This window comes from Paenibacillus sp. FSL M8-0142, assembly GCF_038597315.1.
In the GTDB taxonomy this organism is placed as follows: Bacteria; Bacillota; Bacilli; order Paenibacillales; family Paenibacillaceae; genus Paenibacillus_AQ; species Paenibacillus_AQ lactis.
Genome location: NZ_CP152008.1, coordinates 2,128,849 through 3,051,594, shown reverse-complemented (window position 1 = coordinate 3,051,594; position 922,746 = coordinate 2,128,849). Strand labels below are relative to the sequence as shown.

Annotated in this window: 827 protein-coding genes, 1 tRNA gene, 5 pseudogenes and 8 riboswitches (2 of these 841 cut by a window edge); of the genes and pseudogenes, 187 read left to right on the top strand and 646 right to left on the bottom strand. The window is 52.0% G+C overall.

Features of this window, described 5'->3' with window-relative positions; translation table 11 throughout:
• The 5 genes from NSQ46_RS14255 to NSQ46_RS14235 form a co-directional block, all read right to left on the bottom strand.
• Positions 1 to 107, bottom strand: the 5' end (the start) of a protein-coding gene (locus tag NSQ46_RS14255) for a PLP-dependent aminotransferase family protein (protein WP_342576892.1). 1,321 nt of this gene lie to the left of the window's left edge; 107 of the gene's 1,428 nt are visible here — the first part of the coding sequence; the start codon lies at positions 105 to 107; the stop codon falls past the left edge of the window.
• A 355-nt stretch (positions 108 to 462) separates the two neighbouring features.
• Positions 463 to 633 (bottom strand): hypothetical protein, encoded by a 171-nt coding sequence (locus NSQ46_RS14250; RefSeq protein WP_208604277.1) that lies wholly within the window; start codon positions 631 to 633, stop codon positions 463 to 465.
• Positions 634 to 810: 177 nt separating this feature from the next.
• Positions 811 to 1,233, bottom strand: coding sequence for a VOC family protein (locus NSQ46_RS14245; protein ID WP_342576891.1), 423 nt, complete (start codon positions 1,231 to 1,233; stop codon positions 811 to 813).
• Between the two features lie 112 nt (positions 1,234 to 1,345).
• Complete coding sequence (locus NSQ46_RS14240; RefSeq protein ID WP_342576890.1) at positions 1,346 to 2,176, bottom strand: helix-turn-helix transcriptional regulator; 831 nt, start codon at positions 2,174 to 2,176, stop codon at positions 1,346 to 1,348.
• Positions 2,177 to 2,238: 62 nt separating this feature from the next.
• Positions 2,239 to 2,820: a LysE family transporter gene (locus NSQ46_RS14235; RefSeq protein WP_342576889.1), complete on the bottom strand. Its 582-nt coding sequence runs from the start codon at positions 2,818 to 2,820 to the stop codon at positions 2,239 to 2,241.
• Between the two features lie 130 nt (positions 2,821 to 2,950).
• Between NSQ46_RS14235 and NSQ46_RS14230 the strand changes: the two genes are divergently transcribed.
• Positions 2,951 to 3,505 carry an XRE family transcriptional regulator gene (locus tag NSQ46_RS14230; protein ID WP_007128283.1) on the top strand — a complete coding sequence of 185 codons (555 nt, stop codon included), beginning with the start codon at positions 2,951 to 2,953 and terminating at the stop codon, positions 3,503 to 3,505.
• Positions 3,506 to 3,572: 67 nt separating this feature from the next.
• Here NSQ46_RS14230 and NSQ46_RS14225 read toward each other — a convergent pair whose 3' ends face one another.
• The 6 genes from NSQ46_RS14225 to NSQ46_RS14200 form a co-directional block, all read right to left on the bottom strand.
• Positions 3,573 to 4,349, bottom strand: a complete 777-nt coding sequence (locus tag NSQ46_RS14225) for an ABC transporter permease (RefSeq protein WP_342576888.1) — start codon at positions 4,347 to 4,349, stop codon at positions 3,573 to 3,575.
• A gap of 28 nt (positions 4,350 to 4,377) precedes the next feature.
• Positions 4,378 to 5,154 carry an ABC transporter ATP-binding protein gene (locus NSQ46_RS14220; RefSeq protein WP_341033246.1) on the bottom strand — a complete coding sequence of 259 codons (777 nt, stop codon included), beginning with the start codon at positions 5,152 to 5,154 and terminating at the stop codon, positions 4,378 to 4,380.
• A complete protein-coding gene (locus NSQ46_RS14215; protein ID WP_341033245.1) occupies positions 5,151 to 6,191 on the bottom strand; it encodes an ABC transporter substrate-binding protein in 1,041 nt (346 codons plus the stop codon). Before NSQ46_RS14215 ends, NSQ46_RS14220 begins: the two co-directional genes overlap by 4 nt.
• Positions 6,178 to 7,638, bottom strand: coding sequence for an aryl-sulfate sulfotransferase (locus NSQ46_RS14210; RefSeq protein WP_342576887.1), 1,461 nt, complete (start codon positions 7,636 to 7,638; stop codon positions 6,178 to 6,180). The genes NSQ46_RS14215 and NSQ46_RS14210 overlap by 14 nt, the downstream gene beginning before the upstream one ends.
• A gap of 30 nt (positions 7,639 to 7,668) precedes the next feature.
• Positions 7,669 to 8,208, bottom strand: coding sequence for a MarR family transcriptional regulator (locus NSQ46_RS14205; protein WP_007128288.1), 540 nt, complete (start codon positions 8,206 to 8,208; stop codon positions 7,669 to 7,671).
• Between the two features lie 367 nt (positions 8,209 to 8,575).
• A complete protein-coding gene (locus NSQ46_RS14200) occupies positions 8,576 to 8,995 on the bottom strand; it encodes a cellulase family glycosylhydrolase (protein WP_342576886.1) in 420 nt (139 codons plus the stop codon).
• Positions 8,996 to 9,223: 228 nt separating this feature from the next.
• Between NSQ46_RS14200 and NSQ46_RS14195 the strand changes: the two genes are divergently transcribed.
• Together NSQ46_RS14195 and NSQ46_RS14190 are read left to right on the top strand one after the other, a co-directional pair.
• Positions 9,224 to 10,420: an AGE family epimerase/isomerase gene (locus NSQ46_RS14195; protein ID WP_342576885.1), complete on the top strand. Its 1,197-nt coding sequence runs from the start codon at positions 9,224 to 9,226 to the stop codon at positions 10,418 to 10,420.
• A gap of 159 nt (positions 10,421 to 10,579) precedes the next feature.
• Positions 10,580 to 11,587, top strand: coding sequence for a substrate-binding domain-containing protein (locus tag NSQ46_RS14190; RefSeq protein WP_342576884.1), 1,008 nt, complete (start codon positions 10,580 to 10,582; stop codon positions 11,585 to 11,587).
• Between the two features lie 143 nt (positions 11,588 to 11,730).
• Here NSQ46_RS14190 and NSQ46_RS14185 read toward each other — a convergent pair whose 3' ends face one another.
• The 8 genes from NSQ46_RS14185 to NSQ46_RS14150 all read right to left on the bottom strand — a co-directional run bounded on the left by NSQ46_RS14185 (position 11,731) and on the right by NSQ46_RS14150 (position 21,264).
• Positions 11,731 to 12,894 (bottom strand): MFS transporter, encoded by a 1,164-nt coding sequence (locus tag NSQ46_RS14185; protein ID WP_213615512.1) that lies wholly within the window; start codon positions 12,892 to 12,894, stop codon positions 11,731 to 11,733.
• 70 nt (positions 12,895 to 12,964) lie between these two features.
• Positions 12,965 to 13,065, bottom strand: a riboswitch (purine riboswitch).
• A gap of 117 nt (positions 13,066 to 13,182) precedes the next feature.
• Positions 13,183 to 14,391, bottom strand: a complete 1,209-nt coding sequence (locus tag NSQ46_RS14180) for an aminotransferase class I/II-fold pyridoxal phosphate-dependent enzyme (RefSeq protein WP_007128293.1) — start codon at positions 14,389 to 14,391, stop codon at positions 13,183 to 13,185.
• 600 nt (positions 14,392 to 14,991) lie between these two features.
• A complete protein-coding gene (locus NSQ46_RS14175; protein ID WP_342576883.1) occupies positions 14,992 to 17,235 on the bottom strand; it encodes a stalk domain-containing protein in 2,244 nt (747 codons plus the stop codon).
• 248 nt (positions 17,236 to 17,483) lie between these two features.
• Positions 17,484 to 17,918, bottom strand: a complete 435-nt coding sequence (locus NSQ46_RS14170; RefSeq protein WP_007128295.1) for a hypothetical protein — start codon at positions 17,916 to 17,918, stop codon at positions 17,484 to 17,486.
• 129 nt (positions 17,919 to 18,047) lie between these two features.
• On the bottom strand, positions 18,048 to 18,563 hold the full coding sequence (locus NSQ46_RS14165; protein WP_040738128.1) for a GNAT family N-acetyltransferase: 516 nt from the start codon (positions 18,561 to 18,563) through the stop codon (positions 18,048 to 18,050).
• Between the two features lie 103 nt (positions 18,564 to 18,666).
• The gene (locus NSQ46_RS14160; protein WP_007128298.1) at positions 18,667 to 19,395 is read right to left on the bottom strand and encodes a class I SAM-dependent methyltransferase; all 729 of its coding nucleotides are present in this window, start codon (positions 19,393 to 19,395) and stop codon (positions 18,667 to 18,669) included.
• Positions 19,396 to 19,555: 160 nt separating this feature from the next.
• The gene (locus NSQ46_RS14155) at positions 19,556 to 19,831 is read right to left on the bottom strand and encodes a CD3324 family protein (protein ID WP_007128299.1); all 276 of its coding nucleotides are present in this window, start codon (positions 19,829 to 19,831) and stop codon (positions 19,556 to 19,558) included.
• Between the two features lie 320 nt (positions 19,832 to 20,151).
• Positions 20,152 to 21,264: a beta-eliminating lyase-related protein gene (locus NSQ46_RS14150; RefSeq protein ID WP_007128300.1), complete on the bottom strand. Its 1,113-nt coding sequence runs from the start codon at positions 21,262 to 21,264 to the stop codon at positions 20,152 to 20,154.
• Positions 21,265 to 21,582: 318 nt separating this feature from the next.
• On the opposite strand from NSQ46_RS14150, the gene NSQ46_RS14145 reads away from it, so the two are divergent.
• Positions 21,583 to 21,750, top strand: a complete 168-nt coding sequence (locus NSQ46_RS14145; RefSeq protein WP_007128301.1) for a hypothetical protein — start codon at positions 21,583 to 21,585, stop codon at positions 21,748 to 21,750.
• Between the two features lie 81 nt (positions 21,751 to 21,831).
• Here NSQ46_RS14145 and NSQ46_RS14140 read toward each other — a convergent pair whose 3' ends face one another.
• The 4 genes from NSQ46_RS14140 to NSQ46_RS14125 form a co-directional block, all read right to left on the bottom strand.
• A complete protein-coding gene (locus tag NSQ46_RS14140) occupies positions 21,832 to 23,610 on the bottom strand; it encodes an ABC transporter substrate-binding protein (RefSeq protein WP_342576882.1) in 1,779 nt (592 codons plus the stop codon).
• Positions 23,611 to 23,697: 87 nt separating this feature from the next.
• Complete coding sequence (locus tag NSQ46_RS14135; protein WP_007128303.1) at positions 23,698 to 25,755, bottom strand: catalase; 2,058 nt, start codon at positions 25,753 to 25,755, stop codon at positions 23,698 to 23,700.
• A gap of 332 nt (positions 25,756 to 26,087) precedes the next feature.
• Entirely contained in the window at positions 26,088 to 26,963 is an 876-nt protein-coding gene (locus NSQ46_RS14130; protein WP_028406943.1) for an RNA polymerase sigma-70 factor, read from the bottom strand.
• Positions 26,964 to 27,003: 40 nt separating this feature from the next.
• Positions 27,004 to 28,194, bottom strand: a complete 1,191-nt coding sequence (locus NSQ46_RS14125) for an FAD-dependent oxidoreductase (RefSeq protein WP_007128305.1) — start codon at positions 28,192 to 28,194, stop codon at positions 27,004 to 27,006.
• 318 nt (positions 28,195 to 28,512) lie between these two features.
• On the opposite strand from NSQ46_RS14125, the gene NSQ46_RS14120 reads away from it, so the two are divergent.
• A complete protein-coding gene (locus tag NSQ46_RS14120; RefSeq protein WP_007130072.1) occupies positions 28,513 to 29,064 on the top strand; it encodes a hypothetical protein in 552 nt (183 codons plus the stop codon).
• A gap of 93 nt (positions 29,065 to 29,157) precedes the next feature.
• Here NSQ46_RS14120 and NSQ46_RS14115 read toward each other — a convergent pair whose 3' ends face one another.
• Positions 29,158 to 29,805 (bottom strand): hypothetical protein, encoded by a 648-nt coding sequence (locus NSQ46_RS14115; RefSeq protein ID WP_007130073.1) that lies wholly within the window; start codon positions 29,803 to 29,805, stop codon positions 29,158 to 29,160.
• The gene (locus NSQ46_RS14110; protein ID WP_007130074.1) at positions 29,805 to 31,244 is read right to left on the bottom strand and encodes a PLP-dependent aminotransferase family protein; all 1,440 of its coding nucleotides are present in this window, start codon (positions 31,242 to 31,244) and stop codon (positions 29,805 to 29,807) included. Before NSQ46_RS14110 ends, NSQ46_RS14115 begins: the two co-directional genes overlap by 1 nt.
• A 108-nt stretch (positions 31,245 to 31,352) precedes the next feature.
• On the opposite strand from NSQ46_RS14110, the gene NSQ46_RS14105 reads away from it, so the two are divergent.
• The gene (locus NSQ46_RS14105) at positions 31,353 to 32,270 is read left to right on the top strand and encodes an EamA family transporter (RefSeq protein ID WP_007130075.1); all 918 of its coding nucleotides are present in this window, start codon (positions 31,353 to 31,355) and stop codon (positions 32,268 to 32,270) included.
• A gap of 143 nt (positions 32,271 to 32,413) precedes the next feature.
• Here the strand turns inward: NSQ46_RS14105 and gcvH are convergent, their stop codons facing one another.
• Positions 32,414 to 32,803, bottom strand: coding sequence for a glycine cleavage system protein GcvH (gene gcvH / locus NSQ46_RS14100; RefSeq protein WP_007130076.1), 390 nt, complete (start codon positions 32,801 to 32,803; stop codon positions 32,414 to 32,416).
• A gap of 173 nt (positions 32,804 to 32,976) precedes the next feature.
• Positions 32,977 to 33,099, bottom strand: a riboswitch (glycine riboswitch).
• Positions 33,100 to 33,413: 314 nt separating this feature from the next.
• Positions 33,414 to 33,523: riboswitch (glycine riboswitch) on the top strand.
• A gap of 222 nt (positions 33,524 to 33,745) precedes the next feature.
• Here gcvH and gcvT point away from each other — a divergent pair.
• Genes gcvT through gcvPB form a run of 3 tightly spaced genes read left to right on the top strand, consistent with a single transcriptional unit; the run spans position 33,746 to position 37,664 of the window.
• On the top strand, positions 33,746 to 34,864 hold the full coding sequence (gcvT, locus tag NSQ46_RS14095; protein ID WP_007130077.1) for a glycine cleavage system aminomethyltransferase GcvT: 1,119 nt from the start codon (positions 33,746 to 33,748) through the stop codon (positions 34,862 to 34,864).
• Positions 34,861 to 36,210, top strand: a complete 1,350-nt coding sequence (gcvPA, locus tag NSQ46_RS14090; RefSeq protein WP_007130078.1) for an aminomethyl-transferring glycine dehydrogenase subunit GcvPA — start codon at positions 34,861 to 34,863, stop codon at positions 36,208 to 36,210. The genes gcvT and gcvPA overlap by 4 nt, the downstream gene beginning before the upstream one ends.
• Complete coding sequence (gene gcvPB, locus NSQ46_RS14085; protein WP_007130079.1) at positions 36,207 to 37,664, top strand: aminomethyl-transferring glycine dehydrogenase subunit GcvPB; 1,458 nt, start codon at positions 36,207 to 36,209, stop codon at positions 37,662 to 37,664. Before gcvPA ends, gcvPB begins: the two co-directional genes overlap by 4 nt.
• A 245-nt stretch (positions 37,665 to 37,909) precedes the next feature.
• Here the strand turns inward: gcvPB and NSQ46_RS14080 are convergent, their stop codons facing one another.
• Positions 37,910 to 39,526, bottom strand: a complete 1,617-nt coding sequence (locus NSQ46_RS14080; RefSeq protein WP_342576881.1) for a YcdB/YcdC domain-containing protein — start codon at positions 39,524 to 39,526, stop codon at positions 37,910 to 37,912.
• A 123-nt stretch (positions 39,527 to 39,649) separates the two neighbouring features.
• Here NSQ46_RS14080 and NSQ46_RS14075 point away from each other — a divergent pair, with 123 nt between their 5' ends.
• Positions 39,650 to 40,444: an arylamine N-acetyltransferase gene (locus tag NSQ46_RS14075; RefSeq protein WP_342576880.1), complete on the top strand. Its 795-nt coding sequence runs from the start codon at positions 39,650 to 39,652 to the stop codon at positions 40,442 to 40,444.
• Positions 40,445 to 40,621: 177 nt separating this feature from the next.
• Here the strand turns inward: NSQ46_RS14075 and NSQ46_RS14070 are convergent, their stop codons facing one another.
• Positions 40,622 to 41,101: a nucleoside deaminase gene (locus NSQ46_RS14070; protein WP_028407283.1), complete on the bottom strand. Its 480-nt coding sequence runs from the start codon at positions 41,099 to 41,101 to the stop codon at positions 40,622 to 40,624.
• A gap of 306 nt (positions 41,102 to 41,407) precedes the next feature.
• On the opposite strand from NSQ46_RS14070, the gene NSQ46_RS14065 reads away from it, so the two are divergent.
• The 3 genes from NSQ46_RS14065 to NSQ46_RS14055 all read left to right on the top strand — a co-directional run bounded on the left by NSQ46_RS14065 (position 41,408) and on the right by NSQ46_RS14055 (position 44,555).
• Entirely contained in the window at positions 41,408 to 41,737 is a 330-nt protein-coding gene (locus NSQ46_RS14065; RefSeq protein ID WP_028407282.1) for a hypothetical protein, read from the top strand.
• 80 nt (positions 41,738 to 41,817) lie between these two features.
• Positions 41,818 to 43,524 (top strand): ABC transporter ATP-binding protein, encoded by a 1,707-nt coding sequence (locus NSQ46_RS14060; protein ID WP_028407281.1) that lies wholly within the window; start codon positions 41,818 to 41,820, stop codon positions 43,522 to 43,524.
• A gap of 179 nt (positions 43,525 to 43,703) precedes the next feature.
• Positions 43,704 to 44,555, top strand: coding sequence for a hypothetical protein (locus NSQ46_RS14055; protein WP_007130085.1), 852 nt, complete (start codon positions 43,704 to 43,706; stop codon positions 44,553 to 44,555).
• A 160-nt stretch (positions 44,556 to 44,715) separates the two neighbouring features.
• Here NSQ46_RS14055 and NSQ46_RS14050 read toward each other — a convergent pair whose 3' ends face one another.
• Together NSQ46_RS14050 and NSQ46_RS14045 are read right to left on the bottom strand one after the other, a co-directional pair.
• Positions 44,716 to 46,590 (bottom strand): ABC transporter ATP-binding protein, encoded by a 1,875-nt coding sequence (locus NSQ46_RS14050; RefSeq protein ID WP_007130086.1) that lies wholly within the window; start codon positions 46,588 to 46,590, stop codon positions 44,716 to 44,718.
• Positions 46,587 to 48,374 (bottom strand): ABC transporter ATP-binding protein, encoded by a 1,788-nt coding sequence (locus NSQ46_RS14045; protein WP_342576879.1) that lies wholly within the window; start codon positions 48,372 to 48,374, stop codon positions 46,587 to 46,589. The genes NSQ46_RS14050 and NSQ46_RS14045 overlap by 4 nt, the downstream gene beginning before the upstream one ends.
• Before the next feature lie 272 nt (positions 48,375 to 48,646).
• Between NSQ46_RS14045 and NSQ46_RS14040 the strand changes: the two genes are divergently transcribed.
• Positions 48,647 to 49,063, top strand: a complete 417-nt coding sequence (locus NSQ46_RS14040) for an NUDIX domain-containing protein (protein ID WP_007130088.1) — start codon at positions 48,647 to 48,649, stop codon at positions 49,061 to 49,063.
• Positions 49,064 to 49,184: 121 nt separating this feature from the next.
• Here NSQ46_RS14040 and NSQ46_RS14035 read toward each other — a convergent pair whose 3' ends face one another.
• The 6 genes from NSQ46_RS14035 to NSQ46_RS14010 all read right to left on the bottom strand — a co-directional run bounded on the left by NSQ46_RS14035 (position 49,185) and on the right by NSQ46_RS14010 (position 54,328).
• Positions 49,185 to 49,532 carry a hypothetical protein gene (locus NSQ46_RS14035; RefSeq protein WP_007130089.1) on the bottom strand — a complete coding sequence of 116 codons (348 nt, stop codon included), beginning with the start codon at positions 49,530 to 49,532 and terminating at the stop codon, positions 49,185 to 49,187.
• A gap of 152 nt (positions 49,533 to 49,684) precedes the next feature.
• A complete protein-coding gene (locus NSQ46_RS14030) occupies positions 49,685 to 50,167 on the bottom strand; it encodes a tetratricopeptide repeat protein (protein WP_028407279.1) in 483 nt (160 codons plus the stop codon).
• A gap of 313 nt (positions 50,168 to 50,480) precedes the next feature.
• Positions 50,481 to 51,119, bottom strand: coding sequence for a nitroreductase family protein (locus NSQ46_RS14025; RefSeq protein ID WP_007130091.1), 639 nt, complete (start codon positions 51,117 to 51,119; stop codon positions 50,481 to 50,483).
• A gap of 125 nt (positions 51,120 to 51,244) precedes the next feature.
• Positions 51,245 to 51,700 (bottom strand): Rrf2 family transcriptional regulator, encoded by a 456-nt coding sequence (locus tag NSQ46_RS14020; RefSeq protein WP_028407278.1) that lies wholly within the window; start codon positions 51,698 to 51,700, stop codon positions 51,245 to 51,247.
• 77 nt (positions 51,701 to 51,777) lie between these two features.
• A complete protein-coding gene (locus tag NSQ46_RS14015) occupies positions 51,778 to 53,784 on the bottom strand; it encodes a Na+/H+ antiporter (protein WP_007130093.1) in 2,007 nt (668 codons plus the stop codon).
• Between the two features lie 124 nt (positions 53,785 to 53,908).
• Positions 53,909 to 54,328, bottom strand: a complete 420-nt coding sequence (locus NSQ46_RS14010; protein ID WP_306437002.1) for an Lrp/AsnC family transcriptional regulator — start codon at positions 54,326 to 54,328, stop codon at positions 53,909 to 53,911.
• Between the two features lie 179 nt (positions 54,329 to 54,507).
• On the opposite strand from NSQ46_RS14010, the gene NSQ46_RS14005 reads away from it, so the two are divergent.
• Positions 54,508 to 55,488: an NADH:flavin oxidoreductase gene (locus NSQ46_RS14005; RefSeq protein WP_007130095.1), complete on the top strand. Its 981-nt coding sequence runs from the start codon at positions 54,508 to 54,510 to the stop codon at positions 55,486 to 55,488.
• A 91-nt stretch (positions 55,489 to 55,579) separates the two neighbouring features.
• Here the strand turns inward: NSQ46_RS14005 and NSQ46_RS14000 are convergent, their stop codons facing one another.
• From NSQ46_RS14000 to NSQ46_RS13990, 3 genes are all read right to left on the bottom strand, one after another.
• A complete protein-coding gene (locus NSQ46_RS14000; RefSeq protein ID WP_007130096.1) occupies positions 55,580 to 56,170 on the bottom strand; it encodes a TetR/AcrR family transcriptional regulator in 591 nt (196 codons plus the stop codon).
• A gap of 73 nt (positions 56,171 to 56,243) precedes the next feature.
• Positions 56,244 to 57,923, bottom strand: a complete 1,680-nt coding sequence (locus tag NSQ46_RS13995) for a glycoside hydrolase family 2 TIM barrel-domain containing protein (protein WP_007130097.1) — start codon at positions 57,921 to 57,923, stop codon at positions 56,244 to 56,246.
• Positions 57,924 to 57,946: 23 nt separating this feature from the next.
• Positions 57,947 to 58,987, bottom strand: a complete 1,041-nt coding sequence (locus tag NSQ46_RS13990; RefSeq protein WP_007130098.1) for a Gfo/Idh/MocA family oxidoreductase — start codon at positions 58,985 to 58,987, stop codon at positions 57,947 to 57,949.
• A gap of 233 nt (positions 58,988 to 59,220) precedes the next feature.
• On the opposite strand from NSQ46_RS13990, the gene NSQ46_RS13985 reads away from it, so the two are divergent.
• A complete protein-coding gene (locus NSQ46_RS13985) occupies positions 59,221 to 60,114 on the top strand; it encodes an AraC family transcriptional regulator (RefSeq protein ID WP_028407275.1) in 894 nt (297 codons plus the stop codon).
• Between the two features lie 1,269 nt (positions 60,115 to 61,383).
• Here NSQ46_RS13985 and NSQ46_RS13980 read toward each other — a convergent pair.
• The 9 genes from NSQ46_RS13980 to NSQ46_RS13940 form a co-directional block, all read right to left on the bottom strand.
• Positions 61,384 to 63,837 (bottom strand): DUF4962 domain-containing protein, encoded by a 2,454-nt coding sequence (locus NSQ46_RS13980; protein ID WP_342576878.1) that lies wholly within the window; start codon positions 63,835 to 63,837, stop codon positions 61,384 to 61,386.
• Positions 63,834 to 65,924, bottom strand: a complete 2,091-nt coding sequence (locus NSQ46_RS13975; RefSeq protein ID WP_028407273.1) for a heparinase II/III family protein — start codon at positions 65,922 to 65,924, stop codon at positions 63,834 to 63,836. Before NSQ46_RS13975 ends, NSQ46_RS13980 begins: the two co-directional genes overlap by 4 nt.
• 8 nt (positions 65,925 to 65,932) lie before the next feature.
• The gene (locus tag NSQ46_RS13970; RefSeq protein ID WP_007130104.1) at positions 65,933 to 66,700 is read right to left on the bottom strand and encodes a 3-oxoacyl-ACP reductase family protein; all 768 of its coding nucleotides are present in this window, start codon (positions 66,698 to 66,700) and stop codon (positions 65,933 to 65,935) included.
• 57 nt (positions 66,701 to 66,757) lie between these two features.
• On the bottom strand, positions 66,758 to 68,629 hold the full coding sequence (locus NSQ46_RS13965) for a histidine kinase (RefSeq protein ID WP_028407272.1): 1,872 nt from the start codon (positions 68,627 to 68,629) through the stop codon (positions 66,758 to 66,760).
• The gene (locus tag NSQ46_RS13960) at positions 68,626 to 69,675 is read right to left on the bottom strand and encodes a response regulator (RefSeq protein ID WP_007130106.1); all 1,050 of its coding nucleotides are present in this window, start codon (positions 69,673 to 69,675) and stop codon (positions 68,626 to 68,628) included. Before NSQ46_RS13960 ends, NSQ46_RS13965 begins: the two co-directional genes overlap by 4 nt.
• Positions 69,676 to 69,782: 107 nt before the next feature.
• Positions 69,783 to 71,363 carry an extracellular solute-binding protein gene (locus NSQ46_RS13955; RefSeq protein ID WP_007130107.1) on the bottom strand — a complete coding sequence of 527 codons (1,581 nt, stop codon included), beginning with the start codon at positions 71,361 to 71,363 and terminating at the stop codon, positions 69,783 to 69,785.
• A gap of 126 nt (positions 71,364 to 71,489) precedes the next feature.
• The gene (locus NSQ46_RS13950; protein WP_007130108.1) at positions 71,490 to 72,362 is read right to left on the bottom strand and encodes a carbohydrate ABC transporter permease; all 873 of its coding nucleotides are present in this window, start codon (positions 72,360 to 72,362) and stop codon (positions 71,490 to 71,492) included.
• A gap of 15 nt (positions 72,363 to 72,377) precedes the next feature.
• Entirely contained in the window at positions 72,378 to 73,331 is a 954-nt protein-coding gene (locus tag NSQ46_RS13945; protein WP_007130109.1) for an ABC transporter permease subunit, read from the bottom strand.
• A gap of 6 nt (positions 73,332 to 73,337) precedes the next feature.
• Entirely contained in the window at positions 73,338 to 73,520 is a 183-nt protein-coding gene (locus NSQ46_RS13940; protein ID WP_028407270.1) for a tautomerase family protein, read from the bottom strand.
• Positions 73,521 to 73,892: 372 nt separating this feature from the next.
• Between NSQ46_RS13940 and NSQ46_RS13935 the strand changes: the two genes are divergently transcribed.
• Positions 73,893 to 74,990, top strand: coding sequence for a glycoside hydrolase family 88 protein (locus tag NSQ46_RS13935; RefSeq protein WP_232239450.1), 1,098 nt, complete (start codon positions 73,893 to 73,895; stop codon positions 74,988 to 74,990).
• A 135-nt stretch (positions 74,991 to 75,125) separates the two neighbouring features.
• Here NSQ46_RS13935 and NSQ46_RS13930 read toward each other — a convergent pair whose 3' ends face one another.
• The 4 genes from NSQ46_RS13930 to purT form a co-directional block, all read right to left on the bottom strand.
• A complete protein-coding gene (locus tag NSQ46_RS13930; protein WP_007130112.1) occupies positions 75,126 to 76,229 on the bottom strand; it encodes an ATP-binding protein in 1,104 nt (367 codons plus the stop codon).
• Positions 76,226 to 76,921, bottom strand: coding sequence for a response regulator transcription factor (locus NSQ46_RS13925; protein WP_007130113.1), 696 nt, complete (start codon positions 76,919 to 76,921; stop codon positions 76,226 to 76,228). Before NSQ46_RS13925 ends, NSQ46_RS13930 begins: the two co-directional genes overlap by 4 nt.
• Before the next feature lie 96 nt (positions 76,922 to 77,017).
• A complete protein-coding gene (locus NSQ46_RS13920) occupies positions 77,018 to 78,376 on the bottom strand; it encodes an MATE family efflux transporter (RefSeq protein WP_213615483.1) in 1,359 nt (452 codons plus the stop codon).
• 384 nt (positions 78,377 to 78,760) lie between these two features.
• On the bottom strand, positions 78,761 to 79,921 hold the full coding sequence (gene purT / locus NSQ46_RS13915; protein ID WP_342576877.1) for a formate-dependent phosphoribosylglycinamide formyltransferase: 1,161 nt from the start codon (positions 79,919 to 79,921) through the stop codon (positions 78,761 to 78,763).
• A gap of 64 nt (positions 79,922 to 79,985) precedes the next feature.
• A riboswitch (ZMP/ZTP riboswitch) is annotated at positions 79,986 to 80,067 on the bottom strand.
• Between the two features lie 213 nt (positions 80,068 to 80,280).
• On the opposite strand from purT, the gene NSQ46_RS13910 reads away from it, so the two are divergent.
• Positions 80,281 to 81,726 (top strand): ATP-binding protein, encoded by a 1,446-nt coding sequence (locus tag NSQ46_RS13910; RefSeq protein WP_342576876.1) that lies wholly within the window; start codon positions 80,281 to 80,283, stop codon positions 81,724 to 81,726.
• 3 nt (positions 81,727 to 81,729) lie between these two features.
• Here NSQ46_RS13910 and NSQ46_RS13905 read toward each other — a convergent pair whose 3' ends face one another.
• The 3 genes from NSQ46_RS13905 to NSQ46_RS13895 all read right to left on the bottom strand — a co-directional run bounded on the left by NSQ46_RS13905 (position 81,730) and on the right by NSQ46_RS13895 (position 84,317).
• Entirely contained in the window at positions 81,730 to 82,362 is a 633-nt protein-coding gene (locus NSQ46_RS13905; RefSeq protein WP_341341919.1) for a YdcF family protein, read from the bottom strand.
• A 457-nt stretch (positions 82,363 to 82,819) separates the two neighbouring features.
• Positions 82,820 to 83,293: an IS200/IS605 family transposase gene (tnpA, locus tag NSQ46_RS13900; RefSeq protein ID WP_251535087.1), complete on the bottom strand. Its 474-nt coding sequence runs from the start codon at positions 83,291 to 83,293 to the stop codon at positions 82,820 to 82,822.
• Positions 83,294 to 83,540: 247 nt separating this feature from the next.
• On the bottom strand, positions 83,541 to 84,317 hold the full coding sequence (locus NSQ46_RS13895) for a phytanoyl-CoA dioxygenase family protein (RefSeq protein WP_007130118.1): 777 nt from the start codon (positions 84,315 to 84,317) through the stop codon (positions 83,541 to 83,543).
• Positions 84,318 to 84,440: 123 nt separating this feature from the next.
• Between NSQ46_RS13895 and NSQ46_RS13890 the strand changes: the two genes are divergently transcribed.
• Positions 84,441 to 85,343, top strand: coding sequence for an AraC family transcriptional regulator (locus NSQ46_RS13890; RefSeq protein WP_007130119.1), 903 nt, complete (start codon positions 84,441 to 84,443; stop codon positions 85,341 to 85,343).
• A 32-nt stretch (positions 85,344 to 85,375) separates the two neighbouring features.
• Here the strand turns inward: NSQ46_RS13890 and namA are convergent, their stop codons facing one another.
• Positions 85,376 to 86,398 (bottom strand): NADPH dehydrogenase NamA, encoded by a 1,023-nt coding sequence (namA, locus tag NSQ46_RS13885; RefSeq protein ID WP_144878875.1) that lies wholly within the window; start codon positions 86,396 to 86,398, stop codon positions 85,376 to 85,378.
• A gap of 161 nt (positions 86,399 to 86,559) precedes the next feature.
• On the opposite strand from namA, the gene NSQ46_RS13880 reads away from it, so the two are divergent.
• On the top strand, positions 86,560 to 87,000 hold the full coding sequence (locus NSQ46_RS13880) for an Lrp/AsnC family transcriptional regulator (RefSeq protein WP_342576875.1): 441 nt from the start codon (positions 86,560 to 86,562) through the stop codon (positions 86,998 to 87,000).
• A gap of 170 nt (positions 87,001 to 87,170) precedes the next feature.
• On the opposite strand, the gene tnpA (NSQ46_RS13875) is transcribed toward NSQ46_RS13880, so the two are convergent.
• The 5 genes from tnpA (NSQ46_RS13875) to NSQ46_RS13855 all read right to left on the bottom strand — a co-directional run bounded on the left by tnpA (NSQ46_RS13875) (position 87,171) and on the right by NSQ46_RS13855 (position 91,554).
• Complete coding sequence (gene tnpA / locus NSQ46_RS13875) at positions 87,171 to 87,644, bottom strand: IS200/IS605 family transposase (protein ID WP_251535087.1); 474 nt, start codon at positions 87,642 to 87,644, stop codon at positions 87,171 to 87,173.
• 275 nt (positions 87,645 to 87,919) lie between these two features.
• Positions 87,920 to 88,465 (bottom strand): GNAT family protein, encoded by a 546-nt coding sequence (locus NSQ46_RS13870; protein ID WP_341341916.1) that lies wholly within the window; start codon positions 88,463 to 88,465, stop codon positions 87,920 to 87,922.
• 252 nt (positions 88,466 to 88,717) lie between these two features.
• On the bottom strand, positions 88,718 to 89,188 hold the full coding sequence (locus tag NSQ46_RS13865) for a DinB family protein (protein ID WP_342576874.1): 471 nt from the start codon (positions 89,186 to 89,188) through the stop codon (positions 88,718 to 88,720).
• A 47-nt stretch (positions 89,189 to 89,235) separates the two neighbouring features.
• Positions 89,236 to 90,465, bottom strand: a complete 1,230-nt coding sequence (locus NSQ46_RS13860) for an MFS transporter (protein ID WP_342576873.1) — start codon at positions 90,463 to 90,465, stop codon at positions 89,236 to 89,238.
• Positions 90,466 to 90,639: 174 nt separating this feature from the next.
• Entirely contained in the window at positions 90,640 to 91,554 is a 915-nt protein-coding gene (locus NSQ46_RS13855) for a LysR family transcriptional regulator (protein ID WP_040738675.1), read from the bottom strand.
• Positions 91,555 to 91,841: 287 nt separating this feature from the next.
• Here NSQ46_RS13855 and NSQ46_RS13850 point away from each other — a divergent pair, with 287 nt between their 5' ends.
• Complete coding sequence (locus NSQ46_RS13850; RefSeq protein WP_342576872.1) at positions 91,842 to 93,062, top strand: peptidase; 1,221 nt, start codon at positions 91,842 to 91,844, stop codon at positions 93,060 to 93,062.
• A gap of 9 nt (positions 93,063 to 93,071) precedes the next feature.
• On the opposite strand, the pseudogene NSQ46_RS13845 reads toward NSQ46_RS13850, so the two are convergent.
• The 6 genes and pseudogenes from NSQ46_RS13845 to NSQ46_RS13820 all read right to left on the bottom strand — a co-directional run.
• A pseudogene (locus NSQ46_RS13845) lies at positions 93,072 to 93,424 on the bottom strand (ATP-dependent DNA ligase); the annotation flags it as partial.
• A 74-nt stretch (positions 93,425 to 93,498) separates the two neighbouring features.
• A complete protein-coding gene (locus NSQ46_RS13840; protein WP_210095190.1) occupies positions 93,499 to 94,017 on the bottom strand; it encodes a hypothetical protein in 519 nt (172 codons plus the stop codon).
• Between the two features lie 52 nt (positions 94,018 to 94,069).
• Complete coding sequence (locus tag NSQ46_RS13835; protein WP_341341912.1) at positions 94,070 to 95,071, bottom strand: hypothetical protein; 1,002 nt, start codon at positions 95,069 to 95,071, stop codon at positions 94,070 to 94,072.
• A gap of 259 nt (positions 95,072 to 95,330) precedes the next feature.
• Positions 95,331 to 96,242 (bottom strand): tyrosine-type recombinase/integrase, encoded by a 912-nt coding sequence (locus NSQ46_RS13830; RefSeq protein WP_213615476.1) that lies wholly within the window; start codon positions 96,240 to 96,242, stop codon positions 95,331 to 95,333.
• Between the two features lie 209 nt (positions 96,243 to 96,451).
• Positions 96,452 to 97,171, bottom strand: a complete 720-nt coding sequence (locus NSQ46_RS13825) for a YebC/PmpR family DNA-binding transcriptional regulator (protein WP_028407082.1) — start codon at positions 97,169 to 97,171, stop codon at positions 96,452 to 96,454.
• Between the two features lie 652 nt (positions 97,172 to 97,823).
• A complete protein-coding gene (locus NSQ46_RS13820; protein WP_342576871.1) occupies positions 97,824 to 100,946 on the bottom strand; it encodes a glycoside hydrolase family 2 TIM barrel-domain containing protein in 3,123 nt (1,040 codons plus the stop codon).
• 119 nt (positions 100,947 to 101,065) lie between these two features.
• Between NSQ46_RS13820 and NSQ46_RS13815 the strand changes: the two genes are divergently transcribed.
• A complete protein-coding gene (locus NSQ46_RS13815; protein WP_341033226.1) occupies positions 101,066 to 101,890 on the top strand; it encodes an AraC family transcriptional regulator in 825 nt (274 codons plus the stop codon).
• Between the two features lie 16 nt (positions 101,891 to 101,906).
• Here the strand turns inward: NSQ46_RS13815 and NSQ46_RS13810 are convergent, their stop codons facing one another.
• The 6 genes from NSQ46_RS13810 to NSQ46_RS13785 all read right to left on the bottom strand — a co-directional run bounded on the left by NSQ46_RS13810 (position 101,907) and on the right by NSQ46_RS13785 (position 109,395).
• Positions 101,907 to 102,074, bottom strand: a complete 168-nt coding sequence (locus NSQ46_RS13810) for a DUF3502 domain-containing protein (RefSeq protein ID WP_342576870.1) — start codon at positions 102,072 to 102,074, stop codon at positions 101,907 to 101,909.
• A gap of 56 nt (positions 102,075 to 102,130) precedes the next feature.
• A complete protein-coding gene (locus NSQ46_RS13805) occupies positions 102,131 to 103,489 on the bottom strand; it encodes an extracellular solute-binding protein (RefSeq protein WP_342576869.1) in 1,359 nt (452 codons plus the stop codon).
• Positions 103,490 to 103,547: 58 nt separating this feature from the next.
• Positions 103,548 to 105,305 carry a sensor histidine kinase gene (locus NSQ46_RS13800; protein WP_144865945.1) on the bottom strand — a complete coding sequence of 586 codons (1,758 nt, stop codon included), beginning with the start codon at positions 105,303 to 105,305 and terminating at the stop codon, positions 103,548 to 103,550.
• Positions 105,302 to 106,819 carry a response regulator gene (locus tag NSQ46_RS13795; RefSeq protein WP_342576868.1) on the bottom strand — a complete coding sequence of 506 codons (1,518 nt, stop codon included), beginning with the start codon at positions 106,817 to 106,819 and terminating at the stop codon, positions 105,302 to 105,304. Before NSQ46_RS13795 ends, NSQ46_RS13800 begins: the two co-directional genes overlap by 4 nt.
• A gap of 200 nt (positions 106,820 to 107,019) precedes the next feature.
• Positions 107,020 to 107,931: an NADP-dependent oxidoreductase gene (locus NSQ46_RS13790; protein WP_007130137.1), complete on the bottom strand. Its 912-nt coding sequence runs from the start codon at positions 107,929 to 107,931 to the stop codon at positions 107,020 to 107,022.
• Positions 107,932 to 108,003: 72 nt separating this feature from the next.
• Complete coding sequence (locus tag NSQ46_RS13785; RefSeq protein ID WP_342576867.1) at positions 108,004 to 109,395, bottom strand: MFS transporter; 1,392 nt, start codon at positions 109,393 to 109,395, stop codon at positions 108,004 to 108,006.
• Positions 109,396 to 109,540: 145 nt separating this feature from the next.
• On the opposite strand from NSQ46_RS13785, the gene NSQ46_RS13780 reads away from it, so the two are divergent.
• Positions 109,541 to 110,428 (top strand): LysR family transcriptional regulator, encoded by an 888-nt coding sequence (locus NSQ46_RS13780; RefSeq protein WP_144865957.1) that lies wholly within the window; start codon positions 109,541 to 109,543, stop codon positions 110,426 to 110,428.
• A gap of 324 nt (positions 110,429 to 110,752) precedes the next feature.
• Positions 110,753 to 111,952 carry an MFS transporter gene (locus tag NSQ46_RS13775; RefSeq protein ID WP_028406556.1) on the top strand — a complete coding sequence of 400 codons (1,200 nt, stop codon included), beginning with the start codon at positions 110,753 to 110,755 and terminating at the stop codon, positions 111,950 to 111,952.
• A 73-nt stretch (positions 111,953 to 112,025) separates the two neighbouring features.
• Here the strand turns inward: NSQ46_RS13775 and cysI are convergent, their stop codons facing one another.
• Both cysI and NSQ46_RS13765 read right to left on the bottom strand, forming a co-directional pair.
• A complete protein-coding gene (gene cysI / locus NSQ46_RS13770; protein WP_342576866.1) occupies positions 112,026 to 113,747 on the bottom strand; it encodes an assimilatory sulfite reductase (NADPH) hemoprotein subunit in 1,722 nt (573 codons plus the stop codon).
• Positions 113,748 to 113,790: 43 nt separating this feature from the next.
• Positions 113,791 to 115,629, bottom strand: a complete 1,839-nt coding sequence (locus NSQ46_RS13765) for an assimilatory sulfite reductase (NADPH) flavoprotein subunit (RefSeq protein WP_028406558.1) — start codon at positions 115,627 to 115,629, stop codon at positions 113,791 to 113,793.
• Positions 115,630 to 115,934: 305 nt separating this feature from the next.
• On the opposite strand from NSQ46_RS13765, the gene cdaS reads away from it, so the two are divergent.
• Positions 115,935 to 116,558, top strand: coding sequence for a sporulation-specific diadenylate cyclase CdaS (gene cdaS / locus NSQ46_RS13760; protein WP_007130143.1), 624 nt, complete (start codon positions 115,935 to 115,937; stop codon positions 116,556 to 116,558).
• Positions 116,559 to 116,660: 102 nt separating this feature from the next.
• Here cdaS and bshB2 read toward each other — a convergent pair whose 3' ends face one another.
• From bshB2 to NSQ46_RS13720, 8 genes are all read right to left on the bottom strand, one after another.
• A complete protein-coding gene (gene bshB2, locus NSQ46_RS13755; RefSeq protein ID WP_341341905.1) occupies positions 116,661 to 117,317 on the bottom strand; it encodes a bacillithiol biosynthesis deacetylase BshB2 in 657 nt (218 codons plus the stop codon).
• A gap of 22 nt (positions 117,318 to 117,339) precedes the next feature.
• A complete protein-coding gene (locus NSQ46_RS13750) occupies positions 117,340 to 117,684 on the bottom strand; it encodes a YojF family protein (RefSeq protein ID WP_007130145.1) in 345 nt (114 codons plus the stop codon).
• Between the two features lie 307 nt (positions 117,685 to 117,991).
• Positions 117,992 to 118,786: a helix-turn-helix transcriptional regulator gene (locus NSQ46_RS13745; protein ID WP_341341904.1), complete on the bottom strand. Its 795-nt coding sequence runs from the start codon at positions 118,784 to 118,786 to the stop codon at positions 117,992 to 117,994.
• A gap of 257 nt (positions 118,787 to 119,043) precedes the next feature.
• Positions 119,044 to 120,132 (bottom strand): Gfo/Idh/MocA family oxidoreductase, encoded by a 1,089-nt coding sequence (locus tag NSQ46_RS13740; protein ID WP_028404917.1) that lies wholly within the window; start codon positions 120,130 to 120,132, stop codon positions 119,044 to 119,046.
• Between the two features lie 14 nt (positions 120,133 to 120,146).
• On the bottom strand, positions 120,147 to 121,097 hold the full coding sequence (locus NSQ46_RS13735) for a helix-turn-helix domain-containing protein (protein ID WP_007130148.1): 951 nt from the start codon (positions 121,095 to 121,097) through the stop codon (positions 120,147 to 120,149).
• A 27-nt stretch (positions 121,098 to 121,124) separates the two neighbouring features.
• Entirely contained in the window at positions 121,125 to 122,126 is a 1,002-nt protein-coding gene (locus tag NSQ46_RS13730; RefSeq protein ID WP_040738678.1) for a Gfo/Idh/MocA family oxidoreductase, read from the bottom strand.
• A gap of 155 nt (positions 122,127 to 122,281) precedes the next feature.
• A complete protein-coding gene (locus NSQ46_RS13725) occupies positions 122,282 to 122,806 on the bottom strand; it encodes a YfiT family bacillithiol transferase (protein ID WP_213615455.1) in 525 nt (174 codons plus the stop codon).
• Positions 122,807 to 123,067: 261 nt separating this feature from the next.
• Positions 123,068 to 124,048, bottom strand: a complete 981-nt coding sequence (locus NSQ46_RS13720; protein ID WP_007130151.1) for an aldo/keto reductase — start codon at positions 124,046 to 124,048, stop codon at positions 123,068 to 123,070.
• Positions 124,049 to 124,161: 113 nt separating this feature from the next.
• On the opposite strand from NSQ46_RS13720, the gene NSQ46_RS13715 reads away from it, so the two are divergent.
• Positions 124,162 to 125,583 carry a PLP-dependent aminotransferase family protein gene (locus NSQ46_RS13715; RefSeq protein ID WP_342576865.1) on the top strand — a complete coding sequence of 474 codons (1,422 nt, stop codon included), beginning with the start codon at positions 124,162 to 124,164 and terminating at the stop codon, positions 125,581 to 125,583.
• 139 nt (positions 125,584 to 125,722) lie between these two features.
• Here the strand turns inward: NSQ46_RS13715 and NSQ46_RS13710 are convergent, their stop codons facing one another.
• The 18 genes from NSQ46_RS13710 to NSQ46_RS13625 all read right to left on the bottom strand — a co-directional run bounded on the left by NSQ46_RS13710 (position 125,723) and on the right by NSQ46_RS13625 (position 146,776).
• Positions 125,723 to 126,631: a hypothetical protein gene (locus tag NSQ46_RS13710; RefSeq protein WP_342576864.1), complete on the bottom strand. Its 909-nt coding sequence runs from the start codon at positions 126,629 to 126,631 to the stop codon at positions 125,723 to 125,725.
• The gene (locus NSQ46_RS13705; protein ID WP_007130154.1) at positions 126,628 to 126,993 is read right to left on the bottom strand and encodes a glyoxalase superfamily protein; all 366 of its coding nucleotides are present in this window, start codon (positions 126,991 to 126,993) and stop codon (positions 126,628 to 126,630) included. The genes NSQ46_RS13710 and NSQ46_RS13705 overlap by 4 nt, the downstream gene beginning before the upstream one ends.
• 332 nt (positions 126,994 to 127,325) lie before the next feature.
• Positions 127,326 to 127,982, bottom strand: coding sequence for a DedA family protein (locus NSQ46_RS13700; RefSeq protein ID WP_007130155.1), 657 nt, complete (start codon positions 127,980 to 127,982; stop codon positions 127,326 to 127,328).
• Positions 127,983 to 128,001: 19 nt separating this feature from the next.
• Positions 128,002 to 129,243, bottom strand: coding sequence for a glycosyltransferase (locus NSQ46_RS13695; protein ID WP_007130156.1), 1,242 nt, complete (start codon positions 129,241 to 129,243; stop codon positions 128,002 to 128,004).
• Between the two features lie 22 nt (positions 129,244 to 129,265).
• Positions 129,266 to 129,802 (bottom strand): phosphatase PAP2 family protein, encoded by a 537-nt coding sequence (locus NSQ46_RS13690; protein WP_007130157.1) that lies wholly within the window; start codon positions 129,800 to 129,802, stop codon positions 129,266 to 129,268.
• Between the two features lies 1 nt (position 129,803).
• A complete protein-coding gene (locus NSQ46_RS13685; RefSeq protein ID WP_007130158.1) occupies positions 129,804 to 130,430 on the bottom strand; it encodes a VTT domain-containing protein in 627 nt (208 codons plus the stop codon).
• A gap of 309 nt (positions 130,431 to 130,739) precedes the next feature.
• The gene (locus NSQ46_RS13680) at positions 130,740 to 131,390 is read right to left on the bottom strand and encodes an HAD family phosphatase (RefSeq protein WP_028404910.1); all 651 of its coding nucleotides are present in this window, start codon (positions 131,388 to 131,390) and stop codon (positions 130,740 to 130,742) included.
• A 236-nt stretch (positions 131,391 to 131,626) separates the two neighbouring features.
• The gene (locus tag NSQ46_RS13675) at positions 131,627 to 132,157 is read right to left on the bottom strand and encodes a GNAT family N-acetyltransferase (protein WP_232239293.1); all 531 of its coding nucleotides are present in this window, start codon (positions 132,155 to 132,157) and stop codon (positions 131,627 to 131,629) included.
• 229 nt (positions 132,158 to 132,386) lie between these two features.
• Positions 132,387 to 133,133 carry a GNAT family N-acetyltransferase gene (locus tag NSQ46_RS13670; protein ID WP_007130162.1) on the bottom strand — a complete coding sequence of 249 codons (747 nt, stop codon included), beginning with the start codon at positions 133,131 to 133,133 and terminating at the stop codon, positions 132,387 to 132,389.
• 397 nt (positions 133,134 to 133,530) lie between these two features.
• Positions 133,531 to 134,418: a sugar phosphate isomerase/epimerase gene (locus NSQ46_RS13665; RefSeq protein ID WP_210095192.1), complete on the bottom strand. Its 888-nt coding sequence runs from the start codon at positions 134,416 to 134,418 to the stop codon at positions 133,531 to 133,533.
• A gap of 188 nt (positions 134,419 to 134,606) precedes the next feature.
• Entirely contained in the window at positions 134,607 to 136,883 is a 2,277-nt protein-coding gene (locus NSQ46_RS13660) for a glycoside hydrolase family 95 protein (RefSeq protein WP_342576863.1), read from the bottom strand.
• A 418-nt stretch (positions 136,884 to 137,301) separates the two neighbouring features.
• Entirely contained in the window at positions 137,302 to 137,775 is a 474-nt protein-coding gene (gene tnpA / locus NSQ46_RS13655; protein WP_007128375.1) for an IS200/IS605 family transposase, read from the bottom strand.
• A 347-nt stretch (positions 137,776 to 138,122) separates the two neighbouring features.
• The gene (locus NSQ46_RS13650; RefSeq protein ID WP_007130165.1) at positions 138,123 to 139,781 is read right to left on the bottom strand and encodes an ABC transporter substrate-binding protein; all 1,659 of its coding nucleotides are present in this window, start codon (positions 139,779 to 139,781) and stop codon (positions 138,123 to 138,125) included.
• Between the two features lie 52 nt (positions 139,782 to 139,833).
• The gene (locus tag NSQ46_RS13645) at positions 139,834 to 140,760 is read right to left on the bottom strand and encodes a carbohydrate ABC transporter permease (RefSeq protein WP_007130166.1); all 927 of its coding nucleotides are present in this window, start codon (positions 140,758 to 140,760) and stop codon (positions 139,834 to 139,836) included.
• A gap of 24 nt (positions 140,761 to 140,784) precedes the next feature.
• Positions 140,785 to 141,759, bottom strand: a complete 975-nt coding sequence (locus NSQ46_RS13640) for an ABC transporter permease subunit (RefSeq protein WP_007130167.1) — start codon at positions 141,757 to 141,759, stop codon at positions 140,785 to 140,787.
• A gap of 272 nt (positions 141,760 to 142,031) precedes the next feature.
• Positions 142,032 to 144,335 (bottom strand): helix-turn-helix domain-containing protein, encoded by a 2,304-nt coding sequence (locus NSQ46_RS13635; protein ID WP_342576862.1) that lies wholly within the window; start codon positions 144,333 to 144,335, stop codon positions 142,032 to 142,034.
• A gap of 278 nt (positions 144,336 to 144,613) precedes the next feature.
• Positions 144,614 to 145,882, bottom strand: coding sequence for a glycoside hydrolase family 30 beta sandwich domain-containing protein (locus NSQ46_RS13630; RefSeq protein ID WP_213615431.1), 1,269 nt, complete (start codon positions 145,880 to 145,882; stop codon positions 144,614 to 144,616).
• A gap of 69 nt (positions 145,883 to 145,951) precedes the next feature.
• Positions 145,952 to 146,776, bottom strand: a complete 825-nt coding sequence (locus tag NSQ46_RS13625) for a sugar phosphate isomerase/epimerase family protein (protein WP_341033206.1) — start codon at positions 146,774 to 146,776, stop codon at positions 145,952 to 145,954.
• A gap of 132 nt (positions 146,777 to 146,908) precedes the next feature.
• On the opposite strand from NSQ46_RS13625, the gene NSQ46_RS13620 reads away from it, so the two are divergent.
• Positions 146,909 to 147,691, top strand: coding sequence for an AraC family transcriptional regulator (locus NSQ46_RS13620; protein ID WP_341033204.1), 783 nt, complete (start codon positions 146,909 to 146,911; stop codon positions 147,689 to 147,691).
• Positions 147,692 to 147,780: 89 nt separating this feature from the next.
• Here the strand turns inward: NSQ46_RS13620 and NSQ46_RS13615 are convergent, their stop codons facing one another.
• The 11 genes from NSQ46_RS13615 to NSQ46_RS13565 all read right to left on the bottom strand — a co-directional run bounded on the left by NSQ46_RS13615 (position 147,781) and on the right by NSQ46_RS13565 (position 164,980).
• Positions 147,781 to 149,175 (bottom strand): extracellular solute-binding protein, encoded by a 1,395-nt coding sequence (locus NSQ46_RS13615; protein WP_342576861.1) that lies wholly within the window; start codon positions 149,173 to 149,175, stop codon positions 147,781 to 147,783.
• Between the two features lie 349 nt (positions 149,176 to 149,524).
• Complete coding sequence (locus NSQ46_RS13610; protein WP_342576860.1) at positions 149,525 to 151,336, bottom strand: family 43 glycosylhydrolase; 1,812 nt, start codon at positions 151,334 to 151,336, stop codon at positions 149,525 to 149,527.
• A gap of 114 nt (positions 151,337 to 151,450) precedes the next feature.
• Positions 151,451 to 153,664: an ABC transporter ATP-binding protein gene (locus NSQ46_RS13605; RefSeq protein ID WP_342576859.1), complete on the bottom strand. Its 2,214-nt coding sequence runs from the start codon at positions 153,662 to 153,664 to the stop codon at positions 151,451 to 151,453.
• Between the two features lie 23 nt (positions 153,665 to 153,687).
• Positions 153,688 to 154,215 carry a DUF1854 domain-containing protein gene (locus NSQ46_RS13600; RefSeq protein WP_007130175.1) on the bottom strand — a complete coding sequence of 176 codons (528 nt, stop codon included), beginning with the start codon at positions 154,213 to 154,215 and terminating at the stop codon, positions 153,688 to 153,690.
• A complete protein-coding gene (locus NSQ46_RS13595) occupies positions 154,212 to 156,509 on the bottom strand; it encodes an ABC transporter ATP-binding protein (RefSeq protein WP_342576858.1) in 2,298 nt (765 codons plus the stop codon). Before NSQ46_RS13595 ends, NSQ46_RS13600 begins: the two co-directional genes overlap by 4 nt.
• 69 nt (positions 156,510 to 156,578) lie before the next feature.
• The gene (locus tag NSQ46_RS13590; RefSeq protein WP_007130177.1) at positions 156,579 to 157,349 is read right to left on the bottom strand and encodes an alpha/beta hydrolase-fold protein; all 771 of its coding nucleotides are present in this window, start codon (positions 157,347 to 157,349) and stop codon (positions 156,579 to 156,581) included.
• 87 nt (positions 157,350 to 157,436) lie between these two features.
• Complete coding sequence (locus NSQ46_RS13585; RefSeq protein ID WP_342576857.1) at positions 157,437 to 159,179, bottom strand: SGNH/GDSL hydrolase family protein; 1,743 nt, start codon at positions 159,177 to 159,179, stop codon at positions 157,437 to 157,439.
• Positions 159,180 to 159,226: 47 nt separating this feature from the next.
• Positions 159,227 to 160,930, bottom strand: a complete 1,704-nt coding sequence (locus NSQ46_RS13580; RefSeq protein ID WP_342576856.1) for an RICIN domain-containing protein — start codon at positions 160,928 to 160,930, stop codon at positions 159,227 to 159,229.
• Positions 160,931 to 160,966: 36 nt separating this feature from the next.
• Positions 160,967 to 162,490, bottom strand: a complete 1,524-nt coding sequence (locus NSQ46_RS13575) for a glycoside hydrolase 43 family protein (RefSeq protein WP_251534518.1) — start codon at positions 162,488 to 162,490, stop codon at positions 160,967 to 160,969.
• 45 nt (positions 162,491 to 162,535) lie between these two features.
• The gene (locus NSQ46_RS13570; protein WP_342576855.1) at positions 162,536 to 163,576 is read right to left on the bottom strand and encodes an endo-1,4-beta-xylanase; all 1,041 of its coding nucleotides are present in this window, start codon (positions 163,574 to 163,576) and stop codon (positions 162,536 to 162,538) included.
• A 96-nt stretch (positions 163,577 to 163,672) separates the two neighbouring features.
• Positions 163,673 to 164,980, bottom strand: coding sequence for an endo-1,4-beta-xylanase (locus tag NSQ46_RS13565; RefSeq protein ID WP_342576854.1), 1,308 nt, complete (start codon positions 164,978 to 164,980; stop codon positions 163,673 to 163,675).
• A 310-nt stretch (positions 164,981 to 165,290) separates the two neighbouring features.
• Here NSQ46_RS13565 and NSQ46_RS13560 point away from each other — a divergent pair, with 310 nt between their 5' ends.
• Positions 165,291 to 166,064, top strand: coding sequence for a helix-turn-helix domain-containing protein (locus tag NSQ46_RS13560; RefSeq protein WP_007130183.1), 774 nt, complete (start codon positions 165,291 to 165,293; stop codon positions 166,062 to 166,064).
• 109 nt (positions 166,065 to 166,173) lie between these two features.
• Here NSQ46_RS13560 and NSQ46_RS13555 read toward each other — a convergent pair whose 3' ends face one another.
• The 13 genes from NSQ46_RS13555 to NSQ46_RS13495 all read right to left on the bottom strand — a co-directional run bounded on the left by NSQ46_RS13555 (position 166,174) and on the right by NSQ46_RS13495 (position 186,102).
• Complete coding sequence (locus NSQ46_RS13555; protein WP_244152703.1) at positions 166,174 to 167,706, bottom strand: glycoside hydrolase family 43 protein; 1,533 nt, start codon at positions 167,704 to 167,706, stop codon at positions 166,174 to 166,176.
• Between the two features lie 303 nt (positions 167,707 to 168,009).
• A complete protein-coding gene (locus tag NSQ46_RS13550; protein ID WP_007130185.1) occupies positions 168,010 to 169,632 on the bottom strand; it encodes a response regulator in 1,623 nt (540 codons plus the stop codon).
• Entirely contained in the window at positions 169,625 to 171,376 is a 1,752-nt protein-coding gene (locus NSQ46_RS13545; protein WP_210095194.1) for a histidine kinase, read from the bottom strand. Before NSQ46_RS13545 ends, NSQ46_RS13550 begins: the two co-directional genes overlap by 8 nt.
• Before the next feature lie 85 nt (positions 171,377 to 171,461).
• The gene (locus NSQ46_RS13540) at positions 171,462 to 173,147 is read right to left on the bottom strand and encodes an extracellular solute-binding protein (RefSeq protein ID WP_342576853.1); all 1,686 of its coding nucleotides are present in this window, start codon (positions 173,145 to 173,147) and stop codon (positions 171,462 to 171,464) included.
• A 164-nt stretch (positions 173,148 to 173,311) separates the two neighbouring features.
• Positions 173,312 to 174,256 carry a carbohydrate ABC transporter permease gene (locus tag NSQ46_RS13535; protein WP_210095195.1) on the bottom strand — a complete coding sequence of 315 codons (945 nt, stop codon included), beginning with the start codon at positions 174,254 to 174,256 and terminating at the stop codon, positions 173,312 to 173,314.
• A gap of 15 nt (positions 174,257 to 174,271) precedes the next feature.
• Positions 174,272 to 175,189 carry a sugar ABC transporter permease gene (locus tag NSQ46_RS13530; RefSeq protein ID WP_007130189.1) on the bottom strand — a complete coding sequence of 306 codons (918 nt, stop codon included), beginning with the start codon at positions 175,187 to 175,189 and terminating at the stop codon, positions 174,272 to 174,274.
• Positions 175,186 to 177,744 (bottom strand): DUF5696 domain-containing protein, encoded by a 2,559-nt coding sequence (locus NSQ46_RS13525; protein WP_342576852.1) that lies wholly within the window; start codon positions 177,742 to 177,744, stop codon positions 175,186 to 175,188. Before NSQ46_RS13525 ends, NSQ46_RS13530 begins: the two co-directional genes overlap by 4 nt.
• A gap of 12 nt (positions 177,745 to 177,756) precedes the next feature.
• Complete coding sequence (locus tag NSQ46_RS13520; RefSeq protein WP_007130191.1) at positions 177,757 to 178,383, bottom strand: Yip1 family protein; 627 nt, start codon at positions 178,381 to 178,383, stop codon at positions 177,757 to 177,759.
• Positions 178,380 to 179,837: an NHL repeat-containing protein gene (locus NSQ46_RS13515; RefSeq protein ID WP_232239297.1), complete on the bottom strand. Its 1,458-nt coding sequence runs from the start codon at positions 179,835 to 179,837 to the stop codon at positions 178,380 to 178,382. Before NSQ46_RS13515 ends, NSQ46_RS13520 begins: the two co-directional genes overlap by 4 nt.
• A 20-nt stretch (positions 179,838 to 179,857) precedes the next feature.
• Positions 179,858 to 180,721 (bottom strand): carbohydrate ABC transporter permease, encoded by an 864-nt coding sequence (locus NSQ46_RS13510; protein WP_181469880.1) that lies wholly within the window; start codon positions 180,719 to 180,721, stop codon positions 179,858 to 179,860.
• Positions 180,722 to 180,735: 14 nt separating this feature from the next.
• Complete coding sequence (locus NSQ46_RS13505) at positions 180,736 to 181,695, bottom strand: sugar ABC transporter permease (RefSeq protein WP_007130194.1); 960 nt, start codon at positions 181,693 to 181,695, stop codon at positions 180,736 to 180,738.
• A 20-nt stretch (positions 181,696 to 181,715) separates the two neighbouring features.
• The gene (locus NSQ46_RS13500; protein ID WP_342576851.1) at positions 181,716 to 184,607 is read right to left on the bottom strand and encodes an extracellular solute-binding protein; all 2,892 of its coding nucleotides are present in this window, start codon (positions 184,605 to 184,607) and stop codon (positions 181,716 to 181,718) included.
• 97 nt (positions 184,608 to 184,704) lie between these two features.
• Positions 184,705 to 186,102 (bottom strand): extracellular solute-binding protein, encoded by a 1,398-nt coding sequence (locus NSQ46_RS13495; RefSeq protein WP_342576850.1) that lies wholly within the window; start codon positions 186,100 to 186,102, stop codon positions 184,705 to 184,707.
• 295 nt (positions 186,103 to 186,397) lie between these two features.
• Between NSQ46_RS13495 and NSQ46_RS13490 the strand changes: the two genes are divergently transcribed.
• Entirely contained in the window at positions 186,398 to 187,093 is a 696-nt protein-coding gene (locus tag NSQ46_RS13490) for a helix-turn-helix domain-containing protein (protein WP_007130197.1), read from the top strand.
• 74 nt (positions 187,094 to 187,167) lie between these two features.
• On the opposite strand, the gene NSQ46_RS13485 is transcribed toward NSQ46_RS13490, so the two are convergent.
• The 16 genes from NSQ46_RS13485 to NSQ46_RS13410 all read right to left on the bottom strand — a co-directional run bounded on the left by NSQ46_RS13485 (position 187,168) and on the right by NSQ46_RS13410 (position 204,628).
• Entirely contained in the window at positions 187,168 to 188,811 is a 1,644-nt protein-coding gene (locus NSQ46_RS13485) for a response regulator (RefSeq protein WP_244152710.1), read from the bottom strand.
• A 1-nt stretch (position 188,812) separates the two neighbouring features.
• The gene (locus NSQ46_RS13480; protein ID WP_007130199.1) at positions 188,813 to 190,564 is read right to left on the bottom strand and encodes a histidine kinase; all 1,752 of its coding nucleotides are present in this window, start codon (positions 190,562 to 190,564) and stop codon (positions 188,813 to 188,815) included.
• A 104-nt stretch (positions 190,565 to 190,668) separates the two neighbouring features.
• Positions 190,669 to 191,589 carry a carbohydrate ABC transporter permease gene (locus tag NSQ46_RS13475; protein ID WP_341033192.1) on the bottom strand — a complete coding sequence of 307 codons (921 nt, stop codon included), beginning with the start codon at positions 191,587 to 191,589 and terminating at the stop codon, positions 190,669 to 190,671.
• A 12-nt stretch (positions 191,590 to 191,601) separates the two neighbouring features.
• Positions 191,602 to 192,501, bottom strand: coding sequence for an ABC transporter permease subunit (locus NSQ46_RS13470; protein ID WP_007130201.1), 900 nt, complete (start codon positions 192,499 to 192,501; stop codon positions 191,602 to 191,604).
• Positions 192,502 to 192,570: 69 nt separating this feature from the next.
• Positions 192,571 to 194,280 (bottom strand): extracellular solute-binding protein, encoded by a 1,710-nt coding sequence (locus NSQ46_RS13465; RefSeq protein ID WP_342576849.1) that lies wholly within the window; start codon positions 194,278 to 194,280, stop codon positions 192,571 to 192,573.
• 275 nt (positions 194,281 to 194,555) lie between these two features.
• Positions 194,556 to 195,347, bottom strand: a complete 792-nt coding sequence (locus NSQ46_RS13460) for a TSUP family transporter (protein ID WP_007130203.1) — start codon at positions 195,345 to 195,347, stop codon at positions 194,556 to 194,558.
• Positions 195,348 to 195,364: 17 nt separating this feature from the next.
• Positions 195,365 to 196,114 (bottom strand): fused MFS/spermidine synthase, encoded by a 750-nt coding sequence (locus NSQ46_RS13455; RefSeq protein ID WP_341341870.1) that lies wholly within the window; start codon positions 196,112 to 196,114, stop codon positions 195,365 to 195,367.
• Positions 196,115 to 196,308: 194 nt separating this feature from the next.
• On the bottom strand, positions 196,309 to 196,893 hold the full coding sequence (locus NSQ46_RS13450; protein ID WP_341341869.1) for a GNAT family N-acetyltransferase: 585 nt from the start codon (positions 196,891 to 196,893) through the stop codon (positions 196,309 to 196,311).
• A 201-nt stretch (positions 196,894 to 197,094) separates the two neighbouring features.
• Positions 197,095 to 197,553 (bottom strand): hypothetical protein, encoded by a 459-nt coding sequence (locus NSQ46_RS13445; protein WP_260987210.1) that lies wholly within the window; start codon positions 197,551 to 197,553, stop codon positions 197,095 to 197,097.
• A 25-nt stretch (positions 197,554 to 197,578) separates the two neighbouring features.
• Positions 197,579 to 198,121 (bottom strand): TlpA disulfide reductase family protein, encoded by a 543-nt coding sequence (locus NSQ46_RS13440; RefSeq protein ID WP_244152704.1) that lies wholly within the window; start codon positions 198,119 to 198,121, stop codon positions 197,579 to 197,581.
• Between the two features lie 8 nt (positions 198,122 to 198,129).
• Positions 198,130 to 198,657 (bottom strand): MauE/DoxX family redox-associated membrane protein, encoded by a 528-nt coding sequence (locus NSQ46_RS13435; RefSeq protein WP_341341868.1) that lies wholly within the window; start codon positions 198,655 to 198,657, stop codon positions 198,130 to 198,132.
• A 25-nt stretch (positions 198,658 to 198,682) separates the two neighbouring features.
• Positions 198,683 to 199,327 carry a hypothetical protein gene (locus tag NSQ46_RS13430; protein WP_342576848.1) on the bottom strand — a complete coding sequence of 215 codons (645 nt, stop codon included), beginning with the start codon at positions 199,325 to 199,327 and terminating at the stop codon, positions 198,683 to 198,685.
• 355 nt (positions 199,328 to 199,682) lie between these two features.
• A complete protein-coding gene (locus NSQ46_RS13425) occupies positions 199,683 to 201,134 on the bottom strand; it encodes a carbon starvation CstA family protein (protein WP_341341867.1) in 1,452 nt (483 codons plus the stop codon).
• Positions 201,135 to 201,281: 147 nt separating this feature from the next.
• A complete protein-coding gene (locus tag NSQ46_RS13420) occupies positions 201,282 to 202,019 on the bottom strand; it encodes a LytTR family DNA-binding domain-containing protein (RefSeq protein ID WP_007130211.1) in 738 nt (245 codons plus the stop codon).
• 20 nt (positions 202,020 to 202,039) lie between these two features.
• Positions 202,040 to 203,797, bottom strand: a complete 1,758-nt coding sequence (locus NSQ46_RS13415) for a LytS/YhcK type 5TM receptor domain-containing protein (protein WP_341033188.1) — start codon at positions 203,795 to 203,797, stop codon at positions 202,040 to 202,042.
• Between the two features lie 237 nt (positions 203,798 to 204,034).
• Complete coding sequence (locus NSQ46_RS13410; protein ID WP_341033187.1) at positions 204,035 to 204,628, bottom strand: GNAT family N-acetyltransferase; 594 nt, start codon at positions 204,626 to 204,628, stop codon at positions 204,035 to 204,037.
• Positions 204,629 to 204,920: 292 nt separating this feature from the next.
• Between NSQ46_RS13410 and NSQ46_RS13405 the strand changes: the two genes are divergently transcribed.
• Complete coding sequence (locus NSQ46_RS13405) at positions 204,921 to 207,320, top strand: Ig-like domain-containing protein (RefSeq protein ID WP_341341864.1); 2,400 nt, start codon at positions 204,921 to 204,923, stop codon at positions 207,318 to 207,320.
• A 223-nt stretch (positions 207,321 to 207,543) separates the two neighbouring features.
• On the opposite strand, the gene NSQ46_RS13400 is transcribed toward NSQ46_RS13405, so the two are convergent.
• Complete coding sequence (locus NSQ46_RS13400; RefSeq protein ID WP_007130215.1) at positions 207,544 to 208,254, bottom strand: hypothetical protein; 711 nt, start codon at positions 208,252 to 208,254, stop codon at positions 207,544 to 207,546.
• 304 nt (positions 208,255 to 208,558) lie between these two features.
• On the opposite strand from NSQ46_RS13400, the gene NSQ46_RS13395 reads away from it, so the two are divergent.
• Entirely contained in the window at positions 208,559 to 209,014 is a 456-nt protein-coding gene (locus NSQ46_RS13395) for a GyrI-like domain-containing protein (protein ID WP_144868836.1), read from the top strand.
• A gap of 78 nt (positions 209,015 to 209,092) precedes the next feature.
• Here the strand turns inward: NSQ46_RS13395 and NSQ46_RS13390 are convergent, their stop codons facing one another.
• From NSQ46_RS13390 to NSQ46_RS13360, 7 genes are all read right to left on the bottom strand, one after another.
• Positions 209,093 to 209,683: an HD domain-containing protein gene (locus tag NSQ46_RS13390; protein WP_040738692.1), complete on the bottom strand. Its 591-nt coding sequence runs from the start codon at positions 209,681 to 209,683 to the stop codon at positions 209,093 to 209,095.
• 490 nt (positions 209,684 to 210,173) lie between these two features.
• Complete coding sequence (locus NSQ46_RS13385; RefSeq protein WP_213615327.1) at positions 210,174 to 210,821, bottom strand: FusB/FusC family EF-G-binding protein; 648 nt, start codon at positions 210,819 to 210,821, stop codon at positions 210,174 to 210,176.
• Between the two features lie 256 nt (positions 210,822 to 211,077).
• Entirely contained in the window at positions 211,078 to 211,995 is a 918-nt protein-coding gene (gene hprK, locus NSQ46_RS13380; protein WP_144868740.1) for an HPr(Ser) kinase/phosphatase, read from the bottom strand.
• A 313-nt stretch (positions 211,996 to 212,308) separates the two neighbouring features.
• Positions 212,309 to 213,793 (bottom strand): S-layer homology domain-containing protein, encoded by a 1,485-nt coding sequence (locus tag NSQ46_RS13375; protein WP_342576847.1) that lies wholly within the window; start codon positions 213,791 to 213,793, stop codon positions 212,309 to 212,311.
• A gap of 131 nt (positions 213,794 to 213,924) precedes the next feature.
• Entirely contained in the window at positions 213,925 to 214,620 is a 696-nt protein-coding gene (locus tag NSQ46_RS13370) for a response regulator transcription factor (protein ID WP_342576846.1), read from the bottom strand.
• The gene (locus NSQ46_RS13365; RefSeq protein WP_342576845.1) at positions 214,589 to 216,097 is read right to left on the bottom strand and encodes a HAMP domain-containing sensor histidine kinase; all 1,509 of its coding nucleotides are present in this window, start codon (positions 216,095 to 216,097) and stop codon (positions 214,589 to 214,591) included. The genes NSQ46_RS13370 and NSQ46_RS13365 overlap by 32 nt, the downstream gene beginning before the upstream one ends.
• A 186-nt stretch (positions 216,098 to 216,283) precedes the next feature.
• Positions 216,284 to 216,766: a nucleoside deaminase gene (locus NSQ46_RS13360; RefSeq protein WP_342576994.1), complete on the bottom strand. Its 483-nt coding sequence runs from the start codon at positions 216,764 to 216,766 to the stop codon at positions 216,284 to 216,286.
• Positions 216,767 to 217,052: 286 nt separating this feature from the next.
• Between NSQ46_RS13360 and NSQ46_RS13355 the strand changes: the two genes are divergently transcribed.
• The 4 genes from NSQ46_RS13355 (at position 217,053) to NSQ46_RS13340 (ending at position 221,245) form a co-directional block, all read left to right on the top strand.
• The gene (locus tag NSQ46_RS13355; RefSeq protein ID WP_251537551.1) at positions 217,053 to 217,934 is read left to right on the top strand and encodes a LysR family transcriptional regulator; all 882 of its coding nucleotides are present in this window, start codon (positions 217,053 to 217,055) and stop codon (positions 217,932 to 217,934) included.
• 239 nt (positions 217,935 to 218,173) lie between these two features.
• A complete protein-coding gene (locus NSQ46_RS13350) occupies positions 218,174 to 218,329 on the top strand; it encodes a hypothetical protein (RefSeq protein WP_007130226.1) in 156 nt (51 codons plus the stop codon).
• A gap of 41 nt (positions 218,330 to 218,370) precedes the next feature.
• Complete coding sequence (locus NSQ46_RS13345) at positions 218,371 to 219,714, top strand: arsenic transporter (protein ID WP_007130227.1); 1,344 nt, start codon at positions 218,371 to 218,373, stop codon at positions 219,712 to 219,714.
• A gap of 238 nt (positions 219,715 to 219,952) precedes the next feature.
• Positions 219,953 to 221,245, top strand: coding sequence for a saccharopine dehydrogenase NADP-binding domain-containing protein (locus tag NSQ46_RS13340; RefSeq protein WP_007130228.1), 1,293 nt, complete (start codon positions 219,953 to 219,955; stop codon positions 221,243 to 221,245).
• 101 nt (positions 221,246 to 221,346) lie between these two features.
• Here the strand turns inward: NSQ46_RS13340 and NSQ46_RS13335 are convergent, their stop codons facing one another.
• Entirely contained in the window at positions 221,347 to 222,012 is a 666-nt protein-coding gene (locus NSQ46_RS13335) for a hypothetical protein (protein ID WP_007130229.1), read from the bottom strand.
• A 286-nt stretch (positions 222,013 to 222,298) separates the two neighbouring features.
• Complete coding sequence (locus NSQ46_RS13330) at positions 222,299 to 223,168, bottom strand: hypothetical protein (protein ID WP_007130230.1); 870 nt, start codon at positions 223,166 to 223,168, stop codon at positions 222,299 to 222,301.
• A gap of 208 nt (positions 223,169 to 223,376) precedes the next feature.
• On the opposite strand from NSQ46_RS13330, the gene NSQ46_RS13325 reads away from it, so the two are divergent.
• On the top strand, positions 223,377 to 224,423 hold the full coding sequence (locus NSQ46_RS13325; RefSeq protein ID WP_007130231.1) for a CotH kinase family protein: 1,047 nt from the start codon (positions 223,377 to 223,379) through the stop codon (positions 224,421 to 224,423).
• Between the two features lie 129 nt (positions 224,424 to 224,552).
• On the opposite strand, the gene NSQ46_RS13320 is transcribed toward NSQ46_RS13325, so the two are convergent.
• The 6 genes from NSQ46_RS13320 to NSQ46_RS13295 all read right to left on the bottom strand — a co-directional run bounded on the left by NSQ46_RS13320 (position 224,553) and on the right by NSQ46_RS13295 (position 227,490).
• Positions 224,553 to 224,849 carry a hypothetical protein gene (locus tag NSQ46_RS13320; protein WP_007130232.1) on the bottom strand — a complete coding sequence of 99 codons (297 nt, stop codon included), beginning with the start codon at positions 224,847 to 224,849 and terminating at the stop codon, positions 224,553 to 224,555.
• Positions 224,850 to 224,915: 66 nt separating this feature from the next.
• The gene (locus tag NSQ46_RS13315; protein WP_007130233.1) at positions 224,916 to 225,242 is read right to left on the bottom strand and encodes a class I SAM-dependent methyltransferase; all 327 of its coding nucleotides are present in this window, start codon (positions 225,240 to 225,242) and stop codon (positions 224,916 to 224,918) included.
• Positions 225,243 to 225,263: 21 nt separating this feature from the next.
• Positions 225,264 to 225,632, bottom strand: a complete 369-nt coding sequence (locus tag NSQ46_RS13310) for a histidine phosphatase family protein (protein WP_007130234.1) — start codon at positions 225,630 to 225,632, stop codon at positions 225,264 to 225,266.
• A gap of 16 nt (positions 225,633 to 225,648) precedes the next feature.
• A complete protein-coding gene (locus tag NSQ46_RS13305) occupies positions 225,649 to 225,903 on the bottom strand; it encodes a phosphoglycerate mutase family protein (RefSeq protein WP_007130235.1) in 255 nt (84 codons plus the stop codon).
• A gap of 93 nt (positions 225,904 to 225,996) precedes the next feature.
• On the bottom strand, positions 225,997 to 226,347 hold the full coding sequence (locus tag NSQ46_RS13300) for a hypothetical protein (RefSeq protein ID WP_007130236.1): 351 nt from the start codon (positions 226,345 to 226,347) through the stop codon (positions 225,997 to 225,999).
• Positions 226,348 to 226,671: 324 nt separating this feature from the next.
• A complete protein-coding gene (locus NSQ46_RS13295; RefSeq protein WP_007130237.1) occupies positions 226,672 to 227,490 on the bottom strand; it encodes a radical SAM protein in 819 nt (272 codons plus the stop codon).
• A gap of 398 nt (positions 227,491 to 227,888) precedes the next feature.
• Here NSQ46_RS13295 and NSQ46_RS13290 point away from each other — a divergent pair, with 398 nt between their 5' ends.
• A complete protein-coding gene (locus NSQ46_RS13290) occupies positions 227,889 to 228,992 on the top strand; it encodes an oxalate decarboxylase family bicupin (protein ID WP_232239294.1) in 1,104 nt (367 codons plus the stop codon).
• A 54-nt stretch (positions 228,993 to 229,046) separates the two neighbouring features.
• Here the strand turns inward: NSQ46_RS13290 and NSQ46_RS13285 are convergent.
• From NSQ46_RS13285 to NSQ46_RS13275, 3 genes and pseudogenes are all read right to left on the bottom strand, one after another.
• A pseudogene (locus NSQ46_RS13285) lies at positions 229,047 to 229,760 on the bottom strand (2OG-Fe(II) oxygenase).
• A complete protein-coding gene (locus tag NSQ46_RS13280; protein WP_342576993.1) occupies positions 229,753 to 230,304 on the bottom strand; it encodes a methylated-DNA--[protein]-cysteine S-methyltransferase in 552 nt (183 codons plus the stop codon). The pseudogene NSQ46_RS13285 and the gene NSQ46_RS13280 overlap by 8 nt, the downstream one beginning before the upstream one ends.
• Positions 230,288 to 230,890 (bottom strand): bifunctional transcriptional activator/DNA repair enzyme AdaA, encoded by a 603-nt coding sequence (locus NSQ46_RS13275; RefSeq protein WP_342576844.1) that lies wholly within the window; start codon positions 230,888 to 230,890, stop codon positions 230,288 to 230,290. The genes NSQ46_RS13280 and NSQ46_RS13275 overlap by 17 nt, the downstream gene beginning before the upstream one ends.
• Positions 230,891 to 231,039: 149 nt before the next feature.
• Between NSQ46_RS13275 and NSQ46_RS13270 the strand changes: the two genes are divergently transcribed.
• Positions 231,040 to 232,113, top strand: coding sequence for a DNA-3-methyladenine glycosylase (locus NSQ46_RS13270; RefSeq protein WP_341341860.1), 1,074 nt, complete (start codon positions 231,040 to 231,042; stop codon positions 232,111 to 232,113).
• 145 nt (positions 232,114 to 232,258) lie between these two features.
• Here the strand turns inward: NSQ46_RS13270 and NSQ46_RS13265 are convergent, their stop codons facing one another.
• The 12 genes from NSQ46_RS13265 to NSQ46_RS13210 all read right to left on the bottom strand — a co-directional run bounded on the left by NSQ46_RS13265 (position 232,259) and on the right by NSQ46_RS13210 (position 245,990).
• Positions 232,259 to 232,732, bottom strand: coding sequence for a DUF3574 domain-containing protein (locus NSQ46_RS13265; protein WP_007130243.1), 474 nt, complete (start codon positions 232,730 to 232,732; stop codon positions 232,259 to 232,261).
• A gap of 229 nt (positions 232,733 to 232,961) precedes the next feature.
• On the bottom strand, positions 232,962 to 234,008 hold the full coding sequence (locus tag NSQ46_RS13260; RefSeq protein WP_342576843.1) for a hypothetical protein: 1,047 nt from the start codon (positions 234,006 to 234,008) through the stop codon (positions 232,962 to 232,964).
• 46 nt (positions 234,009 to 234,054) lie between these two features.
• Positions 234,055 to 234,786, bottom strand: a complete 732-nt coding sequence (locus NSQ46_RS13255; protein WP_007130245.1) for an alpha/beta hydrolase — start codon at positions 234,784 to 234,786, stop codon at positions 234,055 to 234,057.
• Between the two features lie 114 nt (positions 234,787 to 234,900).
• Positions 234,901 to 235,857 carry an acetamidase/formamidase family protein gene (locus NSQ46_RS13250; RefSeq protein WP_007130246.1) on the bottom strand — a complete coding sequence of 319 codons (957 nt, stop codon included), beginning with the start codon at positions 235,855 to 235,857 and terminating at the stop codon, positions 234,901 to 234,903.
• 252 nt (positions 235,858 to 236,109) lie between these two features.
• Positions 236,110 to 236,277, bottom strand: coding sequence for a hypothetical protein (locus tag NSQ46_RS13245; RefSeq protein WP_157462167.1), 168 nt, complete (start codon positions 236,275 to 236,277; stop codon positions 236,110 to 236,112).
• 455 nt (positions 236,278 to 236,732) lie between these two features.
• Positions 236,733 to 237,404, bottom strand: coding sequence for a DUF6320 domain-containing protein (locus NSQ46_RS13240; RefSeq protein ID WP_341341859.1), 672 nt, complete (start codon positions 237,402 to 237,404; stop codon positions 236,733 to 236,735).
• Positions 237,401 to 238,678 carry a hypothetical protein gene (locus NSQ46_RS13235; protein WP_007130248.1) on the bottom strand — a complete coding sequence of 426 codons (1,278 nt, stop codon included), beginning with the start codon at positions 238,676 to 238,678 and terminating at the stop codon, positions 237,401 to 237,403. The genes NSQ46_RS13240 and NSQ46_RS13235 overlap by 4 nt, the downstream gene beginning before the upstream one ends.
• A 123-nt stretch (positions 238,679 to 238,801) precedes the next feature.
• Positions 238,802 to 239,455 carry a polysaccharide deacetylase gene (locus NSQ46_RS13230; protein WP_083832624.1) on the bottom strand — a complete coding sequence of 218 codons (654 nt, stop codon included), beginning with the start codon at positions 239,453 to 239,455 and terminating at the stop codon, positions 238,802 to 238,804.
• Positions 239,456 to 239,827: 372 nt separating this feature from the next.
• The gene (locus tag NSQ46_RS13225) at positions 239,828 to 241,507 is read right to left on the bottom strand and encodes a ribulokinase (RefSeq protein ID WP_007130250.1); all 1,680 of its coding nucleotides are present in this window, start codon (positions 241,505 to 241,507) and stop codon (positions 239,828 to 239,830) included.
• 24 nt (positions 241,508 to 241,531) lie between these two features.
• On the bottom strand, positions 241,532 to 242,539 hold the full coding sequence (locus NSQ46_RS13220) for a LacI family DNA-binding transcriptional regulator (protein WP_007130251.1): 1,008 nt from the start codon (positions 242,537 to 242,539) through the stop codon (positions 241,532 to 241,534).
• A 464-nt stretch (positions 242,540 to 243,003) separates the two neighbouring features.
• The gene (locus tag NSQ46_RS13215) at positions 243,004 to 243,858 is read right to left on the bottom strand and encodes an aminoglycoside phosphotransferase family protein (RefSeq protein ID WP_007130252.1); all 855 of its coding nucleotides are present in this window, start codon (positions 243,856 to 243,858) and stop codon (positions 243,004 to 243,006) included.
• A gap of 251 nt (positions 243,859 to 244,109) precedes the next feature.
• Positions 244,110 to 245,990: a beta-L-arabinofuranosidase domain-containing protein gene (locus NSQ46_RS13210; RefSeq protein ID WP_007130253.1), complete on the bottom strand. Its 1,881-nt coding sequence runs from the start codon at positions 245,988 to 245,990 to the stop codon at positions 244,110 to 244,112.
• Between the two features lie 190 nt (positions 245,991 to 246,180).
• Here NSQ46_RS13210 and NSQ46_RS13205 point away from each other — a divergent pair, with 190 nt between their 5' ends.
• Positions 246,181 to 247,041 carry an AraC family transcriptional regulator gene (locus tag NSQ46_RS13205; protein ID WP_007130254.1) on the top strand — a complete coding sequence of 287 codons (861 nt, stop codon included), beginning with the start codon at positions 246,181 to 246,183 and terminating at the stop codon, positions 247,039 to 247,041.
• 27 nt (positions 247,042 to 247,068) lie between these two features.
• Here NSQ46_RS13205 and NSQ46_RS13200 read toward each other — a convergent pair whose 3' ends face one another.
• The 3 genes from NSQ46_RS13200 to NSQ46_RS13190 form a co-directional block, all read right to left on the bottom strand.
• The gene (locus NSQ46_RS13200) at positions 247,069 to 247,863 is read right to left on the bottom strand and encodes an SDR family oxidoreductase (protein ID WP_007130255.1); all 795 of its coding nucleotides are present in this window, start codon (positions 247,861 to 247,863) and stop codon (positions 247,069 to 247,071) included.
• A 120-nt stretch (positions 247,864 to 247,983) separates the two neighbouring features.
• On the bottom strand, positions 247,984 to 248,829 hold the full coding sequence (locus NSQ46_RS13195) for an aldo/keto reductase (protein ID WP_007130256.1): 846 nt from the start codon (positions 248,827 to 248,829) through the stop codon (positions 247,984 to 247,986).
• Positions 248,830 to 248,935: 106 nt separating this feature from the next.
• On the bottom strand, positions 248,936 to 250,150 hold the full coding sequence (locus NSQ46_RS13190) for an MFS transporter (protein WP_007130257.1): 1,215 nt from the start codon (positions 250,148 to 250,150) through the stop codon (positions 248,936 to 248,938).
• Between the two features lie 189 nt (positions 250,151 to 250,339).
• Here NSQ46_RS13190 and NSQ46_RS13185 point away from each other — a divergent pair, with 189 nt between their 5' ends.
• Positions 250,340 to 250,750, top strand: coding sequence for a winged helix-turn-helix transcriptional regulator (locus NSQ46_RS13185; RefSeq protein ID WP_251537556.1), 411 nt, complete (start codon positions 250,340 to 250,342; stop codon positions 250,748 to 250,750).
• A gap of 121 nt (positions 250,751 to 250,871) precedes the next feature.
• Entirely contained in the window at positions 250,872 to 251,231 is a 360-nt protein-coding gene (locus tag NSQ46_RS13180) for a DUF3221 domain-containing protein (protein WP_007130259.1), read from the top strand.
• A gap of 271 nt (positions 251,232 to 251,502) precedes the next feature.
• Here the strand turns inward: NSQ46_RS13180 and NSQ46_RS13175 are convergent, their stop codons facing one another.
• The 4 genes from NSQ46_RS13175 to NSQ46_RS13160 form a co-directional block, all read right to left on the bottom strand.
• The gene (locus tag NSQ46_RS13175) at positions 251,503 to 252,969 is read right to left on the bottom strand and encodes a glycosyl hydrolase family 18 protein (RefSeq protein WP_186332885.1); all 1,467 of its coding nucleotides are present in this window, start codon (positions 252,967 to 252,969) and stop codon (positions 251,503 to 251,505) included.
• Between the two features lie 403 nt (positions 252,970 to 253,372).
• Positions 253,373 to 254,368 (bottom strand): ABC transporter substrate-binding protein, encoded by a 996-nt coding sequence (locus tag NSQ46_RS13170; protein ID WP_007130261.1) that lies wholly within the window; start codon positions 254,366 to 254,368, stop codon positions 253,373 to 253,375.
• A 155-nt stretch (positions 254,369 to 254,523) separates the two neighbouring features.
• Positions 254,524 to 255,558, bottom strand: a complete 1,035-nt coding sequence (locus tag NSQ46_RS13165) for an iron ABC transporter permease (RefSeq protein ID WP_007130262.1) — start codon at positions 255,556 to 255,558, stop codon at positions 254,524 to 254,526.
• Positions 255,559 to 256,614 (bottom strand): iron ABC transporter permease, encoded by a 1,056-nt coding sequence (locus NSQ46_RS13160; protein WP_342576992.1) that lies wholly within the window; start codon positions 256,612 to 256,614, stop codon positions 255,559 to 255,561.
• 227 nt (positions 256,615 to 256,841) lie between these two features.
• Positions 256,842 to 256,903: riboswitch (Fluoride riboswitch) on the top strand.
• A gap of 76 nt (positions 256,904 to 256,979) precedes the next feature.
• Here NSQ46_RS13160 and NSQ46_RS13155 point away from each other — a divergent pair.
• A complete protein-coding gene (locus NSQ46_RS13155) occupies positions 256,980 to 258,305 on the top strand; it encodes a voltage-gated chloride channel family protein (protein ID WP_007130264.1) in 1,326 nt (441 codons plus the stop codon).
• Between the two features lie 207 nt (positions 258,306 to 258,512).
• Here the strand turns inward: NSQ46_RS13155 and NSQ46_RS13150 are convergent, their stop codons facing one another.
• The 3 genes from NSQ46_RS13150 to NSQ46_RS13140 are packed head-to-tail and all read right to left on the bottom strand — an operon-like array spanning position 258,513 to position 260,451.
• Positions 258,513 to 259,196: a hypothetical protein gene (locus tag NSQ46_RS13150; RefSeq protein ID WP_007130265.1), complete on the bottom strand. Its 684-nt coding sequence runs from the start codon at positions 259,194 to 259,196 to the stop codon at positions 258,513 to 258,515.
• Positions 259,196 to 260,083 carry an ABC transporter ATP-binding protein gene (locus NSQ46_RS13145; RefSeq protein ID WP_007130266.1) on the bottom strand — a complete coding sequence of 296 codons (888 nt, stop codon included), beginning with the start codon at positions 260,081 to 260,083 and terminating at the stop codon, positions 259,196 to 259,198. Before NSQ46_RS13145 ends, NSQ46_RS13150 begins: the two co-directional genes overlap by 1 nt.
• Positions 260,083 to 260,451: a GntR family transcriptional regulator gene (locus NSQ46_RS13140; RefSeq protein ID WP_028407145.1), complete on the bottom strand. Its 369-nt coding sequence runs from the start codon at positions 260,449 to 260,451 to the stop codon at positions 260,083 to 260,085. The genes NSQ46_RS13145 and NSQ46_RS13140 overlap by 1 nt, the downstream gene beginning before the upstream one ends.
• Positions 260,452 to 260,697: 246 nt before the next feature.
• On the opposite strand from NSQ46_RS13140, the gene NSQ46_RS13135 reads away from it, so the two are divergent.
• Both NSQ46_RS13135 and NSQ46_RS13130 read left to right on the top strand, forming a co-directional pair.
• Complete coding sequence (locus NSQ46_RS13135) at positions 260,698 to 261,837, top strand: phosphodiester glycosidase family protein (RefSeq protein WP_007130268.1); 1,140 nt, start codon at positions 260,698 to 260,700, stop codon at positions 261,835 to 261,837.
• Positions 261,838 to 262,098: 261 nt separating this feature from the next.
• On the top strand, positions 262,099 to 262,500 hold the full coding sequence (locus tag NSQ46_RS13130) for an Imm7 family immunity protein (protein ID WP_028407147.1): 402 nt from the start codon (positions 262,099 to 262,101) through the stop codon (positions 262,498 to 262,500).
• A 196-nt stretch (positions 262,501 to 262,696) separates the two neighbouring features.
• Here NSQ46_RS13130 and NSQ46_RS13125 read toward each other — a convergent pair whose 3' ends face one another.
• The 5 genes from NSQ46_RS13125 to pxpB all read right to left on the bottom strand — a co-directional run bounded on the left by NSQ46_RS13125 (position 262,697) and on the right by pxpB (position 266,384).
• Positions 262,697 to 263,059, bottom strand: coding sequence for an NIPSNAP family protein (locus NSQ46_RS13125; protein WP_342576842.1), 363 nt, complete (start codon positions 263,057 to 263,059; stop codon positions 262,697 to 262,699).
• Between the two features lie 106 nt (positions 263,060 to 263,165).
• Positions 263,166 to 263,798, bottom strand: a complete 633-nt coding sequence (gene pcp, locus NSQ46_RS13120; RefSeq protein ID WP_007130271.1) for a pyroglutamyl-peptidase I — start codon at positions 263,796 to 263,798, stop codon at positions 263,166 to 263,168.
• 107 nt (positions 263,799 to 263,905) lie between these two features.
• Entirely contained in the window at positions 263,906 to 264,664 is a 759-nt protein-coding gene (locus tag NSQ46_RS13115; RefSeq protein WP_007130272.1) for a 5-oxoprolinase subunit PxpA, read from the bottom strand.
• Positions 264,661 to 265,665 carry a biotin-dependent carboxyltransferase family protein gene (locus tag NSQ46_RS13110; RefSeq protein ID WP_341342038.1) on the bottom strand — a complete coding sequence of 335 codons (1,005 nt, stop codon included), beginning with the start codon at positions 265,663 to 265,665 and terminating at the stop codon, positions 264,661 to 264,663. The genes NSQ46_RS13115 and NSQ46_RS13110 overlap by 4 nt, the downstream gene beginning before the upstream one ends.
• Positions 265,656 to 266,384 carry a 5-oxoprolinase subunit PxpB gene (gene pxpB, locus NSQ46_RS13105; protein ID WP_007130274.1) on the bottom strand — a complete coding sequence of 243 codons (729 nt, stop codon included), beginning with the start codon at positions 266,382 to 266,384 and terminating at the stop codon, positions 265,656 to 265,658. The genes NSQ46_RS13110 and pxpB overlap by 10 nt, the downstream gene beginning before the upstream one ends.
• 318 nt (positions 266,385 to 266,702) lie before the next feature.
• Here pxpB and NSQ46_RS13100 point away from each other — a divergent pair, with 318 nt between their 5' ends.
• A complete protein-coding gene (locus NSQ46_RS13100) occupies positions 266,703 to 266,882 on the top strand; it encodes a hypothetical protein (protein ID WP_007130275.1) in 180 nt (59 codons plus the stop codon).
• Between the two features lie 89 nt (positions 266,883 to 266,971).
• Here NSQ46_RS13100 and NSQ46_RS13095 read toward each other — a convergent pair whose 3' ends face one another.
• Positions 266,972 to 267,703, bottom strand: coding sequence for a metallophosphoesterase family protein (locus NSQ46_RS13095; protein WP_007130276.1), 732 nt, complete (start codon positions 267,701 to 267,703; stop codon positions 266,972 to 266,974).
• Between the two features lie 379 nt (positions 267,704 to 268,082).
• Here NSQ46_RS13095 and NSQ46_RS13090 point away from each other — a divergent pair, with 379 nt between their 5' ends.
• The 3 genes from NSQ46_RS13090 (at position 268,083) to NSQ46_RS13080 (ending at position 271,220) form a co-directional block, all read left to right on the top strand.
• Positions 268,083 to 269,339, top strand: coding sequence for an extracellular solute-binding protein (locus NSQ46_RS13090; RefSeq protein ID WP_342576841.1), 1,257 nt, complete (start codon positions 268,083 to 268,085; stop codon positions 269,337 to 269,339).
• A 79-nt stretch (positions 269,340 to 269,418) separates the two neighbouring features.
• On the top strand, positions 269,419 to 270,381 hold the full coding sequence (locus NSQ46_RS13085) for a sugar ABC transporter permease (protein WP_007130278.1): 963 nt from the start codon (positions 269,419 to 269,421) through the stop codon (positions 270,379 to 270,381).
• 17 nt (positions 270,382 to 270,398) lie between these two features.
• Positions 270,399 to 271,220 carry a carbohydrate ABC transporter permease gene (locus NSQ46_RS13080; protein WP_040738704.1) on the top strand — a complete coding sequence of 274 codons (822 nt, stop codon included), beginning with the start codon at positions 270,399 to 270,401 and terminating at the stop codon, positions 271,218 to 271,220.
• 156 nt (positions 271,221 to 271,376) lie between these two features.
• Here NSQ46_RS13080 and NSQ46_RS13075 read toward each other — a convergent pair whose 3' ends face one another.
• Entirely contained in the window at positions 271,377 to 272,915 is a 1,539-nt protein-coding gene (locus NSQ46_RS13075; RefSeq protein WP_342576991.1) for an MDR family MFS transporter, read from the bottom strand.
• A 243-nt stretch (positions 272,916 to 273,158) separates the two neighbouring features.
• On the opposite strand from NSQ46_RS13075, the gene NSQ46_RS13070 reads away from it, so the two are divergent.
• Complete coding sequence (locus tag NSQ46_RS13070) at positions 273,159 to 274,388, top strand: aminopeptidase (RefSeq protein ID WP_251537571.1); 1,230 nt, start codon at positions 273,159 to 273,161, stop codon at positions 274,386 to 274,388.
• Between the two features lie 276 nt (positions 274,389 to 274,664).
• Here the strand turns inward: NSQ46_RS13070 and NSQ46_RS13065 are convergent, their stop codons facing one another.
• Positions 274,665 to 278,588 carry a lamin tail domain-containing protein gene (locus NSQ46_RS13065; protein ID WP_342576840.1) on the bottom strand — a complete coding sequence of 1,308 codons (3,924 nt, stop codon included), beginning with the start codon at positions 278,586 to 278,588 and terminating at the stop codon, positions 274,665 to 274,667.
• 577 nt (positions 278,589 to 279,165) lie between these two features.
• On the opposite strand from NSQ46_RS13065, the gene NSQ46_RS13060 reads away from it, so the two are divergent.
• A complete protein-coding gene (locus NSQ46_RS13060) occupies positions 279,166 to 280,332 on the top strand; it encodes a hypothetical protein (RefSeq protein WP_007128377.1) in 1,167 nt (388 codons plus the stop codon).
• 491 nt (positions 280,333 to 280,823) lie between these two features.
• Here the strand turns inward: NSQ46_RS13060 and NSQ46_RS13055 are convergent, their stop codons facing one another.
• The 16 genes from NSQ46_RS13055 to NSQ46_RS12980 form a co-directional block, all read right to left on the bottom strand.
• A complete protein-coding gene (locus NSQ46_RS13055) occupies positions 280,824 to 281,288 on the bottom strand; it encodes a DUF1697 domain-containing protein (RefSeq protein WP_342576839.1) in 465 nt (154 codons plus the stop codon).
• 344 nt (positions 281,289 to 281,632) lie between these two features.
• Positions 281,633 to 283,033, bottom strand: a complete 1,401-nt coding sequence (locus NSQ46_RS13050) for a protoporphyrinogen oxidase (RefSeq protein WP_007128379.1) — start codon at positions 283,031 to 283,033, stop codon at positions 281,633 to 281,635.
• Between the two features lie 468 nt (positions 283,034 to 283,501).
• Complete coding sequence (locus tag NSQ46_RS13045; protein WP_007128380.1) at positions 283,502 to 284,941, bottom strand: extracellular solute-binding protein; 1,440 nt, start codon at positions 284,939 to 284,941, stop codon at positions 283,502 to 283,504.
• 90 nt (positions 284,942 to 285,031) lie between these two features.
• Positions 285,032 to 286,087: a prolyl oligopeptidase family serine peptidase gene (locus NSQ46_RS13040; RefSeq protein WP_341342045.1), complete on the bottom strand. Its 1,056-nt coding sequence runs from the start codon at positions 286,085 to 286,087 to the stop codon at positions 285,032 to 285,034.
• A gap of 6 nt (positions 286,088 to 286,093) precedes the next feature.
• Complete coding sequence (locus NSQ46_RS13035) at positions 286,094 to 287,995, bottom strand: hypothetical protein (RefSeq protein WP_342576838.1); 1,902 nt, start codon at positions 287,993 to 287,995, stop codon at positions 286,094 to 286,096.
• Positions 287,982 to 289,244 (bottom strand): DegT/DnrJ/EryC1/StrS family aminotransferase, encoded by a 1,263-nt coding sequence (locus tag NSQ46_RS13030; RefSeq protein ID WP_342576837.1) that lies wholly within the window; start codon positions 289,242 to 289,244, stop codon positions 287,982 to 287,984. Before NSQ46_RS13030 ends, NSQ46_RS13035 begins: the two co-directional genes overlap by 14 nt.
• Before the next feature lie 17 nt (positions 289,245 to 289,261).
• Entirely contained in the window at positions 289,262 to 290,980 is a 1,719-nt protein-coding gene (locus tag NSQ46_RS13025) for a hypothetical protein (protein ID WP_342576990.1), read from the bottom strand.
• Positions 290,981 to 291,104: 124 nt separating this feature from the next.
• Positions 291,105 to 292,706 carry an extracellular solute-binding protein gene (locus NSQ46_RS13020; protein ID WP_144879063.1) on the bottom strand — a complete coding sequence of 534 codons (1,602 nt, stop codon included), beginning with the start codon at positions 292,704 to 292,706 and terminating at the stop codon, positions 291,105 to 291,107.
• A 94-nt stretch (positions 292,707 to 292,800) separates the two neighbouring features.
• Complete coding sequence (locus NSQ46_RS13015; protein ID WP_007128386.1) at positions 292,801 to 293,676, bottom strand: carbohydrate ABC transporter permease; 876 nt, start codon at positions 293,674 to 293,676, stop codon at positions 292,801 to 292,803.
• A 34-nt stretch (positions 293,677 to 293,710) separates the two neighbouring features.
• Positions 293,711 to 294,598: an ABC transporter permease subunit gene (locus tag NSQ46_RS13010; protein ID WP_342576989.1), complete on the bottom strand. Its 888-nt coding sequence runs from the start codon at positions 294,596 to 294,598 to the stop codon at positions 293,711 to 293,713.
• A gap of 31 nt (positions 294,599 to 294,629) precedes the next feature.
• Positions 294,630 to 297,263, bottom strand: coding sequence for a heparinase II/III family protein (locus NSQ46_RS13005; protein ID WP_340900326.1), 2,634 nt, complete (start codon positions 297,261 to 297,263; stop codon positions 294,630 to 294,632).
• A 395-nt stretch (positions 297,264 to 297,658) separates the two neighbouring features.
• The gene (locus NSQ46_RS13000; protein ID WP_007128389.1) at positions 297,659 to 298,939 is read right to left on the bottom strand and encodes an MFS transporter; all 1,281 of its coding nucleotides are present in this window, start codon (positions 298,937 to 298,939) and stop codon (positions 297,659 to 297,661) included.
• Between the two features lie 123 nt (positions 298,940 to 299,062).
• Positions 299,063 to 300,196 carry an FAD-binding oxidoreductase gene (locus tag NSQ46_RS12995; protein ID WP_341033149.1) on the bottom strand — a complete coding sequence of 378 codons (1,134 nt, stop codon included), beginning with the start codon at positions 300,194 to 300,196 and terminating at the stop codon, positions 299,063 to 299,065.
• A 97-nt stretch (positions 300,197 to 300,293) separates the two neighbouring features.
• Positions 300,294 to 301,043, bottom strand: coding sequence for a GTP pyrophosphokinase family protein (locus tag NSQ46_RS12990; protein WP_007128391.1), 750 nt, complete (start codon positions 301,041 to 301,043; stop codon positions 300,294 to 300,296).
• 268 nt (positions 301,044 to 301,311) lie between these two features.
• Complete coding sequence (locus tag NSQ46_RS12985) at positions 301,312 to 302,220, bottom strand: EamA family transporter (RefSeq protein ID WP_342576836.1); 909 nt, start codon at positions 302,218 to 302,220, stop codon at positions 301,312 to 301,314.
• Between the two features lie 172 nt (positions 302,221 to 302,392).
• Positions 302,393 to 304,138, bottom strand: a complete 1,746-nt coding sequence (locus NSQ46_RS12980) for an RNA polymerase sigma factor (RefSeq protein WP_341033147.1) — start codon at positions 304,136 to 304,138, stop codon at positions 302,393 to 302,395.
• A 352-nt stretch (positions 304,139 to 304,490) separates the two neighbouring features.
• On the opposite strand from NSQ46_RS12980, the gene NSQ46_RS12975 reads away from it, so the two are divergent.
• The 6 genes from NSQ46_RS12975 (at position 304,491) to NSQ46_RS12950 (ending at position 310,130) form a co-directional block, all read left to right on the top strand.
• A complete protein-coding gene (locus NSQ46_RS12975; RefSeq protein ID WP_341033146.1) occupies positions 304,491 to 306,614 on the top strand; it encodes an MMPL family transporter in 2,124 nt (707 codons plus the stop codon).
• A gap of 22 nt (positions 306,615 to 306,636) precedes the next feature.
• Positions 306,637 to 307,308, top strand: coding sequence for a response regulator transcription factor (locus NSQ46_RS12970; RefSeq protein ID WP_341033145.1), 672 nt, complete (start codon positions 306,637 to 306,639; stop codon positions 307,306 to 307,308).
• Positions 307,305 to 308,693 (top strand): HAMP domain-containing sensor histidine kinase, encoded by a 1,389-nt coding sequence (locus NSQ46_RS12965; protein WP_341033144.1) that lies wholly within the window; start codon positions 307,305 to 307,307, stop codon positions 308,691 to 308,693. Before NSQ46_RS12970 ends, NSQ46_RS12965 begins: the two co-directional genes overlap by 4 nt.
• A 4-nt stretch (positions 308,694 to 308,697) precedes the next feature.
• Positions 308,698 to 309,093, top strand: coding sequence for a hypothetical protein (locus NSQ46_RS12960; protein WP_341033143.1), 396 nt, complete (start codon positions 308,698 to 308,700; stop codon positions 309,091 to 309,093).
• 175 nt (positions 309,094 to 309,268) lie between these two features.
• Positions 309,269 to 309,847: a thymidine kinase gene (locus NSQ46_RS12955; protein WP_341033142.1), complete on the top strand. Its 579-nt coding sequence runs from the start codon at positions 309,269 to 309,271 to the stop codon at positions 309,845 to 309,847.
• Between the two features lie 70 nt (positions 309,848 to 309,917).
• Positions 309,918 to 310,130 (top strand): hypothetical protein, encoded by a 213-nt coding sequence (locus NSQ46_RS12950; RefSeq protein ID WP_028407171.1) that lies wholly within the window; start codon positions 309,918 to 309,920, stop codon positions 310,128 to 310,130.
• Between the two features lie 67 nt (positions 310,131 to 310,197).
• On the opposite strand, the gene NSQ46_RS12945 is transcribed toward NSQ46_RS12950, so the two are convergent.
• Positions 310,198 to 311,064, bottom strand: coding sequence for a YitT family protein (locus NSQ46_RS12945; RefSeq protein WP_341033141.1), 867 nt, complete (start codon positions 311,062 to 311,064; stop codon positions 310,198 to 310,200).
• Positions 311,065 to 311,420: 356 nt separating this feature from the next.
• Between NSQ46_RS12945 and NSQ46_RS12940 the strand changes: the two genes are divergently transcribed.
• Together NSQ46_RS12940 and NSQ46_RS12935 are read left to right on the top strand one after the other, a co-directional pair.
• On the top strand, positions 311,421 to 312,398 hold the full coding sequence (locus NSQ46_RS12940) for a type II CAAX endopeptidase family protein (RefSeq protein ID WP_341033140.1): 978 nt from the start codon (positions 311,421 to 311,423) through the stop codon (positions 312,396 to 312,398).
• Positions 312,399 to 312,733: 335 nt separating this feature from the next.
• Positions 312,734 to 313,351: a TVP38/TMEM64 family protein gene (locus NSQ46_RS12935; protein ID WP_007128402.1), complete on the top strand. Its 618-nt coding sequence runs from the start codon at positions 312,734 to 312,736 to the stop codon at positions 313,349 to 313,351.
• Between the two features lie 203 nt (positions 313,352 to 313,554).
• On the opposite strand, the gene NSQ46_RS12930 is transcribed toward NSQ46_RS12935, so the two are convergent.
• The 8 genes from NSQ46_RS12930 to NSQ46_RS12895 form a co-directional block, all read right to left on the bottom strand.
• Positions 313,555 to 314,082 (bottom strand): DUF402 domain-containing protein, encoded by a 528-nt coding sequence (locus NSQ46_RS12930; protein WP_341033139.1) that lies wholly within the window; start codon positions 314,080 to 314,082, stop codon positions 313,555 to 313,557.
• Between the two features lie 7 nt (positions 314,083 to 314,089).
• Positions 314,090 to 315,049 (bottom strand): GNAT family N-acetyltransferase, encoded by a 960-nt coding sequence (locus tag NSQ46_RS12925; RefSeq protein ID WP_342576835.1) that lies wholly within the window; start codon positions 315,047 to 315,049, stop codon positions 314,090 to 314,092.
• Between the two features lie 268 nt (positions 315,050 to 315,317).
• The gene (mnhG, locus tag NSQ46_RS12920; RefSeq protein WP_341035023.1) at positions 315,318 to 315,719 is read right to left on the bottom strand and encodes a monovalent cation/H(+) antiporter subunit G; all 402 of its coding nucleotides are present in this window, start codon (positions 315,717 to 315,719) and stop codon (positions 315,318 to 315,320) included.
• 4 nt (positions 315,720 to 315,723) lie between these two features.
• Entirely contained in the window at positions 315,724 to 315,996 is a 273-nt protein-coding gene (locus tag NSQ46_RS12915) for a Na(+)/H(+) antiporter subunit F1 (RefSeq protein WP_007128406.1), read from the bottom strand.
• Positions 315,993 to 316,472 carry a Na+/H+ antiporter subunit E gene (locus NSQ46_RS12910; RefSeq protein ID WP_007128407.1) on the bottom strand — a complete coding sequence of 160 codons (480 nt, stop codon included), beginning with the start codon at positions 316,470 to 316,472 and terminating at the stop codon, positions 315,993 to 315,995. The genes NSQ46_RS12915 and NSQ46_RS12910 overlap by 4 nt, the downstream gene beginning before the upstream one ends.
• A 5-nt stretch (positions 316,473 to 316,477) precedes the next feature.
• Entirely contained in the window at positions 316,478 to 317,959 is a 1,482-nt protein-coding gene (locus NSQ46_RS12905) for a Na+/H+ antiporter subunit D (protein WP_342576834.1), read from the bottom strand.
• Positions 317,952 to 318,290, bottom strand: a complete 339-nt coding sequence (locus tag NSQ46_RS12900; RefSeq protein ID WP_007128409.1) for a Na(+)/H(+) antiporter subunit C — start codon at positions 318,288 to 318,290, stop codon at positions 317,952 to 317,954. The genes NSQ46_RS12905 and NSQ46_RS12900 overlap by 8 nt, the downstream gene beginning before the upstream one ends.
• Before the next feature lie 2 nt (positions 318,291 to 318,292).
• Positions 318,293 to 321,154, bottom strand: coding sequence for a Na+/H+ antiporter subunit A (locus NSQ46_RS12895; protein WP_251537583.1), 2,862 nt, complete (start codon positions 321,152 to 321,154; stop codon positions 318,293 to 318,295).
• Positions 321,155 to 321,399: 245 nt separating this feature from the next.
• Between NSQ46_RS12895 and NSQ46_RS12890 the strand changes: the two genes are divergently transcribed.
• Positions 321,400 to 321,645 (top strand): hypothetical protein, encoded by a 246-nt coding sequence (locus NSQ46_RS12890; RefSeq protein WP_213616603.1) that lies wholly within the window; start codon positions 321,400 to 321,402, stop codon positions 321,643 to 321,645.
• 31 nt (positions 321,646 to 321,676) lie between these two features.
• Here the strand turns inward: NSQ46_RS12890 and NSQ46_RS12885 are convergent, their stop codons facing one another.
• The 3 genes from NSQ46_RS12885 to NSQ46_RS12875 form a co-directional block, all read right to left on the bottom strand.
• Positions 321,677 to 322,303 carry a DedA family protein gene (locus NSQ46_RS12885; protein ID WP_028407180.1) on the bottom strand — a complete coding sequence of 209 codons (627 nt, stop codon included), beginning with the start codon at positions 322,301 to 322,303 and terminating at the stop codon, positions 321,677 to 321,679.
• A gap of 125 nt (positions 322,304 to 322,428) precedes the next feature.
• Positions 322,429 to 322,704: a hypothetical protein gene (locus NSQ46_RS12880; RefSeq protein WP_007128413.1), complete on the bottom strand. Its 276-nt coding sequence runs from the start codon at positions 322,702 to 322,704 to the stop codon at positions 322,429 to 322,431.
• A gap of 27 nt (positions 322,705 to 322,731) precedes the next feature.
• The gene (locus NSQ46_RS12875; protein ID WP_007128414.1) at positions 322,732 to 322,938 is read right to left on the bottom strand and encodes a hypothetical protein; all 207 of its coding nucleotides are present in this window, start codon (positions 322,936 to 322,938) and stop codon (positions 322,732 to 322,734) included.
• 310 nt (positions 322,939 to 323,248) lie between these two features.
• Between NSQ46_RS12875 and NSQ46_RS12870 the strand changes: the two genes are divergently transcribed.
• The 4 genes from NSQ46_RS12870 (at position 323,249) to NSQ46_RS12855 (ending at position 326,886) form a co-directional block, all read left to right on the top strand.
• A complete protein-coding gene (locus tag NSQ46_RS12870) occupies positions 323,249 to 323,659 on the top strand; it encodes a VOC family protein (protein ID WP_007128415.1) in 411 nt (136 codons plus the stop codon).
• Between the two features lie 284 nt (positions 323,660 to 323,943).
• Complete coding sequence (locus NSQ46_RS12865) at positions 323,944 to 324,984, top strand: hypothetical protein (RefSeq protein ID WP_213616606.1); 1,041 nt, start codon at positions 323,944 to 323,946, stop codon at positions 324,982 to 324,984.
• Between the two features lie 281 nt (positions 324,985 to 325,265).
• On the top strand, positions 325,266 to 325,841 hold the full coding sequence (locus tag NSQ46_RS12860; protein ID WP_007128417.1) for a sigma-70 family RNA polymerase sigma factor: 576 nt from the start codon (positions 325,266 to 325,268) through the stop codon (positions 325,839 to 325,841).
• Positions 325,831 to 326,886 (top strand): hypothetical protein, encoded by a 1,056-nt coding sequence (locus tag NSQ46_RS12855; protein WP_342576833.1) that lies wholly within the window; start codon positions 325,831 to 325,833, stop codon positions 326,884 to 326,886. The genes NSQ46_RS12860 and NSQ46_RS12855 overlap by 11 nt, the downstream gene beginning before the upstream one ends.
• A 120-nt stretch (positions 326,887 to 327,006) precedes the next feature.
• Here NSQ46_RS12855 and NSQ46_RS12850 read toward each other — a convergent pair whose 3' ends face one another.
• From NSQ46_RS12850 to NSQ46_RS12810, 9 genes are all read right to left on the bottom strand, one after another.
• Positions 327,007 to 327,663 carry a GAP family protein gene (locus NSQ46_RS12850; RefSeq protein WP_342576832.1) on the bottom strand — a complete coding sequence of 219 codons (657 nt, stop codon included), beginning with the start codon at positions 327,661 to 327,663 and terminating at the stop codon, positions 327,007 to 327,009.
• Entirely contained in the window at positions 327,660 to 328,436 is a 777-nt protein-coding gene (locus NSQ46_RS12845; protein WP_341033128.1) for a MerR family transcriptional regulator, read from the bottom strand. Before NSQ46_RS12845 ends, NSQ46_RS12850 begins: the two co-directional genes overlap by 4 nt.
• A gap of 374 nt (positions 328,437 to 328,810) precedes the next feature.
• Positions 328,811 to 329,287 (bottom strand): hypothetical protein, encoded by a 477-nt coding sequence (locus NSQ46_RS12840; RefSeq protein WP_341033127.1) that lies wholly within the window; start codon positions 329,285 to 329,287, stop codon positions 328,811 to 328,813.
• A gap of 247 nt (positions 329,288 to 329,534) precedes the next feature.
• Complete coding sequence (locus tag NSQ46_RS12835) at positions 329,535 to 330,557, bottom strand: hypothetical protein (protein ID WP_341033126.1); 1,023 nt, start codon at positions 330,555 to 330,557, stop codon at positions 329,535 to 329,537.
• Positions 330,554 to 330,910 (bottom strand): helix-turn-helix transcriptional regulator, encoded by a 357-nt coding sequence (locus tag NSQ46_RS12830; RefSeq protein ID WP_341033125.1) that lies wholly within the window; start codon positions 330,908 to 330,910, stop codon positions 330,554 to 330,556. The genes NSQ46_RS12835 and NSQ46_RS12830 overlap by 4 nt, the downstream gene beginning before the upstream one ends.
• Before the next feature lie 278 nt (positions 330,911 to 331,188).
• On the bottom strand, positions 331,189 to 332,226 hold the full coding sequence (locus NSQ46_RS12825) for an NADH:flavin oxidoreductase/NADH oxidase (protein WP_007128425.1): 1,038 nt from the start codon (positions 332,224 to 332,226) through the stop codon (positions 331,189 to 331,191).
• 105 nt (positions 332,227 to 332,331) lie between these two features.
• Positions 332,332 to 332,766, bottom strand: coding sequence for a MarR family transcriptional regulator (locus tag NSQ46_RS12820; protein ID WP_007128426.1), 435 nt, complete (start codon positions 332,764 to 332,766; stop codon positions 332,332 to 332,334).
• A 302-nt stretch (positions 332,767 to 333,068) separates the two neighbouring features.
• Positions 333,069 to 333,869: a Cof-type HAD-IIB family hydrolase gene (locus tag NSQ46_RS12815; RefSeq protein ID WP_213616608.1), complete on the bottom strand. Its 801-nt coding sequence runs from the start codon at positions 333,867 to 333,869 to the stop codon at positions 333,069 to 333,071.
• Positions 333,870 to 334,141: 272 nt separating this feature from the next.
• Positions 334,142 to 334,990: a tetrahydrofolate dehydrogenase/cyclohydrolase catalytic domain-containing protein gene (locus tag NSQ46_RS12810; protein WP_007128428.1), complete on the bottom strand. Its 849-nt coding sequence runs from the start codon at positions 334,988 to 334,990 to the stop codon at positions 334,142 to 334,144.
• A gap of 71 nt (positions 334,991 to 335,061) precedes the next feature.
• A riboswitch (ZMP/ZTP riboswitch) is annotated at positions 335,062 to 335,141 on the bottom strand.
• Positions 335,142 to 335,290: 149 nt separating this feature from the next.
• Between NSQ46_RS12810 and NSQ46_RS12805 the strand changes: the two genes are divergently transcribed.
• From NSQ46_RS12805 to NSQ46_RS12785, 5 genes are all read left to right on the top strand, one after another.
• On the top strand, positions 335,291 to 336,301 hold the full coding sequence (locus NSQ46_RS12805; RefSeq protein ID WP_007128429.1) for a permease: 1,011 nt from the start codon (positions 335,291 to 335,293) through the stop codon (positions 336,299 to 336,301).
• A 31-nt stretch (positions 336,302 to 336,332) separates the two neighbouring features.
• The gene (locus tag NSQ46_RS12800) at positions 336,333 to 337,283 is read left to right on the top strand and encodes a TIGR03943 family protein (protein WP_007128430.1); all 951 of its coding nucleotides are present in this window, start codon (positions 336,333 to 336,335) and stop codon (positions 337,281 to 337,283) included.
• A 15-nt stretch (positions 337,284 to 337,298) separates the two neighbouring features.
• Complete coding sequence (locus NSQ46_RS12795) at positions 337,299 to 338,492, top strand: GTP-binding protein (RefSeq protein WP_342576831.1); 1,194 nt, start codon at positions 337,299 to 337,301, stop codon at positions 338,490 to 338,492.
• Between the two features lie 398 nt (positions 338,493 to 338,890).
• A complete protein-coding gene (locus NSQ46_RS12790; RefSeq protein WP_342576830.1) occupies positions 338,891 to 339,442 on the top strand; it encodes an AAA family ATPase in 552 nt (183 codons plus the stop codon).
• 257 nt (positions 339,443 to 339,699) lie between these two features.
• On the top strand, positions 339,700 to 340,827 hold the full coding sequence (locus tag NSQ46_RS12785) for a hypothetical protein (RefSeq protein WP_342576829.1): 1,128 nt from the start codon (positions 339,700 to 339,702) through the stop codon (positions 340,825 to 340,827).
• Between the two features lie 92 nt (positions 340,828 to 340,919).
• Here NSQ46_RS12785 and NSQ46_RS12780 read toward each other — a convergent pair whose 3' ends face one another.
• The 12 genes from NSQ46_RS12780 to NSQ46_RS12725 form a co-directional block, all read right to left on the bottom strand.
• Entirely contained in the window at positions 340,920 to 341,369 is a 450-nt protein-coding gene (locus NSQ46_RS12780) for a macro domain-containing protein (RefSeq protein ID WP_342576828.1), read from the bottom strand.
• A gap of 328 nt (positions 341,370 to 341,697) precedes the next feature.
• The gene (locus NSQ46_RS12775) at positions 341,698 to 342,714 is read right to left on the bottom strand and encodes an ABC transporter substrate-binding protein (RefSeq protein WP_213616612.1); all 1,017 of its coding nucleotides are present in this window, start codon (positions 342,712 to 342,714) and stop codon (positions 341,698 to 341,700) included.
• Positions 342,715 to 342,860: 146 nt separating this feature from the next.
• Positions 342,861 to 343,829, bottom strand: a complete 969-nt coding sequence (locus NSQ46_RS12770; protein WP_007128436.1) for an ABC transporter permease — start codon at positions 343,827 to 343,829, stop codon at positions 342,861 to 342,863.
• A gap of 43 nt (positions 343,830 to 343,872) precedes the next feature.
• Entirely contained in the window at positions 343,873 to 345,372 is a 1,500-nt protein-coding gene (locus tag NSQ46_RS12765; RefSeq protein WP_213616614.1) for a sugar ABC transporter ATP-binding protein, read from the bottom strand.
• A 144-nt stretch (positions 345,373 to 345,516) separates the two neighbouring features.
• Positions 345,517 to 346,500 carry a substrate-binding domain-containing protein gene (locus NSQ46_RS12760; protein ID WP_213616616.1) on the bottom strand — a complete coding sequence of 328 codons (984 nt, stop codon included), beginning with the start codon at positions 346,498 to 346,500 and terminating at the stop codon, positions 345,517 to 345,519.
• A complete protein-coding gene (locus tag NSQ46_RS12755; protein ID WP_007128439.1) occupies positions 346,497 to 348,293 on the bottom strand; it encodes a sensor histidine kinase in 1,797 nt (598 codons plus the stop codon). The genes NSQ46_RS12760 and NSQ46_RS12755 overlap by 4 nt, the downstream gene beginning before the upstream one ends.
• The gene (locus tag NSQ46_RS12750; RefSeq protein ID WP_213616618.1) at positions 348,290 to 349,909 is read right to left on the bottom strand and encodes a response regulator transcription factor; all 1,620 of its coding nucleotides are present in this window, start codon (positions 349,907 to 349,909) and stop codon (positions 348,290 to 348,292) included. Before NSQ46_RS12750 ends, NSQ46_RS12755 begins: the two co-directional genes overlap by 4 nt.
• Before the next feature lie 118 nt (positions 349,910 to 350,027).
• Positions 350,028 to 350,570: an NAD(P)H-dependent oxidoreductase gene (locus NSQ46_RS12745; RefSeq protein ID WP_007128441.1), complete on the bottom strand. Its 543-nt coding sequence runs from the start codon at positions 350,568 to 350,570 to the stop codon at positions 350,028 to 350,030.
• Between the two features lie 103 nt (positions 350,571 to 350,673).
• Positions 350,674 to 352,386, bottom strand: coding sequence for a hypothetical protein (locus tag NSQ46_RS12740; protein ID WP_007128442.1), 1,713 nt, complete (start codon positions 352,384 to 352,386; stop codon positions 350,674 to 350,676).
• A complete protein-coding gene (locus tag NSQ46_RS12735) occupies positions 352,383 to 352,943 on the bottom strand; it encodes an NADPH-dependent FMN reductase (protein ID WP_007128443.1) in 561 nt (186 codons plus the stop codon). Before NSQ46_RS12735 ends, NSQ46_RS12740 begins: the two co-directional genes overlap by 4 nt.
• A 186-nt stretch (positions 352,944 to 353,129) precedes the next feature.
• Positions 353,130 to 353,798 (bottom strand): response regulator transcription factor, encoded by a 669-nt coding sequence (locus tag NSQ46_RS12730; RefSeq protein ID WP_007128444.1) that lies wholly within the window; start codon positions 353,796 to 353,798, stop codon positions 353,130 to 353,132.
• Positions 353,795 to 355,492, bottom strand: coding sequence for a GAF domain-containing sensor histidine kinase (locus NSQ46_RS12725; RefSeq protein ID WP_342576826.1), 1,698 nt, complete (start codon positions 355,490 to 355,492; stop codon positions 353,795 to 353,797). Before NSQ46_RS12725 ends, NSQ46_RS12730 begins: the two co-directional genes overlap by 4 nt.
• Before the next feature lie 421 nt (positions 355,493 to 355,913).
• On the opposite strand from NSQ46_RS12725, the gene NSQ46_RS12720 reads away from it, so the two are divergent.
• Complete coding sequence (locus tag NSQ46_RS12720) at positions 355,914 to 356,201, top strand: CD3324 family protein (protein ID WP_007128446.1); 288 nt, start codon at positions 355,914 to 355,916, stop codon at positions 356,199 to 356,201.
• Between the two features lie 412 nt (positions 356,202 to 356,613).
• Here NSQ46_RS12720 and NSQ46_RS12715 read toward each other — a convergent pair whose 3' ends face one another.
• From NSQ46_RS12715 to NSQ46_RS12680, 8 genes are all read right to left on the bottom strand, one after another.
• Positions 356,614 to 360,846 carry a glycoside hydrolase family 2 TIM barrel-domain containing protein gene (locus NSQ46_RS12715; RefSeq protein ID WP_341342066.1) on the bottom strand — a complete coding sequence of 1,411 codons (4,233 nt, stop codon included), beginning with the start codon at positions 360,844 to 360,846 and terminating at the stop codon, positions 356,614 to 356,616.
• Positions 360,839 to 361,519 (bottom strand): hypothetical protein, encoded by a 681-nt coding sequence (locus NSQ46_RS12710; protein ID WP_341342067.1) that lies wholly within the window; start codon positions 361,517 to 361,519, stop codon positions 360,839 to 360,841. The genes NSQ46_RS12715 and NSQ46_RS12710 overlap by 8 nt, the downstream gene beginning before the upstream one ends.
• Positions 361,520 to 361,646: 127 nt before the next feature.
• Positions 361,647 to 365,423 carry an Ig-like domain-containing protein gene (locus NSQ46_RS12705; protein ID WP_341342068.1) on the bottom strand — a complete coding sequence of 1,259 codons (3,777 nt, stop codon included), beginning with the start codon at positions 365,421 to 365,423 and terminating at the stop codon, positions 361,647 to 361,649.
• A 126-nt stretch (positions 365,424 to 365,549) separates the two neighbouring features.
• Positions 365,550 to 367,076: an ABC transporter substrate-binding protein gene (locus tag NSQ46_RS12700; RefSeq protein WP_341342069.1), complete on the bottom strand. Its 1,527-nt coding sequence runs from the start codon at positions 367,074 to 367,076 to the stop codon at positions 365,550 to 365,552.
• A 36-nt stretch (positions 367,077 to 367,112) separates the two neighbouring features.
• Complete coding sequence (locus tag NSQ46_RS12695) at positions 367,113 to 367,997, bottom strand: carbohydrate ABC transporter permease (RefSeq protein WP_341342070.1); 885 nt, start codon at positions 367,995 to 367,997, stop codon at positions 367,113 to 367,115.
• An 18-nt stretch (positions 367,998 to 368,015) separates the two neighbouring features.
• Positions 368,016 to 369,035 (bottom strand): ABC transporter permease subunit, encoded by a 1,020-nt coding sequence (locus NSQ46_RS12690; protein WP_341342071.1) that lies wholly within the window; start codon positions 369,033 to 369,035, stop codon positions 368,016 to 368,018.
• A 320-nt stretch (positions 369,036 to 369,355) separates the two neighbouring features.
• Positions 369,356 to 371,665, bottom strand: coding sequence for an AraC family transcriptional regulator (locus tag NSQ46_RS12685; RefSeq protein WP_341342072.1), 2,310 nt, complete (start codon positions 371,663 to 371,665; stop codon positions 369,356 to 369,358).
• Positions 371,666 to 371,700: 35 nt separating this feature from the next.
• Positions 371,701 to 372,633, bottom strand: coding sequence for an AraC family transcriptional regulator (locus tag NSQ46_RS12680; protein WP_007128456.1), 933 nt, complete (start codon positions 372,631 to 372,633; stop codon positions 371,701 to 371,703).
• Positions 372,634 to 372,770: 137 nt separating this feature from the next.
• On the opposite strand from NSQ46_RS12680, the gene NSQ46_RS12675 reads away from it, so the two are divergent.
• Positions 372,771 to 374,756 (top strand): alpha-amylase family protein, encoded by a 1,986-nt coding sequence (locus tag NSQ46_RS12675; RefSeq protein WP_342576825.1) that lies wholly within the window; start codon positions 372,771 to 372,773, stop codon positions 374,754 to 374,756.
• Positions 374,757 to 375,028: 272 nt separating this feature from the next.
• On the opposite strand, the gene NSQ46_RS12670 is transcribed toward NSQ46_RS12675, so the two are convergent.
• The 8 genes from NSQ46_RS12670 to NSQ46_RS12635 form a co-directional block, all read right to left on the bottom strand.
• Entirely contained in the window at positions 375,029 to 377,860 is a 2,832-nt protein-coding gene (locus NSQ46_RS12670) for a beta-galactosidase (RefSeq protein ID WP_341342074.1), read from the bottom strand.
• A gap of 193 nt (positions 377,861 to 378,053) precedes the next feature.
• Positions 378,054 to 378,950, bottom strand: coding sequence for a carbohydrate ABC transporter permease (locus tag NSQ46_RS12665; RefSeq protein WP_051425248.1), 897 nt, complete (start codon positions 378,948 to 378,950; stop codon positions 378,054 to 378,056).
• Complete coding sequence (locus tag NSQ46_RS12660; RefSeq protein ID WP_007128460.1) at positions 378,937 to 379,899, bottom strand: sugar ABC transporter permease; 963 nt, start codon at positions 379,897 to 379,899, stop codon at positions 378,937 to 378,939. Before NSQ46_RS12660 ends, NSQ46_RS12665 begins: the two co-directional genes overlap by 14 nt.
• A gap of 25 nt (positions 379,900 to 379,924) precedes the next feature.
• On the bottom strand, positions 379,925 to 381,214 hold the full coding sequence (locus tag NSQ46_RS12655) for a sugar ABC transporter substrate-binding protein (protein ID WP_341342075.1): 1,290 nt from the start codon (positions 381,212 to 381,214) through the stop codon (positions 379,925 to 379,927).
• Positions 381,215 to 381,437: 223 nt separating this feature from the next.
• On the bottom strand, positions 381,438 to 382,463 hold the full coding sequence (locus tag NSQ46_RS12650; RefSeq protein WP_007128462.1) for a LacI family DNA-binding transcriptional regulator: 1,026 nt from the start codon (positions 382,461 to 382,463) through the stop codon (positions 381,438 to 381,440).
• 349 nt (positions 382,464 to 382,812) lie between these two features.
• Positions 382,813 to 383,346, bottom strand: a complete 534-nt coding sequence (locus NSQ46_RS12645) for a hypothetical protein (RefSeq protein WP_007128463.1) — start codon at positions 383,344 to 383,346, stop codon at positions 382,813 to 382,815.
• 38 nt (positions 383,347 to 383,384) lie between these two features.
• Positions 383,385 to 384,863, bottom strand: a complete 1,479-nt coding sequence (locus NSQ46_RS12640) for an amidase family protein (protein ID WP_341342076.1) — start codon at positions 384,861 to 384,863, stop codon at positions 383,385 to 383,387.
• 383 nt (positions 384,864 to 385,246) lie between these two features.
• Positions 385,247 to 385,660, bottom strand: a complete 414-nt coding sequence (locus tag NSQ46_RS12635; protein WP_007128465.1) for a DUF4183 domain-containing protein — start codon at positions 385,658 to 385,660, stop codon at positions 385,247 to 385,249.
• Between the two features lie 646 nt (positions 385,661 to 386,306).
• Here NSQ46_RS12635 and NSQ46_RS12630 point away from each other — a divergent pair.
• On the top strand, positions 386,307 to 386,672 hold the full coding sequence (locus NSQ46_RS12630; protein WP_341342077.1) for a DUF4183 domain-containing protein: 366 nt from the start codon (positions 386,307 to 386,309) through the stop codon (positions 386,670 to 386,672).
• A gap of 93 nt (positions 386,673 to 386,765) precedes the next feature.
• Here NSQ46_RS12630 and fucU read toward each other — a convergent pair whose 3' ends face one another.
• From fucU to NSQ46_RS12610, 4 genes are all read right to left on the bottom strand, one after another.
• Positions 386,766 to 387,197, bottom strand: a complete 432-nt coding sequence (fucU, locus tag NSQ46_RS12625) for an L-fucose mutarotase (RefSeq protein WP_341342078.1) — start codon at positions 387,195 to 387,197, stop codon at positions 386,766 to 386,768.
• A gap of 74 nt (positions 387,198 to 387,271) precedes the next feature.
• Positions 387,272 to 388,786 (bottom strand): rhamnulokinase family protein, encoded by a 1,515-nt coding sequence (locus NSQ46_RS12620; RefSeq protein ID WP_341342079.1) that lies wholly within the window; start codon positions 388,784 to 388,786, stop codon positions 387,272 to 387,274.
• Between the two features lie 62 nt (positions 388,787 to 388,848).
• Complete coding sequence (locus NSQ46_RS12615) at positions 388,849 to 389,508, bottom strand: class II aldolase/adducin family protein (RefSeq protein WP_341342080.1); 660 nt, start codon at positions 389,506 to 389,508, stop codon at positions 388,849 to 388,851.
• A 29-nt stretch (positions 389,509 to 389,537) separates the two neighbouring features.
• The gene (locus NSQ46_RS12610; protein WP_007128471.1) at positions 389,538 to 391,331 is read right to left on the bottom strand and encodes an L-fucose isomerase; all 1,794 of its coding nucleotides are present in this window, start codon (positions 391,329 to 391,331) and stop codon (positions 389,538 to 389,540) included.
• A gap of 201 nt (positions 391,332 to 391,532) precedes the next feature.
• Here NSQ46_RS12610 and NSQ46_RS12605 point away from each other — a divergent pair, with 201 nt between their 5' ends.
• Entirely contained in the window at positions 391,533 to 392,399 is an 867-nt protein-coding gene (locus tag NSQ46_RS12605) for an AraC family transcriptional regulator (protein ID WP_007128472.1), read from the top strand.
• Between the two features lie 219 nt (positions 392,400 to 392,618).
• Here NSQ46_RS12605 and NSQ46_RS12600 read toward each other — a convergent pair whose 3' ends face one another.
• The gene (locus NSQ46_RS12600; protein ID WP_007128473.1) at positions 392,619 to 393,008 is read right to left on the bottom strand and encodes a 2Fe-2S iron-sulfur cluster-binding protein; all 390 of its coding nucleotides are present in this window, start codon (positions 393,006 to 393,008) and stop codon (positions 392,619 to 392,621) included.
• Positions 393,009 to 393,242: 234 nt separating this feature from the next.
• On the opposite strand from NSQ46_RS12600, the gene NSQ46_RS12595 reads away from it, so the two are divergent.
• Positions 393,243 to 394,502 (top strand): stalk domain-containing protein, encoded by a 1,260-nt coding sequence (locus NSQ46_RS12595; protein WP_251537639.1) that lies wholly within the window; start codon positions 393,243 to 393,245, stop codon positions 394,500 to 394,502.
• A gap of 342 nt (positions 394,503 to 394,844) precedes the next feature.
• Here NSQ46_RS12595 and NSQ46_RS12590 read toward each other — a convergent pair whose 3' ends face one another.
• Entirely contained in the window at positions 394,845 to 395,321 is a 477-nt protein-coding gene (locus tag NSQ46_RS12590; protein WP_007128475.1) for a C40 family peptidase, read from the bottom strand.
• 3 nt (positions 395,322 to 395,324) lie between these two features.
• A riboswitch (cyclic di-AMP (ydaO/yuaA leader) is annotated at positions 395,325 to 395,458 on the bottom strand.
• A 374-nt stretch (positions 395,459 to 395,832) separates the two neighbouring features.
• A complete protein-coding gene (locus NSQ46_RS12585) occupies positions 395,833 to 397,401 on the bottom strand; it encodes a glycoside hydrolase family 28 protein (protein WP_342576824.1) in 1,569 nt (522 codons plus the stop codon).
• Positions 397,402 to 397,643: 242 nt separating this feature from the next.
• Here NSQ46_RS12585 and NSQ46_RS12580 point away from each other — a divergent pair, with 242 nt between their 5' ends.
• Entirely contained in the window at positions 397,644 to 398,486 is an 843-nt protein-coding gene (locus NSQ46_RS12580) for an AraC family transcriptional regulator (RefSeq protein ID WP_342576823.1), read from the top strand.
• A gap of 63 nt (positions 398,487 to 398,549) precedes the next feature.
• Here NSQ46_RS12580 and NSQ46_RS12575 read toward each other — a convergent pair whose 3' ends face one another.
• Positions 398,550 to 400,136 carry a glycoside hydrolase 43 family protein gene (locus NSQ46_RS12575; protein WP_342576822.1) on the bottom strand — a complete coding sequence of 529 codons (1,587 nt, stop codon included), beginning with the start codon at positions 400,134 to 400,136 and terminating at the stop codon, positions 398,550 to 398,552.
• Between the two features lie 13 nt (positions 400,137 to 400,149).
• On the bottom strand, positions 400,150 to 401,262 hold the full coding sequence (locus tag NSQ46_RS12570) for a glycoside hydrolase family 88 protein (RefSeq protein ID WP_341342083.1): 1,113 nt from the start codon (positions 401,260 to 401,262) through the stop codon (positions 400,150 to 400,152).
• Positions 401,263 to 401,571: 309 nt separating this feature from the next.
• On the opposite strand from NSQ46_RS12570, the gene NSQ46_RS12565 reads away from it, so the two are divergent.
• A complete protein-coding gene (locus tag NSQ46_RS12565) occupies positions 401,572 to 402,999 on the top strand; it encodes a serine hydrolase (protein ID WP_341342084.1) in 1,428 nt (475 codons plus the stop codon).
• A gap of 384 nt (positions 403,000 to 403,383) precedes the next feature.
• On the opposite strand, the gene NSQ46_RS12560 is transcribed toward NSQ46_RS12565, so the two are convergent.
• From NSQ46_RS12560 to NSQ46_RS12545, 4 genes are all read right to left on the bottom strand, one after another.
• Positions 403,384 to 404,091, bottom strand: coding sequence for a hypothetical protein (locus tag NSQ46_RS12560; protein ID WP_341342085.1), 708 nt, complete (start codon positions 404,089 to 404,091; stop codon positions 403,384 to 403,386).
• Positions 404,092 to 404,226: 135 nt separating this feature from the next.
• Entirely contained in the window at positions 404,227 to 405,243 is a 1,017-nt protein-coding gene (locus tag NSQ46_RS12555; protein WP_341342086.1) for a zinc-binding alcohol dehydrogenase family protein, read from the bottom strand.
• A gap of 14 nt (positions 405,244 to 405,257) precedes the next feature.
• Complete coding sequence (locus NSQ46_RS12550; RefSeq protein ID WP_342576821.1) at positions 405,258 to 406,202, bottom strand: aldo/keto reductase; 945 nt, start codon at positions 406,200 to 406,202, stop codon at positions 405,258 to 405,260.
• 111 nt (positions 406,203 to 406,313) lie between these two features.
• Positions 406,314 to 407,144 (bottom strand): amidohydrolase family protein, encoded by an 831-nt coding sequence (locus NSQ46_RS12545; protein ID WP_007128485.1) that lies wholly within the window; start codon positions 407,142 to 407,144, stop codon positions 406,314 to 406,316.
• A gap of 139 nt (positions 407,145 to 407,283) precedes the next feature.
• On the opposite strand from NSQ46_RS12545, the gene NSQ46_RS12540 reads away from it, so the two are divergent.
• Positions 407,284 to 408,159, top strand: a complete 876-nt coding sequence (locus NSQ46_RS12540; RefSeq protein ID WP_342576820.1) for an AraC family transcriptional regulator — start codon at positions 407,284 to 407,286, stop codon at positions 408,157 to 408,159.
• Positions 408,160 to 408,409: 250 nt separating this feature from the next.
• A complete protein-coding gene (locus NSQ46_RS12535; protein ID WP_028407236.1) occupies positions 408,410 to 408,937 on the top strand; it encodes a hypothetical protein in 528 nt (175 codons plus the stop codon).
• Positions 408,938 to 409,367: 430 nt separating this feature from the next.
• Here NSQ46_RS12535 and NSQ46_RS12530 read toward each other — a convergent pair whose 3' ends face one another.
• The 11 genes from NSQ46_RS12530 to NSQ46_RS12480 form a co-directional block, all read right to left on the bottom strand.
• Positions 409,368 to 410,321 carry an ROK family protein gene (locus NSQ46_RS12530; protein WP_342576819.1) on the bottom strand — a complete coding sequence of 318 codons (954 nt, stop codon included), beginning with the start codon at positions 410,319 to 410,321 and terminating at the stop codon, positions 409,368 to 409,370.
• 36 nt (positions 410,322 to 410,357) lie between these two features.
• Complete coding sequence (locus tag NSQ46_RS12525) at positions 410,358 to 411,044, bottom strand: copper homeostasis protein CutC (RefSeq protein WP_028407237.1); 687 nt, start codon at positions 411,042 to 411,044, stop codon at positions 410,358 to 410,360.
• A gap of 5 nt (positions 411,045 to 411,049) precedes the next feature.
• Positions 411,050 to 412,528 carry a leucyl aminopeptidase family protein gene (locus tag NSQ46_RS12520; RefSeq protein WP_342576818.1) on the bottom strand — a complete coding sequence of 493 codons (1,479 nt, stop codon included), beginning with the start codon at positions 412,526 to 412,528 and terminating at the stop codon, positions 411,050 to 411,052.
• A gap of 50 nt (positions 412,529 to 412,578) precedes the next feature.
• Positions 412,579 to 413,568 carry a dipeptide ABC transporter ATP-binding protein gene (locus tag NSQ46_RS12515; RefSeq protein WP_341342088.1) on the bottom strand — a complete coding sequence of 330 codons (990 nt, stop codon included), beginning with the start codon at positions 413,566 to 413,568 and terminating at the stop codon, positions 412,579 to 412,581.
• Entirely contained in the window at positions 413,565 to 414,569 is a 1,005-nt protein-coding gene (locus NSQ46_RS12510; RefSeq protein ID WP_341342089.1) for an ABC transporter ATP-binding protein, read from the bottom strand. The genes NSQ46_RS12515 and NSQ46_RS12510 overlap by 4 nt, the downstream gene beginning before the upstream one ends.
• Positions 414,570 to 414,581: 12 nt before the next feature.
• Entirely contained in the window at positions 414,582 to 415,496 is a 915-nt protein-coding gene (locus NSQ46_RS12505; protein WP_007128493.1) for an ABC transporter permease subunit, read from the bottom strand.
• A gap of 12 nt (positions 415,497 to 415,508) precedes the next feature.
• Positions 415,509 to 416,435: an ABC transporter permease subunit gene (locus NSQ46_RS12500; RefSeq protein WP_007128494.1), complete on the bottom strand. Its 927-nt coding sequence runs from the start codon at positions 416,433 to 416,435 to the stop codon at positions 415,509 to 415,511.
• Positions 416,436 to 416,548: 113 nt separating this feature from the next.
• Positions 416,549 to 418,141: a glutathione ABC transporter substrate-binding protein gene (locus NSQ46_RS12495; protein WP_007128495.1), complete on the bottom strand. Its 1,593-nt coding sequence runs from the start codon at positions 418,139 to 418,141 to the stop codon at positions 416,549 to 416,551.
• Positions 418,142 to 418,259: 118 nt separating this feature from the next.
• Entirely contained in the window at positions 418,260 to 419,264 is a 1,005-nt protein-coding gene (locus NSQ46_RS12490) for an asparaginase (RefSeq protein WP_210095457.1), read from the bottom strand.
• Positions 419,265 to 419,291: 27 nt separating this feature from the next.
• Positions 419,292 to 420,449, bottom strand: a complete 1,158-nt coding sequence (locus NSQ46_RS12485; protein ID WP_210095458.1) for an ROK family transcriptional regulator — start codon at positions 420,447 to 420,449, stop codon at positions 419,292 to 419,294.
• Between the two features lie 1,787 nt (positions 420,450 to 422,236).
• On the bottom strand, positions 422,237 to 422,473 hold the full coding sequence (locus NSQ46_RS12480; protein WP_007128499.1) for a 4Fe-4S binding protein: 237 nt from the start codon (positions 422,471 to 422,473) through the stop codon (positions 422,237 to 422,239).
• Positions 422,474 to 422,758: 285 nt separating this feature from the next.
• Between NSQ46_RS12480 and NSQ46_RS12475 the strand changes: the two genes are divergently transcribed.
• Positions 422,759 to 423,406 carry a metalloregulator ArsR/SmtB family transcription factor gene (locus NSQ46_RS12475; RefSeq protein WP_007128500.1) on the top strand — a complete coding sequence of 216 codons (648 nt, stop codon included), beginning with the start codon at positions 422,759 to 422,761 and terminating at the stop codon, positions 423,404 to 423,406.
• 163 nt (positions 423,407 to 423,569) lie between these two features.
• Here the strand turns inward: NSQ46_RS12475 and NSQ46_RS12470 are convergent, their stop codons facing one another.
• Positions 423,570 to 424,670, bottom strand: a complete 1,101-nt coding sequence (locus tag NSQ46_RS12470) for a PQQ-dependent sugar dehydrogenase (protein ID WP_007128501.1) — start codon at positions 424,668 to 424,670, stop codon at positions 423,570 to 423,572.
• Positions 424,671 to 424,688: 18 nt separating this feature from the next.
• Positions 424,689 to 426,200, bottom strand: a complete 1,512-nt coding sequence (locus NSQ46_RS12465) for a UDP-N-acetylmuramoyl-L-alanyl-D-glutamate--2,6-diaminopimelate ligase (protein ID WP_007128502.1) — start codon at positions 426,198 to 426,200, stop codon at positions 424,689 to 424,691.
• A gap of 247 nt (positions 426,201 to 426,447) precedes the next feature.
• On the opposite strand from NSQ46_RS12465, the gene NSQ46_RS12460 reads away from it, so the two are divergent.
• Complete coding sequence (locus NSQ46_RS12460; protein ID WP_040738271.1) at positions 426,448 to 427,296, top strand: SDR family oxidoreductase; 849 nt, start codon at positions 426,448 to 426,450, stop codon at positions 427,294 to 427,296.
• Between the two features lie 210 nt (positions 427,297 to 427,506).
• The gene (locus tag NSQ46_RS12455) at positions 427,507 to 428,307 is read left to right on the top strand and encodes an N-acetylmuramoyl-L-alanine amidase (RefSeq protein ID WP_007128504.1); all 801 of its coding nucleotides are present in this window, start codon (positions 427,507 to 427,509) and stop codon (positions 428,305 to 428,307) included.
• 168 nt (positions 428,308 to 428,475) lie between these two features.
• Here NSQ46_RS12455 and NSQ46_RS12450 read toward each other — a convergent pair whose 3' ends face one another.
• The 10 genes from NSQ46_RS12450 to NSQ46_RS12405 all read right to left on the bottom strand — a co-directional run bounded on the left by NSQ46_RS12450 (position 428,476) and on the right by NSQ46_RS12405 (position 439,231).
• Positions 428,476 to 429,222 (bottom strand): lactate utilization protein C, encoded by a 747-nt coding sequence (locus tag NSQ46_RS12450; RefSeq protein ID WP_007128505.1) that lies wholly within the window; start codon positions 429,220 to 429,222, stop codon positions 428,476 to 428,478.
• Complete coding sequence (locus NSQ46_RS12445) at positions 429,219 to 430,727, bottom strand: LutB/LldF family L-lactate oxidation iron-sulfur protein (protein WP_007128506.1); 1,509 nt, start codon at positions 430,725 to 430,727, stop codon at positions 429,219 to 429,221. Before NSQ46_RS12445 ends, NSQ46_RS12450 begins: the two co-directional genes overlap by 4 nt.
• Positions 430,714 to 431,451 (bottom strand): (Fe-S)-binding protein, encoded by a 738-nt coding sequence (locus tag NSQ46_RS12440; protein ID WP_007128507.1) that lies wholly within the window; start codon positions 431,449 to 431,451, stop codon positions 430,714 to 430,716. The genes NSQ46_RS12445 and NSQ46_RS12440 overlap by 14 nt, the downstream gene beginning before the upstream one ends.
• A gap of 126 nt (positions 431,452 to 431,577) precedes the next feature.
• Positions 431,578 to 432,354: a DeoR/GlpR family DNA-binding transcription regulator gene (locus NSQ46_RS12435; protein WP_007128508.1), complete on the bottom strand. Its 777-nt coding sequence runs from the start codon at positions 432,352 to 432,354 to the stop codon at positions 431,578 to 431,580.
• 19 nt (positions 432,355 to 432,373) lie between these two features.
• Positions 432,374 to 433,855 (bottom strand): rhamnulokinase family protein, encoded by a 1,482-nt coding sequence (locus tag NSQ46_RS12430; RefSeq protein WP_210095460.1) that lies wholly within the window; start codon positions 433,853 to 433,855, stop codon positions 432,374 to 432,376.
• Between the two features lie 113 nt (positions 433,856 to 433,968).
• Positions 433,969 to 435,225: an L-rhamnose isomerase gene (gene rhaA / locus NSQ46_RS12425; RefSeq protein ID WP_007128510.1), complete on the bottom strand. Its 1,257-nt coding sequence runs from the start codon at positions 435,223 to 435,225 to the stop codon at positions 433,969 to 433,971.
• A gap of 125 nt (positions 435,226 to 435,350) precedes the next feature.
• On the bottom strand, positions 435,351 to 437,420 hold the full coding sequence (locus NSQ46_RS12420) for a bifunctional rhamnulose-1-phosphate aldolase/short-chain dehydrogenase (protein ID WP_007128511.1): 2,070 nt from the start codon (positions 437,418 to 437,420) through the stop codon (positions 435,351 to 435,353).
• A gap of 346 nt (positions 437,421 to 437,766) precedes the next feature.
• Entirely contained in the window at positions 437,767 to 438,099 is a 333-nt protein-coding gene (locus tag NSQ46_RS12415) for a DUF4176 domain-containing protein (protein WP_028407249.1), read from the bottom strand.
• Positions 438,100 to 438,128: 29 nt separating this feature from the next.
• Positions 438,129 to 438,329 (bottom strand): hypothetical protein, encoded by a 201-nt coding sequence (locus NSQ46_RS12410; RefSeq protein ID WP_007128513.1) that lies wholly within the window; start codon positions 438,327 to 438,329, stop codon positions 438,129 to 438,131.
• A 17-nt stretch (positions 438,330 to 438,346) separates the two neighbouring features.
• Entirely contained in the window at positions 438,347 to 439,231 is an 885-nt protein-coding gene (locus NSQ46_RS12405) for a WXG100 family type VII secretion target (RefSeq protein ID WP_342576817.1), read from the bottom strand.
• A gap of 530 nt (positions 439,232 to 439,761) precedes the next feature.
• Between NSQ46_RS12405 and NSQ46_RS12400 the strand changes: the two genes are divergently transcribed.
• The gene (locus NSQ46_RS12400; protein WP_007128515.1) at positions 439,762 to 440,652 is read left to right on the top strand and encodes a hypothetical protein; all 891 of its coding nucleotides are present in this window, start codon (positions 439,762 to 439,764) and stop codon (positions 440,650 to 440,652) included.
• Between the two features lie 114 nt (positions 440,653 to 440,766).
• Here the strand turns inward: NSQ46_RS12400 and NSQ46_RS12395 are convergent, their stop codons facing one another.
• The 4 genes from NSQ46_RS12395 to NSQ46_RS12380 all read right to left on the bottom strand — a co-directional run bounded on the left by NSQ46_RS12395 (position 440,767) and on the right by NSQ46_RS12380 (position 444,955).
• Entirely contained in the window at positions 440,767 to 441,096 is a 330-nt protein-coding gene (locus tag NSQ46_RS12395) for a hypothetical protein (RefSeq protein WP_007128516.1), read from the bottom strand.
• A 104-nt stretch (positions 441,097 to 441,200) separates the two neighbouring features.
• Positions 441,201 to 442,286: a redoxin domain-containing protein gene (locus tag NSQ46_RS12390; protein ID WP_007128517.1), complete on the bottom strand. Its 1,086-nt coding sequence runs from the start codon at positions 442,284 to 442,286 to the stop codon at positions 441,201 to 441,203.
• A gap of 430 nt (positions 442,287 to 442,716) precedes the next feature.
• On the bottom strand, positions 442,717 to 443,235 hold the full coding sequence (locus tag NSQ46_RS12385; protein WP_007128518.1) for a GNAT family N-acetyltransferase: 519 nt from the start codon (positions 443,233 to 443,235) through the stop codon (positions 442,717 to 442,719).
• Between the two features lie 1,540 nt (positions 443,236 to 444,775).
• On the bottom strand, positions 444,776 to 444,955 hold the full coding sequence (locus tag NSQ46_RS12380; protein WP_007128519.1) for a small acid-soluble spore protein H: 180 nt from the start codon (positions 444,953 to 444,955) through the stop codon (positions 444,776 to 444,778).
• Positions 444,956 to 445,135: 180 nt separating this feature from the next.
• Between NSQ46_RS12380 and NSQ46_RS12375 the strand changes: the two genes are divergently transcribed.
• Positions 445,136 to 446,980, top strand: coding sequence for a DUF2334 domain-containing protein (locus tag NSQ46_RS12375; protein ID WP_342576816.1), 1,845 nt, complete (start codon positions 445,136 to 445,138; stop codon positions 446,978 to 446,980).
• Between the two features lie 127 nt (positions 446,981 to 447,107).
• Positions 447,108 to 447,767, top strand: coding sequence for a pentapeptide repeat-containing protein (locus NSQ46_RS12370; RefSeq protein ID WP_007128521.1), 660 nt, complete (start codon positions 447,108 to 447,110; stop codon positions 447,765 to 447,767).
• Between the two features lie 257 nt (positions 447,768 to 448,024).
• Here the strand turns inward: NSQ46_RS12370 and NSQ46_RS12365 are convergent, their stop codons facing one another.
• From NSQ46_RS12365 to NSQ46_RS12350, 4 genes are all read right to left on the bottom strand, one after another.
• Positions 448,025 to 449,131, bottom strand: coding sequence for a Gfo/Idh/MocA family oxidoreductase (locus NSQ46_RS12365; protein WP_007128522.1), 1,107 nt, complete (start codon positions 449,129 to 449,131; stop codon positions 448,025 to 448,027).
• Between the two features lie 23 nt (positions 449,132 to 449,154).
• Entirely contained in the window at positions 449,155 to 449,886 is a 732-nt protein-coding gene (locus NSQ46_RS12360) for a ThuA domain-containing protein (protein WP_007128523.1), read from the bottom strand.
• Positions 449,887 to 450,081: 195 nt separating this feature from the next.
• On the bottom strand, positions 450,082 to 451,242 hold the full coding sequence (locus tag NSQ46_RS12355; RefSeq protein WP_007128524.1) for a Gfo/Idh/MocA family oxidoreductase: 1,161 nt from the start codon (positions 451,240 to 451,242) through the stop codon (positions 450,082 to 450,084).
• Positions 451,243 to 451,266: 24 nt separating this feature from the next.
• The gene (locus tag NSQ46_RS12350) at positions 451,267 to 452,313 is read right to left on the bottom strand and encodes a LacI family DNA-binding transcriptional regulator (RefSeq protein ID WP_040738151.1); all 1,047 of its coding nucleotides are present in this window, start codon (positions 452,311 to 452,313) and stop codon (positions 451,267 to 451,269) included.
• Positions 452,314 to 452,628: 315 nt separating this feature from the next.
• Between NSQ46_RS12350 and NSQ46_RS12345 the strand changes: the two genes are divergently transcribed.
• Positions 452,629 to 453,882 carry an MFS transporter gene (locus tag NSQ46_RS12345; RefSeq protein WP_342576815.1) on the top strand — a complete coding sequence of 418 codons (1,254 nt, stop codon included), beginning with the start codon at positions 452,629 to 452,631 and terminating at the stop codon, positions 453,880 to 453,882.
• Between the two features lie 139 nt (positions 453,883 to 454,021).
• Here NSQ46_RS12345 and NSQ46_RS12340 read toward each other — a convergent pair whose 3' ends face one another.
• Entirely contained in the window at positions 454,022 to 455,785 is a 1,764-nt protein-coding gene (locus NSQ46_RS12340) for a beta-galactosidase family protein (protein ID WP_341033081.1), read from the bottom strand.
• A gap of 192 nt (positions 455,786 to 455,977) precedes the next feature.
• Here NSQ46_RS12340 and NSQ46_RS12335 point away from each other — a divergent pair, with 192 nt between their 5' ends.
• Together NSQ46_RS12335 and NSQ46_RS12330 are read left to right on the top strand one after the other, a co-directional pair.
• Positions 455,978 to 456,892, top strand: coding sequence for a response regulator transcription factor (locus NSQ46_RS12335; protein WP_144878758.1), 915 nt, complete (start codon positions 455,978 to 455,980; stop codon positions 456,890 to 456,892).
• A gap of 321 nt (positions 456,893 to 457,213) precedes the next feature.
• Positions 457,214 to 457,600 carry a DoxX family protein gene (locus NSQ46_RS12330; RefSeq protein WP_341033080.1) on the top strand — a complete coding sequence of 129 codons (387 nt, stop codon included), beginning with the start codon at positions 457,214 to 457,216 and terminating at the stop codon, positions 457,598 to 457,600.
• Here NSQ46_RS12330 and NSQ46_RS12325 read toward each other — a convergent pair.
• The 7 genes from NSQ46_RS12325 to NSQ46_RS12295 all read right to left on the bottom strand — a co-directional run bounded on the left by NSQ46_RS12325 (position 457,597) and on the right by NSQ46_RS12295 (position 463,531).
• On the bottom strand, positions 457,597 to 457,797 hold the full coding sequence (locus NSQ46_RS12325) for a hypothetical protein (RefSeq protein WP_341033079.1): 201 nt from the start codon (positions 457,795 to 457,797) through the stop codon (positions 457,597 to 457,599). The genes NSQ46_RS12330 and NSQ46_RS12325 overlap by 4 nt on opposite strands.
• 20 nt (positions 457,798 to 457,817) lie before the next feature.
• Complete coding sequence (locus NSQ46_RS12320) at positions 457,818 to 459,053, bottom strand: MFS transporter (RefSeq protein ID WP_341033078.1); 1,236 nt, start codon at positions 459,051 to 459,053, stop codon at positions 457,818 to 457,820.
• A 167-nt stretch (positions 459,054 to 459,220) separates the two neighbouring features.
• Entirely contained in the window at positions 459,221 to 459,496 is a 276-nt protein-coding gene (locus tag NSQ46_RS12315) for a DUF6171 family protein (RefSeq protein WP_007128531.1), read from the bottom strand.
• Positions 459,497 to 459,501: 5 nt separating this feature from the next.
• Entirely contained in the window at positions 459,502 to 460,995 is a 1,494-nt protein-coding gene (locus NSQ46_RS12310) for an alpha-N-arabinofuranosidase (RefSeq protein ID WP_341033077.1), read from the bottom strand.
• A 204-nt stretch (positions 460,996 to 461,199) separates the two neighbouring features.
• Positions 461,200 to 461,946, bottom strand: coding sequence for an amino acid ABC transporter ATP-binding protein (locus NSQ46_RS12305; protein ID WP_341033076.1), 747 nt, complete (start codon positions 461,944 to 461,946; stop codon positions 461,200 to 461,202).
• A 14-nt stretch (positions 461,947 to 461,960) separates the two neighbouring features.
• Positions 461,961 to 462,620 (bottom strand): amino acid ABC transporter permease, encoded by a 660-nt coding sequence (locus NSQ46_RS12300; RefSeq protein WP_028406256.1) that lies wholly within the window; start codon positions 462,618 to 462,620, stop codon positions 461,961 to 461,963.
• 143 nt (positions 462,621 to 462,763) lie between these two features.
• Positions 462,764 to 463,531: an amino acid ABC transporter substrate-binding protein gene (locus NSQ46_RS12295; protein WP_028406257.1), complete on the bottom strand. Its 768-nt coding sequence runs from the start codon at positions 463,529 to 463,531 to the stop codon at positions 462,764 to 462,766.
• Between the two features lie 281 nt (positions 463,532 to 463,812).
• On the opposite strand from NSQ46_RS12295, the gene NSQ46_RS12290 reads away from it, so the two are divergent.
• Together NSQ46_RS12290 and NSQ46_RS12285 are read left to right on the top strand one after the other, a co-directional pair.
• Positions 463,813 to 464,562, top strand: coding sequence for a hypothetical protein (locus NSQ46_RS12290; protein WP_028406258.1), 750 nt, complete (start codon positions 463,813 to 463,815; stop codon positions 464,560 to 464,562).
• 292 nt (positions 464,563 to 464,854) lie between these two features.
• Complete coding sequence (locus tag NSQ46_RS12285) at positions 464,855 to 465,877, top strand: LCP family protein (protein ID WP_342576814.1); 1,023 nt, start codon at positions 464,855 to 464,857, stop codon at positions 465,875 to 465,877.
• An 84-nt stretch (positions 465,878 to 465,961) separates the two neighbouring features.
• On the opposite strand, the gene NSQ46_RS12280 is transcribed toward NSQ46_RS12285, so the two are convergent.
• The 10 genes and pseudogenes from NSQ46_RS12280 to NSQ46_RS12235 all read right to left on the bottom strand — a co-directional run bounded on the left by NSQ46_RS12280 (position 465,962) and on the right by NSQ46_RS12235 (position 476,147).
• Positions 465,962 to 466,477 (bottom strand): hypothetical protein, encoded by a 516-nt coding sequence (locus NSQ46_RS12280; RefSeq protein ID WP_040738154.1) that lies wholly within the window; start codon positions 466,475 to 466,477, stop codon positions 465,962 to 465,964.
• A gap of 280 nt (positions 466,478 to 466,757) precedes the next feature.
• Positions 466,758 to 467,687 carry a manganese-dependent inorganic pyrophosphatase gene (locus NSQ46_RS12275; protein WP_028406260.1) on the bottom strand — a complete coding sequence of 310 codons (930 nt, stop codon included), beginning with the start codon at positions 467,685 to 467,687 and terminating at the stop codon, positions 466,758 to 466,760.
• A 125-nt stretch (positions 467,688 to 467,812) separates the two neighbouring features.
• Entirely contained in the window at positions 467,813 to 468,835 is a 1,023-nt protein-coding gene (locus NSQ46_RS12270; RefSeq protein WP_342576813.1) for an FAD-binding protein, read from the bottom strand.
• 197 nt (positions 468,836 to 469,032) lie between these two features.
• Positions 469,033 to 469,887, bottom strand: a pseudogene (gene rpoD, locus NSQ46_RS12265) (RNA polymerase sigma factor RpoD); the annotation flags it as partial.
• Between the two features lie 453 nt (positions 469,888 to 470,340).
• Positions 470,341 to 471,705 carry a beta-N-acetylhexosaminidase gene (gene nagZ / locus NSQ46_RS12260; RefSeq protein ID WP_342576812.1) on the bottom strand — a complete coding sequence of 455 codons (1,365 nt, stop codon included), beginning with the start codon at positions 471,703 to 471,705 and terminating at the stop codon, positions 470,341 to 470,343.
• Positions 471,706 to 471,792: 87 nt separating this feature from the next.
• Positions 471,793 to 471,948 (bottom strand): hypothetical protein, encoded by a 156-nt coding sequence (locus NSQ46_RS12255; RefSeq protein ID WP_186311147.1) that lies wholly within the window; start codon positions 471,946 to 471,948, stop codon positions 471,793 to 471,795.
• 320 nt (positions 471,949 to 472,268) lie between these two features.
• A complete protein-coding gene (locus tag NSQ46_RS12250; RefSeq protein ID WP_210095067.1) occupies positions 472,269 to 473,111 on the bottom strand; it encodes a DegV family protein in 843 nt (280 codons plus the stop codon).
• 182 nt (positions 473,112 to 473,293) lie between these two features.
• Positions 473,294 to 473,656 carry a GIY-YIG nuclease family protein gene (locus NSQ46_RS12245; protein WP_342576811.1) on the bottom strand — a complete coding sequence of 121 codons (363 nt, stop codon included), beginning with the start codon at positions 473,654 to 473,656 and terminating at the stop codon, positions 473,294 to 473,296.
• A gap of 144 nt (positions 473,657 to 473,800) precedes the next feature.
• A complete protein-coding gene (locus tag NSQ46_RS12240; protein WP_144869253.1) occupies positions 473,801 to 474,556 on the bottom strand; it encodes a DUF2087 domain-containing protein in 756 nt (251 codons plus the stop codon).
• 271 nt (positions 474,557 to 474,827) lie between these two features.
• Positions 474,828 to 476,147 carry a sulfatase-like hydrolase/transferase gene (locus NSQ46_RS12235; protein WP_342576810.1) on the bottom strand — a complete coding sequence of 440 codons (1,320 nt, stop codon included), beginning with the start codon at positions 476,145 to 476,147 and terminating at the stop codon, positions 474,828 to 474,830.
• Positions 476,148 to 476,303: 156 nt separating this feature from the next.
• On the opposite strand from NSQ46_RS12235, the gene NSQ46_RS12230 reads away from it, so the two are divergent.
• Positions 476,304 to 477,185, top strand: coding sequence for an AraC family transcriptional regulator (locus NSQ46_RS12230; protein ID WP_342576809.1), 882 nt, complete (start codon positions 476,304 to 476,306; stop codon positions 477,183 to 477,185).
• Positions 477,186 to 477,479: 294 nt separating this feature from the next.
• Entirely contained in the window at positions 477,480 to 478,817 is a 1,338-nt protein-coding gene (locus NSQ46_RS12225) for an MFS transporter (RefSeq protein ID WP_342576808.1), read from the top strand.
• On the opposite strand, the gene NSQ46_RS12220 is transcribed toward NSQ46_RS12225, so the two are convergent.
• The 4 genes from NSQ46_RS12220 to NSQ46_RS12205 form a co-directional block, all read right to left on the bottom strand.
• On the bottom strand, positions 478,807 to 479,484 hold the full coding sequence (locus NSQ46_RS12220) for a DUF4166 domain-containing protein (RefSeq protein WP_213616972.1): 678 nt from the start codon (positions 479,482 to 479,484) through the stop codon (positions 478,807 to 478,809). The two genes, NSQ46_RS12225 and NSQ46_RS12220, sit on opposite strands and share 11 nt — an antisense overlap.
• On the bottom strand, positions 479,468 to 480,430 hold the full coding sequence (locus tag NSQ46_RS12215; RefSeq protein WP_251537287.1) for a DoxX-like family protein: 963 nt from the start codon (positions 480,428 to 480,430) through the stop codon (positions 479,468 to 479,470). Before NSQ46_RS12215 ends, NSQ46_RS12220 begins: the two co-directional genes overlap by 17 nt.
• 215 nt (positions 480,431 to 480,645) lie before the next feature.
• Positions 480,646 to 481,278 (bottom strand): response regulator transcription factor, encoded by a 633-nt coding sequence (locus tag NSQ46_RS12210; protein WP_342576807.1) that lies wholly within the window; start codon positions 481,276 to 481,278, stop codon positions 480,646 to 480,648.
• Positions 481,275 to 482,645 carry a sensor histidine kinase gene (locus tag NSQ46_RS12205; RefSeq protein ID WP_251537283.1) on the bottom strand — a complete coding sequence of 457 codons (1,371 nt, stop codon included), beginning with the start codon at positions 482,643 to 482,645 and terminating at the stop codon, positions 481,275 to 481,277. The genes NSQ46_RS12210 and NSQ46_RS12205 overlap by 4 nt, the downstream gene beginning before the upstream one ends.
• Before the next feature lie 161 nt (positions 482,646 to 482,806).
• Here NSQ46_RS12205 and NSQ46_RS12200 point away from each other — a divergent pair, with 161 nt between their 5' ends.
• From NSQ46_RS12200 to NSQ46_RS12190, 3 genes are read left to right on the top strand one after another with little or no spacing between them, the layout of a single operon-like run.
• Positions 482,807 to 483,520 carry a polyphosphate polymerase domain-containing protein gene (locus tag NSQ46_RS12200; protein ID WP_213616974.1) on the top strand — a complete coding sequence of 238 codons (714 nt, stop codon included), beginning with the start codon at positions 482,807 to 482,809 and terminating at the stop codon, positions 483,518 to 483,520.
• Positions 483,521 to 483,523: 3 nt separating this feature from the next.
• Positions 483,524 to 484,222 carry a DUF4956 domain-containing protein gene (locus NSQ46_RS12195; RefSeq protein WP_342576806.1) on the top strand — a complete coding sequence of 233 codons (699 nt, stop codon included), beginning with the start codon at positions 483,524 to 483,526 and terminating at the stop codon, positions 484,220 to 484,222.
• An 18-nt stretch (positions 484,223 to 484,240) separates the two neighbouring features.
• Positions 484,241 to 486,388, top strand: coding sequence for a CotH kinase family protein (locus NSQ46_RS12190; RefSeq protein WP_251537281.1), 2,148 nt, complete (start codon positions 484,241 to 484,243; stop codon positions 486,386 to 486,388).
• A gap of 81 nt (positions 486,389 to 486,469) precedes the next feature.
• On the opposite strand, the gene NSQ46_RS12185 is transcribed toward NSQ46_RS12190, so the two are convergent.
• The 8 genes from NSQ46_RS12185 to NSQ46_RS12150 form a co-directional block, all read right to left on the bottom strand.
• A complete protein-coding gene (locus NSQ46_RS12185; RefSeq protein ID WP_251537280.1) occupies positions 486,470 to 486,793 on the bottom strand; it encodes a hypothetical protein in 324 nt (107 codons plus the stop codon).
• A gap of 175 nt (positions 486,794 to 486,968) precedes the next feature.
• Complete coding sequence (locus NSQ46_RS12180) at positions 486,969 to 487,622, bottom strand: TVP38/TMEM64 family protein (RefSeq protein WP_007128558.1); 654 nt, start codon at positions 487,620 to 487,622, stop codon at positions 486,969 to 486,971.
• Between the two features lie 119 nt (positions 487,623 to 487,741).
• Positions 487,742 to 488,203: a DinB family protein gene (locus NSQ46_RS12175; protein ID WP_210095077.1), complete on the bottom strand. Its 462-nt coding sequence runs from the start codon at positions 488,201 to 488,203 to the stop codon at positions 487,742 to 487,744.
• Entirely contained in the window at positions 488,196 to 488,792 is a 597-nt protein-coding gene (locus NSQ46_RS12170) for a DUF4269 domain-containing protein (protein WP_007128560.1), read from the bottom strand. Before NSQ46_RS12170 ends, NSQ46_RS12175 begins: the two co-directional genes overlap by 8 nt.
• Before the next feature lie 131 nt (positions 488,793 to 488,923).
• On the bottom strand, positions 488,924 to 489,730 hold the full coding sequence (locus NSQ46_RS12165; protein ID WP_007128561.1) for a GNAT family N-acetyltransferase: 807 nt from the start codon (positions 489,728 to 489,730) through the stop codon (positions 488,924 to 488,926).
• Positions 489,731 to 489,825: 95 nt separating this feature from the next.
• Positions 489,826 to 490,539 (bottom strand): DsbA family oxidoreductase, encoded by a 714-nt coding sequence (locus tag NSQ46_RS12160; protein WP_007128562.1) that lies wholly within the window; start codon positions 490,537 to 490,539, stop codon positions 489,826 to 489,828.
• A gap of 143 nt (positions 490,540 to 490,682) precedes the next feature.
• A complete protein-coding gene (locus NSQ46_RS12155) occupies positions 490,683 to 490,943 on the bottom strand; it encodes a YqkE family protein (protein ID WP_007128563.1) in 261 nt (86 codons plus the stop codon).
• A gap of 118 nt (positions 490,944 to 491,061) precedes the next feature.
• Positions 491,062 to 491,134, bottom strand: a tRNA-His gene (locus NSQ46_RS12150).
• Between the two features lie 289 nt (positions 491,135 to 491,423).
• Between NSQ46_RS12150 and NSQ46_RS12145 the strand changes: the two genes are divergently transcribed.
• Positions 491,424 to 492,272, top strand: coding sequence for a prolyl oligopeptidase family serine peptidase (locus tag NSQ46_RS12145; protein ID WP_213616978.1), 849 nt, complete (start codon positions 491,424 to 491,426; stop codon positions 492,270 to 492,272).
• Between the two features lie 52 nt (positions 492,273 to 492,324).
• Here NSQ46_RS12145 and NSQ46_RS12140 read toward each other — a convergent pair whose 3' ends face one another.
• On the bottom strand, positions 492,325 to 492,780 hold the full coding sequence (locus tag NSQ46_RS12140) for a RidA family protein (protein ID WP_007128565.1): 456 nt from the start codon (positions 492,778 to 492,780) through the stop codon (positions 492,325 to 492,327).
• A gap of 247 nt (positions 492,781 to 493,027) precedes the next feature.
• Between NSQ46_RS12140 and NSQ46_RS12135 the strand changes: the two genes are divergently transcribed.
• Positions 493,028 to 494,011, top strand: coding sequence for an iron-hydroxamate ABC transporter substrate-binding protein (locus tag NSQ46_RS12135; RefSeq protein ID WP_007128566.1), 984 nt, complete (start codon positions 493,028 to 493,030; stop codon positions 494,009 to 494,011).
• Between the two features lie 225 nt (positions 494,012 to 494,236).
• Positions 494,237 to 494,473 (top strand): WGxxGxxG family protein, encoded by a 237-nt coding sequence (locus tag NSQ46_RS12130; protein ID WP_007128567.1) that lies wholly within the window; start codon positions 494,237 to 494,239, stop codon positions 494,471 to 494,473.
• A gap of 237 nt (positions 494,474 to 494,710) precedes the next feature.
• Here the strand turns inward: NSQ46_RS12130 and NSQ46_RS12125 are convergent, their stop codons facing one another.
• From NSQ46_RS12125 to NSQ46_RS12100, 6 genes are all read right to left on the bottom strand, one after another.
• Positions 494,711 to 496,318 carry an S-layer homology domain-containing protein gene (locus NSQ46_RS12125; RefSeq protein WP_007128568.1) on the bottom strand — a complete coding sequence of 536 codons (1,608 nt, stop codon included), beginning with the start codon at positions 496,316 to 496,318 and terminating at the stop codon, positions 494,711 to 494,713.
• Positions 496,319 to 496,423: 105 nt separating this feature from the next.
• On the bottom strand, positions 496,424 to 498,376 hold the full coding sequence (gene pulA, locus NSQ46_RS12120; RefSeq protein WP_007128569.1) for a type I pullulanase: 1,953 nt from the start codon (positions 498,374 to 498,376) through the stop codon (positions 496,424 to 496,426).
• A 12-nt stretch (positions 498,377 to 498,388) separates the two neighbouring features.
• On the bottom strand, positions 498,389 to 499,690 hold the full coding sequence (locus NSQ46_RS12115) for a DUF4129 domain-containing protein (protein WP_210095078.1): 1,302 nt from the start codon (positions 499,688 to 499,690) through the stop codon (positions 498,389 to 498,391).
• A complete protein-coding gene (locus NSQ46_RS12110; RefSeq protein ID WP_210095079.1) occupies positions 499,687 to 500,796 on the bottom strand; it encodes a DUF58 domain-containing protein in 1,110 nt (369 codons plus the stop codon). Before NSQ46_RS12110 ends, NSQ46_RS12115 begins: the two co-directional genes overlap by 4 nt.
• Positions 500,797 to 500,808: 12 nt before the next feature.
• A complete protein-coding gene (locus tag NSQ46_RS12105; RefSeq protein ID WP_007128572.1) occupies positions 500,809 to 501,789 on the bottom strand; it encodes a MoxR family ATPase in 981 nt (326 codons plus the stop codon).
• A gap of 113 nt (positions 501,790 to 501,902) precedes the next feature.
• A complete protein-coding gene (locus tag NSQ46_RS12100) occupies positions 501,903 to 502,271 on the bottom strand; it encodes an antibiotic biosynthesis monooxygenase (protein WP_007128573.1) in 369 nt (122 codons plus the stop codon).
• A 150-nt stretch (positions 502,272 to 502,421) separates the two neighbouring features.
• Between NSQ46_RS12100 and NSQ46_RS12095 the strand changes: the two genes are divergently transcribed.
• Positions 502,422 to 502,724 (top strand): hypothetical protein, encoded by a 303-nt coding sequence (locus NSQ46_RS12095; protein WP_028406288.1) that lies wholly within the window; start codon positions 502,422 to 502,424, stop codon positions 502,722 to 502,724.
• Positions 502,725 to 502,824: 100 nt separating this feature from the next.
• Here the strand turns inward: NSQ46_RS12095 and NSQ46_RS12090 are convergent, their stop codons facing one another.
• The 12 genes from NSQ46_RS12090 to NSQ46_RS12035 form a co-directional block, all read right to left on the bottom strand.
• Complete coding sequence (locus tag NSQ46_RS12090) at positions 502,825 to 503,763, bottom strand: NAD(P)/FAD-dependent oxidoreductase (protein WP_210095080.1); 939 nt, start codon at positions 503,761 to 503,763, stop codon at positions 502,825 to 502,827.
• Between the two features lie 275 nt (positions 503,764 to 504,038).
• Complete coding sequence (chrA, locus tag NSQ46_RS12085; protein ID WP_210095081.1) at positions 504,039 to 505,268, bottom strand: chromate efflux transporter; 1,230 nt, start codon at positions 505,266 to 505,268, stop codon at positions 504,039 to 504,041.
• A 378-nt stretch (positions 505,269 to 505,646) separates the two neighbouring features.
• On the bottom strand, positions 505,647 to 506,867 hold the full coding sequence (locus NSQ46_RS12080) for an MFS transporter (RefSeq protein WP_210095082.1): 1,221 nt from the start codon (positions 506,865 to 506,867) through the stop codon (positions 505,647 to 505,649).
• Between the two features lie 164 nt (positions 506,868 to 507,031).
• Entirely contained in the window at positions 507,032 to 508,396 is a 1,365-nt protein-coding gene (locus NSQ46_RS12075) for a helix-turn-helix transcriptional regulator (RefSeq protein WP_342576805.1), read from the bottom strand.
• Between the two features lie 168 nt (positions 508,397 to 508,564).
• Positions 508,565 to 508,897: a hypothetical protein gene (locus tag NSQ46_RS12070; protein ID WP_342576804.1), complete on the bottom strand. Its 333-nt coding sequence runs from the start codon at positions 508,895 to 508,897 to the stop codon at positions 508,565 to 508,567.
• A gap of 95 nt (positions 508,898 to 508,992) precedes the next feature.
• Entirely contained in the window at positions 508,993 to 510,366 is a 1,374-nt protein-coding gene (locus NSQ46_RS12065; RefSeq protein WP_342576803.1) for a helix-turn-helix transcriptional regulator, read from the bottom strand.
• Positions 510,367 to 510,512: 146 nt separating this feature from the next.
• Positions 510,513 to 511,892 carry a helix-turn-helix transcriptional regulator gene (locus NSQ46_RS12060; RefSeq protein ID WP_210095084.1) on the bottom strand — a complete coding sequence of 460 codons (1,380 nt, stop codon included), beginning with the start codon at positions 511,890 to 511,892 and terminating at the stop codon, positions 510,513 to 510,515.
• A gap of 259 nt (positions 511,893 to 512,151) precedes the next feature.
• Complete coding sequence (locus tag NSQ46_RS12055) at positions 512,152 to 513,540, bottom strand: helix-turn-helix transcriptional regulator (RefSeq protein WP_342576802.1); 1,389 nt, start codon at positions 513,538 to 513,540, stop codon at positions 512,152 to 512,154.
• A 272-nt stretch (positions 513,541 to 513,812) separates the two neighbouring features.
• A complete protein-coding gene (locus tag NSQ46_RS12050; protein ID WP_210095086.1) occupies positions 513,813 to 514,607 on the bottom strand; it encodes an ABC transporter ATP-binding protein in 795 nt (264 codons plus the stop codon).
• Entirely contained in the window at positions 514,607 to 515,527 is a 921-nt protein-coding gene (locus NSQ46_RS12045) for an ABC transporter permease (protein WP_007128586.1), read from the bottom strand. Before NSQ46_RS12045 ends, NSQ46_RS12050 begins: the two co-directional genes overlap by 1 nt.
• A 57-nt stretch (positions 515,528 to 515,584) precedes the next feature.
• A complete protein-coding gene (locus NSQ46_RS12040) occupies positions 515,585 to 516,622 on the bottom strand; it encodes an ABC transporter substrate-binding protein (RefSeq protein WP_007128587.1) in 1,038 nt (345 codons plus the stop codon).
• A gap of 298 nt (positions 516,623 to 516,920) precedes the next feature.
• Entirely contained in the window at positions 516,921 to 517,559 is a 639-nt protein-coding gene (locus NSQ46_RS12035; protein ID WP_342576801.1) for an SGNH/GDSL hydrolase family protein, read from the bottom strand.
• A 201-nt stretch (positions 517,560 to 517,760) separates the two neighbouring features.
• Between NSQ46_RS12035 and NSQ46_RS12030 the strand changes: the two genes are divergently transcribed.
• Positions 517,761 to 518,666, top strand: a complete 906-nt coding sequence (locus NSQ46_RS12030; protein ID WP_007128589.1) for a rhodanese-related sulfurtransferase — start codon at positions 517,761 to 517,763, stop codon at positions 518,664 to 518,666.
• Positions 518,667 to 518,760: 94 nt separating this feature from the next.
• On the opposite strand, the gene NSQ46_RS12025 is transcribed toward NSQ46_RS12030, so the two are convergent.
• The 3 genes from NSQ46_RS12025 to NSQ46_RS12015 form a co-directional block, all read right to left on the bottom strand.
• Positions 518,761 to 519,009 carry a DUF1450 domain-containing protein gene (locus NSQ46_RS12025; RefSeq protein WP_028406770.1) on the bottom strand — a complete coding sequence of 83 codons (249 nt, stop codon included), beginning with the start codon at positions 519,007 to 519,009 and terminating at the stop codon, positions 518,761 to 518,763.
• A 228-nt stretch (positions 519,010 to 519,237) separates the two neighbouring features.
• Positions 519,238 to 520,029, bottom strand: coding sequence for an SDR family NAD(P)-dependent oxidoreductase (locus tag NSQ46_RS12020; protein WP_007128591.1), 792 nt, complete (start codon positions 520,027 to 520,029; stop codon positions 519,238 to 519,240).
• A gap of 243 nt (positions 520,030 to 520,272) precedes the next feature.
• On the bottom strand, positions 520,273 to 521,355 hold the full coding sequence (locus NSQ46_RS12015) for a lactonase family protein (protein WP_342576800.1): 1,083 nt from the start codon (positions 521,353 to 521,355) through the stop codon (positions 520,273 to 520,275).
• 163 nt (positions 521,356 to 521,518) lie between these two features.
• Between NSQ46_RS12015 and NSQ46_RS12010 the strand changes: the two genes are divergently transcribed.
• Positions 521,519 to 521,695 (top strand): hypothetical protein, encoded by a 177-nt coding sequence (locus NSQ46_RS12010; RefSeq protein ID WP_210095092.1) that lies wholly within the window; start codon positions 521,519 to 521,521, stop codon positions 521,693 to 521,695.
• Positions 521,696 to 521,900: 205 nt separating this feature from the next.
• Here the strand turns inward: NSQ46_RS12010 and odhB are convergent, their stop codons facing one another.
• From odhB to NSQ46_RS11990, 4 genes are all read right to left on the bottom strand, one after another.
• Positions 521,901 to 523,169, bottom strand: coding sequence for a 2-oxoglutarate dehydrogenase complex dihydrolipoyllysine-residue succinyltransferase (gene odhB / locus NSQ46_RS12005; RefSeq protein WP_342576799.1), 1,269 nt, complete (start codon positions 523,167 to 523,169; stop codon positions 521,901 to 521,903).
• A 5-nt stretch (positions 523,170 to 523,174) separates the two neighbouring features.
• Entirely contained in the window at positions 523,175 to 526,051 is a 2,877-nt protein-coding gene (locus NSQ46_RS12000; protein ID WP_342576798.1) for a 2-oxoglutarate dehydrogenase E1 component, read from the bottom strand.
• A gap of 221 nt (positions 526,052 to 526,272) precedes the next feature.
• Positions 526,273 to 527,175 carry a DUF72 domain-containing protein gene (locus tag NSQ46_RS11995; RefSeq protein WP_342576797.1) on the bottom strand — a complete coding sequence of 301 codons (903 nt, stop codon included), beginning with the start codon at positions 527,173 to 527,175 and terminating at the stop codon, positions 526,273 to 526,275.
• A 120-nt stretch (positions 527,176 to 527,295) separates the two neighbouring features.
• Complete coding sequence (locus NSQ46_RS11990; RefSeq protein WP_210095096.1) at positions 527,296 to 527,805, bottom strand: metallophosphoesterase family protein; 510 nt, start codon at positions 527,803 to 527,805, stop codon at positions 527,296 to 527,298.
• Between the two features lie 264 nt (positions 527,806 to 528,069).
• On the opposite strand from NSQ46_RS11990, the gene NSQ46_RS11985 reads away from it, so the two are divergent.
• Positions 528,070 to 528,705, top strand: coding sequence for a LysE family transporter (locus NSQ46_RS11985; protein WP_007128599.1), 636 nt, complete (start codon positions 528,070 to 528,072; stop codon positions 528,703 to 528,705).
• Here the strand turns inward: NSQ46_RS11985 and NSQ46_RS11980 are convergent.
• On the bottom strand, positions 528,702 to 530,081 hold the full coding sequence (locus NSQ46_RS11980; RefSeq protein WP_342576796.1) for an amino acid permease: 1,380 nt from the start codon (positions 530,079 to 530,081) through the stop codon (positions 528,702 to 528,704). The two genes, NSQ46_RS11985 and NSQ46_RS11980, sit on opposite strands and share 4 nt — an antisense overlap.
• 211 nt (positions 530,082 to 530,292) lie before the next feature.
• Here NSQ46_RS11980 and NSQ46_RS11975 point away from each other — a divergent pair, with 211 nt between their 5' ends.
• From NSQ46_RS11975 to NSQ46_RS11950, 6 genes are all read left to right on the top strand, one after another.
• The gene (locus NSQ46_RS11975) at positions 530,293 to 531,390 is read left to right on the top strand and encodes an endospore germination permease (protein WP_342576795.1); all 1,098 of its coding nucleotides are present in this window, start codon (positions 530,293 to 530,295) and stop codon (positions 531,388 to 531,390) included.
• Positions 531,387 to 532,793, top strand: coding sequence for a spore germination protein (locus tag NSQ46_RS11970; protein ID WP_341033042.1), 1,407 nt, complete (start codon positions 531,387 to 531,389; stop codon positions 532,791 to 532,793). Before NSQ46_RS11975 ends, NSQ46_RS11970 begins: the two co-directional genes overlap by 4 nt.
• Positions 532,790 to 533,929, top strand: coding sequence for a Ger(x)C family spore germination protein (locus NSQ46_RS11965; RefSeq protein ID WP_007128603.1), 1,140 nt, complete (start codon positions 532,790 to 532,792; stop codon positions 533,927 to 533,929). Before NSQ46_RS11970 ends, NSQ46_RS11965 begins: the two co-directional genes overlap by 4 nt.
• Positions 533,930 to 534,195: 266 nt before the next feature.
• Positions 534,196 to 535,644, top strand: coding sequence for a spore germination protein (locus NSQ46_RS11960; protein ID WP_342576794.1), 1,449 nt, complete (start codon positions 534,196 to 534,198; stop codon positions 535,642 to 535,644).
• Positions 535,572 to 536,618, top strand: coding sequence for a GerAB/ArcD/ProY family transporter (locus NSQ46_RS11955; RefSeq protein WP_341342125.1), 1,047 nt, complete (start codon positions 535,572 to 535,574; stop codon positions 536,616 to 536,618). The genes NSQ46_RS11960 and NSQ46_RS11955 overlap by 73 nt, the downstream gene beginning before the upstream one ends.
• A gap of 1 nt (position 536,619) precedes the next feature.
• Positions 536,620 to 537,732, top strand: coding sequence for a Ger(x)C family spore germination protein (locus tag NSQ46_RS11950; protein ID WP_342576793.1), 1,113 nt, complete (start codon positions 536,620 to 536,622; stop codon positions 537,730 to 537,732).
• Between the two features lie 222 nt (positions 537,733 to 537,954).
• On the opposite strand, the gene NSQ46_RS11945 is transcribed toward NSQ46_RS11950, so the two are convergent.
• The 4 genes from NSQ46_RS11945 to NSQ46_RS11930 form a co-directional block, all read right to left on the bottom strand.
• Positions 537,955 to 539,412, bottom strand: coding sequence for a PTS transporter subunit EIIC (locus NSQ46_RS11945; RefSeq protein ID WP_007128607.1), 1,458 nt, complete (start codon positions 539,410 to 539,412; stop codon positions 537,955 to 537,957).
• 330 nt (positions 539,413 to 539,742) lie between these two features.
• Entirely contained in the window at positions 539,743 to 540,240 is a 498-nt protein-coding gene (locus NSQ46_RS11940; protein WP_007128608.1) for a PTS glucose transporter subunit IIA, read from the bottom strand.
• Positions 540,240 to 541,127, bottom strand: a complete 888-nt coding sequence (locus NSQ46_RS11935) for a transcription antiterminator (protein ID WP_007128609.1) — start codon at positions 541,125 to 541,127, stop codon at positions 540,240 to 540,242. Before NSQ46_RS11935 ends, NSQ46_RS11940 begins: the two co-directional genes overlap by 1 nt.
• A 246-nt stretch (positions 541,128 to 541,373) precedes the next feature.
• Entirely contained in the window at positions 541,374 to 544,067 is a 2,694-nt protein-coding gene (locus tag NSQ46_RS11930) for a CHASE3 domain-containing protein (protein WP_341033039.1), read from the bottom strand.
• A 214-nt stretch (positions 544,068 to 544,281) separates the two neighbouring features.
• Here NSQ46_RS11930 and NSQ46_RS11925 point away from each other — a divergent pair, with 214 nt between their 5' ends.
• On the top strand, positions 544,282 to 544,869 hold the full coding sequence (locus NSQ46_RS11925) for a cupin domain-containing protein (RefSeq protein WP_007128611.1): 588 nt from the start codon (positions 544,282 to 544,284) through the stop codon (positions 544,867 to 544,869).
• Positions 544,870 to 544,985: 116 nt separating this feature from the next.
• On the opposite strand, the gene NSQ46_RS11920 is transcribed toward NSQ46_RS11925, so the two are convergent.
• A complete protein-coding gene (locus NSQ46_RS11920; RefSeq protein WP_007128612.1) occupies positions 544,986 to 545,363 on the bottom strand; it encodes a DivIVA domain-containing protein in 378 nt (125 codons plus the stop codon).
• A gap of 224 nt (positions 545,364 to 545,587) precedes the next feature.
• Here NSQ46_RS11920 and NSQ46_RS11915 point away from each other — a divergent pair, with 224 nt between their 5' ends.
• Positions 545,588 to 546,142, top strand: coding sequence for a TraR/DksA C4-type zinc finger protein (locus NSQ46_RS11915; protein WP_007128613.1), 555 nt, complete (start codon positions 545,588 to 545,590; stop codon positions 546,140 to 546,142).
• A gap of 81 nt (positions 546,143 to 546,223) precedes the next feature.
• Here the strand turns inward: NSQ46_RS11915 and NSQ46_RS11910 are convergent, their stop codons facing one another.
• The 10 genes from NSQ46_RS11910 to hrpB all read right to left on the bottom strand — a co-directional run bounded on the left by NSQ46_RS11910 (position 546,224) and on the right by hrpB (position 558,715).
• On the bottom strand, positions 546,224 to 546,763 hold the full coding sequence (locus NSQ46_RS11910) for a helix-turn-helix domain-containing protein (protein ID WP_244152653.1): 540 nt from the start codon (positions 546,761 to 546,763) through the stop codon (positions 546,224 to 546,226).
• Positions 546,764 to 546,869: 106 nt separating this feature from the next.
• Positions 546,870 to 548,147: an MFS transporter gene (locus tag NSQ46_RS11905; protein WP_341033038.1), complete on the bottom strand. Its 1,278-nt coding sequence runs from the start codon at positions 548,145 to 548,147 to the stop codon at positions 546,870 to 546,872.
• A gap of 308 nt (positions 548,148 to 548,455) precedes the next feature.
• The gene (locus NSQ46_RS11900) at positions 548,456 to 549,487 is read right to left on the bottom strand and encodes a Gfo/Idh/MocA family oxidoreductase (RefSeq protein WP_213616994.1); all 1,032 of its coding nucleotides are present in this window, start codon (positions 549,485 to 549,487) and stop codon (positions 548,456 to 548,458) included.
• Positions 549,488 to 549,533: 46 nt separating this feature from the next.
• Positions 549,534 to 549,896, bottom strand: a complete 363-nt coding sequence (locus tag NSQ46_RS11895) for a helix-turn-helix transcriptional regulator (RefSeq protein ID WP_007128617.1) — start codon at positions 549,894 to 549,896, stop codon at positions 549,534 to 549,536.
• Positions 549,897 to 550,849: 953 nt separating this feature from the next.
• Positions 550,850 to 552,058: an IS4 family transposase gene (locus tag NSQ46_RS11890; protein WP_342574451.1), complete on the bottom strand. Its 1,209-nt coding sequence runs from the start codon at positions 552,056 to 552,058 to the stop codon at positions 550,850 to 550,852.
• A gap of 292 nt (positions 552,059 to 552,350) precedes the next feature.
• On the bottom strand, positions 552,351 to 553,211 hold the full coding sequence (locus NSQ46_RS11885) for an IS3 family transposase (protein WP_244152709.1): 861 nt from the start codon (positions 553,209 to 553,211) through the stop codon (positions 552,351 to 552,353).
• Between the two features lie 11 nt (positions 553,212 to 553,222).
• Complete coding sequence (locus NSQ46_RS11880) at positions 553,223 to 553,519, bottom strand: transposase (protein WP_007131733.1); 297 nt, start codon at positions 553,517 to 553,519, stop codon at positions 553,223 to 553,225.
• A 563-nt stretch (positions 553,520 to 554,082) separates the two neighbouring features.
• Entirely contained in the window at positions 554,083 to 555,291 is a 1,209-nt protein-coding gene (locus NSQ46_RS11875) for an acyltransferase (RefSeq protein WP_342576792.1), read from the bottom strand.
• A gap of 267 nt (positions 555,292 to 555,558) precedes the next feature.
• Positions 555,559 to 556,107, bottom strand: a complete 549-nt coding sequence (locus tag NSQ46_RS11870; RefSeq protein ID WP_007128619.1) for a general stress protein — start codon at positions 556,105 to 556,107, stop codon at positions 555,559 to 555,561.
• 94 nt (positions 556,108 to 556,201) lie between these two features.
• Positions 556,202 to 558,715 (bottom strand): ATP-dependent helicase HrpB, encoded by a 2,514-nt coding sequence (gene hrpB, locus NSQ46_RS11865; protein WP_342576791.1) that lies wholly within the window; start codon positions 558,713 to 558,715, stop codon positions 556,202 to 556,204.
• 200 nt (positions 558,716 to 558,915) lie between these two features.
• Here hrpB and gluQRS point away from each other — a divergent pair, with 200 nt between their 5' ends.
• Positions 558,916 to 559,908, top strand: a complete 993-nt coding sequence (gluQRS, locus tag NSQ46_RS11860; RefSeq protein WP_342576988.1) for a tRNA glutamyl-Q(34) synthetase GluQRS — start codon at positions 558,916 to 558,918, stop codon at positions 559,906 to 559,908.
• Between the two features lie 116 nt (positions 559,909 to 560,024).
• Here the strand turns inward: gluQRS and NSQ46_RS11855 are convergent, their stop codons facing one another.
• The 10 genes from NSQ46_RS11855 to NSQ46_RS11810 form a co-directional block, all read right to left on the bottom strand.
• On the bottom strand, positions 560,025 to 560,402 hold the full coding sequence (locus NSQ46_RS11855; RefSeq protein WP_340900191.1) for a DnaJ family domain-containing protein: 378 nt from the start codon (positions 560,400 to 560,402) through the stop codon (positions 560,025 to 560,027).
• Positions 560,403 to 560,546: 144 nt separating this feature from the next.
• Entirely contained in the window at positions 560,547 to 561,350 is an 804-nt protein-coding gene (locus NSQ46_RS11850) for an SDR family NAD(P)-dependent oxidoreductase (protein WP_210095105.1), read from the bottom strand.
• Between the two features lie 377 nt (positions 561,351 to 561,727).
• A complete protein-coding gene (locus NSQ46_RS11845; RefSeq protein ID WP_244152662.1) occupies positions 561,728 to 562,456 on the bottom strand; it encodes a hypothetical protein in 729 nt (242 codons plus the stop codon).
• 116 nt (positions 562,457 to 562,572) lie between these two features.
• Positions 562,573 to 563,325: a vWA domain-containing protein gene (locus tag NSQ46_RS11840; RefSeq protein WP_007128625.1), complete on the bottom strand. Its 753-nt coding sequence runs from the start codon at positions 563,323 to 563,325 to the stop codon at positions 562,573 to 562,575.
• A gap of 41 nt (positions 563,326 to 563,366) precedes the next feature.
• Positions 563,367 to 565,460 (bottom strand): serine/threonine-protein kinase, encoded by a 2,094-nt coding sequence (locus NSQ46_RS11835; protein WP_210095106.1) that lies wholly within the window; start codon positions 565,458 to 565,460, stop codon positions 563,367 to 563,369.
• Between the two features lie 150 nt (positions 565,461 to 565,610).
• The gene (locus tag NSQ46_RS11830) at positions 565,611 to 565,886 is read right to left on the bottom strand and encodes a WXG100 family type VII secretion target (protein WP_007128627.1); all 276 of its coding nucleotides are present in this window, start codon (positions 565,884 to 565,886) and stop codon (positions 565,611 to 565,613) included.
• A gap of 155 nt (positions 565,887 to 566,041) precedes the next feature.
• Positions 566,042 to 566,548, bottom strand: a complete 507-nt coding sequence (locus tag NSQ46_RS11825; protein WP_007128628.1) for a hypothetical protein — start codon at positions 566,546 to 566,548, stop codon at positions 566,042 to 566,044.
• 27 nt (positions 566,549 to 566,575) lie between these two features.
• Complete coding sequence (locus NSQ46_RS11820; RefSeq protein ID WP_007128629.1) at positions 566,576 to 567,382, bottom strand: hypothetical protein; 807 nt, start codon at positions 567,380 to 567,382, stop codon at positions 566,576 to 566,578.
• A 16-nt stretch (positions 567,383 to 567,398) separates the two neighbouring features.
• Positions 567,399 to 571,385 (bottom strand): type VII secretion protein EssC, encoded by a 3,987-nt coding sequence (gene essC / locus NSQ46_RS11815; protein ID WP_342576790.1) that lies wholly within the window; start codon positions 571,383 to 571,385, stop codon positions 567,399 to 567,401.
• Between the two features lie 103 nt (positions 571,386 to 571,488).
• Positions 571,489 to 571,800, bottom strand: a complete 312-nt coding sequence (locus tag NSQ46_RS11810) for a hypothetical protein (RefSeq protein ID WP_007128631.1) — start codon at positions 571,798 to 571,800, stop codon at positions 571,489 to 571,491.
• A gap of 366 nt (positions 571,801 to 572,166) precedes the next feature.
• Here NSQ46_RS11810 and NSQ46_RS11805 point away from each other — a divergent pair, with 366 nt between their 5' ends.
• Positions 572,167 to 572,406: a hypothetical protein gene (locus tag NSQ46_RS11805; protein WP_007128632.1), complete on the top strand. Its 240-nt coding sequence runs from the start codon at positions 572,167 to 572,169 to the stop codon at positions 572,404 to 572,406.
• Between the two features lie 26 nt (positions 572,407 to 572,432).
• On the opposite strand, the gene NSQ46_RS11800 is transcribed toward NSQ46_RS11805, so the two are convergent.
• Positions 572,433 to 572,567 (bottom strand): hypothetical protein, encoded by a 135-nt coding sequence (locus NSQ46_RS11800; protein ID WP_007128633.1) that lies wholly within the window; start codon positions 572,565 to 572,567, stop codon positions 572,433 to 572,435.
• Positions 572,568 to 572,852: 285 nt separating this feature from the next.
• On the opposite strand from NSQ46_RS11800, the gene NSQ46_RS11795 reads away from it, so the two are divergent.
• The 4 genes from NSQ46_RS11795 to NSQ46_RS11780 all read left to right on the top strand — a co-directional run bounded on the left by NSQ46_RS11795 (position 572,853) and on the right by NSQ46_RS11780 (position 575,283).
• Entirely contained in the window at positions 572,853 to 573,173 is a 321-nt protein-coding gene (locus NSQ46_RS11795) for a PadR family transcriptional regulator (RefSeq protein ID WP_007128634.1), read from the top strand.
• Position 573,174: 1 nt separating this feature from the next.
• The gene (locus tag NSQ46_RS11790; RefSeq protein WP_210095107.1) at positions 573,175 to 573,735 is read left to right on the top strand and encodes a DUF1700 domain-containing protein; all 561 of its coding nucleotides are present in this window, start codon (positions 573,175 to 573,177) and stop codon (positions 573,733 to 573,735) included.
• Complete coding sequence (locus NSQ46_RS11785; RefSeq protein WP_007128636.1) at positions 573,732 to 574,580, top strand: DUF4097 family beta strand repeat-containing protein; 849 nt, start codon at positions 573,732 to 573,734, stop codon at positions 574,578 to 574,580. Before NSQ46_RS11790 ends, NSQ46_RS11785 begins: the two co-directional genes overlap by 4 nt.
• 76 nt (positions 574,581 to 574,656) lie before the next feature.
• The gene (locus NSQ46_RS11780) at positions 574,657 to 575,283 is read left to right on the top strand and encodes an FMN-dependent NADH-azoreductase (protein ID WP_342576789.1); all 627 of its coding nucleotides are present in this window, start codon (positions 574,657 to 574,659) and stop codon (positions 575,281 to 575,283) included.
• Positions 575,284 to 575,461: 178 nt separating this feature from the next.
• Here NSQ46_RS11780 and NSQ46_RS11775 read toward each other — a convergent pair whose 3' ends face one another.
• Entirely contained in the window at positions 575,462 to 575,767 is a 306-nt protein-coding gene (locus tag NSQ46_RS11775) for a DUF2087 domain-containing protein (protein WP_007128638.1), read from the bottom strand.
• 261 nt (positions 575,768 to 576,028) lie between these two features.
• Between NSQ46_RS11775 and NSQ46_RS11770 the strand changes: the two genes are divergently transcribed.
• From NSQ46_RS11770 to NSQ46_RS11740, 7 genes are all read left to right on the top strand, one after another.
• Positions 576,029 to 577,012: a YpdA family putative bacillithiol disulfide reductase gene (locus NSQ46_RS11770; RefSeq protein ID WP_007128639.1), complete on the top strand. Its 984-nt coding sequence runs from the start codon at positions 576,029 to 576,031 to the stop codon at positions 577,010 to 577,012.
• A gap of 16 nt (positions 577,013 to 577,028) precedes the next feature.
• The gene (locus NSQ46_RS11765; RefSeq protein WP_007128640.1) at positions 577,029 to 577,472 is read left to right on the top strand and encodes a DUF441 domain-containing protein; all 444 of its coding nucleotides are present in this window, start codon (positions 577,029 to 577,031) and stop codon (positions 577,470 to 577,472) included.
• A gap of 248 nt (positions 577,473 to 577,720) precedes the next feature.
• Positions 577,721 to 578,590, top strand: coding sequence for a decaprenyl-phosphate phosphoribosyltransferase (locus NSQ46_RS11760; protein WP_342576987.1), 870 nt, complete (start codon positions 577,721 to 577,723; stop codon positions 578,588 to 578,590).
• A gap of 33 nt (positions 578,591 to 578,623) precedes the next feature.
• On the top strand, positions 578,624 to 579,256 hold the full coding sequence (locus tag NSQ46_RS11755) for an HAD family hydrolase (protein ID WP_007128642.1): 633 nt from the start codon (positions 578,624 to 578,626) through the stop codon (positions 579,254 to 579,256).
• Positions 579,244 to 579,585 (top strand): EamA family transporter, encoded by a 342-nt coding sequence (locus tag NSQ46_RS11750; protein WP_144866416.1) that lies wholly within the window; start codon positions 579,244 to 579,246, stop codon positions 579,583 to 579,585. The genes NSQ46_RS11755 and NSQ46_RS11750 overlap by 13 nt, the downstream gene beginning before the upstream one ends.
• Complete coding sequence (locus NSQ46_RS11745; protein ID WP_342576788.1) at positions 579,575 to 579,895, top strand: EamA family transporter; 321 nt, start codon at positions 579,575 to 579,577, stop codon at positions 579,893 to 579,895. The genes NSQ46_RS11750 and NSQ46_RS11745 overlap by 11 nt, the downstream gene beginning before the upstream one ends.
• Positions 579,896 to 579,953: 58 nt before the next feature.
• On the top strand, positions 579,954 to 581,246 hold the full coding sequence (locus NSQ46_RS11740; RefSeq protein ID WP_342576787.1) for a DUF6080 domain-containing protein: 1,293 nt from the start codon (positions 579,954 to 579,956) through the stop codon (positions 581,244 to 581,246).
• 116 nt (positions 581,247 to 581,362) lie between these two features.
• Here NSQ46_RS11740 and NSQ46_RS11735 read toward each other — a convergent pair whose 3' ends face one another.
• The gene (locus tag NSQ46_RS11735) at positions 581,363 to 583,108 is read right to left on the bottom strand and encodes an ABC transporter ATP-binding protein (RefSeq protein ID WP_007128646.1); all 1,746 of its coding nucleotides are present in this window, start codon (positions 583,106 to 583,108) and stop codon (positions 581,363 to 581,365) included.
• A gap of 132 nt (positions 583,109 to 583,240) precedes the next feature.
• Here NSQ46_RS11735 and NSQ46_RS11730 point away from each other — a divergent pair, with 132 nt between their 5' ends.
• Positions 583,241 to 583,744, top strand: coding sequence for a hypothetical protein (locus NSQ46_RS11730; protein ID WP_007128647.1), 504 nt, complete (start codon positions 583,241 to 583,243; stop codon positions 583,742 to 583,744).
• A 333-nt stretch (positions 583,745 to 584,077) separates the two neighbouring features.
• Here the strand turns inward: NSQ46_RS11730 and NSQ46_RS11725 are convergent, their stop codons facing one another.
• A complete protein-coding gene (locus tag NSQ46_RS11725) occupies positions 584,078 to 584,977 on the bottom strand; it encodes a LysR family transcriptional regulator (protein ID WP_210095110.1) in 900 nt (299 codons plus the stop codon).
• Between the two features lie 147 nt (positions 584,978 to 585,124).
• Between NSQ46_RS11725 and NSQ46_RS11720 the strand changes: the two genes are divergently transcribed.
• Together NSQ46_RS11720 and NSQ46_RS11715 are read left to right on the top strand one after the other, a co-directional pair.
• Positions 585,125 to 586,594, top strand: a complete 1,470-nt coding sequence (locus NSQ46_RS11720) for a UbiD family decarboxylase (RefSeq protein ID WP_342576786.1) — start codon at positions 585,125 to 585,127, stop codon at positions 586,592 to 586,594.
• 75 nt (positions 586,595 to 586,669) lie between these two features.
• Positions 586,670 to 587,242, top strand: coding sequence for a UbiX family flavin prenyltransferase (locus NSQ46_RS11715; protein ID WP_007128650.1), 573 nt, complete (start codon positions 586,670 to 586,672; stop codon positions 587,240 to 587,242).
• A gap of 241 nt (positions 587,243 to 587,483) precedes the next feature.
• Here NSQ46_RS11715 and NSQ46_RS11710 read toward each other — a convergent pair whose 3' ends face one another.
• Together NSQ46_RS11710 and NSQ46_RS11705 are read right to left on the bottom strand one after the other, a co-directional pair.
• Complete coding sequence (locus tag NSQ46_RS11710; protein WP_007128651.1) at positions 587,484 to 587,942, bottom strand: NUDIX domain-containing protein; 459 nt, start codon at positions 587,940 to 587,942, stop codon at positions 587,484 to 587,486.
• Positions 587,943 to 587,991: 49 nt separating this feature from the next.
• Positions 587,992 to 588,297, bottom strand: coding sequence for a HesB/YadR/YfhF family protein (locus NSQ46_RS11705; RefSeq protein ID WP_007128652.1), 306 nt, complete (start codon positions 588,295 to 588,297; stop codon positions 587,992 to 587,994).
• 587 nt (positions 588,298 to 588,884) lie between these two features.
• Here NSQ46_RS11705 and NSQ46_RS11700 point away from each other — a divergent pair.
• Positions 588,885 to 590,642: an ABC transporter transmembrane domain-containing protein gene (locus tag NSQ46_RS11700; RefSeq protein ID WP_210095113.1), complete on the top strand. Its 1,758-nt coding sequence runs from the start codon at positions 588,885 to 588,887 to the stop codon at positions 590,640 to 590,642.
• Positions 590,643 to 592,748 carry an ABC transporter ATP-binding protein gene (locus NSQ46_RS11695; RefSeq protein WP_342576785.1) on the top strand — a complete coding sequence of 702 codons (2,106 nt, stop codon included), beginning with the start codon at positions 590,643 to 590,645 and terminating at the stop codon, positions 592,746 to 592,748.
• Positions 592,749 to 592,948: 200 nt separating this feature from the next.
• Here the strand turns inward: NSQ46_RS11695 and NSQ46_RS11690 are convergent, their stop codons facing one another.
• The 9 genes from NSQ46_RS11690 to NSQ46_RS11650 form a co-directional block, all read right to left on the bottom strand.
• Complete coding sequence (locus NSQ46_RS11690) at positions 592,949 to 593,878, bottom strand: S-layer homology domain-containing protein (protein ID WP_244152655.1); 930 nt, start codon at positions 593,876 to 593,878, stop codon at positions 592,949 to 592,951.
• Between the two features lie 61 nt (positions 593,879 to 593,939).
• Entirely contained in the window at positions 593,940 to 594,404 is a 465-nt protein-coding gene (locus NSQ46_RS11685) for a hypothetical protein (protein ID WP_342576784.1), read from the bottom strand.
• Positions 594,405 to 594,484: 80 nt separating this feature from the next.
• Positions 594,485 to 595,219 carry a hypothetical protein gene (locus NSQ46_RS11680; protein WP_210095116.1) on the bottom strand — a complete coding sequence of 245 codons (735 nt, stop codon included), beginning with the start codon at positions 595,217 to 595,219 and terminating at the stop codon, positions 594,485 to 594,487.
• 1 nt (position 595,220) lies between these two features.
• A complete protein-coding gene (locus NSQ46_RS11675; protein WP_007128658.1) occupies positions 595,221 to 596,108 on the bottom strand; it encodes an ABC transporter ATP-binding protein in 888 nt (295 codons plus the stop codon).
• A 260-nt stretch (positions 596,109 to 596,368) separates the two neighbouring features.
• Entirely contained in the window at positions 596,369 to 596,737 is a 369-nt protein-coding gene (locus NSQ46_RS11670; protein WP_007128659.1) for a PqqD family protein, read from the bottom strand.
• 7 nt (positions 596,738 to 596,744) lie between these two features.
• A complete protein-coding gene (locus NSQ46_RS11665; RefSeq protein ID WP_341342141.1) occupies positions 596,745 to 598,667 on the bottom strand; it encodes an oligopeptide transporter, OPT family in 1,923 nt (640 codons plus the stop codon).
• 186 nt (positions 598,668 to 598,853) lie between these two features.
• Positions 598,854 to 599,975: a hypothetical protein gene (locus NSQ46_RS11660; protein ID WP_210095119.1), complete on the bottom strand. Its 1,122-nt coding sequence runs from the start codon at positions 599,973 to 599,975 to the stop codon at positions 598,854 to 598,856.
• 227 nt (positions 599,976 to 600,202) lie between these two features.
• Positions 600,203 to 600,541 (bottom strand): four-helix bundle copper-binding protein, encoded by a 339-nt coding sequence (locus NSQ46_RS11655; RefSeq protein ID WP_007128662.1) that lies wholly within the window; start codon positions 600,539 to 600,541, stop codon positions 600,203 to 600,205.
• A gap of 117 nt (positions 600,542 to 600,658) precedes the next feature.
• Positions 600,659 to 601,699, bottom strand: a complete 1,041-nt coding sequence (locus NSQ46_RS11650; protein WP_342576783.1) for a GTP-binding protein — start codon at positions 601,697 to 601,699, stop codon at positions 600,659 to 600,661.
• 113 nt (positions 601,700 to 601,812) lie between these two features.
• Between NSQ46_RS11650 and NSQ46_RS11645 the strand changes: the two genes are divergently transcribed.
• A complete protein-coding gene (locus NSQ46_RS11645) occupies positions 601,813 to 602,337 on the top strand; it encodes a molybdenum cofactor biosynthesis protein B (protein WP_342576782.1) in 525 nt (174 codons plus the stop codon).
• 163 nt (positions 602,338 to 602,500) lie between these two features.
• Here the strand turns inward: NSQ46_RS11645 and NSQ46_RS11640 are convergent, their stop codons facing one another.
• From NSQ46_RS11640 to uxaC, 29 genes are all read right to left on the bottom strand, one after another.
• On the bottom strand, positions 602,501 to 603,028 hold the full coding sequence (locus tag NSQ46_RS11640; RefSeq protein ID WP_028405577.1) for a hypothetical protein: 528 nt from the start codon (positions 603,026 to 603,028) through the stop codon (positions 602,501 to 602,503).
• An 82-nt stretch (positions 603,029 to 603,110) separates the two neighbouring features.
• Complete coding sequence (locus tag NSQ46_RS11635) at positions 603,111 to 604,112, bottom strand: acryloyl-CoA reductase (RefSeq protein ID WP_342576781.1); 1,002 nt, start codon at positions 604,110 to 604,112, stop codon at positions 603,111 to 603,113.
• A 440-nt stretch (positions 604,113 to 604,552) separates the two neighbouring features.
• The gene (locus tag NSQ46_RS11630) at positions 604,553 to 606,004 is read right to left on the bottom strand and encodes a nicotinate phosphoribosyltransferase (RefSeq protein ID WP_007128667.1); all 1,452 of its coding nucleotides are present in this window, start codon (positions 606,002 to 606,004) and stop codon (positions 604,553 to 604,555) included.
• Between the two features lie 58 nt (positions 606,005 to 606,062).
• Positions 606,063 to 606,611, bottom strand: a complete 549-nt coding sequence (locus NSQ46_RS11625; protein WP_007128668.1) for an isochorismatase family cysteine hydrolase — start codon at positions 606,609 to 606,611, stop codon at positions 606,063 to 606,065.
• A 64-nt stretch (positions 606,612 to 606,675) separates the two neighbouring features.
• Positions 606,676 to 607,461 carry an NUDIX domain-containing protein gene (locus NSQ46_RS11620; protein WP_007128669.1) on the bottom strand — a complete coding sequence of 262 codons (786 nt, stop codon included), beginning with the start codon at positions 607,459 to 607,461 and terminating at the stop codon, positions 606,676 to 606,678.
• Between the two features lie 157 nt (positions 607,462 to 607,618).
• A complete protein-coding gene (locus NSQ46_RS11615; RefSeq protein ID WP_007128670.1) occupies positions 607,619 to 608,068 on the bottom strand; it encodes a YlbF family regulator in 450 nt (149 codons plus the stop codon).
• A gap of 90 nt (positions 608,069 to 608,158) precedes the next feature.
• Positions 608,159 to 609,718 (bottom strand): tRNA (N6-isopentenyl adenosine(37)-C2)-methylthiotransferase MiaB, encoded by a 1,560-nt coding sequence (gene miaB, locus NSQ46_RS11610; RefSeq protein WP_007128671.1) that lies wholly within the window; start codon positions 609,716 to 609,718, stop codon positions 608,159 to 608,161.
• A gap of 280 nt (positions 609,719 to 609,998) precedes the next feature.
• On the bottom strand, positions 609,999 to 610,571 hold the full coding sequence (locus NSQ46_RS11605; RefSeq protein ID WP_007128672.1) for a phosphate propanoyltransferase: 573 nt from the start codon (positions 610,569 to 610,571) through the stop codon (positions 609,999 to 610,001).
• Positions 610,572 to 610,750: 179 nt separating this feature from the next.
• Positions 610,751 to 611,713 (bottom strand): dipeptidase, encoded by a 963-nt coding sequence (locus NSQ46_RS11600; protein WP_342576780.1) that lies wholly within the window; start codon positions 611,711 to 611,713, stop codon positions 610,751 to 610,753.
• A gap of 92 nt (positions 611,714 to 611,805) precedes the next feature.
• The gene (locus NSQ46_RS11595) at positions 611,806 to 612,066 is read right to left on the bottom strand and encodes a stage V sporulation protein S (RefSeq protein ID WP_006211249.1); all 261 of its coding nucleotides are present in this window, start codon (positions 612,064 to 612,066) and stop codon (positions 611,806 to 611,808) included.
• A 130-nt stretch (positions 612,067 to 612,196) separates the two neighbouring features.
• On the bottom strand, positions 612,197 to 613,051 hold the full coding sequence (locus NSQ46_RS11590; protein ID WP_341033012.1) for a TIGR00282 family metallophosphoesterase: 855 nt from the start codon (positions 613,049 to 613,051) through the stop codon (positions 612,197 to 612,199).
• A gap of 66 nt (positions 613,052 to 613,117) precedes the next feature.
• Positions 613,118 to 614,659, bottom strand: coding sequence for a ribonuclease Y (gene rny, locus NSQ46_RS11585; protein ID WP_213616434.1), 1,542 nt, complete (start codon positions 614,657 to 614,659; stop codon positions 613,118 to 613,120).
• Positions 614,660 to 615,012: 353 nt separating this feature from the next.
• Positions 615,013 to 615,744, bottom strand: a complete 732-nt coding sequence (locus tag NSQ46_RS11580; protein ID WP_007128676.1) for a RecX family transcriptional regulator — start codon at positions 615,742 to 615,744, stop codon at positions 615,013 to 615,015.
• 145 nt (positions 615,745 to 615,889) lie between these two features.
• Positions 615,890 to 616,951 (bottom strand): recombinase RecA, encoded by a 1,062-nt coding sequence (gene recA, locus NSQ46_RS11575; RefSeq protein ID WP_007128677.1) that lies wholly within the window; start codon positions 616,949 to 616,951, stop codon positions 615,890 to 615,892.
• A 288-nt stretch (positions 616,952 to 617,239) separates the two neighbouring features.
• Positions 617,240 to 618,508 carry a competence/damage-inducible protein A gene (locus NSQ46_RS11570; protein ID WP_007128678.1) on the bottom strand — a complete coding sequence of 423 codons (1,269 nt, stop codon included), beginning with the start codon at positions 618,506 to 618,508 and terminating at the stop codon, positions 617,240 to 617,242.
• A gap of 108 nt (positions 618,509 to 618,616) precedes the next feature.
• Positions 618,617 to 619,204, bottom strand: a complete 588-nt coding sequence (gene pgsA, locus NSQ46_RS11565) for a CDP-diacylglycerol--glycerol-3-phosphate 3-phosphatidyltransferase (RefSeq protein ID WP_007128679.1) — start codon at positions 619,202 to 619,204, stop codon at positions 618,617 to 618,619.
• Positions 619,205 to 619,463: 259 nt separating this feature from the next.
• Positions 619,464 to 619,955: a YajQ family cyclic di-GMP-binding protein gene (locus tag NSQ46_RS11560; protein ID WP_007128680.1), complete on the bottom strand. Its 492-nt coding sequence runs from the start codon at positions 619,953 to 619,955 to the stop codon at positions 619,464 to 619,466.
• A gap of 161 nt (positions 619,956 to 620,116) precedes the next feature.
• Positions 620,117 to 620,290, bottom strand: coding sequence for a hypothetical protein (locus NSQ46_RS11555; protein ID WP_007128681.1), 174 nt, complete (start codon positions 620,288 to 620,290; stop codon positions 620,117 to 620,119).
• Positions 620,291 to 620,375: 85 nt separating this feature from the next.
• Entirely contained in the window at positions 620,376 to 621,365 is a 990-nt protein-coding gene (locus tag NSQ46_RS11550) for a RodZ domain-containing protein (protein WP_342576779.1), read from the bottom strand.
• 44 nt (positions 621,366 to 621,409) lie between these two features.
• A complete protein-coding gene (locus NSQ46_RS11545; RefSeq protein WP_007128683.1) occupies positions 621,410 to 622,177 on the bottom strand; it encodes a DUF3388 domain-containing protein in 768 nt (255 codons plus the stop codon).
• 201 nt (positions 622,178 to 622,378) lie between these two features.
• Positions 622,379 to 622,633, bottom strand: coding sequence for a DUF3243 domain-containing protein (locus NSQ46_RS11540; RefSeq protein WP_007128684.1), 255 nt, complete (start codon positions 622,631 to 622,633; stop codon positions 622,379 to 622,381).
• Between the two features lie 106 nt (positions 622,634 to 622,739).
• Positions 622,740 to 623,507: a 3-oxoacyl-ACP reductase FabG gene (gene fabG / locus NSQ46_RS11535; protein ID WP_007128685.1), complete on the bottom strand. Its 768-nt coding sequence runs from the start codon at positions 623,505 to 623,507 to the stop codon at positions 622,740 to 622,742.
• 3 nt (positions 623,508 to 623,510) lie between these two features.
• The gene (locus NSQ46_RS11530; RefSeq protein WP_007128686.1) at positions 623,511 to 624,791 is read right to left on the bottom strand and encodes a pitrilysin family protein; all 1,281 of its coding nucleotides are present in this window, start codon (positions 624,789 to 624,791) and stop codon (positions 623,511 to 623,513) included.
• A 3-nt stretch (positions 624,792 to 624,794) separates the two neighbouring features.
• A complete protein-coding gene (locus tag NSQ46_RS11525; protein ID WP_007128687.1) occupies positions 624,795 to 626,075 on the bottom strand; it encodes a pitrilysin family protein in 1,281 nt (426 codons plus the stop codon).
• Between the two features lie 125 nt (positions 626,076 to 626,200).
• The gene (gene sleB, locus NSQ46_RS11520) at positions 626,201 to 627,022 is read right to left on the bottom strand and encodes a spore cortex-lytic enzyme (RefSeq protein ID WP_007128688.1); all 822 of its coding nucleotides are present in this window, start codon (positions 627,020 to 627,022) and stop codon (positions 626,201 to 626,203) included.
• Between the two features lie 239 nt (positions 627,023 to 627,261).
• Positions 627,262 to 628,383, bottom strand: coding sequence for a glycoside hydrolase family 88 protein (locus NSQ46_RS11515; protein WP_210095123.1), 1,122 nt, complete (start codon positions 628,381 to 628,383; stop codon positions 627,262 to 627,264).
• Positions 628,384 to 628,564: 181 nt separating this feature from the next.
• Positions 628,565 to 630,088: an altronate dehydratase family protein gene (locus NSQ46_RS11510; protein WP_342576778.1), complete on the bottom strand. Its 1,524-nt coding sequence runs from the start codon at positions 630,086 to 630,088 to the stop codon at positions 628,565 to 628,567.
• On the bottom strand, positions 630,085 to 631,602 hold the full coding sequence (locus tag NSQ46_RS11505) for a tagaturonate reductase (RefSeq protein ID WP_342576777.1): 1,518 nt from the start codon (positions 631,600 to 631,602) through the stop codon (positions 630,085 to 630,087). Before NSQ46_RS11505 ends, NSQ46_RS11510 begins: the two co-directional genes overlap by 4 nt.
• A gap of 2 nt (positions 631,603 to 631,604) precedes the next feature.
• The gene (gene uxaC / locus NSQ46_RS11500) at positions 631,605 to 633,032 is read right to left on the bottom strand and encodes a glucuronate isomerase (protein WP_210095135.1); all 1,428 of its coding nucleotides are present in this window, start codon (positions 633,030 to 633,032) and stop codon (positions 631,605 to 631,607) included.
• 194 nt (positions 633,033 to 633,226) lie between these two features.
• Between uxaC and NSQ46_RS11495 the strand changes: the two genes are divergently transcribed.
• Positions 633,227 to 634,084, top strand: coding sequence for an AraC family transcriptional regulator (locus NSQ46_RS11495; protein ID WP_342576776.1), 858 nt, complete (start codon positions 633,227 to 633,229; stop codon positions 634,082 to 634,084).
• A gap of 186 nt (positions 634,085 to 634,270) precedes the next feature.
• On the opposite strand, the gene NSQ46_RS11490 is transcribed toward NSQ46_RS11495, so the two are convergent.
• The 76 genes from NSQ46_RS11490 to sucC form a co-directional block, all read right to left on the bottom strand.
• Positions 634,271 to 636,910: a DNA translocase FtsK 4TM domain-containing protein gene (locus NSQ46_RS11490; protein ID WP_342576775.1), complete on the bottom strand. Its 2,640-nt coding sequence runs from the start codon at positions 636,908 to 636,910 to the stop codon at positions 634,271 to 634,273.
• 61 nt (positions 636,911 to 636,971) lie between these two features.
• On the bottom strand, positions 636,972 to 637,229 hold the full coding sequence (locus NSQ46_RS11485) for a YlzJ-like family protein (protein ID WP_342576774.1): 258 nt from the start codon (positions 637,227 to 637,229) through the stop codon (positions 636,972 to 636,974).
• Positions 637,226 to 637,999: an ATP-dependent Clp protease proteolytic subunit gene (locus tag NSQ46_RS11480; protein WP_007128696.1), complete on the bottom strand. Its 774-nt coding sequence runs from the start codon at positions 637,997 to 637,999 to the stop codon at positions 637,226 to 637,228. Before NSQ46_RS11480 ends, NSQ46_RS11485 begins: the two co-directional genes overlap by 4 nt.
• Positions 638,000 to 638,391: 392 nt before the next feature.
• Complete coding sequence (locus NSQ46_RS11475) at positions 638,392 to 640,071, bottom strand: ribonuclease J (RefSeq protein ID WP_007128697.1); 1,680 nt, start codon at positions 640,069 to 640,071, stop codon at positions 638,392 to 638,394.
• Between the two features lie 231 nt (positions 640,072 to 640,302).
• Positions 640,303 to 641,184 (bottom strand): 4-hydroxy-tetrahydrodipicolinate synthase, encoded by an 882-nt coding sequence (gene dapA / locus NSQ46_RS11470; protein WP_210095128.1) that lies wholly within the window; start codon positions 641,182 to 641,184, stop codon positions 640,303 to 640,305.
• A 160-nt stretch (positions 641,185 to 641,344) separates the two neighbouring features.
• Positions 641,345 to 642,559, bottom strand: a complete 1,215-nt coding sequence (gene dapG / locus NSQ46_RS11465; RefSeq protein WP_342576773.1) for an aspartate kinase — start codon at positions 642,557 to 642,559, stop codon at positions 641,345 to 641,347.
• A gap of 167 nt (positions 642,560 to 642,726) precedes the next feature.
• Complete coding sequence (locus NSQ46_RS11460) at positions 642,727 to 643,317, bottom strand: dipicolinate synthase subunit B (protein ID WP_007128700.1); 591 nt, start codon at positions 643,315 to 643,317, stop codon at positions 642,727 to 642,729.
• Positions 643,314 to 644,213, bottom strand: coding sequence for a dipicolinate synthase subunit DpsA (gene dpsA / locus NSQ46_RS11455; RefSeq protein ID WP_007128701.1), 900 nt, complete (start codon positions 644,211 to 644,213; stop codon positions 643,314 to 643,316). The genes NSQ46_RS11460 and dpsA overlap by 4 nt, the downstream gene beginning before the upstream one ends.
• Positions 644,214 to 644,470: 257 nt before the next feature.
• Complete coding sequence (gene dut, locus NSQ46_RS11450) at positions 644,471 to 644,917, bottom strand: dUTP diphosphatase (protein WP_208604280.1); 447 nt, start codon at positions 644,915 to 644,917, stop codon at positions 644,471 to 644,473.
• The gene (locus NSQ46_RS11445) at positions 644,892 to 646,160 is read right to left on the bottom strand and encodes a pitrilysin family protein (RefSeq protein WP_007128703.1); all 1,269 of its coding nucleotides are present in this window, start codon (positions 646,158 to 646,160) and stop codon (positions 644,892 to 644,894) included. The genes dut and NSQ46_RS11445 overlap by 26 nt, the downstream gene beginning before the upstream one ends.
• 107 nt (positions 646,161 to 646,267) lie before the next feature.
• On the bottom strand, positions 646,268 to 647,266 hold the full coding sequence (locus tag NSQ46_RS11440) for a polysaccharide deacetylase family protein (RefSeq protein ID WP_028405658.1): 999 nt from the start codon (positions 647,264 to 647,266) through the stop codon (positions 646,268 to 646,270).
• Positions 647,267 to 647,455: 189 nt separating this feature from the next.
• Complete coding sequence (gene pnp, locus NSQ46_RS11435) at positions 647,456 to 649,549, bottom strand: polyribonucleotide nucleotidyltransferase (RefSeq protein WP_007128705.1); 2,094 nt, start codon at positions 649,547 to 649,549, stop codon at positions 647,456 to 647,458.
• Positions 649,550 to 649,963: 414 nt separating this feature from the next.
• Positions 649,964 to 650,233: a 30S ribosomal protein S15 gene (rpsO, locus tag NSQ46_RS11430; RefSeq protein ID WP_006211281.1), complete on the bottom strand. Its 270-nt coding sequence runs from the start codon at positions 650,231 to 650,233 to the stop codon at positions 649,964 to 649,966.
• Between the two features lie 169 nt (positions 650,234 to 650,402).
• Positions 650,403 to 651,356 carry a bifunctional riboflavin kinase/FAD synthetase gene (locus tag NSQ46_RS11425; protein WP_342576772.1) on the bottom strand — a complete coding sequence of 318 codons (954 nt, stop codon included), beginning with the start codon at positions 651,354 to 651,356 and terminating at the stop codon, positions 650,403 to 650,405.
• Between the two features lie 31 nt (positions 651,357 to 651,387).
• Complete coding sequence (gene truB, locus NSQ46_RS11420) at positions 651,388 to 652,302, bottom strand: tRNA pseudouridine(55) synthase TruB (RefSeq protein WP_342576771.1); 915 nt, start codon at positions 652,300 to 652,302, stop codon at positions 651,388 to 651,390.
• Positions 652,299 to 653,276 (bottom strand): bifunctional oligoribonuclease/PAP phosphatase NrnA, encoded by a 978-nt coding sequence (locus NSQ46_RS11415; RefSeq protein ID WP_028405662.1) that lies wholly within the window; start codon positions 653,274 to 653,276, stop codon positions 652,299 to 652,301. The genes truB and NSQ46_RS11415 overlap by 4 nt, the downstream gene beginning before the upstream one ends.
• Before the next feature lie 29 nt (positions 653,277 to 653,305).
• Entirely contained in the window at positions 653,306 to 653,659 is a 354-nt protein-coding gene (rbfA, locus tag NSQ46_RS11410; protein ID WP_007128709.1) for a 30S ribosome-binding factor RbfA, read from the bottom strand.
• 18 nt (positions 653,660 to 653,677) lie between these two features.
• Complete coding sequence (gene infB, locus NSQ46_RS11405) at positions 653,678 to 656,278, bottom strand: translation initiation factor IF-2 (protein ID WP_342576770.1); 2,601 nt, start codon at positions 656,276 to 656,278, stop codon at positions 653,678 to 653,680.
• On the bottom strand, positions 656,271 to 656,594 hold the full coding sequence (locus NSQ46_RS11400; RefSeq protein WP_028405664.1) for a YlxQ family RNA-binding protein: 324 nt from the start codon (positions 656,592 to 656,594) through the stop codon (positions 656,271 to 656,273). The genes infB and NSQ46_RS11400 overlap by 8 nt, the downstream gene beginning before the upstream one ends.
• Entirely contained in the window at positions 656,587 to 656,898 is a 312-nt protein-coding gene (locus tag NSQ46_RS11395; protein WP_342576769.1) for a YlxR family protein, read from the bottom strand. The genes NSQ46_RS11400 and NSQ46_RS11395 overlap by 8 nt, the downstream gene beginning before the upstream one ends.
• A 28-nt stretch (positions 656,899 to 656,926) precedes the next feature.
• On the bottom strand, positions 656,927 to 658,024 hold the full coding sequence (gene nusA / locus NSQ46_RS11390) for a transcription termination factor NusA (RefSeq protein WP_007128713.1): 1,098 nt from the start codon (positions 658,022 to 658,024) through the stop codon (positions 656,927 to 656,929).
• Positions 658,025 to 658,056: 32 nt separating this feature from the next.
• Positions 658,057 to 658,518 (bottom strand): ribosome maturation factor RimP, encoded by a 462-nt coding sequence (gene rimP, locus NSQ46_RS11385; RefSeq protein ID WP_007128714.1) that lies wholly within the window; start codon positions 658,516 to 658,518, stop codon positions 658,057 to 658,059.
• Between the two features lie 197 nt (positions 658,519 to 658,715).
• The gene (locus tag NSQ46_RS11380) at positions 658,716 to 663,032 is read right to left on the bottom strand and encodes a PolC-type DNA polymerase III (RefSeq protein ID WP_341342154.1); all 4,317 of its coding nucleotides are present in this window, start codon (positions 663,030 to 663,032) and stop codon (positions 658,716 to 658,718) included.
• Positions 663,033 to 663,242: 210 nt separating this feature from the next.
• Positions 663,243 to 664,700 (bottom strand): proline--tRNA ligase, encoded by a 1,458-nt coding sequence (proS, locus tag NSQ46_RS11375; protein ID WP_007128716.1) that lies wholly within the window; start codon positions 664,698 to 664,700, stop codon positions 663,243 to 663,245.
• Between the two features lie 259 nt (positions 664,701 to 664,959).
• A complete protein-coding gene (gene rseP / locus NSQ46_RS11370; protein ID WP_007128717.1) occupies positions 664,960 to 666,234 on the bottom strand; it encodes an RIP metalloprotease RseP in 1,275 nt (424 codons plus the stop codon).
• Positions 666,235 to 666,364: 130 nt separating this feature from the next.
• Positions 666,365 to 667,504, bottom strand: a complete 1,140-nt coding sequence (locus NSQ46_RS11365; protein WP_210095132.1) for a 1-deoxy-D-xylulose-5-phosphate reductoisomerase — start codon at positions 667,502 to 667,504, stop codon at positions 666,365 to 666,367.
• Between the two features lie 20 nt (positions 667,505 to 667,524).
• Complete coding sequence (locus NSQ46_RS11360) at positions 667,525 to 668,325, bottom strand: phosphatidate cytidylyltransferase (RefSeq protein ID WP_007128719.1); 801 nt, start codon at positions 668,323 to 668,325, stop codon at positions 667,525 to 667,527.
• Positions 668,326 to 668,345: 20 nt separating this feature from the next.
• Entirely contained in the window at positions 668,346 to 669,113 is a 768-nt protein-coding gene (locus NSQ46_RS11355; RefSeq protein ID WP_007128720.1) for an isoprenyl transferase, read from the bottom strand.
• 71 nt (positions 669,114 to 669,184) lie between these two features.
• Positions 669,185 to 669,739 (bottom strand): ribosome recycling factor, encoded by a 555-nt coding sequence (frr, locus tag NSQ46_RS11350; RefSeq protein ID WP_007128721.1) that lies wholly within the window; start codon positions 669,737 to 669,739, stop codon positions 669,185 to 669,187.
• The gene (pyrH, locus tag NSQ46_RS11345; protein WP_028405670.1) at positions 669,739 to 670,467 is read right to left on the bottom strand and encodes a UMP kinase; all 729 of its coding nucleotides are present in this window, start codon (positions 670,465 to 670,467) and stop codon (positions 669,739 to 669,741) included. The genes frr and pyrH overlap by 1 nt, the downstream gene beginning before the upstream one ends.
• Before the next feature lie 281 nt (positions 670,468 to 670,748).
• A complete protein-coding gene (gene tsf, locus NSQ46_RS11340; protein WP_007128723.1) occupies positions 670,749 to 671,399 on the bottom strand; it encodes a translation elongation factor Ts in 651 nt (216 codons plus the stop codon).
• A gap of 236 nt (positions 671,400 to 671,635) precedes the next feature.
• Complete coding sequence (gene rpsB / locus NSQ46_RS11335; RefSeq protein ID WP_007128724.1) at positions 671,636 to 672,334, bottom strand: 30S ribosomal protein S2; 699 nt, start codon at positions 672,332 to 672,334, stop codon at positions 671,636 to 671,638.
• Between the two features lie 245 nt (positions 672,335 to 672,579).
• Entirely contained in the window at positions 672,580 to 673,224 is a 645-nt protein-coding gene (locus NSQ46_RS11330) for a hypothetical protein (RefSeq protein ID WP_007128725.1), read from the bottom strand.
• On the bottom strand, positions 673,221 to 673,757 hold the full coding sequence (locus tag NSQ46_RS11325) for a hypothetical protein (protein ID WP_007128726.1): 537 nt from the start codon (positions 673,755 to 673,757) through the stop codon (positions 673,221 to 673,223). The genes NSQ46_RS11330 and NSQ46_RS11325 overlap by 4 nt, the downstream gene beginning before the upstream one ends.
• Before the next feature lie 67 nt (positions 673,758 to 673,824).
• On the bottom strand, positions 673,825 to 674,139 hold the full coding sequence (locus NSQ46_RS11320) for a hypothetical protein (protein ID WP_007128727.1): 315 nt from the start codon (positions 674,137 to 674,139) through the stop codon (positions 673,825 to 673,827).
• A gap of 95 nt (positions 674,140 to 674,234) precedes the next feature.
• Positions 674,235 to 675,644 (bottom strand): FapA family protein, encoded by a 1,410-nt coding sequence (locus NSQ46_RS11315; protein WP_007128728.1) that lies wholly within the window; start codon positions 675,642 to 675,644, stop codon positions 674,235 to 674,237.
• Between the two features lie 31 nt (positions 675,645 to 675,675).
• Complete coding sequence (locus tag NSQ46_RS11310) at positions 675,676 to 676,464, bottom strand: FliA/WhiG family RNA polymerase sigma factor (protein ID WP_007128729.1); 789 nt, start codon at positions 676,462 to 676,464, stop codon at positions 675,676 to 675,678.
• Between the two features lie 15 nt (positions 676,465 to 676,479).
• On the bottom strand, positions 676,480 to 676,899 hold the full coding sequence (locus NSQ46_RS11305) for a hypothetical protein (RefSeq protein WP_007128730.1): 420 nt from the start codon (positions 676,897 to 676,899) through the stop codon (positions 676,480 to 676,482).
• Positions 676,900 to 676,901: 2 nt separating this feature from the next.
• The gene (locus NSQ46_RS11300; protein WP_007128731.1) at positions 676,902 to 677,399 is read right to left on the bottom strand and encodes a chemotaxis protein CheD; all 498 of its coding nucleotides are present in this window, start codon (positions 677,397 to 677,399) and stop codon (positions 676,902 to 676,904) included.
• A complete protein-coding gene (locus NSQ46_RS11295; protein ID WP_007128732.1) occupies positions 677,392 to 678,018 on the bottom strand; it encodes a chemotaxis protein CheC in 627 nt (208 codons plus the stop codon). The genes NSQ46_RS11300 and NSQ46_RS11295 overlap by 8 nt, the downstream gene beginning before the upstream one ends.
• A 2-nt stretch (positions 678,019 to 678,020) precedes the next feature.
• Positions 678,021 to 678,482 carry a chemotaxis protein CheW gene (locus NSQ46_RS11290; protein WP_007128733.1) on the bottom strand — a complete coding sequence of 154 codons (462 nt, stop codon included), beginning with the start codon at positions 678,480 to 678,482 and terminating at the stop codon, positions 678,021 to 678,023.
• A gap of 54 nt (positions 678,483 to 678,536) precedes the next feature.
• Complete coding sequence (locus tag NSQ46_RS11285) at positions 678,537 to 680,618, bottom strand: chemotaxis protein CheA (protein WP_007128734.1); 2,082 nt, start codon at positions 680,616 to 680,618, stop codon at positions 678,537 to 678,539.
• A 22-nt stretch (positions 680,619 to 680,640) separates the two neighbouring features.
• On the bottom strand, positions 680,641 to 681,981 hold the full coding sequence (locus NSQ46_RS11280) for a chemotaxis response regulator protein-glutamate methylesterase (RefSeq protein ID WP_007128735.1): 1,341 nt from the start codon (positions 681,979 to 681,981) through the stop codon (positions 680,641 to 680,643).
• A gap of 160 nt (positions 681,982 to 682,141) precedes the next feature.
• Complete coding sequence (locus tag NSQ46_RS11275; protein WP_342576768.1) at positions 682,142 to 683,038, bottom strand: MinD/ParA family protein; 897 nt, start codon at positions 683,036 to 683,038, stop codon at positions 682,142 to 682,144.
• Positions 683,035 to 684,465, bottom strand: coding sequence for a flagellar biosynthesis protein FlhF (gene flhF / locus NSQ46_RS11270; protein ID WP_342576767.1), 1,431 nt, complete (start codon positions 684,463 to 684,465; stop codon positions 683,035 to 683,037). Before flhF ends, NSQ46_RS11275 begins: the two co-directional genes overlap by 4 nt.
• Positions 684,462 to 686,495 carry a flagellar biosynthesis protein FlhA gene (flhA, locus tag NSQ46_RS11265; protein WP_007128738.1) on the bottom strand — a complete coding sequence of 678 codons (2,034 nt, stop codon included), beginning with the start codon at positions 686,493 to 686,495 and terminating at the stop codon, positions 684,462 to 684,464. The genes flhF and flhA overlap by 4 nt, the downstream gene beginning before the upstream one ends.
• 24 nt (positions 686,496 to 686,519) lie before the next feature.
• Positions 686,520 to 687,629, bottom strand: a complete 1,110-nt coding sequence (flhB, locus tag NSQ46_RS11260) for a flagellar biosynthesis protein FlhB (protein ID WP_040738183.1) — start codon at positions 687,627 to 687,629, stop codon at positions 686,520 to 686,522.
• A complete protein-coding gene (fliR, locus tag NSQ46_RS11255) occupies positions 687,626 to 688,423 on the bottom strand; it encodes a flagellar biosynthetic protein FliR (RefSeq protein ID WP_007128740.1) in 798 nt (265 codons plus the stop codon). The genes flhB and fliR overlap by 4 nt, the downstream gene beginning before the upstream one ends.
• An 11-nt stretch (positions 688,424 to 688,434) precedes the next feature.
• Positions 688,435 to 688,704 carry a flagellar biosynthesis protein FliQ gene (gene fliQ, locus NSQ46_RS11250; protein WP_007128741.1) on the bottom strand — a complete coding sequence of 90 codons (270 nt, stop codon included), beginning with the start codon at positions 688,702 to 688,704 and terminating at the stop codon, positions 688,435 to 688,437.
• Between the two features lie 41 nt (positions 688,705 to 688,745).
• On the bottom strand, positions 688,746 to 689,498 hold the full coding sequence (gene fliP / locus NSQ46_RS11245) for a flagellar type III secretion system pore protein FliP (protein ID WP_007128742.1): 753 nt from the start codon (positions 689,496 to 689,498) through the stop codon (positions 688,746 to 688,748).
• A complete protein-coding gene (locus NSQ46_RS11240) occupies positions 689,495 to 690,019 on the bottom strand; it encodes a flagellar biosynthetic protein FliO (protein WP_007128743.1) in 525 nt (174 codons plus the stop codon). Before NSQ46_RS11240 ends, fliP begins: the two co-directional genes overlap by 4 nt.
• A 12-nt stretch (positions 690,020 to 690,031) precedes the next feature.
• Positions 690,032 to 690,397 carry a response regulator gene (locus NSQ46_RS11235; protein ID WP_007128744.1) on the bottom strand — a complete coding sequence of 122 codons (366 nt, stop codon included), beginning with the start codon at positions 690,395 to 690,397 and terminating at the stop codon, positions 690,032 to 690,034.
• Positions 690,398 to 690,425: 28 nt separating this feature from the next.
• The gene (gene fliY / locus NSQ46_RS11230; RefSeq protein WP_007128745.1) at positions 690,426 to 691,694 is read right to left on the bottom strand and encodes a flagellar motor switch phosphatase FliY; all 1,269 of its coding nucleotides are present in this window, start codon (positions 691,692 to 691,694) and stop codon (positions 690,426 to 690,428) included.
• On the bottom strand, positions 691,684 to 692,682 hold the full coding sequence (gene fliM / locus NSQ46_RS11225; protein WP_007128746.1) for a flagellar motor switch protein FliM: 999 nt from the start codon (positions 692,680 to 692,682) through the stop codon (positions 691,684 to 691,686). Before fliM ends, fliY begins: the two co-directional genes overlap by 11 nt.
• A 35-nt stretch (positions 692,683 to 692,717) precedes the next feature.
• A complete protein-coding gene (locus NSQ46_RS11220; RefSeq protein ID WP_007128747.1) occupies positions 692,718 to 693,179 on the bottom strand; it encodes a flagellar basal body-associated FliL family protein in 462 nt (153 codons plus the stop codon).
• Entirely contained in the window at positions 693,176 to 693,400 is a 225-nt protein-coding gene (locus NSQ46_RS11215; protein ID WP_007128748.1) for a flagellar FlbD family protein, read from the bottom strand. The genes NSQ46_RS11220 and NSQ46_RS11215 overlap by 4 nt, the downstream gene beginning before the upstream one ends.
• Positions 693,401 to 693,452: 52 nt before the next feature.
• Entirely contained in the window at positions 693,453 to 694,277 is an 825-nt protein-coding gene (flgG, locus tag NSQ46_RS11210) for a flagellar basal body rod protein FlgG (RefSeq protein WP_007128749.1), read from the bottom strand.
• Positions 694,278 to 694,356: 79 nt separating this feature from the next.
• Positions 694,357 to 694,746, bottom strand: coding sequence for a TIGR02530 family flagellar biosynthesis protein (locus NSQ46_RS11205; protein ID WP_028405677.1), 390 nt, complete (start codon positions 694,744 to 694,746; stop codon positions 694,357 to 694,359).
• A complete protein-coding gene (locus tag NSQ46_RS11200; RefSeq protein ID WP_144878810.1) occupies positions 694,743 to 695,363 on the bottom strand; it encodes a flagellar hook capping FlgD N-terminal domain-containing protein in 621 nt (206 codons plus the stop codon). The genes NSQ46_RS11205 and NSQ46_RS11200 overlap by 4 nt, the downstream gene beginning before the upstream one ends.
• Before the next feature lie 20 nt (positions 695,364 to 695,383).
• Complete coding sequence (locus NSQ46_RS11195; protein ID WP_341032992.1) at positions 695,384 to 696,745, bottom strand: flagellar hook-length control protein FliK; 1,362 nt, start codon at positions 696,743 to 696,745, stop codon at positions 695,384 to 695,386.
• Between the two features lie 62 nt (positions 696,746 to 696,807).
• Complete coding sequence (locus NSQ46_RS11190) at positions 696,808 to 697,743, bottom strand: kinesin (protein WP_100085182.1); 936 nt, start codon at positions 697,741 to 697,743, stop codon at positions 696,808 to 696,810.
• Positions 697,744 to 697,782: 39 nt separating this feature from the next.
• A complete protein-coding gene (gene fliJ, locus NSQ46_RS11185) occupies positions 697,783 to 698,226 on the bottom strand; it encodes a flagellar export protein FliJ (RefSeq protein WP_007128754.1) in 444 nt (147 codons plus the stop codon).
• A 9-nt stretch (positions 698,227 to 698,235) separates the two neighbouring features.
• On the bottom strand, positions 698,236 to 699,555 hold the full coding sequence (gene fliI, locus NSQ46_RS11180) for a flagellar protein export ATPase FliI (RefSeq protein WP_341032990.1): 1,320 nt from the start codon (positions 699,553 to 699,555) through the stop codon (positions 698,236 to 698,238).
• A complete protein-coding gene (locus NSQ46_RS11175) occupies positions 699,539 to 700,393 on the bottom strand; it encodes a FliH/SctL family protein (RefSeq protein WP_341032988.1) in 855 nt (284 codons plus the stop codon). Before NSQ46_RS11175 ends, fliI begins: the two co-directional genes overlap by 17 nt.
• Entirely contained in the window at positions 700,386 to 701,402 is a 1,017-nt protein-coding gene (gene fliG, locus NSQ46_RS11170; protein ID WP_007128757.1) for a flagellar motor switch protein FliG, read from the bottom strand. Before fliG ends, NSQ46_RS11175 begins: the two co-directional genes overlap by 8 nt.
• Before the next feature lie 11 nt (positions 701,403 to 701,413).
• Positions 701,414 to 702,994 carry a flagellar basal-body MS-ring/collar protein FliF gene (fliF, locus tag NSQ46_RS11165; RefSeq protein WP_342576766.1) on the bottom strand — a complete coding sequence of 527 codons (1,581 nt, stop codon included), beginning with the start codon at positions 702,992 to 702,994 and terminating at the stop codon, positions 701,414 to 701,416.
• A gap of 34 nt (positions 702,995 to 703,028) precedes the next feature.
• Entirely contained in the window at positions 703,029 to 703,340 is a 312-nt protein-coding gene (fliE, locus tag NSQ46_RS11160; protein ID WP_007128759.1) for a flagellar hook-basal body complex protein FliE, read from the bottom strand.
• 44 nt (positions 703,341 to 703,384) lie between these two features.
• Entirely contained in the window at positions 703,385 to 703,834 is a 450-nt protein-coding gene (gene flgC / locus NSQ46_RS11155) for a flagellar basal body rod protein FlgC (RefSeq protein WP_007128760.1), read from the bottom strand.
• A 5-nt stretch (positions 703,835 to 703,839) separates the two neighbouring features.
• Positions 703,840 to 704,247: a flagellar basal body rod protein FlgB gene (gene flgB, locus NSQ46_RS11150; RefSeq protein WP_144878808.1), complete on the bottom strand. Its 408-nt coding sequence runs from the start codon at positions 704,245 to 704,247 to the stop codon at positions 703,840 to 703,842.
• Positions 704,248 to 704,681: 434 nt separating this feature from the next.
• The gene (hslU, locus tag NSQ46_RS11145; RefSeq protein WP_007128762.1) at positions 704,682 to 706,085 is read right to left on the bottom strand and encodes an ATP-dependent protease ATPase subunit HslU; all 1,404 of its coding nucleotides are present in this window, start codon (positions 706,083 to 706,085) and stop codon (positions 704,682 to 704,684) included.
• Between the two features lie 49 nt (positions 706,086 to 706,134).
• Positions 706,135 to 706,677 carry an ATP-dependent protease subunit HslV gene (gene hslV / locus NSQ46_RS11140; protein ID WP_007128763.1) on the bottom strand — a complete coding sequence of 181 codons (543 nt, stop codon included), beginning with the start codon at positions 706,675 to 706,677 and terminating at the stop codon, positions 706,135 to 706,137.
• A 28-nt stretch (positions 706,678 to 706,705) separates the two neighbouring features.
• Complete coding sequence (trmFO, locus tag NSQ46_RS11135; RefSeq protein WP_144866318.1) at positions 706,706 to 708,034, bottom strand: FADH(2)-oxidizing methylenetetrahydrofolate--tRNA-(uracil(54)-C(5))-methyltransferase TrmFO; 1,329 nt, start codon at positions 708,032 to 708,034, stop codon at positions 706,706 to 706,708.
• Between the two features lie 20 nt (positions 708,035 to 708,054).
• Positions 708,055 to 710,154 carry a type I DNA topoisomerase gene (topA, locus tag NSQ46_RS11130; RefSeq protein WP_341032986.1) on the bottom strand — a complete coding sequence of 700 codons (2,100 nt, stop codon included), beginning with the start codon at positions 710,152 to 710,154 and terminating at the stop codon, positions 708,055 to 708,057.
• A gap of 35 nt (positions 710,155 to 710,189) precedes the next feature.
• A complete protein-coding gene (dprA, locus tag NSQ46_RS11125) occupies positions 710,190 to 711,365 on the bottom strand; it encodes a DNA-processing protein DprA (RefSeq protein ID WP_007128766.1) in 1,176 nt (391 codons plus the stop codon).
• 134 nt (positions 711,366 to 711,499) lie between these two features.
• On the bottom strand, positions 711,500 to 712,429 hold the full coding sequence (sucD, locus tag NSQ46_RS11120; protein WP_007128767.1) for a succinate--CoA ligase subunit alpha: 930 nt from the start codon (positions 712,427 to 712,429) through the stop codon (positions 711,500 to 711,502).
• 99 nt (positions 712,430 to 712,528) lie between these two features.
• A complete protein-coding gene (gene sucC / locus NSQ46_RS11115; RefSeq protein ID WP_028405690.1) occupies positions 712,529 to 713,689 on the bottom strand; it encodes an ADP-forming succinate--CoA ligase subunit beta in 1,161 nt (386 codons plus the stop codon).
• Between the two features lie 1,284 nt (positions 713,690 to 714,973).
• On the opposite strand from sucC, the gene NSQ46_RS11110 reads away from it, so the two are divergent.
• Positions 714,974 to 717,220: a helix-turn-helix domain-containing protein gene (locus NSQ46_RS11110; protein WP_341032984.1), complete on the top strand. Its 2,247-nt coding sequence runs from the start codon at positions 714,974 to 714,976 to the stop codon at positions 717,218 to 717,220.
• 20 nt (positions 717,221 to 717,240) lie between these two features.
• Here the strand turns inward: NSQ46_RS11110 and NSQ46_RS11105 are convergent, their stop codons facing one another.
• The 3 genes from NSQ46_RS11105 to NSQ46_RS11095 all read right to left on the bottom strand — a co-directional run bounded on the left by NSQ46_RS11105 (position 717,241) and on the right by NSQ46_RS11095 (position 720,730).
• Positions 717,241 to 718,104, bottom strand: coding sequence for a carbohydrate ABC transporter permease (locus tag NSQ46_RS11105; RefSeq protein WP_251537516.1), 864 nt, complete (start codon positions 718,102 to 718,104; stop codon positions 717,241 to 717,243).
• 15 nt (positions 718,105 to 718,119) lie between these two features.
• Complete coding sequence (locus NSQ46_RS11100) at positions 718,120 to 719,043, bottom strand: ABC transporter permease subunit (RefSeq protein WP_341032983.1); 924 nt, start codon at positions 719,041 to 719,043, stop codon at positions 718,120 to 718,122.
• A 154-nt stretch (positions 719,044 to 719,197) separates the two neighbouring features.
• Positions 719,198 to 720,730, bottom strand: a complete 1,533-nt coding sequence (locus NSQ46_RS11095; RefSeq protein WP_341032982.1) for an extracellular solute-binding protein — start codon at positions 720,728 to 720,730, stop codon at positions 719,198 to 719,200.
• A gap of 396 nt (positions 720,731 to 721,126) precedes the next feature.
• On the opposite strand from NSQ46_RS11095, the gene NSQ46_RS11090 reads away from it, so the two are divergent.
• Entirely contained in the window at positions 721,127 to 722,734 is a 1,608-nt protein-coding gene (locus NSQ46_RS11090) for a YifB family Mg chelatase-like AAA ATPase (protein WP_341342163.1), read from the top strand.
• Positions 722,735 to 722,973: 239 nt separating this feature from the next.
• Positions 722,974 to 723,330, top strand: a complete 357-nt coding sequence (locus NSQ46_RS11085) for a hypothetical protein (RefSeq protein WP_341032980.1) — start codon at positions 722,974 to 722,976, stop codon at positions 723,328 to 723,330.
• Positions 723,331 to 723,804: 474 nt separating this feature from the next.
• Here NSQ46_RS11085 and NSQ46_RS11080 read toward each other — a convergent pair whose 3' ends face one another.
• Entirely contained in the window at positions 723,805 to 724,350 is a 546-nt protein-coding gene (locus tag NSQ46_RS11080) for a hypothetical protein (RefSeq protein ID WP_341032978.1), read from the bottom strand.
• A 286-nt stretch (positions 724,351 to 724,636) separates the two neighbouring features.
• Between NSQ46_RS11080 and NSQ46_RS11075 the strand changes: the two genes are divergently transcribed.
• Complete coding sequence (locus tag NSQ46_RS11075; protein WP_341342164.1) at positions 724,637 to 726,781, top strand: LuxR C-terminal-related transcriptional regulator; 2,145 nt, start codon at positions 724,637 to 724,639, stop codon at positions 726,779 to 726,781.
• Between the two features lie 66 nt (positions 726,782 to 726,847).
• Positions 726,848 to 727,504, top strand: a complete 657-nt coding sequence (locus tag NSQ46_RS11070) for a DUF4386 domain-containing protein (RefSeq protein WP_341032976.1) — start codon at positions 726,848 to 726,850, stop codon at positions 727,502 to 727,504.
• A 222-nt stretch (positions 727,505 to 727,726) separates the two neighbouring features.
• Here the strand turns inward: NSQ46_RS11070 and NSQ46_RS11065 are convergent, their stop codons facing one another.
• The 5 genes from NSQ46_RS11065 to NSQ46_RS11045 form a co-directional block, all read right to left on the bottom strand.
• Positions 727,727 to 728,275 (bottom strand): hypothetical protein, encoded by a 549-nt coding sequence (locus tag NSQ46_RS11065; RefSeq protein WP_341032975.1) that lies wholly within the window; start codon positions 728,273 to 728,275, stop codon positions 727,727 to 727,729.
• 395 nt (positions 728,276 to 728,670) lie between these two features.
• Positions 728,671 to 729,048, bottom strand: coding sequence for a YraN family protein (locus NSQ46_RS11060; RefSeq protein WP_213617083.1), 378 nt, complete (start codon positions 729,046 to 729,048; stop codon positions 728,671 to 728,673).
• Positions 729,048 to 729,350 carry an EscU/YscU/HrcU family type III secretion system export apparatus switch protein gene (locus NSQ46_RS11055; protein WP_213617085.1) on the bottom strand — a complete coding sequence of 101 codons (303 nt, stop codon included), beginning with the start codon at positions 729,348 to 729,350 and terminating at the stop codon, positions 729,048 to 729,050. The genes NSQ46_RS11060 and NSQ46_RS11055 overlap by 1 nt, the downstream gene beginning before the upstream one ends.
• Positions 729,347 to 731,374 (bottom strand): hypothetical protein, encoded by a 2,028-nt coding sequence (locus NSQ46_RS11050; protein WP_342576765.1) that lies wholly within the window; start codon positions 731,372 to 731,374, stop codon positions 729,347 to 729,349. Before NSQ46_RS11050 ends, NSQ46_RS11055 begins: the two co-directional genes overlap by 4 nt.
• 84 nt (positions 731,375 to 731,458) lie before the next feature.
• Complete coding sequence (locus tag NSQ46_RS11045; protein ID WP_144866178.1) at positions 731,459 to 732,076, bottom strand: ribonuclease HII; 618 nt, start codon at positions 732,074 to 732,076, stop codon at positions 731,459 to 731,461.
• 333 nt (positions 732,077 to 732,409) lie between these two features.
• On the opposite strand from NSQ46_RS11045, the gene NSQ46_RS11040 reads away from it, so the two are divergent.
• Positions 732,410 to 733,633 carry an RNA polymerase sigma factor gene (locus NSQ46_RS11040; RefSeq protein ID WP_251537509.1) on the top strand — a complete coding sequence of 408 codons (1,224 nt, stop codon included), beginning with the start codon at positions 732,410 to 732,412 and terminating at the stop codon, positions 733,631 to 733,633.
• Between the two features lie 106 nt (positions 733,634 to 733,739).
• On the opposite strand, the gene NSQ46_RS11035 is transcribed toward NSQ46_RS11040, so the two are convergent.
• The 7 genes from NSQ46_RS11035 to NSQ46_RS11005 all read right to left on the bottom strand — a co-directional run bounded on the left by NSQ46_RS11035 (position 733,740) and on the right by NSQ46_RS11005 (position 744,371).
• Positions 733,740 to 734,309: a YdcF family protein gene (locus tag NSQ46_RS11035; protein WP_342576986.1), complete on the bottom strand. Its 570-nt coding sequence runs from the start codon at positions 734,307 to 734,309 to the stop codon at positions 733,740 to 733,742.
• 164 nt (positions 734,310 to 734,473) lie between these two features.
• Positions 734,474 to 738,286, bottom strand: coding sequence for a GH32 C-terminal domain-containing protein (locus NSQ46_RS11030; RefSeq protein ID WP_213617089.1), 3,813 nt, complete (start codon positions 738,284 to 738,286; stop codon positions 734,474 to 734,476).
• A 144-nt stretch (positions 738,287 to 738,430) separates the two neighbouring features.
• On the bottom strand, positions 738,431 to 739,321 hold the full coding sequence (locus NSQ46_RS11025) for an ROK family protein (RefSeq protein WP_007132087.1): 891 nt from the start codon (positions 739,319 to 739,321) through the stop codon (positions 738,431 to 738,433).
• Positions 739,322 to 739,359: 38 nt separating this feature from the next.
• Complete coding sequence (locus tag NSQ46_RS11020; RefSeq protein WP_213617091.1) at positions 739,360 to 740,823, bottom strand: glycoside hydrolase family 32 protein; 1,464 nt, start codon at positions 740,821 to 740,823, stop codon at positions 739,360 to 739,362.
• A gap of 78 nt (positions 740,824 to 740,901) precedes the next feature.
• Complete coding sequence (locus tag NSQ46_RS11015) at positions 740,902 to 742,500, bottom strand: ABC transporter substrate-binding protein (RefSeq protein WP_028406846.1); 1,599 nt, start codon at positions 742,498 to 742,500, stop codon at positions 740,902 to 740,904.
• 43 nt (positions 742,501 to 742,543) lie between these two features.
• Positions 742,544 to 743,425: a carbohydrate ABC transporter permease gene (locus NSQ46_RS11010; RefSeq protein WP_342576764.1), complete on the bottom strand. Its 882-nt coding sequence runs from the start codon at positions 743,423 to 743,425 to the stop codon at positions 742,544 to 742,546.
• A 16-nt stretch (positions 743,426 to 743,441) separates the two neighbouring features.
• Positions 743,442 to 744,371, bottom strand: coding sequence for an ABC transporter permease subunit (locus NSQ46_RS11005; protein ID WP_342576985.1), 930 nt, complete (start codon positions 744,369 to 744,371; stop codon positions 743,442 to 743,444).
• Between the two features lie 488 nt (positions 744,372 to 744,859).
• Between NSQ46_RS11005 and NSQ46_RS11000 the strand changes: the two genes are divergently transcribed.
• Positions 744,860 to 745,894, top strand: coding sequence for a LacI family DNA-binding transcriptional regulator (locus tag NSQ46_RS11000; RefSeq protein WP_007132092.1), 1,035 nt, complete (start codon positions 744,860 to 744,862; stop codon positions 745,892 to 745,894).
• A 129-nt stretch (positions 745,895 to 746,023) separates the two neighbouring features.
• Here NSQ46_RS11000 and ylqF read toward each other — a convergent pair whose 3' ends face one another.
• The 13 genes from ylqF to wecB form a co-directional block, all read right to left on the bottom strand.
• Positions 746,024 to 746,890, bottom strand: a complete 867-nt coding sequence (ylqF, locus tag NSQ46_RS10995; RefSeq protein ID WP_007132093.1) for a ribosome biogenesis GTPase YlqF — start codon at positions 746,888 to 746,890, stop codon at positions 746,024 to 746,026.
• A gap of 58 nt (positions 746,891 to 746,948) precedes the next feature.
• Positions 746,949 to 747,560, bottom strand: a complete 612-nt coding sequence (gene lepB / locus NSQ46_RS10990) for a signal peptidase I (protein WP_007132094.1) — start codon at positions 747,558 to 747,560, stop codon at positions 746,949 to 746,951.
• 101 nt (positions 747,561 to 747,661) lie between these two features.
• On the bottom strand, positions 747,662 to 748,006 hold the full coding sequence (gene rplS / locus NSQ46_RS10985) for a 50S ribosomal protein L19 (protein WP_007132095.1): 345 nt from the start codon (positions 748,004 to 748,006) through the stop codon (positions 747,662 to 747,664).
• Between the two features lie 228 nt (positions 748,007 to 748,234).
• Positions 748,235 to 748,378, bottom strand: coding sequence for a hypothetical protein (locus tag NSQ46_RS10980; RefSeq protein WP_007132096.1), 144 nt, complete (start codon positions 748,376 to 748,378; stop codon positions 748,235 to 748,237).
• Between the two features lie 75 nt (positions 748,379 to 748,453).
• Positions 748,454 to 750,079, bottom strand: coding sequence for a collagen-like repeat preface domain-containing protein (locus tag NSQ46_RS10975; protein WP_007132097.1), 1,626 nt, complete (start codon positions 750,077 to 750,079; stop codon positions 748,454 to 748,456).
• Positions 750,080 to 750,308: 229 nt separating this feature from the next.
• Positions 750,309 to 751,124, bottom strand: a complete 816-nt coding sequence (gene trmD, locus NSQ46_RS10970; protein WP_007132098.1) for a tRNA (guanosine(37)-N1)-methyltransferase TrmD — start codon at positions 751,122 to 751,124, stop codon at positions 750,309 to 750,311.
• A gap of 3 nt (positions 751,125 to 751,127) precedes the next feature.
• Positions 751,128 to 751,649, bottom strand: a complete 522-nt coding sequence (gene rimM / locus NSQ46_RS10965; RefSeq protein ID WP_007132099.1) for a ribosome maturation factor RimM — start codon at positions 751,647 to 751,649, stop codon at positions 751,128 to 751,130.
• A gap of 112 nt (positions 751,650 to 751,761) precedes the next feature.
• Complete coding sequence (locus NSQ46_RS10960) at positions 751,762 to 751,992, bottom strand: KH domain-containing protein (RefSeq protein ID WP_007132100.1); 231 nt, start codon at positions 751,990 to 751,992, stop codon at positions 751,762 to 751,764.
• Between the two features lie 21 nt (positions 751,993 to 752,013).
• Entirely contained in the window at positions 752,014 to 752,286 is a 273-nt protein-coding gene (rpsP, locus tag NSQ46_RS10955; protein WP_007132101.1) for a 30S ribosomal protein S16, read from the bottom strand.
• 45 nt (positions 752,287 to 752,331) lie between these two features.
• A complete protein-coding gene (gene ffh / locus NSQ46_RS10950) occupies positions 752,332 to 753,711 on the bottom strand; it encodes a signal recognition particle protein (RefSeq protein ID WP_007132102.1) in 1,380 nt (459 codons plus the stop codon).
• 21 nt (positions 753,712 to 753,732) lie between these two features.
• Positions 753,733 to 754,089, bottom strand: a complete 357-nt coding sequence (locus tag NSQ46_RS10945) for a putative DNA-binding protein (protein ID WP_007132103.1) — start codon at positions 754,087 to 754,089, stop codon at positions 753,733 to 753,735.
• A gap of 135 nt (positions 754,090 to 754,224) precedes the next feature.
• A complete protein-coding gene (locus NSQ46_RS10940) occupies positions 754,225 to 754,872 on the bottom strand; it encodes a hemolysin III family protein (protein WP_007132104.1) in 648 nt (215 codons plus the stop codon).
• A gap of 82 nt (positions 754,873 to 754,954) precedes the next feature.
• The gene (gene wecB, locus NSQ46_RS10935; protein WP_050954083.1) at positions 754,955 to 756,019 is read right to left on the bottom strand and encodes a UDP-N-acetylglucosamine 2-epimerase (non-hydrolyzing); all 1,065 of its coding nucleotides are present in this window, start codon (positions 756,017 to 756,019) and stop codon (positions 754,955 to 754,957) included.
• A gap of 243 nt (positions 756,020 to 756,262) precedes the next feature.
• Between wecB and NSQ46_RS10930 the strand changes: the two genes are divergently transcribed.
• The 5 genes from NSQ46_RS10930 (at position 756,263) to NSQ46_RS10910 (ending at position 760,163) form a co-directional block, all read left to right on the top strand.
• Positions 756,263 to 757,291, top strand: a complete 1,029-nt coding sequence (locus NSQ46_RS10930; protein ID WP_007132106.1) for a glycosyltransferase — start codon at positions 756,263 to 756,265, stop codon at positions 757,289 to 757,291.
• Entirely contained in the window at positions 757,288 to 758,505 is a 1,218-nt protein-coding gene (locus tag NSQ46_RS10925) for a glycosyltransferase family A protein (RefSeq protein ID WP_007132107.1), read from the top strand. The genes NSQ46_RS10930 and NSQ46_RS10925 overlap by 4 nt, the downstream gene beginning before the upstream one ends.
• Positions 758,506 to 758,547: 42 nt before the next feature.
• Complete coding sequence (locus NSQ46_RS10920) at positions 758,548 to 759,555, top strand: polysaccharide pyruvyl transferase family protein (RefSeq protein ID WP_007132108.1); 1,008 nt, start codon at positions 758,548 to 758,550, stop codon at positions 759,553 to 759,555.
• 18 nt (positions 759,556 to 759,573) lie between these two features.
• On the top strand, positions 759,574 to 759,894 hold the full coding sequence (locus NSQ46_RS10915) for a hypothetical protein (RefSeq protein ID WP_007132109.1): 321 nt from the start codon (positions 759,574 to 759,576) through the stop codon (positions 759,892 to 759,894).
• 65 nt (positions 759,895 to 759,959) lie between these two features.
• Positions 759,960 to 760,163 carry a hypothetical protein gene (locus NSQ46_RS10910; protein ID WP_007132110.1) on the top strand — a complete coding sequence of 68 codons (204 nt, stop codon included), beginning with the start codon at positions 759,960 to 759,962 and terminating at the stop codon, positions 760,161 to 760,163.
• A gap of 157 nt (positions 760,164 to 760,320) precedes the next feature.
• Here NSQ46_RS10910 and ftsY read toward each other — a convergent pair whose 3' ends face one another.
• From ftsY to NSQ46_RS10850, 12 genes and pseudogenes are all read right to left on the bottom strand, one after another.
• Positions 760,321 to 761,319 carry a signal recognition particle-docking protein FtsY gene (gene ftsY, locus NSQ46_RS10905; RefSeq protein ID WP_007132112.1) on the bottom strand — a complete coding sequence of 333 codons (999 nt, stop codon included), beginning with the start codon at positions 761,317 to 761,319 and terminating at the stop codon, positions 760,321 to 760,323.
• Between the two features lie 29 nt (positions 761,320 to 761,348).
• On the bottom strand, positions 761,349 to 764,918 hold the full coding sequence (gene smc, locus NSQ46_RS10900; RefSeq protein ID WP_007132113.1) for a chromosome segregation protein SMC: 3,570 nt from the start codon (positions 764,916 to 764,918) through the stop codon (positions 761,349 to 761,351).
• A 210-nt stretch (positions 764,919 to 765,128) separates the two neighbouring features.
• On the bottom strand, positions 765,129 to 765,827 hold the full coding sequence (gene rnc, locus NSQ46_RS10895) for a ribonuclease III (RefSeq protein WP_028406687.1): 699 nt from the start codon (positions 765,825 to 765,827) through the stop codon (positions 765,129 to 765,131).
• 12 nt (positions 765,828 to 765,839) lie between these two features.
• Positions 765,840 to 767,078, bottom strand: coding sequence for a beta-ketoacyl-ACP synthase II (gene fabF / locus NSQ46_RS10890; RefSeq protein WP_007132115.1), 1,239 nt, complete (start codon positions 767,076 to 767,078; stop codon positions 765,840 to 765,842).
• A gap of 161 nt (positions 767,079 to 767,239) precedes the next feature.
• Positions 767,240 to 767,473 (bottom strand): acyl carrier protein, encoded by a 234-nt coding sequence (gene acpP, locus NSQ46_RS10885; protein ID WP_007132116.1) that lies wholly within the window; start codon positions 767,471 to 767,473, stop codon positions 767,240 to 767,242.
• A gap of 113 nt (positions 767,474 to 767,586) precedes the next feature.
• Positions 767,587 to 768,336 (bottom strand): 3-oxoacyl-[acyl-carrier-protein] reductase, encoded by a 750-nt coding sequence (fabG, locus tag NSQ46_RS10880; protein WP_007132117.1) that lies wholly within the window; start codon positions 768,334 to 768,336, stop codon positions 767,587 to 767,589.
• Positions 768,337 to 768,377: 41 nt separating this feature from the next.
• A complete protein-coding gene (gene fabD, locus NSQ46_RS10875; protein ID WP_007132118.1) occupies positions 768,378 to 769,310 on the bottom strand; it encodes an ACP S-malonyltransferase in 933 nt (310 codons plus the stop codon).
• A 52-nt stretch (positions 769,311 to 769,362) separates the two neighbouring features.
• Complete coding sequence (locus NSQ46_RS10870; protein WP_007132119.1) at positions 769,363 to 770,352, bottom strand: beta-ketoacyl-ACP synthase III; 990 nt, start codon at positions 770,350 to 770,352, stop codon at positions 769,363 to 769,365.
• 8 nt (positions 770,353 to 770,360) lie between these two features.
• Positions 770,361 to 771,347 (bottom strand): phosphate acyltransferase PlsX, encoded by a 987-nt coding sequence (gene plsX / locus NSQ46_RS10865; RefSeq protein ID WP_007132120.1) that lies wholly within the window; start codon positions 771,345 to 771,347, stop codon positions 770,361 to 770,363.
• Positions 771,331 to 771,931: pseudogene (gene fapR, locus NSQ46_RS10860) on the bottom strand (transcription factor FapR). Before fapR ends, plsX begins: the two are co-directional and overlap by 17 nt.
• A 181-nt stretch (positions 771,932 to 772,112) precedes the next feature.
• Complete coding sequence (rpmF, locus tag NSQ46_RS10855) at positions 772,113 to 772,286, bottom strand: 50S ribosomal protein L32 (RefSeq protein ID WP_006211382.1); 174 nt, start codon at positions 772,284 to 772,286, stop codon at positions 772,113 to 772,115.
• A gap of 52 nt (positions 772,287 to 772,338) precedes the next feature.
• On the bottom strand, positions 772,339 to 772,848 hold the full coding sequence (locus tag NSQ46_RS10850; RefSeq protein ID WP_007132122.1) for a DUF177 domain-containing protein: 510 nt from the start codon (positions 772,846 to 772,848) through the stop codon (positions 772,339 to 772,341).
• A gap of 199 nt (positions 772,849 to 773,047) precedes the next feature.
• Here NSQ46_RS10850 and NSQ46_RS10845 point away from each other — a divergent pair, with 199 nt between their 5' ends.
• A complete protein-coding gene (locus tag NSQ46_RS10845; protein WP_007132123.1) occupies positions 773,048 to 774,283 on the top strand; it encodes a nucleotidyltransferase in 1,236 nt (411 codons plus the stop codon).
• Here the strand turns inward: NSQ46_RS10845 and NSQ46_RS10840 are convergent.
• Positions 774,273 to 775,313, bottom strand: a complete 1,041-nt coding sequence (locus NSQ46_RS10840) for a SepM family pheromone-processing serine protease (protein ID WP_007132124.1) — start codon at positions 775,311 to 775,313, stop codon at positions 774,273 to 774,275. The genes NSQ46_RS10845 and NSQ46_RS10840 overlap by 11 nt on opposite strands.
• Before the next feature lie 110 nt (positions 775,314 to 775,423).
• Here NSQ46_RS10840 and NSQ46_RS10835 point away from each other — a divergent pair, with 110 nt between their 5' ends.
• Complete coding sequence (locus NSQ46_RS10835) at positions 775,424 to 776,635, top strand: nucleoside recognition domain-containing protein (protein WP_007132125.1); 1,212 nt, start codon at positions 775,424 to 775,426, stop codon at positions 776,633 to 776,635.
• Here the strand turns inward: NSQ46_RS10835 and coaD are convergent.
• The 3 genes from coaD to NSQ46_RS10820 all read right to left on the bottom strand — a co-directional run bounded on the left by coaD (position 776,613) and on the right by NSQ46_RS10820 (position 778,899).
• Positions 776,613 to 777,128, bottom strand: coding sequence for a pantetheine-phosphate adenylyltransferase (gene coaD, locus NSQ46_RS10830; protein ID WP_007132126.1), 516 nt, complete (start codon positions 777,126 to 777,128; stop codon positions 776,613 to 776,615). The two genes, NSQ46_RS10835 and coaD, sit on opposite strands and share 23 nt — an antisense overlap.
• The gene (gene rsmD / locus NSQ46_RS10825; RefSeq protein ID WP_028406694.1) at positions 777,112 to 777,723 is read right to left on the bottom strand and encodes a 16S rRNA (guanine(966)-N(2))-methyltransferase RsmD; all 612 of its coding nucleotides are present in this window, start codon (positions 777,721 to 777,723) and stop codon (positions 777,112 to 777,114) included. The genes coaD and rsmD overlap by 17 nt, the downstream gene beginning before the upstream one ends.
• 576 nt (positions 777,724 to 778,299) lie before the next feature.
• Positions 778,300 to 778,899: a short chain dehydrogenase gene (locus NSQ46_RS10820; RefSeq protein ID WP_007132128.1), complete on the bottom strand. Its 600-nt coding sequence runs from the start codon at positions 778,897 to 778,899 to the stop codon at positions 778,300 to 778,302.
• Positions 778,900 to 779,076: 177 nt separating this feature from the next.
• On the opposite strand from NSQ46_RS10820, the gene NSQ46_RS10815 reads away from it, so the two are divergent.
• Positions 779,077 to 779,760 carry a stalk domain-containing protein gene (locus NSQ46_RS10815; RefSeq protein WP_007132129.1) on the top strand — a complete coding sequence of 228 codons (684 nt, stop codon included), beginning with the start codon at positions 779,077 to 779,079 and terminating at the stop codon, positions 779,758 to 779,760.
• 92 nt (positions 779,761 to 779,852) lie between these two features.
• On the opposite strand, the gene NSQ46_RS10810 is transcribed toward NSQ46_RS10815, so the two are convergent.
• Complete coding sequence (locus tag NSQ46_RS10810; protein ID WP_077567186.1) at positions 779,853 to 779,984, bottom strand: sporulation protein YjcZ; 132 nt, start codon at positions 779,982 to 779,984, stop codon at positions 779,853 to 779,855.
• A gap of 170 nt (positions 779,985 to 780,154) precedes the next feature.
• Positions 780,155 to 780,397 (bottom strand): helix-turn-helix domain-containing protein, encoded by a 243-nt coding sequence (locus NSQ46_RS10805; protein ID WP_007132130.1) that lies wholly within the window; start codon positions 780,395 to 780,397, stop codon positions 780,155 to 780,157.
• Between the two features lie 177 nt (positions 780,398 to 780,574).
• On the opposite strand from NSQ46_RS10805, the gene NSQ46_RS10800 reads away from it, so the two are divergent.
• Positions 780,575 to 781,246, top strand: a complete 672-nt coding sequence (locus tag NSQ46_RS10800) for a tetratricopeptide repeat protein (RefSeq protein WP_007132131.1) — start codon at positions 780,575 to 780,577, stop codon at positions 781,244 to 781,246.
• Between the two features lie 104 nt (positions 781,247 to 781,350).
• On the opposite strand, the gene NSQ46_RS10795 is transcribed toward NSQ46_RS10800, so the two are convergent.
• The 4 genes from NSQ46_RS10795 to rpiA all read right to left on the bottom strand — a co-directional run bounded on the left by NSQ46_RS10795 (position 781,351) and on the right by rpiA (position 783,809).
• Positions 781,351 to 781,986, bottom strand: coding sequence for a GDSL-type esterase/lipase family protein (locus NSQ46_RS10795; protein WP_210094705.1), 636 nt, complete (start codon positions 781,984 to 781,986; stop codon positions 781,351 to 781,353).
• Between the two features lie 120 nt (positions 781,987 to 782,106).
• Complete coding sequence (locus tag NSQ46_RS10790; protein WP_007132133.1) at positions 782,107 to 782,544, bottom strand: GNAT family N-acetyltransferase; 438 nt, start codon at positions 782,542 to 782,544, stop codon at positions 782,107 to 782,109.
• Positions 782,545 to 782,595: 51 nt separating this feature from the next.
• On the bottom strand, positions 782,596 to 783,045 hold the full coding sequence (locus NSQ46_RS10785) for a MarR family transcriptional regulator (RefSeq protein ID WP_007132134.1): 450 nt from the start codon (positions 783,043 to 783,045) through the stop codon (positions 782,596 to 782,598).
• Positions 783,046 to 783,110: 65 nt separating this feature from the next.
• Positions 783,111 to 783,809, bottom strand: a complete 699-nt coding sequence (rpiA, locus tag NSQ46_RS10780) for a ribose-5-phosphate isomerase RpiA (protein WP_144869081.1) — start codon at positions 783,807 to 783,809, stop codon at positions 783,111 to 783,113.
• A gap of 89 nt (positions 783,810 to 783,898) precedes the next feature.
• Between rpiA and NSQ46_RS10775 the strand changes: the two genes are divergently transcribed.
• Entirely contained in the window at positions 783,899 to 784,096 is a 198-nt protein-coding gene (locus tag NSQ46_RS10775; protein WP_007132136.1) for a hypothetical protein, read from the top strand.
• A 46-nt stretch (positions 784,097 to 784,142) separates the two neighbouring features.
• Here NSQ46_RS10775 and NSQ46_RS10770 read toward each other — a convergent pair whose 3' ends face one another.
• The 5 genes from NSQ46_RS10770 to NSQ46_RS10750 all read right to left on the bottom strand — a co-directional run bounded on the left by NSQ46_RS10770 (position 784,143) and on the right by NSQ46_RS10750 (position 788,159).
• Entirely contained in the window at positions 784,143 to 784,718 is a 576-nt protein-coding gene (locus NSQ46_RS10770) for a macro domain-containing protein (RefSeq protein WP_007132137.1), read from the bottom strand.
• 80 nt (positions 784,719 to 784,798) lie between these two features.
• Positions 784,799 to 785,218 carry a hypothetical protein gene (locus NSQ46_RS10765; RefSeq protein WP_007132138.1) on the bottom strand — a complete coding sequence of 140 codons (420 nt, stop codon included), beginning with the start codon at positions 785,216 to 785,218 and terminating at the stop codon, positions 784,799 to 784,801.
• A gap of 64 nt (positions 785,219 to 785,282) precedes the next feature.
• Positions 785,283 to 785,906 carry a TraX family protein gene (locus NSQ46_RS10760; protein WP_007132139.1) on the bottom strand — a complete coding sequence of 208 codons (624 nt, stop codon included), beginning with the start codon at positions 785,904 to 785,906 and terminating at the stop codon, positions 785,283 to 785,285.
• 302 nt (positions 785,907 to 786,208) lie between these two features.
• Entirely contained in the window at positions 786,209 to 787,417 is a 1,209-nt protein-coding gene (locus NSQ46_RS10755) for an SLC45 family MFS transporter (protein ID WP_007132140.1), read from the bottom strand.
• A 4-nt stretch (positions 787,418 to 787,421) separates the two neighbouring features.
• Entirely contained in the window at positions 787,422 to 788,159 is a 738-nt protein-coding gene (locus NSQ46_RS10750; RefSeq protein WP_028405334.1) for a glycerophosphodiester phosphodiesterase, read from the bottom strand.
• A gap of 222 nt (positions 788,160 to 788,381) precedes the next feature.
• Here NSQ46_RS10750 and NSQ46_RS10745 point away from each other — a divergent pair, with 222 nt between their 5' ends.
• Both NSQ46_RS10745 and NSQ46_RS10740 read left to right on the top strand, forming a co-directional pair.
• Positions 788,382 to 788,852 carry a MarR family transcriptional regulator gene (locus NSQ46_RS10745; protein WP_028405335.1) on the top strand — a complete coding sequence of 157 codons (471 nt, stop codon included), beginning with the start codon at positions 788,382 to 788,384 and terminating at the stop codon, positions 788,850 to 788,852.
• Positions 788,839 to 790,068, top strand: coding sequence for an MFS transporter (locus NSQ46_RS10740; protein WP_213614422.1), 1,230 nt, complete (start codon positions 788,839 to 788,841; stop codon positions 790,066 to 790,068). The genes NSQ46_RS10745 and NSQ46_RS10740 overlap by 14 nt, the downstream gene beginning before the upstream one ends.
• A 51-nt stretch (positions 790,069 to 790,119) precedes the next feature.
• Here the strand turns inward: NSQ46_RS10740 and NSQ46_RS10735 are convergent, their stop codons facing one another.
• From NSQ46_RS10735 to selD, 7 genes are all read right to left on the bottom strand, one after another.
• Positions 790,120 to 791,400 carry an MFS transporter gene (locus NSQ46_RS10735; RefSeq protein WP_210094708.1) on the bottom strand — a complete coding sequence of 427 codons (1,281 nt, stop codon included), beginning with the start codon at positions 791,398 to 791,400 and terminating at the stop codon, positions 790,120 to 790,122.
• Between the two features lie 106 nt (positions 791,401 to 791,506).
• Positions 791,507 to 793,210 (bottom strand): methyl-accepting chemotaxis protein, encoded by a 1,704-nt coding sequence (locus NSQ46_RS10730; protein WP_007132145.1) that lies wholly within the window; start codon positions 793,208 to 793,210, stop codon positions 791,507 to 791,509.
• Positions 793,211 to 793,430: 220 nt separating this feature from the next.
• Positions 793,431 to 795,764, bottom strand: coding sequence for an RNA polymerase recycling motor HelD (gene helD / locus NSQ46_RS10725; protein WP_342576763.1), 2,334 nt, complete (start codon positions 795,762 to 795,764; stop codon positions 793,431 to 793,433).
• Positions 795,765 to 796,009: 245 nt separating this feature from the next.
• On the bottom strand, positions 796,010 to 797,068 hold the full coding sequence (locus NSQ46_RS10720; RefSeq protein WP_007132147.1) for an aromatic acid exporter family protein: 1,059 nt from the start codon (positions 797,066 to 797,068) through the stop codon (positions 796,010 to 796,012).
• A gap of 153 nt (positions 797,069 to 797,221) precedes the next feature.
• Positions 797,222 to 797,908: a phosphatase PAP2 family protein gene (locus tag NSQ46_RS10715; RefSeq protein WP_007132148.1), complete on the bottom strand. Its 687-nt coding sequence runs from the start codon at positions 797,906 to 797,908 to the stop codon at positions 797,222 to 797,224.
• A gap of 377 nt (positions 797,909 to 798,285) precedes the next feature.
• Positions 798,286 to 799,338 (bottom strand): tRNA 2-selenouridine(34) synthase MnmH, encoded by a 1,053-nt coding sequence (mnmH, locus tag NSQ46_RS10710; RefSeq protein WP_007132149.1) that lies wholly within the window; start codon positions 799,336 to 799,338, stop codon positions 798,286 to 798,288.
• Between the two features lie 48 nt (positions 799,339 to 799,386).
• Entirely contained in the window at positions 799,387 to 800,439 is a 1,053-nt protein-coding gene (gene selD / locus NSQ46_RS10705; RefSeq protein WP_210094712.1) for a selenide, water dikinase SelD, read from the bottom strand.
• A gap of 317 nt (positions 800,440 to 800,756) precedes the next feature.
• On the opposite strand from selD, the gene NSQ46_RS10700 reads away from it, so the two are divergent.
• The 3 genes from NSQ46_RS10700 (at position 800,757) to NSQ46_RS10690 (ending at position 803,642) form a co-directional block, all read left to right on the top strand.
• Positions 800,757 to 801,827 carry a permease gene (locus NSQ46_RS10700; RefSeq protein ID WP_251537486.1) on the top strand — a complete coding sequence of 357 codons (1,071 nt, stop codon included), beginning with the start codon at positions 800,757 to 800,759 and terminating at the stop codon, positions 801,825 to 801,827.
• A 129-nt stretch (positions 801,828 to 801,956) separates the two neighbouring features.
• Positions 801,957 to 803,114: a peptidylprolyl isomerase gene (locus NSQ46_RS10695; RefSeq protein ID WP_251537485.1), complete on the top strand. Its 1,158-nt coding sequence runs from the start codon at positions 801,957 to 801,959 to the stop codon at positions 803,112 to 803,114.
• Positions 803,115 to 803,294: 180 nt separating this feature from the next.
• Positions 803,295 to 803,642 carry a hypothetical protein gene (locus NSQ46_RS10690; protein WP_007132153.1) on the top strand — a complete coding sequence of 116 codons (348 nt, stop codon included), beginning with the start codon at positions 803,295 to 803,297 and terminating at the stop codon, positions 803,640 to 803,642.
• Positions 803,643 to 803,738: 96 nt separating this feature from the next.
• Here the strand turns inward: NSQ46_RS10690 and NSQ46_RS10685 are convergent, their stop codons facing one another.
• On the bottom strand, positions 803,739 to 804,674 hold the full coding sequence (locus NSQ46_RS10685; protein WP_245255955.1) for a hypothetical protein: 936 nt from the start codon (positions 804,672 to 804,674) through the stop codon (positions 803,739 to 803,741).
• Between the two features lie 156 nt (positions 804,675 to 804,830).
• Between NSQ46_RS10685 and NSQ46_RS10680 the strand changes: the two genes are divergently transcribed.
• Positions 804,831 to 805,520: a TIGR02206 family membrane protein gene (locus NSQ46_RS10680; RefSeq protein ID WP_244869140.1), complete on the top strand. Its 690-nt coding sequence runs from the start codon at positions 804,831 to 804,833 to the stop codon at positions 805,518 to 805,520.
• Between the two features lie 154 nt (positions 805,521 to 805,674).
• Here NSQ46_RS10680 and NSQ46_RS10675 read toward each other — a convergent pair whose 3' ends face one another.
• The 4 genes from NSQ46_RS10675 to NSQ46_RS10660 form a co-directional block, all read right to left on the bottom strand.
• Positions 805,675 to 806,667, bottom strand: coding sequence for an aldose 1-epimerase (locus NSQ46_RS10675; RefSeq protein WP_007132156.1), 993 nt, complete (start codon positions 806,665 to 806,667; stop codon positions 805,675 to 805,677).
• Positions 806,668 to 806,805: 138 nt separating this feature from the next.
• Positions 806,806 to 808,488, bottom strand: a complete 1,683-nt coding sequence (locus tag NSQ46_RS10670; RefSeq protein WP_342576984.1) for a glycerol-3-phosphate dehydrogenase/oxidase — start codon at positions 808,486 to 808,488, stop codon at positions 806,806 to 806,808.
• A 260-nt stretch (positions 808,489 to 808,748) separates the two neighbouring features.
• Positions 808,749 to 810,239 carry a glycerol kinase GlpK gene (gene glpK / locus NSQ46_RS10665; RefSeq protein ID WP_210094715.1) on the bottom strand — a complete coding sequence of 497 codons (1,491 nt, stop codon included), beginning with the start codon at positions 810,237 to 810,239 and terminating at the stop codon, positions 808,749 to 808,751.
• A 64-nt stretch (positions 810,240 to 810,303) separates the two neighbouring features.
• A complete protein-coding gene (locus tag NSQ46_RS10660; RefSeq protein WP_245255968.1) occupies positions 810,304 to 811,515 on the bottom strand; it encodes an ROK family transcriptional regulator in 1,212 nt (403 codons plus the stop codon).
• Positions 811,516 to 811,955: 440 nt separating this feature from the next.
• On the opposite strand from NSQ46_RS10660, the gene NSQ46_RS10655 reads away from it, so the two are divergent.
• The 6 genes from NSQ46_RS10655 to NSQ46_RS10630 all read left to right on the top strand — a co-directional run bounded on the left by NSQ46_RS10655 (position 811,956) and on the right by NSQ46_RS10630 (position 818,670).
• Complete coding sequence (locus tag NSQ46_RS10655; protein WP_028405352.1) at positions 811,956 to 813,215, top strand: sugar ABC transporter substrate-binding protein; 1,260 nt, start codon at positions 811,956 to 811,958, stop codon at positions 813,213 to 813,215.
• A 100-nt stretch (positions 813,216 to 813,315) separates the two neighbouring features.
• Positions 813,316 to 814,257 carry a sugar ABC transporter permease gene (locus tag NSQ46_RS10650; RefSeq protein WP_210094717.1) on the top strand — a complete coding sequence of 314 codons (942 nt, stop codon included), beginning with the start codon at positions 813,316 to 813,318 and terminating at the stop codon, positions 814,255 to 814,257.
• 20 nt (positions 814,258 to 814,277) lie between these two features.
• Positions 814,278 to 815,114, top strand: coding sequence for a carbohydrate ABC transporter permease (locus tag NSQ46_RS10645; RefSeq protein ID WP_007132162.1), 837 nt, complete (start codon positions 814,278 to 814,280; stop codon positions 815,112 to 815,114).
• 104 nt (positions 815,115 to 815,218) lie between these two features.
• Positions 815,219 to 816,265, top strand: a complete 1,047-nt coding sequence (locus tag NSQ46_RS10640; protein ID WP_007132163.1) for a Gfo/Idh/MocA family oxidoreductase — start codon at positions 815,219 to 815,221, stop codon at positions 816,263 to 816,265.
• Positions 816,262 to 817,248, top strand: a complete 987-nt coding sequence (locus NSQ46_RS10635; RefSeq protein WP_144869130.1) for a Gfo/Idh/MocA family oxidoreductase — start codon at positions 816,262 to 816,264, stop codon at positions 817,246 to 817,248. The genes NSQ46_RS10640 and NSQ46_RS10635 overlap by 4 nt, the downstream gene beginning before the upstream one ends.
• A gap of 453 nt (positions 817,249 to 817,701) precedes the next feature.
• Positions 817,702 to 818,670: a Gfo/Idh/MocA family oxidoreductase gene (locus tag NSQ46_RS10630; protein ID WP_144869142.1), complete on the top strand. Its 969-nt coding sequence runs from the start codon at positions 817,702 to 817,704 to the stop codon at positions 818,668 to 818,670.
• A gap of 127 nt (positions 818,671 to 818,797) precedes the next feature.
• Here the strand turns inward: NSQ46_RS10630 and NSQ46_RS10625 are convergent, their stop codons facing one another.
• The 5 genes from NSQ46_RS10625 to NSQ46_RS10605 form a co-directional block, all read right to left on the bottom strand.
• On the bottom strand, positions 818,798 to 820,222 hold the full coding sequence (locus NSQ46_RS10625) for an NAD-dependent succinate-semialdehyde dehydrogenase (protein WP_144869133.1): 1,425 nt from the start codon (positions 820,220 to 820,222) through the stop codon (positions 818,798 to 818,800).
• Between the two features lie 413 nt (positions 820,223 to 820,635).
• Complete coding sequence (locus tag NSQ46_RS10620) at positions 820,636 to 821,598, bottom strand: siderophore ABC transporter substrate-binding protein (RefSeq protein ID WP_144869136.1); 963 nt, start codon at positions 821,596 to 821,598, stop codon at positions 820,636 to 820,638.
• A gap of 364 nt (positions 821,599 to 821,962) precedes the next feature.
• Entirely contained in the window at positions 821,963 to 822,721 is a 759-nt protein-coding gene (locus NSQ46_RS10615; RefSeq protein WP_028405359.1) for an ABC transporter ATP-binding protein, read from the bottom strand.
• Positions 822,718 to 823,665 carry an iron chelate uptake ABC transporter family permease subunit gene (locus NSQ46_RS10610; protein WP_007132169.1) on the bottom strand — a complete coding sequence of 316 codons (948 nt, stop codon included), beginning with the start codon at positions 823,663 to 823,665 and terminating at the stop codon, positions 822,718 to 822,720. Before NSQ46_RS10610 ends, NSQ46_RS10615 begins: the two co-directional genes overlap by 4 nt.
• The gene (locus NSQ46_RS10605; protein WP_007132170.1) at positions 823,655 to 824,608 is read right to left on the bottom strand and encodes an ABC transporter permease; all 954 of its coding nucleotides are present in this window, start codon (positions 824,606 to 824,608) and stop codon (positions 823,655 to 823,657) included. Before NSQ46_RS10605 ends, NSQ46_RS10610 begins: the two co-directional genes overlap by 11 nt.
• Before the next feature lie 532 nt (positions 824,609 to 825,140).
• On the opposite strand from NSQ46_RS10605, the gene NSQ46_RS10600 reads away from it, so the two are divergent.
• Complete coding sequence (locus tag NSQ46_RS10600; protein ID WP_028405360.1) at positions 825,141 to 825,743, top strand: nitroreductase family protein; 603 nt, start codon at positions 825,141 to 825,143, stop codon at positions 825,741 to 825,743.
• A gap of 174 nt (positions 825,744 to 825,917) precedes the next feature.
• Positions 825,918 to 826,021, top strand: a riboswitch (TPP riboswitch).
• A 99-nt stretch (positions 826,022 to 826,120) separates the two neighbouring features.
• Complete coding sequence (locus NSQ46_RS10595; protein WP_028405361.1) at positions 826,121 to 826,726, top strand: YkoF family thiamine/hydroxymethylpyrimidine-binding protein; 606 nt, start codon at positions 826,121 to 826,123, stop codon at positions 826,724 to 826,726.
• A gap of 74 nt (positions 826,727 to 826,800) precedes the next feature.
• Here the strand turns inward: NSQ46_RS10595 and NSQ46_RS10590 are convergent, their stop codons facing one another.
• Together NSQ46_RS10590 and NSQ46_RS10585 are read right to left on the bottom strand one after the other, a co-directional pair.
• On the bottom strand, positions 826,801 to 826,899 hold the full coding sequence (locus tag NSQ46_RS10590) for a sporulation protein YjcZ (RefSeq protein ID WP_007132173.1): 99 nt from the start codon (positions 826,897 to 826,899) through the stop codon (positions 826,801 to 826,803).
• Positions 826,900 to 827,015: 116 nt separating this feature from the next.
• Positions 827,016 to 827,714 (bottom strand): nucleotidyltransferase domain-containing protein, encoded by a 699-nt coding sequence (locus NSQ46_RS10585; protein WP_028405362.1) that lies wholly within the window; start codon positions 827,712 to 827,714, stop codon positions 827,016 to 827,018.
• 139 nt (positions 827,715 to 827,853) lie between these two features.
• Between NSQ46_RS10585 and NSQ46_RS10580 the strand changes: the two genes are divergently transcribed.
• Positions 827,854 to 828,576, top strand: coding sequence for a class I SAM-dependent methyltransferase (locus NSQ46_RS10580; protein WP_007132175.1), 723 nt, complete (start codon positions 827,854 to 827,856; stop codon positions 828,574 to 828,576).
• Positions 828,577 to 828,799: 223 nt separating this feature from the next.
• Complete coding sequence (locus NSQ46_RS10575) at positions 828,800 to 830,050, top strand: methyl-accepting chemotaxis protein (RefSeq protein WP_007132176.1); 1,251 nt, start codon at positions 828,800 to 828,802, stop codon at positions 830,048 to 830,050.
• A gap of 148 nt (positions 830,051 to 830,198) precedes the next feature.
• On the opposite strand, the gene NSQ46_RS10570 is transcribed toward NSQ46_RS10575, so the two are convergent.
• The 18 genes from NSQ46_RS10570 to NSQ46_RS10485 all read right to left on the bottom strand — a co-directional run bounded on the left by NSQ46_RS10570 (position 830,199) and on the right by NSQ46_RS10485 (position 847,588).
• Positions 830,199 to 830,684, bottom strand: a complete 486-nt coding sequence (locus NSQ46_RS10570; protein ID WP_144870805.1) for an NUDIX hydrolase — start codon at positions 830,682 to 830,684, stop codon at positions 830,199 to 830,201.
• A 2-nt stretch (positions 830,685 to 830,686) separates the two neighbouring features.
• On the bottom strand, positions 830,687 to 831,394 hold the full coding sequence (locus NSQ46_RS10565) for a class I SAM-dependent methyltransferase (RefSeq protein WP_210094718.1): 708 nt from the start codon (positions 831,392 to 831,394) through the stop codon (positions 830,687 to 830,689).
• A gap of 78 nt (positions 831,395 to 831,472) precedes the next feature.
• Positions 831,473 to 832,021, bottom strand: a complete 549-nt coding sequence (locus NSQ46_RS10560; RefSeq protein WP_210094719.1) for a nucleotidyltransferase family protein — start codon at positions 832,019 to 832,021, stop codon at positions 831,473 to 831,475.
• A 371-nt stretch (positions 832,022 to 832,392) separates the two neighbouring features.
• Positions 832,393 to 832,578 (bottom strand): hypothetical protein, encoded by a 186-nt coding sequence (locus NSQ46_RS10555; RefSeq protein ID WP_007132180.1) that lies wholly within the window; start codon positions 832,576 to 832,578, stop codon positions 832,393 to 832,395.
• Positions 832,579 to 832,817: 239 nt separating this feature from the next.
• The gene (rbsK, locus tag NSQ46_RS10550; protein WP_210094720.1) at positions 832,818 to 833,747 is read right to left on the bottom strand and encodes a ribokinase; all 930 of its coding nucleotides are present in this window, start codon (positions 833,745 to 833,747) and stop codon (positions 832,818 to 832,820) included.
• A 27-nt stretch (positions 833,748 to 833,774) separates the two neighbouring features.
• Positions 833,775 to 835,886 carry an ADP-ribosylglycohydrolase family protein gene (locus tag NSQ46_RS10545; protein ID WP_210094721.1) on the bottom strand — a complete coding sequence of 704 codons (2,112 nt, stop codon included), beginning with the start codon at positions 835,884 to 835,886 and terminating at the stop codon, positions 833,775 to 833,777.
• Positions 835,887 to 836,173: 287 nt separating this feature from the next.
• Entirely contained in the window at positions 836,174 to 837,337 is a 1,164-nt protein-coding gene (locus NSQ46_RS10540; protein WP_007132183.1) for an ADP-ribosylglycohydrolase family protein, read from the bottom strand.
• A gap of 14 nt (positions 837,338 to 837,351) precedes the next feature.
• Positions 837,352 to 838,851 (bottom strand): extracellular solute-binding protein, encoded by a 1,500-nt coding sequence (locus tag NSQ46_RS10535; RefSeq protein WP_007132184.1) that lies wholly within the window; start codon positions 838,849 to 838,851, stop codon positions 837,352 to 837,354.
• A 62-nt stretch (positions 838,852 to 838,913) separates the two neighbouring features.
• On the bottom strand, positions 838,914 to 839,789 hold the full coding sequence (locus NSQ46_RS10530; RefSeq protein WP_232239323.1) for a carbohydrate ABC transporter permease: 876 nt from the start codon (positions 839,787 to 839,789) through the stop codon (positions 838,914 to 838,916).
• A gap of 9 nt (positions 839,790 to 839,798) precedes the next feature.
• On the bottom strand, positions 839,799 to 840,692 hold the full coding sequence (locus tag NSQ46_RS10525) for an ABC transporter permease subunit (RefSeq protein ID WP_007132186.1): 894 nt from the start codon (positions 840,690 to 840,692) through the stop codon (positions 839,799 to 839,801).
• 3 nt (positions 840,693 to 840,695) lie between these two features.
• Positions 840,696 to 841,022 carry a DUF4387 domain-containing protein gene (locus tag NSQ46_RS10520; RefSeq protein WP_007132187.1) on the bottom strand — a complete coding sequence of 109 codons (327 nt, stop codon included), beginning with the start codon at positions 841,020 to 841,022 and terminating at the stop codon, positions 840,696 to 840,698.
• Positions 841,006 to 842,385, bottom strand: coding sequence for an acyclic terpene utilization AtuA family protein (locus NSQ46_RS10515; RefSeq protein ID WP_034273300.1), 1,380 nt, complete (start codon positions 842,383 to 842,385; stop codon positions 841,006 to 841,008). The genes NSQ46_RS10520 and NSQ46_RS10515 overlap by 17 nt, the downstream gene beginning before the upstream one ends.
• Before the next feature lie 91 nt (positions 842,386 to 842,476).
• Positions 842,477 to 843,175 (bottom strand): FadR/GntR family transcriptional regulator, encoded by a 699-nt coding sequence (locus NSQ46_RS10510; protein WP_342576762.1) that lies wholly within the window; start codon positions 843,173 to 843,175, stop codon positions 842,477 to 842,479.
• 440 nt (positions 843,176 to 843,615) lie between these two features.
• Positions 843,616 to 843,900 carry a hypothetical protein gene (locus NSQ46_RS10505; protein WP_007132190.1) on the bottom strand — a complete coding sequence of 95 codons (285 nt, stop codon included), beginning with the start codon at positions 843,898 to 843,900 and terminating at the stop codon, positions 843,616 to 843,618.
• Positions 843,901 to 843,954: 54 nt separating this feature from the next.
• Positions 843,955 to 844,746, bottom strand: coding sequence for a lipid II flippase Amj family protein (locus NSQ46_RS10500; RefSeq protein WP_007132191.1), 792 nt, complete (start codon positions 844,744 to 844,746; stop codon positions 843,955 to 843,957).
• Positions 844,743 to 845,456, bottom strand: coding sequence for a GNAT family N-acetyltransferase (locus NSQ46_RS10495; RefSeq protein ID WP_210094722.1), 714 nt, complete (start codon positions 845,454 to 845,456; stop codon positions 844,743 to 844,745). Before NSQ46_RS10495 ends, NSQ46_RS10500 begins: the two co-directional genes overlap by 4 nt.
• A gap of 121 nt (positions 845,457 to 845,577) precedes the next feature.
• On the bottom strand, positions 845,578 to 846,480 hold the full coding sequence (locus NSQ46_RS10490) for a sugar phosphate isomerase/epimerase (RefSeq protein ID WP_342576761.1): 903 nt from the start codon (positions 846,478 to 846,480) through the stop codon (positions 845,578 to 845,580).
• 1 nt (position 846,481) lies between these two features.
• Positions 846,482 to 847,588, bottom strand: a complete 1,107-nt coding sequence (locus tag NSQ46_RS10485) for a Gfo/Idh/MocA family oxidoreductase (RefSeq protein ID WP_342576760.1) — start codon at positions 847,586 to 847,588, stop codon at positions 846,482 to 846,484.
• 687 nt (positions 847,589 to 848,275) lie between these two features.
• Between NSQ46_RS10485 and NSQ46_RS10480 the strand changes: the two genes are divergently transcribed.
• A complete protein-coding gene (locus tag NSQ46_RS10480) occupies positions 848,276 to 848,548 on the top strand; it encodes a hypothetical protein (RefSeq protein ID WP_007132196.1) in 273 nt (90 codons plus the stop codon).
• Between the two features lie 663 nt (positions 848,549 to 849,211).
• On the top strand, positions 849,212 to 850,441 hold the full coding sequence (sstT, locus tag NSQ46_RS10475; protein WP_007132198.1) for a serine/threonine transporter SstT: 1,230 nt from the start codon (positions 849,212 to 849,214) through the stop codon (positions 850,439 to 850,441).
• Between the two features lie 446 nt (positions 850,442 to 850,887).
• Here the strand turns inward: sstT and NSQ46_RS10470 are convergent, their stop codons facing one another.
• The 3 genes from NSQ46_RS10470 to NSQ46_RS10460 form a co-directional block, all read right to left on the bottom strand.
• Positions 850,888 to 851,304 (bottom strand): GNAT family N-acetyltransferase, encoded by a 417-nt coding sequence (locus NSQ46_RS10470; protein WP_007132199.1) that lies wholly within the window; start codon positions 851,302 to 851,304, stop codon positions 850,888 to 850,890.
• Positions 851,301 to 851,681: a sensory rhodopsin transducer gene (locus NSQ46_RS10465; RefSeq protein WP_007132200.1), complete on the bottom strand. Its 381-nt coding sequence runs from the start codon at positions 851,679 to 851,681 to the stop codon at positions 851,301 to 851,303. The genes NSQ46_RS10470 and NSQ46_RS10465 overlap by 4 nt, the downstream gene beginning before the upstream one ends.
• 162 nt (positions 851,682 to 851,843) lie before the next feature.
• A complete protein-coding gene (locus tag NSQ46_RS10460; protein ID WP_244152776.1) occupies positions 851,844 to 852,974 on the bottom strand; it encodes a rhamnogalacturonan acetylesterase in 1,131 nt (376 codons plus the stop codon).
• Positions 852,975 to 853,199: 225 nt separating this feature from the next.
• Between NSQ46_RS10460 and NSQ46_RS10455 the strand changes: the two genes are divergently transcribed.
• From NSQ46_RS10455 to NSQ46_RS10425, 7 genes are all read left to right on the top strand, one after another.
• A complete protein-coding gene (locus tag NSQ46_RS10455; protein ID WP_007132202.1) occupies positions 853,200 to 854,933 on the top strand; it encodes a sensor histidine kinase in 1,734 nt (577 codons plus the stop codon).
• A 13-nt stretch (positions 854,934 to 854,946) separates the two neighbouring features.
• Complete coding sequence (locus NSQ46_RS10450; protein ID WP_210094723.1) at positions 854,947 to 856,491, top strand: response regulator; 1,545 nt, start codon at positions 854,947 to 854,949, stop codon at positions 856,489 to 856,491.
• Between the two features lie 141 nt (positions 856,492 to 856,632).
• On the top strand, positions 856,633 to 857,970 hold the full coding sequence (locus NSQ46_RS10445) for an ABC transporter substrate-binding protein (RefSeq protein WP_028405384.1): 1,338 nt from the start codon (positions 856,633 to 856,635) through the stop codon (positions 857,968 to 857,970).
• 69 nt (positions 857,971 to 858,039) lie between these two features.
• Positions 858,040 to 858,207 (top strand): hypothetical protein, encoded by a 168-nt coding sequence (locus tag NSQ46_RS10440; protein ID WP_186332934.1) that lies wholly within the window; start codon positions 858,040 to 858,042, stop codon positions 858,205 to 858,207.
• Positions 858,200 to 859,099: a sugar ABC transporter permease gene (locus NSQ46_RS10435; protein WP_028405385.1), complete on the top strand. Its 900-nt coding sequence runs from the start codon at positions 858,200 to 858,202 to the stop codon at positions 859,097 to 859,099. The genes NSQ46_RS10440 and NSQ46_RS10435 overlap by 8 nt, the downstream gene beginning before the upstream one ends.
• 5 nt (positions 859,100 to 859,104) lie before the next feature.
• A complete protein-coding gene (locus NSQ46_RS10430; RefSeq protein ID WP_144870845.1) occupies positions 859,105 to 859,938 on the top strand; it encodes a carbohydrate ABC transporter permease in 834 nt (277 codons plus the stop codon).
• Positions 859,939 to 859,989: 51 nt separating this feature from the next.
• A complete protein-coding gene (locus tag NSQ46_RS10425) occupies positions 859,990 to 861,021 on the top strand; it encodes a glycoside hydrolase family 88 protein (protein WP_210094807.1) in 1,032 nt (343 codons plus the stop codon).
• Positions 861,022 to 861,212: 191 nt separating this feature from the next.
• On the opposite strand, the gene NSQ46_RS10420 is transcribed toward NSQ46_RS10425, so the two are convergent.
• The 4 genes from NSQ46_RS10420 to NSQ46_RS10405 all read right to left on the bottom strand — a co-directional run bounded on the left by NSQ46_RS10420 (position 861,213) and on the right by NSQ46_RS10405 (position 867,939).
• Positions 861,213 to 863,288, bottom strand: a complete 2,076-nt coding sequence (locus NSQ46_RS10420) for a penicillin-binding transpeptidase domain-containing protein (protein WP_340900030.1) — start codon at positions 863,286 to 863,288, stop codon at positions 861,213 to 861,215.
• Between the two features lie 27 nt (positions 863,289 to 863,315).
• The gene (locus NSQ46_RS10415) at positions 863,316 to 863,930 is read right to left on the bottom strand and encodes an NUDIX hydrolase (RefSeq protein WP_210094725.1); all 615 of its coding nucleotides are present in this window, start codon (positions 863,928 to 863,930) and stop codon (positions 863,316 to 863,318) included.
• Between the two features lie 230 nt (positions 863,931 to 864,160).
• The gene (locus tag NSQ46_RS10410) at positions 864,161 to 864,496 is read right to left on the bottom strand and encodes a potassium channel family protein (RefSeq protein ID WP_007132211.1); all 336 of its coding nucleotides are present in this window, start codon (positions 864,494 to 864,496) and stop codon (positions 864,161 to 864,163) included.
• 107 nt (positions 864,497 to 864,603) lie between these two features.
• The gene (locus NSQ46_RS10405) at positions 864,604 to 867,939 is read right to left on the bottom strand and encodes a DEAD/DEAH box helicase (protein WP_340900029.1); all 3,336 of its coding nucleotides are present in this window, start codon (positions 867,937 to 867,939) and stop codon (positions 864,604 to 864,606) included.
• A gap of 187 nt (positions 867,940 to 868,126) precedes the next feature.
• On the opposite strand from NSQ46_RS10405, the gene NSQ46_RS10400 reads away from it, so the two are divergent.
• Positions 868,127 to 868,405, top strand: coding sequence for an excalibur calcium-binding domain-containing protein (locus NSQ46_RS10400; RefSeq protein ID WP_007132213.1), 279 nt, complete (start codon positions 868,127 to 868,129; stop codon positions 868,403 to 868,405).
• A 276-nt stretch (positions 868,406 to 868,681) separates the two neighbouring features.
• On the opposite strand, the gene NSQ46_RS10395 is transcribed toward NSQ46_RS10400, so the two are convergent.
• The 7 genes from NSQ46_RS10395 to NSQ46_RS10365 form a co-directional block, all read right to left on the bottom strand.
• Entirely contained in the window at positions 868,682 to 869,614 is a 933-nt protein-coding gene (locus NSQ46_RS10395) for an aminoglycoside phosphotransferase family protein (protein ID WP_007132214.1), read from the bottom strand.
• The gene (locus tag NSQ46_RS10390; RefSeq protein WP_342576759.1) at positions 869,595 to 870,155 is read right to left on the bottom strand and encodes an STM3941 family protein; all 561 of its coding nucleotides are present in this window, start codon (positions 870,153 to 870,155) and stop codon (positions 869,595 to 869,597) included. Before NSQ46_RS10390 ends, NSQ46_RS10395 begins: the two co-directional genes overlap by 20 nt.
• Positions 870,156 to 870,196: 41 nt before the next feature.
• Positions 870,197 to 871,093: a PhzF family phenazine biosynthesis isomerase gene (locus NSQ46_RS10385; RefSeq protein WP_040740083.1), complete on the bottom strand. Its 897-nt coding sequence runs from the start codon at positions 871,091 to 871,093 to the stop codon at positions 870,197 to 870,199.
• Between the two features lie 208 nt (positions 871,094 to 871,301).
• Positions 871,302 to 875,066, bottom strand: coding sequence for a collagen-like protein (locus tag NSQ46_RS10380; protein ID WP_342576758.1), 3,765 nt, complete (start codon positions 875,064 to 875,066; stop codon positions 871,302 to 871,304).
• A 62-nt stretch (positions 875,067 to 875,128) separates the two neighbouring features.
• On the bottom strand, positions 875,129 to 875,434 hold the full coding sequence (locus NSQ46_RS10375) for a hypothetical protein (RefSeq protein WP_007133279.1): 306 nt from the start codon (positions 875,432 to 875,434) through the stop codon (positions 875,129 to 875,131).
• Positions 875,431 to 875,700 (bottom strand): hypothetical protein, encoded by a 270-nt coding sequence (locus NSQ46_RS10370; RefSeq protein ID WP_007133280.1) that lies wholly within the window; start codon positions 875,698 to 875,700, stop codon positions 875,431 to 875,433. The genes NSQ46_RS10375 and NSQ46_RS10370 overlap by 4 nt, the downstream gene beginning before the upstream one ends.
• 3 nt (positions 875,701 to 875,703) lie before the next feature.
• The gene (locus NSQ46_RS10365; protein ID WP_244152812.1) at positions 875,704 to 876,015 is read right to left on the bottom strand and encodes a hypothetical protein; all 312 of its coding nucleotides are present in this window, start codon (positions 876,013 to 876,015) and stop codon (positions 875,704 to 875,706) included.
• Positions 876,016 to 876,235: 220 nt separating this feature from the next.
• On the opposite strand from NSQ46_RS10365, the gene NSQ46_RS10360 reads away from it, so the two are divergent.
• From NSQ46_RS10360 to NSQ46_RS10350, 3 genes are read left to right on the top strand one after another with little or no spacing between them, the layout of a single operon-like run.
• A complete protein-coding gene (locus NSQ46_RS10360) occupies positions 876,236 to 877,330 on the top strand; it encodes a glycosyltransferase family 2 protein (protein ID WP_007133282.1) in 1,095 nt (364 codons plus the stop codon).
• Positions 877,331 to 877,355: 25 nt separating this feature from the next.
• Positions 877,356 to 878,972 carry a glycosyltransferase gene (locus NSQ46_RS10355; protein ID WP_341342198.1) on the top strand — a complete coding sequence of 539 codons (1,617 nt, stop codon included), beginning with the start codon at positions 877,356 to 877,358 and terminating at the stop codon, positions 878,970 to 878,972.
• A gap of 25 nt (positions 878,973 to 878,997) precedes the next feature.
• Positions 878,998 to 880,665: a class I SAM-dependent methyltransferase gene (locus NSQ46_RS10350; protein WP_342576757.1), complete on the top strand. Its 1,668-nt coding sequence runs from the start codon at positions 878,998 to 879,000 to the stop codon at positions 880,663 to 880,665.
• 83 nt (positions 880,666 to 880,748) lie between these two features.
• Here the strand turns inward: NSQ46_RS10350 and NSQ46_RS10345 are convergent, their stop codons facing one another.
• The 6 genes from NSQ46_RS10345 to NSQ46_RS10320 all read right to left on the bottom strand — a co-directional run bounded on the left by NSQ46_RS10345 (position 880,749) and on the right by NSQ46_RS10320 (position 886,498).
• Positions 880,749 to 882,896: an Ig-like domain-containing protein gene (locus tag NSQ46_RS10345; protein ID WP_342576756.1), complete on the bottom strand. Its 2,148-nt coding sequence runs from the start codon at positions 882,894 to 882,896 to the stop codon at positions 880,749 to 880,751.
• Between the two features lie 132 nt (positions 882,897 to 883,028).
• Complete coding sequence (locus NSQ46_RS10340; protein ID WP_342576755.1) at positions 883,029 to 883,904, bottom strand: NAD(P)-dependent oxidoreductase; 876 nt, start codon at positions 883,902 to 883,904, stop codon at positions 883,029 to 883,031.
• Positions 883,905 to 883,945: 41 nt separating this feature from the next.
• The gene (fosB, locus tag NSQ46_RS10335) at positions 883,946 to 884,368 is read right to left on the bottom strand and encodes a metallothiol transferase FosB (protein WP_210094727.1); all 423 of its coding nucleotides are present in this window, start codon (positions 884,366 to 884,368) and stop codon (positions 883,946 to 883,948) included.
• A gap of 22 nt (positions 884,369 to 884,390) precedes the next feature.
• Positions 884,391 to 885,062: an HAD family hydrolase gene (locus NSQ46_RS10330; RefSeq protein ID WP_342576754.1), complete on the bottom strand. Its 672-nt coding sequence runs from the start codon at positions 885,060 to 885,062 to the stop codon at positions 884,391 to 884,393.
• Between the two features lie 16 nt (positions 885,063 to 885,078).
• Positions 885,079 to 885,561: an 8-oxo-dGTP diphosphatase gene (locus NSQ46_RS10325; protein ID WP_050953988.1), complete on the bottom strand. Its 483-nt coding sequence runs from the start codon at positions 885,559 to 885,561 to the stop codon at positions 885,079 to 885,081.
• A gap of 199 nt (positions 885,562 to 885,760) precedes the next feature.
• Positions 885,761 to 886,498: an RNA polymerase sigma factor gene (locus NSQ46_RS10320; RefSeq protein WP_007127989.1), complete on the bottom strand. Its 738-nt coding sequence runs from the start codon at positions 886,496 to 886,498 to the stop codon at positions 885,761 to 885,763.
• Between the two features lie 180 nt (positions 886,499 to 886,678).
• Between NSQ46_RS10320 and clpP the strand changes: the two genes are divergently transcribed.
• Together clpP and NSQ46_RS10310 are read left to right on the top strand one after the other, a co-directional pair.
• The gene (clpP, locus tag NSQ46_RS10315; RefSeq protein ID WP_007127988.1) at positions 886,679 to 887,260 is read left to right on the top strand and encodes an ATP-dependent Clp endopeptidase proteolytic subunit ClpP; all 582 of its coding nucleotides are present in this window, start codon (positions 886,679 to 886,681) and stop codon (positions 887,258 to 887,260) included.
• 87 nt (positions 887,261 to 887,347) lie between these two features.
• Positions 887,348 to 887,560: a hypothetical protein gene (locus NSQ46_RS10310; protein WP_007127987.1), complete on the top strand. Its 213-nt coding sequence runs from the start codon at positions 887,348 to 887,350 to the stop codon at positions 887,558 to 887,560.
• A 99-nt stretch (positions 887,561 to 887,659) separates the two neighbouring features.
• On the opposite strand, the gene NSQ46_RS10305 is transcribed toward NSQ46_RS10310, so the two are convergent.
• From NSQ46_RS10305 to NSQ46_RS10280, 6 genes are all read right to left on the bottom strand, one after another.
• Positions 887,660 to 888,592, bottom strand: a complete 933-nt coding sequence (locus tag NSQ46_RS10305) for an aminoglycoside phosphotransferase family protein (protein ID WP_007127986.1) — start codon at positions 888,590 to 888,592, stop codon at positions 887,660 to 887,662.
• A gap of 53 nt (positions 888,593 to 888,645) precedes the next feature.
• Positions 888,646 to 889,197 (bottom strand): NUDIX domain-containing protein, encoded by a 552-nt coding sequence (locus NSQ46_RS10300; RefSeq protein ID WP_007127985.1) that lies wholly within the window; start codon positions 889,195 to 889,197, stop codon positions 888,646 to 888,648.
• Positions 889,198 to 889,272: 75 nt separating this feature from the next.
• Positions 889,273 to 890,148 (bottom strand): GNAT family N-acetyltransferase, encoded by an 876-nt coding sequence (locus NSQ46_RS10295; protein ID WP_007127984.1) that lies wholly within the window; start codon positions 890,146 to 890,148, stop codon positions 889,273 to 889,275.
• Between the two features lie 131 nt (positions 890,149 to 890,279).
• Complete coding sequence (locus NSQ46_RS10290) at positions 890,280 to 891,974, bottom strand: M3 family oligoendopeptidase (RefSeq protein ID WP_007127983.1); 1,695 nt, start codon at positions 891,972 to 891,974, stop codon at positions 890,280 to 890,282.
• Between the two features lie 165 nt (positions 891,975 to 892,139).
• Positions 892,140 to 892,454 carry a multidrug efflux SMR transporter gene (locus NSQ46_RS10285; RefSeq protein WP_007127982.1) on the bottom strand — a complete coding sequence of 105 codons (315 nt, stop codon included), beginning with the start codon at positions 892,452 to 892,454 and terminating at the stop codon, positions 892,140 to 892,142.
• On the bottom strand, positions 892,454 to 892,801 hold the full coding sequence (locus NSQ46_RS10280; protein WP_007127981.1) for an SMR family transporter: 348 nt from the start codon (positions 892,799 to 892,801) through the stop codon (positions 892,454 to 892,456). The genes NSQ46_RS10285 and NSQ46_RS10280 overlap by 1 nt, the downstream gene beginning before the upstream one ends.
• Before the next feature lie 151 nt (positions 892,802 to 892,952).
• On the opposite strand from NSQ46_RS10280, the gene NSQ46_RS10275 reads away from it, so the two are divergent.
• Positions 892,953 to 893,819 (top strand): LysR family transcriptional regulator, encoded by an 867-nt coding sequence (locus NSQ46_RS10275; protein ID WP_007127980.1) that lies wholly within the window; start codon positions 892,953 to 892,955, stop codon positions 893,817 to 893,819.
• Here the strand turns inward: NSQ46_RS10275 and NSQ46_RS10270 are convergent.
• The 13 genes from NSQ46_RS10270 to NSQ46_RS10210 all read right to left on the bottom strand — a co-directional run bounded on the left by NSQ46_RS10270 (position 893,794) and on the right by NSQ46_RS10210 (position 901,653).
• Positions 893,794 to 894,363 carry a GNAT family N-acetyltransferase gene (locus tag NSQ46_RS10270; RefSeq protein ID WP_341342206.1) on the bottom strand — a complete coding sequence of 190 codons (570 nt, stop codon included), beginning with the start codon at positions 894,361 to 894,363 and terminating at the stop codon, positions 893,794 to 893,796. The two genes, NSQ46_RS10275 and NSQ46_RS10270, sit on opposite strands and share 26 nt — an antisense overlap.
• 26 nt (positions 894,364 to 894,389) lie before the next feature.
• Positions 894,390 to 895,268: an HAD-IIB family hydrolase gene (locus NSQ46_RS10265; RefSeq protein WP_341032919.1), complete on the bottom strand. Its 879-nt coding sequence runs from the start codon at positions 895,266 to 895,268 to the stop codon at positions 894,390 to 894,392.
• Between the two features lie 139 nt (positions 895,269 to 895,407).
• A complete protein-coding gene (locus NSQ46_RS10260; RefSeq protein ID WP_341342207.1) occupies positions 895,408 to 896,058 on the bottom strand; it encodes an HAD family hydrolase in 651 nt (216 codons plus the stop codon).
• Between the two features lie 4 nt (positions 896,059 to 896,062).
• Complete coding sequence (locus NSQ46_RS10255; protein ID WP_051425085.1) at positions 896,063 to 896,608, bottom strand: hypothetical protein; 546 nt, start codon at positions 896,606 to 896,608, stop codon at positions 896,063 to 896,065.
• 2 nt (positions 896,609 to 896,610) lie between these two features.
• Positions 896,611 to 897,009: an RDD family protein gene (locus tag NSQ46_RS10250; protein WP_341342208.1), complete on the bottom strand. Its 399-nt coding sequence runs from the start codon at positions 897,007 to 897,009 to the stop codon at positions 896,611 to 896,613.
• Between the two features lie 33 nt (positions 897,010 to 897,042).
• Positions 897,043 to 897,336: a hypothetical protein gene (locus NSQ46_RS10245; protein WP_007127974.1), complete on the bottom strand. Its 294-nt coding sequence runs from the start codon at positions 897,334 to 897,336 to the stop codon at positions 897,043 to 897,045.
• 335 nt (positions 897,337 to 897,671) lie between these two features.
• Positions 897,672 to 898,025, bottom strand: coding sequence for a VanZ family protein (locus tag NSQ46_RS10240; protein WP_244869148.1), 354 nt, complete (start codon positions 898,023 to 898,025; stop codon positions 897,672 to 897,674).
• A gap of 388 nt (positions 898,026 to 898,413) precedes the next feature.
• Positions 898,414 to 898,569 (bottom strand): NUDIX domain-containing protein, encoded by a 156-nt coding sequence (locus tag NSQ46_RS10235; protein ID WP_341342209.1) that lies wholly within the window; start codon positions 898,567 to 898,569, stop codon positions 898,414 to 898,416.
• A 29-nt stretch (positions 898,570 to 898,598) separates the two neighbouring features.
• On the bottom strand, positions 898,599 to 898,811 hold the full coding sequence (locus NSQ46_RS10230) for a histidine phosphatase family protein (protein ID WP_341342210.1): 213 nt from the start codon (positions 898,809 to 898,811) through the stop codon (positions 898,599 to 898,601).
• A gap of 13 nt (positions 898,812 to 898,824) precedes the next feature.
• The gene (locus NSQ46_RS10225) at positions 898,825 to 899,163 is read right to left on the bottom strand and encodes a YrdB family protein (protein WP_341342211.1); all 339 of its coding nucleotides are present in this window, start codon (positions 899,161 to 899,163) and stop codon (positions 898,825 to 898,827) included.
• Between the two features lie 12 nt (positions 899,164 to 899,175).
• Positions 899,176 to 899,619 (bottom strand): DinB family protein, encoded by a 444-nt coding sequence (locus NSQ46_RS10220; RefSeq protein ID WP_028404621.1) that lies wholly within the window; start codon positions 899,617 to 899,619, stop codon positions 899,176 to 899,178.
• Positions 899,620 to 899,662: 43 nt separating this feature from the next.
• On the bottom strand, positions 899,663 to 900,742 hold the full coding sequence (locus tag NSQ46_RS10215; protein WP_341342212.1) for a winged helix DNA-binding domain-containing protein: 1,080 nt from the start codon (positions 900,740 to 900,742) through the stop codon (positions 899,663 to 899,665).
• Between the two features lie 122 nt (positions 900,743 to 900,864).
• On the bottom strand, positions 900,865 to 901,653 hold the full coding sequence (locus NSQ46_RS10210; protein WP_007127967.1) for an ABC transporter ATP-binding protein: 789 nt from the start codon (positions 901,651 to 901,653) through the stop codon (positions 900,865 to 900,867).
• 429 nt (positions 901,654 to 902,082) lie between these two features.
• On the opposite strand from NSQ46_RS10210, the gene NSQ46_RS10205 reads away from it, so the two are divergent.
• The 5 genes from NSQ46_RS10205 to NSQ46_RS10185 all read left to right on the top strand — a co-directional run bounded on the left by NSQ46_RS10205 (position 902,083) and on the right by NSQ46_RS10185 (position 908,874).
• On the top strand, positions 902,083 to 903,051 hold the full coding sequence (locus NSQ46_RS10205; RefSeq protein WP_028404624.1) for a sugar ABC transporter permease: 969 nt from the start codon (positions 902,083 to 902,085) through the stop codon (positions 903,049 to 903,051).
• Positions 903,048 to 903,884: a carbohydrate ABC transporter permease gene (locus tag NSQ46_RS10200; RefSeq protein ID WP_251537435.1), complete on the top strand. Its 837-nt coding sequence runs from the start codon at positions 903,048 to 903,050 to the stop codon at positions 903,882 to 903,884. The genes NSQ46_RS10205 and NSQ46_RS10200 overlap by 4 nt, the downstream gene beginning before the upstream one ends.
• A gap of 158 nt (positions 903,885 to 904,042) precedes the next feature.
• Entirely contained in the window at positions 904,043 to 905,830 is a 1,788-nt protein-coding gene (locus NSQ46_RS10195) for a sensor histidine kinase (protein ID WP_210094735.1), read from the top strand.
• Positions 905,805 to 907,424: a response regulator transcription factor gene (locus NSQ46_RS10190; RefSeq protein WP_210094736.1), complete on the top strand. Its 1,620-nt coding sequence runs from the start codon at positions 905,805 to 905,807 to the stop codon at positions 907,422 to 907,424. Before NSQ46_RS10195 ends, NSQ46_RS10190 begins: the two co-directional genes overlap by 26 nt.
• 160 nt (positions 907,425 to 907,584) lie before the next feature.
• Positions 907,585 to 908,874, top strand: coding sequence for a sugar ABC transporter substrate-binding protein (locus tag NSQ46_RS10185; protein ID WP_251537434.1), 1,290 nt, complete (start codon positions 907,585 to 907,587; stop codon positions 908,872 to 908,874).
• 333 nt (positions 908,875 to 909,207) lie between these two features.
• Here the strand turns inward: NSQ46_RS10185 and NSQ46_RS10180 are convergent, their stop codons facing one another.
• From NSQ46_RS10180 to NSQ46_RS10165, 4 genes and pseudogenes are all read right to left on the bottom strand, one after another.
• Positions 909,208 to 909,468 carry a 2TM domain-containing protein gene (locus tag NSQ46_RS10180; protein WP_007127960.1) on the bottom strand — a complete coding sequence of 87 codons (261 nt, stop codon included), beginning with the start codon at positions 909,466 to 909,468 and terminating at the stop codon, positions 909,208 to 909,210.
• Positions 909,443 to 910,252: a MerR family transcriptional regulator gene (locus NSQ46_RS10175; protein ID WP_040737896.1), complete on the bottom strand. Its 810-nt coding sequence runs from the start codon at positions 910,250 to 910,252 to the stop codon at positions 909,443 to 909,445. Before NSQ46_RS10175 ends, NSQ46_RS10180 begins: the two co-directional genes overlap by 26 nt.
• Positions 910,253 to 910,278: 26 nt before the next feature.
• The gene (locus NSQ46_RS10170; RefSeq protein ID WP_007127958.1) at positions 910,279 to 910,950 is read right to left on the bottom strand and encodes a GAP family protein; all 672 of its coding nucleotides are present in this window, start codon (positions 910,948 to 910,950) and stop codon (positions 910,279 to 910,281) included.
• 131 nt (positions 910,951 to 911,081) lie between these two features.
• A pseudogene (locus NSQ46_RS10165) lies at positions 911,082 to 911,360 on the bottom strand (GH36 C-terminal domain-containing protein); the annotation flags it as partial.
• A gap of 202 nt (positions 911,361 to 911,562) precedes the next feature.
• On the opposite strand from NSQ46_RS10165, the gene NSQ46_RS10160 reads away from it, so the two are divergent.
• The 4 genes from NSQ46_RS10160 (at position 911,563) to NSQ46_RS10145 (ending at position 913,688) form a co-directional block, all read left to right on the top strand.
• Positions 911,563 to 912,270, top strand: coding sequence for an FAD-dependent oxidoreductase (locus NSQ46_RS10160; RefSeq protein WP_007127956.1), 708 nt, complete (start codon positions 911,563 to 911,565; stop codon positions 912,268 to 912,270).
• A 119-nt stretch (positions 912,271 to 912,389) separates the two neighbouring features.
• A complete protein-coding gene (locus NSQ46_RS10155) occupies positions 912,390 to 912,719 on the top strand; it encodes a metalloregulator ArsR/SmtB family transcription factor (protein ID WP_210094738.1) in 330 nt (109 codons plus the stop codon).
• A complete protein-coding gene (locus NSQ46_RS10150; RefSeq protein WP_210094739.1) occupies positions 912,716 to 913,114 on the top strand; it encodes an SRPBCC domain-containing protein in 399 nt (132 codons plus the stop codon). Before NSQ46_RS10155 ends, NSQ46_RS10150 begins: the two co-directional genes overlap by 4 nt.
• 205 nt (positions 913,115 to 913,319) lie before the next feature.
• Positions 913,320 to 913,688 (top strand): iron chaperone, encoded by a 369-nt coding sequence (locus NSQ46_RS10145; RefSeq protein ID WP_007127953.1) that lies wholly within the window; start codon positions 913,320 to 913,322, stop codon positions 913,686 to 913,688.
• 505 nt (positions 913,689 to 914,193) lie between these two features.
• Here the strand turns inward: NSQ46_RS10145 and NSQ46_RS10140 are convergent.
• The 7 genes from NSQ46_RS10140 to NSQ46_RS10110 all read right to left on the bottom strand — a co-directional run bounded on the left by NSQ46_RS10140 (position 914,194) and on the right by NSQ46_RS10110 (position 919,998).
• Positions 914,194 to 914,712: a DinB family protein gene (locus NSQ46_RS10140; protein ID WP_210094740.1), complete on the bottom strand. Its 519-nt coding sequence runs from the start codon at positions 914,710 to 914,712 to the stop codon at positions 914,194 to 914,196.
• Positions 914,713 to 915,001: 289 nt separating this feature from the next.
• Complete coding sequence (locus NSQ46_RS10135) at positions 915,002 to 915,508, bottom strand: hypothetical protein (protein WP_244152633.1); 507 nt, start codon at positions 915,506 to 915,508, stop codon at positions 915,002 to 915,004.
• 305 nt (positions 915,509 to 915,813) lie between these two features.
• A complete protein-coding gene (locus NSQ46_RS10130) occupies positions 915,814 to 916,404 on the bottom strand; it encodes a hypothetical protein (RefSeq protein ID WP_251537429.1) in 591 nt (196 codons plus the stop codon).
• A gap of 93 nt (positions 916,405 to 916,497) precedes the next feature.
• Positions 916,498 to 916,863 (bottom strand): NUDIX domain-containing protein, encoded by a 366-nt coding sequence (locus NSQ46_RS10125; protein ID WP_342576753.1) that lies wholly within the window; start codon positions 916,861 to 916,863, stop codon positions 916,498 to 916,500.
• Between the two features lie 53 nt (positions 916,864 to 916,916).
• Positions 916,917 to 917,369, bottom strand: coding sequence for an NUDIX hydrolase (locus tag NSQ46_RS10120; RefSeq protein WP_342576752.1), 453 nt, complete (start codon positions 917,367 to 917,369; stop codon positions 916,917 to 916,919).
• A 222-nt stretch (positions 917,370 to 917,591) separates the two neighbouring features.
• A complete protein-coding gene (locus NSQ46_RS10115; RefSeq protein ID WP_342576751.1) occupies positions 917,592 to 918,854 on the bottom strand; it encodes a LamG-like jellyroll fold domain-containing protein in 1,263 nt (420 codons plus the stop codon).
• 160 nt (positions 918,855 to 919,014) lie between these two features.
• Entirely contained in the window at positions 919,015 to 919,998 is a 984-nt protein-coding gene (locus NSQ46_RS10110) for a phosphotransferase (RefSeq protein ID WP_342576750.1), read from the bottom strand.
• A gap of 279 nt (positions 919,999 to 920,277) precedes the next feature.
• On the opposite strand from NSQ46_RS10110, the gene NSQ46_RS10105 reads away from it, so the two are divergent.
• The gene (locus NSQ46_RS10105; protein ID WP_342576749.1) at positions 920,278 to 921,741 is read left to right on the top strand and encodes an endonuclease/exonuclease/phosphatase family protein; all 1,464 of its coding nucleotides are present in this window, start codon (positions 920,278 to 920,280) and stop codon (positions 921,739 to 921,741) included.
• A gap of 234 nt (positions 921,742 to 921,975) precedes the next feature.
• Here the strand turns inward: NSQ46_RS10105 and NSQ46_RS10100 are convergent, their stop codons facing one another.
• Together NSQ46_RS10100 and NSQ46_RS10095 are read right to left on the bottom strand one after the other, a co-directional pair.
• Positions 921,976 to 922,419 carry a GNAT family N-acetyltransferase gene (locus NSQ46_RS10100; RefSeq protein ID WP_251537421.1) on the bottom strand — a complete coding sequence of 148 codons (444 nt, stop codon included), beginning with the start codon at positions 922,417 to 922,419 and terminating at the stop codon, positions 921,976 to 921,978.
• Between the two features lie 54 nt (positions 922,420 to 922,473).
• Positions 922,474 to 922,746: the 3' portion of a GNAT family N-acetyltransferase gene (locus NSQ46_RS10095; protein WP_251537417.1), read on the bottom strand. It continues 183 nt past the right edge of the window; the window shows 273 of its 456 coding nt (coding positions 184-456); the start codon falls outside the window, past its right edge; it ends in the stop codon at positions 922,474 to 922,476.

Genomic DNA, 922,746 nt, shown 5'->3' with positions numbered 1-922,746 from the left:
CGCTGTCCGTTTGCTATAACCCCGCTTCGAATGCTGTCGCGTATGAGGAAATACAATTGCTGGTATAGAGGCTGCTCGCTTTGCTCCGGTAGAATAAGATCGATCATAAGAACGCTGCCCCCAATCTGGTGTTTGAAATGTCGCGTGATATGCAATTTATAATATCTCCGGCCTCTTTAATGTCATGGACAGGTGACCTGCACGATTTATTAAAAACTGACCATTTTATAGTAGTCAGATTTATTTTATTATAGAACTTGCTTACCGACTAGATCCGAATCCGCCTTCATCGGTCTCTCCCTTGCATGATCGAGTCGTGACCGTGAGCATCGGTAGGACCAGCCGCAACAACAACGTTCGCGTCGGGAGGAAGAATAACATGAGCTCATTCATCCATCTAAAAGACAAAATCGGCCAAGGCATAACATTTCGGCAATTCATGGATACGACAATGGAAGGGTCCTAGGTCGATGGGGCGCCCGTCCCGCTTATATTCAAGCGGTCATGGACCAGTTCAAGCGTGAGAACCCGGACAAAGAAGCGCATGAATACCAGACTCGCCTTGACGAGACATACCGACGGATCGGCCAGCTGTACAACGAAGCGACGTTCTATCAAGTCGTAATCGTTCAAGAAGTAAAGGATCTCCTGCAGACGTTCCCAGCACCTGGCCTTGAAATATAAAAATCGCAGGCCTTGGCCTGCGATTGCACTTATGTTATCCTTGATCGCTTACCTTATTCTTCATTACCTACATTATCCCTGTTTATCTCCTATTACAGTACGCTGTTCTCAATCATTCCACGGCGTTTAATCTTCCAGCTCCCAAGCCGGATTCCAGCATATTTCCCACAGATGCCCGTCCGGGTCAAGGAAATGACCCGAGTACCCTCCCCAGAACGTATCTTGAGCGGGGACAGTTACGGTTGCCCCTGCCTTTACGGCTTGCTCCATGACCTCATCGACTTCTTTCTTGCTCCCGACATTATGGCCGATCGTCATTTCCGTCGAGCTTGGTGCATGATGCGGGACATTCGCTTCCACGGCCAAGTCCTTGCGACTCCAAATCGCCAGCTTCACGCCAGCCTGCAGATCGAAAAAGGCAACCGCTCCATGCTCAAACTCGGTTCCGACAATCCCCTCAGTCGGCAAGCCGAGTCCGTCGCAGTAAAATTTCAGCGATCGCTCCAGGTCATCAACGCCAAGCGTTAGTACAGATATACGCGGTTTCATGATACATTCCTCCTAAACGTGTGGCTTTCGCCTTCAGGTTTAACTTCCTGTCACTATTTATTTTCGCTTCCGATAACCCGTAAAGGATTGTAAAAAACGGACATCTTGTACACTAACCCTGGCTGCACGGGGCATGGAACACCTGCTGAGGCGAAGCGCCGTAGAATCGTTTGAAGCTGTGGATAAAGTGCGACTGGTCATAATAGCCGTATTTAGCGGCGATATCCGGAAACCGGAAGGATCGAGCATGAAGCAGCTCCCGCAGCAAATATTGAAACCGGATGATGTCCGTCATTTCTTTGGGACTGATGCCCAGCTCTTTTTGAAAAGCCCGACGTACCGTTCGTTCGCTGTAATGGAGCTTCTCCGAGAGGGATTTGACGCTCAGCATCCCCTTCTCTTCGTATACATATCGGAGCCCATGCAGCAAAATCGGCTCGTCAAGGGAGAAGTCTGCCCGATTTAACCTGTTCCATAAATAAGATTCCATTCGCCCGATCCGCTGGCTCGTCTCGGCAGCTGTCATGATGCTCTCGCTGAACTCGACGGCGTCCCTACCCCAAATCTCATGCAAGAACACTTGCGTATTCCGGAATTCCGAGACGGGAAAGCGAGTGAATAAACGAACCGTCTCCGAATAGAAGCGGACGCCGAACAGGCAGTGATCCTCCGTTATGGAGAACGCGTCCGGTACAGTCATAACCCCTGCCACGAAGGCGCATTCGGAGGCGGAACGGGAATGGAGGTCAAATATAATGTCGACGCATCCGTCGGGCAAAATGCGATGCTGCGGCGGGCGAGCCGATGGCCGCACATCCAGTGTCCAATACGCGGCCACATAAGGACTCAGTCCAGGACTTGGCAGAAATTCGCGATAGCTGTAGGAAGCGTCCGGATGAGAAGTCTCGATCATCGGAGCTTGCAGCGGGTTGAACGATCGCATGGTCTCCCTCCCATTCGTTCTGACGTCGCTTTCATTATACGATATTTGGCCTCTCCCTTGGGCTAGTTCGCGAAAATGGATACCGCACTGTATATGAGCAGCAACCCCATCGCAATATTGAATGCTCGCTCATGGCGGTCAAGGAAACTTTGGAGGAGCCTGCCGCCTAATGCCCAAGTTAAGTTGGCGCTAATCCCAACGGCCGTCAGCAGTAATGAAAACATGATCAATTGAATGCGTGAATCCGCCACAGGGATTACGAAGGACGAAATGGCCGTAAAACCGTATAGAATCACCGTGGGATTGATGAATTGAAAGAAGAATCCGAACCAGAAGGAATTCATGCCTCTGGCAAGGTCTTCGTTTTGCTGCGGCTTGCTTCTCATGATTTTGACGGCTAAATACAGCAAATACAAGCTCCCCAACAAATCCAAAGCGATCTTGACCCTCGGAATCCATTGATTTAACGCAAAATTGAAGTAACCGGACAACAGCATGATGACGAAGCATCCCGCTGCAACCCCGCCGATAAACTTTAGAACGGCCCGGTACCCGTATTTTTGGGCCAGGGTCATCGAGATAATATTGTTCGGTCCCGGCGTAAAGGATGAAACGAGAGCAAACATAAGCAAAGGTATGAGCATGGCCGCCTCCTCCCCTCTTTTTGTATGATATAATTTACGATGTGTGCACTATAACGTATGTACGTTTAATTATACATTACGTGCGTTATAACGCACAATCTAAAATTTGTTCAGCAGGAGGCACTCGAACATGAAGCATATCAACAGCATTCTCGCTCAAAACTTGAAGCGGCTCAGGGAAGAACGCAAGCTTAGCCTGGACAAAGTGGCTGATTTGACCGGAATCAGCAAGACGATGCTCGGCCAAATTGAACGCGGCGAATCCAGCCCCTCGATTGCTACCGTATGGAAAATCGCCAATGGGCTGAAAATCTCATTCACCTCCCTGATCCATGAACCGGCAACGGATACCGTTGTCGTACCTGCCGATGAGGTCCAAGCATTGGTTGAGGATAATGGAAAGGTCCGTATCTATCCGTTGTTTCCGTTTGAGGACGGACGCAGATTTGAAATCTACTCGCTTCAGATGGAGCAAGGGGGATATTTAAGCGCGGAGGCTCACATCGACGGAACGGAGGAATTTATTACGGTGTTCGAAGGAGAACTGACGATTCGGATCAGTACCGAGGAATACACGGTGCGTCGCGGGGATTCGATTCGCTTTAAAGCCGATAAACCTCATGTTTATCACAACTCCGGCGAAACGACTAACCAGTTCAGCATGGTGATTCATTATAGAGAATAATGCTGGGAATCAGACAAATTAAACGCATCCTGTTAATAGGATGCGTTTAACGGGGATGCATTTAATCTTAACGTCGAAGCGCCTGGGTGCTGACCACCCCGTATCGGGATAACAGCTTCCTGCCGAGCAGCGCCACAGCGCGATCCGTCAGAAAGCCCATTAAGCCGAGGCAGAAGAGGCCTACGAATATCCAGTCCGTACGGAAGAACAGCCTGGAATTCCAGATCAAATACCCGACGCCTTCGTTGGATGCAATCATTTCAGCTCCGATAATCGCCATGAACGACGTCCCCATGGCAAGCCTTACCCCCGTGAACATATACGGAACCGTTGCGGGAATGATGACATGAAGAACCGTTTGCCATTCGGATGCGCCCATGCTCCGGGCGGAACGGATTTTGTCCTCTTCCACGGACAACACGCCAGTCAGCGTGTTCAGCACCACGATAAAAAAAGTGGCGTACAAGATAAGTGCGACCTTTGACGTCTCCCCGATCCCGAACCAGACCAGAAATAACGTAATGAAGGCAATCGGCGGAATAAAGCGGATGAAATTCAGGAAAGGCTCTGCAATGGCTCGCACGGCATTCACCTTGCCGATAATGAGCCCTGCGGGAATCGCGATCAGGCTGCCTAGCGTCCAACCGAGCAGAACCCTGTAGGAGCTGATGCCGATGTAGCTTAACAGCGTTCCGTCTTGAAGCAGCTCATACCCGCCTTTTCCCGTATCGATTGGCCCCGGCAGAATTTCCGGTCCGTAGACCCATGCCAGGAGCTGCCACGCCGCCAGTATGACAAACCAGAAGATGAGATGGCGAATGCCTTTGATCATGTTATTGCTCATCGTTCTCCAAACTCCTTTCTTCGCATCGCTAGTCATCAAAATGCTCTTGGATTCGATTATGAAGCCGGTGGAACTCCGGCTCGGACAAATCGCGCGGATAAGGCAAAGGGACGTCGTAAATATCCGTGATCCTGGATGATGGTCCTGCGGACATAATGCCGATCCGTTCTCCTAGGAGCAGCGCCTCCTGGATATCATGGGTAACAAAAATAACGGTTTTATTCGTTTTTCTCCAGATATTGACTAATTCCCTTTGCATCGTGCGTCTCGTCATGGCGTCAAGCGCCCCGAACGGTTCGTCCATAAGCAGAATTGCAGGATCGTTCGAGAGCACTCTGGCCAGTTGAACGCGCTGCTTCATGCCGCCGGACAGCTCCCTCGGGAATTTTTGCTCGTGCCCGGCCAGCCCAACCAAAGAGATATACCGATCCGATATTTCCCTTCGCATCATGGCAGGCAACCGTTTCATCCGCAGGCCGAATTCCACGTTCTCCCGGACGTTCAGCCACGGAAACAAGGAAGAATCAGCCTGCTGAAATACGACAGCGCGGTCCTGACCGGGGCGCTCAACTTCTCGTTCCCCGACCTTCACCTGGCCTGACGTCTTGGATACGAAGCCCGCGATGAGCCCGAGCAGCGTTGATTTGCCGCAGCCGCTCGGCCCGAGCAGTATGAAGAACTCTCCGCCTTTCACCGTCAAATTAACATCCTGAATGATGTAATGCAGTTCCCCTGCTCCCGGCTGCGAGAAGCTTTTGTTCAGCTGCTCAATATATATCCCGTTCGTTTGCGGCGCAGCGCTCATTGATCGCCATCCCCTTTCTTGATATCGATAACGCGTTCGGGAAATGCCTCCCTCACGATATCCAAATCCAATTTCTCGTTCAGGTCAAAGTCTCTCTCGATAATGCCGCTGGACACCATATACTCCTTCTGTCCTTCCAGCCCCTCGTAAGCCTTATCCGAGAATCCGATGCTCCATGGATTGACCGGAAGATCCTTTAGAGTCGCGTCCTTCGGTTGCTTTACTTCCGCGTACATGATTTCCGCCGTTTCCTCCGGATGTTTCTGCGCGTATTCCGAAGCTTCATCAAGCGCCTTGAGGAACTGTACAAACCCTTCACGGTTCTTCTTCAGAAGCTCGGTCGGCGCGATCAGCCCCGTGCCGATCCGCACCGGCGTCTGCGACATATCGGTCAGCTCGCGCGCCTCTGAAAGGGCGCTGAATTTTTCATTCAGAACAGCACCGTATACCCATGCTGCGTCAATCTCCCCTTTTTTCAACGCGACGTAAGCCTCATCGAAGCCTCCCTGGCCGACGAGCTCCACATCGGAAATAGCAATACCGTTCTCGGCCAAGTACACATCCCATAGATAAGGAATAAAGGTCCCTCTTGAGAAGCTCAGCTTCTTGCCTTTCAGATCGGCTGCGCTTTCGATTTCCTTGCGAACGTACAGCTTCCACTCGCTAGCGCTGAGATCCGTTGCCGTACCGGATGAAGCAAAGATGGTGTAATCGCCCTTACCGGCAGCGTTCAGAAGCGGAAAGTCGGCGCCGAATGCAACATCCACCTGTTTGATGAACAGGGAGTTCACGCCTTCGGCAGGCGTTGCGAAATTTACCAGCTCCGCTTCGATTCCGTACTTTTCGAAGATCCCCTTGGATTTCGCAACGCGGAATGTCGTATTTGTGGAAATATCCGCAATTTTAAGTTTTAGCCGGCTTTCCTGCTGCTCCTCACCTGATACGCCGCTGCAGCCGCCAAGCAGACTCGAGATGCTCAATAAGCACAGAAGGAGCAAGACACTTCGTTTTCCACCATTTCGGCTAGTTCTGTTCATGGCGATCCCGGTCCTTTCTGGCCGTTTCATCCGTTCTGGCCACGCAGAGGGCTCCCTCTCCGTAAGAGATCGTCCCTTCAACTTCAACGGTCGTAATGGCCCCACGCGGTGCTGCTCCCGGAAGGCGGTAATCGGCGACATCGATCTTGGGGATCTCCGTTTCGATGGGCTTCTCAAGCTGCGGAACCCAATCGTACGGCACACGATACGCCCGGTAGACCATGTTGGAGTTCCGGTTGTTTTTATACGGCGATATGTACTCCCATACCAGCTCATGCTCCCGTGTCACTTCGAAGATCCGCCCGTCCGCGCCTTCCGTAATCAGCGTGTTGCCGTTAGGGAGGCGCTGCGCCGAGCTGATGTACGGACTGTAGAAACGGTAGGAGTCCAGCGGTGCCTGAAAGCCGGCTTCCGTCGGTGTGTACTGCCATTCGATCTCCAAGGTAACGGGATTGATCTCCAGAACGCGGGAGTGATCCCGGCGAGCAACCTTCAGACCGTCAGGCGACTCCGGATTAGGACTTCCATATCCGCCCCAGCCCCCGTTGTCGAAAATGAGAATGTTTCCTTCGCCCGGAAGCCCCTTGGGGATCAGATGAGCATGGTGCTGACCAATGATCCAGCCAATATGCTTCACTTCCTCCTGATCATAATTCGGGCCCAGCTTCCAGACGATTTCGCCTGTACGTTTGGAGATGATGGCAATGATATTGCTTTCTCTGGCATCCCAGATGATGTTATCCGGATGGAAACGCTGGTCTCCCGCATCATAATGCTTGTTGGGCCCTAATACCGACACCGAATTGATATGCATCCAGTCACCTGCATGGACGCCGAAGCCGCGGGTGTTCGGGTCCCGATACAGAGACTGCTTCGCATCTTCGTCAAACCCAAGCTCGGAGAAATGATCGCTCACGGACCACTCCCATACGATTCGCCCTTCCCAATCGACTTCAATAATCGTGTCATCAAGCAGCTCGATGCTCGCGATCTCGGAACGGGTGACATTTTTGTGCGCAAGGATGATCGTTGTGCCCGAGTCGGTCTTGGGTTCCTGCCCCGGCGCATAGTAGCCTACCGGGTTGCCTTCCCGCTGATAATCATGATGCTGGCGAGCCATCCACTGCGGAGAATGACCCGGATCTTCGATAAATTCATAGCGGTCAAATTTCCATACGATATTGCCTTCCCAATCGACCTGAACGAGATTGCTCTCATCCTGGAAGCCATATTTCGGATCCCGCTCGGAAGTGCTGCCTAGTACAAATCCTCCTGGAAACAGCTTGTTGGGAAAACCACGCAGCCCTTTCCATAGGTGTACCTCTCTGCCATTCATGTCAATCAGGAGCGCGCCGACATCAGCTGCCTGAAATATCGTATAGCCGCTCCAGGCCTTTTCAGGCAAATATACCGTCGCACCCGTAGGATAAATCGTCGGATGTCCCATAGTTCAACCCACTCCTTAATAACGTGATCATTAATATGAGATAAAATCCCGGTTACGCCGGGAAGCTGGAGATCCGCCTTTTCCCGCTGGTCCTTCGGAGATATGGCCGACCAGCTCGTCAATCCGTTCCGAGAAGCCCACCAGCGATTCGTTGAGTCGTTTAAAATAATGGATTTGCTGAATTAACTCCTCTTGCGAAAAAGTGCCGAACAATAAATCGATGATGCAGGTGCCAACCTCCTGATTTCGAAGCAGCATCTTCCGCCCACGCTCCGTAATATTAAGCGCGATTGAGCGCCTGTCGGTCCGGCTTCTCTGCCTGACGGCAAACCCGGCGGCCTCCAGCTTGTCGCACAGGGCGGTAACTGCCCCGGACGTGAAATCCAGAACCTCCGCAAGATCGCCTAATCGCTGTTCGCCGTTTCGCTCAATCGTCTTCAAGATCAGCAAGCCGGGAAGGGATACGCCCTCTACCGAAATCTTGTCGCGTTCTTTCACAAATCTACGAACAAGCTTGCGAAAATGCCAGTCCGCCTCTTCCATCAATATCCAATCCTTGTTTTTCTCCATACCGCTCCTTTCCCGGTTAGCATACCCTCCGTCTGCCGGTCGGTGAATCAGCCTTGCGCTCCTTAAAAGGCGCGGCCTTTCTGCCTTCGTTAAAGCAGAAAGGCTCCTGCCATTCTTACCTCTTACACGAGGTGAGAATGATCAGGAGCCTTTGGTGGACCAATCGGCTGATTATATCTTTCAATACTAAGATAATGAGCGTTCATTTAATGATAAATGAACCACTTGCTTGTGCTTAGATTAAACCCATTAATTCAACCTGTCAAGTGGGAATTAACTAATACTTCTGCTCAGTTAAATATTCCGGCTTTCTTCGAGGTTTGCTTTATCCCATTCGCTCCATTCACCACGGTGTTTCCCCAGCTTGTTAAGCTTCCGGAGGGCCCTGTCGCCAGATCGAGGGAGGGGAAGCCTGATCATCCTTGCCTGTCGCATCGTGCACTTCAAGCACAGCGATCATGCCGTTATCATTGACAAGCGAAATGATGCTCTTCACAGCGTCCACATCGTCTCTTGTCCATTGAGCTCCGTTCGATAATACTATCCGTACCGTATTGGCACCCGTAATGGCGATGGCAGGAATCGCAGTATGGAGTTCGTTTTTATACCAGGTGTGGGCATGGTTCACCCCCCTCATCACAAAAGCCTTTCCGGTTGAGTCATACAACGTGGTTCCGCTTACATAAAAACCGGCAGCAGTCTCTGTTCTCGAAAACCCGCTTCCGACCACAGTGAGCATAAGAGCGACTAACAAATGAGTCCTCCATCCGATCCATAATGACAACACGCTTTTTCCTCCTTTAGGAACGAACGGATATCAACGCGAATTCTTCATCAGCTCGATTTAAGTTATCGTTTAATTTATAAATGGAGTTTATAATGCGGATTTTTAATAATCAATCCGATTTCAACGATCCCTGGTATTTGCGTTGTGTCGAACTTCTGCGTTGACATATATGGTCCTCAACCATTAGATTTATATTTAGTTAATCGATTACTTTATATGGAGGCTCTTATGAATACACATGATCCGATCTTTAATGAGATTCGCAAGGAATGGCTTGAGCATATCCTCCCCTTCTGGACCCGTTTAAAGGATGAATCAAATGGCGGATATTACGGCGAAGTCGATTTCTCACTTACCGTTAAGCCTCGTGCTCCGAAAGGCTGTATTGCGAATTCAAGAATCTTATGGAGCTTTGCCGCAGCCTATCGCGTCACGGGAATTGCGGATTATCTTAAATGCGCGCGACATGCGTTCTCCTTCCTTACCAAGCGGCTGCTGGATTCCGAATTGGGCGGGTTGATCTGGATGGCAGACTATCAAGGAAATCCGCTGGACACCCGTAAGCACATCTATAATCAAGCCTTCGGCGTATACGCTTTAAGCGAATATTTCCGTGCAACCGGTGAACCTGACGCGCTGAAGCTCGCACAGGAGCTGTTTAAAACGATTGAAACGGTCGGTTATGATGAGCAAATCGGGGCCTATCGGGAAGAGTTTGACCGGGAATGGAACGAGCAGCCTAATGTAATGCTGAGCGGCAACGGAGTTGTGGCAGACATTACGATGAACACGCATATCCACGTTCTTGAAGCCTATACCACGCTTTACCGCATTTGGCCGGATCCGCAGGTGAGGCAATCGCTGGATCGGCTGCTGTCTATATTGCATGATCGTATGTTTGATCCGGAGCTTAGAAGGCTTAATGTTTTCTTCGACAAGAACTGGGCATCGCTAACGGATGTGACTTCCTTCGGCCACGACATTGAAGCAAGCTGGCTGATTCAAGACGCGATTGAAGCTGTAGAGCTTTCGAATCCGAAGTATAAGCAAATGGTCCTTGCCCTCGCCCATTCCGTATCCGAGCGTGCCATACAATCGGATGGCTCCGTGATGAACGAGGAGGAAGGCGGCCGGCTGGATACGACCCGCATATGGTGGGTGCAGGCCGAAGCGATGGTCGGCTTTCTGAATGCGTATGAGCTCACGGGCGAAGCACGCTTCCTCGAACTTGTGCGAAAGATATGGAGCTATACCAGCCAGATGCTCATCGATCCGCGTCCGGGCGGTGAATGGTACTGGTCCGTTGACGGGCAAGGAAATCCCGCTGGACGTGAAATTGCCGGTCCCTGGAAATGTCCCTACCATAACAGCCGCTTCTGCATTGAGATGCTGCTTCGGATGGAGCGGATGCACCTAAAGGCTTAATGATAATATTAGCCGCTGGTCTCGTCTTTATTTGTCATTCCCAAGCAGGTATACTTGATTTTGAACCAGGCGAGCATTCTCTCGAATCTAAAGCCTTGCTAATACTTCAGAGAGAAAAAAAGGCTTGCAGCCATTGCTGATAAGGAGAGAGACATTGCGGTGAGCAAACATATTACGATGAAGGATATCGCCGAAAAGCTAGGCGTCAGCACGGTAACGGTATCCAAAGCTTTGAATGATAAGGAGGGCGTTGGCGGCGAGCTGAAGCAGAAGATCAAGGCTGTCGCGGTGGAACTGGGCTACCGTTTGAACACGGCCGCCAAGTCGATGCGCGAAGGATTAACCTACAATATCGGCGTAGTCATTCCCGAGCGGTTTACCGGACCGGATCAGTCGTTTTATTTAAGGGTTTATCAGGAAATAGCGAAGGCGCTTGAATCCTATGGCTATTACGGCATCCTTCATATTCTAAGCAGCTCGGATGAGCAGGAGCTCCAACTGCCGCGCGTGTACTATGACCGGAAGGTTGACGGCATTATTCTGCTCGGTCAGATCAGCAAACCATATATCGAGCTTATGGATTCGACCCGGACGCCGATCGTGTTTCTTGATTTTTATGACGATCATCGCGATATTGACGCCGTGGTCACCGATAATTTTTACGGTGCCTATGAGCTGACGAACTACTTGATCCGTCAGGGACATCGGAACATCGCTTTTGTTGGAAGCATCCATTCCACGAGCAGCATTCAGGACCGCTTCCTCGGATATTACAAGTCGCTTCTTGAACATCGGATTCCGCTTCGCCAAGAGTGGGTTCTTCATGACCGCGATGAGCACGGGAGCTTCGTCGACATCGCCCTTCCTGATGAAATGCCAACGGCCTTTGTATGCAATTGCGATCAGGTAGCCTATCTGGTAGTCCAACAATTGAAGAATGACGGCTGCCGCATACCGGATGATTGCTCCGTCGTCGGCTTTGACAATGATATCTACGCCACATTGACCGACCCGCATCTAACGACGGTGGAGGTCGATATTGAACAGCTGGCGCAATCCTCCATCCAGGCCATGCTGGGCAAAATCGCTTCGCCCGACCTGCGGCACGGCCGCATCGTCGTTCCGGGCAAAATCATTTACCGCGAATCCGTGCGAAAGCTGCTATAGCCTTCTCATGCATAAAAGACGCAAAAAAAGGCAACTGCCCTGTGAACTGCACCCCCTATTGTTATTGTTAGACATAACTTAACAGTGGAGCTGCAGTTCACCTGTAGCAGCTGCCTTTTATTCAATTTTGCTTCGGGTTAACCTCATTTGCTCAATCTTGCTGAAAGAGCGGGCCTAGTCAGGGAATAAATCGCACACACAAGGGAGATAATGACCACCCCGCCTCCAACCCATGCCGTACTGCTGACAGAGCCCCCCTGCTCCAAGACGATACCTCCGATAGCTGAACCAAGGGAAATGCCAAGCTGCAGCGCTGAGTTGTTGAAGCTTTGCTGGATATCGGACGTGTCCGGGTCCACCTGAATCAGGTAGTTTTGCAGCGGCGGAGCCAGGCTCCAGCTTAACGCACCCCAAATGATCATGACTGCCATGAACAAGACCATGGAGAACGTCGTGAACGGCAAGGCAAACAGTACCAGCATAAATGAAGTAATGATCATAATAATGCTCTTAGGGGATCCGAGAGCATCGGCAAGTGCTCCGCCAAAAGCACCTCCACCTACGGCTGATAAGCCGAATATAAAGTAGAAGACACTAATCCAGTACGGGCTCAGCCCCAGCTCCGACTCCAGAAACGGCGTAAAATACGCGTATACGGTATAATGTCCCGCCAGCATAAACAAGCATGCCAGATGAGCCCCGGCAATTTTCGGATTGGCCAGCGCCTTGATCTGCTCACGGAGCGGAGTCACTTGATCCGGCTGGATCCGGTCCAGGAAGAAGTAAATAAGCGCCATCGATCCGATCGACAGGACGCCGATCCCGAGAAACAGAACGCGCCATCCGTAGGCTTCGCTAATCATGATCCCCAGCGGCACCCCCAGCACCAAGGACGAGCTGATGCCCATATAAATGAAGCCAAGAGCCTTAGCCCGGTGCGCAGGCTCCACCACCTTCGCCGCAATGGTCAGCGACAGCACAATAATAAGCGCCGTGCTCATGGCCGTCAGTATTCTTGCAGCCATCAGCATCGTGAAATTCGGACTTACGTATGCTATCACGTTTGCGACAAAGAATACGAACAGGGACAGCATATATAGCCGCTTACGTTCCATTTTTGCCGTCAAAGCAAGAAGAACCGGCCCCGAAAAAGCATAGATCAGGGCGAATACCGTGATCAATTGCCCTGCGGTACCGATTGAAATATTTAAATCTTGAGCAATTTGGGGCAAAATACCGCCGACAATCAATTCCACCAATCCAACGCATATGGTTGAGATTGCAAGGATAAGCACCTTCAAATTCATTTGCTATCGATCTCCTTCCATCATCGCATGTATAACTTCTGCGGCCAAAAAAATAATCCTGACGACGGAAAATGAAAAAGCCATTTTCAGTAGTCAGGATTTTTACGGTTCCTGGTAGAGACCCTCAGACCATATTAATGAGGTTATACTAGCTGTGAATATTCGTTTCTAGCACTGTTGAATAATTTATCACATCGTTTGTTAATGATCAACCCTATGAAACATTTTTTCAGAGATTTTCAAATTATCTTAGCAAAGAATGATCCAACATCTGCCGCATCCGAAAGCTTACGCAAATTCACTTAGGAATGAGCCGATCCGTCTTGCGGCTTCACGCAGCACATGCTCTTCCTGCACTAGCGCAATGCGTACGAATCCTTCCCCTTCGGAGCCGAAAGCATCGCCGGGGATGACGGCGACACCGGTTTTGAGCAACAGCTCCCGAGCGAAAGCTCGCGAGCTCCAAGGCTGATTGCGCTGCAAGAATGCCGGCGGTAGCTTGGCCCACAGGAACATGGTCGCACACGGCTTACGTACCTCCCACCCTGCTTCAGCCAGTGCTTCCACCAATACGTCTCGGCGGGACTCGTACAACGATGCAGCCGCATTTCCGGCTTCGGGGTCCGCCATAGCATCCTTCAATGCAGCAATTGCAGCGGACTGAATCGGTTTAAATACGCCAAAATCGATGTTGTTCTTAAATTCGCGAAGCGAACCGACAGCCTCCGGATTTCCGGTCAGGAATCCAACTCGGCATCCGGCCATATTGAAGCTTTTCGAGAATGAATGGAGTTCCACCGCAACTTCTTTGGCGCCTTTCGCCTGCAAAATGCTGACTGGCCGGTAACCGTCAAATCCCATTTCCGAATAAGCCATATCATGCACAATCAGCACATGATGCCGCTTCGCCTTCTCGACCAAGGATTCGAAGAAGGCTAGATCGGCTTCCGCCGCAATCGGATTGCCGGGAAAATTCAGCAGGATGAAAACCGCCTGCTCCCATACCTCTTCCGGAATTCGATCCAGATCGGGAAGGAAGCCCCGCTCCTCTCTCAAGGGAACATGCCAAGGGGTTACGCCTGCAATGGCCAATGCGCCGGTGTAGATCGGATACCCCGGATCGGGAACGATGGCGATATCTCCAGGATTGCAGATGGCTTGGGCCAGATGGGATAGTCCATCCTGCGAGCCCATTAAGGCCAGCATTTCGGAATCAGGGTTTACCTTGACCCCATAACGGTATGCCATCCAAGCCGCACATTGGCTGCGGAATTCCGGCGTGCCGCTTGTGCCTGGGTAAGAATACTGCTCTTCTTTCATCACTTCCGAGCTTAGCGTTTCGCGTATCGTTAATGAGGGGCCGCGGTCCGGGCTGCCGATGCCCAAATCGATCACTTGTTTACCTGCTTGCAACGCCTCCTGTTTCCACTCCGCGACCTCCGCAAAAATGGAAGAGCCGAGATGTGAGAGCTTATCGGCGCGCCATGAACGGCGCATTCTAGAATTCGTCAATGATTACACCCGCTTTTTTTGCATTTATTATAGCATGAATAAGCTCTACACTGGGCAGGCCCCAAGGCGTTCCCTTCCCTGCATATGAATAACTCCCTGCCTTAACCGCCTCTCATAATCAGTCTATAACCTGTGAGCTCATCGCCTAACCTTCGTTTAAAAATAGTTGTTGTTCTAAGTTCCACATGGGTACTTGCGCACTCAACGCATGCACAGGAGACGTATGATATACCAGTTCATGGGGAGATGTTCGCGGATGGGATGTCCGACTAGGAAAAAGAAACGATGCAAAAAAAACTAAAACTGTGGGATTCAAACCAAAGAAGAGAAAACGCAAGATTAGGATAAAAACGGTTCGAATGTCAGTTCCGTCATCAAGAAGTTGTTGCTCGAAGCAGGGTCGGGCACAATCAGAAAGCCTAACGAAGTGCCCAGAAGGATACGCGTAAAATTCAACAGGTACGTGTTGCGCCAGAAGAAGGGATAATTCTCTTTGTTTTTCCTCACTCCTACAAAAAGACCCCACTCTCAAAGCCGAAGCCGTAAGTGTGGAGTCTTCATGAATCTATAGGGGATACCCATTCATTATTGCTTTAATTCCGGCATCTGAGTAAATAACAGATTCACCGGCAGATTGCTGCCTGGGGCCGCGGTCAGAATAATGTCTACCTGCTGTTCATAATCGCCGGTCCGGTACAGAACCGATTGTTCACCAGGGGATACCTGGCCTAACGAGTAGATCGGCGTAATCGTTCCGTTAACCATTGCATAGCCGGAATACTTTCCGCCGCGCGGGTTAAACGAAATCAGCGTATTCGGCGCAACGCGGTCCAGCGTAATTTTGTACAGGACGCCAAAGTTACCCGTATTCGAGGTAGTATCTCCGACCATCGGGTCCGTTCCCTGAAGGTTCGGATCATCCATGTTATCCCCTAGAACCAACCGCTGGGGATCCGCGCCGACAAGCTCGGAATAACGGATGACACGGGTGGAATCCGGATAGGTGCCGCGGTTATGCACACCGTCTCGGTTCAAGATCGGGAGCTCCGGCAGCACCTTCAGCGGGTCGGCTTTCTCGTCGATCATAATGACATCGAATTGAATCGGCAAATCGCTGTACATATCCGAATATAAAGAGATGACATGCCCTTGCTTCATGCGGACTTCGCTAAGCTCGGTCATCACCAGCTTCTGCTCGCCCGGTGCAAGTGTTACCGACATTTGCTTCGAACCATCCTGCATCGATTGGAAGTAATTCAGCACCGATTTCTTCCCTGCCGCTGTGGCGATCGGAGAAGGTCCGGCAAAACCAAGAAAGTCTTGGCGAAGCGTTACCGGCGTGCTGTTTTTGTTTGTTGCCACGACGTACATCTTAACGTTCTTATTCAAGTTGTTCACATGGTGGATCATAAACCGCATATCCCCGGATGCCGTTTCCCGATAAACAATGCCTTCGCTGTTGACGGTCTCCGGGCTGTTGCTGCGGATCAGCGTGCTCGGCTCGTCATAGAACTCGTAATTGATTTTATCTCTGGATGTCACCGAGCCCGTGAAAGTGAATTTCTCGCCTTCCGGAATAAAGAGCTTGTTGAAGTCTTCTTCTACATACAGGGTTTCGTCTGTGATATGAATCGTATGCTCGTAAGTGGAGCTGAGCCCCTTTCTGTCCGTTACGGTCAGCCGGATCGTATGAACTCCCGGAGTAAAGTATGCATACTGCTTGTTTTCCCATTTGTAGGTCAATTGCTCGTTCTTATCTATGTCGTCATAGCTCTGATCGATGATCGTGACCAGCTCACCCATCTTGTATTCGCCCTTATCGGTATCAAACATGGCGACAGGCGGCTGGTTAGGTTGAACGACGGTAATTTTTACGCTGTAAGGATCACTCCAGGTTCCGGTGGAGTCCTGAACGGCATAGGTAATGGTGTACTCTCCCGGCGTATCGAATATGTCCTGTCTTCCTTCCCAGCGCTCATTGATGATCTCGCCCTGGGCGTTCTCAACCTCTGTGGTGTATGTAACGGTCGTTTGTCCGGCCAAAATCTCTTTCGGACCCACGGTGAATTTGGCTACCGGCTTGGTCTGCAAATTCATGATTACACGCTTGCCCGCGTTATCAACGGAATAAGGAATCTCTAACGCCTGCGTGATGGCAGTCAGTGGAACCATAAAGGTGCCGTTAGTCTGATAGGAAGTGCCCTTCATGTTCTTGGATACGCCGTTCACGGTGTATTTGCTGCTGTTTGTTTTGAATCGGAGCTCGTTGCTGCCTTTTGTGATTACCGTCTCCTTCGTTTTCTTGTCATAAGAGACCTTGAAGCCGACCCGATCTACGAGAGCACGAATGGGAACGTAGGATATGCCCTTCTTCACTTGCATCGGCTGAGGCGCATTGTAGGTTACACCGTCTTGAATCATCTTGGTGCTGTTGAAATAAAGAATAAGTTCTTTGCCGCCAGCGCTTGTCTGGTTATTTGGATTATTTGGGTTATTTGGATCATTCTGATTATCCTGGGCTTCTCCAGGAACGGTTGGCTCTTGTTCGCCGCCCGTGCCTCCTGCTGCCGGATCGGTCGTACCATCTTGCTCTTCAGTAACTTCCCCTGTTACTGTCTCTGTCGAAGCAGCGTCCGTTTGAGAAGTTTGAGAAGTTTGCGAGGTCCCCTTCGTTTCGGCGCTCTTGTTCGTTGCTGTCTGTTCGTACACTTCTTGGGTCACTGTTCCCGACTTGTCGTCCGGGACACTTGCATCCGCACTCGCCGGATATGCCGCAGCAAGTTGAGCTACAGCGAGCACAGCAAGCAGTGATCGTTTCTTCAGTTTCATTCCTAAGCTCCTTCTAATCCTATTTTGTTTATAATGAAAGATGTCCATACTATTAGACGCAAATATTGGTAAAAAAGTTTCTCTCATTCCTCAATTATTCTGATAGAAATTAAAAACAAGTTCTATAAGGTGCCTGTCCTCATGGTTCCAAGGTATCGTTGATCCCAGTTTTAAGCGCAAAAAAGGCTGCCGGCGAGAATACGCTGGCAGCCTGCATACATGACTGATTTATCAAAACTAAGAGAATTTCATCGATAGGATATTCTGCCAATTTTCACTAAAAGCACGGCGTTGATCGAACCGGCCGCCATTAGCATCAGGTGGATCAGAATCGCCCATAGCGCCTCCCCGTTCGCAACAACAGTCAAAACCCCAAACCACAGGAACAACGGAGGCAGCTGGATAATGCTTAAGCATAGCGTCAGGAAGAGGGCTATATTTTCGGGAGCGTCTCCCTCGCGAATACGGGCCATGTTAAGTGCTGTGCCTGCCAGCCCGATGCCAATAACAATGGAAACCCCTGCCCAGAAGGACGTTACCGCCGTTTCAGAACCGACCTCGGGTCCAAGAAACGAAAAGCTGATCCAGCTCGAGCTTAGATACATAATTCCGGCCGTTATGGATAAAAAAGCAGACAAAAAAACCATTCCAATCACGCTTCGATTGATCCATATTTGCTTCATCGCGGCATCATCTCCTGAAAAATCCGTTCCCTATTGATAGATGAGTTACTGCTTGTTGCCAACAGCGATCCAACGCCCATCGATATCCTCAAAGTGCGAGAAACCTTTATTCATTCGTTTATCCCTCTCTCAAATGATTCCCAGTTCCTTCACGAGATACAACACCAAGTCGTCGTCGGCACGAACCATCTCTCCGGGGACCACCGGGACATTGTGGTACATGATGCCGTGTCCATCCGGTATGTAGCCTCTACGGCAGTATATCCGCTGCGCGGCTCCGTAATCCTTGTACAGCCCTACACCGATACCGATGCGATGCGTCGTTTCACGGGCAATATGCTCAAACTCTTCGATGATCCGATTGGCGATGCCTTGCCTCTGGTATTCCGGAAATACGTTCAAATCGTTAATCTCCGGAATCCCATTTTCGCGAAAGAACGGATAATCCGAATCATATTTCAAATGGGAAACGCCGGCCAGCTCTCCGTCCGCATACGCCAGCAGCGTAACGCGCTTTCCGGTCCGGTTCTCCAGATCGCAACGATCGTAATACGCTTCCGGACGATGAATTTGATGCTGCGCGAAGGCTTGCTGCCAGGCAATTTTGAGCTCCATGCCTTCCAATCTCTTCACAGTGATCTCCATTCAGGTCATGACCCCACTTTCTCACTTTCTCACGCTAGGTATAATCACTATAATAACCGCTTTCCTTATGCTGGTAAATGACCTCGCAGCCAGCTTATACTGCTTATCGCGTTCCCGATATCAACAGAAACATCGGCCGATGACTCTCCTCCTCCCATTCCGGATGAACGGCTAGCTGTTCATCCGCTGGCCCCCAATCCTCCACGTGGGTAATCGTAAACCCAACCCGGATCAAAAGATTCAGGTACGTTCCGATCGTCCGATGCTGCTTGATTACGCCTTCGGCCAACCAATTCGTGGTTCGAGGTCCCTCGAATTGATAATGATCGACCGGCCATGTCTTGAAGCCATTCGGATGAGGGATCCATCCAGCCCCCTGCGATGCCGTGTAAATCGGATGTTCGATCGAGCATACCAAACGTCCGCCGGCCTTAAGCGAATCATACGCCTGCTTCAACAGCCGCTCTATATCCTCGATATAATGAAAGGCAAGCGAGCTGTAGACCAGATCATATCTCTCCCGTTCCAGCTCGATCGTCTCCAGGTCTGCCCGAAGGTATGAAATTTGAGGGTCCTTCGTTTCATCCTTGGCCCTTGCAAGCATCTTAGCAGACACGTCGATGCCTACGACGCTTATGGCACCATGCTCCTTAGCCCAGCGGCAGAACCAGCCGAAGCCGCAGCCTAAATCAAGCACATCGATCCCCTTCATGTCGGGCAGCAGCGATTGAAGCGCCGCCCATTCCGGGGCACCGCCTAGTCCGTGGATGGAACGATTCAATTGACTGTAGCCTTGAAAGAAATCCTCGTGATCATAAATATTTTGAGTCATAAAGGTCACTCACTCCCCGTTTCCTTCCGTGTTCTTCTAAACTTATCGCGATTTGCGATGCAACTCAAGTTCAAGAATAATTATGACGCAAAGGGGATCACCGCATAAAAAAAGCGATATTTGAAGGATCCCCATGGACCGCGTCAAATATCGCCTCTCATCATGGTTTCGGCTTTTGTTGCCGGATGATCCGCCGGATGGATTGCTCCGTAAGATAATGCCGCTGCGACAGCTGACGAATGGATTCGCCTCGGCAGTACCTCTCGTAGATCTCGCGGTTCCTACGGGTTATTTCCGCTTTGGCCCCCGTCCGCTCTCCCCAGCTTGTGCGGCGGCCGGCCTTTCTGGGGATATAGATATAACCGCCGTCTATATATTGTTGAATAACCTTAATTACGTCGTCAGGTAAAAGATGCTGTGCATTTTCATATTTCATATTTGCCGCTCCTATCTACAAGAAAAATGAACAGGATTTTGCCAAATCCTCATGTAAATAGCGAGCAAAGCATGCACAAGACATTTACGCCTTAACTGGAAGCAGGCTCCGAACAAACCCCTTTGTCCGTATTCTCCATGCTGTGCTGCTTTGCCCGGAGCCTGATTTAACCGTTTGTACGGTGGTGCTTCTTTGAAAAGCCATGTGTTATTCACCTCGCATTTATGAAAATACGTAAGCCAGTTTTGCACTGCTATTATTTTACCAGCATGAACGCCGTCGATAAATCATAACCGGAAAATCAATCCCCTTGCACGCTCCTATTCAGTTTCAGCGATTTCAGCGTGCTTTATTTTCTCATCAAGCAGCCGGAAAGCTTCCTTCAGCTCTTCTTTCGGCACCCGGCTATAGCGGTCCCCGATATGCACCTCGGTGGAACAGCTCTGATCGCCTGTTTCACGCAAATAACTGATGAGCCCAACCCCAGTTTCGGTAAGCACATCGACCAAAAGCGGCTCCAGCTGCTCCATACTCATCTTAAAATGGACATGAAACATGTTCGATACCGGAATTTCGGGCCGAGTCTGAATCCCTTGGCACTGGTTGAACAGCATGGCCAGTTCCTTAGCCTCCTCATAATATTGCTTCATGCGGCCGATTCTCAGCTTATAATAAAAATCCGAGCTAATGATATACGGATACAAGCTGACCAGGTCACCACCATGCCGCCGTTTCCATATTTTCGATTTGGCCGTGAACTCCGCATTTCCCGCAAGAATCGCCCCGGCAATCCCGCCGATGCCTTTGTAGAACGAAACATATACACTGTCAAAAAGAGCGCAAATTTCAGCAGCGGATTTTCCGTAGTACGGCGTAATTTCAAACAGTCTTGCTCCATCCAAATGCAGCTTGATTCCGTTCGCACGGCAATATGCCGAAATCGCCTCCAGCTCCCCGTAATCAGGCAGCTGTCCGCCGATCTCCCGCTGCGGCAATTCCAACAGCAGACATGATATCCGCTCATCCAGATGCTGAACATCTTCAAGCGTAATCAATCGGTCTTTATCCGCCAGAAGGATCGGTTCAATATGATGGAGCTCCTTAAGACCGTCCTCTTCATGGATCTCCAGATGACACAGAGGATGGTAAGCCACCCGCTTTAATCCGGCTTCATCACACCAAATCCGGAGGGCAATCTGCTGCGCCATCGTCCCGCTCGGGAAGAACACGGCCGACTCCTTGCCAAGCACATCAGCCATCCGACTCTGGAAGTCTTCAATAACCGATCCGCTGCCGTACATATCTGCCGTTTGTCCACCATCGACATCCTTGAATGCCTCCAGCAGAACTTCGGCTGTCCGGGCGCTGTGTCCGATTAACGGATACACCGTTTTGCTATATGTTTCATTTAGCGATTTCTTAAGATGCTCCATATGTAGGGGTCTCCCTTCGGGGTTCGATGCAACGTTTCGCACATCGTCCGTTTATTCCTTGCCTGTTCTTTAGCATACTAGATAATTGGTCTGCGGAATATGCCTTTCCCTAAAAATGAGACGCAAGAAAGGAAAGCCTTGACAACGATGTCGCCATGATGCTGGCGTCAGAAACAGCCGCGTGTGCGAAAAGGGGAAATCCGCTTGACCAGGTTTACACTTTTTACGGATAACGGCGGCCTCCATAATGTACGTAACAAGACATTCCACGTTCATTCATTCAGACGTAATCCAGAATGTCTGACAGGAGGCAAAGTGATGTACGACGGCTACACGCTAGAGAAGCTGCAGGAGTATCGGCAATCGGAATGGGAACGGCTTGAACGCAGAGGCTTATATGTACAGCCTGATCCTTTGGAAAAACATATGCAGGCGGGCAAACGAAGCCTTCTTCATAATCTTTTCGGCTTCTTTCGACAGCGGTAGTCTCGCTCAAGCCAAAAGCTCCTCTAACGCGAAACAGAGCAGGCGCGGTTATTATCGCATCTGCTCTGTTATTTTTTCTCGTCATACCCGCCAGATTTGCTTGAAATCAAGCCAGCCTAGCCGGTTAATGACGATCCCCTTATAGGAAGCATTCAAATGGGCATAGAACTTCGTATGTGCAAGGAACAAAATTTGCGCTTCGCCGCGCAGCCGATCTTCGATTTTCTTTAATTGGCCGAATCTATCCTTAGAATCCGGGCTCGCTAACGCGCCATCGATGCACTCCATGACCCATTCCCTAAGCCCCGGATCCATGAGCTCTTTCACAAAGCTGCTGTCCTGCTCGTAGTTCTCGACCAGACAGACTTCTTCGCCGGGCAGCACCAGCGCATGCACAATGCAATCCATCTCTTTCATCACATCCGGACGGAGAATCGTATCCATCCTCTCTTCGCGGATGATGACCGGTATTCCGATATCGGCGCAGCGTTCCTTGATCCATGCTGCGTCCTTGGCATGATTGGCGATGGTGCCCATGATGATTGGTGTTCCATCATAGCCTGACTGTTCCAGCAAGGATTGCGCAAGCCCCAGGTCGTACTGCTCCTGGTATTCAAGTGTCCTCTTATCCCGGATAAAGCTTCTGGCCGGAAACAGACGGTGTTCTCCGAGCTCCCGGACCATACCTTGGCGATCAAGGACCAGATCCACGGCACGCCGGAACAATACGCATTGATGGGGGCCTGGTTTCGTCATATTCCATGTCATCATGCTCGTGCATCCTTCGGAGGACTCAATGGTCACCACCTCGTCGTTTCCGTTATCGGCTTGCCTTACGTCCGGATCTTGAAGCAGATTCTCCCAGCTGACCTCATAATGGATGGCATGCTCAGGCATGATGACGATGTGCACGGTGTCCAAATGCGGACGACCTTGATAGTAATGCGGATTGGCGTGAAAGACCAATCGCTCTTCGCTCCATGTCTCGAGGATGAATGGCCCTGTGCCCATCGGGCGGGCCCAATACGAAGCTTCGTCCGGCTCGGCAAGGTGCTTAGGAATAATGGACATACAGATCGCGCTCAGGAACCGGATAAAGATCCGATTCGGTTTGTTCAACATAAATCTTACAATGCGGGGAGTGACGACATCGACCCGATTCAGCTCGCGAACGATCCAGCCGTTGCGTTTTCCGCGGCGAAGCCGTTCGACCGTATATTTAACATCATCTGCGGTCAATTCGGTGCCGTCATGAAACACAATCCCTTTTCGCAGATGGAAGGTCCATTCCGTTCCGTCATCATTGCTCTCCCAGTAGTGGGCGATGGCCGGCAGATAGCGGCCGGTTTCGTTATCGTAGTTCACCAGTCTGTCGAAGATTTGCTCAATCATATGGGACTGAACACTGTATACGCAATCGGCCGGATCCAGCGACTCAATGGTCCGGTAGATTGGAAGACGTAAGGAATCCTTTGATTGTTCGCCTTCCTGCTCTTTGCAAAATCCGAAATGACCGTTCATCCATTCCACAAACGACTCATTTGTGCGAATATCGTTTCCATACGTCCGGAGCAGCTCAAACGCCCGCTTATACTCCCCCTTCTCCGCCCATTGCCGCGCCGATTCCTGCAGAAGCTGTTCCCGATTGGCCAGAAACGTCAGCATTGAACGGTTCCCCCGTCCCCGGCCTGCCTTCCACGTTATCCACGCTTTCTCTTGCATTTTGCGCAGGACAAGCTTCGCATTGCGTTCCGTGCAAAACAAGGTGGCCGCGATCACTTCAAGCGTCACTTTCGTCGAAGTGCCCTCCGCCCCTTCAGCCAGCTTCCGATGCAGCATCAAATATTGTTCGCTGAGCAAGGCACCTCACTCCCCCGTAATCCGATATATACCTTGTATTCTACAGGGTGTTCCGGGTTCGCGCGATACCTAATCATCGCTTAAGTTCTAAACGATTCTTGACCAATGCCGGTGAGCTGCAATGGCTTCAATGAAACTGTGCCCGAATGATTTCAGGTCGTCGCCCTCGCGGGCTGTAACGATGCCTTCGCCGCTGGCCGAAGGCAGTAAATTGACGCCCTCGTCGATCGCTGCAATCGGCTTGTAATGCTGATAGGCCTCTCTCACGAAGTCAAGAACCTTCGGCTCGCTCAGAAGCTCGGATACGCTGAGTGTCCCGCCCGAAACGAGCACCGCATCGAATAAGACCGAATCGGCTCCGAGCAGGGAGTGCTTCACTTCAAGCTCGCCGCTGGTTTTGCCGCGAATCATGCCGAGCTTGGCGCTCACGATTTCCGTTATGACGCCTGCCTGCTGCAGCTGGGTGAGCACGAACGGCAGCTCGTCCGAATATCCGTTGCCGGCAAGTACTGCAACTTTACGGGTAAGCGGCAGCTTCACGGTATTCATCATGCTCAAAGCGGGCGAGGCCAAGCTGGAAGCGGAACCGCTCTTCTGCGGCGGAATCGTGCCGATGCCTTCCGATATGCGAGTGGCTAGCTCGCTGTCCACGTTCGCGAACACGTCTACAACCTGCTGACGAATTTCTTTCCGCTGCACCTTGCCGAGCTCGAACTGGAACGCGGAGACGATATGCTGCTTCTCGACTTCGGACATGCTGTTCCAGAACATGGACGCCTGGCTGAAATGATCCTTGAAGCTGTCGCTTCGCTCTCTTACCTTCCGTCCCTCTACCTTCTCGGTATAATGTTCATAACCGCCCTGCTCTCCGGGCACCGGTGCCGGCGTATTGCCGGCGATTCCGTTCTTATGATAGCTGACAGGCCCTTTATTTATCGTCATGCGATGCATGCCGTCACGCTGGTTATTGTGGACCGGCGCAACCGGGCGATTGATCGGTATCTCGTGAAAGTTCGGTCCGCCGAGACGGGACAGCTGCGTATCCGTATAGGAGAACAGCCGGCCTTGCAGCAGCGGGTCGTTGGTGAAATCAATCCCCGGCACGACATGTCCGGGATGGAAGGCGATTTGCTCGGTCTCGGCGAAGAAGTTATCGGTATTGCGGTTCAGCGTCATTTTTCCGATAAGCCGCACCGGGACGAGCTCCTCCGGCCATATTTTCGTAGGATCCAGAATGTCGAAGTCAAAACGGAATTCATCTTCCTCCGGAATCATCTGCACGCCAAGCTCATACTCCGGAAAGTTCCCCGATTCGATCGCTTCCCACAGATCGCGGCGGTTGAAATCCGGATCCTTACCCGCAATCTTCTGCGTTTCATCCCAAACTAAGGAATGGGTGCCAAGCACCGGCTTCCAGTGGAATTTCACAAAATGGGCTCTGCCTTCCTCATTCACAAACCGGAATGTATGTACACCGAAGCCCTCCATCATCCGAAAGCTTCTCGGCAGCGCCCGGTCGGACATTGCCCACATCACCATATGCACGCTCTCGGTATTATTGGCCACGAAATCCCAAAAAGTATCGTGCGCGGACTGGGCCTGCGGAATTTCGTTGTGCGGCTCCGGCTTCACGGCATGAACGAAATCGGGAAACTTCATTGCATCCTGAATGAAGAACACCGGCATGTTGTTGCCGACAAGATCGTAATTGCCTTCCTCCGTGTAAAACTTGGTCGCAAAGCCCCTTACATCCCTGACCGTGTCCGCTGAGCCTCTGGACCCCGCAACCGTGGAGAAACGGACGAACACCGGCGTAACCGTTGATGGGTCCTGCAGAAACTTCGCCCGGGTAAACGCCCTCATGGATTCGTACACCTGGAAAAAGCCGTGAGCTCCGAAGCCCCGGGCGTGGACGATACGTTCAGGAATCCTTTCATGGTCAAAATGGGTCATCTTCTCCCGGAAGTGGAAATCCTCCATAAGGGTCGGCCCGCGAACCCCCGCTTTCAGCGAATGCTCGTCCTCGGATACCCGAAGCCCTTGGTTGGTGGTCAAGCCTTTGCCATCATTATCCACCGTAAATTGAGCCAGCTGCTGGTCCTTGATCGTCTTCTTGCTGCTGTTGTTCGAATTGGAATCCTTCATGCGTCTCGAACCTCCTGGTTTATAGTTGGTACGAATATCTGCCACTATTAAACATGGGTGCGTCAACTAGGTAGCAGAATAACTAGGCATCCGAGAACTATTACCCTGCAATATGGAAAGCGAATCCAGATTCACCCTTCCTTCATGAAACGCTCATCCGATAGCTTTAAGGAAACATCCAGCACGAACCCAATAAAAATGGGTCCTTATCAAGTAAAAAGAACGGATTCATTTATATAGAACCATTTGGTATAGGGAGCACCAAATAAAAAAACAGCCTCTCTCATCAGAGACAGGCTGCTTATGTTAACCCTATTGTAGCAGCGGGTTGATTATAACTTCGGTGGAATCAGTCCTTGAAGCTTATCCGGATTTCGCACAATATAGATTTCTTGAATCAATCCATCCTTCACATTCACAAAAACAACTCCGGTTATGACCCCTTGATGATAGAACACGACGCCGGTTTGACCATTCAGCTCCTTGATCTCGATTAACAGCGAATCGCCATCTTCCAGCTGTGCATTGTGAAGAATCCCCAGCAGGAAGCGGGCGACCTTCTCTCTCGATTCGACCGGGCGGGCAGCGGCGATGACCTTGCCTCCGCCATCCGAGATGAGAACAGCATCTTCCGCAAGCAAGCTTAGTACATGCTCGGCATTCCCGGCCGATAATGCCGCAAAGAAGCCATTCACCCACTCCTCCGCCACAGTTCCCACGCCGATCAGATCATCCTCCGTGATCCCCATCTTGCCACGGGCTCTGCTCATCAGCTTGCGGCAATTCGTTTCACTCTTCTCCACAAGCTCCGCAATTTCAGGATAGTCGAAGCCCAGCGCCTCCCGAAGAACGAAAACAGCTCGTTCAGCGGGTGAGAGCCGTTCCAGCAGAACGAGCATGGCATAGGACAGCAGATCTTGATTCTCAACCGCCTCATAGCTGTCGCCGAACGCACTCGGAACCGGCTCGGGAAGCCACGGACCGAAGTATTCCTCCCGTCGCTGCCTAGCCGATTTCAGATGATCGAGACAGCGGTTCGTTACCATTTTGCACAAATAGGCCTTCGGTTCCTTAATCTGATCCATCGGCAGGCTCTGGACCTTGACGAACACATCTTGAACAGCGTCCTCCGCGTCGGAGACGGTGCCTGTCATTTGGTATGCGAGGTGAAACAACAGGTTTCTATATTGCTTATACAGCTCTCCCACGGGTATCCTCATTCCTTTAGATTGTTATAGTCGCTGTCGGTTAACGAACCATGCTGGCATGATTCCACATGAACGTCTTCACTTTGTAAGCGAGCTTGCCGGTGATCATGATATCGATTCCCCAGCTCCGGCTCCATACCAATCCGTGACCGGGGCCGAGCCCGACCGTGTAGCCTTGCGAAACGCCGCGATGCCTCTCGGCGTTTGCGCCCTGCCCGGATAAATCAGCCTTGATGATTCTGCCTAACCGGGTTGCCTGTGGAATGGCCTCCTTGCATGTCATCCGATCTGCTTCGCCGGTAACGGGATCTACGATATGGGCACAATCGCCAATACTGTACACGCCGGGTGCCCCCTGAACACGGTAGCTTTCATCCACGATGATTCGGCCGTCCCCGGTCAGGGGAAGCCCCAGGCTGCGAGCGATTGGATTCGGAGCAAGCCCAAGCGTCCACACGGTAAATCCGACCGGCAGCGAATCCCCGTCAGATAACCGCAAGCGGCCCTGTTCCTCACTCATCGCTCTTGTCCGGTGATGAAGCATAATCCCTAGGTTTTGCAAATAGCGCTCTAGCCGATGACCCACCTTTGCTGGTCCCTCCATAAACAGTCGTTCCTGGGTATTCAGCAAATGGACGCGGATGTTGTGAGGATCGAGCCGAAGTGCCGCAGCTTCCTTTCTCATGGCGAACGCCAGCTCCGCCGAGGTCTCAATTCCGGTGATTCCGGCTCCCGCTACCGCTGCACTCATCAGACGAAGCTTCTCTGCTCCATCCGCCATCGTGGCGGCAAGCTTCAGGTTGGCCATCCATTGCTCCCGGATGCGCGCTGCTGCATTCGGTCCGGTCAGCGCATATCCTCCTTGCTCCGGATTCGGCATCCGGACAATGCTGCCAACGGATACGACGAGGACATCATAATCGAGTGAATGGCTGATCCCCGCCCGATCCTGATAACGAAGCGATTTATGGTCTTTATCGATGCCCGTCACGGCTCCTTGCAATACCTCCGTTCCCTCAGGGACGATCCGCTCCCACGGCACGTGTATCGGCTCCCCGGTAGCTGCCGGACGGAACAGCAGCACCTTGCGGACATGCGCAGGCGCTTTATCCAGCAAAATGAGTCGGAGCTTCCCTCCGTTTGATAGTTCCGCATGGGCTTTGTGAATCGCTTTGAGTGCGTGAATGCCGGCAAAGCCGCCGCCTACAACGATACAAGTCAGATTTTTCATATACCCCATCTCCCTTATCAGCGCGTATTTGCATATGTAACGAGGAGGGAGCGATTTTTGTGACACCGCTTCGGAACAATCGATGGGACATTTCGGCTACCAAGGTTTTAAAATCTATTGTATTTCAAAGACCATATACTGGTAGTAATTGTGTATAGAAAAATCCTCGTTCAATGTGATACCCTTACATCTGTTGTTTTTAAGAGAGGAATCCTGAACGAAAAAATTCCGCACTGATTAAACAATGAAGAGTATCATCAAGAAGTAATGACTCTTTGACTATAAATAAAGAGTTCAAAAGAAGGAGACCATTTGTAATTGAAGGAGCGCATGTTAGCTTATCGAAGAAAAAAACATTCTAAAATCATCATAATTGTTGCCGTATTCATTATCTTTTTATCTATCGTCCTTCTGATCATCAACAGTAATGCTAAAAAAAGAATCGAAGTGACGTCGAGTTATTATGCCAGTTTCGTATCGAGTGTACAAACGTTAGATAAGATGCTTGCTCAAACTTCTGGCGCTAAAGCAGATGAGATTGCTATTAAGATGTTAGACGTGTATACAACCGTTATTTTTGTGAACGATCGACTTGATTTGTTAGAGGATAACGCTCATAGTTTTTTGGGATTAGAAGTTCTTAAGAACGATTTTTCCGCATTTAAATATACTTTTGCATCCATTGTAAGAAGCTGCATTGAAGATAGAGACGGATTGGAATCAGAAATACATTTGAAAGTGGCGAAACATATCCATTTATTCTCTATTAATTTACCGAGAAATTACGAGAATTCTAATGATTTTTACAACCAGTTTCGTATAGCAGCAGAGCATATTAAGCCGTTACCTAACATTCCATTCGAAAAATAATCCTACCATCTGCCAAGCGAACTTCACTGTATTTTACTACAAACTTAGAAGATAAACTGTCCTTGAAAAGCGGTGGGTCTGCTTTCTTTATCATCATCTTACTTGCGCCCGGGCTTGTTTCAGGAACTTGATCGTTTTCTCGGAATCCCATACTTGATTGTTGTTCATACCGCCCAATATAGCGCTTTTTTCTGCAGGTATGTCCGGAACATTTACTTCTTTCCCGTTGATATGGGCCACAAGAAACCTGACGTTACCGTCTTTAATTAATGCCGGACTCGTGGTTTCGTGATTTACAGAAAGAGAGCCCTTCATGATGTCCAGTGATTTATCCAGTCTCGAAGCATCCCCCCCAGCCATTACCACCCTGAAGCCGGCATTATGCCTCTCGATGCTTAGAAATGATTTTCCAGCACCACCAGAGTATACAATAAATTCATATTGGCCTGTCGGCTTGGAGAGATCCATTAAACTGTCAGTTACACGGTCGAACTTGTTGGCATCAAAAAAATGAACTTCAAATCCAGGCCCAAGCGTTACGGAATTGACCTCTTCTTCATTTTTATAACCATAGCCGGCCGGATCCTCCAGGATCAATCTCCTAAATTCCTCAAGTCCGGCACCTTCTGCATAGTGCTGGATGTCTTCTGGAATACCGGCAACGTCATTATCTGTTGACCACAATCCGAAGCAAATGACTGCACTTAGAAGGGCAAGTACAACATATTTTAAATGCCTCATCACATAACCTCCCGATGAGCAGCGGCGATTAAACGTCCCACTCCTTCCTCCATCCGGTCCTCGGGGATAAACGAATAGCTAAGCCGAATCCACGAGTCCATAGCATCAAGCGGGTCGCAGATGCGGCCGGGCACAAAGGCCACGGACGCTTGCAGGCACCGCTGCAGCAGTGCATCCGCCGATAACGGCTCGGGCAGCTGCACCCACAGATTCAAGCCCCCGCCCGGACTATTCCATTTCCAGCCGGTCGGAGCAAGCAGCGCCTCCATTTTCTCCTTGCGCAGCTCCAGCGCCGTGCGCAGCTTCGCCACATGATTCTGAAGACGGCTGGAGAAGAAGTACTGCTGAAATATTTTTTGTGTCAATAGCGGCGTGCCGTTATCGGACAGCGCTTTGACGGGAACGATCGCCTGCATCATTTCGGGACGTGCGGCAAGCACGGAGATCCGGAGCCCCGGTGCAACATATTTGCTAAAACTGCGAATGTGGATGACGTAGCCTTCGGTATCATAGTAGAACATCGGCGCCGGCGGCATCGCGCCGAAATACATATCATGGTACACCTCGTCCTCCACCAGAATACACGCATATCGCTCGGCCATCTCGACCAACTGCTTCCGCTGAGGCACGGGGACCGTGTAACCCGTAGGGTTCTGGAAGGTAGGGTTCATATAGAACAACGAAGGCTTCTCATCCCGCATAAGCTGGTCGAGCCGGTCAAGGTCATAGCCCATTGGCGTAATCTCAACTGGAACGATCTTCACGTTTTGCTGGACGAACACATCAATCGCCGGACTGTACGTCGGCCGTTCGATCAAGATGGTGTCCCCGCTTTTCACGAATGCACGGGATATCAAGTCTATCGCTTGCTGCGAGCCCGTCGTGATCATCAGCTCCTCGGGATGCAGCGATATGCCTTGCTTTTGCATGAAATACTGCGTTAATTCTTCGCGCAGCTCCGGATCTCCCTTCACCGAGGAATAAGTGCTCAAAACTCTCGGGTACTTATCAAACACTTGCTTCACATGGTTTGACAAAAAGGCGTTCGGCAGCAGATTGGGATTGATCAGCGCCTCCGACATTTGATATTCCACCGGGATGCGATGGATGTCCGACAACCGGCTGCGATGGATATACTGCGATTTGGCACGATATGTCCATGCTTGTTCCTTACGATTGATTCCTGCCGGTCCTTGGCTTGCCGGCGCCACGAAATAACCGGATTTGTACTTGGATACAACAACGCCCTCATCCTGCAGCCGTTGATACGCCTTCAGGACCGTCAATCGGTGCACTTGTATTTCCTCGGCCAACTGCCGGACAGACGGGAGCCGCTCATGCTCCCCCCACTTTCCGGATTGAATCCCCTGAATGATGACGTCATAAACCGACTGATGAAGCGTCCGCTTTCCTGATCCTGCTTCCCAGGACGATTGCACCTGCACCCTCTCCTTCTCCGATCGCAATGTAGTTTGGCAATCTGTTCTATTCCTTGCCGATCTGTTCTATTAGCTTCCTATTATAGTATACAAAAAGGAGGAGGAACCATGATTATTTTCAACTATTTGCTGATGTGCGCCATATTCAGCACAACATTTCTCGTCATCAAGATCGGCGTCGAGGCCGGACTTCCGCCGTTCTTCTCGGCGGGGTTACGATTTTTACTCGCAGGTGCGCTCCTCTTCCTCTGGATGCATTGGAAGCGTAAAGCCAGTCTGCGCCTGCTCCTGCGCAAGGAATTCATCCTGATCGGGATGACCAGCACGTTTACGACCTTCGCCACGCTGTACTGGGCGGAGCAGCATGTCGATTCAGGGCTCGCCGCTATTTTGTCCGCCACGGGACCGATGATGATCCTGATCATCCAAGCCGTATTCTTGGGAAAACGAAGCAGCCGCAGCGACTACATAGGCTGTATCATCGGCTTCATGGGTGTCTGTCTGCTTATCATGCCGAAGCTGGTGCTGGAGCATGAAGGCGTATGGATCTTCAGCTGCATCCTGATTCTTATCGGCGAAGCCGCATACGCTGTCGGCAGCCTGGCAACGCGCAAGCTGACCTTTGATCTGTCTGAGGTTTCGCCGATCACCCTAAATGCAGTGCAGATGCTCTACGGAGGGGCCGCATTGCTCCTGTTATCGTTGTTCACGGAGCAATTGACGATGGAGCAGCTGCAATCCTGGCCGGCTGCCGGTTCGATCTTGTACTTGATGGCCGTCGGCTCCATGCTCGCGCACAGCCTGTATGCCTGGCTGCTAAAAGCAACAAATGCTTACTTTCCATCGACATGGCTCTTCATTTCCCCGATGGTCGCATTGGGGCTCGGGGCACTGTTGTACGGAGAACACGTAACGAGCTCCTCCATTCTGGGCAGTATTCTGGTACTGTTCGGGATTATCCTGATGCAGTGGCGGGGCATCCGCTCCCGCCTGCAGACACGTAAACACGGAACGTCATCGGTATAGGATGAGGGTGTGAAGGCGGCAACTCCACATTTGCGTGACAAAAAAACAGCTGCGTCGCTCGTAAGTCTTGTTACGAACGCGCAGCTGTTTTTTTGAATGTCCTGTCCACCATCTATGTGGACCCTTAGCTTGCATCACTTCATTTAATCGACCTTCGCACGATACGCATCAGCGCTCAGCAGCTTCCCAAGCGCTTCCTCCACATCGCCGTCCACCTCAACCTCGACGAGCCAACCGCCTTCATATGGTTCGCCGTTCACCAGCTCCGGCTGATCCTCCAGCGTCTCGTTGATCTTCGTAATTTTGCCGGAAACCGGACAATACAGCTCCGATACGGTTTTAACCGACTCAATTGTGCCGATGCTGTCCCCTGCGCTCACGATCGTACCCGGCTCAGGCAGCTCTACGAATACGATATCGCCAAGCTGGCACTGCGCATGATCGGAAATGCCGACGCGCACTACATTGCCGTCTACCTTCAAAGCCCATTCATGATCGTCGCTGTACACCAAGTTCTCTCTGATTTCGCTCATTACGGATACACCCTTTACTTTTGGATTCATAATGAAGTGAATATATAAAGAAAAGGACGGAAAAAAAGGCCTTCGCCTTCTCTCTGTCCTCGGTACCTGAGAGTTTATGACGGACCGTCAGATTGATTGTCCCGTCTTTCCCCTTGGGTGGCTTGCGCACTCTCCAGAGCTGCGTCAGATGGCGGTACTTTTACCTGAGAGATTATTCGTTATCCCGGCGGGGTTAACGGGTTGCTCCTTCGGTGCCGCTTAAGGCTGCTTACGCCTGATCTTGCGGTCTCTCCCATCCATCGTCATCCGCTTATTCGGTTGGATGATTCTCCCACAGAATAAATCAGGGCTTATCGTTGTGTCAAGATATCTGACAGAATTTTATTATACTCACGATGATGCAAATTTGAATTCAGCTGCCACCGGAACCATATAGACGAACTAACCTGTTCCCCTCTATATGTTGCAAATTTAGAGTTTCCCTTGGGATTATTGCAAAATCCTCCAAATTTCGCATTCAAAACTTAATTTAATGGTTGACACATTATGGAGAATGCCGTTTATAATAATCAGAAGAACGACACTGGTTAGATAACAACTTCATAACAAGATACGGCGAATGATGGTAGCGGGAGAGATTACCGGTCAGACCCGCTTGACTGGTAACGCCGAAGGAGTAAGCCGCTTGCTTGCGGTGAATCTCTCAGGCAAAAGGACCTTTACCGGACGCACCTCTGGAGAGCATTCTACAATGTAGAATCACCCACGGGGAAACTCACACGAGCTCTACATAATGACGAACATGAGATGTGGGGTAACTCTCAGGTACAAAGGACAGAGCAGAAGATCGAAGAAACGAACGTGCTGGTTTTAGCGCGTTTTGTTAGCTTCCCTTCTGTCTGTCCTTTTTTGATGTTCCACGCGTTTCTACCAATCTGAAGAGGTGAAGAGATGAGTTCATTACTGCGCACACCGCTTTACCCGCTTTACTCCGATTTCCCTTCTGTCCGCTGCATCGATTTCGGCGGCTGGGAGCTGCCCGTGCAATTTACCGGCATCGTTCAAGAGCATGAAGCCGTTCGCAAGCATGCCGGACTGTTCGATGTGTCACATATGGGCGAATTTTTCGTTGCCGGTCCGGATGCCGAGGCTTTTCTCCAGACGCTGACGACAAACGACGTGACCCGGCTATCGGTCGGCCAGGCCCAATATACTTTGCTGTGCAACGACAACGGCGGGGTTGTGGATGATCTTCTCGTCTATAAGCTGGCTGACGAACGCTACATGCTCGTTGTCAATGCATCGAATATCGACAAAGATTTTGCTTGGCTTCATGATCAACGTTTCGGTGACATCGAGCTCCGTAACGCATCCGCGGAGACGGCACTGATCGCGCTGCAGGGGCCTGCAGCCGAAGCGATCATATCGGCAGCCGTACCGGAAGCCGAAACACTCCAATCCCTTCCTTCCTTTCACTTCATTCAGCATGTTAACGTATTTGGTGCCAAGGCCCTCGTCTCCCGGACCGGTTACACCGGAGAGGATGGCTATGAAATATACTGCAGTGCGGAACAAGCACCGGCCATTTGGAGAGGACTGCTTGACGCAGGTCAAGCGCATGGCTTAGTCCCCGCAGGTCTCGGCGCTCGAGACACGCTCCGTTTCGAAGCCAAGCTGCCGCTTTACGGGCAGGAGCTTTCGGCAGATATATCGCCGCTGGAAGCCGGCCTCGGATTTTTCGTCAAGCTGGATAAAGGCGATTTTATTGGACGTGAAGCACTGCTTCGGCAAAAAACAGAGGGTATTCCCCGCAAGCTTGTCGGCATCGAAATGATCGACCGCGGCATCCCTCGTTCTCACTATACCGTTCATGACGGAAACGGTGATCCGATCGGTGAAGTTACGAGCGGAACGCAATCCCCTACGCTGAAACGCAGCCTGGGACTTGCGCTTATCGACAGCGCCCATGCAGCGCTTGAATCCGAGGTGTGGGTTGAAATCCGCGGGAAGAAGCTAAAGGCCAAAGTCGTCAAAACCCCATTCTACAAAAGAGGAGCTGCCTTAACATGAAGCATCGTTATTTGCCTATGACCGATCAGGATCAAGCCGAGATGCTTGCCGTGATCGGCGCGAAGTCGATCGAGGATCTGTTTGCCGACATCCCTGCGGCCATCCGTTATGACGGCGTCCTGCCCATGTCGGAAAGAATGAGCGAACCTGAGCTGCTGAAGCATATGCGCGCCCTTTCGGACCGCAATGCCGACTTTGACCGATACGCCAGCTTTCTGGGCGCCGGCTTGTACGATCACCATATTCCGGTCGTGCTGAACCACGTCATTTCCCGCTCGGAATTCTATACGGCCTACACGCCGTATCAGCCGGAGATCAGCCAAGGCGAGCTGCAGGCCATATTCGAATTTCAATCCTATATCTGCGAGCTGACCGGCATGAAAGTGGCGAATGCCAGCATGTATGACGGCTCCACCGCGCTTGCCGAAGCTGCGGCTCTTGCCAGCGGCGCCACGAAACGAAAAAAAATCATCGTTTCCCGCGCCGTGCATCCGGAGGCCCGCGAGATTCTGCTCACGTCTGCCCATGGCTTGAATCTGGAGGTGATCGAGATCGGGTGCGAGAACGGCGTGACCGACCAAGAGGCGCTTGCTGCCGCAATCACGGACGAAACGGCCGCCGTCCTCCTCCAGTCGCCGAATTTCTTCGGATGCATCGAGGATGTGAAGGCCATCGAGCCTAAGGTTCACCAGCATAAAGCGCTGCTCGTCATGAGCGTGAACCCGCTCTCGCTAGGCTTGCTGGAATCGCCGGGCGTCATCGGGGCCGATATCGTTGTCGGCGATGCCCAGCCGCTCGGCATCCCGGCCTCTCTCGGCGGGCCGACGTGCGGATTCTTCGCGGTCTCCGAGCCGCTCATGCGCCGCATTCCCGGACGGATTGTCGGCCAGACCGTCGACAAGGACGGCAAGCGCGGATTCGTATTGACGCTGCAAGCACGCGAGCAGCATATCCGCCGCGAGAAAGCGACGTCCAATATTTGCTCCAACCAGGCGCTTCTCGCTCTCTGCGCTTCGGTATACATGTCCACGATGGGGAAAGCGGGGATGCAGGAAGCCGCACTCTTGAATGTGCGCAAATCCCACTATGCAGCGGATCGTGCTGCCAAAGGTTCACTCTCCCTTCCGTTCAGCGCGCCGTTCTTCAACGAATTCGTGGTGAAGCTGCCGGAAGGTACGAACATTGACGCCGTTAACCGGAAGCTGCTTGCGGCCGGGTTTATCGGCGGATACGATCTCGGAACCGCCTACCCCGAGCTGCAAGGGTGCATGCTGATCGCCGTTACCGAACGGCGGACGAAGGAAGAAATCGACCGATTTATCGATGAATTGGAGGCGATCGTATGAAACCGGAAAAAGCATTGATATTTGAACTCAGCAAACCGGGCCGTGTCGCCTATTCGCTCCCCGAATGCGACGTACCGGAGACGGATGCAGCCTCATTGATTCCGGAGCATCTGCTTCGCAGCCAGCCTGCCGAGCTGCCGGAGGTCTATGAGGTCGATGTCATCCGTCATTATACCGAGCTGTCGCGAAGAAACTTCGGCATCGATAACGGCTTCTATCCGCTCGGCTCTTGTACGATGAAATACAATCCGAAAATTAATGAGGACGTGGCCCGTTTCGCCGGGTTCGCCAAAATCCATCCCTATCAGCCTGAAGAAAGCATTCAAGGCGCGCTGGAGCTTCTCTATACGCTGCAGCATGATTTGGCCGCGCTGACCGGCATGGATCAGGTTACGCTTCAGCCCGCTGCCGGCGCCCACGGGGAGTGGACGGGTCTGATGCTGATCCGTGCATACCACGAGAGCCGCGGCGAGAAGCGCACAAAAGTCATCGTTCCCGATTCCTCCCACGGCACGAATCCTGCCAGCGCTACCGTTGCCGGCTATGAGACCATTACGATAAAATCCAACGAGCGCGGCATGGTCGATCTTGAGGCGCTGCGCGCAGTCGTAGGCGAAGATACCGCAGCGCTGATGCTGACCAATCCAAGCACCCTCGGCCTGTTCGAGGAGCAGATCGTGGAAATCGCCGAAATCGTGCACGAAGCAGGCGGCCTGCTCTACTATGACGGAGCCAACTCCAACGCGATCATGGGCATTACGCGTCCGGGTGATATGGGCTTTGACGTCGTTCACCTCAATCTGCATAAAACGATGAGCACCCCGCACGGCGGCGGCGGTCCCGGCGCAGGTCCTGTCGGCGTCAAGAGCAAGCTGATTCCGTTCCTGCCGAAGCCGGTCGTCTCCAAACGGGATGACGGCACGTATTATTGGGATTACGACCGTCCGCAATCCATCGGGCGGGTCAAAGCGTTCTACGGCAACTTCGGCATACTTGTTCGCGCTTATACGTATATCCGAACCTATGGTCCGGAAGGATTGCGGCGTGTATCCGAGCTGGCCGTCCTCAATGCGAATTACATGATGCATCGTCTGGCGCCACATTACGAGGTTGCTTACCCGGGCCTCTGCAAGCATGAATTCGTGCTGTCCGGCAGGAAGCTAAAGGAGTATGGCGTTCGGACGCTGGACGTCGCCAAGCGTTTGCTGGATTTCGGCTACCATCCGCCGACCATCTACTTCCCGCTGAACGTTGAGGAGTGCATCATGATCGAGCCGACGGAGACGGAAAGCAAGGAAACGCTTGACGGCTTCATCGATACGATGATCCAAATCGCCAAGGAGGCACAGACCGATCCGGAGCTAGTTAAGAACGCGCCGCACACCACCGTCGTAAAGCGCCTTGACGAAACGACGGCTGCACGCAAACCGGTACTGAATTGTACGTGCGGTTAATTGGGGCTGCATCAGAAAGGAAACGAGCATGAAACGCTTCGGCATCCCGCCGCAGCTTCCATCCTGATTGCGGGAAGGTAGCGACAGGCCAGCCGCAGTTCACAGCCAACCTGTATATGCATGATTAAAGGGATCCCATACGCCGACATTGCGGCGCACGGGATCCCTTATTGGGTAACGTTAGTTTTTTCTTCCATCATATTATGAAGTTCTGTGGCTCAAAGCTCCGGCTCAATGTGCAGACACTAAGATTTCATATCCAGCCTCCAGATCAGCTCTCCTGATACCGCATCGACATACTGCAGTGTGGCCGCCTTTTCTGTTCCGTCCAAGGAGTTGCTCCGCTTCACAGCAGGCTCATAGATCAGCCGATAGCGTCCCGAATTGTCATCTCCGTCTAAGTACCAACGCATCGACACCTCCAGCTGCTCCTCCACTTTCCGCGCTGCCTCTTCTTCACTGATCTTCGCGATAAAGTTGTTCTGAGCAAGCTCCCGAATCTTCTCCATGGACACGCCGCGATACATTAAAACTTCACCGGTGATGCTGCATATGCTGATCGTCACGCTCTCTAGGCGCACACGGTAGGGTCCGATAAACAACGGCAAATGGAAAAACTCCCGTTCCGGGTCCTTCTCTTCTTGCTGATCGAGCTCCAATTGCAAATAATTGATATACTCGGGAAAGCACTGATGAAGGAATTGCTGTGCTTTCTCCCAGCACTCCGCGCGGGTAAACGATGGTTTCTTCCTCTTCATGCGATCCGGTTTCACTCTAGTGTAATAACTAACGAGCTGGCCCGTGGATTTCTCGATTTGGAGCGTATGCGATGCTTTTAACCTGTTAAGAGCCTGCCCCCATCTTCTCGACATATATCCGTCCACGGAGAGCGGATCCTCTTGGGCGCCGCTAGTCCGCTCTTCCGCTGACTCCCGCTCAGTATAGAAGAGATACAATTGTTCACCGTCATCCTTGCGCTCCCCTAAAGCATATAACGAAGAATCAATTCCCAAGACGGTCTCCCAATAACGCAGGGATGCGTTCCAATCATTGAAATCCATGTTGTTTAACGAAACATTCCCACGATATCCCGCAGACTTGTCCGGTTTCATCGCATCATCCTGAACGTTAGGTCCGCTCCTGTTGAACTCGCTGATGGGGCGGGTCGGCGGATACAGAGCATGCAGAAGATCTTGCAAAGGCTCGCCGGACACCGCATCATACTTACGATGAATCGTAACCGGCTCATAAACGAGACGATGCTCCATCGTGTCCGCTGTCGTTTCATTATCGCCCGGATACAATGCAGCAATGACGGGAACCAAGCACAGCTCCTGTATCATTGTTCGTCTTGCCGTATCGGGGCTTATCCTCTCGGCAGGCCATTCCGGCAACCTCATCGCCGAGGACGCTTCCTTCCGGTAACGAACCACCCGCAAGTCCCGGTTTATACGCAGCGTACATCCGGTATCCGGCAATTCCAGTCCGCCCACTTCCATTCTGTATTCGACGGTGTACTCGTTATGGATATCGTCGATGCGGACCCGGGTGAACTGTTCACAGCCCGGCAGATGTTGCTTCACAAAAGCATTAGCCGCAGCTCTTACAGCCTTCGTAGAGACTTCGCTGACATCCGCCTCCTCCTTCTCGGTTCGGATATAGAGACTCATCAAATCTCCGGTTTCAAGAGATAGCGAGACTTCGATATTGCTGTCTTCGCTGTGCGGATCCTCCCATATGTACGTACGCTCCCTCGGTGCTTCGCCCTTTGGTGTATTATCTGCCATGGCGAGCCGATAATGCTCGGGGATATTGACAACCGCCTTGGCTGAAGCCAGCAGTGTCGAGTCGTCAAGAGCCATGGTTAAGCCTCCCTTCGATTCCTTTTTTCCATGGGTCTTCATTTCCATCCTTCAAGAATAGTATATAATGAGAAATATCTTGGATCGATCAAGCTCAAAAATTAATAGAGATGCGGTGATACCTTGAACACAACAACGGAAACCCTCAGCGTTACAAAATATTTGGAACGAATCGGCTATTCCGGTCCGATCGTCGAGAGCGCCTACATGCTAGCCAGGCTGCAGGAGCAGCATGTGCATTCGGTTCCCTATGAGAACCTGGATATCCTGGCAAATATTCCGCTTTCCCTCGAGATCCCGGCGCTCTACGATAAAATCGTGAATCGGCGTCGCGGAGGATTTTGCTTCGAACTCAACGCACTATTCGGGTGGCTGCTGCAAGAGCTTGGGTTTGAAGTAACCTATTATTTCGGACGATTTTGGCAAGGCGAATCGCATACGCCTCCGAAAAGGCGGCATCAGGTTCTGCAGGTAACCATCGGGGAGCAGCGTTTTATCGCTGATGTAGGCGTAGGTGGAGCGGGTCCCCGTCAGCCGCTGGAGCTGGTTGACGGTCTCGAACAGGTGCAGGGCGACGAGACCTATCGCCTTCGGGCAAATACCGATTACGGCTGGATGCTGGAGCAGCAGAAGCATGGTGGCTGGGAGTCCGTCTTCTCCTTCACCGAAGAACCCAATCTGCCGCAAGACTTCATCACTACATCCTATTGGTGCGAGCATGCCCCCGATTCGCCGTTCAACAAATTCGTAAGAATCTCCATGCGGACAGCGGAAGGCCGAAACACCGTAGAAGGCGAGGAGTTCCGGATTTTTACGAGCGGCGGGGTCCACACCTTCAAGCCGAGGTCTGAACAGGAGTTTGAGGATGCGCTGTATACCTATTTTGGAATCAAGGTCCCTGAGCAATTAAAGCAATAAGCCTGCGTATGCAGTAAACTCCATGGTTCAAACTTAGCGTTTATAAACTGCGGTAAGCCACGATAAACCGGGTTCCCATAGGGAGCCCGGTTATTATTGTTATTTAAGGCTGTTGAAAATCGGACATCGAACGGTAAAAAATAGGCTCGCATGGGAGCAGACGCTGCAATCGCAACGTTAATATTCGATTTTTCGCTCGGCAGAAGACCATGCTTGAAAAGGCAGCAAGTAATCAGCCGGTTGAAGCAATCTCATCGGGATGGAACGCTGGTCCATAGGCTTTTCGATTTCTTCGTAGATGAAATGATCGTCAAACCCGATATTGGCAGCGTCCTTCTTCGTGCTTGCATAATAAACCGCATCCGGTCTGGACCAATAAATAGCTCCAAGACACATCGGGCAAGGCTCGCAGCTGGTGTAGATCACGCATCCGGTCAGCTGGAAGCTCTGAAGATGATTACAGGCTTCGCGAATCGCCTGAACTTCAGCATGCGCCGTCGGGTCGTTTAATGTTGTGACGAGATTTCGCCCTTTGCCAATCACCTTGCCTTCCTTGACCACAATCGCTCCGAACGGGCCTCCTTCGGCTTGCTGCACGTTACGAAAGGCTTCGTCAATCGCCATCTTCATCCAATACTCATGGCCGCATAACGTCATCTTAATACCGCTCCCTTCTCGCTTCATGATTTCAACAAGTCTGTTCCATTTTATTTTTCCAAGCATTCTTTCCACTGGACATATGCCACTCAAAATATCATATCACATCCTATTTGAATCACCATAATATTTCCAGATCATGAGACAATCCATGCGGTTAGGGTCAGGGGTACGGCGAAATTTTCAGTTGACGAAGTGTATACATACGTATACAATCATAATTAATAGTATACAAATGTATACATACAGCGAATTGATTTGATTGTTATACATTTGGATAGGAACATTGTGAGAGAGGTGAACGGAATGGGACACGAAGACCCCATCGACAAGATTCCGCATCGAGAAGATTTCGAAGCTAACCAACGACGCGGGGGACGGCATAATCGGCACCGTGATGACCGGAGCCATTCGGGCAGGGAGCACGGCAGGGCCCAGACCTTCCGTCGAGGACGCGCACTGGCATTTCTGGACCAGTTATACGTGAAGCGGGACACGCTAAAGCGGCAGGTAAACGATCCCGATTTTGAAGCGATTCGTCAAGTCGTGAGCGGGGAATTAAAAGCGGTGGATCAGATCATTCAGGAGTATATCCAGGCTTTCGATCTTCATGAGTCGCAAGGAGCGGAGGAATGAAGTTCAGCGGCGTGAAGCAAGCCCTTTCTGTTCGTTAAGAATACCTGCATATTACATATGACTTGGGAGTGTGATTGGATTTGATACGAAGGTTTTTCTCTTATTATCGTCCCTATAAGGGCTTATTCATCCTTGATTTTACGTGCGCGGTTATCGCCGGATTGCTGGAGCTGGCATTTCCGCTCGCCGTCAGCAAGTTTATTGACGACCTGCTGCCCGGGCAGAACTGGCCCCTGATTCTGATCGCTTGTCTGGTGCTGCTGTCCATTTATGCGCTGAATACGGCGCTTCAATATATTGTGACCTATTGGGGGCATATGCTCGGCGTGAATATTGAAACCGATATGCGCGCAAAAATGTTCTCCCATATCCAGAAGCTGTCCTTCCGTTTCTTCGACAACAACAAAACCGGCCATCTGATGGGACGCGTTACGAATGATTTGAATGACATAGGCGAAGTTGCCCATCACGGACCGGAGGATGTATTCATCGCCGTCATGACGCTGCTCGGCTCGTTCTCTCTGATGGCTTACATCAATTTGGAGCTGGCGCTGATCACGTTCATCATCGTCCCCCTAATGGCTTGGCTCATCATTAAATTCGGGGGACGAATGACGACAACCTACCGTCAATTGTTCCGGGATGTAGGGAATTTCAATGCCCGTATCGAAGACAACGTTGGCGGCATCCGCGTCGTTCAGTCCTTTGCCAATGAGGAGCATGAGAAACAGCTGTTCGAGGTGGAGAACAAGCAGTTCCGTGCCACCAAGCTACTTGCCTACAAAACGATGGCAAAGAGCACGTCCGTCAGTTACATGTTAATGCGGTTGATTACCGTGTTTGTCATGATTTGCGGTGCATGGTTCTTTATCCAAGGAAAAATCGAGATGGGTGAATTTATGGCGTTCCTCCTGCTCTCCAATATTTTTTTCCGGCCGATCGAGAAGATCAACGCCGTGATCGAGAGTTATCCGAAAGGGATTGCTGGCTTCAAACGGTATTTGGAGATTATGGATACCGAGCCGGAAATCGCGGATGCGCCTGATGCCATCTCCCTCAAGTCCGTGCGCGGAGATATCCGATTCGAGGGCGTCACCTTCGGCTATGAGCCGAACCGGCCGATCCTGAACAACGTCAGCCTCTCCATCCGTGCGGGAGAAACGGTCGCTTTCGTCGGTCCATCCGGCGCAGGCAAGACGACCATATGCAGCCTATTGCCGCGCTTCTACGAAGTGGACCATGGCCGAATTACCGTCGACGGCATCGATATCCGGAACATTAAGCTGCACAGTCTTCGCAAACATATCGGTATCGTCCAGCAGGACGTGTTCCTGTTCTCGGGCTCGATCCACGAAAATATCGCTTACGGCGATCTATCCGCGACAGACGAGCAGATCTGGGAAGCCGCCCGCCGGGCTTCGCTGGACGATCTGATCCGCAGCCTGCCGGAAGGCATGGACACGATTATCGGCGAACGGGGCGTGAAGCTGTCCGGCGGACAGAAGCAGCGCTTGTCGATTGCCAGAATGTTTTTGAAAAATCCTCCGATCCTCATCCTGGACGAAGCCACCTCCGCCCTGGACACGGAAACGGAAGCCCAAATCCAAAAGTCGCTTTCCGAATTGTCCGTCGGAAGAACGACGCTCGTTATTGCACACCGGCTGACGACGATCCAAAACGCTGACCGCATCATTGTTGTCAATAAAGATGGAATTGCCGAACAAGGCACCCATCAGGAATTGATTCGATCGGGCGGCGCGTACAGCAGGCTGCATCAATTAAACTAGCCGGTACCCTGGTTGCCGGCACGATGAGGACGGATCTCGCTTGGAGCGTGGGATCCGTCCTTTTTTGCGTTATTTTTCCGAAATCTACCCTATCTACCTATTTACTAAGGTCTGCACATCGATTATAAATGATAAAATGATATCAAACGCGTTTATCCGATAAGGGGGCTGCAGTTGCGATGAGACCGAAAATTGCAGTGATTATTGTGCACGGATTGGGTAAGCAGAAGAAAAACTATGCCGATAAGTTCAAGAAGCAAATAAGAGAGGCTTTTGCTAGAGCCTCCGGCCAATCCCCTGATCAGCTGGAGATCGAAGCCGTTCACTGGGCGGATGTATTTGCCGGCAGAGAAGCGGAATTGGAACAGAATATCATCACCCCCTACCGGCTGCGATACCGCCGCCTTCGACGGTATGTGCTTCATAACCTGGCCGATGCCGTTGCCTACCAGCCGGTCGACTCCGAATCCCAAAACTATGACGCCGTTCATATGACCATCAGCCAAGCGCTGCACAGATTAACCGCTTCAGCCGGACCGACCGCCCCGTTATGCGTAATTGCCCACAGCTTGGGCGCCGTTATCGCGAGCAATTTCTTCTATGACCTTCAGCACTCGTCCCGCGGGCATAAGCTTGTAATTGATCCCGCTTCTCCACTGGAAAGAGGGGACACCCTCTCCCTCTTCTATTCTCTTGGCACGACATTACCGCTTTGGAGCCTGCGATACGGTGATTTTGACCGTCCGATCCGCGTCCCCTCCGATCGGCTTAGGGACTATCACGGCAGCCTTGACGGCGAATGGGTCAACTTCTATGACAAGGATGATATCCTTGGGTATCCGCTTAAAGGCGTAGATCCCGCTTACCGGGATGCCGTACGCGAAGATGTCGCCGTTAATGTCGGCGTCTGGTGGAAGAGCTGGAACCCCCTGTGCCACAGCGGATACTTTGCAAGCCGCACCATTCATGAATACATCGCGGATAAGCTGACTTCGGTCATGCGCAGCATGGCACCTTATCCATCAGACTAATTCAACATTGGTTTGTGCTGGACCATCCATAATAAAATCCCCTTTCAAGCTAGAAACCGGATCATGATGTTTGACGCCGGCATCGCTAAAGGGGATTTTTCTTTTTGGGTAATTCCAGGGCCAAAGGGTGCTTGGAAACACTATCGGCCATGATCGGCCATCAAGTGCCGGTTTCTTCGCCATACCACAGCTGCCGGAAGCTTTCGCTCGAGCGCAGCAGCTCTTCGGCTGTTCCTTCCGCCTCGATCACTCCCCCGTTCAGGACGATAATATGATCTGCATGATTCAAGGCCGCCCTTCGATGAGATACAACAAGGCAGGTAGCTCCTCTGCGCTCGCGGAACAGTCGTTCCCACAGCTTGCGCTCCGTCTCGACATCCAGCGCACTGGATAGATCATCGAAGACATAGAGTTCTGCATCGCGGACAAGCATCCGCGCAGCAGCGGTACGCTGTGCCTGCCCGCCGGAAAGCTTTACGCCCCGAGGACCGACCATCGTCTCAAGTCCGTCCTGCAGGTGCTTAATATCCTCCTCCATCACCGCAGCATACAGTGCACGATCCAGACTTCCGGGCTTCTCCTCGATTCCAAGCAGGATATTGTTCCTCAGCTTATCGCTGTACAGCCTAGGAATTTGCGCCGTATAGGCACTTTGCGGCGGAATGAAGAAATCCGCAGGATTATCGATCCGCTCTCCATTCCAGCGGATATCGCCGGCTTCGGCCGGAAGCAGGCCGAGCAGCGTCCGAACGAGCGTGGTTTTGCCGCTACCGATCATACCGGTTACAACCGTAAATGACCCCCGGGTCAGATTAAGGCTGACGTTCTCGATGCCGCGGCCGGTCTCAGGATAACGGTAGGTCAGCCCTCTCGCTTCAAGCTGTTGAAGCGGCGGTGCATAGATCATCGGAGGCTTCGGGTTCAAGCTTGATTCGGTCTCTTCAACTTGTGGGGCGCCGCCTATGGCTCTTTCTTCGGTAAGAGACTGCTCTCCGTCAGGGGCCCCTGCTCGTCTGCGCTCGGGCTGATGCTTGGTCTTGGTCCGACCAATGCCGATATAATTGGCTGCTGTCAGCAAGGTCGCGGGGGCGCCTTGAAGCATCGATACCATTCGCTTGAAGCTGACCCCCATCTGCTTGTAGTAGGTCATAAAGTTGCCGACATTAGAGATGAGCTGAGTGACAAACGTTAAATAATAGACGAATAAGGACAAGTCCCCTACGGTAAATTCGCCGTTGCGCATTTTATAGCTGGCCAGCACAAGAATCAGGCCGGTTCCCAAATTAACGGAATTGGTGAAGACGGAAGACAGTGCCTCTGTCAGCAGCTTATCCTTGACCATCGATTGGCGGCGATTCTCGCTGAGTCTTACAAAACGGTCAACGACGCGCTTCTCCGCCCCTGCCACCTGGATCGCTTGAACGTTCGCGAACATTTCGCTGATGGCGCCGGTAACTTTGGCTGTCGACTCGCGGCTGGCCGCCCTGTATTTCTGGATCCTTGCCGTTGCAATCTGAGCAGCCGTTACGACCAGAATTAAGGGAACGAACACCAATACGGTGAGCTGAAGATCGATCGAGATCAATATCCAGCTGGCGACAATGACAAAGCCGATCAGCCCTAATGTATCAACGGACCAGCTCGTTGCCTCTTCCGCCTGATCAACATCGTCACGGAAATTGCTTATCGCTTCGCCCGGCGAGCAAGGAATCGCCCGTGCGCCCGGCTCCTTCAGCACATGAGCGAGCATATTGCGCCGGATCAAGGTGGCGATCCGGAACCGAAAATGAACGTCAGTCATGAAGCCGCCGAAGATTAGCGCGATCCTCGCCAGCGCCGCTCCTATCAGGAGCACCGCGATGGCCCAGACGCCATACGGAAATTCGTACGTGCCTTCCAAATGATCGAAGAAGGCTTTCGTTAGCAGCCCCGGGAGGAGCGGAGCCATATGGATCAGCGACCATGCAAGTAAATTCAGCAGGTATAAACCCGGACGGTAAAGCAACAGCCGCCAGAAAAAATGCCTCGTTTTCATACCAGTACCTCCTCCGGGCCCACCGCAAGCATTCGGCTGAATCGCGATGTCGGATTCGCGGCAAGCTCTGCCCTTGCCCCGCACTCGATCGTCCGCCCGTTCTCAAGGATGAGAATTCGGTCCGCCCGCTGCACGGTGGCCAGGCGGTGAGCAATGATAATGCAAGTCTTCTCCCGTAGAAGCTTCGTGATTGCCGCCTCGATCCGATGCTCCGTCAACGGGTCAAGCCGAGAAGAAGCTTCGTCAAGAATAACGAGGCCCGGATCGGTCAGGAACACGCGGGCGAACGCCAGCAGCTGGGCTTCGCCCGCGGACAAGCTGCCTCCCCCGGACGCCAGGCTCGTATTAAGCCCTTCCGGTAAGGATGCAAGCCACGCCCCCAGTCCGAGCTCTTCCAACACTGAATGAATGCGCTGATCGGGAATCCGATCATCGAACAGCGTTAAATTATCGCGGACCGTTCCTTCAAGGATCTCGATATTTTGCGTCACCATCGCGACTTTCCGCCTCAGCTCTTGCAGCTTGCAGGCGCGAATGTCCGTTCCCGCCAGCTCGATGCTTCCCTGCTGCGGATCGTAGAACCGGAGCAGCAGCCGGGCGATCGTGGTTTTACCGCTGCCGGTCCGCCCCAGTAATCCAAGCGTTTGCCCCGGCTCCAGTCGCAGGTTCAGCCTTTCGAGCGTAGGCGGGCCATCCGCTTCGTATGAAAACGTCAAATCACGGAATTCAACCGACAACGGACCGGCAGGCAGCGGCGCTCCCGGACCGTCCTTGATAAGCGGCTCCGTCGCCAGCAGCTCCCGTACCCGCATGAGGCTGGCGTCTGCCTTTTGAAGGTCCTCGAGCTGGGTCCGGATTTTCTCGATCGGCTTCGCCAGCAGCTCCGTATAGTAGAACACCAGGTAGATGGAACCGATGGTCAGCCCTCCTTGCCCGTTTTTCCATAGCAAGGCGCAGACGATAAAGGCAGCCGCATTGCCGAGCGCAAACACGAGAATCGTTGTACTCCACATCAGAAAAAATCCGATGAAAGCCCTCACCCGGACCGGCAGCATCCTCCTCGCCAGTTCGATAAAGCGGTTCATGACATAATCCGCCGCCCCGTTGGCCCGGGTATCCTCCGTTCCTTCAAGATGCTCCCCGATGAAGCCGTAGAAATCCGCATTCAGCTCCCGCCAGCGTTTCCAGACAGGTATGGCAAACCTGCGTATGTATTGGATGACATAAATACTGCCGATAACAAACGCTGTCATGACCAGGCCGATCCAGAAGCTCTCCCGGAACAAGAGAACCAGGATGCCGATCATTAACAGCAGGTTGCCGAACAGGTGGATGATAAAGCTGGAGAAAAAATTGGCGAGCGCATTGACATCGCCGTCCACCCGTTCGATCAGCGAGCCGGACGTCTGCGTCTTATGGAAGCTCATGTCCAGCGACAAGCAGTGCTCCGCCAGCTCGGCACGCAGCTTGTTGGTGGTCGTCCAGCCCAAATTCTCGCTGAAATAAGCGGCTGCAACCGATACGCCCTGCTGCAGGAGTGAAAAGCCAATAAAAAAGCCTGCAGCGTAATACAATGCCGTCAGGCTTCCTTCGCCTTGAGCCGTATCAATAAAATAGCGGATGATCTGCGGGTTGATCAGCTGCAGTCCGATCGACAGTACCAGCAGCACGGCAAGGCTCGCAAGCATTTTTTTATGAGGCAGCACATACCTGACCAGCATTTCCTTGTACATCCCGAGACTTGTCGTCCTTCGCTTCGCCCGGAATAACCGGTCCGTTCGCATATGTTCCAATCTCCTTTCCCTTGTTGGATCTTTGAAGCCCCGGATCACCTAGTTCTCCTTGTTAAACCGTAATAACAGCAGCCGCTGACGATTCATATCACCGTTAACTCAGTGTCACTAAGCAATGATATGATAATAATAATGGCTTAGGGAAAATATTACAAGAACATAAGTTCCTGTTCGGTGACGAAATTGACGAGAGAGGAATTTGCAAATTACAGTCGAAAATTATGTGATGGCTTATACCATGATCAAGAGAAGGGGATCCCTTTATGCAAGGATATAATGTGCTTATGATTTTTAGTCCGGATATGAACCGATTGCTCATGTGCAAACGACGTAAGGACCCGTACAAAGGGCTGAGCAGTTTCGTCGGCGGCAAAATCGAGCGTGGCGAGTCGGGATTGGAAGCGGCTTATAGGGAGTTGGCGGAGGAAACCGGCATCGTGCAAGATAATGTGGTGCTGCAGCATGTTATGGACTTTACATATTATTGGCAGAATTGCTATGTTGAAGTTTATGCAGGCAGATTAAAGAACGATGTTAACCTGCAAGGAGACGAACACGAACTATACTGGTCCGATATGGAGCAGAACTTCTTCGATATGTCCCTGTTTGCAGGGGAAGGAAATATCGGCCACATGGTTGAGCAGGTCAAGATGAACAGAAACAGACTTTGGGAAGATTGATCCCGGGGCTTGCCGGTATGACTTGGAGGAAATGCTTAAAGGCCGCCTTCTAGGAAGGCGGCATAAGTATAAGTGTTCATTAAATCGAAAGCAGACCGCTTTCTCTTTCCTGTATGGGGTATTACGTATCGGAGACCATCGTCAGCACCTGGGCAAGCAGTTTATCGGTATTGCCTGGGTCGTTCCCGGTAATGCCGCGTTGGGCTTTATTGGCGGCATCCGCATGATGGACAGACTTGGCGGGAGTGGTATTGCCGGATGTCCCGGTACCGCTGCTTAGTCCGTTTCCGTATCCGTTTGCCCGGCTTTCCTGAACGACTTGCAAGGTATACCCGGAGGCTCCGCTGCGTGCAGAATCCAAGGCGTTTGCTTGTCCGCCTAATGCGTTTTGACTTCCTGCGAGCATGATCATCAGCAGCGTGCTGCCAAGACCGATCGACCATAAGTTCATGTTGTTTGTTTTATTCATTAGTGCTGCTCCTTTCATCACCTATCGTGACATCATTAGTCTAAACGGCCAACCTTAGTGAGAAATGAAGACAACCTTAATTTCCATTTCATATTCATCACTGTTCACAATTGGTTTACATAATATTATTTATGTAGTGTTCATTCAACATGCTATTCCCAAACTTGATCAAGCTTATCCGCATAAAACGAAATCGCCCGTCGATAAGACACAATCCCCTCATCATGACTCGTCTCGGCAAGCTCCGTCAGCAGCAGTTCCATCGCATGCTGATAGCTTCCTAAATTGTATAATGTCATCGCGTAAAATACGTTGAATTCCCTGGCTTCGGGGTATTCCTTCTTCGCAAGCTCAAGGACTTCTTTGGACTTGCCATACCGGCCCAGCGTCCGATACGTGGAGCCCAAGCCGAGCAGCGCTCCGCGCCGGTCCGCCCCCGCCAGCCCGGAGGAAATCGCCTTCTCGTAATAAGGGACGGCGGCGCCTTCGAGCCCGAGCATGTCATGGACCCATGCCAGCTGATAATTCAGATCGGGATCATCCGGCGTTTGGCCGTGAAGCGTCAACAACATTTCCTTCGCTTGCTCCGGCTTCCCTTCTTCTCTTAGCTTGATCGCATCCTGCAGCGTTTCCATCCATTTCACCTCTGATTCTGCGCATTTCATTCGCTTCCTCATCTTACCAATCGGTCATTCCCCATGTCAAAGCAAAACCACCCATGATCTCAAGCCTATGTTTAAAAATCGGGTGGCGCTCTAATTAACTTATTCTCGCATAACCTCTACCCTCTCGATCTCAAGGCTGCTCAAATCGTGGATCTGTTCCTTCATGGCGCGAAGAAGGCTTAATCGTCCGGGAACTGAACGAACACGTCCCATCCATAAAAAACAGAGGTCTACTGAACTGTAAACCTCTGTTTTTTTGCTTCGATGATTTAGTCACGAGCCATTAGTTCATTTCGTTCCAGAAAGCAATATCTTCAAGCGGAAGCCGGACGGTCGGACGAGCCGGCGACGCCGCTTTACCGATCGCGATTAACATAACGCTCCGGTACTGGGAAGGAATTTGGAATGCCTCGACAAATTTTTCTTTGTCATAACCGCCCATCGGCACCGTATCATAACCTCTCGCGCGGGCAACCAGCATGAGCTGCATGGAGATGAGGCCGGCATCGACATCCACAATGCTTTCTTTAACATCCTTATCCATGCCGGCATAAATGTTTTCCGCCGTGTAAATAAAACGCTGCTTGACCTCTTCGGTCATATACCCCGCTTCTTGGGACATCGTATAAATTTTTTCACCCTTCTCATACCATTTCATGTCCCCGAGCACGGCAATGACTGCAGATGCCTGAAGCACATGCGCCTGGTTGTTAGCGATCGGATGCAGCTTCTCCAGCAGCTCCGGCTTATCGATGACGAGGAAGCGCCATGGCTGAAGGTTGCTCGATGACGGTGCCAGCGATGCTTCCTTCAGAATTTCTTCCATTTCTTCTCTTGGGATCTTTACGGTTGGGTCGTAGGCACGAACCGAGTGACGTTCTGCAACAACCGTGTGAAAATCAGGCTTCGTTAGAGTTGACATGGTATTCCCTCCATTTTATATTGTGCAAATTAATGCACAGTTTATACCGCAAGTAAACTGTGATGATTTATGCACAGCATAATTCAGCGATCAATTAATTGTCAACTATTACTTGTGAATGAAAATCATACCGACCGCTCGACGATATCTGCGATCGTGCGGGATCTCAGCACACTCAGCGTGTTCTCTTCAATCTCGGACAGAATATCGGAGAAGGATTCTTTGATCTGATCGGCAAAACAATGCCCTGCCGTTGCGTCCAGCATGCTGTCGCTCAGCGAGCTGTGGACCTGAAGGGCCGTATATACTTCGGCCAGCGTAATCTGCTGGGCGTCCTTCTTCAGCCTATAGCCGCCGTCTCGTCCTTCTCGTGATTCGATCAAATTTTCTTGGGCGAGCGTCTTCAGGATGCGTCTGATTAGCGTGGACTCCAAGTGCAGATAAGATGCAAGGTCGCCGCTCGAGCATTTGCCCGAATGGCGCTCAAGCGCTACCAGAGCCTGTACGGCGAGACTAAAGGTTTTATACGTGGACGGGCAGGCCATTGGCGCTTTTTTGTCCGCTGCTTTTTGTATACTCATGATCCTACCCCTTTCTAGTGCTTTCTCCATATTGTATCGTAATGCCGACAACCCTTCAAGCTGAATAGGCGGGAGCTTCATACGCTCTCGCCCTGATCCATGGCTTGCGTTTCGAACAAATTGGCTTCCCGGTAATTCACGTCCATTCTGAAGTGGCTTGCCAGCGTCCGGTCGATTTCCCCCTCCTCGAACTGCCTTTGAATCTCATTTCGCTCCGCCTGGATGGCCTTCAGCTCCAGCTCTCTTCGCTCATTATTCATCTTGCGCACCGTACGGCTCCACATCCGGTCATTGCACAGGTAGAGCTCCATCGCCCGGTAATCCGCCACGACTGCCTGTAATGCTGCCGGTCTTTCTGTTCGTTCCATGCTTTCGAGCTCATCTATAGCCGCATGGATGGCTGCGAGCTTGAGCGCCTTATACTCATCCCAATCCGGATGATCAGGCGACATGGCAGGATGCTTCGGCCGCTCCCCTCCTTTTAAGAGACGCATGACCTGCCTCCACAGTGATTTTATGGTTAAACGGGGCCTGTAACGGCTCGTAAGAAGCAGCTCGACTTTGTTCAAGGAGGCGATAAATTTCTCAGCAACCCTAGGAGCAATCCGCTTTTCCCCCAACCATTGTTCAGCAACGGCGCGCTCGGCCTCCAGTCCCATTTTTCTTATTGCGATCGTAGCTTTCCAGGCACCTTGGATGTCGCCCGTTCCAGCTAATCTCGTATGCTGAAGCTTCCGGGTGTAGACGAGCATTAATTGAAGGGCTTCCTCCTTATTTTCGTCATTCATCTCTTCACGCACCGTCTGCAAGCCTGCTTCCAGGACCCGGATTCTCGCTTCCCGATCATGGGTTTCCTGCCCGGCGGTCGCCTTGTTCTTCTCCCGCGTAAGCAAAGGAAGCAGGCTGCTGGCAAGGATAAGGGTCATTAAAATAACACCTGCGCAAATAAACAGAATGAGCGCCCGCTCAGGGAACGGACTCCCATCCGCAAGCGTTAACGGGATCGAAAAGGCGGCGGCGAGCGTCAAAGCCCCTCTTACCCCGGACAGTGCGGTCAGCACTGCCGATTTGATATTCCGGTTCGTAGAAAGCCATACCCAAACAAGCCGAAGCAGAATAAGGACGGCTGTAATTAAAACGATATACCCGATAACCTGGCCGTTATTGTAAGCGGGATCACTCCAAATCTGATTAATGACCCCAGGAATTTCATGTCCGAGCAGCAAAAAGACAAGGCCGTTTAGCGTATACAAAATGACGGACCAGGTGCTATCCGATACGACACGGAGCCTCATGGAGGCGGACCGCATCCGGTCTCTCTCCACCGCATGGGTAACCCCTGCCGCAACGACCGCCAGAATGCCGGATAGATGAAGTTCCTCGGCGATCAAATAGATGATGAACGGCGTCAAGATGATAACAAGCATATGCAGCGTTACGTCTTCCATCCCGAGTCTTCTCAGCAGCATCCTGAACCAAATGACGGCCAAACCAAGCGCCGCCCCGACCGCCAAACCACCGACCGCAATGACGAAGAAGCTTAAGGCGGCCTTCGGCAGCGAGAAGTAGCCGGTCACCGTTGCCGCAATTGCAAAATTGAAGGCAACAAGCCCGGAGGCATCGTTCATCAAAGCTTCGCCTTCCAGCAAATGCATGATTTTGGGGGGAAGCTTGGCCCTTCCCGATAATGAGCTGACGGCTACGGCATCCGTGGGTGAAAGAATCGCCGCAAGCGCGAAAGCAGCCGATATTGGAATAGTTGGTATCAGCCAATGGATGAACGGGCCGGCAATAAGAACCGTGGCAAAGACCAAGCCGAGCGCAAGCAGCAATATATAAGAGCGGAGCTTCCAGAGTTCCTTGCGAGGCGTTCGCTTCCCGTCGTTAAATAGCAGCGGGGCGATGAAGAGAACCATGAACAATTCGGGATTCAGCGGGACATGGTGAAATGACCGAACGAATGCTGCGGCAATCCCAAGGGCGATCTGGATCAGAGGCACGGGGACAAATGGGACAAACCGGTGGATCATGTTAGAAATGCCGATAAGCACGAGAAACATTAAAATCATCAGAAAAATTTCCATTATCTATCTGCCTCCATCCCAAACAGTACGATCTTTCTCAGGAGCACAACGCTGCTCGTTTACTGCCGCGCCTAGCCACGGAATAGGTTGTGTAGAATAATGGAAATTTATGAATCCGGTCTTTCTATTCTTTAAATTCGATCGGAGAGGATAATACGGTCATCGTTGAAGTGTGTCCATAAGCGCTGCATGTCATAATGAACGCTTCAAGGGATTGCATGGATTCCGTCATGATCTTCATGAGATAGTTATATTGCCCGCTCACCTGATACAGCTCAACAACCTCGTCTGCCTGCCTGCAAAATTCCAGCAGCTTATCGCATGAACCGGCTTGTATGAGAATAAACGCCGTAACGCCCTTTCCCATCTTATCGTGCGCAAGAATCGTCCGATATGCCTTTATGATGCCTTTCTCTTCCATTCTTCGTACCCGTTCCGTCACCGCCGGCTGGGTCATATTGATATGCCGTCCCAATTCGGAATACGACATTCTCGCATTGTTCGCCAGCAATTTTAATATGTTGTGGTCAATCTGATCCATCATCTCGCTCCTTTGCCAGTTGATTAGAATTTCAAATCAGTGGATGCGAATCAACTTTAATTTTCTAACCATTCCACTCCGGATGCCTTGAATTCCTTATGTAAATATATTCGCTTTAAACGTACAATGAATCCACAAGAACATTATTCAATCCATATCCATACTTAAGGAGGAATACGAATATGAGTACAAATGTACATGATCCCATACAGATTGGAAGCTTAACGCTAAGGAATCGAATCATCATGGCGCCGATGCAGCAAAACCAAGGCACCACTGAAGCCTATGCGACCGATTATCACGTAAAACACTACGCTGCCCGCGCCGAGGATGTCAGCCTCGTCATCATCGAGTCGACCGGCGTATCGCCGAACGGCCGTCTTTTTCCTGACGATATCGGCATCTTCACTGACCGGCACGTTGACCCCCTTCGGCGGATCGTGAACGCGGTTCACCAGAAAGGCACCCCCGTCTTTATTCAATTAACGCATGGCGGCCGGAAGTCCTGGCCATCTCTAACGAATAAGCTGATGGGGCCAAGCGCTATCGCCTATGACGATGAATATGGCATCCCCTTGGCGATGAGCTTGGACGATATTAGGACGGAAATCGAGCGATACCGGCTGGCAGCCCGAAGAAGCTTGGAGGCCGGTTTTGACGGAATCGAGCTTCATGCCGCCCATGGACACCTCCTGCATCAATTCCTTTCCCCGTTATCGAACATGAGAGAGGATCATTACGGAGGCAGTCTGGAGAACAGGCTTCGCCTAATTATCGAGGTGCTGGAGGCGATCCGCGCCGAAGTAGGGTCCGAGTATCCGGTGCAGCTGCGAGTATCCGCATCCGATTTTGCGGAAGGTGGACTCACGCCGGTTGAAGTGGCGACGGCATTGACGTACCTGGAATCCAAAATAGATGCCGTGCATGTTTCCTCGGGAGGGCTGGTGCCGAACGCTCCATTAGCGACGCCGGAAGGTTACCAATTGCCATATGCATCGGTGATTAAGCAGTATGTAAACGTTCCAGTGATTGCAGTCGGGAATATTCGCACGCAAGCTTTCGCCAATTTCATTCTAGTAGATCAATTAGCGGATGTAATCGCTGTCGGGAGGCCGTTAATGGAAGATACCCGTTTTGTTGAGAAAATGCTTGTTCATTCTTAATTGCATATCGATAACAGCACAGGGAACGGCTTTTGAAATCCTGCGATTTCAGCCGCTCCCTGCTTCGCTATATATTGAAAGATTCATACATTTAAAACATGACATCCAGCGTGCTCTCGACGATTTGAAGGGCACGGTCGCGATTCAAGGTGGCGGAGTTAAGGACCCGAAGACCGTAATAGCTGCTTAGAAAAAGCTGTGCCAGCTGAAATGCCGAATGCTTGTGGCTGATTTCACCGGACTGAATGCCATCCTCAATGGCTGCGATGATGTGCTCCTCAAGCGTCTGGAGATATTCGCCGAAGGTCCGCTCGACCATCGGATCCCGGCCGGCCCGCTCCATGCTGACATTGACAGCCAGGCATCCCCGGTGATTCGGATCCGCAAAGTCCATATCGATCGCCCATATGAACAGCGCCCGCAGCCGCTCCTTCACCGGAATGGGACGGCCAAGGATCTCGATGGAGCGATCCAGACCGATTTGACTGTATCGCCGAAGCACCTGCTCGAACAGCTCGTGCTTGCTGCCGAAAGCATTGTAGAGGCTTCCCTTGCCCAGCCCCGTCCGCTCGCACAGCTCTTGGGTGGAGCTCGCTTCGTACCCTTTTTCCCAAAATACCTCCATCGCCGCATCAATCACCGCTTCATCCTTGAATTCGCGGGGTCTTCCGTTCGTGCTCATAACACTCATCCCTCTATAATGAAATCGTTTTGTTGATTCGATTATAGGGTTTGTGTACCACTCAGTCAAATATTTAATTCTCTCTAAGTACCTCCCTTACCGTTTCATATGCAAGCTTCGGGCGACGATACTCGTCGACCAGGCCTTTGCTGTTTCGGGTGCATGAGCGGGATAGCAGCCACCCCAGCCCTTCCGTGACCCGGCAGTCGCTGAATTGCCAGATGAACATACCGGAAATGTAGTCACGTCGTATGTACGCCTCGAGGTTGCTGCGCAAAATATCAGCCTGCCGCTCCTCGGAGCCCTTCTCCCGATTCGGACTTCGAAAGCCATAGAAGCCGTCCGCCCCGAATTCGCTCAGTATCATCGGTTTTCCTCTCCCGCCGAGCGCATCGGCCCAAGCCCTTGCCTGATCCGCCAGTTCGCCGGGATCTTCATCTGTATACCATCCAGGATACAGATTAAATGACACGATATCCGCCAAATCAAAACATAGCTCCCGGTCCCGATGATGAGACGCAAAGGAACGGGGGCGGCTGGAATCCAGCTCTTTTATTAGAGTCAGCTGTTTCTCGTAATGCACCCTGCCTTCCTTGGTATCGCTGGCGCATTCATTCAGGACCGCCCAGATCAGAATGGAAGGATGATTGAAGTGCTGCTCCACCATCTCCCGGGTGACCTGCTCGCTCTGCCAAGCAAAATTCGGATTCATCATCTGCTCCAGGCTTAATCCCCGGGCATGGTTCTCCTCCCACACCGCTATACCTCGTTCATCGCACATATCCAGAAAACGTTCATCATACGGATAATGGCTTGTTCGAACTGCATTGCACCCCAGATCAACGATAAGCTCAAGGTCCTTTGCCATCAGCTGCAGCGGAAACGCTGCTCCTGCCAGCGCATGGTCCTCATGCCGGTTCACGCCTTTGAGCACAAGCTCACGGCCGTTCAGTAGCAGTTTTCCATTACAGGTTGTTATTTCTCTGAACCCGATCCGGTCGATCCAATCGTCGCAGTCGGATTCGTCCACCGTTAGGACAGCTCGAAGCTCGTATAGATTCGGCTGCTCCAGCGACCACTCCTGTACATCCGGGTATGGCAACGTCACAATTAGTTCTCCACGTTCGCCAGGACCGACCACACAGCTGCCCAGCGGCAAATTTGAACCTGCCAGTCTTCCCTGGACATCAGCCTTCTTGGTCACTTGACCGATATTGCGTATGATCACCTTCCATTGCCCTTGCCAGCTGCCTTGCTCTCTGTGAGGAGTGAACATGACGTTCTCGATGTACAGATCACCGATCTCTTCAAGCACGACCGGCCGGATGATTCCTCCGTACGTATAGTAGTCGTTCGGGACGTGAAGCGCGGAGGCCTCGCTGAAAGCATTGTCTGAGTAGACCAGAAGCTCGTGCTCCCCTGGCTCCACATCAGGGATGACTGCATCGAATGCGGTATACGCATTGTAATGACGGGCAACCAGTAGCCCATCAAAGTACACTTGAGCCGTGTGGCTGATTCCTTTAAAAACCAAACGTAAATGGGTCTTCTCTGTTAACTTGATCCGTTTTCTGTAGACCCCCGTCCCCCTGTAGGTTCCGAATTGGGGATGCAATTCCCAGCAGCCGGGAACGGGCAGCTTGTATGGAAATGCTTCAGGGGGTTCCCCTAGAGCGGCTGCAGGCGCGAAATCCCACATCCCCTCCAGCTCCTCGATCTTACGGATTTGATGTGTATTGAATAGCCTGATCAATATGATTCCTCCTCAGCGATTCATTAAGCTCCCAGCACATCCGAAATCATCACTTTACGGCCCGTCTTAGCGCTTTCCAGGGCGGCGAGCACCATAGCCATGCTGTAAATATTATCGCTGCAATCGGTCTCCGGCTTCGTCCCGTTCAGCAGGGAATCGAACATATGCTCAAGGCATCCATGATGACCGATCTTCGCCATGTCCGGGAGCACTCCATTTATGCGCTCATATTTCCGGATAAACTGGCCTGTCTGATCACTAGGGGCGACAACCTCCGCATAAATCTCGTCATGTCCGTCCCAGATGGCGGTGCCCCTCTCTCCCGTCACCCTCCATGCAGCTTCCCATGAGGTCTGAACCCCTTCCGCGCACCATGAGCCGCGGTAGTTGAACACCGAACCATCCGACATCTCATAGATGCACACGGCCATTGCATTGCCGGCATACCAGGACCCCGGCGGGTTAAATTCGTGACAGTATACGGATACCGGGTCCGCTCCGCTGATCAAGCGTGCTTGGTCGAACGTGTGGATCGCCATATCCAGCAGCAGCGGGCTATCCATGACATCCCGAAATCCGCCGAAATGCGGCCCTAGGAAAAAATCGGCTGCCATAAAACCCGGCTTTCCGATGGAACCGCTGTCAATCAGCTCTTTAAATGCCCGTATGCGCGGATCAAAGCGGCGATTTTGCATGACGGCATGCGTCCTCCCGGTTTCTTGAGCTAGACGCACGATTTCCAGACATTCCGGCATGGATTCAGCGAGCGGTTTTTCACTAAAAACATGACATCCATGCTTAAGGGCAGCCGTGCTGATTGCATAGTGGCTGGCAGGGACGGTTACGTCAAATACTACATTGGCTCCGGTCGATTGGATCGCGTCGGTGACATCGGTAAATACGGGACATACCAGGCCGTGGCGGTCTGCCATGGCAACGGCGAATGATTCCTGGATATCCACCAAACCTACGATTTCCGTATCTGCTCTTCCTTTTGCATAGTCCACCCATGTATTCGACATATGGCCGCATCCGGCAACAACGACTTTAAATGGCTTGGTCATGATCTTATGCTCCCCACATCAGATTTTTAGGTGCTCCATTGCATCGCCGGGCAGAGAAGATCGGACAATCTGTCCGCCTTAGTCGACTTCTCATTAAGATAAGCACCCGGTTGAAATCATTCGAATATTGGCTTACTGTAAATGAAGCAACTTCATTATATAAGCAGATTTTTTGTTAATCTCTATATAACCTTGTGCATTACCACTCTGATCTTGCGGTTTGAGGTGAGCCCATGTCCAATCCGAAAGAGCTGCACGAAAACACCAGGCTTGATTATAAGGCCTACCCGGTACAGGTCTTCCGCAACTTTAGTCCGAACGCGCGAAGTAGAGACTGCATCCTGTATCTTCATTGGCACGAGCACTTCGAAATCATTCGCATGCGGGAGGGGCATGCCGTCTTTCATATCGACACGGCGCCGTATGCAATGAAGCCCGGCGATGTCATGATAATTCCTGGCGGTTGCCTCCATGTCGGCTATGCAAGCGAGGATGGGGATGTTCGATTTGATTGTATCGTTGTCAACGGGTCGCTGTTCAACGACTTCATCCATGACCCGCTCCATACCCGCTATGTAGCCCCGTATCTCGAAGGAAAGCTGAGATTCCCTATTAAGCCGTCCGAGGCCAATCCGGTGATCCATGACTACGGTAGACTGATCGAAGAAATCATCGACGAGTTAAGCTCACGTCCTCCCGCGTACCAGTTGATAGCCAAAACCAAGCTTTATACCCTTTTCGTAGAGCTTGCAAGAGCCTTTCTGCCCTCTCATCTGGCGGAGAAGCCAGCGGAGACGTATTTTGCCAATCGTGAGCGTTTCAAGCAGCTGATCAGCCGGATCGAAACCGAAATCGGCGAGAAAATCTCCGTGGAGGAGGCGGCCGCGCAGGTTGGCTTGAATCCCTTCCATTTCTGCAAAATGTTTAAAAGGCTTACCGGCCGGACCTTCGTTGACTTCGTCAACCTCACCCGGATGAACGAGGCTGAGAAGCTGCTTCGCGAGCGCACCTTAACCATCACGGAAATTGCCGGGATTGTCGGCTGCAGCAATCCGAATTATTTTACGAAGCTGTATAAACAGTACAAGGGGATGACCCCCTCTCAGTCCAGGTCTGCAGCGGAATAAGTGGGATGCTGGGCATTTGGAGGGGGACTTTTGGGGGTAACTTTGGAGGGCAATGCTCGGGAGTTACTTTTGGGCGCTCACTAGTCCCTTTTCGGGACTTGCTGCGGGCGCGGAGCTGCTTTTCGCGCTCACCAGTCCCTTTTCGGGACTTGCTGAGGGCGCGGAGCTGCTTTTCGCGCTCACTAGTCCCTTTTCGGGACTTGCTGCGGGCGCGGGGCTGCTTTTCGCGCTCACTAGTCCCTTTTCGGGACTTGCTGCGGGCGCGGAGCTGCTTTTCGCGCTCACTAGTCCCTTTTCGGGACTTGCTGCGGGCGCGGAGCTGCTTTTCGCACTCACTAGTCCCTTTTCGGGACTTGCTGAGGGCGCGGAGCTGCTTTTCGCGCTCACTAGTCCCTTTTCGGGACTTGCTGCGGGCGCGGAGCTGCTTTTCGCGCTCACTAGTCCCTTTTCGGGACTTGCTGCGGGCGCGGAGCTGCTTTTCGCGCTCACTAGTCCCTTTTCGGGACTTGCTGAGGGCGAGGAGCTGCTTTTCGCGCTCACAAGTCCCTTTTCGGGACTTGCTGAGAGCCTGGACTACTTATCGCCTGGACAAGTCCCTTTTCACCACATCGCCGCAAAGTTTCGCCAATAGAGCCTACTCTTTTACACGCACAAAGGCTCGCTGGAACAGCCGCTTCGCTGCCCATCGAGCCTTTGTTACAACATGTACGCTCCATCCATGAATCTCATCCTACTATCGAATGAGGAATTTGTGCAGACCACTCGCACTCCGACACCGAATATTACTGATCCACCAGCCACCAACTAACCGGCTATCAGTCTTCTACCCGCACTGTACACCTGTATCCAAGCACTCGGGTGAACCGATACTTGAACCGCCGAGTCGCCAGATTACTATTGCGTACACTAGCCCTCGTGACAACCGCATTGCCGATCCGCCGGCCCATACCTGCAGGCTGCCAATATCCTGTTCACTTGTACACAACCACCGACTCTCCGCTCACTTATTTCAGTTACCGAATCACCAAACCATCGTGCATGGCTTGTCGTCCGAGCTTCGACGCTGATCATCGTGCAGCAGTCATCATTACACCGCGCGTCGGGAGAGGCACGCGGTAAGAAAACTCATCGCTCACTCGATTCCAATTACCGAATCACCAGAATACTAGTTATCTGTTCAATCTCACTTCAGCCTCGGGTCGACCTTTCAAGATGTCCGCCCAATCTTTGACCACCTCCGAGCCGCCCTACACTTGCCCCGTGGTTAAATCAGTATGCTTTTGGGACCTCTACGCTTCTTGTCTTCCCGTCCCCGTTCGTGAAATAGAGATGAACGCCGTGATCCTGATCATCAAGAAAATAGGAGACGTACTTGTTCTCGTCCTTTTTCATGGGAACGAGCAAAGTTACAATCCGGTGACTCCTCGCCACATTCGTTTCGGCATGCAAATGCCATTGCGGGTCCAGCTCTTTAATCTCCTCCGGATCAACGCCGGTAAATTGATTATGCTGCGACAGTGTTAGATCGCCGGATGAACTGTAAACGAACCGGCCTTCCATTTCCGCCTTGATTCCCGCGACTCTGAAGGTCTGACCCGAAAGCTTCATTCGATGCAGCGTATGGAAGAGCCACTCGACGCGGGCCGGCTTAGCCAAGTCCACCGTATCGACAATGACGAAATAAGATTCGTCATAAAAGAAGATTTCCCGCACATACCTCTCCAGGTAAGGAACATGCTCGAAGTAAGCGTCTGTCGCGTTCATACGCGCATATCCGACTCCTTGTGAGGATTGGACCTCTTCTACCTTGCCGCTCGCCTCGATACAGCGCACCTTATCCTTGCCCGCATACTGGCCATGTCCATCGATCAGGATGTTGTTCGTGGAGCGGGTTTGCCGCCGCCAATTCATATGCATCGTGCTGCCGTAAGCAATGTAATACCCGCTTTCGATCGCCAGCGGCTCGCCGAAGGCATGCAGCAGAAATCCGTTCTGGTCGCCATGGCTGTGACTGATCGAGCCGTACGGACTGCTTTTTGCCAGCAGCATAATATGCTCATCCGGATCATCCATGCGGTGATGCATGGCAACCCATCCGATGTCGCGGAACCATTTGACGGCGCGAATCGTACCCGTGCCGCTGACTGAATCCTCGGTCGTCCACTTTTCAGAATTGTTTCCCTTGCTCCACCTCTCTGGCTCTTCGATAACCTCCGCTTCAGACTGCCTTATAGCCTCACCTTCTGATTCCCACACCGCTATAGCGGGGGCTAACGCCTCGATCTGCGGGTAATCATGCCGATACAGCATATCGTCGAACCGGAAGTCCCACCAGCCATAATTGTAAAATTTCGAATCGGCGTCCTTGTCGGCTTTTGCCACCTGCTCAAAATACCATTGATACAACCCGTTACCTGTAATCCCCGCAAATTGGCGAATGTTAAATGCTGTTTTCAAGCTGACCGGCTCCCCGAGATAGGACTGGTCGCCGAAGCTCGCCCGAATCGTATCCGGACTGCTGCAATACAGCGGAAAATCTCCCGTTCGCGCAAAGAACGGACGTTTATAGAAATCGATCGATATATAATTGCGGATCAAATTCAACGCATCGATAACAAAGGCCATACCGGTCGTCCAATAGAGCGGACCCTCCGCCCAGCCTCCATCCTCTCCTCCCCACGGGGAGTATAAGCAGGCGTAGTATTCCAGCGTGTAATCCAGCCATTGCTGCGCCTTCGGCTCTTCATGCAGCATGGCGATACAGGCGGGTACCAGCACGGACGATAGCGAGCGGACGGCATGGCTGTCGAAGGGAACATGATGAATTTTAGAGCGTTCCATTACATGATAAGCAACCTGCTCCGTACGTCGCAGTAACGCGCTTCGGACAAGCTTGATTTCTTCGGCAGACAGCATGTCATGCAGCCAGTCATAGCCCCATGCGAGCGCACCGACCATTCTAAACGCAGCCTCGTCGTTATAATCCCTCGACGTCGTCCCCTCCTGATCCCAGCCTGCCGCATGAAGCAGCCACTGTTTCGCTTTTGCAAGGATCTGATCATCCTGCAAAATAACGCCGGCCACGCTCAAATGCCGAATCGCGTACAGCGTCTCCTGGCAATCCATGTACATCTGTCTCCATAAACTCGCCACCCGCTTATGATCCGGATACGGCTTCGGCTCCGGAATGAGCGGCTTCTCCAGCCAGGGTACCACCGACTTCTCGTAAAAAGCTTTCCAGCCGCAATCATCATCCTCGCGCTGCAGCCTCTCGCGGAATGCGGTGATTCCGCTGCGATCCAACCACAGACGTGGATGTGACGCCGAAGTGTTCAGATAACGGTCGGCTCTGCCGGGCAGAGGCGTTTCCGGGAGCCCCTCAGGCACCTCAAACCGACGGATTCGGCTCCATGAGGTTCGTCCTCGCAGATCATCGGTCGGAGCTTCCCCTTCACTTTGGTTCATCAGTGCATATCTCCAGTAATACGTACCGGGGGCAAACACATGATCCGGCGTATACAGATTATACGGGATGTCCGTGAACGTCCTCGTCACGCCCGGCTCGAACGATGGCGACATTGATGTTTGCAGAACATAGCAATCGTTGTCCAGCTGCCCCGGCATCCAGGTGAACCTCGGGGGATTTTCGAGCAGCCTGGTCTCTTCGTTCGGCTGATATGGCACAGACAGACGCCCGCTGTGCGGTTCGAATAAGGTCTTCATGATTGCACCATCTCCTTCAGTCCTTGGCTGGTCATACGGAAGCTTCTTATAGATTTGCCATCGGACAGCGTCAGCCGACCGCCTTCCTTTGAAGCCTTCCATTGCAGCTCTACGGGCCTATCTCCGCTTCGGTATACTGCTATAAAACGGGACCTCTCTCCTTTCATGCGCAAGAGAATCCCTTCCATCTTCCGGCTTGGATCATCCGCGGTTCCAGGCGATTCCACCTGCACGCATTCCATGCCCTCAAACGGAACGAAGGACACGGAGGCGCTAAGGCCTGTTTCGCTCGTGATCCCCAAATCAAGCTGTCTCCGCCTAATTCTCAATCTGTGCGTGAGCTTTGCCGAAACGTAACCATAGCCATCTTCCGTTCCGAGTTGACGCGGCCAAACATCGTCTTCCGGCTCCTCGTCCGAGTCGCGAGTTTGATGATCGCCCCCGGCATCGACCAAGTTCCCGCTCCCAATATAATGAAACCACCAATCCACTACCTCCGGCTTCTCCGTCTTCACCTCAAACCAATCCAGAAGCCACCCTTCGGTTAGCAGTAAATGGCGATCCAGCACGGCATGCTCATAGGCTTCTTGCGTGCGGAGCCAAACGTAGGCGCAGCTTTGCGATGATTCATAGCGCACGCATGCGCCTTTGGATGGGAGCTGAGAACGTTCTCCAATGGATACCGTATTATGGCAGGCTGTATGAAGATACCACGCCTTTTTCAGCTTTGAGCCATAGGGTACGGTCCCACGATCCGGCGATAAAGGTGCTCCGTTGATATGAACCATAAGATTTAGTTTGTCAAAATGGCCGTGTGAGCCGCCATGCGGTCCAAAATCGACAAGGGCCTGAATACCGTTCCGAGCCTCCGTTCGTAATAACGCAAATCCGCTGTGCGGAAGGATGATACTAGAGACTACAGGCCCTGCGGAAGCTGCAGACACAGGTCCGCCCATCGTTCCGTTCCAACTGCTTTTACCATAGAGGAGCGCCTCCAGCATGCCGATTCTCCCCTGTTCGCCGTTCATATCGCGATAAGCGGCGGCGAGCAGCCCGCGGTAGCTCCCATTCTCATACACCGTCAGGCCGATCTCCATAATTTCAGCGATTTCTCTGGCATACGGTACCCGCTTATAAGGACCGTCGTGCAAAGCCGGCAATACGCCGTTTCGGTCTGCCAAGCGGACAAGTACAGTCAGCATACCTTCCATGGACTGTCCATCTCCGCCAGTCAACGCATATACATCCTCGCCAAGTCTTGAGCCCATTTCGGCCGCAATGAGATAGGCCCGCAGAACAAAAACGTGATAATACACGCTCCGCTCGAACTCGAGCTGATCCGGCCGGACCGCGATGCTCATATGGTGCTTTAACCCGCCCTCACAGCGGATCAGCTCCCTCATTTTCAGCTTGTCGCCTTGCACCGCGTATATACAAAATAACGCCGCGATAAGCCAAGCGGTGTAATTGTTCTCCGGATTTCCCCGCTCCCGGGTCAACGCTCGATGGTATTCCGTCATGCTGCTCTCCAACATGTGAAGGAACTCGTTAAAGATCCGCGACTCCGCTTTATCGAAGCGCATGCCTTCATCCCGAAGCAGCAGGTAACCTCTTAGAATCGTTGTCGTCCAGATCGCTTCCGTCAGGGCCTGATGGAACGCCCTGCCTTTCAGCATCCAGGGCTGGGCATCCGGATGGACCGGATATAAAGGAAACTGCCTGGCATAACGGAGGAGCAGATGTTTGCCGAATTCGCTGTATCCTCTCTCACCCGTACCCGCGTAAACAGCGGCAGCTTGAAGGATATATCTGGCCATCGCCTGATGCTTAAACACGAACCACGCTCCCCGGTACGGCTCGCCCTCCCATCTGCAGCCATACGGGCAGCCATACACTCGTGCGTTCGCTTCCAGCGGGTCAAAGATCAATTCCGTATGATGAACGGGACACACATATTGATGCCACCAGCCGCCGGGCTCCTCTGGTACCTCCGGATTACTCGCAATGACCTCATCAAGCTCAGCCTTCAGCAGACGGAGGGTCTCCCGGCTCCATTCATACCGCCGCGATTTTTCCTGAATTCCCATAAACTCTCTCATCGCATAAACATGCCGCCGTTGATCTCGATTGTTTCGCCCGTTATGTAGGAGGCCAGATCCGATACGAGAAACAGGATCGATCCCGCCACGTCATCCGGCGTCCCTTCGCGCCCCAGCGGAATGCCTTGAACCGTTGCCTTCCGTGCTTCATCCGAGGTAAACGTGGCATGAAATGCGGTTTGTCCGATAAAGCCCGGGGAGACGGCATTGACGTTAATGCCGCTTGCGGCAAGCTCCTTGGCCAATCCTTTGGTATAGCTGATCACGGCAGCCTTACTGGCTGCATAAATGCTGGCTCCGGGTCCGCCGCCGTTATGGGCCGCCACCGATGTCAGATTTACGATGCGGCCGCCTCCGGCCGATTTCATGCCGGGAATCACCGCTTTACTCACGAACACCGTGCTTTTCATATTGACATTCATCACGTTGTTGTACAGCTCTTCCGTCATTTCGGCATTGGAGAGCCGCTGGACCAAATGACCCGCATTGTTCACCAAGATCGTAATCCTGCCGCCGAATGTGCTCTCCACCTCGCGAACGAGCCCCTCCACTTGCTCGATCTGCGTGACATCCGCACGGAACGCATGCGCCTCGCCGCCGCTGCTCCGAATGTCCATTACCGCCCTTTCTGCCGCTTCCTTGCTGTTCAAGTAATTCAGCGCCACCTTAGCGCCGCTTCGGGCCAGCATGATCGCGGCCGCCCGCCCGATGCCTCCGCTCGAGCCCGTTATTAAGGCAATGTTTCCCGATAAGTTGATTTGCATAAGAATCCCTCCTGATTGGTGTCAAGTTGATCTCCCGTTACCCACTCTGAAGCAGCGTCACGTTTGCAGCTGCTTCAGCCTGCTCTCCTGATCATTAACGCGTTCCATCCGCGGCATCGTCATCACGATCTTGGTTCCCGATCCCGGCTGACTGCGGATCTTGATGCCGTAATCCTCGCCGTACACCATCTGTATCCGCCGATGTACATTCACGATCCCGATCCCGCCTCTGCGGCGGGCATTCCGTCCTTCATCTTCGTCCATGAGACGGTTTTTCTCCAATCGCCGGCGCAGCCGGCCGAGCTTAGCCTCCGGAATGCCGGAACCGTTATCCTCCACGATCACCAGCAGCTGATCCCCTTCGATGCGGGTGTCAATTCGGATATAATGCCACGGCTCAATCCCCTCCGGAAACGCATGCTGAAAAATGTTCTCGACGATCGGCTGCAGGGAGAGCCGGACCATTTTTTCCAGCAGCAGCTCCGGCGGCGTTGCCACCTCGATTTCGAAGTCCCGTCCGATCCGGTGCTTCAGGATGATCATGTAATGGCGGACATGGTTGAGCTCATTCGCAATCGTGATCTCCTCCAAATTTGTCTGAATCGAATATCGGAGCATGAAGGCCATCGACTCCACCATCTCCGAAATTTCATCGGAGTCCTGCACAATCGCATAACAGTTAATCGTTTCGAGCGTGTTATACAGAAAATGCGGATTGATCTGCAGCTGCAGCGCCTGGAACTCCGCCCGCTGCCGCTCCAGCTGAATGTTCTGGAGCTCCAGCTGCGTTTTCTGATTGTGAAGCTCGGTATCGTATACCTGCTCGATCATGTCCGACAGTCGGCTGACCATCAGATTGTAGCTGTGGATCAGCCCTCCGATTTCATCCTCACGCGGCTTGGCGTCCGTAATGTGGGTCCAATTTCCCTTCTCTGTCTGGCGCATGCCGTTCTTTAAGTTCCGTATCGGATCGACGATGGATTTACCGAACCGGTATGCCAGGACAAGCGCTATAATCAATGTGACAAATCCAACAATCATCGTGGTCGATCGGATGCTAGAAATGGGCGCCCTTAGCTCCTCCAGCGGCATCATAATGACCAGGCTCCATCCCGAATAATCCGATTGCCTCGATATGATCATCGTGCGCTCGCCAAGCACCGGTTCAATGAAGCGTTTATCCCCTTCGGCAATAATGCGCTGCGGCAAGCCGCCTGCCGTAATCCCGTTCATATCAACGTGATCCGGTGCATAGACCACCTCACCCTCGCGGTCAAGGATGAAGAAAAAGCCCTGTTCACCCAGATCAACGCCATTCCATAGGCTCGACAGCTGGTTTTCATTAAACTCGATAGCGAGAACGCCCTTTACGTCATACGTGCTCATGCCGCGGATTTTCCGGGCGACCGTAATGACATTGCCGCGATCTTGTTCCAGCAGACTCGTCTTGAGAATGGCGATCTCGCCGTTGTCCGGCGTCTTCTCCATCAGCTCCTGCAGCCGATCCGACGGATCAATCGACATGGCGGAGAAATTTTGATTCTGATCGAAGATCGATCGGCCATGGTACCCCAGGATGTACATCATATGCGTTTGGGTCGGATACTGAATAAAGATTTTCTGAAATACGTCTTTTCGGATCAAATGGGTGAACCGGTAATGCTCGTAGCTGTCGGCCGGGTCCATATCCAGAAATTTTTTTACCGAATCCTGAAGGAGAATGGTATTGCTGATCCGCTCGAACATCTGCAGCTGACTATCCGTCTGGCGTGCGGCATTCGTTATGACAGTCGTCATATATTTCTCCACCTGTTCATCAATGGCTTCGGACGATTTGAGGTAGAAAAACACGCCGACGGTGGTCAGGGAGAATAGTACGACAATTAGGAAATACAGAAAGATTTGGCGGGACAAGCTCCTTCTCATTATTCGATCCCCAACAGCTCCCGGTATTCGGAAGGGGTGTATCCGGTAAATTTCTTGAAGGTTTTCGTAAAATGGGGATGATCCGCATAGCCCACCTCAAACGAGATGTCCGTTATTTTGTAATGCGGGATGGCAAGCAGCTTCTTGGCCATCTCCATCCTTTTCTTAATGCGGTAGTGCACGAAGGTTTCATCCGTCAATTGTTTGAACAGCTGGCTGAAGTAAGACGGATTCAATCCGAGCATATCCGACACCTCGTCTAGCGAAAGATCCTTGGACAAATTGCGCTCGATATAAGCTTTGGCTTCCTCGACGGGCTCTTTGGCATTGCCTTTGCGCTTTGCCCGGATCTGCTGGACGGTCTGCTCCACGGCTTGCCGGAATGCTTGAAACATATTCCCCGGATTGCCGGACTCCGCCTTAAGAAATCCCGCCATTCGCTCAAAAGTGTATACATCCCTGCTGTTTAGCTGCTTGATTAGTTTCGCATACAGCTCACCCAGCAAATCCTGAAGCTGAATCGATTCGAGCTTTCGTTCCTGGCAGTATTCCTCGATTTCTTGAAGCCTTACCTGGATTTCGTTCATTTGCAAATGCCATACGGCGAGCTCCAACTGCTCAAGCCAAGCTTCCAGCTTGGATAATGGAAAATACCCCCGCTGCTTCTCAAGCAGCGCCTTCCGCTCCGTCATGAGCTTGCTGATCGTATGGTGCACCACTGATTTGGTAACCGGCTTCAGCAAATACTCCTTCACTCCATATGACATGCATTTCTGGGCGTACTCGAAATCCCCGTAACCGGAGACGACGACAACCGTGATATCGCCATAGTGCTCATGCAGCTGCCGGCTAAGCTCCAGACCGTCCATTTTCGGCATACGGATATCCGTGAAGATAAAATCCGGCCGGGCTTGTTGGATCGCTTCCAGCGCCTCGATGCCGTTGCCGGCGGTTTCCGTCAGGATCACGGAAGGATCCGCCTGAGTTATCAGTTTGGTAAGGCCCATTCTTATCATAGGTTCATCGTCAACGACCAGAACGCGGTACATTCCCATTCCCCTTTCGGATTAGCGAGTGTGTATAGGGTTAGCAAGATACTCCCCTGCAATGGATAAGCAGAGGAGTATCTTCCACCCTATACTAAAACAAGCTCCACTTATTCGAAAGCGTTTTCTTTTTCGTTAAATCGCTTCGTTGCCTCCTCGATGATCTCGCTGCCGCCCTTTGACAGGTACTCCTCCAGCACCTTGCCGTAATCCTCGATCGGCTCCCGGCCGTATACCATTCGAAGCACATGCTCGAGAATCAGCGGCGGCAGCTCGTCGGATTTCGGAGTCAGCTCCGGATATTTCACCATGGCTTCCAGCCTCGGATCGAATTCAATTCCCCGGCGCCCTTCGCTTGCAAGCATATGATCGAACGCATCGATCAGCGCTTTGCCGGAATCGGACAGCTCGGATACGCGTTTGTTGTAGGTTGTATCCTGAACCATCCACAGCCAATAGTTTAGATACCGCATTTTATCCGCGCCGGCGGCATCCGTTGGAACCTCGAATACCGGCTTGCCGTCCGTTACTTGATAATCCTCGCCTTCAATGCCGAAGCTGAAGTACAGCTCCGCTTCTTCACTGACCATCCAGTTGAAGAACTTGACGATATCCGCTGCCTTGTCCTTGGCTTTTGCGTTGATGAAGAAGGACCGCGTAACCGGGTTATAATGGGCATATCCGCCCTTTCCGTCCGGGCCGACAGGCGACGGGATGAGCGCAACCTCCGCCTCAGGCACATTTTCTTTAAGCTGAGTCCCCCAAATCGGGAGTTCGTTCGCATTCATGGACCACATGCCAGCTTTGCCGCTCGTGACGATGGATTTGAAATCCGCGCTCTCGATCGTTGCGAACTCCTTGCTGATCAATCCCTCTTCATGCATCGTTTTGTAGATTTGGATTGCCTTCTTCATATTCTCCTCATCGAAGAAGCTAGGCTTTACCTTGCCGTCAGGGAATACTTTGAACTGGTTCAGATAACCCAGCACGTCATAAGCGCCGAAGAAGGTATCGGCATATTTAAAGTTCTGCCGGCCGGCATAAGGCTGCTCCACTCCCGCCTCCTTGAATGCACGCAGCACATCCAGCGTCTCTTCAACGGTTGTCGGAACCTCCTTCCCGACCTTCTTCAGCAGATCGGTGCGAATCCATGTCGCGCGCCGGGACGGGTTAGACAGGATCTCCGGAATACCGTATATATTGCCTGTCTTGGAATCGGTCATCCGCTTCCAGGCCTCCTCCGGGATGAATTGAAGCAGGTCCTGACCATGCTCCTCGAGCAGATCATTCAGCGGGAGGAACACGCCGTTCTCTACAGCGCCCGCGAGCTCCGGACCGCTAATCCCGCCGGTACCTTGAACGACATCCGGAATGTCGTTCGTCGCGAACATCTGGACCATTTTATCCTGATACTCGTTATGCGGGATCAGCCGGATGTCCAGGTCCGTGTTCGTCATTTTCTCCAGCTCCAGCACGTATTTGTCCTTGTTGATATCCGGATTCTTCTCCACGTAGGATACGTTCAGCGTTCGCATGGAGATCGAGAATTTCGTCGGCCCTCCATCAGTACCCCCTTGCGTTTCGCCGCCCACTCCGTTGGCTCCGTTACTGCCGCCGTTATTGCCTGAACAGCCTGCCAGCATGGCAAGCACCAGTCCGGCCGTGATCACACGTCTCCAGCGTTTACTCATAAATCCCCCTCTTTTCAAGCTAGAATGTCCGCTATATAATAGCGCTTTCAAACTTAACCTCAGTATAGAGAGCCGTTATGGTAGTCACAAGGAATGTCTTTGGCCCGGTTTGTCGTTTTTTTAGAATCATTCTTTGATCGAACCGATCATCATCCCATGGATGAAGAAGCGCTGCAGGAACGGGTACAGGAGGATAATGGGCAGCGTGGCGACAAGAATGACGGCCATCTGAACGCCCTGCACGGATTGGGAGCTCGCTTCAAATGCCATGTTCCCCGTATCCGTCATCCCCTCGTTAACGAGGAGCTCCCTCAGCTTCACCTGGAGCGGATACTTTGCACGGTCGTTGATATAGTAGAGCGCATCCATATACTTGTTCCAGTTGGTCACCGAGTAGAAGATCCCCACAGTGGCAAGCGCCGGCTTAGATAACGGCAGCACGATGCTCCACAGCGTCCTAGCTTCGCTGCACCCGTCGATACGCGAGGAATCGATCAGTTCATTCGGAATTTGAGCGAAGAAGGTCCGCAGCACGAACAGGTTAAAAGCACTTATCGCCGTCGGCAGCATCAGGGACCAGAGGGTGTTCACCAGGCTCAACTCACGCATCAGAATAAATTGCGGAATGAGTGGAGCCGTAAAGATCATCGTCATCAGAATGAACACCATGATCGTCTTTCTTCCCACGTACTCCGGTCTCGAAAGCGGGTACGCAAGGGATGCGGTCGCCGCCAGATTGATGAATGTCCCCAGCAATGTGATGTAGACGCTGATCCCGAACGCTCGCCAGATCGAAACATCTTGGAACACATGCTCATAATACGCCAGCGTAAATTCTACCGGCCAGAACATCACCACGCCCCGATCGATCGCGCCCGGACTGCTGAACGATTGGGCAATGACGTTAAGAAACGGCAGCAGCATGGTCAGCGCGAGAAGGGTCAGGAACATATAATTGCCTGCGAGAAACAGCTTTCTGCCGGGACTATCGTATTTCACCTTCGTCACCCCCCTCTAATACAGCGACTCGCCGGTCGCTTTCTTGCTGATGGCATTGGCTATCGCGATCAGGAACAAACCCACCACGGATTTGAACAGCCCGATCGCGGTCGCGTAGCTGTACTGAAGCTGCTGCAAACCGGCCTTGTAGATATACGTATCCAGAATTTCGCTGGATTGAATGTTGAGCGGATTCTGAAAAACAAAGACGCGCTCGAACCCGTAATCCAGAAAATCGCCGATCTTCAGCAGGAACAGAATCGTAATTACCGGAAGCAGCGCAGGCAGCGTTATGCTGAGCGTCTGACGCCATCTTCCCGCCCCGTCGATGTTCGAGGCTTCGTACAGGTCGGGGTTGATGCCTGCCAGCGCAGCCAGATAGATGATTGTCCCCCACCCGACATCCCGCCACAAGCCTGAACCGACCAGCACGGTCCGGATATAGGAATCTTCGCCGAGGAAATAAATCGGCTCAACGCCGAACCATCCGAGAATGACGTTCACGATTCCCGAGCTCGGTGATAAAATCCCGACGAAGATACCGCTTACAATTACCCACGACAGAAAATGCGGCGCATAAAAAATCGTCTGAATGATTTTTTTGTACAGCACGAGTCTTACCTCGTTCAACAGCAGCGCCAGTACGATCGGTGCCGTAAAAGCAAACAAGATGTCGTACGTTCCCAGCAAAAGCGTATTGCGCAGGATTTTCAAGAAATCATAATGCGAGAACATCCGTTCAAAATGCTCCAGACCGATCCACGGGCTCTTCGTAACGCCTGCGAACAGATTATAATTCTGGAACGCGATCACGGAGCCGAGAAGCGGCACGTATTTGAACAGGACGAAGAACAAAAGTCCCGGAAGCGAGATCAAGTACAGCGCCTTGTACTTCCACATGAAGCCTAATACGTTCTTGCGTTTATTCTTGAGCGTCCCCAATCCAGCCGCATGATTTCGATCGGCCATCCTTCCTCACCTCTTGTTTCTCAAATTGGCCGGCGCATGCTCATCAATCGGAATCTCGTCAAATCGGATGCTGATGAACTCGGGCTCCCGTTCGATAATTCGGGACAGCTCCCTGGTAAAAACCTCGACGATTTCTTCCTTCTGAGCATCCGACCGCCCTTCGTACATTTTGATCGTAATTTGCGGCAACGGCATTCGCCTCCCTTGCTTATGGTGTGAATATGAATACTCATATCCTAAGAGCCCGGCTAGCCATGCAGCAATGGAAGATCATCGGCTCCTTTGTGTTTTTTTTAGGCGAAACCACCGGGCTTGTGTTTTTATAAGACGCGCTTGTCATTTTACTAGAAGTTCGATCGGAAGTATGGAAAAAGAAGGCTGCTTGTGGAACAATGAAGCAAACCCGAGCGATTATGATCGCATCAATCACGATCCGAACGGAGGTAAATCATGAGCGAAAATCATACAGAGGGCCGCGTAATATCGGAGGCGGGCCGCCTCAGCCCGGGGCATGATGCCCATGCGGGGCTGTGGAGGCTGCTGGAGGATAAGCTGTCGAGAATGGCTGTCCAGCTGGCAAATAAGGTCCCGCACGCAGCAGTGAACGGCAAATACGATTCAACCCGCATTGACTGGTGGACATCGGGTTTCTGGCCGGGCATGCTGTGGATCATGTACGATATGACCAAGGATCCCGCGTATAAGGAACGAGCATGGGAGTGGGACGTCAAGCTGGAGCAGGCTTTCTTTTCACAGAACAACTTCCATCATGATGTTGGCTTTCAATTTCTGCCGACGGCGGTCATTAAGCATAAATTAACCGGTGATCCGGATGCCAGGCGCAGAGGACTACTGGCAGCTACGATGCTAGCAGGAAGGTTCAACCCGGCGGGTCGTTATATCCGGGCCTGGAACACGGTTGATCGGACGGCTTGGAACCACGGCAATGAAGGCTGGTCCATTATTGACTCCACAATGAATCTTTCCCTTCTCTTTTGGGCATCCGAGGAGCTGGGCGATCCGAGATTCGCCCATATCGCCTCCCAGCAGGCCGACACAGTGATCGAGCATTTCATTCGAGCCGACGGCTCTGTCAAGCATATTTGCATCTTCGATCCCGTAACGGGAGACTATATCGGTGCGCTTGGCGGCCAAGGCTTCGGACCGGACTCGGCTTGGAGCAGGGGGGCTGCCTGGGCTTTGCACGGCATGGCAAACACTTGCCGGTATACCGGCGACGCCAAATACCTTGATGCTGCCAAACGGGTTGCGCATTATTTTATCGCCGCGCTCGGTGAGGAGGGAGTTCCTGCCTGGGATTTCCGGACAGAGCTTGTAGAGGCTTCAACATCATCAGATACGGAGCTCGAGCCTCCGGACACCTCCGCTGCCTCCTGCGCCGCCTCGGGATTGCTCGAAATCGCCGCTCTCGTACCGAAGAACGAGGCTTCGCTTTACATACGACATGCCGTAAAAATCATGGACTCATTAACCGAACGATACGCCGAATGGGACGATCCGGAGTACGAAGGCATTCTGAAAGGGGCAACCGGCCATAAGCCCGCGGGTCAAAATATCAATGTGTCGTTGATATACGGCGATTACTACTATCTGGAATCGGCCGCAAAGCTCATGGGCTGGAAGCAACGGATCTTCTGATCCGACCATGGAATTGTAATGCCAATGCTTCGCTTCCAATCGGCTGCTTCCTGCTTTGATCTTAATGCCTGTCCGATACGCACGATCGCGTCAAAACTAAAAACAGCAAGCGCCTTCCCTGGCGCTTGCTGTTCGTTATGTTTGTATCGGGACGGTACCCGTGCGTTCGATCGGCAATCGAATGAAGAAACAGCTGCCGTGATTCGCTCCTCGGCTCTCAGCCCATACCTGGCCGCCGTGGGCGGTTACCAGGCGCTTCACGATGGCAAGCCCCATTCCGCTTCCGCCGCTATTCCGATTCCTTGATTTATCCCCACGATAGAATCTTTCAAAAATAAAGGGCAAATCGTCCGGATTGATGCCTTGGCCGTTATCCTCGATACGCACCAGTACATGCTTATTCTCGGCTATAAGCTCTGCTCGCACACGTCCCCCCATAGGGGTATGTCGAAGGGCATTGCTCAGCATGTTCACCAGGACCTGGTGGATTCGATCGGCATCGACCATCGCAGGCATCGGCGGTCCGCTGGTATACTTCAGCTTCACCTGTTTTTCAAGATACATGGGCTTGACCAGCAGCACCGCCCGCTCCATCAGCTTCGACATATCCTGCCTGGCTAGGCAAAGGCGGAATTCGGGCGATTCCATATCATGCAGATCCTCAAGCTCGGTGACGAGATCGATCAACCGGTCGATCTCGTGCAAGCAAGTGCGAAACCGTTCAGCCGTCGGCTCCCAGATTCCGTCTTCCAATGCACGGGTATGGCTTTTTAACGTGGTTAACGGCGTACGAAGCTCATGCGCGATATCCTGGGTCATGCTTCTGCGAAGCTGCTCCTGCTTCTGAAGCTGCAAAGCCAACTCGTTAAGCGAACCTCCAAGCCCGGCGAGCTCATCTTCGCCATCTACATGAATTCGGGTGGCCAGATCACCTCGCGTCATCCTCTCAGCCGCTTGCTTCATTTGAACCAGCGGCGCGGAGATACGTCTTGCCACGTAAATGCCGGTCACCGTGGCAAGGGCGATCGACAGTATGCAGGTCAGTATGATCGACTGCATCTGAGCCTGTTCCAGATGGTAGTTCAGCTGGTCGATCCCGTGCCCTTCCGCGGTCTGCTGCTGATACATCGCGATATGATAATGGTTGGTCAAAATGCTGATCCCGGTAAACATAATCAAGATCCCGGTCGTGATGCTGATAATGATGGCAGCCAGCCGCAGATCCAGCCTTCGCTTCATGATTCCTCGCCTCCGAACCGGTAGCCAAAGCCGTACACCGTTATAATAAACCTCGGTTGTTTGGGATCCTGCTCGATCTTATGCCTTAGATTTTTGACATGCTGATCTATGGTGCGGATATCGCCGTCATAATCAAAACCAAGAACCCGTTCAACAAGCTCCTCACGGGAGAAATGACGTCCCGGATATTTCGCCAGCAGTACAAGGAGTTTATATTCGTTTGGCGTCAAGCTCACGGCCTGTCCATGGCAGGTCACCTCGTGCTTGCCCGAATGAATGACAAGGGCCCCGTGCCGATACACCGTAACATCTGACAGCAGCTCGGCATCATCGCCGGACCGTCTCAAGATGGCCTTGACTCGTGCAAGAACCTCCCTCGGATCGAACGGCTTCAGGACATAATCATCCGCTCCGGAGGAAAAGCCCTTGAGCCGGCTGCTTGCTGCGGATTTCGCCGTCAGCATCAGGATCGGAACCGGGCTGAATGAACGGATGTGGGCACAGAGCTGCTCGCCGTCCATGTCGGGCAGCATCAAATCCAGGATGATCAGGTCCACCTTTCCGTCCCGCATATGCTCCAATGCTTCCTTAGCATTTGCCGCCTCCAGCGTCCGGTACTGTTCTCTTTGGAGATACGACACAAGAACTTCCCGGATGTTCGGCTCATCATCGATGATTAATATCGTCCTCATTCCCGACTCTCCTTGCTGGAATTAATCTTCATGGCTTGAGTTGTTCTATTTTTATTTAGGGATGCTCCAGGCGTCCCGGATAATCCGAATCATCCGTTACGTCTGAACCGGTATCGAGGCGGGCTGAGCGGGTCTGCTCAGCTTCTTCATGCTTAAATAATACGCTGTTCCAAGCGGAATAAGCGCCCCCAGCCAAGCCAGCGGATTGGCGAGACATGCCCCGGGGAACCCGATCAGAGCCGACAGGAACATAGCGGCAACGACGCGCATGATCAGCTCCATAATGCCGGCGACGGTAGGGATGAAGCTTTGGCCAAGCCCTTGCAGCGAGAACCGGTAAATGAACAGCAAAGATAAGAGCAAATAGGTTGTTCCGTTCGCTAGGAAATACTGGCCGCTGAGATCCAGCAGCTGCTCCTGTCCTTGACCGACAAACAAAGAGACGGCGGCCGGACCTGCAACAATAACAAGCACCCCCACCAGGATGCTAAACGATCCCGAGAGCAAAATGCATTGCTTGACGCCTAGCCGAATCCGGTCGATCCGGTTCGCCCCGAAATTTTGCGCCGCAAAGGTTGCCATCGTAACGCCGAAGGAGTTCATCGGTTGGGTAGCGAGCATATCGATCTTCTGAGCCGCTGTGTAAGCCGCAACTGACAGTGCGCCAAGACCGTTCAGCGTAATCTGAAGAATAATCGCCCCGATGGCGATGATCGATGCCTGAAAGCCCATCGGGAAACCCACCCGCATATGCTGGCCAATAAACGTCCAATCGATCGACCAGTCAGCCGTTTTGAACTGCAGCAACGGAACCTTTTTATGGATATAGATCAGGCAGAGCAGACAGGAGAACAGCTGTGAGATGACAGTTGCTAGCCCGGCACCCGCTACGCCCATCTTAAAGACGAGTATAAACACGAGATCCAGCACAATATTCAGAATACTTGCGATAACCAGAAACAATAGCGGAGTGCGGCTGTCCCCGAGCGCCCGAAGCAGGTTGGCCAGCAGGTTGAATAACACCGCTGCGCCGACGCCAGCATTGATTACGATCAAATACGAATAAGCATCATCCAATATTTCAACCGGCGTATTCATCATGACGAGGGCCGGCTTCGTAAACACGACACTAAGGATGGTCAGGACGATCGTGAAAACGATACTGATCCAAAAGCTCGTGCCGACGCTTTTACGCACACCAGCAATATCCTTTGCCCCGAACCTCTGCGCGGTAATGATGGAGAGGCCTGCCGTCAGGCCTTGCGCAAATCCGATAATAAAAAACATAATGCTTCCGGTCGAACCGACGGCCGCCAGCGCGTTCACGCCGATCGTGCGTCCGACAATGAGCGTGTCGGCCATATTGTAGAATTGCTGAAACAGATTGCCGATTAACAGCGGGATCGTGAACATGATGATCAGTTTAATCGGACTGCCTTGTGTCATATCTTTCATGCGTGCATTCTCCTATGATGTGAAGTTCGCCATTCTAACATCTTGTTCTAATATGTATGGTTTCCTGCTGCACACCGGGTCGCTTATCGGGCGATGGGCCTTCCGGGCAGCACGAATGCTGTTTTCTTGTGTATCTTATCATGAACAACGGCAAAAGTGATGCAGGTTTATATTCAAAATCTAAATAATTTCCATGGCACTGCCTTTCCGATCATCGTATGGCCATTCGCAGATAGGGATCTAACGTACCTCTTATGGAAAAGAGGCCAGCCGTTGGCAATCCGGCTGACCTCTCGCTATTGGGCAGTTTTTGCATTCTTCAAATGGATTTGATCCCAAGCTTAAGCGGACAAGGCACATTCCGGAAGAAGGTGATCACTGCCGTTAAACTTCTTCCACCCCAAGCTTGTCCAATGCCTGTTTGGCACGAGATCGCGCTTCCTCCACCTCGCCTGCGGTCGACAAGGCCACTGCCACTCTTCTGCCAGCCTTTGTCACAGGCTTGCCGAATAGACGAACCTGAGTGTTCGGTACCGCGAGCGCCTGCTCGGCGCCCGTAATCTTATAGTTTTCAAGCTCACCCGGTGCTTTCAACGGACGGCTGGCGCCCGGGGTGATCAGCACGATTTCCGGAATCGGGTAACCGAGGATGGCCCGGACATGAAGCGCGAATTCGGACAGATTTTGCGTGACCAGCGTAACTAATCCGGTATCATGCGGGCGAGGCGATACCTCACTGAAATATACTTGATCCTCGGTCAGAAACAGCTCGACGCCGAACAATCCGAAGCCGCCCAATTCATCGGTAATGGCCCTCGCAATGCGCTCGGCTTCCTTCATCTGCTGCTCGGATATCGGATGAGGCTGCCAGGATTCGATATAGTCACCGCTTTCCTGCACATGTCCGATCGGCGGACAGAAGCTTGTCCCGCTCACCGAACGAACCGTTAACAGTGTGATTTCCGACTGGAAGGTGATGAACTCCTCGATGATCACCCGGCCGTTCTGTACGCGCCCGCCTTCCATTGCAATGTTCCAGCATGATTCAATGTCGCTCTCCGATCGGCAGACGCTCTGCCCTTTCCCTGAAGAGCTCATAAGCGGCTTAATTACGCAAGGAAAGCCCATCTCCCTTACCGCGACCTCGAATTGTTCATAGTTATCCGCAAAGCGGTATCCGGCCGTCGGCAATCCGAGCTTCTCCGAAGCAAGCCTGCGGATGCCCTCCCGGTCCATCGTCAGCTTGGCCGCTCTTGCGGTAGGAATGACGCGGAAGCCCTCCTCCTCCAGCTTCACTAACTCGGATGTGGCCAAGGCCTCAATCTCGGGAACGATCAGATCAGGCTGTTCCCGCTCGATGACTTCCCGCAGCTTGGCGCCGTCGAGCATATCGATGACGTAATGGCGATGCGCGACGTGCATGGCAGGCGCGTCGGCATATCGGTCTACCGCCACGGTCTCCACACCTAACCGCTGCGCTTCGATAATGACTTCCTTTCCGAGTTCTCCGGATCCCAGCAGCAGCATTTTTTTCGTTTTATACATCGTTCTCCAGTCCCCTTTTCAAAATAGAAATATTAAAAAGAGGTAAGGGAAAATAAACTTCCCTTACCTCTGCCCAGGCGTACGGCTGTCGTCATCCATGTGCTCCCTCATGGTTCCCCCATGCAGCGCCAGTCACACATCGACCTACTCATTGTCAGCTAAATCATACTGAATATTGAGCATGAATGCAATATGAATGCAATATGACCGCTCATGACAATCACCGAAAGCGGCCACTGACCAATCCGTTCCATGCGCGCAAGTTACCAAATCTATCGCCCTTTCATTGATGAAAGCGCATCCAGCACATATAATAGGGGGGTGATCAAACCTTACAGTCAATTGAAAGGAGACTTGCCGTGCTCCCCTATTCTGTCCAGCGTCAGGACTTTGCTTTTGAACACGCCATCATCGGAATGGCCATCGTTTCAATCGACGGAGAAGTGCTTCAAGTCAATTCGGCTTTGTGTGAGTTATTGGGCTGCTCCAAACAAGAATTAATGGATGGAGCACTGAAAGGGACGAACATCGGCGGAATTCTGGAAGTGATTAGGCACAAGGCGGGAGATTTCCAGCTCAAGCCTTCTCAGGTGACCGCACTCCAAGTTGGCATGAAATACGAACATCCTGCCGGACGGAATCTGGATTTGAAGCTTCACTTTTCGGCATCCGCTGAAGCGCAATCGCCGTTCCGCCATTGCTTGGTCCAATTTGAGAACCTCACCCCTGTTTACGAGCTGCAGGAACAGCTGACACAGAAGGAAATGAAACTGGTTGAGAAGGAAGAAGGCTTCCTGCAGCTGCTGGAAGAGCTCCCGCTTTCCGCGCTCATTACAAAGTACGGCATGATCCAGTACGCAAATCAAGCGACGCTACGGCTGCTTCACGCCTCGAATGTCTCCGATGTGCTCGGAATTTCAACCGATGTCGTGGTAGATCCCTCTTCGCATCATAAGCTTGCAAGGCGAAGAACGCGTTATGCGGAATATCGGGAAATCGGACCCGTTACATATCTTATCCGCTGTTTCGACGGTCAACAAAAAATCGTCTCCGGTATCACGCTGGTCACCACCTATAGAGGCGAAAAGGCCGCGCTTAGCATATTCAAAGATATCACAGAGCAGAAGATGGAAGAGGATCGCATCATGCAGTCCGAGAAGCTGACGACAGCAGGACAATTGGCAGCAGGAATCGCGCATGAGATCCGTAACCCGCTCACGTCAATTAACGGCTTCATTAAACTCCTTCGTTCGTCGGAGCAAAGCAATAAGCTGTATTTCGATATCATCGAATCGGAACTCAAACGGATCGAGCTGATCGTCAATGAACTGCTGGTGCTATCCAAGCCGGAAACCTCCCATGTCAGCAAGCCATTTGACGTGCTCGGCATCGTCGAACAAATCGTTACCCTGATGAAGGTCCAGGCTGCGCTGAACAATATCGAGATCATCCCGCGTTTCCCAGCCGAGCCCGTGTACGTTCACGGCGAAGCGAATCAACTGAAGCAGGTATTCATCAATTTGCTGAAGAACGCCATGGAGGCGATGGATCAAGGAGGAACGATCACGCTGACCATTCAGCAAAGCGACAGCGATGTCCATATCATCGTCCAGGATGACGGTATCGGCATGACGCCAGAGCAGATCCGGTCGTTGGGACAGCCCTTCTATACAACGAAGGACAGCGGAACCGGGCTCGGATATATGATCACGAAAAACATCATCCACAATCACGGCGGATCGATCCATGTGGAGAGCTCCCCGGAGCAGGGCACCAGCTTTACGATTCAGCTGCCCGCTTTATAGATATTAGCGAAAAGGCGACAGCACGACATAACCGGTGTAATAAAACATCTCCCGAAGCAGGAATGGAACCTTGCTCCGGAAACTTTGATATGCACTTCGATCCGTTGGTGACGGATATGCCTTCATTCCGTAATCGTCCGCCATCGTCATCGCCCGCTTCATATGAAGCGGGTCGCTGACGATCAAATACGTGGACAAACCTTCTTGTTCACCGACCGCTTGGGCATGGGACAGGTTCTCTTCCGTTATCTTTGACACCGTTTCGATCAGAATGTCTGCTTCCGGAACTCCCCGGGCAATCGCGTAATCCCGGGCAACCTCGGATTCCGCCGACTCAAGGTCCGATCCCCGTCCCCCCGTAAAGATCAGCTTATCCACATACTGATGCTTATACAGCCATAAGGCATGATCAATGCGTCCCTGGAATACGGGGGAGGGTTTATCGCCCCACACGGCCGCTCCAAGTACAATGGCGGCATCGGATTTTACAGGCTCGGTCTTTGCTCCGTAAGTCCATATGGCGACGGCCGCATAAACCATATATGCCATGATAACGGCAGCAGCTGAGAGGACGATTCGCCGGATCGTCTTTCTTCGGCTTCCTACGACTTTGCGAGACCGATTTACATTATTCACAAACTCCCCCCCGATCTTCCTCGAAAGCCTTTTCGCAGCAAAGCGTTGATTTTTAAATTGATAGGAGCTGAATCCGTTCAATACGACTCCATTCTACCATACCGGTTCTCTCCCCCGGTATTTTCATTAGGTTATAAGCTCCTTTACCGGCTTAAGTCCACTAGGTGCGAGGATCAAGGACGGGTTAGATGTAAGCGATCGATGCACGAATTAGATATACGGATTAGATGAATGGGGCAGAGGTAAGATCGAGGTGGAGCGGCTCGAAGCCGGAGCAGCGACTAGATCGAGCTAGCCACGACGCTTGCCACGCAAAATCAGAACCACCCGTCAAACGGGTGGTTTGCTCTTGGGGTATAACCCCTTGTTGCCAAACTGCGCCTAAAGACGCTAGCCTGACAATAAAATTGTTCAGGCTCAGTGTAATTTGTCACTTTCACTTACCAGTTAAACTGGTTTACTTCTTCTTGTTACTGTTTTTGCTGAATGGATCTTCATACTCTTTCACACTCAGTTTATCAATTGCTTGGTCGTGTGCTTCTTGCTCACGAATGTATTTTGCTACAGTTGCTTCATTTAAGCCCACTGTGCTGACGTAGTATCCCTCCGCCCAAAATTTTCGATTACCATATTTATACTTCAAGGTAGCATGCTTCTCGAATATCATGAGTGAGCTTTTCCCCTTCAGGTATCCCATAAATGATGATACTGAGATTTTTGGGGGAATTGCTACCAACATATGTACATGATCGGGCATCATGTGGCCTTCGATTATCTCCACTCCCTTGTATTTGCATAATCGTTTGAAAATTTCGATTAAGTCTTTCCTCACTTGATTATAAATCTCTTTCCGTCTATACTTCGGGGTGAACACAATGTGGTACTTGCACATCCACTTCGTGTGAGCTAAACTATAGCTCTTGTTTGCCATCTAAGACCATTCCTTTCATTATTGAGCCTGAACATCTCAATTTTATCGGAATGGTCTTGTTGGTCAAACCCTCGATCCCTCCACCCGCATAGCGGGTGGTTTTTTGTTTCGCACGCTTCGCGAGCTCAACTGGCTAAAGCCATAATGAAAAAACAGGGATTCAAAGCATCCCTGTTTAACCGTCGCCTTTAGCTGAGATTTATCCTTTCTTCTCATCCGAATACAATTCTTTTCAGCCATGACATTGCTAGCCCACGATCTCGTACTTCGGCTTCACGTTATTAAAGTCGGGATTTTCACCGCTAACCATCAGCCCCATCCCCCAATCAAAGTGAACATTGGCCGTCGGCAGATCCGATGCATCCCGATATTGGAACAACACGTTTCGCCTTGTTCGCTCGCTGCGGTTAACGTCCGACCCATGGATGGTCAGATAGTTGAAGAAGAGTACATCTCCCGCCGATGCCGGACAAGGTGTCCCTGACGATATCGGATATTCCTTGTGGTTCAGGTAATACGAGCCTACATGAGGAAGTATTCCTTCTTTGTGGGAACCGGGAACGACACACAAGCATCCGTTCTCCGTATCCGCATCATCCAGGTGAATGCTTGCCGCAAGCATGGTATGATCACGATGAGGGAAGTAAGGATAATCCTGGTGCATCGGAAAGGCTGCCCCGTTTGAGGGAGGCTTCACCAGCATTTTGGAATGATGAAGCTGCACATTCGGTCCGATAATTTGCTGCAGTACGGCGGTCATTCGCGGGTGGATGGCGGCGCGCATGAAAGCGGCATCATGATAGTGTACGTCATGAAACCCTTTCAGCACGAGCTTCTTCAGCTGCTCGGGAGGCAGATAATCGCCCTGCCAAGCGTGGTTCTGATCCGCCTTGGCGCGCGCCGCCCTCCGGATAATCTTCTCAACCGCTTCCCGCATCTCTTCCACTTCCGCCGGATCGAACACGTTCCGGACCAGCAGATACCCATAATCTTTGTAAAATTGGACATCTTGTTCATTAATCATGCCTTAGAAACCCTCCTCAATCTTGTTTTGGTTCTGGTTTCATTATAGGCAGCTCATGCATCGACGTATTTGCACAGCGAGGACCACAATTTGTACAATTACGCCAAGGAGGTGTTCATAACGATGATTCAATGGACCCACAGCGAGGAGCGGCTCAATCGGTATGCCGGGCATCTGCCGGGCGAGCGTCTTTCCTTTCTCGTACATTATTGGGGAAGCGTCCGGAATTTGGCTACCAATGCGATGCATAAGCATTCCTTCCTGGAGATTTGTTACGTTGACAATGGCGAAGGCATCTATACTGAAGCCGGCGTCGATTTTCCCTTGCGACAAGGCACAGCCTTTTGTTCAAGGCCAGATATTTACCATCGGATCCAAAATGTCGATCAACTGGATCTGTTATTCGTTGCTTTTGAAGTCAGAAACCATCCGGCTGAGGATCACGCCATGAACTACTTGCGTGTCCTGGAAGGAGGGCCGGTATGGATTGAGGATGCCCGCGAAGCGCCGTCAATCCATCTGTGGAAATCGCTGCTCATCCATGAACAGCCAGGCCAATCACTGCCGGTTACGCTCTTGCCGCCCCTCGCGCATGCGCTGCTTGAGTCTTTTTCCGTCATGTTCGGCAAAAAGGACACGCTCCCGAAAGGGCCGGAAATCTCCACCGGTTTCTCCCACTCCGCCCAGCTTGTTCAGCGGGCAAAGCTCTACATCAGGGATAACTTGGGCCGTCAGCAGCTGTCTTTAAGCGAGGTTGCACGATTTTTGAATATATCCCCTCGCCAGCTGTCGCGATTGTTCGCAACCTGCATCCATGAGTCATTTTCCAGCTTCGTCCGAACGGAGCGAATTCGAGCCGCTGAGCTTATGCTGACGATTTCTGATGAACCGATTAAGCTGATTGCCGAGCGTACCGGCTTTTCGTCCGTCCATTACTTCACGAGATTGTTTACCATGACGAAGGGCGTACCACCGGCAGCATACCGCGCTAAATTTAAAGCAGTCTTGGCAGCACGTACCGAATAACAGCTCATCGATTCGGCTTGATCGTTCTGCTGTTAACCCTCTGTATATCCGGTGGTGAACCATTGATTACGGTATGGGGCCGGCTCAGGTATGGTTTCTCCCAGCTGCTCGGCTGCCGTCCGTGGCCAGAACGGGTCTTTCAGCAGGGCACGGCCAACCGCGATGAGATCGGCCTGACCTTTGCGGAGGATCTCTTCAGCCTGCTTCCCGCAGGTAATCAACCCGACTGCAGCGGTCGGCATTCCAATCTGACGGCGAATCGCTTCCGCATAGGCAACCTGATAGCCTGGATATACCTCCGGTTTTTGATCGGTTACGCCCCCGCTGCTCGCGTCGATGAGGTCGACCCCTTGCGCTTTCATCCGCTCGGCAAAGTCAAGGTGATCCTCGATATGGTTCCCATGAGGATGGTATTCTTCCGCAGAGATTCTCACGAATAGAGGACCGTTCCAAACCTGCCGCACCTTCTCAAGGGTCCTCCCGAGGAAGCGGTACCGATTCTCCCTTGAACCTCCATACATATCCTCTCTCTGATTGGTCAAAGGGGACAAAAAGTCATTGATGAGGTAACCGTGAGCGCCGTGAAGTTCTATGACGTCAACGCCTGCTCGCCTAGCACGGACAGCCGCGTTCCTGAAGGCCTCGATGACCCTTTCGATCTCCGCAATCGTCATCGGCTTCGTCCTTTTCCCCCGATACGCTGCCCCTGACGAAGAGAAGCCGGTGCCTTGCTCCTTCTTCCTGCCGGCATGACCCAGCTGCATGCCAACAGCCGTCCCTTGCCGGTGCAGCATGCTCACAAGCTCTCGAAGCCGCTGCTCCTGCCCATCATCCCATAATCCCAATCCGCCCGGATCTGCCCCCGTCCTCTCAACGGCCGTTACCTCAATCATGATTAATCCCGCTTGGCCGATCGCCCTCGCGCCGTAATGCAAATACTGCCATTCGGTTAGCTTCCCTTCTTGGTCTGCTGCTAACGTGCCCATCGGCGACATCATGATTCTGTTTTTTAACCGTACGCCGCGGATGGTAATCGGACTGAATAACATGGACATAGCTGCTCTCCTCTCCGTTTTTTATGCTTTGCATCTCATGGCTTAATCCTATATGATAAAGGCGCAAGCGAGAATGGAAAGTTAAAGGTTCATCATTATTTTCACCGCAATTTTCAAGGAAGTTTCGGGATTTAAAATTAATTTTCTAAGGAGGTGCGCATGTGGATCGAACGGATGTCCAAATCCTCGAAATGCTGCAAAATCATGCACGGCTTTCCATGACGGAGCTAGGCAAGCTCATCGGGCTGTCTCAGCCAGCGGTCACCGAGCGAGTCCGGAAGCTGGAAGAGCAAGACGTCATAATCGGATATCGAGCGGTCGTGTCGCCTGAGAAGCTGAACAAGCACTGTATGGCGTATTTATTGTTCCATACGAAGCATTGCGAGAATTTCATTGCTTTCTGCGAGCAATCGAACGAGGTTGTCGAATGCCATCGTATCAGCGGTCAACATAATTATCTTATAAAAGTGGTCTGCGACTCGATGCGGGCACTCGAAGCGTTCATCAACCAAACAGGACAATTCGGCGATTCCACGACATTGATCGTCATGTCGTCCCCGATTGAGAACAGGGTGCTGCTGCCCTCACAGGTTGAAGAGTAGCCGGATTTCGGCAAGCGCCGAATCGGTTAATCAGAACCACCCGTCAAACGGGTGGTTTGCTCTTGGGGTATAACCCCTTGTTGCCAAACTGCGCCTAAAGACGCTAGCCTGACAATAAAATTGTTCAGGCTCAGTGTAATTTGTCACTTTCACTTACCAGTTAAACTGGTTTACTTCTTCTTGTTACTGTTTTTGCTGAATGGATCTTCATACTCTTTCACACTCAGTTTATCAATTGCTTGGTCGTGTGCTTCTTGCTCACGAATGTATTTTGCTACAGTTGCTTCATTTAAGCCCACTGTGCTGACGTAGTATCCCTCCGCCCAAAATTTTCGATTACCATATTTATACTTCAAGGTAGCATGCTTCTCGAATATCATGAGTGAGCTTTTCCCCTTCAGGTATCCCATAAATGATGATACTGAGATTTTTGGGGGAATTGCTACCAACATATGTACATGATCGGGCATCATGTGACCTTCGATTATCTCCACTCCCTTGTATTTGCATAATCGTTTGAAAATTTCGATTAAGTCTTTCCTCACTTGATTATAAATCTCTTTCCGTCTATACTTCGGGGTGAACACAATGTGGTACTTGCACATCCACTTCGTGTGAGCTAAACTATAGCTCTTGTTTGCCATCTAAGACCATTCCTTTCATTATTGAGCCTGAACATCTCAATTTTATCGGAATGGTCTTGTTGGTCAAACCTCGATCCCTCCACCCGCATAGCGGGTGGTTTTTTGTTTCGCACGCTTCGCGAGCTCAACTGGCTAAAGCCGCAACAAAAAAAAGGTCTCCATCCTCTGATAGGACGAAGACCTTTTTCAATTGGCATCGTTTATCGGCTTCAAGCTGGTTCTACCATATCGTTATGTTGCTGCTGCATTTCAATCCCCACGCCTTGTGGAACTTCCTACTTCGCATCCTTGCTGCTCCGGCTTGAACAGAGTACCCACTCCGACTTCAGCACCGCGTAATAGTATTCGTCCCACCAGGTACCGTCTTCCCTTGGGATGCACTGAATAAAATGCCCTTCCCGGCGCATGCCGATCTTCTCCATCACCCTGTAAGAAGCGATGTTATCCGGCTGACAAGTAGCCACCACCCGGTGCAGCCCAAGGTTGGTGAAAGCGTAATTCAACGTGGAAGCAGCGGCTTCCGTTGCGTATCCTTTACGCTGATATCCGGGATGGAATACCCAGCCGATCTCGTACGTGTGCTCGCCGAACCATGGGTGAAACACGATATGACCGATCAGTGCTTGTCCCTCTCGAAGGGTAACCGCATAATTTTTGGCGTTGCCCTGATGGAGCAGCACGAACTGCTTCGCTTTCTCTTCAGTAAATACGCCCTCTGGGATATATTTCATCACAACCGGATCTGCGGTGTATGCCAGTACTTGATCCCAATCATCTTTAACGAATTCCCGTATGATCAATCTTTCTGTCACGATATGCATTTTAAAGCGCTCCTTATTAAAGTTATTTAATGATCTAATAACTTCAATAGAGTCGCAAATGCGTTTCGTCGAATAAAGCGATGTGCTTGAATAACTACGAATCAACCCCTTTTGTTCACCCTGCCATTGTTGGCATAACCATCATATTCGACATGAATATGATCATTCCCTTCGTACGCTTTCGCATGCTCATCTAATTTAAGGTAGAATATGTACAAAAGAGTCCTTTGGAGGACTTCTGCCTTGCCTTTTTTAGTACGTTACCCTATTTAGAATCGTCTTGATTTTGTCAAAATGCATGCCTTCATGGTAGAGACAGAAGCTTAGAAATTCTTCCACGGTCGTAAGCTTCAAGCCTTTGGAGGTCGTATACGGTGATTTCACGGTTTCTTGCAAACGATGGGTGTATCGCTCCTCGATCCGTCGAACCTGACCTTCAAGATGCTGGATGATCTCCTCCATCGACGGCCAAGCTGCCTCAATTTCTTTTGGCTTGGTCCCCGAGCGGAACAGCTTTTGGTAGGCCTCCGGCAGCTCCGCCGATTCACCGTTCACAACGAAAGCAAACGATTCCAGCGTGTAATAAATATGCCCGGCATTCCACTTTATATGGTTGTTGATGCCCTCCGGGATGATCTCGGCGTCCGCGTCGGAAACCTGGTGGAGGACATTCAATGTCTGATTCCGTACGAAATCTAAATGCTCAAATATAAAATCTCTCATGTTTGGCACCCCTTCTAAAGGAAAAATTAGTGTGTACCTAATTTCGCTTACATTTCGTTCCCGGTGTTCATTTCACTTATCGATCGGCTCAATGTGGACCCGGTGGTTCTTGATTCAAAAGCCGGCACGATCCGCATAAAAATGACGATACCGGCCGTTCCGGAGATTGTGATGAGCAGCGTTGTTACAAGATCCGGTACATAGGTGCTGATGAATACCGTGACCGAACAAATAAGCAGCGTTACGTTGTGCTTCAGGCTGCTCACGGCCAAATAGGAGCTGCGGGCATGCTCGGGCGGCAGCGATGCGAAATAGCTTTGTTCAATAGGTACCCGTAACACTTCAGCCAAGGAAGCCACAAGCATCATAAAGACCAGAAGCCATACCTGGGTTGTATACGAGATGACGGCATAACTGCCGACAAACACGATCCAACTCAACCACAGGATGGTCCGCTCGCTTCGCCGTCTCACCGTCTGCGCTGCGAACAAGGCTAGCGCCACCACGAGGAGCGTGTTCTCGGTTCGAAGGATCCCGGTCATTTCTATCCCCCCTACGTTCCACCATAGAAACCGCTGCTCAGGCATGTCCTCGGCAAGCCTCATACCGATATAATGGCTCAAGTGATACTCCATGGATAGAACCAAAGCCGTTGATACCCCAAACAGGATGAAGGTCCGATCGGCGAACACTCCCTTATAACTGACGAGCATACGCCGCATATGTCGGCCAGCGCTGTCTTGCTGTTTCACCGGGGGCATATAAGGATCTTGAATCAGAAATACGATCAACAACCAAATAATGAATGAAGCAACAAATAAAGCAAGCAATAGTTCAAATAAATATTCCCGGAACATAAAAGCCCCAATCAAACTGCCGATGGCAATGGATAGGTTGTTGGTCCAATATACCATCGAATAAATTCCTTTGCGTTGTTCCGGCGTGCTTACATCGATCAGCATGGCTTGATTAGCAGGCGTAACCGCTCCGGAGCACATGGCATGGATGATCAGCATGCCAAACGTGATCTCAGGCATCGTTAGAACAGGAGAGTTGCATACCACCATGACTGCAAATGCCACGCATCTGACACCTTCCGCTGCGGCGATCAATCTTTTCCTGCCGCAACGATCTCCTATATATCCACCGAACAAGCTTGCAGCGATGCCAAGAATGACATTGGCTATGAGCAGAACGCTAACCAGCTTCGGGTTAGCGTGCTCGGAAATGTAAATGGACATGAACGGGAATACCATATTGCCGATGGTTGAGCTCAAGAAAATCTCGAAAAGTCTTATTTTTATGTTGTTATGAATGATCGATATTCTCTCTCCTCCATACTCGTATTGGCGCCCCGGTTATCCCGAGTGTATCGTATGGCATGAAAAAAGAATAATATGGATTTCAAGCGGATTCATAAAAAAAATGGATGAATCATAATTATTCGCATCTCATCCTTCGATGGTCTGGTCTGCCGTCCTTATATCGGATTGGATAAAGGAAATGAACGAGCGAATGACGGGCGATTCGGTCCCGTGCTTGCGCGTGCACACCCGAATTGGATGCGGCAGCTTCACACCTTTGACATGAATCCGCTTAAGCTGACCGGAAGCAAGCTCTTTCTTCACGAACAGCGAAGGCAGAAGCGCGATGCCGAAGCCTGATTGAACGGCCTCTGCCGTTTCTTTCAGGCCTTCGATCAGAATCGCACAACGGGGCTGGTCGTATCCGGTGGATCGAAATAACGTGAGCAGCTGGTCACGCGTGTAGCTCCCCTCCTCTCTCATGACAAAAGGCTCCTTCACCAGCTCATCGAGCGTAACCTCCCTCCCGGCAAGCCGGTGGCTGTCCGGGACGGCAAATATCAACTCATCCTCGAGGATGGTGAAATAATCCACGGCTTCATCCTCAATCGGCCAATTGCCGCAAACGATCGAAATATGTACTTGCTCATCCAGCAAGCGCTGCAATGCAGAGCGGGCTTGGCCCTTAAGAAGCTGGATCGCCACTTCAGGATGCTCAAGCTTATAACCGGTTATCCAGCGATGCAGCAGCGTACGTTCAGGAAGTTCCGTCGCGCAAATTTTCAAGCTTCCTAGAAGGCCTGTTTTCATCGCAGCCATGACGCCCTCGATTTCAGCCTCCATTGCGAATAACCGCTGCGAATGCTGAGCCAGAAGCTCCCCTGCTTCGGTAAGACCGATATTCCTTCCCCTGGCCTCAACGAGCTTCAAACCGAGCTCGCGCTCAAGGTTTCGAATTTGCGCGGTGACGGCCGGCTGGCTTAAGAGCAGGTTCTGTGCTGAACGCGTGATGCTTCCTGTTTTGGATACGTCGTTAAATATTCGAAGAGCATGAAGGTTCATACGAATCCCCCCTTTATAATCCATTAACAGCTCCATAATCAATTAGATATCTTATATCCTATAGCAAGCCGATTTGTAAACCGGAAGTTTTTCAATTGGCATGAGGCCGTCCTAATCACATAAACAAAAAGATGAGGAATTTCGTTTTCCGTTTTTTTAGCGGACTGCAACCTTTGCATTTATTTGCCGTCTATGACTATGAATCCAGCACATTTTACCAAGAAAATCGTGCCTGGTTACTTCCTATCGCGTTAGGACAATCTACATAATAATGGAGGAGACCCGTAATGAACAAAATTTACAAAGTACTAGCAACGACAACACTTCTTGCGATGGCAGCCATGCCGGTTGTTAATGCGCAAGCAGTGTCTCCCGCCCCGATAACTTCCGGTCAAGGAAACGTACAACAGCAAGTGAAGGTTGTGCCCGGAACGATGGGTTATATCACCGATTATGTAAATGACAGCAATGGAAAATGGATTACGGTAACCGGACGCGGGCTCGGACCTACCGATCAGAGCGAGATCCGATTGTCGGTGAACCAAGATACGAAGGTCATCGATGCCAAAGGCAATAAAGTACAACTGCAGTCAATCGTCGACAAGAACAAAGCGATCAAAGCATTTTACAGCCCGAATATCACCAAGAGCCTGCCCGCACAAGGTCAAGCATTGACCATCATCGCGCTGGACAGAGACTTCGCGGCGATTGACGGTACAATCTCTGAAATCAGCAAGGCCGGTATTCTTGTGGAAGGACGCAACCTCTACACATCCGATGAGGAGACCATATTGCTCCATCTGGATCCGAAAGCTAAAATCATTGACCAGAACGGAAATACCCTGAAGGAAAGCGAGCTTAAAGCCGGCATGCAGGTGAAGTCTTTCTATGGCCCGGCCGTTGCCATGAGTCTTCCTCCGCAATCGACAACCAACTATATCCTGGTTAACACCGAAGCTGCAGAACTGCCTGATCTTGACCAGCCTGCGGGAACGACCGGCATCATAACCGACACGACAGATGGCAAAATCACCGTCATTGGTCAGGCTCTTGAAACCGGCGGCGTCAACTACGTCATCTTAACGGTGGATGAAAAGACAGAGATTGTAGACAAGAACGGGGCTGCGCTCAGCCGTGACGTTTTGAAGGAAGGCGTGCGCATTGAGGCATTGTACTCCCAGGTGATGACGCTGATTTATCCTGCCCGGACCCATGCCGACAAGATTGTGGTATCCGATACGAAGGCTCCGAAGATTGAAGGAACCGTCGCCGAATCGGAGCGCAATTCGAAGGAACAGCTCTATATCAATGTGGGATCGGATTCCTCCACCGACAATGACGTGATCCTGAACATTTCGAAGGATACACAGATTATTGCGGGACTTGGCCCGGATGCAGAGCTTGCACCTGGTACCAAAATTACGGCTTATCATTCGCCGGTAATGACGAAATCGCTGCCGCCAATTACGGCTGCCGAAGTGATTATCGTTCATCAGAATCAAGAGTAATCGGCCCCATACGTCAAATATGACGAAAGTGGATGGTAGAGTTGCAGTTAATGCAGCGATTTTATCCGCCTTGTTCGCCTGGAAGCGCGTCATAACGGATTCGAATTCGGAGATGCCTTTGCTGGATCAACGCATGCAACTTCGCCGTCCAAAACTATGTCATGTGGAAACAGAGCATTAATTGAGCCGTTTATTTCGGGATATTGACGCGTACAATCGTTGTTATTTCGAGTGTATAGGCGAACGGTACCGTTCTGCTGCGAGTAGATCAAGCGGTGACCATCTATTTTAGGTTCGAATATATAGTGCAAGTCCGAGAACGGGGTTTTTGCTGTTGCGAGTAACATCGGTTCAATAAACATAAAAACGCCTCCTTATCGAATTATAGCGTTTTGCTAAACGATAAGGAGGTGGTAAATTTTAGAGATTAAACTTTTTACTTTTTTTCGTATATTAGATCACCATTAGCTGAAAAGGCCTCGAGTTTACTGTCCGCAGAGTAGGGTTCTTCTAATATGAGGTACCAGAAAGTTAGACCATCACTTAAGGTAATTTTATTTGTTACTTCTCCATTTACCTTAATCTGTTCTATATCTCCTTGATTAATTGATCCATAAACAATCCTAAACGGTACTGTTTCTGAATAGTCCCAAACGTAAGAAATTGGAATATCTTTATCAACTAAAGAGGCACTTCCACTACTATTAACCAATTTCCATTTCCCTGAGTTATATTCAATATAGCTCTCATTAAGACTGTCATCATGAGTGTAAAAAACAACAATTCCATTATCTACTACTTCGTAATGCAATATTTTGTCAAAGCTAATACTTGCTTTCTCTAGTACACTTTTTAACTGATTCTCTAGAGCAGGGCTATCTGGTGCTTTTGTGCAACCAGAAAGGATCGAGATTAACAGACACACCAGTAAAGTGAATTTAAGTTGAATTTTCATTTGATGTCAATCTCCTTGATGAAAAGGCGCATATATAGACGCCCGATTCCTTTTAATATGCTCTGCCTGTGCTAGTACGAGGGTAACGATTATTAACCGATTTATATGTGACAGTAAGTTGAGTATCTTTTAAACCTGTTCCTGAGATTGTTGCAGAAGCATCAAGTTTATGAGTTTTCCAGTTGTGTTCGAAGTCGAGAAAAACTTTGTTTGTAGAAGCTGAGCCTATTTTAGTAAAGTATAGCGTTGCTCTACCATGATCCGTATCATAACTTCTAATTAATATCGACTTGTCTGCAGCACTTCCACAAGACCAAGGAATACTAGATGAGTAAGCATTAGTATCATCAATTGTCCAGATAACTCCATTCGCAGTTTCTTTTTGCTTAGTTACTTTAGAATTGGCAATAGGAACTCCATTGTTATCGTATCCAGATTGACTCTCTTTATATGATATCCTATTTGCCGCAGTAACGCTACCACAATAACGCGCTTCAACTTTAGTAGTAGTTGCGTATGATTTCACTATGCCAATCTGATTATTGCTTCTAATGGCTAAAACATCGTAAGTATCAGCATAATTATCCCATCCAGTGAGGTCCGTGAAGTTAAACTCTCCTGAAAATTGATATTGTTTTGTACTGGAGTTATACAAGATAGTTTCGTCCGTCATTGCCAACTGAGAAGGAGTTGAGAGCGGAGTAACAACATTTTCAGTTTCCGATACTTCGCTCCATCCATTCTCTAAAAGAAACTTTTTGTTCTCCTCTTTAGCTGCTTCCCGATACTTATCATAAATTGCCTTTTCATCTATGACTGCATTGTCTATATTCAAACTAATGCTTTTTCTCGTTTTTTCTTTCTCAATCTCTTCTTCTGCTTTTTTATAAGCATTCTCGTAAATTTGGTCTGTTATTTTTTGCGTTTCCTCAGCTTGTTGAATCTGCTCTTGTGTCGGGAGTTGCTCATTTCCTGCATCTGCAAAAGATATTGCACTTCCGCCGATAGAGAAAGCTAAAAGTAAAGATGTCAAAGTGACTGCTATTTTCTTCATTTGAAACCTCCAGTTGTTAGTATGTACATCAATTTACAATTTTTGAGACAAACATACAATAGGAGTATTTAACTGTTTATTCCAATATAAAACCAAAAAATGGGACTTTCGTATCTAATTTGGATGTTTTGGAACTTCTCTATCTTTCACACGCTACTCAATAACCATCGCTATCATAGCGCCTCCATTTTGTAACGAAAATTTTAATTGATTCTCTTCTTAAACATTCAATTATTTCAATGAGAATATAATGCAAACTCTATAAGTTCATTAACGGGCTTGTTGTTTTTGCCAACTCAATTATCTGTTCATCTTGAATTGACTGTAGATAACGATTAGTGATTACAGTCGACTCATGTCCTAATAATCTGCTAAGACTGTAAACATCTAACCCTAATCTTAATTGTTTTTGAGCATAGTAATGTCTCAGTGTATGAGGACTGCAACGAATGTGTTCTCGAACCTTAGCCTCCACTCCAGCTTTTTTGACTATTACCTCAATTGCAACTACAGTAAGAGTTTTACCATTTTGGGATAGAAAAAAATTGGAATCAGTCATGATTTTATCTTTAAAATATGCCTCTTTTACTCTCTCGTATTTAATAATGTACTTTTTCAAAAGAGGTGAAATGTATAAATGTCTTTCCTTATTCCCTTTTCCATGAATCTTTATAACACTATCTCTTACATCAAGAGAACTAAGCGTACATAATTCCAAATTTCTGATTCCTAAGTCCACAAAGAACATCAGAATTAGCTTATTTCGTAAACTTAAATAGTAATCCCCTTTAAAAACGTTAAGCATCCTTTTCACTTCATCATCATTGAAAGTCTGAATTAGAACCTTTGGTTCCTTCATCCACTTCAAACCTAGAACAGGATTTCTTTTTTCAGCAACATATCCTTCTTCTACATTGAAACGGAAAAACGAACGAATGTTTTTTTGTATTCCATTGATATAGGTTTCAGATAAACCTTTGTCTTTTAAGTTCCTAAGATAGGCTTTGATATGGGAAGTATTAACTTCTTCCACTTCAGTCACTTCAAATTCATTAATCAAAAAATTTAAGAATGCTCTGTTATTATTTCTATATCCTTTTATAGTTCGGATACTATAATTCTTGATCTCCAAATCAAATAGAAACTCTTTGTAAACATCCTCTAATAACATAAAAAACTCACTCCTTGTATAGTTATTTCATACAAAAAGTGAGTTAAAATAATGAGTACTTCTAGAAAAACGTTCATCATCATAAATTTCTTCAATCAACATAATGTATACCATCGCTGATTGAGGAAAACAGTGAAATTCGGATATCTACCCATATTTGAATCAGCAGTAGGAGCTTCTAAACACTGAATTTAAAGGATTCTTGTATCCTAATCTTCAAACTCCACGTTATGATACACCTGCTGCACGTCCTCGAGGTCTTCCAACGCATCGATCAGCTTCTCGAACTGGGCAACTCCGTCCTCCGGCAGGGTGACGAAATTTTGCGCCAGCATTGTCAGCTCGGCGACGGTAAACTCGGTTACTCCTGCATTCTTGAACGCTTCCTGAACCGCATGGAATTGATCCGGCTCTGCATAAACGATAACAGCCTGATCCTCTTCGATAATGTCACGGACATCCAGGTCCGCTTCGAGCAGAAGATCCATAACCTCCTCGGAAGTTTTGCCCTCTACGCCGAATACGGCTGTCTCATCGAACATATACGTAACCGATCCGCTGACACCCATATTGCCGCCGTTTTTATTAAACGCTGCCCGTACAGCGGAAGCTGTACGATTCACATTGTTCGTCAGCGCATCGACAATAATCATGGAGCCATTCGGCCCGAAGCCTTCATAACGAAGCTCTTCATAGTTCTCATCGCCGCTGCCTTTGGCTTTCTCGAGCGCACGGTCAATGATGGCTTTCGGCACGTTATATGTTTTGGCACGCTCCAGAACGACCTTCAGTGCACGGTTGGATTCCGGATCCGGCTCACCCTTCTTCGCGGCGACATAAATTTCAACGCCGAACTTCGCATACACGCGACTTGTATTCGCATCCTTGGATGCTTTTTTCTCTTTAATATTATTCCATTTACGGCCCATACTTTTCCGCTCTCTTTCATCATTGAATCTGTAGCCGGTATTCAACAAATACCCTCGTCCATTATATCTCTATTAGAGGAGATGAACAAGTTAAGAGCGAAGAAACAGGGGATGTGGAAGGATAACAGCCTTTCGCTCATCCCCAAGCTGCGTCCGATACCAAACTGGTCAATAGGGCGTAAAGTAACTCGGATATGGATGTTGAAAGTAACGTTAACGATACAAGTCCTTTCTGGGGACTTGCTGCGGCGCGTGTGGAGCCCGGTTCGCTCGTACAAGTCCCTTTTTGCAGCTAGAATAGAAAGTAGACACCCCTTAGTGATAAAACGATAATGAAACAAAGGAGACGAGAAGGTGTCCAAAAAATGAGTGGCCATAGACAACATTATAACGAGACATTTAAACGTGAAACCGTAAAGTATGTGCAAGAACAATCGAAGACGGTGGAGCAGATCGCCGATGAATTGAGTATTCGTGCACGAGTCTGTCAACCATGGTGAAACCTTACGTCAGCGGGGCAACCGGCAAGCTCTTCTCTTCTCTCCACTCCCACCCTCCAATAAGGAAACGACCGTTTCTCCTAAGCGGGAAACGGTCGCTTCTTATTTTTATGGCTCGGTGGTTCTTCGGTCGTTCCTTTTAAAACTTCAAATTACTTTCCGAACGCTTTTAATGTTAGTGCCAGGCTGTATTCCCGGTTCGCGTACAGGATATGCTCCGGATGAGGCTTTGCTCCCCAGCTGTCGTCACCGCCGACGCCCATTTGCTTCGCCATGAGCCGGATAACGGTTTTGTCGGAAGCCGGCAGCTTATAGGCATGATCGCTCGCCTCGATTTCGGACGGCGTATACGGCAACGCATTAAATTCAAACCTGGTGTTACCTTCGAACAAGAAACCCGTTCCGACTTTGTTCTCCACCGATGCCCATCGAACTTCCGTCTTGTTTCCGCATTCCTGCGGCCGCAAATATGGAACCCATTGATCTTTGACGAGCCCTTCATATTTACCGATCTTCGCTCCGCTGTTCCGGTCGGAATAATTCTCAAACGGGCCCTTTCCGTACCACTTGATTAAATCGAACGAGCCTTCCATTGCAAACAGCAAGCCGACTTCCGGGATTTCCGGCAAGCCCTCGCCGGGTGTGAGCCGCATCCGCACATCCATCGTTCCGTCGCCTTGAATGCTGTATTCCAGGGTACAGCTGGATTCCGGTACGGTCGGCAATGCATAGCGAACCCTGACATCTGCCGAAGCCGGAGCTGCACGATAGGAGAACTCGAGCAGCCTCCGCTCCATGCTGGCTGCGCGCCATATTCCGCTGCGCTCCTCCAGATTGTTCCCGCGGTCATTATCCACCATGGCCCGCCAGAAGTTCGGACGGAGCGGCACAGCGATAAGCTCTACGCCTGCGGCTGCGTAAGAAACCAGTTCCCCCGTAATTTTATCAAAAACAACCGCAAACTCCTCCCCTTTTACGGTAACCTGATCCTGTTTCATGTCCAGCTTTACCGGCTTCTCGGCAGGAATCGGGTTCACTCGAGTCTTCTGAACGGCCGGAAGCACAAACTGTCCGAAGGCAACCTCATGCCCTCGTTCAGCCCATGTCGTGCCTTCTTTCAACTGAAATCCGAAGGTTGCGATAAATTCATCACCGGCCGATCCAGCTTCCGCATGCTTCAGGATGTCCGTGACGTCAACATGGATGACGTCGCCCGGCGCGCAAGGAAAAACGCGTTCGCCTTCCGCGACTGGATCGCCGTTACGCATGAGATTCCATACAAAATCAAATTCCGAAAGATCCGTAAACAGATACTTGTTCGTTATGCTCAAGCGGCCATCCGATAGCTTGCTTCCATCAAATCGGACGCTTTGATAGCATTTTTTTACTTCAGCGATCTTCGGCGACACGGTTCGATCCGCAAAGATGAGGCCATTGCCGCAGAAGGTGCCGTCATGCGGCGATTCGCCGAAATCTCCGCCATAAGCCAAGTACTCCTCGCCGTCTTGGTTGCGGGTAAGAATGGATTGATCGATCCAATCCCAGATAAACCCTCCCTGAAGCACCGGATACCGGTCGAACAGCTCCCAGTAGGCGCTTAACCCGCCGCAGGAGTTGCCCATAGCATGGCTGTACTCGCACAGGATGAACGGTTTTGGCGGGTTGTTTCGGGCATAGCTCTCGATATAATCGAGCTTCGTATACATATGGCTTTCGATATCAGATGCCGCATCCGACCGGCGATCGTGGAACACGCCCTCGTAGTGCACGATGCGGGACGGGTCATTATCTTTGAAGTAACGGTACATATGAAGGAAATTGTCTCCGCCGAACGATTCGTTGCCTAGCGACCAGATCACGATCGACGGATGATTTTTATCCCGTTCATACATCGACTTGGATCGGTCCAGCACGTTGCCTAGCCATTCCGGCTTGCTTCCGGGGATCGTATCCTCTTCCTCTTTCTGCCCGTAGCGCCAAGTTCCGTGGGTTTCAAGATTCACCTCGTCAATGACGTATAAGCCGTACTCATCGCATAGATCGTACCATTTCGGATGGTTCGGATAATGGGAGGTCCGGACCGCATTGATGTTATGTTCTTTCATCAGCTTGATATCCGTCAGCATCTCTTCGACGCCGATCGCGCGGCCCTTCAGCGGAGAAAATTCATGGCGGTTGACGCCCTTGAATTCCACCGTCTGTCCGTTAATCTTCATCAGCCCGTCTTGAATCTCAAACCGGCGAAAGCCTACTTTGCAGCTTACGTATTGAACGGGCTCGTTTCGTTCATTTTTCAAACAAACGACCAGCGTATACAAATTCGGATATTCCGCGCTCCATAGCTTTGGAGAATCGACCTGGCCAGGCAAAGTGATCGTCTGCGCCTTGTCGGTGCCGAGCGTGAAGCCTTCCGATACGGCATTGCTCCACACCGGCTGCCGATGCTCGTCAAACAGCTGCATTTCCAGCGCCATTTCCCCTTGATGCTGTTCGCTATAATTGTTGATTCGCACGGCAACGTTCAGAGAAGCATTCTTATAATCGTCATCCAGCTCAGGGAGCGCTTTAAAATCGTAAATATGGGCATCCGACGCCGTGTAAAGGTACACATCCCTGAATATGCCGCTCATTCTCCAGAAATCCTGATCCTCCAGCCAGCTGGCATCACTCCAGCGATATACCTCGACGGCGAGCTTATTCTCGCCCTGCACCAGGTAAGGGGTAAGATCAAATTCAGCTGGCGTAAAGGAATCCTCGCTGTATCCAACCATCTCTCCGTTCAGCCAAACATAAAATGCCGATTCAACGCCTTGAAAGCTGATAAAAACAGGTTGGCCGCTCCAGTCGTCCGGAACTGCGAACGTTTTTATATAGGAACCGACGGGATTGTATTTCGTCGGCGCGTAAGGCGGTTTCAAATTCTCCTGCTCGACCCAGGGATAACGGACGTTCGTATATTGTGGGTAATCATAGCCTTGAAGCTGCCAATGCCCGGGGACGGTAATCTCTTTCCAGTTCGACGCATCATAATCTCGTTTGTAGAAATCCTTGATCCGCTTCTCCGGATTTTCCGCCCAAGCGAATTGCCATGAGCCGTTTAAACTCAAATAGTTTCGGGAATCCTCGAACCTACCTTCGATAGCTTCCTCCAAAGTGTCATATGTAATGAGCGTGGCATGGGCATCCATGCGGTTCAATTGAAAAATTTCAGGGTTATTATTCCATTCGGGATAACCGTTCGCTGGCGGGCTGTAGATCCACTTCGTCTTTCCCAAATTCCGTTCACTCCATTTCTGTTATAATTATATTCACATTATAGAGTGATGAATTTTCTTTTTTCCATTAAACGATATTCAGCATGATTTAAATATTTGAAACCGAGGTGCAGACTTCTATGGATATTATCCATTTCTGTCATCTGAGTGAATCGGACAGACGTCTTCCCGTGTATCTTACGTCAGCGGGACAATGGAACCACCAGGAGCCCGTTCATAGGCCTGACGGCTTCGCATCCTACCAGTGGCTCATGATCTTGTCGGGTGAAGGAGCACTCTATACAGACGACAGCGTTTATTCCGCCAAAGCGGGGCAGGCGATCTGCCTGTTCCCGGATGTTCCGCACCGCTATCACGCACTCCAGGAGCCATGGAAACTGATGTTCATTTCCCTGGAGGGCAGTCTATGCGGGCCGCTTCTCGCCCAAGCCGGAATTACGAAGTCGGGCGTGTATACGATGCTGGACCCGGATAAGATGCAGGCGGTTTTTTCAAGCATCATTGAGAGTGCCGGCTCAAACGACAGCCATGCCGGCGTGGAATGCTCCAAGCTGCTTTACGCTCTGCTCCTGGATATCCCCATGCAAATCCAGGCCAAGCAGCATACCCGGCATCAGCATTTCGAGCGGCTGCAGCCTGTTATTCGATACATTAAGGAATATTGTCAGCATCCGCTAACGCTCGATCTCTTGGCGGAACAGGCTGGCGTCACCCCGCAATATTTGTGCTTGCTGTTCAAAAAAGCTTTCAATTTAAGACCGATGGAATACGTGAATCGGGAGCGCATTCAATTAAGCAAAGAGCTTATGGTCTTGGAGCCGCAGCTTAAAATCCAAGAGATTGCCGGCATGGCCGGATTTGAGCACACCAGCTATTTTTGCACGGTTTTCAAACGATTAGAGGGGGTTTCCCCTGAAACATTCAAGAAATCTCAAAGCTATTAGATTTCTGGATCCCGTGTTACTTGCTCGTTGCTGCGAACGCGTCAAGCTGATCCTGCAGCTCGGCTATAAACGTTCTGAAGCCGGCTTGATCCAGCTGCTGTACGGCATTCACCAAATCCGATTCGATATCGCTCGTCATCCCGACCGCTAAAGGCACGATATAACGGGATTTCACCTTCTCCATGGCTGCCATCTCCGCCGTGACTTTCTGTGGGTTCAGGACGAAGCCTGCGAGCGGGCTCAGGCCGTTAGCTTCAGCCCGCTTGAGGCCTTCCTTTTGTAAATACGTACTGATGGCCTGCCATCATCGGGATATTTCTCCGGAAGGCTCATGTAGCCATCATGCAGTCCCGTCCAACCGGGCTTTTTGTTTTCTGCTTTAATGCCCTCATAGCTCACAAGACCGCCGTCGAGCTTGTAGTTCTCACCTTCGACACCATACATCAGCAAATTGTAATACGTTCGGTCCGTATGGGCTTTCTCGATCAGCTTCAGTGCAAGCTCCACATGCTCGGAGTGCGCACCCACCGAGATCATCGTCGTACTATCCGGGGCCATAAACGGCAAATAGGCTGGCGTATGGTCAAGAAAATAATCGAACCAGCCGTATTCATAATCCGGATGCAGCTCTTTCAGCACCCCTATGTAACCGCTGCTGACGGCTCCGAAATGATTGTTGAATTCAAGCGGCTTCTCGTCGGCTTTCATCCATTCCAGCGTTTCGCTGGTTGCATTACCCTGAGCGGCAAGGATGTCGCGGCTGACGATGCCATCCTCATACCATTTCCGGGCCCGCTGCAGAACCTGCTTGTACTCCGGTGTATCATATATGCTGACGGCTGTGTAAGGATCTTCGACCGAGACAACCGCATAGCCCTTTACCAGCTCGATATACTTGGAGCCTGCCGTCAGGGTCCAGATATTATCCGCGAAGCGTTTATCATTAATCATCGGGGTCTCCGGATATTCCTCTTTGGCCCGGTAAAGATACTGTTCTGCCGTATCCAGATCTTTTATTTCCGACAGTCCCCAAGCTTTGCGCAAATCCTCCCGGTACAACATGCCTTCGCCTCCCCCGCCCGGCTTGTTGTACTGCGGAATGCCATAAAGGCCGCCGTTGATCATGACGCTGTCCAGCGAGCCCTTGTAATGGTCGACCAGATCAGGGACTTGTCCGAGCAAGGGCGCCAGGTCGGCAAACGCATTTTTCAAGGCAAAGGTTGTAAAATCGGACCATGCCCCTCCCACGTAAAGGTCATATTCTTTGGATGCAATCGCTTTGCTGATCTGATTCATTTCATCTCCCCAGGGAATGTAATCGAAACGAATAGTCGCTCCAAGATCCCGGATCGTTAGAGCATCGAGCTGCTTATAGAAATTATCCATCCCACTGGCCGGCGGACGGCCCATGGTAATGGCCCTCAACTCCACAACCGGTGTTCCACCAGGGGTTGTTATCATATCCACCGTATCCACCGTCTGATCGACCGCTCCCGTGCCGGGTCCTTCATTCCAGCAAGACGTTAAGACAACGGCGAAAACGGTCGCGAAAACGATGAAACAGGCCGCAGGCAAACTTCTGATCCGTATTGATTTCAATGCATTTCCCCTCCGTAATGACAGCGAAGTATTCTGCTGCCATAATCCATCCTGTACGTTATGAATCCGGTTCTTCCGTACCCTTCATTATGGCCGGAACGTCGATATACACGGTTGTCCCCGCTCCTTGGAGCGAGCGCAAATCAATCCCATTCGGCTCGTTAAAGTAATATTCCAATCGTTTCCGAATATTGTTCAGTCCATATCCGCTGCCGCGATGCTTCGAGGTGCGCGTATCCGCCGTTCCGATCCCCGGTCCGTCATCGCTTACCGTCAACTGCAATCTGCCATCCCGGGTGCTGCCTCGGATAATGATTTGCCCCTCACCCTCAGGCTTTTCCAAGATCCCGTGCACGATCGCATTCTCAACGAGCGGCTGCAGGGTAATCTTCGGCAGCAGGCACGCTTCAGCGGACTGCTCCACCTCAATGGCAAATCGGATCTTTCCCTTGAACCGCTTTTGCTGAATGGCCGCATACATTTCGCACAGCCGCAGCTCATCCTTCACCGTAACGAAGTCCTCGCCCTTGTTCAGAATCAGCTTATAGTAATCGGACAGCGCATACACCACATGCTGAATGTTCTTCTTCTCATCCTTCTGCGCCATCCACACGATCATATCCAGCGTATTATACAGAAAATGCGGATTGATCTGGGATTGCAAAGCTCTGAGCTCCGCGCCTTTAATCTCCTGTCCGAGGCGGTATTGCGTATCCATCAGCTCCTTGACGCTGTTGATCATATAATTGTAGCTCGAGACCAAATGCCCGACTTCATCCTCTTGGGTCGCGATATCCAAGGTGCTCAGCCGGCCTTGCCGGACCTGGCTCATCTTGTTCATTAGCAAGAAAATCCGCCGCGTAATGGATTTGGTTACCGGCATGATGCATACCAGTAGAGCCAGGCATACGGCCCCATACACGATAAGCACTTGATTGCGAACCTGATTGACCGCTTGAGCGGCCAAATCGGCTGAAATGACGGAATGCAGAAACAGATTCGTCGATCCGATTCTTGAATCCCTAACCAGATACTTCTTGTTATCCGTTGCGACGGGCTCGAACCGCTCCCTGGTCACTTGTTTCGTAAACAACTGCTGCCGATGCTCCAGCTCATCTTGCCCGTTGCTGATCACGACTTCTCCGTCCTCGGTCTCTACGTATATCAGCTGCTCTACGGCCGTGTTCATGACGTAGGATTGAAGCTGGCCCAGCTCCACCCGAATCGTAACGATGCCTACCGGCGTCGAATAATCGTTGACATTCCACAGCACTCTGCCAAGGATCAGCTGCGTCTTTGAAGGCGAAGCCTCATCCTCTGCCAGGACCCACACCGCATCCCCTTTGGCTGCCATGATCTTCTGTGCCCATGGAAGGTCTTCTACTCTCCCGATCGGCCGGTACATAGCCGCCCGGGGACCTGTAACGACAAAGCCGTCATCAATGTAATAGACGATGCCGTTCATCTCCGAATTCGTCTGCAAGATCCGCGTGTAGTCCGTAATCCGCTCGAAGGCGGACAGCTGCTCCCATACCTGCATGTAATCCGGATCCTGAGAGAAGACGGCATTCATCTGCTCATCAATCATAATCATCGACGATACTTCCTCAATATGAGAGAACTTACTCGACAACAAGGAAAGGGTTTGTTCGAAGCTCTGATTCGCGGCATAGCTCTGCCGGCTGATCACGGAATCTCGGAGCTGCCCATAGGTAGCGAAAAACGTGATTACAAGCGGAAGGATACCGGCAAGCGCAAACAGGATCATCAGCTTCTTCTGCAGCGATAAATTGCCAAGCCACGCCCCCAGCTTCATCCGCAGCGCTTCTTTCGATATTCAACCGGCGTCAAGCCGGTGGACGTTTTGAATACTTTGGTAAAATAGCCCGGACTCGCATAACCGCACATTCGAGCTATATCGGCCATTTTGAAGTGCTCCCCCGCAACGAGCCGTTTCGCCAGCTCCAAGCGGTAATCGTTCAAATACTGCTTCATCGTCGTCCCCGTCTCTTGTTTAAAGAGCATGCCGAGATGAGCGGCGGACAGATGGACATGATCGGCAATCTCTCGAATATCCAGATCCGCGTTGCTGCAATGTCTGGATATATAGCACAACACGGTACGGACAACGTGCGAATAGGGAGAAACTTCTTCCGCTTCTTTTTGGTAGGCATGACAGATGCTAAGGATAAACTGCTTGACTTCCTGCATGGACCGGCAGGCATTCAAATGGTTCTCGATCTCTTGGAATTGATACACTTTACCGGTTGTCAGCAGCACTCCGCCTCTTTCGCTTAGCATCGCGTGTGCAAAGGAGAGGATCCATGACATAACCCTCGTTCTGGGCATATATCCGCCATTCATCAGCCGGTCGCAAAAGGATTCCATCCACCCGGTCAGTTCATTCGGGCTCTGCTTCAAATAGTGATAGAATTCCAAATAGATGTCGCCCTTGATCATATAAGGAATCCACGAGGACTTATCGTATACGATGATGCTGGTCCGGTGCCGAAAGAAGATAAGCTCCAGGGCAATCTCAGATTCATGGAAGCTTCTTGGCACTTCATCGAGATGCGGAACGACAGAGCCGACACCGATCCGAATCTCCCTCCCGCTCCCGCATAAGCGTTCTGCCGCATGAAGGACAGCTCCGCGCTCATTCGGGCTACGTAGCGGAACGATCATCAGCTGCCGGTTCTGATCAAGCTGTTCCGTTAAGACAGCTGGAGCATAGGTTCCCCAGTCATTGTCATTCGGACTCGTTATCGCCCATCCTTGGCCCTCTTGATCCCATCGTGATACGACCAAGCATACATAGCTCACATCCGCCGGAAACCTTGCCGCATCGCATATCCGCCTAATTTCATCCCCGCCAAGCGACTGCGTACGCAAGACATTGGCCAGTTTCGTTCGCTCCAGTTCAAGCTTTTGATCCAGCAGAACATGCCGTTCTCGTTCTTGCTGAATGAACCGGATCGTTTTCCGGATGGCCTCCTCCATCTCAGGCAGCTTGATCGGTTTCTCGACATAGTCTACGGCTGCGAGGCGGATCGCGCTTTTTAAGTAAGCGACGTCCATATAGCCGCTTATAAAGAGCACCTTGCTGTCCGGACAGGCTGCAACCAACCGTTCCGCGAATTCAATGCCGTTCAGCTTGGGCATTCGGATATCCGTAATAACAATTTCCGGTCGATGAATGGTCGCCTTCCGAAGCGCTTCAGCCCCATCCTCCACCTGAAGAACCTCGCTGACGCCATAATCCTCCCAGTCAATAGACTCCACAAGCCCTTCCCTCGTGTAAACGTCATCATCTGCAATCAGCACTTTCATGCGGATTCCTCCTAATATCCTATAAATTCTGAGATTTTATAAACTACGGATAGCGCTTTCATATAATTCTAATGAATACGCTCTGCTATTAAATATACATGATGAAGCCTGGGTCTGGTATCAGTTCCGGCAGTGACTGGCTTAAGACATGAAAAAGCCGCGATCATCGCGGCTTCCATTCGTAAAAGTCTCAGCTTGGCTTATAAAGTTAATACCACTTTTCCTCGTCCGTGGCCGGTCTCTACCAGGCGATGCGCCTCCTGCGCCAATGCTAGCGGATAGGTTTGGCGGAGATGGATCCGAACGGCCCCTTCCTCATACAGATCGGTCAGCTCTTGGAGCCTGGCTGCGCTTCGCATGCCTTCCAGCGCAGGTACGCCAAGCTCGTCGGCGGTCTCGCTCGCTACCATCGTTCGTATCCGTTTCTTGTCCGGAACAAGCTCTACCGAAGCCCTAAGCGCCTCGGCTCCTGCGGCATCAAGTGCAGCATCTACGCCCTGGGGTGCAATCGCGCGTACCCGTTTCACAAGTCCTTCCCCGTAATGGACGGGGATGACGCCGAGTGAACGCAAATAGTCATGGTTTGCTTCGCTAGCCGTACCGATGACGACCTTGGCCCCCCAGCGCTTAGCCAGCTGGCAGGCCCATGTGCCGAATCCCCCTGCCGCGCCATGGATGATCACGGTATCGCCATGCCCGATGCCGATCGCCTTCAGGGCCATATGCGCTCCTTGGCCGTTGCCGGATAAACCTCCTGCAATATCCCACGGCATATACGGCGGCTTCGTTACGATTTGGTCTGCACTGACTACGATATACTCCGCATAGCTGTTGAATAGGGAGAAGCCTAGCACCTCCATACCGGCCTCGAACCCCTCAACCCCCTCGCCTACCTGATCAATGACCCCGGCAAACTCATTCCCCGGAATGATGGGCAGCGGTTTATTACGGACATAGGATATCGTTCCTTCCCGTACACGGCAATCAAAGGGCATCACGCCGGCAGCTTTCACCCGAACTCGCACGGTGCCGGGACCTGCGGAGGGGTTCTCCATTTCCATCAGGGTTAAGACTTCCGGAGGACCGAAAGTGGATACTGCCATGGCTTTCATATACAACCTCTCCTTTATACGAAATTAATTTTGACAGATATAACTTCCTTCGCCCTTTCCGCACCTGGACTTTCACCCTGTTGAGGAAGCATCCTGAAGCTTCTTCGACCGCCGTATGAACGCTGCTGCATAGATCATGACGACCGCCATCATCAGCATGGCCAGCAGCAAATAAATGTTGCTGAAGGTATTGGCTTCAGCGCTTTTCTCTCCAATCAAAGGGTTCCAGGCTGAACCGATCCCTTGGTCCACCATTCTTCCGTACAGGCTGGCAAAAACAGCTCCTGAAACAAAATTCAGCATCGACATCAACCCCAGGCCAACACCGCTTTGATCCTTCGGAAGGGCCAGCGATATGGTTTTGGTAAGCGAAATCGCCATAAACGCCTGGCCTACAGTGCCAAAGATTAGGAATAAGGCGATGAGAATCTGCGCACCCATTGAAAAAGAAGACATCATCATGAAGCAGATCATGTATAGCGTCGAGGCTAAGAAGAAAAGAAAGCTGTTGCCCTTGTGATCCGCCGCTCGCCCTCCCGACTTGCTTAAGAGCGCTGCGAGGACAGCAGCGGGTACCAGCACCCAACCGGACCTGCCGTCTCCCATCCCATGCAATTCGGACAGCAGGGTCGGTGTCAGAAATGATAGCGAGTAGCCGATGCCGGTTGTCATAAAGACAATACCCAGGCCCAGCGCATAACGCCTATTCGAAAAAAGCCGGGGACTGATGAAAGGTTCTTCAGAACTCGTTATTCTCAGGAGCAGAGCCGACATAAGCAAAACGAAGCCAATGAATGTCCATGGTGCCACCGACGTTACGAACAGCAGCAGCATGGCAATCGTCCCGGCAAGCAATCCTCCTCCAAGCCAATCCATCCTTACCTTGCGGCCTTGCTGATCATCCTGTAAATATTTGTAGTAAAGCGGCAATAACAGCAGGGTCAGCACAGGCAGCAGGAACAATAGCCGCCAATGCACAACGCTCGACAGCAGGGCTGCCAACGCCGGGCCTGCGGCGCTGCCGACAGCGCCGCCCGTCATCGTAATCCCCAGGGCTCTCCCCCTCGTGGATGACGGAACATAACGAACAGGGATTATTCCTGATACAGCAGGGATTACAGCCGCGCCTGCGGCTTGCAGTATCCGTCCGGCAATGACCATGCCATAGGATAACGACAGCATCCCGACAAGCGAGCCCGCCGCAAAGGTAATGAATCCAAACGTAATCAGGGATTTTAACCGACAAGCATCTGCGAGTTTGCCGTACACTACGCTGCCGACCGCAAACACCAGCAAATACGTGGTGCTCACCCAACTGACCTCTGACATGCTTAGCTTGAATTCATGCCGAATCTCTGGAAGCACAATGTTGAACATCGTTGCATTCATAACCGTAACGGCAAGGGTGAGGGCCACTAAGACCATGAGGCGGTCCGTGGGTGACTTAATTGACCGTTTCTCCATGCATAACACTCCTGACTTAAATGGAATCCCCGATAAATAGAGGAATGACCTTCTGTTTCACTTGTATTTTATATGGCTTCTGGAATAAACTGAAATATATATCCTAACATGTTGATCATATACTTCAGTATATAGGGGGATGAAGATGGAGCTGCTCCAGCTGCGTTATTTTCAGACAGTAGCCAAAATGGAACATATGACGAGGGCCTCACAGGAGCTGCACATCGCTCAGCCTGCTCTTAGCAAGACGATTGCAAGGCTGGAAGCCGATGTCGGCGTCCCTCTTTTTGATCGCTACGGCGGACGGATTCGGTTAAATGCATTTGGTAAATTATATTTGGACAAGGTGGATCGCGCGCTGCGGCTGCTTGAGGAAGGTCAGAAGGAAGTAATGGAGCTGGCCGGTCTCGAGCATGGAAGCATCCACTTGGCAACCTCTACGCTCGACCTGCTGTCCGATCCGCTCAGCCGATTTATTGGACGATATCCTGACGTGAACTTCAAGATCTCCCAGGTCAGTCCGGATGAAATGATCCAACTGGTGGAAGACGGGCGGGCCGATATGTGCTTTACTGCAATAGCCCTGGAGCAGCCCTTTTTGTCCCAGGTTACCGTGCTGAGCGAAGACATCTATTTAGCGGTACCGGCGGGGCACCGGCTGGCGGGTCAAACGAGTGTCCGGTTGTACGAGCTGGGCGGAGAATCGTTTATTGGATATAAAGAAGATTTTATTTTTCAAAAGATGTATGACGAGTACTTTCGTGAAGCGGGAATCCGTCCAAAGTATGTATGCAGGGTGGATGAGCCGCCGGCGGTTGCCAGCCTGGTTCGAGCGGGGATCGGGGTTGCATTGTACGGATGCAAAAGCGCTCAGGACGGTAAGCTTACGCTGATTCCGATCACGGAACCGAAATGCAGGCGCGATTACCGGCTGGTCTGGCATAGCAAACAATATCTGTCTCTGGCTGCCCGCACATTTCGCGAGTTCTTGATGGATTATTTCAAGGATCCCGCTGGAATCACAGCCCTATAAACAAGCACAAAACAAAGAGCCACCCCTATCATCAAGGGAGTGGCTCTTATTTCGTCTATCTGTACGTTTAGGCTTGAAGCTGCAGGCCGTTCCAGTACCTCCTGCACATAGCCTGCTCCTGCACATAGCCTGCACGAACGATAATATCGCCGAAGTATACGCCTATTCCTCTGCAGCATCATAAACACGGAAAAATAAACACTTGTATTTTTATAGACATTTTATTATTATGTCTATGTATTAAACATCGTTATGCGCATTCGTTTGTTTGATTACGTTATTTAGCTTGATTCATTCGATAGCCTAGAAAGGAGCCCTATTTCCGTGTCTAACAATCCCTACGTCCGCGTCATTTTGCTGTCGCGGGTGTTTCTCAACCTGGGCATTTGGGTCCGTAACTTTGCGATTTTGCTGTACGTTACGGATTTGACCCAAAATGACCCGCTGTACGTCTCGCTGATATCCGTTGCGGAATATGCGCCGATCTTCCTTTTTGCGATCATCGGAGGAACGTATGCCGACCGCTGGCAGCCCAAACGAACGATGCTGGGGGCTGATATGCTGTCCGCCCTTTCCGTATTTCTCGTATTGGTCGCCGTTCACCTCGGATCATGGCAGGCTTTGCTCGGACTAACCTTTTTCTCAGCTATCTTCTCCCAATTCTCGCAGCCTTCCACGATGAAGCTGTTTAAACGTCATGTGCCGGAGGAGCAGCTTCAATCGTTGATGGCGATGTTTCAATCGATGGTGGCTTTCTTTATGGTCATCGGTCCGATCGCCGGAGCTTTCGTCTACCAGCGGTACGGCATCGAAATATCGCTGGTCGTTACGGGCGTGTTATTCAGCGGATCCGCACTGTTCCTATCCCGTCTGCCAAGAGACGAGAAGAATGCCCGGCCATCTCATAAGCCTGATTTTAAACGAGAGTTGACGGAAGGGTTTCAGTATGTCTGGAATCGGCCCGCCTTGCGCTCTCTTGGCGCTACGTTTACGGTCGCCGGGCTGGCGGCAGGCCTGATCCAGCCCTTATTGCTGTTCGTCACGATCGAGAATCTGGGGAAGGACAAAGCGTTTCTTCAATGGCTGCTGACAGCGAACGGTGCGGCTATGCTCGTTGGCGGTGGATTCGTCATGTGGTTGGCGAAGAAGGTTTCCCCTCAAACTCTACTGGCCGCTGGACTTGCCGTCAGCGCCTTCGGAACAATCGGTATCGGCTTTTCTACCCATATCCCGCTAACGCTGCTGCTTCAAGTCGTGAACGGTTTTTTCTACCCTTGCATCCACATCGGCATCAATACGCTGATCCTGAAAAATACCGACAGCTCCTTTATCGGCCGGGTAGGCGGCATTCTCACCCCGATGTTCATGGGCATGATGGTCATCGGCATGTCGCTGGGCGGCATGTTGAAAGGCGTCTCCTCCTTGGTTACCGTCTACTCGATCAGCTCCATCCTGTTCCTTGTTGGCGTCCTCTTCCTCCTTCCGTTATTGAAACGAAGCGCGGTTTCCAAAGGAAGCGTTTGATCCCTATCCGAAATAATTCAAGAGCCTCACCCTGGACAGAAGGGTGAGGCTCTTGCTATTTTTCGCGAACCGATTATGCGTGGAACTGCCGGCCGTCCAGTACCTCCTGCACATAGCCTGCCCGAATGACAAAATCACCGAAATGCTCGCCGTCGTGCCGGTCTTGGGCATAGTGGGCGATGATCGGACGAAGGGTATCCAAAATTTCCGCTTCTCCGATGTTCTCCTTGTACAGCTTGTTCAGTCGATGACCGGAAAAGCCTCCACCCAGGTACATATTGTATTTGCCCGGCGCTTTGCCGATAAATGCAATCTCCGCAAGCATCGGCCGTGCGCAGCCGTTCGGGCAACCGGTCATCCGAATGACGATATCCTCTTCGCTCAGTCCGTGCTCCGCAAGCATCGGTTCGATTTTATCCAGCAGCGAAGGCAGGTAGCGTTCGGACTCCGCCATTGCCAGACCGCAGGTCGGCAGCGCCACGCAGGCCATGGAATTGCGGCGAAGCGCAGAGCCGTGTTTGCCGTCCGTCAATCCATAGGTTTGGATGAGTTCCTCGATCTTTTTCTTCTTATGGCTGCTGACATTGGCAATGATCAGATTCTGGTTCGCCGTGAGGCGGAAATCGCCGTTATGAATATTCGCAATTTCCCGCAGGCCCGTCATCAGCAAATAATCCGGTTCGTCCTTCACCCGGCCGTTCTGGATAAAGAGGGTATAGTGCCATCGTCCATTGCTGCCTTTTACCCAGCCATAGCGGTCACCGTTATGGTCAAAATGGAACGGACGCGCCTCCTCCAGCTCCCAGCCCAGCCGGCTGCTCAGCTCGCCTACGAACCAGCCGATTCCGCGGTCATCGATCGTATACTTGAATCTGGCATGCTTTCGCACGGCCCGATCGCCGTAATCACGTTGAATCGTAACCGTCTTCTCCGCAACATCGATGACCTGCTCCGGCTTACAGAAGCCGATCAGCTTCCCTACCTGCGGATAAGTGAGCGGATCCCCGTGCGTCATCCCCATGCCGCCGCCTACCGTTACATTGAAGCCCTGGAGCTTCCCGTCTTCCACAATCGCGATCAAGCCAAGATCCTGCGAGAACACGTCGACGTCGTTGGAAGGCGGAACCGCAATGCCAATCTTGAATTTACGCGGCAAGTAGACTTTGCCATAGATCGGCTCCTGCTCTTCATCCTCACGGCTGTCGACAACCTTTTCTCCATCGAGCCAAATTTCGTGATATGCCCGTGTGCGGGGATCCAGATGATTGCTGATCTTGCGTGCCCATTCGTAGACCTCCGAATGAACCTCGGATTGGTACGGATTCGGATTCAGCATGACGTTCCGGTTCACGTCACCGCATGCGGCCAGCGTGCTCAGCATCGCTGCGTTCACTTCCTGGATCGTGCTTTTCATATTCCACTTAAGCACGCCGTGAAGCTGGAACGATTGACGGGTAGTCAACCGGATCGTCCCGTTGGCATACTTCTGTGCGACCCGGTCCATCATCAGCCATTGCTCCGGCGTCACCACGCCTCCGGCGGCTCTAACGCGAAGCATGAATTGATAGGCAGGCTCGAGCTTTTGCTTATGCCGTTCATTCCGCAAATCCCGGTCATCCTGCATGTAGCTGCCGTGGAACTTCATGAGCCGGTTATCATCCTCCGGGATGGAGCCCGTGATGCGGTCTTCAAGCGTCTCGACCAGGCTGCCTCGCAGATAGTTGCTTCGGCGCTTAATATCTTCTACATCGCTATGCGGTGCACTATTCGGTGATAACAAATGATTGTCAGACATGTCCCTGCTCTCCTCTCGCGATCACGGGATATCGTTTCCAAAATTAATAGACATCCCGCTGATAACGTTTCTGTTGCTGCATAAGGGTAAGGTATTCCGATGCCTCTTCCGGACTAAGGCCGCCTTCCTGCTCCAGTATGGTGCCCAGCGCTGCATGCACGTCATGAGCCATCTTCTTCTCATCACCGCATACATAAACGCAGGCTCCCTCTTGCAGCCACTGGTAAAACTCTTTGCTGTTCTCCAGCATGCGGTGCTGTACATAAACCTTCTGCTCGGTATCACGGGAAAAGGCTACATCCATCCGCGTCAGTACCCCTTCCTTCAGCCAGCGCTGCCATTCGATCTGGTACAGGAAGTCCGTGGCGAAATGCTGATCCCCGTAGAACAACCATGATTTCCCGGAGGCGCCTATCTCCTCGCGTTCCCCGAGGAATGCCCGGAACGGAGCAACGCCCGTACCCGGTCCGATCATAATAATCGGCGTGTCCGGATTCGCCGGCAGTTTGAAGTTAGGGTTGTGCTGAATGTACACCGGCAGCGAATCGCCGGCTTCTAGCCGCTCGGCCAATTGAACGGAGCAAACGCCGTAACGGTTCCGGCCATGTGCCTCATAACGGACCGTTCGTACCGTAATGTGAACCTCGTCCGGATATGCCTTCGGACTGCTTGCAATCGAATAAAGGCGTGCTGGAATCTTACGCAGCACCCCTACCAAATCACGGGCTGGCACTTCCCGCAATCCGTAATCCTGAACCAAATCCAGCAGGTCGCGCTCTTGAATGTAATTGCGCAGCTCCTGTTCGTGGCCTGGCTCGAGCAGGCCCTTCAGCCCTTCATGGCCCGTCAGCTTCGCCACTTGTTCAATCAAAGGCTTTGTCAGCACGGTAATCTCATAATGACGCAGCAGCGCATCGCGAAGCTTGCGCACCTCGCCGTTCTTGTTGATCACAACCTCTTCGTCCGCATTCCATCCCATCGCCGTAATCAGCTCATCTACCAGCAGCGGATGATTTTCCGGGTAAATCCCGAGGCTGTCCCCCGGTTCATACTGGAGATTGGAACCTTCGAGGGATATTTCGATATGGCGGGTCTCCCTCTCTGAACCCCGGCCGTTCAAGTTCAAGTTTTCCAGCACTTCGGCCTGAAACGGATTGCTTCTCGAATATTCCGATTCCGTACTCTCGCTCAGAGCTACCGCAGCAGCTTCACCCGAAGCAGCCGAAAGCCCGCCGGACTGATTCAAGGATCGAAGAACTTGAGTCATCCACTCGGATGCCGGCTCATCAAAATCTACGTCGCAATCCACTCTCGGCGCCAGCCGTTGTCCTCCCAATTCTTCGAGCCGCTTGTCGAAATCCTTTCCGGTCTGACAGAAAAACTCATACGAGGTATCTCCCAGCGCCAGCACGGAATACTGCAAACCGTCCAATTGCGGAGCACGCTTGCTGTGGAGGAATTCGTAGAAAGGGATCGCGTTATCCGGCGGTTCTCCCTCACCGTGCGTGCTCACGAGAATGAGGAGATGCTGCAGCTTTTTCAGCGTGTTCGGTTTGAAGTCGCTCATGGATGACAGCGTGACCTTCATCCCTGTTTCCTCGAGCTTCTTGGTGAGCTTCTTCGCCAATCCATGACAGTTGCCGGTCTGAGAGCCGAATAATACGGTGATTTCCTTCGGTGCAGCCGCCGCGGGAGCTGCGCTGACCGAAACCGTCGCTTGCGTAGCAGCAGCAGGGATAGCCAAGGCAGCTGCCGTACTTTGGAGAGCTGTAATATAGCCGCTGAGCCAGGTTCTCTGTGCTTCCGTCAATGTCGGCAGCAAACGGTTCAACAGATCAACCTGCTCTTGGTTGAAAGGGCTGTTCGTTACTTGAAGTTCCAACAATATCCACCTCGCAAAAGCATCCGATTTTAATTCCCAGTAATACGATACAATTAATTTTATTACTCCTCTGAACCTATCATAGCTAGGGGAAACGGTCAATTCGAATGTTCTTATAGCAGTTATCAGATCTGCTGATAAATCGATAAGTTCGGGATATGATGCTCTCAAAGTTGACTATTTGGACGTGTTGGGCGGTATTTGCGGGGAGTGGCTTTTACAAGGAGAGGTGTTTGCGTACAGCAGCCATAAGAATATACGGATAGGGGAATGGTAAAGATACCTAAGGATAAGGAGGGAAATTCATGGGATCAAGCACGGAACATTGCAATTTTGCCCCGCTGAAGCACAAGCTTGAGGAGCAGCTCGTCGAGATCGAACAGCAGATCCGGCAGATCATCGAGAAGCTGGATCAGGATCAAACCTGCCTGCTCAATGATCTGGATCTCGTCAGATCCAAATTCCTGGAGGCTGAAGCTCTTTCCTCCACCTATTATTTGAACTGTTTCCTCTATCCTTTTACGAAAAAATACAAAGAAATTGCGACCTCGATCTATCATTTAAGCCAGAAGAAGATGGGCGCGCTGATCGTGATTCAACGAGAAGATGTGCTGGAGCCTTTTATCACCCCAGGAATTCCGTTGTCTGCCGAAATCACGAGCCCGCTGCTCGAGTCCATCTTCATTCAAGGCAGCCCGCTTCATGACGGGGCCGTCCTTGTTCGGCAGGATATGATTCTCTCGGCAGCCAATGTATTGCCGCTAACTGGCCGTACCTACGGAGAACGGAAGCTGGGCACCCGGCATCGGGCGGCCATCGGTTTGACTGAATTGTGCGACGCCCTCGTGCTGGTCGTCTCGGAGGAAACCGGCAAAACCTCTTTTTGCATGCAGGGAACGTTGTATCCATTGTCGATTCCTATCCCCTAATCATGAACCTAGTTTCCGCAAACGCAAAAAACCGCCCTTTGACGGAATGGAAGCGAAGAGCGACCATTTCTCAAAGGAACGGTTTCGATCACCAATACTTGCTTAAGCGAATGTATATGTCCAGAAGCGCTCGGTCCCGAAGCGCTGCTCGATTTCCTTCGTCTTCAGCTGCTTCTTGCCAAGCAGCTCCGCTGCCTGAAACTGCGAGCGATGAGCCTGGATCGAGTTCATCTTCTGTACAATAAACATAGATACGTCATGAATAACGTCCGGCTTGCCGAGCTCCTCCTCACAATTCTTGGAGAATGCCAGACAGTGTACGGCCGGTCTCTCTTCCGCCGACATCCGCTGAATGGTACGCGTTACGGCTGCGCCGGTTGCATCATGGTCCGGATGTACGCTGTAACCGGGATAGAACGTGAAGACAAGCGAAGGCTTGATTTCCTCTAGCAAGGATGCAATCACTCCATCCAGCTTATCTTGATCCTCGAACTCGATCGTTTTATCATGGAAGCCCATCAGCCTCAAATCCTGGATACCGATGGCCTTGCAGGATTCCTCCAGCTCGGCTTTACGAATGCTCGGCAATGTAATGCGGTTGGCGAACGGCGGAATGCCCATATTGCGGCCCATCTCCCCGAGTGTCAGACAAGCGTAAGTCACATGCGCGCCTTCAACGATATATTTAGCCAGCGTCCCGGATAAGCCGAACGCTTCATCATCCGGATGCGGCAGGATTACCAGTATGTTTTGCCCCATTCTCCTCAACTCCTCTCTGTATTTAAAAAGGCTCCCGACTAAGCTGCAGTGCGACGACCAGCTTCCCTTGACTGTCATGGCCGGCCATGATCAGCCGCTCCGTATCGGATTGCTCGAAATGCGTAAGCCCTTCGGTGTAAACCCAGCCATGGCTCATCTTCAATCCGACCCGGTAAGGGCCGTTCCCCGATATAGAGCCGTGCTCGTACCGGATCAGTGCATTCGTGATGAAATTCGCTGCAGGATGCTTCGAGCTGTCATAATGAGCCGCATAAGCACCTGTCGTCATTTCAAGATGAATATATAAATCCTGATTCTTCAATGTATCGATCATTCGCTGTACTTCAGCCGGATTTATGAGTTCCATAGTTCCCTCCTGTATTCAATAGATCGTCTCAAATCTCGTAAGGCGTATGGTCCATTCTACCATATTCCTGCACAGGGGCGAAACAAGCAAGCTGTGATACAGTCACTGCGGTCGCGCTTAAACTCAGGCATATTGGCTTTCCGCTCTTGCAATGCCTGATGCCCCTCATTTAAGTATCATGATTCGCGGCGTGATTGTCAACGAACCACCGTTCAGCGATACTGCTCTTAGCGGTGATGACGCCCTTCAATCATGGAGAATAGATAATGGGTACAATCCTTTCAAATAGCAAATCCTCCCTAACAGCCTACCGGATGGCCAGAGGCACCTTCTTCAAGAAATGGTCCATGAGCAGCGGCAGCGAGATCAGAATCGGCGGATCATCCAATCTAGGAACGTGCAAGGTTACTTCTAACAGCGGAACCTTGGTATAAGGTGTCACGACAATCGGCTCCCTGGAACGGGTGCGCAGCGTTGTAGATTGGGTAAGAAGAACGTCCACAGGTTGCATGCCCCATGGAACGGAGGTTGCCATCAAGTAATACGTTCCGGGTTTAACATCCGTGAATCTGAAGGGACCCAGCGATGGCAGGAGCGTGCCGTACAGCGGAAGGCCTTCGGGTATGGGCTTTGCGAATAATCCGATCAGAATAACACCCTGAAACGGGGCATGAGCATGTACCGTGCCTTCAATGGTCGCGTTGGGATTTAACACAGGCATCGATTGCCGCCAGTCGCTCAGCTTTTGAAGCGCTAACAAACGCTCGTTCACCTCATCCCTTGAATTGCGAAAATTCGACGGAGATACCCCTACCCTTTCGGTAAAGCGGGTTGTAAAGGTGCCCAGGCTTTGTTGTCCGATCTCAAGCGCGATATCTCGGATGCTCAGATGTGTATGCAGCAGCAAATCCTTGGCCTTCTCAAGTCGGAGTGAGGATACATAATACAAAGGAGGAAGTCCGATGCGCTCCTTGAAGATCCGGGAGAAGTGATATGGGCTGTATCCAATGTAGTTGGCTAATAATGACAATGGTAACGGCTCGTAAATGTTCTTATGTATGTATGCGATGACTTCATCTATCTCGGCGTAACGCTCATTCATGAACGGCTGCACCTTCCTATTGATCAAGTTATGGGATATACAAAATGGTTCTTTCAATTACCCAACAGAACAATCGTTCGCATATGCTGAATGATACCATATTCATGCATATAATGGAAGAACTCCGTCAGATATTTCTTGTCCATATGAAGTGCCGAAAACCATGACGAAATGATCATTTACGAGAAGTATGACCCGATTCACCCAAAGCCCAATGCAACAAAAAAGCCGCGCCTATGGCGCGGCTTTCACTCATTCTAATCCAAATCCGGAATCTGGATTTCCACTTCTTTTTTGCTCTGGGAGGAGCGCAGAATCCCGTCCAGAATCGCCTGGTTGCGCAGAACCTGCTCCCCTGGAATCGGTGCGGGACCGCCTTCGCGGACCGCCCGGACGAAATCCTTGATTTTCTCCTCAAACACGTTAATCTGGTGGTTGATCAGCGGAATCGGACTTTCCGTATGATGCCCCTGGATGTCATGGAATACCGAGATCGAGCCTACTCTTCCGTCCCATACGCCGCTCCAAGGTCCCGTACCGGCCGGCGTAATCTTCATCCCCGCATCCGTTCCAAGGAACATAGTAGCGCCCAGCGTATCCATATGCATCGCCCAGGATGTCTTGAAGTTCAGGACTAGGTCCCCTTCGAAGCGCACCATAGCAACCCCGAAATCCTCGACGTCAAACGATCCGGCCTCCGCATGGTATTTCGGATTCGTGCCGAAATGATTGGATGTATACGCCGATACGGTCAGCGGCTTCGGATATCCCATCGCATTCAATGCCATATCCAACGAGTAGCACCCGATATCGGCCATCGCTCCCGCACCCGCGATTTCCTGGCGGATAAACGTGCCGCCCGGCATGCCGCGCCGGCGTCCGCCGCCCGTCTCCACGTAGTAAACCTTGCCAAGCTCCCCGTTCTGGATCAGATCCCGGATGATCCCCATATTCGGGTCATACCGCGGCTGGAAGCCAACGTTCAGCATATTGCCCGTCCGCTTTGCGGTCTGTACCATCTCAATGGCTTCATCCAGCGTAACGGACATCGGCTTCTCCAGCATGACATGTTTGCCAGCGGTAAGCGCGTCGATCGTCGTGCGGTAATGCGCGACATTCGGTGTGCAGATGCTCACGCCGTCCAGCTCCAGATCCAGAAGTCTGCGGTGATCATCGAAACCGATCGCGCCTTGCAGCCCCCATCGCTCGATGAACTGATCCGCTCTGCCCGGCAGAATGTCCGCCACGGCTACAATCTGGACATCTTCAATTTGTTTATAATATTTGGCATGCTCTCCGGCGATCCCGCCGCTTCCGATGATGCCGATTCGAATGGTTTTCCCCATGTCTGATGTTCCCCCTACGATTTCACTTTCATCGTTCTATAAGTTGAAGGCGTGAAGCCATAACGTTTTCGGAAGACCGTATGCAGATAGCTTCCGCTGGAGAATCCTTCGTGCAATGCAATTTTGTCGATCGACCAATCCGTATCGAGCAGCCTCCTGCACACGGACTCAAGCCGGACATCCTCAAGGATTTCACTGAAGGAACGCCCGTCCGCCTGATCCTTGAATATTCGCTGCAGCTGCCTTGAACTGATATGCAGCTTCTCCGCAACATCATCCAGCACAACCTCGCCCGCCGAATTGGCATAAATATATTCCATGGCCAGCTGATAGCGGTACGCCTTCATGTCTCTTGACGGCAGCTCCGCCTCCGTCGGTTTCGAGGCATAAGCCCTTACCGTTCGGATCAGAATCTGAATTATGCAGTGCTTGATGGTCGTATAAAGCCCTGGATATTTCTCCTGGGAGGCTTGATACGCCTCCAGAAAATACGGCATGGCCCGATGGATATCCATCGTCGGCTTCAGCGGCAGCTCCTTCAGCTTTTCCATGCAGTCTTCCGCTTCGGCGATCTCCCACGGATCCGCAGCCGGCAGCGACCGATTCTCCTTATGCAATTCCTGCTCATCCACTTGCGTAATATCCACGTGAAGACAAAGCTCATCCATCGGCTCCACCGGGTCCGCTTCCTGATAATGCAGCACGTTTGGCCCTGTTAGATAGAACATGCCTTCTCGGAGCGAATAGGGCGTTTCTTCCATGATCACGGTTCCTTTACCGCGAGGAATGAAATGGAATTCAAATTCGGCGTGCTTGTGGAAGGATACGATCTTCCCCGGCGGGAACGTCGTCAGATGAAAACGCAGAACCCGGATTTCATACCGGCCCCAATAAATTTTCAAATCCAGCCGCTCCAAGGCATCCTGTCGTTCCTTCATGCTTTCATATGGAAAATGGGTGCTCATTGCAGGAAACTCACCTTACCCTTACGCTTACGCCTGCAGTTCATCCAATCGGACGGCGCGGCGTTCCTTCGCAGCGCGGTTGGAAGCCTCCATCAGCTTGGTCAGTTCTACGGCGTATTCGATGTTCTCGTCAGCATTTGTGCCGGTCTTAATATGTGTAACCCACTGTTCAAAAGCACTTTCGCGATTCGCAGGTACCGGAAGCTCTACCCAGCCTTCGCTATACTCCTCCTTCTTCGAGGAACGAATGAGCAATTTGCTATCCGGTGTGCCATACAGAATCGTACCGTCCGTACCATGAATTTCAATGGTGAATGGCGAGTAATTGTTCACGAATCCGGCCTCTACGATGCCCACGGCGCCCGATTCGGTCGACAAAGTGGCCACCGCATTATCTTCGACTTCCTTGCCCGTTACGTAACCGAAATTCGCCTGCACATCGACCGGCGCTTCACCAAGGAACAGCCGCGTCAAATACATCGGGTGGCAACCCAGATCAATCAGCGCACCGCCATGGCATTCGGACAGACTGAAGAAATGCTCGGGCAGCCAGCCTGCGGTCGCGCCGTTATGCGACAAACGCACCCGTACCAGCGTCACCTTACCAAGCAAGCCCTCCTCAAGAATTTTTCGGATCGCAAGCGTATAGCCATCGTTTAGTCTTGGCAGCGATACGGTCAGCTTCACGCCATGCTCCTTCACTGCCTCTAGAATTTCATTCACTTCGTGAAGCGTTGACGCAATGACCTTTTCCGTAAAAATATGCTTGCCGGCCTTCGCCGCCTTCACCATAACGTCACGGTGCATGGATGTCGGTGCATCCACAATAACGCCATCGATATCTTCGCGTGCCAGCATTTCATCCAATGATTCATAGAACGGAACGCCCTGCTGCTCTGCGGCTTTGCGGCCGCGTTCCGGATTTTCGTCCCAGACCGCAGCAATTTCCGTGCCCGGATGCTCCTGGGCTTGTTTCGTATAGTCCCAAGCGTGAACATGCCAATAACTGATTTTTCCGATTCTGATCATGATCGTCACCCCAGTATTAAATATTAAGACATCATGCACTAAATCTATCACAGGAAAATCCGGATTTACAGTGTAATATTACGACAATCAAGTTAGATATCACGACATGCATGAATAAAAAACACCGTCTCAAACGGAGCCATCCGGGAATTTCCTTATATGGCTAATCGCTCGCGCAGGGATGTAATGTGGGCCGTATGATGCTTCCCGTGCCATGCATACATGCCGGTTGCATAATCCAGGCTCATGGTTTTTTGGGATTCGGGATGATAGAAGGTTCGATCGAAATCGCTCGGGGTCATGGCGTTTAGCACAGCCGTCCAGCGGGCATGCAGTCCTTCGATTAATGAAAGGGATACTTGAACATTGACAAGGGTCGCGTCCTGCATCATCGCCCACTTCTGCTCATCGTAGGGCTTAATCGTCGGATTGTCCTCCGTCAGCGCCAGCTTAAAACGGATGTAACTGTTCATATGACTATCGGCAAGATGGTGCACAACCTGTCTGATGGACCAGCCACCTTCGCGATATGGAAGTCCTAGCTGATCCTCGCTTAAACCTTGCACGGCGGCCGAGAGCATTGAAGGCAGCTTCTCAATATCGCTTATCCAACTCTCCCGCTGCTCTGCTGTAGCGGTTCCTTCCCAAGCAAAAGGCCCGATCGGGTATCTCAAGTCCATGGTCTCTCACTCCTGTTCAATATTTAATGTTGCATGGTTGCTCTTTCAGTCGAGGCACATGTGGATTGCCTAGTTGTACGAGTTATCGTACAACTCTGATCGAAGTCTACCGTTTTACATATTCGTTCATATCGTTTCAATCTCCTCCCATCAAAAAATGGAACGAAACGAAATCAAAGAACGCTGCCTTTGAACCCAACCGCATCGCTTTAAATGTAAAGCCCCTGGTACCAGAACCAGGGGCTTTTCCGAAATATCGAATTACATGGAGCGGAGAATATCGTCGATTTCCTTCATTTGCGATTCAGACAGTGGCCCTTGTCCGATCGCGCCTGTCAAATCCTCCACCTGGCTAGTCGTCTTGAATCCCGGGATCGGTATGGCCGCCGGGCTGCGCCCCCAAATCCAAGCAAGCGCCCCTTGGACCAAGGTGCGGCCTCCGCTCGTTAAAATTTCCCTTATGGCCTCCAGCTTGGACAGGAAGGACGGTACCGCCTTCCCTTCATGGAAATAAGTCACCCACTCATGACCGCTTCCTCTTACATCTGAGATCGGAAGCTTGGAGTCAGCCGTAAACTTTCCGCTTAACAGCCCCATGGCCAGCGGCGAGTTATTGATGCTCGCAAGCCCGTAGCGTTCACATACCGAGATCATCTCCGGGTCGTCCCTTAGCACGTTCAACGGATGCTGAATAGCAGCGGCCACGGATTGCCGAGCGAAACCCTCCGCTTGCGCAGCATCCCAGGTGCTCCAGCCGTAGCTGCGGATCAAGCCCTCTTGCTGCAGCCCATTCAACGTATCGGTGACCGATTCCAATTCCTCTGTGCTCAAAGAGCCGACGTGTATCTGGTAAAGATCAATATAATCGGTCCCGAGCCGTCTCAGGGACCGCTGGCATGCATCCCGAACGTATGCAGGGGAGACGTCGTGTCTTGAATACACTTCTTTGGTTGCCTCGTTGTTGGTGAAACCAAACTTTGTAGCGAGGACGGCCTCCTGACGCCTTCCCTTCACGGCACGCCCCAGCACTTCCTCACTATGTCCCGTGCCGTAAGCGTCCGCTGTATCAAAGAAGGTTACCCCTCTTTCCATCGCCGCGTGAATAGCCTTTATCGATTCTTGATCATCGACCTGCCCCCATCCATCCGGAAGACCATCCAGCGTAAAATGTCCCCCGATCGCCCAGCAGCCTAAACCGAGCGGGCTTACGGGAATGCCCGATCTGCCTAAAGTGTGATTCATGCACATTTTCCTCCCTTTTCGGATTGGTATGGCTTCATTATAATAAGGAAAATGGTTGATCATTAGATCCAATTCGGATGTATTTGGAGGAACCAATAAGGAGCTGAATCACAATGTACGGCATCTATATCGACCGAAACTCCTCCCTACCCGTAACCCGGCAGCTATGTCATCAACTGCGTGAAAGGATCGAATCCGGCCAGCTGGCCGCCGGCACTAGACTGCTCCCGACCCGGGTACTGGCCAAGGAGTGGGGAATTGCACGCAATGTCGTGATTGAGGTGTATGAGCAGCTGACCGCCGAAGGCTATTTAGACTGCCGCGTCGGTTCTGGCACTTACGTCGCCGACGGAATTATGCCGAATGCGGCAGCCCGGGTACATCATGTCCCGGCGAAGATGGAACCCGCCATAACATCACCAGCATCTCCTGATCGGACCATCATCGATTTTGCAACCGGCATCCCCGATCTAGCACGGTTCCCCGGAAAGAGTTGGGCCAAATATTTAAAGGAAGCGACGGAATCGAGCCCTCATGATTATAATTACGGCGATGTAAAAGGAAGCCCGTCCCTTCGCCTTGCCCTGCGTGACTACCTATTCCGTTCCAAAGGCATCAGCTGCTCTGCGGATCAGTTGTTTATCGTTTCCGGCGCCTCCGAAGGATTCCTTCTATTGGCCAAAGCCTTATCCGCTCAGTTCAATTCCATATACATAGAGGATCCGACCATCGATATTACTCGTGATATTTTTCGCATGATGAATTATTCACTGGTTCCGGTTCAAGTGGACTCCAACGGCATGCAGGTTGATGCGATACGAACGTTCCTGCCCGGACATTTACTGCTGCTGACACCGTCACATCAATTCCCTTCCGGCAGTCTGATGCCGATTCAGCGGAGGCATCAAGCCATTCGCATGGTGGAGGAGGCGGATGCCTATGTGATCGAGGACGACTATGACAGTGAATTTCGGCTCAAAGGCATTCCGGTTCCTCCGTTGCAAACACTCTCGCCTTCCAGGGTGATCTATGTCGGCACCTTCAGTAAGACCTTGTCTCCGAGCCTTCGCATCGGATTTCTGATCGTGCCCCCGAGTTTAATCGATACCATTACCATGACGAAGGACAGGCTCAATCTGCATACCCCTGCCGTGATTCAGAAAGCGCTGGCTGCTTTCATACAGGACGGCCAGCTGGAACGCCATATCCATACCGTGAAGAAGGTGTACAAAAAGCGGCGAAACTTGCTGACGGAACGGCTCGCACAGGCCTTCGGAGACCGGATCTCCATAACGGGGGATGAAGCCGGCATGCATCTTCAGGTCCTGTTTCATCATGAAAGGCATATTGAGCTGCCATGGAACGATACGTGCGCTTTCGGCTTCCGGGTGGAACGCTCTGATGATTACAGGATAGCGGATCGAAACCCTGAGGGTGGCATCGTGCTTGGATACGGCAACCTGACTTCGGAGCAGATTACGGAAGGAGTATGCCGAATACACAGGTTCGTCTCAGCTTTTGATGACTCTATGTAAATTTAAAATCGCCATATCCATCATTTGAACGCAGCTCAAGAATCGCCCCACTCAAAAAAACGGTTCGCTTGCCGATTAAGCAAACGAGCCGTTTCTCCATCAAGTTCCCGGATATCTATCATACATTCTTTTATCCGCGCTACTGAACCGTTTCTATCCGTTTAAAGTTTCGCAGCGTTCGCAAGGCGTTCAGCGTCAGGATTCCCTTCCACTCTTCCTTCGCCAACGGCCACACCTCATCGTATTGGTACCACGTCCAATTCGGCTCCCACGCCCCGTCCTCCCCTTGCGTCTCCACAAGCAAATCCAGTTCTAAGGGCAGCATATTTTTATACTTCTTATAATAAGGCGAATTAGGGGAATCCATGATGCTGAGCGCTGTCGTACCGTATCCTTCGCGTTCCGCGGGATCGCTGCTGATACAGTTGTCCAGATAACGTTCTAACAGCTCCTGAATTTCAAGGGCTTGCTCCTCCGGCAGTCGCTCCTTGAAACGCAAATAGCAGAATAACTCATGCATCTCCGTCAGATCGCAGGCTTCCCGCAAATAATCCAATGCATAGCGGATGACCGAATCCAGCGGACCAAACGGGCACAACGCCCGATAGTCCATGAAATAAGCAGCGATATCTGCATTCGGGTTTCCCCAATGGTCAGCAAAAGCCCCGTACTTCCACCAAATGGCCCTCGGCGATTGCTCGGCCTCTTTCGGGATGATATCCCACCCGAACCGTTCCGGAATATACGTACGTTCAAGATAACCCAGCGTCCGGATAACCATTTCTTCGCCCTCGCCAGTACCATCCAGCCGAAGCAGCTCCAGCGCCCGGGTTGTGGAAAGCGCAGATGATTCTTTGCAGCGAAGATCGGGCTCAAGCCCATGACCAAATCCGCCGTCATCATTTTGATACCGGCTGAGCTCTTCAAGCACTTCGGAAAAGCTCCCGCCTTCGAATTCATATCGATATAGGGCGGCTTCAAGCGCTCTGGCTTGAGTCAGCATGTACTGTTTCGCCCGGTCCGTTTGCTCGTGTGACAGCAGCTTCATGACGGTTCCAACTCCTCATAAAAAGTGATTCTATTGCCGAAGGGGTCGGTTACGCACACCTCTTTGCTGTTCCAAGGTGCCGTCTCAACGGCAGGTCGTGCATATGGATAGTTCTTCGAGTGGAGCTCCGCGTGATATTGCTCGATCTCCGTCATTTCAATGCGAACAGCCGACCCGGGCGTACAGTCCCCATGATGCTCGGTCAAGTGAATGGAAACCTCTCCCTTGGTTACCTGCATGTACAGCGGAGCTCCATCTTCAAAACGATGCTCCCAATCAATCTGAAAGCCAAGATAATGAACATAAAATTCCTTGGCCTTGTCCACATCAAATATTCGAAATAATGGAATAATGCCCAGCATGGGATGGTCCCTCCTAATTCTAATAATCGTTATTATGCTTATTTGCTCCATTCGTCCGATCTCAAGCTCAACTAAGCGGTTTTAATCGCATCCGCCCAATTCGCATCGGGGTTGAGATATCGAAATCACTTCAATTCTCATAACGGCCCCCTTCTAACTTCCGTTCACCAAATCTGCTGAAAAAACCCAGCTCAAGAAGATCCTTTCTTTCAGCTGGGTTTGTATTTCATGGATGTATACCTTCGATTATACAATGGGGAAGGTCGCTATGGAATCCTTGTTTAGTTCATCCGCATTATCTGCAAGGGAGACCGGATGAAGTAAACAGTACCCTATTCCCCAATTTTGCGAACCTGCTTGATTTTTTCACCTTCGGCAAGCTTTTGCGCCCGCGCGCGCTTTACACGACTCCATACCAGCAGAATCAACAACGAACACCCTAGGCAGATGAAGATGACCTTCAAATAGTGTTCAACCAGGTTCAGAATAACCTGCCACTGCTCCCCGAAGATAAAGCCGATACTGAAAAAGCCGATGACCCACGAAGCAATGCCCAAGTAACCGTACAGGCAGACCGTCCGGAACGGGACACGGATCATCCCGATAAAGTACCCGATAAATTGCCTGACGCCGGGAATGAAAAAGCTAATGAGCAATAGCTTATTGCCGTATTTGTCGTAGTAGGCCTGCGTCTTCTCTACCAGGGACGGCTTCAGAAACAACCACTTCCCGTATCGCTCGATGAGCGGCATGCCCAGCTTGTAGCCCAGCACATACGTAATGGTTAGGCCGATGGCTGCGCCGCAGAAGGCAAACAGGAGTGCCGGAGCAAAGCTAATGACTTCCTTGTACGCCAGGAAGCCGGTATACGTCAGTGTGCTGTTACCCGGAGGAATCGGAAGCGCAATAAAATCAAGGGGCAGCCCGATCAGAAGCACCATATATCCATATTGTTCAAATAATCGTTCAACGACTTCGAATAAATTCATCGGTCTGCTCCTTCATCTTTTAACGAAAGCTGTCTGCGTATTGCCCCTCGTAATCTTGCAGGTAGGCTTCTCTAGACATTAATCCATAAGCACGGGGATCGAGCTCATGCAGCCAGTTCCGCTGTGCGGAATGGCTTTGCAATACCGTCATTAATGCTGATAACACGGAAAGCGCGGAATCTTTATGACCGTATCGCGCAGCGCTGCGTTTCATCTCTGCCAGAATGGACGCATGATGCAGCATGTGGAGAAGCCGGTCCTCAAGCTCTCCCTCGTCCGCCTGCTGGGCAACCCCGATCCCGACCAAATAATCCGCATTATCCTGTTCTTGACCCGGAACCGGCTTGAAGAGCAGCATCGGCAATTCCATCGTTAGCGCTTCGGATATCGTGAGTCCGCCCGGCTTTGTTATCATGAGATCGGCAATGGCCATTAATTCGTGCATTCGGTTTACATACCCCATGACCATAACCTGCTGGTGATCCGCAAATTCTTCCTGCAGCGATTGATACAGCTTATCATTGCGTCCGCATACGACGATAAACCGGACATGCTCGGGATATGCCCGCGATTGAAGCAGCTTCACGATCTCGCTGTCGATCATACCTTCGCCGCCTCCCATCATGAGGACGACTTGCTCAGACGGGCTCAGCCGGTAGCTCTCGCGAACCCGATCACGATTCACCGGCTGCGTATACAGCGGATGGACCGGTATGCCCGTGACCGATATTTTCTCGCCGGCTATTCCTTTACGCTGCAAGGCCTCCTTGACCTTACCCGATCCCACCATATAGTGATCGGTATGCTCATGAATCCAGTAGCTGTGATCCGTATGATCGGTAATCACCGTGACGACAGGTACATCGGTGAGGCCCATCGATTTCAGCAGCGACATGCCTGCAGCCGCAGGCGGAAACGTGCTGATCACAACGGACGGTTTCTGATCTTCTAGCAAACTGCCCAGCTTTTGCAGGCTGAACGTGCTCAAACGCTTTAGGAGCTGGATGAGGGTGTTTTCCTCCCTCGTCTTTTGAAACAAATAACCGTACAACGATGGAAAGTGCTTTACCCATTGAATAAAAAAGTATTGGCCTGCCACATGCAAACGTGGATGCGTCAGCTCCATATAATCAATGACTTTAACGCTTAGATGCGGGGAGTTTCTCTTGGCTGACTCCACAATGGCCCTGGCTGCCTGGTTATGGCCTTCGCCCAGACTGCCGGTTAATATTAAAATTTGGTGCTCATTCATGGATTTCATCGATACGACTCCTTATCAGACGTTAAGATATTCCTACAGCATTCATTAGGTACACGACCAGCCAGCCGGTTCCGAATCCAATAGCGCCGCCCGCCAAGCAATCCGTCGGGTAATGATACCCCCAATAAATTCTGGAAAGTCCGACCAATGCGGCCAGAGCAAGCAACAAACAGGTGTACAGCGGGGACACGAGAAACAATACCGGTGTGATGACCGCAAAAATAGCTGAGGTATGTCCCGATGGAAACGAATAGTCCTTGAGCGGGAAGTTCCCGACCTTCACTTGCTCCAAAGCCCGGAACGGCCGGTTTCTCCGCACTCCTTTTTTGATCAATACAACAATAATGTGACTGACGAGCAGTGCGATTGCGCTTTGGTACGCCGATACATCCCACGCCTCGTAAGCAAACCAGGCGATCAGCAGTGCGCTGGCGATGGTCGAAATGGCACCGCCCAGATGTGTTATTCCGCCGAACAACCGGTCAAATATCCGGCTGCTGATCGATTGGTTGCACCATACGAACAATTGATGATCCCATCGTTGAACGCGTTCCAGCATATTAGTTCCCACCTGCCGATACTTGATCTTGATGCGTTGCTTCTGTTTCTGCCGGAGCTTGAAGCTCCTCCGCCTGCTTCTTCTTTCGTTTCTTCACGGTATGAATTGTAAACCAAATGCCCCCGATGAGTGCGCCGGCAACCAGCAGAATGATGGTCAGCACATGATCAACCATATGCTCGGCGGCTCTGCCGTAGATATAGAACAATACGCCAACCGTGTAAAATTTGAACGCCCGCCCGATCGCGGCATAGCTGAGGAGCTTCCACAACGGGTAATTCATGCAGCCCGACAAAATCGTAAAGATTTTGAATGGGATGGGCGTGAATGCGCCGACAAGGATCGCGGCCTCTCCGTGCTTCTTAAACAAGCTTGTTGCCGAATCATACCATTTCTTCTTGAGCATCTTGCTCAGAACAAGCTGCCCGGAAGCTTTGCCGATGCCGTAACCGATCGGCGTTCCGAGAATACATCCGACAAATCCGATGGTTGCCAGCCAAATCGCCCGCTCCGGGGTTAGGACGCTCAAAGATAATTGCGAAAATAACGCGGGGATCGGAAAAATAATGGCATCGATCATCGCGTGAATAAATAAGCCGATATCGCCTAAGTTACGTAAAAACTCCATTCAACACGTGCTCCTCTGCATGGTTACTTGTGTTACAGCCGGGTAATATGAGTTCGCTTAAATTCGCGGGCACTCCGAATGATCGAGGCAATACTTCCTGACCACGCCTCTGTCCTGTTCAAGTTAATGAAAGGATACCATGAACGAGTGGCGATAGCTTCCGTCTCCAGACGATAATCATCCTAGACTTAGGTCTAGCTATTAGTAGCTGCTATTATATTAACGAGAACCACCCCGGATAAGTTGGTCCCATTCAACCAAGCCTCAAAAAATAAAGCCCAGCCCTTACAAGGACCGAGCTGTTACGACCTAACTCTTCAGCTGGCATATTGCGCTCACTTCTGCAATTGAGCGGACTACATAATCTGCGGCGGATAGATCCTGGTTACCCGAATTTGGATTAACGAAACCGATACACTGCATGCCGGCTGCTTTGGCCGCAGCAATGCCATGGCGCGCATCCTCCAGCACCATGCAGGAAGCAGGCTCCGCGCCAAGCAATTCAGCTGCCTTCAAATATACATCAGGCGCAGGCTTGCCTCTGTCGACCTCTTCCCCGCTTACGATACAGTTAAAGGCATCCAGCAGACCGAATTTGTCCAGCACCGCTTGGATAAATACGGGGGGCGATGAGGATGCGATCCCAACGGGGATGCCGCTGGCTTTCAAATCCGCGAGCAGCTCGCGAATTCCGTCAATCGGTTCCATTTCGCGTGCGGTCAATATTTTAATTTTATTGGATAATTGATAATCGATGATTTCGGATACCGTCCGCTGCAGCTGATATTCTTCCCGGATCAGCTTCCACATTTCGGGATTGGTCATCCCTACATATTTCTCGAGCTGCTCCTGCGTGATAGCAGCCCCAAAATCCTTCATAACCTGAATGTCCACTTCGAAATGAAGCGGCTCGCTGTCAATAATGACACCATCCATATCAAAAATAAAAGCCTGAATCATACATGCTCCTCCTTTGAACGATTTCGGTTCAGCTCCCGAATCTTTTCCCTATTCTGAGAGCGTCTTTGCTCCCTATGATATTTAACGATTTCCATCTGCTGTATGAGCGTTTAGAGCGAGCAATGTAATCATTACACCTGCAGCAAAGATCAGCGTGCCCCATCCATCCATTGTAAATAATAGAATGAGGATCAGCTCCACAACGATGAAGATTCCTGCGCCTATAGCCAAGTTTTTCACAGCTCCGTCAAATCCCTCTTCATCTGAATCGTAATCATCGCGGCATCTCCATTGAGCGTGGTAATGTTTACTTCATACGGCTTGAACCCCTGTTTGTGATAAAAAACCAGCCCCCGCGTGTTGGTATTATGGCAGCTGAGATGCAGGCTGTTCACCCCGTATTTCGTTTTCGCCAATCGCATCATCGTTTGAAGCAGCTCTTTCGAAGCGCCTTTCCCCCGATGGTCCGGGGCAACGATGACATTGCCGAGCCATGCTGAACCGTCCTTCACATCATAGAAATTCGCGTAAGCGACTGGCCGATCAGTGGAGGCCTCAACGATAACCGTAGGCTCTAACCGATTCTCGAGCAAGTCCATCACTTGCTGCGGCGTCAAAGGAAAGCCGGACCTCGGACTCATGTAAAAAAGCTCCTCCGGCGTTTGCGGAAAGCCGCATATCAACTCGAGATCCAGTTCATTTAGCGGCCTGTATGTATACAAAATTGAACACTCCTTTACGTTCGGATGCCAAAGCAAGCACAACATACACACATCCATCCCCCCCATCATTGGTCCCGATGGCATGGCATGGTCAACCACGGCTGACTTGAAATAAAGACCCGGCTTAGACAGCTTATCTAAGACCAGGTCTTCAGGTTAGCTTCACCCATGATTATACAACCGATCGGCCGATAGAGTAACCCCTTGGCGATCAAGCCTTGGACTTGCTGCCATACTCTACATGCAAAAATCCGCATAGACTGGTAATGGTTTATCATTCAACATGTTTCGCCCGATACCAATAAGTGTATATTTCCCGGTAGCGCAGCCGGTCGTATAGCCGGTTAGCCGGCAGATTCGCTTGCACGACTTGGAGATAGCTGCTGGTCGCCCCTTGTGCTCTCGCCCATTGAAGAATATGTAATAAAATCTGTGTGCCATAGCCTCGCTTCCTATAAGCAGGTGCGGTTGCAATATCAAATATCCCCACAACGTTCTCCTCTAGAGCACCGATTCCGCAGGCCGCCGGCCTGCCTTGATCATATAAGGAAAAGAAGCCGTAAGGAACGGAAGAGCGGCTGAACAGCTGCTGCTTGATGTCCCTGTTTTTTGCCGTGAGCCCCGTAACCACCGTCAGATCATCAAGCCATTCGTTGTTCAACTGTTCATAGACGGACACATCCCGATATGTCGGGGCCGGCACGTGGTCCAGACAATCCAGCACTTTGAGGCTCGTGGGGTCGAGAAAGGAGTAACCTTGGTCATCCAGAATCGAATCGAGTTCAGGGGGATTGAACGGCGTAACTTTAAATACAACGTCAAGACCTTCTCTTGCATATATGCGTTCACAATATTGAATCTGTTCATACAGATCAACCGACGGCTCCGTGTAGAGCGCGCTGACCGAGTTGGAACGCTTCGTGAAGCCGGCCGCTAACCGGAGCAGCCAGCCGTTACGGACGATCGTTTGGAATGCGGGCCAGGCATTCAATGTCATTTCCTCAATCCGCATATCATCCATATCTACCACCCCCACCTTCATAGAATAGGATTAAAATATACTATATCGTATATTCATGCAACACCTGAACAAGCATGATATGTTACGAAATTTCCTTTATGAAACACTGTTTCCATAAATATTGCTTCTATCTTTATGAAAAAAAAGTAACCATCTATTTTAGATGGTTACTCAGAGTGTCGAGAAAGTCCAACGGACTTTTCGACACTCTATTTTTTATATGGGGAATCATATCTTTTAAAATAAAAATCGATTTAAAGCGCTCTGAGAACCCTACTTCAGTGACCGACGAGGCAATTTTAAACCCCCTGCAAAAAAACAGGGGGTTTCTCGACAGCCTGAGTAACCATCTATTTTAGATGGTTACTGACGTTCCTTTAATTTTTAATCTCGCAGATTACACCGGATTCGGTATGAAGTCTCCGCCTCGGCATCGCTTCAAATAATGAAGCGCATGAACCTGTCCGGTCATTTCAAGCTCCCCGTTATATACGGGATCGTGCCAGCCTTCAATATCGATCGTTCCCTGATAGTTGCCCTGACGCAAAATCGTGATGATATCGGTCCAGTTGGTGTCGCCGAATCCGGGAGTACGGTGCCATACATAAGGCTTCGGCCCGTGAATGCCATATTCCCTCACGATATCCCAAGCAATCGTTGCATCCTTGCCATGGACGTTGAATACTTTATCCACCCATTTCCGCAGCTGCGGAATCGGATCGATCAAAGACACCATCTGATGGCAGGGCTCCCACTGCAGGCCGATATGGTCCGACGGGATGGCGTTGAACATCATCTCCCACGCCGTCGGGTTATGGGCAATATTCCAATCCCCCGTCTCCCATGTCCCGCCCATGTCACAGTTCTCGAATGCAATGCGGACGCCTTGATCTGCCGCTCTTTTGGACAGCTCGCCGAACACCTTCGCATATTGCGGGATCGAGGCGTCGATGGATTCGCCCGTCAATCGTCCGGTAAAACCGGAAACGATGTCGGTGCCGAACAGATGGGCATGATCGATCAGACGCTCCCAGCTCGCCAAGGTATCGGCATTACTGCCTTCCCCGGTCAGCGGATTGCCGAAAATCCCGAGCGTCGACACGATAAAACCGTGTTCTGCTTGCAGCTCACGAACCCGCTTTGCCGTCTCCACAAGATCGGTATCGCCTGTCGTCTGCCAGAAGGTAAGGCCGAACGATTCAAAGCCGTGGGGCGCGATCTGAGGGATGACCCGTACAGCGTCCCCGCCGCCAACCAGCGTTCCGATGCGCAATAATTTCGTCATGTTGATTTACCACTCCCATTTGACGTTTAGTATGCGTTTGCAAGTTCAGTATAACTGGGTTTCCCTGCCTTTTCTCGTCTTATCTTGTGCTTTCCTAGTTCAATATTGCGGGAGTTTCTTGTCTCGATCCCCAGCCTGGTCATCGGATTCCATGGTATAGCGGGATGTCTCGAAGAAAGACCATCCATTTATCGATCCACTGCCGTCTCTTTGCTAAAGAACGTATAAGAACGTCCAGTCTCGCCCACAAACACTACGGGTTCGAAGCCGGGAGCCTCCAATCGGCAAGGGCCTGAAGCTGCGCAAGTGACGACGGCTTCCGTAACCTTGCCCTCTGCCCAAACGAAGTCGACGGTATAACCTCCCCTGGCTCGCAGCCCCTTCACGCTCCCCTCGCTCCAGCAATCGGGCACTGCGGGAAGGAGCCGGATTGCCCCGTCATGGCTTTGCAGCAGCATCTCGGCGATGCCTGCCGTACCGCCAAAATTACCGTCGATTTGAAATGGCGGATGATCATCGAACAGATTAGGCAGTGTGGAGTGGTCCAAGAGCGCCCTCACATTCTCGTAAGCTGTGGCTCCGTCCTGCAGACGTGCCCAGAAGTTAATGATCCATGCACGGCTCCAGCCGGTGTGCCCCCCGCCGCTGGCAAGCCTGCGTTCCAATGTCGTCTTGGCGGCCTCAGCCAAATCCGGCGTTCGCTCCACGCTAAAGCGTTCGCCCGGGTAAAGGGCAAACAGATGGGAGATGTGACGGTGTCCCGGCTCCACCTCTTCGTAATCCTCCATCCACTCCTGGATTTGGCCGTATTTACCGATTTGCGGTTGGGGCAGCCGCTTCAGCGTGCCCGTGAGTTCATCGCGGAACGCCTCATCCCGTCCGATGATTTCCGAAGCCCGAATGCAGGCATCAAACAGCGCTTCGATGATCTGAAAATCCATCGCGGCTCCGACGCAGAGCACCCCCGTCTCGCCGTTTGGCAGCTTATACCGGTTCTCCGGTGAGACGGAAGGGCAAGTCACCAGCCGTCCTTCGGCGTCTTCGATCAAATAATCCAGCAGAAACAACGCCGCTTCCTTCATTGTCTCATACACCCGCGCCAGAAAATATCGGTCCTGACCGAACCGGTAATGCTCCCACAAATGCAGGCACAGCCAGGCAGCGCCCATCGGCCAGAAAGAAGCCGGAAGATACGTATCCTGCGGCGCCGTGTCCGCCCAAATATCCGTATTGTGATGGGCGGTGAAGCCCCGGCAGCCGTACATGACATGTGCTGTCACCCGACCGGGCTCGCGCATCCGTTCGATCAGCTCGAACAACGGCTCATGGCATTCGGCCAGATTGCAATTTTCTGCATGCCAATAATTCATCTGTGCATTGATATTAATCGTGAATTTACTATCCCACGGCGGGGTGAAGCTGTCGTTCCAGATGCCTTGAAGATTCGCGGGCAAAGAGCCCGGCCGGCTGGAAGCAATGAGCAGGTATCGGCCGAATTGAAAATAAGTCGCGATCAGGCCGTGATCCTCTCCTCCTTGTTGAAACTGCATCAACCGTTCGTCGGTCGGCAGCACGGTTTTGTCCGGGCTCTCGGGCAGCTTCAGATCGACCCGTCCGTACAGCTCGCGGTAATCGGCGACATGCCGGGCTAGCAGCTCAGCATATGGAACCCGGCTCAGCATCTCCAGCCGCCGTTTGCCATCAAGCTCCGGATCGGGATGGCGGAACGTTGTTCCGGCAGTGATCACCAGCGTTACCGAGCTTGCGCCATCCACCAGCAAATACTCCCCAAGGGTACGGCAGACGCCGCCATCCGGAACCGCTTTCAGGACGGCGCTAAACGAGCTGCCTCCTTCGCCGCCGCAATCCCCGCGCATGGCAAGCCCGCTTTCCTTCCATTTGTCCGTCTTCTCCAGGTATCTCCAGTTTCGGCGATTGAACCGGGCTTTTAACGAGACTGTCCCCTGTTTGTCGGCGGATATCCGGATGACGATCGCCTGATCCGGATAGCTGGCAAACAGCTCGCGCGTATACCTGATCTCGCCGATCCGATAGCTGACCCGGGATATGCCGTTCTCCAAATCAAGCTCCCGCACGTAGTCGACGGCAGGAAGCTCGTGATGGCTAAACGACAACAGCAGATCGCCGAGCGGCATATAGTGCCGCTGCGCTTCGGGCAGCCCCGCCATCGTCATCGCTGCCAGCTCCTCGGCCTCCCGCAGCCTTCCCTCCATAATCAGCTTTCGAATCTCGGGCAAATGAGGCAGTGCGTCTTCGTTGTTGCGGTCGCGGGGGCCACCATACCATACGGAATCCTCGTTGAGCTGAAGCTTCTCCTCAGCCGTGCCGCCGAAAATCATCGCCCCCAGCCGGCCGTTTCCGATCGGTAGCGCCTCGTTCCATTCCGCCGCCGGTTTCGTATACCACAAGCGATGCTTCTGGTCCTTGCTAACCAAGCTTGTCATGGCTTCTCCTCCAATCCGCTTTATAAATTGCACTAGTTCAGCTCCATCACATGTCGAAAGGCAAATCGCCAAGGCAAAGCACCGGAAAATCGGGCGTAATCCATCCATTTAATCGTTAGAGTCGATTTTCCAATAATGCTGATGGGCTTCAATGCGCATCCAAGCCACCTTCATTCCAACTTATTGTAACGATCCGATATAAGAATAAAAATTGCCTAATCCCGCATATTTGTACCTTATTTTGATATCACGGCCCCATATCAATGATCACTTATAAATCAGAACCACCCGTCAAACGGGTGGTTTGCTCTTGGGGTATAACCCCTTGTTGCCAAACTGCGCCTAAAGACGCTAGCCTGACAATAAAATTGTTCAGGCTCAGTGTAATTTGTCACTTTCACTTACCAGTTAAACTGGTTTACTTCTTCTTGCTACTGTTTTTGCTGAATGGGTCTTCATACTCTTTCACACTCAGTTTATCAATTGCCTGGTCGTGTGCTTCTTGCTCACGGATATATTTTGCCACGGTGGCTTCATTCAAGCCCACTGTGCTGACGTAGTATCCCTCCGCCCAAAATTTTCGATTGCCATATTTATACTTCAAGCTAGCATGCTTCTCGAATATCATGAGTGAGCTTTTCCCCTTCAGGTATCCCATAAATGATGATACTGAGATTTTGGGGGGAATTGCTACCAACATATGTACATGATCGGGCATCATGTGGCCTTCGATTATCTCCACTCCCTTGTATTTGCATAATCGTTTGAAAATTTCGATTAAGTCTTTCCTCACTTGATTATAAATCTCTTTCCGTCTATACTTCGGGGTGAACACAATGTGGTACTTGCACATCCACTTCGTGTGAGCTAAACTATAGCTCTTGTTTGCCATCTAAGACCATTCCTTTCATTATTGAGCCTGAACATCTCAATTTTATCGGAATGGTCTTGTTGGTCAAACCCTCGATCCCTCCACCCGCATAGCGGGTGGTTTTTTGTTTCGCACGCTTCGCGAGCTCAACTGGCTAAAGCCATAACGAAAAAGCCCGCAGCGCGAGCTTTCCGTCCTTCCATCGCAATGCTGACCTCAAAAGCGCTTCGGGCACGCAAGCCTTGCCTCGAACCGCATTGGTTTCGACTCGTCTGAAGTGCCGTTCACAATTGGACATTCGCTTCGACAGTCCCGCGTCCTGAGCGCAGACTCATGCCCCTAAGAATCCGAGCTTATCGCGCCGCGGTCTACTTCGATATCGTCGATGAATCGTAGGCAGCCTGCATGATTTCAAGATAACGCTGCATGTTCAGACCCTCCAGCCCTTTCACGTAATCATCCCAATCTTTATCCAGACTCTTGGCGCCGGTAATGAACAGCAGAGCGTTCTGGTCGACATAGTCTTTGATGTTGGTCTGCATCATGCTGGCTTCATCGGCGACCAACGGGTCGACCCATAGCGCCCAGTGCGGGAATATTTCTTTCGGCTCCTTGCCTTCCATCAATAACGTTGCCTCGTAAAGACGGCGTTCGTAACCATCGTTAGCGTAAATATCCGTGCCCTGAACCTCGGAATCGCGGTATGCCCGGTGGTGATTATATTGGGTTAGTGCCCCCCAGCTGTCATTGCGGGGCTGCTCCCCGGATTCAAGCGGGATCGATTTATAGAGCGGCTCCACTTTGTCGTTCAGCGCGATTTCTCCATCCTGCGGCTTGCGCCAGCTCTTGCCTTCTTCACCGAGATAGGAGAGCATTGCCCCTTCTTGCGTATAGAAATAATCCAGCATTTTAATGGCGGCGATCTGCGCCTCTTTGCTCGCTTTATTCGTCAGAACGAAGGATGCGCCCGGATCGATCGGATAGTTGAACGTTGCATAATTGGCGTGCGGTCCTTGCAGAGGCGGAAGCGGGTTGTAGTCCTTGCTGTAGGGTGCATCTTCTCCTGTGGTTAAAAACAGGGCGGGATGCATGCCTGCTCCGGCACCCAAAAGCTGTGCGTCGGCGTTATCCCCGATTTTTTTGTACGCGCCTGCATTTTGTGTAAACGCCCCCGGGTCAATGAGTCCGCCGTCATACAGCGATTTGATGTAGGCCAGCGCTTCCCGCCATTCCGGTTTGTTCGCCGCGGTGTCGACCTTGCCCTCCTTCATGATGAGATACGTCCTGTCGTCGTTGTAAATAAAGCCGTTCATGAGATACGGAATCACGTGAACGCCGAAATTTTCGACGGATCCGCTGAGCGGCACTTCGTCCGCCTTGCCGTTTCCGTTCGGATCCTGCGTCTTGAAGGCTTCAAGGACCGCTTTGAATTCTTCCGGCGTCGTCGGCTGCGCAAGTCCGAGCTGATCAAGCCACTTCGTATTGATCCACATTTTATTCGGGTATGAGCAGTGGAAGCATTCGTTTAAGCCGGTCAATCCGTAAATCTTGCCGTCAGGAGCAGTGTTCATGGCCTTATAATATTCGTTGTTCTCCAGCACTTCCTTAATGTGGGGAGCATGCTCCTCGATCAGGTCGTTAAGCGGAACGATCACCCCCTGCTGCCCGAACTTCAGCAAGTCCGTCTGCGAGAAACGGTCCACCCAAGGAATAAGCATATACAAATCCGGATAGTCGCCGGACGCAAGCGAAATTTGGCGTTTTTCGGCCGCGCCGTCGAACGGAACGGTTGTCCAGTTGAACTTGATGCCGAATTGCTCTTCCATTTTTTTCGTAAACTTATTGGTTTTCAGATCCACATCCGAGCTTTGATGGGCAAATACGTTGATCGTTACCTTCTCACCGGAATCCTGTAAGCCGCCTTCTGTCCCTTCGCTTCCTTCGTTGTCGTTTCCGCCGGAGCATCCGGCAAGCACCAAACTAAGCATCAGTATGAGAACAAGCAGACGGGTTCCCGTTTTTCTCAAATCAATCTCCCCCTCATGAATTGGTTATCACTATAACGGGCGATGCCCGGGATCAGCCCTTCACGGAGCCAATCAGCATGCCTTGTACGAAATAGCGCTGCACAAACGGATAGATCACCAGCACCGGGAGGCTTGCCACCACAATGAGCGAGTATTTCATCAGCTCGGCCATTTGCTGCTGCTTAACCATCTCCCCGGCATCCATATTGCCCGTTCCGCTGCCCAGGATGAGAATGCTGCGGAGAATGAGCTGGAGCGGATAGAGCGATTGCGATTTCAAATAGATCAGGGCATCGAAGTAGGCGTTCCACTGCCCCACCGCGTACATGAGTGAGAGCACGGCGATAATCGGTTTGGCAAGCGGAAGAACGACGCTGAAAATGTAGCGGATGTCGCTGCACCCGTCGATGTCTGCCGCCTCGGAAAGCTCATCCGGGATCGAGGTCTGAAAGAAGGTTCTGGCGATAATGACCTGCCATACCCACACGGCGTTCGGAATGAGCAGCGCCCAGCGCGTGTCGATCATGCCCATCGATTTGACGACCAGATAGGTCGGGATCAAACCGCCGGAGAACAGCATGGTGAATGTAATGAAAACCATAAGCGGCGTGCGGCCGAAGAATGACTTTTTCGATAACGGGTATGCGACCATGATGGTCAGGGATACGCTGATAAACGTACCGGCAACGGTATAAAACAGCGAATTGGCATAACCCGTCAGCACCTGGCCGTTTCGGAACACCGCTTCATACCCCGCCAGCGATACGTCGACCGGCCACAGCCACACCTTGCCTGCAGAGACGGCGCTTGGACTGCTCAGGGACGAGCTTACGATGTAAATAAGCGGATACAGGACGGCAATTAGAACCAAGGTCAGCAAGATATAGGTCACGCTCAGAAAAATGCGGTCCCCCAGCGACTCCTTGATCTTGATCCTCGTGCTCCGTCGGCTTCCTTGATGGGTTTGCAATGCGTTCATGTCACTCCCCCCTTTTCGCGAAATTTACCAGAGACTGGTATTGGAAGCCCGCTTGGCAACGGCATTGACAACCAGGAGCAGCACCAGATTGATCAAGGAATTGAATAGCCCGACCGCCGTGGCGAAACTGTAATTCGCGTTCAGCAACCCGATTTTGTACACATACGTGGAGATGATTTCCGACGTGGACAAGTTCAGCGGATTTTGCAATAAGTACATTTTCTCGAAGCCGAGCGCCATGATGTTGCCTACGCTGAGAATCAGAATGATGACCGCGGCCGGCAGAATGCCGGGGAGATCGACGTTCAGAATTTTCTGTAACCGATTGGCACCGTCCACCTTGGCCGCTTCGTATAATGACGGGTCCACTCCCGCCAGCGCAGCAAGATAAATTACGGCGGAGTAGCCCATCGTTTGCCATACGTCGGACAGCACGTAAATCGTGCGGAACATGCCTGGCTCTCCAAGATAATTGATCGCTTCGAAGCCAAGCGCGCCGGCAATGGTATTCACGATCCCAAGACGTGGGGACAGGAACAGCATGATGATGGACACCATGACCACTGTGGAGATGAAATATGGCGCATAGGTGACCATCTGCACGGTTTTTTTGAACCTTGCGCTCTTCACCTCGTTCAAGGCCAACGCCAGCAGAATCGGGATCGGAAACCCGACGATCAATTGATAGAACGAAATGTACAGCGTATTTTTGATCAGCGTCGCGAACGCCGGGTTGCGAAAAAACATCTCGAAGTACTGCGTGCCGACCCATGGACTTCCCCAAATCCCTTTCACCACGTTATAGTTCTTGAAGGCAAGCACGGCGTTTGCCATCGGCAAGTACTTGAAGATGATGAAATACAAGACCGGCGGAATGACCAGCAGATACAGCTGCCAATGTCTTCTGAAGCTTCGGGAGGCAAATCTCCCGATTTCCGAGCGTGTATTGCTCGGGGCTCTGACTGTTTTGGACTTGGAAAATAGAGTACTCAGTTCCATCCCTCCTTCGATGAGCAGCTGCCAATGAAGCAGGAACTCTGTTTGGCAGCGCTTTCTTGTGCGTAATCATAAAATTGCACGCTCGGCGCCGTAAAGGCACACTTTCTCCCTCACCGTACAATTTCGGAAACGGATACTTTCCAAGCGTTGATTTTCCTCGTTTTTTTCATTTGACGGATTCGATAAAAAAACGTCACTCGACACGTCCGATCCATTCGTTTAATGAGGTGCCTGACTCCCCTTCCGTAAAAGACGGCTAGGTCGCCGTCTCCTTAATCGGCCATTTGCCGGAACGTGCTCGGCGACACGCCGCGAACCCGCTTGAAGGCCCTCCGAAATGAATGGGCGCTGTTATACCCCACCTGCGCAGCGATTTCGTCAATCGTCAATAGGTTCTGCTGCAGCAGCTCGGCCGCCTTGCCGATCCTCACCAGTTCAACGTAGTCCGAAGGATTCGTTCCCGTATGCTCCTTGAACATTTGGGAGATATACTTTTCTGGCTTGCCAATATGCTCCGCGATACGATAAAGCGTCAGCTCGGCGTCGGAGTAACGCTCGTGGATATAGCGGATGATCTCACTTACGGTCTCGGCATGCATGTCGCATTTTTTCTTCCGGACGTCCATGCATATATCATGAATAAGCTTTCCGAATCTGTCCCTGAGCTGATCGACCCCGTCCGTTGACGAAACGGCAGCGATCTGTTCCTTGATATGGTCGGTCAACGACTCGTCGTGGAATATTTTTTGTTCGGCCAGCTTTAAAAAGGTTCCCTTCAGCTCCGTCACAAACTGCTGCGTCATATCGTACGACAGCTCCCTTTCTTCAAAGTTCCGGCTGAACAGCTGGTCAAGAAGACGGTAGGTTTCCTCCAGTTCACCCGCCTTAAGCGTATTGAGCATTCGCTGTTCGGATTCAATCGGATAATAGTACAGCTCCGTTGCTTTCACCGCATCCTCGAACCGGGTGATGCCGACTGCCCTGGTGTGGACGGCATATTCCAGTGCTTGCTGCGCTTCGTTGAACGAGTCGGCTACGCCGTTCCACGCGTCGAACGCCGAACCCAGCCCGATCGTGATCGACAATCGATGCTGCCGATATACGGCATCGACCATTTCGAGCAAACCGTCTTCCAGGCGGCGATTTAGCTCTCCGGCAAGCACATGCACGAAAGCGATCTGGTCCGAACCCCAGTCCGTAACCAGCACATCGGGTTCCAGCCGGCTCAAGGCCTGCCGGACGATCAACCGGGCGACGCTGAGTTCCTGGATGATTTCCTCACTGTCGGCGCTGCCATATCCGGCAACTTTCAGAATGCCTGCACGTCCATGCTCGCCGCGGAGCCGGACTCCGGTTTGACCGGAAACCGCCTCGAGCTCGCGCAGCGTATAGAAGTCGCCTGTCAGCAGCCGCTTGATGAACGCATCCCTAAGCAGCGGGAGCTGATCGTTCAGTGAAGACTCCAGCAATTTATTGTTTGCGATCAGCGCCGCGATATTGCCGGCCAGAAAATCATACTCGTTGCCGATCTTTTCCCGAGAAACGTGGTTTTGTTCGCGAAAAACGGACAGTAGCGAATGGACCTTAGCACTGTGCCGGTACGCGAGCACAAGTCCGATCAGCAAACCGATAACCAGCGCTGCCAGCGTAAATGTCGTCGTAACCTTCTGGATTCTGTCGGCCTTCGTCATCAGCGCCTGCTCGGGTATTCCGGCCATATAGGTCCAGCCGTTCAGGTCGGACCGGATGGAGATCAACAGCCGTCCGTCGCCCGTGGGGCTGACCTCGCCGTTCTCATCGGAAGAAGCTTCGGTGAAGCGCTTGGCCTCCTCTTCTCCGATGCCGCGGGACAGAATCAATCTGCCTTCCCGGTCCGCAACCAACGCCCAGCCCCCGTATTGGTCCACGATATTTTGCAGCAGGCTGCCCATATGATCTTCATCGATCAGTACGCCGATCATCGCCTGCGGATTGTTAAAGCTGTTAAGCGGGATCGATTGCAGAAACGTGACGGCCGGCGTCTCGACAAACACCGTATCGCGGATTTCCCGCCTATATTTTTTAAGCGGAACCATCTCATTCAGATGAGGTTTCTTTAATACAGCCTCCTCCCATTCCTCGAACGTCATTCCTTCAAGCCGATTCGCCTCGTAATAATGCTCGGGCCGGTAATAGACGGTATTCGGCGTAATAATCGCGTTATAATTACGTATGTAGATGAAGAAATTGGAGAGGTAATCATTCGTGCTGCTGTACATGGACAGGCTGCGCTGCATGCGTCCCAAGCCGTAAACGTTGTTGCTGTCGAGCAGCTTGGGATCAGCGATCAGACGATATAGATCCTGATTGATCGCAAGCTGCTTCGTGAAGGTTTCCACCTCCACCAGATGACGCTCGATGATCTCTTTTCCCAGATTCAAGGAACTCAGGCTGTTTTCGATTGAGCTTGCTTTCGCCACTTCAATCGAAGTCCTGTACGATGCATAGCCCGCAATTTGGGGGATCAGGAGCACGATCAAGTAGGAAATCAGAAATCTGCGGAACACCGGGGAGAACTTGGACCATAAACGCTGCATATGTACCCTCCTCAATAGAAAGCGTTTTCAAAGTAAGGCAATACGATGATACACTTGACTGTTCGCAAGAAAAAGGTACAATTCCTTCCTCGGGGTACAATTGCTTACCATGGCTATAGGCTGGGAGCGAAATGACATCCAACCGTTTAGGGCTGAAATTTCGAATCAAATCCAGCCCAGAACAAAGAGCTGTCCGTCCAAGTCGCCTGCAAGACCTGGAGACAGCTCTTTGTCAAAACTGCTGCTTTATCATTGATACCAGAACCGTGGACGATAGATTACCGCCCGAGTTCGCCTACAAAGGTCGTAACGCTCTGCGCGGGAAGATGGGCCCAGAAGTTGCTCCCCGTTACATTGAGAGTCGTACCGGGTTGAAGATTGCTGCTGCCGCTCGTGATCCACCTTGATACCTGCGAAACCGATCCGTTTTGCAGCACAAAGTTCTGATTGACCCCGGCGCTGCTCCGGTTAATCGCAACGATAACGATTTTGTTGTCACCTTTATAGGCTGATACGTAAACGTTGGATTCAGGATTTTTCGTGGCATCCACCCTGACATAGCCGGGGCGGACAAATTTGGAGAAATGAGCCATATTGTAGCCGCGTTTGCTGATCGTGCCGTCCTCCTTCATCGGACCGTAAGATCTGCGGATATACCACCACACGTAGGCTTGAAAATCGCCTTCTACCAGCGCATTGTGGATGTGATAGGACACGTCAAGGGCTTCAGGCCAGCGATCCGCCGAGTTGTTGTCGCTGTTCGGGTAGTATACCTCCGTCATCCAGAGATCTTTTCCCGCTCCTTTTTGTTTGAATAGCGGATAAGCGAAATTGCTAATCGGGGTCCCGTACAGATGAGCGCCGAGAATATCCATATTGGCAAGCGCCTGGGGATCATTCAAAATCGGATCCGACATATTTTTCAGATACTGGAACGATTCCGGCGCGATGACTCTCGTGTTGATCGATCCGGCATTTTCTTTCATAAACCGAAGCATTTCCTGCGGTGTCCACCACGTCCAGTCATGTGCATAATCGGGCTCGTTTTGGACGGATATCGCATACAGATCGACGCCATTGTTTCTCATATACGTCACGAAATCGTTAAGATGCTGGGCATACGCGGCATACTTGTCGTAACGAAGCCGCTTTGCCGACGTATCGCCGTTGTGGTTGAAGGTCTCGACCATATCGGCCGGCGGATTCCAAGGGGAAGCAAATACGATGGCTCCAAGGGCAATGGCCCGTTTGGCCGTCTCCAGCTCACGATGCCACTGATTTCGGTCTTCATGCACGTAGATTCTTAATATTGAGAAACCTAACTGATTCGCCCCGTTTCCGAATGCGGTATCTCTCTGTGCTGCCGTCAAATCGCCGATCCATGCCGGGTGGTTGATGCCTCCGAATCCGCGAATCACTTGCTTCTCCGAGGAAACATTGATGACGGCATCGCTGGCTGCGGCAATATTGCCAGGTGCAACCAGAATGGACAAAGCGATGGCAAGAGACAAACATACGCATAAGTATTTCTTAAACCGTAAACTCATGAGACTGCTCCTCTCGAATTTTTTTGGCTCCTCAAACCAAGGTCACGCGTTGAATAAATATTCAGCCGGTCAATTCCATTCCATTGCTTGCTCCTCTAACAATCGCTTTATCGCTTTGGATGCCACAACGAAAAGCTCCGGATTCGTGAATCCCTCGAATTTTCCGGCGGCGCGCAGATGCGGCTCCAACGACATAAACCCTGAAAATCGCCTGCGGCTGAGCTCATGAATGAGCTCGCGGAGCTCGCCGTCGCCATCGCCTGCCGGTACGACGGTCCCCTTCCCCATGATGGCGTCTTTCACATGAATATACGACGCATACCCGCCTACCAGTGGATAGGCCTCATTGAAGGGCTTCACGCCGCACTGCACGAAATTCGCCGGATCAAAGGCTGCCCGCAAATGGAAGGATGAAACCGTTTGGAGCAGATCCAAACATCGCTCGCCGGTGTCTCCATAAATATGGCTTTCATTCTCATGAAGCAGGACCACGCCTTCGCGTTCAGCCAATTGAGCGAGTCGTTGCATGCGCCGTATCACTTCAGGCCGATGCTTCTCGTAGTCCCCGTCCGGAATGTAAAAGGAGAACACGCGTACAAAAGGCGCCTGGAAAAACTTAGCTAGACGTACGGCGCGCCGAGCGTCCTCGAGATGGGTTTCAAAGTCGTCGGTGATTTGGATTTTCCCGATCGGCGAGCCGATCGAGGAGACTCCGACCTTCCGCTCCGCTAATCGTTCTTTCACGGTCAACGCTTCCTCTTCCGTCAGCTGCAGCACATTTTTGCCCCAAACGCCTCGAAGCTCAAGATAACGGATGCTTTCGGATTCCAGGACATCCAGCTGAACATCCAAATCCGGGGATATCTCGTCTGCAAATCCGGTTAACGTAATCATTGGACCCTTCCCTTTCTTAATGGATGATTTCACATGATCAAGCGGCGATACATTGGGAAATGACCATCCAACCACAGGTTGTAAATGTTCATGTGGACATTACAATTTGTTTAAAAAGGAGGCGATATCCGCATGGAGCTTGAATATCACCCACATCTCGTACCGAATATTTTTCTGTTCGTGGACCGCAAATGTTATCCGGATTGGAGAATACAGAAGGCCCGGATCGGGTTTCACGATTTGACGTTCGTCGTTGATGGCCGGGCAAACTACTACATTGACGGCAAAAAATTTGCAGTTGAGGCGGGCGATCTGGTGTACGTTCCGGGTGGAAGCGTACGGGAAGCCCATACGTGCAAGGAATCTCCCATGCATGCGTATCCTTTCAATTTTTTCTGGGCCGAACCGCACAATCATATCCGGCTTCCGTTTGGCGTCGTAACGAAGAAATTGATCACCAAGGAGATACTTGCCTACATCCGGGAGTTCAACCACGTGTGGATGAATAAACAACCGTTTTATATGATCCATGCCCGTGCATTGTTCGAACTCATTCTCCACCGGCTGCTTCACGGCATGCATCGCCAAACGATCATGCATATGGACCCGCGGATCAAGAAGCTGACCGCCATCATCGAAGAACACTATGCGGAAGACTTGTCGTTTAACGACTTCGCCGAGCAGTTCAACCTCCATCCCGTTTATTTAGGGAAACTATTCAAAAAGAATACCGGTTCGACCTACAAGGAATACCTGCAGCGGGTACGCGTGAATAACGCTGAGATCATGCTGATGGCCGGCGGCGTTACCGTGACGGAAGCCGCCGAATCCTGCGGCTTTCAAGATCTTTCCTATTTCAGCAAAGTGTTCAAGGAAGCGAAAGGCTATCCACCGTCTGCCATTAAGAAGCATTGACTTGGAATCGCTTCCATCTGTAGCGCCGTACCTGACTCATCCCTTCAAAATGACGGGAGTACTGGCTGTGATTCCAATTGAGACCACGTTTACTTTTTCCAAACCGCATCAATCGCTGCCTGGAACGGCCCTTTATATTTCTCGACGACCGTCGATACCGGGATGCCTTCCATGATTTCCCCTATAAATTCGTAATAAGGCATCGATGGGTATCCGCTCTCGGTATCGATCACTTTAATGCTCTCACCGGCCAGCTTGGCATTCTGAATATCGTCCTCGTTGCTGAATAAAGTCTCCAGCGTAGATTGTTTCGGATAGTCGTAGATCGAGTCGATATCGTTGATTTTCTCGTAAATATAAACCAGACGTTCGGGATGCTCCACGGCGCTTGGAATCGTCAGGTAATTCGGGATCGTATTATGCGAATGGTAGCTTGATGCGCTTGGCCCTTTCGGAAATGGGAGAAATCCGATATCGTAATCCGGCATGTCCTGCTTGAAGTTTTCCATTTCATAATCGCTGCCTGCAACCATCAATGTGTTGCCTTGGCGGAAAAATTGGCCCGGCTCGGTCCAGTCTCCCCCTTCCGTTGGTCTCCCAACCGACTCGGTTGCGAGGCGCGACAAGAAGTTCAGCACCTCCAAGGTTTTGGGATCCTCAAGACCTTGCTTATCTAGAATGACCAGATTCGCTTCGTTCGAGGCCATTGCGGGAACCAGCAAGGAAGCGGATGCAAGCCCCCAAATATCCAATTTGCCGTCGTTATTGGAATCTTTGTTCGCTTCTTTCGCGACCTGAATGAACGTATCCCAGTTCCAGTTGTCCTCGTTGACGTATTCCTGCAATGGCTTCATGCCCAATTGATTCATTAACGTGCGGTTATAGAAAATGCCGGATGACGCGCCGTTGATGCCCGTCCTGAACCCGTAGCCCCTTCCTTCGTATTGGGAGTACTCGTTCGTGTACTGCTGGATGAATACCTTCTCGTTCTTCGTGTATTCATCCACCGGCGCGAACAGACCTTGATTGACCAGCGTCGGAATCATCCATGGCCTCGCTACCCGGATAATGTCGCCGATCGGTTCGCCCGCCACCAGCGAGGCTGTCACCTTATCCTGGTACTCGCCGAAATCCACGATCATGTATTCCATTTTAAAATTATGTTTTTTCATCAGCTCTTCCAAGTTACGTTTCCGTTTAATGTTGTCAGGATTGTCTTCCTGAATCGATTCATCATACCAGGACACCCATTTGATGGTTCGGCCTCCCATATCAAATTCCATTTCCGGCGTGCCGGTTAATTCTTCCTCGCTGCTTGATTCGTTTGTCGGCTGCTCGTTTGTCGCTTCCGCAGGCGCGTTGACGGCCTCTTCCGCTTTGTCGGGCTCGACTGTCTTCGCGTCGCCGCCCGAGCCGCTGCTGCATGCCGTCATGATCACCAGAATCAGGCTGCAGAACAGCAGACTGATCTTACGCATCCACATGCGTTAATTCCCCCCTTAATTTTTGGCTGCATGAATATGCAGCGCTTTCATTTTGATGCTCACCAAGATCATATAACTGCTTGCGAAAACGAACCATAGAGAAACTAAACACGATTTGTAATTACTAAAAGTGTTGATGCTCTGGGCAACGCAAAGGGCCGGAAAGTGGAAAGCGCATGAGCGTCGGCTGTACGGTGTGCCCAATCTGAATCCATCAGTTGGAAAGGATTAACCTCGGGTTCACGTCGTCAAAATGCAAAGAAGCGCTGCGTACCCGCACACGGGAACACGGCGCTTCTTTTGTTCTTCATGCTCTTGTCAATTCGCACACAGAAAAGTTGTTGTTCCGTCAGCCTTCCGCCAATGCTTCCACCAGCACATCCAGGTATACGGACGCAAGCGCTGGATTCAGGTCCTTCTCTTCCGTCAAGCCCAGCATCGGTTCACCGTCAACGTCGAAATGCACGCGACGGAGACCCGAGCAGCGAGGCTCTCCGATGCCTGGACGAGCGTGATATACGCTCCAGATCGTTCCTTCCTCGTCCTTCACATAAGAATTGTGTCCTGGCCCGTATTCGCCCGGCACGCTTCTGGAAGTTAGCAGCGGGTAATTACGCTTCGTCCATTGGTTCGGGTCAAGCAAATCAGCGTCAGAATTGACGCTGAGCATGCCGACGCAATACGTGGCATCAACCAGAGCACCGGATATCGTCACGAAGATCTTCCGGTCTGTCATGAGTGCAAAGGGCCCTTCCTCCACGAACGTTTGATTGTTCGCCCAGCCGTAATCGGGCTTGGACAGCAGGACAGGCTCCGATATCAGTCTCCACGGTTTCCTCGGATCCGCCTCGGCGATATAGATCCACGAGCCCAGGTCATGCGGTACCAATTCCCTTTGCGCCCAGAGCACATATAAACGGCCTTTCCGCTCTAATACGGTCATGTCCAGCGTTATGCCGGCTTGAAACAGCGGGCTTCCGTCATGTCTGGCGACCCGGATCGGCGTCCCCCAATCCGCAGCAATTCTCGGATTGCCGCCCTTCTTTAACCGCATAACATGCGATTGAATGTCTTTGAACTCGCCGCTGCTGCCGGCAAGAAAAATATACAGCTCGCCGCCGATGCCATGAAGTTCAGGCGCCCACAGAAATCGCTTCAGATGATCATACATGCCTGTATCCAGGATTTTGGTTTCTTCTGCCGAGGCCAGACCGATGATGGAATCCGACTCCCGGATCGATATCGTATGGTTGCCGTCGGCATCATTGGTCGCGACAAAATAATACCTTCCGTCCCACTGCGCAATGCAAGGGTCGGCACGGTTCGTCGCCATCGGAAATGTATAGCGATCCTGCCGAATGCTTCCTGAAATGCGATAAGTTCCGGGACGGCTCCAATCGATTTCGGACGCATCCCACTCAATCGGCTTGATCGCGGTTGTGCCGTCACTGTATATCGCCGTCACTTTAACGGCTTGCAACTGTTCTTTGGACGAAACCGTAACGCGCTCCGGCAGTTCATTACGCACATGAACCGGTACCGTAAGCTTATGAATCAGCCTCTGAGCCACGCCTCGCGATACACGTATCGCATTGCGGGCCACTGCTCCTTCAATGGCGACGCGTCTTGGGCTTAGCGTGAAAGCTTCGCACGGCTTCGGCTTGGCAGCGTCGTCCGGGCATGTCACGTCCGCCATTTCCCTTTGATAATACCTTCCGTCTTCTTCACGCCAACGTAGGATATACTTTCGGGAAGCATGTTCATATTCGCACATGATATCTTGTACATGATGCCCGTCCGTTAGGTTCAACAGACCGAGCTCCCGATACTGCAGCAAGTCCGGGGAAGTGAACAAAAGCACCGAGCCCTTGCTCTGCTGATCGGGAGAACCGTCCGCTTCCGTCCGAATGGCCAGTACGCCAAAGCTTCCGTCAGCCATGTGGAACAGGTACGGATTCTTCAAACTCTTGGCGGACAGCATGCCGTTTGAGAGCTCGGCGGCTTTAGCGAACAGTACCCCCGAGTTATGATTAAGCTCCCGATAAATCATCCCGTCATCGGTGTAAGCGAGATGCATGCTGTATGCAAGCTTCGGGGAATAGATTTCCGGTTCAAGCGGTTCTCTCGTATAGCAGAGAACGCTGTGAATTTCATTTTCCATACGCTGCTCCTTCCCTCCTAACGGATATTGTATTTCAAGCTTTCTCCTAAGATGAGCATCCAGATTACCTGCACAAATTCATTGCAATGCACTGCAACCCTTGTGTTGGCGGCGTTATACCACCGCGGAAGGATCGCTCTTGCGGGACATGCCGCGCTGGGCGGAGATCAGATTGTAGTAAATTCCCTGCTTCTTCATCAATTCGCGATGCGTGCCGATTTCGGCGATCCGCCCCTTGTCAAGGACGATAAGCCGGTCGGCATTTCGCAGCGTAGAGAGACGATGCGCGATAGCGATCGTCGTGCGATTCTTCGTCGCCCGTCTCAGTGCCTCCTGGATGGCCGCTTCCGTCTCGATATCAAGCGAAGCCGTCGCCTCGTCCAGAATGAGGGTTCGCGGATCGTTCAGCACGGCCCTCGCGATGGCGATCCGCTGACGCTCGCCTCCCGACAGATTGTTCCCGTTCTCTTCCAGCCTCGTGTCGTAACCGTCAGGCAAGCTGATGATAAAATCGTGCGCGTTGGCGATTTTGGCCGCCTCGATAACCTCTTCCGGCTTCGCGCCCGGCTTCGAGTACTGAATATTCTCCGCGATCGTCCCGCTGAACAGGAACGTCTCCTGAAGCACGACCCCGATTTGCGAGCGCAAATCCTCCTGCCGGATCTTCCGGATATCGATGCCGTCAATCCGAATCTCCCCTTCGTTTACATCATAGAAACGGGAAATCAGATTGATCGTCGTCGATTTGCCCGATCCGGAATGGCCGACGAGTCCGATCATCTCCCCCGGCTTCACGGTGAGGTTGATCTCCTTCAGAACAGGCTCATACGATCGATATCCAAAAAAAACGTCGCGGAACTCGATCGAGCCCCGAATCCGGTGGCCCACCGCGTTGTTTGCATCCATGACTTCCGGCTGCTCGTCGATTACCGAGAATACGCGATGCATCGAAATGACCGCATTCGCGATCCAGCGCGGCATGAACATCAGCCAGGAAATCGGCCCGAAAATCATGGCGGCATAAGCGCTGAACTGGATCAGCTCGCCTACGTTCATCTCCCGGCCGATAATCATGTAGCAGCCGATCAGAAGTACGAGATATTGGCCGATCTGAATCAAATAATTCGAGATCGGCGATAAAATGCTGTACAACTTCTCGCTTTTCAACGCAGCAGCAGCGAATTCGCCGTTATATGTCCGGAATCTGCGAATCTCCCGCTCTTCCTGGCCGAAAGCCTTCACGACCCGAATGCCGCTGAGGACATCGTGAAGAAACGAGTTTGCCTTGTCGGAGATGCGCCACTGCTTGTGAAACAGCCTGTTTAGGACATGCCTCCAAATATAGTAGTGCAAATAACCAACGAATGGAGCCGGAAGCAGCACGATCAGCGCCAGCCGCCAATCGGCCGAAAAAAGCAGCGTCGCTGAAGCGATCAGGATGAGCAGTTGGTGGATGGCCGTCGTGCACATTTCCTGAATCAAGTGGCGGATGCGGTCCGTATCGGCCGTCACTCTGTTCATCAGGTCTCCCGCTCGCTGGGACGTCAAAAATCCGAGCGACATGCTCTGAATCCGATCGAACACCGTTTTGCGCAAGTCGGCCGCAATGCCCGTACTGACGCTGGCCATGATCCGGTTTCTGGCAATGCCGAGCAGCTCCCCGAAAGCCATGGTGAACAGCATCCCAAGGAGTGCAAGCCAAAATACCCTTACGCTGGCCTCTTGTCCGGAAGGGGGGAGCAGCGCCGCGTTGACCAGCAGCTTCTGGAAGTAAGGCCCGGCCATCGCCAACGCCGAGGCAGCGATAAGGACACCTAGTCCAAGCATCAAGCTTCGCCAGTGTCTTTTGGATGTGAGAAGCAGTCGTTTGAATGCAGCTGCCTTGCTCATGCATCTGGGACACACCCGCGTACCCGGGACGAGCGCGCTTCCGCATGCCGCGCAAACCGGATCCCCTTCGTCACGATAAATCCGGACGGGGCGATTGGCGGCCATATCGTTCAGGATTTGAGCGATATAGCCGTACCTGGACGCATGCTGCATCGTCACCCTGACGATGATTCGTTTCGTCCCGTTCTCCGTGGCTTCAAGCACCGCATTGCCAACGAACGGCACCAGATGATAATCGCAGGCGTCCGCGATGTTCCCGTGATCCCGCACTTGGCCATCCCGCACATGCGCCCACCTGCCGCTGCCGATCGCCAGGTATCCCTCCACCCGCCGCCCATCCAGCGACAGGTCGGCAGGGACGCAATAGTCGATCTCCTCTCCGATGACTTGCCGTGCTGCCGCGAAATTCTGCTCCGAAAGCGTGAAGTTTAAATTCATCGATATTCCTCCGTTGCCGCCGTCTACAATCTCGTTTCGATCATGCGGTATTCCTTGTCGCTAAGCTGATCCACGTGCGGGATGACGAACCGGTTCCCGTCGACGTCGATGATCAGCAGGCGGTTCTCCGCTGCAAACTTGACGCTGCCGCTGCCGTTCCGCACCGTGAACCGGCACCGTCCGGCAGTCGTTTCAACTTCCCAATAGGAATAGCCGAACTCCTCGCTTACGGCAATCACCTTGGTAATTTCCGGCGTAAAATAACGGATCTTCAGCTGCCTTTCAATGATAGAAGCCGTGCTTTGTGGAAAATCGTCAAGATAGCGGATCAAACCGATCTCCTTGTTGTCCGCCGTTCGAATCGACAAGAAAGAGCGCTGGTTCGTATGCGGGAAGGAACAATGAACGTAAACCGGCGAGTGCACCTCGCCTTTGGTCCAGACGGACAGCAGATGGCCCGTCGTCTCCGCAAATTCCGAATTGCTCGGTGTCAAATATCGGATGCCCGCGGCATCCGCCAGCTCCATTCCCCGGTGCTCTTCAATCCTCATGCGATGATTTCCCCTTTCATTTTAAGCGCTTCATCATGTTTGCGAACAAGCTCCCGATAGATGCCCTCTCTCGCCATCAGCTGGTCATGCGTGCCCGCTTCAACGACGGCGCCCTTGTCCATCACGACCAGATAATCGGCTTGCCTTAGCGTGGACAGCCGGTGGGCGATCGCGATCGTCGTCCGTCCTTTGACGAGCGAATCGAGCGCCTCCTGGATTTGCAGCTCCGTCTCGGTATCAAGCGAAGCGGTTGCCTCGTCGAGAATGAGCACCTTCGGGTTGTGCAGCACGGCCCGCGCGATCGACAGCCGCTGCTTCTCCCCGCCGGACAAGCTGTATCCGCCCGAGCCGATCTCCGTATCGTAGCCGTCCGGCAGCTTTTGGATGAAATCGTGCGCGTTCGCGATTTTGGCCGCATGCAGAATGTCCTCCATCTGGCAATCGGGATCGGAATACGCGATATTTTCTGCGATGGTGCCAGTAAATACATAGATATCCTGAGAGACGATGCCGATATGACGACGCAGTGAAGCAACCGAAAGCTCCTTGACATTGACGCCGTCGATCCGGATCTCTCCCGCGGTTACGTCGTACAATCGTGACACGAGATTGACCAGCGTCGACTTCCCAGCCCCTGAATGGCCGACGACGCCGATCATTTGCCCGGGTCTCGCGCGCAGGGACACCTGCTTCAAAATCGGTTTGTTCGGCTCATAGCCGAACGAAACGTTGTCGATCTCGATGTCGCCTTTCATTGTCACTAATGAAACGGCTCCGGGACGCTCTGCTACGCTAGGTACGGCGTCCTGGATCTCGAAGATACGCTGCGCAGCCGCCATGCAATTGGACCACCAGCCGATAATATTATTCATGAACTGAATCGGCCCGTACAGCATCATCATATAGTTGACGAACGTAAGCACTGAGCCAAAAGACATCCGGCCTTGCATCACGTACCAACCGCCGAACGCCCAGATCAATATTCCGCCCGCCTGCGTTAGAAAATTGAGAATCGGAAACACGGTTCCGCTCCATTTATTAAAGCGCTGCTCGGCTCCGGAGAATGCATCGTTTGCCTGCTGAAAGCGGCCGATCTCTACCTGTTCTTTACCGAATGCCTTGACGACCCGCGAGCCGCGAACCGAATCACTGATGATCGAATTCAGAGCGCTTACCTTGCGGTGCCTCCGCCATGACAAGCGCCACAGCTTCGGGAACGCAGTCCGGACAAGCCAGAAGACCAGCGGCATCGGCAGCAGGCAGATCAGCGTAAGCCGCCAATCCATCCACAGGAGCACGGCAATGATGCCGATTATATTCATCGCATTCACGATGAAGTAGGAGAGCCCGTCGACGAAAAAATATTGCAATTCCTGTGCATCGTTGTTCACGCGAGTCATAAGATGGCCGGTCTGCCTTCGCATAAAAAAATCGAGCGACAACCGCTGTAACGAGGTAAATACCGCCGCTTTCAAATCGAAGGCAACCTTTGCCGCCAGCTTTGCGATGATGGTGCCGAACAAGATGCCGAACAACAGCGACAGCGTTCGGAATGCGAGAATGATCACGATGACCAGACCGATCCGCCCCGCAAAAGCGCCATTTCCGGCAAGCGCCTGGTCAAACAGCACGGTGCCCTGGAAATAAGGAATGACGAGACCGGTCGCCGAGTTCAGCAGCATAAACAACACGATAAAAAAGATGGACAGCCTATACTTGCCCGCAAATGACAGCAAACGTGCGAATACCGCATGCCTCTTCATGCATTTCGGACAGAATGGCCTGCCTTCTTCGGGGTACATCAATCCGCATGTCGGGCACGAGGCCCCGTCCGATTTTCCGTCAATTTCGAAGGCTTCAAACGGCTCGTTGTTCTTCAATTTATCGAAGGCTTGCGCAAACCGGACGGCCTGATTCATATGACCGTTTGTGAATGCACCGATCACTCGCTCCTCCTTCTCCTTGGCAACAACCATGCCGGAAGCGACCAGATTAACGATGGTCAAGGCTTCGAGTCGTTCGAGGGGAATGCGTTCCCAAGCCCAATCGCCGGAACCCTCTTGCTCCGGCTTGCCGGCAGCTTTGCGCCGGCCGGCTGCATAACCCGAAAACGTCTTCTCCTTCGTAACGCCGCTGCCGCAAAAGATGTGGAGGTGTTTTCGGGACAATACGAGATAGCTTTCTGAAAAACCGCCGTCCGGCAGCCGGTCACACTCCATCCCGTGCAGGAGATCAGCAGCTTTTATACCGTTTTGGTCCAAAATGGACACAATGTCCTTCGGCAATAACGTCATGATTTTACCCTTTCGTTTTTGGCTGAAAGTAAAAAGCCCGGCCAAAATGGCGCAAGGCTTCCTTCAACATCAGTTATCTTTAAAAATGAGCTGGGAAAAATGATACAAATCGTTCTTCCATACGGGCCAATCGTGTCCACCGCTTTCCTCATACCAAACGTGAGGAACCCGATGCTCCGACAAATACGCGTGCGTCCGGTCGCTTATCTGCTTCAGATTGTCCTCGTCGCCGCATGACAGCCACAGCAATTTGAGCCGTGCCGACGTTTCTTCCGGATTCGGGACGAGCTGCTCCGGAGATTTCGTATTCGGAGCCGGGGAAAAAGCGCCAATCCATGCGAAGCGGTCAAGATGCTTCAAGCCGATATTCAGGGATTGCCCCCCGCCCATGGACAGCCCCGCAATCGCACGGTTTTCCCGGCCTGTCGATACCGAGTATCGCGACTCGATAAAGGGAATCAGATCGCTTAGCAGATCGATTTCGAACGTCTCGAACGCTTTTATTTTGTCCGGAGCAAACAGGTCCCCTTCCGCCCGATCATTCGGCATCGCACGGCCATTTGGAAACACGACGACCATGGGCGCGAGTTTCCCGTCCGCATATAGATTATCTAGAATCGTCTGCGGATCGCCATGACGGTGCCATTCCGATTCATCACCTCCGATGCCATGCAGCAAATAAAGAACGTTGTACACGTTGTCTTCCGCATATCCCGGAGGCGTGTAAATCATCGCCTTTCGATCATTGCCTACCGTTTCGGATGCATATTCCACCGTTTCGATTTTCCCCCTGGCGATCTCCCGCGGAACGTCGTATCCAGCCGGTGCCGTCTCCTTCATCTTCCTCTCCCCTTCATCTTTTTTATTGAGCGCCGCTTGATGTCCGATCAAGCTTACCCATGGAGCGTGAAGCTATCTAATGCAATTCTATGGGACGTAACCGAAGCCCAGGATCGTAAATCGCTTATCCTCGTGGCCTTCCGCCATCTGGATCTCTACTTCATGTTCTCCTGACTTCGACTCATTGTACAAAATCACGGCGCTGCAGTGCGTCCAATTGACGTCATGCGGATCGGCGGTCTTCTTCAGCTTCCCGTCTACCCATATCTTCGCGGTCCCGAATGCCCGGCTTCCCGAATCTTTATAAACAAGGATAAGACGCTTGCTCCGGATAGTCATCTTAAAGCTGTGCTCGCCGGAATCGGCCGTGTGCATCCAGTTGTGCGGAAATTGCGGCGTCCCGTATGCATGATCGTCCAGCTCCGCCATTTGCAGATCCGTGTCGGTGTCCGAAAAACCGCCAGGATCAATGCGGGCGATGCGATCGCCATTCCTGCGATCGAGCAGCTTCGTTAAAGCGAAGTCATTTCCGATCAGCGGAGGCTGTTCATCCGTCAGGTCCTCCTCGTCGAGGGAGGAACGATCGGTTACTTCGAATAACCAGTCCAAACAATCGGCCATCACCCGATGCCCAGCATTGGTTGGATGATAAATGTCGTAGAAAAACTGTCTTTTCGTAATCACGTTCCCTTGCTCCTTGGTCCATCGGAACTGCTCCGTGACCGCATCCTTCACGCTGACCATCGGAAGATTGTAATGCCAACCGACCGGGGCCAGACGGTCTTGAAGATTCCAGTCGTTCACGAATACGCTGAACAGCAAAATCACCGCGGGTTTGTGATCGGCGCAAAGAGCCTTGAGTACCAGGCTCTCGTAACAATTTCCTTTCGTTTCGTCGCCTGCGTCGTTGACGGCAAACTCAACGATCACGATATCCGGCCGTACCTCCCCTTCTCGAAGCACATCCCGATCATAGCGGACGATGCCGAGCTCAGACGGCGTACCGCCTACGCCAGCTTTGACAAGACGAATCGGGCTGTCGCCGGCGGGTGCAAACCTTCGCTTGAACAGGTCATAGGATTGGTATGCGTAGCATTGGGAATGGAGGGGGACAGCGCCGGCCCCTTGGGTAATGGAACCGCCGATGTAGGCGATGGTTACGGGCTCGCCCCGCTTCGCTTTTTCGATTGCCGCCTTTAATCGTTTGTTATGACCCGGGCTTATGAGCGATTTCTTAATCATGTCTTGATATGCTTGTGATTCCACATCGACCGGGGGGTCGACTGCAGCCTCGGGGATTTGGTAACCGTCACGAAGATAGAATACGATGCTGACCGTTGCCAACACGCCCTCTCGTTCAAACTCGAAAACGAATTTGCCTGGAACATCGTCATCCGGATATCGATCTTCGTCGTTATCCAGAACCAGGAGCGTTTCCGTGCCGTTCGCTGGACAGGTTATACTCTGCCGGGATCCCGTTTCGTATGGATTCGCATTTCCCCAATTCCAAAATGTGAACAGAACGCTCGATACGTCCCGTTCATGCGCATGAACGGACATTCCGATACTGTCCACCAGCCGGCGAAGACCCCTGCTGCTCTTTAGCAGCTCAAGAATGGCTTCATCCGTCACACCCCCGGTAAATCGGGCTTTATCGACGAGCTGACTCCCGTCCAGGTATATCTCTTGCGTGTACTTCCCATCGGGACGAGTCGTCGCTTCGATGATCGCCTCATACAGGATGTACAGTCCGCGGCGTTTGACTGCAGGATCCTGCGGCGCCACTGGACCTTCCGTTTCATTTCCCGCTGGCGTGAAATGGCCTGCCATCGTTCTTCATCCTCCTCACCTTGCCGCTCTCCACCTGTACGGCAGCGTCAATTTACGTTGATCAACTGCCATTGCTGATGCAAATCCCCTCGATAAGGATTCTGCTGGAGCTTCGCTCCGTCCGCGGACGAACCATCCGCCACTTCGACGGCTTTATTGCTGTTCGCGTTAAGGATGCTCCAGTATCCGTTGCTTAGCTTGATCAGACGGAATCGCTGTGCTTGATTCCCATAATCCTGCATGAGCTGTATTGCTTCCCCGTTGTTTGTGGAACCGTTTCTAACATCCATCACCTTGCCGTCGCTCGAACTGACGCTGCGAAGCCGGTATACATTGTTGTATGCTCCCATATCGTCCGCAACCCATCGCTGGGCCGTGGCGTTATTGTCCGGCCATTGCTGCAGCTGCAGCGAATTGCTGTTTTGTCCGCCCGGGACGTCGATCACCTTCCCTGAGGCACGGTTCACGATTTTATAGGTTTCTCCCGATAAAATACCGTTCCATATGCCGTTCCATGGATGAAGCTGCGCACGTTCGTAATACCATTCGAAGATGAAGCGGGCCATGCCGTCCCGTGCCGGATCGCCGTCGAAGAGCAGCCCTGCCGTCGGATCGGCAAACGTGCTTCTTGCCCCCGGCTGCAGAAGAAAACCGTTCATGTGGACTGCGATGCTGACGTTCCCGGCTGCCGTAAATATGGCCTTGGTGTTTTTGCCGAAGCCTTCATTCGAGCCGTTGAACAGCTCCCAGTACTCCGAGTCTCCCGGCAGCCGTTTGAACCTGGTCGTTTCCGTAATATTGATCGGATAGTTGTCCGCGCAGGGCTTAATGTTGGTATCCCATTGCTGCTGGAGTATCGAGCCGTTATCCTTTGCTCCGTAGCCCGGGTACCAATGCACGGCATATCCGATGTTGTTCAGCGGATCGGTTAGCGGACGCGTGGCGCATAACTGATAATATTGATCCCATCCAAGGCCGGCGGCCCATATCACGTTATCTGCCCCTTGACTGCGGATCGTGGAAATGATGGAATTTTGAAAATTGCGCAGCGAGTCCCAAAACGCCGGAAATTCGGGGTCGGACGGATGTCCTCCCCAGCGACCGTTCGCATAAGACAGCACCGGTTCATTGATGATCTCGAACATGACGTTGTCCGCGCTTTTGATCGCAGGCTGTGCCGCAAGATATCCCCAGATTTGATTAAATTTCTCGAGATTGGCTTGCGTCGTTGCCTGATTATCCTGGAGCGTGAAGTCGAGGCCTAGCGTAACGTAGATTCCCTTGGTCTTTGCATACTGGATATAAGGCACCACGACGTTCTGCGTAAAGGACTGGAGACCGGCAAAATTATACGTTCCGGCCGCCACGTCGCCCATGTCTTCACGGTCGATAAAGAGCCTGACCTGGTTCATATACCAGCCGTGACTGTTGCCGTACTTCGGAGAGGTATCGGAAAATGTGTCGGTAATATCCTTTAAATACGCCAAAATGGCAGCATGGCGATTCCCTCCGCTACGGTTCAGGTAGTAATCGCTTCCCTGATACGTCCAGTACGAGCCCCCGGGCTGGTGCCACCCGCTGAGGACAACGGGCTGCCCCTCGCTGTTTACCAGCTGGTTGCCGCTGACGCGAAGCTTGGACATCGGCATGCCCGACCATGCGTCGGCTGCGCCATTATGGAGGCCCAGCGTAGCTGGCAGCAGGAGCAGCGCGGCCAATAACAGCTTGAGCGTCCATCCTGTTCTTTTCATACATCGATCAACTCCTCTTCACTTCGGTTACGCGCTCTAACGCTCGGCTTTTTCGTAACGAAAATAATCGAAGTCGGCATGGCCGCCGGTTTGCCTGGTCGCATAATAATAAAGCCCGATGCGATAACCCATAAAGTGATCCAAGGTATACCGCATGTTCAGCTCACCGCCGATCTGCATCCATTCGGCCCCATCGACAGAATAATGAAAGGAGGCCACATCTTTGCTGTTCTCAAAATCAAAATCAATTCTCAAATGCACTTCACTGCCGCGATACCGAACCGTTTCCAGCTCCTTCTCCCTGCCGCTCCCATCGTTCACGCTCATCGCAATGAACTTGTGGCCGTTCTCCGCGACCTTGACGCCGACGGTGCCGAAATGGCTTTGCAGGGCAACAAGCCCTGCATGATCGCCGGGCTTCATATGCTCCGTGTCCAATAAGACAGTCCCCGTGCATGCCGGCCCTTCCGTGCGCTGCGTCAGCGTATTCCGGGCCTGCAGCACGCCAGCCGGTGCCAGGCTTCCTGTTGTCAGCCTTAGGAAACCGGGACGTTCGGTCACGGACCATAACCGATGATCCGGGTTGTGGTTCCATTGCCAATTCAGAGCCAGCTTATTCGATTCGTATTCGAATTCATCGCTGATCACGAGCGGCTTCACAACGGCTTGCGGCAAGTCGACCTCAAACCGTTCCGGCACCTTGCCTTCGATGCCGAACACGGGCCAATCCTCCTCCCAGGCTACCGGGACCAGGCAAGGGATTCTCCCGACGGCATCATGATCCTGGAACAGCATCGCGTACCACTTGCCATCCGGCGTATCGAACATCCCGCCTTGGGCGATTCCCTTGTTATGGTAGCCGAGATCATCATCCAATACGATTCTTCGTTCATAAGGGCCGAGCAGTTCCCGTGACCGGTAACAGATTTGTCTGCGCCGGCCGTTGCCGAACCCTGCCTTCGGCCATTCAATGAACAGTAAATAATAGTAACCGTTGATTCGATAGGCATGGCAGCCTTCGCAGCGCAATCCGATGCCCTCCGTTTCCGTTTCAAAGAGCCGCTGATGAATTCCGTCCGACTTAAGGGCCGCTGCATCGGCAGTCAGCTCGGTAATGTAAATATCCCCGTTGCCGTGGATCACGAACACCCGGTCATCATCAAAAAGCAGGCCCGGATCATGCCGTAGTCCATCGATGACCGAACGCTGCCACGGCCCCTGAACGATATTATCTGTGCGGTACACGTAAAATTTCCTGGTATCGTTGCTGGAGAAGCAAACATAGAATGTCCCCCGGTGATGGCGCAGGCTTGCCGCCCAAGAGCCTTGCCCGTAGATATTCTTGCCGCCTTCCAAACGATGGGCCTCGTTGTCTTCGAACGTATCGTATACGTAACTAACGACTTCCCAATGCATCAGATCCTCGGACCTCATGATCGGGCAGCCCGGCATTGAATGCATGCTCGTACTGACCATATAATAGGCGTTCCCTACACGGATCGCATCCACATCCGGCACGTCCGCCCAAATGATCGGATTCGTGACCTGCGTCTTGTTCATCTTATGGATTCCCCTTTCAACCTATGGCGACAGCCGAAATACGACTTACGAACGTATCTCTTGGAATGTTCTTTCGGGATTGGCTTCCTTCAACAGGTTCCAATAGGATTCCTTCGGAAGATGGTTCTCGTCGAAGACGAACGGCCAATTTTTGCGGCCCCTTACCGGAAAATGATCCAGCCAGGTATAATCGTCCGCCGCTCCCCAGAAGGTCACGGAAGTGACGCTGCCGCTGTACTCTTTAAGCAGACGGAACAATTGACCGTAACGCTCCGCCTGGCGCTCAAGCATTTCTTCGGTCGGCGCCGCCAGATCGGTCCGCTTATCCTCATGCGCGAATACGGATACGTCAAGCTCCGTGATATGCAGCATCATCCCAAGGCTTGCATATCTTTCGATTGCCCTGCGGATATCGTCAAGCGCTGGAAACTCCAAATTCCAGTGGGCCTGAAGCCCGACGCCGTGAATCGGCACATCCTGCTCCTTTAACGATTTAAGGAGCGTGTAAATCTTCTCCCGCTTCTCGGGCACGGATTCGTTGTAATCGTTATAAAACAGCAGCGCTTGCGGATCAGCCTCGTGCGCGTATTCGAATGCCTTGGCGATAAAATCCTCCCCGATCGACGCAAGCCACGGGGAGGAACGAAGCAGATCGCTTCCACTGTCGGCAATGGCTTCGTTTACGACATCCCAAGCATAGATATCTCCGCGATAACGGCCAACGACCTCATCGATGTGCGATTTCATCCGAGCGAGCAGCAGCTCGCGGCCGGCTGTCCGGCCGGAACTGTCTTGAAACACCCATTCCGGCGTCTGATTATGCCATACGAGGGTATGTCCTCTCACCGACATTCCGTTCGATTTGGCAAACGATACGATCTGGTCGGCTTGCTCGAATGTATACACCTCTTCCGATGGGTGCAATCGCTCGAATTTCATTTCATTTTCTGCCGTAACGCTGTTGAAGTGGTGTGACAACAATTCCTTTTGGGTCACCATCGTAATTGGATTCACGGCAGCGCCGATCTTGAAACTATTGCCGTAAGCTTCATGGAGCTTGGGCAGCCTTTCCATGCTTCTTCTCATCACTCGGTCTCTCCTTATCAACGTTATTTCGTAAGCGACTTAAAGCTATGGGCATTAAATCCATAAATGTTAGCCCGGCTATACGGAGATGTCCGTTTATCGCTCCGTCCTAGCCGCCTTAACAACGGCCCAAAACGCCGGTTTGGGCTGATGCTGTCGGTCGAACAGCAAAGGCGCATTGGTACGTGCGACCGGAAAACCATGAAGCCAGGTATGGTCGTCGGCGATGCCCCAAAAAACGACGCCGCTAAGGATGTCCTTGTTTTGACGGAATGCTTTGAATAGCTCGCCATACCGATCGGCTTGCAGGTTCAGGATTTCTTGCGGGAGATCTTGGCCGTAATCACTGCGGTCATTCCACGCATAAATGCTCATATCGAGCTCGGTGACGAGATTGTCGAGGCCCAGCTCCGCGAATTTTCGCATCGAGGCGATGATGGAATCCACCGATGGACCATAAATGTCAATATGCGTCTGATGTCCAACCCCGTCGATCGGAACACCTTGCTCCAGCAAATCTTTCACCAGCTGAAACAAAAGGTCCCTTTTCACAGGGTTATCCGTGCCGTAATCGTTAATATATAGCTTTGCTTCGGGTCCTCCGGCTTCCCGAGCAGCTCGAAATGCCGTTGCGATGTAATCGGTACCTGCTATTTTATACCATTCGCTCGCGCGCATTCCGTCCGGATCCCCCGGTTCAATGACTTCATTCACTACGTCCCAAGACGTAATGTCGTCCTTATATCGGCCGACGATCGTCATTACGTGGGTATCCAGGCGTTCAAGCAGCAATTTTTTGTTCGCTTCCTGTCGCTTGGGATCTGTCTCATCCACCATCGGCTTGCCTTCCGCATCTTGGAAAAACCATGCCCCGACTTGGGTATGCCAGACCAGCGTATGGAAACGGACCTGCATGTTGTTCTCCTTGGCAAATTCCACGATCCGGTCGGCATTTGTCCATATAAATTGGCCTTCCGACGGCTGGATCGCATCCGGCTTCATGACGTTCTCCGCCACCAGCCAGCGGACATGCTTCTTCAGCAATTCCGATGAAGGACCGCTCGTCTGGTTCGGTTCGATCGCGGCGCCGATCGGAAAATCCTCCTCAAAGAGTTCATGCAGCGAGGGAATATCTTGCGCTAAGGACTGTTGTGTCTTCGACTCAGTTGACGCAGTTTGATTAGTGCCGGCAGGGGGTTCGGCATTCGGTTTTCCGTTCGACGCATTGGAATCCCCTGTTAGCTCCGCTGCTCCTTCCCCCGGTTTTCCTGGGGGCTGACTTTCGGCGGGGGGCTCGTCACGGCTGCCCATTTGGGGCAGGATTAACAGGACGACGACGGACGCTGCTACCACAGCTGCCACTGCCGTTGCCGCCCATCGGCCGCGTTTAGGCATTCGAAGCAATGCATGACCTCCTTTCCACTTCGAGCAAGTGATAGGGATCCCGCTATGGGACCCGGCCCGAATATAAATCATAACTCCATATTAGCGCTTACATTTTATTGAAACAACCTGCCAAATTTGGGATCGTTCACCCGTCCAATCTCGGGTTGCCAATGTTTCTTGCGCGTACACAGGCCCCTTATATTTCTGTAAGAAGTAAATATCGGTTAGAAATATAAAAATCGGCACATTGCGATTCGGGTTTCCGTTCCCCATAATATTATCAAACCGTATGAAAGCGTTATTACAACGAAGTTGGGGGGAAGCTTTTGTGCACGATGTTCTGTTTGTTGATCTGGAATCCCATGATGAAGCAACACCGGGAATCCGGCCGGATTGGAATGAGTTGAGATGCTCGCGGTTCCGCTGCGTCAGGTCCTCCTCGTCCGCCATGCAATTCATTGCTTTGGAGCCTTACACCTTGGTGATTATCCATGCGCTCGGTTCAGATTCCGAAGGTATGGAGTTATGCGCAAACATCCGGTCCGTAAGCCAGGTTCCCATCATTGTTACCGGAGGCAGCACGGATTTTTATTGGACCCGGAAAGCCTTGCAGCTGCAAGTTCATGATTATCTGCCTGCACCGTTCACGGTCGAAGAGCTCAACACTTGCTTGCGGATGATCTCGCCGGCAACCCATTCCGGTGACGGGCATCCGGATAATAGATTGTCCCATGTCCATGCGGAAAAGGAGGATCAGGTCATTCAAGAGGTCAAGGAATACTTGAAGGATTCGATGTACCAAAACATCACCTTAAAAGAAATTGCCGAGCGAATGCATTTCAACTATTCCTACTTGGTGCAGAAGTTCAAGTTCCACGAGAAAATGACGTTTAACGAATATCTGCTGCAGCAACGAATGGAGAAAGCGAAATTCTTGCTGACGCATACCGACATGAAGATATACGAAATCGCTGACGCGGTGGGTTACAACGATATGGACTGGTTCTATAAAAAATTCAAGACTTATGCCGGCGTAAGCGCTAACATGTATAGAAAATTGCATGGATCCCGTACGGTTCCCGTTGCCTCAGGCCAGCACTAACTTGTACGTACATTTTACTTGATGCACCTAAAAAGGCGCTGCTTGATACGCGAGCGCCTTTTTAGCTTGCCATCGTCACATTATGAATGGACGGGCTGTATATATGCCGTCACAACTCGAATTGCCATGCTTCAAAATCAAATAACTTCTGATCCTGCTTTCCGGTAAATACGAAGTAAAGATGATGGATGCCGGATGCGCCTGAAACTTCAATGGATATTTCCTGACGCTGCTTCACACCGGATGCTGGCGGTACGTTCACTGTGCCGATCCGTTCTCCTTCCGGATGATCCAGCCGAAGCTCCAGGCTTCCTCCTCCTTCCACTCCCGAGACCCAAGCCGTGAACGCGGATGCTCCTTTTCCGAAATCAACATTGGCCACTGCGATCCAATCCCGGTCGTGGATGTCCGTGACCGTCAATATCGGGCTGTCCTGCGAGTCTTCAGCAGCAGTAGACGGATTGACTTGAATTCCGGCATTCCATGCCATCGTTACTGCCTCCGTTCGCTGGAAGGGATTGTGCGGCTGGACCCCCTTCACGCCTTCCATGTCAGCGTCTATCTCCCGGATGCTACCGTCCGTCTCGAAATAAACGCGGTTCAGATGGGTTGAGCGATAGCCTTTCGGAACTCCCATGGATTTTGACAACGTTTGGGCGTGATAGGCAATATACCAGTTCTGTTGGAACTGAAAGATGGCGTGATGATTATTCCCTCCGACCCCGAAGAAATGCCCGGGATTTTTCAAAATGGTCCCTTGATACGTCCATGGGCCCATCGGATGCTCACTGACCATATAGGCGATTTCGCCGGGAGGCGGACTGTTCTCCGGCCGCGTTCCTTCCGAGAAATTGGAGCAGTACGTATAGTAATACTTTCCGTCAAATTTGTTAATCCCTGAATCCTCGAACATATAAGGAGCCGGAATCGTGACGGCTTCGCCAAGCACGCTGATCATATCGTCGCCAAGCTGCATGACGCGAGCCGTATTCGGCATTTCGGCTTCGCCTTCCGGAATGCCGCCGCCAAAGTAGATATAAGCTTTCCCGTCGTCGTCAACGAGCACGGCGGGATCAAACAGCCACGTGACACCTTCCACGCCCGGCGTGTTTCTTGTGATCAGCGGCTTTCCGATCGGATCCGTCCACGGGCCAACAGGGCTGTCGCTCGTCAGCACTCCGATGCCGCTGGCATTGTTGGCAAAATACAAGAAGAAGCGGTCCTCGCCGTCAATCACCTTGTGCGCGGCTGCTGGCGCCCACGACTGCGTTGCCCATGTGGCAGCGCCGGTAGGTCCTGCGACCTGGATTGCTCCGTGATCGGTCCAGTTGACCAGGTCCGAGGAAGAGATGACGGACAGCTTGTTGATCGTGCTGTAGCTGTTGTCCTTGACATCCCCGTCACCGTCATACTCCAATGCGTCGTACGTGTTATATAAATAAACACGTCCGTCAACTGCCAGCGCATAGGGATCCGCGCCGAATTTATGGGAGACGACCGGATTCCCGTTCGGCGGAATCTTACCGATTGCGGCCGCAGCCTCCCCGCGGGTACTGTCCGCATCCCGGCTCGCAACATTGCCGCTGCTTACCTGGTCCCTCATTTCAATTCCTGTTTTGCCGGCTTTCATTTCATCACTCATCTTGTCACTCAGCTCCTGGTTAAACATTTTTGGATCGTCTTGGCCACGACTCGCTAGGTTTGCAAAAACAACGATTATGCAAACGAAAGCAAATACGGTAGATATGACCAGTAACGGCTTTCCGGGCTTCATCCCTGAACACGCCCTCCTTCATCGTTACTTGGTGACCTGTCATTCCGATCTGGTCAGTCCCAATGCGGGTCGACATGAACGGAATTGTTCGTAAAAAGTGTACCTTTGGGTAAGCAAGACAACAACCGGACATTCCATCTGAAAACACCGGGCAAATGATAGGTCGCCTGCTTATTTTACAAGATGGTCCCTGTACTCCTGCGGCGTTAAACCCGTCGCCTTTTTGAAGAAGCGGGTGAAGGAATGGGCGGCATCGTATCCGACTAGAGGCGCCACGTCCCTTACCTTCAAATCCCCTTCCTTAAGCAGCTCCTTTGCTCTCCGTATTCGGCACTTTTCGATATATTCCGAGAGATTGATTCCCCGTTCCTGCTTGAACAAACGCGAGAGATAGGAGGGATTAAAAAAATAGCGTTCGGCTAGATGCACAAGGGTGATGTCCTTATCCAGATGCTCCTCGATATACTGGCATACCCGATCAATGACATGCGCCGTTTTGCCTCGTTCATCCATGCGCTTGAAATCGAATATATCTTCGGCCGTTCGCCTCAAATAACGAAAAGCTTCCTTCATGGAATCATGACCTTCCAAGTCCAGCAGCTTCCCCCGTTCACCGGTGGGGTCTTGAAGCCCAAGCCGGGTCAGCTTCGCATACAGCACGAGAGCGATAGAATAATAGGCTTGTGCAGCATGCTGATGATGATCGTCTCCGTTCAGCACGAATTCCGACAATTGCTCCAATTCACTCATGAATTCGCTCTCCCTTCCGGCCTCCAAATGGGCTTCCAAGACGCCTGCCTTATGGCTCGTCTCCACTCCTTCCTTGCAGTGAGACGCCTGGGAAGAGTCGACTTGATCCTTCAGGATCATCGGAATGCCGTCGCCCATCTTTAACTGCTGGAGTCTCCGCAGCCTTTCATATTGAGGGGTTACATCCTCCCACCGGCAGGGGAAGCCGCTTATGGTGAACGATACGGCAAGTCCCAGAGAATCCAGGCAGGCTTCCTGGATCAGTTCAAGCGTCCCTTCCAAATAAAGAACAAGACGATCACCGGATGGATTCTCGGACCGCGGCTGAAGCATCCATAATAAATCCCCATGTTTGTCCAGGACTCCGATGCTTCGGACATGCTCATCCATAAAAGAATTCCAAATCAGCCTTACCGAGCGATGGCTGTTTTTCTTTTCTGCATACGCTTTGCCTGCTGAATATGCTACGCGGCCAAGAGCCAGCAGCACAGGGAGTTTCGGATCCAATCCGATGTTCAAGGTCCGGAAATCGCTCAGCATGGCTTCCTTGTCTTGTCCAAGCAGGCTGCTGTCCGCGACGAATTGCCGGAAGTATTCTCCCTGCTCCATCCATTCCAGCGCTTCGATCTGCACGCGGGACTGCATGAGCCATTCATTCATGCGATTGCCGCTCTCGATTTCATGAATGACTTCCTTCACGACCTCCATGACCTTATCGAAGCCTTCCGTCTTCAACAAATAGCGGACATTGGGCATCTGAATCGCTTGATAGGCGTAATCGAAATCGCTGTAACCGGTCAGAAAGATAATTCTGCACCTTGGCCAGAGAGCCCGGATGCTCTCCGTCAATTCCAATCCGCTCATGCCCGGCATGCGTATGTCCGTCAGGACGATGTCGATTCTTGTTCGCGACATCCAATTCAGTGCTTCCTTGCCGGAGTATGCCCGGCAAACGTCAAGCTTCTCGGGCATCCACTGATGAAATACTTCGTACAAACTGTTCGTAATAATCTCTTCATCGTCGACGACCAGCAGTCTATACATGTTCATTCCCCTCCGTCAGCCTGATTCGAATTTGGACCCGCAGTCCATTCAATGGACTCCTTGAAAGGACCAATCCGCTGCTTTCCCCGTACGTCAGGGCAATTCGCCGATGGATGTTGATAAGCCCCGTCACTTCAGGGGATTCGGCGGATTCGGCTGTGCGTTCAAGCCGCTTATTTAGCATTTCAATATCGTTATCCGTCAGCCCGTTCCCGTTCTCTTCAATCACGATGGAAGCTTCTTGGTCATCCAGATGAAACGACACACGCAGCAAGCCCTCATCCTGCATCTTTTCGAGGCTGTGCTCATAGGCATTTTCGATAATGGGCTGAATGATCAATCGCGGCACCTTGATGGCCTCCATTTCCTTCGGCAGCTCGCCGAATTCTACGCGAATGCGCCTTGAAAATCTGAGCTTTTGAATCTCGGTATAAATGCGGGAATGCCTCGTTTCTTCCAGCAATGGAACGTTGTCCGCATCATTGCGGGTAATGAATCGAAAGTATTCTCCCAGCATGTTCGTGAACAACTCGATTTGCGTGACATCCCCCGTTTTGGCCAGGGAGCTCAGGATGAAGAAGCTATTATATAAAAAGTGGGGATTGATCTGGGATTGGAGCTGTTTCAGCTCTGCCCTTTGCATCATGAGCTTGTGCCTGAAATCCTGGTCAATCAGATGCTGCAGCTTGATGAGCATCTGATTAAATCGATCGTACAAATAGCCGAACTCGTCCCTTTGTCCGTGCTTGATCCGGATATTAAACATGCCATCCTCCATTTTTCTGAAGCTCTGGACAAGCAGAAGCAGCGGTTTATGAACCAATTTGTACGTCGAAACTGCGTAGATGGCAATCGCCAAGAGGGTCGTGCCTGCAAACAGCCATGCCCAGACATAAAATTTACTTAACGGCCGTTTCACCGCCTCAGTGGGCAAGTACGTGAACACGGATAGGTCCAGCTTGTCGGAATACGCCTTGTCGATCAAATACCTGCCTGTGCCGATGTTCAGAATTTGACGATTCGCATGTTGGATGGCCTGCACGGCCTCTTTCATGAATCGATCCGCCTCCTCATGGCTGGCCAGGGCAAAGCCGGACGGCTCGGAGACGATAAAAGCCCCGCTTTCCGGATATACGCTGATTTGCATCAGGGATTCCCTGAGTTTGCTCGCATCCAGTTCGATCTGAACGATCAGAAGCGGCTCTTCCCCTTTTCGAGCTCCGTATTTGGCCGCCACAAGATGGAAAGTATCGTCGATCTGCAAGAGTCTTTGATTGCCGTTCGCCTCTCCTGCAAACACATGGTTATACCGTCTCGAGTCGAATGCATTCATCGCGGTCATGGCCGAAATCGTTTTATCGATGCTGCGGATATGAATGAATACGTCTTTTATGTAGACACTGCTGTTTTTGATGGAGACCAGCCGCGGCAGCAAATAATGCAGGCTTGCTTTTCTTTCGACCGTGCTCATCATATCCCATGTCAGCACCATTTTGTTCAGTTCCTCATCCTGCAAAATATCGTATTGCTGGATTTCCAGCCATTCGATTTCCCGGTTCAACCCGTCCAGGTAAGCCGAAAGCTGCGCCTGCGAATTTTTGGATACTTCCTGGCTAGCGTATTGGTAACTCCAGTTATACAGATAAACACCGAGAATGATAAGCGGAAGAATGACGAAGAGATAGGTAGCGACCAGTCGAATAAAAATGGTATTACGAATGGAATTCACGGGTAACTTAAGCAATTAAACTCCTCCGATGTGTGTGAAAATGCGTGTAAATCGGCCGCCTGCCGGCCTTTAAAGCCAACCGTGCGGGTGCGGCACATTTTTATGGACGGCTTTTTTTGTCCTCATGCCACTGATTCACTTCAGCCGTAATGTCAGCACCGCCAAGCCGATACCATTCCTCCACGAACCGGTCGAATTGTTCTATGGATTCGCCGAGTATGATGTTGGCAAAATAATCATGCTGAAGATTGTCCAGAATCGTTTGTTTTTCAATCATCGTTTCAGTCGGCGCGCCGGCAAAAGCATCGAACAACAACTGATGGTTATCCTCGTATTGGTCGAGAATACTCATCGCACCGGAAGGCCCGTAGATCTTCTCCCAACCCCAGCCGGATTCGCCGTCTTCTTTCTTATCCAAATATCGATCGATTCGCCCTTGTATGAATCCGGGCTCGCCCTGTAACTGAGACGTCGTGCCCTGACGACGCGCTTCGGTGATTTGCCGGTACGCCTTGAGGTTTTTATCCGCCGGGAAAGGAGTCACGGGAGACAGTCCCCACACGGGCATGACATTGTTGTAGTAAGTCTCGTACTCTGCCGTTTTGCCCCAGTTTTTTTCAAGATGCAGATTGAACATTTTGAGAATCGCTTCCGGGTAAGCAAAATCCTTTCTTACGGCGTAAAAAGAACTTGTGGTAAATTTAAGCGGAACCTTTGGCGCTATGCCCGAGTCAGTAACAATGGGAAAAGCTTGCCACTCAGCATCCGGATCGCCGCCTCGGCTGCACTGAAGCAAGAATGCTCCCCATTGCTCGCCATAGACCATGCCGATCTTCCCATCGGCAACAAGCTGTTTGGCTTTGCTTCCGTTTTTAAAAATGAATTCACTGTCGATTTCATGATGGCGATACATATCCTGAAGCACCTTGAGCGCCTGTTTCACTTCAGGCTGAATGCCTCCATATACGAGCTTGCCGCTCTCATCTTCAAGCCATATGTTCGGGTAAGCTCCATAACCGGCCATGAATCCGGTTAAGCCCATGACGGGGTCCCACAAATATTGGGTAGCCGCTATTCCATAGGTGTCTTGTAGGCCATTTCCGTCGGGGTCCCCTTCTGTAAACGCTTTCGAAATTGCCAGGACGTCATCCATCGTTTTCGGTGGCAACAGCTCCAATCGGTCCAGCCAATCCGTTCGAATCCACAGAAACATCGCCTTTTCAATGGAGGAATCGGTCTCCGGGATGCCCATCAGCTTGCCGTCGATCATGCCGGATTCCAAGGTACCGCTCCCTTCTTGGCGGTGAACTTGCTGTGTCAACGGTGAAGCATATTCCTTGTAAACCTGCGTCAGATCCTGAATCAGTCCGGCGTGGCTCAGCTGCCTGAGCTGCTGGGCATTGACCTTGACGATATCCGGAATGTCCCCTGAAGCCAGCATAATATCCAGCTTTTTGTGGTATTGTTCGCTTCTCACAGCCCATTTGTATTTGATTTGAATGCCCAGAACTTGTTCGTACAACTGACTCCAGCGATTGTCCTCCAGCGTTTCATCAGGCAATGCCTTCAGAATATCTTCCAAGCCGTCGCCGATTTCTCTCACAAAAGTGACTTCGATCGGCGGATGATAAGCGCGTAATGACTTATCGCTGTATACGCCCTCCCCGCGTGTTTCCGGCCCTCGATTGTGGTCGATACCGCTGCTTTGGTGACATGACGCCAGTGTTGAACCAAACAGTAAAGCGCTTAGCATGACTTTGGAGAAGTTCTTTACGATGATCAGCAACAGAAAACACCCTTTCCTATCGATTAATTGTATTATTATACTTTAAAGGCCCCGGCCCACAATAAACATTTTTTTACTTCCTATCCCGTTATTTACGTGTTGCTCGTATGCAAACAAAAACCGCCAACCCCTAGATTCGGGGTGGCGGTCTTCAACTTGAAATGTTAACCTACGATACCCGTACGCTCGATACTTTCCACGAAATATCGCTGAACGAACAAATAGATGACGATCAAGGGAAGGATCGCCAGCAAAATGCCGGTATCCTGCACCATGCTCAAATAAAATGGGTCCGCCTTCGACGGATCGCTGCCCAGCATAATGGACAGGTTGTACGGCAGCGATGACAGCTGGGTGGACATGACTTTGCTTGAAGTCAGATACGTCGTCGTGTAGAAGCTGTCGTTCCACTGCCAGACGAAGGAGAACAACGTCGTGGTAATGATGGCAGGAATCGCGTTCGGCATCATGATGCGGGTAAAGGTGGTTCCGACGCCCGCGCCGTCAATATAAGCCGCCTCCTCCACTTCCTTCGGAATGCCGCGGAAGAATTGCCGGAAAATAAAAATGTACAAACCGGCTTTAAGCGAATTGGCGGTCAGCGAAGTCAAAATGAACGGCCAATAACTGTTCAACAGATTGACGGACTTGCCGGTGAGGAGCGGAATCAGGCCCATCAGCGTAAAATCCTTCAGATTCAAATAAATCGGGATGAGAATCGTGGTAGGAGGCACGAGAATCGTCAGGACGACACAGGCGAACAAAAGCTGGCTGCCTTTGAACTTCAAACGGGCAAAGCCGTAACCCGCCAGCGCGCAAGAAGCGGCCGTCAAGACCGTCGTCGTCGCCGACAGCGCAAACGTGTTGAACAGCGTTTCCCAGTAATCCATGATGCGGATCGCATCAAGGAAATTGCTCATTGTGAAATTTTCCGGAATCCATACGACGACCGGTGAATAAAGATCGGCCTTGTCTTTGATGGCCGTCGAGATTTTTTGCAGAATCGGATACAGAATGACAAAGGACAGGCCAGCGATCAATGTTAAACGTATGAAAGACCAGAGCCATCGTTTCCAGCTTTCGAGCGATAGCCACCGAGAAACCGACATTGCATTCACCTTCTTCTATTCATGGTAAAAGACCTTCCTGGATACAAAGTACGTGCTGATCAACAGGATGATGGAGATAGCCAGGAAGTAAATCCAGGCCATTGCTGAGCTAAGGCCGAAATCGAATTGGACGAAGCCCGTGGTCTTGATTAAGTCTGTCAGCTCATTTCGGGAGAACGAGTCGATAATCGTATATATCATGTTGACCAGAATCAGCGGGCTGACCATCGGAAACGTGATTTTCCAGAAGGCTTCATAACCCGTAGCTCCTTCCATCTTGGACGCTTCGTACAGCTGGGGGGATATCGTCTGTATGCCTGCCAGGAAAATAAGGATCTGTACGCCGGATTGGCTTACGATCTCATAAATACGATCCACGGCTCCCGTTAAATAGTTTACGATCGTCTCGCTTACGCCGGCCTGAAGCATTAATCGCTCGAGTTCAAAACTTCCCAATGCGTTAATCAGCCCCCCGGAACCGGCATTCTGATCATTGATCGCCTGAACGAGACTGCTGCTTTCCAGGGTCAGAATGACCCCGGAAGCAAGAATGACGGGCAGGAAGAATATCGATCGGGCAAAGGAACGGCCAAGGAACTTCTGATTCAGGACGACGGCCAGAAACAGACTGAAGATAACGATCAGGGGCACGTTCACCGCCATGTTCACGATCGCCTCGGTCAGCATTCGGTTAAAGCTGGTGTTGACCGTAAAGGCAGTCACGTAATTTTTCATCCCCATAAACGTTATGCCGATTCCTTCGGAATTTGCCGTTACGGTGCTAAAACTGTAAATCAGGGAAGTCAGCAAAGGGATCAGGAAGAAAAAGATAAAACCGAGCAGCCAAGGCATCACATAAGCAATGCCCCATAATGCCTTCTGTTTCCCATAGCTTCGCTGCTTTCGCCCAAATCGCTGGGTTATGGATTTCATGGCGCTTCACCACCCGTCACATAGCTTTCGGCTTCAATGGTTACGCCGTCTATCGTCACCGGTGCACGATTGTAATTCACGATGACGTAAACGCCGCTCTCGTATGTCGTCTTGAACACGCCGTCAGCCAATTCGTCATGCCCGACGATCCGCTCATGGCGAACCTTTTTCAGAAATGCATTGACTTCCTCATAGATGCGGGCGGCCTCGTCGATCCATAACGCGTAATTGGCGGAGAACAGTTCGTTATGCTCTGTGTCCTTTATTTTGTGATTAGGTTCATAGAACCATTGAAAATACACGCCAGCACCGTACTCCAAACACTTCAAAATATAAGGTTTGGCGTCGGTATACGCGGACAGGTTGTAAGGCGCGCCCGTGTAATCGATATGCCCGCGGATAACCATTTGATAGAACGGAATTTCCGCGTCTTCGATTTTAAAGCTGCTGCTAGACATGGGCGCATGGGTGATATCGGTCAAGAAAGGCAGAGCATAAGCGTTTCCTCCGTCAGCCATGACCTGAAGATTGGCATCTGAAACCTTGTTCAGCGCATCCAGAGACAACTGCTCGGACTCCGTACGGTCAATTTGACGATGCTTGCGAAAATCGCTGTCCAGCTCGGCGGCAAGATCACTCAGCGAAACGCCAATTGCGCCGTATTTTCCATAATCCTTTAAGAAAGCTTCCGTGTAGCTACCTATCAACCGCGGCGATATGACATAGGCAGGCGAACCGGTCCGATCCCGCCGGTTCAGCGCCGGATTGAAGGAATAGATCTCTGCGGGGATGCCTCGCAGCGTTCTGGACGCCTCCTTCGCCTCGTTGAACCCGGAACCGGACAACGCGGTAAGGATAGCGACATCCGGATACAGCTTTACCCCATTCTCGTTCGCATAGGAGAGCAGACGCCGAAGTCCCTTCTCTCCCCCTACCTGTTGATCAACGGAGACGCTGCCTGGAACCTCATGATCCAGCCCTTTGTTGAACCAGCCGCTATATTTCAATTTGATGTCATGGATGCCTCGCTTGCCCATCTCTGTCAGAATACTTTGCGCTTGTTCGAACGTTGTGAGCGGCTCCAGCGCCCGATACGGAATTCCTGCAAAATGCTTTTTCTTATAAATGCTTCCTACGAGCTGAAGGTAGAACGGCATATTCTCCTCATTCCTCTCGGCAATTGCCGGGAGGCCTCCCTGTTGCTCCAAGTAATTCCTGTAATAGGCGGCGAGTCCCGGATAGGAAGCCGACTGCTTGCCCACGAACGCATACCGGACCGAAAAATCGCTTCGCATCGGATTCTCCTGGAACTTCGGGAGCGAGCGCTGCTGGCCGTTCGCATCCAGGCTTAAGTCGCCTTTGTTGATTACCGTGAACGTCGGGTAGACGTAATTATAGCTGTTAAGCCTGCCGCTGACGTCGGCATTGATCGTCGCGGCCGGAGCCCCTTCCTCGATGATGCCGATAAATGCCCCGCCTTCACGGATGATGCCGAACACCGGCAGCCTGACGTCCTGGCTGCTGTCCGCCGTTTCGATTCCGCTCATCGTTCGGTCCATTCCGTACACGCTCTGCTGGTAGGAAGGGTACCGCGTCTTGCCGTTATTAAAATGAATCAGCGCTCCAGATCCGTCCGGAACGAGGATTGAGCCTTTATCCTCCGCCCCCCCTGCACCGAAGAAGCTCAGGAACGAGATCGTGTTCACCGGATATTCAGCGGGGAAATCGATGCTGGAAACCGGAAGCTTGGCGATCAGACTGTCGCCGTCCAGCGTATATTCGATCGAGGCGTGAAATACCCGCGGTTCAGGCTTGGTCTGATCCAAATGGTTCTCCTCGATGTCCACCAGCAAATCGTCCTCGGTATATCCGGCATCCTCAAAGGCTTTAAGCGCACGCTCCAGCTGCAGACCTTTGAGAGCGCCGTCGGACCGGACATACACCCCTTGCTCGGCATCTTCCGTGTACGCGATTTTCAGCGTTCGCTGGCCGGCGCTGTCCAGCTTGCTTAACAGGTTCTGTTCAAAGCGGGACTTGCTGATCTTCTTGGGCATGTCGTCAATCGTTTTTTTGTCCGTGCCGAACCGGTAGTTAACGCGAACGCCGTTTGGGATTTCCTCCATGCCGATTTGCTTGTAAGCCGCGCTGTCGGCGTGCGAATTGACCGAATTTATCTGTCCGAAGCTGTTATAAAAGTCAAGCTTCAACTGAGAGGACAACAAGCTTTTGTTCACGCCCGCGGCCAGCGGATCCGACTGATGGCCGGGGGGATTGCTGTGCCAAATTTCGCCGCTTGCCTTATGCACGACGGCGATCGCCCCCGTCTGATCGTCCGCTAGCAGCTGGAGCTGATCGTTCTCGGCAATGCCTTTCATGCCTTTGACGCTCGGATTGACGAACGATGACTTAAGGGCTGCTCCCGGCGTGAAGCTGTTGGCGGGCCCGTTGCCTTCATCGCCAGCTGCCTTTTCCGGTCCTTTATCCGTACAACCGGCTATAATCAGCGCTGTCAGCACACTGGCAGCAAGCAGCATGTATTTAGCGAAATTGCCCATCCTTCCTCCTCCTTAAGTTCTCATGACCAATTCTTGATAGATGACGGAAATAAAGGCCACGATCTGTTGGACCAAGCTGAAAAACAGCAAACTGATAAAAGCCATAAACCCCATGGCGACCAGGGTGAGCATCATAATTCCGATCGTTTTGGACGGGGAAAACTGATGCACCGTCATATTGCCGACAAACAGCAGATAAACGAACCAGAGAACCGCAACGGAGTTGGAAAAATAATAGAATGCGGTCTCTTGCAGCGACACGAGATTGCTGAGCCAGATCCATGGAAACTGTATGATCACGAGCGGCAGGAGCGCGAAGCAGGTCGACGTAAAAATTTCGACGAATTTGCCTTCGCCGTCCATCAAGGTCGTAAGCGACCAGTTAGCCACGCACCAGAACAAGATCGGCACGATCACATATACGATTTCCATGACGCTGTTCATGCTCTCGGGATTGTACACATGGACTAGAAAACCGCTGTACTGGCTCCCCAAAATGTTCGTAACGGCAACCAGAAACAATACGCAAAACGAGATGATCAACGTGAATTTTCGATTGCGATCGTATTTCAGGTCCCAATAGCCCTCAAAGGGATGAACCATGAGATTTAGGGGAAACCGAATCCATTCCCTGCTCATGCGGAAGCCCCCTTTCTTCGTTCCTTCACTTTCCGAAGCCTGGATGCGGCAAATATCCCGATTCCGGCCAAGAACAGCATGGTCATGATCAACGGAAAATGTTCCCTCATGACCGCTTTGCGGTATAGCAGGAATGCTTTCGAATAGTTTTTCTGATCCAAGCTGCGTTTGAAATGCATCATGGCACCCTTATAATCGCCTTGACGAAGCAAGGCTTTGCCGATCCCCGCATAGGCGAATTCCAGATTGGCATTCATGGCGATCGTTCGATTAAACAACGCAAAAGCGGTCTCTTCCTCGCCACGATAGTAGCTTTTGACGGCTTCATTCAGCGTTCGACCGTATTCGGTCGTTCGGAAGACGGTAATTTCGCCAAGCGCTTTATCCAATACAAGAAAATCCTCGCCGATTCGGTCGATGGCGGCCGGCGTATGAAATTGGCCCATTTGGTTCCCCAGCCCGCCGAATACGTACATCAGATGTCCGTCCCCGTTGTAAGTGAACACCCGCCCCCGCTTGCCATCGAGAATGGAGTATATCTCGCTGTCGGTAACATCGATGTCGATCAGCTTAGAAGGACCTTCGCTGCTGAGGTAAAGAATGTCGCCCTGCGGGTCGGAATACCCCGTTCTTCTTAAAATATCGCTGCCTTGCGCATTAAGCTTCTTAATGTTATTTCCCCACTGGTCCCCGTTCGTGGCATAGATGAACCCTTCCGAGTCAATATCCAGATTCGTAAACTCCGTAGGCGTAAACATGACCATCTGACTGCGCTGCGCCTTGGTCGAGATTTGCTTCCAGAAATATTCGATCGGATCGATATAAACGCGATTCGCGCCGATGAAGGTAGTAAACGCCCCTTCGGCATCGAATTCCATAAACCCGTCAAACACGCCGGCAGCCATGACGTAAGTTCGCTGCGCATGGTCCATGACGACCCGGACGGGTTCGAATTTAAACGAATCCTGCAGTAGCTCCGACTCCGGCGAATCGATGATCTTGATCAGTTGAAAATCCGAATCCAAGTGAACCACCCGTTTGTTTCCAGTGTCCGCTACGAGCACCTCGCCGTCATCGGTCACGAAGATTCCTTGCGGTTGTAGGAATGTATCCGGCTCGCCCTTTCTTGTGAAGGAATCCACGGTGGTTACCAGCTTAAGATCATGGTCCAGCACAACGATCCGATTGTTGCCGGAATCCAGCACGTATACGCGATTGTCGGCGGTGACGTGAAGATCGCTCGGCTCTTGGAAAGCACCCGTCCCCAGATCCGAGCCGCTTATCAATTCAGTCGCCACATAAGCGGCCGGCGCTGCTGCAGCATCGCCCCAATAAGAATAAATATAGGAGTCCGAGGCGCTCTCGGCGCTTACGTTCCCCGCTCCTGCCCCAACCCCCAATAAGCAGCAGATCATGATGAGGAGAGGCGTTTTCAGTTTGCGCAAGCTGTTCATCAATCTGACATGCCTCCTTTCTAGTCCTTCATCCCTGAAGTGGCCATCGTCTGCATGACACTGCTCTGGGAGATGATAAAGAGCGTAATGGGAACGATCATCAGGAGGAGTGCAACAGCCGCGCCGACGCCGGCTCTTGCGATTCCGCCTTCCGTGATCTGTCCGAGCGCGAAATGTAACGTCTTCAGATGCTCGCTGTAAATGAAGCTGCCCCCATCGCTGCCCCAAAGTGCCGGAAATTGTAAAATCATTAGCGTCAGCCAGGCAGGCTTCACGTTCGGCATCACAATGGACCAGTAAATCCGATATTCGCTGGCCCCGTCGATTTTGGCTGCCTCAAGCAGGGCATCGGGAATCTGCTCCATGAATTGCTTCATCAGAAACAGCCCAAGCGGAAATGCCAAGGAAGGCACGATGATGGAGGCATGCGTATTGATCCAACCCAGCCAAGACATGACCATATAGTTGGGGATCGCCGTAACATGGGGCGAAAACATCAAGGCGAGCACCACAATCGAAAACAGCGCCCTTGAGCCGGGAAACCGGTATTTGGCCAGCGGATAGGCTGCTGCAGACGCCAGCAGGATATGTCCAGCCGTGCCAATGATGGTGATCAACAGCGTGTTTGCGAAATAACGCGATAAGGGTACCCACGAATTCCCCATTAACACCATCAAATCCAGGAAATTATCCATCGTCGGATTGTTCACGAAGAACCGCGGAGGGAATATGAACAATTCGTCCAGCGGTTTGAATGCGTTGTTCACCGCGTAAATCAAGGGCAATGCCATGAAGGCTCCGAACAAGGCGAGCAGCGCAAACAGCAAAATGCTAACGGGCAAAGAACGGTTCAGCGTTCTCGGCAGCCGGAAATATCGAATCATTTTCGCAGCCAACGTTACTCACCTATCCTTCTCAACATTTTTTGCGTTAATTTGTTAGTTCCGACCATCAGCAAGAACAGGAACGTCGCAATGGCCGATGCGTAGCCGAGTTCGAAGCGGATCGTGCCGAAGTCCATCAGATGGGTGACAATGGTGTGCGCCGCATAGTTAACGCTCGGAAACCCGGCGAGCGCGATGGAGATATCCGCGACCGCGAATGCGGTTGTGATCTGCATCACGGCCCCGAACATCAGCTGCGGCCTCATGGACGGCAGCGTAATATACCAGAGCTCCTGCCAGCGATTCTTGATGCCGTCCATCGCCCCCGCTTCGATCAGCGACTTGTCGATCGTTTGCAGGCCGGCGATAAACGCCAAAAAGCTGGTGCCCAGGCTCAGCCAAAGCTGTACGATAATCACGATCCATAGAATATAGTTTTCATTCAGGAGCCATTGAATCGGTTCCAGGATAAAGCCGGCCTTCATCAGAAACCCGTTTAAATACCCATAACTGTCACCTGAGAAGATGATGAGCCAAATGAAGTAAACGTTGCCCGATATCGATGGCGCATAAAAGACCAACGTCATGAACGCCCGCACTTTGGGAGACAATTCATTAATGATCCATGCGAATACAAAACACGCGATATAACTGACGGGACCGGTAATGACGGCGAACATCAGCGTATTCTTCAAGGCGATCATAAAGATATCATCATTCAGAAACAGCCTCGAATAATTTTGCCAACCGACGAATCTCGGAAATTCCAGCATGTTGAAATAGAAGAAACTTAGGGCAAAGGAAAAGACCACCGGAATGACCGTAAACAAAAAGAAAATAATCATATACGGACTCATCAGCAAATAATAGTGCTTGCTTCGCTTCAACTCTTTTATGAAAGAGACCCAACGGCTGTTCTTCTGCACATTCGCTTTGGGGCTCTTTACGGTTTGAATTACTGGTTCTCCTTGCATTGACTACCGCACCTCCCCTGTTAATATGGCAAATTGAACTCCTTCCGCTTGATCTCGATTTCATCGTTAATGTACAAAATATAATCGGATAAGGCTTCGCGCGGATTTTCGCTGGCATTTACCACTTTCCTGAAAGCATTGTCCAAATGCCGGCCTGTGAAATATCCTCCGGGCACCTGCGGAATGCCTCGTACCCACCGCCATTGGTTATCCAAATTCCGATAATCCTTCACCGGCCATGGCAGCTCCTCCAGCGCTTCGATGTTTGCCGTCGGATAGCGGGCAGCCTCTCCCATCAAGCCTTCCATCTCTCGACCATACGCAATTTGCGTCTCCTTGTCGGTCCACCACTTCAGAAATTCCCAAGCGGCCGCTTTGCTCTTCGAATTTTGAAGCAGCATGACGGCGGTCGTATGGCTGGCAACCTCGTGGTTCACGGTGCCGTCCTCGCGTTCAGTCCCCGGCACAATCGTGAAATCCCACAGCCCCTTAATCTCGGGGGCCATGACCGTCAGCATGTTGTACGTCGTGTAATCCGCAATCCCGATCGGCATTTCCCCGGTCCGGAAACGGTTCGGGAAATCCGCTTGCAGCGGGAACTTGTAGCTGGTATAGAACTGCGTCCACTTCTTGAATGCCTCCATGGAGATATCCGAGTCGAGTGCACTCTTCGTATCGTTATCGCGGTAAAACTGCCCGCCGTTCTGGTACAGCAGCATCGCGAACGTCGCATTCGGGACCAGGCTTGCGTTGGTGGCTTCCAGCGGCAAATAAAATTGCATGTTGTGCTTCTGAAGCACGGAAATCATGTCATAGATTTCTTGCCAGGTCGCGGGCGGCTTCAAGCCAAGTTCCTCCAAAATATCCTTGCGATAAAACAACATCGGGAAGGTCTGCTGCTCAGGCAAGGCGTAAACCCCGCCGTTATATTTGTACGGCTCCAGCCCGCTGTCGCGGAATCGGGTGACCACCTCTTCGAAATCATCGAATTTCGTTAAATCGGCTGCAGCGCCCCTCATCGCGTAGTTGACCGGCACGTCCTCGCCGATTTGCATGGCGACATCCGGACCTTCACCGGCAAGCGTGGCTGGCAGAAGGATATTTCCCGGAACAAGCCGGAGATGCACCGGAATACCCGACTCAGGCGTAAACGTGTCGTCGATCAATGCTTTCAGTACTTGCGCCTGATCGCGTCCGGTCGTTATCCACACTGTAATGGCATCTTCTTCATCGCCGGCGTTCCCGATGGTGTCATAATCTTCCGTATACGAAGCTGCGTAAGCGCCTAACTCATGGCCCGCGACCTCGAAAAACGACGCGTCCGGTTTGGGCAGCTTGCGATCCGGCGAATGAACGATTAGATAATCAAGCGAGATAGGCTGCTCTTTAATCTGCAGCATCCAGGTTCCCAGACCGCCCACGTTCACCTTATACGTGTCCAAGCGCTTGGCGACGGTTTCGGGATTTTCGGCGAGCTCGTTCAGCTGGTGCACCATTGAGTGCAGAACGGCCACCTTGTCGCTTCGCTCGCCTGTCGCTTCTTCCAGGTAATCGGCCACGCTTTGAATGATTTCGGCCTGCTCGGTGAACACCTCCACCATATCCGGAATCCGCTTCTCCAATTGATAATCCCGGAACGGATCCGGCGTATTGGAGGTGATCATTAGTATTTTGCGGTACATTTCGTTCAGTTCCAGCACGCTGGATTCAATCGTCTGCAAGAGCGGCGCGATCTCGCCGAGAGACACCATCATTCGGATCTGATGCGTCCCTTTGGTGAAATGGAATAAATAAGGTTCTTCCTCGCCCAGCACGTTCATTTGCCAATCGCGGTCATAATGAAAGCGGATTCGTTTCATTTCCTCAAAGGGAAACTCCCCGTCGATCATAAGGCTTCGTGTGGCAAATACGCCCCGGAGCTGGTCCTGCTTTTGCTTCAAGGCGATTTGGTACAAACCGTCTTCTTCCACCTCGAACTCCCATTCGATCCATTGCCCCGGCAGCTTCCAGTTAACACCTCCGATGGTGTTGATTCTGATTTTGGAAACGTCGTACGGCTCAACGGTCGGGCTGGATCTGTCGGATGTAGGATACAAGGTCGGCGACGATTTCCGCTTGGCATCCTCCGCCTGAATCAGAATGTACTGATCCCGGGTCGGCTCCAAGCCCCCGGACTCATATTCATTCGCCAGCTCCTCGTATGTTTTCAAGGCATGATCCTGGTACAGCTCGATATAATCAATGGCCATCGGCTCCCGCAAGGACGTTAGCGTAAGCTTCTGCTTGCCCTTGTCAAAATAAAAGGAATACGGCTCATCATAGTAGCCGTACCGATCGGAGAGCGGCGCAAGCTGCCAGGAAGGCTGCTCGATCTGCCTTGGCCGCAGATCGTTTCCGCGGTTATCCTGCCTGATTTCCTCGTCCCGGTTTCCCCATACTCTGTCGAATAGCACGATATCCGCTCCCTTGAAAGGCACCTTGTCATTGATAGAGAATTGCCTTTCGATCGCCGAGCTCTTCCCTTCAATCGGATAATATCGGATCCGGACATGGTATAAGCCCGGTTCTTCCACGTTCACGTCCCATGAGATAGAGCCTGCCTCTGGCGTGATCACGGATTTCCCTTCGGAGCCGTGTAATTTCTCCGCGATCTCGAATCCCTCCCCGGAGGTTGATACAAAGGACTCGCCTTCGATGCGGACGATGCGGTCCGGGCGGCTCGCCGATGCATGGGCGTCTAAATACTGGCTGTACCCGTCCTGCCCTTCCGTTTCAATGACCGCTTCAAAGTCGGAGATCGCTTGAACGAAGCCTTGGTTTGTCGATTTCGAAGGGTAGAAGGCCCATAGAGACAAAAAAAATAGGACAATGACAAGTATGGCGCTACCGAAACGCTTCTTCCTGGTGTTCAATTTCTCTCCCTCCCATACGGTTAATCCATCCAATGACAGTCCCTGCCGCAGCAATGCGCTGCGCAGGGACGATCGGTTCTTCGGCTAATGTTCAAGGTTACTTGCCATATACTTCGTCGATAGCCGCTTGGAACGTTGACTTGTATTTCTCAACAATGGTGGAAACGGATATTCCTTCATTCAGCTCGCCGACGAACTCCCAATATGGAAGTTTCGGAAAGGAGCCATGTTCCAGCACGATCAGGTTAGGCGCAGCCAGTCGCGCGTTGTTAAGGTCGTCCTCTGTCGAAAACACGGTCTCATAATCGGCTTGGTCCGGGTACTCATAGATGGAATCGATGTCATTGATCTTCTCCCAAATATATAAGAGCTGCTCCGGATTCTCGACTGATTTCGGAATCGCCAACGCCTGATATGCACCTTCCAAGGTATGGTAGGTTGTCGCGTTCGGTCCTTTCGGGAATGGTACGAAGCCGATATCGAAATCCGGCATATCCGTCTTGATTCCGCCAAGCTCATATAGTGCCCCTGCATACATTAACGTGTTGCCTTGGCGGAAAAACTGGCTCGGCTCCCTCCAATCGCCGCCTTCCGTCGGTCTGGCGATCTTCTCCGTAGCCAACCGGGAAACAAAGTTCAGGGCTTCCAATGTCGCGGGATCTTCAAGTGTCTGTTTGTTCTCTTTTGTAAGCCCGGTGTTGTTGGAATAAAGTGCATGCTCGATCAGGGATGAATTCGCGAGGCCCCAGGTATCCAACTTTCCGTCATTGTTTGTATCCTTATTCGAATCCTTGGCCACTTGAATAAACGTGTCCCAGTTCCATTGATCCTCATTCACATAATCCTGAAGCGGCTTTAAGCCCAGTTGATTCATAAGCGTACGGTTATAGAAAATGCCTTGGACAGTGTTTCCACGGGTCTCGCTAAACCCATAGCCTCTGCCTTCGTAAGTGAAGATTTGATTCGATGCCAATTGATCGAAAGCCCGAACGTTTTTCGTATACTCATCGATCGGCCAAAGTAAGTCCTGTTTGACAAGCGCCGGAATCGTATAGTTTTTGCCCAATCGTACGATATCGCCGATCGGCTCGCCGGCTAACAGGGAAGCCGTAACTTTCTCTTGGTATTCGCCGAAGTCGATGGCGATATATTCGATTTTGAAATTATGCTTCTCCATGAGCGCATCCAAATTCTTCTTTTTTGCAATCTCGTCCGGATTCCTTTCCTGATTCGTCATATCCCACCAAGAGACGACTTTAATCGTCTTACCGCCTAAATCGAAATCCATTTCCGGCGTTCTGTAAACTTCCTCCTCCTCCCCTCCGCTGTTTTCCGTCTCGCCAGGTTCCTTCGACGTCTCGTTTTCAGTGCCGCTATTCGTCTCCGATTCCACGGTTTCTTGGGTGCCGCTGCTTGGGTTACCCGAGCCTCCGCTGCAGGCTGCAAGCAGCAGAACCAATCCTAATAACAGAACCAATAATTTGCGAACACGCATCTTTAATCCCCCTCAACGTTTGATGTTTGGTCCAGATTCATCCAAAGTTTAGCGCTTACATTTCCATGCAACAACCTGGGGAAATCGAGATATTCTACCCCTGAAACGCTAGAAGGCCGTCTCCTGCAGCGGCTTGTCCGCCGAGCTTTTTCAACCCAAGCTTTGCAAGAAGTAAAGAACGGTTAGCAATGCAAAGAAAAGCACATTGTGGAAATGGGGCGCCGGACAACATAATGTAAGCGTAACCAATTTAATGGATATTCCGCTTATCGCAATATATGGGGAGGGAGTCATCATGTCTAAGTTACTGTATATCAATCTGGGCTGCTGCTCCGATGATGCGCTTCGCCTGCAGGATTGGGGCAAATGCGGGATGAACATGGAAATTTGCGATGATGATTCTGAGTCATCGCTGCATCGGATTGAGGAGAACGGCTATTCACTGGCGGTTATCAACATGAACGGCAGCCCCAAGAAAGGGCTGGAGCTGTGCGGCCGGATCCGGAGGGTAAGCCGTTTGCCCATCATTGTTGTCGAGGATACCATGGAATTTGCCTTCATCCGCAAAGCGCTGCAGCTGCAGGTAAGCGATTACGTACCCAGCACGTTGCCGGCTGAAGAACTGGTGAAAAGCGTAGCTGCTGTTAACGCGAACCAACGCCGCACTGAGGATGACGTCATTCACAGGGTCAAGGAATATGTGGGGAAAAAGCTGCACGAAAATATTACGCTCAAAGACATTTCAAGCAAATTCCATTTCAACCGCTCCTATCTTGGCCAAAAGTTCAAAAACCATGAAAATATGAGCTTTAACGAATATTTGTTCATTCAGCGCATGGAAAGAGCGAAAATGCTGCTGGAGCAAACGGATCTGAAGATTTACGAAATTGCGAATGAGGTGGGCTATACCGAAATCGACTGGTTTTATAAGCGATTTAAATCCTATACCGGCGTAAGCGCGAACGAATATCGGAAGATGGTCGCCTCCTAATCTGCCAGCCCAATGCAAATAAGTCCTTGGGTTATCCAAGGACTGCTGCCTGGCCATACGCCTGGTCGCTGCACTTATTGCGCTCCATCGCGGCTTAGCCTGACGGTTCGGTATTCCTGCGGCGTCAGGCCGGTCCATTTTTTAAAAAAACGGGTAAACGATTGCGGCATTTCGTATCCGATCAAACCACCGACCTCGGCTATCTTCAGTTCTTCCCTCTTCAGAAGCTCCTTCGCTTTGCGAATCCTGAGTTCGTCCATATAATCCGATAAATTGACGCCCCTTTCCTGCTTAAACAGCCTTGATAAGTAAGATGGATTGAAATGAAATTCATCCGCCAGCCTGACAAGGGACAGATCCTCGCTGAGGTTTTGTTCAATGAATGAACAAATTTTTTCAATGACGCCGGCAGCCCTCTTCTGTTCTCCGCTTTTCCGGAGTGAAAACAAAACGTCAGCAACGCCTTTCAAATAACCGAAGGCTTCCCTCCACGAACGATAGTCTTCCAGCTTCATCAGGCCGAACGAACCGATCTCACGGATTTCCCACCGATTGATGTAAGACAGAAGCACAAGCGCAACCGTATAGCAAAGCTCCGTCATATTGGGATCCCCCCGCTCGAGTTCGTAAGCTGCCGGTTCGGTCAAGTCATCGAACAGCCCCATGAACTCCTCTCTTCTGCCGGCTTCCAAATGGACGGCCAGCGTCTCGAACTTATCGCGCAAGGATCTGTTAAGAATCGTAGCGGACGGCGCGGCTTCCTCGCTCGGAAACACCTTCTGGACCATCCGCGTTCCGTCACCGGTCCGATCATGCTGGTACCGTCTCATTTTATCGTATATGGCAGGCAGTCCTTCCCAGGCGAATGCCTCACCGCATAGTGTCACGGCTACCGACGCCTCAAGCGATTCCAGGCAGGATTGCTGAATCAGCTCAAACGTTCCCTCCAGAAACATGACCGTCTGTGCGAAAGCGTCCGTCCATTCCGATCCGCTCCACCGCTTGGGCTGGATGAGCCAGATCAGATCCCCGTATCGATCGATGAAACCGATGCTGCTCGTCCGCTCTGCCAGGAAAGCCTCTGCCAGAAACTTAACCGCAAGCGCCGTCTCCCGACGGTCGACATACGTGGGGGATCTTCCCGCGGACCCGCCAGACGTTACGCTGCCCAGCCCGATCAGAATCGGCATGGACGCATCCAGCGGAATTTGCAGGCGCCTGAAGTCTTCCTCCAATTCCCGTTCGAAGAGCACGTCGTGGAATAACAAATTTCGAAAATAGTCCCCGTGGGCAAGCGTCTCCAGCGTATCCAGCTGCTCTTTCGACCGCCGGATCAGATCATTCGCCCGCAGCGTCTCTTCCAGTTCCTTGAGCGCTCGCTCGACGGCCGCGATCAATTTCGGGTAGCCTTCGTTTTTGAGCACGTATTGCACGTCCGGCGCTTGAATCGCTTGATAGACATAATTGAAGTCGTTATGCCCTGTCAGGAACACGATTTTGCACTGCGGCCAATTGAGACGTATCGTTTCCATCAGCTCCAGGCCGTCCATGCCTGGCATGCAGATATCGGATAGTACGACATCGACCCGCGTCCGGTTCAACAGTTCCAGCGCCTCTTGCCCCGAATAGGCTTTGTAGATGTCCAGGTCAAGGTTCAATTTTCCGAAAATATCCGCCAGCCCATCGGTGATAATTTCTTCGTCGTCAACGATCAACATTCTATACACTTGACGGTTCACCTCCATCGCCAAGAAGTATTGTTACGGCAAGCCCCCCAAGCTCGCTACGTTCTGTCCGTAATCCGGCATCCTCCCCGAATGTGATGCGGATCCGGCGATGAATGTTCACCATCCCTGTCGTTTCGGCCTGGTCCTGTTCCTCATACAAGGACTTCCGGATCTGCTCCAGCGCCTCGTCCGTCAACCGGTCTCCGTTATCCTCCACGATGACGCGAGCCTGGCCGTCCGCCCCTTCGAATCGCACCACAATCAAACCATTCTTCGTCTTTTTTTCTAGGCTGTGCTTGAATGCGTTTTCAATGATCGGTTGAACGATCAACCGCGGCACGGGAAGCGGCCGCAGCTCATCCGGCAGCGGATCAAAGCGTACCTGAATCCTTCTCGAAAACCGTAGCTCCTGAATTTCTGCATACATTCTCGCATGATGAACTTCCTGCTCCAATGCAACCAAATCCGATGCATTCCTCGTCACGAATTCGAAATACTCCCCGAGCAGCGTCGTAAATTGTTCGATCCGTTCCGTATCTCCCGTCTTGGCCATCGTATTCAGGATAAAAAAGCTGTTATATAAAAAGTGCGGGTTGATTTGCGATTGCAGCTGCTTCAGCTCCGCCCGCTGCGTCATGATTTTCTGCTTGTAGACTTGATCGATCAAAGAGCGCAAATTGTCCACCATCTGGTTAAACCTGCCGTATAAGTACCTGAACTCGTCCTTGGATTCATGGGCGATATGGATGCTCAGATCCCCGTGCTCGATCCTTCTGAAGCCTTTAACTAAAGCCAGCATAGGTTTGTGGATGAACTTATAGGTAGACAGCGCAAAAACGCCAAATATCCCCAGCGCCGCTGCGGCAAATCCCCATGCCCATTTGTAGAACTTGCTCAGCGGCTTCTGTACGACCTTCTCGGGAATGAAACGATAGATCGACAGCGCTAGCTCCGGCGAGTGGGCCTGCACGGCATAGTATCGGTTCCCGTTTACGGTCAGCCGCGAAGGAGTGTCCTCCAGGAGCGCCGGGATTTCCCGCAGGAAAAGGGGGAGGCTAACGTTAGCCAGCTCCCCTGTCCCGTTCGCGACGGCAACCTTGGCGCTGTCCGACAGGAGCAGCGTTCCGCTGCCGGGGTACGTATTGAATTGGGCGAGCGCTTCCTGCAGCCGCTGCTCGTCCAGCTCGATCTCGACCGTGAACAGCGGCTCTGCCCTTTTGATACCCCGCTGTTTCATGGCGCCAAGGAACAAGCCTCCGTTCCATTCAATGAGCTGAGAGCCGCTGCCAAAGACGGAACGGATTTCCCGGAAGCGTTCGGGCCTAAATTCACGCACCCCATCTCCGGCTGAAATCGTGCGGCCGATAGCCGCGATATGAACACTGACATCCTTGATATACATGCTGCTGTTCTGAACAGTATACAGCCGCTTGATCAACGAATTCATGTTCTCGGTACGGGCGATCGTCGCCATCGTCTCCCAGGTCAGGACCAGTTCATTCAGGTTTTCATCCTCCAGCAGGCTGTACTGCAGCATTTTCATGCGTTCGATTTCGTTTTCCAGATCGGTCAGGTAGAATTCGGATTGCGCCGCTGCCGTCTTGGTAATGTCGGAGCTGGCCGTTTGCACGTTCCAATGGTAAAGATACACGGCAAATAACAGAATCGGCACCATAATGAGCAGAAACGTCACGATCAACCGGAGAAATATCGTATTGCGCAGTGAAAAGTCCCGTCGGAACATCAATGGCATTGCCCCCAGCATTTTTTATTCGATTATAGCCTACATCTCGTCAGGGCAGCCAGACTTATGGCGGGCAACATCGACTTGCGCTGTGTCCTTAGCCCTTAGCCCTTCACGCTTCCGAGAACGATGCCCTTTACGAAATATTTCTGCAAGAACGGGTATGCCAAAATAATCGGAAGCGAGCCGAGAAAGATCTGCGACGATTTCAGCGTCCGATCGGAGATCAGCGCCAGGTTCAGCATATCGTCCCTCGACATATTCGACAGGTTTTGCTGGATTACGATCGTTTGAATATAGCTTTGCAGCGGATAATTGGACGGGTCTCCCATCAGCAGCAGTCCGTCGAACCAGCTGTTCCAGTGCTCAACCATGGAAAACAAAGCAAGCGTGGCAAGCGCAGGCTTGGATATCGGGACAAAAATCGACCACATGGTCCGCCAGTGGCTCGCTCCGTCGATGAGCGCCGCCTCTTCAAGCTCCTTCGGAATTTCCCTGAAAAAATTAAGCAGCAGAACGACGCTGAACACGGGAACCGCGCTCGGCAAAATCAATGCCCATATCGTATCCAGCATGCCGTATTCTTTTATCGTTGAATACCAAGGAATCAGGCCGCCATTAAACAGCATCGTGATGAAAAAGATCCACGCGTACGCGCTCCGAAGCCGAAAAGAACGTGTCTCTTTCGATAACGGGTAGGCAATCAACACGGTCAGCAGCAAATTAAGCGGAGTGCCCAAGCCGATCCTCGTGAGCGACACCAGCATCGAATCCCAAAACTCGTGGCGGCTTGCCGTATACATGTAGGAAGCCAGCGTCACGTCGACAGGCCACAGCTTCACATATCCCGCCGAAGCCGCCGCGCTGGAACTAAAGGAAACCGCAATGATGTGAATCAAAGGAAGAACGCAAATCAGCGAGATCAAAATCAAGAAAATGGCATTGATCAGGAAAAACCATTCAAACCGCCTTTTTTGCCGGATACGGCCCCCTTCAGCCGAAGATGGCACCAATCGTTGCTGCATCGTTTCCCCCCCTTAAAATATCCGGTATTTCGCAAACCGATAAGCCAAAAAGTAGGAGCCCGATATCAGCGTGAGCGATATGACCGATTTAAAAAATCCGACCGCCGTCGCCACCCCGTACTGGGCATCAAGCAAACCGATCCGATAAACGAACGTATCCAGAATGTCCCCGCTTTCGTACACTTGCGGGCTGTATAAATTAAACACCTGATCGAAGCCGGCATTCAGCAGCTGTCCCAGGCTTAACACCGACAACAGGACGATTACCATGCGCATGCCCGGAATCGTGATATGCCATATTTTCCGCCAGCGGTTCGCCCCGTCGATCGTTGCCGCTTCGTATAACCCCGGATCAATTCCGGTAATCGCAGCCAAGTACACGATCGTGCCGTACCCGAAGTTTTTCCACACGTCGGAAGCAATGAGCGTGAACGGAAACCATTCGTTATCGCCCAGGAAAAAGATCTTGGGGATGCCCAGCAGGCCGAGAAATCCGTTGACGATGCCTCCCGACGGGGAGAGGATATCGATCAGGATACCGCCAAGCACGACCCAGGACAGGAAATAAGGCAAGTAAATGGCCGTTTGGACCGATCGCTTGATCACATTGTTTTTGAGTTCGTTCAACAGGACGGCGAACACGATTGGAACAATGAGCCCCAAAATGAGCTTGAAGCTCGAAATAAACAGCGTATTCCACAAAACCTGCGTAAAATTCGGCAGGCTCATCACATACTCGAAATTGTTCCATCCGACCCATTGCTGATCGCCGAAGAGGCCTTTGGCAGGGATAAACCTCTGAAACGCGATCGTGATGCCGGCCATCGGAATGTACGAAAATAAAACGATTAGAATCAATCCCGGCAATATCATCACATGGAGCGGCAGCTCTCTTCGCCATTTCGCTTTCATTCGTGAACCTCCAATTCGTAGGTAACAGGTTCGGAGGGAGTAACGACAAGGTTCTCCCTCCGGCCCGGATTATCGCTTCGCCTGTTCGTACCACTCGTTGACTTCTTGCGTGATTTGATCCCCGCCGAGCTTTTTCCAATCCTCTACGAACTGGTCGAAGGTGTCGATGGATTCGCCTAAAATAATCTTGACGAAAACCTCGTTTTGCATTTTTTCGAGCGTCGTCTTGCGCTCGACCATCGTCGGCGTCGGAGCGCCGACGAATTTTTCCTGCAGGAATTGGTCGTTTTTATCGTATTGGTCGGCGATTCCCATGGAGCCCTGTTCCCCGTATATCCGTTCCCAGCCCCATAGCGCAAAGCCGTCGGATGAGCCCGATTCATAAGCTTCCAGTTTTTCCTGGATCGTCTTGGCCTCTCCGGTTAACTTCGAGAAATCGCCGGCCTTGCGCGCAGCATCGATTTCCCGGAATGCATCCACGTTCTTCATGACCGGATACGGCGTGACCGGAGACAGCTGCCACACGCTTTCGGCTTCCGGCGGCGCAAAGTATTTATCGAATTCGGCGGTTTTCCCCCAGTTTTTCTCGAGATGCAGATTGAACATTTTGATGACGGCTTCCGGATGGGCCGCATCCTTCTTGACGGCGAAGAATCGGGTGGTGCTGAATTTGAGCGGCACCTTCGGTGCTTCCCCCGATTCGGATACGATCGGGAACGCTTGCCACTGCGCATTCGGATCGTTATCGCGATTCAGCTGAAGCGGCCAGATGGAATTCCACTGCTCGCCGTACTCCATACCGATCTTGCCGGCCGAGATTTGCTCCGAAACCTTGCCTCCGTCTTTGATACCGAACTCTTGGTCGATCTGTCCGTTTTTGGACATCTCTTGCAAAACCTGAAGCGCCTTTTTCACTTCCGGCTGGATGCTCCCAAAGACGAGCTTGCCGGAGTCATCCTCGATCCAAATGTTAGGGTAGGCATTATATCCGGCCATAAATCCCTCAAGCCCCATCGCGCCCCCCCATAAATCCTTGGTAACGCCAAGTCCGTACGTATCCTGCACACCATTCCCGTCCGGATCGTTCTCCGTAAACGCTTTCGTTATGGCCAGTACGTCAGCCATCGTTTTCGGCGGCGCAAGTCCCAGCTTCTCCAGCCAGTCCGTCCGGATCCAGATGTACATGGAACGCTCGATCGAGGATTCCAGTTGAGGAATTGCCATCAGCTTTCCGTCGAACGTAGCGGCGTCAAAAGCACTCGTCCCTTCTTGAAGCAGCACTTCCTTCGTCATTGGGGAAGCGTACGTTTCGTAAAGTTCCGTCATATCCATGATTTGGTCCGAATCCGCCAATTGCTTGAGCTGGGTGGCGTTGACCGGAATCACGTCCGGAAGGTCGCCCGAAGCCAGCGTCACGTTAATTTTCTGCAGGTATTGGTCGGAGGTTGGACTGCCTTTGACCACCCATTTGTACTTGACTTTGATGCCAAGCTCCTGCTCATACAATTGCGTCCATCGATTGTTGTCGATCGTTTCGTCTTTAAGCACGCCCAGCACGTTATTTTCCACGACGTCGCTAAGATCCCTTACGAACGATACCTCGACTGGCGGATCATATTTGCCGAAAGGGCCGTCATTCGCTACGGTGCTTGGATCGGTCTTGGCATTTTCGTTTGAACTGCCGCTGCCGGACCCGCTGCCTCCGCAGGCCGAGAGCAGGAGTGACGCCATGAATAATACGGATATCGCTCTCCGCCATACTGAATTCCTTTTTTGCATTTGCATCCCCCGTTCCAATGGATTCAAGATCTGTACTTGGTTACGCTTTCATTATGGAATGGCGTGCATTCCGTTACAACGTTCATCTTTTTACTTTGCTTCTCCTTCATTTACCAACTCCACTCGGCACCTTGATAATGTCTAGACGTATAAAGGTTTTCGTGAAAATCCAGTTGACCCCTGATATGTACTTCGCTAAGCATAGAAAAAACCAACCAGATCACCCGGTTGGCTTAAACAAACGTAAATGGGCTCAACGCAAAAACCCGGACGCTCTATCCTTTAAACATCAGCCGGATCGCCACGATGAACAAGCATACCGACAATATCCGCACGATGACGAGCCCCGGTATTTTGGAGGCAAGCTTGGCACCGATTTGGCCCCCGGCCAGCGCTCCGATCGCAAGCCAAATGAACGTCCCCCATAACACATGGTCAAGCACGACATGAGAGATGGTTCCCACCAGCGAGGAGAGCAGAATCGAAAACATGGACGTTGCGGTGGCGATATGCGGCGGAAAGGCCAGAAACAGGATCATCGTAGGCACCATTACCGAGCCGCCGCCGATGCCGAACAAGCTGGAGATGAACCCGACAAAAAGCGCAACCCCGGAGCCGAACCACAAATTGAACGCATAGCGATGCTCGGCGCCGGAGGCATCGATGAAGTTTCTTGTCACCGTCGGCCGGAGGAAGCCGCCCCGGCTCTGGGTCGGCTTGAAGTTGATCACAACCGCCATCAGCATCAGGAAGAGTCCAAGCGCTATAAAAAAGACGCGGCTGCCCACAATGCTGGTTGTCCAGGCACCCAGCACAGAGCCCGGTATCATGGCTACCGAGAACGCCAGGCCGCTCCGGTAATCAATTCGTTTTTGCCTCGCATAGGCCCATGTGCTGGAGATCGCACTGACGAACAGAACGGCCATTGATGTGCCCGATATCTGGGACACCGGCATTGTATACATGAGGGCCAGTACCGGCACAATGATAAATCCGCCTCCAAGGCCGGCAATCGCCCCGCTCACCGCGGCCAGCATTCCAACAAGCACCAGCAAAACATATTCCATATGTATTCCATCCCTTCCTACGGACGATCCGTTATCACATAGCCCTGTTCAAGAGTTGCCTCCCGGAAGCCGGCCATATGACGCTCCTGATACAGAATAGGGCGCGCGGCTCCGATGAGAATGATATTTTGAATATCTGTGCGGCGATCGGACAGACGAAATGCCTTCGTATTGGAAAACACTGTATGGAGCGTCGTGTGGATCGCACGGATATAAGGGTCCCTTGTTCCTCGTCCAATCAGGTTCATAATCATAATACCCTGATCACGCAGCCTATCTGCCGCCATCATGAAAAATTCCGCAGAAGCCAGATGCCGCGGCGTTCCTTCCTTCGTAAAGGCATCCACAATAATAACGTCCAAAGTATCCTGAGCTTCCCTCTCCAGCAGCTCGCGCCCATCGCCAATTCTCACGGATTCAGCTTCGCTGCCGAAAAAGGTGCGGGCCAGCTCCGCCACCCGCTTGTCCACCTCGGCTGCCGTTATCCGCCTATTCGCATAATGGCGGGCTATCGTCCCGATGCCGTGCCCGATCAGGAACATGTCCTCGAAATCCGAATGATTGGCATCGATCAGGTGAATGATCGCTCTCGGGTACTCAAAGACGATCCGTTCCGGATCGTTCAGATCCAGCACTCCCTGCACCGCATCATCGGAGAACTCCAGCACGCGGAAACGCCCCTTCACGCCGTATAGCTCCTCTGTATCGTACACCTTCAATTCATGAACTTCACTCGTATCATGGAGCAATAAGCGCACCTTCACCATCCCCTTCGCGCCGTTGATTCTGACAGGATGATCCTCCTGCAGCTATCTTATTGTACACCCGATCGGGGACCCTCACACACAGGATTATGAAAAATATCGCTTTACGAGAAGAAGGCCCCCCCAATCTCTGGGGCGGCCGCAATCATATCCACCTGTCCATGGCTGACCATTTGGGTCGTAACTGTGACACGCGCTTATGACTCAACTTTTTCGGAATCGACACTATTTCGAAATGTGATGGAAACGTCGCCGAGCGATCTTCTCCAGATCATATGATGAAGGCCTTCGCCCCAATAATCCTGCAGGAGAACATCGGGTTCTCCAAACTTTTTCTTCCAGATGCTTTGGGCCGCAGAGTATCCGCTGTCCAGGCAAAATTCCCGGTATCCCCGCTCCATCATCGACAACCAAATGACGTTTAAGAGCAAGCTTCCGATTCCCCTGCCCTGATAATCCGGATGCACGAAAACGGTCCCCACCTCCATGATGTCCTGTTTGTTCCATGGAGCGTGCTGCCGGATCATGGCGTTTGGCGGCCCATATTCAATCGTGCCTACGACATGGCCATCGATCAGGGCAATTAGAAAGTACCGCTGTTCGCCTCCTGATTCCAAATCACGATTCAAGTATTGAATTTTCGATTCGATTTCCTGTTCGATATCCTCATCCAATTCCGACAGGCCTTCCTTGGCGAACGTATCGGTTACAACGATTCGAAAAAAATGCGCAAGCGCTTCGACATCAGCGTATGCGGGTCTCCGGATCTCAATGTCCTGCATCAGTCCCTCTCCTTATTCCCTTCATCAGCTCACAACGAATCGTTGCGTTCATTAACCTCGCTGTTTCTCCAATTATATCCTTAAAACGAGGACAAATCAGCCGAATATAAGGAATTGACGCTCTTAGAAAATTTGAGCGCGGCGGCATCCCATCACGACGTCGTGCGTCTCGCTGGATTGCATGAACACGCGGCCGATGCATTAATATGTGAAGGTCGATCTGCACGCGCAAATGATATATCTGCCATAAATATGTGCCCCTTGGTAGCAGCCTTTCATCCCGAATTCGGGATGAACATATTGCGAGATGCAATCCTGGCATTTGGCCCGTTGTCCGGGCGGATCGCTTGTATACCACCAGCCGGACGGATAAGGACACAGCCCTTTGCAGTCCGTAATAACGGATTTCGGCGTGCAGATGATATAATCGGGCGGACAGGAAGCATCTGCTCCGCAGCCGCTGCAATATTGACCGTGAGGCGGGCGGCATGGCCCGGCGGCAAAGGAAATACGAACCAGCTGCTCTTCGGGTCTCAGGAGGACTCTCGCCAGCAGCTCCGCTGTTTTTTGCGCGAAACGGTTCAAAATCGAGACTCGACTCGCTTTCCGGGTCAAGCGGCTGATCACCGTCTGGGCTTCTTCATCTTTATTTGCAGGCATGCGCCACACGCTTATCACCTCTTATTCAGGAAGCTATGGTTGCCTTCACGTAGGCTTCCAGCTGTTCGCGGCTGTTGACCAGTCCCTTGTGCCTGATTACGCCGCTGCCGTCAACCGCATAGGCATAAGGCGTGACTTGGACATCCAGCTGACGGGCAAGCTCGGAGGTAACCAGGACGGCTTCATCCTCGTAGCCAATCGTCGAGATGTACGATGCTGCATGCTCTGCGGATGAGAATAACAGAAGGACCGGCTTGACGTGGTGCTTCTTCGCGATGCGGGTAAAGTCCGGAATAATTTGTGCGCACTCTTTGCAGGTCGGCGATCCGAACAACAGGATGGCGGCGGTTCCGGCTAAGCCGCTCGTCGACCACGAGCTCCCTTGCAGATCGGTGGTGACGGCATCGGGAAGCTTGCGGCCGACCGGAATGCCGGATTGGTTGACGCCCCGGGCGGTCCCCATCACCATAATTCCCAGCTGTCTGAACAAGACGAGGTTAAGTAGAACCAACGGTACAACGAGGAGCCATAGAACAATATAGGAGATCCAAAAAAACGTGTTCATCATGCCCTCCTTTACCTCTGTTTGATGTACGGAGCATGCGGGGCGGCGAGCTCGCGGTATATCCGGATGGCATGAACGGCATCCGGTATGCCCACGATGACAAGCAGCGATACCAGGAGCAGCATGCCTTCCAGCAGAAATCCGTTCAGGGCGACTGCTTCTCGATAGTCAAACCATGCCGGATTGCTCCAGGCCATGCTGAGCAGTCCCATAAACCCGTTAATAGCAATGAGCGGCCACCCCAGCCGGGAATGAAATTGCGGACCGAGACAGCCGCAGTCTACCCTTCCTTTCTTCCGTATGTAATAGACAACTCCGATTCCCTGAACAAAGTATAGGACCGAAAGCAAGACAAAACTCATGGATGAGGGATATCCGTAAGTCATGGTGACGGCAAGGAACTGCAGCAATACAAGCAGCGCGTGCAGACGGGGACTGCCAGGGAAACGGTCCGGTTCGCCGAAGAAGGCGCTCCAGATGTAGCTGGTAACCGATAACAGCATGGGGAAGGTGGCGGAAATGGCAGCAATTTCATACATCGGAACGGCAGCCTCCCTTCTTAAATTAGGACAGAAGAATCCATAAGATGGATCCTGTCAGCAGCACGTAAGATGCGACTAGCCGCACGGCGCTAAGCAAGGTGCGCTTCAGCCATCTTTTTTCCAGCAGCATGTGGACGACGGACCGGATCAAGGGGAGACTAAATACAGTGCCCCGTATGAATCCGAAGCATATTCCCGCCAGGAGACTCAACCACCAAACCGGCGCAAATATCGATAATAGCATGTATGCATGAAACAGGACGCCGGCTTGAAGCGTAATAAACCCCATGCCCAGAATATGGCCCCAGAGCGCTGCGGAACGGTATCCCGCCTGCCGAATCCATTCCGACGGCACAATGAAATTACCCGAGGGCAGAAGTCCGGATTTATTAAACAGCTCTAACAGGATGAACACGGCAAACAATATGACGATGATTGCGTTATACAATGGCCCCAACGGGGTTAGAGACAGCAAATAATTGACGCCGCCGATCGCAAGCCCGGTCACCGCTCCTCCCAGCGTGCAGGAGAGCACATAGACGAGTGCATAAGCGGCTTTGTCCACCTTCGTGTTATCCAGGCTTCCAAGCACGTTCAACCCGCAGGTGGTATCGACGCTGGCAACCGCAGCGCTTGCGGCAAACAGGAACAGCAGCATGGTTAGCATCTTGCACACGCCCCCTTCACCATTTACACGTTTCTTTCATCATTTTATGAGCCGGTCGGATTGATTATATGTATAATTTCGTCAGGATGTTTGCGGGAAGCTTCTTGCAAGAAGTCTAAGCTCCTTATCTAATGGAGCGGGCAGCGATGAAGACGGTTCTGCGTTAAGCCGGATGACATCTCGGTCGAATGGAGCAGCCATGCGATCGGTATAATGGCACCAGGTAAGGGAATGAATGAGGGTTTGACCGATCACGGCAAAAAGGCACCGCAAACGCAGGCTGTAACTAACCTGCCGCGGTACCTTCAAACCATGGACTATAGATTAACTTGTGGATCCGTTTAAATTGTAGCTATCATGCAGCCTTGTTGAAGCCGGAAACATCCACATCCAGCGGAAGCTTGGCGGCTCGGGCTTTTTGTGCGGCTTTAAAGAAGATAATCACCAGAACCGCACTGATGACTGCGCCGACGATGTAGGAAGCGTTCATGGACAAACGGAAGCCGATTTGCGCGTTCAAAATATACACCGTCGTTGTGTACAGCATCATGGCGCCGGGAATCAGGGCCACCCAGAAGTTTTTGCGTGCGATGTATAAATACATCGCCCCGACAAACAGGGCAATCACGCCAGTCGCCTGGTTAGCCCAAGAGAAATAGCGCCATAGAATGTTGAAATCGATCTGCGTAAGCGCTATCGAAATGACAAAGAGCGGAACGGCAATGAGAAGCCGGCTCTTCATGCTAAGCTGCGGCAGCTTGATATAATCGGCAATGATCATCCGCGCGCTGCGGAATGCCGTATCGCCGGACGTAATCGGCAGAACGATAACCCCGAGCACAGCGAATGTACCAACAACCGCCCCAAGCGTGACCTTCGCGACTTCGCTTACGACAAGCCCCGTGCCGCCTGTTGCGAGCAGCTCATTCAGACCGGTCGAGCCGTGGAACAAGCTCATTGCCGCAGCAGCCCAGACCATGGCGATAATCCCTTCGGCGATCATCATGCCGTAGAAGATTTTGCGGCCCTGCCCCTCGCGCTGGGTCGTGCGCGAGATGATCGGCGTCTGAGTCGCGTGGAACCCCGACAAAGCTCCGCACGTAATCGTCAGGAACAGCAGCGGGAAGATCGGCAGATTGTCAGGATGCATATTGGTAAATGTCAGCTCGGGAATCGGCGCCTTCTGGATGATCAGCATCGCCCCGACGCCGACAGAGGCTATCAGCAGCAGCGCACCAAAGATCGGGTAGAAGCGGCCGATGATTTTATCGATGGGCAGCAGCGTTGCCAGGATATAATAGCCGAAGATGGCAACCGTAATCATCCACAAGCTGATAGAGCCATTCATCAGGTTGTGAAGCAGGCTTGCCGGCGAGGTGACGAATACCGTTCCTACCAGAATCAGCAGCAGAATTGCAAAAGCGTTGACTACATGCTTCATGACTTTGCCCAAGAATTTCCCGGCAAGCTCAGGAAGATGGGCACCGCGGTTGCGAATCGAGATCATGCCGGTCAGATAGTCATGCACGGCTCCCGCGAATATGCAGCCAAATACAATCCACAGAAAGGCAACCGGACCGTATAAGGCTCCCATGATGGGCCCGAAGATCGGTCCGACCCCCGCGATGTTAAGCAGCTGGATCAGCGAGTTTTTGCCCGTACTCATCGGCAAGTAATCAACGCCATCCTGATTGACGTAAGCCGGCGTGGACCGCTCCTCTTTGACGCCGAATAACTTCTCAATATATTTTCCATACGTAAAATAACCGAGTATTAACAGCAGAATCGATACGATGAAGGTAATCATATCTATCGCCTCCTCCTTTGGAATCGCTTACATCGATTATAAGGAAATTCCTGCGGGCAGGAGGTAATTTGCGATTAACATGTCGTTTATACGGATTAAGATGCACAAAGTGCAGGCTAACATGCAAGGGAGTTTACGCAGGTCGTCCTATAGCTCCAATGCCTCACGAAAGGCCTTGGCGTAATTGCGGCTCACGGCCAGCAGCTCGCTGCTCCCCTTCAGCTCCAGCTGGTAGGCGCCATTAAACCATGGGACGAGTCTTTTAGCATATTTAAGATGAACGATGTAGCTTTTATGGATCCGAAAGAACGGGTACAACCGAAGCTTCGCCTCCAGCTCCTTGAGCGGCGTTTTCACATGAAACTCCCGATGGACGGTAACAATCTTGGAAAACGGATCTTCCCGCGATATATAAATAATGTCATCCGGATCGATAAAATGAATCTGCCCCTCCTCCTCCAACGACAGCTTGCCGCAGGATTTCAATGGCGCTGGCGATTGCTGCCTTGGCGATAGGATCGCTCTCTCCAGTCTTCGAACCGTCTCAGCCAGACGATCCTCATCGATGGGTTTCAGCAGATAGTCTATCGCCTCATACTGGAAGGCATCAGCGCCAAACTGCGGATACGCGGTGGCGAATACGATTTTCGGCGGCTTCTTCATTTCCTGCATGGCTTCGGCGGCCGCAAGTCCGTTCATGAGCGGCATTTCAACATCGAGAAATACCGCGTCGGGCTGCAGCTGCAGCGTCTTCAGCACCGCTTCTTCCCCTGATCCCGCTTCGCCCGTCACTTCAATGGAAGGGTACTGCATTAATAGAAATCCGAGCTCCTCCCGGCTGTATCGTTCATCATCCACAATGATGGTTCTGATTCGGTCTGTCATGATGCGCGTGATCCCTGCCTTTATCTAAACTTATCGTCAGCTGCCGAAGGCGCCGGCGGTATATGGAATACAACCTCGGTACCCTCTGACTCCTTGCTCTTAATCTTTAATGAAGCGGATCCCCCGTACATTAACGTCAAACGCCGGTTAACGTTGAACACGGCCATTCCGGTGCCGGATGTGGATTGCATCATCTGAAGACCGAGCTGCCGCAGACGTTCAGCAGGAATTCCTTCTCCGTTATCCTTGATCGTAACGGTCACGCCGGACGACGGCTTGCCGGTGATCCTGATGCGAATGATGCAATCATCCGTTTTGTTCCTGAAGCCGTGCCGAATGCAGTTTTCCACGAGCGGCTGCATCGTCAGCGGCGGAACAATAGCGTTCAGAGCCGACTCTTCAACCTCATATGAGATCGCAAGCTTATCCTCGAACCTGGTTTCTTCGATGCTCATATAGGAACGGATATGCTGCAGCTCCTCTTGAAGCGTCGCTTTCTCGGCAGCAGCTGCCGATAAGTTCTGACGGATATAATCCGACAAGCTCCGAAGCAGCTTGCGCGCTTTCACTGCATCAATCCTCGTTAGCGACAAAATCGTATTGAGCGCGTTAAACAGAAAATGCGGATGGATCTGTGCCTGAAGCGTCTTGATCTCGGCCTCCCTGGCCAGCTCCTTCGCTTCGGCAAGCTGAGCTGCTTCCAGCTGATAGCTTAGCAGCATACTGAGCCCGGACATCAGCTCCGTGGTAACATGCGTAATATCCTTCTTGCTGGGGAAATAAAATTTAAGCGTCCCGACCGTCTCCCCTCCCTGCTTCAGCGGACCGACGATCGCCGCGCCAAGCGGACAATCCCGCATCTGGCATTGGATCTGATGCCGGTCGACAATCAGCAGCTCCCCCTTCTCGATAACGTGCCGGGTTACCTCTGTCTGCAGCGGGCGTTCAGGCGCATGGTGATCGTCTCCTATGCCGATATGGGCCAGGATGACACGGTCATCGGTCATCGCGATTGCGCTTGCCTTCACTTCCTCGAACAGAATCCGGCAGACCGCTTCGGCCGATTCGGGCTTCATGCCCTGCCGCATGTAACCGAGCGTCTTCCGGGCAATCCGAAGCGAGGTTTGGGCCTGTTGGGCTGCAGCCTTCTGTTCTTCATTGACTACGGATCGGATGATCAGCAGGAACAAGGCGCAGCCGATCCCATTGGCCACGATCATGGGAACCCCGATAAAAGCGACCAGGTTCAACGCCTGGTCGAAAGGCCTCGAAAGCAGCAGAATAATCAGCATCTGCAGCGACTCTGCCAGCGCTCCGAGGACTAAAGCTGCGGAGACGCTGATCTGCTCGTTCTTTTTCCGAAACAGACTTGCCAGGATGCCTGCCAGCATCGTCGCCAATCCGCAGGCAAGGCTTGTAAAGCCGCCTAACGTGAAGCGGTGCAGGCCTGCAACAAGCCCTGCCCCCAGACCGATCTTCCATCCGCCGAACAGCCCCGCCATTGCAATACCAACCACCCGTGAGTTAGCTATGGCTTCTTCCTCGGACACCTGGAGCATCCATTTATTCACGGCAAGCGACTCTGTGCTGACTGTAATGCCGGTATACGTTCCGACAATGCCCAGCACCCCGAAGACCAGAACGGCCTGGAGCCGCTGAACGGAGGACAGCTTGTCCTGGCTCAGCATCGTACGGAAAAATCGCAGCCGGGTCACGATAAAAGCGATCGTAACAATAATGCCGATCCTTTCCGTCATCGTGATCAGCAATTCGAACATGGCGTCACCTCAGTTCATATCCCGTTAGTCATAACCATCGCCTATATGCAGTATACCGTCAAGACTGCGCTCCATACCAGCCTCAGCGGACTAAAGAATACGCGAAGCACACAAAAAGCCCCCTTTCGCATAGGTCCCTATGCGTCCGAGGGCAACTTGCAGAAGTGCTCGATTAACACGGTTTCTTAATTATCGATCAATTTCAATCAAAATTTATTTCGTGCAGAAGCTCGGCGTTTAATCCTCCGGTGTCCACTCCATATAAATGCGGTATTTAAACCCTACAACTTCGGCATTGCTTTCCGCTTTCCGCTCAATCTCTCGGAACCCTAATTTCGAGTAAATCCGATGTGCGGCTTCGTTGGCATCGGTAACCTCAAGAACATAGCGGCGATAGGGCAGCTTCTCCACTACAAAGTTCAACAAACCAGTGGAGATGCCCTTTCCGCGATTACGGGTCAATGTCGCCACACATTCGATATACCCCGTCTTGTCATCGTAAGGCAAAGCGGTATTAAACTCATTTTTCATGACATGGTAAGCCAGTTCCCCCGTTTGCACGCCGAAAGCGTTCCGAAGCGGCTCCAGTTCGACCGGCATTGCCCGCTGCCGATTGTTGGAGCAAGCCAGTATACCGGCAACCCTGCCGTTGAGTTCGGCCACATAGAAGACCTCGGAGCTAAACAGATCTTTGAAGGCGGAAATGAGGGTCGAGCGGTCCTTCGTGAAATAAGATAATTCCTCATAATACCCATCCACGAATACCTCAGCCACCTCATACCGTACGTCACGACCCGCTTCGGCCATATTATAAATCGCGATTGAATCCATCCATCATTCCTCCTGTCCAAGAAAATCCTTTCAACCAGCTGCACATCCTATTCATCCAACGTTCGTTTAAGAACAGAATACATAACATTCCGCCGGGTTTACACCGTCTTCAGAATAAAATGATGATCCGTCTAAAGACGGATAGGCGGCGGCAGTTCTAAACCTCTAATTTCGAAATAATTAAAAGTAAGCGCTTTAATGATGTTCATATCTGATTTCTTGCATCTAGCGTTTAAGGCTGCCGGGTTGGTCAAGTACGTTTATACATCTCAATGACAAGGGTGTGAAAAGAATGTTGAAAAGCTCAAGGTTTCGCAAATGTGGACTCTTGTTCCTGACGGCAATTCTGCTCGCTGTCTGTATTCCCCTCCCTTCTGCCAAAGCGGCAGCGCTTATCACAATTGATTCTCATCAGGATGGACAAACCATTCAGCCGGGTAAAGCCGAGTTGTCCGGCACCTACTCCGGCGTCTATGATCTCGAACTGATCGTGAATGGTAATATGGTGGAAGACGTCCACATGGATGATCCGGACGGTGATGACAGCGGGACTTGGTCTTATTCGCTTGATACGACTCAGCTGGACGGGGCCATAGAAATTGTCCTCAAATCCAAAGATGTTGTAACCCGGTACGGAGTTTGGTCTCCATGGATTTACTTGAACGTAGATAATCCCCCGGCGAACATACCTCAAGTTCAAATCGTAAGTCCTGCCGAAAACACACGGCTTCGAAATAAAGTCGACGTCCAGATTTCAGCCGTAGGCAAAAATCCGATTTCGCGCGTCGAGCTCCGAATCGACGGGGGCGGGTGGATCCCGGTTCTGCCGGCCAAGAAAGGATATTTATATACCTGGGATACCCGTCAATCAACGCAGCCGGTCCACAGCCTGGAAGCCAGAGCAACCGATACGCACGGCAATACAGGCTACAGCTTATCCGTCTATGCGCAAACCGGAATTACTGCATCCGGCAGTATTTCGGCTGCCAGTGCTGCCGTCACTAGCGACGTTTACGGGGATGAACCGAACTTTGGCCAGGATCGTGCTACGGTAATGGACAGCGTCTATTTGGAGTCCGTTCCCCCAGAAACCGTTACGGAACATGTATACGGTCCGGATCAACCCCTTCCCGATCAGGACCGAGCAATCTGGATATGGGAAAATGCCTCCTATCCTTTGGTGCTGAACCCGAATGCGCGTTATTCACTCGCTGCCATGGCGAAGGATACCGCTACCTTTGATCAGCGCCCCATCAAGACGCTGTATCTGGCAGTCGGACAGTTTCAAGGAGCCATGATGCTGGAGGATTATCGAAATGAAGTGCAGCGGTTTATTACGTGGGCGCATGAAGAAGGCTTTGATGTGCAGGCATTGATTGCCGGCGGTACCAAGCCTCCCTACTTCGGGGCTTACAGCCGTTATCATGCACAGGCGGTTAAGGAATTCGAGCAGGTATTGAATTATAATCTCGCCTCCGAAGCATCCGCCCGGTTTGACGGAATCAATCTGGACACGGAACCGTATATCCTGCCTGATTTCAAAACGGCAAAGCCCTCCGTACAAATTCAGTATCTGGATATGCTGAAGCTGCTCATGTCACGCAAAGACGCGTCCGGACTTTCGCTCTCGGTCGGGGCTGCGATTCCAAGATGGTATGATTCTTCGGCGGATGCCAGCAATATCACCTGGAATGGGGAGACGAAGTGGTTGTCCGAGCACATTCAGGACACGGCTGATTACATCTCCATCATGAATTATCGCGATCAGGCCGAAGGTTCTGCAGGCATTATTGCCCATGCCGTAAACGAGCTGGCTTATGCCTCCAAGATCGGGAAACCCAAATCCGTTGTGATCGGAGTAGAAACGAAAGACATCGCCGATGGCGGAGATCCGGAGACCATCAGCTTCCACGAGGAAGGTCGGCTCTATATGGAGCAGGAGTTAAATAAGGTTTACGCCGCTTTCGAAAGCGATCCTGCATTTGGCGGCATTGCTATCCACCACTACACTTCGCTGGTCGACTTCCCGAGTGAGTGGGGGCCTAACGGATTCAAATGGCAGCCTCCAGCAGACAATGAGCCTCCCGGCCAAGTCGGCCGGGTATCTGCGGCCGCATTCGATTACCAGCGGATCGACATTCATTATGATATGGCCATGGACAACAGCGCCGTGAACGAATACCGGATCTATCGCGGCACCGATGCAGCATTCGAGATTGGACCGGATACGTATGCAGGTTCATCGAAGACCCTATCTTTCGAGGATACCGGGCTGCTGCCTGGCACGACGTACCACTACAAAATAACGGCCGTTGACATCAGCGGCAATGAAGGATCACCCAGCGCTGCGGCAGTGGCAACGACCGCTCCATCCGCAATGAAGCCCATGATCATTGACCATATGGCCATTCTCTATAATGAAGGCGTCGCTACGGTTACCATCCAGGTCGTTGACATGGAGACGAAGCAGCCGATACCCGCTGCTAAGATCAGCGGACGGTTCACCCATATGGCTGGAAAGTATGTGCTAGGAGTGACAAATACGGATGGCATGTTCACCTCCCGTTCTGAACTCATCTCTCTGCCGAGCGGCGAGATCGGTTTTCTCCCGCGGCGCATCATCGCAGACTCCTATTATTGGGCAAGCGCATATGATCAGCACCCCTACCCGACCGTCATTTGGGAGCCTTAAGAGCTTCTGGCAAAACAAATCGTTCTTCTGTACGAGTTAACGGCTTGATTGGCGCTTAATCGATCGGGATTTTAATCGAAGCAGTAAAAGGGACCGTTCCCTTCTCAGCAGAAGGGGGAACGGTCCCTTTTCATATAGGAGTTATTTCAACTCTTGGTTCATGAACACCAATCTGTCGATTCTTGATCTATCGTTCATATGTAAACCCTGTCCATTACAGGTTTTACGAAGATATATCCTCCAGCAATTCTTGAAGACGCTGCTTTTCTTCAATTAATCGCTCAAATGCGCTTCGATTCAAATTTATCGCATTGATTTCAGCAAGCGTTTCATTCAATTCCGCGGCTCGCTCTAAATTGAATTCGATCTCAAGCTTTAATATGAGTAACTTCGCATATAAAATCTGAGACATTTCTTCTTTTTTACCTGTAAGTCCTTCAATGATTTTATATGCGGTTCGATAGTCGTTTTTAGAATGCGCTAATGTATATGCGCTATAGAATCGTTTTTCAATGGTAGAGGTACCCGTTGAATGTGGATTTCCTCGACCTTCCCTTTCTTTTTTTTGCCCTATAATCAGATAATTCCCTGCAGGATCTACAAGATTAAAGCGAATATCTTCTTTATTGGTGCTTATTTTTGTAATTCTAGGCTCTCCGCTTCGGAACACTTTTCCGTATACCTTTTTTAAATTCGCTATAAATTCAGAGTATACACTTTCAACATCCTCAACAAGAATATAAGCGCCATTTATGGATTTTTCTTTTTCATAATTTTTCTGCCTCGTGAAACTCACCTCACCTATTCGATGCTTCACGGCTGCATATCCATAAGGAACGGATTGCATATAGGTTACGTCAAATCCAAGGGCTTCGTAAAACACAACAACCTCTTCTAGTGATTTGCAAGGAAAAATAGGAATCGTTTTATTCATTATCCCCCCACCTTTCTTACTGCATTTTTTAATGTACACTTCTATCGTACAACATTCGTGCAAATGATAATGTTTGGCTAAAAGTCATCAATTATATAAAGGGATCAACGTTGGAAAGCAGTCATCTGCTTTAACGATTCGTGGCAATGATTACGAACATGATGCGTTAGAAATCGGAGCAGCAAGGGGACCGATCGTTACCTCTGATAAATTATGAATGCATCGATAATTTCCTTTAGATATTTTTTATAACATGTTAGCATCAAATTGCAGCACCCAATTTACCAAAGAAAGGGAAATAAAAATGACGAATATGACCGTCGAGCATCTTCCAACCTACCGTATTGCCTATGTACGACAAGTTGGCCCGTACGGCCCTGCCAATGCCGAGGCGATGGAAAAGTTAAAAGAGTGGGCTATGGAGCGAGAGCTTCTCACAACCTCGGCCATCCTGTTTGGAATTCCGCAAGACAATCCCGCAGCAACACCTCCCGAAAATTGCCGGTACGATGCCTGCATTGTCATTTCGGAGGATTACGAAATCGCCGGATCCATCAACGAAAGCGAGCTCGTTGGCGGAACCTATGCCATTTGCAAAATCAAACACACCGCTGAAGAAGTACAAAGGGCATGGAGTGAAGTTCTCCCCTTTATTCAAAGCAAAGGCTATCAAATGGATAACAGACCGGTCATCGAAAGATATACGGGTGAAATGATAACCAATCATTCATGTGAAATTTGTATCCCCATCATAGCCTGACAGATTATCATGCCGCACCTAAATAAAAGAAGAACAAGGGGTTATCGGCAAGCGATCCCTTCTTGTTCTTCTTTCGATTTACGATTTAGCCAATATCCCTTGTTCAACGGAGCTTTCGATGATGGACTGCGCCACTTCCCATAATGTCCTTGATCCATTCTTGATCTCTTGATTCCGGTTGATGACCTGCTCACTTGTAATCTGATATTTCTGCCAGGTATCTCCCTGGTTTAAATGATTATGGATAAGCGGTTGTAATCGATCAAGTGAGGAAGCGAACTTGGCTTCGTCCGTCTCCTTCCTCTCAAATTCTAACCATAGATTCATAAATTCCTCTTCCTGCTCTGGCGGAAGCATGCCAAACAACCTCTGGGCTGCTTGCATTTCCCGTTCAAACTTATCACTGTGCCCGGCCGTATCATAAGCGAATGTGTCGCCGGCATCGATTTCGACCAAATCATGGATAAGCAGCATCTTGAGCACTTTGAGGAGGTCGATCGAACGGTTGGAATGCTGATGCAGCACAAGGGCCATCATTGCAAGATGCCACGTGTGTTCTGCATCGTTCTCGAGCCTTGGCCCGTGAATAATCTTAGTTCTTCGTTCAATGGTTTTAAGCTTGTCGATTTCAACAATGAAATTGATTTGTTCTTTAAGCAGGTTCTCCACCAGAATTTCCCCTTTATCAGTTCGTGTAGTATTGTTAGCGTGTTCGTAAAAATAAACTACCATGTGCCGTTCTTTATGTACTTTGATTTTGTGCCGTCAATATCATTCTTCAATCCTATGGATGATATGAAGGGGGTGAGCCTAATCTTAAAAGATAAGGCTCACCCGTTTTTACTTATGCGCGATGCTTTTTGTGTTTCTCACACTTTACAATCACTTTTTGTCCAGGCTTGAGGACAATCACTAGAACCTTATCATGGTGTTTTTTCATGAAAAATCCTCCCTTCGAGAAAGATAATATAATATATGTAAATTTAAAAGAATGACTTAGACGCTATGGCAATTAAATCTTCGATTAGACTCTTGCAACGTTGTATGACTCCATCTTCGCGGCTGATGACAAAAATGAAGTCAATCGGAGCTTTGTATCGCACCTGGCCTGATCTATAGTAAAAGGCTGCCTTTGGGGCAGCCCTAACCTTATTAACGTTTATTTGCTAACTGAAAGAATAAACTTCTCCAATGATCCCGTAGCCGTAATGCACTGATTACATGCTTGATTGTCCATACAGACGTAATGACCAACCGAAGAGAAATTATCCGGTGAAGCGTAAGCAGATTTGGTTCTGACCGAGAAGTATGCAAGCTCTTGATGTCGATTGCAGAACAGGCAGTACCCCTTCTTGTGTGTCGGCGTTATTCTGCCCTCGATCCCGATGAACTTCCCTTCGAACGGATAGACAATGAACAAACGGCTTGTTGCAATATCCACCCAGCTCAAATACGTCGTATACCGAAAATCGATGGATCCTAGATCAGGCACTTTCAGTTTTTTATTTTTAGGGAACAGCTTCTGAATCTGTTTGACCGTAATCGGCGGATAAGGCTCCATATACGGCTCCAATGCGTTAAGATATCTTTGGAAATCATTGGCCGTCTCGAGAGTCGTGATCTCCTCAAACAGCTTCTTCTGATCCTGTGTCAGATCAGGGAATGCTTCCGTGATGTTCACGACGGAACGATATCTAACGGTTTCCAAGACGCTCCGATCCGCGGCGGTTCGTAGGGTCTTCTGAATGAAATCGGCTTGCTTTTTAATGACGTTGAATTGATGGTTTCTAATAAATGGTGTACTCACAGCTCTTCAGCCCCTTATTTTTTATGAAAAATGAATAAGGTGCAAAGCCTATTATTAGAAACGATAACATCCAAGGCTGGGCGATGGAATTCCTTCGATCGCACCCATGCAAAGTATCGCCCTAGTTAGGCTTTGCATGAGCACTTCCTAGTAAATAAGCAATCTCGCATTGCCATCGGTACTACCCCCAATCTCATAACATGCGAAAAGTATATCAGGAAATACCATTGGGCGCAATTTAGAATGGCGACTGCGGTCAAGACTTCATCTCATTCTCAATCCGGCTCATAAAGTCTTCAGCCGCGCTGTAGCCGAGTTGTTTAAGATACCAATTGTTAGCCGCCGCTTCGATCAGACCGGCAACATCACGTCCTGGTTGAAGCTGAACCTCGATATGCGGAATTTGGATGCCTAAGTACTCCGTGAACTGCGGGACCGCCTCCAATTCATTGTTTAGCGAGTCTCCTTGCCATGGCGACAACTCGATATCAAGCACAATTCGCGTCTCGTCCTGAAACGCCGTGCGCCCGTATTGGCGTACCACATTGATCAGTCCGATGCTTCGCAGCGCCAGGAACTCGCGGCTGATCTCATTATGAGTACCGAGAAGTGTCGTCGGCCCCAGCTTCTTAAGCACCACGATATCATCTGCGACGAACCGGTGTCCTTTTCGGATTAGAGTGTGTGCTGTCTCGCTTTTGCCAATCCCGGATTTGCCCCTGAGCAGGATGCCTATGCCCGATACATTCACACAGACCCCATGGATGGACATCTCTGGTGCCAGCGTCTTCACTAAATAGCTGTTGAGCTTCGCGATAAATTCCGTTGTGGTCTCGGTCGTCCGCAGTAAAGGAATGCCTTCTTGATTGCAGAAAAGGGTCAGATAAGGGATCTCCTGCTGTCCCGACGTTACAATAAAGCACGGCGGATGATATTTAACGATGTTGCCGATATGTAACTTGCGTTCCTCTATACTAAGCGTAAGCAAGTAGTTAATTTCCTTGCGTCCAAGCACCTGCACTCGCTCCATAGGAAAAAAGTTAAAATACCCGACAAACTCAAGCCCCGGCCTGTGCGTCTGGGCACGGGTGATCAAACGATCCATACGGTCGGCTCCTGCAAGCACTTCTAATTGAAATTTTTCCGTAAGACTTTGAACGGTGATCGACTTCATGTTGTTCTCCTCCTGCGGCTAAAGGTGCCTGTAGTACACCTGAGATTTATTGTGGTCCTCCGATATATTCAACGGCCATCAGGGGCTTTCCTGCATATTTGTGGGATAAGGGCTGGCACAAGTGAAATCTGTTTCGTTCTCTTTACCTTCAGAAATGAAACGTTTGAAGATGATGCATGCAATTCATGATTGGGCAAAGCATAGCGAATCCTACAAAAAAATTGACCCTGCCGCCTCAAGCATGCAGGGTCAATTTATTTATTTCTCCACGTTCATGGCAGGGAATCGTTCATCTTGCGGCTTCATCCGAACATTACGGTGCAAAGGTCAGCTCAGCCTTGGATTCGCCGGCCCAATCACCGACTGGAGTCACGACATACGTTGCGCCTGCTGTCAGTTTGCTGCCCTGCGCAAGTTCGAATACGCCTGCTTCCCCTTTGCGGCTGGAATATTTATAGGCGGCTGTCCGTTTATTCCCCTCTGCATCCGTCAATTCCACGCTGCGGCCGGAGAACAATTCATCGCCCGGATCCTCCGCGAGCGTTACGACGATGGAGGTTTCACTAGCAGCCTCGGCTTTAACGATATGGAGCGGGTCCATCTCCTTGGCTACGAAGGTTGGGTTAGCAATTTGCGCCCAATCCGAAGTAACCGTGTACGTAACGCCTGGCTTCAGGACTTGACCCTCCGGCAAGCGAAATTTCGGTTCTTGTTTGCCGTCTGTGGACTGCGTGAACGGAACGTATTTGGCTGCGATCGGCTGTCCGCCTTCCGGCGTGATCGTCACCTCTCTGGCTTGGCCGGAGGAAATGATCTGGTACTCGACCCCATCCGCCCGGTTGTTCTCATCCAAGATGAACGCATTTTCCCCGCGACCGGCACTATAGGCGGAAATGACGTAGCCGTAATCGACAACCCCGTTCGCCTTGAGTGCCTCCAGCTCAAACGTATCGTTGGCCACCTGTCTAACCTCTGTCATGTCAAGCTTATCAGCTTTGCCCGCAAAGCTGCCCGCATCCTTGCCCTTATAAGCCAGCGTGTAGGTTGCCCCTGGCTGCTGTACGGAAGTAGGGACGATATACGTTGCAATCGAGCCGGTTTTTAGACGCGGCATATTCGTCAGGGTAAGTCCGTTCGTAAAGACAAAATCCTCTTTAGCTTGAGCAAATGCTTCATTTTCGGCCGTGAGCGGGGCGTCGAAGGTAACGATCAACGTTATAGCGTTTAAGGCACGGACGTGTGTAATTTTGGCATTTGCCGAAGGGATCGCCTGACGGGCTTTATCCAGCAAGAACGCTGCTTCGCCACGGGTGGTGCTGTCATTCTCTGAGAAGAACGGCTCCGCCCAGTAATGCACGGATTTTACATCCCGTTTCAACGCTTTGGCCACGATCTGCACCAGCTCGGCGTTTGTTACGGATCCGCTTGGGTCAAATCGTCCGTCTTCCGCCTGCATAATATCGAGCGATGCCAGCGCTGCTGCGTACGGGAAGGACCAATGACTCGGAAGTGTATCCGTTATGTGAGCTGGCAAAGCTGGCGGACCTTCGAGGCCAAACGTAAGAGCGACCAGCTTCGCCAATTCGGCGCGGGTAATGTCGTTCTGTATTCTCATCGAACCATCCTGGTAACCATGGATGATGCCAAGCCGGCTCAGTTCATTGATCGCTCCTTGAAGGTCCTGCGAGGTAATGGGCGCCAGAGCGGCGTTTGCCGGCTGTGCGGCCAATGGCAAGGATGCGGTGCCAAGGGCTGCTGCCAGCATAAGGACAGCCAGTTTAGTCGAATATTTATTCATCGTTAAGTCCTCCTTAAGCTTCATAGGTGCGATTCTGCTCGCCCTACCTATAGATTAAAGGAGAAGCCTAAACGCCTAAGAAACCGGGTATTAACCGTTTCGAAAATGTTTATTAACAATTTCTAAACTCGTTATACGGAAAAGCGGTAGCCCGCCCCCCACACGGTCTCGATATATTGCGGATTCGAAGGATCCACCTCTATTTTCTCACGCAATCTGCGGACGTGAACCGTCACGGTTGCGATATCCCCGTTCGAATCCATGCCCCATATCCGTTCAAACAGTTCATTCTTACTAAAGACGCGATTCGGATGGCTTGCCAAAAACTCCAGCAGGCTAAACTCGCGGGTCGTAAATATCACTTCCTGGTTGCGGACGTGGACCCGGCGGGCTGCTTTGTCAATAACAAGACCACGGAGACGGATTTCCGACCGGGGATCAGTCCCCGTTTTACCTGTTAACCGCTCATATCTTGCCAGGTGCGCCTTGGCTCGCGCAACCAGCTCCCCGGGGCTGAACGGCTTGGTAATGTAATCGTCGGCACCGAGATGAAAGGCACGGATCTTATCAATTTCTTCTTTTTTGGCGGAAACGATTAAGATCGGCACCTCCTTCGCTTGCCTGATTTGTCTGCATACATCATATCCGCCGATCCCCGGAAGCTGCAGGTCGACGATGATGAGATTGTAATCGTTGTCCAGGGCAAGCCGAAGCCCATCATTGCCTGTATGGCATAAATCGACGAGATACCCGTTCAACTCAAAATAGTCCCGCTCCAGCTGTGCGATCGTAATTTCATCCTCGATGATCAGAATCCGGGTTGTCATCTGTATGTGTCCCTCCTAGGTCCTTCGTTCTTCTTAGCTTGAAGTAAAAGCTCGTGCCGACGCCAAGCTCGCTGCTCACCCATATCGAGCCTCCGTGGCCCTCGATGATCTGACGAGCGATCGCTAGTCCGAGTCCGCTGCCGCCTGTTGAGGAATTGCGCGATCGTTCGGCGCGGTAGAAGCGCTCGAAAATATGCGGGAGGTCTTCGGATGAGATTCCCATCCCGTTATCCTGTATTTCAACAGTGACCCATTCCGGCGATGCTTGCACCGAAATGAGAATGAACTTGTCTTTTTTGTTCATGAAATTTTGGGCGTTTCCAATGATATTAAGCATGGCGCGCTTTAATTTTTCCAGATCGGCTACAACCTCAATATCCCTGCTCGGGCGCTCGCCCCACTTCAGCAAGATTCCCTTCTCTTCCATTTCGTAATGCAGCTCATCCATGCAGTCGTCCAGAAAGCTGACGATGCTCACATTCTCGAACAAGAACGGAATTTGCTTTAAGTCCAGCTTGGAGTACAGAAACAGCTCGTCCACCAGCTTATCCAGGTCGATCGTTTTGGAATAGATGATATTGACGTACTTGTCCATCTTCTCCGGGGTATCAGCGACCCCATCACGAATGCCTTCAATGTATCCTTTGATGTTCGTAATCGGGGTACGCAAATCGTGCGAAATATTGGATATCAGTTCCTTCCGATTCTCTTCGTCCTGCAAACGGAGCTGCACCGATTCATACAACCGCTTGCGCATATTCTCGAATGCCTCGTTCAGCAGACCGATTTCGTCTTTGGAACGCAGATCGAGTGCAAACAGCAAATTCCCTTCCATGATGTGCTCAGTCGAGCTTCGAAGCAGATTCAGCGGTTTGACCACACTGCGGGTAATCCAGCGATATAGCATCGCGTTCGCGATGACGATGATGCCGATAAGCAGCACCAGGATCATAGGGAGCAGCTTACGGGTCACTTCGCCGAAAGGGCTGCGTTCATGAATAACATAAACACTCCCTTTCGCCCCATCCGAGTACCGAAAGTCGAATTTGGCATAAGCGTAAAACCGTTCGCCGATGTTGAATGTATCGCGAATATGGTGGTTGTCCAGCTCATAGGGAGGCAGATGCTCCTCCAATTCGGGCTGGTTGAACGTATGCGATTCGAAGACTTGATTGCTCTCCCGGCGAACGTAAAGACCGGCCCGCACCGTTTTCAGCTTGAAATCGTAATCCTGCAGCAGCTCCTGGTTCATCAGCTCATCCGGTTCATTTTTGGCAAGGTACTTCAATTCAAGGAAGATGGATTCCTCCTCCTCCGTCAGCGGGTTGAGCTGATAATGCACTTTATAGAAATCCCGGAAGCTGTGAATATCCCCCGTCGCCGCGATGGTGAACAAACTGGCCGTCAGGGCGAATACGAGCAGGCTGACAAGAAGCATGCCTGTGTAGGACAGCAATAATTTGATTCGAATGGACATACGCTCACCTCGCTGCGAATTGCAATGCACGGTTAGTGCATAAGAGTCAATGCCATACCGCTTGATGCTATATAGAAACGAGAAGCCTCCTGATCCACCTTCAAAGTGGCTGAGGAGGCTTCGATTCATTGGATATTGGATATCCGTTATCCCCGATTCGAGCATGGTGAACAACGCATGGCGGACTTATTTTCGCTTGGAATGGAATTGACGATGGAGCTCCCGAACCTCTTGGGCCAGCTCGGGTACCGGACCGTCTATGGCCGTATCACGGATAACCTCTTGAATCGGAAGATTTCGTACACGGGGTGCCGCAACTCCCATTTCCTCAAGCCATTCTGCCAGCTGTTTCGAGGAGCATGCGTATACAATCCGACCTAGTCCAACCCAGCCGTGGGCCGCTGCGCACATTGGGCAATGTTCGCCCGAGGTATACACGGTCGCCTTCGCTCTCTCCTCAGGCGTCATGTGATTAGCCGCCCACCGCGCTAATGCAAATTCCGGATGCTGCGTATGGTCCCCGCCGGCAACATGGTTATGGTCTTCGGCAAGCACGTCTCCGTCTGCGGATACAAGCACGGAGCCGAATAGCTCGTCGCCTGCCTCAAGCGCCTCCTTCGCGAGCTCAACGCATCGCTTTAGATGCTTCAGATCGATATCGTTTATCATCAATGGAATCCTCCTCATCGAAACATTTAAATTAAGCAGCCCTTTGGCTGCGCATAATCTGAATAAAACGTTTTGTTCAGCGTCCTTTTCCTTATACACCGTAATGCTAACATGTATCAATCCAAACGAAAAATATATAAAAAATATGATGAGCTTAGGTTTTACATATGCATTGTCTTACGAGAATCCGCACCAATATGCTAACATGGGAATAACCAGATCAAAAACATAGCCAAAGTTCGTATTTGCTTAGGTTTTTCATATATGAGAAGGAGTGCTTTCAAAGATGGATATCCGACAGCTGCGATATTTTATCGCGATTGTAGAGGAAGGGAAAATCTCTGCTGCCGCCAAGAGGCTTCATCTTTCCCAACCCCCTTTAAGTCAACAATTGAAAGCCATGGAGGAGGAGCTTGGCTCCAAATTAATAGAGCGCAGCGGGAAACATTTAGAGGTAACCGAGGCCGGAAAAGCTTTATATAAATATGCTTTGCAGATGAATCAGTTGATGGAAGAGGCGAAAATGGAGGTTCAGGAAGTAGGAAAGGGAGTGAACGGGAGTTTATCCATCGGCGTAAATACGTTCTCTGTAGACGAGCTGCCCCATATTCTTCATCAGTTCCAACGCCACTTCCCTAAGGTAACCTATAAAATTCAGCAAAACGAGTCAGCGCATCTGTGCAAATTAGTGAGGGATCGGGAAGTCGATCTTGCGTTCATTCGCCTGCCGCTGGAATTGGACGATTTCGAGGTGCTTCACCTTTATACCGAGCCTTTTTACTTCATTTCGTCGGATAAACAGAAGCTGTTCGAAGATGAAGTGTCGCTGCAGGACATTCATAATCAACCGCTCATTCTGCCAAGCACCCAGGGATTAGGCGTGCACTATTTGATACTGGAGGCATTTTCCCGCTTCCATCTGCATCCCCATATTACAGGTGAATGCTCTGATATTTCGCTGTTGATGGATTTAGTTTCATCCGGCTTTTGCGGGTCGATCGTTCCGGAAACGGTGCTCAAACGGCATAAAGGGTACTCGATCCATGCTCATAAAATCTCCGGGTCAGCCGAGATGTCAGCTCCGGTCGGACTCATCTGGCTGAAGAGTCACTCCTTATCCAAAATTGCACAGAACTTCGTCGATGTATTGATAGGAAAAAACAATTAAGAGGATGAACAAGCCCGATTGCTCACACACGAGCAATCGGGCTTGTTTCGTATGTAATCTATTTTACCTATCGATGTGTAACTCCTTATACGAACACCAATCGCGGAATATCGCAATAACAAGGCATTTCCATTAGAGCAGTGCCAGTCCTTGATACATATAAATAGAGTATATCTATCTACTAATTATGATTGGTAGGTAACTTCGCAAAAAATAAAAACCGAAGAGGAGTGACCTTTATGATCGTACTCATCTTTATCGTACTGGCGGGTTGGGGGCTGTACGCTCTGCTAACGCCTCCTAAAGAGGTTCCCGTAGAGTCAACAAAGAGTGAGGCCGCCAAAGAACAAGTTGCTTTTATTAGCGTCGTGATTCCCGAAAAAGAGGATTCGTAAGCAACTCTTGCTATTAATGAAAGAAGGGAGTGAGATTTCCCATGCTCAGTCCAGCAGTAGTCACACTAACGATTGCAGCTTTTATTGTCGCAATGGTCCTTATCATATGGCGTCCAAATGGATTAAATGAAGCCATCCCAGCATCTGTAGGGGCCGCAATCGTGGTGCTTAGCGGGAGCGTATCATTGCCGGACCTCCTTACCATTGGCTCTACCATAAGCAGTGCTGCTATAACGATCATTGCAACCATCGTAATGGCCATTATATTAGAGAGTTTCGGTTTTTTTAACTGGGCTGCTGAATCCTTGGCAGCCAGAGCTCGTGGATCGGGAACCCGGTTGTTCTGGTACGTCAACTTATTATGTTTTCTGATGACCTTATTCTTTAACAACGATGGAAGCATTCTCATTACGACTCCCATTCTACTGATTCTGTTAAAGCAATATGGATTAAAAAACCATGAGAAAATCCCTTACCTCCTCTCAGGTGCGCTAATAGCAACTGCATCAAGCGCACCTATCGGTGTCAGCAATATCGTGAATTTAATAGCACTGGAAATCGTGGATATGGATCTGTACATGCATTCCATCATGATGTTTGTTCCCGCAACCCTCGGGCTTTTGCTGTTTGTATTTCTGTTATTCCTCTGTTTCAGAAAACAGCTGCCGCGTAAGCTTCATGTAAAAAGGCACGCGGGCGGCGCCATGCACCCTCTAAGCAGGACGCTGATTTCAACTGCGGATATCCACAAACGCAATAAGGTCATGCGGAATGTTCTCTTGTTTGTATTTACGGTTCGAGTAGCGCTATTTGTCGCCTCCTATTTAGGGATTCCAATCGAAATTGTAGCGATCCTCGGCTCAGTCATTCTGTTGTCCTGGCGATGGGCCGTATTGAAATTAAAACCGACTGATTTATTGAAGAAGACGCCCTGGCACATTCTCATATTTGCATTCGCGATGTACGTGCTCATCTATGGGCTGCATAATATCGGTCTAACGGAATTTCTCATCCAATTCTTTGAGCCGATCGTTTCCACAGACCTCTTAAATGCAAGCTTATTAATGGGCGGCCTGCTATCTTTACTCTCGATTCTATTCAATAATCACCCCGCGCTGATGGTTGGAACCATCACACTAACCAATATGAACCTGGATCCTTTAACGCTCAAGATTTCATACCTGGCCAGTGTAATCGGAAGTGATATTGGAGCATTGCTTTTGCCGATGGGTACGCTTGCTTCGTTAATATGGCTTCACATTCTTAAACAACATCATGTCAAGATCAAATGGAAGGAATATATCAAGATCACGATATTGACCATCCCGCCCACCCTTTTATTTACGCTGGTGATCCTTGCATTCTGGGTTCAATGGGTATACTGACATACTGAATACAGGAACAACATTTCATAGAGAGCATGAAATTCTTGTGGAGCATGGGTTCATTATTCGATTAATGAATCATCACCACGGCATTCATGACTCTCTTTTTTGTTCGGCATGCTTCGGGAGCGTACGTACATACATCATGATTTCGAATAAAAGCATCTTGAAGGTGTTTTAGCACAGACCTTTTCCCGACTCTATGAATAATCATATTACTAGAAAGGAGTTGGTAGATTTGAAACAATCACCGATCGTCATCAGCATTCTTGGCAGCTCCGGCGGCGTCGCTAAAGCAATCCTCTCGATATTAAATAAAAGCGCTGAAGATATCCATGACCCCATTCATTCCATTATGAAGCACAGCACCCTTCATTTGATCGACCAGAAACAGAAACATCCGGATTACTATCGCGCTTTCATGCCAAGCTTGCTTAAGAATGCTGCATTGCACCAATTCGATTTGAACCAGCTGGAATCGTTTCGCCAGCATCTGCGACAGACCGGCACCACGCATGTCATTGATGTCTCGTGGGCTGATACGGTTGAGATGCTCCAATGCTGCCAAGAATGCGGTGTGCATTATATCAATACCGCGCTTGAGAATCCCAAGGTGGATGAGAATGAAAGCCTTGCCCCATACTCGCTGTTGGAACGTTACCGAATCTTCCAGGAAGCCCGGCAATCATCGCCGCAGACCACTGCAATTATCGGTTCGGGTATGAATCCAGGAGTCGTCCAGTGGATGGCTATCAAGTTAATGAAGGAACTGCCAGACAAGCAACCGATCGCCTGTTACATTGTAGAACATGACAGCTCGCTATATAAAGACCCCGCCCTAGTAAAAGAACACACGATTTACTCCACCTGGTCTCCCGAATGCTTTTTGGACGAAGCGATTCTCAATTATCCCATGTTTATGAAGCATCAGTTCCCATTTACGATGCATCTTCCGGTGTATGAGCTGGAGTTCAAGGTGACCTTGGGGAGCAAGCAATTCAATGGTTCATTAATGCCTCATGAAGAAGTATTGTCCCTTGGAGAAAAATTCAATATGGAGACTGGTTTTATCTACCGCGTCAGCGATTATACGATCGATTTAATCCGTTCCCAGCTTGAAGATCTCGACGTTATTTGGGAATGGGATCATCAAATTTTGGATCCATCGATTGGCGAAGTCGGAGGAGAAGATTTGGTCGGAGTCTTGCTCGTATATCCAGACAAAGAGAGGTATATGTATAATGTTCTGAGTACCGATAATATCTACCCTGTCTTCCAAATCAATGCCACCTATTTTCAGGTTGCATGCGGCATATATGGCGCATTAAGCACACTTCTGAAAGACGATATTCCAAACGGTGTTTATTTTGTTGACGAATTGCTCCTTCAAACCGAAAGTCAATACGGTGCTTATTTATCCTACTATATGAAGGATTTTGTGGTTGGTGAGAACAAGGGTACGGATGGGTTATTGCTCGACCGAATGATAAAATACCCAGCCTCTTCTCATGAAGACAATTCCGCTGAATAAATACCCGACATCATTTCATCCTGCTTATGGATAAATAGCAGCCCCACTGCCAGACAAACTGTCAGTGGGAAGTCTGCGACGCTCATATGCTTTTAACTGATCTAAGGCAGCTGGATCGATTTAATATGATCCATGTGCAGGTAATTATCATTTCCGCCAGCAAGTACCAACTGAACGATATTCTCATCGACAGATTTCAGTAACCCTTTTTTGTTAGGATGCTCGCCAAGATCAAACACCACGAGCTGACCTTCAAGTTTTTTTAACAGCTGATCCATCGTTCTTGACAAAGCAACAACAGAAGGCTGAACCGGGAAATGTTTTTGATCAAGACTATAAGGCGTTGTGTTTGGAGGATAAGGTATCAAATATTTGACGTGGTTGACTGGAATATAAACCGTTTGATGCATCGGTGAGTGATATACAAAATAGTCATTCATAATACTTGTCACATACCCATGCAATGATTGAGAACCTCCCAGGTAGATCTCAGTAAAGACGCCCCTGGAATTCATCAATATTTTGCGATAGGAGATATTGGCGAGGTCTAATTTCGAATCGGGACTGCTGTCCATCGGGGGATTATCCAGCTCTTCATATAGCCTTAAATGCTGTAGATGATGAATCGGCGTATATATATATTTTGACTTTGAATATAGAACCAGGACATCGCTTCCCATATCAATAAATTCGCCATGAAGCAGTGTCTTACAGCCCGAGAGCTCCAGTTCAACACGTTTGCCGATCATTGAACGTAGTGACTCCATCCCTTCCCTCCTCCTATTATCTTAGTCTTACCGCTTTATGACTTCCATTCATGCTCAGGCTTGAATTCACCAACACCATTCGCCTGCATATATTGTTGGTATCGAACTTTAACGTGCAGATTGCACAACTTTTTAAGCAAAATATTTAAAAACCCCCTGAAGGGAGCATTGGATGACTGTGCAGCCAATGCCCATTCAGAAGTGCTTTATAGGGGGGAATGCTTAATTGTTTCACTTATGGGTGAGCAGAAGATGGCTGGCTAGGCGCTCCTATCCTATAGGATTATTACTCGCCTCCGCTTCTTTGTTTACCGCTACGATTGCGCTTACCGGAGCGATTGTACGATCGATTACCACTGCGGTTACGTTTGCCTGAACGATGCTTGGATTGATTGCCGCCTGTCCAATTCATCCAGTCTCCGGCCGTTTGGTTGCCGCCAGTACGGTTCCCTCTGGATTGATTGCCACCTGTGCGGTTGCCTGCGGTTTGGTTACCGCCTGTGCGATTGCCACGTGTTTGGTTGCCGCCTGTGCGATTGCCACGTGTTTGGTTGCCGCCTGTGCGATTGCCTCGTGTTTGGTTGCCGCCAGAACGGTTGCCTCCCGACTGGTTACCTTGCGCTTGGTTACCGCCTGAACGGTTGCCTCCCGATTGGTTACCTTGCGCTTGATTGCCTTGAGATTGATTACCTTTGGAGCTGCTGTTTTGATTCTGGTTACCGCCGGATTGGTTACTATTCCCGCCGCGGATTACGGTAATCGATTTAATATGACTTACCGGAACGTGAACGACCTCTTGTCCTTTCACCGTTAAGATCAAATAATTCTGGTTCACGTCGACGATGATACCCTCGATTTTTTCCGGTCCGCCGCGGTTTACTTTCACATAGCGATAACGAAGGGCTTGCATAACACCAACGAAGTCGTAGGCCCTGATCGGATTGACAATGCTCTCTCTTTCTCCACCAGATTTACCCGTATCCGTGATGCTTTTGACATGCTCGTCTTTAACATAAACGAAACCGCCGTCAGCAACTGCAACCAAGTAGTCGGATTGGGCATCCAGCAGAAGACCTTCGATGGAATCCGGTCCACCGCGATTGATCTTTACGTTTCTTCCTACCAAGTTCCCGAAGCCAAACCTGTTGTAAGCCATGTCCATGCTCCTTTCAAGGATTTATTTTCGACAGATCAAGAATGGTAAGATCTCGGGCATGATCACGAAAGCTGTAGATACCCCTCAACTGTCCATCAGGTCTGTCGGTAATATACTTATATGTTTCATGTAATAGAAAGGAACTGGTTTAATATAATCAAGCAGACAAATTCAAACGATAGTCTATCAGTTTGAAGGAGGTAGCTTCATGCCTTTGCCTGTGTATCGAGTAATGATCAAAGACAAGGATTATGAACAGTTAAACAGCAATATCTGGTCCAATCGTTTTGTGCCGGGACAGCTCGTTATCGGCGGAAAAAGAATACCGATACGTATTCGCTACCGGGGAGGGCATACCCGAGAATATCCGAAAAAATCCTATGAAATTAGAACCTCCAAATATACCTACCACTTTAATGCTGAATATGATGACCCTTCCTTGATTCGAAATGCGCTTTCCTTTCAATTTTTCAATTCGATTCATGTGCCAAGCCCTTCGACCCGGCACTGCGTGCTTACGCTGAACAATGAAAAGCTTGGGGTATATCTAAATATAGAGGCTGTAAAGACTCCCTTTTTTCGAAAAAGAGGGATTCCAGTTCGAAGCATCATTTATGCGGTTAACGACAACGCCGACTTTACAGATAAACGATCGTCGGGCAAATCTTTCTTCTCTGGCTATAATCTTATAAAAGGCTCAGAGCGGGATCGCTTAAAACTATCTAACTTTATTCAGGGGATTCACCAGAAAGAAGGTGCCGAGCTGCAGCAATATCTTCGCAGGCACCTGGACATCGAAAATTACTTGCGGTGGTTATGCGGCGCGGTATTAACGGGGAATTATGATGGCTTTAACCAAAACTATACCTTGTTTGAGCACGGAAAAAGCAGAACATATCGCATGATCCCATGGGACTACGAGGGGACTTGGGGAAGGAATTGTTATGGGAAAATAGTAGATTCAAACCTTGTGAAAATTCAAGGTTACAATAAACTAACGGAGAAGGTATTGTCCTTTCGTTCACACAGGCAAAGGTATAAGGCTCTCTTGTCAGGATTTCTTGAATCGGTATTTACGGTGAGACGTCAACTGCCCCTCGTATACAAGATGCATGATGCCATTGCTGCTGACGTTTATAAGGACCCCAATCATAAATGGAGCACGAAGGTGTTCGACGCAGAGCCGGATACCATAAGGAAATATATTGACCAAAGAAGGCAGGATATTTTAAGCCAGCTAGGCTCATTGGATTAAACGCAACAACAAGCCCAGTTGTAGGCTAATTTACCTTGTCAATGAAACAGACCAAAATCAAAAAAATCCTTGAAAATCGGCCTACACCCTGAGGTTTATCGGGTAAAGGCCTTTTCACATTGAATTTAACTATATATGCTTCCACCAAATTCCTGCACATTCCGGAACCGTTGACCACTGATTGTCGAGGATCTTCCGCCCAAGCTCTTCGCCAAAGAAAAACTCGGTGCATTGTCTGGCTTCTTCGACATGGCTAAAGGTATAGTCCATTCGGATCCACTTGTGCTGGAAGCCGTATTCCTCTTCAAGTGCTGTATAATACTTCGTCAGAAATCCGGGAGGATTCGGGGTTTCCGTCCCCGTGCCCATCGTCTCGAATATGATGATGGTGGCATGTGGCTTCAGCACACGGTGAAGTTCAGACATGACCCGTTCTAAATTTTCCGCCCAATCGTCATTGTCCGTATTGGCTAAATAACCGATACTCCAGCCCTAAACCGCCAAATCTATCGATTTATCGGCCAGGGGCAGCTCCCTATGGTCTGCAACAACCGCACTCCAATTACGCTCAAGCCCTTGCCCAATTAATTTTTGATCTAAGAGCTCCAGCATGGGAGCAGAAATGTCCGTACAGATTAATGAACCCGCATCCTTCGCAACAGCACTTGATAACCGGCCGGTTCCCGCTCCTAGATCCAGGACCGCTAAATCCTGAAAATTCCGGATCCCCCGGATCACTTCAGATAATTCAGGCTGCTTACTAATCATCAACTCATAGATATCCGATTGATTTTGATAAATCTGTTCATGTGTAGCCATACGCGATCACTCTTTTCTGAATTATTTGATAGACCTAGCTAAAAGCCCCTTACAATGCTTCATCGTATTCTTTTCGGTAATCTTCCATTGATTCAAGATCTTCTCAACCGTATGCACACTTGTGTTATCAATTGGAAAGAACGGACTTTTGTTGGTCCAATCCTGACCGTTTAAATGATAATACAAGACATTAATGACACCGCCATGGGTAACTAGCAGAACATTCGACTTCACTTCTTGACATTCAAGCTTCCTGCATAAGCTCTCAAATGCTTTGATAATTCGGTTATAAAAATGCTTCGGTGTTTCCCCTCCCGGAAAAGGAGCATCCATGTCCAGCGTATTGAAGTAAACACCTGGATACCGTTTCTCGGCTTCTTGATTTGGCATACCTGCTAAATACCCGTTATTCCTTTCCCTCCAAATCTTCGGAGTAAATGGTTTCTTTGTTAATAATTCGTTCAATCTCCCTAGCCGTTTCAACTGCGCGTGGTAGATCACTGCTCATTATTGTGCGAATCCCATATTCGTCTTGGTAACGATGCAGAAACTCCCCAAGCCTCCTCGATTGGAACACGCCTTGCTCGATTAACCCCCTGCTGCTCCATCCCCCTCGAAAGCCCTCTTCATCTGCGCCGTGTCTTACAAGAAATATCTTCATATGTAGTTTCTCCATCAAAGTAGTTTGTTTCGTGCTATTATGTCATTTACGCTTCACCCGTTACGGAACGACCCGATTCGGAATTGCTCTTACTTATAACTTCTTCTCGTAATAATATCCCTTCAATATGATCTGTTTGGTATCTTGGGTCACTTCGTCGTCAGCATCGAGATTAGCTATTTCACTCCTCGGAAATGAGTTTGGAGAAGAGGCGTAATAAAAATCCCCGTATTTAGTTACCACCCTTTCTGCAGGTTCGCTTCGAACTCTTCGATCGTAATCTTTTTGCCAATCCTGCATGGCTTTTGGAGATGGGGCTGCATTATGAATAGTTGTGTTTAAACTTTGATAATAATCTATAAATCCTCTGACCATATAAACCGAACCCAGTAATGCTAGACAACTTAATGCAATGATAATAATTCTAATATGCTTCTTATTCATGCCCCTCCCTCCTTTGCAGTGGATAGCTCCAAATCGTCATTCAGCGCAATCACCTCGCTTAAATTCGAATCCATGTGGGCTATAACAGTCACAGGCATTCAGTTTTTAAATATATACTCTATTGGGTAATTATAACATCCAATAACATCACTGGAATACAAAATACGAGCCTGAGCATGCTCAACCGGTTTGAATTGCTCTAACCGCTTAAGACATCACCCGCTTCGGTCGCCGCATCGCTATCCGATCTGCTTATAATAAAAGCCTTCCAAGGAACCATCCCTTTGAAGGCTTAACTGATATATGAATGTTGCTGCGATTCACTCATGGTTCGAATCCCTTTTGACTCACATACAGCTGATCTTCCGGAAATACCGTGCGAAACCGATCATATACGACCCGATAGGCGGAAGGGTGGTACCATTCCTCAAGTCCGAGCACTCTATACAGCTCGTTCAAAGCGAGCTTCTTCGTGCGTTTCCCGCCGCTCCCGTCACCCATGAAATAATCGTCGATACATACGCGATGGACAAGCGGGCGCAGGATCTCAGGGAATTTCTCCGTGCTTGGCAGCACGGGAGCAATCGCGGCTTGCGTCCGGATTCCGGCATCTCTCAGCTGTTCAAGGGCCTTCAATCTGGCCTGGATCGGCGGAGCCGAAGGCGTAAATTGCTTTCGGATGTCCTCCCTGTCCGTCTCCACCGTCATGCTGACCCGGACCCGATCCCCTAATTGCTGCAGCAGATCAATATCCCGCCGAACCAACGGACTGCGAGTCTGCACCAATAGAAAATCCGGCGGATCCGCGGCCATGACCTCCAGTATCATGCGAGTCACTTCCTCCTTCGCTTCTGCCGGCTGGTACGGGTCGGTGCTCGAGGACATGAAGATGGTAACCGGCCCCTTCTGCTTGGCTCGACTCAGCTCCTTGCGAAGAGTTTCGGCCGCTCCTTGCTTCACATCGACCCAGGAGCCCCACTCCTGCTTGCGAAATAAAGAGACCGGCATTTGCCTCACATAACAATACGAACAGGCAAAGCTGCAGCCCGTATACGGATTCAAGGTATGGCTGTATCCGTTCAAAAACCCGGTTCCTTTATTAAGCAATGTCTTCGGCGTTTTATACTGAACCTCCGTTTTCATAAGGTCCCCCCTTGTCTGCTCAGGCCAATATTCCCTTTATCTTCATGAAGACAACGAGAAGCGAGTTCCTTCTATAGTATACTGAAACCTTCAGCTTCGCCAGCCAGAAGCCGAATCACAAGCTTGCCGCTCTCCCCTCCGACCTTGCCGTCTTTCGTGCGATGGGTATTCCCGCCAGGCTTGCGCTCCAAACATGCCGTGGATTGTGGCGATCGCGGGAGATGTTGCATTTCTAAATCCGAAATGCTGTTCATAACGTTTATTAAGTAACTTCGTTCATATTTTGATGAAGATGAGAGGTGTGAATACTATTGAGTAATGACAACAGGGATGGATATATACCCCAACCTGTACGGAATGATGGCGCCGGGTGGTGGGATTTGGGACCACGTGACATCATGCGTGACCTGGAGAACCCGGATATGCTGGTTCCGCCTGTGACGGATGCGGGTACGCTTCCCAACCTGAAATTTTCCTTTTCCGATACCTATATGCAGTTGAATCATGGCGGCTGGTCCCGGGAGGTTACCGTTCGACAGCTCCCGATTGCAACTACGCTTTCCGGGGTGAATATGGCGCTGACTCCGGGCGGTGTGCGAGAACTGCATTGGCATCAGTCGGCGGAATGGGCGATCGTCCTCGTCGGCAGCGCACGCATTACGGCAGTCGATCAGGATGGAAGAAACTTCATAGCCGATGTCGGCGTAGGTGATCTGTGGTATTTTCCGCCGGGAATTCCCCACTCCATTCAAGGGCTGGAAAGTGGCTGCGAGTTTCTGCTGGTCTTCGATGACGGCAGCTTCTCCGACCTCAATACATTATCGATCTCTGACTGGTTCGCACATACGCCGAAAGACGTGCTGTCGGCGAATTTTGGCGTGCCCGCCAGCTCTTTTACCCATATTCCCAAACAACAGCGATATATCTTTCAAGGAAACATTCCGGGTCCTCTTGAAAGTCAACTCGTAGCGGACCCCTATGGTACGGTGCCAAAAAGCTTCACGCATCGACTGCTCGCACAGGAGCCGATCGTTACTCCGGGCGGGACGGTGCGGATCGTGGACTCCACCAATTTTCCAATTTCGACGACCATTGCCGCCTCATTGCTGGAGATCAAACCGGGTGCAATGCGAGAAATGCACTGGCATCCAAACAATGATGAATGGCAGTATTATATATCGGGCACTGGCCGCATGACCGTTTTTGCACCCAATGGCACGGCTCGCACTTTCGATTATCGTGCCGGCGATGTCGGATATGTGCCGTTCGCATATGGGCATTATATTCAGAATACCGGCGACCGAAGTCTGTGGGTTTTGGAAATGTTTAAGAGCAGCCGCTTTGAAGATGTTTCCCTGAATCAATGGATGGCGCTCACCCCTCATCAGCTAATTCAGGAGAACCTTCATGTAGGGTCGGAATTTATACACGCCCTGCGAAAGGAAAAAGGGTATATTGTCAAATATCCCGGTTACTCCGATTATCCAAGAACGGGAAGATAGCAGCTGCTCGCTCTTTTTCAAAAAAGTTAAAAGGATGAACAAGAAGAAACGGGCTCACTTGGCATCATGGAAAATGATCCCGAGGCTGTACCTGGTCCCGGAGGTGATTGTGCTCACACCATGCCGCAGCATCGTCCGGTAATATCCCCGGGTTCCCATGACTGGCCGGTGATGGGTCGGAAAGATCAAGCCAGAGCCCTGCTCCAAGGTGATGACATGCCCCCGGCTCTGCGCGCGGGGCCGCTGTTCCACCAGAAGAAATTCTCCGCCTGTATAATCGGCTTCTCTTTCGTTTAATACGAACACGACCTGGAATGGAAAAAACACATCCCCCTACAAATCCTGATGCAGACAGTTATATCCGCCTTCTTCGTATTTTAGAATCAACGGCGTTGAGCGCCGCTGTTCCTGAGCATGGCATACCGCCAGAAAATCGTTCAGCCTTGCCGGGTACCTCTCCTCGCTTCCGAGCCATGTCAGCCAGCGGTTGGCCGTTAGCGCCAGCTCGGGATAGAAGCCCTCCCGGAGCTGCTGAAGCAGTTCCGGGAGGGGAGCCTGATAGTATTTATACTCACCGATCCCGAACCGGTGCCTTGCCATGTTGATCGTACTGCGAAACCGCGATTCCTCCTGGTAAGTGCCTATGATTGCCGCGCACTCTTCCGGCAGCAGCAGCCTGGGTATCACGGCATAGCCGCGTTCATCCAGCTCCGTTTGAATCCCTTCCCAGTACAGCCCTTCAATGCGTTCGGGCAGCGTACTAGACATACTCCGCGGTCTCCTTCTGAATGGCTTGCTCATGTTTACGCTCAAGCTCCAGCAGCTGGCTCTTCATCGCAAGGCCTCCGCGATAGCCCGTCAAGGCCCCATTTTTGCCGATAACCCGGTGACATGGTACGGTGACCAAGAGCAGATTCGCCCCGATGGCGGCCCCTACCGCTCGAACGGCAGCCGGCTTTCCGATGCTTTGGGCGATGTCCGTATACGTCATGGTCTTCCCGTAGGGGATTTGGCACAGTGCACGCCACACCGCCCTTTGAAAAGGAGTCCCCTTATAATCCATGGCCATCTCGAACAGGTCACGCTTTCCCTGCAAATATTCCTCCAGCTCTCTTACATAGGGCTTCATAATGCGGTCATCCTGCACAAGCCCAGCACCGGGATATTTAGCAGCGACCCATTCCGCCATCTCGTCAAACGTCTTATCCTGTGAACCGACATAGCATAATCCTTGCTCCGTTGCCGCGATGTACAGGCTCCAGCCAGCATGAGTCAGCCGCGTCCAGCGGATCACATCAGGATTGGATTCCATCATGATTCATTACCTCCATACTTGAATAATTTAAAGCTTGCCGGCGATAGCTTAAAGGAGTCGTCCCGGTCTTCTTCTTAAACAAAGTTACGAAGTAAGCCGCATTCTCTATCCCGACCAATTGACCGATATCAGCGATAGGTTTAGCCGTATCCGTCAGGAGCTGCTTGGCTTTATCGACACGCAGCTTCTGGATATATTCCGTAGGGGTCATTCCGGTGACCCGCTTGAATATGCGGTGAAGGTGATACGGACTGCCATGACTCACATCGGCCAACAGATCCAGCGTTAGCTGCTCGTTGTAGTTTTTATCGATGTACTCCTTGACAAGCTCGATCCATTCGTGGTCCGGCAGGCGCTCTCCCGTTGGCTTACACCGTTTGCATGGACGGAAATGCTCGGATCTTGCTTCATCCGCCGATTGAAATACGCGCACATTTTCTTTTTTCGGGGGTCTGGACTTGCAGGAAGGTCTGCAGAAAATCCCGGTCGTTTCGACCGCATAAAAAAACTTGCCGTCACTCGCTTTATCATTTTCGATGATCGCCTTCCACTGTGCTTCGGTTGGCTCGATCCGGTTGGCCACGTTTCATTCACCTCCGCTAACATTATAACCACAGGTTCGGCTCGTTGTACGGTTTTTGGAATATAAGAGCAAGATTACAAAATGATTTGCTTCCGTAGTATGGTACAAATAGTATAAGAGATAATTAGAGCGAAAGGAAACGATGAATCATGTCCCAATCGAAGCCGACACCAAACGGCCGAACGCCCGCAAATTCCATAGAACCAAGCACTGAGCATGCATGGGGCAGTCTCGCTGATACGAATCAGCGTGCTGCTTCGGTTTCCTCTCGGCACTCCCATCCGAATCCGGTCCCTCATAGCAGCTGGGAGGACCATCAGCATGAACTCAAGATGTTCGTGCCGAAGGAATTCAGCTTCAAGGAGAACCTGAGTTACCTGCAGCGCTCGCCGAATGAATGTCTGTTTCACATCCGCAACGACCGGATTTATCGAGCTCTCCCCTTGGGCCTAGGACAGGATATCGTCGTGATTGAAGTTCGCGAAGCGCCTCACGAACAGGCCGTCATCGTTCGTTTCCTTGGGGATTTCATCCCTGTTGAGCCCAGTATGCGGGCTGAAGCAGCTGCGTACGTCCGCGATTGGTTCGACATGAACACCGATCTGGTTCCATTCTATGAGATGGCGGCTGTTGATCCCCTCCTCCGCGAAGCTGTCCAATCCTTCTACGGGCTTCGCAACATGGGAATCCCCGATCTGTTCGAAGCGTTGTGCTGGGGCATTCTAGGTCAACAGATCAATTTAACCTATGCCTATACGTTAAAGAGGCGTTTCGTGGAAGCCTTTGGCCGACGCCTCGAATGCGAGGGAGAGACATATTGGATATTCCCGCGGCCGGAGGAAATCGCGGGATTAAACGTCCGGGACCTCAGCGGTCTTCGGATGACGGTGAAGAAATGCGAGTACATTCTGGACGTTGCCAAACTCATGGCAGATGGAGCATTGACCAAGGAGAAGCTGCTTGAGGCCGGGGGCCTGAAGCAAGCGGAGAACATGCTTATCGCGATCCGCGGCATTGGCCCCTGGACGGCGAATTATGTACTGATGCGCTGCCTTCGGATCCCCAGCGCCTTTCCGATTGATGACGTTGGACTGCACAATGCGATCAAGCATGTGCTGGGCATGGAGAAGAAGCCGACGAAGGAAGAGATTCGGAAGCTGTCGGCTTCTTGGGTCAATTGGGAATCCTACGCTACCTTCTATCTCTGGAGATTTCTGTACTAGGAGTGCGCAAAAAAAAGGCTGGCCCTCTCATCCCCTGCTGCAGGATGAGAAGCGTCAGCCCCTTCACTATAGATCATTATTGTTAAGTATGATGATGCATGAGTTAAGTAATAATACCTGTGGGTTCACGTTATGACGTTTCTTTTTATTCGATAAAGTACATTTTTCCATCCACTTCTAGGGAAATCGTATATTGAGCGAGATCCTCTTTCAGCTGCTTGGCATACGCCACCACATGATCCAATGATTTCTTATCCAGTTTCTCGGCATAGGCGTACACAATCGTAACATTCTCCTTGATCAGCTTCTGATCTTTGTCCACCCAAGCACCCTCACCGTCAATAGCTGTAGCGCCGCCGAACCATTGCGAAAACTTCGTTAATGCCTGATCTACGAACTTTTGCTGGGCTTCTTCGGTGATTTCAATGTTTCCCTTCACCGTGGATGGGATATAAATTTTTACGACATGACTGAGGTGAAACTGCCCCTCAAGAGCGCTTCCTGACACTTCAGCTGCCGAAGACCCCTCCGCACTGTAAGATTGCTGGACCGGGACGAACACGAGCAGCAATAACACTGCAATCGCTGCCGTAATCATCCAATTCTTTTTGTTCTTCATTACCCCATGTCTCCTTCTTTTGTTAAATAATCGAACGGCCGGTTCCCAAAACGGTAATCCTCTGACCCCGTCCAAGATGCGGCCAGTCGATCAAGCTTGGATAATTATATTAAAGGAACCTATGATATTCAATGGGAAATCCGAATTAATCCGGATTTAATAGAGAGCATGCGAAAAGCCGAATTCTGCTTTGCGAAGCAGAACCGGCTTGTTTGCACTTGTTGCGGCACTAATTTATTTTTCCGATCCAGGTTAAGCTCTCTACGTCCCGATGATCCATACTTCCATTCAGAATCGCCTGAACGTCATGCAGGGTGTCTTGGAGCGGAACCCGTTCCCCTTCTCTTCCGGAATAGGCTTTTGCAATGTAAAAAGGCTGTGTAAGGTAAGCCTCCAGTCTCTCCCCTCTCTGATACACTTCCGTTTCCGATGCAGGAATCGCCTGCAGACCCCTCACCTGTACTAATGAGCGAAGCTCGCGGTAACGGCGCAGCAGCTTCTGAGCCCGCTGCTGAACCGAGGCGTGATTCTGATCCAGATGGGCACCTTCCAGCACCGACGAGGTAGAGTAGATCGGATTGACGGCAGGAAACATATGTCTTGCCGCCAGATCCGCGTCGAAATACCAGAGCGTTTCGAGCGGACCGTAAGGAATATCCTCATCAACCACAGCTCCTTTCAGGTCGACGAGAAATGTGGTAACATGCTGATGGCCTTCCTGCTGCAGACGCTCCTGCAGCTCGTATATTTTTCCGGTCAGCACATGCTCCCGGTCCGCGGCGAGCATCATCTCCTTACCCGGCGGCGTGCTTACCGCGACATCATAAACTTCTTCTATGGAATACGCCACCCGCTCCACATCATCCAGCATATCCTGCAGCTCGGGGTATTCCCCTTCTGGCTTCAGCAGAATCGTCATATAACCATCCCGTTTAAAATGATGGAACAATTCGCCGAGCAGCACCAGCTGCCCCATTCCCGGACGGGCCACTAAACCTACCGTCCCGCCTTTAGCGATCGGGGCAAATAAATCGAGCGGCTTAATGCCCGTTTCGATCATATCGATCCGATCTCCGCGCAAGATCAGCTCATCCAAACTGCATTTCGCCAGCGCTGCCAATGCGGCAATCGTGCGGACTTCCGCGCGGCCGACCGGGATCTTCCCCGTACATAAATTGGAGACGGTGGCCGGCCGCAATCCAAAAGACTTGGCAGCGCTCGTCAGGTTCGGAACTCTTTGTCGCAGCAGCGATACATTAAGCTTCAGATTGTCCAAATGCGTACACCCTTTTTTAATAGTAGATTCATGTTTCTTCAGGATCTTACCTGATCGCGTTCATAAAGGAATCTGCGGTGCGGACAAACGCTTCCGCGTCCGGTTCGAAAATATTATGGTCATGCTGATCGAACTCCACAAGCTTGGCCTGTGGCAGCTTCAGCTTGTACTGCTCCGCTGCTTCTAATGATAACCCGGGATGCGGTTTTACGCCACGGATAATCAAGGCTGGACAAGTCAAAGTGGTCAAGTCATCCCATAACTCCACCTTGCTTGATTCCCGCTGCAGTGCATGCAAGGCCCCGGCCTGCATCCGGTCATACAGCTTCTTCCCCCGCCACGGCGGTAAGGATGCGAAGAACTCCACCCATCCCGGCGGAAGCTGAGTATGAATGGCAGGATAGTCGCCGATGATCAACCCCCGGATGCGTTCAGGATGCTGAACGGCATAGCCTAGCTGATACGACACGCCCCTTGAATATCCCATGAGAATGAATGACTCAAGTTCTAAATGACGAACAACCGCGTCGATATCACTGATATGATCCTCGAGCGTGAATCCCGATGCAGGGGAGTCGCTTTTGCCCCGGCCGCGGAGCGTGATCATAATGATATGTCGGGGAGTCAGCTTCTCTACAATGCTAATGTAATCTTCTGCTGATTCTGACAACCCGGGAATGATAACGAGCGGAACATCTCCCTTATTCAGTTCCCGATGGGCCTCCGTCACGTGAATATGCACCCCATTGTTATTCACCATCGTTTCACATAATTGCATTTACAGTTCCTCCTAGGTATAAGCAGCTATTTTTAATAAAGTGCAAACCTTCATCCAACAGGTTTCAAAGCGTACGCTTCTAATGCCTGAAGTCGGTATTTCCCCCTCTCCTTCCTATCTCAACGCGTCGAATGGCAGAAAAGCATGCACGCCCTTAGCCGTATTCACGATTTGAGTGATTCTTAGATCCACTGTCAATGTGGCATAAGCATATGCTTCAGTCCTTGAAATCGCATAGAGCTCGGTCATAAGATCAAGCATCCCGTTCACAGCGATCCACATCGCTTCGTCAAGATCCTCGTGGAAGCCCATCGTCAGCCAGCCCGTGCCCGTCTTTGCCCGGGGCATTGTAATGGCCATGTCATCACGGACACGGAAGGTCAGACTCACCTTTTCCATGGGACATTCCAAGGCGGGCCCGCTAACTTCGCCGTCTCCTTGCGCAGCATGGCCATCCCCTGTCGAGAATAAGCCGCCGCTTACCGGGATCGGCAGATACAACGTACTGCCGGCGGTTAACTCTTTGCAGTCCAGGTTGCCTCCATATGGCCTGGGCACGAACGTGGTATGTCTGCCTTTTTCTTGTGGCGGCATGCCCATAATTCCCATAAACGGCTTCAGGCCGACGCCGTATTTGAAATTACCGAACTGGCTTCGTCCGATCATCGTCCGGGCATCCAGTTCGAAATCCAGCGCCACTTCCTCGGTATCCGACATGCCCAGCTTCTCGTTCCAATAGCTAGGAAAGCCACCGGCAGAGGTCCAGCCCCAGGAGCCGGGCACAATCTCATTGATCCGGATCTCCAATGTGCCCCCAGGCTCCGCCCCTTCGATATGTACGGGACCCAGCAGAGCATGCCCAAACTGCTTCTCCTGCCGCTCCGGCAGGCGCTCGGTAAACTTCAATCTCGGCTCTCCTGGCGAAGAACGCTTCGCAAGTCCCCAACCCGCATCCAGCGTTTGATACTCGACCGTATCCCCGGACTGAATATAGAGAGCCGGCTCAAGTTCCCTGCTGAAAAATCCATGAAGCGAATGAATATCCGGTTTCAACACATGCACCTTGGACATACAGCCTCTCCTCCCTAAATGACCAGGCAGTCACTGAATACCAGTTTAGCGAACTGCCATGATATTTACTTCAAAGAGTAATTCATGTTACTCTGTAAGTCAACAAATATTTACGTCTAAAAGTAATTTTTATTACTCTAAAACTTATTCGCACTCACCAAAAATTTAAATGCTTTGTATTCCTCCCCAATACAAAAACAGGCTCCCAGCCTCATCACCTAAGCGTGACGGCTGAAGCCTATCCTTGACATGTCAACCTGGGCTGCCGTCGGTGAGCTCTCTCACCATATCATCAAGTAGACGATTCACGTTCTCCCATGTGACGGCCGGGGTATGATCGCCGACAGATAACGCAAGGGTGTTGCGATATGTGCTGGCTCCCAAATTGAAGAATGGGGATAACATGATAGGTGCAGTCATATAACCCGCATCGGCCTCCCCGAAAACTGCCGGCTGGGAAAATGCAACACCATGCCAATTTACTGAACTGCCGAGTACAGTCCCAGCAAATAATTCATTCGATCCTGCGGTGTAACTGGATAAGTCCTCACTTCAGATATACCGGTCATGCGGTTCAACCTCCGAATATTCGTTATTGTTAAAGCATCGTTACTCCCACCTCTAAAAAATAAAACCAACTTTAAGTCATTTTTAACTAATGTCCTATCACAATAATAGATATTCTTTTACGTCTATATATTTTGACCGACAAAAAAAGACACACACCATGTGTATCTTCTTAGTACAGGACCCGTGCTCCGCATCATACATCGTGGTCCGTATTCTCTTTTCCACCCCTATCTTGTCCGTACGCTGATTCACATTCGGCTTTTTGGTGAATGATCCATTTGGTATCATTCCCCTCATGACTTTCGTCAATAGTGCAGCCTGCGCTTCACTTCTTTGCGGAAGCCCTTGTCCGCAAGCAGCCACATCCCGCCGAACGTCAACAGGGCATACATCGCTGCCGAAACCGACGGCCATAATACGTGCGAAAGACCGAGCAGAAAGAACAGTAAGGGGGTAAATCCCAGAAACACCATAAGCAGCAAATATCCTCCGAACTCGCGCCAGCCAAGCGGCTTTGCAATGCAGAGCAACGTCATCAGCAGGGTTGCAGCCATAACCAGGAACGGGATGACGTACCCGGTTGACCAGGCGGTCCCACCCGAAAGCGCGTTGATCCATAGCAGCATACCGGACAGACCGAGCCATTGAACGACGATTTTGGCCCCTAGATGTGAATTGGACATCAACGTGTGACGGATGAGCAGCCACGCGTACAGCACACAGGGTGCAACATACAGACTCCACCAAACATCACGGCTTCCCAAAACGTTAATGACGAGGGTAATGCTGATTACCGCCATAATCATAAAAATCAGCGATCTGGCAAACGTGCCGCTCTCGCGCGGTTCCGGCATTGCGGAATAGGAAGGATACCAGCGATTGCCCGCCGTTTTGCTGCCTCCGGCCGTATTTCGCCGACAAAGCGGACAAACCGCATGGGCCGGATCCACCGTAACGCCGCAGCTATCGCATCTCATGCTCCCATCCCCCAATCATTGCTGACAATCCTGACCTCAAGCCCGGTAAATCCGGACAGTTCGCGGAAGAAGTGCATGATAATGTCGCTCTCAACGATATTTCTTGCGAAGGTCACGGTCAGCTGATCGTTGATGGAGCATACCGCGCAGTTCATCGGGCTTTTGGCCGTAGGGTACATCGTTGTTTCCATCACTTCAATATGCGCCGCCATTCCCTCCGGCACCTCGACCCTTCCCAGATTGGTTAACGTAAGGGTCTTGGCTTCTTCCCCATAATGGTCAAATCCGTAGCGGATTGCCAAATCCTTCAGCTTTAGCGGAGCGATTCGCGATAGGAAGGTGTTCTCGTATTTCATGCTCCCGGACATCGTGCGAGACAAATAAGACTTCGTTGTTTTCTCCTTCATTTGTTGTTGGACTTGCACGAGCACCTGCTCGAAATCCATGTTCTCTGCCGCAGCAATGCCTATATTGATGACCGCGAAAAAGTTGCGGAGGCTGCTGGATGGAAAGATATTTCGCAGATTCACCGGCATGCTGATTACGATCGGTCGACGCTCCGTATTTAGTGGCTCACCCGCATGATGGACCGCTATCACCAGAATGGCCGTCAAATACGCCGTCAACGTTACGCCCTTCTCTTTCGCACATGCATTCAGGCCGGAGGCCCGAAGCATGCCGTGAATGACGTTGTGGCCGTAGGGAACAAAGCGTGTCCCTCGTATTTGGAACGCCTCGGGAGCCTTGTCCAGATCAAGCGGCGGCTCTGATGTATAGTGTGCCTTGAAGCTGTCCTGGGCTTCCGCATATCTGGCAAACGACGCAGGCGGCAGGATCATCCCCTGCTTGTCATCCACATTTTCGCCAAGCAGACATAAATACTGGAACACTAGCGTTTTAAGAAACTCAAGGGCACCCCCGCCGTCGGTCAACGCATGAAAAATTTCGACGCTGATCTTGCTGCCGTGATACAGAATGCGAACCAGGCTAGCGTTCGAATCCGAGAGCGACACCGGCGCGCAAGGGTATGTGCCCTCCGGCTCCACCCGCAGCGGCGACTCCTTTTCCCGTAAAAATTTCCAGAACAACCCGTTTCCCATCTCCACATGAAGCAGTGGAAACCGCGTAATTACGCTATCCAGCGCCTTCTGCAAAATCGGTGGCTTTACGGGATGTTTCAGTAAGAACGACAACCGGTAGGTTGATGAGTTTTCTTGGCCCGCCACGGCTGGAAACAGCTTCCCGGCGTGATCCAGCTTGTACCAATCCTCCATATTACTCTGCTACCTCCAAACCATAGTACGTAATGCTGTCAGCATTCCTCTTTCTAACAGCCGAACGCTTTTTATAGCGGCGGCTTTGCGCGCCCCCTAATCCCTAGATGGATTACAAGAAGGCTATCGCGCTTGTTCCATCACCGTCTCGTGGACCGGGCTCGGAAATCGTCTCGCAAGCGAAGCGCGGGTATGGATCAGCATCATCGGGATGAGCTGTTCTGTACGGCGACCGATCCGGTTCTTGCCTTCGGGGTGCAGCACCGACAACAGCAGGCGAAGATACGACGTCGTCATTCTCCGGAACAAGCCTTGCTCCATGGCCTGCATCTCGAACCCGAGGCCGTGCGTCAACCCGCGGTGGAGCAGCGTAATGCCGACCAAGGCTCTTACCTCGTTGAACTCGGACTGATCGGCATAGGCCCGGCTGATAAGCTTCATCGATCGCCGGCCGAGCCTTGCGATCTTGAGGGCTGCAAGGTCGGGACCTTCGGTACGGATCAGGTTTAAGATTTCAGCATTGTCCAGATGAAGCTCGCCGATCCAATCGCCTTGCGAAATGACGGTCGAATCGGCGCAGATGATCGGCGCCCCCCGATGCTTCTTGATCATGACGGTACAGATGCCGAAGTGAAACGTATGTGAACCGCGAAAACGCGAAGACCATTTAAAGATGCGTTCCCATGCCATCCACATGCTTTGCATGGCGTTTTTAATGATAAGCAGCTGATTCACCACCCTTATTCGGATGCGCCGCACGTTTCGGATTAGATCCATCCTTTATTCATCGCGCATACCGGATTCCTTAGAATAAGCATACATGATGGGATGTACCGGATTACACCGTCTCCGGCATTAAGTGAAGCTCCGTCTTGGGGCGGAGTGTTCTGCCAGACATTCATCTAGGGACGACGGTTTATCTTGGTGAAGACGATGGGGTAATGGATCACCAAGACCGCACTTGGCAATATCCTTTGATCATGAAAAAAAACGACCGTCCGCAATAATCTTTACGGGAAAACGGTCGTTCCTATTTATAAGATTTATGAGTTACTTTAATTGCACATGGTACTAGGGGGGAAGTGTTCATAGAAGAGGGAGAGCTGCGGCTTCGGCGGGCATAAATTCATTTCGCTCTTCCCGATGTTTCTATCCCTCACTGCCGGCGCCGCTCTTTAATGACTTTAAGCGTTTCAGCACCCCGTTTTCGCCTCTTCCCAAATAATCATGAAGTCGTTTGTATTCCTTGTACAATTGATCATACACGCGCACATTAGCCTCAATCGGCTTAAAGGTTTCTTCCCGAACACGGGCAATGGCTTCTGCAGCTTCTACGATGCTCCCAAAGCCTCCCTGTTCCTTGCCTGCCGCCACGGCGCCGAACATAGCTGCCCCAAAAGCAGCGGTCTGAACGGTATCCGCAACTTTGATTTCCTTGCCGGTAACATCGGCATAGATTTGCATCAGCAGCCGGTTACGCTGAGGCAATCCGCCGCAAGCGTAAAGCTCCTGAACTTCTACGCCGCTTTCCGTAAAGGCTTCGATGATCGCCCGCGTTCCAAATGCGGTAGCCTCTAACAGTGCCCGGTATATTTCCGCAGGCTTGGTCTGCAGGGTCAATCCAAGGATGACGCCGCTCAGATCAGCATCCATCAGCACGGAGCGGCTACCGTTCCACCAATCGATCGCCAGCAGGCCGGTTTGACCAGGGGCATATTGGGCCGCTTCCCTCTCAAGCCACTCATGAATGCCAAGGCGCTCCTCCGCAGCCTTGCGCCGGACATATTCTGGCACCGCCTCATCCACATACCAGGCGAAGATATCGCCAACCGCCGATTGTCCTGCTTCATACCCGTAATAACCTGGAATGATTCCATCCTCGACGACACCGCAAATGCCTTCCCCTGTCATTTCCTTGTCGCTTAATATCAAATGACAAGTCGAGGTTCCCATGGCGAGCACCAGCTTGCCCGGGGTGACGACACTGACCGCCGGCACCATGGCATGGGCATCGATGTTAGCTACGGCTACCGCGGTACCCGGCAGAAGCCCTGTCAGGGCTGCCATCGATTCGGTTAATCCGCCAGCTTTCGAACCCAGCGGCTTGATCGGACCTCTCAGCTTCGTCTCCACAAGGTCTCCAAACCTCGGATCAAGCGACTGCAGGAATTCCTTGGACGGATACCCCTCCCGTTTATGCCAATTGGCTTTATAGCCGGCGGTACAGCTGCTCCGTGCGAGCTGACCGGTCAATTGCATGACCACCCAATCGGCAGCCTCCATGAACAATACAGCTTGCTCGTACAACTCAGGAGCTTCATGCAAAATCTGTAAAGACTTTGCAAGCATCCACTCCGAGGACAGCTTCCCTCCGTAGCGTGACAGAAATTTCTCCCCTCGCCGCTTAGCGGTTTCATTGATCAGGTTCGCTTCGTCCTGCGCCGCATGATGCTTCCACAGCTTTACCCAGCTATGCGGATTGTCCCTCCACTCATCCAGCATGCACAGCGGAGTTCCCCCGGCATCCAGCGGCATCATCGTGCATGCCGTGAAGTCGATGCCAATCCCGATGACTTGATCCGGGGATACATCTGCCTCCGACAGCACATGCGGGATAGATTGCCGAAGCACCTCCAGATAATCGCCCGGATGCTGCAGCGCCCAGTCCTGCTCCAGCTTCAGACCCGAGTGGACCAGCACCTCGTCCATGACTCCATGCTTGTATGGCGTCACATGGGTGGCAACCTCCTGCCCGGTCGTAATATCAACCAACAGAGCCCTGCCCGATTCCGTTCCGAAATCCACGCCGATCGTGTATAACTGCTTCATATCCATCTCCTCCAAAGTATAGGATCAATTCAACTGTTTCACTTCAGTGCCATATATCTCAAATGCCGGCTTCAACAGCGGCGCTTCTTCACGAATGCGGCGCAGAAGAATTTCTCCGGCTTTGATTCCCATGTCATAGGGACGCTGTTCCAGATAATAAATTCCCGATTCTTTAAGGAGTGGTCCGGCCTCTACTTCACCGAAAGAAGCTACAGCCATGTCGGACGGAATCCTTAGACCGCTGCGTACAATTTCAAGCAAAACACCAAGGCTCATACGGTTATTCAGGGATATGATCGCGGTTGGACGATGGTCCGCATCCAAAAAATGCCGTACGGCCTGGATTCCATCTTCCGTTGAAAAGTCGCCATTATACACGATAGGTTCCTCGTTCAGGGCGTATTCCTTCATCGCTTTCCGAACACCGTCCAGTCGTTCCCTGCCCGTGCTGGATCGCGTCGGACCGTTTACGACTCCAATTGCCTTATGACCATCCTCCAGCAGCTTCCGAGTCAGGCGGGAAGCGCCTTCCGTATTGTCCTCGGCTACCAGATCGAGCATCAACCCCGCTTCCGGCGAGTCCGGCTTGCGGTCTACGAGAATGATCGGCATCCGGGAATCTGCCAGCTGCTTGATCGCCGGATCATTTCCGCCTGAAGTCGCCAGTACAACGGCATCCACGCGCTTTTCCTGCATAAGCTTAAGAAGTCGCTTTTCCTTGTCCGGATTCTCATCCGAGCTGCAGAAAATAAGCTGAAAGCCTTCTTTCCCTACAACATCCTCAATACCTTTGGAGATTCCCATAAAATAAGGGTTGGAAATATCGGGAACGACGACCCCGATCATATAGGTCCGGTCCTGCTTCAGACTGCGGGCGATGGCGCTTGGACGATAATTCAACTTGTTCACCGCCGCCATCACTCGCTCTTTAATCTCATCGCTTACAAAATCGGTATTGTTCAGTACCCTTGAAACGGTCGCCGTGGATACCTCTGCTTCCTCCGCTACTTGTTTAATGGTCGCTCTTGCCAAGTATGGCTCACCTCAACCCTAAGTGATTTCATGTAATCGATTACGTAAACGATTACATTCACAGGTTATAGTAAAAACTAGGCGCATGTCAACTCTATCTTTTAAAAGTCATCTTGCTCAGCCTCGGGAGCTCCTTTGGGCCTGCAAAAGTCCCCTTTTTGGGACTTCCTCCGCCACTGTAATTCCTTTTTGCCCGCGACAAATCTCTTTTGGGGACTTGCTGCACCTCTGGAGCTCCTTTTTGCCCTCACATGTCCCCTTTTGGGACTTGTCCAGGCAATAAACTGAATCAAGCTCATCACTCCCACTTCTAAACCGTCCCCTAACACAAACCTATCCACTGCTCAATTAACCCGAACAAGCCCCACACCATCCATGTAAGATGGTACAAGGCTCAGTATACTGCTGCAAGATTCCTCAAATCGTCCACCAACTAGTGGAGGACCGGTTGTGCTACTTTAGGATCAAACTTCGATAAGCAAGGAATGCAAATACTTGTTGCTGTTCAATATTGACCTGACCCTGGCGATCGTGTCGTTTCTAACTGGTGGGTGGTCCACTCTGTTGAGCAAGATCCAGCGCAGACAGGCTATCGCTTCAAACAGCTCAAGCTCATCCGCTTCGAATCGGTTCTCGGCACAAAATGCAGCACGGTAGAAGGAAGCTCGCTTTTCTCTTACATATATCCACATTAAGATAATCGACCATCCGATATCATATCGAGGATCGCCCATTTGGACATTCGTCCAATCAATAACGGTCAGCTCGTTTTCATTCTCCAGAATATTGCCTAGGTGATAATCGCCATGGATGACATATTCTTGTTCCATGCTCGCGCGCAGAACAAGCTCCATCAGAGGTTGTTGAATATCAGGGAACTCCTCAATTCGTGGATAAAAATAAGAGATAAAGTCATACCTCGGCAGATTGAATCCGTTCAGCCTTTCCAAGGGCAGCTTATGTATATCCATTAATATCTTCGCTAGTTTCAATAGTTTAAGCTGATCGATATTTTGAACAGGCCTTCCGTCGTAACTGGTCAGCATTACTGGATTGCCTTCCCGGTCTGTCCCCCAGCCCAAAGGCTTCGATACTGCTCTTCCATGCGAATGCAATGCATTCAATATTTGATATTGCATTTGAACATCGGGCTTGGAAGCTCTATTCCATACCTTTAGCACGCAGTCTGCCGTTGACGTGACGATCTTCGCCACCTCTGCTTCCAGACCGGAGTCTAACGGGATAACTTGAAATGTAGTTTCATGCTGCAGCAATAATTCGAGCGCCTCGCTTTTCTCTACCCAATTGATTTCTCGCAAATTATGCCCCTCCGTCATTGTGCAACGACTCGATGGTCGTGAAAATACGTGAATAGACTGCTTCGGTATTGGTCTCATTCATTATATCGTTGGATAAACCGTAACCCCAAGGCACGCTATCATCTTTTCCAATAACTCCATATTATGTGTGTTTCTGAGCTTCGTAAGCACTTATCTTAAGCTTGAACGCAACTGTACAACAAAAAAACCGCGATCAACGCGGTTTTTTCGATGGTTCAATCCGGCTTGCTTTAACGCTTATCAGCCCTTCTCCGCTCCCCGATTAATGGAAATTCCCCAATCCGAAGCCTGGCGCTTCCATACGGAACCAGCTCCAATTCCGTAATGGGCTGTCCGTCCGTATCTGGATGCAGCGGAGGGTTGCCGGCGTTGTTGCCTTCCATTTTCCAATCCCGGATCAGCTGGCCCCTAACCTTCACCCTGACAGGCGCATCCTGTGCTTGGAACGGCTGGCGAACCATGTCCTGTTCGATTATCTCGAACGGCGTATCGGCTAGCAGGCCGTATTTCCATGGGGATGCAGGGTATAGCTCCCAATCGTGAAACATGTCGCGCTGCCGGATCATCTGCCAATTTTCCTTGACGGGCAGCACATACACGAGCGGCCCTCGCTCGATGCTGGTGGCGTACATATTTCGGGATACCAACCTGACTTCCATGGGCAAGTGAAGTTCCAATCGGTCACCGTTCTGCCAATGTTGTACGATCCTTGCATAACCGGACTCTACTTGGAATGGCAATTCGCGCCCATTCAGCGTTATGACGGGATCGTCGCACCAGGCGGGGATCCGCAGCGATAAAGGGAACGATTCCGCCCGTTCTAACGACATGTGGATTCGAATGCGGTCCTTGAACGGATATTCGCCGGTTACCTCGATCACAGCCGCAACGTCATGGCGGCCGACTGTCGTCATAACCGTGCACGGGGCATAGGACACGGCAACGAGCCCCTCCTCCTGATCCTTCATCCACAGATGCGCGGCCAGCTTAGGCCAGCCTTGATGCATGTTGGCCGTGCAGCATCCAAAGTTCGGCTCCAGACCGAACACGTTGGCGTCGGGTCCGTTGCTCCATGCCCGCGGAGCGACATTGCAGATGATCTGGTTGACTTGCTGATCATACTGATGCGAGGTCCAATCCGGAGAGATGGCGGCAGGCAGCGCATTAAAAGCAACCTTTTCCAAAATGTCCCCGAAGCGCCCTTCCCCGAGTATTCTCGTCAGCTGCTCCATCGAGAACATATACTCGACGACGGCACATAATTCTACGCCTTGACTCGGATGGGTGCCGGATAACCATTCATCTCCGGAGAACATGCCATGCGCTTGACCGTGATACGTCATCAGGGAATCGATGCCCCGGTGCACGCTTTCCCGCTCCATCGGACTGCCATTCAACTCAAATAATACGCCCGGCGTTTTAATGCCCATCGCTACATTCACGACATGGGTTGTCCAATCCCACTCTTCCACTTTTCGCCAGAACGGAAAATCATGAAAAATATCGCTCCAGTCCGTGGTTTGTCCGGCAACGATATCGGCTAGCTCTAACAGAACAGGCTGCTTCGTACGTCTATATAACCACACGATGCACAGGAGCATCTCCGCTCCCCTTGCTTTGGCCCAGCCCCGCAGCGGCTGTTCCTCGATAACCGAATGGACATAAGTAAAGAACTTTGTCAGAAATGGGATGATCCGTTCATCGCCTGTTGCTTCTTCATGCTGCATCATCACTTTCAGCATGATCATGTAATGCCACCAGTCCTGCTCCTTATCGATATCCTGGTTCACGGAGGTAATACGCTCCGGACCGAACATACCGTTCTCCCGCTGGCTTGCAAGCGACCACTCGATCCAGCGATTGGCCTTGCCAATCAAGGCTTCGTCCTCAAGCAAATAGGCGAGCGGTAGCAAGCCATCGACATAATACGGGCCTCGCTCCCAGCTCTCTCCATGGCCGCCCAGCCATCCATTGTCATCTCCGACGTCCTTCCAATGCTCTTCCAAGCATCCGGTAAACCCGCTGGCTTGGATCTCCAGCTGATCTTTCAGCCAGCCGCCCGGCTTAATCGCGCCCAGTGGCAAGCTGTTAAAAGCAGTCTCGTGCAGCATGAACGTCCACGCTCCTTGTTTCTGTCTTGTAAGTGCACTCTGGTAGAACTATACCATCTCACCCGAGCGGTGCCCTATACACAGAAACAACCTCTTTTTATCCGATTGCAACATGCTTGATTCTTGTATCCGGAAGGCGTTAACGATTATCCTAGAGAGAAGTTAGCAAGAGGAGGAGGCTTGGACGTACATGATGATTCAATTCACGGCACCGCCGCTGCCCCATTATATTAGTAGTGGTGAAGATACCTATCAGGAGGGAGACAAACACGCGGATCGGTTTAACATCGGAGTGTTTGATCTGATTCTGGTCACCCGAGGAGCGTTGTTTCTGGAGGATAATGGTGTATGTTACAGGGTAAAGGCCGGCAGCTACTTGATTTTAAGACCGGATGCGGCACACCGGACATTTCAGCCCTGCCAGGAGGAGACGCATTTTTATTGGCTTCATTTTCAGACGCTAGGATCTTGGACGGAAGCGGAGGAACGAACCCCGTTTGCCTTATCGCAATCGGATCAGACTTATGTCCAAATCGAAACATTCTCTTTTTATATCCCCAAATACGGAGAGCTGCCTTCCAAAGAACAAGCCGTCCTCATCCTTGAACAGCTGCAGACGCTCCAGCAATCGCCTTCATCCACGGCACGCTGGAAGCAGCAGCAGCTTCTCCAAGAACTGCTCCTGCTGCTCCAAACTGAAGAGGAAGGGATCCAGCATCACCATCCTCATTATGCCATTGCGGAACGAACCGCAAACTATCTTAGACAGCATTACAAAGAGCCGGTGAGCTACCGTCGATTAGCCGAGGCCATGCATTTTCATCAGAACTACCTGTCCATTTGCATGAAAAAAACGTTCGGCTGCACGCCCTTGGAATATTTGACACGGCATCGGATCGAACAAGCCAAGCGATTGCTGATCCACACCAACGATCCGATCGGACGGATTGCCGAAGAATCCGGATTCGGCTCATTTCCGTATTTCATACGGTGTTTTATTCGCTATACAGGCATCAAACCCAAATCCTTCAGGCAGAAATTCCGATCCTAACGGAGCGCCTACGATGCATCCGGTTGCTTAGAATACGCTCCGTACCAAGCCCCCGTCGATGCGGAGAGCCGAGCCGTTAATCGCGGAGGATTTAGGACTGCTGAGATACGTGACAAAATCGGCAATCTCCTCTGGACGAATCAGCCGCTGAATAATGGAAGTCGGCCGATTCTCCTTCATAAACCGCCGCTCCGCTTCTTCGATGGTGAGCTCTTCATTGGGATAGAGGGTTTTCAGCATCGTCTCCACGCCTTCCGTAAGCGTAGAGCCGGGCATGACGGTATTGACCGTAACGCGGGTTCCTGTCGTCAGCTCGGCCAAGCTCCGGGAAAGGGACAGCTGCATCGTCTTGGTTGCGCTGTAATGTGCCATCTCTTGGGAAGGCATGATGGCTGCTTCACTAGCGATAAAAATAATTCGACCTTCATTCCGAATGATCATGTTCTTCAAATAATGCCGGGTTAACCGGACGCCGCTCATGATATTCGTCTCGAAGAACCTGAACCACTCCGAATCGGGGATATCGAAAAATTCAGCGGGCTCAAAAATCCCCATATTGTTGATCAGAATGTCAATGACAGGAGCAGCTTCCCTGACCTGGTGACAGCCCTCCTCCGTTCCGAGATCCGCCACGACATAACGCAGCTCGGCATCGGGATGGACGGCATGAATGTCATGGATCGTCTGTTTTACCTTATCCTCATGCCTACCATTAATAATGACGGATGCGCCCTCCGCTGCAAGCGACATGGCTATCGCTTTGCCAATGCCGGACGTTGAGCCTGTTACCAGAGCGACTTTTCCTTGTAGCTCCAAATTCATTAACGCTCTCTCCTTCCATTATGTAGGAATGGACCCTCCTGATTCCCCGTCGTACCGCCCGAGGATTGAGGAGAGCCGCAATATTTATTACACTTCTATCCTTGCGTAAACACAAATTTCTCAGAAATCAAAATTGTCCGGATCCGGTCCCACTCTGTGATTTTGGTTCAGGCTGTCAATGCGCTGCATATCCTCGGCGGACAATTCAAAATCAAAGATGTCTGCGTTCTCGATAATCCGATGTTCCTTGGTCGATTTCGGAATCGTGACCACACCGTTTTGGATATCCCAACGAAGAATGATCTGCGCGATGGATTTTTGATACTTTTCAGCAATGCGCAGAAGATCCTCCTGATCCAGGAGCTGTCCCTGCATTAATGGAGACCAAGCCTCAAGCTGAATTCCATTCTCCTGGCAGTACGCCTGCAGTTCCTTTTGCGTTAGTCGTGGATGATATTCCACCTGGTTCACCATCGGTTTGATTTCGGTTTCCTTCATTAACTGCTCGAGGTGATGGATCTGGAAGTTGCTGACGCCAATAGCTTTGACACGCCCTTGCTTGTACAGCATTTCTAATGCCTTCCACGCCTCTGTATATTTCCCTTCAACCGGCCAGTGTATAAGGTATAAATCCAAGTATTCAAGACCCAGCTTCCGGAGACTTTCCTCGTAAGCCTTCAAGGTGGACTCATACCCCAGATCGGCATTCCATACTTTGGATGTGACAAACAGATCCTCCCGCTTGATCCCGGCAGCTTCCAAGCCCTCGCGGATGCCCTGTCCGACCCCTTCTTCATTTCCGTATATGGCGGCCGTATCTATGGAGCGATAGCCATGCCGAATTGCCGTGCGGACGGCGTTTACCAGCTCCGGTCCTTCCTCTACTTTAAATACGCCAAGTCCAAACCAAGGCATGCTGACGCCATTATATAAAGTGGTTGTATCTTGTAAGTGTTTTGCTGTCATGTTGATGAACCTCCGAAAGTTTTATGTTTGTGAAGAAATGGAGCCTAGTTGCAGTATTTCCGATGAAACGCTTAAACATCACCTCCCTTCATCCTAAATTTTCCATTCAAGCCGCTTTCGTATATGGACGATCCGGATTCTCCGAATCCTTTCTTGCCAGCTTCAAGCTCAATCCCGTAAGCGCGACCGCCGCGAATACCATCAACGCTCCAATCCAAGCCGTGTGAATCAAGCCCATCGATTTCGTAATCAAGCCGCCCAAAAAGGAGCCGATGGCGATGCCTGCATTGAATGCCGCAATGTTCAGTGCCGAGGCCATATTCACAGCGCTTGGCGCAAACCGCTCAGCCAGCTCAACAACATAAACCTGCAGCCCCGGAACATTCATGAAAGCCAGAAATCCCATGAGAATAATCGTAATGAATCCGGCAACTTTAAACGGCGCGGTAAACGTAAGCGAGAACAGCACCACCGCTTGAACGCTGAACATATAGAGCAGTGCTTTGAGCGGACTGCGATTTGCTGCTTTCCCGCCGATGATATTACCTAGCGCTATGGCAATCCCGTAAACGAGCAGAATGACGGCTACCGTATTTTCCTTGAAGCCTGTTATATCCTGAAGCAGTGGGGATAAATAAGTAAAGACAACAAAGGTGCCGCCGTAACCGAGCGCGGTAATCAGGAGCATCAGCAGCAAACGGCGATTGGTCAGCAGCTTAGCCTGATCGCGGAATGAGGTCCGCTCTCCTTTCGGCATGTCCGACGGGATCAGAATGCTGTTCGCGATGAAAGCAGCGACACCGACCAGAGCAATGGCGACAAAAGCCAGTCTCCAGCCCCACTGCTGACCGATAAACGTTCCGATCGGAACACCGGTCACCGTAGCGACGGTAAGTCCTGTAAACATAATGGAGATCGCGGAGGCTCTGCGGTTCTCTGGCACCACGCTGGCGGCGATGACCGAACCGATCGACATAAATACCCCATGGGAAAAGGCCGAAAGCACGCGAGCCGCAAGCAGAATGCCGATGGAAGCCGCGCCAGCCGCCAAGCTGTTTCCGATAATAAAAATGATCATGATCCATAGCAGCAGGGTCTTCCTGGACATCCTCGAGGTAAGCGACGTTAGGATGGGCGCACCGAAGGTGACGCCCAAGGCGTACATCGATACGGTTAATCCGGCGGTCGTAACGGATATATTCATATCCTCCGAGATCAACGGCAGCAGCCCTACGCTGATGAACTCCGTTGTTCCGATCGCAAAGGCACTGACGGCAAGCGCCAGCAGCGCAAAGAAACTTCTTTTTTTATCTATGATCATGGTGTTGAAATTCCCCCTATCCAATTCGCTTGCTTGTATATTGTAAAAAAATTGAGTATGGTGTAATCCAGCTGGCAAATGCTATTATGATCCATATCGAATTTTATGTGAAGAACGTACTTTTTTGTAATGTAGGCACTTCGCAGTACCCTAGTTACTTTTCAGTGCCTATCCAATAGGAGGATGAATATGCAAGCGAAGAAATACAATATTGCCGTCGAAGCGACATTGGAAGTGATCGGAGGCAAATGGAAATGCGTAATCCTTTGCCACCTGACCCATGGCCGTAAACGAACCAGCGAGCTGAAGCGCCTCATGCCGAATATCACGCAAAAAATGCTGACACAGCAGCTGCGGGAGCTGGAGGACGATGGCGTAATCAATCGCATTATTCATAATCAAGTCCCGCCCAAAGTGGAGTATGAGCTGAGTGATTACGGCAAGAGCTTGACCGGCATTCTGGATATGCTCTGCGCGTGGGGAGAGAAGCATATAACGAAGGTATACGGGGATAAGTTCAGCGTGCTTGAGGACAGCATTCTGAACGATAAACTGAAAGCCGTGGACGAGCCTGCCATATCTGATGCACGTACTACCTGAATCTATTTGGGTAATCGCTGAAATCACTATAATCATCCCTTACAAAATATGGTATCATTTAAAATAACATGAAGCATACGAAGAGCCCATGGAATATTACATGAGGAGAAGAAGAATTATAGTGAGAAAAATACATTCAGCTATTGCCCTATTGCTTCTTAGCAGTTTTATGGCTGGTTGCAATCAAGCCAAGATGGAGACCGGTGATTTTATTTTTGATAAGCAAATCAACCAAGATAAAACTCCCATGATCGTGGTGGTTCAGAATATCTCAAGGAATGATGCATCCAACCATTCGTTATCAGACTATTTAAATAATGATGACCCAAATGATGTGATTTACTATCATATAACAGATGCCGATTTATACGAAGATTTAGAAATTGGTGAGAGAGTTACCGTCACAGCCCCCCATATTTTACTTAGCAGCCCACTGCAAGCAATGGCGATTGAAGTCGTAAGACATGACCTAGCAGAGTGACAGTCCCATTACATTTAGGTCTTTGAAAAAGATTTGTCCCCATTAGATTTCGGCCTGACCGAATCGGATACACCTTAACTTATCAAAGAGATAAAACCTAATAGAGTGCGGGATATGGTTCCAACATGGGGATCCAAGGACAGATCCTTTCGACCATCTAAAATAAAACAAAACCTCTCTATGATAATGATGGGTGGATTCACCACATATCAAAGAGAGGTTTCTCTATTTTATGATAACTATCTACTAAAGTTACACGATATCATGAACATTAAGGCAGTGTGTCTAAGAATGGTCTCACCGTTTTAGCAAGAGCGTAATTCGTAGTCGCATCCCAGTTAATGGACCACGTCATTGCTCCCCGTACATCAGGGTATTTAGCCACAGGCTTATAACTTCCACAGTTGTTTCCAGTTGCTAGACAATTCAGGGCATTATTCACGACCGTTGGAGAAACATATCCGCCTCCGGCTGCTGAAGAGGCAGCAGGTACTCCAAGTCCCAATTGGGAAGGTGATACCCACTGCAGCGTTAAGTCCGACAGCGCCGTAAGGAAATCAACCGTGCCCTGGGAGTAGCATTTACCGTCACGACCTAACATGCATCCAGAGTTATAGTACTGGACGTTCATTACGGTTGTGATATCCTTCAGATTGTTATAAAGCTGCATATAGGAGGTGTTTGGACTCTGCATGTCTATCGTTTGAGGAGCCATTGTCAGAATAAAATCATTTCCTGCTTTTTGCTTCAGTTGGCGAATCGCGGTGGTTAAGTTAGGCACATTCATGCCATGCTCCAGGTCAATGTCTATCCCATCAAGTCCAAATTGCGTGATGATCCCGTACATGCTGTTCACAAAGTTCGTTATATTCGGCGAGGCAGTATTCAAATCAATGTTCCCTAATTCCCCTCCAATGGATATGATGACCTTCTTGCCTTGAGCTCGTTTAGTTTGAATATCCGCGATCAGCTCGGCATTGGTATACCCGCCCAGAGCTGCGGATAGCGCAGAATCTACATTGAAAACGACACCGCCAGGGTTAACAGGGTCCATCTCAGCAAACGCTAACACAATGATGTCATATTGATCCGGTATATCTCTCACCTTCAATTTGCTGGCACCATTGACAAAATTCTGCCAGTACCCTGTCAATATATGCTTGGTCGGCTGGGGACCTCCGCCTGTCTCTTCTGCCGTTGTTGCAGTCACACTCGCACTGGCAGGTGAAAGATTCCCGGCAGCATCCTTAGCTATGACCTTAAATGAATAGGTCGTGTTCGGTGAAAGACCCGCTATGGTCGCGCTCGTACCGGTAACCGAAGCCGCAAGGGCTGTGCCCTGGTAGACATCATATCCTGTCACGCCAACATTGTCCGTAGAGGCTTGCCAGGATAAAGTAACGCTTGAAGAGGTGACTGAACTTACAGTTACATTCGCAGGTGCTGTCGGAGCTGCAGTATCATTACCTCCGCCACCTTGAACATGCTGCCATAATGCAGGAACATTGGGCGGTTCCCATCCGGGTAGTGAAGTATGAGATTGAATAGCTTTATACGATTTCCCATCGTACGTCACGTTGTCGTTTACGGCATAAGACACATAGGCTGCCCAGGAACCCCGATCTGCTGCAGAAACCTCAAGGGGGAAAAAGCTCATGATCATAGACACGACGACCATTAAAGGCAATAGCATCACTCTCGATTTGTCCGGAATTCTGCATAAACCCGCTCTCATCATTAATCCCTCCTCAATAATGGATCGTTAAGCTTTACAGACTGCCTTGCATAAAACAGCATCACCTCCTTTGCAAAGATACGAAAATCTCATGAAATATTCTACATCCAAACAAACCTTTTAATTGCTGTTTATTGTTTTATTTACATATATAGGAAGTAGATTCTATATTCAAAATTTACTTTATATGTTAATTATTATCAATAGCTCTGGAGGATCAATTTCATGGTGTAAGATGATCTCTAACGTTTTAAGCTCCCTATCATCATGAATCGATGTCTCTATGAAAACAAAAACATGGCAGACGCTGTTATACAGGGCCTGCCACATTGCGGCTGAAGCTTTATAGCACATAGGTCATGGCTAATTCGATGCGAATCTGCTCTTGCCACTCGTGAACGATCGATTATTTCGCGTTCTCCTTCTCTTTTTGGCTGACGATCATATTCGTCACTTCCTCGGCCTGGGCCAATACGGCAATCGGATCATACGGCCAGAATCGTTTGGCATCCAGGTAAAACACGCGCCCCTGACTTACGGCTTCGATCGAAGTCCATACCCTATTGCTCTTATCCATCTCGGCACCATTGGACTCGTCAAAAAAGATATAATCTCCTGCATAATCTTTCAGAACCTCCATGGACACTTCTTTGTAGGTCTCACCAGTGGCAATCAGTTCTTGTTGGATTCGTTCCGGAGGGGTAAGCTTGAGCTCCTTGTAAATCGCCAATCCTCCGCGATAAATGCCGTCGCCATAAAGGTAGAAGGTCTTGCCGAAAGCGCCGAAGATCGAAAAGGTTTCTCCTTCCTCCACCACGCCGTCCACCTTCGCGCGCAGCGCTTCTATTTTCTCGTCAAACTCAGCCAGCCATTCCTTCGCCTCTTCTTCCTTGCCAAGGATTGCACCCAGCCCCTCCACTTCTTCGTGCACGCTTCGATAGGTTTCATAAGGAAGAATGATTGTGGGCGCAATTTTGGACAGCTTCTCGAACACCTCCGGATCGGAATTGGCGCTGATGATCAGGTCGGGGTTCAGTTCCAGGATTTTTTCCGTTGCGTTTTCGCCGGTACTCTCGATACCATCGATCATGTCTTGGATATGGACATTCTCCAGATCCTTCGCTGTCGCGCCTACCGGCTTCTCTCCGAGCAGCAGCAGGGTTGGCAGATAGGCATCGACAACAATTCGCTTCGGTTCTGCCGGATATTTGATTTCCCCGTGTATGGTATCCACCTTTCTAGTCGCAGGCTGCGCCGAGACTTCGGTCTGGGGCTTATCCGCGCTTGCGGCTGTTTCCCCCGTAGTACCCGCGTTGCCGGTCGGATTTCCCTTCCCGCCGCATCCGGAAATCAAACATATGATGAGCATTGTGAGTATGACCCGATACTTCGATGTGAGCATATTTGTCTCCTCCTGATTTAGTAGTGTATGGCTGGGGCATGCACCGAATTGAGCTCGATGCAATCGGCTGTATATTCCATGCGATGCGATCAGATCCTCGTGGCAGGACCCTCTCCCTTCACAAGAACTCCTAAAGATCCCTTGCATCTGGGCTGCTAAGCTCTCGTCCTGGATAACAGGTACAGGAAATATGGCGCACCGATCACCGCAACCACGATCCCTGTCGGGATCTCAGACGGTTGAAGGATCGAGCGGCTCAGCGTGTCGGCTGTGATGACCAGCAATGCACCGATCATCGCTGTTACCGGCAGCAGCATTTGATGCTTCGCACCGACCAAGCGTCTGCCCAGGTGGGGTGCAATAAGCCCGACGAACCCAATCCCTCCGCTCACCGCGACGCAGGAGGCCGCCAAGCCGACCGCCGCTGCCAGCAGCTTCAATTGCTCCCTCGTTACGGATGCACCCAGTCCGGTCGCCATCGATTCTCCAAGATTAAGAACGTTCATCACCTGCGCTTTGTACATCACGAAGGGCAGAAGCACAAGGATCCATGGGAGCAAGGCCAGCACGAACTTCCAGCTCGACCCCCAGATACTGCCCGCAAGCCAGACGGCAACAAACTGGTATTTCTCCGGACTCAATCGCAGTGTAAGCACGATCATTGCCGCGCTTATGCCGGCTGCGACGGCAATTCCCGTCAACAGAAGGCCTGTCGGCTTAAAGCCCTGGTTCTTCTTATAAGCAAGCACGCAGATCAAGGCCGCGGTCAAGCCGGCTCCAATCAAAGCTAAAACCGGCAGCAGATAAATCGGAGCCGCTGTCGTGTTCGGGAAAAATGAGATGAACAGCATGACCATCAACCCGGCTCCCGCATTGATCCCCAGGATACCCGGATCGGCAAGCGCGTTGCGGGATATTCCCTGCATCACGCAGCCGGATACCGCTAAACCCGCGCCAATAAGCAGTGAAATGACGATGCGAGGCAACCGGAAATCAAACAGCACCAAATTCTGCTTATCGGTTCCGCCGCCAAACAATGTCGTTACGACCTCGACGGGGGATAGCCGAATCACGCCGGTGTTCATGCTGATTAGAAACACCAGGACAATCAATGCACCCAGAACAGACAAGGTGATGATGTTCCGTCTCCTGCTTTTTCGCGTTTGGATGGCATTTGTGACGGCTTCCATCTACAGCTCCCTCCTTTCTTTGCGTGCCAGATAGAGGAAGAAAGGGACCCCAATCAAGGCAATGACCGCGCCCACTGGCGTTTCATAAGGAGGGTTCACCATTCTGGCGGCGAGATCGGCAATGACGACCAGCAGGCTTCCCAGCACGGCCGAGCAGGGAATGATGAGCCGGTAATCCACGCCGACCAGCTTGCGCGTGACATGCGGAATCAAGAGACCGACAAAGCCCACCGCGCCGACAACCGAGACGGCGGCCCCTGCCAGCACTAACACGATCGCCGTCCCGCCCAGCTTGACGAGCCCCGTTCGCTGACCCAGTCCACGTGCTATATCATCCCCAAGGCTAAGCATCGTAATTGAGCGCGATAAGGCAATCGCACCCAATATAGCAGCGGCTATCCAAGGCAGCATGATCTTCAGATGATTCCACTGAATCCCTGCCGTACCGCCGGCATACCAAAACGCCATATCCTGCCCGACCCGAAAATACAATGCGATGCCTTCGCTAAGAGCACTTAAGAGCGCGCTAAGCGCAGCACCGGCCAGAACGAGCCGAACCGGTGTCAGCCCTCCTTTGGACATGGAACTGACTCCATACACGAGCATCGCACCCAAGGCAGCCCCAACGAATGAGAGCAGAATCAGATACATATACGGCAGCCCCGGAAAAAACGCAAAGCAAATCGCGATCACGAACCCCGCCCCCGCATTTAATCCAAGCAGGCCCGAATCGGCGAGCGGATTCCGGGTCATCCCTTGCATAATGGCTCCCGATACGGCGAAACAAGCGCCCACCATGGCCCCGCCGAGAACTCTCGGCATGCGCAGCTCCTGGATAATCTGATGCTCCGTCAAGCTGGGATCAAAGAAGAACACAGCTTCCCATACACTTCGCAGATCAATCTCGGCCGCTCCAAGCGATATGGATAACGCTATGCCAAGCATCAGTGCAGCCGCGCCTCCCGTGATAATCAGGGTCGCAGCCCATGGACGCCCTTTGACGTGGACATGAATCTCAGCATCTGAAAGTCTTGGCTTGGACGTGTTTGATGACATCATTCTCTCCTCGATCCTGTGATATTGATTCTCATTATCATTTACAATGATAAAATATGGCATATTCTTCGTCCATGGACATGTTGAATTTCTCCTCCTGAAAAAAATCCATGCCCCAATCCATCGATGCTCCAAACCATGCTGAGTAATCTCAAGTATCGTATACCTGCTTCATAGCGGGTTGTCCTATTGACACGCAAACCTCTGTTCCATTACAATGAATGCAAATTGAATGAGGCGATGGAGTTCGCCATAACCGCTTTTCGAGGCTAATGACTCCTACCAGAGGTCGCTTTCCTGGTAGGAGTCTGTTTTGTGTATCCAGGGGTTAGCGGCGAATAAACAGAAACGGGTGAACGGATTTGATGAAGAAATGGGTTGAACCTAACGAGAATTGGCCGCCATACGCCCTGCTGACAGGTTATTTGATCAAATGGATCGTGCTTGGCAGCATCGTCGGCATGATGACAGGCAGTGCCTCTGCCTTCTTTCTTTATAGCCTTGACTATGTAACGAACCTTCGAATAGGAAACCCTTGGCTGCTGTTCCTCCTTCCCCTGGGAGGCGTTGTGGTCAGCTTCCTCTACGAAAGGTTCGGCAAGAGCAGTGCGAAGGGAAATAATCTTATCCTGGAACAGATCCATGGCGGCACAGAATCCATCCCGCTGCGGATGGCGCCGCTGGTCCTCTTCGGGACGCTGGTTACGCATCTGTTCGGAGGCTCCGCCGGACGTGAAGGCACAGCCGTCCAAATGGGGGGAAGCTTATCGGAGTGGTTCGGCAAGCTCATTCGCGTGACATCGCTTGATCGAAAGATCCTGCTTATCTGCGGAATTAGCGGCGGCTTCGGCTCCATCTTCGGCACACCGCTCGCCGGAACGCTGTTTGGTCTCGAAGTCCTAGCCATTGGCCTCATCTCGCACCAGGCGTTAATTCCTGCCTTCATCGCCAGCCTGGTCGGCAACTTAACCGCCACTTCCCTCTGGGGTGTCGGCCATGCGCATTATCTGATCGGGGAGATTCCCCCTCTGAGCTTTATCGTCCTGATGAAAGTCGTTGCAGCTTCGATCCTCTTCGGACTCGTAAGCCGGCTATTCAGCGAGCTTACCCATGCTCTGAAAAAATGGTACAGCCACGTTTTCCGCAATCCTATGGTCAAAAGCGCAATGGGAGGCGTCATCCTCATTGGGCTGGTTTATCTGCTTGGCACACGCGATTACTTGGGACTTGGCCTCCCCCTGATCGAAGAATCCTTCGCTGGGGAAGTTTCGCCATTCGCCTTTCTTGGTAAAATCCTCTTTACCTCGCTGACGCTTGGAGCAGGGTTTCAGGGTGGCGAGGTAACGCCGCTGTTTGCCATTGGGGCAACGCTGGGCAATGCGTTATCGGGATGGCTCGGATTGTACGCCCCTTTCCTGGCCGCATTAGGTTTTATTGCTGTATTCTGCGGGGCAACCAACACCCCGATTGCTTGTTTTATCATGGGAATCGAGCTGTTTGGAGGAGAAGGCGCCGTGTATATGCTCTTGGCCTGCGTCATAAGCTACTTGTTCTCCGGGCACTCCGGCATCTACACCTCCCAGCACATCGGCGCGTCCAAGCACCCGCTCCTCTCGTTTCCACCGGGAACAACGCTTGCGGGAGCAAAAGAACTGCACAAAGCAAAGCGCAAGCAAAAGACGTCCGAGTGATCGGGCGTCTTTTCATTTGCCGCAGGCAGCCCTGCCTCACTCTGTGAGCGGCGTAATGATGGATGCTGTACGCTGCTATAACCCGAAGCCCGGACGACGAACCAAGGCAGGTCATTTGTACGAAGAACGCTTTTTCACACAAAAAAAAGAGAGGCACCCCCAAGATCCAATGATCTTGGTGCACCTCCCTGTTGCATCTTCTGGCAATTACACCGTTGATCTGCGCAGACACTGGCGAGAGCACAGTGCAAGGATAAGCACAATCGGAATCATCCATAGCGTCAAGTCGAGAGCAGAATGACTAGCAAACCATTTAAAGATCGGCCCCCACCATTCGTATCGCATCGCAATCAAGCTGAGACCCGAGATGATGATCGTAACGGCTGCAAGCATGATAAACGTTCGGATCCCTCTGAATCTTAAGAAAAACGCTCCGATGCCCAGCCCCAACATGGAAAACCATAACATTAAGATGACATTCACAACGAATTGGATAAGCCATGATCCATCATTCAGATACGGTAAATTGAAGAAGCGCATATGATCTCCCCATGCCCCGGTCCATACTTCAATATGGGATAGAACCACAAGAAGTGCCGAGTTGAAGATACTGATCAAGGTTATAAAGGTAAGGGTCCCTATGAAAAAGTCCGTTCTGCGTATGCTAAACCCCGTGGTGAAGGGGAACAACTGAATCGCTGTGGTCAATGAGGTAACGAACATGAATATATAGATGGTACCCAAACCGCCCGTATACAACGTCTCTCCATTAATCAATACACCGATCAGCAAATTGACCAAGAAACTGAAGGCCATGATCATCCAAGGCAAATAAAACCACGTAAGTTTATGTCTTAAATGAATGTTAATAACGCTGGATATCCCTCTCATTAGCGGCTCGCCACCTTTCCGTTTCTCGTTAAATGAACGATTAATTGCTGCAAGGATACGGGTACCGTTTCCAGTCCTGCTTGTGCTGCTTCTTGCTTCACCTCTGCTTCGGTCTTGCCCATCACCGTAGCCGAAACCATTGATCCGAGCGATTCCGTATGAATGACTTTTCTGCCTTGAATAAAGGATTCAACCGCAGATTGATGCCCGATCACATTGCAGGTCCGTCCGCGGAGTTCATCGGTATCCGAATCCAGCAATATTTTTCCTTCATCGATAAGAATGATATGCTCCAGCAGCCTGCTGACTTCATCTATCAAATGTGTGGACAGAATAATGGTACGCGGATGGCTGGTGTAATCTTCGATCAGCTGATCATAGAAAAGCTCTCTTGCAACGGCGTCGAGGCCAAGATAAGGCTCGTCGAACACCGTAATGGGCGCTCGGCTGGCGAGTCCTACGATGATCCCGACCGCTGACAGCATGCCGCGCGACAATCTCTTCACAAGGCGCTTCATCGGCAGACGGAAAATTTCGATCAGCGCTTTGGCGTATTCCGCGTCCCAGTTCGGGTATACGTCGGAGGCAATCCCCATGACATCCCGGACGGTAACTAAATCCGGATATTTCTGACTCTCCCTGATAAAGCATATCTGCTGAATCACCTTGTTATTTTCATAAGGATGCTCGCCAAATACGCGGATCTCCCCTTTGGTTGAGAACTGCTGTGCCGTAATCATCTGCATGATGGTTGTTTTCCCGGCGCCGTTTCTCCCCAGCAATCCGTAAATCTTATTCGCCTCGATCCTAAAGCTGACATTATCGACGGCCGTAAAATCCTTGTATACCTTGCTCAAATTGTTGACTTCGATGACGGTTTGGCTCATCAGTCTTGCTCCCCTCTGCGGATCATTTCCGATAATTGATCTTTCGTAATCCCAAGCTTCTCGGCTTCCTTCACCATAGCCACAACGTACTGCTCATAAAACTCCGTCTTGCGCTTCTCGATGAGCTGTTCACGTGCTCCCGCTGCTACAAACATGCCAATCCCCCGTTTCTTATACAAAATCCCTTGATCGACCAGCAGATTGACGCCCTTGGCCGCTGTGGCCGGATTGATCTGGTAAAAGGCCGCAAACTGATTCGTAGATGGAACCTGCGTCTCCTCAGGCAATCGTTCCTCTATGATGTCATCTTCAATTTTGTCCGCAATTTGCATGAATATCGGTCTGCTGTCATCAATTTGAAACGCCATTACCTCACCGCTTTCGTGTTCAGACTTCATTACATCTTCGGTTAGTTACTCATGTAATTAACCATACAAGAGATGTGGTTCCGTGTCAACATTTTATTGGCCATTTTTTACAAATCGGGCGAAGGAACCCGTTTATGGTCCTAATGGTTTCATCCCGGTAAGCCGATATAGTATTGGCACACATGCAGCCGAGTTGAGCTCAAGCCAACCGAAACAGACATAGAGAAAAGGAGTTTAGAAAGAACCATGAAAAGAATCCTCTTACTCGTCATCCTCGCCATGCTTATGGTGGTGACCCCATTGAACGCGGCTTCCGCTCCGAAAATGCTTGCCTATGTTGACAAGAACAACCAGTCCTTTATCCCAGTGTCCCTCCTTAAGACCTTTGAGGGCATTCAAGTGTCCTACACAGCTGCCGAAAAGAAGCTTCGCATAACAAAAGACAATAAGCAGCTTACCCTTTACTTGGGGAGCAGGACCGCGTACATTGACGGCAAAAAAACGCAGATCAAGGCAGCCCCGTTCTCCGAGAACGGCATCACATATGTACCGCTTCAGTTTACCGCTCAGCAATTAGGCCTTGCGTTGAAGTGGGAGCCTAACCGTACAGCCTTGCAGATCAAAGACGGAGCAACATCTGCTTCGAATACACTGCCGGTGATGTCGGGCAAGCTCGTTTCGAATACATTGAAGCCGGTCACTTCGGCGAAGAAAACATTCAAGGTTGGTTCCCGAAGCTTCAGCGCCCAGGTGGTAACCGTCTCCCTTCTGCATCCGAAGGTGGAGCTTGGCGTAGCCCTTGCCGGCAATAAACCCGGCAAAGTCGAGGATTTGCGCAGCCTTGCGAAACGGAATCAAGCGGTTGCCGCCATCAACGGAACCTACTTCGATGCCTATACCGCCGGTGCTTATAAAGCGCCTTACGGCTATCTCGTACATAACGGCGCCATTCTGCACAAGGCACCAGGCGATAACCGGACGATCTTTACCTACGACCGTAATAATCTGACCCAGATGATTCCGGGTCTGGACTTCAAATCGGAATATGAGCAAGGACAAATGAAAGGGGCTCTTCAAGCGGGCCCCCGGCTGGTGAAGGACGGCAAAGTTTCGCTGAACGTCAAGAAGGAAGGCTTTAAAGATCCGAAGATTCTAACGGGTGGAGGCGCACGAAGCGCACTTGGGATCACGAAGGATCATAAGCTTATTTTGCTGACAACAGGAGGGGCAACCATTCCCCAATTGGCGGAAATCATGAGGCAGGCCGGAGCCTACCAGGCGATGAATCTGGATGGCGGCGCATCCAGCGGGCTGTATTACAACGGCTCTTATCTTACCGCACCCGGCCGTCAGATCAGCAACGCCCTTATCGTAAGGTTGAAATAACGCCCCATAGGGCTATTACGCTTCATTAGGACAAGTGCTTGATCGGGCAATGCCCGCACCTAGAGCATTGAACAAGGCTCCTCGAATAACCGGATCACGTTACCGGACCTTCGAAGGAGCCTTTTCTATTCCTGTAGGATTTGTATCCCTTCCTGCCTATTTGAGCCGATCTGCTTTCCCTCATGCGTACCGCGAGAAATATGTTTCGACATTAAGAAGGTGGGTGTAAATATATAGGAAAACGATGCGAGGTGAGAAGCAATGTATGAATTTCATGGCTGGATTACCATTCAAGTGACAGCTTCGAAAGCCGAGCAGGAACAACTGGAAGCGATCATTCCGAAAATACAATTAAAGATTACGGAATATGCTTGGGGAAGCGGCCTGCTGTCTCTCAATGCCGCATGCGGATGTTACTATCTGCATGTTGGAGGGTTTACGAAGGGGAAAGGTCCAGAAGCCGATGAAATCTTGTCATTGTACCGTTATATCGGGGAGATTGCCCCTGGATCATACGGACTGCTGTATTCCAGGGATGACGAGAATCAGGAAGGTGAGGACAACGAATTTCGGGTGTTGGTGCTTGCGCGCGGGCAGCTGAAGGAGCAGCGCGATCCTTTCCTCTCTCCTTGCATCCCTGTTATTGAAGACGCATTAAGTTAACCGGCAGGGTAGTACGAGCGCAGCATCCCCTCCTTCCATCTTAACCAAACAAACTTTCATTCATTGTAAACTTCCTAAGCCGATGATCCGGGAGCCTTCGAATTAAGTTTGAACGTAAAAAAGGACCATCAAACAATGCCGATTAAAGGATGGTCCTTTATTGACTAATACAGTTTTTATGAGCTGAGCAATCTCTTTATTTTGCTGAAAGGATTGTATTTTCGACTGGAACCGTTGATTCGATAAAATCTTCGTCAATGAAATAAAACGCCTTTTTTAGATTCTCTCTGCCTCCCATTTCTTCAAACCACTTCTGTACACGTTCAACGTGCTCGTTATCACTTCTAACATTATTCTCTATTTCTTCGTAAGCTTCGAGACTGTCATATTGCCATATAGCAAAAATCTCCACATTTCCTTCCTTATTCGGGGCCATCCATCTTCCAACTAATCTTGCACCATACTTTAATTGCGTCGTTAATAGAGTGCTGTTAAAATGCTCATTAAACGCCGCTGCGATACTTGCGTCAACCATGTACTTTTTTCTTCGGTAAATCATAAGTTTATAGCCTCCGCTTTAATTAAATTTACACACCAGGCAAATTTAATGCATCCATTTCCATCCCCCAGGACAACAACCCAAGCCGGTTCAGAAAAGCTTACGGTTATTCCGTCAGCTCATCGATCGTCGTTCGAACAATGACTTTAAGCGCTCGAAGCATCGTATCTTGGGACAGCGTTGGCAGCCCAGGCTTCTCCAAGGCCATCTCCGTCGATGCCGGAAAATGAACGAAGCCGGCGAGGATTGGCAGCTGCCGCTTCCGGATCTCGTTCAGCACCGCATACATGGTGTTATTACAAATATAAGTGCCTGCCGTATTGGATACGGTTGCCGGAATTCCAGCTTCCTTCATCCGATTCACCATCGCACGGATCGGAAGGGTCGCGAACAGACCGTCCGGGCCCTCCGGATCGATCGGCTCATCCTGCGGCCTCGCCCCCCGGTTGTCCGCGATCACGGATTCGGGCGGCACATCCTTGGTATTTATCGCGATCCGTTCAGGGGTAACCGCGGTTCTTCCTCCCGCCACCCCGCAAGCGATAACTGCGTCCGGTTCAAATGTATGGACCTCCTTCAGCAGGAGCTCGGCGCACTCGTCATAATGAACCGGCAGCAGGACCGTTCGGATTTCCGCATCCGCGAAACTTTCGTTTTTGATATCGTTAATCAGTCTTTCCGTAGGGTTAATGGCGCTTCCGCCAAAGGGCTCGAAGCCTGAAATCAGTATTTTTTTCATTGGTCATATACTCCTGTAATCCATAATGTATATTATCTCACGAGTTCTTCATGATTGAATGGCGTATGATCTACGGTATACCTGTATTGAGGTGTTGGAAGCCTTATTTAAAGGATCGACTGCACTCGCACCCCTTCCGATTCAAGCCGGGTACGCAGGGTACGTGCGAATACCGGCGCATGCGGACTGTCGCCGTGAATGCATATCGTATCGGCGACGATCGGAATGATCTTGCCGGACTGCGACATGACCACGCCCTCCTTGACCATCCGGAGGACTTGCCGGACCGATTGCTCCTCATCCGTAATGAGGGCGCCGGGAAGGCTCCGCGGCGTCAATGTTCCGTCATCCTGATAGGTGCGGTCGGCAAATACTTCGCTTGCCGTTCGAAGCCCCGTCCGCTTGCCGGCATCCACCAGCTCGCTGCCGGCGAGCCCGTATAGGATTAGCCCCGGATCGATTCGATGGACGGCGCAAGCTATAGCCTCGGCTAGGGGGCGTGAAACAGCCGCCATATTATACAAAGCACCATGGGGCTTCACATGATGAAGCTTTCCACCCTCTTGAAGCGTGATAGCCATCAAGGCCCCCATCTGATACGAAACCATATCGTATGCCTCATCCGGCGTAATGTCCATTCTTCTTCTTCCGAAGCCGACCAGATCTGGCAGGCCCGGATGCGCACCGATCGACGTTCCGTGCGCGATCGCTTGGCGTACGGTAAGACGCATGACCGAAGGATCGCCGGCATGAAATCCGCAGGCGATATTGGCCGAGGTGATGCATTTCAGCAGCTCGCTATCCGATCCAAGCCGGTAGGTGCCGAAGCTTTCTCCCATATCGCAGTTAAGATCCACTTGGATCATGGAACCACTCCCTCTATTTTTCGCTTGATCATCTCACGGACGATGGCTAGCTCGCGCTCCCGTTCGTCCCGGAGACGTTCTGCCTCACGGAGCGTAATCTCCCTGAAGCGCAAGGTTCCTCCTGGCTGGAGCTGCGCGACCAGCGGGATATCGACCGAAGCGATCTGCGCGATTTTCGGATAGCCTCCGAGCGTCTGCCGGTCCGCCATGAGGATAATCGGCTGGCCGTCTGCAGGCACCTGAATCGTGCCCAAAGCAACGGCTTCCGACACATATTCCTTAGCCTTAGTCAGCCGCAGATCGGGGCCTTTCAATCGGTACCCCATCCGGTCGGATTCGGGACGGATCCGGAACGGTTGATGGAAGAAGCCATGCCGGCTGACTTCGTCAAAATCCTCATATTGGCGCCCCGGCATGGCCCGGACAGTTACCTCCTGCCCGGTTGCCGGAATCTTCCCCGGCAGCGCAAACCATCGCGGCGCATAGAATGCGCCTGTTATTGTAGAACGGTCAACCGATCGGTGCGAAAGCCGTGACGGGTATGTGGACAAACGGTCGCCTGCATGAAGCGGTCGTCCCTCCCATCCGCCGATGCCGGCCCGCAAATAGGTGCTGCGGCTGTCCATAACCTTCGGGACGTTAAGCCCTCCCGACACGGCGAGATATGCGCGGCATCCGAAACGGACTTGTTGAAACGTGAGGACACTATCCCTCCGGACATAAACCGGTCGCCACATCGGTACAGGCGTATCCTCGATCCGCGGCGACAAATCCCCGCCCGTAACGGCAATCCATCCGTCCTCCTCCATCCGCAGCGAGAATCCGGACCACGTGATTTCGAGCGCAGCCGCTTCGTCCGGATTGCCTACGAGCCAGTTGGCGACACGATGGGACTCCTTGTCCATAGCACCGGACGTAATGACTCCGTACTTGCCGTAGCCAAACCTTCCAAGATCTTGAACGGTAACCAGCAGCCCCGGCTTCAAGACGGTTAATCGCATAGCTTCACTTCCCTTAGTCGATCATATTCCGCCCGGTCAATCGGCCGAAAACGAATGTACTGCCCGCCCTGCAGCAAAGTCGGAGGCTGTCGGTCTGGTCTGAACAGGGCAAGCGGGGTACGGCCGATAATTTGCCAGCCTCCCGGCGTTTCGATCGGGTAAATGCCTGTCTGCGTGCCCGCGATCCCAACAGAGCCAGCCGGGATACGCGGTCTGGGCGTCTGTTTTCGGGGAGCGGCAATACGCTCTGGAACACCACCGATATAAGGAAAACCGGGCGCGAACCCGATCGCATAAACCAAGTAATCCTGCCCGGAATGCAGACGGATGACCTCATCGGCCGTTATTCCGTTATGCTCCGCCACGATCTCCAGATCCGGTCCATAATCACCGCCATAACAGACTGGAATATCCACTACCTCCTGGATGGAACGTTGCTTCCCATTTTCTTCATCCGCTTTAAATCGTTCTTGCAGCAAGGAGCACACATAGTCGAATGTGGAACTCGAATCATCCGGTTTCTGAACCGTCAAGGGGTCGTAATAAATGCTTAAGGTGGTAAAGGAAGGCACGCACTCTATAAACCCCCGAAAAGGATTCCGTTCCACCCGCTGCGTAAAGTCAACGACCCGCTGATGGACCGCATCGGTGATCTCATCGCCTAACTGGACAAGAACGGCAGCATCCCCGAGCGGGTGCATCGAGTAGGACTTGCTCATCTTCTCATTACTCCATTCCATATGTACTGCCTTACGTACGCCTGCAAAAGCTATGAATACTCCTATGATAGCAGATAAACCGCTGCCCGTTGAGCTTGAATTCTGCATCCAATATGAAATTACGAATGTTCTTCGCTACTTACGAAAAGAACAGCGCCTGAAATGATGATCAAAGCGGTTTCAACCTACCCCAAGTACATTTTTCGTTAATGTCACCGGGTCGTGATTCGGTAAGGGTAAGAAACATGTGGTAATTTTGGTATAATTTCATCCCAGCATTGGAATCCTACATTTGTCCACGATAAAGGAGGTGCCACAATGAGCGAAACAAACCACAATGGCAATCAGCCGACTAAAGCCGAAGTACAGCGTACGGAGCTGAACAAAATGCCGGTTCCGGGTGATTTTGAAACCGGGATTTCCGAAGAGGAAGTTACCGAAGCATTCAATCAGCAGCAACAGCCAAGCGCCGGTCAGCAATCCGACAATCAATCATAATAGAAAAGCCTGAAACAGCCCCGCACCGGATTTTTGCATCATCGCGAAAATCGGTGCGGGGCTGCTTGTATTTTTTCGATTCGCTCGCCTTAAGATTTGCGGCCCTGATAACGACCGGTTCGAAGCTCAATAATATACCCTTCCGGGGAAGGCATGCCCGATTGCAGCGCATCCTGCACTGCCTGTTCTATATCATACGGAACACGTATGAACTGAATGTTTAACGGAGCACGGTCTTCGCTCCCAAGCTCTCCTTCCATAATACAATAGGAGGCTTCGCATAGCTCAAGTGGGTTGCCGACGCTGCCGGTATTAAACAGGATCTTCCCATCCAGGTGGTGAATAAACGCGTTGTGGATGTCACCATAACCGGCGACGTCGGACTCTTCCCGGGTTTCACACAAATCCGAGGCCTCAAACATCGATAACTGCTTCCCCTTATCGTCCCAGGGTTGTATCCGCTCATATACACTTCGAGGGGAGGCATGAAACAGCCGGATCCGTTTGCCGCTCATTTTGAATTCAATGGTGCACGCAAGTCTGCTTAAGTACTCGAGCCGCTCGGCCCCCAGCTTGTTCTGATGCCATTGCAGCACCGGATTGTCCGTTTCATTCCCGATAAAGTCGTCCCAGTTGCCCTTAATCACCCGATCGCAACGGCTCCGTATCAGATCGACCGCTATATCCCCGTCCGGGCCTTTGCCGACGAGGTCGCCGAGACAGAAGATCCGGTCCACTCCCCGCCGGTCCATATCGTTCAGAACGGCCCGAAGTGCAGGAATGTTGCCATGAATGTCGGATATAACCGCAATAGTCGCCATAGTTCTAGCCCCCTAGAAAAGTAACTCGAAACACACAACCAGCAATCGCTCATGCGCTGTTGCTCTATGTAGAAGGAATATAACAAACTTGCCAAGCAGGAGCAATAGAAATGAAGTCTTATGAACCTTCGCCGCAGCAGCTCACCCTATAATCATACGTTTAAGGGTTGCTGCGTCTTGCGGATTAGCATAACGTTTCACCTGCTTCATGGACTCCTTTATCTTCTCTAAATCAATTCGATTTATGTCTCCATATGGAATGTTTCAAGGGTTCGTCTACTATTTATATAAGTAATAACCTTACTTTTGCTCACATGAGCGAGGTAGCTGAATACTATTTAATCATCAACGACTTCACCGCGTTAGGAGGCCGACGATCGTGAACATTCGCAGGACGGTAAGCTTAGGACTACTCATGCTGATCATGGTGATCAGCGGTTGCGCCGGTACGACACCGACGGAGAAAACGAAAATGCTTACGCTCTGGTACTGGAACCGAAGCCTGGACGACGACCTGATCAAAGCAGCAGAGCAGCAATTTCCCGGCATCCGAATCGATGCCCAAAAAATCGGAGGCGATTTCAAATCCAAGCTCAAAACAACGCTCGCTGCCGGTTCGGGAGGACCGGATATTGTCGCCTTTAATGACTGGGTTGCCGAGCTGTTTACAAGCTCCGACCGCTTCTATGACTTGTATGATCTGGGAGCGCAGCAAATCGAGCAGGACTTCCTGGAATGGAAGTGGAGGCTCGGCGTAACTCCAGGAGGAGAAATGATAGCGCTTCCGATTGACACGGGGCCGACAGCGCTATTCTATCGTACGGATCTGTTCGAGGAGGCAGGCCTTCCATCCGATCCGGATGAGGTCCATGAGCAGCTGGCGACCTGGGATCAGTATTTCGAGGCCGGGCAGAAGCTGCAGGAGCATTTTGATAATAAAGTAAAAATGCTGGATAACATCAATAACATCTATAACCAAGTAAACGCCCAGTCGGACCGGATCTATTTTAATCCTGATGATACGTTTATCGGGGATACAGCCGATTCCTCCATGAAAACGGCATGGGATTTGGCGGTGAAAGCGGCTGAGATGAAGCTGAGCGCCAATGCCAGCACCCAGTCCTCCGAATGGAATGCCGCGATGAATAACGGGCGGATCGCTTCCTTTGTCGGGGCGGTATGGATGAAAGAAATCCTGATGCAGGCTGCTCCGGATACGTCGGGCAAATGGAGAGTTGCCCGGGCGCCGGGCGGCGACGGCAACAACGGGGGCTCCTTCCTGGCGATCATGAAGACGAGCAAATATCCGCAGGAAGCGTTTGATGTCATCCGCTGGATTCAAAATCCGGAGAACCAGATTCAATCCTTCGATAAGATGAATCTGTTCCCTTCCGCTACGAAGGCGCTGGACGCCCCTGTGATGAGCAAGCCGGAGGCGTTTTTCGGGAACCAGGCGACGGGTGAAATCTTCTCCGCCTCGGCGATGAACGTCAAGCCAGCCTATTTCGGCGGTAAACACGGCAATCTGAACGGCATTGTCAGCCGGGAGCTTTCCTCCGTCGCCTTGGAAGGCAAGAACCCGGATAAAGCCTGGAACGACGCGCTCGCGCGGGTCAAGAAGGAGCTTCTGCGCTGATGGCCCCGATACGTAAAGAATCGCCACGGCTGCACCGCGGACACGCATATCCCATCGGATTACGGGAGGTAAACACAAGATGAAGAATTCCATGCTGAATCACCCTGCTCCTCCGGAACAAAAAGCTGTTCCTAGTCATCCCCGGCCCAAGCATCGGTTGACGTCTGAGATATGGAAGCATCGTAAGGAGTACTTGGCCATCTCGCCCTTTTTCATCGTATTTGCCATCTTCGGTCTGTTCCCGATCGCCTTCTCGATGTTCCTGTCGTTTCAGAAATGGGACGGCATCGGAGAAATGACCTTTAACGGCCTGAATAACTATCAATTCATGCTGACCGATCCCGAGTTCTGGAAAGCAGTCGGAAACACCCTGCTGATCTGGGTCTACTCGACGATCCCGATGCTGTTCTTCGCGCTGATCATCGCTTTCCTGCTGAACGCAGCGTTTGTGCGCTTTCGGACTTTTTTTCGAATCGGCTATTTTCTTCCCAATGTCACCTCGCTCGTTGCCGTCGCCATCGTCTTCGGAACGCTGTTCTCCAACAATTATGGTCTGCTTAACTACGTGCTATCCCTGTTTGGCATTCCTTCCGTCGAGTGGCTGAACAAAACATGGGGCATCCAGCTTGCCGTCTCCGTTATGGTGATCTGGAGATGGGTAGGCTACAACGCCATCATCTATTTGGCAGGGCTGCAGAGCATCCCGTCCGTGCTGTATGAAGCCGCCAAAATCGACGGCGCTTCGGGAATCCAGGCCTTCTTCAAAATTACCATCCCGAACCTCAGGCCGATCATTCTGTTTACGGTTATCACTTCGACGATCGGCGGCATGCAGGTCTTTACCGAACCGCAGGTGCTTGTAGGCAATGACGGCGGTGTCAGCGGCGGCGGGCTCACCATCGTCCTGTATTTGTACCGGGAGGCATTCGTGCACAACTACTTCGGGTATGGCGCTGCTGTCGGCTGGGGAATGTTCGTGCTGATTGCGCTCTTCTCGATACTGAACTGGCGAATGGTTCAAGGCAAGCCTTCCAATGACTGATGATAGGGGTGAATCTCATGCTGAAATGGAAATCCATATTGCTGCATCTCGGGTTAATCGCCGGTTTGATCATGTCGATCTTCCCCTTCTATTGGCTTCTCGTCATGGCGACACGCACCACTTCGGAAATCTACAGCTTTCCGCCGAAACTGTGGTTCGGCCCTCATCTTTACGATAATATCGCAAGAGTTCTGAGCAGCATCGACTTTTTCGGAGCCTTCTGGAATACCTTGTTCGTCGCTTCCGCTTGCACGCTGCTGGTGCTGTTCTTTGATTCACTCGCCGGCTTTACCTTCGCTAAATTTAATTTTCCCGGCAAAAAATGGCTGTTCGTCCTGCTGCTCGCAACCATGATGGTTCCGGCTCAGCTGTCGCTCGTGCCGTCCTTTGTCATCATGGCGGAATTCGGCTGGGTGGGAACTTATAAAGCGCTGATCATCCCGGGCATGGTCAATGCGTTCGGGATTTTCTGGATTCGGCAGTATGCCCAGGAGTCCGTGCCGTCCGAGCTGCTGGACGCCGGAAAAATCGACGGCTGCGGCTTTTTCCGCCTCTACTGGAATATTTCGCTCCCGATATTAAGACCGGCATTGTCATTCTTGGCTGCCTTTACGTTCATCGGGGTTTGGAACGACTATCTGTGGCCGCTCATCATCCTGAACGATGAGAACAAGTTCACGCTTCAGGTGGCGCTCTCTTCCTTGAACGGCATCTATACCACCGACTATTCCATGGTGATCGCCGGTACGCTGCTCGCGGTCATCCCGCTCATCGTGATGTTCCTGTTCATCAGCAAGCAGTTTATATCCGATATTGCCGCCGGGGCAATTAAGAGCTGACCCTATATTAAAAAAAAGACTGCCCGGCAGGATCGCAGATCCGACGGGCAGTCTTCGTTATAACTGAAAGACGTTTACATTCAGCTGTATTCAGCTGTATTCGTTAAATATATAAGTTGAACAAATGGATGGATGTCAACTCATATCTTTGTTCCGTTAATGTGTGGCTTCAGGCACGGGGCCTCCTAACATACGATCGGAATCCTCGGCAGCCCCCTTCTCCTTTCCAGGGTAAACCTCCGTCTCATCTTTAACCTCGGCTGTTGCATCCAGCTTCTTCGGTCCCATCAGCATCGCTGCAGTCAGCGCCAGCACGGCAGGAATGATCGCCCAGGCGAATGTGGCGGCGATGGAGGAAGCGAGCTGTTCCGAAATGGGCTTCAGCAGATCCGTCGGGATGAGGGTGCGGGTATCCGGCGAAAGAAGGACATGCGGGTCCGAGAGCGATAACCCTTCCTTCAGCAGATCCTTGGTTCCTTCCCCGGTTGTCAGCGACTGCTGAAACGTCCTGCTCTGGATCAGGCCAAATACCGTAATGCCAATCGTCATTCCGACGGAGCGCGTAAAATTAAAGGTTGAGCTTGCCATCCCGCGCTTGGTATAAGACAAACCGTGCATCACGGCCGTACTAAGCACCGAGAATGAGCCGCCGATGCCAAGACCGATCAGGATCATATACAAGGTAACGATGAATCTGTCGGATTCCGCCGTCAACGTGGAAGCCAGCACCATACCGCCCGCAAACAGTACAAGGGTCGGAATCATAATATTGCGATAGGATACCTTGGTCATCAGAAAACCGCTAACGGTCGCGGTAATGACGGAGCCGAGCATCATCGGAAGCAGAACGAGTCCGGAGCTCGTGGCGCTTCCGCCGAGCACGCCTTGCACAAATATCGGGATATACACCGATGCCACGATAAATGAACCCCCGCTGAACAATCCGCATAGTACGCTGGTCGTATACAGTTTATTTTTGAACAAGCCGAATGAAATGATCGGTTCCTTCGCCCTTCTCTCCGCCAATATGAAGAGGACGAGCATTACCGCCGCTGCCGCAAACAAGCCTAGCAGCATCCACGAATCCCACGCCAGCTGCTTGCCTCCCAGCTCCAGCGCAAGCATGAAACAGATGACACCCGTCAGAAGGGTAACAGCGCCAGCCCAATCAATCGGCTGCTTGGAACGGGCATGCGATTCCCGGTAGAACCCGGTGACCATGAGGAACGCAAGAACGCCCAGGGGCAGATTAATATAAAAGACCCACTGCCAAGCGATGTGATCCGTGATATAAGCGCCTGCAAGCGGTCCGGAAATGCTGGATAAACCAAACACCGTACCGAACAGCCCCATCAGCTTGCCCCGCTTCTCAAGCGGAACCGTATCATACATGATCGCGAACGTAATCGGCACTAGCGCACCGCCGCCAATGCCTTGAACGGCCCGGTAAATCGCCAGCTCCGTGATCGAACCCGCCGTGCCGCAAAGGACCGAGCCCAGCATGAACACGATCATCCCGAAGATAAAAAACCTTTTGCGTCCATACATATCCGACAGCTTGCCGAAGATCGGCATGCCGGCCAGTTCTGCCACCATGTAAGCCGAGGTGACCCATACAAAATGATCCAGCCCGCCCAGCTCACCGACGATATTGCCCATCGCTGTAGCCACGATCGTATTGTCCATCGACGCCATCAAAATACTGAGGAGAAGACCGGCAAGCACCACGGATAGCCGGCTGGTTTGTTCTTTTTTCACTTCTCATACACTCCTTCTCGAATAAGCTTCAACTTTTACTAAGGACAGTGTACAGGGAGATATATGACAGGTGAGTGTCACACTTTATCAAGATGATTATAAGTTGCGATGTGAACGGTGCTAGCGTTCGCCGCATCGTGGTAGAATAAGAGTGCACATCAGAAATGGAGGCTTCTACATATGGACAATTTCGAGAAAAATTTGGAGAAGTACGCGGAACTGGTCGTGAAGGTCGGCGTTAACATACAGCCCGGCCAGGTTCTGATCGTCAACGCACCGATTGAAACGGCAGACTTGACCCGGCTTATCGTTGCCAAGGCCTATGATGCCGGCGCCAAGTACGTGCAGGTCGACTGGGACGACGAGAGGGTCACCCGAATCCGGTACGAGCATGCACCGGCCGATTCCTTCGGGTACTATCCGCAGTGGCAGGCTGACGCCATGGAGCAGCTCGCAGCAGGCGGCGGCGCGATTCTTCGCATCAAGGTGCCGGATCCTGAGCTGTTCCGGGGCATCGACTCCGTCAAAGTATCCACTGCCGTCAAAGCCGCAGCGGTGGCGAACGAGAAATACCAGGCCTACGTCCGGAATAACAAAATCAGCTGGTCCCTGATTAAAGCGCCGACCCGCGCCTGGGCCGATAAGGTATATGCCGATCTGCCGGAGGAAGAGCGCATCCCGGCGATGTGGGATGCCGTATTCCGGATGAACCGGGTATACAGCGACAATCCGGTTGCCGCATGGCGCGAGCATATCGCGCAGCTGAAGGAGAAGCAGAACCACATGAATGCCAAGCGCTATAAGAGCTTCCACTACCGCGCTCCGGGCACGGATCTTCATATCGATATGCCGGAAGGCTATCGCTGGCTCGGCGGCGGCGACGAGAATGAGTCCGGCGTCTATTTCGTTGCCAACATGCCGACCGAAGAGATCTATACGATGCCCCATCGCACCGGGGTCAATGGAACGGTCACCAGCACCATGCCGCTCAATCTGAACGGCCGTCTGGTAGAAGGCTTGAAGCTGACCTTCAAGGACGGCAAAGTGGTCGAGTATGATGCTGAAGCCGGCCGCGAACATCTGACCACCTTGCTCGAAACGGATGACGGGGCCTCCTATTTAGGCGAAATGGCGCTCGTCCCGCATGATTCTCCGATCTCTAAGCTGAACCGCGTGTTCTACAACACCGGAATCGATGAGAATGCTTCCTGCCACTTTGCGCTGGGCAGCGCCTATCCGGTTAACATCGAAGGCGGAACCAAGCTGAGCAAGGAGGAGCTTGTTGCGCGCGGAGCCAATGTCAGCCTAACCCATGTTGACTTCATGGTCGGATCCGCGGAGCTCGATATTGACGGCGTGCTCGAAGACGGCACGATTGAGCCGGTCTTCCGCGGCGGCCGCTGGGTGTAAACTGCAATAACCAGAAATCGACAACATGTTTGAAGCGAATCTCAGTACTTCGCACAGTTAGCATTATGTGTTATGGATTCGTTCGAATGCATGAACAAAAATAAGGCCCTGTAATTTTAATATTACAGGGCCTTGATTTATGCCACGTTTTACAATCCGCACCCGGATTATCGGATATTGGGGATTCCGGCCTATGCTGTGCCGAACAGCGCATGAATCGCATTTAGTGCTGTACGATCCCTAGAATCGGTTGCACCTGCCGGGAAAGACATCTTTTTATTTAATAGACGAACTTCCTTCTCCAACAGCTGCTCCCTCTTCCAAGTGAGTTTCGGTTCCCTCCTCAAGCCCGGTTTCTGCTTCCGCTTCCGTTCCCTCTTCAGCCTCGGCTCCTGCCCCCGCTTCAGCTCCCTTTTCAGCCTCTGCACCTGCTTCAGCTGCTGTCTTAACGGTTAACGGCTCACTCGGCTGTGATTCGATATCCTCGGCATTCACTGCCGTGACGGTAAACTTATACGCCGTTTCCGGAGCAAGTCCGGTTATCTCATATACGCTGTCGGTAACAGTAGCCTTTCGTTCGCCGTCCATGTATACATGATATCGGATGGTCTCATCTTCCGCGCCTTTTACCGGCTCCCATTCAAGCTGAACCGAGGAAGTGGTCACCTTCTGCGCTTTAAGCTTGGATGGAGCGGCAAGCTTGGACGACTCACCGGTAGTTGTAAACGTCCAGACGTCGGAAACGGCTCTGCCGCCAAACTCGTCTTCGGCCACGACATACCAAGAGTACGTTCCATTCGCTTCAAGCCCTTCCCAGCTCTGTGCGACTTCCGCACCGCTTGCAGCCTTTTGAGGCGTGCCGATCGCAGTCCCCTTCAAATGATTCACTTGAATGGAGTCCGTAGCTACACGCTTCAGTTTCGGCTCAAGATCCAGATCAATCGTGAATTCGTCAATGCCCGGCTTCGTATAGTAGTTATACTTATCCAGGTATGGCGAATACGTGTTCACGATGATTCGATCGCCTTCGGTATCAAAGTGCAGCAATCGCAAGTAACCCATTCCGCCCTCGGCGTGTCCTTGATAATCCGCAAGCATTTGATAGACTGTACGATCCGGCGTGCCGTCGCCATTATCGTCCAATTCGCTTTTGAGCATATTCGCGCCCGTGTAGTGTCCGCTCAAGACGGCAACGACATTCGGGTTTGGTACAACGACTTCTTCATACAGCTTGTTGCCTACGGCCGAGCGTGTACCGTTCGACAGCAGGTAATCGTGGAAGTTGAGGAATGCGATGCGATCCGGATACTCGGCCAGCACCTCATTCATCCATGCAATATCCTCATCTTCGATGCCCCAGCCCATATGCATCATGATGAAGTCGTTGCCTTCAACGGAGATAAGATCATAATGACCGCGGTTGTCCTTATAGGAGCCGCCATAGTATGGCTGATCCTTATAGCGGTTCTCTCCGAAATATCGGCTGTATGTCGTATAATCCCAATCATAGCTGCCGACATCATGATTACCAGCCAGGACGCCGTGCGGCAGATCCGCCTGTTCCAGCATGCTCATGTATCCGTCGGCACGCTCCCATTGATACTGGGCAGCCGGATCATTCACGATATCGCCGGTGTGGAACAAATATTTCATATTCATCTCATCGATATTATTTACGATCCAATCGAACTGCTGCTGCTGAATATGCGGATACAGCTCGGTCAGGAATTGCGTGTCGGACACCCATACGAAGGTATAGTCATAATCGCCGCGGGATGGGATTTCGTCCTGAACGATGATGTCAGCCTTATTATCCCTAATGTATTCCGAGGCCGCCAGTTCCCCGCGAAGGGTAAAGTCATCCTCCGAAGCCGCGATATGCTTCGTAATTTCCGTCCACTTGCCGGCAGCATGGTTCCAGGCATACATCGTCACCTTCCGGCCGGCAACCGTATGCCCTTCCCACACCACCTCTACCTGATCGCCAGGTTCAACCGCATGCTCCAGCTCTACATTAAATCTTAAGTATGGAAACTTGGACGTCGAATCCAACGTGACATACTCGTCATTGGATTTCGAAATCCGCTCAAGCTCTTCCTGGCTTAGCGCTTCCTCGCCTTCCGGATGCCGAACCTTCGGCGGCTCCTCATCGCTGGCATGCTTGGATACGGTAACCCGTCCTTCACTGAGCGAGTCGTAACGGTAAGCCTGGTGGAAAGATACTTTAAGCTCATCATCTGTCGGGTCACTTACCTGAACCTTTAACTCCGGCTGTAATCCGTCAACAGTCTCCCCATCTGCAGGAGACACGGGAACAGGCGCATTAGGGTGCTCCTGCGGCGTATGGAAGGTGACGGTCTGTTCCGAACGATTGCCGGCCTTATCGGCTGCAGCAACGACCAGCTGATGTGCTCCCGGTTGTAATGCTGCGGAAGAGGTAGCATAAGGAACATCAATCGGTTGACCGTCCAGCTTGGCCTGCAGCGTATCAATGCCGGATACACTGTCACTCGCGGTCACATCGATGGTGAAGCTTCCTTTGTACTCCTTGCCTTCTTCAACACTCGGAAGAATGCTTGGCCCTACATTGTCCACCAGCACTGATGCTGTTGCGGTTTTCTTTTTGGCTTTCAGCATGACGTTGTGGGGTCCGTCCGCTGCCTGTGTCGTATCCCAAGCATACGATACTGCAGTTAATCGGTCTGCCGGAATATCGAAGGTGAAATCGACATAAGGCAGAAACCGGCCGTCATCACCCAGATCATGCACAAGAGCCGGGTCGCTGTAGTTCGGGTCACGAAGCTCCGTTCCATCGCTCAGCAGGAGCCGGACATTGCGGGCGTTAAAATCGTCCATGTTGCCTGTCGGCTTATCGTCCTCGAAATATGTCTTGTCATTATCCCCCGCTCTGAGGGTGATGGTTTGGAGGCCGCTGGACAGCCGCTCCGGCTCAATCGGTACAACGATCGTCTGGTAGCCATCCATATCGGGCTCGGTCCGGTGCAGCACATCCTTGCCGATCGTTACCGTGTTGACGCCATCGTCGATACCGTCGCCCTCAAAGACAAAATATGCGGGGAACTCCATAGCCGGTGCGCCCTGCACCAGCTTCCCGTCGATATAGAGCTCGAGCTCTTGTGCCGGCACCCGATCCGACGATCCGCGGATATAGGCCGTTCCGCCAAGCAACTCATTATCTTTTACGTTCAGTCGCTCTTTTGCAGAGCTGCCTGTCAGATCAACCTTATACATCCTGCTGTTCTGTTCTTTATACGAGTCGGACACCGTAAAGAAATACTCCAGCTTGTGATGTCCCAGCAGCTCAAGGAACGGAATGGTATACCGGTAACCTTGTTCGCTTTCTTGAAGCTGCACGACCTTGACTTCCTCTTCCCCGTCTACCCGATACGAAAGCGCTAATGTAGTTATCGGGTAATCACTGCTAAGCTCCGCGGCAATGTCCACGTCTTCCCCCGGCGAAACGACGCTTGTCTCCGTACGATTCACGACGGAAGGAAGCTTGGAATTTTGAACATGCACCGGCTCCGAAGGAACGATGGAATGCTGCAGACTGCCTGGCGTCGCTTTGTGCTCACGATAGGAGATGCGCTGCATCTTGATGCTGCCGTCCTCGGGGTATTTATAAAAGATGCCGAGGTCCTCTTCATTCTGAACTTCTCCGTCATTATAGAATGCAGACACCACCGGACGGCCGGTGTTCGTGACAACGACCAGCTCCCTCATACGGGAGTTGGACATGCCTCCGGAGAATATTTTAACGATATCGGTATTTTCCGTCAGATTTGTGCCGTAATTTCGATTAAAATCGTCGACCGTTGCTTGATTGTTCTGACCGTTGATGATCCAGAAGACGAGCGTGCCTCCAGGCTCAATCATTACCTCATCGGGAACATGGGCCCAAAGGGTATCACTCTCTAAGTAGCGGTACCGAAGCTTGTAATGACTGAAATCGATCACTTGATCCGTGTTGTTGTATACTTCGATAAACTCGTAGCCGTCCGCCGTTCCTACATTCGTCGAATCCGGCACGAGCTCCGTGATTAACAGCACCGGCATCCCGCTTGATGGTTGGCCCGGTCTGGCCGAAGCTTGTCCGTAGCCTGAAGCAAACCATCCTGACATCACCAAACTTACGATCAAGAGACATGACAACCAACGATTCCTAACGATCTTTGACATGGAAAACCTCCTAAAATGATGTAGTGAACAATCAATTCAGTTTCCCAATTCTCCAGGTCTCCATGGGATCTCCAAATTTTTAAAGCGCTTACACAATGATTCCCTCGCTTATCACGTGGATTGGATTTGACCGGTTGTTCGCCCGCTTACCAAATCTTAGGCATATCTGAAATTCATCACCTCCCAGATTCATAATTGCATATTTCAGCATCTATTTAAACAACTTTATGTAAATTTTGATAAATGATCAGAAAGTCTCAGTAACCAACGAAAATACTAGTTCTTTTGAACAGGACATCTTCGGATATCTCCCGGTGATTCCGTGTATAAAAGTCTACTTGATGTGCGTAGCGTATTTGCTTTCGTATTATTACATTTATAGTTATTCCGACTACTGTTAAGGGAGTGTTAAAGTATTTTTCGCGTTATATCGAAATTGTCTCATGCTAAATTCATAAATTTCCCAACGCTGCCTAACTTTTGGTCTGGTTTAGGTGTTTATATTTATAACTTAATTCCAAAACTACTTATTTTTTTGGAATAAGCCCCGTTCAATAAATACTAGGAGGGTGAATCCATGAAAAAATCCATTCTGCTTTCCATAGGAATAGCAGCTGCTCTGGGAGCAAGCACTTCCATTTATGCTTATAGCGCCGTAGAGCAATCGCTTGAAACCAAGGTACAGGATAGCAGCATATCTGAGACGATACCGGCTGAAATGGAGAGTAACGTTATAGAAAATACTTCCACTGCAAACGAACTTCCTGCACCGCTTACGCCGATTACTGTGAATATTGAGCATAGCTCTTATGAAGACCTGCATATCCCTTTAGATTTGGCAGATCAAGCAATGTTTCACACCAATCGAATCACCTCGAGCAATCCTATTAAGGAATTGGTATTGGCTCATGCAACGGATTGGGGCACAAATAATGAAATTCAAGTAATCTATGCTCTTGAAAGTGGGTCGGAAGTTCAGTTATTTCAAGCAGATCTTTCTCCAAATGTATCTATTGACAATTTTAAAAATTTGAGCATTTACGATCCAGCCGAACTGTCCGTCATTGATATCCATGGTTTCCAAGCTGTCATTGAGGATGGAAGCCCAAGAAAAACAGTCCACCTTGTAACGAATGAACACGTATATATCGTAGTTTCCGTTTACGAGGATGTGTCTCTGGAGTACTTGATTGAAGTAGCGAAAGAAATTAAGGTCACAGAAGACGATACGATACATCAAAATAAAGAAATTACCGCGGCAAACGGTCAAGAAACAGTTGTTCCGCCAGATCCGGACGTGCAAGACAACAGGGTTGACCTTTCTCAGCTACCAGAAGGTGTTGAAGTGCGTATTCCTGAATCGATTAAAGACACTGCTCCTGCAGATATAAGTTCTGCACAGACCAGTGACACTCCTGATATGAAACAACTTACTCCTATCACTGCTCATGAAGTTGGTCCTGGCGAGTTTCATTTCTTCGCAAGATACCAATCGTTAAATGGTGCTGAGATTGTTGTAAATCAGGTGCCTATCAAGGGAAATACCATTGAAACCATACAGGGCTTCTATAAAGAACCGACAGAGGTTACCGATATCAATGGTCATACCGTTGTATATGTGGATGGTGAACATAGAAAAGCCGCACATTTATTGATGAACGATCATCTGTTCAATGTCTCAGCTACTATTGGAGATCTTGATGATCTAATGAATGTGCTCAAACAAATTCAAGAGTATCAATAGTGAACTACCGGCCATCCATTTCCCGCCTCGTATATACACAAAAAAAGATCCTGCGACAAATGTGCAGGATCTTTATGTGGGAAGCGGTCAATATTCCTTAATTACTATGCAGCTACTTTCCAACTGCTAGGGTGCCTTGCCTGAGAAGAAACGAAGAAATCTCGCTCTTCTTCTCCTTTTACGAGTGTTCATGGCGAATCAACTTCCTTTCGGAATGACATTTCTGTTCTTCCGTCCGTCGATTGACATTTCCACTTCCCACTTGTTATAAATGTACCCGCTCTACCAGGAATGAATCAGGTCTATTCAATTTTTTTGTCAATGCGACATGCGTAAATAAGAGATATTCAGTGCATCTGGTCACGCAAAGCGATCATCTCAAACTCCGGACATCCATTAAGGCTTCATCGCTGCCGCCAGCTGTGCCAGCTTGTTCGTTGTCTTCCAATTGCGCATCGTAACCGGCACGCTCAGCTTCTGCAGCTGATTGGTCAGCTTCGAATCTCTGGCGCTTTCTTAAGCAGCAAATAAATATTGCTGCCTATACAACGGATCGTTTCTTCCTCGTTCGCAGCTGCAACGAGCTTGTCCACTTCTTCCTGCGAAGGGGCATCCGGCAGCATTCCTACATAAAAGCTGACGAAAGCCGAAGCTTCATCCGCTTCCTGTATCATCGCTTCCGAGAAAGGACAGCTCCGAATGATGTCCTCCATTTCCTCCCCTGTTCGAAATATGACCGAAATGGAGTAACCGAAGGCCTCGCGGATTCCATTCTCAAATAATTCCTTCAGCTCGGTCTTAGATTTGGGCGATTCAAACAATACATTACCGCTCTGTATATACGTCTGGACACGGGACAGACCGAGACCCTCGAGCAGCGTTTTTAAATCGGCCATTTTGATTTTATGGTGTCCGCCGACGTTGATACCCCTCAGCAGTGCAATATAGATGGTCACTTGAAGCACTTCCTTTCGTGCAAGGCTGCAAAACTAGTTCGTATCGATGCTATTTTCCAGACTGCAATTTGGTTTAACCATATTATAAATTTTATCCGCTCGATGTACACGCTTTTCGGGATCTGCTAATGTGATGTCCGACCGAGCCAATTCACTGATTATGGTGATAAACGTATCTAGCAGCCAAAAGGTTAGCTATGAGGGGAAAATTAGTCTGACGATAAATTTGAAGTTGATGCTCAAGCCTTCTTACTAACCAAGCTCAACCTGTACTTACATAAAAAAAGCCCCAGCGAACGATTTCTCACTGGGGTGTAAGAGCATGATGCTTGGGTCTAAAACGATTAACCTCGAAACGAATCCTCCACCCGTTCCATAATTAGACCAGCCGTGCGCTCCCCGTTCGCAATGCAATCCGGGATGCCGACGCCGTAGTACGAACATCCGGCCAGCAGCACGTTAGGGTAATGCCTTGCCATTGCTTCCTCCAGCGACTTAACCACATGGCGGTGCTTCAAGTGATAGTTCGGCATATTATCCTGCCATTTGGTGACCTCGCATGTAACCGGGCTCGCATCAATCTCTAAGCTCCGCTTGATATCGTCTAACGCGACCTGCTTCAACTCGTCCTCGGTCATGCAGATCAGTTCGTCGTAATGGAGACCGGAGCTCTTATAGAACAGCCGCATCAGCAGGCGCTTTTGGCTTGAGGTATGCTCCCATTTCCGGCTCGTCCACGTGCAGGCATCGCATTTCAGATCCGTATCCTTAGCCGTAATAAAACCCGTCCCGTCATAAGGAAGCTCATTATCTTCAATATCAAATCCGAGATAAACGCTAATCAGCGACTTGGTAAGCAGCTGATCAAATTCTTCAGCCAGCTTCGGCTCCGGCAGCAGTTCTTTTGCCGACGAGCCCAGCGTGGCAAGTACAACGTAATCCGCCTCCAGACTCTGACCGTCCGCCAGCGAAACGGTATAGCCGCTCCCTTTCTTCTCCAGCTTCGATGCCTGAACGCCTTTAAGGATTTGCGCATCGGAAAGATGCGTTTCCAGTGCATCTATGATTTCGGAAGCTCCATTCTTAAAGGAAAGGAACTTCTTGCCGGAGCCTAAGTATTTGTGGCGATTTTCAGCCAGTCCTCCCATGATGCTTCCATAGGTATTTTTGTATTCCAGCAAATACGGGAAGGTTGAAGCGATCGTCAAGTCATGCAGCTCCCCGGAGTACACACCTGATATCACGGGAGCAATCTGGTTACGAACAAGCTCCTTGCCAAGAAACGCCTCCAAAAACTGTCCGAGCGAATCGTCCTTGCTGAAGGTCTCGTTCGGCATATAATAGTCCTTAAGAGCCTCTACCTTTCCCTCGGCGGACACGAGCTCGCTCTCGGCCAAGGACTTCAGGCTAAGCGGTATACCGAACACACTTTCATCCGGGATCTTCTTCAATCCCTTATTCGTATAAATAAACGACGTTCCCGTGGCATTGTATACCACTCGATCCGTCAAGCCGAGCTCTTCGAGGAGCGGAGCTACGTTGGTTTTGCGGGCTACGATGGAATCCGCGCCGGTCTCCATAATAAATTCACCGTCATGGACCGTACGGATTTTGCCCCCCAGCGTATCGCCGGCCTCGACCAGCACCAGCTTCATGTCACGGCCGGCATGCTGCAGCTTTTTCTTCAAATAATATAATGTGGACAGACCGGTAATACCTCCGCCTATAACTACGGTAGTTGTCACTGAAATACACCTCGAAATATGTAAAGTTGAAATCGTTACCCCTGTCTCGCTTTGCTTCCACTTTCCCATTGTATCCAATTCACTAGTATATCATAGGAAATACCGGACGGACCTCGCGTATTCCCTCAATTGTGTGAACAGTTTGCCGGTCCCCATGCCCCTTATATCCCAGAAAAATACAAAAACTCCGCGAGGTCTCTCGCAGAGCTTTGTAAAGCGGGAAGCGGTTTTCCATCTCACGCAATATTAAAATTGCTACTCAAGGTGTTCCTTGGGAACGATTCAGGCGTGGCCTTCCTCATTCCCTACTCTGTTGTCCATGGGTATCAACATCCTTTCGGTTAGCTGACAATACGTCATGTTATCCGTCTGGTGATGATCAATTCCACTCCCCACTTAGGATATATATACCCGCGCGATCTATAATGAAACATTCACAGCGAATTCATAGTATGCCCGTTTAGGTATTTATGGTTTAACGGCGGAGGCCTCAAGCCGCTCATTAAACAGGGACTCCATTCGGCTGCAGGTATCCGCAGGTGTCTCCATTCCCGCCCACAGAAGATTCAGCTCATCAAATAGCAATTCGATTTCGGACTGCGTCAAATTGAGCGTATGCAGCGGATAGGCATGTGGCAGCACATCCAGGTAGCAGTTGTAATGCTCGGGATGAATGGCCGGGTCAAGCAGTGCATCGTCCTCCGCAGCAGACCGAAGGACCGGAATCGTGCATCCGTATTGCTTGATCAGCCGCTGCCCCTCATCGCCTGTCATATAATCGACCAGCTTCTCGGCTACCTGCCGATGGCTGCTGCGCGCATTGATCGCAATCCCCCCGCCGAGCAGAAGCGTAGCCGGTTGCTTGCCTCGCGGAAGCTCCATCACGTCCCAAGCGATGGAATGATCGCGGAACTCGTTCATGAAGTAATACGTCGACATGATCATGGCCACCCGTTCCTTCATGAAGAGTCCCTCCGCCAAATGACTGCTGCCATGCGCGTAGATCGGCGAAACATGCTCCTTATACATCAGGGACAGGCAATACTCCAATGCTTGAATGTTATTCTCATTCGCCATCGTGCTGCGGCTGCGGTCGCTCTTCATGATTTGTCCATTATTCTGGAGCAGGAAGACGGGCCAGCGGTTGGACGAGGCGGAGAAGCAGAAGCCGTAATGCTCCACCATCCCGTCCTCATCCGGTGCCTTCGTGCACAGCTTCGCCACGCGGAGCAGGTCGTCCCAGCTCTCGAGCGGCTGGTATTCCTTGATCCCGTATTTCTCGAAAATCGACCGGTTAAAGCAGATGACGACAGGCGAGAAGATGAATGGCGCCGCCAGCATCTGCTCCCCTTGCTGGAACAGCGGGAAAACTTCCGGATAGCTGACTCCTTCCTCAAGCAGATGAGGGGGAATATAGCCGGTCAGAAGGTCGGTACGGCGGCTCTCTACCCATTCTCTGGAGTGCATTTCGGACATGACGAATACGTCCGGTCCCTGCTCCTCATCCATCGAATGAATAAGCGTGCGGGTATAGTTCTCCTCCGAATACAGCATCAGCTCCACCTTAACGAACGGGTATTTCTTCTCGAAGGATGCAATGATTCGTTTCACGATTTCAATCTCATAGGAAGTGGAGAACCAGGCCAGCTTAATAACGACCGGCGTTCGGTCCTCGTCCGGAAGCTTGACGCGATTGCCCTTGCCGGCAATCTTCTCGATTAGCCCCTCATGGACAAGCTCATCAAGCGCCTTACGGATGGAGACCCTGCTCATTTCGTATTTCTGGCTCAATGTGTTCTCCGGTAAAATAAACTCTCCCGGCGCAAGTGTCCCGCTTACGATCTCATTCCTGAGATCCTGCAAGAAACGCTCATAGCGTTCATGAAATTCATTTCTTCTACGTAACAATATATACCGCTCCTATACATGTCTATGAATATCAGTATAACATGCATGACATAAGGATTCCAATCATTGTCATTTCCGACTTGCAGCTCCTTAAATCAGCAAATGAGCGTCAAGAAAACGGTATGCTCTTTCACGTAGATCCGGCGGGAAATCATGTCCTTCCGTCCCCAGCCAGCATTCGAAATCAGCCTCGCGGCCCAAACCGCGGTATAGCTTCATGAGCTCGGCAAGCCCGAGCGTGTTGTCCAGCCAATGCGGGAAAATGGCATCTCTCATGCCGCACCACATAAACATCGGCACAGGAGCAGCCAGTGCTGCGATCTCATGCCATTCAAACGGCGGGTCCCCTTGCTTCATCACCTCGGTGAGGCCGGCAAAATGCGAGAACCAATCCCGCTGCCCCCATCGGTTCGGTTCCGGATCTCCTTGAAACATGGAGAAGCCGCAGCTGGAGGCAACCGCCCGGATCCGCGAATCCATGCCTGCCAGAAACCAGCCGTTATATCCGCCGAGGGAATGGCCAATAACACCGATCCGGTCGGGACGAACAAGCTTCATGGATGCGAGCACATCCACGCCCCGGATATGATCGGCCAGCATTTTGCCGACAACCGACCACGATGGAAACCGTTTATAGAACGGAGCCGTTTGAAAAGGTCCTTCGCCCTCGTAGATTCTCTCGCCGAATGTTATGGAATCGGGAGCTAGCACGATATAGCCTCGAGACGCAAGCTCCAATCCGTACCTGCGATTGTCCCTTCCCGACGCAAGGGCAACATCCGACTTCCCGACTTCGGTCGTCGGATGCAGCGCCAGCACAGCCGGCCGCGGGGCGGAAGCGGTCACGCTGCGGGGTAGCAGAAGGTACGCATGCACCAGATCCCGGTCCTTGGTTTCATACCGGATATACTGACAATAATGATCCTCTTCTTCCTTCTCGCTTAGTACCGTATATGCGCCCTCACCTAATACTTCGCTATCATACATATTCTCAAGCGGCGCATCGCCGAGTGTGCGCATCCAGACGGACTGAATTTGCTTCCGCTTAACCTCCCAATCCGATCTCGTCGCTGCGCCGTCCAGCAGTGGAGCGACCTGGCTTACCTCATGAAGCCCTTTATTCGATAATCGCTGTATCTCATTCATGGGGGCTTACACCTCCTCCTTCCAATGGAATCGCCACAGCTCGGCTCCTGCGCCGTAATAAATATCGTTTCTGATATGGGCAAGCCCACAGGTTGCCGGCTCGGGCAAAGCCGCAATCCGAACAGGCTCGTCGGATCCGGCCGTAATCATGAATAGGGTGCGGCTAAGCAGCCCTATAACAATCGGCATGCCATTGCGGGAAGACGCCATCATTCCGTTTCGGACGACGGACCCCCACGAGGATAGATCATATAGGCTTACAACCTTACCCTGCTTATCATCGAAACGGAACAAGATACTGTCCGAGGTGATCCCGTACACATCTCCTCCCTGAACGAAGCACAATCCCGAAATTTCTCGGGCGCCTGCAATCGGCACCCAGGTTCCAGTAACGGAGCGGGACGCCCAGTCCCAGGCATACAGGACCGCTTCCTTGGCCGAGGTCTGCCCCCCGCCTGGTGTCTCGATGCTGGTCCCCCCGATGACACTGCCTTCTGAGAGAACGGTTAACGACACCGTGCTCTGTTCGGGGATCACCTGCTCATGCCCCAGCATCGTGACGCTTTCTTCCTCCACGTTCACGATGCCCAGACCCCCGCCGACCGCTCCATAACCAGGAAACCCGCCGTACAAGACGTGAATGCCATCGTTCAAGGGTACCGCGCAGCGCGGACGATGAACTCGGTTGTCGGCATAGATCAGCCTGGGATTTCTCAAGCTTGGCTTAACCAAATCGGGCTCCAGTGAAGCTGGCGGGGCTACTCCCTCCCAATCACGGGAGGTATCCATTACATGGATCAGCCCGCCGGCATAAGCAGCACCGATAATTTTGGAGCCTTGGGAAGCATAAGCGGCAATATTGCCCCCGCCCCCCTTCTGAATCATGTCCGGGCCATAGTTCATGATTTGGCGGCGGTCCGGTTCATATCGATAGAAATGCAGCGGGTGATTGGAGGTGCCGTACAGATTACCATCCGGCCCGGCGAAGATCGGCGACAGCTCAGCAGCATTGCCTTCATGCTGCAGCGGGATCTCCGACCGCGTGCCGTCCGCATGCTGAATGGAGATTCGCATCTCGGCCAGCTCCCAGGACAGCAGGCTCCGGCCATTGCCCAGGTCCTGATGAACCTTTCGGTAACCTTCCCCGCGATACAGCGAAGGAGATACCGAAGCTTCAGGAATTGGACGTTCTTGGCCGTCCTCGATGATGTACCAATTCTCTGCGGCGGCAGCCGACGGATGTGAAGAATTCGGAATCCGGGCATACACCCTTCCGTCTTGCCCCCGGTGTACCTGTGCACTGCCCGGGGCCGCGTTCCCGTTCACCGTAATCGTCTTCACTTCGCCGCTGTCCGCATGAACGGCGGCAACCGCTGGAGAGGATGTGCCCAGTCCCGCATAGATCCATCCATCGCTTCCGGCAGCCAGCGTCATCGCATATGTCCGGTCGGAATCAAGCCGGGCAATGACCCGGCATTCTTGCATTGCAGCATCCATGCCCAGCAAATAGCTGCCCGGATACGTCGTGGCGTAGACCGTCCCGCGCTCATCTTCCGCGAATGCAAAACCCGCGTGTTCCTCACCTGACGGCGCTTCAAACCTGGCTATGTATTCAGATTTGAAGGGGTCAAGCACAAACAAGCACATTCCGGCTCCCGTACAAAACAAGCCGCTCCTCGTGCTCATTGCCGCAAAAGGATACTCCCTGCACAAATCCGGAAACGGCAGCTGGCGGCAGCTGCCGTTATCCGGATCCACGATGAGCAAATAACCTCTTGCGGCAATGACGACGCGCTCTTCCCCGTTTTCGTTTCGGCATACCGCCGCCGACCGTGTCTCGTCGGCACGGACCGGATAGCCGAGGGACTCAAAGGGCTTCGTATCCGAATGCTCACTACTCTTCAACATGGCTGACCCGCCCCTTACTCTGCGTGCTGTATGCGCTCGCGACCTTTAAGACGGCCATCCCGATGTCGCGGATATCCTCATCCGAATAAAACTCGCTGATCGGAATTTGCACCGCCGTCTCCAGAATGCTCTCCGCAACGGGGCACAGGCCCTGTTCATAGGAAGTTTCCGTTAGATCAAACGGGAAGCTGCTCCCCAGATAAGCTTGCCGATTCTGAAAGAGCGGCTGCATATAGCACACCTGCGGAATATAGCCTGCCCGGTTCGGAATGCCTTCCGCTTCCAGCGCCATGCAAAATTGCTCTCTCGTGCAAGACAGCTCGTTCAGCTCCAGTCGAAACATATAAAACCAATACGTGCATTCGTCATCCGGCCGAACCTCGGGAATACGTATTCCCGGCGCGGTGGCCAGCATTTGATTCAAGCGGTCTCCAATCACCTTCCGCCTTTCGCAAATCCACGGAAGCTTGCGGACTTGGGCGATCCCGACAGCCCCTTGAAGCTCGGTCATCCGGTAATTCGGTGCAATGTACTTCGTTCCCCGGTCAAGCTGAGTGCCGAGTCGGCGATAGTTCTTGTCCGCAAAGGCATGCGTGGTCTCATAATCCGCTTCATTCCCTGAATTTACAACCACAATGCCTCCATCGCCGGTTGAAATATGCTTGAAGTCATTGGTGCTGAAACAGCCGTAATCGCCGATGGTTCCCGTTAGCCGTCCTTTATATTTTGTCAAATAGGCTTGGGCGCAGTCTTCAATCACCTTCAGACCGTATCGCTCGGCAATCTCCATGATCGGGTCCATATCGCACGGATTGCCCGCTAGATGAACGACAAGGATCGCCTTCGTCCTCGGCGTGATCCGCGACTCCACAGATTTCGGATCCAGATTGTAGGTGTGCGGCTCCAAATCGGCAAACACCGGGATCGCGTTCTGATACAGGATGCCGATCAAGCTGCCTTGATCCGTGATCGGGCTTGTGATCACTTCATCGCCTACCGAGATGCCGGCCGCTCCAAGCGCAACATGCAGTGCCGCCGTTCCGGATGAAGTCGCAACGCTGTACTTGACTCCATACAATTGATTGAAATCCGCCAGAAACTGTTTGACCTTTTGGCCGAAATGATAAAATAACGTATTTTGCTCAAGAGCCTCAAGCAGCTGCTCTGCTTCCTCCGCACCGAACCGCTTGCCCGAGGCAAACGGCGTGGATTTGGTTTTCGGCCCCCCGTCCAGCGCCAGTGGTTCCATGCTGTCCATCCCTCCTTTTACCGCGTCCGCTTGGCAGCGCCCTTGATCATTCCGCTCCATTCCGGGCAAGGGAGCCCATAGCGATCGCGCTTCGAATCTTCTTCTACATCCGAATATGAATGTCGGTAATATCGGATGACCGCTCCTTCCGGCAGATTGCCGGCCTCCAAGGCTCCGCTTGCATCCACGGAAAATCTCGCGTTCCGTCTGGCTTGCTCCCAGCTTGTTATTTCGGCACAGGTCCAGAACGTGTATCCCAGGTTCTTCGCTTGACCGACAACAGCCCGAAAGGCTTCCCGCACACCCTCGATGCGATGAATATGCTGCTGGTGAAACAGAAAGTGCGCAACGCCGCGCACGCCCTTGACAGCTTGAAGGAACGGCTCAATAACCGACATGTCCGGAAGCATTGGATGCTCCAGGTCCTGCGTCAAAAATCCGATTTGCAGCACATCATACAGCCGGTTGCGTTCATCCGCCCATGCGATCGGATAGTACGGCTGCGCCGTGCCGAACGGAAAGCCGACATTTCCTTTTTTGCTAGGACCCCGGGTTTGATCGGCCTGAATCCCCTCGGCCTGGCACCAACGGAACAATTCCCCCCAGCCCTCAAAGCGGGTGTAATGGTTCTTATTCGATACGATATCCGCTCCGCTTGCCTGTCGCAAATGCTGAAGCTGACGGGAGAATTCCTCCTGGGACCATATGCCGCCCTCCGCTTCAAGGGCATTGAAGTGAAATGCCAGCTCATGCCCAGCAACGGCAATCATGTCGTACATTTCCCTGGAATATCCGGGTTCGATCATGCACCAAGTGGAACGGACGCCGCATTCCCTCAAAAGCTCTAGCGTCGTTCTTGCAGCCTCTTCGGAATTGAAGTCGCTGTCATGGGAGATCATCGCAACCTGCTCGATCCCGCGCGGCCAATAATCTAGAAACGGCAGGGTGAGCCCGAGACCCGCTGCTTCCCTCATCAGCTCGTGAACGATCACCTCGCGCCATAGGTCTCCATAAGGAATCGGAAAGTAAGGAATATTCGAATCGGTCTTGACCCGATCCTCCTTCCAGTCGACTTCCATGCCGTCATCCGCCTTCAAGATTCCCTCGTCTATGCCCCCGGTTCCATCCTCGGCAGGAATGCCGTCTTGATACACAGGCCCTCTTCCTTGTTGAAGATAAACGATCGTGCTCGGGATATCCACATTCCAGCGAATGAGCTTGCCGGTACCGACCCGAAAGGCCAAACAGGCTGCACCCAGCTCGCTCCCGGCTTTCCCCAAGCGGAGTTTTCCTTGAGCTTCTGCAAGAGGCGATGCAGCCTGCCCATGCCCGGCTAACGGCTTCCAAGGCTGGCTGCATAGTGCCCGCAGGAGCTTTCCTTGAAGGACCGCTTCCATCCCTTCGACCTCCGCATACACCGCTTCGCGGCAGCCGACTTCGACGCACCCCATCCTCGAAGCCAAACGGTTCAAGCCCCCGTAGGCGATCACGACGGCTCCCTCTTCCGCCCACTTCAGCAGACGGTCCAAATCCTCTTCTTGCTCGCCAGCAAGCACGTTCACGATAATATCAGGGCGGTATGCGCTCAATTGCTCCGCTTGATCGAATAACCGATACGGTATGCCGGCATGTGACAGAATTTCTTCGATATAGAGCTGAAATATATTTTGACCATGCTTCCAATGATATTCTGCTGCATTACGATTACACCACAACCCGATTTTTACTGCCTGCATGCTCAATGCTGCCTACTCCCTTCTCAGCCGCCCTGGCGATTGAATACGTCTGCTCTCGCCAGCCTTCTTCGCGTGAGGACAGACGTATTCTGCAGGGACAAACTCTTAACGTTTCTCCTGGGCTTTATTTAAAAAGCGCCTTCGGGTCTTTCTCCGTAATGCCTGCATTATACTCGGCGATGATATCGGCTCCGCCTTTGCTCAAATATTCCTGAACAAGCTGATCCCATTCGGATACCGGACGCGTGCCCGCAATCATCTTCACCTGCTCATCCATGACGTATTTTTTAAGCTCCGCGCCTTTGGCATTGTCCGTAGCGGATTCCAGGCCGGTGATCGGGTTCGCATACAGCTTGATTTCCTTATACATCGCTTCGATGGACTCAACCAGATCGGACAATTGCTTCGTCTGATAGGTGATCGAGTAGTCGTTGTCGAAATCCTGGGGCGCCCATGCCGTATTGTCCACAAAATAAGTGGATGGCGCGAGTCCGTCGGATGCGAAGTTTTCCTTGTTTACCGGCACGCCGTCTTTCATCTCGTAGCCGACGCCGATTTTTCCGGACCACCAGTCGAAGTCTGCATTGCTCTCGTTCCGGCTGTCCTCTGGGTAGAAGGTGCGGCCGAAATCAATCATCGTAAGAATCCGCTTCAGCTTCTCCGGCTCGGACGCCAGCTTGGCGCTTAGCAGAGTAATGCCGTTAAATCCTGCACCCGAGGTAAGTCCTTGATTACCGTATGCATCTTTGAACGGTCCAAGGCTTACAAACTGTGCGTCCGGATGGATGGCCAGCAGTCCGTCCATATACTCCTGGGACATGCCGCGCGGCGTTCCGATGAAGATGCCCGCCTTGCCGGAATAGAACTCTTTATTCGTATCTGCCCAGTTCAGAATGGCGTAATCTTTGGTCATCGCACCCGCTTTATACAGCTCGGACAGCATCGTGATAAATTCCTTCCGGCCGTTGCCGATCATTCCCGGAATATAATTGCCCGCTTCATCCTGATGATACCAGGCGTCCGGGTCCCAATACGGTCCTTGGTTGAAGTTCGGGTTAATATCCTGACCGATGGCCAAACCGTACGTATCCTTCTTGCCGTTGCCGTCCGGATCGTTATTCGTGAATGCGATCGCGACCTCCTTCAATTGCTCGTAGTTGGTTGGAACCTCAAGGCCCAGCTTATCGAGCCAATCCTTGCGGATGACCGTAACGACCTGGTATTTCGGGGCATATTGCGGGATCGCGTAGATTTTCCCGTCGACCCTCACCGCATCCCATATAAAATCCGGAACCAGCTTCAGCGTCGGATATTCCTGGATATACGGTTCGATGTCAAGAAATGCGCCCTGCTTGGCAAATTTGTTGTAGCGGTTCTTCACATCCGCCGTCATCAATCCGATCATATCCGGTATTTTGCCTGAGGCGAAGGTGGCGTTGATCTTCTCGTCAAACGCGGTATTCGGCACAAACGTCGGCTCATACTTGACATTGAATCTTTCGTTGATCATCGTCAGCCCCGGGCTGGATGACGGCGGCGGATCCCCATAGCGGTAATCGATTGCCGTAACGGTATAGATCTGTTTCGCTTCGCCCTCGGTTGGTGCCTTTCCTCCTTCCTGCGGCTGTTCTGCACTCTTCGGGCCCGGACTGCTCTGACCGCAGGCGGCCAGGCTGACCGAGAGAAGTGCAGCCATCATCATGGTAATCATGCGCTTTTTCGACATTTACGTTCCCCCATTTTGGTTATGATTTTGGAGCTTGCGCCCCAGTTATGATGATCTCAGCGACAGCCCAGCTTCTTGCAGCAGCCCTGAGTTCTCACCCTTTAACAGCACCAAGCATGACACCCTTGGCAAAATGCTTCTGCAAGAATGGATACACGATGAGAATAGGCAGCGTAGCCATTAGAATCGCCGCCATCTGGATCGTCTCCGGAGGCGGAGGCTGGGCGGCAAACATGTTATCTCCTCCAAGCGTGCCGGTTGTCTCTCCCACCACCACGATCTGCCGAAGCACGACCTGGATGGTCCACTTCGAGGAATCATTGATGTACAGAATCGGAGCAAAGTAGTTGTTCCAATGGGTCACCGCGTAGAACAAGCTGAAGGCGGCCAGCGCCGGCTTGGACAGCGGAAGGATGATTTTATAGAAAATCTGCAGATCATTGGCACCGTCTACAATCCCGGCCTCAATCATTTCGCCCGGTATGTTAAGGAAAAATTGCCGGATGACGATCAGATTGAACGGAGCGATCGCGACAGGCAGAATTAAGGACCAGATCGAATCCAGCAGTCCCGTTGCCTGCACAACCAAATAAGTAGGGATCATCCCCGCCGAGAACAAGAGCGAGAACACCACCATAAACATGACGCTCCGCTGGCCGATGATCGGTCTTGACAAGGCGTAGGCCATCGTGCTGGTAAAGAACAAATTGACCAGCGTGCCAAGCACGGTTACAAGCGAGGTGGTCCATAGCGCCTGACGAAACGTGCGGGAGCTCCAGATGTACTCATACGCATCGGTCGTCCAGTTCGACGGCCATAACAGCAGCCGGCTTCCTAGGAAATCCTCATAGGACGAGAAGGAAACCGAGAATAAATATAAAAACGGAAACAGCATCAGCGCTGAAATCAGCAGCAGCAAACCGATATTCACCGAGTTGAACAAGCGTTCGGCGATGGATTTTTGATTCAAGGGTGTTTCTCCTTTCTGTGGGCTTCACAACGGATCAATAGACGCCCTGCTCGCCAAAGCGCTTGGATAATTTGTTCGCGCCCATGACCAGGATCAGCCCGACCAGCCCTTTAAACACGCCGACGGCGGTTGAGAAGCTGTAATCGGATTGTTGAATTCCCTTAAAGTACACATAGGTATCCAGCGTATTTCCGATATGCATATTGAATGCGTTCAGCTGGAGGAAGACCTGCTCGAACCCTACTTCTAGGACGTCCCCGAGCCGGATAATCAGCATGATGATGATCGTGCTTCGGATCGCCGGCAGCGTAATATGCCAGATTTGGCGGAACCGGCTTGCGCCGTCCATTACGGCAGCTTCATACAACGCCGGATTTACGCCGCTTAGTGCGGCAAGGAAGATGATCGTTCCCCATCCCGCTTCCTTCCAGATCACCTCTAAAATCAGAAACGGACGGAAATACTGCGGCTCGGTCAGAAAGCCGATCGTCTGCTGGGAGCCGAATGCTTCCCGCAGCAGGTCGTTAACCAGGCCCTCATTTCGGAAAAAGATCGTCACGATCCCAACCACAACGACCCACGAGAGGAAATGAGGCATGTATACCACCGACTGCATCACCCGTTTCAACAGCGGGTTCGCCACCTCGTTCAGCATGATTGCCAGGATGATCGGCGCAGGGAAAGCGAATATAATTTGCAGAAATGAAATGATCAGCGTATTCCAGATCACCTGAACGACTTCCGAGCTTTCGAATATGCGGCGGAAGTTATCGAGGCCGGTCCAAGGACTGTCGACGATGCCCATGAAGGGGCTGTAATCTTTAAATGCAATGGTGATGCCCAGCATCGGAACATACCGATAGACGATAAAATACAACAATCCCGGGAGCAGAAGCAGGTAGAGATAGCGGTCCTTCCACATTCGCGCACGAATCCGCTTGCCTCGGCTTGCCTTAGTCGCGGTCGGTTTTTTTCCTGGTTCCGTGCCCTGTACGAGCGTTTCCATTGGTTTCACCCCTTTCCTCGGCTGGAATGATCCATCCCTGTTTCAAATCCAGATCATGCTTACCGGGAGGAACGATCAGGTTTAGCCGAATACCGGACCAATCCAGGCACAATTCGCAGGACGCATCTCGCGAATTCCCGTTATAAACAGCCCCTCTCAAACTTCCGGTATCCAAATATAGGCTTAAAGGTTCTTCGGAACGGTAGCGGATTCCCGGGCCTGCAAAGCGTGTCGCACAGGACAGATCAAGTCTGCCGGAATTGCCGGAATCTAGAGGATCCTGCCCCATCATGCTTGAATTCAATCGTACGGCAGAACCACTGAATGAATAGCCTTCGTAATCCATCGTTTCTGTTGTATCGCAAAACATCATGTAATCCCTTCGCTCCCCTTCTTCTAGTACGGTAAAGCCGATTCCGCTAATACCGCTTGTTGTCACATGGTCTACGGTGATGTTCCTTGCATCGCCGGACTGCGGGATCAGCAACGTAACGAAACGAATGCTGCTCCCTGATGATGCTTTAACGCTGATAAAAGGTCCGTAGCTTTCCGCCCCCGGATAGTCCCGGACGGAAACCTGATGATGATCCGGAGCCAGAAACAGCAGCCGAACCGAAGCTTCATCCCCACGAATCATCAGGCTGGACTTCTCTACTGATTCTCCCGGACTGATCAGGGAATGATCAGGCCCGTAAATGGATGAAGTTGTGTGGAATAACAGCTCCGCCTCATCCCCTTCCCGGTTCAGCTCAGCATCGTCGACGATGACATAATAAGACGCGTCGATATGATACAGCGTCCGGCGATACGATCTTAGGCTTTCCCCATAACTTGCCGAAGCGTCCCCGCTTACGACTTCGAAGCAAGGGAACAGCGAACTGTCGCAAATGTACCCGCCGCCGAGCGATTGCTGCCCCTGTCCATTGACAAGCAGCGAATTATGCCCGATCGTGCCTGTTGTATAATCCGCTCTCGGGCCCGGCACATAGTCCTGATAGCCCGGGCCCGTCAGAAGCCATTCGCCGCCGACATTCAGCATGATCTGGTTCTGATCCCTATGATTGTGATCCTTGGCCGACGGGCTTGAGGTAAAGCATAAGAGGTGATCGCCTCTCCCCCAACCCGATCGCAGCGCAGCCCAGCCGACCGGCTGGAACACGGCGGAGACGGCTCCTTGGTAATAAGCTTCCGGATTGATTGAAAGCGTTTCCTCTTTAAGATATAAAAGTGCAGCCGGATGCTCCGCCTCATACCTTCGCATATACCAGCCCGCTGCAGGATGGGCATGATGCGAGGCCGTCATAGCCATGACATATGCGATATCCAGCTTGTAGAACGAATCCGAGAAGTTTGGAAACGTATTCACAACCGGGGATAAAAAATGCAGCAAACGCTCCGGCAGCTCTTCCGCCAAATAAGGATGATTGACCAGATCGGCATTTCCCGTCATTCTTCGGTACAGATCAGCCGCCATCCATACGTGCCTTGCAGCTACTTGATCATATAAAAAGCCTTCCGTTTCCCCCGAATTCAGCTTGAAATCCAAGTAACCCGTCAAATAATCAAGTGAAGCCTGCAAATATTTGGCTGCATACGGAACTTCATCCGCGATCGCTGCCGCTCCGAACATCATGGCAACATGCTTGGCGGCCACGATGTTATGCCGATCCCGGTTTCCGATATCCATGGCTAACGGCTGCAATCCTTTACTTAGGATGGATCCCCTTATATGGAGCCTTTCCTCTTCCGTAAGCATGCCGCGGATGGCGTCATAAGCAGCGGATACGCCGATCAGAAAGTGAGCATTGCTGAGATTGCCCTCGGCGCCCCGATGATCGAACTCATACCATTTTCCGTAAGAAGCCAATGCGAGCAAATAACGTCTTGCCTTCTCGGCATATTCGGTCATGCCCGTGATGATATAAACGGTTGATAACACGACAAGCCGTTCCTCGATTGCCCGAGCGTACATCGTCCAGTAAGGAAAGTCGGTGTAGCCCTCCGGATCTGCTGTCGGCTCCGGTTCCTCCAGCGGCAGCGATACATGCCACTCTTGGGAGATCGAAGGATAATGGACCGTAAAACCCGTCTCGTTCAAATAATCGGCTGCCCGCTCTAAGTAGCTGTGCCACAGCTTCGGGTATTGGATGGCTGACGCCGAATCGGGCTTAGCACCATCCCCTGCTGTTTCCTCCTTACCTCTAATCTGCCGACGGAATGCTTCAGCCTCTTCCCGAAGGAATAAAATTCGCGGGCTCCGGATTGTTATTCTATGTATGGGCTCGGAAGGCGGTATAACCGTAACACGCCAGCAGACGGCAGGGAATCGTTTATCACCAAAGTCCACCTTAACCTCTGCATCGCCTGGCTCCATCGCGCTCAGCGTCAACCCGTCCGCCTGAAGCACCTGTGACGGCTCACAGGTAACGATGCCCGCCGGGGTGCAGCCTTGCATGACGCTGCCGGAAGGATCGATGAACCTGAACGCCAGCGTATGGGTCTCGCCGGTCTCGAGGAGCGGAACTCTAATCATCTCTACCCGGTACAAATCAATAACGCCCCTCTCTTGATTCTTCACCATGTTCATCGCTTTATTGATCGGTCTCGTTGATCAGGCTTCATGCTGTCTTGATCAAGCTTGATATGGCCATCGCTAAATATACATGTATTTTACTTGTATATATTAAATGCTGTCAATTTAAATTTTTCTTTTTCGTTAAACCTATTTGCTTAATCCTCGGCTAGCCACTTGGCCGTATGCTTTTTAAACTTATTGATTATCCACTTCCATTGAGCTATTGTTCTAATATCGTGCCTAAAAAATCTAACTAACTGGAAAATGAATCATGCTTTTTTGTATCTTAAGGAAAATGAACTAGCTAAAGTTACCCTTATAAAGATAAAAGCCGCCACGTAGGCGACTTCTCACTTGGGCTAGATTTTTGTCCTTCTTCAACCCCCTTCTAGAAATTTTAATTATTGAATTTCTGTACCCTCCCGCTTAGTTGATGATATTGTTTGTGATTTATTTAGATTAAAGGCGAATATTATAGTGAAAATAAGACCAAACAATAAATGGAAAGAACCTGTTATCTGATTCACGGCTTGAATCCCAAAAAAATCTATAATAAAACCTGTTATTAGCGCACCAGCTTGAATAGCTACTGCGGTTAAAGTTCCCCATAAACTAAACACTTTACCTCTTAGATAATCCGGTACTACATTTTGCATCGTAAATCGTTCGAATGGTACTATAAGTGCAGAAAACAAACCAAAGAGTATTAGAGATAATATTCCTTGAATTATATTTGTTGAGAAACTAAACAAGATCCATGCTAACCCCGTAGCAACATACATTACACCATACTTCCACTTCTTTTTAAAGATCAGATTTTTCTTAGCTACGATATAACCAATTAATACCGAAGTTATTCCTTCTGAAATGTATAACAAACTTAGATAGTATTCTTGTTCAGCGTAGACTACACTACTATACCTTTCTAACATTAGATTATAGCTGCCAATAATTGTCCCGATTGTAATGGAAGATATTAATATCATTTTCACATATAAATTATTCCTTGCAAACGCTAACCCTGATGAAAGCTCTTTCCAAAAGTTTTTTTTAATACTATCATTTTTGTTAATGCTGCCTTCATTCCAGTTATGCCTAGCTATTAAAAAAGAAGAGAACAAACAAGATAAGGCGGTTAATAAATATGCTATATTAATTCCGAAAAAAGAAACTATTACTCCACCTACTGCAGCTCCACTGAGACGAACCGTACTTGTGATCATATAGCTGTAAGAATTAGCTACTACTAGATCTTCTTTTTGAACAATTTGAGGAATAACCACTTGTTTTGCAGTTGAGTTAAAAGAGCCTAATAACCCTGTAAAAAATCTTGATATAAAGAAAATAAAAACCGAGATAAACCCTTCAGTAAAAGGTATAAATAAGAAAAGTAAAAATGCTAAAGACCTTAAAAAATCGGAATAAATGATACTCCGTTTCTTATTCCACCTGTCTAAATAGACTCCGAGAAACGCAGTAAATATTAACGGAGATAAACCACTAAGAGCCCATAAAACTCCTAATTCAATGCCTGAATTTGTGATTTCCCCTAATAAGAAAAGCATTGCTATGAAAGAACTCCAGTTAAAAAAGCTGGTTAGAATCGTGGAGATTTGTATGTCCCTATATATAGGATACTTACTCCATATTTCTAAAATAGACCCTTTGGACTTCTTCTCCATTTGTTTTCTCCTAATACTTCGGCATCCCCGATTGATGCTGACCATTGTGCAGCATTCTGGAAAATTAACGATTCAGAAACTTCAAGAAGCATAATTTTGTAGCAGCCTAAAATCTTGAATTTATCATCCTTCTACTTCATCCATCGCCTTCCGCACATCATAATCCTGAATATCGATATCGATCGGCAGCCCCAGCGCCAGCTTTGCCAATTGGCTCCCGATAAAAGGCCCCATCGTCAAACCGGATGCTCCAAGCCCATTGGCGGTTAATAGACCCTCCCAGCCGGGAACAGCTCCGATCACCGGAAGAAAGCCCGGCGTGAATGGGCGAAAACCGACTCTTACCTCTTGGAAGGTGCTGTCGGCCAAGCCAGGCGCCAGCTCCAGCCCTTTATTCAGAATTTCCTGCATTCCGGCGGCGGTCACCCTGGTATCGTATCCCTCTACATCATTCTCGTGAGTCGCTCCGATGACGATCTTCTGCTGATCGAAAGCGAGCAAATATTGGTCAGAAGGCGGCATGACTACTGGCCAATGGCTTGTATCTTGCTGATTATGAAGCTGCAGATGCATGATTTGCGCTTTTTGATAATGTACCTTAAAGCGAATGCCTAAAGGCTTCAGCAGCTGATCCGCCCATGCGCCTGCACATACCACGACTTTGTCGGCAAGGAAGCTTCGCCCATTGACAACAGCCCCGGTGACGCGTCCCGATTGATATTGCAGCCTCGCATCCCCGTTAATCAAAACCGCGCCGTTTCGCTGCGCCGATCGGAGCAGCGCATCTCGGAGTGCACGGCCATCTACCCGTGCGGCGCCGCTGATATGTACAGATTGATAGCCTTCTGCCAGCAGAGGAAATGAATCACGGGTTTGCCTTTCGTTTAGGCGGGTAATTTCGCCAATCTCCGGTGCATCCGCTTTACGGCGTTGTGCCCGCTCCTCCATCGCGGTAATTTTCTCTTGGCTATGATGGATGCTAATCGCACCAACTTGGGCATAGCCCGTCTCGGTCTCCCCCTCCCCGGTAAGCTCTTTGATCAAACCGGGGTAGAAGCGCGCGCCGGCCTTGGCCAGCCGGTACCATGCCTGATTGCGCCTTTGCGACAGCCAGGGGCAGATAATGCCTGCAGCTGCGTCGGTGGCTTGTCCTACATCTTTACGGTCAATGACAAGCACCTCTGCTCCTTGCTTGGCTAACGCGTAGGCTGTCGAGGCTCCGACGATTCCCGATCCAATGACGATGACTTTCTTCATGGTTACATCCTTTCAGAATCAGTCTATTAAAAAGCCGCGAACTTCGCGGCTTATCTTTGCATGTATTCGATTATACACGGTGAAGATTCACCTAGACTCAAGCTTCTTCACCCTCCGAGAAAATCTCCAGCAGCCCGGCCGGCAGCTGATATTTGTGGTTGTTGATCTGAATGCTCTTTAGCTCCTCCAGCAAGGAGTCTTCATCGTGCATATCCTTGATGGCTTGAACCTCACGGTTCAGCCGCTCCATCTGATGGTCCAGCGCATTAGCTGTATCCGCCGCGGCTTTCAGCTCCTCAAGCAGCCGCTGTGGGACCGACTTATTATATTTATAGAAGATTTTATGCTCCAGGCTTGCCCAGAAATCCATCGCGATGGTCCGGATTTGCACTTCCACGCATACCTTCTCCACCCGATCGGAGAAAAACACCGGCACCTCTACGAGCAGATGCAAGCTCTGATATCCGTTCGGCTTCGGATGCTTGATGTAATCCTTGACGTTCAAGACGGTCAGATCGCTTTGCTTCTGCAGCATCTCGCTGATTTTATAAATATCGGAAATGAAGGAGCACGTGATCCGCAGTCCCGCAATATCCTTGATGTTCTCCTCGATCGAGGCCAAGGAGATTTCTCCTCCCTTGCGGAGCAGCTTCTTCATCATGCTTTCCGGCGATTTCAGGCGGGATTTCGTATGCTCGATCGGGCTGTAGTCATGCAGAGCCTGAAACTCTTCCTTCAGAATCTCGATTTTGGTTTCGATTTCGTCCAGCGCGAATTTATATTTCAGCATAAACCTGGTGATTTCCGTACGGATCAGCTTCAATTGTTCCATTTGCATTACATTCATGAATAACTTCCTTTCGGCCGAATGGACATAAACGCTAGGCGCTCACGGCTTGCCGCCCCTTCCATTCTCGAGTGGTTAATATTTAGAAACAGGGATTCGTTTTCGCCCTCTCTAAATTTTAGTTGATCTTCGGGTACCACTGCAACTTCATCACGTTGACGTAAAAAAGAACCGATCGTTTGACTGCCGGATTCTCACGCGTCTATGCGCTCCCCTGCCGATATGTAAGTGCACCAAGCCGGGACATCAGCCCCGGCCAAAGAATCGCTTAATCCTTGGCCAATTGAATGCCCGGGCTTCGCTGCGCCGCCCATTGCGGATAGGCGATGCCAAGCAGGATGAGAGATACGCCCATCCACTGAACGGCAGTTACCTGTTCGTTCAACACCATCACCGATGCGATGACGGCCACCGGAAGCTCCCCCGCTCCTAGAATCGTAGCCAGGCCGGTGCTGATTTTCGGTGCACCAAGCGCAAACAGGAGCACCGGAAGCACGACCCCGAACGTTCCCAGGATCAAGCCATAGATCCATAAGCCGTTACCGCTATCCATTTGGACATACCCCGTAAATACGTTGGGCGCAAACAGAACCGTCAGCAGGACAAGACCGCCGGTCGATGTATAGAAGCTGCGGGTGATCGCCGGCATGCCGGTCTCAACCCGCCCGCTGAAGAAGACGAATAATGCCATCATGAGGGCAGCCGCAAGAGCAAGCAGCGTTCCTTTCAGGTTAAGCTGAAGCTCGCCCGTACCGAGAATGCCTCCAGCCATCAGCGTCCCGAGAAACAGAATGGCGATCGAAATGACGGTCGCTTTGTCCGGGAGCCTGCGGTATACGATCGATTCGATGATCACCCCGATCCAGGTAAATTGAAACAGCAGCACAACGGCGATGGAGGCCGGAATGCTCTGCAGCGAAAGATAATATGTAACGCCGGTCAGACAGGTGCATAAGCCGACGCCGGCAAGACGAACCGCCTGCTTCCAGGTCACCCTTCGTCTCGCGAACAGCAGCATGAGGACCAGCAAAATAAGCCACCCTGTTCCGAATTGACTCAGCATCACTTGTTCAAACTGGAATCCGTCCCGGTATGCCAGCTTTACGACCGTAGATAAAATCCCGAAGCAGCACGCCCCTAAAAAAACATACAACGAGTTCTTCAGCAATTGATACAATGTTTCGTTCCTCCTCCACACGTCAAAAAAACCCCATTTCTCATTGTTTTGGATCCAGAAAACAATAAAAAATGGGGTTCGTCTTATAAGATTCTATCTAATTATGTTTCCATTCTAAAATAGAATTCGTGGAATGTAAACAACCGGTTTGTCCGCTAGGATGCCTACGTTCTTAGTCTCCGATCAGCGCCAGAATCTCCTTCATGCACTCCAGTGCTTGGGATTCAAGCGGCTTAATCCCTTCAACCAAGCCTCTTGCCTCTCTAGCGGTGAGAGAATCGTTCGGCTGGCCCCCTTGCGGGAACGGGAACAGCCGGTGCAGCTCATCGAGCTTCTCATGCATCCCTTGGTATAAGGCCGACGCTTCATCAAAATGCCGGGTCAGCTCTTCCGACTTCTCCTCAAGCAGCCAAGCCTGCTTCAGCTCTTTAAAGAACTCCGCCCCATAATAACGCGCGTCCCTCAGCACTGCAATATTATAGGCATGGCCGTTCGGCTCAATCGCGCCGCCCTCCAGCGCTTCGAGCCACGCATCATAGGCCGCCAATCCTTTGACGCAGTTAGCCGGAATTGCGCTCTCCCTGCCTTCGTAATGCTCAATCGCCGATTCCAGCGACAGCCTGAGCTGCTGTTTCAGCGTCAGATCCACTTTGCCGTCAATGGCAAGAACAAAAATCTCCTCGAGCACGCTTCTGCCCAGATGATCGAATGGCAGCGTCTCCACCTTTCCGCATTCCTCGGCATATAATAGCCGGTTCTCATCGTCATAGCCATACACGGTGCCGAATTCCGGGAAGAACAGATCCCATGCCAGGACCGGGATCCCCTGATCCAGTGAGCGGTGGATCAAATCCAGCGCTCGCGGGAGCTCACGATGAATGCTGCGTTTGCCCATCGCATCCTTCCCCGTCAATGAAGGGTCAAGCAGATTGCTGTTTTCGCCGATATTCGGAGACATCCCGTCGATTACCTTCGCGTGAAAACCGATATTGTGCAGCCCCCTAGGAAGCACTTCGCTGAAATTATAGCCGGTCGGTCCCGCAATATGGACGCTCTTCGGTACGATATTGATGCGGAAGGCATGACCGGTCAGTCCCATCACCATCGGCAGCGAGAGCTTGCGATCCGTATATTGCAGCATTTTGTAAATCACATCCGCCGCTGTCGTCCATGTGCCTGTTTCGTGAAACTCCTTGCCGTAGTCCAAAATCCGTTTGCTCATAATTCCCATATCCCTTCTTGTTTTCATATAGGAGTCAACGGTAACGCGGATTTTTTCCTGGATCACCTTTTTGCGAGATCTGGAAATAATCTGGTATACATTGGCCGAAGAGAGCTGAAACAGCTTGGCGATTTCCTGCGGCGACAGCTGGTCGAAGAAATGGGACTCGAAGATCATCCGCTCTCGCGGCTTCAGGCAACGAATGATGTCGGTTAACGTATGCAGCGTTTCCTTCTGAAGCAGCTTCTCCTCGGGAGCATTGGCAGAAGCAGCCGCTTCATTCGCGGTCCGGTTCAGCCTGAACAGAATGCGGTCCAGATCGTTCCATTCGCCGTCCTCCTGGCCGCTCAAGCGACCTCCCCCTTCCAGCTCCGTGAACGTTTGCTCCTGAAGCGTGGGTCTCGCCTTGAGCCTGGTGTACGCCTGGTTCCGTACGATCCGCTGCATCCAGGGGAGGAACCGCTCCGCATCGACCAGCTTGCTGAGGTGCAGGAAAGCGCGCAACAGCGCATCCTGAACGATGTCCTCCGCCAGATAGGACTCCTGGGTAATGGCTCTGGCATAGCCGTATACCTTTGCTCGGTGTCTGCGTACCAGCTCGCCGAAAGCCTCCCGTTCCCCTGCCTGGGCGCGAATGACCAACTCGCTGTCTTCCATTTCATCCCAATCTGTCCGTTTGTCTGCTGTCGCTTCCAATGTCTATACCCTCTTTCATTTCGTTGACTGCTTATATGACTCGGGGATTGAGGCATTTCTGACAATTTTGCAAAAAAACTTTGCATCCTCTTTACCGCAATTTTGTTTCAGGCTCCGGTGATCTCTGCTTTTGACTATATTACCATAGGTTCTTGTCAGTCAGATCTACCGGCTCCTTAGCTCAGCATCTTCCGAAGATATTTGTCCACTTCGGTTGCCGGCATCCATCTGTCCCTCTTGCTTACAGCCATTCCGCGGATTTGCCCAAAGCCCATGGTGAGGGACGAGTTTATATTAAATTTATTGAGCTGTGCTAGAGTAAGTGCGACAAAACAAGGAGGGGGAATAACCTTTGAGAAGGGTATTAAGACCCATAACCGATTGGGTCTCAACCAAAAGAGGCATGTGGATATCGATCCTGATCTGGCTGATCGTAATGATCGGGTTAAGCGCCGGTCCGAGGCTTGGTGATTACAAAGCAACCAGCTTCCAATCACTCCCGGATGAAGCGCAATCCATCATTGCCGAGAACAAATTGGAGAAGACGTTTCCGAGCGACCAGGGAACGCCAGGGATTCTGGTTTTTCATAATGCATTAGGAGATATTAATCTGGATGAAGTCAAGCGCATCACTTATGGAATCATCTCAGCCGATATTCAGGGAGTTAAATCCATTGTAAATATCGGCACTTTGCCGCCTCAAGCCTTAAAGGCTTTCATTTCGGCGGATAACTCTACCATTATCGTTCCCATGAGCCTGGAACCGGGCCTTGGCAACCATGAGTATGCGGAAATCAATGATGAAGCCTTCAGGCTTGGCAATGATATTGCTAAGGGTCTGAACACTGACTTCTATATTACTGGCCCGGCGGGGATCGCCGGCGATACGATCAAACTCTTCGAGCAGGCGGACTTCGTTCTGCTTCTTGCCACCGTTATCATCATTCTCGTATTATTGATCGTTATTTACCGTTCGCCGCTGCTTGCCCTCATACCGCTGCTTGCCACGGTCATCGTATATCAGGTGGTCAATCAATCCGTTGCCTTGATGGGCGCAGCCGGACTTGAAATCAACAATTCGACCACCTCAATCATGAGCATCCTGCTGTTTGCCGCCGTGATCGATTATTCATTGTTCGTGTTCTCGCGATACCGCGAGGAATTGAATAAACACGAAAGCAAATATGCCGCGATGCAGCACGCTATGCGCGCTACTGGTGAGCCGGTGTTTTTTGCTGGCGGCACCGTGCTTGCTGCTATGCTTATTTTGTTCTTTACGGATTTCCGTGATTACCAAAACTTCGCTCCGGTCTTCGGCGTGGCCATGCTCATCATTATGCTGGCTTCCGTCACCCTTGTCCCTGCCCTGTTCACCCTGTTTGGACGGAGAGCATTCTGGCCTAAGGTTCCCAATTTCGGCCAGAAACAACAAATCAAACACGGTTTCTGGGGAACAGTCGCTAAAGTTGTGGTGAATCAGCCGCTATTGACCGGCGGAATCGTGGCCTTCTTCATGGTCGTTTCCGCCTTGAACGTCTTTAACCTGAAATACGAATTCGACGCCGTCAAGAAATTTCCGGAGGATCTGCCTTCCCGCGTTGGTTATGAAATCATAGAGTCCAAATATAACAAAGGCGAGCTTGCGCCTTCCACGATTCTTCTGGAATCCGAGAATGCGCTAACCGAGGAGCAGACCGATCAGTTTCTGATGAAGCTGGAAAGTTACGAAGAGATCGAGTCCGTCCGCCTGACTGGCATTACTGAAGATTCCAAAGCGGCAAAATTCAGTGCAGCCTTGACGCTGAATCCATATTCAACCGAGGCGATCGACTTTGTGGATGAGCTCCAAAAGGAGTCTGACGCCATCCTTCACGAGTTGTCTCTTCAGGGCGATGTTTACTATAGCGGCGTGACAGCCAAACTAGTCGATGAACGGACGACAAACAACAATGACATCGTCAAAGTAGTTGTCTTGGAAACGGTTCTGATTCTCATTCTTCTTATCTTCTTGACTCGTTCGTTAAAAATGCCGGTGTACATGATGGCCACGATCCTGATTTCTTATGTATCGGCTCTAGGTCTTGGATTATTCCTGGTAGATGTTCTGTTCGGTTATGAGTCCATCGGCACGCGGGTTCCTGTCTATGCGTTTATATTCCTGGTGGCTCTTGGAATTGATTATAATATTATTCTAATCTCCCGCTTTCTTGAGGAGAGAGCAGCATTAAAAGTAAAGGACGCGCTTGAAGTGGCTATCCTCAATACGGGTGGGATCATCTCCTCGGCAGGCGTTATTTTGGCTGCAACCTTTGCAGCGCTGACCACCATGCCGATTGCCGACCTCTTTGTGTTCGGCTTTATGGTTGCCATTGGCATATTGATCGATACATTCCTGGTGAGAGGCGTCCTGCTTCCTTCCTTAATTTTATTATTTGAAAAGGATACGGAGCAGAAAAAGCACACAGCCCAGGCTTAATGCAAGGTAGGAGGGGACTTTCATGAAGATTTTAGTTGTGGACGATGACTACGATATTCTGCAGCTTGTGACAATCCATTTATCGCGGGAAGGCTATGAGGTTTTACAGGCCAATAACGGACAGCATGCGCTTGAGCTTCTGGAGGAGACAGAGGTGAGTCTAGCCATAGTGGATGTCATGATGCCCGGAATGGACGGCTTCTCCCTGACTAGAATATTAACGAAAGAGCTGGACATCCCCGTCATTCTGTTGACAGCAAAGGGGCAAATATCCGACAAGGAGCAGGGATTCAAATCAGGCTCCGAGGATTATCTCGTGAAGCCCTTCGAGCCGAAGGAATTACTGTTTAGGGTTGCCGTAGTCCTTCGCCGCTATGGCCGCGCGATGGAAAGTGTCGTAAAGGTCGGCAATGTGAAAATTAACCGAAACGATTTTGAAGTGATCATCAATGATGAAACCATTCTCTTTCCTCTAAAAGAGTTTGAGCTGCTGACGTTGCTGGCTGCCAGAGCCAACAAGGTCACTCCCCGTTCCGTTCTTCTGGAGCAGGCATGGGGCGAGGATTACGATGGCAGCGAGCTAACGTTAAATACGCATATGAACCGGATTCGCGACCGTCTCAAACGTTACAACGCTTCAATCGAAATCCAAACCGTCCGGGGTATTGGTTACAAGCTAGAGGCTGCCGAATGAGAACTTTATACCGGGAGTTTATATCAGCTACACTGCTCATTCTGGGGATCAGCGTCCTGATCGGATTTGTTCTGGTCAACGTCGTCTATCTGGCGTTTACCAAAGACGAAATCACCCAGCAAAACGTGGAGGTCGCCAAGCAAATCGTCCATGTCCTAGAGGAAATGCACGTATCAAGCCATTCCCTGCAGCCCTTCCTGGAGTCAGTCGGACGATTAGGATATCAGATGTATTTGGCCAACGGTTCCGGGGATGAGTATTTCTTCGGCGAGCCCTTTGAGCACGGCCGGCTGCCGGCACGCACGTTGGACCAGGTATTAAACGGCACTCCGTATATGGGCAAAGACAACATATGGGATCAATTCTGGATGATGGGCCATTTCTCCAATGATTTAAGAAATACCGTCGGGATCCCCCTGCAAATCGGTCAAGAGCCATATGCACTGTTTGTTAAACCGGACAGCAAAACCCTATTTTCCGATATTCATATGATGCTCGCGGGATTTATTCTGGCAGTTGCCGTGGTGAGCCTGCTGGGCGTAATCAAAATGACCAAGCGGCTCATCTATCCCATTTCCGAGCTTTCTGAGGCAACCAAAGCGATTACCAATGATGATTTTACGTATTCGCTGGAAATCCGACGCAAGGATGAGCTGGGTCAGCTGGCCCAAAACTTCCTGCAGATGCAGCAGCAGCTGCGACACAACGACGTCGCGCGTAAGTCCTTCATCAGCAATGTATCCCACGACTTCCAGTCACCATTGATGAATATCCAGGGCTATGCAGACCTCCTCATCAACCCGGATCTGCCAGCGAAGGAGCGGATTCAGTATGCCGGCATCGTCAACGACGAGGCCAAGAGATTGTCCAATTTGACCAAGCAGCTGCTGCTGATTACATCTCTCGACCAATCCGGTTATCCGGTTAGAAAAAGCCTGGTCCGCCTGGATTTACAGATCAAGGAGTCCGTCAAAAAGCATCTCTGGAGCCTGCAGGATCGGAACCTGACCATCTCTTACAAAATGGATGAAGCCAAGCTATTCTCCGACCGCGAGCTGCTCGGGATCGTCTGGGATAACCTGATTACAAATGCCATTAAGTATAATCGGCCGAACGGCCACATCTATATATCATGCAGCAACAAAAAAGACAAAATCATCCTCGCATTCGAGGACACCGGGATCGGCCTATCGGAAGCTTCGGCTGAGCAAGTCTTCGATCGCTTCTACCGGGTAGACGCGACCCGCAAGAAAGATGGGACAGGGCTTGGCCTGTCCATTGTAAAGGAAATCGTCACTTTATTAAACGGAACCATAACGCTCGACAGCGAGCTCGGGAAAGGAACAACCTTTACCGTCACGTTTCCGAAGGAAGGAAAGGATTAAATTGATGGAACAAAAATGGAGTTTGCGATTAATAAGATATGCGGCGCTATTCGGCATCCTCGGAACTTACGTCGGATCCAAAATGTCAGGCGAAATCGATTATTCCCTGCGTCCGATCCATGCTCACATATTACTGGTTGGCTGGTTGTCGGTATTTGCTTGGGGCATTTTTTACAGAGCTTTTAAGGTAAAATATAAAAAGCTGGTAGCGGTCCATGGCTGGATGGCCATATTGGGCGCCTTCGGACTAACCTTCGGGATGTGGATGTACAATCTGAATCCGTTTGAGTTGAACGAAACTTTGGTCATGATTTTATTTATTGTTGGCGGTTCGGTGCTGCTGCTTGCTTTTCTGCTGTTTGTTTTCATTACATTTTTTACAGAAAAGGAACCAACGTAAGCCATAAAACCTTCTATATTGCAAAACAGAAACAGCCAAGCACTCCCGCGTGGAGACTTGGCTTTGTTCGTGAGAAGGTCATGGACAACGCGCCTCTATAATGCGACAATAGACACTGCGCGTCATACTTTAGGGATGAACGACATCAAGCGTAAACGGGGAAAGGAACGAAGGCATGGCTCAATTATTTTTCAAATACGGATCAATGAACAGCGGCAAATCCATCGAGATTTTGAAGGTCGCCCATAACTACGAGGAGCAGAACAAGCCTGTCCTCCTCTTTACATCAGCCATAGACGACCGGGATGCGATCGGATACGTATCCTCGCGGATCGGCCTGCGCCGGGAGGCGATTCCTATATTCGAGGACACCGATATTTACAGCATCGTGAAGGATCACGAACCAAAGCCTTATTGTGTTCTGGTGGATGAATGCCAGTTCCTGAGTAAAGGGAGCATTCTGCAGCTTGTCAAAATCGTAGATGAGCTGAACGTGCCGGTTATGGGCTTTGGGCTCAAGAACGATTTCCGGAACGAGCTGTTTGAAGGCAGCCGCTGGATGCTGATCTATGCGGATAAAATCGAGGAAATGAAGACGATCTGCTGGTTCTGCGAGCGCAAGGCAACGATGAATCTTAGGGTAATAGACGGTAAGCCGGTCTATACCGGCGAACAGATATTGATCGGGGGAAATGACACGTATTTTCCCGTCTGCCGGAAATGCCATGCAAATCCGCCGCTGCCTCAGCCGTAATGGATCCATTGCATTTAGCATTTAATCACCCGTCAGCTACTGAGTTCTAACCGAAAGGAGTAGAATGGTTATGCCGATTGTCAGGCCGTTGGTGACCGATGCGGATTTCAAGGAAGTATTGGAGAAGCAGATCCCCATTCGCATCTTCAAAGATAACCACCTCGTCGAATCGGGAGGCATCGTGATCCGGTTTACCGAAGACACAATCATCACGCAGTCCGGGGTGAGCTCACTCGGTTACCACGGGAGAGACAACTGCGAGTTTTTCGAAGTGAAGGGTTAGTGCGGCTGCCGCCAAAAACAGGGTGTTTCAAGGACCGATGGCATGAGTCCGTGAAACACCCTGTTTTTTAGTGAATATTGTTCTTCGCCATGCTTCCGCCGAGCACGTCGGCCACATTCTGGATCGATATGAAGGCATTCTTGTCGATCTCCTGAACCACGGTCTTCAGCTTGGCGATTTCCAATCGGGTGATCACGCAATAAATCATCTGCGTGTCCTCTTGGGAATACCCGCCCTTCGCATAAATCATGGTCGTGCTGCGGCCCAGCCGCTGCATAATGGCACTGGAAATTTCCTCATACTCGTTCGAGATTATCGTGACAGACTTGGATTCATCCAGTCCTTCTACGACGATATCCATGACCTTGGCAGCGATGTAGTAGGAGAAGATCGAATACATGGCCGAGTCCGCTCCAAACACAAAGCCCGCCGTGATAAAGATGAATACATTAATGATCATGATGATCTGCCCGACAGGGAGACGAAGCTTCTTCGATAGAAGAATCGCCACGATTTCGGTTCCGTCCAGGGCTCCGCCGTAACGGATCACGAGCCCGACCCCAAGACCCAGAATCAAGCCGCCGAAGAGCACGGCCAAAATTTTCTCGTTAGTGAACGGTTCGAAATGATGCAGAAATGTTGTCGCCACCGACAGCATCACGATTCCGTACAAGGTCGAAAAAGCGAATGTTTTGCCGATCTGCTTATACCCGATAAACAGGAACGGCAGGTTAATCACGAAGAGATACAAACCTAGCTTAATTGGCGTAATTTCGGATAATACGATGGAAATACCCGTAATGCCCCCGTCGATAATTTCATTCGGCACCAGGAATATCTCAAGCGCCACCGCCATCAGGATGGCACCGACCGTAATGAAGATAAACCTCTTGACGATCTCGCCCATCGTCAGCTTCTTATGATTTTTGACCATCTCCAACTCCTTTTGTCTCTTTTTTCACACGTAAAGCCTGTCGAAATAACATTTTATTAAAAGTTTTAAGGTCATGTCAATGCTGATGCTGCTAGAAACCCAAGCTGATCAAGCATTTATTAAGAGCTTAGGGTGGCCGAAAATATTCGTGGCCATCGAAATCTATCACGTAAATGCTCTATTTTTATCTATCCAATAGTGAACTCGTCCGCTTCGTTTTACAGCATACCGGCAGCCCCTCTGAGAAAAATAGGTTCTCTTGAAAGGAACACAATACTAGAGTCATCACTATACATATAAAGATCGGTTTGGAAGTTTTACAAACCGGCAATTCATAGATGAAAGGAGAATCCGCCATGTCATTAGCAGCGGAAAACAACGATCAGCAGCTCGGCAATCCTCCGTCCTCGCGTCGCGATGACGGACGGCTCCATTTGTTCTGGCGCATCCTGTTTGGCTGGCTCGCGTTCGTTGCCGGACTAGGGCTGGCCGTCGTGGCGGCTACCGTGGGCGGCTCCTATGGCCTGTCGACGCTCGGGCAGCAGATTCTGCTTGCCGTGGTTACGACATCCGTATCGGTTCCGCTGATCTACCTGCTCAGACGTTATGCCGACCGGCGGCCATGGCGCGGGATCGGACTCGCTTCCCCGCCGTCCGGATTCCGTTATTTCTTGCTCGGGATCGGCTTTATCGTGTTGGTCATGGCCGCCTCCCTGCTGCTCGGCAGCACGCTTGGCTGGCTGCGGGTCGTCGATGTTCATCTCCCTATACCTACGCTCCTCGTGATTCTGATCAATTCGATGATCGCCTTTTTCTATGAAGCCTTCCCCGAGGAGATAACCTTCAGGGGATATTTGTACCGCAATCTGAACACCCGGTTTCCCCGCTGGCTCGCGCTGCTCTTTCAAATTGTATTGTTCGTTATGGCCCCGATTGCGATAACCGCTTGGATGGTTGCCATCGGTATCGGCACTTGGGATCTCATCACCACAGAATATATCATCAGCTTGATAGTCTTCAGTGCAGCGCTTCAGCTGTCCCGCATCGTAACAAACCATCTATGGATGAGCATCGGCTTCCATCTTGCTTGGCTGGAAATGGTCCGTTATGTAATCGTACCCTCCAGCTCCGCCATCGTAGAGGTAGAATACCTGTCTCCACTCGGCAGCTACCTCATCTCCATCGGCTCGGTCATTATCGGGGTGATCTTCCTGCTGATCTGGTCGATTCGAAAAGGCATCGATTGGAGTGCCATTGATCCGGATCCGGACCCTGATCAAATAGCCGCCCTGCCTGTGGAAGCCTCGCAGGGAGGCAATGAACGGACGAGATAAAACTACAGCAAAGCTCCCATCCGACCAGCGGGTGGGAGCTTTACGTTTTAGTTCCTTAAGGATATCGGTCCACTGTCAGGACAGACGAACATGTCAAATTTTAATATATCCGAATCCGTATGATATAATATGGAACAACCGCCAGTGCTCACTGGTTACATAAGGAAACTGCCTTTATTACAATGCTGACAATTACATACTTCAGGGATGCCGCTTGGCCGGATGCTTCGTAAGACATTGCCGTTTGTGCGCTTATCAACGTATATCCGTCAGCTCCCTACGAACCGTATGTTAGTTTGTCTTAGTTTGGATGCAGGGAGAGGATTGTACTCAACATGGATTGGCTTCAACACATATGGACCTATTTAAAAGATTTGGACATGGAGCAGGTGCAGCGTTGGCTTAAGGAATACTCCGAGCTGGGACCGCTGCCCGGAATCCTGCTGCCCTTCTTCGAGGCGTTCCTTCCGTTTCTTCCTTTGATCGTGCTGGTTATGGGGAACGCCGCGGCGTATGGATTATGGTGGGGGTTCTTGTTATCGTGGATCGGGGTTTGCCTCGGATCCATCACGGTGTTTTGGATTGCGCGCAAGCTTGGCGGTAAGCTGGGACTGCTTATTCAGAAGCGGATGCCGGGAACACAGCGTTTCTTTCATTGGATTGAGGAAAAGGGCTTTACCCCGATCTTCATTCTGTACTGCTTCCCGTTCACCCCGTCCTCGCTGATTAATATTGCCTCAGGGATCAGCACCGTATCGGCAAGCACCTTTACCATCGCCGTCATGGCCGGGAAGTCCGTCATGATCTTCATGGTCGCCTTTATCGGGCACGACTGGCAGGGATTCGTCCAGCAGCCTTGGCGGATTCTGGTCGCAGCTATTGTGCTGTGGCTGCTGTGGCTGGCAGGCAAGAAGATGGAGAACCGGTATCACCACTCGGACGAGCAGACTTAAGCCCGGTCCGAGATTCTAACCATGAGATCGATGCTCAAATGACCTATCAAGGCAGAAACTCCCGTCAGGGATGTTTAAAAGCCCGTCATGTCCCTGCATGGGATGACGGGCTTTTAAACATATCAAAGTACAACCAACGAGATACGGATCGTTTCCTGTACTCACCTATTCCTACAACGAGGCTGCCATCCACCTGCATGCTTCTAGCTTAGCCCCTTCATTTCCTGCCATAGCCGCTCGGTTTCCACGGCTGCTTCCCGAAGGATGTGCTCTTTACGGTCGAGCAGCATTTGCAGGGCTTTCTGTACGAACCCGTCCTCAAATTGATGCAGCGGTTCAGGCAGCTCGTCTTCATCCAAAATATAATAATCCCCGCCAGGAAGCACCAGCAGATCGATAATCAAATCCTCAAAGGATACCGCCTCTTCGGATACATGCGTATTTCTGACGATGTTGAAATACGCGCCAAGCTCGTTCCCGTTCGCATCCCTCCAATAATACAGGTTATAAGGCTGATCGATCCAATAGTAGGCAAAGGTGAGCACCCCCTTGGATATCGTAAGCTCCTTCGCGCCGGCCTTCATCGAGAACGATCGCTCATTTTGATGCACAAGAATGACGGTGCTGCCTTCAGCTTTCAAGAGCTTGCAGTGGTGATCAACAACGGTGGCATCATAGCGAATTTTTCGCTCAAGGATGCTGTTTCCTTTAGCCATTGGCCCTATCGGCATGATTTCTTCAACTCCTCTCGGACGGTGCACCAAACCGGCCCTGTTCCTGAACCAAGGATCTTCCTGCCGTCTTAAAGACAAATGCCGCAAGCTGATGCTCCGTTTCGAAGCCCATGCTTTCGTATAACCGGATGGCACCGATATTGTCCCGGCTTACGCACAGCGAAATCTCCTCCGCGCCTACGTTCTCGAACAAATAACGGAGCGCCTTCGCCAGCAGCTTTTTACCATACCCTCTTCGCTGGAAATCACCCGAAACGGCGATGTATTCAATACTGCCTTCCCTAAACTCAGGTTCCGCTTCCACATAGACGTATCCTGCAAGCTCCCCATGATCCACCGCTGCGAACAGCCTTCGGTCACCGTCCAACCGTTCCAAGATCTGCTTCGCTCCATAATAGGTGTTTGGAAAGGTCATCTCATGCAGTTTAAGGAAAGCAGCCTCATATTCCGGCGTGATGTCCTGCACCCCAGTTGATTCGGCTAAGGTCGAATCCGAAATCCAAATCTCGCGCGAATTACCTCTTGATTTCAGGATGGTGTGAATCCCTGAACGTTCAGCGCCCAATTCCGCCATAAACTGCGCACAATAAGTATTCTCCATATTATAAAAACCGTACATCGTATCCACGGCTGCATCCAGCTTGGATAATCCCTCGCGCCATAACTGATTCGCGAGTGGAGCCCATTCGGCCTCTCCAGCATCGATGAAGGGTCCCCATATCTCTGCAGACCGGCCCTCTTCATCCACTTGGAAACCGAGCGCTCCAATCATCCGACTTTCGCGCGCAATAACCGTAAATCTCCGTACGCGGTTGGCTTCCTCAGCAAAGTCCTCCATCAACGTACCGTAAATTTCCTCTTCTTGTTCGCCGCAATAGCCGACGTGATGCTGTTTGAGTCGATTCATCCGGGCAAGAAATTCCGATAACTGCCTCCAATCGATCTTTTCGTGAATGACATTCATCTTTCCAACTCCCTCCTTCGCGAGCGAATGTAACCCTGCTATCAATCGCTCCTGCAGGCGGCCTCCTAATCCGATTGCAGCACGCTGGATTAAACTTCGCACGCCTTTGGTTTATTCTACCATATCACGAAGCTTCAATAGAAAGTCGCAAATTCATGAAACAAGCCGCCAAGATCGGCGGCTTGCAGAACATGCTTATTTATATCGTTTGAAACATTCCGATTGTAGCGTTCTGTCTTTTCCTTCGACAAGCCAGATGTTACAGATGCTATACATCCTTGACCTTCTCACCGGATTCGGATTTCCCGGCTTGCAGCTGCTCCCGCTCGCGCCGGAGCACAGGCTTCAGATCGTCATGGACGCTCCCCTCCCACAGGGACACGCCTGAACGATAGGCTGCCCGTCCGTTCAGATGACCCGCCACCGGGCCGGTAATGAACACAAACACGATCCCAAGAAGAAGCTTAACGCTGATATGGTCCAGATAGAAAGCGAAATACAGGAAGGCTCCGGCCAAGATCATCAGAACGCCGAGCGTAGCGCTCTTGGTAGCGGCATGGGAACGCATATACACGTCCGGCAGCCGGACGAGGCCAAAGGCGCTTAAAGCGCCTAGTAGCGCACCGAGAAGCACGATAATAGCAATCAGAAACTCACCGATCCGGCTCATCATTTCAGCGGTCAATGACATCACCCCTCTCAATGTATCTGGCCAGCGCTGTCGTTCCGATAAACGTTAATATCCCGATCAGCAGGATAATGTCAACATATACCGAGGTCCTGAACAGCATGCAGAGCACAGCGATGATCGAGAGCAGCAGAATGCCGATGGTGTCCAGCGACATGATCCGGTCATTCATGGACGGTCCCTTGATCAGCCGGTACAGACAGGCGAGAATCGCCAGCGACAATATGATGAGCGAAGCAATCAGTATCCCGTTAATCATGTCCGGGTCACCTCCTTAATCGCGCGCTCGAATGTTCCCCGGATCTGTTCCGACAGCTCGTCGGTATCTTCGATATCCATCGCGTGTATATACAGGGTCTGGCCGTCCGGGGATACTTCCAGTGTAAGGGTTCCCGGCGTCAAGCATATGAGGCATGAGAGCACGGTAATTTCCCAATCCGTCTTCAGCTCGGTCCTATACGCGAAGATGCCGGGCCGCACATTTAGCTTCGGCTGCAAAATCTGGCCAATCACGGTGACGCTCGACTTGAACAGCTCTTTGAAGAACAGGAGCAGCAGCAGCAAAATCGACCACAGCCTCCGCATATAAAAGCCATCCGGCCAGAATCTCCGCAGCAAGAAAATCATCAGCATGCCTATGATATAGCCGACAATGAATTGCTGCGGGGTCGGCTCGTCTTTCAAAAACATCCAAATCATCGCAATGACGATATTCAAAAGGATTTGTTGTCCCATAACCACTACTCCTTTAATACGGCGTTAATGTACAGGGACGGATCCGTCAGCACCGCTCCTGCCTGCGAGGTATACGAGTATACCCACTCGGAGCCGACACCCATCAGAATGACGATCAGCGTTAAGCCGATCGCCGCACCGTATGCCGTGCGAGGAATTTTGACCGGCTGCTGCTCCCGGCGGGCCGGTGAATCGCCCCAGAACGCGCCCATGAACACCTTGATGAGTGAATACAGCACGAGCAGACTGGATAGAAGCCCAATGCCGCTGAGCCAGTAATGCCCTTCCTGCAACCCGCCCTGGAGAATTAACACTTTCCCCAAAAATCCGCTGAGCGGCGGAATGCCGACGAGCGCAAGCAAGGCGATGAAGAACATCCAGCCAATCCAAGGATATCGCTTTATTAAACCGCCCATCTCACCCAGCTTGGCCGTGCCGGCGCTCGTAATGATCATGCCTCCCAGGATGAACAGCAGCGCCTTGGCAGCCATGTCGTGCAGCAGGTAGAATACCGTGCCGTTCAGCGATGCTTCGCTGACCGAGGCGATACCAAACGCGATAAATCCGACGCTGATCACGATGTTATAGTTCAAGACGCGGCCGATGTCTTTGTACGCTACAGCCCCGAGTCCTCCAAGAATCATCGTCGCAGCCGCCATCCATCCGATGATCATATGGATGCCGCCGGTTTCGTGATAGAAGATCAAGGTGAAGGTCCGAATAATGGCATATAGACCAACCTTCGTCAGAAGGGCACCGAACAGCGCCGTCACCGCGGCGGGAGGGGCGTTATACGAGCCCGGCAGCCAGAAGAACAGAAACAATCCGGCTTTTAATGCGAACACGATCAGGAACAGAATGCCGATCACCGACAGAATGCCCTCCTGCTGCACCTCGGCTACGCGCAGGGAGAGATGGGCCATGTTCAACGTGCCGACCGTGCCGTACAAATACGCAACAGCAGCTACGAATAGTGTGGATGAAATAATGTTGATCAGCATGTATTTGAGCGTTTCCCGCAGCTGTCGCTTGGTGCCCCCGAGGACGATCAGTGCATAGGAAGAGATCAGCATCACCTCGAAGCAGACGAACAAGTTGAACAGATCTCCGGTCAGAAACGAACCGATAACACCGGCAAGCAAAAACTGAAAAAACGTATAAAAATAATGCTTTTCCCTTTCCTCCCCGATGCTGCGAAAGGCGTAGAACAGACAGGCTGCCGCTACGAGAAGCGTCATGAGCACCAGCAAAGCCGCAAGCATATCTGCCACGAACACGATGCCGTGCGGCGGAAGCCATCCGCCCATATGAAGCGTCTGGATGCCTTCACTGTCCACTTGATATACGATAAACAGGGCAACAAGAACATTCAGTGCGACGCTGATTGCACTCATCCAGCGCTGAAGGCGAATGTTCTTCGCCCAGAAGATAAGAAGAACGGCGGTGACCAGCGGGATCAGCAGCGGAAGGACAATTACGTTATTCATCGTCCTTCCCCCTTAGCTCCTCCATATTATCCGTGCCCAGGCGCTGATATGCCTTGTAGGCTAGAACGAAGAAGAATGAAGTGACCCCGAAGCTGATCACGATGGATGTCAGAATGAGCGCCTGCGGCACGGGATCCACATAAGAGGATGCCTCCTCGCCCAGCAAGGGAGCGGCGCCGGTCTTCAAACGCGACATCGTCAGCAGAAGCAGATGGACTCCATGGGTCAGCAGGTTCGTGCCGAGTATGATGCGCAGGAGGCTTTTGGACAAGATCTGATACACACCGACCGCAAAGAGAATGCCAATGGCCAGCGACATGTATAATTCCACGGTTATTGATCCCTCCCGATTGAATTGATGATGGTCATGGTGACGCCTACAACCGCAAGATAGACCCCGAGATCAAACAGAACGGCAGTCGCTAGCTCGGTATCTCCTAGCAAAGGCAGATCGAAGTGCCCGAAGGCATGGCTCAGGAACGGCACACCGAGCACCAGCGAGCCGATGCCTGTAAGAAGCGCGATGAGCAGTCCCATGGCCGTCACCTTCCGGAATTGAACCGGAATGACATTGCGCGTCACGTCCATGCCGAACGCCATGGACAGCAGGACAAGCGCCGCCGCTGTCATTAATCCGCCGATAAATCCGCCTCCCGGCTCGTTGTGCCCGGCACTGAAGAGATACCAGGAGAAAGTGACCACGATGAAAATAACGACCTTCGACACCGTGCGCAGGATGACGTCGTTTCTGCTAGGCAGGTAAACCTCTTGGTATGGATCACGCTGTCCAAGTAATTGCTCACCCAAATCTACCCTGATCAACGCATAGATGCCTAGCGAAGCGATGCCGAGCACCATGATTTCGAGCAGCGTATCGAATCCGCGGAAGTCCACAAGAATAACGTTGACGATGTTCTTGCCGCCTGCGGATGGATAGCTTTCCTTAATGAAGAAATCAGCGATGGAATCGAACGAGCGTCCAGTGCTCGCCGCCAGCGCAATCAGTGTGACGACGACCCCGACGCCGGCTGATATCAGCAGATTCCTCCATTTCAATCCCATCGGAACCTTCTCCCGCTTCAGCTTCGGCAAATGATAGAAACACAGCAGGAACAGCATGACCGATACCGTCTCGACAATCATCTGCGTAAGCGCCAGGTCCGGTGCGCGAAACAGCACGAAGAACAACGTAACCATATAACCGGCCGCCCCCGTCAGGATGATGGCCATCAGTCGCGTTCGAACGAAAGGCAGCACCAGCACAGGGATAACCAGCGCGATGATGGCCACGGCTTCATAGAAAGAGATCGGCGCGTACGAGCCGTTGCCGCCGAAATGGATATCTCCGATCAGCAGCAGTCCTCCCCCCAGAGCCAGGATGAAGAAAGCGAAAATATAAATCACATAATGACGAACCGATCCGGTCATATACGTCGACGTTATCGATTTCCCTCCTCCCTCCAGCGCGCGCAGCCCCCGGTCGTATAGACGATTCAAGGTAAAATTCTTGGTCAAGGCTTGGTTCAGCACGCCGACGGAACCATGCAGCTTATAGAGCAAGGAACCAATGACGATGATGCCGATCGTCATGAAAATTTCCGTCGTCCAGCCATGCCACATTTCGATCTTGACGTGGAAGGTGTCGCCGGGTTCGAGCAATGCGGGATGGATTGCCGTCATCGCCGGCTCGATCAACGAGTAGGACAGCAGATTCGGGAACAGCCCGAAGATAATCGCTAGCGAAGCCAGTACAACCGGCGGAATGAGCATGCCGATCGGGGCTTCGTGCGGCTTCTTCTCAAGCTTTTCAGGCTGATACTTCCCGGTGAAGGTTTTGAACACCAATATCATGCTGTACAAGAACGTGAATACGCTCGCTGTCCAAGCGACCACCGGAATAAGAATTCCCCAGGTTTCGGCATCCCAGAAGTTCATCTGTGACGCTTGAAGGACAGCTGTAAAGAACATCTCCTTACTAAGAAACCCGTTAAACGGCGGCAATCCCGCCATAGAAAATGCGCCAATCAACGCGACGGTGAACGTAATCGGCATGAGATTCAGCAGGCCGCCAAGCTTGCGCAGGTCGCGCGTTCCCGTCTCATGGTCCACAATGCCGACCACCATGAACAGCGCACCTTTAAAGATGGCATGGTTCATCAAGTGAAAGATCGCGGCCGTTGTCGCTTTGGCATAGATGACGGAGTCCGGTCCTGCGCCGAAGTAGGCGGCAGCCGAGCCCAGTCCGAGCAAGCTCATGATCAGTCCAAGCTGGCTGACGGTCGAGAAGGCAAGCAGCGCCTTCAGATCCGTCTGCTTGATGGCTCTCAGTGACGCATACATCAAAGTGGTCAAGCCGGTGATCGTGATGATCCAGAACCACCATGAATGGCCTGCAAATACCGGGCTGAAGCGGGCAACCAAATAAATGCCCGCCTTGACCATCGTTGCCGAATGAAGATAGGCGCTGACCGGGGTCGGCGCCTCCATGGCATCCGGAAGCCAGATATGGAACGGGAACTGGGCCGATTTCGTGAACGCCCCCAGCAAAATCAGAAGCATGGCCGGAAGGAACAGCGGTTCTCCCGTTATGGTTCCAATGGAAGCGACGATCTCCCGAATGCTGAAAGTTCCGGTCATCACGTAGAGCACGATGAAGCCTGCCAGCATGGCCAGCCCGCCGAACACCGTGATGAGCATGGATTTCAGCGCTCCATATCTTGAACGATCCCGGTGATGCCAGAAGGCGATCAGAAGAAACGACGAGATGCTCGTCAATTCCCAGAATCCGTACAAGACAAGCAGATTATCAGACAATACGACGCCGAGCATAGCTCCCATGAACAAGAGCAGATAAACATAGAAGCGCTGGACGGCCTCTTTGGTGCGATCCATATAAAAGATAGAATACAAGACCACAAGGGAACCGATCCCCGATATTAATAGTGCAAATATTAAGCTGAGACCATCCAGGTACAACGTTATGTCGATACCGAGCGATGGAATCCACGCTGCCCGTACATGCTGCGGTTCACCTCCCTGAATGGTCGGTATTCGCCCCAGAAAGTACGCGAATAAGATGACGGGCGCCGGCAGGACCGCCCAGCCGGCATGGATTCGACTCAAGGGCTTACGCAGCAGCATAACCCCAAGGGCGACGATAAAAGGTGCCAGAACGGCGATGTGCAGCAATGACAAAATCTACTCCTCCTATAGTCTGAATTTTTCCTGCATTTAGTATTTCCCCAAATATCCGGTTCAAAGACCAGAAAAACACAAAAAGAGCCCGCTGTTGGCAGGCTCCTCCGGGTAAAACATATCGTATTGTCTCGCGTCACACTGATGAAAAGTATATATGCAGATCGCTGCTTTGTCAAAGATTTCTTCGGGAATGAAAATCATGGAATGGGGACAACACTGTAGGGAAAGGAGTGAGATGTATCATGGTAAAAAAAGCCATTCTATGCGTCTTGGTTTTCATCGTGCTGCTCGCCGCGGCATATTTGGCGGATTCCGCCTCGCGCACCCGATACCGGCCGGGAAGCTCCCAGATGATGGAGCAGCCGGGAGGAACCTTGGAAATCTATCAATCCGAAGATATCCGGAATACATCATCCGGCTTCTCGCCGCGTGAATATATTAAGATCCTCCGGGGCATGCCCGAACCCTCTTCCGACGACACTCCGTAATGAAGCCTATGAACCGTTGGATCGTCATGACTTAACCGTGGATCTGAACCTCCTTGTCGCACTTTAAGCGTTTGCTTCTTCTTCTGGACAAGATCAGGATGAGGGCCACTGCGAGTACGGCCACTGCCCCTGCCAGATAATATCCGTATCGGTTAATGAGCGCACCGATATGGTCAACCACTTGATCGCCGACGTACATGCCCAAGGAAAAATAGCCCACGGTCCATAACAATGATGCCGAATAGGAAAAAAGCGCAAATTTCCGGTAAGGCATCCCTTTCATGCCAACCGCATAGGGAGTCACGTTACGAAGAATCGGCAGAAACGCGCTGATGCAGATCGCATAATTGCCGTATTGGCGGGTCAGCCGTTCGGAGACGTCAAGGAATTGCCGGATACTCTTTTTGTCCCCAAAACGGTCCAACAGACGGCTAGCCGTAAAGCGGCTAAGCATAAAGCCTACGGTAGCTCCGGAGCATACCCCGAGATATAACATCACAAACGAAGGGAACGGCGCTAATATTTCGGATGCGGCCAGCGCCCCGCCCGTCATGGCAACGACCTCGTTGGGCACAGGCAGACCGATAACCCCAAGGCATAAGACGAGAAATAAAGCGTAATGCCCGATTTGTTCAATAAAATTAAGCAGCGTGTCCACGCGCCGGCCCCCTAATCCGTCCAAAAGTATATAACCAGCTTACTGAATGCTCGGCATTCGGAAAACGTGCTCAAGACGAGGTTCATAACTAGACCTGAGACTAGGAATTGTTGGGTGCGGGACGATTAAAGTTGTTTGAAAGCCTCGATGAATGTCCGGGGATCCTCTTTCACCGTATAGGAATATACGCCCTGCTGGGTATGCAAATACAAGAATCCCCCCTCCCCGCCAATCGTACGATACGAGAGATCAAACACCTGACCCAGCGGAAAAACCCGATACTTTGTAACGATTCTGTCTTCGTACAGGTACATCTTCCGCCTTTGCTCTTCGGTTCTTTGTTCGATGCCGTCCACGACGCGATTGATTTTGTAATAAGGCTGTACTGCGATCCAATTCATGGTCTCCCTCCTATTGGGCTGGGCTCCTCATTTGGAAGAAGGTTTTCGGTTGTTCTTGCTCCTCCCTCGCCTCTTGATCCATTCCATGAGCTCAAGGCACCCGATAAATAACACAAACACTGCAAATAACGCGCCTGCCCGCATGGGTTCAATGAGTCCCGCTGAAGAAGCGGCAATCCCGGCGATGCCTACGATAACGATCCCGAGCACGGATAGCTTCCATCCTGTAAACATATGTATGCTCCTATTAATTACGTAATTAGTGCATCTTATGAATCTTCAATGTGCCAATATATCGCTCGCGCCAGATTCAATGCACTTTAAAATTGTTTTCCATTTCAGTTATAGGGCCTATAAGCAACCATGTCAAATCTGCATTTGAATCTGGCTGCTGCACGATGCTCAGCGTCGACGCTCGGATCACAAGCCCTGCAGGCATGATCCGTAGGCACGAATAGCAATTGAGAAGAAATGCGATGCCGTCAGGTATGATAGATTAACATTGATCGATGCGATATCAAGTTGAAAGGATTGAGGAGAGCAAATGGGTACGCTGAAGCCATATCTTATTTCCGTAAATGCTAGGGAACAGGCGGATTTCTATTTAAAGTCGCTCAGCGGGAAGATCATATCCATCATGACGCATGAGGAGGCAATGGGCACGCAATCCGAACTGAAAGACAAGGTTATGCATATGTGTCTGAATCTTGCCGGTGATAATTACATTTTCATGGCGGATGCCATCGAGCCCTCGTCCCCCGGTAACGATATCTATCTGTCTATCGATTATGATAATATAACCGAGGCCGAAGAAGCTTTTCAGAAGCTTGCCGAGGGGGGAAAGGTGAACTATCCGTTTGAGCTCCAGCCGTTCGGCATCTATTTAGGCGAGGTTCGGGATAAGTATGGCGTACAATGGATGATTACCGCCGAGACGAAGGCGGACGCGACATAGATCCTTGTACGAAGCATCGGCTTTGCCTCAGTGCTTTGACGGGATAATTTGTGGGAGCGTTAAAGCAGCATTTCCATCCGGGAGGAGGAGCTGTCTCGGGAAATTTTCGCGATGTCCTGAGGCAGCGCCTCCTTTTTTATGCTGTATTTCACCTCGGCTCTTACGCTTAAGCTGCTCTGCCGGCAAACTTTGAATTGCCAATATCGTGCTTCATTTGCCATAATTAAGGAAGGAGAGAACCTTTCTGCCTCCCGACCAACAAACAGAAACAGGAGGAATATGCGATGAATACGACGGGCTGGATCATTCTCATTTTGTTTATCATTGCGGATGTTTTCATCATATCTTACCTTGTGAGGCGATCGTCGCGGAAAGAGCGGGCAATAAGCCCAGTACGCCGGAGAAATCCTTTCCGGAATGCACCCGAACCGCCTCAAGTGGCCGAGCCCGGGAGTCCCGCTTACGCACTTTCCAAGCGTCTGGAAGCTTCCCTGCCCTCCGCCTTGACGGATGCCGTTAAGCAGCGGGTGATGACCGAATATCCCGAATTAACGGAGCGGGAATATGAATGGCGGTGGGTTGAGCTCAAGCGATTTTTTATCATGTGTGCCGTCATGGACCGCGTACCGATGTTCAGCAAAGCGGTCGACGAAGTATGGCATGAGATGCTGATGTATACATACGAGTATCAACAATTTTCGGACCGTTTCCTCGGACGGATGCTGCATCATGCGCCCAATACCGGCAGCGAGCAGGTATCCATGAAGAACGAGCGGGCATGGTTCGATGTTATATACGTGCAATTATTCGGGTGGAATGAATATAGCGCTGTCTTGTGGGGACCCTTCTTCCGTGTTCCCCTGTCGCGCGAAGAGCTGGAGGAGTTTCGTCACACCCATTCTTTCATCGAAAATGAGCGTTTCAATTCGTGGACGTATGAGCGACTGCCCGAAGCCGCCGAGGCCATCGACCAGGTTGTCGGCGGACTCAAGGAGCGGCTGTCGGAAGCCGAGAACGGCTCCCCGCCGGCAAGCCGTAAGGTGGATTACGGAAATAATGAGGTGCTCCTTGCCTCGGCAGTCTTCTTTGCCTGGCATTATTCCGATGATTTCATGCATCGGATGGAACCTGAAGAGAAGTATACGGAGAAGACTGCCGGAGCAACCGGCAGCAGCTGCACCTACGCCTCCGCCTGCGGTTCAGGGGGACATGATGACTCAGGTGACGGAGGCGGCAGCGGCAGCGATGCATCCTGCAGCAGCGGATCTTCCTGCAGCGGCGGCTCCTCTTGCAGCAGCTGCGGTGGAGGCGGCTGCAGCAGCTAATAACGCTTCGGTGAACAGAAAAGATGCCCCGTTGTGGGGTCTGCGTGGGTTGATTGGAAATACGTGTTTATTTACTAAACATGTTAAAAAGATTTATGGGAATGGAGACTGTTCAATTTTTTAAAGGCCGGATTTTCCTACTTCTAAGGAATCCGGCTTTTGTTTTTTCTCTGATCGTGGTCGTGACGAATGTTTTGTAATGATCTGTATATCGGACCGAACCTTTTTTTCAAAGCGAGACAATATAGGGTGTAAGCTGCTTACTCAGGAGGGCCCTCTGAATGCAAAGTGATGATATGTACCAGTTACTCACAAAAATGAAAGATGGTGATCAACAGGCATTTCATTCGATCTATGATGCCACCTATCAGGACGTGTACCGTACAGTCTCGTTTCTGGTCGATCATCCGCAGGACCGGGAAGATGTCATGAACGAAATCTACATGCAAATGTGGACGTCCCTTGCAAATTACGATGCCAACCGGCCATTCCGCTTCTGGCTGCACGGCTTGGTCATCCGTCAGGTGCAGAGATTCCGGGTTAAACGCTGGCGGAGATTCCGGATTTTTGAACGCATTCGTGCCTTCTCGCGGGAAGAGTCTCATTGGGATCAGCCTGCCGTGTTGATGGATGGGACGAACCAGATGATATCACAAGCCATTCAAAAGCTGACCGACAAACAGCGAACCGTGATCATCCTCCGCTTTTTTCACGACTATACGCTTGAGGAAATCGCGACATTGCTCGATATTCCGCTCGGTACCGTCAAGTCCAGATATCATGCCGGCCTTCAGGCGCTTCGAAAACACATAGGGAATCTCCCCCCAGAGAGGATGGAAAAGATCTATGACTATTGAACACAAAATCCGTGAACATCTGCATCATGAAGCAGAAAAAATGGATTGCCCCCCGGCAATTTCCAAACGAATCGAACGATCCTATTCAAAATATTTGCTGAGAAAAAGGAGCCAAAAACCTATGAAAAAACGTATGATTGCCGGCATCGTTGCCACCGCGATTTTGATTCCCACCGCAGCGTTTGCTGCCCCTACCCTGATTGACATGCTGACGAGAACACCGATGACTGCTGAACAAATCAAGACAGATAAGGTTGGCAAAGCTACGCTCGAGAAGCTGTATCGCGCATTTCCTGAAACGAAATCGTTCGAGATCATCGAGGCAAGCGCCGTACAAGGTGTCCAAACCAGCATAATCCTCCAGGAAAAAGGTGGGGGCGGCAAGAAAATTACCCTTCATACAAACAGTGCTACCGGTGAGATTGAACACATAATTCAAGAGAATTGGGAGTCTAGGGAAAAGCCTCTTACGGATTTAACCGATCTTGAACTCAAGTCGAAGGTTGATCATCTCATCAGTACATTATATGGCAGCATCGAAGCGTATGAGTTTACTATGGAGCAAATGGAGAACCCGGATCAAAAAACGTTGATGTTGAATTACGCCCAAAAGGGATCAGAGAGACCGGTCTATCAGGTTATGGTTCAGGATAATACAATCAGCGTTTCTGTAATTGGAGGTGAGACTGCATCTTCGAATAGTAAAGTAGAAGGTTTCTTCTCTACAGATGGTCTGCCTGATTACTTTGCCGATGCCTATTTGAATGATGAAAAACTCTTTTCTCTGCTAAACATGAGTCCGTCCGAATTAAAACAAGAATTAGCCAAAGGAAAATCTGTAGTGGAGATTGCTGCAGCTAAAAATGTCTCAAAGCAGCAAGTGATCGATGTTATTTCGAAAACTCAGGTTGATGTACAACTTGAAGCTGAACATAATGGCGAAATTCCTAATAACAATCTTTCATATGAACAACTGTTAAAAGCGATAGAGCCCAAAGTGCTGCAAGTTATTGAATACAAAGCTGAAGCACCTTCGAACAAATAAGAAGCACTAAAGACGCCAGTCGTATGGACCCAGTCCATTCATAATTCAAATCAAGAGCGCAAAAACCCTGCGGGTTAATGCGCTCTTGTCGTTCCATGGCCAAACGAGAGTATCGGTTCATTACAAGTAATCCAGGCTATTTAGTATCAGCAGCAATCCAAAGATACACATGATCCAGGATAGTGCGGAACTCGAATTATTGGAGATCTGCTTCTGGATATAATTGAGCGGTCTTTGCATTGACCTGCCCAGAAGCTTATGCAAGGCGTACAGAATCAATGGCGGGAGCACCATCACCACATTATATGCGATCAATAGAGGAAGCCATTGATAGAACGCCAACCCGGCATTCGTCATTAAACCGATCGCCGCGAAATAAGGAAAAGCCGTGCCGACCTCGATCAGCGATGTCGTAACGCCAAGCGCCACCATAGCGGCAATGCTTTTTGACCGGGGATTCGTTAAACTGGGTTGTTTCCTCTTGGGAACATAAAAGCTCCATACAAACAAAATGACGCCGATGATAAACAGAAGCCAACTAACTGCGCGGCTTTGGAAAAAGCCTGAGAATATTTCAAACACAACGCCCAGTCCGAGCTTGAGCGCGATGCCAACGGCAAAATAGAATCCGGCGACCGTCAGAAGATAAACCACTAATCTTGACCCTAATCTTCGCTTCTCGGTAAGCAGCAAGTAGACTGTTACGCCGAGTGTAGCCGGACTAAGGGTATCCAATAAGGATAGTCCGCCGATCATTAAGATTAACTCGGTACTCATGCTTCCCCTCCCTGTCTGAAGTCTCCTTCGGCCGTGTTTGAGATGTAAATCTCATACGCTCGCTCCAAGTATTCGAGTACCTCAGGCTCGATTGGATACATCCCCAGCTGCTCCGATGCGGAGGGGGATTTCCTCAGCTCCCATAGTTTATCGATAAACTCATCTTCCAGCGGAAATTCTTCGGCTTGTTTTTCCAGCATGCGCCTGATCACATTTTGCACATTAGGCGAGGAAGGTACTTCACTTGCATGGTATTTGATAATAAGGCCAATAAGCGCAATCCATTCCATGGATTCGGGATGCTCGCCATTCATATTCGGCAATTTGGTCCATAGCTTTAGCTCGGTATCACTGAACATCTTTTCCCTAAAGTGCTTGGGTCTTTTCTTATCCTGCATGGATAGCTTGATCAGTTTTTGTACCGCCTGCTCTTGATTCCCCGCCTCAACCGCAATGCCGTTTAACAACGTGCGCAGGGACAGCTCCATTTCCTTTAATCTCGCCTGCTCCTCCTGAATATAGGTTAATTGATTCACGAGTCCGGTTGTCCAATTCCAATTCGGATCGGTAAGCATCTCCTGAATTTCTTGCAGTCGATACCCCATGCTTTTATAAAATTGGATCTGCTGAAGCTTCTGAAGATCCTCATCCGAATACAGACGATGGCCTCCCTCTGTTTTCGAAGAACATTCGAGCAAGCCGATTTGATCATAATATCGCAGCGTTCGGACGGTAATATGGGTCTGCTTCGCCACTTCGTTAATATGGATCATGCATTATTTCCTCCACGCCCTGATTTCTTTGATCATTCCTTATACAAAGCATACTTTAAGAGATAGCCCACTCCAAGGCCAACGCATACAGCCGGTAGAGGCTTATCGACCATCAGACCGATCCCCCCTCCTATAATGACGCATCCGTATATAATCATGTCGCCTTTTTTCAAACAATCGTCTCCTTTTCACATCATTTAGCATCCAGAGGATCCTCAGCAAGGCCATTATAATAAATGACGTAACGTCAGTTTCAAGCTTTTATTAAAATAAACTTGCTTACTGAGAGGAATTTTCCGTCCTCAACAAAAAAAGCACCTGCCCATCAATGATGGTTCAGATGCTTTCACATTAGTTATTGATAATCATGCGCATTACAAGTTTGACGAGAGGACCATATCGGACCGGGTTTGCGGGCCGATCTTGCGGACAGCGATACCATTGCGCTCCGCCCATTTTGTCAATTGGCGGATCCCTTCGCAGTTCTTATCTTCGAATTTAAAGCTGCAAAACAGCGGGGTTACGTTCTTGTCTTTCAGGCTCAGATGGAATGCTGCTTTGTGACATCCGGAAACCTTGATCTCCCGGATCTGCTCAGCCTTCACCAAAGCACCGTTAATGGTGATGGTATCGGAATTCTCTTGAATCCGGATTTCCCGTTTGATCAACCGCGCATATCCCTCAATCGCGAGGGCTACCAGCATAACCGCATTCACTGCCATCTGCATATAGAATAAAACAGGATAGGAGTACTCCGTCACGGTTGCGACTTGAAACATAATAATGCTGATGACCAGCGAAAAAATTAGAATGTCCTTCATTCTTGTGGAGTAATGGATGGCAAACTTCATTTTGATCAGCTCCGTTCCTTCTGTAAGGGTTTACATGTGCTTCTTATCTTATTATAACACCATTGTACATAATTTTGACACATTTAATTCATATTTTCGTCAAAAATATGCTGTGCACCACGCTCCATTCTATGCTTATCCCAATCAGTTTGGCGGAGAGGATCGGCAGTTCCCGCAAAAAAAGAAGATACCAGCCTACTCCTTAGGCGATATCTCCTCATGATTCTCTTGTATTCGGATGTGCTGTTTACTTGCTTAGTACTCTTGGCCCGTCTTTGTGACGGAACCATTTCATCCCAACGGAAACAGTATCCATTAGGTTGATGATTACGATGATGTAAATGAGCCCTTCCCTAGACTGATTCCAAATCCGGTTTACGGTATTATACGTTTCTTCGCCCGTGGTCAGCAGGTTGGCATCCACGAGCTGGTTCATAAACGTCGGGTTCATGATGGCCGGATCCGAAAGTATGACGATGGCAGCAATCGTAAATACGACATTGAAAATCAGATGTACAGCCACCAGCTGAGAAGTCCATTTTCGCAAGATGAGTTTCATTGTGTCCTTCAAAATACCGATCGCCGTCACGGCCCAGATGAAAGGTAAATAGATCGCAAACGCTTCTTTATCAAACACCGGTATGTTAAAGGATTGCTCGCCCGAAAAACGGATCACCCCGATCCAATCGATTGAGAACGTGAACACGACAAAGAACAGGATCGATGCCAAAAAACCGATCATTGGCTCAATGGGCTTAATGCGCGTAGCAGAATCGGGGACGGGCTCCAGGTGCGACGGCTCCCAATCCTTCGCCTTGTCGGTTCGTGCTCCAAGGTATTCGATAAAGGCAAAAATCCCCGTTACCCATGCGAACCCTTGAATGCTAACACTCAATATCGTCACAAAGTATTCAAGCAGCGTCTCCCCCGAGCTGTCTGTGCTCGAAAAATATTCAATAATATACGAAATGCTGAGGAAGATCACCAGAGAATATATCACAATCTTCAGCACTGACCAGTATCCGTCGATCAATCCCGGACCGATCAAATACCTTTCCTTGACCCTATATCGAGCCGCCATTTCGTTTGGCGGGCCGAGCTTCAGCAGCACCTGTTCTACATCCTCACGGCTGGCTGCGTCACCTGGAGCCCCGCGGTCCTCCAACATGTCCTCTATAAGTCCCCGCAATTCCATTTCGATATCAGCCCTTTGCGGCACGGGCAGCTTTTGGGTTACGGCATATACATACCTGTTTATCAGATCCGTCATGGGTCTCTCTTCTCCTCCTTGGCGTCGACGAGTCCCTCGAGGCTCGTCATCATATCCTTCCATTCCCTGTACAGCTGGCTGTAGATTTCCTTGCCCATCTTACTAATGATGTAGTACTTTCTAGGTCTTGCCTCGTTCGTATCCCACTGACTTTCAAGCAGGCCTTGCTTCTCCAATCTTCGCAACAGCGGGTATAGCGTGCCCGCCTCGACGACGATTCCCTTCTCCTGCAATATGGCAACGAGGGAGTAACCATACTGCGGCTCTGACAACTGGCTGAGCACGCCAATAATGATCGTGCCTCTTCGAAGCTCCTGTACCAGTCCATGCAATATCTCTTGATCTTCAGACATGTCATCAACTCCTGGAAATAATTATAGTGTACGTCACACACTATTGTAAAGCTGACAATAATGAATTCTTAAAATATTTTTTGCGATTACACGCCATTCCACCCAGACGACAAACAAAAAAAGGTTATCGAAGGGTCGTCGTGACCCATCGATAACCTTTCATATCCAATAAATGAATGGAATCGGAATGGAGCATTGCTCATTTTGATATTATTTCGAGATCTCGTGTTACTTCCCGCTAGTTAACGCAGGCAAACCGTTCCATGCATTCTTCATGATTATTGCGCCTGTTTAGGAAATCCGTTGAGGTATTGTCTTGGAATGGATGTATCCTTCTTGAGAACGGCTGCCGCTTCCAACGCCCAATACGGGTTGCGCAGCATCCCTCTGCCAACGGCAACAAGATCCGCCTCTTCATTGCCGATGACTGCATTCGCCAGAGTCGGCTCATCCAGCCGGCCGACAGCAATCACCGGTACGCCCAGGGCTTCTTTGATTTGTCGAGCCAGCGGAACCTGGTATGCCGCATGGGTACCCGGTCTTCCCTCTGCAGCGATTGGGCCTTCGCCGCCAGCGCTGATATGGAACATATCCACCCCTGCAGCATGATATGCCTTGGAGAACGCAATGCTTTCCTCGATACCGTAGCCGCCATCCACGTATTCCCTTGCAGAGATACGCATGATCAGCGGCATATCGTCAGGCATTTCGCTCTTGGCCGCTTGAATCACCTCGACGCCGAATCTCGTTAAATCCTGGCCATATGCATCGGTTCTTGTATTCGTTAATGGTGAATGGAACTGGTGAATTAAGTATCCGTGAGCTCCATGCAGCTCGATGGCATCAAAGCCGGCTTGCACGGCACGGCGTACGGCCAACCGGAACTTCTCCACCATCTCTTGTACTTCTTCGGTCGTCAGGGCTCTCGGCGTTTTGGAATTATTGTCAAAAGGAATGGCCGACGGCGCGACAGGCGTCTGCGCGTCCTCCGCCTTCCGGCCGGCATGGGCAATTTGGATCGCAGCCTTCGCGCCATGCTGGTGGATTCCGTCAACGATGCGCGCAAGCGGCGCAATTTGTTCATCGGACCATAAACCAAGGTCGTAGTCCGAGATTCGTCCGTCAGGCTCTACGTCCGTCATCTCAACAATGACGAGCCCGGTTCCGCCGACCGCGCGGCTCACATAATGCAGATAATGCCAATCCGTTGCGATACCGTCCTTGTTCGTAACGGAATATTGACACATCGGCGGCATCACGATCCGGTTTTTCAGTTTCAAAGCTTTCAACGTAAAGGGGCTGAATAAATGTTCCATATGGTTTCCTTCACTCTCCTGATGTCATGTAATCCTCTAAATTAAATGCATGCGCATGCATTTAAAATAACAGACGAAGGAGCATTCGTCAATATTTCGATACAATCAGGACTTCATAATCTCCATCATATTCTGGACGCCTTGGCGGAATTTCGGAGAAGAGAATTGCTGCTCCAGCACATTCAGCACGGTAGCTCTTGCCCGTTGAAGTTTGTCTTCACCAATGGAGGTGAGCGACGTATATATCCCCCTGCGGTCATTCTCGCAGATCGCCCGCTGCATTGCACCGCAGCCCTTGGCTTCAAAGCGGCTGACCAGCCTCGAGATCGCGCTTTGACTGAGGCCGACCATCGCTTGCAATTGCTGCAGCCGCAGCTTTTTTTCAGGAGCCTCGAACAAAAATAACAGCACGTAAAACTCGTTCAGCGACAAGTCGTGCTGCTGCTGAAGCGTCTGTTCCAGTTCATTTGTGATCATCGCCTGTGTTTGCGTCAAGGACAGCCAGCTTGTAATGAGATCTTGTTTGTGATTGGTTGACATCGTTCCCACCTGCTCTAGGTTAATGGCCCTCAGATGGCAGGTCTCTCCCACCCGAAAGGCAGCTGTTGTTAACTTATCATATCAAGCTCACATTTCAGCCGTCAAACGGCTTTTCCTGTTGCATCGCATGATATCTCGCAAAAAGGCCCGCTCCTTATCATTTAAGGAACGAGCCTTTCGTGTGTTGATCGGAACGATAAGAAATGATGCGACGCCAAGCACCGTCTAAGCACGTCGTGCATGCAGCAGGCAATATCATACTGCGAGCCGGTCGGGAGAGGCACGCGCTTATAAAAGCTTGCTTATGCCATCACCTGCGGTTTTGGATCCAGCAGGCCCAGCATTTGAAGCCCGTGCCGGATGCCGTCCTCGCCTACATCCTTGGTAACGTGTCGGGCTGCGCGCTTGACGACGTCGGGCGCGTTCCCCATGGCTACGCCATGGCCGACATACGACAGCATTTCCAGATCATTCAGATAATCGCCAAAGGCGATGGTATCGGCTACGTCCATGCCCAGCGCTTGGATAAACTGCCGGATGCCTTCGGCTTTGGAACCGCCGACCGGAAGCACATCGGTGCCGTACGGACCCCAGCGGACCAGATCAAGCCTTCCTCCAAAGCTGGACCGATATGCCTCCTCTTCCTCCTCGGTGCAAAACACAATGGCCTGGAAAATATCCCGTCCAAGATAGTACTCCGGATCATATTCCGGGATCGTCAGCTTCAGCTCGCCCCAGCTGGAATCGATGTGCTCGTGGTGAGTCACGTTCATTTTCATTGCATCGCTTCCTGCATAGATGATCGGATGGTCCATCCGCACCGCCAGCTCGGTCAGCTGCTGCAGCTGCTCGGGAGGCATCGGGTTCCCGTAGATCGGCTTGCCCTGGTGAACGACATATTGCCCGTTCAAGGACACATAGGAATCGATGCCGAGCTGCTCGCGGATTTCCTCGAAATGATAGGGAGCGCGACCGGTCGCAATCGCGACTTCATGCCCGTTGTCTTTTAATTGTTCAATGGACTCCAGCGTCGACTCCGGGATCCGCTTGTCGTGATCGAGCAGCGTTCCGTCGATGTCAAAGAAAATTAATTTTTTATTCAATAGCCCTCGCCCCTCTTTTCATAGCTGATGGGTGTATTGTAAATGATGAAAAGCATTTCAGAGCAAGCAACAATTTATACCTCATGATCTTCCAACAACACGAATCCATCATGCTTTTTAACTTATCCTAGGTGACCCAACCTTGGTGAAAGACAATCCGCACAAGGGCTCTCCGCATATAGCCGGAACGGGAAGTCTTCTCTCGGCATCCTATTCAAAAGAAAACCGAGCCTTCAAAAGGACCCGGTTCATTTGCATTGCATTATCCACGATTAGGACTTCAGTGTTCTTTCGGCCGCCTCAACCGTATGCTTCAGCAGCGTGGCAATCGTTACCGGCCCGACGCCTGCCGGAACCGGCGTGATGGCCGACGCGCGCTCCGCACACGCCTCATAATCGACATCTCCGACATTGCCTTTGTTGTAGCCGGCGTCAAGCACTACCGCCCCCGGCTTGATCCACTCGCCTTGAATGAACTTTGGCTTGCCGACCGCAGCAACGACAATATCCCCTTGCGCGACGATGTCGCCTAGATTGTTCGTTTTGGAGTGGCAGATCGTCACCGTAGCGTTGCGGTTTAGCAGCATCATCGAGACCGGCTTGCCGAGAATCGGGCTGCGGCCGATAACCACGGCATGCTTGCCTTCGATCGGAAGCTTGTAATAATCCATGATCGCGATAATCGCTGCCGGGGTGCAGGACGGATAGTCCGCGAAACCGAACGCATTTTGCGAGAAGCCGAGCGTGGTCACGCCGTCCACATCCTTTTCGATCGCGATCGCATCGAATGCCGCTCTTTCATCAATATGATGCGGAACCGGATGCTGGAGCAGAATGCCATGCACTGCCGAGTCCTCATTCAGCTGCCGAATGGCCGCGATGAGCTCCTCGGTGGTCGTCGACGCCTTCAGCTCGATTTTCCGGGATTCGATCCCCAGGCGCTGGCATGCATTCCCCTTCATTCGCACATAGGTTGCCGAAGCCGGATCATCCCCGACGAGGATCGTAGCCAAGCAAGGAGTGACTCCCTTGGCTTTAAGCTGCTCGACCTTGACGGCCAACTTAACCTTTAGATCATCCGATACCGCTTTCCCATCCAAAATCAACGTTTCTGTACTCATGTTCAACCCGCTCCTTCGCCATTGTTAGTCAATAAAAACATAAAGAGGCAAGGCGACATGATCGTCTCCTTACCTCTTGCCCAGGCGTACGGCATATGAAACTATGCGCTCCCTCTTGGTACCCCAAGCTACGCCAGTAACGCATAGTCTACGTACTACTACTATACCATGAGCTTGCGGGAATACGCCATAGCTTCGGTGGAAAGAGTTATTCGTAATTCTTTTGATTAAATTGGAAAGTTGTCTTTCGTCCAAGCATAGAATGTCCTCGTAGATGATTTTTTTCGTCAGGAGGCCTTCATGAAAATTCCGGCTTTTTTCAAATGGCTGCCGTTCTTCCTGCCGCTGCTCTTTCTGTTCCCGGCTCTCATGACGATGCCCCGGAGCGGGCTCGCCCTGCTTGGCAGCACCGAAGTGCAGCAGCTTAAAACTGTATTCATCGGCATTTTCCTTGAGGCCCTGCCGTTCGTGCTGCTCGGGGTGCTGATTTCTTCGCTGCTGCAAATCTTTGTCAAGGAAGAATGGGTTCGCCGCCTAACGCCGAAGCATCCAGTTCCCGGCGTCCTGTTCGCATCCCTGCTCGGGATGATCCTTCCCGTCTGCGAGTGCGGCATGATCCCTGTTGTGCGCCGGCTCATGTTAAAAGGCATGCCGGCTTATGTCGGGATCACCTTTCTTCTCAGCGGCCCGATTCTGAATCCGGTGGTGCTTGCCGCAACGATGATGGCATTCCGTTCGCATCCCGAGATCACGATCGGACGAATGGGACTGGCCTTCATGATTGCCGTTACGATCGGCTTGCTCGTATTTGCTTTCGTGAAGAATAACCCGCTAAAGCGCTCCTTCCATGATTTCACCGCCGAGGTCGAAGCCGCCGGAAGCCGGCCATCCCACGCACACAGCAAAACTTGGCGCAGCCTTTTTGTTCATGCTGGTGACGAAATGGTGGATATGGGCAAATATTTAGTGCTCGGTGCGTTTGTCACGGCCTGCATTCAAGCATTTATTCCGCGGGAGGAGCTGCTCTCTCTTGCGAGCGGTCCGATGTCCTCCTATCTGTTCATGATGGGTCTGGCGTTTGTCCTTTCGCTCTGCTCAACGTCGGATGCATTCGTCGCTTCGGCTTTTACGCATACCTTTACCGTGGGCCCTCTCGTGTCCTTTCTCGTGCTTGGCCCGATGCTCGATTTCAAAACGCTGCTCATGCTATCCGCCGCATTTAAGACGAGATTCGTCATTGCGCTAAGTGTCGTCATCGTCACGCTCGTGTTTGTCGGTTCCCTGATCGCGAACATACTGCTTGGCGGATAATCCGTGAACAAGAAGGAGGTGAGCTCTTTCCATGAACCATTCATCGGCAGGTGCGCGGTTTCATTATGTTGTTCGTGCGCTGCTGCTGGCTGCTCTTGCTATTTATGTCATGCACTTAAATGAATCGAATCTCCTTGAATACTACCTGGCTCCGCAGATGCAGACGCTTCTGCTGCTCTGTCCGGTACCGCTTTTGTTCATTGCCTTCGGCATGGTATATCATGCCGTAATGGGCGACGCCGGCGACGTATGCGATTGCGAGCACCCTCATCCCCGAGGCGTTGTCCGAAATTTAACGGTCTACGGATTGTTCGCCTTACCCCTGCTCTTCGGATTGCTGGTGCCCGATCAGCCTCTCGCGAGCAGCATGGCAGCCAAGAAGGGCATGGTGTACACCTATCCGAATCCGGATGTGCGGACCGGTTCTGAGAATGTACCCGGAGATTCCGATGCCGCTGGCAGCGCCCGCGCACCGAACCCAACCGGAAATGAAAGCAGCCCGGTCGATCCGTTCGCACCGAGGGATAAGTATAGCGTGGAGTTTGCGGAGCTGGCCAAGCGGCTGTACGCCATGCCCTCCGTCACGGTAAGGCCCGAAATATTTTCCGAGACCGTCGGCGCGATCGAGATGTATAAGCCTGTCTTTGCCGGCAAGCCCATCTCGGTCCAAGGCTTTGTGTTCAGGGATGACAGCATGGATAAGAACATGTTTGCCGTCAGCCGGTTCTTGCTGATGTGCTGCACGGCCGATGCCGTTCCGTTCGGCATTCTCGTGAGCGGAGAGCAAGCATCCCGTTTCGAGAATGATACCTGGGTATCGATTGAAGGCACGGTCCAGACCGTGAAAATCGAAGGCGAGGAGCGCCTGCTGATTCAAGCCGAATCGATCGAGGCGATTGAAGAGCCGGCTTCGCCGTATATTTTTACCAATCCTGACTCTGTAGCTGCGTTTGATGAGCTGTATCCGGCAGCTCAACCCTAACCGGAGGTGAAGAAGATGAACAAGACACCTGTCATCATCATCAGCGGCTTTCTTGGCAGCGGCAAAACAACCCTGCTCCTCAGACTGCTCGCCTACGCAAAGACTCAGCGGTGGAACACGGCCGTTATCATGAATGAAATGGGCGAAATGGACGTAGACGGAGCGGTTATTTCCGGTGACATGCCCGACGTTCCGGTGGAGAAGCTGCTCGATGGCTGCATCTGCTGCACGAAGCGCGGCGAGCTCGAACTGGCGATGGATGTGCAGCTCAAGCGGCGTCCCGATCTCATCCTGATCGAAACAACCGGCGTAGCGAACCCGCAGCTAATTCTTGAAGATTTGGCCGAACCATCATTGGCTGAACGCATATCTATAGCGCGCAAGGTGGCCGTCGTCGATGCCGGCAAAATGCTCGAATACAACAGCTTCTTCGCGTCGGATCGCAGTCTGGTGCGTACGCTCCGGGGGCAGATCGCTTTCGCCGATACCATTCTGCTGAACAAGGCAGGCGATTGCGATGCCAAGATGCTGAGAAAAGTGACGGCGGCGGTTCGGAACATCAACGGCACCGCCAAGCTACGTCTGACAGACTATGCCCACATTAACGAAGCCGAAGTTTTCGGAGTCATCTCGCTCCCCCCTCGAAACCAAGGCGGGATGGCGTCCGGCAGCGCCGCCGGAACAAGCTTCTCCCCTGTCCATATGGAAACCGCTGAGCCTGGAACTACTGCGGCTCCAAACAGTACGCATGCAGTTCCGCCCGGCTTGGCGGAAAATGCGGCTGGATTAGCGCCGGAGCCATTGGCTCCACAGGATCGGCTCCAAGGAAGACACTGGCATCATCATGAAGACGGCAGCAGCCAATCTCCTCCCCATACCTATCGGGATCCCAACGAGCCGACCTCGTACGCCGGCCTGGATTCGTTAACCTTGTCCTTGCCGGACTCGTTTTTGTCGCCGGACTCGTTAACCGCCGGAAAACAGGAGCTAGAGGCCTTCTTCCAGGGCGTAACGGGTCTCCTTCGGGCCAAAGGCTATGTCCGCCTGGATTCAGGCTCTATGCTGGTACAGTGGGCGGCGGGCAGGCTGGAGCACAAATCCAGCTCCCTGCCGCTGCAGCGGGGGTATCTCACGCTAATCGGAAGCGGGCTCGACAAGTCCCGCATCACCGAGGAATGGGACAGAAGGATGCGGAGCATCACCCGGTAAAGCATGCTCTAGAGTCACTTGAACAAAACACGGGTACTGGGTGATTCCCCCAGTACCCGTGTTTAATATGCAGTTATGCCGGAACATGAAACGCCATATGCCCTGCTTCACAATCTCAATCCATATTCATATTTCAAGCACTTGTTTATCGTAATAACGACTAGTTTAGTTGTGAAAATTTAGCTCCCTTTTATCTATTAATAATCGTCGGTAAAAAATGTTTTGAACGATGCTCTCCCCTCCTCCGATGCGGTTTCTATGCTATCGTTGAAGACAGAAATGCATCAAGTCGACACGCGAGGGCACAAACAACCTTTTCTTTGGCGGACCAAAGTGACCAAAAATTAGAATTGATTTATCGAATGCGAATCCAATGCATCAATAAGGAGGTTTTACGAATGTCTGATATACAAAATCCTGGCGTCATCATAGTGACGGGGGCCATGGCTTCCGGCAAATCCACCATCGCCCAGCTATTGGCGGAAAAATTTGATCGTGCCGTTCATTTACGGGGAGATACCTTTCGAAGGATGATTGTCAAAGGAAGGGAAGAACTGCTGCCTGACGCCTCAGAGGAAGCGTTAGCCCAGCTTGAGCTGCGGTATCGTCTTTCCGCTTCCGCCGCGGCCGCCTATGTCGCTGCCGGGTTCCAGGTCGTGCTTCAGGATATCATCATCGGGCCTCACTTGCAGACTATGGGCAACCACTTAAAGGGCGTCCCGGTATATATCGTCGTTTTGACGCCTAACACCGAAGTTCTCCTTCAGAGGGAAGCGCAGCGGAATAAGAAAGGATACGGCATTTGGAAAGCCGAAGAGCTGGACCGGCGGCTGCGTGAGGAAACGCCAAAAGTCGGTTTGTGGCTCGATACGTCGGATTTGACCATTGAACAGACGGTAGATGCCATCTGGGAGCGGGTTTGGAGCGAGGGAAAGCTTGAACGGCTATAAGCTGTATGCCCGTGTGACACTCCGAGCGAATCGCGTTGAATCAGTTCCTCGGCAGTTCATCGTCCCAACGAATATGACGCATTCCATTGATCTATCGTCCTTTGGTATATACGTATTGGTTGATGTACGCTCGATTCTGGCTAAAGACCGGGAAAGAATGGACAAGCGGTACTCACTTTACTTTTATTTCCTACTAACCGTTAACCATTTATGGTACTTTACTCATAGACCATAATGACTATAATCTTGGAGGCCGTATGAAAAAACTACTAAAAACAAAAGTGCTTATCATTTTTTTGATTACCTCTTTCTTTTCCATATTCTTGTCACCTGAATCAAACGCAACGTCAAATGTTATACCTGACAATGCTTATTTATCAGAAGAAAAGGCCATTTTCTTAGACGGTGACATTCTTGTAACACGTGAAAAAGCCTATTCCATTGATAAAATCAAAAATCCGGGTACGTATGTTCCTGTGAAATTATTGTCTAAACTTAAAAACATTTCAATCGACTACTCTAAACCAATCACAGTAAAGTCAAATAAGGGTACATACAAAATTAATGAAAGTAATTCCGTTTTATTAGACGGGACCACTTATATAAAATTAGACTACTTTTATAAGATATCAGGTCTGTCCGGTAAGGAGTTTTACGAATCTCATACTATTTTTCTGTGGAGCAACAAAGAAGGTAAAGCCAAATCAGAGAAATTAATGTCCCAGATCAAAAGGGTATCCGATGACTATCTTAAGACCTATATGGGGAAAAAGGTATACATCTATGAAGGAGAAAAGGTTGGCCGGGTAATTGAGATGGCAGTAATCAGCAAACAAACAACGAGTTTTAAAATATTGCTGAATAATGGAGTAGTCGTTGAAGAGCTGGTAAGTGGTTCTACACCTGATACATTCTGTACCTATTTTTATTATGAAAATGTTAACGGCTTTTATTCCGGCAAGTATTACTGGGCAAATAAAAACCTATTACCTTCATCCAATCCTCTTTTAAATATTGAAAAGGTCTACTTTAAATCTGTGAAGATGAAGGGAAATAAGCTCATTGTAACTGCAAAGAGATCAAACGGCGCTAATGTTACTTTTAAGCTTCCCTTTTATGATGACCCCAGCACGGTAATACAACAAGGTTTCTACACCGTTAATCCCAAGAGCGTATTCCCTAAGTGGGACTCTGCTACCTGGAATCGGATCGTTCAGCAAAAGATAGCTATAGGCATGAATCAGGAACAGGTGCTGCTATCCTGGGGAGCCCCCGATGATCATAGTTCGTACACGGGCAGCTATTTAACTATGGATCAATGGATTTATGGCGACACTTACTTGCACTTCTATAATGGTATACTTGATTCTTGGTCGGATTATTAAACTCGATCTCTAGGGCAGCAACGGACTGCCCTTTTTTTCGTCCATTCTTAAAAAACTTCTGACGTTCCGGCTGGCCCTAGCGAACAAATCATTCATTCTACCTTGTACAAAGTTACCTCGTAATCATGAAAAACATCCTCAATGATTCCATATACAACACTCCAATCCCCATTTGCCAGGCCGCAGCCAATGTTGAACGGTAAAGCTACGCTAAGACCGTCTTTTTGTGCTTCCGTCTTAAGTGCGGCTAGGGACTCCTTCAAAGCTTCATAATCCGTGTACCTCACTTTTTGTCTTCCATAATTGAGCTGACCAAACAGATTGGCAACGGATTTGTTATCGGTTTTGACGATCAGGCACTTGCCTAATACATCATGTGGATCGTGGTTTTGGCAAAATTCTTTATAAGCAGGAAATAAGCTCGGATACTTGTTTCGCAGCAGCTTAGCGATTCCGGACCCCATAACCCCTTGACAATTTACTTGGTGCCCAAGGATATCCTCAGCAGCTTCAAGCAAGCTCCCTTCAACCATTTTAATCATCCCGACTCCTCCATGCTTCATGCATTCATTCATGCTTGTATTCCCCAAGCATTAGTACCTTATTGTATCCCTCTTCCGGAAGTTGGTAAAGGGCCCCAAGACTAGGGTCGCTGGTAAAAAACAATTAAGCCTATTTATTCACTACAACCTGCTCCAGGGCTATGGTTTAATATAGATGTCCGGCCGGACGGAATTCACCGGAAAGGAGGCTGAACGAATTGATTCAGAATACGGAGGTGGCATTCGCGTAAAGCGGATGCTGCACGAACAAGGGGAGCCTCTAGGGCTCCCCTTTTGTATGATTGACACCCTGGTTTGCTTACGGTGCCTATTCGTAAATTACCGCCTTGATCTCCTCGCTGTCGATGTTGTTCTTGTCGTACCAGTAGAAGCCTGTGTCAATCTGCGGCTCCAGCTTCTCGCCTTTGATGGCAGCCACGGCGGCTTTCACGGTTTCATAGCCGATGCCAACCGGATTTTGCGTAATGGCTCCAGCCATCGTACCATTCTTGATCGCATCGATCTGGGCTTTGCCCGAATCAAAGCCGATCACGACAATCTGGCCATCCTTCTTCATTTCGGTCACGGCGTTAATGACGCCGACGGCCGAGCCTTCATTCGCACCGAATATGCCTTTCAGATCCGGATGCGCCTGCATCATCGCCTTGGCCAGGTCCGTCGATTTCAGATGGTCCCCGCCGCCGTACTGGATATCGACGATCTGGATATTCGGATACTTCTCCTCAATCTGCTTCTTGAAGCCGTCGCGGCGGCTGACGCCCGTGACACTCGTCTGATCATGAACAACCATGGCGATTTTGCCTTCGCCACCGATCAGCTCCGCCATTTTATCGGCTGCCAGTGCCGATGCTGCCATATTATCGGTCGACGCCGTTGTCACCGGAATATCGCTTTCCACCCCGGAGTCAAATGCGATGACCGGAATGTTGTTCTCCTGGGCTTTCTTCAGCAGTGGGATCGAAGCCTGGCTGTCCAGCGCGGCGAATCCGATCGCGCTTGGCTTTTTGTCCAGCGCAGCCTGCAGCATCTCAATCTGCTTATCCACTTGGGATTCCGTCTCCGGCCCTTCGAAGGTAATGCGCACGCCAAGCTCTTGGCCGGCTTGCTCAGCCCCTGACTTTACGGCTTGCCAGAACTGGTGCTGGAACCCTTTGGAAATGATCGGAATGTAGATTTCTCCTTCTGCGGCTGAACCTCCGCTGCCCGAGCCCCCTTCGCTTGGACTGTCACCGCCGGATGCTCCATTGCCTGCATTGCCGCAGGCGGACAGCAGACTCGCTGCGAGCATGAGCACGAGCGCAAATACCGATAGCTTTTTTCCCATCTTCAATCTCCCCTTGTTCTTTGAATGAAAATGTCCATCTATAGAACTTCCTGAAGGAAGGTCTACAAACATGTGATTCGCTGCAATCCGCCCGTCGGATGAGGGCGCTGATCCCTCCGCATGAGTTTCCTCCCGAACGAAGCTTCCTACGCTTTCCTTCTGCGGAGCATATCCGCATACACGGCCAAAATAATGACGAATCCGACGACGACCGTCTGCCACTCCTGCGGTACGGACAAGATGCGCAATCCGTTCGTCAGCACGCTCATGATCAGCGCGCCGATAACCGTACCCATGATCGTGCCCTTTCCTCCGCTGAGCGAGGTGCCTCCAAGCACGACGGCCGCGATCGCCTCCAGCTCATATCCGGCGCCTAGGGCCGGGTTCGCCGAATTCAGCCGGGAAGCCATCATAACGCCGGCAAGTCCAGTGAACGCACCCGTCAGGGTGTATATGACAATTTTCCAGTAACCGACGTTGACCCCCGACAACCGCGTTGCTTCCTCGTTGCTGCCGAGCGCGACATTGTACCGGCCGATAATGGTTTTTGACAAAATCAGAAAGCCGAGAATCGCGGCAATGAAGAATATAAGCACCGCATTCGGAATATCGAAGCCCGGAATCAGCGAGCCCAGCACGCTTCCCTGGGAAATGTTCGCAAAGCTTTCCGCTTCGGTAAAATAAATTGGCTTCGCGCCCGAGATGATCAATGCCAGCCCTTTCGCGATCATCATCATGGCCAAGGTGGCGATGAACGGCGGTATCTTCATCTTAGCAACCGCCGTTCCCGACAGCAGCCCGCACAGCGCGCCCGTCAGGATGCCGCCGAGAATGCCGACCGGGACGGGCAGCCCCCAGAACGTAATGAATACGCCGGTCATGACCGCACTTAAGGTCATGACCGTGCCAACAGACAGGTCGATGCCTCCCGTTATGATCACGAAGGTCGAGCCAAGGGCCAGAACGCCGATGACCGCCGTGGACAACAGAATGCCGATCAGATTGGAGAATTGAAAAAAGTTGCCTGACGAAATCGAAAAAGTGACGAGAAGCACAACCAAGCTTGCAAGAGCGAGCACCTGCTGCAGTGCGCCTGATTTCAGCTGTAGATTCATGGCTTGTATCTTTCCTTTCGTATGGTTAGATTCCGTAAATCGCTCACATCGCTGCCGTGGCCAATTGCATGATGTTCTCCTGCGTTGCTTCCTCATGCCCAAGCTCGCCGGTTATTCTGCCTTCGCACATCACGATGATCCGGTGGCTCATCCGAAGAATCTCCGGCAGCTCCGACGAGATCATGATGATCGATTTGCCTTGAGCAGCCAGCTCGTTCAGCAATTTGTAGATCTCGCTCTTCGCGCCTACGTCAATGCCGCGCGTCGGCTCGTCGAAGATGAGAATATCGCAGTCACGGGTCAGCCACTTTCCGATGACGACCTTCTGTTGATTCCCGCCGGAGAGAAACTTGACTTCCTGGTCAACATGCGGCGTTTTCACCCTTAGCCGATCTACGATCCGCTCCGCTTCTTGCCGGATTCGGCCGGTGTCCATCCATCCCGCCGGCTTCAGAAAGCGCCGGTAGGAAGCGATCGCAACGTTGCTCTTCACGTCCAGATCAACGATACAGCCGAAGCGCTTCCGGTCCTCGGATAAATAACCGATGCCGTGGCGCACCGCATCATGCGGTCCCTTCATTCGCACAGGCTGTCCGTGAACGCGGATCTCCCCCGCATCCGGCCGGTCTGCCCCGAAGATCACCCGGGCCAATTCAGTGCGCCCAGCGCCGACCAGCCCGGCAACGCCCAGAATTTCTCCTTTTTTCAAGGTGAAGCTGACGTCGCTCAGGACCCTTCCGCGGCTCACTCCCTGGACCTCAAGCACGGTCTCCCGATCACGGGAGACGCCCTCGGGCTTGGACGTATCGTAAATCTGGCGCCCGACCATCATGGAGATGATGTCCTGCGTGGAGACTTCCGCGGTCGGGACGGTGGCGATGTATTGACCGTCGCGCATCACGGTGATGCGATCCGTAATCCGTTTGATTTCATCCATCCGGTGCGAGATGTAAACGATTCCAACTCCTTCGGCGCGAAGCTGCCGGATGATGCGGAACAAATCCTCGATCTCCGCTTCGCTCAATGCTGCTGTCGGCTCATCCATCACCAGCACATCGGCGTTGTAAGACAACGCCTTCGCGATTTCGACCATCTGCTGCCTCGCAACCGTTAAATCCGCCACCAGCGCGGAAGGGTCCATAACGAGTCCCATGCGCTCGAACAGCGCCTCCACTTGGCGGTTGAGCGCCTTTTCGTCGAGGAACAGCCCGAGCTTCCGCCGCGGCTCCCGTCCGATGTAAATATTTTGAGCGACGGTCAGATCGGGTGCGAGGTTCAATTCTTGGTGAATCATGCTGATCCCCGCATCCTGAGCCGTTTTCGGGTGGTTGATTTCGACGGTCCTGCCTTTGTACGTGATGCTGCCCTCATCCTTCTGGTATACGCCCGTCAATATCTTCATCATCGTGGACTTGCCGGCCCCGTTTTCGCCCATAAGCGCATGAACCTCGCCTTTCCTCAGCTCGAAGCGGCATCCGTTCAGCGCCATCACGCCGGGAAATTGCTTGGTGATTCCTTCCATATGCACAAGTATTTCGCTCACAGTCATTCACCTCTCTAGCAGTGGAGCCTTTTACGATCATTCTACCTGTGGAGTGCAGCCCGCCGGAATGGAATATTCTCTTCGCGATGTTGAAAAATCTATGATTTTTCTCTCATTGAAAAACCCACTCGATAAAGGAAAAAGCTACTCCTCCACAAAGGGGAAGAGCAGCTTCTGATTTTCTTCGGTATACATATTGCTTTTGTGAATGACGACCGAGTCGGTATACACCTTGTCTGGAACCTTATCGCCTTCCAGTACGGAAAGGGCGGTTTTTACACCCAAATAGCCGATGTTAAACGGCTTTTGCACGATAATCGATTGAATGACCCCCTCCTCGAGCAGCTTGACCTCCTTGATTGAGCTGTCGAAGCCGACCAGCTTGACTTGTCCCGTGAGACCCAGCTTACGAATGGCTCTTCCGGCGCCAACGGTGGACGGTTCGTTCAAGCCAACGATCCCATCCAGGTCCGGACGCTCCTGCAGCAGCTTCATCGTGATCTCGTAAGCGCGCTCTTCCATGCCTTCGCTGAAATAGGTGCCGACAATCTCCGTCCCGGCTCTCCCTTCAAGGATGCTGCGAACGCCCTGCTCCCTCTCAATTTGAGTCGAGGCGCCTTGTACAAAGCTTACAATCGCAACTTGCGCATTCCCAGGAAGCAGAGCGGCAAGTTCTTTGCCGGCTTTCTGCCCGGCACCGAAATTATCGGTTGCAATCAGGGTTTCCGCGTAGCTTCCCTGCACGGCCGAGTCGATCATGACTAAGGGAATCCCCGCCTGGTGAATTTTCTCTGCCACCGGAACAAGGCGATGATAGTCGCCTGCAGCCATGACGATAGCGTCCGGTTTCTCCGGTATCGCCGCCTCGATCAGCTCGATCTGCCGGTCGACGTCGACCTCCTTCGGCGGACCAATGACGGATACCTCCACATTGAACTCCCGCGAAGCCGTATGAACGCCGTCTATCAAGACGCGCCAAAATTCGATTTCGTCCATCGCTTTAACGGCTACGGTTATTTTAGGGGGGGCCTGACGTCCCCCGCCGATCAGCTGATACACGGCAACTCCGAAGACCAAAGCCGCGACGGCGGCCAGCAGAACATATCGCAAACGAATCGTTGATCTCACGACAGCTTCTCCCCCCTTCCTGCAAGCTCCTCGACTCGGATGGCCGGAATGGTGACAGTAACGGTCGTTCCGGCACCTGGCTCGCTTTCATAGGACAAGCCGTATTCGGGACCAAAATACAGCTGGATCCGCTGATGCACATTCGCGATGCCTACGCTCGTCTTGGATCGCTCCTTCCCCGGAGCGGTCAACAGCTTGGAAAGCTTGTCCGGGGCCATCCCGATCCCGTCATCCGCCACCCGCAGCATAATGCGGTCGCCTTGCAGCTCGCCGCTGATGACGATGCTGCCGGGTCCCTGCTTGTTCTTGATGCCGTGGTAAATCGCGTTCTCCACGAGGGGCTGAAGGAGCACCTTCAGCGTCACGTACGGGTAAAGGCTCGGATCAACACTCTGCGTGAACCGGATTTTATCCTGATACCGCATCTGCTGGATGTTTAAATAACTCGTAATATGCTCGATCTCCGTAGCAATCGGGATCATTTCCCTGCCCTTGCTGAGCGACGCCCGGAACAGTCTGGCTAGCGCCGATGTCATTAGAATCACCTCGTCATGCTTTTTGCTCTCCGCCATCCAAATGATGGAATCCAGCGTGTTATACAGAAAATGCGGGTTAATCTGCGCTTGCAGCGCATTCAGCTCGCTTTTTCGTTTGACCTCCTGCTCGACGACGATCTGGTTCATGAGCTCCTTGATCTTGAGCACCATGACATTAAAGCTGCGGGCCAAGCTGGAAATTTCCTTGGAATGGCCGACCGGAACCCGGATATCGAAATTCCCCTTCTCAACCTCCGCCATCGTTTCCTGCAGGCGTTTGATCGGGCGCGTCAAGTTACGGGAAAGAAGGAATGATAACAGCACCCCGACGCCGAGGCAGAGCATCCCCGCAATGGCAAATGAGCGCTGCATCTGCCTTTTGTTGTCAACAAGCTCATTCTCGTAGAACACGCCGACGATTTTCCACCCGAAATCCGTGTCTTTGATGCTGTAAATCCGACTGCCTCCGTCTTCCTTCACTACAAATCCGCCCCGGGTATCTTGCAGCACTTGCTCCAACCGTTCAGTCTTCAAATTGCTGTAGAGCAGCTGCTGCTGCGGATGGTAGACGATACGGCCTTCCTTGTCGATTACAAATACGTACCCCCGGTTGCCAAGGTCCAGCTTGCTGAGCATGTCGTTGATGACTTTGAAGTTCAAGTCGATCAAAAGAATGCCGATCCCCTTGTCCGGATCCGATCCGCTCAGCTCCCGGCTAAGCGAGACGACCCATCGGTACTCGTCCTTAACGACAGGCTGCACATGCGAGGAGGAGATGACCGCCTGTCCTTTATGCTCTTGCGCCTGCCGGTACCAGTCCTGTTCCTGCAGCGAGATGTTCGGATTCAGCTCCGTATCCATGCGGTCCGAGATGAAGGTCCCGTTGTATCCGAAGATATGGATGGAGGCGATATCCTTACGGGAGACGAGGATGGAGTGGAAGTAGCCGGAGATCTTCCTCTTCAGCTTGGCCAGCTCTTCCGGCTCAAGCCCGCCGCCGGAAACGAGATATTCACGTACATTCGGATTGTTCATGGCCGCCAAAGACATGTCCTTCATGCCGGTGATATAGGTCTCAATATTCGCATTCACTTGGTTAATCAGCTCGGAGGTGTAATTTTCCGCTGTCTCCCGGACCGCCGATTCCGACAACGGGTAGGAGATAAAAATCAGCAGCAGCGCCGTGAACAGAACGAGCATGACGAAGGAGCCGGCGATGCGGGACTGAATGCTTTTGATGCGGGTGGACGGTCTCATCGCCGCTCTCCCCCAGCCGTGATCCGGTTTCGATATTCCGTCGGCGTATCGCCCGTATGCTTCTTGAACAGGACGCTAAAATACTGCGGATCCTGGTACCCCGTGCTCGCAGCAATCTCGTACGTCTTCATTCCCGAATGCTTGAGCAGCTCCTTCGCCTTATCCATCCGGATATCGGTCACGTATTCCACGAAGGTCCGGCCGGTATGCGCCTTAAAGAGCGCGCTGAAATAGCTGGTACTCATGAAGATGCGGCTGCTGACCGTCTTTACGGACAGATCCGGATCGCTATAGTGGGAATGTATGTAATCCACAGCCTCCATCATTTGACTGCGGGTTAGATCCTTACGGGTCTGCGCCACGCCTTGCAGCGCCTCCCCGCATACGCCTTTCAGCCACACCTCGATCTGCTCCAGCGATCGGAAGGAATACAAGTCGGACAGCAGCCTCTTCTCCATCCCGAACAGATCATGATCGTTGCTTCCTATCTCCATCAAGGTCTGCAGCACGGCCAGCATCACGCGCAGAATCCGCACATGGCATAATTCAATCGGCATTGAAGCGCTTCCAATTTCCTGGATCAGCCGCTGGATGCAATGGTCGACCTCGGAAGCGGTCCCCGCACGGATCGCCGACACAAGCGCCGCCTCAGCTTCGAAGCCGTCTTGAAGAGGCTTCCCCCCGCGCACCTCCAGGTCCGTAATGTTCACGACCTGATCAGGCCCCATCAGCAGCCGGTACTCCAGGGCGGCTTCGGAAGCGCGGCAGGAATGCCGGATCTCGGCTACATCGCTGCATACGGTCCCAATACCGACCGTTACCGTGAACTTCATATATTCCTTCACGGAATTGCGAAGTTCTTCGGCCAGCTTATATGCCTGTGCATGCAGCTCTTCCGCATTTGATCCTGACAGCACTGCCATGACCTTATGTTCTTTGAAACGAAAAACCGCCGATTCTTGCGCGCTCCCTGCAATCTCTTGAACAATGTTGTAAAGGGCAAAGGCATACAGCTCCACATCAGCCGTCTCCCCATACAGCGACGGCTCGTCCATCTCAGCTGTCATGGCGATATATAACGGCCCGTTTAGCGGAATATTGAAGTACGCCAGCTTGGCCGCGATATCCGCTCTTCGCATCGGCGATGAAGCCAGGCGTTCCAGAAAGCGCTCCGAGAGCAGCGCCATGCTGTTCTTCAGCTCCTGCTTCATCCTTAGAAGATGCTCGTTGCGGCCGCTCTCCTCGTCCATTTCCAGTTTGATTTTGTCCAGCAGCTCGCGCAGTTCTGCGGATGTAATCGGTTTCAAAATAAAGTCTGTTACCTGCAGCTTCACCGCCTGCTGCGCGTAATCGAAATCATCAAAGCCGGTCAAAATAATAATCCGCGTCTTCGGATACTTCTCCACGATTTGACGGGACAGCTCCAGCCCGTCCATGTATGGCATGCAGATGTCCGTCAGCACCACGTCCGGCCGTTCTTGGGCCATTACCTCCAGCGCTTCGCGTCCGTTCTCGCAGGCTCCGATGCATTCATATCCATGTTTGGCCCATTGAATCCGCTCTCTAATGCCTTCCCTTACGATCGGTTCATCATCCACGATCAGGATTTTGTACACGCAGCATCTCCCCCATCCGAAGCAATTCACATTTTTGTTGATTTTGTCGCGTTATGAGGTGAATATACAGGAAAAGCCCTTCGGCAGGCAACTGCCAAAGGGCTCCATGATCTGTTATCTACTTGCGGGTATTCATCCATGTGATGAAATTGTTGACCACGAGATCGAGGAAACGGATCGTCGGTTCATGAATCAGCTTACCGGATTCATCCATCTTCTCATGGACGGCGCCGATATAAACCTCATTGTTCGGCAGCAGCGGAGATGTGATGCCCACGGAAAAAAGGATATCCCGCAGATGCTCTTGTGCGCGAACCGTTCCCAGCTGACCCATCGATGCGCCCATGATCCATGACGGCTTTCCGTTCATAACCTTATCGACGCGCGATAACCAATCCAGCGCGTTCTTGAGCACGCCCGGTATGGAATAATTATACTCCGGCGTGATCCATAATACCGCGTCCGCGGCAGCAATCTGCTCTTTAAACTCCTTGACGGCCTTAGGCGGGTCCAGCTCAATGTCTTCATCGTAAAAAGGAAGCGGGCGAATATCCGCAATTTCAAATGTGATCTGATCCGCATACCGCTTTTTCAAATATTCCGCCAGCTTCCGGTTGTACGACTCTTTTCTAATGCTTCCTACAACGATTGCAACTTTCATGATTCCCTCCAGTTCCGTGCTTTTTTAGCACATAAATGTTCCATTGACGATACCCTGCTTGATATGATTACCATATCTTCCGACGTTTAAAATAACTTTTATCCTACTTCATTAACGACAGCAGCCTACACACACCGCGTTCCATATCTGATCTTCTCTCCGGCGGCACATATTGGAGCAGGGACAATGCAGCATAAGGCACTTTGATGGCATGTGGATCTTCATATTGTCTGTTCCAATAGCTTGCTTCCGTAATCGAGGCTTCCTCGGCGATGTTTACCCCCTGGTTCGATAGCGCTTCAGGCCTTAGGCGGTTAAGCTTCATTTGCAGCCGATGATTGCCTTGACCGAGCTTTGCCAGCTCGGCGTATCCGAGCCGTTCCAGTTCAATCAGCGCATGGGCATGGGTAACGCCATGCTCCAGTTCACCGGCAAAAAAGTAAAACTCGCCTTCAACATGTTGATCCGGCAGGACGAGTTCCAGCTCGGAAAGGGCACGAACTGCCAGATCCGATGCATCCCGGTAAGGCGGGATGTCCGAGAGCAAATTTTCCGATCGATTCAGCTGCGTATAATCATCGATTCCGTAATAGCGTGCAAGTTTATGTTCTCCGCCTGCATCTTCCATCAGCTTTAGGATGCCTCGAACGATGGACGGAGTCAGCAAGTCCGGACGGTCCCGCAGCGCCTTTAGCGCGAGTACGCCTAAGGTTACCCCATGTCCGGAGGTGCTCAGATTTGTCAGGTTAGGCAGCAAGCCTTCAATCAATCGTTCCATCAGCTCTGGCTGCGCAGTTTCGGGAGGATAGGGCTTAAACCAATCTTCATGCCGACTGCGCAAGTGGCGGCAATTGGCAGCCAGCCCCTGCAATACCTCCTGCGGAAGGTCATGCTCTTTTTGCATATAATAAGCTGCCAAATAAGCTCCGCCGACATGCCCTTCAAACCATCCGACCTCGCCGCCCCGGCTCAAAGCCGTCAGACCTTCCTCAAGAAATTCGTCGCCAATGACCGAATTCACCTCCTCCCCTTCGGCTGCGTGCGGCAAATTCAGCCTGACCGCAATATCCTTGGGGAAGCTAGTGACCTTCAATCGGATGCTGTACCCGTACATTCTGAAATGAAGACCTGCTTCGGTATCCGATATAATCATCCGGCGATCCAAGGATGACCGAACCCGATCCAGAAAGCGTTCGTCTGTCACGCCATATGTTATTTCCAGTGAAGGCGCCAGCGCATACATCGCGATTGGGATCCATTTGCGCATGGTTGATACAACAACGGCGTGGGCCGTTCCGCCAATAACAAAAGCAAATTGATCAGACTCCTTGGCAATCGTTAACCCGAGCGTCTGTTTCATCCATAATCTTGCAGCTACCGGGTCTTCCACGGGCAGCCCTACCTCCCGCAAATACAGGACACCGTAAGTGCCATACGGAACGAGCACATCTTCCTTCAAATACGGATGGGCAAGAAATTCGAGCAAATTCCCGTCTCCATCCCTGAAGTACACGTTCACACTGGAATCGATTGAAGCAACAATTTTTCCGTCCGGCCCTTTTAATAAGGGCATCTGCTCCCCAAGCTTCTGAACAATGAATTCAAACTGGGAATAAGCCACCTCAAACGCCATGTGGACAGGGGTTATCGGTTCACCAGCTTCCTCAAATTTCAGCGTAAAATCAGGCGTTGGCTGAAACTCGATCTCGTTCTCGCTTTCCCTTGCGACAGGGAAATGAAGCAGATCATGGTAGAATTGCTTCACCCCCTGGATCGAAACCGTCTTTAATTTCAAACAGGCGAAATGGGTAATCATAAGGCTTCGACCTCCTCTTTGCTGCTGATCTTCTTGACCAGCTCCATGAAGATAGCGAGGGCTTCCTTGGCTCGATAATCCAGGACGATCGTTCCTTCTGCCGCTTCCGATTCGTAAAGATTGCGCTGAGACCCCCCGATGGAAATCCACTCCGGACTGTTAATTCCGTGCAGATTGCGTACCGTAGCCTGCATCTGCTGCAACGAACTCACACCGACCGCGCCGCCCGCCGAGCTTACGGATAGAACCGGCTTACCCGAGAAATGCATCTGCCCCATATGATCCAAGGCGTTCTTCAGCACTCCGCTCATCCCTCCGTGATACTCCGGTGTAGTCAAAATAATGCCGTCGGCCTCCATTAACAGACGCTGCAGCTCACGAACGCCCTCATGACGGTTAAATATCTCGTCTGGGGAATAGAAGGGAAGCGGAGTTTCATACAAGTTAAACAGCTCCGTTTCCACGGACCCCAGGTTCATTTGTGCTTGAAGGGCTTTCGCCAAAATGGTGCTTGTTGCTTCCTTGCGGTTGCTGCCCGCGATGATCACGATCTTCATTTGTACTGCCTCCCCTGCTCGTATTTGAAAGCTTGTTATGTACATTGTAGAGGAGGCAAGCGATCGAAATCGTCAGCATATGGAGTGATTTTACAAGCAAAAGCTCTCATGCCTTCGGCTGAGAGCTTCTACAACTTTAGTCTTAGAAAAGTTGGCGTTCATCAGATCCAATTCATTCCCGACACCTTATACAATTCCATGCTTTAGCGCGTAAATGGCTGCCTGCGTCCGGTCGGCAACCCCCAGCTTATCGAGCAGATGACTGACATGGGTTTTGACCGTTTTCTCCGTAATGTGAAGGGCGTCACTGATTTCCCTATTATTCATGCCTGATGCTATCAGCTGCAGGACCTCTTGCTCGCGCCGGGTGAGCTTATCCAGCTCCTGTGCAGCCTTTCCCGAATGAGCGGGTCCGCTGGCTTCTTCAGCTCCTGCCGGCGAAGTCACATGCGTCATAAGCAGACCTGCAGCATCAGGATGCAGCTCGACCTGCCCTTGGAACACCCGTCTGATCGCGGCTACCAGCTCCTCCGGCTCAATATCCTTCAAGAGATATCCGCGGGCTCCCGCCCGAATGGCGGGCAGAACGTGGTCATAATCGACAAACGAGGTCAGCACAATGACTTTAATGTCAGGCTGTTCTTTTTTTAATCGTGCCGTCGTATCGATGCCATTGAGAACAGGCATATTCAAGTCCATTAACACGATATCGGGATTTACTTGTTTGGCCGTCTCCAGCGTCTCCTCGCCATTCGCGGCTTCACCGACCATTTCGATATCCGGCTGCGTTGCCAGAAAAACCTGAAGCCCCCGGCGAACCATGGCATGATCGTCAGCGATCATCAATCGAATCATCGGTCCCCCTCCTTCTCTGTTAATCTCTCCCTCAAGGGCAGCATAACCTCAATGATGGTTCCCTCCCTGTGTACACTGTATAACCGGAATCGTCCTCCTAGCGTTTCAGCGCGCTCGCGCATGCTGGACAGCCCGATGGAATGCTTTGTCAGCTCGTTCAATCGCTGCTTGGTAATCCCTCGCCCACGGTCCTCAATCCGAAGCTCGACTTCATCCTCCTGGAGGGATAAAGCTATCGTTACTTCCTTGGTATCCGCATGCTTGCTCACATTGTTCAGCGCCTCTTGGCCGATCCTCCACAAAGCTTCTTCCACGATACGAGGAAGCTCCTGTATCCCGCTGATATGCGAACGCACATGAAGCCTCAATCGTTCCCCGTATTGCTTAAGCCCTGTCATAAGCCCTTCCTCGAGTCCGGGCGGACGAAGCTGCATGATCAGCTCCCGCATTTCCTTCAGAGCGCTTTGCGATAACGACTGAATATCATGGATCGTGTCCTGCAGCATACTGTTTGTTTCGTTCGGCTCCCCGGCAAGCATACCGCCTACCCCCTTGGACATCATCACCAGGGAGAAGAGGGTTTGACTTACCGAGTCGTGCAGGTCCCGGGCTAGACGATTTCGCTCATCCATCCTTGCGAGCTCCCGTCGGTTCTCCTCCAGACGGAACCGCTGAAGCGTCATCCCGATATGTTCAGCCAGAGCCTCAATCACCCCGAGGTCCGCCCGGTACGAATCCCGGTAGGGGTTATACGCTACCAGAAGCAGTCCCTTTTCGGAATCACCTGCTGCCGCCAGCGGGACAGCAACCGCTCGGGTAACGGATGAGATCCATCCCTCTTTAGCCAAGTGATCCGCAAGCCGCTGGGCGTCTTCGGCACTTATCGGATCCGTCGTGACTCTCCCCTTCCGGGAGCGGGTTCGTGCGGTATCGGCAAGTGGAAATTTGGCATGGGGCAGCGTGGTTTGCCCTCCGCTGTATAGGGCTCTGAGCGTCACTTCGTTGCCGGCGGGTTCCAGCAATGCGGCCACAGGCCAATCAAAATAACGGCCGATTAAGCTCATGACCTGCTTCGTTAATTCGGCCCGATCCACCGCTTGGGAAGCATAAGCACCGAGTGCGCCGCTATACTCTCCGAGCCGGGCGAACAAATCCGCGCGACGCTGCTCGGCTGTGTATAGACGCATGCGTTCGATAGCGCTGCCGATTTGGTAAGCCACCGACTCCAAGAGCGCCAGCTCCTCTTTGGAGAAGTGCAGCTTCCCGGGGGCAGCTACATTCAACACGCCGAACCTGCGGCTGCCGGATCGCAAAGGAACGGTTGCATGGTGGGTAATGCCTTCCGTATCGCCCCACTGGTACCGGACGGCGTTATCCAGACGTTTGCAATTCAAAATGTTTACGGCATTCCTCAAACGGCCGTCGTCATAACGCTCCAGGCACCAACAGCTGCCGCAGCGCATGGGCTTGTCGTCCTCCCTGCGGAGGGCAGGCGGCAAATTCCGGCCGGCAATGAATTCATGCGTTCCCGGATCCTCCACTAAGAACAGCCAACCGGTCGTAAGTCCTGTCAGCTCCAGCAGCTTCCCAATCACCACATCCAGCATGGGGATTAACTCATTCGATTCGTTCAACGTTTCGGCAATGGTCTTCAGCGTGATTAATTCCTGAACATGCGTATCGTGTGTGGACATACGCGAAAGCTCCTTTTATTTTGCATTCTGAAGTAACTATATTATATAATCCAGTCACGCACCACCTGCCCTCGGCTCCCTTGACCAGAATCCAACGTTCACCTTACGAATGTCTGGTAAAAAACAATTATTATTGTTTTATCTATTGCAAATTTCCACCAATCTATGGCTTAATATAGAGGTCGGGCCGACGAAATGAGCGGAAAGGAGGCTGAAGCGCAATGATTCAGATCCACGAGGTGGTATTCGCTTAAAGCGAATACCCGTTCCCATGGGAGCCCCCGGGGCTCCCTATATCTGTTTTCCAATTCGTAAACACAACAAATTATAAATTCGAAAGGAGGAGGGCAAGCATGATCAATACAATTGTTTTGACACTCAGCGATAGCTTGAACATTCATACAGAAAGAGGAGGGCATCGATGGGCCATTACAAAAACGGTAGAGAAGTGCTTCCCCCCGAGCTGCTGCAGCAAATTCAACAGTATATAGACGGAGAACTTCTCTACATACCGAAACAAAGCGAGCAAAGAGCCGGCTGGGGTGAATTAAGCGGTTCCCGAGAACGCATCGAACGTCGCAATAAGGAAATGTACCGGGCCTACTGCAAGGGCCGGACCATTGAAGAATTAGAACGGACCTACTTCCTGTCCGGAGAAAGCGTCCGCAAAATCATCAGTAAACTTACCCGCGTTGGGACTGGAACCTAAATCTATGAGACTTCCAAATGGCTCACGCGGATTACGATAGGACTGTTCCCCAGAGGGAGCAGTCCCTTTCAATTTACATAGCTATGATCGGCAATGGCCAAGATCGAGAGGGTGCCAAAGGCAGCTCAATATGTCCTATCGCACCGTTGCTCATGTTGGCTCGTATCCGCCCTGTCGAACAGATCAACATCTTTTCAAAAAAAAACGAAAAACAATCAGCCCTTTCGCTTCCCTTAAGGAAGTCGGAAGGGCTGTGTTGTTCCTGTCCACGTTACCTAGTGCCTCTATTCGATTCACACGCAAGAAGCCGCTTGATTTTGAAGATGGGTATTCGGCACCATCACGGTCAGGATCCTAAGCGGCCGTCGTTCGCCGGGGCAACCTCAAACTTCAGCCCCCGTAAAGACCCCCGTCATTTCGGCTCAACCTCGTTCAGCGTCATTCGGTATTCCAAATCCTTCATGTACGTCCCATCCGCATGCCGGAAGATCATTCCGATCGCCAAATCTCCGCCCGTTCCGCGAACAATCGCGATCAGCCGGTTAAGTCCTCCCGCCAGGGTAATCTCGCGTTCCGGATTCGGGACCCGTTCGCCGTTCAAATAGATAACGTACGGCGCGCCGGTCTGAATCTGCAGTCGTCCCGCGCGAGGCGCTGCGGATTCACCCGGCACCCATACGAAGCAGCTCAAAAACCACGGATCCTTGCCCGCATCCCGGATGAGCAAAGCTCCATCCGCTCTCCTGCGCTCTTTTTTCTGCATCCAGCCGTAAAGGCCCTCCCCTAAATTGTTCAGCGAAAAATCAGGATCGGTATAATATGCCTTCATCGCTTCGTAGTCGGCATAGGTCGGGCAGGGCAGCGCCATGACCGCCTCCACGGACCATGCCCCGTCATCCTTCTCGCTCTCAAGGAAGCCGTCGTCAAAGTCCGCGCCAAGATTGGCCAACAAACGTGCGTACAGCCTTCGTGCCTTGTCGCTGTCAGCGTCAAGCGACAGCTGTGAGCACAGGATGGAGCCGCCGCCCGCCTTGACCTCGATCAGGAATGCCCCGGATCCGCGCGCCTTGATGCGATTCAGCTCAACCAGCGCGAGGCGGCTGTACTCCGAAGTGTAGCCGTTCACGAAGTAATCCTTCCAGGCGGTCCCTTCGACGCTGGCCAACAATGTCGTTGCTTCCTGCACCTCCAGCCGGTGCGAGGCTAGGGGCCGGTTGGCGGCGTCCCGCGGCGACAGAAACACTTTGTCAAAGCCGAACAGATCAACCGGACTGAAGCCGCTCACCAGCTCCCCGGCGTCGCCCGCAGCCAGATGGAACGTTTCATGCGGCTCCACAAACACCGACCGGCCCAGCAGCCGGGCAAGCGCCTCCTGCTCGCATGGCTCCGCCGGCAGGACAAGCACCCGTCCACCGGCTTCGGCATAATGCCTGATTGCCTCGGCGAGACCAGGGACATCGAGCAGGCAAGCCTCTACAACCAGCATGCGGAGATCCTTTGCAGTTTGGGCAAAACCGTCACCTTCACCAGCCGGTGCAGATTCCATCAGCGCCTCGGCATCAAGCAAGGCGCAGCGCAGCTGCAGCTTGTCGAGAAATGCCGCTGCCTCTCCGCCAGGCCGAACCAACGCGCCTGCGGGCCCAGCGTCATCCCCGGTTAATCCATCTGCGCGGCCCGCGTAAGCAAGCAGGTTGCGAAGCAGCAAGCAGGCTTGCGGAGCACGAGCGATATTGGCCATCAGCTCCAGCTGGTTCGCCAGCAACAAGCCGCGGCCGTTTCGGTATTCCAAAAGCGGGGTCCATAGATCCCCGCCGTCGCCGAAATCGCCTGCGCCGCATTCCAGAAGCATGGTGAAATCCCCGGCTGCCGGCTTCTCGAATGCGGCGCGAATGATCGGCAGCGGTCCTTCCTCGCATAGCTCCTCCTGCCAGAACATTAAATCCTCGTCTCCGATTCCCGACAGAACCGGATGGCGGTAATCGCCGGCATGGGCACGAAGGAACGGTCTTCGCGACAGCGTTAGCCGTCCCAGCGACAGCCCGGTCTGCTCCAGCATCACCAGATGTCCGCCTCGAGCAACGAAGTCTTTCAGCAAATCCTCGAGCGAGCCGTCCGGGTCCACCGTCCTGCTGCCGATGATGAGCAAGCCAGCGGCCGGCAGCTGGGCGATCGCCTCGCGATCCACCCGTTCGCAGCCGGGAACGAGCCTGCGGAGGATGTCGTAATCCTCTTCCGATCCCCAGTAGGCGGCCGGACGTTCGACGTCGACGGGATCGCGGAGCAAACAGGCTGACACGAGCCGGTACTCTACGCGAAGCTCATGCATCCGCCGCCCGCCATGGAGCAGCACTGCCGAAAGCACGGCCGCCCCTTCTCTCTTGACGGGTGCGGGAGTCCAGGCTATCCCGATTGTTCTAGATTCGGCAGGCTCTTGACGGAAGGCGAAGACCTGCTCATGAACGACCGCCTCTCCCTGTATGATCTTGCATTCAATCCGTACCTCCTGCTCCGAGAGCGTATCATTGAAGACGTCAAAATGTCGGGTGATGGGCGCATCATCATAGAAGCAGCGATTATATTCAGAAGCGAACATCGTGACCGGCTTAAACGCCTCGGCCATGATGGCGAACGCCGGATTGGGCGCGTACATCGGATGATCAGGCAGCAGTCCGTTGTTGATCGTCAGCGAATAAGCCGGGATCCTTCGGGGCTTTACACCGGGCAAGCCCGGTACCGACGGCGGAACCGCAGCATCGCGCTCCGGCATCGCCCTCATGAAGTAATGCGCGAAATTGAACGTCGATATGCCGGAGACGCCTTGCCGCCGCGCATACTCTACGAATAAGCGCTCCTTCTGAGCCAGTCCTGCCGCACTCTCGTCCGTATCCCGGTATGCCCTCAGCCCAACATACTGGCTGCTGTTCTGCGGACAGATGTACCACCATCCTCCGTGTTCGCCGTAGGTCAGCGGAACGGACCGGTCCCACTGAGCTATCGTGCCGTCTATGTTGTAATGTCGGCTTTCCACTTCCGTATGCGCTTTGGGCAGCAACCGGTTGTCTCCTTCGGCGACGATCGGACGCGTTGCGTCCAGTTCCCGGATCGCTTGGATGAAGCAGGGCATATGCAGCTTGTAACCGTCCCGTCCGTCCACCCAGCGCATTTCGTTCTGCAGGCTCCACATGATGACCGACGGGTGATTCTTGTCCCGGCGAACGAGCCGCAAAACATGCATGCGGCAGTTGGCTATATAGTCGGGATGGTCGGCAAGCATCGATTTGGCCGATCCATATATTGCCGTTTCGTCGACGATCAGCATCCCTTCTTCGTCGGCGATCCGCACGTAATCCTCCGGATACGGCTCGGCATGCAGACGAACGCTGTTGATCCCGACGGAACGGCACATCCGGTACCAATTACGGATGTACGCTTCCGTCTGCTGCAGCCCGCCTTGAAAATGCCATGAATCGCCGCGAAGCCGGATCGGGATGCCATTCAGCATAAACCGCGGGCCTTCGCACCAAAACTCGCGGAATCCAAACACTTCAACACGTTGATCGACAACCTGCCCGCCATCCAGCAATTCAACTTCGGCCGCATACAGAAACGGCGTATCCGGGTCCCACAGCTTGGCATCCCGCCAATCCAGGCTGAAAGCGGCACGGTAAACAGCTCCGCCGCGATCGTTTACGCACAGCCGGAGATGTGAAGCCGCTTCAAAAACGAAGTGCTCCGCCGGCCGCTCCGCTTGAAGGACCGGCGGTCCCCCTTGGGCGAGCCCTCTTCGAGCCGTGCCGCTTCCGTGTTCGAGCATCTCACGCTCCGTGCCCGTTCCTCCGAGCGTGAAAACCTGCAGCGGTTTGCCATCATCAGCCGCTTGCCGGCCGCTCCCGCTGCCAGGGAAATCTCGATGATTCAGCAGCTGATCATCCCGCTGCGATATCACTCCGATTTCCCGGATATTCACTCTGACGCGGAGCGAGTCTGAGGCCGCCTCCGGATCGGTTGTTCCGGCCAACACATCCAGCTCAAACCGGCCTTTCCGGACGGATGTACGGATCGTAACATCCTCTATGGATAGGGGAGGATAGCTCTCCAAATATATATCCTGCCATATCCCCCGGGCGACATTGCCAAACCAGGAGCCCGTCAGACCTGTCACCTTCTCCATGCCAGACGGGAGCGTCACTTTGTCGAAGCTTCCGCATACGACATGGAGATGATGCTCACGCCCCTGGCCGACCTTAGGCGTAATATCTAATCGCAGCGGCAGATAGCCGTCTTCCCATACGGCAACTTCTTCCCGATCGAGAAAGATGACGGCCTTTTGCATAATGCCGTCCAGGCGCAGCACGATTCGCTGCCCGGCCATGTCCTCGGGAATCCGAAAGCTTCGATGCAGCACGCCAGCCTCCGCTTCGTCCCATTCTTTCGGGTAGCCGTAAAGGTCCATCGGAGCATATCCGTGCTCGGGAATTTCACCGAACGTTTTGCCATTCGCCTGCCTGTAGGAGCGCCGCCAGCTGGACGGGACTTGCACCCGCCGCGATTCGTATACAAGCTCATCCGGCAGCCGCCTCCACTGCGTCTGGCCATACAACGGCATAAAATCCCATTCCCCGTTCAGACACACCCGATTACGCATCGTTCATTCCCTTCCTTTCATCATAAACTCGCAAGTCCAGCACCAGCTCCAGCTCCCGCCAAATCTCCTGTTCAGCTGGAACATCCCCCCATTTGATGAAATGAGGCTCCATCACCTCTGCCCAATTGTCCGGTCGAAGCTTCGTGTTCAGCTTTCCTTCGTACGGGGCGGGCTCGATCGTGGCCGGGAGCTCGGAATAGAAGAAGAGCACCGTCTCGTGCATGCCGATGATCCCATACTTGTCGCCGTCGCCCGGCCGCTCTTCCTGGTATTGATAATGGTAATACACGTAGCTTGCAGCCTCTTCCGGCTTTAAACGAGCGATCCTTCCGTACGGCAAGATGTTTTCGTTCCTGCGCTTCCAGTGCAGCTCCGAAACGGGGGATTGATAATGAAAAATATCGATCATCGGCGCCCACCTCCGTCCCGGTTCTGCGCCGGGCCATGCCACCAGCCAGGCATCGGCTTCCGGCAGCAAGCTTTCCGGGCGTACCGGCCCGCGTAGGCATTCGTAATATAGGAACAATCCGCTTCCGTTCGCAAACAAGCTCATTCTGGATACATGCTGACGTTCCATGGCTTTCTCGGCCGCAAACCTAATCCGCTCCTCGCGTAAACCGGAAACGGCGTCCATGTTCCCGATTCCCTCGGCTCTATATAAGCAGCGCTTCATAACACACCTCCAAACGTGAATTTATGAGTTAGCCACTGTCACAGGAATTGTGTCTGCTACAAACTTCACTTGCCCGATTCCCGATATAAAAGGCGCTGCCCCCCGATCGCGGGAGGAAGCGCCGCATTTAAGAGACCACGGTGAAGCGAATGTTGTCAAACAGCATATAATCGAAACCGCTCACGTAAAAGCCCACTTTCCCGGATGGCCTGTGATTCGGATCAGTGCCGGCCAGTCTTGACTCGCCGTCGACGTAAACCGCAACGTCTCCGTCCTTCACGATAATCTTGACTGCATATTCCGTGTCCGGCTGCAGGTCCCGATGCGGCAAGGCGGACTCGGCGATCTTCTGCCAAGCCGTATCATACAGAATCCAGGCGGATGTTCCGTCAGGACGCGTACGATAGCCGATTCGAGTCGAGCCGGTGGCATCCTGCCGATCAAAGACATACATCGTACCGTCGTCCGGCATGGAAGCCGGGGTCTTCAGGGTGAAATCAAGCTCATACGATTGGAAAGCCCTGTCCAGCAGCCCTGTTGCCCCGTTCAAAATTTTGTAGCGCCGATTGCCGTCCGCATCCGCAGCGATGCTCCGGTTCGGGTCTACCGGCCATCCATTGCCCCCTGTCTCAAAATCGGTTTCATGCATGATGCTCGAAACGGTTACCTTGATATCCGCTTTGACGAGCGGATTGGCAACGGATACGGCCGTGACGGTCGTCTCGCCTTCATATACGGCGCTGACGACCCCCGTATCGCTCACCTCCGCTACGGCCGGATCGGCGGATTGCCAGATCACGCCGGTGTCCGGGGTGCCGGCGGGGTCGAACGTCAGCTCAAGCTGCCGCTGCTCCCCGGCGGCAAGCCGCACTTCGCGTTCCGAAGGAATAATGCCGGCCAGCTCCGTCGTCAGCGCTTTGAACCGGATGTCGTCAAACAGCATGTGGGTGACGTTGTTCACGTAGAATCCGACCTTGCCCGCCTCGTTATGGCCGGGATCGGCAGCCTTCAGGCGGAATTGGCCGTCCACGTACACGCTGATCTCGCCGCCATGCACAAGGATTTTGATCTCGTACTCCGTATTCGGCTTTAAATCGTGGCCGGGCAGCTTCACTTCGTGAAGAATCGTCCAAGCGGCGTTATACAGCAGCCAGGATGATGAGCCGTCCGGGCGGGTTTTGTAGCCGACGCGGGTAGAGCCGCTGCCGGCCTGGCGGTCGAACACGTACAGCGTCGCGTTTTCCCCGATCGACTCCGGCGTCTTCAGCTTGAAGCTCAGCTCATAATCGGAAAAGGTTTTGGCGCTTAGAGCGGTAGCGCCATTAAGAATTTTGTACCAGCGGTTGTCCCCTTCCTTGACGATGCTGCGGTTCGCATCCTGCGGCCAGCCGTTAGCCCCTGACTCGAAATCGGTGAAATCCATGATGCCGTCTCCGGCCTCGACCGTAACGTCCACCGTTGCCGTGAGCTGCGGATTCTCCGCCGATGCCACCGTAATGACCGTCTGGCCGACCTCCTGACCTGTAACGATGCCGTTATCGTCGACCGCAGCGATGGCGGGATCCGTCGATGTGAAGACCAGCTTCGGATTATCGGCGTTCCATGGCAGAACCGCCGTGCGCAGCTTTACCGTTTTCCACCGGTCCACCGTAACCTCGTCGTCATAAACCACGACGCCTTCGACCGGGTATCCGTCCGGGCTGTTGGTCGTGCCCGCTTTCCCGTGGATGCCGATCTCATGGAACGGGATATCGGGAAAGCCGGGTATCGCCTCGAATACTTGAGCATCCGGTCGAAGCGACAGGTCGCCTCCCGCCAAGTTGACGAAGCCGGGATCCTCGTCGGTTACCCAGTTATCCGCATATTGGACAAGATTGAATTTGTCGTACGCGCCTTCCTCGTTCGTCGTCGAACTGCGTGGAACCGTCGGATTGTAGACGACGTTGCCGTGGAATGTATTCGTATCCGGATAATAGCGGTTTTCCGTGAAAAAGTTCGCGAGTTCCGGATACTTGGCCAGGTACGGCGTGCCGACAAAGTCGTTGTTGGCTTCGAACAGCGCCCTCCATTTCGGCATGTAATTCAGCGGCACCTGATCGTCCGGCTCGTCGCCGAGGAACAAGTCGGCATAGTCGTACGGAACCTTGCTGTCTACGAAAATATTGTTGCGGGTCAAGATATGGGCCCCGCCGTTATTTTTGATCGCCGAGTTGCCCATTTTGTAGAATATATTCTCGTCGATCTTCAGCCCCATCGTGAAGTTGTCGGGATAGACGCCTTCAACGCCAGGCTTGCTCTCCCCGATATGGTGGAAGTAATTGCGGCGTATGACGGTGCCGCGCTGCTGCGGCGTCTCGCCGGCGTTCATATAAATGGCGCCGAGATCGGAGAACGTTTTGCATACGTCGTAAATGTTGTTGTACTCCACCAGATGATCATTGCCGAATATCAGCACGCCGGGATGCGGTGCGTCATGCAGCTCGTTGTTCGACATGCGGTTGCCCACTCCGGACAAGAGCACGCCGGGGTTGTAAGCTTTATGATAATAAGCGAAGTCATGAATGTGCGAATTCTCCACCGCGTTGTTGCCCGGAGCGAGGGTAGTCTTGTCGCCACCTGTCAGCGTCACGGCAGTGCCCCCGATATGATGGATGTGGGTGTTCTCGATCTTATGGTCTGTTCCCGGCACTCCGGCAAAGTCGTTATAATGGAATCGGCTCTGGGTGTTCACCAGCACGCCGCTGTTGGTGAAATTGCGGATTTCGCTTTGCAGAATGCGCATGTGGCTTCCGCCCATGAACACAACCGCCGAATCGCGCCCGTTCTCCAGAATAAGCTCGGAGAAATCAATATAGGATGCATCGATCGCATTGATCATCGGTGTTTTCAGCATCGTTACTTCAATGGATGGATCGGCGGTCATAAATTCGGCGTTCGGCAGAAAATACAGCTTCCCGGTTTGGCGGTCGATATAATACTCGCCTGGCATATCGATCTCCTCGAGCAGGTTTTGCGCAAAATGGAAATCCGGGTACCAATTCTTGAAGATGCCGCTCATCTCGCCGTAACGGAGCGTTATGCTCTTGGCTTCCGTGTCGATGGCGGCGATTTGGTTGTAGGACCATTCCCAGCTATACCCGAAAATGCCGTCCAGCCAAATATCATCCGCCTGCGTCCAATATTGCGGCCTGTCATACGTGTAAGTGAAAGTGCCGCCCCGCTTATGAACCTCCCCGTCCGGACTTTTTCGAGTCGGTCCGGGATCGAGGATTTCGTCCATTTGCACCGTTCCCTCGTTCGGCCAGCGCGCCAATGTCATCCCTTCCCCACCGACGTACAGCTCCATCGGCGGAACCTTGCTCAAATCGTTGGCCAAATAATATCCGTGCCGGCTCATCTCTCCGTAATCCGTGATGCCAAGTGAAGCCAGGTCGGCGACCAGGACTTTGCTTCTGGCCTCCTCGCTAATGATGCGATTCAAAATGGCCGTGTCGGTAACCGGAACGAACGCGGATTTCTCAAGCCTCCTTGAGCCGGACAATATGACCGTCTCACCCGGATAAGCCGTGTACGTGATCGGCTTGCCGGCTTCCCCCGAATCCTGGGCGTTCAGCTCGAAGCTTGCCGTCCGCTCGTAACGCCCTTCGCGAAGATAGACCGTGACGCCTCCCCTCGGCAGCCCTTTCTTTGCTTTCAGCGCACGGATGGTATCCCGCGCTTTTTCCAACGTTCGAAACGGTTTGTTCTTCGTCCCTTTGTTCGAATCACTTCCGTCCGGAGCGACGTAATAGGCCGTCCCGTGCGGATTGCCGTAGGCCGATGCCGTGTCGGTCATCAGTGCAAACGGATGCAGCGCGAATAGCAGGCTTGCAGCCAGCGCAGCAAGCAAAAGCTTTTTCATCATTTGCTCTCCTTCCTCCAAGTGGGGTACGGACAGCCATACCGCGAAGCACGGCATAGTCGTCCCAGGACAGCAGGTTTCTCTCGGGCGCTTAGGTGCCTATCCTTTAACGTTTGTCCGGGCCGACGATTATTTCAAGCCCTTCTCTTTCAGGAATTGCTCGAATTGTCGCGTCACCTCCTCCACATACCGATCTTCACCCGCTTCCTTCAGCTTGCCGTACAGCACGGGCCAAGTCTCCTCGAAATCAAGCGTGCCGGTCACGAGCCCCCGCTTGTATTCGCCCCATACGGCGTTCAGGTTGGCGATCTCCGTGCTGACCGGCTCCGAATTGAACTTGAAAGCACCCACCGGGTTAATTTCGGAGCTCGTGTTGATTTTTTTCGTTTCCTCCCAAATGTTTTCCGGCTGTCCTTCCTTCAGGTAGGAATTGAAGACGCTGCCGAACACCCAATCCATGTTCGGGCGGTATCTGGAATCCGCCATCGGCTTGATGTACTCGCCGCTTAGCTTCTCGTAATGTACGCCCTCCAAGCCGTTGCACAGCAGATTATAAAGCTCCTTGTCGGTGTTGATCAGATTCAGCAGCATCATGGCCCGTTCCGGATTTGGCGAAGTGCGGCTGATCGACTGATTGGTCGTCGCCGAATAGCCGTTGGAGAACCAATCGCTAAGCGGGATGATGACGACGTCGTTGCCGCCGTTCTTCGCTTTCACTTCCGCCTCGACGCCCGGCTTTAACGTGACGTCGAACTCTACCGCAATCTGGCCTTTGGATTGATAGTCGGTCATTTTTTCCGTAGCGGCGTCCTTGTGGATGTAGCCTGCCTTATACCACTTGCTGGCCAAACGGAAATTGCCCAGCTCCTCCTCGGGGTAGCGGTAAAGCGTATAGGTCGGGTCATCTGTTTTGATGTAGAAGTGATCGTCCAGTCCCGGAACGACCCAATACTCATCATCATGCGCCTGAGGGTTGACGAATGAGCCGCCGAACAGGCCGATCGGAATGATGCCCGGCTCGTTTTGCTTGATTTGTTCGAGGAACGGCTCGATATCCGCTATGCTTTTAATTGTCGAAGGATCCAGGCCGTATTTATCGGCAAACCGCTTCTGTACGATGAACCCGTAACGCGAACCGTTGATCTGCTGATTCGGGACGCCGTAAATTTCCCCGTCAACCGAGAGGCCCTCCCACATGACCTGCGGAACGTCCGCTTTCAGCTCCGGCGCGTATTGGTCCAAGAGCCCGTTCAGCGGCTGAATGGCACCCTTGCGTACCAGCTCCTCCGGTTTCAGCATGTAGCCGGTCCACAGGATATCGAACTTCTCGCCCGCAGCCAGAACGGTGTTCATCTTCTGCACGTAATCCCCCAGGGCGACCGGCATCAGCTTGACGGTGGCGTTCAGCTTTTCTTTGACGATTTTGTTGATCTCCTCTTCGACCTTCTTCTGGTCGGGCTGAAGCTGAAGCAGCGGATAATACCATGTGAGCTCGACGGGCTCAAGCCCGCTTGTTCCGCCTGCCTCCGGCGTTGTTCCTTGCGCTTCCGGCGTTCCTCCGCCGTCCGTGCCGCTTCCGCCATTCCCGCCGCAGCCGGCGAGCGCGGTCATCGCGATCAAGGCGATCGCCAGCAGCCCTAACAGTCTTTTTTTCATGACATGACCTCCTACACGTTTATTGGTTGTTCTATGTTAACCCTTGAGGGAGCCAACCGTAAGCCCTTTCACGAAAAATCGCTGGAAAAACGGAAAGATGACCAGCATCGGCCCGCCGGCCAGCACCGCAATCGCCATTCTTGCCGAATTGTTCGGAAAGCTGGACAGATCGATCCCCAGCTGCTGCGTAAATTCCGAATTGGAGGTGATGAACTCGATGCTGGACAACGTCCGCACGAGCAGCAGCTGCAGCGGCACCTTGTTCGGATCGTCGATGTACAGCATGGCGTTAAACCACTCGTTCCAGTACGTGAACGATATCAGCAACCCGAGCGTGGCAAGGGCCGGTGTGGACAGAGGCAGAATAATCCCGAAAAAGATGCGGAGCTCCCGCGCGCCGTCGATTTTCGCGGATTCCACGATTTCCAGCGGAATTTTGGACATGAAGCCTTTCATGACCATAATGTTGAACGGAGACAGCAGCACCGGAAGAATCAGAGCAAGCAAGCTGTCTTTCAAATGCAGGTACTGCGTGATCAGAATGTAGGAAGGAACGAGGCCTCCGCTGAACAGCATCGTGAAAAAGACGTAAAACGTTGTCGCCCGGTTGTAGCGGTAATCCGGCCTGGAAATGACGTATGCGGTCATCGCGGTAAGCAGCAGACCCGCCAGCGCTCCGATCACGGTCACCGTGACCGTTACCCCGTATGCCCGCAGCAGAATGTCGGGTGCATCCAGAAGGTAGCGGTACGCCTCCAAGCTGAAGGATTTGGGCAAAAACTGATACCCGTTTTCGGTGAGCGACGCTTCGTCGGTGAACGACACGGCGATAACAAGCAGGAACGGAAGGACAACCGCCAAGGAAAGCAGGGCAAACAGCAAGTGAATGATCATTTTGGAAAGCTCGAACTTTTTAGGCACCGGGTGTCTCCTCCTTTCTTACCACAGGGAATGGTCGGGATTGATTTTGCGCACGATTCCGTTCGCGACAAGCACAAGCACGAAGCCGACCACCGACTGGTAAAAGCCCGTAGCCGCCGACATGCTGACATTGCCGATCTCGCGCAGCGCCCGGTACACGTACGTGTCGATAATATCCGTGGAGCCGTACAGGAACCCGGAGTTGTTCGGAATGAAGTAATGCAGACCGAAATCGCCGCGGAACATGCTGCCGATTGAGAGAATCAATAGGATGATGACCAGCGGGGCCAGCAGCGGGACGGTAATTTTGGCAGCCATCTGCCACTTCGTCGCCCCGTCGATGCGGGCCGCTTCGTAATACTCGCTGTTAATGCCGATAATGCCGGCGAAATAGATGAGCGTGTTGAACCCGACCGCTTTCCATAAATGGACAAGGATGAGGATTGCCGGCCACGCCTCGGCCGTCTGGTACCAGCTGACCGGATCGATGCCGAACATCTGCAGGGTCCGGTTGATGAAGCCGTCGGAATGGTTCAGGAAGGCGTAGGCCACGTATCCGACGAGCACCCATGACAAGAAGTGCGGCAGGAATAAAGCGGTCTGATAAAATTTGCTCCATTTCGCCCGGATCTCGTTCATAAAGATCGCCAGCAGCAGCGCGGCCGCGGTCGTCACAACGATGTAAGCGGCATTGTACAGCACGGTGTTGCGTGTGATACGCCAAGCCGTATCGGTCGAGAACAGATAGCGGAAGTTCTCCAATCCTACCCATTCGCTGCCAAATATGCCGAGATCGTAGCGGTAATGCTTGAAGGCAATGATCAAGCCGACCATCGGAATATAAGCAAAAATCAACTTATACAAAATCCCCGGCAGGGAGAGCAGGAACAGCTCCCGATTGTTCCGAAAATGCTGCAGCTCCCTGCGTATCACCGACTTTCGCTTACGTGCCCCTGGGGGCGCGGGCGTCCGTTCGGGTTCCGGAACCGACCGGTGAGCCGTCCCGGTCTCGACCGATCGTGAAACATTGTTCAACATAGCCAAAGCCCCTCTCTTTCGTTATGCGCTTCTCGCCTGCATCCCAGGCTTTGCATGTTTAACGATAGCGCAAGCCTCGGCCTTGCGTTACTGTACATTTTTTGGATAGCTGTACGGGCGGACTGTAGGGATTCCCGATTGCTGTACAGCTGCCTGTAAGGATTCAGGTTTACTGTACAGATGTCCTCTCCCTTCGAAAGGGTGCAGGACGAACCGGGCTAAGGCACAGAAGACGGCCGAATTGAAGACAAGGGCATGCCAAAAACCCGCAAACGGTCATCTTCATTTGCGGGTCGTATGGAAAGCTGCCGATTCTCGGATTAAGTGCTGCGGTCGATGGCCGACTTCAGGCGGTACTCCTTCGGTGTCGTGCCATAACGGCGCTTGAACAGCCGATAGAAATAGCTTTCATTGCCGAAGCCCACCTTCTCCATAATTTCGGCTACGGTCAAATGCTGCTGTTCCAAATAATGCTGAGCCCGGGCCAGGCGGGTAGCGTTAATCTGGTCGACGACAGTCGTTCCCTCCTGGGCTTTGAACACCTGACCCAAGTAGACGGCGCTCATCTTCAGCATGTCGGCAATCTTCTGAACGTTGAGGTCCGGGTCGGCGTAATGCTTGTCGATCATCTCTTTGACAGTGTCAGCCAGCAGACGGTTCTTATCTTCGCGGGCGCTGCGCCGCTGCTCGAACACATCCCGAACGACGTCAAGAAGAACGCCCTCGATCTCGTCCAGCGTCTCTTTCTCGAGAATGCGCCGATTGATGGCCTGCAGATCGACCGATACCGGGTTCAGATTATGGTTATTCATTTCGCTCAGCGTATGGCTCAGGGTCATCGTAAGATGGAGCAGCGCCGAGAACATGTTGTCAAAGCTGAGCTCGCCAAGCAGCTCCCGCAAGCTTCGGATGGCTTGCTCCGTCTCGTCGGGATTCCCGCCTTTCAGCCCTTCGGTCAACCGGCGCTCCAGCTCCTTCGGAATGCCGAACGACGGGTTCCGTTCGTTTCGGATGATCATCTCAGGCCGAATCACCGCTCCTTTGCCAAAAATCATACGGTAGCTGGCATGCTTCTGGGCTAGATGGTAATGCTTCGTCAGCTGACGGTAATCCTCGAACGTTTCGCTCAGCGTTACGGTAAACGTGATCCGATAATAGCGGAGGATCGTTTGCTGTAGCTCCCTGAACCGTTCATGCAGCGATTCGAGCGTCGCTTGTTCGCCGCCTGCGATAAAGACAAGATGGCCGCTCTTCATATCCGCAGCTTCACACGTTCCGCCGCGCGAGAGCAGCTCCTGGCCGATGTTCGCTATGGCGAAGTAATACAGCGACTCGGACTGCGAGCCCGGCTGCCGCGCCAAGCCCTGCAGATCGTCAATCTGCACGAGCGCTAACCGCAGCGGCGAAGGAAACGCGATATCCATTCCGTACTGATCCTTGATGCGCAGGAAGGCAGCTTCGTCCATGCTCTCGCTGTGACTGATCAAACTCCGCATATGATATGCCTTGGCGATATTCCACTGTGAGAGGCGCTCCTGCTCCAGCCCCTTGAGCTTGCCGATCATTTCCGTAACATTCTCCGTGATGAGCGACAGCTCATCCTTCGCTTTGGCGTGACCGCGTCCGTCGTGGGGAACGAGTGTGAGCAGCCGACCGACCGGCTTATACAGCCGCAGCGAAATGAATACCGACAGGAGTAATGCCAATAGGGACACGGAGAAGGTGACGGTTATTTCCGTCCATCTCATTTGCCGGACGCTCCCGAGCACGTCATCATAGTCCTGCAGGCTGATGATCTGCCAGTGGTTCAAGCCTTTGCTCAAATAGGTGACCTTGTATTTTTTCTCCCCCTGCTCATGAATAAAGGAGCCCGGCGTGTTTTCCGCTGCGCCCATGCGTCCGAGCAGATCGTTCTTGATGTCCAGTCCGTCCGGCAGTGTGCGATCCCCCGCCATCAGCACTTGCCCTTCGCCGTCGGTGACGAACAGAACGTCGTCTTCCCGTTCAGCCACACGATTAAGCGCTTTCACATTGTCAAGCATCCACCCCGGCTTCACCGTCAAGATGAGCGCGTTGCGATTGACCGAACCGAGACTCGGTCCGTCGTAGACAAAAAAAGCAAACACATCGAAGCCTTCCTGCTCCCCATCAAGATCGAGCGGGATGAGCTGCAGCTTCGGCAAATCGGCACGGGAAGCCATATACGCTTCCAGTGCTCCGTACAGGACGCTCGTGTCCATGTCGTGGCTTAGCGACGAGAAGAACCGGCTCTGCTTGCCGTTGTAAAAAACGGCTGCATGCAAATACGGCGATGCGGCAACCGTCCGGTTGAGCCGCTCAATCTTTAAGATGCTTTGCTTATAGTCCGACCCGGATTTGAGCGCGATCAGCTCCTCGTCATTGTACAACGAGACCGCCAAATCCTTCACGATGCCGTTCATGTTCTCGATATTGTAATCGATTTGGGTGAGCAGCTTGCGATCGGCTTCATTCTGCAGGCTTAACACCTTATCGCGTGCAGATGTATTCAGGAGTAAGGAAGCCACGGCCAGCATCGCGACAACGAGCATAAAACTTAACAAGATCCGCTGCAAATATTTGCGAGAGCGGAGCGTCTGCAGCATGTTCATTGGACCACTCTCCATGCATAAGTTGGGTGGCTTTACTATAAGCCTGCGGGAAAATCGTTGTCAATCGGGATTTTCGGCCCCGCCTCCCCTTCATCCCGCTGCCGCTGCAGCATCCGCCGATACGCCCCCGGCGTCACACCATGCTTGGCGGTAAACAGGCGAGTCATGTAATTGGCATCTCGAATCCCCACCCTGTACGCGATCTCGGAAATGCCAAGCACCGTGCCGCCCAGCAGTTTCTTGGCCTCCTCCAGGCGCAAATGCAGCACGTATTGAAGCGGCGTTTTACCGATATGCTTTTTCATGCATCTCGCAATATAGCCTGCCTGGAAATGCAGCTCCTCCTCGAGCGACGCTCTGTCGAACGGCTCCTTCCAATGTTCATTCAAATATGCAACGGCAGCCCTGGCCAGCCGTTCGGAGGGCTCGGGTGCAGACGTCCGCGCGCATTCCGCCTGCAATGCGGCGAACAGTTTGGCGAGCAGAAGATGGAGCAGAATCGCGTTTTCCCCGTTCAGTCTGTTATGGGTATCGTTCAACCCGCGGAGGATCGGCTCGATCGCCTGCACGTCCACAGCGGCAAACTTCGGTAAATACATGCGCTGCTGCGCTGGGGGCTCGACGTCCTCGACCGTGCCTTTGGACAGCAGCACGGACCAGGGAATGTCTTCTTGCCGGATGCGCGTCGCAGCATGCCCATGGATGAAATGCACCCAGTAAATCTCCGTATCCTCTTCGCAGGATCGATGCCCGATATGAGGAAGGCCCGCCTCCAGCACAAGCAGCTTGCCCGGGCTGATCTCGTATTCGGTTCCCTCTTCGGTCATATAGAACGTTCCCCTCGTAACCAACAGCAGGTCATAGACGCCGAAGGTGCGGGCGAAGTGCCGATCTCCCGGCTTCCATACGGCATGTCCCGCCGTCACGAATTGCGGCAGCGGCGGAATCGCGAATTCAAGGCATAGCAAAACAGCAGGCTCCTCTCTCGCATAAGTTCATTTTGTGCTAGTCAAAGTCTATATTATCACTGGTTCGAAGGCTGGAAAAGAGTTACATTGGAGCACAAGAAACCGTTCTCATGAATATGCAAAGGGGCTGACCACGCATGCGATTCCATCAGGTTCATCTCGATTTTCATACGTCGGAGGCCATTCCGGGCATCGGAAGCCGCTTCTCCAAATCCCAGTTCCAGAACATGCTTCGATTGGGGCACGTCGACTCCATCACGGTCTTTTCAAAATGCCATCATGGCTGGGCATATCACCCCAGCGAAGCCAACGAAATGCACCCTCATCTAGCCTTCGATTTGCTGGGCGAGATGATTGCTGCCGCGCATGAAATCGGCGTCAAAACGCCGGTATACCTATCGGCCGGCCTCGATGAAAAGCTGGCTCGCCGCCATCCCGAATGGCTGATTCGGGATGCGGAAGACCGGACGCGCTGGGTGAAGGATTTCATGACACCAGGCTATCACGAGTTCTGCTTCAATACACCTTACCTGGACATTCTGCTGGCGCAGATCCGAGAGGTTGTCACCCGCTATGATGCCGATGGCATATTCCTTGACATCGTCGGCATCCGTAAATGCAGATGCCAATACTGCGTCGCTTCGCTGCGGAATGCCGGTCAAGATCCGCGGGACGAAGCAGCCGTAGCTGCCTTGGGCGAGTCGATCTACCTGAATTATACCCGGCTTGTGCGGGAAACGGTGGACGCTGTGAAGCCCGGTCTTCCCGTCTTTCATAACAGCGGCCATCAACGCCGGGGCCGCCGCGACCTCGCCCATGTCAACAGCCATCTGGAGCTGGAATCGCTGCCGACCGGAGGCTGGGGGTACGACCACTTCCCCCTGTCGGCGCGTTATGCCCAGACGCTCGGCATGGAGTATCTAGGCATGACGGGAAAATTCCATACCTCCTGGGGCGAATTCGGCGGCTACAAGCATCCGAATGCGCTTCGGTTCGAAACGGCGCTAAGTCTCGCTCACGGCGCCAAATGCTCGATCGGCGACCAGCTCCATCCGTCAGGCTTCATGGATGAAGCAACGTATGCTCTGATCGGCGACGCCTACTCGGAGGTGAAAGCCAGAGAGCCGTGGTGCAGCGGCGTTGCATCCGTGGCGGACATCGCGGTCCTGTCGCTGGAAGCCGCTTGGGAAGCTTGCCCGGATGTCCGGAAGTCGGAGGACCGGACGAATCTGGCCGATGCCGGAGCTGTGCGCATGCTGAATGAGGGCCATTATTTATACGACATCGTGGATGCTGAAGCAGATTTCGGGCGCTACAAGGTGCTTATTTTGCCCGATGAAGTTCCGGTATGGCCGCAACTAGCAGAGGCCATCCGCTCATTTACCGATAACGGCGGCAAAATTCTGGCAACGGGACGTTCGGGCCTGAACCCGGCCGGCAACGCGTATATGCTGGACCTGGGGCTGGATTGGAAGGGAGCAAGTCCCTACCGCCCTTCCTATTTCCGTCCGGATTTTACGCCGGGTTCCCTGCTCCCCGCTTCGTTTGTTATGTATGGCGAAGGACAGCAGGTCGAATTGAACGGCGGGCGGGCACTTGGCAGCCGGGAGCATCCATATTTCAACCGCGACGTTTTCACATTTTGCTCGCATATGCACACTCCAAGCGCTGGGGAGGACAACGGACCGGGTATGATCGAAAGTTCAAACGGGATCTACATGGCCTGGAATGTGTTCAGCGAGTATGCCGATAACGGTCACCTCATCCTGAAAGAGATGGTGCTCCATGCACTCGGCCGCCTGCTCCCCCAGCCTTCCCTGCGATGTGATTTACCTGCCCGGGGCATTGCGACCCTCCAGTACCAAGGGACGGAGAACCGATATGTCAACCACCTGTTGTATGCATCGCCGGTACTGAAAGGGCGGGTTGAGGTTATCGAGGACATCGTGCCGCTGCGGAACGTTTCGGTCGCCCTGCGTCTCCCCTCCTCCGCATTGGTCAAACGGGTGTATATCGCCCCTTCGATGGAGGAACTCCCTTTTGATACAAAAGCTAATGGTGAAATCAGCTACACCGTTCCGGTCTTGGAAAATCACCAGATGGTGATCTTGGAGTTAGCCTAACCACTTTCCTTCATTGTAAAAATCATATCAACACAATCCAGCCGCAGTCCCGAACACTGCGGCTGGATTCCGTATTGACTAATCCGGATATATTGAAAAAGAGTTAAGGTAAGCGGCTGTACTCCATTTGCATTGGTACCTATGGCACATAGAAATAGCAAGCCGGTCCGACGTTAGGTACGGACCGGCAAATGAATAAGCAGGATACAGCGGTTATCTCAACAGAATCAGGAAAGAGCTTACCCAGCCAGATGGATGCTAGCTCTGCCCTCCTATGATTGGACCGGGAAGAATTCCAGCAGCCGGAGGATCCCGTCGCTCTCCCTTTCCACGGCTTCCGCATATATAGCAAGCCGATTCTCCGCTCCCTTGGCAAACCAGCTTCCCGGAAGCAAAAACGATGTCTGGTCCCCGCCGGAAAATACGGGCCGTTCCGAGGAATCCGGGGTCCACAGCCGTCCGACAACCCGGCCGTTAAAGAACACCGTCAGCTTCAGGTTTTTTCCGTCTACACGCACACGCCATCCGCGGCCATGATTGGAATCCGGCACCACTGCATGCAGCCATGACGTCCCGCCGGACCGCAAAGGATACGGGAGCAGGATGGTGGAAGCTTCCTTCATGGAGGCCATAGCATGCTCCCAGAAAGCTTGCTCTTCCCCCCCTGTCAACGTCCACTCCTCCGCGCGGGTTCCTTCATACAGCAGAATCTCGCCCGCTGAGGAAGCATAGTGGCGATTCACTTCGCAGGCGATGGTGAGCGATCGTTCTCCGGTATCCAACCGGAGGAAGGGATTGCGTGGATTGATCACCCCGTGCTCGCGCCCATTGATATATACCTTGACCGTGCACTGGAGATCGCGGAAATGCAGGATGGCTGCATCGGCATCCTCGGATATTGCAATCGTTTTGCGGTACCAGCCTCGTGCATGAACCGCAGTATCCATCCATGCGCCCCAGCCGATGACCGTCCACGAAGCATCGTCGGTCCCTTCTGCAAATGCCCGATCTCCCTTCTCCGCTTCTGACAATAGAGCATCCGTGCTTTCGGCCTTGAACCTCCAGTTGTCGGTTAGCCTGCGAATTCGGCGGACAGCCGTCACTCCCTTGATCCCTTTCGTGCTATGAAGTCGGATGGAAGGAAGGCGGTTGTCGTCGAAATTGGTATGCCCCCAAATTTCCGCGCGAACGGTCAGCGCAAGCGGATCCTGACCGGTCCATTTTCCCGGCAAATAGCATATGCCTCCCGCCGGCACATGCGTTCCTTCATAACGTCCGATTACATAAACCGACACAATGTCGCTCGCTTCCTCCAGCATCAAACCGCAGTACCCGTCTCCCGTCGGAGCCGCCAACACGGCTTCATACCAGCCAAATCCCCTGTAGATCCCGTAATACTCCAGATGGTCCGGCGCTTTTCCGAGAACGGTGGTCTGATCGAACAAAGGTGCATCGGGTGGCAGCTCCGAAGCAGTCCAAGCGATGTCGACGGGAGCTGCAGCAGGCTGCAGCCAAGCGATCCTATCCTCCAGCAGCAGCCGGCCTTGCCTGATTCCGGTGAGTCGAAGCGCTTCATCTCTGGTACACACCGCTACGAATAATCGACGGCCATCCTCATAGGTCAGGCAAGCAACGCGGCTGCCGTCCTGATGCATGAATCGCAAGCGGCAGCCGTCGTTCATCATGTCGACTTCAGAGCCATCGCTAGTGACCTCCACTTTCGAGCCTCGCTCAAACCGGAAACAAACTTCCGTTTGATGATCGCTTTGGAAGATCATGTATCGTTCCGATGTCGTTTGGTCCAAGGTCACCCATACCAGCTCGGCATTGGCATATTCGAGCACGCCGCTGTATCCCCATGTTTCCATTGGGACGCCCAGCGGGAAGAACGGGCATTCGCGGGCACCGATCCGAAACGGCAAAGTGTGCCGGAGGGAACCGGTGTCGAAGGATACCGTTGCTTCCGCTTCCACACCGGTCAAGTTGGCCAAAGCAAACACGATGCCGCCTTGGGGAAAACGAATAACGTGCGGCCCGGCAAGTACGCCGGGTTGAATCCCGGAGGTGCGTATCTCTTGCGCAGTTGCTTCATCCGGTGTTCCTGACGCCAATCCGGTGCCGTAGGTCGATATGAGGCGTCCCAGCATCCGCCCTTCATGGATTTCGGGGCGGAGATGCCCCTCGGGGGATATCATGCCGCCGAAATCATAATCCGAGGTCAGCATTGCCAGCGGATCGCCCCAGTTATTGGCCGCATTGGTGAATCCAAAGTCGGTGCCCGATACCTGCAAATACGGACCCAACAGCTTCGCGCCGCTAACGAGCAGGCGTCGGAGCAAGTAATGGGATCGATTCGTTTCGGTCGCGAGCAGCGGAAACCCCAACTTGCTGAGCCGCTGCTGATACGCCCTCACCTTCTCCTCAAAATCCGGCTGCACATCGTCCGGATAAAAATTACAGGTCGGAACGATGCCTTCCGCATAGCCGGAGGCGCGAAAAAGGTCGCCCTGACCGGCGCAGGCGATCAGCGGCACGCCGATGCCTTCTGCCCGAGCCAAATCCCGCAATGCCGACATATACCCTTTCGGATCTTCGCAAGCATAGAAGTCCAGCTCGTTATCCAGCTGTACGCAGATCACCGTTCCCTCCCGGCCATACTCATACCGCCTCAGGATGGGCATGATCCGGCCGTACCATTTCGCCGTTTCGGCCAAGAACTGAGGATCGTTGTCCCGCAGCTTCATCCCGCTTCGCGTGAACAGGTAAGCGGGCAATGCCCCTCCGTCCCATTCCGAGCAGATATACGGACCCGGCCGGGCGATTACGTACAGCCCTTCTTCCGCTGCCATTCGCAGGAAAGCCCCGGCATCCTTGTCCTCTTCAAACTCCCATTGACCCGGTTCGGGTTCGTGAAAATTCCAGGGGAAATACACATCGATCGCATGGTAGCCCGCCTCTCTTACCTTCCTCATCCGATCGAGCCATTCCGCCCGCGGCAGCCGGAAATAAAACAAGGATGCGCTTAGGAGGACAACCGCTTGGCCGTCAATATAGATTCCCTCTTTGCTTAATTCGATCCGTGGTATCGTCTCCGTGTGTTTCATATTGCCTCCATTTCTCATGAAGCCTCTGCGGCATCTTCGGTACCCGCCATTGCCTGATCCGAGTTGCCGCAAAGGGCTGTTATTCCTCGCTGTTATTCTTTGGTCTTCGTTCTTGGTTCTTGGTTCTTCGTTCTTCGTTCTTCGTTCTTCGTTCTTGGTTCTTCGTTCTACGTTCCACACGAACACATCGTTCTCAACCCTTAAGCGCTCCGCCGATCTTAATGCCGCTCATGAAATATTTCTGGCCGAAGGCGAAGAGCAGAAGGCTCGGAAGCAGCGTAACCAACGACGCGGCGAACATCAGCCCGTAATCGGTCAGCCCCTGCCGGCCTGCATTCAGATTGTAAATGCCCATCTGAAGCGTATATTTCTCCGGGGTACTCAAGTAAATCAAAGGCCCCATAAAATCGTTCCAGTTGCTGTTAATCGTCCAAATGCCGATGGTGACGAGAATCGGCAGGCACATCGGCATAATGATCCGGACCAGGATTCCGAAGGAATTCGCGCCGTCGATCTTCGCCGACTCATCCAGCTCTTTCGGGATGGTCAGCATGAATTGGCGCAGCAGAAAGATGTTAATCGCCGCCGCAAAATAGTTCGGAACGATGAGCGGCAGGTATGTGTCGATCCAGCTGAGCTCTTTGTAGATCAAATATTGCGGTATCATCGTCACCTGGCCAGGAATCATCATCGTCGACAGGACGAGGATGAACAACGGGCCGTTCAGCCGGTGCCGGAATCGGGCGAAACCGTAAGCCACCAGCACGGAGGATGCCAATTGGCCGATCAAGGCAAATGCTACGATAATCAGCGTATTTTTGACGTAAATCCAGAACGGGAACACGCTGAACAGCCGTACATAAGTATCCCATTGAAAATCCGAAGGGATCCAGCGAATCGGAACCGTGAATATTTCCCCGGGAGGCTTCAGCGAACCTGAGATGGTCCATATCAAAGGCAGCAGGAATAATATCGCTCCCATCGTGAGGACCGCATATCGCAGCATCAGCCGTACATCACGCATGAGCTTCGTGCTCTGCCGGCGGACCGGAGTGCCTTTTTCCGTTGCGGCCGCGTTATTTCGACTCATAATAGACCCACCTTCTTGAAAAATACAGGTTCACCAAGGTCACGAGCATAATCATGATGAATATGACCCAGGCGATCGCCGAAGCGTACCCCATCTTATAGAACCGGAATGCGTTGTCGAACAGAACGACCATCAGGCTGTCTGTCCATGTCTTGGAAGATCCCGGCATGATGACGGGCTCCATGAAAATTTGGAATGAACCGATAATGCCCATGGTAAGCTGGAAAAAGATCGCCGGCGTGATCAGCGGAACCGTAATGCGCCAAAACCGCTGGAACCGGTTGGCTCCGTCGATTTCGCCCGCCTCGAGCAAATCTTTCGGAACCGAGGCAAGCGCCGGCAGCCAGATCATCATGCTGCCCCCGACGCCCCATAAACCGACCAGCAATACGGCCGGCTTGGCCCAGTGCGGATCCTGGGACCAGCCGGGACCCTGTATGCCGAACCAGCCGAGCATCGCATTGATCAGCCCGGGATTCATGCCGTCGCCCGTTCCCGGCGAGAGCAGGTAAGTCCAGAGCTTCAAAACCGCGACTCCGCCGAATACGGCAGGCAAATAAAAGACGATGCGATAGAAGTTAATGCCGCGGATCGGTTTGGACAACAGCACGGACACCGCTAGTCCCAGAATGATCGTCAGCGGAACACCGATCAGCGCATAATACAGCGTATTGTTGAGGTCTTTCCAGAAGTATGTTTTGTCTTGCGAGAGCTGCACATAGTTATCGATCCCGACGAACTTCGGCGGCGAGAGGACGTCCCATTGCATGAAGCTGAGAATGAACGAGGAAAGGAACGGAAACGCCGTAAACGCCACAAACCCGATGATCCAGGGAGATGTATACAACCAGAAATTTCTCGATTCCCGTTTAGCTAGCGAGCGTGCCCGCCGCGTCTTGACCATGATGCTTCCCTCCAAATCATTGGTTTTATGAAGGAAGCGGGGCATCCCCCGCCCTCCTTCGGCACGTTCGCTACTGTTCAAGCTGCTTGGCTTCTTCAAGCAATCGGTCAACTTCGATTTTCATCTCGGCCAAAGCATCGTCCACGCTTCGTTGTTCATTAAAGATCTGCCCAAGGTACGTATCGGCGGCCCGGTTGATCTCATCCCATTTGACGGTTGCCTGTGGAGCGAAGGCCCGCTGGGCGGAGGTCAGCTGGGATTTGAAGTTTGCCGGGGGGTTGTCGCCGATATTCAGGTAAGCATCGGATTCCGCCACCGATTTCAGCGGCGGAATTTCGCCGTGCTCCGCAGCCAGGATCTTCTGTCCAGTCTCGCCGGTCCAGAATTTAACGACTTCCCATGCCGCCTCCTTGTTCTTGGACAGCTTAGGAATAGCGAACGCGTTGGAGAACAGTGGGGATGCTTCCTTTGCTCCCTTCGGCACAGGTGCGATATCCCAGTCGAAGTCTTTGATGTTGGCCTGGCTGCTGAGAATATGCCACGGTCCGTCAATGATCATGCCGACCTTTCCGCTGGTCCACATATCAACGCCCTGCAGCAGCTGACTCGCCTGGGGTGCTATGTTATCCTTCCATATCATGTCTTGAATCGTTTGGATCGCTTTCTTCGCTTCCGGCGAATCGAGCGTAAATTGCGTGCGGTCTTCGCTGAGCAGACTGCCTCCGTAAGAATAAACCCAGGTTTGGTAGCTTGCCCACCACGATCCGACGCCACCGAGGCCAAAGATGCTGTTTTTAGGATCGGTGATCGTTTTCGCAGCGGCATAAAAATCGTCCCAAGTCCACTCGTCCGACGGGTATTGCAGTCCATGCTGATCGAACAGGTTTTTGTTGTAAAGCAATATCATGGTTCCCATCCGCATCGGCATTGCCATTACTTTGTCTTGGTAGCTGTATGCACGGATGGCGGCATCGTAATAATCGGAGGTATCGATGCCGTCTCGTTCAAGATAAGGGGTAAGATCTTCCAATGTCCCCTTTGAAGCATAGCTGTAGAAGGATTCGGCAAGCTGAACGACATCATAAGGATTGCCCGCAGCCATCGTTGCCAGCTGCTTCTGTTCATATCCGTCGCTCGGGATTTGGATCAGGTTCACCTTGATTTCGGGATGCACCTTCTTGAATTCTTCGTAGATTTTCTCCATTCGCGCTTTATCGAAGTCCCCTCCCCAATAGGAGAAGCTGACTTCCGCCGCCTTGCCCGCCTCCCCGCCGGAATCTGCCCCTCCTCCGGTGTCTGCGCTTCCCCCGCAGCCTGCTGAAATCATCATTGCGGTCACCAACAACATTGCCAACAACATACGCCAAGACTTCTTCATCACCCAATAACCCCTCCGATCGCAATTTGACTTTCACCCGAGTAATGAAACCCATTTCATGAAACGGGTTTCATTACAGTCCAAAAAAGAAAGCGGTCAGCATCCGCCGTGTCCTCACTTGATTGTAAGGGCTTTCTTTTTCCACATTTTATTCGATGCCTTATCGGGTGTCAACTCATTTTTGCGAATGGAAGGACGGATTCGGTCAACGCAAACTCCGAGTGCTGTTCCGTACGATCAGCTCAGGCTCGATGACGGTTAGCATCCTAACCTTTTCCTTGAGAATCATTTTGTGCAGCACTTGCACGCCGGTACCGCCGAGCAGATCCATGCGCTGGGAAACGGTTGTCAATTCAGGATAGATTGCCGACGCGAGCGGAATGTCATCGAATCCGACGATCGATACCTCGTCAGGGACCGAAACGCCTGCCTTCATGGCTGCCTTCAACGCCCCGACGGCCGTGAGATCGTTCACGCAGAATACGGCTGTCGGCCGTTCCCGCCGCGCAAGAATCTTCTCCATCGAGCTCTCTCCCGATGCCATTGAATAATCCCCGTAAAGAACGTTCTCCTTCGCGGTCTCCAAACCGTTCTTCTTCATCACGCGCCGAAAAGCCCGTACCTTCTGTGCCGTTGTCGTCATTTCTTCGTTCCCTGCAATGAAAGCTATGCTTCGATGTCCGGCATCAATAAGAAATTGGGTCGCCAGCTCCGCGCCCTTGGCTTCATTCAGAATGACACGATGAAGCGAGGTGCCCGGAAGATTGCCGTTAATGAGCACCGTCGGAATGCGCGATGCCGTCTCAACGACCTCTTCGGCCAGCTCCGGATCGCACTTGGACAAATTAATGCGTCCACCCAGAAATAAAATTCCGTCTACCTGTTTCTCCCGCAGCATATGCAAATACTGCGACTCTTTCCGAGTGTCGCCCAGCGTATCGCACAGAAAAAACGTGTAGCCCATCTCACTGGCCGCCCGATCGATGCCGCTGAATACTTCCGGAAAGAAAGGGTTTGTGATATCGGGCATGATGACGCCGATCGTCCCTGTTTCTTTCTTCAGTAAGCTTCGGGCCAGGGCGTTCGGCTGGAACTGATATTTATGGATGATCTGCATGATCTTGGAACGCGTGCTTTCTTTGACAGGCGCCGTGTTATTCAGCACTCTCGAGACCGTGGCGGCAGAGACCTTAGCCTCCTTGGCTATATCGTAGATCGTCACTTGCTTCATGCACACGCACCCTACCTTTACGATGTCGTTTCATTTAAATGTATCAAATAAAGCACGAAATGGAAATGCTTTTACGCTAACACGTGCTTTGCCATTGACCTGCAATTGTCGATTCAGGAAGGTATTTCCGTTTTTTTGAGACCACTTAAGCAAACGTCTGCAGACTAGAGGGCATATTTTTATAGACATGATGATGCTCTTTGGCCCTTGAATATCGCGTCCTTCCGATTGGCGATCTGAGCTCTATTTCTGAAAAAGATTCCGGATCAATCACCGAACAAGCCTTTCCCATAGCGGAAAAGGCTTGTTCTAAGCGTATACCTTTTGTTCTAACCCGATTCTTTCGGGATTAAGACTCGCTGTCCGTCTCCAGGACCTCCCACCGGTGGCGGAACTTCTCCAGCCTCGGATGCGGATGTCTCGGTTCAGACACAAGTAACAGTCTCAGCCGGACGATCCATTCCTCAAATGAAGAATAGGATGCGAACGCATTGGCAATCTCGGGGGTCATCAGCACGAAATGAGGACCGCCGTACTTTTCGACCAGATGCCGCAGAGCCGTATCTATCGGCGTATATTTTTTTCGTTTCGCTTCGAAAGACTCTACGACGACGGAGGAAGCGCCGCTCTCATCCAGCCATTCCTGCAGCCCCTGCTCCCTCTTGTAAAATGGGCTGACCTGGACCTTGAACATCCGCTTCATCGTCTCCTCATGCAGCGGATACAGAACCAGCTTCGAAAATGCTCTCTTCTGTTTCGTCTGAACCGCCCGCTCCACAAGCTCCTGCACCTGCTCGAAGGGATCATAGAAGATCAACGTTCCCTTTGTCGCCGGAGTGGGCGGTTCATAACCAAACGGGACATATTCCGTTTTTCGCGGCATTGCATTGCACCTCTTTTCCACCTTTGTATGACGGATTCCTAAAGCGCGGGAGGCACCCTGTGGCGTGTGGCCTGCTCAAAGGCATAGGCAAGCTTGATTAATTGGGGTTCGCTAAATGCCGTGCCAACAAACGTGATTCCCTGCGGCCCTTTTGTAATGTATCCTCCCGGAGCAATGATGCCTCGCTGCGCATAACCGCCGGGAACGGTTATCGACGGATAGCCTGCGCGGGCAGCCAGATCCGCCCCAAACTCATTACCCAGAAACAACAAGGCATCCAGCTTGTGCTCCTTCAAGGCATGGTCAATCCCATTGGTCCCGGCCATTTCCTTGTTCTTCCTTAGGCTCTTCAGGTAGTCCGTTTCCGTCAGCGTACCGCTTGTTTCATTTGCCCAGATCAGCGTATCCTGTCCATACTTCAGTGCTGTTTCGGCATGCGTTTCATTAAATGCGATCACTTCCGCCAGTGAATGCACCGGCTGCTCTGGGCCCAGCGTGGCCAAATAATCATTCACATATTTCTTGAACTCGTATCGCAGCACATTCGCATCCCAGTGAGTCCCTTGGCAAGGAAGATTCACGGGATCGACGATTTCCGCACCCAGTTCGCGCAGCACCCGGATCGCCGACTCGACTATGTCTATTCTGTCCGAATCGAGATGCTTATAGTAGTATCTTGGTATACCGATCCTCGCATGTCTCGCTCCGTCAATGACAAGCGCATCCGTATAATCCGGTCGGTGCTGCCGTGGATCGATCTTCGTGGCGCCGTCGCGCTCATCCCTTCCGACAATGGCGCCAAGGAGGATGGCCGCATCCGTGACCGTTTTAGCCATAGGTCCGGCCGTGTCTTGGGTGTTGGTTATCGGAATGATGCCGCTCCGGCTTACAAGTCCAATCGTCGGCTTGATTCCCACGAGGCTGTTCTGGCTGGACGGGCTGATAATCGAACCTGATGTTTCCGTTCCGATCGCTGCAGCAGCTAAATTGGCTGCGACGGCAGCAGCGGAGCCCGAGCTCGATCCGCCAACAAACAGCTCGCCGGGACCGTATGGATTTAGCGTCAGCCCGTTCCTTGCGCTATACCCCGCCCACATCGTCGGCGACATAAAATTTGCCCATTCGGTCATATTCGCTTTTCCCAACAGAACGGCGCCGGCCTCCCGCAGCCTCGCCGCAATGAAGGCATCGTCTTTCGCAAAAGATTCCGCCAGTGCGAGCGAACCGGCACTTGTATGCATCCGGTCCCCTGTATCGATATTGTCCTTCAGAATAATCGGAATCCCGTGAAGAGGCCCTCTAGCCCCCTTCTCACGCCGCTCTTGGTCCAGCTTCCGTGCAATTGCCAGCGCATCGGGATTCACCTCGATTATGGAGCGGAGCCGACCGTCATGCCGGCCGATCCGGTCCAAATACAGTTCAACGAGCTCGAATGAAGTGATCAAGCCTTCATCCATCGCCCGCTGCATATCGGATATGGTTGCTTCCACAACCCAGTTTTCTTTGTCCAAAGACATCCAAAGTCCCCCTCGTTCTGTACTCCACTTACCGCAGCCGGGGATTAACGCTTCATGCTATGGCCTCCAATCGGTTCATATCCATAGAGAATTCGCTGTATTTGGTGAAATACCTTTTTATTTCTTGCGCAGCCGCTGCCTGATGGCCTTCTGGATGGAGGCAACCAGTACCGTTTGTTCGTAATAACAAGAGTCAGTCGAAAAAATCATATCTTGATAGCTGGGTGTTGAACAACGCTTGAGCGCAGGCGAGGTGCATTGCTTCCTGGCGTTATTCATCCCTGTGGTTCCGCGCAAAGAAATTAGGCGATATGTATCTGAATCCACAAACAACGGGGGAGCTCCCGACCGATCCGCTAGGAGCTCCCCATCCGCTGTCTTCGTTACATGATGATCGTTATCGTTGGCGCAGAAATCGTTGGCTGCGTCGTAATCGCGGATGCCGTATTAGTAAAGCTCGCGATCTCAAGCAGTACCGGAATCCCTTCGGGGACATCCGTGGCATCGAGCACCAAATCCGCTGTCGACAGCGTAAAGAGGGAGCTTTGCTGCAGCATGCCGTTGATATACACATTGACATATTCCGTCCCCGTCAGAGCTGGAAAAGCCGTGATCGCAGCCCCTGCATCATCAACAAAGCTCGTCGCCGGCATCGTGGTCGCAGCCGCTCCGATCATGGCTGCCGTTACCACCGCGAAATAGCGAGAGACAACGGGCGTGACCGTCGTCGTAACGACGCCTCCCGTTGCCACCGGGGGCGTAGCGATCGCCGTAATGACCGGTTTAATAACAGGCATAACATCCTCCTCCTCTCAGGTCTATGAAATTCGTCATAGACTAGCAGCAATAGCTGCTATCTTATTAGATGCTATTTTCATAGATTTTGATTCCGGCATCCCACCATTTTCTGTCGAAGCGTCTCTAACGATCATTCGGATTTGCAAGCGTCTACCCATTACTAGACAATCGTCCATTCCCAAAATGACATTCGCACATATACTGCATCAATGAAAGAGTGGAGGTGATATTCTGAAGAGGTCCCTTCAACTGTATAAAAAGCGCTGCCGCGATAAAGGACACCCTTACAGGGGCGAGAGACGCCGCCACCGAAGAACGGGCGTCCGGAAATGCCGAAGGAAATGTGCCGCGGGGAGGGTCTGCCCGCCTCAGAATATCGTTATCCCTCCTGTACAACAAGGATCTCGAGGGCCTCAGGAAGTCCATGGCGGGCACGGGTTACCGGGAGCTGAAGGACCGGGAGGCGCACCCGGACTGCAGGGACCCGAGGTACCTGCCGGAGTACCGGGTCCAGCCGGACCTCCTGGCGAACAAGGGCATGCGGGCAATCCGGGACCTCTAGGGCCTCAGGGGCCGCCTGGACCACCAGCCCCCGCTGGTCTTCCTGGTCCGCCAGGCTTGCAAGGTCCCCCGGGGCCGCAAGGCTTGCAAGGAGCTCCCGGACCTCAGGGCCCGCGAGGCGAACCGGGTGAGGTCATCCTCCCGGGTGTCGTGGTGACGCCTGACGTCATGCGCTATTTTTATACAACCGACGCCTTGGTCGCACTCGACCCGCCGCTGATCATCCCGGCGAACCAGTTTACGGACGATAACGGTAATGCCGTTTCCGATATCATGGAGATAACGCCAAGCGGTTATTCAAACCTGTACATTAACGGCATGATGCAGGAGGGCCGAATCTTTAGCGTTACTCCCGAAGCGCTGACACTCTATTCCCCTGGCGACGTTCTCCTCGAGGGGACGCCGGTTATCCTTCAGGTCTTTCAATTTAATGCCCAAGTGGTCGTATAATGCTTAATTGATGGTTCAAGAGACCGCTGTTTATAAAAAGTCCGCCCAAGCAAACCTTGGGCGGACTTAGCATTGCATTGTGTCACCAAGGGTTTACTCCCCGATGACGCCTTTTTTTAGAATAATATTGGCGTACAGCGCCTTCTCTCCTGTCGAGACGATGGCGTACGCTTGCTTCGCCCGCTCGTAGAAAGCCGAGCGCTCCATTTCTTCAACTTCTACCTTAGCGTGATGAAACTTGGAGATGATGCTCCGGTATTCATCCCAAATCGGGGTCTGGACGGGATCGCCGGGAGTAACCGCCATAAGTGCCGCCGGGGATGCTACATACGTATCCAGCGGGAACAGCGGCAGGATCGCCTGCAGCAGCTCCGGAATCCCGTGACCGTCCGCCCGGACCAAACGCCGGGCATGGCTGGCTGCCGGGAAATTGCCATCACCGAATACGATTTCATCGCCGTGGCCCATTTCCATCAGAATTTTCAACAGCTCGGGTGATATCAGATTGGATATTCCTTTTAACATAGACAACCCCCTGATCTATTCGGATTTCCCCAAGATTCGGTACAGCACGGCAGTTTGCGGCTCGATCCCGCGAATTAACCGCTGACCTGGCGTTCCCGGGTAGCCGCTTGGTATTTGGAGAACATCGCATTCCATTCGGAATCCGCTTCCGGATCGTACACCGCAAGCGGGAACGAACGTTTGACGAGCTCGATTCCTTCCTCCCGGCTTGCCAAGGCTCCGTTCGCGATGAATTGCACGAGCATATTGCCGATCGCGCTTGCTTCGACCGGACCGGCCCATACGGTTCTTCCCAGCGCATTTGCCGTGAACCGGCAGAGCAGCTCGTTCTGAATCCCACCGCCGACCATATGCAAGCCTTCATATCGAGTCCCGGTCAAACGCTCCATGCTCTCCAGCACTTCGCGGTACCGGAAGGCAAGGCTTTCAAGAATGCAGCGAACCATCGCTCCCGTGCTCTCCGGCACAGGCTGCCCCGTTTCCCTGCAATACGTCTGGATTTCCGAAATCATATCCGCCGGATTCATAAAGCGAAGATCGTCCGGCTGGATAAAGCTGCGAAACGCCTCCTCCTCCTCCGCCAACCGGACCAAATCGCCGTACCCATAGTCCAGGCCTTGCTGATCCCACTGCCGCTTGCATTCCTGGAGGATCCACAATCCCATAATGTTCTTCAGCAGCTGAAAGGTATCGAAGGCTCCGCCTTCATTCGAGAAGTCCTCCTTCAATACGTCCGGGTGGAGCAGCGGTTCCTTCATCTCGGTTCCCAGAAGCGACCATGTGCCGCACACGAGATAGGCAAAAGACGATGAGCTTGCCGGAACGGCTACGACGGCGGATTCCGTATCATGCGATGCCACCGCGATCGCCCGGATCGGCGGAACGCCGAGCTCCTTCGCGGTTGAACCGGACAGATTGCCGATCCACGTGCCCGGCTCCACCGGTTCGATGAACATGGAAGGATTGAGCCCGAGCTCTTCAATGAGCGGTTCGTTCCACTTCCGCTGCCGTACATGATACAGCTGCGTCGTGGTGGCCATCGTAAATTCACATGCCTTCACGCCTGTCAAAAAATAATTGATCAGATCCGGCGTCAGCAGCAGGGCATCCGCGATATCCAGCATCGGAGAGCTTGCCTTCCGCATGGCGTTCAATTGGAAGATCGTGTTAAACGGCATAAACTGAAGACCGCTCTCCTGAAACAACCGCTCCCGGCCGACTTGGCTGCAGGTTTCCTCCACCATGCCTTCCGTCCTCGGATCCCGGTAATGATAGGGAATCCCGATTAGCTCCCCGTTACGGTCAATCAGCCCATAATCGACGCCCCACGAATCAATCCCGTAGCTGACCGGGGCATAGCCGGCTTGAAAGGCTTTGCGAATGCCGTTCTTTACCTCCTGCAGCAGCATGGGGGTGTTCCAGTGCATATGCTCTCCGAACTGCACGGGGACATTGGCGAAACGGTGGATCTCCGTAATTTTTAGAATCCCCTGCGAGCCGCCGTCCGGGGAGACGGCGATCTCCCCTAGCAGCGCCCGGCCGCTGCTAGCCCCCATATCGAACGCCAGCACGGCAGATGAATGGCTCATATGATTTCACCTCTTCCCACAAAAATGCTCAAGCACGAAACAGGCTGCTATGAATGTTTAGATTATTTCATTTTCTGAAGCAGCTGAATCCGGTAGTCCTCGCTCTCCAGCGCCGCGATGTCATCGACCTCCTGGTCCGTCAGCGGCACCGGTTGACCGGCAGCCTTGGCGCTCAAGTAAATTTTGGCGCTTTCCTCGACCACCTGTGTCCGGTAGTAAGCCTCGCGCAAATTTCTCCCTGTAGTTACTAGGCCATGGTTGCCGAGCAGGATCGAGCTGGCCTCCGTCACCTTGGCCGCAACCGCTTCGGCGAGTAAATCCGTTGTCGGAATAATATAGGGCACATAAGCGGTCCGGCCCACGAGAGCGGCCTGATCCGGAAACATGACCGGCAGCTCCTTCTCGATTAACGTAAAGGCGATGCAGTGGGACGGATGGGTATGCACCATCGCTCCGATATCCGGGTTGCTGCGGTAGCCATACAAGTGCATTAGCACCTCGGAGGACGGTCTCAACCCGATATCCGTGATCTCACCTGTCGGTATATGAATCTCGATCCATTGCTCCGGCTCGATTTCCTCCAGCGCGAAGCCGCTCGGGGACAGGTACATCATCTCCCCCGACTTAGCGCTGATATTCCCGCCGGGTCCGACGACTAGGCCGTTGTCCACGATTTTTTTCGCATATTTACACAGCTGCTGCCGTGTCTCCATATTTTGCATGGTCTCGTCTCCTCTCCCTGGAATGCTTTTTACTTATACAGCGGACCGAAGTTCTGACAAGCGCGGAAGTCGGCGCTTTCCGGATCGGCTGTGCCGAATAAGCCCCAAGCACGCGGGCGGAATACCTGCTCAGCCGGTACATTATGCATGTTGACCGGTATGCGGAGCACCGAAGCCAGCGTGATCAGGTCGGCTCCGATATGGCCGTAGCTGATCACCCCGTGATTGGCTCCCCACTGATTCATGACTTCGTACACGCTTGTGAACGCGCCTTCGCCCGTAATATTCGGAACAAACCAGGTGGTCGGCCATGTCGGATCCGTACGCTTATCGAGCGTATCATGAACCTCGGCCGGCAAGTCCACCGAATATCCCTCCGCGATCTGCAGCACCGGCCCTATGCCCTTGACCAAATTCAGACGGAACATCGTCATCGGCATTCCGCCGCGTGTCAGATAGTCCGTGGAGAAGCCGCCGCCGCGGAAATACTCAAGGGAAGCAGGTCTGAACTGCGTTGCCTTCAGGGTCCGTTCCACTTCTTCGTCGGTAATCTCCCAGAACGGCTTCATGACCGGCTTTCCGTCCCGCTGCTGTTCACCTGTGCCGTCAAGCGCCGCGGAGCCAGAGTTGATCAAATGCAGAATGCCGCCCGCTGCTTTCCCTTCAAGCTTGTAGCCGGTCACCCGTTCAACCGAAGCCGGGCTCCAGTATGTCCGTACGTCCGCGAAAATCTGAGCCGTATTGGTAAGCAGATAACCGAACAGCATGCCGACCCCGTTCAAGCTGTCATTTTCCGTCGCCACAATATACGGCGAACGCTTGCCGTTCCAGTCGAAGGAGGAGTTCAGAATGGTTTCAAGGAAGTCCCCGTTCGGGAAGTGATCGGTCCATTGACGCTGCCCCTGGAAGCCTGATGCGATCGCATGATGTCCTTGTGCTTCCTCCTCGAAGCCCAGCTCCGCAAGGCGTGGATTACCGATCATTAGATCGCGCGTAATCAGCGTCATTTTTACGACCGTTTCCCACTCGTAGTCCTTGCGTTCACGGGACGTCTGAAGCTTCTGCGGGTTGTTGTCCGGTCCTTCGACGCAATTCTCCTTCACCCACGCAAGCGCCAGCTTGTACTCCTCAGGGTCGTAGATTTCCTCTTCCAACCGGCGGGTAAATTCACTCATATCGACATACTCATTCCGCATGCCGAGGTATTCCTGGAAGAAGCTGTCGTCCACAATCGAGCCGGCGATCCCCATCGACACTGAGCCCATGGACAGATACGCTTGGCCGCGCATGATGGCAGCAGCCAGCCCGCTACGTGCAAAACGCAGCAGCTTCTCCTGCACGTCATCCGGAATCCGGGCGTCTCCTTCATCCTGCACATCCTCGCCGTAAATACCGAATGCAGGCAATCCTTTTTGAGCATGAGCGGACAGCACCGCTGCCAGATAGACCGCACCTGGACGGCCCGTGCCGTTAAAGCCCCAGACCGCCTTCGGTCTGGAAGGATCCGTATCCATCGTTTCCGTTCCGTAGCACCAGCAAGGCGTCACCGTGATCGTAAGACCGACATCGGCATGCTTGAATTTTTTCTCGGCTGCCGCCGCCTCGGCCACTCCGCCGATACAGGTATCGGCAATGACGCATTCCACCGGCTCGCCGTTCGGATAATGGAGCTGCTCCGACAGCAGCGCCGCAACCGCCTTGGCCAGGTTCATCGTCTGCTCCTCGAGGGATTCCCGCACGCCTCTTCGCCGCCCGTCGATCGTCGGCCGGATTCCGATCTTCGGAAATCCGTCTCTCCATCTGTAATCGTTTTCAATCGTCATAATGCCACGCCTCCCAAATCATTGATTATATCCACATTGTAAATAGATTCGATATGCGGGATAACCCACTATATTGCTTTGTTGCCATGGATATTCAGCAAAACAGTGAACCGCCGGCCTTGAACTGAAAACGATTTCGAGATAACGCAATTATGCAGTATAATAATGACAGGAAGTTTCGCTTTGGGGAGGGACAACGACGTGCCGAAGATTGAAATATCACACAGCAGAAGCGATCAATTCCGATTCAAGAAAAATCCACAGCTGCTCTTTGCCGGACAGGTCGTGGATGAAGACTTCTTTTACGGTCCGCCGCAGATCCATGATTTTTGCGAAATTTTGTATGTCGTGGAAGGCCGCGGCGAATTCAGGATCGCGGGCAAGGTGTACGAACTCCGGAAAGGAGATGTGGCCATCTACAATCCGGGTGTGCCGCATGAGGAGAAGTCGGCAGGAAGCAGTCCCTTTAAAGTCATCTATTGCGGAGTCGATTCCCTGCATATCGAGGGCGTTCCTCAGGGAATGCTGCTGCCTCCGTACGTGGAGCCGGTTATTTCATGCGAGAAGTACGCATACAAGGTAGAGAGCTATCTTTCGGACATCATTCGAGAATGCGATTCTCAAATTCTTGGCTATGAAACGCTGAGCACGAATTTGCTTATGTCGCTGATTACGGTCATTTACCGGATTATCGACGTAAAGCACCAATTCCAGGCGTTGAAAGGAAAGCATGAAATTGCGCTGAGAACCAAGCAATTCATTGATGCCAACTACACCCAGAGCATCAGTCTGAAGGACATCGCCGACACGCTGTATGTCAGTCAGCACTATTTATCCCATCTATTCAAAAAGGAGCTCGGCGATTCGCCCTTCAACTACTTAATCTCCAAGCGGATTGAAGAAGCGAAGCGTCTGCTGTCGGATTCCGATGCCCCCGTGCACGAGATTGCGTCGCAGGTCGGATATGGGAATGATAAGTATTTCTCCATGCTGTTCAAAAAAATAACCGGGCAGACGCCATCCTCCTATCGGGAAAGTCAGCGGCGGCAAGCCCAGTTGACGGAATAACGCCGGCAGGCAGCCGCTAAGATGCGGCTGCCTGCTTGACGTTTATGCGGCGAATGCGGCCGCCAAGCGCAATCCCGTGACGAGGATTGCCGGCTTCCCCCGCCGACAACGGACTCGTGCCGAGGCACGAATGGTCCTTGTAAGCGAGTCTCGAGCAATCATTAAAATTTATTAGACGAGGGACGGTCACTTTTGAACCCAAAAGGTACAAATATTCTACTAAAAATAAGGGGCATGCTTAATCTTGATCGGGCCGACCGATTCGATCCGGCTTTGGCAGCCAAGCCGGTACCCTTCCTCGAGCTCTTCGGGGTCCAGCCTCTGTTCCTCCGCCTGATTCGGTGACGACAAATGCTGGACACCAACGCTTACATGGCATCGGCAGCGTGCGCACGTGCCTCTTTTGCAAAAAGAGTTCCAATCCACATCGTTCCGCTCGGCCAGATCCAGCACCGTCATCCCAAGCACGGGAGCAACGCTCTTGTGAACCTCCCGACCGGAAAGCTCGATGAGCTTGTCGGGAACAGCCTCCTCCAGCTCCTGTCCACCGGATGCAGACGGATGACCGGCCGAATGGCTATTCTTTTTACTCCTCCAGAATTTAAACACGATATATCCTCCTAAAATGCCTGGAACTATTCACTCCATTTACGCTTACCATTATACTCGAAAGCCGGGCTATTCTCACACCGTCTATACGCAGACATCATTTGAAAACCGCTCTATTTATTTATTTTGTATTCTACCAATATTTTGCTATACTATCATTGCTGTAAACCGTTTCATAGATTCATTTATCTTTCATAGAATGTGGGGGAGATTATTATCGGATACTCAAAACGATTGGGAAAGCTGGCCGCCGCCTCCCTGCTCTCTTTGTCGCTGCTCGGAACCGCGGCTGATCATCATCCAGCCCATGCGGCACCAACCATTTCCGTTCTGTTGGATGATGTTCCGCTTGCGTTCGATGCGGCTCCGCGAATTGAGAAAGGCGTAACCTACGTGCCTTTCCGGGCTGTGGGCGAGGCACTGGGCATCGACATCAAATGGAACAGCAAGACCCAAACCGTGCAGGCGGTAAAGACCGGCAACGATAACACAACCGAGGTTCAGCTCAGAGTCGGCAGCACCACCGCCGTGGTGAATAAGAAGAACGTCAAGCTGCCCGCAGCGCCGATCATGCGCGAAGGACGCGTGCTGATTCCGCTCAGCTCGTTCAGCAGCCAATTCGGGGCTTCCGTAAGGTGGAATCAGGCAACGCGCACCGTATCGCTCAAATCACCAAAAAGCAAAATGCATCTGCGGGCCTTCTATGCCATTGAATCCTTCAAGGAGCGGGATATTATTCAATGGATGAATTCCGTCGCCTTTGGCTGGAGCCGAATTGACCGTAACGGCGAATTCACCCTTCAAGGGGTTGAATACCGCATGCCGGAAGCCGCCGGAGACATTACGCCCCAGACACTTGTGGCCGATGCGGAAGGACAGGGCATTAAGCCCTATTTGATGGTATATGCACTGGACGGTAACGGCGAACTGACAAAAATGATGAGCGACGCCTCACTGCGGATGAAATCGATCGACGGGATTACCGCCGCCGTTACGGACAATGGGTTCGGCGGGGTCGTGCTGGATTTCGAAGGATTGGGCTTCAAGCTGGATGCCGCCTCCCAGCAGAAGCTGCTGAACCAATACGTGAAGGACCTTAGAGCTGCCTTGCCGAAAGGGACTGCCCTGTCCTTGGCCGTACCTCCGTTAAACAGCGCCTATAAAGGCTATGATTACAAAACGCTTGCATCGATTGCCGACGATCTAATTATCATGGCATACCAGTATCACCCGGTTGGCACCAAAGACCGGAAGCCGGAACCGAACACGCAAGTGCAGCAGGCTATTCAGCTTGCACTTGATGCCGGAGCCCCTAAGGACAAGCTTCTGCTTGGAATTAGCCTGGGCAGCGAAACGGAGAACTCCATCGACGACAAGCTTGGTCTGGCCAAGCGCTATCAGCTGAAAGGTGCGGCATTGTGGCGGCTCGGTATATTCAGAGTCTACGGTGATGATATCGAAGGCGCCATGAACGAAGCGGTGATCAAAGAGTGATCCGTAATAAAGGTTGAAGCGTGGATGAGTCCATCCTTCCGATCATCACTACACAGGCTGCCGGTCGTTATGGACCTGCAGCCTGTTCGCTTGTTCAATGCTTCCGTGATAACCGAGCATCTCTGACAGCCATTGAAACGACACAGGCTATGAATTAGCCGATGCCAATCTTCCACATGACCGGCACAAAAAAAAGATGACCTCTGTCGTATACAGAGGTCATCATCAAGACTTATGTATGTATTCGGTGCAATCACTGAAAATCGATCATAGAATTCCTTACCAGGACTTACAAGACGATCATTGTGCAGAGAGCTGGATCAAGATCAAAGATGAGCTGATCTAGCTAACACTTCCTACCAGCTTCGCATATTCCTCTTGGCTTAACACCCGGCGTGCGGTAACATAACGTGGCTTATAGTAAGAGTCGCTAAGCTTGCTGATTCGAACACCCTTGCTGCTTGAAGCATGTGCGAATTGCCCGTCTCCAATATAAACGCCAGCATGTGAAATTCCCTTGCCGTTCGTGTTGAAGAATACCAGATCACCGACACGCAGCTCTTCCTGGTCTACATGCACGCCTACTTGGGCTTGTCCTTGGGAAGTGCGCGGAAGGTCAAGATCAAAGTTACGGAACATATACAGAATAAATCCGGAGCAATCAAATCCGCTTGTGGTTGTTCCGCCCCACTTGTACGGTGTTCCTACTAACTGCTTCACTTGCTGCTGAAAGTTAGGCTGCTGATCGGCAAACGCTGTCACGGCACCGGAAGAAAAAATGATTGCGGATCCTAGCAAAGAAATGACCAATTTCTTCAAAATATATTCTCTCCTTCGATGCCTACGGAGTTAGCTAAGGGTTCGGCTGAAGGTCACCTATATTCCCTCTACTACAAGAATAATTCACCCAGGACGGTTCCCCCGTTTTCTCTAGCGAAATTCGGCAAAATTCATTAACATTTTGTAACCCTTTCTTAATATAGTATACAAGCTAGCAAACTGTCAATAATATCCGATAAATCTATCGTTTTTTAGATATCGCCGTCGAATCGAAAGAGTTTTAACAGTGTTTTTACTATATGAAAGGTCACATAGTCATGACATTTATGTTAAAATTGTTTCCGTTTTCTAAGTGCGGCGAAAAATCCTCCATGCAAGAAGCCGACACCTAGGGGGGCCGGCTTCTTGTTCTAGCAAATTCATCGATAGAACAAGCATTTGCTTCAGCCATTTTGCAGCTTTCAATGGCGTACCTCCTTATCATATTGAGATTGCAACGGTTATAATTCGATCACCTCTCTTCTAAACCTTAATGCATCCAACAGCAAAGCTACTTGATCACGACCTCCTCCGGTTCCACTTCAGAAGAAATCATAATCTGTCCTGCCCTATCGGCATGCAGCCCCGAGCATTCGATTTGCCCGGACCGTTCCCCGGTAACCACAAGCAAGCGGTCATCCAGCGAGTCGCTTTCCCCCTTGACGTTCACCACCTGTACATTTCGGCTCTGGTGAAAAAGAAGCAGCGGATTTTCCTGATTGCGAAGGACCATGTCCTGAATCGTCAGGTTCTTTCCATTGCGGCATACAATGCCTTCCCGACTTGTGATGGCCGACCGCATCACCGTCACGTTCTCCACCGGCATCTCCGGCAGGCCGTTGATGAGGAGCGCAGTATGCGCGCCGCTGCAGACGATATCCTGAATAACAATATTGCGGAACACGGGGGTTTCCTCGGTAACGGGGAGCATCGCTTCCGCTTGGTATTCGCCGGAGCCGGCTTTCCCTTCGTAATATAAATTGAAGGAGATGGCATCCCCGTCGATCTCCCGCATCCGGATCCGTTCGATGAAGATATTTTCGACCACGCCGCCGCGTCCGCGGCAGCTTTTAAACCGGATGCCGATATCGGTGCCGATGAAGGTGCAATCGGATACGTGCACATCCTTGATGCCCCCGGACATTTCACTGCCGACAACGATCCCGCCGTGGCCGTGATAAACGGTGCAGTTCCGGATGCTGATGCGCTCACTCGGCTTTCCCAGCAGGCGCCCGGCTTCATTTTTTCCGGACTTCAGACAGATCGCGTCATCTCCTACATCAAACGAGCTGTTTTCCACGGTCACGTATTTGCACGAATCGATGTCCAGTCCGTCCCCGTTCTGGGCATACCATGGATTGCGGACGGTAATGTTCTGAATGGTAATTTGCTCCGATGCCCAAGGATGCAGGCACCAGGCTGCGGAGTTTTGAAAGGTAGGGCCGTTGAGCAGAATCCGCTTGCAGTTTCTCAAGCTGAGCAGATTGGGTCTCAGATAGTCTCTGACAGGCTCATAATCCTGGGGATTCCGGCTGCCTGTTTGTTCGATCCGGGCCAGGTTCTCCATCCCGTCCCGGGCAGCCGGCGTTGGCCACCACAGTCCCCCGTCATCCACGACACCGCCGGTATGAATTAAACGATCCCACTGGCTTTCCGTCAGCTTCCCTTGCTTAACGGGCCTCCAGGCTTCGCCGCCTCCGTCAAAGATGCCGCTGCCAGTGATTGCGATATCCTCCAATCCTTCTCCATCGAGCGGAGACTGGCAGCGGAACATCTGCCGGCCCTCATAAGCAGACATCCGGATCGGATAAGCTTCGAATTGCTTGCTGAACATGACAAGCGCGCCGGCAGAAGCGTGAAGCTCAATCCGGCTCTGCAGGGTTAACGGACCGGTGTGCCAGATCCCCGGAGGGATGACCACCTTCCCCCCTCCTGCCTTTGCGCAAGCTTCGATTGCTTGATGAAATGCCAGGGTATTGTCGTAAACGCCGTCTCCTACTGCGCCATAGTCAGTGATCATTACTGTGTATTCCGGGATTACAGGCAAGTCGGGACATATTGCTTCTTCTGTTTGTTTCATGCTTACCTCCGCTTTAGTAAGTTTCAAGTTTGCTTATTCGATTGATACCGCATGAAGATGTAAGCGCTTATAAAAAATGCTGCCGATTGCAGCCAAAGCCCTTGAAGATCGGCTGCAGCCATGTTATATAATTTTCTACGAACCCAACTGGCCGTATCCGTTGTCTGCGACCTGTTCAGGCATCAGAGGCTTCACGAATGACAATAGGATCGGGATCCTCGTGTGCAAAGGAGTTAAAGAGAATGAATGACCGGCTGCAGCCTAAGTACCATATCGGAGATCATGATTTCTCCATTCAATACATGTCACGAAACGGTTCCAGCAGCATGCCCCGTCCGCATGAGCATCCCTACTTCGAGCTGTATTATCTGCTTAATGGAGAGCGGGTCTACTTCATGGACGATAATGTGTTTACCGTCAAAAAAGGGGATATGATGATCGTGAACCCGCATGATCTGCATTCGACCGCAAGCTCCGATAAGCTGATCTTCGAGCGGGTGCTGATCGGCTTCTCCCGAAGCTTCATCGAAGAGGGCGATGCCGGCGTCGCCAAGCTGCTCGATCACGGGACATCCAGGCTGGTTCGCATTCCGTTGAAGCATCAGCCCGACATCGAACGGCTGCTCCTCTCGATGCTCGCAGAATGTCAATCCGGGCAGGCACATTACGGCTCGTTGGTTCGCGCGTGGATGAACGAGCTGCTCATCCGCCTGCACCGGATCGAGACCTCGCTCCAATCGCTGCCCCCAGAATATGAGCATCCGATGCACCAGAAAATTTCGGAGATTGCCCAGTATATCAAATCCAACTATCATGAAAGGCTTACGCTCGATCAGATCGCCAAGCAGTTTTACATCAGCCCTTCCTATCTCAGCAGAGTGTTCACCAAGCTGACAGGCTTTCACTTTCGCGAGTACCTGCAGGTGGTACGGATTCGTGAAGCCCAGAAGATGCTTGTGAGCAGCCGGGATTCCGTACAATTCATCTCCGAGCAAACCGGATTTGAGCATATTGCCCACTTTAATAAAACCTTTAAAAAAATCGCAGGCACGACGCCCCTTCAATACCGTAAGCGCCATGGATAGCCTCAGGGCCGTTCGGGCTGATCCAATGCCGGGTTCCCCGTCTAGGAGCAGCCCTTCCAGCTTCTATTTCTCTCCTCTTCCAACCCGGAACCAGTCGATATCCGCATACCCTCTGTCTAAGTGATCCTCTCGGCTCGCCGCAAACAATCCTACCTTAGCTCCGACCCAGTGCCCCTTTTCCGCTTCGAACTCCTTATCTCCGCACGGCACGAAAGGACCGTCAGCGCCGGCGTACTCGAAGCGGCATATAGCTCCAGGAAGAACCGTCACCCGTAGCGTTACTTTCCCTTCGCTCAATCCACCGGACCACACAATATGTTCCGCCTGGTCGTTTCCTTCGGCACGGAGGAGTTCCATGCCGGATCCGTCCTCCTTCATCCGAACGGCTACATAAGCAAAGGTTCGCCCGAATATGATCAGGCCCGCATATTCACCGGGCTTGAGTGCCGTTCCGTCCACCCTCGCTTCAGCTTGAAATACTTCTGCCGGGAATTTCTGCATCAGCAAGTGAGGGGCAGCGTAGATCGTGCGGGTGGACTGGTTATCCGGCACCGGGAAGGCAAATAATCGCAAATGGCTCTCCCTCTCGAATGCGTACCAGGCCGGATTGGGATTGGCCTGCCATTGCCACTGGAGGCCAAGCTCAGCTCCTTCGAAATCGTCCGAGTCATCCGGCGCCTGAATCGCATGCTCCCCGCCGACGTTTGACTTCGGATAACGAAGAACCGGTTCGCCGATCCCGTCCCCATTCGCATCGATACCGATCTGCGGCCAATCATCGACCCAGCGCATCGGCTGCAGATGAGTGATTCGCCCGTATGCCCCTTTGTCTTGAAAATGCATGAACCAGCATTCGCCCGAAGCGAGCTCTACCCAGCCGCCCTGATGCGGGCCGTTAATCGGGCTATCGCCTTGATGCAGTACGATTTTATCCTCGTAGGGGCCAAAGACCGCAGTCGATCGAAGCACGGTCTGCCAGCCCGTAGATACACCCCCGGCGGGAGCAAATATATAATAATAGCCATTCCGTTTATACATCTTCGGACCTTCCATCGTTGGATGGCGCTCGGTACCGTCGAAAACGATCTGACCTTCATCCAAGAGACGCATTCCGTCCGGGGACATCCGGCACATTCTTAATAGGTGCTTGATGCCGCATCTGCTTTTGGCGAACGCGTGAACCAGGTAGGCCTGGCCGTCATCGTCCCAGAACGGACACGGGTCGATCAGGCCTTTCCCCTCTTGAACCAGATGCAGAGGCGTCCAGCTGCCTGCCGGGTCCCTTGCTGTGCTCATCATAATGCCGACATCCGGATCTCCATAGAACACCCAGTACTTGCCGTCATGGAACCGAAGGGCCGGAGCCCACACGCCGTTCCCATGCTGAGGCACGTCATAGCCCGGCAGCTCCATTCGGGGCAGCACATGATTAATAATCCTCCAGTTAATCAGATCCTTCGAGTGCAGAATCGGCAGTCCCGGCAGATGGCCGAAGCTGGAAGCCGTCATATAGAAATCGTCCCCGACCCGGATCACATCCGGATCCGAATAATCCGCATGAAGCACCGGGTTCACGAACGTCCCGTCTCCCTGGTCCGACAGCCAAGGTTTGTTCTGTAATGCTTGCAGTATTGACGATGAGTGCATCATCGCGTCCCTCCTCCTATAACGAATCTAGTAACCGCTCCATTTCCAGACTGGCAAGGATGAAAGGCGCCACGCCAATCTGGGCATCGGACACCACTTGTTCACTGATGTAATATTCATACGAGCCGTTGCGGTCATCGCTCAGCCCTGCTCCATGGCATATGGAATGAAGATGCACGCCGGTTGCGCCGGCCTCAACAAACCGCTGAATCAAACCGGCGTACGCCCGCTCCGCAACAGGCATTGAAGGCTGCTCCAGGTACTGGAGCCGAACGCCCTTGGCCAAAGCGTAAATAAACATGGAGGAGCCGGAGGTTTCAAGATAATTGCCTTCCCGGAAGCCCTGATCGAGCACCTGGAACCACAGCCCGCTCTCTTTCTCCTGCCATCGTGCCATCGCTCGGCTTAGGCGCTCGAATATGCCAATGATCGTACCGCGCTGCGGATGATCTATCGGGAAAAACTCCAGACTGTCCACAAGCGCCATCGCATACCAGCCCAAAGCCCGGCTCCAAAAGTTCGGGGACCGCCCGCTTTCCGGATCGGCCCAAACCTGTTCCTTCGCTTCATCCCATCCGTGATACAGAAGACCCGTCTTGGGATCCCGGGTTCTGCGCTCCACCAGCAGAAGCTGATGTGCCACCTCGTCAAACAATTCGGGGCGGTTGTAGGTTTGGGCATACTGAGCCAGGAACGGCGAAGACATATAGAGCCCATCCAGCCACATCTGAAATGGATATACTTTTTTGTGCCAAAAACCGCCGTCCGTCGTCCTGGGCTGGCTGATGAGCTGGGCGGCCAGCGTATGGGAAGCCTTTTCATATCGGGAGTCTGGAAATTTGGCCCTCAGGGCAAACAAATTTTTCCCCTGGTTGATTTGGTCCAGATTGTACTCCTCAATGCGGTACCCCCGAATGCTTCCATCCTCTTGAACAAACAGATCCATATGCCGTTTCATGAAGTCGAAATAAGCTTCCTTGTTATAAAAATCCCCTGTACGGGCGATCGCCATGAGCATCATCCCGGGTACATACGCCCACCGGCGGGCAATTTCCGGGTGAACTCCCTCGCCGTCCGCTTGACGGAGGATCGTATCCACCGTCCGGACGGACCATGGGTTCCCTTCCATCCAAATCCCCCCTCAATCTTCTTGGAAGTATAATTTTCAAGCTTCATTATAATGAAACATAAACGATAAAAATTCCGGGTTTGATGCTGAATCCCCCGCATTTTTTGCATTTTATGCTCTCTTTCCCCGCTCTCGCTTCCTTCATGAAGCTAAAAATGCCGCTAGGATTCAAATCCGGCAAAAAAGGCAAAGAATGACCCGAATTAAACATCGGAGACCGTTTTAATAGGAGTATGCCATTCGGTAACATAGATGGAAACGAAGAATAACAAGCCGCAAAAATAAGAAACAGCTGAAAGGTTGATGATCATGACTGCACTGCCTCGAGTCCGTCCGGAGGAGGTCGGCATTCCTCCATCCGCCATCCTCCGCTTTATGGAGGACATGACGGACAAAAATATGAACCTGCACAGCTTTATGCTCCTTCGGCATGGCAAAGTGGCAGCCGAAGGCTATTACTTCCCGTTCCACAAAGATTTAAGGCATCCGATATTCTCGGTCAGCAAGAGCCTGACATCGGCCGCTGTCGGCATTACCATCGGAGAAGGGCGGATCTCCCTGGATGACAAGGTCATTCATTTTTTTCCGGATAAACAGCCGGAGACCGTACATCCGTACACAGCCAGTATGACCATCCGGCATCTCTTGAGCATGCAAACCGTCCACAGAAAATCAACCAATAAGGAGGCCCGGGATATCGTATTCGAATACCTTCATACGCCGCCGAGCCATCCCCCGGGAACCGTCTTTGCCTACGATACGACAGGTACGCATACGCTGTGCGCCATTCTCCAACGGGTCACGGGGACTACCGTACATGACTATCTCGATGCCCGCTTGTTCCAGCCTCTCGGGATGCAGGATATCGAGTGGGAGACCTGTCCGCTCGGAATTAACCTGGGCGGCAGCGGGGCCTATTGCACCACGGAGGATCTGGCCAAATTCGGTCAGCTCTATCTGCAGGACGGGGTGTGGAATGGGACGAGGATCCTCCCTGAGGGCTGGGTAGAGCAAAGCACGTCCAAGGTCGTCGATAATTCCAGTGCCGGAATTTTGCTGGAAGGACGAAGCGGTTACGGGTACCAGTTCTGGCGGGCCAGGCATCAAGCCTACTGCGCATTCGGAGCCGGAGGGCAATTCGTTCTCGTCAGCCCGCACCATAACGCCGTGTTCGTGTCGACGGCCAACACCATGCTGAACCGGGATGAGCACCAAGGGATTCTTGACAGCGTCTGGACCCATCTGATTTCTTCCATGCAGGAGCCCTGCCCCTTCGATGTTGCCGGTTATGACCGGATGAAGCAGCGTCTGAGCGCCTTGAAGCTCCTTCTGCCGAAAGGAAGCTCCTTCTCCCATGCAGCCGCACAAGTCTCAGGACACCCTTATCGCCTATCAGCTAACGAGCCAGGATGGACAGACTGCCAATTTACGTTCAGTGATCAAGCCTGCGAGCTCATCTTCATTCATGAAACCGGTCGTTCCCGTGTTGTATGCTCCATGAATGATTGGCATATCGGTCCCGATCCTTTTTTCGGCCTTCCCTCCGCTTGCTGTGCAGTATGGGCAGATTCGTCGACATGCTTGATTCACATTCAGCTGCTGGAACAGCAGCAGATGTTTATCCTTACCTGCCGCTTTGACCGCGATGGTCTAGTGCTGCAAATCAAGCCGGCCGGCGCGCTTAAAACGAATCATCTTGATCTCGTGCTAATCGGAACGCCAATCAACAAGCCTTGAACCATATGTTCATCACTTGCCTCTCCAGATAACTTGCATTGATTAAATTTGCATGTTAACCAGCCGCAATGAAATGCTCTTTCGATCATGAATACCGTTTATACGTGAGCGAGAGACAATGCAGTCAAGTACGTCAAAGGCACTTCCTTTTACTTGCCCGCTTTGTCTCCCGTTTGCATGATCAATGACCGTTATTGCTGATTCGCATAGGACTCTTTATATTCTGCGGCCATTTGATCGCCGCCGCTCTTTCTCCATCTCTCCACCTCAGCCTTCCAGCCGGCCTCGTCAATCTGCCCCATAATAAACTTGGTTTGCGCATCGGTGATGATCTGCGTATACCGAAACGATCGATGCGGATAAGGATGCTCAGGAGGTTAAGCCTTACCGTGACACGCTGCCGCAGCGGGGCGATTTGTACAACATGGAGAAGAAGCCGAAAGGAACGGAGCTGTTTAACAAGAACAAAAAAATCGTGTTCGAGAACGAGAAATACATTGTGCCGAATCCGGCACTGACCCACGCGTTCTTCGACAGCAGCGGTATTTTATGCACCAGCCGAAGGGTTGTTGCCGTTCGTTCCGCGCTGTTCCAATGATCCGTCTCCACCGGATTCGCGGTTTGCGAGATTTCCCCCGATCCCGCTGCCCAGAATATGCTTTCATTGGTATCCAGATACTGCTCGAACTCGGCCTTGTTCAAGCCCTCCAGCGGCTTGAGGGAATTTAAATCCACGACCCATTCATGCTTCAGATTAACGACGTACACCTGGTTTAATATGGTCTGCGTCTGCAGATTAAACATTTCCTTCATCAGTTCCCGGACCTTAATAAAGTCCTGTCCGCTTAACTTGCTGTCCATCACAGACTTGAGCAGCGAAGAGTTCTCAAACTGCAGGGCAGTTCTTTGCATGGAATCGAGCACCTGCGCCACCCTCATCCGGGTCTGGTTCAACAGATGCATATTCCCCTCGTTCACCTTCTCCTCCACGTCTTTGGCGGCAATGAAATAAGAGAAGAATCCGATAAGAATTGTCGGAAAGGATCCCAACAGCAAACTATATATGAGTATTTTGGATTTGAATGTTCCCAATATCATTTGCTCCCTTGTTATGATAACGCTTACAGACATTATCCTAAGATCATAACATAGAAGCACATGATTTCTATCATGATCGATGCTCATTTGCCAATATTTTTAATGTTTTTTGTCCGTGTGTTCGATCGTTCAGAGCTCCACAACGGCTTTAATCACCTTGGAAGAAGGGTTCAACCACTGCTTAAATTCGCCGATCATTTCATCAAATCCGCATCGATGCGTGACATAACGCTCCAAATCAAGGCCGCTTTCCGTCATCGCCTTGATAACATGATTGAAGTCGGCTTTGGTCGCATTCCGGCTGCCCATCAAGGTCAGCTCCCGTTTATGGAAATCGGAATCCTCGAAAGAAATGTCTCCGTTGATTAACCCGACGTACACCAGGGTTCCTCCGTGCCCAACCAACTTGAACGCATGGGTCATGGAACGCTGATTTCCGGTTGCATCAAAAACAATGGCGGGAAGCTCTCCACCCGTTAACGCAGCAAGCTCATTTGACGATTCTTGCCCGGCCCGGATGATATGATCAGCCTTGGCCCACGACTTGCTGAAGGCTAGCCGCTCAGCGTTCATGTCCATTGCGATAACGGTTGCTCCCTTCTCCTTAGCAAACACCATGACGCCAAGTCCGATAGGACCGGCACCGATCACCAAAACCGTATCCCCGCGGGTGACATTCGCCCTTTGGACACTATGGGCCCCTATCGCTAACGGTTCTACCAGGGCCGCCTGATCCATTGATAATCCGTCTGCTCGAACCAAATGGGTGATCGGAACCGAAATGCGCTCCCGCATGCCTCCGTCTGTATGCACGCCGATGACATTCATCGATCTGCAGCAATTGGTCTTGCCTCTGAGACAAGCCATGCATTGTCCACAGTGCATGTAAGGAATGACACAGACGATGTCGCCTGCCTTCAACCCCGCTTCATTGTCCCCGATCTGTTCAATCATCCCGGATAGCTCATGACCGAGAATTCGCGGGTAGGTAAAGAACGGCTGATTGCCGTTAAAGGCATGAAGATCCGTACCGCAAATCCCGATTCGTTTAACGCTGATGATAGCCTCGCCCTCAAGCAATTGCGGCTCCGGCAAATCCTCGCGGAATTGAAACTCCCCAATCCGACTGCACACGATTCCCTTCATTATGCCCGCCCCCTTTATGGTTTGATCCCTTCATTGTATTCCGGGCGTCCGCTTATCCAAGTCCGGCCTTGAATCGGCTCCAGGATCCTTAAAACCTCGGCCGCCAACCTTTGATCCAGAGGTTCTTCGGTCCATTCGGCATTGCGCACGATGTTATCCGGGTTGGCCGTACTGACCAGCGTCGTCGGAATCTGCTCATGCGAGGTCGAGAACTGCACGGCCAGCTTGGCAATATCGATTCCTTCCTTCGCGCAATATTCAGCCGCTTGTCTGCACGCTTCCTTGATTTCCGCCGAAGCCGGATGCCATGAAGGCGCTCCTCGATGGCTAAGAAGCCCCATTGACAATGGAGATGCGTTAATGAGACCGATTCCTTCTTGATGAAGCAACGGCAGCAAATCTGTCAACGTATGATCATTTAAAGAATAGTGGCAATACGAAATGATTGCATCCACCTTCGTCTGAGGCAGCAGCTGTTCAAACAGCTGTAACGGCAGACCGCAAATTCCGCTGAAGCGGATTTTCCCTTGCTCTTTTAAATGCTGGAGTGCAGGGATACCCTCCTCCAAAATGATCTGTGCGGGCACGAACTCAATATCATGCAGGAAGAGGAAATCCACATAGTCGGTATTCAACCGTTTCAAGCTCTCATCTGCACTTGCAATGATCCGCTTGAATGTGAAATCAAAATCCTGCTCGCCATAGCGGCCGGCTTTGGTGGACAGGTAAAATTTGTCCCGGGGGATCTGCCGGATGGCTTGACCAAGCACCGTTTCCGCCTTCGTCAGTCCATAATAGGGCGAAACATCAATCAGATTAATTCCTGCATCAATGGCTGCGTGAACGGTTCGGATTCCCTCGCTGTCGTCCGTCTCCCGAAAGACGGAGCCCAGCGAGGATGCGCCGAAGCTTAATACGGAAACCTCGAGTCCGGTACGACCCAGCTTGCGGTATTTCATAGTCTTAACCCACCTTATTTATTGAGATTACGTTTTATAGCAATGAGGATTACTAGCATCTTAGCGAAAAGGAGTAAAGGAATTTCCTCAACCCCGTCGTTGTTCGGATATTCAGAGCCTGTAGAACTCCACGGCATTCAACCCGAACAATCGGGCCCGCTCCTGCTCTCCCCATGCCTTGGGCAGCGCTGCTTCTAACACGTGCACGACTTGGCTATATTCAGCGGACAGCAGACATACCGGCCAGTCGCTTCCGAACATGACCCGCTCGGAACCGAACAGGGCAATGGCTTTATGTACATAATCTGTGAAGTCCTCCTGGTTCCACCGCCGATGCTCGGCCTCGGTGACCATGCCGGACAGCTTGCAGTAAATTCCCGGAAAGCGTGCGATTCCTTTCATGAAGCTCTCCCAGGGCTCAATTTCCCCGCTTCTTATCGGTGGTTTGCCCAGATGGTCCACCACGCCCCGCATGTCCGGGACTTGCTGGATGAGCTTCAGTAAGTGCTCCAGCTGATGGCTTCGAACAAGAAGATCGATCGGAACTTCTTCCTGGATATACATACTCAAGGCTTCGATAAACGCCGGCTCCAGAATGGCACTGGAATCAGGCATATCCTGTATCATAATCCGGAAACCGATAAACTTTGGATGCTTTGAAAATCGTTCATATTGGCGGCGATGCTCCGGATCGAAGAGATCGATCCACCCCACCACGCCGAGAATGGAAGGATCACGATCGGCCAGAGACAAGAGATAGTCCGTTTCTTCAAGGGTCGGGGCCGCCTGAACCGCAATCGTGCCGTCAAGCTGATGCGCATCCAAATGCGGTTTTAAATCGGATGGCAGGAAGTCCCGGTAAAGCACGGGAAGCTCAGGTGTGATCCATCCGTAATCCCCCCGTTCGATCCGCCAATAATGCTGGTGGGCATCCACTTTCATGTACTTCCCCCGCCTTTCTGCATCGCTTTTCTTATCCCCATTGTATGTTCAAAATCCGTGTATAAAAATAGCGTATTCTTGCAGATTCATAACGTATTTTGATATTGTGAACGTATCAGAGTGAAGGAGGAGGATCATCATGACTCCCTTGCGCAAAGCCTTTAACGGAGACCCCTTGTTTCCTATGGAGCTGGTTTATCGGACGCAAAAAAGCCCCCGCATGGAGCTGCCCCACCATCTGCACGATCTTTACGAATTGGTATACATACATCAGGGGAAAGGCACTTTTTTTATTGAAAACAAATTAGTTGAGAAAAAAGAAGGCGACCTGTTTACCATTCCCGGGAACACGATCCACAGCTCTTTCCCTGACCCGGACGATCCGATTATTTCAAGCGCTTTATTCTTTGCGCCATCGCTCGTCCAAGGTGATCCTATCAGCGATTTACAATACGCTGCCCTTCATTGCTTCGAAATTTCCCGGAAATCGGGAGCTTATCGTTATGAACTGTCAGCGACCGATCAAACGTATATCGAGGATAGACTGAAAGCGATGTCGGACGAGATTGGGCAGACCCGGTTAGGATCCCGGGAGGCGCTTGTGCTTCAGCTGCGCTCCATCCTGCTGTATATCAATCGTTATATCAGCGTCTCATCTGCAGAGAAGCCGGCCCCTGCGGCGCTTGGACCCGCTTGGCTGATCGAATCCATTCAATGGATTCACGAGCATCTGGATCAACCTATTGGACTAGCCGCACTGTCGGCGCATGCGTCGGTAGATCCCGCCCATTACTCCAGAATGTTCAAGAAGTACACCGGCCTAACGGTTACCGATTATATCAATGCGAAACGGATCGCGCATGCCAAAGAGCTTATGCTCACGAACGAGATGCCCATAGGCCGCATCGCGGAAATTTGCGGGTACGACACCCTGACGCATTTTCATCGAAAATTCAAAAGCTTGACGGGAATGACGCCTGGAGCTTACAGGAGGCAGGCGCTGTCAAACGGCTAGGATTATCGGGAAGATAACCATGAGATATAGGATCTCCCCAACATGGCCTCGACCGATGTTTAGATCCCGCGAATCCCATCAAATGATAATTTTATTGCAAAAATCATGAACGCGTAAGCAACCTTTTCCATTTGGAAGCGTCTATTCCTATATATAGGAACTTTGCGTTCGTAGGAGCGTGCTCCACGCATGCCCACATTCATTTTTTAATCCATACGAACGTATCAAATCGAGAGGTGATTGCGTACATATGAGTCACATTACAATGGCCGAGGCTTTGGCGGTTCGGGCAGCCATGAATCGACTGATCAATCAATTGATGCAGGAGCGATTGAACAACAGCAGCACTATTATTGAAAAAGGGGAGACCGCCGAGGTGCCTGCGCGCAGTGTCGATGTCATCACGGAAGAAATCGATGCCGTCTCCGCCGATTTCAGGAAGCTGGACCTGTTAATGGCGATTTCAAATACCACCGAGACGATCCCGTGGAACGGCAGCAACATAACCGTCATGGAAGCGATCGAGCTGGCCAAGCAGATGCGCAATGAAATCGGACAGCTCGCGCATCTCGGCACCCGCAAGAAGCTGGAGCGCCAGAGCAGCCGGGGGCTCGAGGGCGGCGCCGTAACGCTCTTCAATGTGGCGTTATATGATCCGGAAGCCTATCATGCAGCCGCCCGCAAGAAGGAACGCGAGGTAACAAAGCTTTCCTCCCTGATCGAGCATGCGAACCATCATTCGAAGATTCCCTTCGATGCTACGAAGTACATGGAGTAACAGAAGCCGCCGGCTTCAAGCCTACAACGTTATGCCGCGTGCAGGTTTGGAGCCGGCGGTTACCGCCGGCTGGCGGGAAAGTGCGGGCAGCCGCTTGTTGTTTGTCGGATACAAACAAATGAATAAGTAAACCTACAATCGACTCCAATTGTGAAAACGGATGACGGTTGACGGATTACGCACTTCACTCGATTACGTTTAACGGACTTTCGAACGCGAATATGAATCGCCCCGTTTCCCGCCGTCCCACATAACAACCATCGGAACAGCCTCAACCTATGACGCCGATGGAGCCTATGCCAAATCTGGAATCTGCAACGAACAAAAAGCCTCCAGCCCGCTTTGAAACGGGTTGGAGGCTTTTATTATGCACGGGAGTCACAACAGAATAATTTATTTCAATTCATCACATGCCTGTGATTCTTGCATTCTATTGAAACAAGGCGGCCGCTCCGACGAGACCGACATCATCCCGCAGACCGGCGGGAACGATCTCATAGGTTCCTAGATAAGCCGGCATAACCAGCTTGTCCGTCATTTCACGGAGCGCCGGGAATAGAAGCTCACCGGCTCTGCTGACTCCCCCTCCGATTACGATCCGGTCCGGATTAAAGCTGTGAATGACGTTGACCAGACCAAGAGCCATATAGTAGACCGCGCGATCGATGACCTCGATCGCGACAGCATCGCCCAGCCTCTTCGCTTCAAAGACATGCCGGGCATTGACGCTGCCGTCGGCTGCTGCCAGCTCGGCGATCATACTTGTCCGCTCCTGAATCTTCAGGGCAGCTTCCTGGCCGATCGCCGTCCCGGATGCAAATACCTCCCAGCAGCCGCGGCTTCCGCAGTTGCACTGCGGTCCACTTGGATCGATGATGTGATGCCCCAGCTCGCCCGCATAGGAATTGCTTCCAAGGAACAGTTTCCCGTCCAGCACGATGCCCGAACCGATTCCCGTGCTGAACGTGACGTACACCATGTTCGTAGAGCCTGCGCCGGCTCCGCGTACATATTCCCCCCATGCTGCCGCATTGGCATCGTTCAACACCTGAACTTCGGTACTCAGCTCCCGTTCCATCCATGCTTTCAAGGGGACATTCGTCCATTCCGGCAAGTTCGTGCCGTAAATGACGATGCCCTCCCTGCTGTTCACCGCTCCCGGCGAAGCCATCCCGACACCCCGCAGCGGGTGGCCGCCCGAAACGCTTCGGATCATCGCCGTAATTCTCCCGACAACCTCCTCAGCCGTTCGGGCGCCTGCCGTCTCCACTTGCTCGCGGTTCAGCAGCCGACCTTCGGAATCAAAGAGCGCAGCCGCGATCTTCGTACCCCCGAGATCAACGCCAACTACAAATTCTTGTTGTTTATTAAGAATGGTTTGCAATTTGTGTTCACCTGTTTTCCGATATGTTTGCTACATCTATTGATGAATGCTGTCTGCCAGCGACCGAAGCTCAACCGGATCAATCGGCTTCAGTCCGGAACGGCCGTAGCGGACCGCCGAGCCGAAATGCACTTCTGTTACACCGGTCTGATCGATGAAGTCCCGAATGATCTCCCACGTTAAGCCATTGCCCGCCAAAATCTTAAGATGACTGCCGCGCGCCTCTTCGACCAGCCGTCGAATTTGCGGAATGGCTTGCGGTGCCGGCTGGGGTCCGCCCGATGTCAATACACGGGTAACCGCCGGATATTTCATTAACGTGCGCAAACCTTCGAACTGATCATCCAACTCGTCAAAGGCGCGGTGATACGTCACCTGCATGTCCCCGGTCCACGCCAGCAGAGCACCCAGCGTTTCTTCGTCGATCTTCCCGTCCGGAGTCAGCGCGCCGAGGACGACCCCGGCTGCTCCGGCGCTGCGAATCGCCTGAATCTCCGCGATCATGGTGGCCACGTCGGTCTCGCTGTACACGAAGGAACGGCTGTGAGGCCGGACCATCACATGGACCGGAATGTTTACCGCCTTGATGACCTGCTGGACAAGTCCAATTCCCGGTGTCAGTCCGCCTTCCGTGATCGCCGTGATCAGCTCCAGCCGGTCTGCGCCGTTATTCTCAGCTGTAATGGCGTCATCGACGGTCGTGGCTATAATTTCTAGGAGCATAGAAGTCACACCTTCCCGGAAGCCGGTTTCTTATGAAACTGCTTCTCTACATAATCCGCCAGCAGCCTGGCGCCGTAGCCGGTTGCTCCCGCAGCCGCATGCGGAAACTCCCGCTTGTACTGAACCGTTCCCGCCATGTCGATATGGACCCATTTGGCCGATTCCGGAACAAAATGCCGGATAAACAAGGCGGCCGTAATTGCACCGGCCAAGGTCGACGTGCCGACATTGCGCAAATCCGCGTAGTCGCTCCGCAGCTCGGACTCGTATTCGTCCACAAGCGGCATGGGCCAGAGCCGTTCGCCATTTCGTTCACCGATTTCGACCAGATCGTGAGTCATCGCTTCATCGCCCCAGATCCCTGCCAGCTCGAGCCCGAGCGCAGCGCCGACATTGCCTGTCAGCGTCGCGATGTCGATCACTTGATCCGCATGAAGGGTTGCCGCATGAAGCAGCGCATCCGCAATGATCAGTCTGCCTTCGCCGTCCGTATTCGCGACCTGGACGCTGATGCCGTTCGGATAATGGATGACGGAGGACGGCAGCATCGCATGCTGGTCCGGGAGATTATCGGCAACCGCGATAAGAGCTGTTACCTTCACCGGAGCTTTTCGGGAGATCAGAATCTCCATAGCGCCGGCTACGGCAGCCGCGCCGCCCATATCCATGCGCGCATCGCTAATATCCCTGCCGGTCTTGACGTTCATGCCGCCCATGTCAAAGGTAATGCCTTTGCCGATTAGCACGACATGAGGGCCCTTCTGTCCAGCCGGGACACCGTCATACGAAATCTCAACCAGGGATGGCTCGAATCGGCTGCCCTTCCCGACCGCAAGCAGTCCATTCATCTGGCGCTCATGGAGCTCGTGGCCGCGGTATACATGAAGCTTGGCCTTCGTGTTCTTGAAGTGTTCCTCCAATACAGCAGCGAACGCTTCCGGATTCAGCGTCTCCGGCGACTCATTGACCAAGTCCCTGGCAAGCCTCGTTCCCCGTTCGCGGATCGCGGCGATGGACAGCAGGGTATCCAGCTCTTCCCTCGGGATTCCTTCCCAATCTTTCGATCGGATATGAAGCTTAATCGTGGCTTCCGTTGCCGTAATGCCTCGATGCTTATTAAACCGATACAATCCGTATAACCAGCCTTCCATCCAGGCCTCGAATTCCTCTGCCTCCGTCAGCTTGGTTTTCTCCGAACCCGTATCAAGCGGTTTACGGATGAGAACAGCGCTTGTTTTATGTTCCTTCAGCAGAGCCCGCGCAACTGAAGCCGCTGCTTTACGCACTTTCTCTACGGTTAGCTGCTCTCTTGGACCCATGCCTGCGATTAAATAATCCGCCTCATCCCGGGAACGTGCATACAGCCATGTTAAGCTTCCGCTTCGTTTTCGGGAATCAGGGAGGCGAAACGGCGGCTCGTCTCCCTCATATATCGCATAGACCCGGCTATCGGCAACATGCGATTCATCAAATATGATATTCATCGGCGTATTTCCCTCCTCTGGCTCTATTTCAACCGAGCGTTTCGATCCGGTTAAGCTTGCTTCATGATCTCCTCATCATACAAATGGCAGGCCACCTGATGGCCCGGTTCGACTTCCCGGAAGACCGGCGCCTTCTGCTTGCACACCTCCATGCAGGCAGGGCAGCGGGTATGGAAACGGCATCCCGTCGGCGGATTAACCGGGCTTGGCAGATCCCCCTTCAGAATAATCCGTTCTTTCTTCAGCTTAGGATCCGGTACCGGCACCGAGGACAGCAGCGCCTGGGTATAAGGATGCAGCGGACGGTCATAGAGCGTATCCTTATCGGCTGATTCGACCAGCGTTCCCAAATACATAACGCCGATCCGATCGCTGATATGCTCGACGACGCTTAAATCGTGAGAGATGAACAGATACGTCAGGCCGTACTCTTCCTGCAAATCCTGGAGCAAATTCAGCACCTGCGACTGGATCGATACGTCAAGAGCCGAAACGGGCTCATCCGCTACGATCAGGCTCGGCCGTACCGACAGCGCGCGTGCAATGCCGATCCGCTGGCGCTGCCCGCCGCTGAACTCATGGGCGTAGCGCTCGGCATGAAAGCTGTTCAGACCCACCGTTTCAAGCAGCTCTCCGGCCAGCTTGTCACGTTCCTTTGCGCTTAGCTTCGTGTGGATCAGCAGCGGCTCCGCTACGAGCTCCTTCACCTTCATCCGCGGATTCAACGAGGCGTAAGGATCCTGAAACACCATCTGCATATTTTTTCGCAGCGGGCGCATCTGGTTCTCGTTGAAACGGCTGATATCGGTTCCGTTGAAAATAACCTCGCCGTCGTTTGGCGTTAACAGGCGCGTAACAAGCCGGCCGGTGGTCGACTTGCCGCAGCCGCTCTCTCCGACGAGACTGAAGGTTTCGCCCTTCCGAATCGCGAAGGAGATTCCGTCAACGGCGCGAAGCTGCTTGGAACTGCCGAAGAAGCCTTTTTTGACCGTAAATGATTTCTGCAGGTTTCGTACTTCTAATAGCGGTGATTCGTTCATGCCGTTTCTCCCCCTTTCGCATGCCCTTCCTGCGTCAGCCAGCACCGGCTCTTTCGATCTGCTTCATTCGCAACCGGGAGCAGCTGCGGCTCCTGCGACAAGCAGCGCTCCATCACATAGGGGCACCGGGGCGCAAATTTGCAGCCCGGAGGCATGTTGCGCAGATCGGGAACGTTGCCCGGAATGGATTCCAGCCGACGAACCTTCTGTCTAAGCTTCGGCACCGAGGCGATGAGTCCCTTGGTATACGGATGCTGCGGATTCTCGAACAGCTCGGTCACGCTCGCCTCTTCCACGACCCGGCCAGCATACATGACGACCACCCGGTCGCACATCTCCGCCACAACGCCGAGGTCATGCGTAATAAGCAGCATGCCCATGTTCTGTTCCTTCTTCAGGCGGTTCATCAGTTCGAGAATTTGTGCCTGGATCGTCACGTCAAGCGCCGTCGTAGGCTCGTCCGCGATCAAGAGCTTCGGATTGCAGGCCATCGCCATCGCGATCATGACCCGCTGCCGCATGCCCCCGGACAATTGGTGCGGATAATCGTCAACCACTTCATCGGCCCTTGGAATCCCGACGAGCTTCAGCGATTCGATCGCATGCTCGCGCGCTTTCTTCCGGCCGTATCCAAGATGGAGCATGATCGACTCCTCAAGCTGCTTTCCGATGCGGAGCACGGGATTAAGCGAGGTCATCGGCTCCTGGAAGATCATCGCAAGCTCATTGCCGCGGTAGCGGCGCATGTCCTTTTCCGGCAGCTGCACGAGGTCCTTGCCCTCAAACAAGACCGATCCGCCGGCTATTCGGCCGGGCGTATCCTTGAGCAGTCTCATGATAGACAGGGAGGTCACGCTTTTTCCACAGCCGGATTCGCCCACGAGCCCAAGCACTTCGCCTTTGTTAATGTGAAAGTCCACGCCCGCCACGGCGAGCACCGAGGAACCGTCCCGCTTGAATTCGGTTTTGAGTCCTTTGACTTCTAGCAATGTTTGCGTCACGTTCAATCCCCCCTATTCGTTCTTCGACTTCGGATCCAGCGCATCGTTGAGTCCATCGCCAATCAGGTTGAACGCGAGAACCGTCAAGAAGATGAGCAGACCCGGAAAATATACGATGTGCGGTGCGATGCTTAAATAATCGCGTCCCATACTGAGCATCGCGCCCCAGTCCGGCTCCGTCGGCTTGGCGCCAAGCCCGAGGAAGCTGAGGGAGGATGCCGCGAGAATGGCTCCGCCGATCTTCATCGAAACGTTGACGATGATGCTCGGCACCGTTTCAGGGAAGATATGCTTCCAGATGATCCGGTTGTTTTTCGCGCCCATCGAGCGGGCAGCTTCGACGTACAGCGATTCTTTCGCGGACAGCGTCACGCTTCGGATAATTCGGGCGAAGGAAGGCGTTCCGAATACCGCTACCGCAATGACGACATTGGACAAGCCCGGACCGAGAATCGCCACGATGCCGATTGCCAGAAGCAGATCCGGGAAGGAGAACATAACGTCGCTTCCGCGCATGATCAGGCGGTCAATCCAGCCGCCGTAATAGCCGCTGATAAGCCCCAAAATCGTACCGGCAATAGCCGAAATAAATACGGCGCTCAGGCTGACCGACATCGTCAGCCGGGTTCCGTCGATCAGACGGCTGAGAATATCCCGTCCGTATTCATCGGTCCCTGCCCAGTGCGCAGCCGAAGGGCCTTGCATCATTGCATCGTAGTTCGGCTCGTTCGGAGGATATGGAACAATATGCGGGCCGATGACGGCCAGCACCAGCAATATCAAGATGAACACGCCGGATACGACGGCAAGCTTTTGCTTCATAAACTTGGATACAAACGTGCTGAACTTCCCTTTGACCGGGCTGTTCACCACAGCCTCCCCCGGTACGGAGGATGAATGGACCGTTACTGAAGAATTGTCGCTCATGAGCTCCCCCTCCTATTTCGATGCATACCGGATTTTTGGATTCAGTACACCGTATAATAAATCGACAATCAGGTTAATCAGAATAAATTCGGTCGCAAACATCAGGAGCAGCGCCTGAATGACCGTATAATCCCGGAACGCGATCGAATCGACCAGCAGCCGGCCCATTCCCGGAATACTGAATACGGTCTCGACCATGACCGAGCCCCCGAGCAAAAAGCCGAATTGAAGCCCGGCTACCGTAACGACCTGAATCAAGGAATTGCGCAGCGCGTGTCTTCCGACAACGACGAATTCCCGCAGACCCTTCGCCCGTCCGGTCCGGACATAATCCTCACGCATCGATTCAAGCATCGACGTGCGGGAGTACCGTGCGAGCATGGACATAATTCCCGCACCGAGCGTGAACGAAGGAAGAATATACGATTGCCAGCTGTCAACGCCGCCGGTTGGGAACCAGCCCAGCTCGACGGAGAAGATTTGAATCAGAACGAGACCCAGCCAGAAGCCCGGCAGGGAGATTCCCGAAATGGCAGTGAGCATCCCGAGGTAATCCGGCCATTTGCCGCGATTGACGGCGGACACGATCCCGATCAAGAGTCCGATGACCAGCGCCCAGCCAAGACTCGTAAACGTTAGCACGATCGTCGGAAAAAACCGGCTTTCCAGCATATCCACGACCGGCAGTCCGGAGGTAATGGAAACACCCAGGTCACCCTTCAACAGATCACCCATATAGTTAACATATTGCTGCCACAGCGGCAGATTTAGTCCCAGCTGCTCCCGTATCCCGTTGATCTCCTCAAGGGTGGCTTCCTTACCTGCGACAAGCCGTGCCGGGTCTCCGGGAATCAGGTGAATAAACATGAACACAAGTATCGACACAATGAATAACAGAGGGATGACACCCAGCAGCCTCTGAATTGCATATCTTCCCAAAGGATAAGCCTCCTTTCAACATGCCAGCCTTAAAAATAAATGGGCCGCTTCCTTATCATCAAAAGAGGCGGCCCACCCTAGTTCAACATTTCAGCAAACCCGTGCTGCCAGAATTACTTCACTTCGGCATTCAATACATTGATCGAGCCGTCAGGGAATACTTTCACGCCGTCCAGATAAGCGCGTTTACCTGTAATGACTTGGTCAACGCCCAGGAACACCCATGGAGCGTCTTCCCAGATTTGCTTCTGGATATTGGCATAGATTTCTTTAGCTTCGTCCGGATTAACCGATGCGTTTGCATCCTTGATCCATTGATCGACATTATCATTTTTGTAATATGCGGTGTTGGAGCCTGCAGGCGGGAAGAACTCGCTGCTGAACAGACCTTTCGTCGCACCGTCCGCATCGCCGGAAGAAGGAGACCAGCTCACGTACCACATTTGGATTTTCGCATTTTCCGGCGTAGCCGAGTTGATCTGATCGGACAAGGTCGCGCCTTCCATCGATTTCACTTCAACCTTAATGCCGACAAGCGCAAGCTGCTGCTGAATAAACTGCATGCCCTTCATCGTCTCGGAATCGTTCTCGCCCCAGATCTCGGCTTCGAATCCGTCCGGATATCCCGCTTCCGCGAGCAGCGCCTTTGCTTTCTCCGGATCATAGTCATAACCGGATTGCTCCGAATAGTACTGGGTCATGGAGGACATGGAAGACTTCAGCTTAGATCCAAGACCGGATTTAACAACCTTGATATAGGCATCCTTATCGATTGCATAGTTGATCGCTTGACGAACCTTCAGATCGTCATACGGCTTCTTCATCGTGTTCAGCGTGATATAGCGAACGATCGTCGAATCGATTTTATCCACCACAATGTTGGAATCGCCTTCGACCTCGGATACTTGCTCCGTCGGCATCGGGTAGATGAAGTCCGCTTCGCCGGTCTTCAGCATGGCAATTCGGGAACCGTTCTCCGGTACAGGCTTGAACGTGATGCTGTCCACCTTCGGAAGCCCTTCCTGCCAGTATTCTTCATTCTTCACGACAACCAAACGATCGCCTTGAACCCATTCCTTGAACTTGTATGCGCCTGTTCCTACCGCATTCTTCGTTACATCCACGCCGTCTTTAAGCGCTTTAGGGCTGATCATGAGCGCCATGGCGGTTTTGTTCAGGAATGCGCTGTACGGCTGGCTAAGCGTTATGACAACCGTATTCTCATCCGGTGTTTTCACGTCGGATACCGTCGAGAAGCTACGGCGCATTCTGAGATTGTTCTTTTCGTCCAGTATGCGATCCAGGTTAGCTTTTACAGCTTCGGCATTGAAGTCGGTGCCGTCATGGAATTTCACGTTTTTACGAAGATTAAACGTATAAGTCAGACCGTCTTCGCTGACTTTGTAATCTTCAGCCAAGACCGGAACGAGTTCCATCTTTTCATTGAAACCCATCAAGCCTTCGTACATCGTGCGCGCACCGGAGATCGAGTGCGTATCGCCGGCATTATGCGGATCCATCGTGAGGAAATTGGCGTTGATCGCGATGGTGATATCCTTGTTGTTTTTCGTCACCGGTTTGCTTTCCCCGCCGGCGTTGCTGGCCCCTTCACTGCTTCCGCTGCCTTTGCCGCCGCAAGCTGATGCTACGATTGTAAATGCAAGCAACAGCATGAGCAGTGACCATGTTCTACTCTTGAATCTCATTGTTTACTCCCCCTTTGATGTAGTAAAGAATCTATAGATTCACTCGGCATGCCCTGGAATGGATCGAGGAGCACCCGAATTCCTCACCCTTTATTTGCTGCATTCAAATACGCACCCTTTATTTGTTCCATTCAAATACGGCGCGGCGCTCACCTACAAGCGTTCCACCATCGTTGAAAATTTCGTTCGGCACGAGCTCGTACAGCCGGTCGATCGTGGCTTGGTTGCTATAACCCAGCCGCTCCAAAATGGTCGCGATGATGCATGGCCATACCTGCTCGGAACCGTCGGATACCTTAAGGGAAATCGCCAATCGTTCCTTCCGAAGCCCGATGCCGTATACTCCTTTAGCACCGCCCTTGGCAGTCAGGTTGTCATCCTTCAAAAGTGCAGAGCATACGAATTTCGTGTCTGCGATGATATCGGGGTATTCGTTCATCACCTTCGCGATCCTTGCTGCAGCTTCTGCCGTCTCCGGGTCCCGGATCAAATCCGGACAAGCGAGCTTCAAGAATGAATAGGCGATCCGGTCCAGCGGAATCGCGAAGATCGGCAGGCCGCAGCCGTCAATCCCTTGCGGGATGGAGGATACCGGAACTTCCGCGATATCGGCGAGCGTTTCAAGGATTTCCTTTTGCAGCGGGTGCTCGGGTTGGTAATACGTCGCTTCATCCCAGCCCATATGCTTGCACAATGCAATCATTCCGCTATGCTTGCCGGAGCAGTTGTGGAAAATCCGGCGCTTCGCCTCATGGTTCTGATGGCGCTCGGCCTTCGCATCCTCGTTCAAGGGGTATGTAGCGCAGCAGTGGAGCGCGTCCTCCTGGATGCCAATTTTGCCCATGAGCGATTCAAGGGCATCAATGTGGAAGCTCTCTCCCCGGTGGGAAGCCGCAAACAGAGCCGTCTCCTCGCCGGTCAGTCCGTATACTTCGTCAATGCGGCGCTTCATAGCCGGCAGTGCTTGAAAAGGCTTTGCAGCAGAGCGCAAAAACGTCATATGATGGGGATCGCCTGCCGCATAGAGCACCTTCCCGCTTTCATCGACGACGCTCACCGCGCCGTAATGGACATTTTCCAGCACATTGCCGCGGTATTCCTCTACCAATGGAACAAATCTCATGATTATTTCCCCCGATCTCCTGATGAATTAATTCAATTGAAAATAACGATCCTGCGCCACCATACCCGAGCCGATCATGACGCCTTCCTCATGCAGCTTGGAACGGACGATGGAAAAGCTGCCCTGAAGCGGCTCCCACACATACCTCGAGCAAAGGTTGACGATCTCTTCATGCACCTCCGGGAACTTGTCCAGGATTTCGCCGCTCAGGATGACGCTGTCCGGGTTGTACATGCTGACCACGTTATTGACCGTGATGGCCATATACGCAAGGGCGCGATCGATTAAGTAGCAGGCCCAGTGAGTACCCGCACGCCGCTCGGCAAACAGCTCCTCGATCGTGCGGACCGGCTTGATTTTACTCGCTTCGGACAATAGGGACGGGATGTTGATATACGTCTGCAAACAACCGGCCTTTCCGCAGTCGCACATCATGCCCTCCGGGTCCACCGTCGTATGCCCGATTTCCCCCGCGCTGTTCGTCACCCCGCGATAGATTTCGCCTTCAAGAATCAAGGCAGAGCCGACGCCATTACCAAAGCCGAGGAGAACCGTCCGATTCGAACCATAGGCGGAGCCCTTCAACTGTTCGGCTAGGGCCTTTACCTTCAACTCATTGTCCACGACAGCCTGAAACCCGGTCACGTCCTGAAGCAGGTCGGCGAGGCCGATATTCTTCCAGCCCAGCTGTACGGAGAATTTAACAATCCCCTCCTGGACCTCGATGATGCCGGGAAGCCCGACGCCGATGCCCACGATGCGCTTGCGGTCGATGCCGCCAGTCGCAATCAGATCCTCGATCGTGCTTCCAATCCTCGCTACGGTCGTGCTCGCCTCCTCGTTCGGCGGTCTGCTGAAACTCTCGCTGCACAGAACGTTTCCTTGGATATCGACGAATCCGATATTCGCCCGATCACGGTCCAGTTCCACGCCAATCGAAATAACCGCGGTATCCAGCAGTCGGATGAGCGAGGATTTTCTTCCGCGCCCGGCGGAAACCTGCTCCTCCGTTTCGTGCACATATCCCTCATCCGTCAGTTCGGCTACAATCCGGCTGACGGTCGTCGGGCTCATGCCCGTCTGCTTCGCAATGGCTGCTCTTGAAATCGGCTGTTCATTCTTGATGATCTGGAACACCGTAAGTCTGTTCTGCCGCTTCATAAAATCCTGGTCATGCTTTTTCATGAAGACATCCCCTATTTAATTTCATCAATAGATTAATTAGCGCATTCTTCCAACTTATTAGGTGGTTAATCATCAAAAATCTGTGTTAAATATCATATTTTTCATTTTTATTCTCCAGTGATGATATTAATAATAAAATGTCATTTGTGAATGTGTCAATATATATGACACATTTAATTTTCCTCAAATTTTTATTACCAATGTAAGCATTTCAATTTTACTCTGAAAAAACACAGCTCTCCTGTACGGATACATTTGGTTTTTACAGGCGTACAATATGACATGTACCTAACATAACGATTTTCAAAAAAGCGAAGGTCACTATCGGAAATATCAAAATTAATCCACTGAAGAAATGAATTCTAAGAACAGCGGTCTGATCCAGCGGCGGGGAACTCCAGCTGCTTTCCGTTGAGCCTTGTCCATTAAGTGTTATGGTGTGAGTTGGCTTGCGTGTCTAATTGCGGTGGCGTCGGGGAAGTGAGTGGGTCGTTTTTTGGGTTGGCGCATATTGGGCTTGTTGTTTGGGTTGTTGTTTGGGTTGTTGTTTTAGTTATTGAATATGGGGCTGGTGTTTTGATACTGCTGTTTAGGGAGCGGTTATACGGGGCATTAGATGGGTATTGAAGGGAATTTCTGAAATAACACGTTGGAACACACAAAGCAGGGACGCAGTAGATGTCCAATACCGTGCGATTAGGACGATCTATTGCTAATCTATGTCTTTCTTCATCATCCTCGCTCCTCCTTGAACGATTATGATTGATACCGTTCCTTCTGAACCGTATCAACCAGTGTTGGCTATAAGTCAAACAAACCCTGAGCTGAGCATGAAATCCATAAATATCGCAATTTTGTTTGCTTATGTATATAGAAACACCAGATAGCGTTCCCTTATGCGAAACGTTAATCGTTTATCAAAAAAACCTATTTAAGCGAAAAAAAAGGCATAGAAGACTCTTTTCCATGTTTTTTTCTATGAAGGGGCCACCCCATACTAATGGGCGGCCTTCGCTTTTCAACAAGCTAGCCCAACCGAAGGTCAGGGCGAGCCCCCACACCCCCAGCGAAGGTTTGAGGATAGCCGATCCTTTGGAAGTCCGTTTCTACTGCTTTACTTTTCCATTCCGGAAACAGACGTACAATAAAGCAGATATCTCCAAGCCTGAGCCCAAAAAATGGCCACCCATTCAAGGGTGGCCTGTCTCGCACTTGCCTTTGGTTTGTGCGCCCTACCGAAGGTCAGGACGCGGTCCCGAACCCTCCAGCGGAGGTTTGAGAATAGCCGATCCTTTGGGAGTCCGTTTCTACTGCTTACTATTCCATTCCGGAAACGGACGAACAACAGAGCGGATATCTCCAAGCCTCAGCGCCAAAAATGGCCACCTCATTCAAGGTGGCCTGTCTCGCACTTGCCTTTGGTTTGCTCGCCCTACCGAAGGTCAGGGCGCGGTCCCAACCCCCCAGCGAAGGTTTGAGGATAGCCGATCCTTTGGGAGTCCGTTTCTACTGCTTACTATTCCATTCCGGAAACGGACGAACAACAGAGCGGATAGCCTCAAACCGGAGCGCAAAAAATGGCCACCTCATTCAAGGTGGCCTGTCTCGCACTTGCCTTTGGTTTGCTCGCCCTACCGAAGGTCAGGGCGAGGTCCCACACCCCCAGCGAAGGTTTGAGGATAGCCGATCCTTTGGAAGTCCGTTTCTTCTGCTTACTATTCCAATCCGGAAACGGACGGACAACAGAGCGGGTAGCCTCAAACCGGAGCACTGCAAACCGGAGCACTCTACTTGCTCCTATAATACTCAACCGCTTTATCAAAATAATGCTTCTGATCCTCGGGCAAATCCTCGAAATAATAGATCGCCGCCACCGGGCAGGCAGCCTCGCAGGCGCCGCAGGAGATGCAAATGTCCGTATCGATATAGAATTGGTCGTCGCCTTCCTCGATACAGTCTACAGGGCACACATCAACGCATTCTCCCGCCTTCTCTTCAATACAAGCCGATCCAATGACATACATCGGTTATTCCACCTTCCCATGTGTGATCATTCATCCATGATTCGTCCGGTCGAAATCTGCTGCAAAATCATAAATCTACAATTTCCATACTTTGTATACTAAAATATATCATAATTATGTAGGGAGCATAGCCGAATGTCAATCGGCCCGCACCCGACGGATGCCGAAAATCCAGGCGAATCGGTTGACTTCTATCCACCAAAGACATAAGATGAGACATATTGCTTTCATCTCAATCAACACAGCTGTGGAAGCTACTCATCGAGAATCAAGGCGGTGATTATTATGGAACAAGAAGTCGCTTACAGCACACGCGAATATATCATGCAATTATTAAAAATAAACGGCGAGCTGAGCACAAAGTCCATTACCGAGGCGCTCGGAATTACCGGAATGGCGGTTCGGCGCCATCTGGAGAGCTTAAAGAATGAAGGCTATATTACATTTCGAACGGTGAAGCAGCCCATGGGCAGACCCGTTTCCCTATACAGTCTTACCGAATCTGCGGAGGATTTCTTCCCTAGAAACTATCATTCCCTCGCCCTGGACCTGCTCCAAGAGCTGCAGGATGAGGCAGGAGATGAGATGATCTCTCTGCTGTTCGATAAGCGGAAAGAGACGCTGCGAAGCAAATATTCGCCTACCGTCGCTGCGGACGCATTAGAGGAACGGGTCGCGGCGCTTGCGCAAATTCAGAATGACAACGGGTACATGGTTGAATATAAAAAGGTCGCCGAAGAAGAGTTCATTCTCGAGGAATTAAACTGCCCCATCTCTCAGGTCGCAAGCCGCTATCAGCATGCCTGCCGCTGCGAGCTGGACTTATTCCGGTCACTGCTCGGGGCAGATGTGGAGCGTACCGAATGCCTGGCCAAAGGCGGCAAAAAATGCGTGTACCACATACGCAACAAGCAGCATGAAGCGCAAACGTAATATCCATTCTTGCCACGAGGCGACCCGTCCATACAGGATGGGTCGTTCTTTTTTTATATCGCCCTGTACGCGAATCCTCTCACCCCGATAGAGCCCTTAACCCAAGGCTCGTACATCTTCTTGCTTTATTTTATTCCCGAAATAACCGATTATGAATCAGCATCTACAATTCCAGTACAAGCAGCCGGTCATCCCGTTCACCAGGCACGCCCCGTCCATCCGTATTATTGGTAATCACATAGATTCGGCCGTCCTGCACCTTCACATCCCGAAGTCTTCCCTCGCCCGCCAGCACCGTTTCAAGCTCGGCCTTATCCGGATCAAACCGGTACAGCTTGCTGCCTCGCAGAGTAGCGACATACAGTAAATCCTGCTTGTCGAACGCCACACCTGAAGGGGCTAATGCAGTTTCGCCAGTGTGGTATACCGGCTGTTCCATGCCGCTCTCCCTCGCGTCGCCTATCATCGCAGGCCATCCGTAATTGGCGCCGGCGGCGATTTTATTGATTTCATCGTGCCCACCAGGGGTCCCAGAAGGTCCGTGCTCGGAACTATACAGCTCTCCGTCGGAATTCCAGTCAAGGCCCTGTGCATTACGATGCCCGAACGAGTATACATAGGAATCCGGCATAGGATTATCGGCTGGAACCGAGCCGTCCGGCGAGATTCGGAGGATTTTCCCCGCCAGGCTCTCCGGATCCTGCGCCAGCTCGCCATTACCTGCATCTCCGGTCGTGATGTAGAGGAAGCCGTCCGGACCGATCGCGATTCTTCCGCCATTATGCACATTGGATCCCGGGATGTCCTCGATGAGAGCATCCGTCTCCTTCCACGCCGCTGCATTCTCTTGAAGAAGCACCAACCGATTCTTGACCGCCCCATCCTGTTCATACGTATGATAGGCATAGGCCGCGTTGGATTCCTCGTAATCGGGTGCAAGGACGAAACCAAGCAGACCGCCTTCGCCAATGGAGGCAATCGGCTTGCTCGTGACTACAGGCAGTCTCGATAAATCGCCATCCCGGATTTGAACGATATTCCCTTCCCGTTCGCTAAGAAAGATGACCTCCCCATGAAAATCGATGGCCCACGGCGTTTCCAAATACTCGGCAAGCACTTTGTAAGAAACGTCAGTACCACGCTCAACGTTTCCCCTACGTTCTTCCCCTCCCGAAGACGGGGGAGCGGAACTGCCCGAGCATGCCGTCATCAGCAGCATAATCGCCGTAATCAAGACATACGGTATGAAAACATATCGTTTCATCGCACCACTCCTCTGCTCTTATAAGTCTGGGACGATCGCAGTCTGAATGCCTCCTTCAGATTCGGCAATCGAGTGGAGCACAATCTCCTCATCGCTGAACAACTCGGTTGTTCCGCCCGCGACGTAACGTCGTTCATGACCGCGGCCGGTAATGATGATGCGGTCCTCATCCCCTGCCATCTCCACCGCTCGCTGGATCGCTTCTTTACGGTTCAGAACGACTTCCCAATTGATCGATTCCCGGGCATTCAGACCGTCCAGCATCTCCGCCAGGATGACCTCCGGATCCTCTGAAAACGGATTATCTGTCGTAAAAAACACATAGTCACTATGCGAGGCGGCGATATCGGCCATGATGGGCCGCTTCAGCCGGTCTCGCTCCCCTCTGCACCCGAGGACACAGATCATTTTGCCCGAGGTAATGGATCTTGCCGACTGCAGAGCGGCCTTGAGCCCGTCGGGATTATGGGCATAGTCGACCACGACCCGAAAGCTCTTATTGGTTTGTATTTCTTGAAAACGGCCCTGAACTCCTGCAAATTGCTCAAGACTGTGCCGAATGTCCTCCAAATGAATCCCTTCCACTAAACTGACGGCGATCGCTGCCAGCGCGTTATAGACATTGTACATTCCTTGGACCTTCAGAGAAAAACGCCCGTCTCCCCAAGGAGAACGGACCATAAAGCTGCATCCCTCCGAAGCGTGGCGGATATCCTCGGCGCGTATATGTGCAGGCTGCTTTATGCCGTAGGTCACGACCTGCGCCGATGTTCGCTTCGCATAATACGCAGATGCCTCGTCGTCGGCGTTCAGCACGGCTTTCTTCTGCATATCCCGGCTGCTGTTGCCCAATTGGGAGAAGAGGAGCTCCTTCGTGTTGCGGTAGCTGTCCATATTCAAATGATAGTCCAGATGATCATGGGACAAATTCGTAAACACGACGGTTTGAAAATCAGATCCCCGCACCCGCCCCAGATCCAAACCGTGCGAGGACACTTCCAGGACGGCATATTCCGCTCCACGCGCAGCCATGGCATGGAAATACCGCTGGAGCTGGATCGTATCCGGCGTCGTATTGAGAGTGGGCTCAGCATGCTCGCCTATCCGCATATACAACGTGCCGATAATGCCTGTTTTTCGCCCACAGTCATTCAATACCTTTTCCACCATATGGGTGGTCGTCGTCTTGCCGTTTGTCCCTGTAATGCCGATTAGTTTAAGTCTTCCGGTAGGATTGCCAAAAAAAGCGTTCGCGAGAATCGGCAGCGCACGGCGCACATCCGGGACCTTGATACAGGTCACATCCGCAGGGAGATCCGGCAGGTCCTGCTCCGCAACGACAGCAACCGCCCCATTCGTAACGGCATCGCGAGCATAGTCATGTCCGTCGACACGAAATCCGGGCACGCAAATGAACAGACCTCCCGGCTTTATATTGCGGGAGTCGGTATCCAGATTCGTTATCTCTAGCGAAGTAGTGCCGGTAATCGTCTTCAGAATCAGCCCGTCCGTCAATGATTTCAGATTCATGCAAGGCTCCTCGTCTCGTGATGGTATCGTGTCCTATAGGATGTAGAATTAGCGACGAGATATGCGTTTAGTCTAACATTTCTAAATAACCTAACCTTCCGCATAGAAATTGAAACATCATCCGTAAGCGTTTCCAATGGTTAAGAGGGTTATCGCGCATTCGTACAGAACTTTTTAGGTATGAACGAATACATCAACAAACACGGTCATATCCAGAATTCAATACGAAAGGAAGATGAGCATGGGGTTGTTCGCAGGTGATTTGCTTAAGGAAAAGGTTGTTTTGATTACAGGCGGAGCTACCGGACTGGGCCGTTCAATGGGAGAGACCTTCGCGAAGCTCGGGGCCCGGCTCGCCCTATGCGGACGCCGCGAAGAACGGTTAAAGCAGACTGCCGAGGATTTCAGAGGCCAAGGGCTCGAGGTATGGTATAAGACCTGTGACGTGAGGGATCCCGCCCAAATCGCCGAGCTTGTGGACGCTGCCGAAGCGCATTACGGGAGGATCGACGTGCTCGTCAACAATGCGGCCGGCAATTTCATCAGTCCGACCGAACGCTTGTCGCCGCGGGCCGTCGATGCCGTGCTTAATATCGTCCTGCACGGTACCTTCTATGCTACGCTCGAAGTTGGCAAACGTTGGATCGATCAAGGCCATCCGGGAACAATGCTTAACATTGTAACCACCTACGCATCGACCGGATCAGGCTATGTCGTTCCTTCCGCCGCCGCGAAGGCAGGCGTCCTTGCGCTCACCCGTTCACTGGCAGTGGAATGGGCCCCATACGGAATACGACAGGTCGCAGTCGCACCGGGACCTTTTCCGACGGAGGGGGCTTGGTCCAGGCTTTCCCCCACGCCCGAGCTTGAGCAGAAGCTGGTGGATCGCGTTCCTCTCCGCAGGGTCGGCCGTCCGAAGGAGCTCGCCGATCTGGCCGCTTATCTGATCTCGGACCATGCGTCCTATATCAACGGTGAGGTCATAACCATCGATGGCGGTGAGTGGCTGCAGGGTGCCGGGCAGTTCAACGCGTTGTCCGAGGTTACGAGCGAGCAATGGGATAAGCTGGCCGAGCTGACGCGGAAAGGAAAGTAATCCACTTCTTTTTCTGCCTCGGATGGACAGGAGCAAACACCAAATGTACCGAATCGGCGTACCCTAATATATGATCCTTGTCCTTGCGGCGGGTAAATCGTATCGGCCAGCACACAACCGTCCCGCGGCCAGAAATCCTTGGCCCTCCCGCTCGCCGCATCGGCTGATCGGTTATCAGGACCTCACAATCCTTAAAGGCGGTGAAACATCTTGAAGAAGGTTTGGATCGATGCCGGACACGGAGGTAAGGATCCGGGCGCCACTGCCAACGGGTTGCAGGAGAAGGATATTGTGCTTGCATTATCTCTTGCCGTCAAAAAAAGACTGGAATCCGAATATGACGGCGTGAAGGTATTCCTCTCCCGCTCTACCGATGTTTTTGTTGAACTGCCGGACCGGACCGCTGCAGCCAATCGGGAGAAAGCGGATATTCTCGTGTCCATTCACTGCAATGCCGGCGGCGGCTCCGGAGGATTTGAAAGCTATCGGTACCCTCATGCTTCCGCAGCTTCAACCGCATTTCATAATGTGCTTCATTCAGAAATCATGTCGGCATTGAAGCCGCTGGGGATAACGGATCGCGGGCAAAAGACCAAAAACCTCCACATGCTTCGCGAAAGCGCTATGCCTGCAGTCCTCACGGAGAATCTGTTTGTAGACGTTGCAGCGGATGCTGCCCTATTGAAACGGCAGGAGGTTATGAGCGCTTTGGCGGCCGGCCATACGGCTGGGATTGCTAAGGCTTTGGGACTTCAGCGAAAAGGAGGGAATCAGGTGGATCAACCGGGACGCGATATTCATGTGGTAAGTCCCTGGGCAGCCGCGGCTTGGGATGAGATGACCAAGAACGGTTATTTTGACGGAAGCCGGCCGGGCGCACCGATTACGCGGGAGGAATGCGCCATTGTGTTCAACCGATTACGCAAAGATATCCTGTCCATGATGTCTGGAAGTCAGGAGCAGCTTAAGGCGCTGGAGAAACGTCTGCAAGACCTGGAGGACGAAAAATAAACGATTGGACTGCAAAGAGGCTGTCCCGGGTTCATTCTTCCGGGAACAGCCTCTTGTCAATGAGTCGATTTGAATCGATTGCTTGCGTTGGTTGAACCACGCACAACCTAAGACCATGTGTCATCCATCTAGAAGCTGGCCAACGGCATGGGCGCCTCAAACGGCCGCCTATGCATCGGAATCATCATCCACCAATATCGCAAACACGATTCCAGGGCCGTGAACGCCGATCGTGAGATCATTCTCGATGTCGGCGGATCGGCTCGGTCCGGATATAAAATGAATGCCTGCAGGCAGCTGCTCCCGCCCCGCTTCATCAAAACGCACCAGAATCTCGCCTAACCGGGTAACCATCCGGTCAACCGGTACGATCGCCATCAGGACGGTAGGCAGCAAACTGACGGATCTCCCCTTGGCCGGCGAAGACGTAACGACGAGCGAACCGGTATAAGCGGCCGCATAATCCGCCATGACGATTCCGATATCGGAGCGGGATGCAACGGCCCGCCAATTCTCATCTTGATCCTCGTTCCAGCTGCGTACGATAGCATCCGGAAGCGACGACGCAAGGTTTAATGTGGAGAGCTCCACTTCGTCGTTGATCAGGATCGATCCCGCGCTCATCTCGGAAGCTTTATCCACGATAAACGTTGACGCCTCCGCCCGGTTTTTCACCCTCACTACATGACCGCCGGCGGCTTCAAAATTCGCCGTAAACTGGCGAATGCGGTCCTCAATCGGCAATTGGAATTCCTTCCAGAAATCCGGCGCGCCCCGGAACGGATGCTTCGGCCTTGTCCGAACCCGCTCCCGGCCCAATTTAGCGGCGATGCCGTCCATAAAAGTCTCCTGCTTCGCCCGCGACCGGGCTTCCAGTCGCTTCAGCCACTCGTCAGGCTGTACTGGATTCGTCATTGACCATGCCCTCCGTTCTTTCGCTGGTCCATCAGCTTACTGAGCCTGTCGGCCACTTCAGGGTTCATCGGTGCGGACTCGCTGTACAGCTCCTGTTCAACCTTCGACCAGCGGTCCCGGAATGAATCCTTCGGCAGCTCCGGGGTCACCCGGTACGTATTCCATCCCTTCAACGGCCCGATTCGGGCACGAATCTCACCGTTGCGAACGACGAGCTTCTGACCGAGCTTACCCAGCCGGACGACATTTCGGTACCGCTTCGCATTCCCCATCACGACCGAGAAGCCTTTCATTCCCAGCGTCTCCGCCTTGTTCCCGCGCCCGGCCTCGACCTTCCTTCTGCGCAGGTAGACAAGCATATCATGCAGCGGAATCTTGACCGGACACGCCTCATAGCAGGCTCCGCACAGACTTGAAGCATTGGCGATATCGTCCCATTCCGCGACGTTCTTCTTCAATGCCGGCGTCAGCACGGCGCCGATCGGACCGCTGTAAGTGCCGCCATAAGCATGACCGCCAATATGCCGGTATACCGGACAAGCATTCAGGCAGGCTCCGCACCGGATGCAATTCAGCAGCTCCTGAAATTCCGGATCGCCCAGCTGAAGGGATCGGCCGTTATCGATAATGATGATGTGCATCTGATCCGGTCCGTCCGCATCCTGCTCCCTCCGCGGTCCCGTAATCCCCGACATATAGACGGTCAGCTTCTGGCCCGTCGCCGATCTTGGCAGCAATGTCGCCATCACTTCAAGGTCTGACCAGGAAGGAATGATCCGCTCCATCCCCATCAGGGTGATCTGCGTTTTCGGAACGGTCGTGACCATCCTTGCATTCCCTTCATTCTCGAACAGCACCATCGAACCGGTCTCCGCGATCGCGAAATTGCAGCCGGTCATACCGATATCCGCCGCCAAAAACTTCTCGCGCAGCTTCGTTCTGACAAAGCCGGCCAATACCGCCGTGTCCGCAGGCAAATCCTCTCCCGCTTCCCGGGACAGCAGTCCTGCGATTTGATGCCGATTTTTATGAATGGCCGGGATAATGATATGGGAAGGCGTTTCATTCGCCAGCTGGATAATGTACTCTCCAAGGTCTGTTTCAATCGCCTCCACGCCGATGGAATCGAGCGCCTGATTGAGATGCAGCTCCTCCGAAACCATTGACTTCGATTTCACTACCGACTTCGCGGATGCATGCTTAGCGATTTCAAGAGAGATCGCAACGGCTTCCTCGGCCGTATCGGCAAAATGGACATGAGCGCCGTTCGCCCGGGCGTTCTCCGCAAACTCATTCAAGTAGTAATCCAGATGAGCGATCGTATGCAGTCGGATCTGCCGCCCACGCTCACGCCAATCGTCCCAGTTGCCATGCTCCTCCGCTGCCAGCTTCTTGCCTAGCCGGAGCCGCTCGGTCGTAAACCGGACCGCGCTGCGCAGAAAATCGTTTCCTAAAGCATCGCGGGCACGCTCCTTTACCGTCTGACCTTTCTCAGCCGCGCTCATGGACGCTCACCCCCTCATACAGCAGCTCCGCCAGATGCATCACCCGAACCTTTTCTCCCCGATGCCGCAGATTGCCTGCAATATTCAGCAGGCAGGCCATATCCAGGCCGACAAGCACTTCGGCTTCCGTTTCCAGCACGTGGTCGCTCTTCTCGGTTACCATCGCACCGGAAATGTCGGCCATCTTCACGGCAAAGGTGCCTCCGAAGCCGCAGCAATCTTCAGCATAGGGCAGCGGAACCAGCTCTAAGCCCTTAACGCCGTTTAAGAGGCGAATCGGCTCATCCTTGATGCCTAACAAGCGGCTGCCGTGACAGGAAGGATGATACGTAACTTTATACGGAAAATAAGCGCCTACATCCGAGATGCCCATGACGTCGACCAGGAACTGCGAAAATTCATAGACTTTGGATTGAAGCGCTTTCGCTTTCTCCAGGTATTCGGCATCTCCCTTGAACAGCTCCGAATAATGGTGGATCATATACGTGCACGAGCCCGAAGGGGCAACCACAAAATCGCTGTCTTCAAAAGCATCGAGTATGGTGCGCGCAGAAGTTCGCGCATCGTCCCAATACCCGCTGTTAAAGGCCGGTTGACCGCAGCAGGTCTGAATATCCGGAAATTCCAGCTTAACGCCGTATTTCGCCAGCAGCCGGGTCATGGACTCAGCCGCCCGCGGGAACAAAGCGTCGCTGAGGCATGTGACAAATAATGATATTTTCAACTTCCTCCACCCCGCTTAGCACACATTATGATGTATAAAAAATGACTCTGCCGAGTCGAATGATCGAGAAAGCCCCCCTTGCGGGGGACTGTATGACATGGGCCGTACGGAACAAGCCGATCAAGACTAAACCGATCGAAACGAGATGCCCAGCGCTTGATAGGGCTCTGCCTCGTGATCCGGCAGCCGGCGGTCCGTGATGATCATGTGCACCTGCGACAGATCGGCAACCTGGGTAAAAGCCTGAACGCCGAATTTGCTGGCATCGGCCAAGACAATGGCCTGATCGGTCATGCCCATCATTTTATGCTTGATTCTGGCCTGAAGCTCGTTGGATTCGCTGAGCCCCCGTTCCAAATGAACGCCTTTGCAGGAGAGAAACGCTTTATCCACGTAATACGCATCCAGCGACCGTTCCGCAAGCGGCCCTACAAATGACAGCGAACGATGGGCCAAAATGCCGCCGGTCGAGATGACCTGCACCTTCTCCTTGGCGCTAAGCTCAGCCGCCACCTTGATGGAGTTGGTCAGCACGGTCAGCGGGATATCCGGAATAATCCGGGCCATATACCACGCGGTCGAGCTCGCATCCAGCAGGATCCGGTCGTTCGGCGAAATCAAGGTTACCGCTTCCTCCGCGATCCGCTGCTTCTCCGCCGCATTCATAATTTCCCGTTCCGCGTACGGCACCTCCGGTTGCGACCGATGAATTTCCGGTTGATCCTTCACGCTGACCGCGCCCCCGTGCGAACGGCGCAGGCGTCCCGATTCCTCCAGCCGGTCCAAATCCCGGCGAATCGTCTCCTCCGTCACGCCGCATATCCGGCTAAGTTCCGCAACACGGATGCTTCCTCTCTCGTTGACCAACTGTACAATTTTCTCATATCGTTCAGCAACCAGCATGATACCGCCCTCATCCTTACTATTGTTGTATTGTGTTCCCTCCGGTTCTTTGCTTGAACAAACCGTAGGCTTCTTCCCATAACGGGACATCCGCAGGCTCATATACGCGAACCTCGAAGGAGTCTCTAATTACGGCACGAGCCTCCCAAATATCCGAAAGCTCGCCAAGCGAAATCCATTGCACCGCCATATTGCCGGCGGCGCTCCCTTCCGCAGGACCGGCCCATACCGGCTTGCCGATCGCATTCGCCGTCCACTGGCACAACGATTCGTTGTGAATGCCGCCGCCGACCATATGCAGCCCCTTGAAGGCTTGACCGGACAGCGCCTCGGTCAATTCCAGCACCTGCCGGTAACGCAGCGCCAAACTCTCCATAATGCATCGTACGATTGCGCCTGGGGTTTGCGGCGGCTTCTGGTTGGTTCGAGCCGCATATTCCCTGATCCGTTTCGGCATGTCTCCGGCCGGCAGAAACACCGGGTCGTCCGGATCGATAAAGCAGGCGAATGCAGGCTCCGCTTCTGCCATCATAACCAATTCGGAATACGAGTACAATACGCCCTCGAGCTCCCAAGAACGCTTCGCTTCCTGCAAAATCCACAGCCCCATGATATTTTTGAGCAGGCGGAATGTGCCGTAGACGCCCCCTTCGTTCGTAAAGTTCAGCTCCCTTGCCCTTTCGGTCAGGACCGGTCTCTCAACCTCCGTCCCCATCAGGGACCAGGTTCCGCAGCTCAGATACGCGAAGGAACGTTCCAGCGCCGGAACGGCTGCGACGGCAGAGGCGGTATCATGCTCCGCAACCGCGTAGACCGGTATCGAAGGAAGCCCGAGCTCGCCGGTTACGGATTCGCGCAGCTTGCCGGCCATCGTCCCCGGCTGAAGCACGGATTGAAAGATGTTTGAAGGCAGGTGCAGCTTCCTGAGTAATTCGTCGTCCCATCCGCGGGCTACGGGATTATACAGCTGGGTCGTCGTGGCGTTCGTAAACTCGCTGACCATCTCTCCGGTAAGGAAATACCGGAGGAGATCGGGAATCATCAGGAAGCTGCCGGCTTCCTGAAGCAGAAATGGCCTTAACTGCTGAATGGAAACGAGCTGGTAAATGGAATTGAACGGGAGAAATTGAATTCCTGTCCGGCTGAAGATCTCGGCAGGCGGGATTTCGCGGAACACCCGCTCCATGACCCCTTCCGTGGCCGGATCCCGATAGTGGTAAGGGTTCATGAGCAGCTCGCCCCGGGCATCAAGGAGGCCGAAGTCGACCGCCCATGAATCGACGCCGATGCTGGCAGGCAGTTCCTGTTCCCCTTTTGCCCGGAGCAGTCCCTGCTTAATCTCGTGATAAAGCCTTAGAATATCCCACTGAAACCGGTCACCGACGCGAACCGGATCATTCGGAAACCGGTGGATCTCCTTCATTTCGATGGTCCGGCTATTCAGCCGCCCGAGCATCGCTCTGCCGCTGCTTGCTCCTAAGTCAAACGCAAGAACGCTCACCTATCCCAAGCCTCCTTCTGGTCCCGTTGTAGACTTTTTCTTGAGAACGCTATCACTATTTCGGTCCATAGCTGTTTAATTATACTGATTTCACTGCAGCATGCCGCATCCCTTTATCGCTTCAGCAGCACATCCTGCTCATAACGCTTGACTTCGGCAAGCCATTCCTCCCGAACAGGTACGCCCATCTTCTCGCAGTAATAATCCCAGACGGCTCCGAACGGATACGATTTGAACTCTTCCATTAAAGCCAGGCGTGTGGTGTAATCGCCATCCAGCTCCGCCTGCTTCAGCTTCTCGGTCGGCTCCAGCTTTGCTCTCAGCAGCGCTTTGATCGTATTGCGCGTTCCGATCACCCAGGCAGCAATTCGATTGATGCTTCCATCGAAGAAATCCAAGCCGATATGCGTCGTTGGCAGCAAATGATTCCGCACGAGCTCTCTTCCAATCTCCAGCAGCTCGTCGTCCATAATGACGACATGATCGCTGTCCCAGCGCATCGGGCGGCTAACATGAAGCAGAATGCCGTCCGTGAACAGCGCTAAAGATGACAGCTTCCCGGCGATTCCTTCCGTCGGGTGGAAATGGCCTGCATCCAGGCAGATCAGCTTGTTATTGCGCATTCCGTACCCCATGTAAAACTCATGGGATCCGACGACATACGCCTCTGAGCCGATACCGAACAGCTTGCTCTCCACCGCATCCAGATTCCAGGCCGGATTCAGCTCTTCGGCGAAAATCTCGTCCAGCGCATCCTTGAGCCGCTGTCTTGGAGCCATCCTATCAACCGGAACATCCTTGTAACCGTCCGGAACCCAGATGTTCGTGACGCAGGTCTGCCCCAGCTGCTCGCCGAAATAGGCGCCGATCCGCCGGGAAGCCTTGCAATGGTCAATCCAGAATTGACGGATTTCCGGATCCGGGTGACTTAGCGTAAAGCCGTCCTTGGACTTGTCGTGGGAGAAGCACGTTGGGTTAAAGTCCAGACCGATGCCCTGTTCCTTCGCCCAATCCACCCATTTTTGAAAATGTCTGGGCTCCAATTGATCCAAGTCAACGCTTTCATCCGTGTCCGCATAAATGGCGTGCAAATTGACCTTGTGCGTCCCCGGTATCATGGACATCGCCTTGGTCAGATCGGCCCGCAGCTCTTCCGGCGTGCTTGCGGCGCCCGGATACTCGCCCGTAACGGAGATGCCGCCCGACAATTCCTGGTCGCGGAACAAAAAGCCGCGCACATCGTCTCCCTGCCAGCAGTGAATGGATATTTTGATGTCCGAGAGCTCGGCAAGCGCCTGGTCCACATCGATGCCGTGGGATGCGTACTGCTTCTTCGCCTCTTCATAATTCCGTGCAATATCCTGCCTCATCTTGGTACCTCCCGCCTCATAAAAAGATAAGGTCAGCAGGGGACAAGCCCCTGCTTCCTTTCATGGCCGTGCCTGAACGGCCTGGATGCTTCACCAAGGAGTCCAGCTTGTTGCCTTCTGTCTGATCAGCGAGTAAATGCGGCAGGAACCCCGCCATCGATCGTCAGCATGCATCCGGTAGTCTTTAAGGATTTCGACGAAGCGAAGAAGGCGATGCCTTCAGCGATGTCCTGCGGATAAATATTAACCAGCAGCGTGGTGCGCTTGCGGTAATGCTCCTCGAGCTGATCCGGCTCGATGCCGTAAGCGGCCGCCCGCTCGTTTCTCCAGTTCGAGTTCCAGATCGCCGAGCCCTGCAGGATGGCATCCGGCAAAATGGTATTTACCCGGATGCCGTACTCTCCGCCCTCGGCCGCGATGCAGCGTGCCAAGTGCGCCTCCAGCGCTTTCGCGGAGCTGTAGGCAGTCACGTTCTTGCCGGCATAGATGGAGTTCTTGGAGCCGATGAACACCATGCTGCCTCCGATGCCTTGTACCTTCATAAGCTTGAAGGCCTCTCTGGCTACGAGGAAATATCCGGTCCCAAGTACATTCATATTCAGGTTCCATTCCTTCAACGACGTCTCATCGAGCGGACTTGATGTCGCAAGACCTGCATTGTTCACGATGATATCCACACCGCCGTACGTCAAGGAAGTTTCATGATAGGCCTGCTGCACCGCGGATTCGTCGGTTACGTCCATTTTTACGGCAATGGCACGGCCATCGCCGTATGCCGCATTAATCTCTTCCGCAACCTTCTGCGCGCCTTCCAGATTCAAATCGGCCAGCACGACATGCGCCCCCTCGGCGACGAGCCTGCGAGCCGCTGCGCTGCCGATGCCGCCGGCACCGCCGGTAATGAATGCCACTTGCCGGGAGAATTCCGCCTCGGCCGGAGCAAGGGTCAGCTTGTAAAGCTCCAGCGGCCAATATTCCACGTTGTAGGATTCATTTTCGCTCAGGGAGACGAATTCACCCAGCGCTGTCGCCCCGCGCATCACCGCAATGGCACGGTGGTAAAGCGCGCCGCTGACCTGGGACATCGCCCAGCTCTTGCCGGTATTAATCATGCCGAGCCCCGGGATGAGGATAACGCGTGGGGCGGCTTCGAACATGACGTCCCCTTCGTGCCGGTTCCGTTCAAAATAAGCCTGATACTGCTCCTTGTACGCCGCAATTCCAGCTACAAGCTTCTCTTGCAGCCCTTGGGCGTCATCCGCATCCGGCGTCCAATCGATAAAGAGCGGAACCACCTTCGTATGAACCAGATGATCGGGACAAGCTGCACCGACCTGAGACAGCTTCGGCGAATCGCTGCCGCATACGAAATCCAGCACATCATCCTGGTCGTCGAAGGTCAGGATCATCTTCTTGCTGTCGCTCACCGCGCCGCGAATAGCTGGCATGATCTCGCCGGCAATGCGTCTGCGGACGTCCTGAGGCAGAGGAGCAAACTTCCGTCCGCCGAACAGCTTGCTGTCATCGATCCGCGCCTCGATATACGCCTCCGCCTCGCTTATAATCCGTATTGTTTGGGCGTAGCATGCTTCGGATGTATCTCCCCAGGTAACGAGGCCGTGCTTCTCCATCAATACGAGCTCGGCTTTCGGATTGGCGAGCACGCCCTCGGCAATCATCTTGGAGAGGGTGAAGCCAGGACGTACATACGGCACCCACACAAACCGGTCTCCGAAAATTTCCTGCGCGATTTCTTTGCCGTTATGTGCGCAGCACAAGCTGATAATGGCGTCCGGATGGGTATGATCCACATGCGGAAACGGAAGGAAAGCATGCAGCAGCGTTTCGATGGAAGGCCGAGGGTCCTTGGCATCGACCATGCAGTGACCAAGATATGCGACCATTTCTTCATCCGTCATCGACTCGCGTTCAAACAGCGGCCGGATGTCTTCCATTCGCAGACCTGTGAAATTGCCCGCTTTCATCGTGGCAAGGTCGGAACCGCTTCCCTTGACATACATAACTTCAACGTCTTTGCCGCGGAAATCCTTAATCGTTGTTTTGCTTGACGTGTTACCACCGCCCCAATTACAGACACGGCGGTCGGCGCCGATCAGATTCGAGCGGTAAACAAGCTCCTCACGCGTATTCTGCGCCTGCTGCGCCTTCGAATGTTCCCATAAGCTCTGTACCATGAAAACTTCCCCTCCGATTCATGTCTTCGATTGCTTTGTATTTGCCCTCATCTTATCATGTTTGTTTGTTTTTGAATAGTTTGTTTTCAAAAATAAACAAAGATTCTTGTTTTGTTTTTTTGTGAAATTTTCTGAAAAAGCAATAAACCCAAATCCACACCTGCCTAATCCACCTGCCCCCTAAGTCAACATTCAGCACCCATTCAAAAATCAATCCGAATATGCGGAACAGCCGCTTTATAAAAAGACGCAACTTATAAAAACGGAGCTTTAAAAAAAATAGAAAAAGCTGCCCGCACGCATCCTTTATGCGCACAGACAGCTCTTCGTCGGGCCGATTCGATTCTTATTTATCCTGCCCCGCCGCCGCAGCTGCAGCAGCTTGGTCCGCCTTCTCGATCCCCTCCAGCAAAGCGTCCCGGAAGGCAATTTCCTCATCATTGATATAGCCCGTAAAGACGACTTCGGAAATATCCTTATGGTTAAAAAAGATATTGGAATCCTTCGTCAGATTGCCATGCGGGTAGAAGCAGGCAACATAATCCCAACGCTTCAGCGTCTTCGAGTCGTTCTGCATTCTTCCGTAAATCATCAGCGTCTGATCCCAATCTTTGAATTTGACAACCGATCCGATCGGAAGCAAATGTTTCTCTCCTTGCCCCTGATGCTCTTGATTCATTCGCTGATCCATTTGCGTTTCCATGATCATCAACCCTTCATTAATCTACTGCCTATTTTATATACGACAAATACGACAAGAGGAACTCCTAGGAGATAGGAAATACAGATTACGGCTTTCTCTGCTGCCGCATAATCGGTCTCGAGCAGGTTCGGAATCACCGTGCCCAATATGCCGACAATGGCAATGACGATCATTATGTATTTAAAACGCTGCTGTTTACCGCTCATTGTACGGCACTCCTCCCTTACTTGACGGATATGGAACCCCCGACTCCGACGAGGCTGGCTCCCGGACCCAGCGGTATATGGAATTTCAAGCCGCTTTTCCCGACCTCTGCCGACGCTCCGACCGTACCGAGCGAAGCGGACCCGCCGATATGGAGCTCTCTGTCCGTGAAAGGCAGCGGAATTTTGAACCCGCCTTCGTATTTGTTCAGCGTTGCTTCGGCACCTAGACTCAGCGTGCCGTCCTTCACCGATGCCTCCAGCTCGCCCTTCACCAGGCTGACGGAGCCTTGCACGTAATCGTTCTCATAACCGGCTTCCACCACGGCGCCGCTGGCACTTGCGCCTTCGGTTAAATTCGCGCTTGCGCTGCCGGTAATCGCTTTGGTATACAGACCATTCTCTTCATTTTTAACGACGCTGCCTTCCGCCTCTACGCCTTTGAGCGCCTTATCCAGTAAGTCCTCTGCACTGGCAGTCTGGACGCCTGCCGGTTTGCTGTTCGCAGCTGCCGTCATGCCGAGAGCTCCAGATCCTGCCGATCCCGCTAACGCTGCGGCCCCGGCTGCCCCTGCTGTGCCTGCCAGGATTCCTGCTCCAACTCCTCCAGCAGGAACAGCTTCCGCTCCGTTGATCATTTCGTCCGTTGTCCGGAACTTCACCGAGATTTGCTTCAGATCCGAAGAGATCGTCTGAAGGCATTCGAGATATTTATTCATGGTAGCTCTAGCCTGTTGATAATCCCCGTAGAACCGTTCCCGGGTCATTCCTTCCCACTGGCTCTCCATCTCAAGAATGCTTCGCGATAGACGATCGACAATCTCCCGACTCTGTTGTCCGGACTGCGCGAACTGGGTTGAGACCTGCTCCAGCTGTTCGGGTGTAATCAAAATTCGATTGGACATAAACGATATAACGCCCCTTCTGTCTGTCATTTCATTCAAGTTTGGTGTTCCTATTCTACCGGCATGATTGGAACCCGCGGGATACCCCCATCAACCATTAACCGATTCCCCAAACGATTAACCACATTTTTCAATTTTAGTCTGAAATCAGGGGATGGGCAATAAAACAAAGGGGCCAATTATACCATTTTCAAATCTAGGAAACTCGGTCCTAGCCGCTAGGGCCTCCTTCTGCTATTCCCCTACGCATGTCCTTAATCCTATGCGAAAAATCGTGCCCTAGGAAAGGTTCTCTGCTAACTGCCTATGACGTTACAGCCTCAAGTCCTAGGATGTGATGTGGCCCGGGTACATCCTGCTATTGCTTGTGCGTTAGAGCCTGCCGGTTTAGTTGATCAAGGAGCTCCCCATCCAAAGTCGGGGATGAAATCCGCCCTGCGAACGGCAGAACATCCCTCTCCGGACGGTTAAAGAACAGGTCTCTTCTCTTGTAAATTTGAGAAAGTCTAATGGAGAGGGTGTTGCTGAACATGAATCAAAGGATTCAAGAAGGGCCGACGCATATTGCAGATATTTTTAAACAGGAAAAATCGTTGATCGTCGCAGGACTGCTCGGATTTCTGCTGGCGGGGATATGCGGGATCTGGGTACTGATATACGGGGGACCGGTCGCACCGGAGGGGAATATTGGAAAAGCATTCTCGTTTAATGCCGCGCTCGGGATATTTCTGTTCTCGACCGCAGCGATCCTCCCTTTCTCGGGTATGGGAACCAGGTCCAAGGCTTGGTTTCGCTGGAGTTATATTGTGCTCGCGCTGTATTCCTATTTCGCGGAAACCGTTCAAAACTTCAGGGGCGTCGATCCCCGGTTCGTTCGGAACGGGACGGTCTTCGATGAGGCCGTTTCCAATATATTCGTACTGGTTGCGCTGCTGCTTGTCCTCTTTTATGTCATCATCGCCGTTCAATATTTTCGCAGACGGGTGCTCAACGCCAATCCGGAAATCGTGCTCGGCATACGCTATGCCATGATCGCCGTCATCATCTCGTTTGCTGCAGGAATCTGGATCTCCGTCAACACCGGACGCTTCACCGGAGCAGGCGGCAATATTATCTGGCTCCACGGATTCGGGTTTCACGCCCTGCAGGTCGTTCCGTTTGCAGCATGGCTGTCCATGATTACACTCAATCCGGCATCAAGGCTCATCGTTATCCATCTGACCGGAATTTCCTACCTGCTCGGCCTCATGGCAATCGGATGGCAAACGCTTCTCGGTTACACGCTGTTCGAGTGGTCGGCACTTCCCATTGGGGCAGCATTCTTCTTCCTGGTAGCATTCATTCTTTCGGCCTGGATGGTAGGCCAAGCTTATGTACAGCACGCCAATCAACGAATCAACCGTTCATCGCATGGCCGGTGATCTTTCGCCGGGATACGAAAGAAGACAGGGCAAGCCGCGCTTACGCCCCGTCTTCTTCCATCTCCGTTGTTTAGGAGATCATTATTTTTCCAACCGAACTCCTGCTGCAGCCTGCTAGATGAACAAAAACGGGATCAGGAACAACAGGGCTATCGCTTCCCATGCAAGAACGTTGCCGAAGCCATAGCCGTAGCCGCCGTAACCCCACGGCCCAAACGCAGACGTTTGTGCGCCAGCCTTCTTGGATTTCGCAGCTTTCTTTCCTTTTTTCCCTTTTACAGACAAAATCGAAGCTGAAGGATTCGAGGCATACTCAAGCTCAAGTCCGTGATCATGAACGCCTCGGATCGTGCCTACAACTTCAGTTCCGTCATACAGGACCGCGCATACTTGTTTACCAATGTATCCCCGGCATACATCAGCCGAAACCGGTATTTGCTGCACTCGACTTTCCCCCTCCCCAGCGTTTGTGTATTATATTCTTCCTGGAGAGTGTGCGGCAGTGATAGGTGTCCTGGACGTTAAAAATCCGCGATTTGCCCCTCGGTTCAAGACCCGCTTGCACGCCGGTAAGCCTTGACCATGAGCTCCTCGTTTATGGCTCCTTGGTACCTCCCCGAAACAACGCCGTTCGGCGTCAGCACATAGGTTGTCGGATAAGCAGTGATCTCGTACGTTCCGGTTACCGTTCCGTCTCGATCATACAACACGGGAAATGTGAGACCATTCGAGTCCACGAAGGATGCAGCGTCCTCCATGCTGCCTTCAAGATGCGTCATATTTACGGCTAGAATAACGACGTCTTCTGCTTTATGCCGATTATAAAAATCCTCCATGTAGGGCATTTCCGCTTTACACGGCGGGCACCAGGAAGCCCAGAAATTAAGGAGGACCGTACGGCCGCGGTAATCCGACAGCCGGACCTCCTGTCCGTCTACTGTCCGCAACGCAAAATCAGGCGCACGTTTCCCCGGCTTGAGGCCTTTGGCGATTCCATCGGCATCGTCCGTTAGTGCAGGACGGTCACCCGTCGAGCCGTTGCCGGAGTTGTTCAGGTGATTATATACCGCCCACACAAGCAAAGATCCGATCACAAGCATAACCGCTCCGTTCCTGCCTAGACCGAATGTCAACCATTGCGGTAAGGGAGTATCAAATTTCAACCAGGCGGAGCTCAACAGAACGATAAGCAGAAGCATCACCAGTAGCTGCCCGGCCCCGATCGGACGGTCCGTGATCAGCCCATCGAGCAGTATATAAACAAAGCCGCCAGCCAGTGCGGCCATGAGGAAGGACTTGATTAACAGCGACCCCAGTGATCTCATCTTATTCCACCGAACGAGGACGTAGATGCCGGCTGCAAGGCTCCCAAGCCCTATTCCGCGCACTCCGCCGGTCATATAAATTAGAGACAAGGGGTGGCGGAGCGTACGCACCGGGTCCCAAATGAGCATACCGAATTTCCATACGGCGAAGCCGATCAGCAGCGAATAAACGTAAGTGTCAAGCAGCCAATCCCTATGCTCAAGACGATGTAACCGGACGCGGAGCGTCATATACCCTGCCATGGCAACGATCAGGAATACGGCAATATCCGCCCGGATCATAAACGGGCCAATCGGAATGACAGTCACTGGGGAACCTCCTTGCAATGTTCTGAGATGATAGCTGTTGCGTAGGGCAAATCATTTATGTAGAGGAACTTTTTATATACAGCAACCATTTATGAAGGGCAGTAATTGATCAAAGTGACCCATTTTAGAGTAACCAATTAAGAGTAATCATGAAAAGAGTAACCGTGAAAAAAGTACCATGAAAAGAGTGACCGTGAAAATGACCGTGCAATGACCGTGTAGAGTGTATCCGTGAAAATGAAAAGAGTGGCCGTGAATAGAGAATCGTTAGTTGACCGTTCCATGGATAAAGCGCTCACTCGGCGCTAGATGACTCGATCCAAGGAGCATATTGACGTATCTTTCAACTCATTACCCCGTGGGGTATATCATCTATCTTATTGCATCCATGCTTAGATGTAAACACTCCGACATCGGGTCAGACCTTCCCTTACGGTAGCTGCTCGATAGAATCCCATTTTAAAGCAAATTCCGTATACGTCTTTCCGCCAATTTCGATCTCCTTCCGCTTGATTTCACGCCCGCCCATACGCTGATAGAATGCCAAAGCAGAATTTCCCTCAAGAACCCATACCATCAAGGAAGTAAATCCTTTGGAGCGCAAAAATTCCTTCATTCTTGCGAACAGTCGTCTCCCCCATCCCTGACCTTGAATCTCCTTCAGTAAATAGACCGCATAGACCTCGCCTTCATGCGGCAGCTTGTCCTCACGCTCCCTCCCATACGTCAGGAAGCCGTAGATGGTTCCCTGATCATCGGCAACAACCAAGAGCTCCTCGTCATCCCGAAGGTTGCCGATTTTCCAGCGCCATCTCTCCTCCCTTTCCGAGACCGACAGCGAATTCAGATACGCGTCTTCAACAATCCCCCGGTATGTCGTCTTCCAGCTGTTCACATGCACGCTTGCGATGCCTTCTGCATCGGCTTCAACTGCAGTTCTGATATACATTGAATTACCTCCCCATACTTAAGCAAGTCCCTTATTGGGACTTGCTGCGCTCCCGGAGCTCCTTTTGGCTCGCACAAGTAAGTCCCTTTTGGGGACTTGCTCCGCTCCTGGAGCTCCTTTTGGCCCGCACTAAGTCCCTTTTGGGGACTTGCTCCGCGCTTGAGCTCCCTTTGGCTCACACAAGTCCCTTTTAGGGACTTGCTCCGCGCTTGGAGCTCCTTTTGGCTCGCACAAGTCCCTTTTAGGGACTTGCTCCGCGCTTGGAGCTCCCTTTGGCTCACACAAGTCCCTTTTAGGGACTTGCTCCGCTCCTGGAGCTCCTTTTGGCCCGCACTAAGTCCCTTTTGGGGACTTGCTCCGCGCTTGAGCTCCTTTTGGCCCGCACTAAGTCCCTTTTGGAGACTTGCTCCGCTCCTGGAGCTCATTTTAGCTCACACAAGTCCCTTTCGGGGACTTGCTCGGCGCTTGGAGCTCCCTTTGGCCAGGACAAGTCCTTTTTTGGGACTTGCTCCGCTCCTGGAGCTCCTTTTGGTCCGCACAAGTCCCTTTTGGGGACTTGCTCCGCTCCTGGAGCTCTTTTTGGCCAGCACAAGTCCCTTTTTGGGACTTGCTCGGCTCTTGGAGCTCCCTTTGCCCGGACAAGTCCCTAAAGGAACATTCTCGAATGACTGCCATCATTCCTGTTCTTTCTTTTCAGAACATTCTATAGTAAACCGTTACATCTCTCAATTCTTCTATTGTCGAGTCTTCAAAAAGATTCATAGTCTGTAGGGATCCCCAACCTATTTTACAAAGCGTTTCATGTATACGGTACTATCTCCATCTCAGGTATGAGTCAGTCACAGACTACTTAAGTTACAAAGGCTCTATTCCAATCACGGTTTTCGATTTACGGTGATCAGGTTTGAGTTACGATACTATATTGAAATCACAGGTAACTGCTTTGAGTTACGGTGCTATTTTGAAATCACAGGTATCTGTTTTGAGTTACGGTACTATTTTGAAATTGCAGGTATCTTTTTTTGAGTTACAGAAATCCATTTATTTTGAGTTATAGACCTCTATAGCAATAGGTAGCTTTATAAGTTTGTGAATCTATACGGTATGAATCACTATGAGTCACTGAGAATGTTCTAGTTACAGAATCGTATAAGTAAAGAATCTTTTATATGTACAAGTATATTATTGAGTTACAAGTATTTTTTTGTGTTACAAGTATATTATTGAGTTACAAAGTATTTTTTTGTGTTACAAAGTAACGATAAAAGTTACGAGTTTTTATGCAATCACAGATATCGTGCAGATCATAGCTGTCTGCGTATATCGACATTTATGTGGTATCCCAGCTATCTGCGTGACAGTCAGCAATCGTGGATAACATAAAAATGTCGGTGCACGGTAGTCAAGTCCGGGCACCGACATCTTTTTGGTTGCTGCATTTCTTTAACGAGGCAGCTCCTCCATCGAGTATGCAGTCCTGATAATTTATAAACTTCGCGCTTGAAAACGCTGCTGCTCTCCTGGTTGCGAAGCCTCACAGCTATTGCTCGATCAACAGATCCAACGGAACCTCCTGCTCATTCTCCGGCTGATCGAGCGGGAATACGCGGGCGGTCTCACGATCCTCGTCCACATGCTGGATATAGATCGGGGTTCCGTTGAGCAGCACATTCGCCATGACCGGCGAAGCGGCAATTTCCTGGGCACGGTGTATATTCATGCTTGTACCTCCATATCAAGATTGGCAATACTTAGTATTCTTCAATTCTCCTTGATTATTCTCAAAGTTATCTACAGCATTCCCGTAGCATTCTCCGTTATAAGGGACCAATGGCGCCAGCCCATGTGCTGCATACATATATTTAAGATGAACTCACTTTAAAACAAAGGAGTCTGCTCCATGTCAAAAGCATTAGTCCGGCTTGAGGACATCAGCCCCGGCGGATGGTACGAAGCGGAAGAACAGCAAGCCAAGCTGCTCGTGATTGCAAACGAGCTTCACACCCAATCCATACCGTTCCATCTTGCCGTCATTCCTCGGTATATCGACCCGGCCCGAGGGATCGACAGGTCGTTGACCGATCCTGACGACCCCGTATCCGTCCGTTTCCTCCGTCTCCTTCATAAAATGGTGCATTTTGGCGCATCATTCGGAGTACATGGATATACCCACCAATATGCGAATGCCACCACCGGGGACGGGTTCGAATTCGCCTATGACGGCTGCTTGCAGGACTGCCCTCCGGACGATGCCCCTTTCGCCGCCAGCTCACGCCGTGAACTGACCCGATCCTATGCTTACCGGCGTTTGAAGCTCGCCCGGAGCTTAATGGAGCAGGCCGGGCTTACTGCGGTCTGGTTCGAAACGCCGCATTATACAGTTTCTCCGGCGCAGCGGCGAATTCTTGAAAGCTGCTGTGGACTGATGTACGAAACTCCTCCTCATGCACCAAGCCTAAATGCCGCAGCCCTTTTCAGCCCATCTGGACATAGCTTGAGTAACGGAACCTATTACGTGCCCACCCCGCTATACTATGTGGCGGGTGACAACATCGAGGGGGATGTCCGGCGGATCCAGCAAACGGTGCGGGAGCTTCCGCTAACCGAGCTGGCTTCATTCTTTTACCATCCCTATCTAGAGTTTCCTTATATAGAGCTTCAAGTAGACGGCACCGCTCAATATGATCCGTCCTCCCCGTTAAAAAGAATTATAAGCGCGATCAAGAGCACTGGCCGCACATTTGTCTCTGTAACCTCCTTCATGCCCTTTATCCCGGACTTCAGGGAGAGCAGTCTTCCTTGGAGTAACGGCGACCGGGTCCATGCGATTGCAGGCCGTCCCGGCTCACAAGCCCGCCAAGAAGCGGCATTGCTTATCCGCAAGCTTGATTCCGACACTTGGTACCGTGCTTCGCTAAACGCCAACAGCTTGATTAAAATCGATAATGGCCTCTGCAGCATGCGGCCTATTCTGGCTGGCTGGCCCGATCGTGCCGGCGGCAAGGAAATGGTGGGGGATTTCAACGGTGACGGCATCGATGATATTACTGTGTGGTATTCTCAGCTCGGGCAATGTCATGTAGCACTCGGTACGGCCGAAGGCGGCATGCATCCATCTGGAGTATGGCTTCATTCGCCGGATTATGCGGATTGGGATGCACACACCGGCGACTTTAACGGAAATGGACGGGACGATTTGCTGTTATGGAACCGTGCCTCAGGCCTAGTCGCTCTTGCCTTTTCGGACCTGCACGGTTTTAGACAACCTTTGCTTCAAACGGAGCGGATCCAATATGATCCCGGAACAACCCCGACTCTAGACATCGGCGACGTAAACGGCGACGGGCTGGATGACCTCGTCCTGTGGCATCCATCCAGCGGAATCTTCGAGGTTTGGGTTAGCCAAGGAGGTCGCTTCAACTATGAGGGAGTTTGGTTTAGAACGGATGCATCCCAGCTCGACAGCATCACGTCGTTTCGTGTAACGGATATGGATGGGGACGGGTGTGATGACCTGTTGCTCATGGATCGGGTCCAGGGATATTGGTACATTATGTACAGCAGCGGAAAAACATTCGGACCGGAGGCTAGTCGGTTTGGGCCATGGCTTCCGGGGAAGGAAATCCTCCCGCTGACTTTGGATCTTGCCGGCTCCGGCCGGGCGAGCTTGCTCGCCTGGTCTCCGGATCAGTCTGGCGGAATCCTCGATGTTGCGATCAACACGCTGGACCGGACAAGAATTTAAGGACATGGTATACTGCATTTGCCAAAGGAATTTTAACTTCATCACATTCCATAGATCGAGACTTTCATAGAAGCCGTCATGGATTTCATCAACCTTTGGCTCTAATACCTTATGTGGAGGAAGTACCATGTCCCATGCAGAAGCGCCACCCTTAAAGATTATCAAGCCCAAACTCCCGAGACAGCTTGAGCCAATCCGACTGTCCGATGCAGGGATTGATGACGAAGCATCTTTCCAGCAGTTCTCCTGCAAGGACGAGACGCTCTCCGATATTACGGCACATAAAGTGCTATTCGATCGAATGACGTTTGATAGTGTGGCCTTCGAACGGGCTTCGCTTCGGCACGCCGAGCTCACCGATATCGTATTTCGGCAATGCGATCTATCCAACGTCGATTTCAGCGAAGCCATCCTGCATCGCGTAGAGTTCCATCATTGTAAGCTGATAGGCATCGATCTGGCGGCAGCCACCATTCGAAACGTCCGGTTCGAGCAGTGCGCAGGCGATTATGCCACCTTTCGATTTGCCAATATGAAGGGCGTATCCTTTCAGTCGACGACGCTGATCCAATCGGATTTTTATCATTCGGAGCTTTCGAAGGTGGAATTTGCCGAATGCCAGATCGATAAGACGCAGTTCTCCGGGACGAAGCTTGCCGGTATCGATCTGAGCCGGACGGATTTCCATAATTTAGGCGTTACGCTGGAGGACCTTCAGGGCTGCATCATATCCCCTGCGCAGGCTATTTTGTTTACCAGAATCTTCGGCCTTGTCGTCAAGGAATAGATTCCGGTACACAGCTTCACGAAGCTTAGAGGACTTTAGCAGATTCATAAAACGGAGATCACCGAGCTGCTTTACCAAGCACAAAGTCTTCATGAACCGCGGGAGTAACGTGGGAGTCAAGTTCTGGGAGTCACTTTAGTTCTAGGCCGAAAAAGGGCCCCTTGCGAAGTGTCATCAGACCTTCGCCAGAGGAGCCCCTTGTTTAAGCATTATTCATCATGATTCAAAATACTAAATTACGCTTATAAAATTCGCTTCTATTGATCCAACGTGTATAACGGCAGATCGAGCGGAAGCGGCGCCGGCATTTCGCAAGTGCTCTTCATCTCGTACTGCTTGCCCGAATCGGAGGAATCATGGAATGCCCACATGGCTTCCAGCACGTGATAAGCCAATTCGCCGCTTGCGCGGTGGGATCGTCCGTTTCGGATGGCGTACGCCATGTCCGCAGGTCCGATGCCTCTTGTGTTCTGATCGTAACCCGGCAGAAGCGGCTCCTCGGTCCATTCGCTTTCTCCGGTCAAGCGGTATTTCACGGAACCGCCGAACGTATTCGGGTCCGGTACAAGCATTGTTCCTTGGGTGCCGTAAATTTCGATATTCGGAAGCGTGCTGCCGCCGAACACGTCAAAGCTGGTAATGAGCGTCCCGATGGCGCCGTTATCGAACCGGAGCAGTCCGGCCACATGCGTCGGAATGTCCACCTGAATCTTCTGCCCATACTTCTTCTCGCTCGTAATAGTCCGCTCGGTCAATGCTTTGCCAGTCATGCCGCTGACGCTGCGAATCGGGCCGAGGAGCTGAACAAGCGCCGTCAAATAGTATGGTCCCATATCAAACATCGGTCCTCCGCCTGCGGCATAATAAAATTCAGGGTCCGGATGCCAAAATTCGTGTCCCCGGCTCATCATAAATGCCGTAGCCGCGATCGGCGTGCCGATCTTGCCGTCCCTGACGAGCTTTAATGCCGTCTGGATCCCCGCTCCGAGGAAGGTCTCCGGGGCACAGCCGACCAGCAGCCCCTTCTCTCTCGCAGTCTCCAGCACGACCAGCCCTTCCTCCCGGGTGACGGCCAAGGGCTTTTCCACGTATACATGCTTCCCGGCTTGCAGCGCATCGAGCGTTATCTTGGCATGCAGCGCCGGAATGGTGAGATTGATGACAATTTCGATTTCGGGGTCGGCCAACAGCTCTTCCGTCGTGTATACGTGGGGGATGCCGTAATGGGCAGCCTGCTCCTCTGCGCGGGAACGGTCAATATCCGAGCATGCCTTCAGCTCCAGAATATCGAATTTTTGACAGTTTTCCATATAGATGCCGCTGATTTTTCCGCAGCCAATGATCCCTGCTTTAACCTTGTTCATGACTTCGTCTCCTTTTGTGCAGCCTACTGGCTGTCTCCCATCCCGGTATACCCTTGCTCGCCGTTGAACAGCTTGAGATCGCCGCCGCCGTACAAGGTCTTGCCTTCAGCCGCCCATAGCAGGCCCCTGCGCATCAATTCCTTGACCTGCGGCATATCCACGATATCCGCATGATGTCCCAAGGAGTTGTAGTACACGCGACCGTATCCCCATCGCTTGGTCCAGACAACCGGCATGTCAACAGCCTTGTTCAGCACATGCGGTCCGGATACGACCGGAAAACGGGTCGTCGCCAGCACTTCAACCGCCGGATCGACATGCAGATAGTATTGTTCGGATACCACCGTGAAGTCCTGAATGCCTTCAACCAGCGGGCTGGAGCTTTGCTTGATTTCTACCAGATATTCAACGCCGTCGTTGCCGGGGTGCGCGACCCACTGGCCGCCGGTCATAAACTGCCAATCGACATTGTTACGGAACGAGTCGCACATTCCGCCGTGGCATCCGGCGATGCCGGTTCCTCCTTGCACCGCTTCGGATACATTCGCAACCTGCTCCTTGGATATGTCGCCCATCGTCCATACCGGGACGATCAGATCCAATTCTTTCAGCTTCTCTCCGTCGTTGAACGCATCCAAGGTATCTGAAACCTCAACGTCAAACTTCGCCTCGCGCAGCAGTCCGGCGAAGATGCCTGCCACCTGCTCCGGCTCATGGCCATCCCATCCGCCCCATACGATTAATGCCTTTTTCATACTCCGCACTTCCTTTATATGATCTGTATAATAAAAGCTCGATAACGTCCGGTTCAAAGTCTTCGTTCGGCTAACGCTCTCACGCTCTCGCGCATCCGCTTCCACCGGCTGCCGTCACAATGATACCTCTAACATCGCAATCTCAATTACACCACACGCTTTCGCGAGTCACCGAATTCTTCTGTATGGTCTTGCTTACATCTCCGACAGTGACACCCACCGGCGTTCTTCAATGGACTTATCCACGGCTTCCAGAACAGCTTGGCACTTCACGCCGTCCTCAAAGCTAGGGACAGGCTGTCTGCCTTCCGCAATCGCTTGGGACAGCTCCAGGACTTCATGGATGAAGGTATGCTCGAAACCGATCGTATGCCCCGGCGGCCACCAAGCCTCCATATAATCATGGACAGGGTCCGTTGCAAGCACCCGCCGGAAGCCCTGTACATCCTCCTCGTCGGATGTGAAATAAACCTCCAGCTCGTTCATCCGTTCAAAATCGAATTTGACGCTGCCCAGGCTTCCGTTGATTTCGAAGGCGTTCGTACTGCGATGGCCTGCAGCAAAACGCGTGGCCTCGAAGCTGCCAAGGGCGCCGTTCTCAAACCGGGTCAGGAACAACGTAGCGTCGTCCACCGTCACCTTGCCTTTAGGCCCATCCCCGCTGCCTTTGGCGCTCAGCCCCGTCATCTCGCTGGCAATCGGACGCTCCTTGATGAAGGTCTCGCTCATCCCAATAACCTCCTGCATGTCGCCGACCAGATAATGAGCCAGGTCGATCAGATGGGCGCCGAGATCGCCATGGGAGCCTGAGCCGGCCACTTCCTTCTGCAGCCGCCATACGAGCGGGAACTGCGGATCCATGATCCAGTCCTGCAGAAACCATGCGCGGAAATGATAGATTTGTCCGAGTCTGCCGCTGTCAACCAGCTTCTTCGCAAGCCGGACCGCCGGCGAGAACCGGTAGTTGAACCCGACCATGTGCCGGACGCCTGCGTCCTCGGCTGCCTGAAGCATTTCTCTTGCGTCGGCGAGCGTTAACGCCAGGGGCTTTTCGCAGAAAATATGCTTGCCGGCCTTCGCAGCCGCAATCGCAATTTCTTTATGGGCATCGCTAGGAGCATTGATATCAATCAGATCGATGTCCTCCCGCTGGATCAGCTCGCGCCAATCGGTAATGCTTTCATTCCATCCAAGCTGATCCGCCGCCTCCTGAACCGCCGAAGCATTGCGGCCGCAGATCGCCTTCATTTCCGGCTTCAGGGCATTCGGGAAAAACATCGGAAGGCTCCGGTACGCGTTGCTGTGCGCCTTGCCCATAAATTTGTAGCCAATCATTCCGACTCGCAGTTGATTCATTGTTCATTCCTCCTTTGTTATTCATTACTTTCGTTTCAACGATGAAGCACGGATAACCAGACGGGTAGGCAGTTTCCGGTGAAGCGGGATACGGCTCACAGCGGAAGACGGCGTTTGCTCCAGCATGCCGAGAACATGCTCAGCGGCCAAGCAGCCCAGTTCATAGAAGGGAACCCTTACACTCGTTAACGGCGGGGCTCCGAGCTCGGCGGCATCCGAATCATCATAGCCGACGAAGGCTGGCATCTCCTCCTCCGGGACACCCATCGAGCGCAGGCCCTGCTGAAGCCCGATCGCCATCCGGTCATTCGCCGCAAATACGGCGTCGATGCCCTTCAAACGGGCAGCAACCTTCTCCGCTGCTGCAAATCCGCTTTTCCGGCTGAAGTTACCTTCGAACAGCAGCGATTCATCAAGCTCGATTCCCGCCTCTTCCAATGCCCGGCAGTACCCGGACATACGATCCCGGCTGTTGGAATATTCCGGAGGGCCGTTGAGAAAGGCGATCCTCCGAAAGCCCTGCTCAATAAGATGTTTCACGGCTTCGTAGCTGCCCTCCACATGATCGGCGTCCATCACGTGAAAGCTCTCCCCTTCAAAGTGCTGATTAATCAAGCAATAGGGGTGTCTTCCTTCGCTCAGCTGCCGGATAGCCGCTCGTTCGCCCTCCTCGTCCTTGGCTCCAAGGATGATGCAGGCGTCGACCTTCTGAGTCCGGAACAAATTCAAATAGTCCATGGTGCCGCCCGGTTCGCGAAACAGCATCAATAAATCATATTTGCCCTCCAGCGCTTTACTGCCAATGCCGCTTAAAATTTCCGAGAAATAATACGCGGAGAAGATCCGTGCTTTCGGCAGATACGGCATGACAACGCCGAGGTTGCCGCTCCGGCGGCGCGCAAAGCTTTGGGCCAGCGCGTTCGGGGTATATCCGAGCCGTTCTGCGGCTTCCATCACCCGCTGCCGGGTCTCCTCCCGGATCGGACCAACCCCGTTTAATACCCGGGATACGGTGGCTTCCGATACACCGGCAAGCTGTGCGACTTCCTTACGACTAGCGATAATCACCATGCCTCCTGCAATTTTATGTACGCGCGTACATTTTCTCATGGAGTCCAGCCGATGTCAACAGATACATGGCCTATTGTTCCTGATTTCTTCTTGTTTCAGTTGTATATCCGGCATTGACGTTATAAACTTTATGAGTTCTTTCTTTTTAAGCTCGGCCGGATGTTTGTCCAAATGTTGTATAATGGACGGGCTGGACGCAGAACCCCAACTCAATATGAAAGAGAAAGCTGCACGATTATTACTTGGGAAGATGTCGGGGTGACGCCAATCATGCTATTTAGCTAACATATGAACATAAAGGATAGGGGATTACGAATGAACACTCAACTGCAAACAACCGTAAGCAACCCGCAGAAAAAAAGCTACATTCTCCATTTGGCAACGATCTTCCTTGGCTTTATCATTTTTGGAATTTCGGAAAATATTAAAGGACCGGCCCTTCCCCGGATTCAGCTGGATTTTCGGCTGGATGAAATGCAGATCGGCACCTTGCTGTCGCTCAATGCGCTCGGTTATTTGATCGCCTGCTCATTTACGGCCATCCTGACCCGCAAGATCGGCATCAAATGGGTGAGCATGCTTGCCTTTGGTTCGATGGCGGTCTCAGGCATTTTCATCTTCCTGTCCCACAGCTACCCGATGTTCACTGCTTCGTACTTCCTGATGTACATCGGGAACGGGATGCTGGAGATTGGCCTCGCCATTCTGGCTGCAAGAATATTCGTCCGGAATACGGGAACGATGATGAACCTGTCGCATTTTTTCTATGGCATCAGCTCTACCGTCGCTCCGATGCTCGCCTCGGGATTGATGACCGTCACCGTTCTCGGCTACACCATTGATTGGCGGGGCATGTATTTGGCGATGCTGATGCTCTCCGTACTGCCGATGATCCCTGCGCTGATGAGCAAATTTCCGGGCGACGATCATCCTGAATCCGAGCGGACGCCTCTGAAGCAGTTAATCAAGGATCGGGCGCTGTGGCTGATCGTCATCATCCTGTCCTTCGGCGTCGTATCGGAAATGGCAGTCGGCGGCTGGCTCGTTAATTTTCTTGAAAAATCGTACAACTGGGATCCGGCTGCGGCAGCCGGCATGCTATCCGCATTTTTCCTGTGCTTCTCCGCGGCGCGCCTGCTGCTAGGGCCGATTACGGACCGGATCGGATTCACCTTGTCGATTATCATCCTCTCGGGATTCACGGGCATCTGCACCTTTATCGCCATTTTCGGCGGGGAATCCTATGCCTTTCTATTCGCAGCGGCAGGAATCGGCATCGCTCCGATTTATCCGACGGTTATGGCCCTGATTGCCAAGCGATACCCGAAGGAGAGCGATACGGCGATTACCTTCACGGTCACGATGATGGGCATCGGCAGCGTAATCGGCAACTACGCCATCGGAGCCATCACGAGCGGCTTCAAACAATTGTACGGCAGCGGAACCGAACTGGGGCTGCTGCGGGGTCTTCAGGCCGGTTACGGTTTTATCGGCTTATGCGCCCTGATATGCTCGCTGTTCGGCATTGTGCTGTACCGATACTTGAAGAACCGTAAGCAGCTGGTTTAAACAGGCTTTCACCGCCGAGTTATCGCCCCATGCCGGGCGCACACAAGAAAGAGGACGTCCACCAGGGGACATCCTCTTTTTTTTCGATTGACCGTTTCATGGCATTACGCGTAAGCTCCTGCTGCCATTTCCGCTCGTATTAGCCCAAATCCGGCTTGTCGACCAGTTCGATGCTTGCCTTATCCGTGTGATGCAGCTCGAATACGATGACTTCATTGCTTCCCTTCTTCAGCAGCGGACCGGGCAGATAAAGCGTCGCTTGAGGTCCCTGCTCCCAGTATCGCCCAAGATTGAACCCGTTGATCCAGACGACGCCCTTCACCCAGCCGTCCAGTCGAACGAACGTGTCCATCCGATCTTCCACATGGAATTCTCCCTTATAAAATGCCGGACGGTCCTTCCGCCCTGCATTAGGCGCCGGCAACGGCCCGAATGGCACTGCCTCCAGATGATCCATCGGCAGGCAGGAAATGCTCCAATCGTACAGAAACTGGTTATTCATCCGCACGCCTTCGGTAATCCCTTTGTAATCCTTCAAGCGGGGACCATAATTGACGCGTCCCATGTTCTCCACAACGATGTCCAGCTTGGCGCCTGCTGCTGGAATGTCCAAAGGAATAGGCGCATTATTCCAGCGTTCCACGGTCCCCTGGTATACGCCATCGAGAAACACCTGGGCTCGGTCATGCACTTCTTGCAGATGCAGGGATTCGCCTTGCCGCGGACCGGAAATTTTTGTGGAGTATACGATAAAACCGTAGTTTTGACCAAGCAGCTCCATCGGCACCGGTGTTCGGTGCTTCTCGCTGGAGGCCAATACCGGCAAATTCTCGAGCAGATCGGCATAGGAAGTCATGCTGACCGTCCCGTATGCCTTCTTCCGCACCGGATCAGGCAGCGCCGGCAAGTCCCCGAGCTCCACACCTTGGTGCTTTGCAATCACCTGCCGGACCGCCTCATACTTCGTTGTAACATCGCCGCACTCCGATAGAGGCGCATCATAATCATAGCTTGTAATGGTCGGCTCGTATTTGTCATGATAATTCGCGCCATTGTAAAATCCGAAATTCGTCCCGCCATGGAACATGTAAAAATTAACGGATGCGCCAAGGGCCAGCATTTCGGCAAACACGGACGCTGCGTCCTCCGAATCCCGCGTATGGTGCGGCTTCATCCAATGATCAAACCAGCCGTTCCAATACTCCATGCACATCAGCGGATCTTCGGACCGGTACTCCCGCAGCTTGGCGAACGCTTCGGAGGGCCTGGATCCGAAATTGACGGTGGCCGTTACACCCGGAACGGTTCCTCCCTGCAGCATGCCGTCAGTTGGACCGTCCGAAGTGAACAGCAGCACATCCACGCCCCTTGCGATCAATGCCTCCTGAAGATACTGCAAGTATGCCGTATCATTGCCATAGCTGCCGTATTCATTCTCGATTTGGACGGCAATGATCGGCCCGCCGTTCGTGGACAAGAGCGGCACCAGACGCGGGATTAACTCGTCATAATAGGCATCGACCTTCTTCAGGAACTTCGGATCCAGGCAGCGAAGCTGCATATGCGGATCCTGCAGCAGCCATGCCGGCAGCCCGCCGAATTCCCACTCTGCGCAGATGTAGGGGCTCGGTCTGACGATAACGTGCAGCCCCAGCTTCCCCGCAAGCGTGATGAAGGCTTCGATATCCGCCATGCCGGAGAAATTGAACCTTCCTTCATCCGGCTCATGCCAATTCCATGGTATATAAGTCTCGACCGTATTCAAGCCGCATGCTTTCAGCTTCAGCAGCCGATCCTCCCAATATTCAGGCACAACACGGAAGTAATGAATCGCGCCCGATAAGATTTGAATCGCCTCCTCGCCAAGAACAAACTGCTGGTTAACCGCTTTCAATTGTGTCATGGAAACATCCCCTCCGTTTTCCGATACATGATTCTACATACGTATCATCTATGAAAAGAACGGCTCACTCAATCTCCAAATGGAGCATCTTCTATACCATTTGTGCCATTTTCTCGCATGGATCCGCCTATCCATATGATATGATAGATTACACGATACGCTGATTCATTCGATAAAGGAGTCCCGGTTCCCATGGATATTAAATTCCGATTCCCCAATATGATCAATACCTTGCAGGTAACAGGCTGCCATTTCGATCATCAACCGCCGGGGTGGCACTATCCGAGACATCATCACCATCTGTTCGAGCTTCTCTATTGCATGGAGGGCGAGGTTGAACAGGAAATCCACCGGGACCGCTTCACGCTGCGGGAAGGCGAATGGCTGCTGATCAAATCGGGGGTGCGTCATCAATCTTCGAACCGTTCGAGCAGGCCGTACGGTTATTTCAATGTACATTTTGATCTGGACGATACCGACATTCGGAGCAGATTGTCCGCTGCGCCGTTCCGCCATTTTCCGAGATCCGTGGGAGAACGGACCAAGCTCGGCGAATATGTAAAAAAGCTGGAGGGAATTATCCCGCGGAGTCTGAACATCAAGGAAGGGATCTCCGACCAGACCGGTCAGCTCCAGCACGAGCTTTCGTTCGAAGAGCGGCTGCTTCTGCAATCCTACACCCTGCTGATCATACATGAGGTGCTTATGCTTCTAAATTCCCCCGTGCTGGGTCCTGCGCTTCCTTCCCAAGCCCCTTCATCGGCGGCTCCTCGCCCAGCATCAGCGATGACGGCCGATGTAGCACATGCCATCGAAGAGAAGCTGCTGTCGGGATTATCCGGGGATGCTTCGGTCAGCCGCGTTGCTCGGGAGCTTAATCTAAGCCGCAGCCAGTGCAGCAAGCAGTTCACCAAGATTTATGGCATGTCCCCAAGGCAGTATGTCAGCAGGCAGAAGCTCAACCTGGCTAAGGAACTCCTGGTAACGACTAACCTGCCGGTCTATGCCATCGCCGACAAGCTCGGTTTCCGTTCAGCAAGCCATTTCTCGAGACAGTTTCGCCGCTGGACCGGACAATCGCCGACCGATTATAAGCCCCGTACCTAACATTGACACTGCCCCCGCATTACCCGGGAGATCGGCAGCGCGGTACCGTCCCTTCATGACGCTTCCCGGGCAGAGCGGCTATTCGTTATTAGGATGTGTCTTCCAAATCAAGCAAGCCAAAAACTCCGGATTTGAGCCGCTTCAAGCTGAACATTTCTCCTTTAAGTGATTTTTAGTTAGTTACTTGACAATGAATAGATGAGTCTGTATGATACAACGTATTGTTATTCCTATACGAAAAGTTAGCTAATAACATTACTAGGGTTTGACGCCGTCATAGTCACGGTTAAAACATCTAAAAAAAGGAGTGAACGACTCAAAATGAAAAGCTATGCTTCTGCAGGCACTTTGATCATAAGGGTTGTCCTAGGGATTATCTTCTTGGCCCATGGGCTGGATAAATTCGGGAGTGGCATCAGCAATATCGAGGGCTTCTTCGAGAGCCTTGGCATTCCGGCATTCATGGCTTCGGTTGTCGCCATAATCGAAATCGTCGGCGGAACCGCTCTCATTCTGGGCTTCGCCACCCGCATCGCTTCCGTTGTTCTAGGAATCGTGCTGATTGTTGCCATCGTGCAGGCCAAGCTCGGGATGGGATTCCTGAACGGCTACGAGCTCGACGTTGCGCTTCTTTCCATGGCGGCCCATCTTGCGCTGAGCGGCAGCAGCCTGCTATCCGTCGATTCATTATTTACCAAGAAGCGCTAGGTGTAAGCCTGCGTTACAACCGAGCAGCCAACGGCCGATTGCCCGAAGATCGGCAGCGGCAGCATTCCAAGCATACTCCGGCCATCGTGCCCCTCATAATAGGAAATCAACATTAAGAAAGCTGCACCGATATCCCGGTTTGTCCGGATATCAGGTGCAGCTTTCTTGTTCTTGATAATGGATTTCCACAGCGCCAAAATAAACTTCAATCTTCTTGCTAAGCCGTTCTCCCGCTTGAGTCCACCGCTTGGGTCTGCTTCTTTTGCATACTTACGATGACGAAAGACAACCCGGCTGAAACCGCAATACAAACGGCACCGATGATGTAGACCATCCGAATGCCGAGCGTATCCGCAATCAGACCGATGACGGCGATTGAAATGCTCGTAATCGTTGAAAGCAGAATGCCGCGCGATGCGTATACCTTCGGCAGCATGGATGGCTCGATGCTCGTCTGGAAAGCCGTTTGCTGTGCAACGTCCCTCAGCTGATACGCCGGTCCCATTCCGATACACAGCACGAGTGCAACCATCGGAATGCTGTTCAGCCCGTACCACAGCGTCAGCAGGCTGAACACCGCGGAGCCTGCAGCCATACAAGCGATCAAATGCTTCTGGATAAACGATGAGAACAGAACCGTCAGCAGACCGCCCAGAATCGCGCCCGCATAATAGCTTGCATTAATAAAGCCCCACCATGCTTCTCCTTGATGCAGCACTTCCTTCACGTAAACCAAGGTAATGGCACCGACCCAGATCGTTCCGGCAACGCCTTCAATCATATCCATAAGCGTTACGATACGAAGCGTCGGGATACGCCATAAATACGACCACCCCTCAAGAATCGCCTTACGATTCGGCTTTGCACGCCGCGGGCCCGAATCGTCACCTGGCATTACCCGTGTGACAAGCAGCAGGCTGATCACCGATACCCAGATCAGGATGGCCGTAATGATTAACGTCGGTTGATGCCCGATCTGGGTCACCAGGAAGCCTGTGAAGGTGTAGCCCGCAATTTGCAGCGATTGCTCCGTCACCGACAGGGAGCTGTTCGCCTTTACAAGCCGGTCCGACGGCACGATTCGCGGCACGATCGACTGCAGGAGCGGAGTCCCCCAGCCGTGAGCGCAGGCGATCAGCAGGATCAAGATGCACAGCAGATAAACGTGCGGAGCGATGTATGGAAAAAACACCACAAGCGCGGTAACGAGCAACGCTTTTACAAGCTGCAGCCTAGTGAGAAGCTTGGCAAACGGGTACCTTTCCATAAGAAGCGGCACCGTGAATCCCGCCACGAATTTGGCTGCTGCATTGAGCAGCGGAAACAGCGCCGCGATAAACGCGGAGCCCGATTCCTGGTACATATAGGTAGTGATCACCATGATATATACCACATCAGCCAGCGAAGTGCCGGAATGAGCGGTCCAGTAACAGGCGAAGATTCCTCTATTCATTGCAGCCTCCATTCCTAAGCCCTAAGTCTCAATATGTATCTTAAAATCATATCATCGGCCGTCAGAATTTGTAAACCTCGGGTCCCTTGTGACGAGGAAATCCTCCATTAAAAAAACCTGCTTCCCGTGTTTAATACACGGGAAGCAGGTTAGTGTACCGGGAAGCGTCAAGATACGGCCTCAGCCGACCATCGGTCTTCTCCGGGATATGGACAACGCTTCTCCTTCAGCTTTGCCGTGATCTGCACGATACAGCCGCATACCAGGCATGTGGTGCCGCCTTGCAGCTTCGGGCATGACATGCAGGCATGCAGGCGAGTTTCATACTCGCTGTCGGAGACGCAGCGGTCCGAGCGGAACATCGGGGACGCCAGCACACGCTCAATCTGTTTGCTGTCGACGACATAATCGTCGCGGCAGCCCTTGCATCGGTTATCCGCCATGCGGATTACCCCGCCGTAATTTCGAAGACGGTCACGGACATCGGAGCGAGCTTCGCGTGAAGGATGCCTTCCTCCACTTCATAGGCACTGAAGGTCGACGGCGTAAGCGCGTCCGGTTCCTCAAAGGTGTTATGGGCGTCCAGCGAATCTGCGGCCAGCTGCTCAGCCTTGATTTTGAAGATCGGTCCGGCAAGACCGCGGAGTGCAACAGACACATCCGCCTGCGAATCATGGCTTACATTACACAGGCTGACATGGATTTTCCCTTCGGCATCCTTGGATGCAGAGACGGAGACTTGCGGAATCTTTTCGCCGTCCATTTCATATTCGGAGCCGCTGATGTGGGCATCCAGACGTTCCGCGTCTTGATGCACCTTATACATATTGAACACATGGTAAGTCGGCGTCAGCAGCATTTTCTCTCCTTCCGTCAAGATGACGGACTGAAGCACGTTGACGATCTGGGCGATATTCGCCATGACGACACGGTCATTATGCTCATGGAAGATGTTCAGCGTCAAGCCGGCAACGAGAGCGTCCCGAATCGTGTTTTGCTGATACAGGAAGCCGGGATTCGTTCCAGGCTCCACATCATACCAGGTTCCCCATTCATCTACGATCAAACCAATCCGCTTGTTCGGATCATATTGATCCATAATCGCGGAATGTCTCGTAATCAACTCATCCATATGGAGCGCCTTTTTCATGGTCGTAAACCATTCCTGCTCTGTAAATCCGGTCGCAGGGCCCTTGCCTGTCCAGAATTCGCCCGGAATCGTGTAATAATGGAGGCTGATCGCATCCATAAACGGATGGGCTTCCCTCATGACCGTCTCCATCCAGCGGTAATCGTCCACGTTCGGGCCGCAGGCGATCTTGTACACCTTATTCTCACCGTAATTCCGGACATAGGTCTGGTACTGGCGATACAGGTCCGCATAATATTCCGGACGCATATTGCCGCCGCATCCCCAGTTCTCGTTGCCCACGCCGAAATATTTCAGCTTCCAAGGCTTCTCCCGGCCATTCTCCTTACGCCATTCAGCCATCGGAGACACCCCGTCGAACGTCATATACTCGACCCATTCCGACATTTCCTGAACCGTGCCGCTTCCGACGTTGCCCGATATGTATGGTTCGCATTCCAGCAGCTCGCACAGCCGCATAAACTCATGGGTACCGAAATGATTATTCTCGACCACGCCGCCCCAGTGCGTATTGATCATCCGCTTGCGGTTCTCCCGCGGTCCGATGCCGTCCTTCCAATGATATTCATCCGCGAAGCAGCCGCCCGGCCAACGCAGTACCGGAATCTTGAGCTTCTTCAGAGCTTCCAATACATCATTTCGGATTCCTTCCGTGTTAGGAATCTTCGAATCTTCGCCGACCCAGATCCCTTCATAAATGCAGCGTCCCAAGTGCTCGGAGAAATGCCCGTAAATATTGCGGTTAATCGTTCCATGCGACACATCGGCGTTAATCGTAATAACATGACTCATTGGTTACTCGCTCCTCGCTGTACTTTTATAAATATTTATATGAATCAATTCATATTTCTTTAAAACAATGATATCGGGCATTTCTCCATTCGTCAACCCGGAAATTAAACGCTTTCACTAAAAATACATATTTTTCGCCCAAAAAATAAACCTGCTTCACCTGCAGGACGATGTGGTCCTGTAAGTGCAGCAGGTCTATATTGGTTAACGCATCGCCCGGTTAAGAAACTCCCGGGTTCGATCGACTTTCGGATGATGAAAGATTTGCTCTGGCGTTCCCGACTCGATCACTTGTCCGTGATCCATGAAGAGGATCCGGTCCGCTACATCCCGTGCAAATCCCATCTCATGGGTAACGATAATCATCGTCATATTCTCCCTGGCCAATTGCCGGATCACCTCAAGCACTTCCCCCGTCAGTTCGGGATCGAGCGCCGACGTCGGCTCGTCGAACAGCAGGATGTCGGGGCTCATCATGAGCGCCCTCGCAATGGCGACACGCTGTTTCTGCCCCCCGGACAGGTTCGCCGGGTAGACTCCCGCTTTATCCGAAAGGCCGACCTTCTGCAGCAGCGCTGTACTCCTTCTACTCACTTCATCCTTCGATTCCTTCTTCACGTATTTCGGTGCAAGCGCCAAATTATCCTGAACTGTGAGATGCGGAAACAGATTAAAGTGCTGGAACACCATCCCCATGCGGGAAGTGATCGTCTTGATTTGCTTTGGAGCGGAATATGCGCCGTCCTTCACCAGATATTGGTCCTGGACCTTGATCGATCCGCCGTTGATCTCTTCCAGATGGACAAGGCTCCGAAGCATTGTACTCTTTCCCGAGCCGGAGGGGCCGATAACGGCCACGACTTCGTTCCGTTGTATATCGAAGCTGACGTCTTTCAGCACGTCCAGCTGTCCGAATGATTTCTTCATGTGGGATACTTCAATAATCGCCATAGCAGCCATTCCTTCTATTGAAATTTAAATCGTCGTTCGAGGTATTTGAACAGCAGCGTAAGTACGAGCGTCATCAGCAAATAAATGATGCCTGCAATCACAAACGGCATGATGGTAACATCGCGGTTGACGGCTGTATGCGCGAAATGAAGCAGCTCCGGGACCGCCACCGCATACAGCAGCGCGGTGTCTTTAATCAGCGTAATGGATTCGTTCGAAACGGCCGGCAGAGCCACGCGGAACATTTGCGGCAGGATGACTCTGACCATCGTCTGCCATCTGCTAAGGCCGAGCACCTGTGCGGCTTCATACTGTCCCTTATCTATGGACAGCAGGCCGCCTCTGAAAATTTCGGCAAAATAGGCGGCATAGTTCAGCACGAAGGCCAAGCATGCCGCAACAAAACGATCAAAAACGAGATACTCCCCGATGACCGGCAGCACAGGCAGGCCGAAGCAGATGAACAGCATCTGCAGCAGCAGCGGCGTGCCCCGCATGACGTAGATATAAACTCCCGCAAACCAGGCGAGCGGCTTCACCGAACTTCTCGCCATTAACGTTAAGGCAAAGCCGAGCGGGATGGATGCAATGATGGCAATGAAGAACAGCAGTATCGTTGTCTGTGCGCCCTCCAGCATCGGCTTGCCGATCTGAATGATATAATCCAAATTCATGTTGATCACTATACTCCCGTTATGAAAACTCAAATTCAGAGTTTTTCATTAATGTCGTCAACAAAACCGGAGCCTTGGGTCAAAGTCCGGTTTCTTGATCATTTGCTATGAAAAGACTGCGTACATCATCTTGGTTCTGCGAATTATTTCAGTACCTTTTCTTCGCCAAACCATTTTTTAGATATCGAGGCGGCGGTACCATCGGCATTCAGCTCATCCAAAGCCTTCTGCAACTTGTTCAGCAGCTCCTCGTTGCCCTTCTTCACACCGATGCCATATTGTTCAGGCGCCAGAGTTTCTTCCAAAATCTTATAGGTGCCTTCTTCCTTGGACATATAATATTTCATAACGACCTCGTCAATCACGACGGCATCCACCCGGCCATTCTTCAAATCGCTTAAGGCAAGCACGTTGTCCGGAAATTCGGAAATGTCCTTCACTTGGCTATGGATAGCATTCGCACTGAGCGCATCGGCTGCGGACGAAAGCGACTGCAGGCCGATATTCTTGCCGGCCAGGTCACTAATGGTACTGATTTCCGAACCTTCAAGCACTGCTACGACTTGGCTGTTCTCAAGGTAAGGCTTCGTAAACAGCACCTTCTCCTTGCGCTCATCCGTGATTGTGTAACCATTCCAGATCAGATCGATTCGTCCGCTCATCAGCTCCGATTCCTTCGCTTTCCAGTCGATCGGCTGGAACTTTACCTCCATCCCCATCTTCTCTGCAGCGGCACGCGCATAATCAATATCGAAACCGACGATTTCGTTGTTCTCATCCCGGAAGCCCATCGGAGCAAATTTGTCGTCGATGCCGATCACCAGCTCATTCGAGCTGCCGCCTGAGCTTGAACACCCGATCACAGTCATTAGGATAACCAATCCTGCCAATAATGACGCCAATTTTTTCATGTATAAATCCCCCTTGTGACAATTCATGCAGCCATATTCAGGATATCGGTGATCCGTGCAATATGAAAATTTCTGCGTTTTGCTTTAGTGCGTTATCAGGACACCATAATACCATATTAGCAGAAAAGAGTCGATAGGTTCACAGAAGCTTCATCAACATTGTCGAAATAATGAAATTTATGTATTTTCATCCTATATTAAGGTTATTTTAATGATGAACTCAGCAAAACGGGAAACAATGACGAACGTTACACCAAACATCCAGAAAGGCGGTAACCCATATGAACCGTAAATATTTGAATTTCACCAGAAGACTTGTCTTGATGACGATCGCCATCGTCATGGGACTCGCCTATCTGCCCGGCACGACATGGGCGCAGGAGCCTGCAGGTAATGAGAATCAGGCCTCTTCTCCTTCTCGCCCTGCCGCACAAGACGGCCACGGTCAGCATAAACCCGGCCGCATGTTCAAAGCCATCTCCGATTATCTCAAGCTAGAGCCAGAGGTTCTGCGGGACAAGCTCAAGACCTCCTCGCTCGCTGAAATTGCCAAAGAGCAAGGGGTTTCCAGAGAGGATATGAAAGCGAAGCTCGTCGAGATGTTGAAGGAGAAAGTAGCGGCACACCCGAAGCAGCTTGGTAAATCCATTGATTACTCCGCGGCTGCCGACAGACTTCTCGATGCCAAAGGCGGGTGGAAGAAGCAGCGGGTGCATCATCGCCAAGGAAGAATGATTGCCGCCGAGCATGAACTTGCCCAAATGCTGAAGCTGTCGGATGACCAATTGAAGGAATCCCTCCGGTCCGGTAAAACCCTTGCCCAGCTGGCGAAGGAGCAAGGAGTAGCCGTGCAGTCCGTGATCGATCAGCAGGTTCAGGCATTTACAAAGCGTCTTGACCGAAAACTGTCGGAAGGGAAAATTTCCAAGGAAGAATATTCGGAGCATAAGGCGAAGCTTCCGCAGTTCGTAAGCGATGTCGTTAATGGAAAGCTGGCGCCGCCCGCACATCCAGGCCGCAAGGACTCTTAGTCCATGCCGGCGATCCGAGTCAAAAACAAATAATATAACAAAGAAGTGTCGCTGTGCATGCAGCAGCACTTCTTGTCATTGAGGGACAGCATTGCAAATCTACCAAGAAGTTTGTTGATTTTTCTGGAAATTAAACTAGAATAGGGATATAATGCCGAGATTTACTTCTCTCAAATCGATCGAATGATATATTGGCAAACCCTTCGACCCCTTCTTCACGGGATCTGCTTCTACTCGGCATCCGTTAACCATTTTCATTTTCAAAACTATTTATTGAGGAGTTGTACGTTGTATGGAACCTAGAACGGTGTCAAGGAGGAGGCTTAAGGGCCGCAGCAGAATCAATATCAAGAAACGGATTGGTATATCGCTCATCATACTCATCCTGCTTGTCGGCGCTGGATATCTGTTCAGAAAAGAATTATCGTTGCTTGCCTTTAATACACTGCTCAAAAAAGATATCAAAGAAACGTTAGACAATTCCTACAAACCGTTTGGGTACGAGATTAGAAATACTCACGCCTATGAAGGTAAACCCTTTTCCTTGCTCCTTATGGGGATTGATCAGCGTGATCAAGAGCCCAGCAGATCCGATACGATCATATATTCCGTAATTCGACCTAAAGATAACAAAATCCTATTAGTCTCGATCCCCCGGGATTCATATACTGAAATAATAGGCAGGGATGTAAGATCAAAAATCAACTCTGCGTATGCTCATGGCAGAGAAAAAATGAGTATGGACACAGTTGCGTCCTTACTCAAGAACCGAGTCGATTATTACGCTACAGTGAATTTTAAAGGAGTTATAGACATTGTGGACGCAATTGGAGGTGTAAAGCTTCCGATAACCAAAGTAATTGAAAATAAGAACCCGAAGCATGAAAAATTAAGGATAGAGCCTAACAAACCGATGTATGACGGTCTTGATGCTTTAAGTTACGTTCGTTACCGAGAGGACTCCGATTTTAAACGTACCGAGCGGCAGCGAATATTTATTAGAGCCGTAACGAACAAAATTTTAGATTTCAAGAACGTCGCTAAAGTTCCTGAATTAATCGATATTGCGGGGTCCAATTTCACCACTAACATGGACCCTGATCTGATCCTGAAATTGGCTGAAACTGTTTATTTAAATGATACGCCGCCTGATTTTGAGAACCACATGTTACAAGGCCGGGGAAAAACGAGAGGAACCACTTGGTACTATGACCTTGATGCAGAAGATTTAGAATACACTCAAAAGCTTATCTCGAATTGGTTAAATAGCGATATTCATAAACAAGACCTTATTCACCCTCAAGATATGGACTAGGCAAAAGGTTCAGTGCAGCGCTGATCTGATCCCAGGACGAGCCGGATGTACTCATAAAGCCTTCTTGGGCCTTCAAGGCCCAAGTTACGGCACATATTGCTGGATGATCTTCACGACCTCGCCGTCTTCCACCGTGATGTGGAACGGGAACCATTTCATATCCACAATATCGTCTTTTCGATAGATATCGGTGAACTTGTCGAGGCTGACCTGCTGATTCCACACGACCTGGGCATCCTCATACCGTCCGGTATGATCATACAGCTGCAGGCGAACCTCAGCGTTTCCCGCTACGGGCAATGTAATCCGCTCTTCCGTATCATTAACAATATAATAGCCGTCCGGGGCTTCGGTCATTTCCGGGTCTTGCTCCCGCTCTCGGAAGATCGCGTTTGCTTCCTCGCCTTCGTACCATTCAATCGGATCGATTTCCAGATAGACCTGTCCGTCTTTCACCTCAAGCGCATTGATATAGGCAGCCTCCTGATTCGAAGCTTTCGGAACCGGCTCATAATTGTTGCTCGAGGCTACGCCAACCGAATGGATCATGAACAAACCAAGCAGCATCAACGCTCCCAATCTCCAAGCCGTCTTCTTCATACTTCTCATCGCTCCCTCAACATTACTAAGTGTGAAAGATCGTTTTCTCACCGTATATTACCCGAATTCCGTGAGATTGAAACAATCCTCTATGTATGATTCATACTACGATTATACGGAGCATCGCGCCAAAAAGGATGTCAAAGCGGTGTAAATTCATTACAATATCTCAACCTTCGCATTTCAATGACGGTGAATGCACATCCGCCGCGCTGTCCGCAACAAAAAAAGCCTGTCTGCCGAACCAATGGTTCAGCAGGGACAGGCCTTAACATAAGTATTATTGATTGAAAGCTTCGGTAAGCACGGGAACAATTTGCGATTTACGGGATACAACGCCCTTGAGCAGCGCTTTATTATCCGAAAGCGACACATTGTAGGCTCTTTCAACCGCCTTGGCATCCTTGCCAAGCGCGAGCGCAATCGAGTCGTTATTCAGAATGTCTGTAACAACGAACACGAACAGATCCAGGTTTTTCTTAGCGATAATCCCTTGAATGGCCTCTTCAAGCTCTGCTTGACGGGACAGAACGTCGTTTGTGTCAACCGCATTCACTTGGGCGATTTCAACCTTCGCTGCGCCCATGCTGAATTCCTTCGCGTCAAGGGAAATAAGCTGCTCGATCGTTTTGTCGCTCAGATCGGCACCGGCCTTCAGCATGTCGAGTCCGTAGCTTTCCGCATCGACGCCTGCAATCTCCGCGAGCTCGCGGGCAGCAGCAACATCTTCCTCTGTGCAGGTTGGAGATTTGAACAGCAGCGAATCGGATATAATGGCGGACAGCATCAGCCCTGCGATTTCCTTACGGACTGCAATGCCCTTCTCTTTGTAGATCTTGTTCAGGATCGTAGCGGTGCAGCCGACAGGCTCAGCGCGGTAGTACAGCGGCTGGCTTGTCTCAAAATTGGCGATCCGATGATGGTCGATAACTTCAACCACCCGAACTTGTTCGATGTCGCTAGCGCTTTGCTGGCGTTCATTATGATCGACAAGAATGACGTCCTGAGCCTCATTCGCAACGGTCTCTACCAGACGCGGTGCTTCGACGTTGAAGTATTTCAACGCATAAGCGGTCTCTCCGTTCACTTCGCCGAGACGTACCGGTTCAGCGTCGAGTCCGAGCTGTTTCTTCAAATCGGCATAAGCGATTGCCGAGCAAATCGTATCCGTATCCGGATTTTTGTGTCCAAAGATCAATGTTTTAGCCATAGGTTATTCCCCTTTCACATCCTAGATTAACCGTTTAAATCCATAAACAGATGTCACCTATCTGATTATAGCGTTAAATGCTCCTTATTCCAATGACTTTACAGAGAATTTTTGAATGGTCCCTTTTACACCAAGACAATCTCAGGCTCTGGAATAAAACCGAACCGTTGATGAATCGCCTCTGTAATGACATTCATCAGATATAATATATCCGTCGCTTTGGCATGATTCTGATTCAGGATCATATTGCCGTGATGCGGGGAAATGATCGCCCCGCCGTATTCCGTCCCCTTCAAATTCAGCTGATCCACCAAGGAGCCGATGGCAACTCCATAATCATAGTTATTTTTAAATACGGAGCCGCAGGAAGGGTAATCGAAATGCCGTTTACTTGTCCGGTACTTGATAATGTCGAGCATCGACTGCGGGGTCGGTATGCCTCTTCCCGCGAGCGCATGAACCTCGCCAAGGAAGAAGGAGAAGAACGACGGCAACGAGGATGGGTGACTTCCTCTCGTCTTCCACTCCTGCAACAGCAGCGCGGTAGAGCTGATCTGCTCCTCGGAGCTGACCGGCGTGTTCAGATCTGCCCCGATAATAATCCATGGATGGTGCTGGAATATCGACTGTTTGTAAGCGAATTGGCATTCTGAAGCCGGGATTGAACGGACGCTGAGCCCCGGATCCATCGTGTCGATATAATAAACCGTATCAAGAATGTCGCATACTTGGCTGGCATTATACTTAGCGTTCATATAGATGCCTGCCCCGACGCAGCCCGGCAGCAGGAACGTAAAGTCCAGCGAATCGCCCCCGCCAATCAAGCCCATAAGCGACAAGAGCGACATCGGCGTTCCCGACGCCACATACCATTTGTCATCCTTGACCGTCAGCTCGACAAGCCGCTTCAAGGAAATATACACCATGTCCTTATTCGGTTCGTCCGGAAACAGGATGTTGGAGCCCATGCCGAATATATACCACGGCATTCCGAGCCGCTTGCAATCCTGCAGCAGCTCCGCAAGATCTGCTGAAGTCTCCGGCATAGCCAAATAATTCGCCAAGCCGCCGACACCGTAAGTTGAATAATCGGATAACGGAACATGGCGCTTGCACAATCGATCAATTGCAGATTTATGTAAAGTCATCTTAGACACTCCCTATCATTTCACTTTCACACAGCGGATAATCGCCTGCCTGTGGGGATGTTACATAATTATGATGCAACTCGTCGGTTGGTGTCAATCGGAGGGGTCACAAGCATGAGTCCATAAAAAAACCCTTGACTGCAGCGCGCGCACTGCAATCAAGGGGTGTTGATCCACTTCGTGAACGAAACGATCGATTACTCCAGGAAATCCTTGAGACGCTTGCTGCGGCTCGGATGACGAAGCTTACGGAGCGCCTTCGCTTCAATCTGTCGAATCCGCTCGCGCGTAACGCCGAATACCTGACCGACCTCTTCAAGCGTTCGGGTCCGCCCGTCCTCAAGTCCGAAGCGAAGCCGAAGCACGTTCTCTTCACGATCCGTCAAGGTATCGAGCACTTCCTCAAGCTGCTCCTTAAGCAGCTCGAAGGCGGCAGCGTCAGCTGGCGCCAGCGCATCCTGATCCTCGATGAAATCCCCCAGGTTCGAATCGCTCTCCTCGCCAACCGGCGTCTCGAGCGATACAGGCTCCTGTGAAACTTTGAGGATCTCCCGGACCTTCTCCGGCGTAATATCCATCTCCTTGGCAATTTCCTCCGGCGTCGGTTCCCGCCCAAGCTCTTGCAGAAGCTGTCTGGATACACGGACGAGCTTATTGATCGTCTCTACCATGTGAACCGGAATTCGAATCGTTCTCGCTTGGTCGGCAATCGAGCGGGTAATCGCCTGCCGAATCCACCATGTCGCATAGGTGCTGAACTTGAAGCCTTTGGAGTAGTCAAACTTCTCCACCGCTTTGATCAATCCCATATTGCCTTCCTGTATCAGATCAAGGAACTGCATGCCCCGACCTGCATAACGTCTGGCAATGCTGACGACTAGACGAAGATTGGCTTCCGCCAGACGTCGCTTCGCATCCTCATCGCCTTCCTCGATACGCTTGGACAGCTCCACTTCCTCATCGGCTGAGAGGAGGGGAACACGGCCGATTTCCTTCAGGTACATGCGAACCGGATCGCTAATCTTGATGCCTGGCGGAAGGGAGAGGTCATCATGAACTGCAAAATCCTCCGCGGGAGAATTAGCCGCTTTTTCCGCATCCACTACCTCACGATCCAATGCAAAATCCGCACTCTGACGGTTCTCCATTCTATGCCCCCCTGTTGACAATCCTATAATTTTGTGCTAATCTATCATTAGGTCATTATGACATCTACCTAATAATTATTTATCCTTCATTCTATCATATTACGCCTATTTTTTCAACTTCTAATATATTCTAGTTCCAGCACGGCAATCTCTTTTGAAGAGGTTGCCTTTTTTGATTGAAATACGTACCGGGAGATCCAAAGGGGCATTCGTTGCTCAATCCCGGGAATGCCTGTTGTAGTATATGTTCACGGATGTTCTTCAAGTACATAAGGATGGCGAGAACGGGCCAAGACCGGATCATGACGAAATCAGTCCCCCTGTCCTGCCTTGGCTTGACGCTGAAGGAGAAAAGGCTTACTTTATCTCCTTCAGCACTGCCCTCGTATCCTCATTTAACCGTTCGATGTCCGGCATGTCCGCCGGCTCGTCGTTCAATTGGTACCGCTGCTTGAGCGCCAGGGTTGCCAGCACGCGTTCATCCAGCACCTCCCCGGAAATCACGCCCGATTCCACGGCCTCCGTGATGGCTTGAATGACAGCCTCCTCCTGTGCATAATCGTGTCCGATCATGACGATATTGGTTCCGGCCAAGATCGACTTTACCGCGGCCTCGCCGGCATCGATATTCTTCGTAATGGCACCCATTGTCATGTCGTCCGTGATGACGACACCATCAAAGCCCAGCTCCTGCCTTAACAGATCCGTGATGACCGCCTTAGAATAGGAGGACGGCGTTGTCTCATCAATCGCCGTCATAAGCAGATGCCCGACCATCACAACGTCTGCGCCTTGCTCGATCGCTTTACGGAACGGCGCAATCTCCAGCTCATGCAGCCGCTTTATATCATGAGTTACGACAGGAAGCCCAAGATGGGAATCGACTGAGGTATCGCCATGGCCCGGGAAGTGCTTCACGACCGGCACGACGCCCGCTTCCTGAATCCCTTTCATGGAAGCAATGCCCTGCCTGCCCACCTCTTCTGCCGTCTCACCGAAGGAACGGTCCCCGATCACCGGGTTGTCCGGGTTGCTGTTCACATCGAGCACCGGCGCATAGACCATATTTATACCGATCGAGCCTACTTTCCGTCCAATAAGCTCGCCGACCTGACGGGTGAAGTCGGGGTCATTCCCGCTCCCCACCTTTCCGCTTGACGGCAGCTTGACATATTCCTCCGGGAAGCGGGTGACCCGCCCTCCTTCCTCATCAATGCTCAGCCATAGCGGCACCGGATTAGACGCATTCGCCTTTTTCAGCTCGTTAAGCAGCGTTACGGCTTGGCTGGTGCTTTCGATATTATCCTTAAAGAAAATAAACCCGCCGACGTGGTAGGAATCCAGCATCTTGCGGGCGACGTCGTCCATGCGCGTACCCTCGATCCCGACCATGACAAGCTGGCCAATCTTCTCTTTGTCTGTCATTTTGGAGAGCTGTGCGGCTGCGGCAGCCATTGCAGGGTCTGAAGCTGCCCCGCTTTCCTTGGACGGATCCCCTTCCTCTTCAGAATCCGAAGCCCCCGTGTTACTTGCGGGCCCACCCTGCTCCTCGTGTTCAGCAGGCGGCTTGGCGGCGTCGCCTTCCTGCTGCTGTCCATTCCCGGATGCCGAATCCGCAGATCCGCTTCCCGGCATATTGGTTCCTGCTCCGCCTTGACAAGCCGGCAGCATCAAGATCATGACCAGAATGATCGCCCATATCCCTGCTTGCTTATGTTTCATTAACTGCTTCATCTTCTTAGAGCCACCACCCTTTTTATAAACCTTGCTACGTATTTATTCGGCCCCGAAACTTCAATTTCCTTTTTCCTAACCGATCAGGTTCAGCTGCCTGGCCTGTTCCTCCGTCAAAATGAATTGTTCCGTGTCGGCGATTTTGTCGTCCTCATTTAGACCGAACATCAGCATAACGTCATCCCATATTTTCCGTTCCATCGCTTCGGCTTGCGTAATGATAATCTTCACAATGGGTCACTCCTTCCTGTTTCGCTCATTGATCTTCTTCTTCACATCCGGCTCAAACTTGGCCTATTACCTATACAACCTGTTCCACGGATTCGAATCTCTCGGCCCTCCAAAGCCATTACCCACCCTAGTATGGATGCATGCTCGGCGTACGGATTCGAACCGCTGACAGCTTCCTGCAGGCGGTATCGCTCTTTCTATTTCAGAGGAAATCCGCCATATGCGCACTGTCGCATGAACAGCAGCAACAAGCTGCCGCCGTGAAGCAGGAAAGAGCCTGCAGTTAACTTCTGCAGGCTTTACCAATAATATGTCAATGATTATGCAGGATAATGCCGAATCCAGGACATCGCGATCGTTCCTTCGCCGGCATGAACGCCGACGACCGGGATGAACGTCATGACTTCCGTCTTCACGCTCGGATGCGCGCCGCTGATTTCCTTCCGAAGCTCCTCCGCTTCCTCCTCGTTGTTCGCATGCATAATGCAGACCTTTTTAATCATTTGAATCTCATGCTTCAACGTCTCCAGCATTCGCTGTCTGGCCTTCTTGAACGTGCGGATCTTATCCTCAACAATCACTTTGCCCTCTTCGAACCGAAGCAACAGATGGATCCGGAGCAGATTGCTCAGAAGCAGCTGCGTCCCGGATACTCTGCCGCTGCTGTGCAGCCGGTGAAGACTGGCGGGGATCAGATAGAAGGACATATTATGGACCAAGGCCTGGATTTTCTCCTTGATCGTCTGTACGGTATCGCCCTGCTTGTGCCACTCAATGCCGGATCGTATCATCTCGCGGAGCGGAAAGGCTCCTGCTCTCGAATCTATTCCTACCACGGGTACCTCAGCTATTTCGGCAGCCTGGATCGACGAATGCAATGTCCCACTCAGCTCGGACGAGCAATGGATCGCAATGACATCATCATATTTTCCCTTCAGGGATTCGTATAACTCGATGAATTCCCCGATCGGAGGCTGTGAGCTGCTGACTTTGGGTTCATCCTTCATTTTCTCGTAAAAGGCTTCAGCCGTCACATCAATGCCTTCACGATACGTTTCTTGTCCAAGAATCAATCGCAAGGGCACAATATAGATATGATGGTCCCGGGCGAACGCGGGATCGATCGTGCTTGTGCTGTCGGTAACCCATGCTATGGATCTCATTATGTTGTTCACGTCTCGCTTTCGTATTTATGAAATAGTTATGGAAGCGATTTAAGCCGCTGAACCCATCATATCTCACCATAGCTGCGCATGCAAATGGAAGGAATATCTCCACTGTATTCGTGATTTTGCAAAATCGACATTCGTGGTTTTGCAGGATTGTCGTGGAATGGTCCCTATTCTTATCCGTTATTTTTAGGCGGCGGGTTGTATCCTTTTTCGCCAAACGGCTCAAGCTTCCGAATCCAATGCTCTTCCCGCTTATTCACCACGTCCTTCATATCGAAGAAGACGCCCGGCTTAGGCTCGATCTGCTCCAAAATTTCAAATTCAAACGCATCCTCGCCAAATTCGTTCCACTCCTGCTGCAGCGTTTTGTTATAGCTGGTTCCCATCTGCAGTTCAAAGCGCTTGCCGTTCATCGTTTTCAAGTTCGGCGTGCCCGCGACAAACACTTTTCCATTCACCTTGTTCCGGATTTGGTAGACACCGGCGATGATCTTGATTTCCTTGTACATCTGCGTCAATTCCGCTCTACGGTTCATTGTTACCTTGCCTCCTCTTGTATTACTGCACTGCCTCTAACAACCCGGGCTCTAAGCTTCCCGATGCTACAGCCTTAGACCATAAGTACAAGCTGGCTGTTCGGCTCTTGATTGTTCCTGTTAACTGCCCACCAACGTGACCAGCTATGTCGTCAGCCAATATTCACTGCCATCATCCTTCCGGTCGATAAAGCCGTATTCGACCAAATAACGACGAATCGTAACGTAATCGGGATTATCGCGGCCGATCAAATCATTAACCTCCGTCTCGGTGTATACCCTGCCGGGCTCAAAGCGAGTCGCGATTTCCCGAAGCACGACATACTTCTGCTTCTCCCTAAGCTTGAAGGTCTTCAGCGGGCCTTGAGTTCCGTGCGGAAACACCTTTGCCAAAATCGCCTGCCGCTCCTCCTCCGTTACGTTATAGCGTTCATCGACCATTCGGGCTTGCTTCGGAATTTCCACGATCGCCGGCGCATGATTATCCTTCTCTTTAAGCAGCTCCATCATGGTCAGCAGCACCTTCGACTGGCGTTCCTTCTCCTTCAGCGCAAACCGGTGATTTCGGATCGTGGACGCGCTGCCGATCCCCATCTCCTGCTGGACTTCCTTATCGCTCTTCCCTTGATAAAACAGCTGCAGCAGCCGGTTTTGATGCTCAGTCAGCCCTGTCAATTTTTTATCCAAGCCCGACAAATATTGAAATACCGAGCCATGCTCACGCTGAATGTGAACCTTCATATATCGTTCAGCTTCATACAGCTTGTCATGATCGGGGTAAATGATCCCCTTCTCGACGGATTTGCCGCATAAAAGGCACATGAAGTCTGCCTCGTCCTCAACATAGCCCCGCTTCAATTCATCGACCGACGCATTCCAAAATCGTTCCGTATGATCCAATTCAACCACCACTTTTCATATATTGAGCATCATGTTAATCATATATTGATTATATAGACATTTTGTTATTTTGTCTATTTTTTTGGACGAGATACAATGGAATCAGCCTATATTGCCAGATCGGAGGATTTATACTTACCTTTGCCCCATTTCGCTCTATTAAAAAATATTCGGAAAATAAAACCTGCTGTCGTCAAAATTGAAAAAGCCCCGTTACCGGGGCTTCATTGCATGACCACAAGGACTTCATAAACATATTCTGCAGCCAAAACTATTGTCTGCTTGCTTGCACTTCCTTATGCCAAGCTTGAACGTCCCGGCTTAGCCGCTCCACGATCTCAGGGTGAAGATCCGCCAGATTGGAGCGCTCCCCGGGATCCTTCGACAGATCGGACAGATGAACCTTATCCGGCACCAGGCGCTCGAAATCAAGCTTCCCGTTCAGCACCAGCTTCCAATCCCCTTCCCGAACGGCCAGTTGGCCTTGGTACTCCCAGAACAATTGCTTATGCGGCGACGGCTCGCCCATTAGCAGCATTTCCTTCAGGCTGCTTCCATCCAGCTCTGCGCCTTCAAGCGGTCCTGACGCCGGATCGACGCCAGCCAGATCCAGAAAGGTCGGTACGATGTCCATCATAACTCCAACCTCATCGCGTACTTGTCCGCCTTCCAATCCGTTCGGCCAGCTCAGGATGGCAGGTTCACGGATTCCGCCCTCGAACAGGCTTGCTTTATGTCCCCGAAAGATTCCCGCGGTCCCGCCGTAATACACGTCTTCCGTTCCGTCGAGCCAGTTCCGGCTCTCGGAGGACGGTCCGTTATCGCTGGAGAAGAAGATGACCGTATCCTCGTAACAACCGGCAGCCTTCAGGGCCTTCACGATCTCCCCCACGCCGTCATCCACCGCGGCAATCATGGCAGCCATGACCTGCCGATCCCAAGGCAAATGAGCAAACCGGTCCATGTATTCCTTCGGGGCATGCATCGGATAGTGCGGCGCATTGTACGATACGAACAAAAAGAACGGATCCTCCTGCTCCCGAGATCGCTTGATGAAATCAACCGAACGTTCCGTGATCAATTCTGTCATATACCGGCCGTTCTCCCAAACCTCCGTTTCGTTTTCCCATAGATCATGCAGAGGATTGACGCCATGGCCTTGGCCCCAGTAAAAAATATGCGAATAAAAATCGATGCAGCCCGCCTTAAATCCGAAAAACTCATCAAACCCATGCGCGTTCGGACTGGTTTCCTCGGATACGCCAAGATGCCATTTTCCATACAATGCCGTTCGATACCCCGCGGGCTTGAGCGCCTTCGCCAGTGTCACTTCGGTGGAGGGAAGTCCATCCAATCCGCGCTTTGCCCCCAGGACTTCGCCTACTCCCGCTCGGGCCGGATATTTGCCTGTCAATAAAGAGGCTCTTGACGGAGAGCAGACCGGAGAGTTGGAATACCAATTCGTAAAACGGATGCCTTCACCCGCCAAACTATCCAGATTTGGGGTTGTCACAGTATCGGATCCATAACATCCAAGGTCCCCATAACCTAGATCATCACAATAAATAACGATAAAATTCGGTTGTTTCATGTCTCCATTCACCTCTACCATGCATGACTTGTACCTCATCATCGTAACCTTTAGCAGGACTGCGCGGAATGCTCAATTCTTGCAATCGTTATACAATATGTTGCATAGTTTGAAATAACAAAAGAAATGGCTGAGGCATAGCCGGCAGGAGGAACCATGACATTTAATAACCTTCACTCATCCAGAGAAGAATACTTTAACAACCCGGCTTCATTTGAAACTCAATTGGGTTTATGGATATACAAATCCGGTTCTCAACCCTTTTTCACTGAAAAAGTCGGTCCCCGGTCCGTCGAGTTCTATAGTATACATTTCGTTGCCAGCGGCAAGGTAAGATTCGGTTGGGACGGCAGCAGCGTCTCCCTCTCGGAAGGGGATCTGTTCTGCCTCTTCCCCGGTTCGGTCTATACGTACGTCAAGGATTACGACCAGCCGTCTACCACGATCACCTGGACGGCTTTTATGGGCGAGCAAATGCCATCCATATTGAAGCATGTCGAGTTATGCGCGGAGCGGCCCTATCGTCAACATGCATTCGGGGACAACGCCTTGGCTGTCATCAAGGAGATTCAACGATTGCTCCGGCAGCCCCAGCTGGACCATAGCCTTCAGCTGATGTCGCTGGGCTTTCAATTGATCCACAGCATCGATCCGAACCGGCACCGGAACTCAGCCTCTTCTTCGGCTGCGTGCGACTGGCTTGAATCCATCCCCGGGTATATGCAGCTTCATTGCACGGAGAATTTGTCCGTGGAACAGCTCGCAGCTTGGGCCGGCGTTCATCGCAGTCATTTCACCCGAGCGTTTACCCGCAGGTACGGCATCTCCCCGTCCCGCTACATGCAGCAGTTGATCATGGAAAAAGCAACCCGCCTGTTATCCGCCGAGGGCACCAGCATTACGCATACCGCCTTATCCCTGGGGTATTCGGATTTGTTTACCTTCTCCCGTGCCTTCACACGGTATTTCGGAATAACCCCGAGTGCTTTCATGAAGACACAACGCCCTTTAACTCCAGCGCAAGAAGAGCATCCTTGATTTACGGCGATTCATCTGGATGATATCGAGATCCGCCCGGATACTATTGCGATCCATCTGGATATCCCTGGGATTCATCTCGATGCTATCGGGATTCATCTGATGTTGTTTTGGCCTCCAGGCAGCCCGGATGGATTTTCGACTCTGCCTTCCGTCAGCAGCGCCCTAAGCGGCTTCGCCTTTTCCATAATATGGGCACTGTTTTTCTGGCTCTCCTACAATCTCTTCTTCCTCCTATGAAGCGAACCTGCTAAAATATAGAGGTTGCTGCTGTCAAAATTAGGGGGTATCATCATGGGAATTATACAACGGTCAGCAAATGAGCTGCGAACCTGGCCGCGTAATATTAAGCTTTTTTTCCTTGCCAATGTGCTGTACCAGTTCGGTACAGGCATGTTCAGCGTGCTCTACAATCTGTACATACAAAGCCTCGGCTATAATGATTCCATGAACGGTACCGTAGTCAGCGTTCAATCCCTGGCTACCGCGCTGATGTTTATCCCGATCGGCTTGATCGGAGACCGCACCAGCCGCAAACGGATCCTGGTGCTCGGCGCTTTGCTCAGCGGTGCAGGATTGATCGCCCGCTCCCTCTTTGAAAGCGAATTCAGCTTAATGGGGCTGGCAATATACACCGGATTGTTCGCTTCGTTCTTCCAGGTGCTCGCCATTCCTTTTCTGGCGGAAAACACGCCGAAGCAGGCGCGCATGCGCATCTTCAGCATTCACGCCTCCCTTGTGCTTGCTTCCCAGGTGCTTGGCAGCATGGGAGGGGGATTCCTGGCCGATGCCCTGCAGGCGCTGGGCATGAACAAAGTCGGCAGCTTGAAGTTCGCACTGCTCATCGGGGGCGTTGCCACCTTCGCTGCCTTCGTTCCGCTGCTATTTACAACCGACAAGCGGGAATCACTCGAACCGCAGCCTGTCCATCCCGACCAGGAAACGGTACCGAAGCAGCAGCCGTCCTTCACGAAAGACAAGCCTTCACTGCAGCCTGCAGCGGCCGGTCCCGGTAAGACATCACACCGCGAAGATTATAGAATCATCGGCCAATTCGCCTTGGCCCAGCTGCTGATCGGGCTGGGCTCGGGCCTCGTCGTGCCGTATCTGAATCTGTATTTCACGAACCGGTTCTCGGTATCGCTCTCGGCGGTCGGCATTCTGATCTCCCTGGGACAAGTGATGACGATCGTATCCATGCTGATCGGACCTACGCTGGTTAACCGGGTCGGCGCCGTTCGGGCCGTCGTCTATTTTCAGGTCATGTCCCTGCCTTTCCTGGTGCTGACCGGCTTTACCAACATCCTGATCGTGGCGTCCATCGGATTCCTGTTCCGTCAAGCACTGATGAACGCGGCCAACCCGATCCAATCCTCCATTCTGATCGACCGGGTACCGGACGAGAAACGCGGAATCGCAAATTCCGTGACCCAGACGGCGTTCATGATGGGCTGGGCGACGATGGGCCCGGTGCAGTCCGCTTTGGTTACCACCTACGGCAGCTATTGGGGTTATGCGATCACCTTTTGCATCACCGGCACGCTTTACGTCTTCTCGTCGTTTCTGTATTACCGCATGTTCCGGGAGCCTAAGCGTAAGAAGGTGCCTGAATCCGCCGCGTCTACGCTCTAGCTTCTTCGCGCAGCGGCTTGACATGCGAAGGAACGCCGCTGCCCCGCGTCGATATGAATCGGGCCTGAAAGCTTCCGCGATAGCGGAAAACAGGCCCGAACAGCGGGTTAAACACATCCACCCGAATCCGGTAGGTTTGATGCCGGTCATCATACCATTCGCACACGTCGGCCGTTCCCGTGAGTCCCGCCGGAAAGCGAAACCCAAGCCACCCCTCGTAGAACCGCTGCTCGCCTGAGCGAATACATATTCCGCCATTACCGCTGACCGACACTTCAAGGTCTACCGCTAAATGCTGCTTGCTTCCCAGATAATCCACGATGCCGTTTCGCTCTTGGCTGTAAATCATCGTCGCGTCAAATCTTCTAATGCCCGATGGAAATTGAAAGCTTCTGCACCAAGTCACCGTCTCTCGTCCGTAACGATCCAAATAGGCGTAGTTCTCAATCCGAAACGGGATATGGAGTCCCCGTTCAGGGAACATAATGTGGCGCACCGTTCCGATGTAGAGCGGGAGCTTTGCCCAGCGGGCATACCAAATCTCATCCATAGTCCCTTCGCCGATCGAGGCCACCATATCCTTGCTGCCGAACCCGAACCTCTCCTGGATTTTGGGATGAAGCTTCCGAAATTCCCGGCCTAGCGCCTGCTCATAAATGGATATCATGGGCTCTCTCCTCCTTTTGCCGCACCTTGCTTGTCCTTGGAGTGCCCGGCTCCCGCAAGCATCGGGAAGCACTTGGCAAATCTGTCGAAGACCAGGAGGCAAGCAGACATAGAACGAGCATCGTGCCGCTCAGAAGCAGCGGATTGAACGGTGCTTTAAGCCAGGCAGGCTCCGGGATGAGCGCTCCCAGCATCAGTCCCGCCAGCAGGACGGACTCGAGCCTGTACCACCATCGGCTCTTATGAAATGTAAGGCTGATCAAGCCAATACATATCTCAAAAACGCCCAGCATTCCAAGGATTGCGCGTTCCTGACCGCTCCACCAGCCGATGTGCTGCAGCATCTCCAGCTCCCCGCCCTCCGGGAACAGCAGCTTCGGCACCAATCCTTCGTAGATCCACAGCAGTGCCAGCGTCAATACGCTGCAAGCATGGATCCATGTTTGCCGGATCGACACGGCAGGCGGAATGCTCCTCTCCAGCCACAGCCGCAGCACGTCAAAGCTCCAGGCTGCAGCCTTCCCGAACATCGGACGAAACACCAGCCGGTCAAACCAAGCGCCGATCAGGCCGAATCGTGTCTTGTAATCGTATTGGGTCGAGAAGGTTATGACCCCTCTCCCTCCATCCCGGTATCGCCAGTATCCGCTGCCTTCGCGGATCAAAGATATGTTCTGATCAGAGCCAAAACGCAGCACTGACATCCGATCCCCGTCTTCCCGTCGCGAAAACGCATGGGTCACCCCAATTCCGGTGATCGTAAGACCGAATCCGATTCGGGTCTTATATAGAAACCGCTGATGCTTGGAATCGCCTTTAGGCAAGTAATGAATGCTCGAGAACCGCACGTCCCACTGCTGATGCAGCTCCGGACGCTGCGTATGCTTCCACAGCGTATCGAGATCCGACTCGATATCAATCTCCACATAGATCGGCTTTCTCTTCATGCTCAGACTCCTCCATACCAGCTTCATTACCGGCGTAACAGCATTTTCGTTCACCGGGTATTCATGCATTCAGCATACAGCCGAATCCACTTTCCCGTTAGTTCCGACTTTCATAGAACCACAACCAAAAAAGGTACTACGTTTCGTAGTACCCCCCACAATAAATACGCTATGTTTTTGGCTCAAAACCTTGCACCGGGCGTTCGCCCTAACCGCTAACGATCCTTTATGATCCCTTTTCGCCGCACCTTTTCAACGGCTTCTTTGCCGCTCTTTACGCCGAGCTTTTTCAGGATTTTATTAATTTGATTCTTTAACGTGCTTTCCGATTTGAACAGCTTATGCTCGATCTGCGCATGGGTGTACCCTTTCTCCATCAGCTCGAATACCTCCCGTTCCGCATGTGTTAAGCCCCGCAGCTGCTCCTCCCGCTTCAACCGGGAAAATTCCTTCAGCAGCGCCTCCATCGGACCGGCATGCAGCAAGGCACCGCGGATCGCCCCCGGCAGATCCTTGAACCTCGCCTTTTCGATATATTGCACGGCTCCTGCCGTAAAGGCCTGTGTGATCGTCTGCTCGTCATCCATGGAGGTTAACATGATCACCTTGGCCTGCGGCCTGATTTCCAAAATGTCGGCGGCCGTGTAAATGCCGTCCAGCTGTCCCAGGGTGAGCTGTATGTCCATCAACACAACATCAAACGAAAGGACGCGTGCCATGGCGGCTGCCTGCTCCGGCGTCTGGGCGGCCCCCGCTACCAGCATGTCCTCCTGTCCGTTCAGAAAAACAGTCATCGCCTTGATCCAATCGGGATCGTCTTCAACCAGAAAAATTTGTATCGGGCTCATTCCTCTCCCCTTCCTGCCAGTCGTACCAACACCCGGCGGGGGAAATACAGGGACACTTCGGTTCCTTCCCCCTGGCGGCTCTCCATGCCTATCGATCCCCCGCTTTTTTTCATCACATGGTATGCGTAGGAAAGACCTAATCCGTAATTGTTTCGTCGATCCTTCTTGGTGCTGTAAAAAGGTTCAAATACCCGCGCCTGGAGCCCATCCGGAATACCGTTGCCATAATCCTTGACCGAGACCACCGCGCCCCGTCGTCCGGCATCGACCGTCAATTCGATCACCCCGGCCCCGGGCGTAGCCTCGACTGCATTTTGCAGCAGGTTGCCCGCCGCCTCGGTAACATGAACCGGATCGATCAGCAGCCACGGGCGCTGCCTGATGTGGAGCTTGACCTCAACCCCATGACTGCGCAGCATTTCGTGCTCGCGCTGCAAGAGCTCCTTGACCAGATGATCCAGCCGAACCGGCTGCGCCTTCAGGACGAGCTCCTTCGTTTGCTGCTGAATCCTCTCCGTCATGGCAAGGAGATGCTCCGACGCCTGTGTGATGATCCCGAGCTGCTCAAGCGCAGCCCCTTGGTTCGGCTGCAACATTTGCTTCACATTTTCCGTGCTCAGAGCGATTTTTCCGATTTCATTCTTGAGGGTGTGGTTCAGCAGGGAGGTTCCCGTCGAAACCGCCTGCATCGTACGGTCTATCGGATCCCGTTCAACTTTCAGCCGCATGCCGAGCACACCATAAACGAACACGCAGATCAACCCGACGACGAACGAATATACGATCAGCAGCGATACATATTGAAAGAAATCGTAACCGGGGTACAAGAGGCTCCCGACATTAATCAGTAGCATCACGCCCAGCAGCGTAGGGACCATAATCATGGCCGTGATCAGCAGACTTCTGCGTCTGTTCGGGTTCATTTCTTGTACATAGGCCCGAATTAATAAATAGCACGATATGAAATAGTACGGAGCTGTCCAGACAAGCAGCAGCCCGAAATCGATCCGATGCTCAGGAGAAACGATGACTTGGAGTACCGTTACAAGCGGGGGCAACAGCAGCCCGAGCTTGAAGTACCTCAGCTTGACCGGATCGATCTGCTGCCGGGTGTACACGATGCAAAATACGAGCACCCCGTAAGGCGACATCGCATGATTGAAGCTTTGAATGATCGGCTCAAATGAAGCCGGTATAAAGCCGTCCGGCTCTAGGATTTCGGTTAAGCCGCCTACGCCTGAGCTGAATAAGAAGAAAGCCGCCCAGCGATTCACCTCTTGCCGCGGCTGGTTCGCCAGCAGCACGATTGCCGCGATCCATAAGGCCGCCACATAGTATAGCATTTCACATCGCCCTATCTCTTTCATTTTCTAGTTTCATCCTACCATACCTGTTCGACAAATGGAGCACGCTTTACATCACGAAAACACTCAGTTTACATTCAGCTGGATTTAAGCCAGAAATCAGAAACGATTGATAGCATGGTTTCAGAAGCAAATAAGCGAACTGACAGAAATGAGGTGGAAGCATGAACAAAGGATTGAAATACCGGAATGAACTGAAGTTTTTTGTCAACATGCATCAATACCGGATCATCCGGCAGCGGTTGAACCATTTGATCCGTCACGATAACCATGCGGGACCGTCCGGAGAATACCATATTCGAAGCCTGTATTTCGACGATATCAATAATAAGGCGCTGCACGAGAAGCTGGCCGGCGTCCGGGACCGCGTAAAATACCGGATTCGCATCTATAACGTGAGGGACGACGTGATCCATTTTGAGAAAAAGATAAAGTTCCGCGACTACATCGCGAAGCTGAAAGAGCCCCTTACCCGGGAGATGACGGACCGGATTATGGCGGGGGATTACGAATGTCTGTACCAGCCGGACAAGCCTCTGATGATGGAACTCTATCACGAGATGAAGCATAACCTGCTGCGCCCGAAGGTCATCGTCGATTATGTCCGTGAACCGTACGTATGCGCAAACGGCAATGTCCGGATCACGTTCGACAAGGAGCTGCGCACAGGGCTCCACTCGGTGGATCTGTTCAACCGGGAGCTGCTGCCGATCCAGGCTATTGATGAGAATCTGATCATTCTTGAAGTCAAGTATGACGAGTATATACCGGATTACATCAAGATTGCCCTGCAGCTGGAGGGACTTCAGCGCCAGTCCGCATCGAAATACGTTATTTGCCGAAAATTTTTAAAGTATAACGCTTGGGAGGATCAATAATTCATGAATGCAACGTCTAACGAAACGACCAACTTTTCTAATATTATCAAAAAATCCGTCCTCGAGAACTTCGCATCCGATATCAGCATCGCCAAAATATTGATTATGCTCGCCATCGCTTTTGTCATCGGATTGTTTATATATCTGCTGTATAAACGGGTATTCAGCGGGGTGCTCTATTCGAAGAGCTTCAACGTGTCCCTGATCGGAATGACCATGATTACGGCGGTTGTGATCATCGCCATCAACTCCAATCTCGTGCTCTCGCTCGGTATGGTCGGCGCGCTGTCCATCGTTCGTTTCCGGACCCCGATCAAAGACCCGACCGATTTGATCTTTCTGTTCTGGGCAGCTGTTGCAGGCATCGTAACCGGCGCAGGTTTCTATACGCTGGCGGCGATCGGTTCCGTGGTCGTAGGCCTCATTCTGTTCTTCTTCATAAAAAAAGCGTCAGTCGACACCCCCTATCTTCTTGTCGTCCATTGCCAAGACGAGCAGAGCGAGCAGGCGGTTCGCACTCGCATCGCCGAAGCGGTAAAACGTTACAATCTGAAGCAAAAAACCGTTTCAAACGGGAACATCGAGCTGACGGTGGAAGTCAGACTGAAGGATGCCGAGGGCGAATTCGTCAACAAGCTGTCCGGACTCCCCGGCGTCCATAACGCGGTCCTGATCAGCTACAGCGGCGATTATGTATCCTAAGACAGGTGGTGTCTCGATATGAAAACAAAATATGCCGCAGCTCCCCTGTCCCTTCTGCTGGCCTTGATGCTTCTCTTATCCGGCTGTCAGGATTGGCTGGCACCCGGTGCAAGCCAAGCAAATAAGGCGGAGGATGGGAGCCCAGCCGCGCAGGAGAGCGTGTCCACGGTGTTCCCGAAGGATCAGGTCATCGATGTGAAGATTACGATCGATGAAGCGGATTTTGCGGATATGATCGACAATGCCGAAGCGGAGGAGTATAAAGAGGCGTCGGTTGATTATAACGGGCAGAAGTTCGAACATGTCGGCATTCGGACCAAAGGCAACTTGAGCTTGCGGAGCGTGGTCAACTCCGACTCCGATCGTTATAGCTTCAAGCTGTCCTTCGATGAATATGTGTATCAAACGCTGGACGGGATCAGCAAAATCAATCTCAACAACAACTACAGCGACGCAACGTACATGAGAGAATTTCTCGCCTACGAGCTGGCGGCATCCGCTGGCCTGCCAACGCCTGGCTTCTCGTACGTCAATGTCTATATTAACGGCGAGCTTTGGGGATTCTACCTTGCCGTCGAGCAGATCGGCGATTCTTATCTGGAGCGCCACTTCGGGAATGCATACGGTGCCTTGTATAAGGGCGTCATGACCGGCGCCGGCAGCGATCTGACCTGGCTCGGTCAGGATCCGGATTCGTACACGGGCCTAGAAATGAAGTCCAAATCCTCCAATGACGACGTTCTGATCGACATGCTGGATGAGCTGAATAACGGTTCCGATTACGAGCAGGTTCTTGATGTGGACCAGGCGCTGAGGTATATCGCCCTAAATGTGGCCGCATCGAATATGGACAGCTATCTCGGCATGAACAAACAGAATTATTATTTATATGAGAATAAGGGGGTCTTCTCCATTCTCCCTTGGGACTACAACATGGCCTTTGGAGGGTTCGGCGGTTCCGGCATCCTGATCGACGAACCGACCCAAGGGGCCGTAGCCGAGCGGCCGCTCGTTGCGAAGCTCCTGGAGGTGGGTGAATACAAGGAGCGCTATCACGCCATCCTTCAGGACATGCTGGATGGATACCTCAAGCAGGAAACGTTCGCGAAGCGCGTGGAACAGCTCAAGGCGCTGATATCCGAGCACGTGCAGCAGGATCCGCGGCCTTTCTATACGTACGAGCAGTACGAGGAAGCCGTGCCTGCCCTGCTCACATTCGTCCAGCAATCAACGGAGAATATCCAGCAGCAGCTGGACGGCACGCTCCCTTCTTCCGGAGACGGCAGCGGCAGCGGTGGCGGCATGGGTCCCGGAGGCTTGGGCGGCATGCGCCAGGGCGGTGCGGGCGGCATGCGGCCGGGCGATGCAGATCCTGCAGGCAGCATGCCGCAGGGTGAAGCAGGTCCTGCTGGCGGTATCGGCGGTATGCCCGAGGATGCCGCTGGCACTGCAAACAGAGCCAGCGGTAATATGGAGCAGGATAATGCGGGGGCTGCTAAGAGCGATACTGGCCTGGGCGCTGCTGACGATACCAACGGCGGTATACCGCAGAATGGCCCGGGCGCTGCTGAAGGTGCCAACGGCGGACAGGACGTGACACCGCAAGTGGATCGCGGGATAACCGCTAACAGCTCCGGCAACACGGCGACAAACACGGTGGCCGATAGCGCAGCCGCAGCAAATCGCACGGCCGATAACAAGAACACCGTTCCCGCATCGCAGGCGCAGGCTGGTGAACAAACACCGGAGCTGTCGCAGCAGCAATCACAGCAAGAAGCCCAGCAGGAGTCCTCGCTGGTAACGCCACAGCAATCCCAACAAGGAGCTCAGCAACTTCAGCAGTCGCAGCAAGGAGCCCAGCAACCATTCCAACAGGACGCAGCTGCCCAAGGAGCGGTGCCCGGGAATGCGTCAGCCCCGGACACCAACGCTCAAACCGGGCAGCCGAATGCCAATCAGGAGCAGCAAACGAATCGCTTTGGCGAATTCGGCGGCGGGATGGGCGGCGGAATGCCGGGCGGCCGGGGCATGGGACTGCAGGATTGGAACAACAGTCAAGACCAGGAGCAAGGGAATATGCAAGAGCTGGTCTATACCGTGATCTCCATCCTCCTTCTCATTGCGGCCTGTCTTATCGTTACGCTGTATAAACGCAAAAAGCTGTAACTCACATCTCATCAACACATAACAAGCTCCATTCATTCCAAAGCGAATGAATGGAGCTTGTTGGTTACATACCATATTCCTTTATGCTAAACGCCCAAGTAAATCCAGAATGACAGGCAGCGCAATCATAACGGCTGCGGCGGTAATCGTCACAGCTGTCATCTGGCGGGACATTCTCCGCTGCGTGGCCTTGGAGCGGTACCATCCGCCAAACTGCAGACGATTACGGTACAGAACCATAAACCCAAGCACATTCCCTAAGAACAGGAACAGGATATAATAGTCTTTCCATAACACCCATGACTGCAAAACAGCCAGTTCGATATTCGTTACGATCGCAGTACCGAGCATGAATAAGACCATCATTCGGACGATTTCCAGCATGGCGCTTCCCAGCTTGGCCATCACGCACCCCTCCCCTCATACTATGATCAGCGTGGACAGTTCCGGACCAGCCGGAAGCCTTCTAACACTTCTATGATATCCCGTAATCGCACACCATCGACGTAGGTTATCTCATCTCTGGGCCGTGCATGCACCGATCACGATGGTTCAATCCCCTGCTAACCGCATGACAACATCAAGGTGCTTCGCTGTTCAGGTCGGTAACGGGAGAATGCTCCGCTTTCTTCGCATGACTGTTTACATAATAGCTTTCCAGCCGCCGGCTCCCCCATAAGGATAGAGCGATAAAGGCCAGAACGCCGACAAGCTTATACGGCTCGGCTGCAATGTCGGACAGGTTCGCACCTATATAGGATACGCAGAATACCATAATGCCTTTTCCTAATGTTACGGCCAGCAGGTAGGATAGGATATGCATTCTCGCCAGACCGGCGGCAATATTAACGGCGACAAACGGACCGACCGGTAAAATGCCGAGCAAGAACACGTAACTGAACCCGTTCTTCTGAATCCATCGCATTCCCCGCTGTACCTTGGGCTTGGCTGCCCAGCGCGCGAGAAAGCGGCTGTCGGATATTTTCCTCACCAGGAGAAAGGTTGTCAGGCAGCCTGCGATCATGCCGATCCAAGAATACAGGAACCCTTCCCATAACCCGTATACGGCGGCATTCACCCCTACGATCACAATCGTCGGCATTGGCGGAACGAAGGATTTCATGAAGGTCAGCAGGATCCCCGGCAAAGGGCCAAGCGCTCTGAACTGCTCCAGAAACCACTCCAGGTTGCTCTCCGTAAAATAAGACGTGATATCCAAATAACCCGTTGGCATTGCGTTCACTCATTTCTATCGTCAGTTGCCTATAGTATAAATCAATACCGACCCTGAATCTATATAAGGATTAGCTTGCTTTTCAGGGAGCCGGTGTCAGTCCAGCAATCAGCTTACACTTATCCGATCAGCTCCAGCTGTCTTAGGTGATGTTTGTCATGCCAAATAAAATCCTTCATAAACTGCGCGACCTTAAACGGATGACCGTCTTTATCCGTGTAATCCCCGTCGTACACATCCTCCGGCATGGACCGGATCGCTTCGATCAGCTGCTCCCGCGCTGCAATCGTCTGGCGGACCAAATCCTCGGTTGTGCTTGCTTTCGCATAATCTCTGGCATTTTCATTAAACTCGTCATAGTTCAAGTGTTCAGAGGTCGGAGCTTCCCCGCGCGCAATCTTCTCAATCGCCTCTGCGAAAAAGTATTCGTCCCATCTGAAAATATGACAGACAACCTCGCGAACCGTCCACTTGCCTTCGGCCAGCGGGGTGCTCCACAACGTTTCATCCCGATCTGCAAGCTCCTTTACCCGATCGATCCATTCCCCATATTCGCTGAGCAGCTGTTCTTTCTCACTCATCTTCGTTCCTCTCCCTCGCTAATAATTTATGATAAAATCCGTTTAGTCTATCATCCGACCAGTTATACATGTCCAGCAGAGCTGCATAAGGATCGCCTGGAATTCCCAGCAGCTCCGCAAAAGCCGGCTCCGTCTTGATTCCCGCTTGCTTCAGTTCGATAATCCGTTCTCTTCCGGCTTCGCCTATCAGCTGAAGCAGCCGATACTCTACGACCATATGCCGGTATCCGTTCTGCTGTTTCGTCGGCACAGGCTGGCCGAATATTTCGAACATCCAGCCTTTGTACCGGAAGCGGACCACGATGCGATCCATGCCATTAACGTTTCGGCTATCGACCGACAGATCCGGCAGATGTCCGAAAACCTCGTGGATGGTCTGTTCAAATGCAGCGAAGTCCGTAACGCGGCAGGCGATATCGAGGTCACTTCCCGGGATGTCGATGCCAATAGGGATCGTGCCAACGAGAATCGGATCATACGGTGCCAGATGGGCAAACAGCCTCAGGTCATCCATGACGAGCGCGGCCTGCCTCTGCTTCTCCGTACCCTGATACAAATAATCGATATTCAGAAACTTTATGTCCTGCATGCTCAATCTTTTTCCTTTCCCGGCCTGCTGCACGCCATCGAACCAACCAACAAACTAACAAACAAAACCTCCCCGCAAATTAGGCTGCCGGTCTGGAAGAAGGATCGTATCCTGTAGCTATCCCCCAGGTCCTACCTTTCCGTCCACGTCGTCCGGACATATCCGAGCCGCATACCGACCGCTTCCATATTGCGGTGGCTTTGTGACAAGAACCCGCACTGGCCGACGACTAAGCTGCAGCCCGTTTGCTGGGCGATCCGAATCCGATGGCGAAGGAGCAGCCGATGCAGTCCGTGCCTGCGATATTCGGGCAGCGTCGCCCCGAAAGTTAGAGAGGCTATGCCTTCATTTATGTACATCACACCAGCCGCGGCAGGCTCATCCTGCACATAGGCAAGATAAAATCTCCAGCCTTTCCGCGCTGCGAGCACCCGGTTATTTGCGGCCACGGACGGAATCCCCTGATCAGGAAGTCCGGTTCCCCGGCAATGGATCGTCGCATACCGCTCGAACTCATGCTCGGTGACATGCCGGATCTCGATAGCCGAATCCGCCTCTTCTTCCATGTTGACCGGATGCATATACATCGAATTATGAAACCCTGACTGGTACAGCCCTCGTTCCGCAAGCGCCTTCAAAAGTTCCTCATTTGCCGTGGAGGGCACGATCTCGATCTGAAATCTCCGATCCCTCGACCGGTAGAAATCAACTATGGCATCCAGATGGCCGATGTCCTCCGATTGAATGCCTTTTACGGTGTTAAAGGAAAGCCACGGCATGGTCTTGCTGTACAGGCACAACGCATGGCCGAACCGTTCGATCAGGACGCCCTCCGGGTTGCCCGGCCGCTTTGCAATGGCATCCATCCGATCGTGCATGTACTCCGTTTCGGAGCGCTGAATATGTAAGATTACCTCTTTCGTTGGGAGCTCGTCCATGATAACCTCCATCGATCTGTGATAGGACGGCGATAAGAGAACAGCCTGAAGATCATACGAGCTATGCATCCTCAGGCTGTTTGTCTATCACCTATTTATTTCGTGCTGCCGGGCAGATCGCAGGATCCGTCGGCACATATCCCCGCATCCTTCTCGTTCACCATCACAAGCGGATGGGCTTCACGGTAGGCTTTCTCCAAAGCGTCCGTAAATACCTCAAGCGGCTGTGCGCCGGATACGCCGTACTTGCCTCCGAGCACGAAGAAAGGCACCCCGCGAATACCCAGCTGGTGGGCAGCCGCTTCATCAGCGCGTACTTCCGAGCTATATGCGTCTCCATCAAGCACCGCATCTGCCTCTTCCCGCGACAAACCAACCTCGGCGGCCAGATCGGCCAGCAAGGAGCGGTCCTGCAGATTGCCGCCCTCTGTAAAGTGAGCGTAGAACAACCGCTCTGTCATCTCTTTCATTTTTCCATGCTGACTTGCAAAATGAACCAGTCGATGGGCATCGAAGGAATTCGCTGGAATGATGCGGTCCATGTGATACGTGAGGCCGACGCTTGCCGCCTGCTGCGTAACGTTGGCGTTCGCCGCCCGGGCTTGCTCAATGCTCATCCCGTATTTTGAAGCCAGCAATTCATCCATCGACACGCCCGGCTCATACGAAGCGTCCGGATCAAGCTCGAAGCTCCGGTAAACCACCTCGACCTGATCCTTATTCGGAAATAAGGCCAGTGCATTCTCGAAACGACGCTTTCCTATATAACAGAACGGACACATAAAATCCGACCAAATCTCAACCTTCATCGTCTTACCCCCTGCAAGCATGTATTTTACTTACTTATTGTAACTTTCTTTCTGGATTACTGCAAGAAAAGTCCTGTATCACCACATAAGGGAAAGGCAAATTCGGTCTTCTGATCGTAAAAAAGATGGCTATCGTCCACCTGTCATTTATATCGTTTCCAGTCCATATCACTGTTCTCCAGCAAATACTCAAAATCGTTATCACGGCGCTTCTGCTCCGCTGCGCGGGCGGCCTCGCGCTCCTGTCTTTCTTTCTCCAAACGCTCAGCCTCCGAGGCCTTTAATGTTTCGGAGGTTTCCTTCAATTTCTGAAGCAGCTCTGGGTTCAGAAGATCCTTCAACGTTGCCGGCTTGTCGGCCTGCGAAGCACTTGGAGCGGGCATGTTCCGTTTCTTTTTAGCCATATTCACTCACCTCGGTTTCCTCATCATTATACCATCTTCCATGCGGACTGACAGCACTGGAGGATGCAAAAAAAGAGGGCCTGGCGGCCCTCTCTTCTCTTTTATGTATAATATAAAGGGCGATCGATGGGACTTGAACCCACGAATGCCGGAGCCACAATCCGGTGCGTTAACCCCTTCGCCACGACCGCCATCTTATAAATGGACTAGCTGTCCGGATAATTAATATAGCATAGGATTCAAGATTGTGCAAATTGTAAAAGTTGCCATCCAGATCCATGCATCTTCATCAAAACCCTGCTCTCGCGGATTGCCGGCCACTGCCGGATTGGATCGAAACATATTGATTTCTTTCTGCGGTAAATACTATACTAACGAGAATGTTGAAGAAACGGTTATTCGAAAAAAAACGTAAGCACGGGTGTACGAAAAATTACTAAAAACCGTTTGTATTGTGTTGCAGCTGGAGGTCGATTCATCATGATTTATCATATTGATTATCTTTCCGAAGCGCTTCATGTTAAGGGTTACCTGGGTCTTCCGCCTCAGCTTCCCCATGCGATTAGCCAGTCTATGGCTGACATAGCCGGTACTCAGCCCGGCGTTTCGGTCAAAGGCACACTGGCTTGCTCATGGCGCCCGGATAAACAATTTCAACATCCTGGCGGATCAACCCGCAAGCTTCCCCTCCTGATCTATTGCAGGGGCGGAATCGGCCGCGTCGGAGCGGTGCGCCTGAAGTGGATCGAAGAGTTCGCGATGCACGGCTTCGCGGTCTTCGCCCCTGCATATCGCGGAAACGAAGGCAGCGAGGGGCGGGATGAGTTCGGCGGAGCCGATACGATGGACGTCGTAAACGCAATCGATTGGCTCAGGAACATACCTTGGATCGACCCGGCCCGGATTTATCTGCTCGGCTTCTCCCGGGGTGCGATCAATGCCGCCAAGGCAGCGGTTATCTCGCCAGTGGTTGCGAAGCTCATTCTATGGAGCGGGGTATCGGACCTGGCCCAAACATATGAGGAACGGATCGACCTCAGACGGATGATGAAACGGGTTATCGGCGGCTCTCCGAACAAAGTGCCGGAGCGATATCTCGCTAGGTCTCCGCTGCATTACGCGGAGCAGCTTGAGATCCCGGTGCTAATCGTCCACGGGACCCTCGACGAGCAGGTCCTTATCGGGCACAGCTATCGAATGGCGGACAGGCTCGCGGAGCTTGGCCGGCAGGTGGAGACCCATTTCTACCGGGATCTGAAGCATCATTTTCCCCCGCCGCAGCATGAAGCGGCGGTTCATCGCATGTGCGATTGGCTGATGAAAGTTTAACGGCTCCCGGGTTTAGGCTCTCGGGATGCCATCAGTTTGACCGCCGTCCCAATCAGACCTCCACCTGAAACATGGAATCAACAATCACCGGTAGTTGGTCCCTAAGGGATATCGCACCAAAGACGGACCGTGCATGACTCCCGTTATCCCCGAACACTTCAACCATTAGATCAGAGAAGCCGTTCAGCACCTTGTGATGCTCCTCATAATCCGGAGAAGCATGGATAAACCCTTGGACCTTGACTACGCGCTTCACATGATCGAGAGAGCCCAAAGCTTCCTTCAATACGGCCAGCACTTCGATGCCGGCGGAACGGGCGAAGGCATATCCCTGCTCGGTCGTATAATCTACCCCCAGCTTGCCTCTCGGATGACCCGCAGGACCTTTCCCGGACACATACATTATTCCGTCTACGATTACGTAATTGGCGTATTTCGCTGCAGGTACGCTAGCCGCAGGCAAAACGATCCCCATCTCCGCCAACCGCTGCTCCACATTCCCTCCCATGTCCGTCTACTCCCCTTTATCATATTTTCCATTGAATTTCGATTATTGTATCATGGAAAATTCCCTTTGCAAGCAAAATGCTGTTCCCCCTGCCTAAAGATTTCTTACTCGCTTAATTGTTGTTACCCTGATTTGAAAATTATGGATTGACAGTCGGCAAACGATCCTTTACAGTATCTCATATATGAAAATGATAATCATTATCGTTTAGTTTGCTGTTATTATTCTACATACAAGGAGAATCGAAATGAAGAACAAGCTGTTCATTCCCTTTATCGTTTTGCTTTTAGTGATCCTCAGCGCTTGCGGCTCTGATTCAGGAACGCCAGCCTCATCGACTCAAAATAATCAGGACACTCATAACACTCAGAATGCGGACACGACGACGGTCGCCAATCCATCCGAGGAGACGATCACGTACCAATCTGAGAAAGGTCCCGTGAAGGTTCCTGCCCATCCCAAACGGATCGTAGCGTTGACGTATGCACCGAACGTGCTCTCGCTCGACGTACCGCTGGTTGGCGTCGATCAGTGGACGAATGCGAATCCGTTGTTCAAGGACAAGTTGGAGGGCGTAACCGTCGTTTCGGAGGAGGACCTCGAGACGATTATCGAACAGGATCCGGATCTGATCATTGCCGGCACCGAAATGAAGAATCTCGATAAGCTGGGCCAAATCGCTCCTACCGTTGCTTTTACCTGGGGAAAGCTGGACTATTTATCCCAGCAGCTTGAGATCGGAAAGCTCCTCAACAAGGAGCAGGAAGCTCAGGCATGGATCGATGATTTCAAGCAGCGTGCGGAAGCAATCGGCAGCGAAATCAAAGCGACGGAAGGCGATGATGTCTCCGTTTCCGTGTTTGAAACCGATTCGGCCAAGAACTTCTACGTATTCGGCAATAACTGGGCGCGAGGCACCGAAATCCTGTATCAGGCCATGGGATTGAAAATGCCTGAAAAAGTCGAGAAGGATGCCCTCGGCCCCGGATATTTTGCGTTGTCGCAAGAGGTGCTCTCCGATTATGCGGGAGATTATATTGTGCTTAGCCGAAACTCGCAAGCCGATACCGCGTTCATGAAGACCGATATTTGGAAGGGCATCCCGGCCGTCAAAAACGGACATGTCATTGAAATCGATACGGAGGCTGCCACTTATAGCGATCCGATTACGCTTGAATATTTGCTGAATATTTTCAAGACCGGATTCCTTGGCGACGGCTCGACCGATTAATGAATTACAATGATCGAAACCAGACTCCCCCGAATCAAGTTCTTTCCCGAGCTTGGTTCGGTTTTTTTTTTACGTTATTCCTGATTATTTCGGGCTTGCTCTGATATTTGAAAATATTTTTCTTGTTTCTAAGCAAAGAATAATCCCCTTTGTAAAGGGCAACATAATTCTGGTACCTGTCCTCCACTAAATAAATCAACTTTAACGGAAAGGAGTTGCACCTCAATGAAGAAAATCCTCGCTTCATTCTTAGCCGGATTAAGCTTGGCTCTCGTTCTTGCGGTTCCAGCTTTTGCGAATAATAACAACATGAACACAAACGATGTGAATGCCAACAACGTGAACACCAACAGTTATAACGCAAATGCTACACGTGACAACGATACAGACTGGGGCTGGCTGGGATTAATCGGTCTTGCTGGCCTCGCCGGTCTGAGACGCCGCAATCCTGAACGTCAATAGTCAAAAAGTTCAAAAGCATACGTGATTTTGTTCTTTTTGACCGCCTTTTTGCCGGCAGTTTGGTAAGATTATGAATACGTTTGTGTAGTGAGCCGCATCTCGTTAAACATCAAAAAGGCTGTATCTTAGCAGGCATTGGCTTGCCAAGATACAGCCTTTTGTCGCAAAGTGAACCTTAACCGGCTTACCCGGACGACTATTCATTTAACTTCCAGCCATTGCTTAAGAAGTGCACACCTATTGAATATAGAAAGAATAGGAAGCATAGCGCTGGGCGTTCGGGATCGCCTTCCAGACGTCAACGGTCTCCGCTCCCGGATACCAGTAGGCGAAGCCGGCAACTTGATACGCCGAAGCCATCAGGTGCTTCACGGACAAGGAACGGGCGTCCTCTGTCCAGATCCGATGCTGAACGCCGCCAGAGCGGTATTCCGCTTCATATTGTCCCGCTTCCGCATTCCACGATATCGGAGCCTGAAAGCTTCGAATTCGCCGGCCCTGCTCCACCAAGGTGATATCCTCGGAGGAAACGCTGGAGGCCAGCTTCCAGTCCCTCGTATACAACGGAAAGGCGACAATCGCTTGATTCGCCCTAATCTGGGTCAGGAGCCGCTGTAATGCAGATTCCGACCAAGAAATGGACGATACGGAGCCTGCTTTGGGCGAGCCGCCCCAATGCTCGTCGTAGCTCATCAGCACGAGATAATCCAGCTGCCTGCCGAGTGCCGCATAATCGAACGCCGCCGTCCAATCCGTGTTTAGATCCGGGGATACGTCAATCGACAGCTTGGCACCCAGGCGCTTCATCTCAGCAGATAATAACGTAACGAACAGCGTCAGATTCTCACGATCCTGGGGCATCACATTCTCAAAATCAATGTTGATTCCATCCAGTTCATACTTCACGGTATTGGCAGCGATGCTGCTGATCACCGATTGCCGGAGCGTGGCGCTGCTAAGGATTTGATGCGTCATCTCGGCGTTGCTCCGGTTTCCTATCATCGCCCACACTTCACGGCCGTTCTTATGCGCCCAATTCAGCAGCGCCGTATCCGTATTATCCGACAGCTTACCAGAGGCGTTCAGGTAATACCATCGCGGCACGAGAACGTTCAGTCCAGCCCTCTTAGCATAGCTTATATACTGGCTGGTCGTTCCGTTATACAGCCATCCCATTCGTACGCTTGCTCCTTCTTGGCGGTCCAGCACGGATTGGACGTTGCCCGTACGAAGGACGCGGTCCAGCAGCATGGCGGTCTCTTCGCGGGTAATCGGATCCAGCGGTCTGAACCGGCCCTCGCCTCCCTGCAGCCATCCCGTTTCCGTTGCTCGTCCTACGGCGCTCCGGGCCCAACCGGCAATGGAGCCCGAGTCCGAGTATCTCCAGGCACTGCTCCCGCTGCCTTTACCGCTCTCCTTCATCGCCCGGACCATCATGACGGCAGCCTCCTGCCGGGTAATCTGCGCATTCGGATAGAAATATGCACCGCTCCCCTGCACGATCGATACGTTCAGTCCAGCATGCACATAGCCGTAATACCAGGCAGCAGGCCGTACATCCCGGAACGCGGACAGGTCATTGTTCACGGGTGACAGCTTCAGCAGCCTTGTCAGCATCGCCGTGAATTCGGCTCGGGAGATGTGGTTTTTCGGCAAAAAAGCTCCATTGCCGTCCCCGCTTATGATCCCCCGCTTCGCCAAACGCAAGATCGCTTCCTTTGCGTAGCTTCCGGAGATATCATGAAACGCGGGCTGGCTTGGAGCCCCAAGTCCCGATACCTGAACAGGATGAATCACGCCTGCCAGTAACAGCAAAACACATAACGTCAGGAAATACTTCTTCAAGTGGTACGCCTCGATTCTATCATCTGATTATCTCAGCATATCAGATGATCGTAGAATCGGGCATTGCTCATTTATTGGTAATATCGCTTAAGCTCTTTCCGTACTTCAGCAGGAAAGAATAACGGCCCCGATCCCATCCACAGTCAATGTTGTCGGGGACAGCTGTTTGATCGTCTCTTCCCCTAAGAGGACGGTCCATTCTCCAAGCTCCGGCAGACTTAAGGTAGCCTCGTTTCGGCCGGCATAATAGAGAACATAGAGATGCCGGGCCTGATCGCCGCCGGCGTGATCTCGCAGCGTGAAGGCGATCGCCTGCTCCGGACAAGCCTCGAAACGCAGATGCTTACGAATCGTTTCCGCATCCCGCAGCCGGAATGCCGGACGCTCCTTGCGCAGCTGGATGAGCCGCTGAATATACTTGACGCCGTCCTGATGCTCCGCTGCTTGCCGCCAATCCAGGCGGTTCACCTCATCCGGCTCATTATAGCTGTTCTCGACCCCGCCTTTGGACCGGTAATATTCCTGACCGGCATGAATGAACGGAATCCCTTGGCTGGTGAGCGTGATGGCCGATGCCAGCCGGTGCATGTCCCGGCGAATATCATCGCTCTCGCCAGCCGTGGAGAGCTGGATTTTGTCCCAGAGCGTATGGTTATCGTGACACTCTACATAATTCACATTCTGGTCAGGCTCGGATGCAAATGACCGTATATCCGCCGAATACGAAATACCACCGGCAACACCCTGCTTCACCCGGTCCTTGAGCCCAGTTCCTCCGCTAATAAAGCCTTTGTATTGATATTTAAAAATATCGCCCTTAACCGCATCGCGGAACCCATCGTTAAAATGTCCGATTCTCGGCATCCGGTCAGCCTGCTGCTGATTGGCGCGCAGCTGCGGCGCAAGCTCGGTGTCCATGACCCAGCCTTCCCCGATCATGATGATCGACGGATCGATCTCATCAAGCGCTCCGCGGATTGCATTCATCGTCTCTACATCCATTAGGCCCATCAGATCGAAGCGGAAGCCGTCAATGCGGTATTCCTTGACCCAGTGCAGGACGGATTCCACAATGAATTTGCGCATCATCGGCCGCTCGGTTGCCGTATCGTTGCCGCAGCCCGAGCCGTTCGAAAACTTGCCGTCCTTCTTATAACGTAGATAATAACCTGGCACAAGCTTCGTGAAGTTGATTAAGTAACCATCGTACACATGGTTATACACCACATCCATGATGACCCGGAGTCCGCGATCATGCAGCGCTTGGACCAATTGCTTGAACTCGCGAATCCGAACTTCCGGCACATAAGGATCCGAGGCATAAGAACCTTCGGGCACATTGTAATTTTTCGGATCGTAGCCCCAATTATATTGCGGCTCATCAAGCCGAGTCTCGTCCACGCTTTCCGTTGCGTAATCGAATACGGGAAGCAGCTGCACATGGGTAACCCCGAGCTCCACAATGTGATCAAGTCCCGTCCGGATTCCTTCGGGTCCTTTTGTGCCCGCTTCGGTCAGCCCTGCGAACTTTCCCTTAAGATGAACTCCGCTGTCTGGATGGATCGTGTAATCCCGAACATGCAGTTCATAAATGACGGCATCCACAGCGCTTTCAAGCTTAGGCTTCGCTTCGGTCCAGCGCTCCGGATTGGTTGTCGACATGTCTAGAATATAAGCGCGGTCGCCGTTAACGCCTACGGCCTTGGCATAAGGGTCAATGGCTTCATTCCATTGCTCACCAATGCGAACCTGATAGGTATAGAATCGGCCCTTCAGGTCCTCTTTCACCCGCAGGAGCCATGTTCCCGATACATCGCGGGTCATCGCATAACGGTCCGCCTCCGTTGTCTTCCAATCGGAATAGACTAACACATAGGCCTCGCTTGCCGTCGGCGCCCAGAGGCGGAATAGGCTCTCCTGCGGACGATAGGTCAGGCCGAGATCGTCACCGTCATAATAAAATAATTGATCAAATTCCTTGGAGAACACCGATACGCCGCCGGTTACTGACAGATCTCCATAATCGATAACAGCATTGCTCTCTTTCTGTACGGACAAGCTCTTCACTCCTCATCTCTTCCTGCTGTGCTGCAGCCGCTGCACCTCTTCTTCCGTTAAGGACCGATTACCATAACGGGCCTTCTCATAGAGCTCGACCAAGGTCTCGGGCATCCGCTCCCGCGAATGTTCCTGCCAATCCTTAAGATCGTTCTCCGTTTCCCGGGGCGTTAAGGCTGCCTTCCAATTATACCCTTCCCGGATGCTTTGCAAAAGTATCCTGCGGTACATTTGGCGGATGATCTGATTCGGATCATGTCGCTCTTCGCCGCGATCCTTCTTGGACAAACGCATGCTGCCGAGAGCCCGCCGCAGCCGCTGCCCGGCTCGTTCATGCTCGATATCCTCGACCTCATCCTCATACCCCAGCGACGTTTGGGCTTCTTGCCGGGACATCATCCGATTCATCCACTTGGAGAGGATCCCGAGGAGCTTTGGCAGATGCTTCCCAAATCTCAAAAGAAGCAGCATAAGGCCGATTCCAATCGCGATAAATACGCCGTAAACCAGCGCCGATTCCAACCATTTCATGAACCGGCTCGGTCTCTTCTGCTCGCTGTCGGGCAGCTGGAGTTCAGGCGGCGGTTGAGGCGTCGCCTGCGATTCCGGAGGTGTCTCCGGACCTGCACTAAACAGTCCCGATAACCAAGAGGTCAGCCCCCGGGCCATCTCCTCGAACCAATGACGGAGCTGGGGAAGAAAAGCGATCGCTGCGATGATCAGAAGCAGCACCACGACGAATGAGCGGTTATATCGAAGCACGCGTCGTTCCAGCACAGGCTGATCCTTGCCCGGAAGCGTTTCGTCCAGCACCAGCTGCTGATTTACGATAAGCAGCGTAAGTGCCAATGCTCCTGCTCCGAACCAAGTAAGAACCGGTATTCCCGTCCGGAATGAATCCATGAAGGCCAGCACGAAGCTGCTGGCGCCGTATAGGATCAGGCCGACCAGGTAATAGGTTCCGGGAAACATGCTGCTCCAATCGATCTGCTCCATCCGGCTTCCGCGATAGCTGGCTGTAAATAGTACCGGAATCGCATAAGCCAGAAGGATGTCTATGCCTAATATCCAGCCCCCCAAGGCGATGGATACTACAGCGGCCCACATCACTGCTTTGAACTGCCGGTTCAAGCGAAGATAGGCACTGCCGGCATAGCCGATCAGATATGCTCCCCATGCTGCAGCCGGCCAAAGCCATGTCAAGGAATCGGGGAACAGGTAATAGGCGGGAATGAAAAGCACAGGGAAATAAAGGATGCACTCTACCAGGCTGTTAAAGAAAGCCCGCAGCAACCCGAATCCGCGGATCCTCATGCGGACACCTCCTTGCCTGCCACGATCATCCCGTCCTCGAGGAGCGCAACCTCGACGGAGTGGCCTTTCATCCTAAAGCGCTCAAGCAATGCTTCCAGCCGGGGACTTACATACGTCGTGAGCAAGATCATATCCACCGATTCCTCCTGGCGATCCAGCATGGACAGGAGATAATCATGGAACGACAGCTTACGGGTGAGCTCAAGCTTCGCAAGAAGTTCAAGGATCAAATCCTGCTGGGCTTCGCCGCCGGCTGCAGGGAGAAGCATGTCCTGCTCCTCTCCATCCACCACGGCCCCGTTCGTACCGAATCCAACCTCGATGCCTTGCGAGAGCAAGTGTGCGCTAATACCGGCCGCCAGACGAATTCCGTATTCAATCGGCTCCGGCCGCGTTACCTTGGTCCACATCCCCTCATGGTCTTCAATATTCAAGTAGATCATAAGGCGGCAATCCGCGGTCGTGTCCCGCCGGTATACCTGAAGGCTGCCCGTCCTGGCGGTGGCTTTCCATTGAATGTCCTTCATCGGATCGCCGCTGCGGTACTCGCGCACGCCGGAGATATGGAACGGATCCTCCATAATCCAACGCCGGACCAGCAGCTCGCCGATCCATGTTCGTACCGGGAGCTCCATCTCTGAGACGTCGAGCGGCCTCGGATACACCGTAATCCCGCCGGGAAGCGTCATGCTCTGCACGACGGACTGGATCCCCAGCAGATCGCCCGTCGTCATGGAGACGGTTCCAAGCCGGTACACGCCGCGCTGCTTTGCCGTGATGCGGTGCCTGCGCACGATTTTGGTCCAGGGAAGAAGGCTGAAGAAGCTCTTATGATTCTGGTTGTACTGTCCTTCGCTAATATTCAGATTCAGCTGGCTCTCAAAGGCAAGGCCTGTCCGAAATTGCGATTCAACCCGCAGCCAGGGAACCGGCAGCGCTTTCCGGTTTTCAATCGTCTCAATCAGCTCGATCGAATCTCCCTCATAGCAGGATGACGCCTTAAATGATCGGCTGTAGGTCAATTTTTTCAGCGCCGTTCGCTTGAAGAGCATGCCCTGCAAAAAAATGATCACAGCGGCGATCAGCAAAATCCAGTAAGCTCCCATCCGCGAGCCCCCTTAAGGCGCGATGCCGGCTTCCGTCGGTACCGGTACCTGTGTCAGCAAGCGCTTGATGACATCCTCCGCCGCCTCCGTCAAGCTCCGGCCTCTGACGCCGCCGCGCAGCTGCAAACGATGGGCCCACGCCGGCACAGCGAGCGTCTTCACATCGTCCGGCGTTACGAACGCTCTGCCCTCAAGAACGGCCTGAACCTGGACGGCCTTAAGCAGTGCCTGGCAGCCCCTTGGGCTTACGCCTGCGACTACGGCTTCGTCGGCTCTGGATTGCTCGGCCAGCTTTACGATATAAGATAACAGCTCGTCGCTCACATGCACCTTGTTGACGACTTGCCGTGCTTGAATCAGGCTGCTTGAAGCGGCAACCGCCGTCAGCGATTCCAGCGGCTGCTGTTCCTTGAACCGTTTTAGAATATCGACGCTCTCCTCGGCGGAGGGATATCCCATGCTCAGCTTAAACAGGAAACGGTCCAGCTGCGCTTCCGGCAGCGGGAAGGTTCCCTGCTGCTCCAGCGGATTTTGGGTCGCGATAACCAGAAACGGCTCCTGCAGCGCATGCGTCACGCCGTCAATGCTGATCTGGCGCTCCTCCATGCATTCCAGCAGACTGGCCTGCGTGCGGGGCGTAGCCCGGTTGATCTCATCCGCAAGCAGGATATTGGTAAACAGCGGGCCTGGTCGAAATTCAAATTCAGATATTTTTTGATTATAGAAGTAGATGCCGCTCAAATCCGAAGGGAGCAGGTCCGGCGTAAATTGTACTCGCTTGAACGTGCAGTCGACAGATCTTGATAAGGATTTGGCCAGCAGTGTTTTCCCCGTGCCCGGAACATCCTCGAGAAGCACATGGCCTGCGGTCACCATCGCGATGAACAGCCTGTCAATGAGCTGCTCCTTGCCTACAATAACCTTGGTTACGTTGGCACGGATCTCGTCTCTTAAGCGTCGAACGGAATCAAAATCGGTAATGATGGTAATCACTCCTTATGTTATAAGCATATCCATCAAAGTTCGTCATCAGCTACCTGGATTCCTGTTCGAGCCCTAAAATTAGCCGAAGTTCCTAAACTCGTATTAGCTGGACTTCGTGAACCTTATGAACCATATACCGTCTGATCATCGCCGGTTTCCGCGAGCTCGGCCAATTCCTGCTCCGCCTGCTCCCTGCCGTCCACGCGGATATCGATATAGTGCTTAATCTGCGGCGGATCCGCATAATAAGGCTCTAAAGCCTGAACCCACGTCTTGTAATCCGGATGGCCCCGGAAGCCGATCAGATGGTCCTTGATCCCCGTCCAACGGATCAGGAGTATATATTCGTCCCGATTCTCCACGCATTTGTGAAGCTCATGATCGACATATCCCTTTTTGGTCAACAGAACGGCTGAAGCCGTCCGGAAGGTACTCTCGAATTCACTAGCCAACCCCGGCTTGATATGCAGAACAGCGGTTTCCAGAATCATGGCGCTTCCCCCTCTTCACATCCGTCATTTTCGCGGCTTGCTCGCGTTTTGACGGATCATGTTCGATACAGCCATAGAATGCATTAGGTGCAGTGAAGTATATGCTGGTATAATGGGAAGCATGAATACTCTTACAAGGATGAGACCATCATGGCATTCGGCATTACCAAACAAGAATTGCAGCAATGGAAGCAAAAGGTGTCTCGGGGAGAAATCGCATTTTTGACGCATTTCTGGTATGATCAGCGCTTCCCTGAGTTTCATACCGTGACGAAGGTGGGATGTTCGGACCTCCGCCGTCTTGAAGACTGGTGCTTGACCAACGGTCTGAACCCGCAATATATTCATGATCGGCAGCCTTACCCGCATTTCGACTTAATCGGTCCGAAGCAGACGGAGCTGCTGCGAAAATATGAGCTGGAGGACCATATCACCCGTTTCGGCTTGACCTAATAAACCCGCCTCTTGGCGGGAGTTCGTCGGAGATTCCCATTTCAAGAGGCGGGTTTATGGGCAAATTACTTGAACAAGCAAGGTAATTCACCGAATTCGTTTAATGTTCATTTCCACTCGGGTCGGCTATTTTTCGAAGCTCCTTATTGATCCAAATCGCCGCCGTAGCGCCCTCTCCCATTGCTACGGTGGACAATTCGGAATGAACCCCGATATCCCCTGCGGCCCACAGATGGTTGACATTGGTCATCTTGGACCTCGGATCCGTCTTGACATGCTGATTGTGCTCCAGCTCGGCCCCTAGCTGCCTTGCCAGATCGGAATGGATCCGGTTTCCGCCAAAGGCGATAAAGCCGCGTTCGGCCGGGATGGATTGCCCGTTCGCCAGCTCAATGGACGAGATTACTCCATCCGCTTTGCACTTCACCTCCGTTACACGCTCCTCGATATAAGAGATCCCTCGTTTCGATAGCCGCTCCATAAGTTCTGCGGAAGCTGGCTTACCTTCATGATTGACGTACGTCATATCGCCGGTTCTCTCGGACAGCAAAAGCGCCATGTTAGCTCCCGGTTCGCCCGTTCCCAGTACGACGGTCTTCCGGTCCTGAATTTCATATCCGTCACAGTCCGGACATACATAGACGGTACTGCCCAGCGTCTCCAGCAGTCCGGGAACGTCGGGGAAGCGGTCCGACAGGCCGGTTGCTAGCAGGAGCGTCTTCGCCCTGTATACAGTCCCGTCTTTTCCGGTTAACTCGAAATAATCGCCAAGCCTGTTCGCCTGCCGAATATCATCTTCAATAAAATTCACGCCGTACGATTCGGCCTGCGCTCGGCCAAGCTCCCTAAGCTTCCGACCGGATACGCCTTTTGGCCAGCCAAGAATATTATGATAGCTCCTGCAGATGACCGACCGTCCTGTTCCGCGGTCAATGACCGCAACCGAATAGACGGAATACCGCCCAAGCTGGATCGCAGCCTGTAATCCTGCAATGCCGCCTCCAACAATGATGCAATCCTTCACGTCCGTGCTGTTCATCGTATCCATCCACTCTTTTCTATACCGGATTCAGATTTGCTTCGTTTCTTCCATCAAGCTGCGGGGGAAGTTGTTGGCCCTTAATTCTTACTGATACACCCTACATATTTAACCAATCCGGCAAGAAATACTCCTGCAACGGCAAATAGGCTCCCGACTTAGGTCCAGAGCCTACAATGTAACAGCAAATAGGCTCCGGACTTACGTCCAGAGCTTGCGATGATATTCCGCTGAATGAAGCCGTGAGGATATTTACCGGAGCGAACCGATTGGGGTTACAGCAGCAGCTGCCCGGCTGCCGCGCCGGCAAGCACGACCACCCAAGGCGGGCACTTCCAAAACATCAGCATGGCGAACAAACCTGCACCGATGACAAATTCAATCGATCCGTCAATCGAGGATGTCCAGATCGGGTGGTATAGTGCAGCCAATAAGATGCCTACAACCGCCGCATTCATCCCCGTCAGCATCCCCTGGAGCTTCGCATGGGTTCGGATCGCGTTCCAGAAAGGCATGACGCCGACGATGAGCAGAAATCCCGGCAAAAAGATAGCGAGCGTAGCCAGTATGCCTCCAGGCACGCCTTGAATCAGCATCCCCAGGTAACCCGCAAATGTAAACAGGGGTCCCGGAACCGCCTGCGTTGCCCCATACCCGGTCAGAAATTCCTCTTTGGTCATCCATCCGTTCGCTACCGTCTCGCTCTCAAGAAGCGGCAGCACGACATGCCCGCCGCCAAATACCAGCGATCCGGAGCGGTAGAAGCTGTCAACAACAGCAATCCCGGTGCTGCCGGACAAGCTGGCCAGGACCGGCAAGCCGAGCAGCAGGATTAGAAACAGACCAAGGCATACCAGCCCTGTCGTCCGGCTGATCGGAATTCCCGCCTGTTTCGGTGCCGCCTCTTCCTCCCCTTGCTTCTTCCTGAAGATCCACCAGCCTAGGACTCCCGCAGCGGCAATCACTGATACCTGGGCGACGGGAGAGGTCCAGAGCAGCACAACGGACATGGCGGCAAAAGCAACCGCAGCGCGGATCGGACCGGAGGCCAGCTTTCCGGCCATTCCGAGCACGGCCTGTGCGACAATCGCAACCGCCACGATTTTGAGACCTTGGATCCAGCCTGCCGCGCCGGGATCGAAAGCCTCCATTAAATAAGCAAAGAGCATCAGCATGACAACCGATGGGAGCGTGAATCCAAGCCAGGCAATGATTCCCCCCCATAGCCCGGCACGCATGACGCCCACGCCGATACCTACCTGGCTGCTGGCAGGGCCGGGCAGAAATTGCGCCAGCGCGACCAGGTCTGCATAGGATTTCTCGTCCAGCCATTGCTTCCGTCTTACATAGGTTGTATGAAAATAGCCAAGATGGGCAATCGGACCTCCGAATGAGGTTAATCCAAGCTGCAGCGCGGTCCACCAGGTTTCGCGAATTGCGCGCCATCGGCCCTGCTGCGTGTCATAGGCAAGCCGGTTCTCCGTCTGCTGCTTCTCCATGTTCATCGCACTTCTCTCCCCTTGGTCAACGGTCATATAACAGATCCTTGGCTGTCCCATCCCAGGACGTTCCAAGCTCTTTCAATGCCTCTTTTTTGTTGGTCAACCTTTAGGATATATCAGATGCGGCGTTACCATCTACAGATTTATGTAAACGCTGTGTAAAATGTATTTTTCATGGGGGGTTATATCCGTGGGATTGGATGCTCCAACGATCATACGAAATAAATAGGTCAGCCAGAAATGTCTGGCTGACCTATTTATTGCAAGGGCTTATGGAGCAGATGAACATGCTTTGTCGTGAAGCTTTTTACTCCTGAAGTCTCGTTTTACATGTGCACAGAAAAATCTATCTTTTTCGCACCAAACCCAATCGATTCCGCTCTATTCTTGCTCTCCCCGCACCTTCAGGTATCCCGGCTTGGCGGCGCCCATTCCAAACAAGAACAGAAGAACAACAACGGCGGACAAAATCATAAGCGGCACCTTCCAGCCGGTGGTCATATCATGCAGGAAGCCGATGAGCATCGGCCCGACCGCTGCGAGCAAATAACCAAGGGACTGAGCCACGCCCGACAGGGCAGCCGCCTCCTGAGCGGTTCGGGTGCGGAGGGTGAAGAACATGAGCGACAGACTGAAGTTCGCACCGCCCGAAATACCGACCAGAATCACCCACAGCACATTCAACGACGTTAATCCGAACAATAAGCCGAGATACCCCGCCAGCATGCAAATCGCCGAAATCGTCACCAGCAAGCGCTGATTCGGGTTGCGGCCGGCCAGTACCGGAATAATGAATGAGAACGGTATGCTGACGAACTGAAGAATCGAGAGCATCCACCCGGCACCGCTGTAATCCATGCCTTGGCTTCGCAAAATTTCCGGCATCCAGGAGACGTTGACATAAAACGTAAACGACTGCAATCCCATGAAAAAGGTGACATACCAAGTCAGCGAAGAACGCAGCACATTCGGTGCTTTCCCCTGTTCGGAACGAATCTCTGCCTTCCGGTCACTGCTTCGCCATTCGATGACCCACACCGCTGTAGCGATCACCGCCAGGATTCCCCATACCAGCAAGGCGCCTTGCCATCCGAGTCCGGCCTGGGTAGCAAGCGGAATGCTGACACCGGATGCTACGGCGGCCAGCAGGTTCATGGATGCCGAATAGGTACCGGTCATCAATCCGATCTGACGCGGGAAATCGCGTTTGACCAGGCTAGGCAGCAGCACATTTCCCACCGCTATGGCCATACCGAGAAAGGCAGTGCCGAGCAGCAATGTAACCGGTGAGGATAAAGAGCGGATTCCGATGCCGAACATGAGCAGCACCATGCTCAGGAGCAGGGTTGTCTCCAATCCCCATTTTCTAGCCATAGCCGGCGCCATCGGAGACAGCAGCGCAAATGCCAGCAGCGGCAGCGTGGTCAGCATGCCGGCCAATGTATTCGAAATCCCGGTATCATCCCGGATGATGCCGATTAACGGCCCTACGGACGTGATCGCTGCACGGAGGTTAATTGCAATCAGAATAATGCCTGCAAAAATCAACCAGCGGCGTCCTGAGGACACGGAGTTCTTTTCGACCAATGATGTAGTAGACATGATAAGACTCCTCACTCCAACGATATGTAAAAATAAACTTATCCGATTTTATCACAAACCCTTCCTTTCGGCTACCGATCATAACAAACTTCTGCATCCATCGGATGGGCAGCCCGTCTGTCACAACGAATGAAGAGCAAGGTTCCAAGTCATTTTTACACGGGTTACACGACCGGCATCCAGGCATAAACCGATAATTTCTGAACCTCACGTATAAGCTCCTGATAGCGCTGCTGGATCTCAGGCGATGCAAATGAACGGAACTGCTCGAATAGCCCCATGCACCTTAGCATGCCCTTATCGCTCCGAATCCGAATCGAATACTCGAAACTGTCCACGATGTAGGCTAACCCGCGATCGTACTGCTTGGCATTCAGGTAATAGATGCCTAGTTCGGCTAATAGGCGGGTGTAGTTATTGAGGCCGATCTGCTCCACCTTTTGTTGTGATTTATAATCCAAGAAGTCCTTATATCGTTCCAATATCGAATCAATGTCATACTTAAATCGATTCGCCGCCAAGATAATATTGCATAGTGCCGTATAGATCTCATTTTCTTTAGAAGAGACATAATTGATATAATCATCCAGCATCTCAAAATGTCCGTTCATCAGCTTATACATAAAACGGTTAGCGATAGCCCACCCCTTGAACTTCTCAATAATTAAACGTTCTTCCGCCGAGGGCTCTATAACCCAATCTGGATCGGCATATAGCGATACATAGTCAAGTGCTTTATCATAATCACCAATATTGCGATAATAATTAGCTTTTATTAAGTAAGCGTACAATCGATAGAAAATCAATGGTTTTTTACGCTTAGTAGAAGGACGAGATTTGTTCCTATTCAATTGATATTCATAAGTTGATAAACACTCCAATGTATCAGCTAATTTCGGAATCTTATCCCACCAATGAATAGATAAGTAAACGTCGATCAATGCCTTGAACCCGTCTAATTTATACTCTTCATCCAAACGATCTATATAGGATTCGAAATTCACGGCTGCCTGCAAGTTGGATACTTCACTCATGCTCAAGCTCAACATAAAAATACGATACTGACAAAGAGCCAATCGTTCAGAATGTTGGGACTTCTCACTCTCTGCTACACATTCATAGAGCAGTTTTGCAGCTTTATCCTTCCCCTCACCAAACAACGTTTCCGCTGTTTCAAAAAGCACAGGAAGATAACTCGTATTATCCAATGTCATGCGGGCTGCCAGATCCAAACAATCGAGTTTGTTCAATTCGGCACAGCGGTGCAGAAATGGACCAAGCCGACGCCAATCCGGCTTCGAAGGAAATAGATATTCATGGATATACATTTCATAGAAATGCCCTTCACTGCATCCCATCGCTAAAGTCATTTGATCCAATTGTTTAATGGATATAGGGCGGCGACCATTAAGGATGTTGCTGAGGGTTCCGTTGTTTATCCCCGATATTCTTGCGAACTGGTTGATCGTCATCCCACGTTCATCGATATATCGTGTAATTTGCTCACGAATCGTGGCCGTCGATATCAATCCATAACACCCCCAGAAACTGACCATTGCATTGTTATCCGACGCGCTGCTTTTATATTCGGAGCCAATAGTAATACATAGGTGAGCCTCATTGGGCAGATTTTCGTACCGTCAAGATTTAAGGTTGTATGTGGACATTCGCTGCATACCATTTCCCCGAAGTTAGCTTTAGACCAAACGGACGGGCTCTTTGAAACCAAAATGAGCATTTTCATATTGCTGAGTTACAAAGACTTTCGAAATGAAAAAGAAATGCAGCGGTAAAATTCCCCCCACGTCATGTAATTCTTTATCGAATTCAAAATGACTTGCCGTCAATCCACGTTCGATTGGATTTATCGTTTGGAAGGCCGTTTGGTTCATATAATGCGAATAATCAAGGTCACCGCTCATTGCCTTTTCCAGAATAATTTTCGTATCATGAGCAATCCATACTCCAAATATAACGTAAGCTGCAGCAAAGAGAATTGCTAGAGTTAGCATCTGCTTTTTGCCCCTCATAATCATCCCCCCTTTATCCCATATCTATAAAAAAATCCAGCACAATTGGTGAATTGCGCCTGCTGTCTATGCTCTATATAAAATCTTCATACCAACTATACGACCGGCATCCAGGCATAAACCGATAACTTTTGTACTTCGGTGATTAACTCCTGGTAGCGCTGCTGGATCTCAGGCGATGCAAATGAACGGAACTGCTCGAATAGCCCCATGCACCTTAGCATGCCCTTATCGCTCCGAATCCGAATCGAATACTCGAAACTGTCCACGATGTAGGCTAACCCGCGATCGTACTGCTTGGCATTCAGGTAATAGATGCCTAGTTCGGCTAATAGGCGGGTGTAGTTATTTAGTGTCATCTGTTCATTTATCTTTGTAATTTTATTTCGCTGTTCTTTATACACAATATAATCCTTAAATTGCTCAAGCACATGATCAATCTGCATTTTATGACGATTCGCAGCCAGTACAATATTGCATAGTGCAATGAAAATCTCGTCCTCTCTTGTTGAGATGTACTCAACGTATTCGGGGAGCACTTCCCGATCCCCACTTAATAGCCTGTACAAGTATCGATTAGCTGTCGCCCACTCATGGAATTGGTTTAAGATTTTTTGTTCTTGTTCGGAAGGATTAATGACCCAGTCAGGGTAATCATATTGCGATACATGATGTAGAGCGCCGTCATAATCATCTATTGCCGCACAACAATTTTCTAGAACTAGATAAGAATAAAGCACATAAAAAATGACTGGTTGATTAGGTGTATTCGTATCCAAATAATTGCCGTTATCATATTGAACTCGAGCCTTTTTCCCCATTCTCTCCGCGAGACTTCTGACATTATCCCATCTGTCGAGGGAGAAGCTTACATTGATGACACGGACATAAGCATCCAACTGATACGCCTCATTCAGGCGTTCTAAATAAGGTTCGAAGAGTACAACAGCTCGCCCATTTGATTCCTGATTGTTCTCAATGCGATGTTTAAATAGTCTATATTGACATAAGGCTAAGCGTTCGGAATGCTGATACTTCTCGCTTTCGGCTACGCATTCATAGAGCAATATTGCTGCTTTATATTTCGCTTCTTGAACAAACCTTTCTGCCAGCTCATATAGCATCGGCAAATAGGCGGTATTATCCAAGGTCATTCGGACGGCCGTATCAAGGCTATCCAATCTATCAAGCTCCGCACAGCGGTATAAAAACGGACCTAAGCGACGCCAATCCGGCGTGGAATGGAAGATACATTCATAAATGTACATTTCATAGAAATGTCCGTCTTCCAATCCCATGATTGAGGTAATCTGGTCTAACTGCTTCATTGATAATGGACGACGACCATTTATAATGCTGCTTAACGTTCCGCTGTTTATACCTGCAGCTTTGGCAAATTGGTTGATCGTCATTCCGTGCTCATCAATGAAACGTTCAATCTCTCCGCGAATCGTGGCTGTCGTTTTCACGCAACAACACCCCCAAGCTCCACCCAAAATATACATTACATTCTATTATTTAATATACCCCAGGCCAATAGTAAGGTTTATAAATGGATTGATTAAAATACATTTTATTTTAATATTGCCCTTCTATAGCTTTTCAAACTGGTAGACTATATCACCGGCATCCATGCATAAACCGATAATTTTTGAATATCGCTAATCAGATTCTGATAGCGTTGCTGGATTTCGGACGAAGCAAAGGGGCGGAATTGCTCGAACAGCCCCATACATCTCAGCATGCCCTTATCGCTGTGAATCCGAATTGAATACTCCAGACTGTTGACGATGTAAACTAAGCCCTGTTCGTATCGTTTAGCATTCAAATAATAAATGCCAAGTTCAGCTAAGAGGCGGGTATAGTTATTAATATTTACTTGCTCATCAATGGTGCCGATCCTGCTTTTTCGAGGCTGGTAAGCGATATAATTCTTGAAACGGTCCAAAATATGATCCACTTGAAGATGATACCGATTGACGGCCACCATGATATGAGTCAGAGCATGAAATATCTCATCTTCATTTGAACTTATAAACTCTACGTACACGTCCAGACTGTCAGGCTCTCCACTTAGTAATCGATACAAATACCTATTGGCTTTTGCCCATTCTGAAAACTGATCCGTTATAATAAGTTCTTCTTGACTGGGATTATCCACCCAATCTGGTTTTTCATAATACGATATCAATTCCAATGCTTTATCAAATTTTCCTCGCTCTTTGTAAGTATGGGATTCCATAAGATAAGAATATAAAATATAAAAAATGACTGGCTTATTGGGATAATCTTGCACCTGGTGTGCATTCCTGTTCTCAGAATAAAGCATTTTAGCTGCTTGTCTCATTCTCCTGCTTAAACGCTCAACTTCTCCCCATCGATGCAATGCCGAATAGGTATTTAATAGATTCTTGTATGCATCAAGTTGATAGCGTTCGTCCAATTTCTCTATATAGGGTTCAAATTGCACGGCTGCCTGTAAATTTTTCTCCTGGTCATCACTTAATTTGAGTGTGAATATTCGGTATTGGCAAAGAGCCAAGCGTTCAGAATGTTGGGACTTCTCACTCTCGGCCACACATTCAAATAGCAGCATTGATGCTTCGTTTCTTCCTGAATGATAAAAAGATTCTGCCAACTCAAATAGCATGGGTGCATAAGAGACATTATCCATTGTCATTCGGGCGGCTTTATCCAGGGAATCAAGCTTATCTAACTGAGCGCAGCGTTGCAGAAACGGGCCCAACCGGCGCCAATCTGGTGTTAAGTGAAATATAAACTCGTCGATATACATGTCGTAGAAATGCCCGTCTTCCAAACCCATACAATGCGTAATCCGATCCAACTGCTGCATAGACATTGGGCGATGACCATTAAGAATACTGCTTAGTGTTCCGCTATTCACTCCTGAAAGCCTTGCAAATTGATTAATAGTTAAACGATGATGATGTAGAAATTTATCGATTTCTCCGCGAATCGTGGCTGTCGTTTTCAAGCAACAACACCCCCAGAGCTTAACCAAATAGAAGTAAGACTATATCTATATTTCAAAATATATTTGGTTTTTAGTGCTCTTGCTAAAAAGGCTACTCCGCATATCAATTGTCTTGATATACGAAGTAGCCTAAATTATTTAATTGAGCATATAATTTTAGGTTTCAGTGCCTTCTCCATGTCTTAAAATATTAATTAGTTCGATACCACTATCGTTAAGAAAATCATTAATCATTGACGATGATACTAACAAGATCATACTACAAATAACCAATAGAACTGCCAATTTTCTTTTCATTTATTTTGTACACCTCACTTACCAATATTTTGTAATGTTCTGTTGCATTAAGTGATGCATTCTGTCGAAACATCTCAAATAACCCCATACATCTTACGATCCCCTTTGTACTATTAATCTTAATACAATTTTCCATACTATCCAATATAAAATCTAATCCCCTTTTGAAGTCTTTCTTATTTAAATAATAGATCCCTAATTCTGTTAGCAAACGTGTATACCGATCAACAGTTACTTGCTCACTAATTTTACCAATCATATTTTTTTGCTCTTTATAGACTAAGTATTCATTAAATCGTTCTAAAATGTGATCCACTTCCAACTTAAAGTGATTTGCAGCTATCATTATTTCACATATGGCAGGGAAGATTTCATCTTTCATATTCGCAATGTAGTCCACATACTCATTTAAAACTTCGACATGACCTGACATTAATCTATACAAGTAACGGTTTGCAATAGACCATTGTCTAAACTGAGAGATGATTTTATTTTCATCTTCCTGTGGTTCCTTAATCCATTCTGTCTCTGAATATAAAGAAACAAATGATAGAGCCCTCTCATAATCCCCACATTCACTACAGACTTTAGCACGAATAAGGTATGAATAGAGGATATAGAAGATCAATGGTTGATTGGAGTTTAACTGATTTCTATATAAGCCGTCCTTCTGTTTATATTGAATTTCGGCTTTTTCGCCCATCTTTTCTGCGAGTTCACCCATCTTTTTCCACCTTTGAAGAAATAAGTTCACATTTATTAACTTCACATAAGCATCCAGCTGATAACCTTCATCCAACCGATCAATATACGGCTCAAAAGACACGGCCGCTTGCAGATTCGCCTCCTGGTCCTCCGACAAGCTGAGCATAAAAAGCCGGTACTGGCAAAGAGCCAGCCGTTCGGAATGCTGGAACTTCTCGCTCTCGGCAACGCATTGATATAAAATGGCGGCTGCCTCATTCTTCCCTTCTTGAAACAATGTCTCCGCCATGTCGAACAGCATCGGGGCATACGCGACGTTATCCATCGTCATCCGGATCGCACGGTCCAGACAATCCAGCTTGTCCAGCTCGGCACAGCGAAGAAGGAAGGGGCCCAGCCGCCGCCAATCGGGCGTGGCATGAAAAATACATTCATCTATGTACGGATCGTAGAAATAACCATCGGGAAGTCCCATCCCGGACGTGATCCGGTCCAGCTGCTGCATCGAAATTGGTCGGTTCCCGTTCAGGATGTTGCTGAGCGTGCCGCTGTTCACCCCCGATAAATCTGCAAACCGGTTTATTGTCATCCCATGCTTGCGCAAATGCTCTTCTAACTGTTCGCGAATCGTGGTTAATTTCTCCAAGCTAACACCACCTCCGGGGTTGCAACCAAATATTAGGATATTGCTGTATATAGCTATCATATTGATTAATATTACACCGGTCAATACTTATTTACGTCATTATTTGACATTTGGTTTCGAAAATAAGAGAAAATATTTAAAGATTCAAGTATTTCCTGGAGGTTCCCCTATCAAAAAAGAGAACAGGCGTTTCCCGGCATGACCGAAAAACGCCTGTATTCTATATTGAAATATCCGGGGACAAGCCCGAACTCTGTAAAACTTGCTTACAATTAACCCAGCACAAGCCGGTCATCCGCCAGCTTGTGGCCGCTGATCTGCTCGAATTCGCCGAGCAGCTGCTCAACGGTCAGCGATTGCTTGCGCTGCTCGTCCACATCGAGAATAATTCGGCCCTTATCCATCATAATGAGGCGATTACCGAGGCGGATCGCTTGCTCCATATTATGCGTCACCATGAGTGTCGTCAGGTTCATATCCCGAACGATTTCGTCGGTAATGCGCGTGATCAGCTCCGCGCGGGCCGGATCCAGCGCCGCCGTATGCTCGTCAAGCAGCAGAATTTGCGGCTCCGTGAACGTCGCCATCAGAAGGCTGAGCGCTTGGCGTTCACCGCCCGAGAGCATGCCTACCTTCGCGCGAAGTCGATTTTCCAGGCCGATGCCCAGCCGCTCCAAATACTGACGGAACGCCGTACGCTTCGATGCAGATACCCCGATGCCAAGTCCGCGGGATTTCCCGCGCTTTAATGCCATCGCCAGGTTCTCTTCAATCGTCATATGCGGTGCCGTGCCTGCCATCGGATCCTGGAACACCCGGCCGATCCAGCGGCTGCGGCGGAACTCGGGCAGGTGGCCGATGTCGTTGCCGTCAATTCGGACCTCCCCCGCGTCCGGCCTCAGCACACCGGAAATGATGTTCATTAATGTGGATTTGCCTGCACCGTTGCTTCCAATGACCGTAACGAAATCGCCGGGCTTTAGATGAAGGTTCACATCCATGAGAGCGACCTTCTCATCCACCGTTCCGGGGTTAAAAAGCTTGGATACATGATTCATCTGCAGCATTAGAAGGCACCTCCTTCCGACTTGCCTTGAGCGGTCAGCAGCTCGGTCGAACGCTTCTTCGCCTGCGTGCGCTGCCTCATCGACCGCTGCACGGTCGGCAGCACAAGCGCGACAATTACGATAACCGCGGTAATCAGCTTCAGGTCAGAAGCTTCAAGCCAAGGGATTTCGTAGGCAGCCGCAACGACGATCCGGTAAATAATCGAACCGCATACCACCGCAAGTGTCGTACGGAATACGGAGCCCTTCCCGAGGATCGCTTCACCAATAATTACTGATGCCAGACCGATTACAATCATCCCGATCCCCGAGCTGATATCCGCAAAGCTGGACTGCTGGGCAACGACGGCCCCCGAAAAGGCAACCAGGCCGTTGGAAATGCTGAGCCCAAGAATCGTGGTTGTATCGGTGTTCGCGCCGAAGCTGCGGATCATGCGTTTGTTGTCCCCCGTTGCCCGCAGGGCAAGACCGAGATCCGTGCGGAAGAACGCATCCAGCAATAGCTTCACGATAATCACAATAACAAGCATGACATAAATCGGATCGATGGAGCCGAACACGATATCCTCCTGGCTGAGGGAGATGTTCGGCTTACCCATAATCCGCATATTAATGGAATAAAGAGCAATCATCATAATAATCCCGGACAGCAATCCGTTAATCTTGCCCTTCGTATGAAGGAGGCCTGTACATACCCCCGCGGCCATCCCGCCGGCAATCGCAACCAACGTTGCGAGCCAAGGGTTGGTGCCGTTTGTAATCAGTACGGCTGCGATCGCGCCCCCCATGGTAAAGCTTCCATCCACCGTAAGATCCGGAAAATCCAAAATGCGGAACGTAATATAAACGCCAAGTGCCATCAGCGCATACAACAGACCTAATTCAATCGGACCATCCAGTCTCATCAGGAATTCCAACATGTCTTGACCTCCTTTATGATTAAGGAAGGCGCGGGCTCAAGACTCCGCGCCTTACAATTACTCAATGATGTTGTTGTCAGGGTCTTTGACTTCCTGCTTCATGGCGTCCGTAACCTCGATGCCGTAGTCCGCCGCAGCCTTCACGTTCAGAATCAGATCCAGCTTGTCGGGCTTCGTGATTTCCATGTCAGCCGGCTTCTTGCCGTTCTTCAAAATCTCTACCGCCATCTGACCAACCTGATATCCATGGTCATAGTACTTGAAGCCAACGGTAGCAAAAGCCCCCTTCTCCACCGTGTCGCGGTCACTGGAGAAGAACGGAATTTTATTCTGTTGGGCGGTTTGGATAATCGTGTCCACACCGCTTACAACCCGGTTATCTAGCGTAATATAGAATGCATCCACCTTACCGACGAGAGATTCGGCAGCCTGCTTCACTTCCGATGTATTGGTGACCGAAGCCTTCACCAATTCGATTCCATGCTCGGCAAGCACCTCTTCCGCTGTTTTCGCCATTACAACGGCATTCGCTTCCCCTTCATCGATGATCAAACCAATCTTCTTCACATTTGGGAAATGCGTGCTAACAAAATTCATCAGCTGCTTTGTCGCCTCAGGATTCGTGTCCGAAGCTCCGGTAATGTTGCCTCCCGGCTTCTGCAGGTCGCTGACCAGCTTCGCATCCAGCGGGTCGGTAACCGCTGCAAACAGGACCGGCTTCTCCTTCACTTCGTTTGCCACGGCTTGCGCGGATGGCGTAGCAATCGCCACAACCAAATCCGCTTTCGAATCCTTCAGCTTCTGAGCGATGGTATGGTTGTTCGTTGAATCGTTCTGAGCATTGTTATAGTCAAGCTTCAGCGTGTTATCCTCTTCCGAAATTCCGGCATCCTTAAGCGCTGCCAGAATTCCTTCCCGAGTTGCGTCTAAGGACGGATGCTCCACATATTGCGAGATCGCGATGCTGTAAGATTTCTTCTCGGCATCGCCGCCGCTTCCTGTCGCCGTACTTCCGCCTTCCTGCTTGTCCCCGCAGCCGACTGCCGTCACGAGCAGCGCCGACAATGCAAGTGATACCCACATTTTTCTCTTCATCTAATGAATCCCCTCTCTCATGAATGACCCGTTCGTTTCGTCATCTAAGCTTCGACACAAAGCGACAACGCATCGCCGCTTTTATTGACGAAAGCATTAAAGTAAAAAAATAGGACGCACCAATTGAACAACGGTCTATTATGAACCATTGTAAAGGTATCCAAACACATTCGTCAATCAGGATTTTCTTTACTCTCGGGGCATCTGCTGTCGAAAGAATGAAACGTCCCCGGAGCGCTATTCTCCGGGGACGTTGTATCATAAACAATGCCTTTATATTCGAAGTGGGTAAACAGCCTTATAACATCGAACGTCCCTGAATCGCAGCGAGCCAGGACTGAGCAATCAGCGCATGACCTGCAGGAGTTGGATGCACGCCGTCTTCGGCCCAATAGGTCATCTCGATTGTGGAGCTTGCTGCAGCGAAAATACCGTCTAACGGCACATACAGCGTCTCAAACTCACGCGACAGCTCACGCACCGCCGCAATCTTCGGATCCAGATCCTCGCGCCACTCCTTCTTATCCTCCGTGACGGGCAGCAGGAACGGCTCCATAAGAATCAGTCTCGCGCCGGTATGCTCTCGGGTCTGGAACAGCAGCTCCCTATAGCCTTCATAAAAAGCCTCAACTGAAGTCGGCTCTCCCTGCCTGTATTTCCTCCCCGTCTCGTTGATGCCGACGAGAATCGAAACCCAAGTCGGATCGAGCCGTATACAATCTTCCTCCCATCGTCCCCGAAGATCAACAACCCGGTTTCCGCTGATCCCGCGATTTACAAACCGTAAACGCTTCTGAGGCTGCTCCATGCTCAACCGGGCCGCAGCCATCAGTGCATATCCTTGCCCCAAACTGCTAGGCTCCTCATAATTCCGACCACAATCGGTAATACTGTCGCCTTGAAACAATACGAGCGCATTTTGTTCGATATGTACCATGCTGTTCACGCCTCCAATTAATGAAAGTGTTCGCATTCCTGCCCCTTCATCATAACCGCTTTGCAGCATTCTTGAAACCCTAAAATTCACAATTCATGGCAAACTTTCTATACATTTAAGTTGACTAAGTGGTCTGAATTCAACTACAATTCAATAAGTATGCTTTTGGCTTAAACTATCAACAGAACAGGTGATGAAAATATGACCGATTCACAGCAATATCAAATTTTGCTTTATTATAAATTCGTGCCGATTCCGGACCCGGAAGCCTTCAAGGATGAGCATCTGCAGTACTGCAAAGAGCTGGGCCTCAAGGGCCGTATCTTGGTAGCAGCCGAAGGCATCAACGGTACCGTGTCCGGTACGATTGAACAGACCGAGCAGTATATGCGTGATATGCACGCCAACCCGCTGTTCGCCGATATGGTGTTTAAGGTCGACCCTTCCGAAGGGCACGCGTTCAAAAAAATGTTCGTTCGTCATCGTAAGGAACTCGTGACCTTCCGTGTCGAGGATGAGCTGGATCCGAACGTCATCAGCGGCAAGCGCCTGTCGCCGAAGGAATTCTTCGAGTACCTTCAACGGGAGGATGTCATCGTCATCGACGGCCGCAATGATTACGAGTATGATATCGGTCACTTCCGCAACGCCATTCGTCCGGATGTGCAGTCCTTCCGGGAGTTTCCGGAATGGATTCGGGAGAATCTGTCCGAGCATAAGGATAAAACCATCCTGACGTACTGCACTGGCGGCATCCGCTGTGAGAAGCTGACAGGCTTCATGCTGAAGGAAGGATTCCAAGACGTTGCCCAGCTGGACGGCGGAATCGTAACGTATGGGAAGGATCCTGAAGTTCAAGGCCGGCTGTTCGATGGAAAATGCTACGTCTTTGATGAGCGCATTTCAGTTCCGATCAACCGCACCGATGAAGATATCGTCGTCGGGAAATGCCATCACTGCGGCAAGCCTGAGGACCGTTACATCAACTGCGACAACGATGCATGCCATTTGCAGCATATTTGCTGCGAGGAGTGCGAAGAGCTTCATAATAGCTGCTGCTCCGCAGAATGCGAAGAGATTGTTGCTGCAAGCCATCACGCTTCCTAAAGTTCCCGCATTTATAAGAAAAGGGCATGTCGCTTGGAGTGAGCGACATGCCCTTTTTGAATATATCATATAACGAAGCATCGCTTAGGACGCTTTAAATCTCATTGTAGATGGCCAACTCAGCTTCGATGGCTGCCTTAATCTTCTCGATGCACTCCTCCGTCGTGGCTGCAAATACACGCTTGCCATTGACCAGCGCGTAAGGGCGCAGCTTGCATAGCCCGCACAGATTCATGCAATCTGCACGCAGCACGGCGATCTCGGGATACAGCTCCTCCAGGTGCTCGAGCTCCAAAGCGCTCATCAAGTTGCTGTCGCACACTTCCACGATGACGATTCCCATCGATATCACCACTATTCTATTTGACAATATATCTATTTATTATGCGACAATTGGGGCCATATTGTCAAATTCGTCCGTGGTTCCATCGAGGAAGCTCAATCCTCAACAATTGTTGATGCCGTGTCGAAATGTCAGACATTCATCCCACAAACTTTATGCTCACTCTCCATCCAAAGGACACAGAAGCTCAATCACCAATGCCCTGCTTAAGAAAAGTTGGTCAGTCAATCAGTGGATCAGAGACTCGGCTCCATCAATATAAATTTCGGTTCCGGTAATATGCGAGGCGTCGTCGGATGCCAGAAATGCGACCAGACGTGCGACCTGCTCCGGCTGGCCGGGGCCGTTCGCCAAAGGCTGATCCCCTTCCGGGTATTCGATCGGAATGGTCACTTCCTCAAGCTCCGGCTTGGCAATGGTGCTGGAATCGATATTGGTTGCAATGGCTCCCGGACAAATCGCGTTCACGCGAATTTTATAACGGGCCAGCTCCAGCGCTGCCATCTTCATGAAGGCTACCTGCCCGGCCTTGGTCGTGCTATAAGCGGAAAATCCGAAGCCTGTGAAGACCCGGTTGCCGTTAATCGAGCTCGTAATGATGATGCTTCCGCCCTTCTCCTTCAAATAAGGAATCGAGTATTTCACCGTCGCAAACGTTCCCCTCAGGTTCGTATTGATCGTTGTATCCCACTCGTCCAGCTCCATGGTCTCAATCGGAGCTTTCGTACCGTTAATGCCCGCATTGGCAAAAACGATATCGATGCCGCCCCATTTCTCCGCCGCTTGCTGGAAGCAGTCCTTAAGCGTCTCCGCTTTTGAAATATCGCAATTGCCGGTTATCGCCTCTCCCCCGGCAGTCTCAATCTGCTTACGAACCTTCTCCACCCGTTCATGATCAATATCGATCAGCAGCACGTTCGCTCCCTGCTCCGCCATCAGAAGGGCTGCAGCACGGCCGATTCCAGAGCCTGCACCTGTAACGATTGCCGTTTTCCCTTTTAATTGTTGATTCGTAGACATTGCCACACCCTCCTTAATTACGTGTTCATGTTATTACATAACCAATCGGGGCGAGCTCTGAATCCCGTCAAACGACAACCGAGGAGCCGGTTAAGGTCAGCGTAGCGTTTTGCCTGTACGAAAAAAGCGCCCCTGCAAAGACAACGAACCTTTAAGGTCCTTGCCCTGCAAGAGCGCTTATCTAACAAAATCCCAGGTATTATCCCCCAAGTATTTGAGGTGCAATTCGATCAATTTCTGCTGTTATCGGTTAAAGACCGCCGGTTTCACGCAGACCGGCTTGGATTGGGAAACGGTATAACCGGTGAAGGAAAGCTTCCCGTCCTCCGGATCTACCGTAAAGAGCACGAGGTTATTGCCGTCCCGGTTGGCCGCCACCAGATGCTTACCGCCCGGCAGCAGGCTGAAATGCCGCGGATGGCCGCCCTCGGTTGAAATATACTGAACCGGACTCAGGAGCCCGCTGTCCTGGTGAACGGAGAACACCACGATACTGTCATGCCCGCGGTTCGATCCATACACCGTCCGGCCATCGCTAGACACTGCAATTTCGGCGCAGAAGCTTTCACCTTCGAAATCGGATGGAAGCGTCGAGATCGTCTCAAGCGGCGTCAGACGGCCATCTTCACTCGAATAACGGAGTGTCGTCACGCTGGAGTTCAATTCATTAATGACATATGCGTAGCCACCGCCCGGATGGAAGGCCAAATGGCGCGGCCCGACACCGTCCTCAAGCTGGGTTTCGCCATGGAAACGAAGCTGGCCGTGCTCACTGTCTAAAGTGTAAGACATAATCTTGTCCAATCCTAAATCCTGCACGAATATGTATCGACCGTCCGGACTGTAGAAGGCCGAATGCGCTCTCGGCTGCTGATCCTCCCGGACTTGGACGAGCTCGGCGTGCTTTTTCTCATCCAGCAGCTCCCCGGCCGTGCCATCCTCGTTAATCCGATGAACGCCGACCAGCCCCCCGTGATAGCTGGATACGATCAGATACGAACTCCCTTCATCCCGTTGAATATGGCAAGTGGAGCTGCTGACACTCCGAACGCGGCACAATTCTTTCAGCTTGCCGGTATCGGGTTGAATCTCGAATGTAACGATCTCGGCTGCTTTCTTTCCTTGGTCCGATATTTCTCCGATCGCATACAGCCGCTTGGCTGCCGGATCAACATTTAGAAATGTCGGGTTCTTAATCCCGGAGACTTCATCAAGCAGCCGAAGCTCTCCGGAAGTTTCGTCAACGGCATATACGCATATACCGGTCTGATCGGCTTCGGCATAAGCGCCTGTAAAAAGTAATGTATGCTGTGGTTGTTGTTGCATAGAAGACATCTCCTCTCGATATCGGTTAGTCATGCGATTCGTCTCTGTAACATGTTAACGTCAAGGATGCGGAAAATCAAATCCCTCCGCCAGCGCCTTTTCCCTGTTTGTCTTTTGCCATACAGGGTATGTAATACTATATTCGTTTAAAGGAGGTATTCCCATGAAATCATCAACCGGCGACGAAGTGCGCAATCACCAGCACACGGAGAACGATTCCAAGGAGCAGCGAGACAAGGTGAAGAAGCATCAGGATATCGAGCCTCAGGCTGAGAACTGGAATCCTCGCGACACCATGGACTCCAACGGTCAAGATCAGAAGGATGGTTCCTCATCTTAGAGGACATATCTGCACATCGATTTCCGCATTACGATAAGCATCATCTGTATTTAAGGACAATGCCTAACGTGTTGAAAGGCGCCGCCATCTATAGGAGTGCAATGGTCAGCTGCTGAAGAACAAACCACCGGATAAGCGTAAAAATAGGGCCGCATGGACTTTCCCATGCGGCCCTTTATTTCTCAATGATGTCGCTGTCTTGGCATTAACCTTCCAACAGCAGAGATTCCGGATCTTCCAACAGCTCTTTTACCGTTACCAAGAAGCGAACCGCTTCTGCGCCGTCGACAATTCGATGGTCATACGACAATGCGATGTACATCATCGGACGATTCTCCATACGCTCTTCATCGATGGCAACCGGACGGATCTGGATCTTATGCATGCCCAGGATGCCGACCTGCGGTGTATTCAGGATTGGCGTGGACAGCAGCGATCCGAAGACGCCTCCGTTCGTAATCGTAAAGGTTCCGCCTTGCAGCTCGGACAGCGACAAGGTGTTGCTGCGGGCCTTGTTCGCAAGGTTCACGATTTCCTTCTCGATCTCGGCGAAGCCGAGACGGTCAGCGTCGCGAACGACCGGAACGACAAGACCTTCCTTCGCAGATACGGCAATCCCGATATCATAGAACTTCTTCACAACGATATCGTCGCCGTCAATTTCAGCATTGAGCAGCGGGAACTTCTTCAATGCGCCGACAACTGCCTTCGTGAAGAAGGACATAAAGCCCAGACCGACGTCATGCTTTTCCTTGAAGGCATCCTTGCGGCGCTTACGAACATCCAGGATGGCCGTCATATCGACTTCGTTGAAGGTGGTCAGCATCGCTGCCGTGTGCTGCGCTTCGACCAGACGATTGGCGATCGTCTGACGGCGGCGAGACATCCGGGTACGTTCAACAGGCTTGCCGTATTCCGCAGCCGGCGCTTGCACAGCTGGTACCGCTGGCGCGGACGGCTTGCTTGCAGGAGCAGCAGGCTTGCTGCCTTCCGTATGGTTCTTCACATCATCGTGATAAATGCGACCGATCGGGTCGCGGCCCTGTACCTGTTCCAGGTCAATCCCGCGCTCACGAGCCAGCTTGCGTGCGGACGGCGATGCAGTCAAATTCGAGCCTTCTCCACCGGCTTCCGGTGCAGGCGCTGGTGCCTTAGGTGCCTCTTGCGCAGGCTGTGCCGCTGCCGGAGCGGCAGCCGGAGCTTCCGCTTGCGGCGCAGGCGCGCCTGGCTTAACGCCTTCCTGTGGAGAGATTTGGCCGATGACTTCACCGATCGTAACATTTTCTCCTTCTTGGCGAAGGATTTTTTCCACAACGCCTTCAGACTCCGCGCTAATTTCCAGATTAACCTTATCCGTTTCTAACTCGAGCAGAACGTCACCGATGTTGACGCGGTCCCCTTCTTTCACGTGCCATTTAAAGATGGTTCCTTCGGTGATGGATTCGCCCATAGCTGGTACAGTAATTTCGCTCACAGCCGCTACCTCCCCAATGAGATCTGTTGATTTATAGTTTTACGATTAAGGGCAAACGTAATGATCGTCTGTTGTTCGTATGCATGTATATCCTGATATCCGGTGGCCGGGCTGGACCGTTCAGGGCGTCCGTTGTAACGAACCTCTACGCCGCTTGGCGCGATTTCGCGGATTCTTGGTTCCATAAAGCTCCAGGAGCCCATGTTCTGCGGCTCTTCCTGAACCCACAGAATTTCCTTGAGATTCGGGAACTTTTGCATAATGCGCGAAATTTCTTCTTTCGGGAACGGATACAGCTGTTCCACCCGCGCGATATGAATCCAAGAGTGATCTTCGCCCTTCTGCTTGTCAAGTGCTTCATCCAGATCGATCGCCACTTTCCCCGAGCACAGCACGAGGCGTTCGACCTTCTTCGGCGATTGTCCGAGACCTGGCTGTTCCAGCACCTTCTGGAAGCCGCCTTCGCTAAATGCGCTAACCGGCGATGCAACGCGCGGATTGCGGATCAAGCTCTTCGGAGCCATCAGCACGAGCGGACGGGCATCGTCCGTTTCCGTCAGTGACGCTTGCCTGCGCAGCAGGTGGAAGTATTGCGCTGCCGATGTCAGGTTAGCAACCGTCCAGTTATCTTCCCCGCTCAGCTGCAAGAAACGCTCAAGTCTTGCGCTGGAATGCTCTGGACCATTTCCTTCATATCCATGCGGCAACAGCATGACAAGGCTGGATTTCTGTCTCCACTTCGAACGACCGGCCGAGATAAACTGGTCAATGATAACCTGGGCGCAGTTCGTGAAGTCCCCGTATTGCGCTTCCCAGATCACCATCGTCTCCGGCGAATACACGTTATACCCGTATTCGAAGCCGACAACCGCTGCTTCTGTAAGCGGGCTGTTGTGGATCGCAAACGATGCTTTTGCCTGCGGCAAACGGTGCAGCGGGCAGAACGTATCTCCGTTCGCGGCATCATGCAGAACCAGGTTCCGGTGCGCAAACGTTGCGCGCTCGGCATCCTGTCCGGTAATCCGGATCGGCTTGCCGTCCGACAGAATCGTCGCGAAGGCCAGCGTCTCTGCATGACCCCAGTCTACCTTCCCGCCTTCGTCAAGCGCGCTGCTGCGGCGCTCCAAAATGCGCTGAAGCTTCGGATATACCGTGAAGCCTTCCGGCCATTGCAGAAGCTCGCGGTTGATCGCACGGAGCTGTTCAGCGGATACATTGGTAGCCGTTGTCTTCTTGGAATTCTCATCGGCCGGGTTGATGCCGAGCAGAACCGAATCGACCGAATCCTTCGATTTCACGGTTTCATAAGCAGCCTTAAGCACCTCGACCACTGCGTTCTTCAGTTCGTCAGCCTGCGATTGGGACAGCACCTGACTTTCAACCAGTTTCTTCATATATAACGTGCTGACCGTAGGGTGATTCTTCACCTTCTGGTAGATCAGCGGCTGAGTCGTTTCCGGATCGTCGGTCTCGTTATGGCCGTACTTGCGGTAGCCGACCAGATCGATCAGAATGCTCTTCTTGAACTTGTTGCGGTATTCGCTCGCGAGACGGGCAGCAGCGATACATGCTTCCGGATCATCGGCATTAACGTGAATGATCGGGATTTCATATCCTTTCGCCAGATCGCTGGCGTAATGCGTGGATCTCGAATCCTTCCCTTCGGTCGTAAAGCCGATCCGGTTATTGACGATAATATGAATCGTTCCACCGGTACGGAAGCCCGGCAGCTTGTTGAAGTTAAGCGTCTCCGGCACGATTCCCTCGCCTGGGAACGCAGAGTCGCCGTGGATCTGAATGCTGACCGCCTTGTTGACGTCCTGCTTCGGATAGCCGGCTTCGCTGCGGGTTTCTTGAGCCGCGCGCGTGTACCCTTCAACGACCGGATTAACGTATTCCAGGTGGCTCGGGTTGTTGGCCAACGTAATACGAACCTCGCGTGCCTCGTTCTTCTTCATGTAACGGTCTGCGCCCAGGTGATATTTCACGTCGCCCGTCCAGCCGTAATTCATGCCCATGGAGCCTTCGGAAGGCACCAGATGCTTATTCGGCGAATGCATGAACTCGGAGAAGATCTTGGTGTAGTCCTTCCCGAGAATATGCGCAAGCACGTTCAGACGTCCGCGGTGCGCCATGCCGACAAGGATCGAGTTGACATCCACTTCCGCTAATTGCTGGACGATTTCGTCAAGCAGCGGCACCAGCGCTTCGTTCCCTTCGACCGAGAAGCGCTTTGCTCCAACGAAGGTACGGTGCAGGAATTCCTCGAATTGCTCGGCCTCCAGCAGCTTCTTCAGCAGCTCCTTCCGTTCTTCTACGCTCAAGTTAAGCGGGAATCGTCCGGACTCTGCTTGTTGATTGAGCCATTTCCGTTCTTCTTCATCATGAATGTGGCTAAATTCATATGCAATGGTTCCAGTATATAGTTTCAGCAGCCGCTGGATGGCATCCCAACCATTCTTGACATCGCCAGGAGCCTCCTCCCAGACGATCTCGGCAGGCAAGGCCGCCAAATCCGCTTGGCTTAACTGATAGCTTTCAGGCTGAAGCAGTCGTGTATCCGTTTCTCCACCGATGCCGATCGGATCGATATCGGCGGCCAAATGGCCATAGGTTCTAATATTCCATACCAGCTTACCTGCGGCTACGCTCTTCTTAAGTAATTGCGGGTCAAGTCCTACGCCTTGTCCCTGCGAATCCGCTTTCTTTTCATTGTTTTCCAAAGCAGGGGGCGGTCCCCAGCTGGCGAACAATTCACGGTATCCTGGTTCCACAGACTGCGGGTCTTGCAAAAACTTCTCGTACTGATCTTGAATGTACCCCAGGTTCGGACCGTGATATTTTTGCCATGGTCCCACTGCCTTACTGTCAAGGGTCTTCATCGCTGACTCCCTCCGTCAGATTATTTTGATAGTTCATGGACGGAATTTCACTTTTTACATTCGCAAAACACTTTGTTACGATTTCATTATAATACACTTGACCTCAGAACCGAAAATACCCTTTATATATAATAATGATCTAATAAACAGATGGATTTGCGTCAATTTTATGACGATTTCGGACAGCCGCTTCCAGTTCCCTGTTTCGTTTACATTTAAAGTCATTTATCTGTAAAAATATCCTCTGCCAGCCAATCCATCTGTCTGATCGGCTCCGGTCCGCTGTCCATTCCAAACATGCGAAGGAGCTGCTTCGCATTATCGGATGCATCGCCTCCCGAGTTGTTATTGAAGATAATCCAGCATTGGCACGTCTCCTCAAGCAGCTTCAGCACGGATTCCCTCCACTGCGCAAGCTCATCTTCATTGTACCTGTACAAATAACGGACTTCCCGCCAATTCGGCTGCCCGCCCGTATGCCACCCTTTCTCGTTGCGGCCATGCATCCGAATCATGACGGCATCCTCGCGGGTTGCGGCAAGAACAGCCGGTACCGATCCGATTCCCACCTGGGGCTCATCGGCAATGCTGTGAATCCACCCCTCGCTTCGCATGAAATCCAGCGTCTTCTCCCGGAATTCAGGCGCGAACCAGGTCTGGTGGCGAAACTCCAATGCGACCGGCAGATCCTCCATCCACTCCCGCGTCCGTTTCAAAATGTCCACATGCTTCCGCTCGCAGCCAAACCACGGCGGGTATTGAAACAGCACCGCTCTCAGCTTGCCGGCTGCTTGAAGGACCCGGACCGAAGCCCGAAACTCGTCGAACATGCTTCTCGTGCTGGAATATTTCGATAATGTGCCGCCCCTGGCATGGCCGGTCATGCCTTGATAGGCTTTGACAATGAACCCGAAATGGCCGGGCACCGTCTGGGCCCATTTGTCCATCTGGTCCGGGGAGGGAATCGCGTAGAACGAGTTGTCCATCTCCACGATCGGAAAATGCCGTGCGTACATGCCCAGCCGATCGGAAGCCTTCGCTCCATCATCGTACAGCTTGTCGTGATCCCCCCAGCCGGACAGGCCGATTTGAATTCTTCGCTCGAATTGTTCTTCCTTTACCATAGCCATCCTCTCACTTGCATCATCTGCATCCACCAAGGACTCATATTTATTAACCCGATACGTCCGGAATTAAAAGCCTGCAACCGAATCACTCACCATCAGTATATGACCGAATCTTCTTTATGTACGGTCATAGAACACATGTCCCGCATCCAAGCGGCCTTCGGCAACCCGAATGATGCCGTGCGAATATTGAGGCTGTCTTCGCTTATCCGTCGGAGAGCCGGGATTGAAGAGCAACGTGCCCCGAACCGACTCCATATACGGAATATGGGAGTGACCGAATACGATCATATCCACGTTGCTTCCCTCAAATGCCTTCAGCGCGCGTCCTGGCGTCGTTCCGCCTTTTCCGTGTCCATGCACAATTCCGATCCGATGACCAAGAACCTCAACGATCTTCTGGTATCCCAGCTTCGAAATAACTTCCTCCGGATCTGTATTGCCGGCTACGCCTTCGACCGGAGCATAGCGGCTGAGCTGTTCATAGACATTCCAGCTCGACCAATCGCCCGCATGCAAAATAAGCTGCGCTTCCTTCAAGTCCTCCAACAACCGAGAGGGCAGCTGCTTGCTCCGCATGGGTATATGGGTATCCGATACCACGACGATTTTGTAAGGCCTGCTCATGATTTCCCTCCTCTTCACTGCCGGTTCGATCCCTTTACGGTATCGAAGGCATCACTATCTACTATCCTAGCAAAAACCGCTGCTGAATCAAAATAAGCGGCAAAAGTTAAACGGCCCCCACGTTTTCAGGTCAGCCGTTTGATTCGTGTTTTTTCCAAATGAGTGTTCTTAGATGGACATTCCCGTGAATAGAATGGTACGAGCCATCTTCCGTACAAGCCGTACGAAATTTAAGGTACCGTTATAGGGGAGGAATTCGTTGTCATGAGCATGATTTTCAGCTATATCCTATTGGGACTCTCGCTCTCTGCGCCGCTTGGTCCTATTAATGCAGCCCAGCTCGATCAAGGGATCAAAAAAGGGTTCTGGCATGCCTGGATGTTTGGAATCGGCGCCGTGCTGGCTGATATTCTGTACATGGTTCTCGTCTATTTGGGCGTCGTTCATTTCCTGAGCACCCCCTTCATGCAGACATTCCTGTGGCTGTTCGGAGCATTCGTGCTCATCTATACAGGCGTAGAAAGCATCATCAATGCAAGGAAGGTAACCATCAGTTCAACGAGCGGAGAAGAATCGGTTATGAAAACGCTGGTCTCCGGCTTCCTGATGTCCGTTTCCAATCCGATGACCATTCTGTTCTGGCTCGGCATTTACGGCTCCATACTGGCCAAGACGGCGGCCGATAATGGTACAGGCCAGCTGTTCGTCTACAGTATTGCCGTCATTTCCGGAGTGGTCCTGTGGGATTTCTTCATGGCCATGGTGAGCAGCATGTTCCGAAAATATTTAAGCCAAAGAGCAATATCGATCATTTCCGTGCTCTCTGGCCTCTCATTGGTTGTATTCGGATTGTATTTCGGGATTCGTGCATTGTCGCTGCTGTATCCGATGCTGTTCTAACGGGCAGGCTTCGGACGCAGCTTGGGCTTGCCCGCCTTCTTGGATGCTTGGGCGGATTTCTTCCAAACCCTCTGCATGAACAATACGACGATGCCGATCACGACAATAAAGCCGAAGCTGATCCACAGCCCCGGACGGCTCGTCGGATGAAATGCTGTGCCGCTTACCCCTGCCGCAATCATCAGCATGCCGGCGAAGCGTTTGATATGTCCCCAAACGGTAAGCCGGATGATTTTCCCGGCCGTAACCAGAATGAAGAACCAGTTGTATAGCAGCATTAAACCGGCTGCAGTCGTAAGATATTCGTAAATCTTGCCCGGTATCAGTAGCGACAGTATGATCGACAAGGCAAGCCCGGCTGCGGTAAGCGCCAGCGCAAACACCGGTGTTTTCCGCCTGGTTTTCTTTTTGGCAAATACCTTGGGAGCATCTTGGTCCTCCGATAACGTGACCAGCATGGTGGTTACGGCATAGAGCGATGCCACCATCGTCGAAAAGCCCGCGATAATCAGTACCGCGTTGAATACATGCGGTATGAAGGGAAGATTATACGACCCTAAGGCGACAACGAACGGGCTTTTGGCCGGTGAAAAACGGTTCCATGCCACCATCATGACGGCAAGACCGATTGATAGGATATAGACGATCGACAACAGCAAAATCATAATTTTTCCTGACTTGGGAGCTTCCTTCGGGTTCTTTAACCGGATGGCCATCACTCCCATCACTTCGATTCCGCCAAACGCGTAAAAGGCAAAGATCAGGGACGCCCATAGCCCCCTTCCTCCTGCAGCGAAAAAATCTCCCCAGCTCGCCGGAAGCTGCGGCCTTGCACCCCCGCGAAGCCATCCGAAGCATGCCGCCGCCGCAATCACCAGGAACATGACAATCGCGGCAATTTTCAAAACGGCCAGCACGTTCTCCAGCCGGTCAAACCCCTTGTTGCCAATCCATATGACAAATAGTCCGAGAACCGCATAGCCGCAAGCGAATATCCACATCGGGATGTCCGGAAACCAGAAGCGCGAGAAGATGGATAGCGCCGTCATCTGACTCCCCATAATCAGCACCTCCGCGCACCAGTACATCCATCCGGTCGAGAATCCCGCCCATCTGCCGTAAGCCTGCTTTGCGTATGTTCTGAAGGAGCCCGGCTGCGGGTCATCCGCCGTCATTCGTGCCAGCATATCGAATACGAGATACGTGGCGCAGGCGGCTATCACGATCGAGATGAGAAACGCCGGCCCGCCAACCCGGATACCAAGCGCCGATCCAAGGAAATAACCTGTCCCGATAGTCGATGCTACGCCTAAGAGGGATAGCTGCCACCATTTCAACGTGCCTTTTCTGTTTCTTGACTTCCTTCCTCTGCTCACACAAGCATCCCCCAATCTTGTAGTCCTACAAAAGCTTACCTTATTATGCAGGGTTGCGAATGGCTTTATGTACCGGGCGCTCGCCCTATTTATGGCTTCCAAGAGGGTCAGCCTATTGACGTTTTTCCCCCTCCATGATTGGATGAGATCGCATATTTTGAGTATTTCCCGAGAACTCTAAGCCGTATAAAAGCCGGTAAGGAGGATGAGCATGTCAGGGGGAAGCGGAATTCCAACGAATCAGGCATTTATGATGATGATGCTAACAGCCGGCTTGACGAACCACGTCATGATCATTCCGGTGCTCATTGAAACATCGGGGCGGGACGCCTGGATCACGATTCTTGTTTCCGCCGTTTTGTTTCTTCCATGGGTGCTTCTGATTTACGGCATTATCCGTAAGCTTGGAGACCGCACCATCCGGCAGGCGATCGATGAGAGCAGCGGCAAGGGTGCACGAATGGTTATCATGGGCATGTCGGCTTTGTACTTCATCTCGTTTGCCTTTTACACGCTCAAGGAAGTGATCGACTGGACGAAATCCACCTATTTGCTGCAGACTCCCGTCATCGCCACGTCCCTGATTCTGGTCTTGCTATGTCTGGTAACCGCGCGACAAGGATTACGGACAGTCGGCATCTCTGCGGGAATTCTGCTGCCCATCGTCGTACTTCTTGGCATATTTGTATCCGTTGCAAATTTTAAAGTGAAGAACTACCACTATCTGATGCCGGTACTTGAGCATGGCTTCACCCCGGTCCTCAAGGGTCTGCCGGTCATGTTCGGGGGGCTGTCGCAGTTTATATTGATCCTGTTTCTTCGGCCGTATCTTCAGAAAAAGCCTCGTTTCCTGACGGTGCTTGCGATTCACGCCGTACTAGTGTTCTTGACATTCGGTCCCACGATAGGCGGCATTGCGGAATTCGGACCTGAAGAGATGAAACTGCAGCGTTATCCGGCCTATGAGCAGTGGCGCCTCGTAGAGCTCGGCAAATTCGTTGAGCATGTCGACTTTCTGTCCATCTTCCAGTGGCTGAGCGGAGCCTATATTTCCATCTCGCTATCGATTTATTTGCTGTGCGAGACGCTGCTGCCGCCTTCGAAGCGAAGCGTCGGTATACTGGCAGTCTCCTTGCTAATGATCATTCTCTGCGCATCGCCCATCAGTAATCTGAAGATGTACTATGTCATGGCCGACTATTTCTTGCCGATCTCCAGCATCTACCTCACCGTACTGAGCGTACTCATGTTCCTCCTGATTCGAAGACAACCGCATCACAGCTCAGCGAAAGGAGAGAATTCTTCATGATAACCTTGGAAAGTCTACAAGAACGATTTGCCGATTGCGACGATATCCTTATTTCAACGTTCCCTGGTATCGACGATGCCAAGCAGCCTTGGGCCATATTGATCTATAACGTCTATATGAGCGACACGGCGTTGATCTCCAAAATCATTCTGCCCGTCATCAACGATAAATGGAAAGCTTGCAGCGATCAGAACAAAGCCTTCGATCCCTCCGAGCTGAAAATGCAGCTTAGCCTGGAACAAGTAACGGATGAGGATGCACTTGTAGATCATATTTTTTCAGGGGATGTAGCGCTGTATTTCCCGAGCAGCGATAAGCTGTATTCATTTAGCGCGGCGAATAATATTTCAAGATCCCCGGAGGAAAGCTCCTCCGAAACCTCGATCAAAGGCCCAAAGGACGGATTCGTCGAGGAATTGGACACCAATGTAGCCCTCATACGCAAGCGCATGAAAACGACAGATCTCGTCTTTACCGTGTTTGAGCTGGGTGACCGGAGTAAAACCTCTATTGGAATCATGTATCTCAAAGATAAAGTCATCCCTGAGACGGTGGATGAAGTTACCAAGAAGCTTCAATCGTTCAATGGGGAATCGCCTACCGGCATCGCAGAGCTGGCTGAGCATATATCTCCGTACCGGTACAGCGTGCTGCCGATGTTCGATTATACCGGCCGGCCGGATCGGGCCTATGATTCCTTGACGCGCGGCAGGTTGATCATCATCATGCAGGGAAGTCCGGTCGTTCTGGTCGCGCCGGCCAGCCTCATGCAGCTTCTGTTCGCGACCGAGGATCCCCAAATGCCATACTACTACGTCTTTCCATGGAGACTGCTACGGCTGCTGGGTTTTCTGATTTCCATCATGCTGCCGGGATTCTATATCACGGTTGTGTCCTTTCATCAAGACCAGATCCCGTTCCCGCTCCTAGCTACGATCGCCAATACCCGGCTCGGCCTTCCGATTCCAACCGGATTCGAAATGCTGATCATTCTGTTTCTGCTGACGCTGCTTCGGGAAGCCGGCATACGGATGCCTTCTCCGATCGCTTCAACGATTACGGTCGTTTCCGGCATCATTATCGGGGACGCAGCGATACGGGGCGGATTCTTCTCCCCGACCATGACGGTGATCGGTGCGCTGTCCTTTGTGGCCGGCTCAACCCATACCAACGAGGATTTCGTCGTCACACAGACGATTATGCGGTACTTCATCCTTGGTTTATCTGCCATTCTCGGCCTATTCGGCTTCTTCGTATCGGTATTCTTTATCGTCCAATATATGGCTCACCATCGCCCGTTCGGACAGCCTTTTCTGGCTCCCTTCTCCCCGTTCTCTTTGTCCAAGGTCGTGCGAAACCTGATGAGACTCCCTGATAAACGGAAGAAAGGCGGGGCGATATGAAGAAGCTTCTCTGCCTCTTCATCATCATGTCCGTGCTGCTTGCCGGCTGCTGGGACAACAAAGAGGTCCAGGACATCAATTATATTACCGCGCTCGGAATCGATTACAAGGAAGATCAGTATATCATCTATGTTCAGATGCTTGATTTTGCGACGATTGCCAGACAGGAAGGAACAAAACAGACCGAAACGGCACCGATTTGGGTCGGCAGGGGAACCGGAAGCACGCTCTCGGATGCGCTGATCGATCTTTACACGGCAAACCAGCAGCGGATTTCTTGGGGGCATGTGACGGCGTTGGTGCTTGGCGAGTCTGTACTGGTGCCCGAACGGTTGTCCCAAGTATTCGATATGACGAACCGGTCGCAAGAGATCCGCTATACCAAATGGATCTACGGAACCAAGGACTCGATGGAGGATCTGTTTACCGTGTCGCCTTTTTTCCAATTGTCTCCGCTGCATTCGCTGCTCCATGAGCCGCAGGAGAGCTATCGGCAATTCTCGTTCATCCGCCCGATCCAATTCGTGAACTTTATCCGTCTCTATCGTGAAGATGCGGCTACCGTCGTTCTTCCTTCCCTCCAGATTACCACGGCAAACTGGACGGAAAATTTAAAGCAGCATCCGCTGCTTGAAGTTAACGGCGCATTTTTGATACAGCATCAGACCCTGAAGGGATGGATGCAACGTTCCGATCTCGCCGGTATCCGCTGGCTCTCCACGCCCGAGACACGCGCTTCCCTGGTCGTATTTTCCGGAATCAAAGCGGCTGGCAGCATCTACCTGGAGAATCCGAAATCCGCCATTGAGATCATACGCGAAGGAGAGGAGGTCTATTACCGGATCAAATTGAACGTTGATGGAATGGTCCAAAATATTTATCAGAAGACTCGCATTGGCGAAATGAAGAAGCTAACTGAGGCTTCGCTCCGCGAGGAGATTCGGAATACCTTCCTGAAAACCGCAGCCATTCATGCCGACCCCTATCAATTAGGCCTTCAGCTTCGCCGAGCCGATCCCAAGCTATGGGACGAGCTGAGGAAAGAGAAGCGGGAAATGCATCAGGCATCGCTGCGTGAGATTGACGTTCAAGTAAGCCTTCGCTATTGGGGTCAGCGCAAAAATATAAACCGGTAAAACGGATATATATTATAGAAGCAAAAATTTAAATCTTGTAGCTTTTAACCGCTATAGAAACCCTGCACTTTTTACAAGCACAGGGTTTCTCGCATTTCATATCGGCTCTTCGCTTGAATTTCTCGCGCTTTCCCTCGCTTTCGGGATCAGCCTCAGCTTCTTACCCCAAGACTGTAGAGTGCATCAACACGCGGATTATGCATAAACTGGTGGCTGCAATGGAAATGATATCTATTAATCGTTTTGACGGGGGGAGTGATCTCGGTATGGAACTTAAAGAAAGCCTGGCTGCCTATTTTAAAGAAAACGCCGATTATTTCCATGTTGAAATTCGATTGCTGCAATATGAAGTTCAGATCATCGGTCTGGATTCTTTGGTTGATCTGCCCCAGAGCATCGCGTCCCTTCAAACCCAAACCTCAAACCTGGTCCATGCTTCACTCCAGCCCGCTGCTCTTCTGAAAATATTGGGCAAGCTTATTGAGCCTAAGCTGGAAGCGATTGTACCTGAAATCATAAAGGGCAATCTGATCCTATTCGAACCCAAGTCCGGGACTTGCAGCGCCGTCCTTCCGATATCCAAAAATGTCACCCGTTCCGTTACTTCACCCGAGACCGAAAATACGCTTTACGGAGCAAGCAGCGCTTTTCAGGAGGATATCAATACGAACATCGGCATTTTGCGAAAGCATTGCTCCGGAGGCTCCATGCAAGTGGAGACCTATAAAGTCGGGAAGAATTGCCCTAAGTCATTATTGTTAATTTATCATGAGAATCGGGTCGCCCCCCGGTTACTGCATTCCGTTCAAGCGAAAATCAAGGCGGGACAGGACCAGGAGGTTGATCATATTCAGCAGCTCGGGAACATACTGGGCGTGAACCCATGGTCGTTCGTCCCCAACTTCAACATGACGGAATTGCCGCAAAATGCGGCCCATTCCCTACAACAGGGCAAAATCGTACTCATGTTAGACCGTTATCCTTTCGCGATTATTTTGCCTAGTCTCGTCATGGATATGTTCTGTTTGAAGGATGATTATAATTATGCCCTCCCCTTCATGTACCTGATCCGGTTCTTAAGAATCGTTGGCGCCTTGATCGCTACGATCATTCCCGGATTATATGTTGCCCTGGTATCCGTCAATCCCGAGGTTCTAAGACTTCAGCTGGCCTTATCGATTGCAAACAGCAGACAGGATGTCCCTTATCCTGCCTTCGTCGAGACACTCCTGCTCCTCATTGTTCTCGAGCTCATTCTGGAAGCCAGTGTGCGTCTTCCCAAAAGCGTCGGCCCCACCATTACGATGGTTGGCGGTATCATATTGGGTCAGGCCGCCGTATCCGCCAAACTTGTCAGCAATCTGCTGATTATCGTTCTGGCAGGCACAACCATTGCTTCTTCTACGGTTGTCGGATTTCAGAACTCGGTGACTTTACGCGTGTTCAAATATGTGCTGATTATCCTATCCGCCATCTACGGCATGCTGGGTCTTCTCGCCGGGATCGTTGTCGTATGTGCTTACTTAGGTCAACAAACAAGCATGGGCATTCCTTACTTATCGTTCCCTGCATTCAATAAGAAGGATGAGCCGAAATGGATAAGAGCGGTTATCAGGCAACCATTTTATACGTCGTTTGTCATATGGGGCTTATCTTTTTTCTCTATCCGTCCGATCTGTTTACAGCCATGGACATGGGGCACTGGATCGGAATAGGGATAAGCTATGCGCTCCATACCGCTGCACTTTACGTTTATCTGAAGGGGCTCACCTGGACTGCCCAGAAGAACGTCGTGGATATGTTCCGCAGCACCGGAACCTTTTTCACTTGGCTGTTGTTGATTCCCGTCTTCTTTTATTTTGGCATAGCGATCATCATAACGCTGAGAGCGTATTCGGAGATGCTGACCTTGGTCTTTTTATCGAGCACGCCGTTATGGGCGATCCAGCTGCTATTGATCGGCATTGCTTTTCTTATGGCCTGGCAAGGAATGGCCAGCATGGCACGCACCGGGGTCCTCTTGGTTATCCTGTTTTCGTTCCCCATTTTGTTTGTTCTCTGCCTCAGCTTTCAAAATGTGGACTGGTATTATTTGCTGCCGATCATAGATCGCGAGCAGACCTTCCATTTCTTAATCAAGCCCGATTTTCTGGTCAGTTTATTTGTGTATGCAGGCGGCTTCTTTTTTCTGGGGCTGTTACCTCCGTCCATACATATCAGTCTAAAAAAAATGATGCTGGGCTGCCTCCTCCTGCTTCCCATGTTCCTGTTATCGGTATATTTGCCGCTCCTGACCTTTGGGCAAGCAACCGCCGAATTGTACGAGTTCCCCATGCTCATGACCATCGACACCGTGAATATTACATGGCTCTTGTTCGATCGGATCACGATTTTTTTCCTGTTGAGCCTGATGGCGTTTGCCATGCTGTACTTGGGAGTCACGCTATGGATTCTCTTGACGCTTACGAAGCGTGCAATTCCGGTTATCCCGAATCTCTACCTGTTGATTGTACTGACTGCCGGATTGTTTGCCATCTCCATGGCTATTCCCAACTGGGATTTCCTGAAGAAGCTGCAAGGGTGGATCATACCTCTCAGGATGTATATTTTTCTGATCGTTCCACTGATCACGTTCATCATCGGATGGCGGCACAAGCATAAAGCAAGCCGCACAACGGAGGTTACTTAATATGAATAAGTCGGATATAAACAACCCGCATATGGACAACCCGGCTAAGCCCCGCACGGCGATCAAGCTCATTCTATTACTGGTAGGAGCGGTCCCCCTGCTTGCCGGCTGCTGGGATACCAAGGACATCAACCATCGGTCGCTTCACGTCATCATGGGCATTTCGTTAACTGAAGAGAATCAATATAAGGTGTTCCTGGACATTCCGGCAACGAATGAAACGAGCTCGGTCAACATCGTTTCGGAAACCGGCGACACGATCAATGACATCATCGATGATATAAGCATGAATATGGAGACCCAGGTGGATCTTCTGCATTTGAAGATCGTTATTGCAGATAAAAACGTTGCCCGCAGAGGGATGGAGGATATTATATCCGCCTTTAACCGCTCCCGGGATATCTCCTCCAAAACGCTGTTAGCCATCAGCGATCAACCCCTGGATCAATTCTTCTCAGATATGGAAGCGAAATCGGAGCAAAACGGCAGTATCATCTATGATTATTTCGAGAAAAATGCCGGCTGGAACCCCCAATTGGCCGACACGCGCGTATGGCAAATGTTTCGAAGCATTCATTCCTATACGCATGATGTGATCGTTCCGATCATTCGTTCCGGCCAATCCACAAGCATCGAATGCCTGGGCGCTGCCATCATCAAAAATGGACGGATGACAGGCCAAATCGGAACCGATGAAACGCTTGTGGCCAACGCCTTTTATGGAAAAAGCGCATTCGGCAAAATCGAGGTCATGGATAGCGCCACCGTTCAAATCACCAGCAACCGGCTATCCCATCATAGCTGGCTTCAGGATGGCAAGCCTTACCTTCGAAGCCATCTCAGGCTGAAGGTTACCATTCTGGACTCCAGGGGACATCCGACAGAAACGCAGATCAAAGAAAAACTCGAAGAGCTCCTCACCCTCAGGCTGAATAAGATGTTTCGGAAAACGCAAAAAGAACAAGCCGATATATTGGCCTTGGGACAATACTTCAGAAAGCACTTGACTCGGGAACAGCTTCAGGATTGGAGATCAGGATACTATCCGAACCTGGATTTCAAGCTGCGCATAACGACCGTGGTCGAAAATCGGGGCAATCTTAAGCATTTGTGAGTTTTAACATATATGGGGTTAGCACATCCGAGATGAGCTTTTGGAGGACAAGCGGGAAATGAATCGGGCATCCCTGCATAAGATTGATGTTTAAGTAAGATTGATGTTAATGAAAGTCTTCGCTCTTGGTGGGAGCGCAGAGAAGTGAATACCGTGGGGCTTTGAATATATAAAAAGAAGCGGGTTAACTCCCCCCGCTTCTTTGGTGCTTCATTCATCAAGTTACTTCCCTGTCATGTTTTTGATCTCATCCTTCAGTTGTTCCGATTTCGGTCCGAACACAACCTGAACCGCACCTTGGCCGAGTCGCATGACTCCGGCTGCGCCGAGCGTTTTCAAAGCGGAGTCGTTCACGGCCTTGTCGTCTTTAACCACAAGACGAAGCCGGGTGATGCAAGCATCGACGCTAACGATATTGTCCTCGCCGCCGATGTTAGCCAGCACCTTGGCAGCCTGGCTGTCATTACCGGCAACCGCACCTCCTGCGCCTTCAGCGCTTTCGGTCTCCTCGCCATCATCCTCGCGTCCAGGCGTTTTCAAGTTCAGCTTGACGATCAGGATTCTGAACAGCAGATAGTATACCACGCCGAAAGCCAAGCCTACCGGCAGGAGCAGCCATGCGTTGGTAGACAGCTTCAGATTCACCAGGTAGTCGATCAAGCCCGCCGAGAATGAGAAGCCCAGATGGACATCAAGGACGTACATGATCAATCCGGAAAGACCTGTCAAAATCGCATGCACCACATATAATACCGGAGCAACGAACATGAACGCAAATTCAAGCGGTTCGGTGATCCCCGTCAGGAACGACGCTACTGCCGAACCGATAAAGATCGAGCCGACGAGCTTGCGTTTGGACGGCTTGGCTGTATGAATAAAGGCCAGTGCCGCAGCAGGCATCGCAAACATCATGATCGGGAAGAAACCGGACATGAACATCCCGGCCGTCGGATCTCCCGCAAAGAAACGCCACAGGTCGCCGTGAACGACTTCGCCCGCGGCATTGGTGTAATCCCCAATCTGGAACCAGGCGATGGAGTTTAATACGTGGTGCAGACCCAGAGGGATCAGCAAGCGGTTGGCTGTACCGAAAATGAACGATCCAATGCCTTCAAGACCGACAACCCAGTTGCCGAAGGCGGAAATGGCATCCTGGATTGGGCTCCAAATCATGCCGATCAGCACCGCAAGCACCATCGTGGAGGCTGCCGTGATGATCGGAACAAAGCGTTTACCTGCAAAGAAGCCTAGCCAGTCCGGCATTTTAATCTTGTGGAATTTGCCATACAGGTAGGCAGACCACAGACCGACAAAGAATCCGCCAAGCACGCCCATATTCAGCTTCACGTCATCCGGTATAAACGGCATTTGCAGCGGAACTTTTTCCAGCACTCTCGTTAGCACCATGTACCCGATAAGGGCGGAAAGAGCCGCAACAGCGTCCCCGGCGAATCCGATCGCAACCCCGATCGCAAAGATAATCGGCAGATTATCCAAAATCGCAAGGGCCCCGGAAGTCATGAACGGAGTTACATATTGATTCAGAAAAGCTCCAAGAGCCCCCAAAGGTATATCTTTTTGATAGTCGATCAATCCAAGCCCCTGCAAAATCCCTGCTGCAGGCAATGTGGCCACAGGCAGCATAAGAGACTTACCCAGCTTTTGCAATTTAGCCAGCATGTCAATCATCCTTTCAACTTCAATAATTTAGCATTGTTCTGAAAACGTTTACATAATGCGTCGAATGAACAATTATTTTTTCCCTTCCATCCTGGAAAGAAAAAACTTCGGGTAAATCCTCCTCCTCGCAAGCCTCATGTATTCATCATTTTAAGGCAGCATGAAATTCAATTCCGACAAAAAAAGCCAAGAAGATTGACGAATATACAATATCGTCCACATCTTCTTGGCTCATGCCCATGTCCATGGTAACACGCCTTAAAACGTATTCATTTGATGTTGTAATCTTAATTCAGGCTTCCCATATTGTCAATAACAAAAATATTCTTTTTAGGAATTAAGGGTGATGCTGAGTACGGGATCCGTGCCTGCAGTCACATTTCCTGTATGTCCTTCCACGGAAGCCGACAATTCATCAGCATTCGTAACAATGATCGGAGTCACGGTTGGATAACCCGCCGCCTTGATGGCCTCGATATCGAATTCAATCAGCGTTTGGCCGGCTTTCACCGAATCCCCGACATTCACATGGCTGGTATAGCCCTCTCCCTTCAAACCGACGGTGTTAATGCCGATATGAAAGAGATACTGCAAGCCGGTTGCTGGATCTTCCAGCATTACCGCATGCTTCGTTTTAATGACATGCGCCACCGTTCCGTCAAATGGAGCGATCAAACGCCCCTCCGATGGCTCGATTGCAATGCCCTTACCCATATGTCCAGCTGCAAACGCCTCATCCGGCACCTCCGACAACGGAACGGCCTTTCCGGATAATGGAGCTTTCACCTGAATAGCAGTAGCGGTCTTCTTCTTCTTCCAACCAAACATTATGATTCCTCCTTGAGTTGATTCTTCTGCTGCAATCGGCCCGTAAACAGGCGATAAAGATGCATGGCCAAAAAGCAGACCTCCGCTTCCGGCACTTCCTTGCCAAGCTCCCGCTCCATCATGGCAGCAAGCTCTTTGGCCAATTCATATTCATCCGCAAATTTTGCGCGGATCTGCTCCGCAAACGGGTTATCGACATTTACATCCTGATTCAATATACGGTCGACCGAAAAGCGAAGGTGCATAAGCAGCCGCACGTAATCCATGCTTCCCCGGTCGAATCGGATCCGTCGCTTTGTCTCGATTTGCTTCACAAGTGCACCCACCACATTGGAAGCCTTCACGAGATGGCCTACAGGCACATGGCTGACCGCCGAATAAACGTGATAGGTCAAGAAACCAATCTCATCCTCCGGTACGGTGATATGAAAGGCCTGTCCGATAAGCTCTGCCGCTTTGACAGCAATTTCGTATTCCTTAGGGAAGCTGATTCGGGTCTCTTCGAGGAAAGGGTTGATGATATCCATCCCTTTTCGGATCCGATAGACGGTAAATTGGATATGGCTTGGCAAAGCCAAGTAGACCTTGTCGTTTAAAGTACCCGGGAATTCCTGCACAATCATATTCAGAATCTGATCGGTAATGTCCATCACCAACGGATCAAATTCCTCGAGCAAATGATGGGCCTGGCTCCATTGCTCGCGGTCTTCCAGCTTAAAAAGCTTCTCGATCCGGGAATCGCTTGCAGAAATTTCCGCTCCAGCTTTGATCCCGAAACCGATTCCTTTGCCAAGGATCACATATTCGGATTCTTTCTTGCCGCCGGTTGCCATGACGACATTGTTACCGATGACGCGAATAACCGTAAACGATTCGAGCCCGCTCATAGACTTCCCCCTTTCCTTAAAGTTTAACAAAAGAGCCTCGAAAGGATGCATGGGCAGCATATTAAATAAGCCAAGAAAAGACGTCCCCGAAGGATGTCTCTTCTTGGCTCATGCCCTGTTAAGGTAACACGCCGTCTACCGTCTAGTTATGACTCCATCATAAATCAAGCGCAATGCATTCGTCAACATGCGACAAGAACGCACATGTTTTCTGAAGGCCCCGGACACGATTAGAGCCCGGCGCCTTCAGGCTCCTTGGTCCCCGGTTAATTCTTTGATTGCGGCAACGACCTTCTCCATACGTACCGGCTTCATAATATAACCGTTCGCCCCGTATCCCAGATACTGATCCCGGTCCATCGCCCTTGCGGTCATAATAATGATCGGCAGGTCCGCCCAATCGGGATTGCTTCGAATTCGTTTCAATGCCTCCACTCCGTCCATCTCCGGCATGACGATATCGAGCAGAACGAAATCGATCTCCGGATGCTTTTCCAGAAGCTCCAGACATTCATATCCGTTCTGAGCCGTGTATACGGTCATGTGAAGATTCTCAAGCGCATTGGTCAATCCGTACACATTGCGGATATCGTCATCCACGATCAGCACGGTTTTGTGCTCTAGTTCCTTTAGACATTCCGGCTCCTTAACTCCGGTCGTCTGATAGTCCTGCAGAATCTCCTCACTCCGGGCTGCAGCAGCCTCAGGCATAATAAAGAGGCTTTCGACCGTCTCGGAATCCGTTACGAGCGGAAGGTATAAAATAAATGTGCTCCCCTTGCCCTCCTCGCTCTCGACGGTGATATAACCGCCCAGCAGCTTGGCCAGGTGAAGGGAAATCGAGAGTCCGAGACCCGTCCCTCCGAATTTGCGCGCCGTCATCTCTTCCCCTTGGTGAAACGCCTCAAAGATCGAATGAAGCTGATTCGAGGCAATACCGATTCCCGTATCCTCCACCGAGAAGGCAATCGCTTCTCCGGTGATCATGAAATCGGAAGTCACGATGGAGTTCATCTTCGACACGTGCAGTCGTACACGGCCGCTCTCGGTAAACTTGATTGCATTGGACAACAGATTACGAAGAATTTGATGCAGTCTCAGCCCGTCGCTGTAGATGATATCCGGTAAGTCGTCGTCCATTTCGATCACGAAGTCCAAATTTTTCGACTCCGCGCTTTTGGCGAAATATCCCCTCATTTGCTCTGGAAGCTCCGTGAGATTGACCAAATCCATATCAATCTGCATCTTGCCTGCCTCAACCTTAGATAGATCGAGGATATCATTGATCAAGTTCAATAATTCACTGCCTGAGTTATGAATGACTGAAGCATAGTGCTGCTCTTCTTCCGTTAAGTTTCCGTTTTTGTTCTCGGATAAAATCTGCAAGAGGATGAGCATGCTGTTCAGCGGTGTTCGAAGCTCATGCGACATATTCGCCAAAAATTGCGATTTATATTTCGAGCTCTGCTCGAGCTCCTTGGCGTAATTCTCCAGCTCTTGCGCGGCAATGAGCGCCGCTTCCTTCTGGGTTGCGAGCTTCTCGTTTAGCAGCTGCATTTCAACCGTATGGGTTTGCAGTTCTTCCGTTTGGGTCTGCAGCTCTTCGGTCTGGCTCTGCAGCTCCTCATTCAATGTCTGCGATTCATGGTACAGCTGCTGGATTTCCATTTTGCTGCGAATCGAGTTCAGCGAGATGCCCAGCTGATGGGTTAACTGCTCCAGCAGCTGCATCTCCAGCGCATCAAGCGGCCGGAACATGGCCAGCTCAATCACGCCGAGCACCTTATCCTCGAAGAGAACGGGAGCCAGGAGCAGCGTGGAGGGCTCCGCATCGCCAAGCCCGGATTCGATCCGCACATAGTTTGGAGGAATATCATCGAGGATGATCATCCGCTTCTCCAGCATGCACTGCCCTACCAAGCCTTCGCCAGGGAGGAAGCGGTCTCGCACCTTATCCCACGGTTCACCGTCAGGATCAGCGAATGCGGCTGCCTTGACCAGCTCCGGACCTTTGCGAACGATAAATACCGCACCATACGGCAGATTTAGAATAGAAGCCAGCTTATGAATATAAAAACGGGAGGCCGTCTCCACCTTATCCGCAGATTGCAGCAGTGTGGACATGACGTTGACATGGTCCTTCGCCCAATTTTGCCTGCTGACCAACGCCAGCAGCTCATTGGTCGTATCCGCCAGCTTGCGAACCTCATCATGGGAATGAACTTGAACTCGCTGCGCGAGACTGCCTCCCTTGACGATATCCGAAATCATATGCGTCACCTGCAAAATTGGCCTTACAATGCTCTTGGAGACGAACCAGGCGGCCCCGATCGTAATGAAAGCAGCCCCTGCCCATAATGCATACATCGTATACAGCAGATTGGTATTGCTATGTCTCATGTCATCGATGCGGGCGGCGGTCAGCTCACGCTCCGTTTTACGGAAGGATAAGAACATGTCATGGATCGAATCCATCGCTTGCTGTCCGGGATCATTGATGAAGAAGTGGAGGGCTTCCTCATCGTGCCCAAGCTGCTTCAATTGAACGGCCGGTTGGCCTGCTACTTGTATCCATTCCTTGATGTTTTCCTTGATATTCTCGAGATGATTCGCCTGCTCGGCATTGTCGCTAATTAGCTGGTACAGCTTATTGTAGTTGATCTGCCATGCGGTTAACGCATTATTGAACGGTTCGAGATAATCCTCGTCCCCTGTAATGACATACCCCCGCTGGCCGGTTTCCATCTCCAGCATATTCTTCTCGATCTCATGCGTTAGATTGTGGACCTCGATGTCATGCTGCTCGATAAAATCCGCTTCTTGCTGCAAGGAGGAGATGCGATCCGAGACGATCCATAAAAAGGCTCCCAGACACAGTAAGATCAGCAAGTATCCTAAAACGATCTTGATGCGTATGTTGATTTTCAGGTTGTTCGACAAACAGCCAATCTCCCCCATCTTCATCAGAATAAGTCTGTCCCTATCATCATAGTAATTGTTATGAAAATGGTTTACAAGGCAAAACCTGCTTGGAAAACGGCAATGTTACTTTAGTCGTAGGCAGTCAGATTTAGATCGTTCGCAGCCACTGTAAACCATGCTGGCCGTGTTCCAGCCGCTCTTTCGGCTGTTGCGCATAAGGAGGCTTATTCGTGTGACCAACCATCATTCGCCTGAAAGCGACATGATTCCAACCAGGCATGTTTACCATCCGAGACGTATTGCCGAAAGCCCTTCGGGAAGGGGGCGTGCGGACGTATCTTCGGCGCAGCTTCCGCTGCTGCGGGGAATGGCCATGTCCGAAATTCATCTGGATCGCGGCGGCGGCCTTCCTCCCCACTGGCATCCGGATACCGATGAGCTATGCTACGTGATTCAAGGAGAAATCAGCTACCATCTCCACGATCCGGACAGAATGCAGGAGCGTTCATATTTGTTGACGTCCGGACAAGTGGCTCACGCTCCGATCGGATGGCTTCACTGGATTACGGGCTTTGCTTCAGGTACCATTCTTCTGCTTGTTTACCGGACGAGCAACCCGCATCAGGTGGAAGCGGCAAGGATATGGAGCTTGTCTTCACACGACGGGTTGTCCGCCGAGAAGCATCCCGTCAAGGAACACCCGCTGCCATCACCGGTCCCGCTTATGAGCCCGCCTGAAGTCCGGGAGTCGCAAGCCTCATCAGCGCCGGCGCCCCCCGCACTCTTCATCCCGAGATCCAACAAGAAGAACCACAAATAGCCGTTCATCGGCTGTTTGTGGTTCTTTTCATGAAAAGTATTCGTATTATGTAAGGAAAATCTAGACCATGGGCGTCACAGCAGGATCAAGCTGATGCTGACCGCCGGGGGTGGCCCTTAGTCAATATAAAAGCGTTGCTCCGGCCGGATTTGCTTCTTCAGGATGCGTAAGTCCGCCTCCAGTCTGGCCACCGTCTCTTCCAGTTCCACAGGATCCAGCAAGGGCCGCTCGGGCTCGGGCTTTACTCCCGCCTTCAAATCCCTAATAATAATTTGCTGCTCCTGCCATTTATCCATAAGATCCGAGATCGTAGCATAAAAACGTTCGTAATCCTTGATCACTTCGTCCAGGAAGGTATCCACCTCCTGCTGGTCGTATCCACGCAGCTTGGTTGAGAATTCTTTCTCATGGATAGACAAAGCGTCCAGTTGAATGCCAAGCTGCCGGAATAACTTTTTCTGTTTATCCAATCGGCGTTTCATGTGTTCATCCATTGTGATTTACCTCCAAATATTGGTACGGCTACTTAAGCAATCGGTATCTCCCTATCTTTTTTTATATCATATTCGCCGTCGTGATTAAAACTGTCCGGGGCTTTTTTGGAGAAAGTTCCAAAAACGAATGGACATGCCGTGAATCATCCCAAATGATTGTTCAGGCCCGATTTCGGGTATTGTCATACAAGAAGCATTTCATCAGATCGAGAGGAGCGACTATCATGAATGCCAAGACGAAACAACAATATGAGCAATTGAAGCAGCGCATGCTTCAGGACAAAGCGCGTCTGGAGCAACAGCTCTCCGATCCGGATTCCGTATCCGGGGAATCCCTTCGGGATTCTACCGGCGAGCTCAGTGCCGCCGACAATCACCCGGCCGACACCGGAACCGAAGTGTTCGAACGCGGACGCGATCTGGCCATCGAGGAATCGCAGCACATGGAGCTGGAACAAATCAATGCAGCCTTGGCTCGTATGGAACGCGGCGAGTATGGGCATTGCACCGTATGCGGCCAAGAGATCCCGCTTCAACGGCTGGAAGCAGTGCCTTACACGGCCTACTGCATCGACCATGCACCGAATCGGGCATTATCGGATGACCGCCCGGTTGAAGAGGATGTCATGACAGCTCCGCCATCAGGCGCAGGCATCAACCGGCAGCGTATGAGCGGCAGGTTTGATGACGCCGATGCTTGGGACGCCGTGAACGATTACGGCACGTCCACTTCGCCGGCCATGTCCGTAAAACCCGGACAAGACGATTACAAGAACTAGGTTATGCCGATCTTTCCCGCATTAGAAGACAAAGCTGACACCTGCACGGTCTACAGGTGCCAGCTTTTGTGCTGTGGTATATTACTCAATGGAACGGATATTCGTGGCAAAAAACTCGTATTCTTGATCCGCTTCGCTGCGTTTATTTTTATAAGGCTCCAGCAGCTTATCCAGCTCCTTGAACAGATTTCTGGCCTCATCTTCGGTCATATACAGCGTCGTATTCGTCAGCATCGAAGTTGACTCTTCATCGTTGTTGAGGTATTTAAAGAACCGCTCCCTGTTCTGATTGAACAGCTCCGACAGCAGCTTATTGGTCTCGGAGCGGATCAGCTCCTTGATGACCGGCTCTTCCGTATCGTTGCCGCGCTTGATCCGGATCGCACCAGCAAATGGCTCGTAGTATTTTGCAATGATACCATTAATCTCTTTGGTCGAGACAATCTTGACCAGCTCGATTTTCTCCAGCTTTTTCATATGATAATGAACTTTGGCGGGCACATCCCCCATCCGGTCCGCTACTTCCTTAACGGTGGCCGGACGGCCCATTTTGTTAAGTACGTTCAAAATTTGGAGTCGATATGGATCCGAATATATTTTTATTTCTTCCAGTGTCGTCAAATCCTTACTCTCCACACCGAACACCTCAGCTTTGCAAATTTCGTTCCTCTCATTATAGGCCTAGAAGCTCGAAATTACAAAGCGTGTCATTCATTTAGATCGTCACCTAGATCGCACGGAAGCTCTTCTTGCGGAGCAGAAACATGACGGGCAGCATCATGACGATCCCCATAATCATAAACAAGATTGGGGGCGGTTGGTGCTCCGCTATGACCCCTGTGATAAAGCTGCCGACAGGAATGGCTGCCGTACACAGTACCGACATCAGCGCACCGACTCTCCCAAGGAGGGCTTTCGGCGTCACTTCCATGATGTAAGTCGAGATGGGAGTATTTAAGATGGTTACGGCAACGCCCGCCAGGAACATACATCCAGCAGCCGCTTCGAGCCGAAATGCCGGCAGATTGCCCGGGATGCCTAATGCGAAGTAGCTAAGGCCAAGCAGAATGGAGCCTGCTATGATCAATGTGCTCTTTTTGAAAGACTTGCCGTAGCGTCCCATCCAGATGCCGCAGCAGACCATCCCGATCAGAAGAGAACTCCCCAATACGCTCATTCCCCCTGCGCCTACCCCCAGCGTTTCTTTGACGTACACGGGCTGCAGCACGTTCAAGGGTGCAAGACAGAAATTGTTGATCATTGCAAGCACCGTTGTGATGAGAAGCAAAGCGTGCTGTTTGACGAAGGCAAGCGCTTCCCGGATATCACCGATCACTGACCTCTTCGCCGGTTCAGTAACCGCAGGACTTCCGCTTTTCTCTGCTGCTGCCTCAGCGGCTTCCGGATTCGGCATGAATGCGATGATCAACGCCGCGAAGATAAAGGTACAAGCATCGATCAAGATGGTTCCCGAAATTCCGATCAGGGCGATGAGGGCCCCCGCTGCGGATAATCCGATTAACTCGGCGCTGCGGCTGATCGATGTGGAGAAGGAGTTGCCGGTCATCAGCTTATCATGAGGAAGCAGTCTCGGCACGATCGACATTTCCGCGGGTCTTGAAAAGCATTCCAGCGTGGAGTTGATAAACGTAATGAAGAACAAATGCCACACTTCAAGGAGTCCGAAGGCAAATAGAACCGCTGTAATGGACACCATGATACCACGTCCCAGATAAATCACGATGAGTACACGCTTCTTCACCCATCGATCGACGAATGTTCCGGTAAACAGACTGAACAGCAGCCCGGGCACAAAATTAAAAGCAAACAACGACCCCATTAAGAGCTCCGATCCTGTCAGCATATAGACCATCCAGCTGTATGCGATGGAATCCAACGAATCACCAAATCGCGTAACCGCTTGGGCGGTCAAATACAACAGATACGGCCTATGGCTCAGAAGCTGGCTGAATCCTCTCTTTTCTAACACGGCGGCATTTTGCATACTTTTTCTCCTCTTCGATTTCGAATTGATAACTTCCCTTTTAAATCAGGCATCGTAAAAATCTTTTACAGGGACAAGAAATTCCTTTTAAAGGCACCAGAAAATCCTTTTAAAACACAAGAAATCTTTTTAAAAGCACAAGAAAATCCTTTTAAAAGCAAAATAATCGCTTTAATGGCAACGTTAAAAATTTTGGATCCGTTAAAATATTTTTATCGTTAAGTTTATTTTATCGATTGTGGAGAAGAATGCAATAGGCAAAAAAAATAAACCGCCAATGCAGCGGTTTAAGAATGTAAATCTATTGATTATGCATGGAATGGCTTGTCTTCTACCGGCGGGATTTCGATACGCGACGACGTTCGCGCGGAACGAAGGCAGGCCTCAATCGCCCGGATGTTCCTTATTGAATCGTCAGGTCCATAAGGCAATGGCCTACCGTCCATAACCGCGGCAGCCATGGCATCCGCCTGCAGCGCAAAATGGTTGTATATGCCGACCTTCTCTTCCCGGCTCCCCTTCGGGGTATGAATGCAGATTTGGGACATATGCTCCATGCGTTCCCATCCGAATGCGCAAGGAAGCTCAATTCTTCCTTCGGTTCCCGAGATCTCAAGCGAACATCTGGAATACGTCCACATCCCGCATTCGAAGGTTAGCCCAAGCCCGCTTCCAAACTCCATCATGCCATGCACCATCATATCCACGCCGTCATGCTCTTCGGAGAAAAATGCGTGGGCCGTCACGGCCCGAGGCTCCTGGCCATAGATCATTCGGGCAGCCGAAATCGGATAGCACCCCACATCGTAAATCGAGCCTCCGCCCATTTCTTGGCTGTAGCGGACATTTCCTTTATCACTCGCATTATTGAAAGTAAACGAGCCGTGGATGCCTCTAAGCTCACCGATTTCACCGCTCTCAATTATTTCGCGTACACGTGCATGCTTCGGGTGATAGCGGTACATGAACGCTTCAGCAAACAGAACATCATGGGCTTTGGCCACCTCCGCCATTTCCCTGACATCCGCTTCAGTCAATGCAGCCGGCTTCTCGCAGAGCACATGCTTTCCTGCCTCAGCAGCTTTAATGCTCCATATCTTATGAAGGTGATTGGGCAGCGGAATGTAAACCGCGTCAATATCGGGGTCATGCAGAAGCTCGTCGTAGGAACCGTAATGTCGATCAATATGATAGCGCTTGGCGAGCTCGGCCGCCTTCTCTTTATTGCGGCTTGCGACGGCTTTCACCTCACAGCGTTCCGATTTCAGGATGCCAGGTATCATGGCATTTCGTGCAATTCGAGCGGTGCTCATAATTCCGAATCGCAATTTCCTGCTCATATGGCCATTCCTCCTTCGGATCATCGTTGATGTTCGTGACTATTGACTATCCAAAATTATCGCTGACCGCTTTATGAAGAATTCCCAGGCATCGATCCAGATCTTGTTTGACCTGCTTTTTATACAGCTTGGCCTTCTCGACTCCTTCGTCGGTGAAATGGTAGAGCACGATTTCTTGAAAATCGACACGCGGATCATTGCCCTTCAGCTGCTTCGTGCGATACAGCACGCCTTCTTGTACAAGCTCATGCAGTGCACGGTAGATTTCGCTCTGCGGCGGCGAATAGCCATGATCTTTAAATTGCTGGCGCAGCTCCTCCAGCATCTGATATCCGTATCCCCGCTGCTGCTCTACCATCGTAATAAGATAAACCTTGATAAAAGCACGCTGCGCGATCATAAAAGCCATTCGAATGCCTCCTTACTGTCCGGTTCTCTTCCCGTTTGTTAAGATATCAGAAAGTATAAGCTTCGAAGGATCTGCTGCCTGATATCTCAAGAAAAACCACCGCTAAACGCGGTCTGTCTACATTGAGAGTACCTCGATAGACGTTTTTCTTATTTTCCATTATAACCCACAGTTTCCCAGTCTGCACAATAGGAGGCATCCCCTTCTTTTAACCAAAATAAGGTGGATTGAAACGTGTTGAGTAGGGATTGGGGAGGGCTGATGCGAGGATGTAATTTGTGCATCTCACTATTGTGAATTTTTCATATGTTGAAATTATTATTGTTCGCATTTAGATCGGTAGTTCGGACCAGGTTGGTTCTCGCGTCACAGACATCGTCTGCTTGCTTGTTTGCATGTTAACTTGGTAGCTGGATAGGTCATGGTTTGTCTTCAATTTGCTTGCTCGGTTGCTTATTATCTTGCTTGGTTGCTTAATTACTGGTTGGTCGAGCAAGCAGGTAGTTCGGTACTTGGTTGGTTGGTGCGCTGGGGGCCGTTGGCCGAGGTAAGCAAGGCCAGGTTTGAGAATGGTGGGAACCGTAGGGGCGTTGGCGCCGTGGGCACCCCGGAACGGCAAACAAGTCCCCAAAAGGGACTTGTAGGAGCCGTGGGCGCCACGAAACGGCAAACAAGTCCCTAAAAGGGACTTGTGAGCGCCCTGGGCGCGCCGGAACGGCAAACAAGTCCCTTAAAGGAACTTGTGAGCGCCGTGGGCGCCACGGAACGGCAAACAAGTCCCTAAAAGGCATGAGCGTTGCATAAATCTTTACATCTGCAAGCACTTGGATGAAATCTGAATAAGAACAATTAATTTACAGTTGTTTTTTCGAGAATTACACTAAAAGATCCAACACTTCTTAAATGTAGCTACGTTTTCCCATAAAATGTATTTTGTGCAAGATTTTCGTTTCCTAAGTCACTTTGCTTGTTTTAAAAATGCCAACGCTCGTTCGTAATTCAGGTACCTTCCTTGGTGCACCGCGTGGCTTTCCAGAAGTTGTTCGCGTAGGTGCTCGAAACAGAGCGTTCAAGAACTGGGACCACGGATGATACATGTGAATTCGAAACAATTCAAGGACACGCCAAACGCTTTTCTTGGTTTCTAGACGTAGCTGCATATACTGTGCCAGCACGTAAGCGATCAGCGCAAGGTAAATCTGGTTCCATATCGCTTGCGGCTTATAGCTGTGCAGTTTTTTTAGGCGCAGATGCTGCTTTATCCATTTAAAGAAAAGTTCAATAAGCCATCGGCATTTGTAGATATGAGCTACTTCTTCGGCCGTTATGTCCTGTCGAGAGGTAAGTAGGCGATAATAGCGCCCCTGCTCATCATAAAACTCTACGAGCCGGACTCGTTCCTTCATCTTGCGCCAACCGCTACCTACGTTCACAAGAGCATCTCGTGTGATCGGACTTCCTGGAGGGATTTCTCGTTCCTCCACAACATGGATTGAGGTGCGATCTCTCATTCGCATGACAAATTGAATGCCGCGCTCCATCCAGTTATCCATGTTTTTGTAGCTATCATAACCACGGTCCATGACATAAGTTGCCGCCTGCTCGGTGACCAGTTCGACCGCCCCGGCTCGGTCGCCTACGTTTAAAGTCGATGGGATGACAGCGTCCGGATATACCACTTCGGGTGAAGCGGCTACGAGCCGCACATGCAGCTTTACCCCGCTGGAGGTATGCGAAACTCTGGCCCAATCCCCAAGTACCAAGGGGAGTGTGATTTTCGACGAATCAATGAGTGCCAGAGGTCCAATGGTTGAAGAAATGCCCTGCTGGTGAGCCGTCAGCTTCTGGACACGGGCAACGCTATGGAGAAAAAGCATGTGCAAGATTTCCGTCGGGATTTCGCTGAGTTTCCGTGACAATTGGGCTGCGCTGATGCTGGGCAGATCGAGGATGGACCGAATTTCAGAGTGTGCATAAATTTGTTCTTCCATCTCGATATAGCTTTGCCAATGGTTGAGCTGAGCCAGAATGAAAATGAGAATGCTTTTGTTGATGGTGAGCTTCTTGGCGTAGCGATCGGCATGAAGGAGTCGATCGTGTACATCCAAAGGCAGTAAAGAAAGCAGTTGACGAACGACAGTGTTTTGGGTTACGTTATCCATGGTTTGGACTCCTTTTTAGAGGTCGTGGACAACGTGCTACGTCTTCTAAATTAGGAGCCTTTTTTTGTTTTGTCCATGAAAAAGATACAGGTAGTTACAGAAATAGTAACTTCAGCAAAAGTTGTGATAGGTTTTATGCAACGCTCATGCCTAAAAGGGACTTGTGAGCGCCCTGGGCGCGCCAGAACGGCAAAACAAGTCCCCAAAAGGGACTTGTGAGCGCCCTGGGCGCGCCGGAACGGCAAAACAAGTCCCTTAATGCTCTTCTGTCAAGAAAGTAGACACCTCTAAGCTAAGCTATACACTCGTAATAGCACTGCTCAAAACGCACCGGGGACATATACCCAATCGTACTGTTAGAACGTTTTCGGTTGTAAAAAAATTCAAGGTACCGGTACAGCTTCTGCCCGGCTTCCTCTTTTGTTTTAAACTTAGGTTTGCTGTAAATGAATTCTCGCTTTAGGATACTGTGAAACGCTTCAATACAGGCGTTGTCGTAGCAGTTTCCTTTGCGGCTCATACTGGGCTTCATGTTAAATTGCTTCAACTGTTCACGGTACTCTTTAGCGGCATATTGCGAACCGCGGTCGGAATGGTGAATCAATCCCTTCGGAGGCTTCTTAGCAGCATACGCCATCTTTAGGGCATCGAGGGTAAGGTCTGTGGTCATCCGATCGCTTAGCTTCCAACCGACGATTTGTTTGGTGTACAGATCCAGGATGCTCGCAAGGTAGAGTTTCCCTTGGCGGCAGGGGATGTACGTGATGTCAGCGACCCACTTTTCGTTGGGCTTTGTGGCTTTGAAATTTTGTTCCAACACGTTAGGGGCAATCGGGAGATCATGCTTGGAATCGGTCGTAACCACTCGGAACTTACGGGCCATGCATGAACGAAGGCCATGTTCGCGCATAATGAGGCCCACCGTACGTTCCGATACCGTCCATCCTTCCTTCACCAGCTCGTTTCGTATTCGGGGACTGCCGTAGGTTTCATCGGAGTCATAGAAGTGCCATTTCACACGTTCAGCCAGCGTTGCCTTACGTTTTTCCCGTTCAGAAGCTTCAGAGGTACGCCATTTGTAATAACCGCTCCGAGACACGTGAAAGAGAACGCACATCTTCTCCAATCGAAACTCGGAGCGATGATCTTCGATAAACTGGAACCTTAGTTCTTTTCTTTGCTGAAGATGTGCATGGCCTTTTTTAGGATCGCAATTTCTTCTCTCAAATCATCAATTTCGCGTTTCTGATCTTCGATAAGTTGGGTTTGCTGACGTAAGGTTTCCCCATGATTGACAGGCTCGTGCTCGAATGTTCGATACTTTTTGACCCAGTTGCGTAATGTGCCTGGATTAATGTTCAACTCATCGGCGATCTGCTCCAGCGTCTTCGACTGTTCTTGCACGTACTTTACGGTTTCACGCTTAAATGTCTCGTTGTAATGTTGTCTATTGCCACTCATTTTTTTTGACACCCTCTCGTCTGCTTTGTTTCATTATCGTTTTATCACTAAGGGGTGTCCACTTTTTATTCTAGCTGCAAAAAAGGGACTTGTGAGCGCCCTGGGCGCGCCGGAACGGCAAAACAAGTCCCAAAAAAGGGACTTGTAGGGGCCGTTTGCGCCACGAAACGGCAAACAAGTCCCCAAAAGGCACTTGTAGGGGCCGTTTGCGCCACGAAACGGCAAACAAGTCCCCAAAAGGCACTTGTAGGGTCCGTTTGCGCCACGAAACGGCAAACAAGTCCCCAAAAGGCACTTGTAGGGGCCGTTTGCGCCACGAAACGGCAAACAAGTCCCTAAAAGGGACTTGTGAGCGCCCTGGGCGCCGCGGAACGGCAAACAAGTCCCTTAGAAGGACTTGTGGGCGCCGTGGGCGCCACGGAACGGCAAACAAGTCCCTAAAAGGAACTTGTGAGCGACGTTGGGTTGGGGCAGCGCAGGTGGCGCCCCGCAGGTGCGCTGCCCCCCAGGCAGTTATTTCTCGTTTTATACGTGTGAGGAACTATATACCACGGGATGCGTAACTAAACGCCGGGGGCTTGCCCAGTCTGAGCATTCGGCTTGAGCTGGCGCGGCATATCCGGGGGGTGCGGCTGCGAGCGTCCCTTTCTTCCCGACAATCCGACCAGCCATTTTCCAAAAGGCAGCTTCGACAGCACATAGGTAGCCCCATATGCGGCCGCCGCACTTATGATCCATGAAGCGGCGATTCGAACAGAAGGTGGCGCGTGCAGCAGCAGGCTTTCATCCACGCTGTAGCTGAGACGCAGTGTCAGCAGGTGCATCAGGTACGCCCCGTATGAGTATAAGCCGATGGAGGTCAGCGACTTGTTGAGCATCTCCCCGCCATATTTACAGATCCAGCCTGCCGCATCATACATGACGATGATCGAGCTGATCAAAAACAACGCCATTGACGGCCGAAGCAAAGACAGCGAATAGAAGGTAATACCGCCTTGTGCCCCCCGGATTTCAGACACCGCTTGGATGAGCATCCATCCGAACAAAAAGGCAAAAACGAGCCAGTTCAGCTTCCGGTATCGGCGAATCCATCCCTTCCACTCCTGCTGATACAACCCGGCGGCGGCTCCAAGCGTAAAGTAAAAAAAGTAGTATAGCGCATTCCGGTCCGCATAAGTCGTAAACAGTTCACTCCAAACGGGAATCTGAAGGCTTCCCATCCACTGGCCGATCTCGCTAATCCCGCTGATGAGCCATAAATACAGCCCTCCCGACAGGAGCAGAAGCAAGAAACCGATGGGGCGGCTCTCCTGTGCTTTCACGCGAAGGAAGGCAGGACGAAATAGTGGATACAGCAGATACATCTGAAACAGCATGATGATGTACCAAAAATGCGAGCTGGACTTCCCGGTGATCAGAACATAGCCCAGATGCTTCCAATCCTCCAAAACAAACGGGTTAAATCCCGAATTCATCAAAATTGTAACGACAGTCCACACAGCAAATGGAATATAGATATCGCCAAAGCGTTTTTTAATGAAGCGACCATAATGAAGATGTCCACGATCGTTGTAAAATAGCACTAAACCCGTAATAAACACAAACACAGGGACTGCAAATTTGGTGGCCATGAGCAGAATCGCCATCAAGATGCCGTCATTAGCCGTCATTCCGGGTGCAATCGAATAATGGGCAATCGAGTGTTGAAGCACGACAGCCAAAAAGGCGATGCCCCGCAATCGTTCAACCTCGGGTATTCGTTCTTTAGCCATAGCTGCTCCCCCCAATCCGAATTCTTTGCTGACCTCATTTATTCTAAGGGAGCGGGTTCGTCCGAAGCCAATCCAATAAGTTCCAGATGACTGCCCATCGCATGCCCGCTGCTCGCAGCCTCCCTTGCATATCCCGAATATCTGCAAACAGCAGCCAATTAAGATGAGCTTCAACCCTTAATTAACATAAAAAACTGTCCACCAGCAGAATAATCCACATAGGGGACAGTTCCTTTAACTCACTTCAAGAGATCCTTTCAGTTCACTTCATAGATTCGTTCCGCGCGGGGGTAAGGAAGCATCCACCTCGGGACCGGCCTGTCCATATCGATCCGCATTCATCGCATCCGAATCACGGAAGATATCGTAAATGCCTGTATTCTCTTGATCGGCATCAACAAGCACCAGAATACGCCCCTCCTCAACATAGGACTCGTACTCCCTTGCCTCCTCCTCGGGTATGCCAAGGCCGATAAAGCCGCCGACCAGGCCCCCGGTTCCGGCTCCTACCGCCGCGCCGGTTAACACTGCGGCAATGGGGCCCGCAGCGAGGATCGGTCCGATGCCCGGGATCGCCAAGGCGCCAAGGCCAGCGAGCAAGCCGGCGGTGCCGCCAAGAATTCCTCCGGTTGCCGCACCTGCAGCCACACCTTCAGGTGCCATCGTGCCCGTCTGCTCAGCTAATTGGTCCGCGTCCCGTTGGTCCTTCGTAATGATCGAAATCGCATCGCTCGGAATCCCGTTTCGCTGAAGCCGTTCAATGGCCTGCGCCGCTTCCTGCTCTGACCGAAACACGCCCGCTACTTTTCTCTCCATGCCATTGCCTCCTTCATCAGGTTATTTTCTTATCATTACCCGATGAACCCGGTAGCCAAACGTCTGACATTTCCGGCTGATGCCTTATGATGCATTATGATGGCTTGGGACGGGTCCGATTCGTCGCGGTAGCTTCAAGCGGATCATCCGGCCAGTAGTGCTTAGGATATCTTCCCTTTAAGTCCTTCTTCACCTCGAAATACCCGCTGGACCAAAAGCTCGCCAAATCCGAGGTCACTTGAACGGGGCGATAAGCCGGCGACAAGAGATGCAGCGTCAGCGCAACCCTGCCTCCGGCAATGCGCGGCGTCTCCTTCATCCCGAACAGCTCCTGCAGCCGGACTGCCAAATAGGGCTTGTCCGGATCGCTGTAATCCACCGGTATTCTGGATCCGCTGGGAACCTGAATATGTGTCGGTGCCTCGCGCTCCAGCTCCTGCTTCATGTCCCAGCTCAGCAAATGGGACAGAAGTCCCGCTAGGCCAAGGCGGCTTAAATCATGGCGGTTTCGAACACCACCCAGGTACGGCAGCAGCCAGGTATCCGCATTGGCAAGCAAGGCTTCGTCCGTTACATCCGGCCACGCTCCGGCAGGGTCATGCCTCTTCATGAAGGCCATCCGCTCGCGCAGCTGGACAGCCGCTTTGGTCCACGTAAGAAGTCCCAGCCCTTCCCGGCGGATCGCATTTAGAACGGCGGCCGACCGGTCTTCCTCGGTTACACCTTCATACGGCTGTTCTCGAATCAGAACTGCGCCCAGCATCAGACGCTGCCTAGCCCGCACGCTGCCGGACGCCGGATCCCAGCTTACTTCCCGGATCAGCTCCATTTCGTCGCGGAAGTGCTCCTCAAGCCACTCTTCCTCCAGCGGAGCCGCAAGTTGAATTAAGCCGTCCGGTCCCTGATCATCAATGACGGCGGCGACGATATAGGACGCCCGGCTTAGCGGCTGGACCGAGGCCAGTCTGATCCCCCGGCCGGTCCGAAGCACATAGCTGCCCGTTCCCCTGCTCTTGGCAATTCGGTCCGGGTAGGCAAATGAGAGCAGCAATCCGCATCGATCGGTCCGCAGGACGCCAGCGTCGGGAATGCCCAGCTCCGAATGGAGCTTCGTAATTTCCTGAAGCATCCGTTTCAGAGCAGCATCATCAACCCCTTCGGGACCGGCATTACCAGAGCCCCTGCGTTCATATTGATCCAGCCGCTCGAGGCGGGACCTAATGTCCTGATCCGCGGCTGATGCTTGCGGACGGAATATGTCCCGCTCCTGAAGCAGCACCGCAAGACGCACAGCCAAAGCAGCTTCGCCGAGCTCCTTTCCCCGAAGGAGCATGTGGGCCAGCCGCGGGTGAATACCCAGGCGAGCCATGCTGCCCCCATGATCCGTGATTTGTCCCGACTCGTCCAACGCGCCAAGCTGGCGAAGCAGTTCTTGGCCCTGTGCGAACGCCGCCTTGGGCGGAGGGTCAAGCCATGCAAGCTGCAGCGGGTCCCGTGTCCCCCAGGCTGCCAGCTCCAGCGCGAGCGGCGCCAAATCCGATTCTCGGATCGCCGGTTCGGTATGCTCAGGAAGGTGTCGGTGCTCCTCCTCGCTCCACATCCGGTAACAAACGCCGGCGGATATTCGCCCGGCCCGTCCTCTTCGCTGGTCGGCGGAAGCTTTGGAAAGCCGTCTCGTGATCAGCTGCGGAAGACCGGTGCGCGGTGAGAAGACCTCGGTACGGGTATATCCGGAATCGACGACCACCTTGATCCCCTGGATCGTTATACTGCTCTCAGCAATGCTGGTCGACAGCACCACTTTGCGCCTCCCAGCCGGATCCGGCCTTATCGCTTCATCCTGCATCTCTGGCGAAAGCGTACCGTGTAATTGGCGAATGACGATGTCGCCTCCTAGATTGGCCTGCTGCAGCTCGTTTGCTGTACGCCTAATTTCCCTAGCACCCGGAAGAAAGACTAAGATATCGCCCTCCTGCTCCGAAAGCGCCAGCTGAATGGCCCGAGCTGCTCCTCTATGTAATTCCTCCAGGCGTGAAGTCTGCAAATATTTGGTTGCAACCGGATAAGAGCGGCCCTCGCTCACAATAACAGGTGCTCCCCCCAGCAGCTTGGCTACAGGCTCTGCCTCGAGCGTAGCCGACATGATGAGCAGGCGCAGGTCATCGCGCAGAACGGACTGCGATTCCAGCGCAAACGCAAGGCCGGTATCCGCCTGCAGGCTTCGTTCATGATATTCATCGAATATAATCATGCCGGTACCGGACAACTCGGGATCCTCCTGCAGCATTCGGGTCAGGATCCCTTCCGTAACGACCTCGATCACGGTCCGGTCACTTACCCGGCTATCCATCCGCACCCGGTATCCGACGGTCTCGCCTACCCGCTCACCTAGCGCTGAAGCCATGTATCGGGCTGCGGACCGGGCGGCAAGTCTTCGCGGCTCAAGCATGATGATCCGCCGGCCCTGCAGCCACGGCGCCTTCAGGAAGGCCAGCGGAACTTGTGTGGTCTTGCCCGCCCCCGGTTCCGCAATCAGAACGGCAGCATTCCGCTCACCGAGAACAGCGGTTAATTGCGGTAATACTTGATGTATGGGAAGTTTGTTCATTTTTAACTCGTCTCCATCATTCGCATAAAATTTGCTCTTTCTATAATTTGCTCTCCCTGTTCTTGTTTCGCAATAGGACGCGAGTCTATCGGTTAGCAAGCCTACTCTGGAAACACAACGCCCATTTGAGCTACAATACATTATATTAAAACATCTCCCTCGGATATTTTAAAGAAGATGCAGTCAAGAAGGTGAAAATGATGCAGCAAGAAACTATATGCCGCGGACGCTTTGCCCCGACGCCGTCGGGAAAGATGCATATCGGCAACGCACTCACCGCGTTACTAGGATGGCTGCAGATGAGAAGTTTGAAAGGACGCTATATTCTTCGGATCGAGGATATCGATGAACAGCGCTCGCGCGAAGAGCTCATTGATGAACTGATGCGGGATTTGATATGGCTCGGTCTCGACTGGGACGAAGGGCCCGATGTCGGGGGCAGCTTTGGGCCGTATATCCAGACCGAACGAAAGACGCTGTACGAAAGCGCGCTCTCGAAGCTGAAGGAGGCGGGGCTGCTCTATCCGTGCTACTGCAGCCGCGCTGACATTATGGCTGCTGCAAGCGCGCCGCATGGCTTGGCCTCCGAAGGCCGCCGCTATCCAGGCACCTGCAGGCATTTAACGAAGGCAGAAGCGCTGCGCAAAGAGCAACACAAGAAGCCTTCCCTGCGTATGAAGGTTCCCGAGCAGGCGATTGTCTTCACCGACGATATCGTCGGCCCCCAAGTCTATCCGCTCGAGAAGAGCGGCGATTTTGTTGTCCGCAGAGCGGATGAGATGATCTCTTACCAGCTTGCCGTCGTTGTCGATGACGCATTGATGGGGATCACCCACGTGTTGCGGGGCGCTGATCTGCTTGATTCTACCCCCAGGCAGCTGCTTTTGTACGAAGCTCTCGGTTACACGCCTCCGCGCTTTGCCCACGTTCCCTTGATCGTAGATGCCGAGGGCAAGCGGCTGGCCAAACGGAACCGTGGACTGAGCCTGTCCTTTTTGCGGGGACAAGGGATCCAGCCTCAGCGAATCGTCGGATGGCTCGCCTGGGCTGCCGGGTTGATTCCCTCTCCAGAGCCGGTTTCACCATCCGAGCTGGTCCAAAGCTTTGATATGGCTCAAATTACGCCGGAGCCGATCAAACTGACCCATGATGCTCTGAAGATGCTGTTTGCTCCGATGCCCAACCTGCAATAAAGCAGGCACAACAAGAAGCGCCAGTCGTCATTCGAGGCCGAATGGCAGCTGGCGCATGCTTTATATGAACCGTCTATTGGCTTTTATTGGCTTTTACATCCATCTCTTCGCTGTTTCTATTCATCTACCAGTCGTTCCCTGATACGGGATTCGTACTGCATGAACGCACCGCTCGATCCAAGCCCACGCTGCTCCAGCAGCATCTGCAGCCTCAGCTGCTTCTCGTTCAGCTTGCGTCTCAGCTGCTCCTGCTCTCCATCATGCTGTGCAGCATTGAGCAAATCATACAGGCGGATGCATTCCTTCCTCAAGCTGACTTCCTCCGGAACATACCCCGCATTCTTCATAATTCGGTAGGACATTCTAAGATCCTCCGGGATATGGGATAAATCATCAATCGGGAGCTTTTTGCCGGCCATCGGCAAATTGTCCAGCTCTCCGTTGCGAACCGCTTCCTCGATCTTCTGTTCCGCCAACCTGGAAAAGATCCCCATAATAGCCCCCTCTGTTTTCCATACTCGCTCAAAAACGCCTTAAAAGCATTTAACTCCCATGCTCGCAGCCACATGTTTCAGATATATATTCTATCATAATCCAGCAGGTTTAGGATTCCAAGCCGAAATCATGATTATTCGTTGTCAGAGGAGGGATTCCGCTCCATCGATAAAGATTTGGGCGCCGGTAATATGTCTGGATTGGTCGGAGGCAAGGAAGGCGACCAGATCCGCAACCTCCTCGGGTTGTCCGGGACCGTCCGCCAACGGCTGGCTTCCTTCCGGATACTCGACCGGAATCGTAATCTCGTCCAGGTTGTCCTTCTTCTTCGTGCTTTGGTCGATATTCGTGGCGATCGCTCCCGGACAGATCACATTGACCCTGATTTTGAACTTCGCCAGCTCTAGCGCAGCCATTTTGGCAAACGCCACCTGTCCTGCCTTGGTCGTGCTGTATGCGCTCATCCCGAAATTCGAGAACGTCCGCGTGCCGTTAACCGAACTAGTGATAATAATACTGCCTTGACCGCGTTTTTTCAGATGGGGAAGGGCGTATTTAACCGTCAAAAAAGTACCGTTCAGATTCACTTTCAACGTTTTCTCCCATTCCTCGAGCTTCATTTCGTCAATCGGAGCGAGCACGCCGTTAATCCCTGCATTTGCAAATACGATATCCACTCCTCCGAAAATTTCCACCGTCTCAAGCACAGCCTTCTCGACCCGGTCCGGATCGGTAATATCCACATCGAACGCTCTTGCGGATCCCTCGCGAAGGGCGTTGATTTCCGCCTCCGCCTTGTTCGTCCGCTCATCCAGCAGATCGAACAGGGCAACATTCGCCCCCATGAGCGCAAGCTTGACGGCTGCTGCCTTCCCGATCCCCGATCCTGCTCCCGTAATGATCGCTGTTCTCCCATGCATGCTTCCCTGAACTTCATTCATCTTCATCCACGCTCCTTCATCTCATAACCTCGTAGGTTCGTCTGTCACAAGATTACCCAAAAGAGCGTGTTTTATAATCCGCATTTCGATAATTTTGCCAATACCATGAAATTCACGGCTCCGACCAAAATGAAATGAACAGGAAGAACCATTTAGAGCGAAGAAGATTTGACACGGTTGTAAGTCGCTGGATCAAGTGCTGGCGATTTTTGTTACGCATGTGGCATGTGGTTAGCTAACGCACCGTTCTGTAAAGCCGAGAACCAAGCGCGGTGGGCTTTCCCGGCGAAAAAAGGAGCTGTTCCAAAGTCTGCTTAAATCGACGACTTCGGAAACACCTCCTGCTCTCCAGCTATCATGCTATTATGTTATCCTGCTGATCCCTACCACATAATCTCCAGAAACGAAGCGTCATCCTCCAGCCCGCCTGTATGCAATGCGTTCATAAGCACTTGGACCTGGTCATCCGGTATCGGCTCCTTCATCGGGTCCAGGTCGTTCAGACCATCACTGTACATTTGCAGTCGATAGCCCGAGTCATGCTCCAATCGGCATTGGTACACATGGGGCTTCCCGCCCACCGGTCCGCTTTTGGATGACCAGCGCTCGGCCGTACGAAACCGGTCGCCGAATATAGGCGAAATTTCATGCTGTCCTTGCCACAGCCGCAAGCGGGAATCCCCCTGCCATGCCAGCCATAGCCTGCCTTTTCGCCTGAACCGGCTCGGCAGCTCGATCCGTCCGCACACATACATCGCCTCGCTGCCCATTCGCTGCTTCTCCTCCAGCACCTCACGCAGCAGCTTGGGCGCCTTGGCATCGACGGACAGGCTGCGCATCTCCCGCTCCGCCTCCTGCGTCAGCTCAAACAGCTTGCGTTCCAAGGCTGGCTGCGACAGCTCATCCTGCGAATGAAGCCACCCCATCAGCCCCCGTCCGAGGAGCTGGGAAGCGACATCGCCACGGTAGCTTAAGCCGACTCCGTCGCACAGCACGAACCGGCAGACGTCCCGATCGATCGCGAAAGCCATGAAATCCTGGCCTCTCTCCGACATCATGACCGATTCCGCAGCTCTGCCGTAAGCGTACCGGCAAATGAACTGTTCTTCCACCCGGGTCAAGGGCTCCTCCCCGGTCTGTTTGCTCTCATAATAATAGGTGGTTGACCGCGCCCTTTTCCTTCGTCCGCTCCAAACTTCTGCGTTTGCAAATGACCGCTTCATAGCCGTTACCTTACCGGTGTCGCTGCCGACATCTGGAATCCAATGGACACGAGCTCCGAGCAGGTGCCGGGAAGCATCATTAATGCACCCGGACTAAGCTGATAGTCCGCCTCCACCAGCATTTCCCGATAGCTCTCGGGGAGTGCCGAAGACATCATCTTCAGCTTGCGGGCGTGCTCGTCCTCAAGCGGCGTGTCCGGCAATATCCCCTTCCAGCGGCGCGGTTCCGTGATCGGCTGGCTCATCAGATGATCGGAAATAAAGATATTCTCCACAAGCACATTGCCGTCCGGAACACTCATGCTCATGATCCGGCGTGCGATCGGCTCCGGATCCTCGCCTGTTGAAACACCGTCGGTCATATGGCACACGAGCGGTGCTGGGCAATCCTGCATATTCGGAATTTCCATCTGCAATATTTTCTCTGCTTGTGAAAAAGCCTTTGCCGAATCGGAGAACCGCTTCGGCGTCAAATCCGGCAGGGAGCCGATGGCCGCAATTTCATCGATGCCTTTGATGCCGCCCAGCAAATCGTATACATCATCGCTGTATGCCAGGATCGCAATCCGGTAACGCGGCGTAAGCCGGTTCCCCTTCGTTGAACGGAATACCATCTGCCGGATGGCTAGAGACAAAGCTTCATAAACGACGTCGATCCGCCTCTTGTCCTCCATGAGCATATTCATCGATGCGCTGATATCGATCAGGTATATAATGAGCGCGGGCGTGCGCTGTGATGCTTGTATGGTATAGTTCATCGCGAAACCTTCACCCCTGCTAATTCTTCAGTTAATGTTTCCTACAGCTTAGGTATCCAGAAGCTGTCGTCCTCTAAGAACTTGTTCAAATTGTTGCGGCGGCTGATCATACTGCCAACCGTCCGGTTATAAGCAGCATCCTTGTTGTACAGGGTCATGAACTGACGGGCGAAGTTTTTGGCGCGGTCCTTATTACCCGCGACCTGCGCATTATACGCTTTGTTGTATAACGCCACCAGCTCCACAATATTTTGGGAGCGCTGCTTCTGCAGCTGTTCCGCCCGAGCAGCTTGCTCTCTTGCTTTTCGTTCCGCCTCAGCCTGGGCAGCCGCTTTGGCAGCGGCCTCCTCCTGCGCGGCTTTTCTCTTCTTCTCTTCCAGCTGAGCAAGATAGGCTTCGTATTTCGCCTGTTTATCGTACTTTTCCTGAAGCTCCTGCTTCTTTTTCTTCTCCTCCAGCGATGTGAGGTAGGCCTCATACTTTGCCTGCCTCTCGTATTTGGCCTGAAGCTCCGCTTTTTCTTTGGCTTTGCGGGCTTCTTCCGCCTTCTTCGCGGCTTCTTCCGCCCTCTTGGCTTCTTCTGCCTTCTTCGCTTCTTCCGCGGCCTTTTTCGCTTCTTCGGCCTTCCGAGCTTCCTCGGCTTTCTTCGCCGCTTCCTCTTCCTGCTGCTTGCGTGCAGCTTCCGCCTGTTCCTTGGCCTGCTGCTCGGCCAGACGCTGAGCCTCAAGCTGCTTGCTCTCCGCCTTCTCCGCCAGGATCTGGTTAACCGTCAAGGCCGACCCGGCCAGGATAACAATCGCCGCAGCCGCGGAGATCATGAACTTGCGGGAGGTCAGCAGCGCCTTTAGCCCTTTTTTACCAGGGTCCTCCGGAGGAAACAGCTCCTTCTCCAGACCTGCGATCGCTGCAGCAAGCTCCACCTCAAGCGGACTGTCCTTCTTAACAAAATGATAGGCCGAACGAAATATTTCGAGCGCCCCGGACAAATTGCCCGCAGCCTCCAAGTCCCGGGCCTGATGAAACAGGCGGGAAACCACATTGTCGTTAACTTCCCGGGTTCCAGGCTGGATGCCCAGCGATTCCATCAATTCAGCAGGCACTTCTGCAGGACTTCCGGAAGGCGATTCGGCTGGCTTTTCTTGCGTATTCGTATCTGCAACCTCAACGGCCGCAGCAGCCGGCGGGGCTTCCTGCACCTCCTCCTCGCTTACGGAGGACAAGGCGATCAGCCACTCGCCGAACGTCGGGCAGCTGCTCAGGTCCTGGCTGTCCCAAGCTCTGCCGAACAGGTCGGCGATCCGGGAGCCCCAGCGTTGACCGAGCGATTTTTTCAACAGGAAATATCGCTCGCACGGCGTCTGCATTTCATGCTGGTCGAAGTAACTTTCGCCCCAGGCACGGTTGACGATCGCCGGATCGCTCCATCCCAGCATCTCCGCGATAATGACAGCGCCTGCGAACCGGTCCGCATACGCGCTCCACAAACCGCTGTGCACCGTCCGGTGAGCGGCATAACCCGGGGACCCTGCAAGCAGGACGTCCGGGCGGTCCATCTTGGGGCTGTACATTTGCTCCACGTCCACAAGCTCTACGGCGGCTGCTCCTTCCGGCAGCTTCACTTCCGAAAAAAACGGAAGCATGACATTAGGCGCAGACAGATCACAATGCGCCAATCCGCGCTGCTCCATGCTTGAGCCGATAGCGGCCAGCGCCTTGGCAAGCATAAGACTTTCAGAACGCCCGATATTCCGCTGATCACTGATCACATCGAACCAGGTGCATCCATGGACCCAGGGCATAATGACCGCATACAGCAAATCAGGGTATTCTGCTATCAAATCTCCGTTTCTTTCGGGAGTGAGCACCTCACGGTTGCATACCCGCAAACCCGGCATTTCTTGATAGCTGCCCAGATGCTCGGATTGATATACCATCGCGGGAATTCTGAATTTAGGAAAAAAGACTTTGAGCGCTTTGGCTTGATAAATCTCACCGTCAACAGGAATCAGCTGGTATACAATTCCCTGCCTTCCTGCTTGGGCATAGGCTACGCCGGGAGCGGCAGGATGCTGTCCTACCGTATAGGCCGTACCATTGATTACGATTCCGTCGCCAGGGTTAGGCTGAAAAGTCACGAACAATCACCCTCTCTTAAACACCATCACCCGCCTTCTGAAGGCGGGTTTCACTATATAAAGATCCTGGATTGCAAGAAAACCGGGCTGTCTGGCACCCGGTTTATCTGCCCTATGAATCTATTATAAAACAAAAGATCCTTGTATGGATTAACGAGATTCGTCAGCCATACGGAATTTCTGAGCGATCGCTCTCAGCTCGTTGCTGATGCTGTCAAGAGTCTGAACAAAGGATTGCATCAGACGGCTTGCTTCCTGGAATTCTTGGAAGAAGCGCTGCTTTGTCATACCGTCCCATTGTCCTTCCATTCCGTTGATGGATTGGGTCAGACTGTTAACGATCTGCTGACTTTGCTCACCGCTCTGCTTAAATTGATTTGCTACTTGTTCTACCTGTTCTGGCGTAATTAAAATACGACCTGCCATGTATGTAACCTCCTTGAAATTCAATTTCTGGTGACACTTGACATCTTAGCCTACAGGCCTAGGTTTATCAAAATGTCCTCAGACCTAATTTCCAGTTACCCTATACGTCCCAAGTTGAAACCTAATCTTTATCCGTTCGTCCTAAGTTTTGGAAATCAATTGGCTATGCTGAGGGAAGAAGGATCGGTAAAAGTCCAGCTTTGACCTGCCAGTGCGGCCTGCTTCACCGAATTCCCCTTCTCTTCGCTCGTCATCCCGACAGCGGCTGCCACCGAGCTCGGATTCGAAATGACCGAGACCGAGCTATGCTCGGGCAGTATGGAGACACGGTCTTCCATACCGGAAGCAGAGAACAGCGCCGTAGGGGATACCGTGATGATCGCATGCTCCAAAATGCTGTGGTACTGGTGATCCGTTTCTTGAAATTGATCCGCTTTGTTTTGAAGATGCTTGCCCAGCTGAACTAGAAGGGCTCCCAGATGCTCCCCCAGCTTCTGGGCAGACTGCCACTCATCGATAACCGCCGCTTTGAGAGAAGTTTCCCATATCAGCGAATTCATCGCCTGACCCAATCTTCTCGTCATCGCAAAGTATTCTTCGCCACTGAGTTGCAGCTGACGGCTTAACGTCCGGAGTGATTCCGGCTCGACAGAAATACGCATTGGTCCTCACCTTTCATACGGGCTCTGTTACTGTTTCAGCCACATGAGAAGCATATGACGAAACTGCTCTTTGGTTGCTGGCGCTGCGGTAAGCCAGTCCTGGTCTCCCTCCAGGCTCATTCGCAGAAGCCAATTCATGGACTCATTCACAATAAACGCTGCATTTTGACTCTCCCAGCTGGTTCCGTTCCAAATCGACAGCTGGAGCTCCCCCGAGGAAATTTTGTTCTTCATGCATTTGGCCAGTGCGATCGATCCTTCCGCATCATCGGTTAACCGGGCCAGCCGATCACCGATTTCTTCCCCGCTGTGCAGGGGTGCCGAGGTATAGATGTCGCCGAACTCCTTCCGGCTTAACAGGAGTGCGGGGATATCTCCCCAGTTGTGATCGCTGAGCGCAAGATCCTCGACCAACTGATCACAAGCCTGTTCAATCGTACCGAGCTCGCTAAGCATATAACACCGGTTGTCTTCGCTGCTTCTGCACACTTGTATTACTCGTTCGTCGGTAACATGCAGATATCCTTCAAATGACTTAACCTGAGTTTCGTATTTCAACCAGCATGCACGCTCCGCAAGTCCCGCAATAGCAACTCTCGAAAACACTTCAGGAGGAATTGACAATTCCCCGCCCTCTTCTTGTATCAAGTATTGCTTGCTTAACAAAGATTGTTTGGCATTTTCCCATTCCTCTGCAATTTCTTCGGTTAAGTACCCGACAAAGGGATCCTCAACGCCAAGCAATCTGTCCGATCCGATAATTCCAGCCAAGAAGAAAAATTCCTTATCGTTCAGAGTGATTGTTTCTTGTTTGGAAGCATGAATTGTCAACATTATGAGCCACCTCCCCTCAAACTACAACATGCCATCGGTCGCGAATTTCTGAGACCCATCTCTGGGCATTCCACTCTTCATGAAACGGAATTGCGCCTTTTATTCTGGAAAATTTGCGTTTTACATAGTACCCTTGTCCCGGAGGAAGAATCTTTAGTCCTCCAGGACTATTCGCAGATTCGGAAAAAGGAATTCTAAAGAAGGATAAATCGTTCGAATCCAGGGTTCCGAATAAAAACCCATTTTGCGCCGCTTTTATATCGGTAAACCAGTCGACGCCGTATGTCGGAAAGTCAGCAGGCACGCCGGCCACGATAACATGGACATTCCGGTCCCGCCCTTGCCTTACAATGGCTGACAACTGATCCTTCAAAGTAAAATCGTTAAGCTGCTTGCTCAGCACGTCGGCATCGTCAATAAGAAGCACGATGGCTGGATCTTCGCTGTCCTTGGACCTGCCCTGAATCCGCTCATGCAGGCCGGAGATCACGGAAGCAAGCTCCTCTTCATTCTCGGCATGACCGCGGACATGCGGCAGATGATTCAACCGGCTCAGGCCGCTGCTCCCGTACCGTGTATCCACGGTATATATTTCGAGAGCCTCCGGCGGCGTATAGTAGGCAAGCGCCAGCATCCAGCTGAGCAGGAATGAAGTTTTGCCGCCCTCCATCGGACTTGCGACGATGAAATGAGGTCCGTCCGATAGGTTGATCGTAAATGGCGACAAGTCGTCCGTTGCAACGCCGACCGGAACCTCATATGGATCCATCCCGCCGCGTTCGAACGGCTCGTCCACCTTCAGCAGCTGATGGAGCGGGATCTGTTCCGGCAGGGATTCAATCGGAGGTGCTTCCTCGCCTTGCCAGGACTTCGCGATGTCACGGATGAGCTGGCGAAGCGCCGAAGAGCGGTCTCCCTCCTCCTGTCCCGGAGCCGGCAGAGCCGTCTGGAATTCCAGCGGCGGAACCTGGCCTTTCACAAGCCCCCTGCCTGGCGGAAGCTGGCTTGGCGCTTTCGCCGGCCGGCCTACGGCATAGTAATAATCAGCCGGATCGGCCAGTTCGTAAGAAACCGCATGGGCAATATTGCTCCGCACCTTTTCGAACATATCCGACACCCGGTTTGCCGTCATAACAAACGTAATGCCAAGACTGCCGCCTTCACGCAGCAAATACTCGAGCATATCGTTCTCTTCCGTGTACGTATTGCGGAAATTCAAATACCCGTCGATGACAACGATCAGCTGAGGCACGGGCTCGGACGACGCTCTGCGGTATGCAGCGACCGTCTTCACCCCGGCTTCCGCGATCATATCCTTGCGCTGACCCGCGATTTTGGCAAGATAACGGAACAGGCGTTTAATCCGGTCCTCTTCCTCCGCCGTCATAACCGCACCGACATGAGGCAGCACGGTGAAGTCCCGCATCATACGGCCCATGTCGACAACGTAGCCATGCCAATCGTCAGGCGTATAGCGCCGAGCCAGCGACATCAGCATCGTCTGAATAAAGGTGGTCTTCCCAAGTCCAGGCATGCCGTATACGGCCCAATGCCCCTGCTCCAAATTGAGGACCAGCGGACGCTGGCATTGATTAGGTAAATCGTCCACCGTTCCTACATAAGACTCAAGCGGTCTGCGGCCAATCGCTGCGCCCAGCATCGGCTCCTCCACGTCAGCCATGACCGTGTCGAGGTCCAGAGTCTCAGGCAGCGGGGGCAGCCATGGGCCCTGCAGCCGTTCAATTCCTTGCCGCTCGGCCACTTGGGCCAAATGGTCGATAAATACTTGGAGCTGCTTCGGCTGCTCCTGTTGAGCTCCCGCGCTGTGTTCGGAAGCAAGCAGCGGTTCGGTTTTTCCGTTCAGGCGCACCTCGCGGATCACGATCGCGCCATCGGAGTCCATCTCCTCTACATAAGGAGCACCGCTCCAAGCGAATTGCATCTCCTCGAATACCTCGTCGCTTCCGACCTGAAAATACCCCCGACCCGGCTTGTTGATCCAGGCTGCGTTCGGTATTTTCAGCATATCCCGGCTGTCCCCCTCGCTTTGAACACGGAGACAGATACGGAAACGGGAGTTGCTCCAGATTTTGTCATCCACGACACCTGCCGGCTTCTGGGTCGCAAGAATCAGATGGACGCCGAGCGTCCGCCCGATCGCAGCGATACTGATAAGCTCGTCCATGAATTCAGGCTGATCCTTCTTTAATTGCGCGAATTCGTCAATAATGATGACCAGATGCGGCAGCGGTTCGCCCGGACGGTTGCGGAGATGCTTATAATATTCGTCGATATGCTGGAGATTGCCCGCATCATTTAATATTTTCTGACGCCGCACCAGCTCGGCCTTAAGAGATACCTTTGCGCGCTCGATCAGATTGTTGTCCAGATTCGTAATGGTACCCACGACATGCGGCAGGTTCACGAACGTATTGGACATGCCCCCGCCCTTGTAGTCGATCAGCATGAACGCAAGATCATGCGGGTGGAATTCAGCGGCCAGCGAAGCCACGATCGATTGAATGACCTCACTCTTCCCCGACCCTGTCGTTCCGGCAATCAATCCGTGGGGCCCATGTCCCTGACGCTCTATTTTATCATGAAGATTCAAATTAATCTTCTTGCCTCCGGCGCGGACGCCCATTGGAACCGGCAGCGTGTCCGGGTAGCGGTTTTGCTGCCAGCGACGGTAAACATCGAAATCCCCGATGCACTGAATGTCCATCATTTCAAACAGAGGCAGGATGCTCGGAATATCCGATGCAGAGGAGCGCTTCAGCCGGATAGGCGCCATATAACGCGCCAAGGCCTCCATCTGTTCACGGCTGATATGATGGGGCTGGAAGGCTTGACGGGACACCGTGCCGTCCGGTTTCTTCACCGTATATTCCGCTTGGTCGCGTCCCACCTCCACGATCAGCTGGCAGTGCATCGGCAGGCTTTCCTTGCGGTCGGACAGGACAATCGTTACCGCATCGATGGCTTCGCCATCCTCCATGAGCAATGGCAAAAGCGGCTCTTCCTCGATAAGGTGAGTGCCGGACAAAATGACGACATAGGCCGGTGTCACGATCGACTTGTTACCGTATTCAGACCGATTGTTCTTGCGGCGATGCAGCTGCGTGAAGATTTCGTCGGCCAGCTGGTGGGCGCTGCTCCGGCGGTCCGCCAAATAGCGGCTTGACCGGTCATCGTCCCATGTATGCGGAAGCCACCGCAGCCATTGCCACTCGGTGGACTCCTTTTCTTCATAAAAGGCTGCAATTTTCACTTCATCAGGTGAGTGCCTTACAGCTGACTGTGCCATAAGAACCCTCAGCATGTTCAAGACCTGGTCTCTTCCTCCTACGATTCCGATCACCTTCGACTCGAATAACGGAAGCGCGATCGAAGCATCCTCGACGGTTTGAAACTCGGAGGCCAAGCCTTCTGCAGCTTCAATCAGCGGGTCTTTGTCATACCCGTCGGCACGGGGCGTCTTGACCCGGATGCGGAACGGCACTTGCCCTTTGCCGGCGCACACTTCAAGAAAATCCGAATCCTCCGGGGAACGCTCCCACAGATTGCTGCTGCGGTTCTTCACAACGTGAAAGCACACGTCGGGATCGCCGTGAATATCGAACAGCGTCTCAACCTGTTCTTTCTGCTGCTCCTTAAGCTCCTCGCGATGGAGCTCGAGCTGGGCCCGATACTTCTGATTGCGCTCCTCAAGCTTCTTCTGATACGACTTCTTGTTGCTCAGGTACATAAAGAACGGAAGGGTATATGAGGTCAGCATCATCATAATGGACAGCACGATATAAGGACTCCCAGCCCCCATTTTCCCACTCATGCTGATATATACATAGAATCCGATCGTCGCAGCCGTCATTATGATCGGAATTATGATCGAGATCAAGGAGAAGGAAGGCTTGCTGGGCTCGGACGGCGGCCTCAAAATCTCCATGTCTTCATCGGGTAAAGCCGGTTTAATACGCGGCGAACGTTGATATAACACGTTCATATGTCACTTTCCTCCTAATCGAGAGCATCTGGTAGGTTCATTAATTATGTATGTTGTTGATCTAGCATGTTTCAACCAAAACCAAGGGGTTATTTACCCAAATTCAGCCTTCTTGAAACAACGATCTTCTGCCATAGACGGGCGCCTCCTCCGTGGTGGTGGAATATGCCCGCTGCAGGCGGATGTAAGAACCTTCTCTCAACCCTGCCTCGACAAGGCTTGAACGGCCTTCAACCTTGAACCACAAGCCTTCAGGAAACTTCGCTTCCAATATATATTGAATTCCGTCCCCCGACGGTCCATGAAACAAACGCAAGCCCAGCAGCTCGACCAGCCGTTCGATGGAGCATTCGTCTGGAACATCGATATCAAACCATTCTTCTTCGTTACGCCCGCTGATTACGGTAAGAATCATCCGGTCAACCCTGCCTTTCGAATTCAACATCATTCCTTGAATATTCCATGCGTAAAGCCGAAACACCTATATCATAAGATATAAAAAATAGTTACATTATTGTAACTATATCATTCTGGGGTTCGCTCTGTCAATTTGTGACATAATCCCCATTTCCTATTTTTGGGTGGTTATGCATGCTCCCTATGAACTAATTGTGTATCAATTATAATGGATTTCCGCCTCCAATGGGGCCAGATCGGACTGTTCACAAAACTGTCAATCTCATAAAATTGATGCTGATTAATTCTATGAATTTAAGGTTATTTTAAGATTGGCAAATTATAATGCAAATATCATGAAATAAGTTTTCGTGAGGTGATTGATATGAGAACACTGATTATGTTCCAAAACAGACCGGTTCCCGTCTATTTTACGACAGATAGCAAGCAGCCGGTACAGAAGGTGCTTAAACTGCTGACTAGCGCCCTTGACAATAAAATCCGCAATGGAAAAAAAGCGCTGAAAAAATGCCTCAACTCCCTCATCAGCATTGAGATCGAAGGATCCGAGGCAATTCTTCACAGCAAAAGTGAAAACGACTCTCTTGCGCTATCCCTCTTTTAAGAGGGGTAGCCCCTTTTTTTCTTCTATTATAACCTCAAATGGCGCTCCTCCGCCATCTGTGCTCTCTGAATTCGAATTTGAAACAGTTTGACAAGGTTCATTCTCGTTGTCTTCTCTTTGCAGCTCGCCAGCTTCATGAGGATAAAACGATCGATTGACATACAACCCATCCCTCCATGATTGATTTGGAACAACGAACGTTTGCAATTATGCCCTGTTAACTTCTATTAACCCCGCATTTTCAAGCTCAAACGGCTTTTTCCGCTTAAAACAAAGCTTCCCAGGGTTCGACCGTTTTTGACTTTGATCATATTCAGCCTATTTTTTGATCAGTATCTTGCATTATTCAGTACCTAATGATATCTTATTGTTGTCAGCTACTGAACAATAATCACTACCGATGGGCATCACAGACATTCATTCAATAGAAAGGAGGCTCTATTCGCATGGATGTGAGCGTCCAATTCAAAAAAGGAGTTCTCGAGCTCTGCGTCCTTGTGCTCATCAACCGCAAGGATCAATACGGCTATGAGCTGGCGCAGGCCGTTTCGCGGCACATCGAGGTGGCCGAAGGCGCCCTCTACCCGCTGCTTCGCCGCCTTGTGAATGAAGGCTATTGCACGACCTATCTTCAGGAATCCAGCGAGGGGCCGCCCCGTAAATATTACAGGCTTACCGACAGCGGAGTGAATTATATGGAGGCTATGGTGAAGGAATGGAAGGCTTTTGTGAGTAATGTGACCAATCTGATCGAGGAAGGAAATTAGTATGACAAGACAACAGTTCATTTCGATTTTGGAATCTCGGCTAGCCGCACTCCCTCCCGATGAACGGCGGGAGCTGATTCAAGACGTGGAATCCCACTTTATATTCGGCTTGCAGAACGGCCGCACCGAAGAGGAGATTGCCCGCGAGCTTGGCGATCCGTTTGAAATTGCGCGGGATGCGCTTAGCGGCGGATATATTGAAGATATCGGGCTGCCTTCGGCAGCAAGGAAGAAACCAACGTCCATTGGAAAAATAGCCGCTTGCACCGGCCTCGTTTTCTGCGGCATGATTGCGTATCCGCTCATTGCCGCCCTGTGGTCGTTTGGGATAGCCGTTGCAACCTTGGTGCTTGCATGCTTGGTCAGCCCGGCGCTTGTGCTTGTGGAATATATCATCAACGGCAGCTTTTATCCGGCTAAATTGTTTCTGTCGGTATCCCTGGTCGGTGTCGGCATCCTGCTTGTGTATGGCGCTCGTTCAATCTTTCGGTGGCTCTCCTGTCTTACCCGGGGCTACTCAAGCTGGAATGTCCGGGTGATGAAAGGAAGTGACATGCGATGATCAAGAAATTACTATTTGCCTTCGCGGCGGTACTGATCCTCATTGGCATCGCCGGGATGGCCGTAAACAAATTCAAATTCGGCGAGGATCTGGTTGCCTACGAGAAACGATGGGAGCTTGAAGACACTGAAGCACTCAAGCAGTTCAGGCTTTCCAGCGGGTTCGCGACGGAGATCGCATTTGAAACAAGCAGCGATAATACCAGTTCCATTTCATTTGAAGGAACGATTAAGCAAGAGCATGCGGATATCCTTAATGCTTTCGATCCGGCAGGCTCCGAAATCGATCTCGATTTGACTACGCCTCAGGCCATCGAGTTTCTGGGCGTCAACTTCCGGTTCCCCAAAGGGAAGCTGACGGTCTCTCTCCCCGCTGACAAGGAGCTTGAAGAACTGATGGTATCCTCATTATCGAACAACATCCGCTTGAATGGCGCCTCATCCAAGCGAATCGACATCTCACTGACTTCAGGCGATATCGTTCTGAATCAGGTGAACGCCGAGCAGCTTATGATCGAGAACATATCCGGAGACATCAAGGGCACTGGAATACAGGCAGCAACCTCCATCACGAATCGAACGGGCAACATCCGGTTGAAAGATCTGGAAGGTCCCGCCGACGTCAGCCTGACTTCAGGCGATATCCATTTGGGACTGATTGGAAGCTCTCCCGTCAGCATTATATGCAGATCAGGCGATGTAAACGTTCGGCCGGATGCATCATTCAGGGGCGTCTATGAACTGACGACTCGCTCCGGGTCTGTGGATGCCCCGGATTCTCCAGGGGAAACGAACGATACGATTCATGTGGAAACTCATTCCGGAGACATTCGCATTCTCCAGTAGGCGTCATTGACAAACAATATAAAGGTAATATACTATACTTTATAAAGTCAAACTACAACAAGGAGAGTTTTCATACATGTCAAACGTACTATTCATCAAAGCCAACAACAGAGCTATCGATCAATCGGTAAGCGTGAAGATGTACCACGAGTTTTTGGACGCCTACAAGGCGAATCATCCGGAGGACCAAATTACGGAGCTTGACCTTTTCGCCGAGAATCTTCCATACTATGACAGCACCGCCATCAACGGGATGTTCAAGGCTTCCCGCGGAATCGAGGCAACGCCGGAAGAACAAGCTGCTGCTGCCAATGTTACGAAATATATCGATCAATTTCTCGCCGCTGACAAAATCGTGTTTGCCTTCCCGCTGTGGAATATGACCGTGCCTGCCGTGCTGCATACTTATATCGACTACTTGAACCAGGCTGGCAAAACATTTAAATATACGCCGGGAGGTGTCGTAGGACTTGTGACAGGCAAGAAAGTAGTCCTGCTTAACGCACGCGGCGGCAACTATTCCGAAGGGCCGATGGCCGCTGCCGAAATGGCTGTGAACTTCGTGATCCGCAACCTTCGCCAATGGGGCGTGCAGGATATCGAAACCCTCATCATCGAGGGTCATAACCAATTCCCTCAAGAAGCGGAAGCTATCGTTCAATCCGGCTTGGAGCTCGTGAAAAAAGCGGCTGCCGGCTTCTAAACGAACTTATACCTTTATAACATTCCCTTACTATATAACGGAAACCACCTTCATTAGGCGCGTCTTGCCATGAAGGTGGTTTTTTTCGCATAATCCCGCCATGCCCAGCCGCTTCACATGAACGGGAAATGCTGTGCTGTGCATGACCCAGATGCTGTTTGTTATGCTGTTTAGCACCCTACACCTCTTCCCACTTGGTCCAGCGCTCCCGAGGATTTCGCACATACATTTCCCTGTCCCTGCTCATGTACTCATGAATGATGAATTCGCGGCGGATCGTGGCAAAATCCTCATGATACGTTTGAATATAAGCATTGATTTCCTTCTCGGGATAGACTCTCCCTTCTTCCAGCTGCTCGACAAGATGCTCCAAAATAACCAGCTTCTTCTTGTATTGCGCCGGGATGTGCCGGAGCCTCCCTTCGCGGGTCATGAAGTTGTTGATGACGGAAGCCTTATATGCTTCGTTCGTTGATGATTTCATTTCCTTCCCCTCCTCATTCATTGATAATGAATTTAACAAATACTAAATTTAATATTCATCTAATTTAATATTAATCTAATTTGTTTTGTTTTTCAACCCTCAATCCGCCCTCGCCACACCTTTCCAACGGGGGCTTGTCCATCCGTCTAAAGCCTTTCTGCCGGGTTCGTTCCCGGCGTCAAATCTGGATTTATCCCTGCATTTGCTGTAGGATTATAATGCTGATGAAAAGCGCAAGGTATATACATAAGGAGGATCACCATGCTAGATGTTCTTGTAATCGGTGCAGGTCCCTGCGGTCTGGCAGCAGCTATCGAATGCGGCCGCCAGGGACTGGACTGCGAAATTATTGATAAGCATAATGTCGTTCATTCCATCTATCTCTACCCGACGCATATGCAATTTTTCAGTACGGCTGAAATGCTCGAAATCGGAGATATTCCGTTTGCCATATCGAATGACAAACCATACCGGCACGAGGCGCTTGCCTATTACCGCCGCGTCGCCAAACATTTTGGTCTGAAAATATCTCCATACGAAGAGGCCCTTACAATTACTAAGCAGCAAGACGGCAGTTTCACTGTCCGCACCCGCCGGCGAAACGGCGAAGAGAACGTGCGGCTGGCCCGTCACGTCGTCATTGCAACCGGATATTTCGATCATCCGAATTATATTGGCATCCCCGGAGAAGACTTGGAGAAAGTCACCCATTATTTCCGCGAGGCCCATCCTTATGCCGGTATGAAGACCGTCATCATCGGCGGCAGCAACTCGGCCGTGGATGCGGCGATGGAGCTGATCCGCGTCGGTGCGGAGGTCACGATGGTTTACCGGGGCGATGCCGTATCCGAAAACATCAAGCCTTGGGTTCGTCCGCTGTTCGACAGCATGGTGCAGAAAGGGCATATCCAGCTCTATCTGCAGTCCCGTGTCGTTGAAATCACGGAGAATTCGGTCCGAATCGAATCCACCAAAGGCGAAGAGCTGCAGCTCGATAACGACTTTGTCCTCGCCTTGACGGGATTCCGACCGGACCGCAAGCTCCTCTCCTCCTCCGGCGTTCAACTGGACCAGGACATGGAGAAGCCGCTGTATAACCCGGAGACGATGGAAACGAACGTGCCCGGATTGTATGTCGCAGGGGTAATCGCTTCCGGACGCAACGCGAACGAGGTCTTTATCGAGACCGGCCGTTATCATGGGCGGTTAATCGCACAGCACTTGAATGCTACAGCACAAAGCTAATAAGGAGTGATTCCGTATGGATGTAACCTCCCTCATCCTGCTTGCCATGGCTGCGCTCGGGATTATCAGCAGCAACTCGGCCGTAACCATCGCGATGCTCGCCCTTTTGCTGATCCGGGTGACCGGCTTTCACCAAGCCTTCCCATGGCTTGAGAAATACGGCCTCACCATCGGGATCATCATATTGACCGTTGGCGTCATGTCCCCGCTGGCTAGCGGGAAGATGAGTCTTGCGTCGATCGGCCAATCGTTCCTGAACTGGAAGTCGCTTCTCGCCATCGCCGTAGGCATGCTTGTCGCTTACCTTGGGGGCAGGGGAGCTACCCTGATGGGGAGCAACCCGACCGTCGTCGCAGGTTTGCTGATCGGGACCGTGCTCGGTGTCGCGTTATTCCGCGGGGTCCCGGTCGGTCCGCTAATTGCAGCCGGACTATTGTCCCTGTTGATCGGCAAGTCCTGAATGGCATTACCGTTTGATTACTGATCCTTTCATGAAACAAGTTCTGCCTCCTGAACGTCTTACTATACGTAGGGAGGCTTTTTCGATTTTGTATTTATGCAAACCTATCATTTCCATTCAAAGTCAAATTTATGGTATGATAGCTATCGTATTTTATGAAGTCTCTTCTTCTTTGAGCTTATGTACAACGTTAGATCCAGGAGGTAATCCCATTGTCGTCAACTAATACGGAATCGTCCGCCGCTCCTATGAGAAGGCTTCCCCTGCTGCTCTTCAGGCAGCTCCGACCGAAGCAATGGACTAAGAATTTACTCATTTTTGCAGCTCCTTTATTCTCCTTTGAAACGGTACATGCCCGCACGCTGCTCGATACCGTGATCGGCTTTTTTCTGCTATCCTTTGTATCCGGCTGCGTTTATATTGTCAACGACTATGCGGACCGCGAGGCGGATCGGAACCACCCGGTCAAGAAATTCCGCCCTATGGCTTCCGGCGAACTTCCGCCAAATTTGGCGCTTGTTTTTGGCGCCCTGCTGCTCATCGCTTCCCTAGCGGTAGCTTACCTTTTGAACCCGTTGTTCACAGGTCTGCTGCTGCTCTATTTTGCGATGAATGTCGCCTACTCTTTCCGGCTGAAACACGTCGTTATCATTGATATTATGATCATTGCGGCCGGGTTCGTGCTTCGGGCGATTGCGGGCGGCCTTGTCATCCACGTGCCGTTTACGCCGTGGTTTCTCTTGTGCACGATGCTTCTCTCCCTGTTCCTCGCAATCGGGAAACGGCGCCACGAGCTTTATTTGCTGCAAAGCGACGTAGGCTCCCATCGTAAAGTGCTGGATCATTATTCGTTTGACCTGCTGGACCAGATGAGCAGTATCGTGACAACGGCGACGATCATCAGCTACTCGCTGTTCACCTTTACTTCGGGCCGAACCGTCCACCTCATGTGGACGATTCCGTTCGTCATTTACGGCATGTTCCGTTATCTGTACCTGATCCACATCGAGAAGAAAGGCGGCGCCCCGGACAAGGTTCTCTTGGAGGATCGCCACATCTTGATCACCGTGATCTTATACGTGGTCAGCGTCGTCGTAATTTTAGTGAACTTTGAATAGCATCTAAACGTCTTATTATAGAAGGAATGACCTATGAAGCAAAAATTCGCGATTTTTGATGTTGATAAAACGGTGATCCGCACGGACTCCATGTTCCAGTTTCTAATCTACGGGTGGAAGAAGCGACCGTCCTCGGCTCCGCACCTATTTAAGGTTGCGCTGCATTCCGCCCTGTATAAAGCGGGGGTGATGCCGGCAGAGCAGGCCAAGAGCGCATATTTTCATGCCATTCGCCATATGGACGATTCGGACCTTGAGCATTTCTATCGGACTAAAATTTTGCCTGCTATGTATCCGGAAGCGGTCAACGTCATGAAGGACAAGAAAAATCAAGGCTTCCATGTCCTGCTCGTGACCGCATCGCCTGATGCTTATATGAGATTTTTTACCGAATTGCCGTATGTCGACCATGTGATCGCCACAAAGCTAACGTCCCGAAACGGACGCTTCACCTCGATGATTGAGGGGAAAAATTGCAAAGGGGAAGAGAAGGTCCTTCGAATCCGGCAATATTTAGAGGATACCGGCCTCGTCATTGATTACGAACAGTCCTGCGCGTATTCCGATTCGCTGTCCGATTTGCCCATGCTGGGCTTGGTCAAGCATAAATACTTGATCAATCACAATTCCGCCCATGGATGCGAGGGATTAATATGGAACAAATAAAAGCGAAGGGAGCGCCGCGTCATCTCGGCAAGGGGCTGATGATCCTGTCGGCCTTTCTGACAGCGACCGGTCAATTGTTCTGGAAGTGGGGGCATACGAATCTGTGGTACATGGCCATCGGATTTATTTGTTACGGGCTTGGCGCCTTGCTCATGATCAAGTCCTTTTCCTTGGAAAAGCTGTCGGTTGCCTACCCGCTGATGTCCATCAGCTACATCGTGGCGCTGTTTTACGGCGAGTTTTTCCTGGATGAGCCCTTAAGCATCAAAAAATTGGCAGCTGTTGCTTTGCTCGGAATCGGGGTGACCTTAACCTCCTATGAAAAATGAATGGATCCTGTATGCGCTGCTGCTTGTTATGACTCTCTTCGGCTCCTTGGGGAGCGTGCTGTTCAAAGCCTTCACGGCGAACAAGCAGCTCAAGCTGCTCCTGGCCGGGTTTATCAGCTATGGCTTGGGTGCGCTGCTTAACATCTATTTGCTTGGTCAGCTGCCTTACACGCTTGTCATGCCGGCCAACGCTCTGACCTTTCTGTGGGCGCTGATCTTTGCCAAGCTTGTGTTCAAAGAGACCGTCGGCATCGGAAAAACAGCGGGCGTAGCTTTTATCATCTCCGGATTATTGCTCCTCGTATGGTGACGGTGAGTACGCTTGTGAGAACAAATCTTAACTATTGATGGATTGGTGGAATGTGAACATGTCTTTTCTAAGCTATTTGTTTCGAAACAAACGCGACAATTACACGGCCATCGGACTGGCTGTCTGCCTTGCGGTGCTGTATTTCTATATGAACATCCCGTTTGTTTCATACATAAGGGACAACGCGGCCTTGCTTGCCCCTCATAACCCTTTTTACGGAGCGCCGTTTCAGTTGAATTTGTTCAACTTTGACCCTTCCATGCAATACGGGCCCGAAAATGTCACGATTATTCACCCGCTTATCAATTTCTTAACCAGTACGCTGACCCTTCTGTTCGGCAAATCGAATTTGCCCTTTCTGATCATTCAATCGATCTTGAATGCATGCAGTGCGGCGATTCTGTATTATCTCATCCGCCGGATCGGTGCCGGCTGGCTGCTAGCCTTCATTATGGCAATCTTCTTTGGCATCAGCTCGTATACGATTTTCACCGCACTGATTCCTGACTCCTATGCTTATGCACAGTTTGTCATCATCCTTTCAGCGGCTTATCTGCACTATTGCCGGGCCCAGGATCGCTTCAGCGTGCCGGCTAACGCAACCTTTGGACTGCTTAATTTCGGAATTACCTCGACGAATGTGGCAACCTTCTTCGGCGCATTCTTCATCAGCTTGTTTGACCGGCGACGCCATTCGATTTGGGGCCGGCTCCTGTACACCCTGCTCGTATTTGCCGCGTTGGTCGCAGGTGCGACGCTGATTCAGTATTTCGTCTTCTCGGGAAAGACATGGATTGGAAGTGTATTCTCGAGCATGCAAAACGGCGCTTTCAGCTACGTGGCGCCCTTCTCGTTTGCGCACCATTCCCGTGTTTTTCATATGCTGCTGGTGAGCCCGATCCTTTCCCCTGAGATGGCCATGATCGATCCCGGCATCGCCGCTTTCGCGACGGATTTAACCAAGCCTTACCCGGTCTATGTCAACATCATCGGATTCGGGCTGCTTGCGCTCGCCATCCTGGCTTTTGTAAGCGGCTTGAGAACGCGGAATGCCTGGGCCTTCATCGTGTACATTATGTTCGGGATTCTGCTGCATGTCGTTGTCGGCTTCGGGCTCGCAACCTACTCCTATGATTTGTATCTGTACGCAGGCCATTACCTGTTTGCTATATTCGTCCTGGCGGCCATGCTGATCTCGAAGCTATACCAAGGCCTGGTCAAACAGCTGCTGACCGGTGTCATGATCGTATTTATGCTTGTCACCCTCGTCCATAACATCGTCTTGCATCATCAAACGCTGGACTACATCCAGACCACGTATGAGACGGTGCTCCAGACGCCTGAGCCCTGAAGAATTCAAACAGGCAAGCACACCGGCAATAAAGCCAATAGAGTCAAACATAAACATCAAAGACCCGCTTCCGGGCCGCGCAGGCCATGGAAACGGGTCTTATTCAAGTTCTGCTTCTATGCTTCAAGATGCTGCACATTGTACAGCCGGGCATAGCTGCCGTCCAGGTTCATCAGCTCGGCATGCGTGCCCTGCTCGGTAATCCGGCCGTTCTCCAGCACGACGATCTGATCGGCGTGCGTAATCGTTGACAAACGGTGCGCGACAATGAGCGTGGTCCGATTATGGGTCAGCGATTGCAGCGCCTGCTGAATAAGATGCTCGGATTCCAGATCCAGCGCAGAGGTCGCCTCGTCGAGCACAAGAATGTCCGGATCCTTAAGAAAGACGCGGGCAATGGCAAGCCGCTGCTTCTGTCCGCCGGACAGCTTGACGCCCCTCTCGCCAACCTCCGTCTCATATCCCTGCGGCAGCTGGGTGATAAAATCATGGGCGTTGGCAGCCTTCGCCGCGGCGATGATCTCCTCTTCGCCTGCCTCCGGGTTGCCGAACAGGATATTCTCCCGGACCGTGCCGCTGAACAGGAAATTATCCTGAAGCACCATGCCGATCGATCCGCGCAGGCTGTCCAGCGTTAAGCTGCGAACATCATGTCCGTTGATTTTGACCGCGCCCTGCTGAACGTCGTAGAATCTTGGAATCAAACCGATTAGCGAGGATTTCCCCCCGCCGCTCATCCCGACGAAGGCGATCGTCTGCCCCTGCTTAATCGTCAAATTGATGTCTTTCAGCACCCAACCCGCATTGTCGTTATACTGGAACCACACCCGGTCGAATTCGATCTGCCCCGCCTGCTTCAGCTCCTTGGCATCCGGCCGGTCCACGATATCGTAGGGCTCGTCCATTAATTCCTTGACGCGCTCCAGCGATGCAGAGGCTTGTGTCAACACCGTCGACGAGTTAATCAGACGCCGCAGCGGCGCATACAGCCTGTCCAGGTAACCAAAGAAGGCAACAAATGTCCCCAGCGTTAGATCCCCCTGGATAACCCGGTACCCCCCGTAGCCGATCACCAGGATCGGCGCGATGTCGGTCAGCGTGTTGATCACCGAGAAGGTGAGCGCGTTCCAGCGCGTCTGGGCCATCGCCTTTTTCAGGAAATTTCCGTTGATGCCTTCGAATTTCTTCTGATCGTAACGCTCCAGCGTAAAGCTTCGAATAACGGAGATCCCCTGAATGCGCTCATGCAGGTACGCTTGAATGCCGGCCAGCGCCTGGGACCGATCCTTCGTGAGCTTCTTCAGCCGCTTGTACAGCAGGTTGACCGCCAATCCGTACAGTGGAAGCACCGCAATGGATACCAGGGTCAGCACCGGATTCATGACAAACATGATGACCAGAACGAAGAGCAGTGTGAAAATGTCCAGCCAAATGTTCATCATGCCGACTTCCACCAGGTTCTTGGACTGCTCCACATCATTAATAAAGCGGGAGATTGCCTCCCCCACCTTCGTGTTCTGATAATAGCGCAGCGACAGGCGCTGAAGATGAGCGTACAGCCGGTTTCGCATATCGAAGAGAATCCGGCTTGTAATGAACTGCGCGAAATACTGCCGGAAATACTCGACCGGTCCCCGGATGATGACAAACACCACCAGAGTACCGCCGAGAATCCACATGAGCTGCTCGATCTTCTGTGCGACGGACAGCTGTTGGTTGATCAGAAGGTCATCCACGACATACTTCATGATCATCGGGAGCAGCAGCGGGATCCCGAATTTAATCATCCCGATCGCGAGGGTCAGAATGATCCACTTCATATAAGGCTTAACGAATGGATAGTAAATTTTCCATGATTTCAAGTGAGATAACAGCCCCTTTCCTATGCAATCCACCCGGTTGTTCTATAAAGAGCGGTTGACAATTAAACCCTTCAATGATTTATTAGTTCTAAACTCAATTATTGTATCATATCACGCAGGAGGATTTCTTTCATGACCAGGATTTTCGTGACGGAAGCGGTTATGCTGGCCATATATGGCCAATTGTTGGTACCGCCGACGCCCGTCGAATACATTGTTCCGTATACAACCATATTGGAATTGTACGAGCTCCATGCCAGCGAGGAGCAGCTCATGAACAATACCGCAGATGATCAGCACGTCAAGATGAAGATCCGTGAGCTCATCTCCTATTTCGAGGAGCCGCTCAATAAGAAGAAGATCGATCGCGCCCTTCAGGTCCCTTGGGCCAAGAGCCCGATGATTCCTGTGGGGGAATCCACAACCGTAACGGTGATGAATACCTTGGATACCGCAACCTACGGAGAGGCCTTCGATCCGATCGAAACCGAGCTTCTGCTCGCTTCCCAAAAGGCCGAAGCACCGATCCTGACCGACCAATACGAGCTGATTCAGCGTATCGTGGAAAGCGCTCTCCCCGTTCAAGTGTATGATATCGACGACTTCGATTTCGCCCTCGAAATACCGATGTCTTAAACGATCGCTGCGGACGGCGCTTCGCCAACAGATCGTATTCATGATATTCGAGGCGTTAAACGCGGTTTAATCCAATAAATACGCACAGGCAGCCGTTCACCAGCATGAAGCGCCGCCTTATTGGGAGACACGTATTTATAAAACAACCTGTTGGGCATAATTCCGGTAGTGGACCGGACTCATGCCCTTTTTATTTTTTATACGTTTGTGAATATGTATATAATACTGCACTTCCATTGTTCGTTGGTTCTAACAATTGGGATGCATCTTCAAACCCGGCTGCTTATTTATGCTATCGGCAGGTTCATAAGAAGGACATTAGGACAAAGCATATTATTTTAAATGATGGATTAGAATGTCTTTAAAATTTTGTGCAGCTTTTGACAAATATCCATGCTCTATCCATATGAGGGCAGTTTCAGAGTTTATGCTTGGTATGATCTCGGCATAAGACAAGGTGTTGCACATTTTTATCTGTAAAGCGATTTTAGGAACAATTGCAATTCCTAGTCCTGAATCGGCTAAAGTCATTAATGTTGTCACATCAGGACTTTCGCATGTAATGTTTGGATTAAATCCAAAACTGTTACATGTTTCAATAAACTTGTGAAAAACATTGTAATCGCCCTGGCCATGTAATACTAAAAGCGGCTGATCCTTCAATTCTTGTATCGGAATCGTTGTTCCCTTAAAAAGAGTGCCATTAGAAGGTTGTAGAGCTACGAGTGGTTCAGATTGTATATGGTGGATTGAAAGATTTCTCATTTCGGTCATTTCTTTAGATTGGAATGGTAACCTTACAATCCCTAATTCAATGTCTTTATTTAGAAGAAGCTCTTCAATTCTTTGTGAATCTTCCTCCCAAAGTTGAAACGAAATAAGTGGATATTTCTCTTTAAATAATTTTAAAAGTGGAGGAAGGTAGGGTACGCATGACATTACTGTCCCTAATGAAAGTTTACCTCTTATTCCTTCCTGCTGTTCCTTAACTTCTGCAATCATCCCATCAATTGAATTTATAACTTCCTTCGCTCTTTTATAAAAAGTCTCTCCGGCAGGAGTTAATTCAAATATCTTATTATTACGTTTAATAAGCATTACTCCCAGTTCATCTTCTAATGCCTTTAGTTGCATACTTAACGGGGGCTGGCCAATATGTAACCGGTTAGCTGCACGTGTTATCTGCCCTTCTTCTGCAATCGTTATAAAGTAAACCAGTTTCTTTAAATCCATGATCTCCAAAGCGCCCTTTCCATCATATATTTTATATATACTTACTTACTATTATATATATTTTACATATGTATTTACTACATCCTAAAATAAAACAGTAGCCGAAAGACAGCAAGGAATAGTTTATTTGAGGAGAGGACCATAGATATGAAACCACTAAAAAGCTTCCGTGAATATGTGGAAATCCTAAAAGAATATAACGAAATCGTTCCGATCCATCAGGAGATCGATTGGAACTTAGAGATGAGTGCCATCATTCGTCGTGCTTATGAACTGCCGTCACCGGCACCACTTTTTAAAAATATTAAAGACAGTAGACCAGGATTTGAGGTATTAGGTGCACCTGTAGGTATTAGCCCCAATAAGGAGCATCCATTTATTCGAGTAGCGCTTTCCCTTGGGCTTCCGATTAACACGCCTGCCCCTGAGCTGGTTAAAGAGTGGTCTAAACTTCCCGACGTTCACCCCATTCCCCCTCGCTTGGTTACGAATGGTGAATGTAAAGAAAACAAATTATTTAATGACGAGATTGATCTGACTAAACTTCCTGTACCGTATATTCATGTTGGTGATGGAGGACGTTACATTAATACTTACGGAATTTTGATTGTCCGCACACCTGATGGATCTTGGGTTAACTGGTCCATATCCCGTGTAATGCTGGAGGGTCCCCGTTCAATGGCCGGTGTTGTTATAGCCTCTCAGCACCTCGGAAAAATATATGGAGAATGGAAAAAGGAAGGGAAAGAAATGCCGTTTGCCTTATGCTTGGGTGTCGATCCCGGTATCTCCATGATTGCAGGGTATCCTCTTCCCGACCATGTTAACGAAGGAGAGATGATTGGAGGGTGGTATGGTGAGGCCATTGATGTTGTTAAATGCGAGACCAACGATTTGGAAGTCCCGGCTACAAGTGAAATTGTGATCGAAGGTACCGCATCCTTTGAAGAGATGATTCCAGAAGGCCCAATGGGTGAATATGCCGGTTATACATGGGTCGGGCATGAAAAACAAGCTCCACGCTTTCATGTGACCGCCATGACTTATAGAAATCATCCAATAATGCCGGTAACTGCAGCAGGTATCCCACCTGAAGAAAATCACACCAACTGGGGCATCGCTATTGCTGCAAGCATTCAACATGCGCTGAGAAAACAAGGACTGCCTGTAAAGGAATGCTTTATTCCATTAGAGTCTGCGGTGCATTGGCTTGTTGTCACCGTAGATCGCAGCCGTCAAAGAGAAGATCATGAAGGGCTGGCTTATAGAATCGGCGAAGCCGTTTTTGCAACCAGAGCCGGTTCTTATGTGCCAAAAGTTATTGTCACAGATGACGATATCGATCCAAGTGATATCAAACAAGTGGTGTGGGCTTTGGCAACTCGACATCGTCCAGATCAAAGAATAACCATGACCGACCAAAACGTACTTCCCCTTGTTACTTACCTGGATGAAAAAGAAAAAAGCACAGGAGTTACTACAAAGGTCATTTACAATTGCTTGATGCCATGGAATGACACCTCGGCAGATAAGCAACCCATCGAAGCATCGTTTAGAAGTTATCCTGAGAAATTACGAAATCATATCGTTAAGAATTGGGAAAACTACGGATTTTAAATGATTTTCATCGAAATTATGAATGACTTCACAGTAATTACAGCAAGCAATTTAATACAAAGGAAGTTACACAAGATGAAGTTAATTGTAGCAATAACGGGAGCAACAGGAGCCATGTTTGGTGTCCGCCTTCTGCAATTTCTTAAATCTACTGACGTTGAAACACATTTGGTATTATCCTCATGGGCGGCTGCAACCATACAAAGTGAAACGCCGTTTACAGCGAAGGAAGTTTCAAAGATGGCAGACTATTCGTATTCCAACAAAGATCTGGGATCCAGGATTTCAAGCGGCTCCTTTCAGGTCGACGGGATGATCGTTATTCCCTGTACAATGAAAACACTGGCTTCCATTCGAATAGGCTTAGGGGATAATCTGATTGCGCGAGCAGCAGATGTCATATTAAAAGAACGTAAAAAGTTGGTATTGGTCACACGTGAAACCCCACTCAATGATATTCATCTTGAAAATATGCTGTTTTTATCTCGTATGGGAACGGTTATTCTCCCTCCAATGCCGGCGTTCTATAACCATCCACAATCATTGGATGATGTAGTGAATCACATTGTATTTCGAACGTTGGATCAATTCGGGATTCATATGCCAGAAGCAGAAGAAAAACGCTGGGGAGGGATGTTGCCTAATTAACATTTGACCTGAATTTATAAGAGCAGCTCTAATTTTACTAAAAGAGGATGTAGCAATTTATCCTGACTGAAAAAAATTCCCCGTAAGGGGAATTTTTGAATTCGAGCTATCCAAATGTTCGCCTGGTCAATTGCCGCTGACACAGCGGCAATCTTCATATAAACAGACAAGAGGCACGGTCCCCTGCGGGGCCGTCCCCTCTTGCTTTTGCAGAACAACCCGCTTTTTCTTGCTGCAGCCGCTATGGAGCTTCCTTCGCCTTTTGGGCTTTCTCAAGTAAATGGACGGTGATCTTATCCATCTTGGGCAAATCCTCAGGGTTAAAAAACTTCAACGAGATTTCCGCATCCATCGACAGTTGAATCGCGCTGCGCAGACCCGTTGCCTCATAAAGGCCGATGACATAGTATTCCTCGTCTCCGCCAAGATGCTTCTTCATGTACTCCGGACCGGATACCAGCTCCAGCAGCCGCATCTCATCCGCGGTAAGCCCGGTTTCTTCCCACAGCTCTCTGGAAGCGGTATCTTCAAGGGCTTCGCCAGGCTTCAGGTTCCCCATTGGAAGTCCCCATACGTCCCTGTTCTGCCGCTTCAGAAGCAGGAGCTCTCCATGCTCGTTCAGTACGAGCACAGCCGCCTTTACGCGGACCACCGAACGCTTGCCGATATATTGGCGAATATCGCGGTGATATACGTTCATCCCGGGAACCTCCTTTCCCTAGACAGCGCTGAAGTATATTCCTATGCGATCAATTCACTGCGCCCTCTTCTTCATAAATATACGAAATGTCATCCAGTGATTCCTCATAAGTGACGTGCAGCGTATAGCCCTTCAAATACCAGAGGTCCTGCTCCTCCATATAGAACGTGACTTCTTCCGACCGCTCGGTCAGTCCCGGGGATCTTGGCTCCTCGACGGAAATGCCAAGCGAAAATCCGGGATGCAGCCCGCCGCCTGAGCTATACCGTGGGAAGAAGCGCACATACGTGCCTGGTTGAAGGTCCAGTTCCTTTCTGTACCAACGCGCCGCCTCATCGCTGACTTGAATCTGCATTTGTTGTGCCCCCTTCTCAAGAAGTCAATTTCCGACAGCCTCCGGCTAAAGCATCTCTCAATAGAAAGGCCGAAGTTTCTGGTCTTTTGATGTAAATTCCATGTACGTATTAACATAATAACGCAAACATACATTAGGTTACAAATCCATTTTGATAACATATTCATGACGGATTGAGCTTGATCCCTTGAGCGGATTCCTCAAAATTTAGGTTTGACACACTTCAGAATCTGGTGTTACAATTCACTCCATACGAGATCGATTTGAATTTATTGTAAAATTACGAAGAAAGGGTGAGCCTCATGTTGAATCCAATTGGCATGGATGTCTTGTTTGATCTGAAGATCCTACAATTGAATATGATTCGGCTCCCCGTTCGTGCTGCATCGTCATCATGAAGCCATGTTCATACGGATTCCAAGTCCGCTGGGTGAACTGGCATAACCGCGCGCGAAAGGCCTCGATCACCGTGCGTATGATAGGTTAAAGATTGAATAAGCATATCGTCCGTCGCCGGATGATGTGCTTTTTTTGGTTTTCAGAGATGATCGGCTGCAGAAAACCTGCATACGAAAGGAAGGGATACCATGTTTGCCGTACTTCGAAATTTAGGATGGTTTTTCAAGCGAGAACGAAAACGATACTTAATCGGATTATTTTTCCTCATTTTTTGCGGGCTCATCGAGCTCCTGCCGCCGCTGCTGCTCGGAGACGCGATTGACGATATCGTCAGCAGCTCCATTACCTGGGCCTCCCTGGCCAGATATATCCTGATGATTCTCGGGATCGTTGCAATCGTTTACGGCGCGACCTACATATGGATGCACCGCCTGTTCGGAGGCGCAAATCTCGTGGAGCGCCTGCTTCGGACCCGCTATATGAATCACTTGCTGCGAATGCTGCCGCCGTTCTTCGAACGGAACCGGACCGGGGACTTGATGGCCAAGGCAACGAACGATCTGCGATCCGTTGCGGCCACGGCCGGATTCGGCATGCTCGTCATGACCGACTCCACGATCTATTTGATCGTTGTTCTGTTTGCAATGGGCTTTATCGTCAGCTGGAAGCTGACGCTCGCGGCGATTCTCCCGCTTCCCATCATCGCCATCGGCATGGTGATCTATGGAAGAGCGATCCATAAGCGCTATACGCTAGCGCAGGACGCATTCGGAGATATGAACGACCAGGTGCTGGAATCCGTTGCCGGCGTGCGGGTCGTCCGGGCTTATGTACAGGAACGTGCCGACCAGAAGCGGTTTCAGGATATCACGGACGATGTCTACCGCAAAAACCTGGCCGTAGCCAAAGTCGACGCTCTATTCGAGCCGACGATTAATTTTTCCATTGGGCTGAGCTATGTGATCAGCTTGGCCTACGGCGTATATCTGGTCTTTCATAACCAAATCACCCTTGGGGATCTCGTATCGTTCAATATGTACCTGGGGATGATGATTTGGCCGATGTTCGCGATCGGCGAGCTGATCAATATCATGCAGCGGGGCAATGCGTCCTTGGACCGTGTCAATGATACACTCCATACGCCGCCGGACGTCGCAGACCCGGAACAGCCCGTCGACCTGGATCAACCGGATTCGATCCATTTTCGGGACGTCACGTTCCGCTATCCGACCTCATCCGTCGATAATCTGAAAAATGTCAGCTTTACGCTGCAAAAAGGCCAGACGCTCGGCGTTGTCGGACGAACGGGAAGCGGTAAATCCACGCTGCTGAAGCAGCTTCTGCATGAATATCCGACCGGAACCGGAGATATTCTGATCGGAGGCGTTCCGATCGAGAGGCTGGCTGCCGACAAACTGCACAGCTGGATCGGGTATGTTCCCCAAGAGCAAATTCTGTTCTCCAAAACCGTGAGACAGAACATCCAATTCGGCAAAAAGGACGCCAGTGACGAGCTCATTATGGAAGCGATCACCACTGCTGCATTCGACAAGGACTTGGTCACGCTGTCCGATGGACTTGACACGCTCGTCGGCGAGAAGGGCGTTGCCCTATCCGGCGGCCAGAAACAGCGCGTCTCCCTTGCCCGTGCCTTTATCGGCGACCCTGAAATTCTGATTCTGGATGACTCCCTCTCGGCAGTCGATGCCAGAACCGAGGCGAGAATTATCGAGAATATCCGAAGCAAGCGGGCGGGCAAAACAACACTGATCTCGACCCATCGCTTGTCGGCGGTACAGCACGCGGATTTCATCGTTGTGCTTGAGGACGGCCGGATCATCGAGCAGGGGACCCATGACGAACTGCTGGCGCTTGGCGGTTGGTACCGCGAGCAATATGAACGCCAGCAGGTCGAAAACAATCTGACCTCCGAGGAGGTGTCGTAATTGACTCCAAATGAAACAACGATATCCAATGATTCCGGAATCGCCAAGAGGCTGTTCCGATATGCATTAACGGCCAAAGGCACCTTCATTGCGGCGCTGCTCCTGCTTGCGCTCGGGGTGGCTGCCGAGCTCGCCGGCCCGTTCATCGCCAAAACGATGATTGACGACCATATCCTTGCCATTGAGAAGCCGTATTATGAGAGCAAGGAAGCGGATGGCGCCGCACAATATAAAGGAACCTATTACAAGCGGGAGGACCGCTTCACCTCGGGTGAAGCACGCGGACAGGAGGTACGGATCCTCCAGGCCGGGCGCAGCTTCTATTTTATCCATGAACCGGTGACGCGGGTTGACGGTACCCGCTCTTATGAGAACGGTACGCTGACGATCACCGCTGGGCAGGAGCAGCTCCGGTATCCGGCAGTCCCCTTGTCCACAAGTGAATTATTCGAGTTTTACAAGCCCGAGCTCCCCAGCATCTACAAGCTGGTCGGCCTGTTCCTGATCTGCTTGCTGGTGTCCATGGTTACGGTGTTCGGCAGAACCTACTGGCTGCAATCGGCAGCCAACCGGGTCATCCAGAAGCTGAGGACCGATGTGTACGCGCATATTCAGCGGTTGCCGGTGCACTTCTTCGATAATCTTCCGGCGGGCAAGGTCGTATCCCGGGTTACCAACGATACCGAGGCGGTCAAAGACCTGTTCGTAGCCGTGTTATCCAACTTTAGCTCCGGCGCAGTCTACATTACCGGGATCTATGTCGCCTTGTTCCTTCTGGATGTTCGTCTCGGATTAATCAGCCTGTTTGTTATTCCGATGCTGATCGTATGGACGATTCTATACCGCAAATTCGCGACGAAATACAATACGGTCATCCGGTCACGTCTCAGTGAAATTAACGCCATTATCAACGAATCCATTCAGGGGATGGCCATTATTCGCGTATTCCGCCGCCAGAAAGCGACCCAGGAGGAATTTGAAGCACTGAACGCCGATTACATGGCGCATCAGAACAAGATGCTGAATCTAAACTCCTTCACCACGCATAACCTTGTTAACGTACTGCGTAACGTAAGCTTCGTTGTCGTGCTGTGGTACTTCGGCTCTGCTTCGCTGAATGGGGCCGGCATCGTATCGATCGGGGTTCTCTACGCCTTCGTTGACCTGCTCGGCCGGATGTTCCAGCCGATTACCGGCATGGTGAATCAGCTGGCAGCGCTGGATACCTCCATCGTATCCGCGAAGCGCGTGTTCGAGCTGATGGACGAAACCGGCGAGAACGTAACGGACGGCTCGATGCCTCGATATTTGGGAAATGTGGAATTTAAGGGCGTTACCTTTGCGTACAAGAAGGACTGGGTACTCAAAAATATCTCCTTCGAAGCTAAGCAAGGCCAGACGGTAGCCCTTGTCGGCCACACCGGCTCAGGAAAAAGCTCTATCATCAACCTGTTGTTCCGCTTTTACGACCCGCAGCAAGGCACCATTACGATCGACGGGAAGCCGGTGACCGACATTCCGAAGCAGTGGCTGCGGAAGCATATGGGCATCGTGCTTCAGGATCCGTATTTATTCACCGGAACGATTGCCTCGAACGTAAGCCTTGGCGATCCCGAAATTACGCGGGAGCAGGTCGAGCAGGCACTTCGTGATGTTGGCGCAGACCGGCTGCTGGCCCATCTCCCTCAAGGATTCGATGAGCCCGTGATCGAGAAAGGCAGCACGCTCTCCGCGGGGCAGCGTCAATTGATCTCGTTCGCGCGCGCACTCGCATTCAATCCGGCTATCCTCATTCTCGATGAGGCTACAGCCAACATCGATACGGAGACCGAAGCGCTGATCCAGGATGCGCTTGAGGTTCTGAAGCGCGGCCGCACGACCTTCATCATCGCGCACCGGCTGTCGACCATTCGCAGCGCAGACCAGATTCTTGTTCTGCACCGGGGCGAAATCGTTGAGCGAGGCTCGCATGATGAATTGATGGCCCTTGAAGGAAGGTACTATAAGATGTATCAGCTGCAGCAAGGAGGCAATTCCGGCCAAACCGAGCATAAAGAGCCGGTAGGAGCTCAGCTAGCTGCCAAACCTGCAGGCAGTCATCTATAAATTATAGGGCCAAAAACTGTGTCCCTGGACCCTAGCGGCAGTGGCGGCGCTTAACGCATTATCCCATTTGCCGCCCGGGTACATCCATTGATTAAAGACAACCATGCAAGAAGGCTGCCCTTTCGCGTATTCAAACGCGTGAGGCAGCCTTCTTGTTTATGCTTGTTTGTACAGCCGAATATGCCGGCCCAGCTGAAGCATTACTTCGACAATTCAAGCTTATCATCGATTTTGACTGTAATTTTCGAATACTTGGCCGGAATGAGCACATCATCCGAAGATGAAGAAATCACTTGCGGATAAAATTTGTCCGGGTCAGGTTGTACGATTCGGTAGTAGATCACCGCTTCCGTGCTGCTTGCGTAATCCACCGAGGTAATCTTGATGGAATACCCCGGATGCGGCAGATCATCCTTCGTTACCGTGACTTTGTTCTGCTTCTCGTCCGCTTTTTCGATACGGGTCGTTACGCTTGGGTCGGATTCGCCTGGCTCGGCAGGAAGGGCATTCTTCTGATGCTCTTCAATAAATTGAACCGCGTTGTACACCAGCTCGGCCGCTTCGATCCGTTTCAGCTTTTGATCCGGATGGAATTTGTCGTTAGCGTCCAGCTTCGCGATTTTCGTCAGCAGCAGAAATTGAACCGCGCTTTTGCTTTCCTGCTTGATTTGGTCCTCATCCGCCACATTCACGTACATCATCACGACCGGGTAATCGCCGGTTTTCCCGATCGCTTCAACCAGCAATGTCGCAAAGTCCTCACGGGTGATCGGCTTATTCCACTCCATATCCGCCGTTACGGACAGTCCGTTCTGGGCCGCAATATTGACCGCATCCGCGAACCAGGCATCTTTCGGAACGCTCTCGAAGGAACGGCCCGTAAAGTTCGGCATCACCTTCAAATCGACCGCATTGACGATCAACTGCACAGCCTGTGCATACGTTAGAGGCTTGCCAGGAGCGAACCGGTCAGCACTCACGCCTTGAATAACTCCTTTCGCTTGCAGCTCCTTCACCATTTGCAGCTGCTTCTCTCCCTGGATATCGGTAAAAGCCGAAGCAGCGCCAGCGCCTAGGAGTGAGGATGCCACCAGAATCGCAGATAACCATTTTGTTGTTTTCTTCATCATAACACCTCCTATCATTTCTGACGCAGGGGCGTTGGAATATGTTTCATATCTGCGTATTTTTCTATACGCTTTTTTCGCCGTCCAGACCGAGCTTCGCATACATTTCCTTCGAGTAGCCTTGCAGCTTCTGTTCGAGGGCCTGCGCCTGGTCTTTAAAGGCGGTCAGCTCGCGGATCATGCGGGAACGTCCGGCCGGGCTAAAGGTTTCATGAATCCGTTCTTTAAAATAGTCATGAACAATATAATTGCGCTGCTTCCACACTTTCTTCAATTGAACCGTCTCTTCTTCGGAGAAAGGAAAGTAATGCTGGATTTCATGCACCAGCTGACCGAGCGAGCTGCTTAATTTCCGTTGGTACAGCTCCGCAAAATCCTCCTCCGACGGCACATTTCCTTGGGACAGCTTAATCAGCATCAACAAATTCGCCAGCTGCTGCTCAAGCGCCTGTGAATAATATACGGCTAATCCGAAATAGGCAAACAGCTCTTTGGAGTGGTCACTGTCCAGCAGTCGAGTTTGTTTCATCGTTACCTCCTCTGATATAGGCTGTCTTTACCGTTTCGTTAAAAACGATATCCCTATGGTAATGGAAGACCTCACCCACTTCAACCTGATTTTCGCGACAAGCTTGCGGCATCCTTGTTACATGCAATCCGCAAATAGATAGCAAACATGACAAGCGTATAAACAAGCAGGTAGAGCACGGTTCCGGAAATCCGCAGCGTTGACAGCTCCCTGGCATTCATCAGTACATCGACCATCACGGAAACCGGCGGCAGGACATAGGGGATGAAGCTGTAAAAGGCAGGAAGCGAATGAACGAGCGATTTACCCGCCAAAGACAGGATGATCAGAATGATCAAACAGCCGGCCGCCCTCCCCTGGTTCTCGATCCAGCCGGGCTGAAAGAATAACGACAGCGATATTCCGATCAGCGACAAACCGAAATGTCCGGCAAAGCCGAGCGCGAGGATAGGCGCTGACATCGGTTCTCCGAACATCCCGAAGGCAACCGGATAGACCACGGCGAAAATGCACAGCATGAATCCGATGATCGCGGCTGCTCCGTATTGGGCGGCATAATACCGTCTCGCGCTGCCGGCATGAATGATCAGCAGCATGGATTGACGCCCCTGGTCATGGTTCAAAAAATTCATCCCGAGCCAGGTGGAGCCGATAAACAGCAGCGCCGCCGTCACAGCATAGCTGTCCATGATGGGATTCGGCCGATAGGAATAGATTAGCATCACCGAGATGATTGTGAAAGCCAGCGGAGCAAAATACCGGTAGGATCTCGTATAGCTGGCCAGCATGTATGTCATTAAAGCAGCAGATCTCATGCTATGCTCCCCTCTCCGAAACGTCATCGTATCCGGATAAATCCGATTCGGACGTATCTTTCCCATGGGGCTCCAATCTGCTGATCGTCCCTCCGCTACGCAGAATCTCGACCAGCATCTCGTCCGTAAACGGCTGGGCTACGACCATGACAGCAGGGCTGCCTCTTGATATCCAATATAAAAAGCCCTGTCTGCTCTCCAATTGCTGCATGACGTCCGGCCGTACGCGGGAGAATTCCAGCCGCATTCTCGCCGCTTCTTCCCGCTGCCCAAGGATGCCGTCTCGCGTAATGGTTCCACCTTCAACAGACGTCACCCGATCGGCCAGCGAGGCGATCAGAAGCGGCTCATGGACGGACATGGCGATCGATGTCCCCTGCCTCTTAATCTCGCTTAGCATTCCGATCATCTCCAGCTGCGAGGGCTCATCCAATCCGGAGAGAGGCTCGTCCAGGACGAGCAAATCGGGCTGCCGAAGCAGAGCCTGCATCACATTCACCTTCTGGAGCATTCCCTTAGAGCATAAGTTCATCATGGTATCAGGCAGCTGAAATATATTCATCATGGCATCAATTCGTTTGATCGCGCTCTCCTTGTCTATACCCTGTATGCGGGCGATATATCGCAAGTATTCCGAAGGTCGGAACCGAAGCGGCGGGAAACGATCGTGTACGTAACCAATGATTAACGGCTTAATATGTTCCCTTCTGGCACCGCTTGAAGGATTGGCCAGTCCGGCGACAAGACAGAGCAAGGTGCTCTTTCCGGCACCATTTCCTCCCGTAATTGCGACGCATTCCCCGCGTGCGATGCTCCAGGATACGTCGGACAGCACGATTGCCTTTCCAAACCGTTTGCCGACCTCCTGCAAAGAAAGCAGCTTCTGCAAACCTCTCAGCTCCCGTTCCATAAAATGGCTTCTAGTATGTATTGTAGTACCTTTTACATGCCAAAAACAACCTCCGCCTGTACGGTTTAGGCGGAGGTGGGTGCGAACGTTGCCCTATTCGCTTTTTTGCCATTTTTCTGAAATTGGGACTGTATTGCCTTCAGGCACGGCATGCGGCATGCGGCATTGGGAAAGGCCCCCGTCCGAGCGTCGAGCCTTACCTCGTGTAAAGGCCATTATACATTCTGCGCCCAGACGGATCATTCATCTGCGGCGAGCTCCCAGTCCAGCCAGCCATTCGCCTCCACCATTTTAATGAAAGCGGCCAGCCGGGGAATCAGCGGTTCGGCCTGCTCCCCAAATTCGGCATGGATCATTTGCGCGATTTCGGATAAGGTATGCTCGCCGTCACATTTTCGGATGACGGCTGCGCCAAGACGATCCAGACGGACCCGGATGACTTCGGGCTGGTTTAGGAAACGGACAGCCTGCCGCTCCAGCCAAGAGGTCCTTGGCACATGCACCCGCGCCCCTTCGTCTCCCGGCTCGAATCGGAGCCCCGGCTTAAGCAGCGGCTTCATCTCTAACAGATTGAGCCGAGTGTGCCGCTTCTTATGACGAAGCTTCATACCGGTATCACCCCTCCTGATCCTCGGTTAACCGTTCCTGCTTCCCACTCAACGAGCCGCCTATCAAAATAAGGGTTACGACCAAAAATACAAGGAGCGGCACCACATTATTCGCAATCAGCACATCGCCCGGTATGTCGACATTCATCCAGATCAATACGGCGATAATGACGCCGATCAGAGATTCACCAGCGATCAAGCCGGAGGCGAGCAGCGTTCCTTTCTCGACCCTGGCGGCCTTTAATTGCTCATTTTTGCGCGAAGCAAACTCGATAATCCAGCGAACCACGCCTCCGATCATAATCGGCACGCTGACATGAATGGGAAGATAGATCCCGACGGCAACCGTGAGCGAGTTCAAGCCGAGAAGCTCGATGACGACAGCAGCAGCCACGCCGATAAACACGAGATCCCACGGCAAACTGCCGGCCATAATCCCTTCAACAATGATCCGCATCAGAACGGCTTTCGGGGCAGGAAGCTGTTCGGAACCAAGTCCGTAGCTCTCATTCAACACGGAGAGAATGAATCCGATCACAAGTCCCGAAACAAGGACGCCGATCATCATCGCTACCTGCTGCTTCCAAGGGGTTCCCCCTACCAGATATCCGGTTTTCAGATCCTGGGAAATATCGCTGGATACGGCAAGCGCTACGCATACGATTGCTCCGACGGTCAGCGAGGCGATCATGCCGGTCATCCCCGTTAAACCCGTCATTTTGAATATAAACGTGACGATCAATAACGTCGCAATGGTCATGCCCGATACCGGCGATGAGGAGCTCCCGACGAGCCCGACGATTCGGGAGGCGACGGTCACGAACAAGAAACCGAACACGGCGATCGCTATGGCCCCGATGATGCCCACATCGGTTAACGGGGCGAATGCGATGATGACGATCAAGATTGCGATCATCACAAAGACCCAGAACGCAGGAATGTCCTTGTTGGTACGATCCAGCGTTACCTTCCCATGTTCCCGGCTCCGAAGGCCGCCAAGGGTGGCAAAGAGTGATCCGAACAGCATCGGCAAGGTTTTAACCAGCGTAATTAATCCGCCTGCCGCCACCGCGCCTGCACCGATGTAACGGATATAATCCTCCCACAATCCCCAGGCCGTCAGCTCCCCGATCGGGGCTGCGGACGGGGCAATGACACTTTGTCCACCCGCACCGATATAACCGATGGTCGGAATGAGGACCAGCCAGGCGAGTGCCCCTCCTGCTAGCATCTGGCCGGATATCCTCGGTCCGATAATGTATCCGACGCCGAGCAAAGCCGGATAAATATCCATGCCGATCAGGGCATTTTTAAACCGGTAGATATAGGTCTCAATTTCGGTTCTAAACCATTTAAAGCCGTCACCCATCGCCTTGACGACACCGCCAATCAAAAAGCCGTACACGACGAAAAGGGCGCTGCGGCCGCCCCGGTCGCCGGATTTAAGCACTTCCGCACAAGCCATTCCCTCCGGATAAGGGAGCGTGGCATGTTCATTGACGATCAGAAGCCGCCGCAGCGGTACCATCATCGCCACGCCAAGAAAGCCGCCGACAAGCACAATGAAGCTTACGGTCGCCATGGAAGGAATATGATTCCACATATACAGCGCAGGCAGTGTAAAGATGGTGCCGGCGGCAACAGCTTCGCCGGCTGTGGTCATCGTCTGTACAATGTTGTTCTCCAGTATGGATTGCCTTCGGAATATTCCCCTTAATACCCCTAACGATATAACCGCAGCGGGAATGGAGGCGCTGACCGTCAAGCCGATTTTCAGCCCCAAATATGCATTGGCGGCAGCAAATACAACGGCCAGCACGATGCCCAGGATGATGGCAAATACCGTCAGCTCAGCCATCGACTTGGAAGCGGGTATGTAAGGAACGAATCCGGTCCCCTTGCTCGCTTGCGCTTGTTTTCCATCTTGCATGCGCATGTCTCCTTTCTAAGCTGTATGAAGGTATGGGGTCGAGTCGTAAAGCATCCCTTATATTGCCCTCTTCTGCCAATCCTAAACGTGTGGGCATGTTTCTTCGGAAAGAACAAAAAAGCCCGGAGCATCAAAACAAGTTTGATACTCCGGGCTTCTTGAATGATCAATATGATAACCGCTGCTTTATTTCCCGGAAGTGTCTTGCTTTCCGTTGACCTTGACTTTGACTTCAACATACTTTACATTGCCGGAGTCGCCAACCTCCGACTTCACATGCTTGCCTTTCAATTTCTCGCCATGCTCGCCGTAAGCCTCTTTGACCGTCGGCCACATATCCTCATCCGGCTTGACCCGGATCATCATATAGAACTCGCCGACATTTTTCGGCTTTGCGATCAGCAGCAAGAAACGGCCATCGGGGCCGACCTGGCTGCGATCGAAATAACCGGTATGTATTTTGCCCGGAATATCGATATCGAGCTGTACCTCCGTGCCTTCCAGTAGATTGCTCTCCCCGCTGACATAATAATTTCTGTCATCCAGGGTAATCAAAGGCTTGATCCATACCTCGGGATTGCCTTGATCGTCCGGCTTTTCTCCGGCTGGCTCCTCCAGCTGTGCCCGTTCAGCTCCGGGCTTGATACGCGCCGCCGCACGGATTTCATAATAGATTTCATCGTCGCCGGAAACATATTGGTGCACATACGGACCGGTCAGAAGCTCGCCCTTCGTGCCGAGAATCTTCTGAATCGGCTCGGACAGATCCTCCGGCTGAATATTCACCGTGAGATCCAGCGGGTCCTTCGTAATATCCGGCCGCTTGATTTCAAGCCGGTAGCTGCCGTCATTCTCCGTAAGGGCATCATCCTTATAACCGAACATCGTATATCCTCTAGCCGTAATTTCCCCATTAATTTCAATGCCCGCCGGAAGATTGCTGGTTCCTTCAACAATCACCTGACTGTCCTCTACCTGAACATCCCCTTTGATCCATATATTCGGATCCAGTGTAACATCGCCATCTGCGCTTACGCCCTCTACAATTTCTGCATCAGCGACAACCTCCGCATCCGCTGTCTCTGAACCGCCTGCTACCTCGGCATCAGACGGCTCTCCGCCTTCATTTTCTTCGCCGGAAGTCGTCTCCGCCTGTTCGCCCGTTCCAGGCGATACCGCGTCCTCCTGCTTGGTTTCTTCCTTGGGAGCATCGGTTTGCTCCCCTGTCGGCGTTTTGCCACCTCCGCTGCAGCCTGCCAGCACGAGCAGGACAGACAGCAGCAAAGCCAGCCATCCCTTGCGATTCATCTTCCTAACCTCTTCCCTTCGACCTAAATTGTTAACGTCTGCCTGTACCTCCTAAATATTTGAAAATTGGCAGACCTTCATCTTTTATACACTATATTTCGATCCGATGAAACAAAAAAAATCAGCGGGATGTGAAAATGTTGCTGTCTTATCATTCCATGAAATCAAAAAGCCCGATCTTCGATATCAGAAGATTGGGCTTTCGGGAAATTAACATGGTCTTTGACTTAAAGCTGGCCGACCATCTCGCGGCATACGTCCGCACAGCGGCGGCATGCCTCGGCACATTGCCGGCAGTGGTCATGATCATGCTTCTCGCATTCTTCCGCGCATGCCAGACATGCTTGGATGCACAGCTCGCATATTTCCTTAACGAAGGGGCTGTTGCGTGACATTGCCTGTGCGGCAAAGGCGCAAATATCGGCACATTCGCGATCCAGCGCGATACAATCCCGCAGCATCGCGAGCTCGTATTCTTTCAGGCAGGATACATAACAGACGTTGCAAGCGTTCATACATTGGAGACATGCTTCGATGCATTCTTTATACTTGAGTTCATTGATCATGGATATATCCTCCTTGTAATTATAACGCTATGCCCTTGTATTAAACTGCCGAACACCGGTTGAATCACGCGCTGCGTCACGCGAGGCAGGGACACGATTGATCTGCGCCTGCCGTTCCTAGACGGATGTACGCTTTCCTTCGAGCGCTTCAAGCTCCGCTTGCAGCACGGACTTGTTGAAATGCTCTCCGATAAACACCACGACATCTGGAACACGACCTTGAGGCGTGATCTTCATGAAATCCGATTCGCGAAATGCATACTGGAACAGGAATCGGCTGTTCGTATCGCTGAAGGTCAGTACCCCCTTGGCACGGTACACATCCCGTGGAAGCCCCGCTATGAAGTTCTCGAATTCCTCACTGTTGACAGGGCGGCTGAAGTAATATGTATAAGACATCACATGATCATGGGAATGGTGGGAATGCTCGGTGTGACTCGATTCCGGCTGAAATTGATCCTCGACCCCTTCAGGTACGGCCCTGCCCTGCGGTTCATCCGCTTCTTGCTCGGTTGAATGCCGCGGCATCACCGGATGATTCTCGTGGTCCGGAAGGCTGCCTAGGAGCTCATCCAGATTCACGTCGCAGCGTTCGGTCGGCAAAATCGGCGCGTACGGGTTCCAGCGGTGCACGAATCGCTCCATCGCATCCTTCTCCGCCGCGCTCACCCGATCCGTTTTATTTAACAAGAGCACGGAGGCCGAGCGAATCTGCTCCTGCATCAAGCGGTACGTCTTCCCTTTTTGCTCGACGCTGAGGTGGAGCAGATGAGCGGTATCCACAACGGTTATCAGCTTTTTTACGTCCATTCGCATGTAGAGGGAAGCCTCGGCTACCGCATCCAAAATTTCCATCGGATTGGCGATGCCCGTCGCCTCGATCACGATGACATCCGGCTTCTCGTTCTGGACAAGCATGGCGATCTCCGATGTCAGATCAGCACGGATGGAGCAGCAAATGCAGCCGCTCAGCATTTCGGCTGTCGGTACATTTTCCCCGGCGATCAGACCATCGATATTCACTTCCCCGATCTCATTCATCACGATCGCAGGCCGCAAGCCCTGAGCCTTCCAGTAGGCGATCATACGTGATAGCAAGGTTGTTTTCCCGCTGCCAAGAAAACCTGATAAAATATATATGGGTGTCACATGTTCCACGAATATGTACTCCTTCTTGATCAACTTATCATTATGCTAGCGAGTGTACTACATTTCGGTGATCGATCGCAAGCTTCGCCGCCGCTTACATCTTTAAGAGGAGTAGTGATGACATGAACTCAGTTCAAGAGCATAAAGAGCAAGCCCCTGCCATCGTGCAGTGCATGGTTGTCACCGTCTCGGATACCCGGACCACAGACAATGACAAGAGCGGACAGCTGATGATCCGCCTCCTGCAAGAGGCGGGACATCGGATCGCTGCATACACGATCGTCAAGGACGATTATGAGCAGATCCGGGAGACCGTACGTACGGGCGTTAGCCGGCCGGATATCGATATCGTACTCCTAACGGGAGGGACGGGCATTTCCAGCCGGGATACGACCTATGAAGCCGTCTCTTCTATGCTGGAGAAGGAGCTTCCCGGCTTCGGGGAAATTTTCCGTTACCTCAGCTTTGCCGAGGACATCGGAACCGCTGCCATCTTGAGCCGTGCGATTGGCGGGACGATCCAAAATACGGCCGTATTCTCGATGCCTGGTTCCACCGGCGCCGTAAAGCTGGCGATGAATCGCTTGCTGTTGCCGGAGCTGACGCATATTAAGCAGGAATTAATCAAGCACGAGCCCAAACGCTGATACGAGCGGTTTATAGCCCTTAACGCAATGAAAGCTTCCGTCATGCTTTCCTCTAAGATTCTGGGCTAAAGAACAAGCGAAGCAAGCGTTAAGGACATAGCAAGGGGCATCCCAGCGTCCAATTTCGGACCTTAAGGATGCCCCTCGCGGTTCAGGACATTTATTAACTGCCTGCACGACCGTCATGCTCGTTAAGCAATTGAGGCGCTATTTTTTTGAACAGGCTGTAGTAGTTATCGGTCTTATCTCCTGTGGACGTATAAACGATCGATGTCTCCTTGTCGCTGTAGATCAGGTTATGGCCCCCTCCTACGTTGACATCCCCCTCTTGTGCACCGTAGATTTCGTCCATCCCTTTTCGTCTGGCTTCCGGACTCTGATAAATATATACCGTAATAAACTGACTGGCATCATTGTTGATTCGATATTGATACGTCAGGTTGCCGATGTCATCTTCAGTAAACGTTTCGTTGGTCAGCCGGATATGCTCTTGGCTGAAAGCGGCTTGAAGATCTTCAAGCAATCTGCCGTTTCGGCCGCGTCCCGCATTCCTTGCTTCCCTCGACCCTTCTTCATAGGCCTGCATGCTGTACAAGCGTGCTTCTTCCTTCGCGACCTGCTTGGAGCAGCCAAGTGTCATCGATAAAATCATACAGATGATAAGCGCGGCAACATATCGTTGGACCATCATGTTCACTCACCCTTTCATTAGGTCAAAGGCTTCCTTCCCATAGGATGCCTGCGGATGAGCAACATTATGCGGCCGGCCGCCATTATAATCGAACGACGCTCCTTCCGACCGCTTCTCCTGCCAGTATGGTCTGCAGCAGCCCCGGCAAATCGGACAAGCCGTATTCCGTAATGCCTTCGGCAAGGACGGTTTCAGGCTTCCACTCGTCCGCAAGCTTTTCCCAAATCGAGGTTCGTACATCCAGCGGACAAAATACCGAATCGATCCCAAGCAGGTTGATCCCGCGCAGGATGAACGGAAAGACGGTCGTTTCAAATGCCCCGCCGCCCGTCATGCCGGACACGGCAATGCTCCCGCCGTACCGGACGCTCTTGAGCAGCGAGCCGAGCTGGCTTCCTCCGACCGGATCCACGACAGCCGCCCATTTTTGGCTCGACAACGCTTTTCCGGAATCGGCTGCCGTCTCTTCCCGCGACAGGACGTCCTCTGCGCCAAGCCGCTTTAACCACTCGGCATGGCTGGTCTTACCCGTTGATGCTGTCACGCTGTAGCCAAGCCGGCTAAGGATGGATACGGCGAAGCTTCCTACCCCGCCAGTGGCACCGGTCACCAGCACAGGACCTTGATCATTCGACAAGCCGTTCCGGATCAAGGCAGCGATCGACAGCGCCGCGGTAAAGCCGGCCGTCCCGATCGCCATGGCATCCCTCGGAGACAGTCCGTCCGGTAGATGAAGCAGCCAGTCCCCTTTGACCCTGGCATACTGGCTGAAGCCGCCCTCATGTGATACGCCGAGCTCATACCCCGTGCACAGCACCCCATCCCCCGGCTTGAAGCCGGGATGCGTAGATTCAACGACCGTTCCGGCCAGGTCGATTCCGGGAATAAAGGGATACCTGCGCACGATCGAGCTGTTCGGGATGCTGGCCAGCCCATCCTTATAATTCACACCGCTGTGGCTCACCTGCACGAGCACATCTCCCTCCGGCAGTTGATCCAGCCTTAAGCTTTCTACAGCACTTTGTACCCCTCCTTGATCGTCCTGACGGAGGACAAAGGCCTGAAACTGCAGATTCGTGTTCATCTGTATATCGCTCCTTCTCCTGATTCTTGCCCGAGAACATGGTACATCCGCTTCCGAGGGTGGACCCGGGCTCGCTACCCCTTGCTTCCTAAAGATTTAAACGCGTATACCTTTTTTCCCTTCTGCATCGTAATCGAAAAACCTGTCATCGCACCATGATTTATTTCATTCATATCATTAACGTATCCCGGTTTCTTGCCTGCCGCAAGTGAATCCAAATTGTCGAGAACATGTATAAACTCACGGACGATGGCGATTCCTGCGCTTTCCCGAGAAATAGCCTGATAACCGCTTTATCCTGGATGAAAAAAGCCGGTTAACAAATAACTTTTAGTGGATTACCTTTGAAGTTTTTAGAGCGAATGTGCGTGGGGGCACGAAAAAGACGCTCCCTCGGAAGCAGTGCTTCGAAGGGAGCGTCATTATCATATCCGCAAATGTTATTCATCATGCTCCATAAACTCAGCCATCATCCGCTGCTTGACATCCCAGACCTCTTCACTCAGATTCACCCGATAAATCTCCGGGTTCAGCTTCCGCAAATACTCAGGCCAGAACTGATCCAGCTGTGCATTATGAAAGCTGCGGATCTCCTCCAGCTTCGGCAGCTCGTAGACGAGCTCGCCGTCCTTAAAGATCTGCGTAAGCATCGGGATCGCATCAAAATTCCGCACATTTTTGCGCATGTAAGGATGAAGCGGATTGAACAGCTTCAGCTTGCCGCTCTCCGGCGGCATCGGCTCATCCGGAAAGCAAATATAATCGGCGATTGCTTTCCCGCTTCCCCGGGAAATAATCCGGTACACGTCCTTCTTGCCAGGGGTCGAAACCTTCTCGGGATTGCCGGAGATTTTGATGGTCGGCACCATCTTGCCGTCAACCTCCCGCTCGACAAGCTTATATACGCCCCCGAGCGCGGGCTGGTCCGCTGCAGTGATAAGCTGGGTTCCTACCCCCCAAGTATCCACCTTGGCTCCCTGCGCTTTCAAATCCATAATCGTCCCTTCATCCAAATCGTTGGATGCGACGATCCCTACATACGACAGCCCGGCTTCATCCAGCATTTTACGGGCCTGAATCGACAGATATGCCAGGTCGCCGCTATCTAGGCGGATCGCATTCATCCGTTTCCCTTGGGCTTCCAGTTTCTTGGCCGTGGCGATCGCATGCGGGATTCCGCTCTTGAGCGTATCGAACGTATCGACCAGCAGCGTGACTTGATCGGGCATCACTTGGGCGAAGATGTCGAAGGCCTCCTGCTCGCTCCGGAAGGTCTGTACCCAGGAATGGGCATGGGTGCCTTTCGTCGGAATGCCGAATTTCTCCCCGGCAAGCATGTTGGACGTTGCATGGAAGCCTGCCAAATACGCTGCGCGTGCGCCCCAAACGGCCGCGTCCAGCTCTTGGGCACGACGTGTGCCGAACTCCAGCAGGATGTCGTTGCCGGCAACCTGACGAATCCGTGAAGCCTTTGTTGCGATCAAGGTCTGGAAGTTCATGAAGTTCAAGATTGCCGTTTCCACAAGCTGCGTTTCGAAGATGGTGCCCTCCACCCGGATCAGCGGCTCATTCGGGAACACAAGCGCACCTTCGGGCATGGAATGAATGCTTCCGCGAAACCGGAAGCTGCGCAGCTCATCCAGAAATTCCGGCTTATAGTTCTCCTCTTGTTTAGCCAGATAAGCGATATCTTCTTCCGAAAAACGCAAGGACTCGATGTAGTTCACGATACGTTCCAATCCGGCAAATACCGCATAGCCGTTCCCGAACGGCAGCTTGCGGAAATACGCTTCAAAGACCGCACGGGTTCGGTGGGAACCGTTGATCCAATGGGCATACATCATGTTAATCTGATATTTGTCCGTGTGAAGTGCCAATCCTGCTGTCTGCATAACCATCATCCTCCAAGTAATACCCGGCTATCCCGTGACGGGAAAATGTCGCCGTCCATTATTTAGCGTCGCTTCGTACGACTGCCGCTCCGAGACTGCCTTTAAAATGACCTAACGCCCACTCATGCCCCTGCGGATTAAAGCTTGCCACCGCATCCTCATAAACGGTAATCGCGTATCCGAAATTATAAGCATCCACTGCCGTATGCAGTACGCAAATATCAGTGCAAACCCCGATCAAATGCACCTCGGTAATGCCACGCTCCCGCAGCTTCTGATTCAGATTCGTACCGCAAAAGGCGCTGTACCGCGTTTTATCCATCCAATAAATGCGATCCTTATAACCCTCATAAACCTCCTGCAGCTCCCCATACAGGTCACGCCCGCGGGTGCCGCGGATGTTATGGGGCGGGAACAGCTTTGTCTCCGGATGGTATGGATCCTTCTCTTCATGAAGATCAACAGCCATCACTACAAAGTCTCCCCGTTCGCAGTACTGCTTCGTCAGCTTGGCAATCGTTCCTTGAATGTCTACGGCGGGAGCTCCTACCGGCAAGCTGCCGTCCACGAAATCATTCGTGAAATCTATCACGATCAAAGCCTTCATCATGACACACTCCTCTACAGAATGATGACATTGAAAAAATACACCTGCACCTGCATCTTTAATCCTACGTATAAATCGACAACAACGGTACATGATCCGTGAAGCGATACAACTGCGCCGGCCGCTGGGAATACTGGTTGGAGCTTAGCGGCTTGCCGCTATCGTCCCGTACCTCTTCCAAAATCCCCTGCCGGCTGCGGGTCGACGTAATTTTGCGGATGAAATTCGGCTCCTTAAACTCAGGCACAACCGTCTGTATCACCTGGTACAGCTCGCTCAGCGTAAAAAATTCGGGCAGAAACTGCCGGGCGATCGTCGTCTGCAGCATCTGCTGCTGAATCTTCCGGTAAGCATCCATGATGATATCCCGGTGATCAAAGGCAAGCTCGAGCTCCTCCAACGCCTCGTTGATCGTAAACAGTCCGACTTCTTCCGCATCATCGGCTGCTTGCCGGTGCTCCAGCATCCATTCCTCCACCAGCGCATAGAACGCATGGCTGATAATCCAGCCGCGGGGATCGCGCCCCGGTGCGCTGTAGACGCCCAAATACTCCAGATGGCCGCCGTCCACGCCTGTTTCCTCTTTCAGTTCTCTCTTGGCAGCATCGTAAATGGACTCGCTCTCCCGGCAAAAACCTCCGGGCAGCGCCCACATCCCGGCGCACGGCCAGGATCTGCGGCGAATGAGCATGACCTTCAGCTCCCGAATCGGGAGGGTCTTGGTGAAGGTCTTGCGCTCCCGCTTCGTCAACGTAAACATCACGATGTCGGCAGGCACACCGTCCGGCGTTCTGTACTTCTTGGCACTGCTGCTTGGCGCCTGTTCATGATCCGTCATATCCATCACCATAATATTAATTTGATAATTTCATTATGACATATATAAAAATGATGTCAAGGATTTCCTTGCCAGGAATTGCAGATATGGATTACTATGCCCCAATTGCTGCATTTTCGATTCTTTAACGTATAAAAGGTGCGGAGTTCATATCCGCACCCTCAATGGTTTATCCGCAGCTGCTTGGCGGCGTGTCTTTCCCGGTTTCCACATTTACCTTTTCCGATACGGTGTCATGAATGACCGACACGACCAGCTGAAGCAGGTAGTTGATATCGCTTTGGCTTTGCTGGAATTCCGCGACCAGCGGAATGCTGTCTATCTCCTCCTGCAGCTCCTCGATCTCGCGTTCGATTTTAGCAACCATTTCCTTGTTCTGGAAGGTTTCAAATGCTACAATTTCCTTCTGCTTCTTCTTGATTGTCTTGATCAAGCTTTGAACGCGCTCGTGATTGCGGATTTTCTCCTCCGCTTTCTTGAACACCTGCACTTCCTCGCTGGTGGAGATCATCTCAGCCAATTCTCCGGCTTTAGCCAAAATATCGTCTCGAATAATTAGCTCTCTTGTATTATAGGTCTTCATACCATAAGTGTTCGTACGACCATGTTCGTGTGCCAAGGTTCATCGCTCCAATTCTTTGTCATCTATATAAACCCAATTTTTATATGTCCTTTCAGAAAACCGGGCGATCGACAATTACATGATTACTTATACAGCATCCGAGGCCGGCACCGGATCGGCGATGAGATCGCCTTTAATATACCAGGTCTTCGTATCGGTCACTTTCACCTGAACGAAGCTTCCAATCAGGTCAGGGGAGCCTTCGAAATGGACCAGCTTGTTGCTCCGCGTCCGTCCGGACAGCACGGAATCGTTATTTTTGCTGATTCCTTCCACGAGCACCTCCACGGTGGCTCCAAGCAGCTGGTCATTGCTCTTGCGGCTGAACTCATTAATAACCTCATTTAAGCGCTGCAGCCTTTGGCTCTTAACCTCCATTGGAACGTTATCTTCCATGACGGCTGCCGGCGTGCCTTCACGCGGCGAGTAAATGAAGGTAAATGCCGAGTCATACCCCACCTCGCGTACGAGCGATAAGGTTTCCTCGAACTGCTCATCCGTCTCCCCAGGGAAGCCTACGATGATATCCGTCGTTAGAACGACATCAGGGATAGCCTGTTTAATCTTCCGAACGAGCTCTAGGTAGCTCTCGCGCGTATATTTACGGCTCATCCGCTTCAACACCTGCGAGCTGCCCGATTGCACAGGCAGATGGATATGCTCCACCAGGTTGCCGCCCTTGGCGAGCACCTCGATCAGATGATCGTCGAAGTCTCTCGGGTGGGACGTCGTAAACCGGACGCGGGGGATATCGATTTTGCGGATATCGTCCATCAAATCGCCGAAGCGGTATTCGATATCGGTGAAATCCTTGCCGTAGGCATTCACGTTTTGACCAAGCAGCGTAATCTCCTTATAGCCTTGGCGGGCGAGCTCACGCACCTCGGCGATCACGTCCTCCGGACGGCGGCTGCGCTCCTTCCCGCGGGTATATGGAACGATACAGTATGTACAGAATTTGTCACAGCCGTACATAATGTTAACCCAGCCGCGCAGTCCTTCCCGTTTCTTCGGAAGGTTCTCGACGATATCGCCTTCCTTCGACCATACCTCAACGACCATTTCCTTGCTGAACAACGCTTCTTGAATCAAATGCGGCAGACGGTGAATATTGTGCGTGCCGAAGATGAGATCCACGAAGCCATGCTTCTGAAGAATTCGGTTCACCACAGCCTCTTCCTGCGACATGCAGCCGCACACGCCGAGCAGCATATCCGGCTTCTCGGTCTTCAGATGCTTCAAATGGCCGAGCTCGCCGAATACCTTATCCTCCGCATTCTCCCGGATTGCGCAGGTGTTGAGCAGAATGATGTCCGCCTCTTTACGGTCTTCCGTTGACTGATACCCCATTTGCTCGAGCAGTCCCTTGATCGTCTCCGAATCGTGCTCGTTCATTTGGCAGCCGTAAGTATAGACGATGTAATGCTTGCCCGCGCCAAGCTGCTTGAATTCTTCCGGCAGCGCCGTATCGTACAATACCTGCACGCTCTCTTTGCCGCGCTGTTTTTCCTGTCTATGATTAGGCTCCGATAGAATATTGATTTCCCGGCCGTTAATCCGGATTCTCTTGCCATGCTCGTCTTCCGAGAGAATCTTCGCGCCTGAAAAATCAAAATACTTGGAGTAGTCCTTACTTTCCTTGGACATGCTAGGTCACTCCTTAGATCCGCTATATCTCTGGTTTCAAATTTCATCCTGCAGTATCATAGCCTGTTCGCGCAAGCAGCCTTGGCTGCCCGCTCTTTCGAAAACGGCGGAGCGAGCAGCCGCTAATGCGGAACACGACTTCAATAGGCACTGTTTTAAATTATATCATGATCTTTATAGCGAAGCTACCACCGGAATACCCGTAAATGTGGACGGCGAACGTTAAAAAAGCCCGAATCGACTCCCATCGATTCAGGCTTATTCTTTATCACAGTATGATTTAGTCTATAATCTCGGCCGTATCGCCTGTTTTAGCACCGGCTGCGTTCGCTTCATCCGTGTCGATGTGCATATCCAGCGCATAGTTGTCGGATACGCGGGCGATGACATTTTCCAGAACCAATCCGCGCTCTCCGCCAAGGCGCACCTTCAGCATATCTTTATCCTTGATCCCCCATTTTTCCGCATCGGAGGTATGGAAGTGAATATGACGGGCTGCAACGATAACCCCTTCGTCGACAGTGACTTCTCCGGCAGGGCCCTTAATCGTAATGCCCGGCGTGCCGGCGATGTTGCCGGATTCGCGGACTGGAGCCTTCACGCCGATCGCAAAGGAATCGGTGCGCGAAATTTCAAGCTGGGTCGCAGGACGGGCAGGTCCCAAAATTCTCACTTTATCGAATTGTCCCTTCGTACCAATTACAGCAACCGTTTCATTCGCTGCGAATTGTCCTGGCTGGGACAATGGCTTCATTTCGGTCAATTGATATCCAGGGCCGAACAATGCCTCGATATGCTCCTGGGTTAAATGAATATGGCGGGCGGATACACCCACAGGTACAGTTTTACTCATCTGACTCACTCCTTGTTTTCTCTATATGCTGTACATGCCATTGTCTATTATACTCTCTATTACCCAAAAATAAAAAGGGAGCCGTTCGTTTACGGCCCCCGCTTCGCATGGATTTGCATGGTTGCTACAAGATTGTCAAAGTTTTATCGAATGGACCGGCATTGATGCTGCTTTTTAAATCACGACTTATCTTCCGCTTTCGATGGCAGGTTGCCCTCCAGGAAACGAAGCGCATGGCCCGACATCCATCCCCGCACCTCATCTTCCGGGTAATATTTCAGCAAAAGCTCCTGCAGGTCTGGATAGTGCCCAGGATGCGCCAGTCCTTCAACCCACCGGTCAATCCCGTCGAAATCCGAGCCGAACATCAAATGCTTTGCTCCGCCAAGCTCGCAAATCTTCTCAATATGCGGAAGCAGATCCTCCGGCTTCACTCCCTGCCCATCGCTCCGTATGAACCATGGCACGAACGTTATTCCAATTCGCCCGTCCAAGGCAACAAGCGCTCGTATCTGATCGTCCCGTAAATTACGCGGATGCGGACAGATGGTATAGGCGTTCGAATGGGAAGCGATGACGGGTCGGCTCGTCAGCTCCATCAGCTCCCAGAAGCCGGCCTCGGACAAATGGGACACGTCCAGCACCATGCCGATCTCATTGCACAGCCTTACCAGCTCACGGCCCCGCTCCGTAAAACCGCCGTTTCGGGACTCCATCGCTCCATCCGCCGCCCAATTGGCATAATTCCAGGTTATCCCCATGCAACGCACGCCCAGTTCATAACACAGCCTCACATAGTGGAGATTCCCTTCCAGCCCGTCAACGCCCTCGAGCGACAGCAGGCCATAGCGGTCCTTCCCGCTCCCTTCCCTAATCGCCTGAACCTGCTCCTTCCAGAGCAGCGGCTTCACGAATCCTGGATCCGCAAGGCGTCTTCGAAACACTTCAATCTGCGCAAGCACCCGTTCAAACGACGGCCGGCCGTACTGTTCCGATAAGAATACAGCAAACACCTGCAGATCAACGTGACCCTGAATCATTCGCTCCAGGCTGACATCCAGCTTCGGATCGTTCTTAAAGGAGGCGCTCGAATCCTCCCATAATTTGCTTATGGCGTCACAGTGAAAATCAACCGTCTGCATAACAGCTCAGGCCTCTCCCTTCAGGGCTTGGTCATAGCAAAAAGCCTGCTTACTCGAAAAAAGGGTAAACAGGCTATTCCTCACTTTAAACTCTATCTAGGCTCCACAATTAATTTAATTGCCGTTCGGTCTTCGCCATCAATCACAATATCCGTAAAAGCAGGGATACAGATCAGATCCACCCCGCTCGGTGCTACAAATCCCCGGGCTATCGCAACAGCTTTAATGGCCTGGTTCAGTGCTCCCGCCCCTATCGCCTGCAGCTCTGCTCCCCCACGTTCCCGAAGAACTCCAGCTAGCGCCCCTGCAACCGAATTGGGATTGGATTTTGCTGAAACTTTTAATACTTCCATGGTAAGTACCTCCCCTGGGAATGTTGAGTGATGGTTTGCTTCCGCTTACTAGATGTTATTCGTGAGAGGGGAAAAAATTCCTGCTTTTTGCCATTCGTTCCTATTTTTCATTAAACGGATTTCACCGCTTTTAATCCATTCGCCATTCATCTTCATACATGCGGATTTTTTCAATCCGGCGCGCTTTGCCGCTCGCTTCGTCCAGCTCGGCAAAAACGGCATGGAACTGCCATTTCCCTTCATCGACCTGGAAACGGGCAGGAAGCTGGGTTTTGAATTTGTACAGCACCGCTTCTCGCTGCATGCCGAGGATTCCTTCTTTGGAGCCGACCATACCGGTATCGGTGATATAAGCCGTTCCACCAGGCAAAATGGTGTCATCATTGCTCTGTACATGCGTGTGGGTACCGACGACCATGGAAGCACGTCCGTCCATATGCCAGCCCATGGCTATTTTCTCCGAAGTAGCTTCGGCGTGAAAATCGACAAGAATGCACTTCACCTTCTGACGGAGCTCGTCCACAATGTCATCGGCCGCCCGGAAGGGGCAGTCGATCGCCGGCAGAAACGTTCGGCCTTGAAGGTTCACGATCGCCAGCTGCTTGCCGTTGGCTTTGATTACCGTATACCCTTGCCCCGGGGTTCCCGGCGGAAAATTCGCCGGCCGAACCATTCGCGGCTCATCGTCAATGAATTCAAAAATGTCCTTGTTGTCCCACGTATGGTTGCCCATCGTAATGCCGTGAATGCCCCAATTGAAAAACTCGTTGGCGATGGCCGAGGTGATCCCCCGCCCTGACGCCGCATTCTCGCCATTAGCAATGATGATATGCGGATTGTACTTCGATTTCAGTTCCGGCAGGGATGCTTTCAACGCTTTTCGCCCCGTGCTGCCAACGATATCTCCGATAAATAAGACGTTGATGTCAATCACTCCTCTAACAGGAAGCTTCTGCAAAACTTGAATATAGGCTTCCGATTCCATTGCGTTCTTTTCTTCTGTAAAGATAAAAAGTGGCCGTTATAGCGGCCACTTTCTAAATTCGATGCATTATTTCGCGTAATCCACCGCTCGGGTTTCCCGGATCACGGTGACCTTGATATGACCTGGGTAATCCAGTTCATTCTCAATCGTCTTGGTGATGTCGCGTGCCAAGCGGAATGCTTCGGCATCGTCGATCTTGTCAGGTTGAACCATGACGCGAACTTCACGGCCCGCTTGAATCGCATAGGATTTCTCCACGCCTTCAAACGATTCGGAAATTTCTTCGAGCTTCTCAAGGCGTCTAATATACGTCTCCAGCGTCTCTCTGCGTGCTCCCGGTCTGGCCGCGGACAATGCGTCAGCAGCACCTACCAGCATCGCAATCACGGAAGTTGCTTCGCAATCCCCGTGGTGAGAGGCAATACTGTTGATAACCACCGGATGTTCCTTATACTTCTTCGCCAGCTCCACGCCAATTTCAACGTGTGAACCTTCCACTTCATGATCCAGCGCTTTACCGATGTCATGCAACAGTCCTGCTCGCTTCGCAAGAACGATGTCTTCGCCCAATTCGCCAGCCATCAGACCAGCCAAATAGGCGACTTCCATGGAATGCTTCAGCACGTTTTGCCCATAGCTTGTACGGAATTTCAGTCGTCCCAAAATTTTGATCAAATCCGGGTGCAGACCGTGTACGCCAACCTCAAAGGTTGCTTGTTCTCCGTATTCGCGGATGCGTTCGTCAACTTCCTTACGGGATTTCTCCACCATTTCCTCGATACGAGCCGGATGAATCCGTCCGTCCGCCACCAGCTTCTCGAGCGCTGTTCGCGCAATCTCGCGGCGAATTGGATCAAATCCGGACAATATAACAGCTTCCGGCGTATCATCGATAATAAGGTCAATCCCTGTGAGGGTCTCAAGCGCACGGATATTCCGGCCTTCACGTCCGATGATCCGGCCCTTCATCTCTTCGTTCGGCAGCGTAACTACAGATACCGTCGTTTCAGCCACATGATCAGCCGCACAGCGCTGAATCGCCAGCGTAATGATCTCGCGTGACTTCTTGTCGGCCTCTTCCTTCGCCTGCTGCTCGATTTCTTTGATCATCTGAGCGGTTTCGTGACGAACCTCCTGCTCGACATTGCTGAGAATAATGCTGCGAGCATCCTCCATCGTCAGATTGGAGATGCGCTCCAGTTCCGTTGTTTGCTTCTTGTAAATCGCATCGATTTGCTGCTGGGTCTCTTCAATTCGTTTCTCTTTGTTCGCCACCTGTTCTTCTTTACGTTCCAAAGATTCTATTTTTTTATCCAGCGACTCTTCCTTTTGCAACAATCTGCGCTCCTGCCGTTGTATTTCGTTACGGCGCTCACGAGTGTCTTTTTCAGCTTCGGCTCTGATTCTATGGACTTCGTCCTTAGCCTCAAGAACCGTTTCTTTCTTCAATGCCTCGGCTTCCTTCTTTGCACTTTCAACAATCTGCAAAGCGGCGTGCTCGGCACTGGAAATTTTAGCTTCTGCAAGGGATTTGCGAATAAAATAACCGAACCCAAAGAATATAGCGGCTACAACGAGAACGATTATGATCCACCAAATTGGATGCATCTGATCACCTCCTCGTTGGTTCCTCCAAGGCATTCCTTGGGAAATGTGCAATTGTCAGTTACTCATTCATACATAAAATACCGGCAGCTGCCTGCCGTCCATGCTGCGTGCATCTCTTTGCCCGCATATTCCGCTTGAATCCAGCGGAATTCATTTCACTATGAATTAGCGATAAAATGAATCTTTCACAAAGTAGTCACTTTTTTGGAAGGAAAAAGGATGCTAATTTAAAAAAAGATTCATGTTTATTTTATTATTTATAAAAAGATATTGTCAAGGGAAAGCAATGGGTAAACGTCAGTTTCAGTCACAAGTGCCAATATCTATGCAGAGGTTGGCACCTTTCGTTCATTTCATTCAAACTCTTCCAGTTCCTGGTCGTCCGCTCCATACTCCTGCTCCTCTTCGATTAGACGCCTTAGCGCCTGCCTCGCCTGTTCCCCGCTAAAGCCGCGCCGCATCAAATACGCTCCCGTCTTCCGCTTGCGATCCAGCAGCTCGCCCTTCGTCTGCTGCCATTTCTTTCTTGCAACCACAAGCGCGCTTTCCAGCTCCTCCTCGGCACTTACCTCGCTCAGCGCCTCCGATATCAGCTCGGTCCGGATCCCTTTCTGCCTCAGCTCCTGCTTTACCCACAGGCGGCCCTTCTTATGCCCTGTCATCCGCTGCTCCGCCCACATTCTCGCATATAATGCGTCGTCGATCAGCTTCTCCGCCTCAAGCCGCCGGAGCGTCACCTCTATGCTATCCGGATCCGCTCCCTTCTGCTGCAGGCGCTGCACGATTTCCTGCGATGTACGGGGCTTCCTTGACAGATAATTCAGTGCCTCCACATAGGCCCTCTGCCTTTCATCCACGACTACGATATCCTGAAGCTCCTCCTTACGGAAGATGCTCCCCTTAAGCATACGGTATTTCAGCATCACGTCTTCATGAACCGTCATCTCATAAGGACCGAACGATATCTTATAACGTCCTCTAGGCTTGCGCAGCTTCTCCACGGACGTGATCACCAGATCCTCCTGATCCGGAAAATGCTCGATCCCCGAAGAAGCTTCTTCGGTTATTTCACGATTATCACTCATAGCTTCTCCTTATCGCTCTGCAGCTTTTACATACTCCATACCATGGATGACTATTATGATCCCGCATTACGATAATGCAAAGAAGACCGTCCAGGCGTTCTTCTCAACACCGGACGGTCCTAGCACTATCAGAAATAGCTGGGCATTATTCCACTTTAAATAGATCTTGCTCTTCCAGCTCCTCTTGCTCCTTCTCGCTTGCGCTCGGTTCAGGAACAACCGTGGTCAAGTTGCTTGCTTCCCGGATTTTGTTCTCGATCACATTCGCCACTTCCGGATGCTCCTTCAGGAATTGCTTCGCATTCTCACGTCCCTGGCCAAGACGATCGCCGCCAAAGGAATACCAAGCACCGCTCTTATCCACAATATCAAGCTCAGTACCGATATCGATCAGGCTTCCCTCTCTGGAGATGCCTTCACCGTACATAATGTCAAGCTCGGCTTGTTTAAACGGAGGCGCAACTTTGTTCTTAACCACTTTAATCCGTGTGCGGTTACCTACGACGTCATTCCCCATCTTAATGCTCTCTACACGGCGTACATCCAAACGGACGGTGGAGTAGAACTTCAAGGCACGGCCACCCGGTGTCGTCTCAGGGTTACCGAACATAACGCCGACCTTCTCACGAAGCTGGTTAATAAAGATGGCAATCGTTTTGGACTTGTTGATCGCGCCGGACAGTTTACGCAGAGCCTGGGACATCAGACGAGCCTGCAGACCCACATGGGAGTCACCCATGTCGCCTTCAATCTCGGCCTTCGGCACAAGCGCTGCGACCGAGTCGATAACAATGATATCGACTGCACCGCTGCGCACCAAAGCTTCAGCAATTTCAAGCGCTTGCTCACCCGTATCCGGCTGGGAAAGCAGGAGTTCATCGATGTTAACGCCCAATTTGCTCGCATAGGACGGATCCAGTGCGTGCTCGGCATCGATAAACGCAGCTTGTCCGCCAGTCTTCTGAACCTCAGCAATCGCATGGAGCGCTACAGTTGTTTTACCGGAGGATTCCGGTCCATATACTTCAATAATCCGGCCTCTAGGCAATCCGCCGGTTCCAAGTGCTATATCCAATGCCAGCGATCCGCTAGGCACAATCTCTACCTGCATATGGGTGGACTCACCCAATTTCATGATGGAACCTTTTCCGAACTGTTTCTCTATCTGACGAAGCGCCATTTCAAGCGCAGCACGACGATCTGACAATTGTTCCACAACCCTTCACTGTTGATAGTCTAATCATACCTTGTTTTGACACGTTTGCCAAGCTTTTTTTCGAACATACATTCGTTTTTTTTGACCCTCCCCCTTCCCTGCTCAATTCCGGGCAGTCTCCATAAACAAGCAAAACCGCGGCATCATCCTTCGATATGCCACGGTTCTTCCGTACTTCCGATTATACCTGGATCGATTCTCCAGTTCAAGAACAATGTAAAAGATTTACTATTATTATGTCATGCAGCTCCGCATTCATTCACGAAGATGGGGCTCCTGCTACGCCTGCTCCGATCCCTCCGAGACAAGCCGCCGCCATAAGCGGTACAGCAGCGCCTTCGTCGCGCGCAAACGGATCGTCTCCCGGTTGCCTTGAAGATTAAGCTCGTGCACCTCGGTCTCTCTTCCGCGCTGGGACAATCCGATGTATACAAGCCCCACCGGCTTGCGTTCGGCATAACCGGGGCCGGCTACGCCGGTAACGGACAGTCCGAAATCGCTGTCGGTGATCAGCCGGACATTCTCCGCGAGGGCCTGAGCGACCTCCCTGCTCACTGCGCCGGGCGCATCATCGCCTTCCAGCAACGCTTGCGGGATATGCACAAGCTTTCGCTTCATTTCATTCGTGTAGGAAACGATCCCTCCAAGGAACATCGTCGCGCTGCCAGGTACGGAGGTCAAGCTTTCCGCCACCAGACCGCCCGTGCAGCTCTCCGCCGCGCTCAGCGTCAATCCCCGGTCTGCCATCGTGTCGACAATCACCTTCTCGATCGGCACATCCTCGCTGGCGTACATGAATTCGGGGCCGCGCTCGCGAATCCGCTCTTGCAGCTCATCAAGGCGGACCATCGCTTCGGACTCGCTTGCAGCCTTGGTGGATATGCGGACGGTCACCTCACCGTCCTTCGCATACAGCGCGATCGTCGGGTCGGTCTGCTCGGTGATCAGGTCCGAAAGCCTCTCATCCAAGGCAGATTCCCCGATTCCGGCAAACTTCAGCATCTTGGAGTAGATCGGAAGCTCATCCGTCAGCACATGCTGGAGCAGCCAAGGCTTGGCTTGCTGCTCGAACATCGGGATCAATTCCTTCGGCGGTCCCGGCAATACGATGTAATGCGTCCCGTCCTGCGTGATCGCATTGCCAACGGCCAGCCCGGTTTCGTTCGGCAGCGGCGTTCCCCCTTCGATGGCAATCGCCTGGCGGCGGTTGTTCTCGGTCATAACGACGCCCCGGTCCTGGAAGAAACGCTCAATGCGGTCCATGGCCATCCTGTCGATATGCAGCGACCGGTTCAGCAGCGAAGCCAGCGCATCCTTCGTCAGGTCGTCCTGGGTAGGACCGAGCCCGCCCGATAGGATGACGATGTCCGCTCTGCTGCTCGACAGGCGGAGCGCTTCCTTCAATCGCTCCATGTTGTCCCCGACTACGGTTTGGTAATATACGTCGATGCCCATGGCTGCAAGCTCTCTGGATAAGTACTGGGCATTGGTGTTTACAATCTGCCCCAGCAGCAATTCCGTTCCGACTGCAATGATCTCTGCTTTCATACGATAATAGCCCCTCCTGTACTCTTTTATGTTTGGTCTCGATATGGCTCAAACGGTGATAACAATGGAGCGCGGAAGAAAAAAGCAATAGGATTGCTCCTATTGCTGTTATGCTCCTGCACCGTCAAGCAGATGCCTGTTCTTGACAAAGTATTCGATTCCCGAATAAATCGTAATGGCCGCAGCAGCCCAGATCGCAATGATATCGAATGGGATGCCGAGGAACACAAACGGAAAGTTGTTAATCAGCAGCGCGACAATCGCCACAATCTGAATGACGGTTTTGATCTTGCCGGACTGCCCGGCCGCGACGACCGCGCCGTCAAGAAGCGCAATCTGGCGCAATCCGGTAACCGCAAACTCCCTGCTGATAATGACAACCGCAATCCAAGAATCGCATTTGCCCATCTCCACAAGGGAAATGAGAATAGCCGCCACGAGCAGCTTGTCTGCCAGCGGATCCAGCAGCTTTCCGAGGTTCGTTACCATGTTGTTCTTCCTGGCCAAATACCCGTCAATCCCGTCCGTGCTTGCAGCAAGGATGAAGATCAGCGCCGCGATCAGCTGATTGTACGGGAGCTCGAAACCGTGCCACACAATCGGATCCGGGTAAAAATCAAAATCCACCAGCAAAAATACCATCATGATAGGGATCAAGCATATACGGGCAAGCGTGATTCGGTTGGGTAAATTCATAGGGCAACCTCCCTTGCATCGGGTTGTCTTGAAATTTCAGCAGCCCCACAAACGGCTGAGCGGATCACTCGCGGCAAGGCCGCCCCTCCCAAGGGCCAAAAAGGTCTGAAGCGCTGAACGCTTTCCGTCATATTCATCCCCCAGTAATCTATGTATACGTTAATTCTTATATATCGTTTTTTAGTATAATCTTTCCGATTGCAGCCTGTCAAAAGGACAAACTGCAAGCCGGCAGGAATGCAGATGAAACGTCCATAGATTATTTGAAGTTGGTGAATTGCAAATCGAGCGGCAGATCCGCTTTGCGCAGCAGCTGCATGATCGCTTGAAGATCGTCCTTGCTCTTTCCGGTTACCCGGATTTGGTCCCCTTGAATCTGGCTCTTGACCTTCAGCTTGGAATCCCGGATAAGGATATTGATCTTCTTGGCGTTCTCCTGATCGATCCCCTGCTTCAGCGCCAGCCGCTGTCTCACCGTTCCCATGGAAGCCGGTTCGATTTTGCCGTACTCGACGTTCTTGATCGACAAGCCGCGCTTGATCATCTTCGTTTGCAGAATATCGATGACCGCATTCAGCTTGTACTCATCGTCGGACGTAATGATCAGGGCGTCCTTCTCCAGCTTCAGGCTGCTCTTGCTTCCCTTGAAATCAAAACGGTTCTCGATTTCCCGTTCAGCCTGATTAACCGCGTTGTTCAGTTCCTGCATATCCATCTTGGATACGATATCAAATGAATTTTCCGAAGCCATGGTGAATCCTTCCTCCTTGCATTATGCTGCTTCTATTATAGGTAAAACGAAGGCGCAAGTCTAATCCGTAAATGACATATACAGGCGGCGCGCCCTTCATTTTCGGGAACGAAAAAGACCCCGTTGTCCGCCGGCCCGGCGAACACGAAGCCCATCCATCGTCAATGTCTTGATTTCGGCTCACGCATCGGACGGCGGAACATGCTCAGAATTCCGAGCAGGACAAATGCCAGCCCAAAGCCTAATATGCCGTATCCCCAGTCGCCAGGAATTAAATAATATCCCAAGAGGCTGACAATAACACCCAATCCGAACACGATCCAGTTGACCGTCATACCGCATCACCTCATAAACAGGAAGTGAATAACAGCATGTTTTATCCAAACATGCCGTTAGTATCATTTCCTCGAAGCAAGGCAATTATTCAGTAGCGGCTTCGGCCGGCTCGAGAATGATGCGGGACGTCGTCTTGCCGTCGGTCACCGTCTGCCCGCCTACCTTAATCGTTGTTGCGGTCGAGTTGCCGGATTTTACGTACATGCCCTGACTGTCGAGATCGTAGCTGATCGCTGCGCCGTTCTCCAGCATCCCGAAAAACAGCTTCTCCCCGGACGAATTTTTCCCACGGTATACTTCAACCCAGCTCTGGGCATTGCTGCCTGCCACAAGCTCTACCTTTACATTAGATCCCGTTACCTTAAAGATGGTGTTTTTGCCTTCGGTCCGATCCTGCGTCACCGTCGTTTGACCTGGAACCGCGTCATCCGGACTATCCGTACCCGTTCCATCCGTACCATCGGTGCTGTCCGTATTATCGGTGCCGTCAGCGGTATCCGTGCCGTCAGCGGCATCCGTACCGTCCGTGCCATCCGTCCCTTCGCCGTTCGTGTCACCGCCGGTTTCGCCTGTCGTCGTCCCGCTGCCCTTGGCGCCATCGCCATCACCCGGCGTTTGGGTCGTCTGTTGCTGGCCCTGATCCGTCTGCGTCTGGTCATTCTGGCTGACCGGAGGCGCATCCGATTTATTGGAATGGGTCGCAACCAGGTAGATCACCACGACGATCAGGATGGGAAACGTCCACATCAACAGGGTCGGCAGCCATTTCATATTCCGTTCGCCTGCAGGCCGGCTGGCGCGTTTTTGGATCACCGGCTCCATCGTCGGCTCCGCTTCCGTTTTCGGAACATCCTGTTTATGACCTTCCAGCAGCTCCTCCGGGTTGATGCCCACGGCTTCCGCATAGGTTTTGATGAATGCCCGCACGTAAAAACTGCCGGGAAGTACTTTGTAATCCCCTGCCTCGATGGCTTCCAAGTATCGTTTGCGTATTTTTGTCATTTCCTGCACGTCATCAAGGCTCATTCCTTTTTGCAGACGCGCCTCCCTCAATTGCTGTCCCAGTTCGGACATGCCATCACCTCCTACTTAGAATACTATGTAGTCCGAAGAACATATTATAAATCGTCACTATAAGAACCTGTGAACGTATCATAAACGATTTCCTCGTCCGGATTGTTTCGCAATTCAATAATAATGTCAAAATCATCATAGGAATATTCGGATTCGCGCACGAAAATATCCGGATGCTCGATCACCTTCGTGCTCTCCATGCTCATAATGTCCTGGAGCAGCTGGTAATGACGCTCATTCGAACGGATCGTGCTGACGATTCCGTCGATGATAAACACGTTGTTCGGGTTCATTTCATCCTCGGAGAGCTGACTGCGGATCGTCTGCCGCAGCAGGGTGGACGAAACGAAGGTCCAGCGCTTCATGGCGCAGACGCTGCCCGCAATAATAGACTCCGTTTTGCCGACGCGCGGCATGCCCCGAAGTCCCACCACCTGATTTCCTTCCCTTTTGAACATTTCACCCAAAAAGTCAACAAGTAAACCGAGCTCATCGCGCGTAAAACGAAATGTTTTACGATCGTCCGAGTCCCGGTCAATGTATCGTCCATGCCGGACAGCCAAAATATCCACCAGCTTGGGAGGTCTTAAGGCTGTTACCGTAATATTCGCAACCTTATTTAACATTTTACCCATGAGGATGATTTTTTCTTCATCATCGGTCTCTAGGAGCATACCGCGAGTACGGCCTTCCACGCCGTTGATCGTCAGGATGTTCACTTCCAGCATACCGAGCACGGAGGCGATGTCGCCAAGGAGGCCCGGCCGGTTTTTATGTATTTTATACTCCATGTACCACTGATTCGATTCCACAAAGACACCTCTTTGCACTTCTTTTCCATCTATATTCGACAATTCCCCTGTATTTTCCACAAAAAACGAGTCAAATGATTAATGGGTCACGTTAATGATATATAAAATAAAAATGAAAGGCAAGTATTAACGGTGACATGAAAATTACATTCTTTTATCTTGACAAAAAGCCCCTTGTAAAGGGGGCTTTTTGCAAGCGTATTAGGCGTTGTGTTTGGCCAATTTCACCATCAGACGGGCGATCACGCGGCGCTCTTCTTCACTTCCTACGTCCCACAATTCCTTAATTGCACGGTTGGAAGCATTCTGAGGGTCGATCTTCTCGTCGAGAAAGTCGCCGATTTCGTACGCAAGCTGTGAAATGGTGTCTTCGTTCATACCGGCTTTTTCGGCTTGCACGACACGCTCGCCCAGGAACTTCTTCCAGGAATCAAAGTTCTTGATTACGGATGACATGATGAAATCCTCCTTTTGCTTGTGGCAATTGAGATTGAAGTAACCAATAGTAATATGTCCCCGTAATCAATCCCTTATGAGTGGTGAATTACACCACGATTGCCGCCTACGTCACCCATCCGCCGTTCGGACTGATCACTTGACCGGTAATGTATCCGGATTCGGGCAGCGCCAGAAAATATACAAGCGACGATATTTCATCCGGATGCGCCAACCGGCCCGCCGGAATTTCATCTTCGAGCATCCGAATCTCATCGGAAGCCAAATGCTCCAGCATCGACGTATCCACCGCGCCGGGTGCAACGGCATTAACGGTGACGCCCGAAGGGGCTAGCTCCTTCGCCAGCGCCTTCGTAAACGCATTGACGCCGCCTTTGCTTGTGGAGTACAGCACCTCGCACGAGGCGCCGGACAGTCCCCAGACGGAGGACACATTGATGATTCTCCCGAACCGCTGGGAGATCATCCGATCCATGAAAGCCTGGGTGCATAGGAACATGCCTTTTAAATTAATCGACATGAGGGAATCCCACTCCGCTTCGGTAACGTCGGACAACAGCCCATAGTGGGACACCCCAGCATTGTTGACCAGAATATCAGGCTCCATGCCGTGGCTCTGGAGCTTTTCTTTCATCCGCAAAATCTGCTCCTTGTCGCGCAGGTCGGCCGATACCGTCAGCACCCGCGCGCCATGCTCAAGGCATCGCCTCGCCACTTCATTGGCCGCTTCATGCGAATTCATATAGTGGATGATCACATTCATCCGAACCGACGCGAAGCGCTCGGCAATCGCCGCTCCGATTCCCCTGCTGGCGCCTGTAATAAGCACCGTCATCTCCCCGATCGGCTTCATTTCCTTTCCCATGCCTGTCATCACCTACGGACTCACCACGATCGAAACAGCCAGCTGATTCCAATCGACATGCTCCTGAAGACGGCGGTTTACTTCTTCAAGCGTGATCGATTCATAGACTGGCAGCACTTTAAACAGGTCGGCACCGCGGAACTGATAACGTGTAAATTCATGCGCAATGTTCTCAGGGGAATTGAGCATGCGCAGGTAACCGCCCATTTTTTTCTTGCGGGCCCGCTCAAAATCATCCTCCCGGAATCCGCTGGCCTTCAGCTTATCGACTTCTTCGCGGATGCGGGCAAGCAGGGCGTCCGGATCCTTCGTATCCCCGCCGACCGCGGAGAACGCATACTCCGGCGAGCTGTTGTATTCGTGCCCGAAGCTGTCCGAGATCAGGTCGTCTTCATACAGCTTCTGATACAGCTCGGTGCTCGCCCCGAACAGAAGATCCATCATCAGCTTGGTGGTCAAATCCCGGCGCAGCTGCTCCTCACCAGACAAGCCCGTCTCCTTCTCCTTGAAGCCGAACAGGCACTTCGGCAGCGATACCGCAAGCCGGCTCTCGCGCCGCTTCTCGGCGACCTCCGTCGGCTCAGGATCGAAAATACGCTCAATCTTGCCCTGTTGATCATAAGATTTCCGCGCTTGGTTGGAACGGATCAAATTCATCGTCTCTTCCGGGTCCACCCCGCCGACCACGAACAGCAGCATATTGCTTGGATGATAGAATGCATTGTAACAGGTGTACAGGTCTTCCTTCGTGATCGTTCCGATGGACTCCACCGTGCCGGCAATATCAATATGAACGGGATGCACCTTATACATTGCCTCGATCAGCCCGAAATATACGCGCCAATCCGGGTTATCCTGGTACATATTGATTTCTTGGCCGATAATCCCCTTCTCCTTCTCGACGTTCTGGTCCGTAAAATAAGGGTTCTGAACGAAATCGATCAAGGTTTCCAGGTTTTCATGGATATGATCCGTAGCGGAGAATAGGTACACGGTCTGGTCAAAACTGGTGAAGGCGTTGGCGGAAGCTCCGTTGGAAGCAAATTTCGCAAAGATATCGCCCTCTGGCTCCTCGAACATTTTGTGCTCGAGAAAATGCGCGATCCCGTCGGGCACCCGAACCTCAGCTGCTCCCTCCACCTTGAAGTGATTGTCCACCGAACCGTATTTGGTAGCGAAGGTCGCATAGGTTTTCTGGAATCCGGGCTTTGGCAGCACATAGACGCGCAGCCCGTTATCCATCACCTCGTAATACAGCGTCTCCTGCAGGTTGTCATAATGAATGCGTTCCACGGGCTATTCCTCCTTTTGACCTTTCAGGAAGTAAATCGTGTCCAGTGAAAATGCGGAGGCCGCCTGCTTCACATCATCCGCGGACATGCGATCCACCTGATCGAGAAGCTCATCCGGCGTGCGCTCCTTGCCGGACAGCTGGCGGTTGAAATCATAGGCGATCATCTCGAAGGCCGAATCCTGCATTTCCTTGATCACGTTCCGGATCATGGCCTTCGTCTGGGACATCTCGATATCCGTAATGGCGCCTTGCGCCATATCATCCAGCTGCTTGCGGATGATATCCACCGCTTTGTCAAAATTTTGAACCTCAATGCCGGACTGGATCGTGGCGATGCCTTTATGCCCGTCATAGCGGGAAGAGGCGTAATAAGCGAGGCTTGCCTTCTCGCGCACGTTGACGAACAGCTTCGAATGCGGATATCCGCCAAGAATGCCGTTGTAAAGAAGGGCTGCGGCATACTCGTCGTCCCCGTACGTGATGGTGCTGCGGAGCCCCATGTTCAGCTTGCCCTGGTTAATGTCCAGCTGCTCGATGACCGTTTGGGTATCTCTAGCCGCCGCGCGCGTAACCGAAGGCTTGTAATCCTTGGTCTGCGTCCGGTCCAGCTTGAAGTGCTCCTCCACAAGCTTCTTTACTTCATCAAGGGTGGTATCGCCAACCACGTACAAATCAAGCACCGACTCATCCAGCCATTTCCGGTAAGCCTGATAAAGCCCATCCGGCGTGATTCCTTCGAGATCCTTGCGTTCTCCCAAAGGATGCAAACGGTAAGGCTCATCCTTGCACATTACCTCGATGCAGCGCTCGGCGGCGTAGCGGATTTTATCATTCACGATGGATTCGAGCTTCTTCCTTACGGTATCGCGCTCGGTCTGCACGTATGCTTTGCGGAATGCGCCGTTCTCGAGCACCGGCTCCGTAAACGCCTCGCCTAAAAATGCAAACGAAGAAGAAAGCAGGCTCTCCGGGCTGTTTACGAACGAATCGTTAATCGTGTCCATCCGGAAGTGAACGATCTGATAATCGCCCCGTTTATAAATATCGAAGCCAAAGCCGGCTCCATACAGCTGCTCAAGGCGTTCCCGGAACGCTCTGGTCTCGGGATAGGATACGGTTCCCCGGCGCAGCACGAATGGCGTCAGCGCGGTCGTTGTGACGGTATCTTCAGCTAAAGGGCTTCCGGCGTAAAGCGATATCGCAAATGTCTTGAATCGGCGCGTAGGCAGCACGTGGATCCGCATTCCACCGGCTGTGCCGTGTTCAAATTCGGTTTTCGTCAAGGTCCTTATCCCCTTACTTCGTGGATTGTCATTGCCATAATTTACTCATCATTTATCGTTCATTCTAACCCATTGCAAAGTGAAGAAGCAACCGAAGACAGGTCCCCGGTTGCTTGTAAAACGGCTTACATACAGAAGATATGCTGTCCGATGGTCTTGACCTGAGGCCGTGTCCAGATCCAAGGCGATGTCGCCGTTTTCGGGTTAAAGTAATAGAGACAGCCGCCGGTCGGATCCCAACCGTTGATGGCCTGGATCACCGCTTTTCTGGCATTTTCGTTTGGCTCGAGCCAAATTTGCCCGTCCGCGACGGCCGTGAATGCCCGCGGCTGAAAAATAACCCCGTGCGGCGTATTCGGGAAGCTTGGCGACTTGACCCGGTTTAAAATAACGGCTGCAACGGCAACCTGCCCTTCGAATGGTTCGCCCCGGGCTTCCCCATAAACCGCGTTGGCCATGATCTTAATGTCATTTTCAGATAAACCCATCGTATTCGAAGAGGCCAGGTTGTTGTCTCCCCCGCCGCCTGCATTCCCTGCATTCCCTCCGGCTCCGGCACCGGCATTGCCGCCTCCCCCTTCATGAAGCTTCGGCTCCGTCGGCTTAAAATCCTTCGTTGCATTGTACAGCTTCAGCTTGACCTTCGGTCCGACGATGCCGTCTACCTTCATTCCGAATTCGGATTGGAACCATTTCACCGCTCCCAACGTTTTGGAGCCGAATACGCTGTCGATTTTTCCATAATAAAAGCCCAAATGCTTTAGACGGCCCTGCAGCTCATATACATCCTCGCCATAGGAGCCGAATTTGATCGTTTGCTGGCTGAAAGTGGGTATCGCATCCTGTACTGCCGGATTGTCGTCTGCATGAAGGGTGCCTTGAGCGAATACCGTGCCTGATAACAGAATCGCCGTGCTTATCATAATCAAGATTCTCGAGTTTTTCATGCTGCGCTCTACCTTTCTCTTATGGTTTAACAAGCCTCGCTAACGTATATTATGACAAGCCTGCCATGTTCCTATGCACCTGATGAACCTTGGGCACGGAGCTGTATCGATGGGAGGAACGTTTCGTGCAGCAGGATGCTTTTTCACGACAAAAAGGGTGCCCGCGTGATCAAATGATCATTACGAGCACCCATTTTTAACGCAAATTAACACCATATACGCAAATCATGACCATTGCTTCATCCATGAAGCGATTCGCTTTGATCCAGCTCGACGCATGCCATGACAAGAGCGCCTACCCCGTGAAGGTCATTTTCGCAGCGGTCCCTCTGCACGTAATGCCTGTAATCGCCGACGCCTGTCCCGATACAAATATCGGGCATGATCAGCTGACCCCGTTCATTGTAGTATACCGCATCGACCAGTCCCTGGTACCCGCGCCGAGCATGCTCCAGGCACGAAGAATCCAGATGGCCCAGCCGCACGCCCTTTGCCAGTGTATACACAAAGAGGCTTGAGCATGACGTTTCCAGCCAATTATCCGGCTCCCCTCCTTTATCCAGCACCTGATACCATAGTCCGCTCGCCGGGTCCTGGCAGCCAACGAGAGCCTTGCATAAGTCGCGCAGCACCGGTATAAGCGTTGCCCTTCCCGCATGATCCTCAGGGAGCATATCAAGAAATTCGACAAGCGATAGCGCATACCATCCCACGGACCGCCCCCAATATTCGGGCGATTGGCCTGTGGCCGGATCGGCCCACGGCATATGCCTGCTCTCATCCCATGCATGGTAATACAAGCCGCTCGCTTCATTCCGCGTATTTTTTCGCATCAGCTGCTCCTGATACAGCACTTCATCATACAAATGCGGCTGCCCGTATTGCTGTCCGTATTTCATCGTAAACACGCCGCCCATGTACAGCCCGTCAAGCCACATCTGGTAAGGATACCGGTCCTTATGCCAATATCCTCCCTCGGTCGTCCGGTTCAAGGCAGACTGCAGGCGAAGCAGCTTATCCGCCGCTGCCTTGTATTTGCGCTCTGGCTTGATCGCGTCCAGCTCCAGCAGCAGCAGGCCGGCCTGAACGGAATCCAGCTCGCCGCGGTCCAGCAGTACATTCCCGTTTGTATCGACGAGATGATCGACATAACCTTTTATATATTCCAAATATCGCGCTTCTCCGCATCTCCTCCAGAGCTGGAACATTCCCGTCAGAAACACGCCCTGATGGTAATGCCATCTCCCGGCAGGCGGGAGCTCCTCAGGGGAAAATGTCTCCATGATGGAACGGCAGGCCTCGATGCCAAGCCGGAGTGGTGTAATGTCTGCGGGCGCTTTGTGCTGCGTTTGATTGGACATCTCTACTTCCTCCCTTTAGAGGTTGTTCAAAAAGTCATCTTTGATCACGAAGCGAATCAAAGTAACCCGGCATCGAATCTTGAATTCAGCCGGGCCGAAGCATAAGCTTCAGTGTTGAAAAACCGGACTTTTGAACTCGCTCTTTAAATGATCTGCTTGAGCTGAACATCAGAATACCGGTTTACAGAATAACGCCATCCTTGAAGATGGAGATTTCCCGGAAGCCGCCCATTTCGTTATGTGTCCGCCGCACCCCCGAGGCCAGCTGAAGGATCTGATCGGTCAATGCCTCCTCGAGCTCTTCCATACGGGCTCCTTCCACCAATGTTCCCGCATTGAAATCGATCCAATGGGGCTTACGGGCGGCGAGCTCCGAATTCGTAGAAATCTTTACCGTTGGCACTGGCCCGCCGAACGGCGTTCCTCTTCCCGTCGTGAAGAGCACGAGATGCGCTCCGGCCGCTGCAAGCGCCGTAACGGACACCAAATCATTGCCGGGAGCCTGAATCAGGTTCAATCCCGGGCGGCTAGACCTTTCGCCATATGGCAGGACAGCGGAAACGATGGCCGTTCCCCCCTTCTGCGTGCATCCCAGTGATTTTTCCTCCAACGTGGTTATGCCGCCGTCTTTGTTACCAGGGGAAGGATTTTCATAGATTTGCTGGCCATGGGAAATGAAGTACTGCTTGAAATCATTAATGAGCGACGTTATCTCTTGGAATACCTGCTCATTTTCCGCCCGTTCCATCAGGATCGTCTCCGCGCCGAACATTTCGGGCACCTCCGTCAGCAGCGCAGTGCCGCCTGCCGCTGTTACCCAATCCGCGATCCGGCCGGCAAGAGGGTTGGCGGTAATGCCGGAAAGCCCGTCGGAACCGCCGCATTTAAGCCCGATCTTCAGCAGCGACAACGGAAGCTCGGAACGCTGATAGCCCTCGGCATAATTCACAAGCTCCTCGATCATCGCCAGCCCGGATGCAAGCTCGTCTTCTACGTCCTGTGCACGCATGTATCGGACTCTGTCCGGCTCGTCTTCACCGATTAACGCCTGCATCTGGTCAATTTGATTGTTCTCGCAGCCCAATCCGACGATCAGCACGCCTGCGGCATTGCCGTGCCGCGCCAAGGAAGCAAGGAGGCGCTGGGTATGGGCCAGATCGTCCCCGAGCTGGGAACATCCGTACGGATGCGGGAAATGGTAAACCCCGTCAATTCCTCTTCCGCGAAACTGCTGGTCTGCCATCCGGGCGAGCTGCTCGCAGGTTTTATTGATGCAGCCGACGGTATTAATGATCCAAATTTCGTTGCGGATGCCGGCTTCGCCATTCCTGCGCAAATAGCCCTGGAACGTTGGCCCCGATTGTGCCGGATTGCCCGCCGGAACGAATGGCGGAGCGCTTGTACGGCCAGGCGTATATTGGTACTCCACCTCGCCGGCAAGTCCCGTCTTTAAATTATGCGTATGGACCCACGCCCCGGGTAAAATAAGCTGCGATGCCTTGCCGATGGAATAGCCGTACTTCAACACCGAGCGGTCCTTCTCGATGACCCGAAGCGCCACTTTATGTCCCTTCGGCACATCCTCGGCTAACTCGATAGCATGCTCTTTCCCATTGATGGTGACTACGGCATGTGCACCCGCCGTTAAAGGACGGAGCGCAACCCCTACATCATCTTTAGGGTGAAGGATGATTAAATCGGTCATGATTGCTTACGCTCCATTTCCTGAAGATTTCGGTGTACGCTCTGGACCAGCCCCGGAATATCGTTCAGCTTCTCGCCCCACAGCAGCTCCGAGCCCAAGATGGCATTCACCCGCTCGAGCCGGCTCCATTCCCCGCGGAGCTCCTTCTGCCACACGTCATGGAGAAACGCTAATGCGTCCGGATCGTCCCGGAGCAGCACCGGTTCGCCATCCAGACGGGTCCCGTGCCACTGATTATCGATCTGATGCGGCTGATAGAGCCTGATTAGCGACGACAGCGCCAGTGTGATTACGTCAGGGAGCTTGCCGTACTGATCCGCATAGCCCTTCAGGCCGGGGAGCAGCCGCACTCTGAATTTGGAAACGCTGTTCATGGCGATGTCGCCCAGCTTATGCCGGATAAAAGGGTTAAGGAACCGCTCCCAAACCGCATCGGCGTACAGCTTTGCGGATTCTGGAGGCAGCGGGACCAACGGGACGATTTCGTTCAGCATGGCTTCTCGAATCCGCGCTCCCCACATCGGGTGCTCAGCTGCCTCCCTGACCTCGCTTACACCGTGTAGCAGGCCGATCAGCGCCATTAATGTATGGGTCCCGTTCAGAATCCGCACCTTGCGGATCTGATAGGGAGACAGATCCGGAACCCATTCCACCTGCAGTCCAGCTGCTTTCAGCGGCAGCCTCCCGTCCAGAGAAGGATCCCCTTCAATCGCCCAGAAGTAATAAGGCTCTGCTGTATTCAGCAGTCGGTCCTCAAAGCCCCATTCGCGAAAATATTCCGGCGCATTGTCGGGATATCCGGTCACGATTCGATCGACCAGTGAATTCAGAAACATATTGCATTCGTCTAACCATTTCCTGAATGCGTCAGACAGTCCCCAATCGTCCGCATGCCGGAGCACAATCGCCTTCAAGGCGTCTCCGTTCCGCTCCAGCAGCTCGCACGGCATGATCATCAGGCCTTTGCCGGGATCTCCCCGGAAATGCTCGAACCGTCGATTCAGAAGCATAGTCAGCTTCCCGGGATAAGTGGCCGGCGGCTCGGAAGGAGTCCAAGGGATCTCCTCATAACAAATTCCGGCCTCGGTCGTATTGGACACAATGAGATCAAGCTCTGGGTTTTCAGCCATCGACAGGAATGTCTCCCACTCCGAATAAGGATCGATAAATCTTGAAAATATGGAAATCAGCTGCCGTTCTTCGATTTCATGTCCGTTTTGAATTCCTTTGATCAGCAGCCCATAAATTCCGTCCTGATCGCGTAGCTGGTCCAGCTTATATTTACCACCCGGCCTCGGCTGGCTGACGGCCACGCTGCCCCGGAACAATCCCTGACGGTTGCACTCAAACAGCATCCAATCGATAAACCCTCTCAAAAAATTGCCTTCTCCAATCTGCAATGCTCTTACGGGATAACTGCGGGCATCCGTCTCCGGCTTTAGCTTCCCTGCCTCCCCCTGCTGCAGCGTATGGCGGTTAAGCAGCGGAAGCGTATCTTCACGCATCGTATCCATCGTCATGCTCCTTCTCTCGACTGTCCGAATCGGAAGTAGGCTTCTGCATTGTAATAGCAAATATCCTGGACAATTCCGCCCAGCCATGGCAGATCTGCCGGGGCTTCCCCTTTCGTGACCCAGTCTCCGATGAGATCGCACAGCACCCGCCGGAAGTATTCATGACGCGTATAGGACAGAAAGCTTCTGGAATCGGTCAGCATGCCGACAAAGCGGCTGAGCAGCCCCATATTTCCGAGCTTGCTCATCTGATCCATCATGCCGTCTTTCGTATCGTTGAACCACCAGGCCGATCCGAACTGGATTTTCCCCGCAATTCCATCTCCCTGGAAGCTTCCGATGAGCGCAGCAAGAATGTCGTTGTCTCTAGGGTTCAATGAATACAGAATCGTTCTCGGAAGCGCTTGTTCTTGATCCAGGCGGTCCAATAAACGGACCAGCGGCTCGGCAATCAAGCCGTCGTGTATCGAATCATAACCGGTATCCGGACCAAGCTGCCGGAACATCCGGGTGTTATTGTTCCGATGAGCGTTAATATGAAATTGCATCGCCCATCCCAGCTTTGCGTACATCCGACCCAGCTCAAGCAGTGTTGCGGTCTTGAACTGCTCTTCTTCTTCACGGGAAACCGGACGCCCTTCAAGCGCTTTCAAAAAGATGTCTGCGACTTGACGCTCCGTTGCTTCGCGGTACGGCACAAAGTCGAGGGCATGATCCGAAACCCGTCCCCCAACCGAATGGAAAAATTGTACCCGATCCGACAACGCCTCCAAAAATTCGGTGTAGCTTCCAATGTCCTTCCCGCACCGCTCCGACAGCTGCTTCACCCAGCCCGTGAAGGTCGGACGGTTGATTTCAAGCGCCTTGTCCGGCCGGAAGGAAGGCAGCATCTGAAACCGGCTTTCCCCTTCTTGCGCTAGCTTGATATGGTATTCCAGGGAATCCGCCGGATCATCCGTCGTGCACACCACTTTCACCCCACTTGAAGCGATGAGCCCCCGTGTCGTGAAATCATCCTCCATTAAACGCGCATTGGCCGCTTCCCATATACGCGGCGCATTTTGCTCATTGATGATCTCCTGAATCCCGAACAACCGCCGCAGCTCCAGATGGGACCAATGGAATAACGGATTGCCGAGGGTTTTGGGAACCGTTTTCGACCAGGCAAGGAATCGGTCATAGTCCTGAACGCCTTCTCCTCCGGTGATATGGGCCTCATCTATGCCATTGGCCCGCATGGCCCGCCATTTGTAGTGGTCTCCGTTGATCCATGCCTCGGTCAAATTGCCGAACCTGTGGTTGTCGTAAATCATTTGCGGATTTAAGTGACAGTGGTAGTCGATGATCGGCATGTTCTTCGCATAATTATGGTATAAGTTCTGGGCTGTCTCGCTGTTCAACAAAAAATGCTCATCCATAAATGCCTTCAATGGGTTCACCTGCCATCTCTTTAGATTACTTCTAATCATACGGCATCATCGGTTGTATTTCTTCACGTTTATTGCTTACTTCGTTTAAAAATCAACATATCTTGCTTTTTTATTCCCGGCCCGCCTGATAGAATTAGAATTAAGATGATGAAACCCAAAAACTGACCGGATAATCAAAAGGAGGGCACAGCGATATGCCAGTCGATCATCACATGGTCTCTTTTGGCAACGAAGAAGAGGAATTTTACTATCATCGCATTCATCGGACGCGGCCCTTCGAGCGGAATAACCATTATCACGGAACGTACGAGATCTATTATCTGATCTCCGGTGAACGCAGTTATTTCATTAAAGAAAAGCTATATTCGATCCAAGCCGGAGATCTGATCCTGATCAACAAATTCGATGTTCATAAAACATCCGGCCAAGGCGATCCCGAGCATGAGCGCATTGTCATTAATTTCAGCGACTCCTTCCTGGGCAGCGGTCATCCGTTCCTGCCCGCCGGCTTGCTGACGATGTTCGAGCTGGACCAGCCCGTACTGCGGCTGAGTCCTTCCGAGCAGAGCAGCGTCATGCAAATTCTCGACAGCATGGCTGCCGAAATCTTGAACCGGCCTTCAGCCTTCGAGCATATGCTCCGCCTGCTGCTGACAGAACTGCTGATCAAGGCGAACCGCTTGTCCGCTTCCGCCATAAAGCCTGCGTCACCGTCCTTGAACCCGCTGCATCAGAAAATTACGGATGTCGTCCAGTTTATCAACAGCCATTATCCGCTCAAAATCACGCTCAAGCAGCTCTCCGATACCTTTTACATCAGTCCGTTCTACCTCAGCCGCATATTCAAGGAAATCACCGGCTTTACGATCGTCAATTATATTCAGCTGACGCGGATCCGGGAGGCCCAGCGGCTGCTGGTCAGCACCGACCTGCGGATCGTCGATATTGCGGAGACCGTCGGATTTGAAAGCCTGACCCATTTTGACCGCACATTCAAAAAAATGACCAGCATGACCGCAAGCCGATACCGGAAGTTGAATAGCCAAGTATAAACACTCATGACGACAGCTCATCCTTGCCACAGTTGACGGCGATGATATCAGGAGCTAACTCATAAACCATCCCCGACTTGCTTATCACCCGCTTTTTTCGTTCATCCCATATATATAAAAAACCGGAAAGGGCGTTTCTTCATCCATAAGAAACGCCCTTTCCGGACCTGATTGGCTTAAACTTCATCAGCTTATTCGGTTTTGCTGCTGCTGATACTGCTCCATCGACATCAGCACTTCGCGTGGCTTGCTGCCCTCATAGGGACCTATAACCCCGCGGGCTTCCATGGAATCGATGAGCCGCGCCGCTCGGGTATAGCCGACGCGCATTCTCCGCTGCAGCAAGGAAACGGAGGCCTGCTTCGCTTCAAGGACGATGGTGACCGCCTGATCGTACAGCTCATCGAGCTCCTCATCCTCGGATTGCGCGGACTCCTCAATCTCCGGAACAAGCGATTCGTCGTATTCCGCCTGCCCCTGATCGCGCACGAAGGAGACGATATTCTCAACCTCCTGGTCGCTCATAAAAGCTCCCTGTACGCGAATCGGTTTGGATGACCCCATTGGCATAAACAGCATGTCGCCACGGCCAAGGAGCTTCTCCGCACCGGCCATATCGAGTATGGTCCGTGAGTCGACCTGAGAGGAAACGCCAAAGGCGATCCGTGAAGGGATATTCGCTTTGATAACGCCCGTAATGACATCGACCGACGGCCGCTGCGTGGCTATGATCAGATGGATGCCCGCGGCACGGGCCATCTGCGCGAGACGGGTAATAGCATCCTCCACGTCGTTAGCCGCTACCATCATCAAGTCTGCGAGCTCGTCCACGATAACGACGATATATGGCAAAACCGCCGCCGGATTATCATTCATTAGATTGTTATAACCTTCGATATTGCGGGTGCCTGACTTGGAGAAGAGATCGTAGCGCTTCTCCATTTCGACCACAATTTTCTTCAAGGCGAGCGACGCCCGCTTCGGATCGGTCACGACCGGTGCCATCAAATGCGGAATCCCGTTATAAACATTGAGCTCGACCATCTTCGGATCGACCATCAGGAACTTGACTTCATCCGGCTTGGCTTTATACAGAATGCTCGTAATGATCCCGTTGATACAGACCGATTTACCCGACCCTGTCGCACCTGCGACGAGCAAATGGGGCATCCGTGCCAGGTTGCCGACGATCGTCTGGCCCGAAATATCCCGGCCAAAGGCGATCGACAGCTTCGATTCGGCCTCCTGGAAGATCGGTGTCTCCATAACCTCACGCATGGTTACAATGGATACCTCATTATTCGGGACTTCGATGCCGATGGCGGATTTGCCCGGAATCGGTGCCTCCATCCGAATATCCTTGGCAGCCAGCGCAAGGGCGATGTCATCCGTCAGGTTGACGATTCGGCTGACCTTTACGCCGATATCCGGCTGGATTTCATAGCGGGTCACCGAAGGCCCTCTTACGACCTCCAGCACCTTGGCACGGACGCCGAAGCTTTCCAGCGTAGCTTCCAGCTTGCGGGCCGTCTGCATGTAATCGCTCTGATCCCCGCCTTTTCCACCATTCTTCGGCTTGGACAGCAAACGGAAAGGAGGCAGCTTATAAGGCTTAGGCGGTGGTGCGGGAGGCGCGGCAGGGATGGATTCTTCGGCTCCATTCCCGGCACCATCCAAGCTGTTTGCGCCTGCTGCTGCGCCGTCTCCCTCTGCTACGGCTTGGCCGTCATCGACCGCAGCTTCCGAATGCTGCAGCGATACGTCCATTCCCTGTTCGCCGATTGGCCCGTCCAAATCATCAGCCTCCTCGTGCAGGCTGCCTTCCTGCTTCACCTGCTCGAAGAAATCACGGATAATCGGCGAGGAAGGAGCGCCTGAATGTTCGGCTGCTTCCGGTGACAAATGCGGTTCATCGTCATTCCGGTACAGAACCTTCTCGTCTTGATCATGAACTCCGTTCCCGGCCGTAAATACCGGTGCTTGGTCATCATCATGATCATCGTTGAAATCGGGCGCTGCCTGAGCCGTTTTCTGACCCTTGCCGCCAAACAGCTGGAAAAACTGCGGGGCTTTACGACGCGGCAGCCGCAGCTCCTCCATATCGTCCAAATCATCATCAAAATCGTCCGGCAGCGGCGTCCGCTCTTCCTTCGCGGCTGTTCTGGCAGCGGCTTTGGCCTTCGTCTGCCGACTGTTCATCTTCTTCTGCAGCCGTTCTCCCGCCTTGACGACTCTTACGCGGAACATTCGCATCAAATCCACATAAGACAAGTTCGTAATCAGCATAAAGCTGATAAACAGCATGACGATGACAATAAGTCTTGCGCCAAGGCTGCCAAACAGCATGATCAACAGCGCAAACTGTAAGGCTCCGACATATCCTCCGCTGATATCTCTGCCCATAACGGGGTGTTGATCGCTGCGAACCTCCCCATGCAGAAGCTCTCCTTGCAAATCGCTATGTATCTGGCTCATCACATTCGAAGCAGTCAACTGCCCGATGGGAGCCAGCTTGGATCCCAAGCCTGCGATGCTGCTCATCAATGTGAGCGCTAAGACCAGAAGAAGAACGCCGGTTCGTCTGCTGTTCCAACGACGCGGCCATTTACGGTGAATCATCACCATTAATCCGTAATAGATACCGATCAGGGGGATGATGAAATAATATTTGCCAAGCAAATATCCCGACATCTTGGCCAGGGAACGTCCGACCGGCGCCTCTCCGGATAACGCAATCACCGAGAGAGTCATGAGCACGATCCCGTAGATTTCATACTTCAGTACGGCTGCAAAGGCAGCCTTCTTCTTTTTTCTGCGCTTCGCCAAAAAGTCTCACCCCCGAAACCATATTATAGCATAAATTCGGTGGCGTACCTATGTTCTGTTTTCAGCCTTTAGCCTCATTTTCATCGGCTGCGATCGTCGGAATATAGCGAACGATACTGCCCGGAGCATAGCTGGAATTCAAGTAATGCTCGAGCCCGCAATCCAGGAGACGGACGATCCGGGCCTGCTCCTCTCCCATCGGTTCGACTTCCATCAGGACGCCTCCGATACGGACCTCTCTGAAGCGACTGCCCGGCTCTATAACGTCCGCACCTGGAGCCAGGCTCCGCTCAAGTGGAATAATGCTGTACCAGCTCATTGCGTGATCCCCCCCGGGCTGACTGCTTTACGCTCGGCAATCATGTGATTCAGCCGGTGCAGTGCTTGACCGATCCCTCCGACTTCATCCATCAGCCCGTATTCGACCGCATCGGAGCCCGATACCGCCGTACCGATGTCCCGGTTTAGCTCGCCTGTCTTGAACATGAGATCCTTAAACTGCTCCTCTGTGATCCGGGAGTGACTCGTGACAAACCGGACGACTCGCTCCTGCATCTTCTCCATATACTCGAACGTTTGCGGTACACCGATCACAAGGCCGCTCATCCGAATCGGATGGATCGTCATTGTCGCGCTTTCCGCGATGAACGAATGATCGGCTGCAACGGCTATCGGCACTCCGATGCTGTGCCCGCCTCCGATAACCACCGTGACGGTCGGTTTTGTCAGCGATGCGATCATCTCGGCGATGGCCAGGCCGGCCTCTACGTCTCCGCCTACCGTATTAAGAATAATGAGAAGTCCTTCAATCTTCGGATTCTGCTCGGCTGCCACGAGCTGCGGGATCATATGCTCGTATTTCGTTGTTTTATTTTGCGGAGGCAGCACGAAATGCCCCTCGATTTGGCCGATTATGGTCATGCAGAATACATTGGATTCATTGCCGACCGGCACTCCGGTTTGGCCAAGCTGGGTGATCGCTTCCGTTACGGCACTCTTCTTGCCCTCTTCGGCCGGAGCCGCCGGCGCTTCGGTTTCCCCGGTAATGCCGGCTCCCTTTCTGCCGGTAAACTCTAGCTCATTTTGCATAACGCCATCCCTGCCTTTCCACTTATTCTTGGGCTTTAGCTATATCCATAGCTGACCCTTAGTATGGCAAGCGGCGGCATAGTTTTATGCTTGCCGCAGGGATCGGCGTGCACGCCTTCATATTTTTTTCAAGCTATCCTTGTGCATGACGCGGCCGATTCCGACGCCAGCAGGCGTCCTCGACAGTACCTTCTCCCGGCAAACCCTCCGATAACATGATCGATGGCCAATCCGCCACGAACTGGATTTTCGCTTGTAGGTCGATGGAATCCCTGCGGTTTGTAAGACAACATAAAAAGCCCCTCTTTCGCGGAAACCGTCCAATTATTACCTGCGAAAGAGAGGCGACTGTGTGCCTGATTATTTTTGAGGTCGTTATGCTATAACGACAATTACACTTCCATGATGATCGGCAGGATCATCGGTCTGCGGCGCGTCTGCTCGTACAAGAAGCGTCCGAGAGCGTCCTTGACGCTTGTTTTCAGTGACGCCCACTCGTTTACGTTCTCACTCATCAGCTTCTGAAGCGTGCTGGAAACGATACGGTTGGCCTCATCCAGGAGACCTTCAGATTCACGGACATAAACGAATCCGCGAGAAATGATATCCGGACCGGATACGATGGAGCCGTTCTGCTTGCTCAAGGTAACGACAACGACGAGGATGCCGTCTTGGGACAACAGCTTCCGGTCACGCAGCACGATGTTGCCTACGTCGCCTACACCGAGCCCGTCAATCAGAACGTTGCCTGCGGTTACCTTGCCGGCCTTGCGGGCGGCACCGCCTTGAATCTCTACGATCTCCCCGATATCGGTAATGAAGATGTTGTCCGGGTCGACGCCGACGGACTCTGCAAGCAGAGCGTGACGGCGCTGCATCCGGTATTCCCCGTGAACAGGGATGAAAAATTGCGGTTTCATCAGGTTCAGCATCAGCTTCAGCTCTTCCTGGCTTCCGTGTCCCGAAACGTGCACACCGGAATTGGAACCGCTGTAAATCACATCGGCACCGAGTCGGAACAGCTCGTCGATCGTGCGGCCGACGTACTTCTCATTGCCAGGAACCGGAGTTGCCGCAATGATAACCGTATCGCCAGGCAAAATATCCACCTTGCGGTGGGTCGAGCGCGCCATGCGCGTAAGCGCAGACATCGGCTCTCCCTGACTGCCTGTACACAATACGACCACGCGGTCGGCTGCCATCTTGTTAACCTCTTCCGGCTCGATCAGCATGCCGTCCGGGATATGAAGATATCCAAGCTCGGCTGCGATCGAGACGACGTTCACCATGCTTCTTCCGATTACCGTAACCTTGCGGCCGGTAGATTCGGCAGCATTCACCACTTGCTGGATCCGGTGCACATTCGATGCGAATGTAGCCACCACCACGCGCTGCTCGGCCTTGCGGAAAATATCTTCAAGAACGATGCCCACATTTTTCTCCGATGGCGTAAAGCCGGGTCTTTCCGCATTGGTGCTGTCGGACAGAAGGGCGAGAACGCCCTTGCTTCCGATTTCAGCCATCCGCTGCAAATCCGCATATTGGTCATTGACCGGCGTATGGTCGAATTTAAAGTCCCCTGTATGCACCACATTGCCTTCAGGCGTCTCGATGCAGATGCCGACCGAATCCGGGATACTGTGGTTGGTCTTGAAGAAGGTCGCTTTCATGGTGTTTCCGAGCTTGACTTCTGAATCGGCATGAATCAGAATCCGTTTCGTTTCGCCCAGCAGATTCGCTTCCCTGAGCTTATTCTCCACCAATCCGAGCGTCAATTTCGTTCCGTACACCGGAACATTCAAGTGCTTCAACACGTACGGGAGTCCGCCAATATGATCCTCGTGACCGTGAGTCAGCAAAATCCCTCTCACCTTGTCGCGATTTTCCGTTAAATAGCTAATATCAGGAATAACGATATCAATTCCAAGCATATCTTCTTCTGGGAACTTCAGCCCAGCATCCACGACTACGATGTCATTGGCATATTGGATGACATACATGTTTTTCCCGATCTCACCGACGCCGCCCAAGGCAAAAATCGATAGTTTATCGCTGCTTATTTTCTTAGACAAATGTATCTAACCCTCCTATAGTTTTGGACGTCGTACCATTGTTATATTTAAATTTCAAAAAAATACCGCACCCAGTCACTTGAATTCATTATACATGATGAAAAAGTGAAAACACAAGTCAGCCGCCTACGTGTCCCATAGGATGCCCGAAACGGTGCGGTTTCAAACGAAAGAAGCCGCTGCCTTGTTCAGGCAGCGGCTGTACGTTTACTCGGTTTTGAAGCAGGTATATTACAATGACGCCAGCATCGAACGGATGAACGATGCTTCGCTTTCACTCGGCGAGACGAGCGGCAGGCGGACATCCCCTACCTGATAGCCTCTTTCATTCAGGGCGAACTTAACGGCGGACGGGTTTGGAAGCGGGTCCGGACACTCGAACAGTCCCTTGAACAGCGGGAATAACGATTGGTGAAGCTTTGCAGCTTCCTGCACATTCCCGGCAACATATGCATCGATCATATCCTTCATCCGTGCACCGGCAATATGACTTGCAACACTCACGATACCATAAGCGCCTACCGCCAGAGCCGGCAGCGCTGCAGAGTCATCGCCGGAATAGACGATAAATCCTTCCGGTGCGCCTGCAGCGATCGCAGTCACCTGATCGATCGAGGCGCATTCCTTCGTGGCAACGATATTCGGCAATTGCGCCAACCGCAACGTCGTGGCGGTGCTCAAGCTGACTCCCGTGCGTCCCGGCACGTTATATAGCATGACAGGCAGCGAGGTTGCTGCTGCGATTGCCTCAAAATGCTTATACAGACCTTCTTGATTCGGTTTATTGTAATATGGAGCAACCAGCAAAATGCCGTCGACCCCGCAAGCTTCCGCTTTCTTCGTCAATTCGACGGAATGTGCGGTATTGTTGCTGCCTGTGCCTGCGATAATTTTGCATCTTCCGGCCGCCTGCTTTACAGCGAATGCGAACAATTCGAGCTTTTCCGATTCGCTCAGCGTGGGAGACTCGCCGGTTGTGCCGGCGATCACGAGGGAGTCTGATTTTTGATCCGCAATCAAATGCTCAATTAATCTTGCCGTCTCGTCCCAATTGATCTCGCCGCTGCGATCGAACGGGGTTACCATGGCCGTAATCAATCTTCCGAAATCCACAATGATTCCTCCTTAGCTTTTTCCCGTATACGGGAAAACCTGCTTCATTCTCTACATAGCATATCCTAAATCAGGGCAATCTGCATTACCCATACCTTAATCCCGTACCGATAAATTGATAAACGATGATGTCACACAAACCTGGAAAAACGACACGGATCTATCGATGAAGCTCAAATTTGCTGTGCAGCGCGCGCAGCGCCTGAGCCATATCTTCTTTTTTGACAAGCACCCAAATCGTTGTATTGGAGTCAGCCGATTGCAAAATCGAAATATCGTGCTCGCTAAGTGATTCGACAATTTTCGCCATAATGCCAGGCACACCGTTAATGCCGCCTCCGATTACCGATACCTTCGCGCACCCGGATAAGCTTCTTGGCTTCAATCCAAGGTTCTGCAGCACCTCGATCGCTTTTTCCGAATCGCTGTCGAATACGGTATAAACAACCCCCGTCGGGGTAACATTAATAAAGTCTACGCTGATCGAATGCTCAGCCATTGATTTGAATACCTTCAGCTGTAAGCCTTCGGTCCGATCGCACTCGACCGAAATTTGGGTAATGTTGCTCACATAAGCAACGCCGGTCACATAACGGTCTACAATACCGGATTGGATATCTCTGAATCCTTCAGGCTGGGTCACAAGCGTTCCTTCGCTATCCGAGAAGGTCGAACGGACGCGAACCGGAATTTGGGACTGCATCGCGATCTCCACCGCTCTCGGATGAATGACCTTGGCCCCCTGATGGGCCATGTTGCAAATCTCCGTGTAGCTTACATAGCTTAACGGCTTGGCATCCTCTACAATCCGGGGATCTGCCGTCAAAATGCCGTTGACATCGGTATAGATATCCACCATTTCAGCGCGAAGCGCCGCACCCAGTGCTGTTGCGGAGGTGTCACTGCCTCCTCTGCCGAGCGTCGTTAAATCACCCGAATCGGTCTGCCCCTGAAAGCCCGTCACGATCACGACCTGATATAACTCCAGCTCCTGCAACACCCGGTCAGGCTTCACATCCTTGATGCGTGCATTGCCGAAATGATTGTCGGTTAGAAATCCGGCTTGGGCGCCCGTCAGAACCGTAGCAGTAATGCCCTCATGGTGGAGCAGGCTGCACAGGGTTGTCGCCGATATCACTTCTCCACAGCCCAGCAGCATGTCCCTTTCCCTGCTTGGTAGTGCATTTCCGTTATGCTCGATCCAATCAAGCAGGGTGTCTGTTGCGTAGGGTTCCCCACGTCGTCCCATCGCGGACACCACGACAACCAATCGATACTGATTGTCCAACTCGCGCCGGATGTGTCCGATAACATGGGTTCTCGCTTGCGGTGTGGACAACGAAGTGCCTCCGAATTTTTGAACTAAGATGCGCATGCATATTCCTCCGTTTATCTATGCCCGGGAGCGTGAAAACTCGGGGCCGACCGACTGAAACGGCCCGCTATTTAGCCTGGCCGCTTCGGTTCGTGCAGGTTGATTTCAGCAAAACTCCATGGTCTGCTGTTTTTCGAATGTTAAGGTTCTAAATGATGCTTATCGTATTAATGAGCGTATTCCACGAGCATTGGCTGCAGCTGTTTTCCTTCCAACGCCGCGTAGCAGGCTTCCGGTATCAGGTCCATTCTCGCCACGAGCGAGTTCGGCTTCTGCTGCGGGTTATCCTGGCCGAACGGAACGAAATATATATTCTTCGTAACCAGCAGTTTGGCGATATTGGCTGCATTCAGTCCCAGTCCATCATTTGTTGAAATGGCAAGCACGAGCGGTCTGCAGTTTCTCATCTGCGCCTTGGCAGCCATCAGAACAGGGCTATCCGTCATCGCGTTCGCCAGCTTGCTGGTCGTATTCCCTGTGCAAGGTGCAATGACCAGCACATCAAGAAGCTTGGAAGGTCCAAGCGGCTCCGCCTCAACAATCGTAGAAATAATATCATTCCCGGTTATATCTTTCAACTGTTTCTGCCAATTTTCCGATGTCCCAAATCGGGTATCCGTCGTCATGATGGTGCTCGATACAATCGGAATCACATTCGCTCCGCCCGATTTGAAACGCTCGATCTGCGGCATCACTTCTTCCAGCGTGCAGTGGGACCCCGTCAGGGCATAGCCCACCGTTTTTCCATTCCAATTCATTTCGCATCCCCCCGAATCTTGATTTCTTCAGAAATCAGCTCCACCAGCGCATTGGCGATAATGATGCCGGCTGTCTTAGGAGCCACGATTCCGGGTAGTCCGGGTGCGAGCATGGCTTTGATACCCCGTTTTTCGGCATAGCGAAAATCGCATCCGCCGGGTGCGGAGGCGAGATCGATGATAACGGCCTCCCGAGGCATTTTCGAGATGATTTGTGCTGTGACTATCATAGTTGGAATCGTGTTAAAAAGCAAGTCAATGCCGGCTACGTGAGTCCCCAAATCCTTTATGAGAAAAGGCTTCCAGCCCATTTCCTCCGCTCTGGCATAATGCTCCGATTTCCGTACGCCCATCATGACATTCGCACCGAGCCCCTGCAGGCTCCGCGCCATCGTAAATCCCGTCCGGCCCATGCCGAGCACCATGCTCGTGGATCCATGAATCGTAAAATCGGTATTTTGGATCGCCATCATCAGCGCTCCTTCTGCCGTCGGGATGGAGTTGTAGATCGCTACATCGTCCCGCTCAAATATTTCCACCAGCTTGATGTTATATTTGTCGCACAGCGATCGTAAATAAGGTTTGGCCATGCCGGTATAAACGACTCCGTGCTTCGGCATAGCGGCAATATGATCCTCCTGCAGCCGTAATGGACCTTCCGAAAACAATGCGCTGACACGTCCTTCATCATCACAGCCCACTACCGGCAAAATCAGGGCATCGGCATCCGCCATCAGCTCGGTGGAAAGCGTCTCGCGCGTAACCCCTTGGAATGAATCCTGCAGCTTCTCAAAGCCCGCGATCATGACGGAAGCATCCATCTCGGCGCACTTGCGGATCACTTCAATTTGCCTTGCGTCTCCTCCAACGAAGACGGTCCGGACTCCAGTCAGCATGGAAGGCGTCGCTCCTTTCTTTCTAACCAATGTATAGACCATCTTATGCTGCGGCCCATAAGGTGGTGAGCGAATTATCCATGTAACGCGTTGGATAGCCCCTTACGCTGCGGGAAGCGAGGTTTCGGCCCTATGGTCACGTCGCACGGAGGACGCGACAAACCGGGGATGTCCTTGGCAACGTCAAAAAAGGCCGCCTTGGCTAATCAGCCAAAACGACCTTTCCAATTCGATGTGTAGAGCTCGTAAACGCGAGCCTATTTCCCCGTGTGTCCAAATCCGCCCGTACCGCGAACGGTTTCGGACAGCTCTTCCACCTCGGCAAAGGCGACTGCAGGGACGGTCTGAAATACCATTTGCGCTATCCGCTCGTTCCGCTCGATCGTAAATGGCTCTTGTCCCAAATTGATGAGCAGCACCTTCACTTCGCCGCGATAGTCGGCATCGATGGTGCCCGGCGAATTCAAGCAGGTAATCCCGTGCTTGAACGCCAGTCCGCTGCGAGGGCGGATTTGGGCCTCCAGCTCTGCCGGCATGGCCATTGCAAAGCCAGCCGGGATCAGCTTGCGCTCGCCGGGCTGCAGAACGACCGGCTCCGGTACAGCGGCATGCAGGTCGAAGCCTGCAGCGAGCTCGGACATTTTCACAGGCAGCTTCACATCTTCATTACCGGGTAATCTATGGATTTGAACGTAGTGCAACAAATTCATTCCTCCTAAGTCCATTCAATGCTTTGTCTGAGGTTCCAACCATCGCGAGTGCATATGGAGTATTAAACATTCGGTCGAGGACGGCATTCACATCCTCCATGCTTACTTGCTCAATGCGCTTGATCAGCTCATCAAGGGTGTGATGCCGGCCCAGCATCAGCTCGTTCTTGCCAAGCCGGTTCATGCGGCTGCTGGTGCTCTCCAGACTAAGGATGAGGCTTCCCTTCAGCTGCTCCTTCCCCTTCTTGAGCTCCTGCTCCGTCATTCCGTTCGTTGCCAGATCATGCAGCATCTCGATCGTCAAATCCAGCACGTCCTTCGTCTGCTTGGGCGCCGTGCCCGCATAGATGGTGAACATGCCGCTGTCCGCATGGGAGCTGTGATAGGAATATACCGAGTAAGCGAGCCCCCGCTTCTCCCGGATTTCCTGGAACAGCCGCGAGCTCATTCCACCGCCGATGGCATTGTTCAGAAGCACCATTGCATATTGCAGATCCTCGCCGATCGAGCAGCCCGGGAACGACATGCAGATATGATTCTGCTCGGTCTTCTTCTTCCGGAACTGGACGCCGTCCAGAAATGACGGCACCTCAAGGGCTTGGGGCGCACGGCGATTGGAAAATCCGCCGAAGTGCCGCTCCAGCAGCTCGATCGTTCCTTCATTGATATTTCCGGCAAGCGCAATGACCGTATTCTCGATCGTATAGTGATGTTCCATGTAAGCGCGCAGCGCATCGGAATCCATCGCTTCCAGCCGTTCCTTCGTACCAAGGATCGGAAATGCGAGCGGGTGATCGCCATAAACGGCCGTTGACATCAGGTCGTGCACCAGATCATCCGGCGTATCCTCATACATGGCGATCTCTTCCAGGATTACATTTTTCTCCTTGGCCAGCTCTTCCGCATCCAGCTTGGAGTTGAAGAACATATCGGAGAGAACATCGACAGCAATCGGAAAATGCTCATCCAATACCTTAGCATAATAGCAGGTATACTCTTTAGCCGTGAACGCGTTGACGTTTCCACCGATCGCATCGAACTGCTCGGCAATCGCACGGGCGTCAAACCGCTCCGTCCCTTTGAACATCATATGCTCTATAAAATGCGTAATCCCATTGATCTCCGGCGTCTCATTACGGGATCCGGTCTTCACCCAGATGCCGAAGGATACCGAACGACTTGTGGGGATGCTCTCCATAACCACACGCAGGCCGTTTGACAATTGTATTTTTTTCACGCAAGGCCCCCCTAACTGTCCATCCAGGTTCATTTCAGCTGACCAACAGCCTCATGCCATCCATTCATTCTATCAAACTTTACCATGTGCCACAACACCCTGGACTTCTAGGTTCCGCCCGGCATGATCCGGTCAGGCGAAAGCGTCTGGCTGACCGTGCCGATCGATAGACCCTTGGCCCGTATCCCGTCAATCATGCCCTTCAACGCTTTCGAGGAGGAGTCTGTTGGATGCATGAGAATGAGGAAGCCCGGTTCGACCTTGCTGCTTATTTTCTGAACGACCGCTTCCGGCGCAGGATGCTGCCAGTCCACGGTGTCAAGCGTCCACAGCACCGTTTTCAGCCCCCGGGCATGGGCGATCGCTACCGTCTGCTTGTTGAAATCGCCGGAAGGGGGCGCAAACCATTTATTTTCCACCCCTAAACTGGTCTTAAGGAGCTCCTGCGTTTTCGCAATCTCCAGATCGGCGCGTTCCCTGCTTAGACGGCTCATGTTGGGATGGGTGAAAGCATGATTCTCGACTTCATGGCCCCGCTTTACAATCTCGCCTGCAAGCTCCGGATTTTTCTTGAGCCAGCTGCCGTCGAGGAAGAAGGTGGTCTTGATATTTTCCTCATCGAGCGTATTCAGCATGGGCTCCAGAAATTCGTTGCCCCAGGCAACATTAATCATGAGCGACACCATCGGTTTATTCGGGTTCCCCCGATAGATCGGGTGAGATGCAAGATCCAGGTCGTTTAGCGTTACTTTGGCCGGAATTTCACGATATACGAGCGGGAGGGCCTCTCCCTTCCCCCGGTTCTTCACGGCCAGATTATATGTAGCCTCCACATCGACCTCAAGTCCGTTATAGCCGGGGATTGCCTCCCATACTCTGTCCACTCTCGCGTCAACAGGCTCTACTCTTTCCTTGGCAGCCGCAGCCTCAATCTGATTGAGCAGCTCCACGTCGACTACCGCTCCCGTAAGACTGCTGCTGTTCACGAGCTTTGTATTTGCCGCGGGCTCAAGTCCGGACACATAACCCCACGCGCCGCTGAACACGGCGGCAGCCGATACCAATGCGGTACCGGTCAGGAGCACGGCGATTTTCTTATCTTTCATGGGCTCTCCCACTCCCCCTCAGGCAGCTTTGTCCCATTTTATGTGCCGGGCTCCGGAATTATGAGCCAAAAGTAGAGCTGCGGCCTCGGTATGAGGGTGTGTGGCGAGCTAGACGCAAAAAAAGAGCCAGAATCAGGTTCTGCCTCTTTCTTCATTTGCTATTTCGGACGCTCAGGCTATGGCCCGCGCTTACTTCGCTTCCGCAGTCAATACCGCTTTGCGCGACAGGTTAATGCGTCCTTGCTGATCGATTTCCGTGACCTTAACGGTGATGACGTCACCAATGGCAACAACATCCTCCACCTTCGCCACCCGTTCGGTCGACAGCTGGGAAATGTGAACCAGCCCGTCTTTATTAGGCAAAATTTCCACGAACGCGCCGAACTTCTCGATCCGTTTGACGGTACCGGTATAAATTTCGCCGACCGCGACTTCCTTCACAATGCCTTCGATAATCGTAAGGGCTTTGCGGTTCATCTCTTCATTCGAAGAAGCGATAAATACGCGTCCATCCTGTTCGATATCGATCTTCACGCCGGTCTCCTCAATGATTTTGTTGATAATTTTGCCGCCGGCTCCGATGACATCGCGGATTTTGTCCGGATTGATCTGCATCGTGATGATCTTAGGCGCATATTGGGACAAGCTTGCTCTCGGTTCTTTGATGACCTCCATCATTTTGCCGAGGATATGCATGCGTCCTTCCTTTGCTTGCTGGAGTGCTTCCTGCAAAATCGCGCGGTCAATGCCGTCGATTTTGATATCCATCTGAATGGCGGTAACCCCATCCGGCGTTCCGGCAACTTTGAAGTCCATATCGCCGAGATGGTCCTCCATTCCCTGGATGTCCGTCAGAATGGATACATGCTCTCCGTCCTTAATCAAGCCCATGGCTACACCTGCTACAGGCGCTTTGATCGGTACACCGGCATCCATCATCGCCAGCGTGCTTGCGCAAATGCTCGCCTGGGAAGTCGATCCGTTCGATTCAAGCACTTCCGATACCAGGCGGATCGTGTACGGGAACTCGGCTTCATTAGGAATAACCTTGCTCAGTGCACGCTCACCCAAAGCACCATGTCCGATCTCCCGGCGACCCGGCGCGCGGAGGGGACGAGCCTCACCTACGCTGAACGGCGGGAAGTTATAGTGGTGCATGAAGCGCTTGGTCTCTTCCAGGTCGATGCCGTCAAGAATCTGCACATCGCCGAGGGCACCCAAAGTACATACGCTGAGCGCTTGCGTTTGACCGCGCGTGAACAAGCCGGAGCCGTGGGTTCTTGGAAGCAGACCCGTGTCGCATTCGATCGGACGAATCTCGGACAGGCCGCGTCCGTCCGGACGAACCTTGTCATGCGTAATGAGACGACGGACTTCCTCCTTCACGATGTCGTGAAGAACCTCTTTAACATCCTTCAAAAGTTCCGGCGTTTCAATATACTTTTCCTCAAATACGGTATAAGTCTCTTCATTAATCGCATCGATGGCATCCTGACGGGCATGCTTCTCTTCAATGCGAACGGCTTCGACAAGGCGGGCCTCCGCAAACTCGCGAACCTCGCGATTGACGTTTTCGTCTACGGCATGGAGCTTCACTTCCATCTTTTCCTTGCCGGCAACGGCCACCAATTCCTCGATCTTCGCCACAATCTTCTTGATTTCCTCATGACCGAACATGATCGCTTCCAGCATCACTTCTTCCGGAACCTCATTCGCTTCGGCCTCAACCATCATGATCGCGTCTTTCGTACCTGCAACGACGAGATAAATGTCACTGGCTTCCTGCTCTGCAATTGTAGGGTTCACGACAAAATTGCCGTTAACTCGTCCTACCGCCACGCCGCCGATCGGTCCGTTGAACGGAACATCGGAAATGCTGAGGGCTGCAGAGGTACCGATCATCGCGGCAATTTCCGGCTCGCAGTCCTGATCCACGCTCATGACGAGATTAAGGACCTGAACATCGTTGCGGAAGCCTTCCGGGAACAGCGGCCGGATCGGACGGTCAGTCAAGCGGCTTGCAAGGATTGCTTTCTCGCTCGGTCTGCCCTCCCGCTTAATGAATCCCCCCGGGATTTTACCAACCGCATACAATCTTTCCTCATAGTTCACCGTTAACGGGAAGAAATCCAAATCCTTCGGCTCACTTGAAGCCGTCACCGTACAGAGAACCGCCGTGTCGCCGTAACGGACCATAACAGCCGCATTTGCCTGCTTGGCCAGCCGACCGGTTTCGAGTACGAGAGGTCTTCCGCCAAGCTGCATTTCAACACTAGTTTCCATGTATTCCCTCCTCATAGGGATAAATTTTTTTGTCGTCTTCTAGCTTTCAGTATTGCCTAAAAACAGCATCATCTTTAATAATGCCGCCCGTTTGATCGATCGGAGTGTTTCACTGGATTCTATTGCTCGAGCTTATGTACGACAAACAACGAACTCATCTTGGAACACTCGATGACGAAAGCGGGAAACGCCGGCAGAAGCTTAAAGCTTGTGGAAGGCGAATCGGGTATATCAATATCTATGTGAATATCTTTCGCTGCAAAGCCTCGGCTTATGAATAACAGCATGGCTTTACAGGAAAGCGGGCAAACGAAAGCAATTTCCATAATACTTAGAAAAGAGCCCGGTTGTGCCGCTGTCGTTCCAAGAAGGACAGTGGACAACCAGGCTGTTTTCGGTAAATCCTATGGATGATTAGCGACGCAATCCAAGCTTCTCGATCAAAGCACTGTAACGTTTTACATCCTTGTTTTTCAAGTATGCAAGCAACTTACGGCGTTGGCCGACCATTTTCAGCAATCCACGGCGGGAATGATGATCCTTCTTGTGCGTACGCAAGTGGTCAGTCAAGTTCGTAATGTTTTCCGTTAGGATAGCGATCTGCACCTCTGGAGATCCTGTATCGGACTCGTGAGTTTTGTGCTCGTCAATCAGTTGTTGTTTACGTTCCTGAGTCAATGCCATCCTGTTCACCTCCTTCGTCATAATCGCCGTTGGCCCAGATACCGACGGTGAGATCAAACATCCAAGCCAAGGTTAAATTGCCCGAATCCCGGGCAACCTCTAAGAGTATAGCATACTTTTCCGAAAAAAGAAAATCCGATCCGCTAATTTATCGAAAAAGCGTGCTGCCCTATTCCATGTCCTTGAGAATCCTGCGGGCTTCGACCGCATCCCGGTGAATCCACTCCACAAGCTCCTGCACCGATTCGAATTTATGCTCTTTCCGAATATATTGAACCATCTCCACCGTCATGACCTGACCGTATAAATCGCCGCTGTAGTCGAAAAGATGCACCTCGAAGATCGGCTTCGTGATGCCTTCATGGAACGTTGGCTTGACACCGACGTTCATGACCCCGGCAATCCAGCCCCCCTCCTGATCCGAACGGGCACGCACGGCGTACACGCCCAGGGCCGGGATGACGTACGGATCCGTCAGCTCGAGATTCGCCGTCGGAAAGCCGATCTGCCTTCCGCGCTTCTCGCCGTGGATTACGGTTCCCCGAATGCTGTAATTTCTGCCGAGCCACCGGTTAGCATCCGCGAGCTGTCCGGTCTGCAGGGCAATCCGGATAGAAGAGCTGCCTACCTTCTCTCCATCCACTAAGAATGGCGGAACGGTGACGACAGACATCGCCCCTTCGCTTAATGCCTGAAGCTTGACGGCATCTCCCGCTCCCTTATGTCCAAAACGGAAATCGAATCCGACCACGGCCGTCTGCAGCGAGAGCGGGAGCAGCATGTCCGATACGAACGCTTCCGGACTGACTTCGGAGAACGCTTTGTTGAACTCCACAACGTACAGGATATCAATCCCCATCTCCTGCAGCAGCTTTTCCTTATCAGCCTGGGGAGTAAGATAGCCCTCATAATTTCCTTTGCCGATCACATCTTTAGGATGGGGATAGAAGGTGATGAGAGCGGCAGGAAGCCCTTGCTCCCGCGCAATTCCGACGGCCGTCGAAATCACGCTCTCATGACCCAGATGCAGACCGTCAAATTGTCCGATGGCCGCGACCTTCGGCACGCCGGCTTCCAATACGTTCTCCGGATTTATGGGGTAGGACAACGATACAATCCTCATGTTTCTCACCTCCATTCAACTAGAACAAGCACTATCTTGAAAATACCTTCACTGGCACGATCGCGCCTGATTCGGCTTGCCGCTTGTAGATTCCAAGAAAGCTTCCTTGGCTGTCATAGAGCCGGATCGGCTCGTCGCCTTCAACCAGAGGCTCCACGGCTCTGGCGGACAAGCGCTGTCCTTGCAGGGCAGCTTCCGCTTTCTCATCCGATACGGTATGAGCCGGAAGATGGGAGACCGCCCGGTCGACCGGAATCAGCTTATTCTGAAGCTGTCCTTCCTTCATAAGCTGTTCAATGGTTTCAAGGGTCAGGCAGTCGGCTGCCGGAATGCCGGCCGAGATCGTGCGTACAAGCCGAACCATGACGGAAGGAACGCCGAGCTTGCGGCCGATATCAACGCACAATGTGCGGATATATGTACCTTTGGAGCACAGCACCCGAAACGATATTTCGGGATAGGCGCCGCTGGCGTCAAAGCCGGTCATCTCAATCTCATGAATGGTGACGGTCCGGCTTTTGCGTTCAACGGTCTTCCCTTCCCGCGCAAGCTCATACAGACGCTTGCCGTTTACCTTGACGGCGGAATACATCGGGGGAACCTGGGAGATTTCACCCACAAACGAACGCAGCGCTTCCTCCGCTTCCTCCCTCGTTACCAGCACGCTGTCTGCCTCTTCAATGACCGTACCCGTGGCATCCTCCGTATCCGTAGCATACCCAAGACGCAGAACAGCCTCATATTCCTTCGGCAGTTCCTGCATATACTCCACGACTCGCGTCGCTCTGCCCAAACACAGGGGCAGCACTCCCGTAACCTCCGGATCAAGCGTACCCGTATGGCCAATCCGTTTCATGCGGACAATTCCTCTTACTTTGGCTACCACATCATGCGATGTCCAGCCGGCGGGCTTATGCACGGCCAAAATACCTTCCAACTCTGTCATAACCGTAGTCTCACCTGCTCCACAACGCGGGGGATAACATCCTCCAAAGGCCCCTCCAGACTGCAGCCGGCAGCCCGGACATGGCCTCCGCCTCCGAACCCTTGGGCAAGGGCGGCAACGTCGACTTTTCCGGCGGAGCGAAGGCTAACCTTCACGATACCGGATTTCAGAAGCTTAAACAAGATTCCGACCTCGACGCCTTGAATATTGCGGGGATAATTGACAATCCCCTCCAGATCCTCGCTGGCTGCACCGCAGCGGTCCATATGGTCAGGGGTAACGTGCACCCATGCGATTTTTCCATCCTCCGACACCTGGAGCGTATTCAGCGCTTCAACAAGCACTTTCATCTGGGGAAGAGTCATCTCTTCCAGCAGGATCTCCGCGAGCTCCGGCCCGTTAACGCCATGACCTAGCAGCTCTGAGGCAATGCTCATCACTTTAGGCGACGTGTTCGTATAACGGAAACCTCCGGTATCTGTAAGAAGCCCCGTATAGACGGACGTAGCAATCTCGGCATCCCAGGTGATCCCGCATACATTCAACAGGTCATACAGAATTTCTGCCGTCGCGGCGGCTTGAGGCAGCACCAGGTTAACGGAGCCGTACCGGTCATTGGTAGGGTGGTGGTCGATGTTCACGATTCTGGCATTCTCGGCAAACAACGTCCGGATGTGCCCTACCCGGGCAAAATCCGCGCAATCCACGCAGATCACATGCGTAAACGTCCGATCCGGCAGCTCTTCCGACCCGTTGATAATATCCTCGGCATGCCACAGCATGTTCATTCGTTTCGGGATCGGCCCTTCATTGATCATCGTGAATTTCTTGCCCAGACATGAGAGAAGCCAGCCCACCGCAAGGGTGGAACTGACTGCATCTCCATCGGGCTGAACATGCGACACAACCAAATAGTCATCGTGCTCCAGCAGAAACGACTTTACCTGCTGCAGCTCTTGCTCATAGGTCTGCATTCGCCCTCTCCTTTATTTACGAACTTGCATTATTTCTCTTCGCGCTCTCCGATTTCGTTGAGCAGCTTCTCGATCCGGCTGCCATAGGCAATGGATTCGTCAAACTTGAAGATCAGCTCCGGAACATGCCGGAGACGGATCCGTTTGCCAAGCTCGGAACGGAGGAAGCCGGTGGCCTTTTCCAGACCTTTCAAGGAAGCTGCCTTCTGTTCTTCGTCACCGAGCACGCTCAAGTACACCTTGGCTTGTGACAAGTCATTCGTCACATCAACGCCGGTCACGGTAATGAAGCCGATTCTCGGATCTTTGATTTCAGTCTGAATCAGTTGGCTGAGCTCTTTCTTAATCTGCTCGCCTACGCGCCCTGTTCTGATTTTTGCCATCGTTGATCACCTCGTTTATTAGCGCTCTACCGTCTCCATGATAAAGGCTTCGATGACGTCTCCTTCTTTCACATCGCTGTAGCTGGCCAACGTAATACCGCACTCGTAGCCTTGTGCCACTTCCTTCGCGTCGTCCTTGAAACGCTTGAGGGAATCGATCTTGCCCTCATGAATGACGATGCCGTCGCGGATCAAGCGGGCTTCGGCATTGCGCGAGATTTTTCCGGAAGTAACCATACAGCCTGCAATCGTACCAATCTTGCTCACTTTAAAGGTGTTGCGGACTTCCGCATGTCCGATCACGGTTTCTTTATATTCCGGATCGAGCATCCCCTTCATAGCTTGCTCAATTTCCTCGATTACATTATAGATGACACGGTGCAGACGCACGTCAACCTTCTCCTGCTCCGATGTCTGTTTTGCTTGAACATCCGGACGGACGTTAAAGCCGATGACGATCGCATTGGAAGCAGCCGCCAAAATAATATCGGATTCCGTGATCGCTCCGACGCCGCTGTGGATGATTTTTACGCGTACGCCTTCCACTTCGATCTTGTTAAGCGAGCTCTTCAAGGCTTCAACCGAGCCCTGTACGTCACCCTTAATGATCACGTTCAGATCCTTGATCTCGCCGTCCTTGATATGCTTGAACAAGTCGTCGAGGGTTACGCGGGTATTCGTGTTAAGCTCGGACTGACGCTGCGTGACCGCACGCTTCTCGGCGATCGAACGCGCCTTGCGCTCGTCCTCGAACACCATGAACGGATCGCCTGCGCCCGGCACTTCCGTAAGACCGGTAATTTCAACCGGCGTGGATGGACCGGCTTCTTTCAGGCGGCGCCCTTTATCATTCACCATCGCACGGATGCGGCCGAAGCAGTTGCCCGCTACAAACGCATCGCCGACTTTCAGCGTTCCGTGCTGAACGAGGATACGTGCAACCGGGCCTCTTCCCTTATCCAGCTCCGCCTCAATAACCGTACCGCGGGCACGCTTATCCGGATTGGCTTTGTATTCATTCACTTCGGCAACAAGCAGAATCATTTCGAGCAGATCCTCGAGACCCATGCGCTGTTTTGCCGAAACGTTAACGAAGATCGTATCTCCGCCCCATTCCTCCGGCACAAGCTCGTATTCGGTCAACTCCTGCTTCACCTTATCCGGGTTGGCAGACGGTTTGTCGATTTTGTTCACGGCCACGATGATCGGCAATCCTGCCGCCTTCGCATGGTTGATCGCTTCTACCGTCTGCGGCATCACGCCGTCATCGGCTGCGACAACAATAATCGTCATATCCGTAACCTGCGCACCGCGTGCACGCATAGCGGTAAACGCTTCGTGGCCCGGCGTATCCAGGAAGGTGATCTTCTTGCCGTTGATTTCAACTTGATAAGCACCGATGTGCTGTGTGATGCCGCCGGCTTCGCCGCCGCTCACGTTCGTGGAACGGATCGCATCCAGCAGCGTCGTTTTACCGTGGTCGACGTGACCCATGATGGTAACGACCGGAGGGCGCTCCTTCAAATCTTCAGGCGCGTCATTCTCTTCGACTGTCTCGAACCGGTCTTCTTCCACCGGAATCTTCACTTCAACCTCGACACCGAACTCCCCTGCAAGCAGCTGAATCGTCTCGATGTCCAGCTCCTGGTTGATCGTGGCCATCACGCCGAGGAAAATCAGCTTCTTGATGACTTCGGAAGCGTCCTTATGAAGCAGCTTCGCCGTTTCACCGACGGTCATGTCGCCACGGACGATAATTTTCTTCGGCGTGTTGTCGATTTTCTCACGAGGCGGCTGCTGGTTGTTCTGGTTCCGTCCGCGGTTATTCTTCCCACCGCGATTGTTGCCGCGGAAACCGCCCTGGCGGTTGTTATCATCAAACCGCTTGGAATTGTTGTTGTTATTGTTTCTTCCGCCCCGGTTGTTTTGACCGTTGCTGTTGTTCTGGCTGCCGGAGTCATTGCGTCCCGTTCTGCCTTGCGGACGCGAAGCGCCTTGAGCGCCGTTGTTCTGCGGACGAGCACCGCCTTGACCTCCGCCTTGCGGACGGGAGCCGGTTGCTGTACCGCCTTGCGGACGGGAGCCAGTTGCTGTTCCACCTTGTCTTGGTGCCTGGTTGCTGCGATTTTGGTTCTGGCTTCCTTGAGCCGGGCCTGATTGGTTTCTGCGAGAATCCTGTCCCTGTCCTTGTGGACGCTGGGAACCGGATGTGTTCTGGTTATTTTGATGATTTCTACTATTCATACCTACCTGCTTTTCCTGTTGTTTTTTGGGTTGACCTTGACCTTGACCGCGCTGACCTGCATTTCGAGAGCCGTCTTGCCCGCTGCTTACTTTCGCATCAGCAGCGGAAGAGTTGGAAGCAACCGACACGGGCGGCTTGCGGCTCTCGCCGCGGGAAGCGTCCGCACCGTCACGCTTGGCTGCCGCATTCGATTTGATATCCTTAAAGAACTGCTCAACTTTGGATACCGTATCGTTCTCCATGACGCTCATGTGGTTGTTAACCGGAATGTTCAAACGCTTAAGGATCGTTATAATTTCTTTACTGCTCATATTCAGCGATTTCGCGTATTCATATACGCGAAGTTTATTGTCTTTGTTTTCTTGTTTACTCAATATACTCCACCTCCGACATTGTCTCCATTGTTCTGGAGATCATTTCTGCGAATCCTTGATCCGTAACGGCCAGCACAACCCGCTCGGGTTTACCTACACTTGTGCCCAGACTTTCCCGGTCAAATCCGATTACCAGAGGGATGTTATAAGAACCGCATTTGTCGCGGAACTTTTTTTTAGTATTATCTGAGGCGTCACCCGCAAGAATAACCAACTTTGCTTCTGAAGACCGGATGGCTTTGAGCACGATCTCATCACCCGTAACCACCTTGCCGGCCCGCATGGCCAGGCCGAGCTGAGAAAGCGCCCTATTCATCATCGGCTGCACGCTCTTTAGCAGCCAGGAATTCATCCTCAACCTTGATGAAATCCTGGGCCAATTGTTCATAGATCTCGGGTTTCACTTGCTGCTTCAACGCTCGATCCAAAGCTTTATTTTTTTGTGCAAGCTTGAAGCAGGAAACTTTGCCGCATAGATAAGCGCCGCGGCCCGACTTTTTGCCGGTCAGATCAATCATGACCGCCTCGTCGGGCGTTCTGACAATCCGGATCAGCTCTTTCTTCGGCATCATTTCCTGACATGCCACACATTTACGCAGCGGTATCTTTCTCTGTTTCAAGACGCTTACCCCCCCGCTTGTTTCGGAATTAATCCACGGAGACGGAATCCTGGTGCATTTCACCGGATTGGGATTTTGGTCTGCCAAATTCCTGCTCCGCCTGGCTTTCGCTCTTAATATCGATCTTCCAGCCTGTCAATTTAGCTGCAAGGCGCGCATTCTGGCCCTTGATGCCAATGGCCAGTGAGAGCTGGTAGTCGGGAACAATGACGCGGGCCATCTTCTCATCCTCGAACACTTGAACCTCAAGCACTTTCGAAGGACTGAGGGCGTTGGCCACGTACTCCTCAACCGAATCGGAATAGCGGACGATGTCGATCTTCTCCCCGCGGAGCTCGTTCACGATCGTCTGAACGCGCATCCCTTTCGGGCCAACGCAGGAGCCTACCGGATCGACCTCTTCATTACGAGAGTAAACCGCAATCTTGGAGCGGTAGCCCGCTTCACGCGCAACCGAACGGATCTCGACGACGCCGTCGAAAATTTCCGGAACCTCCAGCTCAAACAGGCGCTTGAGCAGCCCCGGATGCGTGCGGGAGAGCATGATTTGCGGACCTTTCGTAGTGTTCTCGACCTTCGTGATATACGCCTTGATCCGATCGCCATGCTTGAACTTCTCGTTCGGCATCAGCTCCGTAAGCGGAAGCGCGGCTTCGATCTTCCCGAGGTCGATGTAGATGTTTCTAAGGTCCTGGCGCTGCAGCGTACCGGTGACGATATCGTCTTCCTTGTCGATAAACGCGCTGTAGATCAAGCCGCGCTCGGCTTCCCGAATGCGCTGCGTAACGACCTGCTTCGCCGTCTGAGCCGCGATTCGACCGAAATCGCGAGGCGTTACCTCGATCTCGGCGATATCCTCGAGCTGGAAATGCGGATTGATTTCGCGTGCCGCATGCAGCGAAATTTCCGTCCGCGGATCCAGAACCTCTTCAACGATCAGCTTCCGTGCAAACACTTTGATGACGCCGGTATTGCGGTTCATGTCTACACGGACATTTTGCGCAGTGTTGAAGTTACGCTTGTAACTCGAGATCAGCGCAGCCTCGATGGCTTCAAACAACACATCTTTGCTGATGCCCTTCTCTCTCTCCAGCTCGTTCATCGCTTCAATAAAATCCATACTCATTGAAAATCGGTTCCCCCTTTCAAAACTTCCGTCTAAAAAATGATGGCCAATCTGGCGCTGGCTACTTTTGCATATGGAATAACGTGCTGTTTCTTGCCCGTTTGAATAACAAGCTCTTCTTGCTCGAAGGACTCCAGCTTGCCCTCGAATTCCTTCAGCCCGTCGATCGGCTCGTATACCGTAACGAATACGTTCTTGCCGACAGCCTTGGCGACGTCCTCCTTCTTCTTAAGCGGACGTTCGGCGCCCGGAGAGGAAACCTCGAGAAAATAAGCGGTCGGAATCGGATCGTTCTCATCCAGCTTCTGGCTCAGATATTCGCTGATTACTCCGCAATCGTCAATATCAATGCCGCCTTCTTTATCTACAAACACACGCAGGAACCAGCTGCTTCCTTCCTTTACGTATTCCACATCGACCAGTTCGAAGCCGTGTTCATCCAGATACGGCTGCACCATTTCTTCCACAGTCGTTTTAATCTTTGATGTGCTCAAAGAACATAACCTCCAAGTTGATTTCCTATATACCAAAGAGTAAAGAGTGGGTTGCCCCACTCTTTACACAACGGTTTTATCTCCATGATTACCAAAAAAATTATAACATAGTCTGGTAATAGTGACAAGTATGACTCCTTGACTGTCAAGGAAGCCTCCTGAGCAGCAACGGGCCCGGCCTGAGAGATATGAAGAAATCAGAATAATGAGAGCTGATTGCTCTCCGGCAAACCGCGGAAGCAGCCCATCTGGGTCAGAAGTTCCACCGCCGTCTTACTCGCCTTGGACTTCTGCTGGAAATCTTCTATCGATAAAAACTCGCCGAATTCGCGCGCAGCCGCAATGTTGCGGGCGGCGTTTTCGCCGATACCGGCCAAGGCCGAGAACGGCGGGATGAGCGAATTTCCGTCAACCGTAAATTTCGTTGCATCCGAACGATAAAGATCGATGCTCTTGAAGGTAAAGCCTCTGGCCGTCATTTCCAGCGCCATTTCCAGGATCGGCAGCATGCCTTTCTCCTTCGCGCTGGCTCCGAAGCCGAGCTGCTCGATCTCCTCGATTCGGCGGTAAATCGCCTCATATCCTTGACAGCACAGCTCAATATCAATATCCTCGGCGCGGACCGAGAAGTACGTCGCATAGTATTCGATCGGATAATACAGCTTGAAATACGCGGTACGCACTGCCGAGATAACATATGCAGCCGCGTGGGCTTTCGGGAACATGTACTGGATTTTGAGACAGGAGTCAATGTACCACTGAGGCACCTTGCATCGCTTCATCTCGTCGATCCACTCCTGGGTAAGCCCCTTACCCTTCCGCACGCTCTCCGTAATCTTGAAGGCGAGGCTTGCATCCATCCCGGCCTTGTAGATCAGGAACAGCATGATATCGTCACGACAGCCGATAACCGTCTTGATGTTGCATGTGCCGTTCTTGATAAGCTCCTGCGCATTGCCGAGCCATACGCCGGTACCGTGCGAGAGGCCGGAAATTTGCAGCAGGTCGGCAAAGCTGGACGGCTGGGATTCCACAAGCATCTGCCGTACGAACTTGGTTCCCATCTCCGGAACGCCGTAGGTCGCCACCGGAGAACGGATTTGCTCCGGGGTTACCCCGAGCGCTTCCGTGGAGTTGAACATGCTCATTACCTTCGGATCGTTCATCGGAATCGTCGTTGGATCGACGCCGGTCAGATCCTGCAGCATTCTCATCATCGTCGGATCATCGTGTCCCAGAATATCAAGCTTCAGCAGGTTCGCATCAAAGGCGTGGTAATCGAAATGCGTGGTCTTCCATTCGGCGTTGACGTCGTCGGCCGGATACTGAACCGGGGTGATATCCTCCACCTCGATATAGTCCGGGACAACGACGATACCGCCGGGATGCTGACCGGTGCTTCGTTTCACGCCGGTACAGCCGGCGGCTAGCCGGTTCAGCTCCGCACCACGCCAACGCTTGTTATGATGCTCCTCATATTTCTTTGCAAAGCCGAACGCCGTCTTCTCGGCGACGGTACCGATCGTCCCCGCCCGAAACACGCTCTTCTCTCCGAACATTTCCTTCGTAAAGTTATGGGCATGCGGCTGATATTCCCCGGAGAAGTTCAAGTCGATATCGGGAACCTTGTCCCCTTTGAAGCCGAGGAACGTCTCAAACGGAATATCCTGTCCTTCGCCTTTCATCATGTTGCCGCAGTTCGGGCAAGCCTTGTCCGGCAAGTCGAAACCGCTCGGGACGCTGCCGTCGAGGAACCACTCGCTGTGCTTGCACTCTTTGTTCAGGCAGATGTAATGCGCCGGCAGCGGGTTAACCTCGGAAATGCCGAGGAAGGTGGCAACGACCGAAGATCCGACGGATCCCCGTGAGCCGACCAAGTATCCGTCGCGGTTCGATTTTTTTACCAGGCGCTCGGAGATCAGATAGTTCGCGGAGAAGCCGTATTTGATAATCGGCTCAAGCTCCTTCTCCAGCCGGGCTACGACAACCTCCGGCAGATCGTCCCCGTAAATCGACCGTGCTGTCTCATAGCAGGTGTTGCGGATCTCTTCGTCCGCTCCTTCCAGGATCGGAGTGAACAGCTTATCCGGGAACAGCTCCAGCTCTTCGAACCGGTCTGCCAGCTCCGACGTATTGGTTACGACGACTTCATAAGCCTTATCCTCGCCCAAGAACTCGAATTCCTCCAGCATCTCCTCCGTTGTCCGGAAATGCGCATCAGGCTTGCGCATATCCTTCAGCGGACTGAATCCGGTAATACCATGGATCGTAATGTCCCTGAACAGCTTGTCCCGCGGTTCCAGATAGTGCACGTTACCTGTGGCGATCACCGGCTTGTTCAGCTTCTCGCCGATCCGCACCACTTTGGATATGGCCGTCTTGATTTCTTCGGGACTGCCGACCAGGCCTTTATCCACCAAATGCATATACATCGTCAGCGGCTGGATCTCCAGCACATCATAGAAGGCCGCAATTTCTTCCGCTTCTTCCTCGGTCTTGTTGAGCACCGTCTCGAAAAACTCGCCCTTTTCGCAACCGGACAATACAAGCAAGCCTTCGCGCATCTCCTGAAGCTTGGATTTCGGTATGCAAGGCACGCGCTTAAAATACTCCGTATGCGACATCGACACCAGCTTGTACAGATTCTTCTTGCCCGTCATGTTCAAGGCATAAATGCCGCAGTGGAACGGACGCGCATTGGACAGGTCCATGCCGACGTAGTCGTTCAGCCGGTCCAGCATCTTGATCCCCTTCATTTTGTCCGCGTCCGCAAGCAGTCCGTTCAGGATGCCCGCGAGTGCAACGGTATCATCGATCGCACGGTGATGGCTTTCGAGCGCAACCTTGTATTTATCGGCAAGCGTGTTGAGCCGGTGGTTTTTCATCCCCGGATGCAAAAGCCGCGCAAGCTCCAGGGTATCCAGATACGGGTTGTCCAGTGTGTCCATGCCGGCATTTTGCAGCGATGCCTGAATGAAGCCCACGTCGAACCTTGCATTGTGCGCGACAAGCACCGCGTCCCCAACGAATTCGACGAACTCCTTCAGAACCGGTTCAAGCTCCGGCGCGTCCCTTACCATATCATCGTTGATGTTTGTCAATTGCTGAATATGGTACGGTATCCGCTCATGCGGATTGACGAACGTCGCGTACCGGTCGATTTCCTTGCCCTCATGCATTTTGACGGCGGCCAGCTCGATAATTTTGTTCGCGGTTATCGACAGACCCGTTGTCTCGATATCGAAGACGACGTAGGTTGCGCTGCTCAGCTCGATCGGCTTCGCCTGCTCCACGATATTCACCGCATCGTTAACGACGTTCGCCTCGAGTCCGTAAATCATCTTGATCCCGTTCTTCTTCGCATGCTTCGCCGCGTCGGGATAGCACTGTACACCGCCATGATCGCTGACGGCAATCGCCTTATGTCCCCAGCTCGCCGCCGTTTTGATATAGCGGTCGATCGGCGTAACGGCATCCATCGTGCTCATGGTCGTGTGGAGATGGAATTCGACCCGCTTTTCAGGCGCATTATCCTTCCGCGATGGCGGAGCTTTCACCTCGGACAAATCCGTAGGAATCATGACCAGCTCCGGCACCTGCATGAACCGGTCATATTCCACCCGGCCTCTGGCCTTAACCCATTTGCCGTCGGCAAGCAGGCTCAACACTTTCAGATCATCCTTCGTCTTGGCAAACATCTTCATCTGCAAGGAATCGCTGAAATCGGTCAAATTGAAGGTGAACAGCGTGCTGCCGTTTCGCAGTTCCTTTCGGTCCAAGCCAAAGATTGTACCTTGGATCGTAATCTTCTTCTCCTCGTCCTGGATATCCTGGATAGATACCGGCTGGTCCTTTATGTCGTAGCCGACCTGCAGCCGGTCCGGAGCCTCATCCTCGTCACCGGCATCCATCTCGGCTTCCAGGCTGCTCATGAGCTGCTCGATAACCTCCCGCTCTTCCTGCCGCTTGCGCTGCTCAAATTCCTCATAGGCAGCCTGCCCATTATCGCCGACCTGCATTTTAACGCGGAGCTGAAGATCGAAGTAATGGCTGAAGAAGCGGGTGATGGCCGTATCGATTTGCTTCTTCCGGGCAAGCTCGAGCGACATGCCGTCCGACATCGTCAGCAGCAGCTGCCCGTCCTCCACCTCGTGCCGGGCCCGGGTCATCCAGCCGTTAACGGATGGAATCTCACGGTGTACCCACTCCAGGAACAAATTCCAGTACTCCTGCACAATGTCGGCAGCCTGCACATTGCCCTGATACCGGAATACAAATACGATGCGGGCAATATGATTCATCTTCTCCTGTATTCTCAGGCAGAAGGTCCGATACACCTCGGCGGGAACGAGCGTCTCCTTCAGGATCGTAATCTTCCACTCCTTGCTCGCCCGGCTCGTCTCCACCTGCTCGATGATACCGTCCAAGAAATAGGGTTCCACCAGATTGGCCGGAACTTCGCCCTGCTTCATCAGCAGTTCAAGCCGTTTCCTTTTATCTTCTGCTGTGCCCATGGTTCCCTCCCCCTAAGTTTTCACGCGAATTGCTTATAAAAACAGTAGAAGCTTCCGCCGGCAGCATCCACACGTCCTGCCTCGAAACAGAGCGATGGGTCTACTGCCATCCGGAAGCTTGCTCCAGACGCACATATTCCGGGTACAGGAGAACGAAGAAGCAATCTGTAGCCCTCCTCCCTCTACCCGGAATATCAAATTATCGGTATATTAATACGCTCTGGCAAACAGTACGGTATGCTTCGCATCATCACCGCAAACGAGACATTTCGTCTTCGTCTCGCCCGGCTCAAAAGGTATGTTCCGGCTGGTCGCCCCGGTCTCCTGCTTTACGGTATCCTCGCAAGCCTCGGAGCCGCACCAACCCGCCAGGGTAAATCCGCGCTTCTCTTCCATGCTCGCCTTCATCTCGTCCAGTGTATCCACCGAATAGAAATGATCCTCGCGGAACTGCTTCGCGCGGTTATACATTTCTTGATGCACCTGCTCCAGCATGCTCTGAACCTCTTGGACCAGATTGGCCTGCTCGACGACTTTCTTCTCGCCGGTGATTCGGGATACCAGCACGCAAACCCCGTTTTCCATATCACGAGGTCCGATCTCCAGTCGCACCGGAACGCCGCGCATTTCATACTCATTAAACTTCCAGCCCGGGCGCACATCCGGATTATCGTCCACACGAACCCGGATACCGGCCGCTTTCAATTCACGGTAGAGCTCGTCCGTACGGCCAACCACGGCATCACGAGTCTTCGGAGGACCGATCGGAATCATAATGACCTGAGTCGGCGCAACCTTCGGCGGGAGCACCAATCCTCGGTCATCCCCGTGAACCATGATCAAGGAGCCGATCAGACGCGTGCTGACGCCCCAAGATGTGGTGTGGGCATACTCCAGCGTATTTTCGCGGTTCAAATACTGAATCTCGAAGGCCTCCGCAAAATTGGTGCCCATATAATGGGACGTCCCTGCCTGGACAGCTCGTCCGTCCTTCATCATAGCTTCGATGGAGAACGTGTCGACGGCTCCGGCGAACTTCTCCGATGGCGTCTTCTGTCCTTTAATCACCGGAATAGCCAAATAGTTCTCAACAAAATCCTGGTAGATGTCCAGCATTTGCATCGTTTCTTCCCGAGCCTCGGCTTCGGTTTCATGAGCCGTGTGGCCCTCCTGCCACAGGAATTCGCTTGTACGGAGGAACGGCAGCGTTCGCTTCTCCCAACGTACCACGTTCGCCCACTGGTTGATCTTCACCGGGAGATCGCGATAGGATTGAATCCATTTGGAGTACATATGCCCGAACATCGTTTCGGACGTCGGTCGAATCGCCAGACGTTCCTCCAGCTTTTCTCCTGCCGCCTCGGTTACCCATGGCAGCTCCGGATTGAAGCCTTCTACATGCTCTTTCTCTTTCTGGAAGAAGCTTTCCGGAATGAACAGCGGGAAGTACGCATTGCGGTGCCCCGTTTCCTTGAAACGGCGATCCAGCTCCTCCTGGATATGCTCCCAAATTTCATAGCCGTCCGGCTTGAACACGATGCAGCCCCGGACCGGCGAATAATCCATCAGGTCCGCTTTTTTGATGACATCGATATACCAGCGGGAGAAGTCCTCTCCTTGCGGCGTGATCTCCGTCACGAATTGTTTATCCTTCGATTCCTTCGACATAAAAATCCTGTTCCTCCCATTATTAAAACGCTTCTTCGGGCGATTGTGCTGTAAGCCTGCTTCCGAATGCGGCGCTATTGGCGATATGTGTAAGCAGGCCCTGCGAATGACGGTTCGTATCACTCGTGCATTCGGGAAGAGGCCTGCCGGTAACGGAAAACCCCAGGAGGCTAAAGATCCGAGAGCTTCAGCGTAAAGCCGCTCCTATGCAAAGAGAGCTTACGGCTGATCGCTGCACGGGTACACCCCGCTGGATGTTTTATCCGTTGATTAAGCGAAGTATGTCATTGTACGTCACGGCAATCATCAGCAGAAACAGCATCGCAAAGCCGATAAAATGCACCATGCCTTCCCGGTTCGGATCAATCGGCTTCCCGCGCAATGCCTCTATGCCGAGGAACACGAGCCGGCTGCCGTCAAGCGCCGGAATCGGCAGCAGATTGAAGATGCCGAGATACAAGCTCAATATGGCCGCCCAATAGGTCAGCTGTTCAATTCCTTGCTTCGCGATCTGTCCGGTCACTTCGAATGTGCGGACCGGGCCTCCAAGATCATCCATCGAGAATTGCTGGATCAATTGCCTGAACCCTTGGAAAATAATGCTTGTCGTGTCTACCATCGCGGTACCCGCGCCCGTAATCGTCTCACCGATGCCTGCCGATCTGGTCGGAAGCTCAGGAACGATCCCGACCTTGCCGCCTTCCTGGCCTTCCATCGTGCGCGGCGTCAGTGTCAGCTCGAAGGATTCGTCGCCGCGGCGGACGGTCCAATCCATCGGCTTGTCCTTGGATGCGGCGATCAATTCGATCATCTTCTGATAATCCGAGCCGATGGCAACACCGTTAATGCTCTCGATGATGTCACCCTTCTTCAGGTTCGCCTCATCGGCCGGCATGCCTTTTGTAATCTCTCCGATCTGCACATAAGTCGGATTTTCGACCGGAATGCCCGCCATCTGAATATGCAGCGCGAACAGAACAAAAGCCAGAATAAAGTTCATCACCGGCCCGGCAAAGATGGCCAAGGCTCTCTGTCCGACCGTCTTGCTGCCGAACTGGCGGTCTCTTGGCGCGATCTGGGTCTCAATGCCTTTGGCCACGGTCATCGCCTGCGGGTGAATCTGGTACTGCTGGTGCTCGCCGTCCACATCCAGCCGCACCGACAGCCGATCCACCATATCCATGAATTCGACCTCTCCGCGGATCACGTTCTTCCGGTTGTCGAGCTGGTCTAAATAAATCTTCTTTACCTGATTGTCCGAATTCAATCGGACCGCAATCGTCTGACCTGGATGAATTTCAACCAGTTCAGGGTCTTCGCCCGCCATGCGCGCATATCCGCCGAAAGGCAGCAGGCGAAGCGTAAACTGCGTTTCGTTGCGTTTATAAGAGAACAGCTTCGGTCCAAAGCCGATCGCAAATTCCCGCACCAAGATCCCCGCACGCCGGGCAAAGTAATAGTGCCCCCATTCATGCACTGTGACAATGACAAAAAACATGAGCACCGTTAAAAAAACGATCCGCAGCATTTCCAAATCCGTACATCCCCCTTTTCCTCTGAGAACGCAGTATGTCCCTATAGATTATCATTATTCTCCTGTCGTCCACAAGAGAATCACAAGCTGTCAGCTTTTTTCAAGGGAGATTATGATGTGACATCTGATCCTATAGTCTGGAAGCAAGCTCGCGCGCGGATTGATCGCTCGCTTCGATCGTTTCGAGCGTCGGCTCCGAATGGATCTCGTGCTGCTCAAGCACTTGCTCGATGATCTCTTCGATCCGAAGGAAGGAGATTTCCTTGCGCAGGAACCGGGCAACCGCCACCTCGTTGGCAGCATTGAATACGGTTGGCGCCGTCCCTCCCATTTTACCACATTCATAGGCAAGCCTTAAACACGGAAAGCGTTCAAAATCCATTTCTCGAAAATTCAGCCTGCCCGCTTCCGCCAACGAAAGCCTTGGTGCCGGAGAATTCCAGCGTTCCGGATACGTCAGGGCATACTGGATTGGCACTCTCATGTCCGGGTTGCCTAACTGCGCGATAATGCTGGAATCCCGAAACTCGACGAAGGAATGAATAATGCTCTCCGGATGAAGCAATACGGAAATCTGCTCGTAGGGAAGTCCATACAGCCAATGGGCTTCGATCACCTCAAGCCCCTTGTTGACCATCGTTGCCGAATCAATCGTGATCTTGGCCCCCATGGACCAATTCGGATGCTTCAATGCGTCCTCAACCGTTACGTTCACCAGCTGCTCCCGCGTGTAGTCGCGAAAGGATCCGCCGGACGCCGTTAACGTGATCCGCTCGATATCCTCGTACCGTTCCCCGTTCAAGCACTGGAATATGGCCGAATGCTCGCTGTCGATGGGAAGAAGCTTGACCCCTTTCGCCGCTGCCGCCGCAGTCACCAGATGCCCTGCCGTTACCAGTGTCTCCTTATTCGCAAGTCCGATGTTCTTCCCCGCTTCGATGGCCGCCAGGGTGGATGGGAGTCCCATGCTTCCCACGACCGCCGTGACCACCAGCTCGGCATCCGTTCCGGCGGCGATCTCGATCAAGCCTTCCCGCCCATAGAACACTTCCGTTCCGGCAGGCAGGGAATGCTTCACCAGGTCCGCGAGCTCCTTGGTTGCGACCGAAACTTTACGCGGCCCAAATTCCTTCGCCTGCTGAAGCAGCAGCTCCACGTTGCTCCCAGCAGCCAAACCTTCGATCTGAAACTGGTCCCGATGCATCCTGGCGACATCCAAAGTCTGTGTACCGATCGAGCCGGTAGACCCGAGAACGCTGATTTTCTTCATAAATACATCTTTCCTTTCCATCAGTAAGGCAGAAGGCCAAGCATATGTACGAACGGGAATACGACGATCCAGCTGTCGCAGCGATCCAGTATTCCGCCGTGCCCGGGCAGCAGGCTGCCTGAATCCTTAATGCCGTACACCCTCTTGTAGGCGGACTGCACCAGATCTCCCAGCTGACCGATGACGGCACAAGACAGACCGATCAGAACGGCTTGTCCGGCCGATAATAATCCATTCGAGAAAAAGGAAAAGATCAGGGATGTGAACACAGCGATGACGACACCGCCAAGTGCACCCTCGATCGTTTTGTTCGGACTGATGGAAGGCCACAGCTTATGCCGCCCTGCCGCCTTCCCGACAAAATAGGCCCCGGCATCGCTCGCCCAGATGGAGCCCAGCAGAAGGAACGTCCAAAAGATGCCGTGACCGTCCTCCGCATGCCGCGACTCGGCGATGAAGGAGAAGCCGATGCCGACATAGACTGCACCCAGGAACAGCAAAGCGACCCGTTGAATATCAATGGCATTCTTCGTGGTCACCGTTGCCAGCAGGAACAGCAGAAGCAGGAGCCATATCGCGTGTTCCCAAGGGAGCTGAACATCGATATTCAGCAAATTCCACGGGAACACCAGCAGCAGCACTCCTGCATAACCGATCCACGCCGTTCCACCGAACGGCGCCGTTTTCGTCATTTTCACAAACTCATAGTATCCGATGAGTGCCATGGCCAGGATAAGAAGATGGTACGACAGTCCACCGATGAAACATAATCCCAAAAAGACCGTGCCCGCTATAATTCCGGTAATCAATCGCTGCTTCAATATGACCCATCCTCCATCGGCTACGACAGTCCACCGTAGCGCCGTGTTCTATGTTGATAATCGGCAACTGCCGCGACCAAATGTTCTTTGGTAAACTCCGGCCAATAAATGTCGGTAAACCATAATTCGCTATAAGCAAGCTGCCAAAGCATGAAATTGCTCAAACGCAATTCCCCGCTCGTCCGGATAAGCAGATCCGGATCCGGCAAATCGCCTGTGAGGAGCCGCTGACCGATCAGTTCCTCGGTTATATCTTCAGGACGAAGAATTCCGTCACGCACTTCCTGCCCGAGCGCTTTAAAACTCTCGGTGATCTCTTTCCGGCTGCCGTAATTAAGCGCAAAATTCAGCACAAGCCCCGTGTTGTCCGCCGTTCTGGCAACGGCCTCTTCCATCGCGGACACCGTATGGGACGGCAGGTCCTCCGGATGCCCCATCATTCTGACCTGGACATTCTTCTCAATGAGCTCTTCCAGCTCAATGGCCAGGAACTCCTGGGGAAGCTTCATAAGAAAATCCACTTCCTCCTTCGGCCGAGTCCAGTTTTCCGTCGAAAAAGCATACATCGTCAATATTTTGATCCCTAAATCATCGGCGGCGATGGCCGCTCTTTTGACAGCCTTCATGCCGTTCTGGTGACCGACGATTCGCGGCATGCCGCGCCGTTTAGCCCAGCGTCCGTTACCGTCCATAATAATTGCCACATGATGAGGGATGTTGTCCGGAGAGAGCTGATGCGTCTGCTGACTGTCCTCCTGATTCAACCACGATCGAACCCGTTTGATCATTCCATTTCCTCCAGGCTTCTTTCTGCAAAAAAGAGACAAACCCCACCATAACCGGAGGGGCCGCAAGTCTCTTACACTTCCATAATCTCTTTTTCTTTGGCAACGAGGACTTTGTCGACTTCCGCGATAAATTTATCCGTCGTTTTCTGGATATCTTCCTGATGTCTCCGGGACTCGTCCTCGGAAATATCCGTTTTCTCCATCTTTTTGATGTCATCGTTGGCATCACGGCGAATGTTGCGGATGGCCACTTTCGCTTCCTCGCCGAATTTCTTGGTCATTTTGACCAATTCGCTTCTGCGCTCTTCCGTGAGTGCAGGAATCACCAGGCGGATTTGCATGCCGTCGTTCGCCGGCGTCAATCCGAGATCCGATTTCATGATCGCCTTTTCGATATCTGCCAAAGACGACTTATCCCAAGGCTGAATCATCAGTGTCCGGGAATCCGGCGTGCTGATGTTTGCCAGTTGGTTGATCGGCGTAGGCGCTCCGTAGTACTCAACCGTAATCCGGTCGAGAAGGGCTGGCGCTGCCCGTCCTGCGCGCAGCGTAGCCAGATCGCGTCTCAAAGCCAAAATCGCTTTTTCCATGCGTTCTTCTGCGTTCTTTTTCACTGATTGCGGCATTAATCTACACTCCCTTTGACAATCGTTCCGATTTTCTCACCCAGAACGACACGCTTGATATTGCCTTGCTCCGTTATGGCGAATACGATGAGCGGAATGTTGTTGTCCATACATAACGATGAAGCTGTAGAGTCCATTACCCCAAGGTTTTTGTTCAATACATCAAGATACGTAAGCTGCTCGTATTTCTCAGCAGTTTCATCCTTAAATGGATCAGCGGAATACACTCCGTCCACTTTGTTCTTAGCCATCAAAATCACTTCTGCTTCGATTTCCGCTGCGCGAAGCGCTGCAGTCGTATCGGTGGAGAAGTATGGGTTACCCGTTCCCGCCGCGAAAATAACGACACGGCCTTTTTCCAGATGTCTTATCGCTCTGCGACGAATATACGGTTCTGCAATTTGCTGCATGGAGATGGATGTTTGCACACGGGTCGGCACTCCGATTTGCTCCAATGCATCCTGAAGCGCCAGGGAATTCATCACGGTTGCGAGCATCCCCATATAATCCGCAGTCGCTCGGTCGATCCCGTTCGCGCTGCCGGCAATGCCGCGCCAGATGTTTCCGCCGCCGCAGACGATGGCCACTTCCACACCAAGCTCTACGACATCGCGAACCTGCTCTGCGATTGAACCGATCGTATCCGCATCAATTCCATATCCGTTCTGACCTGCAAGGGATTCCCCGCTAACTTTCAATATGACTCGTTTATATACAGGCTGTTCCAAATGATAACCCTCCACTTTAAGACGGCGCCTCGTTGTACAGACGCCCGTTTGAAAAACGACAGACAGACACACCGGCACTGCTTGACGGTTAAAAAAATCGGGTAAACACATCCGTCTCAAGTAGAAACATCCTGGTCGTCTAATCAGACTATAGTCGGTTCTCTCTAACGAGATAAGGGTAGTCTCTACTCCGGGCTGCATCGCATTCTTATCTCTCTTTAAAAAAGAAGGAACACGGGTGTGTTCCACTCTTTCCTCTTACTTATATTAGCTCATTCGAATTAATTATTCACCTGAGCCATAACTTCTTCTGCGAAGTTTTCTTGTTTCTTCTCAAGGCCTTCGCCCAGCTCGAAGCGAGCAAAACGACGGATCGAGATGTTCTCGCCGATCGTGCTGATTTTCTCGTTCAGCAGCGTATTGATGGTTTTGTCCGGATCCTTAATGAATGCCTGCTCCATCAAGCAGTTCTCTTCATAGTATTTGTTGATGCGGCCTTCAACCATTTTTTCAACGATTTTCTCAGGCTTGCCTTCGTTCAGCGCTTGGTTCTTGAGAATTTCCTTCTCTTTCTCAAGCTCCTCAGCAGGAACTTCCTCGCGTCGAACATATTTAGGGTTTGCTGCAGCGATGTGCATTGCGATATCGCGGGCAAACTCTTTGAATTGATCGGTCTTGCCGACGAAGTCGGTTTCGCAGTTGATTTCAACGAGAACGCCGATGCGTCCGCCGCCGTGGATGTAGGATTCTACAACACCTTCAGTTGCGATACGACCTGCTTTATTCGCAGCTGCCGCCAAACCTTTTTCGCGAAGAACCGCGATCGCTTTATCGATATCACCGTTTGTTTCGTCCAGCGCTTTTTTGCAATCCAGCATGCCTGCGCCTGTTCTTTCGCGAAGTTCTTTTACCGCACTAGCTGTTACTGCCATTTCAATTCCCTCCAAATTGGTATTGATGAAGCGGTAGCCTCGGTCAAGGTTTTATTCGCCGGAAACGGCGAGGTCCAACCCAAAGGCCGCTTCGCCTTCTAAGTATTCATCATTTGCAAAATCATCTTTAGATATCAGACTCTTATGTACTGACATCTTAAAAAAAGGGCGGTGAGAGGTTATCCACCTACCAACCACCCTTTTCATTTAATTCATGGTTATACGTTTAATCCCGATTAAGCGGTTGTTTCTTCACCTTGGTGAGCTTCAACAACAGCGTCGGCCATTTTGCCTGTCAGCAATTTAACCGCACGGATCGCGTCATCGTTACCTGGGATTACGTAGTCGATTTCATCCGGATCACAGTTCGTATCCACGATGCCTACGATTGGGATACCCAATTTGCGGGCTTCCGCAACAGCGATGCGCTCTTTGCGAGGGTCGATTACGAACAATGCGCTTGGAAGACCCTTCATGTTCTTGATGCCGCCCAGGAATTTCTCAAGACGATCTTTCTCTTTGCGGAGAAGGATAACTTCTTTCTTAGGCAGCACTTGGAACGTGCCGTCTTCTTCCCAAGATTCGAGCTGCTTCAAGCGGTTGATACGCTTCTGGATCGTTTCGAAGTTTGTCAGCGTTCCGCCGAGCCAGCGTTGGTTGATGTAGTACATACCGCAACGCTCTGCTTCTTCCTTAACGGAATCTTGAGCTTGCTTCTTCGTGCCGACGAACAGGATGGTTCCGTTCTCAGCAGCAATGCTTTTCACAAAGTTGAATGCTTCTTCAACTTTCTTGACCGTTTTTTGCAGGTCGATAATGTAGATACCGTTTCTTTCAGTGAAGATATATTTATCCATTTTCGGGTTCCAGCGACGAGTCTGGTGACCGAAGTGAACGCCAGCTTCCAAAAGCTGCTTCATGGAGATTACTGCCATCTTCACGCACCTCCTAAATTTGGTTTTTGTGTGTCCCTCCGCCAAGATCATTTCCCGTCAAGACTCCCGCTCTTCGCAGAAGCACCCTTTACGGAATCACTCTGGCGTGTGTTTTAACACCGTCAATTACTATAACATAACCGAAGGCAGGTTGCAATGTCTTTTGTGCATGTCCTAAACGGCCCATTTCACCCCTAAATAAGGCCCGGTTATGACTTCAAAAAAAACCGTTCGCAACCAGAAGTCTAGTTGGACGGTTTTGCCGTTATTTTCGTTATGATCGAGCCGTAATCCTCGCCCGCCGTGAACGTGTACGTTCCGCTCTGGATAAAGCGGTTAATCCTCTTCTCGGTTGCTTTGTCGATGAATCCCTGCCTGTCCTTGATCACCCCGGCTGCAAGCAGACTGTCGGCCACATCGCTGAGGTTGTTGCCGGCAGGCACGCGGACGGTTATCGGAGCATTGGCTTTAGCCGGCGCCTTGGGCTCCGAAGGTGCTGCTGCTTGCTGCATCTCCTTGGTCTTTGCGGCTTCAGGCTGATCCGGCTGTTTAGGCTGCTTCGGCGTCTTTCGCTTATCCGTCCCGGTATTGTCAGCCGGTTCCGAAGGCTTGTCTTGTTCATCAGCCTTAGGCTGCTCCCCGCCCTCAGACGTTTCCTCGCTAAGCTGCTTCTGCTTCCACTGCTCAGCGGTCAAAAGCTCCTCGGATTTGTCCAGCACTTGCATATCCATTGCTTCGGCCGCAGCCTGCAGCTCTTCCTTCGTCAGCTCCCCGGTCAATGAGGCTTTGGTCAGCTGTGCCCCTTGGCCGATCAGCATAAGCTGAAGCAGCACGGCTCCTGCCACGATGCCGAGGCCCAGTCCCATCATGAAGGTTCGGTTCCTGATCATACGGATTCCTCCTGTCTGGCCAGTTGAATAATCAGCTGAACCTCGCCGCGCTGCATACCCGAAGCCTTGGCAATCATATCGATCGATTTACCCTGATCATACCATTCGAACAGTTCGGCGTATCGCTCCTTGATTGAAGGCATATGCGGCTCCGCCTCCCTATTCGAAGCAGCGCCCGCCTGGCGATCTTCCGTCACCGATGACAGCACCTTCGCAAGCTGGTCCTCCGCAGCGCGGAGCCTGTCTTCGGATGCGGCTGCCTTCCTCTCCAATTCCACGATCCTTGCGCTCCATTGCTCCGCCTGCTCCTGCTGCTCGATCAGCTTGGCGCTCTGTTCTTCCTTCATCTTCCGGATCAGCTCTACCAGCTGCTCGTTCTCCTGCTGGATTTCGGCCATGTATCCTTCGAGCGTAGCCTCGACTTCCTTCACCAGCTGTTCCCCGGATGCGCTCTCCTCCCGGCGTTTAGGCAGCATGAACGCATACAGTACGGCCGCTGCGCCCAGCAAAACGATGTATATCCATGGATACAAAACGATTAACTCCTTTGTGTACTTAATATAAGAGGCTGTTCAAAAAGACCGACTCCTCGAACTCCCACTATAATGAGATATCCAAGTTTCTTCCTTTATAGGGATGCTCAGCCGGATGCTCGGCAGCCTCCTTCGATTCGTCGCCGTCCGCGCTCTGGCCCTGCTGTCCTTGCGACCGGCGGCTGCCATCATCGCGCACCGCGGTTTCAGACGACTCGCTGACCTCGGCGCTCCGCTTGGCTTCGGCCCGGCTGTTCTTGATCTGCTCGCCAGCAAGCAGATTTTGGTCATTTTGCGGACGCTGCTGAAGTTCATTATGCAATTTTCCAGCCTCATTCGTTCTCGGTACGGCAATTTGCATTTCGACAGATTTCAAACTCAAGTGAAGATCACCTCATTATAATAGGATCATTCCCACATGCATCTGCTCGATCAACTACATAGGCCTCATACGCAGCTCTCCTCTGCGACAAGCTCCTACAATAACGGCACCATCGTGACATCTCCCTCATGATAGTAAAAAGAAACCCGCTGCGTGGGATCCTTGATGAAGCGGGTATACCGGCCGATCACAATTTTGGCTCCGCCGTATATGGTCTTGACGACGTTAACCCTCGCTTTTCCGGTATCCTCCAGCGTCTTTTCGATTTCCAGCATCCGTTCCTTAATTGCCGTCTGTTCCGCCATATTGGACTTTCTCGTTGCATTCAGCTTGATCCGCATCGCCATCTTGTCCGGAGACAGCTGGCCGGTCGACGCCAATTGATTCAGCAAATAAAGCGCTTTATCCGTCTTGTCCACACTTTCGATCAACTGCTTCAGCTGTGCGCGAAGCTCGGCCAATTCGTTGCGCAGGTCTGGAAGCACACCGACCTCAATGACGGTCGCCGTTGACATGCTATTGCCGACAGTTCGTGCGACGACCATCTCTCCGGCTTGCAAAACGCCGCCGACGACCAAGCCTTTCGTTCCATTGCATTCGATATTCCGACCCGCGCGGATGTTGGAGTGCATAATGCTCTGGGAAACGATCACGTTCGCTCCGGCAATGACATTTCCGTCCTGGATAAAGGAGCTCTTCACATCCTGGCCGGCCTTGACGTATCCTTTGTTATAGCCGATAATGCCGCCGGAAATATCGATCGAGCCCTCTGCATCAAGCTCGGCGCCTTCCACAAAACCCGTCACCCGGATATCGCCGGCCGCCTTGATTCGAAATCCGGTCAGGACATTTCCGCGGACAACGACCGTTCCGACAAAGTCGATATTGCCGATGCTGTAATCGACGTCCCCATTAATTTCGTATACCGGAAACACGTTGATTTTTCCCTTGTCGGTCCTTGTAAGCAGACCATCGATCGCCGCATACATCGCCGTTTTCTCCGCGTTTACCACTACGTTTTTACCGATCTTGAAATGAGCTTCCTTTCCCGGCTTGCTCGGGATCTCTTCACCGGTGACCGTCGTCCCGGGCTCTCCCTTTGTCGGTGGGACTCGGGTCGCCAGCAGCTGGCCCTTCTTTACATTATTTAAACGAATGATTTCTTTATAATCGACTTTGCCGTCCTCAATCTCGAGCGGCTTTACATGGGTCTGCCCTCCGAAATCGACGGTGAATTCAATTCTTCCGTTCTGTCCGTGTACAGGCTCCGTTCCGATGGCTATCGGCGTTCTGCTGTATTGATATTCCTCCGCATGACCGGCGATGCGCTGCAGGATATCCCGCTGGATCCCGTAACGAATGCCATGACTTCGCAAGAACTGCTCCAGCGCTTCAATCGAGCAGGAGAACCCGTCCTCCCATTTCGTGAACTGAATATAGGCGATAACCTTGTCATCCGAAAACGTGACGCTCATGTACTGATCCAATGCATAATCTAGAGACAATCCAGCCAACCCCCTTCCTAAATGGCAAGCGTCAATCGTTTTGCATCAGCAAATCCCGATCTTTATCAAGCGCGCCCCGTAGTCTCATTATCGCCTTGGAGTGAAGCTGTGAAATACGCGATGGTGATAACGACATCACTTCAGCGATTTCACTAAGTGATAAGTCCTCATAATATAATAATGAAACGACGGTTCTTTCCTTTGGGGTTAATTTACTGATCCCTTTCTTCAGCGCTTCCCGCAGGTAAAATTCATGCACCTTATGATCCGGATTTTTTGCTTTCTCGTCAACCAGAACCGACATGCGTGTCTCCGACTCCTCCTCGCGAATCGGATCCTCCAGCGATGTCAGCGTCATCACCGCCACCTCCTGCAGCATGTGCCGAAATTCCTTCTCGGACACCTCCAGGTAGCTGCTCATCTCCGAATCGCTAACGCTGCGCAAATACTTTTGTTCAAGTTGCTGGTACGCAGTTTCGATCTTCTTCGCCTTCTCTCGGACGGAACGAGGCACCCAATCCCCCTGGCGAAGCGAATCAAGGATTGCGCCCCGAACCCGCCAGGAGGCATAGGTTTCGAACTGCAGACCGCGCTTGTAGTCGAATTTCTCGATGGCATCGATCAGCCCCATAACGCCGTTGCTGGCGAGATCTCCCTTCGAGACGTTCTTGGGAAGGCCGATGGCCAAGCGGCTTGAAACATAGTCAACGATGTGCAAATGATTTTCGATTAATTTCTTTTTCGCTTCCGGGTCCCCATCTTCCTTCCATGCACTCCATAAATCCGCATGATTCAGCATTGTAGCCTTACGTTCGTCCAATTGCCTTCACCCTCCTTATTTTTCCGCAAGGTGACGAACGGCCTTGGCCAGTTCCTCGGGATCTTTAGTTGAGACCAGCTTGGGCGGGTTGAGCGGAACGAATCCGCCCTTGCCTTTGCTGCCGTTTTCGGAGTGGATCATATCCATCAGCTCCTCATCTTCGTCCGGCGTAGCCAGATCAAGGACGGCCCCTCGTTCATCCTCTTGAGCCGTTCCGGTATCGGCGCTCTTCCCTGCCTTCGGGCTGTTTCCGTTTCGGCCGGCGATGATGTCCAGCAGCCCTTTCAATAAGAATGCCAGCACAAACCAGATCACGAAGGCGAGGAACGCCCGGGCCATACTGGTTGTCCATAGATTGTTGCGTATGGAAAAAATAAAAGTGAAAATAAATCCGGCAATTCCCGATAGGATATAAAAACGCAGTTTTTCCATCATCTCTACAGTTCCTTTATGCCCTTTTGTACACTTCGCACGGTAAATTTCCCCGTCGAACAGTCCAGTTCCACGGTTCTTCCGTAATTTTCTCCAGTATCCTCCGCAATGAGGGCAATGCCCATCTGCTGGAGTCCCTCTTTGCACGATTCGACATTCCGAGGGCCGATCCGCATGGTATCGCCGGCTCCGGCAAAGGAGAACATTTGCGCGCCGCCGGCCATTTTTGCAACCAACCTGGCTTGAACGGCGCCCAGTCCCTTCATTTTGTTCAGAAGGACCGGAAGGGCCGTGTCCGCATACTTCGCCAGATTCAGCTGCCCCTCCCTGGCAATCGAGGAGGACGGAAGCATGATATGGGCCAGCCCCCCGATCTTCGCAACCGGATCATACAAGGTCAGTCCGACGCAGGAGCCAAGCCCGGTCGTGCGCAATATGCCGTTTGGACCTGCGACGTTCAGATCCGCCATGGCCACCTTCACGATGCTTTGCTCATCAATCATGCTCTAAAGGCACTCCCAAGGCTTCGAATATTTGCGCGAACGAAGGTGGATCGGGTATGAGAAAAAACTGGCCTTCCACTTCATTCTGTCCCTCTAGAAACGTCGTGTTGATCAAGAGCGCATCGTCTCCCATTTCTCCGAATTGAAGGAGTCCGTAGCTTAATATGGCGCCCGCCATGTCCATGGCCAGTCCCGGAACGGTCGGCGTCATGGATAAATTGGTAAAATCCGCAAGCGAGGAAAGATAGGAACCGGCCAGGATGTTGCCGATTTCGCACAATGCCGACAGCTCCATCTCGGAGAATTGTTCGTCCTCCGACACTTCGATGCCCGCCAGGTTCTGGAGCAGATTTTTTCCCGCTTCAGGGCTCATGATAAAGAACAGATTGCCCGGTGCGCTGCCTTCCACCCGCAGGAAGACGGCCAGCACCACTTGCTCGCTGCCGCCCACGCTTTCCGCGATTTCTTTAAAAGGAAGCAGCTGCACTTTCGGTACGGCCATATCGATGGGCTTGTCCAGCAAGCGGGACAATGCCGTTGCAGCATTCCCCGCACCGATGTTCCCCACTTCCTTCAGCACATCCATCTTGACTTCCCTGCCATACTTAAACAGCTCCACGATTAATCCTCAAGGCCTTCAAGCTGAATAATTTCGCTCTTGTTCAGCACTTCGGACAGATTCAGCATGACCAGAAGGCGCTCCTCTCCTACCCGCGCGACGCCGCGAAGATATTTCGCTTTAATCCCGCCGACAACTTCTGGCGGTGAATCGATGTCGTCGGTATTAAGGTCGATGACGTCGCTGGCGGAATCGACGATAAAGCCGACCTGCATATCGCTGACCGCAACGATGATGATCCGGGTTTGATCGGTCGGCTCCACCTCAGCCAATCCGAAGCGCCCCCGCAGATCAATAACCGGGATGACTACGCCGCGAAGGTTGATCACACCTTTTACAAAAGCGTAGGTTTTCGGTACGCGCGTAATCGGCATCATCCGTTCAATCGTTTGAACCTTATCCACCTCAATGCCGTATTCCTCAGTGCCGAGCTTAAAGACGATAACCTTGATTTCTTCTCCCATGACTGAATCCTCCTTTAAATTATGTGGCCTGCCGCTATACGAATGAAACTTGTTTTACTTAATGAACGCATTCGCATCGATAATAAGAGCAACTTGTCCGTCGCCGAGGATCGTTGCCCCGGAAATTCCTTGAATCGCCGGCAAGTATTTGCCCAGATTTTTAATAACGATTTCGCTTTGGCCGATAAAATCATCGATCGCGAGCGCGGCTAGACGATCGCCTTTTCGAATCACGACAATTTCGGTTTCTTCTTCCTGCTCATCATCGAAATCCGGCACCTCGAACACCTTGCTGAGCGAAATAATCGGTATCATCGAATCGCGGAAGTGAACCATGCGGCTGCCGTGCACATTTTTGACGTGGCCGCGTTTGATGACAGCCGTTTCCACGATGGATGACAGCGGGATCGCATATTTCTCGGAGCCCATCTTGATCAGCATGGCTGCGATGATCGACAATGTCAGCGGAAGCTGTACAGAGAAGTTGGTTCCTTTCCCAGGGGTCGAATAGATGGTCACGTTGCCGCCAAGCGAAACGATCTTGGATTTGACGACGTCAAGCCCTACTCCGCGGCCCGATACGTCGGATATTTTCTCCGCCGTGCTGAATCCCGGAGCAAAGAGCAGCTGATGCACTTCTTCATCCGACATCGACTCCGCTTCGGACTCGGTAACCACACCCTTCTTGAGCGCATTCTGCAAGATCTTCTCACGGTAAATGCCCCGGCCGTCATCCTCAATCTCAATGAATACGTTGTTGCCGCTGTGGAAGGCCCGCAGATGGACCGTTCCGGTTTCCGGCTTGCCGGCGGCTATCCGGTCCGCGACAGGCTCGATGCCATGGTCAGCCGAGTTGCGCAGCAGGTGGACCAGCGGATCGCCGATTTCGTCGATAACGGTCCGATCCAGCTCCGTATCGGCCCCGGTGATAATGAGATCGATTTTTTTATCCAGTGTTTTCGCAAGGTCCCGGACCATCCGCGGAAAGCGGTTGAAAACTGTATCCACGGGAACCATGCGCAGCTTCAGCACGATATTTTGAAGATCGCTGCTGACCCGGCTCATATGCTCGACAGTATCGGTAAGCTCCTGGTTCTGGGCCTCGCTCGCCAATTGCTCAAGCCGTACCCGGTCAATAAGCAGCTCGCTGAACAGGTTCATCAGGACGTCCAGCCGTTCAATGTCCACGCGGATCGTTCGGGACGGGTTCGCCCCGCCGCTTCGGGCCGGAGCCTTCGCTTCCTTGGCGGCTGCAGGGGTGCTCTTCGACTCGGGTGCCGAAGGTGCCGAAGCTGCCGCAGCAGGCTGCTGCGCTTCCGGCTTGACGGTTTCGAGTGCTGCCGCAGCTTGTTGTACCATTTGCTGGAGCGTTTCATGATCCAGTGAGACAACCTGGGCTGTCTCGATTTCAGAAACGCCGAGGATTTGGCTCTCAATGTCCGCGGCTTCCCGCTGTGTTATGTAGTACAACGAAAATACGCGATCGAATTCACCTTGCTCAATGTCTTGAACGTCCGGATGCGTCTTTACGATTTCTCCGGATCTTTCCAGCGCCTCGAATACCATGTAGGCCCGAACCGCTTTAAGCTGGCAATCCTCGCGCAGGGTCACTTGTATATAGAGAACCTTATGGCCTTCCGAAATGGATTGTTCAAGCACCGAATACTGAAACTCGTCCAGCGTGATTCCGGGTTGGGAAGCCGATCCTTGATCAGCGCCTTGACCCTCTCCGGTTTGCGCTTGTTGCGCCGGGTTCTCTCCCCGGACGATGGACTGAAGAGCGGCCACAATCGAAGACACATCCGATTTGCCGTCACCTCCGGACGTAATATCCTGCACCATCGATTCAAGCGCGTCCAAGCTTTTGAAGAGCGTGTCGAAGATATAATCCTGCATCGTCAGCTTTTCATTCCGAACGAGGTCCAGCACATTTTCCATCTGGTGCGTTAACGAGGCGAGATCTTCGAAGCCCATCGTTGCGGCCATGCCTTTTAACGTGTGCGCCGACCGGAAAATCACTTGCACGATTCCCAAGTCGTCCGGATTGTTTTCTAATTGCAGCATGTTTTCATTTAATGATTGCAGATGATCATTTGACTCATCAATAAACATTGTCAAATATTGATTCATGTCCATTGAGAGACACCTCCTCCTGAGTTCACTTTCTGTTATTTACAGCTTGAACCACTTTGGGTGCAAGTTCCTGCAGAGGCAACACATCATTGACGCATCCGAGTTCGACAGCCGAGCGAGGCATTCCGTATACAACACAGGTTTCCTCGCTCTCCGCAAAGGTGGATTTAACGCCCGAATCGTAAAGCTTCTTCATCATTCTCGCTCCATCGCTTCCCATGCCGGTCATCAGCACCGCATGACGCGTAAGCTCCGTCAGCGGGAGCAGCGACTCGAACAGCGTATCGACAGATGGGCGATGGCCGTTGCGCGGCTCATCCATGCTTGTAGCAATCACATATCCGTTTTTCTCCGTGCGTCTTACCCGGATATGGCTTCCCCCTGGAGCGATATAAGCTTTCCCCGGCTCCAAAGGCATTCCGTCGGCTGCTTCCAGCACCTCCAGCCTGCTAAATGAATTCAGGCGCTGTGCAAGAGATTTCGTAAACTTGGGCGGCATATGCTGCACGATAACGATCGGAGCATGAAAGCCGCTTGGAATCCCCTCCAGAAAAGCCTTCAGCGCCCGAGGCCCCCCAGTGGAGCAGCCCACCGCTACGAGATCCGTAATCGCCGCCAAGGATGACGGACCGTTGTCTGTAGGCCGGCTGTCAGCTCCGGCTGAAGACGGCTTTGGGGACTCCGGCTTCCTTCTTTTCTCCGGAGCGGCGGGCTTCCGGCGTAAAGGATCCGTGCCCGGAAGCACTTCCCGAATCCTCCGTTTCTCCTCGCCGACCGAAGGCGGTTCCTGACGTGCAAGGACCTCAGCAGCATTTGCCCGAATATGACCGGCCTGAGGCAGTTCCTTCGCACTCGGCTTCTTATCCGCCAGCTTGCCGAGAGGCTTGGAAGCTCGGGAAGAGGAGGTTTGACGCTGTGCAGCTTGCCGCGCCCTCTCTTCCTCCTCCCACAAGGCTCTGCGCTGCTTGGCCTGCATCGCCGCATGCAGCTGCTTCATCAGCTCTTGCCCGACCTGCTCGATCCCGAGCGCATTCGTAATGGAAGGCTTTCGTATAAAATCAAATGCGCCGGCCTCTAGGGCCAGAATCGTTTCCTTCATCCCCTCTTCATTCAAGCCGGACAGCATGATCACCGGACGAGGCCCTAACTCCATAATAAATTTCAGAGCGTCCAATCCGTTCATCTCCGGCATTTCCACGTCCAGGGTAACCGCATCCGGGTTCAATTCCTTCACTTTCCGGATGGCCTCTTGCCCGTTCTCAGCCGTTCCGACCACTTGAAAAAGTGCGTCTCGCTCGATGAAATCCGAGAATATTTTCCTCATAAATGCGGAATCGTCCACAACAAGCACACGAAAGGGCTCCACTATCAGTCCACCTCAGTTTCCAATTATCCAAGTAAGGATGATGCAAAAATCCAAAGAGCGACTATCAGTCAGCAATATATAGAGCGAAATGGTTGAATTCGTCTTTATATTGTACTCGGGAGCGGCTTGAATCAAATTTTGCAAAATCCTGAAGTAAGAATCACTTTGTCCGTTTGAGCAAGCGATGCATAAATCCCTTGATTCCTTTCGGGGCATCCGGCTCTGCAGGGACAGGAGATGCCATGCTGCGAAGAGCGATCCGTCTGACGTCGCTTGCAGCATCGCACTTCGGGAACGCTACCGTGAATGGAACCTGCCGCTTGACCGCCTGCCCGACATGCGGATCATCCGCGATCGAGCCCAGCAGCTGCATGTCCAAATCCAGAAAGCGGCGGGCCGTTAACATGATTTTATCCGCTGCTTCACGAGCCTCCCGTTCATCACTGGCCCGATTGACGATCAGGCTGAGCGGGACTCTAGACCCGGTCCCATGCACGACTTTGATGAGAGCGTACGCATCCGTGATGGAAGTCGGCTCGGGCGTCGTTACGACGTAACAATGATCGGCCGAGGTAATGAACCGCATGTTTTCTTTTGACAAGCCTGCGCCTGTATCAAAAATGATGTAATCCATGTCGGACGATATGCGCTCAAGCTGATCGAGAAAATAATTCATGTCCGAATCGGAGAGAGAAAACAGGTCGGCAAGTCCGGATCCCCCCGCAATAAAGGCGAGCTGCTCGGGCCCATACTGAATCACGTCCTCCATGCTCTTCTCCCGCCGCAGCAAATGATAAAGGCTGTAACGGGACGATACGCCCATTAGCACATCGATATTGGCCATTCCGATATCGGCGTCAAACACCAGCACTTTTTTGCCCATCGATTGCAGCGCAAGCGCAAAGTTCAGCGAGAAATTGGATTTCCCGACACCGCCCTTGCCGCTCGTGACTGTTATGATCTTGGCGCTTCCGGCTGAGGTCCTAGGAGACATTCCCACGTTCTCGCTCCGCTGCGCAGATACGAGCTGCCTGAGTGAATGGGCTTGATCCGTCATGACCGCGTATCTCCCAGCAGCAAATCGCACAACTGCTCGCTATTGGCCAAAAGCAGGTCGTCCGGTACATTTTGACCATTGGTCATGTAAGACAAGCGCAGGTTGTGCGCATGGAGCAGATTGAAGATCGGACCGAAGCTTCCGGTCTCATCCATCTTGGTGAATATGACTTTATCGAGTGCATATTTGCTGAAATGATCCGCGATTTCAATCATATCCCCGCTCTTGGACGTAAGGCTGAGAACAAGGTAAGTTTCGCTGTGCTCCGAATGGGAAAAGAGGCTTTGCAATTCGGAGACGAGCAGCTCGTTCCGATAATTCCGGCCGGCTGTATCCATTAAGATCAGATCACAGTCTTGAAGGGTTTGAAGCGCCCGCTGCATATCTCCCGGCGACTGGACTACCTCCATTGGGACATTCAAAATCGAGGCATAAGTCCGAAGCTGCTCTACCGCCGATATCCGGTACGTATCCGAGGTTATAAAGCCCACCTTGCGGTGATATCTGAACAGCTGCTCTGCAGCGATTTTGGCGATCGTTGTCGTCTTGCCGACACCCGTCGGCCCGGCGATGTATACGATCCGCGTGTCAGGTTGAATGCCCCCGCCGATGCGCTCATCAATAAAAGCCTTCGCCTGCTCGCGCATAATCGCCTGCAGCTGCTCGCTTCCAAGCTGCATCCCGCTCTCCCGCAGCGCTTCTTCAGCAGCCTCAAGCCACTGCTCGCTGAGCCTCGCGGAAACTTCCTGTCTAAGCAGGCGATCCCTTATCGATTCCAGCGGCTCCGGCAGCTGTCTGGCTTCAAGATTGTGCCTGGACAGCTTGGCGATCCATTCCTTCATTTCCTTCAGTTCCTCGAGCACTCGCTGCTCTGATTCACTGATGCCCAGCCGGGAGCTCAAGGGCTCAACCGGAGGATCGTGCAATTTGCCTTGCGCTGCAGCTGCTGCCTTCGGGCTCGGGTAAGCGGCTTCGGCCGAAGCCGTTCCCGTCTGTATCGGTGGCGGGCTGTCCTCCCGGACCTCCTGCGCCTCCCCGGCTGCTGCGGCTTGGCTCATAATCTCGGCAAAGCGGACATAATCCGCTTCTTGTGCACCATCCTTCGGCTTCACCGCTTCCTGGACAGGAGCCTTTGACAAATCGGCTGCCGTCGGATTCGCGATTTCCGCTGCTCGCTGGTATGCCTTCGGTACGGCTGCCTTCGGCACTGCCGCAGGCGGCTTCGGCTTGGCTTTGACGGAGGATTTCGATTTCTCCTCCTGCTCAACCGCGGCGATAACCTCGATCTTCTTTCGGGAGAACATCCCTAGAAAGCCGCCTACCTTAATATCCTTCGTGCTCAATATGACCGCATCCGTACCCAAATCCGATCGGATCTGCGCCATCGCTTCCGGCATCGTGTCGACGATATACCTTTTTACTCTCATAAGTTCACCACTCCGACACTTTGAATTTCGACGTTCGGCTCAAGCTCGCTGTAGGATAGAACCGGAATATCCTGCATCCCGCGTTCAATCACCTGCCGCAAATACATGCGGATGGCCGGAGAGGTAAGCAGCACCGGCTGTTGTCCCATCTGGATAATCCGATTCACTTGCTCGCTCAGCTTCTGGAATACATTCTGCGTAGACACCGGGTCCATCGCCAAGTAAGTCCCCTGTTCGCTCTGCTGCACGCTCTCCGCGATTTTCTTCTCAAGCTGCGGTCCGACGGTGATCACCTTCATGGCCTCTCCGTCTTGAGCAAACTGCTGTGTGATTTGCCTGGAGAGCGCTTGTCTTACATACTCTGTCAGCACATCCGGGTCCTTCGAATAATGCCCGTAATCCGCAAGGGTCTCCAGAATCGTAACCATATCGCGAATGGAGATTTTCTCCCGAAGCAGCTTGGCGAGCACCTTCTGTACCTCCCCGATCGTCAGCACGGAAGGGATCAGCTCGTCGACAAGCACCGGATAGCTTTCCTTGATGTTGTCGACCAGCGCTTTTGTCTCCTGGCGCCCCAGCAGCTCATGAGCGTGCCGCTTGATCAGCTCTGTCAAATGCGTAGCTACGACGGAAGGCGGATCCACGACGGTATATCCCGCCAGATCGGCCCGTTCTTTCGTCGCCTCGTCAATCCAGAGGGCCGGCAGCCCGAATGCGGGCTCCGTCGTTTCGATTCCCGTAACGGAATCGTCCTCGTAGCCGGGACTCATGGCGAGGTAATGATTTAGTAGTAATTCCCCGCCGCCGACAGCATTCCCTTTTATTTTTATGACATATTCATTCGGTTTAAGTTGAATATTGTCGCGGATTCGGATCACCGGCACGACCAGTCCAAGTTCAAGCGCGCATTGTCTCCGGATCATAATAATCCGATCCAGCAAGTCTCCGCCCTGCTGGGTATCCGCAAGCGGGATCAAGCCGTATCCAAACTCGAATTCGATCGGATCCACCTGCAGCAGGTTGATGACACTTTCCGGACTGCGAACCTCTTCGATCTGCTGCTCCTCCTCCATCTGCTCCACCTCGACCTGCTTGCGGTCCAGATTGTTCTGCATTCTCCTTGCTGCTATAAACAGAACAAGCGCGATGGGCGCTGTCGTTATAAAATGAATCGGAGTAAACAATCCCAGCAGCAATACGGTGCCTGATACGATATACAGCAAGCGTGGATAGGAAAACAGCTGACCTGTCAGATCCTCGGCCAGATTTCCTTCGGAGGAAGCTCTGGTGACGATAAGACCTGCCGATGTCGATATGAGAAGCGCCGGAATCTGGCTGACCAGTCCATCCCCGATCGTCAGGATCGAGTACGTGCTCATCGCTTCGGGAAACGACATGCCATGAATCGAGATCCCGATAATAAATCCGCCGATCAGGTTGATCAGCAGGATGATGATCGAAGCGATGGCATCCCCTTTTACGAACTTGCTGGCACCGTCCATCGCACCGTAAAAGTCGGCCTCCCGCTCGATTTTCCGTCTGCGCTCCCGAGCTTGCTGTTCGTTGATTAGGCCTGCATTCAAATCGGCATCGATGCTCATCTGCTTACCGGGCATGGCGTCCAGCGTAAATCGTGCGGCAACCTCAGCCACGCGCTCGGAGCCTTTCGTTATGACGATAAACTGAACCACGATCAAAATTAAAAAGACGATGAACCCGACCGCGATTTCGCCATTGGCAATCCAGCTGCCGAAGGTAGCGACAACCTCACCCGCATTGGCTTCGGACAAAATCAGCTTGGTTGTCGATATGTTCAGCGCAACCCGAAACAAGGTCGTGATGAGAAGCAGGGAAGGAAATATCGAAAAGTCCAGCGCTTCTTTCGTGTTCATGGCCACCAGCAGGATGATCAGTGCCACCGATATATTGATGATAAGCAGTAAATCCAGCAGCCAGATCGGGATCGGAAGAATCATCATAAGTACGATGCCAATGACACCCGCAAGGACAGATAGATCTTTTATTTTCACTGCACTTAGGCCTCCGGTCCCTAATTATTTCGCTTTACCTTTAAGTTTATATACATAGGCCAGCACTTCCGCTACGGCCTGGAACAGGTCTCCGGGAATGGAATCCCCGATCTCGGACCGTTGGTACAACGCTCGTGCCAGCGGCTTGTTTTCCATCGTTATAATGCCGTGTTCCTTGGCAATTTCCTTGATGCGCAGGGCCATATAGTCCTGGCCTTTCGCGATGATCTGCGGAGCTTCCATAGTAGAACCGTCATATTTGAGCGCAACCGCAAAGTGGGTCGGGTTCGTAATAATGACGTCTGCGTTCGGTACTTCCTGCATCATTCGTTGCAGCGCCATCCGGCGCTGGCGTTCCCTGATTTTTCCTTTGATCAGCGGATCGCCTTCCATTTTCTTAAACTCATCCTTAATGTCCTGCTTTGACATGCGGATGTTTTTTTCGTATTCGTACTTCTGGTACAAATAGTCCAGGACGGACAGGATCAGCAGGCCAGCCCCGATCTTAAAGCCAAGCGACATCGTAACATTCGCTACAAATTGAAAAATAGTATCCGGACTCTTCGTCGACAAGGAGGAGAATTCCCCTCTGGCTCCCCAAAGAGTGGTGTATACGAGGTAGCCAATGATCGTTAATTTAAATATGGATTTAAAAAATTCGATCAAGGACCTCATGGAAAAAATATTTTTAAATCCTTTGATCGGATCGATCTTGCTGAGCTTCATTTTCAAGGGCTCTCCTGTCAGGAGAAAACCGACCTGAATATAATTTACGACCAGTGAGATCACAAACACAGCAACAAACAGCGGTGCGAGCAGCAGCAATATTTGAATGGCATACTCGCCCAAGAGCTGCATGACATTCTCATTCGTTACGTCCATGGAGAGCCGGTTAAGGTATACGTCCGTAAACAGCCGGACCGTATGGTCTCTCATGTAACCGCCGAACATCAGCATGCACAGGAAAGCGGATAGTAACACCGAGGCGCCCGATACTTCCATACTTTTGGCCACTTGACCCTTTTTACGCGTATCCTGGCGTTTCTTCGGCGTCGCTTTTTCCGTCTTCTCCCCAGCAAACAGCTGCAAATCCACCGGATAACGGTAGGGGGATCGGTTCCGCATCCTCTTCATCCTCCTTGCGCCGTTCCCTCGTGTAAGACGCCGAGCAGCTGCCGGAGCGCCTCGAACATTTGGGCGAACAAATGATCAAATAATGACACAAGTCCCGGCATAAGCAGCATCAGCAGCACTAACCCGACCAGAATCTTAAGAATAATGCCGATGACAAATACGTTGAACTGCGGTGCCGTTCTCGCCAAGAAGCCGAGGCCGACATCGGTCAGAAACAAGGCCGCCACAAGCGGAGCCGCCATTTGAAGGGCAAGCATGAACGAGTGGGCAAAGGTTCTGACAAGAATATCCGTAACGCTGCCGTCTAGAATCTTTGAAAATACGTTGCCCGTTATAGGCACCCAATCATAGCTGTACATAATGGCATCGAGCAGATAATGATGGCCGTTCATGCCAAGGAATACGAGCAATGCGAGATAGTACTTAAAGTTGCCGATCAGCGGCATGGATGCGCCCGTAAACGGATCGATGACGTTGGCCATGCTAAAGCCGATCTGGATATCGATCAGCGCGCCGGCCGTTTGGACGACGGCCATGATCAGATAGGCGGTGAAGCCGAGCAGCAGTCCTACCAGCACTTCCTGGACAATCAGCAGAGCATAGGATAGATCCTGCGGCACCGTTTCTCCTATTCCGAACGTAAGATAAACGATGACTGTAAGCAGAAAGGAAAACCCGATTTTAAATGAAGTCGGGATGCCCCGCGATGTAAATACTGGAGCTATTACAAAAAAAGATGTTATTCGACAAAAAACAAGCATAAAGACAGGTATACTTTGCTGCAACCATTCCATGGACACTCAGCCTATCCGATATATTTGTAGAGATTGTCCAAAATTCCGTGGGTGAAATCCACCAACGTTGTCAATATCCAAGGACCGAACAGCAGGAGCGCGATAAGAACAATTATGATCTTTGGAACGAATGCCAGCGTCTGCTCCTGTATCTGCGTCGTCGCTTGGAAAATACTTATGATAAGTCCCACTACCAGAGCGAGAACCAGCATGGGCGCGCTCACTTGAAGCACAATGTAAACGGCCTGCCCTGCAAGGCCGATAATAAATTCAGAGCTCACGGCGAGTCCCCCTGTATTCGAATTACTTGCCGTTTCAAACGTTACGGATTAAAGCTCATCAGCATGGATTTGACCACCAGATACCAGCCGTCCACAAGGACAAAGAGCAATATTTTGAACGGCAGCGAGATCATGACCGGCGGAAGCATCATCATCCCCATCGCCATCAGAACGCTGGCAACGACAATATCGATGACCAGAAACGGAATGAAGATCATAAAGCCCATCTGAAAGCCTGTCTTCAGCTCACTGATGGCAAAGGCCGGCACCATGACGGTCAACGGGATGTCCTCGTACGACTCCGGCTTCTCTGTTCCCGTGTAATTCATGAACAGCAGCAGATCTTTCTCCCGCGTATGGGAGAACATGAATTTCTTGATCGGATCCTGGGCCTTCTGCAGCGCCTCGGTTTGGCTGATTTCACCCTTGAGATACGGCTGCAGCGCAACCTCGTTCATGGTTGAAAACGTCGGAGCCATAACGAACAAGGTAAGGAAGAGGGCTAACCCGATCAACACTTGGTTCGGCGGAGTTTGCTGTGTTCCAAGAGATGTGCGGACAAACCCGAGTACAATGACGATCCGCGTAAAGCTTGTCATCAGCACGAGCAAGGCCGGTGCAATGCTAAGAACGGTAATCAGGAGGATCAAGGACAACGAGCTTGTCCCCGGAGTCTCCCCTTCCCCGCCGATTTGAATATCGATGTTCGGAATCGGATCTGCAAATGCCGTACGGGATAGCAGCATCCCGGCCAGCATAAACATCGTGATAGCAATCGTAATCTTTTTATTCATGAATCCTTATGATCCTCCCGCAGCAATTCTTCGACCTTTTGTTTCCGGTTCGGTACGCTGCGCAGTTTAGATTCGAACACCTCGTGAAAAGAGGAGCTGTCATCCCATTCGATTTCTTCCGGTTGCTTGTTTTTACGGAGTTTTGCCGCCAATTTGCTTACAAAAGGCGGCAGCGCCCCGCTGTACATTCCTGAATCCTGTTCAAATGCCGCCTGAATCAGCGCGACCTCCGCGGGATCGGAAATTTTGTCCAAGAGCCGAACGTCTTCGCCAACCCCGATCACATAGATGTTGCCCCCGATTTCAACGAGCTGAAGGGATTTGTTAGGGCCCATCCCAACCGCACCGAGCGTACGAATGGAGCGGCCCTGCATCCAGCTCTGATTCTTTTTGCCTAAGAAGCGAATCAGGAGAACGATCAATGCGATGATGATGGCAAGAACGACAAAGACATAAAATAACTGTAAATAATATCCGCCAGTACCACCTGTGCCGATTTCATCGGAAGCCGCCATCATCATAAGAAACAATCCTTATACGCCAAGCGTTTTGTTGATGGCTTCAATGACGCGGTCCGATTGGAACGGCTTAACGATAAAGTCCTTCGCTCCGGCTTGGATGGCATCGATAACCATCGCTTGTTGACCCATCGCGGAACACATGATGACTTTTGCGTTAGGATCAATCTTTTTAATTTCCTTGAGCGCAGCGATCCCATCCATTTCAGGCATCGTAATATCCATCGTAATCAGATCCGGACGAAGCTCTTTAAATTTCTCGATCGCCTGCGAGCCGTCCTGAGCCTCGCCTACAACCTCGAATCCGTTCTTGACCAGAATGTCACGGATCATCATTCTCATAAATGCAGCGTCGTCCACAATCAGAATTCGGTTAGCCATTGATAAAAATCCTCCCTAAATGTTTGTGCTATTGTAATTTTTGAATTCGGTCCCATTGGCTCACGATATCCGTCACACGTACGCCAAAGTTCTCATCGATGACGACAACCTCGCCTTTGGCAATCAGCTTATGATTGACCAGGATGTCTACCGGTTCACCCGCCAGCTTGTCCAGCTCGATAATCGAACCTTGGGACATTTCCAGGATATCCTTAATTTGCTTCTGAGTCCTTCCTAATTCTACGGTGACCTTAAGAGGAATGTCCATCAGCAAGTTCAGATTGTTTTCATCCACCTGCGGGTAAGGCGCCGATTGAAAATTGGCGAACTGCACCGGCTGCACGTTCACATTCCGGCCGTGCATGCCGCCGTAATGCTGCGGCCCCGTCTGCGGAGGCATTTGCGGCTGTCCATACGGCATCGCATTCGGAGCCTGTCCTCCTTGGGGTTGCATGGCCGCATTGTAACCATAATGAGCTTCTTCTTGCGCATTCCCTGCATCCTGTGCATAAGCGGGCGGCTGGGTAGGCTGAGCTGCCGGTTCTTGCGCCGGAGCCGGGGCCGGTGTCTCTACCGCCGCTGCAGTCTCTTGTTTCACAGGCTGAGGCTCATCCGTGCCGTTAATCAGCATGCGAACCATGTCTTTGGAAAATTGAACAGGGAGCAGCTGCATGATGGTCGAATCAATCAAGTCGCCGATAATCAGACGGAACGAAATTTTGATCAAGGTTTCGTCCTGCGGCAGATTGTTGACGCCTTCTCCGCTCACCATGTTCAAAATATCGATGCCCGGCGGCGAAATATTGACAAACCGGTTGAATATCGTGGACATGCTCGTTGCGGAAGAGCCCATCATCTGGTTCATCGCTTCCTGGACGGCACTGATATGGATTTCGTTTAACTCCCCTTCTTCGGGGTTGCCTTCTCCGCCCAGCATCAAGTCTGCGATCACCTGGGCGTCGCGAGTCTTGATCACGAGAGAGTTGATGCCTTCGAAGCCGTCGACATACGTAACATGAACGGCAACATGCGGCTTTGGAAACTCCTCCTCGAACTGGCTTCGCTTGATGATGGACACTCTCGGCGTCGTAATATCTACTTTCTTGCCGAGGAGCGTGGATAAGGCCGTAGCGGCGCTGCCAAAGGTAATGTTACCGATCTCCCCTAGCGCATCCTGCTCCAGAGGCGTCAATACATCATCTACGGTAGCCGCCGAAGAAGAAGGATCCGATGCCATTTCCGACTGCTTCAGCAAGGCGTCGATTTCTTCCTGGGATAAATAATCTTTACTCGTCAAGTTCTTCAGCTCCTTCGATGACAATTTCATCGATTTGTACAGCAACCCGGTCTTTTACCGTTCCGGGACTGCCAATAAACTTCAGTCTGTCGCCGACCTTGATGGATAACCCGTCATGCACCGGCTTGTTCAGTGAAATAACGTCCCCGACCGAGAGTCCTAAAAATTCGGAGACGGTCAGCTGTGAAACGCCAAGCTCGGCAACGATCGGAAGCTGAGCTTTGCTTACCCGCTGCTTAAGCGCGTCCACTTCCTCGGGGATTCTGGCTTTTTTCTCAGAGATGAACCACTGATGCGCGGACAGCTTGGACATGATCGGTTCCAGCACGACATGGGGAATACAGAGATTGATCATTCCCGTGGTATCGCCGATTTTAGTGCTCAGCGAGATCAGCGCAATGGTTTCGTTCGGGGAAACGATCTGCATAAACTGAGGATTCGTTTCCAGCGCCTCAAGCCGCGGAGAAATATCCAGCACCGTTTTCCAGGCCTCCTTGAGGCTGTCGAAAGCCCGGCTGAAAATCCGTTCCATGATAATGGTCTCGATTTCGGTCATCGAGTTGATCGTGGACGGCGCGACCCCGGTTCCTCCCAGCAGGCGGTCCAGCATCGCATAGGCGATGTTTGGATGAACCTCAAGCACCATTCGCCCTTCGAGCGGCTCAGCTTCAAAAATGTTGAGCACCGTCATTTTCGGTATGGAACGTATGAATTCATCGTATGGGAGCTGTTCAACCTGCACCACATTGATTTGCACAAAAGTACGCAGCTGTGCCGAGAAATATGTTGTAAGATAACGTGCAAAATTTTCATGGATACGTGTCAAGCTGCGAATATGGTCCTTTGAGAAGCGAAGCGCTCTTTTGAAATCATAAGAACGAATCTTCTTCTGCGTTTCCTCTTTCTTCAGCTCCTCCGCATCCATCTCACCGGAAGAGAGCGCGGCCAATAGGGCGTCGATCTCATTCTGCGATAATACATCAACCATCTACTCACCCCCTTACAGGTCATCCGACGAACAGTCTAGATTCCGGCGATCAGCACATCGGTCATATCGATTTGAATCAATCTGCCGGACGTTAACGACTTGTTGATCAGATTCTGCAGCTTGGCAGTAAACTGTTCACGGCCCTTCGAATCGTTTAACAGCTCGGGCTCCGTGTCGGCTAACGTCTTGATAATGATCGGTTTGATCTTGATTTCCTTGATTTTGTCGAATTCCGCCTTAGCTTTCTTGTCGCTTAACTGAAATGCAAAAGCCATCTGGGCAATGTACTGTGGATCCGCCAGATTTGTCTTAATGCCGGTAATTTCCGATGTCATCTCCACGATCTCGTCTGCCGACAGATTCGCAGCGGCAGGCTTGTCGCTGGCCGAAGCGGTTTTCGGTTCCTCCGTCAGCTTGTCGGACAACAAGAATATCGCAAGCACGATCAATGTGATGGACAACAAAATCGTAATTAACCAGGGTAGCATCTTTTTCATGAAGGTTCCTCCATTTGCTGCACTTTAATGGTTGCTTGATGAATGCCAACCTCGTGATGATACGCTTTAATGGAAGCTACGATGTCATTTGCACTTTCCAACACAATCAATCGTTTTCCATTAATCAATGTGATATAGGTGTCCGGAGTCTCTTCAACCATTTCGATCAGCAGTGCGTTAAGCCACATCTGCGACCCGTTTAACCTCGTTACCGATATCATGGGCTGCCTCCTTGTTCATAAAAGGGAGGGAGGATCCCCCCCTGATCCAACCTTATCGTTTCAGATTAACGACTTCCTGGAGCACTTCATCGGAGGTGGTGATGATCCGTGAATTGGCCTGGAAGCCGCGCTGTGCCACGATCATCTCGGAGAACTCGCCCGTCAGGTCCACATTGGACATTTCCAGCTGCCCCGAAATGATTGCACCGGTGCCTTCCTCTGCGTTATTGCCTTCGAACATGACAGCCTCGAGGTCTCCGTCCGGCACTGCGTTCAATGTCACGCGATACAGATTGCCGCCAATCTTCTCCAAACCTTCAGGGTTCGGCACCTTCGCTACCCCGATAATCGCGCCTTCAGCCGTTGTTCCGTCACTCATCTTCTGGATGATGGCACCGTTCTGAGCGATCGTGAACGCAGTTACGTCGTCTTCCAGCGTGATCGGCTCGCCACCGGAGTCGAGCACTAGGAAACCGTCAGACGTTACAAGGTTTCGCGCAACGTCGACATGGAAATCGCCGGCACGGGTCAGGAAAGGAACTTCTTGGTCATCGCTCAGCTTGACCATGAAAAATCCGTCCCCGTCGATGCGTAAATCCGTCGGGTTGTTGGTGACCATGGCGCTTCCCGGCGTATGCAGGGTATCGATCGAGCCGATCGTTACACCAAGGCCGATCTGCTTGGCATTAACGCCGCCTGTCGGATCGTCCGTTCCCGGCGTCACGCCGGACACCGTCTGGCTAAGAATATCTTTAAACATTACCCGTCCAGCCTTAAATCCAACGGTATTGACATTGGCAATATTGTTGCCGATTACGTCCAGCTTGGTCTGAAAGCCTCTCATCCCGGAAATACCGGAGTACATGGATCTTAACACAGGGATTCATCCTCCTTCTTATATGGGCCGCTTCTGTCGGTCGGCGGCCGCCTGGCTTCCTGACGGGCCAGCCAGTAAATCATGAAATTATGACTGCGCTGTCGATCTGGGTGAACACATTGTCCTTCATGGCGTTGCCATCCATCGCCGTGACCACCGTCCGGTTCGGAATATTGACAATGAGCGCCATATCCTTCATCAGAATCAGTGATTCCTTACTGCCTTTCGCTGCGGCTTTATCGATCGCGCTCTGGATTTGAACGAGCTGGTCACCCTTGATTTCAATCCCCCGCTGCTCCAGTCGCTTCGCGGCATGGTTGCTGATGCGGAGCAGATTTTCATTTAACAGCTCCTTGAAATTGCCCTTTGGCGCATCGGATGAAGCCGATGCCGTTCGCCGCTCGGGCGATAGCGCGGCCGGATGCAATTTTCCGGGGTATAAATGGCCGATCATCATTCGATCACTCATGGCGCATTCCCTCCGGCCGAAGGTTCACCCTGATCCGATTGCCCGGAATCCGGATCTCCTACGTCGGCAGGTGCCGGTTCAGCAGCAAGCGCGTCAGCCGCACCGGCCTCAGCTCCTCCTTGACTAGGCTCCTCGGGCTCGGCAGCCGGGTTCTCAACCCTAAATATATCGCTTAGCAGCACTTCGCTGCTGCCAACCTTGGCGTAATGAACGCCGTCCCGTACAATAATCGACTCCACGATTCCGGTCTTCATGACTAGGGAATCCGTACCGTCCTTCGGCGTTTCCGTCCAGGTGAGATCATCGGTATTGACCGATTTTTCCATCCAGCTGATCTCTTTGCCGATCAGACTTGAAGCCGAGCCTAGGGATTGACTCATTGCCGTTAACTGCGTGTTGATGTTCATCAGCTGTTCAAGGGAGGTGAATTGGGCCATCTGAGCGATAAATTCCCGGTCCTGCATCGGCTGAAGCGGATCTTGGTGCCGCAGCTGTGTAATCAGGATGCTTAGAAACTGATCCTTTCCCAGCTCTTGCCCTTTACCGCCTTTGTTACTGACATTTCCTTTCGAATAGTTCGGCCACATGTTGCTTGTGGATACTGGATTCGTTGCCATTCGTGTTCACCTCCTCGCAATTAAGCTTTCGCGGTAAATGTTCCGGCTTGAACAGCTTGTCCTTCATCGGCCTGCATCTCGGAAATCCAATCATGCCATTCTTCCGTCAAGCTGGCAGCCAGTACGGCATCATCCGAAGGGGTATCTTTCCCTTTCGATCGCTGCTGGGACTGCTGCTGACCTGAGCCCGACTGTCGTCCGTCCTGATACATATTGGCTGTGGAAGGCTGACTGCTTTGCGTAACCTCGATTTTCTCCACTTGAAGACCTTGAGCAACGAGCGCTGTGCGAAGCTGCGCCATTTGCTGGTCGATCAGCTCTCTTGCATCCGCCTTAGCGGTCATGAATTGAGCGATCAGCTGTCCGTTTTGCATCGTTAATTTGATATCTACCTGGCCTAAATGCTCTGGATTAAGCGATATTCTCGCTTCCGTGAAGCCTTGCTGCTTTACGATTTCGAGCTTGTTTATAATGAAGGAAGTCATTTCACTAGCAAACCGCTCGACCGGTACCGGAGGGGCTGCAGGTTTTACCGCTACCTGAGTTCCTGAACGAAGCGCTAGCTGTCCGGCGGTTACGGTGCCGTGTTCAGGCATCCATGGTTCGCCGCTTCCATTCGAGTCAGCCGCTTTAGCGGAGACTTCTCCGCCTTGGCCAGCATTCGGCAGAAGGCCAGCATTCGGACCAGCTGACGGCGCTGCGTTGGTGGACTGTGTTCTTCCAGCCGTCGCGGTTGCCGCTGCATTGGCCTCAGTCGCAGGTGCAGAACCATTTGCCGCCTGATGTGAAGGTTTCACATGCTCGGCTGCCTGCTTCACATTGCCTGCGCTGTTGCCCATCAAGCTGTTGAACGACTGGACCAGCTGGTGTACCGCGGTCTCCGTTCCCGGACTCACCTTTCCGGCACTGCTAATCAAGGCCTTTATCTGAGTGAGTGTGTCCTGGATTACAAAACGTACCGTGTCCGTATGCTGGGCTAGCGGGGACATTGCCGCGCTGCCATCGGATCCTTGAGCCTGGACGCCGGCGCCGTTTAGCACCATGCTTGCTTGAGCAAGCCAGCTCTGCAGCTCTTCAAGCAAGGCAGGGTCTTCCGCCAATGCCTGGTCCAGTTTATCCAGCTCCCCAAGCAGGCTTTGCAGCATTTCGAGCAATCCCTCAATCGCCTCATTTGTTTCAGCCGGCAAGCCTTGTACCAAACCTTCCAGCTTGACCGTTGTCTCCGAAGCAGCTGTAGAGGAGCCGCCGCCTGCGCTCGACATCTGATATGTCAACGTCGCATCAAATGAAGCGCCCGCTGGTGAGCTGCCTTGTGCGCTCGTCTTGCCGCTTGCCGAAGAGCTGCTGATTGTGGAGGACATGCCTTGCACTGTCATCGTCATCGTCTTATTCACCTCCTCTCCCGTGCGACCGGAAAAGTTCAGACCGTAAGCGGATCTGATGTTTATTTGGAGCCCATAAGTCGATTCAGTATTCTTGCTGCAAGCTCCGGGTCTTTCGAGGACATCGCGTTCATAATTCTGGAACGCGTCGCGTCATCGACCGTATTCAAGATGGTCATGGTCTTGGCCGGGCTGATTTTGTAAGTCTGCATCAGCAGCTCCGCCGCATTGGTCGGCGTCATGCCTGCAAACGTCTGATTCAGCTGATTTTTGTCCAGGTTGCTGCTGCTCGTCTTGCTGCTTGCCGCTTCCGTATCATTTTTCTTGATTCGGGATTGCAGCGCCGCGATCGCCAAGTCCTCGGAGGGCTTGGCATCCTTCAGCATCATCGTGGCTTCCGCCGCTGTCTTCGGGTCCATCTTCTCCAGGATCGCCACCCGGTTGCTGCTCTTCATCTGGCTCAGCATCAGCACCATTTCCTCAAGGGTCAAATTTTGCATGATCGGCGCAGCCTTGCTTGGACTCATGTCCGCATACAGCTTGGCGAGCTCACGGATTTGTTTCGTATACGGATCTTCCTCCTGCTCCGGGCTTCCGGTGTTCTGGTTCTGCAGCGAATCAATCTGGCTCTCCAGCTCTTTCACTTTGTTCTCCTGGGCGGCTTTCTGCTCGGTGACCTCGCTTAGCGTCTCCTCGCGCTCCGCCAGCTGCTTCTTCAGCTCAACGATCGTCGCTTCGGCGCTTTCTTCCTGCTCCTTCGCTTCTTTCAGCTTCTGCTCTTCCGGCGTCAGCACCGGATCGGGAACCCAATCCTTCACAATCGGAATTTTGTTCGCCAGATCGATCATGCCGTCCCGAACATCCGCTCTAAAGAAGATCGCAAGCGCCCCTAGAAGAACGATCGTAAAAATGGCCGGTACGAGAATCAGCAAAATCCGTTCAAATCCACCGCTTGATTCTTCCTTATCGAGCGGCATGTCTTTTCTTGCCACGTTCATTCCTCCTTCGCGGTCTTAACCCGGCTGCCAACGGATTCATTATCGGGCTTTGATCGCAAAACGTACCGTCGCCAGCTCGTCCAGCTCGTTTTGTTCCCGAAGGAGACTTTCATGCCGAAATTTCTCGTGCGATTTGTCTCTTGCTTTTAACCACACTTTTTCATCCAGCATTTTTTCCGATAAAATCTCCTGCTTCTTCGTAACATTTACATGGGCGAGCCGAATATCATTCCGTTTCCGCTCAATACACTGCTCCAAGTACTGAGCATAGCTCTGAATATTGCGGATTTCGGCGATTGCCGCGCACCGCGTAACGGCTTCCTGCTCGGCCGCATACATCTGCTCCCGCATCCGGTACAGCTCGGTCAGGCTTTTCTCCTCCGCCTGCAGCTTCCCGATGGCGCTCGACAGCATCCATTCGGCCTGGGTCTTCTCGTTACTCTTCAGGTCTACGATTTTCTGGAATGCGTATTGAAATTTCATTCTTCAAAGTCATCTCCTTGAAAATTCGGAAATCAGACGTTCCTGAACCTCGGCGAGCGTCGTTTTTTCATTTACTTTCTGCTTCGTAAAATCCCATATCCGATGAATGTACTCGATGGATTCGTCGATGTCGGCGTTAGATCCCTGTTGGTAAGCCCCGATGTTAATTAAATCCTCGGAGTCCTTATATATGGCCATCAAGCGTTTTACGTTTTCCGAAGCCTCAATCTGCTCCTCCGGAGCGATGTCCTTCATCACGCGGCTGATACTGGCCAGCACGTCAATCGCAGGGAAATGTCCCTTATTGGCGATGCTCCGGTTCAGCACGATATGACCGTCCAGAATCCCCCGCACCGCATCGGCGATCGGCTCATTCATGTCATCGCCGTCCACCAATACGGTATAGAAGGCCGTAATGGAACCGTTCGGTCCGGTACCAGCGCGTTCAAGCAGCTTTGGAAGGCTTGCAAAGACCGAAGGGGTGTAACCTCTCATTGCCGGCGGCTCCCCGATGGCTAGTCCGACCTCGCGCTGTGCCATCGCATAGCGGGTCACGGAGTCCATCATCAGCATCACATTCAGCCCGCGGTCCCGAAAATATTCGGCAATCGTCGTCGCAATCAAAGCTCCCTTGATCCGGATCAGAGCCGGCTGGTCCGAGGTGGCTACGATGACGACAGAACGCTTCAGACCTTCGGGTCCGAGGTCCCGTTCGATGAAGTCCAGCACCTCGCGCCCGCGTTCTCCGATTAAAGCGATCACGTTCACGTCGGCCGACGTATTACGGGCGATCATTCCCATCAGCGTACTCTTCCCGACGCCCGAACCGGCAAATATGCCGACCCGTTGTCCTTTCCCGATCGAGAGAAGGCCGTCGATGGCTCTCACCCCGATGCTGATCGGCTCCTTCACTCTGGGACGATTCAGCGGATTTTGCGGAACGTTATGGGTTGAATAGTGCGGCATACGGGCCGGGATCAACGAGCCGTCTAGCGGCTGCCCCAATCCGTCAAGCACTTTGCCCAGCAGTTCCGAACCGACCTGAACGCTGAGCGGCTTCCCGGTTCCCACCACATCGCATCCCGGTCCTACGGAATGAAGCTCACCGAGCGGCATTAGCAGCACCTTGTTGTCTCTGAAGCCGACAACCTCGGCTTTCAGCGGCTTGGATTGCTTCGTCGGATAGATATAGCACACGTCCCCGATGCTCGCATCCGGGCCTTCGGACTCTACCATCAAGCCGATGACTTGGGTCACTTTTCCGTTGATGCGGACCGGGTCCAAATGTTTTAAATGCTCGATATACCGGGCGCTATTCAGCTTCTTCATCCTGATTTCTCCGTTCTTCGTCATCGAGGGCGACGCGCACCAGTTCCTTCTTGATTTCCGCCAGCTGCGTATCGATTCGTGCATCCACGCTTCCGAAAGACGAGCGGATCACGCAGCCTCGGTCCTTCACCGTAGCATCCGGCAGGATTTGGAGCTCCGCCTGGGAATCGATCGCCAATGATAACTCTTCTCTTGCCGCGTACACAAACTCGAAATGCTCAGGGGCAACGCAGAGCGAAATCAAACCTTTCTCCCGTTTGCGCGCAAGATTCTTCCGAATCAGCTCCAAGGTGAACTCCGGTTCAATCGTCAGCTGATGATCGAGTATTTTCTCGGCAATGCTGCAGCTTAGCTCGACCAGAAACGGTTCAGCCTCCTGGATCAAATCTTCCTTTGCCCGGTGGGCAAGCTGCAGAAGCTCGCTGGCTTCGGCCGTTGCCTTCTCCAGCAGCTCCTTCATTTCCAGCTCGGCTTTGGCAGCTCCCTCGGAGTAGCCTTGGTTGAAGCCCTCTATCTTCAATGTCTCGGACAAATCCTCATCCTGCAGCCTTCGTTCCTTCCACCAAGCATCGATCTGCTGCTCGGCTTCAGCCAGCAGACGCTGGGCTTCCTCGGAGGCCTCGCGTATTTGCCGTTCGGCAAATTCCTGGGCATCGCGCAGCATCTCGCTCTTGATCCGCTCGGCCTCGGCCAGCGTGTGCATGACCGCCGGCGCAGCGGCGGGCGGTGCCGGCTCCGCTTGCGCTTCTTCGGCAGGAGCGGCGTACCGACGCGCTACATCCAACTCTTTCAAGACATCCATCGTTGTATAGTGGGACGGTTTGATCAAGTTAGACAATAATGTCATCTCCTCCGCCGCGGGCAATGATAACCTCGCCCGCTTCTTCGAGTCTTCGGATCGTGCTTACGATCCGTGTCTGAGCTTCCTCCACGTCACGCAGCCGCACAGGGCCCATGTACTCCATCTCTTCGCGGAAGGTTTCCGCCATCCGCTTGGACATATTGCGGAAAATAACATCCCGGACTTCCTCGCTTGCCACCTTAAGCGCAAGCTGCAAATCCGCATTCTCGACATCGCGAATGATGCGCTGGATCGAACGATTGTCGACATTGACGATATCCTCGAATACAAACATTCGCTTCTTGATTTCTTCGGCAAGCTCGGGATCCTGTATTTCGAGCGAATCCAGGATCGTCCGCTCCGTGCCTCGGTCGACTCCGTTCAATATTTGAACGATCGACTCGATGCCGCCTGCGTTGGTGTAATCTTGGGTCACCGTTGCCGACAGCTTCTGCTCCAGCACGCGCTCGACCTGAGCGATAACTTCCGGAGACGTGCTGTCCATGACCGCAACCCGCCGGGCAACCTCGGCCTGCTTCTCTTGAGGAAGCGAGGATAATATCGCCGATGCTTGGTCGTATTGCAGGTAGGAGAGCACAAGCGCGATGGTTTGGGCGTTTTCATTCTGAATGAAATTCAGGATCTGGCTCGGATCAGCCTTGCGGGCAAAATCAAACGGCCTTACCTGAAGCGTTGCGGTCAGGCGATTGATAACCTCCATCGCCTTCTGCTGCCCGAGCGCTTTCTCCAAAATTTCTTTAGCGTAATTAATGCCGCCTTGCGATATATATTCCTGTGCAAGACAAATTTGGTGAAACTCCTGAATGATGCTATCTTTCTCGCCGCTGTCGACCTTGCGCACATTCGCAATCTCCAGCGTCAGCTGCTCGATTTCGTCTTCGCGCAAATGCTTGAATATTTGTGCAGAGACTTCCGGCCCCAGCGTAATCAGCAGTATAGCGGCTTTCTGGCGCCCGGATAATTGTTGGTTGTTTCCCTTAACCAATGCTTCCACCTCTATTCCTCAGCCAGCCATGTACGCAGCAGATTCACGAATTCATCCGGCTTTTTCTTCGCCAACGTTTCGAGCTGCTTTCGGACCTGACTCTCGTTCGTTACACTCTCAAGATTGATCGATGGGAATTCGGTCACCGGCGGAAGCGGAATATCTTCCTCGAATTCTTCCTGCTGTCTTCTGCGTTTGCGAATGAAGAAATACGTGCCTCCCGCGATCAAAGCCAATGCAGCTATGCCTATTCCCCACAGTACCGGCTGGGACAGAACGGTTTTCGAATTTACATCCGGATTTACATTAAATACCTGCGAATTAACCGAAACTTTTTGAAGCAATTGTGCGTCTGTATAGGTAGTACCTGAATCGGCAAGCGAAGCTCTCACAATGTTGATGAGAATGTTCTGGATCGCCGTTCGGGTGTCTTCGTCCAGCGTTTGCTGGCCCGCAGGTGGTTCAACTGCGACATTAATGGTTAAGTCTTTAACAGTATATGGACTCGCAATGATGTCCTTTGTAATGCGATTCACTTCATAGTTGATGGTTGACGACGTCTCTTCCGACGTTGTCTGTCCGCTCTCGGAATCGCTCGGATACCCGGGAACCGCTTCTTCGCCCACACCGGCAACTCCGCCGGCAGGACTGCTGGTTCCGGTATAATTCTTCTGAATTTCCTGTACGCTGAGCTCGATCCCCTTCATCTCTTCTTCATCAACGGGGGTTACGAGATTTTCCTTGCTCTGTACCTGATCGAAATTCAGCTTGGAAGCAACGAGTACGTTCACTTTGCTTGACCCCATGTACTGGGACAGGAACTGTTGCACATTCTGTCGTACTTCGCTTTCAAATTTTTTCTGCAGTGCAAAGTTCTCTTCAACCCTGCCGATCAGTCCGCCCTGACCACCCTTGGCCGTGGCAAGAAGTTCAACTTCGTCATTGGTTATGGTTATATTCTCGATCGGAAGGTTGGGTATGGCCGTCTTCACCAGGTTGTAGTAACCGTCGATCACTTCCTGATTCGGCCGGTATCCCGGTTTAAAATGCAGGACAACGGAGGCGCTGGCCTGATCTTCATTGTTGGTCTTGGCAAACACGCTTTCTTTCGGCAGATTGAGCAGCACGGTGGCATCTTGGACGCCCTGCATCTTCTCAAGCAGACGCTCAACCTCGCCGTTCAGTGCATTTACATATTTCACTTCGAACTCGTTATCGGTCATGCCGATCGCGGATGCATTTTGCTCGAACGTTTCGAAGCCGATCGTTCCGTTTTGCACCAGGCCCTGTGAGCCGACGTCAATCTGTACTCTGGCCGCCTCGGTGCTCGGTACGGAGATGCTTCGTCCGTCCGGGCTCAGCTTGTAGGAAATACTCTGCGATTCCAGGTGGCTGATAATGCCGGCAGCATCACTGGAATTCAAATCCCGGAAAGCCACCTCGTACTTTGTCTTGGAGAACTGCATCGTCATTACAACAAGTGCAATCAGTACGAAGACTACAGTAGCGGTCAACATTATTTTTTGCTTATTGCTAAATTGATTCCAATATTGGGTCACTCGATCCCGATATTGGGCGATTCTCTCGTTCACATCGTCACCCCATCCGAAACTTTGCTAGAAACATTTAGATTTGCGTGCGCATGATCTCTTGATAGGCTTCTACCACTTTGTTTCGGACCTGTGTTGTGAGCTGTATGCTCAACAGTGCCTGCTGGGCGGATATCATCGCCTGATCCACGTTGACTTGTCCAATCATCATTTTGTCGCTCATGACATGAGCCTGTTGTTCCTGTGCGGAAACAGAGTTCAACGCATCACTCAAATACGAACCGAAGCTGCGGATGGATTCGGCAGGAGTCTTCTCTGCCACCGTGGCTTGCTCTCGCATTTGAAGGGGCGAAACGCCCGAGGCTTGGAACATTGTGTTTTGAATCATCGATTTCCCCTCCTAATTTTCTGTATCTAAACGCCTACCCTACACTATCTGCCGATCTCCAGCGCCTTCATGATCATGGCTTTCGATGCATTAATGGCAGTCACATTGGCTTCATAGGACCGGGTAGCCGCGATCATATCCACCATCTCTTTTGTGACGTCGACATTAGGCATATAGACATATCCCTCGGCATTCGCGTCCGGATGAGTCGGGTTGTATACCTGCTTAAGCGGAGATGAATCCTCCTTCACGGCAGCCACCCTTACCCCTTGGCCCGCGGTTTCCCCGTTCATCTGGGCTCTAAGCATCCCTTCGAACGACTCGCTCTGCGGCGAAAGAACTACGGTCTTGCGGCGGTATGGTACCGCTTGTCCATTCTCGATCCGGGCTCTTGTCGTTTCCGCATTGGCAAGGTTCGAAGAAATGACGTCCATGCGAAGACGTTGGGCCGTAAGGGCCGATGCATTGATCGAAAAGCCGTTGCTAATATTCATGAACCTTATCTCCCCTCAATCGCTGTACGCATCATGCGAATTTGCTCATTCACCGCTTGTATGTACGAATGGTATCGGAGCTGGTTCTCCGCGAGCAGCACCATTTCCCGATCCGCATCGACATTATTCTCGTTGTTGTTCATAGAGCTGCTGCTGTCATTCGTAATCGAAGCGCTCGGAATGCTGCCGGTTGGACCGATCGGTATATGTCTTGGATCCGTCCTTCTCCCTTGCAGCGTAAGTTGAGCTCCCTCCATCTCCTGTTTCAAAAGACTCTCGAAGGATACTTCGGATCTCTTAAAATGAGGCGTATCCGCGTTGGCGATATTGTTGGCAATGACGCTGTTTCTCAGATTCGCTGCGTCCAAACCGCCTTGAAGCCGCTGAAAGGAACTATTGTTCAACAGATTCACTAGCTCATTCCTCCTGACTGGACCTGCAGAAAAGTATTCCACTCTTCCTAGCTAAATCCTCTTTTTTCGACAAAAAACATAATCCGTACGCCCTAATCTAGGTCTTAAGTAGAAAAAGACAGCATGATGTCACATAAACTAAGTTTCTTAAAGATTGGGACTTTTTACAATAAGAAAAAAGCCCTATCTTTTTCCAAGAATAAGGGCTTTTTATTCATTTTCGTTTCGTTTTTTTCTAAAATATTGCAAATCTCAATACTGATTTTGTAAAATTTAAAGTTTTCTTCCCAAGGTATAGGTCCAGATGCAGGTCCGCTTGTTCACAAAAAATTACGAATTCGGTCCTGATCGCTTCCAACATACGCAAATATTTCGACATCTTGGACTTCATTTGCATCGACAAACATTTACACCTGAGCGCCTTCTTTGCCGAATTACAAAATATATTGGCTCAAATCCCGATCCTGGGCGATGCCGGCCAGCTTTTCTCTCACATATTGGGGCGTAATGACCATGCGCTCCAGCGTGAGCTCAGGCGCCTCAAACGACAGATCCTCCAGCAGCTTCTCCAGTATGGTATGGAGCCTGCGGGCGCCGATATTTTCAGTGTTTTGGTTTACTGAGGCAGCAATCTGGGCAATCTCCCGAATGGCCTCCGGGGAAAATTCCACTTCGAGCTCTTCGGTGCGCAGTAAATTGATATATTGCTTGGTCAGCGCATTTTTCGGTTCGGTCAAAATGGACACAAAATCATCCAACGTCAAGCTGTTCAGCTCCACGCGGATCGGGAAGCGGCCCTGCAGCTCCGGAATCAGATCTGACGGCTTCGCAATATGGAAAGCGCCTGCGGCGATAAACAGCACGAAATCCGTCTTCACCGGCCCGTACTTCGTCATGATGGTAGAGCCTTCCACGATCGGCAGGATGTCGCGCTGAACGCCTTCCCTGGATACATCCGGTCCCGATTGGCGGCCTTGGCTGGCAACCTTGTCGATCTCATCGATGAAAATAATGCCCGATTGTTCGGCACGCCGGATGGACTCCTGGATGACATCATCCATATCTATCAGCTTGGCCGCCTCCTCTTGCGTAAGCACCTTTCTCGCTTCCTTAACGGACAGCTTGCGCCGCTTCGTCCGCTTCGGCATCAGGCTGCCGAACATCTCCTGCATATTCATGCCCATCTGATCATTTCCCTGCCCCGCGAACATATCAAACATATTCGGAGCGGTGTCCTCGACATCGATTTCGATCGTCTCATCCTCAAGCTTTCCGGACAGCAGATTGAAACGGATCTGTCTCCGTTTCTCCTTCAGGCTTTCGTCTTTATCCTCCGCATCATCCTCTACGGCCTGAGACGGATTGTTGCCTCCGAACAGCATCTCAAACGGATTGCGCTGGCTCTTCTGGCTTTTGGTTGATGGGGCCAGCAGCTGCACGATCCGCTCGTTCGCCATCTCTTCCGCTTTATCCTTGACCTTCTCCGTGCGCTCCAGCTTCACCATGCGAATTGCTGTTTCCACAAGGTCGCGAACCATCGATTCCACGTCACGTCCCACATACCCGACCTCGGTAAACTTCGTAGCCTCCACCTTCACAAAAGGAGCGTTCACCAGTTTTGCAAGCCTCCGGGCAATTTCCGTTTTGCCGACGCCCGTAGGACCGATCATCAGGATGTTTTTCGGAACGATCTCATCGCGCTCCTCATCGGACAGCAAGCTGCGCCGATAACGATTGCGAAGCGCAACCGCAACAGATTTCTTCGCTTCCTTCTGGCCGACAATATATTTATCCAACTCGGAAACAATTTGTCTTGGAGTCATAGATTCTTTATTCACCGTGAATACCTCCCGCCCTGATATGGCTATACGCTGCCGTAAAGCATGATTACAGCTCTTCTACAATAATATTGCTGTTCGTATATACGCAAACCTCTGAAGCAATCTGAAGCGCCTCTCGCGCGATATCCTTGGCCTCCATATGCGATGCATGCCGTTTCAGCGCACGTCCTGCCGAGAGCGCAAAGTTGCCTCCCGAGCCGATCGCCAATACATCGTCGTCGGGCTCAATAATTTCGCCCCCGCCGGAGATCAGCAGCATCCCTGTCTTATCCACCACAATCATTAAAGCTTCCAGCTTCCGCAGCACCCGATCCTGGCGCCAGTCCTTGGCCAGCTCCACGGCCGCGCGCTGCAGGTTTCCATGATGCTCCTCCAGCTTGCCCTCAAATTTCTCAAACAACGTAATCGCATCCGCCACAGAACCGGCAAAACCGGCGACAACTTGTCCCCGGTAAAGACGGCGCACTTTTTTGGCGGTCTGCTTCATGACTACACTTTCTCCGAACGTGACTTGGCCGTCGCCGGCAATGGCTGCTTTGCCATTATGCCGTACTGCACAGATCGTCGTAGCGTGAAAAGTCATTTCCATGATGGCGGACCTCCCCTATTTTTAAAAGTTACAGCGTATTCAGTTGGTTGTCATAAATGAATTCGCGAATATGATCAAGAGCGCGATTAGCCAAAGCTTCATTCTTCTCTTTCTTATTCCGGATCCGGGTCTCAAGCTTCGGCAGCAGTCCGAAATTCGCGTTCATCGGCTGGAAATTATCCGGATCGGCGTGCGTAATATAATAGGCCATGCTGCCGATCGTCGATTCCTGCGGGAATACAATCCCTTCTTGTCCACGCGCTGCTCTTGCCGCATTGATGCCTGCAATCAATCCGGAGGCGGCGGACTCAACGTAGCCCTCGACCCCCGTCATCTGTCCGGCGAGATACAGATTCGGACGCGTCTTCACCTGATAGGTTTGCTGAAGCAGCTTCGGCGAATTGACGAACGTATTGCGGTGCATAACGCCATACCGTACGATCTCGGCATTTTCCAGCCCCGGGATCATCGAAATAATACGCTTCTGCTCTCCCCACTTCAGATGGGTCTGGAAGCCTACCAGATTGTACAGCGTGCCGGCTGCATTATCCTGACGGAGCTGAACGACGGCGTAAGGAAGCTTGCCGGTATGCGGGTTCACCAGTCCGACCGGTTTCATTGGGCCGAACAAAGCCGTTTGCTTGCCCCGCTTCATCATGACTTCGATCGGCATGCAGCCCTCGAAATAAATTTCCTTCTCAAACTCTTTGAGCTGGGCAACTTCGGCGTTGACCAGCGCATCGTAGAAAGCATCGAATTCCTCTTCCGTCATCGGGCAATTCAGGTAGGCGGCCTCGCCTTTGTCATAGCGGGAAGCAAGATACACCTTGCTCATATCAATGGAGTCCTTCTCTACGATCGGTGCAGCCGCATCATAGAAGTAGAAGTAGTCTTCGCCCATCAGCTCGCGGATTTGAGCCGACAATGCGGGAGAGGTCAAAGGTCCTGTCGCAATGACAACGATCCCTTCTTCAGGTATATGCTGAATTTCTTCATTTACTACCTCAATTAACGGATGCTGATGAAGCGTCTCCGTGATTTCGCCGGAGAAGCCGTCACGATCCACCGCAAGCGCCCCGCCCGCCGGCACGGCGTTGCGGTCCGCCGAACCGATCACGAGCGAGTTCAACATGCGCATCTCTTCCTTCAAAACGCCGACCGCATTGGTCAACGTATTTGCCCGGAGCGAGTTGCTGCAGACCAGCTCTGCGAACTTGTCTGTATGATGGGCCGGCGTCTTCACGACCGGCCGCATTTCGTATAAGGTAACGGGAATCCCGCGGCTTGCGATCTGCCAAGCCGCTTCACTGCCGGCAAGGCCTGCCCCGATCACCGTTACTCTCTGTGTGTCTGTCAACGTCATTACCCCCTGTATGCCTACATCTCTGCTGCTTCGTCCTGTTCCTCAACCATTTCGGAATAGTCGCAGGAAGTGCATTGAAGCTTGACCCCCTGCTTGCTCTTCTTCTCTACCATTAAGCTGCTGCAATTCGGACACGGTTTAGGCGAAGGTTTATCCCAGGATACGAAATCGCATTCCGGATAGCGGTCGCATCCGAAGAAGATACGCCCCTTCTTGCTCCGTCGTTCCACGACATGGCCTTCCTTGCACTTCGGACAAGTTACGCCGATGTCTTTGACGATCGGCTTCGTATTCCGGCAGTCCGGAAAACCGGAGCATGCCAAAAACTTCCCGAATCGTCCAAGCTTATAGACCAATGGCTTGCCGCATTTCTCGCAAATCTCGTCGGAAACCTCGTCTTCAATCTCGATTTCCTTCATTTCTTCCTCAGCAACCTCAAGCCGCTTCTCGAATGATTTATAGAATTCCGACAGCACCTTGACCCAATCCTCGGAGCCTTCCTCGACATGGTCCAGGTCTTCCTCCATGTTTGCCGTAAATTCCACATTCAGAATTTCGGGGAAAAATTGCTCCATCTGCTCGATGACAAGCTCCCCCAGCTCCGTCGGGACAAACTTCTTATCCTCAATGGCAACGTAGCCGCGCTTCTGGATCGTTTCTAGCGTTGGCGCGTAAGTACTCGGCCGTCCGATTCCAAGCTCCTCCAGCGTCCTTACAAGCCGCGCTTCGGTGTAACGCGGAGGCGGCTGGGTAAAGTGCTGCTTCGGCTCGATATCCTGTTTATCCAGCTTGTCGCCCGTATGCAGCTCCGGAAGGTATTTATCCTCTTCGGTCGTCCCGTCGTCATTACCCTCAACATAGACCTTCATGAAGCCCGGAAAGCGAACCTTGGATCCGGTAGCCCGAAAAACGGCAGTACCTGCCGATATATCCACAGAAAGCGTATCCAGTACAGCAGAGGCCATCTGGCTGGCGACAAAGCGTTCCCAGATCAGTTTATACAAGCGAAGCTGATCACGGCTCATGTACGGCTTCACCGATTCCGGATCCCGAAGGACGGACGTAGGCCGGATGGCTTCGTGCGCATCCTGTGCATTTGCCGCTTTCTTTGAATACTGCCTAGGGCTTTCGGGTACGAACGGTTCTCCGTATTTCTCCGTAATGTACTCCTTCGCCTCGTCTTGCGCGGTACCGGATATCCGGGTAGAGTCGGTACGCATGTACGTAATCAAACCGACAGTGCCTTCCTTGCCGAGTTCCACGCCCTCATACAGCTGCTGGGCGACCGACATCGTCTTCGCGGCCCGAAAACCGAGCTTGCGCGCCGCTTCCTGCTGCAATGAGCTTGTCGTGAACGGCGGCGACGGATGACGCTGACGCTCGCGTTCCTTGACTTCGCCGACCGTGAAAGAGGCATCCTTAATCGCCGCAAGCACCTCGTTCACGTCCTCCTGGCTGGACAGCTCCTTCTTCTCCCCGTTCAGCTGCGTAAACTTCGCTTCAAACGAAGAGCCCTTCACGGCCAGCTTCGCCGTGATCGTCCAATATTCTTCCGGCACGAATGCGCTGATTTCGTTCTCGCGATCCAGAATGATCTTGACCGCAACGGATTGAACGCGTCCTGCCGACAGCCCCTTCTTAACTTTCTTCCATAAAAGAGGGCTGATCTTGTAACCCACCAGACGGTCAAGTATCCGCCGAGCCTGCTGGGCGTTAACGAGATCCATATTAATTTTGCGCGGCGTCTTGAAGGCATCCTTGACCGCCGTCTTCGTGATTTCGTTAAATACGACCCGCAGGCTTTGAGATTCATCCAGCTCCAAAGCATGGGCAAGATGCCATGCGATGGCTTCCCCTTCGCGATCGGGGTCAGCTGCGAGGTATACTTTCTTTACCTTTTTGCTAGCATCCTTAAGTTCCTTTAAGACAGAACCTTTTCCGCGGATCGTAATGTATTTCGGATTGAAGTCGTTTTCCACCTCAACCCCGATCTGGCTTTTCGGCAAATCGCGCACATGACCCATCGAAGCCTTCACGATATATTTGCTGCCGAGATATTTGCCAATCGTCTTCGCCTTGGCAGGCGACTCTACGATGACGAGTGAATCCGCCACAGGTTCATCCTCCTCTCCAACATTCAACTTTCCCATTATATGATCTTATATATAGCACCGGGTAATTGGGTTATCTGCTTTTTTATGATTAAAGATAACAGAACTGAATGCAAATGTCCAAAATCCCACTGGGTCCCCTCCAACAACTCATCAAGCGACCCGGGTCCCTGTTCGAGCATATGGTAAACGTGCCGTTCATCGTTTGTCAACCCGGAATCCATGCCGGGGAGGCTCGAATGAGGGGCCTGCCGCTCCTTATTGTATGTATTGGGAGCCCTGTTTGGCAACCAGGAATCATATTCCTCGATAATATCTTGGACGTCCGTCACCATCTTGGCCCCCTGTTTAATGAGGGCAAGCGTTCCCCGGCTCTTGGGAGAAGTGACTTGTCCCGGAACCGAGAAAACATCCCTTCCGGCCTCCAGCGCATAATCTGCTGTGATCAGCGATCCGCTGCGGGCATCCGCCTCCACGACTACGGTTCCAAGGGACAAACCGGCAATGATTCGGTTTCTCCTCGGAAAAAATCCCGGGTGGGCTTTCGTGCCTGGAGGGTACTCGGAAACAATCAATCCCGATTCTGCGATCCGTTCATACAAGGACCGGTGCTCTGCAGGATAGATGACATCAATCCCCGCACCGAGAACCGCAATCGTTGCTCCTCCGCTTGTTAAAGCCGCCTCGTGCGCGGCGCTGTCAATTCCCCTGGCCATTCCGCTTACGACAGCCAGCCCGTACCGCGTCAGCTCCTCGGCCAATAGGCCGGCCATCTTGCGGCCATAAGCAGTCGGCATCCGGGTCCCGACCATGGCAACGCCGGGCTGGTTCAAAAGCTCCGCACGGCCGATCGAATAGATTACCCAAGGAGGCTCGGACATTGAATTCAACCGCTCGGGATATTGATCATCGAGGGCTGTAATAATACGTATTTTGGAACGGTTTGTCAACTTCCATACATCCCCTCGGGAATGCCCTGCGCTATCGCCCGCAGCATTTGACATCCGCTCCAGCAATTGTTCGACGCTCGACGGAAACCGTTTCGACAATTTATTCGCCTGCTCGACAGACAATCCACAGCTTCTCCAGTCATTCACACCATAAGAAATCATGCCTTCATGCAGCTGGCCGTGCATCATAATCCGGTGAATCGATTTCCATCCGATGCCTTCACTTTCATGCAATGCTGCCAGCAGCGCGCTCTCCAGCTTCATTCCAGTCGCCTCCTTCAAAATAAACAGAAAAAGCAACCTTTCATCTCCTGAAATCAGGACATAAAAGGTTGCTTACCTAATTTTAATATATTGGGTTGCGCAATTAGGCAAAAAGCTGCCTCGCGTTCATACGATTAATGAGTAGTGCAAGCCTCAAGCAAGCCCTTCTCCTCAAGCACACTGACAAGCGTCGATCCCATTTCGGCCGGTGTCGGAGCAACTTTAATGCCGCAAGCCTCGAGTACAGCAATCTTCTCTTTCGCTGTCCCCTTGCCACCGGAAATGATCGCGCCGGCATGGCCCATGCGTTTGCCTGGAGGCGCAGTTGCCCCGCCAATGAAGCCGACAACCGGTTTGGTCATGTTGGCTTTGATCCACTCGGCAGCTTCTTCCTCGGCCGTACCGCCGATTTCACCGATCATGATAACGGCTTTCGTGTTCGGATCCTCATTGAACAGCTTCAAGACATCGATAAACTCGGTGCCTTTAACAGGGTCTCCGCCGATTCCCACGGCAGACGATTGTCCGATGCCGCGTGCAGTCAGCTGATGAACCGCCTCATAGGTCAGCGTTCCGCTTCGCGATACGACGCCGACATGGCCCGGCGTATGGATGTAGCCCGGCATAATCCCGATCTTGCATTCGCCCGGCGTAATGACACCCGGACAGTTCGGCCCGATCAGGCGGGTCTTCTTGCCTTCCATATAACGTGCAACCTTCACCATGTCCAGCACCGGAATGCCTTCCGTGATGCAGATGACAAGCTCCATCTCGGCATCAACGGCTTCCATGATCGAATCGGCAGCAAATGCAGGCGGAACATAGATTACGCTTGCGGTTGCGCCGGTCTTCGCCTTCGCTTCCTCAACGGTGTTAAACACCGGAAGCTTCACGGTAGTTCCGTTCTCCAGCGTAATTTCCACTTCCGTGCCGCCTTTGCCCGGCGAGGTTCCGCCGACCATTTGCGTACCGTAATCGAGGGCGCCTTTCGCATGGAACAGAGCCGTTTTACCTGTAATCCCTTGTGTGATAACTTTTGTATTTTTATCGATCAAAATACTCACGATTGATTCACATCCCCTATTGTTATTTGAAAATGAAAGCAACCGCACGGCCGGACGGTCGAGCGTCCTTAGGTGCCATGCCTCTTCAGGAATGAATTATTACTGAACGAGGGAGACGATCTTCTGTGCTCCGTCGGCCATGGAATCAGCTGGTACGATGTTAAGACCGGACTCGGCCAAAATCTTCTTGCCGAGGTCAACATTCGTTCCTTCCAAGCGTACAACAAGCGGACGGGTCAAGCCCAGCTGCTTCGCCGCTTCAACTACACCGGTAGCGATCACGTCGCAGCGCATGATGCCGCCGAAAATGTTGACGAAGATTCCCTTAACTTGAGGATCGGACAAAATGATCTTGAAGGCTTCGGTAACCTTCTCGGTCGTTGCACCGCCCCCAACGTCAAGGAAGTTGGCAGGATCGCCGCCATAGTATTTGATGATGTCCATGGTAGCCATCGCAAGACCGGCACCGTTAACCATACAGCCGATGTTGCCGTCCAGAGCTATGTAACTCAAGTCGTATTTCGATGCTTCGATTTCTTTCTCGTCTTCTTCGTCCAGGTCGCGAAGCTCGACAATATCCTTGTGACGGAAGAGCGCGTTGGAGTCAAAGTTCAGCTTGGCGTCAAGGGCCATGACGTTGCCGTCGCCCGTAACGACCAGTGGATTAATCTCGGCGATCGAGCAGTCCTTCTCCACGAACGCCTTGTACAAGGCCAGCATAAATTGGACGGCTTTGCCGACCAGCTCGTTCGGAATATTAATGGAATACGCCAGTTTCCGCGCTTGGAACGTTTGAAGTCCGACAGCCGGATCGATGACTTCCTTGAAAATTTTCTCAGGCGTTGCCGCTGCAACTTCTTCGATTTCCGTACCGCCTTCTTCGGATGCCATCATGACGACGCGCCCTGTAGCGCGGTCTACAACAACACCGATGTAATACTCTTTGCGAATATCGCAGCCTTCTTCAATAAGGAGGCGCTTGACTTCCTTGCCTTCCGGACCGGTCTGGTGAGTCACCAGCACTTTGCCCAGAATTTCTTCGGCATAGGCGCGAACCTCTTCAAGGCTCTTTGCCACCTTGACGCCGCCGGCTTTACCGCGGCCGCCTGCGTGGATCTGCGCTTTAACAACGGTTACGGGACTTCCCAGGGATTTGGCAGCTTCCACTGCTTCATCCACCGTAAACGCAACCTTGCCGTTCGGAACAGCGACTCCATATTGCTTCAGTACTTGTTTTCCTTGATATTCATGGATATTCATTCTCGAATCCTCCTATCAACATGACTGGAACAAGGCGGGCTGCATGGGAGCGTTTCAATGACGCCGCTGCCCCTGTCAACCTTTATATAGTAAACCCAAGCTATTGTAACATGTTTTTAAAACGCTTACCTTAAAAATGTTCACAGATTCTCCACTCTATTTGATATAGGTATGATTCCTTCTGGAGAATAATTGGAAATTAAAGGTTAAACAAATCGTTATTTTTTTAAAAATGCTTTGAATACTTTGACAGCAACAAATCCGATCACAAATCCGATAACAGCGAGAATCAACAATAGCACAACCAATGTAATGATAATGTTCTCCCAAAGGATGTTCATAGCTACACTCCTATGCAATAAAGATTTCCAATATCATCTAAATATGGATTATAGCATATTTCCCTCCGAAATCCCTTCCATTTGCTCTATTCTTTGAATTATTTCACGAAGCTGTATAAGCAGTACAAGGGGATGCCTCCTTCTAACTCTCAGTTTGGGGTCTGAAGTTGAATAAGTGGGGGGGTGGGCGTTTTAGTTGGACTTTTTTGGGAGACTTTGGAGGGTAACTTTACATTGGCGCCTGCAAGTCCCTTTTTGGGACTTGCTCCGGGCTTGGAGTTGCTTTTGGCGCCAGCAAGTCCCTTTTCGGGACTTGCTCCGGGCTTGGAGCTGCTTTTGGCGCTCACACGTCCCTTTTTGGGACTTGCTCCGGGCTTGGACCTGCTTTTGGTGCGCACACGTCCCTTTTTGGGACTTGCTCCGGGCCCGGAGCTGCTTTTGGCGCCAGCAAGTCCCTTTCCGGGACTTGCTCCGGGCTTGGAGCTGCTTTTGGCGCCAGCAAGTCCCTTTTCGGGACTTGCTCCGGGCTTGGAGTTGCTTTTGGCGCCTGCAAGTCCCTTTTCGGGACTTGCTCCGGGCTTGGACCTGCTTTTGCCGCTAGCAAGTCCCTTTTTGGGACTTGCTCCGGGCTTGGACCTGCTTTTGGTGCGCAAACGTCCCTTTTTGGAACTTGCTCCGGGTTTCGAGCTGCTTTTCGCGCCAGCAAGTCCCTTTTCGGGACTTGCTCCGGGCTTGAACCTGCTTTTGGTGCGCACACGTCCCTTTTTGGGACTTGCTCCGGGTTTGGAGCTACTTTTGGCGCAAGCAAGTCCCTTTTCGGGACTTGCTCTGAGCTTGCAGCAGCTTTTGGGGCTCAAAACTCTTTATCCCGAATGGTTGATCCTGTACAATGGATGACGATACATAACAGGTAAGCGGATTCAAACATAAAGGAGATTGCGGCATGCAGTGGTTGACCTCCCGTTTTTCGGTCCATTCCTTATTTTTTAAAATGCTCGTTTATTTTCTGATCGTCATCATCCTGCTTTCCTCCTACAACATCTGGTCAATGACGTTTTATACGCGGAATGTCCACAACGAGATCGTAAAATACAATTTGACGCTGATCCGGAATACCGTGGACAGCTTCGAGAAACAGTATACGACTTGGAAAAGCCTGCTCCTCAGCCTTCAGCACAACGAATTCGTGGGAAATATTAATCGGCAAGCCGACAAAGGCGGCAAGCAGGCGATCGATTACCTGCAGGTGGACTTGGTGATGGATCAAATCCGCACGATTGTGACGCAGCCGTTTTATCATTTACAGAACGTGATGATCTACTATCGAAGCCACTCATTTCTGCTGGAAAGCGACGGTATGGTGGATGATGACCGGATGTTTAGGCACTATTACGTCAGCGAGCAGTATCCGTACGAGTTTTGGATAAAGGATGCAGACAGGTCAGACGCTTTCCTGCAGGCCCTTCCGAGCAGCGGCTTTACCATTGAGCCCAAGAGCAGCGAGGTGGAACTGCTCCCGCTGGTCAGCCATGTCCCTGGAAGCCCATGGGAAATTATCGCATTGGTCAATATGAACAGCTGGTATGAATCCTATAAAGGCATGTCCGGCTCCCGCTTTCTGCTGCTTGATCAGGACGGAACGCCATTGTTTCAATCCGCCCCATCCTCTAAGGATGCCCCGCTGCCTGCATGGAATGGAACATTCGAATGGATTAAGGACAAGGGGAATTACTATTTTTTTGAAAAAGGGGACCGCTCGGGTCTTACGTATGTATCCATCATTCCCCATAATGAGCTGAACCGCAGCATCAGCCGCATGAATTGGATCGCGGCGCTGCTGTTTGCCACGACGCTGCTGATCGGAACGCTGGCATCCTGGTTCTTTACCCGCAACATTAACCGGCCTTTAAAGCGGATGATCACGGGCCTTGGCAAAACCGAACAGCACCTTTATGAGGGCACCATTTCCGAATTCAACGCGATCGCAAGCCATCTGCAGGGATTGCATCATGAACGCAAGCAGATCAAGGCATGGATGGACCATATCAAGCCTCTGCTGACAAGCTATCATTATATGGCTCGCTTCAAAAACATCAACATTGACGCAGCCGCCGCAGCTGAGCTGCCGGTAAGCGAGGGTGCCTTTATGATCGTTGTGTTCCAGCTAAGGTACAGGCATACTCCCTCGGAACTGCTCGATGAAATGCTGACCAAGGCCACCGGCAAAATCAAAGACATTATCAGCCTTCAAGTGCAGGAGGCCTTTCCGTTATCCCATACGCTTCAAATGGACAGCAAAGAGATCTTGTCAATCGTATACACGCAGGAAAGGTCGGAGCGTCTGCTCGCCTGCCTGAACGGTTTGAAGCGGATATTCGATCAAGACCAAGGCACTTACCTGGTTACGATTGCCGTGTCGTCCGTGTTCCAGCATACTTCCCATTTCGATCAGGCCTACACGGAAGCGATGTCGCTGCTGCTTCAAGCGATGCCGGTCGAAGAAACCCAGATTATATGGGAAAAGGCGCCGCGGGAGGACGTGACCGGCTTTACAGCTGAGCAGGAGCATGAATTTTACGTAATCCTGCAAGCAGGCAATGAAGTCAGCTGCCAACAGCTCATCGATCGGGCGTTTGATTCGCTTCATCGCCGGGGCGCGACGGCGGATCAGCTGCATCATTTCGCCCTTGCCGTCCTCAGTCGTATCCGAAAAACGATGGCGCTGCTGAACATCGAATCAAGCCCGCTTCCATCCGATCATCGGCCGCTTGCGCATTGCGTCACTCCCGAACACTACAAACAGGCGCTGCTGAACGAGCTTGCCCGTGCAGCGGAAGCGATTCGACGAAAGCGAGAAGAAAATTACGATATCATTCAGTTTATTGCCCAGTTTATGGAAAACCATATTTCCGAGGAAATATCACTGGAGCTATTGGCGGATAAGCTCAACATGTCGCCGACGTATCTGTCCGGCTATATTAAAGAAAAAACCGGCAGCAACTTCAGCGATCATCTACATGCGATCCGCATCCGGAAAGCGAAGGAGCTTCTCGTAACGACAAATATGCCGGTCCAGGAAGTTGGCGCGCAAATCGGCTATCGTAATGTCACATCCTTTATCCGCATGTTCAAAAAATTAACCGGCCAGCCGCCCGGCGATTACCGGAAAACCCATTGGATCCGGAATTAGCAGGCGGCCGTGCCGGCCGTTTAACCTTTAACGGAGCCGATCAACGCTCCTTTTACGAAATATTTCTGGATGAACGGGTATACCAGCAGGATCGGCACGGTGGACACCATGATGGTGGCAAATTTCAGACCATCCTCCACGACGACGATATCGCCGACCACCGGGCCGTCGGTTCCCGTGAATTGCCCGGATAGCACGATGTTTCTCAAGATGACCTGAAGCGGCTGCATATCGGCATCCCGCAGATAAAGCAGCGGGCCCATAAAATTATTCCACATGCCGACGGCGTAATACAATCCGATCGTCGCCAGCACCGGCTTGGAAAGCGGCAGCACGATCCGGAAGAAAATACCGACCTCGGATAAGCCGTCGATTTTGCCCGACTCCTCCAGCTCTTGCGGCATTCCCATGAAGAAGGTTCTCATGATCAGCAGGTTCCAGGTGCCGACGGCCCCTGGCAGAACCATGCCCCACACCGTATTGACAAAGCCGAGCTCTTTGACCACAAGAAACGTCGGGATCATTCCGCCGTTAAAAAACATCGTGAACACGATCATCATAAGAATCGGCTTGCCCATAACCATTTTGGTCTTGGACAATGAGTATGCGCCGAGCGCGGTTACCATCAGGGAAATCGCGGTTCCCAGCACGACATAGATGAAGGTATTTTTGTAACCCTTCAGTACCCTTCCATCTTCAAATACATACCGGTACATATCCAAATTAAAGCCTTTTGGCCACAGCCATACGGTGCCTGACGCAATCGCTGCCGAATCGCTGAGCGAGACGGCCAGCATATAAATGAACGGATACAGACATGCGGTTACTACGCCGAGCAAAATCAATGCGTTTAAGACATCGAACCAGTTCCACTTCCATTTCACATTCCATTCCTCCCTCTACCAGATGCTGCTGCCGCTGACCCTGCGGCTGAACCCGTTGGCTGCAATGATGAAGATAAAGCTGATGATTCCGGTAAACAGATCAATTGCCGTGGCGTAACTGTAATTGCCTTGGGTCAAACCGACGCGATAGACATAGGTGGAAATGATGTCAGCGGTTTCATACGTGGCCGGGGTTGCAAGCAAATATACTTTTTCAAAGCCGATCTCGAGAATTTTTCCGATATCCAGAATCAGAATGATGACGATCGCCGGTGCGATTCCGGGAAGCGTTATGTTCAGCGTCTGCTTCCAGCGATTCGCCCCGTCCATGCGTGCGGCTTCGTATAATTGCGGATCAATCGCCGTCAAGGCCGCCAAATAAATAATGGTCCCCCAGCCGATATGCTGCCACACGTCCGTCGTTACATAGATGGTTCTGAACCAGGAGGCCTCCACCAGAAAATTAATGCGTTCAAGACCCAAGGCGCTCAGAAGCTGGTTCACCATCCCTCCGGTAGGCGACAGGAACATGACCGCGATACCCGCCACCACCACATTGGATATGAAATGGGGAAGATAGCTGACGGTCTGGACGAACCGCTTCATGAAGGATCTTCGTACCTCATTGATCAGCAGGGCCAAAATAATCGGAGCCGGAAACCCGAACAACAGCTTATAGAACCCGAGCAGAAACGTATTTCTCAGCACGGGCCAAAAGTCGGGGGTATGAAAGAACATATTGAAATACTTGAAGCCGACCCAATCGCTCTCGGTGATGCCCTTGAACAAATTGTAATCCATGAAGGCGATCGAGACGCCGAAGATGGGAACGTATTTAAAAATGACGTAATACAGAACGCATGGGAGCAGCAATAACAGCAAATATTTATCCCGTTTCACTTTGCGCAGAAAGCCCGGGCGGCGGGATGCTTGCAACATGAAATCCTCCTTCGTAACGCTTGATCAAGCTAAGCTGGGATGGGAAGCGCATGGCTGCCACGGACCTGGCCGGCACCGGCCGCGGCCACAAACGCCACAGCCGGAACGCCGGCCTAGTGGAAGCTGCCCAAGTTAATCCCAACCTTGCGTTTTGCTATTTTCCTTCATTCACGAATTTTTGCGTCCGCTCGTAAGCGCTCTTGTGCACATCCAGCACTTGCTGCACGCCCAGCCGGTTCACCTCGGCCACGTAGGCGTCCCATTCGTCCATCTTTTTCTGTCCCAAAATAAATTTTGCTATTTGCTCTTCATGGTACTTCTTGACGGTTTCTCCCACCATGCTAAGCACTTCATTCTCTTCATTGGTATAGGCCAGCCTCGGCTGCGGTTTCGTTTCATGCTCCGGCGCGATTTTCATAGCTGCCTGCATTTTGGGTGAATACATCGATTCAAATGCGCTCATATCCAGCACCGTATGGGCGCCGATGGTGGCAATGCCCGTCTTCGTACGCAAGTCGCCGAATTCTTTGTAGTCGTCTTTAAACTTACGGACGCCGTTCTGGGTCGTGTAGGTTTCCCCTTCTTTCCCCCAGGTAGCCAGCTCGATTCCTTCCGGCGAGTACAGGAAATCCAAATACTGCAGCAGCGTATCCCGCTCCTTCGAATTGGCCGCTACGGCGAACCCGTCGGTCTGGAGTCCTGCAAACACGTTGTGGGATTTACCGTCCGGCGTTCCGACAGGCGGCAACATGTAATCGAGGCTGAACTCGGATGCCTTGTCGCCCAGCATGAGCGGCAGCTCGTCCATAATGCCGATATAATCGCTTGCGATAAACGCTTTATTCTGAAGAAGCAGATCGTTAAACTGCTTGCGCTTATGCGCCATGAAATCCGGTGCGATCAAGCCCTCGGTATAAAACTTGTTCATGTACTCGACCATGATCCGATAATTGTCCTCCGTCGGTCCGTAGCGCCATTCTTCCTTCTCGTAATCGTAATAATAGCTGCTGCTCGTATTAAACGCCGGCGCCATGTTGACCAGTGGGCTTAAACCGTTGAACACGGCGATCGGGAAGCTGTCCGGATACAGCTCTTTCAGTTTTTTGGCAACCGTATAGAGCTCGTCATAGGTAGTAGGCGGGGTCAAATTATGCTTTTTGAAAATATCATCCCGGTACAGCCAGGATCGCCTGGACTGCTGTTCGAGCCCATACAGCGGCATAAAATAGTTTTTTCCCTCCGGAGACAGGATCGCTGCCTTGACCTCCGGGTGATCCTCGAGAAACTTCTTGTAATTCGGCATCTTGTCCAAATGCTCGAAATAATCGACGAACGCTCCGCTGGCACCATGGGTATTCGCGGCGTTCAGGCTGTTGACCATCATCAAATCGGGAATTTCGCCGGATGAAATCGCCAGATTCATCGTCGTTGTATAATCGCTCATGACAGGCTGAACTTTAAACGAAATACCGGTTGCTTCCTTCAAATATTGATAAATCGGCCAATTTTCTTTATAGGGCCAGTTCGTATGGGAGAAGGTCATCATGTCCAGCGTAATCTCCTTCGTCCCGAGCGATCCTGCATTTCCCTCCTTTCCTGCTTCACCTTTCGCGCAGCCGCTCAGCAATGCACCGGTCAGTACCGCGGCGAGTGCGACCCTCCCCCATTTCCGGTTCCAAAATTTCATGTAACCCTCTCCTTCATTTCATATGATCTGCCACGCTCGCCCCCGCCACCATTTCAGCTTGCAGCTTGGGGCGTTCGTTTACGAGCTTGATTCTATCCGCTGTTTCTCTATTCTGGCTACTTACATTCTTTCCTCTTGTTGCCCGAACCTGCGATTCTGAAAAAGTGGCAATGATCTGAAATCCGGTCAACTCATCGTCGGCAGCCCGCTTCACGACTGGATTCTTTAGACCAATCCGCCTTCATCGAGGAGTTTCTGAATTGACATGTGCCAGGTAAACTTTTACAATACGGACTATACTCGATTGACGAAAATGAGGAAGCACCCTTTTCGTGTGTGCATGATGACCGCACATTGTCATTTACCTAATACGCGAAAGTGAGGTGCTTCTTATTTATGTATGGAAAGCTGCACAGCGCCTGCCTGCACGGCATCGACGGCGTCGTTATTCAGGTGGAAGTCGATCTGGCCAACGGACTTCCGCAAACCAGCATTATCGGACTTCCGGATTCCTCCATCCGTGAATCGGTGGAACGAGTCCGGGCCGCGATCAAAAACTGCGGGTTCGAATATCCTTTGAAGCGGATCACGATTAATCTCGCTCCGGCTGATCTTCGTAAAGAAGGCTCCTCCTTTGACCTGGCTGTTGCCCTCGGCATATTAATCACTAGTGAACAGCTGGAGTTCAAGGATGCCGCCTCGCTCTTAATCATCGGCGAGCTGGCGCTAGACGGAGCGCTTAGACCCGTAACCGGCGTGCTGCCGATGGTAGAGCAGGCGAAGCGGGACGGCTTCCGCGGCGTTCTCTTACCGATGGAGAACGTGCAAGAAGCCTCCTTAATCGGCGGCATCGAGGTGTACGGCTTGCCGCATTTGAAGGAGCTCGCCGGGGATGATGGGCCAATGCGGTCAAACCCTTCCCGCGCCTCGAAGCTCCCGAGCGCAGCCGTTTCGCTCTCGCGGCTCCGGTATACCGGGCGTTTAGAACACTCGAACGAGGCGGCTGACCGGAGCCGGGAGGAGCCGCTGGAGGATTACAAGGATGTGCTCGGCCACCAGCATATCAAGCGGGCGCTCACCATCGCGGCGGCAGGCATGCATAATATTATGCTGATCGGGCCGCCCGGCACCGGAAAGACGATGCTCATGAAGCGTCTGCCAACCATCCTTCCTCCGCTAGCGGAGGAGGAAGCCCTGACGACTACGAAAATTTTCAGCGCTGCCGGTAAGCTGAAGAAGACTGAGGGCCTCATGACGAAGCGACCGTTTCGCTCTCCCCATCATACGATATCCGCCGCCGGGCTTATCGGAGGCGGAACGATCCCAAAGCCCGGCGAGGTCAGTCTTGCCCACAAAGGCATTCTGTTCCTCGATGAGCTGCCCGAGTTCTCCCGGCATGTGCTGGAGGTTCTCCGCCAGCCGCTCGAGGATCGGGAGGTGACGATCAGCCGGGCGCGGGCCGTATTTACCTTTCCCGCGCATTTTATGCTCGCTTGCTCGATGAATCCGTGTCCGTGCGGCTATTACGGCAGCGACCATCCGGCACAGCAATGCACCTGCAGCGTGGCGAGGATCGCCCAATACCGCGCGCGGATATCCGGCCCCTTAATGGACCGGATCGATCTGCAGGTTGACGTGCCAAGGCCCAAAGAATGGCCGGGAAGCACGCCGCCGCTGTCCTCGAAGGCGATGCGCGACCAGGTTTATGCCGCCCAGACCATTCAGCTGGAGCGATACCGCCGCCTTCCGATCCGCTGGAACAGCGAATTGTTCGGCAGCTATTTAAGAACCCACGCTGCACTCGATAAAGCTTCAGCGGAGCTTCTCCAAGTAACGCTCGATTCCCTGGGGCTCAGCATGCGGGCATATGACCGGATATTGAAGCTGGCACGGACGATTGCGGATCTGGAGGCTTCCGCCGACATCCAGAGCCGCCATGTTGCCGAAGCCATTCAATACCGCCAGCTGGATCGGCAGTACATCGTTACGGAGGAGCCGGGCTGAGGGTGTATGACAACCAATTAAAGCCCTGCCCAATGACCTGGATGGTGGTTGATTCTGATGAATTGTTCTAACAATCAGAAATTTCAATAGAGTATGGCCTCAAACGGGTAAGTTCCGAAGGAGTCTCTATAAATCGTATAGGTTCAAAAGCATGTATGTTGGCGATACTTTAACTTCATATACATATAGAACTCTCATGGCCCAATGCACTTTGGAGCTAGTTTATATTTGGAGGAATTATGAAGAACAAACGGTCAATCATGTTAATCCTATTCTTTTTAGTTCTGGTTGGATGCTCTTCTTCCGCGGGAAGTTTCCCGTCGAATAACATGATCAAAATAAAAAAAGAGGTATACATTGCAAGCAATGACAAAATTCCTAAGGATGAATTAGCGGATCAAATAGGCGAGATAGAAGTATCCTCTACAGATGTAAGCGATCATGATGATGATCATATAATAAGCTCCAACTCCTATGAAGCAGGAACTAAACTATACAAAATTAAAGATAAGAACCATATGGATATGATTGCTGTAGAAGAGTCCGAAGAACAATATGTGATCGCTTATCATACCAAGTATAAAAAGAGTAAGTAAAAGAAAAAATGCCCCTCTTAAGGATAAATTCCTTTGTGGGGCATTGTTCACTCTCTTTGTGCCAATTGATCCTTGTCGAGTCAAGGAGATCCTACTGACAATGTATTCTATTATAGCATTATCGGACTTCCAGACTCCTCCATTGTGAATCGTTGGAACAAGATCGGACTGCGATCAAAAACTGATGGGTCGGAGTATCCCTTGAGTTAATCACGATTAATCTCGCTCCGGCAGATCTTCGCAAGGAGGGCCCCCTCCTCTGAACAGGCCGTCGCCCTCGCAAAGGGCTGCCAAAAATATTCCGAATATCAAGGTGTGAGTTGAACTACATGTGGAAAGTGAAGCAATATCAATACCATTAGCGAAGATTAGTCGTACTTATGAGAGAATTCTCAATCCCCTAGTTAGTTGAAGAACATAGTAAGACCCTGCGAATGTTAAAGTGCAGGGTCTTAACTCTTTCAACTTTTTTATTTACATTTTAATCAGTTTCTGTATCCATTTAATCGTAATTTCATCTTTGACTTCTCTACTTAAATCGGAAGGAAATTGCAAATATTGCTCGTCCTCAGGCATTTTATGCAGCTGACTATGCACGATAGGATCAGCATTACTGTCAGCAGAATAATATTGAGGAAAGCGGTAATCTTGTCCATCTAGTGATCGATAAACATAAAAATTAAACTCGATCCCATCCACTACGCAAAATGCATGGCCTTGAATTCGAGGGTCACACCATACATGAGTCCCTTTTAGCTTTTTCAATGATAGTAAAAAGCCGTCCTTCTGGGCTTCCGTAATATGAAAATCATCCAAATAATACTTTGATGAAATGCGATCAAAGTTCGTATCAATTATCTGGTAGTTTAGAATCACTTCTGCCCCTTTATGAAGAACGGGGTTAAAATAATCCTTCTGGATCCCGCCCTTATATTTTGATAATCGGCTCTTTACCAAGTAATCGATATTACTATGGTCTAAATTACGACCAAACGTTAATAAAAATCGTCGTTTTTCCAATTTTACTCTGACCCCCACTTTGAAGTGAATTATGGTATAAATCAATATTTCCTTTATGGTCGTCCCAACTATCTTTTGTATGATAGTGTCATCGAGTATGAATTCTAGATTGGGAAGTGAAAACATCTAGCCTCAAACTTTCCCTGTCAACCGCCTCAGCTACCTGAGACCGAGTTGTCCGAATATTCTCCCGCAGTTTCCCGATCACTTGTCTTATTTCTTGAGGATTCTGCACGAAACGATTTACCCCATTGATGGTAAAAATCGTTTGGAGTAGTATGAAGCTATGAGTACACCTAATATAACCAAATTTTATATCCCCACGCCTCGGCCGCATGCGGTTTTCCGGCGGCGATTGACCGAGAGGCTCAGCAAGGGGTGTTACCGCAAGTTAACCTTGATCTCCGCACCCGCGGGCTATGGCAAAACGACGTTAGTCAGCGAATGGCTCAACAGCTGCGGGCGGGCGGCCGCATGGATATCGCTCGAAGAAGGGGACAGCGAACTTACACGCTTTTTGACCTGTTGGATTACTTCATTACAGACACTTAAGGAGAATATAGGGGAAGGCATACTTGCTGTGCTTCAAACTCCCCAACCGCCGCCGACCGAGTGGATCCTGACCGCTCTCCTTCATGAAATCTCTGCGATTTCATCTCCGTTCATCCTTGTTCTAGACGATTATCACGCAGTGAAATCGGAAACGGTCGATGCTGCTTTGCTCTTCATGCTGAACCATTTTCCCTCACAAATGCATCTTGTCATAACCACCCGCGAAGACCCAAACATCCCGCTGGCTCGATTTCGGGTTCGGGACCAATTGAACGAGCTGCGTGCAGCCGATTTAAGATTTACGTTCTCCGAATCCGAGGATTTTTTGAACAATGGCATGAGCCTTGAATTATCCGGGGATCAAATAGCCTCATTGGAATCGCGTACCGAAGGCTGGATAGCCGGTCTGCATCTGGCAGCGCTCTCCATCCAGGGAGATCGTGACGCCGTTCAGCTCATTCCGTCTTTTAACGGCCGCCATCATTTCGTCCTCGATTATCTGGTAGAAGAAGTCCTGGATCGGCAGCCGATGGCCGTTCAAGCCTTTTTGCTGCGCACATCCATCCTCGAGCGGCTCTGCGGGTCTTTATGTGACGATGTCATGTTCGATGAGTCGGTTTCCAGTAATGAAACATTATTGGAGCTTGAGCGCAAGAATCTGTTCGTCGTGCCGTTGGATCATGAACGACGATGGTATCGCTATCATCATTTGTTTGCCGATTTACTCCGCAAAAGGCTGCAGGAAAGTCTTGAGGAGAGCCATATTGCGGAATTGCATAGACGAGCGAGTGCCTGGTACGAACACAATGGCTACGAAATCGAAGCATTCCGCCACGCCGTGGAATCCAACGACATGGATCGCGCCGCATTGCTGCTCGAAGGCAATGGAATGCCGCTGCATCTTCGCGGGGCTGCGAGCATTTCCTTGAACTGGCTGGCGTCATTGCCTGCTGCCGAATTGAACGCCAGACCTGCATTGTGGGTGATGTATGGTTCAGCGTTGCTGATCACGGGCAAGCTGACAGGCGTTGAGCACAAGCTGGCTGCAGCAGAGGCGGCTTTGGCAGGTGCCGAAGAAGACGTCCGTGTCAGGGATCTGATCGGAGTGATTGCCGCCACTCGAGCGACATTGGCATCATTGGTGTTGGCCGGCAGCCCTTCCGATGAGGTCAACAAATTAAGGAAAGCCGAAACGGCGATGCAAATTACACGGCCAGACGATAAGACGAATGATCTTGTCGAGCTGATTGCACCCGCAAGGGATGCCGGGGTAAGTGAACATCAAGAAATCGACCATGCAATCGACCAAGTAATTGTTCAGGCACGCCGTGCACTCTCTTATCTGCGACCGGATAATCTTCCCGTGCGGACGGCAGCCGCTTGGATGCTGGGCGTCGCCAGCCAGCGGCGCGGAGTTTATTCCGACGCTCGTGACGCCTATAACGAAGTCATATCGAACAGCCGAATGATGGGGCATCAGCTGATGGCAGTAATCGCCATCACGGGACTAGGGCAAATCGAGGAAGCTGAACATCGAACCCGCACAGCGGCGGAATATTACGAAGAGGCTCTGCGATTGGGCGGAGATTTGCCACTTCCGGCTCTTCGTGAAGCGCAGCGTGGACTAGCACGAATGCGCAAAAATGCAGTGACGAGCAGCCTCATTGAGCCGCTCAGTCAGCGGGAGCTCGAAGTGCTTGGGCTCATTGCAAAGGGGCTTTCAAACAAGGAAATCGGCGAGAAACTCTTTTTGGCCTTGGACACGGTCAAAGGGCATAATCGCAGGATTTTTGAAAAACTCCAGGTGCAAAGACGAACGGAAGCAATCGCGCGAGCCGCTGAATTGAATCTGCTCCCGAACCACCGAGAACCACACTAAAGTGTCTACAGGCACCACTCCTCTTGGAGCTATACTGCATATAAAATGAGCCAAGGGGAGATCAACATGAAAAGAATGGCAAAGGTTGCAGGGGCTTTGTTTCTAGTATCGACGTGTGCTTACATGATCGGGAGCGGAATTTTGGATCCTGTGCTGCATCGCCCGGATTTTCTTACGCATCTGTATTCCGACCGAATAAATGTGGTCATGGGCTCGTTGTTGGAATTGATCAACGCCGTAGCGGTTATGGGGATTGCCATGCTTCTGTACCCCATTTTAAAGAAGCATAACGAACCGTTTGCGCTCGGATACTTCGGATCCCGAATCGTTGAGTCTGTGCTGCTGATCATAAGTACAGTCGCTCCGTTTATACTTATTGCACTGAGTCATCATTCCATTTCGGCAGGTACGTCCATGCATCCTTACTTTGAAACGATAGGCAATGTATTGCTAGAAGCGCATTCTATGCTCTTTCAAATAGCCATGATCGTACTGAGCTTGGGCAGCTTGCTGCTTTGTCATGTCCTCTATCGATCGAGGCTGGTGCCGCGGTTTTTGTCAGTCATCGGTTTCATCGGGTATGCCGCCTTGTTGGCCAGCAGCTGTCTGGCGATCATCGGTCAAGACATCGGACCCGTTCTGTACGTTCCAGGGGCCATATTTGAAATCGTTTTTCCCATTTGGATCATGATTAAAGGATTTCGTCTTCATGCGGCGCATTAGTAATGAAGGGGATTGCGAAGAAAAAGAACATGGAGCTCGAATAGGATTTTGACTCAGAGACGAGTGCTTTGAACAAACAAGCAAGGATCGAAATCCCGCTCATCTAGAGTCGTGGACCCCGCCGGTGAAGATTCAACTCCGTAAACATGACAAAGAAGTCATGCTTGGAATAAAGCCCCCTGCACTACCGGGAGGTTTTGCAGGGCCTTACTCATCTACTATTTACTTCATGCTAATCAGTACGTTAATCCATCTGATCGTTATTTCATCCTTGACCTCGCGACTCCAATCGGAAGGAAACTGCAAATATTGTTCTTCTTCAGGCATTTTATGCAGTTGACGATGCACAATAGGATCAGCATTTTCATCATCACTGTAATATTGGGGAAACCGGTATTCTTGTCCTTCCAGTGATCGATAGACATAAAAACTGTACTCGATTTCGTCCACTACACAAAAGGCATGGCCTTGTACTCTCGGATCGCACCAGACATGGGTCCCCTTTAGCTTTTTCAAAGTAAGCAGGAACCCGTTCTTCTGCGCTTCCGTAACATGATAGTCATCCAAATAATATTTAGATGAGATTCGGTCAAAGTTCGTATCGATGATCTGGTAGTTGAGAATCACGTCGGCCCCCTTATGAAGAATGGGGTTAAAATAATCCTTCTGGATCCCGCCCTTATACTTGGATAATCGGCTCTTTACCAAGTAGTCGATATTACTGTGATCCAAATTCCGGCCAAAGGTTAAAAGAAATCGTCGCTTTTCCACTTTTACTCCAATCCCCATTTTTGGAATCAAATTATACAACCTATCATTTTTACCCACTTTGTGATTACGGCTTTAAGTATAACAGGACCAATCATCTAAACAATAGGTCAAATTGCAGGTGAAAGGTCGCTTTGGATTCACATTAACGATAGCGGGAGCATGAAAAAGGTCCATTCCATTTGCAGCTTTCACCCTAAAAAAGGGCAATGGCTGAGCCGCATATCGGATCATTCCTATGCTCTCCATGCTCTCCGAGGCTTCTCCAGGAAAACGCTGATCCATTCCAGAGGTTGAAGGCTGTTGGATACAGTACGTAGATTTGAGCAAGCCAAAAAGGTGATCGGGTTTCCCCACCCACCACCTTCTCTTTCATTATCTCGTTCGGCCACGGTCCCTTAAAACGCATCCGGAATATGCTCCAGCGCATCTACCGTCATATCGTCGCGAAGCAGGATCGAAATGACATCAAAACGAACCGGGGAGTCATGCAGCCTTTTGGAATGGACATACTGCTGCGCGGTATTTCGAACCTGCACAATTTTACGGGCATTCACGGACTCGGACGGCATTCCAAAGCCCGGCGCTCCACTTCGGCTGCGCACTTCAATAAAGATAAGCGCACCTTTCCATTCGGCAACGATATCCAGTTCGCCGAATCGGCATCGCCAATTCCGGTCCAGCACCCGATAGCCCTTCTCCTGCAGCCAGATGGCCGCGGCTTCCTCGGCGGCTGCTCCCTTTTGCCTTCGGTTGTCCTTTCCCGCCTGCGGCATTATGGCATTCCCCCTTCCCCGGCTTGTCGATCCGCCCGATATATATAGGTCAGCACTTCTGCCACCAGTTGATACAGCTCCGGCGGAATCTGTTGATCCAAATCCAGCTTCGACAAAATTTCAACCAACGCCGCGTCTTCCTGTACCGGCACGCCATGCTCTTTTGCCTTCTCAAGGATCGATTCTGCCAGCTTGCCCTGTCCTTTGGCTACGACAACCGGCGCATCGCTCTCTCCGGGCGTATATTTAAGGGCGACGGCTTTCTTTCTTGCCGTGATAAGCCCATTTTGCTGCTCGTTCATATCCGCATGTCCACCCCTTTATAGGTCTGCGGCATATAATCCGCAGCGGTGCCCTGCACCGCCTGTTCGCCGATCTGCTGCGGTCCTTCCGGCATCGGCTCGGTCTTGACGCTCAGCAGCTGATAGCCGATCGAAGCGATGCCCGAGGCAAGCTCCTGCCTCATGGCCTGGAACAGCTCTGCGGTCCATTCCTGATTATTCCGGAAGCTCAAGCTGACGATCCGGTCAACAACCTGCACATCGATCAAGGTATGACCCAGATGCTTCATATCCAGATCAAACAGCAGCCGGCAGTTGGTTGCATCCAGTTCTCCTTTGCGCCCCCTGCGCGACTGGATATGGACGGATGCGGTCTGCTCGCCTCCCGGCCCGTGCAGGGGAATGAACATCGTGACTTGCGCAAACGGAGCCGTCCTGTCCGTATTCAGCAGAAGCTGCTGCCCCGTCAAATGCTGTACGATTTGTTGGGCCGCTTCTTTGAGTGCAGGCGGGGCATCCGGACTAGCGATCACCTGCAGCAGCACCCCTTTCAGCGAATCCTGCAGAGCCGCTGGCGATTCGCCGGCCGCTCCGGCTGCAGCGATCCCGGATGCGGGCGGCTGCAGCTGCGGAGATGCCTGTACCCTATTAGAGGCCGGCCCCTGACCGTTCACGCCTGGCGCCGGGGCTTGCGATGCGGCCGGGTGGCTTGCAGGGGCCAAGCCGACGCCGCCGCTGTCCGGCCGGGCTGCCGAGGGCGATGCTGCCGCGCTAGCAGCAGCAGGTGCCTGCCCGCCTGGAGCAGCGGCAGCAAGCCCCCCGGTGCCGGGGGCTTGCCCGGCCACGGCGCCTGCGGGGGCTTGCCCGGCCACGGCGCCGGCGGCAGGGCCGGCCGCCCCGGCGGACCCGCCTGCGGCCGGGCCGCCGCTTCCGGGCAGCGCTGCCGCCTGCTGCCCGCCGGGCTGCGCGGCGCTCGCTGCGCGCGCCGCCTCTCCCGCGGGGCTGCTGCCTGCCCCGCGCAGGGCCTGCTGCTCGTGCTCCGCACCGAGCAGCTTCAACAGCCGCCCCACCCATGGCTCCGCGCCAGGGGTGGGCGGCTTTGGCGAAGGGCCTGAGGCCCCTTCGCCCGGCGCTGCCGCCGTTGCCGCAGGCGCGGCGGCATGGCCTGCGGCCGGCGCGGCTGCGGGCTGCGCCGCGTGAGCCGGCAGCTGCGCAAGCTCGCCGCGCAGCTGGTGCAGCAGGCTCTGCAGCTTCGTCAGCAGAGCCTGCGGGCCGGCAGCCTGCGCTTGCCCGGCTGGCACTCCGCTGCCCGCCGCTGCACTGCCCTGGGCGGCCCCGGCTTGCGCGCTCGGCGCTGGTTCCGGCCCTTGGGTATGGCTTGGCATTGCTGCAGGTGGAGCCGCCAGAGAGCTGCTTCCTGCTCCGGCCGGCCCTCCGGCTGCGGTCCCCCCCTGCAGCGCATGCGCAAGCTCCCCTTCGAGGCTTTGCAGCAGCTGATGCAGCTGCGGGCCGAACACCGCCTGATGCAGTCCTCTCACACTCTCCGCGGTAACCGGCAGCCCGCGGTGGAACGCAATTGCCGCCGATTCCGCCCATTCCGCGGCGGGCACTTGGGGAGGCTTAGCCATCATGGCTTCTTTAAACGAAGCGATATGCTCCTTGGTCAATGGGACTCCCGCTTGCTGCATGCTGCGGATCATTTCCCGGTTCTCTTTCGTATCCGGGAGTCCGGCGAATTCCAATACCTCCGACATAGACGATGGCGACAACGGCTGGCCGGGCATTTGAGATAACGGTTTAAGAACCGCGGTTCCCCCTTCACCCGGCGGCTGGACCTGAAGCAGCGCCGTTTCGCCGGCACGCAGCGGAGTCTCCAGCTTGGCCTTCACCTGCACCCCTTGAATTTGTACGACGGCTTCCTGCCCGTCTTCCGATACATTCATTACAACTCCGCGAACGACCTGACCCGGTTTCAGCTCCAGCGCCTTGACGTCTCCCGGCTTCTGCTCTCCCAGCAGCCCGCGTATCAACGATCCGATGTTCACGATGGTTCCTCCAAACGTTCCTTTTCCTATTTATATCGGCAGCAGCCCGCCTTTTGACAAGGGCGGGCTGCTAGCGGGATAAAGTTAGAACAGCGATAATTGCTCGATCTCCATATTTTTCAGAAAGCTTCTTCGGTGCATCGGCGTAGGTCCGTGCAGCTGCAGCTGCTCCCGGTGCGTCTTCGTGGCATAACCTTTATGTACGGCAATCCCGTATCCGGGGTACTGTGCCTCCCATTCCCCTTCGCATAACCGATCGCGGGTCACCTTGGCGATGATCGAAGCCGCCGCAATCGACTGGCTGTTCGCATCTCCCTTGATGATCGCCTGCTGCGGGATATCGCAATCGACCCGTTCGGCATCGACAAGCAGGAACTCGGGAGTGACAACAAGCTGATCCAAGGCCATTTTCATCGCGAGCCGGGCGGCCTGCTTAATATTAATACGATCGATCGTCTCGGCATCCACTCTCCCGATGCCTACGGCCAGCGCCTGGTCCATGATCTGTTCATAGAGGGCATCCCGCTTCTTCGCGCTCAGCTTCTTAGAATCATTGATCCCCTCAATCACAAGACCCTCCGGCAAAATAACGGCAGCAGCGACAACATCTCCGAACAAACAGCCGCGCCCGACCTCATCAACACCTGCAATATGTAAATAACGGGGCCAATACTCCCGCTCGTACATCAATAAATCTGTCATTTGCGATAGCTCCTTAGTACTCCTATACAAAGCATGATGGCTTCACTCTAACTTGAGGATTATTTTCTCGCTTTCTAGCAGTTTCGTACGAGATCGATCTCCCCTTTTACTAGAGTATCACATCCCTAGGCCAGCGTCATCCCATCCGATTGGATCGATCACCTTGGTTTGACTGGTTTTACCATCCTTCCATCTTGACATATCTTCTGATCGTGTCATGATTCAGGCAATGAAGGATAGGAACGATGTATTCATATATTTTTTTGCAAGTACGTGGCTTTTTGGTTCTCTTCGGTGTCTAATTCATTGTAAATCAAGAGGAGGTTCTATAAAATGTCAGGAGCTCAGGACACCAAGTCTGTTTATCCGGATAAGCAGGCTAGCATTACAAGCTTTGAAAGCACGTATAAGCTGTATCGTCAAAGAATCCGCACCTACTTTTCGGTGAAATTGAACCCCATGGCCGCGGATGATTTGACGCAGCAGGTCTTTTTGAAGGCTGTCGAAAATTTTCACAACTTTAGAGCCGGCTCTAATGTATTCACATGGATCTTCAAGATTGCCCAGAATACGTTAAAAAACGAATATCGGAGACTGTCGCGCAAAAAAGAAGCTCCATTCGATTTTACGGCTTTCGAATCACAATCGATCTCCCTTGAATTTACGAAATATGTTGATTTTCGGATTGATATTGGAGCCGCGCTTAAAGCATGTAATGAGCTCGACCAAGAAATCATTGCATTACGCTTTTTTGTGGACTGCACGCTGCCTGAAATCGCCAAGATCGTTGGCATGCGTGAAAGCGCGGTGAAGAACAGATTGTACCGCTCTCTGGAAAAACTAAGGAAAGAACTGAAAGAATGGGGGGACATCACCATCATGTCGATTCAAGATTTTATTTCCATTGTCAATAAGGGTGACGGCGAGGGGACGCACCAGCGTCTGAATAAGGTGCATCATGACTTGTTCGTTGAACTCGGGAACCATGTTGAACGAGTCTCGTCGAAATACCATCACGATCCATTGCGAAAAGTAATCATTGAAATATACCCCGATCTGCCAACCTTCCATCGGGCAGTAGGAGAAGCCGATGCGCCGAATTGGTTTATGGGCACTTATGAGGGGAATATTCTTAAAATCGTATCTCCGTTGAACCCGGGACCCAAGCATACGTATCAATCTATCTTGAAAAGTACCGTCCACTTGTTCACCATGTGGTTAATCAGTGAAATCAATCCCTCGGTTCCTAAATGGATACGGCAGGGGATCGGCGGGTATGAAGCCAAACAGATGACTGAAGACTTTATCAAAGGCTCGACAGAAGATGCGATCCGCAATCTGGAGATCCCTTCTTTTGATGAATTGAATAACGATACCTGGGACTTCGAAACGATGAAAGGATTTCAGTTCTCCTATAGGTTCGTGGAATTTGTGATTGAGCAATATGGAATCGATACGTTAAACGAAGTGATCCGTAATCCTCATGATTTTAACCGGATCTTCCAATGCTCCGAGCTTGAATTGCATCAGAGGATGGTTGATTATTTAAAAAGATAAACGGTATTCGAACACAAAAAGCCCGGCAATGTACCGGGCTTTTTGCTCTTCGATTCTCGAAACGGGGCATCCATTTCCCCTTGACCGTTTGCCGATCGTTGAACTTCTAACTGTTGCTTCTACTCGACTCCAGTCGGTATATAGCCGGTCTGAAATACTTCCCTACTTTTTCAAGCTCGTTCATTACGTATTTGATTTTTTCTTCATCTTGATGCCAGTTGTCTTTAGAAGTCCCCGTCTTGTCGATCACTGGGCTTACATAAAAAACCGTCTCGCTTGGAAATACAAATTGATAAGTTAAAAGCGCTCTTCGAGCATGGTAGTTTTTACAGACCAGTACTACCTTCCTGGGATGAATGCCATGTTGCTGCAATACTTCCAGTGACAAGCGCGCATTTTCAAAGGTGTTCGCTGCTTTATCTTCCTTCAGGATGGATTCTGGAGGAACGCCTAGTGAAACTCCAACATTTCTCAGAAACTCCCATTCCGTTGTTTCGACATGCGGCGTGGAGCCGCCAGAAGGCAGGATACATGGAGCGATGCCCTGATGAAATAACATTGCAGCCCTTTCCATAAGTTGAGGATGGCTGGCACCTGGTATTAAAATAACATCGGATTGGTCCACCTCTGATTCAAAAAACATGAAGTCGCTAATACAGTCGAATGGAAATGGCATCATAGCCCCTCCTGTCATTGGCTGCGTATTTTCCCCGTTTAGATTAACTAGTAAACGTTCGAAACGGCCCTGATTTATATTCGTTCCTTACAGGATACCGAAGGGAGTAAACGAACATGTTTTTCTTATTCGACATGGCGTCCTCATGTTCCTTGCTATTTGAGTTACGGCGTCTCCAGCCTCCACGCTTGCCTGCGCTGCCCCGCCGGTTCGCCAAGCTGGAGCTTCGTGCCGTCTTCCGACACTTCCAGCGCTTGCCCGTTATGGAGAGAAACAATGGCCACGGTTCCGTCCTGATTGGGTTCAAGCCTCCAGCGCTGGTTGTTGAATCCGAGGTAGCTGTAAAGTTGAAGCCGATTTTGGCCCGTGTCCAAATCCAGCGCCTTCCCTTCGAGCGTTCGAATCGAATAGGTCCCGCTCCCTGCCGGAACGAGCATCCACTGCTGATGCTCCGATCCGTCAGGGGCTTGCACCGTAACCGGCTCCCCGTTCTGGGAACGATCCGCATGCAGCGCTTTGGGCATGGCGGCATTTTCAATCTTGGTCACTTCAAGCTCGGCATTCGACATATGGCTGGCATAGAGATGCTGGAAAGCCGCTTGGCCGCCGAACACGTGCACGCCGAAGCGGCCTTCAGCAAATGTGCCGTCCTCCAAGTCCGCGAGCTCCTGGCCATCCACCTCTACCCGGATATGCGGTCCGTTCGCCTCGACTTTAATCCGATACGTTCTTCCCGACTGAAGAAACGACGCCTTTCTTGCGAGCACCTGGCGCTCCTCGAACCTCCCCTCCACCTTGTAAAACAGCCGGATCGCCTTGAGATTCGGATCGAGATTCACATAATATCCGCTGCGACCGTCCCTACTGGCACGGAATAGAAGGGATCCGGCACCCCCGCTGTCTCCAAGCCTTATTTCTCCCTCATACGTAAAATTGCCTGCGGATATGTCCGACATATATGCGGCATCGCCGATATGGCCGCCCCGGATGCCGTCCTTGGTCAGCACCCATCGGGATGCTGAGACGTCCGACTTCCAACCGGTAAGGTTCGTATGAAAGACACCGCTGGTCACATTCACGCGCGTGCCGGACGATACTTTTCCGTTCGGCGTCGAGGCGGTAATGAGAGCAGTTCCCTCTCCTTTCGCCACGATCACCGTGCTCGAATGTCCAGATGACGTTACCTCCGCAACCTTTGGATCGCTCGACGACCAAACGATCCCGTCTGCCCCTTTACCCTGTCCGTTATCAATGGAAGCAAAGAGCGGTTTGGTCTGTCCCAAGGATAGCTCAAGCGTCTCGGTATCCATAACGACCCGCGGCTCTTTCGCCTCATCCTCCCTCCAAATATGCTGCAATGCATGGACTTGAAGCGATACCACCTTCACCTTCCCGCCCTCACTGTAAAAGCTCATGCCTCTGCTGGCCGGATCCGGGAAGATGACATCGGAGAATACGACCCTGCCGTCATTGCCGAACACTTCTACCGAGGATTCATCCACCAATATTCGCAGCTTGATCCGGTTGCCTTCAGGCTTGAGCGGGGCTTCGTGCAGCGTAGAGAACAAGTCCGAGAAATCCGTCATGCCGGATGCGGAGCGGTCTACGAACATCTTGCTGCCGGCTGCGCGGTAACCGACAAGCGTCCTCTGCCCGTCACCTTCACGCAGCCGGAACCCAAATTCGGAGGCGGCTCCGGTTGGCGGCAGCTCCAGCTCCGCCTCGATTTCATAAGCGCCTGATGTGATCCCTTTGAGCAGATTTTCGCCGGAAGTCCCCACCTCGCGGTTGGTGATGTGCAGAACGGGGCTTCGGAGCTGAGCGAGCTCTTCAATCGGAGTCTGATGCATCCGGATTCCCTCCTCCGTCTCCTTAAGCGACACTTGTCTCGGAATGCTCAGCTGCCCCTTCCACCCCGTTGTCGGAAAGCTGAACGGATAATCCCAATTGGTCATCCAGGCCAGCATGATTCTTCGCCCGTCCGGCATATCGGAGAAAGACATCGATGCATAGTATTCTTTGCCCCAATCCGTCTTCAGGACAGTGCCTGCCGGATTGTCGTTAATGAATTTGCCTTCGGGCGTCAAGTCACCGATGAAATATTCGGCATCGGAGCCCTGCGTGTTCGGATTGGCACCGGTGCTGATCATCAGCACCCATTTGCGCTTTTTGCTCCCTTCGACCGGAAGCTGAAACAGGTCCGGACATTCCCATACGCCTCCGCGGATGTAAGCTCCGTATCCGAATTGATCGGTCAAGGTCCAATTCAGCAGATTGGTAGAGGTGAACAACCGGATATGGTCGCCGCCCGATACAACCATCACCCAGCGATTATTGGCCTCATCCCGGACGACCTTCGGATCGCGGAAATCCCATCCGCCCGGATCCTCGCCGGTCTTCCCCGGATTTTCAATGACAACGGGATGCTCTTCCGAGTACTTCCAAGTCCGCCCGCGGTCGGTGCTGTACGCAAGACCGATTTTTTGATTGCCGTTATGCCGGTCCGGATTGTAGGAGGTATAGTAGGCGATCAGTCCTTTGCCTCCGGAGCTTCCGAACAAACCCGAAGCGTTCGTTGTATCGGCAACCGCGGAGCCGGACCAGACATGACCGAGATCATTCCATGGCAGGGCAATCGGCAGCCGTTTCCAATGAATCAGATCCCGGCTGACAGCATGCGCCCACTGTCCGCCGTCCTGGTGAAAGAGATGATACTCCCCTTCAAAATATACCAGTCCGTTCGGATCGCTTGCCGAGCCCCGAATCGGACTGTAATGATACTGCGGCCGATACTTCTCGGTATAGTAGCTGGCATAGGGCGTTATATAAACGTCTTGAAAATAAGCGATTCCGGAGCTGGCCATAACACCGTGATATCCGCTAGGGAAGGCCGTATCGACCATGTCGATCGCAGCCGGCTCATAACCGTCTACGAATATTTGAATCCGTTCCCCGATCGCTTTTACTTCCAGATGATGCCGGCTTTCCCGTTGACTCGGATAAGTCACACGGGATTCGTGAAGGATCGTCCCGTCGGCCTTTTTTAAATAGACCCTTACCCGCTCCCCCTCTCCCTGAAGAACAGCGGCATACCCTTCCGTTCCCTGCGCATTGCTTCTGAATAATAAGCCGGCCGAGCCTTGCCCGTTCAGGATCAGATCGCCTTCAAGCACAACATCCGCCTCATGGTTCCGGAATACTTTCTTGGCTTCCAGCCCGTCCTCTCCCGTGCCTTTGAGCCCCTTCAAATCCGGCTGCCATAATCCTTGGGAGGAGATGGGCTCCAACGTATTGCCAGACATATCGCTGACCCGGATGTTTTGAAACAGCGCTGAACCGTTCCAGACGTGCAGCCCGAGGCGGCCCGTCCGATGCGCAGCGGCTTCCGTATCAATGACCGGTTCATATTGCTGCCCCCAGTAAACCTGAAGCCGGGTTCCTTCCGCTTTGACTCTTAGATGGTATATGTCTCCCGGTTTCGCTTCGACCTTCCGTTCGACATTAAGGACACCTTCCCCGCCGCTAGCATCCTTCAGGCGGATAACGCCGGCACCGAGAGCGAGCTGCAGCATGTACGAGCTCCACCCGTCTTCACCGGAGCGGAACAGAAGGGTGGCATCTGCCTGGGGATCCGTTACCATAACATCGGCCTCATAAATAAAATCGTCGGCGACCGTTTCCGATATGGCCATCACATTCTCTTGCGGATCCGATGTTAGCCGAAGTCCCTCCCCTGTTACCTCCATCCGCCCTTTGCCATGCAGCTTCCATCCCGTTACATTCGAGTTGATTGCGCTTTCATTAATCATCGCGCTTTTCCCTTCTGCAGCTTCCGAAGCTGCGCTGTCCAGCTGGGTAACCAAACTGGCATGGGTATCCAAGCTCGAATTGGAAGCGCCGAACGATATTGCAGCGCTCGAAGCAGCCATCACGACAGCCAAGCTTAGAGACAGGATTAATTTTGCGAACCATTTCATCATACTCCCTCCAAATCCAACCTTGTATTTAAAACTTCCCTATTCGCAGCTGATGATCTTGCACTCCTTTTTCGTAATCTTCCCCGTCCCTATGACGAAAGCTGCCCTGCGGCTGCAGAGCAGCCATCGCATAAGAAATCGCTGCTAAACGGCGGAACGGCGGTCTTGAATCGCCTTTAATCCCAGTGCCAGCGCACCGTAAAGTCCGGCTTGAGAGCCCAAACCGGGTGGAATGATATATTCCTCGATCCGGTTCATAATTTCATCCGCCTGCACATAGCCGTTTAATATCCGTTGAACTTCGGAACGGACCAGCGGAAACAGATGGGCCTGCTGCATGACGCCGCCGCCCAGAATGATCTTCTCCGGGGAATGCGTCAAAATGATCCCTGCAACGGCCTGGGCGATATAGTAGGCTTCCATAGGCCAGGCCGGGTGGTCTGCCGGCAGCTGATCGCCTTTCACGCCCCAGCGCGCTTCGATCGCCGGGCCGGCAGCCATGCCCTCGAAGCAATCTCCGTGATAAGGACAAGCCCCTGCATATTGATCGTCAGGATGGCGTCTTATCAGGACATGGCCTCCTTCCGGATGAACCAGTCCATGGACGAGCCTGCCTTCGGCATATACGCCGACCCCTACGCCGGTACCGATCGTTATATAAACGCAGCTGCCCAGGCCTTTTGCCGCTCCCCACACCGTTTCGCCGTAGGCTGCCGCGTTCACGTCCGTATCCCAACCGTATGGCACATCATAATGTTTCTTCAGTTTCCCGAGCACGTCGCAATGTCCCCAGCCCTGCTTCGGCGTCGTTGTCACGAACCCGTATGTAGTGCTGCTGGGCTTCAAATCGATCGGGCCGAATGAGCCGATGCCGATCGCATCCACATTTTTTTCGCTGAAGTAGGAAATGACGCGGGACAGCGTAACATCCGGATGCTCTGTCGGAAAATGGACGACATCCTCCATGATCCCAAGCTCATTGCCAACGCCGCAGAGAAACTTGGTGCCTCCTGCCTCAATTGCTCCGATACGCATATCTTCATGCTCCTAACCTGGCTATATATTTTTGCGTGTTACAACGACAATTCGTAGAGACGAAGAGATCGGATCACTTCTGCTTGCTCGGCGTCGCCCGCTTCTACGGTCAAGCTCATCGATGCTTTATCCGGATAGATCAGGTCCGTGAAGACGATCTGACCGCCGCCTGCAAACACTTCGACGGAGGAACGGTCGACCAATATCCGAAGCTCCACATGCTCATCCTTGGTTTTCATTTGCGCTGCGTGTCTTCCGGGAAACGCGGGGTGGAAATCCGAAATGCCGGACCTGGACCGATCCACATAAACCTCGGATGCCGGGCCGTTGTACCCGATGACCGTCTCCTGCTCCGGCCCGATTCTTATTTTAAACGCAATGGCGCTGTCAGCTTTGATGACCGCATGGATTTCATAGCTGTCCAGCCGGAGCTTCGACAGCTTTGCAGCCACCGTAGCTGCGTCTGCCCGCTCAATGGACACAACCGGTCTCCGGTAACGCTCCAGCTCACGCGCCGGCTGCTGAATCAGTTCCGCCACGCCGTCGCGTTCTTCCAGCTTCAGCTCGCGTACCGTGGTCATGGCCCCCCGATAGCCGGAAGTCGGTGTCTGGTTTGCATACTTCCAGTTGCTCATCCAGCCGATAAATAGACGCCTGCCATCCGCTTCCGGGATATCCGACCAGCTGACGCCGGCGTAATTATCCCGTCCGTGATCGAGCCAGCGGATCCGGCTAGCCGACGCTTCATCGGGCTTAAAGCACGCTCCGTCGAACTCACCGGTAAAAAACTGCGTTCGGGAGCCTTCGGCATACGCCGGATTGTCGCCGATGCTAACGAGCATCACCCACTTCGTCATCCCTTCGCCGACCGGCAGCGGGAACAGGTCCGGACACTCCCATACCCCGTCGTGGGATCCGATCCCTTCACCGAACTCGCTTCCAAAAGCCCAATCCTTCAAATCAGGAGACGTAAAGATGCAGACCGTCTGTCCGCATGCCACGATCATGACCCATCTCTTCGTCGCTTCATGCCAGAATACCTTGGGATCGCGAAAGTCAACGTAGCTCTCATGCTTCAGTACCGGATTTCCGGCATATTTCGTCCACGTCCTCCCGCTGTCTTTGCTGTAAGCGAGGCTTTGGTACTGCTTGACTTCGGTGCCGCCGGCAGCTTCGACATGATGCGTAAAGATGGCAACCAGTCCCGGCTCGTCATCGAAGAACCCGGTCGTATTGTGCCAATCGACAACGGCGCTGCCGGAAAATATCATGCCGTGCTCATCGGGCAAGAGCGCGATCGGAAGCTCTTCCCATGCCACCAAATCCTTGCTGACCGCATGCCCCCAATGCATCGGTCCCCAAGTCGTACCGAACGGATGATGCTGATAAAATAAATGGTACTCTCCCTTGAAAAAGACCATCCCGTTCGGATCGTTCATCCAATTCTGCTTCGGGGAAAAATGATATACGCCCCGGTAGTTATCCTGTGTAATCGTTGACATGATCTGTGCTCCTTTAGTTGTAGTCATATAAAAGAGCAGCCGTGAGCCATATTCGGAAACCGCACGGCTGCTGAGTCCTTATTTCGTGCTGCGATCATATCCCGCCTGTTTGATGGACAGCCATTCCTGCAGTCCAAGACGGTCCAGCTCCTTCAGATAAGCATCCCATTCCTGATCGATTTTTCCGTTCTGGTACCATTCGGTGCGCATTCTCTCCAGGTACGGGAATAAATCCGTTTCGATGGTGGACAACCGGTCCAGCTCCTCGATGGAGAAGAACACCTTCGGATACGTATTCTCCGCTTTCATATGCGGTACCATGACATCCTTCATCAGCTTCAGCCTCCATGCCGCGTCATCCGGCATCGTGGTATATTTGCCGTAATATTCGTCGAGGATTGCGAGCGGCCCCGCAATGCTCGTTTTTTGACGCAGTTCGACCGGGGCGGTTCCTTCAAGCGGAAGATGCTTCAGCATTCCCTTCTCCTCGTCCAGCTCGAAGATATTCTGCTGCGTATCGTCTCCGTATGTCCCCCAGTTGTTCTGTACCGACTGCAGCGGCTCATACAGCTGATCGACCCATTTAGCGGTCTCTTCCAGATGCTTGTTGCTGCTTGTAATGACCATTCGGCCGCGGTCAAGACCGATTCCGTTCGTGCGGGTGACATTCTTCTCCCCGCTCGGACCGGCAAGCGGCGGCATCAGATCATAAGCATCGTTCATGCCGGTAATGTTCGCTTTATCCCAAGTGAAGTACAATCCGTATCGATGGTCTTTGCCTTTGGCGAGATAGGTGTTCCAATCCTGCTGGAACGCTTCGATATCGATAAGTCCTTCCTCGTACAGCTCATTCACAAACTTCACGGCATCTTTATAGCCTTCTTCCGCTGCGGTGAAGACGACCTTTCCATCGTCGGTGACCACGGTATGATCCCAGTTCTCTCCAAGCCCGAATGATGCAAAAAGGAAGGTCAGATCCTCGCCGCCCGGCTTATTGATGAACGACAGCGGAATTTCATCCGCTTGTCCGTTTCCGTTCGGGTCCTGCGTCTTGAACGCGATCAGCACCTCTTTCAACTCCTCGGTCGTCGTCGGCATCTCAAGCCCGAGCTTGTTCAGCCACTCGACATTGATCCACGGGAAGTTATCGACCGATTGAATGCGCTCCTTGCCGGATCCCAGCTCTTCGATCCACGGAAACGAATAAATATGTCCATCCGGTGCCGTAATCAAACTTCGGTATTCCGGGGCTTGCTCCAGCACCTTTTTGAAATTCGGCATATGCTGGTCGATCAAATCCTCGACGGGGATGATGACCCCGTCCTTGGCCAGCTTCAGCAGATCGTAATCGCCGTATCCGGCGTCAAAGATCGCGTCCGGGAGATCGCCGCTGGCTACGGCCAAATTCCGTTTCTCCGCAAAAACGTCGCTGGTGTAATTTTTCCAGTTGATATGAATGCCCGTCTTCTCCTCCAGTCGCTTGTTGATCAATTTGTCGTTCGGGTCGGCCGGCGCGAGCGGCGAGCTTTGCGTCAGGAAGTTGAGCGTTACCTTCCCGTCCGGCGATTCGCTCTCCGCCTTGCCGCCCCCGCCGCAGCCGGAAAGGAGCAGCAGCGCAGCGAGCGCCGATATCGACATGACCTTGCCTGCGGTTCTTTGGGTTCTTGTCTTTTTCATTCGAATGACCTCCATATCATTGCTATTTATGCTCAGGGGGTGCCTATTTCAAGGAACCGACCATGACGCCTTTCTCGAAGTATTTCTGGAAGAACGGGTACATGACAAGCAGCGGAAGGCTTGAGATGACAATCGCGGAGTACTTGATCATCTCGGACAGCCGCTTCAGCTCTGCCATGGCAAGCTGGTCGTTGATCATGCCGGGAGCCGCCTGGTTTTGGATCAGGATCGACCGGAGCACCAGCTGCAGCGGGTGCAGCTTCGGATCCTCCAGGTAGATCATGGCATCGAAGAATGCGTTCCACTGGCCGACAAATGCATATAGGGCAAGGACAAAAATGATCGGCTTCGATAAAGGCAGCACGATTCCGAAGAAAATCCGCTTATCCGATGCTCCATCCACATTGGCCGCCTCTTTCAGCTCCTTCGGGATGCCCTTGAAGAAGGTTCTGGACAAAATAATATTCCACACGTTGACGGCTCCAGGTATGATGACAGCCCATACCGTATTCAGCATGCCCAGCTCCCTTACCAGCAGGTATGTAGGGATCAGTCCGCCGCCGAAGAACATCGTGATGATAAACAAGGTCATGAATACATGTCGGCCGGCGAGCCTATTTTCGGAAAGGGCATATCCGGCACAGACCGATACGGTTACGGTGACAAACGCAAAGGCTGCCGAATAAAACACGGCGTTCCCGAACCCTCGAACCATCGCGGGATTGGACAGAATTTTTTTGTAGCCTTCGAGGCTCCAATCCGACAAGTTAAACGAGAGTCCCTTGCTCAGCAGCACCGTCGGATCCATAAACGAAGCCACGATAATATAAACCAGCGGCACGACGACGATGAGGACGGCAAGAGTAAGAAAAATTCCGATGAGCGTTAACAGAAAACGGTCGAACCGCGAGTGCTTGACGGCCATACAATTTAACTCCTTCCTAGTAGAGGCCTTCTCCCTCATTTAGTTTCTTGACGATAAAGTTTACCGAGATCAGCAGGATGACGTTAATGACCGAGTTAAAGAGTCCCACCGCGGCGGAATAGGCATAGTCACCCGATTGCAAGCCGACCTTGTACACATAGGTTGCGATAATCTCGGAAGCCGGAAGGTTCATCGAGGTTTGCATCAAGTAGGCCTTTTCAAACCCGATCGACATGATGCCGCCGGCCGCGAGAATGAATACGATGGCCATGATCGGCCGGATCGTCGGAAGATCGATGTTGCGGATTCGTTGGAGCAGATTGGCGCCGTCCAGGCTAGCAGCGTTATGCAGCTCCGGATCGACGTTCGCGAGTGCCGCCACATAAATGATCGATGCCCATCCGGCTCCCTGCCATATATCCGATAATATATAAATCAATCGGAAATACTCCGGCTTCGACATGAACATGAGAGGCTCGCCCGTGATCCAGATCACGAACTGGTTAATCGGACCGGTCGGCGACAAGAAGATGAAGAGCATGCCGACAATGACGACAACCGAAATAAAATTGGGGGCGTACAGGAAGAGCTGAATATTTTTCTTCACGGATGCTCTGCGGATCTGATTCAGCATCAGCGCCAAAATGATAGGCACCGGGAAGCTGAAGATGAGGCCGAAAAAGCTTAGTTTAAGCGTATTCATAAAAATGACATCGAAATTAGGCGAAGATAGAAACTTCTCGAAATGCTTCAGCCCCACCCATTCGCTCCCCAAAATCCCTTTGATCGGGCTGAAGTCCTTGAAGGCAATGATCGCGCCGTACATCGGTACATATTTGAAAATAAGGGTTAGTATAAGCGCCGGAGCAAGCAGGATGTACAGAAAGTAGTTTTTTTTCAGGAATTCGAGCCCCTTCCCCGCGGATCGCCTCTCTCTGCGCACCATAGACTGTTGATCGATTTCTGCCGAGCTTTCCAAACCTTCTACCTCCGTTTCACTCAAAAAAGTTTACAGTAAGGGTTTTCATTTTCCCACTGCGGTTGTTCATTGCTTTTACAATTTAACAAAGGATGCCCAACGAGTCAATAACTTTTGTAAATTTATTTTTGTGCATTTGATAATAAATAAATGTTCAATATGTTTATCTTACACACTGAAATGTCTGTTAAATCATGAATTAAAGCTTGGAAGGGAACGAAATTCCCCAAAACCTCTTGTTAAGTGATATATAATAAAAAATCCAGGCTGATCGCCCTGCTTTATATCACTTTATCAGCGTGTGTAAATGTAAATATAATTGTGCATTTGTAAAGTTTAAGTTGCTATTTTGTCTGATCTATTATACATTGGACATAAGGTAATCAAGCCGCAAGTCATAACGGCCGCCCTGCGGACTTTAGGTTTGAATATGAATTCGAGGTGAACTCCCGTACATGGCAAAAGAGAAAGTCACAATCCAGGACATCGCCGATGCGCTCGGCATTTCTAGGAACACGGCGTCCAAGGCGCTCAACGGCAGCGCCAGCATCCCGGACGAGACCCGCAATAAGGTCATTAAGAAAGCGATCGAGCTAAAATATAAGCAGTTTGCGTACATGGAATCGGACAATCTTATGACAAAACCTCCGGGCAATATCGCATTGCTCACGGCGAATATGCCGAGCAACTCCCACTTTGGCTCACGGCTCATCAGCGGATTGGAGAAGCGGATCAGCGCCGAAGGCTATAATTTATCCATTCATATCGTCAGGGACATCGATCGGGCCTCGCTCATGCTGCCCAACAATTTCGAGGCCTCCAAGGTGGACGGGATGATCTGCATTGAGCTGTTTGATTTGGAGTACAGCAAGAAGATTACTAGCCTCGGCCTGCCGACCATCTTCATCGACTGCGCGGCAGACCTGTTCTACCCTGATCTGGAGGCCGACCTGCTGCTGATGGAGAACGAGCACAGCACGTACCGTTTAACGAAGCAGCTGATCGATAAGGGGTGCAGAACTTTAGGATTTATCGGGGATTATCATCATTGCAAAAGCTTCCATGAGCGCTGGACGGGCTTCACACGCGCATTGAACGAGAAGGGCATTTCCTTGGACCTTAACCAGTGCGTCTTGAACCCGGACCGGGAATTTTTCTCCGATTCCGATTGGATGGACAAGCGGCTGGGTGAGATGAAGCATCTGCCTTCCGGCTTCGTATGCGCCAATGATTTTATTGCGGTGAATGTCATGAAAGCGCTCAAAAACAAAGACCTTCACATTCCGGAGGACATCGTCGTCACCGGATTTGACAACGCCAACGAATCGCGCATCGTTGAGCCTCATTTGACGACGGTCCACATTTACAGCAACGAAATGGGGATTACCGCAGCAAACATGCTGTTATCCCGGATCAAAGAGCCTTCACAGCCTTACCAAGTCACCCATATCCAGACCAAGCCGATCTTTCGCGAATCGACAGGGGACTAAGGATTGCCAGCTCTTCACTATTCTTCAGGACAAAAAAAAACCGACCTGTCGGCTAACACCGAAGGACGGTTTTTTTTTGATCTTTACCGGGCTCGCAGCTCTTGCATGCGAACGGTTATGATGAACGGCTTAATATGGGGATTCCATGGAGTAGCGGCCCAGCTTCCCTGCACGCAGCTCGCGCAGGAAGATGCTGGAGGCCTTCTCCAGATCCACCCTTCCTCCGCTCACGATGCATCCCCGCTTCCGGCCGATGGCCTCCATGACGGACACGATCTCATCCGGATTCTCGAAATCGCTCGGACGCTCCTTCAGATCGAAGCGCTCGCTCATCGCGTCCCAATAGTACTTGGAGAAATATTTGATTGCAAAGAACGCAATATCCTCCACGTTCAAAATTTCCTCTTTGATCGCTCCGGTCACGGCCAACCGGTATCCTACATTCTGATCCTCGAATTTCGGCCACAGGATACCCGGGGTATCCAGCAGCTCCATCTCGCCGCCGGTAACCTTGATCCATTGCTGGCCCTTGGTGACTCCCGGCCGATCTCCCGTCTCCGCAATGTTCCGGCCGGCTAGCCGATTGATCAGGGTAGATTTGCCCACATTCGGTATGCCCACGATCAAGACGCGCATCGCGCGCGGGTTCATGCCCTTGGCGATCTGTTTGTCAATTTTCTCCTTCAGCAGCAGCTTGATCTGGCCGGGAATCTCCTTGACTCCCGTTCCGGTGGAAGCGTCAACCGGGAAGGCCGGCTGTCCTTGTTCTTTGAAATAAGCGATCCACTGCCGCGTAACTTCGGGATCCGCCAAATCGGCTTTATTCATGAGCATCAGCCGCGGCTTGCCCTGCAGAATCTCATCAACCATCGGGTTTCGGCTGGAGAGGGGAAGCCTCGCATCGATCAGCTCGATGACCGCATCGATGAGCTTCAGCTTCTCCTGAATTTGGCGGCGCGCTTTGGTCATATGTCCGGGGAACCATTGTATTGTCAAACGTCGTCACCTCACTATACTCTGAAAACAACTTGTACTGTAAACTAGATCGAAACCGTTAATGATTGACGATCCCAATATCTTTCAGCGGCCAAAAAACCAAATCGGCCCGACCAATAATATCCCCCAAAGGGACATATCCAATCATCCGGCTGTCGGTGCTGTTCGACCGGTTGTCTCCCATCACAAATACATGCCCTTCAGGCACGACCCCTTCCGTTACGAAGGAATTCGGGAAATCCGTATTGTTGTATAATCTGCCTTCAGCATGGGCCTGATCAATTGCTTCCTGTATGTAGGTTTCATTGATTTGCTCTCCATTGACAAACACCTTATCGCCTTCCACTTTTACAGTGTCTCCTGCAACGGCGATGACACGCTTAATGAAATCCCTGCCTTCGTCCGGTACATGGAACACAATGACTTCCCCCCGCTCCGGCTTGCGGAAATCGTACAGGATCTCATTTACGATCAGCTTTTGATTGGATACAAAGTTAGGCTCCATAGATGGACCTTGTACGATAAACGGTTTGAAGAGAAGCCAGCGAATCAGAACAACGAGTACCAGCGCGATGAGAAGTGCCTTCAGCCATTCCAATAACTCATTCTTTGCCTTCTTGGCTGGTTTCTCCACACCAGGATCCATTGCTCCCTCATGATTTTTCTGCATAATCCACCGTCCTTCTCTAACGATTACTTCGTTCTATCGCAAATTTTGGATATACAAAAGGGGCTTGTATATACGCACAAGCCCCCTTTACCGCCTTGTAATTAACGACGAATTTCTTTAATTCTCGCTGCTTTACCGCGCAGTTCACGAAGATAATAAAGCTTCGCACGACGCACTTTACCACGGCGAGCCACTTCGATTTTCTCGATTTTTGGCGAGTTGATTGGGAAAGTTCTTTCCACACCAACACCGTAAGAAATTTTACGAACTGTAAAAGTCTCACTGATTCCGCCACCGCGACGTTTAATTACTACACCTTCGAACAGCTGGATACGCTCACGAGATCCCTCGATAACCTTAACGTGCACTTTCAAAGTGTCACCAGGACGAAAGCTCGGAATATCCTTGCGCAGTTGTTCTTGAGTAATCGCTTGTACGATATTCATCTAGGACTCCCTCCTCTCACACAGGCGTTCTTGCATCTTCCGGAAATCATGTATTGTTTCCTTCATTATCCGCAGCGGACCACCGTACTCACAACAAAAGAAATATTAACATATTTTATGGGCTGAATCAAGTGAAATTGTTAATCAGCCTCCTCGGTCATCCATATCCTGGCATCGCCGAATTAAAAAACCACCGCCGGCTAACACCGAAAGTGGCTTTGGGATTCATTAGTTTACGGATTCTTTTGTATCCTGGATGCCTTTATGGCGCTTGCTGTAATATTCGAGGATGTCGTCCACCGTGCGGAATTGGACATCGGCATTTTCGTTTTTTTCGCTGCTGGATTCGTAATGATTGGTACGTTCCGTCATTTCCGTATACCTCCTAGTACTTCTCGTTGATCACAAATACTTATTACCCAACAGATAGAACGATGCACCAACAAACTAATTTCTGATTTTGGATATCGATAGTTGGGAGGCTTTTACCGTTACTGCTGCCTCCGATCGATTATAAAGGGCAAGGGTATTGCCAACACTACAATTCAAGACGGCGGATCCTGACACTAAGGCTTTGCCCGAATTCGAAGAAAGGCCTGCCGTGCCGCTCTTATTACCATCGATTACAATCCCGAACGAGCTAGGCGCTGTTTGGCCGGGCGGGAGTGATATCCTCCATTCCAAGTAGTAAAAGCCCGCTGACCTAATCGTTAACGAATCGGTGCCGTTAAAAGACACCCCTTGCAGTGTACTGGCGGTAAAAGCGACAGGCGAATGGGGCATGACATGCTGGCTTCCGCCATCACCGGTATACAGCACGGTGCCTCCGACCACCGGATCGGATACGCCCGATCCTGCCGGTCCGGTCGCTTCGATACGGGCAGGATTTGCTTGATCCGTTTCGCTTTTCTGGCCATGCGGTCCCCTTGAGCTGGATGCTCTTGTAGACTCGGCATCCTCAATCGATTCAGAGGCCCCTGCAGGCCTGTTTAAGCCTGCTGAACCGGTAACCGCGACTGGACGATTCACTGCTCCTCCGGAGGCGCTGCCAGGTCCCTGCTGAGGCGCAGGCGAGACGGTCTCTGTTGTTCTCGCTTCCTCTTCCCCCGATCCCTCCTCCGGTTCTGTTGGAGCTACCGGTAATGTCTTCCCCTCAGGAACGGTCGGCCCCGACATCCCTATTGCAGCTGTGCGCCCCTGGCCATCAGCGATACCTGGCTCCTTCTCATGCCTTCTCTGCAAGCCTTCTGGGTGCTCCTGGACGGTATCCTTCCGAGCAGCCTCTGAACTTGTCCTTGCGGCAGGCAGTAAAGCGTGCGGTGCCGTTTCCGGAGCATTGGCTTGCTTATCCTGCTCAGCGATTTCCCCCGCATGCGCGTGTGCGCCGCTCATCAGCTGTTGATCTAAACGCTCCGATACCGTTTCCGACTCATTAGGCTGCTGAAGCGTATACATCTCTTCCGTAGACTGCTTGGGCAGTGCAGGCTGCTGAGAGGAGTCGTCGTCGAAGCGGCCCGGCTGTTCGTCCATCTCTTGCACGACGGCGCTAAGACGCATTCTCGTCCCCTGTTCAGCCTCTTTATCAGCTGCTGTACGATCAAGCCGGGACGGGTTCGTCAGATTCACTGGCTCTGCTTGATCGGTGCCGGACATTCCCTCTCCCGGAGCAACATCCTGTAAACCGGTTAAAGCCTGGATAATCACCTCTCCAACACCGATGCGCTCCCCGTAAGACCGAATCAGAGCAAGCACGGCATCGATTCTCGTCCATATATGCGGCAAGTTATTCGTATTGGGAATCGTAGCTACCTGCTGCACACTCTGCCGGAAAACCCGTCGCTCCTTAGACGTAAATCCCATCCCGGAGACAAGCTCATTCAAGCTTTGCAGCGTCGTCTTGATTCTGGTAAAATCCTCGTATTCCGGCTGCTGCGCGAAGGCGTTGAGCAATCCTGCTATCTGCTCCGTCAACGTAATATACTGGGTCAATTGCGCCTTCCTTACTCGAATTGTGCCTGTTCCAACCTCCTGGATTCCTGCTCTCAGCCGCCCGCCGTTTCTTCTCCCCCGCATAAGTCCTTCTCACCCCTACGCTCCGTTGTCGCTCCCCATAAAACTACTTAAAGCACAGTACTCATCCTTATAGAATATGCCGGCAACTGAAGCAGCCGTGCCATGGACACCGTACGATTTCATGACCCTCTCAACAAGTCAGACTATCATTACTGTATGTAAAGCACGGCCTTTGTATTATGAGAAAAACGAAAAAAAGGCCCTTTTACTCCAGGCCTCTTTCTCAATGCTATGATTCGGTTGGTGCTTCCGCTTTGCTGCGCAGCTTGTCCAGAAAGGCTTGATCCTTCTTGGACAGCTCAAGCCGCTCCAGCAATTCGGGACGCCGCTGCCATGTGCGCAGAAGCGCCTGCTCACGCCGCCATTGGTCGATATTGGCATGATGCCCGCTGAGCAGAATATCCGGGACCTTCCAGCCGCGGAATTCAGCCGGTCTGGTATAATGCGGATATTCAAGCAGTCCGGTGCTGAACGAGTCCGTTACGGCCGATGTCTCATTGCCCAGCACACCAGGCAGAAGTCTGACGACGGAATCGATAATCACCATGGCCGGCAGCTCCCCGCCGGTGAGAACATAATCCCCGATGGACAGCTCATCGGTCACGAGATGTTCCCGAATTCGCTCGTCATAGCCCTCATAATGACCGCAGATAAAGATGAGATGCTCCTCCTGCGACAGCTCCTCCGCTTTGCTCTGGGTAAAGGTCTCCCCTTGCGGGCACATCAGAATAATCCGCGGCCGCTTCTGCTCTCCGGGTTCCATGAAAGCATCAGCATTCGCTTGGGGCGAGTCCTGTCCCTCCGGAAGCTCTGTCCTTGACAAGATATCCTCCACCGCTGCGAAGATCGGGTCCGGCTTCAACACCATACCGCCTCCCCCGCCGTACGGAGTATCATCCACTGTACCGTGCTTATTGCCCGCATAAGGACGGAAGTTGATGGCGTTCAGCTTCACAATCTCCTTCTCGGCAGCCTTGCCCAGAATACTCGAATGAAAAACGCCATCGAACATCTCCGGGAACAGTGTCAACACATCGATCTTCATTGTTTATAACAGCCCTTCCATCAGATGAACACGTACCAGCTTGGCTTCTTTATCCACATCTAGCACGACATCAGGGATTGCCGGAAGCAAAATCTGTTTGCCCTTCGGTGTCTTTACGACCCAGACATCATTAGCACCCGGGGTCAAGATCTCGGAGATGACGCCGAGTTCCTCGGGCGGCTCCTCATCCGTGACGACACGGCATCCGATGATTTCATGGAAGTAATACTCGTTCTCCGGAAGCTCCTCTTGAAGATCGGCCGTAATTTTCAAGAGAGCTCCCTTGAATTTCTCGACCTCGTTAATGCCGTGAAGCTCCTTGAATTTCACAATATACATATTCTTATGAAAGCGGGACGTGTCCACCGTCACCTCAATCGGGCTTCCCTGCTCCGGAACGATGTGCAGCTGACTTTTGCTCGCAAATCGCTGGTCTGCAAAATCCGAATACGGCATCACTTTGACTTCTCCGCGAATGCCGTGCGTGTTTACGATTTTACCTACCGTAAGTAACTTCTCTGACATGGTGTTCCTCCTGCACACATAATGAATGATCGCTGACATGAGGGTAACCCCGGTTTCTTCAGCATGTACGAAAAAGGGCTAGGACATGCATCCTAACCCCCTTTCGTATATTTTAAGAAATGATATCAACGGTCACCCGTTTATCCATTTTGACTGCCGCTGATGTTACGACTGTACGCAGTGATTTGGCAATACGCCCCTGCTTGCCTATGACCTTCCCGACATCGTCAGGATGCACGTGCAGCTCATATACAATCAGATGCTCCTTCTCAACTGTCTTTACAGTCACATCTTCTGGATGATCCACTAAAGCCTTAGCAATAACGCGAACTAATTCTTCCATAGATAACCCTCGCGATCAGTCTTATTTCTGATGCTTCAGCTCATGGAACTTCTTCATAACGCCCGCTTTGCTCAGCAAGTTGCGAACGGTATCGGATGCTTGCGCACCGTTTTGAAGCCACTGAAGAGCTTTTTCCTCATCGATCTTAACTTCAACCGGTTGTGCAACCGGATTGTAATAACCGATTTCCTCGATAAAACGACCATCACGCGGGGAACGGGAATCAGAAACCACCACGCGGTAGAAAGGAGCCTTGTGAGCACCCATGCGTTTCAGACGAATACGTACTGCCATTTCAACATTCACCTCCTTCAACAGATGTCCTTGCATCTATCCTTCTTAACGGAAAGGAAACTTCATTCCTTTGCCGGTTAATCCTTTAAGCTGTTTCAGTGCCTTGTTCTTGCCGCCCTTAGGGCCCATCATATCCGAAAACTGCTTCATGACGCGCCGCATCTCGTCGAATTGCTTGATGAGACGGTTCACCTCGGCGAGCGATGTTCCGCTGCCAGCGGCAATCCGCTTCCGGCGGTTATGGTTGATGATGTCAGGCTGCTGCTTCTCTTCGGTCGTCATCGAATGCACGATCGCCTCGATGCGCCCCATCTGCTTCTCATCCACCTTCAGATCCTTTGCCTGCTTCATCTTGCCCATGCCGGGGATCATATCCATCAGCTGATCAAGCGGGCCAAGCTTCTTCACCTGCTCCATCTGCTCCAAGAAATCCTCGAACGTAAACTCCGCGTTGCGCATTTTACGTTCCATTTCCTTCGCTTTCTCGGCGTCGATGTTCGACTGCGCCTTCTCGATCAAGGAAAGCATATCGCCCATGCCGAGAATCCGGGAAGCCATCCGTTCCGGATGGAAAGGCTCAAGCGCATCGATCTTCTCGCCGAGTGCGGCGAATTTGATCGGACATCCGGTGACGGCCTTGACCGACAAGGCCGCGCCGCCGCGGGTATCGCCGTCGAGCTTGGTCAGCACGACGCCGGTCAGAGTAAGCTGCTGATTGAAGCTCTCAGCCACATTCACCGCATCCTGACCCGTCATGGCATCCACCACGAGCAGAACCTCATCCGGGTTCACCGCGCTGTGGATTTGCTTCAGCTCCTCCATCAGCTCTTCATCGACATGAAGGCGTCCGGCAGTATCGATGATGACATAATCATGGCCGTTGTCCTTGGCATGCTGCAAGCCCTGCTTCGCAATCTCCACCGGGCTTGTCTTGTCTCCGAGCGAAAACACCGGCACTTTAATCTGTTCGCCAAGCACCTGGAGCTGCTTGATCGCAGCCGGGCGGTAAATATCGCCTGCGACGAGCAGCGGGCGGCTGTTCTGCTTCTGCAGCAGCTTCGCCAGCTTGCCCGAGGTCGTCGTCTTACCTGCACCTTGCAGACCCGCCATCATGATTACCGTAGGCGGCTTGCTGCTCTTGGCCAGCTTCGACTGGGTTCCGCCCATCAGCTCGGTCAATTCCTTATTAACGATATCGATGATGACCATGCCGGGCGTGAAGCTGTCCATCACTTCTTTCCCGATGGCCTTCTCCTTCACCTTGGCCACAAAATCCTTAACCACTTTGAAGTTAACATCGGCTTCCAATAGCGCGAGCCGAACCTCACGCATGGCGGCTGTTACATCTTCCTCGGATACCTTGCCCTTGCCGCGAAGCTTGCTGAATACGTTCTGCAGTCTGCTGGTCAATCCTTCAAACGCCATATCCGCCACCTCCGTTCGTACTTAATCCCATATCTTCAATCGTTCAACCATATCGGTCATCACGTGTTTCTCTTCATCATTCAATCCGCTGACCGCGAGCCGTTCCTGAAGCTTATCCAGCTCACGGATCCGCGCGTCGTGCTTCTTCAGAAGCCCAAGCTTCTCCTCATAGGACTCCAGCACCTGCTCCGCGCGTTTAATATGCTCGTAAACGGCCTGACGGCTGATTTCAAATTCTCCTGCGATTTCCCCCAGGGAAAAATCATCCAGGAAGTAATATTTCAGAAAGGTCCGCTGCTTCTCTGTCAGCAGCTGCTCATAGAAATCGAACAACAGATTGATCCGATTCGTCTTCTCGAGCCGATTCTCCTGACTCATGCAGGGCACCCCCTCGTCAAGGAAAAACACTTTACAGTTCACTTAACGAAACTTATCATACATAAAACAAAGAAGGATGTCAAGATATTTCCCTTGTCATCCTTCAATTTGGTGATCAACGGTTTATGCGGCCCTTCATCCGATCGGAAGAAGGTATATCAAAATTGCAAAGAAATGAAGCACCGAACCGGCCAGCACGAACAAATGCCAGATGGCATGGTGATACGGGAAGCCGCGCCATACATAGAAAATCGTGCCCAGCGTGTACAGAAGGCCGCCAATAACAAGCAGGTTTATGCCTTGGGGCGCAACCACGGCGGTCAGCGGATTCCAGGCAATAACGATCAGCCAGCCCATTGCAATGTAAAAGATGGTCGACAGAAACAGAAACTTTTTCACAAAGAACGCTTTAAATATGCAGCCTGCGATCGCGATTCCCCATACCACGCCGAACAGGCTCCAGCCAAGCGTGCCGCGGACGGCGACAAGCAGAAACGGCGTATAGGTTCCGGCAATGAACAAGTAGATGGAGGAATGATCCATAAACTCGAAAAAATCCTTTGCCTTCCCCTCCTTGAGGCTGTGCACGAGCGTGGAATTCAAATACAGCAGCAGCATCGTCGTACCGTAAATCGTGAAGCTCACCACATGCCAAGCCGTGCCTTTCAGACTGGAAAACACGATCAGGAGCACCAGCGCGGCCACGCTGAGCGCCGCCCCTATGCCATGGGTAATGGCATTAGCGATTTCCTCCCTGCGCGGATAAACGTGCGTATTTGCCATAGCTAAAAAATCCTTTCGCTTTAGATCTTAGCCTCTATTATAAACCCCTGCGGGAGGCAAAATCCAGCGAGCTGCTTAGAACCTACTCACCGGATGCGTCAAAATAGTTGCGGATTGCGCTTACGATCTGCGCGGAGGCGGTGCCGTCCCCGAACGGATTGGCCGCCTTGGCCATGGCCGCATATGCCCTCGGATCGAATAACAGTTCCTTGATTCCCTTTACAACGGCTCGCGTATCTGTCCCGACACATTTCAAGGTTCCCGCAATTACGCCTTCCGGCCTCTCCGTCTTGTCGCGCAGAACAAGGACCGGTTTGCCTAGAGAAGGGGCTTCCTCCTGAATGCCTCCGGAATCCGTCAACACCATGTACGAGCGCTTCATGATATGATGCAGATCCACGACGTCCAGCGGCGCAGTCAGGTGTACCCGATCCTCTCCCGCCAATCCATCCGATACCGCCTTCTGAATCGCAGGGTTCGGATGAACCGGATAGATCACCTCGATGTCCGGATTTTCCCGGATCAGCTGTTTGATCGCTTGAAACACATGGCTCATCGGCTCGCCCCAATTCTCTCTGCGATGCATGGTCATCAGAATCCAGCGCGTATCCTTTCTGAGCTTGTGCTGCAGCGGATGCGTAAACGGCGCGCTCAACGTCCATTTCATCGCATCGATCCCCGTGTTTCCCGTTACATAGATATGCCGGGTCCGATTCTCCTTCATCAGATGCTCAGCCGCCAGCCTTGTCGGGGCAAAATGCATGTCCGCAACCCGGCCGATCCACTCCCGGTTCATTTCCTCGGGAAAAGGCGCGTACTTGTCATAGGTTCTAAGGCCCGCCTCCACATGGCCGATCGGCACCTTTGCATAATAGGCCGCCAACGCTCCAATAAAAGCCGTTGTCGTATCCCCATGGACGAGGACCATATCATATTTGTTCTTTTGAAAGACCTCTTCCATCCCCCGGAGCAGATCCGCACTTAGGCTGTACAGGCTTTGCCCTTCCTTCATCATATTCAAATCCATGTCAGCATGAATATCGAAAAATTGAAGCACCTGATCGAGCATCTCCCGATGCTGCCCGGTGACACAGACAACCGGCATAAAGCCCGGAGTCTGCTCTAACTCCTTGACCAAGGGAGCCATTTTGATCGCTTCCGGTCGCGTACCGAAAACGACAAGCACCTTTTTATCCACAAATCTCACTCCTCACTCGCAATGGATATCATCATCCCGAGCATTATATGAAAAATTGGTAGAATCGTTCCGATTCTGGTGCCGCCCCTAGCATCATAATCAACCAATTTCGCTTCTCTTGTTCAATCGTCCAATCTTAAAAGCTATCAATGCATATAGTAACCCTAGAACCAAAGAAAGGAGGAAAACCTCTTGGCTGTCATCATTTACCCGAGAACGATGAACTGGTCTTATATGAAGCAAAGACCGCAGCAGCTTATGACTCAATTAGGCGCACTAGGTCATCAGGTTTTCTTCGAAAACCTGGCACCGCTGGATTCAGAGTTTACAGAGATTGAAGAGAATGTCTATCTATTTACGGATACGAAGGCGTTCTTGTACAAGAAGCTTCCTGCTCTTCGCAAGGAGCACCCGGTTGTCGTCTGGACGACCTGGTCCAAGCTCCGCACACGCATCGAGACGCTGTTCAAGCCGGACATTACGATCTATGACTGCTGTGATGAATTTCCGCACTGGGCGAAATACGAGCCGAAGATGATCGAATCGGCAGACCATGTTGTGTGCACGGCCGATGTGATCCACACCCGTCTTTCGCTTGCGTATCCGGAAAAACCACTGACCTTGATTCCAAACGGAGCGGATCCTTCATTCTTCCATATCCCGGCAACGGAGCGTCCCGCCGACCTGCCGGAAGGTCCCGTTGCCGCTTATATCGGCGCCTGGGCTTATTGGGTCGATCATGAGCTGTTTGCTAAGGCGGCTGCCGCATATCCCCATGTCCATTTCGTTTCGATCGGCGCTCCTTACGGCAGCTCGGGAGATTACTCGCACCTTCCCAATGTGCATATTCTCGGTGAAAAGCCCCACTATGAGCTCAAGCGCTATCTTCGCCATATCGATGTTGCCTTAATCCCGTTTCAATATCATCCGATTACGCTTGCCACCAATCCGGTAAAAGCCTACGAGTATATGGCAGCAGGCGTCCGCGTATTATCGACCGCCCTGCCGGAGTGCATCGCCATGGAACCGCATGTGAGAACCGCGACCACCCATGACGATTTCATCTCGAAACTTGGCGATATTCTACAGCACCCGGATTCGGAGGAGAGCAAGCAGGCCAGAATCGCCTATGCACGCAGCAACCGCTGGATCGAGCGCGGTAAGGCGGCGGATCAGGTCATTGCGGAAACGATTCGTCTCAGAGGGCTCGGCGGGAGATGAAGACGCTTGACATTCTTCATTCCCGGCCCTTCGGCTTCACCCGGGACGAGATTGCCGCCTATCGCGACCGGATTCTCGAAGAAGTGCGCCGGTCCGGCAGCGAGTGGGTAGTATCAAGCAGCATGAGCCTTCCTGCCCATAGGCAATGGCTCCGATCCTACGACTGGGCTTCCGATATACCGCAGGAAGCCGTCTGTATATGTGTGGACGGGATCCCCTGCTTATGGCGGAGGGAATGGCTCCGAAACCGCCTGTCGGAATGGAACAGCCGCCTTCCGGCAGCACGCTTTCTTCAGGATGATCTGATGCCGGATGACGAGAGCCAAATTTTCCGGACGGAAACGTCTTTTTCGGGAGGCTTAAGCATCGAAGGCTCCGGAAGCCGAAATCTCACCAGCCGAATCCCGATTTCTCAGCTTCATGATCGCGAATATATTGCCCCTCTCCTTGCCGCTGCACAGCAGCATCCGCCCCATTTGCATGTTCCTTCACAACAAGCAGCGTGTTCTGTTACCCGAGTGAAGCCTGCTGTTTCCATTCTCATGAGCGTTCACAATATGCGAGACACCATGGGCTGGAGCATCCGCTCGGTGCTGGCGCAGTCCAGCGAGGATTGGGAGCTGATCATCGGCGATGACGCCTCGGATGACGACACCCTTGAAGAAGCATGCTTTTATTCCGACCCCCGCATTAAGATCCTTCTGCATTCGCGCAATCGCGGCAAGGCGGTCATGATGAACCGGCTGCTTGAGGAAGCCAGGGGCCGCTATATACTGGAGCTGGACGGCGATGACTGGCTTGCTCCAGATACGGTGCGGCTGCTGTCCGAAGCTCTTGACCAGGCGCCGGAAGCCGGCATGGCGACAGCCTCCTATGCGTGGTGGATCCGTACGAGACAATTGGGACCGGTCTGGAAAGGCACCATGAGCAGCGTGAACCCGCCGGAGCAGGCCCTTTCCTCGCAACATTCCGCGCTGGCCCATCCCCTCGTTCCTCGGATGTACCGAGCAGCATCGCTGAAGGCGATCGGAGGGTGGTGGGACCGGGAGGATCGCTTCGGACGAATATTTGAAGATATCGAACTAACCTCCCGCTTGCTTGACCATCACCTTCTCGTTCAGGTTCCGGCTGTGTTGTATCACCGCGTAATTTACGGGAGCAGCATCAGCCAGCGCAGCCGGGACCTGTTCCCGGCCTGGCGTAAATCCCGTTAACGTCGATGCGGTTCGGCTTGACTATAAAGGAGGTGAAACGTTATGCAAATTGCCGCTTCCGGATATTACGGAATGGGAAATTTCGGGGACGATCTGTTCCTTCATACCCTCCGCCAGGTTTTTGACAATCACCACGTCTACCCTTGGAATTCCCGGCTGGACCCGAATCAGACCGATGCGTTCATCATCGGTGGAGGCGATCTGATCACGCCTTACTCCTTCAACAACTATTATTTCCCTGAACAGCTCAAGGGAAGGCCTGTCTGGGTCTATGGCGTTGGCATTGTGGACGCTTACCCCGAGCACACCTGGCCGGAGGATCAGGTCTCCGCTTACCGGGATATGATCTCGGCGGCCCAGCGTGCGGTGTTCCGGGATGAGAGGTCCCAAGCGATCGCGCAGCGGGCTAGGTTTCACCGAAATGCCGAGGTCGCTCCGGATATCGTGTTCGGATACCGGCAGCCGGCCATTCCCGTAAAGCGTTTCTCGAGACGTCCGACGATCGGCGTGGTCGTATTCTCGTATTCTTCCTTCCCGATGGACAATATGACGAAGCTGCTTGCGCATTTGAACCAAAAGGGGTACCACTTGGCTCTCATACCGGTCATCCATCATCCGGGCAATGCCTATTCCGACTACAGCACATGCTTGCAGCTGCAGCAGAAGGTGAAGGAGCTGTCGCCGCACGCGTCGATCGAAACGCTTCCTTTTCTGATGGATATCGAGCTGACGTACAGCTTCATTCAATCCGTCGATTATTTGATCTCCTTCAAGCTTCACCCGTCCCTTGCGGCCCTTCGGGGAGGTAAGCCTGTCCTGGCCTTCAGCACGATGGGCAAAGTGCACAGTCTTCTGTGCTCTTTCGGGCTTGGGCAGTACGTGGTCGATTACCGGCAGCCGCTGGATGAATTGGTTGAACGCGCCGAGCGTTTTTTGAAATACGGGCCCGGCCACCTGGACTGCGCACTGCCGCTCATCCGGGACACCGAGCAACGAAGCCTGGCTTCCCTGCTCGAGCTAAAGTCTGACATTGAACAATTCAAACGATAACAGAAAGGAGAATGACCCATGTGCTGTTTCCTGTTCGGCAGACGACTTGCTGCCAAAGTAAAGGCGTTATCGCGCCAGGTTGAGCTTCTCAGCCGGCAAACCGAACACTTAACCGAACGGGTAGAATCGCTGGAGGACCAGGTTCGAACCGGGTTGATCATCATTCCGGAGCTGATTGAATATTTCGGAGCCCGGATCGGCCAGAGGGTACGTGTAGGCACGACCTTCGTTACCCTGGAAGGCGTCGTTCTGGCGACGGCCGACGACGGAGTCCAGCTCCGGGAGGCTTCTGGCGATCTCGTTCTGATTCCTTTTACCAATATTACGTCCGTGCAGTAACGTTTGCTCGAGAGAGACTGATTGGATTCACTGTTCATGATTTTGAAAAAGGAGGCGAACCCCTTATGCGTTTTGTAGATTGGCTCCAAGGCTTTATCGGATCCGAAACCGAGGTGGCGGTGTCCGGCGATATCATCGTCGGGACGTTAACCGCGGTCGAAGACAGCACCGTGACGTTAAAGGTGCCGCCGATCATTTATGGTCCTCCGACCGATACGGCGATCATTCCGCTCCGGTCGATCGAATTCGTACGCATCGTTTCGTCCTGATCGGGTTCCTGTAACTTAGACAGTAAAAGGAGGGGAGGCATGGCGCGCCCGCATGCCTTGCCAAATAATAAAGAGGCGGCCCTTAGGTCACAGACCTTGAGGCTCGCCTCTTTGTTATGCTTCACGATGTATTCCATAACGGATTAGCGAATACAGATCAATTCGAGTCCGCAGGGCCTTCTTCTTCTTTGATCAGCCCGGCGAACAGCGCATGCACGAACTGCTCGGAATCGAAGGTCTGCAGATCCTCCATCTTCTCCCCGAGGCCTACGAGCTTCACCGGCAGGTTCAGCTCCTGGCGGATGGCGATAACGATGCCGCCCTTTGCCGTTCCATCGAGCTTTGTGAGGACAAGTCCGGTTACGCCGCTCTTCTCGCCGAACAGCTTCGCCTGACTCAGCGCATTCTGGCCTGTCGTAGCATCCAGCACCATCAGCACTTCATGCGGCGCACTCGGAATTTCCCGCTGGATCACGCGGAAGATCTTGTTAAGCTCTTCCATCAGATTCGTTTTGTTCTGGAGGCGTCCAGCCGTATCGCAGAGCAGGACATCCGCTTGCCGCTGCTTGGCCGCTTGTACGGCGTCAAACATGACGGCCGCCGGGTCCGATCCCGCCTGCTGCTTGATGACTTCAACGCCAACCCGCTCGCCCCAAACCTCGAGCTGCTCGATCGCCCCTGCGCGGAAGGTATCTCCTGCCGCCAGCAGCACTTTTTTCCCTTGCTGCTTGTAGCGGTGTGCCAGCTTGCCGATCGTTGTGGTCTTGCCAACGCCGTTGACGCCGACAAACAGGATCACCGTAATGCCGTCCGGATTTTCGCGGAGCTCGTTGCTGCTGTCATCGCGAAGCAGCTCCATCAGCTTCTCGGACAATACCGGCTGCAAATCCGCCGCATCCTCGATCCGGCGCTTCTTGACCTCCGCCCGGAGGTCGTCCATCAGATCCATCACCGTATTGACGCCGACATCGGCACCGATCAGGATCTCCTCCAGCTCCTCATAGAACTCCTCGTCTATTTTTTTGCGCCGGGTTACAAGATCCGATACCTTCTCGATGAATCCCTTCCGCGTTTTTTCGAGTCCGTCGCGGAACTGCTTCGTTACATTCTCGGTCTTGCTCGAAATGCTCTCTTTCAATCTCTTAAAAAAGCTCATAGTTCCCTCCACACATGTTAAATGTTCTATCAGGCAATTTCCGCTTCTTCATTCTCCAGCTTGACGGACACGAGCTTCGATACGCCGCCTTCCTCCATCGTGACCCCGTACAGCACGTCCGCTTCTTCCATCGTTCCTTTACGGTGAGTGACCACGATAAACTGCGTCTGCTCGGAAAACTCGCGCAAATACTGGGCAAAGCGCACAACGTTCGCTTCATCCAGTGCCGCCTCGACCTCATCCAGCACGCAGAACGGCACCGGCTTCACATGCAGAATGGCGAATAGAAGCGCCATGGCGGTCAGCGCACGTTCTCCGCCTGACAGCAGCTGCAGATTTTGCAGCTTCTTGCCCGGCGGCTGCGCGACGATATCGATACCCGTCTCCAAGAGACGATCCGGATCGATCAGAACAAGGTCTGCGCGCCCGCCTCCGAACAGCTTCGTAAATACGGTTCCGAACTCGCGGCGAATCGCATCAAAGGTCTGCTTAAAGCGCCTTGACATCTCATCATCCATTTCTTTGATGACTTGATACAGCGTCGTTTTCGCCTCGACCAGGTCGGCCTTCTGTTCGCTGAGGAACTGATAGCGTTCATTGACGCGCTGGTATTCCTCAATCGCGCCGAGGTTCACGTCCCCGAGGCCAGCAATGGAGCGCTTCAAATCCCGCACTTCATGCTGCGCGGACGTCACGTCCTCCGGCACCGGGTAGCGCTGCTTGGCCAGCTCATAGCTGAGCTCGTAATCCTCGCTTAATTTCTTAAGTATATTCTCCAGCTCCACATCGAGCCGGTTAACTCCGATTTCGGTCTCGCGGAGCTTATCTTCCACCGCTTTCAGCTGGATGCGCTGCTCCTTTGTCTCGCTCTCCGCTAGCTCCAGCTTTCGGCCAAGAGCCGTGCGCGCCGCCCGCTTGAACTCGAGCTGCTGCGCCGCCTCTTCCTTCTTCAGCTTGTACTCGTTCAAATTCTCGATCTGCTTGACGCTTTCGCGCTCATTCTGCTCGAGGTCGGCTTGAACCGAGGCCAGCATCGTACGGTTCTGCTTTTGTTGTTTCTCATGATTATCGACATCGGATTGCAGCCGCTTCAGCTGCTCCTCCAATGAGAAGGTCTCCTGATCCAGCTTGCCCTCACGGACTTTGAGCAGCGTAAGCTGGCTCTGCAGCTCTTCCTTGGCCGACTCATTGGCCTTGCGGGCAAATTCCGCCGCTTGAATGGCCTGATGCGTCGCCTTCTCCTCTTCCTCCAGCTGCTGCAGGAGCTTCTCCGCGCGGGCTCTCGCCTCCTGAATCTGCTTCGCTTCCTGCTCCTGGCTGCTCTTCTCCTCGCCGGCAAGCTCTGCCTGCTCCAGCACGTGACGCAGCTCATGCTCCAGCTGCTTCCGGTCTCCAGCCGCCTGCTGCTCTTCAATGCGCTTGTCGTCCCCTGCTTTACGCAGCGAATCCAGCTTATCCTGAGATTCCAGCATTTGCGTTCGTACGCCTTCGATGCCTTGGCGAAGCTTGTCCAGCTGGCGCTCGGTTTCCGTAATCTCTTGATCCAGCTGCTCCAGCTGGCGTTTGCGGCCAAGCAGGCTGTTCGTTTTCTTATGATGGCTTCCGCCGGTCATCGAACCGCCCGCATTGACGACATCTCCTTCCAGCGTCACGACACGGAAGCGGTAGGAGAACCGCGCTGCAATCTTGTTGGCCTGCTCCAGCGTCTCGGCAATCACGACATTGCCGAGCAAGCTGCCGACGATGTTGCTGTAACGCGGATCGTACTGCACGAGCTCGGAGCCGAAGCCGACAAACCCTGGCTCCCCTTCGGCCAGCGACCGGTCCGATCCGGAGACATTCCGCGGCCGGATGACGTCCAGCGGCAGAAATGTCGCCCGTCCTAGCTGCCGCTGCTTCAGGAAGGAGATCGCCTGCCGCGATACCGCTTCGTTATCCATAACGATATGCTGTACCGATGCTCCGAGCGCCGTTTCCATGGCCAGCTCCAGCCTTTCCGGCACGCGGATCAGCTCCGCCACCGCCCCATGGACACCCTGGAGCACCGATTTGCGCGATGCCTTCAGCACTTCCTTAACGCCCAGCATGAAGCCGTCAAAGTCATCCTGCAGCTCTTTCATGGTATCCCTGCGGGCAATTTGAGCTTCCCGCTTCTGCTCCCATTTCCGTAGCGCGCCCTGCGTCTCATCGAGCAGCTTCTGCAGCGACTGGTAACGCTCGCTCTCGCTGATGTACCCGCTGCGCAGATCGGCGATTTCCTTACCGAAGCGTTCGATGCTGCGGTCGATGCTCTCCTTGCGGCGAAGCAGATCCTCTTTCAAGGCCTCCCATTTGCCGGATTCCTCCTGTGCGCGATTCATCCGGCGCTCCAGCGCTTCCTGCTGTTGATCCGCATAACGGATTTCATTGCGCGCTTGGGCCATCCGGTTCATCAGCTCGAGCAAATTGCCTTTCAGGCTCTCCTCCTGCTCCTGGCTGATCCCGCCGGTGACGCCGACCAGCTTGGCTTCTTCCGCCGAGAGCTGATCCCGAACCTGAATCAGTTCCTGCTTCAGCTCCGACAGCTTGCTCTTCATGCGTTCAAGCTCTCCTACCCGCTCGGCAAGATGGGTATCGCCCGAATGGAGGCTGTCCTCCAGCTGCTCCCGCGTGCGCTCCAGATTCCGGCGGCGCTCCTTGAGCACTTCCCCGTACCCCTCGCTCTTCTCGAACAGCTCGCTGTATTGCAGAAGCTGGCTCTGGATGTCCTCCACTTCCTGCTCCAGCTGCCGCAGCGCCGATCGGTCGCTCTCCAGCTTGGCATCATGCGCGGAAACGACCGTTGACAGGGCAAGCTGCTCTTCCTTCAGCTGCTCGAGCTTTGCATTCGCTTCGCTCCATGCGTTATGAATCTGCTCAATTTGGTATACGTACAGCGATATTTCCTTATGCTTCAGCTCCTCGCGGAGCTCCTTGTAACGGACCGCTTTCTCGGACTGCTCCTTCAGCGGTCCGATCTGATCCTCAAGCTCTGTGACAAGATCGTGGATGCGGAGCAGGTTCTGCTCCGTCTCATCCAGCTTGCGCACGGATTCTTTTTTGCGCGATTTATATTTAACAATACCGGAAGCTTCCTCAAATATGCCCCTGCGGTCTTCCGATCTTGTGCTTAAGATCTCTTCGATACGCCCCTGTCCAATGATGGAATAGGCTTCCTTGCCGATCCCCGTGTCCATGAACAGCTCCGTAATATCCTTGAGCCTGCAGGACTGCCTGTTGATGAAATATTCGCTGTCGCCGCTTCGGTGCACCCGTCTGGTCACCGTTACCTCGTGAAAATCAAGCGGAAGCACATGATCCTCATTGTCGAGCGTAAGCGATACTTCGCCATAGTTGACCGCCTTACGCGCATCGCTGCCGGCAAAAATAATGTCCTCCATCTTCCCGCCGCGAAGCGATTTGGCGCTCTGCTCCCCAAGGACCCAGCGGATCCCGTCGGAGATGTTGCTCTTGCCGCTGCCATTCGGACCTACGACAGCCGTAATGCCGCGCACGAATTCCATCTCCGTTTTATCGGCAAACGACTTAAATCCTGCTAGCTCAATCCGTTTCAAAAACATATACGACCCATCACCTCTTTACGCTATTGTACCACAAGCAGAATCGGCTTTTCCGCTGTCTATGGACGGAGTTTTTCTTCCGAAAAAAGTCGACTCTCCTATCAGGATAGCTGGACAACGAAAAGAGCAAAAAACAGTCATTTCATCCGGATCCGGTTATCTGCCTGACTGCTCTTTGCTCTTTGTTTGTCCTATTCCTAAAGCGAAGCATCAGCCGTCCGAGCGCTTCAGCTGCTTGAGCGCTACCGCCGCCGCTTGCTGCTCGGCTTCCTTCTTGGATCTTCCGCTTCCGCGTCCAAGACATTTGCTTCCCATGTATACCTCTGAGACAAACTCCCGCTCATGTGCCGGTCCACGCTCCTCGACGATGCGATATTCCAGCGCACCCATGCTGTGATGCTGCGTCAGTTCTTGAAGCTCGGTCTTATAATCGCTCATCTGCGGACGGCCATTGACGGTGATTGAAGGAAATACATGATCGTGCAAAAATTGACGCACCGCCTCCAGTCCTTGATCCAGATAAAGCGCCCCCACAAACGATTCGAATACATCAGCCAGAAGAGCCGGGCGGGTACGTCCGCCCGTCATTTCCTCTCCCTTGCCGAGCAATACGTACCGTCCGAAATCCAGACGCAGGGCGAACTGCACAAGCGAAGGCTCGCATACGATGGAAGCCCGAAGCTTGGTCAGCTCTCCTTCCGGCCGGTCCGGAAACAGATTGTATAGAAACTCGCTGACGGTCAGCTCCAGAACCGCATCGCCCAAAAATTCGAGGCGTTCATTGTCCTGGTTCTGACTGAAGCGGTGTTCGTTTACATAAGATGCGTGGGTAAAGGCCTGCTTCAGCAGCATTGCATTTCGAAATTGAATATGGAGTTTATGCTGTAACTGCTTCAGATCTCCACTCAACACACTATCTCCTTACTCGGCGTATTTTTTCAGGATAATCGTTGCATTATGACCGCCGAACCCGAAGGAGTTGGACATGACGACGTCCAGATCGGCTTCGCGCGGATGATTTGGTACATAGTCGAGATCGCATTCTGGATCCTGATTCTCCAGATTGATCGTCGGCGCGATGCGCTGATGCTTCAGGCTCAGACCGCAAATAACCGCCTCAACCCCGCCGGCGGCTCCCAGCAGATGACCTGTCATCGATTTAGTGGAGCTTACCGCCACTTTATACGCATGATCGCCGAGCGCAAGCTTGACGGCTTGGGTCTCGGACCGGTCACCGACCGGCGTCGACGTGCCGTGGGCATTAATGTAATCCACTTCCTCCGGCGAGATGCCCGCGTCGCGGATCGCCATCTTCATGCAGCGTGCCGCTCCGTCAGGATCAGGCTCGGTAATGTGGTGAGCGTCTGCGCTAAGGCCGTAGCCAATGACCTCGGCATAGATTTTCGCTCCGCGCGCCTGAGCATGCTCCAGCGATTCGAGCACAAGCACTCCGGCGCCTTCACCCATGACAAATCCGTCGCGGCCCGTATCAAACGGCCGGCTTGCCTTCTCCGGCTCATCGTTGCGGGTCGACATCGCGCGCATCGCGCAGAAGCCCGCCATGCCGGTCGGACGGATCGTAGCCTCAGCTCCGCCGCAAATCATGACATCCGCATCGCCGCGCTGGATCAAACGGAACGAATCCCCGATCGAGTGCGTCCCGGTTGCGCAAGCCGTAACCTGTGTCGTATTCGGGCCTTTGGCTCCAAGGTTAATGGACATTTGACCGGAAGCCATGTTCGCGATCATCATCGGAATGAAGAACGGGCTGACGCGCTTCGGTCCCTTTTCAAGCAAAATGTTATGCTGGTCTTCCCAAGTACCGAGACCGCCGATGCCCGATCCGATCGACACGCCGACACGCTCTGCATCAACATTGCTTCCGATCTCGAGCCCGCTGTCCTCCAGCGCCTTCGAGCCTGCAGCAACGGCGAACTGTACGAAACGGTCCATTTTGCGGGCTTCCTTCCGGTCCATGTAATCCTCCGGATTGAAGTCCTTCATCGACGCTGCAATCTGCGTGGTGTATTCACTGACATCAAAGGATTCAATGCGGGATACACCCGATTTTCCTTCCATCAGGCTGTTCCAAAATGTGTCCAAGTCCTGACCGAGAGCTGTCATGACTCCCATTCCTGTTACAACGACTCTACGTTTCATCAAGCTCACCTCTATATGGACTGCTTGTCCCTCCCCTTCATCCGGTCAAGGATTCAACGAGAAGGGACATCGCAGCAATAATCTATCATTGGTTGCATGAATACGGCGATTGAATGAGGAGAAGTCCCGCCTGGCTAAAGAACGGGACTTAACTTTATGACTTAGGTATGAGATTGTATGTAGTTTACAACTTCACCTACGGTCGTAATTTTCTCCGCATCTTCATCAGAGATCTCCATATCAAACTCATCTTCCAATTCCATCACCAATTCCACTACATCGAGAGAATCAGCTCCAAGGTCATCTTTGAAAGATGCTTCTAGTGTCACGTCGGCTTCGTCAACACCCAGGCGGTCGACAACGATGCGTTTCACGCGTTCCAATACATCGGACATCCGGCTCACCTCCTCTTGGTAATTATACGAGATATGACTTCAAATTGCCATAGAAGGCATTTGAAAACGTTATAGTTTCGACGCCCTAGGCGTCTAGGCTGCGAAAGCGGCTTCTACATGTACATGCCGCCATCCACATGAAGCACCTGGCCGGTCATATAAGAGGCGCTTTCGGATGCCAGAAAAGCAACAACTCCGGCAACCTCCTCCGGCTGACCCAGCCGGGCAAGCGGAATGCCGCCAAGCAGCCCCTCTCTCATATCCTCAGACAGCTCCCGCGTCATGTCGGTATCGATAAAGCCCGGTGCCACTGCATTCACGGTAATGCCCCGTGATGCCAATTCGCGGGCGGCCGACTTCGTCAAACCGATGACGCCGGCCTTCGCGGCCACATAGTTGGCCTGGCCCGGATTGCCGAGCGCTCCGACGACGGAGGAAATATTGATGATCCGACCGTAGCGCTGCTTCATCATCGGACGGGTTACCGCCTTCAGGCAGTTGAACACCCCTTTAAGATTCGTCTCAATCACCTGATCGAATTCCTCTTCCTTCATGCGCATGATTAAATTATCTCTAGTAATCCCTGCATTATTCACAAGGATATCTATTCGACCAAATGCATCCAATACCTGCTTCACCATGGCATCCGCTTCATCAGCCCGTCCAACGTTGGATTGAATCGCGATGGCTGATACGCCTTTCGCGCGGACCGCTTCCACGACTTCCGCAGCGGCAGCTTCACTCCCTGCATAATTGACAGCGACGTTAGCGCCAAGATCGGCGAGCGCAAGCGCGATGCTGCGGCCGATGCCGCGGGAAGCACCCGTAACAAGCGCAGTCTGCCCCTTCAGTCCCTCATTCATACCTGTACCTCCTTTCAAAAAGGATCTCTCTTCATTCGAATTCACATCAAGGATTCGAGTTTTTCAGCGTTCTCCAGGCTGTTCACATTAACCACCTTGACGGATTTGTCAATCTTTCGGATGAGTCCGCTAAGCACGCTGCCCGGACCAATCTCGACAAAAGTATCGACGCCTTGCGCGATCATCCATTCAACGCTGTCCTGCCACAATACCGGAGAGTATACCTGCTCGACCAGCAGACCGCGGATCTCCGAAGCATCCTCCACCGGACGGGCCGTCACGTTCGCCACAACCGGCACGGCTGGAGAATGGAAGGTCGCTGTCTCCAGCTTGTCTCCAAGCCGGCTGGCTGCATCCTTCATCAGCGAGGAATGGAAGGGCCCGCTTACTTCAAGCGGAATGGCGCGTTTGCCGCCTGCTTCCTTCACTCGTTCCGCCGCGGCAGCGACGCCCTCGGCGGAGCCGGAAATAACGATCTGCCCCGGGCAGTTCATATTCGCAAGCTCAACCACATGCCCGTCGGCCGTAATGCTGCTGCACAGCTCGGCCAGCGCCTGACGTTCGGCGCCTAGCACAGCCGCCATGGAGCCTTGCCCGCCCGGAACGGCCGCCTCCATATATTCACCGCGCGCCCTTACGATCGAAACCGCTTCTTCGAATGTCAGGACGCCGGCGCATACAAGCGCGCTGTATTCGCCCAGGGAATGGCCTGCGACAAAGTCGGGCTTAATCCCTTTGCCGCGAATCGCTTCCAGATAGGCCATGCTCGTCGTCAGAAGAGCCGGCTGCGTATTCGCCGTTTGCTTAAGCTCTTCATCAGGCCCGTTGAAAATAATGGAGCTGAGCGAAAAACCCAGCTTGTCATCCGCAGTTTGAAAAATGTCCCGTGCAGAGGGGACCGCGTTGAATGCATCCTGTCCCATCCCCACGGACTGGGCGCCCTGCCCCGGAAATATAAATGCTGTTTTCCCCACAATCGTCGGCTCCCTTCATGCGCGAAGATCCATTCGCGCTAAATGTGCGATGTCACCAGATGAGTACGGACGAGCCCCAGGTTAATCCGCCGCCAAAGCCTACCATGAGCACTTTATCGCCTGGCTTCAACCGGCCGGACTCCTGTGCTTCGACTAGAGCCAGGGGCACGGATGCGGCTGACGTATTCGCATACTTGTCGACATTGATGACAACCTTTTCTTCAGGAAGCTCAAGCCGTTCCATCGCCGATTTGATAATCCGGATATTCGCCTGATGCGGAATGAATAAGTCGATGTCCTTCTTATCGATCCCCGCCTTGGCCAATACGGCCTCCGTTGCGCTTCCCATGACCCGTACCGCAAATTTAAACACTTCGCGTCCGTTCATATAAATGTAATGTTTATTCGTATTTACCGTCTCCGCCGATGCCGGCAGTCTTGAACCTCCAGCCTCGATGTACAGATGCGCGCCGCCTGCGCCTTCGGCGCCAAGATCAAAGGCTTGGAACCCTCGGCCTTCCGGCACTTCTCCGACAATCGCTGCGCCGGCTCCGTCGCCGAACAGCACGCAGGTGTTCCGATCGCTGTAATCCGTGATTCGCGACAGGCAGTCTACACCGATCACCAAGGCATTGTTGTACATGCCCGTTTTCACGAAATTCGTGGCAGTAGCCAGTCCGTATACAAATCCGGAGCAGGCTGCCGAAAGGTCAAATGCCGCCGCCTTCTTGGCGCCTAAACGATCCTGCAGCAGGCAGGCCGTTGACGGGAAGAACATGTCGGGAGTAATGGTAGCCACGATAATCAGCTCCAGATCCTCCGCATGCATGCCCGCCGATTTCAGGGCGTTCACGGCAGCATGATAGGCCAGATCCGATGTTGCCTCATGCTCGGCTGCAACATGACGCTCCTTGATGCCGGTACGGGAGACGATCCACTCATCGCTCGTATCCACCATCTTCTCCAGATCCTGGTTAGTTAAAATCTTCTCCGGCACATATTTGCCGGTGCCAATAATTCCGACCGGACGCAACTTGTTCATATCCTCACTCACTTCCCGCTGATTTCCTTCGAAATGCTCTCTACCAACTGATTCTGCAAAGCTGTGCGCGCCTGGCGGATCCCGTTCTTCACCGCGTTCGCATCCGATGAGCCATGGCTCTTCACAACGAGGCCGCCAAGACCGAGAAGCGGAGCCCCGCCGTGCTCCTTGTAATCCAGCATCGACTTCAAGCTGCGCAGCTCCGGCATCATGAGCGCGGCGGCGAGCTTGGTTTTGAGCGATTTGCCGAACTGCTCCTTGAGCAGCGAGAACAGCGCGCCGGCCGTTCCTTCAATGGATTTAAGCAATATGTTGCCGGCAAAACCGTCGCACACCAGCACATCGCATACGCCGTTCATCACATCACGCGATTCCACGTTGCCGACAAAATGGATCGGCAGCTCCTCAAGCAAAGGGTACGCGTGCTTCGTCAGCTCGTTTCCTTTGCCGGCCTCCGTCCCGACGTTGAGCAATCCGACGCGGGGCTTGGCGATTCCATGCACCTTCTCGCGGTATAGGCTGCCCATTAGCGCGTACTGCTGCAAATGCTCGGGCTTCGAATCCATGTTCGCGCCAAGATCCAGCGCAAGCATTCCCTTGCCGTCAAGCGTCGGAATCATGGGTGCCAGCGCCGGGCGCTCGATTCCGTTCATCCGGCCGACGACGAGCAGCCCCGTTGTCATCAAGGCGCCCGTGTTGCCCGCGGAGATCATGGCGTCTGCCTCCCCTTCGCGGATCATTCGTCCCGCAACGACCATCGAGGCATCCTTCTTCCGGCGCACAGCCTTCACGGGCTCATCCTCCGCCTCGATGACCTCACTGGCATGGACGATCTTCAGATTGGAGGGACGCTCCTGCAGCAGACCTTCGATCCGCGCCTGATCGCCAACGAGGATAACCTCCGTATCCGTCCATTCCTTCGCCGCGAGCAGCGCGCCTTCCACATTGCTGTTCGGCGCATGGTCACCGCCCATCGCATCAACGACAATTCTCATGCCTATTTCCTCCTTCACTTATGTCATTCCCCTGCAGATCGGTATATTACGAAATTCCCCTGGAACACCATTTCATCGGAGACATAAGTAAACACTTCCACCTTCGCCTTCTGCCCCGCAATGTTCCGGACATAAGCCTTGGCTATGCATTTCTCCCCGAGCTTAACCTGTCTCAAAAATCGGATGTCCGCCGAGGAAGTCAGTGCGATTTCGTCGTTTATTACTGCCACAGCAAGTGAATTGGCCTGAGCGAACACATAGTGTCCGCGCGCAATCCGGGTTTTGCTGAATACATGCTCCTCACGAATTTCGAATATTGATATTCCGCTCTTGTCTAATTGCAAGTCAACAACGTCTCCGATGACTTCCTCAAGCGACAACGAGCGAACCTGATCGTAGGAATGCTCGGCCATCTGCTTCATTCGCTCCCGAAGCTCCGGGATGCCGAGTTCCATCCGGTCCAGGCGAATCGTCTGAATGCTGACTTTAAGCTGGCGCGTCAACTCGCGGTCCGTAACAAAGGGATTCTCGTCGATCAGCTGGACCAGCCGCTTGTGACGGTCTTTCTTAGATAAACGATCGATGACGAAACAACTCCTTCTGCCGCTATTATAGCCGCCATACTTCAAACCTATATGTAAATTAGTCGCAAATATTAGAACCTGGTACTAATGTTAAGTATAAATGATGTCACGTTAAAAAGAAAGAGGACCGGGACAAAAAAAATAGCACCTCACCAGAGATGAAGTACTACTTATGAAAAGACTATTGTTTGATGATCTCTCTTGCCTTATACGTTCCGCATACTTTACATACGCGATGAGCAAGCTTCAGTTCTCCGCATTGCTCGCATTTCACCATGCCCGGCACAGCCAGCTTAAAGTGAGTACGACGCTTGTCACGACGTGTTTTGGACGTTCTACGTTGAGGTACTGCCATGTTCCCACCTCCTTATCGGTTCAACCCGCTTTCACGGGTATCCTATCCATCATCATTTAAAGAAGTCCTTTAGCCCGGCCAATCTCGGATCAATTACTTCCGTGTCGCAATCGCAGGCGCCTTCATTAAGATCTTTGCCGCAATTGTGGCAAAGTCCCTTGCAGTCGTCCCTGCATACCGGAGCTAGCGGCAGTTGAAGAAGAAATGCTTCCTCCACATATGGAGCGAGATCCACACTCTCGCCTTGCACATATGTCGTGTCGTCATCTTCGTCCTGAATGGATTCAGGATTCTCCACCTGCTGGAATACTTCATGAAAAGGGATGTGCAGATGTTCGTTGACCGGCTTCAAGCAGCGGGAGCATTTCATCTCCAGCTCAGCTTCCAAGCTTCCCCGAACGTCTACCGAGCCTGCAACGGACGGAACTGCCTTCAAATCCACTTGCAGCGGCTGAACGGCGACGATATCCTTCCGACCCTTTACGGCATTCGTAACATCCACGGTTTGATGGAACTGTAACGGTTGATCGCTGGTTGTCAATTTACGAAATTGAATAAGCATATCCATCACTCCAAACAAACAAAGATTATTATACCGATTCAGCCGGAGTTTTGTCAACAGGATTACCTTTAAGAACCTTGCGGATATCCTTTTTTTGCGCCGCGGCAGGCACTGCATGCAACGCCGCTTACGCATGCGTTTATTCTTGCAGTTTCGGCATCGAATTATGTTATATTCTTAAGCAAGGAGTTGAAGTACAGTGAAAACGGTTGGAATCGTGGTTGAATATAACCCCTTACATAACGGCCATGAGCTGCATTTTCATAAATCCAAAAAAATCACGCGCGCGGATGCGGTAGTCGCCGTCATGAGCGGTCCGTTCCTCCAGCGCGGCGAGCCCGCCATTGCCAGCAAGCGCGCCCGAACGGAAATGGCGCTTGCCATGGGGGTCGACCTCGTGCTCGAGCTGCCGGTCACCTATGCGGTGCAGCCGGCGGAATGGTTCGCATACGGCGCCGTCGCCACCCTTCATGCAACAGGCGTCGTGGACTGCCTGTCATTCGGATCGGAGAGCGGTACGCTGGAGCAGCTTCTCCCTCTCTCCCGCATCCTCGCCAGGGAACCGGACAGACTTCGCGCGGAGCTTGACCAGCGCCTTGCGGAAGGGCTAAGCTTCCCGTCCGCCTACGGCGCCGCGGCTGCCGCCGCCTTTGGCGTTTCCGAAGAAGACGCTGCCGGGCTGCGGGAACTGCTTACGAAGCCGAATAATTCCTTAGGGCTGCATTACCTGATCGCGCTTCACCGGTTAGGGAGCTCCATAGAGCCCTTCACCATCTCCAGGGAAAGCGCCCAGTATCATGACCCCGAGCCAGGGACCGGATCCATCGCCAGCGCAACGGCGGTCCGCAGGATCATTGCCAACCAAGGCATTGAAGCGGCTGCTCCGTATATTCCCGAATATACGCTGCGGATCCTGGAACGCGAAATCCGATCGGGCAGAGCCCCGATGAACTGGGACAGGTTCCGCCAGCCGCTGTTCCAGACCTTGCTCACATCTCCCCCGGCCCAGCTTGCGCAGTGTCTGGAAGTGACCGAAGGGCTTGAGTATCGAATCCGCCGAATGCTCCCCAAGCTCGATAACAGCTCCGTGGATGCGCTGCTGGATTCGCTCAAGACCAAACGATACACCCGTACCAAGCTGCAGCGCATGCTGGTGCATATTATGCTGAACCACCAGAAAGCCGGGATGAATCCCGGCGAGCTTGTCCGTGGCCCGGGCTATATCCGTGTGCTTGGGTTCAATGAGACTGGAAAAAAACTGCTGAGAACGATGAGGAAGACCGCTTCCCTTCCGGTCGTCATTAAACCGGCCTCGCTGGATCATCCCCAGCTTACGCGCGACCTTCAAGCAGCCGCCGTGTACGCCAACGCCTACCCGAATGCGGACGCCCGCGACCTCTACCATGACTATCGGCTGCCGCCCCTTACTCTTTAGGCGGCAGCTGCTCCAGATAGTCCAGCGCATCCTGCAGGCGCTCGACTTGTACAAGCTTCATGTCCGTTCCGATCCGGTCGGCCCGCTTCTTGGCTTCCTCGTAGTTCTTCGTCGGCACGAAGAAGATTTCGGCTCCCTCCCTGTCGGCCGCAACAATTTTGTGCTTCACGCCGCCGATGGGACCAACCTTGCCCGACTTGTCGATCGTGCCCGTTCCGGCGATCCGGTAGCCCTTGCTCAAATCGCCCGGCGTGAGCTGATTGTAAATTTCCAGCGTGAAGATCAATCCGGCCGAAGGTCCCCCGATGTTGGTATCCGCAAAGTTGATCACGTAATCCGGGTTGCTCGGCGCAACCTTCTGCATGGTGGCGATCATGACCCCAAGACCCGGGCGCTCCGCTCCCGTCTTTTCGTCCTTGATGCTGACGAGAGACACATCCTCCTTCAAGGTTTTACCTCCACGCTCCAGCTCCACCGACACCTTGTCTCCGACTTGCTTGCCGCTTAACAATGCGGCGATTTTCTCGTTGTCCTTCGCAGGCTGTCCGTCAATCCGGATCAGTTTGTCTCCCGGCCGAAAATGATCCGCATTGGCGGAATCGTCAGGGATCGACATCACGAACACGTAGGCCGGCTCAATGGCATATTCAACGCCGGCTGCCTGATAGGCAGCCTCCATAGCGGACGATTGGGAGGAGTTCATGTAATAGACCTGGGTGGCCGCGTATTCCTCCTTGCTCTGATCCCCCATCTTTTCAGCCTTTTGCACAACCTCGGCATTCGGATTGAACGTCGACATCATCAGCAAGGCAAGGTTCGCATAACTGGCCGATACGGTCGTCATCATGAACGTCCCCTCTTCCTCGGGATCGCTCTTCTCGACGCGGATCATCGGCCGCACCTCCTCGGCGCTGCCCGGCTGATAAATCAAATAAGGTGTCGGCATGTACACGACCAGGTACACCATTAATCCAACCATCAATAAATACAGTATAATTCTTGAGCCATTCGGTTTAACAGTCTTCTTCATCGCATTCTCCCTCGCCTTCTAAATCCGGGCCTCGCGCCAAGATTGGTCTGACGGTTGTCTCCCTTGCATAAAGTTGTACTAGCTATGTTTACGTCGAAAGGAGATTCCTTATGAATAAAGGCAACGCCACCAAAACCCAGTCCGGATTCGCCAGCACCGTCCTGCTGGGGGCAGCCGCCTTCTTGCTGGTGCTGGCCGTCGTCAGCGCGCCCGAGCCCGCCTTTCAGGCCACCCTGCAAGCTTTGAAATTATGGTGGAACATCGTATTTCCCGCACTGCTGCCGTTTCTTGTCCTTGTGGAAATATTGATGGCCTACGGCTTCGCCCATGGTGCAGGCGTTCTGCTCGATCCGCTCATGCGAAAGCTATTCAAGCTGCCGGGCAGCGGCGGCTGGGTGCTCATTACAGGGATGACCGCCGGATTTCCGGCCGGCGCTCAAGCCGCCGCCTCCATGCACAGGCAGGGCGACCTCGGCCCAGGCGAAGCGGGAAGGCTTGCCGCCATGGCCCACTTCTGCAATCCGATGACGATTCTGGTTGTCATCGGAACCGGGCTGCTCCATCAGCCAGCGGCGGGGTACCTGCTCCTTATCGTGCACTGGATTACCGGCCTCCTGGCCGCGTGGCTGTTCAGTTTTTTCAGAAGAACACCGCATGGACGAAACGATGTTGCAAAACCGAACAAGCCTGCCCGGCAAGTTCCGCTATTAAAGCGAGCCGCTGCGGCTGCATTGGAAGCCCACAAACGGGACGGGCGCAGCTTTGGCAGACTGCTGGGAGACTCCGTCACCCGCTCTGTCCAAACCTTAATGATGGCCGGCGGCTTCATCCTGTTATTTGCCGTGCTTACCCGGGTACTGTCCGAAAACGTGCTGCCCTTGCTTCCTTCTTATTTTACCTCGGGATTGCTGGAAATCCACCTTGCATCCGCATCGATCAGCAGCTCCGCCTTTACGAACAGCGCCATGCAGCTTGCCGTCTTATCCGCCGTACTCGCCTGGAGCGGCATTAGCGCCCAGCTGCAAAGCCTCTCCCTTATGCGGGATGCCGGCCTTTCGTGGAGCTACTTTATCCTGAAGCGAATCGTTCATTCCTTGCTCGCATTCTTGGTTATGCTGGTATGCTGGAAGCCCGCAAGCAGCCTGTCTGCCGCCATCGTCCCGGCCTTCAGAACGGAGCCGCCGCAGACTGGACAGAACGGGAATATCTTCAACCTGTGGACAGGATTTCCGTCCGTTCTTCAAACACAAATTGCCTTTTTCTTGCTGATTGCGGCAGCGCTATGGGTGATTTCATCCATTATTGTTCGCGTGCGGCGTTGAATTTACGGCGCAAAGCCGCATCCACCTCGGGACTGACCAGGTCGGTCGTATCGCCGTTGAAGTGTGCGATCTCTTTAACCAGACTTGAGCTGAGAAAGGAATATTTCGGATGGGTCATCATGAAGATCGTCTCCGCATCGGGATTCAGCTTATGATTGGTCGAGGCGAGCTGCAGCTCATACTCGAAATCCGTAACGGTCCGGATCCCGCGGACGATCACTTGCGCATTCCGCTGACGCACATAATTGGCTAACAGATCGCGGAAGCTGTCGATTTCCACGTTCGGCAGATGACGGGTAGCCTCTCTCAACAGATCCTTCCGCTCCTCCACCGTAAACAGCGGGTTTTTGCTTAAGTTGTTTAGAACGGCCACGATCAGCAAGTCAAACTGCTTTGAAGCCCTCGTAATGATATCCATATGCCCCATCGTCACAGGATCAAAGCTGCCGGGATAAACGGCAATTCGATATGTACTATTATTCTCGGTTGTCATCGTGTGATTCCTCCTCATCCGCACCGGCAGCTTGTCCTTGTACGGTTTCGTATCTGTATATGGTGACGGCGGTTTCGCCGTACCTCGCTGTTCGCATGCCGTGAAAATGGCCGAAGCTCTCCGGATATTCATAGCCCGACTCATATTCCAGAACAATAACGGCTCCCTCGCGTAGAAGCTTGCGCTCCGCCATATCATTCATGAGCTCATCCCCATTTTTGAACTTATAGGGAGGGTCCAGAAACACCAGATCGAATGCCGCGCCCCGCTTCTCCAGCACCTTAAGCGCTCTTGCCGCATCGTTGCGATATACCTCTGCCGCCTCTTGCAGGCGTACAGCCTTCAGATTATCCTTGATCGTCTCAATGCTCCGCTGCTCCACGTCAATAAAAACAGCACGATCCATTCCCCGGCTTAACGCCTCGATGCCAAGGCCGCCCGTGCCCGCAAACAGGTCAAGGACGGTTCCCCCGTCAAAGTAGGGGCCGATCATACTGAATATCGCTTCCTTCACTTTATCCGTCGTCGGACGGGTGCTCATGCCGGGAACGCTTTTCAGCGGTCGGCCTTTTGCACTTCCGGATACTACTCTCACTGCTCGATTCACCCGTTTCATCACATCAAGATTCATGGCCATGACGGCCATAGCATTGATTATCGTAACATAATCCTGCCGCATATGAAAAATGAAACATGCCCCCTCTTCATTTTTTTTCAAACTCAGGTATATTTCCGCTCCTGCCGGGCATCCTAAAGATATCGACATCAATGAATGTCGTAGACAACCGCGGAGAAGACTTACGTTTCCCCATAAGCTCTTCGTCCGGTTTCTCCTCTCCCATGAGGGAGTCTCTTCGGAGGCTCCCGAAAACAATCCCTGCAGTATCAGGATTTTACTGTAGGGATTGTTTTCTTTTTTTTGTTCCATTTCGATGGATTTCGGCTCGGTATCTTAATTAAAAAAAACCGCTCATTTAAGATGAGCGGCTTCTTTTAACTGAGTTGCTATCATCACCGTGATTCTTAACATACCCCCGGATGTCGTTGAGCAGTTCATCGTCATCTTCCACCAGCTGTAACCGTCCCGCTCCTACGTTCGTGTAACCCAAAAGCGGAAGCGAACCTATTTTTTCCGATGTTTTACTTAGCAACATTTCAGGTTACGCGTTGCTCAATAAACCGTGTACGTTTGTCCGGTTTGGGCACCCTCAACGCTCTTTCGGTAGGCAAGCGCGGCTCTCCCGGCAGATACGGGCTCAAACCCCGGGAAGTATGGACCGTATGTATCCATCGATTCCTTAAGTACATTGGGGCTGACATTGTTGATACGTATCCCTCGCGGCATTTCAATGGCTGCAGCCTGAACGAAGGCTTTAATCGCTCCTCCAGCCATGGCGGAAGATATACCTCCAATAATGGGACTGTCCATAATAATGCCGGTGGTTAACGTAAAGCTTCCCCGATCATGAACATGGTCCAGCCCGAGCAAAACAAGATTGATTTGCCCCTTCAATTTACCCATAATCGCGATTTCATTCAGCTCCGGCGTCAATTCGTGGAGAGGACCAAAGTAAGCCTGGCCTGCGGTACAGACCACTGCATCTACGGAGCCGACAGCCTTATACATACTCGCGATACTTTCAGGAACGGACATATCCATGGTGATATCAGCACCTTTGCGTCCAGCTGTTATAATTTCATGATGCTGCCCCAGTTCTTTGCGAACCGCTGTCCCCAGTGTTCCGGATGCGCCCACCATCAAAATTTTCATGACCCTATTCCTCCATCCTGTTGGTCTGTATATGTCAATAATTGGACAAGTCAAATCGTATCACATGGAATTGCTATATGCCAGATCGGGGAGCCTTGCTGTTCTATTCTTCAATTATGTATAATGGCCTGGCATGCCCTTACATAGGGGAAAGAGTAAAAAGGAGGAAATGAAACATTGAAGAAAAGGTTTGTAGCATTACTGTCTGCGGCAACATTGGTCGGCGGGATGACGATTGGTGTAAGTGCAGCTCCCGTCCTTGAGAAGATCACAGCTCATTTGAACTGGGGCATTGCCTACGAGGTGAATGGAAAGCAATGGACGCCGAAGGATCAGTCGGGGAACCGCATCGCCGCCATTTCTTATAACAACACGACTTACCTACCTGTCCGAGCGGTATCGGATGCACTGGGCGTTGCAGTGGAATATGATAATAAAGCTCAGAAAATCAAACTGGGCGAAAAATCGGATCTAACCCCGATTACATCGGAAGAGATTAAATTGTCATATGCCTCTGTTATAACCAAGGACAAGCAGCACACCGTACATAATGGTAAAGATTATGGTTCAGGAGTCATCCTCAATAGCATTAATGGGGTAGAAAAAGGATTCACGTTAAGACCTGGAGGCAAACACCAAACCCTCGAATTGTCCGTATTCCCTGTATCGGTTAACAAAGATATCGTGGTAAAAATCATGAGTGGGGGCGTGCTCCTGAAAGAAGTCGTTATCACTCCGAGCGACAGCATTGAAACAGTCACCGTTGATATTGATGGAGCCAAAGAAATCGAGGTTTCGGCTAAGTACCCAAAAGTCGAAATTGGCGACGATATTCTATTCTTCGCTGGAACTTATAAGTAAACGATAATGGAAGAAGAGCCCCTGCCATCGGCAGGGGCTCTTCTAGCGCTTTCAGCAGGTCGTGATTACTCTGTTCACTATAAAAGAATGGATTAGATAAATGCGCGAGTAATGATCACCAACAAGATGAATAATACCAAGATAGCACCTACTGAAGAGCCGTATCCATAACCACCATATCCTCCAGCTACTCCGCTCACATGTATCCCTCCTTTTTTGAACATACACCATACTATGACGCTTCCGCTAAAATGAACTGGGCGATCAACCTGACCGGACAATAATAATGAAAATGCCCCCGGGTCCAGGGGTCCATCCGTCATTAAAACAAAGACGCCAGGGCGCTTCTACTCCCTCGCGTCTTCCGTATATAGGCCTCTAATAAAGGCGGTTGTTATTCTTCTTCTTCGATCAATCGGTTGGGATCCGCCGGATTCAATAATTTCCTGCGCCGGTCAATCAGCCCTTCCTCCCCATGCTCGCGGAATTTGCGCATCCATACCTTTAGCCGCCCGATGTCTGAAATTTGCAAGGCGGATGCCACCTCTTTCTTCGTTTTACCCGCAAGCCGCATGGCGACTGCCTTCTTCTTCGTTTCGAAACTGTAGGTATGAAATGTCTGCCCCTTTTTCGCCATGATTATCACCTCTTTACTATGTATATCGGCCGAGGCCGCCCGTATTTCAATACCCCGGGTACTCCGGGCAAGTCACGCCTGAGCAGAGCCTTTGAAATCGAAATATGATCTTCCAAGGACCCCAGGATATGGTATAATTTCGTAAGAATTCATGAACTAGAAATTGGGGGATCATCCTTGGGGAAATTCATTATTTTTGGCATGCTGTTTTATATTTTCGGCAATCCGTTCATCGCCATTATTGTTCTTCTGCTTATCGTTTACGTCCTGGACCGCAGATTTGTCGGGGTGTTTCCCAGCATTACGCGTCCGATTCAGCGGGCAAGACAGATATCCAAGCTGCGAAAAAATATCGCAGCCAGTCCCAGCGACGTCTCCTCGCGACATGAGCTGGCAAGGCTGCTGATCGAGCGCCGCAAATACGGGGAGGCGCTGAAGCTGCTGGAGTCCATCTCGGAAAGCTTGCAGGATTCGGCGGAATACTGGGATGATATCGGCACCGCCCGCCTGAAGACCGGAAATACCGCTCAAGGAGAAGCGGATATCCTTCAAGCGCTGGATATCAATCCCCGGGTAAAATACGGCCGGCCATACCTAAGGCTTGCCGACGCGTTCCGCACGGCGGATTCCGCGAAAGCGCTCGATTATTTACAGAAGTTTCATACCATGCACTCTTCTTCTTCTGAAGCATACTACCTCCTGGGAACCATGTATCGGGTTCTGGGACAGCGTCAGGAAGCCAAGGAAGCCTTCTCGGAGTCGATGAGCGTATACCGATCCCTTCCCAAGTACAAGCGGCGCCAAGAACGCAAGTGGGCGGTTCGGAGCTTTTGGCGGAACTTATTCTAAACGTGCCTGAAATCCATTATAAGAAGCTCCGCAGCAAGTTCATCCCTTCGAAGCATAACAAGACCCGCCGGCGATTTGCCAGCGGGCCTTGTCATGCTTCTATGTTATACCAGCGGCTTGTACCCAAGCCGATGCAGCTGCTCGGCGACAATCCGGTAGCCTTTCCCGTTCGGATGAAGCCCATCCACCGATAGCAGCTCCTTCTCTTTGCCTGCAAATGCGGCATTCACATCGGCAATCCGGAAGTACACGTCGCTGAGGCTATGAAGATATCGATTAAACCGCGATACGTATTCCCCTGCTTCCCCGGAAGCAGGATACGGATTGTACAGCCCGACGGCACGGATGAAATAAGCTTTGCCGCCTCCTGCCTTAATATTTCGAATATGCTTGACGGTGTTAGACATGTAATACTGGCAACGGAGCAGCGCCCGATCCAGAGATTCCCGGTCAGGACGGCCGCCGGCGGATTTCACGGCTCTGATCAAGTCGTTGCCGCCAATCGTTATGGTTATGATATGAGCCTGCTGCAAATGGTAACGATAGGCCGGATTTTGAACGATCCGCTCATACAGCCCCTCGGATGTTAATCCGTTGATCCCCATATTTTCGTGAGCCACAAATTGCTGAAGTCTCTCTTCCGCCATCCGGCGATATAGCGGAACAAAGCCGCTGCCAGGCATCGCCCCGAACCCGAAGGTCAGCGAATCGCCGACAGCGGTATAATGGTACACCAACATGTTCACCCCCTGTCCCGCTCGTTATGACATTATATGAGCGGGAGCATCGGTTGTGAAACGGGACAGTGCCTCGGATAAAAAGAATACAGGCTGATGCTTGTTCTTCGGATTACAGGACCCTTAATCCGATGTCTCCTCATCGACCTCATAAATACAACGGAACCGTTCAACCCCAGGATATTTCTCGCCGAGGCTGTGCACTTCAAAGCCGATATTCCGGTAAAAGTCCACCGCTTCATCGTCGGTCTCCGCGATAACTCGCTTAGGCTTAGGATCGAGCTGAAGCAGCAGCTCCAATATCATCCCCCGTCCATAGCCTTTCCCCCGGTTCTCCGGGAGTACGGCAAGATGTCTGATCGTAACTTCATCCCGCTGAATATCACAGCCGATAATGCCGACGAGAAGCCCCTCCTCAACGTAACCATAGAGCTTGCTCCCGCCTTCGGCCTTATAAAGTGAAACGGCCTTCTCTACCTGATCCGGATCGGGAAAAACCGAATAGCCAAGCAGCTCCCTTACCTCCAGCTTAGCCGCTTGGGATGTCATTTCCTTGAGCATACCTTGTATCCCCCATCATTCATTGTGTGTACGAACAGACGAAAGCCTGTGCTAGAGCATTTCCTCCGCGCTTCGGCCTAGCTTCTTCAGAAGCTTGACCGCCTCTGCCTTTTCTTGATCGGTCAAGCCGCTGAGCGCCTTGATCATCAGCTGCTGGTGGCCGGGAAAGATCGATTCGAAGAACGCTTTGCCCTCCGGGGTCAGCTCCGCATATATCACGCGGCGATCCTCTGCTGATGCCCGCCGCACGAGGAGATTTTTCTTCTGCAGCTTGTCTACCACATATGTAATATTGCCGCTCGAGATCAGCACTTTTTCACCGATTTTCTGCAGCGGCTGCGGTCCTTTGTGGTACAGAACATCCAGGACGCCGAATTCCGTGGAATTCAACCCGTGACTCTGAATGCTGCGGTTGGAATGCGTCATAACCGCATTATAGGCTCTTGCCAAAATAACCATCAAATGCAATGGATAATCCTCTTGTTCTTGAATATCCGACATATTTCACCCTCCGAAAGTTGTCATGTATTAAGGTTAATGAACGCAAGGCTCAACTGTCAAATGGATTATTCACTCGCCGAGTCAGCTCCGATAATCCGCACCGACCCGTCCCGGCATCCAATGATCGCTTGATCGGCCATCCCTAGAAACAAGCCGTGCTCGACCACGCCCGGAATGCCCGTCAGCCGGGCAGCCAGCTCTTCAGGCTCGGAGATCCGCCCAAAGCTGCAGTCTGCAATATAGTTGCCATTATCCGTCTCATAGACGGCTCCTTCGCGGTCACGGCGGATTTGTACAGAGCATCCAAGCTCCTTCAAGGATTGAACGGTCCATTCGTAGGCGAAAGGAATGATTTCGACCGGTAGCGGAAACGCCCCCAGAACGGGCACCTCCTTCGTCTCATCGGCAATGATAATCAGCTTGTCGCTGCGGTACGCCGTCATTTTCTCACGCAGCAGCGCTCCTCCTCCGCCCTTGATTAGCCGTAGCATCCCGTCAAGCTCATCCGCTCCGTCAATCGTCAAATCCAGTCGGTCGATATCCCGGACCGGGGTGAACGGAATCCCCTGCTGAACCGCGAGCTCCTCGGAAGCCCGAGAGGTCGCTACAGCTTGGATATCGAGCCCCGCCCGGACCATTTCCCCGATTTTGAGAATGGCGTAATAAGCCGTTGAACCGGTTCCGAGACCGACCTTCATCCCGCTTTGGACATAACCGGCAGCACGCTCCGCCGCAATTTGCTTCATATTGTATTCCGTGTTCATACCGTGATCTCACCTTTCTACATCATGGTGCAACCCATGCTATAATATTCAATTATACCGACTTATTTCGTTCAACACGGAGGTTGAATATGCGAACCGAGAATCAGATCAAGTCCAAGCTCAATGAGCTTACCATGCAAAAAAAACTGCTGCACGCCCGTATTGCACAGCTGGACGAGAGCAGTCCGCAGCGCGCTGCCCTAGTTCAACAGGAGGCCCGCCTCGACGATATGATGATCATGCTGGAATGGGTGCTGAACGAGCCGGAAGGCTCCTACCATATGTAATCAAGTATACCGAAATAACGAGAGGGGCGCCTTGGCGCCCCTGCCCTTATATTTGAGCCTCCTTCTCCCGCGTGAAGCGTTCGAGCCAGTTCTCATAGAGCTCGGCGTTCTCGGGAGAATAACACACAAAGTCAATCCGCTCCAGCCGGTTATCCGGAAGGTCCTCCTCCAGCAGCTTCGTAACAGCCGTGAGGGCAACATCGCAGGCCGGGGCTTTCGGGTATTCATAGATGCCGGTGCTGATATTAGGAAAGGCGATGCTTCGTGCGCCTACCTCAATGGCAAGCAGAAGACTGTTTCGGTAGCATTCCGCAAGCGTGTGCTCCTCGCGGCGCCCGCCTCCTTCCCAGATCGGGCCGACGGTGTGAATGATATGCTGTGCAGCCAAGCGCCCCGCACCTGTAATAACGGCGTTGCCGGGCGGGCACCCGCCCTGCTGCTTGCGAATCTCCATGCACTGTTCCATAATTTCGGGTCCGCCGGCACTGTGAATTGCACCGTCGACCCCTTTTCCGCCCAGCAATCCCGAATTTGCCGCATTTACGATAATGTCGCCCGTCCATGTCGTAATATCGCCTATAATGACGGAGACCGATGTCCTTCCGATTTTAAATGTTTTCATTCGGAAAATCTCCTTTCGGTCTTTTAACCCTTTATTACCCCGCCTGAGGGGCGGTTGACCCTGAATGCCCCGGCTTGGTGTTATCTTTTTTTGGCGACCGCCGTTAGCCGTTCGGTCAGCCGGATCTCATCCTGGCCCTGGAGCGCTTCCTCAACCGTCCGGTAGAACCGGAGCGTCCCCCGGTCCCGCGCGGCTTTCAGATGGGAGAGAAATACATCCCCCGCCTCCTCCAGCTTCAGATCCTCGGCTTTATGCCGAACCCGGCATAAGTACACCTTCATGGGACCTTGAGGATCCTCATATTCCATAACGCCGATCGGTGTCAGGGTCCGTTCATCCTCCCTCGTGAATTGGGGTGTCTTATAAACGGTATATTCCGAAGCCGGCGGAGGAATGTATGCTTCCCGCTTTTTATCTGCGATCAATCTGGAATTCATGAACGCAAGATAACCTGCTGCCGCAAATAAAATTACGGCCGCAGCAATGGCAATATTCATCATCAATAAAGCCTCTCCTTCTAATGGTTCGTATCGATCCACTCCTCTGGGGCGACCGTGCGTCGATCTACATGAAAATCCGCATTACTGCGATGACGAGCAGATGCAGCGGATAAAAGGAACGCCACACCCAGCGGCTTACCCGGACGGTTTCAAGCTTTCTCCAAATCTGCGGACCATAAGTAATAAGCACTGTAGGAATAACGCTCCACATTTGAAGCTCCCAGTTGTTGACGAACAGGAACAGCAGATTCAGCAGCATATGAAGCGGGGCGAGCCAGCTCGGCTTCGCATATCGAAAGATGAGAATCAGCATGAGTCCATAAGCACCGTAATCAAATGGAAGATCATTCAAGAGCGTGCATGCGGCTATGATGAGCATCGACGACAGTATCCACGATTTCGAGCGTTCCAGCAGATAGAGCACCAGTGCCCCAACAAACAGCGTAACGACCACGTTCAAGCCTCGGGTATCAAGCGCCAGCTGATAGGGGATTTGGGATATAACCGCAATAACGGCAAGTCGCAGCATGTAACGCGGTCTCGAGGAGGTATAACGATGCCCTTGAACCAGGGCGTAAGCGTAGATGGGAAAGGCGATGCGTCCGATGATCCGCCAAAATTCCTGATTCGGATAAAATACGAGCCCCACATGATCAATCAGCATCGTCAGCATAGCGATCCATTGCATCACGGCCCTCCTCCTTTGTACAGCTTTCGAGTACGCTATGTATTTTCGGAACCCAGCATATCTATTATCGGTTGCTTTGGGGACGGTTGCAAGTAGCGTTGAGGCTTGCCGAGTAAAACCTGATCATGCTGCCCGGAACTGCGGGGCTGCTGCAGCGAGATCCTCTGCTGAGGTGTATGCCAAGAAGGTCAGCCTAATGATCCGGCGAACGGGCTTTCAGCATTTAAAAAAACCACCCGGCTGATGTGCCGGATGGCTGCAATATCCCTTATTCATGGGAGAAGATTCAGGACTTCGTACGCTTACGGCGCCCCGGCCGAAGCCGCTTGCGGCTTGTTATGGCTCGATGACTCGGGATGGCGGATCATCAGGACGCAGATGAGCGCCAGCAGCATGCTGCCCGCCGCACAATAGAACAATATCGAATAGCCCATGCCGTCGATCAGCTTGCCGAGGAGAGGCGGCGAGGATATGGCGGCAAGTGAAGATACAAGATAGTACATCCCCGTTCTCGTGCCGATGCTATCCTCCGAGCCGGTAGAAACAACGAACGGGTAGGAATTGATGTTGATGCACGCCCAGAACAATCCTCCCACGGTCAGCAGGATCCGCAGCACAAGCAGCGACTCGATCAGCGGCACGAGGGAGAATACAATAAGCAATCCCAGGACGCCTATGCTGATAACACGCTTCTTCCCGAACCTGCTGCCGAGCCATCCGCTGGGAATCGCGAACAGCACAAACGCCAGCGAGAAGAAGGTCAAGGAAAAGGACGCCTGTGACTCCGTCAGTCCCATTTCATTTTTACCGTACAGGGTAAACAGCGTCTCTACGCCTTGATAGGCAACAAACCAGAAGAAGATGGCAGCAAGCAGAAGCGCCGTCGTACGGTTCAGCTGTTTCTTGAAGGATACCGCGGACTTGGCTTCCGTCTGGGCTTGATAACCTGGAGCATCTCTCCGTTCTTTAATAAACACCGTCAAGATAAGAAGCGACGCCAAGGTGACGACTGCGGCGGCGATGAATGGCAGCGACGGATGGGCATTATAGAGAATGGATCCGGCACCGAATGCCAGTATCGAACCGACGCCTCCCATGAAGTTAATGATCCCGTTGGCGCGCGTACGGCGCCGCTCTTCCGTAATATCGGGCATCAAGGATACGGTTGGCGAGCGGTATAAGCTCATGGCCAGGTTCATCAGCACCATGAACAGGAGCAGCGTCGCCAGTCCGTTATGAAAGGGGATGATTGCCGTAAACAATGCGCCAAGCGGCATCCCGATCAGCAGATAAGGCATCCTTCTTCCGAACCTTGTATGCGTCCGGTCACTCCGACTTCCGATCCATGGCTGCAAAAATAAGGCAAAGTAATTGTCGATGGTCATGAAAAAACCGATCAACGCGACACTGGAGATGTACCGCTCCAGAAAATAAGGCACAAAAGCGTTATACAGTGCCCAGGTGATGCTAATGCTGAAAAAACCGAAGCCCAGCAGCCATGTTTTTCTCAAAAGCTCACACTCCCTTAGTCTGCAGCAATCCGGAGAGCACGTCCGGATAATCGGTAATAATGCCGGCTACTCCGGCTTCAATCAATGATTTCATCTCGTTCTCGTCGTTAACGGTAAACGGATGGTATACGACGCCGTTCCGTTGTGCTTCCGCCACCCATTCAGGAAGAACAGCCTTCTTGTAGGCATGAAGCGCATCGGCTTGAATGCGCTTGGCGTATTCCCAAGGCTCGTACAAGCCTTCCATATATAAAATGCCCGTCCGGATCTCCGAATCCACGCGCTTGCAATGAAGGAGCGAATAGTGATTGAAGCTGGATATGACGATACGATCGCCCATCTTAAATTGGTTGACCGCCTCGATCACCTTTTCCTCGAGACCCGGATACGGTACCGAGCTGTTCTTCAGCTCGATATTGACGATCGTGCCGCGGCTTTGGGTAAGCTCGAGCAGCTCCTCCAGCAGCGGAATGCGCTCCCCTTGGAATGCCTCACCGAACCATCCGCCTGCGTCCAGCTTCGACAGCTCCTCGTAGGTGTAATCCTTAACGAATCCTTCCGCTCCGGCGGTACGCTTCAGCGTCTCGTCATGGATGAGGACGAGTCTTCCATCCTTCGTCATCTGTACATCGGTCTCAATGCCGGTGGCACCAAGCTCCAGGCTTTTTTCAAAAGCCGCCATCGTATTTTCCGGGCAGACTGCCGAAGCCCCGCGATGGGCAAAATTGATTAATTGCGGCATGTTTTCCTTCGCCTCCTGAATGGTATAAAAGTTTGTCATTTTAACTATAGCTCGCAATTGTTAGAACTATGTTATCCCTCTTCTCATATTCCACAAGAAATGGGAAATCCCTGTCATGAAAGCGATTTATTTTATTTGGGATTGACGTCAAACGAATGTCATACATATAATTGTTAAGACAACTATTTTTGAAAGCGTGAAATGAAAGGTGTGATTTGTTTCTTGAAAAACCCTGCCTCCAATCCCTCCATCGGCTTTTACCTCGGCTACACCTATCGGCGGGCCTCCCAATGGTTCGGTCATGCTTTGAAGCCGTATGACATAACGCCCGAGCAGTGGCTCGTCCTGTATCGCATTTGGGAGCATGAAGGGCTGAATCAGAAAGAGGTCGCGGCGAAGGCCGATAAGGATCAGCCTACGACGACCCGGATTTTGGATTTGCTCGAGAAGAAGGGCTATACGCGAAAGACAGTCTCACCGCATGACCGCAGAGCTTTCCAGCTGTATCTGACCGAAACCGGCAAGCAATTGATTGACGCTACGGCGGAGATCGAACGCGAGTGCGGCCGGCAGATCATCGAAGGAATCGACAGCCGGCAGCTGGAGCTATTCTGGGATACGCTCTCACGCATCAATGATAATCTTCAACATCTACAGAACAACAGGAGAGATAGCCTACATGAACCCGAATAACAACCCGAAACAACCATTATGGACCAAAGAATTCATTACCCTGATGGTCAGCAACCTGTTCCTGTTCCTGACCCTGCAGATGATGCTGACCACGCTGCCCGCATATGCGCAGGATGCCTTTACGGCCAGCCCGCTTCAGGTCAGCCTCATTACAAGTCTATTTGCATTCAGTGCGATTCTATCAAGATTCGTCTCAAGCAAAGCATTGGAGAAAGGCAAGCTCCGGCTTCTGCTGTATGTCGGCCTTGTCATCTCCTTGGCGGCAACCCTTGGTTATTATTGGGCCACCGGTATCGTCTTTTTGCTCATGATGCGCATCCTGTTCGGGATCGGCTTCGGCATGACGAGCACCTCGTTCCCGACGATGGCATCCAACGTGATTCCGCCCAAACGGATGGGCGAAGGTATGGGGTATTTCGGTCTATCGACGACGCTGGCCATGTCCATCGGTCCGATGATCGGACTTACGATGCTTCAGGACGGAGGCTTTACGCCGCTCGTGATGCTTACCGTGCTGATTAATATTCTGATCTTCCCGCTGGCCTTCATCCTGTTATCCAAGAAACCGAAGGCGGAGGCCTCGCCGGTGTCTAAGGCGCAGGCGGATGATATGCCGACCGGATTTAACCGCAAACTGATCCTCCCGAGCGTACTGAACTTTTTAATGTCGATTACGTACGGCGGACTGCTCAGCTTTATGGCGTTATATGGCCATGAGGCCCATCTCAGCAATCCCCAATACTTCTTTCTGTTCAATGCGCTGGCCATCATTCTCGTTCGCCCGTTCTCCGGCAAAATTTATGATCGCTACGGGCATAAAGCGCTGATGGTTCCGGCTGCCATTCTTATGATTGCAGGCCTGCTGCTGCTGACCTTTGCCACTTCAACGGGTTCGCTGCTGCTGTCGGCACTATGCTACGGCCTGGGCTACGGAGCAATGCAGCCATCGATTCAGACCTGGATGATCCAGGAGGTTCATCCGAAGCAGCGCGGCATGGCTAACGGCATGTTCTTCAACTCGCTCGACTTCGGCGTAGCGGTCGGCTCGATTGTGCTGGGGTCGATTGCCAAGGCAACATCCTACGGCATGATGTACCGGTTCTCTGCCATCTCGTTGGTGCTGCTTATCGTGATATATGGCATCATGAAGCTGGTGCGGGGGACTGCGGCAGCTCCTCCTGCCTTAAACGAGTCGAATCAGAGCGCTGCCGGATAACTCGCCCTGCAGCTCTTTCATGTGCATAAAAGAAAAAAAGGTCTTGTCCACTCACTTGTGGACAAGACCTTTTTTCTTAATTCCCTTCGGCTTCTTGAATTCCACCCGATAGGATCCGCCCCCCGGATCATCCTTCTTGGCTTCGGGTTTCACGGCAAACAGCGTAAGCAATCCGCCTACCGCAGCGATGGCTGCAAGCGTGCCGAACATGACCCCGTGATGCGTTCCCAGCAGCAAGGAGACGACGGGCGGTCCCAGCGATACGCCGATAAACCGCATGCTGCTGTATAGCGACGTGATCGTTCCCCGCTGCTCCTTGTCAACCCCCTCGGTCAGCAGGGTATCCATACATGGGAGAACCATTCCGATCCCGATTCCGCCGATGGTCATCATGCCGATCACGAAATAGATCTGATCGCTGAATCCGATCACGAGCAGCGAAGCCGTTAAGAGACACATTCCGGCAAACCCCGTCCACTTCATCCCTCGTTTGTTTTTTCCGGTGAATTTCCCTGCCAAGTAGGAAGCCAAACACAACAGGGCAAGAGGGATGGCAAGCACCAAGCCTTTAACGACTCCCTGCAGGCGGTATGTGCTTTCCAGCGTCTCGGATAAATAGAACAGCATGCCAAACACGCCAAACATGGCAATGCCTCCGATCGCAAATATGGCATACATCCACCGTCCCTTCTCGCGAAGCACCTCACGGGTTGTCTTTAGAAACTCGCCGAGGGATCGCTCATCATGATTATCTCCCTTGGGCGCCTTCACCAGAAAGATGACGAGCACCAACGAGATCAAACACAGGACCGGAATGGCGATAAACGGCAGAAACCAAAGAAAGCTACCTAGCAGCGCCCCTAGGATTGGACTTATAACCTTGCCGAACGTATTGGATGTTTCGATAATACCCAAGCTTTTACTGACCTTCTCTTCGTCATTGAACATATCGCTGACCAGCGGAATCACGATCGGAAATGCGCCCGCCGCACCGATTCCCTGAAGAAACCGGCCAGCCAGAATAACATAATAAGATGTCGTTCCCGCGAGCAGCCATGCTGCCACGGCAGAGACCGCTCCGCCCGCCGCCGCAATGATTAAACTCGGTATGATGATCTTCTTGCGCCCGAACCGGTCCGATAAATAGCCTGCGATCGGAATCAGCAAAATGGCTACCACGGCATAAACCGTAATCAGCATGCTAACTTGAAAGGAGCTTATTCCCAGGACTTTAGATATTTGCGGCAAAATGGGAATCAGCATGGAGTTGCCGAGCGTCATAATGAGCGGTATGGAAGCAAGCGCAACCAGGTCCCATTTTTTACTTTCCATGAGAAGACCACCTTTATGTTATCAGTATCCATATTGTAGGTTCTTTCGCCTAGAATATGCATCCGATCAAGGTGGTCGATTTTACCCGAATAAATTATGGTACTGCCTACACTTTAAACCCGGACATCAGCTCCGTCAGCTGCTTCGACATGCTGCTCAGATCCTCTACGGAGCCCGCAATCTCCTCCATCGAAGCCAGCTGCTCTTCGGTCGCCGCGCTTACGCTTTGAGTTCCCGCTGCCGTTGTTTCCGTTACGTCCTGTATTCTGCGGATGGTGTGCACCAGCTCTTCGGCTCCGGCATTCATCTCTTCCGTTGCCACGGTCACGCCATACATCTGACCGTTCAATTCCTCGATGGCCCGCTCGATGTCTTTGAACGCCCGTTCCGCCCCTTGCGCGACATCCATGCCCTCGGAGACCTCGCGGGTGCTTCGTTCCATCACATTCGCAAGCTCATAGATGTCCTGCTGGAGCTGTTGAACAAATTGGCGGATTTCGATCGAAGAATTCGAAGCCTGGTCGGCCAGCTTTCGGACCTCGGCCGCAACGACCGCGAAGCCTCTGCCGTGTTCGCCCGCCCTGGCGGCTTCGATGGAAGCGTTCATCGCAAGCAGCGAGGTCTGCTCGGCAATTTCGATGATCACCTGACCCATGACTCCGATGCTGGAGGCTCGCTCGCCAAGGTGGCGTACGGATTGCGCCGACTGGTCCACGCTTGTACGGATGCCCTTCATTTGATTCAACGTCTGTACGATCGCCTGCTCTCCATCGGCGGCCAGCCTGTTGGCTGTCGATGCAAGTCCGGACACCTCTTGCGCCGTCATTGCGATATGCTTCATTCCTTCAGCCATATCGGTTACGGTTGTTGTCGTTTCCTCCGTATCCTGAAGCTGACTCTCTACCCCTGCAGCCACTTGCTCCATAATGCTTGAGGTTTGATGCGTGGCTTGGCGAATCTCCTCGGTCGTCGTATGCAGAAGAGACGCGGATGCGCCGACTTGGCCTGCCGTATCTTGAATTTTCACCACCATGTCTCTAAAGCCCTGTACCAGCTTATTATATGCGTCGGCGACATCCCGGATTTCATCCTTCGTCGTAATATGCAGCCGTGTTACGAGATCGCCGCCTCCCTCCGCAATTTTCAACAGTTGATCCTTCATCCGGTTCAAAGGCTGAATCGAACGGGTCAGCAGATATCCCTGTACGGCAAAATACGCGATTGCGGCAAGTCCTATCAATAGAATGACGTTATTCTGGAATCGGCTGGCTTCGGCAATTCGGTTCGCCTGCTTGGCCAGCGCTGCATTTTTGCTGGCTGTAAAATCGGTAACGAGCGTTTCAAACGATTTGCGTAGCTCCCGCTCACGATTGAAGGCCTCCTCATAGATTCGGAAAGGCACCGCTTTATAGAATCCGGAATCATAGCCGAGCTTATTCAATACCTCGGTGACCGCACCGGTATAATCGGCGAATCCCGCTTCGATGCCCTCAATCACCTTCTTGTCCTCGGCGGAGGTCATCAATCCCTTCGTCTCCTCCATCAACGCTGCGATGGACTGCTGCTTCGATTTCAACGAGTTGACATACTCATCGTCGCCGGTTAACAAATAACCCCGTTCATCATTCGATATGCCGGTTAATAAATATTCCAGCTGGGTCAGGTTATAGATGATCTTCTGATCCACATCGATGATTTGACTGAACTTTCTCTCTGTCGAATTTGTGGAAATAAATGCAATGACTATGATTACCGCCGTGACCGCGGCAAGAATCGTAGATGAAAGTATGAGTTTCGTTTTTATTTTCATCCGTGAGCACCCGACCTTTTGTATGAATTTATATTCCCAAGGTATTTTTCGGCAAAAAAGCTCATGAAATGAATAGATCATCAGACGGATGAAACGCAAAACTTTACGGAAAACACCTACTTAATTGTCCACTGGCCAAATGTTTTATCAAAAAAAGAGGCTGACGGCCTAAACTGGCACATCAACCTCATTGCATTCCTAGCAGAGGATACCGCCTCTTCTAATTTGTTGAATCCGGAATAAAACGGCTTTTCTCGCCGACATGGTAAATGTGAAGCCGGTGCATGGCTCGCGTGCATGCGGTGTAGAACAGCTTCCGGTCACTTTCCCGGCGGTATACTTCCTCAGAACCGTTGTAGATGATCACCGCGTCAAATTCTACGCCTTTGGCCAGATACGCCGGAACCACAAGCGTTCCCTTCTCAAAGGCAGGCGTGTTCTTGGTGATAAGCCGAACCTGGACGCTCTCCGACAGCTGCCGGTGCACGCGCCGGCTCTCCTCATCCGTTCGGCAGATCACAGCGACATATTCATATCCTTGGGCATGAAGCTCGGCGATGTCTTGAATCACCGCCTGCTCAAGCGCTGCTTCATCCTTGACCGGGATGACCTGCGGTGCCTCGCCGCTTCGATTGAATGGAACGATCCGGTCTCCGCCGGGGATCATCTGCCGCGTAAATTCCACGATTTCATGCGTTGAACGATAACTCTGAGTGAGGTTAATGACCTCGGTCTCTTCTTCACCGTACAGGCTGACCAGATTTTCCAAACTTCCTAGCTCCTCGCCATGCGCATAGATCGCCTGGTTCAAGTCCCCCAGCACCGTCATCTTCGCCCGCGGGAACAGCCGTTTCAGGAATTCCAGCTGAAAGGCGGAATAATCCTGAACCTCGTCGACAATGACATGCCGGATCGACGTGTTGGTCCGGAAGTCCTGAAGCAGCTCCTTCAGATAGAGAAACGGCGTAGCATCTTCATACATCAGCCGTTTCTCATGCAATGCCTGAACGGTGAGATTGCAGATCTGCTCCCAATACTTCGGCAAAGAACCCGTGTTTCCGGCAGCCCGGCGGAATAATGCTTCGTCCTGGAACAGCTTTCGGTACATACCCGATACATCGACGTATCGATACCGCTTGATCCAGCGCCGGATCGGCTTCAGGCTGTCGCTGACGACCATTTTGGCCAGAATATCCCGCTCTTTCTCGAAATCGTCAAAGGTCGTTTCCTTACTATTCTGCTTTCTCCGCATCGTCTGGTAAGCGCGTTGATAATCCTCCGAATCGAGCAGATCGATTTTCTCCTCCACCCAAGGTGCGCTTTTCTCTTGCTGGGCGAACTCGGACAGCCGCTTCAACAGCCATTCCTTCATGAGATCAATGCGGCCGGCCAGCTTAACGGCAGAGTCGTAGCTGTAAAACTGCGCCGCCATCTCATCGGAACTCACGATTACTTTGCCTTGGAACACCGCCGGCTTGAAGAGCATTCCTTCCTTCTCGAGCAATTCCTTATAACGCCGAATCGTATCCAGATATGCACCCGAGGACTTAAAGGCGATGCCTTCAAGCCTGGCTTTATACTCCGGCGAGTCTTCTTCATTTAGAAGGGTTTCCGTCTGGGTAAACACATCCTCCAAATCAAACTCCTTGCCCAGCCGAAACTCAAGATAAGACTGAAACGTCGTCTGCTGCATATTGTCCTCGCCCAGCTCAGGCAGAACGGTGGACACATAGCTGTTGAAGAGCGGGTTGGGCGAGAACAGGATCATCTGATCCGCCCGCAGCGTCTCCCGATATTTATACAATAGGTATGCGACCCGCTGCAGTGCAGCCGAGGTCTTTCCGCTGCCTGCAGCCCCTTGGACAATGAGCATGCGCGTTTTATCGTTGCGGATGACCGCATTTTGCTCTTTTTGAATCGTAGCGACAATGGATTTCATCCGATCATCCGCGCTATGGCTGAGCACCTGCTGGAGAAGCTCGTCGCCGATCGTCATGCCTGTATCGAACAGCACCTGGATCTTGGCGTCATGGATGACAAACTGACGTTTAAGCAGCATCTCTCCGGTCACCATGCCCGAAGGCGTCTCGTACTGGGCCGGTCCCGGCGCTCCGTCATAATAAAGACTGGAAATCGGTGCCCGCCAGTCATACACCAGGAAGGTCTCCATATCCTCGTCCATGAAGGAGCCTGTTCCCAAATAGATCGACTCCGTCTCCGGCCATCCGTCTTCCTGAAAATCAATCCGTCCGAAATAAGGGGAATCGACAAGCTTCCGGTATTTCTTGAGCAGCTTGCTTGATTGCAGATGGGCGCGTTCCCGTTCCGACAACACCTGGGATTGCTGTCTCAGGTTCGTTGACGTCTCGCCCAAATCATCGGGGTTGCTGAAGTTCACGGTTACCTCGTCCCAGAAATCCTTCCGCATTTCGATGACTTCTTCGCGTATCCCTCCGACATCTGCTTCCAACTCCGAGATCTTTCGTCCGATCTTGCCCGTAACTTCTGTAACTCGCCCTTGTTCCTCTTGCCAATCCTGTTCGCTGATAGCCATTGCTCATCCCCCTAATCTACTGGTTGACAGCGTAAGAAATCTGTGATACAATATAATTGTCATATTATGACCATTTATGTCTTATTAATGACAGAACATTGCTTATTATAGCAGTGTGATGAAGTGGAATCAATATTATAATGAACATTAGGAGCCGGCTGCGAAGCCGGCTTTTTTGCTGCCTTCCATGACCTCTTCGTAACGTATAGGGTTCGGAGCGGGTTCAACGGAACCCGTTCGTCACCTTATTTTTTCAGCCACGAAAATAAAGGCTCCTCCTGCCCGTCATCCTCTACCACGCGTTCCACATGCTCCGCTACCCGGTTCAGACGATCAAGCTGGTACCCGTAATCGTACATTGCCGCGGCAACAACGGAAAGACGAAGCCCGCCGGGCTCTCCTCCAGGGCCGCACATGACGTGCGCCATAAATTCCTCATTGTTCTCAACCATCGTCTCGGCTTCATCCTCGTTCGGCTTCAGTTTGCCCTCGAATTTCCATAAGATGTGCTCATGGTACTTCATCAAGCGCTCCAAATTGGCATCGAACTGCTGGTCGATCTCCTCCGTACGCTCGGCTTGGAAATAATGGTTCTCAACCGCATCCAGCACTTCGAAGCCCTTGCGAAGCGATTGAAGCAGCTGCTTATATACCACAAGCTGTCTCGCCTGGCTGTATTTCGCCCGCTTCAGCTTCTTCTGCTCCTCTTCAAACAAGTTGTATTTGTCGGATAACGATTTAATCGCAGACTCGAGTTCCTTCTTCTCCGCACGATACACCGAATCCTTCATTTCATGGGAAATCGCGGTGCGCAGCAGGAGCGACATTTTCCCGAATACCGTATGAATTCGCGTAATGTACTGCTCCTTCGGTTTGGGCGGAAAGACGAGAATGTTAATGAGGAAGGCAGATATAATTCCAATAAGCGTTAAAATGAACCGGTTCAAAGCAAAATCCCATTGACCGGATGCCTCCATGACCGAGATGACCGTAACCAATGTCAGTCCAATCGTCTCTCCCATCTTCAGCTTCATACAGATCATAATGACGACAATGCAGATCAGGCCGACCGAGATCGGCTGATTGGACAGGAAATAGCCGCCAAGCATGGCCAGAATCGCTCCAAGCGTGCTTGTCTGCAGCTGATCCAGGAAGTATCTCCACGATCGGTAAATCGAAGGCTGCATGGCGAATATGGCGGCGATCGCGGCAACGACCGGCGATTTGAAATCCAGAAGCATCGCCATATACAACGCCAAGGTTACGGCGAGACCGGTTTTGAACATTCTTGCTCCGAATGCCATAGGCAGCCCTCCTTATCTGTTACATCATTAAACCTCACGCTACACCTATTAAACTCAGCAATGAACACAATGATACATACTCCTTCACAAGAACCGCTATGACTTGAATTACCTTTTTAGCATCCGATACGATGCGCGCGAGCGCGAGGATGACTAGCCTGACCCGCGAATCATTCCGGCATCCTTTCGACGGAAGCGCTCCATGAACCTCTCATACTGCCCGACCGACAAGGCTAACCAGAAACACGCAGCCAAATACCCCCCAACGATATCGCTGGGATAGTGAACGCCAAGATAAACCCTGCTCAAGCCGATACTCCCGATCATAAGGATGGCAATAACGATCAGCACGATCCGGCCTTTTCCGGACTCAATATGCCTCCACAGCAAATAGGCCAAAACACCGTAGAACGAGAAGGCAACCATCGAATGACCGCTGGGAAAGCTGTAGCCGGTTACCTCAATCAATCGGTGGATATCCGGTCTCATCCGCTGGAACGCAAGCTTCAATAGAAGATTTAGAATCGAGGAGCCGGCAATGACTCCGATGAGCAGCAAAATCTCAGTTCGATGCTTGAGCAGTACATACTGTAAAGCGATCGCAATCAGGCACAAAACAATAATCGGATCTCTCGAGCCAATAAAAGAAAGCCAGACTGCGATATCCGTGATCCACGACTGTTCGAAGCTTTGAACATATCGACTAATCGCATGGTCCCAATCATCTATTCTCTTGTGCTTCACTAGAGCAGCCAATAGGACGAAAGCTAATAAAGTACTTAGCGAAATGAAACCAATCCACCGCCTTCGCACCCTCAGCCGATTTAACTGTTCCTGCACAATGACGTTCTCCTTTTAATCGAATGGAATCGTATCCGAGACAAATGGGCGAATCAAGATCATACCATTTTCCTGCCATGAAGAAAAGGAGCTGTGGATCTGTTCTTCCCGATATTTTCATAGTCTTTGTCAAATCACGGCGGAATACACCCTTTAAAATAAACAATCGCCCTCCCTGAGTTGGACTACTTAAGCATCCGCTCCAGGCTAGGGCGATTGAAGTTGTGTTCTGTCATGAGAACAAAACACCAGGATCGCAAGTAAAAATTGGTCAACGCGGCGATCTTTTCCTATTCATCCAATGATTTGGATGATCGATTCGCCGCTGCTAACCGTTCCATTATCTGTCTAAGTGAGGGGGGCGACCATGCGGAGCTCTAAGCACCGGTTTTTAGCTGTCCGCGCTTTGTCAGGATCTCCTTCACGGCATCGGCCGCTTCGTTTACGCTCCTTACCGAGACAGTAACCGGCTCACTGTCTTGATACTGGCTTGCAGTGTAGTTGTACTTCGGATCATAATAATGCTCCAGCAGCATCCGGATCCCTTCGGCGAAACGCCCTTCCTCCAGATGCTTTCCGATTTCGGCAGCGATCGGCGTATGGATCCGTCCCTTGATCAGACGATACGCTTCCAAATATTGCTGCTGATATTCCTCGGGGCGATAGTCCTCCATAATTTGGCGAATGCGCTCCTCCATCGGAAGCTCAAGTACAATCGCGACCCCTTTCTCCTTCATCTGCATAAGAAAATCGGGAACGACAATCTTGCCGATCCGTTTGCTCTCCGCTTCAAACACAATATACGGGGCATGCTCCAGCTGTTTCAACCGCTCGAACAGCTTGGCGTCAAACGACTTCTGATTGCTCGCATTAAGTCCGATGTGGCCGAAGATCGAGCCGCGGTGCCCGGCCAGTCCCTCCAGATCGAGCACCGGGTAGCCTTCCTCCTGCAGCTGTTTGAGCACCGCTGTCTTGCCGGTTCCCGTCAGGCCATGCAGCACGAAGGATCCGGCAGGAAGCTTCAGGCGCTCCATCGTATCCAGCACATACTTACGGTATGCCTTGATTCCGCCCGAAATCCGGCTGACATGGATATCCATCAGGGAAAGCACGGTCGCTGCGGTTCGGCTGCGCATGCCTCCGCGCCAGCAATATACCGCTTTATCCCCCTCGATTTCTTTAAACTGCTTCACGAATGCGGGCAGCTTGGCGGACATGATCGCCAGCCCGCGCTCTTTCGCCGCATCAACCCCGACCTGCTTGTACAGCGTTCCGATTTCAGCCCGCTCCTCGTCATTGAATACCGGGATATTCAGGCTGCCGGGAATGGTCGCATCCGCATATTCCGAAGGGGAACGGACATCGATCAATGTCAGCTTCTTGTTCCGCTGAAGTTCCATAAGTTCTTCTACCGTGATGTCTTGAAACATGTCTGTTCGCTCCTTATATCGATTCGCCTGCAAGTGGTCCTTGCTTGCTTACCATTCAACCGAGATCCGTCCGCCATGCTCGGAAACGACTTCTCCGATCCGGCCGGCCTCTAATCCCGCAGCCTGCAGCTCTTGAAGAAGCGCGTCCGCCTGGGAGCCCTCCACCGCAATCAAAAGGCCTCCAGATGTGACGGCATCACTCAGAATCCACTTATCGTATTGGTCCATTCCGTCCGGAAAATCAACGGAGTCCTTCACATGATCGAAGTTGTTCTTCGTTCCTCCCGGAATGACGCCGAGTTCGGCAAGCTCCCTTACCCGTTCCAATACCGGCACAGCGGATTTGATAATCCGGATTCCCGCTCCGCTTCCCTTCGCCATTTCAAGCGTATGACCGAGGAGACCGAAGCCGGTAACGTCCGTGCACGCATGCACTTGATAAGGCTCCATGATTTCAGCGGCGGTTTTATTTAAAGCAGCCATAACTGCCGTGACACGGCGGATCTCATCATCGCTTAACAAATCCTTCTTCATGGAGCTGGACATAATGCCGACGCCGATCGGCTTGGTCAAGATCAGGGCATCGCCCGGCTTAGCGCCGGCGTTTGTTCTGATCTTATCCGGATGAACAGTGCCTGTAACGGCCAAGCCGAATTTCGGCTCCTTGTCGTCGATCGAATGACCGCCGACCAGCGTAACGCCCGCTTCTTTCAGCTTATCGCCCGCACCGCGGAGGATGTCGGCCAGTACCTGCTTGTCCAGCGTCGAAATCGGAAATGCCACAATATTCAGTGCCGTCAGCGGCTTGCCGCCCATCGCGTAAATGTCGCTGATCGCATTGGCTGCGGCCACTTGCCCGAAATCGTAAGGATCATCAACGATCGGCGTAAAGAAATCGACCGTCTGCACCATGGCGAGGTCATCCGTAAGACGATAGACGCCGGCATCATCGCTCGTATCCAGCCCGACGAGCAAATTCGGATTCGGCTCCGTTTGGGGCAGCTTGCGTATGACCTGCGCCAAGTCGGCCGGGCCGATCTTGCAGCCGCAGCCGCCTTTGGAGGAATAAGAGGTTAGCTTTATTTTGTCGGATTGACTCATTTCTAGGACTTCCCTTCATTATATATATTACGGCGGTTACCCCCGTTAGGGATTCAACATGCAACAACCCCGGATATGAGGTGCCGGTGAAACACAGCTCAAGGACTCCGGGGAAAAACAATTTCGTTTATTACGCTACGCATTTACCTCAGGATTTGCAAAACCCTCCTTTCTATTATAGAAAATCAACCGCAGGAAGTCTAATCCTGGTTCGCCTATCTGATTCCCTGGTAAAATAGTTGCTTATGCTTGATTTATGGTATAATAATGGATTGGAATATGTTTATCATCCCAGATATATCGGAGGAATCTCGATTATGACTCACACCAATGATGGCCGAATGCCGCTTCATCATACAGACCGCAGAAAAACCTTATGGTTTATCGTCCTGTTTATCATGATCGCGGCGGCAGGATTGACATATGTAAAATGGTGGCCGTATTACAATAAAGCCCTTAAAGCGATCGTAGATCACAGTATCGGCTCATCCATCCTGAACTTTCAACCGGATAACACCTTACCGTCTTGGCAAGCGGCCTGGGACTATGCCGTCACCTACTTTAAAGCCGTATGGAAAGCCGCCGTGCTCGGCATTTTGCTGGGAAGCCTCGTGCAATCTCTGCTCCCGCAAGGCTGGCTTCTGCGCGTGCTGGGCAAATCCAGCTTCGGCAGCACAGCAATCGGAGGCCTGGCATCCATACCGGGCATGATGTGCTCCTGCTGCGCGGCTCCAATCGCGGTCGGCTTGCGTAAGAAAAAGGTATCCGTTGGCTCGGCCCTCGCCTTCTGGATCGGCAATCCGACCATTAACCCGGCTACACTCGTATTCATGACCTTTGTGCTGTCCTGGAAATTCACGCTGCTGCGGCTTGTGTTCGGGATCCTTCTGACCTTTGGTGTCAGCTACCTGGCCAACCGGATCTCGAAGGAAGCAGCTCCTGTAGAGATCGATGCCGCGGAGCAGCCTGACGAGATCGACCCTCGTCCGCTGTGGAAACGCTGGATGTCGAGCATCGCCGACATGGTCATCCGGGTCGTTCCCTCGTACTTCATTGCCGTGCTGCTGCTCGGAGCGCTGCAGGTGTGGATGTTCCCTCAGCTCGGTGAAGCCGCCGGCGGCGGCATATTGGCGATCATGTTCTTCGCCGTGATGGGCATGCTCTTCGTCATCCCGACGGCAGCGGAGATCCCGATCATCCAAGCCTTCATGGCGGCTGGACTTGGAGCGGGGCCTGCGGCGGCTCTTCTCTTGACGCTGCCGGCGATCAGTCTGCCGTCCTTGTTTATGGTAAGACGATCCTTCCCCCGCAAGGTGCTCTGGTTCGTGGCGGGCTCCGTCGTGATCCTGGGCATAGTCTGCGGATTGGCGGGCAAGCTGTTCCTATAGTTTAGGGGGCATTCCATCCCTGATTTCATATTTTTTATTTTTTCTTAAGGTAAAGCCCGGACATATCTGGTACAGTGGTTACAGAATGATCCAACATATTATTTGGAATCGAAGGGAGTCAATTACTGAATGAAAGATAATGATTTGCAGCCAAATCTTCCGGGAGAGCCCGATGAGAAAAGCGGACAAGCCGAGGAGAATATTCAGCAAGAGAGCCATTCCGGGGAGGATTTCCGCGACTCGGGCAGCTTGGATTTGTCCAAAGAGGATGACAAGGTTGGACTGATGATCCCGGATGATCAGCCTTCGCAAGAGGAAGCAGCCCCTTCCGGCGGCGGCGGAAACGGCAGCAAAGGATGGATGATCGCCTCCCTCGTACTCGCGGCGGCACTGATTGTCGTCCTTATCGTGCCACCGTTTGCCAAAGGATCCGGCAACGAAGCAGTAGCGAATGTCAACGGTGTCAGCATTACGAAGGATCGGTTGTACGATGCGCTGGTGCAAGCCGGAGGACCACAAACGCTTGACGGCATTATCCGAGATGAGCTGATTGATCAGGAGATGAACAAGAAGTCCCTCACCGTAACCGACGAAGAGGTAACGGCCGAGGTTGCCGCCCTCAAGGCAAGCTACCCATCGGAGGACCAGTTCAACATGGCGCTCATGCAGGCCGGCATGACGGAAGAGGATCTAAGCAAGCAAATGCGTGAGCAAGTGAAGCTCAAGAAGCTGCTTGGCGACAAAGTCAAAGTTACCGATGATGAAGTGAAGGAAATTTTTGAGCAGAACAAGGAAAGCTTCGCTACGCCTGAACAGGTGCGAGCTTCCCACATTCTGGTCGAAACGAAGGAAGAAGCCGACAAGATTTACAAGGAGCTGCAGGAAGGCGCAGACTTCGCTGCGATCGCCAAGGAGAAGAACCAGGATGCAACGAAGGATACTGGCGGCGACCTGGACTTCTTCGGACGCGGCGAGATGGACCCTGCCTTTGAGGAAGCGGCATTCAAGCTGAAGAAGGGCGAGATCAGCCAGCCGGTTAAGAGCTCCTTCGGTTACCATATCATTAAGCTGACCGACCGCAAGGAAGCAACCAACCCGACCTTCGAGGAGAAGAAGGAAGAAATCCGCGGCCAGATGGTCAACCAAAAGGTGTATCAGGAGTCCCCGGCTTATATCCAGGAGCTTAAGGACAAAGCGAAAATCACCAACACGCTCGATAAAAGCTCTGCAGATGCCGAAGGCAAGGATACAGCAGCCGATGACACAGCAGCAACGCCGGCTAAATAACACCAATAAAAGTCTTATCAGGAGGATTGCCCAAGCTAGGCCATCCCCTGCAAATAAAACCCTGTACCGAACGGTACAGGGTTTTTTAGCGGCATTTCGAAAAAGTTCTTTAATCCCAGAATAAAACATGATAAAATGTAAGCGTTATCAATAGTTGATCAAGGAAAAGGGGGAAGCAGAATGACGAAGCGCGTATCGGAATCCCGCAACATGTATGAGGACTTCGTGGTGGAGACAGACATTCTGTTCTTTAAAACCGGATCGCACGGTTTGGTCAGCTTTCACGGCAGGAACTATAATATAAAAAAGAGAATGACTGCCGACAACATCAATTCCCTGGTCTCGGGCAAACAATTCTACTATGTCGGAGGCAACTGTTACGTCAATATCGACAAGGTGACGGACGTCGAGCAAGGCATCGTATACTTCGGGGAGAAGGCTCCCTCCGCCAAGCATCTTCGAATCCCGAGATGGAAGCAGGAGCCGCTCAAGCGGCTGGTCGCCGAAGCGAGACAGCCGGTCCTGTAAGACGACGAGCTTACGCTCCTGTCCTACGCGCAAAGCACCCGCCTTCCTGTTATAGGAAAGCGGGTGCTTTTGTGCTATTAGGACCGCCGATTCATGTTACAGCTTCAGCTTTTTCAAATTGACGATGTAGAGGTTTTTCAAGGGCAGCGCCCCGTTCCGATACTTCCTCGCCCCGGACTCGAACAGGACATACAGATCGTTGCCGCGTAGCGCGATATTCTCGGACATCGGCGGCATCGCCAGCGGTGTCGCCGCCGGCTTGCCCGAGGTCCCGCGGGTATAAATCAGGAGCGTGCTTGCGTTGTTGCGGCCGCATGACTGGCTGTACAGCACCCGCGATTTGGTCACCACCGCTCCCTGCACCCTGTCCGGTGTCGTCCAGGTGTAAGATGGCTTGCGGCCAGGCGGCAACAGATCGCTGCCAGTCAGCTTATACCCCCGCAGCTTGCCCTTTGGTCCCGGGGCGCACTGCTTCTTCCCGATATCTTCTCCGTCCATATATTCGCCTACCCACAGAACCCCATCAGCATAGGTTGCATAGGAGGCTTTATGTCCGAGCGAATATTTGCTCATGACGATATTGCTGTAATCCTTCTTGCTGCTGAGCGTGCTTAGCGGAATGCGGTAGACATTTTTACCCGATGCGATCCACAGATGCTTCTTGCTTACCGCAAGTCCGCCAACATGTCCGGTATGCTTCTTGCCTCCGCTCTCATATAAATAAAGCGTCTTGATCCGTTTATTCGTTTTGCTGTTTGTGATCGAGATGGAGCTGGCTTGATTTTTGTTTTTGTTGCCCCAGTAATGGGATATGATAATCCAGTTTTTGCTTGGCACGAGCGCCAGCCCCTGAGGCACCCACTCCTTGTTTCCGCTCAGCCCCGGGGTCGGCGCTCCCTTTCTGCTGACATCGAAAAACTTCTTGTATTTGGAGGCCGCATCAGCTTTCCCGGATGCCGTAAGCCCGCTCATCCCGAGCAGCAGCACCGCGCATAACATCGTGAGTGTAAACCGCTTTATCGCTCGAAGCATGGTCATCCAACACCAGCCTTTCTTTCAAAATGTAAGGATGATAATATTTAGATACTACGTTTTCGGAAAGGATGTTATGTCATCGAAACGATCTTTGATCCGGACGTCTCACAATCCTTTGCCGCCTTCTCCCCCTGGCACTTCGTCGCTATCGGGATGCTGGCCGGCCTCGGACTGCTGCTGTTTCTGTTCCGGTACAGGATTCGAAGCCGTCCTTGGCTTCGGCAAGGGGTACGGATCGGCCTGTTGGCTGCATTGGTATTGCCTGAAGCAGCCCTTCATGTTTGGTACGGCGTCACCGGGATATGGGATCCGGCCACGTCCCTGCCGCTTGAGCTCTGCAGCCTTACATTATTTCTATCAGCTGCAGTGCTGCTAACGGATTCGGCAAAGCTGTATCCGCTCGTCTATTTTGCAGGCATCGGCGGGGCGCTTCAGGCCATTCTGACGCCCAATCTCGATTATCCATTCCCGCATTTCCGCTTCTTTCATTTCTTTATCGTCCATATAGCCATTATCTTAACGGCACTGTATATGACTTGGATTCGCGGATACCGTCCGACCTGGAAATCGATCGGCCACACCATGCTGTTCCTGAACGCCGCTGCACTTGTGGTCGGACTGGCAAATGCAGCGCTGGGGTCCAACTACATGTTTTTGATGCATAAGCCGAATACCCCTTCCCTGCTTGATCTCCTAGGGCCGCATCCCTATTACATTCTCGCAGAGGAGCTCATTGCGCTGTGCCTGTTTGTCGTCATGCATATTGCGTTCTTTGCCATTCCGGAGCGCGTGCGGAAAAGACGGAGCCAGGCTAACCCATCCTCTTTCAGCTTGAAAGGGTAGCCTCAAGCGGTGACGCTGCTGCTGCCCGACGATTATCGCGGGACTCGGACAACGCGCCATATTGGCCAGCTGTAAAAAAAGCGTACGGACATGTCAACCCGTAAACCGGGTGGTTCCAATACGCTTTTTTTCACTCGATTGAAAGTCTTGTCGATCAGTTCTTCATGTATAAGCGCGAGGTGGATTCCCAGATCTCGCCCGGCGCCAGCCCGAACAGGCCGATTTCGTCGGCCGGCAGATCCACATTCGGCGCGTTGACGAGGTTGACCTGCGGCTCCGGACAGAAAAACTTCCCACATGCCTTGTTGTTCCAAACCATCCACTGCTTATAGGAAGTGCCTACATCGTATACGAATGTTTTGCCGATGCGCGTATCGGTCAGCTCCATGCGGTTTCTCCCGTTTTGCTGAGCAGCCGTATAATGATTGTCCATCTCGGCAAAATACGGGCTGACTCCATCGCCGCGGAGCTTCTCCTCGTCCGGAGTCAGCGGCTGGAAGCGACCGGTCGGCAGCATGCGTTCATTGAGCTCCCAACGCTCGCCGATGGTCATGCGGACAACCACATCGTCTGCCGTGCTCCCTGGCGCAAACGGCGCCATGATCGCTGTATGGAAGGCGAGCAGGCAAGGCATGTCGCTGTCGCCTTCGTTGCGAATCAAGACATGCTGGGACAGACCGTCTTGATTAAGCGTGTAGCGCAGACGGAAGGTGAAGCGGTGAGGCAGCATCGCATATACCGGATGGTCTTCATCGACCTTGACCGATACGACGACATAGCTGCCCGCTTCCGTGCTGCCATACTCCTCGACCCACCACGGAGTCGTATGTAAAAAGCCATGCAGATGATTGCCCGTTGCCTCCTCATTCACCGGAAACTGATAGGTCTTGCCTTTCCATGGGAACCGTCCGTCCTCATAGCGGTTTGGCGGAAACAGGACAGGGATTCCGTGTACGCCGGGATTCTCCTTGAACGACTCCATTTCGTCCGCTTCCGGCTCCCGCAGAAACCGGTAACCGCTTTCGATATCCCGGTAGGCTATAAGATTACCGCCGACTGCGGGCAAAATTGCCGCTTCATAAGGGCCGTGCTGCAGCCATACCGCAGGCTCGCCGTGGAACGTGCCTTCATACGCTTTGTGGTTCATCGGTTGATCTCTCCTCTCATATTTGACGACGTATATAGAATATCACACCGATGCCCATGCTTCTATAACTTGACCGATCAAAACAAGACCAACTCCCGCTTCACGCGCCCGGGAGCTGGTTGAACATTAGGGATGGATTCAGGATGACAGCTTGCTTGCAGAAGCCGCCGCGGCTTCCAGCCCGCTCTCCTCGGAAGGTGCGGCATGCTCCGCCCTGGCAAGCTCCTCTTGCAGCTCTAAAGTGTACATCTCCTTCTCATCATTGCTCCAGCCGAGTAACGAAGCCATATAATCGATGACCGGCTCCTTCCATCTCTTGGTCCATTCGATATTGAACAGCAATGAACCTGTCCGGCGGATAAAGAAGTCGACCGGCTTCACGGCCATTTCGTGCTCGATCGCATACCGCAGCGGAACGAGCACCGACAGCGGCAGCGCCTCCGCTTCCTCCTGTGCTCCCGTGCCCGCGGCTTCCTCCCCTGCCAAGCGGAATAATTCTGCCACATTGGAGCCGTACATTTTCGCCCACTGCTCTGCAAGCTTCCGGTCAATCCCGAGCGCCGCGCCCTGATCGGCTTGAGTGCGCACATAATCCGGGAATTGAGCGGAACCGCCAACCTTGCCGCCGGATATCGGAAGCTCACGGGTTATGCCGGCGCCGTAAGACTTGCCGCCTCTCTCTTGAAGACGCTTTGCAACAAGGTCGACGACGGTTTCCGCCATCTTCCGGTAGCCGGTCAGCTTGCCGCCCGCAATCGTAATAAGCCCCGACGGAGATTCCCAGATCTCATCCTTGCGGGATATTTCCGAAGGGCTTTTGCCTTCTTCCAGAATGAGCGGCCGAACGCCGGCCCAGCCTGACTCTACGTCGGACGGGGACAGCTTGATGTCCGGGAACATATACGATATCGCCTTAAGGATGTAATCCCGGTCCTGGATTGTAATGAACGGCCGTGCGGGATCAGCTTTATATACCGTATCCGTAGTCCCGACGTATGTCTTTCCATCCCTTGGAATCGCAAACACCATCCGTCCGTCCGGCGTATCGAAGTATACGGCTTGACGAAGCGGGAACTTCGATTGATCGATCACCAGATGCACGCCTTTGGTCAGCTGCAGCATTTTTCCTTTCTTGGATTTATCCATTTCCCGCACGCGGTCGACCCACGGCCCCGATGCATTCACAATCTGACTGCCGGTCACCTGCCGAACCTCACCATCGAGCATGTCTCTGGCCGTGACGCCGGTAATGAGTCCGTTCGCATCGTAATTCAGCGATTCGGCCTTTACATAATTGAACACGTTCGCGCCTCTGGCCGCCGCTTCCTTCATGACTTCCAGCGTCAGTCTGGCGTCATCCGTCCGGTATTCCACGTAATATCCGCCGCCCTTCAAGCCGTCCCGCTTGAGGAGAGGCTCCCTCTTCAGCGTCTCCTCCGAGGAGAGCATCGAGCGCCGCTCTCCCCGCTTGACGCCGGCGAGGAAATCATACACCATCAGCCCGATCGACGTGCTGAATTTGCCGAACGTGCCGCCTTGGTGAATCGGAAGCAGCATCCATTCCGGCGTCGTGACATGGGGACCGTTCTCATAAACCACCGCTCGTTCCTTGCCGACCTCGGCCACCATTCCGACCTCGAACTGCTTCAGATAACGAAGCCCGCCGTGCACGAGCTTGGTCGAACGGCTGCTCGTGCCGGATGCAAAATCCTGCATTTCCAGCAGCAGCACTGACATGCCGCGGGTTGCTGCATCGAGCGCGATGCCTGCTCCCGTAATTCCTCCGCCAATGACGATTAATTCGTAATGCGTGGTATCCATCTCCCGGAATCGCTTCTTGCGGTCCAGGCTTGAAAATGTCCGTAAATGCTTCACAACTGATCCCTCCCTGTATGTTTTACCCGAGCTCTATATACCCTAAATTCCTGAATTCCTAATATCTAGAGGCGACTAAAAAGACAACAAAAAAGAGACCACAAACACACAACGATATCCCCGTCTGCCGGGTTTTTGTGTGTCCAGTGGTCTCTCCAAGTCTCCAGACATGTATTCACTTAATATTTATTATAGCATAATTCCCGTCAATGAAAAGCCATTGTCGCATAAACGGCTTTTTTCCACCCGTTGTACAGCTTCTCCCTGGTCTCCTCCGGCATCTTCGGCTCGAACCGCTGTCCGGCGGACCACAGACTGCGGATTTCGTCCTGGTCCTTCCAGAACCCGACTGCAAGGCCGGCGAGATAGGCCGCTCCGAGCGCCGTCGTCTCCAGGATGTCCGGCCGTTCGACCGGCACGTTCAGAATATCGCTCTGAAACTCCATGATGAATGTGTTGGCAGCCGCGCCGCCATCCACCCGCAAAGCCGGAATCCGGTACCCGGAGTCCTCAATCATGACAGACAACACGTCCCGCGTCTGGTAGGCGAGCGATTCCAGTGTTGCACGGATAAAATGCTCCTTCGACGTGCCTCTCGTCAGGCCGAAAACAGCACCGCGCGCTTCGCTGTTCCAATAAGGGCTCCCGAGTCCGACGAAAGCGGGAACGACGTACACGCCATCCGTTGAATCTACCCGGCGTGCATACGGCTCGCTATCCTTCGCCTCCCGGAACATCCGGAGTCCGTCGCGCAGCCACTGAATCGCGGAGCCGGCAACGAATACGCTGCCCTCCAGAGCGTACTGCACCTTGCCTTCCAAGCCCCAGGCGATCGTCGTAATCAGGCCATGCTCGGAATTAACGGGCTTATCCCCCGTATTCATCAGCATGAAGCTGCCCGTGCCGTAAGTCGTCTTGACCATCCCTTCCGAGAAGCAGGCCTGACCGAACAGCGCCGCCTGCTGGTCCCCGGCCGCTCCCGCAATCGGAACCTCGCGCCCGAAGAAATGATACGACACCGTGTTCGCGTATACCTGTGAGGAAGGCTTCACCTCCGGCAGCATCACGGCCGGAATATCGAGAAGCGCAAGCAGCTCTTCATCCCATTTCAGTTCATGAATGTTATACAGCATCGTCCGCGATGCATTGGAATAATCGGTCACGTGGGCCTTGCCCCCGGACAGCTTCCAGATGAGCCAAGTGTCGATCGTACCGAAGAGAAGCTCTCCACGCTCCGCGCGCTCACGGGCCCCCTCAACATGATCCAGCAGCCATTTGATCTTCGTTCCTGAGAAATACGGATCAATCAGGAGTCCTGTCTTCTCCCTAACCATCGAATCATGTCCGTCCGCAATCAGCTGCTCGCACAAGCTTGCGGTCTGGCGCGATTGCCAAACAATCGCATGGTAGATCGGATCACCGGTCTTCCGGTCCCATATGACCGCGGTCTCCCGCTGGTTCGTGATGCCGATGCCGGCAATCTGCTCCGTCTTGACTCCTGCTTCCGACAAGCAGGTGGCGATCACGGCAAGCACCGAGCCCCAAATTTCGTTGGCGTTCTGCTCCACCCAGCCCGGCTGAGGGAAGTACTGCGGAAATTCCTTTTGGGCGGAATGCACGATTTGCCCTTTCCGGTCAAATAATATCGCCCGCGAGCTTGTCGTTCCCTGATCCAGCGACAGTATATATTGCTCCAATTCGTCAGCTCCCCTTCCGATTGAGATTCATGTACCCCAAGATTACGTGCTGATGGAAACGTTGTCAAATCGAAGATTCGATCAGCGAGAAGCCGAACAGATCTTGCAGCAGGACGGCCGCTGCGCCGATCAGCTTGTCGTCACCGCCCAGCGAGGCGAGCCCGAATACCATGTCATTCGCGAGGATCGGCATGGCATGCCGGCCAATATAGTTGCGAACCATCGCCAGCAGCTCCTCGTTCCCCAAAGCCATTTCTCCTCCGAGAATAAGCGCCTCCGGATTAAACATATTCACAAGGTTCACGATGCCCGCACCCAGATGCTCCGCCACCTCCTCGTTAATCGAGATCGCCAGGCGGTCACCGCGCCGAAGCGCCTCCTTGTACATCGAAGGGTCAATTTTTGCATAGTCGCCGCCGCTTAGCTCCTGGATCAAGGTCGGCCGCCCCGTAGCGATCGCCGTTATGATGCGGGAATAGATCGCCACCCAGCTGATGCTGGTATCCAGGCAGCCGATATTTCCGCATTCGCAGCGGATGCCGTTCCAGTTCACGCTGGTATGGCCGAACTCCCCCGCTCCTCCATGCTTGCCGCGAAGCAGGGTATCGTTAATGAGAATCCCGGATCCGAGGCCATCGCCGATCGAAATGTAAATCAGGTTGGAGTAGGCATAATTGCCGAACCGCCGCTCAGCCAGAGCCACCGAGTTCATATCGTTCTCTACCCATACCCGTAAACCGTACTGCTCCTCCATGATCCGTTTCAGCGGGACGTTCTCCATCCGCAGCTTGGTGTTGTAGTAGACGACGCCCTGAGTATCGCTGACGATTCCGGGCACGGTAACGGATAGGCCAACGCATTGTCCTCCGCCGCCGTAGGATCGGATAAAATCATCCGTAAGCTGCAGGAGCCGCTCAACGAGCTCTTTTCCCTGAAGTCCGTCGATCGGAAAAGTGGCCTTTTTCAATATGCTCGCTTCCAGGTTCATCGCCGCCAGAATGATGAGGGAATTCGTGATCGCAACCGCAAACAGATAGTGGTTATTGGGATTGAATTGAAGCAGGATCGGCTTTCTGCCCCCGCTGGAGGAGCCGGTTCCGATTTCAACGACGTAGCCGTCCTTGATTAATTCCTGCACGGCGGACGCCACCGTTGAAGGACTGATGTTGTTCTTCTTGGCCAGGTCGATCCGGGAGATCGGACCCTCCGTCCTTATCTTGTTTAGCACCTTGGACCGATTCAGCGCCTGGATCAGCTTGTGGTCGCCTTTTTTCATATTGTTCAAGCAAGTTCAACCTTTCTTTCGTTTCATCATCGCTTCGTTCCCGGTTGGTACCCTGGGAGCTGGCGGATCAAGCGCTAGTTACACTATACCATTTCGGGGAATCTGTTATAAACTTATTCCATTAACGAAAATAACTCAAGTTCCACAGGTGCAGCAGCGACATCATAAAATGTGAAAAAAATAATTTAAAACAAAATGAAACCGCTGTCTTGAAATATTTTGAATCAAAATATATAATCTTTCGCAACAGAAGCATCGTTATTCCACTCAAAACATTGCATACCTGTGTCAACTTTTTTCGATCACTGGAATAACTATGACTTTTTAATCACAGATAAAGGGGGCAATGCAAGAGGAGTCATTTTCAAGCCAAGCGTCAAGTTGGAGTCACGTGTTGGATCAAACCAAGTTCCTTAGGGAGGTTTTATGTGATGAGAAAAAGAATGGCGGTCCTGTTTTCCGTAATCCTGATGCTCGCAGCCGTTCTGTCCGCTTGCGGCGGCAATGCGTCCGGCGGAGAGAATGGCAAGAAAGTGATCAATGTCGCCTTGTGGGATGAAAATGTGCGGGAGACGCTGGATCAATCGATCAAAATCTTCAACCAGAAGCATCCGAATGTCGAGGTCAAGGTGACGTACACGCCATGGGCGGATTACTGGACCAAGCTGAAAACAAGCCTGGCCGGCAACAGCGGCCCGGATGTGTATTGGATGAACGGTCCCAACTTCCACTCGTACGCTTCCTCGGGTCTCATCAAAGACCTGTCCCCGCTCATTGAACAAAGCGGTCTGGATACTTCGGTCTATAACGAAGCGCTGATCGACATGTATACGTATCAGGGCAAGCTCCACGGCCTTCCTTACTTCCAGGATTCCATCGGTCTGTACTACAACAAGGAATTGTTTGATAAGGCCGGTCTTGCCTACCCGGATGAAACCTGGACCTGGGAGACGCTGGAAGAGAATGCCGCCAAGCTCACCGACAAGGCGAACGGCATCTACGGCTATATTGCCCCGATCGACAGCCAAATCGGATATTACAACTATATCTCCCAAGCGGGAGGCTACGTCATCTCCGAGGATAAGACAACCTCCGGCTTCAATACGCCGGAAGCGCTGGAGGCGTTCAAATGGCAGCAGAGCTTGATCGATAAGGGCTATTCCCCTACGGCTCAGCAGCAGCTCGAGACGAAATCCCGCCAGCTGTTCGGTTCAGGCAAAGCCGCCATGTTCCCGGGGATTTCGGTCAATTCGCCGGAGCTCTACGAGCTGCTTGGAGACAAGCTTGGCGTTGCGGTCCTCCCGGCGGGCAAGGAGAAGGCCTCCATCGTTCATGGCCTGAGCTGGGCGATCAACGGAAAGACCAAGGTCGAGCAGGAAGCCTGGGAGCTGATCCAGGTTCTGTCCGGGAAAGAGGGGCAAGAGCTGCTGGCGAAATCGGGCTTCTCGATGCCTGCCTATAAGGGAACGGAAGAAGGCTGGCTCAAATCGATTCCGTCCTTGGACCTGCAGGTGTTCGTAGACAGTCTGGATTTTGCCGTCCCGTATCCCGTTTCCCAGAAAACCGCGGAATGGCAGGATGCCGAGGTTAAGGAAATCCAGGCAGCCTTCCTGGGCAAAAAGTCATTTGAAGAAGCTCTCAAAAATGCCGGGGATCAGATGAACGCTATTTTGGCTACCGAAACGAAATAGGAGCTCATTGGCTTTTCTGATCATGAAGTGACACCAGCTCTTCTAGCAACTCGCTAATCCGAATTACTCGATAACGAATGAAGAAAGGACGGTGCTGCTTGTGAGCTCTCCTGTAACAGTCACCACGGATCCGCCGGGAACGTCCGCCAAACGAAAGCCCTCCAAGCTTTCGATCAACGAGGCCATCTGGGGTTATGTCTTCATCCTGCCTGTGGTGCTCGGCCTGGGTCTGTTCTACATGGCTCCTTCCGCCGCATCGCTGTTCCTGTCGTTTACCGCATGGGACGGGTTGACCTCTCCCCGGTTTATCGGCATCGACAATTTTGTCAATCTGATGCAGGACGACAAGTTTACGGGATCCTTGCTGAACACGCTCCTGTATACCGTCGGCACGGTCCCCTTGTCCGTCGCGCTGGCAACGGTGCTGGCGGTGCTGCTGAACCAGAAAATCAAAGGGATGGTCTTCTACCGGACGCTGTATTTCATCCCTGTCATCACGATGCCGATTGCGGTCGGCATGGTATGGAAATGGCTGTACAACTCGGAATTCGGCTTGATTAACTATGTGCTGGGCGCGATGAATTTACCGCAGCCGAATTGGCTGTTCGATGAGAAATTCGCCCTCTTCTCCATCGTCCTTGTCAGTGTATGGAGCAGCATCGGCTACAATGCCGTCATCCTGCTGTCGGGATTGCAGGGAATCTCGGGGAGCTACTACGAGGCGGCCTCCTTGGACGGGGCCGGGACGCTGTATAAGTTTTTCCGGATTACGCTGCCGCTGCTGACGCCAAGCTTGTTTTTTGTACTGGTTATGTCCTTCATCAATTCCTTTCAGGTGTTCGATCTGATCTTTATCATGATGGACCAGCAGGCCACGATGCTCGAATCCACCCGGACGGTCGTATACAGCATATGGGAGGACGGCTTCAAGTACTTTAATATGGGCTATGCATCCGCCCAGGCCTTCATCTTGTTCATTGTCATTCTGGTGATTACGATGGTCCAGATGTATATCCAAAAGCGCTGGGTTCATTACCAATAACGGGAGGAGGAGTATACGACGTGAAAACGACAACCCGAACCGATAAAACGAGCCGTCTGGCTGCCCATCTCCTGTTAGCTGTCGGCGCGCTGGTCATGATCATGCCCTTTCTGTGGATGCTCTCCACCTCGGTCAAATCGTTCGCGGACTCCATGTCCGTCCCGCCGAAATGGCTCCCGACCGAATGGCGCTTTGATAACTATGCCCGGGTGATCGACAGCATAGATTTCGGCACGTATTACTTGAATACGGTCATAGTCACGCTCGGGCGAACCGCCGGCCAGCTCGTGCTGTGCTCCCTTGCCGCCTATGCCTTCGCAAGCCTGCGGTTCCCGTTCAAAAATACGATATTCCTCGCGCTGCTGGCCGTGCTGATGGTGCCATCGCAGGTCGTCATGATTCCGAGCTTCGTCATCATGCGCGAGTTCGAATGGCTCGATACGTTCTACGTGCTGATTGTGCCCGGCATATTCAGCGCCTTCGGCACATTCCTGTTAAGGCAGTTTTTCATGACGCTGCCGAAGGATCTTGAGGAGGCCGCCAAAATCGACGGCTGCAGTTATTTCCGCATCTACTGGAACATCTATTTGCCACTGTCCAAGGCCGCGCTCGTCTCCCTTGCCATCTTTACGATACTGGCATCCTGGAACGATCTGCTGTGGCCGCTGATCATGACCAGCTCCGAGGAAATGCGGGTGCTCTCCATCGGTATTTCCAGCTTCCAGGGACAGCATTCCACCGATTACCCGCTGCTGATGGCTGGCGCGGTAATGGCCACGCTTCCGATCATCATCCTGTTCATTTTCCTTCAGCGCTATTTCATTGAGGGGATTGCGATGAACGGTATTAAGGGTTAACGGTTAAGCGGCTTGTTCTGCCGAAAATTTGATTGTAGTTCACATGGTTTACGAGCCCGGCCGACAAGAGCGTCGCCGGTCTCATCTATAAAGGAGTGTATGAAGTGATACGTGTATTAGTTATCGGGGCGGGCACCATGGGAAGAGCCCACGCTTCAGCCTATGCCGTGATGCCTGGCGTGAAGCTTGTCGGCATCGCGGACATCCAGGCGGACAAAGCGAGCGGTCTGGCTGCCAAATGGAGCACCCGAGCGTTCCCTTCCTTCGAGGAAGCGGTGCAGGAGCTTGGCCTTGCCGGTATCGATGTTATCGACATTTGCCTGCCAACCCCTCTCCATAAGGAATATGTCGTGAAGTCGGCCGATGCCGGCAAACACGTCATCTGCGAAAAGCCGATCGCCCGCAGCGCGGAGGATGCCGCATTCATGATCCGCTATTGCCGCGAGAAGGGGGTTCGATTGTTCGTCGGGCATGTGCTTCGGTTCTTTCCGGAGTATGTTAAAGCCAAAGCGCTGCTGGACCAGGGATCGATCGGCAAGCCAGCCGTCATCCGGGCCGGCCGCGGCGGCGGTTATCCGATCGGCTGGAATGACTGGTACAGCGACTTCAGCGCCAGCGGCGGCGTTACGCTCGATGCGATGATCCATGATTTCGACTATTTGCGCTGGTGCTTCGGCGAGGTTGAGCGCGTATACGCCAAGGGGCTTCACGGCCGCCATCAGGCCCAGCTCGATTATGCGCTCGTGACCCTGCGGTTCCGAAGCGGAGTCATCGCCCATGTCGAAGGGACTTGGGCCCATGAGGGCTTCTCCATGCATTTCGAAATAGCCGGAACGAAGGGCGTTATAGATTACGACAGCCGGACGGACACCCCGATCGTATACAAATCGCGCCGCCGTTCGGAGACGGTCCCGGGCGTCATCGTCCCGGAAAGCCCGCTCGCCCAGAGCCCGTATTACCGCGAGCTTGCCCACTTCATGTCCTGCATTCAGGACGGAAGCGACCCGCTGGTCACGGCGGAGGATGCGCTCGAGGCATTGCGCATCGCGCTGGCGGCACTGTCGTCCATGTCTTCCGGTCAGCCGGTTCTGATAGATGCAGATTCCGGAGCCTTAGTCGGTGCTCATTCATATAGAGGGGTGATGTCATGAAGATTGGCGTTATAAGCTTTGCACATATGCATGCATTCAGCTACACGAAGGCGCTGCTCCAGATTGACGGCGTGGAGCTGGCCGGAATCGCCGATACCGATGCGGAGCGTGGAGCCAAGTATGCGGAATATTTCGGAACGACCTATTATCCGGATTACCGGGAGCTGCTGGCGCAAGGCATTGACGGTGTCATCGTCACTTCCGAGAATGCCCGTCACAAAGAGCATACTCTTGCCGCTGCCAAGGCCGGTGTCCATGTTCTCTGCGAAAAACCGCTATCCACCAATATAGCGGATGCCCAAGAGATGATTGAAGCATGCAAGGCAAGCGGGGTGCTGCTGCAGACCGCCTTCCCCGTCCGCTATAATTCCACGGTCATCCGCGCCAAGCAATTGGTGGATGACGGTGCATTAGGCCGCATCCTGGCCATGAAGGGGACCAACCGGGGGCGCAATCCCGGGGGCTGGTTCATCGACCCGGCTCTCTCCGGAGGCGGCGCCGTCATCGATCATACGGTGCATGTAGCAGACATTATGCGCTGGATCTCCGGCGCAGAGGTAAAGGATGTCTACGCCGAGGTCGGCCATTTGATTTCGGAGAAGCCGATCGATGATTGCGGCATGCTGACCATGGAATTTGAAAACGGCGTGTTCGCGACGCTAGACTGCAGCTGGTCCCGCAATAAGGAATACCCGACCTGGGGCGACGTTACCTTGGAAATTATCGGCTCGCAGGGGACGATCAGCGTGAATGCGACCAGCCAGAAGCTGCACGTCTACACCGATGAGTCCGGCTACCGCCATCATGCATGGGGTGACAGCATGGATGCCGAGCTGATCCGTGATTTTATATCGGCCATCTCCTCCGGCGCAGCCGAAGCATCAGTCACCGGCGAGGACGGATTACACGCACTCGCGGTTGCTGTAGCTGCATACCGTTCATCGGAGCAGGGACGGACCGTGACCATGCAGGAATTGGACTAATCCTAGGGGCATTGCAAGGGTAATTACAGACGGCAGCCTCATAAAGCTTGAGTTTGTCACCGTACGCTCGGTGCGTGGAGCTAGCATGTGTTTCGCACTGGCATGTGCGTGGAGTTGGCGTGTGCTTCGAGCTGGCATGTGCTTCGAGCCGGCTGTGCTTCGAGCTGGCATGTGCTTCGAGCCGGCTGTGCTTCAAGCTGGCATATGCATGCAGCTGGCATGTGCATTCAGCTGGCGCGTGCTTCAAGCTGACATGTGCTTTGAGCCGGCATGTGCATGAATCCGTGCATCCCTAAATGCCCCCATGCTTCCTATGGCTTTATATCGGCTGTCTTCCGGTATTAAGAGAAAATTACCGTGTTGAATAATATGGAAATCAGGGATATAATCACGAGGACTACGTACCGAACGGGTGTGGTACGTTAACCTAACCACTAGGAGTGATCAATGCCAATGATTAAAGCAGGCGTAATCGGGGCCGGGGGGATGGGCGCCGTACACATCAAAAATCTCCACGAGCATGAGCATGTGCAGCTCGCCGCCATTTGCGATTCCAACGAAGCACTCGCCAAGGCACAGGCGGAGCAATACGGAGCCGCTTATTATACGGACGGCAGCGTCATGATCGAACAGGAGCCGCTCGATGTGCTGTATATCTGCATCCCGCCGTTCTGCCACGGCGATCTGGAAGAGCGAGCGGCAGCGAAAGGCATTCATTTGATGGTAGAGAAGCCGCTCGGACTTGATCTCGAAGCTGTCCGCAGCAAAGCGAAAGCCATCGCGGACAGCGGAATTATTGCCGCTTCCGGCTATTGCTTGCGTTATTTGGATACGGTTGCAATCGCAAAGGATTATCTCAAGGACAAGAAAATCGGAATGGTTCGCGCCCATTACATCACCGTGCCTGTACCAACACCATGGTGGCGCAAGAAAGAGCTATCGGGCGGCCAGCTCGTGGAACAATCTACGCATACCTTGGACCTGGTCCGCTATTTATGCGGCGACATTACCAATCTGTACGCGAATATGGATCTGCTTCTCGTGAAGGATATCCCGGATCTGGACATTCCGGATGTCGGCGTCATCCAGTTCGTGCTCGAATCCGGAGCGCTTGGACAGATGCAAACCGGATTCATCCAATTCGACCATCGCACAGGCGTCGAAATCATGGGACGGAATTTCCGCCTTGTTCTCGACGGTACGACGCTGTCCATTGTCGAGAAGGGGAAGGAAACGATTTACCGCAGCAACTCCAACTTTTATAAAAACCTGACTGATGCGCTGGTCGAAGCCATCCGGCAAAAAAATCCCAGCCTGGTTCTGGCATCCTATGAGGAAGGCCTCAAGACGCTTGAAGCGACGCTGGCCGCGAACGAATCCGCAGAGACCGGCCAGGTTATTCAGCTATCATCTAATAAATAAAATCATGCATGGCAATAAGGGCGATCCCGCAGCGTCAACGGGGATCGCCCTTCTTAGATCCGTTCTCCAATGCCAATATACGAACAAATCATAAACATAAATGAACTGCAATTACACTGCCATCAAACTACAAACCAAGCGAAATGTACTTGACCTCCAAAAACTCATCGATCCCGTAATGCCCGCCTTCCCGTCCAAGCCCGCTTTCCTTGAAGCCTCCAAACGGCGCTTGGGCTGTAGACGGAACGGGATCGTTCACGCCCACGATGCCGTAGTCCAGCGCTTCGGCGATTCGCACCGCTTCCCCGAGATGCTGCGTGAATACATAAGCCGCCAGCCCGTACGGACTGTTGTTGGCGCGCTTAATCGCCTCCTCGATGGCGGTGAAGGTGGTGATCGGCGCCAGCGGCCCGAATGTTTCCTCCTGCATGCACGCCATGTCATCGGTAGCGTTCATAATGACGGTCGGTTCCACGAAGCGACCGCCGAGCTCAGGCAGCTTCTTTCCGCCGGTCAGCACGATGCCTCCCTTCGCCTTCGCATCCTGAATCTGCTTCACCACTTTATCCACTGCGTCCTCGTTAATGAGTGGTCCAATATCGGTACCTTCCTGCAGGCCGTTACCTACCTTCAGCTCGGAAGCAAGCCGCGCAACGCATTCCGCAAACTCTTCAGCTACTCGCTCCTCGACATAAATCCGGTTCGCGCAGACGCAGGTCTGTCCCCCGTTGCGGAACTTGGACGCGATCAAACCCGAAGCCGCCTGCTCCAAATCAGCATGCGCCGTCACGATAAACGGCGCGTGTCCGCCGAGCTCCAGCGATATTTTCTTCACATTCGCGGCCGCCCCGGCCATCAGCTTCTTGCCGACCTCGGTCGAGCCGGTAAAGGACAATTTGCGCACCCGGCCGTCCTGCTGCCACGCCTCCGCGATTTCACCAGAGGGACCTGTCACGAGGTTGATCACTCCTGCCGGAATGCCTGCTTGCTCCGCAAGCTCAACCAGCTTGATGGCGGTAAACGGCGTCTCGCTTGAAGGCTTGATGACCACGGTGCAGCCCGCAGCCAGCGCCGGCGCGACCTTACGGGTTATCATCGAGGCCGGAAAGTTCCAAGGCGTAATCGCAGCAACGACTCCGACCGGCTGTTTGGTTACGATAATCCGCTTCTTGTTCGACGAAGCGGGAATCGTCTCGCCATAGATGCGTTTGCCCTCCTCCGCATACCAGGAGACAAAGCTGTTCGCATAGGCAATCTCCCCTGCCGCCTCCTTCAGCGGCTTGCCCTGCTCCATCGTCATGATCCGCGCCAGCTCATCGGTATGCTCGCTGATCCGTTCAAACCAGCGGCGAAGCAGATCCCCGCGCTCCTGGGCCGTCAGTCCCGACCAATGCCCGAATGCTTCAGCCGCGGCATCCACGGCTTGTTCGGCCTCGATTCTGCCGGCCTTCGGCACGGTCCCGATCACCTTGCCGTCCGCCGGATTATACACCTCAATCGACTTGTCCGTCCGGATCCATTGTCCGCCGATGTATATTTGATCTCGAAACATCTATATAACCTCCTGTCTTCCTGCAAGACTGCAGCCATCCTGCAACTTAAACCCTGATTCGACGAATGCTGCCATATTCTTTATTATCCGATAATCGATGATCCAAAGCAAAGAAACTAACATACGGGAAGGGACGACAAGACCATAGCTTTAGCCGGACCCCCGCGCCTTATATGTAAATTCTGTTCGTCGGACCGAGGGTTTGCCTCCGGCTTTCTTCAGATTCCGCCTCGCGGCGGACACCCTTGCCCTTGGCTAACATTTCCTACTGCCAAGCCTGTAGCGGACTTTCACCGCCGAGTTATCGCCCATGCCGGGCGCACACAACGAAAGATGGCGGGACACGGAATAATCCGGTACCGCCATCTTTTGAATTGAGCTTGTATTATGAATGAGTCTTCATGTCCTCACTATTACTTGATGGCCGCGTCTACTTCTTTAACCATTTCGGATACGGAAGTCAATCCGCCGCCGGACAGGTACCAGAAGTCAGGGTCCAAGTACACGATGTTTCCTTCTTTCGCAGCATTCGTTGTATTGACGAGCTCGTTCTCCACGACTGCTTTAGCGCCGGATTCGCCGTTTCCTGTAGCTACGGCAGCGCCGCGGTCAACGACAAACAGATAGTCCGGATTTTTCTCTACAATATACTCGTTCGAGATGTCCTTACCATGAGTGCTTACTTCAATGTTGCTGTCCACCGCTTTAAATCCGAACACATCATGCAGGATGCCGAAGCGCGATCCTGGTCCGTATGCGCTGATTTTGCCTTCGTTCGCAAGAATGATCAGTGCGTTTTTGCCTGTTGCCGTTGCTTTTTCATTCAGTGCCTTAATGCTGTCTTCAATCGTTTTCAGCTCTTGCTCAACCTCGGCTTCCTTGCCGAAAATTTGTCCGAGCGTGTTCATGTTCTCTTCAAAGGATTCCATGTATTTGCTTGTATCCACGCCCAAGAAGATCGTAGGCGCAATTTCCTGAAGCTCCTCATAGGCTTCCTGCTGTCTTCCGGAAATGATGATCAGGTCCGGTTTGATGCTGTTGATTTTTTCGAAGTCAGGCTCTTTCAAGCTGCCGACATTCTCGTATTTCTTGTCTTCGAATTTGGATAGGTACGAAGGAATATTCGCTTGCGGCACGCCTAACACCTCTACGCCGAGCTTATCCAGGGAATCCAGAATACCGAAATCGAATACGACAACGCGCGTAGGATTCTTCTTCACAGGCGTTTCGCCAAGCTGATGCTTAATCGTAATCTTCTCGGAAGCTGGCGTGTTCGTATCACCGCCGGCTGCTCCCGTTGCCTCCTTATCCTGTCCGCATGCTGCGAGTACAAAAGTGAACATTGCTACCATAACTAACGCTAACCATTTTTTCATTGCTTCCACCCCGTTTGAATGATTTTTTATATTTCGTAAAACATGGTTTATGACCTCATGTCGTGCTTATGCGTTGATGTTTGTCGCATACAACCCTTTGGTCAAGCCCGGTTAAGCTTATCCTACCCAACGTTATGATCCTATGTATAACCGTTCATCCCTCCTGGCTGTAATCAAGAACAATATGGATATACATGTATTTTGAATATTTGGTTGATTTTGTAATACAAAGAGGGCGTATAGAACCGTGCCGTCCTTCTAAAAGGCAGCCAGGTCTGTCCGGACGGATAGGAACTCGCTAGAACCGCACCTCTCGCGGTCTGCTCCGGGCTCGTATCCTCCGAACACATATTCCAACCTTATGTTAGGCGTAGTATACACACACTCTGTTATCGTTAATCTCTTCGATCTCAATGTCCATATCATAGATGCCGCGAAGAACGTTGCTCTGAATAATATGCTCTGTCCGGCCTTCGCTCTCGATCGCCCCATCCTTCAGCGCCACGATGTAATCGGAGTAAAAAGACGCGAAGTTGATATCATGAATGACGATGACAATCGTTTTGTTCAGATCGGTGACAAGCTTTCTGAGTATTTTCATAATCTGCACCGAATGCTTCATATCCAGATTGTTCAGCGGTTCATCAAGCAGGATATACTCGGTGTTCTGGGCAATGACCATCGCGATGTAGGCGCGCTGGGTTTGACCGCCGCTGAGCTGGTGCAGGTATTTATGCTGCATATCCTGAAGCTCCATATACGCGATCGCTTCATCCACATACTTCTCATCTTCCGCCGTCAGCCTGCCTTGGGAGTAAGGAAAACGTCCGAAGGATACGAGCTCGCGTACCGTCAGGCGGAGGCTGATGTGGTTCGACTGCTTCAAGATCGAAACCTTCTTCGCCAGATCGCCGCTCTTCCATTGGCTGACCTCTTTGCCGTCCACCATGATCTGTCCGCTATCCTTGCCCGTCAATCTGCTGATCATGGACAGCAATGTACTCTTACCGGCCCCGTTCGGACCGATAAAGGACGTGATTTGGCCCTTCGGGATCGTAACCGACACGTTGTCGACGACTTTTTTGCCGCCATAGACTTTCGATACGTTCGTAACCTGGATCATGCTTTACTCTCCTTTAATAGCAGGTATATAAAGTAAACACCGCCGATGAAATTGATGATGACGCTGAGCGTCGTGGAGAAGGTAAACACCCGTTCTACAATCAATTGACCGCCAACCAATGCGATGACGCTGATCAGTATGGAAGCTGATATCAAGTAGGAATGACGGTAGGTTTTCATAAATTCATAAGCAACGTTAACGACCAGCAGTCCAAGGAATGTGATTGGACCCACCAGCGCGGTAGCAACCGAGATCAGCACTGCCACGACGATCAACAGCCGCTTTACAACATAATCGTAGTTCACGCCGAGGTTGATCGCCTGCTCCCGCCCGAGCGCAAGCACGTTCAGATACTTGGTGAATCTTGCGAAGTACAGGAGCGTAACGGCAACGACAATGCTCGCCATGATCAGCAGATCGGTCTTCACATTGTTAAAGCTGGCGAACATTTTATCCGCTACGTATTGGAACTCGTTCGGATCGATCAGCACCTCCATGAAGGAGGACATGCTGGAGAACAAGGTTCCGAAGATCATGCCGATTAGGAGGAGGAAGTAAATATTGTTGCCTTCCCTCCGGAACAGAAGCCGGTATAACACGCCGGCGAACAGAATCATGGCCCCGACATTGATCAGGAAATTTGCGTTGCTGCCCAGTTTGTACAGCGTAAAGGAACCGAATACGAAGATGACTGTCGTCTGAATCAAAATATATAAAGAATCCAATCCCATGACGCTCGGCGTCAAAATCCGGTTATTCGTGACCGTTTGGAACACCGTGGTAGACAGGGCGATCGCCCCGCCGGTCAGAATAATGGCCAGCACCTTCTTGATTCTTCGCGGGAAGGCGTAATCCCAACTGCCGCCAAGATCGATGAACAGAAAGGCCGCCACCAGGATAATTGCCACCGCGGCCAGCAGGCCGATTTTGGCTCTATAAGTCATAAGCCTTTCTCCTCATCAGTAAGTAAATGAAAATACCGCTTCCGAGCACGCCCACGGTCAGACTGATCGGAATTTCGTATGGGTATATGATGATCCGGCCAAGGATATCGCAGAACAGAACGAATCCGGCCCCTAGCAGCGCGGTATGGGAAAGGCTTTTTTTCAAATGGTCTCCCAGATACAGGCTTACAATATTCGGTATGATCAAACCGAGAAAAGGAATCACGCCGACCGTCAACACGACGGATGCGGTTACCAGCGCTACAATGACCAAGCCCAAATTAACGACGCGCCGGTAATGAAGTCCAAGGTTCGTGGCGAATTCCTCACCCATGCCGGCAACCGTGAATTTGTTGGCGAACAGGTAGGCCAGAATGACCAGCGGAACGCTGATATACAGAAGTTCGTACTGTCCCTTGATGATCATGGAAAAATCGCCTTGAAGCCATGCGGACATGTTCTGAATGAGATCATATTTATAAGCGAAGAACGTAGCGATCGAGCTTACGATGTTCCCGAACATGAGTCCAACGAGCGGAATAAAGATCGCATCCTTGAACTTGATCCGGTCCAGGATCTTCATGAAGATAAACGTGCCGGCCAGAGCGAATACAAAAGCCACCAGCATTTTCACAAGCGGTCCGCTTGTCGTGAATACGAGCATCGCAACGAGAATTCCCAGTCTTGCGGAATCCATGGTTCCCGCCGTTGTCGGCGATACGAATTTGTTGCGGCTAAGCTGCTGCATGATCAATCCGCAGATACTCATGCTGACTCCCGCCAGAATTAGACTGACTAGACGCGGCAAGCGGCTGACGAGCATAATATGCTGTTGTTGTTCCGTCATGGAGAATAAGTCCAGCGGCGAAATATCCTTGACTCCGATAAATAAGGAGACGATGGAAAGCGCCACAACGGCTGCGGCTAAGTAAATGATCTTCATGGCTCTTCCTTCTATGCATATGTCTCTAAATCATTTCGTCAGCTCGTAATTCAGTTATCATTCTCATTGAGATTGATTATCAATTACGTTCTGATAAGCATTATATCACCCTCATTCTCAACCGACAAGTATAATTGAGAATCAAACTCAATTAAATTATTAATCTTTGCATGATTTGTTCATCAATTGTTCATAATATGAAGCTTGGCAGAAATTAGCCGTTGTTGTCCTCAATCCTTCCATTGTTCTCCTCGCCCTCTCTTATAAATAGGAAATAAAAAATCCCTTCCCCTGTTTTAGCTCCCAATCACGGGGTATTTCATCTATAAATTCTCAATCACAGGGTTGACAATGACCAATGTGATATAATAACATACTAACGGAAGTATTATTTCTTACAATTAGTAAGTTGTTAAGGAATAATAATTCAACATATTTCAGCGATCACCTTAATGCATATTTGCTTGAATGATAGGACATCTTTTTATCAGGCGTATGCAATCCAAACCATGACTCAGGAGGGTTTATCAACATGTCTAAAGACTTCCTTACCGCACTTAAAAATCGCCGTTCCTACTATGCGATCAGCAAGGATTCCGTCATCTCCGATGAGCGTATCCAAGAAATCGTGAAAGATGCCGTGAAATACACGCCTTCTTCCTTCAACTCCCAAAGCGCACGCGCGGTCGTTCTGCTTGGTGAGCAGCATGACAAGCTGTGGAATATTACGGAAGGCATTCTGAAGGAAGTGGTGGGCGACGAGCAAGCATTCAAATCCACCGCTGAGAAAATGGCCTCTTTCCGCGCAGGCTATGGCACCGTGCTGTTCTTCGAGGACAACGATGTCATCGCAGGGCTTCAGCAAAACTTTGCGCTCTATGCCGACAACTTCCCGGTATGGGCGAATCAGTCGAACGGCATGCTTCAGCTCGTCGTTTGGACAATGCTGGAAGCCGAAGGACTGGGTGCTTCCCTGCAGCATTACAACCCGCTGATCGACGAAAAAGTAAAAGCTGAATGGAACATTCCTGAAAACTGGAAGCTGATTGCACAAATGCCATTCGGCAAGCCGGCTGCTGAGCCAGGGGACAAGGAATTTGCTCCGCTTGAAGATCGCGTGAAAGTTTACAAGTAAGCGAAACAAGACCAAGAGCCGCCATCAGGAAGCCTATTAAAGCTCCTCATGGCGGTTTTTTGCTGCAGTGACATTGTTTTTTCGATGCCGAGACGTTACAATTACCAAGTAAGAAGCCGCCCTCTTTCGAAAGCTTGGACCGGCCGGCATCTAAGCAAAATTTCATATCTTGTGTTGCTGTACTAGGGGTGCCTTGTGCTGAGAAACGGCAGGACCGCCGTTAACCCTTACTACCCGATCTAGGTCATGCTAGCGTGGGGAAGTGTAGCGTTCATGTTTATGTATTTTTCGCGTAGACATCGCCGCACTTATCCCTTAGGGTGCGGTTTTTTGCGTTATTTTGCATTCTCAAATTTATGCTGCAGGAGGAATCTACAATGAATGAGTTAGCATGCGGAACCAGCCGGATTGTTGGCTGCCGGTTCTCGGTATTTCCGATGACGGACCGCTTCGTCGAAGTGATTGTGGGGGCGTTGGAGTCTGTGCATACGGATAAGGTATGGATTCATACCGATGATGTCAGTACTTGTGTTCGCGGACGTGCCGAGCACGTATTTGACGTTACCCGTGCGATATTCGCCCATGCGGCAGCTTCCGGCGTACATACAGTCTTTAATGGGACCTACTCCATCGGCTGCCCAGGCGATACGGATGCGGATGTCTATATGTCTGAGGATTCCGGGGTGTTAAACAGCGAGCTTGGACCACACGCGGATATTGAAACCGCCTGCCAGTTCGCCTTGTATCCGCTCGGAACCGAGCATTATATGGATATTATCTACGGAGAAGTGCAGCGCGCCAAGGAAAAGGGAACCTTCGGGGGCAGCGTCCATTACGCAAGCCGTCTCGACGGAACGCTCACTCGCGTATTCGAATCCCTCGAGGATGCGTTCAAGCATGCCATCCAGACAGATACCAGCCACCTCGTGATGACCGCTGTCGTCTCCGCGCACAGTCCATCGCCAAAGCAGAATAGCGTATAATATGCACGCTTAAGCAGACAAGGACCCGGCGATATGCCGAGTCCTTGTGCTATCCACCGCGTATCCTTGATGAATTAAACCCAAGCAAGCGAGATGATTACGAGCAGGATAAAGAGAACCAGTATAATACCCGTTGATGTGCCCCAAACATCTCCACCATATGCTCCGCTCATGACGATCCCTCCTGGATTTATTGAAATACGTGATGTCATCACATATTAAGGTATGAGCCGGAAAGAACGACGGTCACGGCAGCTGTACCGCTTGTCTTTTCCCCCAGCCGATGGCCTTATTCTTCATATCCGACAAGCAGCTGGCCTCCGTAAGGGAGCAAAACCTGCTCGCACAGCTTCATGAGCTGATGCGATTGCCGGGTACGGTACATCGCCTCCAGCGCTTGCACCAACCGCTCGCTAAAATGCGGATCGAAGCCGGAGACCAGCCGGAACAGCGTCTTCCCTTCCCCCGTCCATTGCCGGTTCACCCTCAGGACAAACTCGCAGAGCAAAGTCGATATTTTTTGAACGGTAAACCAGGCTTCCCCGTCCCCTTTGGCCTGCTTAAGATCCATCATGTATTCGGTGATCATGTACCGGGCTGCGTCAATATCGGACATCGTTAATGGCAGCGGGCCGTAATCCAGATCAGCCTGGGCCTCCCCGCGAATGGCTTCCCCTTCCGGTAGCGAGCAGAGAACAACGCCTTCAGCCATGATCCGCTGCAACGTCGGATTCGCCGCAACGATGCCTGCGTCAAAATCTTCGCGATAGCCGGAGCTAGATAAAATAAACAGCTCTACGATCCAGCCGGCAGCTTCAATCGTCCTTCTCCTCAGCCCTTCGCCTTCTCTCTCTACAATGATCACGTCAAGGTCTGAGTGCTCGTTATGCTCTCCCCTGGAAGCACTGCCCCCCAGTACAGCCAGCAGACAATCCGGATATTGTTCCGACACGACCTTCCTTGCGGCCTGAATCGGCTCCATCTTCATGCGTATTTCCCCCAAACCGCTCATATCTTCAAAAAAAGGGCTCAAAATAGTAAATTCAGCGAAAACCCCAAACGTACCTCAATCATATGGTAAATAAACAAATATCCTTATGCAGATAACGAAAGTAGGGATCCATTCGATGAATTACATTAACATGCTGTCCAAATTAGGGATGGGCAGCGCCCACCCCGGGGGATTCGAGGCCACTCTGAGAATGCTGAATTCGTACCCTATCAGGCCGAGCAGCCGAATTCTGGAGGTTGGCTGCGGAACCGGCCGAACGGCCTGTCACCTAGCCGGCCTAGGCTACCAAGTGACGGCCATTGATCTGAATGAGCATATGATTACAAAAGCAAAAGCAAGAGCAGCGGCGATGGGCAGTGATGTGGAATTTCTTCAGGCAGACGTATGCTCGCTGCCTTTTCCGGACAATCAATTCGATGTCATTCTGGCCGAGTCGGTCACCGTCTTCACCGATACGTCGCGCTCCATTCCGGAATATTACCGCGTTCTGGATGCCGGCGGAATTTTAATGGACAGGGAGCTGATTCTGGATAAGAGCATGCCTGAACCGCAGCTCAACGAGCTGCTTGCCTTCTTCGGCATCCCCCGCCTCATGGACCGGGAGAAATGGCGCGATGCGCTGCTGGGCAGCGGCTTCAAGCAGGCCGAGGTGCTGGAATACAATCATTTCAACGAGAAGCTGAAGGAGGAACAGACACGCCATCTGGATGCCTATGAGCAGCGGGATAAAGGAATATTGCTCGACCTTGCACTCTGGGAGACGGTCTTCAAGCATGACCGCATGATTCTCGATAACACCGAATATTTGGCCTCCGCATTGTTCCGGGCAGAGAAATAGACAATCGTTGGAGCGGGTTTGTAGCGCATAAGCGTTCACAAATCCGCTCTCTTTTTCACGAGTTCTGTACGAGGATAACATTAGATCAGAATCTTCCGGGTTTCATTCAGGGTCTTTAGACTCACCTGATTGAAAATTTTGTAATTCCTTGTATCTACTTTTGTCGCACGATGATATAATCATGGTAAAAATATCCTATATAGCTTGAGGAGGATTCATTCGTATGGCATGGTTCAACAGACTCCCGATCGCTCAAAAAATCACAGCAGCCTGTTATCTCATTGCCGCCTTGTTCGCGCTTCCAATGCTGATCGCCTTTATACTCGTAGGCAAAGCGGTCATTGGTATCGTACTTGTTGCGGTGCTAATCGGACTCACTTATCCACTTTCCCGTGTCATTGAGAGAGCGCTTACGAGCACGTTCTCCGAAATCTCCAGCGTCTCCGCCAAAATTGCCAAAGGAGATTTTACCTTCCAGGTAGAAGAGATGGGCGGAATGAATGATCTCAGCAGAACCTTCAACAGCATGGTGGACAAGCTCCGCAAAATCCTTCAGGAAACCTCCGACATCACCCGCAGCGTCATGGCTTCAAGCCGGAATATATCAACGAAAAATCAGGAGCTTATCCAGGTCATGAACCAGGTATCGCTTTCTGCAGGAGAGCTGGCCGTCGGAGCAGGCGAAATATCGGAGGACGTGTCCGCAATGACCGACTCGATCAAGGAAATCGAGGAGAAGGTCGGCAATTACACCCACTCAACCCATGAAATGAACTCCCGGTCGATGGCAACTTTGCAGCTGGTGGAGCAAGGAAGAGAATCGGTATCCCGGCAATCGGCCGGCATGCTGCGAAATATCGAGGCAACGGCCAAAGTATCCGAATCCATTGATGCGCTCGCGCGAAACGCCAAAGGCATTACGAAAATTACCGAAACGATATCCGAGCTGGCCGATCAGACGAATCTGCTGTCATTAAACGCTTCAATCGAGGCGGCCCGTGCCGGCGAGCACGGCGCCGGCTTTGCCGTTGTAGCCCAGGAGGTTCGAAAGCTCGCGGAGGAATCGACCTCCTCCACGCGTGAAGTGTTCAATCTGGTTCGCAGCATTGAGGCAGACATTAAGCATGCGACCCAGAACATTAAGATCAATGAGGATGTCGTGCGCCAACAAACGGAGCTGATCCGGGAAGCCGAGGAAGTCTTCATGCAGATCGTAAGCAGCGTGCAGTACATCACCGAGCAGATTGCCGCCTTCTCCAAGGAAAGCGAGTCCATGCTGGAGAGCGCGCAGAGCATATCCGCCGCCATTCAGAACATTTCGGCCATTACCCAGCAGTCCGCAGCAGGGACGGAGCAGGTATCCGCCTCCATGAACGAGGGGATTACCTCAATCAAGAAGATGGCCGAAGAAGCAGAGGCAATGAACAACGCTGTCTTCCAGCTGCAGAAGACGATCAATATTTTCAAATTCTAGCTGAATTACATACAGAAGCAGGCCTGAATCGGCTTCACTCCGATTCGGGCCTGCTTTTTGCATTTCACGATGCTCCTCCTGGTTCGATGATCCTGGATCGCGGAAGCCGTATTTTACGTTTCACAAGAAAATACTTTGGAAAAACCAATTATTCCTCGCTCATGTGCGGCTTGAGATCATTCTTCGTGATCCGCTTATCGTCCTCGCCCATGATCTGTTCAGCCATCATCTCCGCAAACGGCGTCAGCGGCAGCCCGCTCAGCTGCTCCAGCGGAATCCATGCCGCGCCTAACGAATCCTCGCCGTCCCCTTCCGATTTCAAACCTGCCGGCTCATCCGCCAGCTGAACATCATAGATGATCCCGATATGATGGAGCTCCTCCAGCCTGTTCTCATCATATTGATAGATCATCGTATAGGAGACCGCAGTCCGAATCGTTCCCTGGACGGACGATAGGCCTGTCTCCTCCAGAAATTCACGCTGCAGCGTTCGCTCGGGCTCTTCTCCGAACTCGACCGATCCGCCGGGCAGATCCCATTTCCCCCGATGAGGACCCCGGGCTTTCTGAACCAGCAATAGGCGCTGACTGCGAATCAATACGCCATAAATGCCGAGATGGGTATATTTCTCCAAACTTACCGCGCTCCTTTTCGTGCAGTGAAGGTAATCCATTCGCCGCAAAACATTATATCCCTGCCGTCGTGGACCTCGGGAATTTCCTGATGGACCTGCCGCTCACATAGGATCTCCCAATCGGCATATAAACGATGCAGGATCGAGAAGGCGCGTTCCGTTGGAAGATTCAGTTCGATCAAGCCCTCCTGCTCCTTGCCCGTCTCCACATCTATTTCCTTTACATTCGTGTTGATCATGATGCAGTGGATACCAAGGGGAGCGGTGCCTTCCTGCATCTCTTCGAGCTTGGCAACGAACGCTTCCTCCGAGGTGAGGTGCTCGAGGCAGGAGCAAGCCACAATATAATGATACATGCCCGGCGTGATTCGAAAATACTGGGCATCCGCCACGTGCGTCTCGATATGGGACGCAACGCCATACTGCTCGGCATACTGCCGCAGCTTCGTGATTGCCGACTCGAGCAGATCCACACAGACGACCGTCCCGTTCATGTCCTGGATCCGCTGAGCCATCGGAATGCTGTTCCGGCCGACGCCGCAGCCTAAATCCAAAACCCGCATGTTCTGGACCTTCAGCAGCTCCAGATGATCCATAACCGCGGCTACTGGCCGCGCCAGCCAGGTCCCCTGCTCAAACAATGCGGTTTGATCGTAAAACTGCTCGTGATAAGCTATTTCCTTCTCGCGGGCTTGCTGAAAATCACTCATCTCGATCTCTCCCTTCCTGTTGCGGCATAGCTTAGGCGATGTCCACATGTGCCGCTAAATGAGGGCAGGCTTCAAGCGCTAATCCTCAAAAATCGTAAGCAGCGGCCACTGGCTCGCCCACTCCTTTCTTAGTACCCTTTCCAGATAATACTCACGCTTTAAGAATGCGGGGGAGCGCCTGACGCGAAGCCCGAATAAATCTTCCAGTCCATACGGGCAGATCAGCTCGATTCCTCCAGCCGGATTTAGCCTAGCCCCGATGGCCGTAGCGGTTTCGGGCCACATCGACATCGCATCTGCTGTTGACTGGTAAGGCCCGTCCCCATTCTTGATATGCATTCGGGCCTGATTCTTGACGGACCACTTGGGATTCAGCGTCTCTTCCTTTAGTCTCCGCTCCAGATGCTCGTCCCGGTCCTCGGAAGCATCGTCCGGATCAAAAAACACCACATCGATATCGCTGTGCCGATCGGAACGATCATATCCATGGAGAATATCCCACGCATAGTTGCGGATATAGCCTGCAGCAATATAGCATTGCGGCAGGTCCAGCTCCCGCACCCGCTGCAAATCAGCCATTAATGGCTGATGCTCCCTGATCCAGCTCTTTAAGCGTTCCTCTAACATTCCATTCACCTCCTGCAAGCATGCCGTAACATCCAAGTTTTGAAAACAAGACTGATTTTAACCGAGCGCACAACTTTAAGGCTTAGCTGCATTTTCAGAAAAATAGTTACAGAAGGAATAACGGCGAAGGCTCGTCCGAACGATTACATCCTCCCGCGAAAAAGCCAAAGACCGCCTCCTAATGGAAAACGGTCTATGCTCAGTCAACAAGTAAACCTATTATATTCCAGTTAATCCCTGCCGGCAATACAGCAAAGTTCACAAGATATTCCTTTAAGCAAACGAAAGCCCCTTAGTAGATCGAGACTCCACCCGAGCAGGATTTGAGGCTTGATTACAATCAAATCGCCTTTGAGTACCGCAACCGCCGGTCAGACCGCCGCGTCAATTCGCTCCTGTGATGCGACGTCGCAGCGCTTGCACACCTTCAGTGCCGTTCCGTCCGTCTTCGTCCGCGGATACAGCAGCTTCGTTCGCGTGCTTCCGCACACCGGACACGTGCCCCGGGCTCGGCTGGGCAGATGCCACAGCGCCTTTCCTCTTTTTTGCTTGGCCATTACATTCAATCCCCCGTTTCATTCATCATTTCGCTGACTCTACATTGTATGAACGGGGGTGCCGCAACATGTTGCAAGAACATGGCTGAATGAGTACATACTTAAAATTTGAACATTGTTCAAGCCGCCCAGTCTTAAGAAAAAGCCAAAAAACCATAGAGGGAGCTTTAAGTAAACGTCCTCTATAGCTTATTGGCTATTGGCTGCTTAGGGTAAATCCTCCGAACAGAAGTGCTCCATCAATGAGCTGATGCCGGCTGCTTCTCCAAGAACAACTCGATTTCCTGCTTGGACGGGATGGAAGCCTGTGCACCGGGCCGTGTGACCGTTAACGCGGCGGCAGCTGCAGCGAATCGAAGCGCAGCTTCGGTTGCCATGCCCCCTGAACTCGCTGCCGCATATGCACCGATAAAGGTATCGCCTGCGGCCGTCGTATCCACGGGCTTCACGCGGCAAGCCGGCACGGTGATCCGTTCTCCTCGGCGATTTGCATAGAAGCATCCCTGCTCTCCCAGTGTAACGATCACGTTCTCCGTTCCCAGGCCTAACAATTTCCCTGCGGCAAGCTCGGCCGTCATCGGGTCTTCCACCTTCACGCCGCTGACGGCAGCCGCCTCCGTCTCATTCAGAATCAATGTATCCAGCAGCGGAAACAGCGACGGAGGCAAAGCCCGAGCAGGAGCCGGGTTCAGCCAGACGCGAACCCCCGCTGCACTCGCAGACTGAATGACAGCCACGTTTGTCTCCCACGGGATTTCATTTTGCAGCAGGACTGCATAAACATCCTCAAAGCGGACCTCCGCTTGGACATCAGCCTCCGTTAATTGGCCGTTGGCTCCCGCTGACAACACGATATGATTCTCGCCTTCTTCATTAACCGTAATAATCGCCATGCCCGAGGTGCCTTCCTTGGCTAGAACGGACTTCACCTCTACTCCCCGATCCTCCAGGGAAGAAACGAGCGTATCGCCAAACGGATCTTGGCCGACCGCTCCGATCATCGCACACTCCGCGCCGGCCATTGCGGCGGCCACGGCCTGATTCGCCCCTTTCCCTCCGGGGAAGAAGGACGTTCCGCTGCTGTGAATCGTCTCCCCCGGCAGCGGGAACTGCGATACGCTGCTGACCACATCCATGTTGATGCTGCCAATGACGTACAGCTTACCCACATCGATCTCCTCCCTTGTTGTCTCTAGTTACGATACGGACGTTCGGACCTGAACCTTTCGAATTTCGAGCTCCCCATCCTCCAGACAGCCGAACCCGAACATGCCGTGTTCAAATGCAGCGTCCTTGCACTCCAGAACACTTTCTCCATTGATATACAAAGTGAAATGATCCTTCTGCGCTTTCAGCTTGAAATGATATTCCTGCCCATGCTCCCAATCGTATCTTGCGGTGATGAGCCGTTTCACTCCGAAATCCTGCTTGATAAACGATACGGCGTTCGGACCGTCAAAGCCGGCCAAATAGTGCCTCATCACGCCCTGCGCTCTTACGATGAGACAATGGCTGTCCCCCGAGATCGGCGTGATAACCGCTTCGACCTCCATGTCCTTCGCATAGTAATTGCCAGAGTAGGATGAGGCATCCCCTTCTGCCTTCCCCCAGAGTGCGCCATCGCGCAGCTCCCATACTCCCCGATGGTGGGAGAACGGGGTGACTGAGCCGAATTCCTTGGCCTGCTTGGAAAAATCGATGGCGTATTTCGCCTCGCCCGTAATGCGGAACTGTCCGATGAACAGCCGGCCGATGGCTCGGTCTGCGAGAGGGGAAGGGCTCTCCAAGATCCAGCCGATCTCATCGATCATGGCCCCATTGGTATCCGGAATCACCCATTCGACATCGTTCCACTTTCCATTCTCCGGCGTAACCGGGCTCAGCAATATTTCTTCTCTATTATAAGTGTTGCGTACGTATGGTGTCAGCGTGACCGGCTCACCCTCCCATTGATCCGCATAGATTTTCGCAGAAACGGTTTGACCGCTATAGGCCAGCGGAGCAAAGGTCGGCTTATATTTCTCGTCATTGAACTCGGCTCTTCGGTAGAACGGCTTGTAATAAATTTTGCTGCTGTCACCCTCAACCAATCGGTCAAACACAATTTCGAGCGAGCCCCTGCCGTCATATGAATGCTGCACCGAGTGCCTGACAACAGGCGTCTTGAACGGATTGCTGGTGCGGAAGCCGTGGGTTGAGCCCGGCAGATCAAAATCGAAGTACACCTCGCCCGGCTTCACGCGCTCCACCAAATCCTGAGGGGCCGTTTCTCCGTTCAGCCGATAGCCGAGCAGCGCAAGCTCCCTGGCGAAGGTGGGGAAGTCGACCAGATTCAAATAGCCGGATACGCTCGAGGCAACGATAAAATCATTGATCGGCTTGCGATAGTGGTCCGGAATGCCGGCCAGACCGCCGTATACACCAAGAATGCTGCCGACATTGCCTGCGTTGCAGTCTGTATCCCAGCCGCACATCGACGCGATCTCGACCGTACGGGCGAAATCCCCTTCGCCATACAGCAGGGCAAGCACGCATACGCCGGCATTCGGGATAATATGGCACACCCCGGTGTATTTATCATAGCCCCAGTGGTCCTCCAGGTATTGCCGGCATGCCCTGAAATCTTCGGGATGCTCGCGATGGAAATCCAGGACCGCATGCACGACGCGTGCATACGTAGAATCTGCCGGAATCATGCGCAGCCCTTCGCTTATGATTTCACCGACGGAAGCTGCATCGAAAGCTTTGGCGATGCACGCAGCCATGAAGCGTGCGCCATAGAGCCCGTTGCCGTCATGGGATACGCTCGCCGCCTTCTCCGCGTATTCGGCGGCCTTCTCCGCCCGCCCGGGGAACAGCAGCCCCCAGGAGTCGATGAAGATCTGGCCTCCGATCTGCTCCGCCATTTCCTCTCCGTTCACCTCGATCGAGCCGGACTTCGGAGCGGGGATTCCTTTGCGGAGGTTCACGTAGGCACGATGCTCCGTGCTGACATCCTCCCCGCCCCACCAGAACATGCCGATGCCTTCGCGGGCATAATTGAGCCAAGCTCTGCCGACATCCTCCGGCTCCAATTCCCGGTCTGCTGCATCGTCATAAAGCGCCCGTATAAAAAACACCGGCCCGTTCGCATCATCATCTGCCGCAAACGTGGTATACGGCTTCACATAATCGCGGATATCCCCATATACGTCACGTATACGTTCGTAGGTCCAAGCCACTGGCTCAATGGGTGCTCCCAGCCGAATGCCGATGTTCATGCCGATAAATCCGGCATAGACCGACTCTACATAATTCTCAGGTAACATAAACGTCCACTCTCCCTCCCAGCCAGTTGAACAAGTTGTGCCAAGGCCAGTCATGTTCCTTCTTTCATTCCTTGATCGGGGCGGCAAGCTCGGTAGCCTCGTGTAATACCGATGTCTCCCTCAAAATAAGCCTTACCGCCCCTGGCAAGTCCGGCAAGTCACAGTCCGGATTTCCTGCTCTCTTGGATAACGAAATCCTGCTGAAACGACCGACAATTCTTCAGATCAGGTTGCTTGATAACGGTTCGAATCTAACGGTTCATATTCAACGCTTTAAATTCAAAGGTTTAAAGCAACTCATCCATCCATACTCGTTTTCTGCTTTCATAAATCCGCAGATCCTCCTCGATGATTCCGGCTGCGATTTCGGAGAAGCGGTCGGCGATGCCGCATAGATCCAGACGGTTCACCTTGTTTAACTGCTCGATGTCCTCGGTCCGAATCACTTCATAGCCATGCATAGCGCCAAGGATGACGCCGGCCATAACGCCGATGGAGTCGGTATCCCGGCCGGAATTGACGCCGTCCAGAATCGTCCGGTAATACTCGCCGTCATTCAGCACCATAAAGGCAAGCGCAAGCGGCAGCTCCTCAATCGACCACAGCCGGCTCGGTGTGTAATGGTTGCTTGGAACGCCCAACTTGTCGATATGACGGCTGACGTCATCGCCCATCGGCGAGTACTTCAGCAGGATCTCTTGGAACGTCTCAACGACCCTGTCCATATCGTCCCGGAACGGACGCAAGCCTCGGGCCGCTTCCGTCAGTTCGGCGATCGCAGCTTTTGTGCCGTCCTTCGCGAGGGCGATCGCCGTACGGACGATATCGTCCACCGTCACGCCCGGCTCGAAGGCTTTGGCAACGCAGGCTGCAAGCACACCGGCAGCCTCCAGTCCGTAGCTGCTCTGATGGCCCATCGCGAACAGAATCGCTTCATCATAAGCCGCTTTTGGATGGCAAGCATTGACGATTCCGATCGGGGCGATGTACATCGCCGCACCGCAGTTGACCATATTGCCGATGCCGCCCTCCCGCGGATCGCAGTTTGCCAGCACATGGCGCATGAAGATATATTTTTCCGGGTAAAACAGCCGATCAATAATCAGCGTCTCTTGATCCAGCTCCGGGACGTAGGTCTTGCGAAATGCGATTTCCTTCACGAATTCATTGCCCATGTCGTAGGCGTCCAAATGCCTGCCCTCGGTCATATACACCTTCATCAGCGCGATGGTCATCAGCGTATCGTCCGTAACGATGCCGTCCCCCCGCATCCTGCCAAGCCGGACATCGGCGGGAAGATCCGCCTTATGCCACTTGGTCATCAGCGACTCCACCCGGCCGTATTTGGACTTGATCTCCGCATAGGTCAGCTTCTCGACGGGAGCCCCCAAGGCATCCCCGAGCGCAGTCGATAGGACCACGCCCCTTACTCGGTCACGAAAGGATGTCATCAGCTTCAAGCTCCTTACTTGATGTTCTCGTTAGCATATTTCGTTATTTCCGTACCTCCGGCAGCATACCAAGCTTCAACAAATTCATCGAACTGGGACAGGTCCTTCTTGCCGGTAATGAAATCGGTCGAGTATTCCTTATACAGATTGTTCATCGCATCCCAGTTGGCAACGAATTGATCGGGAATCAGGAAATTGTTGTCCTCGGTGTAAAACTCCGAAGCCATGCTCAGCGACTCCGTTCCCGGCTTGCCAAGCAGCGGCGTCTTCAGCGGCGTTTCCGATTTCATCTCGGTCGGCTCCCAGAAGCGTGCATACCACTCGCTGTAATATTTGTCGTTCAGCACAATCTCGCCGTTCTCCACGGTAAAATGCTCGTTCTCGAATCCCAAACGGTCCAGCATTTGTCCTTTCGGGCTTGCCAAGTAATCAAACACCTGGAAGGCAATATCCTTGTGAGGGGACTGCGAAGAAATCGCGAGTCCGCGGGATTCCTTCGTTACGTCGGTTGCCCCGAAGCCCTGGCCTCCGTCTCCCTTGGCAGGCGGCAGCACGATCAGCTCGGCCTCCTTGCCTCCCAGATCCTGCATTCTTCCGTCGTACAGATCCAAGATTTTGCCGACGGTGCCTGTAATTACGGCCGCATCTCCTTTATAGAAGGCATCCTCCTTCGTGTCCCACTGCTTCGTGATGAATTGCGGGTCCAGCAAACCTTCCTTGTAAAGCTTGTTATAGAAGGTCAGCTTTTCCTTCTCGTTCTGGGATACCTTGGAATATTCATACGTTCCGTCAGCCTTCTTGAGCCAAGTCGTGTCAAGGCCGAAAGCGGTATTGAAAATGAAATTGATCTCGGCAATATCGCCGGCGGCGGTCAGCGCATAACTAGGCTTGCCTTCGCCCGGCTTTTTCTCCACCAGCTCTTTAAAGAAGGCGTAATAATTGTCGACGGTCGGATTTTCGATCAGCGCTTTCGAGCTGTCCATCGCATTGAACCAGTCGGCGCGGATCACCGGCGCTTTCGGCGCGAGCGGCTTGATCCACATTAGATACGGATAGCTCTCCATGCGGGTTTTGTTATGCGGCTCCATGATGTCCTTGATGTACTTGGATTTTTCGATATACGGCGTCAGATCCTCCAGCAGTCCCTGCTCCGAGATTTGCTGGTCGCCGCCCTGGAAATAGATGATGTCCGGAATCGTGCCGCCGAGCAGCAGCAGATTCAAATTCTCGGCATAGCTGCCTTGCGCCAGATCGACGAGCTCAAACTTTACGTTCAGCCCCTCATCTTCTGCCAATGCTTTCTCCAGCGTTTCGAAAAATTTTACGGAGACCGGATTGGCCGTCCCCTCATCCTTATACACGATCTTCAGCGTCACGGGATCCCCGCTTCCGTCAGGCTTTGCCGCTTCCGGCTCCTGCCCGGCGCCCGGCGCGTTCGAGTTAGAGTTCGATGTGCATGCGGACATGACCATAACCAGCATGGCAACGATTAACAACAGGCTTACCTTTTTCATTGGTTTGTTCTCCCCTTTTTAGAAAATGAACGTACGCGGCGGATACATCTTGCCTTCCCGGCTTAATCCTTGACCCCTCCTTCAAGCTCGCCCTTGGCGTAATATTTCAAAATGAAAGGATATAGGAACAGCAGCGGCACGATCGCGATGATGATCGTCCCTGCCTGCAAGGAAGCAAAATCGAAATTGATGGCGCTGTCGAACATATTCTGATTGCCCATCAAGGACGTGTTGTCCTTGCGGACGACGAACTGCCGCAACACCACCTGAAGCGGCCATTTGCCCGGCTCCGAGATGTACAGCGTCGCCCGAAAATATTCGTTCCAGTGGTACACGCCGTAGAACAGTCCCAGCGTGGCAAGCCCCGGCTTCGACAGCGGCAGAATGATCCGGGTGTAGAGCCGGAAATGCCCGGCGCCATCCATCCGGGAGGCTTCCAATATCTCCTCCGGAATATCCTGAATGAACCGCATCAAGATAAACAGGTAGTACACGTTAATCGCCTTATACAGAATCAAAGAGGTAAGCGTATTCATAAGTCCAAGATCTTTAATCAGCAGATACTCCGGAATCATGCCCGGCTCGAATACCATAATGACGATCAGGAGAAACAGCACCGCTTTTTTGCCGATAAACTCCGTTCTCGCCAGCACATATGCGGCCATGGACGTCAGCAGCAGATTCAGAAACGTCCCCGCAGCGGTTATCCACACCGAATTCATGATGCTGCCTGTAATCAGCGGATTGGCAAACAGCAGCTGATAATTGATCGTTGTGAAGCCTTTCGGCACGATATCCAGACCGCCCATCAGGTGGGCCTTGCCCGGGTCCGTCAAGGATAGCGCCAGCAGGTTCAGGATGGGAACCAGCACCATGAGCGTGAACAGGAACAGCAAGACATATATGACGATTTTCGAAAACTCCAGCCGTCTCATCATTCTCCCCCTTTACCAGACGCCCTTGCCCGAGATGCGTTTCGAAATGAAATGCGTGCCCAGGATGAGGACGATCCCGATGACGCCTTTGAACAGACTAGCCGCGGTTGCATACGCAAACTGCCCGTTTCCGATACCGATCCGGTATACGTAGGTGTCCAGAATGTCCACCACGCTGATGATGGAATCGTTCATAAAGTTAAACACTTGGTCGAAGCCCGCATTCATGAAGAAGCCGAGGTTCAGAATGAAGACGGTTACAATCGTGCTGTACAAATGAGGAAGCGTAATGTACCGCATTTGCTGGAGCCGGGTGGCGCCGTCGATTTTTGCGGCCTCGTATAATCCCGGGCTGATCTTCATGATCGCGGCCAGATAAATGATGGAATCCCAGCCTGCGCTCCGCCAAATTTCGGAGAAAACAAGCACCCAGCGGATATGCTCTTTGCTGGTCATATAATCGACCGACGGCAATCGAAAGAAATTCGCAATCAGATTGACCGCGCCGTCCGCCGGATTCAGCAGGCTGATCCAGATCCCCGCGATGACGACCCAGGACAGAAAGTGCGGCAGATAGACGACGGATTGCACATACTTGCGGTATTTGCTGCTGCGCACTTCATTAATGAGCAGGGACAGCATGATCGGAATCGGGAATACGAAGATGATTTTCATCAAGCTGATAATGATCGTGTTCTCCAGTACGCTGGTGAAGGCCGGCGAACTGAACAAGGTCTTGAAATGCTTCCAGCCGACCCAGACATGGTCGCCCAGAATGCGATAATCCTGGAAGGCGAGCTTCATGCCATAGAGCGGAATCAGGTGAAAGATGAAAAAGTAGAGCAGAGGTAAGGCCAGCATGGCGTACAATACCCAATCCTGCCTCAAGCGTCTGAGCACCTTCATCGTCTACTCCTCCTCTGATTGATGGATGGCCAGCTTCATCAGCGGAGCATGCTGCTGTGCTCCGTACACATCGCGGTCGCCGACGCTGCCCGACGAAATATCCCGCGAGATGGTCACTTTGAAGCCGAGTGCCTGGTCAAAAAACACCAGATGGTGAATCTGTTCCTCCTTGACCCGGTACAGATCGCAGATGGTTCGTTTCGTAATGCAGCCGGATTGTTTAACTCTGTCATAATCGTCTTTGGAATCAAACAGGACGTCCAATGTAATCTCGAAGGGGCCGGAGTTCTTGCTCCGCAGCACCTTCGCCACGTCACCGAGCACGGTCATGCTTATAACCTCCCTTTCGAAACTCGATACGGAACGCATTGTCGGTCAATTCCATCAGGTGATACACGGAGAATTCGTAAACAGGGCCGAACTCGATATCGCTTGGGGCGAATGGAAACGCCAGATTGCCGGCCGTTGCCTTCCGGCCCTCATAGCCGTAATGCAGGAAGGTCGATCGGACGGTGGCGCATATGCTGCTAGCCAGCTCCTGCGTCCTCGCAACCACTTCGAACATCACCCCGACCTCGTGCCCCTGGAAGGGCTCCGTCTCTTTGCTGCCGAGTACGCCGTTCTTCCCGTAATTGTAAAACCGGATCTGGTAATCCGATTCGGGAATTTCGCTGTAATACTCTCTCGCCTGACTTCGGACGTAATCCTCGACCTCCTCCAGCTTCCCGATCAGAATCGGGTCGCGGATCCCCGCAATCACGAAGGTGCGGTAGGCGACGCGCCTTGCTCCTTCCAATTTGACGAAGTATTTCTCGGCAGGAAGGTACCGGCTTCCGCTGACGCGGACGATGCCGGGCTCCGTCTCTTCGAACCGGCAATCCTCCAGATCCAGCGTAAAGCCGGGCCCGTGCAGGATGTACGGATGCTCCTTCTCATAGAAGGTATGGGCCGCAACGCTGGTTGGACTGCAGGTGCGTGCCGGATTCAGGGACTGAACGGTAAAGCTGTCTTCCCCTATGGTGCCAAGTATGCTGTCCTTCGTCGTGCCGGGCTCTGCACACAGCGCGCCGCATTCGAGAATTTTGCCGAGATGGTAGGAGAGCCCCGGGTCCTTCCCGTGGAATATGCCGATCGCTGCGAAAGGGGACGGATCATAAGCGCGGCCGCAGACAATGATCTCGCTGCCGGCTTGAAGCGCTTCCACGATAGGCTCATGTCCCATTTGGGCCACGATGCTCTTTGTCGTATCGATCATCTCATCCGTCAGCGGCGGGATGTTCGGGCTAAGCGGCTGAATGCGTCCTTCCCTCTTCGCCTGATGGATTTCGTCTTGCGTGAAGTCCGCCCAGATTACCGATACCTTCGCCTCCATCTCAAGCTCGCTCAATATTTCGTCAATGATCGCAAGCGTCCAATTGACATGCGTTCTGGCGCCGGAACCGCCGGCTGAGCCGATGATGATCGGGATGTTCCGGGGGAGGCCGGCAGATAGCATGATCTTCAGGTCTTTCTTTACCGCGCGCTTGCTGACGATGGATACGCCGGCGCCCAGCTTATGCGGTCCCCCGTCGGTTGAGCCAGCATCGACCACAATGCCGTGCAGCTCGTACTTCAATCCGTTCATGAAGGATTGCTCCGGAAACCCGTATCCAAGCATCCCGCAGGGGGATAAAATTCGAATGTCTGTATTCATCTGCAGTCCCTCTTTACCAAAATATTCACTCATGCCCATTGGATAATTGGATTATCCAATTTGTGTTAAAAAAGGGGAAGCCACTCCCCTGCTATGCATGAATGTAATTGTTCTGTATGTTCTCCTTCACCCGGCTCAGATGGTTCAGCAAGGCGAGCTTTGCCTTCACCGGATCGCGTTCCTTAATCGCCTGTAAAATAAGCAGATGCTCCTCATAGACCTCGCTTTTGCGACCGGGGATCGCTTGGGTCTTGTTCAAGGTGCGCTGGAGCAGGTCCATGTGCAGCTCGATCATATTCACGAGCACGACGTTATGCGTGGCCTTCGCGATCGATAAATGGAAGGCCTGATCCGGCTTGGAACGGTCTTCGTCATCTAACCCGACCTGTCCCCACTTCTCAAAGGCCGCCTCGATGTCGGCGATATCCTCTTCCGTTGCCCGCTTGGCCGCCAGCTCCACAATGCCCGTCTCGAACAGCTCCCGGGCTTCCAGCAGCTCAATGATCGTCGCCCGTTCGATATTGTCGAGAATCCGGCTTCGGTCCTCCGCAACATCCAGCGCCTTGCTGAGAAAACGCCCCCCTCCGGGCCTTGCTTCGATCAGCCCTTCCCGCTCGAGAATGCGGAAGGCCTCCCGCAGCGTTCCGCGACTGATCCCGAACGATTGCGCCAGCTCACGCTCGGTCGGCAGAACATCGCCGTGGCTCAGATTTCCTTCTAAAATCAAATTTTTGATCTGTTCAATGACGTCCTCATATACCCGATGATATTTAATCTTCTTAATGGTCATATGATTTCCCTCTCTATCCTTCATGACAATCACTAATTGGGTCATCCAATGGACCGCAGATTTAGCATAAACCGTTCACAATTGGGCTGTCAAGCAAAAAATATAGCGCTTACATATTAATTCAGACCCGTTTATTCGAATTTCCGGCATCGTTCCAGAGTAATTGGGTGATCCAATTCGCGAAGAACTGCGGCTATAATATCCTGATCGTTCATGGCTTTGTGAGCCTCCGAAATAAAACAAGCTTCTTCTACAGTGCGCCTAAATACTGCAAAGCACAACCCCCGTTTCTTAGGCGGGGGCATCTTAGGTGTAATATATTAACGATTTATTGTTCGAACGTGCTCCCTCCCTGTCGCATGGGATTGGCCACCTGCATGTGACGACTTATGCCGCTATCCTGAGAGCCGCTAAAAACCAAGCGAAAAAAATGCTGCGAGTCAGCGCTTCCGCCTGGCAAACGCATATCTTATGCTTCCATACAAGCCGCACAGCATCAGAAATAGGGCCGCGCCCTGTACCGTAATTAGTTTTCCACCGCGCAGTACAGCGCCGAAGGATACCTGGGACTGCAGATGTTCAACATGTTCATACTGGCTTTGAATGTCGGGCACATAGGTTTGAGTCAATATCATTCCCTGGAAGACCCCGAACAACATATATCCGCCGCATACCGCGATGGCGAACAATACTGATTCAAGCGCGATCCGTTTCCATGAAATCATAGCATCATCATCCTCCATCATTGCATCCCATAATCCCGGATAGGTTGACTTCCTCTAAAGCCAGCCGACAATAACGCTGATCATATATCCAGCGGGAACGATGACGAGCTGGGCCAGCATCGTTCCGAAGAATCGCGAAACCATGAGCATGGTATACACCTTGCCCAGCTGATTCTTCGCTTCTTCATCCCGCGTAGCTTTATCGGTGATCAGGCCTAGCTGAGGGTCGATAAAAATCGTTAAAATAATGGTAGCCATGCCGTTGATTAACCCCGAGGCTTGGGAGGCCATGGTGCTATGCGCGGGCACGAGATGAGCCGCATACAACGACGAAAGCACCCCGACGGTATAAAAAGCGGTCACGACGACATGAAGTAAAATAAAGCGGTTGGGCACGCCCAAATATCGAAACTGGCTCAAGCTGAGATTGGGCTTCTTTATGTAATGCCTTGTATTTTTGAGCTGACCGACCGTCACGCTCGAGATCAGCTTCGGGATGGAGCCGGCTACTTCAAGCTTGTTGATGATTCGTCCGAACAGGTTGACGAAGGTCGGGAACAGCGCAATGGCTGCGATGGTGCCGATCGAAGCGGCAAGCAATATGATCCGAAAATAGGAGAGCACGTCAAATGACGTGTGTTCTTCGGCGTAATCCACGAATTTGGCGGTGAGCGGGGCCTGGATTAAATTCGAGGTCCGCGACACCAGCAGGACGATGCCCGTCAGTGACAGCGCTACCGCTATTTTATTCAGCTTAACGCCTGCATAACGGATCGAGTAGGACAATGTTTCCGCCGTATGAATGACCATCGTTAGGACAAAGACGACAATCAGCGTTTGAATCATAAGCGATTCCTCTGAATGGTGATATGAAAATCCGTCCCGTACTGATAAAGGTCCAATTTGCGGGCAATTCGCTGTGAGCTCAGATTGTCCCAAGCCGTGCTGTATAGCGGAATACGCCCCAACCGCCGAATCTCCCAGCCCCATCGTGCTGCCGCTTTGGCAGCGAGTCCCCGCCCCCTGAAATCGGAGGCCGTGCTGAGACTTGCCTCCGCCGCCTTGGCGGAAGTCCGGGCCGAGCAGCAGACGGATACGGCCGTATCGCCGATCACACAGCCTATGACCGGCAGGCGTTCCTCAAGCTCCGACTTGATCTCTGAAAAGTAGGTCTCCAGCAAGTCTGCGTTGGATTGATCAATGAACACGATGCCCGGATCGGCTGCTGGCTCGATCGGTTTGTCCGGGAACACATAGGCCGGCCCGACCCATATCTGCTTTACCGGCATGTATGTCTCGATCGTCTTGCTCATCTGCACGATGCTCATGTTAGTCCCCCGTTCGCATTGCATCCGCAGCTCTTCCTCCATGGGGTCCGGCATATCTGCCGCTACCAGCACCTCCCGTCCGAAGCGTGTTGTGCCAACGAACACTGCCGTTTCGGCGGCTTGCGACGGCTCATTGATGCCGATGATCCGCCTTCGGCCGTCCAGCAGGTATAACGTCTCCGACTGGATCCGCATCAGCTCCGCATCATCGTATGCGGCATAGGGCATAAGTTTCCCTCCATCCTTCGCGTTATCATTACGTAACGGATACCTTCCAGCTGAACCAGGTTCGTGCTTTAGCAAGCCTACATGGCATGAGAGGCCTTGGTCAGCTGGAATGCGGCCTTGGTCAGCTGGAATGCGGTAAGCTCTCCTTCTCTTTGAGAAGTGCAGCGGTTCGCCGATAAATCGCATCCAGCTCCTGCCTGCTGACAAGACTGGCATCGTGCTCAAACGTCACATGAAATTGATGATTCCTCGCCGCTACGTATTCCAAATAGGCATATGCGTCGCCGAACCGCTCATCCTCGTCATGCTCGGGCAGCACCGGGAGATGATGCTTGAACGTACCGCCCTCATAACGGACATTGCTGTAGTGGACCACATCGATTTGCGGCGCGAGCGCCTCCATAAAGGAATACGGGGCGAATCCGGGAAAAGCCCTACGGGCGATATCCAGCCTTGCCGTATCCAGCACGAAACGAATCTCCGGATAGGCCAGAAATGCATCGATCACGATGTCACCGTAATCCCCGAAGAAGTCATGCTCCAACACGATCCGCTGCTTAAAGCGCTGCTGCAGCTCGGCGAGATGTTCAAACAAGGTTATGGAGATATCCCTGAACTGCCCTCTGCCCAGCTGTTCGCAGCTGTAGCGGTGTCCAATGTCGGGAAGCCGCGGAAAGGGCGTGAAGGGCTCTTGAAACACCGGATAAAACGGATAGTGGAACAGGATGTAGTCCGCATCGTAGGATGAAGCCAGCTCAACCTCGGAGGTTATGTACTGCAGCTCTTCCTTAAACTGCCGGGGGGCGGGTGCATTTAACACAGGCAGGCGGTATCCGTCTTCCGCAAGCACCGGTCCATGGATTCCATATCCAAGCCCGTGCTGACGGCAGAAATCCCGGACCTGGGCTAAAGCGGCTCGATCCGGCAGGCAGCATACCTCCATCCCGGTGATCAGCGGCATGGCCAGCTGCTCCCACCGATCGGGGCTAAATTGCTCCCACATGCCGATCTGCAATCGTCTCATGCTAGGCCTCCCCCCTCGCGGCAATGGCCTGATTCCAAGGGGATAGATCATCGATCTGTACCCGCGAACCCGTTTCGGATGAACGAAGGATTGCATCCACGACCGCCTGGGTTCGGTGTCCGTCCGCAACGTTCGGGATTTCGAGCGGCGACGGCTTGTCTGTCAGCTTCCTATAGATGCTGTCGATCATCGGATAGAAGCCGCCGTAGTAATGAACGGCCGGAACCGTCAATCCCTTCGGCGGTTCTACGCCCTCAATCTGAACTGGCTCCAATGCTCCTCCTCTGCTGAATTCCAACATACGGTCATCTCGCATAACGAGCGTCCCCTCATCCCCGTATATCTCCAGTCTCCATCCCGTACCGGTTCTGCCAGGCAGGAATACGTCCACCGCCAAGCTCGCACCGCTGCGGAACCGGCCCGTGAATGCAAATGCATCGTCGGCATTGCGCACCTCACGGCCGTCGCTGCCTTCATAACTCGGAATATGCGTCCTGAGATCTCCCTGAACCTCGGCAATCTCTTCTCCCATCCACCACATCAGGGAATCGATCATATGGGACCCGACGGCGAACAGGAAGCCGCCTCCCTCCTCGCTTCGGCCCTCCCAGCCACGCTGCCCTCCCGCCAGAGTGGAATAGCCCGAGAAGCTGCCGCAATACCGAATATGCTGAATCCGGCCCAGTAGTCCTTGGTCCAGCATGGCTTTAATCCGCTGCCGAAGGGGTGTAAGCCGCCATAAGAAATTAACGAATGCGCATCGCTTCAGCCGATTCGCCTCTTCGACCAGCTCCAGGGTTTGTCCGGCATTTATGGCGAGCGGCTTCTCTACCAGCACATGATGCCCGGTTCGGAGGGCTTGCAGCGCCATGCCGTGATGCTGTGCGGGCGTGGAGGCAATCGATACCAAATCCAGCTCCTCCGATTCCAGCATTTCACGCCAGTTGCTGTAAAAGGCGATGTCCTGAAACGAACGCTTCGCTCCATGATCGCTTCGATATACGCTGGCGATCGATTTCAGTTGAAAGCCCGGATGCAGCCGGAAGATGGGGGCGTGAACCTCGGCGCCGAAGCCGGTGCCGATAATTCCGACATTGATTTTGTTCATGGATACGCTCCTTACCGCGTGATATTGCTGATTAGTTCAACTGACTATTTCCACGTTAATCCCTGACGACCTTCCTCAATAACTTCCCGTCTCTACCAAAAATTCCTATCGCGTAACCTCGTACCCAGAAGCTTCCGGCAGGACATCGAGGTTCCACGCCCGCATCGTCCTTCGAAGGCTAAAACGGCGGAATGGATTCATCGCATGCTCTGCCTGGGCATGGCGTATAAACAAAAGCTCCATCGTTACTCTCACCGGTACCTGTCTTGAAGAACCGATGCTAATTTATGATGCTGCGTTTGCCTGTGTTCATGCTTTGACCCAAGCTGGCGGGTCATGCTATGAATGTACATGCCAGCCTTCTAACTCGCTTCCATTTTAACATTATTTACCTCCGATGTGTCTGTTTGTGCTAAAAATCTGTTGGGGCTCCACCATCGAGGAAATCATCTGAAACTTTTACCAGATCAGAGTCGTTACAAAAACATGAAGCATTGCAAACCTATCCAGAGGATTGCAAAGCTACCGAGCAACTTCGAGCAGCTCGAATAGGAGCAAAATGACGGGCATGTGACATAATTATTAACCTTTGTTGTATGATTTCTAATGACCGGTTCAACGGAAACAATAGAAACTTATTTTTCAACGCAATTAATAGACACTTATCCATTGCCAAGGAGGTTTCCCGTGCGAAAAAATCTGATTGCGTTCCTGGTGCTCGTCATGTTCGCCTTAACGATCGGCTGCGCATCATCCCCCAAGCCTGTTGTTATCAACGAATACAAGATGTCGTCCGTTCATGAGGACTTCCCTGTCCCTGAGCAAGCGCTGGAGCGTGAGGCGACGTTCGGGAATCCGAATATCGCGGAGGGTGCAAAGTACGAGTTGGAAAATATCGGAGGCGAGCAGGGATTATATCCGCCGAAGGCTTACCTGGAGGAGATCAGAGCTTCCGGCTAAACCGAGATCTAGGAAGAGCGTCTGGGTCATGTGCATTTTTTTCGTAAGGATGATACGAAGATCGCCTTGGAAATTCGAGAGGATTCGATTGACGTGTATGAGCTGAAACAAGTTGACGCCCCTTAGAGACTCGAATCTGTTATGATACGCCGGTTGACGCACACCACGTCCCGTTTTAGGGGAACGCCGTTAGCTGCTGCCCTACTTCCTCGCCTCGACTCCAGCAAGTCCCGAAACGGAACTTGTTCTTCCTTTTGCGGGCCTCCTGGCCTCTGCAAGTCCTTAAATAGGACTTGTTCTGCCCTACTTCCTCGCCTCGGCCCCAACGAGTCCCGAAACGGGATTTGTTCTGTCTTTTGCGGCGCTCCTGACCCCTGCAAATCCTTAAATAGGACTTGTTCTGCCCTACTTCCTCGCCTCGGCCCCAACGAGTCCCGAAAGCTGTCCCAGGTCTATACATACTCTGGTAACACCTCCAATATTATCGCATGACGGCTTTGCTCATTCCGACCGCCCCCTTGAATTCTAACTTCTGGAAACAATCATATATATTACCAGTTATATACAATCTTCACTTTACATGATAAACTAGCGCTATATTACATTGCAGCGTCGAGGCGGTGCGTTTTGATATTTTGAAATTGCATATTTCGGAGGAGTAAGATGAAAGCAATTATTCTCAAGTGGAACCAAATAAGTCTTGTAAAACGAATTTTGGCGGGGATCATTGCAGGGATTATCCTTGCCCTGATTGTTCCCGGTGCGACTGGAGTCGGTTTATTCGGTACTTTATTTGTATCCGCGTTAAAAGCGGTTGCCCCTGTATTGGTGCTGTTCCTCGTCATGTCCGCCATCTCGAACCATGCGAAAGGCCGTCAGACGAATATGAAATCGATCCTTGTCCTGTACGGTATAAGCACATTTCTGGCGGGGCTGGTGGCGGTCATCGCCAGTTTTATTTTTCCGGTAAGCTTGTCGCTGGTCACGGGATCGACGGACCTGACTCCGCCAGAGGGCATTCTCGAAGTGCTGAGGACCTTGCTGTTACAGGTTGTCGATAATCCGGTCAACGCACTGATGAAAGCCAATTATATCGGAATCCTGGCATGGGCGATCCTGCTGGGCCTGGCTCTGCGAAGCGCTAAGGAGGGAACGAAAAGCCTGCTGACAAATGTCTCGGATGCGGTATCCCAAATCGTCAAATGGGTGATCCAGCTTGCTCCGTTCGGTATTATGGGGCTTGTCTTCGAATCCATTACCGCAAACGGACTAGCGTCCCTGCTCGATTACGGGAAACTGCTGCTCCTGCTTGTCGGATGCATGCTGTTTATCGCGCTTGTCGTGAACCCGCTCATTGTCTATGCAAGGCTGCGCAAAAATCCGTATCCGCTGGTGCTGACCTGCCTTCGGGAAAGCGGCATTACCGCGTTCTTCACCCGCAGCTCTGCGGCCAACATACCGATCAATATGCGATTATGCGAGAAATTAAAGCTGAACCCGGATACGTATTCGGTATCCATCCCGCTAGGCGCCACGATCAATATGGCGGGGGCAGCGGTGACGATCTCGGTCTTGACGCTGGCAGCGGTCCATACGCTCGGGATTCAGGTGGATTTTGGCACAGCGCTTATTCTCAGCATTTTATCGGCGATTGCCGCAGCAGGCGCTTCCGGGGTGGCTGGGGGGTCGCTGCTGCTCATTCCGCTGGCATGCAGCTTGTTCGGCATTTCGAATGACATTGCCATGCAGGTAGTTGGCGTAGGCTTTATTATCGGCGTTTTGCAAGACTCTTGCGAAACCGCGCTGAATTCTTCCTCTGACGTGCTGTTTACGGCCACGGCGGAGTATGCGAAGAAGCGTAAAGAAGAAAACGCAACGATTGCGAAAGCCTAATGAAAGCAGTCGGTCTGTGAACTGTCCTTCCATGGCTTGTAGTGGATAATTAGGGAAGTCAATTTGGTATTATCCCCTTATGGTATACAGTGAAAGAAGAGTTCTTATTCCAATGAATTCAACGCTGTAGATCTGAGGGGATTTTTTTATTCCCCAAGAAACGACAAGCCTCAAACCGATGTAACAAAGGAACTATAAATAGGGGCGCGCCTACGATTGGAGGAAAATTGGAGTTACTCCATGATCATCGGGACGCTAGGGATCAGGAGAGATAGAATTTGTCGGATGCTGCACGAATGATGGCAGAGCGGCAGAACACATGGCTTACTACAACGAGAGATGTTCGCAAAACAAATTGGCGATCTATCCCCGTAGAATGCCGGGAACAAATCGCCGCTTAAACTTCCTTTTTGTTGTCTGCGGTAGCAGGGCTACGACCTATTGACCTAGCGCGCTATGTGTTTTTTCATGCCGATCGTAAATGCCGTAAAACCCAGCCTTTCATAATAGCCTTCCAATTCTTGTTCGCACAGCAGCTGGGGGATGACTCCAAACTTCTCGCACTGCATGACGAGCCTTTGAACGATACCGGTGCCGATCCCTCTGGCCTGAACATCCGGATGCACACAAATGCCGCATAGAAGTCCGGTAAGGACTCCGTCCGAAATGACACGTCCCATGCCCACGAGGCGCTTCCCTTCATAGGCATAAACACTATACCAGCTTCCTGCGCACATGGCTTGAAGGTCTCCAATGTTCAAGTTCAGGAAGTTCCAGCCTAATGTCTCATATAATTCGAGCAGCGCCGTAAAGTCCCCGGGCAGCTCCGACGTATAAGTAACTGCAGGCTCAACCTGGCTCATATGCTCCCGCTCCCCTTGACGGGGTACGCCATAACGCTCATAAGCGCATTTTCCGCCTGGGTAGCATCGAGGCGGCTGTACTGCACATAGACGGGCCCGCTGCAGACGACCTCCATGGCGTACGGCACGCCTGCGGGAATCGTCCGGCCATCAGCGCTTAGCGAGCTCGTACGAATGTGACGGGTACGTCTCCCCGGCACGATCGTTTCCATGCCCATCAGCGGCTCGCGATCCTCGAAATAGGCATGAATGGTCACCGTCACGTCTTCCTCCGATGTATTCAGCACGCATACCGACTCATGACTCGTCAGTTCCCCGCTGCTCTGCGGCGGGATATAGCCATCGGGAATGATCCACAAAGTCTCGCCTTTTGACATTCGAAAAACACCTCCTGACGCATTTTTAGCTCTCGCTTTATAGTAAACATTCGTCGCACAGGGCATCGGCTCCTCTACAACCTTTAAGGCATTGGCGAAAAGAGAGGAGCACGCTTCTACCTTTCGGTTGCCGTTAGATTACGATAGGTCATCAGCTGACGCTCATCCCTGCTGCATCCGCAAAAACAAGGACAACGGCTGAAGCGCCAAGGACTTCAAACCCTCGGCCACCAGTTCGGCCAGACGAAGAGCTCCCCTCTCCTGAAAATGCGTATTGTCCGAAACCCCGAGCGGAAAGTTCATCCACTCTCCCGGCGCTCCCCACATGAAGATCGAACGTGTACCTTCCGGACCGAGCTCGTTGAACAGCCCCATGCTGATTGCAGCCAGATCGACAAGCGGCACCTGCTCTTCCTGCGCGAGCTCGCGGACCGCGGTAACATAATCTCCATGCGTGTCCTTCAGCCGGACGTTATCATCAAAAAAACGCCGGTGAACCGAGGTGACCAGAATCGGCACGGCCTTTCTCTCCCTGCAGCCGTCGATGTACATCCTCAAATGCTCCTTGTATGTCGAAAAAGGCTCCGTATATCGACTAGGGTCAGACTTCTGGTCATTGTGGCCGAATTGGATCAACAGATAATCCCCCGGCCGCATGCAAGTCCATATCCGGTCCAGCCTGCCTTCGTCCACAAAGCTTTTCGAGCTTCGACCGGAAGCGGCGGCATTGATTACAGCTGCATCCTGCTTCATCCAGGCCGGCAGCATCTGGCCCCAGCCGGCATAGGGATAGCCATCGGCAGGCTGATTCGCCACGGTTGAATCCCCTGCGATGAACAACGTGCAAGCATCCGGTGCCGGTGCCAGTTCCAATCCGTTCAATCGCGGCGCTCTTCCAGAAAAATAAAGCACGATCCGCCTCTCGACTGCCGGCAACGTTACGCTGAAACGCTCCATATAACCGGGCGGCGTCCGCAGCTGATACAACAGCATCTGTCCGTCCGTTCCCTTGACCGTCGTCTCGGTCGCAAACCACGGGTCGCCGATCGTCAAACGAAGCGTATATAATCCGTCCTTCGGCACGTCCACCCGAAAGGCGGCTTCAAGCGGGATGACAAAGTCAGCGCCCAGTCCCGTCTCCCCCTCCCTTCGTATTCCCGTAAGGCCAGAAGCGGATAAGAAACCGTACCCCCGCTCCGGCTCGTACAGCGTGTCGGACATAATTTTCACGTAATCCAAGGCAGGCTCCCCGGTTCCGAAATCAAAAGCATAGCGGTCCTCGCTCTGCATCATAGCACCCTCCCGTTAAATCGCTCTTTCCCCATTATGCACGATCCCAAATGCGCAATTCCATCTATTTATCCGGCTATTTTGTTTAAATTTCCGGTCAACTGCCAAAGGCCGAAGCGGCACCTCGCAAGCCGGATACCGACGCTGGATAACCATGTTGACAGCGTTTACAACCCGGTACATAATGTGTACACAACATTTCAACTCCAAGGTAAGGAGACGGATGCCGTGAGGAAGTGGACCACAGTCTACAAAAATATGAAAATCAAAAACAAGCTGTCGCTCCTCATCGCGCTGATCGTGGCCATGGCATTCACTTTCGCGGTCATCGTTCAGCAGTATGCCTTCTCCATCTACGACGGGCAGCTGTACCTCAAATCGTCCAAGGTCCTACACTTGTCCTCATCAGCCATCGAATCCGAGCTTGAGCGAATCGAGCAGTTATCTTTCAACATGGTTACCGACACGGAGATCCAGCAAATATTACGGGCGATTTCCAACAGCGACTCCGACTATGACCGGCTCACCTTGAGACAGCGCCTTGTCGATCGGCTCCTCAACTACGTGGGATCCGAGCCTATGCTCTACTCCATCCACCTGATCGACTCCTTCAACAAACAGTACGATGTCGGCAGCGTCATACCGATCGCTCCCTCCAAGATGCAGCATATCATGCAGCTTGCGGGCGATGCCGATGGTGAAGAGCGCTGGTTCTCCCCCGATGAACACGACCCGGCCCTGCTGCTGTCCAGGGAGATCCGCTCCTATTCAGGAACCCTGTTCGACCTTCAATATCTGGGCACGATCGTAGTTCGGGTCAATATCGACAAGCTTGTACGTACATCTGCAGCTGAGGAGGGAGAGCTGATCATGACCTCGGGAACGGACGTCATCTACCCGACCCGGCCGAACTTCGACCCGGCGTCCATCCAGGCTGACGTATCATCCGGCAGCGGATATTTTACCCGGGAGATTGAAGGGCACACGTATTTTGTTGCATATAACCGTTCCTTCAATACGGGCTGGACTTATATTAATGCTACCCCCTTCAATCAGGCCTTTAGGCAAATCATTTTTATCAAAGAGCTTGTCATCATGGTATTCGGCATGATATTCGCCGTCGCCATTCTGCTGGGCATTCGGTTCAGCCGGGGCCTGACCAAGCCGATCGAAAGCTTGATCGCCCGGATGAAGCTGGCCGAGAAAGGGAATTTCGCTGAAGCTAACGTACTCCCCCAAGACGCGGCGCCCGTCGCGATGGATGAGCTCGGTCTGCTGCACCGGACGTTTCGTCTGATGGTGGAGAGAATCAATGTCCTGATCACCGAAAATTATGCGAGCCGGCTGCTCGTCAAGGAGACCGAATTCAAGGCCCTCCAAGCCCAAATCAATCCACATTTCCTTTACAACACGCTCGAGTCGGTCAACTGGCTTGCAAAAATCAACAAGCAGACGCAAATCTCCGATATGGTACAGGCGCTGGCCTTCCTCCTTCGCAACTCCGTCAGCCTGAAGGAGCCGATTCTTTCTCTACGAGAAGAGCTCGAAATCGTCAAGAACTATATCATCATCCAGAAGTTTCGTTTTGAGGACCGGCTCGAGTTTAGCATGAACGTACCGGATGAGGACCTGGAGCGCAGACTTCCGAAGCTGTCCCTGCAGCCGCTGCTTGAAAATGCAATCCACTACGCGCTGGAGCCATCGGTCGAGCCATGCAGAATCGCCCTGTACACCCGGCGGGAGGAGCATGCCTTCTGCGTCATCGTTGAGGATGACGGACCGGGCATGGCTCCGGACACCCTCGACCGGCTTCGAAGCGGAAGCCTGCAGACGACAGGCAACGGCATCGGACTGCTTAACATCGACGAACGCCTGAAGCTCGCCTTCGGCGACAATTACGGTTTATATATCGAGAGCCGACCTGGGCTCGGCGCCCGCATCATTCTATCACTGCCACTATAACGGAGGGATTCCCATGTACAAAGTTCTGCTCGTAGACGATGAGCGCATCATTCTGGATGGTATTTCCCGCATGGTGGACTGGTCCGCCTATCAAACCGAGCTTGCGGGAACCGCTCAGAACGGCATCCAGGCCTACGAAAAAATCGTTAGCGATTCTCCGGATATCGTCGTGTGCGATATCCGCATGCCCGGCCTTGACGGGCTCGAGCTCGTGGCCAAAACCTATGCAAGCCATCCCCACATCAAATTCGTGCTGCTGTCCGGCTTCGGCGAATTCGAATACGCCAACCGCGCCATGCAGTACGGGGTCAAGCATTATTTGCTGAAGCCGACCGATGAGTCTAAGATCGGGGAAGCGCTGCAGGAGGTTACCTTTGACCTGGCGGATCACCGCCGCAAGGAAGCTTTCATTCAGGATATGAAGCACCGTTTCGAGAAAGTGCTTCCCCATGTGAAGGAGCAGGTGCTGAAAGAATTCGTGACGAACAAGACTTACGGTCATAATGACTTGGAGGAATATCGCAGACTGTTCCAATACGACTTCGACCGGCCGGTGCAGCTGCTGCTGTTCCAGCTGGAAGGCGAGGCGGATTACGAGCATCTATTCGCCGTGAAGAATATTGCCGAGGATCTGCTGGACACCACCCTTCTTAGCACCACCATCGGCCCGCATGTGCTGGTTCTCATTGAGGAGCGTCCCGGGCTTCAACTCCATGACCGGATCCAGGACATCCGCTGTACGTTCAAGCAGTATTACAAGCTGGACGTGACGGTTGCCATCAGCGATCCTGGGCCCGTAACGCTGGCCCGCAAGCTGTACCGCGACACGCTGCAGTGCCTGAATTACCGCTTCTACCTGGACGAGAGCGGCATCATTACGACGAACGACACGCTGCAATCCGAAGACGACAGCGGTGCATTTTCCTTCGACGAGCAGCGTCTGTGCATGCCGGTGCGGTCCGGTCACCACCAAGAGGCCCGGCAGGCGCTGAATGAATTCATCCATGAACTGAAGAGGGCCCAGCTGAGCATTGAGATGACCAAGTCCCACGCCATATCGCAGTATGTATCCCTCATTCGGCTGACGGATCCCGAGGAGATGGCGGAACGATACGAACGGATACCGGTCATCGCGGAAATGACGACTCTCCAGTCGATCCAGGCATTTCTGGAAGAAACGGTCATCGAAATTACCCAGCGGAATTATGAACGGAACACCATGAAATATAATGCGATCGTCCGGAGAATGATCGAGATTATCGAGGAACAGCTTGGCAATTCGGAGCTGACCCTGAACCTGGTCGCATGCAGCATGCTGTACATGAATGCCGACTATCTCGGAAAGCTGTTCAAAAAAGAGACCGGCGAGAAATTCTCGAATTACGTCATGAAGCTGCGCATCAAGCGCGCGACCGAGCTGATGGCGAAGGACCCGGATATCAAAATTTTCGAAATGGCCGAGCAGCTCGGCTTCGGCGACAATCCCCAGTACTTCAGCCAGGTGTTTAAGAAGCAAATGGGCTGCACGCCTTCGGAATACATGAAAAAAGAGGGCTAGGCTTGTACGTACATATCTGCTTTTTGAACAAAGTGCACGGTTTTTTTCCTTACTCTTTCCCTTGTTACACATAATAATTGGGAATGTAAGCACTATCAAACGAGTCACAGATGGGTTCATCAACCAAGGGGAGGAAATGGAATGAGAAAAGTGTTAACCGCAGTGCTCATGTGCTCCTTGCTCGGAAGCCTGATCGGCTGCTCCGGCGGGAATTCGGCCGATCAGCCTGCAAGCGCCGGAACCGATACAGCGCCGTCCGCAGCCGCCAGCGACGAGAAGGAGCCGGTAAAGCTGCGCATCGCCTGGTGGGGCGGACAGTCCCGGCACGATTACACGTTGAAGGTCATTGAAATGTATCAGGAGCAGAACCCGCACGTCACCATCGAGCCCGAATACGCCCCGTTCGACGATTACTGGAAGAAGCTTGCTCCGCAGGCGGTAGCCGGCGGTCTTCCGGACATTATTCAGATGGACATCTCCTATCTGAACCAATATGCCGGCCGCAATCAGCTTGCCGATCTGAAGCCGTTCACCGACAGCGGAGTCCTGGACGTTTCGGACGTCAGCGAGAATGCCCTGAGCGGAGGCGAGGTCAACGGCAAGCTGGTAGCGATGAACCTTGGCGTCAACGCACTCCAGACGACATTCGACGTAGAGACGATGAAGAAGAACGGCATCGATATTCCCGGCAAGGACTGGACCTGGGACGACATGGACAAAATGGGCGCGCAAGCGAAGGAAAAAGGATTTCTCATCGGTGGCTTCGCCTACCGGCATGACGTCTTCTTCCCGTATTATCTGAGAACGATCGGCCAAAAAATGTACAGCGCGGACGGCAAAACGATCGGCTATGCCGATGATCAGGCCTTTATCGATTATTTCACCCGCTACCAGAAGTGGTATGACAATGGGTACATCCTGTCGTTGGATAAGGAAGCCCAGAAGAAAGGCGTCGCGGAGGAGGATGAAATCGTGCTTGGCAACGCCATTTCCGGCACGGGCTGGTCCAACCAGTTTCTCGCCGTTGCCAATCTCGTTCCCGATCGTCCGCTGGAGCTGAATCCGATGCCGGGACCGGGCACGAAGGAAGGGCTCTTCCTGAAGCCGTCCATGTATTTCTCCGTCACGGAGACGTCGAAGCATAAGGAAGAAGCGGCGAAATTCATCAGCTTCTTCATCAACGACATCGAGGCAAATAAGCTGATCAAGGGCGAGCGTGGCGTGCCGGTATCCGCTAAAGTCAAGGAAGCGCTGAAGCCGCTGCTCTCCGAGAATGAGGCGAAAATATTCGATTACGTCACCTGGGCCGAGGCGAACAGCAGCCCTGGCGATCCGCCGAATCCGATCGGTGCCGTGGAAATCGAGAAGCTGCTTCGCGATCTCAGCGAGCGCATCCTGTACAAGAAAATATCGGTGGAGGATGCGGCTGCCGAATTCCGCAAGGAAGCGAATGCGATCCTGGCCAGATCCCAGCAGTAGTTCCGGATGCACCTAACTTGAGGCATCCCCTTTCAAACGTACGTCAGGTACGGGGCAGGGGGTGCCTTTATGATGACACCGGACCGGGCGGACCTCTGGTTTTTAAACAAAATGGACGGTTTTCTTCATAACGCCCTCTCGGTCAGACTTTCTATAATGGAACTATCCGCCAGCGAATTCGCCCGCCGGACGGGCGCTGTCAAATTTGAAAGACGAGGGGTTGAAAATGATGAATAGACTTCGCGAGAACGAGCATATCACCGGATACGTATTCTCCGCTCCGTTCGTTCTTGGCTTTCTGATCTTTACGCTGTATCCGATCCTGTCGTCCCTCTACTATTCGTTCACCAACTATAACCTGATGGAGGCGCCAAGCTGGCTCGGCCTCGGCAATTATGAGCGGATGTTCACGGAGGACGATAAAATCGGAAAATCGTTTCAGGTGACCTTTACATACGTATTCGCCAGCGTCCCGCTTCGGCTTATCTTTGCACTCTTCGTGGCAATGATCCTGAATACGGCGACCAAGGCGGTCGGGCTGTACCGCTCGGCCTTTTACCTGCCGTCCCTGATCGGCGGCAGCGTCGCGGTCGCGATTATGTGGCAGCAAATCTTCGGCGACCAAGGGCTCGTCAACTCCGCCCTCTCGCTCTTCGGCATCGAATCCAGCACATCCTGGATCGGCAATCCGAGCACGGCGCTGTGGACACTCATCGCCTTGTCGGTCTGGCAGTTCGGCTCATCGATGATTATTTTCCTTGCCGGACTCAAGAACATTCCGAAGGATTATTACGAAGCGGCCAGCGTCGACGGCGCAAATGCCGTGCACCGATTCTTCAAGATTACGCTCCCGCTGCTGAGCCCGATCATTTTGTTCAATCTGACGCTGCAGACCATCTCCGCCTTCCTGACCTTCACCCCCGCTTATATCATCTCGCGCGGTGAAGGCGGTCCGCTGGATCAGACGCTGCTGTACTCGCTTTACCTGTACCGCAAAGCCTTTTCGCATTTTGAAATGGGCTACGCATCGGCGCTTGCCTGGGTCATGCTCGTCATTGTCGGCGTCCTTACCCTGCTCATCTTCAGATCTTCCACCCGCTGGGTTCATTACGAATCGAAAGGAGACTGACGGCTATGACCAAATCCGGACGCATTCTGTATCATACACTGGTCGGGCTGTTCGCCCTGTGCATGACCTATCCGATCCTGTGGCTCGCCGCCAGCTCGCTGAAGCCCAATCACGAAATCTTTACGACCGCCTACAGTCTCATTCCCAACAAGCTCGAATTCTCGAACTATGCAACAGGCTGGAAGGGATTTGCCGGAACGACCTTCGGGACCTTCTTCAAGAATTCCTTCATTATCGTCATCATCTCAACGATCGGTGCCGTCGTATCTTCCGCATTAGTGGCTTTTGGTCTGGCTAGGACAAGGTTTTTCGGTCAAAAATTTTGGTTCGCCTGCATGATGATCACCATGATGCTGCCGCATGACGTCGTCATCGTCCCGCAGTACGTGATGTTCGCCAATTTCGGCTGGATCTCGACGTTCAAGCCGCTGATCGTCCCCCATTTCTTCGGGGTTCCGTTCTTCATCTTTCTGATTATGCAGTTTATCCGCACGATCCCGCGGGAGCTCGATGAAGCCGCAAGGATCGACGGCTGCAGCAAGTACGGCATCTTCATCCGGGTCGTTGTGCCCTTGATCGTTCCGGCCTTGATCACGTGTTCCATCTTCTCCTTTTACTGGAGATGGGATGATTTCATCAACCCGCTGATCTACCTGAACCAGCCGGAGAAATACCCGGTGTCGTTGGCGCTCAAGCTGTTCCTCGATGGGGAATCGCTCAACAACTGGGGCGGAATGTTTGCCATGGCCACCCTGTCGCTGCTGCCGGTCGTGATCGTATTTTTCATCTTCCAAAAATATATCGTCGAAGGGATCAGCACAACAGGCTTGAAAGGTTAATCCCCAAATTTCTCCCTCTTAAGGAGGCTTAATATGAAAGGAGCTGCAGCTATGCCGGCACTCGTATTTGATGAACAGTATATCGGGCAAGTCATGGATAAGGTGGTGGAGCGGACCTTCCGCATGGACTTCAGCTGGGATTGGCCCGGCGGGGTTGCGTTTTACGGCGTTTGCGAGGCGTATGAAGCGACGGGCAAAATGGAATATCTGGAGCAGCTGAAGACATGGGTCGACGAAAATATGGAGGATGGTCTGCCAAAGCTGTCTGTGAACGGCGTCTCGATCGGACATTCCCTCTTAACGCTGTATAACGTCTACGGCGATGAGCGTTATATCGAAACGGCCAAGGAGATGGCCGAATACCTCACTCACGATGCCGTTCGATTCGGAGAAGGGATCTTTCAGCACACCGTCAACTCCGAAGCCTATAACTTCCCTGAGCAGGCATGGGTGGACACGATGTTCATGGCCGGTTACTTCCTGCTGCGCATTGGAGCGCTGCTCGGCCGTGACGATTACTTCGAGGACGGGCTGCGGCAGTACCACGGCCATGAGAATTGTCTGCAGGATCCGGTGACGAATCTGTACTATCATGGCTGGGACAATATTGCCGGCAATCATATGTCGGGGGTATTTTGGTGCCGCGGCAATGCCTGGGCCGCCCTTACGATGGCGCGCGCATTGGAGCTCGTACCGGTTACGCACCCTTCCTTCATGATCATTGAAGGCTCGCTTCGGGATCAGCTGAGCTCGCTCGTACGGCTGCAGCATGAATCCGGGCTGTGGCACACCATTACGACGGATCCGCAGTCGCCGCTGGAAACGTCGGGATCGGCGGGGATCGCAACCGCATTGCTGACCAAGGGGCGCATCTACAATAAATACACCCAGAAATCGATCGACGGCATCCTGACCAAAATTACCGAGGATGGGACCGTAACCGGCGTTTCGGCCGGAACGGCCGTCATGAAAAATGCTGCTGGTTATATAGGCGTGCCCGACAAGCGAATTCAGGGGTGGGGACAAGGATTGACGCTGGCATTTCTGGCCGAAGTGCTCAAGGTCAAGAATAATCCGTATTAGTAGATACAAGAAAGGCTGCCGTACAGGGAACGATGAGTGTTCTCTTGAAGGCAGCCTGTTTCTTTTAGCTCAAAATTATTCGAAATAATAATAATAGCTATACTACTGAACCCGGATCTAGTTACTCGACTTACTTATCTTGTTATTCGTGTTGTTATTCGTCCTGTTATTCGTGATTGTTACTCGTGTTGTTACTCGCCTTGATTCTCCTCCTGCTCACCCTGTTCAGCCTTGCCTTCTTCCGCCTTCTGCTTCGGATGCGGCGTCCCGTCAAGGCCATACACCTCGTCATAGGCATCGAAGATTTTGCGTGCGACCGGTGCGGCGCTTTGAGAGCCAAAGCCGCCTTCAGGGATGACAACCACGACCGCCAGCTTCGGCTTCTCTCGGGGAGCAAACGCGATGAACACGCCATTGTCCTTTCTCCCTGCCGGTGAATCCTGCTCGGACGTGCCGGTTTTGCGGGCAAAGTCGTACGGGAAGCCTTCAAACCCGGCAATCCCCTGCGTATTCATGCCTCGCTTGATAACCTGCCAGTATTCCTGCGGAAGCTTGACTTCGTCGATTACTTCCCTGCCGAATTCCTTGACAATGTTCCCGTTCTGGTCGGTGATCTTGCTCACGAGCTGCGGCTTGATCCGCTTCCCTTCATTAGCCAGCATCACCGTGTATTGGGCCAGCTGCAGCGGCGTATATTTACCCATTTGGCCGAAGGAGGCATAAGCCAGCGCAGCGAGATTGCTGCCTGCAGCTTCCTTATTGAGGTATTCCGCCCTCCCTTCATTCTCAAGGGGCAATCCGCTGCCGGTGACAACGCCGAGTCCGAACCGCTTCATATACTGATCCCATACTTTAACGGCTTTATCACCGCCGTATTTGTCATACAGCTTCTCCCCGACCTGATCGATCATAAAGGCATTGGACGAGGTCTGAATCGCTTGGTCCGGCCGGATCCGGCCAATCACATGACCGCCGGCGTTTCGGATCGGCGTTTCACTGCCCTCTTTGCCGATCAAGGCATAGCCCTGGTCCGGGTACGTATCGTATGGCGTGAACAGGCCTTCATTGAGCCCGATCAGCACCGTCAGCGGCTTGATGACCGATCCGAGATAGATCATCGATTCAAATCCATTGCCCGACCGGCCCGAGCCGAAGATCGTTATCGTCCCGTTACCGGAAGAGTTGACGACCTCCTGGGTGATTTTATCCCCGCTCCCCCATATGTTAGGGTCATAATCCGGGATGCTGGCCATCGCCACGACGTTGCCAGTGTCCACCTCCATAGCGACGGCATAACCGGTCAGCGCATCCCGATGATACTTCCCGGAGATCAGATGGGTACGAAGATACTGCAACCGCTCGGTAATGGCTTCCTCAGCCGCAAGCTGGATATCCTTATGAATCGTCGTATGGACATCGAGCCCTTTCTCCGGGGCTGCCATGGACGGGACGCCGTCCACCATGTTCTGCGGATTAATCGGAATGCTGATATACCCGCTTTTGCCGCGCAGCTCTTTCTGAAACATCCGCTCAAGTCCGTCATAGCCAACCCAATCCTCTTCGTTGTAGATCAATCCTGGATCGTCCTGCCCCTTATTCGCCTCATCGATTTCGGCATATTCCTTGAAATCTTTTGAGCCCTTGAATTTCTTCAGGTACCCGATCGTCTGGACCGCAACCGTGTCTGGGTCGTAATGCCTCACATTCTCCTCCACGATCTGAATGCCCGGGTACCGCGAGCGGTTCTCCATGAAATGAGCGATCTCCTGCTTCGTCAAATCCGATTTGATCCGTCTGGGCGCATAGCCGTGCTGCTTCGTATACTCCAGATCCAGGGCGTCAATCACCTCTTCGGTTGTCATCGGTTTGCCTTTCGGATCCCCGTATTGGGCGAAGACCTTTGCGATGTCCTTCGCCATCGCTTCGATTTCCGGCCGGTTCTTCTGCCCCCTCTCCGTGTTCTTGTTATAATCCTTCATCAGCGTGATATATAAGGTATGAGTCCCCGTCGAATAAGCCAGCTTCTCGCCGGAGGCATCGATAATGCTTCCCCGGATCGGCTGAAGCGTGAATTTTTTCAGCTCCCCCCCGGACTCCTTTTCAGCAAGCTCAGGGCCCTCCACGAATTGCAGAACGGCCATGCGGATGATAAGGATACAAAAGATGAGGAAAGCGCCGAAAAAGAACAGATTGACCCGCCGGTTGAATTGACGCTTCACGTCCCCTTCATCGGGATCGCTCATGTAAGGAGGAAATCCCTTGATCATGCTCCTGCTCTCCTTTCCAGGACAAGGTTAATCCATCCAGACCGGAAGATCGGGATGATTGTTATAGCGAAACAAACGGTCCAGCTGCTCGGCCGTATTTCGCTCTTCAGACAATGGGGGAAGCGCGTCACGTTCAAAGAAGCCGACCGCCGACGTTTCTGTGCCGATGCCCGCAGCCCCCCCTGTGATTTCGCATTGGATAAACATTTTATATACATGAAAAGGCGACGGCGGATGCCTATGAAATTTTTTATCCAGAACAGCCAGCAGCCGCACTGCGCGTACTTCATAACCCGCCTCCTCCTGTACTTCCTTAACGGCCACCTCCGACGGCGACAGACCGATGTCCGCCCATCCGCCCGGCAATGCCCAGGCTCCGTCGGCTTTCTCCCGAACGAGCAGCAGCTTCCCGTCCTGGAAGATAACCGCGCGCACATCCACCTTCGGCGTCTGGTATCCCGTTTCACTGGCAAATAAGGTGCGGATCTTATCTTCGCCCGCTTCTGTATATTCCTGCATAATCGATATGCTGAGCGCTCTCAGCTGCTCGAACCGTTCTTGGTCGTAAACATCCTTGGTATAGGCGAGGCCAGCTTGGCTGATCGCTTGTATTTCCTTTACCCACTCCAACCATTTCAGCATGCTTGTCTCATTCCTTTTTCATGAACTTGTGTCCCCGGAACCGCTCTCAATCAAATTTGGGACATAATGGAAGACCGTAACCATCCAATTATACCATATTTTCTCGGAAATATATGATGAACTATAGAGCAAGTCTCCCTAAAAAAATGAAAAAGGCTCCGCCATGCTCGGGTCGTTGCAACCCTTAGGCGGAGCCCGGTTCAGATCCCTCGTTCGAGGCCGTCTGAGTGTTACTTCTCTTCTTTTTGCGTGCTCTTGATCAAAGCATAGGCAAGATGGCCGACCATCCCGAGGAACAAGCCGGTTCCAACGACGATATAGATCATCGTAAACACCTTTCCGAGTGAAGTTTGCGGAGCAAAGTCGGGGTGGCCGACCGTGCTCAGCGTAGCAACGCAGAAATACAGTGCGTCCAGCACGGACAAGCCCTCTTGCTTTGTATAGAACATCGTCCCCGAGATCAGCATGATGACGATCAGGACAAACAATGCAACGAAATTGCGCTGCTTGAACGCATGAACCAGCCCCTTGAGCAGCCGTTTTAATGTTAGCAGAAATGAAATCATGTTCGGTTAACCGCCTTATTTTTTCCCTGTAGGAATCTAGTCTGAAATCGTGTCTAAAAATCGCAGCATGGAACGGCAGTGAAGCACTCGATCCATTCCCCCATATCTTATGGCTGGAGCATCAACAGCTCCCGGATATCCTCCTCGGTCCAGCTCGGGAGCCAATCCTCACCCGATTGGATGACCTCGTCGATCAGATCCTTTTTCTTCTGCTGCAAGGTTATCATCTTATCCTCAATGGTATCCCTGGCTACCATCCGGATCACCTGAACGATTTTCTTCTGTCCGATCCGGTGCGCCCGGTCTGCCGCCTGTTCCTCAACCGCCGGATTCCACCACAGATCATAGAGGATCACCGTATCCGCTCCAGTCAGATTAAGCCCTGTTCCCCCGGCCTTCAAGGAGATCAGAAAAATCTCGCGCTCGCCTTCGTTGAAACGGCTGCACAGCGAGGCCCGCTCGGCCGGTGGGGTCTGTCCATCGAGGTAAAAGAACGGCACCCCGCGCCGTCCCAGCTCCTGGCTGATCAGCTTCAACATAGTGGTGAACTGCGAGAAGACGAGGACGCGTCTTCCCGCATGGAGGCATTCGGCGAGCGTCTCCAGCAGCTGCTCGAACTTCGCGGAGCTGCCCTCATAGCCTTCCACGAACAATGCAGGGTGACAGCATATTTGTCGCAGGCGGGTCAAGCCGGCCAATATCCGGATTCGGCTCTTCTGGAAGCCGTCCTTGGCGAGATGCTTCAGCGTCTCTTGTCTTAGCTTGGCCAAATAAGCCGTATACAGCTTCTTCTGCTCCAGGAGGAGTGCTGAGGACTGCAGTGTCTCGATTTTATCCGGCAGCTCTTTCAGCACATCCGACTTCAGCCTCCGCAGCAAGAAAGGTCGGATCCGTGTTGCGACCGTTTCCCTCGGCAAATCCTGAAAAGCCTTTCGTCCACCGAACAAGGCAGGGAATACCGCATCATAGATGGACCAGAGCTCTTCCATCCGATTTTCCATCGGGGTGCCGGTCAAGGCAAACCGGTACCGGCTGCTGATCGTCTTCACCGCCTGTGCAGTCTGCGTCGCATCATTCTTAAAGGCTTGGGCTTCGTCAAATATCGCGGCGTGGAACATCCGTTTTGCATAATCGGCCATGTCCATGCGAAGCAGCTGATACGAGGTGATCCATACATCCGCCTCCCCTTCACTGCGGATCAGCTTCTTCCGTTCAAGCCGGGAGCCGTCCATGACGGCTGCTCGAATCTCCGGCGCGAACCGGGCAATCTCGCTCTGCCAATTATAAAGCAGAGAAGCCGGGGCCACGATCAGGACGGGTTCTCCAGTCTTTCGAATTTCCGGTAGAAGGGACAGCACGAACGCGATGCTCTGGACCGTTTTTCCAAGACCCATATCATCAGCCAATATTCCGCCGAACCGGTAGTGGGCCAAGGTGCGCATCCACTGGTATCCATACTTCTGGTAATCTCTCAAGACCGGCTCGAGGCTTGGCGGTACCGGGAAGTCCAGATCATCGGGATGTTTGACATGCTGAAGCATTTGTCTGAGCGATTTGCCCAGTTGTACTGATGATGACGCGCTCTCCCAGCCCAGCAGCTGCAGTCCTTGAACGGCCGGCAATCTGGCTGTACCGTTCTCCGCATAGCTGCTCCATGCTCCTAACCGGTTCATGGCAGCTATGATCGCCTGCAATGCCTCGCCCTCCAAGGGCATCAGCGCGCCGCTCGGGAGACGGTGGTATTTCCGTTTCTCCTCAAGCGAGCGGATCAAGCTCCGAATCTCGGATTCCGGTATGCCGTCAAGCTCAAACTTCAGCTCCAGCCAATCGGTCCGCTCATCGATGTCCACTTTCAATTTCGGCGCAGCATGCTCCCGGAATATTCGCTCCTTCACGGCTGACGTGGCATATACCGTAAGCAGCTTCTCCAGCTCGGGAACGATATGGTGCAGAAATTCAAATTCGGCATCCTCGTCGTTCATATAGTATCCGCCGTCCGTTTTGGCGAAATCCGCCTCCTCCATGAGGCGCAGGATCCGCTGTTCCCGTTCTCCGTCCCGGACGAGAATGGCACTGCCGTCGTGCGCTGCACGGTTTCCGTCGAGGGGATTGATTACGATATCGCCGTATTGAAAATCCAGGCCGGCCAGCAAGCGTCCTTTTACCCGATCAAGGTACAGCTTGGCTTTGAGCGGGGAGCGAATCATTTTGTCGGACACGGCCTTTGCAATATGCACGCTTCCGAGCTTCATAAGCCCGGGAATTACCTTCTCCATCATGGATTCCATGATGCCCCCCGATATCGGCACAGCAGGCGGATACGTCCGCTCGAGCAGTTCTTTCATCTCGGATAGCCTGGCCCCATCTTGGGGCGTAAGCTCGGCAAGCTTCCCGTCAACGACGGCGGCTCCGTATTCCTCCAGAATCTGCAGACGGTCCAGCCCCTGAACATACATCACATATTGCGTATCTCCGGACGGTTCCACTTCAAACCGGATCGGGAGCGGCTCCTGGTATGCTTGCAGCTTGTCCGTCAGGATCCCGTCGACCGACAGCAGACAGCTTCCGGACGCAGCCGCCAGCGCTTTGATCTTTGGCCAGAACGAGGGCGGGATGAAGAGCATCCGCTCACTCCCGGCCTTTTTGCCAGGGGGACTGTAAAAGCCGAAGGTCTGCTGAACCATTCGTTCATGGTCGTAAATACGGATCAGCTCCTGAAGCAGGTCGTCATCCTCCTTCTTAAATCCATGCCGCTCCGGATCATAGGTGAAGTTCTTTGTAAACGTGCACGGCTCCAGTCTTCTAACGCATTCCAGAAAATCACGAATCCGGTGCACCGCATACAGCCGCTTCTGGCCGACTCTCATTTCGATGCCCAACCGATTCTTTCCGCTGCTAAATGGAATCAGCTTTAAGATAAATTCCGTCTGCAAGATCTCCCTTGTGTCAAAACGTGAGGCAGCACTGGAATACCGATACCCCGGATCGGCGAACAGACCGAGCAGCCGATTGCCGATCTGGGGATCCATCTCCCAATCGTCCGCCGGCATGAACGAATTGCCCTTAGCTCGCGGGGTTAGCAGCCCGTTCTCTTCTTCTCCAGGCTTCGTACCATGCAGCAGGGATGGGTACTTCCGTTCGTCACCTTCACTTGGTTGCTCCAGTTCCTGGATTGTCAGCAGCACGGCTGCCATGTGACCGCATCGATGCGACGTTGAATGATGGAAGCCGCAGCTGCATTCCGCAATGATATCTCCTTCTTCATCGATCCGTATCCGGACGATCCCGGATGTTCGATCCGCGACCTCCGCATCATATATCCGGTTATCGAGGTCCCGCTTCAGCATGTGAACTCTGCCGCCCCGGTATAGTTGATGCCCCTTCTCATAGGAGGCTTTTCCGCACCACTGTTTAATGATTCGTTCCGTCAACCGGTTGCTCATCCGTCCAATCCCTTTCTTTCTCGCTTGTTACACAACAGTATACCACGTTCGGAACAAGGTCAGAATTTGCTCGTCTCAGAATACTACACCGGTACATGCACCTGCATATTGATATATTTGGAAGCACCTACTATGATAAGGATGAAATAATCAATAATGGATTGATACATAAAGGAGTTCGATTGTCATGAAGAAAAAGATAACCGTTCTGCTCTCGCTTGCTCTGCTCACTACTCTTGCACTGGGTCATACCAGCACTGATATTGCAGACGCCAAATCCACCGAAGTGAAAAAATACAAAAACTGCAAAGAGATGAATAAAGATTACCCTGGAGGCGTTGCCCGGTCCGCATCCGTCAAGAACAAAGGCGGCAAGACGAAATACAAGCCTTATGTATCCAAAGCGCTGTATGACGCCAACACAGCCAGGGATCGTGACAAGGATAAGATCGCTTGCGAGCGATAATCGGATAAGCTGCATTGGGCTAAGTTCAATGGTCAAGTTCAATGGATTAAACTCGTACCCGCTAGAAAACAAAAGAAAACGAAACTAAAAAACCTGCCGTAGTCGGCAGGTTTTTTAGTTCTATCGGAGCATCCTCCTATAGACGCTTAGAGTACAGCACCGTTTCATCCAGCTTGCCGACGAAATGGCAAAGTCCGGGATAACGCCTGCTTGGACATGACCGAGAGTTCGGTACAAGATGAGGAGACATTTGCCGATCAGATTCCGGGATACTCACTATTCAGAGAGCAGCGACATGATACGCTCTTTCATAAACCGATAGCTGGGTTCATGGTCCTTCTTGGCATAGAATCGAAGCCCGTCGATTCCCTTGAATAATTGGTAACAGAGCAGTCGTTCCCGGAAATGCGGAATGTCGTCACCTTGTTGCTCGACTGCCATCTTCAAACGTTTGGGAAACTCAAGCTGAGGCGCCCATAAATCCATGACCGCAACATCGAACATGAAATCGCCGTACATCGCCATTTCCCAGTCCACAATTCCGGATAATTGGTCCTCTGCCGCCAGCATATTGCCCAAATGAAAATCCCCATGCACGAGATAGCGCTCTTTCGGCGCAAATGCAGCAAGCTCTACCATCTTTTCATACAAGCGGTAAAAAAGGTCCTTCTCCAAAAAGCTGCTGTCAAACAGATCGGTCCAGCCATCGTAAAATCCTCCCTGGTCCTTGGCGAAGGTAGCCTTGAGGTAATCGGTCCACGTGCCATGCGCTGCTTTGCCCTCAGGCGTGAACCAGCCGTAGCCTTCGCTGTTATCGCCTACCGTAATCCGGTGAAGGCGAATATACTGCTCGATCAGACTGGGAATGACTTGACGGATGGAAGCCGGCTGAAGCGTGCTGATAGGCACCCCCGGCATTTGATCCGAGATTGAAAAATGGATGGCGCCTGCGTTTCCGATCTTGTATACCTTCGGGACGGGCAAGCCATATACAGCCCCATACCGATCATGGATCCATCGTTCTTTCTCCAGACTGTCGCGATTATCCTTGAAATGAATGACATACGCTTTGCCGTCTTTTTCATAACGGAATACCCTGCTGAGCTCCCCCATCTCGATGGGACTAACGTTCGTTATATGCTCACCCTCAATTGCCCGGAGATGGCTTATGGCTGTATCCGTATCCATCTCAGGCTTGAAGCTCTTCATGGTTCACAACCTCCGTCATTTCGGTGATATCGTCATTTTTGGAGATCTTCCACCTCCGGTATAGCGTTAGAAACAACTCATTCAAATTGCAGGAAAGTCCGGAGGCCGAAAGATGGACGGTTGCATTCGTCATCCTTTTATTCATTCTCATCAGCTTCTGTTTCCACTCAGGCAACCTAGCCAGGATCTCATCCGGATGATGCACCTCGATTCCAATAAACCGCTCATTCATGACTTGGTAAATATCGATGCTTTTAATCTCATTCCATGGAATCGCCCCAACGCTTACATAGGAGGGACGATCGATAATTCCCTCATCATTGATAACCAGCGCCGGTTTACGCTGCACAAGCTTACTCGTGGAAAAGACCAGCATCGCTCCGAAAAATACGGTACAGATGAATCCAGCGATCACCAGAACAATTAAACGATCCGCTAAGCCGGCATATAGCATAAAGATTCCGAGCGCAACGAAGAAGAGAGAGCCTAACAAAATTTTGGTTACTTTGGGTTTAATATGGATTTCTTCTTGTCTGTGCACCTGTTTTACACTCCTTATAGCTTTAAATCATATAGGATTGTCTACTCCTTCGCCGGATCCACTTCAAATTCCCGCACGAATACCGCCGTTCCCGTTATGTATACCTCCATTTTCCCAAATTCGCGGTCAACCGTAACCTGGACCCGTCCATTTTTGCCGATCTCCTGTCCCTGCTCAACCATCATCTGTATGGAAGGCCATTCAGGCTGTATGTAGGTTAGATAGTAGGCGCCCATAACACCCGATGCGGTTCCGGTAACAGGATCTTCGATGGTGCCGGAATATGGGGACGAGAAATGTCTGGCATGCATCAGGGCTGACGGATCTATCGTTTCCATGCAGAACGGATGCAGGGAAGCTTTGGGATTCTGCGTTAAAATCTCCGGAAATTTGCGGTTGTCGGGAATCATCCGGCTGAAGCTGTCCAGCTTCTTCACGGGAATCAACAACGTCCAGATTCCGGTACTGCCGTATACAATCGGCTTCGTCAGATCAAGCTCGTCACGATGCAATCCGATCGCTGAGGCCAGCAAGTCCACATCGCCTTCAAATTCGACAAACTGCGGAGAATCCTGCTTCATCGTGATGCTAGGCTGCACGTCGTTATTTTCGAATCTGACCGGCAGTACGCCCGTCTTCGTCTCGATCGTATACGTATCCTTCGCATCCAGCAATCCTCTCGTCTTGAGTGCATACATGGATGCCATCGTCGCATGCCCGCATAGATTCATCTCATGACCAGGCGTAAAATAACGCAGCCGAATATCCGCCTGATCCGAATGCATGACAAACGTCGTTTCATTGAATCCGACCTGTTTGGCAATTTTCAGCATGTCTTCCTCCGTCAAATGATCCGCATCAAGCACGACTCCGGCAGGATTCCCCTTGTCGGGCACGATCGAAAACGCATCATACTGAAACACGGTCACCATGTTCATCGCTCCCCCCACTTTCTCTCATCACGGACGATGAGATCGCATGGATACAATTTGAGAAAATCTTATCACTCCACCTTCCGTAAATCCAGGACAAAATCCGTTTTAATTGTTGAGGTAGGTTCCATGACAGTCTAATGGGCCACAACCCGGGACACAGTATAAAACGAGAGATCGGATAAAATCCCATCCTATGAAGGCTTTCAAAGCATCAAAATGGGCAGCATGATGCCCGAAAGCACACATGCTGCCCTGAACAAGCCGTTAACTTAGGTGAGCCGAACATCGACCACACTATGCCTGCAGAGTTCGCCCCGCCCAGGTTCAACGAAATGTTAAGGCCGTTAGCATCGTAAAACAGTCCTACCACGTCACCGGCATTCAATTGTACGTCCCCGGCTAACGCAACATCCCCGCTGCCGAGTACGGCCCGAAGTGTCAGCACAAGGGCGACGTTGACATTCAAGACGGGAAACAGGCCGCTAATCAGGTTCGTTGTTACCGGTGAAGTCCGCCGAGCCACAAAGGCCGGATTCACGCCAGCGCCAAGGGAAACCGTGAGGGCTGTGGTTGTCGAATAGTTTATGGTTGCCTTGATCGCATATCTGCCCGTTACCGGAACGGTGAAATTCCCCGTCACTGGATTGAAGGCTGCATCCGTATAGTATGGTGATGTCACTGTCCAGTTTGTTAGCTGTGAGGATGTCGTTAAACTAAGTGTCGGCAAAAATGCCGAAAAACCAGTCTCTGCGAGACTAGGGCCCGTAAGCCCCGTGGCACCAGTTGCCCCTGTTGCACCGGTGGCACCGGTTACTCCGGTCGCTCCTGTTGCTCCGGTCACTCCTGTTGCTCCGGTCACTCCGGCTGCTCCTACCGCTCCGGTCGGACCCGTTGGCCCCGTCACACCGGTCGCCCCCGTGGCGCCTGTTGCTCCAGTCTCGCCTGTCGCTCCCGTTGCGCCTGTTGCTCCGGTGGCTCCAGTTACTCCGGCTGCACCTACTGCCCCGGTCGGGCCCGTTGGCCCCGTCTCACCTGTCACCCCCGTGGCGCCTGTTGCTCCAGTCTCGCCTGTTGCCCCCGTCGCTCCAGTTGCTCCGGTTTCGCCTGTCGCTCCGGTCGGACCCGTTGGCCCCGTCTCGCCTGTCACCCCTGTGGCGCCTGTTGCTCCAGTTGCTCCTACCGCCCCAGTCGGACCCGTTGGCCCCGTCACGCCCGTCACTCCCGTGGCGCCTGTTGCTCCAGTCTCTCCTGTTGCCCCCGTCGCTCCCGTCACTCCGGCTGCACCTAATGCCCCGGTCGGACCCGTTGGCCCCGTCACGCCCGTCACTCCCGTGGCGCCTGTTGCTCCAGTCTCTCCTGTTGCCCCCGTCGCTCCCGTTGCTCCCGTCACTCCGGCTGCTCCTAATGCCCCGGTCGGACCCGTTGGCCCCGTCTCACCTGTCACCCCTGTGGCGCCTGTTGCACCAGTCTCACCTGTTGCCCCCGTGGCTCCTGTAGCTCCCGTCACTCCGGCTGCTCCTACCGCCCCAGTCGGGCCCGTTGGTCCCGTCTCACCTATCCCCCCCGTGGCGCCTGTTGCACAAGTCTCGCCTGTCACTCCCGTAGCGCCTGTTGCTCCAGTTGCTCCCGTCACTCCGGCTGCACCTACTGCCCCGGTCGGGCCCGTTGGCCCTGTCTCGCCTGTCACTCCAGTGGCGCCTGTTGCTCCAGTCTCGCCTGTCGCTCCCGTGGTTCCTGTAGCTCCGGTCACTCCGGCTGCTCCTACCGCTCCGGTCGGACCCGTTGGCCCCGTCACACCGGTCGCCCCCGTGGCGCCTGTTGCTCCAGTCTCGCCTGTCGCTCCCGTTGCGCCTGTTGCTCCGGTGGCTCCCGTCACTCCGGCTGCTCCCGCCGCTCCGGTCGGGCCCGTTGGCCCCGTCTCGCCCATCACCCCTGTGGCGCCTGTTGCTCCAGTCTCGCCTGTCGCTCCCGTGGCTCCGGTCACTCCGGCCGCCCCTACCGCCCCGGTCGGGCCCGTTGGTCCCGTCTCACCTGTCGCCCCCGTAGCGCCTGTTGCTCCAGTAGCTCCTGTTGCTCCAGTCTCACCTGTTGCCCCCGTCGCTCCAGTTGCTCCCGTCACTCCGGCTGCACCTACTGCCCCGGTCGGGCCCGTTGGTCCCGTCTCACCGGTCGTCCCCTTGGCACCTGTTGCTCCAGTCTCGCCTGTTGCTCCGGTGGCTCCCGTTACTCCGGCTGCACCTACTGCCCCGGTTGGGCCCGTTGGCCCCGTCTCGCCTGTCACCCCTGTGGCGCCTGTTGCTCCAGTCTCGCCTGTCGCTCCCGTGGTTCCTGTAGCTCCGGTCACTCCGGCTGCTCCTACCGCTCCGGTCGGACCCGTTGGCCCCGTCACACCGGTCGCCCCCGTGGCGCCTGTTGCTCCAGTCTCGCCTGTCGCTCCCGTTGCGCCTGTTGCTCCGGTGGCTCCCGTCACTCCGGCTGCTCCCGCCGCTCCGGTCGGGCCCGTTGGCCCCGTCTCGCCCATCACCCCTGTGGCGCCTGTTGCTCCAGTCTCGCCTGTCGCTCCCGTGGCTCCGGTCACTCCGGCCGCCCCTACCGCCCCGGTCGGGCCCGTTGGTCCCGTCTCACCTGTCGCCCCCGTAGCGCCTGTTGCTCCAGTAGCTCCTGTTGCTCCAGTCTCACCTGTTGCCCCCGTCGCTCCAGTTGCTCCCGTCACTCCGGCTGCACCTACTGCCCCGGTCGGGCCCGTTGGTCCCGTCTCACCGGTCGTCCCCTTGGCACCTGTTGCTCCAGTCTCGCCTGTTGCTCCGGTGGCTCCCGTTACTCCGGCTGCACCTACTGCCCCGGTTGGGCCCGTTGGCCCCGTCTCGCCTGTCACCCCTGTGGCGCCTGTTGCTCCAGTTGCTCCTACCGCCCCAGTCGGACCCGTTGGCCCCGTCATGCCTGTCACTCCCGTGGCGCCTGTTGCTCCAGTTGCTCCTACCGCCCCAGTCGGACCCGTTGGCCCCGTCATGCCTGTCACTCCCGTGGCGCCTGTTGCTCCAGTCTCGCCTGTTGCCCCCGTCGCTCCCGTTGCTCCCGTCACTCCGGCTGCACCTACTGCCCCGGTCAGACCCGTTGGCCCCGTCTCACCTGTCACCCCTGTGGCGCCTGTTGCACCAGTCTCACCTGTTGCCCCCGTAGCTCCGGTGGCTCCCGTCATTCCGGTTGCACCTACTGCCCCGGTTGGGCCCGTTGGTCCCGTCTCACCGGTCGCCCCCGTGGCGCCTGTTGTTCCAGTCTCGCCTGTCGCTCCCGTTGCGCCTGTTGCTCCGGTCACTCCGGCTGCTCCTACCGCCCCGGTCGGACCCGTTGGCCCCGTCTCACCTGTCGCCCCTGTAGCGCCTGTTGCACCAGCCTCGCCTGTCGCTCCCGTGGCTCCTGTTGCTCCGGTGGCTCCCGTTACTCCGGCTGCACCTACTGACCCGGTTGGGCCAGTTGGCCCCGTTGCACCCGTTTGACCTGTTGGACCCCTAACACCTGTTGCACCGGTCGGGCCTGTGGCACCGGTTGGCCCCGTCTCACCTGTGGCTCCTGTGACACCCGTAGCTCCGGTTACGCCAGTTGAACCAGTTGCGCCTGTCGCTCCGGTCACTCCCTTCGGATCCATTGGATTGCAAGAGCCGCATGGTGCATGATCGCCACGAACCAGCGACAGCACCTGACTTAATTTATTGTGCAGCGCCAACTGCTTCTTGGTCAGCTCCTGAATGGTCTGCCGGATGCTCTCATTAACCTTCAGAACATCCGTAATCGATGAGGGAGGCCCTGTAACTCCAGGGATCGTGCCCAGCACAAACTGCAGTTTCTCCCCTTCTGCATGAATGATGTGACTTAACCCCAGCTCCTCCATTGCGATGGAAGTCAGCAGCTGATTAATGGCTTTCTCCCGATCCGGCACAGCACTTGGATTGACTTTCGATGAACTGTCATCCCGCATACGGCACCTCCCGTCACTCCATTACGCGCAAGCAATGCCTACAATCGAAGATACCGCTAACTTTAATCCTTCAACAAGGCCGCAATCTGATTGAATTTCATCTGCAGCATCATTTCCCGCATCGTCACTTCCTCCATTAGACTTCTGGCAGAAGCCTGCACCGCCATGTAATCTGGAAAGGATAGATCTCCCGGGGGATTGGAGCCCGGATGCAGCGTACCGGCAATGTACTGCAGCTTCTCAGCCTCCGCGTTGATGATATGGGCAAGGGCCATTTCTTCTATAGCGATGGAGGCAAGCAGCCGCAGTACGCTTTGTCGGATATCCGCAGAAATGTCCATGCCGGACGAAAGCTCCATCCAGCTCATTCCAATCCCCCTTTGTCACCCTTCGTATTGCCCGTCAGAGCACAGCACAGGTCTATTTTAGCTTCAACAATATATTGGTATATGGAGAGGACATGCCCATCCGCGCTTCCTTTGAGGCTGGTCGATTCATGACTCCTGGTCCGTCCTGCTCGAAGGGCTTGTATGCACGAAACATACTCACGAAATGCTGCCTCCGCAGCCTCAATCGATGACACCAGCTCCTTGACCACGAAAAGCTCGGCATCATTGCCCGCTGAATGCTTCATCGGCTACTCCTCATCCTCATCATCTTCATCCCATTGACCACCCAGCTCCATGACGTTCTCTAGCTTGCGGAGAAGCAGCCACTCCTTCATGACAATGACATCCATCAGCTTCGCTGCCTGATTGCCAAGCTTGATGAGGTCGGCACGGGACATATCGACCCGCTTGCCGGACTGCCCAAGAACGGCTTTTATTTTATCCGCCTCCGCATGCATCAAATGCGCGATAGCATTTTCCTCCATGGCGATGGATTTCAATAAGTCGATAATGACCTGCTCTCTGGTCGGTCTGAATTTCTCTTCGGGAATAAGCGGCATGCTCAAGATATGACCCCCTTCGAGGAATGAAGTCAGCATCGCACGGGTGGATTAACGACGAGTCATTCCCATCTATTATTAGCCTATTGGCTGCCAGGCGCCGATATTCGCGGATATTGCCCCGAAATCGCATGGTTCCACATCTCTTCAGGTTCAGATCACTGGCGGAGATGAATATATCTTTAATATTTAAAGAAGGTTGGAAGCGAGGGAATGGCGATTGGTCAGTATCAGTCTGTGCATGATTGTCAAAGACGAAGAGCAGGTCCTTCACCGCTGTCTGTCGTGTGTATCGCATATCGTGGACGAAATCGTCATTGTGGATACAGGCTCAAGGGATGGCACCAAAAACATTGCCCGCTCGTTCACGAACCGGGTCTACGATTTTGAATGGATCGACGACTTTGCAGCCGCCCGGAATTATGCCTTCAGTCTGGCCTCCAAAGACTATATTCTCTGGCTGGATGCAGACGACGTGCTGCTCGAGAATGATCAACAAAAGCTCCGCCATTTGAAGGACACGCTGGATCCGAGCACCGATTCTGTGACCATGCTTTATCACCTGCGTACCGATGAATATGGCAACGTTACCTTCAGCTTGCGGCGCAACCGTCTGGTTAAGCGGAGCCGGGATTACCGCTGGATCGGTGCGGTCCATGAGTATTTGGAGGTGTACGGAAACATCATTCACAGTGACGTGGCGATTACCCATGCCAGCTCGGAAATCGACACGGACTCCGGCAGAAACTTGCGGATCTATAAGAGGCTCGAGGCATCCGGCGAGGCGTTCACACCGCGTGATTTGTTCTATTATGCAAATGAATGGAAAGATCACCGCAACTTCCGGAAGGCGATTGAATATTACGAAAAATTTCTAGAGACCCAATCAGGCTGGATCGAGGACGTTTTGGCAGCCTGCAGCAGGCTGGCAGATTGCCATCATGAGCTCGGCGACGCTCAGGCATCGTTCGAAGCGTCGGTGAGATCGCTGCAGTATGCGGCGCCTCGTCCGGAGTTTTGCTGCCGCATCGGATACCGCTTCTTGGAAAAAGGGGATTACACCACCGCGGTCTTCTGGTATACACTTGCAACCGGGCTTGAGTTGCCCGCTGACCATATGGGGTTTCAAAACGCCTCCTTTCATACTTGGCTTCCCCACCTCCAGCTCGCGGTCTGCTATGACCGGATCGGAAAGTACGAGCTGGCCAATGAACATAACGAGAAGGCATTGTCCTATCGGCCAGAGGATGCCACGATGCTGGCAAACCGGGAGTATTTCCGCAACAGGCTGCACCCAAACGAAAACGACCTATAAGCCAGGAGAAAGGCGGCGCTTGCTATTGACTACGAAACGAATCCGCGTTCTGATCGGCAGTCCTGTCCGGCAGCAGCCGGAAATTTTAAAGTTTTTCCTGGATTCGCTGCTCCGGCTTGATCGGGAACGACTTGAGATTAGCTACTATTTCATTGACGACAATACAGATCGTGATTCCAGCTTGAAATTAAGTGAATTTATACTGCAAAGCCCGCGCGTGATCATTCAAGCTGCCCACCGCCGGGACGAGTACCTGCGTAACGAAACGACGCATTATTGGAATGATTCGTTAATCTGGAAGGTCGCGGACTACAAAAATAAAATCATTCAATACGCGCTTGACCTGCGGTTCGATTATCTATTTCTGCTCGATTCTGATTTGCTGCTGCATCCCGCCACCCTGCAGCATCTAATTGCATCGGACAAGGATATTCTGTCCGAAATTTTCTGGACGAGGTGGCAGCCTGAAGCCAGGCCGCAGCCCCAAGTATGGCTCAAGGACGAGTACACGCAGTGGGTTCAGCATCGGGGAGAAGTCCTGAACGAAGCCCAGAAGGAGGAGCGCTACCAAGCATTCATTCAGCAGCTGACGGAGCCGGGAATCTATGAAGTCGGCGGGCTCGGAGCCTGTACCTTGATCAGCCGGAAGGCCCTTCTCTGCGGTGTCCATTATGCTCCGATTTATAATTTGTCGTTCTGGGGAGAGGACCGGCACTTCAGTATTCGCGCTGCCGCACTCGGCTTTACGTTGTACGTGGATACGCATTATCCCGCATTTCATGTCTACCGGGACAGCGATCTTCCCGATGCGGCGGCCTATATGCAGCATACCGGAGCTGATCCTGACCTGAACAAGGAGGTCCCTCCTCAGCCTCCTCAGTCGGATCCCAGCCTGCCCGGGTCCCGTCTTTTCTCCCCCGTACTGGTTAGCCGCGGCCGGGATCAACCGTCCTTAACGCTGACTATGGTCCTGAAAAATGAAGAAGAACGCTACTTGCGGCAAGCACTGATGCGGCACCGCGAGTACATTCATCAAGCGGTTATTATTGATGACGGCAGCACGGACAATACCGTTGAAGTATGTCTTGAGGTTCTCAAAGGGATTCCGCGCCGTCTGATCGTGAATGAGCACTCCATGTTTCATAACGAGATTGAACTTCGGAAACGGCAGTGGCAGGCATTGACGGAGGTGCAGCCCGAATGGATTTTGAATCTGGATGCCGACGAATGGTTTGAGCCGTGCTTTGCCAAAGAACTGCCGAAGATGTTACGTCAATCCGTCTATGATGTGTTCTGCTTCCGGCTTTATGATATGTGGAGCAACAGCCATTACCGGGAAGACGAATGCTGGCGATCCCATCATTATTACCGGCCGTTCCTGGTGCGTTACCGGCCGGATTTTCACTATGAATGGAAGGAAACCGCGCAGCATTGCGGCCGCTATCCGGCTAACATTCTGGACCTGCCGCATCAGCTGTCCTCTGTCCGCCTTCAGCATTACGGATGGGCGAAGCCGGAGGACAGGCTGAACAAGCTCCGCCGCTACCAGAGTCTCGATCCGGAGGCGCGCTATGGGTGGAGGGCCCAATACGAATCCATTCTGGATGAAGCGCCAACGCTTATTGAATGGTCCGAATCATAGATACCATAGAAGGAAGCGATGAGATATGAAACTGATTCATACGCTGCCGTTTTTCGTTCGCACCGACTCGCGCGAGGAAGATTTGGAGATGGCAGAGCTCGCTTTACGCAGCCTGCGCATTTCCGTCGATGAAGGCATCGTTGTCTATAACCAAGGCTGCCTCTCCAACGAGGAGCTTCGGCGATGGATGCAGCGCCTTGGCCATGCACCCGTAATCCTGGGCGACGGCTCGAACGCCGGCATCGTCCGGGCAAGACAATCCTGCTTCGAGTTTATTTGGCAGGAATATCCGGATGTCGGTTATATATCCGAAATTCATATCGATATGTTGTTCCCTCCCGGCTGGTGCGAGCCGTTGATCCGCTACCTTGTCCGTACCGGCGAGCCGATGGTTTCGCCCGGCATCGTTACGTCGAGCGGTGAGCTTCAGCCTCTTCGAACATTCATTCAACTGCCGGAAACTTCCGGGAAGCTGATCGAAACCCTGCAGCAGATTTCGCGAGGCGATGTGATGGAAGGCTTCGTGCACCCGGTTGTGCATCATGCGGCGACATTACGGGAGATTGGCGGCTATGACCCCCGCTTTCTGCCCGGCAAGCAAGGATACGAGGATGATTCTCTGCTTCTTGGCATGCTCTATTACATGGGAACCCGAACCGGTTGGAGGCCGAAATGCTGTCTGGAGTCATGGGTCTACCACGCCACGATGGCCCAGCGGATGTCACTATCCGGAAGGGAAACCGATTTTTCTAAAAATGAAGAAGGACTGGTTCATCAGTACGGCGCCTACAGATGGAAGCATTTGGCGGATATTCATGGCGGATCGGAGGAGTTTCGGCGTCTGTTCGTTAAATATACGCCGGTTCATGAAGAGGAGGCAGAATCGATGCCAGAGATCGACAGGCAGAAGCGGGTTTGGGATCAGCTGTGGACACAGGAAGTGTCGTATCATTGGGATTCGCTCAGCCAAACGATTTACGATAAGATTCTCGGGGTTATCGGAGAAATCCGGAACAAGCGTATTCTCGAAGCAGGCTCAGGCACCGGGAAAATCTCGCTCCGCCTTGCATCCGAAGGAGCCGAGGTCACGTTGGCGGATTATTCCGAGCAAGCGATCTATCAAAGTCGGAACGCATTCTTAAAAGATCACATTCCCGGCACCTTCGTCGTATCGGATATCCGCAACCTGCAGCTTCCAGATCAACATTTCCATCTTGTTTGGAATGCCGGTGTGCTTGAGCATTTTCAGATGGAGGATCGCATCAGGATGCTGAAGGAAATGAAGCGGGTCACTGCGCCGGGAGGCACGATTCTCGTGCTCACCCCTTATGCCGAATGCTTGCCATACCGAGCAGGCAAAGAAGCTGCCGAGCAGCTCGGAACCTGGATGTACGGGGACGAATTTCCGGTATCCTCCCTTAAGGAGGAGTTTGCCGCCAGCGGAATTGCGATGATCCAAGAGGAAAGCATCGGGTTCCTCGAGAGCCTTCCCTTCCTTGATTTCATCCAGGGTGCCCAGATGGTGAAGCACTGGCTGGAGCAGTGGTACCAAGGGCTTTCAAATGAGGAAAAAGCTCGCATCCCCGGCTACCTCCTAGTCAGCATCGGCAGCGTCGAAGACGGCGGTGCCTTCGCCACTGAGGAGCAGATTACGGCACGCAGCTCTTGCGCAGTGAGCCGTCCGGCGCTTTAGGACCACGGTATCGACATGACAAACATCAGGCCAGAACAAACAGCAGCCCGCCTCATAGTTTGAGGCGGGCTGCTGTTTTTCTCTTATTTTACATAAACGGTAATGCTGACGGTCTTCGAATCGAATTTGCCTTTAATTCGGGCAGTTCCTTTGGCAATCGCCTCGATTCGTCCGTTTGTCACTTTGGCAACGCTGGCGTTGCTTGTCGTCCATACGACCTTATCCGCAACATTAGCCGTCGCACCCGTATCATACTCAGCGGTTACCGTAACCGTCTTGATATCTCCCGGCTTCAGGTCCAGCCGCTTGTCGCTGGCGGTCAATTTCTTCAGCTTCGGCACGACATTGACCTTCACCTTAACTTCTTTACCTTGATAAGCCCCCGTAATGGTTGCCGTTCCTTCGGCCACCGCTTTAACCGATGTTCTGGACGTCGTCACGATGGATGTATCGGAAGAGGTCCAGTTCATTTTGGATGAAAGCGAGATGGTCTTGCCGTTGCTGAAATAGCCTGTTGCCTTGATCGATTTGGACTTCTTAATGTTAAGTTCAATCGTTTCCGGCTCTACAACGATCTTGACCACTTCCTGCTCAACGGCAACTGGAATCTTGACATCCTTGTTAAGATAGGTTCCTTTCAGCGTGGTTGAACCCTTGGTCAAGCCTTTAATCGTACCGTCCTTGATGACCGCAGCCGCAGAGGAACCTGTAAGCGACCATTCAACCAGGGAGGTTACATCCTTCTCCTCGCCGTCTTCAAATACGGCGTTCACTTTCGGCAGCGCCTCGGTTTTGCCGATGACCAGCTGGTACTCTTCAATTTCAGGCAATAGAACCAGGACGCGCTCGTTCACCGTAACGCGAACCGTGGCTACCTCTTTCGAACCGATCTTTCCGGTCAAGGTAGCAGTTCCTGCATCGACTGCCTTGAACTTGCTGCTCTCTGCCGTTACCACGTTCTCGTCACTGGAAGTCCAGACAACCTCTCCGCTGAAATCCTTCTTCTCGTTATCCAGGAGAAGCCCCGTAACTTTAGGATAAGATTTGGACTCATCCTTCAGCAGCTCGATATCGCTATCTTCCACTTCGAACTTCGTCACGGTCGGATGTACCTTGACGGTGAATTCCTTGCTGATGCCAAGATAGCTGACCTTAATGGTGGAAGTTCCCGCAGCGCGGGCAGTAAGCACGCCTTGGTCTACCGTAACGGCAAGCGGATTGGAGGAGGTCCATTCTCCGTTCACTTCGATCGAAGAGGTAGCCGCATTACGAACGAGTGTCTTGATTGTCACCGATTCGTTCATAAACATTACCGGATTTTTTACGAAATCAGTCTGATCCAGAATCAACGCTTCATATGGATTGCGTACATACACATCAAGCTTGGCGGTAGTGCCCAGATAGCTGACGCTAATGGTCGCTTTCCCCAAGGCCACCGGCTTCAGCTTGCCGTCCTCCACGTCCGCAACTGCCGGGTTGGAGGATTTCAGCTTGACCTTATCGGTGACATCCGTGCCGAGTCCGCTCTCCGTTTCGGATTGCTTCGCGTACACCTTCAGTTCAATCGGCGCATCCCCGACCAACAGCTCTTGATCTTCACCTGGTACGATCGAAAGCTTCTGGTAAGGAGCGATGACCTTTACGCTGTATGATGCCTTGAGTCCCTTGTACTCTGCCGTAATGGTCGCCGTGCCAAGGCCTTCGAGCGTCAGCTCGCCTTTATTCACCTTCACGACGCTCTCGTCGGAGGAGGTCCATTTGGCTTCTGTGGTTACATCATTTGTCCCGTCGGCCAACGCTTTGACCGTCAAGCCTTCGGTTCCGAGCTTGTACTCGGCTTTGTCGGGCTGATCCAGCTTCAGTTCATCAATGGCGTACTGGACATTGACTTCGATCGTCTTGATGGCCCCTTTATATTTGGCCGTGATTCGGGCCGAACCCTTTTCCAGCGGTGTCAGAAGTCCGCCGTCTACCCGGACGATCCGCGTATTGGAGGAGGTCCATGTCGCTTCATTGGTTACGTCGCGTTTGGATGTCGTTCCTTCAATGTTGGCCAGCACCCGGAGCTGCTCCGTAGTCTCGTTTACGATCAGGTGGATGGTGCTTTCATTCGTATCAAATTCAATGGATGTTACATCCCCGGAGGCGGCGAATACGCTGGTTGGAAAAACCATCGCCAACATCATCACAACGACCAAAGCAAGCTTCGTTGTCTTTCTGTGTAAGCTCATTTATTTCTCTCCTTTGTACCTAGCCTGGGCAAGGCTTTTTTTCCGGTCTATCTGTTATATCGACAGCCCGGGCGTTCATCGTTACCTTCGGAGGGTAAATTGGGCATAAAGTAGGATATGGATTCTGCCTATTCATTCATCGATATCGTTTGATCTACCTAAGCTCAACCTGAATCCCTCCCGCCAGGTCGGGTAACGGGGAACCCAGCCCAGCTGACCGCGGGCCTTCGCGTTAGATGCCCCCCGCTCCCAAGGAGCTTTCCCTTCCTGAAGCTCCGGCATTGGCGCTCCGAGCGCGTCAGCATAGGCAGGAAGCCAATCCGTACCTTTGGCCGGCACGTCATCCACGATGTTATAGATGCCTGACGGCCAATCAAGAGCGAGAGCTGCGGCATTCGCTGCGTCTTCCACATGAAGGAACGACGTCATCGCTTCAGTCGCGGGCACTTCCTGATGCAAGATCCGCTTTGCCATGATTCCGACGCGATCATACCAGGTACCGGGTCCATACAGCATCCCGTAGCGAAGGATGACGTGACGCGGCATCTCGGAAACCGCTTGTTCCGAGGCGCTCACGCCGTCAACGGTCATCCCTCTCGGATCTGGGGCACCGATATCAAGAGGTACCGATTCCGACGCGGGGGAATCCCCCGGCTCATAGGCCCAGGATATGCTCTGAGCGATCATTAGCGGTACCCCTGAGGCCAAGGCGGCATCCACTAAATTGCGCGTGCCGTCCCTCCGTATTCTCGCATTGTCCTCAAGATTCCATTGGCTCAGCGATGTAAGCTGGTGTATGATTGCGTCAGGCTTCACGGTTGCCACGGCCTCCATCACGCGCTCCCGGTCTAAGGCATCGGCAACCACCGCCCGAGCACCCAACTGTTCGATTATGGAGCCGCGTTCCCCGCTCTGTGTCATCCCGGTTACTTCATGCCCTGCACGCAGGAGCTGCGGCAGTAGCAGCCGTCCAATGACGCCTGTTGCTCCGGCAACGAATATCTTCATCTTCTCTCCTCCTCCTTCTGATCTTGAGCCATTTCACCACTTCATTCATCATAAAAGGTCATATGGGATTTGTCGGACCGGTAATATTCCATTCGATCCTGCAATGAACCGGTATGAAATTCGAACATGTGGCCATCGGGATCCAGAAAATAAATCGACTTCTTATCCCGCTCATCTCTTGAGCGTCCCGGAACAATCTCAACGCCAAGCGCTTCCAACCTGGCCAGCGCCGATTCATATTCGCAATCCTCGATCGTAAAGGCGATATGCGTATACGTCCGGTGAATTCGGCTACGATCCGTCTCTTCCTGATTCAGCGCGATCCAAAGACCGTTCAGATCAAAATAAGCGAGCTTCCTTCCTTTTACCAATAGCCTTGCTCCAAATGCTTCCCGATAAAAATCGATCGAACGCTCGAGATCTGAAACCGAGAAGCACAAATGATTAATCGGACTGATGTTCATCCCGTTTCCTCCTGTCCGCTGTTTATAAGCCAAGAATGTCCCGCACTTCCAGAGGCGCATGCAATTTTCGGAAGCCGCTCTCTATATATGTATTGAACCAATAGGCATGGTAAGGCTGCAGGCCGGCATCCCTGGCGCCTCGCAGCTCATCCGATCCGCCGTCTCCCACAAATATGGACTCCTCAGGCGTCACCCCTAACCGTTCGCACGCCATCAGATAGATTTCCTTCTGCGGCTTGGCCATACCGACCTCATAGGAGAAAATAACCTCATCAAAGCAGGATGCCAAGGGGCTTCTGCCAAAGTGAATGACCTCCTCCTCCGTGCAATTGCTGATCAGTCCCAGCTTGATGCCCCGTTTCTTAAGCAGGTCCAGCATTTCCAGAATATCCGAACGAATGGACTGAAAGGGAAGCCCCTTCTCTTCAACTCGCGCCCGATACAGCTGCTCCACATGTTCATGGGGATAGGAGAGGCTTCGCTGCTCCAGAATATCCCGGATCACGGCATGAAAAGTCGGGAACGACCCGTTCATCCTCCGCTCCTGGCGGGCCCTCCATTCCCGCTTGAACTCATCTTGGGAGAGACCCAGCCGATCGGGATCATCCTGCTGCCTCCGGAATATCCGCTTGCCATCCGAAAATTCCGTGATCAAGGTTTCATATAAATCGAATATTGCCGCTCTCACTCTCATCGATCCAACCCCTTTGTCATGATCCGGAATAACCGGCCTCCTGTGGAAGTCTCGCTGGATAATAGCGAGCGGTCTCTTCTAATACTCTATCGTTCTTCTCATCCCATATCTCGCTCAGCTCGAACGTTCCGTCTTGAAAGAACAGCGGGAATCTGCGCTTAAACCAATCCTGCATCGGCAGCTTCAGCGCGTCCTCGATCTCAACCCAGACAAGTTCCCCTTCGGGAGGCTGCTCCAGCAGTTCACCTTCAAAGGAGGTCGCCAAGTAATTAAATACCATGTATCGATGCCCCGAGTTCGGCTCGCAGGATTCCTCCAGCCCTTTGTATACAATGTCCTTTACTATAAGTCCGGTCTCTTCGCGCACCTCGCGGATCGCTCCGTTCACGATGCTCTCCGGAAAATCAACTTTGCCTCCAGGGGCGATATACCCGGGGAATCCCTTCGAATCCGGCCTGTTTAATAGCAGCACCTTGGTACCGTCCTGTACCATGCACATGGTGTAGAGACTCACTTCATTACGCACAGGCACCCTCCCTCTTCTCTTAGATGATTCGCTATTATCTAGTATAACGCCTGGGTCCCCGCCAATAAATTACAAGTTTGATTTAATGAAATTTTTCTCATGATCGAACGCAAAAAAACCAGAGCTCGCTCTGGTTTTTCATCGAATAATGGGTAGGTTAAGCAGTCTATACTTATGCCGCCATCAGCGCTTGCGGCTGATAGCCCCAGCTGTATTGCATCAGCGCATTGGCGCTTGGGGATTGAGCCTGCAGCGGTGCAATGCCGATTGCGCTGACTTCGCTGCTGTTCCATTGGATGAGCCTGACGGCAGTCTCAACATCGCCTGCTTGGTAGGCAATCGCCAATGCTTGCAGGTTTACGGCCATCTCCTCATCCTCCGGCGTGTCCAGAAGCAGCTCTTCTTCGGGGTCCAAGTCACGGAGAACCTTGTGCGCCCGATGAAGTGCAGCCTTCACAGCGCCTTCCGTCGTCTCCAGTATTTGAGCCGTTTCCGCGCTGCTGTACTCATAGACATCCCGAAGCAGCAGCACCGTCCGCTGCAGCGGCGACAAATGCTTGAACAACAATTGAAACGTCACTTCTAAATGGAGCGCATTTTCCTCCCGGGCATCGGATTCTGTGGGGAGGAGCTGCTCCAGCTTATCCTCCAAAATCCGGCGGTAAATGCCCTCCCTGCGCACCCGGTCAATCCAGGTGTTTTTCGCGATTCGCAGCAGCAGCGCCTCGGGGTTCATATGGGTTCGGTCCTTCATATTTTCCAGCACCTTAATCCAGGTATCCTGCATGAGATCATCCGAATCCCAATCAGATCTTGTAAGCGACAGACAGTACCGGTGCAACGTTGCATTCAGCTCCGGGAGGCTGTAACCCGTATCTGATTCTGTGCCACCCGGTCGATAGATGGTCATCGGCGGCCAACTCCTTTGTATACGATTATCGTCAGGTTATCTTATAAGTAAACGAACGAAAGCTGCATATCGTTACTCGGATATCGAAAGTTTTTTTTCTGCTTCTTTCGTACCTTTTTCGCAGGCTGGATCGTTTACTTGCTGAATCACGAAATTTGAATGAATACGGAGGGAAAAGACATGAGCGTAATACCATATGTGGTTGAGCAGACGAGTCGGGGCGAGCGGTCTTACGATATTTATTCCAGGCTGCTGAAGGACCGTATTATATTCGTTGGAGCGGCGATTGATGACGCCGTGGCGAACAGTGTTATCGCCCAGCTGCTGTTCCTGGCGGCAGAGGATCCGGACAGGGATATTCATATGTACATCAACAGTCCTGGAGGTTCCGTATCCGCAGGCTTTGGAATTTACGATACCATGCAGATCATCAAACCACAAGTCAGCACCATCTGCACAGGATTTGCCGCTTCCTACGGCGCGATTCTCCTGCTTGCCGGTGCGAAAGGCAAACGGCTGGCTCTTCCGAACAGCGAGATTATGATCCATCAACCGCTTGGTGGCGTCCAAGGTCAGGCCAGCGATATTGCCATCACCGCCAAACGAATTCTGAAGACCCGCGAGAAGCTGGTTCAAATTACGGCCGAGCGTACGGGGCAGCCAGCCGAACGGGTGGAGAGGGATATGGACCGCGATTATTTCATGACCGCAGAGGAAGCGCTGGAATACGGGATCATTGATGAGATCGTAACCAAGCTGTAATGAAACACGGTTCGATCAGTGAACAACATGCCCCGGTCCATTGCTCACGAGTCCATGGCACTATAAATTAAAGGAGTGAAGCTCACGATGATGCTGAAGCATTTGCTGAAACAACAGGCGGCCGTTCATTTTATTGACGGAGGCTGCGTTAGCGGAGGTACACTTGAGGAAATCGAGGACACATTCATTAAATACAAGGATGAGTATGAAATGCTGTACATTCCGTTGTCCGCGATCCGATACGTAGCGGTCGATACGAAGGAAAGAGACAAAGCCCCGGTCGGATTTACCGCCTCCTAGTCCTTCCTCGGGCAGTGCGGCAAAGCCTTCTCGTCCAGTTTGGTTTACCTTTAGGTTTTAGTATAGCTTAGCTTGAGAATGCAGAGAACCGCATGAACCCTATTTGGGCTCATGCGGTTTTATTGGCATATTGACTATTTTATCGATCAGGAAGGAACGAAGGCGCTTGCGCTCCGGATCGCTGCCGTTCTTCTTGTGAAAGCCGATAAACTGCAGTGCGTGAACCATTGAATAGAAATCGATGACGGCCAGCTGGTCCGCATCGGCGCCCCATTGGGTGCACAACTCCTCGATATAAGGCATGCCAGCAGGACCAATATCGGAAACAACGGCTGTCTGGGTGAGGCCGATCATATACAGCGGATCTCCGTAACAGACCCAGTCGAAGTCCACGATCCCCTGCAGTTCCCCATCCCGTACGATAACATTCTTGATCGTCACATCATCCAGAAAACAGATCGGCCGGACTCTCTTAAAGTAAGGCTCATAATGCTCCTTGATGGAAGCCAGCCTGCCAATAAGCTCCTGGTCGATGTCATCCAGGATATGAGGAAGATGACGATCGTAATCCCGCTCAATGATTTCGGACCAAGAGGCATACGGCCCCGGCCGACCGATGGGTACCCATCCGTAGCCTTTCCCTTCAGGGAGCTTGGCTGCTTGGTGTTGAAATGAGATGATCTGTCCGGCTAACACGCGCATCTGCTCTCTGCTCATAGCAGCAAGCTCGTCGCGCAAATCCTGTCCGGGGATTTTCTCAAGGATCATGTAAGCCCACGGAACCTGCTTCTTGGTAAGATCGACCGCAAGAACAGCTGGTACCGGCAAGCCGAGCCTGGCGAGAATGCTCAAGTTGTTCCCCGTATATGCCAGTACCTCTGGCTCCGTATTCGTCCGGATAATCAACTCCCGGTGAGCGAAGACTGCGGCAAACACCTGATTGGTATGCCCGAACGACATTGGCGTTATAGAGACAGGAATCTCGCCGGACCATACCGTCACTAGACGAATCAGCTGCTCTTCCATTCTCATATCTACTCCCCTAGGTGGTACGACGTAAATGTACGGTTAATAATAAAATATCTTCAGTCAGCTTCTTCCCTGTCCCGCTTCCTGCAAGCATAGGCAAGTCGGTATAGCTCGGCGATATCGTCCCGTCCATTCTGAACGAACCTTCGGACTGCTTCGTCCAGCTCCACGGTCTCCACAGCGATAACCTGCTCGGCTCCCTCCGGGTTAAGCGGCTCGAATGCGAGCCTCACCTCCCCGTAACCGACCGCTCGAACAAAACGGGGGTGCGGAATATGGGGCCGAAACGGGCCGGGAGCGCTCGATTCGCAGTGAAACTGTCCGATCAGCCGGAAGGATTCCAGCTCTGCGCCCAACTCCTCCCTCACTTCCCTGCGCAAGGCATCCATATATCCTTCTCCCGGCTCCAACGTCCCTCCAGGAAGCTCCCAGCTTCCGTCCGCAACCTGAAAGACGACGCACCGATCCCCCGCAAAGGGGAGGATGGTCACATTGCTGACCAAGCCTTCATCGAGCTCGTCGTCGCACACATACCGCGCCTTTACAACGCCCCAATGAATGTCGTTCGATAGTGCCGGATACTGGTCCCAATCGATGTCCCTTTTCATTTGCTGTCCAACCTCCTCCGATCCATGGCTTACCGTTCAAAAACCATTGCGGGTCTATCCTATCCCTGCCCCAAGTCAGTTCCCGTAATGGCGGACCATCAGCACCTGTTCCATGGACGTGGCAAGTCCCAGCTGCTCAAGAGACTGCACCAACGCTTCTTGGGATGCCCGGATATTGAAGGCAGAACGTCTCACCGCAAGCTCAGGCTGATACACCTCCGACAACGCCGAGGCAATGACCCCCTTGACGTCAGCATGGCCAGGGGCTGCTTCACAACGGAACAGCGTAATCGACGCGGGCTTTCCGCTCGGGTCGAAGGCTCGCTTAAACAAAGCATAGCCCACCATTTCCTTCCCTGCATAGACGAGGACGCATTCGCCGTCCTGAATGCAAGGAAGATCATTCTGCCACACATCGCCGGACCGGTAGAAAGGAACCGCTCTCAATTCTCCCGCTTGCCCGCGGGTAACCGTATAGGCATCCGAGGATTCCTGAGCGTTATCTGCTAACGTGCCTTCCGCGGACATGATCAAAAGTCTGTCGATGACGGTATAGCCTACCCGTTCATACAGCTTAATGGCTGCGGCGTTCGTGCTTATTGCTTCCAGATAGGCGCGTTGAATTCCAAGCTCCTCATAAAGCTCCGAATTTCGCTCCATCATGGACAAGCCAATGCCTTTGCCGCGGTATTCCGGTGCAACGGCCGTTCCTCCGTTCCACGCCAGCTTCTTCCCATCTACCTCCCGGAAGCTGTTCATGACGATGCCGGCCGGGTGCCCGTCCACAAAGCAGGCAAGCGACCTTTCCATACACAGTCCTAAATGGCTTGCTCGGGCAATAAAACGGTCAAGCGGCATGGATGCCTGGACCATATAACCTTCGAACGAGCGATTCCATATCTCGGAGGCTTCCTTCACCGGAAGCTCGCTCAGCGGTTTATACGTAATCATGCGATAAATCCCCCTTCATAAGCAGCATCAGCGATGCCGATGTAATTGTTCTCTATTCAAAGAACATGCAGGAAAAGCAACGAGGCATAGGAAGCCGACCGCTGTTCTCCTGCATGTGTACAAAATTTCTATTAGAGCTTTGTATCGTCCACGCTATCAAGCCAAGCCTCAATGCTGCCGATGACCGACGTGACACAGCCGTCCTCGAACGGCGAGATCAATCCCGCAACCTTCACCAGCTCCGTGAAGGACTTGCTGCCGCCTTGACGGCACAGATGGAGGTAATCCTTCCATGCTTCCTCACGGTTCTCATGCATCTTCTTCCAGAACTGGAATGCGCAGATTTGGGCCAGCGTGTAATCGATATAATAGAACGGGGTGTTGAAAATATGCCCCTGCTTATGCCAGAAGCCCCCTTGCTCCAAATAGGCGTTATCCGCGTAATTGCGGTGAGGCAAATATTTGCGCTCGATTTCGCGCCATGCCTGCTTCCGCTCAGCCGGCGTCGCATCCGGGTTCTCGTAGACGAAATGCTGGAATTCATCCACCGTCACGCCGTACGGGATAAAGATCAACGCGCTTGCCAAATGTTCGAAGCGGTATTTGTCGACTTCCTCCTTGAAGAACAGATCCATCCACGGCCAGGTGAAGAACTCCATGCTCATCGAATGAATCTCGCAAGCCTCATAGGTCGGGAAGCTGTACTCCGGCACGGCGAAGCTGCGGCTCTCGTAAACTTGGAAGGCATGCCCCGCTTCATGCGTAAGCACGTCGATATCCCCGGACGTACCGTTGAAGTTGGAGAAGATGAACGGCGCCCCATATTCGCTGATATAGGTACAATATCCGCCGCTTTGCTTGCCCTTCTTCGCAACGAGGTCCATCAGGCCGTTCTCCTGCATAAAGGTGAAGAATTCCTTCGTCTCAGGGGACAGCTCGGCATACATCTTCGCTCCGTTCTCAACGATCCACTCGGGATCCCCCTTCGGCGTTGCATTTCCCGATTTGAACGCAAAGTTCTCATCATAATACAGCAGCTGGTCTACGCCAATCCGGTTCTTCTGCCGTTCCTTGAGCTTCGATGCTACAGGAACGATATGCTCCAGTACCTGGCTCCGGAAGTTCGCTACCATCTCGGCATTGTAATCGGTGCGGGCCATCCGTGCATAGCCGAGCTCAACATAATTCTTGAAACCCAGCTTCTTCGCGATTTTCGTTCTGACCTTGACCAGATCATCATAAATGCGATCGAAGGTCTCCTCGTTCTCAGCCATAAAGCCGCTCGATGCTTCCATGGCGCGTTTGCGCATATCGCGATCCGTCGATTGCTGGAACGGAATCAGCTGGGACAGCGTGCGTTCCTCGCCCTCGAACTGGATTTTGGCGGAGGCGATCAGCTTCGCATATTCCGTCGTCAGCTTGTTCTCCTGCTGCAGGTCCTCAATCACCTCAGGGCTGAACGTCTTCAGGGAGAGCTCAGCCAGCTGGAACAGCTGACGGCCCCATTTCTTCTCCAGCTCGCTGCGGAACTTGGAGCCGACCAGCGCCCGATAATAATCCGTAATATATTCCTGAACGACCGGACCGTTCTCATCGAAGAAGTCCTGCTCCGCTTTATAGAATTCGTCGTTGGTATCGATCGAATGCCGAACGCTTGCGATCTGCTGGAGCGTATCGAACTCGCTGCGAAGCTTGTTGATTCCTTTCATTGCCTGATCCTGCTCTTCATATGATCCGGCGGATGTGAAGGCATCCAGCAGCTCCTTAAATTTCTGTTCGAAAGCTTTGACGTCAGGCCGCTCGTAGTGATACTCGCTAAATTTCATGACATACACCTGCCCTTTCCATATAAAAAATACAACGATTCATCCATTCGGCATCTAAACGATAAAGTTATAGAACCCAAACGATTGTAATTTCGATACAGGTAGGGCATTATCCTGCTGACGTTCTTCGAAATTATGCGGAAGGTGACCTGGCTTTAATATGGCTTACGAAAGTGTCTTCAGACCGATTGCAGAAACCAGAATCAGTCCGATGAACAAAAGCCGGCGTCCTTCCTTCGGTTCCCCGAAGGCAAACATTCCGAGCAGCGTACTTCCGGCCGTCCCCATCCCTGTCCATATGGCATAGGCGGTGCCCATGGATATCTTTGTCATGGACAAAGTCAGCAGCAGGAAGCTGGAGCCCAAGGCGATTGCCAGAAAGAGATACGAACCGAGCGTGCGGTTAAGGGTTACCCGTCTCAGTGCGATAACGCCAAGCACTTCACACAGGCCGGCTCCGACCAGGGCGATCCATTCCATTACGCATCAGCCTCCTTTCCGCCCGCCTCGGAATCCTTCGTGACCAGCTTAAGCCCAAGCACGCCTGCCGCCAGACCTGCAATGAACAGGAGTTTCAGCGGGTTGGCCTGTTCTCCGAATACGAGGATCTCAGCGATGACGGTCCCTGCCGTTCCGAGGCCTGTAAAAATGACATATACGGTCCCGATCGGCAGCTTGGCCGCCGATTCAAGAAACACCTTGAAACTGAATATTATGGAGGCGACGGTTATCAGCCAGTGCCACCACAGCTCGGAATGCTTAAGCCCCGATACCCACACGACCTCCAGAGCGCCAGCAAGCAATAAAAGCCACCATGCTTTTCTCATCTTTACACTCCCCTCCATCACATGATTTTGAACATCATCGATGCCAGTGTTATGTGATGTAGTGATTGTAATCAAAATCTGGAATTAAGTATAATGATAGATAATTATGGCAGCATCAATTTTATTGATACCACTTGCGGAGGTGAGGACCGTGGAATTAACGGATCTGAAAATTTTTGTGAAGATAGCAGAGGAAGGAAACATATCGCGTGCAGCTGAAGGACTAGGGTACGTTCAATCCAACGTAACGGCACGGATCAAAAAGCTGGAAGCCGAGCTGGGCGTTTTGCTGTTTAACCGGCAGCCGCATGGGGTGACGCTTACGGAGAAGGGGGCGCTATTCCGGGAATATGCGTATTCGATTATTCGTCTTTCAGAGGAAGCGGTGCACGCAATGGAGGACGCTCCGTATCCAAGCGGAAGCCTATCGATCGGGATTGTCGATACCCTTCACTGCGGCAGTTTTATTCGGGCTCTTTCCGATTACCAGGCGAAATATCCGAATGTCAGCCTCAGCTTCATTACCGGAAGCTCGCCGGACCTCATCTCCAAGCTTCTGAATTATCAGCTGGACGGAGCGTTTGTAACCGGAGAATTTCCTTCGGCGAAGCTGGTCACCGAGTACAGCGAGCAGGATGAGGTTCGTCTGCTGACAACATGGAACGCTCCCTCCCTACCCGATCTGTCACGGACTAAGTGGGTGGTGTCTCCCGTTGGCTGCCCCTTTCGCCAGGCGCTGGAATCATGGCTGCGGAGCGAAAGCATCCCTTTAACGAACATGATTGAGGTTTCGTCGCTGGATACGCTGTTAAGCATCGTAAGATCCGGACTGGCATCCACCCTTCTTCCAAGTTCCGTGCTCTCGGAGGAATATGCGGACCTGAACAGTTTTCCGGTGCCGGAGGCGTTCCGCCATGCAACGACCAGCCTGGTTCGTCGCAATGACCGCTTTGGCAGCAAGGCGTTCTCGGCATTTGCCGAGCTGGTGAAGGTTAATTTTGCACAAGGGACGGATTAAGGATGGAATAGATCAAAATATCTTCGAACCGGTCCTTTACCTTCAAATACGAGCGCAGCCTGCCCTCTTGCTTCATGCCGGTCTTCTCCATCACCCGGAAGGAGCCCGCATTGTCCGGATGGCATTTGGCCTCAATCCGTACCAGCTGCAATCGGTTAAAGCCGAATTCGATAACACGGCCAATCACCTCGGTCATGTAGCCACGATTCCAATAACGGTTCGAGAGAACATAACCTAGCTCGGCCTTCTGACTCCGGTTATCCCATTGGATGAAGCTGCAGGTTCCAATCAAAGCGCCTGATTGCTTGTCCTCGATGCCCCAGGGGCCGACCTTTTGCTGATCGTAACGATGCATGATAAATTCGATAAACCGCCTCGTGTCATCACGGGATTGATGGACGTCCCACACCGTGTACTTCGAGACTTCCGGCACGGAGCAATAATCGTACATGTCCTCAAGATCGTCCCAGCGGATGCGTCTTAGACGGGTCCGATCCGTCTCAAGTTCCGGGAAAGGCTCGAAAGCATCCTCAATTTTCTTCATAGGTTTCGCTCCTTCCTTATTCAAGGTTATAAACCGGCATCCATCCGTAATGCATCCTCCGTACCTGCTAGCTCCAGCTGCTTCCGGATGTAGCGCGCCACCCCGTCGGCATCGTTCGAATCCACCACCAGATCCGCCAATTCCTGGATTCGCTCGTGCGCGTTCCGCACGGCAATTCGGGTGCCGCCCGCTTCAAACAGCCCCAGGTCATTGAGATGATCACCGAAGACAACTGTGTTCTGGAGCGGAATCCCCATATGATCAGCCCATAGGCGAAGCCCGTCCCGTTTGTTGCCATTCACGTGGCTGAATTCCAAAAAGTAATGATTTCTTATGTAATAGTCCGGCATCATATGCGCATGCACCACATCCCCGAAACAATCGTTGACCTCCCGGCGAATCGGCTCCAGCTCATCGAACAGGCCAATATACGTCAGGGCCAATGTTCGGTGCCCCTCCGGACAATGTAAGGCTGCTACCTCCATAAATCTCGGATCATTCACGCGGCTTTGATAAAATGCAGTCTCTCCCTCCCGGCAAAGCGTTTCATGGAGCACGCGTTCCCGGTGATCGGCATCCAATGAAAAGTAAAAAGGCGTCAGCCCGTGTTTCTTTCCGAGCCGGATGATATCGCTCGAAATTTTGTGATCCAGCCAATACCCGTCAATGACCGTCCCATTATGGCCGTTATAGATCAAAGCCCCGTTATACAGGATCAGAGGGTGCTTCCAAGGAATGTCCGCAACAACTTGCATAGCGCTGACATATCCGCGCGCCGTTGCGAATGTAACGACAACATCATGCTGCAGCGCTGCCTCGATGGTTTCCAACGTATAAGGGGAGAGCGTCTGATCCGACCTTAGAAGCGTCCCGTCCAGGTCTGTAATAAATGCTTGATGGTTCAATCGGATAAGCCTCCTTGTAGTAATATGATGATGTCTAAGCCTGAGTCCCAACCATGTGGTGTAGATGGAGACACGCAGGAGTTTGCAGCTTTTTTATGAGATCCAATGAAAAAAAGCTTCCCGAATCATAACCCATATGCTACTGCACAAACGCCATGACGTCCCGAATATCCTGAATGTCCGCCAATGGCTGAACGCCCATGCGATTCATTTTGGAGATATCTCCCCGGTAGGCAATGAACGGTATGCCGGCACACTCGGACGCTTTGCCGTCCACCCATGCATCGCCAACAGAGAGCCATTGGCTTGATGTGGTATGCGCAAAAAACTCCAGCACCCGCAAGTAGCCATCCGGTGCAGGCTTTAAGGAACCCATCTGTTCTCTTCCCACGATCAGGTCAAAATACGATGCGATTCCGTTCTCCTCCAAAGCCGTCAGGGCTGCATCCCGCGCATTATTCGTAACTATGGACAAATGTAAACTTCCATGCAAATGACGGATCAACTCCAGCGCGCCATCTTCAAGCTCGGCGCCGGCCATCCCCTTGATCTCATGCTGTTTGGCGATATCCCACATGCGCCGGGACAGTTCATCCGTCATATGACCGGTCTGCATCGCCTCCGCGATGACCGTAGAGGTCGTATGGGTGTCCATAGACAAACCGTGCGGGAGCACCCGATGGTCTACAAGAAAAGAGTAAATCGCCCATTTCATGGCGTTAAAGTCAATGCTCGACCGCAGCAGCGTGTTGTCCATGTCGAATACAATGCCTTTCCAGTTGCTATTCATGGTATCACACTCCTGTCATCCGAATGCTACGAAGCACGAAATCTTCCGGCCACTCCTTTTTGTTCATGCGAATAAGCGCAGTAACGTTCGCTTCACCCGGGTAACCCTCGGTTACCTCGTCATGAGATGGCGATAGCTCGATGAAAAGGCTGGCAGGTTGAGCTCCGTCCGCTTCCGCAATGCTCATCGACACAATCTCGAAGCCTTCGGAAGAGGGATGCTTTCCTGCATGGATCATCAAATAAATCTCTTCTTCGGTTTCCTTGAGCACGCTGGCTCCCGGAACGCGGTTGTGCTGCGCTTCGTATTGTTCTTGAATATCCTGATCCACTTGATTGTCCGTCCGAAACTCCCATACGTAATCCAGTGAGGTTTTCGTATAAGCAAGCTGCGCATACGCGATCGGAATGAGCTTGCGGTCATGAACGGCCTCGACCGTTTCCGCTTCGCTAACCGGCGGTTTAGACAGGTCTGAATTTTCCATAATGCAGCCAGTGATAATGAGTGTGACCAATGCGATCATGAGACTGATGTAGGCAGGTTTCCGCATGGCTAACCCCTTACAACTTCCGTACCTGCAATGAAATCATGAATGGCGCGTTTGTCCTCCCGCAGTGCCACCATCAAGATGCTGGCGATGAAACCAATCCCAAATGTCAACATATACACGAGTCCGGCAACGACGTTACGGAGCAGCATCGTTCCAATGCCCGGCGGATCCAGCGTATCGTATTTGCGAATTCGAATGCCGCATATCCGCTTCCCAACCGTGTACCCTTTCCAGTAAGCGGGTACCAGGATGCCGTACAACGCTAACAAGAAATTGCTGATCGGTTCATTTTCGAAATCGCCTGTCAGTATTCCAAATAGAATGCTTATTGGTAAAGAGACGATCAGGGCATCCAACAACCAGGCCCCAAAACGTATCCAAAAGCCCGCTTCTTCATTCATAACGCATCCCCCTCATCGATCAGGTATTCGCTGTTAAGGATTCCGCCCTTCACTGCCAGATTCATCAAGTTCCTTCCAGTTGCTCTCGATCCGATTTAAATCCTTCTTATACCATTGAACAAATACCGAACCATAGACGTGGTATAGCCCGATCGCCAAGCTGATTATGCTCAGTATCACAGGAGCCTTTCCTACGTCTTGTAGAGCTTCATCGAAAAGGATATACACTTGTGAATTTATCGTTATGATGGCAGCGGTCAAATAACGGATTCCGAAGAGCACCACGGATATACCGATGAATACTGCGCCTAGCGTCCGATTATGCACAACATCCCTCCTCATACGACTTTTTAAGGATTGCTATGTGATGTGATCCACTCTTCAACCCGCTTCATCTGGGCATTGAACCTCGTACTCCTGTAACAGCAGGTATCACCATGTATCCTATATCACAATATTTTCCACTCCCTTCATTGTAAACTTCTTCCGTTCATCCAACAACAGGTTTTCCATGATTTCCCACACGGATTAAGCGTACAGGCTAGATTTGTGCATAAAAAAGAACAGCTAACACGTTATCGTGAAAGCCGTTCTATCATGGTATCCTGATGGACCGCGGGTGGAGGTCTTGCCCCTGCGTGGCAGCTTAATCCACTTATTTGTCATCTGTCTGCACGTCTCCATATGTACCCGATGGTTCGAAGAAGACCGTAGCCGATCATAACGCCGATCGTATTCAAGATCACATCGTCAACATCCAGACTCCCCCGGCGAGTAATGAGTTGTATAAGCTCGAGCAGTAAAATTCCAGGCAGAAAATAAGCGATGGTCTTGGCAAAGCCGGCTTGAATTGCCAGCGGAATGAGCACACCGAACGGAAGAAACACACCGATGTTTCCGGCAATATTGATGAGAGCTTCCATGGAATGAATCGGAATGTAGTGACGGATGGTAGCAAGTGGAATGATATTGTAGCTGTACTCCGGCAGCCGTGTCCTTCCAAAACCCCAAAGCATCCAGTAGGCAAGCAGTAAGGAGTATGCGATTAATAAGTCCACTCAATTCGATATCGGAATTTCATGGATTAAAATAAGGCTCCAACTGATGATCCTCGATCAATTCAATATTTATACGTTCCCTTGCGTATTTCTTAATATGTTGTTTGATGTTGGGGTACAGCACGATGTCATCCAATTGTGAAAGGGGGATCCACCGTACGGCGGATTGGTCAGGATCGGGAATATCAGGCAGCCTGGCCACAGAACCAGCCTGAGGGCAGCATTCCAAGACAATATATAACGTATGGATATTCGACGTATTATTACCGGAATGATGATGCGGGGCGTATTCGTACACAAAGGCGATTGGTCCGGCAACAGCTAATATTGTAGTCTCTTCATATAGCTACCGCAGCACGCCGGCGGTAATGGTTTCGCCGGGCTCTGCCCCGCCACCGGGCAGATTGTAATGAATCCCGTTCTCATCCGAATACTCGACCAGCAGGATCCGCTCTTCTTGAATCACTAAAGCCGTGGGTCGTACTCTTATATGGTAACTCATGGAGACACCTCTTTTCGTCGGTACATATGTCATACATCGATATTATCATTCTGGAGATGGCTTATATCGTTATACAGCGTACATTCCCAATAGTCGCCGACTTGTGTGATAACGGTAAGAGAAGCATTATCCATATAGGTGGTTGTAAAACGATGGGGCATCAATTGTTGCAAGGTTAAGCCAATGACCGCGCCATGGCTTACTGCGAGGATGTATTGATTATGAAGCTTGTTCGATAACATGAATATTTTGTTTTCACGGCTGCATTTTCCACCGGATAACGATGTACCGGTTCACAAGCGCAGCTACACCGAATAGATAGGCGGACACCCGGAATCCGGAGTCAATCAAGGCAAGCACCCCGGCAGCAAACAACACGGCCTCAGTGAGAAGGACCCCGCCGATCGGCAGCTTGATGGATGCCTTCGGCGAGATGATCATCCCCCAGATCACCGCAGTCAGCAGCGGCAGACCGAGCCCAAGGATGATACTCAGCCAAACGCCCTGGACGGCATGGAAGCCCCAATATCCAAGCGAAAACAGCAAAATGATTTCCAGCACAAACCGCAGGCCGAGGTTGATCACGGTAAACATCCAGTGATCCCCTTATGCTTCGAGCTGCTTCTTATGATGAATCATGTGCTCGATATAATCATCGAACAGCCACTCCAGCGTAACCTCCGTGCCATCATCAAGGATGCCTTTTTTGCGGAAATCAGCTTCCCCCGCCTGCTGCATGACACGTACGATCATCCGGTTCAGCTCCCGCCACAATGTAAGAACCTCACCCGGCTTATACTGGTCTTGGTAACCCTGAAGACGAACCCAGTCATCCTGCGTGTATCCCTGAATGTGGATTGGTTTATCGGATAACAGAAACCGTACGAACCGCTGATGATTATTCAGCGCGGAGTCGCATAGATGGCCAAGAATTTCCTGCTTCGACCACTTCTCGATAGACGGTTTCCGAGTAAACGCCTCCTCCGTCATGGCCTCAACGAGCTCTGTTACTTCTGTGATCAATGATTTCAATCGATCGAGTGTTTCCATGTACCTTCCGCTCCTTTATTCGAAAATGATGAGCCTCTTCTTGCTATATGTCGCTTTCAATCAGCGGTAGACCCAGAAATTTGGCATATCCCTGGGCGGCCACGAGAATATCCTCCTTCCGTTCTTCAAGGGGAGTAAAAGGCGCAAAAGTGACCTCGACTCCGTTACGCTTGATCTCCCTCCTCCATACGCCGGCAATTCGGCCGTCCACAACGATCATTGGCTGAAACACTCCGTTGCGATATGGCGCGATCTTCGGATCATGTTCCGGTTCAATTACGGCATCCCGCGCCTTATAGCCCAAGTAATACTCATCGAATCCCGGTAAAAGGTGGACAACTGGCTGCTCCTGCTGATGCTCCGGTAAGGAAGCCGACATCCAATAAACTGCGTTGTCGAGCTTGATCTTCTGCAGAACATTCGAAACAGACTCCACGCCGCGCTTTGCTTCAGACAGCGAAAGCCCGGTCCACCATGCAAAATCCTGAACCGTAGCAGGACCGTGCCCGGTAAAGTAACGCAGGGCAAGCTCGGCCAAAGCTTCCTCGGTTGTCAGCTCCTTTAATTGACCGACCCATGCTTCGAGCAAAACAAAGGTTTGTTGATTGCCTTCCCGCGGTCCAAAGCAGAGCATGCCGTTCCGGCTCAAATATCCAAGGACATAGTTCCCCAAGCCATTCTTCGTCGAGATGCCGTCTTCCTCCAGAACCGTCATCAAATCCGGGCGTGGTACGGGAGTTCCATCATGCAGCGCTCTTTCGATTAAGCTTCTGCAGCGCTTCAGTATTTCTCCATCGAGTCCGAGCTCCGCCTGTTTCCGCTTGTCATGTGCTTGTAATCGAGGGGCGGTCAGCTTCTGCATCCATAGAACATCCTCGGCCGGCACCATAAAAATCGTTCCCCGCATCGGCCAGGTAAGCACGATTTTCCGCTCAGCAATTGCCAGCTCTACATCCGGCAGCCCGGAGGAAGCCGTTCGCAAACCAACTCCCCAGACCGCCTGGCCGAAATCCTGGGCTTGAACCGCGCCTAATCCTTTTACGACTTGTTCCGGTGTATTAAACTTCTTGCTCCCGATCCCCTGGGACGACAGCCTTAAGCTAGCAATCGTTGGATTTGTCAATTCCGCAACACTCCCTAGACATCAAATAGAACCGCAGGTGCCGTTAAGCAGCCTCCATCAAACGAATGAGCAAGCGTACTTCTGAACTTGTAAGTGACACCCTGATTTTCACGAAAGTTTGCCTATGATAAATCGGGAATCGACATCCAGGCCCGCTCGTTCTGCCAGCTCACTTCGACCGGCGTTTCGAAGAAGGCGGTCAGATTGCCGCTGGTCAGCATATCCTTGGAGCTTCCCTGGTTAAACACGCTTCCCCGCCGGATTAAAAGGGAATGCGAAAAAATCGGCAATATTTCTTCAATATGATGCGTCACGAACAGAAGCGTCGGAGCATCCGGCTTCGAGGCAAGCGCCGTAATGCTGGACAATAGCGCTTCCCGAGACAGAAAATCCAGCCCGTTGCAGGCTTCATCAAGAATCAGCAGTCTCGGGGATGCCATCAGAGCTCTGGCAATCAGCAGCTTTTGCTTCTCCCCTTGCGAACAGGTTTCATATGTACGTCCAAGCAGATGATAACAATTAAAATCCTTCATCAGCTGTTCCGCTTGCGCCCGGTCGTCCTCATCAATCTTCTGATATAAACCAATGGAGGCGTGCTTGCCGCTGATGACAACGTCAATCGTCGATTCGTTCGGGCGGATCCGCTCCTGGAGCGAGGAGCTCACCCAACCGATTGACTTCCGGAGTTCTCTTAAATCTACCGTACCGAAACGGTGGCCGAGTACGGAAACGCTGCCGCTTGTCGGCCAGATGTAACCGTTAATCATATTCAGGATCGTTGTCTTGCCTGACCCGTTCAAACCCAGAACGGCCCAATGCTCCCCTGGTTTGACGGTCCAATTGACCCCGGACAGCACAGTCTTCTGCTCCCGTCTCCAGGTTACGTCGTTCAATTCAATTATCGAGTTCATTGCTGCTCCCTCTCCTTTTTCTGCTTCGTTTCTGCTTTTCTCTTTTCAAGGATTATATCAGCAATTACATATTCCTCAATAGTGAAAAGAGGGAACCTCAATTATTAAAAAGCAAAATGGACTATTGCCAAAGCTAGAATCATTGTATCACGCCAGAATTTGGATCATATCGGAAGTTTGCCGGCGATTATCCAGCACAACACCACGCCTCTGCCCTCCTATTTCCTACTCAAACATCAGCGCGTATCTATAACGTCGCGGCATGTTCTTTTTTTGGCGTCGAATCCAAGAAAGATCTTATCTCTGCAATATCTCCCAATCTCGCACCTAAATCATTCAATAATGAAAGAATTTGTACATCTATCGCCTACAGGCCTGATTTTCATCAAGATACAATGTGAGCTATCAATAGGCGAGAGGTGATTAATCATGAATGCACAAACGGTACAGTCGCCGGACAAGGCCGGACTGTACAAAGGCATGAAAACGGTTGCCACCAAAACATTCAAAGGGCGCTGGAACGCTCCGTTAGCTGGTTACCTGTTCATCGCCCCCTGGCTGCTGGGCTTTCTCATTTTACAGCTCTGGCCCATTATCCAGTCCTTCTATCTATCCTTCACCGAATATTCGCTGTTGGAGCCGGCCCGCTGGATCGGTATCAAGAACTTCCAGGATATTGCTCACGACCGGCTCTTCTTCAATTCGTTGAAAGTGACATTTCTGTATGTGATCGCTTCCGTGCCGCTGAAACTGCTGGTAGCGCTGGCTATAGCCCTGCTGCTAAACCGGAACATCCGGGGCATATCCTTCTACCGGACGATCATTTACCTGCCTTCACTAATTGGCGGAAGCTTGGCGGTCGCCGTACTGTGGCGCAATATATTCGGTCTGAACGGCTTCATTAATCAGCTCGCGATATGGGTCGGAATCGCCCCCAAAAACTGGATTGGCACCCCCTCCACCGCCCTCGGCACCCTGGTACTTCTAACGGCATGGCAGTTCGGCTCGTCGATGATTATTTTCCTTGCCGGCCTTAAGCAAATCCCAAGCGAGTTATATGAAGCCGCATCCGTGGACGGGGCCTCGCCGCTTCGCAAGTTTATCCGGATTACCCTGCCTATGTTATCACCGGTTATCCTCTTTAATCTGATCATGGGCATCATCAACGCATTCCAGATGTTCACATCGGCTTTTGTTGTCACGAATGGAGGACCGGTCAATTCAACCGAGATGTTCGCCCTGTTTCTGTACAATAAAGCCTTCGGATCCCTGCAGATGGGCTACGCATCAGCCTTGGCCTGGATATTGCTCGTCATCATTGGCATCGCCACGGCGCTTAATTTTATCGCGTCCAAATACTGGGTCTTCTACGAAACCGAAACGGAGGGCCGCAAATGACAGGTGCTCGTAAAAAACAAAACTGGTTGGTTCACGTGCTGATGATTACCTTTTGTTTTGTGATGTTTTATCCCGTACTTTGGTGGATCGGGGCCTCCTTCAAATCGACGCCGGAAATCAGTCTGCCCACTCTGTTCCCTAAAGTATGGTTATGGCAAAATTATACGGAAGGCTGGATGGCACTGCCCAAGTATACATTTACACGCTTCTTTATGAACAGCCTTAAGCTCAATGTGGCGACCACGATTATTCATGTCATTTCAGCCAGCCTGGTGGCTTTTGGCTTCGCTAGGCTGACCTTCCCGCTGAAGGGGTTATGGTTCTCCATCCTGCTGATGACCCTGATGCTTCCGGGACAGGTCACGCTCATCCCGCAGTATACGATGTTCCATTCCTTCGACTGGATCAATACCTATCTGCCGCTGATCGTCCCTTCAGCCATGGGCGGAGCCTTCTTTATTTTCCTGATTGTCCAGTTCATCCGCGGCATTCCGCGAGAGCTCGATGAGTCCGCGAAAATCGACGGCTGCTCCTGGTTCGGCATTTATCTGCGCATCGTAATGCCGCTGACCCTGCCTGCGCTCATCACGGTGACGATATTCTCGTTTATTTGGGGCTGGGACGAATACTTTGGGCCGCTGATTTATCTGAATACCGTGGATAAGTACACGGTCCCGCTCGCGCTCAGAATGTTTATCGACTCCCAGTCAGCCGTTCCATGGGGGCAGCTGCTTGCCGTATCCCTGCTCTCCGTGCTGCCGCCGGTGGTCATTTTCTTTCTGGCGCAAAAGCATTTCGTGGAAGGGATTGCCACATCCGGGCTGAAAGGATAGATTTCAGAGCGGTAAACGGATACTGTAGCGTGTTCTTCCAGCTCTTCTTCAGGCGGCGGCCAAGCCGGACATCTCGATCATCCGGCTTCCGCCAACGTTGGCAATGAGGCAGCAGCGCGTTCAGCGACCTTATGGCTTCCAAGGGGAGGAGAAAACGCATGAATCCGTTTCGCACGTTTCGCATCGATTACGTTTTTTTCTTCAGTTTTGCCGGTTTTATCGCGGTCCTCATCACGATCATGATGATTGTTAGTTATCGCTTCTCGGCTGATGAGCAGGCGAACAGTGCCTCCATGTACCAGCAGGCGGTGCTGCAGCAGCTCAACAAACAGCTTACCGACCAGATGAGCGCTGTGGAGCAAACCTCGCTAGCCGTGTCCATCAACTCGCCTCTGGTCAACTATTTAACAATGAAAGGAGATTATTATGCACGCAAGAAGGCCAGGGACGAGCTGAATCGGGATTATTTGGCGCCAATGCTGAACAGCTCGCGCTCGATGTTTTCTTTTCAGATTTATATGAACGATCCGCTTCAGGTCGATCCCAACGCCAACATTCAGTACCTCCCGCTGGCCACAGCCAGCCGGGAGATCTGGTATCCGGCCATCGACAAATCCGACTTTCTCTGGATCGGCCAGCGTGAGGTCGGTTCGCCGCAGGGGAAACAGCAGGTGATCAGCTTTGTCCGTAAAATCACTTCACTTGACGGTGTGAACCACGGAATTCTGATTATCAATGTCCGGGTCAAATTTTTGCAGGACATTCTGACGGAAGATAATTCCTTGGCCAGCCGGCTCCTGCTCGACTCCGGCGGCCGGATGATCATGCACACCCGGATTGCTCCGCCTCCCGAGGAAATCAGCGCCATCCTGGAGCGGGTCAGCGGAGACACTGGGCATGCGCGTCATCTTCTGACCGCCGCCGGCTCGCTGCCTGAGAAGAACATGCTTACCGTATGGTCCCGGACATCCCCTGGCAGCTGGATGCTGGTGGAGCTTACGCCCTGGAAGGAAATTACTACCGGAGGTGTCCGCCTTGCGTGGACGATGGCTATTGTGGGAGCCGTCGCCATTTTGCTGTCCCTGTTCTTCACATTGTTCCTTTCCCGGAATTTCACGAGGCCGATCCGGAAACTGATTCAGCTGATGCAGGCGTTCAATCCCGGGAAGCGCAGGCAGCCGCTGCCCAACGAATACCGCAACGAATTCGGCAGCTTGTTCAGCGGCTACCGCAAGCTCACCGAGCGGATCGAAACGCTGTATCAGTCGCTGGAGCAGCAGTATAAGGCACAGCGCGAAGCGGAGATTAAGGCGCTGCAAGCGATGATTAACCCCCATTTTCTCTACAACACCCTGGATCAGCTGAACTGGATGGCGCTTGAAGCCGGTCAAGAGAAAATCAGCCGCGTGCTCGAGCTGATGGGGCAAATGTTCCGGATTGGCCTGTCGGGCGGCGAATCCATGATTTCGATCCAGGAAGAGCTTTTGCACGTGGATTGCTATCTGAAAATCCAACAGTTCAAGTGGGGCGAAGGATTGGAATGGCACATCGATTGCCCAAAGGATTTACAGCATCTGATGATTCCGAAACTCACCCTGCAGCCCTTTGTGGAAAACGCCGTTATGCATGGTTTTCATGGCAGACGCCAAGGACGGATCCAATTGACATGTCAGGAAGAGGACCGAGGCATCCGGATTTGGATTCGGGACGACGGCATCGGGCTGCGCGAAGACTGGAAAACACGGAAACGCCATCCGACGGGCGGATACGGCATCCGCAACGTAACGGAACGTATTCAGGTTTATTTCGGTCCGCCCTTTGGCGTTACGCTTCGCAACCGTGCCGATGTGCCAGGCACCGAAGCGGAGATCTACTGGCCGAAGCTGGATCAACAGCAGGATCAGGAAGGGGGAAAAAATCATGTGGACCATTGCTATCGTGGATGACGACCGGCAAGCGCTCGGCGGCATGTCCCGGTTAATCCCTTGGGAGCAGCTCGGCGTACGGCCCGTCGGGGAGGCCATGGATGGCGAAGAAGGACTCCGGCTGATCGAGTCAAGCAAGCCCGATATCGTCATCACGGATATCTATATGCCGGTAATGAATGGTCTCGACATGATCGAACAGCTCCGTAAGCAGCAATATACCGGCAAAATCATCATTTTGAGCGGGTATTCGGATTTTGAATATGCTCGCAAGGCACTGCGGCTTCAGGTCGACGATTATTTGCCCAAGCCGGCCTCACCGGCAACGATCCGGGAAGTGCTGCAGCGCGTCACACGCGAGTTAACGGAGCGCCGAGCGTTGGAGAACAGAGAGCGGGAGCTGCAAAACCGACTCATGCAGTATGAGCCGTTTCTGGAAAGGGAATGGGTCAAATCCGTGCTCATCGGAGGGTCCTCTTCCCCGCTAACGGATTCCTCCCGTATGCTGGACCGGCTGGGATGGAAGAATGCCCAATTCATGATGCTAGCTTTAGAAATTAAACGCCAAGGACGTATGGAAGGGATCTCCGTCCGGGACTGGCACCTGTTCCGGTTTGCCGTGGGCAACACGGTAGAGGAGCTGGCCGGTCAGGACGGTCTGCGCAGCTATTTCCTGGAGCTGCATAGTCACCATATGGCGCTGCTGTTGTATAAGCCCCTTTCGTGGCCGACCGAAGCGTTCCGCTTGGAAGTTCTGGCGCTGGCAGGGCGAATCATTTCGTCCGTGCATCGATTCCTCAGGGTCAAACTGCATATCGGTGTCGGTCTCCGTAAGGACAACTGGCTTGCCATCTCCGATTCCACCGAAGAAGCCTTCCAAGCACTCGCCGAGCGGCGCGAACCGGATTCCGCCCATCCCTGCGTCTACGTATATAATGAAGGCGGCATTCGGCGTTCAGCACGACGGAACATACGGCCGGTGCGGTTTTTCCAGGAGATGGCCGACGCAGTAAGGACCTTTGACGAGCCTAGAGCACTGCTGGCGCTGGAGGACTTCTTCCGCAAGGACAGCGGCGCGGCTCAGCTTCAGACCGACGAACTAACCGCCATCGGAACACAGCTGTTCGCCATCCTCTCCTTTACTCTGTACGAGTCCGGCATCCGGCTCGACGATGAGCTCTCTCTCACGGACTTGACCAAAGAATTGGGGCAATTGGAAGATGCCCAGCAGTGGAAGGCATGGGTAGCGGACAAAGTGAGCCGAATCTGTTCGCGTTACACGCCCAATGAAAACCTCAAGCATAAGGAAACGGTCGAATATATCATCCAATACATTCATGAGCATTACGCCGAGAACATTCATCTTCAGGATCTGGCCAACCAGGTGTATATCTCCAAAAACTATCTCAGTACCATATTCCGCCAGTTTACAGGTGAAACCTTCGGCGATTATTTAACCAGGGTGCGAATGGAAAAAGCCAAGAGCATGGTTATCGAGAAAAAACTGCTGATTGCAGAAATCGCCGAGCGGGTCGGATATCGGAATGTTCCGTACTTTACCACCCTGTTCAAAAAGCATACCGGGCGCAGTCCCACCGAGTTTCACAAAGCCTAATGATCAGTTCTGTTCTGAAATTTCCGACTCATGAGCATCCCGCCTCCTCATTCGATCATCGTAAAATACTGAAATGATTCGTTGTTTTGTCGCCTACGAGAAAGGTCCTGGACTTGGTACGTTAAAGAAGCAGATCAGTTAATTAAGGGAGGTTCATCCGATGAGAAAATCATGGCATCGTCTCGCTTCTGGCGCTGCGGCCGTGTTGTCACTGTCCCTGGTACTCTCCGCTTGCAGCGGAATCAAGAAAGAAGAAGCCGGATCCGCGGAGCCGGCAGACGGCAAGTCCATCACGCTCCGAATCATGTGGTGGGGATCTCAGGCAAGGCATGACGCAACTCTGAAAGCGCTTGATTTGTACTCCGAAAAGCACCCAGGCATCACATTCGAACCGGAGTACCAGTCATTCGACGGGTACCAAGACAAGCTGTCGACCCAGTCCGCGGGGAAAAACACGCCGGATATTTTCCAAATGGATGCCGCCTGGTTCAACGATTGGGCGTCCAGCGGACGGCTGGAGGATCTCTCCTCCATACCGACGGACCATATCGATAAGGCGCTGCTTGAGACAGGCACCTACCAAGGCAAACTGTACGCGATGCCGCTCGGCAACAACGCTTGGGGCATGGTGTACAACAAGACGATGATGGATAGCCTCGGCGTTCAGCCGCCGAAGACATGGGACGAGTTTTTTGCCATGGCGCGCGACCTGAAGCCGAAGCTGGCCAAGGACCAATACCTCACGCGTGACCTGACTGCGGACGGCGCGTTCTACATGTCGTATCAGCTGAGCATGGGCAAAGGCTTTTCCATGAGTAAGGACGGAAAATTCCATTATGACGAGGCTACCTGGAAGGATTGGATGAACAAATGGGCGGAGCTGCGCAAGGACAATCTCGTGACACCGCCTGACGTCACCGTATCGGATAAAGCGCAGGACGCACAAATGGACCTGCTCATTCAGGAGAAGATTCTGCTTCGGGGCGCGCATGCCGCGGAATTCGGCGGAACGGATGCCTTAAAACCCGGCGTGTTGGCGTTAACGACCCAGCCGAGGGGAACGCAGGCAGGCGGCTGGCTGAAAGCCTCCATGTACTGGAGCGTCAGCCCCAACAGTCAATACAAAGAAGAGGCGAAGAAGTTCATCGACTGGTTTGTCAACAGCGAGGAAGTCGGAGAAATTTTGGGTACTTCGCGCGGGATTCCGGTTAACAAAACCGTAGCCGATGCGCTCCAGCCCAAATTTACGGACGTCGATAAAAGCGCCCTCGGCCTGATTAACGAGGTGTCCAAGGACGGAGCCGCGTTTGACCCCGGCCCAGGGAATAAGGGCGGCTGGGCCAACTTCACGAAGGAATACGACAATATCACGCAGTCGATCATGTTCGGTAAAATCAGCATCGACGAGGGCTGGGACCAGATTGTCAAATTGAGCAAAACCCTGGAGTAATCCATGCCGTTAAGCTGTCTGTTTGAGTTTGGTAAAAACCGCCACGCGATAGCGATGGCACTCCGTAAAGCACCCGAAAATACCGGGTGCTTTACATTATGGAGCTTTGAAGTCTCCATAAGGCCTTTTAATTTTCTTCTTTAATTGGATACAACTCCTCTAAGCTGTTCATGTCTTTACTTCCAAGTACCGTTTCTCTGCCATTGGTGGTCATGTATCCATACTGGGATTGGCCTGAATGTGTAGAAACATTATAGAAAAACAACCGATCATTGCTAATTTGTGGATTCGTGAATTGGTTTACACGTAAGGGTATTCTGTTAGTAGTTTGCCCTATTCTTTGTTGACGTCGCTTCCTCGGAAGAATACGTACACGCCTTGGACGACGATAAGGATCAACCAGATCATCGTAACGAATATCCCCGATTCCTCATGATAGAACCAGATCTTCCCCGTCAGAATGGACTCTTGCAGTCCAGGTAAAAGCGGCGTGTCCATCCGCAGCCAGAAATTAACGATGATGTGAACAACGATGAACAAGGCAAGATGCTGCTTGAAATCCTTACGATTACCGAATTCTTTTTCCAGATTCATGTTCCTTGTCACCTCCCCGATTCGTGTAATGATCCATGATGTGATCGATATAGCGAACCACTTCTTCATCCATGCCGTAGATCAGCGGCGATTCCTGACTGGCTGCGTCGATGAAGCGAAAATATTTGGACTGTAGTTCCTCATCGCCGTTAAACCAACTGGATATGCATGCCTTCCATTGTTCGGCCAAATCCTCCACCAGAGGAGCGTCTTCATCGGCTCGCATGCTCTTGCGAGTCTTCTTGATAAGCTCCAAAGCCGTTAACAGGCGCGGGTCCTCGCTCCCGATTAAGGGAAGCTCCCTCAGCGCGTCGATCTCCTCTTCGGTAAATACATCGGCTGGAAACGTGGCCGGAATCTCGTGATCCACAAAATGCGGACTGTCGATTCTTTCGATGATATTAAAAACATGCTCATCATTTCGCCTACCCGACATTTCAATCGTTTGAATTACGCCTCTCAATATAAACTGCTTGCGCTTCAGATCATCGATCTTCTTCGAAGCCTGCTCGATCTGGGCTTGCAATAGTGGAACCCACGGGTCCGCATCCGACTCCGCTTCCGGTATTTGTTCATCGAATAATGCTTTGATTTGTTCCAGCGAATAGTCCATGGATTTCAAGGACAGGATCGTCTGGAGTTTGATGATGGCCTGATCATCGTAATAACGGTAGCCGTTTTCCCTTGAAATCGTCGGCTTTAAGAGTCCGATCTCATCATAATAATGCAGCGTTCTGCGGCTGATCTTGACTTTATGAATCATTTCTCCAATCGAATACATCATGCCAAGGCTCCCTTATCTTCCATATCTCATTCTCCATTAAAGAATACAACATCCGAAGCGTCGCTGATGAGATAGATTCCGGCGATGGTAGCAATTACGGCAAGAGCTTCTTGAGTATACGGTTCGATTTTTCGATTAATTTTAGACAGGAATCCGTTCGCCTTGTCTCCCACTAGATATCGGAGCGTAAGCAGCAAGCACGGCGGTGCAATCATAACCGCACAGTATGCGGCCAGCATGGGCATCCACTCATAAACCTCGAGCCCGCGCGTAGTCATCAGTCCGATGGCTGACAGAAAGGGAAGCATCGTCGCGGCCTCGATCATGGATACCGTGATTCCTAATTTCATCATGGAAAGATACGTATCCTGCGGTCTGATTCGTTCCAGCTTATAGCTCCTTCCTTTCGGTTTTTTGTCCAGCCGCACGCCAATCAGCACGAGGATGACCCCGAGGAATAGCTGAATGTACGATATGGCAGCATGCTCCTTCCACCCGGATAGCCAAAATTCAAACATCGCCCCCGCTCCGTTCATGAGTGCGATGCCCAGCAAAATATAAAAACCGGCTACGCTCAACAGATACACCATGATGCGAAGAGGACGGTAAGCGTTAGATAACAACAAAAAAATCGTCACGACGATCGATGCAAAGCTAAGGCTATCCAGCAAGGCCAATCCCAGGATGGTAATCCACATATCGTCCCTCCCTTATGTCATGATGCGATCCTATATATTCATAACATTGACGTTAACGTGGAAGTCAACGGCAAAAAAACGCCGCATGGTCTATCAGACAACACGGCGTTCTTCGTTCAGGTACATATGATCTATTGTTGAATCTGTATCCGGTACACCAAGCTGTCAAAATCCCCGCGCAGCGGCAGCTCGATCCCGATGTTCATGAGTGCCCTGCCGCTCCATGTACCGGCCACCCCCTCAATGGCATACGACTGATCGGCTTGCAGCCCGGTCAGCCGCAGTCTCGGCAGCGGCTCGCCCAGCTTCTGGCTGTGCAGGAACGCAAACAGCACTTAGTCGCCGCCGTCTTCGCTGCCGTACTGCACGGCCGTTACGCCTTTATGCCGAAGCGAGTCTAGGCGATACTGGCCGTTCCACAAGCCACCTTTAAAAAATGATATTGACACGACACCAAACGGTGACCTAAAATCGAAGTATCACCAAATGGTGTCCAATTAGCAGCCATGCTGCCAATGCCTTGACCGTTTTTATAGGTAAAGACCATGCTCTTTACAGATGCCCGCATTAGCAAAGTAAACTGTTCCAAAATAAGTAAGGGAGTTGGGGATATTGAGCTTTTTTCAAGACATGTTCGCCGTATTCAAAAAGAGAGAGCTGCCATTGATGGAAAGCCGCAAAGAATCAGAAGACGTATATTCATTTCTATTTGAGAAAGATAAGGATTTAACCTGGAAAGCAGGGCAATATGGTTTGTTTAGCATCACGCATAAGACCATCAAAAATCCTACGAAACCATTCAGCCTAGCTGCCGCTCCCGCAGAGAATATGGTTAAAATCACAACTCGTATTGGTGAAAACCCAAGCGATTTCAAGAAAGCACTGCTAGAATTAAAGCCCGGCATGAAAATCAAAATGAGCGGTCCTGTAGGGTCCTTCTATCTCCAAGATAACAGCCCCTCGCTGCTGATCGCAGGCGGAATTGGCATCACACCGTACCGGTCAATCCTTAAGCAGTTAGAGGCCGAGGGGAGTAAAGACGCGAAGCAGCAAAAACTGCTCTATTTGGATGGCAATAAAGCTTATATTTACAAAGATGAGCTTGATAAATTGGCTACCCGCACTTCACTAAATGTAGCTTATCTTGATTCAAGGGATGACTTGCATGAGGAAATTGAAAGGTTTAAAGCCTTACATAACAACAATGGTAAATACTTTATAGCAGGACCGAAGTCCATGGTGGAGTCTATTTCTAGCTATTTACTAAATCAAAATATATCCAAGCGGAATATTAAAAAGGACGCCTTCTTTGGATATTAGTTCATCTTTGAAACCTTTACTTGAAACCATGCTGCAAAGGTGGTGAAATATAAACGGCGGTCCCCTCAAACATCTTTAGATTACTAACAGCGAAAATCAATTCTTTTAGGAGGGTTGTCGTGATAGAGAATCATTCATCAAGGGATGTGTTTGACGCCATCGCAGATCCCACTAGACGCCAACTGATTCATCTGTTGTCACAGGCGGACGAGAAACCGCTTCATGAACTTACGTCGCAGTTTTCAATGGGCCGAACCGCGGTATCCAAGCATTTGACGGTTCTTAAAGAGGCCGGACTGGTGCTTGACCGGAAAGTAGGCAGAGAAACACGATTTAAGCTGAACGCCGCTCCGCTTCGAGAAGTCCAGGATTGGGTGGCTTATTATAGCAAATACTGGACGAACAATATGTTGCGCCTGGGCCAGCTTTTAGAGGAGGAGAAACATTGAGCTTAGTATTATCCCTGGATTTTCAGTACACCACATCGATCGAGAAGGCTTGGGCGGCCTTAACCGATCCCAACAAGTTGGCACAGTGGATCACGGCCAATGATTTTAAGCCTGTCGTGGGGCATCGTTTTCAGTTTCGCCATGAGCCGAACGAATATTGGGACGGAATCGTTGACGGCGAAGTGCTGATCGTGGAGGAACCGACCCGGTTGTCCTATTCCTGGGCTGCCGGTGACGAACGGCATACCGTTACCTGGACGCTGCAGGATTTAGGAGACGGAAGAGTTAACCTTCATCTCGAACAAACGGGCTTCTCCCATGTTCATGGACTCGAAGGGGCTAGATACGGCTGGACAGAATGGTTCGGCAAGTTTGAGCAGGTGCTGGAAGGATAACCGCATTCAGTACAAAAACTTGCCTTGCTCTTCCCATGGCTAAGTTTTGGGACGATCGTTTGAACCCTTGCTTAGCCCGAACAAATAAACCGGCTGCGTGTGTACGGCCGGTTTATATCTGTAGTATTGGACATGCCGGCAAGCTCTCATTTCTTTCAGGTTTGTAAAACGAATGATTGACGTATTGATCTTAGGAGGGTACAACATGGAAGTTTTTAAAGAATTTTTAGAGCGTATCGATAACCCGCAGCATCGTGCACGAACGGAAGAAGTGATCGGTTGGGTCGCTTCGAAATTCCCTAATTTAGTGCCTAAAATTGCATGGAATCAGCCCATGTTTACCGATCATGGCACATATATTATTGGCTTTAGCGTATCTAAACAGCATCTGGCTGTTTCCCCTGAACGGGCCGGGATTAGTCAATTCGCTGATGAAATTGCGCAAGCCGGCTATGGTCACACCAAGGAATTGCTGCGTATACGGTGGGATCAACCGGTTGATTTCTCACTGCTTGAGAAAATGATCGAATTTAATATGATGGATAAAGCTGACTGTTCGACCTTTTGGCGGTAAATAGGGCAAACTGGATATTCCGTTCATGGCGAGCCGTCGAATCCTGATTGAGACTTTTTTCTAAATGCCGGGGACCGGGTCTCCCGTATAGCCTAAACACATTAGCTTAGCTATATGGTTTAGCCTAACATATCTAATCGCGTGCGATGATACAACAATCCATACCGTCAGGTCCCGTAAACCAGGCCAAGCGGCCCTCCGACTGAAATGGTTTCATAGAACATCCTCCTCCAGACCGCAAAAAAGCGCACACTCCTCCCAAGGAGTGTGCGCTAAATTGATATGAAATTCATATGTTAAAAAAAACATGGTGAATTTTGTATTTCAATTGGTGCTTAATTCTACTGCCGAGGCTGTCTAATGGCACAAATCAGGATAAATAATGGACACGAAAGCGACTACAATCCTCCTCTTGTGCCGATGACGGAAACGGTGCGGTGGGACAAATGAAGATAAGCCCGAAACGCGAAGTTCCTGGCTTTTCTCCATTTCAAGACTAGTGCACTTAATGGCTTAAGGTGTACAAATAATAACCATAGTCGGTAGGCGTACCGGGATGTCCGATTTGTCTAAGCATGGCGGTTACATTGCCCCTGTGGTACGTCCCGTGATTAACCACATGCTGGATATATTCTAGGGATCTGGCTTTAAAGTCTCCGGACGGATAAACGGTTTCGAGATTTTCATGCAACTCGATGAACTGCCGGAATCGCACCGCCAAATCATCCATTAACTGTCCGAGCTCTTCGATTCGCTTTCCTTCTGTTTCCGCAACAAGCCGATCGATCGACTCCTTCAAATTCTCCAGATACGCAGGCGACATTTCCGTGACTCCGCCCGCTTTAAAGAACGACAGCCATCCGGAATCAATGACATAGATGTGAACCATCGTGTCGTAAATGGATGGAAAGACACTGACAATCTTCTTGCGATATACTTCCTCCGAAAGCCCTTGTAAATATTCGCAAACCTTACGGTTTGCCCATACGTGGTAATCATACTGCTGCAAAATCCATGCTTTCAAATCGATATTCCCCTTTGTATAGACGGGGAAACACGCAGTTTAAGGGCAATTATGCGTTATTAATCCCCATATTGGTTTGCCCGTTTATAATTGTTGTTTTCATCTTAAACGCCTCCTGATCTTAACCTGATTCAATTATAGCATAATGACGGCTAGGTGTTTTCCAAAAAGTTATTTGAAAGAAAGCTAACATCACTTGGTAAACTACCGTTTACAGGATTATAAAATTAAAGCCAGCTTATCGCCTACTACACTTGCCCCAGAAATTATATACACCCTGCTTACAAATTTATTTCTTCGCGGAAGCTCCTTGCTTTCTGTACATCATTCCCTGTATCAGTTTGTATAAAAAACATAGTAAAAGCGAGAAGGCAATCATCATGAAATACGTGTTCCAATTAAAGAACTGATTATTCATATGGATCGATAAAATACCGTCCGTAATGGATTCGATATGAGCCCAGTCTGCTTCACCATATCTTGATTCGAATGCCGCTGCTTGGATCTCCCTGTAAATGTCGAGCCTGTGCAGCTGATAGGCATATCCAGCAATGATATAGCCGGCAAGAGCTATAATCAGCAAGCTTGAAACGCTGGGGGCCATCTTCACATTTTTCAGTATACGAATCCATTGATAAACCAACACCGAAAAAAGAATGCCAAGCGGGATGAGCAGGAGTATAGCCGGATTCCCGTTACCTGAACTGACGCCGGGTCTAGGTGTCATCGCATTTCCGAGCAAAACCAGAATCAAGCAGACCAGCGCATTGATGAACAGACCTGCATATCGTTTCATCCTCATTTATCCCCCCTCGCTCAAGCTTACCTGCAATGATCACATGATAGCTGGCAGACAGCACCCTAGCGTTGTTGATCCACATCAGAGCCGAATGATCTCCTGTACCGTTAAAGAGGAGCAGCGGCGGATTCTCCGGTTTCCCGGCCGTTATGATGTGCATGATACCCTATTGGGTTGACACACCTACTTCCTTGTAGGCTATACTCTATCCGTCTAACAATCGGTCATAGGATTCATGGATAAGCCTTCCTTGGTGCCTACGGAATCGGTGATCATTACACATCGCAATAAATCCAATCGGTTTACGTTCTTGGTATTGGCGGTCTTGTGAGAATCTCTATGCTTTGCACGAACCCATGATCATCAAACTTGATAAACAACCACTCGTTTCGTCCATCTTCTTTTCCGGCCCCCAGATTATACACAGCATGATCGGTTTCATTCACGCTCCACATGGCATTATCGTTAGCACCGAGAGCATTCATGATCTCCGCTTGCGTTAATCCGATCAGATCATGCTCCTTCAACATCGCATCGACCATCTGTGCGCGCTGTTCCGGATAACCGACCCATCGGTTATAGTCAAATCGATGCTCCGACTGAGTCTGTGATAAGGCATATAAAGAGAAAAATAATAGAATCACACCGATGCTTGCAGTAAACCACAAATGCTGTTTATGCAGCTTTATCCATGACACCCGAGCGATCATATAAAGCGCAGACCATAGCGTTATGATTGGCAACGAGGCAAACAGTACCGTGCCGAATGTCATTTCGGCTTGAAGGTGGTAGATGAGCCGGATCCCGATTCCATAGGCGATCAGGTAGAAAGCAGTGATAAGTCCGAGCACGAGGGCATGCGGATTCCATCTTACTTGATATTCAGATGACATTATCTCCTCACCCCCATTACATGCTGGCCGGTTCCTCACCGCGCACCATTCACAGCCAACTCAAAGCCTTCTCATTAGCTTCAATCCGAACTCCTACTGCATGCTGCCCACTTTATCCTCACCCGAAATGACCTTGCATGCAAACACAATGGTCAGATACTCCACCTGGTGTCCATTGCTATAGGTATACCGGCGCCCTTCTCCACCGTAAACCCCGAGAATCCGTTCAGGAATTACGTCAAGGCCCGTCTCTTCCTTCGCCTCCCGGACCATGGCATCTGCCGGCAGCTCTCCTAATTCGATCGAACCGGCGATTAATCCCCACTGGGACTCCCGGTGCTTACGCCCAAACAAAATATGACCTTGTTCATTCCGGATAATACCTGCCACGCTTGGCATAAAAATCAGCTGGTTCCCAATCTTCTCTCTCAATGCTTTGTAATAATCCGACATTCCCATTGCTGTGTTCAGCTCCTCTTTTGCAAGTTAAGATTTCCCCTCGAAAAACACACTCAGAATAAGGACGGATTAAACACCGTTAACGGCAATATATTACCAGCCAGAAGGTTGTCGGAAATCTGCCGCATTACTCCCGCGTCCCGATAATCGATGTGTCCACTAGTAAGATCCTGCAGTCGTACCCAACGGCTATCCTGAATCTCATCCGGAGCAGGCCGAAGAGTCCCCCCTGCCATTTCCCCGACAAAGTGAAACAGGACGACATGACTGTTCAAGCTGCTAATAAACTCATATACGCCGGTGGTTCCCGTCAGCCGGACATCATATCCGGTCTCTTCCTTGACTTCCCGTACGGCTGCCGCTTGAATAGGCTCTCCCTTCTCGATTCGACCGCCTGGAAAGCTCCACTTATGCCTTACTAAAGGTTTATTCTCCTGAATGAGAAGTACCCTGTCTTCATGGACGATGGATACGTTGACCACCAGTACACTCCCGTTGTCTGCCATGTCTGATCCTCCTAGCGGCCTCATACCATAAAAAAACCCGCCTATGGCCAAATGTCACGGGCGGGTTCTGAGGTGAGTTTTCATTGTAATTGTTCGTCAAACTTCCTAGTTCTAAATAATTGGATGGATATCGCCAGTTTACCTTTAACAAACATGAATCGCAAGCATTCTCTCGATCCCCTATAGGAATCGGACAGCCCCCGCCCCTTCTTTCCTTTCCCCTCAGATCGTCTCCTTCTCACGAAGGAGCATCCACTTCCGGCCGAATGGATCGATTACATCCAAAAACCAGGCAAAGCCTTCATCCCGGCTCTCCTCAACCGCCGCACCAGCGGCTGATAGATAAGTGCGCAGCTCCTCGATTTCCCGATTGGTTTTGAAAATAAATGAAGCCTCGTAGGATGTGGCATTGTTACCCCGGGGAGCACATTCCAAGATCAGATTTGGACTGTTATATAATGTGAGCATGTAAAAGCCCGGTTCTTCCATTAATGTCTTGAAACCAAAGTATGTACGATACCAGTCCGCAGCAGCGTGAAGCTCCGTCTCAGGAAAGGTCATGCGGATATCCTCTAAAGTCTCAAGAACAGGCTCATCCGTTTCTTCCTCCATCGCAGATGACAGAGGGATAGGCTTGAATCCCCCCTCATAGAACAGGGCCTTCACCTCGCCTGCATGAAGCGCTCGATTGTAAATACGAAGATCGTCAATACTGCCCCGAAAGAAGAAGTAAGGTTCGTCCGTCGATTTTCTGCCAATATACAACGGCTCTTGATGACAAGGCGTAAAGCTTCCTGGTCGTTCTGAGCTCAGAATGCCGTTTACGTACATCCGATACCGGGAGACTGAATAGGTAACCACCACATGATACCACTGATCCTTTACAATCTTGGCCGGGAATGAGAGATCCGGCTCACGCAGGAAGCCGTGTAAGACGATGCCCGTATCCTTCGTGCTAAGCTGAAGAACCCGAATCCGGTTATGCCCGTCCTGAGAGAGGATAGCGCTATGCCAGCCCCGGAACACGGTCTGCTCGTCATAACGACACCACACGGAGATCGAGAATGCTTCCTGAGGAAGAGTCGGCGGCTGCCTAATCTCAACGAAACTTCTCTTCCCATCCAAAGTCAAGGCACTCTCTTTTCGACCGAACCGATCCGGGCCGTAACTTACCTCTGACTGCAAACCATGGTGCCCGCCGCCGCTGCTATCCTTAACCTCCTTGTTAAACAGATATTCAAGGATAAGCCCGCTGCGCAAATCAATGGCATATTCCGACCTGCCGAATAATTCATCAATCGTGATGCCAAACAGATCAGCAAGCAGCGGGATGAGCATAATGTCCGGACAAGACTGTCCATTCTCCCACTTACTGACCGCTTGATAGGTAACCCCGAGCCTCCCGGCCAGCTGCTCCTGTGTCAAACCGAGCTGTTTTCTGAGTCTGACAATATTTCCGCTTATCACATTGTACGCCTGATCCATCTTGCAAGACCACCACACTTTCCTTTGATGAATCCACTATAACCAATGCCTAATCGAAGGTGTATAACGCGGAAGTAGAGCAATCGCTCTCCCCTTCTCAACTTCCGGTTGAACTGTTGCAAACAAACAGCCGCCCACAGGTTCCCTCCTTCACAAGCTCTCATACCTGTTCCAGCAGCTCCGGCAGCATGTCCAAATGCTTCGCAAGCCAGTCCATTTCCCATGCAAAACGGGCAGGCGGCCCTTGATGCTCAAGAATGTTAGCGTTGACCCACCACACGCTCTCCATATACCACAGCCAGCGAATGCCTTGAACGAGATAGCCTTCCGGCACTTCCCGTTCTTCACGGTAGCCTTCCATAAAGGCGGAAACCAAGACTACATCCAGCTCCGAATGGAGCGCGCATGATAGGACGGCGCGTGCGATATCCAGCTGCGGATAATCGTAGTTGAGCCGGTCAAAATCAAGAATGGCCGCCACCCCTGCAGGTCGAAACAACAAATTATCGACCCATACATCGCGATGAGCCCATCCGGGCTGCATGGGGTTCAACTCATCCCGAAACCGTTCCGTTGCAGTATACTGGGTTTCCAGGGCCGTGAGTACTTCCGGGATCTCACTCTCCGCGGCTTGCTCCATGACTCTCTTCCAATAGTCAAGACGCTCCATGCGGCTAGGGGGAACGAATTGCGGCTTGTCCTTCACTCCGAGCGAGCCATCGTTCAATACCCGATGCATGAGGGCGACCTCTCTCCCCAACGCCCGCATTTGATCGGCATTCGTTCCCCCGGGAGCAACCAGCTGCCCTTCACAGAATTCCATGACCATGAAACGCTCGCCCTGATCCGACTTCAGGAAATAACGTCCCTCATTCGTAAGCAATTTCGGACATTTCACCCCTCTACGACGCAAGCGGATCTGCTGTGAGAACGCCATCAGCAGCACTTCCTCATCATACAGCTTAAATCGTTCCCGGTTATATTGCTTCAGAAGATATGTCCCCTGATCCGTCTCCAATTTCCATTTCAGATTCAGCCAGCCCCGGCGAATCGAAATCGCCTCATGAACGACAAGACCCATGTCGCGTTGAATCGAAACAAGTAAATCCTCCAAAATCATCCTATCCGCTTGAACCTGCTCCACCGTTATAACCAACTCCTACCGAGCATGTTTTTTTATCACACAGGACCTATTCTTCATGGAGACGTTCCGCTCCTTCTGATCATTAACGTACCTGCGAAGCTTACAATATATAAAAGCGGTCAAAACCTAAAAAAATGTAAATACGACGCCCCGCCAACATGGGTTATGATAAGGGCGAATAAGAAAGGAGGTGGGCCTTCGTCATCGGAGTGATCGAACGTCCATAAGATAAAAGGAGGAAGAGGATGAATGAAGTGGGCAAGGAGGATAACCCCAATTATGATCGTGCTCATGTTACTTTCGACCGGATCGCTGGCTGCAGCAGGAGAACCGTATGCAGCGGAAGATACAGAAGCTTCATCTGGCCCCTTGCGGATTATGAGCTTTAATCTGCGCTATGCGGCCAATGACAGCCAGCCTTGGGAGAAGCGGCGTCCCGTTATGAAGCAACTGATTTTGAACCAGCAGCCGCACATCATCGGGACCCAAGAAGGCCTACACCGACAAATCGTCGATCTTGAGTCTGACCTTCCCGGTTATGACTGGATCGGCGTTGGACGGGAGGGCGGAAGCTTAGGGGAGTATATGGCGATTTTTTATAACAAGGAACGGCTGAAGCCCCTGGAGCAGTCCCACTTCTGGCTGTCGGATACGCCTCAGATCATCAGCTCGGCAAGCTGGGGCAACCAAATTCCGCGCATGGTCACTTGGGTTCGTTTCCAGGACCTGCGCAGCGGCAAAACCTTTTATATGGTGAATACGCATCTCGACCATCAATCGGAGAACTCCCGTCAGAAAAGCGCTGAGCTGATCATGGATAAGCTTGCAGCCTTTGACAAGGACATCCCTGTTGTGATCACCGGGGACTTCAATACGCGACCGGGCAGCGATACGCATTCGATATTTACCGGCAGCGGACTGACGGACGGCCATCTCAGTGCCAAAAAACGGACCAACGATCACTTGGGAACGTTCCACAATTACAAGGATCCCACCGGTGGAGGCAGCGATAACCGCATCGACTGGATTCTGCACAGCACAGGGTGGAATGTCCTGCACAGCACGATCATCGACGAGCACGAGAACGGCCAGTATCCAAGCGACCACTATCCTGTCATGATCGAAGCCATCCTGCAAAAAGCAAGCAAAACAACCGAGGATACGGTGCCAAAACAGCCCTTGACGACCTCCCTTCACATCACCGAGGTGGTTGCGAACTCGAACGAGCAGGGGAACTACAATTATGTCGAGGTGTTTAATCCGACGGACCGTACCATCGATTTGGAAGGATATCAAATCTATTACTACTACGATCCTGCCCGGCCATTCGATAAATCCAAATCCAATCGCTGGACGATCACGAAGGATCAGTACAGTACGGACACGACCCTGCGCCCAGGTGAAACCAAGGTCATCTGGATTAAGAAACAGCCCTGCTGTTATGAGCTGACGATGCAGGATTTTCTGGAAAACTATGAAATTACAGATGAGGCGCTGGACCCGTCGCAGCTGCTGGCCGTCTTCACGCCCGGGAATAATCAAGGCCTGAACGGCACAGCCACGAACGGCCGCGCAATAGGGATTGCGTCCCCGGCAGGCACTCATCAGATTGGGGTTATGTACAATAACGGAGGGCTCGATGTCGGCGTCAACGAATCCGTAACCTATCTCGAGCCCGAGCCGCTGTCCAGCCTGATGCAAAAAGGCGCAACGCATCAGCTTCCAACACCGGGAACACCGTAATCCTCCCGGATACGCCCTGTCCGAAGCAGGCTTCAGCCTTTCCCTTTTTAAAAGGAAAACATCCCTAAACATTCAATCCCTGCAGGGGAGCTAAGGGAAAGCGGATCCTTAATAAGAGCCTAATAATGACTAAAAAGCAGACTAACACAAAAATCCCCCTCGGCGGTCGAATCGACTCGCCGCTGGGGGATTTTTGTAGTCAGGCCACCCGTCTGCCTGCCATCATTGCATTGTTCAACCCACGTTCAAGGTTTTCATAAAGCCTCTTTTGGCTCCGGCAAATCCAATCGACTCATAAAAGCGATGGGCATCCACCCGCTCGTTGCTGGAAGCCAGGATCATATAATTGCACTGATGCTCTTGGGCAAAACGCTCCAGTTCCTGCATTAACCCTTTCCCGACTCCTTTCCCTTGGGCATCTGGCGAAACGACGACATTTTCAATGAGCAAAAACGGTTTGCAGTTCCCCACAAGATCAATGCACACAATACCCATGGCAGTCCCGACCAGCTCCTCATTCCAATAAGCGCCGGCTACATAATACTCCGGCTTCGCGGATAGTCGTTCAATTTGCTCCTTCATCGCTTCTATATCGGATTCCTTCCCGACAAATTCTGTGAACAATGCGGATAAAACCGCTGCATCTTCTGCCTTTACACGATGATACTGTATCGTCATAGTTACAACCTCATTTCGCGTCAATCTAGTTGTCTTTCGATTCATTACGGGCGTTTAACTGCCCGAAAGATCAAGCTTGGCCACAACCTCCCCCATCGACCACGGCATGATTCCGATTTCCTCGAATCCCGCTTGCGCATAGAGTGCGCTGGCATGCTTGTTATCCGGGTGATAGCTCAGCATGATAACATCGGTTCGGTCTGGTTTCGATCGAATTTGATCGACAACCTGCTGGAGAGCTTGCCTGCCATACCCGCGCCCTTGATATTTCGCATCGATCATCAATCGATAAATCCAGTAGTTACCATCATCCTCATCCGGACCATA

What these genes read in the sequence shown, in the direction of transcription:
- NSQ46_RS14245 (WP_342576891.1), bottom strand. Translation starts at nt 1,233, where the DNA reads ATGAAACCGCGTATATCTGTACTAACGCTTGGCGTTGATGACCTGGAG.
- NSQ46_RS14240 (WP_342576890.1), bottom strand. Translation starts at nt 2,176, where the DNA reads ATGCGATCGTTCAACCCGCTGCAAGCTCCGATGATCGAGACTTCTCAT.
- NSQ46_RS14235 (WP_342576889.1), bottom strand. Translation starts at nt 2,820, where the DNA reads ATGCTCATACCTTTGCTTATGTTTGCTCTCGTTTCATCCTTTACGCCG.
- NSQ46_RS14230 (WP_007128283.1), top strand. Translation starts at nt 2,951, where the DNA reads ATGAAGCATATCAACAGCATTCTCGCTCAAAACTTGAAGCGGCTCAGG.
- NSQ46_RS14225 (WP_342576888.1), bottom strand. Translation starts at nt 4,349, where the DNA reads ATGAGCAATAACATGATCAAAGGCATTCGCCATCTCATCTTCTGGTTT.
- NSQ46_RS14220 (WP_341033246.1), bottom strand. Translation starts at nt 5,154, where the DNA reads ATGAGCGCTGCGCCGCAAACGAACGGGATATATATTGAGCAGCTGAAC.
- NSQ46_RS14215 (WP_341033245.1), bottom strand. Translation starts at nt 6,191, where the DNA reads ATGAACAGAACTAGCCGAAATGGTGGAAAACGAAGTGTCTTGCTCCTT.
- NSQ46_RS14210 (WP_342576887.1), bottom strand. Translation starts at nt 7,638, where the DNA reads ATGGGACATCCGACGATTTATCCTACGGGTGCGACGGTATATTTGCCT.
- NSQ46_RS14205 (WP_007128288.1), bottom strand. Translation starts at nt 8,208, where the DNA reads ATGGAGAAAAACAAGGATTGGATATTGATGGAAGAGGCGGACTGGCAT.
- NSQ46_RS14195 (WP_342576885.1), top strand. Translation starts at nt 9,224, where the DNA reads ATGAATACACATGATCCGATCTTTAATGAGATTCGCAAGGAATGGCTT.
- NSQ46_RS14185 (WP_213615512.1), bottom strand. Translation starts at nt 12,894, where the DNA reads ATGAATTTGAAGGTGCTTATCCTTGCAATCTCAACCATATGCGTTGGA.
- NSQ46_RS14180 (WP_007128293.1), bottom strand. Translation starts at nt 14,391, where the DNA reads ATGCGCCGTTCATGGCGCGCCGATAAGCTCTCACATCTCGGCTCTTCC.
- NSQ46_RS14175 (WP_342576883.1), bottom strand. Translation starts at nt 17,235, where the DNA reads ATGAAACTGAAGAAACGATCACTGCTTGCTGTGCTCGCTGTAGCTCAA.
- NSQ46_RS14170 (WP_007128295.1), bottom strand. Translation starts at nt 17,918, where the DNA reads ATGAAGCAAATATGGATCAATCGAAGCGTGATTGGAATGGTTTTTTTG.
- NSQ46_RS14165 (WP_040738128.1), bottom strand. Translation starts at nt 18,563, where the DNA reads ATGGAGATCACTGTGAAGAGATTGGAAGGCATGGAGCTCAAAATTGCC.
- NSQ46_RS14160 (WP_007128298.1), bottom strand. Translation starts at nt 19,395, where the DNA reads ATGACTCAAAATATTTATGATCACGAGGATTTCTTTCAAGGCTACAGT.
- NSQ46_RS14155 (WP_007128299.1), bottom strand. Translation starts at nt 19,831, where the DNA reads ATGAAATATGAAAATGCACAGCATCTTTTACCTGACGACGTAATTAAG.
- NSQ46_RS14150 (WP_007128300.1), bottom strand. Translation starts at nt 21,264, where the DNA reads ATGGAGCATCTTAAGAAATCGCTAAATGAAACATATAGCAAAACGGTG.
- NSQ46_RS14145 (WP_007128301.1), top strand. Translation starts at nt 21,583, where the DNA reads ATGTACGACGGCTACACGCTAGAGAAGCTGCAGGAGTATCGGCAATCG.
- NSQ46_RS14135 (WP_007128303.1), bottom strand. Translation starts at nt 25,755, where the DNA reads ATGAAGGATTCCAATTCGAACAACAGCAGCAAGAAGACGATCAAGGAC.
- NSQ46_RS14125 (WP_007128305.1), bottom strand. Translation starts at nt 28,194, where the DNA reads ATGAAAAATCTGACTTGTATCGTTGTAGGCGGCGGCTTTGCCGGCATT.
- NSQ46_RS14115 (WP_007130073.1), bottom strand. Translation starts at nt 29,805, where the DNA reads ATGAGGCATTTAAAATATGTTGTACTTGCCCTTCTAAGTGCAGTCATT.
- NSQ46_RS14105 (WP_007130075.1), top strand. Translation starts at nt 31,353, where the DNA reads ATGATTATTTTCAACTATTTGCTGATGTGCGCCATATTCAGCACAACA.
- gcvH (WP_007130076.1), bottom strand. Translation starts at nt 32,803, where the DNA reads ATGAGCGAAATCAGAGAGAACTTGGTGTACAGCGACGATCATGAATGG.
- gcvT (WP_007130077.1), top strand. Translation starts at nt 33,746, where the DNA reads ATGAGTTCATTACTGCGCACACCGCTTTACCCGCTTTACTCCGATTTC.
- gcvPA (WP_007130078.1), top strand. Translation starts at nt 34,861, where the DNA reads ATGAAGCATCGTTATTTGCCTATGACCGATCAGGATCAAGCCGAGATG.
- gcvPB (WP_007130079.1), top strand. Translation starts at nt 36,207, where the DNA reads ATGAAACCGGAAAAAGCATTGATATTTGAACTCAGCAAACCGGGCCGT.
- NSQ46_RS14080 (WP_342576881.1), bottom strand. Translation starts at nt 39,526, where the DNA reads ATGGCTCTTGACGACTCGACACTGCTGGCTTCAGCCAAGGCGGTTGTC.
- NSQ46_RS14070 (WP_028407283.1), bottom strand. Translation starts at nt 41,101, where the DNA reads ATGACGTTATGCGGCCATGAGTATTGGATGAAGATGGCGATTGACGAA.
- NSQ46_RS14065 (WP_028407282.1), top strand. Translation starts at nt 41,408, where the DNA reads ATGGGACACGAAGACCCCATCGACAAGATTCCGCATCGAGAAGATTTC.
- NSQ46_RS14055 (WP_007130085.1), top strand. Translation starts at nt 43,704, where the DNA reads ATGAGACCGAAAATTGCAGTGATTATTGTGCACGGATTGGGTAAGCAG.
- NSQ46_RS14050 (WP_007130086.1), bottom strand. Translation starts at nt 46,590, where the DNA reads ATGAAAACGAGGCATTTTTTCTGGCGGCTGTTGCTTTACCGTCCGGGT.
- NSQ46_RS14045 (WP_342576879.1), bottom strand. Translation starts at nt 48,374, where the DNA reads ATGCGAACGGACCGGTTATTCCGGGCGAAGCGAAGGACGACAAGTCTC.
- NSQ46_RS14040 (WP_007130088.1), top strand. Translation starts at nt 48,647, where the DNA reads ATGCAAGGATATAATGTGCTTATGATTTTTAGTCCGGATATGAACCGA.
- NSQ46_RS14035 (WP_007130089.1), bottom strand. Translation starts at nt 49,532, where the DNA reads ATGAATAAAACAAACAACATGAACTTATGGTCGATCGGTCTTGGCAGC.
- NSQ46_RS14030 (WP_028407279.1), bottom strand. Translation starts at nt 50,167, where the DNA reads ATGGAAACGCTGCAGGATGCGATCAAGCTAAGAGAAGAAGGGAAGCCG.
- NSQ46_RS14025 (WP_007130091.1), bottom strand. Translation starts at nt 51,119, where the DNA reads ATGTCAACTCTAACGAAGCCTGATTTTCACACGGTTGTTGCAGAACGT.
- NSQ46_RS14020 (WP_028407278.1), bottom strand. Translation starts at nt 51,700, where the DNA reads ATGAGTATACAAAAAGCAGCGGACAAAAAAGCGCCAATGGCCTGCCCG.
- NSQ46_RS14015 (WP_007130093.1), bottom strand. Translation starts at nt 53,784, where the DNA reads ATGGAAATTTTTCTGATGATTTTAATGTTTCTCGTGCTTATCGGCATT.
- NSQ46_RS14010 (WP_306437002.1), bottom strand. Translation starts at nt 54,328, where the DNA reads ATGATGGATCAGATTGACCACAACATATTAAAATTGCTGGCGAACAAT.
- NSQ46_RS14005 (WP_007130095.1), top strand. Translation starts at nt 54,508, where the DNA reads ATGAGTACAAATGTACATGATCCCATACAGATTGGAAGCTTAACGCTA.
- NSQ46_RS14000 (WP_007130096.1), bottom strand. Translation starts at nt 56,170, where the DNA reads ATGAGCACGAACGGAAGACCCCGCGAATTCAAGGATGAAGCGGTGATT.
- NSQ46_RS13990 (WP_007130098.1), bottom strand. Translation starts at nt 58,987, where the DNA reads ATGACCAAGCCATTTAAAGTCGTTGTTGCCGGATGCGGCCATATGTCG.
- NSQ46_RS13985 (WP_028407275.1), top strand. Translation starts at nt 59,221, where the DNA reads ATGTCCAATCCGAAAGAGCTGCACGAAAACACCAGGCTTGATTATAAG.
- NSQ46_RS13980 (WP_342576878.1), bottom strand. Translation starts at nt 63,837, where the DNA reads ATGAAGACCTTATTCGAACCGCACAGCGGGCGTCTGTCTGTGCCATAT.
- NSQ46_RS13975 (WP_028407273.1), bottom strand. Translation starts at nt 65,924, where the DNA reads ATGGGAATTCAGGAAAAATCGCGGCGGTATGAATGGAGCCGGGAGACC.
- NSQ46_RS13970 (WP_007130104.1), bottom strand. Translation starts at nt 66,700, where the DNA reads ATGCAAATCAACTTATCGGGAAACATTGCCTTAATAACGGGCTCGAGC.
- NSQ46_RS13960 (WP_007130106.1), bottom strand. Translation starts at nt 69,675, where the DNA reads ATGTACCGCGTTCTGGTCGTTGACGATGAACCTATGATAAGAATGGGC.
- NSQ46_RS13955 (WP_007130107.1), bottom strand. Translation starts at nt 71,363, where the DNA reads ATGAGTAAACGCTGGAGACGTGTGATCACGGCCGGACTGGTGCTTGCC.
- NSQ46_RS13945 (WP_007130109.1), bottom strand. Translation starts at nt 73,331, where the DNA reads ATGGCCGATCGAAATCATGCGGCTGGATTGGGGACGCTCAAGAATAAA.
- NSQ46_RS13935 (WP_232239450.1), top strand. Translation starts at nt 73,893, where the DNA reads ATGGCTGTCCAGCTGGCAAATAAGGTCCCGCACGCAGCAGTGAACGGC.
- NSQ46_RS13930 (WP_007130112.1), bottom strand. Translation starts at nt 76,229, where the DNA reads ATGAAGCGAAGGCTGGATCTGCGGCTGGCTGCCATCATTATCAGCATC.
- NSQ46_RS13925 (WP_007130113.1), bottom strand. Translation starts at nt 76,921, where the DNA reads ATGAGGACGATATTAATCATCGATGATGAGCCGAACATCCGGGAAGTT.
- NSQ46_RS13920 (WP_213615483.1), bottom strand. Translation starts at nt 78,376, where the DNA reads ATGAAAGATATGACACAAGGCAGTCCGATTAAACTGATCATCATGTTC.
- purT (WP_342576877.1), bottom strand. Translation starts at nt 79,921, where the DNA reads ATGTATAAAACGAAAAAAATGCTGCTGCTGGGATCCGGAGAACTCGGA.
- tnpA (WP_251535087.1), bottom strand. Translation starts at nt 83,293, where the DNA reads ATGGCAAACAAGAGCTATAGTTTAGCTCACACGAAGTGGATGTGCAAG.
- NSQ46_RS13895 (WP_007130118.1), bottom strand. Translation starts at nt 84,317, where the DNA reads ATGATTAATGAACAAGATGTCCAATTTTACAAAGATTATGGGTATCTG.
- NSQ46_RS13890 (WP_007130119.1), top strand. Translation starts at nt 84,441, where the DNA reads ATGATTCAATGGACCCACAGCGAGGAGCGGCTCAATCGGTATGCCGGG.
- namA (WP_144878875.1), bottom strand. Translation starts at nt 86,398, where the DNA reads ATGTCCATGTTATTCAGTCCGATTACCATCCGCGGCGTACGGTTAAAA.
- tnpA (WP_251535087.1), bottom strand. Translation starts at nt 87,644, where the DNA reads ATGGCAAACAAGAGCTATAGTTTAGCTCACACGAAGTGGATGTGCAAG.
- NSQ46_RS13870 (WP_341341916.1), bottom strand. Translation starts at nt 88,465, where the DNA reads ATGCATATCGTGACAGAAAGATTGATCATACGGGAATTCGTTAAAGAT.
- NSQ46_RS13865 (WP_342576874.1), bottom strand. Translation starts at nt 89,188, where the DNA reads ATGAGAGATTTTATATTTGAGCATTTAGATTTCGTACGGAATCAGACA.
- NSQ46_RS13855 (WP_040738675.1), bottom strand. Translation starts at nt 91,554, where the DNA reads ATGAACCTTCATGCTCTTCGAATATTTAACGACGTATCCAAAACAGGA.
- NSQ46_RS13850 (WP_342576872.1), top strand. Translation starts at nt 91,842, where the DNA reads ATGAACAAAATTTACAAAGTACTAGCAACGACAACACTTCTTGCGATG.
- NSQ46_RS13840 (WP_210095190.1), bottom strand. Translation starts at nt 94,017, where the DNA reads ATGAAAATTCAACTTAAATTCACTTTACTGGTGTGTCTGTTAATCTCG.
- NSQ46_RS13835 (WP_341341912.1), bottom strand. Translation starts at nt 95,071, where the DNA reads ATGAAGAAAATAGCAGTCACTTTGACATCTTTACTTTTAGCTTTCTCT.
- NSQ46_RS13830 (WP_213615476.1), bottom strand. Translation starts at nt 96,242, where the DNA reads ATGTTATTAGAGGATGTTTACAAAGAGTTTCTATTTGATTTGGAGATC.
- NSQ46_RS13825 (WP_028407082.1), bottom strand. Translation starts at nt 97,171, where the DNA reads ATGGGCCGTAAATGGAATAATATTAAAGAGAAAAAAGCATCCAAGGAT.
- NSQ46_RS13815 (WP_341033226.1), top strand. Translation starts at nt 101,066, where the DNA reads ATGGATATTATCCATTTCTGTCATCTGAGTGAATCGGACAGACGTCTT.
- NSQ46_RS13810 (WP_342576870.1), bottom strand. Translation starts at nt 102,074, where the DNA reads ATGGAGAAGGTGAAATCCCGTTATATCGTGCCTTTAGCGGTCGGGATG.
- NSQ46_RS13800 (WP_144865945.1), bottom strand. Translation starts at nt 105,305, where the DNA reads ATGAAGCTGGGGGCGTGGCTTGGCAATTTATCGCTGCAGAAGAAGCTG.
- NSQ46_RS13795 (WP_342576868.1), bottom strand. Translation starts at nt 106,819, where the DNA reads ATGAAAGTGCTGATTGCAGATGATGACGTTTACACGAGGGAAGGGCTT.
- NSQ46_RS13790 (WP_007130137.1), bottom strand. Translation starts at nt 107,931, where the DNA reads ATGAAAGCCATGGCAGTATCCACTTTCGGTCCTCCGGAAGTCTTAACC.
- NSQ46_RS13785 (WP_342576867.1), bottom strand. Translation starts at nt 109,395, where the DNA reads ATGGAGAAACGGTCAATTAAGTCACCCACGGACCGCCTCATGGTCTTA.
- NSQ46_RS13780 (WP_144865957.1), top strand. Translation starts at nt 109,541, where the DNA reads ATGGAGCTGCTCCAGCTGCGTTATTTTCAGACAGTAGCCAAAATGGAA.
- cysI (WP_342576866.1), bottom strand. Translation starts at nt 113,747, where the DNA reads ATGTCTGACAATCATTTGTTATCACCGAATAGTGCACCGCATAGCGAT.
- cdaS (WP_007130143.1), top strand. Translation starts at nt 115,935, where the DNA reads ATGGGATCAAGCACGGAACATTGCAATTTTGCCCCGCTGAAGCACAAG.
- bshB2 (WP_341341905.1), bottom strand. Translation starts at nt 117,317, where the DNA reads ATGGGGCAAAACATACTGGTAATCCTGCCGCATCCGGATGATGAAGCG.
- NSQ46_RS13750 (WP_007130145.1), bottom strand. Translation starts at nt 117,684, where the DNA reads ATGGAACTCATAAATCCGGCTGAAGTACAGCGAATGATCGATACATTG.
- NSQ46_RS13745 (WP_341341904.1), bottom strand. Translation starts at nt 118,786, where the DNA reads ATGAATGAGCGTTACGCCGAGATAGATGAAGTCATCGCATACATACAT.
- NSQ46_RS13740 (WP_028404917.1), bottom strand. Translation starts at nt 120,132, where the DNA reads ATGGGGAAAACCATTCGAATCGGCATCATCGGAAGCGGCGGGATCGCC.
- NSQ46_RS13735 (WP_007130148.1), bottom strand. Translation starts at nt 121,097, where the DNA reads ATGAGCACCCATTTTCCATATGAAAGCATGAAGGAACGACAGGATGCC.
- NSQ46_RS13730 (WP_040738678.1), bottom strand. Translation starts at nt 122,126, where the DNA reads ATGATCAGAATCGGAAAAATCAGTTATTGGCATGTTCACGCTTGGGAC.
- NSQ46_RS13725 (WP_213615455.1), bottom strand. Translation starts at nt 122,806, where the DNA reads ATGGACTTGAGATACCCGATCGGGCCTTTTGCTTGGGAAGGAACCGCT.
- NSQ46_RS13720 (WP_007130151.1), bottom strand. Translation starts at nt 124,048, where the DNA reads ATGAATCACACTTTAGGCAGATCGGGCATTCCCGTAAGCCCGCTCGGT.
- NSQ46_RS13715 (WP_342576865.1), top strand. Translation starts at nt 124,162, where the DNA reads ATGTACGGCATCTATATCGACCGAAACTCCTCCCTACCCGTAACCCGG.
- NSQ46_RS13710 (WP_342576864.1), bottom strand. Translation starts at nt 126,631, where the DNA reads ATGAAGCTGCTGTCACACGAGCAAACGGACCGGGCGAAACAGTACATG.
- NSQ46_RS13705 (WP_007130154.1), bottom strand. Translation starts at nt 126,993, where the DNA reads ATGCTGGGCATTATTCCATTATTTCGAATATTTGATGTGGACAAGGCC.
- NSQ46_RS13700 (WP_007130155.1), bottom strand. Translation starts at nt 127,982, where the DNA reads ATGAATTTATTCGAAGTCGTTGAACGATTATTTGAACAATATGGATAT.
- NSQ46_RS13695 (WP_007130156.1), bottom strand. Translation starts at nt 129,243, where the DNA reads ATGAAATCCATGAATGAGCACCAAATTTTAATATTAACCGGCAGTCTG.
- NSQ46_RS13690 (WP_007130157.1), bottom strand. Translation starts at nt 129,802, where the DNA reads ATGCTGGAACGCGTTCAACGATGGGATCATCAATTGTTCGTATGGTGC.
- NSQ46_RS13685 (WP_007130158.1), bottom strand. Translation starts at nt 130,430, where the DNA reads ATGGAGTTTTTACGTAACTTAGGCGATATCGGCTTATTTATTCACGCG.
- NSQ46_RS13680 (WP_028404910.1), bottom strand. Translation starts at nt 131,390, where the DNA reads ATGATTCAGGCTTTTATTTTTGATATGGATGGTGTCATTATTGACAGC.
- NSQ46_RS13675 (WP_232239293.1), bottom strand. Translation starts at nt 132,157, where the DNA reads ATGTTGTGCTTGCTTTGGCATCCGAACGTAAAGGAGTGTTCAATTTTG.
- NSQ46_RS13670 (WP_007130162.1), bottom strand. Translation starts at nt 133,133, where the DNA reads ATGGATGATATGCGGATTGAGGAAATGACATTGAATGCCTGGCCCGCA.
- NSQ46_RS13665 (WP_210095192.1), bottom strand. Translation starts at nt 134,418, where the DNA reads ATGACGAAATTATTGCGCATCGGAACGCTGGTTGGCGGCGGGGACGCT.
- NSQ46_RS13660 (WP_342576863.1), bottom strand. Translation starts at nt 136,883, where the DNA reads ATGACAAGCTTGGTTAGCAAGGACCAGAAGCATCGCTTGTGGTATACG.
- tnpA (WP_007128375.1), bottom strand. Translation starts at nt 137,775, where the DNA reads ATGGCAAACAAGAGCTATAGTTTAGCTCACACGAAGTGGATGTGCAAG.
- NSQ46_RS13645 (WP_007130166.1), bottom strand. Translation starts at nt 140,760, where the DNA reads ATGAACGCATTGCAAACCCATCAAGGAAGCCGACGGAGCACGAGGATC.
- NSQ46_RS13640 (WP_007130167.1), bottom strand. Translation starts at nt 141,759, where the DNA reads ATGGAACTGAGTACTCTATTTTCCAAGTCCAAAACAGTCAGAGCCCCG.
- NSQ46_RS13635 (WP_342576862.1), bottom strand. Translation starts at nt 144,335, where the DNA reads ATGCAGCGTTTATGGTCCAAGTTCTCCCCGGTGTTCCGCAGATTTCTG.
- NSQ46_RS13630 (WP_213615431.1), bottom strand. Translation starts at nt 145,882, where the DNA reads ATGAGTTTACGGTTTAAGAAATACTTATGCGTATGTTTGTCTCTTGCC.
- NSQ46_RS13625 (WP_341033206.1), bottom strand. Translation starts at nt 146,776, where the DNA reads ATGATTACGTTAACCGGATTTGCAGACGAGATATCCCCGGATTTGGAT.
- NSQ46_RS13620 (WP_341033204.1), top strand. Translation starts at nt 146,909, where the DNA reads ATGGAGCTTGAATATCACCCACATCTCGTACCGAATATTTTTCTGTTC.
- NSQ46_RS13615 (WP_342576861.1), bottom strand. Translation starts at nt 149,175, where the DNA reads ATGTGGATGCGTAAGATCAGTCTGCTGTTCTGCAGCCTGATTCTGGTG.
- NSQ46_RS13610 (WP_342576860.1), bottom strand. Translation starts at nt 151,336, where the DNA reads ATGGAAAATGAAATTCACAGCGTTCTCTGCTATACGAGAGAACCGCTT.
- NSQ46_RS13605 (WP_342576859.1), bottom strand. Translation starts at nt 153,664, where the DNA reads ATGAATTTAAACTTCACGCTTTCGGAGCAGAATTTCGCGGCAGCACGG.
- NSQ46_RS13600 (WP_007130175.1), bottom strand. Translation starts at nt 154,215, where the DNA reads ATGAGGATTGAAGAGCACCGGGGAATGGAGCTGGCGGATGCCGCGGGC.
- NSQ46_RS13595 (WP_342576858.1), bottom strand. Translation starts at nt 156,509, where the DNA reads ATGACGTTATTGCCGAAGGACATTGTGTCCATTTTGGACCAAAACGGT.
- NSQ46_RS13590 (WP_007130177.1), bottom strand. Translation starts at nt 157,349, where the DNA reads ATGAAGGAGACGGCACCGGCTGGATACGACGTTCCGCGGGAGATCGCC.
- NSQ46_RS13585 (WP_342576857.1), bottom strand. Translation starts at nt 159,179, where the DNA reads ATGGCAGGCCATTTCACGCCAGCGGGAAATGAAACGGAAGGTCCAGTG.
- NSQ46_RS13580 (WP_342576856.1), bottom strand. Translation starts at nt 160,930, where the DNA reads ATGAAAAGAACAGGATGGACGCTCAAGCTGTTATTGGCCGCGCTGCTC.
- NSQ46_RS13575 (WP_251534518.1), bottom strand. Translation starts at nt 162,490, where the DNA reads ATGAACAAGACGCAGGTCACGAATCCGATCATTTGGGCGGACGTGCCG.
- NSQ46_RS13570 (WP_342576855.1), bottom strand. Translation starts at nt 163,576, where the DNA reads ATGAGAAGAAGCATGGAAAGGCTGCCCAAGCTCCATGAAGCTTACGGC.
- NSQ46_RS13555 (WP_244152703.1), bottom strand. Translation starts at nt 167,706, where the DNA reads ATGAGTGATGAAATGAAAGCCGGCAAAACAGGAATTGAAATGAGGGAC.
- NSQ46_RS13550 (WP_007130185.1), bottom strand. Translation starts at nt 169,632, where the DNA reads ATGTATAGACTGCTGGTCGTCGACGATGAAGAGATTATTACGAACAGT.
- NSQ46_RS13535 (WP_210095195.1), bottom strand. Translation starts at nt 174,256, where the DNA reads ATGTCGGTTTCTCGGTGGCTATCGCTCGAAAGCTGGAAACGATGGCTC.
- NSQ46_RS13530 (WP_007130189.1), bottom strand. Translation starts at nt 175,189, where the DNA reads ATGAAATCCATAACCCAGCGATTTGGGCGAAAGCAGCGAAGCTATGGG.
- NSQ46_RS13525 (WP_342576852.1), bottom strand. Translation starts at nt 177,744, where the DNA reads ATGGGCAATTTCGCTAAATACATGCTGCTTGCTGCCAGTGTGCTGACA.
- NSQ46_RS13520 (WP_007130191.1), bottom strand. Translation starts at nt 178,383, where the DNA reads ATGAGCAGGGAATGGATTCGGTTTCCCCTAAATCTCATGGTTCATCCC.
- NSQ46_RS13515 (WP_232239297.1), bottom strand. Translation starts at nt 179,837, where the DNA reads ATGAACAGCTTGCGCAAACTGAAAACGCCTCTCCTCATCATGATCTGC.
- NSQ46_RS13510 (WP_181469880.1), bottom strand. Translation starts at nt 180,721, where the DNA reads ATGATTCGATATTTCCGGCTGCCGAGAACGCTGAACCGTTCTTTGCCC.
- NSQ46_RS13505 (WP_007130194.1), bottom strand. Translation starts at nt 181,695, where the DNA reads ATGCAAGGAGAACCAGTAATTCAAACCGTAAAGAGCCCCAAAGCGAAT.
- NSQ46_RS13495 (WP_342576850.1), bottom strand. Translation starts at nt 186,102, where the DNA reads ATGCGTGTTCGCAAATTATTGGTTCTGTTATTAGGATTGGTTCTGCTG.
- NSQ46_RS13490 (WP_007130197.1), top strand. Translation starts at nt 186,398, where the DNA reads ATGTCTAAGTTACTGTATATCAATCTGGGCTGCTGCTCCGATGATGCG.
- NSQ46_RS13485 (WP_244152710.1), bottom strand. Translation starts at nt 188,811, where the DNA reads ATGTTGATCGTTGACGACGAAGAAATTATCACCGATGGGCTGGCGGAT.
- NSQ46_RS13480 (WP_007130199.1), bottom strand. Translation starts at nt 190,564, where the DNA reads ATGTTCCGACGGGACTTTTCACTGCGCAATACGATATTTCTCCGGTTG.
- NSQ46_RS13475 (WP_341033192.1), bottom strand. Translation starts at nt 191,589, where the DNA reads ATGCAGCAACGATTGGTGCCATCTTCGGCTGAAGGGGGCCGTATCCGG.
- NSQ46_RS13470 (WP_007130201.1), bottom strand. Translation starts at nt 192,501, where the DNA reads ATGAAAGCGAAATGGCGAAGAGAGCTGCCGCTCCATGTGATGATATTG.
- NSQ46_RS13465 (WP_342576849.1), bottom strand. Translation starts at nt 194,280, where the DNA reads ATGCAAAAAAGGAATTCAGTATGGCGGAGAGCGATATCCGTATTATTC.
- NSQ46_RS13460 (WP_007130203.1), bottom strand. Translation starts at nt 195,347, where the DNA reads ATGGAATATGTTTTGCTGGTGCTTGTTGGAATGCTGGCCGCGGTGAGC.
- NSQ46_RS13455 (WP_341341870.1), bottom strand. Translation starts at nt 196,114, where the DNA reads ATGGTGAAGGTGCGCTTATTGCTCCATGATACGAGTGAAGTTCATGAA.
- NSQ46_RS13450 (WP_341341869.1), bottom strand. Translation starts at nt 196,893, where the DNA reads ATGCAGGACATTGAGATCCGGAGACCCGCATACGCTGATGTCGAAGCG.
- NSQ46_RS13445 (WP_260987210.1), bottom strand. Translation starts at nt 197,553, where the DNA reads ATGCCTGCAAATAAAGATGAAGAAGCCCAGACGGTGATCAGCCGCTTG.
- NSQ46_RS13440 (WP_244152704.1), bottom strand. Translation starts at nt 198,121, where the DNA reads ATGATGAACACGTTTTTTTGGATCTCCTATATTGTTCTATGGCTCCTC.
- NSQ46_RS13435 (WP_341341868.1), bottom strand. Translation starts at nt 198,657, where the DNA reads ATGTATGAAATTGCTGCCATTTCCGCCACCTTCCCCATGCTGTTATCG.
- NSQ46_RS13430 (WP_342576848.1), bottom strand. Translation starts at nt 199,327, where the DNA reads ATGCTAACCATGCTGCTGTTCCTGTTTGCCGCAAGCGCTGCGGTTGCC.
- NSQ46_RS13425 (WP_341341867.1), bottom strand. Translation starts at nt 201,134, where the DNA reads ATGATTACCTTCATCGTATCGATTCTGCTGTTAATACTCGGTTATTTT.
- NSQ46_RS13420 (WP_007130211.1), bottom strand. Translation starts at nt 202,019, where the DNA reads ATGACAGACCGAATCAGAACCATCATTGTGGATGATGAACGATACAGC.
- NSQ46_RS13415 (WP_341033188.1), bottom strand. Translation starts at nt 203,797, where the DNA reads ATGTTCGAATTGCTGATCACGATGACGGAAAGGATCGGCATTATTGTT.
- NSQ46_RS13410 (WP_341033187.1), bottom strand. Translation starts at nt 204,628, where the DNA reads ATGGATTCAATCGCGATTTATAATATGGCCGAAGCGGGTCGTGACGTA.
- NSQ46_RS13405 (WP_341341864.1), top strand. Translation starts at nt 204,921, where the DNA reads ATGTTGAAAAGCTCAAGGTTTCGCAAATGTGGACTCTTGTTCCTGACG.
- NSQ46_RS13400 (WP_007130215.1), bottom strand. Translation starts at nt 208,254, where the DNA reads ATGAATAAAACGATTCCTATTTTTCCTTGCAAATCACTAGAAGAGGTT.
- NSQ46_RS13395 (WP_144868836.1), top strand. Translation starts at nt 208,559, where the DNA reads ATGACGAATATGACCGTCGAGCATCTTCCAACCTACCGTATTGCCTAT.
- hprK (WP_144868740.1), bottom strand. Translation starts at nt 211,995, where the DNA reads ATGAAGTCGATCACCGTTCAAAGTCTTACGGAAAAATTTCAATTAGAA.
- NSQ46_RS13375 (WP_342576847.1), bottom strand. Translation starts at nt 213,793, where the DNA reads ATGAATAAATATTCGACTAAACTGGCTGTCCTTATGCTGGCAGCAGCC.
- NSQ46_RS13370 (WP_342576846.1), bottom strand. Translation starts at nt 214,620, where the DNA reads ATGACAACCCGGATTCTGATCATCGAGGATGAAATTACGATCGCACAG.
- NSQ46_RS13365 (WP_342576845.1), bottom strand. Translation starts at nt 216,097, where the DNA reads ATGTCCATTCGAATCAAATTATTGCTGTCCTACACAGGCATGCTTCTT.
- NSQ46_RS13360 (WP_342576994.1), bottom strand. Translation starts at nt 216,766, where the DNA reads ATGATAAACGATATCGATCTGAAGCATCTAAAGCGATGCGTTGAGCTC.
- NSQ46_RS13355 (WP_251537551.1), top strand. Translation starts at nt 217,053, where the DNA reads ATGGATATCCGACAGCTGCGATATTTTATCGCGATTGTAGAGGAAGGG.
- NSQ46_RS13350 (WP_007130226.1), top strand. Translation starts at nt 218,174, where the DNA reads ATGATCGTACTCATCTTTATCGTACTGGCGGGTTGGGGGCTGTACGCT.
- NSQ46_RS13345 (WP_007130227.1), top strand. Translation starts at nt 218,371, where the DNA reads ATGCTCAGTCCAGCAGTAGTCACACTAACGATTGCAGCTTTTATTGTC.
- NSQ46_RS13335 (WP_007130229.1), bottom strand. Translation starts at nt 222,012, where the DNA reads ATGGAGTCACTACGTTCAATGATCGGCAAACGTGTTGAACTGGAGCTC.
- NSQ46_RS13330 (WP_007130230.1), bottom strand. Translation starts at nt 223,168, where the DNA reads ATGGCTTACAACAGGTTTGGCTTCGGGAACTTGGTAGGAAGAAACGTA.
- NSQ46_RS13325 (WP_007130231.1), top strand. Translation starts at nt 223,377, where the DNA reads ATGCCTTTGCCTGTGTATCGAGTAATGATCAAAGACAAGGATTATGAA.
- NSQ46_RS13320 (WP_007130232.1), bottom strand. Translation starts at nt 224,849, where the DNA reads ATGTCTGAACTTCACCGTGTGCTGAAGCCACATGCCACCATCATCATA.
- NSQ46_RS13315 (WP_007130233.1), bottom strand. Translation starts at nt 225,242, where the DNA reads ATGGCTACACATGAACAGATTTATCAAAATCAATCGGATATCTATGAG.
- NSQ46_RS13310 (WP_007130234.1), bottom strand. Translation starts at nt 225,632, where the DNA reads ATGCCAAATCAAGAAGCCGAGAAACGGTATCCAGGTGTTTACTTCAAT.
- NSQ46_RS13305 (WP_007130235.1), bottom strand. Translation starts at nt 225,903, where the DNA reads ATGAAGATATTTCTTGTAAGACACGGCGCAGATGAAGAGGGCTTTCGA.
- NSQ46_RS13300 (WP_007130236.1), bottom strand. Translation starts at nt 226,347, where the DNA reads ATGAATAAGAAGCATATTAGAATTATTATCATTGCATTAAGTTGTCTA.
- NSQ46_RS13295 (WP_007130237.1), bottom strand. Translation starts at nt 227,490, where the DNA reads ATGAAAACGGAGGTTCAGTATAAAACGCCGAAGACATTGCTTAATAAA.
- NSQ46_RS13290 (WP_232239294.1), top strand. Translation starts at nt 227,889, where the DNA reads ATGCGTGACCTGGAGAACCCGGATATGCTGGTTCCGCCTGTGACGGAT.
- NSQ46_RS13280 (WP_342576993.1), bottom strand. Translation starts at nt 230,304, where the DNA reads ATGGAATCCAATCCTGATGTGATCCGCTGGACGCGGCTGACTCATGCT.
- NSQ46_RS13270 (WP_341341860.1), top strand. Translation starts at nt 231,040, where the DNA reads ATGTCCCAATCGAAGCCGACACCAAACGGCCGAACGCCCGCAAATTCC.
- NSQ46_RS13265 (WP_007130243.1), bottom strand. Translation starts at nt 232,732, where the DNA reads ATGAAGAACAAAAAGAATTGGATGATTACGGCAGCGATTGCAGTGTTA.
- NSQ46_RS13255 (WP_007130245.1), bottom strand. Translation starts at nt 234,786, where the DNA reads ATGCAATTATGTGAAACGATGGTGAATAACAATGGGGTGCATATTCAC.
- NSQ46_RS13250 (WP_007130246.1), bottom strand. Translation starts at nt 235,857, where the DNA reads ATGTCCAAGGTGCATGTGTTGAAACCGGATATTCATTCGCTTCATGGA.
- NSQ46_RS13245 (WP_157462167.1), bottom strand. Translation starts at nt 236,277, where the DNA reads ATGACTGCACCTATCATGTTATCCCCATTCTTCAATTTGGGAGCCAGC.
- NSQ46_RS13240 (WP_341341859.1), bottom strand. Translation starts at nt 237,404, where the DNA reads ATGAGATGCGATAGCTGCGGCGTTACGGTGGATCCGGCCCATGCGGTT.
- NSQ46_RS13235 (WP_007130248.1), bottom strand. Translation starts at nt 238,678, where the DNA reads ATGGAGGATTGGTACAAGCTGGATCACGCCGGGAAGCTGTTTCCAGCC.
- NSQ46_RS13230 (WP_083832624.1), bottom strand. Translation starts at nt 239,455, where the DNA reads ATGGATCTAATCCGAAACGTGCGGCGCATCCGAATAAGGGTGGTGAAT.
- NSQ46_RS13225 (WP_007130250.1), bottom strand. Translation starts at nt 241,507, where the DNA reads ATGAAGCAGTTATACACGATCGGCGTGGATTTCGGAACGGAATCGGGC.
- NSQ46_RS13210 (WP_007130253.1), bottom strand. Translation starts at nt 245,990, where the DNA reads ATGCTGCACGAGACTGCTTTTAACAGCTTGCCACTGGGCGCGATTAAG.
- NSQ46_RS13205 (WP_007130254.1), top strand. Translation starts at nt 246,181, where the DNA reads ATGATGATTCAATTCACGGCACCGCCGCTGCCCCATTATATTAGTAGT.
- NSQ46_RS13200 (WP_007130255.1), bottom strand. Translation starts at nt 247,863, where the DNA reads ATGAATTTGGAGCTACAAGGAAAAGTCGCTCTGGTAACAGGCTCAACG.
- NSQ46_RS13195 (WP_007130256.1), bottom strand. Translation starts at nt 248,829, where the DNA reads ATGACAGCAAAACACTTACAAGATACAACCACTTTATATAATGGCGTC.
- NSQ46_RS13190 (WP_007130257.1), bottom strand. Translation starts at nt 250,150, where the DNA reads ATGATCATAGATAAAAAAAGAAGTTTCTTTGCGCTGCTGGCGCTTGCC.
- NSQ46_RS13185 (WP_251537556.1), top strand. Translation starts at nt 250,340, where the DNA reads ATGCAAGCGAAGAAATACAATATTGCCGTCGAAGCGACATTGGAAGTG.
- NSQ46_RS13175 (WP_186332885.1), bottom strand. Translation starts at nt 252,969, where the DNA reads ATGATGAGAGCGGGTTTATGCAGAATTCCGGACAAATCGAGAGTGATG.
- NSQ46_RS13170 (WP_007130261.1), bottom strand. Translation starts at nt 254,368, where the DNA reads ATGCTCACATCGAAGTATCGGGTCATACTCACAATGCTCATCATATGT.
- NSQ46_RS13165 (WP_007130262.1), bottom strand. Translation starts at nt 255,558, where the DNA reads ATGGAAGCCGTCACAAATGCCATCCAAACGCGAAAAAGCAGGAGACGG.
- NSQ46_RS13160 (WP_342576992.1), bottom strand. Translation starts at nt 256,614, where the DNA reads ATGTCATCAAACACGTCCAAGCCAAGACTTTCAGATGCTGAGATTCAT.
- NSQ46_RS13155 (WP_007130264.1), top strand. Translation starts at nt 256,980, where the DNA reads ATGAAGAAATGGGTTGAACCTAACGAGAATTGGCCGCCATACGCCCTG.
- NSQ46_RS13150 (WP_007130265.1), bottom strand. Translation starts at nt 259,196, where the DNA reads ATGAGAGGGATATCCAGCGTTATTAACATTCATTTAAGACATAAACTT.
- NSQ46_RS13145 (WP_007130266.1), bottom strand. Translation starts at nt 260,083, where the DNA reads ATGAGCCAAACCGTCATCGAAGTCAACAATTTGAGCAAGGTATACAAG.
- NSQ46_RS13140 (WP_028407145.1), bottom strand. Translation starts at nt 260,451, where the DNA reads ATGGCGTTTCAAATTGATGACAGCAGACCGATATTCATGCAAATTGCG.
- NSQ46_RS13135 (WP_007130268.1), top strand. Translation starts at nt 260,698, where the DNA reads ATGAAAAGAATCCTCTTACTCGTCATCCTCGCCATGCTTATGGTGGTG.
- NSQ46_RS13130 (WP_028407147.1), top strand. Translation starts at nt 262,099, where the DNA reads ATGTATGAATTTCATGGCTGGATTACCATTCAAGTGACAGCTTCGAAA.
- NSQ46_RS13125 (WP_342576842.1), bottom strand. Translation starts at nt 263,059, where the DNA reads ATGATTTACCGAAGAAAAAAGTACATGGTTGACGCAAGTATCGCAGCG.
- pcp (WP_007130271.1), bottom strand. Translation starts at nt 263,798, where the DNA reads ATGAAAAAAATACTGATTTCAGGCTTCGAGCCCTTTGGCGGAAGCGCC.
- NSQ46_RS13115 (WP_007130272.1), bottom strand. Translation starts at nt 264,664, where the DNA reads ATGATCCAAGTGGATCTTAACTGCGATATGGGAGAAAGCTTCGGCACC.
- NSQ46_RS13110 (WP_341342038.1), bottom strand. Translation starts at nt 265,665, where the DNA reads ATGCGATTAACCGTCTTGAAGCCGGGGCTGCTGGTTACCGTTCAAGAT.
- pxpB (WP_007130274.1), bottom strand. Translation starts at nt 266,384, where the DNA reads ATGAGCAAGTCCTACTCGATGCACCCGCTCGGGGATGCTGCCGTTCTT.
- NSQ46_RS13100 (WP_007130275.1), top strand. Translation starts at nt 266,703, where the DNA reads ATGAGCGAAACAAACCACAATGGCAATCAGCCGACTAAAGCCGAAGTA.
- NSQ46_RS13095 (WP_007130276.1), bottom strand. Translation starts at nt 267,703, where the DNA reads ATGGCGACTATTGCGGTTATATCCGACATTCATGGCAACATTCCTGCA.
- NSQ46_RS13085 (WP_007130278.1), top strand. Translation starts at nt 269,419, where the DNA reads ATGAAGAATTCCATGCTGAATCACCCTGCTCCTCCGGAACAAAAAGCT.
- NSQ46_RS13080 (WP_040738704.1), top strand. Translation starts at nt 270,399, where the DNA reads ATGCTGAAATGGAAATCCATATTGCTGCATCTCGGGTTAATCGCCGGT.
- NSQ46_RS13075 (WP_342576991.1), bottom strand. Translation starts at nt 272,915, where the DNA reads ATGGCGTCGATGGACAATACGATCGTGGCTACAGCGATGGGCAATATC.
- NSQ46_RS13070 (WP_251537571.1), top strand. Translation starts at nt 273,159, where the DNA reads ATGGACAATTTCGAGAAAAATTTGGAGAAGTACGCGGAACTGGTCGTG.
- NSQ46_RS13065 (WP_342576840.1), bottom strand. Translation starts at nt 278,588, where the DNA reads ATGTCAAAGATCGTTAGGAATCGTTGGTTGTCATGTCTCTTGATCGTA.
- NSQ46_RS13060 (WP_007128377.1), top strand. Translation starts at nt 279,166, where the DNA reads ATGAAAAAATCCATTCTGCTTTCCATAGGAATAGCAGCTGCTCTGGGA.
- NSQ46_RS13040 (WP_341342045.1), bottom strand. Translation starts at nt 286,087, where the DNA reads ATGAATGAGATACAGCGATTATCGAATAAAGGGCTTCATGAGGTAAGC.
- NSQ46_RS13035 (WP_342576838.1), bottom strand. Translation starts at nt 287,995, where the DNA reads ATGTTGAAGAGTAGTGAGCATTCGGATACGAAGCCCTTTGAGTCCCTC.
- NSQ46_RS13030 (WP_342576837.1), bottom strand. Translation starts at nt 289,244, where the DNA reads ATGGAACCACTGGCGCTGGACGGGGGGCCGAAAACCAAATCCACGCCG.
- NSQ46_RS13025 (WP_342576990.1), bottom strand. Translation starts at nt 290,980, where the DNA reads ATGCAGGCAGTAAAAATCGGGTTGTGGTGTAATCGTAATGCAGCAGAA.
- NSQ46_RS13020 (WP_144879063.1), bottom strand. Translation starts at nt 292,706, where the DNA reads ATGTCGAAAAAGCGCATGATTACCATGATGATGGCTGCACTTCTCTCG.
- NSQ46_RS13010 (WP_342576989.1), bottom strand. Translation starts at nt 294,598, where the DNA reads ATGTGGAAGGACCGCTATCTCTACCTGCTTCTGCTCCCGGGATTGTTG.
- NSQ46_RS13005 (WP_340900326.1), bottom strand. Translation starts at nt 297,263, where the DNA reads ATGGTGAAGAATCAAGAGAGGGGCGTTATTGATTTGTACCGGGTAGAG.
- NSQ46_RS13000 (WP_007128389.1), bottom strand. Translation starts at nt 298,939, where the DNA reads ATGGAGAAGAAGTCCAAAGGGTCTATTTTAGAAATATGGAGTAAGTAT.
- NSQ46_RS12995 (WP_341033149.1), bottom strand. Translation starts at nt 300,196, where the DNA reads ATGAAGAAAGTCATCGTCATTGGATCGGGAATCGTCGGAGCCTCGACA.
- NSQ46_RS12990 (WP_007128391.1), bottom strand. Translation starts at nt 301,043, where the DNA reads ATGAATGTAATGCAAATGGAACAATTGAAGCTGATCCGTACGGAAATC.
- NSQ46_RS12970 (WP_341033145.1), top strand. Translation starts at nt 306,637, where the DNA reads ATGAAGATTTTAGTTGTGGACGATGACTACGATATTCTGCAGCTTGTG.
- NSQ46_RS12965 (WP_341033144.1), top strand. Translation starts at nt 307,305, where the DNA reads ATGAGAACTTTATACCGGGAGTTTATATCAGCTACACTGCTCATTCTG.
- NSQ46_RS12960 (WP_341033143.1), top strand. Translation starts at nt 308,698, where the DNA reads ATGGAACAAAAATGGAGTTTGCGATTAATAAGATATGCGGCGCTATTC.
- NSQ46_RS12955 (WP_341033142.1), top strand. Translation starts at nt 309,269, where the DNA reads ATGGCTCAATTATTTTTCAAATACGGATCAATGAACAGCGGCAAATCC.
- NSQ46_RS12950 (WP_028407171.1), top strand. Translation starts at nt 309,918, where the DNA reads ATGCCGATTGTCAGGCCGTTGGTGACCGATGCGGATTTCAAGGAAGTA.
- NSQ46_RS12945 (WP_341033141.1), bottom strand. Translation starts at nt 311,064, where the DNA reads ATGGTCAAAAATCATAAGAAGCTGACGATGGGCGAGATCGTCAAGAGG.
- NSQ46_RS12940 (WP_341033140.1), top strand. Translation starts at nt 311,421, where the DNA reads ATGTCATTAGCAGCGGAAAACAACGATCAGCAGCTCGGCAATCCTCCG.
- NSQ46_RS12935 (WP_007128402.1), top strand. Translation starts at nt 312,734, where the DNA reads ATGGATTGGCTTCAACACATATGGACCTATTTAAAAGATTTGGACATG.
- NSQ46_RS12930 (WP_341033139.1), bottom strand. Translation starts at nt 314,082, where the DNA reads ATGCCGATAGGGCCAATGGCTAAAGGAAACAGCATCCTTGAGCGAAAA.
- NSQ46_RS12925 (WP_342576835.1), bottom strand. Translation starts at nt 315,049, where the DNA reads ATGAATGTCATTCACGAAAAGATCGATTGGAGGCAGTTATCGGAATTT.
- mnhG (WP_341035023.1), bottom strand. Translation starts at nt 315,719, where the DNA reads ATGAGCCGGATCGGTGAGTTTCTGATTGCTATTATCGTGCTTCTCGGT.
- NSQ46_RS12915 (WP_007128406.1), bottom strand. Translation starts at nt 315,996, where the DNA reads ATGATTAACGGGATACTGATTGCTTCGCTCATCATATTGTCGCTGGCG.
- NSQ46_RS12910 (WP_007128407.1), bottom strand. Translation starts at nt 316,472, where the DNA reads ATGGGACAACAAATCCTTTTGAATATCGTCATTGCGATGATTTGGATG.
- NSQ46_RS12905 (WP_342576834.1), bottom strand. Translation starts at nt 317,959, where the DNA reads ATGAATAACGTAATTGTCCTTCCGCTGCTGATCCCGCTGGTCACCGCC.
- NSQ46_RS12890 (WP_213616603.1), top strand. Translation starts at nt 321,400, where the DNA reads ATGGTAAAAAAAGCCATTCTATGCGTCTTGGTTTTCATCGTGCTGCTC.
- NSQ46_RS12880 (WP_007128413.1), bottom strand. Translation starts at nt 322,704, where the DNA reads ATGAATTGGATCGCAGTACAGCCTTATTACAAAATCAATCGCGTCGTG.
- NSQ46_RS12875 (WP_007128414.1), bottom strand. Translation starts at nt 322,938, where the DNA reads ATGTTTACAGGATGGAAGCTATCCGTGCTCGGGATCGTTATCGTAGGC.
- NSQ46_RS12870 (WP_007128415.1), top strand. Translation starts at nt 323,249, where the DNA reads ATGGGTACGCTGAAGCCATATCTTATTTCCGTAAATGCTAGGGAACAG.
- NSQ46_RS12865 (WP_213616606.1), top strand. Translation starts at nt 323,944, where the DNA reads ATGAATACGACGGGCTGGATCATTCTCATTTTGTTTATCATTGCGGAT.
- NSQ46_RS12860 (WP_007128417.1), top strand. Translation starts at nt 325,266, where the DNA reads ATGCAAAGTGATGATATGTACCAGTTACTCACAAAAATGAAAGATGGT.
- NSQ46_RS12855 (WP_342576833.1), top strand. Translation starts at nt 325,831, where the DNA reads ATGACTATTGAACACAAAATCCGTGAACATCTGCATCATGAAGCAGAA.
- NSQ46_RS12850 (WP_342576832.1), bottom strand. Translation starts at nt 327,663, where the DNA reads ATGAGTACCGAGTTAATCTTAATGATCGGCGGACTATCCTTATTGGAT.
- NSQ46_RS12845 (WP_341033128.1), bottom strand. Translation starts at nt 328,436, where the DNA reads ATGATCCATATTAACGAAGTGGCGAAGCAGACCCATATTACCGTCCGA.
- NSQ46_RS12840 (WP_341033127.1), bottom strand. Translation starts at nt 329,287, where the DNA reads ATGAAGTTTGCCATCCATTACTCCACAAGAATGAAGGACATTCTAATT.
- NSQ46_RS12835 (WP_341033126.1), bottom strand. Translation starts at nt 330,557, where the DNA reads ATGACGGATCTGATAAACAGGTATGTATATGCCGTAACCCAAAAGCTG.
- NSQ46_RS12830 (WP_341033125.1), bottom strand. Translation starts at nt 330,910, where the DNA reads ATGTCTGAAGATCAAGAGATATTGCATGGACTGGTACAGGAGCTTCGA.
- NSQ46_RS12825 (WP_007128425.1), bottom strand. Translation starts at nt 332,226, where the DNA reads ATGGAACATTTATTCAGCCCCTTTACGTTGAAAGCTTTGAAACTGAAA.
- NSQ46_RS12820 (WP_007128426.1), bottom strand. Translation starts at nt 332,766, where the DNA reads ATGTCAACCAATCACAAACAAGATCTCATTACAAGCTGGCTGTCCTTG.
- NSQ46_RS12810 (WP_007128428.1), bottom strand. Translation starts at nt 334,990, where the DNA reads ATGAGTACAGAAACGTTGATTTTGGATGGGAAAGCGGTATCGGATGAT.
- NSQ46_RS12805 (WP_007128429.1), top strand. Translation starts at nt 335,291, where the DNA reads ATGAAAATTCCGGCTTTTTTCAAATGGCTGCCGTTCTTCCTGCCGCTG.
- NSQ46_RS12800 (WP_007128430.1), top strand. Translation starts at nt 336,333, where the DNA reads ATGAACCATTCATCGGCAGGTGCGCGGTTTCATTATGTTGTTCGTGCG.
- NSQ46_RS12795 (WP_342576831.1), top strand. Translation starts at nt 337,299, where the DNA reads ATGAACAAGACACCTGTCATCATCATCAGCGGCTTTCTTGGCAGCGGC.
- NSQ46_RS12790 (WP_342576830.1), top strand. Translation starts at nt 338,891, where the DNA reads ATGTCTGATATACAAAATCCTGGCGTCATCATAGTGACGGGGGCCATG.
- NSQ46_RS12785 (WP_342576829.1), top strand. Translation starts at nt 339,700, where the DNA reads ATGAAAAAACTACTAAAAACAAAAGTGCTTATCATTTTTTTGATTACC.
- NSQ46_RS12780 (WP_342576828.1), bottom strand. Translation starts at nt 341,369, where the DNA reads ATGATTAAAATGGTTGAAGGGAGCTTGCTTGAAGCTGCTGAGGATATC.
- NSQ46_RS12775 (WP_213616612.1), bottom strand. Translation starts at nt 342,714, where the DNA reads ATGGGAAAAAAGCTATCGGTATTTGCGCTCGTGCTCATGCTCGCAGCG.
- NSQ46_RS12770 (WP_007128436.1), bottom strand. Translation starts at nt 343,829, where the DNA reads ATGAATCTACAGCTGAAATCAGGCGCACTGCAGCAGGTGCTCGCTCTT.
- NSQ46_RS12755 (WP_007128439.1), bottom strand. Translation starts at nt 348,293, where the DNA reads ATGAGACCGTCCACCCGCATCAAAAGCATTCAGTCCCGCATCGCCGGC.
- NSQ46_RS12745 (WP_007128441.1), bottom strand. Translation starts at nt 350,570, where the DNA reads ATGAAAGTTGCAATCGTTGTAGGAAGCATTAGAAAAGAGTCGTACAAC.
- NSQ46_RS12740 (WP_007128442.1), bottom strand. Translation starts at nt 352,386, where the DNA reads ATGATTACCCATTTCGCCTGTTTGAAATTAAAGACGGTTTCGATCCAG.
- NSQ46_RS12735 (WP_007128443.1), bottom strand. Translation starts at nt 352,943, where the DNA reads ATGAAGATCGTGATCATCGCGGGCAGCAACCGCAAGGAAGCAACAAGC.
- NSQ46_RS12730 (WP_007128444.1), bottom strand. Translation starts at nt 353,798, where the DNA reads ATGATTCGATTGATGATCGCTGACGATCATGCCATGGTTCGCCGGGGG.
- NSQ46_RS12725 (WP_342576826.1), bottom strand. Translation starts at nt 355,492, where the DNA reads ATGTCCACACACGATACGCATGTTCAGGAATTAATCACGCTGAAGACC.
- NSQ46_RS12720 (WP_007128446.1), top strand. Translation starts at nt 355,914, where the DNA reads ATGGGCCATTACAAAAACGGTAGAGAAGTGCTTCCCCCCGAGCTGCTG.
- NSQ46_RS12715 (WP_341342066.1), bottom strand. Translation starts at nt 360,846, where the DNA reads ATGCGTAATCGGGTGTGTCTGAACGGGGAATGGGATTTTATGCCGTTG.
- NSQ46_RS12710 (WP_341342067.1), bottom strand. Translation starts at nt 361,519, where the DNA reads ATGAAGCGCTGCTTATATAGAGCCGAGGGAATCGGGAACATGGACGCC.
- NSQ46_RS12705 (WP_341342068.1), bottom strand. Translation starts at nt 365,423, where the DNA reads ATGATGAAAAAGCTTTTGCTTGCTGCGCTGGCTGCAAGCCTGCTATTC.
- NSQ46_RS12700 (WP_341342069.1), bottom strand. Translation starts at nt 367,076, where the DNA reads ATGAAAAAAAGACTGTTAGGGCTGCTGGCGATCGCCTTGATCGCGATG.
- NSQ46_RS12690 (WP_341342071.1), bottom strand. Translation starts at nt 369,035, where the DNA reads ATGTTGAACAATGTTTCACGATCGGTCGAGACCGGGACGGCTCACCGG.
- NSQ46_RS12685 (WP_341342072.1), bottom strand. Translation starts at nt 371,665, where the DNA reads ATGAACATGCTGCAGACGCTCCGCTCTCGCAAATATTTGCAGCGGATC.
- NSQ46_RS12675 (WP_342576825.1), top strand. Translation starts at nt 372,771, where the DNA reads ATGCGATTCCATCAGGTTCATCTCGATTTTCATACGTCGGAGGCCATT.
- NSQ46_RS12670 (WP_341342074.1), bottom strand. Translation starts at nt 377,860, where the DNA reads ATGAAACACACGGAGACGATACCACGGATCGAATTAAGCAAAGAGGGA.
- NSQ46_RS12665 (WP_051425248.1), bottom strand. Translation starts at nt 378,950, where the DNA reads ATGAGTCGAAATAACGCGGCCGCAACGGAAAAAGGCACTCCGGTCCGC.
- NSQ46_RS12660 (WP_007128460.1), bottom strand. Translation starts at nt 379,899, where the DNA reads ATGCCCCGCTTCCTTCATAAAACCAATGATTTGGAGGGAAGCATCATG.
- NSQ46_RS12655 (WP_341342075.1), bottom strand. Translation starts at nt 381,214, where the DNA reads ATGTTGTTGGCAATGTTGTTGGTGACCGCAATGATGATTTCAGCAGGC.
- NSQ46_RS12650 (WP_007128462.1), bottom strand. Translation starts at nt 382,463, where the DNA reads ATGAAGCAAGTGACGATCTACGATATAGCCAAGGAGGCTAAGGTCTCT.
- NSQ46_RS12645 (WP_007128463.1), bottom strand. Translation starts at nt 383,346, where the DNA reads ATGCCGCGAAAAACGGAATATGTCCCGTTTGGTTATGAACCGCCCACT.
- NSQ46_RS12640 (WP_341342076.1), bottom strand. Translation starts at nt 384,863, where the DNA reads ATGTCTTTGGACAAAGAAAACTGGGTTGTGGAAGCAACCATATCCGAT.
- NSQ46_RS12635 (WP_007128465.1), bottom strand. Translation starts at nt 385,660, where the DNA reads ATGCCTGTTATTAAACCGGTCATTACGGCGATCGCTACGCCCCCGGTG.
- fucU (WP_341342078.1), bottom strand. Translation starts at nt 387,197, where the DNA reads ATGTTAAAAGGAATATCCAATCTGATATCACCCGAGCTGTTGAAAATT.
- NSQ46_RS12620 (WP_341342079.1), bottom strand. Translation starts at nt 388,786, where the DNA reads ATGAGCCATTCATCTGCCGTGCTGGCGTTCGATATGGGGGCTAGCAGC.
- NSQ46_RS12615 (WP_341342080.1), bottom strand. Translation starts at nt 389,508, where the DNA reads ATGCAAAATATGGAGACACGGCAGCAGCTGTGTAAATATGCGAAAAAA.
- NSQ46_RS12610 (WP_007128471.1), bottom strand. Translation starts at nt 391,331, where the DNA reads ATGACGATTGAAAACGATTACAGATGGAGAGACGGATTTCCGAAGATC.
- NSQ46_RS12585 (WP_342576824.1), bottom strand. Translation starts at nt 397,401, where the DNA reads ATGAAACAAACAGAAGAAGCAATATGTCCCGACTTGCCTGTAATCCCG.
- NSQ46_RS12580 (WP_342576823.1), top strand. Translation starts at nt 397,644, where the DNA reads ATGAATGACCGGCTGCAGCCTAAGTACCATATCGGAGATCATGATTTC.
- NSQ46_RS12575 (WP_342576822.1), bottom strand. Translation starts at nt 400,136, where the DNA reads ATGATGCACTCATCGTCAATACTGCAAGCATTACAGAACAAACCTTGG.
- NSQ46_RS12570 (WP_341342083.1), bottom strand. Translation starts at nt 401,262, where the DNA reads ATGGAAGGGAACCCATGGTCCGTCCGGACGGTGGATACGATCCTCCGT.
- NSQ46_RS12565 (WP_341342084.1), top strand. Translation starts at nt 401,572, where the DNA reads ATGACTGCACTGCCTCGAGTCCGTCCGGAGGAGGTCGGCATTCCTCCA.
- NSQ46_RS12555 (WP_341342086.1), bottom strand. Translation starts at nt 405,243, where the DNA reads ATGAAGGGAATCGTGTGCAGTCGGATTGGGGAGTTTCAATTCCGCGAG.
- NSQ46_RS12550 (WP_342576821.1), bottom strand. Translation starts at nt 406,202, where the DNA reads ATGAAATACCGCAAGCTGGGTCGTACCGGACTCGAGGTTTCCGTATTA.
- NSQ46_RS12545 (WP_007128485.1), bottom strand. Translation starts at nt 407,144, where the DNA reads ATGAAAGTGGATGCCCACCAGCATTATTGGCGGATCGAACGGGGGGAT.
- NSQ46_RS12540 (WP_342576820.1), top strand. Translation starts at nt 407,284, where the DNA reads ATGACTCCCTTGCGCAAAGCCTTTAACGGAGACCCCTTGTTTCCTATG.
- NSQ46_RS12535 (WP_028407236.1), top strand. Translation starts at nt 408,410, where the DNA reads ATGAGTCACATTACAATGGCCGAGGCTTTGGCGGTTCGGGCAGCCATG.
- NSQ46_RS12525 (WP_028407237.1), bottom strand. Translation starts at nt 411,044, where the DNA reads ATGCTCCTAGAAATTATAGCCACGACCGTCGATGACGCCATTACAGCT.
- NSQ46_RS12520 (WP_342576818.1), bottom strand. Translation starts at nt 412,528, where the DNA reads ATGAATATCATATTTGATGAATCGCATGTTGCCGATAGCCGGGTCTAT.
- NSQ46_RS12515 (WP_341342088.1), bottom strand. Translation starts at nt 413,568, where the DNA reads ATGAACGAATCACCGCTATTAGAAGTACGAAACCTGCAGAAATCATTT.
- NSQ46_RS12505 (WP_007128493.1), bottom strand. Translation starts at nt 415,496, where the DNA reads ATGAGCGACAATTCTTCAGTAACGGTCCATTCATCCTCCGTACCGGGG.
- NSQ46_RS12495 (WP_007128495.1), bottom strand. Translation starts at nt 418,141, where the DNA reads ATGAGATTCAAGAGTAGAACATGGTCACTGCTCATGCTGTTGCTTGCA.
- NSQ46_RS12490 (WP_210095457.1), bottom strand. Translation starts at nt 419,264, where the DNA reads ATGAGATTTGTTCCATTGGTAGAGGAATACCGCGGCAATGTGCTGGAA.
- NSQ46_RS12485 (WP_210095458.1), bottom strand. Translation starts at nt 420,449, where the DNA reads ATGAAAAAGCATGACCAGGATTTTATGAAGCGGCAGAACAGACTTACG.
- NSQ46_RS12480 (WP_007128499.1), bottom strand. Translation starts at nt 422,473, where the DNA reads ATGTATGTCATTGGATCGGCTTGTATTGAAGAGAAGGCGGGAGAATGC.
- NSQ46_RS12475 (WP_007128500.1), top strand. Translation starts at nt 422,759, where the DNA reads ATGGAACAAGAAGTCGCTTACAGCACACGCGAATATATCATGCAATTA.
- NSQ46_RS12470 (WP_007128501.1), bottom strand. Translation starts at nt 424,670, where the DNA reads ATGAAACGATATGTTTTCATACCGTATGTCTTGATTACGGCGATTATG.
- NSQ46_RS12465 (WP_007128502.1), bottom strand. Translation starts at nt 426,200, where the DNA reads ATGAATCTGAAATCATTGACGGACGGGCTGATTCTGAAGACGATTACC.
- NSQ46_RS12450 (WP_007128505.1), bottom strand. Translation starts at nt 429,222, where the DNA reads ATGACGAATCCAGTACAGCCTGACGAGTGGCTGAAGCGACTGGAAGCC.
- NSQ46_RS12445 (WP_007128506.1), bottom strand. Translation starts at nt 430,727, where the DNA reads ATGAGCGCGGCTGAGAAAGGTCAGACGGTAAAGGAGCGTGCCCGCGAT.
- NSQ46_RS12435 (WP_007128508.1), bottom strand. Translation starts at nt 432,354, where the DNA reads ATGCTGGTTGCTGAACGATATGAGAAAATTGTACAGTTGGTCAACGAG.
- rhaA (WP_007128510.1), bottom strand. Translation starts at nt 435,225, where the DNA reads ATGAGGCAGGATATTGCACGGAATTATGAAGAGGCGAAGAAGCAGTAC.
- NSQ46_RS12420 (WP_007128511.1), bottom strand. Translation starts at nt 437,420, where the DNA reads ATGGTACAGAGCTTATGGGAACATTCGAAGGCGCAGCAGGCGCAGAAT.
- NSQ46_RS12415 (WP_028407249.1), bottom strand. Translation starts at nt 438,099, where the DNA reads ATGAATCAAGAGCATCAGGGGCAAGGAGAGAAACATTTGCTTCCGATC.
- NSQ46_RS12410 (WP_007128513.1), bottom strand. Translation starts at nt 438,329, where the DNA reads ATGAGCGGTAAACAGCAGCGTTTTAAATACATAATGATCGTCATTGCC.
- NSQ46_RS12405 (WP_342576817.1), bottom strand. Translation starts at nt 439,231, where the DNA reads ATGTCCAATCGAATTTTGATTACACCCGAACAGCTGGAGCAGGTCTCA.
- NSQ46_RS12400 (WP_007128515.1), top strand. Translation starts at nt 439,762, where the DNA reads ATGAATCAAAGGATTCAAGAAGGGCCGACGCATATTGCAGATATTTTT.
- NSQ46_RS12385 (WP_007128518.1), bottom strand. Translation starts at nt 443,235, where the DNA reads ATGTATATCAGAACTGCAGTTGAAGCCGATGCAGAAGGCATCGCAAGC.
- NSQ46_RS12380 (WP_007128519.1), bottom strand. Translation starts at nt 444,955, where the DNA reads ATGAATATACACCGTGCCCAGGAAATTGCCGCTTCGCCGGTCATGGCG.
- NSQ46_RS12375 (WP_342576816.1), top strand. Translation starts at nt 445,136, where the DNA reads ATGTCAAAAGCATTAGTCCGGCTTGAGGACATCAGCCCCGGCGGATGG.
- NSQ46_RS12370 (WP_007128521.1), top strand. Translation starts at nt 447,108, where the DNA reads ATGTCCCATGCAGAAGCGCCACCCTTAAAGATTATCAAGCCCAAACTC.
- NSQ46_RS12365 (WP_007128522.1), bottom strand. Translation starts at nt 449,131, where the DNA reads ATGAACAAGGTTAAAGCAGGGATCATTGGCTGCGGAAAAATCAGCGGC.
- NSQ46_RS12360 (WP_007128523.1), bottom strand. Translation starts at nt 449,886, where the DNA reads ATGAAAAAGGCATTAATCGTATGGGGCGGATGGGATGGCCATGAGCCG.
- NSQ46_RS12355 (WP_007128524.1), bottom strand. Translation starts at nt 451,242, where the DNA reads ATGAATCAACTGCGAGTCGGAATGATTGGCTACAAATTTATGGGCAAG.
- NSQ46_RS12350 (WP_040738151.1), bottom strand. Translation starts at nt 452,313, where the DNA reads ATGGTGATTATCGCTAGTCGTAAGGAAGTCGCACAGCTTGCCGGTGTA.
- NSQ46_RS12345 (WP_342576815.1), top strand. Translation starts at nt 452,629, where the DNA reads ATGAACACTCAACTGCAAACAACCGTAAGCAACCCGCAGAAAAAAAGC.
- NSQ46_RS12340 (WP_341033081.1), bottom strand. Translation starts at nt 455,785, where the DNA reads ATGACACAATTGAAAGCGGTTAACCAGCAGTTTGTTCTTGGCGAGGAG.
- NSQ46_RS12335 (WP_144878758.1), top strand. Translation starts at nt 455,978, where the DNA reads ATGGATATTAAATTCCGATTCCCCAATATGATCAATACCTTGCAGGTA.
- NSQ46_RS12330 (WP_341033080.1), top strand. Translation starts at nt 457,214, where the DNA reads ATGAAAAGCTATGCTTCTGCAGGCACTTTGATCATAAGGGTTGTCCTA.
- NSQ46_RS12320 (WP_341033078.1), bottom strand. Translation starts at nt 459,053, where the DNA reads ATGAATAGAGGAATCTTCGCCTGTTACTGGACCGCTCATTCCGGCACT.
- NSQ46_RS12315 (WP_007128531.1), bottom strand. Translation starts at nt 459,496, where the DNA reads ATGGCGGATAACCGATGCAAGGGCTGCCGCGACGATTATGTCGTCGAC.
- NSQ46_RS12310 (WP_341033077.1), bottom strand. Translation starts at nt 460,995, where the DNA reads ATGAGTCATGTTATTACGATTAACGCCGATGTGTCGCATGGAACGATT.
- NSQ46_RS12305 (WP_341033076.1), bottom strand. Translation starts at nt 461,946, where the DNA reads ATGGCGATTATTGAAGTATCCCACATGAAGAAATCATTCGGACAGCTG.
- NSQ46_RS12300 (WP_028406256.1), bottom strand. Translation starts at nt 462,620, where the DNA reads ATGAATTTGGATTATATCATTCAGATCGGCAAGCCGATGCTGGAGGGC.
- NSQ46_RS12295 (WP_028406257.1), bottom strand. Translation starts at nt 463,531, where the DNA reads ATGAAAAAATTGGCGTCATTATTGGCAGGATTGGTTATCCTAATGACT.
- NSQ46_RS12290 (WP_028406258.1), top strand. Translation starts at nt 463,813, where the DNA reads ATGAACCGTAAATATTTGAATTTCACCAGAAGACTTGTCTTGATGACG.
- NSQ46_RS12285 (WP_342576814.1), top strand. Translation starts at nt 464,855, where the DNA reads ATGGAACCTAGAACGGTGTCAAGGAGGAGGCTTAAGGGCCGCAGCAGA.
- NSQ46_RS12280 (WP_040738154.1), bottom strand. Translation starts at nt 466,477, where the DNA reads ATGAAGAAGACGGCTTGGAGATTGGGAGCGTTGATGCTGCTTGGTTTG.
- NSQ46_RS12275 (WP_028406260.1), bottom strand. Translation starts at nt 467,687, where the DNA reads ATGGCTAAAACATTGATCTTTGGACACAAAAATCCGGATACGGATACG.
- NSQ46_RS12270 (WP_342576813.1), bottom strand. Translation starts at nt 468,835, where the DNA reads ATGACTTTACATAAATCTGCAATTGATCGATTGTGCAAGCGCCATGTT.
- nagZ (WP_342576812.1), bottom strand. Translation starts at nt 471,705, where the DNA reads ATGAAACATAAGCAAGCAGGGATATGGGCGATCATTCTGGTCATGATC.
- NSQ46_RS12250 (WP_210095067.1), bottom strand. Translation starts at nt 473,111, where the DNA reads ATGAGATCCATAGCATGGGTTACCGACAGCACAAGCACGATCGATCCC.
- NSQ46_RS12245 (WP_342576811.1), bottom strand. Translation starts at nt 473,656, where the DNA reads ATGAACCGTAGAGCGGAATTGACGCAGATGTACAAGGAAATCAAGATC.
- NSQ46_RS12235 (WP_342576810.1), bottom strand. Translation starts at nt 476,147, where the DNA reads ATGAAACAACCGAATTTTATCGTTATTTATTGTGATGATCTAGGTTAT.
- NSQ46_RS12230 (WP_342576809.1), top strand. Translation starts at nt 476,304, where the DNA reads ATGACATTTAATAACCTTCACTCATCCAGAGAAGAATACTTTAACAAC.
- NSQ46_RS12225 (WP_342576808.1), top strand. Translation starts at nt 477,480, where the DNA reads ATGGGAATTATACAACGGTCAGCAAATGAGCTGCGAACCTGGCCGCGT.
- NSQ46_RS12220 (WP_213616972.1), bottom strand. Translation starts at nt 479,484, where the DNA reads ATGATATCCATTTATGAGCAGGCGCTAGGCCGGGAATTTCGGAAGCTT.
- NSQ46_RS12215 (WP_251537287.1), bottom strand. Translation starts at nt 480,430, where the DNA reads ATGAAGAGAAAGCCGATCTATGTGGAGATTGATATCGAGTCGGATCTC.
- NSQ46_RS12210 (WP_342576807.1), bottom strand. Translation starts at nt 481,278, where the DNA reads ATGAGCCCGATACAAATTTTTCTGGTTGAAGACGATCCCGATTGGATC.
- NSQ46_RS12205 (WP_251537283.1), bottom strand. Translation starts at nt 482,645, where the DNA reads ATGAAAGAGATAGGGCGATGTGAAATGCTATACTATGTGGCGGCCTTA.
- NSQ46_RS12200 (WP_213616974.1), top strand. Translation starts at nt 482,807, where the DNA reads ATGAACAAAGGATTGAAATACCGGAATGAACTGAAGTTTTTTGTCAAC.
- NSQ46_RS12195 (WP_342576806.1), top strand. Translation starts at nt 483,524, where the DNA reads ATGAATGCAACGTCTAACGAAACGACCAACTTTTCTAATATTATCAAA.
- NSQ46_RS12190 (WP_251537281.1), top strand. Translation starts at nt 484,241, where the DNA reads ATGAAAACAAAATATGCCGCAGCTCCCCTGTCCCTTCTGCTGGCCTTG.
- NSQ46_RS12185 (WP_251537280.1), bottom strand. Translation starts at nt 486,793, where the DNA reads ATGGCCAAGCTGGGAAGCGCCATGCTGGAAATCGTCCGAATGATGGTC.
- NSQ46_RS12180 (WP_007128558.1), bottom strand. Translation starts at nt 487,622, where the DNA reads ATGCCAACGGGTTATTTGGATATCACGTCTTATTTTACGGAGAGCAAC.
- NSQ46_RS12175 (WP_210095077.1), bottom strand. Translation starts at nt 488,203, where the DNA reads ATGAGTGAGAAAGAACAGCTGCTCAGCGAATATGGGGAATGGATCGAT.
- NSQ46_RS12170 (WP_007128560.1), bottom strand. Translation starts at nt 488,792, where the DNA reads ATGCAGGACATAAAGTTTCTGAATATCGATTATTTGTATCAGGGTACG.
- NSQ46_RS12165 (WP_007128561.1), bottom strand. Translation starts at nt 489,730, where the DNA reads ATGGACGAGCTCCCAACGAAAGAGGTAATCTTACATATTCAGCGCTCC.
- NSQ46_RS12160 (WP_007128562.1), bottom strand. Translation starts at nt 490,539, where the DNA reads ATGAAGGTTGAGATTTGGTCGGATTTTATGTGTCCGTTCTGTTATATA.
- NSQ46_RS12155 (WP_007128563.1), bottom strand. Translation starts at nt 490,943, where the DNA reads ATGGCTAAAAAGAAACGGAACATGCCCGCTCCAAGTGCTTCGCAGGCC.
- NSQ46_RS12145 (WP_213616978.1), top strand. Translation starts at nt 491,424, where the DNA reads ATGATTTATCATATTGATTATCTTTCCGAAGCGCTTCATGTTAAGGGT.
- NSQ46_RS12140 (WP_007128565.1), bottom strand. Translation starts at nt 492,780, where the DNA reads ATGGGAGGGAATGTGGAGCAGCGGTTGGCGGAGATGGGGATCGTTTTG.
- NSQ46_RS12135 (WP_007128566.1), top strand. Translation starts at nt 493,028, where the DNA reads ATGAAGAACAAGCTGTTCATTCCCTTTATCGTTTTGCTTTTAGTGATC.
- NSQ46_RS12130 (WP_007128567.1), top strand. Translation starts at nt 494,237, where the DNA reads ATGAAGAAAATCCTCGCTTCATTCTTAGCCGGATTAAGCTTGGCTCTC.
- NSQ46_RS12115 (WP_210095078.1), bottom strand. Translation starts at nt 499,690, where the DNA reads ATGAGGATCCGCGGATTCGGGTTGCTGCGGGCTTTCTTTAACAGCCTG.
- NSQ46_RS12110 (WP_210095079.1), bottom strand. Translation starts at nt 500,796, where the DNA reads ATGGGAGCTTACTGGATTTTGCTGATCGCCGCTGTGATCATTTTTTTG.
- NSQ46_RS12100 (WP_007128573.1), bottom strand. Translation starts at nt 502,271, where the DNA reads ATGATTCTGGAAACCGCTGTTCTGCATATCAAGCCGGGGTTGGCTAGT.
- NSQ46_RS12095 (WP_028406288.1), top strand. Translation starts at nt 502,422, where the DNA reads ATGGCATTCGGCATTACCAAACAAGAATTGCAGCAATGGAAGCAAAAG.
- NSQ46_RS12090 (WP_210095080.1), bottom strand. Translation starts at nt 503,763, where the DNA reads ATGAACAGCACGGACGTGAAGGATTGCATCATTGTTGGAGGCGGCATT.
- chrA (WP_210095081.1), bottom strand. Translation starts at nt 505,268, where the DNA reads ATGAACATGGAGAAGCAGCAGACGGAGAACCGGCTTGCCTATGACACG.
- NSQ46_RS12080 (WP_210095082.1), bottom strand. Translation starts at nt 506,867, where the DNA reads ATGTCTACTACATCATTGGTCGAAAAGAACTCCGTGTCCTCAGGACGC.
- NSQ46_RS12070 (WP_342576804.1), bottom strand. Translation starts at nt 508,897, where the DNA reads ATGAGGGGCAAAAAGCAGATGCTAACTCTAGCAATTCTCTTTGCTGCA.
- NSQ46_RS12050 (WP_210095086.1), bottom strand. Translation starts at nt 514,607, where the DNA reads ATGCTGCAGATGAATCATGTATCCAAGCTTTTTAACCCCGGAACGGTG.
- NSQ46_RS12045 (WP_007128586.1), bottom strand. Translation starts at nt 515,527, where the DNA reads ATGTTGGAATTCCTGATGAGACTGGATGGTCCGATTGAATTAGGTCTG.
- NSQ46_RS12040 (WP_007128587.1), bottom strand. Translation starts at nt 516,622, where the DNA reads ATGAAGAGAAAAATGTGGGTATCACTTGCATTGTCGGCGCTGCTCGTG.
- NSQ46_RS12035 (WP_342576801.1), bottom strand. Translation starts at nt 517,559, where the DNA reads ATGGTACATATCGAACAAAATGCGCTCGTATTGTTTCAAGGCGACAGT.
- NSQ46_RS12030 (WP_007128589.1), top strand. Translation starts at nt 517,761, where the DNA reads ATGACCGATTCACAGCAATATCAAATTTTGCTTTATTATAAATTCGTG.
- NSQ46_RS12025 (WP_028406770.1), bottom strand. Translation starts at nt 519,009, where the DNA reads ATGGGAATCGTCATCGTGGAAGTGTGCGACAGCAACTTGATGAGCGCT.
- NSQ46_RS12020 (WP_007128591.1), bottom strand. Translation starts at nt 520,029, where the DNA reads ATGTCTACGAATCAACAATTAAAAGGGAAAACGGCAATCGTTACAGGT.
- NSQ46_RS12015 (WP_342576800.1), bottom strand. Translation starts at nt 521,355, where the DNA reads ATGCAACAACAACCACAGCATACATTACTTTTTACAGGCGCTTATGCC.
- NSQ46_RS12010 (WP_210095092.1), top strand. Translation starts at nt 521,519, where the DNA reads ATGAAATCATCAACCGGCGACGAAGTGCGCAATCACCAGCACACGGAG.
- NSQ46_RS12000 (WP_342576798.1), bottom strand. Translation starts at nt 526,051, where the DNA reads ATGAAGACCCTTGACAGTAAGGCAGTGGGACCATGGCAAAAATATCAC.
- NSQ46_RS11995 (WP_342576797.1), bottom strand. Translation starts at nt 527,175, where the DNA reads ATGGTAAAGGAAGAACAATTCGAGCGAAGAATTCAAATCGGCCTGTCC.
- NSQ46_RS11990 (WP_210095096.1), bottom strand. Translation starts at nt 527,805, where the DNA reads ATGAGCAGGCCTTACAAAATCGTCGTGGTATCGGATACCCATATACCC.
- NSQ46_RS11985 (WP_007128599.1), top strand. Translation starts at nt 528,070, where the DNA reads ATGAGCATGATTTTCAGCTATATCCTATTGGGACTCTCGCTCTCTGCG.
- NSQ46_RS11975 (WP_342576795.1), top strand. Translation starts at nt 530,293, where the DNA reads ATGTCAGGGGGAAGCGGAATTCCAACGAATCAGGCATTTATGATGATG.
- NSQ46_RS11970 (WP_341033042.1), top strand. Translation starts at nt 531,387, where the DNA reads ATGATAACCTTGGAAAGTCTACAAGAACGATTTGCCGATTGCGACGAT.
- NSQ46_RS11965 (WP_007128603.1), top strand. Translation starts at nt 532,790, where the DNA reads ATGAAGAAGCTTCTCTGCCTCTTCATCATCATGTCCGTGCTGCTTGCC.
- NSQ46_RS11960 (WP_342576794.1), top strand. Translation starts at nt 534,196, where the DNA reads ATGGAACTTAAAGAAAGCCTGGCTGCCTATTTTAAAGAAAACGCCGAT.
- NSQ46_RS11955 (WP_341342125.1), top strand. Translation starts at nt 535,572, where the DNA reads ATGGGGCTTATCTTTTTTCTCTATCCGTCCGATCTGTTTACAGCCATG.
- NSQ46_RS11950 (WP_342576793.1), top strand. Translation starts at nt 536,620, where the DNA reads ATGAATAAGTCGGATATAAACAACCCGCATATGGACAACCCGGCTAAG.
- NSQ46_RS11945 (WP_007128607.1), bottom strand. Translation starts at nt 539,412, where the DNA reads ATGCTGGCTAAATTGCAAAAGCTGGGTAAGTCTCTTATGCTGCCTGTG.
- NSQ46_RS11940 (WP_007128608.1), bottom strand. Translation starts at nt 540,240, where the DNA reads ATGTTTGGTTGGAAGAAGAAGAAGACCGCTACTGCTATTCAGGTGAAA.
- NSQ46_RS11935 (WP_007128609.1), bottom strand. Translation starts at nt 541,127, where the DNA reads ATGAGCGGGCTCGAATCGTTTACGGTTATTCGCGTCATCGGTAACAAT.
- NSQ46_RS11920 (WP_007128612.1), bottom strand. Translation starts at nt 545,363, where the DNA reads ATGGATGAACACATGAAACGCCGATTGGATAAACAGAAAAAGTTATTC.
- NSQ46_RS11915 (WP_007128613.1), top strand. Translation starts at nt 545,588, where the DNA reads ATGAATGCCAAGACGAAACAACAATATGAGCAATTGAAGCAGCGCATG.
- NSQ46_RS11905 (WP_341033038.1), bottom strand. Translation starts at nt 548,147, where the DNA reads ATGCAAAATGCCGCCGTGTTAGAAAAGAGAGGATTCAGCCAGCTTCTG.
- NSQ46_RS11900 (WP_213616994.1), bottom strand. Translation starts at nt 549,487, where the DNA reads ATGAGCAGGAAATTGCGATTCGGAATTATGAGCACCGCTCGAATTGCA.
- NSQ46_RS11895 (WP_007128617.1), bottom strand. Translation starts at nt 549,896, where the DNA reads ATGGCTTTTATGATCGCGCAGCGTGCTTTTATCAAGGTTTATCTTATT.
- NSQ46_RS11890 (WP_342574451.1), bottom strand. Translation starts at nt 552,058, where the DNA reads ATGGATAACGTAACCCAAAACACTGTCGTTCGTCAACTGCTTTCTTTA.
- NSQ46_RS11880 (WP_007131733.1), bottom strand. Translation starts at nt 553,519, where the DNA reads ATGAGTGGCAATAGACAACATTACAACGAGACATTTAAGCGTGAAACC.
- NSQ46_RS11875 (WP_342576792.1), bottom strand. Translation starts at nt 555,291, where the DNA reads ATGGCTAAAGAACGAATACCCGAGGTTGAACGATTGCGGGGCATCGCC.
- NSQ46_RS11870 (WP_007128619.1), bottom strand. Translation starts at nt 556,107, where the DNA reads ATGGAGAGAAAAGTAGCGGGCGTGTTTCGGTCAGAGCAGGAAGCGGCG.
- hrpB (WP_342576791.1), bottom strand. Translation starts at nt 558,715, where the DNA reads ATGAACAAACTTCCCATACATCAAGTATTACCGCAATTAACCGCTGTT.
- gluQRS (WP_342576988.1), top strand. Translation starts at nt 558,916, where the DNA reads ATGCAGCAAGAAACTATATGCCGCGGACGCTTTGCCCCGACGCCGTCG.
- NSQ46_RS11855 (WP_340900191.1), bottom strand. Translation starts at nt 560,402, where the DNA reads ATGGGGATCTTTTCCAGGTTGGCGGAACAGAAGATCGAGGAAGCGGTT.
- NSQ46_RS11850 (WP_210095105.1), bottom strand. Translation starts at nt 561,350, where the DNA reads ATGAAGATGAATGAAGTTCAGGGAAGCATGCATGGGAGAACAGCGATC.
- NSQ46_RS11840 (WP_007128625.1), bottom strand. Translation starts at nt 563,325, where the DNA reads ATGAACTATACCATACAAGCATCACAGCGCACGCCCGCGCTCATTATA.
- NSQ46_RS11830 (WP_007128627.1), bottom strand. Translation starts at nt 565,886, where the DNA reads ATGGCAGGTCGTATTTTAATTACGCCAGAACAGGTAGAACAAGTAGCA.
- NSQ46_RS11825 (WP_007128628.1), bottom strand. Translation starts at nt 566,548, where the DNA reads ATGCGTATTTCTGTCGAGCCGGAATCACTCCGGACGTTAAGCCGTCAG.
- NSQ46_RS11820 (WP_007128629.1), bottom strand. Translation starts at nt 567,382, where the DNA reads ATGTTGACAATTCATGCTTCCAAACAAGAAACAATCACTCTGAACGAT.
- essC (WP_342576790.1), bottom strand. Translation starts at nt 571,385, where the DNA reads ATGAACGTGTTATATCAACGTTCGCCGCGTATTAAACCGGCTTTACCC.
- NSQ46_RS11810 (WP_007128631.1), bottom strand. Translation starts at nt 571,800, where the DNA reads ATGATTCTTACCGTAATCAGCGGGCGTAACGAAGAAGAATGGTTTGAT.
- NSQ46_RS11805 (WP_007128632.1), top strand. Translation starts at nt 572,167, where the DNA reads ATGAGAACACTGATTATGTTCCAAAACAGACCGGTTCCCGTCTATTTT.
- NSQ46_RS11800 (WP_007128633.1), bottom strand. Translation starts at nt 572,567, where the DNA reads ATGTCAATCGATCGTTTTATCCTCATGAAGCTGGCGAGCTGCAAAGAG.
- NSQ46_RS11795 (WP_007128634.1), top strand. Translation starts at nt 572,853, where the DNA reads ATGGATGTGAGCGTCCAATTCAAAAAAGGAGTTCTCGAGCTCTGCGTC.
- NSQ46_RS11790 (WP_210095107.1), top strand. Translation starts at nt 573,175, where the DNA reads ATGACAAGACAACAGTTCATTTCGATTTTGGAATCTCGGCTAGCCGCA.
- NSQ46_RS11785 (WP_007128636.1), top strand. Translation starts at nt 573,732, where the DNA reads ATGATCAAGAAATTACTATTTGCCTTCGCGGCGGTACTGATCCTCATT.
- NSQ46_RS11780 (WP_342576789.1), top strand. Translation starts at nt 574,657, where the DNA reads ATGTCAAACGTACTATTCATCAAAGCCAACAACAGAGCTATCGATCAA.
- NSQ46_RS11775 (WP_007128638.1), bottom strand. Translation starts at nt 575,767, where the DNA reads ATGAAATCATCAACGAACGAAGCATATAAGGCTTCCGTCATCAACAAC.
- NSQ46_RS11770 (WP_007128639.1), top strand. Translation starts at nt 576,029, where the DNA reads ATGCTAGATGTTCTTGTAATCGGTGCAGGTCCCTGCGGTCTGGCAGCA.
- NSQ46_RS11765 (WP_007128640.1), top strand. Translation starts at nt 577,029, where the DNA reads ATGGATGTAACCTCCCTCATCCTGCTTGCCATGGCTGCGCTCGGGATT.
- NSQ46_RS11760 (WP_342576987.1), top strand. Translation starts at nt 577,721, where the DNA reads ATGAGAAGGCTTCCCCTGCTGCTCTTCAGGCAGCTCCGACCGAAGCAA.
- NSQ46_RS11755 (WP_007128642.1), top strand. Translation starts at nt 578,624, where the DNA reads ATGAAGCAAAAATTCGCGATTTTTGATGTTGATAAAACGGTGATCCGC.
- NSQ46_RS11750 (WP_144866416.1), top strand. Translation starts at nt 579,244, where the DNA reads ATGGAACAAATAAAAGCGAAGGGAGCGCCGCGTCATCTCGGCAAGGGG.
- NSQ46_RS11745 (WP_342576788.1), top strand. Translation starts at nt 579,575, where the DNA reads ATGAAAAATGAATGGATCCTGTATGCGCTGCTGCTTGTTATGACTCTC.
- NSQ46_RS11740 (WP_342576787.1), top strand. Translation starts at nt 579,954, where the DNA reads ATGTCTTTTCTAAGCTATTTGTTTCGAAACAAACGCGACAATTACACG.
- NSQ46_RS11730 (WP_007128647.1), top strand. Translation starts at nt 583,241, where the DNA reads ATGACCAGGATTTTCGTGACGGAAGCGGTTATGCTGGCCATATATGGC.
- NSQ46_RS11725 (WP_210095110.1), bottom strand. Translation starts at nt 584,977, where the DNA reads ATGGATTTAAAGAAACTGGTTTACTTTATAACGATTGCAGAAGAAGGG.
- NSQ46_RS11720 (WP_342576786.1), top strand. Translation starts at nt 585,125, where the DNA reads ATGAAACCACTAAAAAGCTTCCGTGAATATGTGGAAATCCTAAAAGAA.
- NSQ46_RS11715 (WP_007128650.1), top strand. Translation starts at nt 586,670, where the DNA reads ATGAAGTTAATTGTAGCAATAACGGGAGCAACAGGAGCCATGTTTGGT.
- NSQ46_RS11710 (WP_007128651.1), bottom strand. Translation starts at nt 587,942, where the DNA reads ATGAACGTATATCACCGCGATATTCGCCAATATATCGGCAAGCGTTCG.
- NSQ46_RS11705 (WP_007128652.1), bottom strand. Translation starts at nt 588,297, where the DNA reads ATGCAGATTCAAGTCAGCGATGAGGCGGCGCGTTGGTACAGAAAGGAA.
- NSQ46_RS11700 (WP_210095113.1), top strand. Translation starts at nt 588,885, where the DNA reads ATGTTTGCCGTACTTCGAAATTTAGGATGGTTTTTCAAGCGAGAACGA.
- NSQ46_RS11690 (WP_244152655.1), bottom strand. Translation starts at nt 593,878, where the DNA reads ATGATGAAGAAAACAACAAAATGGTTATCTGCGATTCTGGTGGCATCC.
- NSQ46_RS11685 (WP_342576784.1), bottom strand. Translation starts at nt 594,404, where the DNA reads ATGAAACAAACTCGACTGCTGGACAGTGACCACTCCAAAGAGCTGTTT.
- NSQ46_RS11680 (WP_210095116.1), bottom strand. Translation starts at nt 595,219, where the DNA reads ATGAGATCTGCTGCTTTAATGACATACATGCTGGCCAGCTATACGAGA.
- NSQ46_RS11670 (WP_007128659.1), bottom strand. Translation starts at nt 596,737, where the DNA reads ATGAAGCTTCGTCATAAGAAGCGGCACACTCGGCTCAATCTGTTAGAG.
- NSQ46_RS11665 (WP_341342141.1), bottom strand. Translation starts at nt 598,667, where the DNA reads ATGCAAGATGGAAAACAAGCGCAAGCGAGCAAGGGGACCGGATTCGTT.
- NSQ46_RS11660 (WP_210095119.1), bottom strand. Translation starts at nt 599,975, where the DNA reads ATGAATCGCAAGGGATGGCTGGCTTTGCTGCTGTCTGTCCTGCTCGTG.
- NSQ46_RS11655 (WP_007128662.1), bottom strand. Translation starts at nt 600,541, where the DNA reads ATGATCAATGAACTCAAGTATAAAGAATGCATCGAAGCATGTCTCCAA.
- NSQ46_RS11645 (WP_342576782.1), top strand. Translation starts at nt 601,813, where the DNA reads ATGAACTCAGTTCAAGAGCATAAAGAGCAAGCCCCTGCCATCGTGCAG.
- NSQ46_RS11640 (WP_028405577.1), bottom strand. Translation starts at nt 603,028, where the DNA reads ATGATGGTCCAACGATATGTTGCCGCGCTTATCATCTGTATGATTTTA.
- NSQ46_RS11635 (WP_342576781.1), bottom strand. Translation starts at nt 604,112, where the DNA reads ATGAACACGAATCTGCAGTTTCAGGCCTTTGTCCTCCGTCAGGACGAT.
- NSQ46_RS11630 (WP_007128667.1), bottom strand. Translation starts at nt 606,004, where the DNA reads ATGCAGACAGCAGGATTGGCACTTCACACGGACAAATATCAGATTAAC.
- NSQ46_RS11625 (WP_007128668.1), bottom strand. Translation starts at nt 606,611, where the DNA reads ATGAAGGCTTTGATCGTGATAGATTTCACGAATGATTTCGTGGACGGC.
- NSQ46_RS11620 (WP_007128669.1), bottom strand. Translation starts at nt 607,461, where the DNA reads ATGGTGATGGATATGACGGATCATGAACAGGCGCCAAGCAGCAGTGCC.
- miaB (WP_007128671.1), bottom strand. Translation starts at nt 609,718, where the DNA reads ATGTCCAAGGAAAGTAAGGACTACTCCAAGTATTTTGATTTTTCAGGC.
- NSQ46_RS11605 (WP_007128672.1), bottom strand. Translation starts at nt 610,571, where the DNA reads ATGAGTAAAACTGTACCTGTGGGTGTATCCGCCCGCCATATTCATTTA.
- NSQ46_RS11600 (WP_342576780.1), bottom strand. Translation starts at nt 611,713, where the DNA reads ATGCAGACGGTTGATTTTCACTGTGACGCCATAAGCAAATTATGGGAG.
- NSQ46_RS11595 (WP_006211249.1), bottom strand. Translation starts at nt 612,066, where the DNA reads ATGGAAGTATTAAAAGTTTCAGCAAAATCCAATCCCAATTCGGTTGCA.
- NSQ46_RS11590 (WP_341033012.1), bottom strand. Translation starts at nt 613,051, where the DNA reads ATGGAATCGGAAGCCTATATTCAAGTTTTGCAGAAGCTTCCTGTTAGA.
- rny (WP_213616434.1), bottom strand. Translation starts at nt 614,659, where the DNA reads ATGCATCCAATTTGGTGGATCATAATCGTTCTCGTTGTAGCCGCTATA.
- NSQ46_RS11580 (WP_007128676.1), bottom strand. Translation starts at nt 615,744, where the DNA reads ATGAGTGATAATCGTGAAATAACCGAAGAAGCTTCTTCGGGGATCGAG.
- NSQ46_RS11570 (WP_007128678.1), bottom strand. Translation starts at nt 618,508, where the DNA reads ATGAAAGCAGAGATCATTGCAGTCGGAACGGAATTGCTGCTGGGGCAG.
- pgsA (WP_007128679.1), bottom strand. Translation starts at nt 619,204, where the DNA reads ATGAATTTACCCAACCGAATCACGCTTGCCCGTATATGCTTGATCCCT.
- NSQ46_RS11560 (WP_007128680.1), bottom strand. Translation starts at nt 619,955, where the DNA reads ATGGCTTCGGAAAATTCATTTGATATCGTATCCAAGATGGATATGCAG.
- NSQ46_RS11555 (WP_007128681.1), bottom strand. Translation starts at nt 620,290, where the DNA reads ATGACGGTCAACTGGATCGTGTTCGGATTGGGTGTTATTGTCAGCCTC.
- NSQ46_RS11550 (WP_342576779.1), bottom strand. Translation starts at nt 621,365, where the DNA reads ATGTCCGAACTGGGACAGCAATTGAGGGAGGCGCGTCTGCAAAAAGGA.
- NSQ46_RS11540 (WP_007128684.1), bottom strand. Translation starts at nt 622,633, where the DNA reads ATGTCATCCGTAATCAAGAACTTTGATTCCTGGAAGAAGTTCCTGGGC.
- fabG (WP_007128685.1), bottom strand. Translation starts at nt 623,507, where the DNA reads ATGACAGGCATGGGAAAGGAAATGAAGCCGATCGGGGAGATGACGGTG.
- sleB (WP_007128688.1), bottom strand. Translation starts at nt 627,022, where the DNA reads ATGAAAAACTCGAGAATCTTGATTATGATAAGCACGGCGATTCTGTTA.
- NSQ46_RS11515 (WP_210095123.1), bottom strand. Translation starts at nt 628,383, where the DNA reads ATGTCCAATCAAACGCAGCACAAAGCGCCCGCAGACATTACACCACTC.
- NSQ46_RS11510 (WP_342576778.1), bottom strand. Translation starts at nt 630,088, where the DNA reads ATGACCGATTTAATCATCCTTCACCCTAAAGATGATGTAGGGGTTGCG.
- NSQ46_RS11505 (WP_342576777.1), bottom strand. Translation starts at nt 631,602, where the DNA reads ATGGATACGATGCGTGAAGATACGCTTCCGCTGCTTAACCGCCATACG.
- NSQ46_RS11495 (WP_342576776.1), top strand. Translation starts at nt 633,227, where the DNA reads ATGCCAGTCGATCATCACATGGTCTCTTTTGGCAACGAAGAAGAGGAA.
- NSQ46_RS11485 (WP_342576774.1), bottom strand. Translation starts at nt 637,229, where the DNA reads ATGAGCTGGTACAGCATTATTCCACTTGAGCGGAGCCTGGCTCCAGGT.
- NSQ46_RS11480 (WP_007128696.1), bottom strand. Translation starts at nt 637,999, where the DNA reads ATGCAAAATGAGCTAGAGTTTACCGGCAGAAAGGGAGCCGGCATTACC.
- dapG (WP_342576773.1), bottom strand. Translation starts at nt 642,559, where the DNA reads ATGCGCATCTTAGTTCAAAAATTCGGAGGCACTTCGTTGTCCACACCG.
- NSQ46_RS11460 (WP_007128700.1), bottom strand. Translation starts at nt 643,317, where the DNA reads ATGAATTGGAATGGAAAAACGGTGGGCTATGCCCTGACGGGGTCCCAC.
- dpsA (WP_007128701.1), bottom strand. Translation starts at nt 644,213, where the DNA reads ATGCTGACTGGAGTCCGGACCGTCTTCGTTGGAGGAGACGCAAGGCAA.
- NSQ46_RS11440 (WP_028405658.1), bottom strand. Translation starts at nt 647,266, where the DNA reads ATGAAAGATAAGAAAATCGCCGTGCTCCTGACCGGTACCGCATTGGTA.
- pnp (WP_007128705.1), bottom strand. Translation starts at nt 649,549, where the DNA reads ATGGAAACTAGTGTTGAAATGCAGCTTGGCGGAAGACCTCTCGTACTC.
- rpsO (WP_006211281.1), bottom strand. Translation starts at nt 650,233, where the DNA reads ATGGCATTGACTCAGGAACGTAAACAACAACTGATTGACGAGCACAAA.
- NSQ46_RS11425 (WP_342576772.1), bottom strand. Translation starts at nt 651,356, where the DNA reads ATGAGGATTGTATCGTTGTCCTACCCCATAAATCCGGAGAACGTATTG.
- truB (WP_342576771.1), bottom strand. Translation starts at nt 652,302, where the DNA reads ATGACAGAGTTGGAAGGTATTTTGGCCGTGCATAAGCCCGCCGGCTGG.
- NSQ46_RS11415 (WP_028405662.1), bottom strand. Translation starts at nt 653,276, where the DNA reads ATGCAGACCTATGAGCAAGAGCTGCAGCAGGTAAAGTCGTTTCTGCTG.
- rbfA (WP_007128709.1), bottom strand. Translation starts at nt 653,659, where the DNA reads ATGGCAAAAATCAGAACAGGGCGCGTAGGCGAGCAGATTAAGAAAGAG.
- NSQ46_RS11400 (WP_028405664.1), bottom strand. Translation starts at nt 656,594, where the DNA reads ATGAATAGGGCGCTTTCTCAGCTCGGCCTGGCCATGCGGGCCGGCAAG.
- nusA (WP_007128713.1), bottom strand. Translation starts at nt 658,024, where the DNA reads ATGAGTATGGATTTTATTGAAGCGATGAACGAGCTGGAGAGAGAGAAG.
- NSQ46_RS11380 (WP_341342154.1), bottom strand. Translation starts at nt 663,032, where the DNA reads ATGGGCACAGCAGAAGATAAAAGGAAACGGCTTGAACTGCTGATGAAG.
- proS (WP_007128716.1), bottom strand. Translation starts at nt 664,700, where the DNA reads ATGTCGAAGGAATCGAAGGATAAACAATTCGTGACGGAGATCACGCCG.
- NSQ46_RS11365 (WP_210095132.1), bottom strand. Translation starts at nt 667,504, where the DNA reads ATGAAGAAAATCAGCGTTCTCGGGTCTACCGGCTCGATCGGTACACAG.
- NSQ46_RS11355 (WP_007128720.1), bottom strand. Translation starts at nt 669,113, where the DNA reads ATGATCAAACGGGTTCGATCGTGGTTGAATCAGGAGGACAGTCAGCAG.
- frr (WP_007128721.1), bottom strand. Translation starts at nt 669,739, where the DNA reads ATGCCGCAATCAGTGAAAAAGAACGCAGAAGAACGCATGGAAAAAGCG.
- tsf (WP_007128723.1), bottom strand. Translation starts at nt 671,399, where the DNA reads ATGGCAGTAACAGCTAGTGCGGTAAAAGAACTTCGCGAAAGAACAGGC.
- rpsB (WP_007128724.1), bottom strand. Translation starts at nt 672,334, where the DNA reads ATGGCAGTAATCTCCATGAAGCAGCTTTTGGAAGCTGGCGTTCACTTC.
- NSQ46_RS11330 (WP_007128725.1), bottom strand. Translation starts at nt 673,224, where the DNA reads ATGATCAGGAACCGAACCTTCATGATGGGACTGGGCCTCGGCATCGTG.
- NSQ46_RS11305 (WP_007128730.1), bottom strand. Translation starts at nt 676,899, where the DNA reads ATGATGGAAAAACTGCGTTTTTATATCCTATCGGGAATTGCCGGATTT.
- NSQ46_RS11300 (WP_007128731.1), bottom strand. Translation starts at nt 677,399, where the DNA reads ATGATTGATGAGCAAAGCATCGTGAAGGTGGCCATGGCGGATCTGAAC.
- NSQ46_RS11290 (WP_007128733.1), bottom strand. Translation starts at nt 678,482, where the DNA reads ATGGGAGAAGAAATCAAGGTTATCGTCTTTAAGCTCGGCACTGAGGAA.
- NSQ46_RS11285 (WP_007128734.1), bottom strand. Translation starts at nt 680,618, where the DNA reads ATGGACATGAATCAATATTTGACAATGTTTATTGATGAGTCAAATGAT.
- NSQ46_RS11275 (WP_342576768.1), bottom strand. Translation starts at nt 683,038, where the DNA reads ATGACGGATCAAGCCCATTCACTCAGGCAGCTCGTATCTGCGCAGCGG.
- flhF (WP_342576767.1), bottom strand. Translation starts at nt 684,465, where the DNA reads ATGAGAGTAAAAAGGTATATCGTCGACACGATGCCGGAAGCGATGGCG.
- flhB (WP_040738183.1), bottom strand. Translation starts at nt 687,629, where the DNA reads ATGAAGAGGATGCGGAACCGATCCCCCTACCGTTATCCGGTGGATTTG.
- fliR (WP_007128740.1), bottom strand. Translation starts at nt 688,423, where the DNA reads ATGGAATGGTTGCAGCAAAGTATACCTGTCTTTATGCTTGTTTTTTGT.
- fliP (WP_007128742.1), bottom strand. Translation starts at nt 689,498, where the DNA reads ATGAATAAAAAGATTACGATTGCTATCACGATGTTTATGCTGGCCGGG.
- NSQ46_RS11240 (WP_007128743.1), bottom strand. Translation starts at nt 690,019, where the DNA reads ATGATGATGGCGGCTTCCGATGAAATCGGCACAGGTGGTACTGGCGGA.
- NSQ46_RS11235 (WP_007128744.1), bottom strand. Translation starts at nt 690,397, where the DNA reads ATGGCTAACCGAATTCTGATTGTGGACGACGCTGCATTTATGAGAATG.
- fliM (WP_007128746.1), bottom strand. Translation starts at nt 692,682, where the DNA reads ATGGTTGATGTATTATCGCAGAATGAGATCGACGCCCTATTGGCCGCG.
- NSQ46_RS11220 (WP_007128747.1), bottom strand. Translation starts at nt 693,179, where the DNA reads ATGAAAAAGATGCTACCCTGGTTAATTACGATTTTGTTGTCCATCACA.
- NSQ46_RS11215 (WP_007128748.1), bottom strand. Translation starts at nt 693,400, where the DNA reads ATGATATCGGTAACGAGGTTAAACGGGTCGCAGATGTGGCTTAACGCA.
- NSQ46_RS11205 (WP_028405677.1), bottom strand. Translation starts at nt 694,746, where the DNA reads ATGAGTGATCGAATGATGATCGGCCATTTATACCCCGGAAAATTGCAT.
- NSQ46_RS11200 (WP_144878810.1), bottom strand. Translation starts at nt 695,363, where the DNA reads ATGGCAACGAATCCAGTATCCACAAGCAACATGTGGCCGAACTATTCG.
- NSQ46_RS11195 (WP_341032992.1), bottom strand. Translation starts at nt 696,745, where the DNA reads ATGACGATGACAGTGCAAGGCATGTCCTCCACAATCAGCAGCTCTTCG.
- NSQ46_RS11190 (WP_100085182.1), bottom strand. Translation starts at nt 697,743, where the DNA reads ATGAACGTGGCAAGAAAAGACATGCCGCTCGATAAGGAAGAATCAAGC.
- fliJ (WP_007128754.1), bottom strand. Translation starts at nt 698,226, where the DNA reads ATGAAATTTCAATACGCATTCCAGAAAATCGTAGACCTGAAGAGTAAC.
- fliI (WP_341032990.1), bottom strand. Translation starts at nt 699,555, where the DNA reads ATGAAGAAGCTGAATAGCGCCCGGTATATCGAGCATTTAAAACATTTG.
- fliE (WP_007128759.1), bottom strand. Translation starts at nt 703,340, where the DNA reads ATGATTCAAAACACAATGTTCCAAGCCTCGGGCGTTTCGCCCCTTCAA.
- flgC (WP_007128760.1), bottom strand. Translation starts at nt 703,834, where the DNA reads ATGAATATTAGCAACGGCTTTTCGATCAATGCATCGGCCCTTACGGCC.
- hslV (WP_007128763.1), bottom strand. Translation starts at nt 706,677, where the DNA reads ATGGAAATGACTTTTCACGCTACGACGATCTGTGCAGTACGGCATAAT.
- dprA (WP_007128766.1), bottom strand. Translation starts at nt 711,365, where the DNA reads ATGAAGCTGGAGAGCGCGCTGCTGGCAGCATTGCATGAAAGTGAAGGC.
- sucC (WP_028405690.1), bottom strand. Translation starts at nt 713,689, where the DNA reads ATGAATATCCATGAATATCAAGGAAAACAAGTACTGAAGCAATATGGA.
- NSQ46_RS11110 (WP_341032984.1), top strand. Translation starts at nt 714,974, where the DNA reads ATGCAGTGGTTGACCTCCCGTTTTTCGGTCCATTCCTTATTTTTTAAA.
- NSQ46_RS11100 (WP_341032983.1), bottom strand. Translation starts at nt 719,043, where the DNA reads ATGTTGCAAGCATCCCGCCGCCCGGGCTTTCTGCGCAAAGTGAAACGG.
- NSQ46_RS11095 (WP_341032982.1), bottom strand. Translation starts at nt 720,730, where the DNA reads ATGAAATTTTGGAACCGGAAATGGGGGAGGGTCGCACTCGCCGCGGTA.
- NSQ46_RS11090 (WP_341342163.1), top strand. Translation starts at nt 721,127, where the DNA reads ATGTATGGAAAGCTGCACAGCGCCTGCCTGCACGGCATCGACGGCGTC.
- NSQ46_RS11085 (WP_341032980.1), top strand. Translation starts at nt 722,974, where the DNA reads ATGAAGAACAAACGGTCAATCATGTTAATCCTATTCTTTTTAGTTCTG.
- NSQ46_RS11075 (WP_341342164.1), top strand. Translation starts at nt 724,637, where the DNA reads ATGAGTACACCTAATATAACCAAATTTTATATCCCCACGCCTCGGCCG.
- NSQ46_RS11070 (WP_341032976.1), top strand. Translation starts at nt 726,848, where the DNA reads ATGAAAAGAATGGCAAAGGTTGCAGGGGCTTTGTTTCTAGTATCGACG.
- NSQ46_RS11060 (WP_213617083.1), bottom strand. Translation starts at nt 729,048, where the DNA reads ATGCCGCAGGCGGGAAAGGACAACCGAAGGCAAAAGGGAGCAGCCGCC.
- NSQ46_RS11055 (WP_213617085.1), bottom strand. Translation starts at nt 729,350, where the DNA reads ATGAACGAGCAGCAAAATGGGCTTATCACGGCAAGAAAGAAAGCCGTC.
- NSQ46_RS11045 (WP_144866178.1), bottom strand. Translation starts at nt 732,076, where the DNA reads ATGACAGATTTATTGATGTACGAGCGGGAGTATTGGCCCCGTTATTTA.
- NSQ46_RS11040 (WP_251537509.1), top strand. Translation starts at nt 732,410, where the DNA reads ATGTCAGGAGCTCAGGACACCAAGTCTGTTTATCCGGATAAGCAGGCT.
- NSQ46_RS11035 (WP_342576986.1), bottom strand. Translation starts at nt 734,309, where the DNA reads ATGCCATTTCCATTCGACTGTATTAGCGACTTCATGTTTTTTGAATCA.
- NSQ46_RS11030 (WP_213617089.1), bottom strand. Translation starts at nt 738,286, where the DNA reads ATGAAATGGTTCGCAAAATTAATCCTGTCTCTAAGCTTGGCTGTCGTG.
- NSQ46_RS11025 (WP_007132087.1), bottom strand. Translation starts at nt 739,321, where the DNA reads ATGCGTATCGGAGCAATTGAGGCAGGAGGCACCAAGTTTCTCTGCGGC.
- NSQ46_RS11020 (WP_213617091.1), bottom strand. Translation starts at nt 740,823, where the DNA reads ATGTCAACGATTACACAGGATAACTACCGGGGCGTATATCATTTTTCC.
- NSQ46_RS11015 (WP_028406846.1), bottom strand. Translation starts at nt 742,500, where the DNA reads ATGAAAAAGACAAGAACCCAAAGAACCGCAGGCAAGGTCATGTCGATA.
- NSQ46_RS11010 (WP_342576764.1), bottom strand. Translation starts at nt 743,425, where the DNA reads ATGGCCGTCAAGCACTCGCGGTTCGACCGTTTTCTGTTAACGCTCATC.
- NSQ46_RS11005 (WP_342576985.1), bottom strand. Translation starts at nt 744,371, where the DNA reads ATGGTGCGCAGAGAGAGGCGATCCGCGGGGAAGGGGCTCGAATTCCTG.
- NSQ46_RS11000 (WP_007132092.1), top strand. Translation starts at nt 744,860, where the DNA reads ATGGCAAAAGAGAAAGTCACAATCCAGGACATCGCCGATGCGCTCGGC.
- lepB (WP_007132094.1), bottom strand. Translation starts at nt 747,560, where the DNA reads ATGCAGAAAAATCATGAGGGAGCAATGGATCCTGGTGTGGAGAAACCA.
- rplS (WP_007132095.1), bottom strand. Translation starts at nt 748,006, where the DNA reads ATGAATATCGTACAAGCGATTACTCAAGAACAACTGCGCAAGGATATT.
- NSQ46_RS10980 (WP_007132096.1), bottom strand. Translation starts at nt 748,378, where the DNA reads ATGACGGAACGTACCAATCATTACGAATCCAGCAGCGAAAAAAACGAA.
- NSQ46_RS10975 (WP_007132097.1), bottom strand. Translation starts at nt 750,079, where the DNA reads ATGCGGGGGAGAAGAAACGGCGGGCGGCTGAGAGCAGGAATCCAGGAG.
- trmD (WP_007132098.1), bottom strand. Translation starts at nt 751,124, where the DNA reads ATGAAGATCGATGTGTTGACACTGTTCCCGGAGATGTTCGATGGCGTT.
- rimM (WP_007132099.1), bottom strand. Translation starts at nt 751,649, where the DNA reads ATGTCAGAGAAGTTACTTACGGTAGGTAAAATCGTAAACACGCACGGC.
- NSQ46_RS10960 (WP_007132100.1), bottom strand. Translation starts at nt 751,992, where the DNA reads ATGGAAGAATTAGTTCGCGTTATTGCTAAGGCTTTAGTGGATCATCCA.
- rpsP (WP_007132101.1), bottom strand. Translation starts at nt 752,286, where the DNA reads ATGGCAGTACGTATTCGTCTGAAACGCATGGGTGCTCACAAGGCTCCT.
- ffh (WP_007132102.1), bottom strand. Translation starts at nt 753,711, where the DNA reads ATGGCGTTTGAAGGATTGACCAGCAGACTGCAGAACGTATTCAGCAAG.
- NSQ46_RS10945 (WP_007132103.1), bottom strand. Translation starts at nt 754,089, where the DNA reads ATGAGTCAGGAGAATCGGCTCGAGAAGACGAATCGGATCAATCTGTTG.
- NSQ46_RS10940 (WP_007132104.1), bottom strand. Translation starts at nt 754,872, where the DNA reads ATGGCAAATACGCACGTTTATCCGCGCAGGGAGGAAATCGCTAATGCC.
- wecB (WP_050954083.1), bottom strand. Translation starts at nt 756,019, where the DNA reads ATGGCTCCCTTGGTCAAGGAGTTAGAGCAGACTCCGGGCTTTATGCCG.
- NSQ46_RS10925 (WP_007132107.1), top strand. Translation starts at nt 757,288, where the DNA reads ATGAAGACGCTTGACATTCTTCATTCCCGGCCCTTCGGCTTCACCCGG.
- NSQ46_RS10920 (WP_007132108.1), top strand. Translation starts at nt 758,548, where the DNA reads ATGCAAATTGCCGCTTCCGGATATTACGGAATGGGAAATTTCGGGGAC.
- NSQ46_RS10915 (WP_007132109.1), top strand. Translation starts at nt 759,574, where the DNA reads ATGTGCTGTTTCCTGTTCGGCAGACGACTTGCTGCCAAAGTAAAGGCG.
- NSQ46_RS10910 (WP_007132110.1), top strand. Translation starts at nt 759,960, where the DNA reads ATGCGTTTTGTAGATTGGCTCCAAGGCTTTATCGGATCCGAAACCGAG.
- ftsY (WP_007132112.1), bottom strand. Translation starts at nt 761,319, where the DNA reads ATGAGCTTTTTTAAGAGATTGAAAGAGAGCATTTCGAGCAAGACCGAG.
- smc (WP_007132113.1), bottom strand. Translation starts at nt 764,918, where the DNA reads ATGTTTTTGAAACGGATTGAGCTAGCAGGATTTAAGTCGTTTGCCGAT.
- fabF (WP_007132115.1), bottom strand. Translation starts at nt 767,078, where the DNA reads ATGAAACGTAGAGTCGTTGTAACAGGAATGGGAGTCATGACAGCTCTC.
- acpP (WP_007132116.1), bottom strand. Translation starts at nt 767,473, where the DNA reads ATGTCCGATGTATTGGAACGCGTGAAACGCATCGTTGTCGACCGCCTG.
- fabG (WP_007132117.1), bottom strand. Translation starts at nt 768,336, where the DNA reads ATGAATGAGGGACTGAAGGGGCAGACTGCGCTTGTTACGGGTGCTTCC.
- NSQ46_RS10870 (WP_007132119.1), bottom strand. Translation starts at nt 770,352, where the DNA reads ATGAACAAGTTGCGTCCGGTCGGAATTATTGGCACCGGCAAATATGTG.
- plsX (WP_007132120.1), bottom strand. Translation starts at nt 771,347, where the DNA reads ATGAGAATTGTCGTTGATGCGATGGGCGGTGACCATGCGCCGAACAGC.
- rpmF (WP_006211382.1), bottom strand. Translation starts at nt 772,286, where the DNA reads ATGGCAGTACCTCAACGTAGAACGTCCAAAACACGTCGTGACAAGCGT.
- NSQ46_RS10850 (WP_007132122.1), bottom strand. Translation starts at nt 772,848, where the DNA reads ATGCTTATTCAATTTCGTAAATTGACAACCAGCGATCAACCGTTACAG.
- NSQ46_RS10840 (WP_007132124.1), bottom strand. Translation starts at nt 775,313, where the DNA reads ATGAAGAAGACTGTTAAACCGAATGGCTCAAGAATTATACTGTATTTA.
- NSQ46_RS10835 (WP_007132125.1), top strand. Translation starts at nt 775,424, where the DNA reads ATGAATAAAGGCAACGCCACCAAAACCCAGTCCGGATTCGCCAGCACC.
- coaD (WP_007132126.1), bottom strand. Translation starts at nt 777,128, where the DNA reads ATGACAACCGAGAATAATAGTACATATCGAATTGCCGTTTATCCCGGC.
- NSQ46_RS10820 (WP_007132128.1), bottom strand. Translation starts at nt 778,899, where the DNA reads ATGAAAATTTTGATGGTGGGCGCATCCGGAACACTGGGGACAGCGGTT.
- NSQ46_RS10810 (WP_077567186.1), bottom strand. Translation starts at nt 779,984, where the DNA reads ATGTTCAAAAAAGGAGGGATACATGTGAGCGGAGTAGCTGGAGGATAT.
- NSQ46_RS10805 (WP_007132130.1), bottom strand. Translation starts at nt 780,397, where the DNA reads ATGGCGAAAAAGGGGCAGACATTTCATACCTACAGTTTCGAAACGAAG.
- NSQ46_RS10795 (WP_210094705.1), bottom strand. Translation starts at nt 781,986, where the DNA reads ATGTTGGTGTACCATTATACCGCTGTCGGCGATTCGCTGACCTTCGGG.
- NSQ46_RS10790 (WP_007132133.1), bottom strand. Translation starts at nt 782,544, where the DNA reads ATGCTCAAGGAAATGACATCCCAAGCGGCTAAGCTGGAGGTAAGGGAG.
- NSQ46_RS10785 (WP_007132134.1), bottom strand. Translation starts at nt 783,045, where the DNA reads ATGTCGGATATTCAAGAACAAGAGGATTATCCATTGCATTTGATGGTT.
- rpiA (WP_144869081.1), bottom strand. Translation starts at nt 783,809, where the DNA reads ATGAACACGGAATACAATATGAAGCAAATTGCGGCGGAGCGTGCTGCC.
- NSQ46_RS10775 (WP_007132136.1), top strand. Translation starts at nt 783,899, where the DNA reads ATGCGAACCGAGAATCAGATCAAGTCCAAGCTCAATGAGCTTACCATG.
- NSQ46_RS10770 (WP_007132137.1), bottom strand. Translation starts at nt 784,718, where the DNA reads ATGAAAACATTTAAAATCGGAAGGACATCGGTCTCCGTCATTATAGGC.
- NSQ46_RS10765 (WP_007132138.1), bottom strand. Translation starts at nt 785,218, where the DNA reads ATGATGAATATTGCCATTGCTGCGGCCGTAATTTTATTTGCGGCAGCA.
- NSQ46_RS10760 (WP_007132139.1), bottom strand. Translation starts at nt 785,906, where the DNA reads ATGCAATGGATCGCTATGCTGACGATGCTGATTGATCATGTGGGGCTC.
- NSQ46_RS10750 (WP_028405334.1), bottom strand. Translation starts at nt 788,159, where the DNA reads ATGCCGCAATTAATCAATTTTGCCCATCGCGGGGCTTCGGCAGTCTGC.
- NSQ46_RS10740 (WP_213614422.1), top strand. Translation starts at nt 788,839, where the DNA reads ATGAACCCGAATAACAACCCGAAACAACCATTATGGACCAAAGAATTC.
- NSQ46_RS10735 (WP_210094708.1), bottom strand. Translation starts at nt 791,400, where the DNA reads ATGGAAAGTAAAAAATGGGACCTGGTTGCGCTTGCTTCCATACCGCTC.
- NSQ46_RS10730 (WP_007132145.1), bottom strand. Translation starts at nt 793,210, where the DNA reads ATGAAAATAAAAACGAAACTCATACTTTCATCTACGATTCTTGCCGCG.
- helD (WP_342576763.1), bottom strand. Translation starts at nt 795,764, where the DNA reads ATGGCTATCAGCGAACAGGATTGGCAAGAGGAACAAGGGCGAGTTACA.
- NSQ46_RS10720 (WP_007132147.1), bottom strand. Translation starts at nt 797,068, where the DNA reads ATGGCATTCGGAGCAAGAATGTTCAAAACCGGTCTCGCCGTAACCTTG.
- mnmH (WP_007132149.1), bottom strand. Translation starts at nt 799,338, where the DNA reads ATGTTTCAAGACATCACGGTAGAAGAACTTATGGAACTTCAGCGGAAC.
- selD (WP_210094712.1), bottom strand. Translation starts at nt 800,439, where the DNA reads ATGAGTCAATCCGACAAAATAAAGCTAACCTCTTATTCCTCCAAAGGC.
- NSQ46_RS10700 (WP_251537486.1), top strand. Translation starts at nt 800,757, where the DNA reads ATGACTCACACCAATGATGGCCGAATGCCGCTTCATCATACAGACCGC.
- NSQ46_RS10695 (WP_251537485.1), top strand. Translation starts at nt 801,957, where the DNA reads ATGAAAGATAATGATTTGCAGCCAAATCTTCCGGGAGAGCCCGATGAG.
- NSQ46_RS10690 (WP_007132153.1), top strand. Translation starts at nt 803,295, where the DNA reads ATGACGAAGCGCGTATCGGAATCCCGCAACATGTATGAGGACTTCGTG.
- NSQ46_RS10685 (WP_245255955.1), bottom strand. Translation starts at nt 804,674, where the DNA reads ATGCTTCGAGCGATAAAGCGGTTTACACTCACGATGTTATGCGCGGTG.
- NSQ46_RS10680 (WP_244869140.1), top strand. Translation starts at nt 804,831, where the DNA reads ATGCTGGCCGGCCTCGGACTGCTGCTGTTTCTGTTCCGGTACAGGATT.
- NSQ46_RS10675 (WP_007132156.1), bottom strand. Translation starts at nt 806,667, where the DNA reads ATGAACCACAAAGCGTATGAAGGCACGTTCCACGGCGAGCCTGCGGTA.
- NSQ46_RS10670 (WP_342576984.1), bottom strand. Translation starts at nt 808,488, where the DNA reads ATGGATACCACGCATTACGAATTAATCGTCATTGGCGGAGGAATTACG.
- NSQ46_RS10660 (WP_245255968.1), bottom strand. Translation starts at nt 811,515, where the DNA reads ATGAAAAAAGGCGACCACAAGCTGATCCAGGCGCTGAATCGGTCCAAG.
- NSQ46_RS10655 (WP_028405352.1), top strand. Translation starts at nt 811,956, where the DNA reads ATGAGAAAAAGAATGGCGGTCCTGTTTTCCGTAATCCTGATGCTCGCA.
- NSQ46_RS10635 (WP_144869130.1), top strand. Translation starts at nt 816,262, where the DNA reads ATGAAGATTGGCGTTATAAGCTTTGCACATATGCATGCATTCAGCTAC.
- NSQ46_RS10630 (WP_144869142.1), top strand. Translation starts at nt 817,702, where the DNA reads ATGATTAAAGCAGGCGTAATCGGGGCCGGGGGGATGGGCGCCGTACAC.
- NSQ46_RS10625 (WP_144869133.1), bottom strand. Translation starts at nt 820,222, where the DNA reads ATGTTTCGAGATCAAATATACATCGGCGGACAATGGATCCGGACGGAC.
- NSQ46_RS10620 (WP_144869136.1), bottom strand. Translation starts at nt 821,598, where the DNA reads ATGAAAAAATGGTTAGCGTTAGTTATGGTAGCAATGTTCACTTTTGTA.
- NSQ46_RS10615 (WP_028405359.1), bottom strand. Translation starts at nt 822,721, where the DNA reads ATGATCCAGGTTACGAACGTATCGAAAGTCTATGGCGGCAAAAAAGTC.
- NSQ46_RS10610 (WP_007132169.1), bottom strand. Translation starts at nt 823,665, where the DNA reads ATGACTTATAGAGCCAAAATCGGCCTGCTGGCCGCGGTGGCAATTATC.
- NSQ46_RS10605 (WP_007132170.1), bottom strand. Translation starts at nt 824,608, where the DNA reads ATGAAGATCATTTACTTAGCCGCAGCCGTTGTGGCGCTTTCCATCGTC.
- NSQ46_RS10600 (WP_028405360.1), top strand. Translation starts at nt 825,141, where the DNA reads ATGTCTAAAGACTTCCTTACCGCACTTAAAAATCGCCGTTCCTACTAT.
- NSQ46_RS10595 (WP_028405361.1), top strand. Translation starts at nt 826,121, where the DNA reads ATGAATGAGTTAGCATGCGGAACCAGCCGGATTGTTGGCTGCCGGTTC.
- NSQ46_RS10590 (WP_007132173.1), bottom strand. Translation starts at nt 826,899, where the DNA reads ATGAGCGGAGCATATGGTGGAGATGTTTGGGGCACATCAACGGGTATT.
- NSQ46_RS10585 (WP_028405362.1), bottom strand. Translation starts at nt 827,714, where the DNA reads ATGAAGATGGAGCCGATTCAGGCCGCAAGGAAGGTCGTGTCGGAACAA.
- NSQ46_RS10580 (WP_007132175.1), top strand. Translation starts at nt 827,854, where the DNA reads ATGAATTACATTAACATGCTGTCCAAATTAGGGATGGGCAGCGCCCAC.
- NSQ46_RS10575 (WP_007132176.1), top strand. Translation starts at nt 828,800, where the DNA reads ATGGCATGGTTCAACAGACTCCCGATCGCTCAAAAAATCACAGCAGCC.
- NSQ46_RS10565 (WP_210094718.1), bottom strand. Translation starts at nt 831,394, where the DNA reads ATGAGTGATTTTCAGCAAGCCCGCGAGAAGGAAATAGCTTATCACGAG.
- NSQ46_RS10560 (WP_210094719.1), bottom strand. Translation starts at nt 832,021, where the DNA reads ATGTTAGAGGAACGCTTAAAGAGCTGGATCAGGGAGCATCAGCCATTA.
- NSQ46_RS10555 (WP_007132180.1), bottom strand. Translation starts at nt 832,578, where the DNA reads ATGGCCAAGCAAAAAAGAGGAAAGGCGCTGTGGCATCTGCCCAGCCGA.
- NSQ46_RS10545 (WP_210094721.1), bottom strand. Translation starts at nt 835,886, where the DNA reads ATGTTACCTGAGAATTATGTAGAGTCGGTCTATGCCGGATTTATCGGC.
- NSQ46_RS10540 (WP_007132183.1), bottom strand. Translation starts at nt 837,337, where the DNA reads ATGACATCCTTTCGTGACCGAGTAAGGGGCGTGGTCCTATCGACTGCG.
- NSQ46_RS10535 (WP_007132184.1), bottom strand. Translation starts at nt 838,851, where the DNA reads ATGAAAAAGGTAAGCCTGTTGTTAATCGTTGCCATGCTGGTTATGGTC.
- NSQ46_RS10530 (WP_232239323.1), bottom strand. Translation starts at nt 839,789, where the DNA reads ATGATGAGACGGCTGGAGTTTTCGAAAATCGTCATATATGTCTTGCTG.
- NSQ46_RS10525 (WP_007132186.1), bottom strand. Translation starts at nt 840,692, where the DNA reads ATGAAGGTGCTCAGACGCTTGAGGCAGGATTGGGTATTGTACGCCATG.
- NSQ46_RS10520 (WP_007132187.1), bottom strand. Translation starts at nt 841,022, where the DNA reads ATGACCGTGCTCGGTGACGTGGCGAAGGTGCTGCGGAGCAAGAACTCC.
- NSQ46_RS10515 (WP_034273300.1), bottom strand. Translation starts at nt 842,385, where the DNA reads ATGAATACAGACATTCGAATTTTATCCCCCTGCGGGATGCTTGGATAC.
- NSQ46_RS10510 (WP_342576762.1), bottom strand. Translation starts at nt 843,175, where the DNA reads ATGACCATTAAGAAGATTAAATATCATCGGGTATATGAGGACGTCATT.
- NSQ46_RS10505 (WP_007132190.1), bottom strand. Translation starts at nt 843,900, where the DNA reads ATGATTTCATGGAAACGGATCGCGCTTGAATCAGTATTGTTCGCCATC.
- NSQ46_RS10500 (WP_007132191.1), bottom strand. Translation starts at nt 844,746, where the DNA reads ATGATTCAAACGCTGATTGTCGTCTTTGTCCTAACGATGGTCATTCAT.
- NSQ46_RS10495 (WP_210094722.1), bottom strand. Translation starts at nt 845,456, where the DNA reads ATGCCCTATGCCGCATACGATGATGCGGAGCTGATGCGGATCCAGTCG.
- NSQ46_RS10490 (WP_342576761.1), bottom strand. Translation starts at nt 846,480, where the DNA reads ATGAGACGATTGCAGATCGGCATGTGGGAGCAATTTAGCCCCGATCGG.
- NSQ46_RS10485 (WP_342576760.1), bottom strand. Translation starts at nt 847,588, where the DNA reads ATGAACAAAATCAATGTCGGAATTATCGGCACCGGCTTCGGCGCCGAG.
- sstT (WP_007132198.1), top strand. Translation starts at nt 849,212, where the DNA reads ATGAAAGCAATTATTCTCAAGTGGAACCAAATAAGTCTTGTAAAACGA.
- NSQ46_RS10470 (WP_007132199.1), bottom strand. Translation starts at nt 851,304, where the DNA reads ATGAGCCAGGTTGAGCCTGCAGTTACTTATACGTCGGAGCTGCCCGGG.
- NSQ46_RS10465 (WP_007132200.1), bottom strand. Translation starts at nt 851,681, where the DNA reads ATGTCAAAAGGCGAGACTTTGTGGATCATTCCCGATGGCTATATCCCG.
- NSQ46_RS10460 (WP_244152776.1), bottom strand. Translation starts at nt 852,974, where the DNA reads ATGATGCAGAGCGAGGACCGCTATGCTTTTGATTTCGGAACCGGGGAG.
- NSQ46_RS10450 (WP_210094723.1), top strand. Translation starts at nt 854,947, where the DNA reads ATGTACAAAGTTCTGCTCGTAGACGATGAGCGCATCATTCTGGATGGT.
- NSQ46_RS10445 (WP_028405384.1), top strand. Translation starts at nt 856,633, where the DNA reads ATGAGAAAAGTGTTAACCGCAGTGCTCATGTGCTCCTTGCTCGGAAGC.
- NSQ46_RS10440 (WP_186332934.1), top strand. Translation starts at nt 858,040, where the DNA reads ATGATGACACCGGACCGGGCGGACCTCTGGTTTTTAAACAAAATGGAC.
- NSQ46_RS10435 (WP_028405385.1), top strand. Translation starts at nt 858,200, where the DNA reads ATGAATAGACTTCGCGAGAACGAGCATATCACCGGATACGTATTCTCC.
- NSQ46_RS10430 (WP_144870845.1), top strand. Translation starts at nt 859,105, where the DNA reads ATGACCAAATCCGGACGCATTCTGTATCATACACTGGTCGGGCTGTTC.
- NSQ46_RS10425 (WP_210094807.1), top strand. Translation starts at nt 859,990, where the DNA reads ATGCCGGCACTCGTATTTGATGAACAGTATATCGGGCAAGTCATGGAT.
- NSQ46_RS10420 (WP_340900030.1), bottom strand. Translation starts at nt 863,288, where the DNA reads ATGATCAAGGGATTTCCTCCTTACATGAGCGATCCCGATGAAGGGGAC.
- NSQ46_RS10415 (WP_210094725.1), bottom strand. Translation starts at nt 863,930, where the DNA reads ATGCTGAAATGGTTGGAGTGGGTAAAGGAAATACAAGCGATCAGCCAA.
- NSQ46_RS10410 (WP_007132211.1), bottom strand. Translation starts at nt 864,496, where the DNA reads ATGATTTCATTTCTGCTAACATTAAAACGGCTGCTCAAGGGGCTGGTT.
- NSQ46_RS10405 (WP_340900029.1), bottom strand. Translation starts at nt 867,939, where the DNA reads ATGAGCAACCGGTTGACGGAACGAATCATTAAACAGTGGTGCGGAAAA.
- NSQ46_RS10400 (WP_007132213.1), top strand. Translation starts at nt 868,127, where the DNA reads ATGAAGAAAAAGATAACCGTTCTGCTCTCGCTTGCTCTGCTCACTACT.
- NSQ46_RS10395 (WP_007132214.1), bottom strand. Translation starts at nt 869,614, where the DNA reads ATGAAGAGCTTCAAGCCTGAGATGGATACGGATACAGCCATAAGCCAT.
- NSQ46_RS10385 (WP_040740083.1), bottom strand. Translation starts at nt 871,093, where the DNA reads ATGAACATGGTGACCGTGTTTCAGTATGATGCGTTTTCGATCGTGCCC.
- NSQ46_RS10380 (WP_342576758.1), bottom strand. Translation starts at nt 875,066, where the DNA reads ATGCGGGATGACAGTTCATCGAAAGTCAATCCAAGTGCTGTGCCGGAT.
- NSQ46_RS10375 (WP_007133279.1), bottom strand. Translation starts at nt 875,434, where the DNA reads ATGAGCTGGATGGAGCTTTCGTCCGGCATGGACATTTCTGCGGATATC.
- NSQ46_RS10370 (WP_007133280.1), bottom strand. Translation starts at nt 875,700, where the DNA reads ATGAAGCATTCAGCGGGCAATGATGCCGAGCTTTTCGTGGTCAAGGAG.
- NSQ46_RS10365 (WP_244152812.1), bottom strand. Translation starts at nt 876,015, where the DNA reads ATGCCGCTTATTCCCGAAGAGAAATTCAGACCGACCAGAGAGCAGGTC.
- NSQ46_RS10350 (WP_342576757.1), top strand. Translation starts at nt 878,998, where the DNA reads ATGAAACTGATTCATACGCTGCCGTTTTTCGTTCGCACCGACTCGCGC.
- NSQ46_RS10345 (WP_342576756.1), bottom strand. Translation starts at nt 882,896, where the DNA reads ATGAGCTTACACAGAAAGACAACGAAGCTTGCTTTGGTCGTTGTGATG.
- NSQ46_RS10340 (WP_342576755.1), bottom strand. Translation starts at nt 883,904, where the DNA reads ATGAAGATATTCGTTGCCGGAGCAACAGGCGTCATTGGACGGCTGCTA.
- fosB (WP_210094727.1), bottom strand. Translation starts at nt 884,368, where the DNA reads ATGAACATCAGTCCGATTAATCATTTGTGCTTCTCGGTTTCAGATCTC.
- NSQ46_RS10330 (WP_342576754.1), bottom strand. Translation starts at nt 885,062, where the DNA reads ATGAGAGTGAGAGCGGCAATATTCGATTTATATGAAACCTTGATCACG.
- NSQ46_RS10325 (WP_050953988.1), bottom strand. Translation starts at nt 885,561, where the DNA reads ATGTGCATGGTACAGGACGGTACCAAGGTGCTGCTATTAAACAGGCCG.
- NSQ46_RS10320 (WP_007127989.1), bottom strand. Translation starts at nt 886,498, where the DNA reads ATGACCATCTATCGACCGGGTGGCACAGAATCAGATACGGGTTACAGC.
- clpP (WP_007127988.1), top strand. Translation starts at nt 886,679, where the DNA reads ATGAGCGTAATACCATATGTGGTTGAGCAGACGAGTCGGGGCGAGCGG.
- NSQ46_RS10310 (WP_007127987.1), top strand. Translation starts at nt 887,348, where the DNA reads ATGATGCTGAAGCATTTGCTGAAACAACAGGCGGCCGTTCATTTTATT.
- NSQ46_RS10305 (WP_007127986.1), bottom strand. Translation starts at nt 888,592, where the DNA reads ATGAGAATGGAAGAGCAGCTGATTCGTCTAGTGACGGTATGGTCCGGC.
- NSQ46_RS10300 (WP_007127985.1), bottom strand. Translation starts at nt 889,197, where the DNA reads ATGAAAAGGGACATCGATTGGGACCAGTATCCGGCACTATCGAACGAC.
- NSQ46_RS10295 (WP_007127984.1), bottom strand. Translation starts at nt 890,148, where the DNA reads ATGATTACGTATAAACCGCTGAGCGAGCTTCCGGTGAAGGAAGCCTCC.
- NSQ46_RS10290 (WP_007127983.1), bottom strand. Translation starts at nt 891,974, where the DNA reads ATGAAATTTAGCGAGTATCACTACGAGCGGCCTGACGTCAAAGCTTTC.
- NSQ46_RS10285 (WP_007127982.1), bottom strand. Translation starts at nt 892,454, where the DNA reads ATGGAATGGATCGCCCTGGTCGGAGCCGGCCTGTGTGAAGTGCTTGGC.
- NSQ46_RS10280 (WP_007127981.1), bottom strand. Translation starts at nt 892,801, where the DNA reads ATGAGAAAAGCATGGTGGCTTTTATTGCTTGCTGGCGCTCTGGAGGTC.
- NSQ46_RS10270 (WP_341342206.1), bottom strand. Translation starts at nt 894,363, where the DNA reads ATGAAGAAAATTGAGGATGCTTTCGAGCCTTTCCCGGAACTTGAGACG.
- NSQ46_RS10260 (WP_341342207.1), bottom strand. Translation starts at nt 896,058, where the DNA reads ATGAATAGCAACTGGAAAGGCATTGTATTCGACATGGACAACACGCTG.
- NSQ46_RS10255 (WP_051425085.1), bottom strand. Translation starts at nt 896,608, where the DNA reads ATGCGGAAACCTGCCTACATCAGTCTCATGATCGCATTGGTCACACTC.
- NSQ46_RS10250 (WP_341342208.1), bottom strand. Translation starts at nt 897,009, where the DNA reads ATGAATGAAGAAGCGGGCTTTTGGATACGTTTTGGGGCCTGGTTGTTG.
- NSQ46_RS10240 (WP_244869148.1), bottom strand. Translation starts at nt 898,025, where the DNA reads ATGCTTTGGGGTTTTGGAAGGACACGGCTGCCGGAGTACAGCTACAAT.
- NSQ46_RS10235 (WP_341342209.1), bottom strand. Translation starts at nt 898,569, where the DNA reads ATGAGTTACCATATAAGAGTACGACCCACGGCTTTAGTGATTCAAGAA.
- NSQ46_RS10230 (WP_341342210.1), bottom strand. Translation starts at nt 898,811, where the DNA reads ATGTTATCGAACAAGCTTCATAATCAATACATCCTCGCAGTAAGCCAT.
- NSQ46_RS10225 (WP_341342211.1), bottom strand. Translation starts at nt 899,163, where the DNA reads ATGTTTACCGTGATCAACCTCGGCCTGCGGTTTGTGCTGGAAATCATT.
- NSQ46_RS10220 (WP_028404621.1), bottom strand. Translation starts at nt 899,619, where the DNA reads ATGGAAACACTCGATCGATTGAAATCATTGATCACAGAAGTAACAGAG.
- NSQ46_RS10210 (WP_007127967.1), bottom strand. Translation starts at nt 901,653, where the DNA reads ATGAACTCGATAATTGAATTGAACGACGTAACCTGGAGACGGGAGCAG.
- NSQ46_RS10205 (WP_028404624.1), top strand. Translation starts at nt 902,083, where the DNA reads ATGAATGCACAAACGGTACAGTCGCCGGACAAGGCCGGACTGTACAAA.
- NSQ46_RS10200 (WP_251537435.1), top strand. Translation starts at nt 903,048, where the DNA reads ATGACAGGTGCTCGTAAAAAACAAAACTGGTTGGTTCACGTGCTGATG.
- NSQ46_RS10195 (WP_210094735.1), top strand. Translation starts at nt 904,043, where the DNA reads ATGAATCCGTTTCGCACGTTTCGCATCGATTACGTTTTTTTCTTCAGT.
- NSQ46_RS10190 (WP_210094736.1), top strand. Translation starts at nt 905,805, where the DNA reads ATGTGGACCATTGCTATCGTGGATGACGACCGGCAAGCGCTCGGCGGC.
- NSQ46_RS10185 (WP_251537434.1), top strand. Translation starts at nt 907,585, where the DNA reads ATGAGAAAATCATGGCATCGTCTCGCTTCTGGCGCTGCGGCCGTGTTG.
- NSQ46_RS10180 (WP_007127960.1), bottom strand. Translation starts at nt 909,468, where the DNA reads ATGAATCTGGAAAAAGAATTCGGTAATCGTAAGGATTTCAAGCAGCAT.
- NSQ46_RS10175 (WP_040737896.1), bottom strand. Translation starts at nt 910,252, where the DNA reads ATGATGTATTCGATTGGAGAAATGATTCATAAAGTCAAGATCAGCCGC.
- NSQ46_RS10170 (WP_007127958.1), bottom strand. Translation starts at nt 910,950, where the DNA reads ATGTGGATTACCATCCTGGGATTGGCCTTGCTGGATAGCCTTAGCTTT.
- NSQ46_RS10145 (WP_007127953.1), top strand. Translation starts at nt 913,320, where the DNA reads ATGGAAGTTTTTAAAGAATTTTTAGAGCGTATCGATAACCCGCAGCAT.
- NSQ46_RS10135 (WP_244152633.1), bottom strand. Translation starts at nt 915,508, where the DNA reads ATGAAACGATATGCAGGTCTGTTCATCAATGCGCTGGTCTGCTTGATT.
- NSQ46_RS10130 (WP_251537429.1), bottom strand. Translation starts at nt 916,404, where the DNA reads ATGTCATCTGAATATCAAGTAAGATGGAATCCGCATGCCCTCGTGCTC.
- NSQ46_RS10125 (WP_342576753.1), bottom strand. Translation starts at nt 916,863, where the DNA reads ATGGGAATGTCGGATTATTACAAAGCATTGAGAGAGAAGATTGGGAAC.
- NSQ46_RS10120 (WP_342576752.1), bottom strand. Translation starts at nt 917,369, where the DNA reads ATGGCAGACAACGGGAGTGTACTGGTGGTCAACGTATCCATCGTCCAT.
- NSQ46_RS10115 (WP_342576751.1), bottom strand. Translation starts at nt 918,854, where the DNA reads ATGGATCAGGCGTACAATGTGATAAGCGGAAATATTGTCAGACTCAGA.
- NSQ46_RS10105 (WP_342576749.1), top strand. Translation starts at nt 920,278, where the DNA reads ATGATCGTGCTCATGTTACTTTCGACCGGATCGCTGGCTGCAGCAGGA.
- NSQ46_RS10100 (WP_251537421.1), bottom strand. Translation starts at nt 922,419, where the DNA reads ATGACGATACAGTATCATCGTGTAAAGGCAGAAGATGCAGCGGTTTTA.